Annotated in this window: 815 protein-coding genes, 17 tRNA genes, 6 rRNA genes, 1 other RNA gene, 10 pseudogenes and 1 riboswitch (1 of these 850 cut by a window edge); of the genes and pseudogenes, 471 read left to right on the top strand and 378 right to left on the bottom strand. The window is 58.9% G+C overall.

Translation table 11 applies throughout. The features are described from left to right. The 3 genes from ACZZ0G_RS09055 to ACZZ0G_RS09045 form a co-directional block, all read right to left on the bottom strand. On the bottom strand, positions 1-1463 hold the 5' portion of the coding sequence (locus ACZZ0G_RS09055; RefSeq protein WP_463555930.1) for a PhoX family protein. Its footprint begins 439 nt before the window's first position; only the first 1463 of its 1902 coding nucleotides appear in the window; the start codon lies at positions 1461-1463; the stop codon falls past the left edge of the window. A gap of 70 nt (positions 1464-1533) precedes the next feature. Continuing rightward, the gene (locus ACZZ0G_RS09050; RefSeq protein ID WP_463398549.1) at positions 1534-2298 is read right to left on the bottom strand and encodes a TOBE domain-containing protein; all 765 of its coding nucleotides are present in this window, start codon (positions 2296-2298) and stop codon (positions 1534-1536) included. 183 nt (positions 2299-2481) lie between these two features. Continuing rightward, positions 2482-3216: a ComF family protein gene (locus ACZZ0G_RS09045; protein ID WP_463555929.1), complete on the bottom strand. Its 735-nt coding sequence runs from the start codon at positions 3214-3216 to the stop codon at positions 2482-2484. 91 nt (positions 3217-3307) lie between these two features. On the opposite strand from ACZZ0G_RS09045, the gene bioB reads away from it, so the two are divergent. The 11 genes from bioB to ACZZ0G_RS08990 all read left to right on the top strand — a co-directional run bounded on the left by bioB (position 3308) and on the right by ACZZ0G_RS08990 (position 18089). Then, complete coding sequence (bioB, locus tag ACZZ0G_RS09040) at positions 3308-4363, top strand: biotin synthase BioB (RefSeq protein ID WP_064119238.1); 1056 nt, start codon at positions 3308-3310, stop codon at positions 4361-4363. Positions 4364-4511: 148 nt separating this feature from the next. Beyond that, positions 4512-5690: an 8-amino-7-oxononanoate synthase gene (gene bioF / locus ACZZ0G_RS09035; RefSeq protein WP_463555928.1), complete on the top strand. Its 1179-nt coding sequence runs from the start codon at positions 4512-4514 to the stop codon at positions 5688-5690. Next, a complete protein-coding gene (locus ACZZ0G_RS09030) occupies positions 5683-6414 on the top strand; it encodes an alpha/beta fold hydrolase (RefSeq protein ID WP_463555927.1) in 732 nt (243 codons plus the stop codon). The genes bioF and ACZZ0G_RS09030 overlap by 8 nt, the downstream gene beginning before the upstream one ends. Next, complete coding sequence (bioC, locus tag ACZZ0G_RS09025) at positions 6407-7216, top strand: malonyl-ACP O-methyltransferase BioC (protein WP_463555926.1); 810 nt, start codon at positions 6407-6409, stop codon at positions 7214-7216. The genes ACZZ0G_RS09030 and bioC overlap by 8 nt, the downstream gene beginning before the upstream one ends. Continuing rightward, positions 7213-7893, top strand: a complete 681-nt coding sequence (bioD, locus tag ACZZ0G_RS09020; protein ID WP_463555925.1) for a dethiobiotin synthase — start codon at positions 7213-7215, stop codon at positions 7891-7893. Before bioC ends, bioD begins: the two co-directional genes overlap by 4 nt. A 108-nt stretch (positions 7894-8001) precedes the next feature. Beyond that, positions 8002-8298, top strand: a complete 297-nt coding sequence (locus ACZZ0G_RS09015) for a pyrroloquinoline quinone biosynthesis protein PqqE (RefSeq protein ID WP_463555924.1) — start codon at positions 8002-8004, stop codon at positions 8296-8298. Between the two features lie 275 nt (positions 8299-8573). Continuing rightward, a complete protein-coding gene (locus ACZZ0G_RS09010; RefSeq protein ID WP_463555923.1) occupies positions 8574-10379 on the top strand; it encodes a phenylacyl-CoA dehydrogenase in 1806 nt (601 codons plus the stop codon). Between the two features lie 270 nt (positions 10380-10649). Then, complete coding sequence (locus tag ACZZ0G_RS09005; protein WP_463555922.1) at positions 10650-12752, top strand: cytochrome-c peroxidase; 2103 nt, start codon at positions 10650-10652, stop codon at positions 12750-12752. A 198-nt stretch (positions 12753-12950) separates the two neighbouring features. Next, positions 12951-14240 carry a GGDEF domain-containing protein gene (locus ACZZ0G_RS09000; protein WP_463555921.1) on the top strand — a complete coding sequence of 430 codons (1290 nt, stop codon included), beginning with the start codon at positions 12951-12953 and terminating at the stop codon, positions 14238-14240. A gap of 90 nt (positions 14241-14330) precedes the next feature. Beyond that, a complete protein-coding gene (locus ACZZ0G_RS08995; RefSeq protein ID WP_463555920.1) occupies positions 14331-16127 on the top strand; it encodes an acyl-CoA dehydrogenase C-terminal domain-containing protein in 1797 nt (598 codons plus the stop codon). A 183-nt stretch (positions 16128-16310) separates the two neighbouring features. Continuing rightward, positions 16311-18089, top strand: a complete 1779-nt coding sequence (locus ACZZ0G_RS08990) for an acyl-CoA dehydrogenase C-terminal domain-containing protein (RefSeq protein ID WP_463555919.1) — start codon at positions 16311-16313, stop codon at positions 18087-18089. Positions 18090-18316: 227 nt separating this feature from the next. Here ACZZ0G_RS08990 and ACZZ0G_RS08985 read toward each other — a convergent pair whose 3' ends face one another. Next, positions 18317-19231, bottom strand: a complete 915-nt coding sequence (locus tag ACZZ0G_RS08985; protein WP_463555918.1) for a LysR family transcriptional regulator — start codon at positions 19229-19231, stop codon at positions 18317-18319. A gap of 169 nt (positions 19232-19400) precedes the next feature. On the opposite strand from ACZZ0G_RS08985, the gene ACZZ0G_RS08980 reads away from it, so the two are divergent. The 4 genes from ACZZ0G_RS08980 to ACZZ0G_RS08965 all read left to right on the top strand — a co-directional run bounded on the left by ACZZ0G_RS08980 (position 19401) and on the right by ACZZ0G_RS08965 (position 21862). Then, entirely contained in the window at positions 19401-20684 is a 1284-nt protein-coding gene (locus ACZZ0G_RS08980; RefSeq protein ID WP_463555917.1) for an aspartate aminotransferase family protein, read from the top strand. A gap of 253 nt (positions 20685-20937) precedes the next feature. Next, positions 20938-21294 carry a type II toxin-antitoxin system RelE/ParE family toxin gene (locus ACZZ0G_RS08975; RefSeq protein WP_463398725.1) on the top strand — a complete coding sequence of 119 codons (357 nt, stop codon included), beginning with the start codon at positions 20938-20940 and terminating at the stop codon, positions 21292-21294. Beyond that, entirely contained in the window at positions 21287-21607 is a 321-nt protein-coding gene (locus tag ACZZ0G_RS08970) for a helix-turn-helix domain-containing protein (protein ID WP_053124440.1), read from the top strand. Before ACZZ0G_RS08975 ends, ACZZ0G_RS08970 begins: the two co-directional genes overlap by 8 nt. 96 nt (positions 21608-21703) lie before the next feature. Further along, entirely contained in the window at positions 21704-21862 is a 159-nt protein-coding gene (locus ACZZ0G_RS08965; RefSeq protein ID WP_003228885.1) for a YqaE/Pmp3 family membrane protein, read from the top strand. 133 nt (positions 21863-21995) lie between these two features. On the opposite strand, the gene ACZZ0G_RS08960 is transcribed toward ACZZ0G_RS08965, so the two are convergent. The 16 genes from ACZZ0G_RS08960 to rpsU all read right to left on the bottom strand — a co-directional run bounded on the left by ACZZ0G_RS08960 (position 21996) and on the right by rpsU (position 42808). Further along, entirely contained in the window at positions 21996-23807 is a 1812-nt protein-coding gene (locus tag ACZZ0G_RS08960; RefSeq protein ID WP_463555916.1) for a S9 family peptidase, read from the bottom strand. After that, positions 23773-24912 carry a pyrroloquinoline quinone biosynthesis protein PqqE gene (gene pqqE / locus ACZZ0G_RS08955; protein ID WP_463558837.1) on the bottom strand — a complete coding sequence of 380 codons (1140 nt, stop codon included), beginning with the start codon at positions 24910-24912 and terminating at the stop codon, positions 23773-23775. The genes ACZZ0G_RS08960 and pqqE overlap by 35 nt, the downstream gene beginning before the upstream one ends. Continuing rightward, positions 24905-25180, bottom strand: coding sequence for a pyrroloquinoline quinone biosynthesis peptide chaperone PqqD (gene pqqD, locus ACZZ0G_RS08950; RefSeq protein ID WP_095050301.1), 276 nt, complete (start codon positions 25178-25180; stop codon positions 24905-24907). The genes pqqE and pqqD overlap by 8 nt, the downstream gene beginning before the upstream one ends. Continuing rightward, positions 25177-25929, bottom strand: a complete 753-nt coding sequence (pqqC, locus tag ACZZ0G_RS08945; RefSeq protein WP_463555915.1) for a pyrroloquinoline-quinone synthase PqqC — start codon at positions 25927-25929, stop codon at positions 25177-25179. The genes pqqD and pqqC overlap by 4 nt, the downstream gene beginning before the upstream one ends. A 136-nt stretch (positions 25930-26065) precedes the next feature. Beyond that, on the bottom strand, positions 26066-26977 hold the full coding sequence (gene pqqB, locus ACZZ0G_RS08940; protein ID WP_463398562.1) for a pyrroloquinoline quinone biosynthesis protein PqqB: 912 nt from the start codon (positions 26975-26977) through the stop codon (positions 26066-26068). An 81-nt stretch (positions 26978-27058) separates the two neighbouring features. Continuing rightward, the gene (gene pqqA / locus ACZZ0G_RS08935; RefSeq protein WP_003422658.1) at positions 27059-27133 is read right to left on the bottom strand and encodes a pyrroloquinoline quinone precursor peptide PqqA; all 75 of its coding nucleotides are present in this window, start codon (positions 27131-27133) and stop codon (positions 27059-27061) included. 156 nt (positions 27134-27289) lie between these two features. After that, entirely contained in the window at positions 27290-29704 is a 2415-nt protein-coding gene (gene pqqF / locus ACZZ0G_RS08930) for a pyrroloquinoline quinone biosynthesis protein PqqF (protein WP_463555914.1), read from the bottom strand. 38 nt (positions 29705-29742) lie between these two features. Continuing rightward, complete coding sequence (locus ACZZ0G_RS08925; protein WP_463555913.1) at positions 29743-30537, bottom strand: carbon-nitrogen hydrolase family protein; 795 nt, start codon at positions 30535-30537, stop codon at positions 29743-29745. A gap of 12 nt (positions 30538-30549) precedes the next feature. Next, a complete protein-coding gene (locus ACZZ0G_RS08920; RefSeq protein WP_122604323.1) occupies positions 30550-32232 on the bottom strand; it encodes a flavin monoamine oxidase family protein in 1683 nt (560 codons plus the stop codon). A gap of 223 nt (positions 32233-32455) precedes the next feature. Continuing rightward, entirely contained in the window at positions 32456-32917 is a 462-nt protein-coding gene (locus ACZZ0G_RS08915) for an Lrp/AsnC family transcriptional regulator (RefSeq protein WP_463555912.1), read from the bottom strand. A 120-nt stretch (positions 32918-33037) separates the two neighbouring features. Beyond that, on the bottom strand, positions 33038-34117 hold the full coding sequence (locus ACZZ0G_RS08910) for an acyltransferase family protein (RefSeq protein WP_463555911.1): 1080 nt from the start codon (positions 34115-34117) through the stop codon (positions 33038-33040). Positions 34118-34264: 147 nt separating this feature from the next. Then, a tRNA-Ile gene (locus ACZZ0G_RS08905) sits at positions 34265-34341 on the bottom strand. A gap of 15 nt (positions 34342-34356) precedes the next feature. Then, on the bottom strand, positions 34357-38103 hold the full coding sequence (locus ACZZ0G_RS08900; protein ID WP_463555910.1) for a bifunctional diguanylate cyclase/phosphodiesterase: 3747 nt from the start codon (positions 38101-38103) through the stop codon (positions 34357-34359). Between the two features lie 126 nt (positions 38104-38229). After that, on the bottom strand, positions 38230-40074 hold the full coding sequence (gene rpoD / locus ACZZ0G_RS08895; RefSeq protein ID WP_038363308.1) for an RNA polymerase sigma factor RpoD: 1845 nt from the start codon (positions 40072-40074) through the stop codon (positions 38230-38232). 67 nt (positions 40075-40141) lie between these two features. After that, positions 40142-42106: a DNA primase gene (gene dnaG, locus ACZZ0G_RS08890; protein ID WP_463555909.1), complete on the bottom strand. Its 1965-nt coding sequence runs from the start codon at positions 42104-42106 to the stop codon at positions 40142-40144. 486 nt (positions 42107-42592) lie between these two features. Beyond that, a complete protein-coding gene (rpsU, locus tag ACZZ0G_RS08885) occupies positions 42593-42808 on the bottom strand; it encodes a 30S ribosomal protein S21 (protein ID WP_002551877.1) in 216 nt (71 codons plus the stop codon). Positions 42809-43007: 199 nt separating this feature from the next. Between rpsU and tsaD the strand changes: the two genes are divergently transcribed. Beyond that, positions 43008-44033 carry a tRNA (adenosine(37)-N6)-threonylcarbamoyltransferase complex transferase subunit TsaD gene (gene tsaD, locus ACZZ0G_RS08880; RefSeq protein WP_123594035.1) on the top strand — a complete coding sequence of 342 codons (1026 nt, stop codon included), beginning with the start codon at positions 43008-43010 and terminating at the stop codon, positions 44031-44033. 23 nt (positions 44034-44056) lie between these two features. Here the strand turns inward: tsaD and plsY are convergent, their stop codons facing one another. Then, the gene (gene plsY, locus ACZZ0G_RS08875) at positions 44057-44626 is read right to left on the bottom strand and encodes a glycerol-3-phosphate 1-O-acyltransferase PlsY (RefSeq protein ID WP_038363312.1); all 570 of its coding nucleotides are present in this window, start codon (positions 44624-44626) and stop codon (positions 44057-44059) included. A gap of 74 nt (positions 44627-44700) precedes the next feature. On the opposite strand from plsY, the gene folB reads away from it, so the two are divergent. Both folB and folK (ACZZ0G_RS08865) read left to right on the top strand, forming a co-directional pair. After that, entirely contained in the window at positions 44701-45057 is a 357-nt protein-coding gene (folB, locus tag ACZZ0G_RS08870) for a dihydroneopterin aldolase (RefSeq protein ID WP_064390789.1), read from the top strand. Then, positions 45048-45566: a 2-amino-4-hydroxy-6-hydroxymethyldihydropteridine diphosphokinase gene (gene folK / locus ACZZ0G_RS08865; protein ID WP_463555908.1), complete on the top strand. Its 519-nt coding sequence runs from the start codon at positions 45048-45050 to the stop codon at positions 45564-45566. The genes folB and folK (ACZZ0G_RS08865) overlap by 10 nt, the downstream gene beginning before the upstream one ends. Positions 45567-45650: 84 nt before the next feature. On the opposite strand, the gene ACZZ0G_RS08860 is transcribed toward folK (ACZZ0G_RS08865), so the two are convergent. The 11 genes from ACZZ0G_RS08860 to ACZZ0G_RS08810 form a co-directional block, all read right to left on the bottom strand. Further along, positions 45651-46880 carry a multifunctional CCA addition/repair protein gene (locus ACZZ0G_RS08860; protein WP_463555907.1) on the bottom strand — a complete coding sequence of 410 codons (1230 nt, stop codon included), beginning with the start codon at positions 46878-46880 and terminating at the stop codon, positions 45651-45653. Between the two features lie 63 nt (positions 46881-46943). Continuing rightward, the gene (locus ACZZ0G_RS08855; RefSeq protein WP_463555906.1) at positions 46944-48506 is read right to left on the bottom strand and encodes a SpoVR family protein; all 1563 of its coding nucleotides are present in this window, start codon (positions 48504-48506) and stop codon (positions 46944-46946) included. Next, the gene (locus tag ACZZ0G_RS08850; RefSeq protein ID WP_137217359.1) at positions 48503-49774 is read right to left on the bottom strand and encodes a YeaH/YhbH family protein; all 1272 of its coding nucleotides are present in this window, start codon (positions 49772-49774) and stop codon (positions 48503-48505) included. The genes ACZZ0G_RS08855 and ACZZ0G_RS08850 overlap by 4 nt, the downstream gene beginning before the upstream one ends. Positions 49775-49895: 121 nt before the next feature. Then, entirely contained in the window at positions 49896-51818 is a 1923-nt protein-coding gene (locus ACZZ0G_RS08845; RefSeq protein ID WP_007910115.1) for a PrkA family serine protein kinase, read from the bottom strand. 297 nt (positions 51819-52115) lie between these two features. Beyond that, a complete protein-coding gene (glpE, locus tag ACZZ0G_RS08840; protein ID WP_463555905.1) occupies positions 52116-52445 on the bottom strand; it encodes a thiosulfate sulfurtransferase GlpE in 330 nt (109 codons plus the stop codon). 33 nt (positions 52446-52478) lie between these two features. Continuing rightward, entirely contained in the window at positions 52479-53360 is an 882-nt protein-coding gene (locus ACZZ0G_RS08835; RefSeq protein ID WP_463555904.1) for a symmetrical bis(5'-nucleosyl)-tetraphosphatase, read from the bottom strand. Next, positions 53360-53740 carry a Co2+/Mg2+ efflux protein ApaG gene (gene apaG, locus ACZZ0G_RS08830; RefSeq protein ID WP_095122614.1) on the bottom strand — a complete coding sequence of 127 codons (381 nt, stop codon included), beginning with the start codon at positions 53738-53740 and terminating at the stop codon, positions 53360-53362. Before apaG ends, ACZZ0G_RS08835 begins: the two co-directional genes overlap by 1 nt. Positions 53741-53853: 113 nt before the next feature. Continuing rightward, a complete protein-coding gene (rsmA, locus tag ACZZ0G_RS08825; RefSeq protein ID WP_095122616.1) occupies positions 53854-54672 on the bottom strand; it encodes a 16S rRNA (adenine(1518)-N(6)/adenine(1519)-N(6))-dimethyltransferase RsmA in 819 nt (272 codons plus the stop codon). Next, positions 54669-55658 carry a 4-hydroxythreonine-4-phosphate dehydrogenase PdxA gene (pdxA, locus tag ACZZ0G_RS08820; RefSeq protein ID WP_463555903.1) on the bottom strand — a complete coding sequence of 330 codons (990 nt, stop codon included), beginning with the start codon at positions 55656-55658 and terminating at the stop codon, positions 54669-54671. The genes rsmA and pdxA overlap by 4 nt, the downstream gene beginning before the upstream one ends. Beyond that, complete coding sequence (gene surA, locus ACZZ0G_RS08815) at positions 55655-56971, bottom strand: peptidylprolyl isomerase SurA (RefSeq protein ID WP_463555902.1); 1317 nt, start codon at positions 56969-56971, stop codon at positions 55655-55657. The genes pdxA and surA overlap by 4 nt, the downstream gene beginning before the upstream one ends. Next, the gene (locus ACZZ0G_RS08810; RefSeq protein WP_463555901.1) at positions 56952-59771 is read right to left on the bottom strand and encodes an LPS-assembly protein LptD; all 2820 of its coding nucleotides are present in this window, start codon (positions 59769-59771) and stop codon (positions 56952-56954) included. The genes surA and ACZZ0G_RS08810 overlap by 20 nt, the downstream gene beginning before the upstream one ends. A gap of 130 nt (positions 59772-59901) precedes the next feature. Here ACZZ0G_RS08810 and ACZZ0G_RS08805 point away from each other — a divergent pair, with 130 nt between their 5' ends. From ACZZ0G_RS08805 to ACZZ0G_RS08795, 3 genes are read left to right on the top strand one after another with little or no spacing between them, the layout of a single operon-like run. Further along, positions 59902-60921: an aminoglycoside phosphotransferase family protein gene (locus ACZZ0G_RS08805; RefSeq protein ID WP_463555900.1), complete on the top strand. Its 1020-nt coding sequence runs from the start codon at positions 59902-59904 to the stop codon at positions 60919-60921. Further along, positions 60918-61589, top strand: a complete 672-nt coding sequence (gene murU / locus ACZZ0G_RS08800; protein WP_463555899.1) for an N-acetylmuramate alpha-1-phosphate uridylyltransferase MurU — start codon at positions 60918-60920, stop codon at positions 61587-61589. The genes ACZZ0G_RS08805 and murU overlap by 4 nt, the downstream gene beginning before the upstream one ends. Position 61590: 1 nt before the next feature. Further along, positions 61591-62358 carry a TerB family tellurite resistance protein gene (locus tag ACZZ0G_RS08795; RefSeq protein ID WP_463555898.1) on the top strand — a complete coding sequence of 256 codons (768 nt, stop codon included), beginning with the start codon at positions 61591-61593 and terminating at the stop codon, positions 62356-62358. Between the two features lie 138 nt (positions 62359-62496). On the opposite strand, the gene ACZZ0G_RS08790 is transcribed toward ACZZ0G_RS08795, so the two are convergent. After that, positions 62497-63480 (bottom strand): alpha/beta hydrolase family protein, encoded by a 984-nt coding sequence (locus ACZZ0G_RS08790; RefSeq protein ID WP_463555897.1) that lies wholly within the window; start codon positions 63478-63480, stop codon positions 62497-62499. Between the two features lie 73 nt (positions 63481-63553). Here ACZZ0G_RS08790 and ACZZ0G_RS08785 point away from each other — a divergent pair, with 73 nt between their 5' ends. The 10 genes from ACZZ0G_RS08785 (at position 63554) to trpE (ending at position 76105) form a co-directional block, all read left to right on the top strand. Next, positions 63554-65950 (top strand): PAS domain-containing sensor histidine kinase, encoded by a 2397-nt coding sequence (locus ACZZ0G_RS08785; RefSeq protein WP_463555896.1) that lies wholly within the window; start codon positions 63554-63556, stop codon positions 65948-65950. Between the two features lie 84 nt (positions 65951-66034). Beyond that, positions 66035-66664: a response regulator gene (locus ACZZ0G_RS08780; RefSeq protein ID WP_093441901.1), complete on the top strand. Its 630-nt coding sequence runs from the start codon at positions 66035-66037 to the stop codon at positions 66662-66664. Positions 66665-67014: 350 nt separating this feature from the next. Next, positions 67015-68139, top strand: coding sequence for an ABC transporter ATP-binding protein (locus ACZZ0G_RS08775; RefSeq protein ID WP_038363353.1), 1125 nt, complete (start codon positions 67015-67017; stop codon positions 68137-68139). Between the two features lie 48 nt (positions 68140-68187). Beyond that, the gene (locus ACZZ0G_RS08770; RefSeq protein ID WP_463555895.1) at positions 68188-69231 is read left to right on the top strand and encodes an ABC transporter substrate-binding protein; all 1044 of its coding nucleotides are present in this window, start codon (positions 68188-68190) and stop codon (positions 69229-69231) included. A gap of 198 nt (positions 69232-69429) precedes the next feature. Then, positions 69430-70677, top strand: coding sequence for an ABC transporter permease (locus tag ACZZ0G_RS08765; RefSeq protein ID WP_159814843.1), 1248 nt, complete (start codon positions 69430-69432; stop codon positions 70675-70677). 12 nt (positions 70678-70689) lie between these two features. After that, complete coding sequence (locus ACZZ0G_RS08760; protein WP_008084123.1) at positions 70690-71514, top strand: ABC transporter permease; 825 nt, start codon at positions 70690-70692, stop codon at positions 71512-71514. 288 nt (positions 71515-71802) lie between these two features. Then, positions 71803-72951, top strand: coding sequence for an iron-containing alcohol dehydrogenase (locus ACZZ0G_RS08755; RefSeq protein WP_463555894.1), 1149 nt, complete (start codon positions 71803-71805; stop codon positions 72949-72951). 114 nt (positions 72952-73065) lie between these two features. After that, positions 73066-73740, top strand: coding sequence for a ribulose-phosphate 3-epimerase (rpe, locus tag ACZZ0G_RS08750; protein WP_007918813.1), 675 nt, complete (start codon positions 73066-73068; stop codon positions 73738-73740). After that, positions 73737-74555: a phosphoglycolate phosphatase gene (locus ACZZ0G_RS08745; RefSeq protein ID WP_463555893.1), complete on the top strand. Its 819-nt coding sequence runs from the start codon at positions 73737-73739 to the stop codon at positions 74553-74555. The genes rpe and ACZZ0G_RS08745 overlap by 4 nt, the downstream gene beginning before the upstream one ends. A gap of 71 nt (positions 74556-74626) precedes the next feature. Further along, entirely contained in the window at positions 74627-76105 is a 1479-nt protein-coding gene (gene trpE, locus ACZZ0G_RS08740) for an anthranilate synthase component I (RefSeq protein WP_463555892.1), read from the top strand. Positions 76106-76276: 171 nt separating this feature from the next. On the opposite strand, the gene estP is transcribed toward trpE, so the two are convergent. Beyond that, positions 76277-78184: an esterase EstP gene (estP, locus tag ACZZ0G_RS08735; protein WP_463555891.1), complete on the bottom strand. Its 1908-nt coding sequence runs from the start codon at positions 78182-78184 to the stop codon at positions 76277-76279. Between the two features lie 408 nt (positions 78185-78592). On the opposite strand from estP, the gene ACZZ0G_RS08730 reads away from it, so the two are divergent. The 4 genes from ACZZ0G_RS08730 to ACZZ0G_RS08715 all read left to right on the top strand — a co-directional run bounded on the left by ACZZ0G_RS08730 (position 78593) and on the right by ACZZ0G_RS08715 (position 81913). Then, positions 78593-79186, top strand: coding sequence for an aminodeoxychorismate/anthranilate synthase component II (locus ACZZ0G_RS08730; protein ID WP_186619856.1), 594 nt, complete (start codon positions 78593-78595; stop codon positions 79184-79186). A 9-nt stretch (positions 79187-79195) separates the two neighbouring features. Beyond that, complete coding sequence (gene trpD / locus ACZZ0G_RS08725) at positions 79196-80245, top strand: anthranilate phosphoribosyltransferase (protein WP_463555890.1); 1050 nt, start codon at positions 79196-79198, stop codon at positions 80243-80245. Beyond that, complete coding sequence (gene trpC / locus ACZZ0G_RS08720; protein ID WP_463555889.1) at positions 80242-81078, top strand: indole-3-glycerol phosphate synthase TrpC; 837 nt, start codon at positions 80242-80244, stop codon at positions 81076-81078. Before trpD ends, trpC begins: the two co-directional genes overlap by 4 nt. Positions 81079-81214: 136 nt before the next feature. Next, positions 81215-81913 carry a lipoate--protein ligase family protein gene (locus ACZZ0G_RS08715; RefSeq protein ID WP_463555888.1) on the top strand — a complete coding sequence of 233 codons (699 nt, stop codon included), beginning with the start codon at positions 81215-81217 and terminating at the stop codon, positions 81911-81913. Here the strand turns inward: ACZZ0G_RS08715 and crp are convergent. Next, the gene (gene crp / locus ACZZ0G_RS08710; protein WP_095122650.1) at positions 81910-82554 is read right to left on the bottom strand and encodes a cAMP-activated global transcriptional regulator CRP; all 645 of its coding nucleotides are present in this window, start codon (positions 82552-82554) and stop codon (positions 81910-81912) included. The two genes, ACZZ0G_RS08715 and crp, sit on opposite strands and share 4 nt — an antisense overlap. 237 nt (positions 82555-82791) lie before the next feature. Here crp and ACZZ0G_RS08705 point away from each other — a divergent pair, with 237 nt between their 5' ends. Further along, entirely contained in the window at positions 82792-83214 is a 423-nt protein-coding gene (locus ACZZ0G_RS08705; RefSeq protein ID WP_003228794.1) for an OsmC family protein, read from the top strand. Positions 83215-83451: 237 nt separating this feature from the next. Further along, positions 83452-84246, top strand: coding sequence for an adenosylmethionine decarboxylase (speD, locus tag ACZZ0G_RS08700; RefSeq protein ID WP_034155105.1), 795 nt, complete (start codon positions 83452-83454; stop codon positions 84244-84246). Between the two features lie 111 nt (positions 84247-84357). Here the strand turns inward: speD and coq7 are convergent, their stop codons facing one another. The 6 genes from coq7 to hemJ all read right to left on the bottom strand — a co-directional run bounded on the left by coq7 (position 84358) and on the right by hemJ (position 88926). After that, on the bottom strand, positions 84358-85005 hold the full coding sequence (gene coq7, locus ACZZ0G_RS08695) for a 2-polyprenyl-3-methyl-6-methoxy-1,4-benzoquinone monooxygenase (protein ID WP_008077993.1): 648 nt from the start codon (positions 85003-85005) through the stop codon (positions 84358-84360). A 191-nt stretch (positions 85006-85196) separates the two neighbouring features. Continuing rightward, positions 85197-85535, bottom strand: a complete 339-nt coding sequence (locus ACZZ0G_RS08690; RefSeq protein WP_003228789.1) for a histidine triad nucleotide-binding protein — start codon at positions 85533-85535, stop codon at positions 85197-85199. 81 nt (positions 85536-85616) lie between these two features. After that, on the bottom strand, positions 85617-86405 hold the full coding sequence (locus ACZZ0G_RS08685; protein WP_463555887.1) for an SDR family NAD(P)-dependent oxidoreductase: 789 nt from the start codon (positions 86403-86405) through the stop codon (positions 85617-85619). Positions 86406-86466: 61 nt separating this feature from the next. Further along, positions 86467-87417, bottom strand: coding sequence for a DUF805 domain-containing protein (locus tag ACZZ0G_RS08680; protein WP_463555886.1), 951 nt, complete (start codon positions 87415-87417; stop codon positions 86467-86469). Positions 87418-87495: 78 nt separating this feature from the next. Beyond that, positions 87496-88464 (bottom strand): NAD(P)H-dependent flavin oxidoreductase, encoded by a 969-nt coding sequence (locus tag ACZZ0G_RS08675; protein ID WP_463555885.1) that lies wholly within the window; start codon positions 88462-88464, stop codon positions 87496-87498. Positions 88465-88497: 33 nt separating this feature from the next. Next, on the bottom strand, positions 88498-88926 hold the full coding sequence (hemJ, locus tag ACZZ0G_RS08670) for a protoporphyrinogen oxidase HemJ (RefSeq protein ID WP_463555884.1): 429 nt from the start codon (positions 88924-88926) through the stop codon (positions 88498-88500). Between the two features lie 134 nt (positions 88927-89060). Here hemJ and argC point away from each other — a divergent pair, with 134 nt between their 5' ends. Both argC and erpA read left to right on the top strand, forming a co-directional pair. Continuing rightward, positions 89061-90095 (top strand): N-acetyl-gamma-glutamyl-phosphate reductase, encoded by a 1035-nt coding sequence (gene argC / locus ACZZ0G_RS08665; RefSeq protein WP_034155112.1) that lies wholly within the window; start codon positions 89061-89063, stop codon positions 90093-90095. A gap of 154 nt (positions 90096-90249) precedes the next feature. Beyond that, on the top strand, positions 90250-90600 hold the full coding sequence (gene erpA / locus ACZZ0G_RS08660) for an iron-sulfur cluster insertion protein ErpA (protein WP_008077999.1): 351 nt from the start codon (positions 90250-90252) through the stop codon (positions 90598-90600). A gap of 71 nt (positions 90601-90671) precedes the next feature. Here the strand turns inward: erpA and ACZZ0G_RS08655 are convergent, their stop codons facing one another. Together ACZZ0G_RS08655 and ACZZ0G_RS08650 are read right to left on the bottom strand one after the other, a co-directional pair. Further along, the gene (locus tag ACZZ0G_RS08655; RefSeq protein ID WP_463555883.1) at positions 90672-91763 is read right to left on the bottom strand and encodes an anhydro-N-acetylmuramic acid kinase; all 1092 of its coding nucleotides are present in this window, start codon (positions 91761-91763) and stop codon (positions 90672-90674) included. 3 nt (positions 91764-91766) lie between these two features. Next, positions 91767-93185, bottom strand: coding sequence for a peptidoglycan DD-metalloendopeptidase family protein (locus tag ACZZ0G_RS08650; protein ID WP_463555882.1), 1419 nt, complete (start codon positions 93183-93185; stop codon positions 91767-91769). Between the two features lie 212 nt (positions 93186-93397). On the opposite strand from ACZZ0G_RS08650, the gene tyrS reads away from it, so the two are divergent. The 56 genes from tyrS (at position 93398) to bfr (ACZZ0G_RS08370) (ending at position 137005) form a co-directional block, all read left to right on the top strand. After that, positions 93398-94597 carry a tyrosine--tRNA ligase gene (gene tyrS / locus ACZZ0G_RS08645; RefSeq protein ID WP_463555881.1) on the top strand — a complete coding sequence of 400 codons (1200 nt, stop codon included), beginning with the start codon at positions 93398-93400 and terminating at the stop codon, positions 94595-94597. Positions 94598-95094: 497 nt separating this feature from the next. Next, positions 95095-96631, top strand: a 16S ribosomal RNA gene (locus tag ACZZ0G_RS08640). A gap of 81 nt (positions 96632-96712) precedes the next feature. Beyond that, positions 96713-96789: transfer RNA gene (locus ACZZ0G_RS08635), tRNA-Ile, on the top strand. A 30-nt stretch (positions 96790-96819) separates the two neighbouring features. Beyond that, positions 96820-96895 (top strand) — tRNA-Ala (locus tag ACZZ0G_RS08630). A 246-nt stretch (positions 96896-97141) separates the two neighbouring features. Then, positions 97142-100035 (top strand): 23S ribosomal RNA (locus ACZZ0G_RS08625). Positions 100036-100187: 152 nt separating this feature from the next. Beyond that, positions 100188-100303 (top strand): 5S ribosomal RNA (gene rrf, locus ACZZ0G_RS08620). The 16S, 23S and 5S rRNA genes sit together here with 2 tRNA genes alongside, the layout of an rRNA operon. A gap of 132 nt (positions 100304-100435) precedes the next feature. After that, complete coding sequence (gene birA / locus ACZZ0G_RS08615; protein ID WP_463555880.1) at positions 100436-101389, top strand: bifunctional biotin--[acetyl-CoA-carboxylase] ligase/biotin operon repressor BirA; 954 nt, start codon at positions 100436-100438, stop codon at positions 101387-101389. Further along, positions 101379-102131 (top strand): pantothenate kinase, encoded by a 753-nt coding sequence (locus tag ACZZ0G_RS08610; RefSeq protein ID WP_463555879.1) that lies wholly within the window; start codon positions 101379-101381, stop codon positions 102129-102131. Before birA ends, ACZZ0G_RS08610 begins: the two co-directional genes overlap by 11 nt. A gap of 7 nt (positions 102132-102138) precedes the next feature. Then, positions 102139-102570, top strand: a complete 432-nt coding sequence (locus ACZZ0G_RS08605; RefSeq protein WP_463555878.1) for a hypothetical protein — start codon at positions 102139-102141, stop codon at positions 102568-102570. 143 nt (positions 102571-102713) lie between these two features. Further along, a tRNA-Tyr gene (locus tag ACZZ0G_RS08600) sits at positions 102714-102798 on the top strand. 25 nt (positions 102799-102823) lie between these two features. Then, positions 102824-102897: transfer RNA gene (locus ACZZ0G_RS08595), tRNA-Gly, on the top strand. A gap of 26 nt (positions 102898-102923) precedes the next feature. Then, positions 102924-102999, top strand: a tRNA-Thr gene (locus tag ACZZ0G_RS08590). 85 nt (positions 103000-103084) lie between these two features. Continuing rightward, positions 103085-104278, top strand: a complete 1194-nt coding sequence (tuf, locus tag ACZZ0G_RS08585; protein WP_095188538.1) for an elongation factor Tu — start codon at positions 103085-103087, stop codon at positions 104276-104278. A 53-nt stretch (positions 104279-104331) separates the two neighbouring features. Continuing rightward, a tRNA-Trp gene (locus ACZZ0G_RS08580) sits at positions 104332-104407 on the top strand. 45 nt (positions 104408-104452) lie between these two features. Next, entirely contained in the window at positions 104453-104821 is a 369-nt protein-coding gene (gene secE, locus ACZZ0G_RS08575) for a preprotein translocase subunit SecE (RefSeq protein WP_007916493.1), read from the top strand. Positions 104822-104830: 9 nt separating this feature from the next. Beyond that, positions 104831-105364, top strand: coding sequence for a transcription termination/antitermination protein NusG (nusG, locus tag ACZZ0G_RS08570; protein WP_007916492.1), 534 nt, complete (start codon positions 104831-104833; stop codon positions 105362-105364). A 117-nt stretch (positions 105365-105481) separates the two neighbouring features. Then, the gene (gene rplK / locus ACZZ0G_RS08565; protein WP_003228756.1) at positions 105482-105913 is read left to right on the top strand and encodes a 50S ribosomal protein L11; all 432 of its coding nucleotides are present in this window, start codon (positions 105482-105484) and stop codon (positions 105911-105913) included. Beyond that, positions 105913-106608 (top strand): 50S ribosomal protein L1, encoded by a 696-nt coding sequence (gene rplA, locus ACZZ0G_RS08560; RefSeq protein WP_007916481.1) that lies wholly within the window; start codon positions 105913-105915, stop codon positions 106606-106608. Before rplK ends, rplA begins: the two co-directional genes overlap by 1 nt. Before the next feature lie 198 nt (positions 106609-106806). Next, positions 106807-107307, top strand: a complete 501-nt coding sequence (gene rplJ, locus ACZZ0G_RS08555; RefSeq protein WP_332769291.1) for a 50S ribosomal protein L10 — start codon at positions 106807-106809, stop codon at positions 107305-107307. Positions 107308-107381: 74 nt separating this feature from the next. After that, positions 107382-107747: a 50S ribosomal protein L7/L12 gene (rplL, locus tag ACZZ0G_RS08550; protein WP_003228750.1), complete on the top strand. Its 366-nt coding sequence runs from the start codon at positions 107382-107384 to the stop codon at positions 107745-107747. A gap of 221 nt (positions 107748-107968) precedes the next feature. Beyond that, the gene (gene rpoB, locus ACZZ0G_RS08545) at positions 107969-112042 is read left to right on the top strand and encodes a DNA-directed RNA polymerase subunit beta (RefSeq protein ID WP_093442653.1); all 4074 of its coding nucleotides are present in this window, start codon (positions 107969-107971) and stop codon (positions 112040-112042) included. A 64-nt stretch (positions 112043-112106) separates the two neighbouring features. Next, complete coding sequence (gene rpoC, locus ACZZ0G_RS08540; protein WP_034156498.1) at positions 112107-116306, top strand: DNA-directed RNA polymerase subunit beta'; 4200 nt, start codon at positions 112107-112109, stop codon at positions 116304-116306. Between the two features lie 215 nt (positions 116307-116521). Beyond that, positions 116522-116893 (top strand): 30S ribosomal protein S12, encoded by a 372-nt coding sequence (rpsL, locus tag ACZZ0G_RS08535; RefSeq protein ID WP_003186084.1) that lies wholly within the window; start codon positions 116522-116524, stop codon positions 116891-116893. Positions 116894-117000: 107 nt separating this feature from the next. Continuing rightward, a complete protein-coding gene (gene rpsG, locus ACZZ0G_RS08530) occupies positions 117001-117474 on the top strand; it encodes a 30S ribosomal protein S7 (RefSeq protein WP_007916467.1) in 474 nt (157 codons plus the stop codon). A gap of 30 nt (positions 117475-117504) precedes the next feature. Next, entirely contained in the window at positions 117505-119610 is a 2106-nt protein-coding gene (gene fusA / locus ACZZ0G_RS08525; RefSeq protein WP_016984188.1) for an elongation factor G, read from the top strand. A 31-nt stretch (positions 119611-119641) separates the two neighbouring features. Then, positions 119642-120835: an elongation factor Tu gene (gene tuf / locus ACZZ0G_RS08520; RefSeq protein WP_095188538.1), complete on the top strand. Its 1194-nt coding sequence runs from the start codon at positions 119642-119644 to the stop codon at positions 120833-120835. Between the two features lie 157 nt (positions 120836-120992). Beyond that, positions 120993-121304, top strand: a complete 312-nt coding sequence (gene rpsJ / locus ACZZ0G_RS08515; RefSeq protein WP_003186070.1) for a 30S ribosomal protein S10 — start codon at positions 120993-120995, stop codon at positions 121302-121304. A gap of 80 nt (positions 121305-121384) precedes the next feature. Continuing rightward, complete coding sequence (gene rplC / locus ACZZ0G_RS08510) at positions 121385-122020, top strand: 50S ribosomal protein L3 (RefSeq protein WP_003228738.1); 636 nt, start codon at positions 121385-121387, stop codon at positions 122018-122020. Positions 122021-122032: 12 nt separating this feature from the next. After that, the gene (gene rplD, locus ACZZ0G_RS08505; RefSeq protein ID WP_007918468.1) at positions 122033-122635 is read left to right on the top strand and encodes a 50S ribosomal protein L4; all 603 of its coding nucleotides are present in this window, start codon (positions 122033-122035) and stop codon (positions 122633-122635) included. After that, positions 122632-122931, top strand: coding sequence for a 50S ribosomal protein L23 (rplW, locus tag ACZZ0G_RS08500; RefSeq protein ID WP_002555488.1), 300 nt, complete (start codon positions 122632-122634; stop codon positions 122929-122931). The genes rplD and rplW overlap by 4 nt, the downstream gene beginning before the upstream one ends. 14 nt (positions 122932-122945) lie before the next feature. After that, positions 122946-123770: a 50S ribosomal protein L2 gene (rplB, locus tag ACZZ0G_RS08495; RefSeq protein ID WP_003228734.1), complete on the top strand. Its 825-nt coding sequence runs from the start codon at positions 122946-122948 to the stop codon at positions 123768-123770. A 16-nt stretch (positions 123771-123786) separates the two neighbouring features. Beyond that, positions 123787-124062 carry a 30S ribosomal protein S19 gene (gene rpsS, locus ACZZ0G_RS08490; protein ID WP_011336172.1) on the top strand — a complete coding sequence of 92 codons (276 nt, stop codon included), beginning with the start codon at positions 123787-123789 and terminating at the stop codon, positions 124060-124062. 11 nt (positions 124063-124073) lie between these two features. Continuing rightward, on the top strand, positions 124074-124406 hold the full coding sequence (gene rplV / locus ACZZ0G_RS08485) for a 50S ribosomal protein L22 (RefSeq protein WP_003103908.1): 333 nt from the start codon (positions 124074-124076) through the stop codon (positions 124404-124406). 13 nt (positions 124407-124419) lie between these two features. Further along, complete coding sequence (gene rpsC / locus ACZZ0G_RS08480) at positions 124420-125106, top strand: 30S ribosomal protein S3 (RefSeq protein WP_003176422.1); 687 nt, start codon at positions 124420-124422, stop codon at positions 125104-125106. A gap of 12 nt (positions 125107-125118) precedes the next feature. Continuing rightward, positions 125119-125532, top strand: a complete 414-nt coding sequence (rplP, locus tag ACZZ0G_RS08475) for a 50S ribosomal protein L16 (protein WP_007896757.1) — start codon at positions 125119-125121, stop codon at positions 125530-125532. Beyond that, a complete protein-coding gene (rpmC, locus tag ACZZ0G_RS08470; protein WP_002555481.1) occupies positions 125532-125723 on the top strand; it encodes a 50S ribosomal protein L29 in 192 nt (63 codons plus the stop codon). The genes rplP and rpmC overlap by 1 nt, the downstream gene beginning before the upstream one ends. 2 nt (positions 125724-125725) lie before the next feature. Beyond that, on the top strand, positions 125726-125992 hold the full coding sequence (gene rpsQ / locus ACZZ0G_RS08465) for a 30S ribosomal protein S17 (RefSeq protein WP_003194644.1): 267 nt from the start codon (positions 125726-125728) through the stop codon (positions 125990-125992). 23 nt (positions 125993-126015) lie between these two features. After that, entirely contained in the window at positions 126016-126384 is a 369-nt protein-coding gene (gene rplN / locus ACZZ0G_RS08460) for a 50S ribosomal protein L14 (RefSeq protein WP_002555479.1), read from the top strand. A gap of 11 nt (positions 126385-126395) precedes the next feature. Beyond that, positions 126396-126710 carry a 50S ribosomal protein L24 gene (gene rplX / locus ACZZ0G_RS08455; RefSeq protein ID WP_008081905.1) on the top strand — a complete coding sequence of 105 codons (315 nt, stop codon included), beginning with the start codon at positions 126396-126398 and terminating at the stop codon, positions 126708-126710. 20 nt (positions 126711-126730) lie between these two features. Then, a complete protein-coding gene (gene rplE, locus ACZZ0G_RS08450) occupies positions 126731-127270 on the top strand; it encodes a 50S ribosomal protein L5 (protein ID WP_003176415.1) in 540 nt (179 codons plus the stop codon). A 13-nt stretch (positions 127271-127283) separates the two neighbouring features. Next, positions 127284-127589, top strand: coding sequence for a 30S ribosomal protein S14 (gene rpsN / locus ACZZ0G_RS08445; RefSeq protein WP_003228726.1), 306 nt, complete (start codon positions 127284-127286; stop codon positions 127587-127589). 209 nt (positions 127590-127798) lie between these two features. Further along, complete coding sequence (rpsH, locus tag ACZZ0G_RS08440) at positions 127799-128191, top strand: 30S ribosomal protein S8 (RefSeq protein WP_016772944.1); 393 nt, start codon at positions 127799-127801, stop codon at positions 128189-128191. Between the two features lie 12 nt (positions 128192-128203). Beyond that, positions 128204-128737, top strand: coding sequence for a 50S ribosomal protein L6 (gene rplF, locus ACZZ0G_RS08435; protein ID WP_003176412.1), 534 nt, complete (start codon positions 128204-128206; stop codon positions 128735-128737). Positions 128738-128747: 10 nt separating this feature from the next. Then, the gene (rplR, locus tag ACZZ0G_RS08430; RefSeq protein ID WP_003186037.1) at positions 128748-129098 is read left to right on the top strand and encodes a 50S ribosomal protein L18; all 351 of its coding nucleotides are present in this window, start codon (positions 128748-128750) and stop codon (positions 129096-129098) included. Positions 129099-129101: 3 nt separating this feature from the next. Then, the gene (gene rpsE, locus ACZZ0G_RS08425) at positions 129102-129602 is read left to right on the top strand and encodes a 30S ribosomal protein S5 (RefSeq protein WP_003186035.1); all 501 of its coding nucleotides are present in this window, start codon (positions 129102-129104) and stop codon (positions 129600-129602) included. A 2-nt stretch (positions 129603-129604) separates the two neighbouring features. Then, complete coding sequence (rpmD, locus tag ACZZ0G_RS08420; protein ID WP_003176408.1) at positions 129605-129781, top strand: 50S ribosomal protein L30; 177 nt, start codon at positions 129605-129607, stop codon at positions 129779-129781. Between the two features lie 3 nt (positions 129782-129784). Beyond that, positions 129785-130222 carry a 50S ribosomal protein L15 gene (rplO, locus tag ACZZ0G_RS08415; protein ID WP_003228720.1) on the top strand — a complete coding sequence of 146 codons (438 nt, stop codon included), beginning with the start codon at positions 129785-129787 and terminating at the stop codon, positions 130220-130222. Next, positions 130223-131551: a preprotein translocase subunit SecY gene (secY, locus tag ACZZ0G_RS08410; RefSeq protein ID WP_077574735.1), complete on the top strand. Its 1329-nt coding sequence runs from the start codon at positions 130223-130225 to the stop codon at positions 131549-131551. Positions 131552-131578: 27 nt separating this feature from the next. Next, positions 131579-131695 (top strand): 50S ribosomal protein L36, encoded by a 117-nt coding sequence (rpmJ, locus tag ACZZ0G_RS08405; protein ID WP_002555468.1) that lies wholly within the window; start codon positions 131579-131581, stop codon positions 131693-131695. Positions 131696-131824: 129 nt separating this feature from the next. Further along, positions 131825-132181: a 30S ribosomal protein S13 gene (gene rpsM / locus ACZZ0G_RS08400; RefSeq protein WP_009045849.1), complete on the top strand. Its 357-nt coding sequence runs from the start codon at positions 131825-131827 to the stop codon at positions 132179-132181. Positions 132182-132211: 30 nt separating this feature from the next. Continuing rightward, positions 132212-132601, top strand: a complete 390-nt coding sequence (gene rpsK, locus ACZZ0G_RS08395; protein ID WP_002555466.1) for a 30S ribosomal protein S11 — start codon at positions 132212-132214, stop codon at positions 132599-132601. An 18-nt stretch (positions 132602-132619) separates the two neighbouring features. Then, positions 132620-133240, top strand: a complete 621-nt coding sequence (rpsD, locus tag ACZZ0G_RS08390; RefSeq protein WP_003176404.1) for a 30S ribosomal protein S4 — start codon at positions 132620-132622, stop codon at positions 133238-133240. A gap of 22 nt (positions 133241-133262) precedes the next feature. After that, a complete protein-coding gene (locus ACZZ0G_RS08385) occupies positions 133263-134264 on the top strand; it encodes a DNA-directed RNA polymerase subunit alpha (protein ID WP_003186012.1) in 1002 nt (333 codons plus the stop codon). A 42-nt stretch (positions 134265-134306) separates the two neighbouring features. Further along, positions 134307-134693: a 50S ribosomal protein L17 gene (rplQ, locus tag ACZZ0G_RS08380; protein ID WP_003176402.1), complete on the top strand. Its 387-nt coding sequence runs from the start codon at positions 134307-134309 to the stop codon at positions 134691-134693. A 240-nt stretch (positions 134694-134933) separates the two neighbouring features. Beyond that, a complete protein-coding gene (locus ACZZ0G_RS08375) occupies positions 134934-136388 on the top strand; it encodes a catalase (protein ID WP_463555877.1) in 1455 nt (484 codons plus the stop codon). A gap of 149 nt (positions 136389-136537) precedes the next feature. Beyond that, positions 136538-137005 (top strand): bacterioferritin, encoded by a 468-nt coding sequence (gene bfr, locus ACZZ0G_RS08370; protein ID WP_016983567.1) that lies wholly within the window; start codon positions 136538-136540, stop codon positions 137003-137005. Positions 137006-137070: 65 nt separating this feature from the next. On the opposite strand, the gene uvrA is transcribed toward bfr (ACZZ0G_RS08370), so the two are convergent. Then, complete coding sequence (gene uvrA, locus ACZZ0G_RS08365; protein WP_108226292.1) at positions 137071-139905, bottom strand: excinuclease ABC subunit UvrA; 2835 nt, start codon at positions 139903-139905, stop codon at positions 137071-137073. Between the two features lie 191 nt (positions 139906-140096). On the opposite strand from uvrA, the gene ACZZ0G_RS08360 reads away from it, so the two are divergent. From ACZZ0G_RS08360 to ACZZ0G_RS08325, 8 genes are all read left to right on the top strand, one after another. Beyond that, positions 140097-141494 carry an MFS transporter gene (locus ACZZ0G_RS08360; protein ID WP_102901732.1) on the top strand — a complete coding sequence of 466 codons (1398 nt, stop codon included), beginning with the start codon at positions 140097-140099 and terminating at the stop codon, positions 141492-141494. Between the two features lie 9 nt (positions 141495-141503). After that, on the top strand, positions 141504-142028 hold the full coding sequence (locus ACZZ0G_RS08355; protein WP_008081898.1) for a single-stranded DNA-binding protein: 525 nt from the start codon (positions 141504-141506) through the stop codon (positions 142026-142028). A gap of 142 nt (positions 142029-142170) precedes the next feature. Continuing rightward, a complete protein-coding gene (locus tag ACZZ0G_RS08350) occupies positions 142171-143394 on the top strand; it encodes a tyrosine-type recombinase/integrase (protein WP_463555876.1) in 1224 nt (407 codons plus the stop codon). Beyond that, a complete protein-coding gene (locus tag ACZZ0G_RS08345) occupies positions 143378-144889 on the top strand; it encodes a site-specific integrase (RefSeq protein WP_463555875.1) in 1512 nt (503 codons plus the stop codon). Before ACZZ0G_RS08350 ends, ACZZ0G_RS08345 begins: the two co-directional genes overlap by 17 nt. Continuing rightward, positions 144882-146888: an integrase gene (locus ACZZ0G_RS08340; RefSeq protein ID WP_463555874.1), complete on the top strand. Its 2007-nt coding sequence runs from the start codon at positions 144882-144884 to the stop codon at positions 146886-146888. Before ACZZ0G_RS08345 ends, ACZZ0G_RS08340 begins: the two co-directional genes overlap by 8 nt. Positions 146889-146891: 3 nt before the next feature. After that, positions 146892-147305, top strand: coding sequence for a hypothetical protein (locus ACZZ0G_RS08335; protein ID WP_463555873.1), 414 nt, complete (start codon positions 146892-146894; stop codon positions 147303-147305). Continuing rightward, a complete protein-coding gene (locus ACZZ0G_RS08330; protein ID WP_463555872.1) occupies positions 147305-147745 on the top strand; it encodes a VPA1267 family protein in 441 nt (146 codons plus the stop codon). The genes ACZZ0G_RS08335 and ACZZ0G_RS08330 overlap by 1 nt, the downstream gene beginning before the upstream one ends. Further along, complete coding sequence (locus ACZZ0G_RS08325) at positions 147742-150024, top strand: ATP-dependent DNA helicase (RefSeq protein WP_463555871.1); 2283 nt, start codon at positions 147742-147744, stop codon at positions 150022-150024. The genes ACZZ0G_RS08330 and ACZZ0G_RS08325 overlap by 4 nt, the downstream gene beginning before the upstream one ends. A gap of 453 nt (positions 150025-150477) precedes the next feature. On the opposite strand, the gene ACZZ0G_RS08320 is transcribed toward ACZZ0G_RS08325, so the two are convergent. The 7 genes from ACZZ0G_RS08320 to ACZZ0G_RS08290 all read right to left on the bottom strand — a co-directional run bounded on the left by ACZZ0G_RS08320 (position 150478) and on the right by ACZZ0G_RS08290 (position 155717). Continuing rightward, the gene (locus ACZZ0G_RS08320; RefSeq protein ID WP_463555870.1) at positions 150478-151635 is read right to left on the bottom strand and encodes a glutathionylspermidine synthase family protein; all 1158 of its coding nucleotides are present in this window, start codon (positions 151633-151635) and stop codon (positions 150478-150480) included. 2 nt (positions 151636-151637) lie between these two features. Then, complete coding sequence (locus tag ACZZ0G_RS08315; RefSeq protein WP_463555869.1) at positions 151638-152324, bottom strand: DUF1190 domain-containing protein; 687 nt, start codon at positions 152322-152324, stop codon at positions 151638-151640. A 17-nt stretch (positions 152325-152341) separates the two neighbouring features. After that, positions 152342-152767 (bottom strand): DUF350 domain-containing protein, encoded by a 426-nt coding sequence (locus ACZZ0G_RS08310; RefSeq protein ID WP_463555868.1) that lies wholly within the window; start codon positions 152765-152767, stop codon positions 152342-152344. A 15-nt stretch (positions 152768-152782) separates the two neighbouring features. Beyond that, the gene (locus tag ACZZ0G_RS08305; RefSeq protein WP_463555867.1) at positions 152783-153433 is read right to left on the bottom strand and encodes a DUF2491 family protein; all 651 of its coding nucleotides are present in this window, start codon (positions 153431-153433) and stop codon (positions 152783-152785) included. Positions 153434-153632: 199 nt separating this feature from the next. Next, on the bottom strand, positions 153633-154331 hold the full coding sequence (locus ACZZ0G_RS08300) for a PspA/IM30 family protein (protein ID WP_038362095.1): 699 nt from the start codon (positions 154329-154331) through the stop codon (positions 153633-153635). Positions 154332-154348: 17 nt separating this feature from the next. Continuing rightward, a complete protein-coding gene (locus ACZZ0G_RS08295) occupies positions 154349-154930 on the bottom strand; it encodes a YjfI family protein (protein ID WP_245398062.1) in 582 nt (193 codons plus the stop codon). Between the two features lie 232 nt (positions 154931-155162). After that, the gene (locus tag ACZZ0G_RS08290; RefSeq protein ID WP_463555866.1) at positions 155163-155717 is read right to left on the bottom strand and encodes a cysteine hydrolase family protein; all 555 of its coding nucleotides are present in this window, start codon (positions 155715-155717) and stop codon (positions 155163-155165) included. A 101-nt stretch (positions 155718-155818) separates the two neighbouring features. Here ACZZ0G_RS08290 and ACZZ0G_RS08285 point away from each other — a divergent pair, with 101 nt between their 5' ends. The 3 genes from ACZZ0G_RS08285 to ACZZ0G_RS08275 all read left to right on the top strand — a co-directional run bounded on the left by ACZZ0G_RS08285 (position 155819) and on the right by ACZZ0G_RS08275 (position 158958). Next, positions 155819-156820 (top strand): GlxA family transcriptional regulator, encoded by a 1002-nt coding sequence (locus tag ACZZ0G_RS08285; protein WP_463555865.1) that lies wholly within the window; start codon positions 155819-155821, stop codon positions 156818-156820. 280 nt (positions 156821-157100) lie between these two features. After that, on the top strand, positions 157101-158210 hold the full coding sequence (locus tag ACZZ0G_RS08280; protein ID WP_463555864.1) for a DUF3182 family protein: 1110 nt from the start codon (positions 157101-157103) through the stop codon (positions 158208-158210). Beyond that, positions 158200-158958 carry an alpha/beta hydrolase family protein gene (locus ACZZ0G_RS08275; RefSeq protein WP_463555863.1) on the top strand — a complete coding sequence of 253 codons (759 nt, stop codon included), beginning with the start codon at positions 158200-158202 and terminating at the stop codon, positions 158956-158958. Before ACZZ0G_RS08280 ends, ACZZ0G_RS08275 begins: the two co-directional genes overlap by 11 nt. Positions 158959-159069: 111 nt before the next feature. On the opposite strand, the gene ACZZ0G_RS08270 is transcribed toward ACZZ0G_RS08275, so the two are convergent. From ACZZ0G_RS08270 to ACZZ0G_RS08255, 4 genes are read right to left on the bottom strand one after another with little or no spacing between them, the layout of a single operon-like run. Beyond that, positions 159070-160056, bottom strand: coding sequence for a lysylphosphatidylglycerol synthase domain-containing protein (locus ACZZ0G_RS08270; RefSeq protein WP_463555862.1), 987 nt, complete (start codon positions 160054-160056; stop codon positions 159070-159072). Beyond that, a complete protein-coding gene (clsB, locus tag ACZZ0G_RS08265; RefSeq protein ID WP_463555861.1) occupies positions 160053-161327 on the bottom strand; it encodes a cardiolipin synthase ClsB in 1275 nt (424 codons plus the stop codon). Before clsB ends, ACZZ0G_RS08270 begins: the two co-directional genes overlap by 4 nt. Further along, complete coding sequence (locus ACZZ0G_RS08260; protein WP_463555860.1) at positions 161324-162121, bottom strand: endonuclease/exonuclease/phosphatase family protein; 798 nt, start codon at positions 162119-162121, stop codon at positions 161324-161326. Before ACZZ0G_RS08260 ends, clsB begins: the two co-directional genes overlap by 4 nt. Beyond that, positions 162118-163044 carry a DUF72 domain-containing protein gene (locus ACZZ0G_RS08255; protein WP_463555859.1) on the bottom strand — a complete coding sequence of 309 codons (927 nt, stop codon included), beginning with the start codon at positions 163042-163044 and terminating at the stop codon, positions 162118-162120. Before ACZZ0G_RS08255 ends, ACZZ0G_RS08260 begins: the two co-directional genes overlap by 4 nt. A 336-nt stretch (positions 163045-163380) precedes the next feature. On the opposite strand from ACZZ0G_RS08255, the gene ACZZ0G_RS08250 reads away from it, so the two are divergent. Continuing rightward, the gene (locus ACZZ0G_RS08250) at positions 163381-165474 is read left to right on the top strand and encodes a mechanosensitive ion channel family protein (RefSeq protein WP_463555858.1); all 2094 of its coding nucleotides are present in this window, start codon (positions 163381-163383) and stop codon (positions 165472-165474) included. Between the two features lie 123 nt (positions 165475-165597). On the opposite strand, the gene ACZZ0G_RS08245 is transcribed toward ACZZ0G_RS08250, so the two are convergent. Then, entirely contained in the window at positions 165598-169884 is a 4287-nt protein-coding gene (locus ACZZ0G_RS08245; protein ID WP_463555857.1) for a DEAD/DEAH box helicase, read from the bottom strand. A 252-nt stretch (positions 169885-170136) separates the two neighbouring features. Between ACZZ0G_RS08245 and ACZZ0G_RS08240 the strand changes: the two genes are divergently transcribed. Together ACZZ0G_RS08240 and ACZZ0G_RS08235 are read left to right on the top strand one after the other, a co-directional pair. After that, positions 170137-171021: a sugar nucleotide-binding protein gene (locus tag ACZZ0G_RS08240; RefSeq protein ID WP_463555856.1), complete on the top strand. Its 885-nt coding sequence runs from the start codon at positions 170137-170139 to the stop codon at positions 171019-171021. Next, positions 171014-171946, top strand: a complete 933-nt coding sequence (locus ACZZ0G_RS08235) for an NAD-dependent epimerase/dehydratase family protein (RefSeq protein WP_463555855.1) — start codon at positions 171014-171016, stop codon at positions 171944-171946. The genes ACZZ0G_RS08240 and ACZZ0G_RS08235 overlap by 8 nt, the downstream gene beginning before the upstream one ends. 367 nt (positions 171947-172313) lie before the next feature. Here the strand turns inward: ACZZ0G_RS08235 and ACZZ0G_RS08230 are convergent, their stop codons facing one another. The 5 genes from ACZZ0G_RS08230 to ACZZ0G_RS08210 form a co-directional block, all read right to left on the bottom strand. Then, positions 172314-173012, bottom strand: a complete 699-nt coding sequence (locus tag ACZZ0G_RS08230; protein WP_007910962.1) for an OmpW/AlkL family protein — start codon at positions 173010-173012, stop codon at positions 172314-172316. Positions 173013-173260: 248 nt separating this feature from the next. Then, the gene (locus ACZZ0G_RS08225) at positions 173261-173779 is read right to left on the bottom strand and encodes a DUF3299 domain-containing protein (protein ID WP_095114090.1); all 519 of its coding nucleotides are present in this window, start codon (positions 173777-173779) and stop codon (positions 173261-173263) included. An 11-nt stretch (positions 173780-173790) separates the two neighbouring features. Next, positions 173791-175056 carry an ABC transporter permease gene (locus ACZZ0G_RS08220; protein ID WP_463555854.1) on the bottom strand — a complete coding sequence of 422 codons (1266 nt, stop codon included), beginning with the start codon at positions 175054-175056 and terminating at the stop codon, positions 173791-173793. 1 nt (position 175057) lies between these two features. Next, positions 175058-175768, bottom strand: coding sequence for an ABC transporter ATP-binding protein (locus ACZZ0G_RS08215; RefSeq protein ID WP_016984101.1), 711 nt, complete (start codon positions 175766-175768; stop codon positions 175058-175060). Between the two features lie 140 nt (positions 175769-175908). Continuing rightward, the gene (locus tag ACZZ0G_RS08210) at positions 175909-176508 is read right to left on the bottom strand and encodes a DUF2796 domain-containing protein (protein ID WP_007910957.1); all 600 of its coding nucleotides are present in this window, start codon (positions 176506-176508) and stop codon (positions 175909-175911) included. 135 nt (positions 176509-176643) lie between these two features. Between ACZZ0G_RS08210 and ACZZ0G_RS08205 the strand changes: the two genes are divergently transcribed. Beyond that, a complete protein-coding gene (locus ACZZ0G_RS08205; protein WP_463555853.1) occupies positions 176644-177003 on the top strand; it encodes a hypothetical protein in 360 nt (119 codons plus the stop codon). A 4-nt stretch (positions 177004-177007) separates the two neighbouring features. Here the strand turns inward: ACZZ0G_RS08205 and trxA are convergent, their stop codons facing one another. The 3 genes from trxA to ACZZ0G_RS08190 all read right to left on the bottom strand — a co-directional run bounded on the left by trxA (position 177008) and on the right by ACZZ0G_RS08190 (position 179178). Next, positions 177008-177880, bottom strand: coding sequence for a thioredoxin (gene trxA / locus ACZZ0G_RS08200; RefSeq protein WP_463555852.1), 873 nt, complete (start codon positions 177878-177880; stop codon positions 177008-177010). 183 nt (positions 177881-178063) lie between these two features. Beyond that, on the bottom strand, positions 178064-178717 hold the full coding sequence (locus ACZZ0G_RS08195; RefSeq protein WP_463555851.1) for a class I SAM-dependent methyltransferase: 654 nt from the start codon (positions 178715-178717) through the stop codon (positions 178064-178066). Further along, on the bottom strand, positions 178714-179178 hold the full coding sequence (locus ACZZ0G_RS08190) for a YbaY family lipoprotein (protein ID WP_463555850.1): 465 nt from the start codon (positions 179176-179178) through the stop codon (positions 178714-178716). Before ACZZ0G_RS08190 ends, ACZZ0G_RS08195 begins: the two co-directional genes overlap by 4 nt. A gap of 128 nt (positions 179179-179306) precedes the next feature. On the opposite strand from ACZZ0G_RS08190, the gene nrdR reads away from it, so the two are divergent. The 12 genes from nrdR to ACZZ0G_RS08130 all read left to right on the top strand — a co-directional run bounded on the left by nrdR (position 179307) and on the right by ACZZ0G_RS08130 (position 188114). Next, on the top strand, positions 179307-179771 hold the full coding sequence (gene nrdR / locus ACZZ0G_RS08185) for a transcriptional regulator NrdR (protein ID WP_007910946.1): 465 nt from the start codon (positions 179307-179309) through the stop codon (positions 179769-179771). Further along, complete coding sequence (gene ribD / locus ACZZ0G_RS08180; protein WP_463555849.1) at positions 179768-180901, top strand: bifunctional diaminohydroxyphosphoribosylaminopyrimidine deaminase/5-amino-6-(5-phosphoribosylamino)uracil reductase RibD; 1134 nt, start codon at positions 179768-179770, stop codon at positions 180899-180901. The genes nrdR and ribD overlap by 4 nt, the downstream gene beginning before the upstream one ends. A 47-nt stretch (positions 180902-180948) precedes the next feature. After that, complete coding sequence (locus ACZZ0G_RS08175) at positions 180949-181611, top strand: riboflavin synthase (protein ID WP_150694725.1); 663 nt, start codon at positions 180949-180951, stop codon at positions 181609-181611. A gap of 16 nt (positions 181612-181627) precedes the next feature. Beyond that, positions 181628-182719, top strand: coding sequence for a bifunctional 3,4-dihydroxy-2-butanone-4-phosphate synthase/GTP cyclohydrolase II (gene ribBA / locus ACZZ0G_RS08170; RefSeq protein WP_034153727.1), 1092 nt, complete (start codon positions 181628-181630; stop codon positions 182717-182719). A 91-nt stretch (positions 182720-182810) separates the two neighbouring features. After that, positions 182811-183287: a 6,7-dimethyl-8-ribityllumazine synthase gene (ribH, locus tag ACZZ0G_RS08165; RefSeq protein WP_003228649.1), complete on the top strand. Its 477-nt coding sequence runs from the start codon at positions 182811-182813 to the stop codon at positions 183285-183287. Beyond that, positions 183284-183784, top strand: a complete 501-nt coding sequence (gene nusB / locus ACZZ0G_RS08160) for a transcription antitermination factor NusB (protein WP_158834241.1) — start codon at positions 183284-183286, stop codon at positions 183782-183784. The genes ribH and nusB overlap by 4 nt, the downstream gene beginning before the upstream one ends. A gap of 18 nt (positions 183785-183802) precedes the next feature. Beyond that, positions 183803-184768 carry a thiamine-phosphate kinase gene (thiL, locus tag ACZZ0G_RS08155; RefSeq protein ID WP_463555848.1) on the top strand — a complete coding sequence of 322 codons (966 nt, stop codon included), beginning with the start codon at positions 183803-183805 and terminating at the stop codon, positions 184766-184768. After that, a complete protein-coding gene (locus ACZZ0G_RS08150) occupies positions 184765-185268 on the top strand; it encodes a phosphatidylglycerophosphatase A family protein (RefSeq protein ID WP_007910933.1) in 504 nt (167 codons plus the stop codon). The genes thiL and ACZZ0G_RS08150 overlap by 4 nt, the downstream gene beginning before the upstream one ends. Positions 185269-185305: 37 nt before the next feature. Then, positions 185306-186043 carry a substrate-binding periplasmic protein gene (locus ACZZ0G_RS08145; RefSeq protein WP_463555847.1) on the top strand — a complete coding sequence of 246 codons (738 nt, stop codon included), beginning with the start codon at positions 185306-185308 and terminating at the stop codon, positions 186041-186043. Between the two features lie 237 nt (positions 186044-186280). Further along, a complete protein-coding gene (gene ribA, locus ACZZ0G_RS08140; protein WP_016984117.1) occupies positions 186281-186898 on the top strand; it encodes a GTP cyclohydrolase II in 618 nt (205 codons plus the stop codon). Then, complete coding sequence (locus ACZZ0G_RS08135; protein ID WP_463555846.1) at positions 186895-187314, top strand: MFS transporter; 420 nt, start codon at positions 186895-186897, stop codon at positions 187312-187314. Before ribA ends, ACZZ0G_RS08135 begins: the two co-directional genes overlap by 4 nt. Next, the gene (locus tag ACZZ0G_RS08130; RefSeq protein ID WP_463555845.1) at positions 187314-188114 is read left to right on the top strand and encodes a cobalamin-binding protein; all 801 of its coding nucleotides are present in this window, start codon (positions 187314-187316) and stop codon (positions 188112-188114) included. Before ACZZ0G_RS08135 ends, ACZZ0G_RS08130 begins: the two co-directional genes overlap by 1 nt. A 138-nt stretch (positions 188115-188252) precedes the next feature. Here ACZZ0G_RS08130 and ACZZ0G_RS08125 read toward each other — a convergent pair whose 3' ends face one another. The 6 genes from ACZZ0G_RS08125 to ACZZ0G_RS08100 form a co-directional block, all read right to left on the bottom strand. Continuing rightward, positions 188253-190136 carry a TonB-dependent receptor domain-containing protein gene (locus ACZZ0G_RS08125; protein WP_463555844.1) on the bottom strand — a complete coding sequence of 628 codons (1884 nt, stop codon included), beginning with the start codon at positions 190134-190136 and terminating at the stop codon, positions 188253-188255. A 165-nt stretch (positions 190137-190301) separates the two neighbouring features. Continuing rightward, positions 190302-192200, bottom strand: a complete 1899-nt coding sequence (gene dxs / locus ACZZ0G_RS08120; RefSeq protein ID WP_463555843.1) for a 1-deoxy-D-xylulose-5-phosphate synthase — start codon at positions 192198-192200, stop codon at positions 190302-190304. Positions 192201-192291: 91 nt separating this feature from the next. After that, positions 192292-193179, bottom strand: a complete 888-nt coding sequence (ispA, locus tag ACZZ0G_RS08115) for a (2E,6E)-farnesyl diphosphate synthase (RefSeq protein WP_460097053.1) — start codon at positions 193177-193179, stop codon at positions 192292-192294. Next, on the bottom strand, positions 193176-193418 hold the full coding sequence (locus tag ACZZ0G_RS08110; RefSeq protein WP_003228627.1) for an exodeoxyribonuclease VII small subunit: 243 nt from the start codon (positions 193416-193418) through the stop codon (positions 193176-193178). Before ACZZ0G_RS08110 ends, ispA begins: the two co-directional genes overlap by 4 nt. 103 nt (positions 193419-193521) lie before the next feature. Further along, positions 193522-194112 (bottom strand): retron system putative HNH endonuclease, encoded by a 591-nt coding sequence (locus ACZZ0G_RS08105; RefSeq protein ID WP_463555842.1) that lies wholly within the window; start codon positions 194110-194112, stop codon positions 193522-193524. Continuing rightward, a complete protein-coding gene (locus ACZZ0G_RS08100; protein WP_463555841.1) occupies positions 194105-195412 on the bottom strand; it encodes an AAA family ATPase in 1308 nt (435 codons plus the stop codon). The genes ACZZ0G_RS08105 and ACZZ0G_RS08100 overlap by 8 nt, the downstream gene beginning before the upstream one ends. A gap of 427 nt (positions 195413-195839) precedes the next feature. Here ACZZ0G_RS08100 and ACZZ0G_RS08095 point away from each other — a divergent pair, with 427 nt between their 5' ends. From ACZZ0G_RS08095 to ACZZ0G_RS08070, 6 genes are read left to right on the top strand one after another with little or no spacing between them, the layout of a single operon-like run. Next, the gene (locus ACZZ0G_RS08095) at positions 195840-196631 is read left to right on the top strand and encodes a YfaP family protein (RefSeq protein WP_463555840.1); all 792 of its coding nucleotides are present in this window, start codon (positions 195840-195842) and stop codon (positions 196629-196631) included. A gap of 48 nt (positions 196632-196679) precedes the next feature. Then, positions 196680-198392: a DUF2138 domain-containing protein gene (locus tag ACZZ0G_RS08090; RefSeq protein ID WP_463555839.1), complete on the top strand. Its 1713-nt coding sequence runs from the start codon at positions 196680-196682 to the stop codon at positions 198390-198392. Further along, complete coding sequence (locus ACZZ0G_RS08085) at positions 198377-199027, top strand: DUF1175 domain-containing protein (protein ID WP_150793951.1); 651 nt, start codon at positions 198377-198379, stop codon at positions 199025-199027. The genes ACZZ0G_RS08090 and ACZZ0G_RS08085 overlap by 16 nt, the downstream gene beginning before the upstream one ends. Continuing rightward, entirely contained in the window at positions 199024-203598 is a 4575-nt protein-coding gene (locus ACZZ0G_RS08080) for an alpha-2-macroglobulin family protein (protein ID WP_463555838.1), read from the top strand. The genes ACZZ0G_RS08085 and ACZZ0G_RS08080 overlap by 4 nt, the downstream gene beginning before the upstream one ends. 1 nt (position 203599) lies before the next feature. Continuing rightward, positions 203600-205219: a DUF2300 domain-containing protein gene (locus tag ACZZ0G_RS08075; RefSeq protein ID WP_463555837.1), complete on the top strand. Its 1620-nt coding sequence runs from the start codon at positions 203600-203602 to the stop codon at positions 205217-205219. 3 nt (positions 205220-205222) lie between these two features. Then, positions 205223-206035, top strand: coding sequence for a YfaP family protein (locus ACZZ0G_RS08070; RefSeq protein ID WP_463555836.1), 813 nt, complete (start codon positions 205223-205225; stop codon positions 206033-206035). Positions 206036-206114: 79 nt separating this feature from the next. Here the strand turns inward: ACZZ0G_RS08070 and ACZZ0G_RS08065 are convergent, their stop codons facing one another. The 11 genes from ACZZ0G_RS08065 to exaC form a co-directional block, all read right to left on the bottom strand. Then, the gene (locus tag ACZZ0G_RS08065; protein ID WP_463555835.1) at positions 206115-206411 is read right to left on the bottom strand and encodes a type II toxin-antitoxin system RelE family toxin; all 297 of its coding nucleotides are present in this window, start codon (positions 206409-206411) and stop codon (positions 206115-206117) included. Further along, positions 206401-206640 carry a type II toxin-antitoxin system RelB/DinJ family antitoxin gene (locus ACZZ0G_RS08060; protein ID WP_122608099.1) on the bottom strand — a complete coding sequence of 80 codons (240 nt, stop codon included), beginning with the start codon at positions 206638-206640 and terminating at the stop codon, positions 206401-206403. Before ACZZ0G_RS08060 ends, ACZZ0G_RS08065 begins: the two co-directional genes overlap by 11 nt. A gap of 442 nt (positions 206641-207082) precedes the next feature. Beyond that, positions 207083-207829: a S24 family peptidase gene (locus ACZZ0G_RS08055; protein ID WP_463555834.1), complete on the bottom strand. Its 747-nt coding sequence runs from the start codon at positions 207827-207829 to the stop codon at positions 207083-207085. A 223-nt stretch (positions 207830-208052) separates the two neighbouring features. Further along, on the bottom strand, positions 208053-208580 hold the full coding sequence (ppa, locus tag ACZZ0G_RS08050; protein WP_003205933.1) for an inorganic diphosphatase: 528 nt from the start codon (positions 208578-208580) through the stop codon (positions 208053-208055). A 112-nt stretch (positions 208581-208692) separates the two neighbouring features. After that, a complete protein-coding gene (locus ACZZ0G_RS08045; protein ID WP_463555833.1) occupies positions 208693-209505 on the bottom strand; it encodes a M90 family metallopeptidase in 813 nt (270 codons plus the stop codon). A 4-nt stretch (positions 209506-209509) separates the two neighbouring features. Beyond that, the gene (locus ACZZ0G_RS08040; protein ID WP_007910892.1) at positions 209510-210160 is read right to left on the bottom strand and encodes a DedA family protein; all 651 of its coding nucleotides are present in this window, start codon (positions 210158-210160) and stop codon (positions 209510-209512) included. Positions 210161-210387: 227 nt separating this feature from the next. Further along, on the bottom strand, positions 210388-210849 hold the full coding sequence (locus ACZZ0G_RS08035; protein ID WP_074691599.1) for a GNAT family N-acetyltransferase: 462 nt from the start codon (positions 210847-210849) through the stop codon (positions 210388-210390). Positions 210850-210964: 115 nt separating this feature from the next. Next, entirely contained in the window at positions 210965-211798 is an 834-nt protein-coding gene (gene eutC, locus ACZZ0G_RS08030; RefSeq protein ID WP_463555832.1) for an ethanolamine ammonia-lyase subunit EutC, read from the bottom strand. After that, on the bottom strand, positions 211795-213189 hold the full coding sequence (locus tag ACZZ0G_RS08025; protein ID WP_463555831.1) for an ethanolamine ammonia-lyase subunit EutB: 1395 nt from the start codon (positions 213187-213189) through the stop codon (positions 211795-211797). Before ACZZ0G_RS08025 ends, eutC begins: the two co-directional genes overlap by 4 nt. Before the next feature lie 52 nt (positions 213190-213241). After that, positions 213242-214693, bottom strand: a complete 1452-nt coding sequence (gene eat / locus ACZZ0G_RS08020) for an ethanolamine permease (protein ID WP_463555830.1) — start codon at positions 214691-214693, stop codon at positions 213242-213244. 213 nt (positions 214694-214906) lie between these two features. After that, positions 214907-216427: an acetaldehyde dehydrogenase ExaC gene (exaC, locus tag ACZZ0G_RS08015; RefSeq protein WP_463555829.1), complete on the bottom strand. Its 1521-nt coding sequence runs from the start codon at positions 216425-216427 to the stop codon at positions 214907-214909. Between the two features lie 301 nt (positions 216428-216728). Here exaC and ACZZ0G_RS08010 point away from each other — a divergent pair, with 301 nt between their 5' ends. From ACZZ0G_RS08010 to ACZZ0G_RS07995, 4 genes are all read left to right on the top strand, one after another. After that, on the top strand, positions 216729-218639 hold the full coding sequence (locus tag ACZZ0G_RS08010) for a sigma-54-dependent Fis family transcriptional regulator (RefSeq protein ID WP_463555828.1): 1911 nt from the start codon (positions 216729-216731) through the stop codon (positions 218637-218639). 266 nt (positions 218640-218905) lie between these two features. Continuing rightward, on the top strand, positions 218906-220255 hold the full coding sequence (gene mpl, locus ACZZ0G_RS08005; RefSeq protein ID WP_463555827.1) for a UDP-N-acetylmuramate:L-alanyl-gamma-D-glutamyl-meso-diaminopimelate ligase: 1350 nt from the start codon (positions 218906-218908) through the stop codon (positions 220253-220255). Beyond that, positions 220252-220884 carry a flavin prenyltransferase UbiX gene (gene ubiX / locus ACZZ0G_RS08000; protein WP_095122104.1) on the top strand — a complete coding sequence of 211 codons (633 nt, stop codon included), beginning with the start codon at positions 220252-220254 and terminating at the stop codon, positions 220882-220884. The genes mpl and ubiX overlap by 4 nt, the downstream gene beginning before the upstream one ends. Continuing rightward, positions 220877-221161, top strand: coding sequence for a YceK/YidQ family lipoprotein (locus ACZZ0G_RS07995; RefSeq protein WP_463555826.1), 285 nt, complete (start codon positions 220877-220879; stop codon positions 221159-221161). Before ubiX ends, ACZZ0G_RS07995 begins: the two co-directional genes overlap by 8 nt. Before the next feature lie 130 nt (positions 221162-221291). Here ACZZ0G_RS07995 and ACZZ0G_RS07990 read toward each other — a convergent pair whose 3' ends face one another. The 3 genes from ACZZ0G_RS07990 to ACZZ0G_RS07980 all read right to left on the bottom strand — a co-directional run bounded on the left by ACZZ0G_RS07990 (position 221292) and on the right by ACZZ0G_RS07980 (position 224246). Next, a complete protein-coding gene (locus ACZZ0G_RS07990; protein ID WP_463555825.1) occupies positions 221292-221933 on the bottom strand; it encodes an oxidoreductase in 642 nt (213 codons plus the stop codon). 27 nt (positions 221934-221960) lie between these two features. Further along, positions 221961-223688 (bottom strand): C13 family peptidase, encoded by a 1728-nt coding sequence (locus tag ACZZ0G_RS07985; protein ID WP_463555824.1) that lies wholly within the window; start codon positions 223686-223688, stop codon positions 221961-221963. A 102-nt stretch (positions 223689-223790) separates the two neighbouring features. Next, positions 223791-224246, bottom strand: a complete 456-nt coding sequence (locus ACZZ0G_RS07980; RefSeq protein ID WP_034153755.1) for a MaoC family dehydratase — start codon at positions 224244-224246, stop codon at positions 223791-223793. A gap of 193 nt (positions 224247-224439) precedes the next feature. On the opposite strand from ACZZ0G_RS07980, the gene ACZZ0G_RS07975 reads away from it, so the two are divergent. From ACZZ0G_RS07975 to ACZZ0G_RS07955, 5 genes are read left to right on the top strand one after another with little or no spacing between them, the layout of a single operon-like run. Beyond that, positions 224440-224805, top strand: a complete 366-nt coding sequence (locus ACZZ0G_RS07975) for a CidA/LrgA family protein (protein ID WP_463555823.1) — start codon at positions 224440-224442, stop codon at positions 224803-224805. After that, on the top strand, positions 224805-225521 hold the full coding sequence (locus tag ACZZ0G_RS07970; protein ID WP_077574679.1) for an LrgB family protein: 717 nt from the start codon (positions 224805-224807) through the stop codon (positions 225519-225521). Before ACZZ0G_RS07975 ends, ACZZ0G_RS07970 begins: the two co-directional genes overlap by 1 nt. Before the next feature lie 10 nt (positions 225522-225531). After that, complete coding sequence (locus ACZZ0G_RS07965; protein ID WP_463555822.1) at positions 225532-226122, top strand: LON peptidase substrate-binding domain-containing protein; 591 nt, start codon at positions 225532-225534, stop codon at positions 226120-226122. Further along, positions 226123-226473: a hypothetical protein gene (locus ACZZ0G_RS07960; protein ID WP_463555821.1), complete on the top strand. Its 351-nt coding sequence runs from the start codon at positions 226123-226125 to the stop codon at positions 226471-226473. Then, positions 226470-227105, top strand: coding sequence for a hypothetical protein (locus tag ACZZ0G_RS07955; RefSeq protein ID WP_463555820.1), 636 nt, complete (start codon positions 226470-226472; stop codon positions 227103-227105). Before ACZZ0G_RS07960 ends, ACZZ0G_RS07955 begins: the two co-directional genes overlap by 4 nt. A 170-nt stretch (positions 227106-227275) precedes the next feature. Here the strand turns inward: ACZZ0G_RS07955 and ACZZ0G_RS07950 are convergent, their stop codons facing one another. The 5 genes from ACZZ0G_RS07950 to ACZZ0G_RS07930 all read right to left on the bottom strand — a co-directional run bounded on the left by ACZZ0G_RS07950 (position 227276) and on the right by ACZZ0G_RS07930 (position 237431). After that, positions 227276-229249 carry a hypothetical protein gene (locus ACZZ0G_RS07950; protein WP_463555819.1) on the bottom strand — a complete coding sequence of 658 codons (1974 nt, stop codon included), beginning with the start codon at positions 229247-229249 and terminating at the stop codon, positions 227276-227278. Positions 229250-229358: 109 nt separating this feature from the next. Continuing rightward, positions 229359-232832, bottom strand: a complete 3474-nt coding sequence (locus tag ACZZ0G_RS07945) for a calcium-binding protein (protein ID WP_463555818.1) — start codon at positions 232830-232832, stop codon at positions 229359-229361. Positions 232833-232881: 49 nt separating this feature from the next. Next, entirely contained in the window at positions 232882-234699 is a 1818-nt protein-coding gene (locus ACZZ0G_RS07940) for a hypothetical protein (RefSeq protein ID WP_463555817.1), read from the bottom strand. Between the two features lie 564 nt (positions 234700-235263). Further along, positions 235264-236580 carry a bifunctional DedA family/phosphatase PAP2 family protein gene (locus tag ACZZ0G_RS07935; RefSeq protein ID WP_463555816.1) on the bottom strand — a complete coding sequence of 439 codons (1317 nt, stop codon included), beginning with the start codon at positions 236578-236580 and terminating at the stop codon, positions 235264-235266. 152 nt (positions 236581-236732) lie between these two features. Beyond that, entirely contained in the window at positions 236733-237431 is a 699-nt protein-coding gene (locus tag ACZZ0G_RS07930; RefSeq protein WP_463555815.1) for a DNA-3-methyladenine glycosylase, read from the bottom strand. Positions 237432-237608: 177 nt separating this feature from the next. Here ACZZ0G_RS07930 and ACZZ0G_RS07925 point away from each other — a divergent pair, with 177 nt between their 5' ends. The 13 genes from ACZZ0G_RS07925 to ACZZ0G_RS07865 all read left to right on the top strand — a co-directional run bounded on the left by ACZZ0G_RS07925 (position 237609) and on the right by ACZZ0G_RS07865 (position 250196). Continuing rightward, positions 237609-238880, top strand: a complete 1272-nt coding sequence (locus ACZZ0G_RS07925) for a glutamate-5-semialdehyde dehydrogenase (protein ID WP_463555814.1) — start codon at positions 237609-237611, stop codon at positions 238878-238880. Beyond that, positions 238849-239571, top strand: a complete 723-nt coding sequence (nadD, locus tag ACZZ0G_RS07920) for a nicotinate-nucleotide adenylyltransferase (protein WP_435038141.1) — start codon at positions 238849-238851, stop codon at positions 239569-239571. Before ACZZ0G_RS07925 ends, nadD begins: the two co-directional genes overlap by 32 nt. Before the next feature lie 72 nt (positions 239572-239643). Continuing rightward, positions 239644-240138: a ribosome silencing factor gene (rsfS, locus tag ACZZ0G_RS07915; protein ID WP_016986117.1), complete on the top strand. Its 495-nt coding sequence runs from the start codon at positions 239644-239646 to the stop codon at positions 240136-240138. 9 nt (positions 240139-240147) lie between these two features. Beyond that, positions 240148-240615 carry a 23S rRNA (pseudouridine(1915)-N(3))-methyltransferase RlmH gene (gene rlmH, locus ACZZ0G_RS07910; RefSeq protein WP_003185785.1) on the top strand — a complete coding sequence of 156 codons (468 nt, stop codon included), beginning with the start codon at positions 240148-240150 and terminating at the stop codon, positions 240613-240615. A 10-nt stretch (positions 240616-240625) separates the two neighbouring features. Then, the gene (mrdA, locus tag ACZZ0G_RS07905) at positions 240626-242521 is read left to right on the top strand and encodes a penicillin-binding protein 2 (RefSeq protein ID WP_463555813.1); all 1896 of its coding nucleotides are present in this window, start codon (positions 240626-240628) and stop codon (positions 242519-242521) included. 31 nt (positions 242522-242552) lie between these two features. After that, the gene (rodA, locus tag ACZZ0G_RS07900; RefSeq protein WP_049802149.1) at positions 242553-243656 is read left to right on the top strand and encodes a rod shape-determining protein RodA; all 1104 of its coding nucleotides are present in this window, start codon (positions 242553-242555) and stop codon (positions 243654-243656) included. A gap of 17 nt (positions 243657-243673) precedes the next feature. Continuing rightward, positions 243674-244684: a lytic murein transglycosylase B gene (gene mltB / locus ACZZ0G_RS07895; protein ID WP_008087906.1), complete on the top strand. Its 1011-nt coding sequence runs from the start codon at positions 243674-243676 to the stop codon at positions 244682-244684. Then, positions 244684-245694: a septal ring lytic transglycosylase RlpA family protein gene (locus ACZZ0G_RS07890; protein WP_463555812.1), complete on the top strand. Its 1011-nt coding sequence runs from the start codon at positions 244684-244686 to the stop codon at positions 245692-245694. Before mltB ends, ACZZ0G_RS07890 begins: the two co-directional genes overlap by 1 nt. A gap of 187 nt (positions 245695-245881) precedes the next feature. Beyond that, the gene (locus tag ACZZ0G_RS07885) at positions 245882-247039 is read left to right on the top strand and encodes a D-alanyl-D-alanine carboxypeptidase family protein (RefSeq protein ID WP_038361911.1); all 1158 of its coding nucleotides are present in this window, start codon (positions 245882-245884) and stop codon (positions 247037-247039) included. 85 nt (positions 247040-247124) lie between these two features. Further along, the gene (locus ACZZ0G_RS07880; protein ID WP_242206935.1) at positions 247125-247400 is read left to right on the top strand and encodes a DUF493 domain-containing protein; all 276 of its coding nucleotides are present in this window, start codon (positions 247125-247127) and stop codon (positions 247398-247400) included. After that, entirely contained in the window at positions 247400-248047 is a 648-nt protein-coding gene (gene lipB, locus ACZZ0G_RS07875; protein ID WP_008087909.1) for a lipoyl(octanoyl) transferase LipB, read from the top strand. The genes ACZZ0G_RS07880 and lipB overlap by 1 nt, the downstream gene beginning before the upstream one ends. Before the next feature lie 25 nt (positions 248048-248072). Then, complete coding sequence (gene lipA / locus ACZZ0G_RS07870) at positions 248073-249071, top strand: lipoyl synthase (RefSeq protein WP_162130178.1); 999 nt, start codon at positions 248073-248075, stop codon at positions 249069-249071. Positions 249072-249245: 174 nt separating this feature from the next. Next, positions 249246-250196, top strand: coding sequence for a S66 peptidase family protein (locus ACZZ0G_RS07865; protein ID WP_463555811.1), 951 nt, complete (start codon positions 249246-249248; stop codon positions 250194-250196). A 116-nt stretch (positions 250197-250312) separates the two neighbouring features. Here the strand turns inward: ACZZ0G_RS07865 and ACZZ0G_RS07860 are convergent, their stop codons facing one another. The 5 genes from ACZZ0G_RS07860 to leuS all read right to left on the bottom strand — a co-directional run bounded on the left by ACZZ0G_RS07860 (position 250313) and on the right by leuS (position 256364). Then, positions 250313-251635, bottom strand: coding sequence for a lytic murein transglycosylase (locus tag ACZZ0G_RS07860; protein ID WP_463555810.1), 1323 nt, complete (start codon positions 251633-251635; stop codon positions 250313-250315). 60 nt (positions 251636-251695) lie between these two features. Further along, a complete protein-coding gene (gene arfA, locus ACZZ0G_RS07855) occupies positions 251696-251860 on the bottom strand; it encodes an alternative ribosome rescue factor ArfA (RefSeq protein ID WP_016986126.1) in 165 nt (54 codons plus the stop codon). A 127-nt stretch (positions 251861-251987) separates the two neighbouring features. Continuing rightward, on the bottom strand, positions 251988-253025 hold the full coding sequence (holA, locus tag ACZZ0G_RS07850; RefSeq protein WP_123375872.1) for a DNA polymerase III subunit delta: 1038 nt from the start codon (positions 253023-253025) through the stop codon (positions 251988-251990). 39 nt (positions 253026-253064) lie between these two features. Next, a complete protein-coding gene (locus ACZZ0G_RS07845; RefSeq protein WP_463555809.1) occupies positions 253065-253670 on the bottom strand; it encodes an LPS-assembly lipoprotein LptE in 606 nt (201 codons plus the stop codon). 87 nt (positions 253671-253757) lie between these two features. Next, positions 253758-256364 (bottom strand): leucine--tRNA ligase, encoded by a 2607-nt coding sequence (leuS, locus tag ACZZ0G_RS07840; RefSeq protein WP_463555808.1) that lies wholly within the window; start codon positions 256362-256364, stop codon positions 253758-253760. Between the two features lie 255 nt (positions 256365-256619). Here leuS and ACZZ0G_RS07835 point away from each other — a divergent pair, with 255 nt between their 5' ends. Beyond that, positions 256620-256943: a hypothetical protein gene (locus tag ACZZ0G_RS07835; protein WP_077574659.1), complete on the top strand. Its 324-nt coding sequence runs from the start codon at positions 256620-256622 to the stop codon at positions 256941-256943. A gap of 104 nt (positions 256944-257047) precedes the next feature. After that, complete coding sequence (locus ACZZ0G_RS07830) at positions 257048-257815, top strand: YdcF family protein (RefSeq protein ID WP_463555807.1); 768 nt, start codon at positions 257048-257050, stop codon at positions 257813-257815. A gap of 123 nt (positions 257816-257938) precedes the next feature. Here ACZZ0G_RS07830 and lnt read toward each other — a convergent pair whose 3' ends face one another. The 5 genes from lnt to miaB form a co-directional block, all read right to left on the bottom strand. Next, the gene (lnt, locus tag ACZZ0G_RS07825; protein WP_463555806.1) at positions 257939-259462 is read right to left on the bottom strand and encodes an apolipoprotein N-acyltransferase; all 1524 of its coding nucleotides are present in this window, start codon (positions 259460-259462) and stop codon (positions 257939-257941) included. A 17-nt stretch (positions 259463-259479) separates the two neighbouring features. Further along, positions 259480-260319 carry an HlyC/CorC family transporter gene (locus tag ACZZ0G_RS07820; protein ID WP_007909641.1) on the bottom strand — a complete coding sequence of 280 codons (840 nt, stop codon included), beginning with the start codon at positions 260317-260319 and terminating at the stop codon, positions 259480-259482. 5 nt (positions 260320-260324) lie between these two features. Beyond that, complete coding sequence (ybeY, locus tag ACZZ0G_RS07815; protein WP_463555805.1) at positions 260325-260819, bottom strand: rRNA maturation RNase YbeY; 495 nt, start codon at positions 260817-260819, stop codon at positions 260325-260327. Beyond that, the gene (locus ACZZ0G_RS07810) at positions 260812-261810 is read right to left on the bottom strand and encodes a PhoH family protein (protein ID WP_141126539.1); all 999 of its coding nucleotides are present in this window, start codon (positions 261808-261810) and stop codon (positions 260812-260814) included. Before ACZZ0G_RS07810 ends, ybeY begins: the two co-directional genes overlap by 8 nt. 229 nt (positions 261811-262039) lie before the next feature. After that, positions 262040-263368 (bottom strand): tRNA (N6-isopentenyl adenosine(37)-C2)-methylthiotransferase MiaB, encoded by a 1329-nt coding sequence (miaB, locus tag ACZZ0G_RS07805; RefSeq protein WP_137216658.1) that lies wholly within the window; start codon positions 263366-263368, stop codon positions 262040-262042. 133 nt (positions 263369-263501) lie between these two features. On the opposite strand from miaB, the gene ACZZ0G_RS07800 reads away from it, so the two are divergent. After that, positions 263502-263831: a DUF1820 family protein gene (locus tag ACZZ0G_RS07800; RefSeq protein ID WP_003185742.1), complete on the top strand. Its 330-nt coding sequence runs from the start codon at positions 263502-263504 to the stop codon at positions 263829-263831. A gap of 124 nt (positions 263832-263955) precedes the next feature. On the opposite strand, the gene ACZZ0G_RS07795 is transcribed toward ACZZ0G_RS07800, so the two are convergent. The 4 genes from ACZZ0G_RS07795 to ACZZ0G_RS07780 form a co-directional block, all read right to left on the bottom strand. Then, on the bottom strand, positions 263956-264510 hold the full coding sequence (locus tag ACZZ0G_RS07795) for a tetratricopeptide repeat protein (RefSeq protein WP_003228518.1): 555 nt from the start codon (positions 264508-264510) through the stop codon (positions 263956-263958). Between the two features lie 224 nt (positions 264511-264734). Beyond that, on the bottom strand, positions 264735-266018 hold the full coding sequence (gene hemL / locus ACZZ0G_RS07790; RefSeq protein ID WP_463555803.1) for a glutamate-1-semialdehyde 2,1-aminomutase: 1284 nt from the start codon (positions 266016-266018) through the stop codon (positions 264735-264737). A 15-nt stretch (positions 266019-266033) separates the two neighbouring features. Next, positions 266034-266657: a thiamine phosphate synthase gene (gene thiE / locus ACZZ0G_RS07785; protein ID WP_463555802.1), complete on the bottom strand. Its 624-nt coding sequence runs from the start codon at positions 266655-266657 to the stop codon at positions 266034-266036. 18 nt (positions 266658-266675) lie between these two features. Beyond that, on the bottom strand, positions 266676-267473 hold the full coding sequence (locus tag ACZZ0G_RS07780; protein WP_007909650.1) for a hydroxymethylpyrimidine/phosphomethylpyrimidine kinase: 798 nt from the start codon (positions 267471-267473) through the stop codon (positions 266676-266678). Between the two features lie 303 nt (positions 267474-267776). Between ACZZ0G_RS07780 and ACZZ0G_RS07775 the strand changes: the two genes are divergently transcribed. The 4 genes from ACZZ0G_RS07775 (at position 267777) to ACZZ0G_RS07760 (ending at position 274267) form a co-directional block, all read left to right on the top strand. Continuing rightward, positions 267777-270131: a hybrid sensor histidine kinase/response regulator gene (locus ACZZ0G_RS07775; protein ID WP_463555801.1), complete on the top strand. Its 2355-nt coding sequence runs from the start codon at positions 267777-267779 to the stop codon at positions 270129-270131. 97 nt (positions 270132-270228) lie between these two features. Next, entirely contained in the window at positions 270229-271878 is a 1650-nt protein-coding gene (locus ACZZ0G_RS07770; RefSeq protein WP_463555800.1) for an acyl-CoA dehydrogenase family protein, read from the top strand. Between the two features lie 183 nt (positions 271879-272061). Further along, on the top strand, positions 272062-273561 hold the full coding sequence (gene amn, locus ACZZ0G_RS07765; RefSeq protein WP_463555799.1) for an AMP nucleosidase: 1500 nt from the start codon (positions 272062-272064) through the stop codon (positions 273559-273561). 70 nt (positions 273562-273631) lie between these two features. Beyond that, positions 273632-274267, top strand: coding sequence for a pseudouridine synthase (locus tag ACZZ0G_RS07760; protein WP_463555798.1), 636 nt, complete (start codon positions 273632-273634; stop codon positions 274265-274267). Here the strand turns inward: ACZZ0G_RS07760 and ACZZ0G_RS07755 are convergent. Both ACZZ0G_RS07755 and ACZZ0G_RS07750 read right to left on the bottom strand, forming a co-directional pair. Next, a complete protein-coding gene (locus tag ACZZ0G_RS07755) occupies positions 274262-274471 on the bottom strand; it encodes a DUF2788 domain-containing protein (RefSeq protein ID WP_007909655.1) in 210 nt (69 codons plus the stop codon). The two genes, ACZZ0G_RS07760 and ACZZ0G_RS07755, sit on opposite strands and share 6 nt — an antisense overlap. Before the next feature lie 951 nt (positions 274472-275422). After that, on the bottom strand, positions 275423-275902 hold the full coding sequence (locus tag ACZZ0G_RS07750) for an Lrp/AsnC family transcriptional regulator (RefSeq protein WP_008081091.1): 480 nt from the start codon (positions 275900-275902) through the stop codon (positions 275423-275425). 451 nt (positions 275903-276353) lie between these two features. Here ACZZ0G_RS07750 and ACZZ0G_RS07745 point away from each other — a divergent pair, with 451 nt between their 5' ends. Further along, entirely contained in the window at positions 276354-277400 is a 1047-nt protein-coding gene (locus tag ACZZ0G_RS07745) for a DUF6515 family protein (protein WP_463555797.1), read from the top strand. A 27-nt stretch (positions 277401-277427) separates the two neighbouring features. On the opposite strand, the gene ACZZ0G_RS07740 is transcribed toward ACZZ0G_RS07745, so the two are convergent. Beyond that, the gene (locus ACZZ0G_RS07740) at positions 277428-278336 is read right to left on the bottom strand and encodes a cation diffusion facilitator family transporter (RefSeq protein ID WP_463555796.1); all 909 of its coding nucleotides are present in this window, start codon (positions 278334-278336) and stop codon (positions 277428-277430) included. A 12-nt stretch (positions 278337-278348) separates the two neighbouring features. Beyond that, positions 278349-278768 carry a hypothetical protein gene (locus ACZZ0G_RS07735; protein ID WP_016986146.1) on the bottom strand — a complete coding sequence of 140 codons (420 nt, stop codon included), beginning with the start codon at positions 278766-278768 and terminating at the stop codon, positions 278349-278351. Between the two features lie 110 nt (positions 278769-278878). Here ACZZ0G_RS07735 and hrpB point away from each other — a divergent pair, with 110 nt between their 5' ends. Next, positions 278879-281398 (top strand): ATP-dependent helicase HrpB, encoded by a 2520-nt coding sequence (gene hrpB / locus ACZZ0G_RS07730; RefSeq protein ID WP_463555795.1) that lies wholly within the window; start codon positions 278879-278881, stop codon positions 281396-281398. Between the two features lie 201 nt (positions 281399-281599). Here the strand turns inward: hrpB and ACZZ0G_RS07725 are convergent, their stop codons facing one another. From ACZZ0G_RS07725 to ACZZ0G_RS07715, 3 genes are all read right to left on the bottom strand, one after another. Beyond that, positions 281600-282520: a CgeB family protein gene (locus ACZZ0G_RS07725; RefSeq protein WP_463555794.1), complete on the bottom strand. Its 921-nt coding sequence runs from the start codon at positions 282518-282520 to the stop codon at positions 281600-281602. A gap of 51 nt (positions 282521-282571) precedes the next feature. Next, complete coding sequence (locus ACZZ0G_RS07720; protein ID WP_463555793.1) at positions 282572-283651, bottom strand: endonuclease/exonuclease/phosphatase family protein; 1080 nt, start codon at positions 283649-283651, stop codon at positions 282572-282574. Positions 283652-283726: 75 nt separating this feature from the next. Then, positions 283727-284401, bottom strand: coding sequence for a YciC family protein (locus tag ACZZ0G_RS07715; RefSeq protein WP_108227105.1), 675 nt, complete (start codon positions 284399-284401; stop codon positions 283727-283729). 178 nt (positions 284402-284579) lie between these two features. Here ACZZ0G_RS07715 and ACZZ0G_RS07710 point away from each other — a divergent pair, with 178 nt between their 5' ends. From ACZZ0G_RS07710 to ACZZ0G_RS07700, 3 genes are all read left to right on the top strand, one after another. Next, entirely contained in the window at positions 284580-285338 is a 759-nt protein-coding gene (locus ACZZ0G_RS07710; protein ID WP_463555792.1) for a DUF2076 domain-containing protein, read from the top strand. A 138-nt stretch (positions 285339-285476) separates the two neighbouring features. Then, on the top strand, positions 285477-285956 hold the full coding sequence (locus tag ACZZ0G_RS07705) for a LabA-like NYN domain-containing protein (protein ID WP_007949802.1): 480 nt from the start codon (positions 285477-285479) through the stop codon (positions 285954-285956). Positions 285957-285977: 21 nt separating this feature from the next. Further along, positions 285978-286583 carry a 3'-5' exonuclease gene (locus ACZZ0G_RS07700; protein WP_053124223.1) on the top strand — a complete coding sequence of 202 codons (606 nt, stop codon included), beginning with the start codon at positions 285978-285980 and terminating at the stop codon, positions 286581-286583. Between the two features lie 126 nt (positions 286584-286709). On the opposite strand, the gene ACZZ0G_RS07695 is transcribed toward ACZZ0G_RS07700, so the two are convergent. Beyond that, on the bottom strand, positions 286710-287165 hold the full coding sequence (locus ACZZ0G_RS07695; protein ID WP_463555791.1) for an Lrp/AsnC family transcriptional regulator: 456 nt from the start codon (positions 287163-287165) through the stop codon (positions 286710-286712). A gap of 163 nt (positions 287166-287328) precedes the next feature. On the opposite strand from ACZZ0G_RS07695, the gene yedA reads away from it, so the two are divergent. Together yedA and ACZZ0G_RS07685 are read left to right on the top strand one after the other, a co-directional pair. Next, entirely contained in the window at positions 287329-288264 is a 936-nt protein-coding gene (gene yedA / locus ACZZ0G_RS07690; RefSeq protein ID WP_463555790.1) for a drug/metabolite exporter YedA, read from the top strand. A gap of 52 nt (positions 288265-288316) precedes the next feature. Next, positions 288317-289654 (top strand): DEAD/DEAH box helicase, encoded by a 1338-nt coding sequence (locus ACZZ0G_RS07685; RefSeq protein ID WP_127929876.1) that lies wholly within the window; start codon positions 288317-288319, stop codon positions 289652-289654. Positions 289655-289948: 294 nt separating this feature from the next. Here ACZZ0G_RS07685 and ACZZ0G_RS07680 read toward each other — a convergent pair whose 3' ends face one another. Then, the gene (locus ACZZ0G_RS07680) at positions 289949-291196 is read right to left on the bottom strand and encodes a TIGR03862 family flavoprotein (protein WP_463555789.1); all 1248 of its coding nucleotides are present in this window, start codon (positions 291194-291196) and stop codon (positions 289949-289951) included. A gap of 294 nt (positions 291197-291490) precedes the next feature. Then, positions 291491-292411: a histone deacetylase family protein gene (locus tag ACZZ0G_RS07675; RefSeq protein WP_463555788.1), complete on the bottom strand. Its 921-nt coding sequence runs from the start codon at positions 292409-292411 to the stop codon at positions 291491-291493. An 82-nt stretch (positions 292412-292493) separates the two neighbouring features. Here ACZZ0G_RS07675 and ACZZ0G_RS07670 point away from each other — a divergent pair, with 82 nt between their 5' ends. From ACZZ0G_RS07670 to ACZZ0G_RS07660, 3 genes are all read left to right on the top strand, one after another. Further along, the gene (locus tag ACZZ0G_RS07670) at positions 292494-293063 is read left to right on the top strand and encodes a GNAT family N-acetyltransferase (protein ID WP_463555787.1); all 570 of its coding nucleotides are present in this window, start codon (positions 292494-292496) and stop codon (positions 293061-293063) included. A 109-nt stretch (positions 293064-293172) separates the two neighbouring features. Next, on the top strand, positions 293173-294042 hold the full coding sequence (gene tesB, locus ACZZ0G_RS07665) for an acyl-CoA thioesterase II (RefSeq protein WP_003228466.1): 870 nt from the start codon (positions 293173-293175) through the stop codon (positions 294040-294042). Continuing rightward, positions 294039-294632, top strand: coding sequence for an HAD family hydrolase (locus ACZZ0G_RS07660; RefSeq protein ID WP_463555786.1), 594 nt, complete (start codon positions 294039-294041; stop codon positions 294630-294632). Before tesB ends, ACZZ0G_RS07660 begins: the two co-directional genes overlap by 4 nt. Positions 294633-294686: 54 nt before the next feature. On the opposite strand, the gene ACZZ0G_RS07655 is transcribed toward ACZZ0G_RS07660, so the two are convergent. The 4 genes from ACZZ0G_RS07655 to ACZZ0G_RS07640 form a co-directional block, all read right to left on the bottom strand. Beyond that, positions 294687-295640, bottom strand: a complete 954-nt coding sequence (locus ACZZ0G_RS07655; RefSeq protein ID WP_463555785.1) for an alpha/beta hydrolase family protein — start codon at positions 295638-295640, stop codon at positions 294687-294689. After that, positions 295641-296528 carry a KPN_02809 family neutral zinc metallopeptidase gene (gene ypfJ, locus ACZZ0G_RS07650; RefSeq protein WP_095125476.1) on the bottom strand — a complete coding sequence of 296 codons (888 nt, stop codon included), beginning with the start codon at positions 296526-296528 and terminating at the stop codon, positions 295641-295643. It abuts the gene before it with no gap. A 191-nt stretch (positions 296529-296719) separates the two neighbouring features. After that, positions 296720-297553: an aldo/keto reductase gene (locus tag ACZZ0G_RS07645; protein ID WP_463555784.1), complete on the bottom strand. Its 834-nt coding sequence runs from the start codon at positions 297551-297553 to the stop codon at positions 296720-296722. Next, on the bottom strand, positions 297537-299273 hold the full coding sequence (locus ACZZ0G_RS07640; RefSeq protein ID WP_463555783.1) for an FAD-dependent oxidoreductase: 1737 nt from the start codon (positions 299271-299273) through the stop codon (positions 297537-297539). Before ACZZ0G_RS07640 ends, ACZZ0G_RS07645 begins: the two co-directional genes overlap by 17 nt. A gap of 177 nt (positions 299274-299450) precedes the next feature. Between ACZZ0G_RS07640 and ACZZ0G_RS07635 the strand changes: the two genes are divergently transcribed. From ACZZ0G_RS07635 to ACZZ0G_RS07620, 4 genes are all read left to right on the top strand, one after another. After that, on the top strand, positions 299451-300227 hold the full coding sequence (locus ACZZ0G_RS07635) for an IclR family transcriptional regulator (RefSeq protein ID WP_463555782.1): 777 nt from the start codon (positions 299451-299453) through the stop codon (positions 300225-300227). 244 nt (positions 300228-300471) lie between these two features. Beyond that, positions 300472-301533, top strand: a complete 1062-nt coding sequence (locus tag ACZZ0G_RS07630; RefSeq protein ID WP_463555781.1) for a Gfo/Idh/MocA family protein — start codon at positions 300472-300474, stop codon at positions 301531-301533. Positions 301534-301535: 2 nt separating this feature from the next. Then, complete coding sequence (locus tag ACZZ0G_RS07625) at positions 301536-302351, top strand: sugar phosphate isomerase/epimerase family protein (RefSeq protein WP_463555780.1); 816 nt, start codon at positions 301536-301538, stop codon at positions 302349-302351. Between the two features lie 114 nt (positions 302352-302465). Further along, complete coding sequence (locus ACZZ0G_RS07620) at positions 302466-303344, top strand: DMT family transporter (protein ID WP_463555779.1); 879 nt, start codon at positions 302466-302468, stop codon at positions 303342-303344. 116 nt (positions 303345-303460) lie between these two features. Here the strand turns inward: ACZZ0G_RS07620 and ACZZ0G_RS07615 are convergent, their stop codons facing one another. Then, positions 303461-304798 carry an MFS transporter gene (locus ACZZ0G_RS07615; protein WP_463555778.1) on the bottom strand — a complete coding sequence of 446 codons (1338 nt, stop codon included), beginning with the start codon at positions 304796-304798 and terminating at the stop codon, positions 303461-303463. A gap of 269 nt (positions 304799-305067) precedes the next feature. On the opposite strand from ACZZ0G_RS07615, the gene quiC reads away from it, so the two are divergent. After that, on the top strand, positions 305068-306969 hold the full coding sequence (quiC, locus tag ACZZ0G_RS07610; protein ID WP_463555777.1) for a 3-dehydroshikimate dehydratase QuiC: 1902 nt from the start codon (positions 305068-305070) through the stop codon (positions 306967-306969). Positions 306970-307070: 101 nt separating this feature from the next. Then, the gene (locus ACZZ0G_RS07605) at positions 307071-307748 is read left to right on the top strand and encodes a TetR family transcriptional regulator (RefSeq protein WP_463555776.1); all 678 of its coding nucleotides are present in this window, start codon (positions 307071-307073) and stop codon (positions 307746-307748) included. Between the two features lie 113 nt (positions 307749-307861). Here ACZZ0G_RS07605 and ACZZ0G_RS07600 read toward each other — a convergent pair whose 3' ends face one another. Both ACZZ0G_RS07600 and aroQ read right to left on the bottom strand, forming a co-directional pair. Next, positions 307862-308716, bottom strand: a complete 855-nt coding sequence (locus ACZZ0G_RS07600) for a shikimate dehydrogenase (RefSeq protein WP_463555775.1) — start codon at positions 308714-308716, stop codon at positions 307862-307864. Positions 308717-308721: 5 nt separating this feature from the next. Then, positions 308722-309162 carry a type II 3-dehydroquinate dehydratase gene (gene aroQ / locus ACZZ0G_RS07595; RefSeq protein ID WP_008084592.1) on the bottom strand — a complete coding sequence of 147 codons (441 nt, stop codon included), beginning with the start codon at positions 309160-309162 and terminating at the stop codon, positions 308722-308724. A 316-nt stretch (positions 309163-309478) separates the two neighbouring features. Here aroQ and ACZZ0G_RS07590 point away from each other — a divergent pair, with 316 nt between their 5' ends. Both ACZZ0G_RS07590 and ACZZ0G_RS07585 read left to right on the top strand, forming a co-directional pair. After that, positions 309479-309907, top strand: coding sequence for a DUF4160 domain-containing protein (locus ACZZ0G_RS07590; protein WP_463555774.1), 429 nt, complete (start codon positions 309479-309481; stop codon positions 309905-309907). Then, positions 309904-310347 (top strand): DUF2442 domain-containing protein, encoded by a 444-nt coding sequence (locus ACZZ0G_RS07585; RefSeq protein WP_064392336.1) that lies wholly within the window; start codon positions 309904-309906, stop codon positions 310345-310347. Before ACZZ0G_RS07590 ends, ACZZ0G_RS07585 begins: the two co-directional genes overlap by 4 nt. Before the next feature lie 58 nt (positions 310348-310405). Here ACZZ0G_RS07585 and trmA read toward each other — a convergent pair whose 3' ends face one another. Together trmA and ACZZ0G_RS07575 are read right to left on the bottom strand one after the other, a co-directional pair. Next, the gene (gene trmA, locus ACZZ0G_RS07580) at positions 310406-311485 is read right to left on the bottom strand and encodes a tRNA (uridine(54)-C5)-methyltransferase TrmA (RefSeq protein ID WP_141126443.1); all 1080 of its coding nucleotides are present in this window, start codon (positions 311483-311485) and stop codon (positions 310406-310408) included. Then, positions 311482-312777: an NCS2 family permease gene (locus ACZZ0G_RS07575; protein ID WP_016986174.1), complete on the bottom strand. Its 1296-nt coding sequence runs from the start codon at positions 312775-312777 to the stop codon at positions 311482-311484. Before ACZZ0G_RS07575 ends, trmA begins: the two co-directional genes overlap by 4 nt. Positions 312778-313002: 225 nt before the next feature. Here ACZZ0G_RS07575 and ACZZ0G_RS07570 point away from each other — a divergent pair, with 225 nt between their 5' ends. Together ACZZ0G_RS07570 and ACZZ0G_RS07565 are read left to right on the top strand one after the other, a co-directional pair. Beyond that, on the top strand, positions 313003-313452 hold the full coding sequence (locus ACZZ0G_RS07570; protein ID WP_463555773.1) for a DUF4879 domain-containing protein: 450 nt from the start codon (positions 313003-313005) through the stop codon (positions 313450-313452). A gap of 66 nt (positions 313453-313518) precedes the next feature. Beyond that, positions 313519-314064, top strand: a complete 546-nt coding sequence (locus ACZZ0G_RS07565) for a DJ-1 family glyoxalase III (RefSeq protein ID WP_463555772.1) — start codon at positions 313519-313521, stop codon at positions 314062-314064. A 12-nt stretch (positions 314065-314076) separates the two neighbouring features. Here ACZZ0G_RS07565 and ACZZ0G_RS07560 read toward each other — a convergent pair whose 3' ends face one another. The 3 genes from ACZZ0G_RS07560 to ACZZ0G_RS07550 form a co-directional block, all read right to left on the bottom strand. After that, on the bottom strand, positions 314077-314364 hold the full coding sequence (locus tag ACZZ0G_RS07560) for a HigA family addiction module antitoxin (protein WP_095048728.1): 288 nt from the start codon (positions 314362-314364) through the stop codon (positions 314077-314079). A gap of 14 nt (positions 314365-314378) precedes the next feature. Continuing rightward, positions 314379-314657 (bottom strand): type II toxin-antitoxin system RelE/ParE family toxin, encoded by a 279-nt coding sequence (locus tag ACZZ0G_RS07555; RefSeq protein WP_127929858.1) that lies wholly within the window; start codon positions 314655-314657, stop codon positions 314379-314381. A gap of 84 nt (positions 314658-314741) precedes the next feature. Further along, positions 314742-315980: an MFS transporter gene (locus ACZZ0G_RS07550; protein WP_463555771.1), complete on the bottom strand. Its 1239-nt coding sequence runs from the start codon at positions 315978-315980 to the stop codon at positions 314742-314744. Between the two features lie 459 nt (positions 315981-316439). Between ACZZ0G_RS07550 and ACZZ0G_RS07545 the strand changes: the two genes are divergently transcribed. The 3 genes from ACZZ0G_RS07545 (at position 316440) to ACZZ0G_RS07535 (ending at position 319144) form a co-directional block, all read left to right on the top strand. Further along, positions 316440-317888 (top strand): cytochrome ubiquinol oxidase subunit I, encoded by a 1449-nt coding sequence (locus tag ACZZ0G_RS07545; RefSeq protein ID WP_463555770.1) that lies wholly within the window; start codon positions 316440-316442, stop codon positions 317886-317888. A 3-nt stretch (positions 317889-317891) separates the two neighbouring features. Beyond that, the gene (gene cydB / locus ACZZ0G_RS07540; protein WP_463555769.1) at positions 317892-318899 is read left to right on the top strand and encodes a cytochrome d ubiquinol oxidase subunit II; all 1008 of its coding nucleotides are present in this window, start codon (positions 317892-317894) and stop codon (positions 318897-318899) included. 77 nt (positions 318900-318976) lie between these two features. Next, a complete protein-coding gene (locus tag ACZZ0G_RS07535) occupies positions 318977-319144 on the top strand; it encodes a DUF2474 domain-containing protein (RefSeq protein ID WP_016773090.1) in 168 nt (55 codons plus the stop codon). A 72-nt stretch (positions 319145-319216) separates the two neighbouring features. Here ACZZ0G_RS07535 and ACZZ0G_RS07530 read toward each other — a convergent pair whose 3' ends face one another. Both ACZZ0G_RS07530 and ACZZ0G_RS07525 read right to left on the bottom strand, forming a co-directional pair. Beyond that, positions 319217-320341, bottom strand: coding sequence for a methyltransferase (locus ACZZ0G_RS07530; protein ID WP_463555768.1), 1125 nt, complete (start codon positions 320339-320341; stop codon positions 319217-319219). Between the two features lie 178 nt (positions 320342-320519). Continuing rightward, positions 320520-321233: pseudogene (locus ACZZ0G_RS07525) on the bottom strand (autoinducer binding domain-containing protein). 308 nt (positions 321234-321541) lie between these two features. Between ACZZ0G_RS07525 and ACZZ0G_RS07520 the strand changes: the two are divergent. After that, complete coding sequence (locus tag ACZZ0G_RS07520; protein ID WP_463555767.1) at positions 321542-322318, top strand: ferredoxin--NADP reductase; 777 nt, start codon at positions 321542-321544, stop codon at positions 322316-322318. A 46-nt stretch (positions 322319-322364) separates the two neighbouring features. Here ACZZ0G_RS07520 and mscL read toward each other — a convergent pair whose 3' ends face one another. After that, on the bottom strand, positions 322365-322778 hold the full coding sequence (gene mscL / locus ACZZ0G_RS07515; RefSeq protein WP_122607880.1) for a large-conductance mechanosensitive channel protein MscL: 414 nt from the start codon (positions 322776-322778) through the stop codon (positions 322365-322367). Between the two features lie 286 nt (positions 322779-323064). Here mscL and katB point away from each other — a divergent pair, with 286 nt between their 5' ends. Genes katB through radA form a run of 3 tightly spaced genes read left to right on the top strand, consistent with a single transcriptional unit; the run spans position 323065 to position 326623 of the window. Then, positions 323065-324606 carry a catalase KatB gene (gene katB, locus ACZZ0G_RS07510; protein WP_463555766.1) on the top strand — a complete coding sequence of 514 codons (1542 nt, stop codon included), beginning with the start codon at positions 323065-323067 and terminating at the stop codon, positions 324604-324606. A 57-nt stretch (positions 324607-324663) separates the two neighbouring features. Then, on the top strand, positions 324664-325209 hold the full coding sequence (locus ACZZ0G_RS07505) for an ankyrin repeat domain-containing protein (protein ID WP_463555765.1): 546 nt from the start codon (positions 324664-324666) through the stop codon (positions 325207-325209). A gap of 46 nt (positions 325210-325255) precedes the next feature. Beyond that, on the top strand, positions 325256-326623 hold the full coding sequence (radA, locus tag ACZZ0G_RS07500) for a DNA repair protein RadA (RefSeq protein ID WP_463555764.1): 1368 nt from the start codon (positions 325256-325258) through the stop codon (positions 326621-326623). Positions 326624-326741: 118 nt separating this feature from the next. On the opposite strand, the gene ACZZ0G_RS07495 is transcribed toward radA, so the two are convergent. Then, positions 326742-327110 (bottom strand): PilZ domain-containing protein, encoded by a 369-nt coding sequence (locus ACZZ0G_RS07495; RefSeq protein ID WP_463555763.1) that lies wholly within the window; start codon positions 327108-327110, stop codon positions 326742-326744. A 160-nt stretch (positions 327111-327270) separates the two neighbouring features. On the opposite strand from ACZZ0G_RS07495, the gene ACZZ0G_RS07490 reads away from it, so the two are divergent. The 3 genes from ACZZ0G_RS07490 to yjiA all read left to right on the top strand — a co-directional run bounded on the left by ACZZ0G_RS07490 (position 327271) and on the right by yjiA (position 330684). After that, positions 327271-329337 (top strand): carbon starvation CstA family protein, encoded by a 2067-nt coding sequence (locus ACZZ0G_RS07490; RefSeq protein ID WP_137216693.1) that lies wholly within the window; start codon positions 327271-327273, stop codon positions 329335-329337. Between the two features lie 15 nt (positions 329338-329352). After that, positions 329353-329550: a YbdD/YjiX family protein gene (locus ACZZ0G_RS07485; RefSeq protein WP_003228401.1), complete on the top strand. Its 198-nt coding sequence runs from the start codon at positions 329353-329355 to the stop codon at positions 329548-329550. A 162-nt stretch (positions 329551-329712) separates the two neighbouring features. Next, the gene (gene yjiA / locus ACZZ0G_RS07480; RefSeq protein ID WP_463555762.1) at positions 329713-330684 is read left to right on the top strand and encodes a GTPase; all 972 of its coding nucleotides are present in this window, start codon (positions 329713-329715) and stop codon (positions 330682-330684) included. A 116-nt stretch (positions 330685-330800) separates the two neighbouring features. On the opposite strand, the gene ACZZ0G_RS07475 is transcribed toward yjiA, so the two are convergent. The 5 genes from ACZZ0G_RS07475 to morA form a co-directional block, all read right to left on the bottom strand. Beyond that, on the bottom strand, positions 330801-331511 hold the full coding sequence (locus ACZZ0G_RS07475) for a GntR family transcriptional regulator (RefSeq protein WP_463555761.1): 711 nt from the start codon (positions 331509-331511) through the stop codon (positions 330801-330803). A gap of 19 nt (positions 331512-331530) precedes the next feature. Next, on the bottom strand, positions 331531-332235 hold the full coding sequence (locus ACZZ0G_RS07470; protein WP_463555760.1) for a FadR/GntR family transcriptional regulator: 705 nt from the start codon (positions 332233-332235) through the stop codon (positions 331531-331533). Between the two features lie 83 nt (positions 332236-332318). Next, entirely contained in the window at positions 332319-333632 is a 1314-nt protein-coding gene (locus ACZZ0G_RS07465; protein WP_463555759.1) for a C4-dicarboxylate transporter DctA, read from the bottom strand. 275 nt (positions 333633-333907) lie between these two features. Beyond that, the gene (gene glyA / locus ACZZ0G_RS07460; RefSeq protein WP_007909785.1) at positions 333908-335161 is read right to left on the bottom strand and encodes a serine hydroxymethyltransferase; all 1254 of its coding nucleotides are present in this window, start codon (positions 335159-335161) and stop codon (positions 333908-333910) included. 210 nt (positions 335162-335371) lie between these two features. Continuing rightward, positions 335372-339220: a cyclic di-GMP receptor MorA gene (morA, locus tag ACZZ0G_RS07455; RefSeq protein ID WP_463555758.1), complete on the bottom strand. Its 3849-nt coding sequence runs from the start codon at positions 339218-339220 to the stop codon at positions 335372-335374. A 422-nt stretch (positions 339221-339642) separates the two neighbouring features. Between morA and ettA the strand changes: the two genes are divergently transcribed. Both ettA and gdhA read left to right on the top strand, forming a co-directional pair. Beyond that, positions 339643-341307, top strand: coding sequence for an energy-dependent translational throttle protein EttA (gene ettA / locus ACZZ0G_RS07450; RefSeq protein WP_463555757.1), 1665 nt, complete (start codon positions 339643-339645; stop codon positions 341305-341307). Between the two features lie 350 nt (positions 341308-341657). Next, positions 341658-342995, top strand: a complete 1338-nt coding sequence (gene gdhA, locus ACZZ0G_RS07445; protein WP_463555756.1) for an NADP-specific glutamate dehydrogenase — start codon at positions 341658-341660, stop codon at positions 342993-342995. Here the strand turns inward: gdhA and ACZZ0G_RS07440 are convergent. The 4 genes from ACZZ0G_RS07440 to ACZZ0G_RS07425 all read right to left on the bottom strand — a co-directional run bounded on the left by ACZZ0G_RS07440 (position 342992) and on the right by ACZZ0G_RS07425 (position 346505). Beyond that, the gene (locus tag ACZZ0G_RS07440) at positions 342992-343486 is read right to left on the bottom strand and encodes a GreA/GreB family elongation factor (RefSeq protein ID WP_463555755.1); all 495 of its coding nucleotides are present in this window, start codon (positions 343484-343486) and stop codon (positions 342992-342994) included. The two genes, gdhA and ACZZ0G_RS07440, sit on opposite strands and share 4 nt — an antisense overlap. A gap of 70 nt (positions 343487-343556) precedes the next feature. Continuing rightward, entirely contained in the window at positions 343557-343913 is a 357-nt protein-coding gene (locus ACZZ0G_RS07435) for a hypothetical protein (protein WP_463555754.1), read from the bottom strand. Positions 343914-344068: 155 nt separating this feature from the next. Further along, positions 344069-345922, bottom strand: coding sequence for an Lnb N-terminal periplasmic domain-containing protein (locus tag ACZZ0G_RS07430; RefSeq protein WP_463555753.1), 1854 nt, complete (start codon positions 345920-345922; stop codon positions 344069-344071). 94 nt (positions 345923-346016) lie between these two features. Beyond that, the gene (locus ACZZ0G_RS07425) at positions 346017-346505 is read right to left on the bottom strand and encodes a DUF3015 domain-containing protein (protein ID WP_007909797.1); all 489 of its coding nucleotides are present in this window, start codon (positions 346503-346505) and stop codon (positions 346017-346019) included. A 277-nt stretch (positions 346506-346782) separates the two neighbouring features. On the opposite strand from ACZZ0G_RS07425, the gene ACZZ0G_RS07420 reads away from it, so the two are divergent. Both ACZZ0G_RS07420 and ACZZ0G_RS07415 read left to right on the top strand, forming a co-directional pair. Further along, positions 346783-349221 carry a Lon protease family protein gene (locus ACZZ0G_RS07420; protein WP_463555752.1) on the top strand — a complete coding sequence of 813 codons (2439 nt, stop codon included), beginning with the start codon at positions 346783-346785 and terminating at the stop codon, positions 349219-349221. 325 nt (positions 349222-349546) lie between these two features. Next, positions 349547-349867 carry a PA4575 family protein gene (locus tag ACZZ0G_RS07415; RefSeq protein ID WP_064118737.1) on the top strand — a complete coding sequence of 107 codons (321 nt, stop codon included), beginning with the start codon at positions 349547-349549 and terminating at the stop codon, positions 349865-349867. Here the strand turns inward: ACZZ0G_RS07415 and ACZZ0G_RS07410 are convergent. Next, positions 349864-351693: a hypothetical protein gene (locus ACZZ0G_RS07410; protein ID WP_463555751.1), complete on the bottom strand. Its 1830-nt coding sequence runs from the start codon at positions 351691-351693 to the stop codon at positions 349864-349866. The two genes, ACZZ0G_RS07415 and ACZZ0G_RS07410, sit on opposite strands and share 4 nt — an antisense overlap. Positions 351694-351855: 162 nt before the next feature. Here ACZZ0G_RS07410 and ACZZ0G_RS07405 point away from each other — a divergent pair, with 162 nt between their 5' ends. The 3 genes from ACZZ0G_RS07405 (at position 351856) to ACZZ0G_RS07395 (ending at position 353523) form a co-directional block, all read left to right on the top strand. Further along, a complete protein-coding gene (locus tag ACZZ0G_RS07405) occupies positions 351856-352344 on the top strand; it encodes a TIGR00645 family protein (protein WP_007909801.1) in 489 nt (162 codons plus the stop codon). Between the two features lie 133 nt (positions 352345-352477). After that, positions 352478-352783, top strand: coding sequence for a DUF6482 family protein (locus ACZZ0G_RS07400; protein ID WP_095121727.1), 306 nt, complete (start codon positions 352478-352480; stop codon positions 352781-352783). A gap of 122 nt (positions 352784-352905) precedes the next feature. Further along, entirely contained in the window at positions 352906-353523 is a 618-nt protein-coding gene (locus tag ACZZ0G_RS07395) for an FKBP-type peptidyl-prolyl cis-trans isomerase (protein ID WP_008078561.1), read from the top strand. Positions 353524-353632: 109 nt separating this feature from the next. Here ACZZ0G_RS07395 and ACZZ0G_RS07390 read toward each other — a convergent pair whose 3' ends face one another. The 3 genes from ACZZ0G_RS07390 to ACZZ0G_RS07380 form a co-directional block, all read right to left on the bottom strand. Next, positions 353633-353890, bottom strand: a complete 258-nt coding sequence (locus tag ACZZ0G_RS07390) for a PA4570 family protein (protein ID WP_463555750.1) — start codon at positions 353888-353890, stop codon at positions 353633-353635. A gap of 206 nt (positions 353891-354096) precedes the next feature. After that, entirely contained in the window at positions 354097-354438 is a 342-nt protein-coding gene (locus ACZZ0G_RS07385) for a zinc ribbon domain-containing protein YjdM (RefSeq protein WP_158960870.1), read from the bottom strand. A 146-nt stretch (positions 354439-354584) separates the two neighbouring features. Continuing rightward, the gene (locus tag ACZZ0G_RS07380; protein ID WP_007909817.1) at positions 354585-355553 is read right to left on the bottom strand and encodes a polyprenyl synthetase family protein; all 969 of its coding nucleotides are present in this window, start codon (positions 355551-355553) and stop codon (positions 354585-354587) included. A gap of 239 nt (positions 355554-355792) precedes the next feature. Between ACZZ0G_RS07380 and rplU the strand changes: the two genes are divergently transcribed. From rplU to ACZZ0G_RS07355, 5 genes are all read left to right on the top strand, one after another. After that, positions 355793-356107, top strand: coding sequence for a 50S ribosomal protein L21 (gene rplU, locus ACZZ0G_RS07375; RefSeq protein WP_003176051.1), 315 nt, complete (start codon positions 355793-355795; stop codon positions 356105-356107). Between the two features lie 34 nt (positions 356108-356141). Further along, complete coding sequence (gene rpmA / locus ACZZ0G_RS07370) at positions 356142-356399, top strand: 50S ribosomal protein L27 (protein WP_003176049.1); 258 nt, start codon at positions 356142-356144, stop codon at positions 356397-356399. A 193-nt stretch (positions 356400-356592) separates the two neighbouring features. Then, entirely contained in the window at positions 356593-357816 is a 1224-nt protein-coding gene (gene cgtA, locus ACZZ0G_RS07365; RefSeq protein ID WP_064392401.1) for an Obg family GTPase CgtA, read from the top strand. A gap of 123 nt (positions 357817-357939) precedes the next feature. Next, on the top strand, positions 357940-359058 hold the full coding sequence (gene proB, locus ACZZ0G_RS07360) for a glutamate 5-kinase (RefSeq protein ID WP_160060141.1): 1119 nt from the start codon (positions 357940-357942) through the stop codon (positions 359056-359058). Between the two features lie 10 nt (positions 359059-359068). Beyond that, positions 359069-359536 carry a CreA family protein gene (locus tag ACZZ0G_RS07355; protein ID WP_007909822.1) on the top strand — a complete coding sequence of 156 codons (468 nt, stop codon included), beginning with the start codon at positions 359069-359071 and terminating at the stop codon, positions 359534-359536. A gap of 183 nt (positions 359537-359719) precedes the next feature. Here the strand turns inward: ACZZ0G_RS07355 and rpsT are convergent, their stop codons facing one another. Next, positions 359720-359992 (bottom strand): 30S ribosomal protein S20, encoded by a 273-nt coding sequence (gene rpsT / locus ACZZ0G_RS07350; protein WP_003228351.1) that lies wholly within the window; start codon positions 359990-359992, stop codon positions 359720-359722. Between the two features lie 252 nt (positions 359993-360244). Here rpsT and murJ point away from each other — a divergent pair, with 252 nt between their 5' ends. The 6 genes from murJ (at position 360245) to ispH (ending at position 367742) form a co-directional block, all read left to right on the top strand. Next, positions 360245-361783, top strand: a complete 1539-nt coding sequence (murJ, locus tag ACZZ0G_RS07345) for a murein biosynthesis integral membrane protein MurJ (RefSeq protein ID WP_463555749.1) — start codon at positions 360245-360247, stop codon at positions 361781-361783. Between the two features lie 129 nt (positions 361784-361912). Further along, positions 361913-362851 carry a bifunctional riboflavin kinase/FAD synthetase gene (gene ribF / locus ACZZ0G_RS07340; protein WP_463555748.1) on the top strand — a complete coding sequence of 313 codons (939 nt, stop codon included), beginning with the start codon at positions 361913-361915 and terminating at the stop codon, positions 362849-362851. A gap of 13 nt (positions 362852-362864) precedes the next feature. Then, positions 362865-365696, top strand: a complete 2832-nt coding sequence (gene ileS / locus ACZZ0G_RS07335) for an isoleucine--tRNA ligase (protein WP_463555747.1) — start codon at positions 362865-362867, stop codon at positions 365694-365696. Next, positions 365689-366201 carry a signal peptidase II gene (gene lspA / locus ACZZ0G_RS07330; protein WP_007909836.1) on the top strand — a complete coding sequence of 171 codons (513 nt, stop codon included), beginning with the start codon at positions 365689-365691 and terminating at the stop codon, positions 366199-366201. The genes ileS and lspA overlap by 8 nt, the downstream gene beginning before the upstream one ends. A gap of 7 nt (positions 366202-366208) precedes the next feature. After that, the gene (gene fkpB, locus ACZZ0G_RS07325; protein WP_174244532.1) at positions 366209-366646 is read left to right on the top strand and encodes an FKBP-type peptidyl-prolyl cis-trans isomerase; all 438 of its coding nucleotides are present in this window, start codon (positions 366209-366211) and stop codon (positions 366644-366646) included. Positions 366647-366797: 151 nt separating this feature from the next. After that, a complete protein-coding gene (gene ispH / locus ACZZ0G_RS07320; RefSeq protein ID WP_463394854.1) occupies positions 366798-367742 on the top strand; it encodes a 4-hydroxy-3-methylbut-2-enyl diphosphate reductase in 945 nt (314 codons plus the stop codon). Here ispH and ACZZ0G_RS07315 read toward each other — a convergent pair. Then, the gene (locus ACZZ0G_RS07315) at positions 367714-368268 is read right to left on the bottom strand and encodes a GspH/FimT family pseudopilin (protein WP_463555746.1); all 555 of its coding nucleotides are present in this window, start codon (positions 368266-368268) and stop codon (positions 367714-367716) included. The two genes, ispH and ACZZ0G_RS07315, sit on opposite strands and share 29 nt — an antisense overlap. A gap of 130 nt (positions 368269-368398) precedes the next feature. On the opposite strand from ACZZ0G_RS07315, the gene ACZZ0G_RS07310 reads away from it, so the two are divergent. The 7 genes from ACZZ0G_RS07310 to thiO are packed head-to-tail and all read left to right on the top strand — an operon-like array spanning position 368399 to position 375163. Then, the gene (locus ACZZ0G_RS07310; RefSeq protein WP_463555745.1) at positions 368399-368872 is read left to right on the top strand and encodes a GspH/FimT family pseudopilin; all 474 of its coding nucleotides are present in this window, start codon (positions 368399-368401) and stop codon (positions 368870-368872) included. Continuing rightward, positions 368869-369318 carry a type IV pilus modification protein PilV gene (gene pilV, locus ACZZ0G_RS07305; RefSeq protein ID WP_463555744.1) on the top strand — a complete coding sequence of 150 codons (450 nt, stop codon included), beginning with the start codon at positions 368869-368871 and terminating at the stop codon, positions 369316-369318. Before ACZZ0G_RS07310 ends, pilV begins: the two co-directional genes overlap by 4 nt. Further along, positions 369315-370028: a PilW family protein gene (locus ACZZ0G_RS07300; protein ID WP_463555743.1), complete on the top strand. Its 714-nt coding sequence runs from the start codon at positions 369315-369317 to the stop codon at positions 370026-370028. Before pilV ends, ACZZ0G_RS07300 begins: the two co-directional genes overlap by 4 nt. Before the next feature lie 10 nt (positions 370029-370038). Then, positions 370039-370518: a pilus assembly PilX family protein gene (locus ACZZ0G_RS07295; protein ID WP_463555742.1), complete on the top strand. Its 480-nt coding sequence runs from the start codon at positions 370039-370041 to the stop codon at positions 370516-370518. After that, entirely contained in the window at positions 370505-373588 is a 3084-nt protein-coding gene (locus tag ACZZ0G_RS07290) for a pilus assembly protein (protein WP_463555741.1), read from the top strand. The genes ACZZ0G_RS07295 and ACZZ0G_RS07290 overlap by 14 nt, the downstream gene beginning before the upstream one ends. A 15-nt stretch (positions 373589-373603) precedes the next feature. Beyond that, complete coding sequence (locus ACZZ0G_RS07285) at positions 373604-374005, top strand: type IV pilin protein (RefSeq protein WP_463555740.1); 402 nt, start codon at positions 373604-373606, stop codon at positions 374003-374005. A 57-nt stretch (positions 374006-374062) separates the two neighbouring features. Then, positions 374063-375163 (top strand): glycine oxidase ThiO, encoded by a 1101-nt coding sequence (thiO, locus tag ACZZ0G_RS07280; protein ID WP_463555739.1) that lies wholly within the window; start codon positions 374063-374065, stop codon positions 375161-375163. 115 nt (positions 375164-375278) lie between these two features. On the opposite strand, the gene ACZZ0G_RS07275 is transcribed toward thiO, so the two are convergent. The 4 genes from ACZZ0G_RS07275 to ACZZ0G_RS07260 form a co-directional block, all read right to left on the bottom strand. Beyond that, positions 375279-376625, bottom strand: a complete 1347-nt coding sequence (locus ACZZ0G_RS07275) for a sigma-54-dependent transcriptional regulator (protein WP_463555738.1) — start codon at positions 376623-376625, stop codon at positions 375279-375281. After that, entirely contained in the window at positions 376622-378211 is a 1590-nt protein-coding gene (locus tag ACZZ0G_RS07270; protein WP_463558836.1) for an ATP-binding protein, read from the bottom strand. The genes ACZZ0G_RS07275 and ACZZ0G_RS07270 overlap by 4 nt, the downstream gene beginning before the upstream one ends. Further along, positions 378201-378443: a PP0621 family protein gene (locus ACZZ0G_RS07265; RefSeq protein WP_463555737.1), complete on the bottom strand. Its 243-nt coding sequence runs from the start codon at positions 378441-378443 to the stop codon at positions 378201-378203. Before ACZZ0G_RS07265 ends, ACZZ0G_RS07270 begins: the two co-directional genes overlap by 11 nt. Positions 378444-378569: 126 nt before the next feature. Beyond that, complete coding sequence (locus ACZZ0G_RS07260; RefSeq protein ID WP_127929826.1) at positions 378570-379586, bottom strand: outer membrane protein assembly factor BamD; 1017 nt, start codon at positions 379584-379586, stop codon at positions 378570-378572. Between the two features lie 151 nt (positions 379587-379737). On the opposite strand from ACZZ0G_RS07260, the gene rluD reads away from it, so the two are divergent. From rluD to ACZZ0G_RS07215, 9 genes and pseudogenes are all read left to right on the top strand, one after another. Further along, a complete protein-coding gene (gene rluD / locus ACZZ0G_RS07255; protein WP_016986220.1) occupies positions 379738-380700 on the top strand; it encodes a 23S rRNA pseudouridine(1911/1915/1917) synthase RluD in 963 nt (320 codons plus the stop codon). After that, positions 380697-381419, top strand: coding sequence for a peptidoglycan editing factor PgeF (gene pgeF, locus ACZZ0G_RS07250; protein ID WP_463555736.1), 723 nt, complete (start codon positions 380697-380699; stop codon positions 381417-381419). Before rluD ends, pgeF begins: the two co-directional genes overlap by 4 nt. A gap of 130 nt (positions 381420-381549) precedes the next feature. Then, positions 381550-384114, top strand: coding sequence for an ATP-dependent chaperone ClpB (gene clpB / locus ACZZ0G_RS07245; RefSeq protein WP_194934823.1), 2565 nt, complete (start codon positions 381550-381552; stop codon positions 384112-384114). 297 nt (positions 384115-384411) lie between these two features. Then, positions 384412-384487: transfer RNA gene (locus ACZZ0G_RS07240), tRNA-Asn, on the top strand. 9 nt (positions 384488-384496) lie between these two features. Continuing rightward, positions 384497-384573, top strand: a tRNA-Pro gene (locus tag ACZZ0G_RS07235). 5 nt (positions 384574-384578) lie between these two features. Further along, positions 384579-384654, top strand: a tRNA-Lys gene (locus ACZZ0G_RS07230). 97 nt (positions 384655-384751) lie between these two features. Then, a tRNA-Pro gene (locus ACZZ0G_RS07225) sits at positions 384752-384828 on the top strand. Between the two features lie 164 nt (positions 384829-384992). Then, a pseudogene (locus ACZZ0G_RS07220) lies at positions 384993-385763 on the top strand (MCP four helix bundle domain-containing protein); the annotation flags it as partial. Next, on the top strand, positions 385755-386618 hold the full coding sequence (locus ACZZ0G_RS07215; RefSeq protein WP_371044025.1) for a methyl-accepting chemotaxis protein: 864 nt from the start codon (positions 385755-385757) through the stop codon (positions 386616-386618). The pseudogene ACZZ0G_RS07220 and the gene ACZZ0G_RS07215, both read left to right, overlap by 9 nt. 62 nt (positions 386619-386680) lie before the next feature. Here the strand turns inward: ACZZ0G_RS07215 and ACZZ0G_RS07210 are convergent, their stop codons facing one another. The 5 genes from ACZZ0G_RS07210 to ACZZ0G_RS07190 all read right to left on the bottom strand — a co-directional run bounded on the left by ACZZ0G_RS07210 (position 386681) and on the right by ACZZ0G_RS07190 (position 390117). After that, a complete protein-coding gene (locus tag ACZZ0G_RS07210) occupies positions 386681-387088 on the bottom strand; it encodes an HvfA family oxazolone/thioamide-modified RiPP metallophore (protein ID WP_463394868.1) in 408 nt (135 codons plus the stop codon). Between the two features lie 288 nt (positions 387089-387376). Next, a complete protein-coding gene (locus ACZZ0G_RS07205) occupies positions 387377-388675 on the bottom strand; it encodes an NAD(P)/FAD-dependent oxidoreductase (RefSeq protein WP_016986237.1) in 1299 nt (432 codons plus the stop codon). A 66-nt stretch (positions 388676-388741) separates the two neighbouring features. Continuing rightward, positions 388742-388915 (bottom strand): DUF3094 domain-containing protein, encoded by a 174-nt coding sequence (locus ACZZ0G_RS07200; protein WP_007909875.1) that lies wholly within the window; start codon positions 388913-388915, stop codon positions 388742-388744. Between the two features lie 51 nt (positions 388916-388966). After that, complete coding sequence (locus ACZZ0G_RS07195; RefSeq protein WP_463555735.1) at positions 388967-389494, bottom strand: MOSC domain-containing protein; 528 nt, start codon at positions 389492-389494, stop codon at positions 388967-388969. Then, positions 389491-390117, bottom strand: a complete 627-nt coding sequence (locus ACZZ0G_RS07190) for a DUF1780 domain-containing protein (RefSeq protein WP_007909887.1) — start codon at positions 390115-390117, stop codon at positions 389491-389493. The genes ACZZ0G_RS07195 and ACZZ0G_RS07190 overlap by 4 nt, the downstream gene beginning before the upstream one ends. A 117-nt stretch (positions 390118-390234) precedes the next feature. Between ACZZ0G_RS07190 and ACZZ0G_RS07185 the strand changes: the two genes are divergently transcribed. Both ACZZ0G_RS07185 and ACZZ0G_RS07180 read left to right on the top strand, forming a co-directional pair. Continuing rightward, entirely contained in the window at positions 390235-390924 is a 690-nt protein-coding gene (locus ACZZ0G_RS07185) for an energy-coupling factor ABC transporter permease (RefSeq protein WP_463394870.1), read from the top strand. A 65-nt stretch (positions 390925-390989) separates the two neighbouring features. Then, positions 390990-391205, top strand: a complete 216-nt coding sequence (locus ACZZ0G_RS07180) for a hypothetical protein (RefSeq protein ID WP_007909901.1) — start codon at positions 390990-390992, stop codon at positions 391203-391205. Positions 391206-391211: 6 nt separating this feature from the next. On the opposite strand, the gene yacG is transcribed toward ACZZ0G_RS07180, so the two are convergent. From yacG to pilB, 5 genes are read right to left on the bottom strand one after another with little or no spacing between them, the layout of a single operon-like run. Then, positions 391212-391412, bottom strand: a complete 201-nt coding sequence (yacG, locus tag ACZZ0G_RS07175) for a DNA gyrase inhibitor YacG (RefSeq protein ID WP_454565951.1) — start codon at positions 391410-391412, stop codon at positions 391212-391214. Next, positions 391409-392032: a dephospho-CoA kinase gene (gene coaE, locus ACZZ0G_RS07170; protein WP_463555734.1), complete on the bottom strand. Its 624-nt coding sequence runs from the start codon at positions 392030-392032 to the stop codon at positions 391409-391411. The genes yacG and coaE overlap by 4 nt, the downstream gene beginning before the upstream one ends. Beyond that, the gene (locus ACZZ0G_RS07165; protein ID WP_463555733.1) at positions 392029-392901 is read right to left on the bottom strand and encodes a prepilin peptidase; all 873 of its coding nucleotides are present in this window, start codon (positions 392899-392901) and stop codon (positions 392029-392031) included. Before ACZZ0G_RS07165 ends, coaE begins: the two co-directional genes overlap by 4 nt. Position 392902: 1 nt before the next feature. Beyond that, positions 392903-394120: a type II secretion system F family protein gene (locus tag ACZZ0G_RS07160; RefSeq protein WP_463555732.1), complete on the bottom strand. Its 1218-nt coding sequence runs from the start codon at positions 394118-394120 to the stop codon at positions 392903-392905. A gap of 2 nt (positions 394121-394122) precedes the next feature. Further along, entirely contained in the window at positions 394123-395823 is a 1701-nt protein-coding gene (gene pilB / locus ACZZ0G_RS07155; protein ID WP_463555731.1) for a type IV-A pilus assembly ATPase PilB, read from the bottom strand. A gap of 226 nt (positions 395824-396049) precedes the next feature. On the opposite strand from pilB, the gene ACZZ0G_RS07150 reads away from it, so the two are divergent. Both ACZZ0G_RS07150 and ACZZ0G_RS07145 read left to right on the top strand, forming a co-directional pair. After that, positions 396050-396481, top strand: a complete 432-nt coding sequence (locus ACZZ0G_RS07150; RefSeq protein WP_007909907.1) for a pilin — start codon at positions 396050-396052, stop codon at positions 396479-396481. Between the two features lie 297 nt (positions 396482-396778). After that, positions 396779-397135 (top strand): BON domain-containing protein, encoded by a 357-nt coding sequence (locus ACZZ0G_RS07145; RefSeq protein ID WP_038369042.1) that lies wholly within the window; start codon positions 396779-396781, stop codon positions 397133-397135. A gap of 270 nt (positions 397136-397405) precedes the next feature. On the opposite strand, the gene ACZZ0G_RS07140 is transcribed toward ACZZ0G_RS07145, so the two are convergent. From ACZZ0G_RS07140 to dksA, 16 genes are all read right to left on the bottom strand, one after another. Continuing rightward, complete coding sequence (locus ACZZ0G_RS07140; protein WP_463555730.1) at positions 397406-397702, bottom strand: DUF2845 domain-containing protein; 297 nt, start codon at positions 397700-397702, stop codon at positions 397406-397408. Then, on the bottom strand, positions 397702-400653 hold the full coding sequence (locus tag ACZZ0G_RS07135) for a DUF748 domain-containing protein (RefSeq protein ID WP_463555729.1): 2952 nt from the start codon (positions 400651-400653) through the stop codon (positions 397702-397704). The genes ACZZ0G_RS07140 and ACZZ0G_RS07135 overlap by 1 nt, the downstream gene beginning before the upstream one ends. Before the next feature lie 220 nt (positions 400654-400873). Further along, the gene (locus tag ACZZ0G_RS07130; RefSeq protein ID WP_463555728.1) at positions 400874-401890 is read right to left on the bottom strand and encodes a class I SAM-dependent rRNA methyltransferase; all 1017 of its coding nucleotides are present in this window, start codon (positions 401888-401890) and stop codon (positions 400874-400876) included. 131 nt (positions 401891-402021) lie between these two features. After that, on the bottom strand, positions 402022-402894 hold the full coding sequence (locus ACZZ0G_RS07125) for an oxygenase MpaB family protein (RefSeq protein WP_463555727.1): 873 nt from the start codon (positions 402892-402894) through the stop codon (positions 402022-402024). Positions 402895-402945: 51 nt separating this feature from the next. Continuing rightward, positions 402946-404883, bottom strand: a complete 1938-nt coding sequence (gene acs, locus ACZZ0G_RS07120; protein ID WP_463555726.1) for an acetate--CoA ligase — start codon at positions 404881-404883, stop codon at positions 402946-402948. 314 nt (positions 404884-405197) lie between these two features. Continuing rightward, the gene (pgi, locus tag ACZZ0G_RS07115; RefSeq protein ID WP_463555725.1) at positions 405198-406862 is read right to left on the bottom strand and encodes a glucose-6-phosphate isomerase; all 1665 of its coding nucleotides are present in this window, start codon (positions 406860-406862) and stop codon (positions 405198-405200) included. 229 nt (positions 406863-407091) lie between these two features. Next, on the bottom strand, positions 407092-407472 hold the full coding sequence (panD, locus tag ACZZ0G_RS07110; protein WP_003205654.1) for an aspartate 1-decarboxylase: 381 nt from the start codon (positions 407470-407472) through the stop codon (positions 407092-407094). Positions 407473-407677: 205 nt separating this feature from the next. After that, the gene (gene panC / locus ACZZ0G_RS07105) at positions 407678-408538 is read right to left on the bottom strand and encodes a pantoate--beta-alanine ligase (RefSeq protein ID WP_463555724.1); all 861 of its coding nucleotides are present in this window, start codon (positions 408536-408538) and stop codon (positions 407678-407680) included. Then, positions 408535-409335, bottom strand: coding sequence for a 3-methyl-2-oxobutanoate hydroxymethyltransferase (panB, locus tag ACZZ0G_RS07100; RefSeq protein ID WP_093434905.1), 801 nt, complete (start codon positions 409333-409335; stop codon positions 408535-408537). Before panB ends, panC begins: the two co-directional genes overlap by 4 nt. Positions 409336-409732: 397 nt before the next feature. Beyond that, positions 409733-410218: a 2-amino-4-hydroxy-6-hydroxymethyldihydropteridine diphosphokinase gene (folK, locus tag ACZZ0G_RS07095; protein ID WP_463555723.1), complete on the bottom strand. Its 486-nt coding sequence runs from the start codon at positions 410216-410218 to the stop codon at positions 409733-409735. Between the two features lie 4 nt (positions 410219-410222). Then, positions 410223-411626, bottom strand: coding sequence for a polynucleotide adenylyltransferase PcnB (locus tag ACZZ0G_RS07090; RefSeq protein ID WP_463555722.1), 1404 nt, complete (start codon positions 411624-411626; stop codon positions 410223-410225). Between the two features lie 735 nt (positions 411627-412361). Beyond that, positions 412362-413798, bottom strand: coding sequence for a sigma-54-dependent transcriptional regulator (locus ACZZ0G_RS07085; RefSeq protein WP_463555721.1), 1437 nt, complete (start codon positions 413796-413798; stop codon positions 412362-412364). A 22-nt stretch (positions 413799-413820) separates the two neighbouring features. After that, the gene (locus ACZZ0G_RS07080) at positions 413821-416775 is read right to left on the bottom strand and encodes a sensor histidine kinase (protein ID WP_463555720.1); all 2955 of its coding nucleotides are present in this window, start codon (positions 416773-416775) and stop codon (positions 413821-413823) included. Further along, a complete protein-coding gene (locus ACZZ0G_RS07075; protein WP_003176118.1) occupies positions 416759-416935 on the bottom strand; it encodes a hypothetical protein in 177 nt (58 codons plus the stop codon). The genes ACZZ0G_RS07080 and ACZZ0G_RS07075 overlap by 17 nt, the downstream gene beginning before the upstream one ends. A gap of 77 nt (positions 416936-417012) precedes the next feature. Continuing rightward, positions 417013-417909: a tRNA glutamyl-Q(34) synthetase GluQRS gene (gluQRS, locus tag ACZZ0G_RS07070; RefSeq protein ID WP_463555719.1), complete on the bottom strand. Its 897-nt coding sequence runs from the start codon at positions 417907-417909 to the stop codon at positions 417013-417015. Between the two features lie 197 nt (positions 417910-418106). Then, positions 418107-418550, bottom strand: coding sequence for an RNA polymerase-binding protein DksA (gene dksA, locus ACZZ0G_RS07065; protein ID WP_007909922.1), 444 nt, complete (start codon positions 418548-418550; stop codon positions 418107-418109). A gap of 334 nt (positions 418551-418884) precedes the next feature. Between dksA and ACZZ0G_RS07060 the strand changes: the two genes are divergently transcribed. Both ACZZ0G_RS07060 and sfsA read left to right on the top strand, forming a co-directional pair. Beyond that, positions 418885-420057: a pyridoxal phosphate-dependent aminotransferase gene (locus ACZZ0G_RS07060; protein WP_053123886.1), complete on the top strand. Its 1173-nt coding sequence runs from the start codon at positions 418885-418887 to the stop codon at positions 420055-420057. After that, positions 420057-420770: a DNA/RNA nuclease SfsA gene (sfsA, locus tag ACZZ0G_RS07055; protein ID WP_463555718.1), complete on the top strand. Its 714-nt coding sequence runs from the start codon at positions 420057-420059 to the stop codon at positions 420768-420770. The genes ACZZ0G_RS07060 and sfsA overlap by 1 nt, the downstream gene beginning before the upstream one ends. Here sfsA and ACZZ0G_RS07050 read toward each other — a convergent pair. After that, positions 420767-421084: a Rieske (2Fe-2S) protein gene (locus tag ACZZ0G_RS07050; protein WP_463555717.1), complete on the bottom strand. Its 318-nt coding sequence runs from the start codon at positions 421082-421084 to the stop codon at positions 420767-420769. The two genes, sfsA and ACZZ0G_RS07050, sit on opposite strands and share 4 nt — an antisense overlap. Before the next feature lie 165 nt (positions 421085-421249). Between ACZZ0G_RS07050 and ACZZ0G_RS07045 the strand changes: the two genes are divergently transcribed. Genes ACZZ0G_RS07045 through ACZZ0G_RS07030 form a run of 4 tightly spaced genes read left to right on the top strand, consistent with a single transcriptional unit; the run spans position 421250 to position 424796 of the window. Continuing rightward, positions 421250-422122: a heme/hemin ABC transporter substrate-binding protein gene (locus ACZZ0G_RS07045; RefSeq protein ID WP_463555716.1), complete on the top strand. Its 873-nt coding sequence runs from the start codon at positions 421250-421252 to the stop codon at positions 422120-422122. A gap of 50 nt (positions 422123-422172) precedes the next feature. Continuing rightward, on the top strand, positions 422173-423156 hold the full coding sequence (locus ACZZ0G_RS07040; RefSeq protein WP_463558835.1) for a FecCD family ABC transporter permease: 984 nt from the start codon (positions 422173-422175) through the stop codon (positions 423154-423156). Next, positions 423156-423923: a heme ABC transporter ATP-binding protein gene (locus ACZZ0G_RS07035; protein ID WP_463555715.1), complete on the top strand. Its 768-nt coding sequence runs from the start codon at positions 423156-423158 to the stop codon at positions 423921-423923. Before ACZZ0G_RS07040 ends, ACZZ0G_RS07035 begins: the two co-directional genes overlap by 1 nt. A gap of 21 nt (positions 423924-423944) precedes the next feature. Beyond that, positions 423945-424796, top strand: a complete 852-nt coding sequence (locus tag ACZZ0G_RS07030; protein ID WP_463555714.1) for a ChaN family lipoprotein — start codon at positions 423945-423947, stop codon at positions 424794-424796. Positions 424797-425024: 228 nt separating this feature from the next. Here the strand turns inward: ACZZ0G_RS07030 and ACZZ0G_RS07025 are convergent, their stop codons facing one another. The 4 genes from ACZZ0G_RS07025 to ACZZ0G_RS07010 all read right to left on the bottom strand — a co-directional run bounded on the left by ACZZ0G_RS07025 (position 425025) and on the right by ACZZ0G_RS07010 (position 428380). Then, positions 425025-425825 carry a Crp/Fnr family transcriptional regulator gene (locus ACZZ0G_RS07025; protein WP_463555713.1) on the bottom strand — a complete coding sequence of 267 codons (801 nt, stop codon included), beginning with the start codon at positions 425823-425825 and terminating at the stop codon, positions 425025-425027. A 16-nt stretch (positions 425826-425841) separates the two neighbouring features. Continuing rightward, complete coding sequence (locus tag ACZZ0G_RS07020) at positions 425842-426114, bottom strand: TfoX/Sxy family protein (protein ID WP_003228231.1); 273 nt, start codon at positions 426112-426114, stop codon at positions 425842-425844. A 274-nt stretch (positions 426115-426388) separates the two neighbouring features. After that, positions 426389-426733: a pentapeptide repeat-containing protein gene (locus tag ACZZ0G_RS07015; RefSeq protein ID WP_463394890.1), complete on the bottom strand. Its 345-nt coding sequence runs from the start codon at positions 426731-426733 to the stop codon at positions 426389-426391. Between the two features lie 90 nt (positions 426734-426823). Further along, entirely contained in the window at positions 426824-428380 is a 1557-nt protein-coding gene (locus tag ACZZ0G_RS07010; protein WP_463555711.1) for a bifunctional aminoglycoside phosphotransferase/ATP-binding protein, read from the bottom strand. A 118-nt stretch (positions 428381-428498) separates the two neighbouring features. Between ACZZ0G_RS07010 and mrcB the strand changes: the two genes are divergently transcribed. From mrcB to ACZZ0G_RS06995, 3 genes are read left to right on the top strand one after another with little or no spacing between them, the layout of a single operon-like run. After that, a complete protein-coding gene (gene mrcB / locus ACZZ0G_RS07005; RefSeq protein ID WP_463555710.1) occupies positions 428499-430823 on the top strand; it encodes a penicillin-binding protein 1B in 2325 nt (774 codons plus the stop codon). Between the two features lie 16 nt (positions 430824-430839). Beyond that, entirely contained in the window at positions 430840-431589 is a 750-nt protein-coding gene (locus ACZZ0G_RS07000) for a tetratricopeptide repeat protein (protein WP_463555709.1), read from the top strand. Next, a complete protein-coding gene (locus ACZZ0G_RS06995) occupies positions 431589-431924 on the top strand; it encodes a YqcC family protein (protein ID WP_463555708.1) in 336 nt (111 codons plus the stop codon). Before ACZZ0G_RS07000 ends, ACZZ0G_RS06995 begins: the two co-directional genes overlap by 1 nt. 19 nt (positions 431925-431943) lie before the next feature. Here the strand turns inward: ACZZ0G_RS06995 and ACZZ0G_RS06990 are convergent, their stop codons facing one another. After that, positions 431944-432360: a DUF4124 domain-containing protein gene (locus tag ACZZ0G_RS06990; protein ID WP_463555707.1), complete on the bottom strand. Its 417-nt coding sequence runs from the start codon at positions 432358-432360 to the stop codon at positions 431944-431946. Positions 432361-432759: 399 nt separating this feature from the next. Here ACZZ0G_RS06990 and ACZZ0G_RS06985 point away from each other — a divergent pair, with 399 nt between their 5' ends. The 14 genes from ACZZ0G_RS06985 to ACZZ0G_RS06920 all read left to right on the top strand — a co-directional run bounded on the left by ACZZ0G_RS06985 (position 432760) and on the right by ACZZ0G_RS06920 (position 448165). Further along, on the top strand, positions 432760-434484 hold the full coding sequence (locus ACZZ0G_RS06985) for an acetolactate synthase 3 large subunit (protein ID WP_463555706.1): 1725 nt from the start codon (positions 432760-432762) through the stop codon (positions 434482-434484). 2 nt (positions 434485-434486) lie between these two features. Next, a complete protein-coding gene (gene ilvN / locus ACZZ0G_RS06980; protein ID WP_003176102.1) occupies positions 434487-434978 on the top strand; it encodes an acetolactate synthase small subunit in 492 nt (163 codons plus the stop codon). Positions 434979-435026: 48 nt separating this feature from the next. Further along, positions 435027-436043 (top strand): ketol-acid reductoisomerase, encoded by a 1017-nt coding sequence (gene ilvC / locus ACZZ0G_RS06975; protein WP_007909969.1) that lies wholly within the window; start codon positions 435027-435029, stop codon positions 436041-436043. Between the two features lie 148 nt (positions 436044-436191). Continuing rightward, on the top strand, positions 436192-437049 hold the full coding sequence (pssA, locus tag ACZZ0G_RS06970) for a CDP-diacylglycerol--serine O-phosphatidyltransferase (protein WP_016983477.1): 858 nt from the start codon (positions 436192-436194) through the stop codon (positions 437047-437049). Positions 437050-437112: 63 nt separating this feature from the next. Continuing rightward, the gene (msrP, locus tag ACZZ0G_RS06965; RefSeq protein ID WP_463555705.1) at positions 437113-438126 is read left to right on the top strand and encodes a protein-methionine-sulfoxide reductase catalytic subunit MsrP; all 1014 of its coding nucleotides are present in this window, start codon (positions 437113-437115) and stop codon (positions 438124-438126) included. Further along, complete coding sequence (gene msrQ, locus ACZZ0G_RS06960; protein ID WP_463555704.1) at positions 438126-438749, top strand: protein-methionine-sulfoxide reductase heme-binding subunit MsrQ; 624 nt, start codon at positions 438126-438128, stop codon at positions 438747-438749. Before msrP ends, msrQ begins: the two co-directional genes overlap by 1 nt. Before the next feature lie 483 nt (positions 438750-439232). After that, positions 439233-440769 (top strand): 16S ribosomal RNA (locus tag ACZZ0G_RS06955). 123 nt (positions 440770-440892) lie between these two features. Then, positions 440893-440969 (top strand) — tRNA-Ile (locus ACZZ0G_RS06950). Positions 440970-440979: 10 nt separating this feature from the next. After that, a tRNA-Ala gene (locus tag ACZZ0G_RS06945) sits at positions 440980-441055 on the top strand. Positions 441056-441289: 234 nt separating this feature from the next. Continuing rightward, positions 441290-444183 (top strand): 23S ribosomal RNA (locus tag ACZZ0G_RS06940). Positions 444184-444334: 151 nt separating this feature from the next. Beyond that, a 5S ribosomal RNA gene (gene rrf, locus ACZZ0G_RS06935) occupies positions 444335-444450 on the top strand. A 149-nt stretch (positions 444451-444599) separates the two neighbouring features. After that, positions 444600-445259 (top strand): paraquat-inducible protein A, encoded by a 660-nt coding sequence (locus ACZZ0G_RS06930; RefSeq protein ID WP_463555702.1) that lies wholly within the window; start codon positions 444600-444602, stop codon positions 445257-445259. Continuing rightward, positions 445246-445869 carry a paraquat-inducible protein A gene (locus tag ACZZ0G_RS06925; protein ID WP_463555701.1) on the top strand — a complete coding sequence of 208 codons (624 nt, stop codon included), beginning with the start codon at positions 445246-445248 and terminating at the stop codon, positions 445867-445869. The genes ACZZ0G_RS06930 and ACZZ0G_RS06925 overlap by 14 nt, the downstream gene beginning before the upstream one ends. Next, positions 445862-448165, top strand: coding sequence for a PqiB family protein (locus ACZZ0G_RS06920; RefSeq protein WP_463555700.1), 2304 nt, complete (start codon positions 445862-445864; stop codon positions 448163-448165). Before ACZZ0G_RS06925 ends, ACZZ0G_RS06920 begins: the two co-directional genes overlap by 8 nt. Positions 448166-448355: 190 nt before the next feature. Here ACZZ0G_RS06920 and mksF read toward each other — a convergent pair whose 3' ends face one another. From mksF to mksB, 3 genes are read right to left on the bottom strand one after another with little or no spacing between them, the layout of a single operon-like run. Next, on the bottom strand, positions 448356-451196 hold the full coding sequence (gene mksF / locus ACZZ0G_RS06915; RefSeq protein ID WP_463555699.1) for an Mks condensin complex protein MksF: 2841 nt from the start codon (positions 451194-451196) through the stop codon (positions 448356-448358). Next, on the bottom strand, positions 451193-451894 hold the full coding sequence (gene mksE, locus ACZZ0G_RS06910) for an Mks condensin complex protein MksE (RefSeq protein WP_016983587.1): 702 nt from the start codon (positions 451892-451894) through the stop codon (positions 451193-451195). Before mksE ends, mksF begins: the two co-directional genes overlap by 4 nt. Beyond that, positions 451884-453161, bottom strand: a complete 1278-nt coding sequence (gene mksB, locus ACZZ0G_RS06905; RefSeq protein ID WP_463555698.1) for an Mks condensin complex protein MksB — start codon at positions 453159-453161, stop codon at positions 451884-451886. Before mksB ends, mksE begins: the two co-directional genes overlap by 11 nt. A 233-nt stretch (positions 453162-453394) precedes the next feature. Between mksB and ACZZ0G_RS06900 the strand changes: the two genes are divergently transcribed. Continuing rightward, complete coding sequence (locus tag ACZZ0G_RS06900; protein WP_463558834.1) at positions 453395-454141, top strand: energy transducer TonB; 747 nt, start codon at positions 453395-453397, stop codon at positions 454139-454141. Continuing rightward, a complete protein-coding gene (rimI, locus tag ACZZ0G_RS06895; protein ID WP_414868550.1) occupies positions 454134-454586 on the top strand; it encodes a ribosomal protein S18-alanine N-acetyltransferase in 453 nt (150 codons plus the stop codon). Before ACZZ0G_RS06900 ends, rimI begins: the two co-directional genes overlap by 8 nt. Before the next feature lie 129 nt (positions 454587-454715). On the opposite strand, the gene ACZZ0G_RS06890 is transcribed toward rimI, so the two are convergent. Beyond that, the gene (locus ACZZ0G_RS06890; RefSeq protein ID WP_463394902.1) at positions 454716-455120 is read right to left on the bottom strand and encodes a serine kinase/phosphatase; all 405 of its coding nucleotides are present in this window, start codon (positions 455118-455120) and stop codon (positions 454716-454718) included. 141 nt (positions 455121-455261) lie between these two features. Between ACZZ0G_RS06890 and can the strand changes: the two genes are divergently transcribed. Beyond that, positions 455262-455906: a carbonate dehydratase gene (gene can / locus ACZZ0G_RS06885; RefSeq protein ID WP_007912954.1), complete on the top strand. Its 645-nt coding sequence runs from the start codon at positions 455262-455264 to the stop codon at positions 455904-455906. Positions 455907-455915: 9 nt separating this feature from the next. On the opposite strand, the gene ACZZ0G_RS06880 is transcribed toward can, so the two are convergent. The 3 genes from ACZZ0G_RS06880 to acpA all read right to left on the bottom strand — a co-directional run bounded on the left by ACZZ0G_RS06880 (position 455916) and on the right by acpA (position 459608). Beyond that, positions 455916-456437: an SET domain-containing protein-lysine N-methyltransferase gene (locus ACZZ0G_RS06880; RefSeq protein WP_463555697.1), complete on the bottom strand. Its 522-nt coding sequence runs from the start codon at positions 456435-456437 to the stop codon at positions 455916-455918. 178 nt (positions 456438-456615) lie between these two features. Next, positions 456616-457788 (bottom strand): hypothetical protein, encoded by a 1173-nt coding sequence (locus ACZZ0G_RS06875; RefSeq protein ID WP_463555696.1) that lies wholly within the window; start codon positions 457786-457788, stop codon positions 456616-456618. 119 nt (positions 457789-457907) lie between these two features. After that, positions 457908-459608 carry an acid phosphatase gene (gene acpA, locus ACZZ0G_RS06870; RefSeq protein ID WP_463555695.1) on the bottom strand — a complete coding sequence of 567 codons (1701 nt, stop codon included), beginning with the start codon at positions 459606-459608 and terminating at the stop codon, positions 457908-457910. Between the two features lie 147 nt (positions 459609-459755). Between acpA and ACZZ0G_RS06865 the strand changes: the two genes are divergently transcribed. Continuing rightward, positions 459756-460046, top strand: a complete 291-nt coding sequence (locus ACZZ0G_RS06865) for a nucleotidyltransferase family protein (RefSeq protein WP_463555694.1) — start codon at positions 459756-459758, stop codon at positions 460044-460046. Beyond that, positions 460043-460387 (top strand): HepT-like ribonuclease domain-containing protein, encoded by a 345-nt coding sequence (locus tag ACZZ0G_RS06860; protein ID WP_463555693.1) that lies wholly within the window; start codon positions 460043-460045, stop codon positions 460385-460387. The genes ACZZ0G_RS06865 and ACZZ0G_RS06860 overlap by 4 nt, the downstream gene beginning before the upstream one ends. A gap of 37 nt (positions 460388-460424) precedes the next feature. Here ACZZ0G_RS06860 and ACZZ0G_RS06855 read toward each other — a convergent pair whose 3' ends face one another. Next, on the bottom strand, positions 460425-461843 hold the full coding sequence (locus ACZZ0G_RS06855; protein WP_007912940.1) for a short-chain fatty acid transporter: 1419 nt from the start codon (positions 461841-461843) through the stop codon (positions 460425-460427). 349 nt (positions 461844-462192) lie between these two features. Between ACZZ0G_RS06855 and ACZZ0G_RS06850 the strand changes: the two genes are divergently transcribed. The 5 genes and pseudogenes from ACZZ0G_RS06850 (at position 462193) to ACZZ0G_RS06830 (ending at position 466418) form a co-directional block, all read left to right on the top strand. Then, on the top strand, positions 462193-463506 hold the full coding sequence (locus ACZZ0G_RS06850) for an MFS transporter (RefSeq protein ID WP_463555692.1): 1314 nt from the start codon (positions 462193-462195) through the stop codon (positions 463504-463506). Positions 463507-463574: 68 nt separating this feature from the next. After that, positions 463575-464399: pseudogene (locus ACZZ0G_RS06845) on the top strand (PAS domain-containing protein); the annotation flags it as partial. Further along, positions 464379-464939 (top strand): methyl-accepting chemotaxis protein, encoded by a 561-nt coding sequence (locus ACZZ0G_RS06840; protein ID WP_371748318.1) that lies wholly within the window; start codon positions 464379-464381, stop codon positions 464937-464939. The pseudogene ACZZ0G_RS06845 and the gene ACZZ0G_RS06840, both read left to right, overlap by 21 nt. A gap of 172 nt (positions 464940-465111) precedes the next feature. Next, entirely contained in the window at positions 465112-465711 is a 600-nt protein-coding gene (locus ACZZ0G_RS06835) for a flavin reductase family protein (protein ID WP_463555691.1), read from the top strand. 74 nt (positions 465712-465785) lie between these two features. Beyond that, positions 465786-466418 carry a LysE family translocator gene (locus ACZZ0G_RS06830; protein ID WP_463555690.1) on the top strand — a complete coding sequence of 211 codons (633 nt, stop codon included), beginning with the start codon at positions 465786-465788 and terminating at the stop codon, positions 466416-466418. A 13-nt stretch (positions 466419-466431) separates the two neighbouring features. On the opposite strand, the pseudogene ACZZ0G_RS06825 reads toward ACZZ0G_RS06830, so the two are convergent. The 3 genes and pseudogenes from ACZZ0G_RS06825 to ggt form a co-directional block, all read right to left on the bottom strand. Beyond that, a pseudogene (locus ACZZ0G_RS06825) lies at positions 466432-466593 on the bottom strand (transcriptional regulator); the annotation flags it as partial. Between the two features lie 125 nt (positions 466594-466718). After that, positions 466719-467087: a DUF6124 family protein gene (locus ACZZ0G_RS06820; RefSeq protein WP_463555689.1), complete on the bottom strand. Its 369-nt coding sequence runs from the start codon at positions 467085-467087 to the stop codon at positions 466719-466721. A gap of 397 nt (positions 467088-467484) precedes the next feature. Beyond that, entirely contained in the window at positions 467485-469317 is a 1833-nt protein-coding gene (ggt, locus tag ACZZ0G_RS06815; protein WP_463555688.1) for a gamma-glutamyltransferase, read from the bottom strand. A gap of 261 nt (positions 469318-469578) precedes the next feature. On the opposite strand from ggt, the gene ACZZ0G_RS06810 reads away from it, so the two are divergent. Next, positions 469579-470691: a DUF2817 domain-containing protein gene (locus ACZZ0G_RS06810; protein WP_463555687.1), complete on the top strand. Its 1113-nt coding sequence runs from the start codon at positions 469579-469581 to the stop codon at positions 470689-470691. Between the two features lie 77 nt (positions 470692-470768). Here the strand turns inward: ACZZ0G_RS06810 and ACZZ0G_RS06805 are convergent, their stop codons facing one another. From ACZZ0G_RS06805 to ACZZ0G_RS06795, 3 genes and pseudogenes are all read right to left on the bottom strand, one after another. Continuing rightward, positions 470769-471041, bottom strand: coding sequence for a bacteriocin immunity protein (locus ACZZ0G_RS06805; RefSeq protein WP_463555686.1), 273 nt, complete (start codon positions 471039-471041; stop codon positions 470769-470771). A 7-nt stretch (positions 471042-471048) separates the two neighbouring features. Then, positions 471049-471387 (bottom strand): HNH endonuclease, encoded by a 339-nt coding sequence (locus tag ACZZ0G_RS06800; RefSeq protein WP_463558833.1) that lies wholly within the window; start codon positions 471385-471387, stop codon positions 471049-471051. A gap of 125 nt (positions 471388-471512) precedes the next feature. After that, positions 471513-471833: pseudogene (locus ACZZ0G_RS06795) on the bottom strand (S-type pyocin domain-containing protein); the annotation flags it as partial. Positions 471834-472657: 824 nt separating this feature from the next. Here ACZZ0G_RS06795 and ACZZ0G_RS06790 point away from each other — a divergent pair. Then, on the top strand, positions 472658-473056 hold the full coding sequence (locus ACZZ0G_RS06790; RefSeq protein WP_463555685.1) for a helix-turn-helix domain-containing protein: 399 nt from the start codon (positions 472658-472660) through the stop codon (positions 473054-473056). Positions 473057-473124: 68 nt separating this feature from the next. Here the strand turns inward: ACZZ0G_RS06790 and ACZZ0G_RS06785 are convergent. Continuing rightward, a tRNA-Met gene (locus tag ACZZ0G_RS06785) sits at positions 473125-473201 on the bottom strand. A gap of 115 nt (positions 473202-473316) precedes the next feature. Continuing rightward, the gene (locus ACZZ0G_RS06780) at positions 473317-475374 is read right to left on the bottom strand and encodes a methyl-accepting chemotaxis protein (RefSeq protein WP_463555684.1); all 2058 of its coding nucleotides are present in this window, start codon (positions 475372-475374) and stop codon (positions 473317-473319) included. 333 nt (positions 475375-475707) lie between these two features. Between ACZZ0G_RS06780 and ACZZ0G_RS06775 the strand changes: the two genes are divergently transcribed. Then, complete coding sequence (locus ACZZ0G_RS06775) at positions 475708-476925, top strand: MFS transporter (protein WP_463555683.1); 1218 nt, start codon at positions 475708-475710, stop codon at positions 476923-476925. Between the two features lie 141 nt (positions 476926-477066). Here the strand turns inward: ACZZ0G_RS06775 and ychF are convergent, their stop codons facing one another. The 8 genes from ychF to ACZZ0G_RS06735 all read right to left on the bottom strand — a co-directional run bounded on the left by ychF (position 477067) and on the right by ACZZ0G_RS06735 (position 483989). Beyond that, positions 477067-478167, bottom strand: a complete 1101-nt coding sequence (ychF, locus tag ACZZ0G_RS06770) for a redox-regulated ATPase YchF (RefSeq protein ID WP_007912904.1) — start codon at positions 478165-478167, stop codon at positions 477067-477069. A 22-nt stretch (positions 478168-478189) separates the two neighbouring features. Then, complete coding sequence (pth, locus tag ACZZ0G_RS06765; protein WP_008079560.1) at positions 478190-478774, bottom strand: aminoacyl-tRNA hydrolase; 585 nt, start codon at positions 478772-478774, stop codon at positions 478190-478192. A gap of 171 nt (positions 478775-478945) precedes the next feature. Beyond that, positions 478946-479548, bottom strand: coding sequence for a 50S ribosomal protein L25/general stress protein Ctc (locus ACZZ0G_RS06760; protein ID WP_093441442.1), 603 nt, complete (start codon positions 479546-479548; stop codon positions 478946-478948). A gap of 142 nt (positions 479549-479690) precedes the next feature. Then, positions 479691-480632 carry a ribose-phosphate pyrophosphokinase gene (locus ACZZ0G_RS06755; RefSeq protein ID WP_003171603.1) on the bottom strand — a complete coding sequence of 314 codons (942 nt, stop codon included), beginning with the start codon at positions 480630-480632 and terminating at the stop codon, positions 479691-479693. 45 nt (positions 480633-480677) lie between these two features. Then, positions 480678-480752, bottom strand: a tRNA-Gln gene (locus ACZZ0G_RS06750). A gap of 36 nt (positions 480753-480788) precedes the next feature. Further along, the gene (gene ispE / locus ACZZ0G_RS06745; protein WP_463555682.1) at positions 480789-481640 is read right to left on the bottom strand and encodes a 4-(cytidine 5'-diphospho)-2-C-methyl-D-erythritol kinase; all 852 of its coding nucleotides are present in this window, start codon (positions 481638-481640) and stop codon (positions 480789-480791) included. 3 nt (positions 481641-481643) lie between these two features. Then, positions 481644-482261 carry a lipoprotein insertase outer membrane protein LolB gene (lolB, locus tag ACZZ0G_RS06740; RefSeq protein ID WP_038360912.1) on the bottom strand — a complete coding sequence of 206 codons (618 nt, stop codon included), beginning with the start codon at positions 482259-482261 and terminating at the stop codon, positions 481644-481646. A gap of 3 nt (positions 482262-482264) precedes the next feature. Continuing rightward, the gene (locus ACZZ0G_RS06735; protein WP_463555681.1) at positions 482265-483989 is read right to left on the bottom strand and encodes a tetratricopeptide repeat protein; all 1725 of its coding nucleotides are present in this window, start codon (positions 483987-483989) and stop codon (positions 482265-482267) included. Between the two features lie 182 nt (positions 483990-484171). On the opposite strand from ACZZ0G_RS06735, the gene hemA reads away from it, so the two are divergent. The 6 genes from hemA to ACZZ0G_RS06705 all read left to right on the top strand — a co-directional run bounded on the left by hemA (position 484172) and on the right by ACZZ0G_RS06705 (position 489532). After that, entirely contained in the window at positions 484172-485458 is a 1287-nt protein-coding gene (gene hemA / locus ACZZ0G_RS06730; protein ID WP_007951716.1) for a glutamyl-tRNA reductase, read from the top strand. After that, a complete protein-coding gene (gene prfA / locus ACZZ0G_RS06725) occupies positions 485455-486537 on the top strand; it encodes a peptide chain release factor 1 (RefSeq protein WP_463555680.1) in 1083 nt (360 codons plus the stop codon). The genes hemA and prfA overlap by 4 nt, the downstream gene beginning before the upstream one ends. Further along, a complete protein-coding gene (prmC, locus tag ACZZ0G_RS06720) occupies positions 486538-487368 on the top strand; it encodes a peptide chain release factor N(5)-glutamine methyltransferase (protein WP_463555679.1) in 831 nt (276 codons plus the stop codon). It abuts the gene before it with no gap. Beyond that, positions 487362-488117 carry a molybdopterin-synthase adenylyltransferase MoeB gene (locus ACZZ0G_RS06715; protein ID WP_463555678.1) on the top strand — a complete coding sequence of 252 codons (756 nt, stop codon included), beginning with the start codon at positions 487362-487364 and terminating at the stop codon, positions 488115-488117. Before prmC ends, ACZZ0G_RS06715 begins: the two co-directional genes overlap by 7 nt. Further along, on the top strand, positions 488110-488901 hold the full coding sequence (murI, locus tag ACZZ0G_RS06710) for a glutamate racemase (protein ID WP_463555677.1): 792 nt from the start codon (positions 488110-488112) through the stop codon (positions 488899-488901). The genes ACZZ0G_RS06715 and murI overlap by 8 nt, the downstream gene beginning before the upstream one ends. Before the next feature lie 112 nt (positions 488902-489013). Then, a complete protein-coding gene (locus ACZZ0G_RS06705) occupies positions 489014-489532 on the top strand; it encodes an acyloxyacyl hydrolase (RefSeq protein WP_463555676.1) in 519 nt (172 codons plus the stop codon). Between the two features lie 132 nt (positions 489533-489664). Here the strand turns inward: ACZZ0G_RS06705 and ACZZ0G_RS06700 are convergent, their stop codons facing one another. The 12 genes from ACZZ0G_RS06700 to ACZZ0G_RS06645 form a co-directional block, all read right to left on the bottom strand. Then, positions 489665-489970, bottom strand: coding sequence for a YkgJ family cysteine cluster protein (locus tag ACZZ0G_RS06700; RefSeq protein ID WP_463394924.1), 306 nt, complete (start codon positions 489968-489970; stop codon positions 489665-489667). Positions 489971-490023: 53 nt separating this feature from the next. Beyond that, a complete protein-coding gene (locus ACZZ0G_RS06695; RefSeq protein WP_463555675.1) occupies positions 490024-490515 on the bottom strand; it encodes a DUF2878 domain-containing protein in 492 nt (163 codons plus the stop codon). Further along, on the bottom strand, positions 490508-491773 hold the full coding sequence (locus tag ACZZ0G_RS06690; protein ID WP_463555674.1) for a class I SAM-dependent methyltransferase: 1266 nt from the start codon (positions 491771-491773) through the stop codon (positions 490508-490510). The genes ACZZ0G_RS06695 and ACZZ0G_RS06690 overlap by 8 nt, the downstream gene beginning before the upstream one ends. Next, on the bottom strand, positions 491760-492575 hold the full coding sequence (locus ACZZ0G_RS06685; RefSeq protein ID WP_463555673.1) for a DUF1365 domain-containing protein: 816 nt from the start codon (positions 492573-492575) through the stop codon (positions 491760-491762). The genes ACZZ0G_RS06690 and ACZZ0G_RS06685 overlap by 14 nt, the downstream gene beginning before the upstream one ends. Then, entirely contained in the window at positions 492572-493819 is a 1248-nt protein-coding gene (locus ACZZ0G_RS06680) for an NAD(P)/FAD-dependent oxidoreductase (RefSeq protein WP_463555672.1), read from the bottom strand. Before ACZZ0G_RS06680 ends, ACZZ0G_RS06685 begins: the two co-directional genes overlap by 4 nt. Continuing rightward, positions 493816-494598: an SDR family NAD(P)-dependent oxidoreductase gene (locus ACZZ0G_RS06675; RefSeq protein ID WP_463394929.1), complete on the bottom strand. Its 783-nt coding sequence runs from the start codon at positions 494596-494598 to the stop codon at positions 493816-493818. The genes ACZZ0G_RS06680 and ACZZ0G_RS06675 overlap by 4 nt, the downstream gene beginning before the upstream one ends. Further along, on the bottom strand, positions 494595-495017 hold the full coding sequence (locus tag ACZZ0G_RS06670; protein WP_016987206.1) for a nuclear transport factor 2 family protein: 423 nt from the start codon (positions 495015-495017) through the stop codon (positions 494595-494597). Before ACZZ0G_RS06670 ends, ACZZ0G_RS06675 begins: the two co-directional genes overlap by 4 nt. Next, positions 495010-496455, bottom strand: coding sequence for a deoxyribodipyrimidine photo-lyase (phrB, locus tag ACZZ0G_RS06665; RefSeq protein ID WP_463555671.1), 1446 nt, complete (start codon positions 496453-496455; stop codon positions 495010-495012). The genes ACZZ0G_RS06670 and phrB overlap by 8 nt, the downstream gene beginning before the upstream one ends. Positions 496456-496475: 20 nt before the next feature. Continuing rightward, on the bottom strand, positions 496476-497417 hold the full coding sequence (locus ACZZ0G_RS06660; protein ID WP_463555670.1) for a MerR family transcriptional regulator: 942 nt from the start codon (positions 497415-497417) through the stop codon (positions 496476-496478). Next, a complete protein-coding gene (locus ACZZ0G_RS06655) occupies positions 497417-498379 on the bottom strand; it encodes a YbgA family protein (protein ID WP_463394933.1) in 963 nt (320 codons plus the stop codon). The genes ACZZ0G_RS06660 and ACZZ0G_RS06655 overlap by 1 nt, the downstream gene beginning before the upstream one ends. 220 nt (positions 498380-498599) lie before the next feature. After that, positions 498600-498815 carry a TIGR02450 family Trp-rich protein gene (locus ACZZ0G_RS06650; RefSeq protein ID WP_463555669.1) on the bottom strand — a complete coding sequence of 72 codons (216 nt, stop codon included), beginning with the start codon at positions 498813-498815 and terminating at the stop codon, positions 498600-498602. Then, entirely contained in the window at positions 498812-499798 is a 987-nt protein-coding gene (locus tag ACZZ0G_RS06645; protein ID WP_463555668.1) for an NAD(P)/FAD-dependent oxidoreductase, read from the bottom strand. Before ACZZ0G_RS06645 ends, ACZZ0G_RS06650 begins: the two co-directional genes overlap by 4 nt. A gap of 197 nt (positions 499799-499995) precedes the next feature. On the opposite strand from ACZZ0G_RS06645, the gene ACZZ0G_RS06640 reads away from it, so the two are divergent. Further along, a complete protein-coding gene (locus ACZZ0G_RS06640) occupies positions 499996-500898 on the top strand; it encodes a TIGR01777 family oxidoreductase (RefSeq protein ID WP_463555667.1) in 903 nt (300 codons plus the stop codon). A 13-nt stretch (positions 500899-500911) separates the two neighbouring features. Continuing rightward, the gene (hemH, locus tag ACZZ0G_RS06635; RefSeq protein WP_463555666.1) at positions 500912-501937 is read left to right on the top strand and encodes a ferrochelatase; all 1026 of its coding nucleotides are present in this window, start codon (positions 500912-500914) and stop codon (positions 501935-501937) included. A gap of 150 nt (positions 501938-502087) precedes the next feature. Here the strand turns inward: hemH and ACZZ0G_RS06630 are convergent, their stop codons facing one another. Further along, positions 502088-503362 carry a uracil-xanthine permease family protein gene (locus tag ACZZ0G_RS06630; RefSeq protein WP_077574503.1) on the bottom strand — a complete coding sequence of 425 codons (1275 nt, stop codon included), beginning with the start codon at positions 503360-503362 and terminating at the stop codon, positions 502088-502090. A 2-nt stretch (positions 503363-503364) separates the two neighbouring features. Beyond that, the gene (gene upp, locus ACZZ0G_RS06625) at positions 503365-504003 is read right to left on the bottom strand and encodes a uracil phosphoribosyltransferase (RefSeq protein WP_007912842.1); all 639 of its coding nucleotides are present in this window, start codon (positions 504001-504003) and stop codon (positions 503365-503367) included. A gap of 162 nt (positions 504004-504165) precedes the next feature. On the opposite strand from upp, the gene ACZZ0G_RS06620 reads away from it, so the two are divergent. The 3 genes from ACZZ0G_RS06620 to ACZZ0G_RS06610 all read left to right on the top strand — a co-directional run bounded on the left by ACZZ0G_RS06620 (position 504166) and on the right by ACZZ0G_RS06610 (position 505688). After that, on the top strand, positions 504166-504723 hold the full coding sequence (locus ACZZ0G_RS06620) for a hypoxanthine-guanine phosphoribosyltransferase (RefSeq protein ID WP_008086142.1): 558 nt from the start codon (positions 504166-504168) through the stop codon (positions 504721-504723). Between the two features lie 134 nt (positions 504724-504857). After that, the gene (locus ACZZ0G_RS06615) at positions 504858-505337 is read left to right on the top strand and encodes a hypothetical protein (protein ID WP_463555665.1); all 480 of its coding nucleotides are present in this window, start codon (positions 504858-504860) and stop codon (positions 505335-505337) included. 63 nt (positions 505338-505400) lie between these two features. Next, a complete protein-coding gene (locus ACZZ0G_RS06610; RefSeq protein ID WP_457462930.1) occupies positions 505401-505688 on the top strand; it encodes a PA4642 family protein in 288 nt (95 codons plus the stop codon). A gap of 67 nt (positions 505689-505755) precedes the next feature. Here the strand turns inward: ACZZ0G_RS06610 and mqo are convergent, their stop codons facing one another. Further along, positions 505756-507264, bottom strand: coding sequence for a malate dehydrogenase (quinone) (gene mqo, locus ACZZ0G_RS06605; protein WP_463555664.1), 1509 nt, complete (start codon positions 507262-507264; stop codon positions 505756-505758). Positions 507265-507973: 709 nt separating this feature from the next. Beyond that, positions 507974-508207 carry a hypothetical protein gene (locus ACZZ0G_RS06600; RefSeq protein WP_007912834.1) on the bottom strand — a complete coding sequence of 78 codons (234 nt, stop codon included), beginning with the start codon at positions 508205-508207 and terminating at the stop codon, positions 507974-507976. A 204-nt stretch (positions 508208-508411) separates the two neighbouring features. Between ACZZ0G_RS06600 and ACZZ0G_RS06595 the strand changes: the two genes are divergently transcribed. Further along, positions 508412-508996, top strand: coding sequence for a YajG family lipoprotein (locus ACZZ0G_RS06595; protein ID WP_008086137.1), 585 nt, complete (start codon positions 508412-508414; stop codon positions 508994-508996). Positions 508997-509290: 294 nt separating this feature from the next. On the opposite strand, the gene ACZZ0G_RS06590 is transcribed toward ACZZ0G_RS06595, so the two are convergent. Further along, positions 509291-509497 carry a hypothetical protein gene (locus ACZZ0G_RS06590; RefSeq protein WP_008083982.1) on the bottom strand — a complete coding sequence of 69 codons (207 nt, stop codon included), beginning with the start codon at positions 509495-509497 and terminating at the stop codon, positions 509291-509293. Positions 509498-509690: 193 nt separating this feature from the next. Here ACZZ0G_RS06590 and ACZZ0G_RS06585 point away from each other — a divergent pair, with 193 nt between their 5' ends. Further along, positions 509691-509969 carry a hypothetical protein gene (locus tag ACZZ0G_RS06585; RefSeq protein WP_463555663.1) on the top strand — a complete coding sequence of 93 codons (279 nt, stop codon included), beginning with the start codon at positions 509691-509693 and terminating at the stop codon, positions 509967-509969. A 61-nt stretch (positions 509970-510030) separates the two neighbouring features. Here the strand turns inward: ACZZ0G_RS06585 and ACZZ0G_RS06580 are convergent, their stop codons facing one another. Continuing rightward, on the bottom strand, positions 510031-511194 hold the full coding sequence (locus ACZZ0G_RS06580) for a 1-acyl-sn-glycerol-3-phosphate acyltransferase (protein WP_463555662.1): 1164 nt from the start codon (positions 511192-511194) through the stop codon (positions 510031-510033). A 142-nt stretch (positions 511195-511336) separates the two neighbouring features. On the opposite strand from ACZZ0G_RS06580, the gene ACZZ0G_RS06575 reads away from it, so the two are divergent. Genes ACZZ0G_RS06575 through ACZZ0G_RS06565 form a run of 3 tightly spaced genes read left to right on the top strand, consistent with a single transcriptional unit; the run spans position 511337 to position 512449 of the window. Next, positions 511337-511519 (top strand): CPXCG motif-containing cysteine-rich protein, encoded by a 183-nt coding sequence (locus ACZZ0G_RS06575; protein WP_093441321.1) that lies wholly within the window; start codon positions 511337-511339, stop codon positions 511517-511519. 9 nt (positions 511520-511528) lie between these two features. Next, positions 511529-511789, top strand: a complete 261-nt coding sequence (locus tag ACZZ0G_RS06570) for a putative signal transducing protein (RefSeq protein WP_007912819.1) — start codon at positions 511529-511531, stop codon at positions 511787-511789. A 36-nt stretch (positions 511790-511825) separates the two neighbouring features. Further along, a complete protein-coding gene (locus ACZZ0G_RS06565) occupies positions 511826-512449 on the top strand; it encodes an SOS response-associated peptidase (protein WP_463555661.1) in 624 nt (207 codons plus the stop codon). A gap of 206 nt (positions 512450-512655) precedes the next feature. On the opposite strand, the gene ACZZ0G_RS06560 is transcribed toward ACZZ0G_RS06565, so the two are convergent. Both ACZZ0G_RS06560 and ACZZ0G_RS06555 read right to left on the bottom strand, forming a co-directional pair. Continuing rightward, entirely contained in the window at positions 512656-513399 is a 744-nt protein-coding gene (locus ACZZ0G_RS06560; RefSeq protein WP_463558832.1) for a methyl-accepting chemotaxis protein, read from the bottom strand. 111 nt (positions 513400-513510) lie between these two features. Beyond that, positions 513511-513708, bottom strand: a pseudogene (locus tag ACZZ0G_RS06555) (HAMP domain-containing protein); the annotation flags it as partial. Between the two features lie 1352 nt (positions 513709-515060). On the opposite strand from ACZZ0G_RS06555, the gene ACZZ0G_RS06550 reads away from it, so the two are divergent. Further along, positions 515061-515879, top strand: a complete 819-nt coding sequence (locus tag ACZZ0G_RS06550) for a M48 family metallopeptidase (protein WP_463555660.1) — start codon at positions 515061-515063, stop codon at positions 515877-515879. Between the two features lie 124 nt (positions 515880-516003). Here the strand turns inward: ACZZ0G_RS06550 and ACZZ0G_RS06545 are convergent, their stop codons facing one another. The 3 genes from ACZZ0G_RS06545 to ACZZ0G_RS06535 form a co-directional block, all read right to left on the bottom strand. Then, the gene (locus tag ACZZ0G_RS06545) at positions 516004-516588 is read right to left on the bottom strand and encodes a TMEM165/GDT1 family protein (protein WP_007912813.1); all 585 of its coding nucleotides are present in this window, start codon (positions 516586-516588) and stop codon (positions 516004-516006) included. Positions 516589-516676: 88 nt separating this feature from the next. Continuing rightward, a riboswitch (yybP-ykoY riboswitch) is annotated at positions 516677-516801 on the bottom strand. A 39-nt stretch (positions 516802-516840) separates the two neighbouring features. Continuing rightward, positions 516841-517839 (bottom strand): methyltransferase, encoded by a 999-nt coding sequence (locus ACZZ0G_RS06540; RefSeq protein WP_454564688.1) that lies wholly within the window; start codon positions 517837-517839, stop codon positions 516841-516843. Between the two features lie 32 nt (positions 517840-517871). Then, the gene (locus ACZZ0G_RS06535; protein ID WP_463555659.1) at positions 517872-518837 is read right to left on the bottom strand and encodes a 2-hydroxyacid dehydrogenase; all 966 of its coding nucleotides are present in this window, start codon (positions 518835-518837) and stop codon (positions 517872-517874) included. A gap of 91 nt (positions 518838-518928) precedes the next feature. On the opposite strand from ACZZ0G_RS06535, the gene ACZZ0G_RS06530 reads away from it, so the two are divergent. Continuing rightward, complete coding sequence (locus ACZZ0G_RS06530) at positions 518929-519558, top strand: LysE family translocator (RefSeq protein WP_129395456.1); 630 nt, start codon at positions 518929-518931, stop codon at positions 519556-519558. Positions 519559-519644: 86 nt separating this feature from the next. Here the strand turns inward: ACZZ0G_RS06530 and ACZZ0G_RS06525 are convergent, their stop codons facing one another. Beyond that, on the bottom strand, positions 519645-520409 hold the full coding sequence (locus tag ACZZ0G_RS06525; RefSeq protein WP_463558831.1) for an AraC family transcriptional regulator: 765 nt from the start codon (positions 520407-520409) through the stop codon (positions 519645-519647). Between the two features lie 85 nt (positions 520410-520494). Here ACZZ0G_RS06525 and ACZZ0G_RS06520 point away from each other — a divergent pair, with 85 nt between their 5' ends. The 5 genes from ACZZ0G_RS06520 to ACZZ0G_RS06500 all read left to right on the top strand — a co-directional run bounded on the left by ACZZ0G_RS06520 (position 520495) and on the right by ACZZ0G_RS06500 (position 530149). After that, a complete protein-coding gene (locus ACZZ0G_RS06520; RefSeq protein ID WP_463555658.1) occupies positions 520495-521679 on the top strand; it encodes an MFS transporter in 1185 nt (394 codons plus the stop codon). 146 nt (positions 521680-521825) lie between these two features. Continuing rightward, the gene (locus ACZZ0G_RS06515; RefSeq protein ID WP_108226029.1) at positions 521826-523508 is read left to right on the top strand and encodes a fatty acid--CoA ligase; all 1683 of its coding nucleotides are present in this window, start codon (positions 521826-521828) and stop codon (positions 523506-523508) included. A 337-nt stretch (positions 523509-523845) separates the two neighbouring features. Next, entirely contained in the window at positions 523846-525735 is a 1890-nt protein-coding gene (locus tag ACZZ0G_RS06510; protein ID WP_463555657.1) for a DUF1302 domain-containing protein, read from the top strand. 27 nt (positions 525736-525762) lie between these two features. After that, entirely contained in the window at positions 525763-527127 is a 1365-nt protein-coding gene (locus ACZZ0G_RS06505) for a DUF1329 domain-containing protein (protein WP_463394951.1), read from the top strand. A gap of 289 nt (positions 527128-527416) precedes the next feature. Further along, positions 527417-530149 (top strand): LuxR C-terminal-related transcriptional regulator, encoded by a 2733-nt coding sequence (locus ACZZ0G_RS06500; RefSeq protein ID WP_463555656.1) that lies wholly within the window; start codon positions 527417-527419, stop codon positions 530147-530149. Between the two features lie 87 nt (positions 530150-530236). On the opposite strand, the gene ACZZ0G_RS06495 is transcribed toward ACZZ0G_RS06500, so the two are convergent. After that, positions 530237-537886: a M10 family metallopeptidase C-terminal domain-containing protein gene (locus ACZZ0G_RS06495; RefSeq protein WP_463555655.1), complete on the bottom strand. Its 7650-nt coding sequence runs from the start codon at positions 537884-537886 to the stop codon at positions 530237-530239. A 222-nt stretch (positions 537887-538108) separates the two neighbouring features. On the opposite strand from ACZZ0G_RS06495, the gene ACZZ0G_RS06490 reads away from it, so the two are divergent. Together ACZZ0G_RS06490 and ACZZ0G_RS06485 are read left to right on the top strand one after the other, a co-directional pair. Beyond that, the gene (locus ACZZ0G_RS06490) at positions 538109-538753 is read left to right on the top strand and encodes an MBL fold metallo-hydrolase (protein ID WP_463555654.1); all 645 of its coding nucleotides are present in this window, start codon (positions 538109-538111) and stop codon (positions 538751-538753) included. A 115-nt stretch (positions 538754-538868) separates the two neighbouring features. Beyond that, positions 538869-539606: an OmpA family protein gene (locus tag ACZZ0G_RS06485; protein WP_463555653.1), complete on the top strand. Its 738-nt coding sequence runs from the start codon at positions 538869-538871 to the stop codon at positions 539604-539606. A 255-nt stretch (positions 539607-539861) separates the two neighbouring features. On the opposite strand, the gene ACZZ0G_RS06480 is transcribed toward ACZZ0G_RS06485, so the two are convergent. Further along, positions 539862-540296 (bottom strand): Z-ring associated ZapG family protein, encoded by a 435-nt coding sequence (locus tag ACZZ0G_RS06480; RefSeq protein WP_095050642.1) that lies wholly within the window; start codon positions 540294-540296, stop codon positions 539862-539864. Between the two features lie 144 nt (positions 540297-540440). Here ACZZ0G_RS06480 and ACZZ0G_RS06475 point away from each other — a divergent pair, with 144 nt between their 5' ends. The 3 genes from ACZZ0G_RS06475 (at position 540441) to zapE (ending at position 543635) form a co-directional block, all read left to right on the top strand. Beyond that, entirely contained in the window at positions 540441-541070 is a 630-nt protein-coding gene (locus ACZZ0G_RS06475; protein ID WP_463555652.1) for an alpha/beta hydrolase, read from the top strand. A gap of 24 nt (positions 541071-541094) precedes the next feature. Then, positions 541095-542450, top strand: coding sequence for a tryptophan--tRNA ligase (locus tag ACZZ0G_RS06470; RefSeq protein ID WP_463555651.1), 1356 nt, complete (start codon positions 541095-541097; stop codon positions 542448-542450). Between the two features lie 90 nt (positions 542451-542540). Continuing rightward, entirely contained in the window at positions 542541-543635 is a 1095-nt protein-coding gene (gene zapE, locus ACZZ0G_RS06465) for a cell division protein ZapE (protein WP_034156483.1), read from the top strand. Positions 543636-543818: 183 nt separating this feature from the next. Here zapE and ACZZ0G_RS06460 read toward each other — a convergent pair whose 3' ends face one another. Next, the gene (locus tag ACZZ0G_RS06460; protein WP_463558830.1) at positions 543819-544715 is read right to left on the bottom strand and encodes a GlxA family transcriptional regulator; all 897 of its coding nucleotides are present in this window, start codon (positions 544713-544715) and stop codon (positions 543819-543821) included. A gap of 250 nt (positions 544716-544965) precedes the next feature. On the opposite strand from ACZZ0G_RS06460, the gene ACZZ0G_RS06455 reads away from it, so the two are divergent. Next, the gene (locus ACZZ0G_RS06455) at positions 544966-546102 is read left to right on the top strand and encodes an acyl-CoA dehydrogenase family protein (protein ID WP_083367955.1); all 1137 of its coding nucleotides are present in this window, start codon (positions 544966-544968) and stop codon (positions 546100-546102) included. Between the two features lie 158 nt (positions 546103-546260). On the opposite strand, the gene ACZZ0G_RS06450 is transcribed toward ACZZ0G_RS06455, so the two are convergent. Beyond that, positions 546261-547301, bottom strand: a complete 1041-nt coding sequence (locus ACZZ0G_RS06450) for an NADP(H)-dependent aldo-keto reductase (protein ID WP_007917033.1) — start codon at positions 547299-547301, stop codon at positions 546261-546263. 245 nt (positions 547302-547546) lie between these two features. Here ACZZ0G_RS06450 and rplM point away from each other — a divergent pair, with 245 nt between their 5' ends. The 7 genes from rplM (at position 547547) to ACZZ0G_RS06415 (ending at position 552433) form a co-directional block, all read left to right on the top strand. Next, complete coding sequence (gene rplM / locus ACZZ0G_RS06445; protein ID WP_007917032.1) at positions 547547-547975, top strand: 50S ribosomal protein L13; 429 nt, start codon at positions 547547-547549, stop codon at positions 547973-547975. Positions 547976-547989: 14 nt separating this feature from the next. Then, positions 547990-548382, top strand: a complete 393-nt coding sequence (gene rpsI, locus ACZZ0G_RS06440; protein WP_008080273.1) for a 30S ribosomal protein S9 — start codon at positions 547990-547992, stop codon at positions 548380-548382. Between the two features lie 270 nt (positions 548383-548652). Next, entirely contained in the window at positions 548653-549246 is a 594-nt protein-coding gene (gene petA / locus ACZZ0G_RS06435) for a ubiquinol-cytochrome c reductase iron-sulfur subunit (protein ID WP_007917031.1), read from the top strand. Then, the gene (locus tag ACZZ0G_RS06430) at positions 549246-550457 is read left to right on the top strand and encodes a cytochrome b (RefSeq protein ID WP_038361054.1); all 1212 of its coding nucleotides are present in this window, start codon (positions 549246-549248) and stop codon (positions 550455-550457) included. Before petA ends, ACZZ0G_RS06430 begins: the two co-directional genes overlap by 1 nt. Beyond that, positions 550457-551239 (top strand): cytochrome c1, encoded by a 783-nt coding sequence (locus tag ACZZ0G_RS06425; RefSeq protein WP_038361065.1) that lies wholly within the window; start codon positions 550457-550459, stop codon positions 551237-551239. The genes ACZZ0G_RS06430 and ACZZ0G_RS06425 overlap by 1 nt, the downstream gene beginning before the upstream one ends. A gap of 146 nt (positions 551240-551385) precedes the next feature. Next, positions 551386-552003 (top strand): glutathione S-transferase N-terminal domain-containing protein, encoded by a 618-nt coding sequence (locus tag ACZZ0G_RS06420; protein ID WP_007917025.1) that lies wholly within the window; start codon positions 551386-551388, stop codon positions 552001-552003. Between the two features lie 16 nt (positions 552004-552019). Further along, complete coding sequence (locus ACZZ0G_RS06415) at positions 552020-552433, top strand: ClpXP protease specificity-enhancing factor (RefSeq protein WP_007917024.1); 414 nt, start codon at positions 552020-552022, stop codon at positions 552431-552433. A gap of 51 nt (positions 552434-552484) precedes the next feature. Here the strand turns inward: ACZZ0G_RS06415 and ACZZ0G_RS06410 are convergent, their stop codons facing one another. From ACZZ0G_RS06410 to ACZZ0G_RS06395, 4 genes are all read right to left on the bottom strand, one after another. Continuing rightward, a complete protein-coding gene (locus tag ACZZ0G_RS06410) occupies positions 552485-553063 on the bottom strand; it encodes a BON domain-containing protein (protein WP_007917023.1) in 579 nt (192 codons plus the stop codon). Further along, a complete protein-coding gene (locus ACZZ0G_RS06405; RefSeq protein WP_007917022.1) occupies positions 553060-553653 on the bottom strand; it encodes a phosphoheptose isomerase in 594 nt (197 codons plus the stop codon). Before ACZZ0G_RS06405 ends, ACZZ0G_RS06410 begins: the two co-directional genes overlap by 4 nt. Before the next feature lie 104 nt (positions 553654-553757). Beyond that, entirely contained in the window at positions 553758-554120 is a 363-nt protein-coding gene (locus ACZZ0G_RS06400; RefSeq protein WP_463555650.1) for a YraN family protein, read from the bottom strand. Beyond that, entirely contained in the window at positions 554120-555931 is a 1812-nt protein-coding gene (locus ACZZ0G_RS06395; protein ID WP_463555649.1) for a penicillin-binding protein activator, read from the bottom strand. The genes ACZZ0G_RS06400 and ACZZ0G_RS06395 overlap by 1 nt, the downstream gene beginning before the upstream one ends. A gap of 177 nt (positions 555932-556108) precedes the next feature. Here ACZZ0G_RS06395 and rsmI point away from each other — a divergent pair, with 177 nt between their 5' ends. The 18 genes from rsmI (at position 556109) to lpxC (ending at position 575684) form a co-directional block, all read left to right on the top strand. Next, on the top strand, positions 556109-557014 hold the full coding sequence (gene rsmI, locus ACZZ0G_RS06390) for a 16S rRNA (cytidine(1402)-2'-O)-methyltransferase (RefSeq protein ID WP_093430688.1): 906 nt from the start codon (positions 556109-556111) through the stop codon (positions 557012-557014). Positions 557015-557087: 73 nt separating this feature from the next. Further along, an RNA gene (gene rnpB / locus ACZZ0G_RS06385) (RNase P RNA component class A) lies at positions 557088-557441 on the top strand. A 402-nt stretch (positions 557442-557843) separates the two neighbouring features. Beyond that, positions 557844-558299, top strand: coding sequence for a division/cell wall cluster transcriptional repressor MraZ (mraZ, locus tag ACZZ0G_RS06380; protein WP_007917012.1), 456 nt, complete (start codon positions 557844-557846; stop codon positions 558297-558299). Further along, a complete protein-coding gene (gene rsmH / locus ACZZ0G_RS06375) occupies positions 558296-559243 on the top strand; it encodes a 16S rRNA (cytosine(1402)-N(4))-methyltransferase RsmH (RefSeq protein WP_008082779.1) in 948 nt (315 codons plus the stop codon). Before mraZ ends, rsmH begins: the two co-directional genes overlap by 4 nt. Further along, positions 559240-559533 (top strand): cell division protein FtsL, encoded by a 294-nt coding sequence (gene ftsL / locus ACZZ0G_RS06370; protein ID WP_007917008.1) that lies wholly within the window; start codon positions 559240-559242, stop codon positions 559531-559533. The genes rsmH and ftsL overlap by 4 nt, the downstream gene beginning before the upstream one ends. Continuing rightward, positions 559533-561272 carry a peptidoglycan D,D-transpeptidase FtsI family protein gene (locus ACZZ0G_RS06365; protein ID WP_463558829.1) on the top strand — a complete coding sequence of 580 codons (1740 nt, stop codon included), beginning with the start codon at positions 559533-559535 and terminating at the stop codon, positions 561270-561272. Before ftsL ends, ACZZ0G_RS06365 begins: the two co-directional genes overlap by 1 nt. Then, complete coding sequence (locus ACZZ0G_RS06360) at positions 561272-562735, top strand: UDP-N-acetylmuramoyl-L-alanyl-D-glutamate--2,6-diaminopimelate ligase (RefSeq protein ID WP_242206796.1); 1464 nt, start codon at positions 561272-561274, stop codon at positions 562733-562735. The genes ACZZ0G_RS06365 and ACZZ0G_RS06360 overlap by 1 nt, the downstream gene beginning before the upstream one ends. After that, positions 562728-564095: a UDP-N-acetylmuramoyl-tripeptide--D-alanyl-D-alanine ligase gene (locus ACZZ0G_RS06355; protein WP_463555648.1), complete on the top strand. Its 1368-nt coding sequence runs from the start codon at positions 562728-562730 to the stop codon at positions 564093-564095. The genes ACZZ0G_RS06360 and ACZZ0G_RS06355 overlap by 8 nt, the downstream gene beginning before the upstream one ends. Next, on the top strand, positions 564095-565177 hold the full coding sequence (mraY, locus tag ACZZ0G_RS06350; protein ID WP_007917000.1) for a phospho-N-acetylmuramoyl-pentapeptide-transferase: 1083 nt from the start codon (positions 564095-564097) through the stop codon (positions 565175-565177). Before ACZZ0G_RS06355 ends, mraY begins: the two co-directional genes overlap by 1 nt. Before the next feature lie 5 nt (positions 565178-565182). Then, positions 565183-566529, top strand: coding sequence for a UDP-N-acetylmuramoyl-L-alanine--D-glutamate ligase (gene murD, locus ACZZ0G_RS06345; protein WP_463555647.1), 1347 nt, complete (start codon positions 565183-565185; stop codon positions 566527-566529). Next, the gene (gene ftsW / locus ACZZ0G_RS06340; protein WP_007916996.1) at positions 566526-567743 is read left to right on the top strand and encodes a putative lipid II flippase FtsW; all 1218 of its coding nucleotides are present in this window, start codon (positions 566526-566528) and stop codon (positions 567741-567743) included. The genes murD and ftsW overlap by 4 nt, the downstream gene beginning before the upstream one ends. Beyond that, positions 567733-568803, top strand: a complete 1071-nt coding sequence (murG, locus tag ACZZ0G_RS06335; RefSeq protein WP_064392864.1) for an undecaprenyldiphospho-muramoylpentapeptide beta-N-acetylglucosaminyltransferase — start codon at positions 567733-567735, stop codon at positions 568801-568803. The genes ftsW and murG overlap by 11 nt, the downstream gene beginning before the upstream one ends. After that, positions 568796-570256 carry a UDP-N-acetylmuramate--L-alanine ligase gene (gene murC, locus ACZZ0G_RS06330; protein WP_463555646.1) on the top strand — a complete coding sequence of 487 codons (1461 nt, stop codon included), beginning with the start codon at positions 568796-568798 and terminating at the stop codon, positions 570254-570256. The genes murG and murC overlap by 8 nt, the downstream gene beginning before the upstream one ends. Continuing rightward, positions 570253-571212, top strand: a complete 960-nt coding sequence (locus ACZZ0G_RS06325) for a D-alanine--D-alanine ligase (protein WP_435037974.1) — start codon at positions 570253-570255, stop codon at positions 571210-571212. Before murC ends, ACZZ0G_RS06325 begins: the two co-directional genes overlap by 4 nt. Positions 571213-571216: 4 nt before the next feature. After that, complete coding sequence (locus ACZZ0G_RS06320; RefSeq protein WP_064392861.1) at positions 571217-572083, top strand: cell division protein FtsQ/DivIB; 867 nt, start codon at positions 571217-571219, stop codon at positions 572081-572083. A gap of 15 nt (positions 572084-572098) precedes the next feature. Next, positions 572099-573358, top strand: coding sequence for a cell division protein FtsA (ftsA, locus tag ACZZ0G_RS06315; RefSeq protein WP_007916987.1), 1260 nt, complete (start codon positions 572099-572101; stop codon positions 573356-573358). Positions 573359-573463: 105 nt separating this feature from the next. Next, complete coding sequence (ftsZ, locus tag ACZZ0G_RS06310) at positions 573464-574660, top strand: cell division protein FtsZ (protein ID WP_007916986.1); 1197 nt, start codon at positions 573464-573466, stop codon at positions 574658-574660. A gap of 112 nt (positions 574661-574772) precedes the next feature. Continuing rightward, positions 574773-575684 carry a UDP-3-O-acyl-N-acetylglucosamine deacetylase gene (gene lpxC, locus ACZZ0G_RS06305; RefSeq protein WP_007916984.1) on the top strand — a complete coding sequence of 304 codons (912 nt, stop codon included), beginning with the start codon at positions 574773-574775 and terminating at the stop codon, positions 575682-575684. 178 nt (positions 575685-575862) lie between these two features. Here the strand turns inward: lpxC and ACZZ0G_RS06300 are convergent, their stop codons facing one another. From ACZZ0G_RS06300 to ACZZ0G_RS06270, 7 genes are all read right to left on the bottom strand, one after another. After that, positions 575863-577371 carry a sensor domain-containing diguanylate cyclase gene (locus ACZZ0G_RS06300; RefSeq protein WP_463555645.1) on the bottom strand — a complete coding sequence of 503 codons (1509 nt, stop codon included), beginning with the start codon at positions 577369-577371 and terminating at the stop codon, positions 575863-575865. Positions 577372-577577: 206 nt separating this feature from the next. Then, positions 577578-578894 (bottom strand): OprD family porin, encoded by a 1317-nt coding sequence (locus ACZZ0G_RS06295; protein WP_463555644.1) that lies wholly within the window; start codon positions 578892-578894, stop codon positions 577578-577580. 197 nt (positions 578895-579091) lie between these two features. Then, complete coding sequence (locus tag ACZZ0G_RS06290) at positions 579092-579313, bottom strand: hypothetical protein (RefSeq protein ID WP_463555643.1); 222 nt, start codon at positions 579311-579313, stop codon at positions 579092-579094. A 280-nt stretch (positions 579314-579593) separates the two neighbouring features. Beyond that, on the bottom strand, positions 579594-580958 hold the full coding sequence (locus tag ACZZ0G_RS06285; protein WP_463555642.1) for a heavy metal sensor histidine kinase: 1365 nt from the start codon (positions 580956-580958) through the stop codon (positions 579594-579596). Further along, a complete protein-coding gene (locus tag ACZZ0G_RS06280) occupies positions 580948-581625 on the bottom strand; it encodes a heavy metal response regulator transcription factor (RefSeq protein ID WP_007916978.1) in 678 nt (225 codons plus the stop codon). Before ACZZ0G_RS06280 ends, ACZZ0G_RS06285 begins: the two co-directional genes overlap by 11 nt. 9 nt (positions 581626-581634) lie before the next feature. Further along, the gene (locus tag ACZZ0G_RS06275) at positions 581635-584736 is read right to left on the bottom strand and encodes a multidrug efflux RND transporter permease subunit (RefSeq protein ID WP_463555641.1); all 3102 of its coding nucleotides are present in this window, start codon (positions 584734-584736) and stop codon (positions 581635-581637) included. After that, a complete protein-coding gene (locus tag ACZZ0G_RS06270) occupies positions 584733-585893 on the bottom strand; it encodes an efflux RND transporter periplasmic adaptor subunit (protein WP_463555640.1) in 1161 nt (386 codons plus the stop codon). The genes ACZZ0G_RS06275 and ACZZ0G_RS06270 overlap by 4 nt, the downstream gene beginning before the upstream one ends. Before the next feature lie 1339 nt (positions 585894-587232). Here ACZZ0G_RS06270 and ACZZ0G_RS06265 point away from each other — a divergent pair. The 7 genes and pseudogenes from ACZZ0G_RS06265 (at position 587233) to ACZZ0G_RS06235 (ending at position 591064) form a co-directional block, all read left to right on the top strand. Beyond that, positions 587233-587595 carry a DUF6124 family protein gene (locus tag ACZZ0G_RS06265; RefSeq protein WP_007916971.1) on the top strand — a complete coding sequence of 121 codons (363 nt, stop codon included), beginning with the start codon at positions 587233-587235 and terminating at the stop codon, positions 587593-587595. 193 nt (positions 587596-587788) lie between these two features. After that, positions 587789-588418, top strand: coding sequence for a nucleotidyltransferase domain-containing protein (locus ACZZ0G_RS06260; RefSeq protein ID WP_122599178.1), 630 nt, complete (start codon positions 587789-587791; stop codon positions 588416-588418). After that, complete coding sequence (locus ACZZ0G_RS06255; RefSeq protein WP_463555639.1) at positions 588381-588800, top strand: hypothetical protein; 420 nt, start codon at positions 588381-588383, stop codon at positions 588798-588800. Before ACZZ0G_RS06260 ends, ACZZ0G_RS06255 begins: the two co-directional genes overlap by 38 nt. A 49-nt stretch (positions 588801-588849) precedes the next feature. Further along, positions 588850-588972 (top strand): hypothetical protein, encoded by a 123-nt coding sequence (locus ACZZ0G_RS06250; RefSeq protein WP_463555638.1) that lies wholly within the window; start codon positions 588850-588852, stop codon positions 588970-588972. A gap of 111 nt (positions 588973-589083) precedes the next feature. Further along, positions 589084-589323 (top strand): hypothetical protein, encoded by a 240-nt coding sequence (locus ACZZ0G_RS06245; RefSeq protein WP_038362870.1) that lies wholly within the window; start codon positions 589084-589086, stop codon positions 589321-589323. Positions 589324-589474: 151 nt separating this feature from the next. Beyond that, positions 589475-589756 (top strand): annotated as a pseudogene (locus tag ACZZ0G_RS06240) (PAS domain-containing protein); the annotation flags it as partial. Between the two features lie 204 nt (positions 589757-589960). Continuing rightward, complete coding sequence (locus tag ACZZ0G_RS06235) at positions 589961-591064, top strand: methyl-accepting chemotaxis protein (protein WP_463558828.1); 1104 nt, start codon at positions 589961-589963, stop codon at positions 591062-591064. A 114-nt stretch (positions 591065-591178) separates the two neighbouring features. Here ACZZ0G_RS06235 and ACZZ0G_RS06230 read toward each other — a convergent pair whose 3' ends face one another. The 5 genes from ACZZ0G_RS06230 to norR form a co-directional block, all read right to left on the bottom strand. Continuing rightward, positions 591179-591928 carry a YkgJ family cysteine cluster protein gene (locus ACZZ0G_RS06230; protein ID WP_463555637.1) on the bottom strand — a complete coding sequence of 250 codons (750 nt, stop codon included), beginning with the start codon at positions 591926-591928 and terminating at the stop codon, positions 591179-591181. A gap of 83 nt (positions 591929-592011) precedes the next feature. Then, positions 592012-592338, bottom strand: a complete 327-nt coding sequence (locus tag ACZZ0G_RS06225) for a hypothetical protein (protein WP_463555636.1) — start codon at positions 592336-592338, stop codon at positions 592012-592014. 147 nt (positions 592339-592485) lie between these two features. Next, positions 592486-592944, bottom strand: a complete 459-nt coding sequence (locus ACZZ0G_RS06220; protein WP_463555635.1) for a GNAT family N-acetyltransferase — start codon at positions 592942-592944, stop codon at positions 592486-592488. A 27-nt stretch (positions 592945-592971) separates the two neighbouring features. After that, positions 592972-593874, bottom strand: a complete 903-nt coding sequence (locus ACZZ0G_RS06215; RefSeq protein ID WP_007916955.1) for a chemotaxis protein CheV — start codon at positions 593872-593874, stop codon at positions 592972-592974. A 312-nt stretch (positions 593875-594186) separates the two neighbouring features. Continuing rightward, the gene (gene norR / locus ACZZ0G_RS06210; RefSeq protein WP_463555634.1) at positions 594187-595746 is read right to left on the bottom strand and encodes a nitric oxide reductase transcriptional regulator NorR; all 1560 of its coding nucleotides are present in this window, start codon (positions 595744-595746) and stop codon (positions 594187-594189) included. 164 nt (positions 595747-595910) lie between these two features. On the opposite strand from norR, the gene hmpA reads away from it, so the two are divergent. The 10 genes from hmpA to ACZZ0G_RS06160 all read left to right on the top strand — a co-directional run bounded on the left by hmpA (position 595911) and on the right by ACZZ0G_RS06160 (position 604966). Then, a complete protein-coding gene (gene hmpA / locus ACZZ0G_RS06205; protein WP_463555633.1) occupies positions 595911-597092 on the top strand; it encodes an NO-inducible flavohemoprotein in 1182 nt (393 codons plus the stop codon). A 239-nt stretch (positions 597093-597331) separates the two neighbouring features. Next, a complete protein-coding gene (locus ACZZ0G_RS06200) occupies positions 597332-597841 on the top strand; it encodes a disulfide bond formation protein B (RefSeq protein ID WP_463555632.1) in 510 nt (169 codons plus the stop codon). 825 nt (positions 597842-598666) lie between these two features. Continuing rightward, positions 598667-599608, top strand: coding sequence for a ubiquinol oxidase subunit II (gene cyoA, locus ACZZ0G_RS06195; protein ID WP_007916947.1), 942 nt, complete (start codon positions 598667-598669; stop codon positions 599606-599608). A gap of 3 nt (positions 599609-599611) precedes the next feature. Further along, the gene (cyoB, locus tag ACZZ0G_RS06190; RefSeq protein ID WP_463555631.1) at positions 599612-601642 is read left to right on the top strand and encodes a cytochrome o ubiquinol oxidase subunit I; all 2031 of its coding nucleotides are present in this window, start codon (positions 599612-599614) and stop codon (positions 601640-601642) included. A 3-nt stretch (positions 601643-601645) separates the two neighbouring features. After that, a complete protein-coding gene (cyoC, locus tag ACZZ0G_RS06185; protein ID WP_064120526.1) occupies positions 601646-602269 on the top strand; it encodes a cytochrome o ubiquinol oxidase subunit III in 624 nt (207 codons plus the stop codon). After that, positions 602269-602604, top strand: a complete 336-nt coding sequence (gene cyoD / locus ACZZ0G_RS06180) for a cytochrome o ubiquinol oxidase subunit IV (protein WP_463555630.1) — start codon at positions 602269-602271, stop codon at positions 602602-602604. The genes cyoC and cyoD overlap by 1 nt, the downstream gene beginning before the upstream one ends. A gap of 11 nt (positions 602605-602615) precedes the next feature. Further along, complete coding sequence (gene cyoE, locus ACZZ0G_RS06175) at positions 602616-603503, top strand: heme o synthase (protein ID WP_007916939.1); 888 nt, start codon at positions 602616-602618, stop codon at positions 603501-603503. A gap of 115 nt (positions 603504-603618) precedes the next feature. Continuing rightward, complete coding sequence (locus tag ACZZ0G_RS06170) at positions 603619-603963, top strand: toxin (protein WP_127929688.1); 345 nt, start codon at positions 603619-603621, stop codon at positions 603961-603963. After that, on the top strand, positions 603960-604274 hold the full coding sequence (locus tag ACZZ0G_RS06165) for a helix-turn-helix domain-containing protein (protein WP_127929687.1): 315 nt from the start codon (positions 603960-603962) through the stop codon (positions 604272-604274). Before ACZZ0G_RS06170 ends, ACZZ0G_RS06165 begins: the two co-directional genes overlap by 4 nt. A 200-nt stretch (positions 604275-604474) precedes the next feature. Next, complete coding sequence (locus tag ACZZ0G_RS06160) at positions 604475-604966, top strand: RidA family protein (protein WP_034156086.1); 492 nt, start codon at positions 604475-604477, stop codon at positions 604964-604966. A gap of 274 nt (positions 604967-605240) precedes the next feature. Here the strand turns inward: ACZZ0G_RS06160 and ACZZ0G_RS06155 are convergent, their stop codons facing one another. From ACZZ0G_RS06155 to ACZZ0G_RS06145, 3 genes are all read right to left on the bottom strand, one after another. Further along, positions 605241-605942, bottom strand: a complete 702-nt coding sequence (locus ACZZ0G_RS06155) for a hypothetical protein (RefSeq protein WP_007949995.1) — start codon at positions 605940-605942, stop codon at positions 605241-605243. Positions 605943-606076: 134 nt separating this feature from the next. After that, a complete protein-coding gene (locus ACZZ0G_RS06150; RefSeq protein WP_463555629.1) occupies positions 606077-606481 on the bottom strand; it encodes a GNAT family N-acetyltransferase in 405 nt (134 codons plus the stop codon). Between the two features lie 54 nt (positions 606482-606535). After that, positions 606536-607441: a LysR family transcriptional regulator gene (locus ACZZ0G_RS06145; RefSeq protein WP_463555628.1), complete on the bottom strand. Its 906-nt coding sequence runs from the start codon at positions 607439-607441 to the stop codon at positions 606536-606538. A 102-nt stretch (positions 607442-607543) separates the two neighbouring features. Here ACZZ0G_RS06145 and ACZZ0G_RS06140 point away from each other — a divergent pair, with 102 nt between their 5' ends. Next, positions 607544-608713 (top strand): acetylornithine/succinylornithine family transaminase, encoded by a 1170-nt coding sequence (locus tag ACZZ0G_RS06140; protein ID WP_463555627.1) that lies wholly within the window; start codon positions 607544-607546, stop codon positions 608711-608713. A gap of 6 nt (positions 608714-608719) precedes the next feature. Here the strand turns inward: ACZZ0G_RS06140 and ACZZ0G_RS06135 are convergent, their stop codons facing one another. The 4 genes from ACZZ0G_RS06135 to ACZZ0G_RS06120 all read right to left on the bottom strand — a co-directional run bounded on the left by ACZZ0G_RS06135 (position 608720) and on the right by ACZZ0G_RS06120 (position 612337). Beyond that, positions 608720-608923, bottom strand: a complete 204-nt coding sequence (locus ACZZ0G_RS06135) for a type II toxin-antitoxin system Phd/YefM family antitoxin (protein ID WP_463558827.1) — start codon at positions 608921-608923, stop codon at positions 608720-608722. A gap of 204 nt (positions 608924-609127) precedes the next feature. Continuing rightward, entirely contained in the window at positions 609128-611047 is a 1920-nt protein-coding gene (locus tag ACZZ0G_RS06130; RefSeq protein ID WP_463555626.1) for an alkaline phosphatase D family protein, read from the bottom strand. A gap of 71 nt (positions 611048-611118) precedes the next feature. Beyond that, positions 611119-611862, bottom strand: coding sequence for a hypothetical protein (locus ACZZ0G_RS06125; RefSeq protein ID WP_463555625.1), 744 nt, complete (start codon positions 611860-611862; stop codon positions 611119-611121). Positions 611863-611977: 115 nt separating this feature from the next. After that, a complete protein-coding gene (locus ACZZ0G_RS06120; RefSeq protein ID WP_463555624.1) occupies positions 611978-612337 on the bottom strand; it encodes a hypothetical protein in 360 nt (119 codons plus the stop codon). Positions 612338-612461: 124 nt separating this feature from the next. On the opposite strand from ACZZ0G_RS06120, the gene ACZZ0G_RS06115 reads away from it, so the two are divergent. Next, complete coding sequence (locus ACZZ0G_RS06115; RefSeq protein WP_463555623.1) at positions 612462-613208, top strand: hypothetical protein; 747 nt, start codon at positions 612462-612464, stop codon at positions 613206-613208. Between the two features lie 45 nt (positions 613209-613253). Further along, on the top strand, positions 613254-613622 hold the full coding sequence (locus ACZZ0G_RS06110; RefSeq protein ID WP_463555622.1) for a PH domain-containing protein: 369 nt from the start codon (positions 613254-613256) through the stop codon (positions 613620-613622). Positions 613623-613634: 12 nt separating this feature from the next. Here the strand turns inward: ACZZ0G_RS06110 and ACZZ0G_RS06105 are convergent, their stop codons facing one another. Both ACZZ0G_RS06105 and ACZZ0G_RS06100 read right to left on the bottom strand, forming a co-directional pair. Then, the gene (locus ACZZ0G_RS06105; RefSeq protein ID WP_463555621.1) at positions 613635-613964 is read right to left on the bottom strand and encodes a hypothetical protein; all 330 of its coding nucleotides are present in this window, start codon (positions 613962-613964) and stop codon (positions 613635-613637) included. A gap of 92 nt (positions 613965-614056) precedes the next feature. Then, positions 614057-614141 (bottom strand) — tRNA-Leu (locus tag ACZZ0G_RS06100). Positions 614142-614248: 107 nt separating this feature from the next. On the opposite strand from ACZZ0G_RS06100, the gene queA reads away from it, so the two are divergent. The 6 genes from queA (at position 614249) to ACZZ0G_RS06070 (ending at position 620352) form a co-directional block, all read left to right on the top strand. Then, a complete protein-coding gene (queA, locus tag ACZZ0G_RS06095; protein ID WP_463555620.1) occupies positions 614249-615313 on the top strand; it encodes a tRNA preQ1(34) S-adenosylmethionine ribosyltransferase-isomerase QueA in 1065 nt (354 codons plus the stop codon). A 14-nt stretch (positions 615314-615327) separates the two neighbouring features. After that, positions 615328-616443 (top strand): tRNA guanosine(34) transglycosylase Tgt, encoded by a 1116-nt coding sequence (gene tgt, locus ACZZ0G_RS06090; protein WP_163004910.1) that lies wholly within the window; start codon positions 615328-615330, stop codon positions 616441-616443. Positions 616444-616486: 43 nt separating this feature from the next. Beyond that, positions 616487-616825: a preprotein translocase subunit YajC gene (yajC, locus tag ACZZ0G_RS06085; RefSeq protein WP_003227923.1), complete on the top strand. Its 339-nt coding sequence runs from the start codon at positions 616487-616489 to the stop codon at positions 616823-616825. Between the two features lie 64 nt (positions 616826-616889). Further along, positions 616890-618758 (top strand): protein translocase subunit SecD, encoded by a 1869-nt coding sequence (secD, locus tag ACZZ0G_RS06080; protein WP_322844707.1) that lies wholly within the window; start codon positions 616890-616892, stop codon positions 618756-618758. A gap of 9 nt (positions 618759-618767) precedes the next feature. After that, positions 618768-619682, top strand: a complete 915-nt coding sequence (secF, locus tag ACZZ0G_RS06075; protein ID WP_463394993.1) for a protein translocase subunit SecF — start codon at positions 618768-618770, stop codon at positions 619680-619682. 121 nt (positions 619683-619803) lie between these two features. Further along, positions 619804-620352: a glycine zipper 2TM domain-containing protein gene (locus ACZZ0G_RS06070; protein ID WP_007956693.1), complete on the top strand. Its 549-nt coding sequence runs from the start codon at positions 619804-619806 to the stop codon at positions 620350-620352. 249 nt (positions 620353-620601) lie between these two features. On the opposite strand, the gene suhB is transcribed toward ACZZ0G_RS06070, so the two are convergent. Then, complete coding sequence (gene suhB / locus ACZZ0G_RS06065; protein WP_016773320.1) at positions 620602-621420, bottom strand: type III secretion system regulator SuhB; 819 nt, start codon at positions 621418-621420, stop codon at positions 620602-620604. A gap of 145 nt (positions 621421-621565) precedes the next feature. Here suhB and trmJ point away from each other — a divergent pair, with 145 nt between their 5' ends. The 21 genes from trmJ (at position 621566) to ACZZ0G_RS05960 (ending at position 640413) form a co-directional block, all read left to right on the top strand. Continuing rightward, on the top strand, positions 621566-622336 hold the full coding sequence (gene trmJ / locus ACZZ0G_RS06060) for a tRNA (cytosine(32)/uridine(32)-2'-O)-methyltransferase TrmJ (protein ID WP_108226533.1): 771 nt from the start codon (positions 621566-621568) through the stop codon (positions 622334-622336). A gap of 3 nt (positions 622337-622339) precedes the next feature. Beyond that, the gene (gene cysE, locus ACZZ0G_RS06055) at positions 622340-623116 is read left to right on the top strand and encodes a serine O-acetyltransferase (RefSeq protein ID WP_026000547.1); all 777 of its coding nucleotides are present in this window, start codon (positions 622340-622342) and stop codon (positions 623114-623116) included. A gap of 238 nt (positions 623117-623354) precedes the next feature. Continuing rightward, positions 623355-623846 (top strand): Fe-S cluster assembly transcriptional regulator IscR, encoded by a 492-nt coding sequence (gene iscR, locus ACZZ0G_RS06050; RefSeq protein ID WP_463555619.1) that lies wholly within the window; start codon positions 623355-623357, stop codon positions 623844-623846. A gap of 47 nt (positions 623847-623893) precedes the next feature. After that, positions 623894-625108, top strand: a complete 1215-nt coding sequence (locus tag ACZZ0G_RS06045; RefSeq protein WP_007916899.1) for an IscS subfamily cysteine desulfurase — start codon at positions 623894-623896, stop codon at positions 625106-625108. A 100-nt stretch (positions 625109-625208) separates the two neighbouring features. Then, the gene (gene iscU, locus ACZZ0G_RS06040) at positions 625209-625595 is read left to right on the top strand and encodes a Fe-S cluster assembly scaffold IscU (RefSeq protein WP_007916892.1); all 387 of its coding nucleotides are present in this window, start codon (positions 625209-625211) and stop codon (positions 625593-625595) included. Between the two features lie 34 nt (positions 625596-625629). Then, positions 625630-625953 carry an iron-sulfur cluster assembly protein IscA gene (iscA, locus tag ACZZ0G_RS06035; RefSeq protein ID WP_003227904.1) on the top strand — a complete coding sequence of 108 codons (324 nt, stop codon included), beginning with the start codon at positions 625630-625632 and terminating at the stop codon, positions 625951-625953. Between the two features lie 8 nt (positions 625954-625961). Beyond that, entirely contained in the window at positions 625962-626483 is a 522-nt protein-coding gene (hscB, locus tag ACZZ0G_RS06030; RefSeq protein WP_008084660.1) for a co-chaperone HscB, read from the top strand. 51 nt (positions 626484-626534) lie between these two features. Continuing rightward, positions 626535-628400: a Fe-S protein assembly chaperone HscA gene (gene hscA / locus ACZZ0G_RS06025; protein WP_141128382.1), complete on the top strand. Its 1866-nt coding sequence runs from the start codon at positions 626535-626537 to the stop codon at positions 628398-628400. Beyond that, the gene (gene fdx / locus ACZZ0G_RS06020) at positions 628400-628741 is read left to right on the top strand and encodes an ISC system 2Fe-2S type ferredoxin (RefSeq protein ID WP_007916885.1); all 342 of its coding nucleotides are present in this window, start codon (positions 628400-628402) and stop codon (positions 628739-628741) included. Before hscA ends, fdx begins: the two co-directional genes overlap by 1 nt. A gap of 14 nt (positions 628742-628755) precedes the next feature. After that, on the top strand, positions 628756-628956 hold the full coding sequence (iscX, locus tag ACZZ0G_RS06015; RefSeq protein WP_008084655.1) for a Fe-S cluster assembly protein IscX: 201 nt from the start codon (positions 628756-628758) through the stop codon (positions 628954-628956). 88 nt (positions 628957-629044) lie between these two features. Beyond that, positions 629045-629470 (top strand): nucleoside-diphosphate kinase, encoded by a 426-nt coding sequence (gene ndk / locus ACZZ0G_RS06010; RefSeq protein WP_007916882.1) that lies wholly within the window; start codon positions 629045-629047, stop codon positions 629468-629470. 28 nt (positions 629471-629498) lie between these two features. After that, on the top strand, positions 629499-630647 hold the full coding sequence (gene rlmN / locus ACZZ0G_RS06005) for a dual-specificity RNA methyltransferase RlmN (RefSeq protein WP_025109218.1): 1149 nt from the start codon (positions 629499-629501) through the stop codon (positions 630645-630647). Between the two features lie 12 nt (positions 630648-630659). Then, a complete protein-coding gene (gene pilW, locus ACZZ0G_RS06000; RefSeq protein WP_007916880.1) occupies positions 630660-631418 on the top strand; it encodes a type IV pilus biogenesis/stability protein PilW in 759 nt (252 codons plus the stop codon). Beyond that, positions 631418-632461 carry a RodZ domain-containing protein gene (locus tag ACZZ0G_RS05995; protein WP_463555618.1) on the top strand — a complete coding sequence of 348 codons (1044 nt, stop codon included), beginning with the start codon at positions 631418-631420 and terminating at the stop codon, positions 632459-632461. The genes pilW and ACZZ0G_RS05995 overlap by 1 nt, the downstream gene beginning before the upstream one ends. Before the next feature lie 3 nt (positions 632462-632464). Continuing rightward, on the top strand, positions 632465-633574 hold the full coding sequence (gene ispG / locus ACZZ0G_RS05990) for a flavodoxin-dependent (E)-4-hydroxy-3-methylbut-2-enyl-diphosphate synthase (RefSeq protein WP_003227888.1): 1110 nt from the start codon (positions 632465-632467) through the stop codon (positions 633572-633574). A gap of 37 nt (positions 633575-633611) precedes the next feature. Then, positions 633612-634901: a histidine--tRNA ligase gene (gene hisS / locus ACZZ0G_RS05985; RefSeq protein ID WP_463555617.1), complete on the top strand. Its 1290-nt coding sequence runs from the start codon at positions 633612-633614 to the stop codon at positions 634899-634901. Positions 634902-634942: 41 nt separating this feature from the next. Beyond that, positions 634943-635584 (top strand): YfgM family protein, encoded by a 642-nt coding sequence (locus ACZZ0G_RS05980; protein WP_122599078.1) that lies wholly within the window; start codon positions 634943-634945, stop codon positions 635582-635584. Then, on the top strand, positions 635577-636728 hold the full coding sequence (gene bamB / locus ACZZ0G_RS05975) for an outer membrane protein assembly factor BamB (protein ID WP_034156262.1): 1152 nt from the start codon (positions 635577-635579) through the stop codon (positions 636726-636728). Before ACZZ0G_RS05980 ends, bamB begins: the two co-directional genes overlap by 8 nt. A gap of 136 nt (positions 636729-636864) precedes the next feature. Continuing rightward, on the top strand, positions 636865-638334 hold the full coding sequence (gene der / locus ACZZ0G_RS05970; protein ID WP_095122497.1) for a ribosome biogenesis GTPase Der: 1470 nt from the start codon (positions 636865-636867) through the stop codon (positions 638332-638334). A gap of 151 nt (positions 638335-638485) precedes the next feature. Beyond that, a complete protein-coding gene (locus ACZZ0G_RS05965) occupies positions 638486-639634 on the top strand; it encodes a pyridoxal phosphate-dependent aminotransferase (protein ID WP_463555616.1) in 1149 nt (382 codons plus the stop codon). After that, complete coding sequence (locus tag ACZZ0G_RS05960; RefSeq protein ID WP_463555615.1) at positions 639622-640413, top strand: amidohydrolase; 792 nt, start codon at positions 639622-639624, stop codon at positions 640411-640413. Before ACZZ0G_RS05965 ends, ACZZ0G_RS05960 begins: the two co-directional genes overlap by 13 nt. Positions 640414-640580: 167 nt before the next feature. Here the strand turns inward: ACZZ0G_RS05960 and leuA are convergent, their stop codons facing one another. From leuA to ACZZ0G_RS05940, 4 genes are all read right to left on the bottom strand, one after another. Next, a complete protein-coding gene (leuA, locus tag ACZZ0G_RS05955; RefSeq protein ID WP_008082522.1) occupies positions 640581-642260 on the bottom strand; it encodes a 2-isopropylmalate synthase in 1680 nt (559 codons plus the stop codon). Positions 642261-642723: 463 nt separating this feature from the next. After that, on the bottom strand, positions 642724-643545 hold the full coding sequence (locus tag ACZZ0G_RS05950) for a M23 family metallopeptidase (RefSeq protein ID WP_127929658.1): 822 nt from the start codon (positions 643543-643545) through the stop codon (positions 642724-642726). Between the two features lie 3 nt (positions 643546-643548). Beyond that, positions 643549-644928 (bottom strand): exodeoxyribonuclease VII large subunit, encoded by a 1380-nt coding sequence (xseA, locus tag ACZZ0G_RS05945; RefSeq protein WP_016984362.1) that lies wholly within the window; start codon positions 644926-644928, stop codon positions 643549-643551. Positions 644929-645014: 86 nt separating this feature from the next. Continuing rightward, on the bottom strand, positions 645015-645956 hold the full coding sequence (locus ACZZ0G_RS05940) for a LysR family transcriptional regulator (protein WP_463555614.1): 942 nt from the start codon (positions 645954-645956) through the stop codon (positions 645015-645017). Between the two features lie 100 nt (positions 645957-646056). Between ACZZ0G_RS05940 and ACZZ0G_RS05935 the strand changes: the two genes are divergently transcribed. The 4 genes from ACZZ0G_RS05935 to guaA all read left to right on the top strand — a co-directional run bounded on the left by ACZZ0G_RS05935 (position 646057) and on the right by guaA (position 650787). Beyond that, complete coding sequence (locus tag ACZZ0G_RS05935; protein WP_463555613.1) at positions 646057-646824, top strand: sulfite exporter TauE/SafE family protein; 768 nt, start codon at positions 646057-646059, stop codon at positions 646822-646824. A gap of 151 nt (positions 646825-646975) precedes the next feature. Then, positions 646976-647524 carry a sugar ABC transporter ATPase gene (locus tag ACZZ0G_RS05930; RefSeq protein ID WP_038363001.1) on the top strand — a complete coding sequence of 183 codons (549 nt, stop codon included), beginning with the start codon at positions 646976-646978 and terminating at the stop codon, positions 647522-647524. Positions 647525-647640: 116 nt separating this feature from the next. Beyond that, positions 647641-649110 (top strand): IMP dehydrogenase, encoded by a 1470-nt coding sequence (gene guaB, locus ACZZ0G_RS05925; RefSeq protein ID WP_034156270.1) that lies wholly within the window; start codon positions 647641-647643, stop codon positions 649108-649110. A 99-nt stretch (positions 649111-649209) separates the two neighbouring features. Then, positions 649210-650787 carry a glutamine-hydrolyzing GMP synthase gene (guaA, locus tag ACZZ0G_RS05920; RefSeq protein WP_463555612.1) on the top strand — a complete coding sequence of 526 codons (1578 nt, stop codon included), beginning with the start codon at positions 649210-649212 and terminating at the stop codon, positions 650785-650787. Positions 650788-650863: 76 nt separating this feature from the next. Here the strand turns inward: guaA and ACZZ0G_RS05915 are convergent, their stop codons facing one another. From ACZZ0G_RS05915 to treR, 4 genes are all read right to left on the bottom strand, one after another. Then, complete coding sequence (locus ACZZ0G_RS05915; RefSeq protein WP_463555611.1) at positions 650864-653995, bottom strand: membrane-targeted effector domain-containing toxin; 3132 nt, start codon at positions 653993-653995, stop codon at positions 650864-650866. 266 nt (positions 653996-654261) lie between these two features. Further along, positions 654262-656334, bottom strand: a complete 2073-nt coding sequence (locus ACZZ0G_RS05910) for a TerD family protein (protein ID WP_463555610.1) — start codon at positions 656332-656334, stop codon at positions 654262-654264. Positions 656335-656583: 249 nt separating this feature from the next. Further along, on the bottom strand, positions 656584-659670 hold the full coding sequence (locus tag ACZZ0G_RS05905; protein WP_463555609.1) for a membrane-targeted effector domain-containing toxin: 3087 nt from the start codon (positions 659668-659670) through the stop codon (positions 656584-656586). 101 nt (positions 659671-659771) lie between these two features. After that, complete coding sequence (gene treR / locus ACZZ0G_RS05900) at positions 659772-660476, bottom strand: trehalose operon repressor (RefSeq protein WP_034156275.1); 705 nt, start codon at positions 660474-660476, stop codon at positions 659772-659774. A 235-nt stretch (positions 660477-660711) separates the two neighbouring features. On the opposite strand from treR, the gene treP reads away from it, so the two are divergent. The 7 genes from treP to tadA all read left to right on the top strand — a co-directional run bounded on the left by treP (position 660712) and on the right by tadA (position 670103). Next, on the top strand, positions 660712-662154 hold the full coding sequence (gene treP, locus ACZZ0G_RS05895) for a PTS system trehalose-specific EIIBC component (RefSeq protein ID WP_463555608.1): 1443 nt from the start codon (positions 660712-660714) through the stop codon (positions 662152-662154). Positions 662155-662244: 90 nt separating this feature from the next. Continuing rightward, complete coding sequence (gene treC, locus ACZZ0G_RS05890; protein ID WP_463555607.1) at positions 662245-663894, top strand: alpha,alpha-phosphotrehalase; 1650 nt, start codon at positions 662245-662247, stop codon at positions 663892-663894. Positions 663895-664000: 106 nt separating this feature from the next. Beyond that, positions 664001-665224, top strand: a complete 1224-nt coding sequence (locus tag ACZZ0G_RS05885; protein ID WP_463555606.1) for a carbohydrate porin — start codon at positions 664001-664003, stop codon at positions 665222-665224. Positions 665225-665287: 63 nt separating this feature from the next. After that, entirely contained in the window at positions 665288-667816 is a 2529-nt protein-coding gene (gene ptsP / locus ACZZ0G_RS05880) for a phosphoenolpyruvate--protein phosphotransferase (RefSeq protein WP_463555605.1), read from the top strand. A gap of 2 nt (positions 667817-667818) precedes the next feature. Continuing rightward, the gene (locus ACZZ0G_RS05875) at positions 667819-668109 is read left to right on the top strand and encodes a PTS transporter subunit EIIB (RefSeq protein ID WP_463555604.1); all 291 of its coding nucleotides are present in this window, start codon (positions 667819-667821) and stop codon (positions 668107-668109) included. Positions 668110-668226: 117 nt separating this feature from the next. After that, positions 668227-669603: a multicopper oxidase family protein gene (locus tag ACZZ0G_RS05870; RefSeq protein WP_463555603.1), complete on the top strand. Its 1377-nt coding sequence runs from the start codon at positions 668227-668229 to the stop codon at positions 669601-669603. Next, positions 669603-670103 (top strand): tRNA adenosine(34) deaminase TadA, encoded by a 501-nt coding sequence (gene tadA, locus ACZZ0G_RS05865; protein ID WP_463555602.1) that lies wholly within the window; start codon positions 669603-669605, stop codon positions 670101-670103. Before ACZZ0G_RS05870 ends, tadA begins: the two co-directional genes overlap by 1 nt. Before the next feature lie 162 nt (positions 670104-670265). Here tadA and cmoB read toward each other — a convergent pair whose 3' ends face one another. From cmoB to ACZZ0G_RS05830, 7 genes are all read right to left on the bottom strand, one after another. Next, complete coding sequence (gene cmoB, locus ACZZ0G_RS05860; RefSeq protein ID WP_463555601.1) at positions 670266-671222, bottom strand: tRNA 5-methoxyuridine(34)/uridine 5-oxyacetic acid(34) synthase CmoB; 957 nt, start codon at positions 671220-671222, stop codon at positions 670266-670268. After that, on the bottom strand, positions 671219-671998 hold the full coding sequence (cmoA, locus tag ACZZ0G_RS05855; RefSeq protein ID WP_463558826.1) for a carboxy-S-adenosyl-L-methionine synthase CmoA: 780 nt from the start codon (positions 671996-671998) through the stop codon (positions 671219-671221). The genes cmoB and cmoA overlap by 4 nt, the downstream gene beginning before the upstream one ends. Positions 671999-672163: 165 nt before the next feature. Next, positions 672164-672802 (bottom strand): lysoplasmalogenase, encoded by a 639-nt coding sequence (locus ACZZ0G_RS05850; RefSeq protein WP_463555600.1) that lies wholly within the window; start codon positions 672800-672802, stop codon positions 672164-672166. Between the two features lie 2 nt (positions 672803-672804). Beyond that, a complete protein-coding gene (locus tag ACZZ0G_RS05845) occupies positions 672805-673197 on the bottom strand; it encodes a protease inhibitor I42 family protein (RefSeq protein WP_463395011.1) in 393 nt (130 codons plus the stop codon). 120 nt (positions 673198-673317) lie between these two features. After that, positions 673318-673695: a hypothetical protein gene (locus ACZZ0G_RS05840; protein WP_463555599.1), complete on the bottom strand. Its 378-nt coding sequence runs from the start codon at positions 673693-673695 to the stop codon at positions 673318-673320. Positions 673696-673865: 170 nt separating this feature from the next. Then, positions 673866-676283 carry an endopeptidase La gene (lon, locus tag ACZZ0G_RS05835; protein WP_463555598.1) on the bottom strand — a complete coding sequence of 806 codons (2418 nt, stop codon included), beginning with the start codon at positions 676281-676283 and terminating at the stop codon, positions 673866-673868. 878 nt (positions 676284-677161) lie between these two features. Next, positions 677162-677614 (bottom strand): hypothetical protein, encoded by a 453-nt coding sequence (locus ACZZ0G_RS05830; protein WP_463555597.1) that lies wholly within the window; start codon positions 677612-677614, stop codon positions 677162-677164. Between the two features lie 281 nt (positions 677615-677895). On the opposite strand from ACZZ0G_RS05830, the gene ACZZ0G_RS05825 reads away from it, so the two are divergent. Next, the gene (locus ACZZ0G_RS05825) at positions 677896-678084 is read left to right on the top strand and encodes a hypothetical protein (RefSeq protein ID WP_463555596.1); all 189 of its coding nucleotides are present in this window, start codon (positions 677896-677898) and stop codon (positions 678082-678084) included. A 64-nt stretch (positions 678085-678148) separates the two neighbouring features. Here the strand turns inward: ACZZ0G_RS05825 and ACZZ0G_RS05820 are convergent, their stop codons facing one another. The 3 genes from ACZZ0G_RS05820 to ACZZ0G_RS05810 form a co-directional block, all read right to left on the bottom strand. Beyond that, positions 678149-678514, bottom strand: a complete 366-nt coding sequence (locus tag ACZZ0G_RS05820; protein WP_463555595.1) for a DUF6124 family protein — start codon at positions 678512-678514, stop codon at positions 678149-678151. 425 nt (positions 678515-678939) lie between these two features. Next, entirely contained in the window at positions 678940-681348 is a 2409-nt protein-coding gene (locus ACZZ0G_RS05815; protein ID WP_463555594.1) for a glucose/quinate/shikimate family membrane-bound PQQ-dependent dehydrogenase, read from the bottom strand. Positions 681349-681563: 215 nt separating this feature from the next. Beyond that, a complete protein-coding gene (locus tag ACZZ0G_RS05810; RefSeq protein ID WP_463555593.1) occupies positions 681564-682925 on the bottom strand; it encodes a carbohydrate porin in 1362 nt (453 codons plus the stop codon). Between ACZZ0G_RS05810 and ACZZ0G_RS05805 the strand changes: the two genes are divergently transcribed. The 3 genes from ACZZ0G_RS05805 (at position 682924) to ACZZ0G_RS05795 (ending at position 684097) form a co-directional block, all read left to right on the top strand. Next, complete coding sequence (locus ACZZ0G_RS05805; protein WP_463555592.1) at positions 682924-683079, top strand: hypothetical protein; 156 nt, start codon at positions 682924-682926, stop codon at positions 683077-683079. The genes ACZZ0G_RS05810 and ACZZ0G_RS05805 overlap by 2 nt on opposite strands. A 147-nt stretch (positions 683080-683226) precedes the next feature. Then, positions 683227-683457, top strand: coding sequence for a VF530 family protein (locus ACZZ0G_RS05800; RefSeq protein WP_007916799.1), 231 nt, complete (start codon positions 683227-683229; stop codon positions 683455-683457). A gap of 1 nt (position 683458) precedes the next feature. After that, entirely contained in the window at positions 683459-684097 is a 639-nt protein-coding gene (locus tag ACZZ0G_RS05795; protein ID WP_463555591.1) for a Pr6Pr family membrane protein, read from the top strand. A gap of 103 nt (positions 684098-684200) precedes the next feature. On the opposite strand, the gene ACZZ0G_RS05790 is transcribed toward ACZZ0G_RS05795, so the two are convergent. Next, entirely contained in the window at positions 684201-684986 is a 786-nt protein-coding gene (locus tag ACZZ0G_RS05790; RefSeq protein WP_463555590.1) for a siderophore-interacting protein, read from the bottom strand. Then, positions 684983-685558, bottom strand: a complete 576-nt coding sequence (locus ACZZ0G_RS05785) for a PadR family transcriptional regulator (RefSeq protein WP_242206714.1) — start codon at positions 685556-685558, stop codon at positions 684983-684985. Before ACZZ0G_RS05785 ends, ACZZ0G_RS05790 begins: the two co-directional genes overlap by 4 nt. Before the next feature lie 510 nt (positions 685559-686068). On the opposite strand from ACZZ0G_RS05785, the gene ACZZ0G_RS05780 reads away from it, so the two are divergent. The 6 genes from ACZZ0G_RS05780 to ACZZ0G_RS05755 all read left to right on the top strand — a co-directional run bounded on the left by ACZZ0G_RS05780 (position 686069) and on the right by ACZZ0G_RS05755 (position 693003). Further along, positions 686069-686560, top strand: coding sequence for a CS1 type fimbrial major subunit (locus ACZZ0G_RS05780; RefSeq protein ID WP_397481860.1), 492 nt, complete (start codon positions 686069-686071; stop codon positions 686558-686560). A 111-nt stretch (positions 686561-686671) separates the two neighbouring features. After that, on the top strand, positions 686672-689194 hold the full coding sequence (locus tag ACZZ0G_RS05775; RefSeq protein WP_463555589.1) for a TcfC E-set like domain-containing protein: 2523 nt from the start codon (positions 686672-686674) through the stop codon (positions 689192-689194). Positions 689195-689198: 4 nt separating this feature from the next. Beyond that, the gene (locus tag ACZZ0G_RS05770) at positions 689199-690419 is read left to right on the top strand and encodes a hypothetical protein (RefSeq protein ID WP_463555588.1); all 1221 of its coding nucleotides are present in this window, start codon (positions 689199-689201) and stop codon (positions 690417-690419) included. A 44-nt stretch (positions 690420-690463) separates the two neighbouring features. Next, positions 690464-691207, top strand: coding sequence for a molecular chaperone (locus ACZZ0G_RS05765; protein WP_463395022.1), 744 nt, complete (start codon positions 690464-690466; stop codon positions 691205-691207). Positions 691208-691240: 33 nt separating this feature from the next. Then, positions 691241-691744 carry a CS1 type fimbrial major subunit gene (locus ACZZ0G_RS05760; protein ID WP_397481856.1) on the top strand — a complete coding sequence of 168 codons (504 nt, stop codon included), beginning with the start codon at positions 691241-691243 and terminating at the stop codon, positions 691742-691744. 38 nt (positions 691745-691782) lie between these two features. Beyond that, a complete protein-coding gene (locus tag ACZZ0G_RS05755) occupies positions 691783-693003 on the top strand; it encodes a hypothetical protein (RefSeq protein WP_463555587.1) in 1221 nt (406 codons plus the stop codon). A gap of 52 nt (positions 693004-693055) precedes the next feature. On the opposite strand, the gene ACZZ0G_RS05750 is transcribed toward ACZZ0G_RS05755, so the two are convergent. Next, entirely contained in the window at positions 693056-698182 is a 5127-nt protein-coding gene (locus tag ACZZ0G_RS05750) for a dermonecrotic toxin domain-containing protein (protein WP_463555586.1), read from the bottom strand. Between the two features lie 192 nt (positions 698183-698374). After that, positions 698375-701518, bottom strand: a complete 3144-nt coding sequence (locus tag ACZZ0G_RS05745; protein WP_463555585.1) for a transglycosylase domain-containing protein — start codon at positions 701516-701518, stop codon at positions 698375-698377. Positions 701519-702043: 525 nt separating this feature from the next. On the opposite strand from ACZZ0G_RS05745, the gene ACZZ0G_RS05740 reads away from it, so the two are divergent. Together ACZZ0G_RS05740 and ACZZ0G_RS05735 are read left to right on the top strand one after the other, a co-directional pair. After that, on the top strand, positions 702044-703465 hold the full coding sequence (locus ACZZ0G_RS05740; protein ID WP_463555584.1) for an amino acid permease: 1422 nt from the start codon (positions 702044-702046) through the stop codon (positions 703463-703465). A gap of 209 nt (positions 703466-703674) precedes the next feature. Continuing rightward, on the top strand, positions 703675-704037 hold the full coding sequence (locus ACZZ0G_RS05735; protein WP_463555583.1) for a GtrA family protein: 363 nt from the start codon (positions 703675-703677) through the stop codon (positions 704035-704037). A gap of 36 nt (positions 704038-704073) precedes the next feature. On the opposite strand, the gene ACZZ0G_RS05730 is transcribed toward ACZZ0G_RS05735, so the two are convergent. Together ACZZ0G_RS05730 and ACZZ0G_RS05725 are read right to left on the bottom strand one after the other, a co-directional pair. Further along, positions 704074-705693: an FMN-binding glutamate synthase family protein gene (locus ACZZ0G_RS05730; RefSeq protein ID WP_463555582.1), complete on the bottom strand. Its 1620-nt coding sequence runs from the start codon at positions 705691-705693 to the stop codon at positions 704074-704076. Between the two features lie 172 nt (positions 705694-705865). Beyond that, the gene (locus ACZZ0G_RS05725) at positions 705866-706666 is read right to left on the bottom strand and encodes a helix-turn-helix transcriptional regulator (protein ID WP_463395028.1); all 801 of its coding nucleotides are present in this window, start codon (positions 706664-706666) and stop codon (positions 705866-705868) included. Between the two features lie 126 nt (positions 706667-706792). On the opposite strand from ACZZ0G_RS05725, the gene ACZZ0G_RS05720 reads away from it, so the two are divergent. The 5 genes from ACZZ0G_RS05720 to ACZZ0G_RS05700 all read left to right on the top strand — a co-directional run bounded on the left by ACZZ0G_RS05720 (position 706793) and on the right by ACZZ0G_RS05700 (position 710930). Beyond that, positions 706793-707614 (top strand): carbon-nitrogen hydrolase family protein, encoded by an 822-nt coding sequence (locus tag ACZZ0G_RS05720; protein WP_463555581.1) that lies wholly within the window; start codon positions 706793-706795, stop codon positions 707612-707614. 341 nt (positions 707615-707955) lie between these two features. After that, the gene (locus ACZZ0G_RS05715; RefSeq protein WP_463555580.1) at positions 707956-709281 is read left to right on the top strand and encodes an APC family permease; all 1326 of its coding nucleotides are present in this window, start codon (positions 707956-707958) and stop codon (positions 709279-709281) included. A gap of 67 nt (positions 709282-709348) precedes the next feature. Continuing rightward, positions 709349-709768, top strand: a complete 420-nt coding sequence (locus tag ACZZ0G_RS05710) for an NUDIX hydrolase (RefSeq protein WP_463555579.1) — start codon at positions 709349-709351, stop codon at positions 709766-709768. A 23-nt stretch (positions 709769-709791) separates the two neighbouring features. After that, on the top strand, positions 709792-710430 hold the full coding sequence (locus ACZZ0G_RS05705; protein WP_463555578.1) for a LysE family translocator: 639 nt from the start codon (positions 709792-709794) through the stop codon (positions 710428-710430). 2 nt (positions 710431-710432) lie between these two features. After that, positions 710433-710930 (top strand): GNAT family N-acetyltransferase, encoded by a 498-nt coding sequence (locus ACZZ0G_RS05700; protein ID WP_463558825.1) that lies wholly within the window; start codon positions 710433-710435, stop codon positions 710928-710930. Positions 710931-711038: 108 nt separating this feature from the next. Here the strand turns inward: ACZZ0G_RS05700 and metR are convergent, their stop codons facing one another. Further along, entirely contained in the window at positions 711039-711956 is a 918-nt protein-coding gene (gene metR / locus ACZZ0G_RS05695; protein ID WP_007916739.1) for a transcriptional regulator MetR, read from the bottom strand. A 148-nt stretch (positions 711957-712104) separates the two neighbouring features. Beyond that, a complete protein-coding gene (locus tag ACZZ0G_RS05690; RefSeq protein ID WP_463555577.1) occupies positions 712105-717660 on the bottom strand; it encodes a dermonecrotic toxin domain-containing protein in 5556 nt (1851 codons plus the stop codon). A gap of 217 nt (positions 717661-717877) precedes the next feature. Here ACZZ0G_RS05690 and ACZZ0G_RS05685 point away from each other — a divergent pair, with 217 nt between their 5' ends. Beyond that, positions 717878-718912, top strand: a complete 1035-nt coding sequence (locus ACZZ0G_RS05685) for an alpha/beta fold hydrolase (RefSeq protein WP_463555576.1) — start codon at positions 717878-717880, stop codon at positions 718910-718912. Positions 718913-719088: 176 nt separating this feature from the next. Further along, entirely contained in the window at positions 719089-719754 is a 666-nt protein-coding gene (locus ACZZ0G_RS05680; protein WP_463555575.1) for a DsbA family oxidoreductase, read from the top strand. Between the two features lie 222 nt (positions 719755-719976). Here the strand turns inward: ACZZ0G_RS05680 and ACZZ0G_RS05675 are convergent, their stop codons facing one another. From ACZZ0G_RS05675 to ACZZ0G_RS05625, 11 genes are all read right to left on the bottom strand, one after another. After that, on the bottom strand, positions 719977-720306 hold the full coding sequence (locus tag ACZZ0G_RS05675; protein WP_463558824.1) for a GlpM family protein: 330 nt from the start codon (positions 720304-720306) through the stop codon (positions 719977-719979). 8 nt (positions 720307-720314) lie between these two features. After that, on the bottom strand, positions 720315-721643 hold the full coding sequence (gene aauR, locus ACZZ0G_RS05670) for a two-component response regulator AauR (RefSeq protein WP_463555574.1): 1329 nt from the start codon (positions 721641-721643) through the stop codon (positions 720315-720317). Then, on the bottom strand, positions 721640-723541 hold the full coding sequence (gene aauS, locus ACZZ0G_RS05665; RefSeq protein WP_463555573.1) for a two-component sensor histidine kinase AauS: 1902 nt from the start codon (positions 723539-723541) through the stop codon (positions 721640-721642). Before aauS ends, aauR begins: the two co-directional genes overlap by 4 nt. A gap of 144 nt (positions 723542-723685) precedes the next feature. Beyond that, complete coding sequence (locus tag ACZZ0G_RS05660; RefSeq protein ID WP_007963947.1) at positions 723686-724420, bottom strand: amino acid ABC transporter ATP-binding protein; 735 nt, start codon at positions 724418-724420, stop codon at positions 723686-723688. Continuing rightward, the gene (locus ACZZ0G_RS05655; protein WP_003227756.1) at positions 724417-725088 is read right to left on the bottom strand and encodes an amino acid ABC transporter permease; all 672 of its coding nucleotides are present in this window, start codon (positions 725086-725088) and stop codon (positions 724417-724419) included. The genes ACZZ0G_RS05660 and ACZZ0G_RS05655 overlap by 4 nt, the downstream gene beginning before the upstream one ends. Further along, positions 725088-725834, bottom strand: coding sequence for an amino acid ABC transporter permease (locus ACZZ0G_RS05650; RefSeq protein ID WP_016986630.1), 747 nt, complete (start codon positions 725832-725834; stop codon positions 725088-725090). Before ACZZ0G_RS05650 ends, ACZZ0G_RS05655 begins: the two co-directional genes overlap by 1 nt. A gap of 193 nt (positions 725835-726027) precedes the next feature. Beyond that, positions 726028-726954 (bottom strand): glutamate/aspartate ABC transporter substrate-binding protein, encoded by a 927-nt coding sequence (locus tag ACZZ0G_RS05645; RefSeq protein ID WP_463555572.1) that lies wholly within the window; start codon positions 726952-726954, stop codon positions 726028-726030. Between the two features lie 521 nt (positions 726955-727475). Beyond that, positions 727476-729014 carry a glycerol-3-phosphate dehydrogenase gene (gene glpD / locus ACZZ0G_RS05640; protein ID WP_463555571.1) on the bottom strand — a complete coding sequence of 513 codons (1539 nt, stop codon included), beginning with the start codon at positions 729012-729014 and terminating at the stop codon, positions 727476-727478. 244 nt (positions 729015-729258) lie between these two features. Then, on the bottom strand, positions 729259-730014 hold the full coding sequence (locus tag ACZZ0G_RS05635) for a DeoR/GlpR family transcriptional regulator (protein WP_007916700.1): 756 nt from the start codon (positions 730012-730014) through the stop codon (positions 729259-729261). Between the two features lie 95 nt (positions 730015-730109). Beyond that, positions 730110-731612, bottom strand: a complete 1503-nt coding sequence (glpK, locus tag ACZZ0G_RS05630) for a glycerol kinase GlpK (protein WP_077574371.1) — start codon at positions 731610-731612, stop codon at positions 730110-730112. A gap of 77 nt (positions 731613-731689) precedes the next feature. After that, entirely contained in the window at positions 731690-732541 is an 852-nt protein-coding gene (locus ACZZ0G_RS05625) for an MIP/aquaporin family protein (protein WP_158955184.1), read from the bottom strand. A gap of 362 nt (positions 732542-732903) precedes the next feature. On the opposite strand from ACZZ0G_RS05625, the gene ybaK reads away from it, so the two are divergent. Together ybaK and ACZZ0G_RS05615 are read left to right on the top strand one after the other, a co-directional pair. Beyond that, entirely contained in the window at positions 732904-733374 is a 471-nt protein-coding gene (gene ybaK / locus ACZZ0G_RS05620; RefSeq protein WP_463555570.1) for a Cys-tRNA(Pro) deacylase, read from the top strand. Between the two features lie 95 nt (positions 733375-733469). Beyond that, positions 733470-734252, top strand: a complete 783-nt coding sequence (locus ACZZ0G_RS05615) for a PhzF family phenazine biosynthesis protein (protein ID WP_463555569.1) — start codon at positions 733470-733472, stop codon at positions 734250-734252. Positions 734253-734371: 119 nt separating this feature from the next. On the opposite strand, the gene ACZZ0G_RS05610 is transcribed toward ACZZ0G_RS05615, so the two are convergent. Beyond that, positions 734372-735481, bottom strand: a complete 1110-nt coding sequence (locus ACZZ0G_RS05610) for an ABC transporter ATP-binding protein (protein WP_463555568.1) — start codon at positions 735479-735481, stop codon at positions 734372-734374. Beyond that, positions 735478-736398: an ornithine carbamoyltransferase gene (argF, locus tag ACZZ0G_RS05605; protein ID WP_100845205.1), complete on the bottom strand. Its 921-nt coding sequence runs from the start codon at positions 736396-736398 to the stop codon at positions 735478-735480. Before argF ends, ACZZ0G_RS05610 begins: the two co-directional genes overlap by 4 nt. Before the next feature lie 404 nt (positions 736399-736802). Between argF and ACZZ0G_RS05600 the strand changes: the two genes are divergently transcribed. The 3 genes from ACZZ0G_RS05600 to grxD all read left to right on the top strand — a co-directional run bounded on the left by ACZZ0G_RS05600 (position 736803) and on the right by grxD (position 739772). Beyond that, on the top strand, positions 736803-737093 hold the full coding sequence (locus tag ACZZ0G_RS05600; protein WP_038369077.1) for a hypothetical protein: 291 nt from the start codon (positions 736803-736805) through the stop codon (positions 737091-737093). 134 nt (positions 737094-737227) lie between these two features. Beyond that, positions 737228-739333 carry a molybdopterin oxidoreductase family protein gene (locus tag ACZZ0G_RS05595; protein ID WP_463555567.1) on the top strand — a complete coding sequence of 702 codons (2106 nt, stop codon included), beginning with the start codon at positions 737228-737230 and terminating at the stop codon, positions 739331-739333. A 97-nt stretch (positions 739334-739430) separates the two neighbouring features. Further along, complete coding sequence (gene grxD / locus ACZZ0G_RS05590) at positions 739431-739772, top strand: Grx4 family monothiol glutaredoxin (RefSeq protein ID WP_007916674.1); 342 nt, start codon at positions 739431-739433, stop codon at positions 739770-739772. A gap of 194 nt (positions 739773-739966) precedes the next feature. Here the strand turns inward: grxD and bfr (ACZZ0G_RS05585) are convergent, their stop codons facing one another. Beyond that, positions 739967-740440: a bacterioferritin gene (gene bfr / locus ACZZ0G_RS05585; RefSeq protein WP_038369075.1), complete on the bottom strand. Its 474-nt coding sequence runs from the start codon at positions 740438-740440 to the stop codon at positions 739967-739969. A 201-nt stretch (positions 740441-740641) separates the two neighbouring features. Beyond that, positions 740642-740860, bottom strand: coding sequence for a bacterioferritin-associated ferredoxin (locus ACZZ0G_RS05580; RefSeq protein WP_003227725.1), 219 nt, complete (start codon positions 740858-740860; stop codon positions 740642-740644). A gap of 314 nt (positions 740861-741174) precedes the next feature. On the opposite strand from ACZZ0G_RS05580, the gene ACZZ0G_RS05575 reads away from it, so the two are divergent. The 3 genes from ACZZ0G_RS05575 to ACZZ0G_RS05565 all read left to right on the top strand — a co-directional run bounded on the left by ACZZ0G_RS05575 (position 741175) and on the right by ACZZ0G_RS05565 (position 742879). Continuing rightward, the gene (locus ACZZ0G_RS05575) at positions 741175-741777 is read left to right on the top strand and encodes a peroxiredoxin (protein WP_003227723.1); all 603 of its coding nucleotides are present in this window, start codon (positions 741175-741177) and stop codon (positions 741775-741777) included. A gap of 227 nt (positions 741778-742004) precedes the next feature. Next, complete coding sequence (locus ACZZ0G_RS05570; protein WP_463555566.1) at positions 742005-742463, top strand: Panacea domain-containing protein; 459 nt, start codon at positions 742005-742007, stop codon at positions 742461-742463. 2 nt (positions 742464-742465) lie between these two features. Further along, positions 742466-742879, top strand: a complete 414-nt coding sequence (locus tag ACZZ0G_RS05565) for a hypothetical protein (protein ID WP_463555565.1) — start codon at positions 742466-742468, stop codon at positions 742877-742879. A gap of 55 nt (positions 742880-742934) precedes the next feature. Here ACZZ0G_RS05565 and rnt read toward each other — a convergent pair whose 3' ends face one another. Together rnt and pyrC are read right to left on the bottom strand one after the other, a co-directional pair. Next, complete coding sequence (gene rnt, locus ACZZ0G_RS05560; RefSeq protein WP_007916667.1) at positions 742935-743612, bottom strand: ribonuclease T; 678 nt, start codon at positions 743610-743612, stop codon at positions 742935-742937. Continuing rightward, a complete protein-coding gene (gene pyrC, locus ACZZ0G_RS05555) occupies positions 743609-744655 on the bottom strand; it encodes a dihydroorotase (RefSeq protein WP_007916661.1) in 1047 nt (348 codons plus the stop codon). Before pyrC ends, rnt begins: the two co-directional genes overlap by 4 nt. Before the next feature lie 160 nt (positions 744656-744815). Here pyrC and ACZZ0G_RS05550 point away from each other — a divergent pair, with 160 nt between their 5' ends. Together ACZZ0G_RS05550 and ACZZ0G_RS05545 are read left to right on the top strand one after the other, a co-directional pair. Next, positions 744816-745724, top strand: a complete 909-nt coding sequence (locus ACZZ0G_RS05550) for a flagellar protein MotY (protein ID WP_463555564.1) — start codon at positions 744816-744818, stop codon at positions 745722-745724. Between the two features lie 129 nt (positions 745725-745853). Continuing rightward, complete coding sequence (locus ACZZ0G_RS05545) at positions 745854-747071, top strand: argininosuccinate synthase (RefSeq protein ID WP_007916658.1); 1218 nt, start codon at positions 745854-745856, stop codon at positions 747069-747071. Between the two features lie 134 nt (positions 747072-747205). Here the strand turns inward: ACZZ0G_RS05545 and ACZZ0G_RS05540 are convergent, their stop codons facing one another. After that, positions 747206-747922 carry a hypothetical protein gene (locus ACZZ0G_RS05540; protein WP_463555563.1) on the bottom strand — a complete coding sequence of 239 codons (717 nt, stop codon included), beginning with the start codon at positions 747920-747922 and terminating at the stop codon, positions 747206-747208. A gap of 501 nt (positions 747923-748423) precedes the next feature. Here ACZZ0G_RS05540 and ACZZ0G_RS05535 point away from each other — a divergent pair. Then, entirely contained in the window at positions 748424-749050 is a 627-nt protein-coding gene (locus tag ACZZ0G_RS05535; RefSeq protein ID WP_122598861.1) for a response regulator transcription factor, read from the top strand. Between the two features lie 90 nt (positions 749051-749140). Here the strand turns inward: ACZZ0G_RS05535 and ACZZ0G_RS05530 are convergent, their stop codons facing one another. The 8 genes from ACZZ0G_RS05530 to metG all read right to left on the bottom strand — a co-directional run bounded on the left by ACZZ0G_RS05530 (position 749141) and on the right by metG (position 756152). After that, positions 749141-749320: a PA3496 family putative envelope integrity protein gene (locus ACZZ0G_RS05530; protein WP_463555562.1), complete on the bottom strand. Its 180-nt coding sequence runs from the start codon at positions 749318-749320 to the stop codon at positions 749141-749143. Positions 749321-749426: 106 nt separating this feature from the next. Then, positions 749427-750065, bottom strand: a complete 639-nt coding sequence (gene nth, locus ACZZ0G_RS05525; protein ID WP_134178324.1) for an endonuclease III — start codon at positions 750063-750065, stop codon at positions 749427-749429. After that, positions 750062-750643, bottom strand: coding sequence for an Rnf-Nqr domain containing protein (locus ACZZ0G_RS05520; RefSeq protein WP_463555561.1), 582 nt, complete (start codon positions 750641-750643; stop codon positions 750062-750064). The genes nth and ACZZ0G_RS05520 overlap by 4 nt, the downstream gene beginning before the upstream one ends. Then, positions 750640-751245, bottom strand: a complete 606-nt coding sequence (locus ACZZ0G_RS05515) for an RnfABCDGE type electron transport complex subunit G (RefSeq protein ID WP_463555560.1) — start codon at positions 751243-751245, stop codon at positions 750640-750642. Before ACZZ0G_RS05515 ends, ACZZ0G_RS05520 begins: the two co-directional genes overlap by 4 nt. Then, positions 751242-752225, bottom strand: a complete 984-nt coding sequence (locus ACZZ0G_RS05510; RefSeq protein WP_463555559.1) for an RnfABCDGE type electron transport complex subunit D — start codon at positions 752223-752225, stop codon at positions 751242-751244. Before ACZZ0G_RS05510 ends, ACZZ0G_RS05515 begins: the two co-directional genes overlap by 4 nt. Continuing rightward, complete coding sequence (rsxB, locus tag ACZZ0G_RS05505; protein ID WP_463555558.1) at positions 752212-753420, bottom strand: electron transport complex subunit RsxB; 1209 nt, start codon at positions 753418-753420, stop codon at positions 752212-752214. Before rsxB ends, ACZZ0G_RS05510 begins: the two co-directional genes overlap by 14 nt. Further along, positions 753417-753986: an electron transport complex protein RnfA gene (locus ACZZ0G_RS05500; protein WP_463555557.1), complete on the bottom strand. Its 570-nt coding sequence runs from the start codon at positions 753984-753986 to the stop codon at positions 753417-753419. The genes rsxB and ACZZ0G_RS05500 overlap by 4 nt, the downstream gene beginning before the upstream one ends. 114 nt (positions 753987-754100) lie before the next feature. Next, positions 754101-756152, bottom strand: a complete 2052-nt coding sequence (gene metG, locus ACZZ0G_RS05495) for a methionine--tRNA ligase (RefSeq protein WP_463555556.1) — start codon at positions 756150-756152, stop codon at positions 754101-754103. Between the two features lie 155 nt (positions 756153-756307). Between metG and apbC the strand changes: the two genes are divergently transcribed. Continuing rightward, entirely contained in the window at positions 756308-757402 is a 1095-nt protein-coding gene (apbC, locus tag ACZZ0G_RS05490; RefSeq protein ID WP_463555555.1) for an iron-sulfur cluster carrier protein ApbC, read from the top strand. Between the two features lie 127 nt (positions 757403-757529). Here the strand turns inward: apbC and ACZZ0G_RS05485 are convergent, their stop codons facing one another. Further along, entirely contained in the window at positions 757530-758288 is a 759-nt protein-coding gene (locus tag ACZZ0G_RS05485; protein WP_053123391.1) for an SDR family oxidoreductase, read from the bottom strand. Positions 758289-758452: 164 nt separating this feature from the next. Here ACZZ0G_RS05485 and ACZZ0G_RS05480 point away from each other — a divergent pair, with 164 nt between their 5' ends. The 4 genes from ACZZ0G_RS05480 (at position 758453) to groL (ending at position 761974) form a co-directional block, all read left to right on the top strand. Further along, positions 758453-759184, top strand: a complete 732-nt coding sequence (locus ACZZ0G_RS05480; protein WP_463555554.1) for a HugZ family pyridoxamine 5'-phosphate oxidase — start codon at positions 758453-758455, stop codon at positions 759182-759184. Positions 759185-759249: 65 nt separating this feature from the next. Further along, positions 759250-759726, top strand: coding sequence for an FxsA family protein (locus tag ACZZ0G_RS05475; RefSeq protein ID WP_463555553.1), 477 nt, complete (start codon positions 759250-759252; stop codon positions 759724-759726). A 260-nt stretch (positions 759727-759986) separates the two neighbouring features. Next, on the top strand, positions 759987-760277 hold the full coding sequence (locus ACZZ0G_RS05470; protein WP_039758325.1) for a co-chaperone GroES: 291 nt from the start codon (positions 759987-759989) through the stop codon (positions 760275-760277). A 50-nt stretch (positions 760278-760327) separates the two neighbouring features. Then, the gene (groL, locus tag ACZZ0G_RS05465; RefSeq protein WP_463555552.1) at positions 760328-761974 is read left to right on the top strand and encodes a chaperonin GroEL; all 1647 of its coding nucleotides are present in this window, start codon (positions 760328-760330) and stop codon (positions 761972-761974) included. Between the two features lie 192 nt (positions 761975-762166). On the opposite strand, the gene ACZZ0G_RS05460 is transcribed toward groL, so the two are convergent. Beyond that, entirely contained in the window at positions 762167-762910 is a 744-nt protein-coding gene (locus tag ACZZ0G_RS05460; protein WP_463555551.1) for a phosphatase PAP2 family protein, read from the bottom strand. 221 nt (positions 762911-763131) lie between these two features. Between ACZZ0G_RS05460 and colR the strand changes: the two genes are divergently transcribed. The 5 genes from colR to ACZZ0G_RS05435 all read left to right on the top strand — a co-directional run bounded on the left by colR (position 763132) and on the right by ACZZ0G_RS05435 (position 766858). Further along, a complete protein-coding gene (gene colR / locus ACZZ0G_RS05455) occupies positions 763132-763803 on the top strand; it encodes a two-component system response regulator ColR (protein WP_095123294.1) in 672 nt (223 codons plus the stop codon). Continuing rightward, positions 763803-765077: a sensor histidine kinase gene (locus tag ACZZ0G_RS05450; RefSeq protein ID WP_463555550.1), complete on the top strand. Its 1275-nt coding sequence runs from the start codon at positions 763803-763805 to the stop codon at positions 765075-765077. The genes colR and ACZZ0G_RS05450 overlap by 1 nt, the downstream gene beginning before the upstream one ends. 161 nt (positions 765078-765238) lie before the next feature. Further along, the gene (locus tag ACZZ0G_RS05445; RefSeq protein ID WP_095123299.1) at positions 765239-765907 is read left to right on the top strand and encodes a class I SAM-dependent methyltransferase; all 669 of its coding nucleotides are present in this window, start codon (positions 765239-765241) and stop codon (positions 765905-765907) included. 4 nt (positions 765908-765911) lie between these two features. Beyond that, complete coding sequence (locus tag ACZZ0G_RS05440) at positions 765912-766628, top strand: lipopolysaccharide kinase InaA family protein (RefSeq protein WP_463395062.1); 717 nt, start codon at positions 765912-765914, stop codon at positions 766626-766628. A 2-nt stretch (positions 766629-766630) separates the two neighbouring features. Beyond that, positions 766631-766858 (top strand): hypothetical protein, encoded by a 228-nt coding sequence (locus tag ACZZ0G_RS05435; protein ID WP_038369054.1) that lies wholly within the window; start codon positions 766631-766633, stop codon positions 766856-766858. 109 nt (positions 766859-766967) lie between these two features. Here ACZZ0G_RS05435 and ACZZ0G_RS05430 read toward each other — a convergent pair whose 3' ends face one another. The 10 genes from ACZZ0G_RS05430 to ACZZ0G_RS05385 form a co-directional block, all read right to left on the bottom strand. Then, the gene (locus ACZZ0G_RS05430) at positions 766968-770003 is read right to left on the bottom strand and encodes a multidrug efflux RND transporter permease subunit (protein ID WP_463555549.1); all 3036 of its coding nucleotides are present in this window, start codon (positions 770001-770003) and stop codon (positions 766968-766970) included. 13 nt (positions 770004-770016) lie between these two features. Further along, positions 770017-771165: an efflux RND transporter periplasmic adaptor subunit gene (locus ACZZ0G_RS05425; RefSeq protein WP_463555548.1), complete on the bottom strand. Its 1149-nt coding sequence runs from the start codon at positions 771163-771165 to the stop codon at positions 770017-770019. 157 nt (positions 771166-771322) lie between these two features. Then, positions 771323-772423, bottom strand: a complete 1101-nt coding sequence (locus ACZZ0G_RS05420; RefSeq protein WP_463555547.1) for a DUF1513 domain-containing protein — start codon at positions 772421-772423, stop codon at positions 771323-771325. Positions 772424-772437: 14 nt separating this feature from the next. Further along, complete coding sequence (locus ACZZ0G_RS05415) at positions 772438-773502, bottom strand: imelysin family protein (RefSeq protein ID WP_007916589.1); 1065 nt, start codon at positions 773500-773502, stop codon at positions 772438-772440. Positions 773503-773529: 27 nt separating this feature from the next. After that, the gene (locus ACZZ0G_RS05410) at positions 773530-774957 is read right to left on the bottom strand and encodes a di-heme oxidoreductase family protein (RefSeq protein WP_463555546.1); all 1428 of its coding nucleotides are present in this window, start codon (positions 774955-774957) and stop codon (positions 773530-773532) included. Positions 774958-775276: 319 nt separating this feature from the next. Continuing rightward, a complete protein-coding gene (locus ACZZ0G_RS05405; protein WP_463555545.1) occupies positions 775277-776623 on the bottom strand; it encodes an imelysin family protein in 1347 nt (448 codons plus the stop codon). Positions 776624-776762: 139 nt separating this feature from the next. Beyond that, a complete protein-coding gene (locus ACZZ0G_RS05400) occupies positions 776763-778814 on the bottom strand; it encodes a putative bifunctional diguanylate cyclase/phosphodiesterase (RefSeq protein ID WP_463395067.1) in 2052 nt (683 codons plus the stop codon). Between the two features lie 447 nt (positions 778815-779261). Beyond that, the gene (locus ACZZ0G_RS05395) at positions 779262-779858 is read right to left on the bottom strand and encodes a superoxide dismutase (RefSeq protein ID WP_007918933.1); all 597 of its coding nucleotides are present in this window, start codon (positions 779856-779858) and stop codon (positions 779262-779264) included. Positions 779859-780034: 176 nt separating this feature from the next. Then, complete coding sequence (locus tag ACZZ0G_RS05390; protein WP_463395068.1) at positions 780035-780637, bottom strand: LysE/ArgO family amino acid transporter; 603 nt, start codon at positions 780635-780637, stop codon at positions 780035-780037. Positions 780638-780642: 5 nt separating this feature from the next. Next, positions 780643-781044: an ACT domain-containing protein gene (locus ACZZ0G_RS05385; protein ID WP_463555544.1), complete on the bottom strand. Its 402-nt coding sequence runs from the start codon at positions 781042-781044 to the stop codon at positions 780643-780645. Between the two features lie 96 nt (positions 781045-781140). On the opposite strand from ACZZ0G_RS05385, the gene ACZZ0G_RS05380 reads away from it, so the two are divergent. The 4 genes from ACZZ0G_RS05380 to ACZZ0G_RS05365 all read left to right on the top strand — a co-directional run bounded on the left by ACZZ0G_RS05380 (position 781141) and on the right by ACZZ0G_RS05365 (position 785058). Further along, positions 781141-782040 carry a LysR family transcriptional regulator ArgP gene (locus ACZZ0G_RS05380; RefSeq protein WP_463555543.1) on the top strand — a complete coding sequence of 300 codons (900 nt, stop codon included), beginning with the start codon at positions 781141-781143 and terminating at the stop codon, positions 782038-782040. 95 nt (positions 782041-782135) lie between these two features. Next, positions 782136-783128, top strand: a complete 993-nt coding sequence (locus ACZZ0G_RS05375; RefSeq protein WP_463555542.1) for an NAD-dependent epimerase/dehydratase family protein — start codon at positions 782136-782138, stop codon at positions 783126-783128. Positions 783129-783244: 116 nt separating this feature from the next. Continuing rightward, positions 783245-784099 (top strand): ATPase, encoded by an 855-nt coding sequence (locus ACZZ0G_RS05370; RefSeq protein WP_463555541.1) that lies wholly within the window; start codon positions 783245-783247, stop codon positions 784097-784099. Positions 784100-784212: 113 nt separating this feature from the next. After that, positions 784213-785058 carry a cache domain-containing protein gene (locus tag ACZZ0G_RS05365; protein ID WP_463395073.1) on the top strand — a complete coding sequence of 282 codons (846 nt, stop codon included), beginning with the start codon at positions 784213-784215 and terminating at the stop codon, positions 785056-785058. Between the two features lie 123 nt (positions 785059-785181). On the opposite strand, the gene ACZZ0G_RS05360 is transcribed toward ACZZ0G_RS05365, so the two are convergent. Together ACZZ0G_RS05360 and pobA are read right to left on the bottom strand one after the other, a co-directional pair. Then, on the bottom strand, positions 785182-786699 hold the full coding sequence (locus tag ACZZ0G_RS05360) for an MDR family MFS transporter (RefSeq protein WP_463555540.1): 1518 nt from the start codon (positions 786697-786699) through the stop codon (positions 785182-785184). Between the two features lie 79 nt (positions 786700-786778). Then, positions 786779-787963, bottom strand: coding sequence for a 4-hydroxybenzoate 3-monooxygenase (pobA, locus tag ACZZ0G_RS05355; protein ID WP_463558823.1), 1185 nt, complete (start codon positions 787961-787963; stop codon positions 786779-786781). A 186-nt stretch (positions 787964-788149) separates the two neighbouring features. Here pobA and ACZZ0G_RS05350 point away from each other — a divergent pair, with 186 nt between their 5' ends. Beyond that, positions 788150-789034: a helix-turn-helix domain-containing protein gene (locus tag ACZZ0G_RS05350; RefSeq protein ID WP_463395075.1), complete on the top strand. Its 885-nt coding sequence runs from the start codon at positions 788150-788152 to the stop codon at positions 789032-789034. 136 nt (positions 789035-789170) lie between these two features. Here the strand turns inward: ACZZ0G_RS05350 and ACZZ0G_RS05345 are convergent, their stop codons facing one another. Both ACZZ0G_RS05345 and ACZZ0G_RS05340 read right to left on the bottom strand, forming a co-directional pair. Further along, positions 789171-789347 carry a hypothetical protein gene (locus tag ACZZ0G_RS05345; protein WP_008085463.1) on the bottom strand — a complete coding sequence of 59 codons (177 nt, stop codon included), beginning with the start codon at positions 789345-789347 and terminating at the stop codon, positions 789171-789173. A 119-nt stretch (positions 789348-789466) separates the two neighbouring features. Continuing rightward, positions 789467-790387, bottom strand: a complete 921-nt coding sequence (locus tag ACZZ0G_RS05340) for a LysR family transcriptional regulator (protein WP_463555539.1) — start codon at positions 790385-790387, stop codon at positions 789467-789469. Between the two features lie 114 nt (positions 790388-790501). Here ACZZ0G_RS05340 and ACZZ0G_RS05335 point away from each other — a divergent pair, with 114 nt between their 5' ends. Next, positions 790502-791380 carry an MBL fold metallo-hydrolase gene (locus ACZZ0G_RS05335; RefSeq protein WP_463555538.1) on the top strand — a complete coding sequence of 293 codons (879 nt, stop codon included), beginning with the start codon at positions 790502-790504 and terminating at the stop codon, positions 791378-791380. Positions 791381-791425: 45 nt separating this feature from the next. Further along, on the top strand, positions 791426-792040 hold the full coding sequence (locus tag ACZZ0G_RS05330; protein ID WP_463555537.1) for an NAD(P)-dependent oxidoreductase: 615 nt from the start codon (positions 791426-791428) through the stop codon (positions 792038-792040). Between the two features lie 195 nt (positions 792041-792235). Here the strand turns inward: ACZZ0G_RS05330 and ACZZ0G_RS05325 are convergent, their stop codons facing one another. Further along, positions 792236-793117, bottom strand: a complete 882-nt coding sequence (locus ACZZ0G_RS05325) for a LysR substrate-binding domain-containing protein (protein WP_463555536.1) — start codon at positions 793115-793117, stop codon at positions 792236-792238. 227 nt (positions 793118-793344) lie between these two features. On the opposite strand from ACZZ0G_RS05325, the gene ACZZ0G_RS05320 reads away from it, so the two are divergent. Together ACZZ0G_RS05320 and ACZZ0G_RS05315 are read left to right on the top strand one after the other, a co-directional pair. Beyond that, positions 793345-794982, top strand: a complete 1638-nt coding sequence (locus ACZZ0G_RS05320) for a 5-guanidino-2-oxopentanoate decarboxylase (protein ID WP_463555535.1) — start codon at positions 793345-793347, stop codon at positions 794980-794982. Then, on the top strand, positions 794982-796430 hold the full coding sequence (locus ACZZ0G_RS05315; protein WP_463558822.1) for an aldehyde dehydrogenase family protein: 1449 nt from the start codon (positions 794982-794984) through the stop codon (positions 796428-796430). The genes ACZZ0G_RS05320 and ACZZ0G_RS05315 overlap by 1 nt, the downstream gene beginning before the upstream one ends. Before the next feature lie 324 nt (positions 796431-796754). On the opposite strand, the gene ACZZ0G_RS05310 is transcribed toward ACZZ0G_RS05315, so the two are convergent. Then, positions 796755-797684 (bottom strand): AraC family transcriptional regulator, encoded by a 930-nt coding sequence (locus ACZZ0G_RS05310; RefSeq protein ID WP_038366799.1) that lies wholly within the window; start codon positions 797682-797684, stop codon positions 796755-796757. Positions 797685-798022: 338 nt separating this feature from the next. Here ACZZ0G_RS05310 and ACZZ0G_RS05305 point away from each other — a divergent pair, with 338 nt between their 5' ends. Further along, positions 798023-798376 carry a putative quinol monooxygenase gene (locus ACZZ0G_RS05305; protein WP_093430529.1) on the top strand — a complete coding sequence of 118 codons (354 nt, stop codon included), beginning with the start codon at positions 798023-798025 and terminating at the stop codon, positions 798374-798376. A 43-nt stretch (positions 798377-798419) separates the two neighbouring features. Further along, complete coding sequence (locus ACZZ0G_RS05300) at positions 798420-798662, top strand: hypothetical protein (RefSeq protein WP_095048247.1); 243 nt, start codon at positions 798420-798422, stop codon at positions 798660-798662. 4 nt (positions 798663-798666) lie between these two features. Here the strand turns inward: ACZZ0G_RS05300 and ACZZ0G_RS05295 are convergent, their stop codons facing one another. From ACZZ0G_RS05295 to ACZZ0G_RS05255, 9 genes are all read right to left on the bottom strand, one after another. Beyond that, entirely contained in the window at positions 798667-799296 is a 630-nt protein-coding gene (locus ACZZ0G_RS05295; protein WP_116030009.1) for a flavin reductase family protein, read from the bottom strand. Between the two features lie 265 nt (positions 799297-799561). Continuing rightward, positions 799562-799837 carry a hypothetical protein gene (locus ACZZ0G_RS05290; RefSeq protein WP_463555534.1) on the bottom strand — a complete coding sequence of 92 codons (276 nt, stop codon included), beginning with the start codon at positions 799835-799837 and terminating at the stop codon, positions 799562-799564. Positions 799838-800217: 380 nt separating this feature from the next. Continuing rightward, positions 800218-801537 carry an MFS transporter gene (locus tag ACZZ0G_RS05285; protein ID WP_093430526.1) on the bottom strand — a complete coding sequence of 440 codons (1320 nt, stop codon included), beginning with the start codon at positions 801535-801537 and terminating at the stop codon, positions 800218-800220. A gap of 385 nt (positions 801538-801922) precedes the next feature. Further along, positions 801923-803251 (bottom strand): sigma-54-dependent transcriptional regulator, encoded by a 1329-nt coding sequence (locus ACZZ0G_RS05280; RefSeq protein WP_463555533.1) that lies wholly within the window; start codon positions 803249-803251, stop codon positions 801923-801925. Then, complete coding sequence (locus ACZZ0G_RS05275; protein ID WP_463555532.1) at positions 803251-805011, bottom strand: ATP-binding protein; 1761 nt, start codon at positions 805009-805011, stop codon at positions 803251-803253. Before ACZZ0G_RS05275 ends, ACZZ0G_RS05280 begins: the two co-directional genes overlap by 1 nt. Positions 805012-805095: 84 nt before the next feature. Then, on the bottom strand, positions 805096-807732 hold the full coding sequence (locus tag ACZZ0G_RS05270) for an RHS repeat-associated core domain-containing protein (RefSeq protein ID WP_463555531.1): 2637 nt from the start codon (positions 807730-807732) through the stop codon (positions 805096-805098). Positions 807733-807748: 16 nt separating this feature from the next. Continuing rightward, positions 807749-810472, bottom strand: a complete 2724-nt coding sequence (locus ACZZ0G_RS05265) for an RHS repeat-associated core domain-containing protein (RefSeq protein WP_463555530.1) — start codon at positions 810470-810472, stop codon at positions 807749-807751. Further along, entirely contained in the window at positions 810469-814986 is a 4518-nt protein-coding gene (locus ACZZ0G_RS05260) for a SpvB/TcaC N-terminal domain-containing protein (protein WP_463555529.1), read from the bottom strand. The genes ACZZ0G_RS05265 and ACZZ0G_RS05260 overlap by 4 nt, the downstream gene beginning before the upstream one ends. Positions 814987-815188: 202 nt before the next feature. Beyond that, positions 815189-816712 carry a fumarate hydratase gene (locus ACZZ0G_RS05255; RefSeq protein WP_007916251.1) on the bottom strand — a complete coding sequence of 508 codons (1524 nt, stop codon included), beginning with the start codon at positions 816710-816712 and terminating at the stop codon, positions 815189-815191. Positions 816713-817437: 725 nt separating this feature from the next. On the opposite strand from ACZZ0G_RS05255, the gene ACZZ0G_RS05250 reads away from it, so the two are divergent. The 3 genes from ACZZ0G_RS05250 to ACZZ0G_RS05240 are packed head-to-tail and all read left to right on the top strand — an operon-like array spanning position 817438 to position 820251. Next, positions 817438-818544 (top strand): GGDEF domain-containing protein, encoded by a 1107-nt coding sequence (locus ACZZ0G_RS05250; protein ID WP_463555528.1) that lies wholly within the window; start codon positions 817438-817440, stop codon positions 818542-818544. Beyond that, positions 818537-819472, top strand: a complete 936-nt coding sequence (locus tag ACZZ0G_RS05245; protein WP_463555527.1) for an iron-sulfur-binding ferredoxin reductase — start codon at positions 818537-818539, stop codon at positions 819470-819472. The genes ACZZ0G_RS05250 and ACZZ0G_RS05245 overlap by 8 nt, the downstream gene beginning before the upstream one ends. A 29-nt stretch (positions 819473-819501) precedes the next feature. Then, positions 819502-820251, top strand: a complete 750-nt coding sequence (locus ACZZ0G_RS05240; RefSeq protein WP_463555526.1) for an enoyl-CoA hydratase-related protein — start codon at positions 819502-819504, stop codon at positions 820249-820251. Positions 820252-820504: 253 nt separating this feature from the next. Here ACZZ0G_RS05240 and pyk read toward each other — a convergent pair whose 3' ends face one another. Further along, positions 820505-821956, bottom strand: a complete 1452-nt coding sequence (pyk, locus tag ACZZ0G_RS05235) for a pyruvate kinase (protein ID WP_463555525.1) — start codon at positions 821954-821956, stop codon at positions 820505-820507. A 170-nt stretch (positions 821957-822126) separates the two neighbouring features. Here pyk and ACZZ0G_RS05230 point away from each other — a divergent pair, with 170 nt between their 5' ends. The 7 genes from ACZZ0G_RS05230 to ACZZ0G_RS05200 all read left to right on the top strand — a co-directional run bounded on the left by ACZZ0G_RS05230 (position 822127) and on the right by ACZZ0G_RS05200 (position 838760). Beyond that, entirely contained in the window at positions 822127-822513 is a 387-nt protein-coding gene (locus ACZZ0G_RS05230) for a tetratricopeptide repeat protein (RefSeq protein WP_242208145.1), read from the top strand. Positions 822514-822744: 231 nt separating this feature from the next. Next, complete coding sequence (locus ACZZ0G_RS05225; RefSeq protein ID WP_463555524.1) at positions 822745-823101, top strand: PilZ domain-containing protein; 357 nt, start codon at positions 822745-822747, stop codon at positions 823099-823101. Between the two features lie 359 nt (positions 823102-823460). Beyond that, complete coding sequence (locus ACZZ0G_RS05220; protein WP_463555523.1) at positions 823461-823931, top strand: hypothetical protein; 471 nt, start codon at positions 823461-823463, stop codon at positions 823929-823931. A gap of 50 nt (positions 823932-823981) precedes the next feature. Next, positions 823982-826714: a hypothetical protein gene (locus ACZZ0G_RS05215; protein WP_463555522.1), complete on the top strand. Its 2733-nt coding sequence runs from the start codon at positions 823982-823984 to the stop codon at positions 826712-826714. Positions 826715-826858: 144 nt separating this feature from the next. Then, positions 826859-830602, top strand: a complete 3744-nt coding sequence (locus tag ACZZ0G_RS05210; protein ID WP_463555521.1) for a Tc toxin subunit A — start codon at positions 826859-826861, stop codon at positions 830600-830602. Beyond that, positions 830599-834717: a Tc toxin subunit A-related protein gene (locus ACZZ0G_RS05205; RefSeq protein WP_463555520.1), complete on the top strand. Its 4119-nt coding sequence runs from the start codon at positions 830599-830601 to the stop codon at positions 834715-834717. The genes ACZZ0G_RS05210 and ACZZ0G_RS05205 overlap by 4 nt, the downstream gene beginning before the upstream one ends. Beyond that, on the top strand, positions 834714-838760 hold the full coding sequence (locus tag ACZZ0G_RS05200; RefSeq protein ID WP_463555519.1) for an Ig-like domain-containing protein: 4047 nt from the start codon (positions 834714-834716) through the stop codon (positions 838758-838760). The genes ACZZ0G_RS05205 and ACZZ0G_RS05200 overlap by 4 nt, the downstream gene beginning before the upstream one ends. On the opposite strand, the gene ACZZ0G_RS05195 is transcribed toward ACZZ0G_RS05200, so the two are convergent. The 6 genes from ACZZ0G_RS05195 to ACZZ0G_RS05170 are packed head-to-tail and all read right to left on the bottom strand — an operon-like array spanning position 838761 to position 845480. Next, positions 838761-840092: a DUF58 domain-containing protein gene (locus tag ACZZ0G_RS05195; protein WP_463555518.1), complete on the bottom strand. Its 1332-nt coding sequence runs from the start codon at positions 840090-840092 to the stop codon at positions 838761-838763. Then, positions 840089-841090, bottom strand: a complete 1002-nt coding sequence (locus tag ACZZ0G_RS05190) for an AAA family ATPase (RefSeq protein ID WP_463555517.1) — start codon at positions 841088-841090, stop codon at positions 840089-840091. The genes ACZZ0G_RS05195 and ACZZ0G_RS05190 overlap by 4 nt, the downstream gene beginning before the upstream one ends. Next, positions 841087-842250 carry a DUF4350 domain-containing protein gene (locus tag ACZZ0G_RS05185; RefSeq protein WP_463555516.1) on the bottom strand — a complete coding sequence of 388 codons (1164 nt, stop codon included), beginning with the start codon at positions 842248-842250 and terminating at the stop codon, positions 841087-841089. The genes ACZZ0G_RS05190 and ACZZ0G_RS05185 overlap by 4 nt, the downstream gene beginning before the upstream one ends. Next, positions 842247-843794 carry a DUF4129 domain-containing protein gene (locus tag ACZZ0G_RS05180; RefSeq protein WP_463555515.1) on the bottom strand — a complete coding sequence of 516 codons (1548 nt, stop codon included), beginning with the start codon at positions 843792-843794 and terminating at the stop codon, positions 842247-842249. The genes ACZZ0G_RS05185 and ACZZ0G_RS05180 overlap by 4 nt, the downstream gene beginning before the upstream one ends. Then, positions 843781-844758, bottom strand: a complete 978-nt coding sequence (locus ACZZ0G_RS05175; protein ID WP_463555514.1) for a stage II sporulation protein M — start codon at positions 844756-844758, stop codon at positions 843781-843783. The genes ACZZ0G_RS05180 and ACZZ0G_RS05175 overlap by 14 nt, the downstream gene beginning before the upstream one ends. After that, positions 844755-845480, bottom strand: coding sequence for an RDD family protein (locus ACZZ0G_RS05170; protein WP_463555513.1), 726 nt, complete (start codon positions 845478-845480; stop codon positions 844755-844757). The genes ACZZ0G_RS05175 and ACZZ0G_RS05170 overlap by 4 nt, the downstream gene beginning before the upstream one ends. A gap of 181 nt (positions 845481-845661) precedes the next feature. Here ACZZ0G_RS05170 and sbcB point away from each other — a divergent pair, with 181 nt between their 5' ends. Continuing rightward, positions 845662-847092, top strand: coding sequence for an exodeoxyribonuclease I (gene sbcB, locus ACZZ0G_RS05165; protein ID WP_463555512.1), 1431 nt, complete (start codon positions 845662-845664; stop codon positions 847090-847092). 96 nt (positions 847093-847188) lie between these two features. On the opposite strand, the gene mvaT is transcribed toward sbcB, so the two are convergent. Then, a complete protein-coding gene (gene mvaT, locus ACZZ0G_RS05160; RefSeq protein WP_038366705.1) occupies positions 847189-847566 on the bottom strand; it encodes a histone-like nucleoid-structuring protein MvaT in 378 nt (125 codons plus the stop codon). A gap of 336 nt (positions 847567-847902) precedes the next feature. Between mvaT and purU the strand changes: the two genes are divergently transcribed. Together purU and ACZZ0G_RS05150 are read left to right on the top strand one after the other, a co-directional pair. Continuing rightward, a complete protein-coding gene (purU, locus tag ACZZ0G_RS05155; protein WP_007912774.1) occupies positions 847903-848751 on the top strand; it encodes a formyltetrahydrofolate deformylase in 849 nt (282 codons plus the stop codon). Between the two features lie 86 nt (positions 848752-848837). Beyond that, positions 848838-849014 carry a hypothetical protein gene (locus ACZZ0G_RS05150; protein ID WP_463555511.1) on the top strand — a complete coding sequence of 59 codons (177 nt, stop codon included), beginning with the start codon at positions 848838-848840 and terminating at the stop codon, positions 849012-849014. Here the strand turns inward: ACZZ0G_RS05150 and ACZZ0G_RS05145 are convergent. The 5 genes and pseudogenes from ACZZ0G_RS05145 to ACZZ0G_RS05125 form a co-directional block, all read right to left on the bottom strand. After that, a complete protein-coding gene (locus tag ACZZ0G_RS05145) occupies positions 848998-849996 on the bottom strand; it encodes a lysylphosphatidylglycerol synthase transmembrane domain-containing protein (protein ID WP_463555510.1) in 999 nt (332 codons plus the stop codon). The genes ACZZ0G_RS05150 and ACZZ0G_RS05145 overlap by 17 nt on opposite strands. Then, entirely contained in the window at positions 849993-850769 is a 777-nt protein-coding gene (locus tag ACZZ0G_RS05140) for a DUF2334 domain-containing protein (RefSeq protein WP_463555509.1), read from the bottom strand. The genes ACZZ0G_RS05145 and ACZZ0G_RS05140 overlap by 4 nt, the downstream gene beginning before the upstream one ends. Next, positions 850762-851883 (bottom strand): glycosyltransferase family 4 protein, encoded by a 1122-nt coding sequence (locus ACZZ0G_RS05135; RefSeq protein WP_463555508.1) that lies wholly within the window; start codon positions 851881-851883, stop codon positions 850762-850764. Before ACZZ0G_RS05135 ends, ACZZ0G_RS05140 begins: the two co-directional genes overlap by 8 nt. Positions 851884-852261: 378 nt before the next feature. Continuing rightward, positions 852262-853026 (bottom strand): methyl-accepting chemotaxis protein, encoded by a 765-nt coding sequence (locus ACZZ0G_RS05130; RefSeq protein ID WP_371043227.1) that lies wholly within the window; start codon positions 853024-853026, stop codon positions 852262-852264. A 93-nt stretch (positions 853027-853119) separates the two neighbouring features. Beyond that, positions 853120-854151, bottom strand: a pseudogene (locus tag ACZZ0G_RS05125) (HAMP domain-containing protein); the annotation flags it as partial. 189 nt (positions 854152-854340) lie between these two features. Here ACZZ0G_RS05125 and ACZZ0G_RS05120 point away from each other — a divergent pair. Further along, entirely contained in the window at positions 854341-855828 is a 1488-nt protein-coding gene (locus ACZZ0G_RS05120; protein WP_463555507.1) for a helicase HerA-like domain-containing protein, read from the top strand. Between the two features lie 141 nt (positions 855829-855969). On the opposite strand, the gene ACZZ0G_RS05115 is transcribed toward ACZZ0G_RS05120, so the two are convergent. Then, positions 855970-856425, bottom strand: a complete 456-nt coding sequence (locus ACZZ0G_RS05115) for a DUF721 domain-containing protein (protein WP_463555506.1) — start codon at positions 856423-856425, stop codon at positions 855970-855972. 308 nt (positions 856426-856733) lie between these two features. On the opposite strand from ACZZ0G_RS05115, the gene secA reads away from it, so the two are divergent. The 4 genes from secA to ACZZ0G_RS05095 all read left to right on the top strand — a co-directional run bounded on the left by secA (position 856734) and on the right by ACZZ0G_RS05095 (position 862563). Then, positions 856734-859469 carry a preprotein translocase subunit SecA gene (gene secA, locus ACZZ0G_RS05110; protein WP_463555505.1) on the top strand — a complete coding sequence of 912 codons (2736 nt, stop codon included), beginning with the start codon at positions 856734-856736 and terminating at the stop codon, positions 859467-859469. A gap of 122 nt (positions 859470-859591) precedes the next feature. Beyond that, on the top strand, positions 859592-860809 hold the full coding sequence (gene argJ / locus ACZZ0G_RS05105) for a bifunctional glutamate N-acetyltransferase/amino-acid acetyltransferase ArgJ (RefSeq protein WP_038366685.1): 1218 nt from the start codon (positions 859592-859594) through the stop codon (positions 860807-860809). A gap of 180 nt (positions 860810-860989) precedes the next feature. After that, entirely contained in the window at positions 860990-861622 is a 633-nt protein-coding gene (locus ACZZ0G_RS05100) for a glutathione S-transferase family protein (RefSeq protein WP_463555504.1), read from the top strand. Beyond that, positions 861619-862563, top strand: coding sequence for a Nudix family hydrolase (locus ACZZ0G_RS05095; RefSeq protein WP_463555503.1), 945 nt, complete (start codon positions 861619-861621; stop codon positions 862561-862563). Before ACZZ0G_RS05100 ends, ACZZ0G_RS05095 begins: the two co-directional genes overlap by 4 nt. A gap of 122 nt (positions 862564-862685) precedes the next feature. Here the strand turns inward: ACZZ0G_RS05095 and ACZZ0G_RS05090 are convergent, their stop codons facing one another. The 3 genes from ACZZ0G_RS05090 to ACZZ0G_RS05080 are packed head-to-tail and all read right to left on the bottom strand — an operon-like array spanning position 862686 to position 866273. Further along, entirely contained in the window at positions 862686-863270 is a 585-nt protein-coding gene (locus ACZZ0G_RS05090) for a cob(I)yrinic acid a,c-diamide adenosyltransferase (RefSeq protein ID WP_463555502.1), read from the bottom strand. A 3-nt stretch (positions 863271-863273) separates the two neighbouring features. Beyond that, a complete protein-coding gene (locus ACZZ0G_RS05085; protein ID WP_463555501.1) occupies positions 863274-865310 on the bottom strand; it encodes a sensor histidine kinase in 2037 nt (678 codons plus the stop codon). Between the two features lie 45 nt (positions 865311-865355). After that, the gene (locus ACZZ0G_RS05080) at positions 865356-866273 is read right to left on the bottom strand and encodes a putative 2-dehydropantoate 2-reductase (RefSeq protein WP_463555500.1); all 918 of its coding nucleotides are present in this window, start codon (positions 866271-866273) and stop codon (positions 865356-865358) included. Between the two features lie 140 nt (positions 866274-866413). On the opposite strand from ACZZ0G_RS05080, the gene ACZZ0G_RS05075 reads away from it, so the two are divergent. Together ACZZ0G_RS05075 and ACZZ0G_RS05070 are read left to right on the top strand one after the other, a co-directional pair. Further along, positions 866414-866899 (top strand): YajQ family cyclic di-GMP-binding protein, encoded by a 486-nt coding sequence (locus ACZZ0G_RS05075; protein WP_008080210.1) that lies wholly within the window; start codon positions 866414-866416, stop codon positions 866897-866899. A gap of 182 nt (positions 866900-867081) precedes the next feature. Then, the gene (locus ACZZ0G_RS05070) at positions 867082-867924 is read left to right on the top strand and encodes a mechanosensitive ion channel family protein (protein ID WP_034153426.1); all 843 of its coding nucleotides are present in this window, start codon (positions 867082-867084) and stop codon (positions 867922-867924) included. Positions 867925-868042: 118 nt separating this feature from the next. Here ACZZ0G_RS05070 and ACZZ0G_RS05065 read toward each other — a convergent pair whose 3' ends face one another. Continuing rightward, the gene (locus ACZZ0G_RS05065; protein ID WP_095112281.1) at positions 868043-869392 is read right to left on the bottom strand and encodes an OprD family porin; all 1350 of its coding nucleotides are present in this window, start codon (positions 869390-869392) and stop codon (positions 868043-868045) included. An 896-nt stretch (positions 869393-870288) separates the two neighbouring features. Here ACZZ0G_RS05065 and ACZZ0G_RS05060 point away from each other — a divergent pair. After that, a complete protein-coding gene (locus ACZZ0G_RS05060) occupies positions 870289-870714 on the top strand; it encodes an HIT domain-containing protein (protein WP_463555499.1) in 426 nt (141 codons plus the stop codon). A 3-nt stretch (positions 870715-870717) separates the two neighbouring features. Continuing rightward, positions 870718-870924 carry a SlyX family protein gene (locus tag ACZZ0G_RS05055; protein ID WP_007912748.1) on the top strand — a complete coding sequence of 69 codons (207 nt, stop codon included), beginning with the start codon at positions 870718-870720 and terminating at the stop codon, positions 870922-870924. A 71-nt stretch (positions 870925-870995) separates the two neighbouring features. Here ACZZ0G_RS05055 and ACZZ0G_RS05050 read toward each other — a convergent pair whose 3' ends face one another. Next, entirely contained in the window at positions 870996-871598 is a 603-nt protein-coding gene (locus tag ACZZ0G_RS05050) for a cold-shock protein (protein WP_008080216.1), read from the bottom strand. Between the two features lie 312 nt (positions 871599-871910). Between ACZZ0G_RS05050 and ACZZ0G_RS05045 the strand changes: the two genes are divergently transcribed. From ACZZ0G_RS05045 to nadA, 19 genes are all read left to right on the top strand, one after another. Then, positions 871911-872381: a Dps family protein gene (locus ACZZ0G_RS05045; RefSeq protein WP_034153422.1), complete on the top strand. Its 471-nt coding sequence runs from the start codon at positions 871911-871913 to the stop codon at positions 872379-872381. A gap of 185 nt (positions 872382-872566) precedes the next feature. After that, positions 872567-872893: a ribbon-helix-helix domain-containing protein gene (locus ACZZ0G_RS05040; RefSeq protein ID WP_463555498.1), complete on the top strand. Its 327-nt coding sequence runs from the start codon at positions 872567-872569 to the stop codon at positions 872891-872893. A gap of 132 nt (positions 872894-873025) precedes the next feature. Further along, the gene (locus ACZZ0G_RS05035) at positions 873026-873247 is read left to right on the top strand and encodes an FmdB family zinc ribbon protein (protein WP_007912741.1); all 222 of its coding nucleotides are present in this window, start codon (positions 873026-873028) and stop codon (positions 873245-873247) included. Positions 873248-873346: 99 nt separating this feature from the next. Next, positions 873347-875122: an aspartate--tRNA ligase gene (gene aspS, locus ACZZ0G_RS05030; RefSeq protein WP_095121315.1), complete on the top strand. Its 1776-nt coding sequence runs from the start codon at positions 873347-873349 to the stop codon at positions 875120-875122. Positions 875123-875250: 128 nt separating this feature from the next. Next, complete coding sequence (locus ACZZ0G_RS05025; protein ID WP_034153419.1) at positions 875251-875997, top strand: YebC/PmpR family DNA-binding transcriptional regulator; 747 nt, start codon at positions 875251-875253, stop codon at positions 875995-875997. Between the two features lie 158 nt (positions 875998-876155). Beyond that, positions 876156-876683, top strand: a complete 528-nt coding sequence (gene ruvC, locus ACZZ0G_RS05020) for a crossover junction endodeoxyribonuclease RuvC (protein ID WP_007962095.1) — start codon at positions 876156-876158, stop codon at positions 876681-876683. Positions 876684-876798: 115 nt separating this feature from the next. After that, positions 876799-877407, top strand: a complete 609-nt coding sequence (ruvA, locus tag ACZZ0G_RS05015; RefSeq protein WP_003227522.1) for a Holliday junction branch migration protein RuvA — start codon at positions 876799-876801, stop codon at positions 877405-877407. Then, positions 877408-878469 carry a Holliday junction branch migration DNA helicase RuvB gene (ruvB, locus tag ACZZ0G_RS05010; protein WP_007912736.1) on the top strand — a complete coding sequence of 354 codons (1062 nt, stop codon included), beginning with the start codon at positions 877408-877410 and terminating at the stop codon, positions 878467-878469. It begins immediately after the preceding gene. 127 nt (positions 878470-878596) lie between these two features. Next, on the top strand, positions 878597-879064 hold the full coding sequence (gene ybgC, locus ACZZ0G_RS05005; protein WP_007912735.1) for a tol-pal system-associated acyl-CoA thioesterase: 468 nt from the start codon (positions 878597-878599) through the stop codon (positions 879062-879064). After that, on the top strand, positions 879054-879749 hold the full coding sequence (tolQ, locus tag ACZZ0G_RS05000; RefSeq protein ID WP_008080223.1) for a protein TolQ: 696 nt from the start codon (positions 879054-879056) through the stop codon (positions 879747-879749). The genes ybgC and tolQ overlap by 11 nt, the downstream gene beginning before the upstream one ends. Before the next feature lie 23 nt (positions 879750-879772). Further along, positions 879773-880225, top strand: coding sequence for a protein TolR (tolR, locus tag ACZZ0G_RS04995; protein ID WP_161806672.1), 453 nt, complete (start codon positions 879773-879775; stop codon positions 880223-880225). Beyond that, positions 880225-881307 (top strand): cell envelope integrity protein TolA, encoded by a 1083-nt coding sequence (tolA, locus tag ACZZ0G_RS04990; RefSeq protein ID WP_463555497.1) that lies wholly within the window; start codon positions 880225-880227, stop codon positions 881305-881307. The genes tolR and tolA overlap by 1 nt, the downstream gene beginning before the upstream one ends. A 17-nt stretch (positions 881308-881324) precedes the next feature. Next, the gene (gene tolB / locus ACZZ0G_RS04985) at positions 881325-882605 is read left to right on the top strand and encodes a Tol-Pal system beta propeller repeat protein TolB (RefSeq protein ID WP_016983828.1); all 1281 of its coding nucleotides are present in this window, start codon (positions 881325-881327) and stop codon (positions 882603-882605) included. A 52-nt stretch (positions 882606-882657) separates the two neighbouring features. After that, positions 882658-883155: a peptidoglycan-associated lipoprotein Pal gene (gene pal / locus ACZZ0G_RS04980; RefSeq protein ID WP_003178634.1), complete on the top strand. Its 498-nt coding sequence runs from the start codon at positions 882658-882660 to the stop codon at positions 883153-883155. A 6-nt stretch (positions 883156-883161) separates the two neighbouring features. Next, complete coding sequence (ybgF, locus tag ACZZ0G_RS04975) at positions 883162-883995, top strand: tol-pal system protein YbgF (protein WP_463555496.1); 834 nt, start codon at positions 883162-883164, stop codon at positions 883993-883995. Positions 883996-884162: 167 nt separating this feature from the next. Continuing rightward, a complete protein-coding gene (gene queE / locus ACZZ0G_RS04970; RefSeq protein ID WP_007912722.1) occupies positions 884163-884810 on the top strand; it encodes a 7-carboxy-7-deazaguanine synthase QueE in 648 nt (215 codons plus the stop codon). Position 884811: 1 nt separating this feature from the next. Continuing rightward, positions 884812-885504 (top strand): 7-cyano-7-deazaguanine synthase QueC, encoded by a 693-nt coding sequence (gene queC / locus ACZZ0G_RS04965; protein WP_463555495.1) that lies wholly within the window; start codon positions 884812-884814, stop codon positions 885502-885504. Positions 885505-885566: 62 nt separating this feature from the next. Further along, a tRNA-Lys gene (locus tag ACZZ0G_RS04960) sits at positions 885567-885642 on the top strand. Positions 885643-885913: 271 nt separating this feature from the next. Continuing rightward, positions 885914-886972 (top strand): quinolinate synthase NadA, encoded by a 1059-nt coding sequence (gene nadA, locus ACZZ0G_RS04955; protein ID WP_016773509.1) that lies wholly within the window; start codon positions 885914-885916, stop codon positions 886970-886972. A gap of 73 nt (positions 886973-887045) precedes the next feature. Here the strand turns inward: nadA and ACZZ0G_RS04950 are convergent, their stop codons facing one another. From ACZZ0G_RS04950 to arcD (ACZZ0G_RS04890), 13 genes are all read right to left on the bottom strand, one after another. Next, the gene (locus ACZZ0G_RS04950) at positions 887046-887534 is read right to left on the bottom strand and encodes an RDD family protein (protein WP_463555494.1); all 489 of its coding nucleotides are present in this window, start codon (positions 887532-887534) and stop codon (positions 887046-887048) included. Positions 887535-887630: 96 nt separating this feature from the next. Then, complete coding sequence (locus ACZZ0G_RS04945) at positions 887631-887843, bottom strand: cold-shock protein (RefSeq protein WP_003227496.1); 213 nt, start codon at positions 887841-887843, stop codon at positions 887631-887633. 403 nt (positions 887844-888246) lie between these two features. After that, positions 888247-889371, bottom strand: coding sequence for a glycine cleavage system aminomethyltransferase GcvT (gene gcvT, locus ACZZ0G_RS04940; RefSeq protein WP_463555493.1), 1125 nt, complete (start codon positions 889369-889371; stop codon positions 888247-888249). Positions 889372-889567: 196 nt separating this feature from the next. Further along, the gene (locus ACZZ0G_RS04935; protein WP_463555492.1) at positions 889568-890944 is read right to left on the bottom strand and encodes an L-serine ammonia-lyase; all 1377 of its coding nucleotides are present in this window, start codon (positions 890942-890944) and stop codon (positions 889568-889570) included. A 180-nt stretch (positions 890945-891124) separates the two neighbouring features. Next, the gene (gene gcvP / locus ACZZ0G_RS04930; RefSeq protein ID WP_463555491.1) at positions 891125-893977 is read right to left on the bottom strand and encodes an aminomethyl-transferring glycine dehydrogenase; all 2853 of its coding nucleotides are present in this window, start codon (positions 893975-893977) and stop codon (positions 891125-891127) included. A gap of 11 nt (positions 893978-893988) precedes the next feature. Next, a complete protein-coding gene (gcvH, locus tag ACZZ0G_RS04925; RefSeq protein ID WP_016983835.1) occupies positions 893989-894372 on the bottom strand; it encodes a glycine cleavage system protein GcvH in 384 nt (127 codons plus the stop codon). Positions 894373-894777: 405 nt separating this feature from the next. Then, positions 894778-895752 (bottom strand): hypothetical protein, encoded by a 975-nt coding sequence (locus ACZZ0G_RS04920; protein ID WP_463555490.1) that lies wholly within the window; start codon positions 895750-895752, stop codon positions 894778-894780. A 180-nt stretch (positions 895753-895932) separates the two neighbouring features. Further along, on the bottom strand, positions 895933-897441 hold the full coding sequence (locus ACZZ0G_RS04915) for a sigma-54-dependent transcriptional regulator (RefSeq protein ID WP_463555489.1): 1509 nt from the start codon (positions 897439-897441) through the stop codon (positions 895933-895935). 547 nt (positions 897442-897988) lie between these two features. Continuing rightward, on the bottom strand, positions 897989-898351 hold the full coding sequence (locus tag ACZZ0G_RS04910) for a DUF5064 family protein (RefSeq protein WP_463555487.1): 363 nt from the start codon (positions 898349-898351) through the stop codon (positions 897989-897991). Positions 898352-898413: 62 nt separating this feature from the next. Beyond that, on the bottom strand, positions 898414-899343 hold the full coding sequence (gene arcC, locus ACZZ0G_RS04905) for a carbamate kinase (RefSeq protein ID WP_463555485.1): 930 nt from the start codon (positions 899341-899343) through the stop codon (positions 898414-898416). Between the two features lie 141 nt (positions 899344-899484). Beyond that, a complete protein-coding gene (locus tag ACZZ0G_RS04900; RefSeq protein ID WP_463555484.1) occupies positions 899485-900495 on the bottom strand; it encodes an ornithine carbamoyltransferase in 1011 nt (336 codons plus the stop codon). Positions 900496-900564: 69 nt separating this feature from the next. Continuing rightward, the gene (gene arcA, locus ACZZ0G_RS04895; RefSeq protein WP_463555483.1) at positions 900565-901821 is read right to left on the bottom strand and encodes an arginine deiminase; all 1257 of its coding nucleotides are present in this window, start codon (positions 901819-901821) and stop codon (positions 900565-900567) included. Positions 901822-901854: 33 nt separating this feature from the next. Next, on the bottom strand, positions 901855-903282 hold the full coding sequence (gene arcD / locus ACZZ0G_RS04890) for an arginine-ornithine antiporter (RefSeq protein WP_463555482.1): 1428 nt from the start codon (positions 903280-903282) through the stop codon (positions 901855-901857). Between the two features lie 437 nt (positions 903283-903719). Here arcD (ACZZ0G_RS04890) and arcD (ACZZ0G_RS04885) point away from each other — a divergent pair, with 437 nt between their 5' ends. Continuing rightward, positions 903720-905147, top strand: a complete 1428-nt coding sequence (gene arcD, locus ACZZ0G_RS04885) for an arginine-ornithine antiporter (RefSeq protein WP_463555481.1) — start codon at positions 903720-903722, stop codon at positions 905145-905147. Beyond that, a complete protein-coding gene (locus tag ACZZ0G_RS04880; RefSeq protein WP_463555480.1) occupies positions 905144-906007 on the top strand; it encodes a DNA-3-methyladenine glycosylase family protein in 864 nt (287 codons plus the stop codon). Before arcD (ACZZ0G_RS04885) ends, ACZZ0G_RS04880 begins: the two co-directional genes overlap by 4 nt. 466 nt (positions 906008-906473) lie before the next feature. Here ACZZ0G_RS04880 and ACZZ0G_RS04875 read toward each other — a convergent pair whose 3' ends face one another. The 9 genes and pseudogenes from ACZZ0G_RS04875 to gap all read right to left on the bottom strand — a co-directional run bounded on the left by ACZZ0G_RS04875 (position 906474) and on the right by gap (position 917114). Continuing rightward, positions 906474-907823 carry a CoA transferase gene (locus ACZZ0G_RS04875; RefSeq protein WP_463555479.1) on the bottom strand — a complete coding sequence of 450 codons (1350 nt, stop codon included), beginning with the start codon at positions 907821-907823 and terminating at the stop codon, positions 906474-906476. A 191-nt stretch (positions 907824-908014) separates the two neighbouring features. Beyond that, positions 908015-908542 (bottom strand): annotated as a pseudogene (locus tag ACZZ0G_RS04870) (methyl-accepting chemotaxis protein); the annotation flags it as partial. Positions 908543-908872: 330 nt separating this feature from the next. Next, positions 908873-909880: pseudogene (locus ACZZ0G_RS04865) on the bottom strand (methyl-accepting chemotaxis protein); the annotation flags it as partial. Between the two features lie 484 nt (positions 909881-910364). Continuing rightward, a complete protein-coding gene (locus ACZZ0G_RS04860) occupies positions 910365-910754 on the bottom strand; it encodes a YbaN family protein (protein WP_463555478.1) in 390 nt (129 codons plus the stop codon). A 153-nt stretch (positions 910755-910907) separates the two neighbouring features. After that, positions 910908-911504: a biliverdin-producing heme oxygenase gene (locus ACZZ0G_RS04855; protein WP_463555477.1), complete on the bottom strand. Its 597-nt coding sequence runs from the start codon at positions 911502-911504 to the stop codon at positions 910908-910910. Between the two features lie 110 nt (positions 911505-911614). After that, on the bottom strand, positions 911615-914200 hold the full coding sequence (locus ACZZ0G_RS04850) for a TonB-dependent receptor (RefSeq protein ID WP_463555476.1): 2586 nt from the start codon (positions 914198-914200) through the stop codon (positions 911615-911617). A gap of 122 nt (positions 914201-914322) precedes the next feature. Beyond that, entirely contained in the window at positions 914323-915288 is a 966-nt protein-coding gene (locus ACZZ0G_RS04845) for a FecR family protein (protein ID WP_463555475.1), read from the bottom strand. A gap of 109 nt (positions 915289-915397) precedes the next feature. Further along, positions 915398-915925, bottom strand: a complete 528-nt coding sequence (locus ACZZ0G_RS04840) for an RNA polymerase sigma factor (RefSeq protein ID WP_463555474.1) — start codon at positions 915923-915925, stop codon at positions 915398-915400. A gap of 187 nt (positions 915926-916112) precedes the next feature. Beyond that, positions 916113-917114 carry a type I glyceraldehyde-3-phosphate dehydrogenase gene (gene gap, locus ACZZ0G_RS04835; protein WP_016983705.1) on the bottom strand — a complete coding sequence of 334 codons (1002 nt, stop codon included), beginning with the start codon at positions 917112-917114 and terminating at the stop codon, positions 916113-916115. Positions 917115-917334: 220 nt separating this feature from the next. Here gap and edd point away from each other — a divergent pair, with 220 nt between their 5' ends. The 4 genes from edd (at position 917335) to ACZZ0G_RS04815 (ending at position 922477) form a co-directional block, all read left to right on the top strand. Next, on the top strand, positions 917335-919161 hold the full coding sequence (gene edd / locus ACZZ0G_RS04830; RefSeq protein ID WP_463555473.1) for a phosphogluconate dehydratase: 1827 nt from the start codon (positions 917335-917337) through the stop codon (positions 919159-919161). After that, positions 919158-920111, top strand: coding sequence for a glucokinase (locus ACZZ0G_RS04825; RefSeq protein ID WP_463555472.1), 954 nt, complete (start codon positions 919158-919160; stop codon positions 920109-920111). The genes edd and ACZZ0G_RS04825 overlap by 4 nt, the downstream gene beginning before the upstream one ends. 175 nt (positions 920112-920286) lie before the next feature. After that, complete coding sequence (locus tag ACZZ0G_RS04820) at positions 920287-921018, top strand: response regulator (RefSeq protein ID WP_463555471.1); 732 nt, start codon at positions 920287-920289, stop codon at positions 921016-921018. Then, a complete protein-coding gene (locus ACZZ0G_RS04815) occupies positions 921008-922477 on the top strand; it encodes an ATP-binding protein (RefSeq protein ID WP_122606629.1) in 1470 nt (489 codons plus the stop codon). The genes ACZZ0G_RS04820 and ACZZ0G_RS04815 overlap by 11 nt, the downstream gene beginning before the upstream one ends. The last annotated feature ends 269 nt before the right edge of the window (positions 922478-922746 follow it).

Below are 922746 nucleotides of genomic sequence, written 5' to 3'. Positions count from 1 at the left end.
GACGCGTGATCGTCACGGTCGGTGCGCCAGCGCAGGATCTGCCCGTAAACGTTCTTCTCACGCGGGTTCGGCCCGCCCACCGGCTGGCCGTCTTCGCCGCGCTTGGCGTTGTTGGTCAGGGTGCAATAGACCTGGCCATCCTTCGGACTGACGACGATCCATTCCGGACGGTCCATGCGTGTTGCGCCAACCACACTGGCAGCGAGGCGCGCGTGGATCAACACTTCAGCCTGATCGGCAAAGCCGCTGCTGGCATCGATGCCGTTCTTGCCGTGGGTCAGTTCGATCCACTGGCCCTGGCCTTTCGGGTGATCGGGGTTGCTGTCGCCGTTGTCGAATTTGGCCACGTACAAGGTGCCGTGATCGAGGATGTCGCGGTTGGCCTTGGCGTTGCGATGGTTGATGCGGTCACGGCTGACGAATTTGTAGATGAACTCGCCACGCTCGTCGTCGCCCATGTACACCACGGCGCGACCGTCGTCGGTCTCGGCCAGTGCGGCGTTTTCATGCTTGAAACGGCCCAGCGCGGTGCGTTTGACCGGGGTCGATTGCGGATCGAACGGATCGATCTCGACCACCCAGCCGTGACGGTTGAGTTCGTTGGGGTTCTTCGCCATGTCGAAGCGCGGGTCATACGGGTGCCAGTTGATCTCACGGCTGGCGGCCGAGACACCGTAGCGCTTTTGCGCCGGGTCAAACTGCTGCTGGGCGTTGCTGCTGCCGAAGCAGTCGGTGAAGTTTTCTTCACAGGTCAGGTAAGTGCCCCACGGGGTTTTGCCATTGGCGCAGTTCTGGAAGGTGCCGAGGACTTTCTTGCCGTGTTTATCGGCAGCGGTTTTCATCAGGTCGTGACCGGCAGCCGGGCCGCTGATGCGCAGTGGCGAGTTGCCGTGAATGCGGCGGTTGTAACGCGAGCCTTGAACGAACTGCCACTGGCCGTTCTTGCGCTGTACCTCGATCACCGACACGCCTTCGCAGGCCAGTGCCTTGCGCACGTCTTCGGCCGATTGCGGCATGCCGCCGTGCGGGTAGAGGTAGCGGTAGTTGGTGTATTCGTTGTTGATCGCCATCAACGCGCGGTTGCGGTCGTCGGGGAAGGCGAACAGACTCATGCCGTCGTTGTTGTCGCCGAACTGCACTTCCTGTGCAGCCGCAGTGCCGTTACCGCTCGGGTCGAACGCCGGGCCGTTTTTTTGCAGGGGCTGGCCCCAACTGATCAGCACCGAAGACTTGTAGCCCTTGGGCAGCGTGATGACGTCGGTGGTCGCGGCGGGAATGCTCTCGAAACCGAGCAGGCGACTGTTGCCGGCGCTGACGCCAGTGGCCAGCGCGCTGCGGCTCAACAGGCTGCCGCCGAGGAACATCGCCGCACCGCACAGCGCACCGGCGCCGATGAAACCGCGACGGCTGAGGCCGACCATTTTTTCCAGATCAGTGGATTGGTTTTCTTCTAATAGGCTCACATCAGGCTCCCTGCTTGGTTTTGGCAGCCACCTTAATGAGCGTCGATGACGCTTTCGTTGCAGCGCCTGATTACAGCGGCGTGCCGATCAGCACATTGGACGGCGAAAACTGCACTTGCACTGGTTGTTCCACGCTCAATCCGCGCGTGCGCAAATCGAGCGGCTCAGCCAGGGCGCAGAGGGTATGGCCGTTGGGCAGGGTGATGCGCACTTCGCTCGGGCCGTCCTCGGCGTCGAGAATCGCTTCGATGGTGCCCTTCAGAAGATTGTGACCAGACGTTGCCGATTGCTCGTGTCCGAGCAATTCCAGCCAGCCAGCCTTGATCAGCGCCACTACTTCGGTACCGGTTTGCAGTTCCAGATGCACGGTGCTGTCGTGGGTGATCTGCGCGTTGAGATGAAGCCCTTCGGCCAGTTCGAGGCAGATCAGGTCATTGCGGCCCTGCGCTTCGATCGCCACGACCTTGCCGTGCAACTGATTGCGCGCGCTGGTTCTGAGCATCAGGCGACCGAGCAAATCGAGATCGCTGGCGTCTTCCGCCGCTTCCAGTACCTGCGCCTGCAAGGCTTGCAGCTTTTGATACAAGCGCAACACGCGTTCGCCTTCGCTGGACAGTTTCGCGCCGCCACCGCCCTTGCCACCGACGGCGCGTTCGACCAGCGGTTTCTGCGCCAGGTTGTTCAGCTCATCGATGGCATCCCACGCCGCTTTGTAGCTCAGGCCCGCGCTTTTCGCGGCGCGAGTGATCGAGCCTTGTTCGGCGATGTGTTGCAGCAAAGCGATGCGCTGCGGACGGCGGACGATGTGCTGGGACAGCAGGGAGGGCATGGACATGGGTGGATGCTTTTTTGTGGCGGTGGACGTGGAAGTTGGCCGCTAGCGACGCGAGAGTCAAGCCCTACACAGAACCCTGTGGGAGCGAGCTTGCTCGCGAAAGCGGCGTCTCAGTCAACATTGATTTTGAATGTTACGGCCTCTTCGCGAGCAAGCTCGCTCCCACAGAGATTTGTGTTGGCTTCAGGTTCCGGGTTTTGGCGTGCGGGCGAGGCAATAGACGTCAACTCTTGCTGCGCCAGCATTCATTAATAATCGCGCCAACCCCTGGGCCGTGGCGCCAGTGGTCAGCACATCATCAATCAACGCCAAATGCCGGCCTTGTACCTGCGCATCCGGCATGAGGTCGAACGCATTGCGCAAATTGCGTTTACGCGCTTTGGCGTCGAGAGCCTGCTGGGCATCGGTGTCCTTGATGCGGCGCAGAACCGTTTCCTCACACGGCAGATCCAGCGAGGTGCTCAGCCAGCGCGCCAGCATCGCCGCCTGGTTGAAGCCCCTTTGACGCAGGCGTTTACGCGCCAGCGGCACCGGCAACAACACATCGGGCCTGGCTAAACCCTCATCGAAGCGATGTTGCAGGTATTGCCCGAGAACGTCGGCGAGCAGGTGGCCAAACGGCCATTTTGCGTTGTGTTTAAAGCGTGTAATCAAACTGTCGACCGGGAAGCCATATAGCCAGGGCGTCACCACCTCTTCGAAAGCCGGCGGCTCTAGCTGGCACTCGCCGCAGGTCAGGCCCGCTGCGGCTAAAGGCAAAGCGCAGGTGACGCATTGCTCGCCAAGCCATGGCAGTTCGGTTTCGCAAGCCACGCAGATTGGCATTTTCGCTTCCGCCGGCTCATCGCAAAGCAAGCAGGATTGTATGTTATTTAAACAGATGTAAACCGGGCCTTCGTATCGTGGTTGACAGCGCATGACTCTTCCTTAAATATGCCGAACATCCGTGTAGCACCTGTGGGTATTCCATTCCCGCAGCCGCAAGCCAAGCATAACCAAGGAATTACCCATGAGCGCGAGCACCACCGCCACCCTGCGTCACGACTGGTCTCTGGCCGAAGTCAAAGCACTCTTCGTACAGCCATTCAACGACTTGCTGTTCCAGGCGCAAACGGTGCACCGCGCGCATTTCAACGCCAACCGCGTTCAGGTTTCGACTCTGCTGTCGATCAAGACCGGCGCCTGCCCGGAAGACTGCAAGTACTGCCCGCAGTCCGGTCACTACAACACCGGTCTGGAAAAAGAAAAGCTGATGGAAGTGCAGAAGGTCCTCGAAGAGGCGGCACGCGCCAAGGCGATCGGTTCGACGCGTTTCTGCATGGGCGCGGCGTGGAAGCATCCGTCGGCCAAAGACATGCCCTACGTGCTGAAAATGGTTGAAGGCGTGAAAGCCCTGGGGCTGGAAACCTGCATGACGCTGGGGCGTCTCGATCAGGATCAGACCGAGGCACTGGCCAAGGCCGGTCTCGATTACTACAACCACAACCTCGACACGTCGCCCGAGTTCTACGGCAGCATCATCACCACCCGTACGTACAGCGAGCGCCTGCAAACGCTGGCCTACGTGCGTGAGTCGGGAATGAAGATTTGCTCCGGCGGCATTCTCGGCATGGGCGAGTCGCTGGATGATCGCGCCAATCTGCTGATCCAGTTGGCCAACCTGCCGGAGCATCCGGAATCGGTGCCGATCAACATGCTGGTGAAGGTCGCCGGCACGCCGTTGGAAAACGCAGAAGACATCGACCCGTTCGACTTCATCCGCATGCTCGCCGTGGCTCGCATTCTCATGCCGCAATCCCACGTGCGCCTGTCCGCCGGCCGCGAAGCGATGAACGAGCAAATGCAGGCCCTCGCATTCTTTGCCGGCGCCAACTCGATTTTCTACGGCGACAAGTTGCTGACCACCGCCAACCCGCAGGCCGACAAGGACATGCAATTGTTCGCGCGCCTCGGTATCGCACCGGAGGCTCGTGAAGAGCATTCCGATGAAGTGCATCAGGCTGCGATCGAGCAGGCGCTGGTGGAGCAGAAAAGCAGCGAGCAGTTCTACAACGCCGCAGTGTAAAAAGCTGCGCGGATTCCTCTGAAGGAATGCAAAACCCCTTGTGGGAGCGAGCCTGCTCGCGAAAGCGGTGTTTCAGTCGACATTGATGTCGGATGTGAAGGCCTCTTCGCGAGCAAGGGATCTGTGTCACTTGAAAGTCGAGGCCTGCATGTCTTTCGATCTCGCCGCACGCCTTGCTGCCCGTCGTGCCGAAAACCTCTATCGTCAGCGCCCGCTGCTCGAATCCCCGCAGGGGCCGGAAGTGGTGGTCGACGGCCAACCGTTGCTCGCGTTCTGCAATAACGATTACCTCGGTCTGGCCAATCACCCGCAAGTGATCGAAGCCTGGCGCTCAGGTGCTGAACGTTGGGGCGTCGGTGGTGGCGCCTCGCATCTGGTGATCGGCCACAGCGGCCCGCATCACGCACTGGAAGAAGCGCTGGCCGATCTCACCGGACGTCCGCGTGCGCTGCTGTTCACCACCGGCTACATGGCCAATCTCGGCGCTGTTACGGCTCTGGTCGGGCAGGGCGACACGGTGCTGGAAGATCGCCTCAATCACGCTTCGTTACTGGATGCGGGTCTGTTGTCGGGGGCGCGTTTCAATCGCTATCTGCACAACGACGCGGTGAGTCTGGCCAAACGTCTGGAGAAAGCCACCGGCAATACGCTGGTGGTTACCGACGGCGTGTTCAGCATGGACGGCGACCTCGCTGATCTGCCGGCGCTGGCCCGAGAAACCAAGGCCAAAGGCGCGTGGCTGATGGTTGATGACGCTCACGGTTTCGGGCCGCTGGGTGCGAATGGCGGCGGGATTGTCGAGCATTTCGGTTTGAGCCAGGAGGACGTGCCGGTGTTGGTCGGCACCCTCGGCAAAGCGTTCGGCACGGCGGGGGCGTTTGTCGCCGGCAGCGAAGAGCTGATCGAAAGCCTGATCCAGTTCGCCCGCCCGTACATCTACACCACCAGCCAGCCGCCGGCGCTGGCCTGCGCAACATTGAAAAGTCTGGAACTGCTGCGCAGCGAACATTGGCGTCGTGAGCATTTGCAGACGCTGATTCGCCAGTTCCGGCATGGCGCCGAGCAGATTGGCCTGGAGTTGATGGACAGCTTCACACCGATCCAGCCGATCATGATTGGCGATGCCGGCCGCGCTGTACGTCTTTCGCAGATGCTGCGTGAGCGCGGGCTGATGGTCACCGCGATCCGCCCACCGACTGTGCCCGCCGGCAGCGCCCGTTTGCGCGTGACTCTGACCGCCGCCCACAGCGAGGCGCAGGTGCAGCTATTGTTAGAGGGGCTGGCCGATTGTTTTGCCCAACTGACGCCGGAGCCAAGCCATGCGTAATCGCCTGATCCTGCTGCCCGGCTGGGGCCTCGGTATTTCGCCGATGGAGCCTCTGGCCGCGGCGTTGCAGGGGCTCGACGAACATCTCAACGTTGAAGTCGAGCCGTTGCCGGCGTCGGATTCCAGTGACCTGCAAGACTGGCTCGACGAACTCGACGAGCGCATTCCTCAGGATGTGTGGCTGGGCGGCTGGTCGCTGGGCGGCATGCTCGCGTCCGAATTGGCGGCGCGCCGTGGCGAGCATTGCTGCGGGTTGCTGACGCTGGCGAGCAATCCTTCCTTCGTTGCTCATGAACAGTGGCCGAACGCGATGTCAGGCGAGACGTTCGACGCGTTTCTCGCGGGTTGCCAAGCCGATCCGCGTACAACGCTCAAACGGTTCTCGCTGCTCTGTGCCCAAGGCGCGCAAGACCCGCGCGGCTTGTCACGATTGATGTTGGGCGGCGCACCGAACACCGCGCCGGCGGCGCTGATGGCGGGACTGGAACTGCTCGCGCAACTGGATACCCGTGAAGCATTGCAGGCGTTTCGTGGCCCGCAGTTTCATTTGTTCGCCGGTCAGGACGGCCTGGTCCCGGCGGAAGCGGCAGGGGCGTTGTTCGTCCTGTTGCCGGATATCGAAATAGGTCTGATCGAACAGGCCTGTCATGCGTTTCTTCTGGAAGACCCCCACGGACTGGCGGGCGCTATCCAGGCTTTTTTACATGAGTGCGGTGATGACTGATTTGTCTCTTGTGCTGCCTGGCGGCTTGCCTGACAAACGTCAGGTCGCGGCCTCTTTCTCCCGCGCGGCGGCCAGTTACGACAGCGTCGCCGAGTTGCAACGTGATGTCGGTACACAGTTGCTGCAGCGCTTGCCGGTGGATTTCGTACCATCGCGCTGGCTGGATCTGGGCTGCGGCACTGGCTACTTCACTCGGGCGCTGGCCTCGCGTTTTATTGAGGGTGACGGTCTGGCGCTGGATATCGCTGAAGGCATGCTTGAGCATGCGCGGCCGTTGGGCGGTGCCGAGCATTTCATTGCTGGCGATGCGGAGCGGCTGCCGCTGCAGGATTCGACCTGCGACCTGATCTTCTCCAGCCTCGCGGTGCAGTGGTGTGTGGATTTCGATGCGGTGCTCAGCGAAGCCTTTCGTGTGCTCAAACCGGGTGGAATTTTTGCGTTTGCTAGTCTTTGTACAGGGACGTTGTTTGAGTTGCGTGACAGCTGGCGGCAGGTCGACGGGATGGTGCACGTCAACCGCTTCCGCGAGTTCGCCCGTTATGAACAGTTGTGTGCGGGCAGTGGTTTGCGAACGCTGAGTCTGGAGAAACAGCCTCACGTGTTGCACTACCCGGATGTGCGCGGTCTGACCCATGAGTTGAAAGCCCTCGGTGCGCACAATCTGAATCCCGGGCGGCCGGGCGGTTTGACCGGCCGCGCGCGGATTCTCGGGCTGGTCGAAGCTTACGAGCAGTTCCGTGAGGCGTCGGGATTGCCGGCGACTTATCAGGTGGTCTACGCCGTGTTGGAGAAACCCGTATGAGCGCAGCCTATTTCATCACCGGAACGGACACCGATGTCGGCAAGACCACCGTTGCCGCCGGGTTGCTGCATGCGGCGCGCTCCGCCGGGTTGAGTACGGCGGCGGGCAAACCGGTGGCATCCGGGTGTGAAGTGACGCCCAAGGGGTTGCGCAATTCCGATGCGTTGGCGCTGCTCGCCGAATGTTCGTTGCCACTGAGTTATCAACAGGTCAATCCGGTGGCGTTCGAACCGGCGATCGCTCCGCATCTGGCGGCGCGAGAGGCGGGCGTGGCTTTGACCGTGCAATCGCTGCTGGCGCCGATGCGCGAGATTCTGTCGATGAACGCCGATTTCACTCTGATCGAGGGCGCGGGTGGCTGGCGGGTGCCTTTGGCCGATCAGGATAATTTGTCGGATCTGGCGATTGCGCTGAAGCTGCCGGTGATTCTGGTGGTGGGTGTGCGATTGGGGTGCATCAGTCATGCCTTGCTGACGGCGGAGGCGATTGCTCGCGATGGGCTGCAACTGGCAGGGTGGGTGGCGAATATCATCGATCCGAAGACTTCGCGGCTGGAGGAGAATCTCGCCACGCTGGCTGAGCGGATTCCGGCGCCGTGCCTCGGACGCGTGCCGAAACTCAAGGCCTTGAGTGCAGAGGCGGTGGCGGATCATTTGCAATTGGATCTGCTCGACTAAGCTTTTCTCTATGGGCAGGCACTGTGCCGTTAGTGTTTTTGACGGGTGTTTTTCTGGCGCCTCTGCTTCAATGGCAGCCATTGATCCTTCCCAAGGATGAGAACCGTTATGGAAATCTCCGGTAACACTGCTTTTTATGCCGGTCTGAGCTCGATTCAGAGCGGGCAGAACCGCATCGATCAGGCTGCCAGCCAAATCGCCAACAATACTATCGAACGTTCGGTGACCAGCCAGTCGTCTGAAGTGCAGATTGATCGTCTGCGTGGTGTTGATCGTGCCCAGCAATCGGATCTGGCCAGTAATGTGGTCGAGATGTCTCAGGGCAAGATCCAGGCTGAGCTGGGTGTGAAGGTCGCCAAGGCTTCCGATGAAGTGCTCGGTACGATCATCGATACGTTCGCCTGACTTTTCTGTCTTCTGCACGCTGAATGCCGCGACCTGTCGCGGCGTTTTTCGTTGTAAGTCCTTCTCTCTCAACTAATCTTTTTTCAGCGCCCGTGGCTCGTTCGAGCGCATGGCGGTTTGCTGTGTCCGGCATTTGAAAAATCTGATGACGAACGGCAAAAGATCGATGCTTGACAAGATTTCGGCGTAAACGTATGTTTCAAACAACTGTTTGACCGTCACAACAAATCAACGCGGTCGTTCATTCCCGGTTACATCAGCAGAGGTTTATCGCTATGCCTGACTACAAGGCCCCCTTGCGTGATATTCGCTTCGTTCGTGACGAGCTGCTCGGCTACGAAGCGCACTATCAGAGCCTTCCGGCTTGCGCAGACGCAACTCCGGACATGGTTGACGCCATTCTCGAAGAAGGCGCCAAGTTTTGTGAGCAGGTACTGGCACCGCTGAACCGCGTGGGCGACCTCGAAGGTTGCACCTGGAGCGAGTCCGGCGTGAAAACCCCGACTGGCTTCAAAGAGGCTTACAAGCAATTCGTTGAAGGTGGCTGGCCAAGCCTCGCTCACGACGTTGAGCACGGCGGCCAAGGCCTGCCGGAGTCGCTGGGTCTGGCCGTGAGCGAAATGGTTGGCGAAGCCAACTGGTCGTGGGGCATGTACCCAGGCCTGTCGCACGGCGCGATGAACACCATCTCCGAGCACGGCACGCCAGAGCAGCAAGAAGCCTATCTGACCAAACTGGTTTCCGGCGAATGGACCGGCACCATGTGCCTGACCGAACCGCACTGCGGCACCGACCTGGGCATGCTGCGCACCAAGGCCGAACCTCAGGCCGACGGTTCCTACAAAGTGTCCGGCACCAAGATCTTCATCTCGGCCGGTGAACACGACATGGCCGACAACATCGTCCACATCGTGCTGGCTCGCCTGCCGGACGCACCGGCTGGGACCAAAGGCATCTCGCTGTTCATCGTTCCAAAGTTCATGCCGAACGCGGATGGCACCGTCGGTGAGCGCAACGCAGTGAGCTGCGGTTCGCTGGAACACAAGATGGGCATCCACGGCAACGCCACTTGCGTGATGAACTTCGACGGCGCTACCGGTTACCTGATCGGCCCGGCGAACAAAGGCCTGAACTGCATGTTCACCTTTATGAACACCGCACGTCTGGGTACCGCGCTGCAAGGTCTGGCCCACGCCGAAATCGGTTTCCAGGGCGGCCTGAAATACGCTCGCGATCGTCTGCAAATGCGCTCCCTGACTGGCCCGAAAGCGCCGGAAAAAGCCGCTGACCCGATCATCGTGCACCCTGACGTACGCCGCATGCTGCTGACCATGAAGGCATTCGCCGAAGGCAACCGTGCGATGGTGTACTTCACCGCCAAACAGGTCGACATCGTCAAATACGGTGTGGACGAAGAAGAGAAGAAGAAAGCCGACGCACTGCTGGCCTTCATGACCCCGATCGCCAAAGCGTTCATGACCGAAGTCGGTTTCGAATCTGCTAACCACGGCGTACAGATCTACGGCGGCCACGGCTTCATCGCCGAGTGGGGCATGGAGCAGAACGTTCGCGACAGCCGCATTTCGATGCTGTACGAAGGCACCACCGGTATCCAGGCACTCGATCTGCTGGGCCGTAAAGTGTTGATGACTCAAGGCGAAGCTCTGAAAGGCTTCACCAAGATCGTCCACAAGTTCTGCCAGAACAACGAAGGCAACGAAGCCGTTGCAGAATTCGTCGCACCGCTGGCAGCCATCAACAAGGAATGGGGCGAACTGACCATGAAGGTCGGTATGGCCGCCATGAAAGATCGCGAAGAAGTCGGCGCGGCTTCCGTGGACTACCTGATGTACTCCGGTTATGCCTGCCTGGCTTACTTCTGGGCCGACATGGCGCGTCTGGCTGCCGAGAAGCTGGCAGAAGGCACCGGCGACGCAGCGTTCTACACCGCCAAGCTGCAAACCGCGCGCTTCTACTTCCAGCGCATCCTGCCGCGTACCCGTACGCACGTGGCCACCATGCTGTCGGGCGCCAACAACCTGATGGACATGAAAGAAGAAGACTTCGCACTGGGCTACTAAGCCTTAACGCAGTCGCTAAAAAACCGCTGCTCTTTCGGGAGTAGCGGTTTTTTTTGCGCTGGATTCCGTCCCCAACTCTGGGGGCGATTCCCCAGCAGAAACGGTGTCTGACAGCGCGTAGCTCCCGCATTTATTGATTCAAAATGTTTCTCGGAAGGATGGCCAATTAATTGCACTGCGCAAATTAACCGGCGCTCACGAGAAATCCTGTGCTGTTCCACGACGCCTCTCGCCCGGCGAATCCATAACAACAACGTCAGGGTGAAGCACATGAACATCTGCCGACTTGTCTGGTTAACCCTCACACTCTCTGCCTCCAGTGCCATGGCGGCAGATCCCGCCGAAGTGGATCCGCCCGTGCCGGAAGTGCCAAGCCTGCAATCCTTGCGCGGCATGGTTCCGCCCGATCCCTCCGGGACAGAAGGCGGGCGCAAGGTCGACCTGATGACCGACTATGTGCTCAACCGTTCCGCCGCAATCCTGCTGGGCAAGGCGCTGTTCTGGGACATGGAAGTCGGCAGCGATGGCGCTACGGCTTGCGCGTCCTGCCACTACCACGCCGGTGTCGATCACCGCATCACCAACCAGCTCAATCCCGGCCAGGCACACACCAACGCCAACGTCGCCTCGATCTTCAACAAACCCTTTGTCGCTTCGGACATTCCCGGCGATGTGGCGTCCTACACGACGCTTTCCGGCGGCAAGGGCGGCCCGAACTACACGCTGAAGAAAACCGATTTCCCGACCCATGTGCTGAGCAATCCACTGGAGCGCAATTCGCCGATCCTGTATTCGAGCGATGACGTGGTCGGCTCTCAAGGCGTATTCGATGCCAACTTCGTCAAACCCAACCAGCCACGTTTCGACAAATGCACCCAGCAACCGGACGGTATCTTTCAGGTCGGCGGCATCAACGTACGCCGCAGCACCGGGCGTAATGCGCCGTCGGTAATCAACGCCGCGTTCAATGTGCGCAACTTCTGGGATGGTCGGGCGAATAACGTGTTCAATGGTTTCTCGCCGTTCGGCAATCGTGATCCCGATGCGGGCATTTACGTGACCAGCGAGCGCAGCACCGTGGCAACCAGAGTCCGGCTGGCGCTCAACGACGCATCTGCTGCTTCACAAGCGGTGGGGCCGCCGGGCAGTGCGGTGGAAATGTCCTGCGGTGGTCGCACCTTCGCTGACATCGGCCGGCGCATGCTCGATCAGTTGATGCTCAAGCAGCAGCGGATTTCCTCCAACGATTCCGTGCTCGCCTCGGTATCCGGCGCGCGTCGCCCTACCTATCGCGAGCTGATCAAGAACGCCTTCCAGCCACGCCTATGGAACGCCACGCAAAATGTGCTGGTGGGTGGCGCGCCGTACACACAGATGGAAGCCAATTTTCCGCTGTTCTTCGGGCTGGCGATTCAAATGTACGAGTCCACGCTGATCTCTGACCAAGCGCCGATCGATGCTTATCTGCAAGGCGATTCAACTGCCATGAACGCGCAGCAAGTGCAGGGCATGAACCTGTTTCTCGGCAAAGGCAAATGCGTCAATTGCCACGGCGGCGCGGAACTGACAAACGCCGCCAGCCGTTTGCTGATGCACCCGCGTGAACGCATCGAACGCATGGTCATGGCTGACAACCTCACCACGCTCTATGACAACGGTTTCTACAACACCGGCGTGCGCCCGACCTCCGAAGATCTGGCCCTCGGCGGCGTTGATGCCTGGGGCAATCCGTGGTCGTTCAGCCGTCAGTACAACAAGGTGTTGCAGGGCGGCAGCATTGCCGATCCGCTGGATGTCGATGTCTGCACCTTCGAAGCACCGCTGAGCGCAGCGATCCCGTGCGACGCCACGCTAAAACCCAATGTCAACTTCCGCGACTCGGTCGATGGCGCCTTCAAGACGCCGACCCTGCGCAACATCGCCCTGACCGGGCCGTACTTCCACAACGGCAGCCGCGCCACGCTCAAGCAAGTGATGGAGTTCTACAACCGTGGCGGCGATCGCCGTGGCGAGGACGCCAACAACACCAGCGGTTTCGAGCATCCGGCGGTCAATCAGCACAACACTTCGAACCTCGATCCGGACATGACCAACCTCAACCTGATGCCCGATGAGATCGACGCGCTGGTGAAATTCATGGAAGTCGGCCTGACCGATCCGCGTGTGGCGTGGGAGCGTGCTCCGTTCGATCATCCATCGCTGGTCATCCCGCAAGGCCATGTCGGTGATGAGAATGCCGTGACCCAACGTCCGGCCAGCCCGAAAGTCACCACTCGGCAAGCGGCGGACGCTTTGCTCAATCTCAAGCCTTACGGCGCTGAGGGGCGGAGTCCTGCGGAGGGGCCACTGTTGCCGTTCTACAACGATCTTTGAGGGGGATTTTCAAGCCCGGCCACCAGTCATGATGGCCAGCGCGGCGGATCGGGCAAAAAACTTGGCAAATCGCTCAGATACTCAGGTTTTCTGCCGTTAAAGAGACTGCGTGTGATCTGGATCACATTGTGTGTGCTTAACTGGCCACATTGCAGGCACAATGCCATCTCTTTGATATGACGGGTCGGAGCTTTACCCTTGCCGCGTTCTTCCGCTGTACGTTTCAGCCATTTCCTACCTTCACTGCTGTTGTTACTCGCGGGGTTGGCGGCTGCGTACGTCAAAGACCTCAACGTGTTTTTCACGTCGCTGTTCAACGTGTTGCCGACTCTGGTTTTGCTGCTGGGCGGCGCTTATTGCGCGGTTTACCGACGTCAGCGCGAACTGTTTCTGATGCTCACGGTGTACATCGCCTATTTTCTGCTCGACACCCAGACCGACTATTACCGTGATAACGGGAAGGTCCGCGAAGACGCTGCGGTGGTCTTTCATCTCGTTTGTCTGCTGTTGCCGTTATTGTTCGGCCTGTTCGCTGCCTGGCAGGAACGTACCCACCTGTTCCAGGACATGGTCGCGCGTTTTGCCGTGTTGCTGGCCTTTGGCAGTGTGGCGCTGGGCCTTGAACAAAGTTATCCCCAGGCATTGCTGATCTGGCTCTCGGAAATCCGCTGGCCGGCACTGCACGGTGCGTGGATGAGCCTGATCCAGCTGTCCTATCCGGTGTTTATCTCGGCGTTCCTGCTACTGGCCTGGCAGTACTGGCGCAATCCGCGCCCGCTGCATGCGGCGCAATTGGTTGGCCTGCTCGGTGTGTTCTGGATGCTGCCGAAAACCTTCATCCTGCCGTTTACTCTGAACATCATGTGCAGCCAAGTGATGTTGATGATTGCGGCTGCGGTTGCGCACGAGGCTTATCAAATGGCCTTCCGCGACGAACTCACCGGTCTGCCGGGCCGTCGCGCGCTCAACGAACGCATGCAGCGCCTCGGTCGCAACTACGTATTGGCGATGAGCGACGTCGATCACTTCAAGAAATTCAACGACACCCATGGCCACGATGTCGGCGATCAGGTGCTGCGATTGGTCGCGAGCAAACTGTCGAAAATCAGCGGTGGCGGTAGGGCGTATCGCTATGGCGGTGAGGAATTTGCCCTGGTGTTTGCAGGCAAAACCCTTGAGGAGTGCATGCCGCACCTTGAGGTGATCCGCGAGTCGATTGCGTCCTACAACATTCAACTGCGCAATCAGGAAAACCGTCCGCAGGATGATCAGCAAGGTCGACAACGCCGCGCCGGTTCCGGTGCCTCCAGCGTTTCAGTCACGGTGAGTATCGGCGTCGCCGAGCGAGTGGAGCAGCGCAACCCGGAGCAAGTCCTGAAGTCCGCCGACGAGGCGCTCTACAGCGCCAAAGGCGCAGGGCGAAACTGTGTGGTCGCGTTCGGGCAGAACCGCCGAGGCGCGGTGCGTATGGACTCGGCCGCAGGTTGAGTGATGACGGCGCATTCAGCGTCTGCACGATGATTGTGGGGCGTGGTGGCCAGCAGTAGGTTGGAGAAATCTGCTGACGGAGAAGCCACCATGCCTGAGTACAAAGCCCCCCTGCGCGACATGCGTTTTCTGATCGACCACGTCTTCGACTTCCACAGCAATTACGCAGCCCTCGGCGCGCAAGACGCCAGCCCGGACATGATCAACGCGATCCTCGAAGAGGGCGCGAAGTTCTGCGAGAACGTTCTCGCGCCGCTCAATCGCAGCGGTGACGAAGAGGGCTGCCATTTCGACAACGGTGTGGTGACAACGCCTACAGGCTTCAAGCAGGCTTTCGCACAATACGTCGAGGGCGGCTGGCACGGTCTGGCCGCAGACCCGACCTACGGCGGTCAGGGCCTGCCGAGTTCGTTGGGGCTGGTGATCAGCGAAATGGTCGGCTCGAGCAACACGTCCTGGGGCATGTACCCGGGCCTGACCCATGGCGCGATGTCGGCGATCCACGCCCATGGCAGCGCCGAGCAAAAAGACACCTACCTGAGCAAACTCACCGCCGGCCAGTGGACCGGCACCATGTGCCTGACCGAAGCCCATTGCGGCACCGACCTGGGCATCATCAAGACCCGCGCCGTGCCCCAGGCCGACGGAAGTTACGCGGTCACCGGCAGCAAGATTTTCATCTCCGCCGGCGAACACGACATGAGCGACAACATCATCCATCTGGTGTTGGCTAAGCTGCCGGACGCGCCGGCCGGGACCAAAGGGATTTCACTGTTTATCGTGCCGAAGTTCTTGCCGGATGCGGCGGGTGAAGCGGGGGCGCGCAACGGCGTGTCCTGCGGTTCGATCGAGCACAAGATGGGCATCAAGGCCTCGGCCACTTGCGTGTTGAACTTCGACGGCGCCAAGGGTTATCTGATCGGCGAGCCGAACAAGGGCCTCAACTGCATGTTCACCATGATGAACCACGCGCGGCTCGGCACTGGCATGCAGGGTTTGTGTCTGGGCGAAGCAAGCTTCCAGGGCGCGATAAAATACGCCAACGACCGCTTGCAGATGCGCTCGCTGACCGGCGCCAAAGCCCCGGAAAAAGCCGCCGATCCGATCATCGTCCACCCCGATGTGCGGCGCATGCTGCTGACCATGAAGGCGTTCAACGAAGGCAACCGCGCGCTGACCTACTTCACTGCGCAACTGCTCGATGTCGCTCACCTGAGCAGCGATGCCGAGGCGCGTCAGGAAGCCGAAGACCTGCTGGCGTTCCTCACGCCGATCTGCAAAGCGTTCATGACCGACACCGGCCTGGAAGTGACCAACCACGGCATGCAAGTGTTCGGTGGCCACGGTTTTATCCGCGAATGGGGCATGGAGCAGTTGGTGCGCGATTGCCGGATCGCTCCGATCTACGAAGGCACCAACGGCATTCAGGCGCTGGATTTGCTCGGGCGCAAGGTGCTGGGCAGTCAGGGCAAGTTGCTGCGTGGGTTTACCAGAATCGTCCACAAGTTCTGCGCGGCCAACGCCGAACATCCGCAGTTGGGCAGTTTCGTTGCGCAGCTCAATGAGCTCAATCAGCAGTGGGGCGATCTGACCATGAAGGTCGGCATGGCGGCGATGAAGAACCCGGATGAAGTGGGCGCGGCGTCGGTGGATTACCTGATGTACAGCGGCTACATCATTCTCGGTTATCTGTGGTTGCGCATGGCGTTGGTGGCGCAGGCGCAGTTGGAGGCGGGCGAGGGCGAGGCGGACTATCTGCAGGGCAAATTGGCGACGTGTGAGTTTTACTTCAAACGCCTGTTGCCGCGTACGGCGGCGCATCGGGCGGCGATCGAGGCGGGGAGTGATTGTTTGATGAAGTTGCCTGCGGAGTTGTTCGCTCTGTAATGCTTGTCCTGCTCAATGAAGGAGCCCGCTGATTGCGGGCTTCTTTATGGGTGAGTTGCGGTGACTAAAAATAACAAATCGGTCACCGGTTGACCCTATGTGTCGCAAAAGTTGTTGAGGTACACTCCAGCTCAACGAAAATACCATTCCACGAATCACCGTTTAGATCTTGCGAGGTTTGCCATGGCTGACTACAAAGCGCCGCTGCGCGATATGCGCTTCGTCCTCAATGAAGTGTTCGAGGTCGCCAAACTCTGGGCCGAACTGCCAGCGCTGGCCGAGACTGTCGACGCCGAAACCGTTGAAGCCATTCTCGAAGAGGCCGGCAAGGTCACCAGCAAAAGCATCGCGCCGCTGAGCCGTGCCGCTGACGAAGAAGGCTGTCACTGGGCTGAAGGTGCCGTCACCACGCCGGCCGGTTTCCCACAGGCCTATCAGACTTATGCCGAAGGCGGCTGGGTCGGCGTCGGTGGCGATCCCCAATACGGCGGCATGGGCATGCCTAAAGCCGTGTCGGCGCAGGTTGAAGAGATGGTCAACTCCGCCAGCCTGTCCTTCGGTTTGTACCCGATGCTGACCGCTGGCGCTTGCCTGTCGATCAACGCCCACGCCAGCGAAGAGCTGAAAGCCGCTTACCTGCCGAACATGTACGCCGGCGTCTGGGCCGGTTCGATGTGTCTGACCGAGCCGCACGCCGGCACCGACCTGGGGATCATCCGCACCAAGGCCGAGCCTCAGGCCGACGGTTCCTACAAGGTCAGCGGCACCAAGATCTTCATCACCGGCGGCGAACACGACCTCACCGAAAACATCATTCACCTGGTGCTGGCCAAACTGCCGGATGCCCCAGCGGGCCCGAAAGGCATTTCGCTGTTCCTGGTGCCGAAGTTCATGGTCAACGCCGACGGCAGCCTGGGCGCGCGTAACCCGGCGAACTGCGGTTCGATCGAACACAAGATGGGCATCCAGGCATCCGCGACCTGTGTGATGAACTTTGACGAAGCCGTGGGTTATCTGGTCGGCGAGCCGAACAAAGGTCTGGCCGCGATGTTCACCATGATGAACTACGAGCGCCTCGGTGTTGGTATTCAGGGCCTGGCGACCGGAGAGCGCTCCTACCAGAACGCCGTCGAATACGCCCGCGACCGTCTGCAAAGCCGTTCGCCGACCGGCGCGCAGAACAAAGACAAAGTCGCTGACCCGATCATCGTTCACCCGGACGTGCGCCGCATGCTGTTGACCATGAAAGCCTCGAACGAAGGCGGCCGGGCGTTCTCTACCTACGTGGCGATGCAACTCGACACTGCCAAGTTCAGCGAAGACGCCACCACGCGCAAGCGTGCGGAAGATCTGGTCGCGTTGCTGACGCCGGTGGCCAAGGCGTTCCTCACCGATCTGGGACTGGAAACCACCGTGCACGGCCAGCAGATTTTCGGCGGCCACGGCTACATCCGCGAGTGGGGCCAGGAACAACTGGTGCGTGACGTGCGCATCACGCAAATCTACGAAGGCACCAACGGCATTCAGGCGCTGGACCTGGTCGGGCGCAAGATCGTCGGCAGCGGTGGCGCGTTCTACAAGTTGTTCGCTGACGAGATCCGTCATTTCACCGCAACCGCCAGCGCCGATCTGGGTGAGTTCACCAAGCCGTTGAATGATGCTGTGAACACCCTCGACGAGCTGACGTCCTGGCTGCTGGATCAGGCGAAAACCAACCCGAACGAAATCGGCGCGGCTTCGGTCGAATATCTGCAAGCGTTTGGATACGTTTCCTACGCCTACATGTGGGCGTTGATGGCCAAAGCCTCATTGGGCAAAGAAGCGCAGGACGATTTCTATGCCAGCAAACTGGGCACCGCGCGCTTCTACTTCGCCCGTCTGCTGCCGCGTATTCACTCGTTGAGTGCGTCGGTGAAGGCCGGTAGCGAGTCGCTGTTCCTGCTGGATGCGGCGCAATTCTGATGCGATGTCGTCGTGTAAGCATTCTCTTACATGACGTGCTGCTGTTCTCCCATATGCGTAGATTGGATCCACGGCTAATCTACATTTCATGGACGTCGCGCAGGAAGCGCAAAGCAACAACACGGACACGTAGGATTCTGCCAGGGTGGCGGAGTGAAAAGGATGTCAGGGAAACAGTCTGCAAAGCCCCGCTTCGGCGGGGTTTTCTTTTGCCTGAAGAAAAGTGTTCAGGCCAATGGATCCAGCGCTGGCTTCATTTCACGTTCCATCACCTCTTCCAGCAATGTTCGCAATAGCGCCAAAGAGGCCTGCTGGCGTTGCACATCGCGACAGACCAGCCCAACCTTCAGCGGCACCCGTGGTTCGCTCAGCGGTTTCCACAGCAGATCCTGATCGTCGTACTCCTTTTGCGAACGCCCGGGCAGCACCGTCGCCAGTTTGGTGTGCGGCAAACTGTCGAGAATCCCCACCATATTGTTCAACTCGGCTTGCACCTGCGGACGTCGTCCGAGTGCGGTCAGTTGCGCCTGCCAGATCTGGCGGATCTGAAACTCTTCGCCCAGCAGTAGCATCGGCAACTCGGCAGCCTGGCGCATCGAGACTTTCTTGAATTCACGCAAGGGGTGATCGGCCGGGATAACCAGCGTCAGTTCATCTTCATAGAGCATCACGCCATGCAGGCCCGGTTGGCGCGGCGGTAGATAACTGATGCCGATGTCCAGCGAGCCGTTGAGCAGGCGGCGTTCGATCTCAAGCCCGGTCAATTCATAAATCTGCACCACCAGATGCGGCTGCGCCTTGCGCACGCGCTCAAGCATTTGCGGTACCAGACTGGTATGAACCGTTTGCAGCACGCCGATGGCCAGCGTGCGCAGGGCCTGACCCTTGAAGTTGCCCAATGCCTCACGCGCCCGTTGCAGGCCATCAAGCAGCGGCACGGCGTGGTTGTACAACGTGTGCGCGGCGAGGGTGGGCAGCAGGCGTTTGCTGCTGCGTTCGAACAAGGTGACGTCGAGGTTCTGTTCGAGCTGACGGATCTGCTGCGACAGTGCCGGTTGCGAGATCGAAAGGCGCTCCGCCGCCCGGCCAACATGGCCTTCTTCGTAGACCGCGACGAAATAACGCAGTTGTTTGAAATCCATAAGTAATGCTTATCGAAATTGCTGGGAAATCGAAATGGCCCGCAGGCCTCGGTGAGCCTAGTCTAACCGCATTCACAAGGCTTACAGGGCCAGAAAGCGCGATGAATAGCGTTCGCTTCGACAGTGTTTACATAGGCAGTTCAAAACACTTCAAACGAGGTGTTTTTCAATGAATCTGTTCAGTTTGCGGCGCCAGACGCCGAGTCTTGATGACCTCGCCTTCGAGGCCAACCCTTCAGACATCAGCGAAAATCTCAGCACCGGGCGCCTGATGCCCAGCGTCGAACGGCCGCAACAGGTGTTCGTCCGTGGTCAGGGATCGTGGCTGTGGGACAGCAACGACCGCGCATACCTCGACTTTTCCCAGGCCGGTGGCGCCAACAGTCTTGGTCACAGCCCATCAGCGCTGGTCAAAGCGATTGCCAGCCAAGCGCAGGCGCTGATCAATCCCGGTTTCAATCTGCACAATCGTGGGATGCTCAGCCTCGCCGAGCGCCTTTGCGCTGCTACTTCCAGCGATCAGGCGTATTTGCTCAACAGCGGCAGCGAAGCCTGTGAAGCGGCGATCAAACTGGCGCGCAAATGGGGCCAACTGCATCGCGGCGGCGCCTCGCGGATTATCGTTGCGAAGCAGGGTTGTCATGGTCGCAGCCTGGCGACGATTTCCGCCTCGGACAGCTGCAACCTGCACAACCGTTTCGCGCCGCTGTTGCCGGGTTTCGATCTGGTGCCGTTCAACGACTTGCCGGCGCTGCATGCGGCGGTCGATGCGCAGACCGTGGCGATCATGCTGGAGCCGATCCAGAGCGACGCCGGCGTCGTTCCGGCCACCGAGCATTACCTCAAGGGTGTCGAACGTCTCTGCCGTGAGCTGGGAATTCTGCTGATCCTCGACGAAGTGCAGACCGGTATCGGCCGCTGCGGCACTTTGCTCGCTGAACAGACCTACGGCGTGCGTGCCGATATCGTCGTGCTCGGCAAAGGGCTTGGCGGCGGTGTGCCCTTGGCGGCACTGTTGGCCCGTGGCAAGGCCTGCTGTTTCGAGGCGGGCGAACTCGGCGGCACCCATCACGGCAACGCGCTGATGACCGCGGCCGGTCTGGTCGTGCTCGACAGCGTGTACGACCGCAGCTTCCTCCAGCAGGTCAACGACAACGGCCAGCACTTGCGGGAAGGCTTGGCGCGATTGGCGCACCGCTATGAACACGGCGAACTGCGTGGCCAAGGGCTGTTCTTCGGACTGACCCTGTCAGACGATTCCGCCGAAGCCGTGGTCCACGCCGCCCTGCACGAAGGCCTGCTGCTCAACGCCCCGCAAGCCAACTGCCTGCGCTTCACCCCGGCCCTCACCGTGAGCAAAACCAACATCGACGAAATGCTCCTGCGCCTGGGCCGTGCCTTCTCGCGAGTGCGCACCGCCCAACTGCAGTGCCGCAAAGGGATTGCCGTCTGAACTGAAGTTTCCTACCCGAATTAAAGAACCGTCTCGCGGTATAACGCACGCCCCACGCCTGATTCTTTTGGCGTGGGGCATTTTTTTGTGGCCGGGTTTTACAGGTGGCGTTTAGTGCTTGAGTGTTCGTGGTACGAATGGTTTTTTAGAAAGCGCCGGCAGGGGATGCGGGTTAAGGCCGATCGATATTTTCGAGACGGATGGCTTTGTAATCTATACCACTAGGTGGTATGTTTTTTGGGAAGGGATACCGATGTCATTCAGGCTGTTCAAAACCAAAGGTTTTGCGATACGAGCCGGCAAGGCATGGATCAGCGACGAGGAGCTCCGGGAAGCGTTTTGCCAAATGCTGGAAGGGCAGGCTGATGATCTTGGTGGTGGCGTCTGGAAGAAGCGTTTGGACGCTAATCGTCATCGCTCGATTGTTTTGGCGAAGGGAGGGCGCTACTGGATCTATCAAGTGCTGTTCGCCAAGAAGGATCAGAGCAACATCAGTCCCACTGAACTGAAGAATTTACGAACGTTAGCCAAAGCGTACGCGCAACTGACCGATGAGCAGATTCGGGATTTGTTGGCGATGAAGGAGTTTGTGGAGATATTTCATGAGTAAGAAATTCAAAAGTGAAGTTTTTGAATCGATACACGAGTCAGCCAGTGCTCTTCTGGCTGTCGGAGCAATCAGCAAGGCAACCATGCGGGAGTTTGATGAGTCTTGCCTGGCAACGGTTCCAGAAGCGATCCCGGCCGATCAGATCAAGGCGCTACGCGAGCGCAATAATGTCAGTCAGCCGGTTTTCGCACGGTATTTGAATACCAGTGCATCGACGATCAAACAGTGGGAATCGGGAGACAAGCATCCAAGTGGGATGGCCCTCAAGCTGCTGAGTATCGTGCAGAAGCATGGGCTGAAAATTCTGGCTTGAGCCGGTGGGAAGCTATTGCACTGAACCCTGACGAACGGCGCGGGTCGATTAGCTTGTATGGCTCAAGTGAGCCAACCCCCATTCAGGAGCTGCCCCATGGATTTTATTCGGATCATCATCGCTATTCTGTTGCCGCCACTGGGTGTGTTTCTGCAGGTCGGGTTTGGCGGGGCGTTCTGGTTGAACATTCTGCTGACGTTGTGCGGGTATATTCCGGGGATCGTGCATGCGGTGTATATCATCGCCAAGCGTTGAGTGACGTAGCGCCTAATAGATAGCTTTCGCGAGCAGGCTCGCTCCCACATTGGATCTGTGTTGTCCACAAATCCCCTGTGGGAGCGAGCCTGCTCGCGAATGGGGCAACGCGGTTTTGAATGGGACGCGGTGATCAGTCCGCCAAGCCCATCACCCGCCGATAAAACTTCCACTCCTGCTCCAGCGCATGTGCCTGATTGGCGGCGCGACGGAAACCGTGGCGTTCGTCGGGGTAGTAATGGGCTTCGACCGGGATGCTGTTCTGCTCCAACGCTGTGACCATATCGCGGGTTTGTTGCGGAACAACCACGGCGTCCAGTTCACCCTGAAAAAAGATCACCGGCACGCGGATATTGCTCGCATGCAGCAACGGTGTACGCGCTGCATACCGCGCGACGTCTCGATCGGGATCGCCGATCAGCCAGTCCAGATAATCACCTTCGAACTTATGCGTCGCCCGAGCCAACGCCACCGGGTCGCTAACCCCGTAAAGGCTGGCGCCGGCGCGGAAGACTTGCTTGAACGCCAGCGCACACAACGTGGTGTAACCGCCTGCGCTGCCACCACGGATGCATGCCCGCTCCCCGTCGATCAAGCCTTGTTCGGCAAGATACGCAACGACGGCGCAAGCATCCTCGACATCCACCTGGCCCCAGCTCAGATGCAACGCCTGACGATATTCCCGGCCATATCCGCTGCTGCCGCGATAGTTGAGATCAGCGACGGCGAAGCCACGTTGCGTCCAGTACTGAATGCGCGGGTCGAGCATCGGGTAGCAGGCTGACGTCGGGCCGCCGTGGATGAACACCACCAGCGGCGGTTTCGTCTCTCCGCTCATGGATGGATAAAAGAACCCATGCGCTTCGCCCGAACCGCTTGGATAACGCAACGTTTGCGGACGGCTGATGCGTTCGGCGGGCAGAGGCGCCATGCCACCGGCCAGCACTTTCACTTCGCGTGTAGCTCGATCAAGGGTGATAACCGCCGAAGGACTGATCGGCGAGGCGGCAATGCAGTAGATGAATTGCGCATCCAAAGCCAGATGACGGAAGCGGCTGTAGTCGCCGGTGAAATCTTCATCGCCGAAAGTCAGGCGACCAAAACCACCTTCACTCCAACTGGCTAAAAACGATTCCTCAACAGGCAACCAGGTGCAGCCGCCCAGTTGCCACGGCGCCGGTGCATGATCGGCCGGCGCGGCAGGCAGTGGCTCCAAACCATCAGAAGTCTCAGCCCACGGTTGCCAGAATCCACCGCGATCGGTCAGGCAATACAGCCGACCTTCAGCATCAAATCGTGGCTGTTGAATGGACTCTTCAACCTCATCGCCAGCAACGCAGCGCGGCGAACCGAATGTGCCGTCAGCCAAGCGTTCAGCCACCATCAACCGGGTCGACGTCCACGGCTGATGCGGCCGGCTCCACTCGATCCACGCTAAACGCTGGCCATTCGGGCTGATAGTTGGCGAAGCATAAAAATCCGCGCCCTCAACCAACAAATGCCGTGCCCCGTCGGCGAGATCAATCGCCACCAGCCGATGCTGATCTTGCTGTTCTTCAACCGCCAGCACTTGGCCGAAGGCAAAACGCAGATCGCCATAACGGCACTCGCCCGACGTCAGCGCCTCAGGCGCTCCATCCAGCGTCTGCCGATACAACTGCTGATTCGCCTCAGCGACGAAAACTACCCCATCCGGCGTCAGACAAAACGCACCACCGCCATATTCGTACACCCGACTGCGCACACTGAAACCATCCGGCGTCAGACATTTCGCCACACCATCGCGCCAATGCCAGATCCGGCACGCGGCATCTTCAGGGCGGTATTCATTCCAGAACAGCCCACTGGCACCGAGTTGCAGCTCGGCGAAATCCATGCCGGCAGCAACGGCTTGCGAAGCGCTGAAAGGCTCAGCCTTTAGCGATGAGGCGCGAGTTTCGTTCATTGCGAAAGGCCAGTTGTTCGATGGTTTGAGTGGCGGTCTCGGCTTCTTCGCGGGCCGTGAGGATCACGCCGTGGTGTTCGGATTTGCTGCACACAGGGTCGGCATTGCTCGCATCACCAGTAAGCATGAATGCCTGGCAGCGGCAGCCACCGAAGTCTTTTTCTTTCTCGTCGCAGGAGCGGCACGGCTCCGGCATCCAGTCGTAACCGCGAAAGCGGTTGAAGCCGAACGAGTCGTACCAGATGTGCTGCATGCTGTGATCGCGCACATTGGGAAATTGTACCGGCATCTGTCGGGCGCCATGGCAGGGCAGGGCCGTGCCGTCCGGGGTGACCGTCAGAAAGATGCTACCCCAGCCGTTCATGCAGGCTTTCGGGCGTTCTTCGTAGTAATCCGGGGTGACGAAAATCAGCTTGCACGGATGCCCTTCGGCTTCCAGCTTCGCCCGATATTCGTTGGTGATGCGTTCGGCGCGCACCAATTGCTCTTTGGTCGGCAACAGGCCGACACGATTGAGCTGTGCCCAACCGTAGAACTGGCAGGTGGCGAGCTCGACGAAGTCGGCTTCAAGCGCAATGCACAGTTCGATGATGCGGTCGATCTTGTCGATGTTATGTCGATGGGTGACGAAGTTCAGCACCATCGGATAACCGTGGGCCTTCACCGCGCGGGCCATTTCCAGCTTCTGCGCGAAGGCTTTTTTCGAGCCGGCGAGCAGGTTGTTCACTTGCTCGTCGCTGGCCTGGAAACTGATCTGGATGTGATCGAGGCCGGCCTTCTTGAAGTCGCTGATTTTCTGTTCGGTCAGACCAATGCCGGAGGTGATCAGGTTGGTGTAGAAACCCAACTGCCGTGCTTCATGAATCAGCTCGGCGAGATCCTGACGCACCAGCGGCTCGCCGCCGGAAAAGCCCAGTTGCGCCGCGCCCATCTCCCGCGCTTCGCGAAACACCTTGATCCACTGCTCGGTGCTCAGCTCTTTGCCCTGCTCGGCGAAATCCAGCGGATTGGAGCAGTACGGGCATTGCAGCGGGCAGCGGTAGGTCAGCTCGGCGAGCAGCCACAGCGGCAGGCCGACTTCAGGCTTGGGCGGCAGATCAGGCAAGTTCGATCCAGTGCTGTGCACGGGCAACCTCCATGAATTGCTCGATGTCGTCACCGAGCTCAGGCACGCCGGGGAACTGCTCATCGAGCTTGGCAATGATCGCCGCCACATCGCGTTCGCCGTCGATCAAACCACCAATCAGCGCAGCCGTTTCGTTGAGTTTGATCATGCCTTCCGGGTAGAGCAGCACATGGCCTTTCTGTGCCGGCTCGTACTGGAAGCGGTAGCCGGGACGCCAGGTCGGGACTTTGCTGCGGTCGAAACTCATAAGGTGATTCCTTTATGCCAGACGCGTTGTTCGGTCACGCTGTGATACGGCGGGCGGTTCAGTTCGTAGGCCATGCTCATGGCATCGAGCATGCTCCAAAGAATGTCCAGTTTGAACTGGAGAATTTCCAGCATGCGCTCCTGGCCATCGCGGGTTTTGTAGTGCTCGAGCGTGATCGCCAGACCGTGCTCGACATCGCGGCGCGCCTGACCGAGACGGGTGCGGAAGTATTCGTAACCGGCCGGGTCGATCCACGGGTAATGCTGCGGCCAGCTGTCGAGGCGCGACTGGTGGATCTGTGGCGCGAACAGCTCGGTCAGCGAGCTGCTGGCGGCTTCCTGCCAACTGGCGCGGCGGGCGAAGTTGACGTAGGCGTCGACGGCGAAACGCACGCCGGGCAGCACCAGTTCCTGCGAGCGCAGTTGATCCGGGTCGAGACCGACCGCTTGACCGAGACGCAGCCAGGCTTCGATGCCGCCGTCTTCGCCGGGGGCACCGTCGTGGTCAAGCAGGCGCTGAATCCACTCGCGGCGGATTTCGCGGTCCGGGCAATTGGCGAGGATCGCCGCGTCTTTCAGGGGGATGTTCACCTGATAGTAGAAGCGGTTGGCGACCCAGCCCTGGATCTGCTTGCGGGTGGCGCGGCCTTCATACATCGCCACGTGATATGGGTGGTAAATGTGGTAGTAGGCGCCTTTGGCGCGCAGGGCCGCTTCGAATTCGGTGGGGGACAGCGGGGTGTCGGTCATTGCGGTTCTCCGGGGAACAACCGTTGGAATCCTGGGTATCTATTCGGACGCCTTCGCGAGCAAGCTCGCTCCCACAGGGTTTGTGAACGCCACAGATCCAATGTGGGAGCGAGCTTGCTCGCGAAGAGGCCGGTCGCTACAACACAATACTCATGCCGTCATACGCCACTTCAACATTACGCCGCGCCAACTCCGCACGCTCCGGCGAATCCTCATCGAGAATCGGATTGGTGTTGTTGATGTGGATTAGCACCTTGCGCTGCTCTGGCAGTTGTTCCAGCACTTCGAGCATGCCGCCAGGCCCGTTTTGCGCCAGGTGGCCCATCTCACGACCGGTGCGAGTGCCAACGCCACGGCGCTGCATTTCATCGTCATCCCACATCGTGCCGTCCACCAACAGGCAATCGCTGCCGGCCATGATCTCCAGCAACGGCGCATCGACCTTGCCCAGACCCGGCGCATAGAACAGCTTGCCGCCAGTCTTCAGGTCTTCAACGATCAAACCGATGTTGTCGCCCGGGTGCGGATCGAAGCGATGCGGCGAGTACGGCGGCGCGGCGCTACGCAATGGCAGCGGGGTGAACCGCAGGTTCGGGCACGCCGCCACAGTGAAGCTCTGGTCGAGTTCGATGCGGTTCCAGTCCAGCCCACCATTCCAGTGGGTGAGCATCTTGAACAGCGGAAAACCAGTGCTGAGGTCTTCGTGAACCATGTCCGTGCACCAGACCTGATGCGGGCAGCCTTCGCGCAGGCTGAGCAGGCCGGTGGTGTGGTCGATCTGGCTGTCCATAAGGATGATCGCGCTGATGCCGGTGTCACGCAGGGCGCGGCCCGGTTGCATCGGGGCGAAGCTTTGCAGCTGCGCGCGGATGTCTGGCGAGGCGTTGCACAGCACCCAGTTCACGCCGTCATCGGAAATCGCGATGGACGATTGGGTACGGGCCTTGGCATTCAGGCTGCCGTCGCGAAAACCTGCGCAGTTGACGCAGTTGCAGTTCCACTGCGGAAAACCGCCGCCAGCGGCCGAACCCAGAATCTGGACGAACATGAACACTCCATCATTTCAACGCGGAAAATAAAACGCCCCGGCGAGCCGAGGCGTTGCACTGCAATTCTACGTAAGCAGAACTCAGCGGCTGGCGAAGTACATGGTGACTTCGAAGCCGATACGCAGGTCGGTGTAAGCAGGTTTTGTCCAGGACATAGGGTGTCTCCTCGGGTTGGGTGGGATAGCGCTGTCCATAGGTATAGTCCACGGCAGCGCAAAGATGTTCCAAATAGTTAGGCTGCTATGTTACTCAAAATTTCACAGGGTTTGCCCGTGAATCTTTGAGAAAGCTCCTTGCAGCGTCGGTAATGATCAATTTGCTGCTTGCCATGGTGTTCCAGGCGCGGTGTCGCTGGCAAGGCAGAGCCAGCCGCCTTCGGCGTTGATTAAACGCTGAGCAGCCGCGAGCAATGTCGGTCGATCCAGTGGGCGGATCGCACTGATCATTTGCTCAAGATAATCCGACGAGTGGCCAGCGAGTCTCGCCTGCCAGAGCAGTTCGGCAGCGTCTTTGCTGGACAGATTGGCCTCATCGAATTGATCCGCAAGATTCTGCCGTTGCTGGGTGAAGCTTGCCTCATCGAGCTGTTCGATCAGGGCTGGAATACCCTTGAGAAACTGTTGAATGTGCTTGAGCAACTCTGCAGGTTTGGCACTTGGCGATTGCACGCCGAACAGGAGGGCGGTCTGGCCCTGGATCTGGCGCAGGGCACTGAATACCGCGTAACCCAATTGCAGCTCGACTCGCAAACGCTGATAGAACGGTGTCTGACACAGCTGTGCGAGCATTCGCCAGGCGGCTTCGTCGGTGGTGTCGCTGCTGGCGGTCGGGCAGCACAACAGTAAGGCGTGTTCGCTGGAGGCGGTATCGATGTGGCTCCAGTGTTGTTGCTCTTTGATCGTCGTCGGCGTTGGCAGCTGATTGTCCGGTATCCCGGGAATACGGCTCAGGGCCAGGCCCATGGCGGATTGCGTCTGTTGGTTGAGCCCTAGAGCGAGGCCGTTCCAGTGCGCAGTTGTCCACAGGTGTTTGACGTCGTCGCCGGTTTTGGTTGATTGCAGAACATGTTCCGGCAGTGCTTTAAGCAGTTGGCGGATGGGGATTAGTGGGGTTTCCAGCTCCATGCGCGGCGAATCAGCGTCAACTTGTGTCAGATTTTTCAACGCATGCTCGAGGACGCTGGGCATTGATTCTTGCAGGCCGGTGAGCTTCAGCAGCCATTGATTGCCAGAGACGCTGAAAGACAGGTCGACGCCCGCCTCTCGGGCGTCCTGCTGCGTTTGCCGAAGACTGCGTTGCAATCTCGATTGCAGATCAGCGCTGGCCGCATCCTCCACCTGCCAACGCAGATAAATCGCGCCTTGATCAGTGCTGTCCGGCAACGCCTGACTGAACTGCATCGGTGAGCGTTCACGACGGCCGCGCGAACGATCCTGAGCAAATGTACGCAGGCCCCGGTGGGCACTGGTCTGGCCGCGAATCAGCCCGGCGTTCGCCAAAGGCTCATTGGGCCGCAGGAATGGATTGGCGGCAGGCAGGTGCCAGTGGTCGCTGAAGTTATCCACAGTGCCGATTTCACCGAGGATGTGAGCAAGGGCTCCAACGCCCGCGTCGGACAGGCCATTTTCCAACTGCTCAGTGTCGAGCCGCGCCAGTTGCAGCGCGCCGCTGACTTGCTGCTGACGTTCAAGCAAAGCTGCGTATTCTTTGCGCAGCGGCGCCCAATCCTGTTGAGCAAAGAAACTCAGCCAATCCAGCACCTGCTCGCCGATGGCGTTTAACGCTTCGGAGTTTGCGGTGAACTCAAGATGGAGCAACGCTTGCCCGGCAAAGTGATAGACCGGCGCAGCGTGTAATCCATCAGCCAGGTTCTGCTCCTGCAAATGTGCCAGTAACCCGGCGGGTTTCGCGCTGTTCAGCCAATGGCATAGAAATGCCAAAGCCTCGACAGACGATTCAGGCAAGGCATCAAACGCAAACAACAGACTGGCGCGTCGCGCACCGACCTGTTGATAACTTTTTACCGCCAACAGCAGAGGCTTGGCCTGCGCAACTTTATCCCCAACCGGTAAAGTTGCCGCGAACTCCTCCGCCAGCGCTTTCAGTTCTTCAAGGGTCTGTGGCCCAACCAGACTCAAGGTCATTTGCCCAGTCCGATAAAACTGCTGGTGGAAGTTTTTCAACGCCTGTTGAAACTCAAACTGTTCTACCTGAAGGCTGTCCCGATTCCCTGCATGAAACCCGCGCAATGGATGCTTTGCTGGCAAACCTTCGTACAAGGCAAACTGCTGCTGCGCCGCAGAATCCTGCGACCAAGCGACAAATTCCGCCTGCAACACTTCCCGTTCCCGCAACTGATCGTCCAGATTCATACGCGGTTTGGCGAGCATGTCTGACAGACGCTCCAGACCGTCGCTGAATGAGCGCGTCGGCAATTCAAAGAAAAAGTCAGTAGTACGTTCGCGCGTGCTGGCATTTACCTGCCCACCGTGACGCTGCACGTAGGCCATCAGCCCTTCGTTTGCAGGAAAACGCTCAGTGCCGAGAAACAGCAAATGCTCGAGGAAATGCGCCAGCCCTGGCCACGCCAATGGCACGTCATGGCTACCGGCAGCCACGCGCAATACGGCGGCGCTGCGCTTGAGATCTGGCACGTGGCGCAAGGTCACGCACAAGCCATTGGCCAGGTTTTCGGTATAAGGGCGGGGGTGAGTCGGCGCAGGCATGGGCACTTCCAGAACAGTGAAGTGCCAATGCTAGCGGATTAGCGCTGGTTGAGCGCGCCGTAAAGCTCCGGACGGCGGTCGCTGAGGTAGCGATTGGCCGCGCGGGAGTCGAGCATCAGTTGCCGATCCAATTCACCGACGATCAACGCTTCGTCGAGACCGGCCTGAGCGATGCGCCTGCCATCCGGTGCGGCGAGGCTGCTTTGCCCGCAATAATGGATCTCGCCTTCGTTGCCGCAATAGTTGGCGTAGGCCACGTAGCACTGGTTTTCGAAAGCACGTGAACGCACGGTGACATCAGCGACGAAATCGAACGGAATCATGTTCGCCGTCGGCACCAGAATCAGCTCGGCGCCGGCGAGTGCCAGACGCCGGGTATTCTCCGGAAACTCCAGGTCGTAGCAGATCAGGAAGCCGAGCTTCCAGCCGTTGAGTTCGACGATTGGGAAAACATCATCGCCCGGGCTGAACATCGCGCGGTCGAGATCACCGAACAGGTGGGTCTTGCGGTAATTGCACAGGCGCTCGCCGTGCGAATCGATCAACTGCACCGCGTTGTAAATCTGCCCGTCGGCAGTGCGCTCTGGATAGCCATAAACAATCGCCAAACCGGCAGCTTTGGCGATTCGCCCGATTTGCTGCGCCCATTCACCGTTGTAGACCTCGGCCAGTGTGCTGACTGCTTCGGCGCCGATGTTGTAGCCGGTCATGAACATTTCGGGCAGCACCAGCAGGTCGGCGCCCTTGGCCTCCATCGCCACTTGATGCAGGCGTTGCAGGTTGGCGGCGGGGTCCAGAGGTAGCGGCGGACATTGGTAAAGGGCTACACGCATCAGGGATTCCTCTTACTCGGGCAGGGCGATAGGGCCGATGTCTTTGAACACATCACCCGGGCCCGGGTTCGCTTTATGTGTCGAACCGCCGAAATGCTTCATGATCCCCCACACCGCGTTGAGCGAGGTCTGCACTGCGCCTTCGACCCACGCCGGTGTCCACGAAACGTCGTCACCGGCGATGAAAATCCCGCGTTGTTCAGCTGGCATTTCATCCTGCATGAAGTGCGCGTACATGCGCTGGTTGTAGCGATAGTGGCCGGGCAGGGCGCCTTTGAATGCACCGAGGAAGTAAGGGTCGGCTTCCCAGGAAACAGTGATCGGATCGCCGATGATCCGCGCGGCGATGTCGACTTTCGGGTAAATCTTTTTCAACGCGTTCAACGCCAGCTCAACGCGCTTTTCCACTGGGTGCGGAAGCATTTTCAACGCGTCGCTCATCCACGAGTACGACAGGCAGATCACGCCCGGTTTGTCGTCGCCGTTGTCGAACAGATACGTGCCGCGAGTCAGGCGATCGGTGAGGGTCATGCTCATCAGGTCGCGGCCGGTTTCCGGGTCCTTGTCCTTCCAGAATGGGCGGTCGACCATCACGAAAGTTTTCGATGACTGCATGTAGCGGGTGCGGTCCAGTGCCATCCACATCTTCTGCGAGAACAGGCTTTCGTCGCATTCGATCTGGGTGGTCAGCAGCCAGCTCTGGCAGGTGGTCAGCACGGCGGCGTATTCGCGGGTGTCGCCGTTGTTGTCGGTGACCGCGAAGCGGCCGTCCGGCGCATGAGCGATTTTTTTCACCCCGGAACGCGGCGCACCACGGTGCAGGGATTTCAGGCTGGTGCCTTCTGGCCAGTGCACGCAGCGCTCCGGCACATGGCGCCAAATGCCTTGCGGCACTTGCTCGACACCACCGACCACAAGGTGCTGGTGATCGTCGCAGTTGGTCATCACCACGCGGAAGATTTCCAGCATCGAGTTGGGGAAGTCCGAGTCCCAGCCGCCGGTGCCGAAACCAACCTGCCCGAACACTTCACGGTGATGGAACGACAGTTTGGCGAAGGCCTCGGAGGTGGCGACGAAGTCGTAGAACGTGCGGTCGTCCCACAGCGGCACCAGGGTATTCCAGAGTTCTTTCAGGCGCGGCACATCGCGATCGCGAATGGCTTGCTGGATATCGGCGAACTGCGAACCGGCTTCCAGGGCATCCGCCCAGGCGTCAGCCACTTCCTGGAACAGTGCAGGAAGATCCGCCAGTTTCTGTGCGTAATGGGTTTTGCCTTCCAGATCGATCACCGTGCTGCCGGAGGCCGGCGTCAGCGGGTTCGGGAACGGTTTGGTCTCAAGGCCGAGCTTGTCGACGTAGTGATAGAACGCGGTGGACGATACCGGGAAACGCATGCCGCCGAGTTCAGCGACGATACCGTCCGTGCCGTTGAAGGCTTGCGAACGCAGACGACCACCCAGTTTCGACGCCTCGTAAACCACTGGCTTCAGGCCGAGTTTCATCAACTCGTAAGCGGCGACCAGACCGGCAATACCTGCGCCAACGATTGCCACTTCGGCGCCGTGATTGTGTTCAGGAATGGTGCCGAGGCCGGCCGGGTGTTCGATCCAGTCGTCAAAGGCGAACGGAAAGTCCGGACCGAAAATGGTGACTGGTTTCTTACCGTCTGCAGGATGGCGATTGTTCTTGTTCATGGCTGACCTTGCTGGCGACTCGACGCAGGATAGGCGTCTGAGTATAGGAAAAGATGCCAGCCATTCTAGGGAGCGTAGAACACGTTAATAAGACGCAAAGTGTCGTCGTTTTGCCAGATTAGCGATCAATATGACGAGCAGAGACTACACACCGACCAAAATGTGCGAGCGAGCTTGCTCGCGAAGAGGCTCTGAAATTCACCCGAGAAGCTCGATCAAAAGCTCAAACCGGCTGACCCCGATCAATCTTGCTGCTCAAAATGATCGACGTCGTGGTCTTCTCCACCCCGTCTACGCTGCCAATCTGATCGAGCAACTGATCCAGTTGCTCCGGCGAATCCGTGCGCAACCACGCCACATAATCAAACTCGCCACTTACCGCACACAGCTGCTGCACCTGCGCCATCGCACTCAACCGGCGCAATACCTCTTTGCCGGAACGCGGCTGCACCTTGATCCCGACATACGCCTGCAACCCGCCATCGACCACGCGCTGACCCAGGCGCACGCCGTAACCGGTGATCACTCTGGCCTTTTCCAGACGTGCCAATCGTGAGGTTACCGTGGTGCGCGCGATGCCCAATTGCCGGGCAAGCATGGCGACGCTCTCGCGGGCATTGATCTGCAGAGCGGCGATTAGCTGACGGTCGATTTCATCGAGTGCTGGCGGGCGGGTGTCTGGCAAGGGGCGGCTCCATTGGCGCGGATCTTTGGCCTGTGCATGTTACAGGCTCAGTCAGTAGACCGCTTGCAGGCGATGATGCTGAACGCAGACATAGAAAAAACCGCGCCGTCACGCGGTTTTTTACGTGCGTATGGGTAGTCGAATGCTGCGCGAGAAATTTGACAATTTTCGCTCTATCAACTGGTAACTGAAGTAAGCCACCACAAGCACTGCGGCGTAGCAAACTGCCCAAAACAGTAATGCATGCCAGACGCTGTTACCGCTAAGCCCCGTCATGACCCATAGGCGCCCGCAAACACTGAGTGTCAGAACATGCGATAGGTACAGCGAATAGGACATGTCCCCGACGGATCTGAGAAAAGCAGATGCCTTCATTCGACCTTTTGCTTCTTGCAGTGCAAATGCCAACAATAAAAGTGCGTAACCGCCACCGACCGCAACTGCGCGCTCCAGGGAAATGGATTGAATAACATCGGCGTCGCCGACGACATCCCAGGCAAGTGCGTACACGAGTCCAGTCAACCCGATCAATACCATTAGGGGGATGTTAAAAGGGGACGGCGAGGTAGCCGACGAAAGCTTCAGATACGCGATTCCAGCCAAGGCGCCGAAAATGAATTCGATAGAGAACTCATGGAACATGACTCGAAGATAGGGATTGCCCGGCGTATCTGTGAATAACGAAACACCGATAATCGTGATTAACCACAGCATAAATGCATGCGTCGTTTGATTGGCCGGCAGCATCAGGATCAAGGCAAATACGAGATAGAACCAGACTTCGTGGATGAGTGACCAGGCGACCATCAATAAGGGTAACGCCGAACTCGGGAGCAGGAAAAATGATGACGTCATGTCAACAGATCCAGCTTGAGATCCGTTCACCAGCTCGGGCTTGATCTGAGCGACAACGAAGAGGGCGAGAAAATAAACCCAGTAGGTCGGATAAATTCGAAAGAATCGCCCTTTGAGAAAGTCAGCCACTTTGCCTTTAAGACCGAACTTGTTACGGAAAGCGATAATCATCACGAAACCACTGATGACAAAAAACAGATCTACGCCGGTCTGCCCAAAAACAAACAGCTTCGGTAGAAGGCTTTCACCTTGCACATATTTGGCATTGATGAAGAGCGAGTGAAACGCTACGACAAAAAGCGCCGCCAGACCCCTGGCAGCTTGTAACGAGGAAAGTTTGTACACGGTTATTTATCCCTAAAGCCGTCAGACATCCTGTGCTGGCATTTTGGAAGTTGAGCTTAACGGGCGCAAGTACGACAGCGTGCAGCGCGCGAGCTACTTTCAAACGCCAGAAACGCGAAAGCCGCGCATTTAGCGCGGCTTTCAATTTGGTGGGCCCACACGGACTTGAACCGTGGACCAAAGGATTATGAGTCCTCTGCTCTAACCAACTGAGCTATAGGCCCTCAGTAGGTCGCGGATTATAGCGACGGTTTCTCGGCTGTGCTATCCGAAAAATCCGATACGGTTACACGAAGAAACGTTGCTGCGAACTCTTCCGGCGGTAGCGGCAGGCTAACGATGTAGCCCTGGATCTGTTCGCAGCCTTCGGCGGCGAGAAATTGTTGTTGTGCCTGGGTTTCCACGCCCTCGGCGATGACCGTGAATTGCATGCTCCGGCCAAGCGCGATGATAGCCCGGACAATGGCCGCGTCGTGGGGGTCGTCGGGCAGTCCGCGGACAAACGACTGGTCGATCTTGAGGATGTCCAGCGGTAGGCGTTTGAGGTAACTGAGCGAAGAATATCCGGTGCCGAAGTCATCGATCGCCAATTGAACGCCGAGGTGTTTGAGTTGGTGTAACACCGCCAGCGCCTCTTCGGCCTGACTCATGATGAAATTCTCGGTAATTTCCAGTTGCAGTAAATCCGGCTGCAGACCGTTGTCGTTGAGAAGTTGTTCGATGCGTCCGAGCAGATTCGGCTGACGCAGTTGCGCGCCGGCGAGGTTCACCGACAATGGGCCGAGGCTGTCGTAGACCTGATTCCATTCGAACATTTGCCGGCACGCCGTCTCCAGTACCCAGTCACCAATCTGCAGGATCATGCCGTTCTCTTCGGCCAGCGGAATGAAGTGCTCTGGCGGCACGTCGCCGAAGGTAGGGTGACGCCAGCGGATCAGGGCTTCAGCGCCGACCAGACGATGGTCGTCGAGGCTGATTTTCGGTTGGTAGTAGAGGAGCAGTTCGTCACGCTCGATGGCCCGGCGCAATTCGTGTTCCAGCGCGATGCGCTCACTGGCCTGGGCGGTGAGGTCGCGGGTGTAGCTTTCCACGCGGTTGCGGCCCTTGGCTTTGGAGCGGTACATCGCCGCATCGGCGTTTTTCACCAGCGTGGCGACGTCGCAACCGTCACGAGGATAGAGGCTGGTGCCGATGCTGGCGCTGATGAAGAACTCATGCTCTCCGGCCTGGAATGGCGCACCGAAGCAGTTGAGCAGTTTGGTGGCGATGTTGTCGGCGTCGCTGGCCTGTTGCAGGCCGGGTAGCAGAATGATGAATTCGTCACCGCCCAGACGCGCCACGGTATCGATGTCTCGCAGTTGCTCTTTCAGGCGCACGGCGATGCCCTTGAGCAGCAGGTCGCCGACCGGGTGACCGAGGCTGTCATTGATGTGTTTGAAGCGGTCGAGATCGAGAAACAGCACGGCGCCCTGGCCGCCGTTTTCCTGCTGACTGTTCAGTGCCATCAGCAGGCGGTTTTCGAACAGCGTGCGGTTGGGCAGACCAGTGAGTGGGTCGTGGTGCGCCTGATAGTCGAGTTTGGCTTGTGCGTGCTTGAGGCTGGAAATGTCGGCAAACACCGCGACAAAGTGGGTAATGAACTTGTCGCGATTGCGTACGGCACTGATGGTCAGCCAGCTCGGGTACAACTCGCCGTTCTTGCGCCGGTTGGAGATCTCGCCCTGCCAGTGACCTTCGTCGGTCAACTGGTGCCACATTGCTGCGTAAAAAGCGCTGTCGTGCAGGCCTGAGGCGAGCAGACGCGGTGTATGCCCGAGGGCTTCGCTTTCGCTGTAGCCGGTGATCTCGGTGAAGGCGCGGTTGACTGCGCTGATGTGCTGTTGGGTGTCGGTAATCAGCACGCCTTCGGCGGTGCTTTCGAACACAGTGGCGGCCTGTTGCAGTTTTTCCTGCATCAGATGGCGCTCGGTAATGTCGCGAGCGATGGTCAGCATGCAGTCGTCTTCGCCAATCGGCAGCGGACGGCTGGACACTTCACAGAGGCGAATCTGCCCGTCACTGCGACGGATATGGCAGGTGAAGTCACGGACGAAGCCGTCGCGATGCAGCAGGTCGAGCATCTGTTTGCGTTCGTTGAGATTGACCCAGATCCCCAGATCCAGCGCCGAGCGATCCACCGACATGGCGCTATTGAAACCGGTGATGCGGCTGAAACCTTCGTTGACCTCCAGCAGCAGGCCATCGCTCTGGCGTGACAACAACAAGCCGTCCGGCGAGGCGTGGAAGGCTTTGGCGAACTTCTCTTCGGAGGTTTGCAGTTGCTGTTGGGTTTCCTTGAGTTGGGTGATGTCACGCACCACCACGACAAGCGCGGGAGTCGTGTCGAGATCGAATGGCTCGGCGGAAATCAGGCCGGTGAACAATTGGCCGTTGTTGCGGCGAAAGGGCATTTCCAGGTTACGAATGCTGCCTGCCTGCAAGCGTTGCAGCAGCCCCGGACCGACGCCGGGAATTCCCCAGATATTCAGATTGGTCGCCGTTTGGCCCAGTACTTCTTCGGCTTTCAGTCCGATCTGCTCTTCAAATGCTTCGTTGACCTCCAGCAGGCAGCCATCGGACAGCCGTGCAATTACCAGAATATCCGGGCACTGCTGGAACACCGACGCGAACTTTTGCTCCGAGAGTCGTAACGCCTCTTCAGTACGCTTGATTTCGCTGATGTCGATCATCAACCCGCGCATCACGGGTTCATGGCCATGTTCGATCAGGCTGACGATGTCGCGCACCCACAAGCAGCGGCCATCAGCGGTGATCACCCGATAGTCGACGATGTGATCACGCCCCTCGCGCAGGGCCTCCTTGCAGTAGCTCTGCGTACGGGTCAGGTCCGCCGGGTGAATGATGTTGTGCCAGAAGCCGGGTATCAACCAATGGGATTGCGGGTAGCCGAGCAGATCTTCGGCGTGGGGCGAGACATAGCTGTAGGTGAAGTCGCTCATCCGCGCTTCCCAGGCGATAGCCGACAGGCTCTCGACCAGGCCGCGATAGTGGTATTCGCTGCTGCGCAGTTCCTGTTCGAGGTCGATGCGGCGGGCGATTTCCGAACTCAGGCGGCGGTTGATGCGGATCACCACGGCAAGAATCGTCACCAACAGCAGCAAACCCGGTAAACCGTAGATCAACAGATCCGACCAGAATGTCCGATGATCAAGGACGTTGCCGACCCAGTGCTCCTGAATGCTGCTGATTTCATCAGGGCTCATGTCCGCGAGCACTTTGTCGAGAATCCCCACCAAGACCTTGTTGTCGCGGGGCACGGCCATTGCCAGTTGGTAGCGATACGGGGTTTCGCCGCTGACGTACAGGCCGTCGAGCTTGAGCTGACGCAGGCTCCAGACGCTGGATGCGAGGTCACCGACCACGGCGTCCACTTCGTCGGTCGCCAGCGCCTGCAGCGCCGAACTGACATTGGGCATGGCCACCAGATTCAGGTCGGGGTGATGAGTGCGCAGCAGTTCGTGGGGCGCGTAATTTTCCACCACCGCGATCTTCAAACCGTACAGGTCGTCGAGCTTGCGCGGTTGCGCGCCACCGATGTGCGCGAGGATGACGATCGGGAAATCAAGATAAGGGCGGGTAAACGACAGGTAAGTCTGGCGCTCCGGGGTGGACATGATGCCGGGCAGGAGGTCGATCTTGCCCGACTTCACTTGTTCCAGCACCACCGTCCAGCTCACTGGCTCAATGGGGGTCAATTTGATTGCCAGACGTTGGCGAATCACGTCGATATAGTCCGCCGCCAGGCCCTGATAACGGTTCTGGTCGTCGCGAAACTCAAAGGGTGGCCACGACGCATCGACACCCAGGCGCAAGTCCGGGTGAGCCGCCAGCCAGCTACGTTCTTCATCGGTCAGAGTCAGCGCGTCAGCCGTTGCGGTCCAGATCATCAGTGACAGCAAAAAAAGCACGGACGCCAATCTGGGCATAACGCTCTCGTTATGGCTCGGGGATGATTGTTTCGAGTGTAGACGGGGTATGCGGGGGAGGGGCGTTGCGAAGGATTTAATCTGCCATATAAACAAAACCCCCGGCCTGGGCCGGGGGTTCTGGTATCACTCGTCGAGGAAGGAGCGCAGATGCTCGCTTCGCGTCGGGTGGCGCAGCTTGCGCAGCGCCTTGGCTTCGATCTGACGGATACGCTCACGCGTTACGTCAAACTGTTTGCCCACTTCTTCGAGTGTGTGGTCGGTGTTCATGTCGATACCGAAACGCATGCGCAGTACTTTGGCTTCACGGGCAGTGAGGCCGGACAGTACTTCGCGAGTCGCTTCTTTCAGGCTCTCAACAGTGGCGACATCGATTGGCGACTGCATGGTCGAGTCTTCGATGAAGTCACCCAGATGGGAGTCTTCGTCATCACCGATCGGGGTTTCCATGGAGATCGGCTCTTTAGCGATCTTCAATACCTTGCGGATCTTGTCCTCAGGCATTTCCATGCGTTCGCCGAGCTCTTCCGGGGTCGGTTCGCGACCCATTTCCTGCAACATCTGCCGGGAAATACGGTTGAGCTTGTTGATCGTCTCGATCATGTGCACCGGAATACGAATGGTGCGGGCCTGGTCGGCGATCGAGCGAGTGATCGCCTGACGGATCCACCAGGTGGCATAAGTCGAGAACTTGTAACCACGACGGTATTCGAACTTGTCCACCGCTTTCATCAGACCGATGTTGCCTTCCTGGATCAGATCGAGGAATTGCAGGCCGCGGTTGGTGTACTTCTTGGCGATCGAGATCACCAGACGCAGGTTGGCTTCAACCATCTCTTTCTTCGCGCGGCGGGCCTTGGCCTCACCGATCGACATGCGACGGTTGATGTCCTTGATTTCTGCGATGGTCAGACCGGTTTCGGTTTCCAGCGCGATCAGTTTCTGCTGGCAACGAATGATGTCCGGTTGTACGCGACCGATGGCTTCGGCGTACTTGCTCTTGCCTTTGGCCAGGGCGTCAGACCAGCTTTCGTCGACTTCGTTGCTCGGGAACTGACGCAGGAAATCGGCGCGTGGCATACGTGCATCACGTACGCACAGCTGCATGATCGCACGCTCTTGCTGACGCAGACGATCCAGGGCACCGCGAACACGCTCGACCAGGCCTTCGAATTGCTTCGGCACCAGTTTGATCGGCATGAACAGCTCGGCCAGTGCGAGCAACTCGGCAATCGCTGCCTTGTTGTTGCGACCGTGCTTTTTCAGGGCCTTGCGGGTGATTTCCATCTGGTCAGCCACGGCGCCGAAACGCTGGGCAGCGATGACCGGATCCGGACCACTTTCGGCTTCTTCTTCGTCATCGGAAGATTCGGCTTCATCGTCGTCGGTGTCGTCGTCGGCTTTCGCCACTTTCGCTTCGACAGGCGGCGGCACTTCGGCAGGCGGCGCAATGCCGTCGTCCGGGTCGATATAACCGCTCAGAACGTCGGACAGGCGACCACCTTCGGTGGTGACGCGGGTGTACTCGGAGAGAATGTGGTCAACCGTGCCAGGGAAGTGCGCGATTGCGCTCATCACTTCACGGATGCCCTCTTCGATACGTTTGGCGATTTCGATTTCGCCTTCACGAGTCAGAAGCTCGACCGTACCCATTTCACGCATGTACATGCGCACTGGGTCAGTGGTGCGACCGATATCGGTCTCCACCGCTGCCAACGCAGCGGCTGCTTCTTCCGCAGCGGCCTCGTCGGTATCGGCGTCGGCCAACATAAGGGCGTCCGCATCCGGAGCACTCTCGTGTACGGGGATCCCCATGTCGTTAATCATGCGGATGATGTCTTCCACCTGCTCAGGATCTGAAATATCCTCGGGCAGGTGGTCGTTGACCTCGGCGTAAGTCAGATACTTCTGCTCACGACCCAGTTTGATCAACTCAATAATACGAGACTGCTGTTGCGCTTTTCCGGACATAACACCCTATCCACTGAAGGTCTTGGCGGGCAAAAAACAAGCCGAGGATTATACCTGAGCTATGACCTCACGCGCCAGTTGAGGTCGGGTTTGATGCGGAAACATTGCGACTTAATAGGTCGCGCAGTTGATTTTTCTCTTCGATACTCAGTTCGCTTTGACGCGCTTTCCTGAGCAACTGTTCCAGATTTCGCTCGCGTTGGCGGGCTGACAAGCTAGTAATGGTGTCGAAAAACTGTTGTTCAAGGTTATCGCCGTCAATCAGCCACTCCTTTTCTGCCAGTGCCTTGAGCAAGCGACCCTGTTCAGTGCCGTGCCATCGCGCGATCAACTGAAATGAGTTTAGCTTGGGATTCTTCTGTACGGCTTCGAGCAGCGCCACAAGTAACTGGGCGTTGGTCTGATTCTCGTCCGCAATGTGCCCGGCATCTTCGACGCGTTTGGCCAATTGCGGGTGATGGAGCAATGTGCGCAGGGCGGTCAGGGTCGGCGACTCGACGCCAATCGGTGTGCGCGGGCGCTGCTGATCGCGATCACCACCGCGTTTGCCGTTCTTGTCCCAAGGCTTCTTGTCCCACTTTTTGCCGCCAGCGCCGGGCTTCTTCGGCGTCCACTCCTGCTGCGGCACATACATGTCCTGTGCCTGCGGCTGATGGTAGTCGCTGTAGTCCGGCATTGCGTCGTAATCGATGCCTGGATCGTAGGCCGGCGGCGCTTCCTGTGGTGCGCTTTGCGCCAGCTGACTGACGGTTTCATTGCTCAGGCCGGTGATTTCGGTCAGGCGCTGACGCATCAGAATGCGCAAGTTGGCGCCCGGTACCTTGTCGATCAACGGTGCGGCGAGGGTGGCCATGTGGGCCTTGCCTTCGAGCGAGCGCGGATCGGCTTCTTCGGTCAGTTGCTGGAAGAAATAATCCGCCAGTGGCTGAGCGTGCTGATTGATCCGCGCCTTGAAGGCATCAGTGCCTTCGGCGCGCACCAAGGTGTCCGGGTCTTCGCCTTCGGGTAGAAACAGAAAACGTGCGCGGCGGCCGTCCTGCAGGCTCGAAAGCGTGGCTTCCAGCGCGCGCCATGCGGCGTTGCGGCCGGCCTGGTCGCCATCGAAACAGAACAATACGTTCGGTACGACGCGGAACAGGCGCTTCAAGTGTTCTTCGCTGGTCGCGGTGCCAAGCGTCGCGACGGCGTTTTTCAGCCCCTGTTGGGCGAGGGCGATAACGTCCATATAACCTTCGACGACGATGATTTCGTCGAGGTTGCGGTTGTTCTTTCTTGCTTCATAGAGGCCATAGAGTTCCTGGCCTTTATGGAATACCGGAGTTTCCGGTGAGTTCAGGTATTTCGGCTTGTCGTCGCCGAGTACACGGCCGCCGAAAGCAATGATCCGCCCGCGAGTGTCGCGAATCGGGAACATCACGCGATCCCGGAAGCGGTCATAGCGTTTGCCGGTTTCAGCGTTCTCGATCAGCAGGCCGGCGTCGATCATGGCTTTTTGCTGAAGCGTGTCGCTGCTCAAATGTTTGAACAGGTTGTCCCAGCCCGGCGGCGCGAAGCCGAGGCCGAAGTCCCGAGCGATCTCGCCGGTCAGGCCGCGGCCCTTGAGGTAATCCACGGCAGCCTTGCGGGCGGGATGGCTCTTGAGCGCCTGCTTGTAAAAATCGGCAGCGGCATTGAGCAACGGGTATAGCGGCGAATCGGTCGGTTGCCGTGGCTTGCGCTCGCGGCCGCTTTCTTCGCGTGGAATTTCCATGCCGGCGGCTTTGGCCAGGTCTTCGACGGCCTGGGGGAAGTCCAGGTTGTCGTGATCCATGAGAAAGCCGAGGGCATTGCCGCCGGCGCCGCAGCCGAAGCAATAGTAGAACTGCTTGTCGGGGCTGACGCTGAAAGACGGGGTTTTCTCTTTGTGGAACGGGCAACAGGCGGTGTAGTTCTTGCCAGCCTTCTTCAATTGCACGCGCGAACTGACCACGTCGACGATGTCGGTGCGGTTCAGCAGGTCGTCAATGAAGCTCTGGGGAATCAGCCCGGCCATGGCGTACTCGTCGTCTGCGCTGTAAATAGTCCGATACGAAAGGCTGTCGGACGCGGGTCGTTACTGTAGGCACGCAAAATATGCGGCTCGACCGGTGTCGTCTGCGTAATCGCTGTCGGGAAGTGTATCTGCCGAAAATCCACTGACGTTAGTACTCATCAGTCGTCGACTATTTGAAAGTGTTGCGCTGAATCCGCTGACGGCCGGTTAAGGGCCTCGGATAGCTCAATAAAGCGGGCACGCATGCAGGTGCCTTGGGCTGATCGTCGTAAGAGGAATCAGTGGGTGTGCTCGTCAGTAGCCTTGAAAGGCTCGTCAGAAAAGACGTGCACCGCTGGCAAAAGAGCCAGGTCTGACGTGTGAAGCAGATTCGTCTTGGTCGCATGTGCGGCTTCGACGGTGAAGCATCAAGCGTTTTACGCAAATGCCATTAGCCCGGCTGAGAGCCGGGCTTAGGCAAAGAAGCTTGCAACGAACGTCTGTGTATTAGTACAGACGAACGGCGCGGCGCTGTTCGCGCTGAACTTTCTTGGCGTGACGCTTAACAGCGGCTGCTGCTTTGCGCTTACGCTCAGAAGTTGGCTTCTCGTAAAATTCGCGGCTACGAACTTCAGCCAGTACACCGGCTTTTTCGCAGGAGCGCTTGAAACGACGCAGAGCTACGTCGAAGGGTTCGTTCTCTTTAACTTTGACGGCTGGCATCCAGAGCTACCTTCATTCATTACCGGGGTCAACATCCTCGCGGCAAAAGAGCACTTGAAGACGTCGGTTTTTAAGGGTTGCGGATGTTAACCCCTCATCGCTCGGAATGCAAAGCCTCTGATCGAAAACCGCTGGTCGGGGCATCACGCGGCGACTATTATGCGCGCCTTCGAATTCAGCCTAAACAAGGCGCAAACCCATGCTAGTACTGGGATTAGAAACCTCTTGCGACGAAACCGGCGTCGCATTATATGACAGTGAACGCGGCTTGCTGGCCGATGCATTGTTCAGCCAGATCGACCTGCACCGCGCTTATGGCGGTGTGGTGCCGGAGCTGGCCTCGCGTGACCACGTCAAACGCATGCTGCCCTTGATCCGTCAGGTGTTGGCCGAGGCTGACTGCGTGCCGACCGAGATCGATGCGATCGCCTACACCGCGGGTCCTGGCCTGGTTGGCGCGCTGCTGGTCGGCGCTTCTTGCGCTCAGGCTTTGGCGTTTGCCTGGGGTATTCCGGCGCTTGGTGTGCACCACATGGAAGGGCATTTGCTCGCCCCGATGCTGGAGCCAAAACCGCCGCAATTCCCGTTCGTCGCTTTGTTGGTCTCCGGCGGTCATACGCAGCTGGTTCAGGTCGATGGCATCGGCCAATACAGCCTGCTCGGCGAGACCCTCGACGATGCCGCCGGCGAAGCGTTCGACAAAACCGCGAAGATGATGGGCCTCAATTATCCGGGCGGGCCGGAAATCGCCAAGCTGGCCGAGAAGGGCGTCGCAGGACGTTTCACCTTTCCGCGTCCGATGTGTGATCGTCCGGGTCTGCAATTCAGCTTCAGTGGTCTGAAAACCTCTGCGCTCAACGCCTGGCAGCAGTGCGTCAGCGCCGGGGACGACAACGAGCAAGCCCGTTGCGACATCGCGCTGGCGTTCCAGCAGGCCGTGGTGGAGACTTTGACCATCAAATGCAAGCGTGCCCTGAAGCAGGCTGGCATGAAGCGTCTGGTGATCGCTGGCGGCGTCAGCGCGAACAAGGCCTTGCGTGTTTCGCTGGAGAAGATGCTCGGCGACATGAAGGGCGATGTTTTTTATGCACGTCCGGAATTCTGCACCGACAATGGCGCAATGATCGCCTTTGCCGGTTGCCAGCGCTTGCAGGCCGGTCAGCAGGAAAGTCTGGCGATCAGCGTGCAGGCGCGCTGGCCGATGGAGCAATTGTCGGCGTTGTAATGAGCGACGCTCATGGCCGGTATTTAAAAATGCCGTTCGCGCCCGGCAAACAGGTCGCGTAGATTGCCGCGGTGGCGCCAGACGATCAGCAGTGTCAGTGCGCTCATCGGCAGCAGCGCTTCCGGTTCCTGCCAGGCCAGCAACGGCAGAGTCAGCGGCGTGGCAATCAGCGCCGCCAACGAGCTGGTGCGGGTCAGGTAGAACGTCAGCAGCCAGGCGCATACCGCCAGCAGCGCGGCGGGCGGATACAGACCCAGCAACATGCCGGCAGCGGTGGCGACGCCCTTGCCGCCACGAAAGCGAAAGTACAGCGGGAACAGGTGACCGATCACGGCGCACACGCCGATCCACGCCTGATCCTGCAGCGAAAGGCCCACAGCCGAGGCGATCAGCACCGGCACCAGGCCTTTGCATAGATCACCGAGCAGGGTCAGGATCGCCAGTTTGCGACCGGCCAGGCGCAGCATGTTGGTGGCACCGGCATTGCCCGAGCCACTCATTCGCGGATCCGGATTTCCGGTCAGGCGGCTGAGCAAAATGGCGAAGGACAGCGAGCCGAGCAGGTAGGCGAAAGTCGCCAGTAACCAAAACATGCTAACTATTCCGGGCGAGGACGCCCTGATTCTAACGGCGCATTGCGCCCTTGTCGTGCAGCGGAGAGAAGTGCTTGGACAGAGTGTTTATCGAGGGCCTGGAAGTCGACACCGTGATCGGTGCCTACGACTGGGAGCGCGGCATCCGACAGTGCTTGCGACTTGATCTGAGCTTCGCTTGGGACAATCGTCCGGCCGCCGCCGGTGACGACCTGACCCTGGCGCTCGACTACGCCAGCGTTTCCACGCGGATTCAGGCGTTTGCCGAGCAGGCGCAGTTCCAGTTGGTCGAGACGTTCGCTGAGCGTCTGGTCGAAGTGCTGATGAGCGAATTCAAGATCACCTGGGTACGACTGAAGCTGACCAAGCCAGGCGCCGTTCCAGCCGCCAAGGGTGGCGTGGGTGTGGAGATCGAGCGCGGATGTCGCTGACTCAGGTCTACCTCGGGCTCGGTAGTAATATCGAGCGCGAAACCCATTTGCGCGCCGGTCTTGATGCTTTGGCGACGTTTCTGGTGGATATCCGCTGTTCGGCGGTGTTCGAGAGCGCGCCCGTAGGGATCAAGAGCGGGCCGTTCTTCAACTTCGTGGTGTCGGCGTATACCGACCTGCCGTTGATGGAACTGGACCGACGCCTGAAATTCATTGAGGCGGATAACGGTCGCTATGCACCGGATCGCAAGGGCTTGCCGCTGGATATCGATGTGCTGCTGTATGGCGATCAGGCAGGGAATTTTGACGGATTGGTGTTACCGCGCGCGGAAATTCTGAAAAATGCTTTTGTGCTGTGGCCGCTGTCGCTGATTGCGCCGGATCGTGTGCATCCGGGTGTGGGAAAGAGTTTCGCGACGTTGTGGGCTGAGGCGCAGATTGATCAGGTTTTAGCGCCGGTTGCGTTTGAATGGCGCGGGCAACAACTCACGTCTTCAGATTTGCGTTAAATCGACTGACGTCTTCGCGAGCAGGCTCGCTCCCACAGGGAAATGCATTCCAAAATGTGGGAGCGAGCCTGCTCGCGAAGCTTTTCAAGCGGACGCCGCGTCTTTGTAGGCTTTCAGCGCCTTCAGTCGCTCACGCTTCAGCGCTTCGCCCAGCTCCGGGCCTTTGAATCCCTTCTCCAGCAACGGCTGCACCGCGACTTCCCGCGCAGCCTTGGCCGCGCCACGCAAGTAATCCGCCTGTGGATAACTTCTCTGCTCCAGCCCCTTGCGTCCGCGAGCATCCATTTCGCACGCAGCGATGAACTCTTCAAACCGCTGCGGTCGGCGATAAACGTCAAAACTCTGCAGCAGCTCCAGTAACGTCGGAGCCTTCAGTTCCAGCGCCCGATGGCTATGGGTATGGTACTTGCCAACCAGCAGCGCCAACTCCTGGCAATCCTTCGGCGCCTTGAAGCGTTCATTGACCGCTTTGATCAGCTTCAGCCCGGTGTGCTCATGGGCGATATGCCGTGGCCACTCTTCTTCGGGGGTCAAGCCTTTGCCGAGGTCATGCAGCAGACAAGCCCAGCGCACTGTCAGCGGTTGCTTGTGCAGTGCCGACTGCTCCAGCACGCTGAGGGTGTGCAGGCCGGTATCGATTTCCGGGTGATGCGCTTCCGGTTGAGGCACGCCAAAAAGCGCATCGACTTCCGGCATCAGCACCTTCAGCGCGCCGCAATCGCGCAGCACCTGAATGAATACCTGCGGCTGATCTTCCATCAGCGCCCGGGAGATTTCTTTCCAGCTGCGTTCGGCGGTCAGCGCCTCCAGTTCGCCAGACTCGCTGAGCTGGCGCATCAGTTCCAGGGTTTCTGGCGCAACCGTGAAACCGAGCCCGGCATAACGCGCGGCGAAGCGGGCAACTCGCAGAACGCGGAGGGGATCTTCGGCGAACGCCGGAGAAACGTGGCGCAGGATTCGATCTTCAAGATCGCGCTGGCCATGGTACGGATCAGTCAGATTCTGCTGATCGTCTTCGGCCATGGCATTGATGGTCAGGTCGCGACGAATCAGATCTTCTTCAAGCGTTACTTCCGGGCTGGCGTGAAAGGTGAAGCCGCCATAACCGCGACCGCTTTTGCGTTCGGTGCGGGCGAGGGCGTACTCCTCGCCGCTTTTGGGATGAAGAAACACTGGGAAATCCGCGCCGACCGGGCGATAACCTTTGGCGAGCATTTCTTCCGTGGTGGCGCCGACCACCACCCAATCGATATCAGTGACCGGTTTGCCCAGCAAGCGATCACGAACCGCGCCGCCAACCTTGAAAATCTGCATAAAAAACCTCCGTTAGCCCGACAGGATAACTCTTGCGTCAGACTTTCGGAGGCCGGAACCGGATCAAAGATGAATGACGGCGAGGTCAAGTCGACCGTAATCCCCTTCGCTGTGGTCACTGCGTGGCGGAACGTGATGGGTTTTCATGATCTGGTCGCCTTGCAGGGTTTCCAGATGGATGTCGAAGCCCCACAGGCGATGCAGATGTTTGAGCACCTCTTCGGTGGATTCGCCCAGTGGTTTGCGGTCGTGTTGTTGATGGCGCAGTGTCAGCGAACGATCGCCGCGCCGATCGATGCTGTAGATCTGCACGTTCGGTTCGCGGTTGCCGAGGTTGTACTGCGCGGCCAGGGTTTCGCGGATGATCCGGTAACCGGGTTCATCGTGGATGGCCGGCACCAGCAAGTCGTCCTTCTGATCGTCATCCAAAATGCTGAACAGCTTCAGATCACGGATGACCTTGGGTGACAGGTACTGCAGGATGAAGCTCTCATCCTTGAAGCTGCTCATGGCGAACTTGATGGTCGACAGCCAGTCGGTTCCGGCGATTTCCGGGAACCAGTGACGATCTTCCTCGGTAGGTTCTTCGCACATGCGCCGAATGTCGCGGTACATGGCAAAACCCAACGCATACGGGTTGATGCCGCTGTAGTACGGACTGTCGAAGCCGGGCTGGAACACCACGCTGGTGTGTGACGTCAGAAACTCCATCATGAAGCCGTCGGTGACCAACCCTTCGTCGTACAGGTCGTTCATCAGCGTGTAGTGCCAGAACGTCGCCCAGCCTTCGTTCATGACCTGGGTCTGGCGCTGTGGATAAAAATACTGGGCGATCTTGCGCACGATCCGCACGATCTCGCGCTGCCACGGTTCCAGCAGCGGCGCGTGTTTCTCGATGAAATACAGGATGTTTTCCTGCGGTTCGGCGGGGAAGCGTGCGTTGTCCCTGTCGCTGTACTTGTCCGCGCCTTTGGGAATGGTGCGCCACAGATCATTGATCTGTTTTTGCATGTGCTCTTCGCGATCCTTCTGCCGCCGGCGTTCCTCTTCGGCGGAAATCGGATACGGCCGTTTGTAGCGATCAACGCCGTAGTTCATCAAGGCATGGCAGGAGTCGAGCAAGTCTTCCACCGCATCAATGCCGTGGCGTTCTTCGCACTGCATGATGTACTGCTTGGCGAACACCAGATAATCGATGATCGAGCTGGCATCGGTCCAGGTACGAAACAGGTAGTTGCCCTTGAAGAAGCTGTTATGGCCGTAGCACGCGTGCGCCACCACCAGCGCCTGCATGCAGATGGTGTTCTCTTCCATCAGGTAAGCAATGCACGGATCAGAGTTGATCACAATTTCGTAGGCCAGGCCCATCTGCCCACGGCTGTAGGATTTTTCGGTGCTGAGGAAGTGTTTGCCGTAAGACCAGTGGTGATAACCCAGGGGCATGCCCACCGAGGCGTACGCGTCCATCATCTGCTCGGCGGTGATCACTTCGATCTGGTTGGGATAGGTATCCAGCGCATAGCGGGCCGCGATCCGGGCGATCTCGCGGTCATAGGTCTGGATCAGCTCGAACGTCCATTCAGAGCCGGTGGAAATGGGTTGGCGCTTCTGCTCTTTGGCGGTCATGTCACTAACCTGCGCTGGAAGAGTTCACGGAAGACCGGATAGATATCTCCGGCCGAGACCAGTTGCTGCTGGGCAAAAGTGTCAGAAAAGGCTTCGGCGATGCGTTCGTACTCGTACCACAAGGCCTGATGTTCGCGGGGGGTGATCTCCACGTAAGTGTAGTACTGCACAAACGGCATGATCTGGTTGATCAGAATGTCGCGGCAGATTGGTGAGTCATCGTTCCAGTTATCACCGTCGGAAGCCTGGGCCGCGTAAATGTTCCATTCATTGCTCGGATAGCGCTCGGCCATGATCTCCTGCATGAGTTTCAACGCGCTGGAGACGATGGTGCCGCCGGTTTCCCGCGAGTAGAAAAACTCCTCTTCATCGACTTCCCGGGCACTGGTGTGGTGGCGGATGAACACCACGTCGATCTTGTCGTAGTTCCGTTTCAGGAACAGGTACAACAGGATGAAAAAGCGTTTGGCGATGTCCTTGGTTGCCTGGGTCATGGAGCCGGAGACGTCCATCAGGCAGAACATCACCGCTTTTGAACTGGGGTTGGGCTGCTTGATCAGCAGGTTGTACTTCAAGTCGAACGTGTCGAGGAACGGCACACGATGGATGCGCGCGCTGAGTTTTTCTATTTCCGCCTCGAGTTCCTGAATATCGCCGAAGTTGTCCGGCTCTTCGCGTCTCAGTCGTTCAAGTTCTTCTTTGGCTTCACGCAGTTTCGCCCGGCTGCTGCCGGACAGGGCAATGCGCCGTGCATGGGCCGAACGCAGGGTGCGGATGATGTTGATGCGCGACGGGTTGCCTTCGTTGCTGATCCCGGCGCGTACGGTTTTGAAGGTGTCGGTGCCGCTCAGGTTGCGTTTGACCAGGTTCGGCAGTTCGAGGTCTTCGAACATGAATTCGAGGAACTCTTCCTGAGTGATCTGGAAGACGAATTCGTCCATGCCCTCGCCGGAGTTACCGGCCTTGCCCGGACCGCGTCCGCCGCCACCTCCCGGTGGACGTGCGATGTGTTCGCCAGCGGTGAATTCCTTGTTGCCGGGATGAACCACGGTCTGCTTGCCGCCGCGGCCGTGGTGAAGCACCGGTTCGTCGATGTCGCGACCGGGAATACTGATCTGTTCGCCGTGCTCCATATCGGTAATGGAACGGCGGCTGACCGCCTCTTCGACAGCCTTCTTGATGTGGTCACGGTAGCGCCGCAGGAAACGTTGGCGGTTCACCGTGCTCTTGTTCTTGCCATTCAGACGTCGGTCGATCACATAACTCATAGGAGGCCCTCCGGGCAGCTTCAAGTTGTGAGCTGCGAGCTGCAAGTAAAAGCAGGTTCCCGGGCATCAGTGGGTTACGCGCTTTGTTCTTGCAGCTTGTAGCTAGAAGCTTGCAGCTGCTTCACTGCGACTTCCGTACCCGCAGGTACCATTCGGAAAGAAGCCGTACCTGTTTGTCGGTGTAGCCGCGTTCGACCATTCGAGTGACGAAGTCGTTGTGCTTTTGCTGATCCTCTTTGCTGGCCTTGGCGTTGAAGCTGATGACTGGCAACAGATCTTCGGTGTTCGAGAACATTTTCTTCTCGATGACCACCCGCAGTTTTTCGTAGCTGAGCCAGGTCGGGTTCTTGCCGTTGTTGTTGGCCCGTGCGCGCAGGACGAAGTTGACGATCTCGTTGCGGAAATCCTTCGGATTGCTGATGCCGGCGGGTTTCTCGATTTTCTCCAGTTCTTCGTTCAGCGCCACGCGGTTGAGGATTTCGCCGGTTTCCGGATCGCGATATTCCTGATCCTGAATCCAGAAGTCCGCGTACAGCACGTAGCGATCGAAGATGTTCTGGCCGTACTCGCTGTAAGACTCGAGGTACGCAGTCTGGATCTCCTTGCCGATGAATTCGATATAACGCGGCGCCAAATATTCCTTCAGGTAGCGCAGATAGCGCTCGCGGGTTTCGGCCTGGAATTGTTCCTGTTCGATCTGTTGCTCAAGTACATAGAGCAGGTGCACCGGGTTGGCGGCGATTTCATGCGGATCGAAGTTGAACACCTTGGAGAGGATCTTGAACGCAAACCGCGTCGACAGACCGTTCATGCCCTCGTCGACACCTGCCGAGTCGCGGTATTCCTGAATCGACTTGGCTTTCGGATCGGTGTCCTTGAGGTTTTCGCCGTCGTAGACGCGCATCTTCGAATAGATGTTGGAGTTTTCCGGCTCCTTGAGGCGCGACAGCACGGTGAACTGCGCCAGCATCTTCAAGGTGTCTGGCGCGCAATGGGCCTTGGCCAGGGAGCTGTTGAACAGCAGTTTGTCGTAGATCTTCACTTCGTCGCTCACGCGCAGGCAGTACGGCACTTTGACGATGTAGATCCGGTCGATGAAGGCTTCGTTGTTCTTGTTGTTGCGGAAGGTGTGCCACTCCGATTCGTTGGAGTGAGCAAGCAGGATCCCGGTGAACGGAATCGCGCCGAGGCCTTCGGTACTGTTGTAGTTGCCTTCCTGAGTGGCGGTCAGCAACGGGTGCAGCACCTTGATCGGTGCCTTGAACATTTCGACGAATTCCATCAGGCCCTGGTTGGCCCGGCACAGCGCACCGGAATAGCTATAAGCATCGGCGTCGTTCTGTGGGTATTCCTCGAGTTTGCGGATGTCGACTTTACCGACCAGCGCTGAGATGTCCTGGTTGTTTTCGTCGCCCGGTTCGGTCTTGGCCACAGCGATCTGGTTGAGGATCGACGGGTACAGTTTGACCACGCGGAACTGGCTGATGTCGCCGCCGAATTCGGCCAGGCGTTTGGTCGCCCAAGGCGACATGATGGTGTTCAGGTAGCGCCGTGGGATTCCGAAGTCTTCTTCGAGGATCGCGCCATCTTCGGTTGCGTTGAACAGACCCAGTGGCGATTCGAATACCGGCGAGCCCTTGATCGCGTAGAAGGGCACTTTTTCAATCAGCTGTTTCAGCTTCTCGGCCAGCGACGATTTACCGCCACCGACGGGGCCGAGCAGGTAAAGGATCTGTTTCTTCTCTTCCAGGCCTTGGGCGGCATGGCGGAAATACGAAACGATCTGGTCGATGCATTCTTCCATCCCGTGGAAGTCTTCAAAGGCCGGATAGCGACGGATCACCTTGTTGGAGAAGATGCGCGACAGCCTCGAATTGGTCGAGGTGTCGAGCAGTTCCGGTTCGCCGATGGCCAGCAATAGACGCTCGGCGGCGGAAACGTAGGCGCTACGGTCTTTCTTGCACAGCTCCAGGTACTCTTGCAGCGAGAGTTCTTCCTGGCGTGTGGACTCGAAGCGTTGTTGGAAGTGGCTAAAGATACTCATGACGTCACCTCGCTCGATACGTGGAGCCGACGCCGGATCACTCAGTCGATGCTGGCAAACAACCGTTTTGGCAGCTGTTTGTTTACCCCCCAGAACACTTCCACGATCGACAATCGCGAAAGTCACTCCCGATGACCCGTGCGCCGGTGTACCGGCTCTCCCCTGTTTTGGATGGCCTGGGCTTAAGGATAGTTGGGAATTCGGGAGGTAAAGGCGAGATACGTAATTAGTTGTCGCAAGACCGTTCGTCTGCCAGCGCGGGCCCACGGCAGCCGGGGCCTGCACGTGACAAAAAAATTATTCGGTGGTGCCTTGCGCGGTTTCTGCAGGATAAATCGTACGCCACAGTTCGAAGCCGCCATCCATGCTGTAGACGTCGGAAAAGCCTTGGCTGATCAGGTAGGCCGCAGCGCCCTGACTGGAATTGCCGTGGTAGCAGACGACTACGGTCGGTGCATCGAGGTCGGCGCCTTGAATGAAAGCGTGCAGCGAATGATTGTCCAGATGCTTCGAGCCGCTGATATGCAGAGCGGCAAAAGTGGCCGGGTCGCGCACGTCGACGACAACGGCGCCTTGTTCACGCAGGGTCTGGGCCTGTTCCGGGGGGATTCGTTTGAATTCGCTCATGGCGGGTTCCTGTTGCTCGGCTGAAAGCGCAGTCTAACGCGGTGTGCTGACTGGCGAAGTTTCGGGGATAAGTGGTGCGACGGCCGGGGCGAGGCCGCCGTGTTCGTCACATTTGCACGACAGGCGTTCGCCGCTGTCGACGTTCATCAGGGTCAGGCTGCCACCCCAGACACAACCGGTGTCCAGCGCGGAAATGCCCGGCTCATGGATATTGCCTTCGAGCGCGGCCCAGTGACCGAAAATGATGCGCAGGCCTTTGGTCTTGCGATCCTTATGCTGGAACCAAGGTTTGTAGCCGGGCGGGGCGGTGTCGAGGCCTTCCTTGCTCTTGAGGTCGAGCTTGCCTTCGGCGGTGCAGAAGCGCATGCGCGTGAAATAGTTGGTGATGACGCGCAGGCGGGTCACGCCTTTGAGGTCGTTGTCCCATTTCGCCGGATCGTTGCCGTACATGCCGTCGAGGTAAGCGGGGAACAGGTTGTCGTCGCGCAGGGCAGTTTCGACTTCGTCAGCGCATTTCAAGGCGCGACGCAGTGACCACTGCGGTGGAATGCCGGCGTGAACCATGGCGACATCACGCGTTTCGTCGTAGTGCATCAGCTTTTGTTGCCGAACCCACTCCAGCAGCTCGGCGCTGTCCGGCGCTTCGAGGATTTCGCGCAGGGTGTCGGACTTTTTCAAGCGCTCGATGTTTTTAGCCGCAGCCAGCAGGTGCAGATCGTGGTTGCCGAGCACGCAGATCAGCGACTCACGCATGCCATACAGAAAACGCAGGGTTTCCAGCGACTGAGGGCCTCGGTTGACCAAATCGCCCACCAGCCACAGCCGATCGATTTTCGGATCGAACGCGACTTGCCTGAGCAGGCACTTGAGCGGTTCGAGGCAGCCTTGCAGGTCGCCAACGGCATACGTCGCCATCAGTGCAGGGCTCCGGGGACGGCGAGGCGGAAGGGCTTGATGATCGCGTCGAAATGTTTGCCGTCAGTGGCGACCATTTCGTAGGTACCTTGCATGGTGCCGACCTTGGTGGTCATCACTGTGCCGCTGCTATAGGTATGGCTCTGGCCGGCATCGATCAAGGGTTGTTGGCCGACGACGCCCGCGCCGCGCACCTCTTCGACATGGCCGTCGCCATCGGTGATCACCCAGTGCCGCGACATCAGGCGTGCGGGTTGCTCGCCATTATTCTGCACGGTGATGGTGTAGGCGAAGGCGAAGCGGTCGTGCTCGGGTTGCGATTGGTCTGCCAGATAGCGGGTAACGACACTGACATCGACCTGGTAACGGGAATCGGACATGCAAGAGGCCTTAAACGAAGCGGAACGCGGGGCGTAGCTGATGGGGAGTCAGTCTAGGCAAGTATCGGGCAGTAAACCAGAGTGGCGTCCTGCCCGATAGCGTTCATCGTTTATCAGTCGGCGGCGGGGGAGGCCGGGACTTGTACTGCGAGCTGGTCGGCCAGACGTACGAAAGCAGCCAGATCCAGTTGCTCCGGACGCAGGCTGCCATCGACGCCGGCGGCTTCGATTTCAGCGTTGCTGAGCAATTGCTTGAGGGTGTTGCGCAGTGTTTTGCGGCGTTGGTTGAACGCTTCGCGCACAACGCGTTCCAGCAGCTTGTGATCCTTCGCCGGGTGTGGAAGCACGGCGTGCGGCACCAGACGAACGATCGCCGAATCAACTTTAGGCGGCGGGTTGAACGCACCCGGGCCAACGTTGAACAGGTGCTCTACGCGGCAATGGTACTGAACCATGATCGACAGACGACCCCAGTCACCACCACCGGGACCCGCGGCCAGACGCTCGACCACTTCTTTCTGCAGCATGAAGTGCATGTCGCGAATGATGCCGGCGTTGTTCAGCAGGTGAAAAATCAGCGGCGTGGAAATGTTGTACGGCAGGTTGCCGACCACTCGCAGGCTGTTCGGCGCCGCATTGAGCGTGTTGAAGTCGAACTTCAGCGCATCGCCTTGATGCAGGTTGAAATTGCTCTTGCCGGCAAACTGCTGGTTGAGGATCGGGATCAGATCCTTGTCCAGTTCCACCACGTCCAGTTGCGCGCCGGAGTTAAGCAGGCCGGCAGTCAATGCGCCCTGGCCCGGGCCGATTTCAAGCAGGCGGTCTTCGGACTTGGCGCTGATGGAGCGCAGGATGCGGTCGATAACGCCGGCATCGTGCAGGAAGTTCTGGCCAAAGCGTTTGCGCGCCTTGTGTTGGTATTGCTCGGTCATAAACGGGTCTCGGCCATCTGGTAGGCGGTTTCCAGGGCGACTTGCAGGCTGCCGGTGTCGATCTTGCCGCTGCCGGCCAGGTCCAGGGCGGTGCCGTGGTCGACCGACGTGCGGATGATCGGCAGACCCAGGGTCACGTTGACGGCAGCGCCGAAGCCTTTGTACTTGAGCACAGGCAGGCCCTGGTCGTGGTACATCGCCAGCACTGCGTCGCAGTGCTCCAGATATTTGGGGGTAAACAGAGTGTCGGCAGGCAGCGGGCCACGAAGGTCCATGCCCTCGCCGCGCAGGCGCTCTAATGTTGGTTCAATGATGTCGATTTCTTCATGGCCCAGATGTCCGCCTTCACCGGCGTGCGGGTTGAGCCCGCAGACCAGAATGCGTGGCTGGGCGATGCCGAATTTGTGTTGCAGGTCGCTGTGCAGAATCCGCGTCACGCGCTCCAGCCGTTCTGGTGTGATCGCATCGGCAATCTCGCGCAGGGGCAGGTGAGTGGTCACCAGTGCCACGCGCAAACCGCGGGTGGCCAGCATCATCACTACTTGGGCGGTGTGGGTCAGGTCAGCGAGGAATTCCGTGTGCCCTGAGAACGCGATGCCCGATTCGTTGATCACGCCTTTATGTACCGGGGCGGTGATCATCCCGGCGAAGTCGCCGTTGAGGCAACCGTTGCCGGCGCGGGTCAGGGTTTCGAGGACGAACGCGGCGTTGGCCTTGTCCAGTTGCCCGGCAACCACGGGGGTGCTCAGCGGCGTATCCCAGACGTACAGGCTGTTGGCGGGCGCCGGGGCGTCCGGCCAGTGATCAGGCGCAACATCCAGCAAAGTGACAGCCAGCCCCAGCTGCGCGGCCCGCTCAAGGAGCAGGTCACGGCTGGTGATGGCAATCAGGGGATGTGGCTGGGCTTGCGAGGCGAGCAGCAGGCACAGGTCGGGACCGATGCCGGCTGGTTCGCCGGGTGTCAGCGCGAAACGCTGGGGTTTCACTGCGCTGCCTGGTCTGCACCAGGGAGTTTGATCTCTACGTACGCTTCGTCACGGATCTGACGCAGCCAGGTTTGCAGCTCTTCGTCGTATTTGCGGTTACGCAGTACGGTCATGGCTTGCTGTTCGCGGGCCTGTTCGGTGCTGTCGGTGGCGCGACGGCCAAGGACTTCGAGAACGTGCCAGCCATATTGCGTCTGGAACGGCTTGGACAGCTGACCTTGTGGGGTTTTGGCCATCACTTCGCGGAATTCCGGCACCAGTGCGTTCGGGTCGATCCAGTTCAGGTCACCGCCGTTGAGAGCAGAACCCGGGTCTTCGGAGTAGCTTTTCGCCAGTTCAGCGAAGTCTTCGCCAGCCACGATGCGGTCATACAGCGATTGCACCAGCGCTTTGGTTTTGGCTTCGTCGCGAATCGGGCTTGGCTTCACCAGAATGTGGCGGACATGCACTTCGTCACGCATCTGGGTCTCGCCGCCACGCTTGGCCAGCAGCTTGAGGATGATGAAGCCACCCGGTGTGCGTGCAGGTTGCGTGATGTCGCCGACGGCCATGCTGCTCAGCTCGCGGTCGAACGGCGGCGGCAGTTGCGCGGCTTTACGCCAGCCCATGTCGCCGCCTTCCAGCGCGTTGTCGCTGCCGGACTTGGCAACGGCCATCTGGCCGAAGTCAGCGCCTTGCTTGAGTTGCTGGTAAACCTCCATGGCCTGACGGGCAGCACTCTGAATCGCGTCAGAGTTGGCGCTTTCCGGCGTCGGGATCAGGATGTTGGCCAGGTGCAGTTCTTCGGACAGTTGCATTTTTCCCAGGTCGGAGGCGAGGAAGTTTTTCACTTCCTGTTCGGAGACCTGAATGCGTTCTGCCACGCGACGCTGACGCACACGGCTGATGACCATCTCGCGCTTGATCTGCTCACGGGCGTCGTCATAGTTCAGACCGTCGCGAGCCAGGGCGGAGCGGAACTGCTCAACCGTCATGTTGTTGCGCTGAGCAATGGTGCCGACCGCCTGGTTCAGCTCTTCGTCAGTGATGCGAATGCCAGAGCGTTCGCCGATCTGCAGTTGCAGGTTTTCGACGATCAGGCGCTCAAGCACCTGTTGATCCAGTACGCCAGGAGGTGGCAGGCCACCGCCACGCTTGGCGATGGTCTGCTGAACTTCGTGGACACGCTGGTCCAGTTGGCTCTGCATGACCACGTCGTTGTCGACGATCGCTACCACTTTGTCGATGGACTGTACTGCGGCGTTGGCCGCAGTACCCAGGAACAGCGCGCCCAGCATCAGCGGGCGCAGACAATCAGAAAGCTTGGTCTTCACGTTCACGATAACCTTGAATGCCTTTGTCGAGGAAGCTCTCTACCTTGGCGCCAGTGAGGCCACCGAGTCCCTTCAGAACAATTTGGAGGAAGACGCCATGGTCGCCTTTTTCGTTTTGCGGAGCATCCTGGCTGAACTCGTCATAGGAAACCCAGTAACGGTTGATCAGGCGCAACTTCCAGCAGCAGTTGTCGTACTCGAAACCACCGAAGGCTTCCAGGGTACGGTTGCGGTTGTAGTCGTACTGCCAGCGGCTGATCGCGTTCCACTGCGGAACGATTGGCCAGATGACCGAGAAGTCATGCTGCTGGATCTTGTAGTAGTCCTTCACATAGCCAGCTGTGCCAGGTGTGCCATAGTCGCCACCCATCTGCCACTTGCCCGTTGTCTGGTCGTAGCGGATCTGGTCGTTGCGATAGCGATAGCCGGCGTTGATAACCTTGTTCGGGTTGTCTTCAGGCTGATAGTGGAACATCGCACTGCCGGAACGCGGGCTGCGGCTGTCCGGATCCCAGTTGTAGTCGGCCGTGGTGCGCCAGTCGCGGTTCCAGCGGTATTCGTATTCAAGCGCATACGGAGACACATTGGAGTGCGCGTCGTCGCGGGTTTTTGCGTCGATACCTGGCAGTTGAACTTCACGATCCTTGAAGTACAGCGCCTGGCCGACACTGATGCGTTGACGCTCGAACCCGTCGTCTTCGATCCAGCGGCTGGTCACGCCCAGCGACAGTTTGTTCTCGTCGCCGACACGGTCGGAGCCTGCGAAGCGGTTATCACGGAACAGCGACGCATAGTTGAAGGTGTATTCGCTGGTGTCGAACACCGGGATATCGTTCTGGTCTTTCTCGGGTACATAGAGATAGAACAGGCGCGGTTCCAGGGTCTGGCGATAGTTCTTGCCGAAGAACGACGTGTTGCGGTCGAAGTACAGGCCGCTGTCGATGCTGGCAATCGGGACGCCACGGTTTTGCGAGCTGCTGTACTTCTCACCCAGCGCCGAAGCGCCGTTGCGGTTAGTCACCAGGTCGTCTTTGCCTTGTCCGTCGAGATCCAGATCGTACTGGGTGTACTGATACTTGAGCGATGGCTTCAGGAAGCCATAGGTCCAGTTCATCGGCAGGCTGACACCCGGTTTCAGGTTCAAGCGGTTGCCGTTGGCGCGAGCCAGACCTGCTACGTTGGTATCAAGACGCGGGGTACCGATGGTGCCATCATCGTTGATCGGACCACCGTTTTCGTCGAGGAACCTGCCGGTTTTCAGATCACGATCAAACCGCACCAGCTCGGTCTCGTAATCGAAGTCCAGACCTTGCGGATGATATGGCAGCTGACCATTGAAGGTGATCTGCGGCAGACGGCCATACGGTGTGATGCTCGCGACGGTCGCCAATTGGTACTGCTGGGCATTCAAGCGAGCGGTGTAGCTGTCACCCCGATAGCTGATCGAACCTTGCTGGTTCACGAAGTCGCTGGACTTCACGCCAATCTGATCGGTCTGCAGATCCTGGAAGTAATACGGATCGCTGATCTTGGTGTAGTCGACTTCAGTGAACACACGGGAGTCGAGACCGCCCTTGTGCTGCCAGTTGTACATGTAGCGGGTTTTTTCGTAGTCGGTCTGCTTGCTGCGCTCGGTATCGTCATCGTTCAGATACGCTGCACCGAACTGACCTTCACTCGACTTGGTCAGGTAACGGAATTCGCCTTCCACCAGCATGCCGCGCTTGCTCATGTAGCGCGGGTACAACGTGGCGTCGTAGTTCGGCGCCAGGTTGAAGTAGTACGGCGTGACCAGCATGAAGCCGGTATCGGTGCCGCTGCCAATGGTCGGCGGCAGGAAGCCCGACTGGCGACGGTCGTCGATCGGGAAATAGATGTACGGCGTGTACAGAATCGGAATGTCTTTGACGCGCAACGTCACGTTGGTCGCGGTACCGAAGCCGGTGGCCGGGTTCAAGGTGATGTTGTTGCCCTTGAGCTGCCAGGCGTTGCTGTTCGGTTCGCACGTGGTGTACGTGCCGTCCTTCAAGCGAATGATCGCGTTCTCGGCACGTTTGGCGTACAGCGCGTTACCGCGGATACGCGATTTGTGCATCACGTATTCGGCGTTATCGACCTTGGCTTCACCGGTGTCGAGCTGCACATCGGCGTGGTCGCCGACGATCAGCGCGCCGTTGTCACGGATGCGTACATCGCCATTGAGTTCGGCGCGGCTCTCGGCCTGATACAGGCTGGCCTCGTCGGATTCGACCTGCATGCTGCCCTGACGCAGAACGACATCACCGGCCAGCGTACCGACTTGATCATCGGTGTTATAGCGCGAAGCTTTTGCGCCGATAAAGGTCGGAGCATCGCTTTTATTCGTCTTGTCATTCATGCCAGGACGAATCGGTTCGATATAGGCACCAGAGCAGTAAGGCCCGGTCTCGGCCAATTGAGCGGCGGTGAGCTTCTCGCGCGGAACCCAGTCGAGGTGACTGAAGTCTTCGCTACGGGATTTCAAACCGCGGCCCTTGGCTTCGGTGACCAGTACGGTTTTAGGGCCGGTGTCGCTGGTCGAACCGTTCTCGGTTGGCGCTTCGCCAGCGGCGCTGACGGCACTGCCGTCATGCACCGGACGCGGCGGCAACGCCGCTGCCGGTGATTTGGGCGCACAGTCCCAACCACCCGAAGCCGAGACGGAGCAGTCATACTGCTCGGCGGCAACAACGAATTGACTGGCCAGAGGTTGCATAGCCAGCAGACTGCCGGTTACCAACAACGGAAATTTTTTACGAAACGCGGGGGATTTCAATGCCATCTTATTAGTCCGGGCTTCCTGCGTGCCATCTGCCCGCGGTGTGGGCCGCACGCCTCTCGATGGTCTGAAAAAGATGCTGGATAATAAAGCATGACCCGCTTGACGGCTAGCGCCGTCGGAGACCCTTGCAATGCCTGACCAAGATGTACGCTTGCAACACCTGAAAGTTTGGCTCGATGAGCAGTTGGCAAACCTGTTTGCAGATCAGGGCTGGGGCACCGTGCCCCCGGCCACGTTGACCGCGGCCAGCAGCGACGCGAGTTTCCGCCGTTACTTCCGCTGGGAAGGCGAGGGCAAAAGCTTCGTCGTGATGGACGCTCCGCCACCCCAGGAAAACTGCAAACCGTTCGTGGATATCGCTTTTTTGCTGGCGAAATCCGGAATAAATGTGCCGAAAATTTATGCCGAGGACCTCGAGCGTGGATTTCTTTTGCTCAATGACCTGGGCAACAAGACCTATCTCGACGTGATCGATGGCGAAAATGCCGACGCATTGTTCAGCGATGCCCTGCAAGCCCTGCTGGCTTTTCAGCAGTTGCCGATGGTCGCTCCACTGCCGAGTTACGACGTTGCACTGCTGCGTCGCGAACTGGAGTTGTTCCCCGAGTGGTACGTGAAGCGCGAACTCGGTGTCGAACTTGATTCGACTCAGCAACAACAGTGGCAGCAGGTCAGCGACCTGTTGATCGACAGCGCCCTCGCTCAACCCAAAGTGCTGGTGCACCGCGACTATATGCCACGCAACCTGATGCTCAGCGAACCGAATCCCGGCGTGCTGGATTTCCAGGATGCGGTTTACGGCCCGGTGACCTACGACGTGACTTGCCTGTTCAAGGACGCCTTCCTCAGCTGGCCTGAAGAACGCGTGCGTGGTTGGCTGGAGAGTTACTGGCAGCAAGCCTCGGCGCTGAACATTCCGGTGCAGCCGGACTTCGAAGACTTTTTGCGTGCCAGTGACCTGATGGGCGTGCAGCGTCATTTGAAAGTCATCGGCATCTTCGCGCGGATCTGCCACCGCGACGGCAAGCCGCGTTACCTGGCCGACGTGCCGCGTTTCTTCTCTTATATAGAAGCAGTGATCGCGCGTCGTCCTGAACTGGCGGAACTGCAAGCGCTGTTCACCAGCCTGCGGGGTGGAGCAACAGCATGAAGGCAATGATTCTGGCGGCAGGCAAGGGCGAGCGCATGCGCCCGCTGACCCTGACCACGCCGAAACCGCTGGTACGTGCCGGTGGCGTGCCATTGATCGAGTATCACCTGCGCGCTTTGGCGGCCGCAGGATTCAACGAGATCGTGATCAACCACGCTTGGCTCGGTCAGCAGATCGAGGACTATCTGGGCGACGGTTCGCAGTTTGGCGTGAGCATTCAGTACTCGCCGGAAGGCGAGCCTCTGGAAACCGGCGGTGGGATTTTCCGCGCCTTGCCGTTGCTCGGCGACGATGCGTTCCTGGTGGTCAACGGTGATATCTGGACCGATTACGACTTCAGCGTCCTGCACCAGCCGATTACCGGGCTGGCGCATCTGGTGCTGGCGGACAATCCGGCGCATCACCCGAGCGGTGATTTCACGTTGCTCGACGGTCAGGTGATCGACGGCCAAAAAGACGCCACGACCCTCACCTACAGCGGCATCGCCGTGTTGCATCCGCAGCTGTTCGACGGCTGCACAGGCGGTGCTTTCAAACTGGCACCGCTGCTGCGCAATGCCATGGCTGCCGGCGAAGTCACGGGTGAGCGTCTGAAAGGTCACTGGGTGGATGTCGGCACGCACGAGCGCCTGGCCGAAGCTGAAGCATTGATAGAAGCGAGTCGCTGACATGTTGTGGCCAGGGACTCTGATTGGAGCCGGAGCGGGTTTTGCGATCGCCAGCATTCCGGGGGCCATGCTTGGGGCATTGTTGGGGCAGGCGCTGGATCGGCGTCTGCACCTGCAGAGCTGGGGACACTTGCGGGAAAAACTCGGCGGTCGGCCGATGTTGCGCAACGACGAACTGTTGTTTGTGTTGCTCGGACGTCTGGCCAAGAGTGACGGTCGGGTGACCGACGGGCATATTCAGCAGGCACGGAACGAAATGCGAGCGCTGGAGATGAGTGAGCCGGCGACACGTCGCGCTATCACTGCGTTCAATCGTGGCAAGTCAGGTAATGACAATCTGCGCGGTTATCTGCGGCGCCTGAGTGCGCAGCCCCATGCGTCCGAGGGTGTGTTGCGGGCGTGTTGGCGGATGGTTTGGGCCGATGGTCGCGCAGGCGTCAGCGAGCGGGAATTGTTGGCGCAGTGGGGCAAATGGCTGGGCTGGACGACGCATCAGGTGCAGGCGCTGGCCAGTGATTACGAGCCGGGCAAGCGACCGATCGTCAGTGCCGCGGTGAGTTATCAAGAGGCGATGCGTTTATTGGGTGTGTCGGCGTCCAGCGAGCCGGCGCAGATCAAACGGGCTTATCGGCGCCTGCTCAGTCGTCATCATCCGGACAAGATTGCCGGGACGGGGGCGACGCCTGCACAGGTGCGTGAGGCGACTGATAAAACCCGAGAGCTGCACAATGCCTACACGCTGATTCGTGAGCGGCGGGATTTTCGTTAGTCGTTAGAGCTGTGTTGGCGGTGATGGCCCCTTCGCGAGCAAGCTCGCTCCCACATTCGAACGCATTCCAACTCAGCGAACGCGATCAAGTGTGGGAGCGAGCTTGCTAGCGAATGAGGGCGCCTCGGTCTTATTCGGTCAGTCCGTGTTCTGCGGATTCAGCCAGCCCCGCACACGACGGAACAACTGCTCCTGTTCAGCCTTGTTATCCGGCAGCGCCTTGAGCGCGACCTGGCTGAACGCCGAGGTCTTCAAGCGCTTGTTCGCCTGCATGCGCTCCAGCGCGGCGTTGCGATCCAGCGGCTTGTCCATGTAGAAAATATCCGCAGTCGGCAGCTTCAGTGTCGGCGTCAGTTCGACCAGTGCCGGTTTGGCCTTGGTCGGCGTCTGCACATCAACCATGACAAATTTTTCGACCTGCGATGTTTGTTTTTCGCTCAGGTAGCGTGCGGCCCAATAGGCGCCGGTGCCGTGTCCAAGCACGACAATGCTGCGCGCGCTCTGTTGCTCGGCGTAGGCAATCGCCGCGTCGATGCGCGCGAAGATTCGCTCGGCGTCAGCCTTGGACTGCTCTTCAGTGGTTTCGGCGACCACTTGATCGGCCACTTCGGCTTCACCGCCAGCGGCTTGCTCGATCGGCTGCGCGGTGGTTGCATCCTTGCTCCCGGTTTCCGGCGCTTTCGGCGCGGCGGCAGGCTCGATCACTCGCGGTGCGATGGCATCGCTTTGCAGATCAGGCAGCGTGATGCTCAGGCTGCTCCAGTCGGCGTTAGGCAATTTACGCCGCAGCGGGCCGATTGCCTGCGGCCAGTCAGCGGTTTCGCCGGCGCCGGGGATGATGATCACCGCGCCCTTGGGTTCGGCGGTGTTGGCCGGTTTCCACAGGGCGAGGAAGGTGTCGCTGCCGGCCTGCAACTGTTGCTGTTCTTGCGCAGGGACCTTACGTTCCAGTGCGGCGGCCTCTTCCTGACTACGCTCAAGCAATGGCTGGCGTTCGGCCGGTTTTTCTTCTGCCGGTTTTTCCGCTGCAGGAGCGGGATCGGCGGCGTTGACGGAAAACGCACAAGGCAGGATCAGCGACAGGCACAATGCTGGCATTGCCAGGCGGTAAACAGAGGGCATCGGTTATTCCAGGCCAGAAAGTATCCCGGCAGCCTAATGGGTTGGTCAGAATTTGTCAGTGTATGAGACTTCAATGAAGCGATTTTGCTGCCTGTGGGTTATCGGCTGTTTGTGCTTTCCCTTGATGGGCTGGGCGGCGCCTGCGCCCCCGGCACACGCGGCGCAGTTATCGGCGAGCCAGCAGCAATGGCTGGCGCAGCACAATGAATTGCGCGTCGGTCTGGTGTTGCAGGCGCCGTATGCAACCTACGATCGGCGCCTGCAGCGGTTGTCCGGGGCCAACGTCGAGCTGATGAAATTATTGGCCAAGACGCTCAATGTCGAACTGAGCTGGCGTAACTTTCAGGACCTCGCACAACTGGAAACCGCCGTGCGCGAGGGCGAGATCGATATTGCTCCAGGCCTGAGTCAAACCCCGAGCGCGTTGCGTCTGTGGCAGTTTTCCGATCCCTACATGCGCGTGCCGCAACTGGTGGTCAGTGATCAGAAGGCCAGTGGTGTGGTCGATCTGGAGAGACTCGACAGCCAGGTCCGCGTCGCCGTGCGCATGCCCAGCAGCACCGCCGATTACCTGCGCGGCAACTATCCGCATCTGAACCTGCAAGGCGTGCCACTTGAGCGCCAGGCCTTGCAGTTGCTGTTGAGTCAGCAGGCCGCCTACGCCGTGGTCGATGAGGCCCAGCTCGGACGCTTATCGGTAGAACCTGAGTTCTCGGAACTGGTGGTGGTCGGCGATATCGGCCTGCCGCAACTGCTGCGAGTCGGCTCGCGCCGCGATTGGCCAGAACTGGCCGGCATCGTCCAAAGTGCCCTGCGTGCGATCCCGGCCAAGGATCTGGAGCAACTGCACAACCAATGGCTGCAACCAAAATACCCGCGACTGTCGGAGTCGCCCGGCTTTTGGCAGAACCTGAGCCTGTTGTTTGCAGTGATGCTGCTCAGTTGTGTCGCCATCGTGTTTTGGCAGCGCCGCCAACAGCACAGCCTTGAACAGCGACTACTGGCGGCCCGGGAAGACATCGCCTTGCGCGCAGCCAGTGAAGAAGCGCTGCGGTTGACGCAGTTCTCCATCGATCAAAGCACTGTCGGCATCCTTTGGGTCAACTGGGACAGCCATGTGCGCTACGCCAATCGCGCGGCGGAAAACATGCTCGGTTATCCCTCAGGCGGGCTGATCGAGCGCCCGTTGATCGATTTCGAGCCGGGGCTGCACATGGATCGCTGGCTCAATCTGTGGAAGCGCGCGCGGGCCAGTGAAGAAGGACCGCTGAGTTTCGAAACCAGTTGCGTGCGCGCCGATGGCAGTGTCTTGCCGGCGGACGTGTCGCTGAGTTTTCTGCGTTTTCGCGACAGTGAATATCTGGTGGTTTACCTCACCGATGTGACCGAGCGCCGTCGCGCCTTGGCGGCGTTGCAGGAAAGTGAGGCACGTCTGCAAGGCATCGCCGCCAACGTGCCGGGGCTGGTGTTTCGTCTGGAACGGGCGCCAGTGACCGGGCAGATCGACTTTGCCTACATCAGTGAGGGCAGCGAAAGTCTGGTCGGCTACGCGCCGGCCGTCATCGCCCATCGCGACATGGGCTTGCGCAGTCTGGTGCACCCGGACGACAAGGCCGGTTATCACCAGACCCAGGATCATGCGCTGGACACTGACAGCGACTGGACGTGGCAGGGGCGAATCCTCACGCGGCAGGGTGAGCAGCGCTGGGCAGAGATCAAGGCGATCACCCGGCAACTGGAGGATGGTGCTTACGTCTGGGATGGCATCGTTTGGGACATCACCGAGAGCAAGCGTATCGAGCTGGAACTGGCAGCCTCGCGCGAGCAATTGCGCGAACTGTCGGCGCACCTTGAGAGCGTGCGTGAAGAAGAGAAGGCGCGTATTGCCCGTGAGGTTCACGATGAGCTGGGGCAGATGTTGACGGTGCTGAAGCTGGAAACATCGATGTGCGAGTTGGCCTACGCACAACTCGATCCTGGGCTGAACGAACGGCTGAACAGCATGAAACGCCTGATCGCGCAGTTGTTCCAGTTGGTGCGCGATGTGGCGACCGCGCTGCGTCCGCCGATTCTCGATGCCGGGATTGCCTCGGCGATCGAGTGGCAGGCGCGGCGGTTTGAAGCGCGTACGCAGATTCCGTGTCTGGTGCAGGTGCCGGACAATCTACCGGCGCTCAGTGATGCCAAAGCGATCGGCCTGTTTCGAATCCTGCAGGAGGCGCTGACCAATGTGATGCGTCATGCTCAGGCGCATACTGTGGAACTGACGCTGGCGCTGGAAGGCGATGAATTGTGTCTGACGGTCAGTGATGATGGCGTAGGATTCGTCGCCGCTGCCGGTCGGCCGACTTCGTTTGGACTGGTGGGCATGCGTGAGCGGGTGCTGATCATGGGCGGGCGGTTGGAGCTGGAGAGTGAGCCGGGGGAGGGCACCAGTCTGAATGTTTGGGTGCCGGTGAGTGAGGTTTGACATGTTGTGGTGTCTGGACTGACGCCTTCGCGAGCAAACTCGCTCCCACAGGGATCTGTGTATGCCTGAATTCTGGAGAAAACCGTGATCCGTGTACTGGTAGCCGAAGACCACACCATCGTCCGTGAAGGCATCAAGCAATTGATCGGCCTGGCCAAGGACCTGCAAGTGGTGGGCGAGGCGAGCAATGGCGAGCAATTGCTCGAGACCCTGCGCAACGTGCCATGCGAAGTGGTGCTGCTTGACATCTCCATGCCCGGGGTCAATGGCCTGGAGGCGATCCCGCGAATCCGTGCGCTGAACAATCCCCCAGCGATTCTGGTGCTGTCGATGCACGATGAAGCGCAGATGGCTGCGCGCGCGTTGAAGGTCGGCGCCGCCGGGTATGCGACCAAGGACAGCGATCCGGCGCTGTTGCTCACCGCCATTCGCAAAGTCGCGGCGGGTGGTCGATACATTGATCCGGATCTGGCCGATCGCATGGTTTTCGAAGTCGGCCTGACCGATGCGCGGCCTTTGCACTCTCTACTTTCCGAACGCGAGTTCTCGGTGTTCGAACGCCTCGCCCAAGGCGCCAACGTCAACGACATCGCCCAGCAACTGGCCCTTAGCAGTAAAACCATCAGCACCCACAAGGCGCGGCTGATGCAAAAGCTCAACATCACCTCGCTGGCCGAACTGGTCAAATACGCGATGGAACACAAACTCCTCTAAAGATCACCGCGATCAACCTGTGGGAGCGAGCTTGCTCGCGAATGCGGTGTATCAGTCACAGAATGAGTTGAATGACCCACCGCTTTCGCGAGCAAGCTCGCTCCCACAGGGTTCTTTGTTCAGCTCTCGATGTGCGCATATCCATTAACGACACGCGTTTTTGCCATTGCTTGCGGCTCGCAGCTTGTCGCTTGTCACTGCCTTATCCGATAGCGCCATCCTTGTAGGGCAATCCCTACCCCCAACCTTCCATCCGGCTGAGGCGATTCTCTCCTGCGCCCCGATTTGCGCGCCTGTCAGCAACCACTAGGCTTAATCCACAAGCAGTCATCAACAACAAAGGTGTGGGTATGAGCCAGGTCGATACAAACGCAGGGGCCAGCGATGTGCTGGTCAGCTTTCGTGGAGTGCAGAAGAGCTACGACGGCGAGAACCTGATCGTCAAAGACCTCAACCTCGACATTCGCAAAGGCGAATTTCTCACCCTGCTCGGGCCATCCGGTTCCGGCAAGACCACCAGCCTGATGATGCTCGCCGGTTTCGAAACACCGACCGCTGGCGAGATTCTGCTGGCCGGGCGCTCGATCAACAACGTGCCGCCGCACAAGCGCGACATCGGCATGGTGTTCCAGAACTACGCACTGTTCCCGCACATGACCGTGGCGGAAAACCTCGCGTTCCCGCTGACTGTGCGTGGACTGAACAAAAGCGACGTCAGCGACCGCGTGAAGAAAGTCCTCAGCATGGTTCAGCTCGATGCGTTCGCTTCGCGCTACCCGGCGCAGTTGTCCGGTGGTCAGCAACAACGTGTGGCGCTGGCCCGCGCGCTGGTGTTCGAACCGCAACTGGTGCTGATGGACGAACCCCTCGGCGCCCTCGACAAACAACTGCGTGAACACATGCAGATGGAAATCAAACACCTGCACCAGCGCCTCGGCGTGACCGTGGTCTACGTGACTCACGATCAGGGTGAAGCGCTGACCATGTCCGACCGCGTCGCGGTGTTCCATCAGGGTGAAATCCAGCAGATCGCCCCGCCGCGCACCCTTTACGAAGAACCGAAAAATACCTTCGTCGCCAATTTCATCGGCGAGAACAACCGCCTCAACGGCCGTCTGCTCAGCCAGAGCGGCGAGCGTTGCGTGGTCGAGTTGGGCCGTGGCGAAAAAGTCGAGGCGCTGGCGGTCAATGTCGGCCAGACCGGCGAACCGGTGACTTTGTCGATCCGTCCGGAGCGCGTCAGCCTCAACGGTTCGAGCGATCAATGCGTCAACCGCTTCTCAGGGAGGGTGGCGGAATTCATCTATCTGGGCGACCACGTCCGGGTGCGCCTGGAAGTCTGCGGCAAGACCGACTTCTTCGTGAAACAACCGATTGCCGAGCTCGATCCCGCGCTCGCCGTCGGCGACGTGGTACCGCTTGGCTGGCAGGTCGAGCACGTTCGCGCGCTTGATCCGCTTTTAGAGGCGAACTGATCGCCCCGGCAATACCAACACCAACCCTGCACGTGGAGAGAACAATAAATGTTGAGATCCCTGAAGTTCACCGCCCTGACCCTGGGCCTGATGGGTGCGGCCAGCGCAATGGCCGCTGGCCCGGATTTGACCGTGGTGTCGTTTGGCGGGGCGAACAAGGCGGCGCAAGTCAAAGCCTTCTATGCACCGTGGGAAGCGGCGGGCAACGGCAAGATCGTCGCCGGCGAATACAACGGCGAAATGGCCAAGGTCAAAGCCATGGTCGACACCAAGAGTGTGTCGTGGGATCTGGTCGAAGTTGAATCGCCAGAGCTGTCCCGTGGTTGCGACGAAGACATGTTCGAACAACTCGATCCGGCGCTGTTCGGCAAATCCGAAGACTACGTCAAAGGCGCGATTCAGCCTTGCGGCGTGGGCTTCTTCGTTTGGTCGACCGTACTGGCTTACAACGCTGACAAGCTGAAGACCGCGCCGACCAGTTGGGCGGATTTCTGGGACACCAAGAAATTCCCGGGCAAGCGTGGTCTGCGTAAGGGTGCCAAGTACACCCTCGAATTCGCTCTGATGGCCGATGGTGTGGCGCCGAAAGACGTCTACAAAGAGCTGGCGAGCAAGGGTGGCCAGGATCGTGCGTTCAAGAAACTCGATGAGCTGAAGCCGAGCATCCAATGGTGGGAAGCCGGCGCGCAACCGCCGCAATACCTCGCCTCCGGTGACGTGGTGATGAGTTCGGCCTACAACGGTCGCATCGCGGCGGTGCAGAAAGAATCCAACCTGAAGGTGGTGTGGAACGGCGGCATCTACGACTTCGACGCCTGGGCTATCCCGAAAGGTCTCGACGCCAAGCGTGCGGAAGCGGCGAAGAAATTCATCGCTTACTCGGTACAGCCGCAACAGCAGAAGATTTACTCGGAAAACATCGCCTACGGCCCAGCCAACACCCAGGCTGTTCCTCTGCTGGCCAAGGATGTCCTGAAAGACATGCCGACCACCCCGGAAAACATCGCCAACCAGGTGCAGATCGACGTCAGCTTCTGGGCTGACAACGGCGAGCAACTTGAGCAGCGCTTCAATTCCTGGGCGGCGAAGTAAGCACGTCACACGGGCCGACGGTGTACCAGATGATCGTTCCCACGCTCTGCGTGGGAATGCCGCCCGGGACGCTCCGCGTCCTCGTGTGACGCAGAGCGTCACTGGATGCGTGCCCACGCAGAGCGTGGGAACGATCAGTAGCTAAAGTTCGAGGTGGTTCGCCACCTCTGTAACGATCAAAGATTTGCGGAGTACGTCATGGCCATCGCCGTTCCCCTGAACGAGGGCAACAGCCCCACCTTGAAGCAGAAGCTCAAGCGCGCCGAGCGGGTCAACCGCTGGAAGGCGCAAGCGCTGATCGCGCCGCTGGTGCTGTTTCTGTTGCTGGTGTTTCTGGTGCCGATCGTGGCGCTGCTCTATAAGAGCGTCGGCAACCCCGAAGTGGTCGGCGGCATGCCGCGCACCGTGGCGGCCATCGCCAGTTGGGACGGCCGCGGTCTGCCCGCTGAACCGGTCTATAAAGCCGCCAGTGAAGACCTCGCCGAAGCACGCAAAAACCAGACGCTGGGCGATCTGTCCAAGCGCTTGAACATGGAGTTGGCCGGCTATCGCAGCCTGCTGACCAAAACCGCCCGGGCGCTGCCCTTCGCCAGCGAACCGGCCTCTTATAAAGAAGCGCTGGAAGCACTCGACGAACGTTGGGGCGACCCGGCCTACTGGCAAGCGGTCAAACGCAACACCAGCAGCATCACGCCGTATTACTTGCTGGCATCCGTCGACCACCGCATCGACGACCTCGGCGAAATCGCCCCGGCCACCCCGGATCAGGCGATCTATCTCGACATCTTTGCCCGCACCTTCTGGATGGGTCTGGTCATCACCGTGATCTGTCTGCTTCTGGCCTATCCACTGGCTTATCTGCTGGCGAACCTGCCATCGCGGCAAAGCAACCTGCTGATGATTCTGGTGCTGCTGCCGTTCTGGACCTCGATTCTGGTGCGCGTCGCCGCATGGATCGTGCTGTTGCAATCGGGCGGTCTGATCAACAGTGGCCTGATGGCCATGGGCATTATCGATAAGCCGCTGGAACTGGTGTTCAACCGCACCGGCGTGTACATCTCGATGGTGCACATTCTGCTGCCGTTCATGATCCTGCCGATCTACAGCGTGATGAAAGGCATCTCGCCAACCTACATGCGTGCGGCAATTTCCCTCGGCTGCCACCCGTTCGCCAGTTTCTGGCGGGTGTACTTCCCGCAGACCTATGCCGGCGTCGGTGCCGGTTGCCTGTTGGTGTTCATCCTCGCCATCGGCTACTACATCACCCCGGCGCTGCTCGGCAGCCCGAACGATCAAATGGTCAGCTACTTCGTCGCCTTCTACACCAACACCAGCATCAACTGGGGCATGGCCACCGCGCTCGGCGGGTTGTTGCTGCTGGCGACCGTGGTGCTTTATCTGATTTACAGCTGGCTGGTCGGCGCCAGTCGCCTGCGCCTGAGCTAAGGGGAATTCGAGATGCTGAGTCCTTATATGTCGCCCATCGAACGGGTGTGGTTCTACAGCCTGCGGATTCTCTGCGGCCTGATTCTGTTGTTCCTGATTCTGCCGGTGCTGGTGATCATCCCGCTGTCGTTCAACTCGGGGAGTTTTCTGGTCTATCCGCTGCAAGGCTTCTCGCTGCAGTGGTACCACGACTTCTTCGCCTCGGCGGAATGGATGCGTGCGCTGAAGAACAGCATCATCGTCGCCCCGGCGGCGACGGTGCTGGCGATGATCTTCGGCACGCTGGCGGCGATTGGCCTGACCCGTGGCGACTTCCCCGGCAAGGCGCTGGTGATGGCGTTGGTGATTTCGCCGATGGTGGTGCCGGTGGTGATCATCGGTGTGGCGAGTTACCTGTTCTTCGCGCCGTTGGGCCTGGGCAACAGTTTTTTCTCGTTGATCGTGGTGCACGCGGTGTTGGGTGTGCCGTTTGTGATCATCACCGTGTCGGCGACGTTGCAGGGGTTTAATCACAATCTGGTGCGCGCTGCGGCGAGTCTCGGTGCATCGCCGCTGACGGCGTTTCGTCGGGTGACCTTGCCGTTGATTGCGCCGGGGGTGATTTCCGGGGCGCTGTTTGCGTTTGCGACTTCGTTTGATGAGGTTGTGGTGACGCTGTTTCTGGCAGGGCCTGAGCAGGCGACGTTGCCTCGGCAGATGTTTAGCGGGATTCGTGAGAACCTCAGTCCGACCATCGCCGCTGCTGCGACGCTGCTGATTGCGTTCTCGGTCATCCTGCTGCTGACCCTGGAATGGTTGCGCGGACGCAGCGAAAAACTGCGGACTGCTCAGGTTTAAGGGTCAGATCAAAAGCTTACCCCCTCACCCCAGCCCTCTCCCCCAAAGGGGGCGAGGGGGAAGGGAGCAGATCGTTGCGCTTTTCAGAACCTGAGTTCGACTCGGTATCGCAAGTCGGTGTACTTCTCCCAAACAACTCGGTCAGTCCCCTCTCCCTCCGGGAGAGGGCTAGGGTGAGGGGCTCTTGATTTTCTAACCGATCAACCATTCACCACCTGAATAGCAGACAACCCCAAAACCCCAGCTAATCTTGTGCCCAGCTCCCACATCTATAAGAGGCTGCGCACGATGAGTCTGTCCCAGTTCAAAATCGCTCACAAACTGATCACCGGCGCCGCCGCCATCGAGCAACTGGCCGCCGAACTCTCGCGCCTGGACATCGACAACCCCCTGATCGTCACCGACGCCGCGCTGGTCAAGTCCGGCACTGTCGAGCTGGCGCTGTGCCAATTGGGCGGGCGTGACTACGAGATTTTCGACCGTGTACTGCCCGACCCGGAAATCGCCATCGTCGAAGACTGCATGCGTGTGTACCGCGATGGCGGGCATGACGGCTTGATCGGCCTCGGTGGTGGCAGTGCCATCGACATCGCCAAAAGTGTTGCGGCCTATGCCGGTTATCACGGTGCGCTGGAAGACTTGTTCGGCGTCGATCAGGTGCCACGCAAAGGCCCGCCGCTGATCGCCATCCCGACCACCGCCGGCACCGGTTCCGAAGTGACTAATGTGGCGATCCTCTCCGACAAAGTCGCGCAGTTAAAGAAAGGCATCGTCAGCGACTTTCTATTACCGGACGTCGCGCTGGTCAGCCCACAGATGACCCTGACCTGCCCACGCAGCGTCACCGCCGCCAGTGGCGTCGACGCGCTGGTGCACGCCATCGAATCCTATCTGTCGGTCAACGCCTCGCCGATCACCGACTCGCTGGCCATCGGCGCGATCAAACTGATCGCCAAAGCCCTGCCCAAGGCCTACGCCAATGGCGCCAACCTGCAAGCCCGCGAAGACATGGCCACCGCCAGCCTGATGGCCGGCATGGCGTTCGGTAATGCCGGGGTCGGCGCGGTGCATGCGCTGGCGTATCCGCTGGGCGGTCGCTTCAACATTGCCCATGGCGTCAGCAATGCCTTGTTGCTGCCGTATGTCATGACCTGGAACAAGATGGCCTGCGTCGAACGCATGCAGGATATTGCCGAAGCCATGGGCGTGCAGACCGCTCATCTGAGTGCCGCCGAAGCGGCGGACAAAGCCGTACAGGCCATGACCGATCTGTGCGCAGCGGTGGAAATTCCTGCCGGACTGCGCAGTTTCGGTGTGCCGGAAGAGGCAATCCCGGCGATGGCCGTGGAAGCGGCGGGCATCGAGCGGCTGATGCGTAATAACCCGCGCAAACTCAGTGCCGTCGATATCGAGAAGATCTACCGCGCGGCGTACTGAGCCAGCGCCGGTCATCGGTCATGGCACAACCCAATCATCGCGGTCACGGTGCGCGCTTGGAAACTTGAGGTATACAATGCGCGCCATCGTGATTTAGCTCAGAAAAGGTGCGTCATGCAGCCCTTCGTAATTGCTCCGTCGATTCTCTCCGCCGACTTCGCCCGCCTCGGCGAAGAAGTGGACAATGTTCTGGCCGCTGGCGCCGACTTCGTCCACTTCGACGTCATGGACAACCACTACGTACCCAACCTGACCATCGGCCCGATGGTTTGCGCGGCGTTGCGCAAGTACGGCGTCACCGCGCCGATCGACGCGCACTTGATGGTCAGCCCGGTGGATCGCATCGTCGGCGACTTCATCGAAGCCGGCGCGACTTACATCACTTTCCACCCGGAAGCAACGCTGCACGTTGATCGCTCGCTGCAACTGATCCGTGAAGGCGGCTGCAAATCCGGTCTGGTGTTCAACCCGGCGACCCCGCTGGACGTGCTCAAGTACGTGATCGACAAGGTCGACATGGTCTTGCTGATGAGCGTCAACCCGGGCTTCGGCGGGCAGAAATTCATTCCCGGTACCCTCGACAAACTGCGCGAAGCGCGGGCGATCATCGATGCTTCGGGCCGTGATATCCGGCTGGAAATCGACGGCGGCGTCAACGTCAACAACATCCGCGAAATCGCCGCCGCTGGCGCTGACACCTTTGTCGCCGGCTCGGCGATTTTCAATGCGCCGAACTATCAGGAAGTCATCGACAAGATGCGTTCCGAACTGGCGCTGGCTCGCCCATGAGCGGGTTTGAGCAGCTGTTCCCGGGAAAACTGCCTCGGCTGGTGATGTTCGATCTGGATGGCACGCTGATCGACTCGGTTCCAGACCTGGCAGCGGCGGTGGACACCATGCTGCTCTCCCTCGGCCGCCAGCCTGCCGGCATCGAAGCGGTGCGCGAGTGGGTTGGCAACGGCGCGCCGGTACTGGTGCGCCGTGCGTTGGCCGGTGGTATCGATCATTCGGCTGTGGATGACGTCGAAGCCGAGCATGCGCTGGAAGTGTTCATGCAAGCCTACGGCGCCAGCCATGAGCTGACCGTGGTCTATCCCGGCGTGCGCGACACCCTCAAGTGGCTGCACAAGCAAGGCGTGGCCATGGCGCTGATCACCAACAAACCGGAGCGTTTCGTCGCGCCGCTGCTGGATCAGATGAAAATCGGCAACTACTTCAAATGGATTATCGGCGGCGATACCTTGCCGCAGAAGAAACCTGATCCGGCGGCGCTGTTCTTCGTAATGAAAATGGCCAACATCCCGGCCTCGCAATCGTTGTTCGTCGGCGACTCGCGCAGCGATGTGCTGGCGGCGAAAGCGGCGGGGGTCAAATGCGTGGCGTTGAGTTACGGCTACAACCACGGCAGGCCGATTGCCGAAGAATCGCCGGCGCTGGTGATCGACGATCTGCGCAAGCTAATTCCCGGTTGCCTCGGTACGGCCGCTGAGATAACGTTGCCCGACGCTGCTCAATCCCATTCTGGAAACGCCATCGTGGTGGTCACTCGCAAACTCTGGATGAAAGTCATCAAGGCCCTGGCCCGCTGGCGTTGGCGCGCCTGACTTGTTCCTGGCCGGCCTGCCGGCGCGTTTGCATACCTGACTGATTTGCCCCTCACACCACGAGGCACCTTATGATCCGCGAAGAATTCCTGCGCTTGGCCGCTGACGGCTACAACCGCATCCCGTTGGCCTGCGAAACCCTGGCCGACTTCGACACGCCGCTGTCGATCTACCTGAAACTGGCCGACCAGCCCAACTCCTACCTGCTCGAATCGGTGCAGGGCGGCGAGAAATGGGGGCGTTACTCGATCATCGGTCTGCCGTGCCGCACAGTCATGCGGGTTCACGACCATCATGTGAGCATCACCGTTGATGGCGTCGAGACTGAAAGCCACGACGTTGAAGATCCACTGGCCTTCGTTGAAACCTTCAAGGCCCGTTACAACGTGCCGACCATCGCTGGTCTGCCGCGTTTCAACGGTGGTCTGGTCGGTTACTTCGGTTACGACTGCGTGCGTTATGTCGAGAAGCGCCTGGGCAAGTGCCCGAACCCGGATCCACTGGGGGTGCCGGACATTCTGCTGATGGTCTCCGACGCGGTCGTGGTGTTCGACAACCTCGCCGGCAAGATGCACGCGATTGTCCTCGCTGACCCCGCGCAGGAAGATGCTTTCGAACAAGGTCAGGCACGTTTGCAGGAACTGCTCGAGCAACTGCGTCAGCCGATCACCCCGCGTCGTGGCCTGGACTTCAGCAAGCAGCAATCGGCTGATCCGGTGTTCCGTTCGAGTTTCACTCAGGACGATTACGAAAAAGCCGTCGACACCATCAAGGAATACATCCTTGCCGGTGACTGCATGCAGGTCGTGCCGTCGCAGCGTATGTCGATCGATTTCAAGGCTGCACCGATCGATCTGTATCGCGCGCTGCGTTGCTTCAACCCGACGCCGTACATGTACTTCTTCAACTTCGGTGACTTCCACGTCGTCGGCAGTTCGCCGGAAGTGCTGGTGCGCGTTGAAGACAACCTGATCACCGTGCGCCCGATTGCCGGCACTCGCCCACGTGGCGCGACCGAAGAAGCGGACGTGGCGCTGGAAGAAGACCTGCTGTCGGACGACAAGGAGATCGCTGAGCACTTGATGCTGATCGACCTCGGTCGTAACGATACCGGTCGTGTTTCGGAAATCGGTTCGGTGAAACTCACCGAGAAAATGGTCATCGAGCGTTATTCCAACGTGATGCACATCGTTTCCAACGTTACCGGCCAGTTGAAAGCAGGACTGACGGCGATGGATGCGTTGCGGGCGATTCTGCCGGCGGGCACCTTGTCGGGCGCGCCGAAGATTCGCGCGATGGAAATCATCGACGAACTGGAACCGGTCAAGCGTGGCGTCTACGGCGGGGCGGTCGGTTACTTCGCCTGGAACGGCAACATGGACACCGCAATTGCCATTCGCACGGCGGTGATCAAGAACGGCGAACTGCACGTGCAGGCCGGTGGCGGCATCGTTGCTGACTCGGTGCCGGCGCTGGAATGGGAAGAAACCCTGAACAAGCGTCGCGCGATGTTCCGCGCCGTCGCCCTGGCCGAGCAAACCCCGGAGTGATCGCAGATCTTCCCTGTGGGAGCGAGCTTGCTCGCGAAAGCGGTGAGTCAGTCAACATTGATGGCGATTGACACACCCTCTTCGCGAGCAAGCTCGCTCCCACATTCGGTTTGTGTGTAGCTATAAAAAAGCGGCGCCCGTGAGGGCGCCGCTTTTTTTGTGCCTGCGGTTTTAGAAGTCCAGCACCACTCCGACGTTAACGCCTTGCTGAGTAAAGTCATCATCCTTGCGCAACGAATACCCGCCACGCAACGCCAGATCCGCCGTGAGCTTGTGGCTGACGCCGAGGCTCAAACGGTTCAAATGGCTTTGCGGCGTATAACCCTCGAGCTTGAAGTCGTTGGCCGGCAGAGTATTGAGTGCAATACGCACCTTCTGCACGTCATCTTCGTACTCACGCTCGTGGGCGTATTCACCAAACACTTGGGTTTGCGGGGTGATGTTGTACTTGCCTTGCAAGCCCAGCCCGAGACGTTTCGAGTCGCGAGTCTGATCATCGAAGGTCAGCGCCGTGGCGCGGTTGCTCTTCTCTGAGTAGCCATCGACATCAACGCTGGCGTAGTCGGCGCTGACGAATGGCGACAGGTGCCACTCGCTGCCCGGTTGGGCGATGTCATAACCGACGCGAGCGCTGAAGGCCCAGAGGCTGCCGTCGGTGTCGCCTTTTTCTGCACCTTCGCTGGCGCCCAGATCGAACTTGCGCTTGAGGTTGTCGTAGTCGAGTTTGCCGCCGGTCAACGCGGCGTCAGCCCACCAGCGATTTTGCTGGTACTGGGCAAATGCCGTAGCCATGTAGCTGTTGAGTTTGTAGTCGGAATCGTTATGTCCGGCCTCCAGATTTTGCCGGTAGAAGCCGCCTGCGACTCCGACGCGCCAGGCTTCATTCAATCGATAGCTGCCGCCGACGTTGAGGTTGTAACCGCTGCCATCGGCGCTGACGCCGCTGCTTTGGCTGTCGACATCCAGATGCTGGCCGCCGGCAGAAACAATCGCGCGCCATTGGCCGACCGCTTGCCAGTTCTCCCAGTCTGCCTGCCATTGGTTGCGCAGTTCATCCTGATGCGCACGTACGGTGGCGTGGGCCATTTCCGGCAACAGCGTCAGTTCCCACGGTGCAGCGAGCAGGGAGTAAGCGTAATCGGAGATCAGCTTTTGCCCGGCCTCGGTCGGGTGCACGCCGTCGTTGTAGATAAGCTTGCTCGGATCCGGCGTTGCACTGTTGATCCCGTATCGGGCGTTTTCGGTGCAACCGCTGCCACTGAAGCAGGTCGCGGTCAGGTTTTGATCGGTGGCGAGGCCAAATCGCCCCGGATCGGCGAACACTTCCGACAGCAGTACCGGAATGTTCAGCGGAATGATTTCGGCGTTGATGCCTTGCAGGCGCGTTACCAACTGACTGTTGAACTGGTTGGCGAGTTGACTGCTGAAGGCTTGCAACGGTGTGCCGTTGATGGCGGGTGTCAGGCCGACATCAGGCAACAGCCAGACCATCACGTATTTGGCGCCGGCGGTCTGCAGTGTTTGCACGCTGTCAGCCAGTCGATCCGCCGCTGCGTTGGCTTGCGGCAGGCTGAGAATACGACCTTGCAAGAAGTCGTTACCGCCGCCGGAAATGTAATACAGCGCATTCGGGTCGGCGCGCAAACCGTTCGACGGCAGGTAACCGGCGCGGGTGCGTTCGCCGGTCGCCGATTGCGTCGTAATCGAATCGAGGATCTGGTCGGTACGATAGCCGCCCACTGCCCAGTTGTTGCCGTCAGGCTGGCCGTTTTCGGCACGCACTGCCGAGCTGGAAGAGGCTGTCTGATCCGCGGTGAAGCCGAGGCGTCCACCGAGCAACTGCGTGGAGTTCAGCGAACGCAGTTCACCGCTGCCATCCAGATAGACCGGGCCCGTCCGGTTGGTGTAACGCTGAGTGGCGCCGGCCGGGCCGCCGGTATCGCTGAAGGTCCCGGCGTCGTTCAGGCTATCGCCAAAAACAATGAAATTCGAATAGGGATTGGGTGCGGCATTGGCCTGGGCACAAGCCAGTGCGAGCAGGCAGCCAGCCAGCGGTACAAACAACGTCTGTTTGATCATGAGCAAGTCCGTTTATTTATTGTTGTAGGTGAACGAAACGACAGTACCAAAAACTCCCGGCGTTTTGCCATCGGTCGCGAATCCTCCCCAGGTTTTATCTCCCGCAGCCCCGGCCATATTGCACGCTCCGCCCAGCTAAGTTACTGTGCCGGAACGTATGAACGAGACCTTCCCCGTGTTGATCACCAGCAAACTTCTGGATCAAGTCATCAAGGCACACGCCCGCTGGCGTTGGCGCGCCTGAATCTTTTCTGCCGGCCCCGCCGGATCTGTATCGCTTTGCCTTCCTTGCCTGTTTGAAATGCCGCTGTGCCGACGCGTCTTTCTGCGTCCGACATCGTGCAGCGCCCTGCGGGCAAGTGATCTGAAGGCTGTTTTCAAATCAGAATTCAAGAGGTTCGACACGCCATGTTGCTGATGATCGACAACTACGACTCCTTTACCTACAACGTTGTGCAATACCTCGGCGAGCTGGGTGCCGAGGTCAAGGTTGTGCGCAACGACGAGCTGACCATCGCCGAAATCGAAGCACTCAAGCCTGAGCGCATCGTCGTATCTCCCGGTCCTTGCACGCCGACTGAAGCCGGCATCTCCATCGAAGCCATCAAGCACTTTGCCGGCAAGCTGCCGATCCTCGGTGTCTGCCTCGGCCACCAATCCATCGGCCAGGCTTTCGGCGGCGATGTAGTGCGCGCGCGTCAGGTAATGCACGGTAAGACTAGTCCGGTATTCCACGAGGACAAGGGCGTTTTCGCTGGCCTCAATCATCCGCTGACCGTCACCCGCTACCACTCGCTGATCGTCAAGCACGCGACGCTGCCTGATTGCCTGGAGCTGACCGCGTGGACGCAACACGATGACGGCTCGGTTGACGAAATCATGGGCCTGCGTCACAAGACCCTGAACATTGAGGGCGTACAGTTTCACCCCGAGTCGATCCTGACCGAGCAGGGCCATGAGCTGTTTGCCAACTTCCTCAAACAAACCGGCGGCACGCGCTAAGGACTTCCCATGAATATCAAGACAGCCCTGAGCCGTATCGTCGAGCACCTCGACCTCAGCACCGAAGAAATGCGCGATGTGATGCGCGAAATCATGACCGGTCAATGCAGCGACGCGCAGATCGGCGCGTTCATGATGGCCATGCGCATGAAGAGCGAGAGCATCGATGAAATCGTCGGCGCCGTGTCGGTGATGCGTGAACTGGCCGATCAGGTTGAACTGAAAACCCTCGACGGCGTGGTCGATGTGGTCGGTACCGGCGGTGATGGTGCGAATATCTTCAACGTCTCGACCGCGTCTTCGTTCGTCGTCGCGGCAGCCGGTTGCACCGTGGCCAAGCACGGTAACCGCGCCGTTTCGGGCAAGAGCGGCAGCGCCGATCTGCTGGAAGCGGCCGGCATTTATCTGAACCTGACGCCGGTGCAGGTTGCGCGTTGCATCGACAACGTCGGCATCGGTTTCATGTTCGCCCAGACTCACCACAAAGCCATGAAGTACGCCGCCGGCCCGCGCCGCGATCTCGGCCTGCGTACGCTGTTCAACATGCTCGGCCCGCTTACGAATCCGGCCGGTGTGAAGCATCAGGTAGTGGGCGTCTTCAACAAGGCGCTGTGCCGACCATTGGCCGAAGTGTTGCAGCGTCTGGGTAGCAAGCATGTGCTGGTGGTGCATTCGAAAGACGGGCTGGACGAGTTCAGCCTCGCTGCACCGACCTTTGTCGCCGAGCTGAAGAACAATGAGATCAGCGAATATTGGGTCGAGCCGGAAGACCTCGGCATGAAAAGCCAGAGCCTGCACGGCCTGTCGGTCGACGGCCCGGAAGCCTCGCTGGCGCTGATCCGCGATGCATTGGGCAAGCGCAAAACCGAAAACGGCCAGAAAGCCGCCGAAATGATCGTGCTCAACGCCGGCGCCGCGCTGTATGCCGCTGACGTGGCCAGCAGTTTGAAACAGGGTGTCGAGCTTGCGCACGACGCGCTGCACACCGGCCTCGCTCGGGAGAAGCTCGAGGAGCTGGGTGCCTTTACCGCGGTATTCAGAGTGGAGAATGAGGGATGAGTGTACCGACGGTTCTGGAAAACATTCTGGCCCGCAAGGTTCAGGAAGTCGCCGAGCGTAGCGCTCGCGTCAGCCTGAGCGAGCTGGAAAGTCTGGCCAAGGCGGCCGATGCACCCCGTGGTTTTGCTCAGGCATTGCTGGCGCAAGCGAAGAAGAAACAGCCAGCGGTGATTGCTGAAATCAAAAAGGCTTCACCGAGCAAAGGCGTGATCCGCGAGAACTTCGTTCCCGCCGACATCGCCAAAAGCTACGAGAAGGGCGGGGCGACCTGTCTGTCCGTGCTGACCGATATCGATTACTTCCAGGGCGCCGACGCTTACCTGCAACAGGCGCGTGCCGCGTGCAGCCTGCCGGTGATCCGCAAGGACTTCATGATCGATCCGTACCAGATCGTCGAAGCCCGAGCGCTGGGCGCCGACTGTGTGTTGTTGATCGTCTCCGCACTGGATGACGTGAAAATGGCCGAGCTGGCGTCGGTGGCGAAAAGCGTCGGTCTCGACGTGCTGGTCGAAGTGCACGATGGCGATGAGCTGGAGCGCGCGTTGAAAACCCTCGACACGCCGTTGGTCGGGGTCAACAACCGCAACCTGCACACGTTTGACGTCAGCCTGGAAACCACCCTCGACCTCCTGCCGCGCATCCCGCGCGATCGTCTGGTGATTACCGAGAGCGGCATCCTCAATCGCGCCGATGTCGAACTGATGGAAATCAGCGACGTGTACTCGTTCCTGGTCGGCGAAGCATTCATGCGTGCGGAGAATCCGGGCACTGAACTGCAGCGCCTGTTCTTCCCGGAGCGTGGCGTGCCGATCAGCGGTTCGACCCTCGACTGATATTCTTTCAGACCGAGTCGACCCTTTCGCGAGCAAGCTCGCTCCCACATTGGGAATGCATTTCCCTGTGGGAGCGAGCTTGCTCGCGAAGAGGCCAGTCAATCCCCTACAGATTCCAGATCTGCCGGAGCTTTCCATGTCGCTGCCAACCCCCCTGACCATCGAAGCCGGCCTGCAAGCCGAACAGGATTTGCTGGCCTCGGTCTGCGCCGGCGACTCAGAATTTGGCCTGCTGTTCTGGCAACCCAGCGATCGCGCGCTGGTCATGCCGCGCCGTCTCAACCGCTTACCGGCTTTTGAACACGCCTGCGAAGTTTCCGCCGCTGCCGGCTGGCCAGTCCTGCTACGTGAAACCGGCGGCGAACCCGTCCCGCAATCAGCCGCCACAATCAATATCGCTCTGGTTTACGCACCACCACGCAGCGAAGGCGATCTGAACCGCATCGAAACCGGCTACCACCGTCTCTGCGATCCGATCTGTCAGTTGCTGGATGAATTGGGTGGTACGTCATCGTTGGGCGAAATTGACGGCGCGTTCTGCGACGGCCGCTTCAACGTCAATCTCGACGGCCGCAAAATGGTCGGCACCGCCCAGCGCTGGCGCCAGAGTCAGGGCGGGCAACGTCCGGTCGGTCTGGTGCACGGTGCGATGCTGATGGATAACGAGCGCGATTCGATGGTTGCAGCGGTCAATCGCTTCAACCAAGCGTGTGGCCTGGAGCAGCGGGTGCGGGCGCAAAGCCACATTGCCCTGCATGAGAAGTTCAACGCGCCACAGGCCTTGGCGCGTCTCGATGAGCTGTTTCGTCTGATGTTGGCGCAGATGTACGCTTAGCGAGTACCAAAGACCACCATGGTCTTGCCTTTCACATCGACCAGGTTGCGTTCTTCAAGATCCTTGAGCACGCGACCGACCATCTCCCGCGAACAACCGACAATCCGCCCGATCTCCTGACGCGTCACTTTAATCTGCATGCCGTCCGGGTGAGTCATCGCATCTGGCTGTTTGCACAGTTCCAGCAGGCAACGGGCCACGCGACCGGTCACGTCAAAGAACGCCAGATCGCCGACTTTGCGCGTGGTGTTGCGCAGGCGTTGTGCGATTTGTCCGCTGAGGACGTAAAGAATATCCGGATCCTGCTGCGACAATTCGCGGAACTTGGCGTAGCTGATTTCGGCGGTTTCGCATTCAACCTTGGCCCGCACCCAGGCGCTGCGCTGCTGTTCCTGACCGGCTTGCTCGAACAGGCCCAGTTCACCAAAGAAATCCCCGGCGTTGAGGTAAGCGATGATCATCTCGCGGCCGTCGTCATCCTCGATCAGGATCGTTACTGAGCCCTTGATGATGAAGTACAGCGTGTCGGAGCGATCACCCGCACAGATGATGTTGCTCTTGGCCGCATGGCGACGGCGCTGGCAATGCATCAACAGCTTGTCGAGGTTTTTGATTTTGGGTGTGGGGGTAATAGCAACCATGGTTGTATCCCGAAAAGACTGCACGGTAATGTTTGATTTTTTTATGAGGCGCTGAAGGCGGTCGCTACACGGGCTGACATGGGCGCCAGCGAATTGGCGCCAGCTTAACAGACACTTCGTCGAAAATTCGAGAAATTACCTACAGCGCAGAAGCATCTGTCCTAGGAACGGCGCTCGCTGTCCGGGCAAAACCCTGTGCTAAGCTGGCGACCCTTTTTTTACAGTGGAGTCTGGGCGATGAAGGCACGCATCCAATGGGCTGGCGAAGCCATGTTCCTCGGCGAATCCGGCAGCGGTCATGTCGTGGTGATGGACGGTCCGCCGGACGCCGGTGGTCGTAATCTGGGTGTTCGCCCGATGGAAATGCTTCTGCTGGGTGTCGGCGGTTGCAGCAACTTCGACGTGGTCAGCATTCTGAAGAAGTCCCGCCAGGCCGTTGAAAGCTGCGAAGCCTTCCTCGAAGCCGAGCGCGCGACCGAAGATCCGAAGGTGTTCACCAAGATCCACATGCATTTCGTGGTCAAGGGTCGTGGTCTGAAAGAAGCCCAGGTCAAGCGCGCCATCGAACTGTCCGCCGAGAAGTATTGCTCGGCCTCGATCATGCTCGGCGCGGCCGGCGTGGCGATCACCCACGATTACGAAATCGTCGAACTCGGTTGAACCGACATTCAACTATCATAAAAGCAGTGCAGACTCTGGCGATCCCCCGCTGACGTCTGCATAATGCGCCACTTTTTTCAGGGCAGTGATCGGTCAGCCGACGGATCAGCCGCCTGAACAGATAACCAAAATCGCCATCGCGAAGAGGTGTTAACCGTCCTACGCAGGTGCGTTGTTCGCACTTGACGGGCATGCTTGATCACGCGGCCGCGCCGCATACATAGAGAGTTTTTAACGGTGAAAAGCAAACTCAAGCTCCACGGGTTCAATAACCTGACAAAGACCTTGAGCTTCAACATCTATGACATCTGCTACGCGGAAACCCCGCAAGACCAGCAGGCTTACGTCGAGTACATCAATCAAGAGTACAACGCGAAACGCCTGACGCAGATTCTCACAGAAGTTGTCGAGATCATTGGTGCCAACATCCTGAACATTGCCAGTCAGGACTACGAACCTCAGGGCGCCAGCGTCACGATTCTGATATCTGAAGAGCCGGTAACCCCGACTGAAAGCCAGATCGAAGAGTCGCCGGGCCCGTTGCCCGAAATTATCCTGGCCCACCTCGACAAGAGTCACATCACGGTGCACACCTACCCGGAAATCCATCCGGACGACGGTATTGCGACCTTCCGTGTGGACATCGACGTGTCGACTTGTGGTGTCATTTCACCGCTGAAAGCGCTCAATTTCCTCATTCACCAGTTCGATTCGGACATCGTGACTGTGGATTACCGTGTGCGCGGCTTCACCCGTGACGTTGAAGGCAACAAGCACTTCATCGACCACGAGATCAATTCGATCCAGAACTACCTGTCCGAAGACACCCGCGACGCGTACCAGATGACCGACGTGAACGTGTATCAGGAAAACCTGTTCCACACCAAAATGCTGCTGAAGAACTTCGAACTGGATAACTACCTGTTTGGCGACGCCACCAGCAACCTGTCCTCCGAGCAACGCGCTCAGGTGACCGACCGGGTGAAACACGAAATGCTCGAAATCTTTTACGCGCGCAACATGCCGACCTAAGATTCCCGGGCACAAAAAAAGGCGACCTTTCGGTCGCCTTTTTCATTTCTGCCACGAACCTCTGTGGGAGCGAGCCTGCTCGCGAAGGGGCCCTCCGCAGCAGAACCGTTCTCAAATCCGATAAGTACTCTTGGTCATCACCTTGGCCAGAATACTCATCCCGAACTTAACCGGCGCCGGAAAACGAAACCCTCCGGCTTCCAACGCACTTTCCGCATGATGTTCTTCATCTATGCGCATCTGCTCCAGAATCGCCCGGGACTTCTCGTCCTCAGCCGGCAACTGTTCCAGATGTTCATTCAAGTGTTTGCACACCTGATGCTCGGTCGCCGCCACAAAGCCAAGGCTGACCTTGTCGCTGATCAACCCGGCCACCGCACCAATCCCGAACGACATCCCATAAAACAGCGGATTGAGCACACTGGTATGGCTGCCCAACTGGTGAATGCGCTGTTCGCACCAGACCAGATGATCAATCTCTTCTTCAGCCGCGTGCTCCATGGCTTCGCGAACCTGAGGTAGCTTTGCGGTCAGCGCCTGCCCCTGATACAACGCCTGGGCGCAGACTTCACCGGTATGGTTGATGCGCATCAGGCCGGCAACGTGGCGGGTGTCTTCGTCGCTCATCTGCGTGTCCGGCTGCAGAATCGCCGGCGACGGACGGTACGGCTGGCCACTGAAGGGCAGCAGAGTACGCATCGCAGCATCGGCTTGCAGCAGAAGACGGTCAATCGGCGAGTAGTGACGTTGGGTAGTCATGCTGACCTCCGGGAAGAATCTCGGCGGCCAGTTTAACCGAATCGGCCGGGGAAGGTTTGCGCTGGGTCATTTGCCGCGCGGTCATGCTTTTTTATGGAGCGAGCCTGCTCGTGAAGGCGGAGTGTCAGGCACTGATACATTGAATGTGCCGAAGTCTTCGCGAGCAGGCTCACTCCCACAGGGTGCTTGTCTTAACCCGGTGGCCAGTTCATCTGGCGCTGACCGAGTACGTGCATATGAATGTGATAGACGGTCTGCCCACCCTTTTCATTGCAGTTCATCACCACACGGAAGCCTTCTTCGCAGCCTAGTTCCAGCGCCAGACGCTGCGCAGTGAACAGGATGTGCCCGGCCAGTGCCTTGTCGTCTTCGGTCAGGTCATTGAGCGTGCGCACCGGTTTTTTCGGGATGACCAGAAAATGCACCGGTGCCTGAGGGGCGATGTCGTGGAACGCCAGAACCTGGTCGTCCTCGTAAATGATCTTGGCCGGGATCTCCCGGTTGATGATCTTGGTGAACAGAGTATCCACTGCTGTTTTCTCCGTTGTTTGGGCTGGTCTGAGTGTACTCAGGGCGGCTTATCCCGCCCAGTGTTTTACCTGTAGGGCAATTCAGCGCGGGCAGTAAGCCTTGTTGACCATGCCGACAATGGTGCGATTGAGCCAGCGCGAACCCAGTCGCGGCAAAAACGCGAACCAGCGATTGCGCCGCCCCGGAATGATGATTGCGCGGTTCTTGTCGAGTGCACGCACGGTATACAGCGCGACTTCCTCGGGGCTCATCAGCAATTTGCTGTCTTTGAGTTTGTCGCTGTTCAGTTGCGCCGTACGGAAAAATGCCGTGCGTGTCGGGCCGGGGCAGAGCACCGAAACCTTCACAGCACTCTGTTTTAGCTCAACTCGCAAGGCTTCGGAGAAGTGCAGCACATACGCCTTGCTGGCGTAGTAAGTGCTCATCCATGGGCCGGGATTGAACGCAGCCACCGAGGCGACATTGAGAATCTGCCCGCCACCCTGTAGCGCCATGCTGTTGCCGATGGCGTGGCAGAGGCGGGTGAGGGCGAGGATATTCACCTCGATCAGATCCTGCTCGATCATCCAGTCCTGGGCGAGAAACGGACCACAAGTGCCGATACCGGCGCAGTTCACCAACAGATCGATCTGGCGATCGCCTTCTTCCAGCTCCAGCAAAAAGCCGGACAGGCGTAAAGGTTCACCCAGATCGCAGGCGCGGAACAGTACCTCGACGCCAAAGCGCTGGGTCAGTTCGATCGCAATGCTTTCCAGCTGATCACGCTGTCGGGCCACCAGAATCAGACTGCGGCCACGCCGGGCCAGCGCTTCGGCCATGGCCAGGCCGATGCCGCTGGAGGCGCCGGTGATCAGTGCGTAACGGGTCATGCAATTCTCCATCGCAACAGCTCCGCGCCGGCGACGCGGGTGTCACGGCGGGGAGTGCTGTTCATTCTTTCGCAGAGTCTACAGGGGCCTGCGCCGCTTCGGCGGCCTCGTCGGCGGAATCCGCTGGCGCTTCGACCTCTACTTCGACTTCATCAGTGGTCATCGAGCCACTTTCGTAGCTGCTTTCCAGATTGCTTTCATATTCCTGCTGGATCGCCGAGATCCCGCCGAGCATTCCACCGGCAAAGATCAGCGCGAAGAACACGATCCACAGGGAGCACAGCACTTTCACTGCAGTGCTGTTCGGTGGCGGGGGAGGGCCGTAACGGTTTGCACCGGTATTGCCCGGTACGACCATGATCACCAGCGGGAAGAAGCTGCCCACGAACGGTACAAGGTTCAATAGCCAGAGCCAGCCTGTCCAGCCGATATCGTGCAGACGCTGAACGCTGAACAGGATGCTGACAATCAGGAAGGCGATAAACAGGAAGAAAGCGAAGATACCGCCGATGATCAGGCCGGTGGTGGAGTCGCCGCTGACCAGCCCCAGAGCCAGCAGAGCGAACACGCCGACGATAGGTAGAGTCACCAGGCTCAGGACCATTGTCCAGGCGAGAAAACGCAAGCGGCCGATTCGTCCTTCGACGCTGAACGGCTTGAGCGTGGCGAACGCCGGCAAACTCTCGCCCACACTGGCGCGCGGTGGTGCGTATGGGGAGTCGGGTTCCGCCATGGCCGGAGCATGCTGATGAACATCGGCCAGGTTCAGCTCGATGGTTGTTTCTGCTTCGATGCGCGCATCGATCCCGGTCTTGCTCAGCGCTTGCAGATAGGTCTGTGCATCGCTGTGGGACAAGTCACGTTTGAGTGCGACGACGCTGCCATCAAAAAGCCGCTCGATCGCTGCTACGTCACTCTTGAACAGATCCGCCAGATTGAGTTTGGCAGTGGTGATATCGACACCGGGCTGTAGAGCACCGTCGAACACGATCTTGTAGCGAGGTTCGCTCATGGTCGAGGCATCCTTGTCGCGAATGGATTGAAAGGTCAGTAGTGTAAGGCCAGTCCATTGGGGCTGGCCTGATATTTCTTAGCGAGGCCAGCGTTGCGGTAACTGTGCTGCGCGCTCCTGTGCCTGGCGATACTCGGCGTCCAGCCGTGCGATCAATTGATCAACGCTCGGCAGGTCATCGATCTGCCCAACGCCTTGACCGGCCGACCACACAGTCTTCCAGGCTTTGGCTTCATCACTGATCGGCTTGAGCTTGTCACCGAAATTCACCTCACCTTTGCCTTGCAGAGCGGCCATGTCGAAACCGGCCGCCTCCAGGCTCTGCCGCATAAAACTCGCCGGCACTCCCGAGACCGCTGGAGTATGGATGATGTCCGCAGCCTTGGCTGTCAGCAGCATCTCCTTGTAGGCGTCAGGCGCATGACTTTCCGTGGTGCCGATAAATCGCGTACCGAAGTAGGCCAAATCCGCGCCAAGCAGCTGTGCGGCGAGAATCTCATGGCCGTGGTTCAGACATCCCGCAAGCAGCAGGGTTTTATCGAAAAACTCTCGGATCTCGGCGATCAGCGCAAACGGGCTCCAGGTCCCGGCATGGCCGCCGGCGCCGGCCGCCACGGCGATCAAACCGTCGACACCGGCCTCGGCGGCTTTCTCGGCATGCCGGCGAGTGGTCACGTCATGGAACACCAGCCCTCCATAACTGTGTACCGCGTCGACCAACTCCTTCACCGCACCGAGGCTGGTGATGACGATCGGCACTTTGTGTTCGACGCAGATGTTCAGATCCGCCTGCAGGCGTGGATTGCTGTTGTGTACGATCAGATTCACTGCATAGGGCGCGGGGTTCTCCAGTGTCGCAAGGCCCGCTTCTATCTGTTCCAGCCAGGCTTTGAAGCCGCTGCTTTCGCGCTGGTTCAAGGCCGGAAAGCTGCCGACCACGCCATTGCGGCAGCAGGCGAGCACCAGCTCAGGATTGGAAATCAGAAACATCGGCGCGGCCACCACAGGCAGACGCAGACGTTGTTCGAGCAAAGCGGGCAGCGACATTATGAGTACCCCAAAGATCTGTTCTTGTTGAAGTTAGAACGGCTTGACCACGACCAGAATTACGATAGCCAGCAATATCAGAACCGGGACTTCATTGAACCAGCGATAAAAGACATGGCTGCGGGTGTTCTCGCCACGGGCAAAACGTTTTACCTGAGCGCCACACATGTGGTGGTAGCCGATCAGCAAGACGACCAGGGTCAGTTTGGCGTGAATCCAGCCACCCATGCTGAAGATGCCCGGGTTGAGATAGATCAGCCAGCCGCCGAAGATCAGTGTGGCGATCATTGCCGGGCCCATGATGCCGCGGTACAGCTTGCACTCCATGAGGCTGAAGCGTTCTTTACTGATCGAGTCCTCGCTTTGCGCGTGATAAACGAACAGGCGTGGCAGGTAGAACAGCCCGGCAAACCAGCAAACGATGCTGACAATGTGAAAAGCCTTGATCCATAGATAGAGCATTTTTAGTTATTTCCTTAATCACGGTAAGCCAGATAGTAGAGGCTTGAGCGTCCGCACGTCACCTTGACGGTTGTCGCAGGCGCGCGCGGCCCCTATTATCGACGGCTTTCCAGTGGGTTCTTTGAGGGCAGGTTATGGTCAAGGTCGGTATCGTCGGCGGCACGGGTTACACCGGTGTCGAACTGCTGCGTCTGTTGGCGCAGCATCCGCAGGCAGAAGTGGTAGTGATCACTTCCCGATCCGAGGCCGGTCTGGCCGTGGCTGACATGTACCCGAACCTGCGCGGTCACTACGACGGCCTGGCCTTCAGCGTGCCGGACATCAAGACCCTGGGCGCTTGCGACGTGGTGTTCTTCGCCACGCCGCATGGTGTGGCTCACGCATTGGCGGGCGAACTGCTGGCGGCAGGCACCAAGGTGATCGACCTGTCGGCCGACTTCCGTCTGCAAGACGCTGAAGAGTGGGCCAAATGGTACGGCCAGCCACATGGTGCGCCTGAACTGTTGGACGAGGCGGTTTACGGTCTGCCGGAAGTCAATCGCGAGCAGATCAAGAAAGCTCGCCTGATCGCTGTACCGGGTTGCTATCCAACCGCTACACAGCTGGGTTTCCTGCCTTTGCTGGAAGCAGGTCTGGCCGACACTTCGCGTCTGATCGCCGACTGTAAATCCGGTGTCAGCGGTGCCGGTCGTGGTGCAGCAGTAGGTTCGCTGTACTCCGAGACATCGGAAAGCATGAAGGCCTATGCGGTGAAAGGTCACCGTCACCTGCCGGAAATTCGCCAAGGCCTGCGTCGCGCAGCGGGCAAGGATGTCGGCCTGACCTTCGTTCCGCACCTGACCCCGATGATCCGTGGCATTCACTCCACGCTCTACGCCACTGTGGTCGATCGCTCGGTAGATCTGCAGGCGCTGTTCGAGAAGCGTTACGCCAACGAACCGTTCGTCGATGTAATGCCGGCCGGTAGCCATCCGGAAACCCGTAGCGTGCGCGGCGCCAACGTTTGCCGCATTGCCGTTCACCGTCCGCAGGATGGTGATCTGGTGGTGGTGTTGTCGGTGATCGACAACCTGGTCAAAGGCGCGTCGGGTCAGGCGGTGCAGAACATGAACATCCTGTTCGGCCTGGACGAACGCTTCGGCCTGTCCCACGCCGGTATGCTGCCATAAGGGCAGCTACAAGCTTCAAGTTATGAGCCGCAAGCTTGAGGCTCGCAGCTTGAATCTTGCCGCTGCTCCTCTAATAGTTGACCGATTTTCTAGGAGAAGCGGATAATGCGCGTCATCACGCATTATGGCGGCGTAACGCCGGGAGATAGTCAGCATGAGCGTCGAATCCTTCACCCCCACGGCTTTGCAATTCACCCACGGTGCCGCGCACAAGGTGAAGAGCCTGGTCGATGAAGAGGGGAATGATCGCTTGAAGCTGCGCGTATTCGTTACGGGCGGCGGTTGTTCAGGGTTTCAGTACGGTTTCACCTTCGATGAAGATGTGGCCGAGGACGACACCATCGTCGAGCGCGAAGGCGTGAGTCTGGTGGTTGATCCAATGAGCTTCCAGTACCTGGCCGGTGCCGAAGTGGACTACCAGGAAGGTCTGGAAGGTTCGCGTTTCGTGATCAAGAACCCGAACGCCACCACGACTTGTGGTTGCGGGTCTTCGTTCTCGATCTGATCGCTCCTCGCTTCAGATAACAAAACGCCGCAGAGCCTTACGGTTCTGCGGCGTTTTGCTGTGCGTGATGTTTAAGCGGGGTAGATCGCGCCCAGTACCCGCAAGCCGCGGGCGCCAGTGACGCTTGGGCGGTTGGCGGCGATGCCTTCGAGGCAGCAATGGGCCAGCCAGGCGAAGGCCATGGCTTCGACCCAGTCCGGATCAACACCGTGAGTGGCGGTGCTGGCGACTTTGGTGTTCGGCAGTAGCTCGGCCAGACGCGTCATCAGCGTGGCGTTGTGCGCGCCACCGCCGCAGACCAACAGTTCCTGAGTATCGGTTTGAGCGTTTTGCAGAGATTCAATGATCGTCAATGCGGTCAGCTCAAGCAGCGTAGCTTGCACGTTCTCGGCAGCAAAGGCTGGCAAGTGCGAGAGATGTTGTTCCAGCCAAGGCAGGTTGAACACTTCGCGGCCAGTACTTTTCGGTCCTTTGGTGACGAAGAACGGATCGCTGAGGAGTGCGTTTAGCAGCGTCGGCTCAACCGCACCTGTTTTGGCCCAGTCGCCATTGCGGTCATAGTTTTCGCCGCGCTGCTGGTGAATCCAGGCGTCCATCAGAACGTTCCCCGGACCACAGTCGAAACCGGCTACAGGCTTTGTCGGTTCTATCAGACTCAGATTGCTGAAACCGCCGACATTCAAAACGGCCTGGTTACCGGTACGCTCTTCAAATAACGCTTCGTGGAACGCAGGCACCAGCGGGGCGCCTTGGCCACCTGCCGCCACATCGCGGCTACGGAAATCGCTGACTACGGTGATACCGGTCAGTTCGGTCAGCAGAGCGGGGTTGCCGATCTGCACGGTGAAACCGCGTGCCGGCTCATGGCGGATGGTCTGGCCGTGGCTGCCGATCGCGCGAATGTCTTGGGGCTTGAGTTGCTGCTGATCGAGGAGGTTATGAACGCCCTGCGCAGCGAGTGTCACCCAGTTCTGCTGGGCAATCGCCGAGCGGGCGATCTCGTCAGGGCCACTGGCGCACAAGCCAAGCAGCTCGGCGCGCAGTGATTCAGGCATGGGGATGTAGTGCGTGGCGATCAGTTTGATCGCCGAGGTCTGTTCGATCAGGGCAATGTCCAGACCGTCGAGGCTGGTTCCGGACATTACACCGATATAAAGAGCCATGGCTTAACGCTTGCTCGATGCCAGCATGGTGGCCTTCTCTTGATCCATGCGCGCCATCAGCGGTTGGCTCTGTGCGAGGAAGCGAGCACGTTCGGCTTTGGCGATCGGATCGGCCATTGGCAGCTTCTGCCCCAGTGGATCGACGTGGACGCCATTGACCTGGAACTCATAGTGCAAGTGAGGGCCGGTCGACAGGCCGGTAGTGCCGATGTAACCGATGACCTGGCCTTGTTTGACGGTACCGCCGGTTTTCACGCCTTTGGCGAAGCCTTGCATATGGCCGTACAGAGTGCGGTAGGTGTTGCCGTGCTGGATGATCACGGTGTTGCCGTAGCCGCCACGACGTCCGGCGAGCAGCACTTTTCCATCACCGGCAGCCTTGATCGGCGTACCGCGTGGCGCCGCGTAATCAACGCCTTTGTGGGCACGGATCTTGTTGAGGATCGGGTGTTTGCGGCCCATGGAGAACTTCGAGCTGATGCGGGCGAAATCCACCGGCGTACGGATGAACGCCTTGCGCATGCTGTTGCCGTCAGCGGTGTAGTAACTGCTGTTACCTTGCTTGTTGGTGTAACGCACGGCGGTGTAGGTCTTACCGCGGTTGGTGAAGCGGGCAGACAGGATCGGGCCATTGCCGACAGCTTTACCATTAACCACTTTCTGCTCGTAGATCACATCGAATTCGTCACCTTGGCGAATGTCCTGAGCGAAGTCGACGTCGTAGCCAAAGACGCTGGCCATATCCATGGTCAGGCTGTGGGAGAGGCCGGCACGGGCAGCAGATTGTGAAAGCGAGCTATTGATGACGCCGTGGACGTAAGCGGTACGAACGGTCGGTTTTGCGGTAATCCGGTTGAAGGCATACCCCTTGTCATTCTTGGTCAGGGTAATGGTTTCTACGTCGCTGACCTTGCTATGCAAACTGGTCAGTTGGCCTTCGGGATTCAATTCGAATTCGAGTTTCTGACCGTGTTTGAGCTGGCTGAACTGCTTGGCCTGTTTATCGCTGGCCAGGACTTCATGAACGGATGCAGCCGGCAGCCCGACCTTTTCGAACAAGGTCGACAATGTATCGCCCTTGGCGACGATGACTTCGCGATGCCCGGGAGCTTTCGGCTTTTCGGTGGCTGGCGCAGGGACGGCTTCTGCGGTTTCTGCGGTGTTTTCGTCAGTGTTTTCGATTTGAGCAAACGGCGAAGCTACTGGCTCATTTGTGGCTTGAGCCGCATCAGCAGCGTCTTGATCTTGTGTCAGTTGTTCAGCAGGACTTTCCAGTTCAAGACTCAGGGTCGTCTTTTTGGCTTCAACATCACTGGAAGGGAATACCAGGAGAGCCAGGCTAAGAAGGGCGGCGATTCCACTTGCGGCGAGCAGGTGGGTCTTCGGGTAAAGCGGCGGCGCTTTAGACGGTTCTGTGGTCATAGGTAATTTTGACTTTGAAAAATGATGAATTGGAAAAGATGAATGACATGATGAAGATGAAATAACTGTATAAAATATAACCAAATCATCTCTGAAGCAAGTCTACAGACATCGTGTCTGTGGATTGGTGTCCGTGCGCCGGGCAAAACTTGTAATTGGTGCGCGATCTTGTATGGTTGGTTCCCTTTGAATCTGAGCCTTGCGGGTCTGTTATGAAGTCGGTTGAAGAGCAGCTAGCGCTGATTAAACGTGGTGCGGAAGAACTATTGGTCGAGTCCGAGCTGATCGAGAAGCTCAAGCGCGGCCAGCCGCTGCGTATCAAGGCTGGTTTTGATCCAACCGCTCCGGATCTGCACTTGGGTCATACCGTGCTTATTAATAAGCTGCGTCAGTTCCAGGAACTTGGGCATCAGGTGATCTTCCTTATAGGTGACTTCACCGGGATGATTGGTGATCCGAGCGGTAAGAGCGCCACGCGTCCGCCGCTGACCCGCGAGCAGGTTCTGGAAAACGCCGAGACGTACAAGACTCAGGTGTTCAAGATTCTCGATCCGGCGAAAACCGAAGTCGCGTTCAACTCCACCTGGATGGATAAGATGGGGCCGGCGGATTTCATTCGCCTGACTTCGCAGTACACCGTCGCGCGCATGCTTGAGCGTGATGACTTCGATAAGCGCTACACCACCAATCAGCCAATCGCTATTCACGAGTTTCTCTATCCGCTGGTTCAGGGCTATGACTCGGTGGCGCTGCGTGCGGATGTGGAATTGGGTGGTACCGATCAGAAGTTCAACTTGCTGATGGGGCGTGAGTTGCAGCGTGGTTATGGTCAGGAGGCTCAATGCATTCTGACCATGCCGCTGCTTGAAGGTCTGGACGGCGTGAAGAAGATGTCCAAGTCCTTGGGCAACTACGTCGGTATCCAGGAAGCGCCGGGCGTCATGTACAGCAAGCTGGTATCGATTCCTGATGTATTGATGTGGCGTTACTTCGAGCTGCTCAGCTTTCGCTCGATGGATGAGATCAATGCGTTGCGCGCCGACGTTGAGGCGGGTGCCAATCCGCGCGATGTCAAAATCAAACTGGCAGAAGAGATCGTTGCGCGCTTCCATGGCGAAGAAGCAGCGGCCAATGCTCACCGTGCGGCAGGTAACCGCATGAAGGATGGTGAGTTGCCGGATGATCTGCCAGAGATCGAATTGGCTTCTGCTGAGGACATGCCGATCGCTGCTGTGCTTAATAAAGCAGGGCTGGTGAAGAACTCGGCGGCAGCGCGTGATCTATTGGCGTCTGGCGGTGTGCGTGTCGACGGCGAAGTGGTTGATCGCTCCTTTATATATGTACTGGGTGCGACCCACGTTTGTCAGGCGGGCAAAAAGGCGTTTGCGCGCATCACACTGAAAGCTGAGTGATTTCTGAAAATAAGTGTTGACGGCGAATTTAAGATGTCTATAATTCGCCCCACTTCCGGCGCAGTCGAAACGGAAAACTCCTTGAGATTCAATGAGTTATGTAGGTTTCGGCAGCAGGTTGCTTCAGTTTATCGAAGCCAGAAGGAAGTTGAAAAAGAGGTGTTGACAGCAGCGTGTAACGCTGTAGAATTCGCCTCCCGCTGACGAGAGATCGGAAGCGCAAGTGGTTGAAGTTGTTGAAGAATTCTTCGAAAACTTCTGAAAATAATCACTTGACAGCAAATGAGGCTGCTGTAGAATGCGCGCCTCGGTTGAGACGAAAGATCTTAACCAACCGCTCTTTAACAACTGAATCAAGCAATTCGTGTGGGTGCTTGTGGAGTCAGACTGATAGTCAACAAGATTATCAGCATCACAAGTTACTCCGCGAGAAATCAAAGATGTAACCAACGATTGCTGAGCCAAGTTTAGGGTTTCTTAAAAACCCAAAGATGTTTGAACTGAAGAGTTTGATCATGGCTCAGATTGAACGCTGGCGGCAGGCCTAACACATGCAAGTCGAGCGGATGACAGGAGCTTGCTCCTTAATTCAGCGGCGGACGGGTGAGTAATGCCTAGGAATCTGCCTGGTAGTGGGGGACAACGTTTCGAAAGGAACGCTAATACCGCATACGTCCTACGGGAGAAAGCAGGGGACCTTCGGGCCTTGCGCTATCAGATGAGCCTAGGTCGGATTAGCTAGTTGGTGAGGTAATGGCTCACCAAGGCGACGATCCGTAACTGGTCTGAGAGGATGATCAGTCACACTGGAACTGAGACACGGTCCAGACTCCTACGGGAGGCAGCAGTGGGGAATATTGGACAATGGGCGAAAGCCTGATCCAGCCATGCCGCGTGTGTGAAGAAGGTCTTCGGATTGTAAAGCACTTTAAGTTGGGAGGAAGGGTTGTAGATTAATACTCTGCAATTTTGACGTTACCGACAGAATAAGCACCGGCTAACTCTGTGCCAGCAGCCGCGGTAATACAGAGGGTGCAAGCGTTAATCGGAATTACTGGGCGTAAAGCGCGCGTAGGTGGTTCGTTAAGTTGGATGTGAAATCCCCGGGCTCAACCTGGGAACTGCATTCAAAACTGTCGAGCTAGAGTATGGTAGAGGGTGGTGGAATTTCCTGTGTAGCGGTGAAATGCGTAGATATAGGAAGGAACACCAGTGGCGAAGGCGACCACCTGGACTGATACTGACACTGAGGTGCGAAAGCGTGGGGAGCAAACAGGATTAGATACCCTGGTAGTCCACGCCGTAAACGATGTCAACTAGCCGTTGGGAGCCTTGAGCTCTTAGTGGCGCAGCTAACGCATTAAGTTGACCGCCTGGGGAGTACGGCCGCAAGGTTAAAACTCAAATGAATTGACGGGGGCCCGCACAAGCGGTGGAGCATGTGGTTTAATTCGAAGCAACGCGAAGAACCTTACCAGGCCTTGACATCCAATGAACTTTCCAGAGATGGATTGGTGCCTTCGGGAACATTGAGACAGGTGCTGCATGGCTGTCGTCAGCTCGTGTCGTGAGATGTTGGGTTAAGTCCCGTAACGAGCGCAACCCTTGTCCTTAGTTACCAGCACGTCATGGTGGGCACTCTAAGGAGACTGCCGGTGACAAACCGGAGGAAGGTGGGGATGACGTCAAGTCATCATGGCCCTTACGGCCTGGGCTACACACGTGCTACAATGGTCGGTACAAAGGGTTGCCAAGCCGCGAGGTGGAGCTAATCCCATAAAACCGATCGTAGTCCGGATCGCAGTCTGCAACTCGACTGCGTGAAGTCGGAATCGCTAGTAATCGTGAATCAGAATGTCACGGTGAATACGTTCCCGGGCCTTGTACACACCGCCCGTCACACCATGGGAGTGGGTTGCACCAGAAGTAGCTAGTCTAACCTTCGGGAGGACGGTTACCACGGTGTGATTCATGACTGGGGTGAAGTCGTAACAAGGTAGCCGTAGGGGAACCTGCGGCTGGATCACCTCCTTAATCGACGGCATCAGCTGCTCCATAAGTTCCCACACGAATTGCTTGATTCATTGAAGAAGACGAAAGAAGCAGCCCGAAATTGGGTCTGTAGCTCAGTTGGTTAGAGCGCACCCCTGATAAGGGTGAGGTCGGCAGTTCGAATCTGCCCAGACCCACCAATTTTGTGTGGGAAACGCCTGTAGAAATACGGGGCCATAGCTCAGCTGGGAGAGCGCCTGCCTTGCACGCAGGAGGTCAGCGGTTCGATCCCGCTTGGCTCCACCACTACTGCTTCTCTTGTATAAAGCTTAGAAATGAGCATTCCATCGTTGTGATGGTGAATGTTGATTTCTAGTCTTTGACTAGTTCGTTCTTTAAAAATTTGGGTATGTGATAGAAAGATAGACTGGACGTTACTTTCACTGGTAGCGGATCAGGCTAAGGTAAAATTTGTGAGTTCTCTTAGTTGAGAAATTCGAATTTTCGGCGAATGTCGTCTTCACAGTATAACCAGATTGCTTGGGGTTATATGGTCAAGTGAAGAAGCGCATACGGTGGATGCCTTGGCAGTCAGAGGCGATGAAAGACGTGGTAGCCTGCGAAAAGCTTCGGGGAGTCGGCAAACAGACTTTGATCCGGAGATGTCTGAATGGGGGAACCCAGCCATCATAAGATGGTTATCTTGTACTGAATACATAGGTGCAAGAGGCGAACCAGGGGAACTGAAACATCTAAGTACCCTGAGGAAAAGAAATCAACCGAGATTCCCTTAGTAGTGGCGAGCGAACGGGGACTAGCCCTTAAGTGGCTTTGAGATTAGCGGAACGCTCTGGAAAGTGCGGCCATAGTGGGTGATAGCCCTGTACGCGAAAATCTCTTAGTCATGAAATCGAGTAGGACGGAGCACGAGAAACTTTGTCTGAATATGGGGGGACCATCCTCCAAGGCTAAATACTACTGACTGACCGATAGTGAACTAGTACCGTGAGGGAAAGGCGAAAAGAACCCCGGAGAGGGGAGTGAAATAGATCCTGAAACCGTATGCGTACAAGCAGTGGGAGCAGACTTTGTTCTGTGACTGCGTACCTTTTGTATAATGGGTCAGCGACTTATTTTCAGTGGCGAGCTTAACCGAATAGGGGAGGCGTAGCGAAAGCGAGTCTTAATAGGGCGTCTAGTCGCTGGGAATAGACCCGAAACCGGGCGATCTATCCATGGGCAGGTTGAAGGTTGGGTAACACTAACTGGAGGACCGAACCGACTACCGTTGAAAAGTTAGCGGATGACCTGTGGATCGGAGTGAAAGGCTAATCAAGCTCGGAGATAGCTGGTTCTCCTCGAAAGCTATTTAGGTAGCGCCTCATGTATCACTGTAGGGGGTAGAGCACTGTTTCGGCTAGGGGGTCATCCCGACTTACCAAACCGATGCAAACTCCGAATACCTACAAGTGCCGAGCATGGGAGACACACGGCGGGTGCTAACGTCCGTCGTGAAAAGGGAAACAACCCAGACCGTCAGCTAAGGTCCCAAAGTTATGGTTAAGTGGGAAACGATGTGGGAAGGCTTAGACAGCTAGGAGGTTGGCTTAGAAGCAGCCACCCTTTAAAGAAAGCGTAATAGCTCACTAGTCGAGTCGGCCTGCGCGGAAGATGTAACGGGGCTCAAACCATACACCGAAGCTACGGGTATCACCTTCGGGTGATGCGGTAGAGGAGCGTTCTGTAAGCCTGTGAAGGTGAGTTGAGAAGCTTGCTGGAGGTATCAGAAGTGCGAATGCTGACATGAGTAACGACAATGGGTGTGAAAAACACCCACGCCGAAAGACCAAGGTTTCCTGCGCAACGTTAATCGACGCAGGGTTAGTCGGTCCCTAAGGCGAGGCTGAAAAGCGTAGTCGATGGAAAACAGGTTAATATTCCTGTACTTCTGGTTATTGCGATGGAGGGACGGAGAAGGCTAGGCCAGCTTGGCGTTGGTTGTCCAAGTTTAAGGTGGTAGGCTGAGATCTTAGGTAAATCCGGGATCTTAAGGCCGAGAGCTGATGACGAGTTACCCTTTGGGTGACGAAGTGGTTGATGCCATGCTTCCAAGAAAAGCTTCTAAGCTTCAGGTAACCAGGAACCGTACCCCAAACCGACACAGGTGGTTGGGTAGAGAATACCAAGGCGCTTGAGAGAACTCGGGTGAAGGAACTAGGCAAAATGGCACCGTAACTTCGGGAGAAGGTGCGCCGGTGAGGGTGAAGGACTTGCTCCGTAAGCTCATGCCGGTCGAAGATACCAGGCCGCTGCGACTGTTTATTAAAAACACAGCACTCTGCAAACACGAAAGTGGACGTATAGGGTGTGACGCCTGCCCGGTGCCGGAAGGTTAATTGATGGGGTTAGCTAACGCGAAGCTCTTGATCGAAGCCCCGGTAAACGGCGGCCGTAACTATAACGGTCCTAAGGTAGCGAAATTCCTTGTCGGGTAAGTTCCGACCTGCACGAATGGCGTAACGATGGCGGCGCTGTCTCCACCCGAGACTCAGTGAAATTGAAATCGCTGTGAAGATGCAGTGTATCCGCGGCTAGACGGAAAGACCCCGTGAACCTTTACTATAGCTTTGCACTGGACTTTGAATTTGCTTGTGTAGGATAGGTGGGAGGCTTTGAAGCGTGGACGCCAGTTCGCGTGGAGCCATCCTTGAAATACCACCCTGGCAACTTTGAGGTTCTAACTCAGGTCCGTTATCCGGATCGAGGACAGTGTATGGTGGGTAGTTTGACTGGGGCGGTCTCCTCCTAAAGAGTAACGGAGGAGTACGAAGGTGCGCTCAGACCGGTCGGAAATCGGTCGTAGAGTATAAAGGCAAAAGCGCGCTTGACTGCGAGACAGACACGTCGAGCAGGTACGAAAGTAGGTCTTAGTGATCCGGTGGTTCTGTATGGAAGGGCCATCGCTCAACGGATAAAAGGTACTCCGGGGATAACAGGCTGATACCGCCCAAGAGTTCATATCGACGGCGGTGTTTGGCACCTCGATGTCGGCTCATCACATCCTGGGGCTGAAGCCGGTCCCAAGGGTATGGCTGTTCGCCATTTAAAGTGGTACGCGAGCTGGGTTTAGAACGTCGTGAGACAGTTCGGTCCCTATCTGCCGTGGACGTTTGAGATTTGAGAGGGGCTGCTCCTAGTACGAGAGGACCGGAGTGGACGAACCTCTGGTGTTCCGGTTGTCACGCCAGTGGCATTGCCGGGTAGCTATGTTCGGGAAAGATAACCGCTGAAAGCATCTAAGCGGGAAACTTGCCTCAAGATGAGATCTCACTGGAACCTTGAGTTCCCTGAAGGGCCGTCGAAGACTACGACGTTGATAGGTTGGGTGTGTAAGCGCTGTGAGGCGTTGAGCTAACCAATACTAATTGCCCGTGAGGCTTGACCATATAACACCCAAGCAATTTGCGTCGAAGAGACCAGATTGCGGTGTGTGAAGACGAAATGAACCGAAAGTTCGAAAGACTCACAAAACACCTAGCTGTCACATACCCAATTTGCTGAAGCGAGGCCACAAGGCCACGACTCAGTACCCGAATTTCTTGACGACCATAGAGCGTTGGAACCACCTGATCCCATCCCGAACTCAGCAGTGAAACGATGCATCGCCGATGGTAGTGTGGGGTTTCCCCATGTGAGAGTAGGTCATCGTCAAGATTAAATTCCGAAACCCCAATTGCGAAAGCAGTTGGGGTTTTGTTTTGCCCGCAGGAAATGTATCTGCTTGATTTCTATGCAACGGCCCGGGGCATGGCTATTATTCGGGCCTCATTGTGAGGCGAGACCTGCATGCTGACGTTGTTGAACCTTCTGAAGGATGGTCGATTCCATTCTGGTCAGGATCTGGGCGCTGCCCTGGGAATAAGTCGAAGTGCGGTATGGAAGCAGCTTCAGCATCTGGAGGCTGATCTTGGCTTGTCCATTCATAAAGTTCGTGGTCGTGGCTATCAACTGGCTGCGCCATTAATGCTGCTTGACTCTCTGGCTATATCTGCAATGGCGCCAGGGTGGCCGGTGACTATCCTGGACTCTGTCGACTCGACAAACGCTGAGGCCCTGCGCGCGATCAGCAAAGGTAACTTGGCGCCCTTTTTAGTGCTCGCGGAGCGGCAAGTCTCCGGGCGTGGGCGAAGAGGCCGCAAATGGGTGAGCCCGTTTGCTGAAAATCTTTATTACAGCCTAGTCCTGCGTATCGATGGTGGAATGCGCCAGCTCGAGGGATTGAGTCTTGTCGTGGGGTTGGCCGTCTTGCAGGCTCTGCGAAATTTTGGAGTGTCCAGCGCCGGACTGAAGTGGCCTAACGATGTCTTGGTGGGTAACAAGAAAATCGCCGGCATTCTGCTTGAACTCGTCGGAGATCCGGCAGACGTTTGCCATGTGGTGCTGGGTATTGGCGTCAACGTGAATATGCAGGTGGCTGACGAGGTTGGCCAGCAATGGACTTCGATTCGGCTTGAGTCAGGCAGAAGCACTGATCGTAATGCTTTGGTGACGGAGCTTAGTAAGCAACTGAATACTTACATCCGGCGCCATCAATTGGATGGTTTTTTGGCTCTTCAGGCGGAATGGGAGGCCAATCATTTGTGGCAGGATCGCTCTGTGTCATTGATTGCGGGTTCCAGTCATATAGATGGTGTGGTGCTCGGAATCGACAGTCAGGGTGCGCTGCGCCTGAAGGTGGATGGGGTGGAAAAAGTCTTTAGTGGTGGTGAGCTCAGCCTGAGGTTGCGTGATGATTCTTGAGCTCGATTGTGGGAACAGTTTTATTAAGTGGCGAGTGCTGAAGGCTGCGCCCGGGGCTCTCTTTTCTGAAGGGGTAGTCGACTCTGATCTGGCGTTGCTTGAAAGTTTGAGATCCCTTGACGGGCTTGTGCTGCGAAAGTGCCGCGTGGTCAGTGTCAGGACTGCGGAGGAAACCGATGCCTTAATCGGTACTATCGAGCGGGAGTTTGGTATTCCGGTGGTGTGTGCGAAGCCTGCTCGTGAAATGTCCGGTGTCAAAAATGGTTATGAAGACTATGAGCGACTAGGACTGGATCGATGGCTGGCCATGCTTGGCGGATTTCATCTCGCATCGGGCGGTGCTTGCCTTGTGCTTGATTTCGGTACGGCGGTAACTGCTGATTTTATTGCTGCGGATGGCGAGCATCTGGGCGGATTTATTTGTCCTGGAATGCCGTTGATGCGAAATCAGTTGCGTACACATACCCGTAAGATTCGCTATGGGGATCTGGCGGCGGAGCGTGCGCTTTCCAGTAGTGCGCCAGGGCGGACCACCGTTGAGGCGGTGGAGCGCGGGTGTTCATTGATGTTGCGAGGTTTTGTATTGGCGCAGCTGGGGCTGGCGCGCTCCTACTGGGGAGAAGGCTTCGCGGTCTTTATAACTGGCGGTGATGCTGGGTTGGTTGCGGATATCGCGCCTGAGGCCCGAGTCGTTCCCGATCTCGTGTTTGTGGGGTTGGCTATGGCGTGTCCTTTTTCCTGAGGTTTGTATGCGTTGGTTGTTCCTTCTGCTTCTTGTTCTTAATGTTTTCTATTATGTCTGGCATCAACAGGAAGCGCCCTTGCGGGCGAAGGATGTAACGCCTCTCAGCTTGTATCGAGGTTCCCAGCAAGACATTCGCTTGCTCAGCGAAACGACGGGTGATGTTCGCGAGGGGCAGGGTGGTCGGCGGCAGGAGTGCCTGTTCCTTGGTGGCTTTTCCCGACAGGAGCCGATTTTGGCGCTTCAGCAGCGTTTGACTGATATCGGAGTCGACGTGAAGTCTTCGTCGAAGGATGCCGCTGGGCCCGGTTATTGGTTGTCTGTCTCGCCTCAGAGCCGGCGTTTGCTGGGCGATACCCAGTTGCAAAACCTTTCCAAGGAATTCAATGAGTTAAAAGATAAAATAATGCTGTGTGAGGGGGTTGCACCTGCTGAATAGTTTGCATAGAATGGCGCCCGCTCCACAGCGAAGACCTGAAACGGAATTCAATGCGGGGTGATGTCAGCGCAGCTAACCTCAGGTTTTTAAATGAGAAAATGCTTGACAGGGGTTTGGCATAGTATAGAATGCCGGCCTGATTAGGAGGGGTTCCCGAGCGGCCAAAGGGATCAGACTGTAAATCTGACGTCTACGACTTCGAAGGTTCGAATCCTTCTCCCTCCACCAGATTTAAGCGTGAGCTGCAGGCTCCGCGGGTATAGTTTAGTGGTAGAACCTCAGCCTTCCAAGCTGATGATGCGGGTTCGATTCCCGCTACCCGCTCCAAGTTTGCAGGTTGTGCAAAGTGTTTTGCTCTTGTAGCTCAGTTGGTAGAGCACACCCTTGGTAAGGGTGAGGTCAGCGGTTCAAATCCGCTCAAGAGCTCCATATAACAAGGCAGATATGAAAATATCTGCCTTTGTTTTAATGGTTGATATTGTTTGTCTAATTTCTTCTGTTGAGGGTGATATCGATGGCTAAGGAAAAATTTGATCGTTCCCTGCCCCACGTCAACGTTGGCACCATTGGTCACGTTGACCACGGTAAAACCACTCTGACTGCTGCTCTGACTCGCGTTTGCTCCGAAGTTTTCGGTTCTGCAATCGTTGACTTCGACAAGATCGACAGCGCTCCAGAAGAAAAAGCTCGCGGTATCACCATCAACACCGCTCACGTTGAGTACAACTCGACAATTCGTCACTACGCTCACGTTGACTGCCCAGGTCACGCTGACTACGTGAAGAACATGATTACTGGTGCTGCCCAGATGGACGGCGCGATCCTGGTTTGCTCGGCCGCTGATGGTCCGATGCCACAAACCCGTGAGCACATCCTGCTGTCCCGTCAGGTAGGCGTTCCGTACATCGTGGTTTTCCTGAACAAGGCTGACCTGGTAGACGACGCTGAGCTGCTGGAACTGGTTGAGATGGAAGTTCGCGACCTGCTGTCCACCTATGACTTCCCAGGCGACGACACTCCGATCATCATCGGTTCGGCTCGTATGGCTCTGGAAGGCAAAGACGACAACGAAATGGGCACCACTGCCGTTCGTAAACTGGTTGAAACTCTGGATACTTACATCCCTGAGCCAGTTCGTATGATCGACAAGCCATTCCTGATGCCGATCGAAGACGTGTTCTCGATCTCCGGTCGCGGTACTGTTGTGACTGGTCGTATCGAGCGCGGTATCGTTCGCGTTCAGGATCCACTGGAAATCGTTGGTCTGCGTGACACTACCGTCACCACCTGCACCGGTGTTGAAATGTTCCGCAAGCTGCTCGACGAAGGTCGTGCTGGCGAGAACTGCGGCGTTCTGCTGCGTGGTACCAAGCGTGACGACGTTGAGCGTGGTCAGGTTCTGGTTAAGCCGGGTTCGGTTAAGCCGCACACCAAGTTCACCGCAGAAGTTTACGTTCTGAGCAAGGAAGAAGGCGGTCGTCACACTCCGTTCTTCAAAGGCTACCGTCCACAGTTCTACTTCCGTACAACTGACGTGACTGGTAACTGCGAGCTGCCAGAAGGCGTTGAAATGGTAATGCCAGGTGACAACATTCAGATGACTGTTACCCTGATCAAAACCATCGCGATGGAAGACGGTCTGCGTTTCGCTATCCGTGAAGGCGGTCGTACCGTCGGCGCTGGCGTCGTAGCCAAAATCATCGAGTAAGTAGTTGTAATGTATTTTTCGGGCCGGCATAATGGTCGGCCTGATTTTGTTTTAGGTCAGTAGCTCAATTGGCAGAGCGACGGTCTCCAAAACCGTAGGTTGGGGGTTCGATTCCCTCCTGACCTGCCAGATTCACTCGGTGTGTCTGGCTTTCTTTTCACAGGATCTTCATAGATGACTCCTAAAGCTGAAGCTCAAGGCTCTCGCTTCGATCTGCTCAAGTGGCTTGTGGTTGTCGCTTTGGTAGTTGTTGGCGTTGTTGGCAATCAGTATTACTCTGCTTCGCCGATCCTGTACCGTGTACTCGCTTTGCTTGTCATTGCTGCTGTAGCTGCCTTTGTAGGCCTGCAGACCGCCAAGGGCAAGTCTTTCTTTGTACTGGTTAAGGAAGCTCGCACCGAGATTCGTAAAGTCGTGTGGCCAACTCGCCAAGAAACCACGCAGACCACCCTGATTGTGGTGGCTGTTGTTCTGGTTATGGCGTTGCTGTTGTGGGGGCTTGATTCCCTGCTCGGTTGGCTTGTTTCCTTGATTGTCGGCTAAGGGTGTCCCGTGGCTAAGCGTTGGTATGTTGTGCATGCTTACTCGGGTTACGAGAAGCATGTGATGCGCTCGCTGGTCGAGCGCGTAAAGCTGGCTGGCATGGAAGATGGCTTCGGCGAGATTCTGGTTCCCACTGAAGAAGTGGTTGAGATGCGTAATGGCCAGAAGCGCAAAAGCGAACGCAAGTTCTTTCCAGGCTATGTGCTGGTTCAGATGGATATGAATGAGGGTACTTGGCACTTGGTCAAGGATACTCCTCGGGTGATGGGTTTTATCGGCGGTACTGCTGACAAGCCTGCCCCAATCACCGATAAAGAGGCAGAAGCAATTCTGCGTCGTGTTGCTGATGGTAGCGACAAGCCTAAGCCGAAGACTCTCTTCGAGCCAGGTGAGACGGTGCGAGTCAATGACGGTCCATTCGCTGATTTCAATGGCGTTGTTGAAGAAGTTAACTACGAAAAGAGCCGGATCCAAGTGGCAGTGCTCATTTTCGGTCGCTCTACTCCGGTAGAGTTGGAGTTCAGTCAGGTCGAAAAGGTCTAACTGAACAAGCATCCCAACCCCGCAGCCATAGGCTGTGGGGTTTTGTCGTCACTGGGATAAACGCGCAAGTAACCGGGGAGCCTTTCGAGGCGTTTGAACCCGTAATTGGAGTGCCTCATGGCCAAGAAAATTACCGCTTACATCAAGCTGCAAGTGAAGGCCGCTCAGGCTAACCCAAGCCCACCTGTTGGTCCTGCTCTGGGTCAGCACGGCGTGAACATCATGGAATTCTGCAAGGCCTTCAACGCCCGTACTCAGGGTCTTGAAGCAGGTCTGCCGACTCCAGTGATCATCACTGTCTACAGCGACCGTAGCTTCACTTTCGAAACAAAATCCACCCCTGCTTCGGTTCTGCTGAAGAAAGCGGCCGGTCTGACCAGCGGTTCCGCTCGTCCGAACACCGTTAAGGTTGGCACCGTTACCCGTGCTCAGCTGGAAGAAATCGCGAAAACCAAAAACGCGGATCTGACTGCAGCTGATATGGATGCAGCCGTGCGTACTATCGCCGGTTCTGCTCGTAGCATGGGCCTTAACGTGGAGGGTGTGTAATGGCTAAGCTGACCAAGCGTCAAAAGGCTATCGCCGGCAAAATCGAAGCAGGCAAGGCCTACAACATTGTAGACGCCGCTGCTTTGCTGGCTGAGCTGTCGACTGTCAAGTTCAGCGAGTCGTTCGACGTTGCTGTAAACCTGGGTGTTGACCCGCGTAAATCCGACCAGGTTGTTCGTAGCGCTACTGTGCTGCCACACGGCACTGGCAAGACTGTTCGCGTTGCTGTGTTCACCCAGGGTCCTGCTGCTGAGGCTGCTCTGGCTGCCGGCGCTGACCGTGTAGGTATGGACGACCTGGCTGCCGAAATGAAAGGCGGCGACCTGAACTATGACGTAGTGATCGCATCCCCGGATGCCATGCGCGTTGTAGGTCAACTGGGTCAGATCCTCGGTCCACGTGGTCTGATGCCTAACCCTAAAGTTGGTACCGTAACTCCAGACGTAGCTACCGCGGTTAAAAACGCTAAAGCTGGTCAGGTTCGTTATCGCACCGACAAAAACGGCATCATTCACACTTCCGTTGGCAAGATGGGCTTCGACGCCGTCAAGCTGAAGGAAAACGTTGAAGCCCTGATCGCTGATCTGAAGCGTATCAAGCCAGCTTCCTCGAAAGGTATCTACGTCAAGCGCGTTACCCTGAGCACCACTATGGGCCCAGGTCTGGTTATCGACCAGAGCTCGCTGGACGCGTAAGACAAAAATTGGCGCGATTATTCACGCTAGTTGAAATATTGGGGTCCCTGCCTGGCGGGGGCTATCCAAGACCGTAGGCGACGCAAGTCTTAAACCATAAGCCTACGCAGATGGTGCTCCCGGTTCCTTACCGAATCAGACACCAAAACGACATTCGGTTTCGATCGAATGAAACGGTAACAAGCAGGAGTTAAACCCGTGGCAATTAATCTCGAAGACAAGAAGGCCATCGTCGCTGAAGTCAACGAGGCTGCCAAAGTCGCTCTGTCCGCTGTCGTGGTTGATGCACGTGGCGTAACAGTAGGCGCAATGACCGGACTCCGTAAAGAGGCTCGTGAAGCTGGCGTTTACGTACGTGTTGTACGTAACACCCTGCTCAAGCGCGCTGTTGCTGACACTCAATACAGTGTCCTCAACGACGTGTTCACCGGCCCGACCCTGATTGCATTCTCCAACGAACATCCGGGCGCTGCTGCTCGTATCTTCAAAGAGTTTGCCAAGGGTCAGGACAAGTTCGAGATCAAGGCAGCTGCGTTCGAGGGCAAGTTCCTCGCAGCTAATCAGATCGACGTACTGGCAACCTTGCCGACCCGTGACGAAGCAATTTCTCAGCTGATGAGCGTGATTCAAGGCGCTACCAGCAAATTGGCTCGTACTCTGGCGGCAATTCGCGACCAGAAAGAAGCTGTCGCAGCCTAAGGCTCGTCAACTTCTCGCGTTTTTTGTTTATTTCGATGGTCGCGTAGGCCGTCCCCCAATTCAGGAATTGAGTCATGTCTCTGACTAACGAACAAATCATCGAAGCAATCGGCCAGAAATCCGTAGTGGAAATCGTTGAGCTGATCAAAGCGATGGAAGAAACCTTCGGCGTTACCGCTGCTGCTGCTTCGGCTGGTCCAGCTGCTGCTGCCGCTGTTGTTGAAGAGCAAACCGAGTTCAACGTTGTTCTGCTGGAAGCTGGCGAGAAGAAGGTTAACGTGATCAAGGCAGTTCGTGAACTGACCGGTCTGGGCCTGAAAGAAGCCAAAGAGAAAGTAGACGGCGCTCCACAGGTTGTAGCTGAAGGCGTTTCGAAAGAAGCTGCTGAAGACGCCAAGAAGAAGCTGGAAGAAGCAGGCGCTAAAGTCGAGCTGAAATAAGTATCGACTTTGCTCCTCCAGCCCGAGCGTCAAGCGACAGGCTGATGGCTGGTGGCTCTTGCCACCGGCCTTTTTCCGTTATTGGCAGCCGACTGGGTCGGTGCTGATAAAGGCGCTGTAACCACCCGATGCGGTGGAGCAAACCATGGGGTTTGCACGATTTTCTGGCTGCTCCCGTCGGGAGGGGCCAAACAAGCAGGTGACCAAGCTGGGGAACGCTGATGGCTTACTCATATACTGAGAAAAAACGTATCCGCAAGGACTTTAGCAAGTTGCCGGACGTCATGGATGTGCCTTACCTCCTGGCCATCCAGCTGGATTCGTATCGTGAATTCTTGCAAGCGGGAGCGACTAAAGATCAGTTCCGCGACGTGGGCCTGCATGCGGCCTTCAAATCCGTTTTCCCGATCATCAGCTACTCCGGCAATGCTGCGCTGGAGTACGTCGGTTATCGCCTGGGCGAACCGGCATTTGATGTCAAAGAATGCGTATTGCGCGGTGTAACTTTCGCCGTACCTTTGCGGGTAAAAGTGCGCCTGATCATTTTCGACAAAGAATCGTCGAACAAAGCGATCAAGGACATCAAAGAGCAAGAAGTCTACATGGGTGAAATCCCCCTGATGACTGAGAACGGTACCTTCGTAATCAACGGTACCGAGCGTGTAATCGTTTCCCAGCTGCACCGTTCCCCGGGCGTGTTCTTCGACCACGACCGCGGCAAGACGCATAGCTCCGGCAAACTGCTGTACTCCGCGCGCATCATTCCTTACCGCGGTTCGTGGCTGGACTTCGAGTTCGACCCGAAAGACTGCGTGTTCGTGCGTATCGACCGTCGTCGCAAGCTGCCGGCATCGGTACTGCTGCGCGCGCTCGGCTATACCACTGAAGAAGTGCTCGACGCGTTCTATACCACGAACGTTTTCCACCTGAGCGGCGAAACCCTCAGCCTGGAACTGATTGCTTCGCGTTTGCGTGGTGAAATTGCGGTTCTGGACATTCAGGACGAGAAGGGCAAGGTCATCGTTGAAGCGGGCCGTCGTATTACCGCGCGCCACATCAACCAGATCGAAAAAGCCGGCATCAAGACTCTGGAAGTGCCTCTGGACTACGTCCTGGGTCGTACTACCGCCAAGGTCATCGTTCACCCGGCTACCGGCGAAATCCTGGCAGAGTGCAACACCGAGCTGAACACCGAAGTCCTGGCAAAAATTGCCAAGGCTGGCGTTGTTCGCATCGAGACTCTGTACACCAACGACATCGACTGCGGTCCGTTCGTTTCTGACACACTGAAGATCGACTCCACCAGCAACCAATTGGAAGCGCTGGTCGAGATCTATCGCATGATGCGTCCAGGCGAGCCGCCAACCAAAGACGCTGCCGAAACCCTGTTCAACAACCTGTTCTTCAGCCCTGAGCGCTATGACCTGTCTGCGGTCGGCCGGATGAAGTTCAACCGTCGTATCGGGCGTACCGAGATCGAAGGTTCGGGCGTGCTGTGCAAGGAAGACATCGTCGCGGTACTGAAGACTCTGGTCGACATCCGTAACGGTAAAGGCATCGTCGATGACATCGACCACCTGGGTAACCGTCGTGTTCGCTGCGTAGGCGAAATGGCCGAGAACCAGTTCCGCGTTGGCCTGGTACGTGTTGAGCGTGCGGTCAAAGAGCGTCTGTCGATGGCTGAAAGCGAAGGCCTGATGCCGCAAGACCTGATCAACGCCAAGCCAGTGGCTGCGGCGGTGAAAGAGTTCTTCGGTTCCAGCCAGCTCTCGCAGTTCATGGACCAGAACAACCCGCTGTCCGAGATCACCCACAAGCGTCGTGTCTCTGCACTCGGCCCTGGCGGTCTGACTCGTGAGCGCGCAGGCTTTGAAGTTCGTGACGTACACCCGACTCACTACGGTCGTGTATGCCCGATTGAAACGCCGGAAGGTCCGAACATCGGCCTGATCAACTCCCTGGCTGCGTACGCTCGCACCAACCAGTACGGCTTCCTGGAAAGCCCGTACCGCGTGGTGAAAGAGGGTGTGGTTACCGACGAGATCGTGTTCCTGTCCGCTATTGAAGAAGCCGATCACGTGATCGCGCAGGCTTCGGCGACCATGAACGACCAGAAAGTCCTGATCGACGAGCTGGTAGCCGTACGTCACCTGAACGAATTCACCGTTAAGGCGCCTGAAGAAGTCACCTTGATGGACGTTTCGCCGAAGCAGGTAGTTTCGGTTGCAGCGTCGCTGATTCCGTTCCTCGAGCACGACGACGCCAACCGTGCGTTGATGGGTTCGAACATGCAGCGTCAAGCTGTACCAACCCTGCGCGCTGACAAGCCGCTGGTAGGTACTGGCATGGAGCGTAACGTAGCCCGTGACTCCGGCGTTTGCGTCGTGGCTCGTCGTGGCGGCGTGATCGATTCCGTCGACGCCAGCCGTATCGTGGTTCGTGTTGCTGATGACGAAGTTGAAACCGGCGAAGCTGGTGTCGACATCTATAACCTGACCAAATACACCCGCTCGAACCAGAACACCTGCATCAACCAGCGTCCGCTGGTGAGCAAGGGTGATCGCGTTCAGCGTAGCGACATCATGGCCGACGGCCCGTCCACCGACATGGGTGAACTGGCGCTGGGTCAGAACATGCGCATCGCGTTCATGGCATGGAACGGCTTCAACTTCGAAGACTCCATCTGCCTGTCCGAGCGTGTTGTTCAGGAAGACCGTTTCACCACGATCCACATTCAGGAACTGACCTGTGTGGCGCGTGACACCAAGCTTGGGCCTGAGGAAATCACTGCAGACATCCCGAACGTGGGTGAAGCTGCACTGAACAAACTGGACGAAGCCGGTATCGTTTACGTAGGTGCTGAAGTTGGCGCAGGCGACATCCTGGTGGGTAAGGTCACTCCGAAAGGCGAGACCCAACTGACTCCGGAAGAAAAACTGCTGCGCGCAATCTTCGGTGAAAAAGCCAGCGACGTTAAAGACACTTCCTTGCGCGTACCTACCGGTACCAAAGGTACTGTCATCGACGTACAGGTCTTCACCCGCGACGGCGTGGAGCGTGATGCTCGTGCACTGTCGATCGAGAAGTCCCAGCTGGACGAGATCCGCAAGGATCTGAACGAAGAGTTCCGTATCGTTGAGGGCGCCACTTTCGAACGTCTGCGTTCCGCTCTGGTAGGCCACAAGGCTGAAGGCGGCGCAGGTCTGAAGAAAGGTCAGGACATCACCGACGAAGTTCTCGACGGTCTTGAGCATGGTCAGTGGTTCAAACTGCGCATGGCTGAAGATGCTCTGAACGAGCAGCTCGAGAAGGCTCAGGCCTACATCGTTGATCGCCGCCGTCTGCTGGACGACAAGTTCGAAGACAAGAAGCGCAAACTGCAGCAGGGCGATGACCTGGCTCCGGGCGTGCTGAAAATCGTCAAGGTTTACCTGGCAATTCGTCGTCGCATCCAGCCGGGCGACAAGATGGCCGGTCGTCACGGTAACAAGGGTGTGGTCTCCGTGATCATGCCGGTTGAAGACATGCCGCACGATGCCAATGGCACCCCGGTCGATGTGGTCCTCAACCCACTGGGCGTACCTTCGCGTATGAACGTTGGTCAGATCCTTGAAACCCACCTGGGCCTCGCGGCCAAAGGTCTGGGCGAGAAGATCAACCGGATGGTCGAAGAGCAGCGTAAAGTCGCTGAACTGCGTACCTTCCTGGACGAGATCTACAACCAGATCGGCGGTCGTAACGAAGATCTGGACAGCTTCTCCGATCAGGAAATCCTGGATCTGGCGAAGAACCTGCGTGGCGGTGTTCCAATGGCCACTCCAGTGTTCGACGGCGCCAAGGAAAGCGAAATCAAGGCCATGCTGAAACTGGCAGACCTGCCGGAAAGCGGCCAGATGCAGCTGACTGACGGCCGTACCGGCAACAAGTTCGAGCGTCCAGTTACCGTTGGCTACATGTACATGCTGAAGCTGAACCACTTGGTAGACGACAAGATGCACGCGCGTTCTACCGGTTCGTACAGCCTGGTTACCCAGCAGCCGCTGGGTGGTAAGGCGCAGTTCGGTGGTCAGCGTTTCGGGGAGATGGAGGTCTGGGCACTGGAAGCATACGGTGCTGCTTACACTCTGCAAGAAATGCTCACAGTGAAGTCGGACGATGTGAACGGCCGTACCAAGATGTACAAGAACATCGTGGATGGCGATCACCGTATGGAGCCGGGCATGCCCGAGTCCTTCAACGTGTTGATCAAGGAAATTCGTTCCCTCGGCATCGATATCGATCTGGAAACCGAATAACACGTGACGCGAATCGAGAGCGGGGCAGGATTGCCCGCTCTCTGCTCCGCCAGGAGGAAAGGCCTTGAAAGACCTACTGAATTTGCTGAAAAACCAGGGTCAAGTCGAAGAGTTCGACGCCATCCGTATCGGATTGGCCTCGCCTGAGATGATCCGCTCATGGTCGTTCGGTGAAGTTAAAAAGCCGGAAACCATCAACTACCGTACGTTCAAACCTGAGCGTGACGGCCTGTTCTGCGCCAAGATCTTTGGCCCGGTAAAGGATTACGAGTGCCTGTGCGGTAAGTACAAGCGCTTGAAGCACCGTGGTGTGATCTGCGAGAAGTGCGGCGTTGAAGTTGCACTGGCCAAGGTTCGTCGTGAGCGCATGGCGCACATCGAACTGGCTTCGCCGGTTGCCCACATCTGGTTCCTGAAATCGCTGCCGTCCCGTATCGGCTTGCTGATGGACATGACCCTGCGTGATATCGAACGCGTTCTCTACTTCGAGAGCTATGTCGTTATCGATCCAGGCATGACCACCCTTGAAAAAGGTCAGCTGCTGAACGACGAGCAGTATTTCGAAGCGCTGGAAGAGTTCGGTGACGACTTCGATGCCCGTATGGGTGCTGAAGCAGTCCGTGAACTGCTGCACGCTATCGACCTGGAACACGAGATTGGCCGTCTGCGTGAAGAAATTCCGCAAACCAACTCGGAAACCAAGATCAAGAAGCTGTCCAAGCGTCTGAAGTTGATGGAAGCCTTCCAGGGTTCCGGCAACCTGCCAGAGTGGATGGTGCTGACCGTTCTGCCGGTTCTGCCGCCAGATCTGCGTCCACTGGTCCCGCTGGATGGCGGTCGTTTCGCGACTTCCGACCTCAACGATCTGTATCGTCGAGTGATCAACCGTAACAACCGTTTGAAGCGCCTGCTGGATCTGTCCGCTCCGGACATCATCGTGCGCAACGAAAAGCGTATGTTGCAGGAAGCTGTCGATGCTCTGCTCGACAACGGTCGTCGTGGCCGCGCTATCACCGGTTCGAACAAGCGTCCTCTGAAATCCCTGGCTGACATGATCAAGGGTAAGCAAGGTCGTTTCCGTCAGAACTTGCTCGGTAAGCGTGTTGACTACTCCGGTCGTTCGGTAATTACCGTAGGCCCGACCCTGCGTCTGCATCAGTGCGGTCTGCCGAAGAAAATGGCTCTCGAGCTGTTCAAGCCGTTCATTTTCGGCAAGCTGGAAATGCGTGGTCTCGCGACCACCATCAAAGCGGCCAAGAAAATGGTCGAGCGCGAACTGCCAGAGGTTTGGGACGTTCTCGCCGAAGTGATTCGCGAACACCCGGTTCTTCTCAACCGTGCACCGACCCTTCACCGTCTGGGTATCCAGGCGTTTGAACCGGTACTGATCGAAGGTAAGGCTATTCAGCTGCACCCTCTGGTCTGCGCCGCGTACAACGCCGACTTCGACGGCGACCAAATGGCCGTGCACGTACCGCTGACACTGGAAGCCCAGTTGGAAGCGCGTGCGTTGATGATGTCGACCAACAACATTCTGTCGCCAGCCAACGGTGAGCCAATCATCGTTCCGTCGCAGGACGTTGTATTGGGTCTGTACTACATGACTCGTGAAGCGATCAACGCCAAAGGCGAAGGTCGTGTGTTCGCGGATCTGCAGGAAGTTGACCGTGTGTTCCGTGCCGGCGAAGCCGCACTGCACGCCAAGGTCAAGGTTCGTATCAACGAAACCGTCAACGACCGTGACGGCAACAGCGTGAGCGGTACCCGTATCGTCGACACCACTGTCGGCCGTGCGCTGCTGTTCCAGGTTGTGCCAAAAGGTCTGTCGTACGACGTCGTCAACCTGCCGATGAAGAAAAAGGCGATCTCCAAGCTGATCAACCAGTGCTACCGCGTGGTTGGTTTGAAAGAGACCGTGATCTTCGCTGACCAGTTGATGTACACCGGTTTCGCTTACTCGACCATCTCTGGCGTTTCCATCGGTGTTAACGACTTCGTTATCCCGGACGAGAAAGCCCGCATCATCGGTGCTGCCACCGACGAAGTGAAAGAGATCGAGAGCCAGTACGCCTCCGGCCTGGTAACCCAGGGCGAGAAGTACAACAAAGTGATCGACCTTTGGTCGAAAGCGAACGACGAAGTTTCCAAGGCGATGATGGCCAACCTCTCGAAAGAGAAGGTTATCGACCGTCATGGCGTTGAAGTCGATCAAGAGTCTTTCAACTCGATGTACATGATGGCCGACTCGGGTGCGCGGGGTTCCGCAGCACAGATTCGTCAGCTGGCCGGTATGCGTGGTCTGATGGCCAAGCCGGACGGTTCCATCATCGAAACGCCGATTACTGCGAACTTCCGTGAAGGTTTGAGCGTACTTCAGTACTTCATCTCGACTCACGGTGCTCGTAAAGGTCTGGCGGATACCGCGTTGAAAACTGCGAACTCCGGTTACCTGACTCGTCGTCTGGTAGACGTGGCGCAGGATCTGGTTGTAACCGAGATCGATTGCGGCACCGAACACGGTCTGCTGATGACTCCGCACATTGAAGGCGGTGACGTTGTAGAGCCGTTGGGTGAGCGCGTATTGGGTCGTGTTATTGCCCGTGACGTATTCAAGCCAGGCACCGAGGACGTTATCGTTCCGGCCGGTACTCTGGTAGACGAGAAGTGGGTTGAATTCATCGAGCTGAACAGCATCGACGAAGTGATCGTGCGTTCGCCGATCAGCTGCGAAACCCGCTATGGCATTTGCGCCAAGTGCTACGGCCGTGACCTGGCTCGTGGTCACCAGGTGAACATCGGTGAAGCGGTCGGCGTTATCGCTGCCCAGTCCATCGGTGAGCCGGGTACCCAGCTGACGATGCGTACGTTCCACATCGGTGGTGCGGCAAGCCGTACTTCCGCAGCCGACAGCGTTCAGGTGAAGAATGGCGGTACCGTCCGTCTGCACAACCTGAAGCACGTTGAGCGAGTGGATGGTCATCTGGTTGCTGTGTCCCGTTCCGGTGAGCTGGCCATCGCTGATGACTTCGGTCGTGAGCGCGAGCGTTACAAGCTGCCGTACGGTGCTGTGATTTCGGTTAAAGAGGGTGACAAGGTCGACGCTGGCGCAATCGTCGCCAAGTGGGATCCGCACACTCACCCGATCGTTACCGAAATGAAAGGTACCGTGACCTACGTGGGCATGGAAGAAGGCATCACGATCAAGCGTCAGACTGACGAATTGACCGGTATGACCAACATTGAAGTACTCGACGCGAAAGATCGTCCAGCTGCGGGCAAAGAAATCCGTCCGGCAGTGAAGATGGTCGACGACAACGGCAAGGATCTGTTGCTGCCAGGCACTGACGTTATCGCTCAGTACTTCCTGCCAGCCAACGCCCTGGTCGGTGTGGCTGACGGTGCGAAGATCGCGATCGGTGATGTTATCGCGCGTATCCCGCAAGAAACTTCGAAGACCCGTGACATCACCGGTGGTCTGCCGCGTGTTGCCGACTTGTTCGAAGCGCGTCGTCCGAAAGAAGCGTCGATTCTGGCTGAGGTCAGCGGCACCATCGCGTTCGGTAAAGAGACCAAAGGCAAGCGCCGTCTGGTTATTACCCCGAACGACGGTAGCGATCCGTACGAAGAGCTGATTCCGAAGTGGCGTCACCTGAACGTGTTCGAAGGCGAACAGGTAAACCGCGGCGAAGTTATCTCCGACGGCCCGAGCGATCCGCACGACATCCTGCGTCTGCTGGGTGTAAGCGCGCTGGCCAAGTACATCGTCAACGAGATCCAAGACGTTTACCGTCTGCAAGGCGTGAAGATCAACGACAAGCACATCGAGACCATCCTGCGTCAGATGCTGCGTAAAGTTGAAATCGCTGAATCCGGCGATTCCAGTTTCATCAAGGGCGACCAGATGGAACTGACTCACGTACTGGTAGAGAACGAGCGTTTGGGCGGCGAAGACAAGTTCGTTTCCAAGTACACTCGCGTTCTGCTGGGTATCACCAAGGCGTCGTTGTCCACCGAATCGTTCATCTCGGCGGCTTCCTTCCAGGAAACCACTCGCGTACTGACCGAAGCGGCAGTCACCGGCAAGCGCGATTACTTGCGTGGCCTGAAAGAAAACGTGGTCGTGGGTCGTCTGATCCCGGCCGGTACCGGTCTGGCGTATCACAGCGAGCGCAAGCGTCGTCGTGATGCTGACAAACCGTTGCGCGTAAGCGCCAGTGAAGTGGAAGCTGCACTGACCGAAGCACTGAACTCAAGCGGTAACTGAGTTCTGCGGTAAATGAGCTGAGGCCCTGATCGCTCCGTTCGTCGAATCGAGACATATTGTCAAGGTTCGACGGGCGGGGAGGTCGGGGCCTTGCCTTGACTGGGGACAAGATCCTCTTTAGACTCTTGATCCCCTAAATTTGGCGGGAATTCGTTCCTGCCATTTTGCTTTTCTTGCAAGACAATAGCGTCGCAAGACAACAGTGGAGCTAGTAGATGGCAACTATCAACCAGCTGGTACGTCAGCCGCGTAAGCGTATCGTCGAGAAATCCGACGTGCCTGCGCTGCAGAACTGCCCGCAACGTCGTGGCGTGTGCACCCGTGTGTACACCACTACGCCGAAAAAACCTAACTCGGCACTGCGTAAAGTATGCCGTGTGCGCCTGACCAACGGTTTCGAGGTTTCCTCGTACATCGGTGGTGAAGGTCACAACCTGCAAGAGCACAGCGTGGTACTGATCCGCGGCGGTCGTGTAAAAGACTTGCCAGGTGTTCGTTACCACACCGTTCGCGGCTCCTTGGATACTTCCGGCGTTAAAGGCCGTAACCAGGGTCGTTCGAAGTACGGTACCAAGCGTCCGAAGTAATCGGCCGTTTTGCAGATTTTCATTTTATTGAGTCGATAAGAGTAAGGTCGGGCACGCATCCTTTGGATCTGTCCCGAGCTAACCTGAAGACCGCTTGAGGGCTTATCATGCCAAGACGTCGCGTAGCAGCAAAGCGTGAGATTCTGGACGATCCGAAATACGGAAGCCAGATCCTCGCCAAATTCATGAACCACGTTATGGAAAGCGGCAAGAAAGCCGTTGCCGAGCGTATCGTTTATGGTGCCCTGGAAACCGTTGCGACCCGTAAGGCTGGCACCGATCCCCTGGAACTCTTCGAAAAAGCACTCGACGCCATCGCTCCGCTGGTCGAAGTGAAGTCGCGCCGCGTTGGTGGTGCTACTTACCAGGTTCCGGTCGAGGTTCGTCCTTCCCGTCGTAACGCTCTGGCAATGCGCTGGTTGGTAGACTTCGCCCGTAAGCGTGGCGAGAAGTCTATGGCTCTGCGTTTGGCTGGCGAACTGCTGGATGCTGCTGAAGGTAAAGGTGCTGCTGTTAAGAAGCGTGAAGACGTGCACCGTATGGCTGAAGCTAACAAAGCTTTCTCGCACTACCGCTTCTAATTTTAGCTTCACTAATTTTGCGAGGGCTTTATGGCTCGTACTACTCCGATTAGCCGCTACCGTAACATCGGTATCGTCGCTCACGTGGATGCTGGTAAAACCACCACCACCGAGCGCGTCCTTTTTTACACCGGCAAAAGTCACAAAATGGGCGAGGTGCATGATGGCGCCGCGACCACAGACTGGATGGTGCAGGAGCAGGAGCGTGGTATTACCATTACTTCTGCTGCAATCACCGCCTTCTGGAAAGGTTCCGAGAAGCAGTACAAAGACGAGCATCGCTTCAACGTAATCGATACCCCGGGCCACGTTGACTTCACTATTGAAGTTGAACGCTCCCTGCGCGTACTCGACGGCGCTGTCGTCGTGTTCTGCGGTACTTCGGGTGTTGAGCCTCAGTCGGAAACCGTATGGCGTCAAGCCAACAAGTACGGCGTTCCACGTCTTGTTTACGTAAACAAGATGGACCGTGCTGGCGCCAACTTCCTGCGCGTGATCGGTCAGATCAAGCAGCGTCTGGGTCACACTCCGGTGCCAATCCAGTTGGCTATCGGTTCCGAAGACAACTTCCAGGGTCAGATCGATCTGATCAACATGCAAGCTGTCTACTGGAATGACTCTGACAAAGGTATGGTCCCTGTTCGCAAGGACATTCCTGCTGAGCTCCAAGAGCTGGCTGAAGAGTGGCGCAACAACATGGTCGAAGCTGCTGCTGAAGCCAACGAAGAGCTGATGAACAAGTACCTTGAAGGCGAAGAGCTGTCGATCGAAGAGATCAAGGCTGCTTTGCGTCAGCGTACTATCGCCGGCGAAATCGTTCTGGCTGTTTGCGGTTCTTCCTTCAAGAACAAGGGTGTTCCCCTGGTTCTCGACGCCGTTATCGACTTCCTGCCTGCACCGACCGACATTCCTGCGATCAAGGGTACTGACCCTGATAACGAGGAAATCGAGCTGGAGCGTCATGCAGACGATGCGGAGCCGTTCTCGGCTCTGGCGTTCAAGATCGCTACCGACCCATTCGTGGGTACCTTGACCTTCGTCCGTGTTTACTCGGGCGTGTTGAACTCCGGCGACGGCGTGATCAACTCGGTTAAAGGTAAAAAAGAGCGCGTGGGTCGTATGGTGCAAATGCACGCAAACGCCCGTGAAGAGATCAAGGAAGTACGCGCTGGTGACATCGCGGCCCTGATCGGCATGAAGGACGTCACCACTGGTGAAACCCTCTGCAACGCTGACAAGCCAATCATCCTGGTTCGCATGGACTTCCCGGAGCCGGTTATTTCGGTTGCCGTAGAGCCTAAGACCAAGGATGACCAGGAAAAAATGGGTATCGCTCTGGGCAAACTTGCTCAGGAAGACCCGTCTTTCCGCGTTAAAACTGATGAAGAGACTGGTCAAACGATCATCTCCGGCATGGGCGAGCTGCACCTGGACATCCTGGTTGACCGGATGCGCCGTGAGTTCAACGTCGAAGCCAACATCGGCAAGCCTCAGGTTTCGTATCGTGAGCGCATCACGAAGAACTGTGAAATCGAAGGCAAGTTCGTTCGTCAGTCCGGCGGTCGTGGTCAGTTCGGCCACTGCTGGATCCGTTTTGCTCCTGCTGACGAAGGTCAGGAAGGTCTGCAATTCGTGAACGAAGTTGTAGGTGGTGTGGTTCCTAAGGAATACATCCCGGCTATCCAGAAGGGTATCGAAGAGCAGATGAAGAACGGCGTTGTTGCCGGCTATCCGCTGATCGGCCTGAAGGCTACCGTGTTCGATGGTTCTTACCACGACGTCGACTCCAACGAGATGGCGTTTAAAGTGGCTGCCTCCATGGCGACCAAGCAGCTGGCCCAGAAGGGCGGTGGTGAGTTGCTTGAGCCGATCATGGCTGTAGAGGTTGTTACGCCTGAAGACTATATGGGTGATGTAATGGGCGACCTTAACCGTCGTCGCGGCATGATCCAGGGTATGGAAGACACAGTGTCCGGCAAGGTTATCCGCGCCGAAGTTCCACTGGGTGAGATGTTCGGTTATGCGACCGACGTTCGTTCCATGTCTCAGGGTCGCGCAAGCTACTCTATGGAATTCAAAAAATACGATACGGCTCCGTCGCACATCGTCGAATCCGTAACCAAAAAACAAGGCTGATTCAGCCCCTTTAGGCTAGGAGTTAATTGTCGTGGCTAAAGAAAAATTTGATCGTTCCCTACCGCACGTCAACGTTGGCACCATTGGTCACGTTGACCACGGTAAAACCACTCTGACTGCTGCTCTGACTCGCGTTTGCTCCGAAGTTTTCGGTTCTGCAATCGTTGACTTCGACAAGATCGACAGCGCTCCAGAAGAAAAAGCTCGCGGTATCACCATCAACACCGCTCACGTTGAGTACAACTCGACAATTCGTCACTACGCTCACGTTGACTGCCCAGGTCACGCTGACTACGTGAAGAACATGATTACTGGTGCTGCCCAGATGGACGGCGCGATCCTGGTTTGCTCGGCCGCTGATGGTCCGATGCCACAAACCCGTGAGCACATCCTGCTGTCCCGTCAGGTAGGCGTTCCGTACATCGTGGTTTTCCTGAACAAGGCTGACCTGGTAGACGACGCTGAGCTGCTGGAACTGGTTGAGATGGAAGTTCGCGACCTGCTGTCCACCTATGACTTCCCAGGCGACGACACTCCGATCATCATCGGTTCGGCTCGTATGGCTCTGGAAGGCAAAGACGACAACGAAATGGGCACCACTGCCGTTCGTAAACTGGTTGAAACTCTGGATACCTACATCCCTGAGCCAGTTCGTATGATCGACAAGCCATTCCTGATGCCGATCGAAGACGTGTTCTCGATCTCCGGTCGCGGTACTGTTGTGACTGGTCGTATCGAGCGCGGTATCGTTCGCGTTCAGGATCCACTGGAAATCGTTGGTCTGCGTGACACTACCGTCACCACCTGCACCGGTGTTGAAATGTTCCGCAAGCTGCTCGACGAAGGTCGTGCTGGCGAGAACTGCGGCGTTCTGCTGCGTGGTACCAAGCGTGACGACGTTGAGCGTGGTCAGGTTCTGGTTAAGCCGGGTTCGGTTAAGCCGCACACCAAGTTCACCGCAGAAGTTTACGTTCTGAGCAAGGAAGAAGGCGGTCGTCACACTCCGTTCTTCAAAGGCTACCGTCCACAGTTCTACTTCCGTACAACTGACGTGACTGGTAACTGCGAGCTGCCAGAAGGCGTTGAAATGGTAATGCCAGGTGACAACATTCAGATGACTGTTACCCTGATCAAAACCATCGCGATGGAAGACGGTCTGCGTTTCGCTATCCGTGAAGGCGGTCGTACCGTCGGCGCTGGCGTCGTAGCCAAAATCATCGAGTAATCTCTTTTATAGAGTTTGCTTGTTGAATTGAAAAGGCCCCCGCTCAGCGGGGGCTTTTTTATTGGGTTGACACCTATCTGGGGCGTCTATAGAATTGCGCCTCCTTTTAACGGGCGTATTGCGCTCGGTGGGAATAGCAGCCGGAGTCTGAAATCCAATGCAAAATCAGCAAATCCGTATCAGGTTGAAGGCTTTTGACCATCGCCTGATCGACCAATCAACCCAGGAAATCGTGGAAACCGCGAAACGTACTGGTGCTCAAGTGCGTGGTCCAATTCCACTGCCTACCCGTAAAGAGCGGTTCACCGTTCTGGTTTCTCCGCACGTCAACAAAGACGCGCGTGACCAGTACGAGATCCGCACTCATAAGCGCGTTCTGGACATCGTCCAGCCAACGGATAAAACCGTTGATGCACTTATGAAGCTTGATCTTGCGGCCGGTGTGGAAGTGCAGATCAGCCTCGGCTAAGACTCGGTCTTAGTCGTGTAACGCTCTGAAATGGGCGGCCATAGCGGGTGAAAGCCCCGTACACTCATGAGGTTTACAACATGACTATTGGTGTAGTCGGTCGTAAATGCGGTATGACCCGTATTTTCACCGAAGAAGGTGTCTCCATTCCGGTCACGGTCATTGAGATCGAACCGAATCGCGTCACCCAGTTCAAAACTGAAGAGACCGATGGCTATCGTGCAGTGCAAGTCACTGTCGGCGAGCGTCGTGCTTCGCGTGTAACAGCAGCTCAGGCTGGCCACTTCGCTAAAGCGAACGTTGCCGCTGGTCGCACTACCATGGAATTCCGTCTTGAAGAAGGCGAGTACCAGGCTGGCGATCTGATCAACGCTGAAATCTTTGCCGCTGGTCAACTGGTTGATGTAACCGGTCAGTCCAAAGGTAAAGGCTTCCAGGGTACGATCAAGCGTTGGAATTTCCGCGGGCAAGATAACACCCACGGTAACTCCGTATCCCACCGCGTCCCAGGCTCTATCGGCCAGTGCCAGACTCCTGGTCGTGTATTCAAGGGCAAAAAAATGTCCGGTCATATGGGCGCTGAGCGCGTGACCGTGCAGTCCCTGGAAGTAGTGCGCGTGGACGCTGAACGCAATCTGTTGTTGGTCAAGGGTGCTGTTCCTGGCGCTACTGGCGGCAACCTGGTTGTACGTCCAGCAGCCAAGGCTCGCGGTTAAGGGGAAGCTGACATGCAATTAAATGTAAATGACGCTCAAGCGATCGAAGTTTCCGAACTGACATTTGGCGGCGAATTCAACGAGACGCTGGTTCACCAAGCAGTCGTGGCCTACATGGCCGGCGGCCGTCAAGGTACCAAGCAGCAAAAGACCCGTTCCGACGTTCGTGGTGGCGGTAAGCGCCCATGGCGTCAGAAAGGTACTGGCCGTGCTCGTGCCGGTACTATCCGTAGCCCAATCTGGCGTGGCGGCGGTACCACTTTTGCAGCACGTCCACAGGATCACTCCCAGAAGCTGAACAAGAAGATGTATCGCGCAGCAATGCGTTCCATCCTTGCTGAGCTGGTGCGTACTGATCGTCTGGTCGTGGTTCAGGATTTCGCTGTTGAAACTCCGAAAACCAAAGATCTGCTGGGCAAGCTGAACAACATGAGCCTGACCGACGTTTTGATCGTGTCGGACGCTGTTGATCAGAACCTGTACCTGGCTGCTCGTAACCTGCCGCACGTAGATGTACGTGACGTTCAAGGTTCCGATCCAGTTAGTCTGATCGCATACGACAAGGTGTTGATCACCGTGTCGGCCGTGAAGAAATTCGAGGAGCTGCTGGGATGAACCAGGAACGCGTATTTAAAGTTCTGCTTGGCCCGCACGTTTCCGAGAAGGCTACGGTTCTGGCTGACAAGAAAGGCCAGTTCGTTTTCAAGGTTGCAACTGACGCAACCAAGCTGGAAATCAAGAAGGCCGTCGAAAGCCTGTTCAGCGTGAAAGTTGAGCGTGTTACTACCCTGAACGTTCTGGGTAAGAGCAAGCGCACAGCTCGCGGTCTGGGCAAGCGTAATGACTGGAAGAAGGCAGTTATCTCCCTTCAGCCAGGCCAAGATCTCGATTTCAGCAGCAGTGCTGAGTAAGGAAGGGGTGCATCATGGCAATCGTTAAATGCAAACCGACTTCCCCTGGCCGCCGTTTTGTGGTCAAGGTGGTCAACCAGGAGCTGCATAAAGGCGCTCCTCACGCACCGCTGCTCGAGAAAAAATCGAAGACTGGTGGTCGTAACAACAATGGCCGTATTACCACGCGTCACATCGGTGGTGGTCATAAGCAGCATTATCGTATGGTCGATTTCCGTCGCAACGACAAAGATGGCATCGTCGCCACTGTCGAGCGTATCGAATACGATCCAAACCGTACTGCTCACATCGCACTGCTCTGCTACGCAGACGGCGAGCGCCGCTACATCATCGCCCCTAAAGGCGTGAGTGCTGGCGACCAGCTGATCGCAGGCGCTCTGGCTCCAATCAAGCCAGGCAACGCTCTGCAACTGCGCAACATTCCAGTTGGTTCTACCGTACACGGCATCGAACTGAAGCCAGGTAAAGGCGCACAGATCGCTCGTTCCGCTGGTGCTTCGGCTCAGCTGATCGCTCGTGAAGGCGTTTACGTTACCCTGCGTCTGCGTTCCGGTGAAATGCGTAAAGTACTGGCTGAATGCCGTGCGACCCTGGGCGAAGTCTCGAACTCCGAGCACAGCCTGCGTTCGCTGGGTAAAGCTGGTGCCAAGCGCTGGCGTGGCGTTCGCCCAACCGTTCGTGGTGTTGCCATGAACCCGGTTGACCACCCACATGGTGGTGGTGAAGGTCGTACCTCTGGTGGTCGTCATCCGGTATCGCCATGGGGCTTCCCGACTAAGGGCGCGAAGACTCGTGGTAATAAGCGTACCGACAAAATGATCGTCCGTCGTCGCAAGTAAATAGAGGGATACGACAGTGCCACGTTCTCTGAAAAAAGGTCCTTTTATTGATCTTCACCTACTGAAGAAGATCGAAGTGGCGGCGGAAAAGAACGATCGCAAACCAATTAAGACTTGGTCGCGTCGTTCGATGATCCTGCCACAAATGGTCGGTCTGACCATCGCAGTACACAACGGTCGTCAGCACGTCCCAGTTCTCGTTAACGAAGACATGGTCGGCCACAAACTGGGCGAGTTCGCCGGTACCCGCAACTATCGCGGGCACGTGGCTGACAAGAAAGCCAAGCGTTAAGGGGTTAGGAAATGGAAGTAGCCGCTAAGTTGTCGGGCGCTCGAATCTCCGCCCAGAAAGCCCGCTTGGTCGCCGACCAGATCCGCGGGAAGAAGGTGGGCGAAGCGCTCAACTTGTTGGCTTTCAGCAGTAAGAAAGCCGCCGAGATCATGAAGAAAGTGCTGGAGTCGGCCGTAGCCAACGCCGAGCATAACGAAGGCGCAGACGTTGATGACCTGAAGGTCAGCACCGTTTTCGTCAACGAAGGGCGTTCGCTGAAGCGCATCATGCCACGTGCCAAAGGCCGTGCTGATCGCATCGTCAAGCGGTCTTGCCATATCACTGTCAAGGTTGCTGACAAGTAACGGAGTCGAAGAGATGGGTCAGAAAGTACATCCCATTGGCATTCGCCTGGGAATCGTCAAGGAGCACACCTCCGTCTGGTACGCAGACGGTCGGACTTATGCGGACTACTTGTTCGCAGATCTGAAAGTGCGTGAGTATCTCCAAGACAAACTAAAAAGCGCGTCCGTAAGCCGTATCGATATCCATCGTCCGGCCCAAACTGCACGTATCACCATCCACACCGCTCGTCCAGGTATCGTTATCGGGAAGAAAGGTGAAGATGTTGAGAAACTGCGTCAGGACCTGACCAAGCAAATGGGTGTGCCTGTGCACATCAATATCGAAGAGATCCGCAAGCCGGAGCTCGACGGTATGCTGGTTGCGCAGAGCGTAGCTCAGCAGCTGGAGCGTCGTGTAATGTTCCGTCGCGCTATGAAGCGCGCAGTTCAGAACGCCATGCGCATTGGTGCCAAGGGCATCAAAATCCAAGTGAGCGGTCGTCTCGGCGGTGCTGAAATCGCACGTACTGAATGGTATCGCGAAGGTCGTGTGCCATTGCACACCCTGCGTGCCGACATCGACTATGCCAACTACGAAGCTCACACCACTTACGGTGTGATCGGTGTAAAGGTTTGGATCTTCAAAGGCGAAGTAATTGGTGGTCGCCAAGAAGAGCTGAAACCACAAGCACCAGCGCCTCGTAAAAAAGCTGCTAAGTAAGGGGTACGCCAAATGTTGCAACCTAAGCGTACGAAGTTCCGCAAGCAGATGACAGGCCACAACCGTGGTCTGGCTCAGCGCGGTAGCAAAGTCAGCTTCGGCGAGTTCGCGTTGAAGTCTGTAGCTCGTGGTCGTCTCACCGCTCGTCAGATCGAGTCAGCGCGTCGTGCTCTGACCCGTCACGTTAAACGTGGCGGCAAGATCTGGATCCGTGTATTCCCGGACAAGCCTATTTCCAAAAAGCCCCTCGAAGTTCGTATGGGTAAAGGTAAGGGTAGTGTGGAGTACTGGGTTGCCCAGATTCAGCCAGGCAAAGTCCTGTATGAAATCGAGGGTGTTTCTGAAGAGCTGGCGCGTGAGGCTTTTGCCCTGGCTGCTGCAAAGCTGCCGCTCGCCACCGCCTTTGTTAAACGGACGGTGATGTGATGAAAGCGAATGAACTTCGTGAAAAATCCGCACAGCAGCTGAACGAGCAACTGCTCGGCTTGCTGCGCGACCAGTTCAATCTGCGTATGCAGAAAGCAACTGGCCAGTTGGGGCAGTCTCATCTGCTCTCGCAAGTTAAGCGTGACATCGCTCGCGTGAAGACTGTGCTCAACCAGCAGGCAGGTAAGTGATCATGGCTGAAGCCGAAAAAACTGTCCGTACGCTGACTGGCCGTGTTGTCAGCGACAAGATGGACAAAACCATCACCGTATTGATCGAGCGTCGCGTAAAGCACCCGATCTACGGTAAATACGTTAAGCGTTCGACTAAGCTGCACGCGCACGACGAAACCAACCAGTGCCACATCGGCGACAAAGTCACTATTCGTGAAACTCGTCCTATGGCCAAGACCAAGTCTTGGGCGCTGGTTGATGTTCTCGAACGCGCTGTGGAAGTCTAAGGACTAGGGGTCGGAGAAATTATATGATTCAGACTCAATCCATGCTCGATGTGGCCGATAACAGCGGCGCTCGCCGTGTTATGTGCATCAAGGTGCTGGGTGGCTCCCATCGTCGTTACGCTGGTATCGGTGACATCATCAAAGTTACCGTGAAGGAAGCAATTCCTCGCGGTAAAGTGAAAAAAGGCCAAGTGATGACTGCTGTTGTAGTCCGCACTCGTCACGGCGTACGTCGTGCTGATGGCTCCATTATCCGCTTTGATGGCAACGCTGCTGTTCTTCTGAACAACAAGCAAGAGCCGATCGGCACCCGTATCTTTGGGCCAGTGACCCGTGAACTTCGTACTGAGAAGTTCATGAAGATCGTCTCGCTCGCCCCAGAAGTGCTGTAAGGAGATCCGACATGCAAAAGATTCGTCGTGACGACGAGATCATCGTGATCGCCGGCAAAGACAAAGGTAAGCGCGGTAAGGTGCTTAAGGTTCTTGCTAATAACCGTCTGGTTATCAGCGGTCTGAACCTGGTCAAGCGTCATACCAAGCCTAACCCGATGTCGGGCGTGCAAGGCGGTATCGTCGAAAAAGAAGCTCCACTGGACGCTTCTAACGTCGCCATTTTCAACGGCGAAACCAACAAGGCTGACCGCGTTGGTTTCAAAGTAGAAGACGGCAAGAAAATTCGTGTCTTCAAGTCGACCCAAAAAGCGGTTGATGCTTGAACACTGCTAGGTAGAAGACCATGGCACGACTAAAAGAGATTTACTGGAAGGAAATCGCACCGAAGCTTAAGGAAGAACTTAAGCTTTCGAACGTGATGGAAGTTCCACGCGTTACAAAAATCACCCTGAACATGGGTCTGGGCGAAGCTGTTGGTGACAAAAAAGTCATCGAGCATGCTGTTGCTGACCTGGAAAAGATCACCGGCCAAAAAGTCGTTGTGACCTACGCTCGTAAATCTATCGCTGGCTTTAAAGTCCGTGAAGGATGGCCGATCGGCGTCAAGGTGACTCTGCGCCGTGAGCGTATGTATGAGTTCCTGGATCGTCTGCTGTCGATCTCCCTGCCTCGGGTTCGCGACTTCCGCGGCCTGAATGCCAAGTCCTTCGACGGTCGTGGTAACTACAGCATGGGCGTGAAAGAGCAGATCATTTTCCCGGAAATCGACTACGACAAGATCGATGCTCTCCGCGGTCTGGACATTACCCTGACCACCACTGCCAAGAACGATGATGAAGGCCGCGCTTTGCTGCGTGCTTTCAAATTCCCGTTCCGCAACTGATTGGAGTAGGAAAATGGCCAAGAAGAGCATGAAAAACCGTGAGCTGAAGCGTCAGCTCACCGTTGCCAAGTACGCCACCAAGCGTGCAGCGCTGAAAGCTATCATCGTTGATCTGAACGCAAGTCCAGAAGCGCGTTGGGAAGCTACCGTAGCTCTGCAGAAGCAACCACGTGACGCAAGCGCTTCGCGCATGCGTAACCGTTGCCGTCTGACTGGTCGTCCGCACGGCGTTTACCGCAAGTTCGGCCTTGGCCGTAACAAGCTGCGTGAAGCTGCAATGCGTGGTGACGTACCAGGTCTGGTTAAAGCCAGCTGGTAATTGCTGTCAAAGTCTCGATGTTCGGGTTCGCAAGAACCTGACCATCGGTGGCCTTGAATCTGAATCAAGCCCCTTTTGGGGCTTGATTCATTTCTGGGGTGTGTCTAGAATGACCGGCTCGCCTGAGCCCGTGTTTTTCATACCCGGAAGTTCTCGGCGACAAGTAGTAGCCGCAAGGCTAATTTTTCTGTATTAGGAGCGTCTAGCCCATGAGTATGCAGGACCCGTTAGCGGACATGCTAACTCGAATCCGTAATGCCCAGATGGCTGAAAAGTCTGTCGTAAGCATGCCGTCTTCCACGTTGAAGGCTGCTGTAGCAAAAGTCCTGAAGGACGAAGGTTACATCGCGGATTTTCAGATCACCACCGACGCTAAGCCGTCGCTGTCCATCTCGCTGAAGTACTTCGAAGGCCGTCCGGTTATCGAAGAAGTGAAGCGCGTTAGTCGTCCAGGCCTGCGTCAGTACAAGTCCGTTGAAGATCTGCCGAAAGTTCGTGGCGGTCTTGGCGTGTCTATCGTCTCCACCAACAAAGGTGTGATGACGGATCGTGCTGCGCGCGCTGCCGGTGTCGGCGGCGAAGTTCTTTGCACTGTGTTCTAAGGGGGGATAAGCATGTCTCGCGTCGCTAAGAACCCCGTTAAGCTGCCAGCCGGTGTCGAAGTAAAATTCGCAGGCCAACAGCTTTCGGTGAAGGGTGCCAAGGGTACTCTTGAACTGAACATCCATTCGTCCGTTGAGATTGTTGAAGAAGCTGGTGAGCTGCGTTTCGCTGCTCGCAATGGCGATCAACAAACTCGCGCAATGGCCGGTACCACGCGTGCGTTGGTAAACAACATGGTCCAAGGCGTAAGCCAAGGCTTCGAGCGCAAGCTCCAGCTGGTCGGTGTTGGTTACAAAGCGCAAGCAAAAGGCACGGTTCTGAACCTTGCCCTTGGCTTCTCGCACCCAGTGGATTACGAACTGCCGGAAGGCATCACCGCTGAGACCCCTAGCCAGACCGATATCCTGATCAAGGGCATCGACAAGCAGCTGGTAGGTCAAGTGGCCGCTGAGATCCGCGACTTCCGTCCACCAGAGCCGTACAAAGGCAAAGGTGTGCGCTACGCGGACGAAGTCGTCCGTCGTAAAGAAGCCAAGAAGAAGTAGGGCATAGCAAATGACCGACAAAAAAGTTACTCGACTGCGTCGCGCTCGCAAAGCACGCCTGAAAATGCACGAACTCGAAGTCGTGCGTCTCTGCGTGTTCCGCTCGTCGCAGCACATCTACGCCCAGGTCATCTCGGCCGACGGCAACAAAGTCCTGGCAAGTGCCTCGACTTTGGATAAAGAACTGCGTGATGGCGCCACTGGCAACATCGACGCGGCCACAAAGGTTGGCCAGCTGGTCGCTACGCGTGCTAAGGCCGCTGGCGTCTCGCAAGTGGCTTTCGACCGCTCTGGCTTCAAGTACCACGGCCGCGTTAAAGCGCTGGCTGATGCTGCTCGTGAAGCTGGGCTGGAGTTCTAAGTTATGTCAAATAACGACCAAAAGCGCGACGAAGGCTACATTGAGAAGCTGGTTCAAGTTAACCGCGTAGCCAAAACCGTTAAAGGCGGCCGTATCTTCACTTTCACCGCGTTGACCGTGGTTGGTGATGGTAAAGGGCGTGTTGGCTTCGGCCGTGGCAAGTCGCGTGAAGTGCCTGCTGCGATCCAGAAGGCAATGGAAGCTGCTCGCCGCAACATGATCCAAGTTGATCTGAACGGCACCACTCTGCAGTACGCAATGAAGTCCGCTCACGGCGCTTCGAAGGTGTACATGCAGCCTGCTTCTGAAGGTACCGGTATCATCGCTGGCGGCGCTATGCGTGCTGTCCTCGAAGTTGCTGGCGTTCAGAACGTTCTGGCCAAGTGCTACGGCTCGACTAACCCGGTAAACGTGGTTCACGCCACTTTCAAAGGTTTGAAAGCTATGCAGTCTCCTGAATCCATTGCCGCCAAGCGTGGCAAAAGCGTCAAGGAGATCTTCTGATCATGGCTACCGTTAAAGTAACGCTGATCAAAAGCATGACCGGCCGCATCCCTAACCACAAACTGTGCGTTAAGGGTCTGGGTCTGCGTCGCATCGGTCACACTGTAGAAGTCCAGGATACTCCCGAGAATCGCGGGATGATCAACAAGGCTTACTACATGCTGCGTGTCGAGGGTTAATCGATGAAACTCAATGATCTGAGTCCAGCGCCGGGTTCCCGTCGCGAAAAGCATCGTCCGGGCCGTGGTATCGGTAGCGGTTTGGGTAAGACTGGTGGCCGTGGTCACAAAGGTCAGACCTCCCGCTCCGGTGGCACCATTGCTCCAGGCTTTGAAGGCGGTCAACAGCCGCTGCATCGTCGCCTGCCGAAGTTCGGTTTCGTTTCCCTGAAAGCCATGGACCGCGCAGAAGTGCGTCTGTCCGAGCTGGCTAAAGTGGAAGGCGACATCGTCACCGTGCAGTCCCTGAAAGATGCCAACGTGATCAACGTCAACGTACAGCGTGTGAAAATCATGCTGTCCGGTGAAGTGACTCGCGCTGTCACTATCGGCAAGGGAATCGGCGCCACCAAAGGTGCGCGTGCGGCTATCGAAGCAGCTGGCGGCAAGTTCGAGGAATAAATGGCTAAGCAAGGTGCTCTCTCTGCGCTCGGCAAAGGCGGTATGTCTGAACTCTGGGCTCGTCTGCGTTTTCTGTTCCTGGCGATTATCGTCTACCGAATAGGCGCACACATCCCGGTTCCAGGTATCAACCCGGACCGACTCGCAGACCTGTTTCGACAGAATGAGGGGACCATTCTTAGCTTGTTCAACATGTTCTCTGGCGGCGCGCTAGAACGGATGAGCATCTTTGCACTGGGGATCATGCCGTACATTTCGGCATCGATCATCATGCAACTGATGACCGCCGTCAGCCCGCAGCTGGAGCAGTTGAAGAAGGAAGGTGAAGCTGGCCGTCGCAAGATCAGCCAGTACACCCGCTACGGCACCGTCATCCTCGCTCTCGTTCAGGCTATTGGCATGTCCATTGGTCTGGCGGGGCAGGGTGTTGCGTTCACTGGTGACTTTGGCTTCCATTTCGTCGCGGTATCCACTTTTGTGGCTGGTGCGATGTTCATGATGTGGCTGGGTGAGCAGATTACTGAGCGTGGTGTAGGCAACGGTATCTCGATGTTGATTTTTTCGGGTATCGTCGCCGGTCTTCCGAGAGCAATCGGGCAGTCTTTCGAGTCTGCACGTCAGGGTGATATCAACATCTTCGCCTTGGTTGCCATCGGTTTGCTGGCAGTAGCGATTATCGGTTTCGTGGTGTTCATTGAGCGTGGTCAGCGTCGTATTGCTGTTCACTACGCCAAGCGTCAGCAGGGCCGCAAGGTTTTTGCTGCGCAGACTAGCCACCTACCGTTGAAGGTGAACATGGCCGGTGTTATTCCGGCTATTTTCGCGAGCAGCATTTTGCTGTTCCCGGCTTCGTTGGGTGCCTGGTTCGGTCAGTCTGAAGGTATGGGCTGGTTGCAGGACATCTCGCAGTCGATCGCTCCTGGTCAGCCGTTGAATATTCTGCTGTTTAGTGCAGGGATTATTTTCTTCTGCTTCTTCTATACGGCGTTGATGTTCAATCCGAAAGACGTAGCGGAAAACCTGAAGAAGTCCGGTGCCTTTATTCCGGGCATCCGTCCAGGTGAGCAGTCTGCGCGCTATATTGATGGCGTTCTGACTCGCTTGACCATGTTCGGTGCTCTTTACATGACGGCCGTGTGCCTGTTGCCCCAGTTCCTGGTGGTTGCAGCAAACGTTCCGTTCTACCTTGGCGGGACCTCGTTGCTGATCGTGGTCGTGGTTGTGATGGACTTCATGTCCCAAGTACAATCGCACCTCGTTTCGCACCAGTACGAATCCCTGATGAAGAAAGCCAACCTGAAGGGTTACGGCAGCGGCATGTTGCGCTGAGTACCCATAAGGTTCGAGGAGTTGGTGATGAAAGTTCGTGCATCGGTGAAAAAGCTGTGCCGTAACTGCAAGATTATTCGCCGCGAAGGTGTTGTTCGAGTAATTTGCAGCGCGGAACCGCGTCACAAACAGCGCCAAGGCTGAGTGTGATCTGCTTGAAGCCCGGCAGCTAGTGCGCTGCCGGGTTGATTATTTGTTATTACAGCGATATTATCTCGCGCCCTATTTCTTGGCTTCCGGGGCGTAGGTAGCTGTCAATTGGAGTCCCACTGAATGGCCCGTATTGCAGGCGTTAACATTCCAGATAACAAGCACACTGTTATCTCGCTGACCTACATCTATGGTGTTGGTCGCACTACTGCGCAGAAAATTTGCGCAGAGACTGGGGTAAACCCAGCCGCAAAGATTAAAGATCTGAGCGACGAGCAGATTGAGCAGTTGCGTGGCGAAGTGGCGAAGTTCACCACTGAAGGTGACCTGCGTCGCGAAATCAACATGAAAATCAAGCGTTTGATGGACCTCGGTTGCTACCGTGGTCTGCGTCATCGTCGTGGTCTTCCAGTACGCGGTCAGCGTACCAAGACTAACGCGCGTACCCGTAAAGGTCCGCGTAAGCCGATCCGCAAGTAATCGCCCACGCGAATCGACAGGAAATTAATCATGGCAAAACCTGCTGCTCGTCCTCGTAAAAAAGTTAAAAAGACAGTGGTTGATGGCATCGCCCACATCCATGCTTCTTTTAACAACACCATCGTGACCATCACCGACCGTCAAGGTAACGCGCTTTCTTGGGCTACCTCCGGTGGTTCGGGTTTCCGCGGTTCCCGCAAGTCCACCCCGTTTGCTGCTCAAGTAGCTGCTGAACGTGCTGGTCAAGCTGCGCTGGAATATGGCCTGAAAAACCTCGACGTTAACGTCAAAGGTCCAGGTCCAGGTCGTGAGTCCGCTGTCCGTGCATTGAACGGCTGTGGCTATAAGATCGCCAGCATCACCGACGTGACGCCAATCCCGCACAACGGGTGCCGTCCGCCGAAGAAGCGCCGCGTGTAATCCAGGAGATTGTAAAGAATGGCTCGTTACATTGGTCCAAAATGCAAACTCGCTCGTCGCGAAGGCACCGATCTCTTCCTGAAGAGCGGCGTGCGCGCGATCGAATCGAAGTGCAACATTGAAGCAGCACCTGGTATCCACGGCCAACGCCGCGGTCGCCAGTCCGATTACGGCACCCAACTGCGTGAAAAGCAGAAGGTCCGTCGTATCTACGGCGTTCTCGAGCGTCAATTCAGCGGCTACTACAAAGAAGCTGCTGGCAAGAAAGGTGCAACCGGTGAAAACCTGCTGCAACTGCTCGAATGCCGTCTGGACAACGTTGTATACCGTATGGGCTTTGGTTCGACTCGTGCCGAATCCCGTCAGCTGGTATCGCACAAGTCGATCAGCGTTAACGGTCAGACCGTAAACGTTCCGTCGTATCAGGTTCGTGCTGGTGACGTGGTTGCAGTTCGCGAGAAAGCAAAAAACCAACTTCGCATTGTCCAAGCTCTCGATCTGTGTGCCCAACGTGGCCGCGTAGAATGGGTAGAAGTAGACACTGAGAAGAAGTCGGGCGTTTTCAAGAACGTTCCTGCTCGCAGTGATCTGTCCGCCGACATCAACGAAAGCCTGATTGTCGAGCTCTACTCCAAGTAAGGGCTAGAAAATAGGTGCATCCATGCAGATTTCGGTAAATGAGTTCCTGACACCCCGCCACATTGATGTGCAGGTTGTCAGTCCAACCCGCGCCAAGATCACTCTCGAGCCTCTCGAGCGTGGTTTTGGCCACACCCTGGGCAACGCGCTGCGACGCATCCTGTTGTCCTCAATGCCCGGCTGCGCAGTAGTCGAGGCCGAGATTGACGGTGTGCTCCACGAGTACAGCGCCATCGAAGGTGTACAGGAAGACGTAATTGAAATCCTGTTGAACCTTAAAGGTCTGGCCATCAAGCTGCACGGTCGTGACGAAGTTACGCTGACCTTGTCGAAGAAGGGTTCGGGGGTGGTTACCGCTGCCGATATTCAGCTGGATCATGATGTCGAGATCGTTAATCCCGATCACGTAATCGCTAACCTGGCGTCTAACGGCGCCCTGAACATGAAGCTCACCGTAGCTCGTGGTCGTGGTTATGAACCAGCCGACTCGCGTCAGAGCGATGAAGACGAAAGCCGCAGCATCGGTCGCTTGCAGCTTGACTCTTCGTTCAGCCCGGTTCGCCGTATTGCATACGTGGTGGAAAACGCCCGTGTCGAGCAGCGTACCAACCTGGACAAGCTGGTTATTGATCTGGAAACCAACGGTACTCTGGATCCTGAAGAGGCTATCCGCCGCGCTGCAACCATCCTGCAACAGCAGTTGGCTGCGTTCGTCGACCTCAAGGGTGACAGTGAGCCAGTGGTTGTCGAGCAGGAAGACGAGATCGATCCGATCCTGCTTCGCCCGGTTGACGATCTGGAACTGACTGTACGTTCGGCTAACTGCCTTAAGGCGGAAAACATCTACTACATCGGCGACCTGATTCAGCGTACCGAAGTAGAGCTGTTGAAGACTCCGAACCTGGGCAAGAAATCCTTGACTGAAATCAAGGACGTTCTGGCCTCCCGCGGTCTGTCCCTCGGCATGCGCCTCGACAACTGGCCGCCTGCAAGTCTTAAGAAGGACGACAAGGCGACTGCCTGATCGTCGTAATCACCGAACGTAGTGTTTGGTAAGGAATGAACCATGCGTCATCGTAAAAGTGGTCGTCACCTGAGCCGCACCAGCTCGCACCGCAAGGCCATGTTCCAAAACATGGCGGTGTCGCTGTTCGAGCACGAGCTGATCAAAACTACTCTGCCAAAAGCCAAAGAACTGCGTCGCGTTGCTGAGCCGCTGATCACTCTGGCCAAGACAGACAGCCTGGCTAACCGCCGTCTGGCTTTCGACCGTACTCGTTCGAAAGCTATCGTTGGTAAGCTCTTCAACGACCTGGGCAAGCGTTACGCTACCCGTGAGGGTGGCTACCTGCGCATCCTCAAGTGCGGTTTCCGCGCTGGCGACAACGCGCCTATGGCGTACGTCGAGTTGGTTGATCGTGCTACTGCTGGCGAAGCTGTATCCGCCGAGTAAGACGTCAGTCTGAAACGAAGAACCGGGCCTAGTGCCCGGTTTTTTGTGTCTGCAAGAAAATGCGCTGTTCGTACAAGCTTCTGACACCATTCAGTTGTCATTATGGGCTGGGAAATATAATTAGTAATTATCTATCGATGTCTACGAGTTAATGAATTTGTAGGTGTAACGTTGATGATCAATACTTCCCACCAAGCCGATTAGCCGGCAGTTCCAAGACTGACAGAGGAAGAAGACCGTATGAGCCAGATCAAAACGCTTACGACCGCCAGTGGCGCTCCTGTCGCTGATAATCAGAATTCTCGCTCCGCCGGCCCTCGTGGCCCGCTGCTGCTCGACGATTTTCACTTGCTCGAGAAGCTTGCCCATTTCAACCGTGAAAACATTCCTGAGCGCCGAGTACACGCTAAAGGCTCGGGTGCATACGGTACCTTCACCGTGACTCGCGACATTACTGAGTACACCAGCGCCAAACTGTTCGAAACTGTCGGCAAGCAAACTCCGACGTTCCTGCGTTTCTCGACGGTAGGTGGTGAGCGCGGTTCAGCCGATACCGAACGCGATCCGCGCGGTTTTGCGCTGAAGTTCTACACTGAGGAAGGCAACTGGGACATCGTTGGCAACAACACGCCGGTGTTCTTCATTCGCGATCCACTGAAATTCCCTGACTTTATCCACACGCAAAAACGTCTGCCGCAAAGCAACCTGAAAAGCGCGCAGATGATGTGGGACTTCTGGTCGCATTCGCCTGAAGCACTGCACCAGGTGACCATTCTGTTCTCCGACCGTGGCATTCCTGACGGTTACCGGCACATGCACGGCTTCGGCAGCCACACTTACAGCCTGATCAGCGCCCAAGGCGAGCGTCACTGGGTGAAATGGCACTACAAAACCAAACAGGGCATCAAGAATCTCGCCCCCGCAGATGCAGCACGTCTGGCCGGCACTGATCCGGATTACGCCCAGCGCGATCTGTTCGAAGCGATTGAGCGCGGCGATTTCCCGAAATGGCGCGTATGCATCCAGATCATGACTGAGGCCCAGGCCGCAGCGCATTACGAGAACCCGTTTGACGTGACCAAGACCTGGTCGCAGAAGGAGTTTCCGCTGATCGAAGTCGGTGAGCTGGAGCTGAACCGCAACCCGCTGAACTACTTCGCTGAAGTTGAGCAGGCGGCGTTCGGCCCGAGCAACATGGTGCCAGGCGTTGGTCTCTCGCCGGACCGCATGCTGCAAGGTCGCGTATTCGCTTACGCCGATGCACACCGCTACCGTGTCGGCACCAATCACCAGCAGTTGCCGGTGAACGCGCCACGTAGTCCGGTGAACACTTACCAACGTGATGGCTCAATGGCGTTTGGCAGCAATGGTGGTGCTGCGCCTAACTACGAACCGAACAGCTACATCGAATCGCCGAAACAAGCTCCGCATTACGCCGAGCCTGCGCTGGCCCTGAGCGGTGCAGCTGATCGCTACGATCACCGCGAAGACACCGATTACTACAGCCATGCCGGTGCGCTGTTCCGCCTGATGAGTGACGAGCAGAAAGCGTTGCTGGTCAGCAACATCGCTGGTGCGATGGGCGGAGTTTCGACTGATGTAGTCGATCGCCAGTTGCAGCATTTCTACAAGGCCGACCCGGCGTATGGAGAAGCAATCGCAAAGCTGCTCAACGTACAGCTTAACGAAGTCTAAACGAGAAGCAGAACCGCCCTCATTTGGGCGGTTTTTGCGTTATTTAGGCTGGTTTTCTAAGAATATCTTCGCTTTTATTGCGCGAATCGGGTGACCTTCCGGTCAGGTTGGTTCAAACTACAGACTTTCAAGTAGGGAGATGTAGGGCGATGCAAGGCCACCCAGACGTAATCGATTACCTCAACACGTTGCTGACCGGCGAACTGGCCGCGCGTGATCAATATTTCGTTCATTCGCGGATGTATGAGGACTGGGGGTTCACCAAGCTCTACGAGCGAATCAACCACGAGATGGAAGAAGAAGCGGGCCATGCTGATGCGTTGATGCGCCGGATTCTGATGCTCGAAGGTACGCCGCGCATGCGTCCGGATGACTTGGATGTTGGCACCACTGTTCCGGAGATGCTTGAAGCGGATCTGCGCCTTGAGTACAAAGTCCGCGCTGCGCTGTGCAAAGGCATCGAACTCTGCGAACAGCACAAAGATTATGTCAGCCGCGAGATCCTGCGGGTTCAGCTCAACGATACCGAAGAAGATCACACTTACTGGCTGGAAAAGCAGTTGGGCCTGATCAAGCTTATCGGTCTCGAGAACTACCTGCAGTCCCACGCGTCCTGATTGCAGGAGATATAAAAAAGCCCCTGTCACTGATGAAGTGACAGGGGCTTTTTCATGCTTGGCGTTTAAGCCCGATCACGGATCAGCAACGGCTTGAGGTAATGGCCTGTGTGAGATTGCTTCATCTCGGCCACATCCTCAGGCGTGCCGGTGGCAATGATCTGCCCACCTTTGGAGCCACCCTCTGGCCCGAGATCGACCAGCCAGTCGGCCGTCTTGATCACGTCGAGGTTGTGTTCGATCACCACCACGGTGTTGCCGTGGTCGCGCAGGCGGTGCAGGACGTCGAGCAATTGCTGGATATCCGCAAAGTGCAACCCGGTGGTTGGCTCGTCGAGGATGTACAGGGTCTTGCCGGTGTCACGCTTGGACAGCTCTCGCGACAACTTGACCCGCTGCGCTTCACCACCGGACAACGTCGTCGCCGACTGGCCGAGCTTGATGTACGACAGGCCGACGTCCATCAACGTTTGTAGTTTGCGCGCCAGCGCCGGCACCGCGTCGAAGAACACCCGGGCCTCTTCGATGGTCATCTCGAGGGTTTCGTGGATGCTCTTGCCCTTGTATTTGATTTCAAGGGTTTCGCGGTTGTAGCGCTTGCTCTTGCACACGTCGCACGGCACGTAGATGTCCGGCAGGAAGTGCATTTCCACCTTGATCAGACCATCGCCCTGACACGCTTCGCAACGACCTCCCTTGACGTTGAACGAAAAACGCCCTGGGCCGTAGCCGCGAGAGCGAGACTCGGGCACGCCGGCAAATAGTTCGCGGATCGGCGTGAACAACCCGGTGTACGTCGCCGGATTGGAGCGCGGTGTACGACCGATCGGGCTCTGGTCGATGTCGACGACTTTGTCGAGATGCTCCAGGCCTTTGATGCTGTCGTGCGCCGCTGCTTCCAGGGTGGTCGCGCCGTTGAGAGCCGTGGCGCTCAGCGGGAACAGCGTGTTGTTGATCAGCGTTGATTTGCCCGAGCCGGACACGCCGGTGACGCAAGTCAGCAAGCCAATCGGGATGTCCAGGTCGACATTGCGCAGGTTGTTGCCACGCGCGCCTTTGAGCGACAGATTGAGTTTCTTGTTGCGCGGCGTACGTTTGGCCGGCACCTCGATCTTCACCCGGCCCGACAGGTATTTACCGGTGAGGGAATCAGGGTGTGCCATGACTTCGGCCGGGGTACCTTCGGCAACGATCTGCCCGCCATGCACACCGGCACCCGGGCCGATATCCACGACATAGTCCGCCAGGCGAATCGCGTCTTCGTCGTGCTCGACCACAATCACCGTGTTGCCGATATCGCGCAAATGTTTGAGCGTGCCAAGGAGTCGATCATTGTCACGCTGGTGCAAGCCAATGGACGGTTCGTCGAGGATGTACAAAACCCCCACCAGGCCTGCGCCGATCTGGCTGGCCAGACGAATCCGTTGCGCCTCGCCACCGGACAGGGTGTCTGCACTGCGATCGAGCGACAGATAATCGAGACCGACGTTGACGAGGAACTGCAGGCGCTCACGGATTTCCTTGAGGATCTTGTCAGCGATCTCGCCACGGCGGCCGGTCATCTTCAGCTCGCCGAAGTATTCGCAGGCATCGCCGATCGGCAGATTGGTCACCGCTGGCAGCGTTTTCTCGCCAACCCACACGTGCCGCGCTTCACGACGCAGGCGCGTGCCGCGGCAGTCTGGGCAGGACTGAGTGCTGAGGAACTTGGCCAGCTCTTCGCGCACGCTCGCCGACTCGGTTTCGCGGTAGCGGCGCTCCAGGTTCGGCACGATGCCCTCGAACGGGTGCGAGCGTTTGACGATATCGCCACGGTCGTTGAGGTATTTGAAGTCGACGTTCTGCGAGCCGCTGCCATGCAGGATGAATTTCTGCTGATCGGCCGGCAGTTCGTTGAACGGTACTTCGAGGCTGAAGCCGTAGTGCGAGGCCAGTGAACCGAGCATCTGGAAGTAATAGACGTTGCGCCGGTCCCAACCGCGAATCGCTCCCTCGGCCAAGGTTAGATCGCCGTTGACCAGCCGCTTGATGTCGAAGAACTGCTTCACGCCTAGGCCATCGCAAGTCGGGCAGGCACCGGCCGGGTTGTTGAAGGAGAACAGCTTCGGCTCCAGCTCGCTGATCGCATGGCCGCAAATCGGGCAGGCGAAGCGCGCGGAGAAGATCATCTCTTCGCCCGGCTCGTCGTCCATCGGCGCGACCAGGGCGATGCCGTCTGCCAGTTTCAGCGCGGTCTCAAAAGACTCGGCCAGGCGCTGCTGCAAATCGGCGCGAACCTTGAAGCGGTCGACGATCACATCGATCGAGTGCTTCTTCTGTTTATCCAGTTTCGGCAGTTCGTCGAGCTCGCAGATACGGCCATTGACGCGGGCGCGAACGAAACCCTGGGCGCGCAGCTCTTCGAAGACCGAAAGGTGTTCGCCTTTGCGCTCGCGGATCACCGGCGCCAGCAACATCAGTTTGCTGCCTTCCGGCTGCGCAAGGACCAGATCGACCATCTGGCTGACGGTCTGCGCTTCCAGCGGAATGTCGTGATCCGGGCAGCGCGGCGTACCCACGCGAGCATAGAGCAGACGCAGGTAGTCGTAGATTTCGGTGATGGTGCCGACCGTGGAGCGCGGGTTGTGCGAGGTCGACTTCTGTTCGATGGAGATCGCTGGCGACAGGCCTTCGATGGTGTCGACGTCAGGTTTTTCCATCATCGACAGGAACTGGCGGGCATAGGCCGACAGCGATTCGACATAGCGGCGCTGACCTTCGGCGTACAGCGTATCGAAGGCCAGGGACGACTTGCCGGATCCGGACAGGCCGGTGATGACGATCAGCTTGTCCCGTGGCAGGGTCAGGTCGATGTTCTTCAGGTTGTGGGTACGGGCCCCACGTATCAGGATCTTGTCCAAAGTGGCCTCGCTCGGCGGGCGTCGAAAACGTAGGAGTATACGGGCAAATACTGGATGGATGCACACTATCAAACGAAGGGTTTTTAGCCCTGGATGAAGAGAGTTTCATCTATACGCGTCAAAGCGTCGCGATCTACCCCGTCTTTCGATGGGACTGGTAGAATCGCCGCCGGTTCACACGAGGTTTTTCCATGCACGATCCCCACAGCGAACGCATGAGTGGCAGCGAGACCCGCGCGGCGAGCGGTCTGGCCCTGGTGTTCGCCTTCCGTATGCTTGGCATGTTCATGGTGTTGCCGGTACTGGCGACCTACGGCATGGATCTGGCAGGAGCGACCCCGGCCCTGATCGGGTTGGCCATCGGCGCTTACGGCCTGACCCAGGCGATTTTCCAGATTCCCTTCGGCGTGATTTCCGACCGCATTGGTCGCCGTCCGGTGATTTACCTCGGGCTGATCGTCTTCGCCCTCGGCAGTGTGCTGGCGTCTCAGGCCGACTCGATCTGGGGCGTCATCGCCGGGCGGATCCTGCAGGGTGCTGGCGCGATTTCCGCGGCAGTGATGGCGCTGCTCTCCGACCTGACCCGCGAACAGCATCGCACCAAAGCCATGGCCATGATCGGCATGACAATCGGTTTGTCGTTCGCCGTCGCCATGGTGGTCGGGCCGCTGTTGACCCGTGCTTTCGGGCTCTCTGGATTGTTTCTCGCCACGGGTGGCATGGCGCTGGTGGGCATCGTCATCGTGATGTTCATGGTACCGAAATCCACCGGGCCGCTGACTCACCGTGAGTCCGGCGTAGCGCGTCAGGCCTTGATGCCGACGCTCAAGCATCCAGACTTGCTGCGCCTTGATCTGGGCATCTTTGTGTTACATGCCATGTTGATGTCCAGCTTCGTTGCGTTGCCGTTGGCGCTGGTGGAAAAAGCCGGTTTGCCCAAGGAACAGCACTGGTGGGTCTATCTCACCGCGCTGCTGATTTCGTTCTTCGCCATGATCCCGTTCATCATCTATGGCGAGAAGAAACGCAAAATGAAACGAGTTTTGCTCGGCGCCGTCATGACGCTGATGCTGACTGAGCTATTCTTCTGGCAGTTCGGCGACAGCCTGCGGGCTCTGGTGATTGGTACGGTGGTGTTCTTTACCGCGTTCAATCTGCTGGAGGCTTCATTGCCGTCGCTGATCAGCAAGGTTTCACCGGCGGGCGGGAAGGGCACGGCCATGGGCGTGTATTCCACCAGCCAGTTCCTCGGTTCGGCACTCGGCGGGATACTCGGCGGCTGGCTGTTTCAGCATGGCGGTCTGTCGGTTGTGTTCCTTGGATGTGCCGGGCTGGCTGCACTTTGGTTGGCCTTTGCTGTTACCATGCGCGAACCTCCCTACGTGACGAGCCTGCGCTTGCCGTTGTCGCCCGAGGCGATCCGCGAAGCGGGTCTGGTCGAGCGCCTCAAGGCCCTCGTAGGGGTAACCGATGCAGTGATAGTCGCTGACGAAGCGGCTGTTTACATCAAACTGGACAAAGAATTAGTGGATCGCGACACCCTCGAACGCCTGGTGAACAACCCGGCCGGGGCTGCTTGCGAAGCCTAGGAGAACGTTATGGCCCGTGGGGTTAACAAAGTCATATTGGTCGGCACTTGCGGCCAGGATCCCGAAGTTCGCTACCTGCCTAACGGTAACGCCGTGACCAACCTGAGTCTGGCCACCAGCGAACAATGGACCGACAAGCAAACCGGGCAGAAGGTCGAGAAGACCGAGTGGCACCGCGTTTCGATGTTCGGCAAGGTTGCCGAAATCGCCGGCGAATATCTGCGCAAGGGTTCGCAGGTGTACATCGAAGGCAAGCTGCAGACCCGTGAGTGGGAAAAAGACGGTATCAAGCGTTACACCACCGAAATCGTGGTCGACATGCAAGGCACCATGCAACTGCTCGGCGGCCGTCCACAACAGGGCGACCAACAAGGCGGTGGCAACAACTACCAGCAGTCCGCTCCGGCCCCACGCCAGCAGGCGCCGCGTCCGCAGCAGTCGGCTCCACAGCAGCGTTCGGCCCCGGCTCCACAGCAGGCCGCACCGCAACCGGCTCCGGATTTCGACAGCTTTGATGACGATATTCCGTTCTGAAGTCCCGCAGAGACTTTTTTGTTAAGTTTCTCTTGAGAACCCCCGCTCTGCGGGGGTTTTCTCGTTTTAGGGCTGTAAAAAATTCTTGACCGATTTTAACTAGGCTCATACCTTGAATTTATGTCAAGAATTTGAGGTTGGTATGGCACTATCGATTCGGAGGTTTCAGTCGGGAACGGGGGAGCGTTTCGCGACATTGGTCGACGATGAAGGCATGCCACTCTTCTACCCGACTCTCTACACCACGGCGGTACTTCGGGGGGCCTCGCTTTCAATCAACACGATTATCAATGCGCTTGGTGCCATCAAGATGCTGCGCGCATGGGAGAGCTATTACGGCATCAGCGTAGAGTCGCGCTTTAAGCGAAGCGAACTGCTGCTTGCTCATGAGATTCACTCGCTCCGGGACTTCATGCAAAAGCCAATGGCAGATACCAGGCAGAGTGAGGGCAAAGTAGTACCAATCAAGGGAAAGCCCAAGCGGGTTAGCAAGGCCAACCAATACAACCGACTTACCGTCGCAGCCGGTTATATGGATTTCATTGCCGGCAGGTTGCATCCTGTGACCGCCTCCAGTGCGAACGATATCGCCGCGATGGTCGCTCAGATCAAGGCAAGTCGGCCAAAAATGGCCAGCAAAATTGAAAATGACCGCTCCACAGTCCATCTGGAAGATGCTCTTCTCAACCTGGTTGAGGACGTTATCAAGCCTGGTAGTGCCGCTAACCCCTTACGGCAATATGGGCTTCAGATGCGCAATGCACTCATGTTCACGCTACTTCGACATACAGGTATGCGGAGAGGGGAGCTGCTGAATCTCAAAATTGAGGATTTCGATTTTGCGATGGGAACGGTAAAAATAGTGAGGCGCGCTGATTCGGCTGATGACCCAAGAAACTACCAGCCGTTAGCCAAAACTAGGGAGCGCACCTTCCCGTTAATACCTGAACTGATGGACAAAATTCGTATTTACATCAGCGAGTGGCGGAGTAAAGTCCCCGGAGCTCGAAAGCATGGCTATCTATTCGTAACGCATAAGCCTGGAAAATCATTGGGCTGGCCTCTTTCAGGTTCGGGCTTCGGTAAGTTTATGGAAACGCTCGCAAGCATCGCAGATGGCGCATCCAAGTTGCATGCACATGCTTTGCGTCATCACTGGAATTATGTTTTCTCTAAGCGTTGTGAGGAACTGGGGATGACTCCAGAGGCTGAAGAAAACACGCGCTCTTATCTGATGGGGTGGAGTGAAACTTCTGGTACTGCTGCCACATACAACAAGCGGCATGTTAAAGAGGCTGCAGCTCAAGCGGTAATCGCTTTGCAGAATAAGCACTTTGGAAGGTCGGCAAATGAATCTCATCAGTAATTTTCTGTCAGCACCATATCGGCGTCAGTCATTTCTTTCGAAGTCTGGATATGAAGTTGATATTCACTCTAATTACTGGAAGCTGAGTAAAGATCATGCCTTCTATTTTGAAGGTCTACCTGAGTGGCTTAGCCCAGAAGTAAGTTCCAGCTTTAGGGAGGTGCTTGCTATCTATGGTGAGACCTGTTCTGGCTCTTACGTCAATGCCCTTTTCCGAAGGCTGAGAAGTTATTTTCAGTCCACCACAGAAGAGTTTCTCTTCACTCCAGCGTCTCTGATTTCGTTTCGCTCAGAAATGGCAGGTGTAGATTGGGAAATGAGTTCCGTTCGTGCGTTTCTCAGGACATGGTATAGTCAGGGATATTCCTTTGTTCCATACGACACTGTAGTCATGCTGGAAAAATGGAAGATTAAAGGTAATGAAAAGGGATACGCTGTACAGTCAATGTGTCCTGAAAGCGGCCCACTGACTGATATTGAGATGCAAGGTATTGTGTCCCGCGTGACGGAATGTTATGCAGACGGGAGTCTTGAACTGAGGGATGCATGCTACGCCATGATCGTAGCAATGACTGGACGGAGACCAGTTCAAATCACCGATTTGAAAATCAAGGATCTGATTTCTGAGGGTGGTAAGTATTTTATTAATTTCCCTCGTGGAAAACAGAAGAACTCCGGCTGGAGAAGTTCTTTTAATCGCTTCCAGATTGTCGAGGATCTGTGGTTTATTCTTCAGGCTCAAGCTGAAGCTGTTAAGGACGCATTTAATGCAGTAATGGGTATGCCAGTTCCGTTGGAACTGACTTTTGAGCTGCCGCTCTTTCCTGTCGTTCGAAAATTCAATACGTCAGAAGACCTGCAGGGCCAGCTCGCTACTGAGCTTCTTCATGCACGCGTACTCGAAGTGGCAGAAACGCTGAGGAAGGTGAAGAAAGTTGTCAACGTTATTAGCGAGCGCACTGGCGCCACTACGCATCTGAATTCGTACAGGTTTCGGTATACCCTTGGAACTAACTTGGCGAGAGAAGGGCGGGGCCAGTACGTAATTGCTGAAGCTCTTGATCACTCTGATACTCAACAAACCGGCGTCTATGTGAAAAACATTCCAGACATCGTCAAGCACATCGACAAGGCGGTTGCTCTCTCACTTGCTCCTCTTGCGCAAGCGTTTACAGGGGTGCTGGTAACTGATGAGAGCAAGGTTCGCCAGGGCTCAAAACGGGTCTGTAGTAGCGCAGGGAACGTCGGAAGCTGCGGTACCTTTGGATTCTGTGGCGCCCTGGCTCCGATCGCGTGCTATACATGCGCATATTTTCAGCCGTGGCTTGATGGGCCTCATGAATTCGTCTTGGATCAGTTGCTAGGTGAACGCGAAAATATCATCGCAAGCACTGGTGATCTGAAAATCGCTTCGGTCAATGACAGATTGATTCTTGCGGTCAGTGATGTGGTGACCCGCTGCAAATCGATGAAGAGTGAGATGACAAATGTCTAATATCTTCAAGTTTGCCCCTAAGGCGCAAGTCGCTGCTCGCCAGAATCTAGAAGATTTTGTACGCCTGTGCCGTATTCAACTTACGGTCTTCGGTGCGGATCTGGATTGGTATAGTAGTTCTTGGCCTGGGGTCGGGAATTTCACTAAAAAGGACGCTCATTCTCGTGGGTATAAAAATGAACAGTTGTTGGATGCTGCCATCGTACCTTTCGCAAAAGCTTATGTGAGATATCAGCAGGGGCACAATCCAACAAAGCTTAAGAATGAATTTAAGGCTATCCGCTGTATCGAGTCGGCCCTTCTCACTATTCATGGCGTTGCAGATATCACCTTAACGGATTTATCAGTGATGGATGAGGCCGGGAGGGTCGCAGCCACTTACCAAGCCACCGATTACCAAGCCGGGATCAGCTTAGTAAAGCTGGTTGAGTTCTTAAATGAAAGCAAGATCATCTCATCTCCATTGGTTTGGGTAAGTCCATTCAAGAAACCTAAGGAAATTCATCGTACAGATGCTGCCTCGAAGCTTAAACGAGAGCAGAAGCTTCCCGCCGTCAGCCGGCTTGAAGCCATGGGTGAGATGTTTGCGAACGACTTACTGGACTCACGAGACCGGTTCACAACTTCGATCTTTGCGCTTTGCATGTGTGCCCCTTCCCGAATCTCAGAGGTACAAGATCTACCTCTAAATTGCATCCACAGGGAAATTGATAGCGAAGGTGTAGAGCGTGTTGGTCTCAGATTCTATGCGGGCAAAGGATATGAGTCTGATATCAAATGGGTGTCGTCAAGCTTTGTTCAAATTGCTGAAGAGGCGGTGCGGCGATTAACAGAAATGTCTGCTCCGGGCAGAGCCCTCGCCTCCTGGTTGGAGGCCAACCCCGACAAGTTCTATCGCCATGAAGACTGCCCGGAGGTGGGTGAGGATCAACCTCTTTCCTATGAACAGGCCTGCTTGGCGTTGGGGCTGACGCCTGGTGAGCGCCCACGCAATGTTATTCTCAAGGTTCTGGAGCGACATGAGCCATCGAAGGCTTATTGCGCAGAAAATGACTTTGTGACGTTGCGAGTCCTCAATGACTATGTCCGTAGTAAATTGCCAGTAGGCTGGCCGTGGCTGAACAAAGAGCGACATATCAAATACTCGCAGGCGCTCTGCTGCTTCCGACAGAACGAGTTGCGAATGGATTTCCCTCCCCGGCCAGTTATCGTGTGGGCGCCCGGCAAATCTACTTTCCAAACCGATATCAACTATATCGATGGACAAGAGCGGAGTATCTGGGAGCGGTATGGCTACAAAGATCCAGATGGATCTCCAATTTCGATGAAATCCCATCAGATTCGCCATTATCTGAACACCAAGGCTCAGCAAGGCGACCTAGGGCAGCTTTATATCGCAAAGTGGAGTGGAAGGAAGAACATCCATCAGAACTCGACCTATAACCATATGACGGATGCCGAGCATGTTGAGCGAGCTCGTAATCTTGGCTTCGGCGTCGCGCTGGAAAAATCGCGGCAGAATCTTCCTGTGACGCTCAAAGACCTTGAGGCCGAGGACGAGCGTATTGCTCATGTCACTATTTTTGGCTACTGCCTTCATGACTATTCAATGTTGCCATGCCAGCGACACCTTGATTGCTTGAACTGCACTGAACACGCGTGTGTTAAGGGTGAAGCCGATAAGTACGTGCGGCTGAAGGGTTATCGGGACAGCATGCGCTTGCAGATCTCGAAATCCCAGGCTGCTAATCAAGATGGGGTTTACGGTGCTGATCGCTGGACAGAGCACCAAATCAGAACGCTCGAAAAGGCCGACCAGCTTGTTGAGATCCTTGGCTCAGATGAGGTTCCAGATGGCACCATCATCCGCCTAACCAATGATCAGGAATTTAGTCCTCTCAAGCGAGCGATCGCTGCTCGCTCCAGGGCCCCAAGCCTCCCAGCGCCTCAGCCCAAGGTACCTGACATGAACAATCTCCGCGCGCTTTTGGGAGCTTAGAAAATGGCGAAACATTTGAGCACCAGAGACATTGATCTCATTGTTACCGCCATTGATAGCTGGGAGGGCAAGCTGGGCTGGGAAGCGCTATGCAATGCCATGAGGCCAATCATCGGCACACGTCCTACACGTCAGACTCTCTATGCACATCAGCGCATCAAGGACGCGTACGCGCATCAAAAGGCGAGGCTGAAATCCGGATTCGTCTCCACTAAGCGCCCTGCGAGCCTCAGTATCGCAGAGCGGCGAATTCGTCACCTGGAAGCGGAGAACAGCCGCTTGCTACATGAAAACAATGTGCTGCAAGAGCGCTTCATTCGCTGGCAGTACAACGCTCACAAATTCAAAATGACGGAGGAAAAGCTAGATGCACCCCTGCCGTTTGTTGATCGTGATTCCTCAGAGGCGAAGCAATAATGGCGAACGGTCAGCAAGTCGCAAAAGAGAGTCTCGCTGCGTTCATGACCTGGGCCGCTTCAAAGACCGATGTGGACTTCCGGGAGTATGTTCATCGTGGGCAGCTGAAGCGTTCAGAAATCGCGAGAGAGTGCGGATTCGGGCAGCGGGCGCTTACGCAGAATCCAGCGATTCGCTCAGCCCTGTCAAACCTCGAAGCTGAACTCCGGGCAGCGGGCGTGCTACCGCCTCTGGTCGCATCTTTGCCTGCTGGCCAGAAAGCAGAACCAGCCCTAAGGGATGCAGGTGCCAAGCAGCGTCAGCGTGACGGACAGCGGTTGAACTCTCTTGAGCAAGAGAATGCGGCTCTAAGAGCTGAACTTCAGGCTGCGAAGCAGATGCTTGATCGCCACGCCCTGATCAACGAATTTCTGGAAGACACGGGAAGGATGCCACGATGAATGCCGTGGCTCCCGCATTGATCAACCTGAGCGTCCGGGTCACGAGCATCCGCTCGGCAAATCGGAAAGGATGCATTGCCTTCGGCCATCGCATGGATGTGGTGCGCGGTATCAATGACAGGTCGAGCCCTGTAGTTCTTCGAGTGGCGGAGTCCATCGCAAGGCTTTCAGACATCGCTGTGGGTGCGATCTTCGAAGTCTACGGAGAGGTCACCACAGTCTTGCGCGCTCATGGTTCGTTCGCAATCAACGAGATGACTGTGGACGTCCAGGACATTCGCCTTGTCCGACCTAGCGGTGCGCAGGTTATTCAATGGCTAGGCGATAACGTGAAGGGTGTGGGAGAAGTCAAAGCCACTCGCCTGTGGGACGCTCTGGGTGAGCGGCTTTACGATGCTCTCGACAACACTGATCATTCGGCCATCGAGTCAATCATTCCAACCACAGAGGTTCGGGAGCGCCTGTTCAGCCGGTGGCAGGTAGATGGCGATGCCAGAACCCTAAAGTTCGTTCAGGACAAGCGCATTCCGCTGGACATCGCTCGCAAAGCCATCCGGTTTCACCAAAAAAATCTCATAGCCGCTCTTACGAATGACCCTTACAGATTGCTGAGCTTTGCAGGTGCCTGGGCGGACGTTGACAAGGTCGCTCGGGAAAGCTTCGGTATCAGCCTGGATGATTCGCGGCGGCTCACAGCGGCCTTGGAAGAGTCTCTCTACAGGGCATCGGAAAAGGGCCATACCTGTAGCTCGCTCGCTGATCTGCATGCCACGGTGTCATCGCTTATCAAGCCTCACTCAGCACCGACAGCTGCGATGTCCAAAGCCCTGCTAGCCGGAGCGGTAGTCGGTCAGTTTGTCTGCAAGGAACTGGGTGAGCTTGGCCTCATGTTGTTTGCCCCCGGCTCGTGGCTGATGGAGCGCCGCTGTGCTCAGTTTGTTCGAGATCTGATCCTGACGCCTGCGTACCAGCCCCAGTTGTTTCCGGTCGATGTTGGCGATGTCATCAGTCGCTTCGAAAGGGCCGAGCGAGCTCATCTCGGCCTGCCTGCATTTGGCTTGAACCACGCTCAGCGCAACGCGGTTGCCACATCATTCTCTAACCGGTTCAGTGTCATCACAGGCGGGGCCGGCGTCGGCAAAACCACTGTACTGAAAGCTCTATATAAGGCGCTTGATACGACAGGGCGCCCTCGCTTTCAGATGGCGCTCTCAGGCAGGGCCACAGCCCGAATGATCGAGGCCACTGGTGAAGAAGCTCGAACTATCGCGGGTTTCCTGCGAAAGGTAAGCGACAAGGACATGGGCCCAGCACCGGTCATTGTGATTGATGAGGCGTCGATGCTTGATCTAGTGACGTTCTATCGCCTAGTTCAGAAGCTTCCCCCTGAGTCCCAGGTGATTTTGGTCGGTGATCCGTTCCAACTCCCGCCAATTGGTGCAGGCCTGATTCTGCATGTGCTATGCGAGATAGCTGGTGTACCCACCACAGAACTGGTCGAGGTTAAGCGCCAGGCGAAGGAGTCTGCGATTCCCCAAGCGGCGCAGCTCATTCGAGACGGCCAGGTTCCTGCATTTAGCTCAGCCGAGAGTGATGACGTCGTGTTTCTGCGGTGTGCTGATGACGAAATCATCCCGACGGTGCTCAGGCTCTATGAACTGGATCGAGAGAGCACGCAGATCCTGTCGGCTACCAAATCGTGCGATTTTGCGGGGGTGTCGGCGCTTAACCGCACCTGTCATCAAAGGTACGCTGATCATGCCCAGCAGCTGCTGGTCGAGAATCCTGATACAGGCGAGGTCGAGGGAACCGGCCTGTGTGTAGGCGACTTGGTGATGTACACAGCTAACGACTGGGAGCGGAACCTGCAGAATGGCTCTCTGGGGAAGATCGATGTGATCTTTGACAGGCCGCGCTCCGTAGATCTTGGCGATGACGAGAAGTCGCGTGTCTGTATTGCGCTGGGGAGAGCAACATTCGACGGTGTGAGCCATTACATCTTGGACACAGATGTCGACGTACTGGAGCTTGCCTTCTCGATCACAGTTCATAAAGCCCAGGGCTCTCAGTTCAGGCGTGTGATCATTCCCGTGAGAAAGTCACGTGTCTTGGACAGAACCTTTGTCTACACAGCCGCTACTAGGGCACAGGTGCAGGTGATCTTTGTGGGCGATTTCAGGGCTGTTGAAGAGGCTATCGTGCTGCAACCTAAGGCATTCTCTCGCCAAGTTGGACTGCGTGCGCTTCTGGCAGCGGAGCTCGGCGCACAGGCGAGGTAGGCTGGATGCGGATGGCGCCCATACCGTTCGTCGGCTTTTCGGGTGAACCAACATTAGCCGACAGATCCTGGAGAGCGCCGAGATTTTGTAAAGTTTGAGAGTCTTATCTGGCGTTCCTAGGTGAAAATCTTACGAAATTCTGTACGTTCTGAATGAGCGTTTGAGGCTTTATACCCTAGGATGCTCAATGCCTACGGGGCAGTCACTCACTCACTCGCTCACTCGGCCAGCTTTCTGGTGTTAATAACCGTTCTGATTTGTTGCTGTAACCGCTGCAAATAAAAAGGCCCGTCGCTTAAACGACGGGCCTTTTTTTGTGAAGCAAATAACCTGCAATCCCCCCGAGCAACTGTGGGAGCGAGCCTGCTCGCAAAGGCGTCGGTCAGTTTAAAAATGGTTGAATGACACACCGCTTTCGCGAGCAGGCTCGCTCCCGCAGAAGGGATTTGGGTTTCAATCAAGGATCAGATGCGGCAGAAACCGGCTCGAGTCTTTAGTGATCAGGCTATTGTCCTCCCGCACACCAATTCCCGCTGCCTGATCACCAATCACCCAGGAACCGATCAGCGTGTAGCTGTCGCCGAACTTTGGCAGCGGAGCAAATTCCTGCAAGATGAATGGCGCGTCAGTGTAAGGCCCGTCCTCTTTGACAATCAGACCGTCAGCCGTTTGCAGCTCAATGTTGGCGCCTTCGCGGGAAAAGTACGGCTTGCGCACCCAGCCTTTCGGCACTGCGCTGACCGGATTCGGATCGAGATGCGCCGCCAGCAGATTCGGATGGCCCTTGTGCTGCTCCCACAACAACGGCAACGCGCCCTTGTTCGACAGAATCGCCTTCCACGCCGGTTCGAAAAACTGCGTATCGCATTCGGCAATTGCCGCGCCGAACGGCTCGTGGAAGATGAACTCCCAGGCATGCAGCTTGAACAGGTGCGGGATCCAGCGATCTTCCAGATCGACGAAACGCCCTTCAGCCGTCAAGCCGATATCTTCGATGTCGATGTGCCGCGATTCGATGCCGACTTTCTCGGCGATCAAGCGCAGGTAATCCGTGGTGCCCTTGTCTTCGACCGAGTCTTTCATCGAAGCGAAGTAGAACGGTCGCTGCAGCTGTAATTCGGCGAAGGCTCGATGCAACTGGGTATCGATGCTGTTGAACTGGTCAGCATGACGCGGCAGCGTGCCGCGCTCGATGCATTGTTCCAGCCAGCCCCATTGGAACGCCGCCGCTTCGTAAAGACTGGTCGGTGTGTCGTAGTTGAGTTCCAGCAGCTTCGCCGGGCCGTTGCCGCTGTAGGAAAAGTCCATGCGTCCGTACAGATGCGGATGACCTTCCAGCCAGGAAGTACGGATCATGTCGTAGTAAGGCGCCGGGATGCTCAGGCGATCCAGCAATTCTTCGCTGTGCACCACGCGGTCGACCAGGTCCATGCACATCTCATGCAGTTCGGTGGTCGGATCTTCGAGATCGTTTTCGATTTGCGCGAGCGTGAACTGGTAGTACGCACTTTCGTCCCAGTAAGGCTCGTCATCGATGGTGTGGAACATGAAGCCGAGGCTTTCGGCAGTCTGCTTCCAGTCGGGCCGCTCGGCGCAGAAAATCTTCTTCATTGTCAGCTGCTCGAACGACCGGAACTGCTACCCCAGCCACCCCAACCGCTACGGGCGCTGGACTGGCTACCGAAGCCGCCGCGTGAAGTCGAAGAGGCCACGTTGACCGGTTTGCTTTTGCTGCTTTCGTAGTCCGGTTGGCTGCGTGTCGTGGTTTCGGCTCTGCGGTACTGCGTCGAAGTGTTGTACGGCTGGCGCGTTTCGCGATCGCGGTAAACCGTGCGCTCGGCGTTGTTGCTCATGGCGTTGCCGATCAGCCAACCGCTTAGCCAGCCGTTTCCGCCACCGCTGGAGACGTGCGAAGTGCTTCGCACATTCTGCGCCGTTGCATCACCGGCAGGCATCTGCGCATCGGCGATGGCGTCGAGGTTCTGCGCCGGCTCACCGCTCGCAGGCACTTTGAAGCCGCCGAGTTTCGGCACGAAGCGGCCGTCAGAATTCTTTTGGCACCAGTCAGCGGCAAAGTCCGCGTCGCATTTGGCCTTGTCGTCGTACGCCGGGGCAATGCGCCGGTGTTCGCTCAGGGCGGCGACGTAGGCGTTAGAACAGACATCGGCGGCCACTTCGGCGTCGACGCACTGTTCCACACTCTGGAAATTGCGGGGTTGATCCGCGGCTGTCGCCTGGCCGGAAATGGCCATGGCCACCGAGGCAGCGAGGGACAACTGAACGTATTTGCTGCGTTTCATCTAAGGCTTCCTGCCGATCAGTTGGACGGTGTCATGCACGCGGCGTTGAGCATGCCGACGCTGATCGCGACCGCAGCAACATAGATACCCGAAGCCACTTCGCCGTTGGCGATGCGCTGGGACGTGCCTTTGAGCACCAGACCTGTGGCGAGGAATGCCAGCAGTTGCACCACGGCGGCAATCACTGCCCAGAGCACGAAGTCGAGGACGTTGACCGAAAACGCAATCACGTTACTGGCTGGAATCGCGAAGCCGATGATCGCGCCGGACAGAGCGATGGCAGCGGCGCTGTTGCCAGCGCGGATCAGCTCGAATTCCTTGTGCGGGGTGATCCGCGTGTAGACGAATTGAAACAGCATGAACAGCAGCACGGCGCCGATGAGGTAGACGACGAAACCGACCAGTGCGGTTTTGTTCAGGGAAACGGCCAGCACTTCCAGCATGAAAAACTTCCTTTTTTAAATGGTGCTCAGATCTGTCGTGTACAGCGAGATGCCGAGCGAAGTGCTCAGGCTGACGGTGCCTTCTTCATCCTGTTCGACGGAGAACAGCAGCAATTCGCGGCGATCGGTCAGGCCGGTCTCGCGCGCATAAAGCATGGAGTGATGTTCGATGGTGTAGCTCTCGTCCGGATTGACCACTTGTTCGGTCATCGGCACGAGTTCGGTTTGCCCCTGTTCGGTGCCCCACTCGCGAGTGTATTCGACACCCTCGTGGCTATAAGCGGGCAGGCCGATCTGGCTGTTGGGGCCGGCCAGGCGCTGCAATTCTGCGTCACTGTTGACCGTCACGTAACTGAGGTAATTGAACAGGGTGACCGATTCGATCTGATCTTCACCGGTGACGTGGATCTGTAGCCAGAAATCCTCGTCGTTCATGTAATAGCGGTGCAGTTTGTTGGACTGGCCGAGGTCGACCCAGCCATGGCTCCAGATCGCCTGATCGAAGGGCACCCGCACGGTGGTGGAACCGTCGAGCAGCAGCGCCAGCGTCGTATCGAACCTGACAGCCTTGCCTTGGGCCATGCCGAGTGGGCCACTGGCAACGGTCGGTGTTGGCGCAGCGGTCTGCCAGTTGCTGGTGCCCAGCAAGTCTTTAAACCATCCCATGGGTACGTTCCTTGAAGCGGGTGGAAGTGTTCGTCGGCGAAAAAGCGTCGCTAGTGTACCGGGCTGAGCGACGAACGACACGCCGCAAACCATGTGGGAGCAAGCTTGCTCGCGAAGAGGGCGTATCAGTCAACAATGATGTCGACTGATACAACGCTTTCGCGAGCAAGCTCGCTCCCACAGGTTTTTTGCGCAGTGCTTACTGAGCGGACTTTTGCTTCAGGCGCTCAAGGATCGCATTGGCGCTGCCTTCGTTCGGCGTGATGCCGGCGTCGCGCAGTTTGCGTTCCAGATCGTTGCCGGTCGAAGCGTCGGCCAGTTCGTCGGCAGCGCTCAGTTCAGCCGCGCGTTGCTGCTGCTTGGCTTGCAGACGGTTCAGCGTACCGACTGCGGTTTCCAGTTTGCCATTGGCACCGCCGCTGGCGATAGAAGCGCTGACCTGGGCTTTCTGCACGCTTTCACGGGCCTTGGCCATGTCCACTTGCTGGCGCAGGCTCTTGATCCGCGACTCGGCCTTGCTGATGTCTTTGCGCATGTTTTCGGCGTAAGTGCCGAACTCGTCGCTCTGCTTTTTCTCAACATCCAGTTCGTTGGTCAGGGTCGAAATCGCTTCGGCCACTTCCAGCGCCAGGTCTTCACGGCCGGCATTCAGTGCCGAGACAGCCTTGGCTTCCAGATCCTTGATCTTGGCGTCGTACTCGCTCACGCGGTCGGCGGCCAGTTTGTGTTTGGCCATGATGGTGACCAGTTCGCGACGTGCGTTCGACAAGGCGCTGTCGGCGTCGCGGATTTCCTGATCGAGGATGCGCAGGGCCTGCTGGTCCGCGATCGCTTCGCCGACTTCATTGGCGCCGCCGCGCAGTGCGGTGAACAACTTGCTCCAGATGGACTGAGTCATTGGATATTCCCTGTTGATTACTTGAAGAAGTGTTCGAAGGCTTCGCTCGCGCGCTGCACGTTGTCGACCAGGGTTTTCACCTCGGTGACGACGTTGGTCAGGCTCGAGTCGGCGCTGAGGGCGCCAAACATGTTGTAAACGGTCTGCCCGTTCGGCATCGACTCGATACCGATCGACGACAGCGGGAACATTTCCCGGCTGCGCAACACGGCGTCGTTGAAGGCCGCTACGTTCGAAATCGAATCGATGTCCACCAGCACGGTGTCGACGATGATCTGCTGGCCGGCCAGGGCGATGTGAATCGGCAGACCGCCGAATTCGTTCATTTCCAGCTTGATGCTGGGTTCGGAGCTCTGGATCAGCGACAGCGTGATTTCTTGCGAAGCCACCTCGTCCAGGGCCTTGAGGGCGTTGAAGAGGCTATCGATGGTCCAGTTGTTGCCTGCGCTCATGTAATTCTCCGACATGAAAGAGCCAGCCAGAATCGGTTGGCGTAGCTGTTGCTCCATTTGCTTGAGCAAGCTTCGGTTTTCGGGAAGCACCCAAGTTTCGTGTTTCACATAACCGGCAGCGGCCAGGCCCGCACGCATCTGCTTCATGTAGAAGCTCGACGGTTTTTTCGTGGACGCTTTCGCACGCTCTCCCTTCGGGCTGTCTGATTTCGCGATGGGTGAACGGCTTTTCATGGCTATGACTCGGTTATGGACATCTCACGCGTGAGCCACACTACAACCAATTCAAAATGCCATCAATGACTCACGCGTGAGATTTTTATGACAAACAAAAAAAGGCCCGCTGCAAGGCGGGCCCGGTGTTTTTGCAGAATATTGCTCAGCGCTGGGCGGCGAGGAATTCGTCAGTGGATACTACGCTGGCGTAGGCGAACCCCAGCGCCGACATGAACGCAGCATGGACGTGGGCGGCCGGCACCGTCACGCCATTGAACTCCAAATCGCGGCTGGCGCAGGCGTCGTGAATCACCGTCACGCCATAACCCAGATCCGCCGCAGCCCGGGTAATGCCGTCAACGCACATGTGGCTCATGCTGCCGACCACCACCAATTCCTTGATGCCTTGTTCGTCGAGGACCGCTTGCAGTTCGGTTTCGCGGAACGAGTTGACGAAGTGCTTGAGCACCACCGGCTCATCGGCGCGGTTAAGCACTTTCGGATGCAGCTTGGCGCCGTCCGATCCCGGGGTGAAAAAAGGGGCATCCGCTGAGGTGAATTCATGACGAATGTGTATCACCGAATCGCCTGCTTCGCGGAACGCGGCGATCAGCCGGGCGGCGTTGTCGGCTGCTGCGTCGGCACCGGCCAGCGGCCACTTGCCTTGGGGGAAGTAGTCGTTCTGGATATCGACTACGATGAGCGCTTGCTTGGCCATGGGTGTGTCCTCGATGTGTTGGCTGGAAGTGGCTTCAGTATTGGCGCTGGCCAGCGATTCGAGGATTGGCCGCACCGACAATAGACAGGGGAAAACTGACAATGGGCGCAGAAAGGGCCGCCATCGCTGAACTGGGCGTGCTGATCTATCCGGGTGCGCAAATGGCGGCGGTGCACGGTTTGACCGATCTGTTTGCGGTGGCCAACCGGATTGCCGTCGAGCATCAGGCTGCGCAACTGCCATTGTTGCGGGTGAGTCATTGGCAGGTCGAAGACAATCGACCACCAACGCGGATTTACAACAGTCATCCGGGTGACGATAGGGCTTTGCTGGCGGTGCTTATTCCGCCATCCATCGGCGGGTTCTCGGCGGCGCAAGCGCCGGCCAGCCTGATGCAATGGTTACGCGATCAGCATGCCAACGGGGCGACGCTGGGCGGGGTTTGCGTAGGCTCGTTGATGCTGGCTGAAAGCGGTCTGCTCGATGGCCGTAGCGCCACCACCCACTGGACTTCGGCCAAAACTTTTGCCGAGCGTTACCCGAAGATCCGGCTCAAGGCGGATACCCCGATTGTCGATGACGGCGACCTGATCACCACCGCAGGCTTGATGGCGTGGTCGGAACTGGGTTTGCGTCTGGTCGACCGCCTGCTCGGGCCGAGCATCGCCACCGCTACTGCGCGATTCCTGGTGATCGAGCACAGCGACAGCGCGAGCGAGTGCGGGAGTAATTTCGCGCCGATTCTGAGCCATGGCGACGCGCCGATTCTCAAGGTTCAGCACTGGCTGCAAAGCACTGGCGCAACCGATGTTTCGCTGACGGCGATGGCCGAGCGGGCAGGCCTGGAGGAACGCACGTTTCTGCGCCGGTTTCGCGCGGCGACCGGGTTGAAACCCACCGAGTATTGCCAGCACTTGCGGGTGGGCAAGGCGCGGGAAATGCTCGAGTTCACCAATGGCACCATCGATCACATTGCCTGGACGGTCGGGTATCAGGATCCGGGGGCGTTTCGCGGGATCTTCAAGAAGATCACCGGGCTGGCGCCGAGTGATTATCGGGCGCGGTTTGGGGTGAGCCCAAACCCGAAGTCGACGAATATCTAATGTGGGAGCGAGCCTGCTCGCGAAAGCGGTGGATCTGCGAAATTGCTGTCCGCTGACACTACGCCTTCGCGAGCAGGCTCGCTCCCACATTGAACTCCACAGGGCCATGGATCGTGCAAATTGCCGGGTTTTTATGGGGCGTCGTGCAGATTGAAACAGGCGTGGTGCCAGTACGTTTCCGGCAAGTTTCTGATTGGACTGAAATTTTACTAGAGCCGCCGTTGGCCTGATCTCTGCACCCTTCACCGCTACAGTCATCGAACCGATGGAAGGGGGACGCATGACCCCGACACCCCGCAGGAAAATCGTCGTCGCTCACTCGGTGCGCGCCGACGCGCCGCAACATGAAGTACAGACCAACAAGGCGCTGGCGCGATGGCTGGCGCAGATTCTCGGGTTCAAATTCGGTGGCAGTTACGACCCGGAAAAACATCGCGGCCGTGATCTGTATCTGTTGCCGACGCAAACCATCGTCGGCGCTGCCCAAGCCCAAGCGCTGGGCATCAATGGCGCGGAAGATCTGTGGGGCGGCTTTGTCGAGCACGATTTCATCTGCACCAAAGCCATCAGCCACGGTTTACGCAGCCATCTGGCCACGGCGCCACAAGGTTGGTCGCCACTGTTCAGCGAACGCACGCGCAGTGTGGTGCTCGACGGTCTCAGTGTGTTTGCGCTGGAAGATGCGCGGCTTGCTGCCGAGCATTTGCTGTACAGCGGCCCGATCCGCTTGAAGCCGGTTCACGCCTGCGCCGGTCGCGGCCAGGAAGTGATCAAAAGTCTCGATGCCTTCGATGAAATCCTTGCCCGTCCCGACATTGCAAAGCAGTTCAGTGAAGGCGTGGTACTGGAGCAGGACTTGAGTGATGTCGTCACTCACAGCGTCGGCCAGTCATTCATCGGCGATAAAGTGTTGAGCTACTGCGGTGATCAATACTTGACCAAGGACGCCCACGGCGAAGAGGTCTACGGCGGCTCGAATTTGCTGGTGGTGCAGGGTGATTATGACGAACTACTGAAGTTGGACCTGCCCGACGATGTGCGTCTGGCCATTGAGCAGGCACAGGTTTTCGACGCTGCCGCCAATGAGGCTTATCCGCGCTTCTATGCTTCGCGGCGCAACTATGACATCGCCCAGGGCCTGGACAGTAACGGTAAATCCCGCAGCGGCGTGCTCGAACAATCCTGGCGCATGGGCGGCGCGAGCAGTGCTGAAGTAGCGGCGCTGCAAAGTTTCGTCAACGATCCGGCGATGCGTGCGATCCGCGTGTCTTCGGTGGAAACCTACATCGATCAGCCGCTGCCGGCGGACGCCATCGAGGTGTATCGCGGGCCGGCCGAGAACAGTGAATTTCTCCTTAAATACGTAACGGTCAAATCCTATGACGGCTAGAAGCGAAAGCATTCAAATCGACATTGATGATGAACAGATGAGCGGGACCTTTCTCAGTCCCAAATCGAAAGTGCCGGGTGTGTTGTTTGTGCATGGTTGGGGCGGTAGCCAGGAGCGCGACCTTGAGCGCGCCAAAGGCATCGCCGGTCTCGGTTGTGTCTGCCTGACGTTCGACTTGCGCGGGCATACCGGCGGCACCGGGATCCCGCTGACCCGTGTGACGCGCGAAGATAATCTGCGCGATCTGCTCGCGGCGTATGACCGCTTGCTCGCACATCCGGCGCTCGATACCTCGGCGATCGCGGTGGTCGGCACCAGTTACGGCGGTTATCTGGCTTCGATCCTCACCTCGTTGCGTCCGGTGCGCTGGCTGGCGTTGCGCGTGCCGGCGTTGTATCGCGACGAGCAATGGCACACGCCCAAGCGTGAGCTGGATAAAGCGGATTTGCGTGATTATCGAAGCACCCTGGTGCGCGCCGACAGCAACCGTGCGCTGCAAGCGTGCTCGCAATTCACCGGGGATGTGTTGCTGGTGGAATCGGAAACCGATGACTACGTGCCGCACGCGGCGATCATGAGTTACCGCGCGGCGTGTCAGCAGACGCATTCGCTGACGCACCGGATTATTGATGGCGCCGATCACGCGTTGAGCGAACCGGTTTCGCAGCAGGCGTACACCTCGATATTGGTGGATTGGATTACCGAGATGGTCGTCGGCGAGCGGTTGAGCATTATTCAATCCACATGATTTTTGGTGTTCTCCGGGACGCCTTCGCGAGCAGGCTCGCTCCCACATGGAAATGCATTCCAAATGTGGGAGCGAGCCTGCTCGCGAAGGGGGCATTAGCTTCAACAAATTTCAAGAAGGTTTCTTCTCTATCCGCAACGCCTTGGCCTTGGCCTCAACCACCAGATACATCACCACCGTAATCAACAACGGCAACAGAAAATAAATCGCCCGATACGCCAGCAATCCCGCCACCAGACTGCCCCGCGAAGCCTCGTGTTGCAGCAACGCGACAAACACCGCTTCCAGTACGCCAAGCCCCGCCGGAATATGCGTGATGACCCCGGCGATAGCACTGATCAACAACACCCCCAGCACCAACGGATAATCGAGTTTGCTCGGTAGCAAAGTGAAAATCACCGCCGCCATCAGTGACCAGTTCAACGCGCCCAGCAGCAGTTGCAGCACCGCCATGCGCAGCGACGGCAGGTTGATTTCCACCCCGCGAATCGACCACTCGCGGCGCATGGAAAACTGGCACGCGGCGAGATAGCCGGCGCTGGTCAGCAGCAACAGAACACCGATGCCTTGCAGCGCAGCACTGCTGACTTTCCAGCCCGGCGGCATGCTCACCAAACCGCTGCTGAACACAGCGCCGGCGATGGTCATGTAGCCAAACCAGTTGGTCGCCAGGCTCAGCCCGAGAATCTTGGCAATGTTGCCTTTACTCACGCCGAGCCGCGAATACAGCCGATAACGCATGGCAATCCCGCCGACCCACGCGCTCAGGTTCAAGTTGAATGCGTAGCTGATGATCCCCACCGGCAGGATCTGTTTCCAGGTCAGATCCTGACGAATGTAGGTGCGGCCGATCAGGTCGAAACTGGCGTACACCAGAAAGCTCAGCAGCGTCAGGCTGGCGGCGATGATCAGCGTGCGCACTTTGAAGTCGGAGAGGGTTTCCAGCACTTCTTTCCATTCGATGCGTGTGGCGAACAGCGTCAGCAACACGATCAATGCGAGGAAAAACAGCAGCGTCAACGGACGTTTCCAGCGGGTCCATTTCGAGTGAGTCGCTGTTGCCGAGTGGCCGCTCGAGTGCGCTTCGGAATGGCTCATGGCGTGTTACCTCGAAATGGCTTGAGCCGGGGTTTGTGCGCCGGCAGCCAACCGGCCATCGACGGAAAATGTCGCAAAAAGTGGAACACCATAAAACCCACGGTCATGTGCCAGATGCGGCCACGCGGGGACTTGCTGGGGTCCATGGCTTTGCAGTGATTTTTGCTGAGGTCTTCGAGGCGCTCGAACAGATGCTGATTGAACGCGCGATCGCGGATCAGCACGTTGGCTTCCAGGTTCAGCGACAGGCTCAGCGGGTCGAGATTGCTTGAGCCGACGGTGCTCCATTCTTCATCGACCAATGCGACTTTGCCGTGCAGCGGGCGCTGGCAATATTCGTGAATCTGCACGCCGGCCTTGAGCAGGTAATCGTAGGTCATGCGCGCCGCGAGTTTCGCCACCAGCATGTCTGGCTGCCCTTGCAGGATCAGCCGCACATCGACGCCACGGCGCGCGGCATTGCGCATTTCCCGCAGCAATCGGTAACCGGGGAAGAAATAGGCGTTGGCGATCACCACCCGGCGTTTCGCGCGGCGCAGCACTTGCAGATAAACGTCCTCGATATCGGTGCTGTGCTGGTCGTTGTCGCGAAACACCAAGCGCACTTGTCCGTCGTGATCGTCGAAAGCCATTTCGGCGCGACGCTGGCGGCGGCGCTGCCACCAGAACCGCGCGCGACCGGGGCGACCACTTTGCAGCAGGGCGAAATGATGGATGTCGGCCACTGCCGGGCCCTGAACTTCCACCGAATAATCCTGCTTGGCCTCAGGGCCGAAATCGGCCAGGTGATCGCCGGAAAAGTTGATTCCACCGATGAACGCGACCATGCCATCGACCACGACGATTTTGCGATGCAAGCGGCGAAACCAATTGGTGCGGATGCCGAGACGCTTGGGTGCCGGATCGAAGATCTGCAAATGCACCCCGGCCGCACTCAGCGCGCTGAGATAACCGGTGGTCAACTCGCCGCAACCGAAGCCATCGAGGCTGACGGTGGTGCGCACGCCGCGCCGGGCGGCATCGATCAGAATCTCCTGTAACTCGGCGCCGACCTTGTCTTCGAAAACGATAAAGGTCTCGAGGATAATTTCACTCTTCGCCGCACGCATTGCTTCAAACACACGGGGGAAATACTCCTCGCCGTTTTCCAGCAATTGCACATGGTTGTTGCCCTGCCAGTGGTACTCGACATCGACCTGGCCGGGCTCGCGGATCGGCGGGGTGATGGCGACCGGTTCCACGGCGGATTTCTCCAGCGGCGCGCTGCTCATAGTTCAATCTCTACCGATAAAGGAACGTGGTCGGAAAGGTGCGACCAGGGCCGGCTCGCCAGGACTTTCGGCTGGCTGGCCTTGAGGTTGCGCACGTAAATACGATCAAGCCGAAGGGTTGGCAGGCGCGCGGGAAAACTGCGCGCCGGTTTGCCTTGGTGCTCGGCGAACACTTCGCGCAGACCGCAAGGCTTGAGCTGCGCGTCGGCACGCTGGCGCCAGTCGTTGAAGTCACCGGCGACGATCACCGGGGCGTCGTCGGGCAACTCCGCCAAGCGTTGCATGAGCAAGTCCAGCTGGGCGTTGCGATGACTTTCGCGCAGGCCCAGATGCACGCAGATCGCATGCACTTCGGTGCCGTCACCGGGCAGACGCAGCACGCAATGCAGCAGGCCGCGGTTCTCGTGGCCGCTGATCGACACGTCGAGGTTGTCGTGACGGATGATCTGGAATTTCGACAGCAACGCGTTGCCGTGATCGCCCTCCGGGTACACCGCGTTGCGCCCGTAGGCGAACTGCGGCCAGAGGCTGTCGGCGAGGAATTCGTATTGCGGCATCGTCGGCCAGTTGCTGTAGCGCTTGGGATGATGTTCGTGGGTGCCGTGGACTTCCTGCAGAAACACCACGTCGGCGGCGACGCTGCGCACCGCTTCGCGCAGTTCTGGCAGGATGAAGCGCCGGTTGAGGGCGGTGAAACCCTTGTGGGTATTGACCGTCAGTACGGTGAACGTCCGCACGGACGGCGCAACGACCGAGCCTTCATCGGTGAAGCCGACCGGTTCTGGAATACTCATGCCAGCACTCCTTCGCCAGCGGGTTCGCCGGGGGTGGTGGCGAGGTCTTTATCCAGTTCGAAACGATGCAGCAGATCACGGGCGTCGTACGGCGCACGGACTTTGATGTCGTTGTCGAAATAGCAGAACACTTCGCGGGACTTGCGTGCGCGTGGCTTCAAGCGTGGTGCGATCAGATGAGCATCCTTTGGTTGCTCGCCGTGGTGCCAGGCGTCGATGCGCTCGGCCCAGCGCTTCAGGGCTGGCGCGGTGTAGCCGCTGGCGTAGAGTTCTTCGGCGCCGTGCAGGCGCAGATAGACAAAGTCGCTGGTGAGGTCTTCGCGGTACGGCCATTTATCGGCGGTGTCGGCGATCACCAATGCGGTGTTGTAGCGCTTCAATAGCCGCACAAACTCGGGATCAAGGAAGCTGTCGTTGCGGATTTCCACGGCATGGCGCAGCGGTTTTTTGCGCCAGGCTTTCAGGCTCGCGTGACCGTGCAGATGAGCGTCGTGTTGCTGGGCGAGGGCGGCGGCGGCTTCGGTGTCGTGGGGCAATAGGGCGAGGAAATGTTCAAAACGCTCAGGCTCGAATTTGAAGTTCGGCGGAAACTGCCAAAGGATCGGCCCGAGCTTTTCCTTGAGTTCCAGAATTCCCGACGCGAAGAAATTCGCCAGCGGTTTTTCGATCTCGCGCAAGCGGCGGATGTGGGTGATGAAACGCGGGGCTTTAACGCTGAAAACGAAATCATCGGGGGTTTCGGCGTACCACTGGGCATAGCGTTCGGGCCGTTGCAGGGCGTAGAACGATCCATTGATTTCGATGCTGTTGACCGCTCTCGACGCGAACTGCAATTCGCGCTTTTGCGCCAGTCCCTTGGGGTAGAAATCCCCGCGCCACGGTTCGTAGCGCCAGCCGGAAATACCGATGTGAATCGTTGCCATGCCGCCCTCCCGTCGAAAATCCTCGTGTTGCCGTTATCTTTTGATGACTGCGCACGGTTCGGGAAAGTTTCGATGGCATTACGGACGGTCACGTCTTTAAGGCGAAGATCAAAAGCGCTCCCCCTCACCCCAACCCTCTCCCCCCGAGGGGGAAAGGGGGAAAGGGAGCAGAGATTCAAAATTTCAGGATTCGAGTTCGACTCAGGACTTTCAGATCGGTGCAGCCAGATCAGGCGACTCGGTCAGTTCCCTCTCCCTCTGGGTGAGGGGGCCCTTGAACTTGCCGCACAAATATCGATCAGTTCCTTACAGGTTCAGCCACGGGAGATGGGAGTTTTGGTCAAGTTCAGGATCGCCATTGTGCTGGGAGCATTGCTGTTTCTCGGTGCCAGTGAAATCGACGCCGCCGCGCTTCCGGGCCTTCCGGCCGCCACCGAAGAGGCGGCCAAACCTGAACCGATTGTGCAGGGCGGCCTGCTCGGCGCAATCAGTTCGAGCATCGACGACGTCCAGGACAAGCTCGACCTCAACGAACATCTGGTTGACGCCTGGCGCCTGCGCGCCGACCGCGCAGCCGACGAAGTCGACAAACTGGTCAACCAACCGTCGAACCGCTCGGGCTGGAGCGTCGCCGGGGATTTCCTCTCGTTGTCCGGCACCTGGCTCGGCAGTTTCGCGTTGTTGACCGTGCTCGGCGGTCTGTTGGCCAAACGTCTGCGCGAAGGTCGCTGGCTGCGCACCCGCCAGCGCAGTCAGGATCTGATCGGCTATTTGTTGCCTTACACCATTCCAGCGCTGATCTGCCTGCTGCTGACGCTGTATGTCAGCCATTTTCTGCAAGCTTCAGTCGGACGCGCGCTGGCCCTGTGTCTGGCCTACGCCACCAGCAGCGGCATCTTTTCGACTTCGATGTTGCTGTGCGTGGTGGTGATGTTCAACGTCGGCCACAAACGTCCGGCGGCGCGGATCATCCGCAACTACTGCCCACGACCGCTGTTCCTGATCGGCTTTCTCGCCGCCCTCAGCGATGCACTGACCAGCCCGCAGATCGCTCGACAATTGGGCGGCAATATCACCAGCAGTGTTGCCGTGTTCACCGGACTGATCGCCTCGGTGATTTTTGGCTTGCTGGTGATACGTCTGCGCCGCCCGGTTGCGCATCTGATCCGCAATCGCTCGCTGAGTCAGCGGCTGAAACAACCTTCTTTGCAGGAGTCGCTGCGGATTTTCTCGGGGCTGTGGTACTGGCCAATCGTGTTGATGGTGCTGGTCTCGGCGGTGAGTCTGATCGGCATCGGCGAAGACAATCAAAAAGCCCTGCGCTGCGCATTGTTCACCACGGTCTTGCTGATCGGCACGGTGTTTCTGAGCACGATCCTGCAGCACCTGTTCAAGTCACGAAAGGCCAACGCGATCCAGCGCAGCAGCGCTTACAAAGAACGTTTTCTGAGCCTGCTGCATGCGTTGCTGCGCATCGTCATCGCCATTGCCTTCATCGATATCCTCGGGCGGATCTGGGGCGTATCGCTGCTCGATTTCGCCCAGAGCAGTACGATCGGACGAGCAATCAGTAACGCGCTGAGCAGCATTGGCCTGATCTTCCTGGTGACGTGGCTGCTGTGGGTGGTGCTCGACACAGCGATTCAGGAGGCGCTGAAGCCGCCGCTCAGCAAACGCGCGGCACGCCAGCCGAGTACGCGGGTGAAAACCATCCTGCCGCTGCTGCGCAACGCGATCAAAATCATCCTTGTGGTGATCTGCGCGATCACCACCATGGCCAATCTGGGGATCAACGTTGCGCCGCTGTTGGCCGGTGCCGGGGTGGTCGGTCTGGCCATCGGTTTCGGTTCGCAGCAACTGGTGCAGGACGTGATCACCGGGTTGTTCATCATCATTGAAGACACCCTGTCGATTGGCGATTGGGTGGTGCTCGACTCGGGCCATGCCGGCACGGTCGAAGGGCTGACCATTCGTACGTTGCGCCTGCGTGACGGCAAGGGTTTTGTGCACTCGGTGCCGTTCGGCCAGATCAAGGCGGTGACCAACCAATCGCGGCAGTTTGCCTTTGCGTTTTTCTCAGTGCAGTTCACTTATGACACGGATGTGGACAAGGCGATTGAGCTGATCCGCGAGACCGGCGATTCGATCCGTGAAGACCCGTTCCTCAAGTACAACCTGCAAGGGCCGCTGGATGTGTTTGGCGTCGACAGGATGGACTTGAACGGCGTGGTGCTGACGGCGCAGTTCCGCACAGTGTCGGGTGGGCAGTATGCCGTGAGCCGGGCGTTCAACCAGCGCTTGAAGAAGCTTGTGGATAACAGTCCGGTGGTGCATTTCGCGCAGACTTATCCACAGCAGGTTTTGTTACCCAAGCGGCAGCCGGGGAGTGAGGTGGTGGCGAGCGAGGTGCCGCAGGAATCGCGGACTTGACGCAAGATTATGTGGGGCAGTGCCGGCCTCTTCGCGAGCAAGCTCGCTCCCACATTGGATTTGTGTACGCCGCAAAACCCTGTGGGAGCGAGCTTGCTCGCGAAGGGGCCAGTGAGGACAACGTCAATGCCGGATCAATTTGCCGCGCACCTGTTCCATCGCAATCTGATCCAGCTCCAGCCAAAACTGCTGCTTGCCGGCAATCTCCGCCGCCGCCGGCAACCCATCGCGATACACCAGCCGATTGCTCGCCAGTGCCGGCACTTTCACCCCCGGCAACAACGTCCCGGCCAGATTCAGCGGATCAACTCCGCACACCGCAACCAGACTGCCGTCATGCGGCCGCCGACGCACTTCGCGCAACAGTGGAATCGCCTCAGGCAAGGCAAACTGTTCCCCCGCCAAGCCACTGACAAACCGCCCGCCACGAATTTCGCCGCGCGCTTCCAGCCGATGAAACGTGCGCAGCAATTCCCGCCAGCTCGGCAACCAATCCGCCTCGCGCTCCAGCAAACGCCAGAACACCACGCCATAGCGGCGCAACAAGGTCATGGCGACGTGTTCCAGCGTCTCGCTGTTATCCACGGCTACCCCGCGCCGCAGTAACGCCCAGCGCCCGGCGTCATCCATGCCGCCAACAAATGCGCCGCGTCCACGCCGACTGCTGCGCTGCTGACGCTTGCTCGCCGGGGTGATCAGCGCGCGCAGGCCGGCGAAGCTGTCGGCGTTCACCAGGCCGGCGCCGACCAGTTCCTGCAAGGCGATTTCCAGCTCGGTGCGCAGCAGATGCGCCTCATGAATCAGCTCATCGAAAAACAGTGCGCCGTGTTGGCTCAACGCTTCAAACACCTTCTGGGTTTTCGGCGATAGCTCGCTGACCGGCGTCTGCTCAGCCAACGCACTCCACAAACCCACCTGACTGCGCGGCAGCAGCACGATCGGCGTGCTGCGCAACGCCGTGCCGCTGACTTTCTGCCGGGCACTGAGGCGCGTCCACACCAGTTTGCCGTTGCGGCACAACTCATCCAGCCAACTCGGTGAATAGTCCTTGAGCCGCGCCGGGAGAATGTCGCTGTCCCACGCTGAAGCCGCCGCCGCGTAGCCTTCGAACTGGCCGACAATCGCTGGTAACACGGCGCTGCCCTGACCGCGTGTCGAGGGCGACAGATGCTGCCAGTCGAACAAAAACCGCATGAAATCCTGTAGCGCTACCGGCTCGATCTCTCGCCGCAGGCGCTTGACCGTGTAGCGATGAATGCGCGCGAGCAAATGCCGTTCGCACCACTCCTCGACATTGACCTTGGGCGTGAACTGGCCGCGCAGCACATAACCTTCGCGCTCCAGTTGGGCAAGGGCTTGATTGACTTGCGTCGTCGGCAGCGCCAGCGGTTCGGCAATCGCGGATAACGGCAGCGGTCCGAAGGCACCGAGGCGTGCGCGGATCACTTCGACCAGCGCTTCATCGAACGTCCAGGCTTCATCGAATCCCGGCAACGCCTCCAGTTCGGCTTGCAATTTGGCCTGTGGATAAAGCGCTTGCAGGCAGGTCAGGCGTTCGCGGGCCAGCCATAGCCAATGCTCGGGATCGATTTGCAAACGGCAGGCGCGACCGCTGCTGGACAGGGTTTCCAGCCACTGTCGCCAACCTTCGTTCGCTTGCACTTCTGCCTCGCTGATACACGCCAGGCTCATCAGCGCCTCATGCATTTCATCCACAGCGTTCGGCGTCGGCCAGGCTTCTTCGCGGACAGCGTTAATGGCGTCTGCATCCAGAGCGCCGAGATCATCGGTCGATTGCGGATCGCTCCAGCGTCGGTTGATCACCGCTTGGGTGCGACGTTCTTCCAGCGGTGCATCGTCAAGAAAGGTGTACGGCCGCGCACTGAGAATTTCTGCGGCGAGCGGCGAGGGCGCCGGCAGATCGCGACTGATCAAGCGCACCTCGCCACGCTCCATGCGCCGCAGCAGAGTGAGCCAGCCTTCGCTGTCCATCGCTTCGTGCAGGCAGTCGTCCAGTGTCTGCTCGATCAGCGGATGCTCGGGAATTTCCCGTTCGCCGGCGAGGTTTTCCAGGCAGGCAATCTGATCGGGAAACACGCTGGCAATCAGGTCTTCACTTTTCATTCGTTGCAACTGCGGAGCGACTTTGCGTCCGCCGGTGAAACGCGGCAACGCCAGTGCCACCCCGGCATTCCAGCGCCAGCGCACGCCGAACAGCGGCGCATCGAGTACCGCTTGGATCAAAATGTGCTCGGCGCTGTTGCTGTGCAGGTAACGCCAGATGTCATCGAGTTCAAAACTGTGGCTGGTGGACAGCGACAACACGATCGCGTCTTCGCTGGCGGCAGCCTGCAATTCGAAATTGAAGGTGCGGCAGAAACGCTTGCGCAGGGCCAAACCCCAGGCGCGGTTGATGCGGCTGCCGAACGGCGAATGGATGATCAATTGCGTGCCGCCGGATTCGTCGAAAAAACGCTCCATCAGCAGCGTGTCCTGCGAGGGCAGGGCGCCGAGGGTTTGTCGGGCGCGGGCGAGGTATTCGACCAATTGCTCGGCACTGGCGAGGTTGAGACCGAGGGTTTGCGTCAGCCAGTCGAGCGCCGGTTGCAGATCGCCGGGGCTGGCGCCGAGTAGCTTGTCGAGCTGCGCTTGCAGGCGAGCGACGGCAAAAGACAGTTCATCGCTGCGCCCCGGCGCTTCGCCGAGCCAGAACGGAATGGTCGGCGGCTGGCCGTGGGCATCCTCGACGCGCACCTTGCCGGTTTCCACGCGCAGGATGCGGTAAGACGTATTGCCGAGTTGGAACACATCGCCGGCAATGCTTTCTACGGCGAAGTCTTCGTTGACGCTGCCGATGTTCAAGCCTTGCGGTTCGAGCATCACGCTGTAGTCAGCGTTGTCGGGGATGGTGCCGCCGCTGGTCACGGCCGTCAGTTGTGAACCGCGACGGCCACGCAACGTGCGGCTGACGGCATCGCGGTGCAGATAGGCGCTGCGGATGCCCTGACGACCGTTGTAGCCTTCGGCGAGCATGCTCAGCAGCGCTTGATAGTGTTTTTCGTCGAGGTCGCGATAAGGCGAGGCCTGGCGGAACATCGCGAACAAAGCGTCTTCCGGCCATTCCTGACAACTGACTTCGGCAATGATCTGCTGCGCCAACACATCCAGCGGCGCGACCGGGATGTGCAGGGTGTCGAGTTCGCCGCGGCGCACGCAGTCGAGCAGGGCGGCGCATTCGATCAGATCATCGCGGGTGGTGGCGAACAATCGGCCTTTGGGCGTACCGCCGACCTGGTGACCGGAACGGCCAACCCTTTGCAGAAAACCGGCGATGGAGCGCGGTGAGGCGATCTGGCAGACCAAATCGACTTCGCCGATGTCGATGCCCAGTTCCAGCGAGGCGGTGGCGATCAAGACTTGCAGTTCGCCGCGCTTGAGCCGTTGTTCGGCATCGAGGCGAAACTCTTTGGCCAGACTGCCGTGATGCGCCGCCACTGCGTGCTTGCCGAGGCGTTCGCTGAGGTGTCGGCTAAGACGCTCGGCGAGGCGCCGGGTGTTGACGAAAATCAGCGTGGTGCGGTGCTCGCGAGCGAGTTCCGCGAGGCGTTCGTAAACCAGTTCCCAGACGTCGTTGGCCATCACTGCGGACAACGGCACCGGCGGCACTTCGATGCCGAGATCCCGTGGTCGAGCGTGACCGATGTCGATGATTTCGCAGGGGCGCTCATGCCCGACGAGAAATTGCGCCACGGCTTCCACCGGCTTCTGCGTAGCGGACAAGCCGATGCGGGTCAGCGGCTCGGTGCACAACGCTTGCAGGCGTTCAAGGCTCAGGGCCAGGTGGCTGCCGCGCTTGCCGGCAGCCATGGCATGGATTTCGTCGATGATCACCGTGCGCGTGGTGCCGAGCATTTTTCGCCCGGATTCCGAGCCGAGCAGGACGTAGAGCGATTCCGGGGTGGTCACCAGAATGTGCGGCGCGGTCTTGCGCATGGCGGCGCGGTCTTTTTGCGGGGTGTCGCCAGTGCGCACGGCGGTGGTGATGTGTACTTCCGGCAGGTTCATCTGACGAAGTTGTTCGGTGATCCCGGCCAGGGGATTTTGCAGGTTGATGCGGATGTCGTTGGACAGCGCCTTTAGCGGCGAGACATAAACGACGAGCGTTTCGTCGGGTAAACCGTCGGGGTTTTCCAGGCCTCGGTGGACGAGGTCATCAAGCACGGCGAGGAACGCGGTCAGGGTTTTGCCGGAACCGGTGGGCGCGGCGATCAGTGTTGAGCGGCGCTGGCGGATCAACGGCCAAGCGCGGGCCTGGGCGACGGTGACCGTCGGGAAGGTCTTGCTGAACCAGGCGCTGACGGCGGGGTGAAAGCCTGCCAGGGCCGCGTCCGTGGGGATGGGCAGATTCATGGCTTAAGTTATGCGGTCGCAGGGGGGAAGATGCAAGTACCACTGGGATCTTCAGCGTCTAGGCGGGCCTCTTCGCGAGCCTGCTCGCGAAGGGGCCAGTGGCCACGACACAAATCCCGGCGATCTGCACTTTACGGATGACGGTTGCGCACTAAACCCGCAAAATGCAACGATTCCGGCAATTATCGACGACGGTTTCACAAGAGCCGTCGCTAAAGCCATCGTTCCAATCAGACTGGGCCTGCTGACTCTATGCGAATGCGCCTTATGTTACTGGGCGGCGGAAATGCCCTTGGGCAGGCGCTGATTCGCCTCGGTGCAGAGGAAGACATCGGTTTCCTCGCCCCCCGCCCGCCCGAAAACGGCTGGGATGCCGCGAGCCTGACCCAACTGCTCGACGACACCCGTCCCGATGCATTGATCAACCTCGCCTACTATTTCGACTGGTTCCAGGCCGAAACCGTCAGCGAAAGCCGCATGGCCGGGCAGGAACGCGCCATCGAACGTCTGGCCGAACTGTGCCAGCACCACAATATCGTCCTCGTGCAGCCCTCCAGTTATCGGGTGTTCGATGGTTCGCGTGCCACGGCGTACAGCGAAAAAGACGAGCCGGTGCCACTGGGGCTGCGCGGTCAGGCTTTGTGGCGCATCGAGCAAAGTGTGCGCGCCACGTGCCCGCAACACGTTTTGCTACGATTTGGCTGGTTGCTCGATGACAGCCCCGATGGCACCCTCGGACGGTTTCTCGCTCGCGCCGAACAACCGGAAGAATTGCTCCTGGCCGATGACCGTCGTGGCAACCCGACGCCAGTCGATGATGCCGCGCGAGTGATCATTTCGGTACTCAAGCAACTCGATTGCGCCGCGCCGCTGTGGGGCACTTACCACTACGCCGGCCACGAAGCGACCACACCGCTGGCGCTGGGCCAGGCGATTCTAACCGAAGCGCGCAGCCTGCATGCGCTGGCGATCGAAGCTCCGACCCCACAGGCCCACGCCGCACGACCGGACGCTGCCGAGGAGCCGCAACACGCGGTGCTGGCCTGCAAGAAAATTCTGCACACTTTCGGGATCAAACCCCGCGCCTGGCGCGCGGCACTCCCGGGCTTACTGGATAGGTTCTACCGTCATGGCTGAAGGGACTGTTTTAATCACTGGCGGAGCCGGCTTCATTGGCTCGCACCTGACCGATGCCTTGCTCGCTGCCGGGCATTCGGTGCGCATCCTCGACGATTTGTCGACCGGCAAGCGCAGCAACCTGCCGCTGGATAATCCGAAAGTTGAACTGATTGTTGGCGATGTCGCCGATGCGGCACTGGTGGCCAAGGCCATGCAAGGCTGCAGCGCTGTCGCTCACCTGGCGGCCGTGGCGTCGGTGCAGGCTTCGGTGGATGATCCGGTGAAGACTCACCAGAGCAACTTCATCGGCACGCTGAACGTCTGCGAAGCCATGCGTCTGGCCGGAGTCAAACGTGTGGTGTACGCCTCCAGCGCGGCGGTGTACGGGAACAATGGTGAGGGCGAGTCGATTGATGAAGACACGCCCAAAGCGCCGCTGACGCCTTATGCTTCGGACAAACTGGCTGGCGAGCATTATTTCGATTTCTATCGCCGCCAGCATGGCCTGGAACCGGTGATTTTCCGCTTCTTCAATATCTTCGGCCCGCGTCAGGATCCGTCCTCGCCGTACTCCGGAGTGATCAGCATCTTCAGCGAGCGCGCGCAGAAAGGCCTGCCGATTACCGTGTTCGGCGATGGCGAACAGACCCGCGATTTCCTCTATGTCGAAGACCTGGTCGATTTGTTGGTACAGGCGATCGAAAAACCTGAGGTGGACGTCGGTGCGGTGAATGTCGGCTGGAATCAGTCGATGAGTCTCAAGCAGATGCTCGAGGCTCTTGAAACCGTGGTCGGTGAGCTGCCACCAATCAGCTATGGCCCGGCGCGCTCTGGTGATATCCGCCATTCGCGGGCGAACAACGCTCGTCTTCTGGAACGCTTCAAGCTGCCACAGCAGACGCCGATGAGCGTGGGTCTGGCGCGGTTGTTGGGGCGCTCCTGAGAAGAGCCCCTCACCCTAGCCCTCTTCCAAGGGGAGAGGGAACTGACCGAGGTGTTCTTTCGAGTTACGCCGACGTGAAATACCGAGTCGAACTCAGGTTTGGAAAGGCACCCAAATCGGCTCCCTTTCCCCCTCTCCCTGAGGGAGAGGGCTGGGGTGAGGGGGTTGGATTTCAGCCACCCAACAATTCGAGCAGACATGAAAAAGGCGCCCTTTGACAGGCGCCTTTTTCACGGCCGGAATATATGTCGCTACTCCTGTGGCGAGGGAATGTTATCCCCGATCAACTGCGTACGGTCGCCGTCAGTTCTATGCCTGCTCGCCACCAAGCCTCATTCACCACCACGTGAACGTTCGGTAACTCGACTTAGAACTTATAGCCCAAACCGACCATGTAGATGAACGGATCCACATCGACGTTGACCCGAGCGCGAGTGCCCGGCGCAACGGCGTTGTTCTCGACGGTGGCGCGGGTGTCGATGTCGATGTAACGCACTTGGGCGTTGAGCATGATGTTGTCGGTCAGCATGTAGTCAGCACCGACCTGCCAGGCCAGGCCCCAAGAGTTTTTCGCCTTGAAGTTGCTGAAGCCGTTGGCGCTGGCTTCGCTGCCGACGTGCTCGTCATAGATCCAGGTGTAGTTGATACCGCCGCCGACATACGGCTGGAACGGTGACTTCGAATCCAGCGGGTAGTACACAACGCTGAGAGTCGGCGGCAAGTGTTTCAGGGTGCCGAGCTTGCCGTTGGCCGCTGGCAGGGCGGTGCCCTTGAGTTTGACGTCATGCTCGAACGGCGTGGCCGCGAGCAGCTCGAGGCCGACGTGATCGGTGAGCATGTAAGCGAAGTTCAGACCCAATTGGGTGTCGCTGCTCATGGTCGCCTTGCCGCCCAGATTGGTGCCGCTCAACGGACCCTGATCGACCTTGACGCTGGAGCTGTCGGCCTTCGGGTTGACGGTGATCGCACCGGCACGGATGAGGATGTCACCGGCTTCGTGGGCGTGGGCGAGCGGGGCTGCGAGCGCGAGGGCAAACAGCGAGGCGCTGAGCAAGGACTTGTTCATGGGGGCTCCGAAAGGACGTTAAAAGTTTCTGATGTCCTATGGTACGAAGCCAACTGATACGGTCTTTTGACTCAGCTCAATGAAACAGTGAAGTGGGAAGGTTTTGTGGAACCTTTGCCGGCCCCTTCGCGAGCAAGCTCGCTCCCACAGTGATCGAGTCGACCACAGAATTTATGGTCGCCGCCGAAACCTGTGGGAGCGAGCTTGCTCGCGAAGGGGTCATTGCAAACGATAAACAACTGCCGGGGTTACTCCGGCAGCTCATACACATAAATCTTGTCCGCATCCATCTGATACCCGGCATCCGCCAGTTCGCTGCTCGACGCCTTGACCTGCAACGGCCCCTCGACCCAATACGGCTGATACAGCTCATCGAGCTTCACGCCCAACTCGCTTTTCACATGCACAATCTGGTTCGACGGCGGTGGCGGCACGTGGATGCAGGCGCCGAAATACGGCACCAGCAAAAAGTCCGTGGTGCGTCCTTCTTCATTGACTTCCAGAGGCACGATGTAGCCCGGCAAACGAATGTTCTGCCCGTCGAGTGATTGCACCACCGGCGCGTCCGGCAGGTCCTGCTTCGCCGCTGGCGCGGACTCGGCAGACAACGCATCGCCCATCTTCGATAGGTCGTGCAGCGGCGTCATGTTCGGCACTTCCGGCGCGGCGTCCGGTGGAATCATTTCCGACCACGTCAGGTCTTTCGGCGCTGCTGCCCACACGGGCAGGGCGATCAGCAACAGCAGCGCGAGTGCGGCGCGGGGCATGGTGAACATCCTCATAAACGGATCGACAGGCCATCGGCCAATGATTGGCGATAAGCGCGCCAGGCCGGCACGCTGCCCATCAGCAGCGCGGCCGCCAGAATGCCACCGAGCAGCGTCCATTCATACTCGCTCGGCCACGCCAGCGGCAGATACAAACCGTAATTGGCCTGCACGTAACCCTGCGCGGCGGCGATGCCGATGTACAGCAACGCCAGACCTGCGATGACGCCGGTCAGTGCCAGCGCGAAGGCCTCCAGCACCAGCAGACTCGCGATGTGCCACGGCCTTGCGCCGACCGAACGCAGAATCGCCATCTCGCGGCGACGCTCGTTGAGGCTGGTGAGAATCGCCGTGAGCATGCCGATCAAACCGGTCAGTACAACGAACAGAGAAACCACGAACAGGGCTTTTTCGGCGGTGCTCATCAGGCTCCACAACTCCTGCAACGCCACGCCCGGCAGGATCGCCAGCATCGGTTCGCCACGGAATTCATTGATCTCGCGTTGCAAGGCGAACGTGGAAATCTTGCTGTTGAGGCCGAGCATGAACGCGGTGATCGCTTGCGGCGTCAGGTCCATGTTGCGCGCTTGATCGGCGGTAATCCTCCCATTGCCCCGCGCCGGCACGCCGTTGTGCCAGTCGATGTGGATCGCCTCCATGCCGCCGAGGCTGATGTGCAGCGTGCGATCGACCGGGGTGCCGGTGCGCTTGAGAATGCCGACCACGGTGAACGGCTTGTCATCGTGTTTGACCAGACTGATTGCCGCCACACCGTGGGCCAGCACCAGTTGGTCGCCGAGTTTGTAATGCAGCGCATCGGCGACTTCTGCGCCGAGCACCACTTCAAACGGATCAGTCGCGAAAGCGCGACCGTCGGCCAATTCCAGATGCTGCTGGCGACCGTACTGGTAATGCTCGAAATAGGCTTCGGTGGTACCCATCACCCGGTAGCCGCGATGGGAGTCGCCGAGGGACATCGGGATTGCCCACTTCACTTTCGGGTTGCTGGCGAAGTGTTCGAAGCTGTCCCAGCGGATGTTGTTGGTGGCGTTGCCGATGCGAAACACTGAGTACAGCAGCAGGTTCACCGAGCCGGAGCGGGCGCCGACGATCAGGTCGGTGCCACTGATGGTACTGGCGAAACTGGCTTTGGCTTCGGTGCGCACTCGTTCAACGGCGAGCAGCAGGCATACCGACAGGGCGATGGCAAATGCGGTCAGTAGCGCGGTAAAGCGGCGGTTGGCCAGGCTGGCCATGGCCAGACGAAACAGATACATCTCAGACCTCGGCAGACGTGGCGGCGCGATTGAGTTCGGCCAGGGACAAGTGACGGTCGAACAGCGGCGCCAGGCTTTGGTCGTGGCTGACGAACAGCAGACTGGAACCGGCCTCGCGGCATTCGGCGAACAGCAGGCGAATGAAGTTTTCCCGGGCGTCGTAATCCAGCGCCGAGGTCGGTTCGTCGGCGATCACCAATTCTGGCTGGCCGATCAATGCGCGTGCGGCGGCGACCCGCTGTTGCTGGCCGATCGACAGTGAGTCAGCACGGCGGCTGAGGATGCTTTCATCTTTCAAACCCAAATGGGCGAGCAAGGTAGCGGCGGCCTGATCGACGCTGCCGTGGCGTTGTTTCGCCCGCTGAGCCCGCAGTTTCGAGAAGTGGCACGGCAGCTCAACGTTCTCGCGGACCGAGAGAAACGGCAGCAAGTTGAACTGCTGGAAAATGTAGCCGGTGTGATCGACACGGAAGGTATCGCGGGCGCCGGCGGAGAGTTCGGTGAGTTCCTGGCCGAGCAGGCGAATGCTGCCGCGACCGGGCTTCTGCACGCCACCGAGCAGGCCGAGCAGGGTGGTCTTGCCGCTGCCGCTGGGGCCCTTGAGGAACAGGGTTTCGCCAGCTTCCAGGCGAAACGCCGGGATGTCCAGCAATGGCGGATGACCGGGCCAGTTGAAGCCCAGGTCGGACAGTTCGATGAGTGCTTGGGTCATGGCACCAGTTTCGTGAGGTGAACACATAACCCCTGTGGGAGCGAGCTTGCTCGCGAAAGCGGTAGATCAGTCAATCCAGAGGCGCCTGACGAATCGCATTCGCGAGCAAGCTCGCTCCCACAAGGGTGTTTCGGTGAGGCTTAGAATTTCAGCGCGGCAGCCTTGGCCGTCACTTCAGTACCTTGCTGGCCGCTGGCGCTGATCAGTTGTACCTGAATTTTCTGCGTCGCCGGGAAGGTCTTGAAGACGTTCGCCAGATCCAGAGTCTTCAGCGCGCCCGGTGTGGCGCAGTTGAACTGATAATGCGCGTGGATTTCGCTGTGGTCATGGTGATGCTCATGACCGTCCTTATCCGCTTCATCGTCGTCATGGTCGTCGGCATCCGGCTTGTCGCCGAAGAGCGGGCTTTCCAGTTCCTGACTGACCACTTTGCACCCGGCGGCGGCAGGGAGGCTGAACAGGGCCAAGGGTTTTTCCAGTTGCGCACGGGCAGCGGCGACCTTGGCCTTGTCGGCATCCGAAGTGGCGACGTGCTCGAAACCCACGAGGTTCATCGCCGGGCTTTCCAGCTCAAGCTCCAGGGTCTGGCCATCCAGCGCCGCGTTCAAGCGACCGACGCCGTGTTCATGCGCGCCAAGGCTGCCGTGTTCATGATCGTGATCGTGGTCATGCTCATCAGCCGCGTGGGCGATGGCCAGCGGCAACAGGGCAAACGGCAAAGCGAGCAGCAGACGACGCATGGCGGTTTCCGGGAAGTAAAGTGAAGAGTTTGTTATGTAATCTTATAACGAAAGTGCGCAGAGTTTGCCCGTGCGCTTGGCGTTGCACAAGTCCCGTGGGAGCATGCAGGTCAGAAAAGTGCAGGAGCGAACTCAATGTTGCGGATACGCGGAACCGTCGGCGACGTGCCGGTGGACTTGACGGTAGAGCTGGATGACAACGACTGGGCGAAGCTCGGTTCGGCGCTGAATGGGCAGGCACCGGTTGCGCAATCTGAGGCGGTCGCATCAGCGCCAGCGGCGAAACCGCTGAGTCAGGACGATGCGTTGTGGCAGGTGGCCAGGGACCTTTTGCGCAAGGCCGGGCAGCTCAGTGGGCCGGATCTGCTCGATCAACTGGAAGGGCTGACCGGCAGCGCGGCGGCGGGCAAGCGCTTGCTGGTACGCCTGCGCCATAGTTCGGACGTGAAGGTGGTGAGCGGCGGGGATACGCCGCTCTACAGCTGGATCGAATGAGCGCTTAGTACAGCGCCGCGAACATCTTGCGGCGGTACACCGTCACCAGCGGGTGATCGTTGCCCAGCAGCTCGAACACCTGCAGCAGGGTCTTGTGCGGCAGACCTTCGCCATAGCTACGGTTGCGGATAAACAGCTTGAGCATCGCCTCAAGCGCCGCTTCGTATTGCTGACGCGCCAGTTGCTGGATCGCCAGTTGATACACCGCCTCATCGTCCTGCGGATCTTTCGCCAGGCGCGCTTTCAAATCGGCGGCATCCGGCAGGTCTCGCGCCAGACCGAGGAACTTGATCTGCGCCTTGGCCCCGGCCAGCGCGGCTTTGTGTTCATCGCTTTTGACCGCATCCAGCACGGTTTGCGCTTCGTCCAGTTCGCCGCGCTCGGTCAGGCAACGCGCGTATAGAATCAGTGCCTTGGCGTTGGTGTTGTCTTCTGTGAGCATCACCACCAGCGCCGCTTCGGCATCGGCGTAACGGCCGTCATCGAACAACGCCTGAGCCTGCTCGAACGGATCGGCGGCGGCCGGCGGTGGCATTTTTACGTGCGGCTCAAGCAAGGCACGCACGGCGGATTCCGGTTGCGCGCCGGCAAAACCGTCGACCGGTTGGCCGTCCTTGAACAGCACCACGGTCGGCAGGCTGCGAATACCGAAACGGGCGACGATGTCCTGCTCGATGTCGCAGTTGACCTTGGCCAGCAGCAGTTCGCCCTGATAGCTCTCGGCAATGCCTTGCAGCATCGGCATCAGCGCCTTGCACGGCGCACACCAGTCGGCCCAGAAATCCACCAGCACCGGTTTATTGAAAGAGGCCTCGATCACCGACTGGTCGAAATCGGCCGTCGTGGCGTCGAAGATGTACGGCGTTTGCTCACTCATGGGGGATCTCGTCAAAGCGTGGATGGGGCAACTATACGGCTTGGCGGGGTGTGGCCGGAAGCGGTCAGCCTTTGAGAGGTGTGTTGCATGGGCGGACGCCTTCGCGAGCAAGCTCGCTCCCACATTGGATCTGTGTCGTTCACAAAACCCCTGTGGGAGCGAGCCTGCTCGCGAAGCTTTTAGCTAGCGCTGCGCATGGTAGAGGCTGACATGTCTGAATTCTTCCGGCTCAGCCAGATCCGGCAACGTCATCGCCTCCAGCATTTCAATCCGCTCATACAACGGATGCCTAAAATCCCGAACCCGCGAATCCGCCACCAACGCCTCACGGCCCCGGCTTAAAAACGCATCGAGCAACGGCAGATTCGCCCGGTCATATAACACGTCCGCCACCAGAATCAGATCAAACCGATCCGCCTCGGCAAAGAAATCCGTCGAGTAGCTCATCTGCACATCATTAAGCTCGGCATTCGCCCGGCACGCGGCAATCGCCAGCGGATCGAGATCGCACGCCACGACTTCCAGCGCGCCGGCCTTCACTGCCGCGATCCCGGCAATTCCGGAACCGGCGCCGAAATCCAGCACGCGCTTGCCGCGCACCCACTCCGGGAATTCCGCCAGATACCGTGCCACCGCCAGACCGCTGGCCCAGCAGAAACCCCAGTACGGTGGCTCGTGCAGAATTCGCTGAGTTTCTTCCTGGCTGAATTGGCGATCCATGTTGTCGCCATCGATCAGCCATAGCTGTAAATCAGTGTCCGGCAACGCACAGATCTTGAGTCTGGCGTCGCCGAGCAATTCACCCAACGCCCGTTGCAGGTCGAGCGGTGCGGTCATGGTGCTTTGACAAATTGCAGCTGGCCCAACGCCTGAGTGGTCGGCTGGCTGATGGTTTGCGACGGCAGATGCAGGATCAACTGGCCGGACTGACTGGCGCGACCGCGCAGCTCAACCCGCGCCCCGGCCGGGAATGCATCCGGGTTGAAGCGCAGGCGGAAAGGCAGGATCTGGTTATTGCCGATCAGGCTGGAGCTGGCGAGCAATTGTTGCGGGCGATCCTTTGCATCGATCACCAGCAGCGCCAGTTCGACTTCGGCACCGGCCGGCACACCTTGCAGGGTGCCGCTCAGTTCCCGTTGATAGGCCGGCAGCGGGCCAAGGTCGGCGGCCTCTTTGGCTTTTTTCTGCGCCTGTTGCGGGGCAGGGCCCGGTGTTGGCGGCTGGGGCTTGGGTGCATCGCTGCCGCAGGCCACCAGCAGGCTGAAAAGACTGAGCAAAACGAGCGGACGTAACGGCATTGGATGCTCCAGCAAAATGAAATCCATGGATCAAACGATCATGCCGTTCTGTATACCGCAAACCCTATGGCTTGTCTTGCCACCGGGATGCGCTACCATGGCCCTCCCTTTTTTTGTTGCCAGCCACCATGCACTGTCCCTTCTGCGGTGCCAACGACACCAAGGTCATCGACTCGCGTCTGGTCGCCGAGGGCGAACAGGTGCGCCGTCGGCGTGAATGCCTGGCCTGCGGCGAACGTTTCACGACGTTCGAGACGGCCGAACTGGTGTTGCCGCGCCTGATCAAAACTGACGGCAGCCGCCAACCGTTCGACGAAGAAAAACTCCGTGCCGGCATGCAGCGCGCGCTGGAGAAACGTCCGGTGAGCGTCGAGCGCCTCGAATCCTCTCTGGTTCACATCAAGCACAAGCTGCGCGCCACCGGCGAACGCGAGGTCAAATCCCTCGTGGTCGGCGAACTGGTCATGGCTGAATTGCAGAAGCTTGATGAAGTCGCCTACATCCGTTTCGCTTCGGTGTACAAGCGCTTCCAGGACCTCAACGAATTCCGCGAAGAGATCGACCGCCTCGCCCGCGAACCGGTGAAAGAATGACCAGCGTCGCCGAGCAGGCCATCCTCGACGCCCACTTTATGGCGCGTGCGCTGGAACTGGCGCGCAAAGGTCACTACACCACCCATCCCAATCCTCGGGTTGGCTGCGTGGTGGTGCGCGACGGGCAGATTGTCGGCGAAGGCTGGCATGAACGCGCCGGCGAACCGCACGCCGAAGTCCATGCCCTGCGCGCCGCCGGTGAGCTGGCCCGGGGCGCTACCGCTTACGTGACCCTCGAACCGTGCAGCCACCATGGCCGCACGCCTCCGTGCGCCGATGCACTGGTGAATGCCGGTGTCGGCCGAGTCGTGACGGCAATGCGTGATCCGAATCCGCAAGTCGCCGGACGTGGTTTGCAGCGTCTGGCCGATGCCGGCATCGCCACTGAAAGCGGTGTGCTGGAAGCTGAGGCGCGCAAGCTTAATCAAGGCTTTCTGAAGCGCATGGAACACGGCTTGCCGTTCGTGCGGGTCAAGTTGGCGATGAGCCTCGACGGTCGCACAGCGATGGAAAGCGGCGAGAGCCAATGGATCACCGGCCCGGCCGCGCGTTCGGCCGTCCAGCGTTTGCGCGCCCAGGCCGCCGTGGTCCTGACCGGCGCCGACACCGTGCTGGCCGATGGGGCGCGCTTGACTGTTCGCGCTGACGAACTCGGTCTGGACAGTGAGCAAACCGCGCTGGCCATGAGCCGACCGCCGCTGCGGGTGTTGATCGACGGACGCCTGCGTGTGCCGCTGGATGCGCCGTTCTTCAAGGCTGGCCCGGCGTTGGTCGCCACCTGTGTCGCGATCGAAGAGCAATATGCCCACGGCCCTGAATGCCTGATCGTGCCGGGTGACGACGGTCAGGTCGATCTGCATCAATTGCTGATTGAGCTGGCCAATCGTGGCGTCAATGAGGTGCTGGTCGAGGCCGGCCCGCGTCTGGCCGGCGCTTTCGCTCAGCTCGGTCTGGTCGACGAATTCGTGATCTTCATCGCTGGCAAGTTTCTCGGCTCTTCGGCGCGTCCATTGCTGGACTGGCCGCTGGCTTATATGAAGGACGCGCCGGAGCTGAAAATTACTGAAATTCGCGCGGTGGGCGATGACTGGCGAGTCACTGCCATCCCTGTCCTTTCGGCGAGCGTATAATTCCCGGCCATCGCGTTAGCGCTGGCTTAGTTCTCAAGGAGAACCCCATGTTTACCGGCATCATCGAATCCATCGGCAGTATCCGCGCACTGACCCCAAAGGGCGGTGATGTGCGGGTCCACGTCGCCACCGGCAAGCTCGACCTGAGCGACGTCAAACTCGGCGACAGCATCGCGGTCAACGGCGTCTGCCTGACGGCGGTTGAGCTGCCGGGCGACGGCTTCGCTGCCGACGTCAGCCGCGAAACCCTCGACTGCACCGCCATGAATGATCTGAAAAGCGGCAGCCCGGTCAATCTGGAAAAAGCCCTGACCCCGACCACCCGTCTCGGCGGGCACCTGGTCAGCGGCCACGTCGACGGTGTCGGCGAAATCGTCTCGCGCAGCGACAATGCCCGCGCCGTGGAATTTCGCATCCGCGCGCCAAAAGAGCTGGCCAAATACATCGCCCACAAAGGCTCGATCACCGTCGACGGCACCAGCCTGACCGTGAACGAAGTCGATGGCGCCGAGTTCATGCTGACGATCATTCCGCACACCCTGAGCGAAACCATCATGGCGTCGTACAAGCCTGGGCGCCGGGTGAATCTGGAAGTCGATTTGCTGGCGCGCTATCTGGAGCGTCTGCTGCTCGGCGACAAGGCTGCCGAGCCAAGCGCTGGCGGCATTACTGAAAGCTTTCTGGCCGCCAACGGCTACCTCAAATCCTGACTGAAGGGGGTGCCTTGTGGCGCTCAATAGCATCGAAGAACTGGTTGAAGACATCCGCCAAGGCAAGATGGTCATCCTCATGGATGACGAAGACCGCGAGAACGAAGGCGACCTGATCATGGCCGCCGAATGCTGCCAGGCCGAACACATCAACTTCATGGCCAAGCACGCCCGTGGTCTGATCTGCATGCCGATGAGCCGCGAGCGCTGTGAACTGTTGAAGCTGCCGCTGATGGCGCCGCGCAACGGTTCCGGTTTCGGCACCAAGTTCACCGTGTCCATCGAAGCCGCCGAAGGCGTCACCACCGGCATCTCCGCTGCCGACCGTGCGCGCACCGTGCAAGCGGCTGCCGCCAAGGACGCCAAGGCTGAGGACATCGTCAGCCCGGGCCACATCTTCCCGCTGATGGCGCAGGCCGGCGGCACCCTCGCTCGCGCTGGCCACACTGAAGCCGCTTGCGACCTCGCGCGGATGGCCGGTTTCGAGCCAAGCGGGGTGATCTGCGAAGTGATGAACGACGACGGCACCATGTCTCGTCGCGCTGAGCTGGAAGCTTTCGCTGCCGAGCACAACATCAAGATCGGCACCATCGCCGACCTGATTCACTACCGGATGATCCACGAACGTACCGTTCAGCGGATTGCCGAGCAGCCACTGGACAGCGAACTGGGCCAATTCAACCTGGTGACCTATCGTGATTCGGTGGAAGGCGACGTGCACATGGCCCTCACGTTGGGCACTGTTTGCGCCGAAGAGCCAACGCTGGTTCGCGTGCACAACATGGATCCGCTGCGCGACCTGCTGATGGTCAAACAACCGGGCCGCTGGAGCCTGCGCGCCGCCATGGCGGCGGTTGCCGAGGCGGGCAGCGGTGTCGTGCTGTTGCTCGGTCACCCGCTCGACGGCGACGTGTTGCTGGCGCACATCCGCGAAACCGGTGATCAGGCCGCGCCGAAAAAGCCGACGACTTACAGCATCGTCGGTGCCGGTTCGCAGATCCTGCGTGACCTCGGCGTGCGCAAAATGCGCCTGATGTCTGCGCCAATGAAATTTAATGCGATATCCGGTTTCGATCTGGAAGTTGTAGAATACGTGCCCTCCGAATAATGACCGGTTGTTTCCGGACTCCGATTCGCGGCAAATAAATCACTGAGGGACGCGTAGCAGACGCGTCCCGGCTCTTTAAGAGAACTGACGAATGACCCTGAAGACCATCGAAGGTACCTTCATCGCCCCTAAAGGCCGCTACGCTTTGGTAGTGGGCCGTTTCAACAGCTTCGTGGTTGAAAGCTTGGTCAGCGGTGCAGTTGATGCCCTGGTTCGCCACGGCGTGAGCGAAAGCGACATCACCATCATCCGCGCACCTGGCGCCTTCGAAATCCCGCTGGTTGCGCAGAAAGTCGCCCAGAAAGGCGAGTTCGCAGCCATCATCGCCCTCGGCGCGGTCATTCGTGGCGGTACTCCGCACTTCGAATACGTGGCAGGCGAGTGCACCAAGGGTCTGGCCCAGGTGTCCATGGAGTTCGGCGTGCCGGTCGCGTTCGGCGTCCTGACAGTTGATTCCATCGAGCAAGCCATCGAACGTTCCGGCACCAAGGCCGGTAACAAAGGTGCCGAAGCTGCCCTGTCCGCTCTGGAAATGGTCAGCCTGCTGGCGCAGTTGGAGGCCAAGTGATTAGCGACGAAAGCGATCGTTTCAACCCGCGCGAACCGCGTCCAACGGACGCCGGCAAGCCTTCGAAAAGTGAAAAGCGCCGCGCTGCCCGTCAGTTGGCGACGCAAGCGTTGTACCAGCGCCACATGGCCAGTACTTCGCTGAACGAAATCGAAGCGCAGTTTCGCGTCGACAACGATTTCACCTTCGCCGATGCCAGCTACTTCCACGACATCCTGCACGGTGTTCCGGCCAATCTGACCGAGATCGACACTGCGCTGGCGCCGTGCCTGGACCTGACCATCGAAGAGCTGGACCCGGTTGAACTGTGCGTACTGCGCCTGTCGACCTGGGAACTGCTCAAGCGCGTCGACGTGCCGTACCGCGTGGTGATCAACGAAGGGATCGAACTGGCGAAAGTCTACGGTTCCACCGACGGTCACAAGTTCGTCAACGGCGTGCTCGACAAGCTGGCCCCGCGCCTGCGTGAAGCTGAAGTGAAGGCGTTCAAGCGCTGAAACGCGCTTGATACTTCAATGGGCGAGTTTGAGCTGATCCGTAACTTCTTCGCCGCCGCGCCTTGTGCGCAGGGCGGCGAAGGCGTTGCCCTCGGGATTGGCGACGACTGCGCCTTGCTCGCTGTTCCTTCCGGGGAACAGTTGGCTATTTCCACCGATACGCTGGTGGCCGGTGTGCATTTCGCCGACCCCTGCGATCCGTTTCTGCTCGGTCAGCGTTCGCTGGCCGTTGCGGTCAGCGACCTGGCCGCCATGGGCGCCACGCCCGTTGCCTTTACCCTTGCGCTGACTGTGCCGACGGTGACCGCCGATTGGCTGCAAGCCTATGCCGGCGGTTTGAACCGTATGGCGCAGAGCTGCGGTGTTGCGCTGGTGGGCGGCGATACCACGCGTGGGCCATTGAGTCTGACGGTCACCGTGTTTGGTCGTGTGCCTGAGGGTCAGGCATTGACCCGCAGCGGTGCTCAACCTGGGGACTTGCTGTGTGTCGGCGGTGAGCTGGGCAATGCTGCCGGCGCCTTGCCACTGGTGCTCGGTCAGCGTGAGGCCGAAGCACACATCGCCCAACCGTTGCTCGATCATTACTGGTCGCCACAACCGCAACTAGCCCTCGGCCAAGCGCTGCGTGGCAAAGCCACGTCGGCGCTGGATATCTCCGATGGCCTGCTCGCCGATTGTGGCCACATCGCGCTGGCGTCGAAGGTGCGGCTTGAAATTGAACGCGAGCGCGTACCGCTGTCGGATGCTTTAGTGGCCTTTCTCGGCCAGCGTGGTGCTGAACGTGCCGCGTTAAGCGGTGGCGATGATTACGTGCTGGCCTTCACACTACCGTCCGTCGAGTTGCCGGCGCTGCTGGCCGATGGCTGGCCGATCCATGTGGTCGGTCGTGTGTCAGAAGGTCAGGGCGTGGTCCTGCTGGACCGTGAAGGGAAGGACATCACCCCGCAAATCCGGGGCTATCAACATTTTCAGGAGACACCGTGACAGATCACCCGAAACAGGTTCCGGCCGAATTCGTTCCGCCGTCTGTCTGGCGCAATCCCTGGCATTTCCTCGCGTTCGGTTTCGGTTCCGGCACCTTGCCCAAGGCGCCGGGCACGTGGGGCTCGCTGGTTGCGCTACCCTTTATCCCGTTGTGGCAGATGTTGCCCGACTGGGGGTACTGGCTGATGCTCGGGATCACCATGCTGTTCGGCTTCTGGCTGTGCGGCAAGGTGGCCGACGATCTGCGGGTACACGACCACGAAGGTATCGTCTGGGACGAAATGGTCGGGATGTGGATCACTCTGTGGCTGGTGCCGGAAGGCTGGTACTGGTTGCTCGCGGGTTTCCTGGTGTTCCGGTTCTTCGACATTCTCAAGCCGTGGCCGATCCGCTGGATCGATCGGCATGTGCATGGCGGCGTAGGGATCATGCTCGACGACGTGCTGGCCGGCGTGTTTGCCTGGCTGGCGATGCAGGGACTGGTGTGGATTTTCGCCTGATTCCAAGGGATATCAGGGTCAAGTGAGGGGACTAGGGATGGCTCGACGCTGGTTGGCGTTAGTGATTTTGGCTCTGCTGAGCACCGTGGCCGGTGCGCAGGAGGCTGCGCCGACGCCGGCGGTCATCCATCTGGCCAGCGAAGACTGGGAAGACTACACCGCCGCCGACGGCCATGGTCTGGGCTGGGATGTGTTGCGCAAGGTGTTCGAGCCGGTCGGTGTGAAGCTGGATATCCGCACTGTGCCCTACACCCGTTCGGTCGGGCTGGTGCAGTTGAAGGAAGTTGACGCGCTGGTCGGCTCCTACCGCGACGAAGCCGAGCAGGTGTTGTATCCGCACTGGAATTTTGATTCCGACCACATCTATGCATTGGGCCTGGCGAGCAATCCGGTACCGACCCAGGCGACGCTGGGCAAATATCGACTGGCCTGGGTGCGCGGTTATCGTTACGAAAGCTACCTGCCGAATATCAAGCGTTACAACCAGATCGAGCGGCGTACCGGAATTCTGTCGATGCTCAAGCAGGGCCGCGCGGATTACTACATCGATGCCCTGACCGAGATTGAAGCGGTGGTGAAAACGGCGGCGGATGCGACGCAGTATCGCTATTCGCATCTGATCGAGTTGCCGCTGTACCTCGGCTTCGCCGACACCCCGCAAGCCCGGGCGCTAATGACGCTGTATGACCAGCGAATGGAGCAGTTGGTGAAGAGTGGCGAGTTGAAACCGGTCTTCGAGAAGTGGAAGCAGCCGTATCCGTTCACCTCGAACTGAAGGCCTGCAAAAATCCCCTGTAGGCCTTCGCCTGCTCGCGATGGCGGTCTAACTCAAACATTGATGTATCTGACACACCGCTATTGCGAGCAGGCTCACTGGAGCTGCGGCGTCCATGAGGTAGTTATCAAACTTTTTGATCGTTATGCCCGATAATTCAGCCTAAGCGTCTGCAGGAACCTGCTGTTACAATGCCGGCCTGCGAATTTTCAGACTCTTTAGATCAGGAGCACACCGGTGCCTGTCGTCTTTGTCGCCGCTTCCAAGCTGCCAACACCTTTTGCGCAATTCACCATGCACGGTTTTCTCGATGAAGCCACCGGCCGCGAGCACGTCGTGCTGAGCCTGGGTGAAATTGCCGACGGTGCCCCGGTACTCGGCCGGTTGCACTCCGAATGCCTGACCGGCGATGCCTTGTTCAGCCAGCGCTGCGACTGCGGCTCACAACTCGAAGGCGCACTCAAGGCCATCGCCCGTGAAGGCCGTGGCGTGTTGCTCTACCTGCGTCAGGAAGGTCGCGGTATCGGTCTGTTGAACAAGATCCGTGCCTACGAGTTGCAGGACGGCGGCGCTGATACCGTTGAAGCCAACGAGCGTCTGGGCTTTGCCGCCGACCAGCGCGATTACGCCATGTGCCTGCCGATGCTCGAGCATCTGGGCGTGAAATCCCTGCGCTTGATGACCAACAATCCACGCAAGGTCAAAGCCTTGACCGACATGGGCATCACCGTCGCCGAGCGCGTGCCGTTGCATACCGGCCACAACCCGCATAACAAACTCTATCTGGCGACCAAGGCCAGCAAGCTCGACCACATGATGGGCAACGAGCATCAGGGCGAGGTCGATCGCGCGTGACGCGGGGCCAGGTGCGGCGCCGGTTGTCCGTCGACTGGTGGAAATATCTGACGCTGGCGCTGGCGCCGCTATTTGTATTCAACGCATTGTTCGGTCAGGGCGAAGGCATTCTGCCGGTGCTGGCGATGCCGTTCTTTATTGCCGGCGTAGCATCGATGTTTGTCAGCCTGAAGTTTTTCGGCCGCTACAAACACGCGCTGATCGCCACGCAAAAAGCCCTCGATACTCCGGATGAACCTGCCGCGTGGATCGCCCTCGCGGCGCGCCGTCGCACTGCGTTTCTGGCGGCAGCCTTGCCGGCGTGGATCGGTGCGTTGGCGGTGTTTGTCGGTCTCGAAGCCGTACCGTTGATGTTGTTGGCGCTGTCCACGGCGGTGCTGTTCTACCTCTACCGTATTCCGCGTCAACTCGGCTGATGCGCCGTCTCTGGCTGGCGGTTCTGCTGCTGGCCGTCTCGGCTCAGGTGCTGGCGGGCTTACGGGTTGTCAGCCTCGCGCCGTCCCTTTCTGAAATCGTTGTTGAGCTGGATTCGGCTGACCTGTTGGTCGGCGTGCTGGATGCCGGTGAGCGGCCGGCTGAAATTGCCAGCATTCCGTCCGTTGGCCGCTATGGCCAACTCGACATGGAACAGCTGCTCAGCCTCAGGCCTGATTTGTTGTTGCTGTGGCCCGGCAGTGTCGGCCCGGCGCAGCGCGATCAGCTGAAGCGTCTGGGCATCCCGACCTTTGTCGCCGAACCGCATTCCCTCGAACAACTCGCCGCGCAGATCGAAGCCATTGCCGCGCAATTGGGGCGACCTGAGCGTGGGCGCGCGCGGGCGACGGCATTGCGCAAACAACTCGCAGAGCTACGCCAGCGCTATCGCCGGGACGTGCCGTTGCGGGTGTTTTATCAGGTCTGGGACAAGCCGCTGTATACCGTGGGTGGCGGGCAGATCATCAGTGATGCGCTGGAAGTGTGCGGCGCGCGCAATGTGTTCGGCGATCTGAGTTTGCCAGCGCCGCAGGTGAGTATTGAGGCGGTGTTGCAGCGCGACCCCGAAGTGATTCTGGCTGGGGATCAGGCGCAGCTCGAAGCGTGGAAAACCTGGCCGCAGGTAGCAGCAGTGAAGCAGGGGAAACTACTGTTGGTTACCGATAAAGGCCTTGAGCGCCCCAGCGGCCAAATGATCGGTGCCACCGCCAAGCTCTGCCAGTTGATCGCGCCTGACCGCTGAAACCGGGGTGACTTCTTCGCGAGCAAGCTCGCTCCCGCATTGGTTCTATGGCCAGCTCACAATGTGTGGTTGGGCTCGATCTACTGTGGGAGCGAGCTTGCTCGCGAAGAGGTCAGCCAAAATACTGCAAATCTCAGATCAAAGCTCAGGGGTCCAAGTGACCCCAAACATCCACACCCGACCTTCCTCGCGATAGTCATACTGGCTGCCGTCATAGCTGTAATTCGCCCGGCTGTAGCCTTTGTCGAAAACGTTATCGACCTTCAGATCCAGCTGGATCTCGCGGTTCAGCGCCCAACTGCTGCGCAAGCCGAACAGCGCATAGCCGCCCAGCGCCTGCGTATTGTCCTTATCGTCATAACTGCTGCTGACCGCCTGCCAACTGGCGCCGAGGCTGATTTGGTCAAACTGACGATCCAGATCCCAGCTCAATGTGCGCCGCGCACGCCGCGCCAAGGTGTGGCCGCTGTCGCGATCGCGCGGGTCGATGATCGCCACGCCCAGATTGCTCTGCCAGTCGAACAGTTCCTGTTTCAGCGCCGCTTCAAAACCATTGATTCGCGCCGAAGCGACGTTCTCCGGGCGTGAGTTGCTGCCAAAAATGATCGCGTCTTCCAGATCCGTTCGGTAAATCGAGGCTTCGAGGCGGCTGCTGTCGGTCAACTGGCTGCGCCATTGCAGCTCATAGCTTTTCGAGGTTTCCGGCTTCAGATCAGGGTTACTGAAATCCGGGTAGTACAGGTCGTTGAACGTCGGCGCGCGGAAACCTTCGCTGTAGCTGAGCAGCAGATCGTTGTCCGGGTTCAGCGGCAATGTGAAGGTGCCGCTCCAGGTGTTCTGGCTGCCGAACTGTTGGTTGTCGTCGTGACGCAGACCGAGTTCAGTGGAGAAGCTGTCGGCCTGATAACGATGCTGGATAAACGCCGCCCGGTTCCAGCGGCTGTCCTCGTCGAACGCGGTGCTGCTGTTGACCCGGTCTTCGTACCAGTCACCACCGAGAATCAGGCTGTTGCGTGCATCCAGCGTCAGGTCGTTCTGCCAGTTCACCGAGTCGCGGTAGGTGTTGAACACCGTGCGTTCGTCGCTGAGTTTGTCGAGGGTCTTCTCGCGGTTTTCGGTGTGGCCGAACTCGACACGGGTTTTCCAGGTTTCGTTGACCCGCGCATCGACGTAACTGCTGACGCTACTGACGTTGAAAGCGCTGTAGGGCTGCTGTTGCACCGACTCGAACGTGGTCGTGTCGAAGCGACCGAACGGGTTGTCGAACTCGCTCTTGCCACGGTTATCCAGCAGATTGGCGCCGATTTCGATGTCATCGGTCAGCGCATGGCTGAGGCTCAGGCTGACGGATTTATTACGGTAGGCATCGTGATCGCCATCGCTTGGGTACGACTCGTGAGTGCGGTCAATCCCGGCGGTTTCATCAAGGCTGGCGCCGAGGTTGAAGCGGGTTTGCTCATCGCCACCGGACAAGCCGAGGCTGCGCTCCCACGTCTGGTTGCTGCCGAAACCAACGTGCATCCGTGGCTGCAAACCCTGCCCAGTGCCGCGTCGGGTGAAAATCTGAATCACCCCGCCAATCGCATCGCTGCCGTAAATCACCGAACGTGAACCGCGCAGCACTTCCACGCGTTCGATCTGCTCGATGTTCAGATGCTGCAGATTGCTGTCACCAGACGTCGAACTGCCGATGCGCTGGCCGTCGACCAACACCAGACTCTGCGCCGACTGCGTACCGCGAATGTAGATCCCCGGCAAACTGCCGCGCCCGCCGGCCTGCGCCACTTGCACACCGGGGACACGACGCAGCAGATCCGGCACGTCGCTCGGTTGCAGGCGGTCGATGTCTTCGCGGGTGAACACCGTGTTGGCGGCGCTGCTGTCGTTGCGGGCTTCGACCTGGCGGTTGGCGGAGATCAGCATGTCTGGCAGTTTCAGTGCTTGATCACGCTCGAAGGTATCGGCGAGGGCGTTGGCGGATGGCAGCAGGAAGAAAGGTAGGGCGAGGCGCGAGAGTTTCATCGGGCAGTCCGTTGATGCGTAGGGCGAATTCAATTTTGAAAGTTCATAAACCACTGTGGGAGCGAGCTTGCTCGCGAATGCGGTGTGTCAGTCATGAATAAGTCGACTGACAATCCGCTTTCGCGAGCAAGCTCGCTCCCACAGGGTGTTGCACTGCTATTGCGATTACTTGTTGAGCAACTCCAGACGCTGACGAATCGACGCTTCGATCCCGGCCTCATCCAGCCCGCACTCGGCCAGCATCTGCGCAGGCTTGGCGTGCTCGACGTAGATATCCGGCAAGCCCAGATGCAGCATCGACTTGAGGATGTTCTCACGCGCCAGGAACTCGCCGACCGCGCCACCGGCGCCGCCCATGATCGCGTTCTCTTCGAGGGTCACCAGCAACTCATGGCTGTCGGCAATCTCGCGCACCAGCGCTTCATCAAGCGGTTTGACGAAACGCATGTCGACCACAGTGGCATCCAGCTTCTCGGCAACTTTCAGCGCTTCGGTCAGTTGTACACCAAACACCAGTACGGCGACTTTGCTGCCCTGACGACGGACGATGCCCTTGCCGATTTCGATCGGTTCGAGATCTTTTTCAATGGTCGCATTCGGACCATTGCCGCGCGGGTAACGCACTGCCGCCGGGCCGTTGTACAGGTGGCCGGTGGTGAGCATTTTGCGCAGCTCGTTTTCATCGCTCGGGGTCATGATGACCATGCCCGGGATGCAGCGCAGGTACGACAGATCGAAGCTGCCAGCGTGCGTCGGGCCGTCTTCGCCGACCAGACCGGCGCGGTCGATGGCGAACAGCACGTCGAGGTTCTGCACTGCAACGTCATGCACTAACTGGTCGTAACCGCGCTGGAGGAACGTCGAGTAGATCGCCACCACCGGTTTTGCGCCTTCGCAGGCCATGCCGGCAGCGAACGTCACCGCGTGTTGCTCGGCAATCGCCACGTCGAAATAGCGCAGCGGGAAACGTTCACTGAACGCAACCAGATCCGAGCCTTCCTTCATCGCCGGGGTGATCCCGACCAGACGTGGATCGGACGCGGCCATGTCGCACAGCCACTCGCCAAACACCGCCGAGTACTTCGGCCCGCTGGCCTGCTTCGGCGCGGCGGCCGGAGCGTCCAGTGGTTCCAGTTTGGTGATGGCGTGGTAACCGATCGGGTCGACTTCCGCCGGGGCGAAGCCTTTGCCTTTCTTGGTGACGATGTGCAGGAACTGCGGGCCTTTCAGATCGCGCATGTTGCGCAGCGTGGCGATCAGCGTGGGCAGGTCGTGGCCGTCGATCGGGCCGATGTAGTTCCAGCCCAGCTCTTCGAACAGGGTGCCGGGGACCAGCATGCCTTTGGCGTATTCTTCGGTGCGACGGGCAATTTCCCAAGCGCCCGGCAGGCGCGACAGGACTTTCTTGCTGCCTTCTCGCATGCTCGCGTAAGTGCGGCTGGAAAGGATCTTCGCCAGATAATTCGACAGACCACCGACATTGCGCGAGATCGACATGTCGTTGTCGTTGAGGATCACTAGCATGTTGGCGTTCACTTCCGGCGCATGGTTCAGCGCCTCGAAAGCCATGCCGGCGGTCAACGCGCCATCACCGATCACTGCGATTGCCTTGCGATCGCTGTTCTGCAGGCGGGCGGCAATGGCCATGCCCAGCGCAGCGCTGATCGAGGTGCTGGAGTGGCCGACGCCAAAGGTGTCGTATTCGCTCTCGGAACGACGCGGGAAGGCTGCAATGCCGTCCTTCTGGCGCAGGGTGCCCATACGCTCGCGGCGACCGGTGAGGATCTTGTGCGGATACGCCTGATGACCAACGTCCCACAGCAGACGGTCGTCTGGCGTGTCAAAGACGTAATGCAACGCGATGGTCAGCTCGATCACGCCCAGGCCGGCACCGAAATGCCCACCGGTCTGACCGACCGTGTAGAGCAATTCCAGGCGCAACTCATCGGCCAGGGTTTCCAGCTCGGCTTCGCCTAACCGGCGCAGGCCGTCCGGCGTGTTCGCGCGGTCGAGCAGGGGCGTGGTCGGGCGCTTGCGGGGAATCTCATGAAACGTCGTGGGCATCAGGCGAATCGTTATAGGTATAGAAGATGCGGCAGTTTACCTGATGCATCGCCCCCTGCCCACGCGTTGGTTTTTTTTGGCGGATACGCCGTCAGTTGCGCCGCTCGACGATATACCGGGCCAGCTCGCGCAACGGCTCGGCGGCCGCGTCAAACGGTCGCAGGGCGTGCAGGGCCTGATCGCGCAGTTCCAGCGCGTAGGCTTTGGCCGCGTCGAGACCGAGCAGCGCCGGGTAGGTTGGCTTGTCACGAGCAATGTCGGCGCCTTGGCGTTTACCGAGGGTTTCGGTATCGCTTTCGACGTCGAGGATGTCGTCCTGCACCTGAAAGGCCAGGCCGATGGCCTGTGCATAAGTCTGCAAAGCCTTGAGCTCGTCCTTCTCGGCACGACCGCTGGCCAGTGCGCCGAGTTTGACGCTGACTTCGATCAGCGCGCCGGTCTTGTGCCGGTGCATCTGTTCGAGGGCTTTCTGATCGAGTTTCAGGCCGACCGAACCAAGGTCGATGGCCTGACCGCCAACCATGCCTGCCGGGCCTGCGGCCTGAGCCAGTGCAGTGACCATTTGCAGGCGGATATCGCTGCTGCAATCGCTCAGGCGCGGGTCGAGCAGGGCGCTGAAGGCCAGGCTCTGCAAGCCGTCGCCGGCAAGAATCGCGCAGGCTTCATCGAATTTCTTGTGAGTGGTCGGCTGACCACGACGCAGATCGTCGTCGTCCATCGCCGGCAAATCATCGTGAACCAGCGAATAAGCGTGGATCAGCTCAACCGCGCAGGCCGCGCCGTTGGCTTGCTCAGCTTTGCCGCCGAGCGCTTCGCACGCAGCGTAGGCCAGCAGCGGACGCACGCGTTTACCGCCGTTCATCACGCTGTAGCGCATGGCTTCGTAAAGCCGCGCCAACTCCGGCAACGGCGCGTTGAACAGGGTTTCCAGCGCTGCGTTAACCCGGGTCTGACTGGTCGCCGTGTACGCCGCAATCATTCTGGCTGTTCCGCGTCGAAGGGTTCCTCGGCGAGTTCGCCATCGCGCTCCAGCAGCACTTGCACCTTCTGCTCGGCTTGCGCCAGCGCTGCCTGGCAGTCACGGGTCAGACCGATGCCCTGCTCGAAAGCGGTCAGCGAGTCTTCCAGCGACAATTCACCGTTCTCCAGACGCTCGACCAGTGTTTGCAGGTCGGCGAGGGACTGTTCGAAATCCAGTGCAGCTTTTTTGCGGGCCATGGCGGCGATTTCCGGTTGACGTTAAACCGGCGCGACACTAGCAGATAGGGGGGTTATGGGCAAATGAGCGGGGCTGCGTTAACGATCGGGTATGACGAAATATCTAGCTGATCAAACGAAGCAATATGTAGCGAAAAGGTGCCTCTTTCAAAAAGTCTTTCGCGAGCGAAGGCTGTTCTTGCAGCAGGCTAACGAAGGATTTTATCCATTTCTCCCGTTCGAGAACGAGAGCCGCGTTTTGAAGACCAAGCATGTCTCGCGTTTGACGAACCACATGCTTCTCCCTTCTGGTGAGAGTAGGCATAGCCTCCAGTGAGCCATCCGACGACAGTGAGAACCTTTCATTACAACCGGGTGCAGGTTCGATTGGGAGGAGCCGGTCACCTTTTCGTTGGCCACATCCATCTGCCCGGATGCATCCGTGTGCATAGTTGGTATAGGAGAACGTCAGGTGAGGATGCCCATCATTGCCGCGCTTGGGCTTGATGTGGTCAATTTGTCCGGTATCGGCCTCCAATGGCGTTTCACAGTAGGCACAAAGCCCACCCTGATCGTGATGGAGGCTTGCCTTCACGATTTTTTTCACCAAGTGAAAAGCCGCACCATCGAACTCATTCGGTCCTGCTTGTGGATAGGCAGCACTGAAATCCAGAAGAGCTTGCGGAGTTACAGGGTTGTGAGCCAACTCAATCATTGCGGGTCTTCCTGACTTGCGCCGCAAGGAATGTCCAGAGCGTCATATCTGCTTCGGAGATTTCATAACCCGCTTCGTCGAGTTCCTGTTTCAACTGTTGTGCTTGCGGAGTCATGCCCGCGCCATCTCGAAATAGCTGTTCATAGGCATGCGCTGTTTCGACTATCTGCATCGGTGGTCGGGTGCTCACATTCATGACTCCGGCCAGTGCATCTCCCGACTTCTGTGCCAAAGGACTCATTGCCGGTTGTTCCGAGATCCAGCCTTGTTCATCTCTATGAATTACACGTATCTGTTCACGGTTCACGGTGGTCAGTACTTGAGGACTATGCGTGCTCACGATGAACTGGATCTTGGGAAATGCTCTGCGTAAGGCCGCCAGAACTTGTTGTTGCCAGGCGGGGTGCAGATGCAGGTCGACTTCATCGATGAGAACAATGCCTTCTGTCAGCAAGGGTGCTTGATCTTGAAACTGACCATTCAAGCGCGCACAACGAAAGGCCATGTCGGCGGTCAGCGAAATCATGGCTCGAACACCATCGCTGAGCAGGCTGATAGGTAACAGTCCATGATCTGGGTGGGACATTGCGAGATCTTCGAAGCTGAGGCTGTAATGAAAGTTACTCCACCCTTCATCCTCCAGTACCAGGTTCACGGCATTTTGAATCCCAGCGATTCTGGGTTGTAGATCTGACTCTTCATACCCCGGTAATTCCCTCTGCTGGAGAAGTGCCATTGTCGCCTTGCGCATCCATTGCTGCATTTGCACAAAATTGGAGGCTGAGGACAGGCAGTCTTCATAACCCATGGTTCGGCTGGCGCTTACCACGGCTTTGCGCGAGCTGTTGTTGTGGGTTATCCACAGCCGCCCGGCAGGGTAATAGCTGACCAGCGGCAAGGCTGTTGCTACTTTGGAACGCAGTGAGTCCTGGAGTTTTTTCCCCCAGTTCGCCAGGGCGGATGCTTCTTTTGTCGTAGTACGGCTTTTGGGGCCATGCAACGCTCGTTGCCACTCGATATCTGGCTCATCAAGCGCGGCATCGATAACGACGGGGAAGTTTTGTTCATTCTCGAAACTGTTGCCCAACCGCACATAACGAGCGTCTGTGCGCTCGATATGTTTGGATTTGCCCATATCAAAAGCACCGACGAATGGTCCAAAAGCGGTTGCGATGGCCTCGAGAATGGTGGTTTTACCTTGTCCGTTACGTGCGGCAATAACCGTGAGTTCAGGATGGAAATCGATTTCGATCTCTTCGAATCGACGGAAATCCTTTAATTTCAGTTTGCGCAGCTTCACAGGTCGACCTCTGGATTTTACCGTCCTTGCCGACGGTTTTTCTGGCCGTAGTTGACCATGAGATGACATAGAGCTCCAGTCGAAATAGTGGTTTGAGTTCGCCTGGGTCATTCCTCTGGCCAAGGCAATGCGCAAGGTCTTGCCAGACAGAATTTTCCCTTTCGAGTGGGTTGATCGGGTCAGATCGCGTATTCGGCTCATTTTGTGAGCCGAATAATTTCCCTATTCGGCTCACGCCTGTCGACGGTGCAAGTTTCCTACAGCAAAAGCACATGTATCCGATTGTTAAAAAACCACCGAATCGCTAATCTTCGCGCCTTCTACGACCCCATATTCACGGGTCTTTCAGACGAAACGCAGTTTTCACCGCTGTGAAGTACCGAGGATCGGGTGCAAGGTTTCGTTCAGGCATGGCAGGAGGCATTACATGCGTTCATTTTTTTGGCTGCTGATCGGCTTGGCCTGTGCGCCTGCGCTGATGGCCGCGCCGAGTGCCGAGTTGTCGGAACCGGTGGGCGGCTGGCGTTATCACGGCTTGCTCGATCGTACGGAAAACCCGCAAGTCGCCTATCCCACGCCGCCGATCGATCGCGGCGTCCAGCGTAATCGCACGATGATCCAGGGCCAGCTCAAGGCCATCGGACACATGCGTCCGCCGCACAGTCTCGCCGTAAATGGCAATCCCCTGAATCTGTACACCGACGACCAAGGCCGTTTTGCCCGGCCGTACGCGTTCGGCGCGGGCTCCAACAGCGTCGAGGTGATCAGCGCCGAAGGCCAGTCGCTCAAGCGCGTGCAATTTTATGAAGCAAACAATTTGCGCACGCCGGCGCGTATTCGTCTTGTCTTGGGCTGGGACGACCCGAAAGCGGAGCTTGATCTGCACATTGTCACGCCCGACGGTCAGCATGCGTTCTGGGCGCAGCCGGCGCTGAGCAATGGCGGCGGCCTCGACCCGGATGGCGTCGATGGCCCGGGCCCGGAAATGTTCACCATGACCGCGCCGTTGCATGGCACTTATCTGGTTTACGTCAACTATTGGGGCAACTTTGGCAACGGCGGCTATAACTTCGAGGAGACCAGCAACCAGAACGAGGTGATCACCTCGCAAATCACGCTGGTGCTCAACGAAAACACCGTCGACGAAAAACGCGAAACGTTCATCGTGCCCCTGCGGGCGATCGGTGATCTGCTGCTGGTCAAGACTTTCAACTATTAAGCATTCCGCCACGGATGAAATCCTGAGCTTTGGGAAATGAGCGAGAAGATGAGCGATAACACTGTGACTTCGGCTGCCGACACGCCAGCGGCCAAACCTTCGCGACGCTGGCCTTTGCTGCTGGCCGGATTGTGCTTGGTGGCCGGCGTGGCGGGTGGTTTTGGCTGGCTGCTGCTGAAGCCCAAGGCGCCGCCAGCGGAGTTGGCCGGTGACAAGCTTGGCCTGAGCCGTCCGGATGCGCTGTTGGAAACCCGCTCGCTGAGCCAGTTGCCAAAAGACCTGCTGACCGTGCCGTTCCTGAAAGCCACGCTCACCGAAGATTTCGTCTTCTATTACGAAACTCATGCTGATCGCCTGGGCTTGATCGGCAGTCTGCGCCGGATCATCTACGAGCATGATCTGAAGTTGCAGGACAGCCTGATCGAGCAACTTTTCGATCAGCCAGCCGACGTCGCATTGTGGCGCGGGGCGGATGGTCGCTTGAAGGATTTTCTGCTGGTGATGGATCGCGGCGGACTGGCGAAACTGCTGGAGCCGCTGGCGAAAGTCGCGATGGATGACACGCAGCTCAGTCAGATGGGCGAACTCAAAGTCGGCGGCGATTCTGTGCCGCTGTATCAGTTGACCTACAACGCCAGCAAAGCCCTCTTGTTCGCCTCCCATGGCGACAAACTGGTGGTGCTGTCCAATCCGGCCAAGTACTACGACCCGGAAAGTGGCGTGTCTGAAGAATCGGGGCACGTCTCGCCACAGGCGCTGGCGGCGCTGCTCAATGGCGAAAAACTGTTCCCTGAAGCGTTCGGCCTGCCGGCGAAAACTCCAGAAACCAAACAGCGCTTGTCGGTCAATTCCAGCGTTCTGGCCATGGGTTATCAGCGCTTCATTCCGAATTTCGCCGGGCTGCGTTTCGACATGGACGACAAGGGCTGGCACAGCTACCTGGCCATGGACGAGCTGGAGAATCAGCCAGACTTCGATTTCAAGCCGGTCTGGCAAGCGATGCCATTGGGTGCCAGTGCCTGCGTAACCCTGCCGGTCGCGGCCGAACCGCAGAAACCACTGTTGGTAAAACTCGGCGCCGAAGAGACCGTGGCGCAGACCCTTACCGAACACGTGGCCGGCGCGGCAGGCCTGTGCTGGTATGCCGATTCGCGTTTGTACACGCCGCTGTTGGTCGCCAGTCTGAAAGACGAGGACAGCAGCAAGCTCGACGGCGACCTCGGCAAACTGTTCGGTTCGATGGTCGGTGCGTTCGAGGCCAACGTCGACGAAAACGTCTTCCCGGTGGTCGAGAAGCAGGAAGGCCAGAACCATGTCTGGCAGCGTCAGGTCAGCTCCAACTTTGGCCCGTACGCAGCGAAGACTGCCGAGAACCCGGACGCAATCAGCGGCAAGGCATTCATGAAAGTCAGCCTCGCCCGTCACGGCTCGACGCTGCTTTTCTCCCTCGACGACAAACTCGTCGACAAGGCCCTCGGCACCCTCGACAAACGCTTCCCGCCGATGGCCGACGTGCTGCCAAAAGATGTGCTGATGCCGATCTACTTCGGCCCGGACTCGATGGCGCAACTGATGCAGCAGGAAACCCTCGACAGCCTGCCGCAGGACATGGAGCCGGTGTTCTACAACGCCGCGCAAACCTACCTGATCCCGAAACTGCGCACCCTTGGTGGCTACGGCAAGTATGCCCTGACCTTGCCCGAAGGCAGCGAGCCTGACGGTCACTGGCAGTGGTTGCCGCTGGAATGGAAAGCGCTGTGACGGCACTGATCCGCAGCCTCGGCTTGCTCGCGCTGCTATTGAGTGCGGGGGCCCGAGCCGTTGAAACGCCAGCTCTGGACCCGGCACAGTCCCAGGTGTTTCGCGCCTGGTTCGTGCGCATTGCCCAGGAGCAACTGAGCCAGGGCCCGAGCCCGCGCTGGTATCAGCAGGACTGTGCCGGGCTGGTGCGTTTCGCCGCCAACGAAGCGCTGAAAGTCCACGACGACAAATGGCTGCGCAGCAATGGCCTGTCCAATCGTTATCTGCCGCCGGAACTGTCGCTCAGCGATGAGCAACGCAAGTTTGCCCAGCAATGGCAACAGGGCGGTGGCAAGGTCGGGCCGTACGTCAACGCGATCAAACTGATTCAGTTCAACAGCCATCTGGTCAGCCGCGACGTCTCGCAGGCACGGCCCGGTGACTTGATGTTTTTCGATCAGGGCGACGACCAGCACCTGATGATCTGGATGGGCCGTTACATCGCCTATCACACCGGCACCACTACCCCCACTGACAACGGCATGCGTTCGGCAAGCCTGCAGCAACTCATGACATGGAAGGACACCCGATGGATACCCGACGCAGCCAACCCCAACTTCATCGGCGTCTATCGACTGAACTTTCTCTCCCAATGACCGGTGCCCGCATGTTGCGACTCTGCTCCCGAATTCCTTTGCTGCTGGCGCTGTTGCTGCCAATGGCCACCGTCAGCGCCGAAGATTCGGTCGAGCCGAGCGGCTATACGCCGGTGTCCGGTGAGAGCTTTTTCCTCCTCGCCGATAGCAGCTTTGCGGCGGACGAGCAGGCGATGGTGCGCCTCGAAGCGCCGGGTCGTGACTACCGTCGCTTCCGCATGGAACCCTACGGCGGCGCGGACATTCGCGTGTATCGCATCGACAAACCGCTGGATTTCCTCAAGCGTCAGAAGAATCTGCATCGCGTCGTCAGTGACGGCCAGTTCAAGGGCGAAGGGTTGTCCAACACCCTCGCGTACCTGTGGGACAACTGGTATCGCAAATCCCGTCGGGTGATGCAGCGTGCGTTCTCCTATGAATCGCGCAAACAGGTCACCGAGGAAGTGCCGGAACTGAAGATGGGCAACGCCATGGTCGCTCCGACTCCGTACGACGCACAGCCGCAATTTGCGCTGATTCCGGGTCTGCCGGTGGTCAGTCAGTTCCGTTATCCGCTGTGGCAGGCCAAGCCGATTCAGCCACCGGCCGGGGTCAATCTGGCCGGGTCTTCCAGTGATTTTGTCAGTGTCGCGCCGGGTAACGTTTACATCCCGCTGGGTAACCTGAAGCCGGGTCTGTATCTGGTCGAAGCGCTGATCGGCAAGTACCGCGCGACCACCATGGTCTTCGTTTCCAACACCGTCGCGGTAAGCAAGATTGCCGGCGATGAATTGCTGGTCTGGGCGGCGCGTAAACACGAAGGCAGTTCGGTGCCGAAGGTCAATGTGCTGTGGACGGACGGCCTCGGCGTGATGAGCAGCGGGGCGACTGATGCCGATGGTTTACTGCGTCTGAAACACGTCAGTCCTGAGCGTTCGTTTGTCATCGGCGAAGACGAAGAGGGCGGCGTGTTCGTCTCGGAGAACTTCTATTACGACAGCGAAATCTACGACACCAAGCTCTATGCCTTCACCGACCGGCCGCTGTATCGCCCGGGCGATTGGGTGTCGCTGAAGATCGTCGGTCGCGAGTTCAAGAATGCGCGGGATTCGGTGTTGCCGGGGGCGGCGGACGTCACGGTCAGCGTGCTCGATGCCACTGGCACCGAGTTGCAGCACCTCGATTTGAAACTCGATTCGAAGGCCGGTACTCAAGGCCGCTTCCAGTTGCCGGACAACGCGGTGGCGGGCGGTTACGAGATTCGTTTCAACTACAAGGATCAGGCCTACAGCAGCGCCTTCCGTGTGGCGGAATACATCAAGCCGCACTTCGAGATTTCGCTGAATCTGGCCAAACAGGATTACCGCACCGGCGAGCCGGTCAAAGGCAGCCTGGTGTTGCTGTATCCGGACGGCAAGCCGGTGGCCAACGCCAAACTGACCCTGAGCCTGCGTGCCCAGCAACTGTCGATGGTCGACAACGAACTGCAATACCTCGGGCAATTCCCGGTAGAGCTGACCAGCACCGAACTGACCACCGACAGCAAAGGCAACGCGAGCCTCGACCTGCCGGCCGCCGAAAAGCCGAGCCGCTACATGCTCACCGTGTTCGCCAGCGATGGCGCGGCGTATCGGGTCAAGACCACCAAGGAAATCCTCATCGACCGTGGCGCCGCAAGCTTCCGTCTGAGTGCGCCGCAACGCTTCAGCGCGGTCGGCGACAAGGTCGCGTTCAGCTACGCCAACGAGGGCGGCAGCGAGCAAAGCAAAGCGGTGACGCCGAGCACGTATGGCTGGGTGCGTCTGGAAGACCAGAGCACGGGCGAAGGCAAACTGGCGGCGACGGATAAAGGCTTCAGCATTGCCTTCGAACGTCCGGGCACTTACAACCTGACCTTGAAAGATCAACACGGACGCGTGCTCGGTGCCACTGGGCATTCGGTCACTGGCGATGGCGTCAAGGCAGTGCCGGGCACCGTGGAAATCGTCCTCGATAAATCCGAGTACAAGGCTGGCGATGAAGCGCTGGCGCTGATCACGTTCCCGGAACCGGTCAGCGATGCATTGCTCTCGCTGGAGCGCGACAAGGTCGAAGCCACCGCTCTGCTGGCCAAGGGCGGCGACTGGCTGAAACTGGAAAAACTCAGCGACACCCAATACCGCGCACGCATTCCGGTGAAGGATAACTTCGCGCCGAACCTGACCTTTTCCGTGCTCTACACCAAGGGCGGTCAGTACAGCTTCCAGAACGCCGGGATCAAAGTGGTCGCGCCGCAAATCGACGTGGCGATCAGCACCGACAAAGTGGTGTATCTGCCGGGCGATACCGTCACGGTTGACCTGACCACGCAGTTCGCCGGCAAAGCGGTTCCGGCGCATCTGACCGTCAGCGTCGTTGACGAAATGGTCTACGCGCTGCAACCGGAAGTCGCGCCGACCATCGACCAGTTCTTCTACCACCCGCGCCGCAACAACGTGCGCACCAGTGCCAGCCTGTCGTTCATCAGTTACGACGTCGCATTGCCGGGCAGCCCCGGCGCACCGGGCAAAGCCAACCGCAGTGAGCGTGGGGTGAAAGTGCTGGAACGGCCGCGTCGTGAAGACGTCGACACCGCCGCATGGCAACCGGAGTTGTTGACCGGTGCCGATGGCAAAACCCGCTTTACCTTCAAGATGCCGGACTCGCTGACCCGCTGGCGCATCACTGCTCGCGCGATCTCCGATGACGGTCAGGTCGGGCAGAAGAAGCAGTTCGTCCGTTCGGAAAAACCGCTGTACCTGAAGTGGAGCGGGCCGAGCAAATTCCGCAAAGGCGATCAGCCGCAACTCGGTGTGTTCGCGTTCAGTCAGGCCGAGAAACCGGTCAAGGCTGAACTGGTCACTCACTACGCAGACGCAGAACAGCGTGTACCCGTAACCCTGAACAACGGCATCAATTACCTGCCGCTGCCGGCGTTCGCCTTGGCCTCCGGCGAGTGGACGGCAGAGTTGGTGCAGGACGGTAAAACCGCCGACTCCCTCGCCGTGCGCCTGAGTGCGACCGGTGACGGTTGGCAAGTGACGCAGACGCAAAGCCTTGATGTCGCCACTGGTGACACGCCGTTGAGTCTGCCGGCCGACGCCACGGATATTCGCCTGCGTCTGGATGACAGCCCGCAAGCGCTGTTCCGTTCGGCTCTCGATGATTTGCTCAGCTATCCGTACGGCGGTGTCGAACAGACGGCCAGTCGTTTGTTGCCGTTGAGCATTGCTTATCCATCGCTGGCATCGAACCCGCAGATCCGCGATCGCTTGCGTCTGATCATGCAGAACAGCCGTCTGCGTCTGGTGCAAATGGCCGGGCCATCGGCGAGCTTTACTTGGTGGGGTTACGACGGTGAGCCAGATGCTTTCCTCACTGCCTACGCCTATTACGCCGACTGGAACGCCAGCCAGGTGCTGGAACTGACCTTGCCGCCGGAGCATTGGCAGCGAGTGCTGGAGGTGTACGCCAAGCAGGCGCCGAACACGCCAATGCTGCAGCGGGCGCTGATTCTGTCGTTCGCCAAGCAGATGCATCTGCCGGTGAACACGCTGCTCAGCGGTTTGATGGAAGATCTGGCGAAGGCCGGTGAAGGCAATGCCGAAACCATGCTCGACGATGGTGAAGACAGTCTGGTGATGAGTGATCCGGATTCGGCACTCGGTCTGGCGGCGGCACGGGTGTTGACTGCCTCTTTGGCCATCCAGTCGAAAGTTGCCTTGCCAGAAACCTTTAATCGTCAGGTCGGTGCTGCCCAACAGCGTCTGTCGGTCAGCTCGCAGCCGTTTGCCGAAGCGCTGAACCTGTCGCTGCAACCGTTCGATCAGGCGCGTGCGCAAGCGTTGCTGCAACGCCTGTTGCCACAGCAATCGACCCTCGAACGTGCGCTGGCGTTGACTTGGCTACAACGCAGCATCGCTCAGGCTTCGCCGACCATCGCATTGACGCCGGGTGAAGGCTGGAAGAAAAACTACGGTGCAACCGGTGAGATGTACTGGACCTGGCAAGGCGCCACTCCGGTGCCGAGCGTGCTGACAGTATCCGGCACACAAGAGCGTCCATTGCGCGCTGCGCTGAGCTTCCAGACCCAGCAACCGGCGGTCGATCCGATGGCCGTGACCATCACCCGGCGCCTGTCGCGACTGGTACCGGGCGATGAAGCGTTCACCTTCAAGCTTGAGCCAGTCGGGACCAAGCCATTGTCCAGCGACAGCCTGTATCTGGACGAAGTGATCCTCACCAGCAAAGCGCCGAAACCGCTGCGCTACGGCATGCTCGAAGTGCCGCTGCCACCGGGCGCCGATGTTGAGCGCACAACGTGGGGGATCAAGTTGCAGGGCAAGAACGGCACCGAACCGACGGCGCTGGAGAAGGCGCGCTTCGAACCGGGACAACTGGCTTACGCGGTGCCGGTCGATGCGTTGAGCGGCGAACTGCGCCTGCGTCATCTGGTGCGCTTCTCGCAGAAGGGCCAGTTCAACCTGCCGCCGGTGCGTTTCAAGCAGGTCTACGCGCCGCAGCATCAGGCCCAGGAAGCGAAAGCCGCCCTCGGTCAGGTCACGGTCAACTGACATGAACCGGCCGCTGCTGTGGCTGCTGATGTGTGTGATGCCTGCGCTGGCAACGGCGCAGGACGAGCCGTTGCGCGTGGCCTATGAGGGCGAGTTGTTGTCGTTGAGTCAGACGCAACTGATCAAGCGTGAACCGCTGCCGTCATCGCTGGATACGCCGCTGGGCAGTCTGTGGAAGTTGTTTGTCTACGCGTGGCTGGTCGATACCGGCGCACAGGAACCGGCGTATGAATGTCGCGGGCAGTCGAAGGACGAGGTTTATTGCTGCGCGGCGGGCGGCAGGATCGAGCGTGATCAGGCGCTGGTGAAATCCTGTGGGTTGTATTTTGACCCGGCGCGGTTGGGCATTTCTTCTACCGATTGGCGAACGTATTGGCAGGCGCGACAGGCACCGTCGTGGTTGCTGGATCTGCCGTCGTTGCAACCGGCTCAAAGGGTTTCCGTGGCTGATTTGCTGAAAGTCCTGGCCTCGCTACCGGCGCAGGATCAGGCGCGCCGAGTGCTGCTTGATGTAGTGTTGAACGCGGCAGACGGTAATGTCGTCGGTGAACTGGGCGGGCGTTTGCGAGTGAAAACCTGGAGTTGGCTCGGCGATCAGGACCCGCAATCGCGACAGGGTGGATTTGCCGGTTGGACGGCGGATGGTTCGCCGATCTGGGCGGGCGGACGAGGCACCAGCCAGATGGTCTTGCGCCACTACGGGCAGGCGTTGGCGACCGTTTTGCCAGCGGCATGGCCGGCAGACGCGGGGCGTTGTGTTGAAGTCGGATTGTTCTCGCGCTATCCGGTCAAGCGGGTTTTGACTGGCGAGCGGGTGGTGACGTCCGGCCCGTTGCAGGGCGACTACCGCGTCGAATTCGCCAATGGCAACGCGCTGGATATCCACAGCGACGGCGAACTGTTTCTGCTCAACGACAAACTCGTCGCAAGGCTTGATCGCGAAGAATACGTCGCTCGCGTGCTGGAGCGTGAAGCCAAGCCGGAGCCGGCCGAAGCTGCCAAAGCCCTCGCCGTCGCCATCCGCACTTATCTACTGCAAAACGCCACACGTAACGGTGAATGCCTGAGCATCGACGACAGCAGCAATCGCCAGCGAGTCGCACCACGCCCGGCCTCTGCTGAATCGCGCAACATCGCTGCATGGACGGCAGACCTGGTGTTGGCCGGCAGCACCGTCACCTATCACTCCGATCAACCCGGTCCGGACAAACTCGCCTGGCAACAAGCCGTCGAGCAAGCCAATGCCGGTCAGCGCTACGACGCCATTCTGCTGCACGCCTATCCGCGCGCCAGCCTCAGCCGTTGGGACAACCCGGTCGCATCCTGCGAAGCGCTGCCCGCCGCGCAAGACTGGCTGCAAAAACAGCGACGCGGCTGGCGTCCGAAGCTGGAAAGCGAAACCGGCTACAACGAAGTCAGCACATTCGCCGTGTGCAAACTCGCCTTCGGCCGGCCCTTCGTCGATCGCGAGCGCCAACGCATCTACGTGCGCGGCGTACTGACCCTGCAGGATCGCCTCGACCTGACCCACGAATATTTGCACCTGGCTTTTGAAGCACACCCCAACGGCCAGGATGAAACCTACATCGAAGGGCTCGCCCGTCACCTTTTGCTGGAATAGACCATGACACTCCGTTATCCACAGGTCTTGCTGCTGCTCTGCACGTTGACCGCGCTATCGCCGGCCATCGCTGCCGACAGCGTCAAACTCGACACTCCGGTCGGCGGCTGGCGCAGCGGCGCACCGGAAGGCGAGGGCGAAAGCTTCCGTCAGACCGTCAACTACCCGGCCTCGTCGGTCAACACCCCGGTCGGCCAGGCCAACACCGCGCGCATCAGCGGCGAAATCAAAGCTACGCAGAAGGGCAACGAACCCGGACGGCTGATCGTCAACGGCGTCAGCATGCCGCTGAAAATCGACGACAGCGGCCGCTTCGACCGCCCGTTCTCCTTCCCCAACGGCAGCAACAGCGTCGAAGTGCGCAGCCCCGACGGCCAGCAACGCCACCGCACGCAGTTTCTCAACACCAGCGGCGGCGCGACCCCGGCGAAACTGCGCGTACTGCTGGCCTGGGACAGCGACGGCACCGACCTCGACCTGCACCTCGTCACCCCTGACGGCGCGCACATCTGGTACGGCAACCGTACCGCTGCCAACGGCGCCGCCCTCGACGTCGACGTTACCACCGGTTACGGCCCGGAAATCTTCGCCATGCCGGCGCCGATCAAGGGCCAGTACCTGGTGTATGTGAATTACTACGGCGGTGGCTATCGCGGGGATGACGAGGGTGGAGATGAAGCGGTGCAGGCGCTGACCACGGCGCAGGTGACGGTGATTACCGAAGAAGGTACGCCGAGCGAGAAGATGGAGACTTTTCTGATCCCGATGCGCGCGGTGGGTGAGCTGACGTTGGTGAAGTCGTTCAGTTATCCGTGAGGGGGCAACGTGTTCTGAACAAATGAACAGGTCAGCGGGCTGCTGACCTGTTTCAGAGAATCTCAATCATTGAGTTGATTCAACTTTGGGGTGACAGTCGGTCTTGCGCAACCTCGTAAGCAGCCTCTCGCTCTCTCTTCCCGATAGCGACTACGAACACTACGATCTCCTGATCAAGCACCTGATAGATCAATCGAAAGCCAGCGCTTTTCAACTTCACTTTGTAGCAGTCCGGCAGCTCGCGAAGTCGATTGGCTTCTATTCGAGGGTTCTTCATTATCTCAACTAGCTTCTTCTTGAACTGTTGGCGAACCGTATCGCCCAGTTTGTTCCACTCCTTTAACGCCCGACGATCAAATTCAAGGTTATAGGTCATCCAGACTTACCTTGACTCGCTGAGGAGCGGCGAGACGTTCGGTGACTACGGCGATGAGGGCTTCATCTTCCTCGCTGATTAATGCCGCTTTGAACGGCAGCTTGCCCCGCTCGGCGACATATTGAAGTGTCTGGCGCAGAAGCTCTGACGGAGTTACGCCGAGCTTTTCGAGCTCGGCGAAGGAGCGTTGTTTCAGCTCATCGTCGATGCGAATATTGATGGAGGCCATGATGGGGTACCTGTAATGACGTTTGTCGTTACGGTAGCAAGAGGCTTTCATATTCGACAAGCGCGAATTTACGTTTCTGACGGTAGGTCAGGTTTCTTTCAGGCATTAAAAAGCCGGCTTGTGGCCGGCTTCTCGGGGACTGGCTTGGCCTATTTTTGGTAAGCCTTGCCAGCCTTCAAAACGTACATCCGGATCTGCGTCCGGCTGTGGGACTTGGTCAGACGTTGGTCTGCCGCGTCGGGCGCTTTCTGAGCCGCAGGGCGGGTCGATGCGCAAATGTGGGGCGCAGGATACTGAGTTTTGCTGTGGATTCCCAGCCTGAAGTGCGGTTTAGAGCGACTTCTGCGCCAGAAATCCGGGATTTGTACCGATTGTCCGGGCCTCTTCGCGAGCAGGCTCGCTCCCACAGGGATCGATGTTTGCCGAGAGAACGCACTGTTTTCTAGAGAAACGGCACCACAGGCCGCCGCTTGCTCACCGTCGACCACCAGAACACCCAGCCCAATATATGAATCCGTTGCTCGTCAATCTGTGCCGGGTGGAACACTTCGTCCGGGTATTCGGCGCTGTTGTGGCTGCGCAGGCGCAGGCCGTTGCCGGGCATGCGGTGCAGGTATTTGATGCGCAGCATGCCGTCGTGTTCGATGGCGTAGATTTCGCCGTCCACCACTTGGGTCAGGCCGCGATCGATGGCGACGACGGAGCCGTCTTCGATGCGTTCGGCCATGCTGTTGCCGATCATGTGTGCGCAGATGGCGTCGGCAGGGCGGATTTCCAGTTGATCAAGCTGTGCACGCAGCAGGCGGATGGACAGGTCCGGGTCCTGGATAACGTGGTTTTTGTCGGAGCCGTTGGTCTGTGGTGTTTCTTTGAAGAAGGCCAGTTCGATGTCGTTGGGATGGATGAATCGGTAGGCGCCCTGAGGATCGTGGGCGTCGAAGCTGTCGCCGTTACTGGCAGGCGGAGTCAGGCTCGGCAGCTCTTTTGTGCCTTGGCCGGTTTTCAGCCATTCGCTGTTGACGGACAGCAGGCGTGAGACTTCTTCCATGCGATACGCCGGGACGCCCCGGGTGTACCAGTTGTGGACATTTTGGGCTTCCGTGCCCCAGAACTTTGCGAAACCCGTCGTCGAGATGTTCGCAGCTTCCAGGAGTGCCTTGAATCTTGGACCGCTAGTGTTCTTTCTCATAAACACGGAGTCTACGGCCGTGCCAGAGCGGTTTGAATAAACCGGACGTTCAAAAACGGGCTGAATTTTGCGACGGGATGTAAGACGTTCTTGTGGGAAATTACACAGGCCAAAACTTTTCTGTAGTCCGCAATAAACGTTCTGTTTAAAACAGCTTTTGACGAGCATAAAAAACCCCGGATCAACCGGGGTTTTCTTCAAGCCTCACGCGTAGCGCAGGTGCTTAGCCTTTGTAGGCGGCAACCGACTTGGTGATCGCTTCGCGGGCGGCGTCTGCACCGGCCCAGCCTTCGATCTTGACCCATTTGCCTTTTTCGAGATCTTTGTAGTTCGCGAAGAAGTGCTCGATCTGCTGGATCAGCAGTGGCGGCAGGTCGGTGTATTCCTTCACATCGACGTACAGCTGGGACAGCTTGTCGTGTGGTACCGCGATGACTTTGGCATCGCCACCGCCGTCGTCGGTCATGTTCAGAATGCCGACTGGACGCGCGCGGATTACCGAGCCTGGAGCAACCGGGTAAGGGGTTACGACCAGTACGTCGAGGGGATCACCGTCGTCAGCCAGGGTGTTCGGGATGTAACCGTAGTTGGCCGGGTAGAACATTGGGGTGGCCATGAAACGGTCAACGAACAGGCAATCGCTGTCTTTGTCGATTTCGTATTTGATCGGCGCGTGGTTGGCCGGGATCTCGATCGCGACGTAGATGTCGTTCGGCAGGTCTTTGCCAGCCGGAATCTTGCTGTAGCTCATTGGGCGTTGCCCCCGTAGTTGACCAAAAACACTTGGCCGGATTGACCAAAAAGTGGCGGCGATTATAGGCATATTCTGCCGTCTACGCCATGTACCGAAAGTCGTGCAGCGCTTAGTCGTGCGCCTGATAGACCGGGTCTGAGGCTTGAAGTTGCCGCAACCTGCCCAACGGGTCCTGACGGTAGAAAAGCTGCAGCTGCGCATACACCTGTGGATAAGCCTCGTGCAGCAGATCCGGGGCGCTGAAGAAGTACTCGCTGGTGACGGCGAAGAACTCGGCCGGGTTCTCGGCGGCGTAGGGATCGATGGCAGTTTCGGCGTCCGGGTCATGGTCGAGCTGGCGGTTGAGGTCGTCATAGGCGTGTTGCATCACCTCGGCCCAGTCGCTGACGCGCATGTCGGCATGCAGCGGCGGCAGGCCATTGGCGTCGCCGTTGAGCATATCGAGTTTGTGCGCCAGTTCGTGGATGACCAGGTTGTAGCCTTCCCAGCCACCACTGGCCATCACGCCGGGCCAGGCGAGAATGATCGGCCCCTGTTGCCAGGCTTCACCGCTGTGTTCGCCGTCCCACTCATGCTCGACACCGCTGGCGTCACGATGACGTTGCGGGCTGAGAAAGTCGTCAGGGTAGAGCACGATCTCGTGGAAACCCTGATACCAGTTCAGATCATCCAGATTGAGCAGCGGCAATTGCGCTTGGGCGGCGAGCAGCAGTCGTTGTTCCTGATGCAGTTCGACGCCGGGCAGGGCGCTCAGGTGTTTGTCTTCGAGGAACAGTACGCAGGCTTCGCGCAGCCACTGGTCTTCGGCTGCACTGATACCGTCAAGAAAACTCAGGTGACGGCGCACCCGTTGCCACATGTCGTCGGCAATCGGGTGCTTCGCCAGAATGCGCCGGCGACGCCAGGCGCTCAGCGACCACATCGGCTTAGTGCGATTGGGCTTTGGTGCCGCCGAAACGGCTGCGAACCACACCGAGGATCATCGGCACCAGCGACAGCAGAATGATTGCTACCACCAGCAACGACAGGTTTTTCTTGATGAACGGTACGTTGCCGAAGAAGTAGCCCAGCGTCACCAGACCGCCGACCCAGAGGATGGTGCCCAACACGCTGAAACCGAAGAAGCGCGGGTAGGGCATCTTCGCCACACCGGCGACGAACGGTGCGAAGGTGCGGATGATCGGCAGGAAACGCGCCAGCGTCACGGTCTTGCCGCCATGCTTGTCATAGAAATCGTGGGTTTTTTGCAGGTAATCGCGACGGAAGATTTTCGAGTTCGGGTTGCTGAACAGCTTCTCGCCGGCCGTTCGTCCGATCACGTAGTTGGTGCTGTCGCCAAGGATGGCCGCGAGCATCAGCAAGCCGCCCAACAGCACCGGGTCCATGCCACCACCGGCCGCAACGGCACCGGCAATGAACAGCAACGAATCACCCGGCAGGAAGGGCATTACCACAAGGCCGGTTTCACAGAAGATCACCAGAAACAGGATGGCGTAGATCCATGGCCCATAGTTGTTCACCAGCAAATCGAGGTAAACATCGAGATGCAGGATAAGGTCGAGCGGGTTGAAATCCATGGGGGCACCTGTTTGGCGGCCCGACTCGGCAGGCCTGTGCGGATGACTTCGTGTAAGCCTACAGCGGGGTGTAGTTTTTCTTACAAGCCGGAAAGATCGGGATTATACGGTCTGAAAGACGAAAAGCGCGTTGGTTTTGTAGCGGGGGATGTCGGGGTGTGAACAATTGTCAGGATGCGGCCAGCGTGCCTGAGGGAGCGTGCTCCCTCAGCACATTGCCCGTGCAGTCAGAGCTCTTCGCTGATTGGCAACACGTAGTTCTTGAACTCGGTGTCTTCCTTGAATCCGATGGATTCGTAGGTTTTCTGCGCCACTTCGTTGTCGGCGCTGGTGGAAACACGCATACGCACGGCCTGGGTTTCCTTGGCCATTTTCTTCGCGGTACGGATCAGGTTATCGGCGACCAATTGGCGGCGCGCATCTTCGGCGACATAGATGTCATTGAGGATCCACACGCGTTTGAGCGACAACGAGGAGAAGCTCGGATAAAGCTGACAAAAGCCCATCAGCTTCTTGTCGTCATCGTCGGCCAGTGCAAGGTAGATCACCGATTCCTTGCGGCGCAGGCGCTTTTCAAGGAACGCACGGGAGGAATCCGGGTAAGGCAGGGAACCGTAGAACTCGCGATATTTGACGAACAACGGGGTCAACAAATCCAGATGTTCGAGGGTCGCTTGAATAATCCGCATGATAGGTCTCGTCTTCAAGTGGCTGTCTTCAACTGCTCTGACGGCGATGGGAAACCCGTGCGGCCGTGCATCGATCCTGCCTGAAACCGGCGCAGAAACGCAATGCGGAAACGGTTCAGGTTGAGGGCGGATCGAGTAGGAAATTACCTTTCATATCTACACCTGCGTCCGATTCCAGCGTCTGAACCTGTGCTTCGTCCTTCAGGTTGACCCCCGACAACTGCCGCCGACAGGCCTCGCGCATCAGATAAAGCAAGCGGTGCGCCGCCATGCCGTAGCTCAAGCCTTCCAGCCGCACATTGGAAATGCAGTTGCGGTAGGCATCGGTCAGGCCGATCTTTGGATTGTAGGTGAAATATAAACCGAGGCTGTCCGGCGAACTGAGTCCCGGGCGCTCGCCGATCAGCATCACCAGCATTTTTGCGCCGAGCAGTTGGCCGATTTCATCACCGACGGCAACGCGGCCCTGTTCCACCAGAATGATCGGTGCAACAGACCAGCCGTCAGCGCTCATCTGTTCTTCCAGTCGCGTGATAAATGGCAACGTATGCCGATGCACCGCCAACGCCGAAAGGCCATCCGCCACGACAATCGCCAGATCGACACCGCCGGGATGCGCCGCAGCGTATTCGCGCAAGGCCTGCGCCGATTCATCGTTGAGCTTGCGCCCCAGATCCGGGCGTTGCAGATAACTGTTTCGATCCGCAGCGGCGCTGTGCAACAGCAGGCTTTCGCGCCCGCGCTCAGTCAGTTGTGCGCTGAGGCCGGCGTGGTCAAACGGCAAGTGCACGGCATCGCGTGCCTGTGCGTGGGCAAACTGAAAGTCCAGTTGTGCGCTGGTCGGCAGGCTGGTGCCGGTGCGGCCAAGGGCGATCCGCGCAGGCGTCAGACGGCGCAGTTCCAGCCATGGGTTTTGTGGGTCGATGGGCGGTTTATCCATGTGACTCATCCCAGTTGCGCCAATGCCTGGCGGAAGGCCGGCGGCAAGTTGTTGCCAAAGCGAACCTTGCCGTCCGCTTGGGTGAAGATGCCCATGTTGGCCAGCCATTGCTCGAACTCCGGCGCCGGTTTCAGGCCCAGGGTCTGGCGGGCGTATAGCGCGTCATGAAACGACGTAGTCTGGTAGTTGAGCATGATGTCGTCGGAGCCGGGGATGCCCATGATGAAGTTGATCCCGGCGACCCCGAGCAAAGTCAGCAGGGTGTCCATGTCATCCTGATCGGCTTCGGCGTGGTTGGTGTAGCAGATGTCGCAACCCATCGGCACGCCGAGCAGCTTGCCGCAGAAATGGTCTTCGAGGCCGGCGCGGATGATCTGTTTGCCGTTGTACAGGTATTCCGGGCCGATAAATCCTACGACCGTGTTCACCAGAAACGGCTTGAAGTGTCGTGCCACGGCGTAGGCTCGGGTTTCGCAGGTCTGTTGGTCGACGCCATGGTGGGCGTTGGCCGACAGGGCGCTGCCTTGACCGGTTTCGAAATACATCAGGTTTTGCCCGAGTGTGCCGCGATTCAGGCTCAGGCCGGCGTCGTAGCCTTCCTGCAAGACATTCAGGTTGATACCGAAACTGGCATTGGCCGCTTCGGTGCCGGCAATCGACTGGAACACCAGATCCAGCGGCACGCCACGATTGATCGCCTCGATGGAGGTGGTGACGTGGGTCAGTACGCAGGCCTGGGTCGGGATGTCGTAGCGCTGGATGATCGCGTCGAGCATTTCCAGCATCGCGCAGATCGAGGCGATGCTGTCGGTCGCCGGGTTGATGCCGATCATCGCGTCGCCATTACCATAGAGCAGGCCATCGAGAATGCTCGCGGCGATGCCTGACGGTTCGTCGGTCGGGTGATTGGGTTGCAGGCGCGTCGACAGCCGTCCGCGCAGGCCGAGGGTGCCGCGGAATTTGGTGACGACGCGGATCTTTTGCGCCACCAGCACCAGATCCTGCACGCGCATGATCTTCGACACGGCGGCGACCATTTCCGGGGTCAGGCCGGGGGCGAGGTTGCGCAGGCTGGTTTCATCGGCGGCGTCGCTGAGCAGCCAGTCGCGGAAACCGCCCACGGTGAGGTGGCTGACCACGGCAAAGGCTTGTTTGTCGTGGGTGTCGATGATCAGCCGAGTGACTTCGTCGGCCTCATAAGGAATCAGCGCTTCCTGCAGGAAATGCGTGAGCGGAATGTCGGCCAGCGCCATTTGCGCGGCCACGCGCTCGCCATCATTGAGCGCGGCGACGCCGGCGAGGAAGTCACCGGAGCGCGCCGGGCTGGCCTTGGCCATGACGTCCTTGAGGCTGTCGAAGCGATAGGTCTGGGCGCCGACCGTGTGAGCGAAACTGGCCATACACAATTCTCCGTGACGGCGCAGACCGAGTCTGCGCCGGGATTGTCGGCACTCAGTGCAAGGCTTGCTCAGCCTTCTGGATCGCCGCGAATTCTTCTTCCGGCGTGCCTGCTACCAAGTGATGTCGACTGTAGAACGCAAAGTAAGCAATTAACACTCCATAGATGACGGCGGCACCGATTACCACCCGTGGATCGACCAGGAAGCCTGCGACCACGGCGATGCACGCCAGCACCAAGGCCACGCCGGAGGTGAAGATGCCGCCCGGTGTGCGGTACGGCCGGTCCATTTTGGGGCGGCGAATACGCAAGGTGATGTGCGCGGCCATCATCAGCACGTAGGAAATGGTCGCGCCGAACACCGCTACCAGAATCAGCAGGTCGCCTTGGCCGGTGAGCGACAGGCCAAAACCGATGATCCCCGGAATGATCAGCGCCAGGACCGGAGCCTTGCTTTTATTGGTTTCGGACAGTTTTCGTGGCAGGTAGCCGGCCCGAGACAGCGCGAAAATCTGCCGCGAGTACGCATAAATGATCGAGAAGAAACTCGCGATCAGTCCGGCCAGCCCTACGAGGTTGACGAAACTGCCCATCCAGGTCGAGCCGCCATAGGCTTTGCTCAAGGCTTCGACCAACGGGTTACCGGAGGTCAGCAGCGAGTTGGCGCCCGCGCCGCCGGGGCCGACGATCAGAATCAGCAGGGCAAACATGAGCAGCACCAACATGGCGCCGATCAAGCCGCGCGGCAGGTCACGTTTGGGGTTCTTGGTTTCCTCGGCGGCCAGCGGCACGCCCTCTACGGCAAGGAAGAACCAGATCGCATAGGGAATCGCTGCCCAGACGCCGACATAGCCAAATGGCAAAAACGGACTGGCGCCCGCTGCGGTCGTGACCGGAATGTCGAGCAGGTTGGCGACGTCGAAGTGCGGCACCATCGCCACCAGAAACACCCCCAGCGCCAGTGCGGCGACGGCGGTGATGACGAACATCAGCTTGAGCGCTTCGCCGACCCCGAAAATGTGGATGGCAATGAAAATGATGTAGAAGGCCAGATAGATCATCCAGCCGCCGATGCCGAACAGCGATTCGCAGTAGGCACCGATGAACACCGCGATAGCCGCAGGGGCAATAGCGTACTCGATGAGAATCGCGGTACCGGTGAGAAACCCGCCCCACGGCCCGAATGCACTGCGGGCAAAGCCGTAGCCACCGCCGGCGGTGGGGATCATCGAAGACAACTCGGCCAGAGAAAAGCACATGCACAGGTACATGGTGGCCATCAGCAGTGTCGCCAGGAACATGCCGCCCCAGCCACCCTGCGCGAGGCCGAAGTTCCAGCCGGCATAGTCACCGGAGATCACATAGGCAACGCCCAGACCCACCAGCAGCACCCAGCCGGCGGCACCTTTTTTCAGTTCGCGTTGTTGAAAGTAATCCGATCCGACTTTTTCAAAGTCGACGGAGGCGCCGGTCGCCGGAGCGCCAGCCGGGGATTCGCTAGGCATAAGTTTCACCGTTCTTATTATTTTATTGGCCCGATTGTTCCGTCAGGAACCATGGGGTTGAAAGGCACACCGCTTTCGCGAGCAGGCTCGCTCCCACATTGAAGTTGTGTCGAGTCGAACATTGCAGGTGTACGCAACTCCCCTGTGGGAGCGAGCTTGCTCGCGAAAGCGGTTGAACGGGCGACACAGAAATATCTGAGTCGCCCTCAGGTTTTAGAAGAAGCCCAACGGATTGATGTCGTAGCTCACCAGCAGGTTTTTCGTCTGCTGATAGTGATCGAGCATCATCTTGTGCGTCTCACGCCCAACGCCGGATTTCTTGTACCCGCCGAACGCGGCATGTGCCGGGTACAGGTGGTAGCAGTTGGTCCACACACGACCGGCCTTGATCGCCCGGCCCATGCGGTAGGCGCGGTTGATGTCGCGAGTCCACAGACCGGCGCCGAGGCCGAACTCGGTGTCGTTGGCGATCGCCAGGGCTTCGGCTTCGTCCTTGAACGTGGTGATGCTCACCACCGGGCCAAAGATTTCTTCCTGGAATACGCGCATCTTGTTGGTGCCCTTGAGCAGGGTCGGCTGGATGTAATAACCGGTCGACAGATTGCCCTCGAGTTTTTCCACCTTGCCACCGGTCAACAGCTCAGCGCCTTCGCCCTTGGCGATTTCCAGATACGAAAGAATCTTGTCGAACTGCTGCTCGGACGCCTGCGCGCCAACCATGGTGTCGGTGTCCAGCGGATCGCCACGTTTGATTTGCAGGACTTTCTTCATGACGACGGCCATGAACTCGTCGTAGATCGATTCCTGTACCAGCGCGCGCGATGGGCAGGTGCAGACTTCGCCCTGGTTGAAGAACGCCAGCACCAGGCCTTCAGCGGCTTTCTCGATGAACGTCGGCTCGGCCTGCATGATGTCCTCGAAGAAAATGTTCGGCGACTTGCCGCCCAGTTCCACGGTGGACGGAATGATGTTTTCGGCGGCGCATTTCATGATGTGCGAACCGACCGGGGTCGAGCCGGTGAAAGCGATCTTGGCGATGCGCTTGCTGGTCGCCAGCGCTTCGCCAGCTTCTTTGCCATAACCCTGGACAATGTTCAGCACGCCGGGTGGCAGCAGGTCGCCGATCAGTTCCAGCAATACGGTAATGCCCAGCGGGGTTTGCTCGGCCGGTTTGAGCACCACGCAGTTGCCGGCGGCCAGCGCTGGCGCAAGTTTCCACGCGGCCATCAGGATCGGGAAGTTCCACGGGATGATCTGGCCGACCACGCCCAGCGGTTCATGAATGTGATACGCCACGGTGTTGCCGTCGATTTCGGCAGCGCTGCCTTCCTGGGCGCGCAGGCAGCCAGCGAAATAGCGGAAATGGTCAGCGGCCAGCGGGATGTCGGCGTTGAGGGTTTCGCGGATGGCTTTGCCGTTGTCCCAGGTTTCGGTGATTGCCAGCAGTTCGAGGTTGGCTTCGATGCGGTCGGCGATTTTCAGCAGGATCAGCGAGCGCGCCTGCACCGAGGTCGCGCCCCACGCGTCGGCTGCGGCGTGGGCGGCGTCCAGTGCCTTGTCGATGTCTTCGGCAGTGGAACGGGGGAATTCGGCAATCGGCTGGCCATTCACTGGCGAGGTGTTGGTGAAGTACTGACCTTTGACAGGCGCGACGAACTCGCCGCCGATGTAGTTACCGTACTTGGCTTTGAACGAGATTTTGGCGCCTTCAGTACCGGGGTGAGCGTAACGCATGATGATGTTCTCCTTGGCTTTGTACTTATTAGAGAAACGCGCAAGTGCGCTTGCTATAAGCGTAGAGCAAAGGTCGGGCCACTGCCGTGCAGGGCCTGTAAATCAAGGGGTTGGGCGGTTTGTGTCGGACGAGTGGATTGTGCCTGTGACGGTTTCGGTACAGGTCCCGTGACAGTTTGTACCGCTTCCGGCACAGACGGTGACCGGACAGTCTGGCCAGCATTGCAATGCGAGGGTGGCTGGAGGATGCTGGGCGTCACCTCAGCATTGGGCCGTCGAGCCTCGGGGAGAACAATAAGAAATGCACGACAACCATTTGAGTCGCCATGCCCAACAGGTTCTCACCGTTACCCAGGGCAAACCGCACCTGCACGGGCCCGGCGCCGATCCGTCGATTGCCCGTTCGTGGCTGCGCTGTCTGGAGGACTACCACCTCGACCCGGCGCTGAGCATGGCGCCGACTGTGCTCGAACACGGCCGTGTGCTGGAAAGCCGTGAACGTCTGCAGCAGGTTTTGCAGATCGCCGGCAGTGAAATGAGCAGCCTGCATCAACAGCTCTCCGGCGCCGGCCATGCAGTGCTGCTGACTGACGCGCGTGGGGTGATCCTCAACTGCGTCACCGCGCCTGCCGAACGCAAGATCTTCGAGCGTGCCGGCCTTTGGCTGGGAGCCGACTGGAGCGAGGCCTGCGAGGGCACCAACGGCATCGGCACTTGTCTGGTCGAGCGCCAGGCGCTGACCATTCATCAAGACGAACACTTTCGCGGTCGCCACACCGGCCTGACCTGCTCGGCGAGTCCGGTGTTCGACCCGCATGGCGAACTGCTGGCGGTGCTCGACGTGTCGTCGGCGCGCCACGATGTTTCACGGCAGAGCCAGTTCCACACCATGGCGCTGGTCAATCTGTCGGCGAAAATGATTGAAAGCTGCTATTTCCTGCGCTGTTTCGATAATCAATGGTTGTTGCGTTTTCATCTGCAGGCCGAATCGGTCGGGCTGTTCAGCGAAGGTCTGCTGGCGTTTGACGGCGAAGGGCGGATCAGTGCGGTCAACCAGAGTGCGCTGAATCTGCTCGGGCACATTCGCGGCGGATTGCTCGGTAAACCGGTCGAGGCGTTCTTCGATTGTTCGCTGGATGAACTGCTTGGCCGCGCCAGCGCCAATGCCAGCGCCAGTTGGCCGCTGCGCACCCGCGACGGTCGGCACCTGTTCGCGGTGTTGCGCGGTGAGTCGCGCAAACCTTTACCGATTGTATCGGCGCCAGTGGTTGAAGCGCCGCGTCTGTTGGGCATCTGCCTCGGCGACGAGGCGTTGCAGGCCGATTTCCGTAAAGCCCTGCGCGTCTTCGAACGTGATGTACCGCTGCTGATCAACGGCGAAACCGGCTCTGGCAAGGAAGCCTTCGCCAAGGCTGTGCATCAGGCCAGTCAACGATCGAACAAGGCCTTCGTCGCGCTCAACTGCGCGGCCATTCCTGAAAGCCTGATTGAGAGCGAACTGTTCGGCTATCGCGGCGGCAGCTTCACTGGCGCGCGCAAGGATGGCATGCGCGGCAAGTTGCAGCAGGCCGATGGCGGCACATTGTTCCTCGATGAAATCGGCGACATGCCGCTGGCTTTGCAGACTCGTCTGTTGCGAGTGCTGGAGGATCGCCAAGTGGTGCCGATTGGCGGCGAGCCGGAGTCGGTCAACGTGCGGATCATCAGCGCCACCCACCGCAATCTGCTGGAGCGGGTCGCGGATGGCAGTTTTCGCGAGGATTTGTATTACCGCTTGAATGGATTGGAAGTGGCACTGCCGGCACTCCGTGCGCGCAGTGATAAATCCCAGCTGCTGGATTTCCTCTTGGCCGAGGAGGCGGGCGGTGAAACGATAGTGATCGACGAGGCGGCGCGTCAGGCGTTACTGGCGTTCAACTGGCCGGGGAATGTGCGGCAGTTGCGCAATGTGCTGCGCACACTGGCAGCGTTGTGTGATGAGGGGCGGGTCGGGATTGAGGATTTGCCGGTGATGATTCGGCAGGGGAGTGCGGCGGTATTGGCGGTTAAGGAATCCGATCATCCGCTGGAAGACGCCGAACGCTCGGCTCTGCTCAATGCACTGGAACAAACCCGCTGGCACATGACCCACACGGCGCAACAACTGGGCGTCAGCCGCAACACTCTTTACAGAAAGCTGCGTAAGCATGGCATTGAGCGTCGTGTCAGTTAGAAGGCCCTCACCCTAGCCCTCTCCCAGAGGGAGAGGGGACTGATCGAAGTGCTTTGGCGATTTACGCCGACCTGAGTTACCGAGTCGAACTTAGGATCTGAAAGCAACGCAGATCGGCTCCCTCTCCCTCGGGAGAGGGCTGGGGTGAGGGGCCGCAATCTACAGTCGAGCCAAATGCCAGGCCCAACCAGCCCCACCCGATCACCTAAAGAGTGCGATTTCCCCCTCCCTACGCTAACCTGCGGCCATGTTTTACGAGGTCGACTATGCACATTCATATTCTGGGTATCTGCGGGACTTTCATGGGCTCGATGGCGGTGTTGGCCAAAGAGCTGGGCCATCACGTGACCGGCTCCGACGCCAACGTCTATCCACCGATGAGCACACAGCTTGAGGCCCAGGGCATTCAGCTGACGCAGGGCTATGACCCGGCGCAACTCGATCCGGCGCCGGATCTGGTGGTGATCGGCAACGCCATGTCTCGCGGCAATCCGGCAGTGGAATATGTGCTGAACAAAGGCCTGCCGTACGTCTCCGGCCCGCAGTGGCTGGCTGACCATGTGCTGCAAGGTCGCTGGGTCTTGGCGGTGGCTGGCACGCACGGCAAAACCACCACCAGCAGCATGCTCGCCTGGGTGCTGGAGCACGCCGGCATGAGCCCGGGCTTCTTGATCGGTGGCGTGCCGCAGAATTTCTCGGTGTCCGCACGGCTGGGCGGCACGCCGTTCTTCGTGATCGAGGCCGACGAGTACGACAGCGCCTTCTTCGACAAACGCTCGAAATTCGTTCACTACCGCCCACGCACCGCGATCCTCAATAATCTTGAGTTCGATCATGCTGACATTTTCCCGGATCTGCCGGCGATCGAGCGGCAATTCCATCACTTGGTGCGCACTATCCCGAGTGAAGGCTTGGTTATCCACCCGACCACAGAGCCTGCTCTGCAGCGTGTGATCGAAATGGGTTGCTGGACCCCGGTGCAAACCACCGGTGCTGGCGGCCAGTGGCAGGTCAAACTGCTGAGCGACGATGGCTCGGCGTTCGAAGTGATATTCGAAGGCGTGTCGCAAGGCACCGTCGAATGGGAGCTGACCGGTCAGCACAACGTTGCTAACGCTCTGGCTGCACTGGCTGCAGCACGTCACGTTGGCGTCGTGCCATCGATGGGCATTGCCGGGTTGAGCGCGTTCAAGAACGTCAAACGCCGCATGGAGAAAGTCGCCGAAGTGCGCGGCATCACCATTTACGACGACTTTGCTCATCATCCGACTGCCATTGCTACTACCCTCGACGGCTTGCGCAAACGCATCGGCGACGCACCGCTGATCGCCATCATCGAACCGCGCTCCAACTCGATGAAGCTCGGTGCGCACCGTGACGGTTTGCCGGACAGCGTGGTCGATGCCGACCAAGTGATCTGGTACGCCCCGGCCAACCTCGGCTGGGACCTGGCCGGCACTGCCGCGTTGTGCAAAGTGCCGTCGATTGTCAGCGATTCGCTGGAAGGCATCATCGAGCGCGTGAAAAGCCAGGCACAACCCGGCACTCACGTGGTGATCATGAGCAACGGCGGCTTCGGCGGCCTGCACGGCAAACTTGCCGAGGCGCTGATATGAACAATGGCCCGGAACGCATCACACTGGCGATGACCGGCGCGTCCGGCGCGCAGTATGGTTTGCGCCTGCTCGATTGTCTGGTGCGGGAAGATCGCGAAGTGCACTTCCTGATCTCCAAGGCTGCGCAACTGGTGATGGCCACCGAGACCGATGTGACGTTGCCGCCGAAGCCGCAGATGATGCAGGCATTCCTGACCGAATACACCGGGGCCGCCGCCGGGCAGATCCGCGTGTATGGCAAGGAAGACTGGATGTCGCCGGTGGCCTCGGGATCTGGCGCTCCGGCGGCGATGGTCGTGGTGCCGTGTTCTACGGGCACGCTTTCGGCCATTGCCACGGGCGCCTGTAATAACCTGATTGAACGTGCCGCTGATGTCACTTTGAAGGAGCGCCGCCAGTTGATTCTGGTGCCGCGCGAAGCGCCATATTCGAGCATTCATCTGGAACACATGCTCAAGCTGTCGAACATGGGCGTGACCATTCTGCCGGCCTCGCCTGGGTTCTATCACCAGCCGCAGACCATCGATGACCTGATCGATTTCGTCGTGGCGCGGATCCTCAATCTGCTCGGCATTCCTCAGGATATGCTGCCGCGTTGGGGCGAGCATCATCTGAGTAGCGATGAATAAGCTTCTGGCGATTGGGCTGGTGTTGTTGCTGAGCGGGTGCGCCACGGCGCGCACGCTGGATGCAGCGAAACCGGGCGCGCCGGTGGTGTACTCCGGGACGCGGCTGGATCTGTATGCATTGAATGGCGGGTGTTGCGCGATGGATCGGTTCGGGGCTGAGGCGCCGAGCTATCCGGGGGTGGATCTGCCGGCGAGTGCCTTGCTTGATACGCTGTTGTTGCCGTTGTCATTGTTGACGGTTATCGGCGTGGGGTTTCAGGCAACGGGCGGATTGTAGCGACTGATCGTTCCCACGCTCTGCGTGGTAACGCATCCTGTGACGCTCCGCGTCACGCTTTTTGGGACGCAGAGCGTCCATTGCTGCATTCCCACGCAGAGCGTGGGAACGATCATCATGGGCGGATGGATTATTTGCCTAGCTTGCGCAGTTCATCCGACTCGATCACCCGCACCCCATCCTGCTCTTCCAGCGCCAACCGCCACATCGCCCGCGCCAGTTGGCAGGCTTCGATGCCACGGTATTTTCCGGGAATCAGCTTCGACAACGGCCCGGCGAGTTGCTCGGCCAGACGCGGTTCAGTCCGTTCACCCAACAACAGTGAAGGCCGGCAAATGGTCAATTGCGGCCAGTCCTGCGCCCGCAGTGCCTGCTCCATTTCGCCTTTGACCCGATTGTAGAAAACCGACGATTTCGGATCGGCGCCAATTGCACTGATCACAATCAGGTGCCGCGCGCCCATCTCCCGCGCGCGTTTGGCGAACGCCACGACCATGTCCAGATCCACCGCGCGAAACGCCGCATCCGAGCCGGCCTGCTTGATGGTGGTGCCGAGGCAGCAGTAGGCGATATCGACGCGGCCACTGAGCTGTGGCAGAAACGCCTGCGGATCGCCGACCGGGTTTTCCAGGTGCGGATGTTCGGCCAAGGGTCGACGGGAAGGGGCGAGCACGCGAGAAATCGTCGGCTCGTTGAGCAAACGGTCGAGTAGATGTTCACCGGTCAAACCGGTGGCTCCGGCAAGCAATACGTGCTGAGGCGTCAAGTACATAGTGTCTCTCCCTTGATACTGTTCAGCTTAGTTGCTCTTTACCGCTCCGTCGTTCAACGCAGCACTTTGCAAAGCTTTTCTGGCTTGCTGTTTACGCAGCAGTTGCCAGTGCGATAGCACGGTTTTCGGCGCCCAGATCTGCGGCTCCGAGGCTTCGAAATTGTCCGCCAGTTCACGTTCGGCAACGGTGGCCTTGGCCAGTTTGAAGGCTTGCTCCAGGTCATCGGTCTGGTTCAGCGCTTGAGCGAACAGCGCATCACCGAAGTAGGTGAAGTTAGCCTCTTCCGAGCAGCCGAAAGACACCCGATCCGCACGCGAGGCGGTCATGATCAGCGTGCGTTCGTCTTTCAGCGCCGGGATGAAACCACCGGAGTAGCACGACGAAATCACGATGATCTTGTCGCGGTTTTTCAGCGGCGCGAGCACGGCGGCGAGTTCGTCGGCGGGCAGGTCGGCCAGCTCCATGCGCGGCTGGTCGAGGACCAGCTCATGCTCAGCGGTGCCGTGGCTGGTCAGGTAGATAAACAGCAGGTCTTCCGGGCCGCTGCGTTCGGCGAGGGTTTGCGCGGCACGGCGCAGGTTCTCGCGGGTGGCCATCGGCCGGTCGCCGAGGTGGTCGCGGTGGTTGACCAGACGAATCTGACCATAGGCGCCGAAGCGCGTGTTGAGCATGTTGGCAACGTAGTCGGATTCGCGAAGGAACACGCTTTGCTTGCCGTCGCCACCGAGGGTCAGGGTGTACAACTCGACCGCTGGAGTCGAAGCGGGGATGGCAGCCAATGCGTCTTCAAGCAGGCGACCCTGAGCGAGCAGACCGAGTTCGAGGGTGTCGGGCAGCAACTTGCCGTCGGCGTCGCGCACGCGCTGGCCGTTGATCCAGGTGCCGCTCATCACGCTGCCGTCGGTCAGCACCAACGTGCCTCGCCCGGCGTAGCTGTCGTTGTCGAAGCCGCCGATGTAGAAGCTGCCATCAGGCAGGTTCAAGCGGCCCTGACCGCTGAAGCGCCAGTCGCTGAATGTGCCGATGTAATGGCTGCCGTCGGCACCGATCAACTCGCCCTTGCCGGTCAGCGCGCCTTCCTTGAACTGGCCAAGCCAGACATCGCCGTCGGCGTTTTCGTAGCGGCCCTTGCCGTGCAATTGATTGTTCTTGAAGCCGCCGACGTAGATATCGCCGTCAGCGCTGTTGAACGTGCCGTTGCCTTCCAGCTGACCGTTGACGAAATGCCCGCTAAACGTGTTGCCGCTGGAATCACCACGCTGGCCTTCACCGTTGGGTTTGCCGTGGGCGAACTGGCCTTGGTAGGAACTGCCGTCGTCCATTTCCAGACGACCGAGCCCGGAATATTGGTCGGCCTTGAATTCGCCACGATAGGTCATGGCGTTTTCTTTCAGCGTACCTTCGCCTTCGCGCCGGCCTTGTTTGAAGCCGCCGGTGTAACTGCTGGCGTTGGTGGTCAGGCTGCCCTGACCGTCGAACAGCCCTTGCTGGAACTGCCCGCGATAGACCTCGCCATTACTGCCATGCCATTCACCCTGACCATGCCACTGGCCCTTGTCGAACTGCCCGGCGTACCAACTGCCGTTGGGGTAGTCGACGCGGCCCTGACCTTGCAGCAAGCCATCGACCAGTTCACCGCGATAGCGTCCGCCGTCCGGCAGGCGCGCATCCGGCGGCAACAGCGATTCGCCGTCGCCGCACGCGGTGAGCATCAGGGTCAAGGCAAGGGGTGCAAGACGTGCAAGTGAGCGCATAGCGGGATCCGGGCAATTAGGCGACCGAGTATGCCGCAGCTATGCGTCGCATATATAGAGACGTGACGCGAAACAGCGTGCGCTGCTTCGCATCCGGAACGTTTACACGAAGCAGAGCGACAGTGGCTCAGCGATATAGGCCGGTTTGTCCGAGCCTTCTATCTCCAGTGTTGCGGTGGCTTTGAGCAGCCACTGGCCCGGTTTTTTCTCGGTGACTTCGCCCAGATCGACCTTGAGCCGGACCTTGGAGTTGACCTTCACTGGCTGGATGAAACGCACGCTGTCCAGACCATAGTTGACCACCATCTTCACGCCTTGCGGCAGGACGAGGATGTCTTCCATCAATTTCGGGATCAGCGACAACGACAGGAAACCGTGGGCAATGGTGCTGCCAAATGGCGTTTGCGCGGCTTTGACCGGGTCGACGTGAATGAACTGATAATCACCGGTGGCTTCGGCGAACAGGTTGATGCGTTCCTGATCGATGGTGAGCCATTCGGAACGTCCGAGTTCCTTGCCGACATAATCTTTGAGCTCTGCAACTGGAACATAGGGCATTGAGACTCTCCTTGGGTTCATCGGTTTTATAGTTTTTCAGGTGGGGGATTTGACCGCCCTGCGAACCACTGTAGATCATCATGGCGAATTGCTCCGGTCAACCGACCATGCTTTTGGCGAATGCCGATCCATAGCGCAGGCGTGCTTATAATGCGGGCGACTTGCACAGTGGAAAGTAAGACGGAGATGTCGGATGTTGCTACGTGGCCTGACCCTGCTGGTGCTGTTTCAACTGCTTGGCACGGCGCTTAATCATTTGCTGTTGCCGGTGCTGCCGGGGCCGATCATCGGCCTGCTGCTGTTGCTGGTCTTTCTGATCATTCGCGGTGAAGTCGGCGAGCCGCTGAACCTCGCTGCCGGCAGTCTGCTGCGTTATCTGCCATTGCTGCTGGTGCCGCCGGCGGTGGGTGTGATGGTTTATGCGAGTGACATTGCCGCGGATTTCTGGGCGATTGTCGGCGCGTTGGTGCTGTCGTTGATCCTGTCGATGGCCTTCGCCGGCGTGCTGATGCAGCGTCTGGTCAAGCGCCACGCGCCGTCGTCATCGGAGGAGTCCTGATGCTGTTTGATTGGCAAGGTGCCTGGGCTTCGGTGATTCATCATCCGCTGTTCGGCATCGGCATTACCCTCGGCGCCTATCAACTGGTGCTGGCCGCATTCGAGAAAACCCGCTGGATCTTTCTGCAACCGGTGCTGGTCTCCATGCTGTTGGTGATCGGCGTGCTGGTCGGCTGCGGCCTGACTTACGCCGAGTACCGCAAGAGCACTGAGATCCTCAGCATTCTGCTCGGCCCTGCCACTGTGGCGCTGGCGGTGCCGCTGTACCTCAACCTGCGGCGCATTCGCCAATTGTTCTGGCCGATTTTTACTACGCTGGTGATAGGCGGGGTGGTTGCCACAGGCATGGGCGTGTTGCTGGGCTGGTGGTTTGGCGCTGAGCACATGATTCTGATGACCATGGCGCCGAAGTCGGTGACCTCGCCAATCGCCATGCTGGTCGCCGAGCAGATCGGCGGCGTCGCGGCGCTGGCGGCGGTGTTCGTGCTGATCACCGGGGTGATCGGCGCGATCTTCGGCCCGGCGCTGCTGACTCGCCTCGGCGTGCACAGTCCCGAAGCGCGAGGCATGGCGCTGGGCATGACCGCCCACGCGGTCGGCACGGCGGTGGCCATGCAGGAAAACGATGAGTGCGGTGCCTTCGCGGCGCTGGCGATGAGTCTGATGGGCGTGGCCACGGCGGTGTTCCTGCCGTTGGCGGTGTCGATGGTGGTGTAAGGAAATGTCTATGAGTCTGCCGCTTTTCCCGCTGAATACAGTGCTGTTTCCCGGCTGCAACCTCGACTTGCAGATCTTCGAGGCGCGTTACCTCGACATGATCGGCCGCTGCATGAAACAGGGCGTCGGCTTCGGTGTGGTGTGCATCCTTGACGGCCACGAAGTCGGCGTCGCGCCTGAGGGTTTCGCGCTGGTCGGCTGCGAAGCACGGATTACTGATTTCCAGCAGCAGGACAATGGCTTGTTGGGGATTCGCGTGCAGGGCGGGCGCCGATTCAACGTATTGCGTACCGAGGTGCAGCGCGATCAGTTGATGCTCGCCGATGTCGAGTGGCTGGATGAAGATCCCGAGCAACCGCTACAGGACGAAGACGCTGATCTGGTGGCATTGCTCAAGGCATTGGCCGAACACCCGATGGTGGAAGCGCTGAACATGGGCACCGAGGCGCTGGGTCAGCAATCGCTGGCCAATCAACTGGCCTATCTGCTGCCGTTCGCCGAAGAGGACAAGATCGACCTGCTGCAACTCGACGATCCCCAACAGCGCCTGGATGCGATCCAGGCGCTGCTCGACGAGCTGCAGGGTGAACTGTTTGCGTAGTTGCACTTTGAATTAACTGATAGCGCCTGCCAGCATTGTTTTGCTTTTGTCTTTGTCTTAATTTCAAGTTGCCCGCAGGAAGCGGGTAACTTGAATAAAAATAAGGATGAAATCATGACTGTATATGAGGATGAGTGGGAGTTTTGGGATGATATTGCCGGCAAGTATATTTTGAAACATGCCGAGACGGATCATAACATTAGCCGTGTTATTGAGGCAGCCTCAACTTATGCGGATCGGATGGTAGTCGCCCGGCGTAAACGAAAATCTGAAAAAGTCCCTGTCGGCGAAGTGCCGCGGATGTCGGCAACAGCCACAGCCGCAGCCGGTGTGACCGCGACTGCGGTTTGATTATTTCCCTTTTTCAGCATTGCCTGCCGTTGCAGTTTATTGCCGGCGGGATGTTTACAGGCGGCAACTCCATGACTTTAGCAAAAATAAACGATCCAACATTCACTGCGCATCTCTATCTTGATGGACGGCCAGTGATACTCAATCAACAACGCCTGCAACAGGCTTTGCGCGACTTGCGAATAACCAAGGGTGAGAAACTGGATGCCGAAGTGGGGCTGGCAGATTCGCGTGTGTCCAGTCTCATAACGCTGGCTGACCATGAAGACGAGACACCACTGCTGTTGAAGTTCGTCCCAAAGGCTAATGAATATGCAATCTACCTTGAACTTGCGGGAGCGGTCGAAGGTGCGCGGTTGTTCATAGAGGACAAGACACATAATCTTTTGGCCAGTACCAGTGCTCCCGAGCAGTACTTTTCAATCAGCACATATGGTGCGAAGAAGGCCTCTTTCAGCAATATCGAATCCGGCCCTGCTTATCTCGAACTGAGCAGCGAACCTAATAACAGGCCGCTGTATCGTAATATCAGCAGTGGCATCAGCACATTTCTGAATGTGGACCCTAATGTAACGGGGCATAACGCTTTCAATAACAGACCTGCAAAGTTCGTGATCGAAGTTGTTAAATAGCGTCCCCCCCCCTGTTTAATCAAAGCGCCATCCATTAATGAATGGCGCCTTGTGTCAGGCTGTTTACTGCGTCTCAGGCATCTGCGTAATCGCTATGGCTCTTGCGGTGCTGCCGTGAGGGCCGTCGGCGTTAGTGCCCGTTGATTCAGCCATCCGTGGGCTGAATGGGTTCAAGGCCGGTCATGCTCGGGAACCGGCCAGACGATGTCGTCGGCGAACGTCTTGTCGCCTTTGGGCAGGTCCAGTATCACGCCGCCTGAACGGGCGATGTCGTCGATCAGGCTGTCATAAGCGTTGCTGCCAAAGTAACCCGCCGCTCGATTGTCGGTTCCGGCCCAGGTGGCCTGTTCTATTGCAGCGACACGGTCACCCGCCTGCTCCAGCACATCCTTGACCCGGGCGGCGCTCGTCAGGTCGGAGCGCACCAGCCAGATCCGCTCGGCACTGATGCCGCGTGTGGGCGTGGAGATATGCCCCTCCAGGTCGTCGAAGAAAAATTTGCCGTTAGCGGGGTTGAATGCCTTGTTCTCTGCCCCTGGAACCACTTCCACGCCACGGGTGTCGATGGCGTAGACAAATGACGTGGTTTGCTCGCGGCGCATGGATTCGTAACCTGTCGAGTCGTCGAAAACGAAGGAATTATCAGAGTCGGCCTCGTCGCCGGTTCGTTTTCCCTCCGACACCGAGCTGCCCGAATCGGAGGACTCGCCGGTTTGTCCTTTCGCGCTTTTCGGGTTCACGCCGGGAAAGCGATTGGCCTGCGAGTTGTAATGCAACTCATGATAGAAGCCGCCCTTGGTCGCCGCGTAGGCGGTGGCGTCATGCAGGCCGAACGTTGCACTCAGCGCGCGCTTGTTGGTGGTGCCGGTGGGATTGCCTTTGCGGTACATCATCCGGCCATCCCTGGCCAGCTCGAACGGCAATCGGGTTTCGCCACGGAACATCGCCGGGATGTCGGTGCGGTAGAGCATGTTGTGTATTGTTCGCTGGTAGCCGAGGTGGGCTGCGTAGTCGGCTAAAAAAGCATCGCTGTAGCGGGTGGCGGGCCAGTGATGATCGAGAGCCAACCCTTTGCTCCTCAAGTCTTGAATGTAATTGTCCAGCTCATCGGTGATCAGTTTGAAGCGCTGGTCATTGGTCGGGTCGAGCGTCAGGCGTTTATGCTGTTCAGCCCATGGCGGGATCTGGCCGTCACCCGACTCGGTACGTAGCCGACACAGTTGGTCTTGGGTCAGGTTATAGCTGCGCTGCAATTCCAGGCGCTGGGCCAAAGGCATTTGTGGATGGAGCCACTTCAACGAATCGGCCACAAATAAATGATCTTCGGTGTTCTGTGCCCGAGGAGCCCAGTCCGGCGCCTTGCCGGACGCTTGCGCTTGTGTACGGAAGTCCGAAATCCTTGCGTCATCCACAATGTACATACGCTGGATGTCCTGATCCGACCATTGCGCAACCGCGGACCTTCTGTCCTTCGCTCGCGCGGGATCGATGGCTAGCCAGTGATGCTCCGGGTGCTTGATGGCATAACCGAGGATGGCCGCATCATCGCCCGAGCCGAGGGCGCGAAACGCGTAATAGCCATCAGTATCAGGCGTCGCGGAAAACCTGTAGTCATCGCCCTTCAGGACGGTGAGGTGTCGATCCAGACTCCATAGATTGTCCTGCGTGGTCCGGTAGATCGGTGGGCCAGGTGCCAGGCGCCTGAAGGACATCACCCGATATGCCCTCAGGTCGTCATCGTATTGAACGCAAACGTGGTGCCGGCCTTGCGTGTCTGGAAGTCGCACATCCACCCAGTCCTTGGCGAGATAATGGCGGATACCGGATTTGTTCGGCGCCGGTAGGTCGCCAAAAAACGGATGCGCGAAGTCTTCCAGTGACGTCAGTGAAAAAGTGGGCGCGCCTGCGGGAGAACTCGGCGCAACGCTCGCATCGATGGGGGAGTTATTTTGTCGGGAGGTTGCGGGGGCTTCCATCCGAGGTCGTTTGGATGAAGAGGGCGAATCGCCCGGTAAATGACCCGGAACGCTTTCGGGGGTGGGGAATGTCGGGTTGTTAGCCGAATGATCCACCGGTAGCGCTGTTGAGGTCGCCGGTGTGTCGATTTTCGGTGATTTGGGGCGTGGGCCCGGTTTTTGGCGCATGCATGAACTCCGTTTTTGCGAGTCAGCCTGTCCGTCGGCTGAAGTGTGCAGGTGCCAGGGTGGACGTCATATCCACACTGGCATGTCGATGAAAGCCGGTACAGCGCGATCAGGGTTCGTTGCTTGAAAGGAGCAGATCGTCGGGGTTGATTCGCGCCTGTGGATCGGAGTCCAGGCCCCAATACGCCCTCACTGAGTTGTACACCACCGTGCCGATGGTTCCGGCTCTGACGCCGATGTGGGTGACGTAAACTCTGGCCGCCAGTTCGTTGCGCTGTTGATGCGCATTGATCTCGGCCAACAGCGCTTCGACGCTGACGTAGCCACGAGCATCGATGACGTATAGCTGGAGCACTTCGAACAGCAGGGAAACTTCATAAATATTGCCGGCCGAAGTCGCCACGTTGATGGACTCCACCGGAACGTCGTCCTCGATATCGGGCAACTCGATCGTGACACTGGCGACGCGCAAGCGATTGCCGTCCAGTTGTATGTCATCGCGTGTGACGGTTTCGTTCAGTGTGTGGGTGTACAGCGTCCAGGTCGAAGCATCGGCGGTTTTGGCCGCGGCGCCTGGCGTCAAAAGGCGAATGATGGTGTTGCTGGCAAGGTGAACGTCGTAAGTCGAACTCTGGCCTTCGAGCACATAGATGCCTGTGTGCGATCCGGTGTCGATGGTAATACGGCTGGGTTTTGCTGTTATCAGCGGCTTCACGCTGGCCAGCGGTCTGACAAAGCGATAGTTGCCCTTGCGTTTCTTAAGGCAGCTGCGGGTGCTGCTTATGCGAAGGCCGGGGTGTTTCGCATCGTCTTCATAATCCAGCTCTGGAACCTGCAGCCGGTATGAAACCTGGTCCTGCATGATCAGCACAACGTTTTGCTGCAGGCGTGGCGTGGTGACTTTCAGGCTGTTTCTGCCGCTGTAACCGGTGGCCGCTGCGATGGGCTGGACCACGCCTTTGAACATCACGACCTTCGAGGGCAGCCTGAGCGAAAGAGTGAGGTCTTTGTAGTACAAGTGGGTATTGCCAGAGACGCCTTTGCGCACCTGCACTTCATAGCTGACTTGCACGTCGATGATTTCAGTGCTGTCGAACTCCAGATAAACGCTGCGTGCCGTTTCGGCAGTGTTGTGCTGGGCAACGAATTCCACCTGGCGGTCCGTGCGCGACACAAAGTGCTGCTTCAAACCTTGTTCGGCGATCTCGACCGTGCCGCCATTGACGATTTGCGGCGCCGCTGCCGGTTGGCCAATCACGACCACGGCGGGCTCGATATTCTGACGCGGTGCCTCATCCGGCTGCTGGGGTAGCTGAGCCAGTAGTTCATAACCATCCTCGGTCTTGAACCGCAATCGATCATTTTTCAGCTGACGTTTGCCATCGACCCACTGATAGACATTTTCCAGCGTGAGGACATGCTCGGGATCGTTGCCATCTTCGCCGCGCAGTGAACTGACCACCAGCGAAGTACCGACCACCTGCCAGCGCTGTATGACATCTGCCGGCCAGCCGAACTCGATCAGGCTCGGCTGTTCGCCGTCCTCGATAATGGTCGTTCGCGCGTTGCTGCTGGCGATGTAGTAACGATCCGCGCCGCTGCCGCCATCCACCCGACAGTCCCATCCGTAGAGCGCAATGGTGTCGTCGCCGCCGCCGGCGTTGATGCGGTCGTAGCCATTGGCGGAAATCTGGTTGGCCTCATCGTTTCCGCTGACACGGCTGGTGCCTTTGCGCAGTGTCGAGACGTTTTCGATCGAGGTGAGTTGCGCGACCTCAACGGCATCGACATCAGGATCAAGGCCTCGCAGTGCCACCCTGCCGCTGTGCAGATTGATGTCGTGGCCGATGTGGCGAGTGTCGCTGAGCGGGCGGCTGCCCTCGAAGGCCAGGGTGTCGGAACCTGCGCCGCCATCCAGCACATTGAGGTGCGCCGGTTTGCTGATCCGGTTCAACTCCTGCTCGGTGATGTCCTGATAAAACGCATCGTTCCTGTCGCCCCCGGTCAGTGCTTTGTGATCGGCGCGATAGGTAAACAGATTGGGCTTGTCCCGGACACCGACGACCCGGTCATTGCCGTCACCCAGACGCCAGAAAATGCCTTTGTCGGCACCGCCGCTGCCCGATACTTTGCCTTTGAGGTTGGCGGGCAGGCCGGCGCCGGCATCGATCACGTCGTCGCCGCCTGCAACGACTGCCTGGCTGTCGAGCTTGAACGGCTGTTGGCCGGCGCTTTCGTCCCATTGGTAGCGCCAGATTTCAACAGGCTTCAATTCAACCTGGAAGGCGCCATTGATCACATGTTCGATGGAGTGTTTGTAGGCGCCCTCCAGCATGTCCCTGGCTGACAGTTCGAGCTGCTGCTGGTGGTCTCGATAGCCCTTGGAAAGCTTGAAACGATCCAGTACGTCCTGGTCCAGCTCCTGATTGGTGAAGGCGAACCAGCCCGAGCGCAGGCTTTCTTCAAAGGTCAGTTCGATGTAATCATCGATGTCGTCCACCACTCGGGCGGCCTGATAGATCATCGAGGCGGCGATGAGCAGCCCGGCGGCGACGAGACCGACAGGGCCTGCGGTACTGCCGAATCCGGCCAGCGCGGCGACGCCCAGCACCAGGCTGATTCCCGCACCCGCTACGCTCAGGCCACCGCTGACGTAGTGATCCTGAGCTTCTTTGCCCTGCGCTGCGGCGGCGGCATTGAACGATTTGATGGCGTCCGCGATATCGAAGGGCAGGGTGATTGCGCTGGCAAACATCCCAGCGCCGCGGCTCATGTATTTGCCTACCGACGTCAGCGGAAAGTACTTCAGCGCAGTGCCGCCATTCCTGAGCATGGCCTCGCCGGTCTTGGTCAGTCCCCGCTCAATGATCAACGAGCCAAATTCAGCGGCGATCGAGCCGCCCTGGAAAACCGCTTCCAGCGTGTCGCCATGCTTGATCGCATCGATCATCGCCTTGTAGCCGCTATAGATGCCAAATGCCTGCATGCCGACGCCGGCGCCACTCATCAAATAGCTTTTGTTTTTGCTGACCCAGCCCGGCGCATTTTCCAGTGCGTCGGCGCGATGGATATCCAGCTTTTGCGCAGCCTTGCCCAACTGATTCAGACGATCCATCGCGCTGCCAGGAGCGAGGGTTGTATCGGCGACGAACAACGCCCCGGCGTCGACCGAGCGCTTGCAGGCGATTTCATAGAACAGCATCGCCGCCACATTGCTGTCCGGGGTCTCCACGGACAGCAAGCGCGCCTGCACCCGCTCTGCGTCGAAATTGAGCCCGTCGAGAAAACTTTGCTCCACGCGTTGCATGTCGGCATTCGCCGGGCTGATGGGCTGGCCATGCACCGTCGCACCCAAGGCCTGGAGTTCGACGCGACTGGTGAGCATTTCACCGATGCGCAGGGGGCCGAAATGTTTGTCGAGGGATTTTAGTGTGCGTCGATAAGAGGCGTCAGCGTCGGTTGCCGGCGTAGCGCTGTTGAGCCTGCCCGCCTGCGGTGCATGGGGATTGGCCGAGGCGCTGAGGGGATTGACTTGAACGGCGCTGATATTGGGTATTTGTGGTGGAGCGATAATTTTTGACATGTCATTAATCCTTTAATGAAAACCCATGACCGGTGTCCGTACCGGTGTGTCACTGATGTTGAGTCGTTGGTGTGGCCGACTCGGGCCAACTGATGTCGTAGGCAAATTCTTCGCCGTTACCCGATAGCCTGAGCACGGGTTTGCCCGAGGCCTCGACCTTGTCGATCAACTGGTCGTACTCGAATTTGTTTTGGTGTCCGGCATGGGTGGCGGCTTCGATGTGCTCAGCGCTTGCGCCAGCCTGGTCGTTGAGGTCGTCGATCTTTACTGCTTTGGTCAGGGCAGAATCGAGCAGCCAGATACGATCGGCATCCAGTCCGCTGCGGCTGACCGATATCAAACCTTCGAAGTCATCGGAGGGAAACCAGGTGGGGGGTGTGTTGCGGGCAGCAGCATTGAAACTCATGTTTTCTTCGTGGGGCACCACTTCCAGGTGGCGGGTGTCGAGCACATACAGGAACATTTCCTTCTGGCGTGTGCGCGTCGCTTCATAGTGACGATCGTGATCCCACGGAATCGGGCTTGCGGCATCGGACCATTCGGACGATGTGCTGCTTTCTGTGTCACTGGCCTCACTGCCCGAGGCGTTATCGTCAGTTGCCCGTCCCGGGTATTTGTTCGTCTGACTGTTAAAGCTCAAGTACTCGGGATCAGGCGCGCTTGCGTACATTTTTCCTTCTTTGAGGCTGAAGGTCGCGCTCATGGGCTTATGCGTGGTAGCCCCCGGTTTGTGCTGGTATCGCGGCAGCATGAAGCCGTCATTGGCGAGCTCGAACGGTGTGCGCTCATCGCCACGGAACAGCGCCGGAATGTCCGTGCGGTACAGGCAATTGTTCTTGTTGCGCAGATAGCCGAGTTTATTCAGTAACGCTTCACGCACTGACGCGGTCATGCTGGTTTCGGGGTTGTACCAGTCATGCCGGGCATCGCGCTTGAGGTTGAGTTCCGTGACGGCATCCCGGCTCATTTGCTCGAGGCGCTGCGGATTGTCGATGTCGTCAATCAGGCTTTTGTGCGCTTGCGCCCATTGCGGCATTTTCAGTTCAGCCTTCAGGTCCTGTTGCAAGCGGGTCAATTGGCCAGGCAGCAGGTTGTAGGACTGCAGAAATGCCTCGCGCTGGGCAAGGCTCATGGCCGGGTGCAGCCAGCGCAACGTGTCGCGCAGCAAGTCGCGGCGCGGGTCTGTGACTGTCGGTTCTGCCCACTGCGGGCGCTTGCCGCTCGCCTGGGCTTCGGTGCGAAAACGCACGAGATCCTGGCCATGGATGTCATACACCTGCCAGATCTCGTGATCGGTCCAGTGCTTTAAGTGTGTGGGTTGAGCAGCGAATCCGCCCGCCGGTGGATCGACCGGAATCCACATGCCGAAGCGATCCATGAAGGCAAACTGCGTCACCGTATTGTTCACTCCGAACGCGGATGCCAATTCGTAATAGCCTTGGGCATCCGGCGAACGCAGGGATGCCTTGTACAGATTCGCATCGAGGTGGGCTGGTCGAGGCTGTTTCGCCACGGAAGCCATTCCGGGTTGTTCGCTCATGGGCGGCGCTGGGCGTTTCGTCGAGGCCATGACAGACGCTGGATGTTCGCTCAGGCGCCAGGTCAACCGGCCTTCATTCCTGTAAAGCGCCGGCCCGGACGCTATTCGTTCGGTGATCAACTTGCAGTGATAAAACCCTGCGGCATCCTGGCCGACATGGGTGGTGCGCAAGCCTCCTTCATATTCGACGTCGACAAACCGGCGTCCGACGATCCAGCGAAAACCGTCCGCCTGCGCCGGTTTCATGCCGCGCAGAAAGTCGTCGCGCAGCCAGTAAGTGTCTGGTGAGCGATCGCTTGAAAGGTGGGCAGGACGTGTAGTCGGCATGGGCTGGATGACGACGGCAGGCGGGGTGTTATCCAGGTTCGGACGGCCGCCGGCGGTGTGGGCGGGGTCTTGGGCACCCGGCAACCCCGGTAAGCGGAAAATGGAAGGCCCGCCTGTAGCGAATGGTGCATCGGTTCGCAAGGGCGGGAATGTGCTTGAGTCAGGCTGCTGCGTTGAGGGCTGGGGTGGTTTGCGCGGTATCTTTGGACTCATGGAGTACTCGAAATCAGTTGATGTATGGAAACCCTCGATTGGTAAGTTGAGTTGTTTATCTGGCAGGCGAGTGCAAGCAGTCTCACTTTAATGGCGAGAATCTGCCGCAGGGTTTCAAGGGTTGTGGATTTAATCTAACGGGTTTTTCAAGTTATGGAAGGCGTTGTTGGCGCGGTTTGCAGGTGATGTGTAACTTCCATTGTTTTTGGTTTTAAGTGTAGGAAGTTGCAGTTCGGTAAATAAGAAGTTTTACCTTGGGCGAGTACGCTTTGATAAGGGAACAGCGCTGCTCATGTCGGATATTTCCTAAAAGAGCAGCGCGGAAGAAATAAGACTTGTATATCGCCTCACTCAATAGGCGTAACGCAGCAACGTATGAGGCAGATGCCGCAGGACGAAAAAGCCAAACAGCGCCAACATGGCCGGCAGGATCAACCACCAGATCTTGAACGGCATGGGATTGAGCGGAGTTTTGCGCTGGCTCAGCCACAGGGCTGCGGCGCAGACACAGGCGGCAAGCATGGCACCGGCCAATACGTCGGTTGGCCAATGAGCGCCCAGATAGACCCGCGACAGCGCAATGGAAAGGGCCGGAATACAGGCGATCAGCAACCAGGTCAGGCGCATGCGCGGTGGTTGACCGCGACCCGCGAGCACCGCCAGGGTCAGAAACAGCGCGAAAGAACCGGATGCGTGGCCGCTGGGCATGCTGTAAGTGGTCAGTGGATCGGTCAGCACTTCCGGGCGCACCCGGGCGAAGAAGTATTTGGTTCCGGTGTTGGCCAGTGCGGTCACCAGTAGCGTGCCGCCGACGAAGATCGCCTGACGCCATTGCCGGCACAGCAGCAACAGCCCGGTCAGCAGGACGCTGAACAGCAGCATGTTGCGGAACTCGCCGATCAGGGTCAGCGTGACCGCGATTTCATCCAGCACCGGCTGGCGATGCTCCTGCACCAGGGTCATCACGCCTTGATCGAGTGCCGTCAGATATGGATAGCCGATGAACAGGCCAATCAGAATCAACAGGCTCATGCTGCTGATCCAGATCGTCGCGCGGCGGTGGCGACGCAAACTGCTGTTCACACTCAGGCCGATCATTACCGCGATACTGCCGGCGACAATCCCGGCCTCCAGCCAGAATCCTTCAGGCAATGGCAGGCGGAACGCCGCGCCGGTGGCCCAGCCGGGCAGCAGATAAGCCAGGCTCCAGCCGGCGGCGGCCAGCAGACTGACTGCGGCAAAACGCGGGAAGGGCATGTCGCACATGCCGGCGACCATGGGCAGCATCGGCCGCAACGGCCCGATAAAACGACCGACCAGCAGGCTGGCGATGCCGTAGCGCTGGAAGTAGGACTCGGCGCCGGCCATCCATTCCGGATGATGACGCAGCCCCGGCAGGCGCCGAATGTTCTGGTGGAAATGGCGGCCGAGGAAATACGAAACGGCATCGCCGAGAATCCCCCCGAGAAAACCCAGCAACAACGTTTCGCTCAATGACAGCGCCCCACTGCCGGCCAGGACGGCGACGGCAAACAGCAGCACGGTGCCGGGCACGATCAAACCGGCAATCGCCAGGCATTCCACAAAGGCCACAATGAACACTGCAACAGCCAGCCATTGTGGATTGGCCGCCAGCCAACCGGTCACGCTATCGAGCCATGGGCCCATAAAACCACTCCATCAAATCTTCAGTTGACCCTGTGGGGGCGAGCCTGCTCGCGAAAGCATTCGATCAGACAACAGTAATGTCGGCTGTATCGACCTCATTGCGAGCAGACTCGCCCCCACCGGGATTTCATCTATTCCAGTATCGGTGTCATTCAGGGCAACAAGAAATAATCCCGGCCTTCGACCTGACCGCGTCGCAGCGGGTTCCGCGTGCACCATTGCGCATAAGCTGAGTCGACAAAGCGGTACATCAAGTGCTCGTCACGGCCATGGGGAATGCCCAGGCGTGTGGTTTGAATGACGTGCGAAGGCACCGGCCCGGTGTCTTCTACCAGCAGGACTTCATGATCGAAACGCTTGGCATCCCACATCGGCACTTTCAGCCCCAGCGCTTTGCACAGCAGGGTTTGCCCGGCGCAGAGCTTTTGCGAAGGCCGCGCACGTCCCTGTGCGTCGGGATTGTTCAGCAGCATCTGCGCCAGACTCGCCGGCCCGCTGATTTCATCGACCCACGGATAGGCGGACTTGATCAGTACCGCGTTGCCCGGGCCCTGCGCGCTGAAGTTCAGCGAATCACCGCCACGGGCGTAATACATATAGATGTGGCCGCCATCCAGAAACAAAGCCTTACGCTTTTCTGTGTAGCCCAACGAGGCGTGGCTGCCTTTTTCTACGCAGTAATAGGCTTCGGTTTCGATGATTCGCGCGCTCAGCCACAGATCGCCGACCCGGTGGCGAATGACTTTGCCGAGCAGATCCTGCGCCAGCACTTGCGCATCTCGGTCGAAAAAGGCGTCCGGCAGCCCCAGCGGCAGGCGTTCGGCACGGTTGCGAACGGTCAGGTTGGACATGGCAGGCAATGTTTATCCAGGCTCAGGAGGTCGTGATGATAACAACGCACGGCTTAATTGGGCCTGAACGCCGGCGAATCAGCGTTCATTTTGACCATCCGCCCGTCACCGCTGTTAGTCCCGGGACGCGACAGCTATAATCTGCCGCTTTCCTCTTTGCCAAGACCCCAGCAGACCATGACTGAGTCCGTTCTTGACTACATGACCCGATTGGGTCGCGCCGCCCGCGAAGCCTCCCGGGTCATCGGCCGTGCCAGCACCGCGCAGAAAAACCGCGCCTTGCAGGCTGCTGCCAATGCCCTGGACGCTGCGCGTGCCGAGCTTGCCGCAGCCAATGAGCAGGATCTGGCCGCCGGTCGCGCCAATGGTCTGGAACCGGCCTTGCTGGAACGTCTGGAACTGACCCCGGCACGTATCGACGGCATGATCGTCGGCCTGCGTCAGGTGGCTGCGCTGCCGGACCCGGTCGGCGCGATCCGTGACATGAGCTTCCGTCCGTCGGGCATTCAGGTCGGCAAGATGCGCGTGCCGCTGGGCGTGATCGGGATCATCTACGAGTCCCGGCCGAACGTGACCATCGATGCCGCCAGCCTGTGCCTGAAGTCCGGCAACGCGACCATCCTGCGCGGTGGCTCCGAGGCGATTCACTCCAACCGCGCGATCGCTGCATGCATTCAGCGTGGTCTGGCCGAAGCCGAGCTGCCTGCCGCCGTGGTGCAAGTGGTCGAGACCACCGACCGTGCCGCCGTCGGCGCGATGATCACCATGCCCGAGTACGTCGATGTGATCGTGCCACGCGGTGGCCGTGGTCTGATCGAGCGCATCAGCCGCGATGCCCGCGTGCCGGTGATCAAGCACCTGGACGGCATCTGCCACGTTTACGTCAGCGCGCACGCCGATCTGCCGAAAGCCCAGCGCATCGCCTTCAATGCCAAGACCTATCGCTATGGCATCTGCGGTGCGATGGAGACGCTGCTGGTCGACCAGACTGTTGCCAAGGATTTCCTGCCATCGATGGCGGCGCAGTTCCGCGAAAAAGGCGTTGAGCTGCGTGGCTGCGAGCGCACCCGGGCGATCATCGAGGCGGTTGCCGCCAGCGAAGAAGACTGGAACACCGAATATCTGGCGCCGATCCTGTCGATCCGGGTGGTCGACGGTCTGGATCAGGCCATTGAACACATCAACCATTACGGCTCCCATCACACCGACTCGATCGTCAGCGAAAACCTCGCCGACACCCGGCGCTTCGTGGCCGAAGTCGATTCGGCATCGGTGATGATCAACACCCCGACCTGCTTTGCCGATGGATTTGAATACGGATTGGGTGCCGAGATCGGCATTTCTACTGATAAGCTGCACGCCCGCGGCCCGGTGGGCCTCGAAGGACTGACCTGCGAGAAGTACGTCGTGGTCGGTGATGGCCAGTTGCGCGGCCAGGCGACGGTCTGACTTGACCGACCTCGACCTGACAGCGCCGCAGCCCGGCAGCGAAACCCGTCCGCGACGCATTGGTGTCTTGGGCGGGACGTTCGACCCGGTGCATATCGGCCATTTGCGTGGTGGGCTGGAAGTCGCCGAAGCATTGGCGCTCGACGAGTTGCGCCTGATGCCGAATGCGCGGCCGCCACATCGCGGTACGCCGCAGGTGTCGGCGCAGGATCGCTTGGCAATGGTCGAATGTGCGGTGGCCGGAATGCCGCCGCTGGTGGTGGACGCCCGCGAATTGCAGCGGGACAAACCGTCCTGGACCATTGATACCCTGGAGTCGATGCGTGCTGAAATGCCCGCCGAGACCCAGGTTTTTCTGCTTTTGGGCTGGGACGCATTTTGCGGCCTGCCCACTTGGCATCGCTGGGAAGAGTTGCTCCAGCATTGCCACATCCTGGTGCTACAGCGCCCGGACGCCGACAGCGAACCGCCGGATGCCTTGCGCAACCTGCTGGCAGCGCGTTCGGTGAGCGACCCGCTGGCCCTGAAAGGGCCGAGCGGACAGATTGCATTCGTCTGGCAGACACCGCTCGCGGTTTCCGCCACCCAGATCCGTCAACTGCTGGCCAGCGGTAAGTCGGTACGTTTCCTGGTGCCCGACGCGGTCCTGGCCTACATCGATGCGCACGGTCTGTACCGTGCGTCGAACTGAGCAAGGCGTGCTTCACTGATACGAATCCACGTATCGCCAAGCCGCCGAACATATGAGCAAAACGAGTTTTATATGACTGACAAAGACCAAACCAAAGTAAAGCGCAAAGGCACATTCAAAAGCGCGCCGCTGCCTGAGCCGGTCAACACCAACGAGCCGCTGAAGGGCGACGAACTGGTCAAACTGGCCGTAGCTGCCCTGGAAGACGTCAAGGCGCAAGACATCCAGATCATCGATGTTCGCGACAAGCAGAGCATCACTGACTACATGATCATCGCCACCGGTACTTCCAACCGCCAGATCAACGCGATGCTCGACAAGGTTCGCGAAGAAGTCAAAAAGCAGGGCGCCAAGCCGCTGGGCGAAGAAGGCAAGGGCGACAGCGACTGGGTTCTGTTGGACCTGGACCTGGTGATCGTGCACATGATGACCGCCTCGGCGCGTCAGTTCTACGACCTGGAGCGCCTGTGGGCCGGTGCCGAGCAAAGCCGTGCGGCCGATGCCAAGCACCACAGCCCGGAAAACACCCACGAGCATTTCACCAAGCTCAACAAAGACCAGCTGTAAGGGATTGCTGTGCGACTGCGCCTGATCGCCGTCGGTTCACGCATGCCCAAGTGGGTGGAAGAAGGCTGGCATGAATATGCCAAGCGTCTTCCGTCCGAGCTGGCGCTGGAACTGGTGGAAATACCGCTCAATACCCGTGGCAAGAATGCCGACGTGGCCCGATTCATCCGCCAGGAAGGCGAAGCCATGCTGGCCAAGGTCGGGCCGAACGAGCGGATCGTCACGCTGGAAGTCCACGGCAAACCCTGGAGCACCGAGCAACTGGCGGTCGAACTCGACCGCTGGCGGCTGGATTCGCGCACGGTCAATTTCATGGTCGGTGGCCCGGAAGGGCTGGCGCCGGAAGTCTGCGCCCGTGCCGATCAGCGCTGGTCGTTGTCGCCGCTGACGTTGCCGCACCCGTTGGTGCGGATCCTGATCGGCGAACAGTTGTATCGTGCCTGGACCGTGCTGTCCGGTCACCCTTACCACAAGTAATCCAGCCCTCATGTCTCAGCCGATCCGCATCAAGGACCACGAAAAGGACGCACGCCTGGTGCGTAGCCGCGTCGTGTTCGGGGCCATTGCGGTCATGCTGTTGATCGGCGTGCTGATTGCGCGGCTGTATTACTTGCAGGTGATTCAGTACGAATACCACTCGACGCTCTCGGAAAACAACCGTGTCCACGTGCAGCCGATTCCGCCGACCCGTGGGCTGATTTTCGACCGCAATGGCGTGGTGGTAGCGGATAACCGGCCGAGCTTCAGCCTCAGCATGACCCGCGAGCGCTCCGGCGACTGGCAGCAGGTGCTCGACGTCATCGTCGAAGTGCTCGAGCTGACGCCCGAAGACCGGGTGATCTTCGAGAAGCGCATGCGTCAGGGGCGCCGGCCATTCGAGCCGGTGCCGATCCTGTTCGAGCTGAGCGAAGAGCAGATCGCCCGGATCGCGGTGAACCAGTTCCGCCTGCCAGGCGTGGAAGTGGTCGCGCAATTGGTCCGTCACTACCCGCAGGGCGCGCATTTTGCGCACTCGGTGGGCTACATGGGACGGATCAACGAGAAAGAGCTGAAGAGCCTCGATCCTGTAAATTACAGCGGCACCCATCACATCGGCAAAACCGGCATCGAGCGTTTCTACGAGCCGGAATTGCACGGTCAGGTTGGTTACGAAGAAGTCGAGACCAACGCCCGTGGCCGCGTGCTACGAGTGCTCAAGCGCACCGATCCGATTCCAGGCAAGGACATTGTTCTGAGTTTGGACATCAAGTTGCAGGAAGCAGCGGAGGCTGCGTTGGGCGGTCGTCGCGGTGCGGTCGTCGCGCTCGATCCGAAGACCGGCGAAGTGCTGGCGATGGTCAGTCAGCCGAGCTTCGACCCGAACCTGTTCGTCACCGGCATCAGCTTCAAGGCCTACGCCGAGTTGCGCGATTCCATCGACCGGCCGCTCTTCAACCGCGTGCTGCGCGGTCTGTATCCGCCAGGCTCGACGATCAAACCAGCGGTGGCGATTGCCGGTCTCGATTCCGGGGTAGTGACCGCGTCCAGTCGAGTGTTCGACCCGGGCTACTACATGCTGCCCAACTACGATCACAAATACCGCAACTGGAACCGCACCGGTGACGGCTTTGTCGACCTCGACACGGCGATCATGCGGTCCAACGACACCTACTTCTATGACCTGGCGCACAAGCTCGGCATTGATCGGTTGTCGACCTACATGAACAAGTTCGGCATCGGCCAGAAGGTCTCGCTGGACATGTTCGAAGAATCCCCCGGCCTGATGCCGTCCCGCGAATGGAAACGTGCGACGCGCAAACAGGCGTGGTTCCCTGGCGAAACCCTGATCCTCGGGATCGGCCAGGGCTATATGCAATCGACCCCGCTGCAACTGGCCCAGGCCACGGCGCTGGTCGCCAACAAAGGCATCTGGAATCGTCCGCACCTGGCCAAATCCCTCGAAGGGGTGAAACCGGTGGACGAAAACCCGATGCCGGACATTGTCCTGCGCGATCCCTCGGACTGGACCAAGGTCAACCACGGCATGCAGCAGGTGATGCACGGTGCTCGCGGCACAGCGCGCAAAGCGGCCATCGGCGCGCAATACCGCATCGCCGGCAAATCGGGTACGGCGCAGGTCGTCGCGATCAAGCAAGGCGAGAAGTACGACCGCTCCAAGGTTCAGGAGCGCCACCGTGACCACGCCTTGTTCGTCGGTTTCGCCCCGGCCGATGACCCGAAAATCGTTGTTTCGGTGATGGTCGAGAACGGTGAGTCCGGCTCCGGCGTTGCCGCACCCGTGGTGCGTCAGGTCATGGACGCCTGGCTGCTCGATCAGGACGGACGTTTGAAGGCCGAATACGCCAGCCCAATCAGTGCGGAGGCTACGGCCCGTGATGAATAATTTTGATCGCATGCTCTCCAGTGAGGATGTGATGCGTCGCCGCGCGACGCTGCTGCAAAGACTGCATATCGATGGCCCGTTGCTGATCCTGCTGCTGATCCTCGCCGCCGGCAGCCTGTTCGTGCTGTACTCGGCCAGTGGCAAAAGCTGGGATCTGCTGGCCAAACAGGCCACTTCGTTCGGAATCGGACTGGTCTCGATGATCATCATCGCCCAGTTCGAGCCGCGCTTCATGGCGCGCTGGGTGCCGCTCGGTTATGTCATCGGCGTGGTGCTGCTGTTGGTGGTGGACATCATGGGCCACAACGCCATGGGTGCGACGCGCTGGATCAACATCCCCGGGGTGATCCGCTTCCAGCCCTCGGAGTTCATGAAAATCCTGATGCCGGCGACCATTGCCTGGTATCTGTCCAAGCGCACGTTGCCGCCGCAACTCAAGCATGTCGGCATCAGCCTGATGCTGATCGGCGTGCCATTTGCGCTGATCGTGCGTCAGCCCGACCTCGGCACTTCGCTGCTGATTCTGGCGGGCGGTGCGTTCGTACTGTTCATGGGCGGGCTGCGCTGGCGCTGGATTCTCAGCGTGCTGGCGGCGGCGATTCCGGTGTCGGTGGCCATGTGGTTTTTCATCATGCACGACTACCAGAAGCAGCGAATCCTGACCTTCCTCGACCCGGAAAGCGATCCGTTGGGCACCGGCTGGAACATCATTCAGTCGAAAGCCGCGATCGGTTCCGGCGGCGTATTCGGCAAAGGCTGGCTGCTCGGCACCCAGTCACACCTGGATTTCCTGCCGGAAAGCCACACCGACTTCATCATTGCCGTACTCGGCGAAGAGTTCGGTCTGGTGGGCATTTGCGCGCTGTTGTTGATCTATCTGTTGCTGATTGGCCGAGGGCTGGTGATTACCGCTCAGGCGCAAACGCTGTTCGGCAAATTGCTCGCCGGTGCGTTGACCATGACGTTTTTTGTTTACGTTTTCGTCAACATCGGTATGGTCAGTGGCCTGTTGCCGGTCGTAGGGGTGCCGTTGCCGTTCATTAGCTACGGAGGAACTTCGCTGGTGACGCTGCTGTCAGCGTTTGGGGTTTTGATGTCGATCCATACCCATCGCAAGTGGATCGCACAGGTTTGAATAAGGTGAAGAGTGCAATGCAAGTAATGCGTGGCTGGGCGACTCGATGCGCGCCAGTGGTAGGCCTGATGGGCCTCCTGGGCAGCATGCAGGAAGCGCTGGCCGGCGAATACGAAGGCTCGCCTCAGGTGGCCGAATTCGTCGGTGAAATGACCCGCGACTACGGTTTCGCCGGTGAGCAACTGATGGCGGTGTTCCGCGAGGCTCAACGCAAGCAGGCGATTCTCGATGCGATCTCCAGGCCCGCCGAGCGGGTCAAGCAGTGGAAAGAATACCGCCCGATGTTCATCACCGACGCGCGCATTGCCCGCGGTGTCGATTTCTGGCGTCAGCACGAGGCGACTTTGGCCCGTGCCGAGCAGGAATACGGCGTGCCGGCACAAGTGATCGTGTCGATCATCGGCGTTGAAACCTTTTTCGGACGTAATACCGGTAATTACCGGGTGATCGATGCCTTGTCCACGCTCGGTTTCGACTATCCTCCCCGTGCCGAATTTTTCCGCAAGGAACTGCGTGAATTTCTGCTGCTGGCCCGCGAAGAACAGGTCGATCCTTTGACCCTTAAAGGCTCTTACGCCGGGGCCATGGGGCTGCCGCAGTTCATGCCGAGCAGCTTTCGCGCGTATGCGGTGGATTTCGACGGTGACGGCCACATCAACATCTGGAACAACCCGGATGATGCGATCGGCAGCGTTGCCAGCTACTTCAAGCGTCACGGCTGGGTCGCGGGTGAGCCGGTGGTCAGCCGTGCCGACGTCCGTGGCGAACAGGTCGATGAAGGCCTGACCACTGGCATCGAGCCGACGAAGACGGTCGGAGAGTTGCGAGCGCTGGGCTGGTCAAGTCATGATGCGCTGCGCGATGATATGCCGGTTACTGCATTTCGCCTCGAAGGCGACAACGGTCCTGAATACTGGATGGGCCTGAAGAATTTCTACGCGATCACGCGTTATAACCGCAGCGTGATGTACGCCATGGCCGTACATCAACTGTCTGAACAGCTGGTACAAGCACGGGGCGTCAAGTAATGCAGGCATTGCCTAACAGTAAACCCCTGAAGCTGCTGGCCTTCGCTGCGTTGGCAGTGTTGGTCGCCAGCTGTTCGACCAGCCGTTCGCCGACTCAGAAAACCACCTCGACCGCTGTGCGTGCCCAGCCGGGCCTGGACATCAACCGCGCGCACAAAGATGGCGCGCCATGGTGGGACGTCGACGTATCGCGCATCCCCGATGCCACGCCGACCCTGCACACCGGTCCGTACAAGGCCAACCCGTACACCGTACTGGGCAAAACCTACTTCCCGCTGCAGGAATCCAAGACCTACGTCGCCTCCGGCACGGCGTCGTGGTACGGCACCAAGTTTCACGGTCAGAACACCGCCAACGGCGAGGTCTACGACCTCTACGGCATGAGTGCCGCCCACAAGACCTTGCCACTGCCAAGTTACGTTCGAGTGACCAACCTGGACAACAACCGCACGGTGATCCTGCGGGTCAACGACCGTGGGCCGTTCTATTCCGATCGCATTATCGACTTGTCCTACGCCGCCGCGAAAAAGCTCGGTTACGCCGAAACCGGCACGGCGCGGGTCAAGGTTGAAGGTATCGATCCGCAGCAATATTGGGCCGCCAAGGGCCGTCCCGCACCGTTGATGCTCAACGAGCCACAGGTCGCGCAGAACAGCGCTCCGGTGATCACGGCCTCGGCCGGCACCGTCGAGCAATGGACGCCGCCACCGCAACAGCATGCCTCTGACACCGTCCCCGTGCCGATGAGTGCAAAAAAAAACGCTTCTGCAACAGCAACTGGCCAGTATCTGCAGGTGGGCGCGTTCGCCAACCCGGACGCTGCAGAACTCCTGAGGTCGAAGCTCAGCGGGATGGTGAGCGCTCCGGTGTTCATCAGTTCGATCGTGCGCAATCAGCAGACCCTGCACCGGGTTCGCCTGGGGCCGATCGGCTCGCCGGGTGAAATTGCCCAGGTGCAGAACAGCGTGCGCCTGGCCAACCTTGGTTCGCCAAGTGTGGTCACCGAGTAATACGTAGAACTTGATTGACGGTTCACTTGCGGTATTGGGGGGTGAACCAGGTTGTTGGCTCGTCGAAGAACAAAAGCCCGGCAAGGGTGACTGGAGTGAGCAACTGAACACGCGATGGCTCGTTAGAAAGTCATCTGATTAAATTTTGTCCGCAAGGACAGTTTCCATTAGCGATTTCGAGAGACGGATGAACATCACCACCTTTGCCAAACGCCTGTGTCTGCTAGTCCCGCTGCTCCTCTCGCCAGCCGCCTTCGCGGCCGAGATGATGCCGTCGCCACCGCAACTGGCCGCCAAAGCCTACGTTCTGATGGATGCCAGCAGCGGCAACGTGCTGGTCGAGAACAATGGCGATCAGCGTCTGCCACCGGCCAGCCTGACCAAGCTGATGACCGCGTACATCGCGACCCTGGAAATCCGTCGTGGCCAGATCGGTGAAAACGATCCGGTGACCGTCAGCGAAAACGCCTGGCGTACCGGCGGTTCGCGGATGTTCATCAAAGTCGGCTCGCAGGTGACGGTCAGCGACTTGCTGCACGGCATCATCATTCAGTCCGGCAACGACGCCAGCGTGGCGCTGTCCGAGCACATCGCCGGCAGCGAAGATGCGTTCGCCGACCTGATGAACAAAACCGTGACTGATCTGGGCATGACCAATTCCCACTTCATGAACCCGACCGGTCTGCCAAACCCTGAGCACTACTCGTCGGCTCACGACATGGCGATCCTGGCCCGTGCGATCATCCACGAAGACCCGGCTCACTACGCGATCTACTCGCAGAAAGAGTTCTTCTGGAACGGCATCAAGCAGCCTAACCGCAACCTGCTGCTGTGGCGCGACAAGACCGTCGACGGTCTGAAAACCGGTCACACCGACGAAGCCGGCTACTGCATGGTGTCCTCGGCTGTACGTGATGGCCAGCGCCTGATCGCCGTGGTGTTCGGCACCAACAGCGAAGTGGCCCGTGCTGCTGAAACCCAGAAGCTTTTGACTTACGGCTTCCGCTTCTTCGAAACCCAGACCTTCTATCAGAAGGGCACCGAACTGGCTCAGGCCCCGGTGTGGAAAGGCACCACCAATCAAGTCAAGGCCGGCCTGGCTGAAGACCTGACCATGACCCTGCCAAAAGGCCAGCTGAAGAAGCTTGCTGCGAGCATGACCATGAACCCGCAACTGACCGCGCCAATCGCCAAGGGCGACGTGATCGGTAAAGTCGAAGTCAAACTGGAAGACAAGGTGGTGCACAGCGCTGACCTGATCGCTCTGGATGGCGTCGAGGAGGGTGGTATCTTCCGCCGCATGTGGGATAGCATCCGTCTATTCTTCTACGGCTTGTTCAACTGATTTGTGTTGACCTGCATGGCCCCGCCCCGATCCGGTGCGGGGCCATGCGCGTTATCACGGCTTGCGCTCAAGAGGCCGTTACGCCATGACCGATACCGAAGTAAAGGCGCCAAAGATCGAATTCCCGCAGACTGATTATCCGATTAAGGTGATCAGCGATACGGGCGTTGGCAACAAGGACAAGATCATCGAGATCGTCCTGAAGCACGCGACCATCAATGATGAGCGCATCGACGAGCGTCAAAGCAGCAACGGCAAATACACCACCATCCAGTTGCACATCGTCGCGACCGATCAGGATCAGCTGTACAACATCAACAGCGATCTGCGGGCGACCGGTTTCGTGCACATGGTGTTGTGATGCCGGGCACGCTGGGCTTTCGTGAGCTCGGCCAGATGGCGTACGAGCCGGTCTGGCATGCCATGCAACGCTTTACCAACGAACGCGGCAGCGATGCCGCCGACGAAATCTGGCTCGTCGAACACCCGCCGGTGTTCACTCAGGGCCAGGCCGGCAAGGCCGAACACTTGCTGCTGCCGGGGGATATTCCGGTGGTGCAGGTCGATCGCGGCGGGCAGGTGACTTATCATGGTCCCGGCCAGTTGGTGGCTTACCTGTTGCTGGATGTACGCAAGCTGGGTTTCGGCGTGCGTGATCTGGTCAGTCGCATGGAGCTTTGCCTGATCGAACTGCTGGCCAGTTACGGCGTAACCGCCGCGGCCAAGCCAGACGCTCCCGGCGTGTACGTCGACGGAGCGAAAATCGCTTCTCTGGGTTTGCGGATTCGCCACGGTTGTTCCTTTCATGGCCTGGCCCTGAACGTGGATATGAACCTGGAACCGTTTCGACGGATTAATCCCTGCGGCTATGCCGGGTTGGCAATGACCCAGTTGAGCGATCACGCAGGATCGATTGAATTTGCCGAGGTAAGTGCCCGGCTGCGCGCGCAGCTCGTCAAACACCTCGACTATGCTGAGCAGACGACCCTGACGGGCGGAATCGACTGATATGACTACTGATGCAGTGCAAACCATGATCCCGACGCTCGACGTGACCGAGCGCCCGGCCCCGCGTCCCAAGGTAGAAGCCGGCGTCAAGCTGCGCGGCGCCGAGAAGGTTGCACGCATTCCGGTAAAGATCATTCCGACCACCGAACTGCCGAAGAAACCTGACTGGATCCGCGTGCGCATCCCGGTTTCGCCGGAAGTCGACCGTATCAAAAGTCTGCTGCGCAAGCACAAGCTGCACAGCGTCTGCGAAGAAGCTTCCTGCCCGAACCTCGGCGAGTGCTTCTCCGGTGGTACCGCGACCTTCATGATCATGGGCGACATCTGCACCCGTCGCTGCCCGTTCTGCGACGTCGGCCACGGTCGTCCGAAGCCACTGGACGTCAACGAGCCGGAAAGCCTGGCCATCGCCATCGCTGACCTTAAGCTCAAGTACGTGGTGATCACCTCGGTTGACCGCGATGATCTGCGTGACGGCGGTGCCCAGCACTTTGCCGATTGCATCCGCGAAATCCGCAAATTGTCGCCGAACGTGCAGCTCGAGACTCTGGTCCCGGACTACCGTGGCCGTATGGACGTCGCCCTGGAAATCACTGCGGCCGAGCCGCCGGATGTGTTCAACCACAACCTGGAAACCGTGCCGCGCCTGTACAAGGCTGCACGTCCGGGTTCGGATTACCAGTGGTCGCTGACCCTGCTGCAACGCTTCAAGCAGATGATGCCGCACATTCCGACCAAGTCCGGCCTGATGCTGGGTCTGGGCGAGACCGACGACGAAGTCATCGAAGTGATGAAGCGCATGCGCGAACACGACATCGACATGCTGACCCTCGGTCAGTACCTGCAACCGTCGCGCAGCCACTTGCCGGTGCAGCGTTTCGTGCACCCGGACACCTTCGCCTGGTTCGCCGAAGAAGGTTACAAGATGGGCTTCAAGAACGTCGCTTCGGGCCCGCTGGTGCGTTCTTCGTACCATGCCGACGAGCAGGCGAAGCTGGTCAAGGCTGAGCTGCTGGGTTCCTGATCCGGCGCTGAATGAAAAGTGCCCGCCGAGGTTTTAACGCCCGGCGGGCATTTTTTTGCCTGTCTTACACTCAATGCTGATTTTTCCTGCAACCTGCGGCGTGGCCGAGCCTCTTCTGTTTAGCGCCGTTCCTGACTACTGTGTGAGCATGATTTTACGCATGGAGATTCATGGATGACTGTTCGCCCGACCCACACACTTTGCCCGCACCGAGCCGTGCCCGCCCTGCGCTCGGAAGGGCTGATCGGCGTTATTGCGCCTGCCGGCCCCGGCGCCCTGGACACCGATAAAGCGGTGCAATGGACGCGCGCCCGTGGTTACGGGCTGAAGGTGTTTCCCGGTGTTTACGAGAAGGACGGCTATCTGGCCGGCAGTGACGACGTCCGTTTGCGCGATCTGCATGCGGCATTCGCTGATCCCGAGGTCGATGCCATCATTTGCCTGCGCGGCGGCTACGGTACGCCGCGCTTGCTCGACCGGATCGACTACGACCTGCTGAGCCGCCATGCCAAGCCATTCGTTGGCTACAGCGATATCACCGCGCTGCACCTGGCCATCAGTCGATATGCAGGATTCGTGACCTTTCACGGGCCACTGCTCAACGCCGACCTGTTGGGCGACAAGGAGCCGCCGACGGTCACCTCGTTCTTCGCCATGCTGCGCGGGCAATTGAAGACGGGGAGTGTGTTGAGCCATCCGGTGGCTTATCCGCTGACCACCGTAGAACCAGGCATCGCTCACGGGCGGCTGCTGGGCGGCAATCTGGCGATGATCGCCGCAACGTTGGGTACGCCTTACGAGATTGATGTCGAGGGGGTGATTCTGCTCATCGAAGACATCAACGAGCCGCTGTATCGCATTGATCGATTGCTGACCCAGATGCGTCTGGCCGGCAAACTGGCCAAATTGCGTGGCGTATTAGTGGGGGACATAGCAGGCGTGGATGTCGCGGCATTGAACCGCTTGCTCAAACAGACTTTCGAGCCGTTGCGGATTCCGGTGTTGTCGGGATGGCGGAGCGGCCATTGTGATCCGAACCTGACGCTGCCGATGGGCGCGCTGGTGCGGCTGGATGCCGGTAAGAAGGAATTGATGCTGGAGCAGGATGTGGTGATCAAGGCTTAGAAATAAGTCGCCTGACAGTCAGTCTTCGCGAGCAAGCTCGCTCCCACATTTGCAATGCATTCCGATGTGGGAGCGAGCCTGCTCGCGAAAGCGATATCAGCCATACGGCTTTCGTTCTATTGGGTACGCAGGCTTTCCAGCAACTTGTGCGTCGGATAGCCATCCGCCGGCCAGCCAAACGACTGCTGGGCACTGCGAATCGCCTTACGCGTATTGGCGCCGATAATCCCGTCAGCCGTGCCGGCATCGTAATTGCGCGCGCTCAGCAACGTCTGCAATTCGATACGTTCGGTGCGGCTCAGCGGCAGGTCATCTTTCGGCCAGCTCCCGTTGATCAAGCCACCACCGCTGAAACGCTCGGACAGCAGGCTCACCGCCAACGCATAGGACGACGAGTTGTTGTACTTGAGGATCGCCCGGAAGTTGTCGAGAATCAGGAACGCTGGCCCGCGATAGCCGGCGGGCAGCAGCAGGGCGGCGGACAGTTGTTCTGAACCTGCCGGGACCTCAGCGCCGTTCGGTAGCATCACGCCCAGTTGACGCCATTCGGCGACACTTTTGCGGATTGCGCCATCAGCCAGCGTGTAGTTGAAGCTGCTCGGCAACTGCACTTCAAACCCCCACGGCTGACCACGTTGCCAGCCGGAGCTTTGCAGGTAGTGCGCGGTCGAGGCCAGCGCGTCAGCAGGGCTGCCCCAGATATCGCGGCGGCCATCGCCGTCAAAATCGACAGCATGGGTGTTGTAGGTGGTCGGAATGAACTGGGTCTGGCCCATCGCACCGGCCCACGAGCCGAGCATCTTCTCCGGCGTGATGTCACCCTGTTGCAGGATCTGCAGAGCAGCGATCAATTGCGCGTGAGCAAAGCCCGGGCGACGACCTTCGTAAGCGAGGGTGGCCAGCGAGTTGATCACCGACTTGCTGCCCTGAAACTGACCGAAATTGCTTTCCATGCCCCACACCGATACGAGTGCCTGACGGTCAACGCCATAACGCTGCTCGATGCTTTGCAGAATATCGGCGTACTGGCTGATCAGCGCCTGACCTTTGCGTACGCGCAGCGGCGAAAGGGCGCCGTCGAGGTATTCCCACACCGGTCGGGAGAATTCCGGCTGACTGCGGTCAGCACGAATCACACTGGCGTCGAAGCTGACATTGGCAAACGCGCGATCGAACAGCTCAGGACGGATCCCGGCAGCCAGGGCGTCCTTGCGGAAATCGGCCTGCCATTCGGCAAAGGTCTGAGTTGGCTGTAGATCAAGTGGGTCGGCGGACGGCACTACCGGCGGGATGATCGCTGGGGCCGTGGCGACAGGCGCGGCTTGAAGAGGTTGCGCGTCGGCGGCGGTCGGTTTTTCCGCGCAGGCGACAAGCAGAATGAAGCTGGAGGCAGCGATCATCTGGCGAACAGGCCAGCGACGGGAAAGACTTAGGGGCATGCACAGTTCCAGAAAAACGAATCAGGTGCAGACCTTAACATGAGCGGGGGGTACTGCGCTTTAAGCGGCCAGAAAGTAAGAAGCCTCCCAGCTGTCAGACTGGAAGGCTTCGCGGCGGTAGCTGCCTTTACCCTTGGTTGGTCGTTCCTGGCGACTGCGGAACAGGGGCTGGGCGACGATGGATTTGGCCTTGTTGGGGCCATGTTTCGATGGCTTTTTGCTCATGAGGGTTCTCTCGAGTGAGTGGGTTTTGCGGGGGAAATAATCTGCCGATGTCGGGCGTCTGTCCAGTGCCTGTTGTGTAGGAATGTTCTGGCGCTTTCGCGAGCAGGCCGTTATGCGGTAGAGCAGGTTATTCGGCAGGCAGAGAAAGACGCTGGCCAGCCATCAACAATGCCAACCGACTCAGGCTCATCCACGGCGACCCGGCAGCCTGGCCTTTGATCTGCGCGTCGATCCGCTGCGCTTCCAGCAGCAACTGCGCCCAGCGTTGCGCCGAGTAGCGTTGCAGAGCCTTGCTCATCAGCGGTTTGCGCTTGTCCCAGACCGGCGGTTTTGCCTGGCTGAAACACTTGTCGAGCGGCGTGCCCTGACTGTACTGCAATGAAATATTGGCCAGCAGCCGCAGCTCTCGCGCCAGCGCCCAGAGAATCACCGGCGGTTCGACACCTTCACCGCGCAAGCCTTCAAGCATGCGCAGCGCGTGGGCCGGTTCGCCATTAAGCACGGCATCGGTCAGGCCAAACACGTCGAATCGCGCACTGTCCGCCACAGCGGCCTGCACGGTTTCGACGGTGATCTGGCCACCCTCGGCCATCAACTTGAGCTTTTCGATTTCCTGCGCGGCGGCGAGCAGGTTGCCCTCGACACGCGCAGCAATCAATTCGACGGCGTCCTGACTCGCCGATAGCCCGGCCTGAGAGAGACGCTGACGAATCCAGCTCGGCAGCTGATTGGCATCCACCGGCCAGATCTGGATGAACTGGGTCTGTTGGCCTTCAACCAGCGCCTTGCCCCACTTGGTCTTCTGCGCACTGCCATCGAGTTTGGGCAGGCTGATCAGCAGCACGGTGTCTTCAGCCGGACGCGAACAGTACTCGATGAGTGCAGCAGCGCCCTTGTCACCGGGCTTGCCCGAGGGCAGGCGCAGTTCCAGCAGGCGTTTTTCAGCAAACAGCGACATGCTGGCGCCGGCCTGCAACAACGTGCCCCAATCGAAATTGGCGTCGGCAGCAAAGACCTGGCGTTCGTCGAAACCTTGTTGGCGCGCAGCACTGCGGATGGCGTCGGCGGCTTCCTGACACAACAGCGGGTCATCGCCGCTGATGATGTAGACAGGGCCGAGGGCACCTTGCAGGTGTTTGCCGAGTTGGGCGGGAGCGAGCTTCATAAGAAAGGTCGATCGGGGCGCCTGAGCGCCCCGAACTTCTTACTGCTGCGGTACTTCGAGCGGCGACTGACGCGGGGTTTCCGCTTCAGCCTTTTGCGCCGCTTGCAGTGCATCGGCTTCTGCCTTGGCGCGATCATTGGCCGCTTGCTGCAGTTGTTGCAGTTGGCCTGGCGTCAATTGCTGCAGACGCAGCATCATGCGTTGAACCAGCTCGCGGCGGGTTTCGCGACGGGCGTCGTTGGCTTCCTGGTCCGAACCTATGAGGTTGTTGCCGTCGTGGATAAACACTTTCTGCACTTCCAGCTTGTCGCTCAGCAGTTGCAGGTTCTTGTCGCCACGGATCTCGTAGTTCAGGACAGTGTTGACCTGGTACTCGCCTGTACGGCCGGCACCGGCGTAGCTGAGGATGCGCTGGCTTTCCTGCTCGTCAGCCAGGAACAGCTTGTACGGAGCACCGCTGTAAACCTTGACGCCGCTCGACTCCAGCACCTGACGCAGCTGCGTGACCGTCTCGCCGTAGGCGTTACGGGCGCTCAGATCGAGTTCTTTGATCGACAGTTCGTTGGTGCCGGTGCCGCGCAGCTGGAAACCACAGGCGCTCAACAGAACGGCGAGGCCCATCACCAGCAGATTGCGTTTGATCATTGTGTTGCTCCCCTTGAAACCACGTGGGCCGGCTATACGGCCCGAAAGGTTTTACTTGGCGTCAGGCGAACCTGACGCCCGATCCAATTAGCTGGCGACGATATTGACCAGTTTCCCGGGCACTACGATCACTTTACGAATAGTCAGGCCGTCGACGAAACGCAGTACGTTTTCGTTGGCGCGCGCTGCCGCTTCCACTTCTTCACGGGTTGCGCTGGCCGGCATTTCAATCTGACCGCGCAGCTTGCCGTTGACCTGGATCACCAGAGTCAGGCTGTCCTGCACCAGAGCACTTTCGTCCACAGCCGGCCAGCCAGCGTCGATGACTGCGTCGACGTGACCCAGCTTGTTCCACAATTCGTGGCTGATGTGCGGCGTGATTGGCGCCAGCAACAGGGTCACGGCTTCCAGCCCTTCGTGAACCAGTGCGCGGTCCTGTTCGGTACCTTGCGCGGCTTTTTCCAGCACGTTCATCAGCGTCATCACCTGGGCGATGGCGGTGTTGAATTTGTGGTTCTGGCCGACGTCGTGGCTGGCCTGCTTGATGGCCACGTGAATGGCGCGGCGCACGGCTTTCTGCTCGTCGTTCAGGCTGGCGATGTCCAGTTTCCCCGGCAAGCCCTGTGTCACGTGGGCTTGCGCCAGACGCCAGACGCGCTTGAGGAAGCGGTGCGAGCCTTCGACGCCGGAGTCGGACCACTCGGCGCTCATGTCAGGCGGCGAGGCGAACATCATGAACAGGCGGCAAGTATCGGCGCCGAACTGATCGATCATCGACTGTGGGTCGACGCCGTTGTTCTTCGACTTGGCCATCTTCTCGGTGCCGCCGATTTCCACCGGCAGACCGTCGGATTTCAGCTTGGCGCTGATGACCTTGGCTTTGCTGTCGCGCTCAAGTTCTACGTCCGCCGGGTTGAACCAGGTGTAGGCACCATTGGCTTCGCGGCGGTAGTAAGTTTCGGCGATCACCATGCCTTGGGTCAGCAGGTTCTTGAACGGCTCGTTGGAGCTGACCAGACCTTCGTCACGCATCAGTTTGTGGAAGAAGCGCGCATAGAGCAGGTGCAAAATCGCGTGTTCGATACCGCCGATGTACTGATCGACCGGCAGCCAGTGGTCGGCTGCGGATTTTTCCACCAGACCACCTTCAAAGTGCGGCGAGGCGTAACGGGCGTAGTACCACGACGACTCGACGAAGGTGTCCATGGTGTCGGTTTCACGCTTGGCAGGCTGGCCGCATTTCGGGCAGCTGCATTCGTAAAACTCAGGCATGCGCGCCAGCGGCGAGCCGGCGCCGTCTGGCACCACGTCTTCCGGCAGGACGACAGGCAGTTGATCTTCCGGCACCGGCACGTCACCGCACGCATCGCAGTGGATGATCGGGATCGGGCAGCCCCAGTAGCGCTGGCGGCTGATGCCCCAGTCGCGCAGGCGGAACTGGGTACGCGAGGCGCCCAGTTCTTTCTTGATCAGCGCGACTTCCATGGCGTCGAATGCGCCAGCGAAGTCCAGACCGTCGAACTCGCCGGAGTTGATCAGCGTGCCGTGCTCGCCGTAGGCGTCTTGCCACGGGGCCGGGTTGCTGTCGCCAGAGCTGGTACGCACTACGGATTTAACCGGCAGGTTGTACTTGTGTGCGAATTCGAAATCGCGCTCGTCGTGCGCCGGTACAGCCATGACCGCGCCGTCGCCGTAGTGCATCAGCACGTAGTTGGCGACCCATACCGGGAGTTTTTCACCGGTCAGTGGGTGCTCGACGAACAGGCCGGTCGGCAAGCCTTTCTTCTCTTGAGTGGCAACGTCGGCTTCAGCCACGCTGCCGCCTTTGCATTCAGCGATGAACGCTTGCAGCTCGGTGTTGTTTTTTGCGGCCAGAGTGGCCAGTGGGTGCTCGGCAGCCACGGCGACATAGGTCGCGCCCATCAGGGTGTCCGGACGGGTAGTGAAGACTTTGAGCGTGCCGGCTTCGCCGATCGAGTCGACGTTGTACGGGAACTGTACTTCCATGCCGCGGGATTTGCCGATCCAGTTGCGCTGCATGGTCTTGACCTGTTCAGGCCAGCCAGTCAGTTCGTCGAGGCTCTCCAGCAGCTCATCCGCGTAGGCGGTGATCTTGAAGTAGTACATCGGGATTTCGCGCTTTTCGATCAGCGCGCCGGAACGCCAGCCGCGACCGTCGATCACCTGTTCGTTGGCCAGGACGGTCTGGTCAATCGGGTCCCAGTTCACGGTGCCGTTTTTACGGTAGATCACGCCTTTTTCGAACAGGCGAGTGAACAGCCATTGTTCCCAGCGGTAGTAATCCGGCTTGCAGGTGGTGACTTCGCGCGACCAGTCGACCGCCAGACCCAGGCTGCGCAGCTGGGTTTTCATGTAGGCGATGTTTTCGTAGGTCCATTTGGCCGGCGCGACGTTGTTCTTCATCGCGGCGTTTTCCGCCGGCATGCCGAAAGCATCCCAACCCATCGGTTGCAGAACGTTCTTGCCGAGCATGCGCTGGTAGCGGGAGATCACGTCGCCGATGGTGTAGTTGCGCACGTGCCCCATGTGTAGCTTGCCGCTGGGGTAAGGGAACATCGACAGGCAGTAGTAGGTTTCCTTGCCTGGCTGTTCACTGACTTCAAAGGACTTTTGCTCGTCCCAGAACGACTGGGCGGCGGCTTCGATTTCACGGGGCTGATATTGTTCGTGCATGGCTACTTTTGTACTGGATAGGGGTGGCCTAATCCTCTTCAACGCAGGTTCCGGGGTTGGCCCGGACGAGCTGGAAGTGGAATTACAGGAAGCGCCGTAGCATACATGACCGCGCTTGGCCTAGGGAAACCCTGATTACAGCTACATACGCCGCAATACATGCATCAGGGGCCGTTGGTCGCGGCGTACAGCCGGTTTGTGCAGCGAAGCTAAGCTCTAACTGGGGAGTGAGTCTTATCTTCAATGAGGTGAGGGATGGTGGAGCAACGGCAAAAAAACGTGACGAAACCCGAGTTGTACGAGAGGTTGATCGACCGTCTGGGTATGGCCCTGGACGCAGTAAAAACCGCTGACCGGCTGCGCGACGAGCGCCCCCTGGAACTGGAATTGCGTGGCTTGAGTCCCGCCGAGTTCAAACTGGTCAAGGCCTATCTGGATCGCAGTGAACGTGAAACGCATGGCTGCCTGTCACAAGCAGTGAAACAGCTCGATGCAGCACATTCGGCCAAGGTCATCTGGCTCAAGGACAAGGCGCCCGGCAGAGACACCGTCAAGGTTCGCTCTGTACAGGCCAAGTAAGCGCATGGCAGGTCAAGAACCGGATCTTTTTCAACAGGATCCCACCTATTGGTTGTAACGCTTTATTAACACTCTTAGGCTTCGGGCATCTGTGGAGATGCCCGATGCCTTTTCGTTATTTCATCAAACAACTTCTATTGCCGCCCGGCATTCTTTTGCTGCTGTTGCTGGCCGCTTGGTGGTTGCGGCGCTCACGGCCGCGACTCGCGAGCCTGTGTTTCGCCATAGGCTTTGGCGGAATGTGGCTGATGAGCCTGCCGGTGGTCGTGCAGTGGGGCGCCAAAGCGCTGGAGCGCGAGCCACCGCTGGCCCGTGAAGAATGGGCAACGCTGGCGCAACGGGCCGATGCGATCGTGGTACTGGGATCCGGGCGCGAGCGTGGTGATCTGGCGTGGGGTGAGGATCAGCCGACCGGCGTGGGCCTTGAGCGTCAGCGTTATGCGGCGCGACTGGCCAAAGCCTCGGGCTTGCCGATCTTGACCACGGGGGGCTTGCATTACGGTACGCCGCCAACCGAGGCGAAGTTGATGGCGGATTCGTTGCGTGACGATTTTGGCGTGACGGTGCGCTGGCAGGAAGGCGAAAGCCGTACCACGTGGGAAAACGCCAAGTTCACCGCCGATATCCTCTTGCCACAAGGGATCAAACGCGTGGTTGTCGTCACTCAGGCGTGGCACATGCCGCGCTCGGTGTGGAGTTTTCAACAGGCAGGATTTGAAGTGGTGCCGGCGCCGGTAGGGTTTCTCGGCACTGATAACGCCCGCCCATTTGGTGGCTGGCTGCCGGAGTTCAAGTCGATCTGGCAGAGCGGGCAGTTGCTGAATGAAGCGGTGGGGCAGGTGGGGTATTCGTTGTTTTACCGCGGTGATTGATCGTTCCCACGCTCTGCGTGGGAACGCATCCCGTGGCGCTCTGCGCCACATCCGAAGCGGAACGCGGAGCGTCCCCGGCGGCGTTCCCGCGCGGAGCGTGGGAACGATCAGTCTCGGGAGCTTTTAAAGGGTTTTCGACATCCGGCTGGCCATCAGTGCCCAGCCAAACAGCAGCAAGCAGACGATGATCAATGGCCACGAGCGCCATTGCAGATACGGCGTCAGGTTGTGCATCGGCACCACTTCGCCGTACAAGATGCCTTGTTCAAACTGCGGAATCTGCTCGGTGATCTGCCCGAACGGGTTGATCAGCCCGGTCACGCCGTTGTTGGTTGCGCGGATCATCCAGCGACCCGCCTCCAGCGCGCGCATCTGTGCCATCTGCAAATGTTGCAGCGGGCCAATCGAGGTGCCGAACCAGGTGTCATTGCTGATCGTCAGCAGCAGATCACTGCGTGCCGAAAGGCCAGCGGCGAATTCCGGATACACCACTTCGTAGCAGATGAAGGGTGCGATCTGATAACCCTTGGCCTGCAACAACGCCTGATCCGCCGGGCCACGGGCGAAGTCGGACATCGGCAGGTCGAAGAAGGCGATCAGCCCGCGCAATACATCCTGCAGCGGCACGTATTCACCGAACGGCACCAGTTTTTGCTTCAGGTAAGTGCCATCGCCTTCGCCCACCACGGTGATGCCGTTGAAGAAGCGTCTTTCGCCGTGCACCGTCTGGCGAATCGGCACACCGGTGATCAGCGCCGATTTACGCTCGGCAGCGAAGGTGCCCATCATGCTCAGGTAGCCCTCGGCGGACTCCTTCAATACCGGAACGGCGGTTTCCGGCCAGATCAGCAGGTCCACCGGTTTCGAGCGAAAACTCAGATCGCGGTACAGCGCCAACTGCGCGTTGAGTTCGGCCGGATCCCATTTCATGCTTTGCGCGACGTTGCCCTGAATCGCGGCAACCGTCAGAGGCGCGCCGGAGGGGCTGGTCCAGGCGTGGCCTTTAAGCGCGATACCGGCAATCCAAGGGCCGACCAGCAAAACCAGACCCGCAGCCACAAAGCCTTTGCGCCCGCTTTGCAGCAAGCGCCGCGCGTTGTAGATCAGCGCTGCGGTCAACGCTAGAACGAACGACACCAGCCACATGCCACCGACCGGCGCAAGCCCGGCCAATGGCCCATCAAGCTGACTGTAGCCGGAGTACAACCAAGGGAAGCCAGTGAGGAACCAGCCGCGAAACGCTTCCTGCCCGACCCACAATGCAGCAAACGCCAATGCATCCGCCACCGGAGCTTCGTTACGCCGCAACCAGCGCGCCCATAACCAGGCCGGCAGGGCAAAGAACCAGGCGATCGCGGCGGTAAACAGCAACATCAGGAACCCGGCCAGCAGCACCGAAGCGCCGCCGAAATGGTGAATGCTGTAATAGATCCAGCTAGTCCCGGCACCAAACAGGCCGAAACCGAAGCACCAGCCACGGCCCAGCGCCTGACGCGGGCTCAGCTCGCGCAAACCGGCGTAGAACAATCCGACCGCCAGCAAAGCCAGCGGCCAGATGTTGAACGGTGCCAGAGCGAAGGTGGTGATTGCACCGGCCGCCACGGCCAGCAGGTTACCGGGCCAGCCGGGGCGGGTTGTCCAGCGCATTTCAATCCTTAGATTTTTTACCGAGCGATTGGAGTCAGTCGCAGCAAGTGAATCCGACGGCTGTCGGCGTTCAGGATGCGGAAACGATAGGCGCCGATTTCAGTGATTTCGTTGCGTTTCGGCAAGTGCCCGAACGCGCTCATCACCAGACCGCCGACAGTGTCGAACTCGTCGTCGGAGAACTCGCTGTCGAAGAACTCGTTGAAGTTCTCGATCGGCGTCAGGGCCTTGATCAGGAAATCGCCACTTGGCAGCGGCTTGATGTAGCTGTCTTCTTCAACGTCGTGCTCGTCTTCGATGTCGCCGACGATCTGTTCGAGCACGTCTTCAATGGTCACCAGACCGGCCACGCCGCCGTATTCGTCAATGACGATGGCCATGTGGTTGTGGTTGGCGCGAAATTCACGCAGCAACACGTTCAGACGCTTGGACTCCGGCACGAACGTGGCCGGGCGCAGCAGATCCTTGATGTTGAAGCTGTCGCCGTTTTCCTTGAGGATCAGCGGCAGCAGATCCTTGGCCAGCAGCACGCCCATCACGTCGTCATGGCTTTCACCGATGACCGGATAGCGCGAGTGGGCCGAGTCGACCACGGCCGGGAGGAATTCACGGGGTGTCTGGGTCGCCTTTATGCTGATCATCTGCGAACGCGGCACCATGATGTCGCGTACTTGCAGGTCCGCCACCTGAATGGCGCCTTCGACGATGGCCAGCGCTTCGCTGTCCAGCAGTTTGTTCTGATGTGCATCACGCAGCAGCTCGAGGAGCTCCTGACGGTTCTTCGGCTCGTGGGCAAAAGCCTGGGTCAGTTTACCCAGCCATGACTTCTGCCCGTTGCTCGATCGATCTTCGCTCATAGCGATTACTCTGAATCCTTTGTTGTAACGATAGGGGAGGTTTCGGGTTCGTCGTCCGCGTACGGATCGGGATAGCCCAATTCGGCAAGCAACTCGCGTTCCAGTGCTTCCATTTCTTCGGCTTCTTCGTCATCTATATGGTCGTAACCGAGCAGATGCAAGCAGCCGTGAATGACCAGATGTGCCCAGTGGGCGTTTAGTTCCTTGCCTTGTTCGGCGGCTTCCCGCTCAACCACGGCCACGCAGATCACCAGATCGCCGAGCAATGGGATGTCGAGAAACTCGTCGGGCACTTCAGCCGGGAACGACAGGACGTTGGTCGCGTAATCCTTGTGGCGCCAGGTGTGATTGAGCTCGCGACCTTCTTCCTCGTCGACCAGACGAATGGTCATTTCCGAGTCGGCGGTGCGTTGGCGCAGTGCCAGTTCGCACCACAGGCGGAAGTCGGCCTCGCTCGGCGCGCTCGCTTCAGTCGCGATTTGCAGGTCTAGCTCAAGCATTTCGCGGGGTGTCCTTGGGTGCTTCGTCACGGTTTTCGAAGCGCTCGTAGGCTTCGACGATCCGCTGGACCAAAGGATGGCGTACGACGTCTTTCGGCTGGAAGTGGGTGAAGCTGATGCCCGGCACGTCTTTGAGCACTTCGATCACATGGTGCAGACCCGATTTGGTGCCTTTCGGCAGGTCGACCTGGGTGATGTCACCGGTGATGACCGCTGTAGAGCCGAAGCCGATCCGGGTGAGGAACATTTTCATCTGTTCGACGGTGGTGTTCTGGCTCTCATCGAGAATGATGAAGCTGTTATTCAGCGTGCGGCCGCGCATGTAGGCCAGCGGCGCAACTTCGATCACCTGGCGTTCGATCAGCTTGGCCACGTATTCAAAGCCGAGCATCTCGTAGAGCGCGTCGTAGAGCGGGCGCAAATACGGGTCGATCTTCTGCGACAGGTCGCCGGGCAGGAAGCCGAGTTTTTCACCCGCTTCGACCGCCGGACGCACCAGCAGGATGCGCCGGATTTGTTCACGCTCCAGAGCATCGACAGCGCAAGCCACGGCCAGATAGGTCTTGCCGGTACCGGCCGGGCCAATGCCGAAGTTGATGTCGTTGCCGAGAATTTCCTTCACGTAGCGCAACTGATTCAAGCCGCGCGGGCGAATCATGCCTTTCTTGGTGCGCAGGGCGACGGAGGCTTCGGCGGGGGCGTGATTGTCGAGTTCGACCACGGCCGATTCCTGCAGGAACAGGTGCACCGTATCTGGCGACAGCTCTGAACCTTTGGTTTCCCGGTACAGGCGACGAATCAGATTTTCCGCAGACGTGGTGTGTTTGGGGTCGCCGATCAGCTCGAACTGGTTTCCGCGGTTGCGGATTTCGATCGTCAGGCGTTGTTCGATCAAGCGCAAATGCTCGTCGAATTGCCCGCACAGATTAGCGAAGCGGCGAGCCTCAAAGGGCTCGAGGATAAAACGATGTGGTTCTATGGGTGCGTTCAAGGTCGTATTTAGCCGCCCTAGGGCAATTAAGATGAAATCAAGGATAACGCCAGAGGCCTGGGTGCGAAAGCTCTTATATGAGGTCGCCCGATTCATGCTTCTGACGCTGTACCTGTGGGAGCGAGCCTGCTCGCGAAGGCGGCGACACATTCAACATTGATGTGTCTGACAGACCGCTTTCGTCGGATCGCCGGCCGGAGCAGGCTCGCTCCCACAGGGAAATGTGGTGTTACTGGATCAGCGAGCCGCGCAGCGAGTGCGGTTGTGCAGCGTCGATGTGTACATCAGCAAACTGACCGATCAAGGTTGGATTGTCGCAGCGGAAGTTGACGATACGATTATTCTCGGTGCGGCCTTGCAGCTCGCCCGGGTCTTTCTTCGAATAATCTGTCACCAGAATCCGCTGTGTCGAACCAACCATTTGTCGGCTGATCTCGAAACCTTGCTGATTCAGGCGATGTTGCAGCGCGTTCAGACGTTCTTTCTTCAGCTCTTCCGGGGTGTCGTCGGCCAGATCGGCAGCCGGGGTGCCCGGGCGCTGGCTGTAGACGAACGAGTAGGAAAAGTCGAAACCGACGTCGGCAATCAGCTTCATGGTCTGTTCGAAATCTTTCTCGGTCTCGCCGGGGAAGCCGACGATGAAGTCTGAACTGATGCAAATCCCTGGCACCGCGGCGCGCAGTTTGCGCAGCTTGGATTTGTACTCCAGCGCGGTGTGGTTGCGCTTCATCGCCGCGAGAATCCGGTCGGAACCCGATTGCACCGGCAAGTGCAGGTGCTTGACCAGTTCCGGCACGTCGGCGTGGGCCTGGATCAGGCTGTCGGAGAATTCCAGCGGGTGCGAAGTGGTGTAGCGGATGCGGTCGATACCGTCGATGGCGGCAACAACGCGGATCAGTTCGGCCAGATCGGCGAGACGACCGTCATGGGTCGTACCGCGATAGCCGTTGACGTTCTGCCCCAGCAGGGTCACTTCGCGCACGCCGTTTTCGGCGAGGTGAATGACTTCGGCGATCACGTCATCGAACGGTCGGCTGACTTCTTCACCACGGGTGTAAGGCACCACGCAGAACGTGCAGTACTTGCTGCAGCCTTCCATCACCGACACGTACGCACTCGGCCCGTCGATGCGCGGTTCGGGCAGGTGGTCGAATTTTTCGATTTCCGGGAACGACACGTCGACCTGCGGCAGCTTGGTGATGCGCGCGGCGTCGATCATTTCCGGCAGGCGGTGCAGGGTCTGCGGGCCAAAGACCACGTCGACGTACGGCGCGCGATCGCGGATCGCCGCGCCTTCCTGGCTGGCCACGCAACCGCCGACGGCGATCACCATGTCAGGGTTGGCCAGTTTCAGTTCGCGCCAGCGGCCCAGCTGCGAATACACGCGATCTTGCGCGCGCTCGCGGATCGAGCAGGTGTTGAGCAGAATCACGTCGGCGTCTTCGGCACGCGCGGTGACTTCCAGGGCCTGATGTTCGCCCAGCAGATCGACCATGCGCGAGCTGTCGTACTCGTTCATCTGGCAACCGTGGGTTTCGATGTAAAGCTTCTTGGCCATGGATTAGTGTCGTCACGTGATTCAAAGAACCCGGCATTATAGGGAACAAGCCCTCAGGTTCCTACCGCTGTGCGTCCGGAGGCTATGCTATAGTTTGCGCCCTCATTTTTATCCCCGATGTTATCCCCCCGCCATGACCAAACGCGAAGCTCCAATCTATAAGGTGATTTTCCTCAACCAGGGCCAGGTGTTCGAAATGTACGCCAAGCAGATCTATCAAAGTGATCTGTGGGGTTTTCTGGAAGTGGAAGAGTTCGTCTTTGGCGAGCGCACGCAGGTGGTCGTCGACCCGAGCGAAGAAAAGCTCAAGGCGCAGTTCGAAGGCGTGGTGCGCAGTTTTGTGCCGATGCATTCGATTGTGCGCATCGACGAGGTTGAACGTCTGGGTACCCCGAAAATCAGCGAAGCCCGTGGCGCGGTCGGCAATGTGATGCCGTTCCCGATGCCGATGCCTGAAAAGTAAAACCGGATCTGGATTTTTGATCGTTCCCACGCTCTGCGTGGGAATGCCGCCTTCGACGCTCTGCGTCGGTGACGCGGAGCGTCACGGGATGAATTCCCACGCAGAGCGTGGGAACTATCGGCGGTCAGGGAAGGGGCGAAAACGGCGTACGCCCATCGGCGCTCTGCAGTTCCATCAGGTATTTACGGAAAATTTGCCCGAGCACCTGGGTGGCGGTTTCGAGATCTTCGCGGGACATTTTTTCCGAAACTTCGTCAGCCGTGTCCAGCGCATCTTCAGCGCCGTTGACCGCAGCCATCTTCAGCACGATGTACGCCTGAATATTGTTGGCCTGCACGCCTTCACCGTGGAAGAACATCGTGCCAAGTTTGAACTGCGCCTGAGCGTGGCCTTGCAATGAGGCTTTTTCGAAGTAGCTCAGGGCTTGATTGAGGTCGCGCGGCGCATTCTTGCCGTCGTAGTAGAACTCACCCAACTCGTATTGCGCTTGCGCATCCCCTTCGTCCGCCGCTTTCTGGCACGCGGCCAAGGCCTGCGTGACGTCTTGCGGCTGAGTATTGAGGGTGCAACGACCCATCGCCGGGATCAACAACGAGTTGCCGCCTGCTTGTGCATGCGCGAGCAGGGGCTGAAGGAGCAACAGGCAGCCCAAGGCAAGGGTGCGGCCGGTGCGGTTCATGGGAATCGACTTACCTCTGAAGGGCACGCGGACCCATCGAGGGATCCAATAAGCGCGCATTATGAAATAAGCAGGGCCAACCTTACAAAGTCTTTACTCGTTTTTCTGCTGCGCGGGGAATATATCGCCCACTTTATGGGTGATTTTTAGCAGAGCGTCGGAAAAACAGCGCGGATGTAGGTGATTGCTGACGCTGGCGATAGCCAACGTCAGCGGTACAGCAATTATTTCAGTGCGGCGAAGGCGCGCTCGGCAGCGTCCAGTGTCAGTTTCAACTCGGCTTCACCGTGGGCGATCGAGGTGAAACCGGCTTCGAAGGCGCTCGGAGCCAGGTACACGCCACCTTCCAGCATCAGGTGGAAGAAGCGGCCGAACAGTGCAGCGTCGCTGGCCATCACGTCTTCAAAGGTGACGATGTCATCGGCGCCGCTGAAGTACAGGCCGAACATACCGCCAGCCTGAGTGGTCACGAACGGAATGCCAGCGGCATCGGCGCGCTGTTGCAAGCCGTCGAGCAGGCGCGTGGTGTAGTCGGTCAGCTCAGCGTGGAAGCCCGGACGGCTGATCAGGCGCAGGGTGGTCAAACCAGCGGCCATGGCCAGAGGGTTACCCGACAGCGTGCCGGCCTGATAGACCGGACCCAGTGGCGCGATGCGCTGCATGATTTCGCGCTTGCCACCGAAGCAGCCCACCGGCATGCCGCCGCCGATGATCTTGCCGAAGGTGGTCAGGTCAGGATTGACCCCGTAGTAGGCCTGAGCACCGCCGAGGGCGACGCGGAAACCGGTCATCACTTCGTCGAAAATCAGCACCACGCCATGCTTGTCGCACAGCGAACGCAGGCCTTCGAGGAAGCCCGGCGCCGGTGGTACGCAGTTCATGTTGCCGGCGACCGGTTCAACGATGATGCATGCCACTTCCTCACCCACTTCAGCGAGCATCTTTTCCACAGCGTCGATGTCGTTGAACGGCAGGGTCAGGGTGTGTTTGGCGAACGCCGCCGGCACACCGGCCGAGCTCGGCACGCCCTGGGTCAACGCGCCGGAACCGGCCTTGACCAGCAGGCTGTCGGAGTGACCGTGGTAGCACCCTTCGAACTTGATGATGCTGTCGCGGCCGGTGTAACCACGGGCCAGACGGATTGCGCTCATGGTCGCTTCAGTGCCGGAGCTGACCATGCGCACCATGTCCATCGATGGCACCAGCGAGCAGACCAGATCGGCCATCTCGGTTTCCATCGCGGTCGGCGCGCCGTACGACAAGCCGTGTTGCAACTGATTGCGCACCGCGTCGAGCACGTCCGGATGGCTGTGGCCGAGGATCATCGGACCCCACGAACCGACGTAATCGACATAACGCTTGTCGTCTTCGTCGCTCACGTAAGCGCCTTCAGCGTGCTTGAAGAACAGCGGGGTGCCGCCAACGCTTTTGAATGCGCGAACTGGCGAGTTGACGCCACCGGGAATGTGTTTCTGAGCATTGGCAAACAAAGTTTCGGAACGAGACATGATCGGGCTCTCAAATCAGACTTTCAGTAATTCATTGAACGCGCGGGCGCGGCGGGTCACTTCGGCGGTGCTCTCGGCACCAAACAAGCCGTGGACTACCGCGAGCAGGTCGACCCCGTGGGCCACCAACGGTGCGGCGTTGTCGAGGGTGATGCCGCCAATCGCGCAGATTGGCAGGTGCAGCGTGCGCTTGGCTTCTTCCAGCAGATCGAGGCTGCAGGTCGGCGCGCCGGGTTTGGTGTTGGAGTTGAAGAAGCGGCCGAAGGCGACGTAACTCGCGCCTTCTTTGGCGGCTTGTTCGGCCAGCGCGATTTGCGCGTGACAGGTCGAGCCGATGATCGCTTTGGAGCCGAGCAGGGCGCGGGTCGGCGACAGCGGGCCGTCGGTCTGACCGAGGTGCACGCCGACGTTGAGGCGCGCCGCCAGTTCGGCGTCATCGTTGATGATCAGCTGCGTTTTGTAGCGCTCGCACAGATCGCGCAACGCTTCGGCCTCACGCAGACGGCGGGCCTCATCGTTGCTCTTGTCGCGGTATTGCAGCAGGGTGACGCCGCCTTCCAGCGCCGCCTCCACGTAAGACAGAAACTTGCCGGCCAGCAGCTCGCTGTCGGTAATGGCATACAGGCCACGTAGTTTCATCGGGCAGACCTCACGACGTTACGAGCAGAAATCCAGCGGCAGGCGACGTGGAACGAACTGGCCTTTGCCCAGCTGTTCGGCATCGCGCAGGGTGCGCCAGGTGTAATCCAGTGCGCTGCGCACGGCGCTGGCGAGGTGTTCGCCTTGCGCCAGGCGACCGGCCAAAGCGCTGGCCAGTGTGCAACCGGAACCGTGATAGCTGCCCGGCAGGCGCTGACAGATAAAGGTTTCACGCAGGCCGTCGCGGCTGTACACGCGGTTGTGGATTTCAGTTTCGTCGCCATGGCCGCCGGTGATCAGCAGGTTTTTGACGAACGGCAGGAGTTTTTCAGCGCATTCGTCCGCGGTGCCTTCAGGCAGTTCGGCGAGGATGCGGGCTTCGGGAAGGTTGGGGGTGGCAATGATCGACAGCGGCAGCAGACGCTCGCGCATCGCATAGCCGACCTCGTCCTTGCCCAGGCGTCCGCCGCCACCGGCGCGCAGCACCGGGTCGCAGACCACTGGCAGGTGCGGGTGCGCCGAAAGCAGTTCGACAACGGTGTCGACCATTTCCAGGGAACCGAGCATGCCCAGTTTGACTGCAGCGACTTCGGAGTCGTTGAGCACGGCATTGGCTTGAGCCAGTACCCACTCACGGTCGAGGACGCGGAAGTCAGTGACGTTGACGGTGTCTTGCACGGTCAGGGCGGTGACGGCCGGAGCCGCATGGCAACCCTGCGCGAGCAGGGCTTCGATATCTGCCTGCAAGCCGGCGCCACCACTTGGGTCGTGGCCGGAGAGACAGAGGACAACGGGGCGGGAGCTGTAGATATTCATGGTGCGCGAGCTTACCACCAAAGCTGATTCTGGGGTTCAGTCCCGTGGTGCTGGGTCGATAACCCGGTCAATGATTTTTCACGCAGCAACGCAACCTGACCAAACCAACAGCTCTAGCCCGCTGCTTTGCTCTGGAACGCCCGTTCTAGAGCCTTTGTAGGAAAAATTTCAATGGTGCTCAATGGCCATCAACGGCTATGCTAGTCTGGATCCAAACCAATAACAGGTAATACCGGTTTTACGTCTACTCAAAGGGAATGGGGGGCTTCCTGACACAACCGGACGAGCCACGCTGGGGCTTCAATGCGCTATTTGCTGATGTTGCTGTTCTGCTTGCCCCTCATGGCGAGCGCCGTCGAATTCGACGAATTTACCCAGAGCCTGCCTCTGGGCCGGTCGCTGCAAGTGTTCGAAGACCCGAGCGGTCAGGCGAGCATTGCCGATGTTCGTGCGCAGGCTGCCGCCGGCAATTTCAAACCTCATGATAAAGCCACGCTCAATGCCGGTTACTCGCGCTCAGCGTTCTGGCTGAAAATCGACCTGCATTACCGCCCGAGCAATCCCGCCGCCCAACGCACCTGGCTGCTGGAACTGGCGTATCCACCGCTCGATCATCTCGACCTGTATATGCCCGATGCCGCTGGCAACTACCGCCTCGTCCGCCAGACCGGCGACGCCTTGCCTTTCGCCAGCCGCGAGATCCGCCAGAACAACTATTTGTTCGATCTGTCATTCGAGCCGGGACAGCAGCGAACCCTATACTTGCGCCTGGCCAGCGAAGGCTCGATCCAGGCGCCGGTGACATTATGGTCAAGCACGGCGTACCTCGAAGACCAGCCGGTACGCTTGTATGTGCTGGGCATTATTTATGGCGTGCTGCTGGGGATGGTGGTTTACAACCTGTTCATCTACCTCAGCGTGCGCGACACCAGCTATCTCTATTACATCTTCTATATCGCCTCGTTCGGCCTTTATCAGTTGTCGGTAAATGGCGCCGCCGTCGAGTATTTCTGGCCGGACAATCCATGGTGGGCCAACGCCGCCACGCCATTCTTCATCGGTTGCGCGGGGCTGTTCGGCAGTCAGTTCGCCCGTAGCTTCCTGCAGACCAAAACCCATAGCCGCTGGCTAGACCGTTTGCTGATTGCGCTGATCGCGTTCGGCGCGCTGGTGGTTGGTTTGTCGCTGATGACCAGCTACGCGTTGTCGCTGCGTCTGGCGACGATATTGGCGCTGACCTTCACGGTGGTCATTTTTGCCGCCGGGATTCTGGCCTGGTGGCGCGGCTTGCGGGTGGCGCGCTATTTCATCATCGCGTGGTCGGCGTTTCTGCTCGGCGGCATCATCAACACGCTGATGGTGCTGGGCTTGCTGCCCAATGTGTTCCTGACCATGTACGCCAGCCAGATCGGTTCGGCCATTGAAGTGGCGCTGCTGTCGCTGGCGCTGGCCGACCGCATCAACGCGATGCGCGAGCAGCAGGCGCAGACGTTGTACGACGCCGGGCAGAAACTCGAAGTGCTCAACCAGCAACTGGCCCACAGCAACAAGCTCAAGGATGAGTTTTTGGCGACCCTCACCCACGAATTGCGCACGCCGATGAACGGTGTGATCGGTTCGCTGGAACTGATGCAGACCGTCGAGATGGATCCGGAGCTTGAGCAATACCAGCAGACTGCCGCTGGTTCCGCGCGGGACATGATGCGCATGGTCAATGGCATTCTCACCCTCACCGAATTGCAGGCCGGCAAGCTCAAGGCCGCGCCGGGCAGTTTCAGCCTGCGTGGTGTGGTCGAAGCGTTGCGCGTGCAATTCGACGGTAACGCGGCGAGCAAGTCGCTGGACTTCAAGGTTGAAGTACTGCCGACCCTGCCGGATCGCTTGCACGGTGACAGCGCGAAACTCGCGCAATGCCTGGAATGTCTGCTCGACAATGCGATCAAGTTCACCCGTGTCGGTGGTCTGGCATTGCGGGTTACCGGCAAACCGTCGACGGGCAATCGTCTGGCCCTGTCGTTCGCGGTGATCGACACCGGCATCGGTTTCACCGATCTGGGCGAGGCGACGATGTATCAGCGCTTCTTCCAGCTCGACGGTTCGATGACCCGCGAATATGGCGGCCTGGGCGTTGGCCTGGCGATCTGCCGACAGTTGGTCGAGTTGCTGGGCGGCAAGCTTACCCATCGTTCGGAACCTGGGAGCGGCAGTCGCTTCCAGCTGGACGTCGAGTTCGAACTTCCGGTGCTTGAGCCAGCACCAAACTCGCTCCCTTCGCGCGACTGCCTGCGTGCACCGCAGGACTGCACGGTGTTGCTGGTGGACGATAACAGCGTCAATCAACTGGTGATGCGCGGGATGTTGCTCAAGCTCGGTTTCCGCGTGCGCACTGCCGATAGTGGCGCGACGGCACTGGATTGTTTGCAGCGTGAGGCCTTCGATGCGGTGTTGATCGATTGCCAGCTGCCTGCTCACGATGGTGCCGCGTTGTGCTGCCAGATTCATGCGTTGCCGGGCTGCGCCAATCTGCCGGTGTTCATGCTCGCATTGACCGCTGACCGAGAGCTTTGCGCCCCGGGTGCGGCGGTTGATTACCTGAACAAACCAGTGAAATTCGAGGAATTACAGTCCGCACTGGAGCGTCGGGTTCTGTGTTGCTGATAGGGTAAAAACGCCGCAAATTCGGCGGATATGACACTTTGACCGGTTGCGGTGCGGTGCTTAACTGAGTTCCTTGGTTGCCCAAAGGAGCCCCGTCATGAACCTGCATCAGTTCGCCGAAACCCACGAAGTCACCAACCAGCCACCGTCGCTGGACGGCACCAATCTGTATCGCATCGACCTGCCATTGCAGGAGTGGTCGCGCAGGTTCGGCGCCGGTTGGGCCGAGTCGCGGATCGATGCTTACGGCGCGCTGGCCGGCGGGCCGCTGATGGAAGCCGGGTTCCTCGCCAATCAGAACAAACCCACGTTCGCCAGCCATGACCGCTACGGTCATCGCATCGATCTGGTGGAATTTCACCCGGCCTATCATGAGCTGATGCGCACGGCGATCGAGCATGGACTGACGTCATTGCCGTGGGCGCATCCACAGGACGGTGCCCATGTCGCCCGCGCCTCGATGACGTATCTGCACAGCCAGGCCGAGGCGGGCAGCGGTTGTCCGTTGACCATGACCTTCGCCAGCGTACCGGCCCTGCGTTTGCAGCCGAATCTGGCCGAGCAGTGGCTGCCAAAAGTCCTCTTTACTGAATACGACCCGCGTAACGTCGGAATGCCGCACAAGGCCGGTGTGACCATCGGCATGGCCATGACCGAGAAACAGGGCGGCACTGACGTGCGCGCCAACACCACCAAGGCTTATCCGGTCGGCGCCAGCGGCCCGGGGCAGGCCTATGAACTGGTCGGCCATAAGTGGTTCTGCTCGGCGCCGATGTGCGATGCCTTCCTGACCTTGGCGCAAACCGACAAGGGTTTGAGTTGCTTCCTGCTGCCGCGTCATCGGCCAGACGACACGCGCAATCAGTTCTACATCCAGCGTCTGAAAAACAAACTCGGCAACCAGTCCAACGCCTCCAGTGAAGTGGAGTTCCGTGGCGCGCTGGCGTGGATGATCGGTGAGGAAGGGCGCGGCGTGCCAACCATCATCGAAATGGTCGCCATGACCCGTTTCGATTGCATGGTCGGTTCCAGTTCGCTGATGCGTCAGGCGCTGACCCAGGCCAGCCACCACTGCGCACACCGCAAGGTCGGCGGCAAACTGCTCAGCGAGCAGCCATTGATGCAAAACGTACTGGCCGATCTGGCCCTGGAAAGCGAAGCCGCGCTGGCGCTCAGTTTGCGCATGGGCAAGGCGCTGGATCATCTGGATGATCGCCACGAAGCGCAATTTGCGCGGCTGGTGACGGCGGTGGGCAAGTATTGGATCTGCAAGCGTGCGCCGGGGATGATCAATGAAGCGGCCGAGTGCATGGGTGGCGCCGGGTATGTCGAGGACAGCATCCTGCCGCGTCTGTACCGCGAGGCACCGGTGAATTCGACGTGGGAAGGTTCGGGGAATGTGCAGTGCCTCGACGTGCTGCGCGCCTTGTCGAAAGAGCCGGGTGTGCTGGATGTGTTGTTCAGCGAATTGGGTGACGGGCATGGCGACAAGCGTCTGGCTGCGCATATTCAGCAGTTGCAGGCGCAGTTCAAGGACACCAGTGATATTCAGTACCGGGCACGGCAACTGACCGAAGACATCGCGCTCGGTTTGCAGGCCAAGCTTCTGTTGGAGGCGGGGAATTCAGCCGTCAGCGATGCTTTCATTGCCAGCCGCCTGAGCGGTGGTGGCCGCGTGTACGGCGCGTTGCCGCGCGGGCTGGACGTCGAAGCGCTCGTCGCTCGCTCAACCCCGCAAGGTTTCTAATCCAGCAAAAATCCCCCCTGTGGGAGCGAGCCTGCTCGCGAAAGCGGTGTATCAGTCGACATCTTTATTGAATGACCCACCGCATTCGCGAGCAGGCTCGCTCCCACAGGGGATCTTCATTGATTTAAAGATTTGGGTACACCCACAACGCCACTGTTCCCGTGACGCCACGATGCAGGCAAGATGAAGCTCTGCAAGTCAGAACACAGGAAGCTGATCGTGACCGAAGCGTTTATTGTCGTTCAAACCGCCGAACAAGCCGTGGATCGTCTGGCCGAGCTGCATGAGCGGGCCACCACTGCGCTGAACTCAGCACTCAAGCGTTACCTCAAGGATCGCGTCGAACCCGACGCTGCGCAGCGTGCTCTGTTTCGTTATCCCGAACTGCGTCTGACCTACCATTGCCAAGGTGAAGTCCCGCAAACCACCCGTGCCTACGCCAAGGTACAACTGCCGGGCACCTACAGCGTCACCGTCACCCACCCGGCGGCGTTCCGCAAATACCTGCTCGAACAACTGACGCCATTGATGCACGACTTCACCGTGACCGTGGAAGTCGGCGTCAGCCAGCAGAACATTCCGTATCCCTACGTGGTCGAGCAGGGCGATGAACTGGCCGGCTCCGGCGTCACTGCTGCCGTGCTGGCGCGGGTGTTCCCGAGTACCGACCTGTCCGCCGCCACCGATGGCATCGCTGACGGTCTCTACGATTGGGAAAACACCGATCCACTGCCGCTGGCGCTGTTCGACGCCGCGCGCGTGGACTTCTCGCTGCGTCGTCTGGTGCACTACACCGGCAGCGACTGGCGCCATGTGCAGCCGTGGATTCTGCTGACCAACTATCACCGCTACGTCGACCAGTTCATCGTTCATGGTCTGGAGCAGTTGCGCCGCGATCCGCGTTTTGTGCGCATGGTGTTGCCGGGCAATGTGATCATCGAGAAGGGCATGGATCACGGCGAAGCCTCGGCGATTGCCGCCGGTGTGGTCTGGCACCGTTATCAGATGCCGGCCTATCACCTGATCGCCAACGATGGCCACGGCGTGACCCTGGTCAACATCGGTGTTGGTCCGTCCAACGCCAAGAACATCACCGACCACTTGGCGGTGTTGCGTCCGCATTGCTGGCTGATGATCGGTCACTGCGGCGGCCTGCGTCAGTCGCAGACCATTGGCGACTACGTACTGGCCCACGCTTACATGCGTCGCGACGGTATTCTCGACCGCGTGGTGCCGCCGAACATTCCGATCCCGGCGCTGGCCGAAGTGCAACTGGCGCTGCAACAGGCGGCAGCCAATGTCACTGGCGAGAAGGGCGATGATCTGAAAAAACGCCTGCGCACTGGCACTGTGCTGACCTACGACGACCGTAACTGGGAGTTGCGTTGGGCGCAGGAGCGGCCGTTGATCAACCTGTCTCGCGCTGTGGCGGTGGACATGGAAAGCGGCACGATTGCCGCGCAGGGTTATCGCTTGCGGGTGCCGTACGGCACGTTGCTGTGTGTCTCGGACAAGCCGCTGCACAGCGAAATCAAGCTGCCGGGCTCGGCCAACGCCTTCTATGAACGCGCGGTCAGTCAGCACTTGAAAATCGGCATCGAAGCGGTGGATCTGCTGCGCACCGAACTCAACTCGCTGCACTCGCGCAAACTGCGCAGCTTCGACGAACCGCCGTTCCGCTGATTTGTTGATGGTCATTTAACGGTCAGGCTACTAGCATTGGCAGCCCTGACCGTTAGATGTTCTTTTCGCCATGTCCCGTCCTCCACGTCCACCTTCCCGCCGCCCTGGCGCGAAGCCTCAGTCTTCTTCCCCGCGCCGTGTTGCCAAGGCACCACCGGCCGAGCCGAAACTGATCCTGTTCAACAAACCGTTCGATGTGCTGACGCAATTCAGCGACGGCGAAGGGCGGGCGACGCTCAAGGACTTCATCGATGTGCCCGGCATCTATCCGGCCGGACGCCTTGATCGCGACAGTGAAGGTTTGTTGCTGCTGACCAACGACGGGCAGTTGCAGGCGCGCATCGCCGATCCGAAGCACAAATTGGCGAAGACCTATTGGGTGCAGGTCGAAGGCGTGCCGACGGCCGAGCAGTTGCAGCGTCTGCGTGATGGTGTCGAACTGAACGACGGCATGACTTTGCCTGCCGAAGCGCGGCAACTGGATGAACCCGAGTTGTGGCCGCGCAATCCACCGGTGCGTTTTCGCATGACCGTACCGACCTCGTGGCTGGAACTGGTGATTCGCGAAGGGCGCAATCGTCAGGTGCGGCGCATGACCGCGGCGGTTGGCCTGCCGACCTTGCGGCTGGTGCGGGTGAGGATTGGTGACTGGTCGATCGAAGGGCTCGATCAAGGCCAGTGGAAAGAAGTGCCGGCGCGCTTATAAAGCGCCGGATTCGATCAGGCCGATCACCACGCTCTTGATGATGAACGCAGCCACGCCCAGGCCCAGCACGAAAAACAGAATGAACGAGCCAAAGCGCCCGGCCTTGGACTTTTTCGCCAGATCCCAGACGATGAAACCCATGAAAATGATCAGGATGCTGACCAGGCCGGTCATCATCCACTCTTCTAATAGTGCTGGATCCATTGGGTTTCTCCGACGCGCGCGGGGCTAAAAGGGCGCGGCGAGTATACGCCAAGGTGTGCGGGGTGGCATTGATCTGGGTCTGATCCGGAACTGTTGCCCTCACCCTAGCCCTCTCCCGGGGGGAGAGGGGACTAACCGAGGTGTCTGGCGTGATACATCGACCTGAAAGATCGAGTCGATTATGGATTCACAGCAGAACACTCAGGTCGGCGTACTTCTTCAGCATCTCACGGTCGGCCCCTTTTCTCTCCGTGAGGAGAGGGGACTGACCGAGGTGTCTGGCGTCATACATTGACCTGAAAGATCGAGTCGATTATGGATTCACAGCAGCACGCTCAGGTCGGCGTACTTCTTCAGCATCTCACGGTCGGCCCCTTTTCTCTCCGTGAGGAGAGGGGACTAACCGAGGTGTCTGGCGTGATACATCGACCTGAAAGATCGAGTCGATTATGGATTCACAGCAGAACACTCAGGTCGGCGTACTTCTTCAGCATCTCACGGTCGGCCCCTTTTCTCTCCGTGAGGAGAGGGGACTGACCGAGGTGTCTGGCGTCATACATTGACCTGAAAGATCGAGTCGATTATGGATTCACAGCAGCACGCTCAGGTCGGCGTACTTCTTCAGCATCTCACGGTCGGCCCCTTTTCTCTCCGTGAGGAGAGGGGACTGACCGAGGTGTCTGGCGTCATACATCGACCTGAAAGATCGAGTCGATTATGGATTCACAGCAGAACGCTCAGGTCGGCGTACTTCTTCAGCATCTCACGGTCGGCCCCTTTTCTCTCCGTGAGGAGAGGGGACTGACCGAGGTGTCTGGCGTCATACATCGACCTGAAAGATCGAGTCGATTATGGATTCACAGCAGCACGCTCAGGTCGGCGTACTTCTTCAGCATCTCACGGTCGGCCCCCTCTCCCTCCGGGAGAGGGCTGGGGTGAGGGTGCCCTTGATCAGTTGCGCAAGTGGGTCAAGGGCAGTTCTGTGCTGTTGAGCACCTGATTCAGTACGAAGCTTGAACGAACGCTGGTCACCCCTTCAATCCGGGTCAGGTGTCCCAGCAACAGCTTCTGATAGTGATCCATATCCGGCACCACCACTTTCAACTGGTAATCGGCATCTACCCCCGTCACCAGACTGCACTCCAATACCTGCGGCAACGTACGAATCGCCGCTTCGAAATTCTCGAAACGCTCCGGTGTGTGCCGATCCATGCCGATCAGCACATACGCCGTCAGGCTCAGCCCGAGCATCTTGCGATCGAGCAACGCGACCTGGCGCGAGATATAACCATCGTCTTCCAACTGCTTGACCCGACGCGAACACGGGGAGGGCGACAGACCGATGCGCTCGGCCAGCTCCTGGTTGGAGATGCGGGCGTCGCGCTGCAATTCCGCCAAAATGCTCAGGTCGTAACGGTCGAGTTTGCTCATCAATCTGTCCTTGGTTGTAACTATTGCGGCGGATTATCTATCCAGGGTTAAAAATTGCGCAAGTGGTGTTTATTTCAGCAATCTTCGCAATCCTCTGTCGCGGCCTCAGGCCTATTCTTATCACCAGAATCACTGCTCGGTAACACAGTCCACGCGGCCCGCCCTATCCGGCCTGCCGCGGCCGCCACCCCCACCGGGGTTGTGCCGGCCCCCGAGCTGCACACTGTCCAGAAGACGGCGTGAGGTGAGCCGACGTCAAAAGCGTCGAGCCAGGACGAAGTTCTCTAGAAGGGAGGCCGACGGGTCTCCCTTTTTTCTTGCCTGCGATTTCATGCCGGGCGCTCAATAAATAAGTTGCGCGACTGATAACCTGTTGCAGAACCCGGTGTGTGTATTCCCGGTCTTAGTGACAAGTCCTCTTACATTTACAGGCCCCGCAGTGAGAAAAAGCATGAAGTCGCGCATTTGGCGTCTGGCCGGTGTTGGTTTGCTGTGTGTGAGTGTCAGTGCGCAAGCGCTTGCCGATGAACCACAGAATCGAGGCCCGGATGGCGGAGGCCACGGCCAGGATCATCAGGGCAACAATCAGGGCCGTGGCGGCAATAATCAGCCGCGCCCGCAGAATCAGCAGCAACAGAATCAGCCGCGGCCATCGAACAACGACATCATCCGTGGCGACAACAGCCGCCAGTTCGAGCACAACGGCAACAACAATGGCCAATGGCAAAACCACGATCAGAGCCGCCCGGCCTACAACCCTAACCCGGTGCGTCAACCGCCACCGCCGCCGCAACTGCCGGCGAACAGCCTGCCGATCCAGCCACGGCCCGACGCTGTGCGCCAGACCCAAGAGCCGCGTCAGGGCTACTACCGCGACGAGCGCCCGCAGAACGGTTACCACAACCAGCAATGGCAGACCGGTAACCGGCCCAATGACAACCGCTGGCCGGGCCGCCCCGACGGGCATGGCAACGGTTGGGGGCCTGGCCCGCAATACCGGCCGGGGCACGTGATCGACCGCTTCCCGGACCGCGATTACCGCGTGCCGTATCGTGGTCAGGATTACTTCTATTCCGGCGGTTACTGGTATCGCCCGCAAGGCCCACGCTACATCGTTGTGCAGCCGCCGCGCGGGATTCGCACCCAGTATCTGCCGGATTACGCCCGTGAAGTGTGGATCGGTGGTTCGCTGCTGTTCCTCGCCGCCGGTTCCTATTACGCCTATCAGGAAGCGACCCAGGATTACGTGGTGGTCGAGCCGCCCGTGCAGCAACAGCCGCAGCCGCAATCACAAGGTTATGACGTCGAAGCGTATCCGGCCAACGGCCAGTCGCCGGAGCAGGTGCAGCAGGACGGTTATCAGTGCTATCAGTACGCCGTGCAGCAAAGCGGTTTTGACCCGCGCACCGCGACCTATCAACCCGCGCCCGAAGTGGTTCAGGCTTATCGACAGGCTCAGGGCAATTGCCTGAGCAGTCGCGGTTATCAGGTTCAGTAGGAGCAGCTGCGAGCTGCAAGTTTCGAGCTACAAGCTTGAAGCTTGCGGCTCGCGACTTGTAGCTGCTTTTATCGGATCGGCGTGCACCAGCACTTCGGCTCGCGGGTAGGCTTGGTGGATGGCATCGGCGGCTTGATCGCTGATGCCGTGGGCCACTGACAGCGTCAACTCCCCCGGCAATTCCAGGTGCAACTGCACGAACCAGTGGTTGCCGGAGATCCGCGTGCGCAAGTCATGTGCGCCCAACACACCCGGCACACTGCAGGCCAGTTCGAGCATGTGCTGGCTGACATCTGTCGGCAGCTCTTCATCCATCAACACCGAAAAGCTTTCCCGGGCAATCTGGATCGCGCTCCACAGAATGTACCCGGCAATCCCCAGACCGAACCACGCATCCAGTTGCTCGAAACCAAACCCGGCGAGGATCAGCGCAAGCAGAATGCTGCCGTTGAGCAGCATGTCCGAGCGATAGTGCAGTGAATCCGCGCGCACGGCGTTGGAACCGGTCTGCTTGATCACCCGATGCTGCAACACCAGCAACGCCGCCGTCAGCAACAACGAAAACACAATCACACCGATGCTCAGCCACGGCGCCCCAAGCGGCTGCGGATCGTGCAGCCGTTCGTACGCCTGAAACGCGATCAGCACCGCACTGCCACCAATGAACAACGCCTGCGCCATGCCCGCCAGCGATTCCGCCTTGCCGTGGCCATAACGGTGATCGTCATCCGCCGGGCGCAGCGCGTAATGCACCGCCAGCAGATTGAGCATCGAAGTGACGCCATCCAGCGCCGAGTCGGTGAGGCCGGCGAGCATGCTCACCGAACCGCTCAGCCACCAGGCGATGGCTTTGGCGATGATCAGCGTGCACGCCACCGCCACCGAGGCGCGGGTCGCCAGCCGTAGCAGGCGAGCGTGTTCGGGGCTGGATGTCATTGAACTTCCTTTTTAGGCAGCGGGTTGCAGGCCGAACATCGCCAGTTGCTGGGTGCTGCCCTTGTGTTGAATCAGGCGCGGATCATCCAGAGGGAAATCTCGGCCCAACTCGCTTTCGAGAATAGCCTGCAACTTGTGATTATCGACTTGACCGTCCGGGCCGATGGCTTGCTTGAGTTTGGCCGGATCGATCTGCGCGGTGTGGCCCGGTTCGAAATAGATCGCGCCGGTGGCGAAGTCGACGGCAAACGCGATCAGTCCAGGGATGATGTAGAACAGCAGTCCCACGGCATCGAGCACGGCAATCGCCGGGTCGATCTTGCCGTCGATCTGGCCGCGACGATCCGGGTAGAAAATCGAACCGCACGCGGTGATTTGCGTGAGCAGGGTGGCGACCAGTACACCGCCGATCAGGCGAAAAGGTAAGCGCATGGGAAAATCTCCTGAGTCATCTGATAACGAAGCGTCGTTGTGTGAAGTTAAGACCCTGACGAACGCCAAGCAGTTCGCCGTTATACTCGCGCCTCTGTTTGGGAGCCAGCATGAATTCTTTGCCAATCGATGAAGTTTTACCCGCCCTGCGTGAAGCACTCGCGACGCGCCACGAAGCCGTGCTCGAAGCACCGCCCGGCGCCGGTAAAACCACCCGCGTGCCCTTGGCTTTGCTAAATGAAGCGTGGCTGGCCGGGCAGACCATTCTGATGCTTGAACCGCGCCGTCTCGCCGCGCGTGCAGCCGCAGAACGCCTGGCCAGCGAGCTGGGCGAGAAGGTCGGGGAAACCGTCGGTTATCGCATTCGTCTCGACAGCAAGGTCGGCCCCAACACGCGCATCGAAGTGGTCACCGAAGGCATTCTCACCCGCCGTTTGCAGGATGATCCGGCGCTGGAAGGCGTGGGTTTGCTGATCTTCGACGAATTCCACGAACGCAGCCTCGACGCCGATCTGGCGCTGGCGTTAAGTCTGAACGGTCGCGAGCTGTTTCGAGCTGAACAGCCGCTGAAGATTTTGCTGATGTCGGCCACGCTGGAAGGCGAGCGTCTGGCCGGGTTGCTCGACGACGCGCCGATCCTGCGCAGCGAAGGGCGGATGTATCCGGTGACGATGCGCTGGGGCCGGCCGTTTCAACCCGGCGAGTACATTGATCAACGCGTCACCCAGACCGTGCTCGAAGCGCTGCACGATGAAAGCGGCAGCCTGTTGGTGTTCCTGCCGGGGCAAGCGGAAATCCGTCGTGTGCATCAACAATTGGCCGACGCGATCGGCGAGCGCAGCGATGTGCTGCTGTGCCCGTTGCACGGTGAACTCGACCTCAATGCACAACGCGCGGCGATTGATCCGGCGCCGGCCGGCCAGCGCAAAGTGGTGCTGGCGACCAACATCGCCGAAACCAGTCTGACCATCAACGGCGTGCGCGTGGTGATCGATGCCGGGCTGGCGCGGGTGCCGCGTTTCGATCCGGGCAGCGGCATGACCCGTCTCGATACACAGCGAATTTCCAAGGCCAGCGCTACTCAGCGCGCGGGCCGGGCAGGGCGACTGGAACCGGGTGTTTGTTATCGCTTGTGGTCGCAGGATCAGCACGAACAGCTCGCCGCTTATGGCAGCGCGGAAATTCTTTCGGCGGATCTCGCCAGCCTCGCGCTGCAACTGGGGCGCTGGGGCGTGACGCCGGGCGAACTGGTCTGGCTCGATGTTCCGCCAGCCGCCGCTTATGCCCAGGCGCAGGATTTGTTGCAGCGACTCGGTGCGCTGGAAGGTGAAGCGCTGACGACTCATGGTCAGGCCATGGCTGAGTTGCCGGCGCATCCGCGCATCGGTCATTTATTGCTGCGTGGTCAAGCGCTGGGTCTGGCGAACATGGCGTGCGACGTCGCTGCGTTGCTCGGCGAGCGCGACATCTTGCGTGGCGCCGGGGCGGATTTGCACAGTCGGCTGGTGCTGCTTTCCGGCGAAGAGCGCGCCGCCCGTGGTGCGCAGGGCGGCGTACAACGGGCCAAGCAACTGGCGCGGCAATATCGCGGTTACCTGCGCGGCAAGGCCAGCGAGCCGGTCAGCGATCCTGTTCATCCGCGCTGGCTCGGTGCATTGCTGGCGCTGGCCTATCCGGATCGTGTCGCGCAACAGCGGCGTGCCGGTGGTGCCGAATATCGTCTGGCCAACGGTCGCGCGGCGCTGTTCGCCGAAGCCGACAGCTTGATGAAAGAGCCGTGGATCGTCATCGCCGACCTCGGCAGCCGTCAGGGCCAGCGCGAAGAACGGATTTATCTGGCAGCGGATTTCGATCCGACGTTGTTCGATTCCGTGCTCGCCGAACAGGTGCGCAACGTCGATCAACTGGACTGGGACGAGCGCGAAGGCGTGCTGCGCGCCGAGCGTCAGCGCAAGGTCGGCGAGCTGATTCTCAGCCGTGAGCCCTTGACCGGTCTCGACGAAAACGCGCGCAGTCAGGCGCTGGTCAATCTGGTGCGGCGCAAAGGTCTGGAGTTGCTGCCGTGGACGCCGGAGTTGCGCCAGTGGCAGGCGCGCGTGGCGCTGTTGCGTCAGTTGGAATTGAACAATCAGGACGACAGTCAGTGGCCGGATGTCAGTGATGCAACGTTGCTCGATACCCTCGAAGACTGGCTGATGCCTTACCTGGGCAAGGTCTCGAGGCTCAGTCATTTTGCCAACCTGGACCTGTCGAGCATCGTGCGTAACCTGCTGCCATGGCCATTGCCGCAAAAGCTCGATGAACTGGCGCCGCATCATCTGAGCGTACCGTCGGGTTCATCGATTCGTCTGGACTACAGCGAGTTTCCACCGATTCTTGCGGTGCGTTTGCAGGAGCTGTTTGGGTTGGCCGATACGCCACGAATTGCTGGCGGGCGGCAAGTGGTCAAGTTGCATCTGCTGTCGCCGGCACGACGGCCGGTGCAGGTGACGCAGGATCTGGCCAACTTCTGGCGCAGCACCTATGCCGAGGTGAAGAAGGATCTGAAGGGGCGTTATCCGAAGCATTACTGGCCGGACGATCCATTGGTGGCGGAGGCTACTGCGCGGGCTAAACCGCGCGGGACCTGAAAATCCAGAGATCGCAGCCTGCGGCAGCTTCTACAGGTTTGGAGTCGGCCACAGAATGACGGTACGACACTGATCTACTGTGGGAGCGAGCTTGCTCGCGAAAGCGGAGTGCCAGGCAGCAGATGCATTGACTGACACCACGCCTTCGCGAGCAAGCTCGCTCCCACAGGTTTTCGTGGTGGGGCAGCCGGCGATGTGATTTCACCGCTGGGCAAAGACCGTATTGACCCATCCCTGCAGGGTGTATTGCTGGTAGATGTGTTCAGGCACATCGACATACGGATCCGTAATGAACTGTTCCGCAATCACCGGGTTGGCCTCATCGATCACCAGAATGTTCGCCGGGTTGTAGAAGTCATAGTCGACCACGCTCTGGTTGGTGGTGATGACTTTTTTCCGTGAGGCCATGGCTTCGAAGAAACGGAAACTCAAGCCGGCCTGGCCGGGTTTGGCAATGTCCAGAATAATCCGCGAGCGCTTGACCAGCTCACCGACGGATTCCAGCGACATTCTCTGCTCGAAAAAAGTGATGCCCGGATGCGCGCCCGGGATGGGTTTGCTCTGCACCAGAAACTTGTAATCGGTCACCCCGAGGCGATCGAACGCCTGCGCGAGGCCGGTAAGTGCCGGCACCCGATCCTTGCCCGCCATCACCACAAACGCCGAGTATTCACCGGGCTCACCGTCCGCGTTGTAGTCCTCGTAAATGAAGTTGTGGAGCTTTTTCAGCCCATGGCTCTTGGCATTCTCCGGATCGAAGGAAAACACCTCGTCATACCCGGCGAGGGCTTCGCGGGTCATCGGCCATCGACTGAAACTGTCGTAGAGGTAGGCGATCTTGCGCTCGCTGGCATTGAGGCCGGCGGCCAGTTGCTTGGGCTCGATTTGCGCCGGGTTGATGATCAGGGCAGCGTCAAAGTGCCCTGACGCACTGAGCGTCTTCTTGAACTGACGCAACTGTGCCCAGCGTTTCAGCGGACGGCGCAGAATTTTCGGCGCCCGATCAAAACTGTTCTGCATCGATGACGTATCGATAAAACACACGTCGTTGTCGATCATCAGGTAGTCCGCCAGTTTGCGCGCGTAACCACCAATGTCCTTGCACACCAATAAGATTTTCATGGGATTCCATATCGTGAATTCGGGCGACGGCTCGATGTTCCTCGGCCCTGCCTAAGGCGCCGCCGGCAGCAGGAAGCGCGCAATCACCGGCAAGTGATCGGAGATGCGCAACGTATCGTCCTGGCGCACCCTCGCTTCCAGCCGTTTGATTTTCGGGCTGTAGAACAGATAGTCGACCGTGCGATCCGGGCCATTCAGGCCGGGGTCGTTGGGATAGTGGGTCAGCCATTGTGCGCGGTCGATACCGCTGGCTTCGTTGTTGGTCGGGATCATCGGGTACTTGTCCCACAGCAGATGCAGTTCGCTGTCGGCGAAGTAGGGCGCGCGTTGTTCGGCAGGCAAGCGACGGTACTGGCCGAGCGGCAACAGATTGAAATCGCCGCCAATCAGCCATGGCAGGCCTTGACTCTCGTATTTGTCGAGCACCTTGGCCACAGCGCTCACTTGCGCCTGCAAGGTGTCGTCCGGTTGGCTGGCACGCTCCAGGTGCGTGTTGAATACGGTCAGTTGCCCGCCATCGCTCAGGGGCAGTTTGGTCGCGAGCAGGGCATCTTTCGGCTGGAACTGACGGCTGATGAAGTTGGCGGCAGCGACCGGTAATTGCAGACGCTCGGCGTGTTCGATGCGATAGCGGCTCAACGTCGCCAGTTGCCGGCCGACGCTGCCGAAGATGTGCCGATCAGGGACGAAATCGGCCTTCCAATCGAACGCGCTGGCACTGCACGGGTACAGATCGGCGACCCGTTCCTGCAACAACTTGAGCTGGTTCTGATAGTCGCTGGCCTTGGCACCGTCATCGAGTTCCTGCAACAGCACCACATCGGGTTGCTCGTCGCGGATTACCCGCGCCACTTCGTCGAGGCTGAACGCCATGTCTTCCTGTGTCGGTGCTTCATCGTTGCCTTGGGCCAGATCATTCCAGAACACGTAGCGCTTGCCCGCCAGATATTGCACGTTCCAGGTCATGACTTTCAGCGCCTGGCCCGGCACCAGTGTCGGTGCCGTCCCCGTACAACTGACCGGCAAGGTTTCGCGGGCGTCGGGGCGCCAGGTCAGGCTGAACAGCAGCCCGCCGATCAGGGCGATGGCGAGCACGACAAACAACAGGGTGTAGCGCAGTAGACGGGTCATGGCTCGGCTTATAGCGTTACAGAAAGTGGCCCCGAGCATACCTGACGGCCGTCTCGAAGCCCAAACGCAGTGCTGTCAGATTGCTCTGTCACGTTTGTCAGGCAATTCGCTGATCAGCATGAACAGGCGAAACAACACCACACTGGTGAACAGTTGCAGGAAGCTGTGAGCGCTGTCGATCAGTATCGCGATAACCGGGTTTTGCGGCTCGGGATAGACCGCCAGCGTCGCGCCTTTGAGCAACCACAGCGGCGTCATCACACAGAGAATGCACAGCAGGATCCGCCAGAAATGTCCGCGGGTCAGGCGCAGGCTTTCCTTCATGGCTTGCAAAGGTCCCATACCACGCAGCACCAGCAAGTATTCGCCGAACGCGAGCATGACCATCAACATCAGGCCCGGCAGGAAGTACAGCGACAGCCCCAACAGAATCAGCAGGGTGTTCAGCGCCGTAAGCAAGGCGAAACGCGGCCACAGGGTCGCGGCCATCGCCAGCAGATCACGGTTGCGCGGTGCTTCGCCACGGCTGCGCGCATCAAGGAACAGGATCAGGGCGGCGGTGTACAGCGGATACACCAGCAGACCGACGACGATACTGATCGCCGAGATGTTTTCCGGCCCGCTGGCGTGATCGACCACTTGTTGCAGGAACGCTTCGAAAATCACCAGCGGCAGGCACAACTGCACGATGCTGCCCAAATGGCGTTTGAAAAAATACAAAGAGTCGCGCAGTACTTCGAGGGCATTCATCAGTCGGTATCGCAGGTCGAAAACAGTGGCTCACTTTAACCGATGATGGCTGGCGCGACACAAACGTAAACATTCGGTAAAGGTCATTGAAACGTTTTGTCACCGTCTCCATTACAGGAGAGCACCTCGGCCAATGTGGACGAGGGCACTGTTATCCCCGGCAATCTACGAGGTCGCCATGAACAGCGAAGAGCAAACCCTGATCGATGGACTGTTTTCCCGGCTGCAACAGGCCGAAACGGAGGCAGCCCCGCGCGACGCCCAGGCTGAAACGCGGATCAAGGAACACCTGACGCGCCAACCGGCGGCAGGTTATTTCATGACCCAGGCGATTCTGGTGCAAGAGGCGGCGCTCAAGAGCCTAGACGAGCAGAACAAGCAACTCACCCGGCAAGTCCAGCAGTTGCAGGCTGAGCTGCAATCGGCCAAGGCGCAGAGTGCCGCGCCGGCATCCAGCGGCGGCGGTGGTTTCCTGTCGAGCATTTTTGGTGGCAGCCCGCGTCCGGCGCCGACCCAAAGTGCCGCCCCGGCGTCGACCGGTGGCTGGCGTGAACCGGCCCCGCAGCAGAGCTTCGGCGCTCCAGCACCACAACAGAATTTCGGTGCAGCACCGCCTAATTACGCTCAGCAAGCGGCTCCGGCAGCGGGCAGCAGCTTTCTCGGCGGCGCCTTGAAAACCGCAGCCGGTGTGGCCGGTGGCGTGATGCTTGCGCAGGGCATCAGCAGCCTGTTCCATCACAATCAGCAGCCGGAAGAAATCGTTGAAGTGATCAAAGAAGAGCCGGCGCAAGTCGCCGACCAGAGCAACAACGGCTGGGGCGATGATCAGCGTGTGGCCGATAACGGCTTCTCTGGCAATGACCAGGGCGGCTTCACGGACACCGATTACAGCGACGACAATTCCTCGTTCTTTGATGACGACGATTCCTTCGTCTGACTCACCATTCGTCCGGAGCCCCTTGGGGCTTCGGGCCGATTATTCGCGGAACCTTCCTTCGGACTGGCATACTGAGCGCCTTTTTCGGGCCTGGCGCCTGATCCCGCTTCGTGCGCTTGCGCGCCCACAGGAACTCCGGTGAAAAAAATCGCAGTGTTCGCCGACGTGCAGAACCTCTACTACACCGTGCGTCAGGCTTATGGTTGTCACTTCAACTACGCCGCACTGTGGGCCGACATCAGCAAGGACGGGCAGATCGTCGAGGCCTACGCCTATGCGATCGACCGTGGCGACAGCAAGCAGCAGCAGTTCCAGCAGATCCTGCGCAACCTCGGTTTCACCGTGAAGCTCAAACCCTACATCCAGCGCAGCGACGGCTCGGCCAAGGGTGACTGGGACGTCGGCATCACCCTCGATATCATGGACGCCGCCGACCACGTCGACGAAATCGTCCTGGCCTCCGGTGACGGTGATTTCGACATGCTGCTCGAACGCATCATCAGCAAACACGGCGTGCAGGCAGTCGCCTATGGCGTGCCGGGCCTGACCGCCAACTCGCTGATCCGCGCCGCCAGCCGTTACGTGCCGATCGAAGGCGCACTGCTTCTAAAGAATTGATTTGACGGAGTACCACCCGGTTTGGAACGCATTGCAGTCATCGACTTTGAAACCACCGGCCTCTCGCCGAACAGCAGCTGCCGCGCCACGGAAATCGCCGTGGTCATGCTGGAAAACGGCCGCATCGTCGAGCGTTACCAGAGCCTGATGAACGCCGGCGTCCGCGTCCCCGCGTTCATCGAACAACTGACCGGCATCAGCAACGCCATGCTGCGCACCGCGCCGCCGGCCGAGCAGGTGATGAACGAGGTCAACGAGTTTGTCGGCTGCACACCGCTGGTGGCGCACAACGCTTCGTTTGACCAGAAGTTCTGGGACTTCGAGCTGGGGCGGATCAAACGCACGCGGTTGCAGAATTTTGCCTGTTCGCTGCTGCTTGCCCGGCGCTTGATGCCGGCCGCACCGAATCACAAACTGGGCACGCTGACCACGTTTGCGCGACTGCCGCACACAGGGCAGGCTCACCGGGCGATGGCGGATGCCGAGATGGCGGCCAACCTGATGGCGCATTTGGCTGAAGAGCTGCGCGGCAAGCATGGTGTGCGTGAACTGTCCCACGACCTGCTGTGCAAACTGCAGAAAGTACCTGCCGCGAAAGTCAGCGAACATCTGCAGCGCTATCGCTGATCCCAATCCAACACAGAACCCCTGTGGGAGCGAGCCTGCTCGCGAATACGGTTTTCATTCAACATTGATGTTGTCTGATACACCGCTTTCGCGAGCAGGCTCGCTCCCACAGGGGAATCATCGTCTTCAGAATTTGCCGTTGCATTCGATATGACCGAGCGGCACGCGCTTTTCGATGGCGCTCGACAGTACGATGGATGTCTTGCTGAAGCCAAACTTCGCCACGCGATTGATCAACTCCTCAAGCTCCGTCATCGATCCCACCGCGGCTTTCATCATCACGCACGGATCGCCCGTCACTCGAAAGCACTCGGTCAGTTGCGGGATTTTCACCAGTTCGTCGTAGACCTTCTGACTGCCGTTCTGGTGCAGGCGCAATTCGATCATGCACTGGATCGGCAGGCCGATTTTCGACAGGTCGATTTTCGCCTCATAGCCGGTGATCACCCCCGATGCCTCAAGCTTGGCCACGCGCTCGGCGACGGCGGGGGCGGAGAGGTTCACTTTGCGCGCCAGATCGGCGTAGGACGCGCGACCGTTTTCGAGAAGAGCGCTGAGCAGCATGCGGTCGTATTTGTCCAAGACCGGACTCCTGAAAATGCCAGACTTTCGAAATCTCGGTTTAAGCCGTCGATCTCCGTTCTTTCCAAAGTGTACCGGCGCTATAAACAGGTTTTGTAACTTATTTTTGCTCGCAGGCCTTTCTAGAATAACCCATCCCCTGAACCAGACTTTCGAGCTGCCCATGCCTGCCTTGCGCCGTTTTTCCTTACCGCTGATCGCCGCGTTTTTCGCGCTGTACGTGATTTGGGGATCGACCTATCTGGTGATCCGTATCGGTGTCGAGTACTGGCCGCCGCTGATGCTCGGCGGTGTGCGCTTCGTGATCGCCGGTACGTTGATGTACGCGTTCCTGCGCTGGCGCGGGGCACCGGCGCCGACCTGGGCGCAGTGGAAAGCGGCGGGGATCATCGGGATTTTGCTGCTCAGTTTCGGTAATGGCGCGGTGAGCGTGGCCGAGCACACCGGCGTCGCTTCGGGAGTGGCGGCGTTGGCAGTGGCGACGGTGCCGCTGTTCACGTTGCTCTGTGGCTATTTCTGGGGCGCGCGTAATACCCGCCTGGAATGGGCCGGAGTGGCGTTGGGGATTATCGGCATTGCCATGCTCAACATGGGTTCCAACCTGCAATCGAGTCCGCTGGGCGCGGCGTTGCTGATTTTCGCGGCGGCAACTTGGGCGTTCGGTTCGGTGTGGAGCAGACATTTGCCGTTGCCGCAGGGCGCGATGGCCAGTGCGGTGGAAATGCTGGTCGGCGGCGTGGTGTTGCTGATCGGCAGCGCTGTCAGCGGCGAGCACCTGCAAGCAGTGCCGCCGGTTGAAGGCTGGCTGGCGCTGGCCTATCTGATCTTCTTCGGCTCGATCATCGCGTTCAATTCGTACATGTACCTGCTCAAGCACGTGCGTCCGGCGGCGGCGACCAGTTATGCCTACGTCAACCCGGCGGTGGCGGTGTTGCTGGGGATTGTCTTTGTCGGCGAGACCATCGGCATCGAAGAGGCGCTGGCGATGCTGGTGATCATCAGCGCGGTGGTGTTGATCGGCTTGCCGCAGTGGCGCCGGCCAGCACAGCCGCCAGTCGTAGCGCCGACCGCCGTTCCCACAGAAACGCGTACGAATTAGGGTAAACTGCGCGGCATTGCATGCCTGCGTTATTTTTTCCTACGGTACTTCCATGACTTTCGCCACCCTTGGCCTGATCGAACCCTTGCTGCGCTCCCTTGAGAAGCTCGGCTACCAGACCCCGACGCCGGTTCAGGCGCAAGCCATTCCGGCCGTGCTGGCCGGTCGTGACCTGATGGCAGCGGCCCAGACCGGCACCGGCAAGACCGCCGGTTTCGCCTTGCCACTGCTGCAGTTGCTGGCCATGGAAGGGCCGAAAGTCGCTGCCAACTCGGCACGTGCGCTGATTCTGGTGCCGACCCGCGAGCTGGCCGAGCAGGTCCATGAGTCTGTGCGCCAGTACGCCGAAAACCTGCCGCTGCGCACTTATGCGGTCTACGGCGGCGTCAGCATCAACCCGCAAATGATGAAGCTGCGCGGCGGCGTTGATGTGCTGGTCGCCACGCCAGGTCGCCTGATCGACCTGTTCCGCCAGAACGCGCTGAAACTCGATCAGCTGCAAACCCTGGTGCTGGATGAAGCCGATCGTATGCTCGACCTGGGCTTCTCCGAAGAACTGGCGAACATTTACCGCATGCTGCCGAAAAAGCGCCAGACCCTGCTGTTCTCCGCGACCTTTTCCGATGACATCCGCCTGCTGGCCGGGCAGATGCTCAACGATCCGCTGACCGTCGAAGTCAGCCCGCGCAACGTCGCCGCCAACACCGTCAAGCAGTGGATCGTGACGGTGGACAAGAAGCGCAAGGCTGAGCTGTTCGTGCATTTGATGCGCAAGAACAAGTGGAAGCAGGTGCTGGTGTTCGCCAAGACCCGCAACGGTGTTGATGCGCTGGTGGAAAAACTCCAGGGCCTCGGTGTGAATGCCGACGGTATCCACGGCGACAAACCGCAGGCAACCCGTCAGCGCGCGCTGGATCGTTTCAAACTCAGTGAAGTGCAGATTCTGGTCGCGACTGACGTTGCGGCGCGGGGTCTGGATATTGAAGATTTGCCGTTGGTGATCAACTTCGACCTGCCGATTGTGGCTGAGGATTACATTCACCGCATCGGCCGTACGGGTCGTGCAGGTGCGACGGGTGAGGCGATCTCGCTGGTGTGTGCGGATGAAGTGAACATGTTGTCGGCGATTGAAATGCTGACGCGCCAGACCTTGAAGCGTCAGAACGAGCCGGACTTTGAGCCTGAGCATCGTGTGCCGGACACCGATGCCAGCGGTCAGGTGATCAAGAAGCCGAAGAAACCGAAGAAGCCGAAAGCTTCGGGTGGTGGCGGCAAGCGCAATCTGGGCAAGTGGGTCGACAGTGGCGAGACGCAGGCGCCGGAGCCTTCGGTCAAGCCTGTGCGTAAAGTGCCGGTGTTTAACACTGGGCCGCGTAAGCGTAAGCCTTAAAGTCAAAAGCCCCTCACCCTAACCCTCTCCCAAAGGGAGAGGGGACTGATTGGGGGATGCTCGCGAATTACGCCGACCTGATCCTATGGCTGTGAATCCATAATCGACAAAGCTTTCGCCTGACACCTAGGTTGTCTGACCCAATCCATAATCGACTCGGTGTTTCAGGTCGATGTATGGCTCCAGGTACTCGGTTGACCAAATCCATAATCGACTCGGTGTTTCAGGTCGATGTATGGCGCCGGACACCTCGGTCGGCTCCCTCTCCCTCTGGGAGAGGGCTGGGGTGAGGGTTCAGGCAGACGCCTCGGACTTGAGCCACTGCACAATCCCCAACCCCGCCGCCCGCCCACTGGCAAAACACCCCGTCAGCAAATAGCCGCCCGTCGGCGCTTCCCAATCGAGCATCTCCCCCGCACAGAACACCCCCGGCAACGCCTTGAGCATCAAGCGTTCATCCATCGCCTCAAACGTCACGCCACCGGCACTGCTGATCGCTTCGTCCAATGGCCGCGTTTTCACCAACGTCAGCGGCAACGCCTTGATCGCCCGCGCCAACAACGTCGGATCAGCAAAAGTCGCCGCATCAGTCAACTCCCGCAACAACGCCGCTTTCACCCCATCAATCCCGACCTGACTGTGCAAATGCTTGGCCATCGAGCGCGAGCCGCGTGGCTTGCTCAAGGCTGCCTGCAATTTATCCACAGGTCGGCCGGGCAGCAGATCGATGTGAACAACCGCCGCGCCATATTGGTTGATCGCCTCACGAATCGGCGCCGACAGCGCGTAAATCAAACTGCCTTCAATCCCGGTCGCGGTGATCACGCATTCGCCCAAACGCGGTACATCGTCGTTCAAACCAATGGCGATATTTTTCAGCGGCGCGCCAGCGAATTTGCTGACCATCAATTCGCTCCAGGTCTGCACCTCGAAGCCACAATTACTCGGCTGCAACGGCGCAAGTCCTACGCCGCGTTGCTCCAGCGGCAGCATCCACGCGCCGTCGGAACCGAGGCGCGACCAACTGCCACCGCCGAGGGCGAGCAGGGTGGCATCGGGTTTGACGGTGATTTCACCTTCCGGGCTGTCGATACGCAGCGCACCGTTTTCGTCCCAACCGAGCCAGCGATGGCGGGTGTGGATAACTACGCCGCTGTCGCGCAGGCGTTTGAGCCAAGCGCGCAGGAGCGGCGCGGCTTTCATATCAGTAGGAAAAACCCGGCCAGAGCTGCCGACAAAGGTTTCGATGCCCAGATCATGAATCCACTGGCACAAGGCATCGGCATCAAAGCCGCGCAGTAGTGGCGCGATCTGCGGTGCGCGTTCGGCGTATCGCGAGAGGAACGCCGGGTAGGCTTCGGAGTGGGTGATGTTCATGCCGCCGACGCCGGCGAGCAGGAACTTGCGGCCGACCGAGGGCATGCCGTCGTAGAGATCTACGCGGATTCCGGCCTGGCTCAGCACTTCGGCGGCCATCAGGCCGGCGGGGCCACCGCCGATGATGGCGACGTGAGCAGGGGAGGAGGCGGAGTTCTGGGTCATGGCGTGCGCTGCGGTATGGCGGGATAAGCCGCGCATTCTAACAGCGCAGATCAATGTGGGAGATCCCTGTGGGAGCGAGCTTGCTCGCGAAAGCGGTGTGTCAGTCAACGAGATGTCGAATGTGCCGACACTTTCGCGAGCAAGCTCGCTCCCACAGGGGGATTTTTGGTGGATTCGATATCTGGTTAAAAATTAGCCAGTGTTCTGCGGGCCATGAACAGCATGGGCTGCAGTCCCTTTCACTCAGGTTATCCACAGGCAGTTCCACAGCGATTGTGGGTAACGCAGCACAACTCAGCGACAACCGTGTGACTGCCAAACCCGCTGCGCACTCTGATGGAGGATGCCGTGGCGGCGGGCGAGGGCGTGGCGATCCTTGCTGTAGCCGCCACCGATCACGCCCATCACCGGAATGTCGCGGCCCAGACAATGGCGCATCACGCTTTCATCGCGGGCGGCGACACCTTCGTCGGTCAACTGGAGATAACCAAGAGCATCGTCCTTGTGCACGTCGACGCCGGCGTCATACAGCACCAGATCCGGTTGATACAGCGGCAGCAGATAGTTGAGCGTGTCATCGACAACTTTCAAATAATCGCCATCGCCCATGCCTTTGGGCAGCGGAATGTCCCAGTCGCTTTCCGCTTTACGTGCAGGAAAATTCTTCTCGCAGTGCAGGGAAACGGTAATTGCCTCCGGCGTGTCGTGGAGAATCCGCGCCGTGCCGTCGCCCTGATGCACATCGCAATCGAAGATCAGCACGCGATTCACCCGCCCGCTTTGCAGCAGGTAATGGCTGATGATCGCCAGGTCATTGAAGATGCAGAAGCCCGCCGGATAGTCGTAATGCGCGTGGTGAGTGCCGCCGGCCAAGTGGCAGGCCAGGCCATGTTCCAGGGCTTTTTCCGCGGCCAGAATCGAACCGCCGACCGCCCGTACCGTGCGCCTTGCCAGCGCTTCGTTCCACGGCAGGCCAAGGCGCCGCTGGTCTTCGCGGGACAACTCGCCGCTCATGTAGCGTTCGATATACGCACGGTCATGGGCGAGGGCGAGGATGTCGTTGGGGCAGATCTCGGGGCGCAACAGGTCGGCATCGCGGGTCAAACCGCTGTCCACCAGGTGGTCGCGCAGCAAACGAAACTTGTCCATCGGGAAGCGGTGATCCGCCGGAAACTCGGGGCTGTAGTCTTCGTGGTAGATCAGCGGCAGTGGCATGGCGGTTTCATGTAGGAATGTAGGAAAGAGTGAAGGATCCTACCAGCGATGTAGACTTGCGGCATGGAAACGGAGGGGCACGATGGAGCCGATAATGGAACTTGAAAGCGCGCGCTTGCTGATGCGTCAGTGGCAGGACGAGGATTTGCCGGCATTTGCCGCGATGTGCGCCGATCCTCAGGTGATGCGCTATTTTCCGGCACCGTTGAGCCGACTCGAAAGCGCTTCGCTGATCGGGCGGATTCGCGGGCATTTTGCCGAGCACGGTTTCGGCTTGTGGGCGCTGGAGCGCAAGGACAGCGGTGAGTTCATCGGTTTCACCGGGCTCGGCGTGGTCGGCTTTGATGCGCCGTTCACTCCGGCAGTGGAAATCGGCTGGCGTCTGGCCAAGGAGCATTGGGGGCTGGGCTATGCCAGTGAGGCGGCGTGGACCGCTCTGCGCTGTGGCTTTGATCGGTTGGCGCTGAAGGAAATTGTCTCCTTCACCGCGCAATCCAATCTGCCCTCAGAGAAAGTCATGCAGGCGATCGGCATGCATCACGATCCGGAAGATGATTTTGATCACCCGAAGCTTGCTGTCGATCATCCGCTAAGACGGCATGTGCTGTACCGCATCAGCCGCGAACAATGGCTGCAAACCTTGCATGGATAAGCCGACACGGACGTTTACAATGGCCGCCATATCATTGGCCCGCGCCAGAATCTGAATCGGCCGCCGCAGCCAAGACTGCGCGGCATAGCTTTGTGTGAGGAGAGTCTGAATGAGCCAAGTGTTGGAAGATCTGGTCGATTTGCTGACCCTGGAACCGATCGAAGAAAACCTGTTCCGTGGTCGTAGCCAGGACCTGGGTTTCCGTCAGTTGTTCGGTGGTCAGGTGCTCGGTCAGTCACTGTCGGCGGCCAGTCAGACCGTTGAAGAGGCGCGTCATGTGCATTCGATGCACGGTTACTTCCTGCGCCCGGGCGATGCCAAGTTGCCGGTGGTTTATTCGGTTGATCGCGTGCGCGATGGCGGCAGTTTCAGCACCCGCCGCGTCACGGCGATTCAGAAGGGCCATCCGATCTTTACTTGCAGCGCGTCGTTCCAGTACGACGAAGCGGGCTTCGAGCATCAGAGCCAGATGCCGGTGGTGGTCGGCCCGGAAAACCTGCCGTCGGAGCTGGAATTGACCCAGCAACGCGCGCACCTGATCCCCGAGCACATGCGCGAAAAACTGCTGTGCCCGAAACCGATCGAAGTGCGCCCGGTCACCGAAAAGGACCCGTACAACCCGCAACCGGCGGATCCGGTTAAGTACGTGTGGTTCCGTGCCGACGGCGCATTGGCCGACATCCCGGCGCTGCACAAATATTTGCTGGCCTACGCTTCGGACTTCGGTTTGCTGACCACCTCGATGCTGCCCCACGGCAAGTCGGTCTGGCAGAAAGACATGCAGGTCGCCAGCCTCGATCATGCGCTGTGGTTCCACAACGATCTGCGCGCCGATGACTGGTTGCTCTACGCGATGGACAGCCCGTGGGCCGGTAACTCGCGCGGCTTCTCCCGTGGCAGCGTGTACAACCGCGCCGGGCAACTGGTCGCTTCGGTGACGCAGGAAGGCTTGATCCGCCATCGCAAGGATTGGGCATGAGCCTTAAAGAGGTGACTCACTGGGTGTTCGACATGGACGGCACCCTGACCGTCGCCGTGCATGACTTTGCGGCGATTCGCGTGGCGCTGGCGATTCCGCCGCAGGACGACATCCTCACTCATCTTGCCGCATTACCGGCGGACGAGGCGGCAGCGAAACACGCCTGGTTGCTGGAACACGAAAGGGATCTGGCGCTGGGTTCGACCCCGGCCACCGGCGCGGTGGAACTGGTGCGTGATCTGCACGCGCGCGGTTATCGCCTTGGCATTCTGACCCGCAATGCGCGGGAACTGGCGCATGTGACGCTGGAAGCCATTTGTCTGGCTGACTGCTTCGCGGTGGAAGATGTGTTGGGCCGTGATGAAGCACCGCCGAAGCCGCATCCGGGCGGTTTGCTGAAGCTGGCAGACGCCTGGAAAGTGTCGGCCAGCGAGATGGTCATGGTCGGTGATTACCGCTTCGATCTGGATTGCGGGCGTGCGGCGGGGGCGCGGACGGTGTTGGTGAATTTGCCGGATAACCCGTGGCCGGAGTTGACCGATTGGCATGCGAAGGATTGTGTCGAGTTGCGGCGGATGCTTCTGGCCTGAAATCTTGGGTGCCTGAGCTGGCCTCTTCGCGAGCAAGCTCAGGCACCGCACAACTTACTGCTCAAACAACGCCTTCTGCCCCTCCGGCGAGGTCAACATCCCATCGCCGTTATGCCCAACTCCGGGCACTTCGATCAGTCGCTGATTCACCCCTTCCGGATGTCGGCGCAGCAAATACCCGAAGTACAACTTTCCACGCTCCAGACGATACGCGCCTTGCGCCTCGGCCTCACAGCGCTTGTCCAGCGCCGGGTGATTGGGATCGATGTCCTGCTGCCCAAGCAGATAGATCACCTCGCGTTTGATGTAACTGCTCTCAAGCTGCAACGGCGTTTGCCCACCGGCATACACCGGCATGTCTGACAGACCGTACTTCCAGCGATTGAAACCCGCGCATTTGGCGTGATCGAACGCCACTGGCCGCTGCTCATTGAAGTAGGCGTAAGAAGAGGGATTGGCTACCACATAGCGCAGACGAATGCCGTTGGCCTTCAGCGCCGGCTGATCCTTGGCGAGCAGGGCATAACGCTGCACAACCTGGCCGCCTCCGGAGTGCCCGAAGATCACGATCTGCTTGACGTCGGGAAACTGCTTGCGATCGCTGATCCGTCCGACGATCTCATCGAGCGCGGCATAGGAGCTCAATGGATTCGGCCCCGTGGATAGCCCGCCGCCCATCCACTCGTTGCCCTGCCAGCGCAACACGGTGGCGGGCAACGAGTACAGCGCGACATCGCTTTCATTGAGAAACTGCGGGGCGATCACCAGGGTATGTGCGCTTTGCCCCGCTAGCTCCGCCGCGCTTTCGGCGCTTTTGCGATAGGTCTCGGCGTTGCGTAACCGGCCATGAATGACGATCAGCACACGTTCGATCTTCTCCGGCGCAGGACCAATGCCTACCGCCATTTCCCCGGCCTTGAGTTGCAAACGACCGGGGCTGATCGCATCGACACCGGCGGCGTGCGCGGTGCTGCCAACGATCAGTAACGCTAAAAGCCATTTATGCATTTACAGGTTTTTCGCCGCGAAGGTGTCGCACTGGCCGACCTGGCCCTGCGCGAATCCGGTTTTGAACCAGCGCACCCTTTGCGCCGACGTACCGTGGGTAAACGAGTCCGGCACCACACGGCCCTGACCCTGTTGTTGCAGGCGATCATCACCGATGGCGTTGGCCGCGTTCAAGGCTTCTTCGATGTCGCCCGGTTCCAGCCAGTTCAAGCGCTTCTGCGCGCTGTAGGCCCAGACGCCGGCGAGGCAATCGGCCTGCAGTTCCTGGCGCACCAGCAAACCGCCGTCGCCTTCCATCTGCCGACCTTGCTGGCGGGCTGTCTGAATTTTCGCCGAGACGCCAAGAAGCGTCTGCACATGGTGTCCGACTTCGTGAGCGATCACGTAGGCCTGAGCAAAGTCGCCAGCGGCTTTGAAACGTTGCGACATCTCCTGGAAGAACGCCATGTCCAGATAGACTTTCTGATCGGCCGGGCAGTAGAACGGTCCGGTGGCGGAGGTTGCCAGACCGCAGGCGGAATTGACCCGATTGCTGAACAGCACCAGCGTCGGGTCTTTATATTGCCGCCCGGCCTGTTGGAAAATCGCGCCCCAGGTGTCTTCGGTATCGCCGAGGATCGAGCGGACAAATTCGGCCTGTTCATCGTTGGCCGGCGGCGCCTGGCGGGTTTGCGAAGTGGGCGCCGATTGTTGGGTGGATTGCCCGGCGAGCTGGCCGAGAATCTGCAACGGATCCTGCCCGGTGATCCAGCCAATGCCGACAATCAGCAGGATGGCTCCCAAGCTCAGGCCTTTGCCGCCGCCGAAACGCATGCCGCCGCCACCGCCGGCATCATCACCACGGGCATCGACGACATTGTCACTGCGTCGGCCTTTTTTCCATAGCATGTGGGAATCCTCTGTGTGTATCGGTGGTGATGAGTGTTGCTGCTGTGTGAGTGTGGCGCCAGTCCGGTCGTCCGTCTATTGGCCACATGCAAACAGGCCCGGCCTCGTGTTGACGAGGTCGGGCCTGTTATTGACGGTCTGGCGCGCGGCAAATTCAATCCCGCGCAGGATTTCTATCGCCGGATCATCAATCAGCGATCAAACGCATCCCACTCTGGGGCGAAATCGGGACTGACCTGACGTTCGCGCTTTGGCAGCGCGGCGATCAGTGCGCGGTCTTCATCGTCGAGTTCGACTTGCAGCGAGGCGAGGTTGGCCAGTTGATTGGCTCGGCTGCTGGCCTTGGGAATCGCCGCGACGTTGGCTTGATCGAGTAACCATTTCAACGCCACTTGAGTCGGCAGCACGCCGTGCTTGTGGGCGATCTGTTGAATCTGCGGGATGTCCGAGACCTTGTTGCGCGCCAGCGGGGTGTAAGCCGTCAGCGCCAGGTTGTGTTGACGGGCGTAGTCGAGCAGGGCGTTTTGGCCGAGGAGGACGTGGTACTCGACCTGAATCGCTGACAGACCAATCCCATATTCCTCGATGACTTTGCGTAGCAACGGCAGCGGAAAATTCGCCACGCCGATGTTGCGCGCCAGACCTTGCTCCTTGAACGAAGCCAGAGTGTCGAGGGTGCGTGGCAAATCCCAGTCGGTGGCTGGCCAGTGGATCATGAACAGGTCGACGTAGTCGCTGCGCAAGGCTGTGAGGCTGCGGTCCATGGAATGGCGCATCGCGTCGGGTTGCAGCTGATCCCACCAGACCTTGGTGGTGACGTGAATCTGCTCGCGCGGTGTCGGCGTATTCGCCAGTGCTTGTCCGACCGCGTCTTCGTTGTTGTAGGCCGCTGCCGTATCGATGTGGCGATAACCTAATTCCAGCGCTTGCTCCACGGCGCGGGTGCATTCGTCGCCGAGCATCGGCCAGGTACCGAGACCGAGTTTCGGCATGTTCAAACCTTGGGTATTAACGATGTGCTGCATGGTCGATCTCCTGTTCGAAAGCAGTCATGCCGGCAATGTGCCGGGCGGCGATGTAACCGAAAGTCAGCGCCGGGCCGAGGTTGATACCGCCCGCCGGGTAGTGGCCGCCCATGATGCTGGCCATGTCGCCACCCGCTGCGTAAAGGCCGGCGATGGGCTGTTCGTGGGCGTCCAGCACTTGCGCGTGGGGGTTGACCTTGAGTCCGGCGAACGTGCCGAAGCAGCCTGGCTGGACTTTCACGGCGTAGAACGGGCCGGTCTCTATTGGGGCAACGCAGGGGTTGGGAAGGTTCGCCGGGTCACCCTGTTTGCGGTTGTAAGGTGTTGAGCCGCGCCCGAATTGCGGGTCTTCGCCGTTGCGTGCATGGCGGTTGTAATCGTCGAGAGTCTGGCGCAAACCGCCCGGGTCGATGCCGCAAGCACTGGCCAATTCTTCAACGCTGTTACCGGTTTTCAGATAGCCGCTGCGGATAAATTCTGACACCGGCAGCGGAAACGGCCTCGATATGCCAAGGCCATAACGCCTTTGAAAGGCGCGCGTGCAAATCAGCCAGGAGGCGACTTCTTCACCTTCCGGCGCAGCAGCGACCATGGCGCTGACGTAGTCGTAATAACCGTTGGCTTCGTTGACGAAACGCTGGCCGTTGCGCAGCACGCCGATGATCCCGGGTTTGCCACGCTCGATGATGTGTGGGAAATGGCCGGTGCTGCCGTCGGAATGTGGCACTTGCGATACCGGCGCCCACGCCACGGGCGAAGCCACATCGGTATTGACCCGTGCACCGACGCTTTCGCCCAGGCGCAAACCATCGCCATTGACGGCCAGCGGCGGTAGCGCCCAATGTTCATGACCCGTTGGCGTACGCGGGAACAAGGTTTTGCGCCGCTCGATGTCATTGGCAAAACCACCGGCGGCAAGCACCACGGCTTTGCGCGCATGAATGCGGAGCGGACCTTTACGGCTGTTGATCAAGGCACCCGAAACACGATTTTCGTCGCGCAGTAATTCCGTTACCGGCGCCGATTCCCACAGCAACACGCCGAGGTCTTCGGCGGATTTCGCCAGCCGTGCCACCAGCGCCACGCCGTTGACCAGTTGCATCGCCCGGCCATTCGCTGCGAGGTCGAACAGGTGCCGAGTGAAACGTTGGGTCACATGCCATGCGGCTTTCATTGAGCGCGTCAGATTGAGGAATGCCGACAGATCCGCCCCGGCCATGATTGGCATGCCCATGAAGGATGTTTCGCGCATCGTTGTACGAAGGCGCTTGAGCAGGCGTCCGACTTTGCGTCCATCGTACGGTGCTGCGATGACCGAGCGACCGCCAGTGCCAGCGCCGGGCGTGTCGCCATGAATGTCGGCAATAGCGTTGCCATCGGCAAAATGCAGTGCGGTGTGCTGTTCGAAAAACGCGACCATGCGCGGCCCCGCTTCAAGGAAAGCATCGATCATCGCCGGGTCGAAATGTTCGCCCAGTTCATGGCGCAAATAGGTGCGCGGTTGTTCGATGTCTTCGACGATCCCGGCCCGACGCGCCAGTGGATTGCATGGCACCCACGCCCAGCCTCCGGACCAGGCCGTGGCGCCACCGAACACCGGGTCTTTCTCGACAACGATGACTTTCAAGCCATGCCATGCGGCGGTCACGGCGGCCGACAAACCGGCGGCACCGGAACCGACGACCAACACGTCGCAGTCGATATCAGGGTGTTCAGACATCAAACAACGCTCCAGCAGTAAATTATTTTTGGAATTTGATTCCAGAAAATAACCAGTGCCGCCGCCATTCGACAAGCCTTGTACCGATAAAGCGGGCGGTTATCGCACGGGTGGTTCCAGATTTCGCTTTACGGTCGATGTCTTCTAGAATCGGCAAAATTTCCTTTGGGTGTTCCCATGGCCGGCAGTCAAATCGAACGGGTTTTCAGCGTGCTGGAAAGCCTCACCAGTGATCCGCGCGGGCTGCCGATGCAGACCCTGGCCGAGCAACTGGATATTCCGAAAAGCGCGACACATCGCCTGCTCGCCGAGCTTATCCGTCTCGGCTACGTGCGACAGAATCCGGAAACCTTGCGCTATCACCTGTCGACCAAACTGGTCGCGATGGGCTTTCAATACCTGTCGAGCAGCGGTGCCGACATCGTCCAGCCGGTACTTGACCGACTGGCGCAGGAGACCGGCGAACTGGTGCGTCTCGGGGTGATCGATGGAGAGCGTCAGACCTGGATCGCCAAGGCGCAGGGCGCGCGTACTGGTCTGCGTTATGACCCGGACATGGGCCGCGATGCGCCGCTGTTCTACACCGCGTCCGGGCATGCGTGGCTGGCGTGCATGAGCGATGCGGAGGCGTTGTCACTGGTCGAGCGGCAGGCTGCGGAGGTGCCGGTGGGGATCGGGCCGAATGCGCCGCGCTCCAATATCGAGTTGCTGGAACGGCTGCGTCTGGCCCGTGAACAGGGCTATGCCTGCGTTGAAGAAAGTTCGGCGGTCGGAACTTCAGCGATTGCGGCGGTGGTGAGACATCCCATGGATGGACGGGTGATCGGCGTGCTGAGTATCGCCGGGCCCAGTGCGCGAATGCCGGGGGCGCGGTTGCATGAGCTGGCGCCGTTGCTTCTGCAGTTTGCTGAGGAGATGTCGGCGGCCAGCCAGGCCTCCGAACTGTTCGTCTAATTCGAATTCACAGAGATCCCGTGTGGGAGCGAGCCTGCTCGCGAAAGCGTTCTGTCAGTCAGCATTGATGTTGCTTGACACGGCGCCTTCGCGAGCAGGCTCGCTCTCACATTTGGTTTGGGTTGTTCATGGAAATTGTGCGGTGTTCGCACGGTTTTAGCATGAATGGGTATTTGATTCTGGAACTCGGTTCTAAATTGTTTGCGGAGTGTTTTTCCGACAACAATCACAAGAGGACCGCCCCTTGAATTCGCCCCTTCGAATTGCCCTGATCGGCGCCGGCAACATGGGCCAACAACATTATCGGCACCTGCAAACCCTCACCGAAGCGACGCTCTGCGCAGTGGCTGACCCTGGGCCGCAGGCGCAAAGTCTTGCGGCTGAATGGGGTGTAAGGCATTTCGCCGATCACCGTCAGATGCTAGAACTCATCAGGCCAGACGCGGTAATCGTTGCCAACCCGAATAATCAGCACGTCGCTACGGCGCTCGATTGTCTGGCGGCGGGTGTGCCGGTGTTGTTGGAGAAACCGGTCGGCGTGCATCTGGACGAAGCGCGTGCACTGGTCGCAGCAGTTGAAAGCAGCGGCGTGCCAGTGCTGGTCGGCCATCATCGGCGCCACAATCCGCTGATCGTACGTGCCCGTGAGCTGGTGCAGAGCGGGGCGCTCGGGCGTTTGACCACGGTCACTGCGTTGTTCCAGTTGCGCAAACCTGACAGTTATTTCGAGATCCCGTGGCGCCGCGAACCGGGCGCCGGGATGTTGCTCACGAACCTGATTCACGACCTCGACCTGCTACGGCATCTGTGCGGGGAAGTGCGTTCGGTGCAAGCGATCACCGACAACGCCGTGCGCGGTTTCGCCAACGAAGACAGTGCGGCGGTGTTGCTGCAATTCGAGGGCGGTACATTGGGCACATTGAGCGGTTCCGACGCGGTCGCCGCGCCGTGGAGTTGGGAGCTGGATTCCGGTGAGAACCCGGTGTATCCGCGCCAAGCCGATCAGCCTTGCTATCTGCTGGCGGGGACTGCTGGCGCTCTGAGCATTCCGCAGCTCAAGCACTGGCACTACGCTGCTGATCAGGTCGACGCCGGTTGGCATGAACCGTTGCTAATGGTCGAAGAGTCCTACGGCGGTGACGATGCTTTGCGCTTGCAGTTACAGCATTTCGTACGCGTGGCACGGCGTGAAGTCGAGCCGCTGGTGAGTGCGGCGGATGCCGCCCGCACCCTTGCGTTGATCGAAGCCATTCGCGAGGCTGCCGCTACTGGCCGTGCCTGCGCCCCTGCACTGATCGAGGCTTGAACATGAGTGAACGAATCCTCTCATTGGCCAGCCTCACCGTGCTGGAGTTGTCGCCGCCGCAAATGGTCGAAGTCGCCGCGCGCGCCGGTTACAGCCACGTCGGCCTGCGTCTGGAACCGGCGACGCCCGAGGAGCATCACTTCCCGTTGGTCGCCGATGCTAATTTGCGGCGACAGACGTTGCAGCGGTTGCGCGATACCGGTGTTCGCGTGCTCGACGTGGAAATCCTGCGTTTGAAGCCGCACACCGTCGTCGCCGATTTCGAGAAACTTCTGACGGTCGGTGCGGAATTTGGCGCGACTGAATTACTGGTCGCCGGTAACGATCCTGACGAGCAACGGCTCGCGGATAACTTCGGGGCATTGTGTGATCTGGCGCGGCCTTACGGTTTGCATCCGCATCTGGAATTCATGCCCTGGACCGATGCACGCAACCTCAAGCAGGCGTTGCGCATCGTCGACAACACCGACCGGGAAAATGCAGCGGTGCTGGTGGACGCGTTTCACTTTGATCGATCGGGTTCACGATTGGAGGATTTGGCGGGCGTAGCGTCCTCGCGTCTACGCTATGCGCAATTGTGTGATGTGGCGGGGCCGAGACCGTCGGACATGGCCGAGATCTTGCGTCAGGCGCGCAACGAGCGACGGTTTCCCGGCGAAGGCGATTGCGACTTGCTCGGGTTGTTGAAAGCGTTGCCAGCTAATATCCCACTGAGTCTGGAAATTCCCACGGTGAAACTGTTGGAGCAAGGCGTGAGTGGACTGCAGCGGGCGCAGATGGCGATTGATAGAACCCGGGAGTTGTTGGCGCGGCTGTAAGCGGTACTGCGCATCTATCGCGGGCAAGCCACGCTGCCACAGGCGTGGCATCGTCAATGAAACGGGACTTGCCCGCGAAGCTTTTGATCTTTTATGGCAACACAAGGAAACCCAATGACCGTCAGCACCCCGCTCTCCGGTGTCAACCAACCCTTCAAGGGGATCTTGCTGATTGTCGTGGCGACCTTCCTGTTCTCCAGTCACGACGCATTGTCGAAGTATCTCTCGGGTTTCTATCCGATCGTGATGGTGGTGTGGGCACGCTATCTGGTGCACACCTTACTGATGGCGGGGATTTTTCTGCCGCAATCCGGGTTGCGCGTCCTACGCACCAAGAAGCCTTTATGGCAGTTGACCCGAGCACTTTGCCTACTCGGTACGAGCCTGTTTTTCACCACGGCCCTGCTGTATATCCCGCTGGCGGAGGCTACGGCGGTCAACTTTCTTGCGCCGGTTTTGGTGACGGCGTTGTCGGTTCCGTTGCTCAAGGAACGAGTGACACGCGGCCAATGGATCGCAGTGATCTGCGGCTTTATCGGCGTGCTGATCATCGTTCACCCGGGCGGCGAATTGTTCACACCGGCGGTGCTGCTGCCGTTCTGCTCGGCGCTGTTCTTCTGCTTCTATCAACTGCTGACGCGCAAGCTCGCCGAAATCGACAGCCCGACTACCAGCAACTTCTTCGCCGGGCTGTGCAACACGCTGGTGATGAGTGCGCTGGTGCCGTTCTTCTGGCAGGTGCCAACGCTGACACACGCCGGGCTGATGCTGGCGTTGGGCAGTTGCGGGATGACCGCGCATTTGTTTCTGACCCAGGCGTTCCGCCATGCCGCACCGGCGTTGCTGGCGCCGTTCGGTTATTGCCAGATTGTGTTTGCGGGGCTGTTGGGCTGGTTGCTGTTCAATCACACGCCGAGCCTGTTGACGGTGATCGGCATTGCGGTGATCTGTTGCAGCGGACTGGCGGCAGCGTGGCAGCAGAGCCGCCGCTGAAGAAACCGCAAACCCCTGTGTAGGAGCTGCGGCACGCTGCGATCTTTTGATCTTCAACATCAAGATCAAAAGATCGCAGCGTGCCGCAGCTCCTACAAGGGGATGGTGTAGGCAGATTACTCGGTGAGGGTAGGGATTTTGCGCGGTGCCATGAAGTACATCCACGTCAGCGCAATGAAGTACATCGCCGGAATCAGGGTGAACAACACGGTGTAGTTGTTGTTGGTGACGGTGAGGATGTGGCCGACGATCTGGGTCATGAACATCCCGCCGATCGCTGCGCACATACCACCGAAGCCAAACACCGTGCTCATCATGTGCTTGGGCGTGTAGTCCATCACCAGGCTCCAGATGTTCGCCGTCCAGGCCTGGTGCGCGCCGATCGCCAGAGAGATGGCGGCCACTGCAACCCACAGATTGGCTGAGCCGGCTGCCATGACCACGCCGATGATGCAGCAGGCAAACAGGAACATCGACAGCAGCCGCGCCTTGATCGAGTTCATCCCGCGACCGATCAGGAACGACGACAGAATGCCGCCACCGACGCTGCCGAAGTCAGCCGTGACGTAGATGATGATCAGCGGAATACCCATCTGGGTGACGTTGATGCCCAGGTTGTATTGCTGATTGAGGAACGGCGGCAGCCAGTACAGGTAGAACCAGAACACCGGCGCAGTCAGCGAGTAGGCGAGGGCGAAGGCCCAGGTGCCGCGCATACGGAGGATTTTCGAGAACGGTACGCGGGCCTGTTCCGGTTCGACTTCTTGCTGGATGTAGTCCAGTTCGGACTGTTTAACGCTTGGGTGATCTTCCGGGTTGAAGTACTTCAAGCCCCAGAACAGCAGCCAGATCCCGCCGAGTGCCGACATGCACAGGAACGCCGCTTGCCAGCCCCATACGTGCAGGACCAGAGGCAGCAGCATCGGTGTAAACATCGCACCGACGTTGGTGCCGGCGTTGAAGATGCCGGTAGCGACCGCACGTTCGCCGGCCGGGAACCACAGGCGCGTGGTTTTCACGCAGGCCGGGTAGTTCGCCGCTTCGGTCAGGCCGAGGACAAATCGGCAGACCATGAAGCCAACCGCCGAAGTCGCGAGACCGTGAGCACCGGTGGCCAGGCTCCACAGCAGCACGGCGCAGAAGAACACGCGTTTGACGCCGACCCGGTCGATCAAACGACCTTGCAGGACAAAACCGATCGCGTAGCCGACCTGAAACCAGAAGTTGATGTTGGCGTAATCCATCGCCGTCCAGCTCATTTCCTTGGCGAGGATCGGCTGCATGACGCCGAGGGCGGCGCGGTCGATGTAGTTCAGGGTGGTGGCGAAAAACACCAGCGCCAGCATGCCCCAACGGGTCTTGCCGACGGCCATGGCGCCGCGGATCTTGTCGCCGATGCCACCCGTGGCAGTGCTCATGGCCGGAGCCATGCGGGAAGTCTGTGAAGGAATCATGTGTTCCACCCGTTTTTGGATTTGTTATTTGGTGTGCTTTTTTCTTTGCACGCTGCGACCGGTGGTTCAGATCCGGACTCAATGTGCAGCCGATGTTGGGCAGTGGACGAAAAATCGTCAATTCGCCAAACCGCCATTGTGTTCGATAATCGCACGCAAAACTAACCGGGTAGTACACTTTAAATTGCTGCCGCGATCGATGCAGCCAATAATTTCCCTCACTACAAAAACCATCCCAGCCAAAAGCGGCGCAGTCCGGGAGTTGAATCATGCAGCGTTCCATTGCCACCGTTTCCTTGAGCGGCACCCTGCCGGAAAAACTCGAAGCCATCGCCGCCGCCGGGTTCGACGGGGTGGAGATTTTCGAAAACGACCTCCTGTACTACGACGGCAGTCCACGGGAAATTAAACAGATGTGCGCCGACCTCGGCATCGCCATCACCCTGTTTCAGCCGTTTCGCGATTTCGAAGGCTGCCGCCGCGATCGCCTGGCGCGCAATCTTGAGCGCGCCGAACGCAAGTTCGACCTGATGCAGGAACTGGGCACCGACCTGGTGCTGGTCTGCAGCAACGCCTCGGCCGACAGCGTCGGCGATCAACAAATCCTGGTCGATGATCTGCGCTTGCTGGCCGAGCATGCCGGTGCGCGCGGCTTGCGCATTGGTTACGAAGCGCTGGCGTGGGGCCGTCACGTCAACACTTATCAACAGGTCTGGGACATCGTGCGTCAGGCCGATCACCCGAGCCTCGGCGTCTTACTCGACAGCTTTCACACCTTGTCGTTGAAGGGCGATCCTAGCGCCATTGCCGAGATTCCCGGCGACAAAATCTTCTTCGTGCAAATGGCCGATGCGCCGATCCTGGCCATGGATGTACTGGAGTGGAGCCGGCATTTCCGCTGCTTCCCGGGGCAGGGCGAATTTGATCTGCCGGGTTTCCTCGCGCCGATCATCCAGAGTGGCTACACCGGGCCGCTGTCGCTGGAAATCTTCAACGACGGCTTCCGCGCGGCACCGCCACGGGCCAATGCTGCCGACGGTTTGCGTTCGCTGCTGTACCTCGAAGAGAAAACTCGCCAGCGTCTGGAGCAGGAAGCGACGCCTGTGGCCAACCGTGAAATCCTTTTTGAAACGCCTAAGGCCAGCGAGTACAACGGCATTGAGTTTCTCGAGTTCGCCGTTGATGAAAGCCTCGGCGCCAAGCTGTCGAACTGGCTGGAACGTCTCGGCTTCGTCAAGGCCGGGCAGCATCGCTCCAAAAGCGTGAGCCTGCTGCGTCAGGGCGATATCAACCTGATCCTCAACTCCGAACCGTATTCATTTGCTCACAGCTTTTTCGAGGCCCACGGCCCGTCGTTGTGTGCCACGGCTGTGCGGGTCAAGGACAGCGCCAGTGCTCTGGCGCGCGCGGTCGCTTACAAAGGTCAGCCTTATCGCGGACTGGTCGGCCCCAATGAACTGGAACTGGCCGCAGTGCGGGCCCCGGACGGTAGCCTGATCTATCTGGTCGATGAACAGGCTGATGTTTACGGCACCGATTTCAATCTGCTGGCAGATGCGCCCGCCCGTGGCGGGCTCAAGCGTATCGACCACATGGCCATGGCGCTGCCGGCCGACAGCCTCGACAGTTGGGTGTTGTTCTATAAGAGCCTGCTGGATTTCGAGGCAGACGATGAAGTGGTACTGCCCGACCCGTACGGTCTGGTGAAGAGCCGCGCACTGCGTAGTCGCGACAGTTCTATCCGCTTGCCGCTGAACATCTCCGAGAACCGCAACACCGCCATCTCCCACGCGCTGTCGAGTTATCGCGGCTCCGGCGTGCATCATATTGCCTTCGATTGTGACGACATCTTCGCCGAAGTCAGTCGCGCCAAAGAAGCGGGTGTGCCGTTGCTGGATATCCCGCTCAACTATTACGACGACCTCGCCGCGCGATTCGATTTCGACGATGAGTTCCTCAGCGAACTGGCGTATTACAACGTGCTCTACGACCGTGATGCCCAGGGAGGAGAGCTGTTCCACGTCTACACCGAACCGTTCGAAGGGCGTTTCTTCTTCGAGATCATTCAGCGCAAGAACGGCTACGCCGGTTACGGTGCGGCGAACGTCGCGGTGCGTCTGGCGGCGATGGCCAAGTCACGCAGTGGCGCCGTGCGCCAGGCGAAGTTGTAGGGAATTCGTAAACGCGGGATTAAACACAGGCCGCGCGGCTTCCTTCACTGTGCTGCGCGGCCCATAATCGCCGCCTGTGCAGTGATGGCCGTGAGCCCGCAATGACGATGAATTCAGAACTTTCCGCAGCTACCGAAGTATCCGCCGTGGAGCCGCGCAAGAGTCGCAAGAACAACCCGGAAAAGACCCGCGAGAACATCTTGCAAGAGGCGATCGTCGAGTTCGTCCAGCAAGGCTTGTCCGGTGCCCGCGTCGACGCGATCGCCGAACGCATCCACACCTCCAAACGCATGATCTACTACTACTTCGGCAGTAAGGAGCAGTTGTATGTCGAGGTGCTGGAGAAGCTTTACGGCGATATCCGCAACACCGAAAACCGTCTGCACCTGGCCGAGTTGGCACCGGTGGAGGCGATTCGGCGTCTGGTGGAATTCACCTTCGATCACCACGACCGCAACGTCGATTTCGTGCGCATCGTCAGCATCGAAAACATCCACAACGCTGAATACGTGAAGCGTTCCGATGCGATCAAGGCGATGAACAACACCATTCTCGATTCACTCGGCGAGATTCTGCGTCGTGGCGCTGAAGAGGGTGTGTTCCGTGCCGGGCTTGATGCCCTGGATGTACATTTGCTGATCAGTTCGTTCTGCTTCTATCGCGTTTCGAACCGGCACACGTTTGGCGAAATTTTCCAGATCGATCTGCCGGATGAAAGCATCAAGCAGCGGCATCGCGAGATGATTTGCGAGTCGGTGTTGCGCTACCTGCAGGCCTGACGCATATCCCCTTGTGGAAGCGAGCCTGCTCGCGAAAGCGGTGTGTCAGGCAACTCATGTGTTGGCTGGCAGGACGCCTTCGCGAGCAGGCTCGCTCCCACAGGGGAAAGCGTTCAGCCATTCATGCTTTGAAAATGCGCCAGCATGCGCTGCGCATCCGGCACCACGCCGCTGAACAACTCAAACGCCTTCATTGCTTGAAACACTGCCATGTTGCCGCCGTCCAGCGTCCGGCAACCCAGCGCGCGAGCATTGCGCAGCAGTTCGGTCTCCAGCGGGAAATACACAATCTCCGCCACCCACAATGCCTTGCGCAGCAACTCGACCGGCACCGGCATGCCCGGCAGTTTGGCCATGCCCATCGGCGTGGTATTGACCAGACCGTCGGCCAGATTCAGTGCGCTCGGCAGATCCCGGCCGGCCGTCGCACGACCAAAACCAAAGTGCTGATTGAGATTATTCGCCAGACTTTCCGCACGCTCACTGTCGACGTCGAAAATGCTCAACTGCCGGACGCCTTCGCTTAACAACGCGTGGGCCACCGCCGCGCCTGCACCACCGGCGCCCATCTGGACTACACGTTCACGCGCAGCATCCTTCAGGCCACGGCGAAAACCTTCGGCAAAACCGAGGCAGTCAGTGTTGTGGCCGACACGTTTACCATCCTTCAACACCACCGTGTTCACCGCGCCGATGCCCTTGGCTTCCGGTGACAATTCATCCAGCAGCGGGATGATCGCCTGCTTGCACGGGAAGGTGATGTTCAGGCCGGTGTAGTTCATCCGCTCGGCCGCCAGCAGCAAGTCGGGCAGGGCGGTGCTGTCCATTTTCAACTGATCGAGATCGATCAATCGATACAGATAACGCATGCCCTGCGCATCGCCTTCATGTTCATGCAGCGCCGGCGTGCGCGAGGCCTGAATGCCTGCGCCGATCAGCCCGGCGAGTATCACGTTAGAGCGGGACATGTGATTCACCCCTTCAACCGCTGACTGAAATGTTCCAGCGCCAAGCGATAGCCATGGCTGCCAAAACCGGCCATCACCGCCGTGGCGATTGCCGAGACAAACGAGTGATGACGAAACGGTTCGCGGGCATGGACGTTGGACAGGTGCACTTCGATTACCGGCAACTCACTGGCCACCAACGCATCGCGAATCGCCACCGAAGTGTGCGTCCACGCTGCCGGGTTGATCACGATCCCGGCGCAACGGCCACGGGCGGCGTGAATCCAGTCGAGCAGTTCGCCTTCGTGATTGGTCTGGCGAAACTCCACGGCCAGGCCGAATTCTTCAGCCGCGCGACCGCACAAGGCCGAGATGTCCGCCAGGGTTTCGTGACCGTAAGTCGCCGGCTCGCGAGTGCCGAGCAGGTTCAGGTTCGGGCCGTTGAGCACCAGAACGATAGGGGGCATGAGGGGTAACTCCACTTATTGTTTTTGGCTTTGGCCGAAGGTTTCAGCCTGTGGAGATAAAATGTACTAGATAGTTACCATGGTCAATTGAACAAAAATGGCCTTGGCGATTTATGTTCGGTGATCGCACAGAAGCAATATTGATCGAGATATGAAGACAGCTTTGCTTACGTTTTTTTACCGGAGATTGACCGACTCATGAACCGTTCCGACGCTAGCCTCAAAAGCGGTGAAACGTCATGTGCTTGATCACCAGTCGTCGGATTTGAAAGGAATCTCGAATCCTGAAAATTGTTAACCTAACGGATGGGTTAGCATGAAGGTGTGCAGCTACAAAGGATTGTCGATTGTCATCATGCTGCGAGATGAACATTGCCCACCACACGTTCACGTGAATGCGGGCAGTTGGAATGCCCGATTACAGTTCAGTTTCTGGCACAACGATATTGAGCTTTGGGACGTCGTGCCGCTTTCTCGTCGACCACCCTTGGCCGTGCTGGAAGGCTTGTGTCGATCCCTTGAGCAGCCTGCTCATCTGCGACGAGCACGCGGGATCTGGTGGTCGAAATTGCAAACTGTCTGTCTCGACAATCAATTGTGGGACAGCCATTCAAACGAAGTGTTGGGGATGAAACTCGTCACTGACACGACATACAGAGTGGGATCGGCGCGTTATCTGCCAGACGAGGGCAAAACTCTTCTGACATTGATAGACGCATTGGAAGGAGTGGAAATCGATTTATGAAAGTCATCAAAGCTAAGCCATCCGCACGTCGTCCCCTCACGGAGGAGATGATCGACGTCGCCATCCAGCAAGGGCAAGCACGCCGAACGAATAGCTTGCAGGCTGTCTCCGTAACCTTTGAGAAACCATCCCTGATCATCCGTTTTGAAGACGGCAGCGGTGTGTTGCTACCGGTGGATCGTTATCCAGAGTTCGACGGATTCAATGCAGAGGATTATGAAAACCTGACAGTCGGCTTCGCGGGTACTGCGCTTTGTCACGAGGGTAAAGACCTCGACGTTTCCATTTCCGGGATGATTTCGGCGAGCCCATCACTATTAGCCATGGCCGCTTCTGCCGTTGCTTCGCGCAACGGCCGTCAGAGCAGCGCGGCAAAGTCTGCAGCCGCGCGGGCGAATGGCAAAAAGGGCGGGCGTCCGCGTAAGGTCGATCCCGCTTAGTGAACGCGCACAAAAAAGCCGTCAATCACGACGGCTTTTTCGCATCAGCTCCCCGCAATCAACGCCGGGTCAGCAACACACCCGATTCCATGTGATGCGTCCACGGGAACTGGTCGAACAACGCGCACTGGGTAATACGGTGCGTGTCGTGCAACTGGGCGATGTTGGCCGCCAGGGTTTCCGGGTTGCAAGAGATGTACAGGATGTTGTCGAAGCGCCGGGTCAGTTCGCAGGTGTCCGGGTCCATGCCGGCGCGTGGCGGGTCGACGAAAACGCTGCCGAATTCGTAGCTCTTCAGGTCGATGCCTTGCAGGCGACGGAACGGGCGCACTTCGTTGAGCGCTTCGGTCAGCTCTTCGGCGGACAAACGCACCAGGGTGACGTTATCCACAGCGTTTTCGCTGAGGTTGCTCAATGCGGCGTTGACCGAAGTTTTGCTGATTTCGGTGGCCAGCACTTTGCGCACGCGGGTGGCAAGCGGCAGGGTGAAGTTGCCGTTGCCGCAGTACAACTCCAACAGGTCGTCAGTGCGATCGCCGAGTGCTTCGTACGCCCAGTTGAGCATCTTCTGGTTCACGGTGCCGTTCGGCTGGGTGAACGCGCCTTCCGGCTGGCGATAGCTGAAGGTGCGACCGCCGACTTCGAGCTTCTCGACCACGTAATCGAGGCCAAGCACTTCGCGTTTGCCCTTCGAGCGACCGATGATGCTGACGCCGAGATCCGCCGCCAGTTTTGTCGCCGCTGCATGCCAGTGTTCGTCCAGCGGACGGTGATAGCACAGGGTGATCATCGCATCGCCAGACAGCGTGGTCAGAAACTCAACCTGAAACAACTTGTGGCTCAATGCCGAACTGGCCTGCCACGCCGCCTTCAGCTGCGGCATCAACTGATTGATGCGCAGGCTGGCGATCGGGAACTCTTCAATGAGGATCGGCGTGCGTTTGTCGTCTTGAGCGAACATCGCGTAATGCCGATCGCCGCCCTCGCGCCACAGGCGGAATTCGGCGCGCAGACGGAAGTTCTGCAGCGGCGAGTCGAACACGGTCGGCTCGGGGGCATCGAACGGCGCCAGCAGGTCCCGCAAGCGCGTGACCTTGGCTTCGAGTTGTTCGGCGTAAGCCTGGGAATCAAATGTCATGCGTTGAACCAACCCAACTTGATCACAAACAGAATCGACAGAATCACCAGCGCCGGGTTCAGCTCACGGGCGCGGCCGGACAGCAACTTGATCACGGTCCAGGAGATGAAGCCGAAGGCGATACCGTTGGCGATCGAGTAAGTGAACGGCATGGCCAGCGCGGTCACCACAACCGGCGCGGCGACGGTGATGTCGTCCCAGTCTATTTCCGCCAGACCCGAAGTCATCAACACAGCGACGAACAGCAGCGCCGGAGCAGTGGCGAACGCCGGAACGCTGGCCGCCAGAGGCGAGAAGAACAGCGCCAGCAGGAACAGGATCGCCACAACGATGGCCGTCAGACCAGTACGGCCGCCCGCACTCACACCAGCAGCGGATTCGATGTAACTGGTGGTAGTCGACGTACCCAGCAACGAACCGGCCATGGCCGCGGTACTGTCGGCGATCAGGGCGCGACCCATTTTAGGCATGTGGCCGTCCTTGCCCATCAGACCGGCACGTTTGGCGACGCCGATCAGGGTGCCGGAGTTGTCGAACAGGTCGACGAACAGGAAGGCGAAGATCACGCTGACCAGACCGATGTCCAGTGCGCCTTTGATGTCCAGTTGCAGGAAGGTTGGCGCCAGCGAAGGTGGCATCGACGTCACGCCGCCGAACGGAGTGAAGCCCATGGCGATGGACACGATGGTCACCGCCAGTATGCCGATCAGCACAGCACCACGCACTTTCAACGCTTCGAGGGCGACGATCAGGGCGAAACCAAGGGTGGCGAGAATCGGTGCAGGTTGTTTCAGGTCACCGAGGCCGACCATGGTTGCCGGGTTGCTGACCACGATACCGGCGTTGTGCAGGGCGATCAGCGCCAGGAACAGGCCGATACCGGCAGCAATCGCCGAGCGCAGTGGCAGCGGGATGCTGTTGATGATCCATTCACGGATGCGGAAGATCGACAGCAGGAAGAACAACACCGCCGAAATGAACACCGCACCCAGCGCCACTTGCCAGGTGTGGCCCATGTGCAGAACTACGGTGTAAGTGAAGAAGGCGTTCAGGCCCATGCCCGGGGCGAGGGCGATCGGGTAGTTGGCGATCAGGCCCATCACCGTCGAGCCAATAGCGGCTGCCAGACAGGTGGCGACAAACACCGCACCTTTGTCCATGCCGGTCTCGCCGAGAATGCTCGGGTTGACGAACAGAATGTAGGCCATGGCCAAGAAAGTCGTGATGCCCGCCAGAATCTCGGTGCGCACGTTGGTGTTGTGTGCCTTGAGTTGAAACAGCCTTTCCAGCATGTCTGCTCCCCGTGGCGCGCGTGGCGCCGTGAATGTATCGACCTCAACAGCAAAGCACAGACCGTCGCTAGCGCCTGAAAAATTGTGGTGGGCCGGAAAAAGCCGCGCATCATACCAGCAGCGTGAGGAATATGGCGGTTGTTGGTGTCGATCGTCGGCGAAGTTTTGCCTTGAAGCCAACTGCGCCATACTGCGCGCTGATTTTTTCGGGGCGGGGGGGAACGCATGAGCAGGTGCTGGATAAAGGTTATGGGTTTGATTGCCGCACTGATGGCCGGGGTATCGACAGCCTCTGCGGCGTCGGCGCCACCGTTGACGCAAGTTAAAGTGATCAAGGTGCAATCGCCGGCCTGCGGTCTTGAAGACATCGGCGATGGGCAGACGCAGACCCAATGCAATCACAGCGGACCGAACATCAAGGTCTACGTGCTCGAAGTCGGCTACGGCAAGAGCCAGCCTCAAGTCGCACTGGACGGCTTTGAAGTGAACGGCAGCCGTGCCCCGGTGTGTGCCTTTGATAACGGCAACCTGACCGAATGCACCCCCGGCAGTAAAACTGTCGGTTCTCTCTATACCTTCGATCTGGCGGGCAAACAGGAAGGCACCTTCACTTTCAGCAACACCTCGATCAACGCGCCACGCAACACGATGTCGACCCAGCTTTACATCAAGTAACGGCTGTTGCAGCGCGATCCGGGTGAAGCTGACTACGCTTGAAGTATCACCCAGCGGATAGCGCCCATGACCTTTAGAGCCCTGATTACCCTCGCCGAGGGCATCGATGATCTGCAAAGCGTGACCCTGATCGACGTGCTGCGCCGCGCCGGCATCGAAGTGGTCGCCGCCAGTATTGAAGGACGACGCATGCTGACTTGCGCGCGTGGCACGCGCCTGACTGCCGACGGCATGCTGGTCGACGTGCTGGCGCAAACCTTCGATCTTATCGTCCTGCCCGGCGGTGCCGTTGGCTCTCAACACCTGGCGGCGCATCAGCCGCTGCAACAACTGGTCAAGGATCAGGCCAGCGCCGGACGCCTGTTCGCCGCCATCGCCGAAGCCCCGGCCATCGCCCTGCAAACCTTTGGCGTGCTGCGCCAGCGGCGCATGACCTGCCTGCCCGGCGCCAGCCATCAACTCTCGGGCTGTACGTTTGTTGATCAACCGGTGGTGGTCGACGGCAATTGCGTCACCGCGCAAGGTTCCAGCGCTGCGCTGGAGTTTGCCTTGACGCTGGTCGAGCAACTCGGCGGCAAGGCCTTGCGGGCGAAAGTGGCGGGGGAGTTGTAGTGGCTGGAGGTGTCAGGCGTGGACAGCGATCAGCTCGATAACCGGTTGCTCCCGATGCTCCGCTTGCCACAGATCATAGTCGGTTTGTACGCCTAGCCACACGCGCGCCTTGCCAATGCCAGCACGCTCAAGACGTACAGCCAGATCCGGGCTGATTGGCGCATGTCCGTGTAATACACGTGAAAGATGCGGGCGTGCGAAGCCCAAGTGTCGGGCCAATTCGGTCACGCTGATGCCAAGCTCGGGCAAGACATCCATCAGCAGTGTTTCACCGGGGTGTGGCGGGTTGTGCATGGGCATGAGCCTGCCTCCTGTCAGTGGTAGTCCAGATAATCGACCAATTCGATGTCCGAACCGACAAAACGAAAGATCACTCGCCAGTTGCCTGAAACGCTCAGCGACCAGTACTCCGTCAGCTCACCTTTCAATGGATGCAGGCGCCAGCCCGGAAGATCCAAGTCTGCGGGAATCGTAGCGCGATCCATGAACTGCAGCATGCGCGACAGCCGTTTTGCGTGGTCGGCACGAATCCCGCGAGTCGAACCTGTTTCATAGAAGCCGCGAAGGCCTTTGTGCTGAAAGGATTTGATCATGGGCTCGAGTGTAAGGCGATACATTACACTCAGTGCGGTAACTATGTACCGCACATTTTCAGTTGTCTTGTGCTTTGGAGATTGTCAGACCTTCACCTCTTCCACCGGGATATGCATCCGGTCCCGGTTAGCCAGCGTCGGAAACAACTTGATCCACGTCCCGGTCACCACCAGCGTGCCGATCCCTCCCATGACCACCGCCGGTACGGTGCCGAACCAGTGGGCGGTGACGCCGGATTCGAATTCGCCCAACTGGTTCGAGGCACCGATGAACAGCCCGTTCACCGCGCTGACCCGGCCGCGCATTTCGTCCGGGGTTTCCAGTTGTACGAAAGACGCGCGGATGACCATGCTGATCATGTCCGCCGCGCCGAGCACCACCAGCACAGCCAGCGAGAACCAGAACGAGGTCGACAGGCCGAAAGCGATGGTCGCGACGCCAAAAATGCCCACTGCAGTGAACATCACCCGGCCAACATTGCGTTCCACGGCAAACCGCGCGAGGAACAGCGACATCCCCAGTGCGCCGACTGCCGGTGCCGAACGCAGCAACCCGAGGCCCCACGGCCCGGTCAGTAGAATGTCCTTGGCGAACACCGGCAGCAACGCTGTGGCGCCGCCGAGCAGTACCGCAAACAGATCCAGCGAAATCGCCCCGAGAATGTCCGGGCGGCTGCGAATGAAGCGAATCCCGGCCAATAACGAGTCCAGCGTGGCTTTGCCTTTGTTCAACGGCGTTTGCCGCGCAGGCAGGTTGAGCATCAAGGAGCAGGCAATGACATAGAGCAGCACGGTCGGGCCATAGACCCAGACGCTGCCGAATGCATAGAGCAAACCGCCCAGCGCTGGCGCAACGATGGTCGCCGACTGTTGCGCCGACTGCGCCGCCGCTACTGCCCGAGGGAACAGCGCACTGGGCACGATGCTCGGCAGCAATGCCTGAGTGGTCGGCATCTCGAACGAGCGCGCCGCGCCAAGCAGGAAGGCGAGGATGAAGATCATCTCGCGTGTCACGTGATCGGTGGCGCTGCCGATGGCCAGCGCCAAGGCGATCAACGCCTGTAACGACTGGCAGATCGCCGCGACTTTGCGCCGGTCATAGCGATCAGCGACATGCCCGGTGTGCAGCATGAACAGCACGCGCGGGGCGAACTCGACCAGCCCGACCAGACCCAGATCGAGGACGTTGCCGGTCAGTTGGTAGAGGTTCCAGCCGATTGCCACGGTGAGCATCTGAAATCCGCTGGCGGTAAAGATCCGCGCGAACCAGAAAGCGAGAAATGGACGGTGATGACGTAACAGCAGGGGCTCTTGGCTGGGCATCTGAAGGCAGGTCTGGCTCGAGGGGAATGTCGAGGTTATCACCAGTCTGTAACAGGAAGTTGCCATGACGAAAAATTTAGTTAGCCAGACATCGATTTTTTTGCGGTGCAGATGGATTCTGCTGTTCGGGGATTTGTGTTGCCTTCGAGATCTGTACTGTTTTTCTCGCTGCCAGCGCTTCGGGGATTTGTTGCAGGGCTTTGCCAAGGTTATGAGGCAACTTGTCACGCGGCAAACGACCACGCCGTTCAACGGTAAAAATGGGACTACTCTTTCAACGTTGCTTGATCCAGATCAAGACCCAAAAGGAATTGATCCGGTGGCCAGTTGGCCAGACTCCCTGCGTTGCGATGGTTGTTTAAAAAGAACGAATCAGAATTCGCCGCACTCCATATCCGTGGGGGCAGTGGGTGCAGGCCTCCGGGTCCGCAGCCGGTACTACCTGACAGAGGAAGCCATATGTTCGGTTTAGAGGCACTAGATCTCGCCCGAATTCAGTTCGCGTTCACCATCTCGTTCCACATCCTGTTCCCGGCCATCACCATCGGCCTGGCGAGTTACCTTGCGGTGCTCGAAGGCCTGTGGCTGAAAACCCGTAACGACACCTACCGTGACCTCTACCATTTCTGGTCGAAGATCTTCGCCGTCAACTTCGGTATGGGCGTGGTCTCCGGTTTGGTCATGGCCTACCAGTTCGGCACCAACTGGAGCCGCTTCTCGGACTTCGCCGGTGCCGTCACGGGGCCATTGCTGACCTATGAAGTGCTCACGGCATTCTTCCTCGAGGCCGGTTTCCTCGGGGTGATGCTGTTTGGCTGGAACAAGGTCGGGCGCGGATTGCACTTCTTTTCCACGGTCATGGTGGCGATCGGTACGCTGATTTCGACCTTCTGGATTCTCGCCTCCAACAGCTGGATGCAGACCCCGCAAGGCTTTGAAATCATCAACGGTCAGGTGATTCCGACCGACTGGCTGGCGATCATCTTCAACCCTTCGTTCCCGTATCGCCTGATGCACATGGCGACGGCAGCGTTTGTCGCTACGGCATTCTTCGTCGGCTCCTCGGCGGCCTGGCACTTGCTGCGCGGCAAGGACAACCCGGCGATCCGCACGATGCTGTCGATGGCGATGTGGATGGCGCTGATTGTTGCGCCGATCCAGGCGGTTATCGGTGACTTCCATGGTCTGAATACGCTCAAGCACCAACCGGCAAAAATCGCCGCGATCGAAGGTCACTGGGAAAACCACGGTGACGAAGCGACACCGCTGATCCTGTTCGGCTGGCCGGACATGAAAGAAGAGAAAACCAAGTTCGCCGTGGAGATCCCGTACCTCGGCAGCCTCATCCTGACCCACTCGCTGGACAAACAGGTGCCGGCACTCAAGGAATTTCCGCCAGAAGACCGGCCGAATTCGACCATCGTGTTCTGGTCGTTCCGGATCATGGTCGGCCTCGGTTTCCTGATGATCTTCACCGGTTTGTGGAGCCTGTGGCTGCGTAAGCGCGACACGCTCTACACCTCGCGTCCGTTCCTGTATCTGGCGCTGTGGATGGGGCCGTCCGGTCTGATCGCGATTCTCGCTGGCTGGTTCACTACGGAAATCGGCCGCCAGCCTTGGGTCGTTTATGGCCTGATGCGCACGGCGGATGCGTCCTCCAACCACAGCTTCATGCAGATGAGCATCACCCTGATCATGTTTGTGGTGGTGTACTTCGCGCTGTTCGGTGCAGGTCTCGGTTACATGATGCGTCTGGTGCGCAAAGGGCCGAAGATCAGCGAGGGCGCGGAAACGCCGGACGGTGGACCCGGCAAGAAACGCACACCGGCCCGTCCGTTGTCCGCTGCCGACGACTCGGCCGATGCCGATCACGGCGACGACGACCTTCGCGTGACCAAGGAGATTTGACTCATGGGTATTGATCTTCCGCTGATCTGGGCCGTGATCATCATCTTCGGCATCATGATGTACGTGGTCATGGACGGCTTCGACCTGGGCATCGGGATTCTCTTCCCGTTCATCCCCGGCAAAGTCGACCGTGACGTGATGATGAACACCGTCGCCCCGGTCTGGGACGGCAATGAAACCTGGCTGGTACTGGGCGGTGCGGCGTTGTTCGGCGCATTCCCGTTGGCCTATTCGGTAGTGTTGTCGGCCTTGTACCTGCCGCTGATCTTCATGCTCATCGGTTTGATCTTCCGTGGCGTAGCGTTCGAGTTCCGCTTCAAGGCCAAGGACGACAAGCGTCATCTGTGGGACAAGGCGTTCATCGGTGGTTCGGTGGCGGCGACGTTCTTTCAGGGCGTGGCGCTGGGCGCGTTCATCGATGGCTTGCCGGTGGTCAATCGGCAGTTCGCCGGCGGTTCACTGGACTGGCTGACACCGTTCACGCTGTTCTGCGGCGCCGCACTGGTGGTGGCGTATGCCTTGCTCGGCTGCACCTGGCTGATCATGAAAACCGAAGGCAAGTTGCAAGAGCAGATGCACAATCTGGCGCGGCCACTGGCGTTCGTGCTGCTGGCGGTGATCGGTATCGTCAGCCTGTGGACGCCGCTGGCCCACCCGGAAATCGCTTCGCGCTGGTTCAGCATGCCGAACCTGTTCTGGCTCATGCCGGTGCCGATTCTGGTGCTGGTGACGATGTACGGGCTGATCCGCGCCGTGGCACGCAACGCCAACTACATGCCGTTCCTGCTGACCCTGGTGCTGATCTTCCTCGGTTACAGCGGCCTGGGTATCAGCCTGTGGCCGAACATCGTGCCGCCGTCGATCTCGATCTGGGATGCCGCTGCACCGCCGCAAAGTCAAGGCTTCATGCTGGTGGGCACGCTGTTCATCATCCCGTTCATTCTGGGTTACACCTTCTGGAGCTACTACGTGTTCCGCGGCAAGGTTACCCATGAAGACGGCTATCACTAAGTAAAACCCTGTGGGAGCGAGCCTGCTCGCGATGGCGTCGGCAATGGCGCCATCAATCTTGAAGAGGTTTGAAGAAAATGACTGGAAAACATTCCCTGCACGACATTGAAGAAGCCGAAAAAAAACCGCTGTGGCAGCGGCTCGGCTGGTTGGCCCTGATCTGGGTCGGTAGCGTCGGCGTGCTGTTTATCGCCGCCAGCCTGATGCGCATGTTCATGAACGCGGCAGGCCTGACCACCCACTGAATCATCCCCGTCCCGGCGCCTTCGGGTACGGCGTTGAAACCCTCCTTGCGGAGGGTTTTTTTTGCCTGAAGGTTATTTGCGGGCCTTGAGGATCACGAACTTCGGCGTGGCGGCCACTTGCTCGACGCCGCGAAACAGCCGCGCCAGTTTGCTGTGATAACCCAGATGACGGTTGCCGACGATATACAGCGCGCCACCCACCACCAGTGCTTCGCGCGCCTGCTGGAACATGCGCCAGGCGAGGAAGTCGCCGACCACCTGCTGCTGATGGAACGGCGGATTGCACAGCACCACGTCCAGTGATTGTGGTTCCTGTCCGGCCAGACCGTCGCCGGCCCGCACGATCACCTCGCGCTCGCCCAGCGCTGCGCGCCAGTTCTCGGCAGCCGATTGCACCGCCATGAACGATTCGTCGACCAGCGTGTACTGCGCATCGGGGTTTTGCAGGGCACTCGCGATGGCCAGAACCCCGTTGCCACAGCCCAGATCGGCGACTCGGGCGCTGCCAAGGTTTTTCGGCAGGTGCGGGAGGAAGGCGCGTGTGCCGATGTCCAGGCCTTCGCGGCAAAACACATTGGCGTGGTTGAGCAACTCGATCGACGGCTCGTCGAGGCGATACCGCGAAGGGTAGGGCGAGACGGCCGGGGCTTTTGCTTCCGGCGTGGCGATCAACAGCCGCGCCTTTTTCACCGCCAGAGAGGCTTGTACCGGACCAATGTAGCGCTCCAGCAGATCACCGGCGGCGCGGGGCAAATGCTTGACCATGGCTGCGGCGACCACTTCGGCACCGGGCGCGAGCTGCCCCTGCAAGCGGATCAATTGTTCTTCCAGCAGCGCGAGGGTTTTTGGTACGCGGATCAGCACCCGGTCGAACGGTCCGACCAATGGCTCGCTGGCGGGTATCCCGCGAACAGCGTCGAAGGCCTGGCCATTGCGTAGCAGGTTTTTCTCCAAGCCCTGAAACCCCAGAAACGAGTCGCCGCTGCTGCTGATCTCGACCTTGCCGAGCAGGCTGGCCGCCAGCGCACCAAAGCTGTCGTTGAGCACCAGTACACGCGTGTCGGCCGTCGGTTGCTGCATGGCCAAATGGTTGAGCAGGTATTCGTCGGCGGCATCGAAGGCTTGCAGCGGTTCGTTCTGCTGTTCGGGCTGGCGGATCAGATCGAGTTGGGCGAAGGGCGTATCAAGCAAAGGCATCGGGCGGGGACTCAGGGTAATCAACGGGGTGTTCCGCAGCCCTGACATTGTGCAGCGGAACCGACCGAGTGTAATGCAACGCTTAACGTTCGCGTCATCACTCAGGAGGGTCACAAATGGTACGTTTTTTTCTTTGTCATTACCCGCAAGTTTTGAAAAGGGTGCAAGGCTGGATCGACTAGATGATCCCGGCTCTGGCGGCCGCGATGACGGCGGAAATCTTGTTGCAGACGTTGAGCTTCTCGATGACGTTCTGCACGTGATAGTTCACGGTGCGCTCGCTCAGGCTGAGGATTTTCGAAATCTCGTAGGCGGTCTTGCCCCCCGCCGACAGTTGCAGGACCTCCAGTTCTCGAGGTGAAAGGTGCGGTTGACGAGGTTTGAGAGACTCTGGCGGCAGGGTTCGGGCGAACAGCTCACTCAAGTGACTGGTGGCGTAGAACATATAACCAAAATGTTCATACAGCTCCAAAGGACTGATCGGACAGTGTTTGCGCGCCAGGCTGATAATGCTGCACAAGCCACTTGGTTCGTGATGGAACGACTGTGACCAGCCATGTTGCAGTCCGTGTCGTTGTAATCCTTGCCACAACGGTTGGGTCTCTGCGAATACAGACTCACACCAGACTATAGGCGTCATTGAGTGATTGCAATGTGCTATTAGCGGATCAATTTTGCTGTAATTGTTTTTTTCATACTGTGTGTTCCATTCATTCGGCTAGTTATTGATTTGCAAGGTTTTAACAGTCATGTCGCGGTGAAGTGGAACAACTGAAATCGCACAAAAGTTGAAGCCGAGATTTTCGGCAAACTGCAATAGTATCGGATAGGCAGTCTCTAATCCCTTGGCAAAAGTCAGTCTTTTTAACTGTGACTCCTTCCACGTTTCCATCTCTTACACTCCATTGACGTTGCGGGGGGGCGCCGAATGGATCCAAAAGATCCAGCACGCAACGAAGTGTAGGATGTTTCCTACGACAAGCCTTAAATTTTTTCGAGATTGAATATAGTGATCTGACGATAAACAGTTCTTAGCGCTACTGTGTTTTATATTAAAGGTGCAATCTAAAGTAATTGCTCATATTTGAAATATTGGTGACGACTTCGGGTTCTCGTACGCTCAAATACCATTACCAATCATCGGTGTTTAACAGAGGCCATTTGCGGGACACTGGTAACCACCGCCCAATGGAGTGCGCCATGACTGCCAGCGCAGAGAAATACACCACTCAGACCTTGCTTGATGTGCAACCTCTCACACCAAACCTGTTTACCTTGCGCACTAGCCGGGATGCCGGTTTTCGTTTCCGTGCCGGGCAGTTCGCCAGACTCGGCGTGAGCAAAGCCGATGGCAGCATCGTGTGGCGCGCTTATTCGATGGTGTCGTCACCTTTTGACGAATTTCTCGAGTTCTTTTCCATCGTCGTGCCGGGCGGGGAATTCACCAGTGAGCTGAGTCGGCTGCAGGTCGGCGACACCTTGCTGGTGGATCGCCAGGCTTTTGGGTATCTGACGCTGGACCGTTTCGTCGATGGGCGCGATCTATGGCTGTTATCCACAGGCACCGGGGTGGCGCCTTTTCTGTCGATTCTGCAGGACTTCGAAGTCTGGGAAAAATTCGAGCGCATCATTCTGGTGTACAGCGTGCGCGAAGCCCGGGAGTTGGCCTACCAGGAGCTGATTGCCGGACTCACGCAGCGTGAATACCTCAGCGAACATGCGCACAAATTGCAGTTCATCGCGACGGTGACGCGTGAGGCGCATCCGGGCGCATTGCACGGGCGCATCACCACACTGATCGAAAATGGTGAGCTGGAACGCGCAGCGGGTGTGGAGCTGTCGGCGGAGCACTCGCGGGTCATGCTGTGCGGCAATCCGCAGATGATCGATGATACGCGTGCGTTGCTGAAAAAACGCCACATGAGCCTCAGCCTGACCCGTCGGCCCGGTCAGGTGGCGGTGGAAAACTACTGGTAAACAAACGGCGCCTCTAAGGCGCCGTTGTTTTTACCGTGCACAGCATTCAGGGCCGGGTGTTCTGGGCCTTGAGCAAGTCGCGAATCTCGCCCAGCAACTCTTCTTCCTTGGTCGGAACCGGTGGCAGGGTAGGCGCCACGGCTTCTTCGCGTTTCAGGCGGTTGATCGCTTTGACACCCATGAAGATGGCGAACGCGACAATGATGAAGTCGAGTACGGTCTGCAGGAACTTGCCATAGGCCAGCACCACGGCGGGCGCATTGCCCTCGGCGGCTTTGAGCGTGACGGCCAGATCACTGAAGTCCACCCCACCGATCAACAGGCCGATTGGTGGCATGATCACGTCTCCGACAAACGACGAAACAATCTTGCCGAAGGCCGCACCGATGATGATACCGACGGCCATGTCGACCACATTGCCTTTGACCGCGAAGGCCTTGAACTCACTTAGCACGCCCATAGTTATTTCCTTGTTACAGATGAGTTTGGTGTACGCAGTGTAAATCAGCAAAACGCGTCCTGCGCGAAACACCTTCTTACAATGCCCGTTTTTATCGACACATCAATCGACGATTAGTTTGCAAAGTGCCATCAATCGCGCGCGAAATATCCCGTAACCCGCTGATCAGGAAGCCAATTTTCTCAATCATGGCGTTACGTTCTTTCTATTTATGTTCCACGTCGCAGGCCTCTAGCCTTGGGTTGGCGCATCTGGATGCGCCGCAAAATAACCAGAGGATCCTGATATGAACTCCACACTTGGACTGGGGGCTTTTCCCCGTCGACGCACCCTCGGTGTACTCACCGCCAGCCTGTTGACCTTCTCTGTCAACGCCGCGCCCCTGACCCGCGATAATGGCGCCGCCGTTGGCGATAATCAGAACTCGCAGACCGCCGGGGCCAAAGGCCCGGTGCTGCTGCAGGACGTGCAACTGATTCAGAAGCTGCAGCGCTTCGACCGTGAACGCATTCCCGAGCGTGTCGTTCACGCCCGCGGTACCGGCGCCCATGGCACCTTCACGGTGACCAACGATCTCAGCGACCTGAGTAAGGCCAAGGTCTTTGCCGCCGGCCAGAGCACACCGGTTTTCGTGCGCTTCTCTGCTGTGGTGCACGGTAATCACTCGCCGGAAACCCTGCGTGATCCACGCGGTTTCGCCACCAAGTTCTACACGGCCGACGGCAACTGGGACCTGGTGGGCAACAACTTCCCGACCTTTTTCATCCGCGATGCGATCAAGTTTCCCGATATGGTGCACGCGTTCAAACCGGATCCTCGGACGAACCTTGATGACGACTCACGTCGATTCGACTTCTTCTCCCATGTACCGGAAGCCACCCGTACGCTGACGGAGTTGTATTCGAACTCGGGAACTCCCGCCAGTTATCGAGAGATGGATGGCAATGGCGTACATGCTTACAAGTTGATCAACGCCAAGGGCGAAGTTCACTACGTCAAGTTTCACTGGAAAAGCTTGCAGGGACTTAACAATCTCACGCCCAAACAAGTCACAAAAGTTCAGGGTCAAGATTACAGTCATATGACCAATGATCTGGTGAGTAACATCAATAAAGGTAACTTCCCGAAATGGGACTTGTACATTCAAGTCCTGAAACCACAAGATTTGTCCAAGTTTGATTTTGATCCATTAGACGCTACCAAGATCTGGCCAGGTATTCCTGAGCGAAAAGTTGGACAAATGGTGTTGAACCGCAATCCGGCAAATGTTTTCCAGGAAACCGAACAAGTGGCCATGGCGCCAGCGAATGTTGTTCCGGGTATCGAGCCTTCCGAAGACCGTTTGTTGCAAGGTCGAGTGTTCTCCTATGCCGATACGCAAATGTATCGCCTGGGTGCCAATGCCCTGCAATTGCCAATCAACGCACCGAAAGTTGCCGTGAACAATGGCAATCAGGACGGTGCGATGAACTTCGGCGCGAGCCACTCGGGTGTGAACTATCAGCCGAGCCGTCTGCAACAGCGCGAAGAGACGACCAGCGCGCGTTACAGCCAGTTGGCGCTGTCGGGCAGTACTCAGCAGGCGAAGATCCAGCGTGAGCAGAACTTCAAGCAGGCGGGCGATTTGTATCGCTCGTTCAGCAAGAAAGAACGCCGCGACTTGATCGACAGCTTCGGCGGCTCGCTGGCGAGCACCGATGACGAGAGCAAGCACATCATCCTGTCCTTCCTTTATAAGGCCGATCCCGAATACGGCACCGGCGTTACGGAAGTGGCCAAGGGCGACCTGAGCCGGGTCAAGGCGCTGGCGGCCAAACTGGTCGACTGATGCCGATGTAGCACACGGGGCCTGAGTCAGGCCCCGTTCCGTTAAAGGAGAATGCTGATGCGAACCTGTCTTTTGCTGTTGGCCGCGTGCCTGTCGTCCGGGGCGTGGGCGGCACCGGTCACGCAGAGTCCCGAGGCGATCAAGGCCCAACTGCGAGACTATTACTTTGACGCGGCCCGACGCGGTGATGTGCCGATGCTCGATACCTTCATCGAGTCCGGCTATTCCCTCGACATCCGCGACGACAAGGGCTACACCGCGCTGATTCTGGCGGCCTATCACGGTCAGGCACCGGCGGTGGAACACTTGCTCGCTGCCGGAGCCGATGCCTGCGCGCAGGATCAACGCGGCAACACCGCGCTGATGGGGGCAATTTTCAAAGGTGAATTACAGATCGCCCGACGCTTGATGGCCACCGATTGCAGCCCCGATCAACGCAACGGTGCCGGACAGACGGCAGCCATGTACGCCGGATTGTTCAAGCGTCTGGAACTGCTCGATGCACTGAAGGCCAAGGGCGCTGACCTGAATGCCGAAGATCCGTTGGGCAATAGCGCCGCGCGTCTGGCCAGCGGCGAGATCCGCACCGCCGCGCCGCGCTGAGCCGCGACGTCTGCGTTATCATCACGGTTTTGCCCCGGGGGTTCAGATGGCCAAGGCCAAGCGCATGTACGGCTGCACCGAATGCGGCGCAACATTTCCCAAGTGGGCCGGGCAGTGCGGTGAGTGCGGTGCCTGGAACACCCTGACCGAAACCATGATCGAAAGTGGCGGCGCTGCGGCACCGGCCGGTCGAACCGGTTGGGCCGGCCAGCAGGCGCAGATCAAGACACTCGCCGAAGTCAGCATCGAAGAGATTCCGCGTTTCTCGACGGCATCCGGTGAACTGGATCGGGTCCTTGGCGGCGGTCTGGTCGACGGCTCGGTGGTGCTGATCGGCGGTGATCCGGGCATCGGCAAATCGACCATCCTGTTGCAGACCCTGTGCAATCTCGCCAAGAGCATGCCGGCTCTCTATGTCACCGGCGAAGAATCCCAGCAGCAAGTGGCCATGCGCGCCCGTCGTCTCGGTTTGCCCCAGGATCAACTGCGGGTGATGACCGAAACCTGCATCGAAGCCATCATCGCCACGGCCCGTCAGGAAAAGCCCAAGGTGATGGTGATCGACTCGATCCAGACAATCTTCACCGAACAGCTGCAATCGGCGCCCGGCGGCGTTTCTCAGGTACGCGAGAGTGCGGCGCTGCTGGTTCGGTATGCCAAGCAGAGCGGCACGGCGATTTTCCTCGTTGGCCACGTCACCAAGGAAGGCGCGCTCGCCGGTCCGCGCGTTCTCGAGCACATGGTCGACACCGTGCTGTATTTCGAAGGCGAGTCCGATGGACGTTTGCGTCTACTGCGCGCAGTGAAAAACCGTTTCGGTGCGGTCAATGAGTTGGGCGTGTTCGGCATGACCGACAAGGGTTTGAAAGAAGTCTCCAACCCTTCGGCGATTTTTCTCACTCGTGCGCAGGAAGAAGTCCCTGGCAGTGTGGTCATGGCGACATGGGAAGGCACCCGGCCGATGCTGGTGGAAGTGCAGGCGCTGGTCGATGACAGCCATTTGGCCAACCCGCGAAGGGTGACGCTGGGGCTGGATCAGAACCGTTTGGCGATGTTGTTGGCGGTCTTGCATCGCCATGGCGGGATTCCAACTCACGACCAGGACGTGTTCCTCAACGTGGTGGGTGGGGTGAAGGTGCTGGAGACGGCATCGGATCTGGCGTTGATGGCGGCGGTGATGTCGAGTTTGCGCAATCGTCCGTTGCCGCATGATCTGTTGGTGTTCGGCGAAGTGGGCTTGTCTGGCGAAGTGCGTCCTGTGCCGAGTGGACAGGAACGGTTGAAGGAAGCGGCCAAGCATGGTTTCAAGCGAGCGATCGTGCCAAAGGGCAATGCGCCGAAGGAATCGCCTCCGGGCTTGCAGATCATTGCCGTGACCCGCCTCGAACAGGCGCTCGACGCATTGTTTGAGTGAACACCTGACCTGTGGGAGCGAGCCTGCTCGCGAAGGGGCCGTGTCAGTCGGCATCATTGCTCAATGACACACCGTCTTCGCGAGCAGGCTCGCTCCCACAGGGGATTTGTAATGATGGCTAGATTTCGATCAGGGCGCCCAGTTCGCGTTCCAGCTCGGCTTCGTCAGCCAGGTTGAGCTCGATCAAGCGCCGCAAGCGCTGGATCGATTCAAGGCTGATATGCCGGCAGACAAACCCAAGCTGGCCGTTTTCCTCATGGGCCAAGTGCACATCCATCTCGATATCGACGTCATCGCTCAGTTGGATGTCGACGAAAAAATCCTTCTGCGCATCCCCCAGCCACGGCTCTGGCCGCTCTATCAGCAATCCTTTCAGCGACAGGTCGATCAGCTTGACCGGCCAGATGTACTCGCCCTGACTCAGCTCGGTTCTGGCATCGAACGCAATACGTTTGAAGCGACGACGGTTGGCTGGGTGCTCGCTCATGGCGCAATCCTCCGAAGGTTCGCTGACTATAGACCCGCATTGTTCGTGCGTGCCAGCGCAGACGGGCCAGATAGACCAATGTCGGGGTATGGCCTTTACCGCCAGTAGCGCTAAACTCGGGGTGGCTGTCTTTCTTGTCCACCCTGGCTGGAATAATAAAATGAAAAATAATAATAGCCTGCTACGCCACTTACCCTGGCTAGTGCTGGCAATCGTAGGAGCGTGCGCCCTGGGCGTAGTGGCATTGCGCCGCGGCGAGGCGATCAACGCCTTGTGGATCGTGGTCGCAGCAGTGGCCATTTATCTGGTTGCGTACCGTTACTACAGTCTGTTCATCGCCAACAATGTGATGCAACTGGACCCGCGTCGGGCCACCCCCGCCGTGCTCAACAATGATGGTCTGGACTATGTGCCGACCAACAAACACATTCTTTTCGGTCACCACTTCGCAGCAATTGCTGGCGCCGGACCTCTGGTCGGCCCGGTATTGGCGGCGCAGATGGGTTATTTGCCCGGCACGCTGTGGCTGATTGCCGGGGTGGTGCTGGCGGGCGCGGTGCAGGACTTCATGGTCCTGTTCATGTCGACCCGGCGCAACGGCCGTTCCCTGGGCGACATGGTGCGTGAAGAAATGGGCCGCATTCCCGGGACCATCGCCCTGTTCGGCTGCTTCCTGATCATGATCATCATCCTCGCGGTGCTGGCGCTGATCGTGGTTAAAGCGCTGGCCGAGAGCCCGTGGGGCATCTTCACCGTGATGGCGACCATCCCGATCGCGATGTTCATGGGCATTTACATGCGCTACATCCGCCCGGGCCGCATCGGCGAAATCTCCGTGGTCGGCGTGTTGCTGCTGCTCGGTTCGATCTGGCTGGGTGGGCAGATTGCCGCTGATCCGGTGTGGGCCAAGGCGTTCACCTTCACTGGCGTGCAGATTACCTGGATGCTGGTCGGTTACGGTTTCGTTGCAGCATCGCTGCCGGTGTGGCTGATTCTGGCACCGCGTGACTACCTCTCCACGTTCCTCAAGATCGGCACCATCATTGCCCTGGCGATCGGTATTCTGGTGACCATGCCCGAGCTGAAAATGCCCGCGCTGACCCAGTTCGTCGATGGCACTGGCCCGGTGTGGAAGGGCGGTCTGTTCCCGTTCCTGTTCATCACCATCGCTTGCGGTGCGGTATCCGGTTTCCACGCACTGATTTCTTCGGGCACCACGCCGAAGCTGCTGGATAACGAAACCAACGCCCGTTACATCGGTTATGGCGGCATGCTGATGGAGTCGTTCGTAGCGATCATGGCCATGGTTGCTGCTTCGGTGATCGAGCCTGGCGTGTACTTCGCCATGAACAGCCCGGCCGCCGTGGTCGGCAGTGACGTCGCTTCGGTTGCGCAAGTGGTCTCCAGCTGGGGCTTTGCGATCACGCCGGAAGCGCTGCAAGCCGTGGCGCATGACATCGGCGAAACCACCATCCTGGCCCGTGCCGGTGGTGCGCCGACCCTGGCGGTCGGTATCGCGCAAATCCTGCACAGTGTCCTGCCGGGTGAAAACACCATGGCGTTCTGGTACCACTTCGCGATCCTGTTCGAAGCGCTGTTCATTCTGACCGCAGTCGACGCCGGCACCCGCGCCGGGCGTTTCATGCTGCAGGATTTGCTCGGCTCCTTTGTTCCGGCGCTGAAACGTACCGAATCGTGGACTGCCAACCTGATCGCCACCGCCGGTTGTGTGGCGATGTGGGGCTGGTTGCTCTATCAAGGCGTGATCGATCCACTGGGCGGCATCAATACCCTGTGGCCACTGTTCGGTATCTCCAACCAGATGCTGGCCGGTATCGCGCTGATGCTCGGCACCGTGGTTCTGATCAAAATGAAGCGTCAGCGCTACATCTGGGTCACGCTGCTGCCGGCTACCTGGCTGCTGATCTGCACCACGACAGCAGGCTTTATCAAACTGTTCGATGCCAACCCGGCGATCGGCTTCCTGTCGCTGGCGAAGAAGTACAGCGATGCATTGGCCAATGGTCAGGTGCTGGCACCGGCAAAAAGCGTCGAGCAGATGCAGCACGTGATCTTCAACGCTTACACCAACGCAACGCTTACCGCGCTGTTCCTGTTTGTGGTCTTTAGCATCCTGTTCTATGCGCTTAAAGTCGGCATCGCCGCTTGGGGCAAAAAAGAGCGTACGGACAAAGAATCGCCGTTCCAGGCTCTGCCGGATGCGTAACCAGAGGATTGCACCATGTTCAATGACCTGAGTCGCCTCGGTAAATACCTCGGTCAGGCCGCGCGCCTGATGGTCGGCATGCCCGACTACGACACCTACGTCGAGCATATGCAAACCAAGCACCCGGACAAACCGGTGATGAGCTACGAGATGTTCTTCCGCGAACGTCAGGAAGCCCGTTACGGTGGCAAGGGTGGGCCGAAGTGCTGTTGAGCTGACAGCCTGCGGTTGAGGTAATCCCCTGTGGGAGCGAGCCTGCTCGCGAATAAGGAGTGTCAGTTGATGAATGATTTGACTGGCACACCGCTTTCGCGAGCAGGCTCGCTCCCACATTTGTTTTTGTGTTGTTCATTCATTTTGTGAAGGAGAAAGCGTTTGTCCTCTCCCATCCCGGTCACGGTACTCAGCGGTTTCCTCGGTGCCGGCAAGACCTCTTTGCTGCGCCACATTCTGAAAGCCGAGCACGGCCTGAAAATCGCCGTGATCGAAAACGAATTCAGCGACGCCGGTATCGACACTCAGTTGTTGGGTGATAAGCCGGTGCAAGTCATGACTCTGGCCAATGGTTGCGTCTGCTGCACCATTCACACTGATCTGACCAAGGCTTTGTATCTGCTGCTCGAACGGCTGGACAGCGGCGAAATCGCCTTCGATCGTTTGGTGATTGAGTGCACCGGTCTGGCCGATCCAGCGCCAGTCGCGCAGACCTTTTTCATCGACGAGGAATTGCGCGAGCGTTACCTGCTCGACGGCATCATTACACTGGTCGATGCCGCCCATGCCGACGTGCACCTGACCCAGACTATCGCCCAGGCACAGATCGGTTTTGCCGACCGCTTGCTGGTGAGCAAGACCGATCTGGTCGACGAGGCCACGTTCAACGCGCTGGGCGAACGCCTGACGCGGATCAACCGTCGCGCGCCGATCCGTGTGGTTGATCACGGCAACATCGATCTGGCAGAACTGCTGGATGTGCGCGGCTTCAACCTGAATGCCGATCTCGGCGGTGGCTTGAGCCTGCGTCCGGTGAGCAAGGCGCCGTCTATCGACCGCATTTCCAGCCTGGTGCTGCGTACCGATCAGCCGCTGGATATCGATCAGCTCAGTGAATTCATGAATGAGTTGCTGGAAGAACACGGCAAGCAATTGCTGCGTTACAAAGGCGTGTTGAACATCGCGGGTGAGGATCGGCGGTTGGTGTTTCAGGGGGTGTTGAAGCTTTACGGTTTCGACTGGGACACCGAATGGGCCGTGGGCGAGGCGCGCGAGAGTGTGATTGTGTTTATTGCTGATGATTTGCCGGAAGAGAAGATCCGGGCGGGGTTTGCCAAAGTCGCTTCTGCCTGATGGATCCTGGTTGTCAGTGATGGCCTCTTCGCGAGCAAGCTCGCTCCCACAGTGAATTGCATTCTTCCTGACAGAACGCGGTCCACTGTGGGAGCGAGCCTGCTCGCGAAGGCGATCTAACCGACAGCACAATGCTCAATGTCTGCACCCAGCAATGTCTGCTCAAGATGATCCAAATGCTGATTCATCAGCATGCCAGCTTTGGAAGCATCGCCACGCTCCACCGCCTCAACCAGCGCTTTATGTTCCTGCCACGCGCAACAACTGTGCGTAGAACCCTCGCATCGCGCAATCGCCAATGAAGTCAGCGGCACCAGGCTGCCAAGAAAATGCGCTAACGGTGCATTCCCCGCCATCTGCGCCAACGTCAGATGAAACTCCCCGGACAGACGAATCGCCGCACCACGCCGATCCTGCTCAACCGCCTGACGCTCGCGCTCGATCAGTCCGCGCAAGCGCTTGAAACCGTCAGCTTGCGGACGCTGGCACGCAAGACGCACCAAGGTGTTTTCGGTCAGTCGCCGCGCATGCAGAGCCTGCCGCGTTTGCTCCAGATTCGGTGCTGCCACGCGCGGGCGATGGTTGGCGCGTAGCACCACGATGTGCTCATGGGATAACTGCGTCAGCACCCGCCGCACATCCGCACGACTGGCGCCGAACATCTCTTTCAAACTGTCTTCGGTAAAACGGCTGTCCGCATCAATACGCTGTTCGAGAATCGCATCCAGCAAGCGCGGATAGAGATCTTCCACCGGCGCCCGCAACTGGGAAAAGGGCAGGGGTGCGGCGCTCGGCTGGGCATGGGAGGGTGAAGCGAAACTGTTCATGGCCTGTCTCCTGTAGGAATCAGCGACTCAGGTTGTCATCCGGAATGTTCAGTTCGATGCCCATGCGCTGACCTTCTTGCAGAATGTGCCGACGCATTTCCGCGCTGGCCTGCGCGCTGTTCTTGCTACGGATCGCGCGTACCACGGCCTCGTTTTCTTCAAGGCGTTCGGCCAGATGTTCCGGGGAGTTGCGCAACACTTCGGCGCTTTGCTTGAGGGCATTGCTGGTCTGCTGCACCACGCTCTGGAAAATCGGATTCGAGGTCAGGGTGAACAACTCTTCGTGGAAGGCGATGTAGGCGTTGACGCCCGCTTCGCTATCGCCGGCTTCGAGGGCTTCGCGCATGTCCATCAGCGTCAGGCGCAACTGGCCGACTTCCTTGCTGCTGATCGATTGCGCGACCAGGCCAACGATGAACGGCTCGAGGGTGTAGCGCAGTTGCAGCACGTCTTCGAGGCTCGCGCCGGCCACCGCGCTGTCGTGGCTTTGGCTATCGCTGAGCTGCGCCTCGAGGACGACCACGCCTTTGCCCGGCATCGAACGCACCAGACCCAGGGTTTCCAGGACGATCACCGCTTCGCGCAGGCTCGGTCGGCTGATACCCAGTTGTTCGGCCAGTTCGCGCTGGCCGGGCAGCATGTCGCCGGAGCGCCACTGCCCACGGGCGAGGGCGGCGCGGAGTTTTTCTACGACTGAGTTGACGACGGTTGATGTGGTAATCACTTGTCTTGCTCCATGTGCCTGTAGGGGCGCCGCAAACCGGGATCAAAAGATCGTCGCTTGCGGCAGCGCCTGCAGGGTTGAAATCAGAACTCCTGCTGGTGCGCCGGAGTTGCTGCTTTACGCGGTTGAAAGGTGTAGCCCTGCTGACCGCTGAGTACTTTGTTGGCGCGTTGCACGTCGATGTCTTTTTCCCAACGGGCGATGGCGACGGTGGCGACGCAGTTGCCGATGAGATTGGTGAGTGCCCGGCCGATGCCCATGAACCAGTCCACCGCGAGCACGAGTACCAGACCGACCACCGGGATCGCCGGAATTGCCGTCAGCGTGGCCGCCAGAATCACCAGTGCCGAGCCGGGAATACCGTGGGCGCCTTTGGAGGTAATCAGCGACACCAGCAGAATCGTCAGCAGGTCAGTCATGGCCAGCGGCGTGCCGGTGGCGTTGGCAATGAAGACAATGGCCAGGGTCAGGTAGATCGAGAAACCGTCGAGGTTGAACGAGTAGCCGGTTGGAATCACCAGGCCCACGGTCGAGCTGCCGATGCCCAGGTGCTCAAGTTTACGCATGATCTGCGGCAGCACCGCGTCGGAGGACGCCGTGCCCATGACGATCAACAGCTCTTCACGCAGGTACTTCAACAGCGGCCACATGCGCAGGCCGGAGGCACGCATCACCAGACCGAGAATCACACTGACGAACGCGATGCAGGTCAGGTAGAACAAGCCGACCAGACTACCCAGATGCTGCAGGGAATCGAGGCCATATTTGCTGGTGGTGAAGGCGATGGCGCCGAACACGCCGATCGGTGCCAGACGCACGATCATGCCCATGATGCGGAAGATCACGTGGCTCAGTTCGTTGATCAGGCGCGAGATCCCGGAAGCCGCTTCACCGACCAGATTCAACGCGCTGCCGAACAGTACCGAGAACAGCAGCACCTGCAGGATGTTGTTGTCGGCAAAGGCGCCGATCACCGAAGTCGGGATCAGGTCCATCAGGAACTGCGTGGTGGTGTGCATGTGCTGGCTGCGTTCGGCGAGATCGCCCATGTCGGCTGCAGACAGTTGCTCGAGATGGATATTCGCGCCGCTGCCGATCCCGGTGCTGAAGGCGAAGATTAGACCGATCACCAGCGCGATGGTGGTCAGCACTTCGAAGTAGATCACCGACTTGAGGCCGATGCGCCCGACCTTCTTCAGATCGCCCGCGCCGCTGATGCCGCTGACCACCACGCAGAACACGATGAGGCCGATGAGCATCTTGATCAGTTTGATGAAGCCGTCGCCGAGCGGTTTGAGCTGGGCCGAGTATTCAGGAAGGGTCAGCCCGCAGACGATGCCGAGCATCAGTCCGAGAACCACTTGGAGGAAGATTGAACGCGAGCACCATCTGAGCATGGGAGGAATCCTGGTCGGTGTCCTGGCTGCTGGCGCTTGCACGCTCAGATTCAGGACTTAATTATTGTGGTCTTACCGGTATGTCCAGTGCGGGTGCAGTCTAGGCGCTGTTTTTTAGACATCGCAAGTGAAAATTGACGAATTGGCATGACCGGTCTGACCAGTTGTGCGGCAAGTCCCATTCTTGAGCGGTTCAGGCGTTTGAAAAAAATCGGGGCGAAAAAAAACCGGCCAATCACTTGGCCGGTTTTTGATGCTGCGGATTTAACGTCGCATCAAGCGCCGTACACCGGCAGTTTTTTGCAGATGGCTTTGACTTTCTCACGAACGGCGTCGATCACCGCTTCGTTGTTCAGGTCAGCCAGGATGTCGCAGATCCAGCCGGCCAGCTCTTTGCACTCGGCTTGCTTGAAGCCGCGAGTGGTCACAGCCGGAGTACCAAAGCGCAGGCCGGAAGTGACGAACGGCGAGCGTGGATCGTTTGGCACGGAGTTCTTGTTCACGGTGATGAACGCTTTGCCCAGAGCGGCGTCGGCGTCTTTACCGGAGATGTCCTGCTTGATCAGCGACAGCAGGAACAGGTGGTTTTTAGTACCGCCGGAAACCACGTCGAAACCGCGCTCGATGAACACTTCGGCCATGGCCTGGGCGTTCAGCACCACTTGTTCCTGGTAGGCCTTGAACTCTGGCTGCAGCGCTTCCTTGAAGCAGATCGCTTTAGCGGCGATCACGTGCTCCAGCGGGCCACCCTGGGCGCCCGGGAATACTGCGGAGTTCAGCTTCTTCTCGATGTCGGCGTTGGCGCGAGCCAGGATCAGGCCGCCACGTGGACCGCGCAGGGTCTTGTGCGTGGTGGTGGTCACGACGTCAGCGAAAGGCACCGGGTTCGGGTAAACACCAGCGGCAACCAGACCGGCTACGTGAGCCATGTCGACGAACAGGTAAGCGCCAACCTTGTCAGCGATGGCGCGGAAGCGTGGGAAGTCGAGAATCTGCGAGTAGGCAGAGAAACCGGCCACGATCATTTTCGGCTTGTGCTCAACCGCCAGACGCTCGACTTCGTCGTAGTCGATCAGGCCGTTGGCGTCGATGCCGTACTGCACAGCGTTGTACAGCTTGCCGGAGGAGGAAACGCTGGCGCCGTGGGTCAGGTGACCGCCGTGGGCCAGGCTCATGCCCAGAATGGTGTCGCCACCTTGCAGCAGGGCCAGGTAAACAGCAGCGTTGGCTTGCGAACCGGCGTGCGGCTGAACGTTGGCGTAATCGGCGCCGAACAGCTCTTTGGCGCGGTCGATGGCCAGTTGTTCAACGATGTCGACGTACTCGCAACCACCGTAGTAACGCTTGCCTGGATAGCCTTCAGCGTACTTGTTGGTCAGGACCGAGCCTTGAGCTTCCATCACCGCTGGGCTGGTGTAGTTTTCCGAAGCGATCAGCTCAATGTGTTCTTCCTGGCGCTGAGCTTCTTGCTCCATGGCGGCAAAAAGGTCGGCGTCGTACTTGGCAATAGTCAAATCACGGCTGAACATGGCGGTCCTCAAGGATCGGGGGCAGAAAAGGGGGGCATTCTAACCCAACCGCTTTTAGAAGGGCTATGAAACACAATCAGGTTGTGGATAAGCGGGCTTCAAGCAGCAAGCCACAAGCGGCAAGTAAAAGCCGATTCGCTCTTGCTTGTCGCTCGCTACTTGAAGCTTGCAGCTTTCTTCATGTTTGATTGATCGGAGCTGTTAGCTCCATCAATCAAACATGAAGAGCGCATCATTGCTGAACTGCGCCTCAAACCGCCCCGCCGGCATCGGCCGCCCGAACAGATAGCCCTGAACCTCATCGCAGCCATGCTCACGCAGGAAGTCCAGTTGCTCATGGGTTTCCACACCCTCGGCGATCACCGCCAGATTGAGGCTGTGCGCCATGGCGATGATCGCCCGGGCGATCTGCGCGTCCTGCTCACCGGACGGCAAGCCATCGACGAACGTGCGGTCGATCTTCAGCACGTCGATCGGGAATTGCTTGAGGTAATTCAGCGATGAGTAACCGGTGCCGAAGTCATCGACTGCGATGCTCAGGCCAAGGTTTTTCAGGCCGGCAAGAATCTGCATCGCTTCGCTGACTTCGCGCATCAAAATACTTTCGGTCAGCTCCAGTTCCAGACACGCCGGCGGCAGGCCGGTTTCACGCAGGATGGTGGCGATCCGCGTGCCGAGCTGGCCATCGGAGAATTGCCGCGCCGAGATGTTTACCGACACTTTCGGTACACGCACGCGGTTCTGGTGCCAGGTCTTCAGTTGACGGCACGCCTCGCTGATCACCCAGTCGCCAACGTCCACCACCAACCCGAGCTCTTCCAGCACCGGAATGAAATCCCCCGGCGGCACCAGGCCACGACGTGGATGACGCCAGCGCAACAGCGCTTCGGCGCCGGTCAGGCGTTTGCCGTCGCCGCTGAATTGCGGCTGGTAATACAGGACGAATTCGTTTTGTTCCAGGGCGTGGCGCAAGTCGCTTTCCAGCTCCAGACGCTCGAGCGCACTGGCGTTCATGTCGGCCTGATAGAACTGGAAGTTGTTCTTGCCGCGTTCCTTGGCGTGGTACATCGCGGTGTCGGCGTTCTTCATCAACTGGCTGAGTTCGTTGCCGTCCTGTGGACTCAGGGCAATGCCGATACTGGCGGTGACGAAGAACTCGCGGCCTTCGAGCACGAACGGCCGCACCAGGCTGCCGAGAATCTGTTCGGCGACATGAATCGCCCGGTTCAGCGCCATTTCGCGGCTGGAGCGATGTTGCAGCAGTAAAGTGAATTCGTCGCCGCCCATGCGCGCCACGGTGTCGTCATCGTCGACGCAGGCCAGCAGGCGCGTGGCCATGTCTTTGAGCATGCGGTCGCCGGCGGCGTGGCCGAGGGAGTCGTTGATCGGTTTGAAGCGGTCGAGATCGAGGAACATCAGCACCACCCACGACTTCTGCCGTTCGGCCGATTGCAGCGCGGTGTGCAGGCGATCCTGGAACAGCGTGCGGTTCGGCAAATGGGTCAGGGCGTCGTAGTAGGCGAGGCGGTGAATGCGCTGCTCGCTGGCCTTGCGCTCGCTGATGTCGCTGAAGAAACACACGTAACTGGCCAGATCACCCTCGTCGTCGAGCACGGCGGTGATGCCGACCCACGCGGGGTAATGCTCGCCGTTACGGCGTTTCATCCAGACTTCGCCTTCCCACGTGTTGTGCTCGTGCAATTGCTTGATCACGTAACGCAGGTGCGCGTCCTGCTGTTCATCAACGGTGAGCATGTTCGGCAATTGGTCGAGTACTTCGCTCACGGCGTAACCACTGACCCGGCTGAACGCTTCGTTGGCCTGGACGATGTAACCGGCCGGGTCGGTGATCAGGATCGCCGAGGTCGAGTGCTCGAAAACCGTGGCGGCCATGCGCAGATCTTTTTCGGCGCGGCGCTGCTGGCTGATGTCGCGGCCGACACCGAGTACGCCCTCGAAACCGCCGTGCTCGTCCCAGACCAATACCAGACGCAGTTCGATCGGGATCTTGCGGCCGTCGGCGCGCAGGCAATCGAACAGGAACATTTGCGTCTGCACCTGACTGCGCAACATCGCCAGTTGTTCGGGTTTGTCCAACGCCTTGCTGACCCGATCCATCAGCGTGTAGATGCCGCTCAGTTGCTGCGGGTTGGCGATGGTCGATTGCCAGCCGTTCTGAAAAATCCACTCGGCGTCGTACCCCAGCACAGCCTGCACCGACGGGCTGACGTAGTTCAGCGAGAGCTTGCTGTCGGTGGAGAAAATCACGTCGCTGATGCTTTCGGCGAGCATGCGGTAGCGCTGCTCGCTGTCGCGCAGGGATTCGCTGGCTTCGATCTGCTCGGTGATGTCCTTGGCCACGCCGATGATCCGCGTGACTTGATCGTGCTTGTCCCGGGCCAGGGCCTGTTCACGAATGTCGAAACGCCGCCATTTGCCATCGCGATGACGGAAGCGCAGCTGACATTGCAGCAACTGGCTGTAACCGGCGTGGCGCTGCAACTGGCGCGAGCGATGGTAGTAATCGGCATCTTCCGGGTGCAGGAGAATTTCCCAGAAGTACTCGCCCATCTGGTGCAATTCGGTGCGGTTGTAGCCGAGGGTCTGCCCGAGGTGGTGGTTGCTGAAAATCATCCGCTGGCTGATCACGTCCTGCACATACAGATGATCCGGCACGGTGCGCACCACGTCCGACCAGAAACCTTCGCGCTCCAGCAGCGACAGTTCGATCAGCTTGCGGCTGGTGATGTCGTTGATACTGAGGATCACCGCTTTGTAGTCGTGCTGCTCGGTCGGCAGGCGCAATACCATCCACAGGTGCTGGTCGCGGCCATTGATGTCCGGCAGTTTGATTTCCAGTTCCAGCTGCTTTTGTTGCTGCAGCACGGCGTCGAGCACTTGATTGCCGATGGCGCACTGACGGTGCGGATGGCCATCGATCAACAGTTGCCAGGCGTGCTCGCAAGAGTTGACGTTGAGCAGTTGCAACGCGACCTGGTTGACCTCGGTGACGCGCAGTTCCTGCAGCAGTTGCTGGCGCTGCTGCGGCTGGTCGAGCCAGGCCTTGAGTTGATCGCTGGTCTGGATCTGCGCCCTGTCGAACACCTGCTTCAAACCGGACAGGTCCAGCACGCACAACGCCACACCGGTGCCTTCGAAAATGTCCTGGTAGCGCCGGCGACCCTCGTGCAATTGCCGCTGGCGGCGGCGCATGTTCAACAGCGCAATCACCGGCAGCATTGAGAACGCCAGGCCCAACAGGCATTTGCCGATAAACGCCGGGAGCAATTCTTCGAGCACGCGCTGGCGGTCGAACAGGCCGCGCAACTGCCAGTCGCTGCTGCTTAGCGGTACGGTCAGCACGGTGTTGGCCAGATCGTCCGGGCTCAGCACACCGGGCTTGGCCGAGGGCAGCGCTTCGTCGCGGCTGATGATCTGATGGTTGATGCGATTTTCCACCAGCCACAAAGGACGCAGGCCAGTGTCACCCTGTTTGGTCAGCGAGTCGAAGAAGGTCGGGGTCAGGCGCAAGGCCCAATAGCCGCGCGTACTACCGCTGGCCTGATGCAGCAACAGATGCACCATCGAGCCGTCATCGGCGTTACTGAAATAGTGCGCCTGGGCGCGGCTGCGGCGCACCAGTTCCGTCAGGTAGTCGGCATCGTGACTGTCGACGGCGCTGTCGTTGATGATTCGCCCGGAAGGGCTGAGCAACGCAATGCTGCGCAGGTCGGGCAACGACTGCTGGAGCTTGCGCAGCAGCGCCTGCTGTTCGTCGGCTGATTGCGGTTGTTCGACGATCGGTAGCAGGTTGAGGGCGATTTGCGCGTTGAGCGCCATGTTCAGGCTGACCTGCGAGGCGAGGTCGGCGGTGTAATCGATGGTGTACTGACGCTGGTTTTTCTGGGTTTCGCGCAATTGATCGAGCAGTTGCCAGAACAGCAACGCCAGCAACAAAAGCACGAGCGTCGCCAGCGCACCCTTTAATGTACCGCGCAGGGACGAGCCGGGCGCCGGTTGGGTGCTGCTCACAGAAGCTGGCGGAGTGACATTGGACAAGCTGTAATCCTGCGGTCTGGCTGGACTGGCGCGACGTGCACTATAAGCCGGACGCCCAAAGGGCGGCTAGCATGCCTTGAGTTGTGGCGAAGTGCCAGCCCCGCTCGGCTGGACTGCCACCGGTCATTCAGGTAGCTTTGCCGGTTACGCGGGAGCCCAGACACTGTTAAAACTACTGCGCTTGGAAATACTGCGTTGAAAACAGGCTCGGACTGCTCATTTACAACCCGTAAACTCCGCGTCCTCTGTTTTCGCCTTGTCTTTCCTTTGCTCGTTACGTTTTAACAGTGTCTGGTCCAGCTCCTAGACTCAGACTTTTTCAGCGCGCACGCATTGATAACCATCAAGTGAACGACGCGCATGGTCTGGCCGGGCATCGCCCGCGCTGCAATCATTCATCTGTCACTGACCCAAGGTTCTCCATGGCTCAATACGTCTTCACCATGCATCGGCTGGGCAAAGTTGTTCCGCCGAAGCGGGAAATCCTCAAAAACATTTCGCTGTCGTTCTTCCCCGGCGCCAAGATCGGCGTGCTCGGCCTCAACGGTTCGGGTAAGTCCACGCTGCTGAAAATCATGGCTGGCGTCGATACCGAGTTCGAGGGCGAAGCCCGTCCGATGCCGGACCTGAACATCGGTTATCTGCCGCAAGAGCCGCAACTTGACCCAACCAAGACCGTGCGTGAAGTGGTCGAGGAAGCGGTCAGCGTGATCAAGGATGCGCAAGCGCGTCTGGACGAGGTCTACGCCGCTTACGCTGACCCGGATGCGGACTTCGACAAACTGGCCGCCGAACAAGCCAAACTCGAAGCGATCCTGCAGGCCAGCGACGGTCATAACCTTGAGCGCCAACTGGAAGTCGCCGCCGATGCGCTGCGTCTGCCGGCCTGGGACGCCAAAGTAGAACACCTGTCCGGTGGTGAAAAGCGTCGTGTGGCCCTGTGCCGTCTGCTGCTGTCCGCCCCGGACATGCTGCTGCTCGACGAACCGACCAACCACTTGGACGCCGATTCCGTGGCGTGGCTGGAGCACTTCCTGCACGACTTCCCGGGCACCGTGGTTGCGATCACGCACGACCGGTACTTCCTCGACAACGTCGCCGGCTGGATTCTCGAACTCGACCGTGGCGCGGGTATTCCGTACGAAGGCAACTACTCGGGTTGGCTCGAAGCCAAATCCGATCGTCTGGCCGCTGAATCCAAGCAGCAGTCGGCTCACGAAAAAGCCATGAAGGAAGAACTGGAGTGGGTGCGCAAAGGCGCGAAAGCCCGCCAGTCGAAATCCAAGGCACGTCTGCAACGCTTCGAAGAAATGCAATCGCAGGAATTCCAGAAGCGCAGCGAAACCAACGAGATCTACATCCCGGCCGGTCCGCGCCTGGGCGACAAGGTCATCGAGTTCAAGAACGTCAGCAAGGGCTACGGCGATCGCGTGCTGATCGACAACCTGTCGTTCTCGATGCCGAAGGGTGCCATTGTTGGCGTGATCGGCGGTAACGGTGCCGGTAAGTCGACCCTGTTCCGCATGCTGATGGGCAAGGAAACACCGGATTCGGGCAGCATCGAAGTCGGCGAAACCGTGCAACTGGCCTGCGTCGATCAGAGCCGCGATGACCTGGATGGCAGCAAGACTGTGTTCCAGCAGATTTCCGACGGTTCCGACCAGATCCGCATCGGCAGCTACGAGATTCCGTCGCGTACTTATGTCGGTCGCTTCAACTTCAAGGGCGGCGACCAGCAGAAGTTCGTCAAGGACTTGTCCGGTGGTGAGCGCGGTCGTCTGCACCTGGCGCTGACCCTGAAGGAGGGCGGTAACGTCTTGCTGCTCGACGAACCGTCCAACGACCTCGACGTTGAAACCCTGCGTTCCCTGGAAGAAGCCCTGCTGGACTTCCCGGGCGCTGCGATTGTGATCTCTCACGATCGGTGGTTCCTTGACCGCGTGGCGACGCACATCCTGGCGTACGAAGACGATTCGCAAGCGATCTTCTTCGAAGGTAACTACACCGAGTACGAAGCCGATCGCAAAAAGCGTCTTGGCGAAGCGGCTGCCCAGCCACACCGGGTACGTCACAAGAAACTGGCCTGATATCGGGTTGGTTGCATGAAAAAGCGGAGCCTTCGGGCTCCGTTTTTTTTGCCTGTTTTTTTTCAGGTCGACCGAGTCGGGCCCTTCGCGAGCAAGCTCGCTCCCACAGGGGAACGCATTTCAAATGTGGGAGCGAGCTTGCTCGCGAAGGCGGTGTAACTATTGGTGCATAAATCAAATCTTTAATTACCATTCAGGTGCAAAACATCTCTGGAAATCCATCGAATTTATATCCTGTGCACCATTTAATTTCATAACTGCGACATTTTGCTCTGTTCCAGTGCGCGATCCGTTTGTTACAGTCCGGCCCAATCTCCTCCAGCGACAATAAATTTGCCGAGACTTTTGCCATGATCGAATCCGTCGAATCCTTCCTTGCCCGCCTGAAAAAACGCGACCCGGATCAACCCGAATTTCACCAGGCCGTCGAAGAAGTGTTGCGCAGCCTGTGGCCATTCCTCGAAGCCAATCCGCATTACCTGACCTCGGGGATTCTGGAGCGCATCTGCGAGCCGGAGCGTGCCGTCGTGTTTCGCGTGTCGTGGGTCGACGATCAGGGCAAGGTGCAGGTCAATCGCGGTTTCCGCATCCAGATGAACAGCGCCATCGGACCGTACAAGGGCGGTTTGCGCTTTCATCCTTCGGTGAACATGGGCGTGCTGAAATTCCTCGCCTTCGAGCAGACCTTCAAAAACTCCCTGACCTCGCTGCCCATGGGCGGCGGCAAGGGTGGCTCGGACTTCGATCCGAAGGGCAAGAGTGACGCTGAAGTCATGCGTTTCTGCCAGGCATTCATGAGCGAGTTGTATCGTCACATCGGTGCCGATGTTGACGTACCGGCCGGTGATATCGGCGTTGGCGCGCGCGAGATCGGTTTCCTCTTCGGCCAGTACAAACGCCTGAGCAATCAGTTCACCAGCGTCCTCACCGGCAAAGGCATGACCTACGGCGGCAGCCTGATTCGTCCGGAAGCCACCGGTTTCGGCTGCGTGTATTTCGCCGAAGAAATGCTCAAGCGTCGCGGGCAGACCGTGGAAGGCAAGCGCGTGGCAATCTCCGGTTCCGGCAACGTCGCGCAATATGCCGCGCGCAAAGTCATGGATCTGGGCGGCAAAGTGATTTCGCTGTCCGACTCCGAGGGCACGCTGTATTGCGAGGCCGGGTTGAGCGAAGAGCAATGGCTGGCGCTGCTGGAGTTGAAAAACGTCAAACGCGGGCGCATCAGCGAGTTGGCCGCAGCCTTCGGTCTGGAGTTCCGCGCCGGTCAACTGCCGTGGTCGTTGCCGTGCGACATCGCGCTGCCGTGCGCCACGCAGAACGAACTCGACGCCGAAGCCGCACACGCGCTGTTGCGCAATGGCTGCGTATGCGTGGCCGAAGGCGCGAACATGCCGACCACGCTGGAGGCTGTGGATATCTTTATCGAGGCCGGCATTCTGTTTGCCCCGGGCAAGGCGTCCAACGCCGGCGGGGTCGCGGTCAGCGGTCTGGAGATGTCGCAGAACGCCATGCGCCTGCTGTGGACGGCGGGCGAAGTGGATAGCAAGTTGCACGCGATCATGCAGTCGATCCACCACGCTTGCGTGCATTACGGCGAAGAGAACGGCCGGATCAACTACGTCAAAGGGGCGAACATCGCCGGCTTCGTCAAGGTCGCCGACGCGATGTTGGCGCAGGGTGTGGTTTAAGCCGGTTCGATGCGGATCACTTCAATCATTTGATCACCGGCGGGGCGCTGCCACAGCACCTCGTCGTTGAGTCGGGCACCCAGTAGGGCGCGGCCCAGCGGTGAACCCCAATTGATCAGGCCTTTGCTGGCATCGGCCTGATCTTCGCCGACCAGTTGCACCCGGCGTTCGGTGTCGTGCTCATCGGCGTAGGTCACCCAACTGCCGATCTGCACTTTGTCTCTGGACGTTGCCGCGACGGCGACTTGCGCGCTGCTCAGGCGTTGATTGAAATAACGCAGATCCCGTTGCAGATCCGCCAGACGTTGCTTGTCAGCCTGCTCGCCTTTGGCCGTTTGTTCGGCATGCAGACTTTGCAGTTCGGCGACTTTTGCCTGCAACTGCGCCAGGCCTTGCGGCGTGACGTAATTGGGTTGATCGCTGACCTGCCGTTCGACCGGTTGATCGGCTAGTGCGGCGGCGTTGTCTTCGTTGACGAAAGCACGGCTCATGGAATCCTCCTCGTATGAGGTTTGGGCCATGCTCGCAGGCATTTGGTTTCACTGGATGTCTGGGAGCGACCTAGGGCGAGCGATAGGCCCGCCCGGCGTCCTGATCTTTCTGTTGCTGCCAGGCGCGCTCGCGTTCGTCCCAGTGCTCGTTGCGGTACTGCTCGCGACCCTTGTTTTCCAGCATTGCCTGACACTGGCGGAAGCCGTCGGTCCAGCCTTCGGCGTATTGCTTGTCCTTGAGATAGCGCGGCACGTTCTTGCGAAACTCGCCGCTGATCGAGCCGGCCGCCTGGCGACCGCTGACACAACCATCATCGAAACCGTCGGCGAAGGCCGGTGGGTAACCTTTGGCGATCAGATCTTCGTGGGTCGACTGGCAACCGCCCAACAACAGCAAAACACCCAACAATCCCGCACACCGCCACATTGCACTCTCCTGAGCCGGTACTCCGGCTTATATGGAGAGTCTAGAAGGGGATTCATTAGTGGGGTGTGAAAGAAAGATCAAAAGATCGCAGCCTGCGGCAGCTCCTACAGGTGAAGTACATTCCAAATGTAGGAGCTGCCGAAGGCTGCGATCTTTTAATAGTGATACCACTTCACTTCAAGCATGACCTCGGTTTCCGGCGTGGCCAGGTGGCTGAATTCACGCTGCGCACTCAGCCGCAAACCGAGGTTGCGCGACAACTCCCACTGCTGATTCAAACTCAGGCTGCGGCGCACTTCGCCATTGAAGAAGTAATCGCCCTTGGCTTCCAGACTGAGATTACCCAGCGGGTTTTTCCACAACACGCCGGTATTGAAACCACCGGCCGGGGACACGAACTCGGCGAAATCATTGTTGTGTTCAACGCGCACGGTGCCGAGGGCAAAACCCAGCACATCGTCGCCCAGCGCCCACGTGCCGCCACCGCCACCGTTGACGTGGCTGACCAGCGTTTCGTCATCATGCTTGCCCGGTACACGTTCAAGGCCACCGGTAACTTGCCACGACAGCGGTTGCAATAACTCATTGCGCGGCGTCAGCGAGCGAATCGTCGCCAGATCCAGTTGCTGGAACTGCCAGTGATTGCCTTCGTACTGGCGCAACTTCATCTGCAGAATCTCGATCTGCGCGCCAAGCGGGAAGCTTTCGGTGTTGTCGTTGAGGTCGTGATAGGCCATGCGCAAACCGTACTCACCGAACGCACGATCACCGCGCGTGCCGAGACCGGCCTGCCAGGTGCGCGATTCGTGGCCGTCTTCAGGCAGTCCCGGTTGCGGAATGTCCAGTTCGGGCGCGGGGTTCTTGTTGATCGCCCGCAGCAGTTCGAAACTGCGCTGCGCTCGTTGCGGATCCCGCTCCTGACCGTTGGCGCGGTAGCGCTCCAGACGATACGCCGCATCAATGATTAGCGCCTGACGGTCACGGGGCAGGGCTTTGAAGGTCGGCTCTTGCAACACCTGTTGATCGGCGCTGACCTTCAGCACCCAATCCTGTTCATCACTGGTCAAAGGCTCGGCACGGCTGAGCAATTCACGTTCACGGGAAGGGCGGTATTCAATGCTTTCCACCAGCCCGGCTTCTTTCACCGCTTTGACGGTGTCCGTAGGAATCGCGGTCAGCGGGAATTGTTCGGTCAGACGCAGGCTCGGGCGTGCGACTTGCAGCAGTTCCAGTAAACGATACGAGCAGTTTTCATCGAAGAAGAAATAGTCGAACTGAATCTGCTTCAACTCCCACACATGTTCGACCATGCGCGCGGTTTCTTCCTGGCTCAGATTGAGTCGGTATTCCCACAGGTCGCGGTTTTCCAGGCTGCGGTATTCCGAGAGTTTTTCCTGATACGGCACCAGTGCGAACAGCCCCGGATAGCCGCCCATCAAGCCTTTCCAGGCGTAAAGAATGCTGTTGTCCGAGCCTTCGATGTAGGCGCCGAAGTTGATCGCGTAACTGAGCAGCGAGGTCTTGTCGGCCTGCACATCGGCCTGATCGATGCGCAGCAGAGTGTGGCCGAACATTGATGACGGACTGTTCAAATACGCCGCCGGGAAGATCATCACTGCGCTGTGCGGCGAGACATCCTTGAACCACTTCTTGTACTCGGCGCACTCGGGCGTCGGTAGGTCGGTCAGGTTCAGTTGCGCCTTCAGCCAGCGAGTACGCGCCGGGTAAACGCATTGCGCATGTTGCTCGCCGAGACTGGCCGGGGCGTACAGCGCTTGCACGGTCGCCGCCAGTTCGTGATCGGGATGTTCGTTGCCATCAGGCGCGAGAAAGAATTTCTTGTCGCTGACATAGCTGCGCCAGCCGCCGAGCTTGGCGGTTTCGTAATGACCGAGGGAAATCCAGAAGCGGTCGTTGGCCAGTTGCTGCAAACGTTGAGGGTCGATGTGGGGCGCGGCGGACAGCGGGGCGCAGACACAGAGCGCCAGCCAGGCAAGGCGTTTGAGCATAGTCGGCAACTTGAACAGGAAAGAAATAAAGACCCAAGGAGGGCGGGCCGAAAAAACAAAACCCGCTTCCCGAAGGAAGCGGGTGGGGTCGAGCTTAAGCCTGAGTTGCGTACTTGGCCAGACGAGGATCCGATTTCAGTACGGCCAGGGTGTTGGTATGCACGTCTTCAGCGGTCACGTCAGCCTTGCTGAAGATCTGCTGGAAGTGCTCGTGAGTCACAGCAGCGAAGTGCGCACGGTCTTCCGGCGCCACGCCCAGTACCACGGCATAAGTCGTCAGCGCTTCGCCGTTGCCTTTGGCCATGTCTTCGGACAGCTCGTTCATCATGCCATTCATGGCAAACCAGGATTTGCCGCCGTAGGTCAGCGACGCGTTGGTCGAGCAACCGTTGGTGCCGGAAGTCATACCAAATGTGGCGTTACCGGAAGTGCCGTTGGTGGTGGAAGCGAGGAAGTGAGCAGGGGTGCCACGCTGACCTTCGAACAGCATGTTGCCCCAACCGCAATCCGGGCCGCCTGGAGCTTGCGCCATTGCGTTGATGGATACAGCGGTGAAGAGAGTACCGAGAAGAATCCGTTTCATAGCTTTTTTCTCTTTGTGTGCATACCAATGGACAGGGTTCTGACACCTGACGGTGCCAGTGGGCCAGTATTAGTTCCAGCCGCGCAGTTTGGAGTTTAGGCACGTTCCCGGGGTTCCGTGAGTTTTTACAAAAGATTTGGCGATAACCCCGATTTCACGGGTGCTGGGGCAGGGGCGGCCGGTTGTCTATGCTTTGTCATGTGGCGCGCCTTGCCAGTGGGGCACGGGCAGCGCCAGAATGCCGCTATCTGCCCCGCCTGATTGTTAAGGAAGCCCGATGCCTGATCCTGTTGCTGCCAGCTTGCGTCTCGCGCCCGAAGCGCTGACCCGTCCGTTTTCCGCTGAACAGTTCAGCTTCACTACCACCAATGATCTGGAGCCCTTTCGCGGTGTGCTCGGCCAGGAACGCGCGGTCGAAGCCTTGCAGTTCGGTGTGGCCATGCCACGCCCCGGTTACAACGTATTCGTCATGGGCGAGCCCGGCACCGGCCGTTTCTCGTTCGTCAAACGCTACCTGAAGGCCGAAGGCAAACGCCTGCAGACCCCGGCGGACTGGGTCTACGTCAACAATTTCGATGAACCGCGCGAGCCGCGTGCTCTGGAATTGCCTTCGGGCACTGCCGGCGCGTTTATCGGCGACATCAACGGCTTGATCGACAACCTGCTGGCGACGTTTCCGGCGGTGTTCGAGCACCCGTCCTACCAGCAAAAGAAAAGCGCCATCGACCGCGCCTTCAACCAGCGCTACGACAAGGCCCTCGACATCATCGAGCGCCTGGCCCTGGAAAAAGACGTCGCCCTGTACCGCGACAGCAGCAACATCGCCTTCACGCCGATGCTCGACGGCAAAGCACTGGACGAAGCCGAATTCGCCCAGTTGCCAGAGGTTGATCGTGAGCGTTTTCACGATGACATTTCCGGCCTCGAAGAGCGCCTGAACGAAGAACTTGCCAGCCTTCCGCAGTGGAAGCGTGAGTCGAACAATCAACTGCGCTCGCTCAACGAAGAAACCATTACCCTGGCCTTGCAGCCGCTGCTCTCGCCGCTGTCCGAGAAGTACGCGGAGAACGCAGCGGTCTGCGGTTATCTGCAAGCCATGCAGGTCTACTTGCTGAAAACCGTGGTCGAGCAACTGGTCGACGACAGCAAGACGGACGCCGTTGCGCGCAAGCTGCTGGAAGAGCAATACGCTCCGAGTCTGGTGGTCGGCCATCCGCTGAGCGGCGGTGCACCGGTGGTGTTCGAGCCGCACCCGACTTACGAAAACCTGTTCGGTCGTATCGAATACACCACCGATCAGGGCGCGCTTTACACCACTTATCGCCAGTTGCGTCCGGGTGCCTTGCACCGCGCCAACGGCGGTTTCCTGATTCTTGAAGCGGAAAAAATGCTCAGCGAGCCGTTTGTGTGGGATGCGCTGAAACGCGCCCTGCAATCGCGCAAACTGAAAATGGAATCGCCGCTGGGCGAGATGGGTCGTTTCGCCACGGTGACGCTCAACCCGCAGCACATTCCGTTGCAGGTCAAAGTCATCATCATCGGTGCGCGGTCGCTCTATTACACGCTGCAAGACCTCGATCCGGACTTCCAGGAGATGTTCCGCGTTCTGGTCGACTTCGATGAAGACATCCCGATGGTCGACGAGAGCCTGGAGCAGTTCGCCCAGTTGCTGAAAACCCGCACATCGGAAGAAGGCATGGCGCCGCTGACCGCCGATGCGGTGGCGCGTCTGGCGACTTACAGCGCGCGGCTGGCCGAGCATCAGGGGCGATTGTCGGCGCGTATCGGTGATCTGTTTCAACTGGTCAGCGAAGCGGATTTCATCCGTCACCTGGCCGGCGATGAGATGACCGATGCCGGGCATATCGAACGCGCTCTGAAAGCCAAAGCCACGCGTACTGGTCGCGTGTCGGCGCGGATTCTCGACGACATGCTCGCCGGGATCATCCTCATCGACACCGATGGCGCAGCAGTCGGCAAGTGCAACGGGCTGACCGTGCTCGAAGTCGGCGACTCGGCGTTCGGTGTGCCGGCGCGGATTTCCGCCACGGTCTATCCGGGTGGCAGCGGCATCGTCGACATCGAGCGTGAGGTCAATCTTGGTCAGCCGATCCACTCCAAAGGCGTGATGATCCTCACCGGGTATCTGGGCAGCCGTTACGCCCAGGAATTCCCGCTGGCGATTTCCGCGAGCATCGCACTGGAGCAATCCTACGGTTACGTCGATGGCGACAGTGCGTCGCTGGGCGAGGCGTGCACGCTGATTTCGGCGCTGTCGAAGACGCCGCTCAAGCAGTGCTTTGCGATCACCGGCTCGATCAACCAGTTCGGCGAAGTGCAAGCGGTCGGCGGGGTCAACGAGAAGATCGAAGGCTTCTTCCGTCTCTGCGAAGCACGCGGGCTGACGGGCGAGCAGGGCGCGATCATTCCGCAGGCCAACGTCGCCACGCTGATGCTCGATGAGAAAGTGCTGGCGGCGGTGCGTGCCGGGCAGTTCCACGTTTACGCGGTGCGTCAGGCCGACGAGGCGTTGAGCTTGCTGGTTGGTGAGCCTGCCGGTGAGCCGAATGCCGATGGCGAATTCCCGGAAGGCAGCATCAATGCGCGGGTGGTGGAGCGCTTGCGCGACATCGCCGAGATGATCAGCGAAGAAGACCTCAAGGAAGCCGAGAAAGAGTTGGCCCAGGAAGCTTTGGCCGAAGCCAAACCGGCTTAACAGGCTTGCAATAAACCCTGTGGGAGCGAGCTTGCTCGCGAAAGCGGTGTATCAGTCGACGAATCAGTTGCCTGACACTCCGCATTCGCGAGCAAGCTCGCTCCCACAGTTGTTTTTGCATATTGGTTTTTGCACTGATCTTCCGGAAATTCGCCGCAACTCTGGCGTCAATATTCACACAATGACCATTCGGCGCCTTCTGGTTCCATTCGGCTTGCGCGGCAGACTTTTCTTCTATTCTCAGCTCAAGGATATCGACAGTATCACTGGATCGAGCCAGTCCTCCCGTGAGGGCTGAATACCGGCTTCACCGAGGGTCGCCGCCATGTCGCGCAACCTCTGCCTCACCCGTCAATGCCTGGGTCTTGTGACCCGTATCGAATGCGCCATCAAGCCGTTGGCCGGCGATAACGGCATGTGGACGCTGCTCTTCGCCGCCGGCATGGCCGGCGAACAACCTTCCGCCATCAAAGCCCAGGGCCCGTTTCATGGGCCGGTCGCCGCCGAATCGATACTCGACACCATCGTCGAAAGTCTGACCCTGCATGGCTACGAACTGGCCGACGATCCGCAGATCTGGAGCCTTCACCTGCAAGCCCAGCTGCGGCAGATCAACGGTGGACGTGGCCGCAGTCTTAACAGTTAGGGCGCCGCATCAGGCACTTGCGCCTTATCAAGCTTGACCTCAAAGCCGTATTGCACAGTGGCGAGGTCGGTGCGCTGATAGGCTTCCACGTGGGTCGGACGGCCATAGAAGTAATGCACGCCAAACAGCGCCGGGCCTTCTGCGCTCGCATCGTGGCTGACCGAGAGAATCTGCTTGAGGTAGTTGCCACTGTCGTCTTTGACGAAGAAACGCCACTCGCTGGGCGGGAACAGTTTCAGATCCACCACCAATTGGTTGTTCTTGATCTCCAGGCCTTTGGGTAACGATTTGGCGTCGTATGCCTGTTTGGCCACCGTGGCGAGAAACAGCGGCATTGAGCCGACAGCAATCGCCGGAGTTTCCGGGAACAGGTTCAGGTCGTAGGTGATCGTCGCGCGCAGCGGATCGACTTGATAGGCCTCGGGCGGCAGTTCGATCGGTTCATCGAGCTTGCCACCGCGCTTCTCGGTGAAGAACGTCACAGGACTGACGCCCGGATTGAAGTCATCGCCCAGCAATTCGTCATTGAACGTACGACGATGGGAAAACTCGATGCGGGCCGCGCTTGGCTCCTCTACGGATTGATGAATGCGGATGCCAGCCTTCAATTGTTCTTCGGTGAGGCTCGCACCCTTGAGCCAGTTGACTGCCAGATCGTCGTAAACCGTCACCGACGGATCCAGTGGCTGGATGGTTTTCTCCGTGGTGTGCTGATTGAACGTGCGAATCGGCAGGTCCAGCGGTTTGCGGGTCACGGTCGCCGAGGAGAAGTCGAGCACACTGATTTCCAGGGTTTCGATCGGGCCATTGAAATAGACTTTGTTGTAGCGACGCGGGTGTTTCTGCTCGAAATCCTGCTGTTCCTGGGTGAGCTGTTTTTCCAGCGTATCGCTCCAGCCTTTCTGCTTTTGCAGGTACGCCAGTTGTTTCTCGTAGAAGGACACTTGCTCCGGACTCTCGTTGATCGAACCGGCGCGTACCAGATACTGCCCGGTTTTATCGCGAGCCTGGACGATCAGCGGGTTGAGCTGGGCCTCTGCGACTTCCGCCGCCAGCGGCAGGTTGTTGCTGAACTCGACTTCGGCGTAGTTCTGTTCAAGCTTCAGCAATTTGACGCTGAGATTGTCATTACTGCGGGTCTGGCTGACGTCTTTTTGCGTCAGGTCGAAGCTGTACAAACGGCGCGGCGCGATGACTTCGATCTGGCCTTGCAGGCTGACCGGTTGCGGCAGGGACTTCTTGTCCACGTCCAGTCCGTCAATGAACGGGTAGGTCACGGTCAGGTCATCGGGATTGGTGACATTGGAGCTGGACGGACTGAGCTGAATGCCCGGATCGGTTTCCGACCATTCCGGCTGATAAGCGATCACGCGTTTGTTGCTCAACGTCACCGACTGCCATTCCACGCCATGGGGAAACAGGAAACCGCCGGGAGTGTTCAGGTTGAAGGGGAACACCGGTTGCAGATCGGTGAGGTAATCGGAGCTGGCGTCCTTGTGCAGTACGAACAGGCCGTTGATGAAGGTGTCGACCAGCGTCTGTGGGGCAGGGTAGTGCTTGAGCGCAGCGAGGGCGTCTTCGCTGTATTCGGTGTGCGGAGGATTGTCGGCGAGTTTGAGCTGCGCCCGTTCGAGCAGCAGCAGTGAGCCGCCGAGTTCGGTGATGGCGTCCTTGAGTTTCGAATCGGTGATGGCGTCCAGCGACTGTTCGAACTTTGCGGTCTTTTCTTCAAGGCTGGCGGCGTGCTTCTCGTCGCCGGGCGAGCAGCCGCTGAGCAACACGGCAAGGCATATTCCGGCAGTCGTTATTGGTAATCGCACATCCATTTCCACGCGTCCTGTCTACAGTCACTGGGCTGTCAATGGTTTGGACACTAGCAGAAAAAAAATCACTCACACACGCAGGTGGCGGATTTTCCGGCGGTTTCTGGCTGTCATAGCGGGCTGTTATACTCGCCGCCATTTCCAGCCCCCCATGTGTGAGATTCAATGGAACGCTTTATCGAAAATGCAATGTACGCCTCGCGCTGGCTGCTGGCGCCGATCTATATCGGGCTGTCCCTCGGGCTGCTGGCGCTGGCACTGAAATTTTTCCAGGAGGTTTTCCACATCCTGCCCAATGTGTTCTCGATGGCCGAGTCGGAACTGATTCTGGTGCTGCTGTCGCTGATCGACATGGCGCTGGTCGGAGGCCTGCTAGTGATGGTGATGATTTCCGGTTACGAGAACTTCGTCTCTGAACTGAACATCGATGAAGGCAAGGAAAAACTCAGCTGGCTCGGCACCATGGACTCTTCGTCGCTGAAGATGAAAGTGGCGGCTTCGATCGTGGCGATCTCCTCGATCCACTTGCTGCGCATCTTCATGGACGCCAAGAACGTCGATCCCGAGCACTTGATGTGGTACGTGATCATCCATATGACCTTCGTGGTCTCGGCGTTCGCCATGGGTTACCTGGATAAGGTCACCAAACACTGATCAACTTTGATCAATGCAAAACACCGCCCGTCTGTTGCGAAACAGACGGGCGGTGTCGTTTGTGGCTTGTGCTTTGGTGCGCGCGGGCATATCCCTGTAGAGGTCCTGATTCGCCACTGCGTGAGGTGCGTTCATGAACCTGCAAGAGCTGAATGCGTTTGCCATCGCCAGGAAGGTCGATGAGTTGAATCTGATCTCAATGGAAGGCGGGATTTACCTGCTCGAAGCACGCATGCATGGCGCGGCGTATCCCTTGAGTGATCTCAAAGGCAACATGCTGACGCTGCGTTCAGTGGAGCATGCGCGGGATTTGCTGCATGCCTTTCCGGTGCTGCCCTTTAACCTCGTACACACCTCGGTACACGATGAAATGTGTGGCCTGGGCCCCAGCGGCGAGGAAAGCCTGAAGGTGCCGCTTGCCTGGCGTTCAGCCCTGTAGGCGCTGCGTCCCATCGCCGGAACATCTGTGCTAGTCTGCTCGCCCTTTTGGTTCCGGGCGCGCCGGGACGCGCTGTGCACGCACGGCGAGTCTTGTGGCCGTCCGCACAGCGGAGCAGTGTCATGTCCGAAGTAAATCTGTCCACCGACGAAACCCGCGTCAGCTACGGCATCGGCCGTCAGCTGGGTGACCAGCTGCGCGACAACCCGCCACCGGGCGTTAGCCTGGACGCGATCCTGGCTGGTCTGACCGACGCGTTCGCCGGTAAGGAAAGCCGTGTTGGCCAGGAAGAAATGTCCGCCAGCTTCAAGGTTATCCGCGAGATCATGCAAGCCGAAGCGGCTGCCAAAGCTGAAGCTGCTGCTGGCGAAGGCCTGGCCTTCCTGGCTGAAAACGCCAAGCGTGACGGCATCACCACTCTGGCTTCCGGCCTGCAATTCGAAGTGCTGACTCAGGGCGAAGGCGCCAAGCCGACCCGTGAAGACCAGGTGCGTACTCACTACCACGGCACCCTGATCGACGGCACTGTGTTCGACAGCTCCTACGAGCGCGGCCAGCCTGCAGAATTCCCGGTTGGCGGCGTGATCGCTGGTTGGACCGAAGCCCTGCAACTGATGAATGCCGGTAGCAAATGGCGCCTGTACGTGCCGAGCGAACTGGCTTACGGCGCTCAAGGCGTTGGTAGCATCCCACCGCACAGCGTTCTGGTATTCGACGTCGAGCTGCTGGACGTTCTGTAAGACCTTTGTGGGAGCGAGCTTGCTCGCGAATGCAGGCGACTGAATCTAACTGAGATTCGAGTTGAAGCCTTCGCGAGCAGGCTCGCTCCCACAGGTTTTGTATTGCTGCTCATAGTTCGATCTTGTGATGCAGGTCTTGGGTCGGGCGCAATGCCCGGGCATAGCAGAACAGGAACAGATTGCGCACCAGTTCCTTGAGCACCAGCGGCTCGCTGGAATTGAGGCTGCTGACGTCCAGATCCCCTTGGTCTTGCAGCTCATGCAGGGCTTCTTCTTCAAGCACCGCACAGACTTCGCCGGTTTCCCGATGGAGGATTCTGAGGTAAGGGTGTGGGCGGTCCAGCCAGGCGTCGATCAGATAAGTCATGGTTCTCATCTCCTTGAAAAGGTTTCAATGAGAATAATTCTTATTCGTCAAATAGCAAGCGTCTATTGGCGGATTCTGAATTTTCCCGGGTAAAGATTGCGTAAGGTCAAAACGGCTGGCGTTTGGCTATTGCGCGGTTTTGCTGGATCGGAGCAGGGAGGGCGAAGCTCCATCCCACGGCAGGCGCGGGATGGATGACAGCGGAATCAGACCTTTCTGACGAACTCGGATTTGAGCTTCATCGGGCCGATGCCGTCGATCTTGCAGTCGATGTCGTGGTCGCCATCGCACAGGCGGATGTTCTTGACCTTGGTGCCGACCTTGACCACCAGCGAGGTGCCCTTGACCTTGAGGTCCTTGATCACGGTGATGGTGTCGCCGTCCTGCAGGACGTTGCCGACCGAATCTTTCTTCACGGTATCATCGGACGCCACTTCGGCTTCGCCGCTGGCGGACCACTCGTGGGCGCACTCCGGGCACACCAGTTGGGTGCCGTCTTCGTAGGTGTATTCGGAATTGCATTTCGGGCAGGGTGGCAACGTGCTCACTAAGGCTCCTTGGGGTGTGGATCGCTAAAAGTCGCACATTGTATAGGGTTTTAGCTATTCAGGCAGTCAAAAGCAAAAATCGCAGCCCCGACAACCCCTGTAGGAGCTGCCGAAGGCTGCGATCTTTTGATCTTGCTACAGCGATATCAGTGCGTGCGCGCGACCGCAAACTCACTCAGTTCAACCAGCGCATCGCGGTATTCGCTGGCTGGCAGCGCCTCAAGGCACTTGATCGCACGGGCCACGTAATCACGGGCCAATTGCGCGGTGTACTCCAGCGAGCCGGACGCTTCCACAGCAATGCGGATGCTTTCCAGGTCTTCGATCCCGCCTTTCTGAATCGCCTGACGCACCAGTGCGGCCTGTTCCGGCGTGCCTTCGCGCATGGTGTAGATCAGCGGCAGGGTCGGCTTGCCTTCAGCCAGATCGTCACCGACGTTCTTGCCCAGAGTCTCAGCGTCGCCCTTGTAGTCGAGCAGGTCGTCGACCAACTGGAACGCTACACCCAGGTGATCACCGAAGGTACGCAGGGCTTCGCTCTGTTCGGCGGTAGCACCGGCCAGTGCGGCGGCACTGTGGGTCGAGGCTTCAAAGAGCATCGCGGTCTTGCCGCGGATGACTTCCATGTAGGTTTCTTCAGTGGTGCTGGCGTCGCGCACTTTGGACAACTGCAGCACTTCGCCTTCGGCGATGATGCGCGTCGCCTGGGACAGAATCTTCATTACCGGCATCGAGCCCAGTTCGACCATCATTTCGAACGAGCGCGAATACAGGAAGTCGCCGACCAGCACGCTTGGGGCGTTGCCCCACATGGCGTTGGCGGTCGAGCGGCCACGGCGCATGCCGGACATGTCGACCACGTCGTCATGCAGCAGAGTGGCGGTGTGCAGGAATTCGATGGTGGCGGCCAACAGGCGCATGTCGTCGCCTTCGCGACCCAGGGCCTTGCCACACAGCAACACTAATAAAGGACGCAGACGTTTGCCGCCGGCCGAGGTAATGTAATCGCCGATTTTCGATACCAGCGGTACTCGGGAAGTCAGCTGCTTCTTGATGATGCCGTCGACGGCGCTAAAATCGTCCGCCACCGCGCGGTAGAAAGCTTGGGGTTGCATCAGCGAGAGTCGCTCCAGAAGGGTTGCGCGGCATGCTAGGACCCCCGTCCAGACCTGTCAAGGCGCGATGGACGGCTACTTGCAAGCCTGCCGCGCCTTGCGTACAATCGCGCACCCTGAACTTCCTGGGCAGCACCTGCCTTACGCAATTGCAACGGGCCTTCCAGCCTAATGCAGCCATGCCAGCCAATACCTCTTCTTATAAAGAGCTGGGTGAGCAGGATTATCGGAGAAATACCATGTCTTATGCAGTAATCGTTACTGGCGGCAAGCAGTACAAAGTCGCCCCAGGTGAATACCTGAAGATCGAAAAACTGGAAATCGCTACCGGCGAATCCGTTACCTTTGATCGCGTTCTGTTGGTTGCCAATGGCGACGACGTGAATATCGGCGCTCCAGTTGTTGCTGGCGCTACCGTTGTGGCTGAAGTGATCTCCCAAGGTCGTCACGATAAAGTCCGCATCATCAAGTTCCGTCGCCGTAAGCACCACATGAAGCGTATGGGCCACCGCCAGTGGTACACCGAGATCAAAATCACCGGTATTCAGGCTTAATTTCAGCCTAATTCCTCACTAGGAGAATTGACTCATGGCACACAAAAAAGCTGGTGGTAGTACCCGTAACGGTCGCGACTCAGAAGCCAAACGCCTTGGCGTTAAGATGTATGGCGGCCAGAAAATCATTCCGGGCAACATCATCGTGCGTCAGCGCGGCACCCAATTCCACGCTGGCTACGGCGTTGGCATGGGTAAGGATCACACCCTCTTCGCGAAAATCGAAGGCGTGATCAAGTTTGAAGTAAAAGGCGCGTTCAACCGCCGTTACGTGAGCGTTGTCGCCGCTTAATTGCGCGATCGCTGGAAGAGCCCTGTCTTGCGACGGGGCTTTTTCGTTTGTGGGGTGAGTCTCTTGCAAAACTGTTTGTATGGGCTGTCGGCGTGCGATGCAGGTCGTGTTTTGGGGTCGCTGCGCTCATTTTTGCAAGAGTCTTATGTCTTGATTGTTTTTCGGCTCGTCCGTATGGCGAGAGGCGTTGGTTATGAAGTTTGTTGATGAAGTATCGATTCGCGTAAAGGCTGGTGACGGCGGCAATGGCGCCATGAGTTTCCGTCGGGAAAAATTCATCGAAAACGGTGGCCCGAACGGCGGTGATGGCGGTGACGGCGGTTCCATCTACATGATGGCTGACGAAAACCTCAACACCTTGGTCGACTACCGTTACACCCGGCACTTCGATGCCGAGCGTGGCTCCAATGGTGGCAGCACCGATTGCACCGGTAAAAAAGGTGAAGACCTGATCCTGCGCGTGCCGGTCGGCACCACGGTGATCGACTCTGCTACCCAGGAAGTGATTGGCGACCTGACCAAGGCTGGCCAGAAACTGATGGTAGTGCAGGGCGGCTGGCACGGTCTGGGCAACACCCGTTTCAAATCCAGTACCAACCGTGCGCCGCGCCAGACCACTCCGGGCAAGCCGGGCGAGCAGCGCGACCTGAAACTGGAAATGAAAGTACTGGCTGACGTCGGTCTGCTGGGCTTGCCGAACGCCGGTAAAAGTACCTTTATCCGTTCGGTGTCGGCCGCCAAGCCGAAAGTTGCTGACTACCCGTTCACCACGCTGGTGCCGAACCTCGGCGTGGTCAGCGTTGACCGCTGGAAGAGCTTCGTCGTTGCGGATATCCCGGGTCTGATCGAAGGTGCTTCCGACGGTGCTGGTCTGGGCATTCGCTTCCTCAAGCACTTGGCGCGTACGCGTCTGCTGCTGCACCTCGTCGACATGGCGCCGCTGGATGATTCCAGCGCACCGGATGCCGCTGAAGTGATCGTTAACGAGCTGATCAAGTTCAGCCCGTCCCTGGCGGAGCGTGATCGCTGGCTGGTACTGAACAAGTGCGATCAGATCCTCGAAGAGGATCACGAAGAGCGCGTCAAGGAAATCGTTGATCGTCTCGAGTGGACCGGTCCGGTCTACGTGATCTCGGCCATCGCCAAGATTGGTACCGAGCGTCTGTGCCACGACATCATGCGTTACATGGAAGATCGTGCTGATCGCCTTGCTGCCGATCCGGCTTACAAGGAAGAGCTGGCCGATCTCGATCAGCGCATCGAAGACGAAGCCCGTGCGCAACTGCAGGCGCTGGATGACAAGCGTGCCCTGCGTCGCAGCGGCGTGAAGTCGGTTCATGACATCGGCGACGATGATTGGGACGAAGAAGATGTGGATGACGAAGACGGTCCGGAAATCATTTACGTGCGTGACTGATTCGTTGCAGTAAACTTAAGCGCCGCTCAATCGAGCGGCGTTTTAGTATCTGGAAATCGCAAGTCACAAATAACGTCATGGGCGGCGCTGGGTCGCGCTGCCCTCAAGCTAAGGTTGAAGATGATGCGGAGCAAGGTGACAGGTGCGCAGCGTTGGGTCGTGAAGATCGGCAGCGCTTTGCTGACAGCTGATGGCAAAGGGCTGGATCGCGCGGCAATGAGTGTCTGGGTCGAGCAGATGGTGGCCTTGCATGAGGCTGGCGTCGAGTTGGTGCTGGTGTCCTCCGGGGCGGTGGCGGCCGGCATGAGTCGTTTGGGCTGGACCGCACGACCCAGTGCGATGCATGAGCTCCAGGCGGCGGCAGCGATTGGCCAAATGGGTCTGGTGCAGGCGTGGGAATCGAGCTTCGCCGAGCATGGCCGGCACACTGCACAGATTCTCCTGACTCACGACGACCTGTCCGATCGCAAGCGCTACCTCAATGCCCGCAGCACCCTGCGCGCACTGGTCGAGCTGAAAGTCATTCCGGTGATCAACGAAAACGACACCGTGGTCACCGACGAAATCCGTTTCGGCGACAACGACACGCTCGCGGCGCTGGTGGCCAACCTGGTCGAAGCTGATCTGTTGGTGATTCTCACTGATCGCGACGGCATGTTCGATGCCGATCCGCGTAATAACCCCGATGCGCAGATGATTTACGAAGCGCGTGCCGATGATCCGAGTCTTGATGCGGTAGCTGGCGGCACGGGCGGTGCGCTGGGTCGTGGCGGTATGCAAACCAAATTGCGAGCGGCGCGTTTGGCGGCGCGTTCCGGTGCGCACACCATTATTGTCGGTGGGCGTCTTGAGCGCGTGCTCGATCGTCTGAAGGCGGGCGAGCGCATCGGCACGTTGCTGTCGCCTGAGCGCGGCATGCTCGCGGCGCGCAAGCAGTGGCTGGCTGGGCATCTGCAAACTCGCGGTACGCTGGTGCTGGATGATGGTGCGGTGTCGGCGCTGTCAAAGGGCAACAAAAGTCTGCTGCCGGTCGGTGTCAAATTGGTGCAGGGCAGTTTCCGTCGCGGCGAAATGGTGGTCTGCGTGGCGCCGGACGGTCGTGAGATCGCCCGAGGCCTGGCCAACTACAGTGCGCTGGAAGCGCAAAAAATCATCGGTCAGTCGTCGGATGCGATTGTCGGTTTGCTCGGTTACATGGCTGAGCCTGAGCTGGTTCACCGTGACAACCTGATTCTGGTTTAAGGAAAATTCGATGCGTTTAGCGAAAGGATTGTTGGGCTTGCTGATGGCGATGCCATTGCTGGCCTCGGCCGAGGAAATCGGCCAGGTGTCGACAGTGTTCAAATTCGTCGGCCCGAACGACCGCATTGTGGTCGAGGCTTTCGATGATCCCAAAGTCGAAGGGGTTACCTGCTACCTGTCGCGCGCCAAGACTGGCGGTGTGAAGGGTGGTTTGGGTCTGGCTGAAGATCGCGCAGAAGCATCGATCGCCTGCCGTCAGGTCGGCCCGATCAAGTTCAAGGGTGATCTGAAGGATGGCGATGAGGTCTTCAAGGAGCGCACTTCGCTGGTATTCAAAACCATGCAGGTGGTGCGTTTCCTCGACAAGAAGCGCAATACGCTGGTGTATCTGGTCTACAGCGATCGCTTGATCGAAGGCAGTCCGCAGAATGCGGTGACCGCGATCCCGATCCTGCCGTGGGTGCCCGTCCAGCAATAACACCGCAGATACAAATGTGGGAGCGAGCCTGCTCGCGAAGAGGTCGTGTCAGTCGATAGAGCTATCAACTGGCAGATCGCATTCGCGAGCAGGCTCACTCCCACATTTTTTTTGCGCTGGATTTACCAAATCACAGGCAATAAAAAACCGACCCTGAGGTCGGTTTTTTAATGACTACGTCGATTAAGCAGCTTCTTTCAGCGCTTTGACGTGGCCATTCAGACGGCTCTTATGACGAGCAGCCTTGTTCTTGTGGATGATGCCTTTATCGGCCATACGGTCGATAACTGGCACAGCCAGAACGTATGCAGCTTGAGCTTTTTCAGCGTCTTTTGCGTCGATGGCTTTAACTACATTCTTGATGTAGGTGCGAACCATGGAACGCAGGCTGGCGTTGTGGCTGCGACGCTTCTCAGCCTGTTTTGCACGTTTTTTGGCGGAAGGTGAGTTGGCCACCGTCGAGCTCCTCGAAAGACTTTTTAGGAAATAGCAAACAAAATAGGCCGCGAATCATGCCGATGAAGAGAAGTCTTGTCAAGGGCACTTGAAACGTTCCGCTAAGTGGTAGGTATAAAGAGGCGGGATATTTATTTCCGGCGCTTGACCTGTAAACTCGCGAGCTTTGGCTCTGTGCTGCTGCGGCGCGGAGTATCGCATAAGTAGGCGCTTAATTCGCCTGCTGTTTATCGACAGGCACAAATTCCCTCAATGAATCTGCTCAAATCGTTGGCCGCCGTCAGCTCTATCACGATGCTTTCCCGGATTTTGGGGTTTGTCCGTGACACACTGATTGCTCGCACATTCGGCGCCGGGATGGCGACGGACGCCTTCTTTATTGCCTTCAAACTGCCCAATCTGCTGCGGCGGATCTTCGCCGAGGGCGCTTTCTCGCAGGCATTCGTGCCGATTCTGGCCGAATACAAAAGCCAGCAGGGCGAAGAGGCGACGCGCACGTTCATTGCCTACGTATCGGGCTTGCTGACGTTGGTGCTGGCGGTTGTCACTGCGCTGGGCATGATCGCCGCCCCCTGGGTGATCTGGGCCACGGCCCCGGGTTTTACCGATACGCCGGAAAAATTCCAGCTTACCTCCGATCTGCTGCGGGTGACGTTCCCCTATATATTGCTGATCTCCCTGTCATCGCTGGCCGGGGCAATCCTCAATACCTGGAACCGCTTCTCGGTGCCGGCCTTTGTGCCGACCCTGCTTAACGTCAGCATGATCGTGTTTTCACTTTTCCTCACGCCGTACTTCGATCCACCGGTCATGGCCCTCGGCTGGGCGGTACTGGTCGGCGGCCTGGCGCAGTTGCTCTATCAACTGCCGCACCTGAAAAAGATAGGCATGCTGGTGCTGCCGCGCCTCAACCTGCGCGATACCGGCGTCTGGCGCGTGATGAAGCAGATGCTGCCGGCGATTCTCGGCGTCTCGGTCAGCCAGATTTCGCTGATCATCAACACCATCTTCGCCTCGTTTCTGGTCGCGGGTTCGGTGTCGTGGATGTACTACGCCGACCGTTTGATGGAGTTGCCATCCGGTGTGCTCGGCGTGGCGCTGGGCACGATTTTGCTGCCGACATTGGCGAAAACCTATGCAAGCAAGGATCGCCACGAATACTCGCGGATTCTCGATTGGGGCCTGCGTCTGTGCTTTGTGCTGGTGCTGCCCTGTGCGCTGGCGCTGGGGATTCTCGCCGAGCCGCTAACCGTTTCGCTATTCCAGTACGGCCAGTTCAGCGGTTTCGACGCCGAAATGACCCAGCGCGCACTGATTGCCTATTCTGTCGGTCTGCTCGGGATTATCGTGATCAAAGTGCTCGCACCGGGCTTTTATGCGCAACAGAACATTCGTACGCCGGTAAAGATCGCAATCTTCACCCTGGTCTGCACTCAGTTGTTCAACCTGGTATTGATCGGTCCGTTGGCCCACGCCGGGCTGGCGCTGGCGATCAGTGCCGGCGCGTGCCTCAATGCCGGTTTACTGTTCTATCAGTTGCGTAAGCAGCAGATGTATCAGCCGCAGCCGGGCTGGGCCAAGTTCGGGTTCAAACTGGTGATCGCGGTGGCGGTGATGTCGGCAGTGCTGCTGCTCGGCATGCATTTCATGCCCGCATGGGATCAGGGGCACATGCTTGAGCGCTTCCTGCGTCTGGGCGCCTTGGTCGCGGCGGGCGTGGTGTCCTATTTCGGCATGTTGCTGCTGCTGGGTTTCCGCCTGCGCGATTTCAATCGCAAGGCCTTGAGCTGAGGTTTTACCCTTTATAAACAGGCGCGGGCCGGCAGTTTTGTCGGCTCGTTCACTTTGCGTTACGGTGTTGCCTGTCGTCGGCCGTCGGGTGTGGTTATAATCGACCACTTTATGAGCAAGAAGCGCGTTATGCAGCTGGTTCGAGGCCTCCACAACTTGCGCCCCCAGCATCGGGGCTGCGTCGCCACTATTGGCAACTTTGACGGTGTTCACCGTGGTCACCAGGCTATCCTGGCCCGACTGCGTGAGCGTGCGCTCGAGTTGGGCGTACCCAGCTGCGTGGTGATTTTCGAGCCGCAGCCACGGGAATTCTTTGCCCCCGAGACTGCGCCGGCGCGTCTGGCGCGGTTGCGCGACAAGCTGCAACTGCTGGCCGCTGAAGGCGTTGACCGGGTGTTGTGCCTGGCATTCAACCAGCGCTTGAGCAAACTCAGCGCCAGTGAATTCGTCGATACCATCCTGGTTGATGGCCTCGGTGTGCAGCACCTGGAGGTCGGTGACGATTTCCGCTTCGGTTGCGATCGCCTCGGCGATTTCGACTTCCTGCTGCAGGCCGGGCAGATGCACGGTTTTTCCGTTGAAGCAGCGCAGACCGTCGAGCTGGACGGCATTCGTGTCAGCAGCACGCAAGTGCGCAACGCGTTGGCCGCCGCCGATTTTGCCTTGGCCGAACGTTTGCTCGGTCGCCCGTACCGCATTGCCGGTCGCGTGCTGCATGGCCAGAAACTGGCCCGGCAACTGGGTACGCCCACTGCCAACATTCAACTCAAGCGTCGTCGCGTGCCGTTCACCGGGGTGTATCTGGTGGATGTCGACATCGACGGCAAGACCTGGCCCGGCGTCGCCAATATTGGCGTGCGGCCCACGGTACAAGGTGATGGCAAGGCCCACCTTGAAGTGCATCTTTTAGATTTTGCCGGCGATCTGTATGACCGGCGTTTGACGGTGGTTTTCCACCAAAAGCTGCGTGAAGAGCAGCGCTTCGCCTCCCTGGAGGCATTGAAAACGGCGATCAATGCGGATGTCGCCACCGCCCGTGCACTAGCCGCACCTAGCGCCCATCGCTAATGAAGAGCCTTAAATGACCGACTATAAAGCCACGCTTAACCTTCCGGACACCGCCTTCCCAATGAAGGCCGGCCTGCCACAGCGCGAACCGCAGATTCTGCAGCGCTGGGACAGTATTGGCCTGTACGGAAAGTTGCGCGAGATTGGCAAGGATCGTCCGAAGTTCGTTCTGCACGACGGTCCTCCGTATGCCAACGGCACGATCCACATCGGTCACGCACTGAACAAGATTCTCAAGGACATGATCATCCGCTCGAAGACCCTGTCAGGTTTCGACGCGCCTTATGTTCCGGGTTGGGACTGCCACGGCCTGCCGATCGAGCACAAGGTTGAAGTGACCCACGGCAAGAACCTGGGCGCGGACAAGACCCGCGAACTGTGCCGTGCCTACGCCACCGAGCAGATCGAAGGGCAGAAGTCCGAATTCATCCGTCTCGGCGTGCTGGGCGACTGGGCCAACCCGTACAAGACCATGGATTTCAAGAATGAGGCCGGTGAAATCCGTGCTTTGGCTGAAATCGTCAAGGGCGGTTTCGTGTTCAAGGGCCTCAAGCCTGTGAACTGGTGCTTCGACTGCGGTTCGGCCCTGGCTGAAGCGGAAGTCGAGTATGAGACCAAAAAGTCCTCGACCATCGACGTGGCCTTCCCGATCGCTGACGAAGCCAAACTGGCTGCCGCGTTCGGTCTGCCGTCGCTGGGCAAGCCTGCGTCGATCGTGATCTGGACCACCACCCCGTGGACCATCCCGGCCAACCAGGCTCTGAACGTTCACCCGGAATTCAACTACGCACTGGTGGATGTCGGCGACAAGCTGCTGGTGCTGGCTGAAGAGCTGGTCGAAGCCTGCCTGGCTCGCTACAGCCTGGAAGGTTCGGTCATCGCGACCACCACGGGTAAAGAACTCGAGCTGATCAACTTCCGCCACCCGTTCTATGACCGTCTGTCGCCGGTGTATCTGGCTGACTACGTCGAACTGGGCGCTGGCACTGGCGTGGTTCACTCCGCTCCGGCCTACGGCGTGGACGACTTCGTGACCTGCAAGAAATACGGCATGGTCAACGACGACATCCTCAACCCGGTGCAGAGCAACGGCGTGTACGCGCCGTCGCTGGAATTCTTCGGCGGCCAGTTCATCTGGAAGGCCAACCCGGCCATCGTCGACAAGCTGACCGAAGTCGGTGCGCTGATGCACACCACCGTCATCGAACACAGCTACATGCACTGCTGGCGCCACAAGACCCCGCTGATCTACCGCGCCACCGCGCAGTGGTTTATCGGCATGGACAAAGAGCCAACCAGCGGCGACACCCTGCGTGTACGTTCGCTCAAAGCCATCGAAGACACCAAGTTCGTTCCGGCCTGGGGCCAGGCGCGTCTGCATTCGATGATTGCCAACCGTCCGGACTGGTGCATCTCGCGTCAGCGCAACTGGGGCGTGCCGATCCCGTTTTTCCTGAACAAGGAAAGCGGCGAGCTGCACCCACGCACCGTTGAGCTGATGGAGGAAGTCGCCAAACGCGTTGAAGTCGAAGGCATCGAAGCCTGGTTCAAGATGGACGCTGCCGAACTGCTCGGCGACGAAGCGCCGCTGTACGACAAGATCAGCGACACCCTCGACGTCTGGTTCGACTCGGGCACCACGCACTGGCACGTCCTGCGCGGTTCGCACCCGATGGGTCACGAGAGTGGCCCGCGTGCCGACCTCTATCTGGAAGGCTCCGACCAACACCGTGGCTGGTTCCACTCGTCGCTGCTGACCGGTTGCGCCATCGACAACCACGCGCCGTACCGCGAACTGCTGACCCACGGTTTTACCGTCGACGAGTCAGGTCGCAAGATGTCCAAGTCGCTGAAAAACGTGATCGAACCGAAAAAGATCAACGACACGCTGGGCGCCGACATCATGCGTCTGTGGGTCGCTTCGACCGATTACTCGGGCGAAATCGCTGTATCGGATCAGATCCTGACGCGCAGTGCGGACGCCTATCGTCGTATCCGTAACACCGCGCGCTTCCTGCTCTCGAACCTCAGCGGTTTCAACCCGGCTACCGATATCCTGCCAGCTGAAGAAATGCTCGCGCTGGATCGTTGGGCGGTCGACCGCACCTTGCTGCTGCAACGCGAGCTGCAAGAACACTACGGCGAATACCGTTTCTGGAACGTCTACTCGAAGATCCACAACTTCTGCGTGCAGGAGCTGGGTGGTTTCTACCTCGACATCATCAAGGACCGTCAGTACACCACTGGCGCCAACAGCAAGGCCCGCCGTTCGGCGCAAACCGCGCTGTTCCACATCTCCGAAGCGCTGGTGCGCTGGATCGCGCCGATCCTCGCCTTCACCGCCGACGAACTGTGGGAATACCTGCCGGGCGAGCGTAACGAATCGGTGATGCTCAACACTTGGTACGAAGGTCTGACCGAACTGCCGGCCGACGTTGAACTGGGCCGCGACTACTGGGAACGCGTCATGGCGGTCAAAGTAGCGGTCAACAAAGAAATGGAAATCCAGCGCGCGGCGAAAGCTGTCGGTGGCAACCTGCAAGCCGAAGTGACGCTGTATGCCGAAGACGCGCTGAGCGCCGATCTGGCCAAGCTGAGCAACGAGCTGCGCTTTGTCCTGATCACCTCGACCGCCAGTGTTGCGCCGTTTGTACAGGCTCCGGCTGATGCGGTAGTGACTGAAGTCAGCGGCCTGAAGCTGAAGATCGTCAAGTCGGCCTTCCCGAAATGCGCCCGTTGCTGGCACTGCCGTGAAGACGTTGGCGTGAACCCGGAGCATCCGGAAATCTGCGGTCGTTGCGTCGACAACATCAGCGGCGCTGGCGAGGTTCGTCACTATGCCTAATGCCGTTGGCCGTTTCGGACGGTTGAGCTGGCTGTGGTTGAGTTTGCTGGTTCTGGTCATCGACCAGGCCAGCAAGTTCTACTTTGAAGGCAAGCTCGAAATGTTCCAGCAGATCGTGATCATTCCCGATTACTTCAGCTGGACCCTGGCCTACAACACCGGCGCTGCTTTCAGCTTCCTGGCTGACAGTTCAGGCTGGCAGCGTTGGCTGTTCGCCCTGATCGCGATTGTGGTCAGTGCGGTACTGGTGGTCTGGCTCAAGCGTCTGGGCCGCAACGAAACCTGGCTGGCCGTCGCGCTGGCGTTGGTATTGGGCGGCGCACTGGGCAATCTGTATGACCGCATTGCCTTGGGCCATGTGATCGATTTCATTCTGGTGCACTGGCAGAACCGCTGGTACTTCCCGGCGTTCAACTTTGCCGACAGCGCCATCACTGTTGGTGCGGTGATGCTGGCACTGGATATGTTCAAAAGTAAAAAGACCGGAGAAGCCGTTCATGACTGAACAGGTATTGGCTGAGCAACGCATCGGCCAGAACACGGAAGTCACTTTGCACTTTGCATTGCGCCTGGAGAACGGCGACACCGTCGACAGCACGTTCGACAAAGCCCCGGCGACCTTCAAGGTCGGCGACGGCAACCTGCTGCCGGGTTTCGAAGCGGCGCTGTTCGGCTTCAAGGCCGGCGACAAGCGCACGCTGACCGTCGAGCCGGAAAACGCTTTCGGCCAGCCGAACCCGCAGAACGTGCAGATCATTCCACGTTCGCAGTTCGTCGATATGGAGCTGTCGCCGGGTTTGCTGGTGATCTTCAACGATGCGGCCAATACTGAGCTGCCGGGTGTGGTGAAAGAGTTCGATGACACGCAAGTGACCATCGACTTCAACCACCCTCTGTCGGGCAAGACGCTGACCTTTGACGTGGAAATCATTTCCGTCAAAGCGCTGTAACTGGCTGTATAAGGTCAAATGTGGGAGCGAGCTTGCTCGCGAAACCGGTGTGTCAGCTAACAGAGATGTTGAAGGTGACGCCCCCTTCGCGAGCAAGCTCGCTCCCACAGTAGTTATTCATTGTTTTCGCGCGCAAGACACGAGGCACAGCATGCAAATCAAACTCGCCAACCCCCGTGGCTTCTGCGCCGGCGTGGACCGGGCGATCGAAATCGTCAACCGCGCCCTGGAAGTCTTTGGGCCGCCGATCTACGTGCGTCATGAAGTGGTGCACAACAAATTCGTCGTTGAGGACCTGCGCAGTCGTGGGGCGATCTTCGTCGAAGAGCTGGATCAGGTGCCGGACGACGTCATCGTGATCTTCAGTGCCCACGGCGTATCTCAAGCTGTGCGCACCGAAGCCGCCGGCCGTGGCCTGAAAGTATTCGACGCCACCTGCCCGCTGGTCACCAAGGTGCACATCGAAGTGGCGAAATACAGCCGCGACGGTCGTGAGTGCATCCTGATCGGCCACGCCGGTCACCCGGAAGTCGAAGGCACCATGGGCCAGTACGATGCCAGCAATGGCGGCGCGATCTACCTCGTCGAAGACGAGAAAGACGTTGCCGAGTTGCAGGTGCATAACCCCGACAAACTGGCATTCGTCACCCAGACCACGCTGTCGATGGACGACACCAGTCGCGTCATCGATGCCCTGCGCACGCGCTTCCCGGCCATCGGCGGCCCACGCAAGGATGACATCTGCTACGCCACGCAAAACCGGCAGGACGCGGTGAAGCAACTGGCCGACGAATGCGATGTGGTGTTGGTGGTCGGCAGCCCGAACAGCTCCAACTCCAACCGTCTGCGTGAACTGGCCGAACGCATGTCCACGCCGGCTTACTTGATCGACGGTGCCGAAGACATGCAAAAGAGCTGGTTCGATGGCGTTGAGCGTATCGGCATCACCGCCGGCGCCTCCGCCCCGGAAGTATTGGTGCGCGGCGTGATCCAGCAACTGCAGGCCTGGGGCGCCACCGGTGCCGATGAGCTGGCAGGGCGCGAAGAGAACATCACGTTCTCGATGCCTAAAGAGCTGCGCGTCCGTTCGATTTGATGCTTTTTGCTTTCTGACACAACGTCTGTTCAGCGCTTTTGCTGCTCAGGCGCACGCGACCGGTCGCCGCCAGCACCACCTGGAGTTGGCTGACCGGTTCGTGAGTCGCACAGATATGTAATGTCCCTGCCTGAAACGCCCGTCCGGGCATCAGTGGTTGCCCCAGACTGCTGAAACGTACATAACGACTCACTGACCAATTGCCGACAATCGGCACCTGTGTGTCGCTCACACTTTCTTGCAGCAGCGGATTGCTGCTGTCTTTCGGCCCCTTGCCGTTGATATCCAGAATGATCCGCCAGCCCTGACTCCAGTCGCCGTTGATGCCATGAATCACCACGCTCTGATTACGCGTGATGGCCATGCCGCGAGCGTTACGCAGGCCATCGAGCAAAGACTGCGCCGCCTGATCACGCTGATTCGATTCTCTGAGCTTGGCAAACGCCGGGCTGACCAGCAGCAGAACAATTGCGCCAATCGCCAGTCCCATAAGCAGTTCGATCAGGCTGAAACCTTGTTGCGGCATGAAAACTCCCTCCGTGGAGTGTGATGAACGACGCGCTCTGTGCGCCGGGCAGGGCAAATCAACCGACGCGGGCCGGTTGAATGTTCTAGCGTGTAGAAGCAGGTATAGCCGACGGCAACGGAGGGCATCGATGGATCTTCGTACAAAAGGTTTCACGCTGATCGAGTTGTTGGTCGCACTCGCGATCTTCGTGATCCTGATCACTCTGGCGGTGCCGGCGTTCACTCGATCGATACAGGGCAGCAAGGCTGATACCGAGATGGGGGACCTGCAACGGGCGATCAATTTCGCCAGGCTCGAAGCCATCGACCGTGGCACGACGCTGCGCTTGCGTCCAACCGCTGGTGGCAGCGTCTGGACCGGTGAACTGGCGGTCTATGACAGTACTGGCACTTCGGCCAATGTGTTGCGGGTTGTTCCGGCAATGAGCAGCGGTGCCACTCTGACGCTAACCTCTGGAGTGACCGCGCTGGATTTCAATAACCTCGGCGGTCTCGCGGCACCGTCGACAGCGGTGGTGATCAGTTACACGCTGGGAACGCAAAGCAGGACGCTGAACGTGTGTTTGAACGGACGAATTCAATTGGGTGGAACGTGCGGATGAGGGCAGGGAGTCAACATATACAGCAGGGTATGACGCTGATCGAAGTGCTGGTCGCGTTGCTGATTCTGACGGTCGGGCTGCTGGGTGCGGCGGCGGTTCAGCTGAATGCACTGAAGTACACCGACAGCTCGCGGATGACCAGTCAGGCCAGTTTCATCGCCTACGACATGATGGACCGCATCCGCGCCAACTCCGGCGCCGACTACACCGGCACACCGCCGACGTCGGGCAATCTGAGCGTCGCCCGCGATCAGGACCTCTACGATTTCACCACCAACATCGTCAACTTCGGTGGTCCGACCGCGACTGGCAGTATCACCCTCAATCAGCGGGTCTACACCATCACCATCAATTGGAGCGATGCGCGAGCCGCCAACACCGCCAGCGCCCAGCGCAGTTTTGTCCTGACCAGCCGCGCTGCGGTTGATCCGGTGGCCACGCCATGAAGCAGAAAAATCGTGGGTTCGGTCTGATCGAATTACTCATCGCTTTGGCACTGGGGCTGATCGTGGTGCTGGGGGTGGTGCAGATTTTCATCGCGGCGAAAAATACTTATGTCAGCCAGAACACTGCTGCGGCGATGCAGGAAGACGCACGGTTTGTGTTGAGCAAAATGATTCAGGAAATTCGCATGGTCGGGATGTTCGGCTGTCTTGGCACCATTACCGATTCGAGCAGTGCGGGCGACTTCAATGCTGCGCAGGTCACGCCGATCAACTGGGACAATGCCAACCTCAAACTGACGCTGGTCACCGCCGATATCGGCAGCGGCGGGGGCACGCCAACCTGGACCGTGGTCTCCGATTGCCGCAACAGTGCAACGGCCTATACCGGCTTGCGCTCCCCGGCGAGCGGGCAGATCGCGTTCCCGATCCGGCGCCTGATCTACAGCTTCAGCAACAATCAGATTCTCATGGGGACCGGCAGTGGTACGCCGACCCAGCAGGTGCTGGTCAACAATGTCAATGCGTTCACCGTGACGTTTGGTCTGGCCAGTTCCGCAACGGATGTGGCGGCCTCGACCTACAGCGCCAACCCCGCCGATCCGGCGCGCATTCGCAGTGTGCGGCTGAGCCTGACCCTCAACGATCCGAACAATCGGGTGCGCAGTCAAACCTTCAACGTGGTTGCCGCTTTGCGCAACCGCTTGCAGTGAGGGGGGAACGATGAAGATCTCTCTCCACACCCGTCAGACGCAGCGCGGCATGGTCTTGCTGGTGAGTCTGGTGTTCCTGTTGCTGCTGACGTTGATTGGTCTGTCGTCGATGCAGAGCGCCAACCTGCAGGAAAAAATGGCCGGCAGCGTGAGTCTGCGCAATCAATCGTTCCAGACCGCTGAAGCGGCTTTGCGTGTGGGGGAAAGCGCTGTGCAACTGGACAGCTATGCGCTGGCCGTTTGCAGCGGCACCAATCAATGCGCACCGCCGGCGGAGTCATCAGTGGTCAGTTCGGCGGGGCTCAACTCGACTTCCGGGGTGACCTGGATCGCCGCCGGCAATGGTTTCTATGGAGTACAGAACATCGGCACCACGCTCACTGCCGTGAACGTGCCGAGCAACACCTCGGCGACGTTGTATCGGGTTACAGCGGTCGGCATCGCCGGCACTTCGCGTAGCGTGGTGGAGAGTGTTTATGCGAAGTATTGAGCGCTGCATATCACTATTGATCGGCATGCTGATGAGCTTTTATCTGGCGGCACCGGCCTATGCGTTCACGCCTTCCGATTCACCGCTGCTGAGTGCGGCGGCGGTATCACCCAACGTCATGCTGCTGATCGACGATTCGGGGAGTATGAACAGCATCATTTATGCGGCCGGATTCGATCCGACGGTTGATCGCACGCCGGCCCGACAATGTAATGCCTTGCTCGGTTTGTGCCTGAGTTCGACGACGATCACCGGCGACACGATCTTTCTGTCGAGCCTGCCGACATCAGGCTGTTCCGGCGGTGCCTATGCGTTCTATAACAACAGTCTGGCGCCGTTGTGCCTGAAACTGCCGGATCCGGTGGGCAGCGGCAACACGCGGTATTCGGGGGATTACATTTCCTATGTGGTCAGCCTGGCCATCAACAACGGTACACGTGATTTCACCACCGGGGCGATTCCCAACGACTACCGCATCAACGTCGCGCGCAACGTTTCAACCGCTTTGGTCAGCAGCAACCGCACCTTGCGAATTGGCCTGTCGACGTTCAATCCGGCCACCAGTAACAACTCCGGCAATGGTGGTTTCATTGCCCGCGCGATCAGCGATCTGTCGCCGGTGTCAGGTAGCGTGACTCAGGCCCAGGCCGACAGCAATTACAACGCGCTGATCTCCTCGATCAACGGCTTGAGCGCAGTGGCCAACACGCCGTTGGCGGAAACCTATTACGAAATCACTCGCTACATGCGCGGCATGGCGCCGTACTACAACAGCACGCCGAGCACCTACACCAGCCCGATTCAGTACCGCTGCCAGAAAAACTATGGAGTGGTGATCACCGACGGTCTACCTACTTTCGACCGAACCTTCCCGACTAACGACCCGTTGGGCGGTAGCCGTTTGCCAAACTGGGATGGCGTCAACAATGACGGCAACAACCTCAACGGTGACGGTGAAGGGGACACGCTGTATCTGGATGACATCGCCAAATTCGCCTTCGACATCGACATGCGTTCGACCGGTACGGACGCCGCAGGCAAGAGCTGGAACGCGGTGGATTTTCCCAAGCAGAACATGAACACCTACACCGTGGGGTTCACCGCCGATAACGACATGCTCTCCGATGCCGCCGCTTATGGGCAGGGGAAGTACTACCAGGCGACGGACAGTACCGGGCTCAATGCGGCGCTGTCGTCGGCGTTGAGTGACATTACTTCCAAGGCTGGATCCGGCGGCGCAGCTGTTGCCAGCGTTGGAACACTTACCAGTGGCAGCAGTTTTTACCAAACCACTTATGATCCCAAGGATTGGCGAGGCACCATCAAGTCTTTCGGTTTTACGTCGGCCGGGGTGGTGAATACTTCTACCGCACTCTGGACGACTGACACAACCATCGTGCCGGGGGCGACCGCGCCGACGTATCAATCATGGAACACCACAAGCAGCGCCGCCGTGACGCTGGCTTACGGCAACTTTTCCCCTGCGCAACAGACGACGCTCAGCCAGAGTCTGCCCACGGGTATTACGGGCAATGACCTGGTGGAGTGGAGCAAAGGCACCAACAAAACCGGGCTTAAGGTACGCAATGTGTTGCTCGGGGACATCATCAACTCGCCGTTGGTGCTGGCGGCCCCCACGGACAAGACCGCTGCGGACTTGTCCGGCGATACCACTTACACCTCATACCTGACCACCAAAGCTGCCAACATGAACTCCAGCCTGGTGGTGAATGCCAATGACGGTTTCGTCAACGTCATCAACTCGGTCAACGGCACCCGACGCTATGCCTACATGCCGTCCAGTGTGTTGCCGTCGCTACGGCTGATTGCTGATCCGACCTATATCAACGGTGTCAGCCACAAATTTCTCGTCGACGGTCAGGTCGGGGTGTTCGACGCGCAGTCCGGCACGGCCTGGAAAACCCTGGCCATTGGTGGCGCCGGTGCCGGGGGTAAAACGTTCTACGGGTTGCAGCTGTTTGATGCTTCTGCGGGCAATGTGATCAAAGCGTTATGGGAGGTCAGTGCGCCGTCCGCGGCCAACACCGCCAACGCATTTAATGATCTGGGTTACGCCTACGCCCGCCCGGAAGTGGCACGCTTGGCCGATGGTCGTTGGGCGGCGTTCATCTCGAATGGTTACGGTAGCAACTCCGGTGTGGCCGCCCTGTATGTGCTGGATGTGCGCGATGGTTCGCTGATCAAGAAAATCGTCATCGACAGCACGGAAACCACTAACGGTTTGTCCTCGGTAAAACTCAAGGTCAACTCTTCAAATGTCGTCCAGGCCGCTTATGGGGGGGATTTGAAAGGGCGCCTGTGGAAATTTGATCTGAGCGCGACATCGACGGACAGCTGGGGCGTGGCGTTTTCCGGTAAACCGCTGTTCACCACGGCGGGCGGGGCGACACAGCCGATTACCGCGCAGCCGCTGCTGGCGGATAACGCATTGGGCGGCAAACAGATCTTTGTCGGCACTGGCAAATTCAATGAAACGGCCGACAAGACCAACAAGGATTTGCAGGCGTTCTATTCGGTATGGGATGCCGATGGCGGTTCAGGGAACATCACTGTCAGCAGTTTGCAGGCGCAGGCGATTACCGGATCATTTTCTGGCAGCTCCGGGCAGTTTCTGACCACGACGCAAAATGACACGACATATCCTGGGGAGAAGGGCTGGTATTTGCCATTGGTGTACAACAACGTGTTGACCGGCGAACGGGTGATCAATCAAGCGAATATCGTGCTTGGCCGTATCGTCTTCACCACGGCCATTGTCGATACCACCGATCCTTGTGCGAGTTTTGGTACGGGCAAGTTGGTCGAACTCGAGGCGTTCAGCGGTAAGATGCTCAACTATGCGGTGATTGATACTGGTGGCGATAGTTTGGTCGACAACAATGACTCAATCTCCAGCGGCGTGAGTTTCGCTGACGGCATTCCGAACGTGGCGTTTATAAACCCGAATGCTACGAAAAAGGGTGTGTATGACACCAGTGGAAAGCTCACGATAATCAATGAAAAGGGCGGCGGTGGCAGCCGTCGTATCATGTGGCGACAAATACAGTAAGCGAGAGTTTGAGGCATGCGCAGATTCAACCGAGGCTTCACCCTGATCGAAATCATGATCGTGATTGCGATCATCGGGATCGTCATCACCATCGCCGCACCGAGCTACACCGAATATGTGAAAAAGGGCCGTCGCGCCGAAGTGGTGTCGCTGCTCTCGGAGCAGGCGCAGACCCTCGAACGTTTCTACACCAAGAGCAATGTCTACACTGGCGTTACCGGGCTCAGCACGGGCAATGATTTCTATACCATCACCCCGACCATCTCTGACCAGACCTTCCTGTTGACCGCCACCCGCAAGACGGGCACGGCCATGGCCACCGACAAGTGCGGGGATTTCACCCTGACCAACACCGGCGTCCGCAGCATGAACAACGCGACTACCGGGCTGACCACCAAGGATTGCTGGGGCCGCTGAGACGCTTTCTTTCGGGCGCCTTTTGCGCCCACTGTCTTTTTTACGGTTGGAACAAACATGACCAGGCAACAGCAAGTGGTGATTGTCGGTGGCGGGGTGATTGGCCTGCTGACCGCCTACAATCTCGCCTCCGAAGTGCGCAGCGTGGTGCTGCTGGATCGTTCGAACCTCGGTCAGGAATCGTCCTGGGCGGGTGGCGGTATCGTTTCGCCGTTGTACCCGTGGCGCTATAGCCCGGCGGTCACCGCGCTGGCGCACTGGTCGCAGGATTTTTATCCACAGCTCGGCGAGCGTTTGTTTGCCGACACCGGGGTCGATCCTGAAGTACACACCACTGGCCTGTACTGGCTGGATCTGGATGACGAAGCCGAAGCACTGGCCTGGGCCGAGCGGGAAAACCGCCCGTTGCGGGCTGTGGATATCTCGGCGGCTCATGATGCAGTGCCGGTGCTCGGTGGCGGGTTTTCACGGGCGATCTACATGGCTGATGTGGCCAACGTGCGCAATCCGCGTCTGGTGAAGTCGCTGAAAGCGGCACTTCTGGCACTGCCGAACGTGACGATTCACGAGCAATGTGAAGTCAGCGGGTTTGTTCGCGAAGACGGTCGGGTTGTTGGCGTCGAGACTTCCAGTGGCGTCATCGCTGGCGATCAGGTTGTGTTGACTGCCGGTGCGTGGAGCGGTGATTTGCTCAAGACGCTGGGCCTGACACTGCCGGTCGAGCCGGTCAAAGGTCAGATGATTCTTTACAAGTGCGCGGCGGACTTCCTGCCGAGCATGGTGCTGGCGAAAGGGCGTTATGCGATCCCGCGTCGCGACGGGCATATTCTGATCGGCAGCACGCTGGAGCACGAAGGCTACGACAAGACGCCGACCGAGGTGGCGCTGGAAAGTCTCAAGGCCTCGGCGGTGGAGTTATTGCCGGCGCTGGCGGACGCCGAAGTGGTCGGGCACTGGGCGGGGCTGCGTCCGGGGTCGCCGGAGGGAATTCCGTACATTGGCCGGGTGCCGGGGTTTGACGGGTTGTGGTTGAACTGCGGGCATTATCGCAATGGGTTGGTGCTGGCGCCGGCGTCATGTCAGTTGTTTGCCGATGTGATGCTGGGAAGGGCGCCGATTATTGATCCGGCGCCGTATTCACCGGAAGGCCGGATTTAGTCAGGCATTTCTCTGGAGTCTGGCAGATCGCTTTCGCGAGCAGGCTCGCTCCCACATTGAATTTTTTGAACGACAAAGATCAGCTGTGGGAGCGAGCCTGCTCGCGAAGGGGCCCTCAATCGAGGCCCAGTTTCTTCAGCCGATAGCGCATCGACCTGAACGAAAGACTCAACCGCTGCGCCGCCGCCGTACGATTCCAGCGCGTTTCCTCCAGCGCTTGCAGAATCAGCTTCCGCTCAACGTTCTCCAGATAATCCTCAAGATTATCGATCTGGGTCAGATCGGCAATGCCGCCATCCGCCGCGCAGTTGCCTTCACTCAGGCGCAAATCCTCAGCCTCGATCGTACGGTTTTCACACAAGGTGTGCGCCCGCTCGAGAACGTTCTCCAACTCCCGCACGTTCCCCGGAAAGCGATAATTCTTCAGCGCTTCCAACGCCTGCGCATGCAAACGCGCCGCCGGTTGCCCGCTGTCTGTGGCCAGACGCTTGAGCATGTGCGCGGCCAACACTTCGATGTCATCACGGCGCTCACGCAGGGATGGAACGCGCAGTTCGATCACGTTCAAGCGGTAATAGAGGTCCTGACGAAAGCGCTCGGCCGCAACCTCGGCATCGAGATCCTTGTGTGTGGCGCAGAGAATTCGCACATCGACCACGCTTTCCTGCTGCCCGCCGACACTGCGCACGGCTTTTTCCTGAATCGCCCGCAGCAGTTTTACCTGCATCGACAATGGTAAATCCGCCACTTCATCAAGAAACAACGTGCCGCCATGGGCCGCCTGGAACAGCCCCGGTTTGTCTTCGACCGCACCGGTAAAACTGCCTTTGCGATGGCCGAAAAACTCGCTTTCCATCAGCTCCGAGGGAATCGCCCCGCAGTTCACCGGTACGAACGGCTGGCTGGCGCGCGGCCCTTGTTCATGGATCAGGCGCGCGACCAGTTCCTTGCCACTGCCGGATTCGCCACTGATGTACACCGGCGCCTGGCTGCGAGCGAGCTTGTCGATTTGCTTGCGCAAATTACGCATGGGCGGCGAATCGCCGAGCAAGCGTCGATCGATGGAGGTAAAGCTGCCTCCCGCCGCCGGCATGCGCAGGGCGGTGCCGACCAGTTCACGCAAACGGGTAAGGTCCACCGGTTTGGTGAGGAAGTCGAAAGCACCTGCTTTCAAAGCGTTGATGGCCGTTTCCAGACTGCCATAGGCGGTGATCATCGCCACTGGCAGTTGCGGATAACGTTGCTGAATATGCTGCACCAGTTCCAGCCCCGTGCCGTCGGGCAGGCGCATGTCGGTCAGGCACAAGTCGAAACTCTCGCGGTTCAGTAGCGCTTGAGCTTCAGCCAGATTGCGGGCGCTGTAGGTATCGAGTTTCATCCGTCCCAAGGTGATTTCCAGGAGTTCGCGGATATCCGGTTCGTCGTCGACGATGAGGATTTTTTGCCGTGGGCTCGTATTCAACTTTGTTTCCGTCCGTGAGCAAAGGTGATGCGAAAGCAGCCGCCGCCTTGGCGTGATTGAAAGTCTAGGCGCGCTTGGTTGCTTTCGCACAGCTCACGGGACAGATAAAGCCCAAGGCCGGTGCCCTGGCTGCTGGTGGTGAAGAACGGTTCGAACAGATGCGTCTGTTCATCGGCTGGCACGCCAGGGCCGTTGTCCTGCACTTCGAGGACCGCCAACTGGCTGTCAGGATCGATGAACAGGGCCAGCCAGACTTGCGCCTGATCGTGCAGCAGGGCGCTGTGGCGCCAACCATTGCGTAACAGGTTGTCGAGAATTTGCGTGAGCTGGTTGGGGTCCATCAGCGTGATGAACTCCCCCGAGTTGACCCGCAGATGAATCTGCTGGCGCTCGCTGGCCTGTTCGCGGCTCTCGGCAACGAAGTTTTCCAGCCATGGCTTGAGATCCAGCCGTTGCGGGGCGCTCTGTTGGCGGCGGGACAGTTGCAGGACGTTTTCGATGACTCGGTTCATGCGCTGGGAGTGGTCTTGAATGATCTGCGTCAGACGCCGATCGGCGCGGTCGAGTTCCTCGGATTCAGCCAATAGCTGCGCGGCGTGACTGATGGCACCCAGCGGGTTGCGGATCTCGTGGGCGATGCCGGCGGTCAAGCGCCCAAGTGCGGCGAGCTTCAGTTGCTGGGCTTGTTGGGCGATTTGCGCAAGGTCTTCGAGAAATACCAGGGTTTGCTGGTGCGGGCTTTGTTCGAGGGCGATGAAGCTCGGTTGCAGTTCGAGGCCGTTGCCGGGGATTTTCAGGCTTTGCGGGCGCAAGGTCGGGTTGTTCATCCACAGTTGCAGGCGATCGACAAGCGCACTGGAATAGTCGTCGATCAAATGTCCCTCAAGGTGAGATTGCGCGAGCAAGATTTGTGCGCTGTGGTTCGCCAGTTGCACCCGGCGCTCCTCATCGAGGACCAGAATCCCGGTGCGCATGCGTTGCAGGATCAGCGCATTGAGCGCTTCGAGCCCGACCACTTCGCTGGCACGTTGCTCGGCCAGGGTTTCGCTGACTTCGAGGCGGCGGATCAGCCCCTGCACCAGCAACGACGCGGCAAAGCACAGCGCACCGAGGGTGCCGGCCTGCAAGTATTCATTGGCGCTCAGGGGGTGGTTGAAGCCGAGCAGGAAACTCGAACCGACGATGCCCAGCGCACCGATGGCAGCAATCAACAGGCCGATGCGCCGCCGTAGCAGGGTGTTGCTGATGGCTACGGAGACAATCAGCAAATTACCCAGCGCACTGCCGACGCCGCCCGCCGCAAAGAACAAACCGCATAAAAGCAGGACATCGACGAGGGCCAGGCTGAACAGTTGCGCCGGCCTTCGCGTGTTCTCAAGGAACACCGCCAACAGAATGTTGAGGATCAGATACAGCCAACTGCCACCGCGCAGCAATTCGTCGTTGGCCGACGTCAGCAGGCGGTTGTCCATGTTGCTGGAGATCAGCAGCACCAGCGTGATGCCGACGCTTAAACGGTAAAGATGATAAAGGCGCAGCAGGCGCTGCGCCTGTTTGCTGTCGGCGCTGGTGGCCTCAGCGATCACTGGCACCCGGGCCTTGCTCAAGGTGAGCCTGGCTGCAATACCACTGTTGTTGCACGGCCAGCGCGCGGTCGCGCGGCAGATGCACGCCGCAATGGGCGCAACGCACCATCGGTGGAGCATCCTGCTCGCGAGGGGCGCGATTGGATTGATTGGACGCGGCAGGCGCCTTGAATTTACGCCACAACCATATCGCGGCGAAAATCACGACGATCCAGAACAATAAACGAAGCATGATGAGCGGCTTTTTGACTGATGATCCGGCAGTTTAGCCAAGGTCCTGACAAGCGCACAGCGGATTAAATCGCGGAAACGAAAAAGGGAGATCCGCAGATCTCCCTTTTCTGTGCAACCGGTGTGATCAGTCGAACACGCCGAAAGTCATGTAGCTGAACCACGAACGGTCGGTGCTGCTCGACTCGGGCTCTGGTTCTTCGATCACGTCGCCGTTCTCGTCTTTAGGCTTGAGCTCGTTCGGGATCGCGTCTTTCGCGTCCTGGAACTGCTTCTGCACGTCCTGGTTGGCGCGGGTTTCACCCGGCGGCAGCGGTGGACGCGACTCGATCAGGCCCAATGTCGCCTTGCTCAGGAACGAACGGTTGTCCGCTTCGGCAACCCGTGGCACGAACTGGCCGTCCTGCAGGCTCGGGTGATTCGGGTAGTTGAGCTTCAGGGTTTCGAGGCTGGTGGCCGCCAGTTCGTCCAGGTGCAGACGCTGATAGGCTTCAGTCATCACCGCCAGGCCGTCGCCGACCGATGGGGTTTCCTGGAAGTTTTCCACCACGTAACGGCCACGGTTGGCAGCGGCTACATAGGCCTGACGGGTCAGGTAGTAGTCGGCTACGTGAATCTCGTAGGCCGCCAGCAGGTTGCGCAGGTAAATCATGCGCTGCTTGGCGTCCGGCGCGTAGCGGCTGTTCGGGTAGCGGCTGGTCAGCTGGGCGAACTCGTTGTACGAGTCGCGCGCGGCGCCCGGGTCACGCTTGGTCATGTCCAGCGGCAGGAAGCGCGCCAGCAGGCCGACGTCCTGGTCGAAAGAGGTCAGACCTTTCAAGTAGTACGCGTAATCCACGTTCGGGTGCTGCGGATGCAAACGAATGAAACGCTCGGCGGCGGATTTTGCAGCTTCCGGCTCGGCGTTCTTGTAGTTGGCGTAGATCAGTTCCAGCTGTGCCTGATCGGCGTAGCGACCGAACGGATAACGCGACTCCAGAGCCTTCAGCTTGGCTGTGGCGCTGGTGTAGCTGTTGTTGTCCAGGTCAGTCTGAGCCTGCTGATACAGCTCGGCTTCGCTGAGGTTTTCGTCTACGACTTCCTTCGATGAGCAAGCAGCGGTCAATGCGAGGATGGCGATCAGCAGCAGGTGTTTCACTTGCATGGCGGCTTGCGTCCCTATGACGGCCGCTGTCTTGGGCGGGGCCGTCCTGTTATGATGAGCGCCCCGTTGAAAAGCCTCGGGGCAAAAGACGCCGTATTTAACCACAAGCGCGCAGCCGAAACCAAAAGCTGTGCCGACGCACAGTCAGAGCATGTCCGATAAAATTGAACTTCGCGCAGAGGTGCCGTCCGAATTGGGCGGCCAACGCCTCGATCAAGTCGCTGCCCAACTCTTCGCTGAGCACTCTCGCTCGCGCCTTTCCGCCTGGATCAAAGAAGGTCGCCTGACTGTGGACGGGGCGGTCATCCGCCCTCGCGACATCGTGCATGGCGGTGCCATCCTTGAGCTGACTGCCGAGCAGGAAGCCCAGGGCGAGTGGATCGCCCAGGACATCGAACTCGACATCGTCTACGAAGATGACGACATCCTGGTGATCAACAAGCCTGCGGGCCTGGTGGTACACCCGGCTGCCGGTCACGCCGATGGCACCTTGCTCAACGCCTTGCTGCACCACGTGCCGGACATCATCAATGTCCCGCGCGCCGGTATCGTGCATCGTCTGGACAAGGACACCACCGGTCTGATGGTGGTGGCCAAGACCATTCAGGCGCAGACCAAGCTTGTTACTCAACTGCAGAGTCGCAGCGTCAGCCGCATCTATGAGTGCATCGTGATCGGTGTCGTGACCGCCGGCGGCAAGATCAACGCCCCGATCGGTCGTCACGGCCAGCAGCGCCAGCGCATGGCGGTGATGGAAGGCGGCAAGCCTGCCGTCAGCCACTATCGCGTGCTGGAGCGCTTCCGTTCCCACACCCACGTACGGGTGAAACTGGAAACCGGTCGTACTCACCAGATTCGCGTACACATGTCGCACATCAACTTCCCGTTGGTCGGCGATCCGGCATACGGCGGTCGTTTCCGCATTCCGCCAGCGGCGAATCCGACGATGGTTGAATCGCTCAAGCATTTCCCGCGTCAGGCCCTGCACGCGCGTTTCCTTGAGCTGGATCATCCGACGACCGGTGAACGCATGAGCTGGGAATCGCCGCTGCCGGAAGATTTCGTCTGGCTGCTGACCCTGCTCAAGCAGGATCGCGAGGCATTCGTCGGATGAACTGGCTGACGCCGGACTGGCCTGCGCCGGCCAGCGTCAAAGCCTGCGTCACCACCCGCGAGGGCGGTGTCAGCGAGGCGCCGTTCGACAGCCTCAATCTGGGCGATCATGTCGATGATCGTCCTGAGGCCGTTGCCGAAAACCGTCGCCGTCTCACCGAACACTTCTCTATACAGCCTGCCTGGTTGCAGCAAGTCCACGGGATTACCGTGGCGCATGCTGATCCGGGCATTGTTGCGACCGCTGATGCCAGTTGGACAGCAACGCCGGGTATCGCCTGCGCGGCGATGACGGCGGATTGCTTGCCGGCGTTGTTCTGCGATCGCGCTGGCACTCGCGTGGCGGCGGCCCATGCCGGTTGGCGTGGTCTGGCGGCGGGTGTACTTGAAGCCACGCTCGATAGCCTCGATATTCCGGCTAACGACGTTCTGGTCTGGCTCGGCCCGGCGATTGGCCCGAAAGCCTTTGAAGTCGGCCCGGAAGTGCGCGAAGTCTTCATCAATCAATTGCCCCAAGCGGCAGAAGCCTTCGTGCCGAGCCACAATGCCGGCAAGTTCATGGCGGACATCTATATGCTGGCGCGCCTGCGTCTGGCTGAACGCGGTGTCACTGCTGTTTATGGTGGCGGTTTCTGCACCGTGACCGATCCGCGCTTCTTTTCCTATCGCCGTGCATCACGCACTGGTCGCTTTGCCTCCCTCGTTTGGCTCACCCGCTAGACTTGCCTGACCTGAATCAACTCTTTGACGCTTGAATCTCCCAGAATCGACCGCATCTACAGTGGTATCTGGCAGGTTTCTTTATTCAGGATGGTTTTTAGGTCCGGCCTGCTCAAAAGGAAGGTGACTTATGCGAATAGACCGTTTAACCAGTAAATTACAGTTGGCCCTGTCCGACGCCCAGTCGTTGGCAGTCGGCCACGATCATCCGGCGATTGAACCGGCGCACTTGATGCAAGCCATGCTTGAACAGCAGGGTGGTTCGATCAAACCTCTGCTGATGCAGGTGGGCTTCGACGTCAACAGCTTGCGCAAAGAGCTGACCAAAGAGCTCGACCAACTACCGAAAATCCAGAACCCGACCGGCGACGTCAACATGTCGCAGGATCTGGCGCGCCTGCTCAATCAGGCTGACCGTCTGGCCCAGCAGAAGGGCGACCAGTTCATTTCCAGCGAACTGGTGCTGCTCGCGGCAATGGACGAGAACAGCAAGCTCGGCAAGTTGCTGCTCGGCCAGGGCGTGAGCAAGAAAGCCCTGGAAAACGCGATCAACAACCTGCGTGGCGGCGAAGCGGTGAATGACGCTAACCACGAAGAGTCGCGCCAGGCGCTGGATAAATACACTGTCGACCTGACCAAGCGCGCCGAAGACGGCAAGCTCGATCCGGTGATCGGCCGTGACGACGAAATCCGTCGCACCATTCAGGTTCTGCAGCGCCGCACCAAGAACAACCCGGTGCTGATCGGCGAACCCGGCGTGGGTAAAACCGCGATCGCCGAAGGTCTGGCGCAGCGCATCATCAACGGCGAAGTGCCGGACGGCCTCAAAGGCAAGCGTCTGCTCTCGCTGGACATGGGCGCACTGATTGCCGGTGCCAAGTATCGTGGTGAATTCGAAGAACGCCTGAAATCGCTGCTCAACGAGCTGTCGAAGCAGGAAGGGCAGATCATTCTGTTTATCGACGAGCTGCACACCATGGTGGGTGCCGGTAAGGGCGAAGGCTCGATGGATGCCGGCAACATGCTCAAGCCTGCACTGGCTCGCGGTGAGTTGCACTGCGTCGGCGCGACCACGCTTAACGAGTATCGCCAATATATAGAGAAGGACGCGGCGCTCGAGCGACGCTTCCAGAAAGTCCTGGTGGATGAGCCGAGCGAAGAAGACACCATCGCCATCCTGCGTGGCCTTAAAGAACGTTACGAGGTTCACCATAAGGTGGCGATCACCGACGGCGCGATCATCGCTGCGGCCAAGCTCAGCCATCGCTACATCACTGACCGGCAGTTGCCGGACAAGGCCATCGACCTGATCGATGAGGCCGCCAGCCGCATCCGCATGGAAATCGATTCCAAGCCGGAAGTGCTTGATCGTCTGGAGCGTCGCCTGATTCAGTTGAAGGTGGAGTCTCAGGCGCTGAAGAAAGAAAGCGACGAAGCGGCGATGAAACGTCTGGAGAAACTTCAGGAAGAAATCGTCCGTCACGAGCGTGAGTATTCGGATCTGGAAGAAATCTGGAATTCGGAAAAAGCCGAGGTGCAGGGTTCTGCGCAGATTCAGCAGAAGATCGAGCAGTCGCGTCAGGAGCTGGAAGCCGCGCGCCGTAAAGGCGACCTGAACCGCATGGCCGAGTTGCAGTACGGGGTGATCCCGGATCTGGAACGCAGCCTGCAAATGGTCGACCAGCACGGCAAGAGCGAAAACCAGTTGCTGCGCAGCAAAGTGACTGAAGAAGAGATCGCTGAAGTTGTATCGAAGTGGACCGGCATTCCGGTGTCGAAAATGCTCGAAGGCGAGCGCGACAAGCTGATGAAGATGGAAAGCCTGTTGCACAAACGTGTGATTGGTCAGGAAGAAGCCGTGGTCGCTGTGGCCAACGCGGTACGGCGTTCGCGTGCCGGGTTGTCTGATCCGAATCGTCCGAGCGGCTCGTTCATGTTCCTCGGCCCGACCGGTGTCGGTAAAACCGAGCTGTGCAAGGCGCTGGCCGAATTCCTCTTTGATACGGAAGAGGCGATGGTGCGGATCGACATGTCCGAGTTCATGGAGAAACATTCCGTGGCTCGCCTGATCGGTGCGCCACCGGGATACGTCGGTTACGAAGAGGGCGGATACCTGACCGAGGCTGTGCGTCGCAAGCCTTATTCGGTGATCCTGCTGGACGAAGTCGAGAAGGCGCACCCGGATGTGTTCAACATCTTGCTGCAAGTGCTCGAGGATGGTCGCCTGACCGACAGCCATGGCCGCACGGTGGACTTCCGCAATACAGTGATCGTCATGACTTCGAACCTCGGCTCTGTGCAGATTCAGGAACTGGTCGGTGATCGTGAGGCGCAGCGTGCAGCGGTGATGGATGCGCTGACGTCGCACTTCCGTCCGGAGTTCATCAACCGGGTCGACGAAGTGGTGATCTTCGAGCCTTTGGCACGGGATCAGATTGCGGGCATTACCGAGATTCAGTTGGGCCGTCTGCGCAGCCGTCTGGCCGAGCGCGAGCTGAAGCTGGAGCTCAGCCCGGAGGCGATGGACAAGCTGATCGCCGTTGGTTACGACCCGGTGTATGGCGCACGTCCTTTGAAACGGGCGATTCAGCGCTGGATCGAAAACCCGCTGGCGCAGTTGATCCTTTCGGGTCATTTCATGCCAGGCGACACGGCGACCGGCACTGTCGAGAACGACGAAATCGTTTTCAACTGAGCCAAAGCGTCAATGAAAATTGGAAGGCCCTACATCGTAGGGCCTTTTTTTTCGTTAGGCTGTTGAACTCAAAGGAAAAGGCTTGTAAAGTGCGCCCCGCAGTCAGTCGCCAAGACGGTCTCAGCTCACTGAGTTGAAATCTGAAATAAGTTGCAAATCATTAACTTGAAAGCAATTTAGGGGGTTGACAGAGGTGTTCTAGGTTGTAGAATAGCGCGCCTCAGACACACGAACGCAGCGATGCGAACGAGTGACTGGAAGCAGTAAGTTTCACCGTTGTAAATTGAAATATGTAGTTCCGTGATAGCTCAGTCGGTAGAGCAAATGACTGTTAATCATTGGGTCCCAGGTTCGAGTCCTGGTCACGGAGCCAATTTCAAGCCGGGGTATAGCGCAGTCCGGTAGCGCGCCTGCTTTGGGAGCAGGATGTCAGGAGTTCGAATCCCCTTACCCCGACCATTTTTGGGTCGTTAGCTCAGTTGGTAGAGCAGTTGGCTTTTAACCAATTGGTCGTAGGTTCGAATCCCACACGACCCACCATTTTTGAAACCAGTTAGCGCTGGGATCGAATCTTAAGATCAGAGGCCAAAAGCGCTGATCGAAGAAGGCGATCTTTGAAAGGTCGCCTTTTTTTTACCGGGGTATAGCGCAGTCCGGTAGCGCGCCTGCTTTGGGAGCAGGATGTCAGGAGTTCGAATCCCCTTACCCCGACCATATTAAAAATCCTCGTATCGAAAGATACGGGGATTTTTTTTGTCCGACAAAAACCCATTTCCCCTTCAAGTCATCATACAACCTGCCGATAGCCCGCTAACACGAGGGGACTGCCATGGCTTCGCCCCTTGAATCTGGCCAATACAAGAATAAGGGCGTTCGTCATGTTGCTTCGTCAGTTGAATATTGCCCCCCGGGCTGCCTTGGGATTTGCCCTGATTGCGGTGTTGGTCGCCTTGCTCGGCGTGTTTGCGCTGGGGCAGATGTCGAGTATTCGCGACAGTGAAGTTGCGGTAGAAAATCAGTGGCTGCCGAGCATTCGTGGCGGCGACGAGATTCGCGAGATCATGCTGCGCATCCGCACCATCTCATTGCGCATGGCGCTGGACCAGGACGCGAACAATATCGCCACCTACCGCAGCCAGATGGACACCCGCGATAAGGAGCTGAGCGAGAAAATCGCCGCCTACGACAAACTGGTCGACACCCCGGAAGGGCAGCAGCTATACGACCAGTTCAAAAAGACCTTCGCCGCGTATCGCAGTGGCATCGCTCAGTCCTTCGCCCTCGCCGAGCAAGGCAAGCGTGATGAGCTGACCAAATTGTTGCTGGTCGACATGAAAACCGTGGTCGATGGCTCCGGCAAGCAACTCAATGATCTGGCGGACCTGTTCGCCAAACAGGTCGCCGCCGAAAGCCAGAAGTCTGCAGCGCACTACGAAAACTCGCGCACGATCGTCAGCTTGTTCATTGCCTTGGCCGCACTGGCCACGGTGGCACTGGCGATGCTGCTCACCCGCAGTATCGTTCGGCCGCTGAGCAGCGCCGTGAGCGCCGCAGAAAGTGTCGCGCAGGGTGATCTGACCCGCCCGATCGAGACTCATGGCAACGATGAAGTCAGCCGTTTGCTCAAAGCCTTGGCGAGCATGCAGCAAAACCTGCGTGAGACGCTGCAAGGCATCAGCGGTTCGGCCACGCAGTTGGCGACCGCTGCCGATGAACTCAATGCGGTGACACTCGACAGCACACAGGGGCTGCAACAACAGAACAACGAAATCGAACAAGCCGCGACGGCCGTTAATCAGATGACGGCAGCGGTGGAAGAGGTCGCACGCAATGCGGTGTCGACCTCTGACGCGACCCGTCAATCCAGCGAGTCGGCGCATCTGGGGCAGGTGCGCGTCAGTGAGACCGCCACGGCCATCAATGCGCTGGCCAGCGATGTACAACAGACCGGTGAGTTGGTGCAATCACTGGCCAATCAATCGCAGGACATCGGCAAAGTGCTGGACGTGATTCGGGCGATTGCCGAGCAGACCAACCTGCTGGCGCTCAACGCGGCGATTGAAGCGGCGCGCGCCGGTGAGAGCGGGCGAGGCTTTGCCGTAGTCGCCGATGAAGTACGGGCGCTGGCTTATCGCACACAGCAATCGACGCAGGAGATCGAGCAGATGGTCCAGGGCATGCGCAGCGGTTCGAGCCTGGCGCTGGATTCGATGCAGGCCAGTACCGCGCGTGCCACGACTACCCTGGCGTTGGCTGAGCGCGCCGGTGAGGCGCTGCAAACCATTACCGCGTCGGTGCATGAGATCCATGAGCGCAATCTGGTGATCGCCAGTGCCGCCGAAGAGCAGGCGCAAGTAGCCCGCGAAGTGGATCGCAACCTGGTGAACATTCGTGATTTGTCGGTACGTTCGGCCGCCGGTGCCGACCAGACCAGTGCTTCCAGCCATGAGTTGTCGCAACTGGCCAACGCCCTGCAGGGCATGGTGCGGCGCTTTCAGTTGTAAGCGTGCAGACGTGAAAAAACCGCGTTTCTCCCGAGAGAAACGCGGCTTGTTTTTTCTGCCGATCAGGCGCCGTCTTGATCTTTCAGGTGCTCGAACAGGCCTTTGGGCATCTTCTTGCCATTGGCTTCAAAGTTGGCCTTTACGTTGTTATAGGCCTCTTGCTCGTCGATAAAACCGTCATGGTTGGTGTCGATCTTGTCGAAGTCGGACTTCGGTGCGACTTTCAGAAATTCGGCGCGGGAGACCTTGCCGTCACCATCGCTGTCGGTCTTCGCCATCGAGGCATCGCCACATTTGCCTTCACCGCATTTGCCTTCCGGCGTTTTCACCGAAGTTTCTGCCGAGGCAACCATGTAGCCCTGCGCCAGTGGTTGTGCGGCAAATACCGAACCGGACAACATCAGACCGCCAGCCAGTGCTGCGCCGATCATGCCAATGGATTTTTTACCGAGGGTCGAAGTACGGGACATTTGGATTCTCCTGGGCTGCACAACGCAACCACACGTTAAAGACGCAAGCCTGAGCGGTGTTGCTCGGGTGTGGCCATTAAGCGGTGGCGGTGTATCGCGACTGTGTCGCGCAGCGGGGGAGTTTGTATGCGAAGTTGGGAAAAGCGGGGCGGGGATACAGTACGAAACAGATCTTTCGATTAACACAAAACATTGTGGGAGCGAGCCTGCTCGCGAAAGCGTTCTGTCAGTCAATGTTGCTGCGACTGATCCAAAGCTTTCGCGAGCAAGCTCGCTCCCACAGGTTTTTTAGTGCAGTTTCAAGCGCGGTTCAGTGCCACGGCCAATCTTGCTGCCCAGCATCAGCATCGCCGTGCGGAATGGGCCGTACAGCGCCATCTGGTGCATGCGATACAGCGACACGTAAAACATCCGCGCCAGCCAGCCTTCGAGCATCACACTGCCGGTGAGGTTACCCATCAGGTTACCCACAGCCGAGAAACGCGACAGCGAGATCAGCGAGCCGTAGTCGGTGTACTTGTACTCCGGCAGGGTCTTGCCTTCGATGCGCAACTTCAGCGATTTGGCCAGCAGCGACGCCTGTTGGTGCGCGGCTTGCGCCCGTGGCGGCACGTTGCGATCGGTGCCTGGTTGCGGACAGGCCGCGCAATCGCCGAAGGCAAAGATGTTTTCATCGCGGGTCGTTTGCAGGGTCGGCAGCACTTGCAGCTGATTGATGCGGTTGGTTTCCAGGCCGTCGATGTCCTTGAGGAAGCCCGGTGCGCGAATGCCCGCAGCCCAAACCTTCAGGCTGGCCTTGATCTCGTTGCCATCGGCGGTGATAAGGCTGTCAGCCGTTACTTCGCTCACCGAAGCGTTGGTCATCACATTGACCCCGAGTTTCTCCAGAGTCTTGTGCACCGGCCCGCTGATGCGCTCGGGCAGGGCAGGCAACACCCGTGGCCCGGCTTCGATCAGGGTAATGTGCATGTTTTCCGGTTTGATCCGGTCCAGACCATAAGCCGCCAGTTCATGGGCGGCGTTGTGCAGTTCTGCTGCCAGTTCGACGCCTGTGGCGCCAGCGCCGACGATCGCGACGCTGATCTGCTCGACCACATCGGTTTGCCCGGCGTGTGCACGAAGATAGTGGTTGAGCAGTTGCTGGTGGAAACGCTCGGCCTGTTTGCGGGTATCGAGGAACAGGCAGTGCTGCGCTGCGCCCTGAGTACCGAAATCGTTGGTGGTGCTGCCGACGCTGATCACCAGCGAGTCGTACTGCACTTCACGCGCCGGCACCAGTTCTACGCCGTTTTCGTCGTAGGTGGCGGCCAGCTGGATTTTCTTCTGCGCGCGATCGAGCCCGCTCATGCGCCCCAGCTGGAACTCGAAGTGGTTCCATTTCGCCTGGGCAACATAGTTGAGTTCGTCTTCGGAGGAGTTCAGCGATCCGGCGGCCACTTCGTGCAGCAGTGGTTTCCAGATGTGCGTCAGATTGGCGTCGACCAGCATCACACTGGCCGTGCCGCGCTTGCCCAGAGTCTTACCCAGACGGGTAGCCAACTCCAGACCGCCGGCGCCGCCGCCGACAATAACAATACGATGAGACATGGGGATAACTCGCAAGGTTTTTAAAGGAAATCTTTGTCGTCGTTACCCAAGCGAGCGCGATGCAGCTCATAGCGTCAGGTAACTGATAAATCGGCTCAACAGGCCCAGACCAATGGTCACTGCCAGCACCAGCACCAAGAGCATCCACGGCCGGAAAGGCCGGCGCTCGACTCGGTGTTGGGACAGTTGCAGGTACTCTTCGACATGTTTCTGGTCTTCGGGGTTCAGGCGGCTGGTCATATTTGCCTCGTCAGGTAGACGTTGCTGAATGGGCAGAAGCTACAGCGGTTTTTATCCGGGGTTGAACGCAGCATAGCCGCTGTCCGGAACCGGTTCGACGCTCACGCTATCTTCGAGGCGAATGATCCCGCTTTGTAACACCCGTGCGGTAATTCCGCCATGCCCGCGCACGGCTTGAAAAGTGCCCGGCCCGAGGTTGTTCTGCAGACGTGCGCAGGGCTGACACCAGCCTGTGGTTTCGAATATTGCCTGACCGATGCGAAAACGCCGACCCTTGAGACTAAACAAATTGATACCGCTGATAACGAGATTGCGCCGCAGATCTTCAGGTTTCACCGGTTGATCATCGGGGCGGCCCATCAATGCGTTGATCACCGCCAGATGTTCCCATTGAATCAGCGTTACCTGGCGCGCATTGCGCACACCGGGGCGCGCATGATCGCCGGTCAGCCCGGCCTCAAGTCGCGCCTCCACGGCATCCAGTTCGAGCATCGGCCCACGGGATTCAGGGCGCACGCCAATCCAGCGCACACGTCCGGTCTGCGGTACATCGGCGATCAATTGCTGAAGCGGCGTCACAGGCTGATCCCGACATCGAAGACGATGCTGCGGCCGAGGTTGCTGCGCAGAAAATCCGGCGCATCCGGGTGGGCGAACAGCACGCGGGCGAAGGTCGGGCCGACGAGGGACAGCGAGCGCCAGCCTTGGCGCAGATATTCAGTAGGCGGGGGGAAATGACTGTTCAGGTCCAGCACCTCACGTTTAAGACTGGCGAAGGCGATGATATCCAGTTCGCCGAGATCCATGCCGCGTTCCTTGTAGTTGTGCGCCTTTTTGCGCAACGTCGGTGCCAGTCGCAGCAGAAATTCATTGGCCGGAATCCGCTTGGGCTTGGCTTCACGGCGCACCAGTTGGCTGAGAGAAAAGGCGCTGCGTCGTCGCTGCAGTTCATCGCGCCATTCGTCGTTGAGCCGGCGGCCCTCGTCGAGCACGAAGAACACCTCGAAATTGGCATCACGAAACAGCACGTCCGGTGGCTCGCCGGCCGGCGCGAATTCGTCAGCACGATAGGGAATGTTCAGGCCTTGCAGCAGGCGTTGGCAAACCCAACGCTCACGCTCCCATTTGCGGGCATTGGACAGAAAGGCGTTGGCCTGCTCGGCCGCGATGGTCAGCAGGCGTAAATAATCTGAGTCATCCATAGGCCCAAGCTTAGCGTTCAAATGCTACAAGCAGAAAGCTTTGCTTGGGCTGATGCTCACGGGGGCGCGGTGTAGACTGCGACAAGACGGTAAGCCCATGGAAAAAATGAGGGAATCATGATCGGTGTCGAACTGCTGTCCTCGGCGAGCCTGACGCTCGGCTGGCTGATCTATCTGCCGGTGCTGCTGTGGGCGATCGTGCGCGCGCCGTGGGTCGAGTTGTTCAGTGACAGTCGGCGTCAGCATCTGTTGTTTGGCACCGTGTTCGCGTTGTTTCTGTTGTGGCTGGTGCGCAGGGATTTCGACACGGGCGTGTCTTATCACTTTATCGGCATGACCGCGGTCACACTGTTGCTGGATTGGCCGCTGGCGATTGTCGGTGGCCTGGTCGCGCAGATCGGTCTGGTGTTGTTGGGCCGTCAGGACCTGTTGGCTGTCGGGGTCAATGGTTCGCTGCTGATTCTGTTACCGGTGTTGATCACCGAATGCGTAGCGATCCTCGTTGAGCGCGCGCAGCCGCGTAACCCGTTCGTCTATATCTTCTGCTCCGGATTCTTCGCCGCTGCGCTTTCAGCCCTGTTGTGCCTGATTCTGAGCCTGACGCTGCTGTGGTACGACGGGCTCTTTGCCATGCCGGAGTGGCTGGAGGATTTCGTCGGTTATCTGTGGCTGCTGCTGTTTCCCGAGGCGTTCATCAACGGCATGGTCGTCAGTGCGCTGGTGGTGTTCTGCCCGGAATGGCTCGAGACGTTCAATCGCACACGCTACCTTTCGGCGCCGTGGAAGGACGACGACCCCAAGTCTTGATCCATATCAAACCCGTCAGACGCGGGAAATTTCATGCTCGCGCAAATCCCTTCAGGAGCAGCGGCATGAGTGTTTACGAGTGGGCAAGGCAGGAAACCCGGCAGAGTCTGGACATGGCGCAGGAGGTGGGCTTTGACCCGGGCTTGAGTTTGCGCGCCTTGCTCAGTGCGGTGGTGCAGCAGAGCAAGGCGGTGCGCAACGCCGAAGACCTGGCTGACGAGTTGCGCTTTCTCGCGGAAAACCTCGACGACGATCAGGACTACGGCTTTATGCGGCCCTGATCCGGGTCAGTGACGCGGATCGAAATCGCCGGAAAACAGCTCGTCCTCGGCATCCGGTGCGACCGGAATCTTGTGTTCTTCCGACGCCCAGGCGCCGAGGTCGATCAGTTTGCAGCGATCGGAGCAGAACGGGCGAAACTTGTTTTCAGGGGTGAACTCAACGGGCGCGCCGCAGGTTGGGCATTCAACGGTAGAAATCTGGCTCATGCTTGGCCTCCGGTTAAAGTCAGGTAAAAGTGATGCAGACGCTCGACCTCGCTGTGCAGCCAGGCGAGGTCGCGGTCGTTGACCACCACGTCGTCGGCACGGCTCACACGGTCTTCGCGGCTCGACTGCGCCTTGAGGATCGCCTGAACCTGCTGCTCGCTGGTCTGGTCACGCTGCAAAGTGCGTTCGATCTGCAATTGTTGCGGGGCGTCGATCACTAGGATGCGCTGGGTCATCGCGTATTGCCCGGATTCGATCAGCAGCGGCGACACCAGAATCGCGTAAGGCGATTTTGCCAGCGCCAGATGATGAGCGATTTCCTCGGCGATCAACGGATGCAGCAGTGCTTCGAGCCAGCGACGCTGCTCCGGTACTTCGAAGATCAGTTTGCGCAGCGCGGCGCGGTCCAGCGTGCCATCGGCCTGCAACACGCCGGGGCCAAAGTGTTCGGCGATCTTCGCCAGCGCCGGACGCCCCGGCTCAACCACCCAGCGCGCCGCATGATCAGCATCCACCACATGGATACCCAGATCAATGAAGTGCTGGGCGGCTGCGCTTTTGCCGCTGCCGATGCCGCCGGTGAGGCCGAGAATCCAGGGTTTTTCCACAGGGGTATTCATTTCAAACCGACAAACTGCCAATAGAAGTCGGTTATTTGACCACCCCAGAGCAAGGCAATCCAGCCGGCAATGGCCAGATAAGGGCCGAAGGGGATCGGCGTCGAGGTTTTCTGCTCGCGCAGGCGCAGCAAAATCACGCCGATAATGGCGCCGACCAGCGATGACAACAGGATGGTCAGCGGCAGAATCTGCCAGCCGCCCCACGCGCCGAGCAACGCCAACAACTTGAAATCACCGTGGCCGATGCCGTCCTTGCCGGTCAGCAGTTTGAACAGCCAGAACACTGACCACAGCGCCAGGTAGCCGGCCACCGCGCCCCACAGCGCATCGTGCAAGGGTACGAACAGACCGAAACTGTTGACGATCAGTCCGAGCCACAGCAACGGCAGCACCAGCACATCGGGTAGCAGTTGATGCTCTGTGTCGATCAGACTCATCGCCAGCAGACCCCAGGTGAGGAAGATCAGCAGGCATGCCGCCCAACCGAAACCCAAGTGCCAGGCGATGAAAGCCGAAAGCAGCCCGCAGGCCAGTTCGGTCAGCGGATAACGCTTGCTGATGGGCGCAGCGCACGCTGAACAGCGCCCGCGCAACCACAGATAACTGAGCAGGGGAATGTTTTCCCACGGACGAATCCGGTGGGTGCAATGTGGGCACTCCGAGTGCGGCAGCATCAGGTTGTAGGTGGGCTGCGGCGTTTCGCCGGGCAAACCGAGCACGTCGTGGGCCTGCTGACGCCAATCGCGTTCGAGCATTTTCGGCAGGCGCCAGATCAGCACGTTGAGGAAGCTGCCAACCACCAGACCCAGCAGCAGGGCGGTGAAAACAAAGGCCAGCGGATACAGGACAAACAGTTCGTCGATAGGCATGTCAGATCGCTGAGCCGAGCTGGAAAATCGGCAGGTACATGGCCACCACCAGACCACCGACGATCACCCCCAGTACAACCATGATGAACGGCTCCATGAGACTGGTGAGATTGTCGACCATGTTATCCACTTCGTCCTCGTAAAACCCCGCGACTTTGTCGAGCATCTCGTCCAGCGCGCCGGACTCTTCGCCAATCGCGGTCATCTGCACCGCCATGTTGGGAAAAACCCCGGTGCTGCGCATCGAGAAATTCAGCTGCATGCCAGTGGAAACGTCTTGGCGAATGCGCAACACGGCTCGCTTGAACACCACGTTGCCAGTGGCGCCGGCCACCGAATCGAGGGCTTCCACCAGCGGCACACCGGCGGCAAACGTGGTCGACAAGGTTCGGGCAAATCGCGCCACGGCGGACTTGTACATCAGCGTGCCCACCAGTGGCAGCTTCAGCAGCCAAGTGTCTTTGCGATCGCGCAAGGCCTGAGATGTTTTCAGTGCGTGGCGGGACCCGAAAATTGCCGCGACCAGCGCACCGAGAATCGCCCACCACCATTGCTGCATGAACTCCGAAAGGCTGATCACCATGAGAGTGAAGGCCGGCAGTTCGGCACCAAAACCCGAAAACACCGACTGAAACTGCGGCACCACTTTTACCAGCAGGATCCCGGTCACTACCGCCGCCACCAACACCACTGCGGTGGGATAGGTCATGGCTTTCTTGATCTTGGCCTTGAGGGCTTCGCTTTTTTCCTTATAGGTCGCGACGCGTTCAAGCAGGGTGTCGAGGGCGCCGGACTGCTCGCCGGCATCGACCAGATTGCAGTACAACTCGTCGAAATACTGCGGCTTCTTGCGCAGGGCCGTGGCGAAGCTGTTACCCGCCGCGACCTCTTGTTTCACCTCGTCTACCAATTTGCGCATGGCCGGGTTTTCAAAGCCTTCACCGATGATATCGAACGACTGCAATAGCGGTACGCCGGCCTTCATCATGGTCGCCATCTGCCGGGTGAACAGGGCGATATCCTGCGCCTTGATGCGTTTGCCAAAGCTCAACAGCGATGCAGACTTTTTGCGCACCTTGCCGGGATTGATCCCCTGTTTGCGCAGTTGTGCCTTGATCAACGCTGGGTTCTGTCCGCTCAACTCACCGGTGACTTTGCTGCCTTTCCTGTCTGTACCTTCCCAGGCATAAACACTGATTTTCGCTGCTTTGACCGCCATGTTCAGTCCTTGGTGACCCGGTTGATTTCTTCAAGGCTGGTGATGCCTTGCATGGCCTTGTGCAGCCCGGAGGTGCGCAGGTCGTCGAAGCCGTCGCGGCGCATCTGCAGGTCGATTTCCAGCGAATTGCCCTCGGCCATGATCAAGCGTTGCAGTTCCGCTGTGTTTTTCACCACTTCATATATCCCCACGCGTCCTTTGTAGCCGCCGTTGCAGTGATCGCAACCGACCGGCTCGTAGATCGTGAAATGGCCGATGCGTTCCTCGGGGAAGCCTTCCTTGATCAAGGTTTCGCGCGGGATCTCGATGGCTTTCTTGCAGTGGCTGCAGAGCTTGCGTGCCAGGCGCTGGGCGATGATCAGGCTGACCGAGGTGGCGATGTTGAAGCCGGGAATGCCCATGTTGTGCAGGCGGGTCAGGGTTTCCGCGGCGCTGTTGGTGTGCAGGGTCGAGAGCACCAGGTGACCGGTTTGCGCGGCTTTGATCGCGATTTCGGCGGTTTCCAGATCGCGGATCTCGCCGACCATGATCACATCCGGGTCTTGGCGCAGAAACGAGCGCAGTGCCTGGGCAAAGTCGAGTCCCTGTTTGGGATTGACGTTGACCTGATTAATGCCTTCCATGTTGATCTCCACCGGGTCTTCGGCGGTGGAGATATTGATGTCCACGGTGTTGAGGATATTCAGGCCGGTGTACAGCGATACGGTTTTCCCCGAGCCGGTGGGGCCGGTGACCAGAATCATCCCCTGTGGCTGCTTGAGCGCGGCCATGTACAAGTCTTTCTGCACGGGCTCGTAGCCGAGCGCGTCGATGCCAATCTGTGCGCTGGATGGGTCGAGAATCCGGATCACCACTTTTTCGCCCCACAGGGTCGGCAGGGTGTTGACCCGGAAATCGATTGACTTGCTTTTCGACAAGCGCATCTTGATCCGCCCGTCCTGGGGTTTGCGGCGTTCCGAAATATCGAGGCTGGCCATGACTTTCAGGCGTGCGGCAATACGCCCGGCCAGTTGAATCGGCGGTTTCGCCACTTCGCGCAAAATGCCGTCGGTGCGCACCCGAACCCGGTAGTTCTTCTCGTAAGGTTCGAAGTGCAGGTCGGAAGAGCCGCTCTTGATCGCGTCGAGCAGCATCTTGTGAACGAAGCGCACCACCGGCGCATCGTCGGCGTCGAGGCCAGCGATGGCGTCCTGTTTGCTGTCGTCGATGGATTCGACATCGAGGCCATCAAGATCGACATCGGCCATGTCTTCCAGACCACTGGCGTGGGTGTCGAAGAATTTCTCGATGGCATCGCTGAGCTTGTCGTCCTCGACCAGAATGGCTTCGGTGCTCAGCCCTGTGCTGAACTGGATGTCGTTGATCGCTTGATGGTTGCTCGGGTCGGAAATGCCCACGAACAGTTTATTGCCACGCCGCCACAGGGGCAGGGCATGGTGTTGACGCACCAGTTTTTCGCTGACCAGGCCTTTGGGCTGGGTTTCCTTGTCGAGGCAGTTGAGATCGAGGAACGCCATACCGAAATGTTCGGAGGCGATCTCGGCGACCTGTGAGCTTTTCACCAGTTTGTTTTGCACCAGATAGCTGACCAGCGACAGGCGATTGCGCTGGGCCTGTTGCCAGGCTTGCTGGGCACCTTTTTCCGTGAGCAGTTCGGCCTGCACCAATTGCTTGGCCAGACCGCTCAGAGCGATGTCATTCATGGGGATTCCGCACGCTTGCAGTTCATGACTTATAGCCTAGTCAAGGGACAGCGCCAAACACGGCCAGTGCAGGTGACAAAAAGTGTCAGATAGTGCGGTTGCAGGTTGTAGGAAATGGCGTTGCCCAGGCTTCGCGCCCAATGGGCGGGGCCTGGAGGGCATTGGCATGGCCTATGCTGCACCCCTTTCAGATCATGAGATTTCGACTCATGCATGGAGCGTGTCTATGAAAAAACAACAAGGTTTTACTCTGATCGAGCTGCTGATCGTGGTGGCGATCATCGGGATTCTGGCGACCATCGCCTTGCCGCAGTATTCCAAGTATCAGGCGCGGTCGAAGGTGACCGCGGGGCTGGCGGAAATCAGTGCGATGAAGGTGCCGTTCGAAGACACCATCAACCAGGGTACCGACCCGACGCTGACGCTGGTGGCCGGTAGTGCCACCGTCACAACGTCCAATTGCGCCGTGACGGCATCGGGCACCGCCTCAACCGGGGCCGGCACCATTGTCTGCACAATCAAGAACGCTCCTGGCCCGGTTCTGGACAAAACCATCACCCTGACCCGTTCATCGGGCACCGGTGCTGGCGTCTGGACTTGCGGCACCACCGTGGCACCGGACTACTCACCGAAAGGCTGCACCGCCAGCGGTACATAAGCGGTCAGTGATGTGCTCGAAAATGCCCCGCAATGCGGGGCATTTTTCATTGCGCGGCACTTCACAAAAGCTTCAATAATTTCAGCGCCTTAGGAACTTTCCGAAAAACCGTAACTTGCATGTCGATAATTCGAAGGTCATGCAAATTGCATGATTTCGAAAATTTCGCCAATTCATAACTTGTTGATTATAAAGAAATTATAGCTTTTAAAAAGTTGGCACAGCGTTCGCAACTACCTTGGTAACCCTGCTGACAAGACAACCAGCAGACTTTCCAGAAAAACAGGAGTTACTCGTATGAAGAAGTTCGCTATCACTGCCGCTGCTGCTACCGCGCTGACCCTGACCATGGCTTCCGGTGCATTCGCACAATCCACTCAGGCTACCCAGGCTCCAATGACTCTGGCTGCCGGTGAAGTCACCCAGGCTAAAGAAGCTACTTCCGACACCTGGATCACCACTAAAGTCAAAAGCGATCTGGTCACCGAAAAAGGCATCCCAGGCACTGACATCAAAGTAGAAACCAATAAAGGTGTTGTGTCGCTGTCGTCGACTGTAGCTATCACCGAAGCTCAGAAAACCACAGCCGTTAACATCACCAAGAAAATCAAAGGCGTCAAAGCGGTTTCCGCTGACGGCCTGAAAGCCGAGTAAGGCATGACTTCTCGCCTGGACCGGGAGAAGACGCGACAGACGGGCCGAGCAATACGTCTGCCGCAACTTTAGAGTTCATGCGAACGGTCACACGGATGTGACCATTACAGGCCCCGCCACTTGTGTCGGGGCCTGTTCTATTTCAGGGGCAACACAAAACTATTGTGGGAGCGAGCTTGCTCGCGAAAGCGGTATATCAGTCACAACGGAGTTGGCTGACCTGACGCCTTCGCGAGCAAGCTCGCTCCCACATGGGATAAGTGAGTTGCTCTAGTTGCCGCGTTTGCTGGTGATCTGGCGCAGGCGATTGCCTTCGAAACGCAGGTATTGGTACATGCCGTTGCTCGGGCCGTAGGTCCATTCCTCGACCTGAAACTCTTCGCGGCGGTTGGCACTGCGCTTGTAGCCCAACACATCGCGGCTGACCGGCTCACCGCACTTTTGCAGGACTTCGCTGGAGCGGTCGCCGAGGCTGATCAACTGACTGCCACAGCGCAGCGTGTCGGACGCCGAGACGTGACTGGCGGCGAGCGTCATTGCGATCAAAGCCAGCCACTGTAGTTTCATCACTCGGCATCCAGATGCATTTGCGTCACCACGCGGCCATCGCTCTCGGCCTCACCAAGATTGGCATCGATGAAGTACACACGGTCGTCTGCCAGTTGACCTTTATCGACTAGATAATCCTTGATGCTGCTGGCACGGTCCTGACCCAACTGACGCAACAACACATCGCTGCCACTCCAGAACTGGATTACGCCTTCGCGCATCTTCGCCGTACGTTCTTCCTTGCCCAGATCCTTCCATTCGGCAGGCGGCTGGGTTTTCAAACGGGTACGGTAGATGCCTTCGAGCAGTGGACCTTTTTCGCTGTCCGGCACTTGAATCAGGGACGCCTGAGCCGGCACCTTGTCGCCGCGTCGCTGCAGCATCTTGTAGTAGTTGTACTGGTATTCACGTTCCAGACGTTGCTCGGCGAGCAACGGGCCGTCACTGCTTTTGGCTGCCGTGCCTTCGATTTCCAGACGCAGTGCCGGACGTTCCTTCAGTGCCTGGGACAGTTTGACCAGCGCGGCTTCGGCGTCCTTGTTCAGCTCGCTGGAACCCGGTGCGAACGACACGGTGCCGAGATCTTGCGAACCGCCACCACTGACCAGCCCGCCAATCATCTTGAACGGTGCGGCAGCGGCTTTGACGATCAGGTTACGCAGGGTCTGCCAGACAATCGGCATGACACTGAACTGCGGGTTGTTCAAATCACCGGTCACCGGCAACTCGATGGAAATCTTGCCGTCGACGTCCTTGAGTAGGGCAATTGCCAGTTTCAGTGGCAGGCTCACGGCATCCGGACTGTCGACCTTTTCCCCGAGCTGCAACTGCTCGACCACCACTTTGTTTTCGGCTTTGAGCTGGCCCTTGGTGATCAGATAGTGCAGGTCGAGATTGAGCCGGCCCTTGCGGATGCGGTAGCCGGCGAATTTGCCGGAGTAGGGCGTCAGGGTGGTCAGTTCGACGCGTTTGAAACTGGTGGCGATGTCGAGGCTGGCCATCGGGTCGAACGGATTGACCGCGCCCTTGATGGTCACCGGTGCATAGCGGTCGACCTTGCCTTTGATGTCGACGCTGGCCGGTTTCGCCTGACGGCTGTCGATGGTGCCGATCTGGCCATTGAGCTGCTGGACCGCCGTGGCGAAGTTCGGCGTCAGGCTGAAGTCTGCGAAGTTGGCCGAGCCGTCGTTGATGGCGATGCCACCGATGTGAATGCCTAGCGGTTTGTCGTTGCTGGCCGGTTTCGCTGCTGCGCTTTTTGCGCCACTGTCGGCGGGCTGCGGGATCAGCAGGTCATCAATGTTGGTGGTGCGATCGTCGTTGATCATGAATCGCGCATACGGCTGGAACAGGTTGACCTTGTCGATCGACAGGCTGTCGCCGTGCTGATAATTCAGGCCTTCGACCACTACTTGCTGCCACTTGAGGAAGTCGCGGGTTTTCAGGGTGTCGAGGGTGTGCAGTTGATCGATCTGCGCCCGTCCGGTAACGCTGAGCGCCAGCGGTTCGGTGCTCTTGAGGTTGACCTTCAGGTCGCTGCCGAGCATGCCGCTGCGCAGTTCCAGGCGAATGAACGGATTGATGTAGGACTGTGCGACACGCAGGTCGATATCCTGGGTCTTCACGTTGAGCTGGGCGTTGACCGGGGCGAGATTGACCGTGCCGTCTGCGGTGATCTTGCCTTGCTTGCCCACGCCGCCATCGAGCTTGAGCTTGAAGGGCGAACCATTGAGGCTGTCGAAATCCTGCAGATCGACATTCAGCGGGGTGATGTCCAGTGCCACTGCCGGTTTGGCCGAGCGGTCGGCCAGATGCACGGTGTAGTCGCGCAATTGCACGTCTTTGAGCAGCACTTGCCATGGTTTGCCTGGCGCAGTGGATTCTGGCTTCGGCGAGTCCGCAGCGGCCGGCGTGCTTGCAGGTTCAGCGGCGGCTTTGGCCGCAGGTTTCGACGGCTGGCTGGCGAACAGCTTCTGCCAATCGAGTTGGCCGTCGGCCTCAAGCCCTGCCCAAGTCTCCAGTTTCTGGCTGCGGATCTTGCCGACCACCACCTGCTGCCTGGCCAGATCAACGCTGGTTTCGCTGACGTCCAGACGTTCGAGTTTCGCCAGTGGGCGTCCATCCGGTGCCTTGATCGCGAACGGCGCGATGCTCACCGCCACGTTGTTCAACTGCAGTTCGGTTTCTTTCGACAGATTGAGTTTGTAGTCGGTGCTGAGGCTGATCACGCCGTCTTCGAGCACCAATGGCACCGAGTCACGAACGTAGGGCCAGAAGGCTTTCATCTTGCCGTCGGTGACTTTCAGGGTGCCTTCGGAGGTGAACGGGATCAGGCTGAAATTACCGGCCCAGTCGATACGCCCACCTTGCGGGCCGATGGCGACCAAAGTCATGTCGGCGCTGTCTTCGGGCAGGGTGCTGAGGTTTTTCAGTTCGAAGCTGAGGTCGTCGTAGAGGAACTCGATCGGCTCGCTCGGGCGCACGTCTTGAAAGTGCACGACGCCGCCGGCCAGTTTGATGTTGTCGATGCGCAGCGGGAAGGGCTTGGCGTTCGGATCGGCCGGTGTTGGCTCGCTGGCCGGGACATTGAACAGGCTGAGCAGGTTGAGCTTGCCGTCTTTGGCGAAGAGGATTTCGCTCTTCGGTTTGTCCAGTTCGATGTTCGCCAGATGCAGGGCTTTGGTCCACAGACTGTCGATTTGCAGGTCGGCATACAGACGATCGAAGCCGATCTGCTCCTTGCCGGGTTCGCCGATCACCAGTCCCCACAGGGTGACTTCCAGGCTGAACGGGTTGAGCTCGATACGCTGAATGTGCGCCGGCACCGTCGCGTAGTTGGCCAGTTGTTGATTGGCTACCCGCAAAGCGATGCCGGGCAAAATCAGAAACCCCAGCAGGCTGTAGAGGGCCAGAGCAGTCAACAGGGCGCCAATCGCGCGAATCAATCCTTTGGGCATGTGCGGCTTCATCTGTCTGAATCGGAGTGCCTTGGAGTATGGCACGCGATTCTGGTTCCGAAGTAACAGCCGTGCTACAGGATTGTTCAGATTTCTCTGTAATCACAAAACACTGTGGGAGCGAGCTTGCTCGCGAAAGCGGTCGTCCAGTTGATAAACATGCCGACTGACACGACGCCTTCGCGAGCAAGCTCGCTCCCACAGAGGAACAGTTGTTAGCCGCGCGGGCGGTTCAGAGCTGCAGGATCAGGGTTTTCAGCGGCGGTTGCTGATCCATCGACGGGAAGTCGGCGCCCGGGGTCATCACTTGCCAGTCTCGCACCGGCCGGCCGGCCTTTTCGGCGCAGCGCAGCACCTGCTCGCGCCAGTCGTCCATGCTGACTTTCGCCAGATTGTTGCAGCAAATGAGTACGCCGTTGTCTGCGGTGGTCAGCAGCGCCGGCTTGAGCAGGCTCTGATAGTCGCGCAGCAAATCGACGGTGCCGAATGCGCTCTTGGCCCAGGCGGGCGGATCGAGCAGGACCAGATCGTACTGGCGCTGATCGAGGCGCTGGTAACTCGGCAGCTTCTGCCCGCGGCGCTGGCTGATCGGCAGGCCGGCGAGTTGGCGGATCGCCGGGAAGTAGTCCGACTGGATGAATTGCATCTCGGGCAACTGCGGGTTGAGCAGACCGTTTTCACGACCGACCGCCAGATTACCTTCGGCGAAATCCAGGTTGCACACCTCACTCGCCCCGCCGGCAGCGGCACTGAGGCCGACGCCGCAGGTGTAGGCGAACAGGTTGAGTACGGACTTGCCTTTGGCGTGATCCTTGACCCAGCCGCGGGTGTTGCGCAGATCGAGGAACAGCAGCGGATCCTGCCCGGCATGACGCCCGCGCACCCGGTAATTCAGGCCCCATTCATGACCGACCAGATCGGACAGCGCAGCGTCGTCGGCCTTGTAGACGCTGTCTTCGCGATCAATGCGCGAGTTGCCACGGGAACGGTCGTTGTAGACCAGCAGGGTTTCCAGGCCCAGTGCCTGATTGACCATGGCGTGCAGTTGCAGCAAGTCGTCACGTTCCAGCGTCTGGTGAAAGCTTTGCACCAGCAGTTGCGGGCCGTAGCGGTCGATGGTCAGACCGCCGGCGCCTTCCTGGCTGCCGTGGAACAGCCGATAGCAATCGGTGCCTTGGCTATGCAGCTCAGCGAGCAAGTCCTGGCGTTGATCGAGGGCGGCGCGCAGCGCCTGATTCAAGGAAGACATGCGGGCGCCTTGCTGGAGAGAATTGGGGCGCGGGAGTTTAGCAGTTACTGAGCTGCAAGCTCCAAGCTTCAAGCTTCAAGCTTCAAGCTCAAAACTTGCAGCTTGCAGCTTGCAGCTTGCAGCTCTGAGCGTCAGCGAAGCAGCCCCATCCGCCGTTTGGCCCGTTGTACCGAGCCATTGCGCATCGCCCAGCGCAGCATCGGTGCGCTACGTTTGACGCTGGCGCGAATCAGTTGACGTTGCAGCGAACTCTGCCGCACATCGAGCATGTCGCTCGCCCAGTCCGGCAGCAGATCAATGCCAGCCTTCATCATCAAATCGCCAAACGGCCGCGCCAGAACACTCGGCGCCGGCGCGTCGAGCAGCAGACGCAAGACTTCACGGCTGCGCTCGTCGCACAGCAACTGCGGGCGCATGCGTTGCAGATACTCGGCCACGGCTTGCCGCGATTTCGGTACATCGCGTGCACCTAGTCGCTCGGCAATCACAGCGATCTCGGCGTAATAACGATCCTGATCCGCCCCCGACAACTGCGGGTTGCGATAACGCAAATGCGCGGCGAGAAAGTTACTGACTTCGGCCACATGTACCCACGTCAGCAAATCCGGGTCGCTCGCCGCGTAGGGCCGACCATCCGGTGCAGTGCCGACCACCTGCAAGTGGATGGTGCGCACCTTCTCGATCAACCAGTCGGCGTCGCGTCGCGAGCCGAACGTCGTGCCGGAGACAAACTGGCTGGTGCGCCGCAAGCGCCCGAGCATGTCCTGACGAAAGTTCGAATGATCCCAAACCCCGGCCAGCGCCAGTGGGTGCAAGGCTTGCAGCAACAATGCACTGATGCCACCGATCAACATGCTGCTGAAGTCTCCATGCACCTGCCAACTGACTGAGTCGGGGCCGAACAGGCCGGGATCGCCCTTGGGGTTTTCCAGATCGAGTTGGCCGAGGGACAGCCCGGTCAGGCTCATGAGTTGGTTTTCGATACGACTGCGGATGAATTCCATGACCACTCAGTGAGAAGGGCGGACGCGGCCGGTTGACCGCGCCCGGGGAAGTTACTGATTGAGGCGCTTGTCGATCAAGCCCTGCACCACGCTCGGGTCGGCCAGGGTCGAAGTGTCGCCGAGGCTGTCGAGTTCGTTGCAGGCGATCTTGCGCAGGATGCGCCGCATGATCTTGCCTGAGCGGGTTTTCGGCAAGGCCGGCGCCCACTGGATCAGGTCCGGTTTGGCGAAACTGCCGATTTCCTTGCTGACGTGGGCCAGCAGTTCTTTCTTCAGTTCGTCATTCGCTTCGGTGCCGTTCATGGGGGTGACGAAGGCGTAGATGCCCTGACCTTTGACGTCGTGCGGGTAACCGACCACGGCGGCCTCGGCGATGCTGTCGTGCAGCACCAGTGCGCTTTCCACTTCAGCGGTGCCGATACGGTGGCCGGAAACGTTGATCACGTCGTCGATGCGCCCGGTGATCCAGTAATCGCCATCCTCATCGCGGCGTGCGCCGTCGCCGGTGAAGTAGTAACCGGGGTAGGGTTTGAAATAGGTGTCGACCATCCGCTGCGGGTCGCCATAGACGCTGCGGATCTGCGCCGGCCAACTGGATTTGATCGCCAGCACGCCGCTGCCGGCACCTTTGATTTCCTTGCCGTGCTCATCAAGCAACACCGGTTGCACGCCGAACATCGGCTGCGTGGCGCAGCCGGGTTTGATTCGCTGGGCGCTGACCAGCGGGCTGAGCATGATGCCGCCGGTTTCGGTTTGCCACCAGGTATCGACAATCGGGCAGCGTTGTTCGCCGACCACGTTGAAATACCATTCCCACGCTTCCGGGTTGATTGGCTCGCCGACGCTGCCGAGTAATCTGAGGCTGGCGCGCGAGGTTTCTTTCAACGGTTCGGCGCCTTCGCGCATCAACGCGCGCAGAGCGGTCGGTGCGGTATAGAAGATGTTGACCTTGTGTTTATCGATCACCTGCCAGAAGCGTGAACTGCTCGGATAACTCGGCACGCCTTCGAACATCAGCGTGGTCGCGCCGTTGGCCAGCGGACCGTAGACGATGTAGCTGTGGCCGGTGACCCAGCCGACGTCGGCGGTACACCAGAACACTTCGCCGTCGCGGTAATCGAGCACGTATTTGAAGGTCATCGCCGCTTGCAGCAGATAGCCGCCGGTGGTGTGCAGCACACCTTTGGGTTTGCCGGTGCTGCCGGAGGTGTAGAGGATGAACAACGGATCTTCGGCGTCCATCGGTTCCGGCGGGCAATCGTCGCTGACGTCGCGCACGGCCTGGTGATACCAGAGATCGCGGCCCTCGACCCAGTCGACTTGGCCTTGGCTGCGTTCGACTACCACCACAGTGCTGACGTCCGGGCAACTCTGCAGGGCTTTGTCGACGTTCTGCTTCAGCGGCACGAACTTGCCACCGCGCACGCCTTCGTCGGCGGTGATCACCGTGCGGCAATCGGCATCGAGAATGCGATCACGCAGGGAGTCGGGGGAAAAACCGCCAAACACCACCGAGTGAATCGCGCCGATCCGCGAACACGCGAGCATGGCGTAAGCGGCTTCGGGGATCATCGGCATGTAGATGCACACCCGATCGCCTTTCTTCACGCCACGGCTTTTCAGCACGTTGGCCAAGCGGCAGACATGGTGGTGGAGTTTTTTGTAAGTGATGTGTGCCGATTCGGCCGGGTCGTCGCCTTCCCAGAGCAGGGCGGTCTGATCGCCGCGCTGGTCGAGGTGACGGTCGATGCAGTTGTAGCTGACGTTCAGTTTGCCCCCGGCAAACCAGGCGGCTTCACCGGTTTTCAGGTCATAGCGCTGAACGGTCTGCCACGGCGTGCTCCAGTCGAGGAAACGCGTGGCCTGTTCGGCCCAGAAGGCCGTGGGGTGTTCAATGGATTCGCGGTACAGGCGCTGATAGTCGTCCTGACTCAACTGAGCAGCCCGGCGGACGGCATCGGCTTTGGGGAACGTGCTGATATCGAACATGACGGTTCCTTATTCTTGTGGTGCGACAAGGATAAAGATGCGCCGATAGGCGCAAGGGTTCAAGGCCGCACCTCACCCTAACCCTCTCCCAAAGGGAGAGGGTTAGGGTGAGGTGGCTTGATACATCGACTTGAAATTCCTGAGTCGAACTCAAGTATTGAAAAGCGTGAAAATCGGCTCCCTTTCCCCCTCTACCCCTTGGGGGAGAGGGCTGGGGTGAGGGGGAAGCGATTTGGCTGTCACCGCGAAATCAACGCCAAACGCCAGACGAAAAAAAGCCCCTGAACTTCAGGGGCTCTCTATCAAGCAACTGATCAACCGCGGTGACGACCGCGGAAGTAGTTGATCAGGCCCTGGGTGGAAGGATCATCGGCAGTGGTCTCATCGCTGCCCACCAGGCGGTTGTAAACGCCTTTGCCCAGTTCCTTGCCCAGTTCCACGCCCCACTGGTCGAAGGCGTTGATGCCCCAGACCACGCTTTGCACGAACACCTTGTGCTCATACATCGCCACCAGAGCACCGAGACGACGCGGGCTGATGCGTTCGACCACGATGGTGTTGCTCGGACGGTTGCCCGGGATCACCTTGTGCGGCGCGAGTTTGTGCACCTGCTCTTCGCTCATGCCCTTGTCGCGCAGTTCCTGCTCGGCTTCCGGCAGGGTCTTGCCGAGCATCAGCGCCTGGCTTTGCGACAGGCAGTTGGCGTACAGCCACTGATGATGGTCGGAAACCGGGTTGAAGCTGACGATCGGCACGATGAAATCGGCCGGGATCAACTGCGAACCTTGATGCAGCAACTGGTGATAGGCGTGCTGACCGTTGCAGCCGACGCCGCCCCAGATCACTGGACCGGTATCGGTCGACACCGGGGTGCCGTCCTGACGCACGCTCTTGCCGTTGGATTCCATGTCCAGCTGTTGCAAGTGCTTGGTGATATTACGCAGGTAATGGTCGTACGGCAGGATCGCGTGGCTTTGCGCGCCCCAGAAGTTGCCGTACCACACACCGAGCAGGGCCAGCAACACCGGCATGTTCTGTTCAAACGGCGCGGTCTGGAAGTGCTGGTCCATGGTGTAGGCACCGGACAGCAGTTCCTTGAAGTTGGACATGCCGATGGCCAGGGCGATCGGCAAACCAATGGCCGACCACAGCGAATAACGACCGCCGACCCAGTCCCACATCGGGAAGATGTTTTCTTCGCGAATACCGAACGCCACGGCCGCGGCGTTGTTGCTCGAGACGGCGATGAAGTGACGATACAGCTCGGCTTCCGAACCGCCCTGCGCCAGGTACCAGGCACGCGCAGCCTGGGCGTTCTTCAGGGTTTCGAGGGTGTTGAAGGATTTCGACGAAACGATGAACAGCGTGGTCTCGGCGCGCAGTTTCTGCGTCAGCTCGTGGAACTCGCTGCCATCGATGTTTGCCAGGTAGTGGCAACGCACGCCTTTCTGCGCGTACGACAGCAACGCTTCGGAAACCAGCTCGGGGCCGAGGAAAGAGCCACCGATGCCGATGTTGACCACGTCAGTGATCGGCTTCTCGGTGTAACCACGCCACAGACCGTCGTGGATGCGGCCAACCAGATCGGTGATCTGGTTCAAAACCTTGTGGACTTCCGGCATCACGTTGACGCCGTTGACCGACAGCTTGTCGCCCACCGGGCGACGCAGGGCGGTGTGCAGCGCCGGGCGGCCTTCGGAAGTGTTGACGATTTCGCCTTCAAACAGCGCTTTGATCGCGCCTTTGAGGTCGACTTCATTGGCCAGACCGACCAACAGGTCGCGGGTCTGGGCGTTGATCAAATTCTTCGAATAATCGAGAAACAGTCCGCAACTGCTGAGGGTGAACTGGTTGAAGCGCTGCGGATCGGCGTTGAAGGCTTCGCGCATGCTGAAATCCTGCATGGCTTGGCGGTGATCTTTCAACGCTTGCCAGGCGGGCAGAGCGGTAACGTCTTGAGGAGTGAGGTAATACGCCATCGCTGCGGTTTTCCTTTTTACTTGAACGGCCTTTTGAACACTGAACAGACCCGGCACGCCCTGTTTGGGCATCGGATCAACTGTGTCGACACGATTTCCGGACACAGGGCGAATACAGTAAACCTCGCGCTGCGTTCTGTCTTGACTTTGTCTGACCAGATCCCTGTACTTTTTTAACATCGAGACCGGGAACTGGCCGACAAACGGAGGGGGTGGGGCAATATCGGGTTCAGGCGAGCTGGACCGGGATGGCGTTGCTGGTGTGGCTCAGCTCATTGCCGGGCGCCATGTAAAGCATGCGCGGCTTGAAATTGACCAGCTCGGCTTCGCTGTAATGGGCATAGGCACAAATGATCACGCGGTCACCGACCTTGGCCTTGTGCGCAGCGGCGCCGTTGACCGAGATCATCCGCGAGCCTTCTTCGCCACGGATCGCATAGGTGGTGAAACGCTCGCCGTTGTCGACGTTATAAATCTGGATCTGCTCGTATTCACGGATGCCGGACAAGTCCAGCCACTCGCCATCGATGGCGCACGAACCTTCGTAATCAAGCACCGCATGAGTGACTTCGGCGCGGTGCAGTTTGGCCTTGAGCATGATCGCGTGCATGTGGGTTTTCCCGGGTTGGAATCGAACGGCGGGCAGTGTGCCCGAAGGCTTTTAAGGCGGCAATACAGCTGAAACCAGATCTTTAAAACACAAAAAAACCTGTGGGAGCGAGCTTGCTCGCGAAGGCGTCATGTCAGTCGATATTTACGTCAGCTGACAGATTGCATTCGTGAGCAAGCTCACTCCCACAGGTTATCGGTGAGGCTTAAACCGGCGTATCGAGATTCAGGTGCAGGTTATCGATCAACCGCGTGGTGCCGAGGAACGCGGCCACCAGAATCACCAGATCACGGTCTTCAGCCGTTGCCGGACGCAGGGTCAGCGCATGGCGGATTTCCAGGTAATCCGGACGCAGGCCCGCCGCTTCCAGCTGCTGCACTTGGGCAGCGATCAGCGCCGGGAAGTCGCGTTCGCCTGTTTTGATCGATTCGGCAATGTTGCTCAGCGAGCGATAGACCACCGGCGCCACCGCGCGTTGTTCTTCACTGAGGAAACCATTGCGCGACGACAGCGCCAAGCCATCGGCAGCGCGTACGGTCGGCTCGCCGATGATCTGGATCGGCATGTTCAGGTCATGCACCAGTGCGCGGATCACCGCCAGTTGCTGGTAATCCTTCTGACCGAAGATCGCCAGGTCCGGCTGGACCATGTTGAACAGCTTGCTGACCACGGTCGCCACGCCTTCGAAATGCCCCGGACGGCTGGCGCCGCACAGGCCTTCGGAGAGTTGCGGCACGCTGACCCGGGTCTGCCCGGCCATACCGTCGGGATACATTTCCTCGACAGTCGGCGCGAACAGCAGGGAACAACCCGCTTCGAGGAGTTTTTCCTGGTCCGCCGCCAAGGTGCGTGGGTATTTATCGAGGTCTTCGCCGGCGCCGAACTGCAGCGGGTTGACGAAAATACTCGCAACCACAAAATCCACCCGTTGGGTGGCTTTGGTGATCAGCGCGACGTGGCCGCTGTGCAGGTTGCCCATGGTCGGCACAAAGCCGATGCGCTTGCCTTCACTGCGGGCGCGGGCCACAGCGGCGCGCAGTTCGCGTACGGTTTTGACGGTGTTCATGCAGAGAATCCGTGTTCGATGCCAGGGAACGTGGTGGCTTTGACTTCATTGACGTAAGCCTTCAACGCGGACTGGATGCTGTCCTGACCGTGCATGAAGTTCTTCACGAATTTCGGTACGCGGCCAGTGATCGACAGGCCGAGCATATCGTGCAGCACCAGGACCTGGCCGTCGGTAGCGTTACCAGCACCGATACCGATCACGGGAATCTTCACTGCCTGACTGATTTCAGCGGCCAGTTCACTCGGTACGCATTCCAGCAGCAGCATCGCCGCACCGGCCTGTTCCAGCGAGATCGCATCAGCACGCATCTGCCGCGCTTGGTTTTCGTTGCGGCCCTGCACTTTATAGCCGCCAAGAATGTTCACTGCTTGCGGAGTCAGGCCCATGTGCGCGCAAACCGGCACACCGCGCTCGGCGAGCAGACGGATCGACTCGGCGAGCCACAGCTGACCTTCGACCTTGACCATGTGCGCACCGGCCTGCATCAGCATGGCGCTGTTAGTCATGGTTTGTTCGAGAGTGGCGTTGGCCATGAACGGCAGGTCGGCGAGGATCAGGGCGTCGGTGTTGCCGCGTTTGACGCAAGCGGTGTGGTAGGCCATTTCTGCGGTGGTCACCGGCAACGTGCTGTCGTGACCTTGCAGGACCATGCCGAGGGAGTCGCCCACCAGCAGCACTTCGACACCGGCCTCATTGCAGGCGTGGGCGAAGGTCGCGTCATAGCAGGTCAGCATGGTGATCTTTTCACCTTTCTGCTTGAGGCTCTGGAGCGTGGTCAGGGTGATGGCTGGCATGTAAGAAATCCTCGTTCAGGCGCTCTGGAAACTACTGCGAGTAACGCGCGTGATTCTTCATCTACTCAGGCGCACGCTCTTTTGTCGTGCTTATAAGGCCTGGATTGCGCCCGTGTGTGCCGGGTTGGCGGCAGCGGGACGCCTATAGTCGTGATGAGCCAACAGGAAGTCAATTGCGTGTGTTACCGCAATGTTACGAGGGGAGTGTTACCGGCGTTACTGATGCGATTCAGCGGCGCGGCGGGGCTGATTCGGCGAGTTTTTGTCCGACAAAATCCAGCGTATGCAATAAACCAATGTGGGAGCGAGCCTGCTCGCGAAGGCGGTGGATCAGTCAACATTGCGCTGAATGAAACACCGCCTTCGCGAGCAGGCTCGCTCCCACAGGGGATTGCAATCAATCTGTCGGGAGGCGTTCCAGGCCGACGAACGGGCAGGCTGCCAGCAGATCGGGAAGGCTGCGGCCATCGGCCAGACGCAGTTCTTGCGGCGCCAGTTCGGCGAGGGGATAGAGCACGAACGCGCGTTCCTGAATCTGGTAATGCGGGACTTTCAGACGCGGCTCGTCGATCAGTCGATCACCGAACAGCAGAATGTCCAGATCCAGCGTACGCGGACCCCAGCGCTCAAGACGCTCGCGACCTTGATCGTTCTCGATCGCTTGCAAGGCATCGAGCAATTCAAGCGGCGCGAGCGAGCTGTCGAGCGCTGCCACCGCGTTGGTGTAACGCGGTTGGCCCGGCAGCAACGAGTCGCTTTGATAGAAGGCGGAAACGCCGGCGAGTGTGGTGTGCGGCAATTGCCCCAGCGCCTCGACGGCGCTGCGCAACTGTTCGGCCGGGTCAGCGAGGTTGCTGCCCATGCCGATGTAGATGCGTTCCATGCGTTTATTCGCCTGTCGAAGCGCTCGGGGCGCCAGCGCGTTTGCGCTTGGAACCGCTGCTGCGGCGACGTTTGCGCGGCGCGCCACTGGCGTCATCACCCTTGCCGCTGAGGTCGCGGATCATGTCGCGGCGTTCGCTGTCGTTGGCGTCCTGGTAGTCCGTCCACCATTCACCCAGACCATCCGTTTCTTCGCCCGCGCTTTCGCGCAGCAGCAGGAAGTCGTAACCGGCGCGGAAACGCTGATTGTCCAGCAACAGATCGGCACGTTTGCCGCTGCGCCGTGGCAGGCGCTCCTGCATGTCCCAGATCTCGCGGATCGGCATGGTGAAACGCTTTGGAATCGCAATGCGCTGACACTGTTCGGCGATCAGCTCGTGAGCGCCTTCCTGCATCGCCGGTATCGGCGGCATGCCACGTTCCTGCAGACGCAACACGCGCGCCGGCAGGGCTGGCCACAGCAGCGCGGCAAACAGGAACGCCGGGGTCACCGGTTTGTTCTGCTTGATGCGCAGGTCGGTGTTGGTCAACGCTTCGCTGATCAGCGTGTGGGTGTATTCCGGGTTGTGTTCCAGCGCGTCGGCACTGGCCGGGAACAACGGGGCGAACAGTTGCAGATCAACCAGCATTTCGAAGGTGATCGCGCCGTGCCCCGAGAGGAACAGCTTGAGCACTTCTTCGAACAGACGCGCCGAAGGGATTTCGCGCAGCATCGGTGCCAGTTCGCGGATCGGTTGCACGGTGTGCTTTTCGATGCCGAAATTGAGCTTGGCGGCGAAACGTACGGCCCGCAGCATGCGCACCGGGTCTTCCTGATAGCGCTGCTTCGGATCGCCGATCAGACGGATCAGGTGGTTGCGGATGTCGTGTACGCCGTTGGCGTAGTCGAGGATGCGCTCGCTGACCGGATCGTAATACAGGGCGTTGATGGTGAAGTCGCGGCGTTGCGCGTCTTCTTCCAGGGTGCCGTAAACGTTGTCGCGCAGAATCCGCCCGCTCTCGTTGCGCGAGGACTGATTGCTGTCTTCGTCGTCTTCGTTGACCGGGTGATTGGCGCGGAATGTCGCGACTTCAATGATTTCGCGACCGAAATGGATGTGCACCAGTTTGAAGCGACGGCCGATGATTCGCGCATTGCGGAATTCGGCACGGACTTGCTCAGGGGTGGCGCTGGTGGCGACGTCGAAATCCTTGGGCGTGATGCCCAGCAGCATGTCACGCACGCAACCGCCGACCAGATAAGCCTGGTAACCGGCACCTTGCAGGCGTTCGACGATATTCACCGCATAGCGGCTGAATTGCGTTTTCTGCAGCGAATGTTGGCCGCTGTTGAGCACTTCAGGGGTGCTGCGGATGTGTTGCGTACGACGCACGGGAGCTCGGAATGACTGGAACAACTTCTTCAGCATGGGATGCACTGTTTGAAGGAATGTTCGGCCATACCAAAGAATGACCGCATGATGGGCGCAGATTCTAGCATTTAGTCGGGGGATGGTGTAGGAGACAGCAGTTTCGAGCTGAAAGCCGCAAGCTACAAGGGTGAAACGGGGGTAAAACAGGGAGTTTTTTACATAAGGGAGAAACTACAAGGGGAGCCGAAGCTCCCCAAGAAGTAGTTGCGTGCTCTTTTTATTATTGATTCGGGCTTCTTGTTTTTGTTGAGTGCCCTCGCCACGAAGCTTTTCCTTCGTGACCCTCCCAATCGGGAGCCAAGAGCAAACGGATTGCTTTGGTCGCTGAATTGCAGTGATCTCTCGATCCAACCAGTACAGGCTCTGTCTTAGGACAGTTTTTGTTGTTCTCGGCCTGGTCGTGGGGCAAGCCCCAAATACAACGCCTCTCCAAAAGAATCAGTTAGCTGCGCCTCTCGCCGTCTTGTTTTTATTGTGCGTGAGTCGATTCGTCTTATTTTTATTGTCTTGTGCATTGCTTGTTATTGTTCTTGTACTAAACATATAGCAGGGGGCGTGCCAACTTTTGTGAAACCCAATAAAACAAGGGGTTAGGTCGATATAACCGTTTTGTCGGGGCGAAAAAAAGCCGGGGTTTCGTTACCGATAACCCCGGCTTCTGTTACGTGAAAGGACTGAGGTAACAGTTTTTTCACATTCTCAAGCGTTACCCGCACGCTCGACAGGTAACGTTCAGCTCTCGCTGGCGACCCCGGTCTTGCGCCGCGGGATGCCCAGACGCTGACGGCGTTCCCACAGACATTTGCGGCTGACGCCCAGTTTGCGCGCCAGTTCGGTCTCGGTCATGTGGTCCTGATGCTCGAGGACGAAGTGCTGGAAGTAGTCTTCCAGCGACAGGTCTTCGGTCGGCTCGTGGCTGCTGTTGCTGGCGTTACCCGCCGTTTGTGGCGGCAGACCGATGAACTCGTCGTCTTCCAGATCGCTCAGCTCGATGTCGATACCCAGCAAGTCGGCGGAAATTTCCGGGCTTTCGCTCAGAATCACTGCGCGCTCGACTGCGTTTTCCAGCTCACGCACGTTACCCGGCCAGGAATAGTGACGGATCGCCTGTTCGGCATCCGCAGCAAATTTCAGGTCGGTACGATTGATGCGTGCGCTCTGGCGAGCGAGGAACGCCGTGGCGATTTCGTTGACGTCGGCACCGCGCTCGCGCAGCGCCGGCAGTTTCAACGCGATCACATGCAGGCGGTAATAAAGGTCTTCACGGAACTGGCCGATTTTCGCCAGGCTCTTCAGGTCCCGGTGAGTGGCCGCAATCAGGCGCACATCGACTTTCTGCGACTGCACCGAGCCAACCCGGCGAATCTCGCCTTCCTGCAACACGCGCAGCAGGCGGGCCTGAGCTTCGAGTGGCAGCTCACCGATTTCGTCGAGGAACAGCGTGCCGCCGTCCGCCGCTTCAACCAGACCGGCTCGACCGGCGCTGGCGCCAGTGAACGCGCCTTTCTCGTGGCCGAACAGTTCGGACTCGATCAGGCTTTCCGGAATGGCCGCGCAGTTCACCGAAATCATCGGCGCCTTGGCGCGTTTCGAAAGGTTGTGCAGAGCGCGGGCCACCAGTTCTTTACCGGTGCCGGACTCGCCCTGGATCAACACGTTCGAATCGGTCGGCGCGACTTTGCGGATCTTGCTGTACAGGTCCTGCATCGGTGGGCAGGAGCCGATGATGCCGATCTCGCCATTACTGTTGTCGACGGCAGATTTGCCACTGCCATTGGCCGGTTTGCTGGCAACCGTTTCACTGGCGGCCGGCGCTGACTGGCGATCACGCAGGATCCGCGCGACAGCCTGAAGCATTTCATCGTGGTCGAAAGGCTTGGCGATGTAGTCCACCGCGCCCATCTTCATCGAGTCGACCGCCGAGCGCAGGCTGGCGTAACTGGTCATGATCAGCACTGGCGTGCCCTGGCCGAGCTTGATCAGCTCGGTACCCGGAGCCCCCGGCAAACGCAGATCGCTGACGATCAGATCGAACGTAGGAATGGTGAAGCGTTCTTGTGCTTCCTGCACTGAACCGGCTTCGCTGACCTGGTACTGGTTGCGTTCCAGCAGGCGGCGCAAGGCGGAGCGGATAATTGTTTCGTCTTCGACGATCAAAATGTGCGGCATTGATTCGATACTCTCGACGGTCTCAGTTCACAGCGGACGTCGCTTCGACATGACGCGGCAATGTCACCCGGATACGGGTGCCGCGTTGGCTTTGTACATCAGCCGGGCTGTCGATGGTGATTTGTCCATAATGCTCTTCAACGATGGAATAGACCAGTGCAAGGCCCAGACCGGTGCCTTCGCCAGGATCCTTGGTGGTGAAGAAGGGTTCGAACAATCGGTCCATGATGTTCTTCGGAATGCCGCTGCCTTCGTCTTCGACGATCAGGTCGACCGTGTGTTCGCCGGCTTCGCTCTTGACCCGTACCGCACTGTGCGGCGGCGAGGCGTCGCGGGCGTTGGAGAGCAGATTGATCAAGACCTGAGCGAGCCGTTGCGGATCGCCTTCGACCCAGTGATCCGGATCGCACAGGTTGTAGAACTGCACTTCGAAATTGCGTCGGTTCAGCGCCAGCAGGCCGATGGCATCCTGCGCGACTTCGGCCAGACAAACGGGCTCGTCGCTGTGCTGATGGCTGCCGGCGTGGGCGAAACTCATCAACGACTGGACGATGCGTGACACGCGTTTGGTCTGTTCAAGAATCTGCCCGCTGATTTCCGTCAGCTCGCCGTCGTCTTCACGTTCTTCGCGCAGGTTCTGCGCCAGACAGGCGATGCCAGTGATCGGGTTACCGATTTCGTGGGCTACACCGGCCGCCAGGCGACCAATGCTGGCCAGACGCTCGGAGTGCACCAGTTTGTCTTCGAGCATCTGCGTTTCGGTCAGATCTTCGACCAGCAGCACAAGGCCGCTGTTACCCGGGGCCAACGGCTCATCAATCGCCGCTTTGTGCAGGTTCAACCAGCGCGTCTGACCGTCGAGGGCCAGATGCTGTTTGTGCAAATGTTCGTCGGGAAGGTTGATGAAGCCTTGCAGCAATTCTTTCCACGGCTCGCCAATCGTGCTCAAACGCGAACCGACCACGCGTTGCGCGGCGATCCCGGTGAGTTCTTCCATGGCCTTGTTCCACATCAGGATCTCTTGATCTTTGGCCAGCGAGCAGACGCCCATCGGCAGTTCCTGCAAGGTTTGGCGGTGGTAGCGACGCAGGGCATCGAGCTCGGCGGCCAAACCGGTGAGGCGCGAGTGGTAATCCTCGAGGCGGCTTTCGATGAAGTGGATGTCTTCGGTCACATAGTTTTCGCCGCCGGCCTTGTACGGCAGGAAGGTCTCGACCATGTCCTGCGCCACGCTCGGGCCCATCAGGCCGGACAGGTTGGCTTCAATGCGGTCACGCAAACGGCGCAACGCGTAAGGACGGCGCTCGTCAAACGGCAGATAGAGGTCACGTAGTGCCTGCTCGACTTCTTTCTGCGCAGCCTTGGCACCCAACGGTTTCGCCAGTTGTGTGGCGAACTCCTGTGGCGAGGCGGCGTGCAGCTCACGCCGCTGCGGGCGACGAACGTTATCCACAGCGCAGGCTTCAGCGGCGCTGGCTTCTTCGGGACTGGCGTTGGTGAACAGCGAGATCAGGGTGAACATCAAGACGTTGGCGGCGAGTGAAGCGATAGCCGCCATGTGCCAACTGGTGTCGTCGAGCACGTAAATCATGTTCAGCAGCGGGATGTAGAAACCCTGCAGATTGCCGACCAGCGGCAACAGCATGGTCACTACCCAGACCAGAATCCCCGCCAGCAGACCGGCGATAAAGCCGCGACGGTTGGCGGTCGGCCAGTACAGTACCGACAACACGCCGGGCAGGAATTGCAGGGTCGCCACAAACGCGACGATGCCGAGGTTGGCCAGATCCTGCTCGGCGCCGAGCATCAGGTAGAAACCGAAACCGGCCATGATGATCGCGACGATCAGCGCCCGGCGGGTCCACTTCAGCCAGCGGTAAATATTGCCTTCGGCCGGCGGTTGATAAAGCGGCAGCACCAGGTGGTTCAGCGCCATGCCCGACAGCGCCAGCGTGGTCACAATGATCAATCCGCTGGCCGCCGACAGACCGCCGACATAGGCGAGCAGTGCCAGCGGTTTGCTGTTGGCGGCAATGCCGATGCCGAGGGTGAAATATTCCGGATTGGTTGTCGCGCCGAGTTTGAGGCCGGCCCAAAGGATCAGCGGCACCGCCAGGCTCATCAGCAGCAGAAACAGCGGCAAGCCCCAACTCGCACTGACCAGCGAGCGCGGATTGAGGTTTTCGGTAAAGGTCATGTGATACATGTGCGGCATCACGATCGCTGAAGCGAAGAACACCAGCAGCAGCGTGCGCCATGGGCCTTCCTGCAACGGCGTGTGCAGAGCGGCAAGGGCTGTCTGGTTTTGTAGCAACCACAACTCGAGTTGCTGCGGGCCGTCGAACACGCCGTATAGCGCATACAAACCGACGCCGCCGAGGGCGATCAGTTTGATCACCGATTCGAACGCAATCGCGAACACCAGGCCTTCGTGCTTCTCGCGGGTGGCGATGTGGCGGGAACCGAAGAAAATCGTGAACAGGATGATCAGCGCACAGAATGCCAGCGCCACGCGGCTCTGGATCGGCTCGCCGGTCAGAATGCCGATGGAGTCAGCCACCGCCTGAATCTGCAACGCCAGCAAGGGCAGCACACCGATCAGCATGAAAATTGTGGTCAGCGCGCCAGCCCAAGTGCTGCGAAAGCGAAAGGCAAACAGGTCTGCCAGCGACGACAGTTGATAGGTGCGGGTGATTTTCAGGATCGGATAGAGCAACACCGGCGCCAGCAGAAACGCGCCGGACACGCCGAGATAGCTGGATAGAAAGCCGTAGCCGTACTGATAGGCGAGGCCGACCGTGCCGTAGAACGCCCAGGCACTGGCGTAAACCCCCAGCGACAGGGTGTAGGTCAGCGGGTGGCGAATGATCGCGCGCGGGATCATGCCCCGTTCACTGACCCAGGCAACGCCGAACAACGCCGCCAGGTACGCGGCGCTGATCAGGATCATCTGGGTCAGGCTAAAGCTCATCGGCATCTTTTTGGCTCTGCAGGATGAAGGTCACGACAATCAGGATCAGCCAGAGCAGATAGGGGCGATACCAGGCGCCCGTAGCGTCGATCCACCAATCCATGATGGCGGGGGAAAACAGGTAGATCCCCACGACTAAAAGCAGGACCAAGCGATAGATGTACATCCCGGCCTCTCTTTTTTATGCGCGTGCCCGAAAACGTGCGGCGATGGTAACGGATGGGCGCGCGACTGCAAGTGTCGTCATAGCAGTTGCGCTTCGGGCAGGGTCAGTGTGCTCGGGATCCTGGTGGCATCCCAGTGCGCGCTGCCCCATGCCAGCAACTCTTGCGGCGAGGCGTGAGCCAGTTCGGCGCCGGGGTTTTGCCCCAAGGCGCTCAGGGCTCGCAGTAACAATGGTGTGGCTTGATCGGCCTGCAGCGGCGGCGAGCGGTAGGACTTGCCGAGCTTGTTGCCGTCCGGCTGGATGATCAGCGGCAGGTGCAGGTAGCGCGGCTGACGCAAGCCCAGCAGTTCTTGCAGATACAGTTGGCGCGGCGTCGAGTCGAGCAGGTCGGCACCGCGCACAATGTCGGTAATGCCTTGCCACGCATCGTCGAGCACCACGGCCAGTTGATAAGCGTAGAGACCGTCGCGGCGGCGGATCACGAAGTCGCCGACGTCACGGCCAAGATGCTGGCGGTATTCGCCTTGCACACGATCGATGAAGTGGTATTCCAGTTCCGGCACGCGCAGGCGGATGGCGGCGTCTTGTTGGTCATGACCGGCATTGCGGCACAGGCCCGGATAAATGCCGTTGTACGCTTCAAGCTGTTTGCGCGAGCAGGTGCAGGCGTAAGCGAGGCCGTGATTGAACAGGCTGTTGAGCACTTCGGCGTAAGCATCGTGGCGATCGCTCTGGCGCACCATGTCACCGTCCCATTCAAAACCGTAGCTTTCCAACGCTTTAAGGATCGCCGCTTGCGCACCGGGTTCTTCGCGGGGCGGATCGAGATCTTCCATGCGCACCAGCCAGCGACCACCGACCGAACGGGCGTCGAGGTAAGAGGCGAGGGCGGCGACCAGCGAACCGAAGTGCAAATGGCCACTGGGCGTTGGGGCGAAGCGGCCGATGTAGGCGGGGGATTTCTTGGCAGTCATGAAGACGAAACTACTTTTCAGGCTATACGCAGGTCAACCTGTGGGAGCGAGCCTGCTCGCGAAAGCGTAGTGTCAGACGATCAAATGCTGAATGACACAGCGCTTTCGCGAGCAGGCTCGCTCCCACAAGAGCCAAAGGCAAAAGGCAGAAACAAAAACGGAGCGTTCGCACGCTCCGTTTTTCGTTCAGGTCGAGATTACTTGCCGACCTGCTTTTCCTTGATCTCTGCCAGGTTCTTGCAGTCGACGCACATGTCGGCGGTAGGACGGGCTTCAAGGCGCTTGACGCCGATCTCGATGCCGCACGAATCGCACCAGCCGTATTCGCCGTCTTCGATCAGTTGCAGTGTCTTGTCGATCTTTTTGATCAGCTTGCGCTCGCGATCACGGGCACGCAGTTCAAGGGCGAACTCTTCTTCCTGACTGGCACGATCGGCCGGGTCGGGAAAGTTGGCCGCTTCGTCCTTCATGTGATCAACAGTTCGGTCGACTTCCTGCATCAAGTCCAGTTTCCACTTGGTCAGGATCTTGGTGAAGTGCGCGCGCATGGGTTTGCCCATGTACTCTTCGTCTTTGGCCTGAACGTAAGGTTCGAAGCCACTGATCGCCGTTTGCTGCTGTTGCTTTGCTTGGGTGGGCATGAAATGGACCGCCTCTACTCTTGTAATCCATTGCGCAGGATTGCTCCATCACCGACACCTGCCGGCCCTGCGGCTGCAAGCGGGCGAACTTACCAGATCAAATCGGCCTGCGCTACTCCCGGATGTCGAGGCCCCGGCGGGTGGCGCTTGCAAATGTTTGGCAAGCCGTGTCTGGTGGTGTTGAAGACCTGTTCAATCACTGATTTTAGTCAATCCTGGAGCGTACGCTCATATCGTTACAGTCCAGCGTTCTTGAGGCTGTGACCGCTGCGGGTTCTCGCTCGTTCCGGCAGATGGGTAGAATCGTCTCTTTTTCCCTGCCGAAGGAAAACCAATGGCTCAGCCCTACAGTGCGCGCAGTCGTGCGATCGAACCGTTCCATGTGATGGCGCTGCTGGCGCGGGCCAATGAGTTGCAGGCTGAAGGCCACGACGTGATCCATCTGGAGATCGGTGAGCCGGACTTCACCACCGCCGAGCCGATCATTCGTGCAGGGCAAGCGGCGCTGACCGCAGGCAAGACCCGTTACACCGCTGCGCGCGGTATTCCTGAGCTGCGCGAAGCGATTGCCGGTTTTTATCAATCGCGTTACGGCCTGAACATCGATCCACGGCGGATTCTGATCACCCCGGGCGGTTCGGGTGCGCTGTTGCTGGCCAGCGCGTTACTGGTCGACCCCGGTAAACACTGGCTGCTGGCGGACCCGGGTTATCCGTGTAACCGCCACTTCTTGCGCCTGGTGGAAGGTGCGGCGCAGTTGGTGCCGGTAGGTCCGGACGTGCGCTATCAACTGACCCCGGATCTGGTCGAGCGTCATTGGGATCACGACAGCGTCGGCGCTTTGGTCGCTTCGCCCGCCAACCCGACCGGCACGATCCTGACTCGCGATGAACTGGCCGGGTTATCCACAGCCATCAAGGCCAGACACGGGCATCTGGTGGTGGACGAGATCTACCACGGCCTGACTTACGGCACCGATGCGGCGAGCGTGCTGGAAGTCGATGACAGCGCTTTTGTGTTGAACAGTTTCTCCAAATATTTCGGTATGACCGGCTGGCGACTTGGCTGGCTGGTGGCACCGGATGCGGCTGTCAGCGAGCTGGAGAAACTGGCGCAGAACCTCTACATCAGCGCGCCGAGCATGGCGCAATACGCGGCGTTGGCCTGTTTCGAACCGGACACTATCGCGATCCTTGAAGAGCGCCGCGCCGAATTCGGCCGACGTCGTGATTTCCTGCTGCCGGCGTTGCGTGAACTCGGTTTCAACATCGCCGTCGAGCCTGAAGGCGCGTTCTATTTGTACGCCGATATCAGCCAGTTCGGCGGCGATGCCTTCGCGTTCTGCCGACATTTCCTCGAAACCGAACATGTCGCGTTCACCCCGGGTCTGGATTTCGGCCGCTATCAGGCCAGCCACCATGTGCGTTTTGCCTACACGCAAAACCTCCCTCGCTTACAGGAAGCGGTGGAACGCATCGCTCGCGGTTTGAAGAGTTGGCAGGGCTGATGCGCTTTTATCCAGAACTTGAAGAAGCGCGTCTGATCCGCCGCTACAAGCGTTTTCTCGCCGATATCGAAACCGTTAACGGCGAGTTGCTGACCATTCACTGCCCGAACACCGGCTCGATGCTCAATTGTCAGGTCGAGGGCGGGCAGGTCTGGTTCAGTCGCTCCAACGATCCGAAACGCAAATTGCCCGGCACTTGGGAAATCGGCGAAACCCCGCAAGGCCGCTTGTTTTGTGTGAATACCGGGCGCGCCAACGGCTTGGTCGAAGAGGCGTTGCAGGCAGGTGTCATCACCGAGTTAAACGGGTTTACCGCGCTGAAGCGCGAAGTGGCGTACGGGCAGGAAAAGAGCCGTATCGATTTTCGCCTCGAATACCCGAGCGGCCCGGCTTACGTGGAAGTGAAAAGCGTCACCCTGGGCTTCGACGGTACAGCGGTGGCGGCGTTTCCCGATGCGGTGACCCAGCGCGGTGCCAAGCATTTGCGTGAACTGGCACATCTGGCGCGGGACGGGATTCGGGCGGTGCAGTTGTATTGCGTCAATCTCACCGGGATTGAAGCGGTGCGGCCGGCGAAGGAAATCGATTCGGCCTACGCCGATGCGCTTCTTGAAGCGGTCGCATGTGGCGTTGAGGTTCTGGCGTATGGCGTGCGGCTGAACCATCAAGAGATGGTCATCGACCGACGTCTCGACGTGCTGCTTAACGGTTAAACATCGATCCACAGCCCTTGCGCATCTTCCCGGCAAGGGATGGCGCTGAGTGATTGCCCGGCGCAAGGCCCGGCGACGCATTCACCATCCTCGATCAGAAACAGTGCGCCGTGGGTGGCGCACTGGATCAGGCTGTTGCTCGGGTCGAGAAACTGGTCGGGTTGCCATTCCAGCCCTACGCCCCGGTGCGGGCAGCGATTGAGGTAGACGTAGGCCTGGCCGCTGCGGCGTACGGCGAATAGCTTGTTGCCGTCGATCTCGAACCCACGGCTTTTCGCTTCGCCCAGATCGGCGCCAGCGCAGAGAAACTTCATGGCTATCCTCTAGTGTCTGCTCGTGTCCGGATATGTCCGAGCTTGACGTTTAAATGCAAACAATTATCAAATGGCGGCCTTCGCCCGCAGGGCGGCTGGTAGATGTCGAGGATACTTGGCCTGTCCTGCCGATGCCCGGGAAAACTTCTTTCAAGGAAGCTGTGTATGCGCCTGAGTACCCGCGTTGCTGTGCTGTGTGCCGGACTGTTCGTCAGCCATCAGGCTGCAGCGACCGATTTGCCGCAACGTTGGGTCAGCGCCGGTGGTGCACTGTCGGAGTGGGTCAGCGCCTTGGGCGGCGAATCGAAACTGGTTGGCGTGGATACCACCAGTCAGCATCCGGACTCGTTGAAGGCGCTGCCGAGCATTGGTTACCAACGCAGTCTTTCCGCTGAGGGCATTCTCAGTCTGCGCCCGGATATCTTGATTGGCACTGAAGAAATGGGCCCACCTCCGGTTTTGGCGCAAGTCAAAGCGGCCAAGGTTCAGGTGGTGTTGTTCTCGGCTCAACCGGATCTGCCGACGCTGGAGAAAAATGTCACTCATCTGGGCCAGTTGCTGGGTACCGAGCCACAGGCTGCGCAGTTGCTGAAAAGTTATCAACAGCAGCTCGATGCGCAGAAGGTGCGAGTCATCGACGCACAAGCCAAACAGAAAGCGCCGGGCGTGTTGCTGTTGCTCGGGCATGCCGGCGGCAAACCGTTGATTGCCGGCAAGGACACCGCTGCCGACTGGCTGCTGCAACAGGCCGGCGGGCACAATTTGGCAACTCATACCGGATACAAACCGTTCTCCGTGGAATCCCTCGCCAGCCTCGACCCTGAAGTGCTGGTGTTCGCTGACCGTGCGTTGACCGGTGACGCGGCGAAAGCGGCGCTGTTCAAGGAAAACCCGATTCTCAATTCAAGCCGCGCGGCCAAGGCTGGCCAGGTGCTGGAACTGGACCCGACCCTTCTGGTCGGCGGCCTCGGACCACGACTGCCGGCGGCGCTGAAAACCCTGACTGACGGTTTCTACCCGGCCAAGAGCGGCCAATGACCACATTGGTAAAACCCCGTGCCTTGTTTATTGGCCTGACGCTCCTGTGTTTGCTGGCAATCTGGCTGTCATTGGCGCTGGGGCCGGTGAGTCTGCCGCTGTTCGACACGTTGCGCGCGGCATTGCGCATGCTCGGCGTGCCTCTGGCACCAGATGGTCTGGAGCAGGCTGAACTGATTCTCGGGCAGATTCGTCTACCGCGAACCTTGCTCGGGCTGGCGGTTGGCGGTGTGCTTGCCTTGTCTGGCGTGGCGATGCAGGGCTTGTTCCGTAATCCGCTGGCGGATCCGGGACTGGTCGGTGTTTCCAGCGGCGCGGCACTGGGCGCAGCGATCGCGATTGTCGGCGGCTCGTTCTTTGGCGGCCTGCCGGAGTGGTTCGGGCCGTATCTGTTGTCAGTCTGCGCGTTTCTCGGCGGGCTCGGTGTGACGGCGCTGGTCTATCGACTCGGCCGCCGTAATGGCCAGACCAATGTCGCGACCATGCTCCTCGCGGGCATCGCGCTGACAGCGCTGGCCAGTTCGGCGGTTGGCCTGTTCACTTACCTGGCGGATGACGCCACGCTGCGTACACTGACCTTCTGGAACCTCGGCAGCCTCAATGGCGCCAGTTACGCGCGGCTCTGGCCGTTGCTGATCATCAGCGCCGGTGTCGCATTGTGGTTGCCGCGTCGAGCCAAGGCGTTGAATGCGTTGTTGCTGGGCGAATCGGAAGCCGGGCATTTGGGCATCGATGTCGAAAAGCTCAAACGTGAACTGGTGTTCTGCACGGCGCTGGGTGTCGGCGCCGCAGTAGCGGCCGCCGGGATGATCGGTTTTGTCGGGCTGGTGGTGCCGCATCTGGTGCGTTTGCTGGCGGGGCCGGATCACAAAGTGTTGCTGCCAGCATCGGTGTTGGCGGGGGCGAGCCTGTTGCTGTTGGCTGATCTGGTCGCGCGGTTGGCGCTGGCACCGGCAGAGTTGCCGATCGGTATCGTCACTGCGTTTATCGGGGCACCGTTCTTCCTTTACCTGCTGCTGCGAGGACGTGCCTGATGTTGCGCGCGCACAATCTGCATATCCAGCGGGGTCGCAAGGCAGTGCTCAGCGATGTCACGCTGCAACTCGAACCGGGTGAGGTGCTCGGTGTGCTCGGGCCAAACGGTGCTGGCAAAAGTACCTTGCTGGGCGCCTTGTGTGGTGAATTGGCGGCGAGTGCGGGCGGGGTTTCGCTCGACGGGCAAGCGTTGAGTCACTGGACCGGCCCGCAGCGCGCGCAGCGATTGGCGGTGTTGCCCCAAGTGTCGACCCTGGATTTTGCTTTCCGCGTCGAAGAGGTGGTCGGCATGGGCCGCTTACCTTGGCAAAGTGGCCGGCTGCGGGATGACGAAATCATCATGGCGGCTTTGGCTGCAGCGGATGCCGGGCACTTGAGCGGTCGCAGTTATCTGGCGTTGTCCGGTGGCGAACGGCAGCGCGTGCATCTGGCGCGGGTGTTGGCGCAACTCTGGCCGGGGCAGGCCGGGCAGACGCTGCTGTTGGATGAGCCGACGTCGATGCTCGATCCACTGCATCAGCACACCACCTTGCAAGCGGTGCGCGAATTCGCTGATCGCGGCGCTGCGGTATTGGTGATCCTGCATGATCTGAATCTGGCGGCGCGTTATTGTGATCGGGTTCTGCTGCTTGAAGGTGGGCGTCCGGTGGCGCTGGATACACCGCAGCACGTTTTGCGTCCGGACACGCTCCAAGCCGTATTCGGTCTCGAGGTGTTGGTGCAGCGGCACCCGGAGCGTGGGCATCCGCTGATTATCGCCCGCTGACTGGATCATTGAGGTGATTGCATGCGTGGGTTGTGGCTGTTGACGGTGGTGTTGCTTGCGGGGTGTCAGCACGTTGTTGCGCCAGCGCCGATCAATGGCGAGATTCGCGATCTGCGCAGTGGTGAGGTGCTGACAGCGCAGCAACTATTGACGCGTCTTGCTGAGCCTGAGCGGTTGATCATCGGCGAGCAGCATGACAACGCCGATCATCATGCCGCGCAGTTATGGCTGTTGCGCTCGCTCGGTGAGCGGCGGCCGCAGGGCAGTCTGCTACTGGAAATGCTCACGCCGGATCAGCAGCCTCGCGTTGATCAAGTGCGCCAGACGACTACGCCGCCCGCTGACCTCCCAGGCGCATTGGTCTGGCAGGATGGCTGGGACTGGAATCTCTACGGGCCGATTGTCCGCTTCGCACTCGCTCAACCGTATCCGTTGCTGGCAGCGAACCTGAATAACGCCGAAATCCACGCTTTCTATAGCAATCCGCCCGAGCTGAAGGGCAAGTGCAGCAATACGGAATCGGTAAAAACCGTTTTGCTGGAGCAGATCAGCGATTCCCACTGTGGCCTGCTGCCCGAATCACAGATGCCGGCGATGCTGGCCGTTCAGCAACAACGTGATCGGCGTATGGCTGAGCGTCTGCTGGCAGCTCCGACACCTTCAATCTTGTTGGCCGGTGCTTGGCATGCGCGCAAGGATGTTGGAGTGCCGCTGCATGCTGTGGATTTGGGCGCCACTGCGGCACCCACCGTGTTGATGCTGGCGGAGCAGGGCACCGAGGTGACTGCAACGATGGCCGATTACGTTTGGTTCACACCGACCACGCCAAAGCAGGATTACTGCGAGCAGATGCGCAAACAGTTCGGCAAATGACTTTTCTGCAGGCAAAAAAAGACCCGGTAAAAAACCGGGTCAAATAACCGTGATTAGCCTGATGAGGAGATAATCTGAGAGTCCGAACCAAGGGCTTTTCAGAATATCGACTGATCTCGCGACCAGTTGTGATAATCATAGCGATTCTCATTACCGAGTCAACAACTGTTTTTCCGTTTCTGTGAATTCGTTCGGAAAATGGCCGGTACGCCCCGTAAACAAAGGCCTTCAGCGTTGCCCTTCAGTCGACTTCATTTGCGTGATCTGCCGATTCAGCTGGCCGATCCGCCGTGCCATGCTCTCAATCAGGCTGTGGGCGATCTTTGGATTGGTTCGTGTCATGCTCAAAAATTGATCACCGGGAATCAGCATCACGGTGCTCGGCTCTCGGGCGATGACCGTGGCATTGCGCGGCTCGCCGGTAAACACGGCCATGGCACCGAAAATCTCGTCCTTGGCCACATCTCCCACTTTATGCCCGTCGACAAACGCTTCGGCATGCCCGTCGATGATCACAAACACGTGATCAGCCGCGTCCCCCTGGTTGATCAGGGTTTCCCCCGCCTCGACCCGTTTGAAACCATTGGTGCTGCGAAACTCGCGCGGTTTCAGTTCCGCGACGGCATGGGCGAGGATTGCCATCTGCCCCAGCAGATATTCGAGGAACAGGTCTGCCCGACGCGCGTCGGCATACAAATGCTGGAAAACCTCATGGCGCCAATAGGGCGTCAAGCGCAACGCCCCGTCACTGCACAAACGGCAATCGGCCCAGTCTGCACCTTGCTGAAGGCCGATCAAATCGCCGTCCTGCCAATATAAAAGTGGTCGGGCGCCGATACAGCCGGTGATCACCCCTTCATTGAGCAGAAACAACTGGTCGGCGGGTAACTGCGTCAGCAAATCATCCGATGCCTGCAGCTCCAGCGCCGGCCCGCAAGGCGCCAAATCACGCAGCCACAGCAGGGGCAAGCTCTGCAAACGGTTGATCAAGGCATCGGCCCAAGCCGATTGTTCCCCCAGTAAATACATGACGGTCTATGCCCGTTCAGTTCTTGTGGCGCGAGGAAATGGCTTCGAGTTGCTTATTGAGGGCGTCCTTGCGTTCGGCGGGGATGTCGTTCCAGTGCACATCCATCAGTGCGCCCTCGATCGCATACAACAACACCTTCGATGCGCGAAACCCGCGGGTACGCACGGCCCGGTAGGCGTCCACCGCGCCCAGGCGACGCAAGTCCGAGGCGCTGTGGATGCCCACGGCATGCAGCCATTGCGCCGACGTCTTGCCAAGATTCTTCAGGTGTTGCAGTTCATCATTCATCAAGCCTCCTTGCGACGGCCGAATGGTGCGTGGGCGAGCTTCTCAGGAGTGTAGCCATCAGTAGGAAAAGCGTGGTTGTTTGGTCGGATTCGACGCAAATGCTTCTAAGAAAGGGCGCTTGAACGGCCTGCGAACGCAGAAAGAAGGGAGAAACGCGGAATTGTGGGAGCGAGCCTGCTCGCGAAAGCGGTCATGCTTCCACGATCAGGTGACTGACACTCCCATTTCGCGAGCAGGCTCGCTCCCACAGGGTGTGGGCGTAGTAACGGAGATTTCAGCGAGTGCGATAACGCAGGCGCGTACCGAAATTCATCGACATCAGAATCTCGTCAGCACTCAGCTCCGGCGGAAAGTACGCCCCGGAAATTTGCGCGTGAGCCAGACTCGCGCCTTCCAGCGAGGCGTTACGGAAATCGATGCCACGCAAATCGGCGGAACGGAAGTACGCGTCCCGGAAATCCACGCCATCGGCATTCAGTTCACGCAGATCGAGCCCACGGAAATCGCCGCCGACCATGTCGATCGAGCCATCCTGCGGGCGCTCTTTGTTGAAACCTGTGATGTCGTCTTTGTGTAGCAAGGCATAAAGCGGGGTGTCGAGAAGTTTCGGCTGGCTCATGTCATATCACCATTGGTTTTATGACGCCAGTATAGTGCCACTATTTGACGGCCGTGAAGCAAGCGAGGGCTCCACGGCCGAAATAGTTTCTTACAAGCCTGGCAAGCGCTGACGGATCTGCGCGACCACGGTATCCAGCGTGCCGGATTCATTGGTCTGCACGCGTTTGCTGCGCAGGATTTCTTCCGGCGTCAGCGCTTCACGATTGGCCTGTTGGGCTTCGATCACGGCCAGGGTGGCGTCAGACGGATCCTGTTTGTCAGCCTGACGAATCGCCAGCCAGCTCTCGATCACCGCTTGCGGCGCGTTGCAGTCGAGGATCAGGAATGGCGTGCCGGTGGCTTCGGCGATCTTCGCCGCATTGTCGCGCTGCTCGCGCTTGAGGTAAGTGGCATCGATCACCACCGGGAAACCAGCGTGCAGGATGACTTCAGCAATTTCATGCAGGCGTGCGTAAGTCGTTGCGCTGGCATCGGCGCTATAAATGCCGGCCTGCACATCATTGGCAACGGTTTGCTCACCGAACAGGCGCTTGCGTTCTACGTCCGAACGCAGACGAATCGCGCCCAGCGCTTCGACCAGACGCATGGCCACGTGGCTCTTGCCGACAGCAGAAACACCATGGGTAATCGCCATGAAGCGCGAAGGAATGGTGCTGTAGCTTTCCGCCAGGTTGGCGTAGTTGCGGTACTGGCGCAGGGTGGTGGCGCGCTGCACCGGGGTCGCGTCCGCCGGCATGCTGAACAGCGCAACCTTGGCGCGAACCAGAGCGCGGTAGGCTTTATAGAAGTTCAGCACTTCCAGACCTTGATAGTCGCCGGTCAGCTCCAGATATTGGCTGATGAAACGGCGCGCCAAGGATTTCAGGCCGCGGTCTTCCAGGTCCATTGCGAGGAACCCGGTGTCGGCCCAGACGTCAGTGAAGCGGAACGGTTCGTTGAACTCGATGCAGTCGAAGATCACTACTTTGCCGTCGATGACGGTGGCGTTGCCCAAGTGGATATCGCCGTGGCATTCACGGGTGAAACCCTCGGTCTTGCGTTGCGCGAACAGTGGCTTGAGACGCTCGAAGCTGCTTTCTGCCCAGGCTTTTAGCGCCTCGAGTTGCAGCAGATCGTTTTTGTCGCTTAGGAACGGCAGGATCTGTTCGAAGTTTTGCGAGACCGGCGCCATTACGCTGTCCGGGGTGCCGGCGTCGTGTTCGGCCGGGACTTTTGGCGCCGTGAGGTGGAAGCGAGCGATCTGCTCGGCCATCTCGTCGATATGCTGGGTGGTCAGCTCGCCGTTGGCTTGCAAGGTGCTGAGCATGCCGCTCTGCGGGAACTGGCGCATTTTCAGCACATATTCGATGGCCGGGCCGTCGCCGCCCAGTTGCGGTGCTTCAACGCTACCGGTCACCGGCAACACTTCCAGATACAAATCATCAGTCAGACGCTGGTTCAGACGCAGCTCTTCAGCGCAGAAATGTGCGCGCGACTCGAGGCCGGTGAAGTCGAGGAAGCCGAAATTCACCGGTTTCTTCACTTTATAAGCAAAGGGACCGGTGAGGATCACCCAGGAGATATGGGTTTCGATGACCTGGAACCCTTCGACGGGGTGCGGGTAGAGGGCCGGGTTTTGCAGGGCAGCGATCAGTGACTGGCTCACGGGCGATCCTTCAGAGACTGGGGGAAATTCGAGGCGGCCATTATGGCTGCTCGCCAGCCTGACGCAAACCTCGGAGCGCTCCTGTTGAGGATGAATAAAGTGCGTATAATCCGCCGCCATGACTCGAACTCGATCTCCCCGTACCAAGAAAAAACCACCCTCCAAGGGCCTGAGCCCATGGTTGAGCTGGGCCATTAAACTCAGTCTGGTCGGCCTTGTTGTGCTGGCCGGCTTCGCCGTTTACCTCGATGCCGTGGTGCAGGAGAAGTTCTCCGGCAAACGCTGGACCATCCCGGCCAAGGTCTACGCGCGACCGCTCGAGCTGTTCGTCGGACAAAAGCTCAGCAAGGACGATTTCCTCACCGAACTCGATGCCCTCGGCTATCGCCGCGAAGCCGTGAGCAACGGCCCTGGTGCCGCTGCGGTCAATGGCAATACAGTCGATCTGAATACTCGTGGCTTTCAGTTCTATGAAGGTCTGGAAAAACCGCAGCCAGTGCGCGTGCGTTTCTCCGGCGATTATGTAGCCGAGCTTTCTGCGACCAACGGATCGAAATTGTCCGTGGTACGCCTTGAGCCGTTGATGATCGGCGGCATTTATCCAAAAAATCTCGAAGACCGCATTCTGATCAAGCTCGATCAGGTGCCGCCGTATCTGCTCGAAACCCTTGTCGCAGTCGAAGACCGCGATTTCTACAGCCATTGGGGCGTGTCGCCGAAGTCGATCGCCCGCGCTGTCTGGGTCAATACCTCGGGCGGCAAGATGACGCAGGGCGGCAGTACGCTGACCCAGCAGTTGGTGAAAAACTTCTATCTGACCAACGAACGCAGCCTGACCCGCAAGCTCACCGAAGCGATGATGGCGATGTTGCTTGAGCTGCATTACGACAAAAAGGAAATCCTTGAGGCCTACCTCAACGAAGTCTTCGTCGGTCAGGACGGTCAGCGTGCGGTGCACGGTTTTGGTCTGGCCAGTCAGTTCTTCTTCGGTCAGCCATTGTCCGAGCTGAAGCTGCATCAGGTTGCATTGCTGGTCGGCATGGTCAAAGGCCCGTCCTACTACAACCCGCGTCGCAATCCGGAGCGTGCGCTGGAACGACGCAACCTAGTGCTCGACGTGCTTGAGCAGCAGGGCGTGGCGACGGCTGAACAGGTCGAAGCAGCGAAGAAAATGCCACTGGGTGTGACCACGCGCGGCAAGCTCGCTGACAGCTCGTTCCCGGGCTTTATCGATCTGGTCAAACGCCAGTTACGTGAAGACTACCGCGACGAAGACTTGACCGAAGAAGGCCTGCGCATTTTCACCAGTTTCGACCCGATCCTGCAGATGAAAGCCGAGGCGTCGGTCAACGACACCTTCAAGCGTCTGGCCGGGCGCAAAGGTTCTGATGACGTGGAAGCGGCGATGGTCGTGACCAATCCGGAAACCGGCGAAGTCCAGGCGATGATCGGCAGCCGTCAGGCCAGTTATGCCGGTTTTAACCGCGCACTGGATGCGGTGCGACCGATCGGTTCGTTGATCAAACCGGCGGTTTATCTGACCGCGCTGGAGAAACCGAGCCAGTACACGCTGACCAGTTGGCTGTCGGACGACCCGTTGTCGGTCAAAGGCGCGAACGGGCAAGTGTGGAAGCCGCAGAACTACGATCGCCGCTCCCATGGCACCGTGTTCCTTTATCAAGGGCTGGCGCATTCCTACAACCTGTCGACCTCGCGTCTGGGGCTGGAGGTCGGCGTGCCGAATGTGCTCAAGACCTTGGGGCGTCTGGGCGTGACGCGTGAGTTTCCGGCCTTCCCGTCGATGTTGCTTGGCGCTGGCGGCATGACCCCGATCGAAGTCGCGACCATGTACCAGACTCTCGCCAACGGTGGTTTCAACACGCCGATGCGCGGTATTCGCAGCGTACTGACCGCCGAGGGCGAGCCGCTCAAACGTTATCCTTTCCAGATTGAACAGCGCTTCGATCCGGCGTCCATCTATCTGATCCAGAACGCCATGCAGCGTGTGATGCGTGAAGGTACCGGCAGCTCGGTTTATAACGTGTTGCCCAAGACTCTGACGCTGGCCGGCAAAACCGGCACCAGTAACGATTCCCGTGACAGCTGGTTCGCCGGTTTCAGTCAGGATCTGCTGGCGGTGGTGTGGCTGGGCCGCGACGATAACGGCAAGACGCCGTTCACCGGCGCTACCGGTGCGCTGCAGGTCTGGACCAGTTTCATGCGCAAGGCCGATCCGCTGCCGCTGGACATGCCGCAACCGGACAACGTCGTCCAGGCGTGGGTCGATTCGCGCACCGGGCAAGGCTCTGATGCCAACTGCCCAGGGGCGGTGCAGATGCCGTATATTCGCGGCAGCGAACCGCCACCCGGCGCCGCCTGTGCAAGCGAAACGCCTGCTTCCGGCGAGTCGGTGATGGATTGGGTCAAGGGCTGGATGAATTAAGCAAAGAGGGTTTCAAGTGAACAAGTGGTTGATTCCAGCGGTGACCGCCGTGGCTTTGCTCAGCGGCTGCTCTACCGTACAGCGTGGTTCGATTCCGGTGGTTGATTCCGGGACTGCGGTGTCCAACAGCGAACGTATTTCGGCCAATGGCGGTTTCCGTCAAACCACCGTAAAGCGTCCTGCGCAAGCGCAGACCCAAGCGATCCCGCAAGGCGATACCGGCGTGGTGGTCATGGTGCCGGGTGGTGGCGCAACAACGTCCGCGCCTATCAGCTCCTCGCCGATCGTGCCGGGTCCTGCGTCCGGTGGTATCACGGCAGGCCCGTATAACCCTTCAGCGGTTGAGTCGGCGCCGGTCAGCACGGGCAGCTACAGCATGCCGTCGACGCCGAGCGGCATTCCTTCGGCGAGCAGTGGCGGCGCTCTGTCGGCCGACGAGCAACTGGACGGTCCGGTACTCGCGTTGCTGACCACCGCGCAACAACAACAGGCCGGCGGTGACCTCAATGGTGCGTCGTCCAGCCTGGAGCGCGCCCAGCGAGTCGCACCGCGTGAGCCGCAAGTGCTTTATCGTCTGGCGCAAGTACGCATGGCTCAGGGCGATGCACCGCAGGCCGAGCAGTTCGCCCGTCGTGCGCTGACCATGGCCAACGGTCGCCCGGACCTGCAAGCCAGCCTATGGGAAATTATTGCTCAGTCCCGTGAGAAACAAGGCGATTCCGCCGGTGCCGCTCAGGCCCGTCAGAAGGCCAAGGTTTCGCTGTGATGGATGCCCGTTTCCCGAAAATCGCCGATCAGTTGTTGCTGATCGAGCGGGAACTGCGCGCTCAAGGCTGGTGGGATGAAGTTCAGCCGTCAGTGGAAGCGCTGAGCAGTGTCGAGCCATTTTCGGTCGACACGCTGGACTTCGAACAGTGGCTGCAATGGATCTTCCTGCCGCGCATGAAGATGATCCTTGAACAGGATCTGCCGTTGCCGAATGCCTCAGGTATTCAGGAAATGGCTGAAATGGTCTTCGCCCAGCGTAACGTGCAGGGCCGGGATCGTCAGCTTCAGGCGCTGCTCAAAGAGTTTGACCTGCTGATCACCGCTTCACGCTGAAATTGAAAACTGCCAGTCGCTACTGGCAGTTTTCACTTATCTGTTTCTGCGCCTCGACAATGCGCTCCTGCCGCTGCGCATCATCCAACCTGCGCAATTGCCCCTCAACTTCCTCCCTCAGGCGCGGATTGTTCTGCAATTGCGCAAGATTCGTGCGTGTTTGCTCGCAAAACTGCTTGAGCTGCGCCTGTTGGTCGGCGACCTGGTTCTTCACCTTGTCATCGATCGCCTTCTGATCGCCCAATACACCGCTGCCCGGCATCGCCGCAGGTTTCGGCGGAGGCGACGAGGGTGTCTGCAAGGTCGTCGACGGCTGGCCCGGGGGCGGCTGCGCATCGAAGTGTGTGACGCCTTGGGCATCGACCCATTTGTAGATTTGAGCGGCCATGCACCATGGGCTGAGGCCGATCAGCAGAGTAAGGAGGAGCGTTCGCATGCTGATTCCTTGGCAAAATTGCGCAATTGACACTAACAGAGTAGCGGTTTTCAGGTTTTTTCTTGCGTTCTCATGTGCTTACCCACAATTAACCGCACAGACGACTTGACTTGGAGAGGGCGAAACAGAAGAATCCAAAGTCCGCTGTAGAGGGACTGCCAGAAGCAGACCCACTCGGTAGATCATGAGGCGCACATCCGCGCCGACCTGTTACACCCGCAACGCGTTACCTCGCGCTGGGTGGGAAAGGCCCGCAACACTTGGGACGATCCCAATACTTGCTCAGTCAGTGCTGACGTAGTCGGCGACCACCGTCGCTCATGCTCTGCCGAGAAGTAAACCTATTAAGACCCGCCCCTTTTTTGTGGACGGTATTCTGGCGTTTTAGAGGTGAACAACGTGGAGCTTTTATCTGGCGGTGAGATGCTCGTCCGCTTTTTGCGTGACGAAGGCGTCAAATATATCTACGGGTACCCGGGTGGTGCTCTCCTGCATGTTTACGATGCCCTGTTCAAAGAACCGGAAGTGAATCACATCCTGGTTCGTCACGAACAAGCGGCAACCCATATGGCTGACGGTTATGCCCGTGCCACCGGTAAAGCCGGCGTGGTATTGGTGACGTCCGGTCCTGGCGCCACAAACGCCATCACCGGTATCGCGACCGCCTATATGGACTCGATTCCAATGGTGATCATTTCCGGTCAGGTGCCAAGCACCATGGTCGGCACCGACGCGTTCCAGGAAACCGACATGATCGGTATCTCCCGGCCGATCGTGAAGCACAGCTTCATGATCAAGCACGCCTCGGAAATCCCGGAAGTCATGAAGAAGGCCTTCTACCTGGCGCAATCCGGTCGTCCGGGCCCGGTCGTGGTCGATATCCCGAAAGACATGACCAACCCGGCCGAGAAGTTCGAATACATCTTCCCGAAGAAAGCCAAGCTGCGCTCCTACAGCCCGGCCGTTCGTGGTCACTCCGGGCAAATCCGCAAGGCGGCAGAAATGCTCCTCGCGGCCAAGCGCCCAGTGCTCTATTCCGGTGGCGGCGTGATCCTCGGCAACGGTTCCGCACCGCTGACCGAACTGGCGAAAATGCTCAACCTGCCAGTGACCAATACGTTGATGGGTCTGGGTGGTTTCCCTGGCACTGATCGTCAGTTCATCGGCATGCTCGGCATGCACGGCAGCTACACCGCCAACCTGGCGATGCACCATGCTGACGTGATCCTGGCTGTCGGCGCGCGTTTCGACGATCGCGTGATCAACGGCGCGGCGAAGTTCTGCCCCAACGCCAAGATCATCCACATCGACATCGACCCGGCTTCGATTTCCAAGACCATCAAGGCCGACGTGCCTATCGTTGGGCCGGTTGAGAGCGTCCTGACCGAAATGGTCGCGATCCTCAAGGAAATCGGCGAGACCCCGAACAAGGAGTCCGTGGCCAGTTGGTGGAAGCAGGTTGATGAATGGCGCGGTGATCGCGGCCTGTTCCCTTACGAAAAGGGCGACGGCAGCAAGATCAAGCCGCAGACCGTGATCGAAACCCTCTGCGAAGTGACCAAGGGCGACGCCTTTATCACTTCCGACGTGGGCCAGCACCAGATGTTCGCGGCGCAGTACTACACGTTCAACAAGCCGAACCGCTGGATCAACTCCGGTGGTCTGGGCACCATGGGCTTCGGTTTCCCGGCGGCCATGGGCATCAAGTTGAGCTTCCCGGATGATGACGTTGCCTGCGTGACCGGTGAAGGCAGCATCCAGATGAACATCCAGGAACTGTCGACCTGCCTGCAATATGGCTTGCCTGTGAAAATCGTCATCCTGAACAACGGTGTTCTGGGGATGGTTCGCCAGTGGCAGGACATGAGCTACGGCAGCCGTCACTCGCACTCCTACATGGAATCGCTGCCTGACTTCGTCAAGTTGGCTGAAGCCTACGGCCACGTCGGCGTTCGCATCACCGAATCGAAAGATCTGAAGTCGAAGATGGCAGAAGCGTTCGCCATGAAGGATCGTCTGGTGATCATCGACGTATCAGTCGACACCAGCGAGCACGTCTATCCGATGCAGATCAAAGACGGCTCCATGCGCGATATGTGGCTGAGCAAGACGGAGCGTACTTAATCATGCGGCACATTATTTCCTTGCTTCTGGAAAACGAACCCGGCGCTTTGTCTCGCGTAGTCGGCCTGTTCTCGCAGCGCAACTACAACATCGAAAGCCTGACTGTGGCCCCGACCGAAGACCCGACCCTGTCGCGTCTGACGCTGACAACTGTTGGCCACGATGAAGTCATCGAGCAGATCACCAAAAACCTGAACAAGCTGATCGAAGTGGTCAAGCTGGTGGACCTGTCGGAAAGTGCTCACATCGAGCGCGAACTGATGCTGGTCAAGGTCAAGGCCACTGGCGCGCAGCGCGCCGAGATCAAACGCACCACCGATATTTACCGTGGACAGATCGTCGATGTCAGTGCCAGCGTGTATACCGTTCAACTGACCGGTACCAGCGACAAGCTCGACAGCTTCATTCAGTCCATCGGCACCGCATCGATTCTGGAAACCGTCCGTAGCGGCGTGACCGGCATTGCCCGCGGCGACAAAGTACTCAGCATCTAAACCAAATTAGCGAATGGCCTGAACGGCCTGGATATATAGGGGAAATTCATGAAAGTTTTCTACGATAAAGACTGCGACCTGTCGATCATCCAGGGCAAGAAAGTTGCCATCATCGGTTACGGTTCCCAGGGCCACGCCCAAGCGTGCAACCTGAAAGATTCCGGTGTCGACGTTACCGTTGGTCTGCGTAAAGGTTCGGCCACTGTTGCCAAAGCTGAAGCTCACGGCCTGAAAGTGACCGACGTTGCTTCCGCTGTTGCGGCTGCCGACCTGGTCATGATCCTGACCCCGGACGAATTCCAGTCGTCGCTGTACAAGAACGAAATCGAGCCGAACATCAAGAAAGGCGCCACCCTGGCTTTCTCCCACGGCTTCGCGATCCACTACAACCAGGTAGTTCCGCGTGCCGACCTCGACGTGATCATGATCGCGCCGAAAGCACCAGGCCACACCGTACGTTCCGAGTTCGTGAAGGGCGGCGGTATCCCTGACCTGATCGCGATCTACCAGGACGCCTCGGGCAACGCCAAAAACGTTGCACTGTCCTACGCTGCTGGCGTTGGTGGCGGTCGTACCGGCATCATCGAAACCACCTTCAAGGACGAAACCGAAACCGACCTGTTCGGCGAACAAGCCGTACTGTGCGGCGGTACCGTTGAACTGGTCAAAGCCGGTTTCGAAACCCTGGTTGAAGCTGGCTACGCGCCGGAAATGGCCTACTTCGAATGCCTGCACGAACTGAAACTGATCGTTGACCTCATGTACGAAGGCGGTATCGCCAACATGAACTACTCGATCTCCAACAACGCTGAATACGGCGAGTACGTGACCGGTCCGGAAGTGATCAACGCCGAATCCCGTCAGGCTATGCGCAACGCCCTGAAACGTATTCAGGACGGCGAATACGCCAAAATGTTCATCAGCGAAGGCGCAACCGGCTACCCTTCGATGACCGCCAAGCGTCGTAACAACGCCGCTCACGGCATCGAAGTCATCGGCGAGCAACTGCGCTCCATGATGCCGTGGATCGGTGCCAACAAGATCGTCGACAAAGCCAAAAACTAAGTCGTCGTCCCTTGTACGAAAAACGCGGCCTCGGCCGCGTTTTTTCGTTTGAGCCGGTGGTTCTGGTATAAAGCTGCAGCGTTTGTGGCCGAACTGTCGTCCTCAAGCACCTGTCGAAATTTCTCCAAACCGTTGCAAGGTAATGTCCATGAGCGAACGTCCCGAAGAGCCGAACAAGGCTTCTGACGCCGAAAGCCTGCTGCCCATCGATGAACACATCGAAGAAGGGCACGACGCAGAAGGTCGTAAAGTCCGGCATCGTGGTATCTATCTGCTGCCGAATCTGTTCACCACTGCGAACCTGTTCGCAGGGTTTTACTCCATCATCAACTCGATGAGCGCCCAAGCGGCCTTGAGTGCCGGTGATTCTGCCAACGCGAGCAAGTATTTTGCTTTTGCCGCGATCGCGATCTTCGTCGCCATGGTGCTCGACGGCCTCGACGGTCGTGTCGCGCGCATGACCAATACGCAAAGTGCCTTTGGCGCCGAGTACGACTCGCTGTCGGACATGGTTGCGTTCGGTGTCGCACCGGCGCTGCTGGCCTTTGGCTGGGCGTTGGGTGACATGGGCAAGGTCGGCTGGATGGTCGCCTTCATCTATGTAGCGGGCGCGGCGTTGCGTCTGGCGCGCTTCAACACTCAGGTGGGTACGGCGGACAAGCGCTATTTCATCGGTCTGGCCAGTCCGGCAGCGGCGGGTGTGGTGGCGGGTATTGTCTGGGCGTTCAGCGATTACGGCATTCAGGGTTCGAAGATGTCCTTCCTGGTCGCGTTGATGGTGGCCGCCGCCGGCATGCTGATGGTCAGCAACATCAAGTACAACAGCTTTAAAGAGCTGGATCTGAAAGGACGCGTACCGTTCGTGGCGATCCTTGCGGTGGTGCTGGTGTTCGCCGTGGTCTTCAGCGATCCGCCGCGCATTTTGCTGTTGGTGTTCCTCGCCTACGCCGCTTCTGGCCCTGTGCAGTACCTGTTGCATCTTCGTCGGCACAAAAAAGCCGAGTGATGTAATTTCCCGCATACTCCGCAGTCTATGGGTGCATCAGTCCTCCAAAGCTGCGGAGTTGCCATGTTGATCAAAGTCCCCAAAGCATCCGACTGCCACGAGTCGGATGTCACGCCTGAATCCATTTATCTCTCTCGCCGCCAATTGCTTGGGGTCACTGCTGCCGGTATCGCCGTCAGTAGCCTGCCGCGCTGGGCCAGTGCCGAGGATGCCGCTCGGTACGCAGATGTCGAGCCCGGTAAAGCGCCTGCCTGGTTTAACGAGAAGCTGCCTTCTACTAAGTGGGGCGCCGTCAGCGTCAAGGATGAGGCGATCACGCCTTATAAAGATGCGACTCACTACAACAACTTCTATGAGTTCGGTACCGACAAGGGTGACCCGGCGGCGAATGCCGGCTCGCTGAAAACCGAACCATGGAGCGTAGTGGTTGACGGGGAGGTGGGTAAGCCGGGGCGTTACGCGCTGGAAGACTTCATGAAACCGTATCAGTTGGAGGAGCGTATTTATCGCCTGCGCTGCGTCGAAGCGTGGTCGATGGTCATTCCCTGGATCGGCTTTCCAATCTCGGCGCTGCTCAAGCAAGTCGAGCCGACTTCCAATGCCAAGTACATTCGCTTCGAAACCTTGCAGGATCCCAAAAGCATGCCCGGCCAGCGCTCCGGTTTTGCCTTGATCGATTGGCCTTATGTAGAAGGTCTGCGGCTGGATGAAGCGATGAGCCCTTTGGCCATTTTGGCGGTGGGCATGTATGGCCGTGAGTTGCCGAACCAGAATGGTGCGCCGCTGCGTCTGGTGGTGCCGTGGAAGTATGGCTTCAAGAGCGTCAAATCAATCGTGCGTATCAGTCTGGTCAGCGAGCAGCCGAAGACGACCTGGCAGAGCATTGCGGCAGATGAATACGGGTTTTATGCGAACGTGAATCCGACAGTTGATCACCCACGCTGGACCCAGGCACGCGAGCGGCGTCTGCCGAACAGTCTGTTCAAGCCAAATGTGCGGGACACGCAAATGTTCAACGGCTACTCGGATGAAGTCGCTTCTTTATATACAGGACTCGATCTGCGGAAGAACTACTGATGCGATTTCCACTCTGGCGTATAGGCGTTTTCATTGCGGCGGCGGTCTGGCCGATGCTGTGGTTGTATCAGGCTCTCGGTGATTTGCTCGGGCCTGATCCTGGCAAAGTGCTGGTGGATCGGCTGGGGCTGGGGACGTTGGTGTTGCTGTTGATTACCCTGAGCATGACACCGCTGCAGAAACTTACCGGGTGGGCAGGATGGATTGCTGTTCGCCGGCAGTTGGGGCTTTGGTGTTTTGCCTATGTGGTTTTGCACCTGGGCAGCTATATGGCTTTCATTCTTGGGTTCGATTGGTCGCAGCTGGCGGTCGAGTTGCGCAAACGGCCTTACATAATAGTAGGGGCGTTGGGCTTTCTAGGATTGTTGGCGCTGGCGGTTACGTCCAATCGCTACAGTCAGCGTCGTTTAGGTGTGCGCTGGAAGAAGTTACATCGTCTGGTCTACGTGATTCTTTGCCTGGGTTTGCTGCATATGCTGTGGATTGTGCGTGCTGATCTCGAAGAATGGGCGATCTATGCCTCTATAGGTGCTGTGCTTTTGCTGCTACGTATTCCGCCAGTGATGCGTCGGATCCCGCGTTTGTTGGCTAAAAAGCAGGTTTTTCAAGAAAAGCGAAATTAACGGTTGACGGCAGATTTCAGATGTCTATAATTCGCCCCACTTCCGGCGCAGTCGAAACGGAAAACTCCTTGAGATTCAATGAGTTATCTAGGTTTCGGCAGCAGGTTGCTTCAGTTTATCGAAGCCAGAAGGAAGTGAAAAAGAGGTGTTGACAGCAGCGTGTAACGCTGTAGAATTCGCCTCCCGCTGACGAGAGATCGTAAGCGCAAGTGGTTGAAGTTGTTGAAGAATTCTTCGAAAACTTCTGAAAATAATCGCTTGACAGCAAATGAGGCTGCTGTAGAATGCGCGCCTCGGTTGAGACGAAAGATCTTAACCAGCCGCTCTTTAACAACTGAATCAAGCAATTCGTGTGGGTGCTTGTGGAGTCAGACTGATAGTCAACAAGATTATCAGCATCACAAGTTACTCCGCGAGAAATCAAAGATGTAACCAACGATTGCTGAGCCAAGTTTAGGGTTTCTTAAAAATCCAAAGATGTTTGAACTGAAGAGTTTGATCATGGCTCAGATTGAACGCTGGCGGCAGGCCTAACACATGCAAGTCGAGCGGATGACAGGAGCTTGCTCCTGAATTCAGCGGCGGACGGGTGAGTAATGCCTAGGAATCTGCCTGGTAGTGGGGGACAACGTTTCGAAAGGAACGCTAATACCGCATACGTCCTACGGGAGAAAGCAGGGGACCTTCGGGCCTTGCGCTATCAGATGAGCCTAGGTCGGATTAGCTAGTTGGTGAGGTAATGGCTCACCAAGGCGACGATCCGTAACTGGTCTGAGAGGATGATCAGTCACACTGGAACTGAGACACGGTCCAGACTCCTACGGGAGGCAGCAGTGGGGAATATTGGACAATGGGCGAAAGCCTGATCCAGCCATGCCGCGTGTGTGAAGAAGGTCTTCGGATTGTAAAGCACTTTAAGTTGGGAGGAAGGGTTGTAGATTAATACTCTGCAATTTTGACGTTACCGACAGAATAAGCACCGGCTAACTCTGTGCCAGCAGCCGCGGTAATACAGAGGGTGCAAGCGTTAATCGGAATTACTGGGCGTAAAGCGCGCGTAGGTGGTTCGTTAAGTTGGATGTGAAATCCCCGGGCTCAACCTGGGAACTGCATTCAAAACTGTCGAGCTAGAGTATGGTAGAGGGTGGTGGAATTTCCTGTGTAGCGGTGAAATGCGTAGATATAGGAAGGAACACCAGTGGCGAAGGCGACCACCTGGACTGATACTGACACTGAGGTGCGAAAGCGTGGGGAGCAAACAGGATTAGATACCCTGGTAGTCCACGCCGTAAACGATGTCAACTAGCCGTTGGGAGCCTTGAGCTCTTAGTGGCGCAGCTAACGCATTAAGTTGACCGCCTGGGGAGTACGGCCGCAAGGTTAAAACTCAAATGAATTGACGGGGGCCCGCACAAGCGGTGGAGCATGTGGTTTAATTCGAAGCAACGCGAAGAACCTTACCAGGCCTTGACATCCAATGAACTTTCCAGAGATGGATTGGTGCCTTCGGGAACATTGAGACAGGTGCTGCATGGCTGTCGTCAGCTCGTGTCGTGAGATGTTGGGTTAAGTCCCGTAACGAGCGCAACCCTTGTCCTTAGTTACCAGCACGTAATGGTGGGCACTCTAAGGAGACTGCCGGTGACAAACCGGAGGAAGGTGGGGATGACGTCAAGTCATCATGGCCCTTACGGCCTGGGCTACACACGTGCTACAATGGTCGGTACAAAGGGTTGCCAAGCCGCGAGGTGGAGCTAATCCCATAAAACCGATCGTAGTCCGGATCGCAGTCTGCAACTCGACTGCGTGAAGTCGGAATCGCTAGTAATCGTGAATCAGAATGTCACGGTGAATACGTTCCCGGGCCTTGTACACACCGCCCGTCACACCATGGGAGTGGGTTGCACCAGAAGTAGCTAGTCTAACCTTCGGGAGGACGGTTACCACGGTGTGATTCATGACTGGGGTGAAGTCGTAACAAGGTAGCCGTAGGGGAACCTGCGGCTGGATCACCTCCTTAATCGACGACATCAGCTGCTCCATAAGTTCCCACACGAATTGCTTGATTCATTGAAGAAGACGATAGAAGCAGCTTTAAGCTCCAAGCTGATAGCTCCAAGCTAACAGTTACGCGCTCGAAATTGGGTCTGTAGCTCAGTTGGTTAGAGCGCACCCCTGATAAGGGTGAGGTCGGCAGTTCGAATCTGCCCAGACCCACCAATTTTGTTATGGGGCCATAGCTCAGCTGGGAGAGCGCCTGCCTTGCACGCAGGAGGTCAGCGGTTCGATCCCGCTTGGCTCCACCATATAACTGCTTCTGAAAGCTTAGAAATGAGTATTCCATTGAGAATATTGATTTCTAGTCTTTTGATTAGATCGTTCTTTAAAAATTTGGGTATGTGATAGAAAGATAGACTGAACGTTACTTTCACTGGTAACGGATCAGGCTAAGGTAAAATTTGTGAGTTCTCTTAGTTGAGAAATTCGAATTTTCGGCGAATGTCGTCTTCACAGTATAACCAGATTGCTTGGGGTTATATGGTCAAGTGAAGAAGCGCATACGGTGGATGCCTTGGCAGTCAGAGGCGATGAAAGACGTGGTAGCCTGCGAAAAGCTTCGGGGAGTCGGCAAACAGACTTTGATCCGGAGATGTCTGAATGGGGGAACCCAGCCATCATAAGATGGTTATCTTGTACTGAATACATAGGTGCAAGAGGCGAACCAGGGGAACTGAAACATCTAAGTACCCTGAGGAAAAGAAATCAACCGAGATTCCCTTAGTAGTGGCGAGCGAACGGGGACTAGCCCTTAAGTGGCTTTGAGATTAGCGGAACGCTCTGGAAAGTGCGGCCATAGTGGGTGATAGCCCTGTACGCGAAAATCTCTTAGTCATGAAATCGAGTAGGACGGAGCACGAGAAACTTTGTCTGAATATGGGGGGACCATCCTCCAAGGCTAAATACTACTGACTGACCGATAGTGAACTAGTACCGTGAGGGAAAGGCGAAAAGAACCCCGGAGAGGGGAGTGAAATAGATCCTGAAACCGTATGCGTACAAGCAGTGGGAGCAGACTTTGTTCTGTGACTGCGTACCTTTTGTATAATGGGTCAGCGACTTATTTTCAGTGGCGAGCTTAACCGAATAGGGGAGGCGTAGCGAAAGCGAGTCTTAATAGGGCGTCTAGTCGCTGGGAATAGACCCGAAACCGGGCGATCTATCCATGGGCAGGTTGAAGGTTGGGTAACACTAACTGGAGGACCGAACCGACTACCGTTGAAAAGTTAGCGGATGACCTGTGGATCGGAGTGAAAGGCTAATCAAGCTCGGAGATAGCTGGTTCTCCTCGAAAGCTATTTAGGTAGCGCCTCATGTATCACTGTAGGGGGTAGAGCACTGTTTCGGCTAGGGGGTCATCCCGACTTACCAAACCGATGCAAACTCCGAATACCTACAAGTGCCGAGCATGGGAGACACACGGCGGGTGCTAACGTCCGTCGTGAAAAGGGAAACAACCCAGACCGTCAGCTAAGGTCCCAAAGTTATGGTTAAGTGGGAAACGATGTGGGAAGGCTTAGACAGCTAGGAGGTTGGCTTAGAAGCAGCCACCCTTTAAAGAAAGCGTAATAGCTCACTAGTCGAGTCGGCCTGCGCGGAAGATGTAACGGGGCTCAAACCATACACCGAAGCTACGGGTATCACCTTCGGGTGATGCGGTAGAGGAGCGTTCTGTAAGCCTGTGAAGGTGAGTTGAGAAGCTTGCTGGAGGTATCAGAAGTGCGAATGCTGACATGAGTAACGACAATGGGTGTGAAAAACACCCACGCCGAAAGACCAAGGTTTCCTGCGCAACGTTAATCGACGCAGGGTTAGTCGGTCCCTAAGGCGAGGCTGAAAAGCGTAGTCGATGGAAAACAGGTTAATATTCCTGTACTTCTGGTTATTGCGATGGAGGGACGGAGAAGGCTAGGCCAGCTTGGCGTTGGTTGTCCAAGTTTAAGGTGGTAGGCTGAGATCTTAGGTAAATCCGGGATCTTAAGGCCGAGAGCTGATGACGAGTTACCCTTTGGGTGACGAAGTGGTTGATGCCATGCTTCCAAGAAAAGCTTCTAAGCTTCAGGTAACCAGGAACCGTACCCCAAACCGACACAGGTGGTTGGGTAGAGAATACCAAGGCGCTTGAGAGAACTCGGGTGAAGGAACTAGGCAAAATGGCACCGTAACTTCGGGAGAAGGTGCGCCGGTGAGGGTGAAGGACTTGCTCCGTAAGCTCATGCCGGTCGAAGATACCAGGCCGCTGCGACTGTTTATTAAAAACACAGCACTCTGCAAACACGAAAGTGGACGTATAGGGTGTGACGCCTGCCCGGTGCCGGAAGGTTAATTGATGGGGTTAGCTAACGCGAAGCTCTTGATCGAAGCCCCGGTAAACGGCGGCCGTAACTATAACGGTCCTAAGGTAGCGAAATTCCTTGTCGGGTAAGTTCCGACCTGCACGAATGGCGTAACGATGGCGGCGCTGTCTCCACCCGAGACTCAGTGAAATTGAAATCGCTGTGAAGATGCAGTGTATCCGCGGCTAGACGGAAAGACCCCGTGAACCTTTACTATAGCTTTGCACTGGACTTTGAATTTGCTTGTGTAGGATAGGTGGGAGGCTTTGAAGCGTGGACGCCAGTTCGCGTGGAGCCATCCTTGAAATACCACCCTGGCAACTTTGAGGTTCTAACTCAGGTCCGTTATCCGGATCGAGGACAGTGTATGGTGGGTAGTTTGACTGGGGCGGTCTCCTCCTAAAGAGTAACGGAGGAGTACGAAGGTGCGCTCAGACCGGTCGGAAATCGGTCGTAGAGTATAAAGGCAAAAGCGCGCTTGACTGCGAGACAGACACGTCGAGCAGGTACGAAAGTAGGTCTTAGTGATCCGGTGGTTCTGTATGGAAGGGCCATCGCTCAACGGATAAAAGGTACTCCGGGGATAACAGGCTGATACCGCCCAAGAGTTCATATCGACGGCGGTGTTTGGCACCTCGATGTCGGCTCATCACATCCTGGGGCTGAAGCCGGTCCCAAGGGTATGGCTGTTCGCCATTTAAAGTGGTACGCGAGCTGGGTTTAGAACGTCGTGAGACAGTTCGGTCCCTATCTGCCGTGGACGTTTGAGATTTGAGAGGGGCTGCTCCTAGTACGAGAGGACCGGAGTGGACGAACCTCTGGTGTTCCGGTTGTCACGCCAGTGGCATTGCCGGGTAGCTATGTTCGGGAAAGATAACCGCTGAAAGCATCTAAGCGGGAAACTTGCCTCAAGATGAGATCTCACTGGAACCTTGAGTTCCCTGAAGGGCCGTCGAAGACTACGACGTTGATAGGTTGGGTGTGTAAGCGCTGTGAGGCGTTGAGCTAACCAATACTAATTGCCCGTGAGGCTTGACCATATAACACCCAAGCAATTTGCGTCGAAAGGCCAGATTGCGGTGTGTGAAGACGAAACGAACCGAAAGTTCGAAAGACTCACAAAACACCTAGCTGTCACATACCCAATTTGCTGAAGCGAGGCCACAAGGCCACGACTCAGTACCCGAATTTCTTGACGACCATAGAGCGTTGGAACCACCTGATCCCATCCCGAACTCAGCAGTGAAACGATGCATCGCCGATGGTAGTGTGGGGTTTCCCCATGTGAGAGTAGGTCATCGTCAAGATTAAATTCCGAAACCCCAATTGCGAAAGCAATTGGGGTTTTGTTTTGCCCGCAGGAAAGTATTTTGCTCGTGACAGCGAACAAATTTGCACAGTTATTTTCGAATCAGAACACTAGAATAGCCCCACCTTATTCGGAGTCAGAGCCTTTATGTCAGAGTCGGTTGACGCCCCAGGGCTGTCAGATTTACCGCTGGAAGACTTGGTGGCCTGTCACGAGTGCGACCTGCTGATGCGCAAGCCAACGCTTGCTCACGGAGAGAAAGCGCTCTGCCCTCGCTGCGGTTACGAACTGTACGCTCACCGTCATAACGTGGTGCAGCGCAGCCTCGCCCTGGTGATCGCAGCATTATTGCTGTACATCCCGGCAAACTTTTTACCCATCATGCAACTCAATATCCTCGGACAATCGTCGCAGGATACGGTCTGGAGTGGCGTACTCGGCCTGTTCAACACCGGCATGCAGGGTGTGTCGATCGTAGTATTCCTGTGCAGCATGGCCATTCCGCTGCTCAAGTTGCTGTGCCAGTTGTTCGTGTTACTGACGATTCGCTTCAATGCCGGACGCAGCTACGGCTTGCTGCTCTATCGCATTTATCACCACCTCAAAGACTGGGGAATGCTCGAGGTCTATCTCATGGGCGTGCTGGTGGCGATCGTCAAACTGGCGGACATGGCAGCCATCACCGTAGGCCTGGGTTTGGCGTGTTTCATCGGCTTGTTATTGGTACAGGTCTGGCTGGAAGTGGTGATGTCACCGCATCAGATCTGGCAGGCGTTATCAGGAGAGGACGCTCATGCGGGCGATTGATGCGGGCATTCTGGTCTGTACCGAATGCCACGAATTGAACAAACAGGAGACGGACGCCGGTGAGCAATCCTGCACCCGCTGTGGTGCATTGGTTCACGCTCGCCGTCCGAACAGCCTGGTGCGCACCTGGGCCCTGCTGATCACGGCAGCGATCATCTATATACCGGCCAATGTCTTGCCGATCATGACTGTCAGTTCTCTGGGCCAAGGTGATCCGAGCACCATCATGTCCGGCGTGATTCAGCTAGTGCAACACGGCATGATCCCGATTGCCGCCGTGGTGTTCATCGCCAGTATTCTGGTGCCCACCTTCAAACTGGTCGGCATCGCGCTGCTGCTTTTCTCAGTGCAAAGACGCCAGCCGTTGTCAGCTCGTCAGCGTATCTGGATGTACCGCTTCATCGAGTTCATCGGTCGCTGGTCGATGCTCGATATTTTTGTGATCGCCATTCTCGTGGCGGTCGTCAACTTCGGCCGGCTTGCCAGTGTCGAAGCCAATCTTGGCGCTATCGCCTTCGCCAGTGTGGTGATTCTGACGATGCTCGCCGCAGTAACTTTCGATCCCCGACTGATTTGGGATAACACGGAGTCGGACGACGACCATGACTGATTTGCCCGTAGCGAAAACCCGACCGGCTTCGAACTGGTCTGCCATTTGGGTCCTGCCGCTGATCGCCCTCATCATCGGCGGCTGGCTCGGCTGGCGTGCCTATTCCGAAACCGGTATCGAGATCCAGGTTCGCTTCGAGAGCGGCGAGGGCATCCAGGCCAACAAGACTGAGGTCATGTACAAAGGCATGTCGGTCGGCAAGGTCAAGACGCTTAAACTGGATGACGAGGGCAACTCCAAAGGCGTCATCGCCACCGTCGAGATGAACAAGGACGTCGAGCAATACCTCAAGACCAGCACACGGTTCTGGCTGGTCAAGCCAAGCGTGACCCTGGCCGGTATCACTGGATTGGAGACTTTGGTTTCGGGTAACTATGTCGCCATCAGTCCCGGCGAGGGCGAGCCGACACGCAAGTTCAAGGCGCTGGCCGAAGAACCGCCGCTGTCCGATGCAAAACCCGGTCTGCACCTGACCATCAAGGCTGATCGTCTCGGTTCGCTGAACCGTGGCAGTCCGGTGTTCTACAAACAGATCAAAGTCGGCCAGATCAAAAGCTACCTGCTTTCGGAAGACCAAAGCACCGTTGAGCTCAAAGTCTTCATCGAGCCGACCTACGCCAAACTGGTGCGCAAACACACGCGCTTCTGGAACGCCAGCGGCATCAGCATCGACGCCAACCTGTCCGGCGTAAAAGTGCGCAGCGAATCGCTGGCCAGCATTGTCGCCGGGGGTATCGCCTTCGCTACGCCGGAGAACCGCAAGGACAGCCCGCCGACCGATCCAAGCCTGCCATTCCGTCTCTACGAAGACTTCGATGCGGCCGCTGCAGGGATTCGCGTGAAGGTCAAACTCAGCGACTTCGAAGGGTTGCAGGCTGGCCGCACGCCGGTGATGTACAAAGGCATTCAGGTCGGCAACCTGAAAGCGTTGAAGGTCGATCCGGATCTGAACAGCGCTACTGCCGAGCTGACTCTTGATCCGTTGGCCGAAGACTATCTGGTCGACGGCACGCAATTCTGGGTGGTCAAACCGTCGATTTCTCTGGCCGGGATCACCGGGCTGGAAGCGCTGGTAAAAGGTAACTACATTGCTGTGCGTCCGGGTGACAAAGGCGCTGCGCCGAAACGCGAGTTCGAGGCGCGGCCGAAAGCGCCGCCGCTGGATCTGCGTTCGCCGGGTCTGCACCTGGTGTTGTTCACCGACACCCTTGGTTCGATCGATGTCGGCAGTCCGATTCTGTTCAAACAGGTCAAGGTCGGCTCGGTACAGAGCTATCAATTCTCCAAGACCCGCAAGCAGATAATCATCGGTGTGCACATCGAGAAGGAATACGAAAACCTGGTCAACGCCTCGACGCGCTTCTGGAACGTCAGCGGTGTCACGCTCACCGGCGGTTTGACCGGCGGGATTCAAGTGAAGAGCGAGTCTCTGCAAACGCTGATGGCCGGTGGTATCGCTTTCGAAACGCCACAAGCCAAGGCCCCGCTGCAGAAACGCATTCCGCGTTTCCGTCTGTTCGCCAACCATGACGATGCTAATCAAAAAGGCGCGGTAGTCACGATCAAGGTTGATCGCGCCGACGGTCTGAGCAGCGGCACGCCGGTACGCTTCAAGGGCCTGGATGTCGGCAAGATTGAAAGCGTCGATCTGACCGATGACTTGCAGTCGGTGATCCTCACCGCGCGTATTACCGAAGTGCCGGAGAAAATCGCCCGGGTCGGCAGCCAATTCTGGGTGGTCAAACCGGAGCTCGGCCTGATCAAGACAGAGAATCTGGAAACCCTGGTGACCGGGAAGTACATCGAAGTACAACCGGCGGCGAAGAACCTCGGCCCGCAGAAGAACTTCACTGCGCTAGCCGCTGCGCCGGAAGTGAGCAAGCAAGAGGCGGGGCTGAGTCTGGTGTTGAGTGCGGCCCGTCGTGGTTCGCTGAAGCCGGGTGTGCCGGTGACCTACCGTGAAATTACCGTGGGTAAAGTCACCGGTTACGAATTGGGCCAGACCGCTGATCGGGTCTTGGTGCACATTCTGATCGAGCCGAAATACGCATCGCTGGTGCGCAGCGGCAGCCGCTTCTGGAACACCAGCGGTGTCGGGTTTGATATCGGTTTGTTCAACGGGCTGACGGTGCGCACCGAGTCGCTGGAGACGGCGATTCAGGGCGGGATTGCTTTTGCTACACCAGACGGTGAGCGTATGGGCGGCCAGGCGCGGGCAGAGCAGACGTTCCCGCTGTTCGACAAGTTTGAGGATGAGTGGCTGACGTGGGCACCGAAGATTTCGCTCGGTAAGTAACCTGAAGTTGATGTGGCGTCTATTAAGACGCCTTCGCGAGCAAGCTCGCTCCCACATTTGAAATGCGTTCCAATGTGGGAGCGAGCTTGCTCGCGAAGAGGCCTCAAAGCTGAGCACAAACCCCAAGCCATAAAAAAGGGCCGCGATCCCATCAGATCGCGGCCCTTTTTTTGTCTTCAGCTAAAACCGATCAAACCGCATCCAGCTCCGGTTCATCCGCTTCAACATTCAGCGTCGCCTTCACCACATCATGGCGACGGATGTATTTCCAGTCCGCCTCATCAATGTAGATCCCCGCCGGCCCGCTGCCACCTTCCAGGTCGATCGCGACACTGGCGCAGACCTGCGGCTTCACACTCGCCAGAATTGGCACGAAGCCCAGTTGCAGGCTGGTTTCCAGCAGCGCGGCCTGGTTCTTCTCGTCGATGTCCGCCGCCTCGTCGAGGTAGTACGGCAGACGCACGCGGCCGGCCTGATCGCGATCCATCAAGTGCAGCAACAAGTACATGTTGGTCAGTGCCTTGATGGTCATGGTCGTACCGTTGGACGCCGCGCCATCGATGTCGGTGTGGATAACCGGCTGGCCGTTGACCTTGGTGATCTCGAACGCCAGTTCAAACAAGTCCTTGAGACCGAGCTGGTTGTGGTTCGCCGCCACCAGACGCGCCAGATATTCCTTGGCCTCTTCGTTCTTGTTGTCCTGCTCGGCGCTTTGGCTCAGGTCGAATACCGAGAGGGTTTCGCCTTCTTCGTACTGACCGGCGCTGTGAATGATCTGGTCGATGTGCTTGAGCGCTTCCTTGTTCGGCGCGAGGACGATGCGGAAGCTCTGCAGGTTGGACACCTGACGCTTGTTGATCTCGCGGTTGAACAGCGCCAGTTGATGCTCGAGGCTGTCGTAGTCGCTGCGGATGTTGCGCAGGGTCCGGGCGATGTCGGTGACTGCCGCGCGACGAGCCTTGCCCAGCGTCAGCGCTTCATCGGTACGGTGCGCGTATGCGTTGATCAGCAACGACAGACGGCGCTCCATGTCGTCTTCGCTGTCGAACTTGGCCACGCCCTTCAGACGCACTTGCGCATACAGCGCTTCGATTTGACCGTCAGCGCGCAGCAGGCCTTGCCAGCTGTCCTGATAGTCGTTGAGCAGCGGCAGCAAGTTGTCCATCGAATCGTCGACCGGATCCATGAACGGCGTACCGAACGGCAGATCCGCCGGCAACAACTGACGACGGCGCAGCGCATCGTCGAGGGTACGTTGCTTGGCTTCCATGTCGGCGATCTGGCGGCCGACCAGTTGCAGCTTGGCCGACAGTTGCTGGACGCGCTCGGTGAAGGCATCGCTGGAGCGCTTGAGTTCATCCTGTGCGCCTTCCATCTGCGCCAGTTGCTCGAGCTTGTCGCTTTCTTCAGCGCTCAAAGTCTGCGTACGGCGGAAGTCTTCCAAGGCCTTCTGCGCATCCAGCACTTGCTGGTACAGCGCTTCGGTCTGGGTCTTGCTCGCGGCACGGTCGGCGGCCACGGCTTGCTGGGTTTTCAGTTGCTTGAGTTCTTTTTCCAGACGCTCTTTCTGATCGCGCAACGCGGCGCGGTCAGCCAAGGCCTGCAGGGCCGGCGGCTCGATATTCGAAATATCGATCGACAGGCCCGGCACTTCGAAACGCTCGCCTTTGAAGCCATCAAGAATCAGCTCAACCGATTTGACCCACTCGCCATCGGCGTCGAGGGTGATGCCGTGTTCACCCAGCGGCAGGCTGAACAGTGCGCTGTTGAACAGACGCATCAAACGCTCGACGTCCTGTTGCGAGAATTCCTCGCGCAGTCGGGCGTAGCTGTTGTTGTCGGCGTGATCGAGTTGCTGCTTCACCGACTTCAGTCGTTTTTCCAGATCGCGCACGCGCTCTTCCAGATCTTCCGCGCTGAACTGACGGGACTGCGCCAAGGCACCGGCCAGTTCGTCGTGCGCGTCTTTGGCGGCGAGCAATTGTTGCTCCAGCACTTTGACGTCATCGACCAGCGCGAAGCGATTTTTCAACACCGACAGCTCGCCGAGCCAGCGCTGAATGCCGGAGATTTCCCGCTCAAGACGCATCAGTTCCTGGGTGCCGCCGCGCTGATCGTTTTGCAGACTGTCCTGCTCGCCACGGTAGTGGTCGGCCTGAATCGTCAGCTCTTCTTTGCGCGCACTGGCATAGTCCGACCAGGTGCCGAGCAACGAATCGAGCAGTGGCGACAGGCGATGCAGTTTGCCGCGCAGCACGTCGCGTTGTTTCACGCCGTTGGCCAAGGCTTCAACCAACGGGCCGGCAGCGACCAGCGAGTTGTAGTCCTGTTCCATGCGACGCACGTCGCGGAAAGCTTCTTCGCACGCGGCGATGTAATCGACGCTGCCGGAACGCAGGCTGTGTTCGAAGGCATCGAGGAACAACTGCTTGAGCTTGGCCGCGGTAATTTCACGCATGTGCAGCAGGTTGATGAACAGTGCGCGGAAGGTCTTCAGGCTCTGCTCGCTGGTGGAGCGCAGCGGGATCAGCGTCAGGTCGAGCGGGATCGATGTGTGACCGCCCACCAGCAAACGACGCAGCTCATCCGGCTTGAGCTCGTAGGCTTTCAGGCCTTCTTTCTCAAGATTGCTGAACAGCTCTTTCTGGCGCAGGCAAGTATCGTTCTTCTGGTAATGCGCCAGATCGAGCTTGCCGGCGTAGGCGAAGAACTGGTGACCGAAACCACCGCCCGGGCCGCGACCGACCACGCCGATCACGTGCGGGCCGTGGGGCAGATTCACTTCGACGAGGATGTAGCTGGTGTCGGAGGCGAAGTAGAAACGCCGCGATTGTTCCAAGCTGTACTTGCCGAAACTCATGTCCGACATGCGCGCCAGAATCGGGAACTGCAAGGCGTTGATCGACGCCGATTTACCGAGGTTGTTCGCGCCGTAAACCGACAACGGTTCTTCTAGCGGGAACAGGCCGAGGCTGTAACCGGCGGTGTTCAAAAGGGCAAAGCGGCGGATGCCGTAGCGTTCCTGGCTCATGCGTCGGACTCCTGTTCTTCGGCAATGGCGCGGGCCAGTGCGTCTTCTTCGCTCTCTTCATCAAATTCGGTGAGGTCGAGCGGATCGTCGGTTTCGAGGAATTTGGCTTCCGCCGCTTCGTCGATCAGCACCGGTGCCGGCAGCGGCAATACGCTGTGCACGCTGGCCGCCAGATCGCGATCCTGCTGCACCGACAGGCACACATCGAGGAAACGGTGCATCGGCGGCAGGAAACGGTACACGCCGTTTTCTTCGCTGGCGAAACCGAGTTGAGTCATGCGGCGCATGATCTTTTCTTCGAGCTCTTCAACGGTCTGCACTTCGGCCTGAATGAACAGGTCGCGGTATTTCTCCAGCAGCGACGGCAATTCTTCGCGGCCGAGGCTGCCGCCATCGAGCACGGCGATCGGGTCGCGGCCCTGATCGGCCAGGTGCTCGACGAGGATGAAGGTGAACAGCGCCAGACGCTGCGCAGTCTTGTTCACCGCTGCGGCGGCCATGTCCGGCACAAAGTAGTAGAAACCACGGGTGTCGCAGACCAGCTCAAAACCCAGCGCCTTGAACAGCGTGCGGTATTGATCCTGGAAGTTCGACAGTTGCGCGTACAGCTCCGGGTCGCGGCGGCTGACGTGGTAACCCTTGAACAGCTCGCGGAAGATCGGCGCGAGTTGCGACAGTTCGGAAAGATCAAGATGCATTGGGGATGCTCGCAGAATTCTCGGAGGCAGAGTCGCTGGCCGAGAGCAGGGCGAAGGAGCGCAGGCTGACCTGGTGCTCGTGAGTGTGGTATTCGCGGCGTTCCAGACGCTCGCGCTTGAAGCGTTTTTCCCGCGACAGACGCGAGAACCAATAAAGCAATTCGTCGGTGGCGCCGTCCGGTTCCTGCTCCAGCAACCAGGTCATCAGATCCGGCATCGGCAGGGCTTCTTCGCAACGGTCGACCATCTCGCGCACAGTGCGTGGCGCGCGTGGGGCTTCGCCTTTCTGGGTCTTGTGCGCCTTGGGGAAACGCGCCGGTTTCGGCTCGAATCGCGCCAAAGCGTACACGTAGGCTTCGACCTGGCTGGCGCTGCCGAGGAAGGTGCTTTGCGGGCGGGTGAACAGCGGCATCGCCGCTTGCGGCACGGCATCAATGCCTTTACGGCGAATCGCAGCCAGTGCCAGTGCGGCGCCACGGGTCACGGCGTTGTGCCGGCGCGCTTCTTCACGCAGCGGCAGCAGCAGTTCGCGAGCGTGACGCAGGGTCAGTTGCGCGCTGGTCTGCATTTCGAGAATGCGCGCGTGGGTGCGCAGCAGCATGTCGTCATCGACCAAATGGCCGAGGCGCTGTTGCTCACTGAGCATCTTCAACAGCACGGTTTCGACCTTGCGCACGCCTTGTTCGAAGGCGCCGTCGGCGTTCACCAGATCGATCATCGGCTCGACGTATTCGTCCCACGTCGCCAGCACTTCAGCGTAACGCTGACGCAGCGGAATCTGCCGGTCGCTGGTCTTCGCCCGTTCGGCGACGGCCACCAGGGCCTGTTCGTCGTTGTCGAGTTTCTTCAGCACGTCGCGCACGCGCATGTCGAGCAAGCGCAACTGGCGAGCGAGATCGTGGCCGTCGCGGACTTCGAACGCGTCCTGGATGTAACCGGCCAGGCGTTCGAGGTGACGCAGATAGGCTTCGATTTCCAGGCACAGGCCCAAGCGGTGCTCGCGACGCAGGTAAGCGAGGAAGTCGTGAATCTGTGCGTTCAGTTCGAAACGGTTCGGGCTTTTCGCCACCGGAATCAGAATATCGAGGCGAATCCACACATCGAGCAGGCTGGTGATGTCCTGCGGCGTGCTGTCCAGTTGTTGGGCGGCCAGTTGCGCGCGCAGTTCGTTGAGGCTCAATGTGCCTTGGTCGAAGTGCTCACACAGTGGCTCAAGCAGTGCCCAGTGTTCAGCGAGGGCGCGCAAGACGCGCTTGGGTTCGATCATCGGAATGCCCGGCTGGTTGGCAATGAAAAGCGGCGATTGTACTGCATCACGAAGGATGCGATTCACTCTCGGGACGGGCTGTCGAGTTTTCTAAGGGAGAGAGCTTAGATAAAGGCTATCGATCAACAGCAAGCGATCTTGAGCGAACGGCGGTAGAATCAGCGCACTTCAGTTATCCACAAGTGGCCGACCCTTTGCTTATCGAGTCCCGCCGCCGCGCCTATTTGAACGCCATGCAGGTGGTCAACTGGCTGCCGCGCACCGAATTGCCTTTTGCCGCGCCGTCACGGCCCGAGCTGCTGGACATGCCCGAGCCCGAGGTAGTGGCGCCCGTTGTGCCCACGCCACAGGCCGAAGCCCCGGCGGCAGTTGCCGCGCGTCCAAGCGAACGGCCGAAGATCGAAGTGCCGCGCCCTTCGCTGGCCAGCACACGCACCAACGCCAAACCAGTGGAGGAGGCCGACGACACGCCAGTTGTCGCCAAACCGGCACCGGTACCACCACCGCGTTTCGCCCTGCAATTACTTCGCGCCGGACGTTGCCTGCTGCTGGTCGAGTTACCCACAGGCGAACCGTTCCAGAGCCGCGATCCTGCTTATTTGTTGCTCAAAGACATGCTGCGCGCCGCCGGTCTGCCGGATGCGCCGCAGATTGTCGGCGAGCCGGTGCGCTGGCCGTGGCTCAATCGCGGCACCATGGATCAGGGCCCGGAAGCGGCGCGCGATTTCGTTCAGGGTTTCCTTTCGGTGCAAATGGAGGCCGCTCCGAGCGCCTGCCTGTGGCTGATCGGCCTGCCGGCGGTGCGTTTTGCCGGTGAAGCGGACGCCGAAGCGTTCAATCGTGAATTGCAGATCGAAGGTCTGGGCTCGGCCTGGGCCATTCCCGGTCTGGAATTGTTAATGGAAGAGCCACAGCGCAAGGCCGCTGTGTGGCAAGCCATGCGTCGGCTGATGGCGCGCTGGAAAGAATCGAATGAGTGACGCTGTATCGTTCCGCCCGATGACCGAGGCGGATCTGGAAACCGTGCTGAAAATCGAATACGCCGCATACAGCCACCCGTGGACTCGGGGGATTTTTCTTGATGGGCTGGGCAAGTACCAAATCTGGCTGATGTTCGAAGGTGAGCAGCAGGTTGGCCACGGGGTGGTGCAGATCATTCTGGATGAGGCGCATCTGCTCAATATCACCGTCAAACCGGAAAATCAGGGACGTGGGCTGGGCCTGACGTTGCTGGAGCATCTGATGTCGCGGGCGTATGCGGCTTCGGCGCGGGAATGTTTTCTGGAAGTGCGTGACAGCAATACAGCCGCGTTCAAGTTGTATGAACGTTATGGCTTCAACGAGATTGGCCGGCGTCGGGATTATTATCCGGCGGTGGGTGGGCGTGAAGATGCCGTGGTCATGGCCTGCACCCTGGTTGACTGACCGTCCTTAAAAGCTTCGCGAGCAGGCTCGCTCCCACAGTGGATTTGATTCGCACACAACTTTTGTGATCAAACCAAAAACCTGTGGGAGCGAGCCTGCTCGCGAAAGCGTCCTTTCAGGCAACGAAGATCAGCGGTTGCCATCCATCGGATCCCGCCGCGCCAGCTCCGCTTCATCCAGGCCATTGCCACCGCCGATATCATCCTCATCGACAATGCTCAAATCCCAATCCGCCTGATTGCCTTCCCCAGCCTCTTCGGCATCCCGCGCACCATCTTCACGAATCAGGGTTTCCGGGCTCATATCGTCATCTGTCGGTTCATGATCGCTGACCGATGCCCCGGTCATCCCGGCCTCACGCACCCGCTCACGCGGCATCAACTGCTCACGTTCACGCTCGGGGATCTCATCACCAATCTTCGCGCTCGGCTCGTCTTCATCGAAATCCAGCTCATGCACCGAACCCATGCGGTCTTCGTTATCATCGATGGGTTCCGGTTGCACGGCATCGTAAGGGCGTCGTGAATCAGTCATGGCAATTCCTCATACTGTGGGCCTTACTTAGGTGGACTCACCGGGCACACGAGAATTCCAATGAAATCACTTGCAGTGGCGGCGTGACCCCGACGGGCGGTCGTCTGTCATACCAGCGCATCTTTCTTGAGGCCTTACAGCATGCATGACTTACAAGACCTGATTGATAACAACGAGCGTTGGGCTGACGCGATCACCAAGGAAGACCCGGATTTCTTCGCCAAACTGGCGCGCCAGCAAACGCCGGAATATCTGTGGATCGGTTGCTCGGATGCGCGCGTACCGGCCAACGAAATCGTTGGCATGCTGCCGGGCGACCTGTTCGTCCACCGCAACGTTGCCAACGTGGTACTGCACACCGACCTCAACTGCCTGTCGGTGATCCAGTACGCGGTCGACGTGCTCAAGGTCAAACACATCCTCGTCACCGGCCACTACGGCTGCGGCGGTGTGCGCGCGTCGATGCAGGATCGCCAGTTTGGCCTGATCGACGGCTGGCTGCGTTCGATCCGCGATCTGTACTACGAAAAACGTGAAGAGCTGGCCAAGTTGCCGACCGAAGAAGAGCAGGTTGATCGCATGTGCGAACTCAACGTTATCCAGCAAGTGGCCAACGTCGCCCACACCAGCATCATCCAGAACGCTTGGCATCGCGGGCAGAGCCTGTCGATCCACGGTTGCATCTACGGCATCAAGGATGGCCGCTGGAAAAGTCTCAACACCACCATCAGTGGTTTCGAGCAACTGCCGCCGCAATACCGCTTGCGTCCGGTTGGCGCGCTGTAACGAACGCTGTCAGCGCAAAACCGAGTGCCGCCAGCGCTGTAGAAAGTGCTGGCCCTCGATACTGGGTGGTTCGTTGTAACCGGTGATCCACCCTCGACAGCATTTGGCCCTGCAACTGCAGGCAAACTGGTGCAGCAGTTTGTCTTCGGTGGCGGCGTAGTCCATGGTCAGCCGTTCCCCTCTGTGGATATCTTTCAATGCCCACAGCCACAACTCGCTCATGTCGAGAAACACGTTGGGGTCGCACGCGTGTTCGATCAAACCGCAAAAGCGCGGATCGTAAATGTGGATGCCCGTGAGCATTTGTCGGGTCTGTCGGCAGCGATAGGGCAATAGTTGCCCGGACACCCGGCACATCCGATGACTTTGCAGAAACTCACGCCGCGCCGCGACCGCCATCGGGGTGCCATACTCGCGGATGATTTCGAAATCGGCACTGGCGGGAAACCCCAGACGCACGGGCAGGCCGGCGAAGGGATAGATGCCTTCAGTATCGCGTGATGCAGATTGCGCCCTGGCATGGATATTCATAACGGTCCTTGTCGCGAGGCTTTTGCGACTTTCCTTGGGTTGACGTCCTGTCAGCACAACAAAGCTGTTTGGATCCAATCGTGTCCTATTAGGTATAGCCGGTCTACTGTCAGATCTGACAGGCGATTTAGACGCTTTCCCGCGTCAGCATTGGCTGACACGGGAGCGCTTCAAGCGATTACAGGTGTGGGGCGGGAACGGCGGTGGCGGGCAGCGGTGCTTGCAATTGCTTTAGTTGTGCCTTGATCGGGGTGGTCGCGCACTTGGCGACGGCCTGTTCCGGGGTCAGGTTGCGGATCGAGGTGTAGAACAGTTCGCAGGTTTTGACCTTCTGCGTCACCTGCCAGGTCTGCGTGCAACTGTTGAGCGTTGTTTGCGCATCGCTGCCCGGTTTGCTGCCCATTCCGGCTTGCCAGCAGGCCGCGCTCAAATCCTGGCCCATGACTTTCAGGCCCGCTGCGTCGGCTTTGGCCTGTGCGTCGTCGCCGGTGTAGCTTTTCGGGTCAGCGGCGTACCAGATGTAACTCGGATGGTTGGAACCCAGCACCGGCACTTTCACGCCTTCGCTCGGGCTGATCGTCGCCAGTCCCAGGACATTCACGGTTGGCCCGTATTGCTGCTTGATCCAGTTACGCACCGGCGCGCCGAACGCGACCATCGGCAGCGTCGTGCCGCTGGCGGTCTGGCTGAACTGTTTGACCAGCGTGGTCTGGTAGTCCTTGAAATAGTCATACACGCCTTCCAGATCACTGCCAGCGTTGGACGGCGCAGCGATCGGGGCGATATCGATGATGGTCTGGAACGCTGGTGTCTGGGCGGCGGGGATGCCGTTGTCGGTCAACAGCGTCGCCCAGCGATCGGTGGTGTTCGAACGCAGATAATCCTGCGCCTGAGTCAGCGAGTAATCCGGCGGGAAGTGCAGCAGCTCCACACTTTTACGGTTTTCCAGGGCCATGCCCAGTGGCAGGAACAGATACCAGCTGTAGGCCCATTTACCATCGGCGTTGAGCTTGCTGGCGCCGGTGTAGGCCAGATCTCCTGCGTCCAGCAGCGCCGACAACGGTTTGTCGTAATCCTTCGGCACGCCGGTGATCTCGGCGTAGAGCTGGCCGTTGTCGGTCTTGACCAAAACCTTGGCATCGGCATAACCATCGCGTTGCACGCTCTGGCTCAGGTAATGGGTGACGGTCTGTTCCAGCGTCCAGTTGCGGAAGCAGATGACGTTGCAGTTGTTGGGGTAGGCGAAGAGGCGGGTGACGCGTTCGGTGCTGCCCAGTTTCAGGTCGACATCGGCGTGGGCGGCCGCGCTCAGTGTGAGCGCGGCGAGCGTGAGTCCTGCGAGTTTGAACATGCTCAGATCCTTTTCAGCGTGGGTTCCCCGCGAATCGGGGGCGGCTCATATTGGATCAGCTGTGTTGCACAGAAAAGCCGTCACTGGCAGATATTTGCTGCAAACTCCAGGACTCGCGTTCAAACCTGAAAATGCAGGGCGTTGGTCAAATCGCCCATGGGTTTCTGACCCCGGGCGATCATCGCCTCGTCACGTTGTTTGAGGCCGTTGAGGGTCTCCAGTTGGAACACGCGGGTGATCAACCGCAGAATCGACGCAGTGTCGTAAACCGTGTGATCTACCGTGCCCTTGCGTGCAAACGGCGACACCACCAGCGCTGGCACTCGTGAACCTGGCCCCCAGCGGTCGCCCTTGGGCGGCGCGACGTGGTCCCACCAGCCGCCGTTCTCGTCGACCGTGACGATCACCACCATGTTTATCCATTGTGGACTTTCACGCAGCACCTTCAGCGCGCGGACGATGTGTCGGTCACCGGAGGCCACGTCGGCGTAACCAGCGTGCATGTTCAGGTTGCCTTGCGGTTTGTAGAAACTCACCGCCGGCAGCTTGCCCGCTTCGGCATCGGCGAAGAATTTGTTGCTGCTCGACTCATCCCCCAGGCCAGCATCGCGCAGGCGTTTATTGCGCTCGGCGGGGTTCTCCGGGCCTTGCTGTTTGAAGTAGTTGAACGGCTGATGGTGATACTGGAAATTGGGGATTTTCGGAATGCCGCCGGAATCCTTGTACTGATCCAGCGTCGCCTGCCACGCGCCGGCATACCAGGCCCAATCAATGTTTTTCTTCGAGAGCTTGTCGCCAATGTGTTCGTGGGTCTGCGGCACCATGACGTTGGGCAGATCGGCTTTGGCATACGCCGGGCGCTCAGGATCGCGAATCCACGTCGGCCAGTAGGGCGGGGCGAGGGTATTGACGCCGAAGCCATCCGGGGTCAGCGCACTCGGGCCGAACTGCGGCGGGCCGGTCATCGCGCTGGCCGGGGATTGCTCCAGCGGTTTGAGGCGCGGGTCGCTGGGATCATCGCTTAGCAGCGCGGCGATCTGCGACTTGGCCACCGAATTGGCCGCGTCCGGATAGAAAGGAGCGGTAGCGCTGATCAGGTACTGGTGGTTGAGAAACGAGCCACCGAAGGCACCCTGGAAGAAGTTGTCGCACAGCACGAATTCCTGAGCGACGTCCCATAGACGCAGGGAATAACGGCTCTGGGCGTAGTGACCCATGGTCAAACCACCGGAGTCGGCCCAAGCGACGAAGGCGTCGTTCTTGCCGCCGTTGATCTGCATCTGGTTCTGATAGAACACATGCCACAAATCGCGGGTTACCAGACCGAACGGCAAATCTTCAGCGTTCGGGCCTTTAAGGGCGAAGGGCGCGTTGGGCAGGTTTTCCTGAAACTGCGTGGCGCTGGGATAAGTCACGCCATCGAGAGTTTGCGGGCCGATCTGCAGCACGCCGCCCCAGACCGGCGGCAGGGTTTGCAGCATCGAGCCGTCGCGGTCACGTTGTTGATAGTCGGCAGGCTTGAGCGCGGACAGCGGCTTTTCGACACCGGGGAAATCACCGAACAGGTTATTGAAACTGCGGTTCTCGGCGTAGATCACCACCACGGTTTTCACCTGATCGCGCAGGGCCTTGTCCAGCTCGGATGGGGTTAGCGGGCGCTCGATCGGTTTGCCTGGTTGCTCGCTCGTGTTGCCGCAGCCGGCCAATGTCGCGCCGACTCCGAGCACTGCGACCCCGCCGAGGAAGCGGCGGCGACTGGTATAGATGGGGTTATCGGATTCAGGTGAGGGTGTATCGATGCCGTCTGTGTCGTCGCTCATGTCTCAGCCCGTTTTGCTTAAATGTTTCAGTATGTTTCGGGCGGACGCTAGCAAGGGGATGTGACGGTTGGGTTACAAAGGGAGCGGTGTCTAGCGTCCTTTGGCACTGCTAGACTGCTGTATTAATGAATCTGGTTACGGTGATCCATGAAGCCTTCCACTGCTCTTGATTTGCAACGTGTTGCCATCCGTGAGGTTGTCGGAAGATTTCGTGCGGCAAATCCCCGTGTATTTGGTTCCGCCGCACTTGGGACTGATCTGGAAGGCAGTGATCTGGATTTGTTGGTCGATCCACTTCCCGGTACCACTTTGTTCGATCTCGGTGGGCTGCAAGTGGAACTCGAGGACCTGTTAGGCGTGACTGTCGATCTGCTGACACCAGGCGATCTACCGCTGAAGTTTCGGCAGCAGGTTCTGGATCAGGCTCGTCCCGTATGATCGAAAACCGGCTTGGCGATTACCTTGAACATATGCGGCAGGCAGCCAGCGATGCGTTGATATTTGTCGAAGGCCTGAATAAGGAAGAGTTCGCCGAAGACAAGCGAACGCAGCAAGCAGTCATTATGAGTCTGGTCAGCATTGGCGAGGCGGCTACCAAGGTGATGGATCGTTATCCCGAGTTCACTGCTCAGAAACCGCAAATTCCATGGCGGAGCATGCGCGGAATGCGTAATCGGATTGCTCACGGCTATTTCGATATCAATCTGGATGTAGTGTGGGAAACGGTACAGGTCGCTTTGCCTGAACTATTGACGGTACTTCCCGCCGAACAGAACTGATCGCACCTGCCCTGAGCAGGTGCGACCCCCCTTCAAATTACGGCATCACTGGCGGCGTATACGCCAATGTAGTCCCCAGCGCCCACAGCAACAGCAGCACCAGCGGCGTGTGCACCAGCAGTTGCACGAACGAGAAACCGATCAGATCCCGCGCCTTCAATCCCAGCACGCCCAGCAGCGGCAGCATGTAGAACGGGTTGATCAGGTTAGGCAGCGCTTCCGCCGCGTTATAAATCTGCACCGCCCAGCCGAGGTGGTACTGCAGATCATTGGCAACTTGCATCACATACGGCGCCTCGATGATCCACTTGCCGCCACCCGATGGAATGAAGAAGCCGAGAATCGCCGAGTACACGCCCATCAACAGCGCGTAGGTGTCGTGGGAGGCGATGCTGACGAAGAATGTCGAGATGTGGTGCGCCAGGGTTTGCGCATCGGTGCCTTTGACCGTGGTCATCAGCGCGGCGATCGAGCCGTACAACGGGAACTGGATCAACACGCCGGTGGTGGTCGGCACCGCACGGGCCACGGCATCGAGAAAGCTGCGCGGGCGCCAGTGCAGCAACGCGCCGAGCATGATGAACAGGAAGTTGTAGGTATTCAGTCCGGAAATTGCGGTGATCGCCGGCTTGGTCGAAAACTCATGAAACAGCCATCCCGCCGCCAACAGCACCAGCACGATGATCAGCAGCGGACTGTGTTCCAGCCATTCACCCGGCCGCGTGCGCGGTTGCAGCGGTGGCAAATTGAAGGCCGGGTCGATGCCACAAGCCTTGGCGTCCCGCGCCGAGTTCGGCCCGGGGGCGGTGGCGTAGGCGATGATGATCGAGATCACGATCAGCGCCAGCAGCATGACGCCGGACTGCCAGAGGAAAATCGTTTCGGTGAATGGAATCACCCCGGTGATCGACAGGATCGACGGCGGCAGGCTGGCGGGGTTGGCCTGCAACTGGGCGGCCGACGACGACAAACCCAGCGCCCATACCGCGCCAAGGCCCAGATAGGCCGCGGCACCGGCAGCGCGATAATCCATTTTCAAGTCAGTGCGGCGGGCGAGGGCGCGTACCAGCAACCCGCCGAATACCAGCGACAGGCCCCAGTTGAGCAACGAGGCTACCATCGAGATCAGCGCCACCCAGGCCACGGCGGAGCGGCCGTTTTTCGGGATCCGTGCTAACCGGTCAATCAGTTTCACGGCGGGTGGCGAGCTAGCGACTACGTAGCCGCCGATTACCACGAAGGCCATTTGCATGGTGAACGGGATCAGACTCCAGAAGCCGTCACCGAAAGCCATCGCGGCATCGGTGGGTTTGGCGCCCATGGCCAGCGTGGCCAGGGCGACGATGATCACAGCCAACGCGGCGAATACCCAGGAGTCGGGAAACCAGCGTTCGGCAAAGCTTGAACAGCGCAGGGCAAAGCGCGCAGAGCGGCTATCTTCGATATCAACGGCCACGGGAGTACCTCGGATTTTTATGGTTATTGTGGTCCGCGGGAACGCTCACCGATCTCGACAACACAGAGATCCCTGTGGGAGCGAGCCTGCTCGCGAAGAGGTCGGCACATTCAACATTGAAGTTGGCTGGGCTGGCGCTTTCGCGAGCAGGCTCGCTCCCACATGGGGTTCACGGCGGTTTGCCGGCGTTGGCGTGGTCCCGCTGGACAGGCATTAACAGTAATTCAACTGCCGATGCTTTGTGAGCAGCTTTTGCAAAACCGGGACTATGGTCTAACGGGTTGTCCATCCGCGTATTTGCGTAGACCATGGGCGCCTTGGTTTTTTGCCTGATTCAGAGTTCTTTGCCATGACTGCCCAATCCACGGCCAAACCTGCGCCGTTCAGCCGTTCCGACTACAAGACCCTCGGCCTTGCGGCCCTTGGCGGCGCGCTGGAAATCTACGATTTCATTATCTTCGTGTTCTTCGCCCTGACCCTCAGCCAGCTGTTCTTCCCGCCGGAAATGCCCGAGTGGCTGCGTCTGCTGCAAAGCTTCGGCATCTTCGTCACCGGTTATCTGGCGCGGCCGCTGGGCGGGATTCTGATGGCGCATTTCGCCGATAAACTCGGGCGCAAGAAAGTCTTCAGCCTGAGCATTCTGATGATGGCGCTGCCGTGCCTGCTGATCGGGATCATGCCGACCTATGCGCAGATTGGTTATTTCGCGCCGCTGCTGTTGCTGGCGCTGCGCATCCTGCAAGGCGCGGCGGTCGGTGGCGAGGTGCCGAGCGCCTGGGTGTTTGTCGCCGAGCATGCGCCTAGCGGCCATCGCGGATATGCCTTGGGCTTTTTGCAGGCCGGCCTGACTTTCGGTTATCTGATCGGCGCGCTGACCGCGACGTTCCTCGCGCAAGTCTTCACTCCGGCGGAAATTCTCGATTACGCCTGGCGTTATCCGTTCCTGCTCGGTGGTGTGTTCGGCGTGATTGGCGTCTACCTGCGCCGCTGGTTGAGCGAAACTCCGGTATTCATGGCGATGGAAGCGCAGCGCGAGGCGCGGGTCGAACTGCCACTGGGCACGGTGCTGCGGGAGCATCGGTTGGCGATGCTGCCGGCGATGCTGCTGACCTGCGTGCTGACCTCGGCGGTGGTGGTGTTCGTCGTCATCACCCCGACCATGATGCAGAAAACCTTCGGCATGAGCGCCAGCCACACCTTCGCCCTCAGTGCCTTGGGTATCGTGTTTCTCAATATCGGCTGCGTGATCGCCGGGTTGCTGGTCGATCGTCTTGGCGCCTGGCGCACCGTCATGCTCTATAGCCTGCTGCTGCCGCTGGGCATCGGCGTGTTGTATGGCTGCCTGATCATGGGCGGCGATTGGGTCGGTCTGGCTTATGCCGTGGCCGGTCTGGCGTGCGGCGTGGTCGGCGCGGTGCCGTCGGTGATGGTCGGGTTGTTCCCGGCACGTATTCGCGTGTCAGGCATTTCCTTTACCTACAACATTGCCTACGCCATTTGGGCCAGTATCACACCGCTGTTGCTGATCGGTCTGATGCCGTGGAGTCCATGGATCTGTGTGATGTTCTGCGCAGTAATGGGCGTGGTGGGTCTGCTGACGGCGGCGTATTTCGGTGCGCGAATGCCGCGTCCTGGACAGTGTCAGGTAGCCGGAACTGCGTGACTTTACCGCTCAGAACTATTTTTGACTGACGAGTCGCCAGCGCTCTTCAGAAAAGGTTTTCAAGGCCGATGGCTAGATTGCATCCCGCTTTCTATCCTGCCCATCGGTATTTTCCCATGTTCAACAAACGCCTGAAGCAAGAGCTGGCCGCTCTTCGTGAAGAACTCTCCAGCCTTGTGCAGGTAAAGGAAAGCCTGGAAAGCGAGATGCTGGTGCTGAACCTTGAGCCCGACGGGCGTATTCAATCGGTCAACCAGAACTTCCTCACCGAGATGCTCTACAAGAGTCAGGACCTGATCGGTCGGGCGATTGAAGACATCGTCCCGGCACATGTGAAGACTGATGAATTCCACCAGCGCTTCAAAAACGCCATGACCCGCGGCGAGCATTTCGCCGGCGCCGTGCGCCTGTTGCGCGGCAATGGTGAGGAAGCGTGGCTGCGTTCGATCGTGCAACCGGTGCGTTCCTCGGACGGGCGGATCAAGCACATTTCGCTGTTCGCCAGCGACCTGACCCGCACCATTGAAGCCTCCCGTGAACATGAAAATCTGATCGGTGCGCTGGTGCGTTCGACCGCCGTGATCGAGTTCGACCTCAACGGCAACGTGCTGAACGCCAACGACCGCTTCCTCAGTGGCATGGGTTACAGCCTGGCGCAGATCAAGGGCAAACATCACCGGACGTTCTGCGCGCCGGAGGAATACAACAGCGCCGAGTACCAGAATTTCTGGCGCCGTTTGAACAACGGTGAGTTCGTGGCTGATCGCTTCAAGCGTGTCGACAGCCATGGTCGTACGGTCTGGCTGGAGGCGTCCTACAACCCGGTGGTCGATGCCAACGACAAACTGTACAAAGTGGTGAAGTTCGCCACGGTGATCACCGATCAGGTCAACCGCGAACAAGCCGTTGCCGACGCGGCCAGCATTGCCTACAGCACTTCGCAGCAAACCGACAGCACCGCGCAACGTGGCACCACCGTGGTCACCGAGGCGGTGAATGTGATGCGTGATCTGTCGCGGCACATGCAGGCGGCGGGTGAGGGCATCGAGGCACTGAACGAGCAGTCGCAGGTGATCGGCACCATCGTCAAAACCATCAGCGGCATTGCCGAACAGACCAACCTGCTGGCGCTCAACGCTGCCATTGAGGCGGCGCGCGCCGGTGAGCAGGGCCGTGGTTTTGCCGTGGTGGCCGACGAAGTGCGGCAACTGGCCTCGCGCACCAGTCAGGCGACCGAAGAGATCGTCACCGTGGTGCGGCAGAACCAGGAAATGGCGCGCAATGCGGTGGCCCTGATGACCGACGGCAAACTCCAGGCTGAACAAGGGCTGGCGCTGGCGGCGGAGGCGGGTACGGTGATTGTCGAGATTCAGGATGGTGCGCAGAAGGTCGTGAATGCGGTAGGCCAGTTCGCCAACCAACTCTCCCACTGACCCGCACTGATCCCATGTGGGAGCGAGCTTGCTCGCGAATACGATATGTCATTCGACACTGATGTGACTGACCTATCGCCTTCGCGAGCAGGCTCGCTCCCACAGGTTTTTCACCAGCCACCTTTCTGTGGTCTGGCGCTACAATCGGCTCCTTTTCCCCGGAGCAGACCCCATGAGCGATTCCCACCGCCGCCCGGTGCCCCTGAACAAAGCCTACCGTTTGCTCAACCACGGGCCGACCGTGCTGGTCAGCGCCGCCCACGATGGCCAGCGCAACATCATGGCCGCCGCTTGGGCCATGCCGCTGGATTTCGAACCGCCGAAAGTCGCCGTCGTCCTCGATAAATCCACCTGGACCCGCCAGTTGCTCGAAGCCTCCGGCACCTTCGCGCTCAACGTCCCTTGCGTCAATCAGGCCGACATCGTGCAAACCGTCGGCAATACGTCGGGCCTGGACATCACCCAAACCCAAGGACAAGACAAGTTTCAGGCGTACGGCTTACAGACCTTCAATGGCGAAAAAGTCGAAGCGCCGCTGCTCGACGGCTGCGTCGCCTGGCTCGAATGCCGCTTGCTGCCAGAGCCGCGCAATCACGAGCAATACGACCTGTTCCTCGCCGAAGTCATCGCCGCCCACGCCGACGAACGTGTGTTCAGCGACGGGCGCTGGCATTTCGAAGGGCATGACGGCTTGCGCACGTTGCACCACGTGGCGGGTGGGCATTTCCTCAAGATTGGTGATGCGGTGGATGGCAAGACGTTAGCGGTGTGAATAGCGGCTGATGACAAAACATTGCAGGATGTTGCAAGGTAGAGGGCATCGTCGAACCAATCAGGCGCATGCGCATGGATCTTTCCCTTTCAAGTTATCTGGCGCCGCTGTTGTCGTTGGCCCTGTTGTGGACCGTGGCCGTGGTCACGCCCGGCCCGAACTTCTTCAACATCGCGCAACTGGCGGTCAGCCGTTCTCGCCGCCACGGTGTCGTCGCGGCACTCGGCGTGGCCAGCGGGACCGTGTTGTGGGGGCTGGCGGGTGGCCTGGGCATCCAGTCACTGTTCAGTGCCGCGCCGACGCTGTACCTGAGCTTCAAGATTGTTGGCGGTTGCTACCTGATCTATCTCGGGCTCAAGCAGTTCAAGCGCAAGGCGCCGATTGTCGCGGGTACGCTCGATACCTCGGAGCAGACATTGCTCGGCGCTTACGGGCGAGGCTTTCTGGGCAACATGACCAATCCCAAGTCAGCATTGTTTGTCGCCACCATCTTCGCCACCGCCATGCCGGCTCACATCCCGCCACTGTTACTGGCGCTGGCGGTGCTGACCATGGCGACGCTGTCGTTCAGTTGGTATTGCTGCGTGGCGCTGTTCTTTGCCAGTCGGCGGATTGCCGGTGTGTATGAGCGTTCGCGACAATGGCTGGATCGCTTGGCCGGTGGTTGCTACCTGTTGTTCGGCGCTCATCTGGTGGCTAATCGCTGAGCCGCAGACCCTGAATGGGAAACTGTTTGGCCTCATAGGCTTCGATCAGGCTGATCATGATGCCGAAGTGATCACCTCCGGGGGTACCCGGTACTGGCTCGTTATCGAAAAGTGCAGTCACGTTTTTGAGCGCCGCACGATAGTCGTCTTCGTTATGAATTGGGCGTACGTTCATGGATTACTCCACTTCAAAGGAGTCTGCCTCTAGGGCAATAAGGGGCGCCAGGTTTATTCCGGGCAGCGCCAGGAAATAAGAATCCGATGCCTGCACGGAATCGGATTTTTTATGCATTGCGAAAACTACGTAACCGGCTGAACGTTATCCAGCGCCTGATTCACCGCCAGCTCACTCAGCATGACGATTTGCGCGATACCCAGCGCGGTCTTGCGGTGCGCGGTATCCAGCACGGCGGCGAAATTGTTGAGCATCTCGGTGACCGAACCCAAGGATTCACTGGCATTGGCCAGCAGCGATTCGGTGTCGTAAACCGGGTTGGCGAGGTACATGGGTTCAGCTACGCGGGCGGACGCCATGATCTGAATGGTCGGTTTGAGGTAGTGGTCGAGGGCGCGGTCGGCCGCTTCGTTGAGTTTTTTGCTGTCGATGGTTGCGTACGGGGATGTTGGGTCGGTGTTTGTTTCGGGGGGATTGGGTGTCGGTTTTTTCATGGTGTTCTCCGATCAGGATAGGAGCTGGCCGATTCGGTTTCCGAACGAATAGGTGGCAGCTGTACGCAGGTTGGAAACCCGGGGAACGGAGAACCCGGTTGACCCGAAGGTCTCCCGCGCACAGCCGCCATAACGGAGTGCACACCATGAAGGTGCGCAAGGATACGTTATGAAAGGCGCTTGTGCGCTCGGTTCTACTCGGGGTTTCCAATCCCGGTCACTGAATTGGCAGCGACGAGTACAGGCTAGAGAGCTGACGTCCGACGGACAACCTGAAAACCTTGTGGGACGGTTCTCTGTTTGCCTCGCAGCTTTTAAACATCCCGATTTGAAATACGCAGTGTGCTGAACAAAAGGCCTACCTCGCGGTAAGCCTTTTTTGTTTTGCGTCCTAGCCTCAATCTCCCAGCGCTTCCCCCTCACGCCGTGGATCCGCGCCACCCTCCAGCGAGGCTTTGCCCTGTGCATCCTTGACCCGCACGATGGCCTGGGTGCCGCTGGTCATGTCGATTTCATTCACTGTGTGCCCTTTGTCTTTCAGTGCCTGAATCAGCGCCGGGCTGAATTGGCCTTGTTCCAGTTCGGTCGGGCCGTTGCGGCTGCCGAAGTTGGGCAGGCTGATGGCGCTTTGCGGGTCGAGGTTCCAGTCGAGCAGACCGACGGTGGTTTTCGCCACGTATTCGATGATTTGCGAACCGCCCGGCGAGCCGACCGTGGCGACGAATTCGCCGCTGTGGCGATCGAAGATCAGCGTTGGTGCCATCGACGAGCGTGGGCGTTTGCCGGGTTCGACGCGGTTGGCGACTTTCTGGCCGTTCTCTTCGGGGATGAACGAGAAGTCGGTCATCTGGTTGTTGAGCAAGAAGCCCTGAACCATCAGGTGCGAGCCGAACGCGGCTTCGATGGTAGTGGTCATCGACACCGCGCCACCGAGGTCATCCACCGCGACCACTTGCGAGGTGGAGATGCGCAGCGGCGAACGGTCCGGGGCGTAGGCCACTTGTACGCCCGGCGGTGTGCCCGGTTTGGCGCTGCCCATGCTGCGCTCGCCGATCAGGCTGGCTCGGCTGGCCAGGTAACCCGGATCGACCAGGCCTTTGACCGGCACCGGCACGAAGTCGGTATCGGCAACGTACTGCGCGCGGTCGGCGTAGGCCAGGCGTTCGGCTTCGGCGATCAGATGCACGGCCTCTGGCGCCGGTTCGATGCCCGCCGGTTTGTCGGTTTTCACTGGTTTGAGCGGTGTCAGGGAAAGACGCGGGTCGCGTGTCTCCAGCGCCTGCAATGTGCCGAGAATCTGCGCCACGGCGATCCCGCCCGACGACGGTGGCGGCATGCCGCAAACCTGCCAGCGCTTGTAATCGGTACACAGCGGCGCGCGTTCCTTGGCCTGATAGCGCTGCAGATCGTTCAGCGTCAGGCTGCCGGGGTTGGCGTGGCCCTGCACCTTGGCGACGATTTCTTCGGCGATCGGGCCTTTGTACAACGCGTCCGCACCTTCGTTGGCGATGCGTTTGAACACTGCCGCCAGCGCCGGGTTTCGCAGGCGCGTGCCGACGGCTTTGACGCTGCCATCAGCGTTGAGGAAATACTTGGCCATGTCGGGCGACTGGCGGATCACCGGGTCTGCTTCCAGCAAAGAATGCAAACGCGGCGAAATCGCGAAGCCTTGCTCCGACAGTTTGATCGCCGGTTCAAACAGCTTCGCCCAAGGCAGGCGACCGTGTTGTTGATGCGCCAGCTCCAGTGCGCGCAACACGCCCGGCGTACCGACCGAGCGACCGCCGATCTGCGCCTGCGGGAAAGCCATCGGTTGGCCGTCGGCGCGCAAGAACAGCTTCTCGGTGGCGCCAGCCGGTGCGGTTTCGCGGCCGTCATACGTGCGCACCTGTTTGCCGTCCCACAACACGATCATCGCGCCGCCGCCGATCCCGGACGATTGCGGTTCAACCAGGGTCAGCACGGCTTGCATCGCAATCGCCGCATCAATCGCCGAACCGCCCTGACGCAGCATCTCCCGACCGGCTTCAGCAGCCAAGGGATTGGCAGCGGCGGCCATGTGTTTGCTGGCGTGACGGGTTTGCAGATCGGTGCGAAAACCGGATGCGGCTTCCGGTGCCAGCGGCAAGGTCGAGGAGGGCGGGGCGTTGCATGCGGTGAGGGTCAGGGCGCTGATGATCAGCGTCAGGGCTGGCAGGCGAAAACGGCTCAAGGGCAAGGCTGAAAACACGCGGGCTCTCCGTCCGTGGGATAAAAGTCTCAGGGACTTTATCGACCGCTCGGTCGCGACGCAAACCGGTGGGCATTTTTGTCTTTCTTTTCGGGGCGGATGTTCGCTAGGGTCAACCGCAAATCCGTTGAGCTGCACTGAGCACCTGTGGGAGCGAGCTTGCTCGCGAATGCGCAGTGTCAGTCGGCAGAAATGTTGAATGTCCAACCGCTTTCGCGAGCAAGCTCGCTCCCACAATTACAAGATCAACAAGAGACCGATATGCACAGCGAGTTCCCCACCGAAGCCAGCTACCGCGATCAACGCGATCAGTTCATCAACGCCGCCAACGCAGCCGGCGCCACGCTCACCTCCTACGCACATCCACGTTGCGGCCCCTTTGGTGAACCCCTGAGCACCGACGTCGCCGTGCTCGGTGATCCACAGGCCAAACGCCGACTGGTAGCGCTCAGCGGCACGCACGGAGTCGAGGGCTATTACGGCTCGGACTGTCAGATCGATTGGCTGAAAACCTTCGAACCCGGCTCGCTGCCCAACGATGTCGCAGTGGTCATGGTTCACCTGATCAACCCATGGGGCACGGCGTGGTTACGTCGGGTCAACGAAGACAACATCGACCTCAACCGCAATTACCTGGATTTCACCGGGCCTCTCCCAGATAACCGCGCTTACGCCGCACTGCATGAAATCTACGCCTGCGCCGATTTGCACGGCCCCGAGCGCCAACGCGCCGATGCCTTGCTCGACGCGCAGATCAACCAACACGGTTGGCCAGCGGTGATGTCGATTGTCGAGGGCGGTCAGCACAGTCATCCCGATGGACTGTTTTACGGTGGCCGCGCGCCGAGTTGGTCGAACCGCACGCTGCATCAAATCATCGAAACGCATCTGGCTGGCGCTGAAACCGTGATGTGTTTCGACCTGCACACCGGCGCTGGCGAGTACGGTCATCCGATGTTGCTGACCATCACCCAGGCGCCGTACCCGGCACTCGCGCAGGCCCAGGCAATTTATGGCCCATGGCTTTACACGCTGCACACTGGCGCCGACACCTTGAGCGAAACCGGTGTGGCAGCGACGGCTACCGGGTACACCTCGCAGGCGTTGCTCAATGCTCTACCGGACGTGCAGTTGATGCCGTTCGTGATCGAGTGCGGGACGTATCCGGGGCCGGATGTGCACCGGCATTTGCGCGATGACCATTGGCTGCATTTGCATGGCGATCCGCTGGATGCGACGGGGCGGGGGATCAAGTTGAATCTGCTGGAGCAGTTTTATCCGGCCGATCCGGATTGGCGGGCGATGGTGGGGCTGCGGACTCGGCAGATTTGGGCGAAGGGGTTGGCAGCCCTATCGTCAAAGCAGCCTGAGTAGATCAGGCGTAGCCTTGTGGTGAGGAGGTTTATCCCCTCGCCACAAGTTCGGGGTTGTCTCGAGATATTTAAAAGCACTTACTGCTTGAAGCCCGGCAAACCCTGCGCTGCTCGCCATTCTTTTACAATTTTCGTTACGCCCTGAGGGGAGCTATCCGCACCAGACCCCGGGTAATAGATCAGATCCGAGCCAGCTGGGTGTTCGCTGATTTTCTCGAAGTGCAACAGCAGTAAGTCAGCGCGATCATCGCTTTCTGCTTCTTCATCTTCTTTAGCGAGCTCTTCCAGCAGCGCGATGAACTCGGCCTCGGTGTACTCCGAAATGCTGTTTTTCAATAATTTGTCTGTCATGGCTAACCTATTCGTTCCGGTGGATATCGATGTGGTTTCGCGGCGTGTTCACTCGCAGATTATCTACGTCGTAAACGCCGCCGCCCTCTGATATTTTTTCGAGGTGATGAAGTTCGTAAGATCTTCTACCTCCGACGCTATCGGCTTTGCGCACACGTGGTGCCTTGCCTTTACGCATACGGCCAGCGTTCTGTTTGATGAACTGATCCACCACGGCTGACTCCGAAACGGCTTTCCAAAGGGCTGCTCTGAACGAGTCGAAGCTTTTGAAGTCGCGTCCACGCAGTGAGTCTGCCACGTCCGTCGGAATTGGACTCCTACCCCAGAGCTTGCTCCGATGAGCCATATCCCCGACACATCCTCACCACCCCCCGTCACCGTACCTGGCGTCAGTCTGGCCGGCCTCGAAAACACCACATAAAGCGACTTAAGCCCAGTGTCCGCCGGAAACACCAGAATACAATCCTCGGCAGTCATGTCCTCGCCGGGCAGGCCTTCTATCTGGCTGTCGGTGTTCTCCGCGATTGGATGAACAAGGATCGTGTTCAGTTGCTCGCCGTGTTCGGGATACACCAGCGGCGGCATTGAACCGAGTGGCCCGCGTTGCGGCGTCCACAAAATCGTGATGCCGTTGAGCTTGGCCTCCATCGCAGTGTTGTCGCTGTTCCACTCGACTTTGACAGTACGTACCGAGTCATCGCCCGAGGCGCCGGAGTGGATGCCGTAAACCTGCATGACTCCTTCGGCATCACGCCGAAACTGGAAGCGCACACGAGTGGGGGCGCGGCTCATGCGGCGCAGTTGTTCATCGGTGTGCAGCGTGCCGTCGCCCATGCGGGTCGGCAGCATCCCGAGGACGAACACGCTGGCCGGCCCAGCAGCGCCGCGAATTGCCCAGTTGAGGCGTTGTTGCAGAATGCCGCCGCCCGCCAAACGCCCCAGGCCCAGATCGGCACCAATCGCCGTCGCGACAGCGGTGCTGGCGGAGGGCAGGAGCATGGCGCCGGCGAGCATGATCTTGCCGAAGTTGCTGGCAGGTTCGGGTGCCGTACCGGCGTCCGTTCGGCACCAGTTACCCACAGTGCAGGACTTGGCGAACACCTGATCTTCGCGGGGCTTGGGCGTTGGCCATTCATCCTTTTCGACGTACACCGGCTCCGGCGGGGGAGGCGGATTCCAAGCGGCCCACGAGCCGTTCCATCTCGGACGTTCCCAAGGCCAATCTTCATCGAAGAGAGATTTGAATAGAGCCATGCCAACTCCCTGTATGGCTTTGAATCGAGCCAGGGAAGCTTGTCGGTCAATGGGGAATTCGGGCAAACCGATGGGGTGAGTTTCAGGCGCGTGGTTTACGAAAAATCCAATTCGTACCTGAATCGAACCTGTTTCCTACGGCTGCTTCTGGACCGATTGATTCAGATGAACCAGCGGTGTTTTGCGCTTGTAGTCTTTCGGTTTGGATGGAGGGGGTTTCTGAGTTTTTCCTACAGACTTTTCAGGTCGACAACTTACGCGCCTTTACCTGAGGATGGTTTCTATCGTTTTTTCCAGGATGGATTTCAGATGAAAAGGATGAGTCCGTTGCCATTCAACTCTATTTTCAGTCGGCCATTGTCATGAGTGTTTCCAATGAGGATCGCGATTTTCTGGTGGCGATGGGCAGTCGTATTGCTCACTTACGCACAGTGCACGAGATCACACAGACTCGGTTTGCACGGGCTTTAGGTCTTTCCCGGCAAACCTTTCAGGGCTACGAGGAGGGCACCCGCAGCATGCCGGTCACGACACTGGTGAAGATGGCATTTGCGCTGCGCGTGCCTGTTGAAGACCTGCTCGGGGTTCCCTCGTACACGGAGAGGCCCAGACGCAGCTTGACCTCGGCGTGGTATCGACGGCTGCAGTCCATCAATGAGCTCTCGAAGGTCCAACAGAAGGTCATTGCGCAGATGCTTGACGCCTTGATCGCACAGGCAGCGACCAAAGCGAGCAACGAAGAGAAGGATATTTTGAAGTAACAGGTTACCGAGACTTTTCTCGAGGCATAAAAAAACGGCCTACCTTTCGGTAAGCCGTTTTTAGTACTTGGTGGCTACACAGGGACTTGAACCCCGGACCCCAGCATTATGAATGCTATGCTCTAACCAACTGAGCTATGTAGCCAAGTGGCGCGCATTATTCCCCTGAAATGGAAAAGCGTCAAGCGTAAATTTAAAATATTTCTTCTTATTTTCAACCGCTTATCCTCCAGCCCGGAAAATCCGGGCCGGGCAGGGCTTCAACGCAGCTGAAATCTTGCAGTATTGGCGCTCAAGGCATGGCTGCCCTGACTCAGGGTATCCGCCGCAAGGTTCACCGCCCGTGCACCCTCAAGCAAACGCACGGCCGCCTGATCGACCTGCTGGATATTGCCGCTGACCTCGTCGGCGGTGCTCGCTTGCTCTTCAACCGCCGTGGCGATCTGCGCCAACGTGTCGGTGACGCTCTGCACGGCGCTGGCGATTTCGCCCAGGCGTTCACCGAGACCGGTGACCGATTCGGCATCGGTTTGCGCCTGGCCGCACGCGGCCTCCATCAAACTCACGGCTTCGTTAACTGTCGCACGTAAGCTGTCGACCGTACCGGCGATCTGTGCGGTGGACGACTGCGTGCGTTGCGACAGGCTGCGCACTTCGTCCGCCACCACAGCGAAACCGCGACCTTGTTCACCTGCGCGCGCCGCTTCGATAGCGGCGTTGAGCGCGAGCAGATTGGTTTGTTCGGCAACACCGCGAATGGTGTCGACGACCAATTGGATCTGCTGACCTTGTTCGCTGACCCGGCCGAGTGCTGCGGCGGTGTCGTTCAAACGCTGATTGAGCTGCTGAATACTCGCCGTGGTGCGTTGGCTGTCGCGGCTGCTGTCGGCGGCGATGCGTCGCGTGTGCTGAGCGCTGCCGGAGGCCTGTTCGCAACTCTGCGCGACGCCTTGCGAGGTCGCGGCCAATTGCGTGGCGGCTGCGGCGATCTGGCTGATCTGCAACTGTTGCGCCTCGACTTCGCCGAGAGCGCCGCTGGAATGTTCGTTAAGGCTGCGCACGGCGTTGCTCAGTTGCGAGGTCTCGTGATCGACGCCGAGCATGCTGCTGCGCAGTTGCACCACGGCAACGTTGAGTGCGGTGCTGATCGCCGCCAACTCATCACGACCCACCACCGGCACTTGCAGGCTCAGGTTGCCGTCGCGCAGGGCCTCAGCGAGCAGGGTGATGCCGCTGGCACTACGCCGAATCGACGCTTGCAGGCAGACAAACAAGTACAGCGCCGCGAGCAGCAGGCAGCCGAAGATCGCTGCAACGATGATGAACTGACGAATCGCCGAGCTGTGGTAAGCGTCGAGGCGCTGATCAAGCGACACCAGCGATTGCTGACGCAGGGCGGCGAGGTCGGTCAGCAGGGCGTCGAGGCTGCGCTCGAAGTCCTCCGGTTTAAGGTTGATGCCGCCGCCGAATACACCGTCATCCAGCACCTTCAAACCGCTATCGAGGTGTTTCAGGCTGTCGTGGTATTGGCTGGCCCAGCTCTGCTGATCTTTCGGCAGGCGTGCTTCAAGCAGTGTGGCGGTTTTGACCAGTTGCTCGCGGGCGTCGCCGATACGACTGCGCAGGTCGCGTAATTGCAAACGGCTTTGCAGGGTGAATTGTCCGGAGACCACCGAGGCCTGGCCGACCGCTGCGAGACGTCCGACGCGTTCGATCAGGTCGGGCGCGTGCTGTGTCGAGATCTGTGTCAGCAGATAGGTTTCCAGCCACGGCGCGAGGGTCAGGCGGTTGTCCATGACGATCTGTTCGCGCAACGCTTGCAGGGCGCTGAGGGCGTTGGTGAAACGGTCGTAACCGTCCGGCCACCAGCCGACGCTGCTGAGGCTTTTCGAGTCTAATCCGTTCAGAGCCGTTTGCAGCGCCTGGTAGCGGGTCAGGGTTTCGCCTTCCGCGCCTTCGTTTTTCAGGGCGTTGCCCAAGTCTGTGGTGGCTTGCAGAACCGCTGGTTGTACCGCGTCGAACGCAGCCATGGCGGCGAGCGTGGCCGGCGTCGGTTGGCGATTGGTTTCGGTGGCGCGCCAACGGGCGGCGCGGTCGCGTTGGGCGGCGAGCAGGTTGTCCAGCGCATCGAGTGCGAGCAACTGCCGTACGCCGGCGCGTTCGCCGGAAATCAGGTTGAGCTTGTCGCGATAGTCCTGGCCGATCATCAACAGGCTGCCGGCCAACGGCAGAATGAACAGTAGAAACAACAACTGGAATTTACCGGCGAAGCCAAACCGCCCCAGCAATTTGATCCCCGGTGAAAGGAAAGCCTGCATGCCCCATGACTCCTCTGGACACCACGCACCATCAGCGTGCATCGCGCTCGTTTCGATCGCGACCTGTGCCCTGCTAAAAGGCCTCGAAAGTTCACTCTCGCCCGCTCTGTAGGCCGGCTCTGTAGCGAAACTTCCCATTGTCGGTGCCCTTTGTAAGGGCACCGCGTTCAAGGCTTGAAACAAGGCAAGATTCAGACCATGGCGTTGCGCTATCACCTTGCTGTCGACGACCAGTCAGTTAGTTAGCTGGCTAAGGGGATGGCGCTGGCGCACCGAAAAATGGCACATTGACGCACCTGCCTGTGTGCACTCATCTGCTGTCCGGAAACTTCCATGGCTATCAGCAACGTTCAGACCGCCGCTGCCTCGGCGCCTGCTGCTCCGCAAAGCAGTCCTTTGGTGATGCGTATCATCGGCGCGGTGGCGCTGGCGCATTTGATCAACGACCTGATTCAGTCGGTCTTGCCGTCGATCTACCCGATGCTCAAGGCTAACTACGGCCTTACGTTTACTCAAGTCGGCCTGATCACTTTGACCTTCCAACTGACCGCGTCACTGTTGCAGCCGTGGGTCGGTTATCACACTGACCGGCATCCGAAACCTTGGCTGTTGCCGGCCGGTTCTATCTGCACATTGATTGGCATTGTGATGATGTCGATGGTCGGCAGTTTTCCGTTGATTCTGCTGGCGGCGGCGCTGATTGGAATCGGTTCCTCGACGTTCCACCCGGAAGCCTCGCGGATTGCGCGACTGGCCTCGGGCGGACGTTTTGGTCTGGCGCAATCGACTTTTCAGGTTGGCGGTAACGCCGGTTCCGCGTTCGGTCCGTTACTCGCGGCGGCGATCATCATTCCGTTCGGTCAGGGCAACGTGGCGTGGTTTGGTTTGTTCGCGGTGTTTGCGCTGTTTGTGCTGTACCGCATCAGCCGCTGGTATGCCCATCACTTGAATCTGTTCAAGCTCAAGGCCGGTCAAGCGGCGACTCACGGGCTGTCGAAGGGCAGGGTGACCAGTGCGTTGGTGGTGCTGGGGTTGTTGGTGTTCTCCAAGTATTTCTACATGGCCAGCCTGACCAGTTACTTCACGTTCTACCTGATCGAGAAGTTCGACCTGTCGGTGGCCAGTTCGCAGCTGCACTTGTTCCTGTTTCTTGGAGCGGTCGCGGCGGGGACGTTCTTCGGTGGACCGATTGGCGACAAGATCGGGCGTAAGGCAGTGATCTGGTTCTCGATCCTTGGTGTGGCACCGTTTACGTTGCTGATGCCTCATGTCGATCTGTTCTGGACCAGTGTCCTCAGCGTGGTGATCGGCTTCATTTTGGCCTCGGCGTTCTCGGCGATTGTGGTGTACGCGCAGGAACTGGTGCCGGGCAATGTCGGGATGATCGCCGGAATCTTCTTTGGTTTGATGTTTGGTTTTGGCGGGATTGGCGCGGCGCTGCTGGGGCATCTGGCGGATGTGCACGGGATTGAGTACGTGTATTTCCTGTGCTCGTTCCTGCCGTTGTTTGGCGTGTTGGCGATCTTCTTGCCGCGCACCAAAAAGGCCTAAGATCAAAAGATCGCAGCCTTCGGCAGCTCCTACAGGTGTACATCAATCCCATGTAGGAGCTGCCGCAGGCTGCGATCTTTTAACAATCTGTCAGGCACAAAAAAGCCGCGTATCAAACGCGGCTTTTCTTGGGCGCAACGCTTACACGTTGAAGCGGAAGTGCATCACGTCGCCGTCCTTGACGATGTAATCCTTGCCTTCCAGACGCCATTTACCGGCTTCTTTGGTACCGGCTTCGCCCTTGTACTGGATGAAGTCGTTGTAGGCGATCACTTCGGCGCGGATGAAGCCTTTCTCGAAGTCGGTGTGGATCACGCCGGCAGCCTGAGGTGCGGTGGCACCGACTTTGACGGTCCAGGCGCGGACTTCTTCGACACCGGCGGTGAAGTAGGTCTGCAGGTGCAGCATTTCGTAGCCGGCGCGGATCACGCGGTTCAGGCCAGGCTCTTCCAGGCCCAGGGCCTCGAGGAACATGTCCTTTTCTTCGCCGTCATCGAGCTCGGCGATTTCTGCTTCGATCTTGTTGCAGACCGGAACGACCATGGCGCCTTCTTCTTCGGCAATGGCGCGAACAACGTCCAGGTGCGGGTTGTTCTCGAAACCGTCTTCAGCGACGTTGGCGATGTACATGACCGGTTTGGTGGTCAGCAGGTGGAAGCCCTTGATCACTGCTTTTTCGTCAGCGCTCATGTTCTTCATCAGGCTGCGTGCCGGTTTGGCTTCGGTGAAGTGCGCGATCAGTTGCTCCAGCAGAGCTTTCTGAACCACGGCGTCCTTGTCACCGCCCTTGGCGTTGCGCGCGACTTTCTGCAGTTGCTTCTCGCAGCTGTCAAGGTCGGCGAAGATCAGTTCCAGGTCGATGATTTCGATGTCGCGTTTCGGGTCGACGCTGTTGGAAACGTGGATCACGTTTTCGTCTTCGAAGCAGCGCACCACGTGAGCGATCGCGTCGGTTTCGCGGATGTTGGCGAGGAACTTGTTGCCCAGGCCTTCACCTTTCGAGGCGCCGGCCACCAGGCCTGCGATGTCGACGAATTCCATGGTGGTCGGCAGGATGCGCTTCGGATTGACGATAGCCGCCAGGGCTTCCAGACGCGGATCCGGCATCGGCACGATGCCGCTGTTCGGCTCGATGGTGCAGAAGGGGAAGTTCTCGGCCGCGATACCGGATTTGGTCAGGGCGTTGAACAGGGTGGACTTGCCGACGTTAGGCAGGCCGACGATGCCGCAATTGAATCCCATGGTGTTTCCCCTCGGAGTAGAGTCAGGCCTTCTGGCTGTGCAGGTTTTTCATCGCACGGTTCCATTCACCGGCGAGGATATCCGGCAGCACGCCGAGGGCAAAGTCGATGCTGGCATCGAGTTTTTCCTGTTCGGCGCGTGGCGCACGACCCAGGACGAAATTTGAAACCATACTGGCGACGCCCGGGTGGCCAATGCCAAGCCGCAGGCGGTAGAACGTATTCTGATTGCCCAGTTGCGCAATGATGTCGCGCAACCCGTTGTGACCGCCATGGCCGCCGCCCTGCTTGAGCTTGGCAACGCCCGGAGGCAAGTCGAGTTCGTCATGCGCCACGAGGATTTCTTCAGGCTTGATGCGAAAGAAACCGGCGAGTGCCGCCACGGCCTGGCCGCTGCGGTTCATGTAAGTGGTGGGAATCAGCAGACGAACATCCTGACCCTGATGCGAATAGCGCCCGGTCAGGCCGAAATATTTGCGATCGGCCACAAGATTCACATTCTGTGCGTGGGCGATGCGCTCAACAAAAAGGGCCCCTGCGTTATGCCGGGTCTGGTCGTATTCGGCGCCTGGATTTCCCAGGCCAACGATCAGTTTGATGGCAGTCACGATAGGGGCCCTTCCTTAGAGTGGTGGGTAACATCGCCGCGATCAGGGAAAGCGGCGAAAGTGGACGAAAAATGCTCATTTACCATGGATGTAAACTCCGCGTTCTCGCCCGCTTTCTCGCTACGTTCCAGTCCGCGATGTTACTTGCTCACTCAGGCTAAACAGAGTGAATTACTCTGCTGCGCCTTCTTCGGTAGCTTCTGGAGCAACGCGTGGAGCGTGTACGTTTGCAACAGCTTTGTCGTCACCGTGAGCCAGTGCAACGAACTCAACGCCTTTAGGGGCTTTGATGTCGGACAGGTGGACGATTGCGCCGATTTCCAGAGCCGACAGGTCGACTTCGATGAACTCAGGCAGATCTTTCGGCAGGCAAGTTACTTCGATTTCGTTCAGGACGTGCGAGATCTCGCCGCCTTTCTTGATCGGAGCTTCTTCACCAACAAAGTGCACAGGCACGATAGCGGTCAGTTTCTGACCGGCTACGACGCGTACGAAGTCAGCGTGCAGAACGTGACCCTTGGACGGGTGACGTTGCAGAGCTTTGATGATGACGTTCTGCTTTTTGCCGCCAACGTTCAGTTCGATAACGTGGCTGTAGGCAGCTTCGTTTTCGAGCAGTTTGGCAACTTCTTTGGCCAGCATGCTGATGGATTCAGGGGCTTTTTCGCCACCGTAAACAACAGCTGGAACCAGCGCGGCGAGACGACGCAGGCGGCGGCTCGCACCTTTCCCCAGGTCGGAACGCACTTCAGCATTCAGAGTAAAATCGTTCATTTTGTATCTCCAAAATAGCCATGACCGGAGTGGCGTTTGCGACCAGCGCCAAACACGGTATGGGCAAAAAAGCCCCGCCCCGGCAGGAATGCCGGGGCGGGGCGCTTTTCGTCAACGAGACATTTCGCGAAGGGCTGGGCCCTTAGCGGAACATCGCGCTGATCGATTCTTCATTGCTGATGCGGCGAACCGCTTCGGCAACAACCGGTGCGATATCCAGTTGACGGATACGTGCACAGGCTTGTGCTGCAGCGGACAGCGGGATGGTGTTGGTCACCACCAGCTCGTCCAGCACGGAATTTTCGATATTCTCGATGGCCCGACCCGACAGCACAGGGTGTGTGCAGTAGGCAAAGACCTTGGCTGCGCCATGCTCTTTCAGGGCCTTGGCCGCGTGGCACAGAGTGCCGGCGGTATCGACCATGTCATCGACCAGAATGCAGGTACGCCCTTCGACATCACCGATGATATGCATCACTTCAGAGTGATTGGCTTTCTCACGGCGTTTGTCGATGATCCCGAGGTCCACGCCCAGGGATTTGGCAACGGCACGTGCACGCACGACGCCACCAATGTCCGGAGACACGATCATCAGGTTTTCGAAGCGCTGATCTTCAATGTCATCCACCAGAACCGGGGAGCCGTAGATGTTATCTACCGGAATATCGAAGAAACCCTGAATCTGGTCAGCATGCAGATCAACCGTGAGAACACGGTCGATGCCGACTACGGTAAGCATGTCAGCAACGACTTTCGCGCTGATAGCCACACGTGCGGAACGCGGACGGCGATCCTGACGGGCATAACCAAAATAAGGAATAACAGCAGTGATACGAGTAGCCGAGGAGCGGCGGAAGGCATCAGCCATCACTACCAGTTCCATCAGGTTATCGTTGGTCGGAGCGCAAGTCGGCTGAATAATGAAAACGTCTTTACCGCGAACGTTTTCATTGATCTCGGCAGTAATTTCGCCGTCGGAGAACTTACCGACAGAGATGTCACCGAGAGGGATATGCAGCTGACGTACAACACGCCGAGCCAGATCGGGGTTAGCGTTCCCCGTAAAGACCATCATCTTGGACACGCGCAGTACCTAGAGGCTGAGGGTAACCTGGATGAGTATAGAAAATGGCAGGGGCGGCTGGATTCGAACCAACGCATGGCAGGATCAAAACCTGCTGCCTTACCGCTTGGCGACGCCCCTGTATCTGTTGCATCAAGTGCCGAGCACCTGGTTCCTTTAGAGCAGACTTTGCAACTTGCGGTGCAACATCGAAATGTTGCTGCCTTTGGCTACAAACCCTGTAAGGGTCTCTGTCAGAAGGGCCGAGACTTTATCAGCTTCAGCTTTGCTTGGGAAGCCCCCAAACACACAACTTCCAGTTCCGGTGAGCTTTGCCTCGGTAAATTTACCTAACAAATCCAATGCGTTACGTACTTCTGGATAACGCCTTGCAACCACCGGCAAGCAGTCATTTCGACTGTTTCCCTCGGGAACGGGGCGCACTTTAATGGGCGGCGTGTTACGTGTCAACAAAGGATCGGAAAAAATTTCTGCCGTACTTACAGAGACTTGCGGCACGAGCACCAGATACCACGGTTCTTCGGGATCGACCGGGGTCAGTTTTTCGCCCACACCCTCGGCGAAAGCCGCATGACCACGGACAAAAACCGGCACGTCGGCACCTAGCGAAAGGCCAAGAGCGGCGAGGCGATCTTCATCCCAACCCAACTGCCACAGATGATTCAGGCCGAGCAAAGTTGTTGCCGCGTTCGAACTGCCACCACCGATACCGCCGCCCATGGGCAGCACTTTATCGATCCAGATATCGATGCCGAGCGAACAGCCGGACTGTTGCTGAAGCATTTTTGCCGCACGCACGATCAGGTTGCTGTCGTGAGGCACGCCTTCGAATTCGGTGTGCAACTGAATCACGCCGTCATCGCGCACGGCAAAGGTGATGTCATCGCCGTAATCGACAAACTGAAACAAAGTCTGCAACTCGTGATAACCGTCTTCACGACGACCGAGAATGTGCAGCATCAGGTTGAGTTTGGCTGGCGAAGGCAGGGTCAGGCGTGCAGCGGTCATGGGTTATTGCCCCAACTTGCGCGGTTGCCAGGTCTTGATCACCAGCGTTACATCAAGGTCGGTGCCGTGCAGCTTGATGCGCTCGGGCAGCCAGTAACCGTTTTGTTCGGTGTACGCGGTGTATTCGACTTTCCAGCCATCCTGTTCCAGGTTGGCCAGACGGCTGTTGGCGTCCAGGTTCAGGCGGCTCTTGCTGTCCGGGGCTGGCAGGCCACGGACCCACCAGGCCAGGTTCGACACTGGCAACTTCCAGCCCAGCTGTTCTTCGAGCAGGGCTTCCGGGGACTGCGATTCGTAGCGACCCTGGTTGGCAACTTCCAGCGAGACCTTGCCCGGACGCCCGGTCAGGCGTGCCGCGCCGCGACCCAGCGGGCCGGACAGGCGAATGTCGTAATAGTCTTGACGCTGCAACCAGAACAACGTGCCGCTACCGGAATCTTTCGGTGCGCGGATGCCGATCTTGCCGTCGATCTGCCAGCCGTCGAGGCCGGTCAGCTGTTGTTTGTTCGCGGCCCATTGAGCCGGACTGCCGTGGCCCTCGACCGATTCGCGAGTACCGAAACCCGAGCAACCAGCGAGCAGGGCGATGAAGCTGAAAACAATAACGTGGCGCAAAAACATGGGTTAAAGAGTCTCGGATCCGGTCAGGCGCTTGATGGTGCTGCGCAGAATGGTGCTGTCGGGCTGATCCTTGAGGAACTTGCCCCAGACTTGTTTGGCTTCACGCTGATTGCCCTTGACCCACAGTACTTCGCCCAAGTGAGCGGCGACTTCGTGGTCAGGGAAACGCTCCAGCGCCTGACGCAGATATTTCTCGGCGTCGTCCAGATTGCCCATGCGGTAATTCACCCAGCCAAGGCTGTCGAGTACCGCCGGGTCTTCCGGATTGATCTGATGTGCCTGCTCGATCAGCGCTTTCGCTTCAGCGTAGCGGGTCGTTCGGTCGGATAGGGTGTAGCCCAAAGCGTTCAGGGCCATGGCGTTGTCCGGATCGCGCTTGATGATCAGGCGCAGATCTTTTTCCATCTGCGCCAGGTCATTGCGTTTTTCCGCGAGCATGGCCCGGGTGTACAGCAGATTCAGATCGTCCGGGTATTGCTGCAAGGCTTGCTGCAGAACTTTCCAGGCTTTGTCGTCCTGTTTGTTGGCCGACAGGGTTTCCGATTCGATCAGGTACAACTGAATCGCGTAGTCCGGTTGCTCGTCGCGCTGGGCGGCGAGTTTGCTTTGCGCTTCAGCGGTCTTGCCGTTGTTCATCAGGATATCGGCCTGACGCAATTGCGCCGGCAGATAGTCGTTGCCCGGGCCTACCTGGGCGTACTCGATGAGCGCGCCTTGCGGGTCGTTGCGTTCTTCAGCGATGCGACCGAGGTTCAGATGCGCCGAATCGACATGACTTTCGCGAGCGATCAGGTCTTCCAGATAACCCTTGGCCTCATCCCAGGCCTTGGCTTCCAGGCAGACGAGTGCCAGCGAGTAACGCAGTTCGTCGTCTTCCGGGTATTGCTGAACGAGGCTGGAGAACTCGGCTTTGGCGTCGTCCATGCGGTCCTGTTCGACCAACATGCGCGCGTAGGTCAGGCGCAGGCGTTTGTCGTCCGGGTATTTCTTGATGCTTTTTTGCAGCAGTGGCAGGGCTTCGTCGCCACGGTTCAGCAGCTGAAGCAGGCGTGCGCGCAGCAGAATCGGGGCAATCTCACCGTCTTCCGGTGGATTGTCTTCGAGCAGGGCCAGTGCCGCTTTGTTGTCGCCATCCTGCTGCAAAAGCAGGGCCTTGCCAAAAATCAGCTGACTGTTGTTCGGATGACGTTGCAGCAAACGGTCGAAACTTTTCATCAGACCGTTGCGGGTTTCCTGATCGGTATCTGCCGCCGACAGTGCGAGGAAGTCGAAGTGAGTATCGCCCTTGCCCTGCAGGACTTTCTCCATATAGACCATCGAGTCGTCATAACGCCCGGCGCGCGCCAGTTGCACGGCAGCGGCGCGTTGCGCCTCGAGGTCGTCCGGGGCGTTTTTCGCCCAGATCAGCGCGGTATCGAGGGCCGGTTGATCGGCGCCCAGATATTCGGCAATGCGGAATGCGCGTTCGGAGACGCCCGGATCCTGGGTGTTGATGGCCTGGGTCACGTAGTTGTCCAGGGCAATGTCGAAACGATTGCGCTGGCCGGCGAGTTCGGCGCTCAACAGACTGAAAACGGTTTCCTCGCTGAACGAGCTGTAAACCTTGGGCTTTTCAGGCGCGGGCGTGGTGTCTTCAACCGGCGACGTACCGTCCGGCGACACCGGGGCCAAGGCCTGGCAGCCGCTGAGGAAGACAAAAGCGAGGAGCAACGCGGAAGATCTATTCATATAGGAAGAGGACGACTAACCTGCGGTCGGATCATCATGACACAAGCCTTCGGCCAAACATAACCGAGACTCAATTGTGCCCATTATAGGGGCTGACGATTGGGACAATAGTCAGCGGTAGTTGTTCTGAATCTTTCGAAGGTGGACAATTGCTGGCTTCACGTCACCATCAGCGACCTTGAATGGCCTTCCTTGCACTCGGTATCAACCACAAGACTGCTTCAGTAGACGTCCGCGAGCGCGTGGCTTTTACTCCTGAACAGCTGGTGGAGGCCTTGCAGCAGCTCTGCCGACTCACCGACAGCCGCGAAGCTGCGATCCTCTCCACCTGCAATCGCAGTGAGCTTTATATAGAACAGGATCAGCTTTCTGCCGATATCGTGCTGCGCTGGCTGGCCGATTATCACCATTTAAGCCTCGATGAGCTGCGCGCGAGTGCTTATGTGCATGAAGATGATGCGGCAGTTCGTCACATGATGCGCGTCGCCTCCGGGCTCGACTCGCTGGTGCTCGGTGAACCGCAGATCCTCGGTCAGATGAAATCGGCCTACGCCGTGGCCCGCGAGGCCGGCACCATCGGCCCGCTGCTGGGACGACTGTTTCAAGCAACGTTCAACGCCGCCAAGCAGGTGCGCACCGACACCGCGATCGGTGAAAACCCGGTGTCCGTGGCATTTGCCGCCGTCAGCCTGGCGAAACAGATTTTCAGTGATTTGCAGCGTAGTCAGGCTTTGCTGATCGGCGCCGGCGAGACCATTACTTTGGTCGCCCGCCATTTGCACGAACTGGGCGTCAAGCGCATCGTCGTCGCCAACCGCACGCTGGAACGCGCCAGTCTGCTGGCCGAGCAGTTCGGCGCCCACGCGGTGTTGCTGTCGGACATCCCGGCAGAACTGGTACGCAGCGATATCGTGATCAGTTCGACCGCCAGTCAGTTGCCGATTCTCGGCAAGGGCGCGGTGGAAAGCGCTTTGAAGCTGCGCAAGCACAAACCGATCTTCATGGTCGATATCGCCGTTCCCCGCGACATCGAACCGGAAGTCGGCGAGTTGGACGACGTTTACCTCTACAGCGTCGACGATCTCCACGAAGTGGTCGCCGAAAACCTCAAGAGCCGTCAGGGCGCAGCACAAGCCGCCGAAGAGATGGTGTCGGTCGGCGCCGACGATTTCATGGTGCGCCTGCGCGAACTGGCGGCAGTCGACGTACTCAAGGCCTATCGTCAACAGAGCGAACGCCTGCGCGACGAGGAGCTGCAAAAAGCCCTGCGTCTGCTGGCCAACGGCGGCAATGCCGAAGATGTGCTCGGGCAACTCGCCCGGGGTCTGACCAATAAACTGTTGCATGCGCCCAGCGTGCAACTGAAAAAGCTTTCTGCCGAAGGCCGCCTCGATGCGCTGGCCATGGCTCAGGAACTCTTTGCCCTCGAGGGCTCACCGGATAGCTTTTCGGATAAAAAACCGCAATGAAAGCGTCACTGCTCAATAAGCTGGATGTCCTCCAGGACCGTTTCGAGGAACTGACCGCGTTGCTCGGCGACGGCGAAGTCATTTCCGATCAGACCAAATTCCGCGCTTATTCCAAGGAATACGCGGAACTCGAGCCGGTGGTACAAGGCTATAAAAAGCTGCTCGGCGTACAAAGCGATCTTGAAGGCGCCCAAGCGCTGCTCAAGGACAGCGACCCGGACATGCGCGAAATGGCCGTGGAAGAAGTCCGTGAAGCCAAGGAATTGCTGCTCACTCTGGAATCCGATCTGCAGCGCATGTTGCTGCCCAAGGACCCTAACGACGGGCGTAACGTCTTTCTCGAAATCCGCGCCGGCACCGGTGGCGACGAGGCGGCGATCTTCTCCGGCGACCTGTTCCGCATGTACTCGCGTTACGCCGAACGCCGTGGCTGGCGTGTGGAGATCCTGTCGGAAAACGAAGGCGAACACGGTGGCTATAAAGAAGTCATCGCCCGCATCGAAGGCGACAACGTTTACGGCAAACTGAAATTCGAATCCGGCGCGCACCGCGTACAGCGTGTGCCGGCCACCGAATCCCAGGGCCGTATCCACACCTCGGCCTGCACCGTGGCGGTGTTGCCCGAGCCGGACGAGCGCGAAGCCATCGAGATCAACCCGGCGGATTTGCGCGTCGACACGTTCCGCTCCTCCGGGGCCGGTGGTCAGCACGTCAACACCACCGACTCGGCGATCCGCATCACGCACATCCCGACCGGCACTGTCGTCGAGTGTCAGGAAGAACGTTCCCAGCACAAGAACCGTGCCCGCGCGATGGCGTGGTTGTCGGCGAAACTCAACGATCAGCAAACCGCAGCGGCGGCCAATGCCATTGCCAGCGAGCGTAAATTGCTGGTCGGTTCCGGCGACCGTTCCGAGCGGATTCGCACCTACAACTTTGCTCAGGGCCGGGTCACCGACCATCGCGTCAACCTGACCCTGTATTCCCTCGATGACATTCTTGCCGGTGGCGTTGAAGCGGTGATCGAGCCGTTGCTGGCCGAATACCAGGCTGATCAGCTCGCAGCGATAGGTGAATAAATGACCATCATCGCCAGCCTGTTGCGCGCCGCTGAATTGCCGGACTCGCCCACGGCGCGTCTTGACGCCGAGTTGCTCCTCGCCGCCGCGCTGGGAAAGTCGCGCAGCTTTCTGCACACCTGGCCCGAGCGCATCGTGCCGAGTGAAGCGGCGCTGACCTTTGCCGAATACCTGCAACGTCGTCGTGGCGGTGAGCCAGTGGCCTACATTCTCGGTCAGCAGGGTTTCTGGAAACTCGATCTGGAAGTGGCGCCGCACACATTGATCCCGCGCCCGGACACCGAGTTGCTGGTGGAAGCGGCGCTGGAATTGCTTCCCGCAACTGCGGCCAAAGTGCTCGATCTCGGCACCGGCAGCGGCGCGATTGCCTTGGCGTTGGCCAGCGAGCGCCCAGCGTGGAAAGTCACCGCCGTGGACCGTGTGCTCGAAGCGGTGGCACTTGCTGAGCGCAATCGTCAGCGCCTGCATTTGAACAACGCTACGGTGCTGAGCAGCCATTGGTTCAGCGCGCTGGACGGTCAACGCTTCCAGTTGATCATCAGCAACCCGCCGTACATTGCCGCTACCGATCCGCATCTGGTCGAAGGCGATGTGCGCTTCGAGCCGGCCAGTGCACTGGTTGCCGGTGAGGATGGACTCGATGACCTGCGTTTGATCGTTGCGCAGGCCCCGGAACATCTGGAGGCCGCTGGCTGGCTGATGCTTGAACACGGCTATGATCAAGCCGAAGCCGTGCGCGATCTGCTGCTGACGCGCGGTTTTGAAGAAGTCCACAGCCGCACCGATCTGGGCGGCCATCAACGCATCAGTCTGGGGCGCCTGCCGTGCTGAATGATCAGGAATTGTTGCGCTACAGCCGACAGATTCTGCTGCAACACATCGACATCGACGGACAATTGAAGCTCAAGGACAGTCGCGTGCTGATCGTTGGCCTCGGCGGTCTCGGTGCACCGGTTGCGCTGTATCTGGCTGCGGCGGGTGTCGGTGAATTGCATCTGGCGGATTTCGATACCGTCGACCTGACCAATCTGCAACGCCAGATCATCCACGACACCGACAGCGTCGGTATGAGCAAGGTCGACTCGGCACTCAAGCGTCTGAGTGCGATCAATCCCGAGATTCAACTGGTCGCCCATCGTCAGGCGCTGGACGAAGATTCTCTTGCCGTTGCCGTGGCAGCGGTGGATCTGGTGCTCGACTGTTCGGATAATTTTTCCACCCGCGAAGCGGTCAACGCGGCGTGTGTGGCGGCGCAAAAGCCACTGGTCAGCGGCGCGGCGATTCGCCTGGAAGGGCAGTTGTCGGTGTTCGATCCGCGTCGCGCCGAGAGCCCGTGTTACCACTGCTTGTACGGCCATGGCAGCGAAGCTGAACTGACGTGCAGCGAGGCCGGTGTAGTCGGGCCGCTGGTGGGGCTGGTTGGCAGCCTGCAAGCGCTTGAGGCCTTGAAGGTCCTGGTCGGTTTCGGCGAACCGCTGGTGGGCCGCTTGCTGCTGATCGATGCCCTCGGTTCGCGGTTCCGCGAGTTGCGCGTCAAGCGTGATCCGGGTTGCAGCGTCTGTGGCTCGCGCCATGCGTGAAGCGCCGATCGGCGTGTTCGACTCCGGCGTCGGCGGTTTGTCAGTGCTGGCGGAAATTCAGCGATTGCTGCCGAATGAATCGCTGCTCTATGTCGCCGATTGCGGGCATATTCCCTACGGTGAGAAAACTCCGGAATTCATTCGCCAGCGTTGCAGCGTGATGGCGGGTTTTTTCCGCGAGCAGGGCGCCAAGGCGTTGGTGCTGGCCTGCAATACCGCCACGGTTGCCGGCGTTGCGGATTTGCGTCGTGATTTTCCCGACTGGCCGATTGTCGGCATGGAGCCTGCTGTGAAACCTGCCGCTGCCGCTACCCGCAGCGGTGTGGTCGGCGTGCTCGCCACCACCGGTACGTTGCAGAGCGCCAAATTCGCCGCGCTGCTTGATCGCTTTGCCACTGACGTGCGCGTGATCACCCAGCCGTGTCCCGGTCTGGTCGAGCTGATTGAAAGTGGCGATCTGCACAGCGCCGAGTTGCGCCAGTTGCTGCAAGGTTATGTCGAGCCACTGCTGGCCAGCGGTTGCGACACCATCATTTTGGGCTGCACCCACTATCCCTTTCTCAAGCCGATGCTCAAGTCGATGATCCCGGTGGACATCAGCCTGATCGATACCGGTGCCGCCGTGGCGCGGCAACTTCAGCGTCTTTTGGCTGAGCGTGATTTGCTCGCTGCCGGTCCGAACCAGCCGGTCAGATTCTGGACCAGCGCCGATCCTGCGTACTTCAAAAACATCTTGCCGCTATTGGGACAAAACGCTGGCGAAGTGCAAAACTTCGACTTGTAAAAAAATTGTGAAATAACTAAAAATTCAGCTGAACTTCTGAGCAGGCGCTAGCTTCTATAGCGAAGAGTTATCTAGAAAACCAAACGATCGTTCCGGAAAAGGAAGTTTCAACGTGAAGCGACTATTCTGCTTGGCCGCGATTGCGGCCGCACTGATGGGGCAAAGTGTTACTGCACAAGCGGCAGGTGTTGAGTTCGCGGTGGGGGCCACCAGCGATTCGACCATGACGTACCGCTTGGGCATGAATTTCGACTGGGACAAGAGCTGGCTGCAAAGTGACGTCGGTCGCCTGACCGGTTACTGGAGCGGGGCTTACACCTACTGGGAAGGTGACAAGACCTCCAGTAACAACAGCCTGTCGTTCTCGCCGGTATTCGTTTACGAGTTCGCCGGTGAGTCGGTGAAACCGTATGTCGAAGCGGGGATCGGCGTGGCCGCGTTCTCCAATACCAAGTACGAATCCAACAATCTCGGCGGCTCTTTCCAGTTCGAAGATCGCCTCGGTTTTGGTCTGCGTTTCAATGGCGGGCATGAAGTCGGGATTCGTGCGACGCACTATTCCAACGCCGGTCTGGCCAGTGACAACGACGGTGTAGAAAGTTACTCGCTGCATTACACGATGCCGCTCTGACTGATACACGCCTGACCCCTGTGGGAGCGAGCTTGCTCGCGAAAGCTATTTCATATTCAACGATGATGTTGAAAGAAAGACCGCCTTCGCGAGCAAGCTCGCTCCCACAGTTGTTTTCAGTGAACTCAAAAATCAGCGGTAGGCGGTCGTGATGCCTTTGCGCTCTTCAATGCATTCCGGTGCACCCATCTCGAACTCGCGGCAAATCAGCGGACGCTTTGCGTAAATCGTGCACATCATCGTGTCGCGATCCAGCGCCGCGCACCAGCCGTCGTCCAGACGCAGCATGACTTCGCCGCCCCACTCATCGGTATCGATAAAACGATCAGGCACGCCCGTGTCGGTGATCAGCATCACTTCGAGCTGGCAACAGCACGCCGCGCAGGTCGAGCAAGTGACCGCCGGTTCAGTGATTTGTTGGTGAGGAATGGTCTTCATGGCCGGCAGTGTAAGGCAGTGGCCGGCGTGCGTGTGAAAGGTCTGACAGACGCTCAGTGGCTTAATCGCCTGGCCATCACATGCAGCAGCGGAAACAGCAGCGCCCAGAGCAGGCCGATGCCGATCAGCGTCGGTAACTCGCCATAGGGAAATTGCACCCCGGCCAAGCGTCCGCCCGCGTAGTACGACAATGCGCCGCCCACGGCACCCAGCGCACTCGCCAGCCACCAGGGCCGGGCGCTCCATGCCAGGCAGTGGCGCAACGTGGTCGCGAGCAGCGCCCACAACAGCATCAGCCACAGTGGAATCAGCGGCGACAGATCCTGGAATTCGAATACGCCCAGAGCGCGCAAAACGCTGTCCACCGCCGTGCCGACAATCACCACGCTCAACATCAAACGACCTTCAGCCGCCCAACTGCTGATCCAGCGCAGATGAATCACCAACACCGCCAACGCGATCAACAACCACAAACTGTTGCCGCCGAGCACGCAGGTCAGCCAGCCGATCTGGAACAGCACGGCATTGGCGACACGCTCAAGCATCGAAGCGTCCGAGCAGCGGCGCGGTCATCGCGGCGGGTTTGGCCAGCAGCAACTGCGCGGTGCCGATCGTGCGTTCGAGGAAACCGCCCTCGCAGTAACACAGGTAAAACTCCCACAGCCGCAGGAAATAATCGTCATAACCCAGCTCGCTCAAACGGCCATGGGCGCGGCGAAAGTTCTCGTGCCACAGGCGCAGGGTTTTCGCGTAATGCAGGCCGAAATCTTCCATGTGCAGCAGGTTCATGTCGGTGTCGCGGCTGACCACTTCGAGCATTTTCTGCACGCAGGGCAGGGCGCCACCGGGGAAGATATAACGCTGGATAAAGTCGACGCCGCGCTTGGCCTGTTCGTAGCGCTGCTCGCGAATGGTGATCGCCTGGATCAGCATCAGGCCGTTGCTCTTGAGCAAATGCGCGCACTGTTTGAAGTAGGTCGGCAGGAAGCGATGACCGACCGCTTCGATCATCTCGATCGAGACCAGTTTGTCGTATTCGCCGGTGAGGTCGCGGTAGTCCTTGAGCAGCAGCGTGACCTTGTCCTGCAAGCCCAGTTGTTCGATGCGTTGCGCGGTAAACGCGTACTGCTCTTTCGACAGGGTCGTGGTGGTGACGCGGCAACCGTAATTCTGCGCCGCATAGAGCGCCATGCTGCCCCAACCGGTGCCGATTTCCAGCAAATGGTCGCTGGGTTGTAGCGCGAGCTTCTGGCAGATCCGCTCCAGTTTGTTCAGTTGCGCCTGTTCGAGGCTGTCTTCTGGCGTAAGGAACTGCGCCGCCGAATACATCATGGTCGGGTCGAGAAACTGTTCGAACAGGTCGTTGCCGAGATCGTAGTGCGCAGCGATGTTTTTCTGCGAGCCCTTGCGCGTATTGCGGTTGAGCCAGTGCAAGCCTTGCACCAACGGCCGGCCGAGGCGCGCCAGTCCACCCTCCATGGCATCGAGCACATCGAGGTTGCTGACGAACACGCGCACCACCGCCGTCAGATCCGGCGAACTCCAATAACCGTGGATAAAGGCCTCGCCGGCACCAATCGAACCATTGCCGGCGACCATGCCCCAGACCGCCGGGTCGAGCACATGGATTTCCCCGAGCAAGGCACTGCCCGGCGTGCCGAACATCAGCCGTTCGCCATCCTCGACCACCAGCAGTTGCCCGTGTTTGAGCTGCGCCAATTGGCGCAACACGCCGCGGCGCAGCAGCGATCCGGTCAAACCGTTGGTGCTGAACCGACTGACCGACAGACTAGAGGATTTCATGGCGGTGCTCCTTGGGAGGCACAGTGGCGGTTTGAAAGCTGCCGTCGGCAGTCTGATGAGCAAAGATCGGCGCGCGTTTTAGCAGCAGTCGCAGCGCTTGCCAGTAAATCGCCAGCGCGGTTTTCGCGGTCATCCACGGAAAGCGCCGCAAGTGACGGTGCAAGCTGTGGCGATCAAGGGTTTCGCGTTGCAGATTGAGTGTCGCGTCGAACAGTTTTTGCTCGCCCTGCCAGTCGGCCATGTGCACGCCGAGGGTTTGCGCGGCGGGGCTGAAGCTCATGCGGTATTCGAGATCGCGCGGCAAAAATGGCGAAACGTGAAAGGCTTTGGCCACGGCGAAGTGCTGATGAAAATCCTGCAGATTGACCGGCGTGCGCGCCGGCAGCACGTAGTGATAGCGTTCGCGCCACGGCGTGTTGGTGACCTCGCAAACAATCGCCGCCAGTTGCCCGTCCGCCTCATGGCAGTAAAAGAAACTCACCGGGTTGAACGACAGCCCCCAACTGCGTGCCTGGGTCAGCAGGCAGATCGAGCCTTGCGGTTCGTGGCCGATGGCGATGCCGACCTGCTGACGCACCGCATCGATCAGGCGCATGCCACGGCCGGTGAAGGCCTTGAGGTAGTCAGTCTCGCGAAATGAAAACGGCGCAAAGCGACTGCGTCCGGCCAGCGGCGACAGTGCAAGCACCGCATCCTGTTCGCTGAGGTCGAGGTAGAGCAGACCGATCCGGTAGCGAAATTCATGGCGGCGCGGCGAGAAGCGCCGATGGCCGATCCAGCCGCTGTAGAGGGCGCTGTTCATAAGGTTTCCCCGAACGCCGCGGCCACGCGCAAGGCGCTGACGACACCGTCCTCATGGAAACCGTTGGCCCAGTAAGCGCCGCAATAATGCGTGTGTTGCGCGCCATCCAGTTCGCCCCAGCGATTCTGTGCCGCCACTGCCGCGAGGCTGAATTGCGGATGGGCGTAGGTGTAGCGAGCGAGCACTTTGTCGGGGCTGATGCCGGCACTCTGATTGAGGCTGACGCAGAACGTGGTGTCGCTCTGAATGCCTTGGAGAATGTTCATGTCATAGGTGACGGCGGCGTGCGTGTGGCCGGCGCCGCTGAGTCGATAGTTCCAGCTCGCCCAGGCCAGTTTTCGTGTCGGCAGCAGACGAGTATCGGTGTGCAACACCACTTCGTTATCGGCATAGGGCAGGGCGCCGAGGATCGCGCGTTCGGCATCGCTCGGCACCGCCAGCAGTTTCAGCGCTTGATCACTGTGGCAAGCGAACACCACCTGGTCGAAGTGTTCGATCCCCGCCGGGCTGTGGATAACTACGCCATGCACGTCACGATCAACCCGGGTGACCGGGCAATTGAGACGAATCCGTTCCTTGAATGCGGCCGTCAGCGGTGCGATATAGGCGCTGGAACCGCCTTCGATGACTTGCCACTTCGGCCGATCGCTGACCGACAACAGGCCATGGTTTTTGAAGAACCGCACAAAAAACTGCAGCGGGAAATTGAGCATTTCCGCCATCGGCATCGACCAGATCGCCGAGCCCATCGGCACGATGTAATGCAGGATGAAACGTTCGCCGTAACCGCCGGCCTTGAGGTACTCGTCAAGGGTTGTGTCAGCGGCGATGCGCAGTTCGACGAGGTCGCGCTGGGCTTCTTTGTTGAAGCGCAGAATGTCGCGCAGCATGCCCCAGAACCCCGGCGATAACAAATTGCTCCGCTGGGCGAAGAGACTGTTGAGGTTGTTACCGTTGTATTCCAGACCGGTGTCCGGGTCGGTCACCGAGAAACTCATTTCCGTCGGCTTGAACGCCACGCCGAGCTGGCCGAGCAGGCGGATGAAGTTCGGGTAGGTCCAGTCGTTGAAGACGATGAAGCCGGTGTCCACGGCGTACTGTCGTCCTGCAACCGTGACGTCGACGGTGTGCGTATGGCCACCGACCCAGTCGCTGGCTTCGAACACCGTAATCTCGTGCCGGCGATTGAGCAGATAGGCGCAGGTAAGGCCGGCGATGCCGCTGCCGACTATGGCAATTTTCATGTCGGATCCGTCAGCGGAGGCGACTTGCGCACCATGCGCTTGCCAATCGCCAGTTGCACACGTGCCGGCAATTTCGACAGCGGCCACAGTGCGGCCATGAACAGCGCCGGGAAGGCGATTTCCAGCGGCCGATCCTTGAGTTTGGCGAAGATGTGCCGAGCGGCTTTATCCACAGGCCAGCTCAAGGGCATGGGGAAATCGTTTTTGGCGGTCAGCGGTGTTTCGACGAAGCCGGGGCTGACCACGGTGACTTCAATGCCTTCGTCGGCCAGATCGATGCGCAACGATTCGAACAGGTAACGCAAACCGGCCTTCGAGGCGCCGTAGGCTTCGGCCCGTGGCAGCGGCAGATAGGTCACCGAACTGGCCACGCCGATCAGGTGCGGCGCGGTGCCTTTACGCAACAGCGGCAGGGCGGCCTCAATGCAATAACTGCTGGCGAGCAAATTGGTACGCACCACATGCTCGATGATCGAGGAATCGAACTGCTTGGCATCGACGTATTCGCAGGTGCCGGCGTTGAGAATCACCGAGTCGAGCGAACCCCAGTCCTCGGCGATCTGTTCACCGATCTCGCGCACTGTCTGGCTGTTGGTCAGATCCCCGGGCACCACCAAAACCTGCCCCGGATAGCGTTGCGACAAGACCTTGAGCGGCGCGACCTGACGGGAACTGACCGCCAGGTGCGCTCCGGTTTTCAGAATTTCCTCAGCCAGGGCCGCGCCGATGCCACTGCTGGCCCCGGTCAACCAATAACGCCGTGGAGGTGTACGACTCATCCCATTCTCCTTTTCAGCCAGGCAATGACCCGGCCCAATACTGGCAAGTGTTCATACAGCAGCGCCCCGGCATCGAAATAATCCCGATGGCGATAAACCTTGTCGTGCCACAGCAGATGCGAGCAGCCGCTGACGCGAATCACACGGCCACCCGCCAGGCGCGGATGGCGATAACTCATGACCCAGCGCAGGTAGCCTTCGCAGTCGCCGATCTGATCGAAACCGTGAAAGTCGAAACGCAGCTCGCTAACGTTGGCATATAGCTCGCCGAAGTAGTCGCGCAGCTGCGCCAGCCCCTGCACCTCGTGCAGCGGGTCGGTGAAATGAATGTCATCGCTGTACAGCTCGCCGAGGCTTTGCAGGTTGTCTTTGTTCAACGCTGAAAATTGCCGGGCGAAGCGGCGCAGGAATTCACTCATCATCGCCTCCGGTAGACGTACGTGAAGGCAGGTTCTTGAAAGCGGCCAATGCGCGCTGGCGCGAGGTGCTGAGGTTGACGATCGGCGACGGGTAGTCCGCAGCGCCGAACAAGCCGCCGAGGTTGGCCGGGTTATGCACTTCTTTCTTGTTGAGGGCCGCCAGTTCCGGTAGCCAGTGCTTGATGAACAGGCCTTCGCTGTCGAATTTTTCCGACTGGCTCAACGGGTTGAAGATGCGGAAGTACGGCGCCGAATCGGTGCCCGTCGACGAACTCCACTGCCAGCCACCGTTGTTCGCCGCCAGATCCCCATCGATGAGGTGACGCATGAAAAAGCGTTCGCCCTCGCGCCAGTCGATCAGCAGGTTTTTGGTCAGGAACATCGCCACGATCATGCGCAGGCGATTGTGCATCCAACCGGTTTCGAGCAATTGACGCATGGCCGCGTCGATGATCGGCAGACCGGTGCGCGCCTCTTGCCACGCGGCGAGATCGTCCGGCGCATCACGCCAGGCCAGCGCTTCGGTTTCCGGGCGGAAGGTGCGGTGCCGCGAGACCCGTGGATAGCCGACGAGAATATGTTTGTAGAACTCGCGCCACAGCAGTTCGTTGATCCAGGTGACCGCACCGACCTTGCCGCTTTCGAATTCGCCCTGATTGCTTTGCAGGGCGGCGTGCAGGCACTGACGCGGCGAAATCACCCCGGCGGCGAGATACGCCGAGAGCTGGCTGGTGCCGGGCTTGGCCGGGAAGTCGCGTTCGCTTTGGTAGTAGTCGATTTGCGCGTCGGTGAACGTGTCGAGGCGGCGTCGGGCTTCCTGTTCGCCGGCGGGCCACAGCGCTCGCAGCGAGTCGCTCGGGGTCGCGAAGCCTTTGACGGCATCAGGAACCGGGTCGCTGTCGATGTTCAAAGCGCTTTGCTTGCCGGGCGCCTTTATCAGGGCGGGCATCGAGCGATGCAGACGTTCGTAACAGACTTTGCGGAACTGGCTGAACACCTTGAAATAGCTGTCGGTCTTGGTCAAAACCGTGCCGGGTTTGAACAGCAGTTGATCAAGGTAGCTGTGGAAATCGATGCCCTCGGCCTTCAGCGCCTCGGCCACCGCTGCATCGCGACGGCTTTCATGGACGCCGTATTCTTCATTGACGTGAACCGCCGCTATCTTCAACTGCCGGCAGAGTTTTAGCAGTTGCGCCGGGGCTTGATCCCAATGGGTTGCAGTGCGAATCAGCAACGGGATGTTGAGTTTGCCAAGGCTTGCGCTCAGCTCATGCAGGTTGCGCAACCAGAAGTCGACCTTGCACGGCGCATCGTCATGTTCCAGCCACTGCTGCGGGCTCAACAGGTACACGGCCACCGTCGGGCCGCGCGCTGCAGCGGCCGCGAGGGCGGTGTTGTCATGTTGGCGCAAGTCGCTGCGCAGCCAGATCAATTGCATGTCGGCACTCACGGTGTCCATTAAATCAGCCCACGCTGAACGAGTTCCTGATGCGCCAGAAGCGCATCTTCAGCCAGGAACACATCAGCCATCTCAGAGGTTTTTACGGACAACTCGGCGTGGTGGATGCATACCGTTGGTCCGACCAGCATTTTCGGGCAACTGACTCCGTTCAATAGTTTCGGCAACTGCGCAAGGTTCATGGCTTTGCTGGAATACAGCAGTACGCCACGGGCTTGCAGGTGTTCGACCGCCAGCGCCAGTTCGGTGGCCGGCAGCGGCCAGTCAAACACCTGCACCGGACAATCAGCGCTACTGATCAGCCACGCGCACAGCCACAGATGAGGTTCCAGTGGCAGGTCGGAATGATTGATCAACAACAGCGGGGCGCCATGTAACTGACGATTGTTATGGTAGATGCGTGTGCCGAATTTGCTGCGTAACCACGAATAAAAGAACACCCGTTCCATCTGCGCGCCGAATTGGCCCTGCCAACGCTGCTCCAGTTCCGCCAGCAGCGGCATGAGCAATTGCTCGCACAACGTGCGTGGCGGATAGAGCGCCATGGCCTGATTGACGCTGTCGTCGAGGCTGCGTTCATTGAGCTGCGTGACGGCCGTCAGCAGTGTCTGGCGCAAACGCTGCCAATCGTTTTCCACTGATTCGCTGAACGCCTGCGGTGTGTCGAGCAGCGGTTTGACCTGGCTGACGGCAACACCACGGTTGAGCCAGGTGAGAATGGTGAGAATTTGCTGCACATGTTCGGCCGAATACAACCGGTGGCCCTTGGGCGTGCGTTGCGGCACGACCAGCCCGTAGCGGCGTTCCCACGCACGCAGGGTGATCGCGTTGACGCCGGTCTGCCGCGCGACTTCGCGAATCGGCAGCCAGCCCTCGTCGATGGCTTTCTTAAAGTCAGCGCCAAGATCTTCCTGGGCGCTGGTGTCGAGTTTGTCATTCATTAGATTGCGTTTCGCAGGCTGAGGTTTTCCGGGTGCGGTTGCAGGTAAACCTGTTGCGCGATGTACGAATCCGGATGGAGGCGAAAGTGGTGCTTGAGCAGCGTCAACGGCACCACCAGCGGCACGATGCCTTGGCGGTACTGGCCGATGACGTGGACCATTTCCTGTTTGTCTTCGGCGCTGATGACCTGTTTCAGATAACCGCTGATGTGCAGCAGCACATTGCAGTGGGTGCCACGGGTGGCGCATTTTTTCAGTGCCGCCATCAATTCGCTGAAGTAGCGTGGGCCGAGTTCGACGGGATCGGTGTCGGCCATGTTGCCGAGCAGTTTGCCCAGCGCTTTGTATTGCGGCGGGTTGTGCGCCATCAGCAAATATTTGTAGCGCGAATGAAATTCGGTGAGGGCGCGACGGCTCAGGCCATTGGCGAGGACTTGTTGCCATTCGCTGTAGGCGAACACGCGGGTGATGAAGTTCTCGCGCAGTACCGGATCGTTGAGGCGCCCGGCTTCTTCCACCGGCAGATCCGGGTGCTGTGCGCAGAACGCCTGAGCGTAAATCCCGCGCCCGCCGCCGTTCACCGGGGCGCCATTGGCGTGGTAGACCTTGACCCGTTCCAGGCCGCAGGACGGCGACTGCTGCATGAAGATGTAGCCGCAGATGTCATCGAGTTCGGCGGCCATTTTCTCGCCGTATTCGGCCAGTGGCTGGGTGACGTTGATCGCCCGGTTTACCGTGCCGACCGCTTGTGGATGCTCGGCGTCGCCAACGAGGCGGATCGGCTCGCGCGGGATGCCCAGGCCGATTGCGACCTCCGGACACACCGGGACGAAATCGAAATGCTCGGTGAGGGTGCGGCTGCACAGGCGTGATTCCTTGTGCCCACCGTTGTAGCGCACCTCGGCACCCAGCAGGCAGGCGCTGATGGCGATTTTAGGTTTGGCTACGCAAGGATCAGACATGGGCACCTCGAATCTATACCTGTACAGAGGTGGATCTCTGTACAACTTTGTTCAGCATAGATTCGTGGGTGTACAAGTCAAATTATTTGTATAACTTTTTTGGCCGAGCACAGTTCACTGTGGGAGCGAGCTTGCTCGCGAACACGGATTAACATCCAGAAAACGCATTGATTGACACACCGCCTTCGCGAGCAAGCTCGCTCCCACAGGGTGACGGTATTTACTTCCAGCCCTGAAGCCATTCAGCGTTGTTTTGTAGTGTCTGCCAATCGAGGTGTTCGGCACGCTTGGTCAACACCGCCTGCAATTCGACTTCCAGTACCGTACCTTCCTCATCACGGAACAGCTCGGTCACCAGAAAGTGTTTTTCACGGTTCTGCGGGTGGGCTGCTGTCCATTTCGACAGCAGCAATTTGCGCGGATTGATGCGGTTCATTGCAGGTGTTCGTGCAAGCGGCGCGCAGCTTCCTGGCCACTGAGCCAGGCGCCTTCGACACGCCCGGACAGGCACCAGTCGCCGCAGGCATACAGGCCCAGATCGGCATCGGCCAGTGTGCCCCATTCGTGTCCCGTCGCAGGGCGCGCATAGAGCCAGCGGTGGGCGAGGCTGAAGCTCGGCGCGGGCATGGCGCTGTGCAACAACTCAGCGAACGCGCCGTGCAACTGTTCGATCACCGCTTCCTTGGACAAATCGATGTGTTGCCGACTCCATGCACTGGTGGCATGCAGCACCCAGGTGTCGAGGTTGGTGTCGCGCCCCGGTTTGCTGCGGTTGCGCGCCAGCCAGTCGAGCGGGCTGTCCTGCACGAAGCAACCTTCGATGGGCGTATCCAGCGGTGTTTCGAAGGCGAGGGCGACGGCCCAGGTCGGCTCCATTTTCACCCCGGCAGCGGCCCCGGCAAGCTTCGGCGCAGCGGCCAGCAATGCCGTCGCTTGCGGAGCCGGCGTGGCGATCACCACGTGGCTGAACGGCCCGTGGGTGAAGCCTTCGGCGTCCTGCAAATGCCAGTGTTCCTCACCGCGATAGACCTCGGTAATCCGGCAGGCGAAGTGCACTTCCAGGCCATCGAGCAAGCCACGGGTGATGGCGCTCATGCGCGGCGTGCCGACCCAGCGGGTCTGCTCGTCCGGCGACAAATTCAATTGCCCGCCCTGATAGGTGTAGAGCTGCGGCGCCCATTCGGCGACCCAGCCCAGGCTTTGCCAGCGCTGCACTTCGGTGACGAAGCGGCGGTCGCGCGCGGTGAAGTATTGCGCGCCCATGTCCAGTGAGCCGGCGTCACTGCGTTTGCTCGACATGCGCCCGCCGCTGCCGCGACTTTTATCGAACAGTTGCACGGTGTGCCCGCTCTCTGTCAGAGCCTGGGCGGCGGAGAGTCCGGCGATGCCGGTGCCGATGATTGCGATAGGTACAGTCATAGGGGCCTCGTTTACCTTTCTGTACAGACTACGCCGTGGATGAAACCTGTACAATTTTGTTTTTTGGTATAACTTCTAGCGTTCTCGTTCTGACAGCTTGGCCTATGGTTAAACAATAGAGCCTGCCCGATAGAAAAGATCCCTGCTTATAAAAATAGACTAGTGATCCGGGTTAAACGCCACGCGAGGAAGATGTCATGCACATATTGCTGACCGGCGGTACTGGTTTGATAGGACGTCAGCTCTGCCGACACTGGTCGCAGCAGGGCCATCGCCTGACGGTGTGGAGTCGCAAACCGGAGAAGGTCGCGAAGATCTGCGGCGCGCAGGTGCGTGGCATCGCGCGCCTGGAAGACCTCGGTGATGAGCCGGTGGATGCGATCATCAATCTGGCCGGCGCGCCGATTGCCGATCGGCCATGGACCCATCGGCGCAAAGCGTTGCTGTGGAGCAGCCGTATCACGCTGACGGAAACGCTGTTGGCGTGGCTCGAAACCCGCGCGCAGAAACCGGCATTGCTGATTTCCGGATCCGCCATTGGCTGGTACGGCGACGGCGGTGAGCGCGAACTGACTGAAGATTCGCCACCAGTGATCGACGATTTCGCCAGTCAGTTGTGTATTCCCTGGGAGGAAACCGCGCAACGTGCCGAAGCGCAGGGAATCCGTGTGGTGCTGGTGCGAACGGGTCTGGTGCTGTCGGCCGAGGGCGGCTTTTTGTCGCGCTTGCTGTTGCCGTTCAAACTCGCGCTCGGCGGCCCTTTGGGCAATGGTCGGCAGTGGATGCCGTGGATTCACATCAACGATCAAATCGCCCTGATTGATTTTCTTCTGCACCGCGATCAGGCCAGCGGTCCTTATAATGCGTGCGCGCCGAAACCGGTGCGCAATCGCGAATTTGCCAAGACGCTGGGCAGCGTTTTACACCGCCCAGCGTTCATGCCGATGCCGACACTGGCGCTGAAGGTCGGCCTCGGCGAGATGTCTTTGTTGTTGCTCGGCGGCCAGAAGGCTATGCCGGCACGCTTGCTGGAAGCGGGTTTCACTTTCCAGTTCACGGATTTACGCGCGGCCCTGGACGATCTCTCTGGCCGCCTCTGAAATAGGACGTTGCATGACCGATCACGCCTTGCTTCTGGTCAACCTGGGTTCCCCGGCCTCCACCTCGGTGGCCGATGTGCGCAGCTACCTCAATCAATTCCTGATGGACCCCTACGTGATCGACCTGCCATGGCCGGTGCGGCGTCTGCTGGTGTCGCTGATCCTGGTCAAGCGCCCGGAGCAATCGGCCCATGCCTATGCGTCGATCTGGTGGGACGAGGGTTCACCGCTGGTGGTGCTCAGCCGTCGACTGCAACAGCAGATGAAAGCACAGTGGACCCAGGGCCCGGTAGAACTGGCGATGCGTTACGGCGAGCCGTCGATTGAAACCTGTTTGCTCAAGCTGGTGGCGGCGGGACACAAGCGCATCACGCTGGCCCCGCTGTATCCACAGTTCGCCGACAGCACCACGACCACGGTGATCGAAGAAGCAAAACGGGTAATTCGTCAGAAGAAACTCGACGTGCAATTGTCGGTGCTGCAGCCGTTTTACGATCAGCCGGAATATCTTGATGCGCTGGTTGAAAGCGCGAAGCCGCATCTGCAGCAGGATTACGATCACTTGCTGCTGAGCTTCCACGGTTTGCCCGAGCGGCACCTGACCAAACTCGATCCGACCGGCAGTCATTGTTTCAAGAATGACGACTGCTGCAAGAACGCCTCGCCTGCGGTATTGGCGACCTGTTATCGCGCGCAATGCCTGCGGACAGCGGCGTTGTTTGCCGAGCGCATGGGCCTGCCGGAGGGCAAGTGGTCGGTGTCGTTTCAGTCGCGTCTGGGGCGGGCGAAATGGATCGAGCCGTACACCGAAGCGCGGCTGGATGAGCTGGCGAAAAGCGGTGTGAAGAAAATTCTGGTGATGTGCCCGGCGTTTGTTGCCGACTGCATCGAGACGCTGGAAGAGATTGGTGATCGCGGTAAAGAGCAATTCCGCGAAGCGGGGGGCGAGGAGTTGGTGCTGGTGCCGTGCCTGAACGACGACCGGCAATGGGCGAAGGCGTTGGCAACTCTCTGCGAACGAGCGCCGCTTGCCCTTTAAAAGCGAAAAGCTTCGCGAGCAAGCCCGCTCCCACATGATCGTTCCCACGCTCCGCGTGGGAATGCAGCCCGTGACGCTCCGCGTCACTGGACGCGGAGCGTCCCTAGAGGCATTCCCACGCAGAGCGTGGGAACGATCAGAGCTAAAAGTTTAGATCAGCGGCTCATCCGCCTTCTTGTTCTTCCAGCCATCATTGCCCGGCAGAATCAGGTTCAGCGCAATCGCCACCACCGCGCACAGCGCGATGCCTTTGAGGCCGAAGTCGTCCGGACCGGTGCCAGTGCCGACCAGCACACCGCCAATCCCGAACACCAACGTCACCGAAACAATCACCAGATTGCGCGCCTCGCCCAGATCGATCTTGTGACGGATCAGGGTGTTCATGCCCACCGCCGCAATCGAACCGAACAGCAAGCACAGAATCCCGCCCATCACTGGCACCGGAATGCTCTGCAGCAGCGCGCCGAACTTGCCGATGAACGCCAGGCTGATGGCGAAGATCGCCGCCCAAGTCATGATTTTCGGGTTGTAGTTCTTGGTCAGCATCACTGCGCCTGTCACTTCGGCGTAGGTTGTGTTTGGCGGACCGCCGAACAGACCGGCGGCGGTGGTGGCAATGCCGTCACCGAGCAGGGTGCGATGCAGGCCCGGCTTCTTCAGATAGTCGCGACCGGTCACGCTACCCACGGCAATCACGCCGCCGATGTGTTCAATGGCCGGGGCAAGTGCCACCGGAACGATGAACAAAATCGCCTGCCAGTTGAACTCGGGTGCGGTGAAGTGCGGAATCGCAAACCATGGCGCAGCGGCAATCTTCGCGGTATCAACGACACCGAAATAGAACGCCATGGCAAAGCCGACCAGTACGCCGGAAATGATCGGCACCAGGCGGAAGATGCCTTTACCGAACACCGCCACGATCAACGTCGTCAGCAGCGCCGGCATCGAGATCAGCATCGCAGTCTGATAGTGGATCAGCTCAGAACCATCGCCAGCCTTGCCCATCGCCATGTTCGCGGCAATCGGCGCCATGGCCAGGCCGATGGAAATGATCACCGGACCAATCACCACCGGCGGCAGCAGACGGTCGATGAAACCGGTGCCTTTGATCTTCACCGCAAGACCGAGAAAGGTGTAGACGAAACCGGCCGCCATCACACCGCCCATGGTCGCGGCGAGGCCGAACTGGCCCTTGGCGAGAATGATCGGGGTGATGAAAGCGAAGCTCGACGCGAGAAACACCGGCACCTGACGCCCGGTGACGATCTGGAACAGGATCGTCCCCAGACCTGCGGTAAACAGTGCCACGTTCGGGTCCAGGCCCGTGATCAGCGGCATCAGCACCAGAGCGCCGAAAGCCACGAACAGCATCTGGGCGCCGGACAGCACCGTGCGCCAGAGCGGATCGTTGAACTCTTGCTGCATGGTTACGCGTCCTTCTGCTTGGTGCCGAAGATCTTGTCACCGGCGTCGCCAAGTCCAGGGATGATGTAACCGTGCTCGTTCAAGCGCTCATCGATGGACGCGGTGTAGATGGTCACGTCCGGGTGAGCTTTTTCGACGGCAGCAATGCCTTCCGGCGCGGCAACCAGCACCATCGCGCGGATATCTTTGCAACCAGCCTTTTTCAGCAGGTCGATGGTCGCAACCATCGAGCTGCCGGTGGCGAGCATCGGGTCGATGATCATCGCCAACCGTTCGTCGATTTCCGGAACCAGTTTTTCCAGGTAGGTGTGCGCTTGCAGGGTTTCTTCGTTGCGGGCGACACCCACAGCGGAAACCTTGGCACCCGGGATCAGGCTCAGCACGCCTTCTAGCATGCCGATACCGGCGCGCAGGATCGGCACGACGGTGATCTTCTTGCCGGCGATCTTCTCGACCGACACGGTGCCGCACCAGCCTGCAATATCGTAGGACTCCAGCGGCAAATCTTTTGTAGCTTCATAGGTCAACAGGGCGCCGACTTCCTGAGCGAGCTCACGGAAGTTCTTGGTGCTGATATCGGCGCGGCGCATCAGGCCGAGTTTATGACGGATCAGCGGATGGCGGATCTCGAGGATGGGCATGGAAAAACTCCGGCGGCGGGCAAAAAAACCGGCCTAGATTAATCTATCCGAGGGTGATGTCCTATAGGACATTCTGTACGTTAGTCCATAAAGGCTTGATTCGGCCTCAATGGATGCGTACCTTTGCCCGCTTTTCCAATTCCGCCACCCCTGGAGAGCGCCATGTCCGCTGATCTCGAGCATATCCGTCAAATCATGCGAGAGGCTGACTGCCTGTACACCGAAGCTGAAGTCGAGGCCGCCATTGCCCGCGTCGGTGCACAAATCAACGAACAACTGGCCGACAGCAACCCGGTAGTGTTCTGCGTGATGAACGGCGGACTGATTTTCTCCGGCAAGCTGCTGACGCATCTGCAATTCCCGCTGGAAGCGTCCTACCTGCACGCGACCCGTTATCGCAACGAAACCAGCGGCGGCGACCTGTTCTGGAAAGCCAAGCCGGAAGTCTCGTTCATTGATCGCGACGTGCTGATCATCGACGACATCCTCGATGAAGGTCACACCCTCGGCGCGATCATCGACTTCTGCAAACACGCTGGCGCGCGCAAAGTGCACACCGCCGTGCTGATCGACAAGGACCACGACCGCAAGGCGCGTCCTGACCTGAAAGCCGATTTCGTCGGCCTGCCATGCATCGACCGTTACATCTTCGGTTACGGCATGGATTACAAAGGCTACTGGCGCAACGCCAACGGGATCTTTGCCGTTAAAGGCATGTAAACAAGATCAAAAGATCGCAGCCTTCGGCAGCTCCTACATGGGATTGATGTACACCCTGTAGGAGCTGCGGAACGCTGCGATCTTTTGCTTTTAATCCCATGCTAGAGTGCTCGGCCCCGCCCCCGGAGCCTGTCATGCGCCTATTGATCCGCAGCTTTGCCGCCCTGTTGCTGACCCTCAGCCTGCCGCTGTCCGCCGCGCCGATGCACAGTCAATTCCTGCCGCCGGACGATCTCACCGTGCGCGACGCCGAGGCCGAGCAGCAGCAACTCATGCAGGTCACCGACTATTCCGTTGTGGTGGGCGCGCAACGCCAGTCCAATCAACAACCGATTCCGGTCACCTCGCCGCTGCTGATCCGTCTCAAGGGCAAATCCCTGAACAAGGGCGCGACCATCACACAGGTACTGGTCAATTTCGACGGCGAAAGCAAAAGCCTGAAAAAGCCGATCTACGACGACAAGAGCAAAACCCTGACGTTGTTTTACCCACAGGCCCAATACCGCGTGATCATTGATCTGCTGCGCAATGACACCGTGTATGTGCAGTTCCTCAGTTACGCCAACGGCCATATCTGGGCCGATTTGCACACCGGGACGGTGCGATCGCGTTGAGCCGGGCGGCCGGGCAGGGGTAAACTGCCCGCCCCGTGTCATGTCTGCGAGCTGGAGTCGGCAATGCGTAAAGATAAGAAACAAGTGATTGGTGACGAGATCGGCGATGAGCAGATCAAGCTGTTCCTCGATTTTGAGCCGGTCGACGCCACCTCGCCGTCGCTGCACAAACTGATCAAGGCTTACCGTGGCCTGCGCATCGATGACTTCGAGCGCTTTCTGGGTTTCTTCGTCGCTGCCGGTTATGACGTCGATGGCAAGGACGAGCAGGGCAAGACCTTCGTTGAGCTGATCGCCGATCAGCGCAACGCCCCGGACTACATCGAGCTGATCGAAAAGTCCCGCACCTGAGACTTTTCCCAAGCATAAAAAAACGCCCCGCACTCAGTGAGTACGGGGCGTTTTTTATGCGGCGTGATCAAGCGTAGCTTGGGGTCTCGCTGCTTTCTTCAACCAGTTCCAGCGCGATGTTGTTCTGCGTGTTGATCTTGCGATACAGCGCAGCATCGGTTTCCAGAACCTTTTCACGGGCCGGGAAGATCTCGGCCAGTTTGCCAGCCCACTCACCCTTGGCCTTGGCCGGGAAGCACTTCTCGATCAGCTCGAGCATGATCGAAACGGTCACCGATGCACCTGGCGAAGCACCGAGCAGGGCGGCGAGGGAACCGTCCTTGGCCGCAACCAGTTCGGTACCGAACTGCAGGATGCCGCCCTTTTTCGGGTCTTTCTTGATGATCTGCACCCGTTGGCCGGCCACTTCCAGGCGCCAGTCTTCGGCTTTCGCCTCAGGGTAGAAGCGTCGCAGGGAGTCCAGACGCTGTTCCATCGATTGCATCACTTCGCTGACCAGGTACTTGGTCAGGTCCATGTTGTTTTTCGCCACGGCCAGCATCGGCCCGATGTTGCCGGCGCGAACCGACAGCGGCAGGTCCATGAAGGAGCCGTGCTTGAGGAACTTGGTGGTGAAACCGGCGTATGGCCCGAACAGCAGGGATTTCTTGCCGTCGACTACGCGGGTATCGAGGTGCGGCACCGACATCGGTGGCGAACCTACAGCAGCCTGGCTGTAAACCTTGGCCTGGTGATGCTTGACCACTTCCGGGTTGTCGCAACGCAGCCACTGGCCGCTGATCGGGAAGCCGCCGAAGCCTTTGCTTTCTTCGATGCCCGACGCTTGCAGCAACGGCAGCGCCGCGCCACCTGCACCGAGGAAGACGAACTTGGCGTCGACTTCGCGAGTGTTGCCGTTGTTGACGTCCTTGATGCTGACGGTCCAGCCGCTGCCGTTACGCTTGAGGCCGGTCACGCGCTTGCAGTATTTGACCTGGGCATCCGGAGCGCTGGTCAGGTGCTTGAGCAACTGATTGGTCAGGGCGCCGAAGTTGACGTCGGTGCCGTTCATCACGCGGGTCGCGGCAAGGACTTCGTCCGGCGAGCGGCCCGGCATCATCAGCGGCATCCACTCGGCCATTTTGGTCTTGTCTTCGGTGTACTCCATATCGGAGAACGCGTGATGCTTGTGCAGCACGTCGAAGCGGGACTTGAGGAAGGACACACCATTGTCGCCCTGGACGAAACTCAGGTGCGGCACCGGGCTGATGAAGGATTTGCACGAGCCGAAGGTGCCTTTTTTGGTCAGGTACGACCAGAACTGCTTCGACACCTCGAACTGGGTGTTGATGTGCACGGCTTTCTTGATGTCGACGGTGCCATCAGCGGCCTGCGGCGTGTAGTTCAGCTCGCACAGACCCGCGTGGCCGGTACCGGCGTTGTTCCAAGGGTTGGAACTCTCGGCAGCACCGGAATCCATCAGCTCGACGACTTCCAGCTTGATCGCGGGGTCGAGCTCTTTGAGCAGCACGGCCAGAGTGGCACTCATGATGCCCGCCCCAACCAGAACTACGTCGACTGCTTCGTTATGCGCCATTTAACGCGTCTCCAAAATCTGCAGCACCAAATTGTCGGCATGGCTGCCAGGCGTTCCGGGACAGGTCATTGATGTCCGGGCTATCCGTGGTCAGGTTCGCCATGTCCGAATCTTCGCAATTTTTCGCAACTTCGACGGATGTATGCGGCCTGGCTTCAAGAGCTCCATGAACTCATTTCAGCACGCGGCTGGCAATTCGACTTATGGTCGAGACATCCGTTTTTGTGCAACCAAATCCGTAGCGGACAGGCTTCAGGCTCCGATATTCGAGGTATACCCGGTCCTGTGTCGTTGGGCTGTTTCAGACGCTAATGGTGCATGTTCAGACGCAAAACTTTTCATTTGCTCGCCACACTCTTGTGAAGTTGTGAAAACCCGTTTTTTTCACGCTCTTTTGAAGACGTGAACCTCAAAAAAGGGCTGTCCAGGCCTGGCACCTTGCCCGCAAAGGCAAAACAACGCGGTGGCCGAGCGTCATGACAGCTCTGCAGATTCGCGAAAAGCGGGGTTTTTGCCGGAAGAACAGGCAAGCGCGCCAACTTCACTCGATCTGTGTGGGCGGCTCTCTGTGGGCGATTTTGATGTCAAATGCATGCGCATTGACGCTGTTGCGGGGCCCGATCAGGAGACGTCCTTATAATCGGGGGGAGATTGTATCGAAGAAATGCGCGCTGTTGCTCGTGTTTAATGACTTTTATTAGGCATCCGGTCAGATGCTCAACATCGCTTGCACCCGTGCACGGGGCTGCGACGCTATGACGCGGGCGCTGGCGGGCAGTGGCTGGTGCAACCAGTTGAGGCGGATTTCTTCGATTTCCACCCAGCCGTCGCCCATCGGTTGCAGGCTGCACTGCTTGAATGCCTGGCAATGGCCGTTGCGATCGAGCAGAGCGAAGCTGCGGTGCAGCGGGCGAGGGGCGAACAACGAGATCAGATAACGCATGGTTGAGTACCTTGTGGGGGACTGATTGCAAGGTTGCCAAAGCGCCGTGACGTGAACGTGTATGGCGGGTGAATAATCTGTGACAGGAACCGCTATGCCACGGGTTTGTCAGACATTTCAGTATTCGCTGCCGGGCGCTGGTTACCCGCAGTGGCCCACCGCTATACTGCCGGCCTGTTTGTGCCTGATTCTGGAGAGAAGAGCATGTTGCAACGCCTGTTGTTCGGTTTGATCACTGTGGCCGGTTTGACCCTGGCCGGCTGCGCCCACAGCCCGCAACAACTGAACCCGGAGCCGAAGCTGACCACCCAGCTGCCTGCGGTCGGTCGTGGCCAGCCTGTTGTTGTGCGTGTAGTCGACGGTCGTCCGTCGCCAACCCTCGGTACCCGTGGCGGTCTGTACCCGGAAACCAGCGCCATCACCGTGCAGCGCGAGCAGATCCTGCCGAAGCTGCAGGCTCAGGCTGAAGCCGCCGTGCGTCTGCTCGGGTTCACCCCGACCAACAATGCGCCAAACGCTCCGCAGCTGACCGTGACCCTGGCCGAACTGAAATATCAGTCGCCAAAAGAAGGCATGTACGTGACCGAAGCGACCATCGGTGCGACCTTCCGCTCCGACGTGCAGAACGCCAACCGCCGTTACAGCGGCCGTTACGGCGCGTCGCTGGACCAGCGTTTCGGCATGGCGCCGAACCAGGAAACCAATACCAAACTGGTCAGCGATGTATTGAGCGATGCGCTGACGCGTCTGTTCAAGGATCCGACGGTGGGTCAGGTTTTGGCTGAGTAAGTTTTTCGGCAGATGTGAAAAAGCCCGGGGCCAGTGATGGTTTCGGGCTTTTTTGTGGGGCATGAAATCGTACCCCCTCACCCCAGCCCTCTCCCCCAAGGGGGCGAGGGGGAAAGGGAGCCGATCTGTGTTGTTCTTGAGACCTGCATTCATCTCGGAGTTTCAGGTCGATTTGCGTTGTTCTTGAGATCTACATTCACCTCGGACGTTCAGGTCGATGTATTTCGACCAAACAACTCGGTCAGTCCCCTCTCCCTCCGGGAGAGGGCTAGGGTGAGGGTGCTTTTGCTATTTTCAGGCCGCCTGAGAATAGAAGTCGAGCACGCTAACGCCCGTCAGCAAGTCAGTCTCGGGCAAATCCGCATGCTGATGCCCGCCCAGTGCGCAATACACCAGCCAATGGCGATCCTGAACATTGAAGGCGAGGCTGCCGACGAGGCTCTGTTGCTCGTCGTAAGGGGTAATGAGGTACAGACGATCCTGGTTTTCAGCGTGAAGCATGTCGCGTTCCATGTGCGTTTCGAGGCGCGCATCTTGGTGTATCCACATGACGATGCCGTGACATGGGGCAGCCATCGGTCGATTGTCATGTAATTTGTCGCAAAGGCTGGGGCAGGGCTCTCGGGTTTCGGTAGAATCCGCGCCGCGGTCGTCGATCTGGCGTCTGCCATACCGGTTTAGATAGAGGTCTGTGATGTCGCTGCACTTGATGACGCTGTTTACCGCCCATCCCGCCAAATTGATCAACCTGCTGGCGCTGCTCCTGGCGTTTCCCGGCAGTTGGCTGCTGCACGCGACCCGCCGTCGTGAACAGCGCGCGCTGGCCAGCATTGCCGCCCAGCGTCAGGCGCAGCCGAATGCCGAGCCGCTGCTGGATTGGGCGACCTTGCGCATGAACCGGTTTTTCTATCGATTTGGTTTTGCCTGTCTGGGCCTGGCCCTGATCGTCTCCTGGATCAGCACCCGCTTCTGAAAGCATCAGGCATGAAAAACGGCGCCCGAGGGCGCCGTTTTTTGTGTCTGGGGTAAACCGCTTACAACGGCAACCCAGCCTTCACGCGGTACTGATTGCGCACCGGCGTCGCATATTGCAGCACCAGATACGGACGATGCTCTTGCGGGCACGCATCCAGTCGGCTCTGCCACTCTTCCTGCGCCTTGGCCAGTTCATCCGCCGGGAACACCTCGGCAGCTTTCGGCACGTTCAGTTGCGGATCGGCGTCAGCCCACTGCGCATACGCCAGGTAATGCACCGGGAACAACCGGTAACCGCCGAGAATCTGTTTGTCCATCTCGACCGCCAATTGCTTGGTGTCTTCGAACAGCTCGGTGATCGGCGCGGCAAAGTTCACGTGCACCCGGCCCTTGTAGCCGGTGATGCCCTTGGCAATGCTCACGTCATCCTCGCCCGGCGCTTTCGCGTAGGTGCCGGTGGTGGCGCGGATGTACAGTTCGCGGGCCTTGGCCTGGTCGCACGGGTCGTATTCGTAGCTGATCGACACCGGAGTGACGTTCAGCGAGCGGATGACTTCGCCAAACGGCTCGTCCTTGCGGCTCATGTGGAACATCTTGAGGATCGCCGACTCGGTACGGTCGTCGCCGTCCTTCGCCCGACCTTCAGCCTGAGCGATCCAGATCGACGCGCAATCATTGCGGATCGAGTGGTTGATGTACGCCGACAACAGTTGATACGCAGCCATTTTCTCGCGACGACCGGTAATCGAACGGTGCACGATGAAGCTCTTGTTCAGGCGCATCAGGTCGCTGACAAACGGCTTCTGCAGCAGGTTGTCGCCAATCGCAATGCGCGGCGTCGGCAGGCCAGCGTGGTACACGGCGTAGTTGACGAACGCCGGGTCCATCACGATATCGCGGTGATTGGCGATGAACAGATAGGCGCTGCCGGACTTGAATTGCTCGACACCGGTGTAGGTCACGCCATCGGTGGCGCGCTCGATAGTGTGGTCGACGTAGGACTCGACCTTGTCCTGCAACGTCGCCACCGATGTCACGTCGGCGAACTCACGACGTAGCCGATGGGCTATAAGTGGTTTGAGCATCCAGCCGAAGGCACCGGCAAAACGCGGGAAGCGGAAGTGGGTGAGGATATCTAGAAACGCCTTGTCGCCGAGCAGTCTTGCCAGTACCACAGGTACTTCGCTGTCGTCGTAAGGTCGGATGGCATCGAATTCGCCCATCATGCTCTCTTGTTGGAAACGGCTAGGGTAAGTAAAGGTTTTGATCGAAAACCCGCGGGGCACGGTCAGAAAAAATAGCCAGACAAAAATAGCCCTGCAAATAGACCGGCGATTATACGCACAAGTCACTTGGGAGACCGCGATGCTGGAAACCGCTGAGTACGAATGTCCTTATTGTGGGGAAACGGTCGAGACGACAGTGGACCTGTCCGGTGGCGATCAGACCTACATCGAGGACTGTCAGGTCTGTTGTCGGCCCATAACGTTCGTATTGCAGGTCCATGGCGAGGACTGGTTTCTGGAAGTCTTCAGCGAAAACGAGTGAGGGCCGCGTATGCAGCGAATCTACGAGCCGGAAAACCTGATGGAAGGTGAAATGCTCAAGGGCATGCTCGCCAGCGAAGGCATAGAAGCGCACTTGATCGGCCGGGATTTGCTCGGTGGAACGGGCGAATTGCCGATTTTCGGTCTGCTGGGACTGTCCGTCGATAACGACCAGGCCGAATACGCCCGCGAGCTGATCACCGCGTACAATGCCGCGCTACCGCTGCCCGGCGATGAACCGGAGAGCTTTCCCGGGACGCTGGTCTGTTAGGCTGAGCTTCGTTTTACTTCAGAGTCGTGTTGCCCCATGTGTGGACGTTATGCCCTGTTTCGCTGGAACCGCGATTTCGCGGCCCTGCCAGGTTTTCCCGCCGATCAGCAGGCGCAGTGGAACATTTCCCCCAATGATTCGGTGTTGATGCTGCGTGTCGGTGAAGCCGGTGGGCGCACGTTGGCCCGCGCCCGTTGGGGGCTGACGCCGCCGTGGCTGACTGATTTGTCGAAGACCCCGGCGCATGCACGGGCGGAAACCGTGGCCGAGCAGCCGATGTTTCGTGAGGCGCTGCGCCAGCGTCGTTGCCTGCTACCGGCGAATGGTTTTTACGAATGGCGCGGGACCCAGCGCAAGCGCCCGTTCTGGCTGACGCCGGGGGAGGGCTCGTCGCTGTTTTTCGCGGCGATCTGGGAGGCGTATCCGGTGCAGGAGCAGGTCTGGTTGAGTACGGCGGTGATCACGCAACCGGCGTCGAGTCAGCGCCGGCCGTTGATTCTTGATGAAGCAGGGCAGGCGGCGTGGCTGGATCCGGAGACGCCGTTGCATGTGTTGCAAGGGTTGCTGGCCAGTGAACCTGCTGCGTTGCGTGAGCGGGTGTTGGCGAATCTGATCAATGATCCGAAGCTCAACGGGCCGGAGTGTTTGACCCCGGGTTAAAGCCTGTAGATCAAAAGCCCCTCACCCTAACCCTCTCCCAGAGGGAGAGGGGACTAATCGAGTTGTCTACCGTCATGCATTGACCTGAAAAATCGTGGCGATTATGGATTCGGTGAAAAGCGTTCAAGTCGGTGTACTTCGTCAATATCCCCCAATCAGTCCCCTCTCCCTTTGGGAGAGGGTTAGGGTGAGGGGCTTTTCGCTTTTCAGACCTTGAACTGATTGATCAACCGCCGCTGTTGCTCCGCCAGTTTGGTCAAATCCGCACTCGCCGAACTCGACTCATCTGCGCCGCCCGCCACTTCATTCGCTACTTGGCCGATATTGATCACGTTGCGGTTGATGTCATCGGCTACCGCGCTCTGCTCTTCCGCCGCGCTGGCGATCTGTGTGTTCATGTCGTTGATCACCGACACCGCGTGAGTAATGGTCTCCAGAGCCTCAGCTGCTTTCGCCGCGTGCTGCACGCTTTCGTCGGTGCGGCTCTGGCTGTCTTCCATGACTCGCACCACATCACGGGTGCCTTGTTGCAGTTGCTGGATCATCGTCTGGATTTCTTCAGTGGCTTTCTGGGTTTTCTGCGCCAGATTACGCACCTCGTCTGCCACCACGGCAAAGCCACGACCCTGTTCGCCAGCGCGCGCGGCTTCAATCGCCGCGTTCAAGGCGAGCAAATTGGTCTGCTCGGCAATCCCGCGAATCGCCGTGAGGATCGCGTTGATGTTCTCGCTGTCCTTGGCCAGCGTTTGCACCACCTCTACAGCCTTGCCTATTTCCACTGCCAGCACGCCAATCGAATCCGACGTGTCGCGGACAATCTGCATGCCCTGGCTGGCGGCCTGATCGGCATGACTGGCCGCTTGTGCCGCCTGCGTCGCGTTACGCGCGACATCCTGGGCGGTGGCGGTCATCTCCTGCACCGCTGTGGCGACCTGATCGATCTCGGCCATTTGTTTCTGAATGCCGATGTTGGTGCGAATCGCAATGTCAGCGGTATGTTCAGAGGAGTCGCTGACGCTCTGCACCGAGGTCACCACCTGAGTGATCATCGCCTGCAACTTGGCCAGAAACGTGTTGAAGCCCTTGGCGATCGAACCGAGTTCATCGCTGCGATCACTGCTCAAACGACGGGTCAGATCACCTTCACCCTGAGCGATGTCATTGAGCATGGCGACCATCTGCTTCAGTGGTCGGGCGATACCGTGGCCGACCAGCCAGATCACCAGCAGGCCGAGGCCGGCGATGATCAGACCGACCATGGCCATGCCGAAAGTGTCGGATTTGCGCTGGGCCTCTAGATCGCCCTGCAGTTTTTGCAGGTCGGCCATCACCGCGTTGAGCGGCAATTGCAACATCAATGTCCAGCGAGCATCGGTCTGGCCGATGCCGAACGGCAGGTACAACTCGATGCGGTTTTTGTCCTTGTTGACCGAGTAAGTCACTTCGCCGCGTTTGAGATTGGCCAGGTTGGCAGTCTGCTCGGCGTCGAGGATGTCGCTGACTTTTTCGCCGAATTTGCTCGGATCTTGTGTGTACGCGACGATCCGGCCGTTGCCGCCGATCAGCGCCATTTGCCCGGCACCGCTGTACAGCTTCTGGTTGGCGCCGAGGAGCATTTCCTGAATGAAGTTCACCGACAGGTCGGCGCCGACGATGCCCTGGAAGGCGCCGTTGAGCATGATCGGTTCAATGAACGAAGCGAGCATGACGATTTTGTCGCCGACTTTATAAGGCGCCGGATCGATCACGCAGGCTTTCTTCGTTTCTTTCGAGCACAAGTAGTACTCGCTGGCGCGCACGCCGGTGGACAGGGTTTTCTGGTCGTCGACGTCGACCAGTTTGTCGAGGCCGAGGGTGCCGTCGTCATTGCGGAACCACCACGGCAGGAAGCGCCCGTTGGTCGCGTCGATGCCCACGACGCTAGTGCCGATGTAGGCCGCGTCATTGTGGTCGAGGGCATTCTTTTCCCAGCCGATGTAGGTGCCGAGAATCTTCGGGTTCTTTTCGACGTTCTCTTTGATCAGGCTGATCAGTTGTTCGCGGCTGACGCTCAGGCGCGGTTGGCCATCGGCGCCCGGCGTGCCGAGCAGGGTGTTGACTCGGACAAGTCCGCCGGCAATCAGCAGCGGCGCTTCGAGTTCGCGCTGGATCTGGCTGACCTGGGTTTGCGCCAGCGAAGTCAGGCGCTGTTCGATGACTTGCTCGAACTGCGCCTGAGTGCGCTGTTGCACCATTTCTTGCGTGCGCGCACCGGAGAACAGCGCATACAACACCAGCGCGGCCACCACGCTGAGCACGATGGCGCCGGCCAGGGCGGCAACGGAAAACTGGATCGACTTGAACTTCATGGGAGCTCCGCACGCAAGAGGACGTCTGCGGTGATGTATCGGCAGGCGGCATGGGGCCATGAGTGAGGCGGGGCGGAATTGAATGCGCATGTCGCAAATGGATCAGTGTGCGACGCAGTTGCGCAGGGCTTGGCGGTCGCTGTGAATTTTTTACGACAGGTCAGGTGGGAAACGTCTGAAAGTCGCTGCAGCACGTCCGTTGTATCTGGCGTCGATACAATTACCCGCCTAGGATACGCGACAGGTTTTCAGGGAGCTTTTGAATGAACAAGACATTGGTTGTAAGTGCACTGAGCGCAGCGCTGTTGCTGGCCGGTTGTCAGTCGGTCAACACCACCAGCGGCGGCGCCGTGGGTGTGGAGCGCAAGCAATACATGTTCAGCATGCTGTCCTCGCAAGAGGTCGACCAGATGTATGCCCAGTCGTATCAGAAGACCGTCGGCGAGGCCTCGAGCAAAGGTGTGCTGGACAAGACCAGTCCCGAGGCCAAGCGGGTTCAGGCGATTGCCAACCGCTTGATCGCCCAGGCGCCGAACTTCCGTCCGGATTCGGCGCAATGGCAGTGGGAAGTCAATCTGATCAAGAGTGATGAACTCAACGCCAACTGCGGGCCGGGGGGCAAGATCATTTTCTACACCGGGCTGATCGACAGCCTGAAGCTTACCGACGATGAAATCGCTGCGGTCATGGGCCATGAAATCGCCCACGCCCTGCGCGAGCACGGTCGTGAAGCGATGTCCAAGGCGTACGGGATTGAAATGGCCAAGCAGGGCGCGGGTGCGTTGCTCGGTCTGGGGCAGGACAGCCTGGCGCTGGCCGACACCGTGGCCAACTACGGCATGACCTTGCCGAACAGCCGCGCCAACGAAAACGAAGCGGATCTGATCGGTCTGGAACTGGCCGCACGCGCCGGCTACAACCCGAATGCCGCGATCACCTTGTGGAACAAGATGAGCAAGGCCTCGGAAGGTTCGCCGCCAGAGTTCATGAGCACTCACCCGGCCTCGGCCAGTCGGATTGCCTCGTTGCAGGCGGCGATTCCGAAGGTCATGCCGCTGTACGAACAGGCCCCGAAGTCCTGAGTCGGTGATCGTTCCCACGCTCTGCGTGGGAATGCCTCAAGGGACGCTCCGCGTTCCAAAAGGGACGCAGAGCGTCCCCCGGCTGCAATCCCACGCAGAGCGTGGGAACGTCCTTCTCTCAGGTTTAAACCCAGCCACTGCTCTGCATCGCTTTGTACACCGCAACGATCGCCAGAATCATGAATGCCGAAGCCGCGAGGCGACGGATCAGGGTCAGCGGCAATTTGTCCGCCGCAAAGTTACCCGCCAGAACCACCGGCACGTTGGCAATCAACATGCCCGCCGTTGTACCGATAATCACCAGCCACAAATCAGGGTATTGCGCGGCGAGCATCACCGTCGCGACCTGAGTCTTGTCACCCATTTCAGCCAGAAAGAACGCAATCAGCGTGGTCAGGAACGGCCCGAACTTGCGTGCGGTGCTGGTTTCATCGTCGTCCATTTTGTCCGGAACCAGCGTCCATAGCGCCGTGGCCGTAAAGCTCGCGGCGAGGATCCAGTGCAGTGTCGCATTCGAGAAGAAACTGCCGAACCAGGCGCCTACCGCACCCGCTGCTGCGTGGTTGGCCAGGGTCGCAGCGACAATACCGGCAATGATCGGCCAGGGTTTGCGGAAGCGAGCGGCGAGAATCAGCGCGAGCAGTTGCGTCTTGTCGCCGATTTCGGCCAAGGCAACGATTGCGGTGGGAACGAGTAACGAGTCCAGCATCAGGATTTTCCTAAGGGGCGGGTCGACACGGCTATGACACGTACAGCCTTCCCGCCCCGGGTAAGGTGTGCGTGTCATAGGTCTTGTCAAACCCTGCGATCCGTCTGCTGCGGACGCTTGGGTCGCATACGCCATGATCTGAGGATCAAGTATGTTGACGTATGCCGGACGAGCATGGCGCTCGTGGGAGACTACTCCCCTAGGACGGAGCGGATTCTGCCTAGGCAAATCCGTTTGGGCAAGAACAAATTTTCAGCCGCGTTTGGCCCGGTAAATCCGGAAACCATTGCCTTCAGCCTTGATTGCGCACACACCCAAATGTTCTTCGATCAGCGGCTGATACTTCAGGAAACTGTTCGCCACCAAGCGTAGTTCGCCGCCGTTTTTCAGATGTTTGGCCGCTTTTCGCAGCAAGTTCTCGGTGGCGAAATAATCGGTGTGTACGCCGACATGGAAGGGAGGATTGCTCAAAATTGCATTCAAACCCATCGGCGCTGCATCGATACCGTCACCGGTCAGCACGTCGGCTTCCAGGCCGTTGGCAGCCAGGGTGAGGCGGCTGCTGGCGGCGGCGAAGGCATCGACATCGAGCAATGTGACCTGGTTATGCGGATAGCGACGTTTCACCGCAGCACCCAACACACCAGCGCCGCAACCGAAGTCGAGCAGATGGCCGCTTGGCAGTTTGTCCAGATGCTCCAGCAGCAGGGCGCTGCCGCGATCGAGGCGACCGTGGCTGAACACGCCCGGCAGGCTGATGACTTTCAGCGGGCCTTCAGCCAATGGCAGTTCATAAGTCTGCGCCAGGCTTTCCAGCGACTTGGCTTCCGGGGCATTGGCCACCGTGACTTGCCAGAGCTGGCAATGGCGTGCGCTGTCGAGCTTGCGTGGCTTGCCGAACGGGTTGAGCTGCTTGGACGCGCCTTCGATGCCGCTGCGTTTTTCCCCGACTAGAAATACTTCACGTCCAGCCAGACGCGAAGCCACTGCGTTGAGAATGTAATCGGTCAGGTCCTTGGACTTGGGCAGGAACACCACAGCGCTGTCGAATTCACGCTCTGGCACGTTCACGCCGAAATGGCTGCGGCCTTCGAAACGGGCATCCAGTGCGGCTTGATCGCCAGCATGCCAGCACCAGCCGAACGCGTTGGGCAGGCGCCCAAGCAAATCGTCGGCAGGCAAACCGGCCAGCAACAACGAACCTTGAAACAACTCGGGCTGACGAAGCAGTACTTCACTGCGCGGATCCATAACTGCTCCTCAAAAAAAAGTGCCGCAGTTTATCAACTGACGACCCGCAGCGCCTTACCGCTGAAGAACGCCTGAGCGTTTTCGCGCAATTGGCCGACGATGCGCTGCCGTGCCTCGCGGCTGCCCCAGGCGTTGTGCGGGGTGACGATCAGGCGGGGAATGTCCGCCGCGAGCAACGGATTGCCCTGAGTCGGCGGTTCGACGCTCAGCACATCGGTAGCTGCGCCGCCGAGGTGGCCGTTGCGCAAGGCATCAGCCAGCGCCTGCTCATCGATCAGCCCGCCACGAGCCGTGTTGACCACGAATGCACCGGGTTTCATCGCCGCCAGTTCGCGGGCACCGATGAAGTGGCGAGTGTGCTCATTGAGCGGGCAGTGCAGGGTGAGGGCGTCGATCTGTGGCAGCAGTTCATCCAGCGGCAGGCGATCCGGGCGGGCAGGGCGCCCGGGAATCTGCCCGAGCAGCACACGCATGCCGAACGCCTCGGCCAGTCGCGCAACAGCGCCACCGAGTTCACCGTGGCCGAGCAGGCCGAGGGTTTTGCCTTCCAGCTCAACGATCGGATAGTCGAGCAGGCAGAACTGTTTGGCCTGCTGCCAGCGACCTTGGCCCACGGCTTTCTGATAATCGGCCAGGCGGGTGGCGAGGTTGAGCAGCAGCATGATCGTGTGCTGCGCCACCGACGGCGTGCCGTAACCCTGGCAGTTGCACACGGTGATGCCCTGAGCGCGAGCGGCGGCGAGGTCGACGTTGTTGGTGCCGGTGGCGGTAATCAGGATCAGTTTCAGATCGGGGTTGGCAGCCATGGCAGCCGCGTCGATCAGGATCTTGTTGGTGATCGCCACCGTCGCCCCTTGCAGGCGCTCGGCAACTTGCTCGGGCAAGGTCTGGGCGAACAGTTGCAGATCGCTGAAACACTCGTGTAGCGGACTGAGGTCAAGGTCGCCGAGATCCAGCGAAGGGTGATCAAGGAATACCGCGCGGCGCGTGTTCGTCATCAACTGTACCTTTTGTGCTGTGAGCGTTGGGCGTAATCTGCCGAGCCTACCAGATGAAACAAATTGATACGCTTGGCCGAAAGGAGCCCCCATGTACTGGACCGAGTTCTTGACCGTTGCACTGATCCATCTGTTGGCCGTGGCTAGCCCCGGGCCGGACTTTGCCGTGGTGGTGCGCGAGAGCGTGACCCACGGTCGCCGCGCCGGCACCTGGACCGCACTGGGCGTCGGCACGGCGATTTTCCTGCATGTCGGTTATTCGTTGCTGGGGATCGGCCTGATCGTGTCGCAGTCGATCGTGTTGTTCAACGCGTTGAAGTGGGCAGCTGCCGCTTACTTGCTGTACATCGGCTTCAAGGCACTGCGCGCGCAACCGGCGAAAACCGTGACCGATGATCTGCACAAAGAGGCCGGCGTACGCACCGCTCGCGGCGCGTTTACCTCGGGCTTTGTGACCAATGGCCTGAATCCGAAAGCCACGCTGTTCTTCCTGTCGCTGTTCACCGTGGTGATCAACCCGCATACGCCGCTGGCGGTGCAGGCCGGTTACGGGGTTTACCTCGCCGTTGCGACCGCCATCTGGTTCTGCCTGGTGGCGATGCTGTTCAGTCAGCAACGTGTACGCGCCGGTTTCGCCCGTATGGGGCATTGGTTTGATCGCACCATGGGCGCGGTGTTGATTGCTCTCGGCGTGAAAATCGCGTTTACCGAGATGCATTGATCCTGCTAGGTAGGAGCTGCCGAAGGCTGCGATCTTTTGATCTTTTTTCAGGATCAAGATCAAAAGATCGCAGCCTTCGGCAGCTCCTACAGGAGTTCGCTGAGCTTGCTCAGTGTGTTGAGGTAGTCCCGGGGATTCTCTCCGAGCAAACGGCGAAACATCGCGCTGAACGCCCGCGCACTGCCGTAACCCAAATCCTGCGCCACGCGCTGCACGCTGTCCCCGGCGAGCAGCCGGGGCAGGGCCTCCATCAGGCGCAATTGCTGGCGCCAGGCGTTGAAACTCATCTGCAATTGTTGCTGGAACAGCCGCGCCAAGGTGCGTGAGCTGGCGCCAACCTGCTGCGCCCAGTCTTCCAGCGTGTTCGGGTGATCCGGGGTGTGCAGCAGCGCCAGGCAAATGTTTTGCAGACGTCGATCGGTGGGCATCGGAATGTGCAGCGGCAGGTTTTCGAGACTCGCCAGCTCTTCGAGCATCAGTTGCTGGATCAATGGATTGTCGGCGTGCGGCGGCCCTTGCACGGCCCGCAGGATCAGCTCGCGCAGCAGGGGTGTCACGGCCAAAACGCAGCACTGCTGCAGGCCGGCGGGTGACAGTTCCGGCGCGATGAACAACGAGCGCATCTGCACATCGCCGCTCATGAAAATCTCGTGCGCTACCTCGGGCGGAATCCACACCGCGCGGCTCGGCGGAATCACCCATGCACCCGATTGCGTGACCACACGCATGATCCCGCTGACGGCATACAGCAACTGCGCCTCACGATGCAGATGCAACGGCTGGTGCGCGCCATCCAGATAATCCCGTGGATAGGCACTCACCGGGCCGTGTTCAAAGTGGCTGATCAACATGTCTGATTCGATGACTTGCTTGGCAGGAATGCGCTTTACGGTCAACCTAGCATAAACGGCACACAACAACGTAAAGCGTGCCGCCATGAACCAATCCAGAAACGTTATTCGCTACATTAACGCCGCGCATGTGATCGATCACATGTTCATGCTGATTTTCCCCGCCGCCGTGCTCGGCATGACTCAGGCCTTCGGTCTTGATTACGCCGCGCTGATCGGCCTGTCGCTGGGTGGCTTTATTGCTTTCGGCGCTTGTTCGCTACCCGCCGGTTGGCTGGGTGATCACTGGAGTCGGCGGCAGATGATGCTGGTGTTTTTCTTCGGCATCGGCGCCTCGGCGATGTTCACCGGACTGAGCAACAGTCCGACGATGCTGGTGATCGGCCTGACCCTGATCGGCATTTTTGCGGCGATTTACCACCCGGTCGGCACGGCGATGCTGGTGGCTTATGCGCAAAACCGTGGCCGTGAAATCGGTATCAACGGCATGTGGGGCAATCTGGGCGTGGCGTTTTCGGCGCTGATCACCGGGTTGCTGGTGGCGCAGTTCGGCTGGCGTTCGGCGTTTCTGATGCCCGGCGCGGTGGCGATTATGCTGGGCATCGGTTTCGCCTTGCAGGTGCGTGAGGAACCGATTCCGAAGCGCCCGCACACGCCGCTCAAAGGTGCCGCCGGCCAGCGCATTTCGATGCTCATGGTGTTCGGCGTGCTGGCGCTGGCCACCGCCACTGGCGGCGTGGTGTTCAACGCTACCACCATGACTTATCCGAAATTGTTCCAGGAGCGTTTGCATGAGCTGTTCGCCTCGCCGCAAACCCTTGGCGTAGTGGTCAGTCTGGCCTATGCCTTTGGGGCGGTGGCGCAGTTGAGCATTGGCCGAGTGCTGCATCGACTCAGTCTGAAGTGGCCGTTCATTGTTCTGACCCTGTGCCAGGCACCGCTGCTGTTTGCGCTGGCCTATGCCGACGGTTGGGCGGTGATCGCCCTCGGTGCAGCGTTCATGTTTGTAGTGTTCGGGCAGGTAACCGTGAACGATGCGATGGTCGCGAACTTCGTCGCACCGCAATGGCAATCACGGGTATTCGCCCTGCGTTACTGTCTTTCGTTCGGTGCCAGTGCGACGGCGATTCCGCTGATTTCCTATGTCGAACCGCGCCATGGTTTTGTAGGGCTGTACTTGATTCTCGCGGGTTTCGGCGCCTTGACCTTCCTTGCAGCGGTCGTATTCCCACGGACGCCTTCCGAGGAGGCTGTAGGACAAATGGCCTGATCTGAGACGAAAACCGGCAAATGCTGGCGCAAAGCTAGCATTTGTACGGCTTTGCAAATCATTCCTTTGGCTGATTTGGCTGGCGTATAAGGGTTTTAGAGTACCGCTCTCTACGCCAATACCGTGCAGTCAGAAAAGGGATTCTTATGTTGCAGACTCGCGTCATTCCCCCGGCCGATGGGGCCTACCAGTATCCATTGCTGATCAAACGGCTGCTGATGTCCGGCGCCCGTTACGAGAAAACCCGCGAGATCATCTACCGTGACCAGCTGCGCTACAGCTATCCGACGCTGATCGAGCGCGTGGCGCGGTTGGCCAACGTGCTGACGGCGGCCGGTGTGAAGGCCGGTGACACCGTGGCGGTGATGGACTGGGACAGTCACCGTTATCTGGAGTGCATGTTCGCGATACCGATGATTGGCGCGGTGATCCACACCATCAACGTGCGCCTGTCGCCGGAGCAGATCCTCTACACCATGAACCACGCCGAGGACCGCTTTGTGCTGGTCAACAGCGAGTTCGTCGGGCTGTATCAAGCGATCGCACCGCACCTGACCACGGTCGAGAAAACCCTGCTGCTGACTGATCTGCCGGAGAAAACCGCCGATTTGCCGAATCTGGTCGGCGAATACGAGCAACTGCTGGCCGCCGCGAGTCCGCAGTACGACTTCCAGGACTTCGACGAAAACTCTGTCGCCACCACGTTCTACACCACCGGCACCACCGGCAATCCGAAAGGCGTGTATTTCACCCATCGGCAACTGGTGCTGCACACCATGGGCGTGTCGACGATCATGGGTTCGATCGACAGCGTGCGCCTGCTCGGCACCAACGATGTGTACATGCCGATCACGCCGATGTTCCACGTGCATGCCTGGGGCCTGCCATATGTGGCGACCATGCTCGGGCTCAAACAGGTTTACCCGGGCCGCTACGATCCGGAGTTTCTGGTGGAGTTGTGGCGCAAAGAGAAGGTCACGTTCTCCCACTGCGTGCCGACCATTTTGCAAATGCTGCTTAACGCCAAAGGTGCGCAGGGCACCGATTTTGGCGGCTGGAAAATTGTCATTGGCGGCAGCGCACTCAACCGCACCTTGTACGAAACCGCGAAGGCCCGTGGCATTCAGCTCACCGCCGCCTACGGCATGTCGGAAACCGGCCCGCTGGTGTCCTGTGCTCACCTCAATGACGAGCTGATGGCCGGCACCGAAGATGAACGCACCACTTATCGAATCAAGGCCGGTGTGCCGGGGCCGCTGGTGGAAGCGGCGATTGTCGACGCCGAGGGTAATTTCCTCCCGGCCGACGGCGAGACTCAGGGCGAGCTGGTACTGCGCGCGCCATGGCTCACCGAAGGCTATTTCAACGAACCGCAGAAGGGCGCCGAGCTCTGGGCTGGCGGCTGGCTGCACACCGGCGACGTCGCCACGCTCGACAGCATGGGCGTGATCGACATCCGTGACCGCATCAAGGACGTGATCAAGACCGGCGGCGAGTGGATCTCTTCGCTGGACCTCGAAGACCTGATCAGCCGTCACGTCGCGGTACGCGAAGTAGCAGTGGTGGGCATCGCCGATCCGCAGTGGGGCGAGCGTCCGTTTGCCTTGCTGGTGATCCGCGAAGGGCACGTGATCGGGGCGCGCGAGCTCAAGGAACACCTCAAGCCGTTCGTGGAATTGGGCCACCTGAGCAAGTGGGCGATTCCGAGTCAGATCGCCCTTGTTACCGAAATTCCCAAGACCAGCGTCGGCAAGCTCGACAAGAAGCGCATCCGCCTTGACATCACCGAATGGCAGGCCAACAACAGCACCTTCCTCTCGACACTTTAAGTGTCTGCTGGCGCGCCGAAAACGGCGCGCCAGACCCACCAAGCAAGCGCTTGGCTTGTGAAATCGAAAAATTAGGCCATCCTTGCCGTGCCGACATCTGTCGGACTGGCGAAAGGACTGTTCCAGAGTGGTCGGCAGCTGCAAATCACACTTTAGAGGGATCAAGCGGTACCACCTGCTGGCTATAGTCCGCTCAAGGATTTTTAAGAACGGGGCACACGCACAAAACGGGGCGATGCATCTTTGGAGTGATTTCGGGTTGTCTCTGGCACCCGGTCCTTCGGACGTTTTTAAAAGTACTCACTGCCATAACAATAATGCACATGGAGTAGCGTCGATGACCTCAGTAAACCAGTTCTGGCGCCGGGCGAAACTGCCTCTGGCAGTCAGTCTTGCCTCTTCGCTCGCCGGGCCCGCATTCGGCGTCAGTTTCAACGTCGGTGAAATCGAAGGCCAGTTCGACTCGTCCTTGTCGATCGGTGCCAGTTGGTCTACTCAGAGCCCGAACAAGAACCTCATCGGCGTCAACAACGGCGGCCACGGTCTGTCGCAGACGTCCGACGATGGTCACGCCAACTTCAAGAGCGGTGAAACCTTTTCGAAGATCTTCAAGGGTATCCATGACCTTGAACTGAAATACGGCGACACCGGTGTGTTCGTCCGTGGCAAATACTGGTACGACTTCGAACTGAAGGACGAGAGCCGCCAGTTCAAAGACATCAGCGACAGCAACCGCAAAGAGGGCGCCAAGTCCTCCGGCGGGCAGATCCTCGACGCCTTCGTCTATCACAACTACGCGATCGCCGATCAGCCTGGCTCCGTGCGCTTGGGCAAGCAGGTGGTGAGCTGGGGTGAAAGTACCTTCATCGGCGGCGGCATCAACTCGATCAACCCGATCGACGTCTCCGCGTTCCGCCGTCCGGGTGCCGAAATCAAGGAAGGCCTGATTCCGGTCAACATGTTCTATGTGTCGCAGAGCCTGACCGAAAACCTTTCGGCTGAAGCGTTCTACCAGCTGGAATGGGACCAGACCGTCGTCGACAATTGCGGCACGTTCTTCTCTCAGCCGGACATCGTTGCGGATGGCTGCGACAGCAATCTGCGCGTGCTGAACAAGCGTTCGCAGATTCCGGCGATTGCCTTGGGGCCTCTGGCGGGCGCAGGCGTCGATGTCAACCAGGAAGGCGTGCTGGTACGCCGTGGCCCGGATCGCGATGCCCGCGACAGCGGTCAGTGGGGCGCGTCCCTCAAATACATGTTCGAGCCACTCGATACCGAGTTCGGCGCCTACTTCATGAATTACCACAGCCGTGCGCCGATCTTCAGTGCGACAGGTGCGCCGCAGTCTACCTACAACACTGCCGCCTCGCTGCCGGGGCCGTTTGCCGCGCTCGCGCCACTGCTGGTAGCGGGCAACTCGAACTACTTCATTGAATACCCTGAAGACATTCGCCTTTACGGTCTGAGCTTCTCCACCACCCTGCCTACCGGTACGGCGTGGAGCGGTGAGATCAGCTACCGTCCGAACGCGCCGGTGCAACTGAACTCCACCGACATTCTGTTCGCTGGCGTACGTCCTCTGGGCGGTGCGCTGACCAACGCTTCGCTGCTCACAGGCGTGCCGGGCCAGGATCTGCATGGCTACGAGCGCAAGGAAATTACCCAGATCCAGACAACGTTCACGCACTTCTTCGACCAGGTCATGGGCGCCAGCCGTCTGACCCTCGTCGGTGAAGTCGGCGCGACCTACGTCGGTGGCCTGGAAAGCCGTTCCGAGAAGCGTTATGGCCGCGATCCGGTGTATGGCCCGGGCGAGTTGCCAGCCACCGGCACAACCAACACCTGCGCCAACATCCTCAACGCCAGCACCATCAACGGTGCAGGGCCAGGGTCGCCGCAGAACAACCGCAGCCGCAATTGCGACAACGACGGCTTCACCACTTCGATGTCGTGGGGCTACCGTGGTCGCGCCATCTGGGAATACAACGACGTCTTCGCCGGTGTGAACCTCAAGCCGAACGTGGCCTGGTCCCACGACGTCAGCGGCTACTCGCCAGGCCCTGGCGGCAACTTCGAGGAAGGTCGCAAAGCGGTCAGCCTCGGCGTCGATGCCGAATACCAGAACACCTACACCGCGAGCCTGGCTTACACCAACTTCTTCGACGGCAAGTACACCACCGTGGATGATCGCGACTTCGTTGCGCTCAGCTTCGGCGTGAACTTCTAAGCACTGCATTTCAGGACGAACGAATTTATGAAAATAACAAAGAGTCTGTTCCACGCCGGTGTTCTGGGCCTGTCGCTGCTGGCGACCGGCGTCATGGCCGCCGTGCCTGCTGCCGAAGCCGACAAACTGGGCAAGAGCCTGACGCCGATGGGCGCCGAAATGGCCGGTAACGCCGACGGTTCGATCCCGGCGTGGAAGCCGCTGCCGAAGAACGCCGGCTCGGTCGACAGCAAGGGGTTCCTGTCCAACCCCTACGCCAGTGAGCAACCGCTGTTCACCATCACCGCGAAAGACGTCGACAAGTACAAGGACAAGCTGGCGCCAGGTCAGTACGCGATGTTCAAGCGCTACCCTGAAACCTTCAAGATGCCGGTCTATCCGTCCCATCGCGGTGCGACCGTGCCGGATGACGTATTCGCCGCCATCAAGAAAAACGCCACCACCACCAACCTGGTGTCCGGCGGCAACGGTCTGGAAAACTTCGATACCGCGGTGCCTTTCCCGATTCCGAAAACCGGTGTGGAAGTCATCTGGAACCACATCACCCGCTATCGCGGCGGCAGCGTGACCCGTCTGGTGACCCAGGCCACGCCGCAACCCAACGGCTCGTACAGCCTGGTGTACTTCCAGGATCAGTTCGTGTTCCGCGACAAAATGAAGGACTACGATCCGGCGAATCCGGGCAACATCCTGTTCTACTTCAAGCAGAAAGTGACCGCGCCGGCGCGTCTGGCCGGTGGTGTGCTGCTGGTGCACGAAACCCTCGACCAGGTGAAAGAGCCACGTTCAGCGTGGGTCTACAACGCCGGCCAGCGTCGTGTACGTCGTGCGCCACAAGTGTCCTATGACGGTCCGGGTACCGCGGCGGATGGTCTGCGTACCTCCGACAACCTCGACATGTTCAACGGTGCACCCGATCGCTACGACTGGAAGCTCGAAGGCAAGAAAGAGATGTACATCGCCTCCGACAGCTACAAACTCGACGATCCGAAACTGAAGTACGCCGACATCATCAAGGCCGGCCACATCAACCAGGATCTGGCGCGTTACGAGCTGCGCCGCGTCTGGCATGTGGTTGCCACCCTGAAGGAAGGTCAGCGTCACATCTACGCCAAACGTGACTTCTACATCGACGAAGACACTTGGCAAGCAGCCGTGATCGACCACTACGACGGTCGTGGTCAACTGTGGCGCGTCGCTGAAGCGCATGCCGAGAACTACTACGACAAGCAAGTGCCGTGGTACGCGCTGGAAACCCTCTACGACCTGCAGTCCGGCCGTTATCTGGCACTGGGCATGAAGAACGAAGAGAAACAGGCGTATGACTTCGGTTTCACCGCTACCACCAGCGATTTCACCCCGGCCGCACTGCGTCAGGATGGCGTCCGCTAACCCGCTGTAACCCGAGGCCGCATCCTCGTGAAAACGCCCCGACTGGTTCGGGGCGTTTTTTTGCTTTTGTAGGAGCTGCCGAAGGCTGCGATCTTTTGACTTTGACTTTTCAACGGCAAAAGCCAGATCAAAAGATCGCAGCCTTCGGCAGCTCCTACAGGGGGGGAGCCACAGGAGGGTGTAGTCTTTTTGTAGCCATTTGTAGCAGCAACCTTCATAACCGGTTCGTTTAAGGCTAGTCTGCGGACATCTGCAACGCCGCCAACAGCAATTCGAACAAGAGCCGGCCATGACTGATCTGTCCCCACTTCCGGGTCCCGCAAGCGTTGCCGTCGCGGCACTGGACGGGCGTTTTTTTCGCCCGCCATTGCCCGACGGCTATGTCTTGCGACCACGCCTTTGCGAGCGCCTGCAGGCCGGGCTCGGTGGGCGGCTGTTGCTGGTCAGCGCTCCCGCCGGGTTCGGCAAGAGCTCGCTGGCGGTGGAGTTCTGTCAGAGTCTGCCGGCGCACTGGCAAAGCCTCTGGCTGGGCCTGAGTCCGCGCGACAGTGACCCCGGGCGCTTTCTCGAACGTTTGCTCGAAGGCTTGCAGGACTATTTTCCGCAACTGGGCAGTCGCGCACTCGGCCTGCTGAAAATGCGCCAACGCCATCAGCCCTTTGCCTTCGAAGAATGGCTCGACGGCTTGCTCGATGAACTCACTCTGCACCTCGACCCCGCCGCGCCGCTGCTGCTGGTGCTCGATGATTACCATCTCGCCCAAGGCCCGGTGCTTGACCGTTGCCTGCAGTTTTTCCTCAATCATCTGCCCGATGGCTTGCTGGTGATGGTCACCAGTCGCCAGCGCCCGGACTGGCATCTGGCGCGTTTGCGTCTGTCCCGGCAGTTGCTGGAGTTGCATGAACAGGATCTGCGCCTGACCCACGACGAAGCCTTGACCTTGCTCGATCGCCACAGCAGCTCACTACGCGGTGAAGCCCTGGAAAACCTCATCCAGCGCAGCGAAGGCTGGGTCGCCGGTTTGCGTTTCTGGCTGCTGGCGGTATCCGAAGCCGGCAGCGATTCGGCATTGCCGCAAGCGTTGAACGGCGGGGAAGGGCTGATCCGTGATTATCTGCTTGAAGAGGTCATCGATTGCCTGCCTGCCGAAGTGCAGGCTTTTCTCTACGACACGGCACCGCAAGAGCGTTTTTGCAGCGAACTCTGCGACGCCGTGCGCGAAGCCCATGACAGTGCCGAGATCCTGCGTTTCCTGTTAGCCCATCAGGTCTTTCTGGTGCCACTGGACGAGCACGGTCACTGGTATCGCTATCATCATTTGTTCTCGGATCTGTTGCGCAGCCGGCCGATTGCGCAGGCGATGGTGCCGACGGCCACGCTGCACCTGCGCGCCTGTCGCTGGTTCAACGCGCAGGGTCTGCTGGATGAGGCGGTAGAACAGGCGCTGCGCGCCGGTCACCACGATGTCGCAGCGAATCTGGTGCAGAACCTCTCCGAGGAGCAACTGCTGGCCGAACAGAACGTCGGTATGCTGCTGCGCTGGAAAATGGACTTGCCCGATAGCCTGTTGATCAGTACCCCGCGCTTGATCGTGTTGTACAGCTGGGCGCTGGGGCTGGCCTGTCAGCTCGATGCCGCGGAAGAGTTGTCCAGCCATCTGAGCCGCTTCCTGCCGGCACCTTCAGCCACCGCGCAGAAGTCGATGCTCGCGCAATGGCTGGCACTGAGTGGAATCATTGCCCGTGGCCGTGGCCATCGGGAGTTGACACTCAGGTATTGCAGCGAAGCTTTGGAAAGTCTGCCGGCTAAACGCTATGGCCAACGGCTGATGTGTTTATCGACCTTGTCCAATCTGGCCATTGCCGATGGCGATCTGTGGCGCGCCCGGGGCCTTAACCGCGAATCGCTGGAGCTGGCACAACGTGTCGGCAATCCGTTGTTCGAAGCGTTGGCGCACTACGATCGTGCGCGGGTGTTGCAGTCTCGGGGCGAAATTCTGCGCGCACTCGATGAGGTCCATCAGGGGCTGGAGCGCTTGCGCGGTTTGTCGCCACAACGCCTGTACGCGGTGCGCGCACGGCTGACGTTGTACGAGGGTTTTCTGCTGGCGATGCGCTTGCAGCCTCAGGCGGCACGGGCGCGGTTGCTGGCCGGGATCGGCGAGGCACGGGCCTGTCGCGATATCAGCGTATTGATCGGTCACTGTGTGATCGCCCGCCTGGACGGCAGCAGTGGCGAGTTTGCCAAGGCCTTTGCCGAACTCGCCGAAGCCGAACGTCTGATGCACATCTGGGATGTGCCGCCGATCTACTATCTGGCAATGATCACGCTGGTCAAATGTGAGTTGTGGCTGGCGCAGGGCCGCACTGATCTGGCCGAGGCGTGGCTTGCGCGGCTGGGGCAGACTTATACGGGCGAACGTGCTGCCGCACCGCCAGAGTTTCATCCGCAGTTGCCTTTGCATGTTGAACTGCAACAGGCGTTGCTGGACATGATTCAAGGGCAACCCATGCTCGCCGAAGGGCGGTTGAACGTGTTGCATGAAAACGGTCAGCGAACCGGCCGCCAGTTGCTCAGTGTGATGGCGCTGACACAGAAAGTGGCATTGCTGCTGGCGGGCGGGCGCGAACCGGAAGCCCGCAAGGCATTGAGCCAGGCTTTGGAGGTGGCGGTCGGCGGTGTACTGCAGCCATTCGATGCCTTGCTCAAGGAGCACCCGGACTGGTTGCGCGGGCAATTGCTGACTTCTCACGGCTTGGCTGGCCAGCAATTGCTCGAGCATTTGCCGGCAGTTGCACCGCGGCAGATGCTCGAGTCGGCTGTCACCGAACAGCTCAGCAGTCGCGAACTGGCCGTACTGCGGTTGATTGCCCAGGGTTGTTCGAACCAGGAAATCAGCGAGCAATTGTTCATTTCGCTGCACACCGTGAAAACCCACGCCAGTCATATCAACAGCAAGCTGGGGGTTGAGCGGCGGACGCAGGCAGTGGCGCGGGCCAAAGAGCTGGGCCTGTTGGCCTAGGAAATAAAAAACGTGGACAAAAAAAACACCCCGCGATGGCGGGGTGTTTTCATTTTTCAGCTTCGAATGTTTCAGGCAGCTAAGGGATCAGACGATGACGTCGTTCGCACTGAGCGAGTTGACGCCCACCACTTGCACTTCGAAGTGCCCCCCAGCGTCTGCGCTCAGGTTGCCCGACAGGACGTTATCTGCAAAACGCAGTTGCCCCAGCCCGGTGAATTCATTGGAGCCAATGAACGTCAAGTGTTGGTAGCCGAGGGTCATCGGGTCAATGTCGAATTTGGAGAAATCGATTTTGTCCCCTTCCAGAGCGTTGAAATCGGCAATGACGTTCTGCGAGGAGCTTGTTCCGAATTCCTTTCCGAGATTGATCATGTTAGTGATGGCAAAGGTGTCAGCCCCGGTACCGCCCGTCAACGTGCTATGTCCCCACCCACCGTACAGTGTGTCGTTTCCTTCCCCACCGAACAGTTTGTCGGTTCCGCCATTGCCGCCGAGTACGTTGTTGCCGGCGTTCCCCGTCAGAATGTTATCGAGGTTGTTGCCCCACATTGTCAGGTCTGCGCTGCCGAGCAGGGTGCCGTCCTCGACGTAATCCGAAAGGTTGTAGTCGACCGAAGTGCGGATCAGGTCGTGACCGCCATTCTGGAACTCGAAGATGAGGTCATTGACGTTATCCACAATAAAGATATCGTCGCCGCCCTCGCCAATCATGCGATCAGCGCCGAGACCGCCCGACAGGATGTTGTTGCCATCGTTGCCGTGCAAGACGTTTTCCAGGGCATTACCTGTCAGATTCAGGTTGGCACTGCCAATCATCTGACCATCTTCGACGTTGTCCGCCAGTGTGTAGTCGATGCTGGTGTTGACGGTATCAATCCCCTCATCCGCGAGTTCAACGATAACGTCGTTGATGTTATCCACGTTGTAGACGTCATGCCCGGCTCCACCAATCATGGTGTCTGCGCCTAGCCCGCCATCGATGTAGTTGGTGGCGGAGTTGCCTGTGATGGTGTTGTCCAGCGCATTGCCGGTGAGTGCACCCCATGTGTCGCCAAACATCGTCAAGTCTTCGACATTGGCGCCGAGGGTGTAGCTGATACTGGTTCTGACCAGATCATGCCCTTCGCCGATCTGCTCGATCGCGACATCGTTGATGTTATCCACAATGTATATGTCATTACCGGCACCACCGATCAAGGTATCGGCACCGGCACCGCCATCGAGCGTGTTGTTGCCGGCGTTGCCAGTCAGCACGTTGTTTTTTTCGCTGCCCGTACCATTGAGGTTTTCGCTACCGGCAAGGGTGAGATTTTCAATGGAGCTGTCCAGGGTGTAGTCGATGGACGCAATCACCTGATCGACGTCGTTGGGCATGGCACCCATATCAATAATGAAGTCAAAGGCATCATCGACATAATAAGTGTCGGAACCAGATCCCCCCATCATCAGGTCATGGCCCTGTCCCCCGTCGAGGATGTCATCACCGGCACCGCCTTCGAGGGTGTTATTGCCGCTGTTGCCCGTGAGTATGTTGTTCAGGCTGTTGCCGGTGCCGTTAATGCTGGCGGTCCCGGTCAGGACCAGGTTTTCCAGATTGGCACCCAGTGTCCAGTTGATCGACGAACGCACGGTATCGATCTCGTTGGCCAGGGTGCTGGTTTCGCTGATGGTGTCGCCGACGTTGTCGACGACGTAAGTGTCGTTGCCCAAGCCACCTATCAGGGTGTCGGCACCGAGGCCGCCGTCGAGGTAGTTGTCGCCAGCGTTACCGGTCATGCGGTTGGCCACATTACTGCCGATGCCGCGCAGGTTGGCCGTGCCGACGAACAGCAGATTCTCGACGTTGGCACCGAGGGTGTAGTCGATGGAGGAGAAGACCCGGTCATAAGCGGTAGGCGAGGCGTCGGTTTCGATGATCACATCGCCGATGTTGTCGACGTAGTAGGTATCGACACCATCGCCACCGATCATGGTGTCGGCGCCAATACCGCCATCGAGGGTGTCGTCACCGGCGCCACCGTCGAGGATGTTGTTGCCGCTGTTGCCCGTGATCAGGTTGTTCAGGCTGTTACCGGTGCCGTTGAGATTGTCGTTGCCGGTCAGGACCAGGTTTTCCAGATTGGCACCCAGTGTCCAGTTGATCGACGAACGCACGGTATCGATCTCGTTGGCCAGGGTGCTGGTTTCGCTGATGGTGTCGCCGACGTTGTCGACGACGTAAGTGTCGTTGCCCAAGCCACCTATCAGGGTGTCGGCACCGAGGCCGCCGTCCAGGTAGTTGTCGCCGGCGTTGCCGGTCATGCGGTTGGCGACGTCGCTGCCGATGCCGCGCAGGTTGGCCGTGCCGACAAACAGCAGGTTCTCGACGTTGCCGCCGAGGGTGTAGTCGATGGAGGAGAAGACCCGGTCGTAGGCGGTAGGCGAAGCATCGGTTTCGATGATCACGTCACCGACGTTATCGACGTAGTAGGTATCGACGCCGGCACCACCGATCATGATGTCGGCGCCGAGGCCGCCATTGAGGGTGTTGTCGCCATCGTTGCCGGTGAGGCTGTTGTTGAGTTCGTTGCCGGTGCCATTGATGGCGTTGCCGGTGAGGATAAGGTTTTCCAGGTTGGCGCTCAGTGTCCAGTCCACCGAGGCGCGCACAGTGTCGATCTCGCTGGCCAGGGTGCTGGTTTCGCTGATGCTGTCGCCCAGATTGTCGACGATGTAGGTGTCGTTGCCTGCTCCGCCGACCAGGCTGTCTGCACCGGCGCCACCGTCAAGGATGTTGTTGCCGCTGTTGCCCGTGATCAGGTTGTTCAGGCTGTTGCCGGTGCCGTTGAGATTGTCGTTGCCGGCCAGGAACAGGTATTCCAGGTTCGTGCCCAGGGTCCAGTTGATCGACGACCAGACAGTGTCGATCTCATAGGCCAGAGCGCCGTTTTCGCTGATGGTGTCACCGGCGTTGTCGACGATGTAAGTGTCGTAGCCGGCACCGCCGATCAGCGTATCGGCACCCAGCCCGCCGTTCAGGGTGTCATTGCCGGCGCCGCCGTCGAGGATGTTGTTGCCGCTGTTGCCGGTCAGGCTGTTGTTCAGCTCGTTACCGGTGCCGTTGAGGTTGGCGGTGCCGGCCAGGAACAGGTTTTCCAGGTTGGCGCTCAGGGTCCAGTTGAGCGAGGCCCAGACGGTGTCGATCTCGCTGCTCAAAGTGCTGGTTTCACTGATGATGTCGCCAGCGTTATCGACCACATAAGTGTCGTTGCCCAGCCCGCCTATCAGGGTGTCGGCACCGAGACCACCGTCCAGGTAGTTGTCGCCGGCGTTGCCGGTCATGCGGTTGGCGACGTCGCTGCCGATGCCGCGCAGGTTGGCCGTGCCGACAAACAGCAGGTTCTCGACGTTGCCGCCGAGGGTGTAGTCGATGGAGGAGAAGACCCGGTCGTAGGCGGTAGGCGAAGCATCGGTTTCGATGATCACGTCACCGACGTTATCGACGTAGTAGGTATCGACGCCGGCACCACCGATCATGATGTCGGCGCCGAGGCCGCCATTGAGGGTGTTGTCGCCATCGTTGCCGGTGAGGCTGTTGTTGAGTTCGTTGCCGGTGCCGTTGATGGCGTTGCCGGTGAGGATAAGGTTTTCCAGGTTGGCGCTCAGTGTCCAGTCCACCGAGGCGCGCACAGTGTCGATCTCGCTGGCCAGGGTGCTGGTTTCGCTGATGGTGTCGCCGACGTTGTCGACGACGTAAGTGTCGTTGCCCAAGCCACCTATCAGGCTGTCGGCACCGGCGCCACCGTCAAGGATGTTGTTGCCGCTGTTGCCCGTGATCAGGTTGTTCAGGCTGTTACCGGTGCCGTTGAGATTGTCGTTGCCGGTCAGGACCAGGTTTTCCAGATTGGCACCCAGTGTCCAGTTGATCGACGAACGCACGGTATCGATCTCGTTGGCCAAGGTGCTGGTTTCGCTGATGGTGTCGCCGACGTTGTCGACGACGTAAGTGTCGTTGCCCAAGCCACCTATCAGGGTGTCGGCACCGAGACCGCCGTCCAGGTAGTTGTCGCCGGCGTTGCCGGTCATGCGGTTGGCGACGTCGCTGCCGATGCCGCGCAGGTTGGCCGTGCCGACAAACAGCAGGTTCTCGACGTTGCCGCCGAGGGTGTAGTCGATGGAGGAGAAGACCCGGTCGTAGGCGGTAGGCGAAGCATCGGTTTCGATGATCACGTCACCGACGTTATCGACGTAGTAGGTATCGACGCCGGCACCACCGATCATGATGTCGGCGCCGAGGCCGCCATTGAGGGTGTTGTCGCCATCGTTGCCGGTGAGGCTGTTGTTGAGTTCGTTGCCGGTGCCATTGATGGCGTTGCCGGTGAGGATAAGGTTTTCCAGGTTGGCGCTCAGTGTCCAGTCCACCGAGGCGCGCACAGTGTCGATCTCGCTGGCCAGGGTGCTGGTTTCGCTGATGCTGTCGCCCAGATTGTCGACGATGTAGGTGTCGTTGCCTGCTCCGCCGACCAGGCTGTCTGCACCGGCGCCACCGTCAAGGATGTTGTTGCCGCTGTTGCCCGTGATCAGGTTGTTCAGGCTGTTGCCGGTGCCGTTGAGATTGTCGTTGCCGGCCAGGAACAGGTATTCCAGGTTCGTGCCCAGGGTCCAGTTGATCGACGACCAGACAGTGTCGATCTCATAGGCCAGAGCGCCGTTTTCGCTGATGGTGTCACCGGCGTTGTCGACGATGTAAGTGTCGTAGCCGGCACCGCCGATCAGCGTATCGGCACCCAGCCCGCCGTTCAGGGTGTCATTGCCGGCGCCGCCGTCGAGGATGTTGTTGCCGCTGTTGCCGGTCAGGCTGTTGTTCAGCTCGTTACCGGTGCCGTTGAGGTTGGCGGTGCCGGCCAGGAACAGGTTTTCCAGGTTGGCGCTCAGGGTCCAGTTGAGCGAGGCCCAGACGGTGTCGATCTCGCTGCTCAAAGTGCTGGTTTCACTGATGGTGTCGCCAGCGTTATCGACCACATAAGTGTCGTTGCCCAGCCCGCCTATCAGGGTGTCGGCACCGAGACCACCGTCCAGGTAGTTGTCGCCGGCGTTGCCGGTCATGCGGTTGGCGACGTCGCTGCCGATGCCGCGCAGGTTGGCCGTGCCGACGAACAGCAGGTTCTCGACGTTGCCGCCGAGGGTGTAGTCGATGGAGGAGAAGACCCGGTCGTAGGCGGTAGGCGAAGCATCGGTTTCGATGATCACGTCACCGACGTTATCGACGTAGTAGGTATCGACGCCGGCACCACCGATCATGGTGTCGGCGCCGAGGCCACCATTGAGGGTGTTGTCGCCGCCGTTGCCTGTCAGGACGTTGTTGAGGTCGTTGCCTTCGAGGTTGATTGCGGCATTGCCGAGCAGCGAAGCATCCTCAATGTTCGCGCTCAGTGCGTAACTCACCGAAGACCGGACGACATCGTAGCCCTCGTTGGCCAGCTCCACGACCAGATCGCTGGCATCGTCGACGATATAGGTGTCGTTGCCCAGGCCACCGATCAACGTGTCCGCGCCGTAACCACCATCAAGTATGTTGTTGCCGATGTTGCCGGTAATGCGGTTATCGCTGTAGTTGCCTGTGCCTCTGAGGTCACTCGAACCCATGAGGAAAAGGGCTTCGAGGTTAACGTCGAGCGTGAAGTTGGCCGATGAGTAGACCTGGTCATAATCGTTGGTCCAGCCTTCGACGACGACGTCGGCGGAATTGTCGACCATGTAGATGTCGTTGCCATCGCCACCGATCAGGGTGTCGGCACCCACGCCCCCGTCGAGGATGTTGTCGCCGGTGTTGCCTGTCAGCACGTTATTGAGTTCGTTGCCGCTGAGATTGATGGCGGCATCGCCCAGCAGTTGTCCGTCTTCCAGATTGGCACCCAGCGTATAGGTGACATAACTGCGTACCTGGTCGCGGCCCTCGTTGGCCAGTTCAACCAGCGTATCTTCCAGGCCGTTGATCACGTAGGTGTCATTGCCCGCGCCGCCCGTCAGGGTGTTGGCGAATGCATTGCCGGTCAGCACGTTGTCCCGGGCGTTGCCCTGGATGTCGAACGCCCCGTTACCGTTCACGGTGACGTTTTCAAAGTTGCCCAGCGCGCTGCTGTTCAAATTGATGAGGGTGTTGGTCTGCACGCTGTAATTGAGGATCAGCGTGTCATTGCCTTCGTTCGCATTCTCTTTGGCCAGGTCCAGTTCGCCGGCCTGGTCGATGACATAGGCATCGTTACCGGCACCGCCGATCAGGGTGTCCAGGCCCGCCAGGCCATCGAGTACGTTATCACTGGCGTTGCCGGTCAGAACGTTGTCAAGGCTGTTACCCGTGGCGTTGACGTTGCCACTGCCGAGGAGTTCGAGGTTTTCCAGATTGTTGCCCAGGCCCCAGCTTACCGAGGCGCGCACAGTGTCGATCTCGCTGGCCAGGGTGCTGGTCTCGAGAATGATGTCGCCGGCGTTGTCGACCACATAGATGTCGTTACCGGTCCCGCCAATCAGCGTGTCGGCGCCACCATAACCGTCGAGCAGGTTATTGCCGGCATTACCAGTGATGACGTTGTTTCCGTCGTTGCCATAGCCATTGATGCTGGCATTGGTCAGCAGTGTGAGGTTTTCGACGTTGGTGTTGATGTAGAGGCTGTAGCTGGTCGTGGAAAAAACCGAATCGACCTCACTGGCCGAGGTACCTGTTTCGTAGATCCGGTCATCCCGGTTGTCGACGTAGTAGGTGTCGTTGCCGGCGCCGCCGTACATCGTGTCGACACCTGTGCCACCGTCGAGAACGTTGTCCAGGTCGTTGCCGCGCAGGATGTCGTTGAAATTCGAACCAATGGCATTTTCGATCTTGGCGCCATAGGCGATGCCCAGGCCGCTGTTGAAGACAGAGCCACCGGTGAGATTGGGCAACCCGATGGTGCTGTAGGTGCCTTCATTGAGGTTGATATCGACCTTCGCGGCCTGAGAGCTGGCATCGATCGTGTCGTTGCCGCCAGCGTCCCAGATGGTTTCGAAGACCGGTTCGTAAGCTTTCCACTTGTAGACGTTGTCGCCAGTCTGCCAACTCATGTTGGCGCCGTACAACGCCTGTATGGCGAGGATGTCCAGCACCATCGGCGTCATGGGTTGATAGGAGTAGCTGTTGTTGTAGCTCATGACCGTGAACTGGACGTCGTCCAGTGCTGGGTTGAGGATCGTCGGGTTCCCCAAGGTGCCGGAAAATGGATGCTTGAGGCCTAGTGCATGACCTATTTCGTGGATGAAGGTCATGTAGTCATAAGTACCCTTGGTGGCGTACTCGGTAGTCGGATCACCGATCCACACGTCACCGCCGCGCGGGACATTGGAGGGTGTGTACGCCCAGGCAGCTGCCTCGTTGCCCATCAAGCCATAACCACCGAACCGCAGGTCGCCAACGTTGGAGATATCGTCGGTAGTCTGGGTGAAGGTGATGTTGGCGACGGCGCTCCAGGTGGCCAGCGCATTGATGATGCCGCTTTTCTGACTGTCGGACAGCTTGTAGATGGCGTTGTATTCGTTATCGGCACTGTAGTTGGTGGCGAAGTACGAAGTGCCTGGTTCGATAAAGCTGTAGGTCAGTTGAGTCGGGCCATCGAATGGCCAATTGACGCCGGCCCAATAGGTTCCTGAAAGCAAGCTGTCGAGCGCATTGACGCCTGTCAATTTGGACGAAAGGCTGAAAGTAATTCCGGTTGGACTCGGCATGCGATTTTCCTGAGTGCTATGCGGCCCTTCCCGAATGCGACCGCTACAAGTGCGCGATTTTGCATCAGAAACGTTACGAGTGACATCACTTGGCCAGTATTTTCCGATTGGTGGCGTCATCCCCGTGACCCACGAACCCATGTGTCGGCGGGTGACGTAGAATCCTGAGTCAAACTATCTGCGCTTGCCACGCTTGTCCGTTTACCGATTCAGGATTTCGACATGACTGTTTCAGCTTCCGCCTTGATCCGCGAAACCTTCCCCGTCGGCCCTTTGCAGTGCAACTGCACCATCATTGGCGACCCACTGACCAAGAAAGCCATCGTCGTCGACCCCGGCGGCAACCCTGATCTGATCATGGCGCGCCTTGATGCGCTGGGCCTGAAAGTCGTCAGCATCATTCACACCCACGCGCATCTGGATCACTTTCTCGCTTCCGGGCAAATGAAGGAAAAAACCGGCGCGACCCTGCATCTGCACAAGGAAGATCAATTCCTGTGGGACAACCTTGAGATGCAATGCCAGATGTTCGGTGTGCCCTATGTGCCGGTGCCGTCCCCGGATCGCTGGCTGAGCGATGATGAAGAGCTGGCCTGCGGCTGCGGCGTCGCTCTGCATACGCCCGGACATACCCCCGGATCAATGAGCTTTTGGTTTTCCGAGGCTAAGCTGTTGATTGCTGGCGACACGTTGTTTCGTCGCGGCGTAGGGCGCACGGATTTGTGGGGCGGCGATCAGGCGACCATCGTGCGTTCGATCAAGCAGCGGCTATATACGCTGGACGAGGATGCGACCGTGGTGACCGGTCACGGGCCGGATACGCGTCTGGGTGATGAAATGCGCGAGAACCCGTTTGTGCGCGCCTGAATATTTTGTCACGAGTGCTCCGCGGAATTTTTGTGCATTGTCATGATCCAACGCCCGCACAGGTCCATTACTCAGTGGCTGCTGCACCACAGAATGCAAAACGTAGGAGCTCTCCATGTTCACCACGCGTCGTTTGATTATTGTCGCTACTGCCGTGGCCTTGCTGTCCGGCTGCGCCTCGCCCAACCCGTATGACAATCAGGGCCAGGCCGACGGTGGCTCGCAAGGCATGAGCAAAACCGCCAAGTACGGCGGCCTCGGTGCGCTGGCCGGTGCGCTGGCCGGTGCTGCGATCGACCACAACAACCGCGGTAAAGGTGCCTTGATCGGCGCCGCTGTGGTGGGTGCTTCGGCGGCCGGTTACGGTTACTACGCTGACAAGCAGGAAGCCAAACTGCGCGCCAGCATGGCCAACACCGGGGTTGAAGTGCAGCGTCAGGGCGACCAGATCAAACTGATCATGCCAGGCAATATCACCTTCGCGACCGACTCGGCGAACATCGCGTCCAGCTTCTACCAACCGCTGAACAACCTGGCCAACTCGTTGAAAGAGTTCAACCAGAACCAGATCGAAATCGTCGGTTACACCGATAGCACCGGTAGCCGCCAGCACAACATGGACCTGTCCCAGCGTCGTGCGCAGAGCGTGGCGACCTACCTGACCTCGCAAGGTGTCAGCGGTGCCAACCTGTCGTCCCGTGGCGCCGGTCCGGATAACCCGATTGCCAGCAACGGTGACGTCAATGGCCGGGCGCAGAACCGTCGGGTCGAAGTGAACCTGAAGGCGATTCCGGGCCAGCAGTATGGTGGTCAGCAGCAACAGCAGCCGGGCACGGTTCAGCAGTATCCGTAAGCGAATGCTTGAATGAAGAAATGCCCGGTCCTGTGATCGGGCATTTTTTTGTCTGGCCTGTGCCGGCCTCTTCGCGAGCAAGCTCGCTCCCACAGGTATTGTGAGGGTGTACACAAAATTTGTGTTCCACACATAACCGTGTGGGAGCGAGCTTGCTCGCGAAGGGGCCATAAGAATCACCCACAAATCATCGGACACAAAAAAGCCCCCGGACACATCACTGTCCGGGGGCTTTTTGTTTGCAGCGAAGACAGATTACTTCTTCAGACCGTAATGCTCATCGAGCATGCCCGGTGAGTTCGGCGTCTTCGGTGCGTAGTCGCGTGGCGGCTCCTGATCGCGCGGTGGCGTCAGGCGTTCGCGTGGCGTCACTGCCGCGTCGGCGTGCAGGGCAGCAATCAGGCGCTGGCGGGTCTGCTCGTCCAGGGCCAGACGATTGGCGCCCTCGGCGAGATGATCCTGCACTTCCTGATAGCTCTGGGTCAGTTTCTTGACCAGCATCGCGGTGCTGTTGAAGTGGGTGACCACCTCGTTTTGATAACTGTCGAAACGCTCCTGGATATCATCCAGTTGACGCTGCGTACGGCTCGGCGCGGCGTTCGGCGCAACGCGCGCGATCAGGAATCCAATGGCGACACCCACAACCAGGGCAAGAGTCGGTAACAACCAAACTAAGAGCGAGTGTTCCACGAGTCCTTCCTCTATAAACGGCTTTGCTTTACGTTAACGGCTCGAACCTGCGCTGTATACCGCGATTCACTCGCAATAGATTGGCACAGACAATTTGCTAGACGAGTCGACCCGATTCGAGGTCACGGAGTTCCTTCCTTGCTGATGCGTGAAACCCCTGTAGTGATTGACGGCCCGGTGGGTCAACTTGAGTCTCTGTACCTGGATAACGAGCAGCCACGCGGCATCGCGCTGATCTGTCATCCGAACCCGGTGCAGGGCGGCACCATGCTCAACAAGGTCGTCTCGACCCTGCAGCGCACCGCGCGCGACGCCGGCCTGATTACCCTGCGCTTCAATTATCGCGGCGTCGGCGCCAGCGAAGGTTCCCACGACATGGGAACCGGCGAAGTCGACGACGCTCAGGCAGCCGCCAAATGGCTGCGCGAGAAACACCCGGATCTGCCGCTGACCCTGTTCGGGTTCTCCTTCGGCGGATTTGTTGCAGCAAGTCTCGGCGGCCGTCTCGAAGCGCAAGGCGTGCAGCTCAAGCACCTGTTCATGGTCGCGCCAGCGGTGATGCGTCTTGGCGAGCAGGATCAACTGCCGCAGCAGGGTGAACTCACGGTGATTCAGCCGGAAACCGACGAAGTCATCGATCCGCAACTGGTTTACGACTGGTCGGAAAAACTCCAGCGCCCCCATGAGCTGCTGAAAGTGGCAGAATGCGGACACTTTTTTCATGGCAAGCTGACCGATCTCAAGGATCTGATCCTGCCGCGTCTCTCGAATTGATTGCAGTCTGACAAGCGATTACCCATGACGAACCGTACCCGTATCCTCACCGGCATCACCACCACCGGCACGCCGCATCTGGGCAACTACGCCGGCGCCATCCGCCCGGCGATCCTTGCCAGCCGCGACAGCAATGCCGATTCGTTCTACTTCCTGGCCGACTACCACGCCCTGATCAAATGCGATGACCCGCTTCGCATCCAGCGCTCGCGTCTGGAAATCGCCGCGACCTGGCTGGCCGGTGGCCTCGATGTCGACCGCGTGACCTTCTACCGCCAGTCCGACATCCCGGAAATCCCTGAGCTGACCTGGCTGCTGACCTGCGTGGCCGCCAAGGGCCTGCTCAACCGTGCGCACGCTTACAAGGCGTCGGTGGACAAGAACATCGAAACCGGTGAAGACCCGGACGCCGGCATCACCATGGGGCTCTACAGCTACCCGGTGCTGATGGCGGCGGACATCCTGATGTTCAACGCGCACAAGGTGCCGGTCGGTCGCGACCAGATCCAGCACGTGGAAATGGCCCGCGACATCGGCCAGCGCTTCAACCACCTGTTCGGTCAGGGCAAAGAATTCTTCACCATGCCTGAAGCGCTGATCGAAGAAAGCGTAGCGACGTTGCCGGGCCTCGACGGTCGCAAGATGTCGAAGAGCTACGACAACACCATTCCGTTGTTCTCCAGCGCCAAAGAGATGAAGGACGCGATCTCGCGGATCGTCACTGACTCCAAAGCGCCAGGCGAAGCCAAGGATCCTGACAACTCGCACCTGTTCACCCTGTTCCAGGCCTTCGCCACGCCAGCGCAGGCTGACGAATTCCGCAGCGAATTGCTCGGCGGTCTGGGTTGGGGCGAGGCGAAGAACCGTCTGTTCCAGTTGCTCGACAACGATCTCGGCGACGCGCGCGACAAGTATCACCAGTTGATCGAGCGCCCGGCGGATCTGGAAGACATCCTGCAGATCGGCGCCAAGAAAGCCCGTGCCGTGGCAACGCCGTTCCTCAACGAATTGCGCGAAGCCGTCGGCCTGCGTTCTTTCGTCAATCAGGTTCAGGTTGCCGCGACGACCAAGAAGAAAGCCGCAAAAGCCGCACGTTTCGTCAGTTTCCGCGAAGACGACGGCAGCTTCCGTTTCCGTTTGCTGGCGGCCGATGGCGAGCAACTGCTGCTGTCGCGCAACTTCGCCGACGGCAAAACCGCAGGCCAGGTGACCAAGCAACTGCAATCCGGCCAGCCGCTGGACGTGCGCAGCGAAGACCTGAGCTTCAGCGTGTGGCTGGAAGGCGAGTGCGTTGGCGACAGCCCGGCATTCGCCGACGCTGCTGCGCGTGACGCGGCCATCGAGGCTCTGCGCATCGCGCTGACCCCGGTTCAGGACTAATCGGCGGCACGGTCCGACCAAGGGCCGATTGCCATTCCCACGGGCCGTCGCTACAGTGACGGCCCGTTTTTGTTGCCTTGCTAACGAATTATGACGCCCCTAGAACGATACCAAGCTGATCTGAAACGCCCGGACTTCTTCCATGACGCCGCGCAGGAAACTGCTGTGCGTCACTTGCAGCGTCTGTACGAGGATCTGATCGCTGCCGATCAGAACAAGCCGGGTCTGCTGAGCAAACTGTTCGGCAAAAAGGATCAGACGCCGGTCAAAGGCCTGTATTTCTGGGGCGGCGTGGGTCGCGGCAAAACTTACCTGGTCGACACCTTCTTCGAAGCGCTGCCGTTCAAGGAAAAGACCCGCACCCACTTCCACCGCTTCATGAAGCGTGTGCACGAAGAAATGAAAACCCTCGGCGGCGAGAAAAACCCGCTGACCATCATCGCCAAGCGCTTCGCGACCGAGTCGCGGGTGATCTGCTTCGATGAATTCTTCGTCTCCGACATCACCGACGCGATGATCCTCGGCACGCTGATGGAAGAGTTGTTCAAAAATGGCGTGACCCTGGTCGCGACCTCGAACATCGTTCCGGATGGCTTGTACAAGGACGGCCTGCAACGCGCGCGTTTCTTGCCAGCCATCGCCCTGATCAAGCAGAACACCGAGATCGTCAACGTCGACAGCGGTGTCGACTACCGTCTGCGTCACCTCGAACAAGCGGAGCTGTTCCACTATCCGCTCGACGAAGCCGCTCACGAAAGCCTGCGCAAGAGCTTCAAGGCTCTGACGCCAGAGTGCACCGCAGCGGTCGAGAACGACGTGTTGATGATCGAAAACCGCGAGATCCGTGCGCTGCGCACCTGTGACGACGTGGCCTGGTTCGACTTCCGCGAACTGTGCGACGGCCCACGTAGCCAGAACGACTACATCGAACTGGGCAAGATTTTCCACGCCGTGCTGCTCAGCGGTGTCGAGCAGATGAGCGTCACCACCGACGACATCGCCCGTCGTTTCATCAACATGGTCGACGAGTTTTACGACCGTAACGTGAAGCTGATCATTTCTGCTGAAGTCGAGCTGAAGGATCTCTACACCGGCGGCCGTCTGAACTTCGAGTTCCAGCGCACGCTGAGCCGACTGCTGGAGATGCAGTCGCACGAATTCCTGTCGCGGGCGCACAAGCCTTAAACAGCTTTCGGCAAAGAAAAAGGGCCTGCAATTGCAGGCCCTTTTTTGTATCTGAAATTCACCCCGAACTCTGTGGGAGCGAGCTTGCTCGCGAAAGCGGTGTGTCAGCAATACAAGCACTGCCTGACACTACGCCTTCGCGAGCAAGCTCGCTCCCACAGGAGTCTTTGAGTCGTTCAAAAGCTAAGCAGCCTGCTGAAACTGCTGCCGATACTGGTTCGGCGACAGCTCCGTGTGCTGACGGAACAGCCGCGCAAAGAAGCTCGCGTCGTCGTACCCGACCTCATAACTGATGGTCTTGATGCTCTTGCGGCTGCCGGATAGCAAACCCTTTGCCGTCTCGATACGCAGGCGTTGCAGGTAATGCAGCGGCTTGTCCCCGGTGGCGGTCTGGAAGCGCCGCATGAAATTGCGAATGCTCATGCCATGCTCGCGGGCCACATCTTCGAAGCGAAACTTGTCGGCGAAATGCTCTTCGAGCCAATGCTGAATCTGCAGGATGATTACGTCCTGATGCAGTTTCTGCCCGCCAAAACCGATACGTCCCGGCGCATAGCTGCGCTGCACTTCATAGAGAATGTCGCGGGCCACGGCTTGTGCGACGTTGGCTCCGCAGAAACGCTCGATCAAGTAGATGTAAAGATCGCAGGCTGACGTGGTGCCGCCGGCACAATACAGGTTGTCGGCATCGGTCAGGTGCTTGTCCTGATTGAGATAGACCTTTGGAAAGCGCTCGGCAAACGCATTGAAAAAACGCCAGTAAGTGGTCGCTTCCTTGCCGTTGAGCAGGCCGGCCTCGGCCAGCCAGAACACCCCGGTGGCTTCGCCGCACAACACCGCTCCACGCGCGTGTTGTTCGCGCAGCCAGGGCAGGACTTGCGGATAACGGGCGCACAGCGTGTCGAAATCGTCCCAGAACGCCGGGAGGATGATGACATCGGCGTTTTCCAGACCGCCGTCGACCGGCATCACCACGTCACTGAAACTGTTCACCGGTTTGCCGTCGGGGCTGACCAGACGCGTTTCGAACGCAGGAGTCAGGCCGTGGCCCAGTTGTTTGCCATAACGCAGGCTGGCCAGATGGAAGAAATCCTTGGCTTGCATGAGAGTGGAGGCGAAAACCCGGTCGATTGCCAGGATGCTGACGCGCCGCAAGGGCGTGGAGACTTGCTTGGACATAATTCAACTTTTGTTTTGTTTTTATAAGGGAAAGTGGTCACCAGACGGCTGGATCGTCTTATTTTTTGTCGGATGTGTCCAGTGTCCTGTGTCGGAGGGGAGGCTTAGTCTCTGAAGGTCATCTCCCTCCAACAACAAAGAAAGGTGCCGCATGATCCCCAGAACCTTGTTCAGCTCCGAGCACGAATTGTTTCGCGACAGCGTACGAACCTTCCTCGAAAAAGAGGCGGTGCCGTTCCATGCGCAATGGGAGAAACAAGGCCATATCGACCGTAAACTGTGGAACAAGGCCGGGGAGGCGGGGATGCTTTGCTCGCATTTGCCGGAAGAGTACGGCGGGCTGGGGGCGGATTTTCTCTACAGCGCCGTGGTGATCGAGGAGGTGGGACGACTGGGGCTGACCGGGATCGGCTTCTCGTTGCATTCGGACATTGTCGCGCCGTACATCCTGCATTACGGCAGTGAAGCGCTGAAGCACAAATACCTGCCAAAACTGGTCTCCGGCGAGATGGTCACGGCTATCGCCATGACTGAGCCGGGGGCGGGTTCCGACCTGCAAGGCGTGAAAACCACCGCCGTGCTGGACGGCGACGAATACGTCATCAATGGCTCGAAAACTTTCATTACCAACGGTTTTCTCGCGGATCTGGTGATCGTCGTCGCCAAGACCGATCCGAAGGCCGGCGCCAAGGGCACCAGTCTGTTTCTGGTCGAAGCCAATACGCCGGGTTTCGAGAAAGGCAAGCGCCTGGAGAAGGTCGGGATGAAGGCGCAGGACACCTCGGAATTGTTCTTCCAGGATGTGCGCGTGCCGAAGGAAAACCTGCTGGGGCAGGCCGGGGCCGGGTTCGCTTATCTGATGCAGGAATTGCCCCAGGAGCGCCTGACCGTGGCCATCGGTGGCCTGGCATCAGCCGAAGCGGCGCTGAAATGGACGCTCGATTACACCCGTGATCGCAAGGCCTTCGGCAAAGCGATTGCCGACTTCCAGAACACGCGCTTCAAGCTGGCAGAGATGGCCACTGAAATTCAGATCGGCCGAGTGTTCGTCGACAAATGTCTGGAGTTGCACCTGCAGGGCAAGCTGGATGTGCCGACGGCGGCGATGGCCAAATACTGGGGCACCGACCTGCAATGCAAGGTGCTCGACGAGTGCGTGCAATTGCATGGCGGCTACGGTTTCATGTGGGAATACCCGGTAGCCCGGGCCTGGGCGGATGCGCGGGTGCAGAGGATTTATGCCGGCACCAATGAAATCATGAAGGAGATCATTGCGCGCTCGCTTTGATGATCGTTCCCACGCTCTGCGTGGGAATGCCGCCGGGGACGCTCCGCGTTCCGCTTTGGTGGTGATCGGATCGGCCCCTTCGCGAGCAAGCTCGTTCCCACAGGTACGGTGATCCTCTGTGGGAGCGAGCTTGCTCGCGCAGGCGGCTTATCTATCGCTCAAGGCGCAGGATTCGGATGATCCTTGTGAATCGCTTCGATCCCCGCCAGCACCTCATCCGACAGCTTCAGATCAAAACTGGCAATGTTGCTGTCCAGTTGCTCAAGCGTGGTCGCACCAATGATGTTGCTGGTGACAAACGGTTGCTGTGTCACGAACGCCAACGCCATTTGCGCAGGATCCAGACCGTGTTCACGGGCCAGCGCCACATAGCGGCTGCACGCTGCTTCCGACTGCGCATTGAAATAGCGGCTGAAGCGGCTGTAGAGGCTCAGACGGCCTTTCGGCGGACGCGCGCCACCTTCGTACTTGCCTGACAGGAAACCAAACGCCAGCGGCGAATAGGCCAGCAGACCGCATTGCTCACGAATGGCGATTTCTGCCAGACCGACTTCAAAGCTGCGGTTGAGCAGGTTGTACGGGTTCTGGATCGACACTGCACGCGGCCAGCCACGGGCTTCGGCCAGTGCCAGAAAACGCATGGTGCCCCACGGCGTTTCGTTGGACAGGCCGATGTGGCGGATCTTGCCAGCCTTCACTTGCTCATCAAGCGCTTCGAGGGTGTCTTCGAGCGGGGTCAGGTTGGCTTCGATCTTGTGCTTGTAGCCCAGCTGTCCGAAAAAGTTGGTGCTGCGCTCTGGCCAGTGCAATTGATACAGATCGATGTAATCGGTCTGCAGGCGCTCGAGGCTGGCGTCCACCGCTGCGGTGATGTGCTGGCGGTTGTGGCGCAGGTTTTTGTCGCGGATGTAGTCGATGGTGTTGCCCGGGCCGGCGATCTTGCTGGCGAGGATCCAGTCGGCGCGATCGCCGCGACTTTTGAAGTAATTGCCGATATAGCGCTCGGTGGTGGCATAGGTTTCGGCTTTCGGCGGCACCGGGTACATCTCGGCGGTGTCGATGAAATTGATCCCGGCCTCTTTGGCCCGTTCGATCTGCGCGAAGGCTTCAGCTTCAGTGTTTTGCTCGCCCCAGGTCATGGTGCCGAGGCAGATTGCACTCACGTTCAGGTCGGTACGGCCTAGCTGGCGATAGTCCATCAGGTGCTCCTTGGGCAAAACAATCATAAAAGCAGGTTGAAATATTTTTCGCAATCTGCATAATTGCCGACCTCTTTCTGCAGTGGAAGTGATGCGCCGCCGCCGAAGAATCTTGCCGTTGAACGGACGCGCCGACCCGAGCCCCCGAAAGCGTCTGTATCCGGCTGCCTTTGACTTGTCAAAGTACGCACTATTCAGTAAGATCCGCCGTCTAATTTACAGGGCGGCCCCTGAGGCTATAAAGAATGAAAACTTTTACTGCTAAACCGGAAACAGTAAAGCGCGACTGGTTTGTCGTCGACGCTGCTGGTCAGACCCTGGGTCGTCTGGCCACCGAAATCGCGAGCCGTCTGCGTGGCAAGCACAAGCCTGAGTACACTCCTCACGTTGATACCGGCGACTACATCGTCGTAATCAACGCTGAGCAGATTCGTGTTACCGGTGCTAAAACCACTGACAAAATGTACTACTCCCACTCCGGTTTCCCGGGCGGCATCAAGTCGATCAACTTTGAAAAGCTGATCGCCAAAGCCCCTGAGCGCGTGATCGAGACCGCGGTTAAAGGCATGCTGCCTAAAAACCCACTGGGTCGCGACATGTACCGTAAGCTGAAAGTCTATGCGGGCGCTGCACACCCACATACTGCTCAGCAGCCCCAAGAACTGAAGTTTTAACGGAATAGTACATTATGTCGGCGACTCAAAATTACGGCACTGGCCGTCGCAAGACCGCAACCGCACGCGTTTTCCTGCGTCCGGGTACTGGTAACATCTCCATCAACAACCGTTCGCTGGAAAACTTCTTCGGCCGTGAAACTGCCCGCATGGTAGTTCGCCAGCCGCTGGAGCTGACTGAGACTGTCGAGAAGTTCGACATCTACGTCACCGTGATCGGTGGTGGTGTAAGTGGTCAGGCTGGCGCAATCCGCCACGGCATCACTCGCGCTCTGATGGACTACGACGAAACCCTGCGTGGCGCTCTGCGCAAAGCTGGCTTCGTTACTCGCGACGCCCGTGAAGTTGAACGTAAGAAAGTTGGTCTGCGTAAAGCGCGTAAGCGTCCGCAGTACTCGAAGCGTTAATTCCGCTTCCGCGTTCAAAAAGAACGCCCGCCTCCTCACGGAAGCGGGCGTTTTTTTATGCCTGTGATTTATCAAAGAATTGCGCTGCGACAACTTGCCACTTCCGTAGACCCCCTATACTGCAAGGCTTGAGGGTAGGAGCTCCGGGTAATTCCCTTGTCAGAATTGGGGCTTTTCATTACCATCTCGGCAAAATTTTTATAAGTAACATTGATTTATTTAGTAGATGCCTGATTTAACAGGCCACAAAAGCTGATGGGAGAGGACTGAATGAGCAATGACGGCGTGAATGCAGGCCGGCGTCGCTTCTTGGTAGCAGCCACATCCGTGGTGGGTGCTGCAGGAGCGGTGGGGGCTGCGGTCCCGTTCGTGGGGTCATGGTTTCCCAGTGCCAAGGCGAAAGCCGCCGGTGCACCGGTGAAAGTGAATGTCAGCAAGATCGAGCCAGGGCAGCAGATGATTGCTGAGTGGCGCGGCCAGCCGGTGTTCATTGTCCGCCGTACCGAGGAAATCCTGGGGAATCTCAAGAAGATCGAGGGCCAGCTCTCCGATCCGACCTCCAAAAACTCCACGCAACCCACCTATGTCGACCCGGAAGTGCGCTCGATCAAGCCGGAAATTCTGCTGCTGATCGGGATCTGCACGCACTTGGGTTGCTCACCAACTTTCCGTCCCGAAGTGGCACCTGCGGATCTGGGCAAAGACTGGGTCGGTGGCTATTTCTGCCCTTGCCACGGTTCCCACTACGATCTGGCTGGCCGCGTCTACAAGTCGCAACCTGCGCCTTTGAACCTGCCAGTTCCCCCGCATTCCTATGAGACCGATGACCTGATTGTCATTGGCGTCGATACGGAGAAAGCGTGATGAGCAAGTTCATGGATTGGGTTGATGCGCGCTTTCCTGCGACCAAAATGTGGGAAGACCATCTCAGCAAATATTACGCTCCAAAAAACTTCAACTTCTTCTACTTCTTCGGCTCCCTGGCGCTGCTGGTTCTGGTGAATCAGATCGTCACCGGTGTCTGGCTGACGATGAGTTATACGCCGTCGGCAGAAGAAGCCTTCGCTTCCGTTGAATACATCATGCGCGACGTCGAGTACGGCTCGATCCTGCGTTTGCTGCACTCGACCGGCGCCTCGGCGTTTTTCATCGTGGTGTATCTGCACATGTTCCGTGGCCTGCTCTACGGTTCGTATCAGAAACCGCGTGAGCTGGTCTGGGTGTTCGGCATGCTGATTTACCTGGCGCTGATGGCCGAAGCTTTCATGGGTTACCTGCTGCCATGGGGCCAGATGTCGTACTGGGGCGCCCAGGTGATCATCTCGCTGTTCGGTGCTATTCCGGTCATCGGTAACGACCTGACCCAGTGGATTCGTGGTGACTACCTGATCTCTGGAATCACCCTGAATCGCTTCTTCGCTCTGCACGTTGTCGCGTTGCCAATCGTGATTCTCGGTCTGGTGGTGCTGCACATTCTGGCGTTGCACGAAGTAGGTTCGAACAACCCTGACGGCGTCGACATCAAGAAGCACAAAGACGAAAACGGCATCCCGCTGGACGGCATTGCTTTCCACCCGTACTACACCGTGAAAGACATTGTCGGTGTTGTGGTGTTCCTGTTTATCTTCTGCTTCATTGTGTTCTTCTTCCCGGAAATGGGCGGCTACTTCCTCGAAAAACCAAACTTCGAGCAGGCTAACCCGTTCAAGACCCCAGAGCATATTGCGCCGGTCTGGTACTTCACACCGTTCTACGCAATCTTGCGTGCGATCCCGGACAAGCTCATGGGCGTTATCGCCATGGGGGCGGCGATTGCGGTGCTGTTCGTGCTGCCATGGCTGGACCGCAGTCCGGTCAAGTCGATGCGCTATAAAGGCTGGATGAGCAAAATCTGGCTGGTGGTGTTCTGCATTTCGTTCGTGATTCTGGGCATTCTCGGTGTGCTTGCGCCGACCCCGGGGCGAACCCTGTTGTCGCAGGTCTGCACCTTCCTGTACTTCGCCTACTTCATTCTGATGCCGTTCTACACCAGGCTCGAGAAGACCAAACCGGTTCCGGAAAGGGTGACTGGCTGATGAAAAAGTTATTTTTTGCTCTGATTTTTGCTGCTTTGCCTGTGCTGTCTTTCGCCGCTGAACACGGTGGTCCGGAGCTGGAAAAAGTCGACATCGACGTTTCCGACAAAGCAGCCCTGCAGGATGGCGCACGTACGTTTGCCAACTATTGCATGGGTTGCCACAGCGCCAAGTTCCAGCGTTACGAGCGGGTTGCCGATGATCTTGGTGTTCCGCACGAACTGATGCTGGAGAAACTGGTGTTCACTGGCGCCAAGATCGGCGATCACATGAACATCGGCATGCAGCCGGCTGACGCCAAGACCTGGTTCGGCGCGGCACCACCGGACCTGACCCTGGTGGCTCGCGTGCGTGGCACTGACTGGCTCTACGGTTACCTGAAGTCGTTCTACGAAGATCCGGCACGTCCGTGGGGCGTGAACAACAAGGTCTTCCCAAACGTCGGCATGCCTAACGTGCTGGTCGGCCTGCAAGGTCGTCAGGTCGTTGGCTGCAAGCAAGTACAGATCGTCGAAGACGGCAAGAAGCAATATGATCCGCTGACCGGTACGCCTCTGACACATGAAGCGTGCGATCAGCTGACCATCGTGCCGAAATCCGGTGCTCTGAACGAAGAGCAGTTCGATGAGAAGGTCAAGAATCTGGTAACCTTCCTGGCTTACTCGGCTAACCCGGTTAAGCTGCAACATCAGCGCATCGGTACTTACGTCTTGCTGTACCTGGCGTTCTTCTTTGTGTTCGCCTACCTGCTCAAGCGTGAATACTGGAAAGACGTGCACTGATACGCTTCAAGCATTGCTGTTAATCGCGCGCGCCCAAGGGCGCCTCCGATAACGTAACTTCCGGTCAGCCGGCGGTTGCGGGAGGCGCCCTCTGGGCGCGCGCGTTTTTCCGGTTCCGATAATTTCAACAAGCGAGGAGGATCGCCATGGGCGTGACCAATCGGTTGGCCTGTTACTCCGACCCCGCCGACCACTATTCCCACCGAGTGCGCATTGTGCTTGCAGAGAAGGGTGTCAGCGCCGAGATCATTTATGTGGAAGCTGGTCGCCAGCCGCCTAAACTGATTGAGGTGAACCCTTACGGCAGTCTCCCTACGCTGGTCGATCGTGACCTGGCGTTGTGGGAGTCGACCGTGGTGATGGAATATCTGGATGAGCGTTACCCGCATCCGCCGTTGATGCCGGTTTACCCGGTGGCGCGTGCCAACAGCCGTTTGCTGATTCATCGTATTCAGCGCGACTGGTGTGGTCTGGTGGATCTGATTCTGGATCCCAAGTCCAAGGAGGCCGCGCGAGTCGTGGCGCGCAAGGAATTGCGTGAAAGCCTGACGGGCGTGTCGCCATTGTTTGCCGACAAGCCGTTTTTCCTCAGTGAGGAACAAAGTCTGGTGGATTGCTGCCTATTGCCAATACTCTGGCGTTTGCCGATTCTGGGTATTGAACTGCCGCGGCCAGCCAAGCCGCTGCTTGATTATATGGAGCGCTCGTTTGCGCGTGAGGCTTTCCAGGCGAGTCTGTCTGGTGTCGAACGCGATATGCGCTAAGGCTTAAGGAGCCGCTATGAACTCCAGTCGACCTTATCTGGTCCGCGCGCTCTACGAGTGGATTGTTGATAACGATTGCACCCCGCACATGCTGGTCAACTCCGAGTACCCCGCGGTGCAGGTGCCGCAGGGTTTCGCCAGTGACGGGCAGATTGTCCTGAACATTTCGCCGAGTGCTGTGCGTCATCTGCACATGGACAATGATGTGGTGACCTTCGAAGGTCGCTTCGGGGGTGTCCCGCACAGCTTGTACGTGCCGATCAGCGCGATCCTGGGGATCTACGCCCGGGAGAACGGTCAGGGCATGGTGTTCGATCTCGAGTCGCCGATGGATGACGAGGAAGAGATCGAGTCGGATGACGACTTGCCGCCACCGGACAGCGAGCCGCCGCGCCCTAGCGGCCGGCCAAGCCTGAAAGTGGTGAAGTAATAAAAAAGGCGATCCGGATGGATCGCCTTTTTTATGTGCGTTGTTCGGCTGTCAGTCGATGTATTCGAACAGCTTCACGATCTTCTGTACGCCGGAAACACCCTGAACCAGATTGGTTGCCTGAGTGGCCTCCTGCTTGGTCAGCAGGCCCAGCAGGTAGACGATACCGTTCTCGGTTACGACCTTGATGCGCGAGCCAGGGATGCTGGCGTCGGTGAGCATCTGGGTCTTGATCTTGGAAGTCAGCCAGGTGTCGTTCTGGCGCGCCAGGAAACCGGACGGTGGGATGACTTGCAGTTCGTTATGAACGGTTTTTACCCGTTGAACCGCCGCTGCTGCCTGTTCGGCTTTGGCTTTCAGGTCTGCACGAGGTGTCTGGCCGGCCAGCAGTACCACGCCGTTGAAGCTGGTGACGACGATGTGCGAATCGTTGTCCAGGGCCGGGTCGGCCTTGGCCACGTTCACACCGACTTTGGTTTCGATCAACGAGTCGTCGATCTTGCTGCCGAAGGTGCGCGTGCCACGGTCGTCGTCGATCGGTGCTTCACGGCTGGCGTTTACCACCGAGGTGCAGCCGCTGATGCCGAGGCACAGGGTCAAGGCCAGAAGGCCAAGGCGATTAGGGGTCATTCTTCACTCCCGAACAGTTGGCTGTCGATCAGATCGCAAAGGCAATGGATCGCCAGCAAGTGGACTTCTTGAATACGTGCAGTGACATTGGCCGGTACGCGAATCTCGACGTCCTCGGGCAACAGCAGCGACGCCATGCCGCCGCCATCGCGTCCGGTCATAGCTACGACAATCATTTCGCGATCATGTGCGGCCTGGATCGCTTGAATAATGTTCGCCGAGTTGCCGCTGGTCGAAATCGCCAGCAGGACATCGCCTGGCTGACCGAGCGCGCGAATCTGTTTGGAGAACACTTCGTTGTAGCTGTAATCGTTGGCGATCGAGGTGATCGTCGATGTATCGGTGGTCAGGGCGATGGCTGGCAGGCTCGGGCGCTCGCGCTCGAAGCGGTTGAGCAGTTCGGAAGAAAAGTGCTGGGCGTCGCCGGCCGAACCTCCGTTGCCGCACGAAAGCATTTTGCCTTCGTTGAGCAGGGCGTTGACCATGATCTGGCTGGCTTGCTCGATGTGCGGTGCAAGTACGTCCATCGCCTGTTGCTTGGTGTCGATACTGGCCTGGAAAAGCTGGCGAATTCGGGATTGCATGTCCATCTGTGTGACCTTAAGTAGCGCGGCTGTCCGGCACATGAATGTGCAGCCCGCAAAGCAAAGAGCAAAATTTGTCGGTGGGATTGTCCGGGTCGCAACGCCGCCGATCAACTGTCGAAAGCATTCTGCAACCAGTTCAGCTGATCCGGATGGCTGTCGATGGCCACCACGTCGAAGCGGCAAGGGGAATTGGCCCAACGCGACTCGCGCTGAAGAAAATACTGCGCAGCGAAAATCAGTTTCTGCTGCTTGCGCCCATCGATGCTAGCGAGCGCGCCACCCCATTGAGTGTTTTTTCTGTAACGAACTTCAACGAATACTACTGTATCGCCATCAAGCATGACCAGATCAAGCTCGCCGCGTTTACAAAACCAGTTCTGCGCCAGCAGGCGCAGACCTTGTTGTTGCAGATGCTCGAGCGCTTGGCTCTCGGCATCCTTGCCGCTTTGCGAGCGTGACCTGTCAGGCATCAGCGCGGGGTGTCCGGCAGGCGTTGAACCTGGCCGCTGACGAACTGCGCCCAAGGCAATTGACGCACAACGCGTTGGGTCTGGGTCATGCCGAGGCTGCCCGACTCACCGTCGATGCGGCTGTCCGGCAGCGCCTTGAGTTGACCCAGGCGCGGTGCCAGACGATAGGCATCCACACCCATCGCGTACAGGCGGCCGAGGCTGCCGGCGGCTTGTGGCCACTGCGCAACTACTTGCTGACGCAGTGGGTCGCTGGAGTCCAGCAGCCATGGGGTTTCGCAGAAGCGAATGCCGTTCATGTCGTTGTACTGATTCACGTCGCCACTGGCGCTGTAAACGTGCGAAGTCGCGTAAACCGGAACGTCACCGGCGTACTGGAAGTTCAGGGTCGGTTTGATCTGCTGCGCCTGTTGCGGTGTGGCGGCGAGGAAGATGAACTCGATGTCCTGACGACGCGACGGCTGCGCGGCTACGTTGGTGCCGACGGCATTTTGCAGGCTCTTGGCGCGGGCCTCGCTCTGACGCAGCTGGAACATGTCGGCGATCTGCTGGGCCAGTTGCACCGGCTGATCAACACGTTCGGTCGCTACGATGCTGCCACCGTTAGCCTGCCAGTCCTGGCTGAACGCACGCAGTACGCGGTCGCCCCATTCGCCTTTCGGTACCATGATGGCAGCGCGGTGCAGGCCATCGGCACGGGCGCGGCGCGAGACTTCGCGAGCTTCGTCTTCAGCGGCCAGACCGAACTGGAACAGTTGCGCCGGGCCTTGATCGCCTTCGCTGTAGTTCAGCGCGAGGGTGGTGATCGGCAGTTGCGGGCGAGTGCTCAGCTGTTTGACCAGTGGTTTTTCCAGTGGGCCGACAACCAGTTGCACGCCGTCAGCCTGAGCCTTGCGGTAGAACTCGTCCATTGAGGTTAGCTTGGAACTGTCGTAGAACTCGATGGCTGGCGGCTTCTGCCCGGCTTGTTGGGCCTGGTAGTGCGCAGCCATGAAGCCTTCACGCAGTGCCTTGCCGACGGCGGCCAATTGACCGTCCTGCGGCAGCAGCAGGGCAATTTTGCTCAGCGGCTGGCTAGCCAGTTCCTTGAGCTTGGTCAGCGGCAGCGGCAGGTTGATGGCGGCCGGGTGTTTTGGATTCTGCGCGCGCCAGGTGTCGATCGCGGCTTGCTGTTGTTCCAGGGTGCCGGCGGATTTTACCGCCATGGCCAGACCCATCCAGCCACCGAGATCGTCGGTGCTGTTCGGTTGCAGTTGGTCGGTCGGCAGCGAGCCGATCAGGGTCCAGATCGCTTCGTGGTTCTTGGTCGCGGCTTCGCCTTGCAGCATCGGCGCGATGAACACGCGCTCGCGGGCGGCAGCGAGCGTCTGGCCATCGGCTTCAAGGGCGCGGGCATGCACGGTGCCGGTGCGCACTTGCTGCTCTTCAGGCATCTCGCCCAAATGTTGCAGGCTTGGATGGCTCAGGGCTGTCAGCGCGGCTTTTGGCTGATTGCGGGTCATCGCCAGTTCAGCATTCAAGGTGCTGGCGAAAATCTGCTGGCCTGGCTTCAGTTGCTCCATCGGCACTTGTTGCAGGATTTGCGCGGACTGGCCGGCATTGCCCTGGCGATAAGCCAAATCAGCAGCGCTCAGGCGCAACAGGGCAGCTTTTTCCGGGGTTTTCGCCTGGGTAGCCTGTTCGAGCAGTTGCTCGATGCTGGCATCCGGAGTCCGTGGAAGTTCGCCAAGGCTGGAGGAAGGGGAGCTGGCGCAAGCCGCCAACAGGGCAGCGAGGCAGAGGGCAGTGAACAGCCGCAGGCAAGCGATCATGTAAGTGTTCCTGATACTCGATCAAATTAGCGTCGAATTGTACCCAAGCACTGGCCGGGGCGCGATGTTACTGGCGTGAATCGGACGATTTAGCTGGAGTAAATGTTGCGGCGGCGCACAACTGTGCGCAAAACCGGGTTCGGCCTGAGCGCATCGCAAGCCTCGTGACGCGCTACAATGGCCGCTTTTACCGATCACGAGGTGTGCGCTTTGACTGCTCCAGGTTCCCTGAATTCCGCTGCTGGCTCGCTTTATGTGGTGGCGACGCCCATCGGCAACCTGGACGACATCAGCGCCCGGGCACTGAAGATTCTTCGTGAAGTGGCATTGATCGCTGCCGAAGACACCCGCCACTCGGCGCGGCTGATGCAGCACTTCGGGATTGGCACGCCGCTGGCTGCCTGTCATGAACATAACGAAAGAGATGAAGGTAGCCGCTTTATTACCCGCTTGCTTGCAGGCGATAACGTGGCGCTGATTTCCGATGCCGGTACGCCGCTGATTTCCGATCCGGGTTATCACCTGGTGCGTCAGGCCCGTGCGGCCGGGATCAATGTTGTTCCGGTGCCTGGCGCCTGTGCGCTTATCGCGGCGCTGTCGGCGGCCGGACTGCCGTCCGACCGCTTCATCTTCGAAGGTTTTCTGCCGGCCAAATCGGTCGGGCGCAAGGCGCGACTGGAGGCTGTTAAAGAAGAGCCGCGTACGTTGATTTTCTATGAAGCGCCGCACCGTATCCTTGAATGTCTGCAGGATATGGAAGCAGTGTTTGGCGGCGAGCGGCAGGCATTGCTCGCTCGTGAAATCACCAAGACGTTCGAAACACTCAAGGGCTTGCCGCTGGCCGAGTTGCGCGCGTTCGTCGAATCCGACAGCAATCAGCAGCGCGGCGAATGCGTGGTGTTGGTGGCTGGCTGGACCGCGCCGGAGTCTGAAGATGCAGTCAGTAGCGAGGCGATGCGCATCCTCGATCTGCTGCTCGAAGAAATGCCGCTCAAGCGTGCCGCCGCGTTGGCAGCGCAGATCACCGGTGAACGCAAAAACGTGCTGTATCAGGTCGCACTGGAGAAACAGAAAGGCGTGTAAGCCGTCGCCCATAGCGGTCTTGAGGCTTTTAGCGCTTGTTCTTCGGCCGCTCTGCCGTTAACCTTCGCGGCGGAGAGTCGATCGGACAGTCGCTGCCCTCTATGAAAATTAGGGGGGGGAGGAAAGTCCGGGCTCCATAGGGCGAAGTGCCAGGTAATGCCTGGGAGGCGTGAGCCTACGGAAAGTGCCACAGAAAATAACCGCCTAAGCGCTTCGGCGCCGGTAAGGGTGAAAAGGTGCGGTAAGAGCGCACCGCACGTCTGGCAACAGTTCGTGGCTAGGTAAACCCCACTTGGAGCAAGACCAAATAGGGTCCCAAGGCGTGGCCCGCGCTGGGACCGGGTAGGTTGCTAAAGATGTCCAGTGATGGCCATCGTAGACGAATGACTGTTCAAGACAGAACCCGGCTTACAGATCGACTCTCCACCTTTTTCTTTCCCTGCTTGAATCAATGGCGACAGGGCTGTGTAATATCAGCAGGCCTGCTCTGAAAGTTCGGCAGCGGCAAACGCAGTAATAGCCATTTCCCACCTCGCTTCAATCAACAGCAGAAGCGCTTTTGTAATACCGAAAAAATCTTACTCTTAACAAATTACTTTAACTTTCGAGCGCAGCTTTCAGTGCTGCATCAAGTTATGGGTCAAAAGTCTCCGCCAGATTGTCGTTACTCCTCCTTTTATGCTCCTAAATCTCCGTTCTGTAAGGGTTTTCCTTTAATCCGCGCCTTGACGGTGTGGTGGGCGCATTCCTATAGTGTGCGCAAGTGGCGGAAAGTGGCATGAAGTGGGTTTTTTGAGCTCAAAACGATAAAAATTGGAGAAACGCAGACGTGTTTCGCGGAGCTAACGCTATCAGTCTCGACGCAAAGGGCCGTCTCGCTATGCCGAGCCGGTACCGTGACGAGCTCGATTCGCGCAGTTCCGGCCAATTAATCGTCACCATTGATGCCGTTGATCCGTGTCTGTGTGTTTATCCGCTCGACGAGTGGGAAATTATTGAAACCAAGTTGCGCGCGCTTCCTTCGCTTCGCGAAGAGAACCGTCGCTTGCAGCGTTTATTAATCGGCAACGCCGTCGACCTCGAGCTCGATGGCAGTGGCCGTTTTCTGGTTCCACCGCGTCTGCGCGAGTACGCCAAGCTGGATAAGCGCGCGATGCTGGTAGGCCAACTGAACAAGTTCCAATTGTGGGACGAGGATGCATGGAACGCGGTATCTGCCGCTGACCTTGCTGCCATTCAACAACCGGGCGCGATGCCTGATGAACTGCGTGATTTGATCCTGTGACTATTGATAGCGGCTTTAACCACATCACCGTACTGCTTGACGAAGCCGTCGAGGCTCTCGCCGTACGTCCTGATGGCTGCTATCTGGACGGTACGTTCGGGCGCGGCGGACACAGTCGGTTGATCCTCAGCCAGCTCGGCACCGACGGTCGGCTCATCGGATTCGACAAAGATCCTCAAGCGATTGCCACCGGGCAAACGCTAGCGGCCGAAGACGGCCGCTTTGTCGTTGTGCAGCGCAGCTTTGCCGAGCTGGGTTCGGTGGTCGCCGAGCAAGGTCTGAGCGGCAAGGTCAGCGGTATTCTGCTCGACCTCGGCGTGTCTTCGCCGCAGCTCGACGACGCTGAACGCGGCTTCAGTTTCCTCAACGACGGTCCGCTGGACATGCGCATGGACCCGTCCCGGGGCATCAGCGCTGCCGAATTCGTCAACACCGCGCCGGCTGAGGAAATCGCCCGGGTGTTCAAGGAATACGGCGAAGAGCGTTTCTCCGGCCGTATGGCCCGCGCCGTCGCCGAGCGTCGCGACATCAAGCCGTTCGAGCGCACTGCCGACCTGGCTGAAGTGTTGAAAGTCGCCAACCCGGCGTGGGAAAAGGGCAAGAACCCGGCCACCCGTGCATTTCAGGGTTTGCGTATTCACGTCAACAACGAGCTGGGTGATCTGGAAGCCGGTCTCGAAGCCGCACTGGACGCTCTGGAAATTGGCGGCCGCCTGGTCGTGATCAGCTTCCACTCGCTGGAAGACCGCATCGTCAAACTGTTCATGCGCAAGCTGGTGAAAGGCGAAGCCGACAACCTGCCGCGCAACCTGCCGGTTCGCCACGTGGCGTTCGAACCGAAAATCAAAGTCCATGGCAAAGCGCAGACGGCCTCCGACGCCGAACTCAAAGCCAACCCACGTTCCCGTAGCGCCGTCATGCGCGTCGCGGAGAAGCTGCGGTGAGCAAGCTTTTCGCCAAGCCACTGCCCGGCGGCAGCTTTCTGATGCTGCTGCTGTTTATCGGCGTGCTCGTCTCGGCCATCGCCGTGTCGTACAGCGCGCACTGGAACCGGCAGTTGCTCAACACCCTTTATAACGAACTCAGCGTGCGCGACAAGGCGCAGGCCGAGTGGGGGCGTTTGATTCTCGAACAAAGCACCTGGACCGCGCACAGCCGCATCGAAGTGCTGGCCACCGAACAATTGAAAATGCATATCCCTGGCGCGGCTGACGTGAAGATGGTGGCGCCATGATGAAACTCGAAGGCGCACTGTTCCCATGGCGCTTCCGCCTGATGGTAGCGCTGCTCGGCGTGATGGTCGCGGCGATCTGCTGGCGCATCATCGACCTGCAAGTGGTTGACCGTGACTTCCTCAAAGGTCAGGGCGACGCGCGCAGCCTGCGGCACATTCCGATTCCGGCTCACCGTGGTCTGATCACTGACCGTAACGGCGAGCCTTTGGCCGTGAGTACCCCGGTGACCACGCTGTGGGCCAACGCCAAGGAAATGCAAACGGCGAAAGAGAAGTGGCCGGCACTCGCTGCCGCGTTGGGTCAGGATCCGAAAGCCCTGACCGAACGCCTCGAAGCCCAGGCCAACAAAGAATTCATTTATCTGGTGCGCGGGCTGACCCCCGAGCAGGGCCAGGCTGTGCTCGACCTGAAAGTGCCGGGCGTTTATGGCATCGAAGAATTCCGCCGGTTCTATCCGGCCGGTGAAGTCACCGCACATATGGTCGGGTTTACCGACATCGATGACCACGGTCGCGAAGGTGTCGAACTGGCCTATGACGAATGGCTCGCCGGGGTGCCGGGCAAACGACAGGTCATCAAGGATCGGCGCGGTCGGCTGATCAAGGATGTCCAGGTCACCAAAAACGCCAAGGCCGGCAAGCCCTTGGCGTTGTCCATTGACCTGCGTCTGCAATATCTGGCCAACCGCGAGTTGCGCAACGCGATCATCGAGAACGGCGCCAAGGCCGGCAGCCTGGTGATCATGGACGTCAAGACCGGCGAGATTCTGGCCATGGTCAACCAGCCAACCTACAACCCGAACAACCGTCGCAACCTGCAGCCGGCAATGATGCGTAACCGCGCGATGATCGACGTATTCGAACCGGGTTCGACGATGAAAGCGATCTCCATGGCCGCTGCAATCGAAACCGGCCGCTGGAAACCGAGCGACACCGTCGAGGTGTATCCGGGCTCCCTGCAGATCGGCAAGTACACGATCAAGGACGTTTCCAGGACTGAAGGTCCGGTGCTCGATCTGACCGGCATCCTGATCAATTCCAGTAACGTCGGCATGAGTAAGGTCGCGTTCGATATCGGCGGCGAAACGATTTTCCGCCTCGCGCAAAAAGTCGGTCTCGGCCAGGACACCGGCCTCGGCTTCCCGGGCGAGCGTGTCGGCAACCTGCCGAACTACCGCGATTGGCGCAAGGCTGAAACCGCAACGCTTTCTTACGGCTACGGTATTTCCGTGACCGCGATTCAGCTGGTTCACGCGTTCTCGGCACTGGCCAACAACGGTCGTCTCGCGCCGCTGACGCTGATCAAAACCGACAAGATGCCGCAGACCACCCAAGTGCTGCCGGAAGCCGTGGCGAAAACCATGCAAGGCATGCTCACCCAAGTGATCGAAGCGCCACGCGGCGTGTTCCGTGCGCAAGTGCCGGCGTATCACGTGGCCGGCAAGTCGGGTACTGCGCGCAAGACTTCGGTGGGCACCAAGGGCTATGCGGAAAACTCTTACCGCTCGCTGTTCGCCGGTTTCGGCCCGATGAGCGATCCGCGTTACGCGATTGTGGTGGTGATCGATGAGCCGTCCAAGGCCGGCTACTTCGGTGGTCTGGTTTCCGCGCCGGTGTTCAGCCGCGTGATGTCCGGAACCCTGCGTCTGATGAACGTTACGCCGGACAATCTGCCGACGACGCAACAAGCCAACGCCACCCCGGTCATTCCGCTGAAAGCCAATGGAGGGCGCGGCTGATGTCATTAAGTCTGAACAAGATATTCCCCCACGCCGGCCACGATCTGTTGATCCGTGAATTGGCGCTGGACAGCCGCAACGTACGCGCGGGCGATCTGTTCCTCGCCGTGCCCGGCGGCAAATTCGATGGCCGTGCACACATTGCCGATGCACTGCAACGCGGTGCGGCTGCGGTCGCTTATGAAGTTGAAGGCGCCACCGTGCTGCCGATTACCGACGTGCCGCTGATTCCGGTCAAAGGCTTGGCGGCGCAGCTGTCGGACATCGCCGGACGTTTTTACGGTGAGCCAAGTCATCACTTGAACCTGATTGGCGTCACCGGCACCAACGGCAAGACCAGCGTGACCCAATTGGTTGCGCAGGCACTGGATCTGCTCGGCCAGCATTGCGGCATCGTCGGCACCTTGGGTTCCGGCTTCTATGGCGCACTGGAAAGCGGTTTGCACACCACGCCGAATCCGATTGCCGTGCAAGCAACCCTGGGCGACCTGAAAAAGGCCGGTGCCAAAGCCGTGGCCATGGAAGTCTCGTCCCACGGTCTGGATCAGGGCCGGGTCACGGCGCTGGCGTTCGACGTCGCGGTGATGACCAACCTGTCCCGCGATCATCTGGATTATCACGGCACCATGCAGGCGTACGCCGAGGCCAAGGCCAAGCTGTTCGCCTGGAATGATCTGAAGTGCCGTGTGGTCAACCTCGACGACGATTTCGGCCGGCAACTGGCTGCGGAAAAACGTGAATCGCGCCTGATCACTTATAGCCTGCTCGACAGCAGCGCCTATCTGTATTGCCGCGAAGCGCAGTTCGACGACCACGGCGTGCGCGCCACGCTGGTGACGCCGCAGGGTGAACATCATCTGCGCAGCACGCTGCTTGGCCGTTTCAACCTGAGCAACGTGTTGGCGGCGGTTGGCGCCTTGCTCGGTCTGGATTACGCGCTCGACGAAATTCTCAAAGTGCTGCCGAAACTCGAAGGCCCGGCCGGACGCATGCAGCGTTTGGGTGGTGGCACGCAGCCGTTGGTGGTGGTCGATTACGCCCACACCCCGGATGCGCTGGAAAAAGTCCTCACTGCCTTGCGCCCGCACGTCAAAGGCCAACTGCTGTGCCTGTTCGGCTGCGGCGGTGACCGTGATCGCGGCAAACGTCCGTTGATGGCCGAAGTGGTCGAGCGTCTGGCCGATCAGGTGCTGGTCACCGATGACAATCCGCGCACCGAAGATCCAGCAGTGATTTTCGATGACATCCGCGCCGGTTTCACGGCTGTGGATAAAGTCACCTTCGTCGCCGGCCGTGGTCAGGCGATTGCGCAACTGATTGCCGGCGCCTCCGCCGACGACGTGATTGTTCTGGCCGGTAAAGGTCACGAGGACTATCAGGAAATCAACGGCGAGCGCCACGCTTTCTCCGATCTGGTCGAGGCTGATCACGCCCTGACCGCTTGGGAGGTGGCCCATGCTTAAGGCCTTGAAGCTCAGCGAACTGACCAACGCGCTCGATGCCCGCTTGATCGCTGGTGATGCCAGCTTCGACGGCGTCAGCATCGACAGTCGTGCGATCCAGCCTGGGCAACTGTTTATTGCGTTGACCGGCCCGCGTTTCGACGGTCATGACTATTTGAATGACGTCGCTGCCAAAGGCGCCGTGGCTGCGTTGGTCGAGCGCGAAGTCGCCGACAGCACGCTGCCGCAACTGCTGGTCAAAGACACCCGTCAGGCCCTTGGCCAGTTGGGTGCCTTGAACCGTGCCGCGTTCACTCAGCCAGTCGCCGCGATTACCGGTTCCAGCGGCAAGACCACGGTCAAGGAAATGCTTGCGAGCATCCTGCGCACGCGCGGCCCGGTGCTGGCAACCCGTGGCAATCTGAACAACGACCTCGGCGCACCACTGACCCTGCTCGAACTGGCCCCGGAGCACACTTCGGCGGTGATCGAACTGGGCGCCTCGCGTCTGGGCGAAATCGCTTACACCGTTGGCCTGACCAAGCCGCACGTGGCGATCCTCAACAATGCCGGCACCGCGCACGTCGGTGAGTTTGGCGGGCCGGAAAAAATCGTTGAAGCCAAAGGTGAAATCATCGACGGGCTCGCGGCCGACGGCGTCGCCGTGCTCAACCTCGATGACAAGGCCTTCGGTATCTGGAAGACCCGTGCCGGCGCTCGCAAGGTGCTGACTTTTGCCCTGAGCAACACGCACGCGGACTTCTACGCCAGCGATCTGAGCACCGATGCCCGTGGGTGCCCGGCCTTCAATCTGCACACACCTGAAGGGGTCGAGCGCGTTCAGTTGAACCTGCTCGGCACCCATAACGTCGCCAATTCCATGGCCGCTGCCGCTGCCGCTCACGCCCTGGGCGTGTCGCTGTTCGGCATTGCCACCGGGCTTGGCGCCGTGCAACCGGTCAAGGGTCGCACCGTCGCGCAACTGGCGAAGAACGGCATGCGCGTGATCGATGACACTTACAACGCAAACCCCACCTCGATGTGCGCGGCCGTTGATATACTCGCCGGCTTTTCCGGCCGCACCGTCCTGGTGCTCGGAGATATCGGCGAGTTGGGCGATTGGGCGGAGCAGGGGCACCGCGACGTGGGCGAGTACGCCCGGGGCAAGGTTTCCGCGCTTTACGCAGTCGGGCCAAACATGGTTCACGCCGTAAACGCATTCGGTGAACAGGCGCATCACTTCGGCACGCAAGCCGAACTGATTCAGGCCCTCGACGCCGAGCAGGACACAAACACCACCATTTTGATCAAGGGTTCGCGCAGTGCAGCGATGGAAAACATCGTTGCGGCTCTGTGCGGGTCCAGTCTGGAGAAACATTAATGCTGCTGCTGCTAGCGGAGTATCTGCAACAGTTCTACAAAGGCTTCGCGGTCTTTCAGTACCTGACCCTGCGCGGGATCCTTGGTGTGCTGACCGCGCTGGTTTTGTCGCTGTGCTATGGCCCGTGGATGATCCGCACCCTGCAGAACCGTCAGATCGGTCAATCCGTTCGTAATGATGGTCCGCAATCGCACCTGTCCAAGTCGGGAACACCGACCATGGGCGGCGCACTGATTCTGTCGTCGATTGGCGTCAGCACCTTGCTTTGGGCTGACCTGAGCAACCGCTACGTCTGGACTGTTTTGCTGGTGACCCTGCTGTTCGGCGCCATCGGCTGGGTCGACGATTACCGCAAAGTCATCGAGAAGAACTCGCGTGGCCTGCCGAGCCGCTGGAAGTATTTCTGGCAGTCGGTGTTCGGCCTCGGCGCGGCGATCTTCCTTTATATGACCGCTTCCACCCCGGTGGAAACCACGCTGATCCTGCCGATGCTCAAGGACTACAGTATTCCGCTGGGCCTCGGATTCATCGTGCTGACCTACTTTGTGATCGTCGGTTCGAGCAACGCGGTCAACCTGACTGACGGCCTCGATGGCCTGGCGATCATGCCGACCGTGATGGTCGGTGGTGGCCTCGGCATTTTCTGCTACCTGTCGGGTAACGTGAAATTCGCTGAATACCTGTTGATCCCTTATGTGCCGGGCGCGGGCGAACTGATTGTGTTCTGCGGCGCGCTCATCGGTGCGGGTCTGGGCTTCCTGTGGTTCAACACCTATCCGGCGCAAGTGTTCATGGGCGACGTCGGTGCACTGGCACTCGGCGCGGCACTGGGCACCATCGCGGTGATCGTCCGTCAGGAAATCGTCCTGTTCATCATGGGCGGCGTGTTCGTGATGGAAACCCTGTCAGTCGTCATTCAGGTTGCGTCCTTTAAGCTGACCGGTCGCCGTGTGTTCCGCATGGCACCGATACACCACCACTTTGAACTCAAGGGCTGGCCCGAGCCGCGCGTGATCGTCCGTTTCTGGATCATCACCGTGATTCTCGTGCTGATCGGCCTTGCCACCCTGAAGCTGAGGTAGAACGAGTGTCTCTGATCGCTTCTGACCACTTCCGCATCGTTGTCGGCCTCGGCAAGAGCGGCATGTCCCTGGTTCGCTTCCTGGCGAACCGGGGCACGTCGTTTGCCGTGGCGGACACGCGGGAAAATCCACCGGAACTGGCCACGCTCAAGCGTGACTATCCGCACGTGGAAGTGCGTTGTGGCGAGCTGGACGTCGAATTCCTCTGCCGTGCCGACGAGCTCTACGTGAGCCCCGGCCTGGCGCTGGCGACCCCGGCCCTGCAAGCCGCTGCGGCCCGTGGCGTGAAACTGTCCGGCGATATCGAGCTGTTCGCGCGTAATGCGCGAGCGCCGATCGTGGCCATCAGCGGTTCCAACGCGAAGAGCACCGTCACCACCCTGGTTGGCGAGATGGCGGCTGCGGCCGGCAAACGTGTCGCCGTCGGCGGCAACCTCGGCACTCCGGCGCTGGATCTGCTCAGCGACGACGTCGAGCTGTACGTGATGGAACTGTCGAGTTTTCAACTGGAAACCACCGACCAGCTCAACGCCGAAGTGGCCACCGTGCTGAACATCAGCGAAGACCACATGGATCGCTACAGCGGTCTGCCGGCGTACCACCTGGCCAAGCACCGGATCTTCCGTGGCGCCAAGCAGTTCGTGGTCAACCGTCAGGATGCGCTGAGCCGTCCGTTGATGGGCGAGGGCCAGCCATGCTGGACCTTCGGCCTGAGCAAACCTGATTTCAAGGCATTCGGTCTGCGTGAAGAAGATGGCGAGAAATATCTGGCCTTCGAATTCCAGAACCTGATGCCTGTACGCGAATTGAAAATTCGTGGCGCCCACAATCAGTCCAACGCCCTCGCGGCGCTAGCGCTCGGTCATGCCGTGGGCCTGCCGTTCGACGCCATGCTCTCGGCACTGCGCACGTTCGCCGGCCTCGAACATCGCTGCCAGTGGGTCCGTGATCTCGATGGCGTGGCGTATTACAACGATTCCAAAGCGACCAACGTTGGCGCCGCATTGGCTGCCATCGAAGGCCTCGGTGCGGACATCGACGGCAAGGTCATCCTGATCGCCGGTGGCGATGGCAAGGGTGCCGAATTCAACGATCTGCATGATCCGGTGGCGGCCAACTGCCGCGCCGTGATCCTCATGGGCCGCGACTCCGACAAGATCGGCGCCGCCATCGGTGATGCCGTGCCACTGATTCGTGCGACCTCGCTGGTTGACGCGGTCGCGCAATGCCGCGCCGCCGCCCAACCGGGTGACGTCGTGCTGCTGTCGCCGGCCTGCGCCAGTTTCGACATGTTCAAGAATTACGAAGACCGTGGTCACCAGTTCGTCCGCGCTGTGGAGGAACTGGCATGAGCCTGCGCAATATCATCAAACCGTATCCGTCGCCGATCATCACCGGGCGCGGTATCGACCTCGATTTCCCGATGCTCGCCGGTTGCCTGGCGCTGCTCGGTCTCGGTTTGATCATGATCGCCTCGGCGTCCACTGAAGTGGCGGCGGCGCAGTCGGGCAGTCCGCTGTATTACATGATTCGCCACCTTATTTATGTGGTGCTGGGCCTGGGCGCGTGCATCGTCACGATGATGATTCCGATCGCCACCTGGCAACGCCTCGGCTGGCTGATGCTGATCGGCGCGTTCGGCTTGCTGGTGATGGTGATCATTCCCGGCATCGGGCGCGAAGTGAACGGTTCGATGCGCTGGATTGGGTTTAGCTTCTTCAACGTGCAGCCGTCCGAGATCGCCAAAGTGTTCGTGGTGATCTACCTCGCCGGTTATCTGGTGCGGCGTCAGAAAGAAGTACGCGAGAGCTGGATGGGCTTCTTCAAGCCATTCATCGTGCTGCTGCCGATGGCCGGCCTGTTGCTGATGGAACCGGACTTCGGTGCCACCGTGGTGATGATGGGCGCTGCGGCGGCGATGCTATTCCTCGGCGGGGTCGGGTTGTTTCGCTTCTCGCTGATGGTGGTGCTGGCGGTCGGTGCGGTGGTGCTGTTGATTCAGATGCAGCCGTATCGAATGGCGCGTCTGACCAACTTCGCCGACCCGTGGGCTGACCAGTTCGGCGCCGGTTATCAATTGTCGCAAGCGTTGATCGCGTTCGGTCGCGGTGAATGGCTCGGCGTGGGTCTGGGCAACAGCGTGCAGAAGCAGTTCTACCTGCCGGAAGCGCACACCGACTTCGTGTTCTCGGTATTGGCTGAAGAACTCGGCGCGGTGGGTTCGCTGTGCACCGTCGCGCTGTTCGTGTTCGTGTGTATTCGCGGCATGTACATCGGCTTGTGGGCAGAAAAAGCCAAACAGTTCTTCGCCGCTTATGTGGCTTACGGCCTGTCGTTCCTGTGGATTGGTCAGTTCCTGATCAACATCGGTGTGAACGTCGGTCTGCTGCCAACCAAAGGTCTGACCTTGCCGTTCCTCAGTTACGGCGGCAGTTCGTTGGTGATCTGCTGCGCCTGCCTCGGCTTGTTGCTGAGGATCGAGTGGGAGAGTCGAACCCATCTGGGCAGTGAAGAGATGGAATTCCATGAGAGCGACTTCGCCGAGGAGCCGAATCATGGGCGCTAACGTATTGATCATGGCCGGCGGCACCGGCGGCCACGTGTTCCCGGCGCTGGCCTGTGCCCGCGAGTTTCAGGCGCGCGGTTACACCGTGCACTGGCTCGGCACGCCACGCGGAATCGAAAACGAATTGGTCCCGGCCGCAGGTCTTGAACTGCACCGCATCAACGCTACCGGCCTGCGTGGCAAGGGCAAATTGTCGCTGCTCAAGGCGCCGTTCATGCTGTTGAAATCGGTGTGGCAGGCGCGGGCGATCATTCGTCGCTTGAAGCCAGTGTGTGTGGTTGGCTTCGGTGGTTATGTGACTGGCCCCGGTGGTCTTGCCGCGAAACTGGCCGGTGTGCCGGTGATTGTTCACGAGCAGAACGCCGTGGCCGGCACCGCCAATCGGTTGCTGGTGCCGTTCGCCGCCCGGGTGTGTGAAGCGTTCCCCGACACCTTTACTCTGTCGGACACCCGCCGTACCACCGGAAACCCGGTGCGCAGCGAGCTGTTCCTCGACACATCGCGACCTGCTCTGGCCGGTCGCAAAGCGCGTTTGCTGATCCTCGGCGGAAGCCTTGGCGCAGAACCGTTGAATAAATTGCTGCCTGAAGCCCTAGCCCAAGTCGCTGCCGATTTGCGCCCGGAAGTGTTTCATCAGGCCGGCAAAAACCACGATGAGGTGACTGCAGAGCGCTACCGCGCCGCCGGCGTCGATGCGCAGGTGCAGCCGTTCATCAAAGACATGGCCCAAGCCTATGGCTGGGCTGACCTGGTGGTGTGCCGCGCAGGCGCGTTGACCATCAGTGAGCTGGCTGCCGCCGGTCTGCCCTCGATGCTGGTGCCTTTGCCCCACGCGATCGACGATCACCAGACCCGCAACGCCGATTATTTGGCCCGTGAAGGCGCTGCCTTCCTGATGCCGCAAAGAACGACTGGTGCCGCGGACCTTGCCGCGCGCCTGACAGAGGTCTTGATGCAACCGCAACGACTCGAAGATATGGCCCAAGCGGCCCGCCGTCTGGCAAAACCCGATGCCACCCGTAGCGTGGTCGATACCTGTCTGGAGGTGGCCCATGGTTGAGAATCAGAAAGCCATGCCACAACCGGAAATGCGCCGCATCCGTCGCATCCACTTCGTTGGCATCGGCGGCGTGGGCATGTGCGGCATTGCCGAAGTGTTGTTGAACCTGGGCTACCAAGTGTCCGGTTCCGACCTCAAAGCCTCGCCGGTGACCGAGCGTCTGGAGTCGTTCGGCGCGCAGATTTTCATCGGCCACCGTGCCGAGAACGCCGCTGCCGCTGACGTGCTGGTGGTGTCGAGCGCGGTAAATACTTCGAACCCGGAAGTGGCGAACGCGCTTGAGCGTCGTATTCCGGTGGTGCCGCGCGCAGAAATGCTTGCTGAGCTGATGCGCTATCGCCACGGCATCGCCGTCGCCGGCACCCACGGTAAAACCACCACCACCAGCCTGATCGCTTCGGTGTTCGCCGCCGGTGGTCTGGACCCGACGTTCGTCATCGGTGGCCGTCTGAATGCCGCGGGCACCAATGCCCAGCTCGGCACCAGCCGTTACCTGATCGCCGAAGCCGATGAAAGCGATGCGAGCTTCCTGCACCTGCAACCGCTGGTGGCCGTGGTCACCAATATCGACGCCGACCACATGGCGACCTACGACGGCGACTTCAACAAACTGAAGAAAACCTTCGTCGAGTTCCTGCACAACCTGCCGTTCTACGGTTTGGCGGTGATGTGCCTGGACGATCCTGTGGTGCGTGAAATCCTCCCGCTGGTGAAGCGTCCGACCGTGACCTACGGCTTCAGCGAAGACGCTGACGTCCGCGCGATCAACATTCGCCAGCAAGGCATGCAGACCTTCTTCACCGTGCTGCGCCCGGATCGTGAACCGCTGGACGTGTCGGTGAACATGCCCGGCAACCACAACGTGCTCAACTCGCTGGCGACCATTTGCATCGCCACCGACGAGGGCGTCAGCGATGAAGCCATCGTTCAAGGCCTGTCGGGTTTCCAGGGTGTCGGTCGACGCTTCCAGGTCTACGGCGAACTGCCGGTGGACGGCGGCAATGTGATGCTGGTCGACGACTACGGTCACCACCCGACCGAAGTGGCGGCCGTGATCAAAGCCGTACGCGGTGGCTGGCCGGAACGCCGTCTGGTGATGGTCTACCAGCCGCACCGTTACAGCCGCACCCGCGACCTCTACGACGATTTCGTCAATGTCCTGGCCGACGCCAACGTGCTGCTGTTGATGGAAGTCTATCCGGCCGGCGAAGAGCCGATCCCGGGCGCCGACAGCCGCAAGCTGTGCAACAGCATCCGCCAGCGCGGTGCGCTGGACCCGATCTACATCGAGCGTGGCGTCGATCTGGCACCGCTGGTCAAGCCGCTGCTGCGCGCGGGCGACATCCTGCTGTGCCAGGGCGCCGGTGATATCGGCGGTCTCGCGCCGAAGCTGTTGAAAAGTGAATTGTTCGCTGGCGCCGTGGCGGCGTCGGTCGAGGGGAAGTTGAAATGACTGCTGCCTACGCCAAGCTGTTCTCCACCATCGCGCCGAAAGATTTCGGCCGCGTTGCCGTGCTCTTCGGCGGGCTGAGTGCCGAGCGTGAGGTGTCGCTGAAATCCGGTAACGCCGTACTTGAAGCGCTGCAAAGTGCTGGCGTGGACGCGTTCGGCATCGACGTTGGCGACGACATTCTGCAACGTCTGCTCAGCGAAAAGATCGACCGCGCCTTCATCATTCTTCACGGCCGTGGCGGTGAAGACGGCTCCATGCAGGGCCTGCTCGAAGTGGCGGGCATTCCGTACACCGGCAGCGGCATTCTGGCTTCGGCACTGGCCATGGACAAATTGCGCACCAAGCAGGTCTGGCACAGCCTCGGGATTCCGACGCCGCGTCACGCCGTGCTGTGCAGCGAAGCCGATTGTATTTCGGCAGCGACGGAACTGGGCTTCCCTTTGATCGTCAAACCGGCGCATGAAGGTTCAAGTATCGGGATGGCCAAAGTGAGTTCTGCGTCCGAGTTGATCGACGCATGGAAAGCGGCCAGTACCTACGATTCGCAAGTCTTGGTTGAGCAATGGATTCAAGGTCCGGAGTTCACCATCGCCACCCTGCGTGACCAGGTGTTGCCTCCAATCGCCCTGGGTACACCGCACACGTTCTACGACTACGACGCCAAGTACATCGCCAACGATACCCAGTACCGCATTCCCTGCGGGCTGGATGCCGCCAAGGAACAGGAACTCATGGATCTCACGGCCAAGGCCAGTGAGGCGCTGGGTATTGCCGGTTGGGGCAGGGCGGACGTGATGCAGGACGCCGACGGGCAGTTCTGGTTCCTGGAAGTGAACACCGCACCGGGCATGACCGATCACAGTCTGGTACCGATGGCCGCGCGTGCTGCCGGTCTGGATTTCCAGCAACTGGTTCTGGCCATTCTGGCCGCCAGTGTTGAAGACGCTAGAGGTTAAGACGATGCAAGGCGCTCAGCTCAGACATCAGCCTCCCGCACCCGGCCGCAAGCCGGTGCCGCGGGGTGCCAGCCGCATGGTGGCGAAAGAGCCGATGTCTGCGCGCCTGCCAAAAGCCAATTTCGGCTTTGTGAAAAGTCTGTTCTGGCCGGTGCTGTTGGTGGTGCTGGGCTTTGGCACTTACGAAGGCGCGACGCGTTTGCTGCCGTACGCCGACCGGCCGATCACCAAGATCGCCGTGCAGGGCGACCTGAGCTACATCAGCCAACAAGCGGTGCAGCAGCGAATCGCCCCGTATGTGGCGTCGAGCTTCTTCACCATCGATCTGGCCGGTATGCGCACCGAGCTTGAGCAGATGCCGTGGATCGCCCACGCCGAAGTCCGTCGCGTCTGGCCGGACCAGGTGGTGATCCGCCTCGAAGAGCAACTGCCAGTGGCGCGTTGGGGCGACGAGTCGTTGCTGAACAACCAGGGCCAGGCGTTTACGCCAAAGGAGCTGGCGAACTACGAACACCTGCCACAGCTGTTCGGCCCACAACGGGCCCAGCAGCAAGTGATGCAGCAGTATCAGGTGCTGAGCCAGATGCTGCGGCCGTTGGGCTTCTCGATTGCACGCCTGGAACTGCGTGAACGCGGGAGCTGGTTCCTGACCACCGGTGCCGGCAGTTCCGGCCCCGGCATCGAGTTGCTGCTGGGACGCGGCAACCTGGTGGAAAAGATGCGCCGCTTCATCGCCATCTATGACAAGACGCTTAAAGACCAGATTACGAACATTGCGCGCATCGATCTGCGCTACGCCAACGGCCTCGCTGTTGGCTGGCGGGAACCAGTAGCGCCGACGACAGCCCAACCCGCTGTCGCAAAGAATTAAGAAGAGGCAGGACCCATGGCAAACGTGCAAAGCGGCAAAATGATCGTCGGTCTCGATATCGGCACCTCCAAAGTGGTGGCGCTGGTCGGCGAGGTTTCCGACGACGGCTCGCTGGAAATCGTCGGGATCGGTACCCATCCGTCCCGTGGCCTGAAGAAGGGCGTGGTGGTCAACATCGAGTCCACCGTGCAATCGATCCAGCGCGCGATCGAAGAAGCCCAACTGATGGCGGGCTGCCGCATTCACTCGGCGTTCGTCGGCGTGGCGGGCAATCACATCCGTAGCCTGAACTCCCACGGCATCGTCGCGATCCGCGATCGTGAAGTCAGCTCGGCTGACCTTGAACGCGTGCTCGACGCTGCTCAGGCTGTGGCGATTCCGGCTGACCAGCGCGTGCTGCACACCCTGCCGCAGGATTACGTGATCGATAACCAGGAAGGCGTGCGCGAGCCTCTGGGCATGTCCGGCGTACGCCTGGAAGCCAAGGTTCACGTGGTCACCTGCGCCGTCAACGCCGCCCAGAACATTGAAAAATGCGTGCGTCGCTGCGGTCTGGAAATCGACGACATCATTCTCGAGCAACTGGCCTCGGCCTACTCGGTCCTGACCGACGACGAGAAAGAGCTGGGCGTGTGCCTGGTCGACATCGGTGGCGGTACCACCGACATCGCGATCTTCACCGAAGGCGCGATCCGTCACACTGCGGTGATCCCGATTGCCGGTGATCAGGTGACCAACGACATCGCCATGGCGTTGCGCACCCCGACCCAGTATGCCGAAGAGATCAAGATCCGCTACGCCTGCGCCCTGGCGAAACTGGCCGGTGCCGGTGAAACCATCAAAGTGCCAAGCGTTGGCGACCGTCCACCGCGCGAACTGTCGCGTCAGGCCCTGGCCGAAGTGGTCGAGCCGCGTTACGACGAACTGTTCACGCTGATCCAGGCCGAGCTGCGTCGCAGCGGCTACGAAGACCTGATCCCGGCCGGCATCGTCCTGACCGGTGGTACGTCGAAAATGGAAGGCGCCACTGAGCTGGCCGAAGAAATCTTCCACATGCCGGTCCGCCTCGGCGTGCCGCATGGCGTCAAGGGCCTGGATGACGTGGTGCGCAACCCGATTTATTCCACTGGCGTTGGCTTGTTGATGTACGGACTGCAAAAGCAGTCCGACGGGGTTTCGTTCTCCGGCATCGGCAGCCGCGACAGCTACAGCAACGAAGAGCCACAGGCGCCGTTGCTGGACCGATTGAAGAAGTGGGTTCAGGGCAACTTTTAAGAGCAGTTCGAAGCGTCAAGCTTCGAGCGGCAAGCAGTAGCAGTAGATGCACCGCAACAAAAAAAGCAGTAGGCGAAAAAACTAGAGAATGTAAGGAGAGGGAAAATGTTCGAACTCGTAGACAACATCCCCGCAAGCCCGGTAATCAAAGTTATCGGTGTCGGCGGTGGCGGCGGCAACGCTGTCAATCACATGGTCAAGAGCAACATCGAAGGCGTTGAGTTCATCTGCGCCAACACTGATGCTCAAGCGCTGAAAAACATCGGCGCGCGCACCATTCTGCAACTGGGTACCGGCGTGACCAAAGGTCTGGGCGCTGGCGCCAACCCTGAAGTAGGTCGTCAGGCCGCTCTCGAAGACCGTGAGCGCATTGCCGAAGTCCTGCAGGGCACCAACATGGTGTTCATCACCACTGGCATGGGCGGCGGTACCGGTACCGGTGCTGCGCCGATCATCGCCGAAGTGGCCAAGGAAATGGGCATTCTGACCGTTGCGGTAGTAACGCGTCCGTTCCCGTTCGAAGGCCGCAAGCGTATGCAGATCGCCGATGAAGGCATCCGCATGCTCTCGGAAAGCGTCGACTCGTTGATCACCATTCCTAACGAGAAGCTGCTGACCATCCTCGGTAAAGACGCAAGCCTGCTGTCGGCTTTCGCCAAGGCAGACGATGTACTGGCCGGTGCCGTTCGCGGTATCTCCGACATCATCAAGCGTCCGGGCATGATCAACGTCGACTTCGCCGACGTACGCACCGTGATGAGCGAAATGGGCATGGCGATGATGGGCACTGGCTGCGCCAGCGGTCCGAACCGTGCACGTGAAGCCACCGAAGCGGCGATCCGCAACCCGTTGCTGGAAGACGTGAACCTGCAAGGCGCACGCGGCATCCTGGTGAACATCACCGCCGGTCCTGACCTGTCTCTGGGTGAGTACTCCGACGTGGGTAGCATCATCGAAGCCTTCGCTTCCGAGCACGCCATGGTCAAGGTCGGTACCGTTATCGATCCGGACATGCGCGACGAACTGCACGTAACCGTGGTTGCCACTGGTCTGGGCGCGAAAATCGAGAAGCCTGTAAAGGTCATCGACAACACCGTTCACACCTCCATGGCTTCTGCCCAGGTGCAACAACCGGCTGCGGCCCGTCAGGAAGCGCCAGCGGTCAACTACCGTGACCTGGACCGTCCGACCGTCATGCGCAACCAGGCTCAGGCCGGTGCTGCGGCTGCCGCGAAGATGAATCCGCAAGATGATCTGGACTACCTGGACATCCCGGCATTCCTGCGTCGTCAGGCCGATTGATGGAATGTATCAGGGCTATGAAGGTGATTGGTGTTCAGCAAAGGCATGGTCTGCTATCATCGCCAGCCTTTGTTGATACCAGTTCGCAATTTGCGCTGAAGCGGCCCAAGCCATGATTAAACAACGCACACTGAAAAATATTATCCGTGCCACAGGTGTAGGCCTGCACTCCGGTGAGAAGGTCTATCTGACCCTCAAGCCTGCGCCTGTCGACACTGGCATTGTGTTTTGTCGCGCTGACCTCGACCCTGTGGTGCAGATTCCTGCCCGCGCGGAAAACGTCGGTGAAACCACTATGTCGACGACGCTGATCAACGGCGACGTCAAAGTGGACACGGTAGAGCACTTGCTCTCGGCCATGGCTGGCCTGGGCATCGATAACGCCTACGTCGAGCTCTCCGCGTCCGAAGTCCCGATCATGGATGGCAGCGCTGGACCCTTCGTATTCCTGATTCAATCGGCAGGCCTGGAAGAACAGGACGCCGCCAAGAAATTCATCCGCATCCTGCGTGAAGTGACAGTGGAAGACGGCGACAAGCGCGCCACTTTCGTCCCTTTCGAAGGATTCAAGGTGAGCTTCGAGATCGATTTCGATCACCCGGTATTCCGGGACCGCACCCAAAGTGCAAGCGTGGATTTTTCCAGCACTTCGTTCGTAAAAGAAGTCAGCCGTGCCCGTACCTTTGGTTTCATGAGTGATATCGAGTACCTGCGCAAGCACAACCTCGCACTCGGCGGCAGCGTTGAAAACGCAATCGTGGTCGATGCCGATGGCGTGTTGAACGAAGACGGCCTTCGCTATGAAGACGAATTCGTCAAGCACAAGATCCTCGATGCCATTGGCGACCTGTACCTGCTGGGTAACAGCCTGATTGGTGAGTTCAAAGGCTTCAAGTCCGGCCACGCACTGAACAACCAGCTGCTGCGCAAGTTGATTGAGCAGACAGATGCTTGGGAAGTGGTGACGTTCGAAGACGCCAGCACCGCACCAATCTCTTACATGCGCCCTGTTGCGGCAGTGTAAGTAAAAAACCTCTCTAGTTTTTTGAAGGCCATCCTCGGATGGCCTTTTTTTATGCCTGCAATTTCTCTAGTGCCTGATCCGGCCTCTTCGCGAGCAGGCTCGCTCCCACAGGAGAATGCATTTCAAATGTGGGAGCGAGCCTGCTCGCGAAGGCGCCGGTGCGATCGCCCTAGAACATTCAGGCAGCCATCACCACCCGATTTCGCCCACCTTCCTTGGCCTGATACAACGCCTTGTCCGCCGCAAACAACAGCTGTTCCAGCGTCATCTCTCTCGCCGCCGTCCATGTCGCAATGCCAATGCTCACCGTCATCGGCCGTTCGGCCCCGTCGACCAACGGCAACTGCTGCACTGCCTGACGAATATGCTCGGCAATCTGCTGCGCGCCATGACTGTCGGTCTCGGCGAGAATCACCGAAAACTCCTCGCCGCCATAACGCGCAACCAGATCCGCCGGTCGCCGTACATTCTCGGAAATGACTCGCGCCAGCGTCTTCAGTGCTTGATCCCCAGCCTGATGGCCATGCCGGTCATTGAAAGCCTTGAAGTGGTCGGCATCGATCATCATCACCGACATCGGTTTGCCTGAGCGCTGGGCGCGGAACCACTCGTGACGCAATGCTTGATCGAGCATCCGCCGATTGGCGACGCCCGTCAGCGCATCGGTGGCGGCCAGTTGCGCCAGTTCGTGCTCAGCGCGCTGACGTCGGCGCAACTCGCGGGCCAGCAGCCAGGTCAGCCACAGCAAACCCACACACAACACGCCCGTAGCGCCGCTGATCAACATCGCGGTGCGCCGCCAGGTGCCGAACACTTCATCGCTGGACAGTGCAACCATCACGGTCAGCGGCAAATTGCCGACTCGCGAATAGGTATACAGACGCTGTTGATGATCCATGCTCGAAGTACTGGTGAAACTGCCATTGCCACTCTTGTCGCGCAGAATCCGTATGACGTTGGGCCGGTTGCCGAAGCTCCTTCCGATCGAATCGCTTTGCAGATAGGGCTTCTGCGCGAGCAGGACGCCGTCGTCGTCGATGATGTTCAACGTGCTGTCCTTGCCGATGTCGAGGCTGTTGAACAACTGATCGAAGTAATCGAGCTTCATCGACGCCACGGCCACACCAGCGAACTCACCGGTTTCCGAGGAAATCCGTCGACTGAAGCTGATTCGCCACTGATTGGCATCATCGCAGTCGCAACGGGTCTTGAACGGGCGGCTGATAAACATGCCAATGTCGCGGTTAAACGCGTGGGCGAGGAAGTAATCACGGTCGGCAAAGTTGCCCGGTTTCGGCTCGACTCGCGAAGAGTCGGCAATGACATCGCCATGTTTGTCGAGGAGCAGAATGTCGCCCTTGAAGCGTGCCGTGGTGGAGCGGTCGAATAGCGCCAGATGACGAATCTGCGGTGAGACATCCTGCAGGTCATCGCGTTGCGCGGCGGCAATCAGTCCCTGCAGCGTCAGATCGTACAATTCGACCGTGCGCAGCACATCGGCGTCGATCAACTGGGCGATGGTGGTGGCGCTGCGGGTCGCCGATTCCTGAGCGTTGGCGTGCTCGCGGATCAGCAGGAACGTGACGATGCCGACGATCGCGATTACGCTCAGCAAACTGCCGCAGATCAGCAACAGTTCGGGGCGTCCGGTTTTGCCCGAAACGGGTGGGGTACGGCTCGCGATCATGATGGGCTGTCGGTTTGGGGGGAGGTCTTATAAGCGTAGTTGCACAAACACTGCTGCCGAAGCCAGAAACCATTCGCAATGTGGGAGCGAGCCTGCTCCGGGCGGCGTTCCGACGAAAAGATGTCGATTGATAGACCGCCTTCGCGAGCAGGCTCGCTCCCACAAGGGTACATCCTGGAATTCAATACGGTGTTATGGCGCCGATCTTAGAAGACGTTGATCGGGTAGTCGATGATGACGCGGTATTCATCTGTATCCGAATCAATCACGCCGTAACCGTTGCCGCCACGGTTGGTCGCCCATTGCAGGTGCACCGCCAGATCCTTGGCCTGACCGCTTTGCACAACGTACTGCAAATCCAGATCTCGCTCCCAATGCTTGGCGTTGCGACCATCGGCGCTGTACCAGTTGGAATAGCCTTTGCTGTCGGAGTCGACCTTGGTCAGGTCCACCGTGCCGCGCGAGTAGGACACAGACGAGGTTAGCCCCGGCACGCCGACGCCGGCGAAGTCATAAGCGTACTTGAGCTTCCACGAGCGCTCGTTCGGGCCGTTGAAATCCGAGTATTGCTGCGAGTTATCCAGATAAACGCTGTCGCCCTGGCTGATGTAGTCGAACGGCGTGTTGCCGTTGACCCGCTGATACGCGGCCGTAACGCTGTGATTTCCGACGCCAACGGTGAAATGCACGCTGTAGGTGTTGTTGTCGATGTTGCCCAGCAGTGCATCACCGGTGTCTTGCGTGTGATAGAAATGCAGGCCCGGGTTGAGGCTGACCAGATCGTTCAACTGCCAGGTGTAATCCAGGTCGTAGTAGTACTGGTTCCAGATGTCTTTCAACTCGGATGCATAAAGACTGCTGGTCAGACCTTCGACGCCGCTCCAGGCCACGCCGGCCCAGTTCAGGTGTTGGCTTTCGTCACCCTCGGCGAGCGTACCGTAGGAAGTGCCAATGCGTGTGTGACCGCTCTGGTTGTAAGGCTTGGTGAAACTGGCCTGGCCGCCTTCGATCAGCCAGCCGTCGAAGCTGTGATTGGTCAGACTCACTCCACGAAAGGTCTGCGGCAGCATGCGCGTTTCACCGCCAGCGATGACCGGGTTGGTGAGGAACAGGTCACCGGCCTTCAACTCGGTATCGAACGCGCGCATCTTCAAAGTGCCGCCCGCCGTGGAAAACGACCCCGGCGCTTTGCCGTTGCCATCGCTGATCGGCAGGATGCTCGAACCGTCCGTACCGCCACCACCGTCGAGCTTCAACCCGAGCATGGCATGGGCGTCAATGCCGAAACCGACCGCGCCTTCGGTGTAACCCGACTTGAACACCCCGAGAAAGGCTTGGCCCCACTCGATGTTGTCGTCCGCTTTCTGCAGGCGGCTGCGATTCATGTAGTAGTTGCGGGCGTTGAGGTTGAGGCTCGAACCTTCTACAAAGCCTTGTTCGGCAGGCTCGTCGGCGTGAGCGGCGGGAGCAATCGTTGCGGCAATTGCAATGAACAGCGGGGTGAAGCGGACTGGGTAACGCACTTGCGATGGAGCTCCTTGGGTCAACTCGCCCTTCAATGGCTTGAGGGGCTTGATGTTTCTTGTTGTTACAGACGAACCAAACGGCTTTCAGACCACAACGAAAAAAGGCCGCTGAACGGCAGCGGCCTGGAATGACGACGGTTGAACGGGAAGAGCCAAACAACCGCGTCGAGGGAAACGTTGGCGCGGGGCGCGACTCAGCTGTCTTTCTCGGACGCTTGAGCCTGGGAAGTGGCAGCCTGCGGGGCTTGCGAGGCGTCTTGCGCCTTGGCCATCACGTCGGCCTGATGCTGGTCGAATGCCTGAGCGCGAGCGACATTGTGCGCCACGAACGACTGCGATTCTTCAGCCATCGCCATCGGCGACAGGATCAATGAGGACAAAACGAACGCGCTGGCAATACCCATACTGTTGGACATCTTGAAAACCTTCTCGCTTGGCGAGTGCTGTTTGGTGCGGGCAAAGATAATGTCGCCGGGCGTTGGGAAACAGCGTGATTTTCATAAATGACTGTTACAGCAGGAGCAAAAGTCACCCCCTCACCCCAGCCCTCTCCCCCAGGGGGGCGAGGGGGAAAGGGAGCAGATTGGGGGCTTTTCAAAGCCTGAGTTCGACTGGATATTTCAGGTCGGCGTACCTTGAAAGAACAACGCGGTCAGTCCCCTCTACCTTTGGGAGAGGGCTAGGGTGAGGGGCTTTTCAGACCGGCAAATAAATCCCGAAGGTATTCATCCCCCGATCACTGCGCACAAATACATCCCCGCCATGCATCAGCGCAATCGCCTTGACGATCGCCAGCCCCAAGCCATGGTTATTGCCACTGTTGCTACGCGACGCATCCACCCGATAAAAGCGCTCGAACAATCGCGGCAAATGCTCACTGGCAATCGGCGATCCGGGGTTGGCCACACCGATACTCACCTGATGCTCATCGACCTCGATGCACACCTCGATTACCTGACCCGGACCGGTGTGCTGCACCGCGTTGCTGAGCAAATTGATCAACGCCCGGCGCAAATGCGCGACCTCGATCTGCACCAGCGCATCACCGCTGACCTGCACTTCAACCTGCGCGTCTTCAAGAATGAAATCCAGATATTCCAGCGTCGTTGCCACCTCATCCGCCAGCGAAGTGGAGGTGAGTTTGGTCGCCTTGTTGCCCTGATCCGCACTGGCGAGAAACAGCATGTCATTGATGATCGAACGCAGCCGTTCCAGCTCTTCCAGATTGGATTGCAACACCTCGAAATAGTGTTCGGCGGAGCGCCCACGGGTCAGCGCCACTTGGGTCTGGCCGATCAGATTGGTCAGTGGCGAACGCAGCTCATGAGCAACATCGGCGTTGAACGATTCCAGTCGCGAGTAGGCTTGTTCAACCCGTTCCAGCGTCGAGTTGAAGGAGTCGACAAACTGCTCCAGTTCCGGTGGCAGCGGCGACAGACGCAAGCGGCCAGCCCTTAGCGGTGGGGCCAGTCGTTGAGCTTCATGGGACAGTTTGATCAACGGCTTGAGGCCGATCCGCGCCACCCAATAACCCAGTGCCGAAGCCATCAGCACACCGACAATCGCCAGCCCGATCAAAGCGATCAACAAGTTATGTTGGGTCTCATGAAAGGTCTCGGTATCGATGCCGATCATGAAACGCAGCGTTGGACGCTGATCCTTGGCCGGCAACTCGGTGAGCAGCACTTTCAGTGGATAAGGATGGTCGGGCAACTGCAGGTCATGCATGCCCAACGGGCCTTGGGCAAACGCGCGAATCGCCGCATCCGGCTGACCATATTCGTAGCCCGGATCCCCACTTACTACCCAGAAACGAATGCGTTTGTCCTCTTCGCCGAGCAGTTTCAACTTGGCGTTGATCTTCAGCCAGTGCTCCGGCGTGCCGAAGCGATTGAGCGCCGATTCGAGCACGCTGTAACGCGCATCCAGTTCGGCTTCTGGCAGCAGCCCCAAGCCTTTGTCGACCTGCTGATACAACGCGCCGCCGATCAACAGAAACACCAGCAGCGCCACCAGCGTGAACATCCCGCTCAGGCGCAGGGCAATCGAGTTACTGGACACCACGGCTCTCCAGCACATAACCCATGCCGCGAATGGTGTGCAGCAGTTTCTCGTCGAACGGCCCGTCGAGTTTCGCGCGCAAGCGTTTGATCGCGACTTCGACGACGTTGGCATCGCTGTCGAAATTGATGTCCCAGACCATCTCGGCAATCGCGGTTTTCGAAAGGATTTCACCTTGGCGGCGGGCGAGGACGCTCAACAGCGAAAACTCCTTGGCCGTCAGATCCAGACGCGTGCCGGCGCGGGTTGCTTTACGGCTGATCAAATCTATCCACAGGTCGGCAATGCTTACCTGCACCGGTTCATGACCGCCGCTGCGCCGGGTCAGCGCTTGCAGGCGTGCGACCAGTTCGAGGAAGGAAAACGGTTTGCCGAGGTAATCGTCGGCACCGTCGCGCAGGCCTTTGATGCGATCTTCGACCCGTTCGCGGGCGGTGAGCATGATCACCGGGGTCTGCTTGCGCGCACGCAATGCGCGCAGCACGCCGAAGCCATCGAGGCCCGGCAACATGACGTCGAGGACGATCACCGCGTAGTCGCTTTCCAGCGCCAGATGCAGACCCTCGACGCCGTCGCGGGCCAGATCCACGGTGTAACCCTGTTCCGTCAGACCGCGGTGCAGATAGTCCGCGGTTTTTTCCTCGTCTTCGATAATCAGAACGCGCATGACCCTGCCTCAGTCTGTGGTCGCCAACGCCGCTACAGGCGCAGGTTTGGGCCGGTGGAACAGCCGCTCAAGCCACAAGTATATGACCGGAGTGGTAAACAACGTCAGCATCTGGCTGACCAGCAAACCGCCGACCACCGCGATGCCCAACGGCTGGCGCAATTCGGCGCCGGTGCCATAACCGAGCATCAGCGGCAGTGCGCCGAGCAAAGCGGCGAGGGTGGTCATGATGATCGGCCGGAATCGCGTGATGCACGCCTCGAAAATCGCATCCTGCGGCGACAGGCCTCGGTGACGCTGCGCCTCGAGCGCGAAGTCGATCATCAGGATGCCGTTCTTCTTGACGATCCCGATCAGCAACACCAGACCGATCAATGCCATGATCGAAAAGTCCTGGCCACAGATCCACAGCATGATCACCGCGCCCAAGCCTGCTGCCGGCAACGTCGAAATGATCGTCAGCGGGTGCACGAAGCTTTCATAAAGCACGCCGAGAATGATGTACACCGCCACCAGCGCCGCGAGAATCAACCATGGCTGACTGGCCAGCGAACTCTGGAACGCCTGTGCCGCGCCCTGGAAATTGCCGCTGATCGCAGTGGGCATGCCGATCTCGGCCTTGGCCTGATTGAGCAAAATCACTGCGTCACCCAACGCCACGCCGGGCGCGAGGTTGAATGACAGGTTGGCCGCCGGGAACATCCCATCGTGGGCAATCGACAACGGGCCAATGGTCGGCGCATCGAATTTGGCCAGCGCTGACAGCGGCACCATCTCGCCACTCAGCGGTGAGCGCAGGTAGAAATAGTTGAGGCTTTCGGCCTTGCCGCGCTGCTTGGTGTCCAGCTCCAGAATCACGTTGTACTGGTTGACCTGGGTCTGGAATTCATTGATCTGCCGTTGCCCGAAGGCATCGTACAGCGCCTCATCGACATCGCTGGCGGTCAGGCCGAAACGCGCCGCCGCACTGCGATCGATACTGATGTGGGTGATGCTGCCGCCCAGTTGCAAGTCGTTGGAAATGTCACGGAATGCCGGGTTGCTGCGCAGTTTTTCCGTAAGGCGTTGCGTCCACGTGGCGAGGGTCGCGCCGTCGTTACTCTTGAGCACGTATTGATATTGCGCACGGCTCGGGCCAGAGCTGAGGTTGATGTCCTGGCCGGCGCGCAGGTAGAGGACGATGCCGGGGACTTTCATCAGTTGCGGGCGGATGCGGTCGATGAACTGGCTGGCTGAAACATCACGGTCGCCGCGTTTTTTCAGGGCGATCCAGAAGCGGCCGTTGGCGATGGTCTGGTTGCTACCGGACACGCCAACTGAGTGGGAAAATGCCTGCACGGCGGGGTCGGCGGCGACGATTTCGGCCATCGCCAGGTGTTTTTTCACCATGTCGCCGTAGGAAATATCCGCAGCGGCTTCGGTGGTGCCGAGGACGAAACCGGTGTCCTGCACCGGGAAGAAACCCTTGGGGATAAAAATGTAACCACCAATGGCCAGCGCCAGCGATAAACCGAACACGCCAATCATCAATTTCTGATGGGCGAGGGCGCGGCGCAAACCTTTTTCGTACCAGCCGAGCAAGCGTTCGCTGAAGCCCGGTTTGTCGTGGGCGTGATGCACCGGTTTGCGCATGAACAGCGCGGCCAGCGTCGGCGCCAGGGTCAGCGAGACCACCACGGAAATCATGATGGTCGAGGTCGCGGTCAGGGCGAATTCCTTGAACAGCCGCCCGACCACGCCGCCCATGAACAGCAGCGGAATAAACGCCGCCACCAGCGAGAAACTGATCGAGACCACGGTGAAGCCGATCTCGCCGGCGCCCTTGATCGCCGCTTCGCGCATGTCGTCGCCGGCCTCCAGATGCCGGTGGATGTTCTCCACCACCACGATCGCATCGTCGACCACAAATCCCACGGCCACCACGATCGCCACCAGCGTCAGGTTGTTCAGGCTGAAACCGAGAATGTACATCAGGGCGAAACTGGCGATCAACGACACGCCGAGTACCGCCGAAACAATCAGGGTCGCTGACAATTGGCGCAAGAACAGCGCCATCACCGCGACCACCAGCAGGATAGCGATCAACAAAGTGATCTCGACTTCATGCAACGAGGCCCGAATGGTCTGCGTACGGTCGATCAGGGTTTTCACTTGCACCGAGGCGGGCAGCATCGCTTCGAGGCCGGGCAGGGCGGCTTGAATACGATCGACGGTCTCGACGATGTTGGCGCCGGGCTGGCGCGAGATCACCAGGTTCACCCCCGGCCGATCACCGGCCCAGGCTTGCACGTAGGCATCTTCCGAACCGTTGACGACTTTGGCGACATCACGCAGGTGAACCGGGGCGCCATCCTTGTAGGAAACGATGAGTTGGCTGTAGTCCTCAGGATGGAACAACTGGTCGTTGGTCGACAGCGTCGAGATGCTCGACTCGCCGTACAGCGCACCTTTGGCGAGGTTGAGGCTGGTCTGCTGGATCGCCAGACGAATGTCGGCGAGGGTCAGGCCGATGGCGGCGAGTTTGTCCGCCGAGGCTTGTACGCGGATCGCCGGACGTTGCTGACCGGTGATGTTGATTTGTCCTACGCCGTCGATCTGGCTGATCTGACGCGAGAGCAGGGTTTCCACCAGATCGCTGAGTTCGGTGCCGGGCATCTGCGTCGAGCTGACGCTGAGGATCAACACCGGGCTGTCGGCCGGGTTGACCTTCTTCCAGGTTGGCAGCGTCGGCATGTCCTTGGGCAGTTTGCCGGCGGCGGTGTTGATTGCGGCTTGTACCTCCTGCGCGGCAGTGTCGATGCTTTTATCGAGGGTGAACTGCAGGGTCAGCAGGCTGGAGCCGAGCGCACTGCTGGAGGTCATCTGGGTCATGCCGGGGATGGCGCTGAATTGCACCTCCAGCGGCGTGGCCACGGACGAGGCCATGGTGTCGGGGCTGGCGCCGGGCAACTGTGCCGAGACCTGAATCGTCGGAAATTCCGCTTCCGGCAGTGGGGCGATCGGCAAACGCGGGAAGGCAATCAAACCGACCAGCACTAGCGCGATGGTCAACAAAATTGTGGCGACCGGGTGATCGATGCACCACGTGGAGACGCCTTTGTGCGCCTTCATGGTTTCGGCTCCGCTTGCACCACCTGCGGCGGCTCGGTCATGACTTGCACGGTCGAACCGGGTTTGAGCCGCGACTGGCCGTCGGTGACCAGCACGTCACCGGCCTTCACGCCTTTGATGATGTCCTGGCCGCTGCCTTGGTAAACCATCTGCACTTGCACCGCTTCGACCTTATCGCCGTTCACGCGGTAAACGAAGTGCTGATCGAGGCCGCGTTGTACGACGGTGGGCGGGACGACCAGCGCATCTTTGTCGAGGGCTGTCTGAATTTTTACCGTGACCAGCAGGCCGGGCCAGAGCTTCTGGCTGGCGTTGTCGAATTCTGCCTTGGCGCGGATGGTGCCGGTGTTGGCGTTGATCTGGTTGTCGATCAGGGTCAGGTGACCTTCGCCGAGCAAGTTGCCGGTTTCGCCGTCGGTGTCGGCGCCGATGTAGGCCTTGACCTGTGCGCGTTGCGGATCGTTGATCAGGCCTTGCAGGGTCGGCAGCATTTGCTGCGGCAGGGAGAATTCGACGGCGATCGGGTCGATCTGGGTGACGCTGAACAGGCCGGCGGTGTCGGTCATGCGCAGGAAGTTGCCTTCATCGACTGTGCGAATACCGACGCGGCCGGTGACCGGGGAGCGGATCTGCGTGTAGGAAAGTTGTACTTGGGCTGAATCGATGGAGGCCTGGTTGCCTTGGGCCGTGGCTTTCAGTTGGTTGACCAGGGCTTGTTGCTGGTCGTAGGTCTGTTTCGAGATGCCGTCGTCGACGGTGAGCAGTTTGTAGCGTTTGAGGTTGACCAGAGCGACTTGCAGTTGTGCCTGGCTTTCGCCCAGTTGCGCGCGGGCCTGGTCGAGGCTGGCGCGGATGGAGCGGTCGTCGATGGTGGCCAGCAGGTCTCCGGCTTTGACGAGTTGGCCTTCTTTGACGAGGATTTTGGTGAGGATGCCGTCGATCTGGGGGCGTACCACGACGCTGTGCAGAGAAAGTACGGAGCCGATGCCGCTGGTGTAGCGGGGGACATCTTTTTCGCTGACCGCGATCACTCGCACGGGGATGGCGGTGGGGGTGGCGAGTTTGGTTGGGGCGGGTTTCAGGGCGTACCACAGACCTGCGCCTGCGAGGACGATCAATAGCGTGGCGAGCAGGGCTTTGTTCTTTTGGATTCGCATGCGGGGTGGGCGCCGGACGGAGTTTGGGCAGGGTTGTTGTCTTTATAAACCTGTCTGCGGGTCAGTAGGGTGACGGCTAGCTGTCAGCGCTGTCAGTTTCGCTGGGTACATATCCGTTGCTGCGGTAACGGCGGCTTAGGGTTTCGCCCTGACGGCGACTCACTTTTTTTCAAACGCCAAAAAAAGTAAGCAAAAAACGCTTGCTCCTACGTGCGGCCCGCTCGCTGGGGCTCGGGGTTCCTTCGCTCCGGGATCGATCCGGGCGCAGCGCCTACGGTTTGCTTCGCTGCACCTCCTCTCGCTGTGTTTGGCTTCGCCAAACGGTCGCTGCGCTCCCACGCCCGGATCAATCCCTCCACTCAGCCTTCCGACGTCGCCCGTGGATCAAGATCAAGAGCAGGCGAGCTGATACTCGGCCTATTGAGTGGTGAAGAGCACGGCGCGCTTGGCTTTGGTTATTGTGGTGTTCTCGCCCCTCACCCCAGCCCTCTCCCGAGGGAGAGGGGGCCGATTTGTGAGCTTTTCAGAATCTGAGTTCAACGCGCTATCGCACGTCGGCGTAGCTCTCCCAAACACCTTGATCAGTCCCCTCTCCCTTCGGGCGATCCGACGTTTCGGGAGGGCTAGGGTGAGGGGCTTTTGATCTGTTTCAGAATCTGAGTTCGGCTCGGTATTTCACGTCGGCGTATCTCTCCCAAACACCACGGTCAGTCCCCTCTCCCTCCGGGCGGTCCGACGTTTCGGGAGGGCTAGGGTGAGGGGCTTTTGATCTGTTTCAGAATCTGAGTTCGGCTCGGTATTTCACGTCGGCGTATCTCTCCCAAACACCACGGTCAGTCCCCTCTCCCTCCGGGCGGTCCGACGTTTCGGGAGGGCTAGGGTGAGGGGCTTTTGATCTGTTTCAGAATCTGCGTTCAACTCGGTATTTCACGTCGGCGTATCTCTCCCAAACACCTCGGTCAGTTCCCTCTCCCTCTGGGAGAGGGCTAGGGTGAGGGTTGGCTTTTGGCTGTTTAAATTTGTGTCAAACAACCAGAACCTTCCCACAAGGTTTTCAGGTTGTCCGTCGGACGCGCGCTCTCTAGTCTTTGGCTGTCGCCGAAAACTCGGTGATCGGGTGTGAGAACCCGGGCTAAGTATTATTCCAATACCAGTACCGTCATAATCGGCGCCAGCTGATTGCTGCCTGCATTTTTATGGCGGCTATGTACGGGCGGACTTCGGTCCGGCCGGAGGTTGTACTGGTCCTTGCCCGGTTTCTCACCCCGTACGTAGCTGCCACCCAATTCGCCGCGTGAGAAACGGTAATTGTTGGCTCCAATCAGTGAGGACTGAGTAAATGACTAAGCCCGTACCCGATCCACCCATCGATCCCACAACCCCACTCGAAGACGCCATCCGCGCCGACGACCAGATCAAAACCCGCGAAGCCATCAAGCGCGCTCTCGACTTCTACCTCTGCCCCGAACCGGTCAAACCGCGTCAGCCCAGTACGATGTTCCTCATCCACCCGGATATCGACACCGAAAGCCTGCTCGCCCACGCCTGCGAATCGCTGGCTTCTGCCAATGTCATGGCCGGTGATCTGGCTGATCAGCTCAGTCGTCCGCAGCGCAGTACGGCGCTGGCGATCCAGCAGATCGTCATGCTCGCCGAACTTGCGGTAAACCGGGCGCTGGATCGGGTTGATCCACAAACGTAATCCGTCTGAGCACCGCGTTATCGTTCTTCGCGAGCTGGCTCGCTCCTACGAGGGAATCGCATTCCAAATGTAGGTGCGAGCCTGTTCGCGATGGCGATTGTTCTGTGGCCGCTGTCTCTAGAAATATTCGAAAGGTTGATAAGTCCCAAAAAGGGACCTATCGTTCCCTTTTTGGGACTCTTTGGCCTTCACAGTGGAAACTATCTCTCTAAGCGAAGCGCTGTTTACCACCACTCAACAAAAAGTGTTGGGTCTGCTGTTCGGTAAGCCTGACCAGACTTTCTATGCCAATGAGATCGCGCGCTGGGCGTGTGTTGGCAAAGGCAGTCTCATGCGTGAACTCGACCGTCTGCAGCGAGCCGGTGTGTTGCGCATGACGAGGGTGGGCAATCAGAACCATTACCAGGCCAATCCCACCTGTCCTATCTATGCCGAACTGCTGGGCATCGCTCGCAAGACGTTTGCCATCGCCGAGCCTCTGCGTCAGGCATTGCAGCCGTTTACCGAGCAGATCACCTGGGCGTTTGTCTATGGCTCCATCGCCAAAGACACAGCAAACACACTCAGTGACATTGATCTCATGCTGATCGGCGAAGGCCTGCACTACAGTGAAGTCATGGAACGGCTCATGCCCATGGAGGAGCAATTGGGTCGTCCCATCAATCCGACGCTTTACACCCCGCAAGACTGGGCGGCGAAACTGGCTGCGCAAAACAGCTTTGTTGTGCGGGTGGTGCAGCAGGAAAAAATCGATCTGTTAGGGGCAAACCCTTTGGAGTCCAAGGATGGGCAGCAACGAGAGTCTGGAGAATCTTCTACGTAGCGGTGGGCTGAAAGCGGAGCCGCCGGATCGCAAGGAGTGTGAGGGCTTGATGCGCTCGGCCGTGGATCGGCTCAAGGATGCGCAAACTTCGACGTTGTCTTTTTCCAGCCGTTTCGACTTGGCCTATAACGCAGCGCACGCATTGGCGCTGACGGCGCTTCGATTGAGTGGTTATCGATCGGATAAACGCTATCTGGTCTTTCAGTGTCTGGTGCATACGGCGCATATCAGCAAGGTTCAGGTGCGATTGTTCGTGTTGTGTCATGAGCGGCGCAATCTCGCGGAATACGAAGGGTATATGGATGAGGATGACGCGCTTCTGGCGCAGTTGTTGGAAAGCACCTCGCAATTGTTGAGTAACGTCCAGCAACGAATGAACTGACATCCGGCACGGCTTGCGATCCTGACTAATCTCCGAAATCAAGCCCGGTGTGAAAGTCGATGTCGACACCGATCGCAACGCTTGCAGTCATCAGTCGCTACCGATTTCCATGCGCTACGAAGCGCTGAAGACCTCGACCGATAAAGGCATCGTCATCATCGGTTACCTGTAAACCGTTCGGCGTGCGCTGCAAATCTTCAGGTGCCCAACCTTGGCGCACAGGTATACTGCGCGCCTTCGCGGCTCAATGATCGGGCCCGACTTTTTGCTTTCCGGAGCTTTTATGACTTCCCCGACCCTGCCGCCGGTTGACGACGCTGTTAGCGATGTCTCGGCTGAACTGGCCGATACCAGCGAAACCAAAGCCGATATCCCGGCGTTCAAATTTCCGTTCAAGCCGGGCGAACTGGCTTCTGCCAAAGGCTCGAATCAGCCGTGGTACAAGAACGGCGCCAAGAATGGCCACACCAAGACCCCGGGCATGGCGCCGCCGGGCACCCGTCGTTCGATGGGCAAGCGCTGAGTTTCAATCCCGCCTGCGGCCATCGCTGTGATTTTCCATCACAGTGATGGCTAAGTGCTCAGACCCTGAGCCAGATCAACGTTTCACCATTTGGTGCGCTTAGAGTCAGCAGCCCTGCCGACTCTTTCCAATAAAACGAGCGCGCTATCCCATGAAGATCAATCTCCCGGTGACCGGTCGCAATGTCGATGTGGCGCTGGACGCGAACATTCTCTCGACCACCGATCTGACCAGCGCGATCACCTACGCCAACGACGATTTCATCAGGATCAGTGGTTATAGCCGCGACGAGTTGCTCGGTACGCCGCACAACCTGCTGCGTCATCCGGATATGCCGGCGCAGGCGTTTGCGCATATGTGGCAGACGCTCAAGCGTGGGCGGTCGTGGATGGGGCTGGTGAAGAATCGTTGCAAAAACGGTGATCACTATTGGGTCAGTGCCTATGTCACACCGGTGACGCAGAACGGTGTGGCGGTGGAGTATCAGTCGGTGCGGACCCGGCCGGATGCGCGGTTGGTCGCAGCGGCAGAGCGGGCCTACGCGCAATTGCGTGGTGAGCGAAGGCCACGATGGACAGGGCCAAGCATCAGTGTGCAAGCGAAGGTCACGGCGTTGGCCAGTGCGTTGCTGGGTGTTGTGTTGGGCGCCGAGGCCTGGGTTCGGCCGGAGTCGGCGTGGCTGGACGGCGTGGCATTTGTCGTCGGCAGTGGGTTCTGTGCATTGGGCGTTCGCTGGATTCTTCGGCCACTGGAGCAACTGACCGAGCGTGCGCGCCATCTGGCGGACAACCCTTTGAGCCAAGCCATCTACACCGGACGGCGCGACGAGTTCGGGCAGATCGAGTTTGCCTTGCAGATGCTTGAGGCGCAGGTCGGCGCGGTCGTCGGGCGCATCGGTGATGCCTCGCAACAATTGGCCGGGCACGCCGCGCAACTGGTCGATCACCTGCACAGCAGTCACACCAGTTCACTCGCGCAACAGGCAGAAACCGATCAGGTCGCGGCAGCGATTCACCAGATGGCGGCCAGTGTTGCGCAGGTGGCCAGCCATGCGCAGCAGGCCTCGGTGGCGGCGGACATGGCCGGCACGGAAACCCGCGAAGGGCACTTGCTGGTCGGCGAAAGTCGTAGCGCGGTGTTACGTCTGGCTGAGGAACTGGGGCGGGCGACTGAGGTGATTCATCAGCTTGAGGGCCATAGCAGCCAGATTTCCGGTGTGCTCGAGGTGATTCGCAGCATCGCCGAACAGACCAATCTGCTGGCGCTCAACGCCGCGATTGAGGCGGCGCGGGCCGGTGACGCGGGGCGCGGTTTTGCGGTGGTGGCGGATGAGGTACGTGGGTTGGCGCAACGTACGCAGCAATCGACCAACGAGATTCAGCGGATGATCAGTACCCTGCAAAACGGTGCGCGCGATGCGGTGTTGGTCATGCAGCAGAGCAGCGAGCATGTGGATAACAGTGTCGAGCAGGCGCAACGCGCGACGCGGGCGCTGAGCGGGATCAGTGAGCGAGTCGAGCAGATTACTGAAATGAGCCTGCAGATTGCGGCAGCGGTGGAGCAACAGAGTGCGGTGAGCGAGGACATCAATCGCAACATCGTTAGCATCCGCACGGCGTGTGAGGTGACGGTGGATGAAGGGCGGCAGAGTCAGCGCAACTCCGAGGATGTCGCGGGGTTGGCGGGGGATTTAAGGTTGTTGGCGCGGGAATTCTGGGGGCGGCGCCAGGTTCGGGATTGAGGTTGCCTGGGCCGGCCTCTTCGCGAGCAAGCTCGCTCCCACAGTTGAAATGCGATCCCCTGTGGGAGCGAGCTTGCTCGCGAAAGGGCCATCAGCCGTCATGCAGCATTTGGATCAGGCCGCGCGCAGCGAGATAAACGCATACGTCTGCGCCGGTTCAGTCACCACCTGCGCCCCGGCCGCCAACACTTGCCCGGCCACATCATCCCCGGACAAGTGAAACACCCACTCACTCGGCGCAGTCGTCAACGGTTGCGCGGTGACCTGATCAATCACCGCCGCAAACGCATCCATGTTCGGCAAGTACGCAGTAAACCCGTCACCCTTGAGCGCCGTGGTACGAATCCCGAGCATCGCGCAAATCGCGTCCTTGATGCCGATGTCATCACGATCCGCCTGGCGCGAGCGTTGAATCAAATCGATCAGTTCCTGATCAACCAGTTCGCCACCGGCAATCAGCACCGGCCCCTGTTCCCAAGACTCAGGCGGGCAGTCCTTGGCGGCACGGTTGAGGGGGATATGCGGGTTGATTTCCGCCGGATAGATGCGACACACCAACGGCCGTCGCTCGTAGATCCGGCACAGTTTGTCTTCGTCAAGATTCCGGCAGGGGCCGACGTTGTACGCGGCAAAGGTGATTGCCACGTGCGCATCCGTTACGCCGCTGCGTACCACCGCTGAGCGGCGTTCGGCATGTTCACGCTGCTGCGCCGGCAGGCCCAGACCGTTACCGAGAAAAGCCTCCACCAGAACGATCACCTGACCGCCATCCGCCGCCCACATGCGGGCTTCGGCCAAGGTCAGGGGAACATGGTGATCGTTGCAGCATTTGCCGCAACCTACGCAGGAAAACGTCGTATTCATTGAGCGATTTTTCTTCAATCAGGGTGTGAAACGGTGGCGGAAAACCACCGCACAGGACTGGATCGAAGCAAGTTATGCGCCATTCACTTGGTTTTAACGGGCGGGCGGATCGAGTCCCACTCGGTGACGAAGGCGGTTTTCGATTGTTTGTTGTACAGACACAGCTCGGTGCCTTGCTGGCCTTTCATGTGTTTTTGCGGGTATTGACCTTGCAGCAACACGGCGGTGTAGCCGACACGGTCATCGAATTGTGCGGGCGTGCCGACCGGTCTGGCGTTTTTCAGGCCGCTGGCTTTGGTGCAACTGGCGAGCACGGTTTTGTCGTAGACGGCCCAGGCGTCGGGGCTGGAGGCGTGGGCTTGAGAGGCGAGGGCGGTGAGGCAGAGCAGGCTTAAGGTGATGGCTTTCATGGTGGGCATCCTTGGGCGTGGGTGGCCAAGGTTGGAGTCTGCCTGAGAAGGGAAGTTGCCTGTGTTGGCCTCTTCGCGAGCAGGCTCGCTCCCACCGTTTGAAATGCATTCCAGGGTGGGAGCGAGCCTGCTCGCGAAGACGGTCGATCAGTCCGGCACCAACTCCCGGCGGACCACATACATCCCGGCACTTTCATACAAGCGCTGCGCGCGATGGTTGTCTTCCAGCACTTTCAGATCGACAAACCCTTCGCGCCTCTGCTGAAACACCTTGAATGCATTGAGCAACAACGCCCGGCCCAATCCGCGGCCCTGCATGCGCGGATGCACCACCAGATTCTTGATGTATGAACTGGTCCAGCACTGCGCCACACCGATAACACCCGTGGCGTCGCAGGCAATAAAGCACAAGGTCGGATCGTATTCCGGATCGCGCTCAAAACGCTGTTGCCATTCATCCAGCGGCGGCACGCGACCGCCGCCTTCGCGGTAACCGAGTTGCATCAACTGATGTACAGCGGGCGCCAGTTCTGCGCGGTAAACAGATATTTCGATACTTGATGGCCATTGCACATCCGGCACGACTTCAGCCAAGTCGCGCCGCATCAAAAAACAATACGTCTCGGCCAAGATTCAGTGCCCGTGTGCCGCGACGTGTTTGGCCGCTTCGATCAGGCAGTGGGTCAGTTCCGGCGAGGAGAACTTGGTCAGCACGCCATTCGCCCCGGCCAGGCGCGCTTTTTCACTGTTCATCGCGCTGTCGAGCGAGGTGTGCAACAGCACGTACAAATGGGCGAAGTCCGGCGTTTCGCGCAGGGTGCGGGTGAAGGCGTAGCCGTCCATCTCGGACATTTCGATGTCGGAAACGATCAGGTTGATCTGCTGCGCGGTGCCTTGCAGGTCGAGCAGGCAGTCGATGGCTTCCTTGGCACTGCGTGCGGTGTGGCATTGCAGGCCGAGATTACGCAGGGTATGCACCGATTGTTGCAGCGCCACCTGGCTGTCGTCGACCACCAGAATCCGTGCGTTGCCGAGCACATCAGCGTCTTCCATGCTCAGATCGGTCGGGGCCATTTCGATCTGCGCCGGGGCGATGCTGTGGATAACCTTTTCGATGTCCAGGACTTGCACCAGCGTGCCGTCCACCGAGGTCACGCCGGTGATGTAAGCGCGCGAGCCACCGGAGCCGAATGGCGGCGGTTTGATGTCGGTGGTCAGGCAGTGGACGATTTTGCTCACAGCCTGGACGTGTAGGCCCTGCTTGGAGCGGCTGACGTCGGTGACGATCAGGCAGCCGCCGTTCGGGTCTTCCAGCGGACGTTCACCGATGGCGCGGCTCAGGTCGATGACCGACAGCGAGGCACCGCGCAAAGTGGCGATGCCTTTGACGTGCGGGTGCGACTCCGGCAGTTTGGTCAGCGGCGGGCAGGGGATGATTTCACTGACTTTCAGCAGGTTGATCGCCATCAACTTGCCGCTGCGCAAGGTAAACAGCAGAAGCGAAAGTGAGTCTGCGCGGGCTTTGGTGGAGGACATATGAACCTTCTGTGGAAAGGTGGTGGGCGAGGGTGGAAATCGCCAGAAACTATTGATGCCGGGTTATCGGCGTTAAAGGGGTGGGCTTTAGGTTAGTTGTCGGGTTGTGTTTCGATCAAAAGCCAAAGCCCCTCACCCCAACCCTCTCCCAGAGGGAGAGGGGGCCGATTGGGGGATATTGTAGTAATTCACCGACCTGAGCCTGCTTTGCCGAATCCATAATCGACTCGATGTTTCAGGTCGGCGTATGGCGCAAGACACCTCGGTCGGCCCCCTCTCCCTCCGGGAGAGGGCTGGGGTGAGGGTGTGCTTTTAGCCTTTCATGCCCAGACGTTTGGCCATGCGGCCCAAGTTCGCCCGATCCAGCCCCAACTCCCGCGCCGCACTCGCCCAATTATCCTGATTGCGCTCCAGCGCCGCACTGATCAAGCGCCGTTGATACTGCTCGGTCGCACTGCGCAAATCCCCGCTGACCAGCGGCATCTCAGCCACCACACCAGCAACCGCCTCAACCGAGTTATCCACAACCTCGCGCGGCAGATCCAGATCCGCCGCGCTCAAACTCAGAATCTTCGGCCGCACCTTGCAGTTGCCCAGCGCCTTCAACGCACTGCGCCCGATCAAATGTTCCAGCTCACGCACGTTGCCCGGCCAAGTGTAGGCGAGCAGCGCTTCCTGAGCGTCGCTGTTCAGGCGCAGGCTGTTGAGGCCCATGCGCGAGCGATTCTGTTCGAGGAAAAAACCGCTGAGCAACAACACATCGCGGCCGCGATCACGCAGCGCCGGCACGCGCAGCGGGTACACGCTGAGGCGATGGTAGAAGTCGGCGCGATAGCGGCCGCTGCGCACTTCTTCCGCCAGGTCGCGGTTGGTCGCGGCAATCAGGCGCACATCGACCTGATGCTCCTTATCCGACCCCAAACGCTGCAATTGACCACTCTGCAACACGCGCAACAACTTGGCCTGCACGGTCAGCGACAACTCACCAACCTCATCGAGAAACAGCGTGCCGCCATTGGCCAGTTCGAACTTGCCGCGCCGGTCGCTGGTGGCGCCGGTGAAGGCGCCGCGCACGTGGCCGAACAGTTCGCTTTCTACCAGCGTATCCGGCAGGGCGGCGCAGTTGAGGCTGATGATCGGTTTGTCCGCGCGTGGTGACGCGGCGTGAATCGCTTGGGCGACCAGCTCTTTGCCGACGCCGGTTTCGCCGGTGATCAACACGGTCAGGTCGCTGCCGCCGACCAGATTGATTTCCTCCACCAGTTTCTTCAGCGCCTTGCTCTGGCCGATCATCTCGCGGTTCTGTTGGCCGCTGGCCTGACGATAGACCTCGGCGCGCTGATGTTCATCTTCTGCGCGATTGGCCAAGCGCTGGATGCGTTCGGCGGCGTTGACCGTGGCCGAGGCGAGGCTGGCGAAGGCTTGCAGGGCGTCGAGCTCGATCGGCTCGAAACGCTCGGGGTCGAGGGCGTCGAGGGTGATCAGGCCCCAAAGTTTTTCATCGACGAATAAAGGACAGCCGAGGCAATCGTGAACTTCAAGGTGTTCGTCGAGGCCGTCGACCAAACCGTCATAAGGGTCGGGCAAATCGCTGTCGGCGGCGAATCGCGTCGGCCCGGCTCCGCTCAGGAGAATCTCGAAGCGTGGATGCTCGCTGACCTTGAAGCGTCGGCCAAGGGTGTCGGTGCTCAAACCGTCCACCGCCAGGGGCACCAGTGCTTCGCCGTCGAGACGCAATAACGCCGCTGCATCGCAGGGCAGCAGGGCGCGCATGGCTTCAAGTAAACGTCGGTAACGCTCGCCCTCGGGCAGTTCGCGGGACAGGTCGGATACGAGAGGCAGCAGGGCGGTGAGCAGGGATTTGGCGGTCATGGTCTTGTAGTCAAAGAGACAAGAAGTAGTCGGGATGACTATAAAGGTCTTTGAGTCTTTATGACTACGATATTCTTAACTAATTGATTTGTAAGGATAAACAAGTTGGCATGGATTCTGATAAGCCTAAGGTAACTTTTCAAAGAAGCTCAGGAGTCAACCTTATGCTTAGTGTCCAGGATCGTGCCATCGTCAAATCCACCGTGCCTCTGCTGGAGAGCGGCGGTGAAGCGCTGATCACTCACTTCTACCGCATGATGCTCTCTGAATACCCTGAAGTCCGCCCGCTGTTCAACCAGGCGCACCAGGCCAGCGGCGATCAGCCGCGCGCCCTGGCCAACGGCGTGTTGATGTATGCGCGGCACATCGATCAGCTCGACCAGTTGGGCGATCTGGTGGCGAAGATCATCAACAAGCACGTCGCCCTGCAGATCCTTCCGGAGCATTACCCGATTGTCGGTGCCTGCCTGCTGCGGGCGATTTCCGAAGTCCTCGGCGAAGAGATCGCCACACCGGAAGTGATGAGTGCCTGGGGCGCGGCGTATGGCCAATTGGCGGACATCCTGATTGGCGCCGAAACCGCCATCTACGACCAGAAAGAACACGCCGTCGGCGGCTGGCGTGGGGCGCGGGAGTTCATCGTCGCGGCCAAGGTCGAGGAAAGTGCGGAAATCATTTCGTTCTACTTCGAACCTGCCGACAAAGGCCCGATTCTCGCGGCCGAACCGGGTCAGTACATCGGCATGAAGCTGATCCTCGACGGTGAGGAAATTCGTCGCAACTACTCGCTGTCGGCACTGGCCAATAACGGTCAGTACCGCATCAGCGTCAAGCGCGAACCGGGTGGCCGTGCGTCCAACCACTTGCATGATCAACTGCATGTCGGCGCGAGCATTCAACTGTTCCCGCCATCGGGTGAGTTCACCTTGACCGCGAGCGACAAACCGTTGGTGCTGATCAGTGGCGGCGTCGGTATCACGCCGACTCTGGCGATGCTGGAAGCGGCGCTGGAAACCGAGCGTCCGGTGCACTTTATCCACTGCGCGCGCAATGGCAGCGTGCATGCGTTCCGCGACTGGATTGATCAGTTGGCTGAGCGTCATCCGCAACTCAAGCGTTTTTACTGCTACGCCGAAGATGACGGTGTCAGCCCGGCGGCGGACAAGGTTGGGTTGCTGGATCAGGCGCTGCTTGGCGAGTGGTTGCCGCAGCAGCGTGATGTCGATGCTTACTTCCTTGGGCCGAAGGGTTTCATGGGGGCGATCAAGCGGCATTTGAAAGCGTTGGGTGTACCGGAGAAACAAAGCCGTTATGAGTTCTTCGGGCCGGCTTCAGCTCTGGAATGATCTGAAACCGAGTTGTCTTCATTCGCGAGCAAGCTCGCTCCCACAGGGGATTTGTGTTCGACGCAGATCCAATGTGGGAGCGAGCTTGCTCGCGAAGGCCGTTATGGGGCCTGAATTTGTGAACTGAGTTTGAGAGGTTAATCGTTTCTTAACCGCTTTATCGTTTATTTCCCCGGTGTAGACTTGCGACAACCTTCAGCCGCGAGCCGGTTGAACCATGGACATATAAAGGAAACGCGATGAGCGAGGAAACGATTCGGTTGGGCCGTGAACGGCGCTTTCTGGTGCTGTTGGGGATCATCTGCCTGGCGCTGATCGGTGGCGCTTTATATATGCAGATCGTGCTCGGCGAAGCACCGTGCCCACTGTGCATTTTGCAGCGCTATGCATTGCTGTTGATTGCATTGTTCGCGTTCATCGGCGCGGCGATGCGCAGCCGTCGCAGCATCACCGTGTTCGAAGTACTGGTGGTGCTTTGCGCGATTGCCGGTGCCGCTGTGGCCGGGCATCACGTGTACACCCAGTTCTATCCGGCGGTGAGCTGCGGTATCGATGTGCTGCAGCCAATTGTCGATGATTTGCCACTGGCGAAGATCTTCCCGCTGGGCTTCCAGGTCGACGGCTTCTGCTCGACGCCGTACCCGCCGATCCTCGGCCTGTCGCTGGCGCAATGGGCGCTGGTGGCGTTCGTGCTGGTGGTGATCCTGGTGCCGCTGCTGACCTCGCGTAACCGAAAAGCACTGCGCTGAGTCAACTATTCGGCTGTCTGGCCGATACAGAAAACGCCTCGGTTTGCGGATCAGCCAATCGGGGCGTTTTGCATTTCAGAGTGTTTGTGAAAACACCGTGACGGACGGCAAGGGAGGGTGCGGCAGGTGTGCGACATGTTGTCACACACGCCGTGTCGCAGGCCGCTTCAGTGACATGGAATCGGCCGTTGTTACAAAAAAGGATTGGTCTGTTTCGGGGTTTTTCGGCTTTAGCACGCGAGTGCCAGAGCAGGCAGTTTTAACAAGCGCGGGCATATGGCCAAAAGCCTTGGGTTATCGGGGCTTGCGCTGTTCAAGCGCTAGGAAAAAGCCGTCAGAGCTGTCTGAACTGACGCGGGTACACCTACAATTTTTGGTGTTTTTGTTGAGAATTGATTTCGATAAGATGCGGAACTTTTGCAAAAATGGCGAAGGATTGTTGCTCGAACGGATAAAAATTATTTCGGGATAAGACATGGTGTATAGGGCGCTACCTATCTACAATCGCCCGCACTGAATTCCCGGCACTGTTCAGCCTTTATTAAGGAGGCGAGCAGGAAGTCGGGTGTCGAGTGAGTCGAAAGGCTTCCAAGACACCCAGGTGTCGGTGCCTTCCAACTTTCCGCACCAAATGGAATTGGTCTGTAACAAGGCCTTTGACCACGAATTCGAATAAGAACTGACCGCTGTCCCAGGTTTTGTCGAGCGTCTGACGCGCGACGGGCGGCCCTTATTCAATCCAAAGAAAATGCCAACCCTTGGCAGGGTGAAGTGTTGGCGATCAAAACCCAACTGCATTGCGCAAGCTGCTTTAGAGGTCGTGAGATGAGTAAAAACAGGTACCCCAGATTACTAGGCCTAGTGCCGCTGCTCGGCACGTTGTTGCTGGGAGGCTGCAACATGACCTTGCTCAATCCAACGGGCCAGGTCGGCCTGGAACAGCGCAACCTGATCATCACCGCCACGCTGCTGATGCTGTTGGTCGTCGTGCCGGTTATCGTCATGACCTTCCTGTTCGCCTGGAAGTACCGCGCGTCGAACAAGAACGCCGTCTACACCCCGAAATGGTCGCACTCGACCAAAATCGAAGTGGCAGTCTGGACCATCCCGGTCCTGATCATCATTGCCCTGGGTTACATCACCTACATTTCGACCCACGAACTGGACCCGTATCGTCCGATCCAGTCCGACGTCAAGCCTGTGACCATCGAAGTGGTCGCGCTGGACTGGAAGTGGCTGTTCATCTACCCGGAACAAGGCATTGCCACGGTCAACAAGATCGTGTTCCCGGCGCACACGCCAATCAACTTCAAGATCACCTCTGACGCTGTGATGAACTCGTTCTTCATCCCGGGTCTGGGCGGCCAGATCTACGCGATGGCGGGCATGCAGACCAAGCTGCACCTGATCGCTGACCGTAACGCTGAAATGGACGGTATCTCCGCCAACTACAGCGGCGCGGGTTTCACCGGCATGAAGTTCAAAGCTATCTCCACCACTCAGGAAGATTTCGACGCCTGGGTAAGTGAAGTCAAGAAGTCACCTAAACAGCTTGATCAAGCTGAATACGCGGCCCTTGCCAAACCGAGCCAGAACAACCCAGTCGAGCTCTACTCCTCGGTCACGCCGAACCAGTTCCAGATCATCGTCGACAAGTACGAAGGTATGAAGCCGGGCAAGCCGCTGAAGCACGAGAAGAAAGAGAAAGAAGTGGCGGCCACGGAAATTGACTCGAGTTCGCATTCAGCTGCCGGGGCAGAGGAGTAAACGATGTTTGGTAAATTAAGTTGGGAAGCAGTCCCATTCCACGAGCCGATCGTGATGGTGACCATCGCCATGATCGCCCTCGGTGGTCTGGCGCTGTTCGCTGCAATCACCTACTTCAAGAAGTGGACCTACTTGTGGACCGAGTGGCTGACTTCGGTCGACCACAAGAAAATCGGCGTGATGTACATCATCGTTGCCATGGTCATGCTGCTGCGTGGTTTTGCCGACGCCATCATGATGCGTACCCAGTTGGCCATGGCCACCGAGGGTTCGCCTGGCTACCTGCCACCTGAACACTATGACCAGATCTTCACCGCTCACGGTGTGATCATGATCATCTTCATGGCGATGCCATTCTTCACCGGCCTGATGAACCTTGCAGTGCCGCTGCAGATCGGCGCGCGTGACGTTGCGTTCCCGTTCCTGAACTCCCTGAGCTTCTGGCTGCTGGTGTCCGGCGTAGTACTGATCAACCTGTCCCTGGGCGTCGGCGAATTCGCCAAGACCGGTTGGGTTGCCTATCCACCATTGTCGGGTCTGCAGTACAGCCCTGGCGTGGGCATGGACTACTACATCTGGGCGCTACAGCTATCCGGGTTAGGTACGACGCTAACGGGGGTCAACTTCCTCGCGACCGTACTGAAAATGCGTACCCCTGGCATGAAACTGATGGACATGCCGATCTTCACCTGGACCTGCACCTGGGCAAACGTTCTGATCGTGGCTTCGTTCCCGATCCTGACCGCTACCCTGGCACTGCTGACCCTTGACCGTTACATGGATTTCCACATTTTCACCAATGAACTTGGTGGCAATCCAATGATGTACGTCAACCTGTTCTGGGCGTGGGGCCACCCTGAGGTTTACATCCTGATCCTGCCGGCATTCGGCATCTTCTCGGAAGTGATCTCGGCGTTCACCGGCAAGAAACTGTTCGGCCACCACTCGATGATTTACGCCTCTGGCGCGATCTCGGTACTGGGCTTCATGGTTTGGCTGCACCACTTCTTCACCATGGGTTCGGGTGCAAGCGTCAACGCCTTCTTCGGTCTGGCGACGATGCTGATTTCCATCCCGACGGGTGTGAAGCTATTCAACTGGCTGTTCACCATTTACCAGGGCCGTCTGCGCTTCACCAGCCAGGTTCTGTGGACCCTGGGCTTCATGGTGACCTTCGCCATCGGCGGCATGACCGGCGTACTGCTGGCCATCCCGGGTGCTGACTTCGTTCTGCACAACAGCCTGTTCGTGATCGCGCACTTCCATAACGTGATCATCGGCGGTGCGGTATTCGGTTACATCGCAGGTTTCGGCTTCTACTTCCCGAAAGCGTTCGGCTTCAAGCTGCACGAAGGCTGGGGTAAAGCAGCGTTCTGGTTCTGGATCTCGGGCTTCTTCGTCGCGTTCATGCCGCTCTATGCACTGGGCTTCATGGGCATGACCCGTCGTCTGAACGCCACCACCAACCCTGAGTGGGTACCGTACCTGTACGTTGCCATGTTCGGTGCGGTGATGATCGCTGTCGGTATCGCCTGCCAGCTGATTCAGCTCTATGTGAGCGTGCGTGACCGTAACAAGCCAGAGAACGTTTGCGATCACGGTGACCCGTGGAATGCACACACTCTGGAATGGTCGACCTCGTCGCCACCGCCGTTCTACAACTTTGCCGTGCTGCCTAAGGCTGACTGCATCGACCCGTTCACCGAAGCCAAGGAAAACGGTACTGCGTACCAGCAACCGGCCAAGTACGAGCCGATCCACATGCCGAACAACACCGCCACTGGCGTGGTGATGGGCGCACTGTTGACCGTCTTCGGTTTCGCGATGATCTGGCACATCTGGTGGTTGGCGATCGCCAGCCTGGCCGGCACCGTCATCTACTTCGTGATCCACGCTGCACGTGACGACCAGGGCTATATGGTTCCGGTTGAAACGATCGAGCGTATCGAAGCCGAGCAGCACAAGCGTCTGGTTGCGGCAGGGAAAATCCCGGCCGGTGCCACCCGTGTTGAAACCTCGTTGGAACAGGCTTAAACCATGTCGAACTTAGTGACCAATGTTGGACACGCCCATGGTGACCATGGGCACGATGACCATCACCACGACTCGGGCGAGATGACCGTATACGGTTTCTGGCTCTACCTGATGACCGACTGCATTCTGTTTGCGTCGATCTTCGCGGTGTACGCAGTACTGGTAAACAACGTTGCCGGTGGCCCAGCGGGCCACGACATCTTCGAACTGCCATACGTGCTGGGCGAAACCGCTCTGCTGTTGTTCAGCTCGATCACCTACGGCTTCGCCATGCTGGCGTTGTACAAAGGCAAGAAGCAGCAGGTTCTGGGTTGGTTGTTCATGACCTTCCTGCTGGGCGCAGGCTTTATCGCCATGGAGATCAACGAGTTCCACCTGCTGATCTCCGAGGGCTTCGGTCCTAGCCGTTCGGGCTTCCTGTCCGCGTTCTTCACCCTGGTCGGTACCCACGGTCTGCACGTTTCGGCGGGTCTGATCTGGATGGGCATCATGATGTATCAGGTCAACAAGCACGGCCTGACGGCGACCAACAAGACCCGTCTGAGCTGCCTGAGCCTGTTCTGGCACTTCCTGGACGTGGTGTGGATCTGCGTATTCACCGTTGTTTACCTGATGGGGACTCTGTAATGGCTAATGCACACTCCCATGACAGCCATGATGCTGGCCACGGCAGCGTAAAGTCGTACGCCATTGGCTTCATCCTGTCGGTGATCCTGACCGTCATCCCGTTCGGTCTGGTGATGTACCCGAGCCTGCCGAAAGCCACCACGCTGGCAATCGTTCTGTTGTTCGCAGTGATCCAGGTGATCGTTCACCTGTATTACTTCCTGCACCTGGACCGCTCCGTGGCTCAGCGTAACAACGTGATTGCGTTCGTCTTTACGGCGATCGTGATCGTGCTGCTGGTTGGCCTGTCGTTGTGGATCATGTTCAGCATCCACACCTACATGATGGCGAAGTGAGGTAAGACCCGATGTCGCTCAAGCACTTTATCCAAATCACCAAACCGGGGATCATTTTCGGTAACGTGCTTTCTGTGGCAGGCGGGTTCTTCCTGGCCTCGAAAGGGCATGTGGATCTGGCGGTGTTTCTGGCTGCCATGATCGGTACATCCCTGGTTGTTGCCTCCGGTTGCGTGTTCAACAACTGCATCGACCGCGACATCGACCTGAAGATGGAACGCACCAAGAACCGGGTGCTGGTGCAGGGCTTGATCTCCCTGAAACTGGCCCTGGTCTACGCGACCATCCTTGGTGTTCTCGGCGTTGCATTGTTGTACAAGGTGGCCAATCCGTTGGCCGCTTTGTTCGCGGTGATCGGCTTCATCATCTACGTCGGCTTCTACAGCCTGTACCTCAAGCGCAAGTCGGTTCACGGCACGCTGGTGGGCAGTCTGTCGGGCGCCATGCCGCCAGTGATCGGTTACGTCGCCGTAACCAACAGCTTCGACATGGCCGCGCTGACGTTGCTGGTGATGTTCAGCCTGTGGCAGATGCCGCATTCCTACGCCATCGCGATCTTCCGCTTCAACGATTACCTGGCCGCATCGATTCCGGTGCTGCCAGTGAAGCGCGGGATTCAAGTGGCCAAGAAGCACATCCTGCTCTACATCCTGGCGTTCCTCGTAGCGACCTTGATGCTGACCTTCAGCGGTTACGCCGGCATGAGCTACCTCGCCGTCGCCGCGGCCATGGGCATGTACTGGTTGTACATGGCCTGGACCGGCTACAAAGCGGTGGATGACACGGTCTGGGCACGCAAGCTGTTCGTGTTCTCGATCTTCACCATCACTGCGTTGAGCGTCATGATGTCCCTGGACTTCAAGGTGCCCGCAGAGCTGCTGCTGACGTACGCGCCGTAAGGCTCAAAGGCTTGAAGAAAAACCCCGCACATTGAGAGATGTGCGGGGTTTTTTGTTTATCTGGAGCCGGATTTGTTGATAGTCTGTCTGTAGGCGATTTGCCTATAGTTTGCACATGCGAACCGTATTCTTTGAAACAACGATATTTACCACAAGCGTTGGTCAGTACCTGACAGACGATGAGTACCGAGAACTGCAGGCTTATATGCAGGGCAATCCGTTGGCAGGCGATGTGATGCCCCGAACGGGTGGATTCAGAAAACTACGCTGGGCTGATGCTCGACGTGGCAAGGGCCGACGAGGCGGCTTGCGGGTCATCTATTATTGGCTTATGAATGATGGTCAGTTCTGGATGTTTGCAATTTACGACAAAGATGAGCTTGAGAATCTGACTGCCGAGCAAGAAAAGGCGCTCAAAAAAGCCATAGATAAAGAGTTGAAAACACGAGGTACCCCATGAAAAAACGCGACCTGTTTGCAGAGTTGATGCAGGGCGTTGATGAGATGGCGGCTCAACGCGAAGGAAAAATTACCCTGCGCAATACAGTGCTTGAGGACAAACCAGTCCCGGAAGTCGGAGCACAAGAAATCGTGGCTTTGAGAGAAAAGTTACATATGTCTCAAGCCGTCTTTGCCAAGCGAATCAGGGCGAGTCCCAGCACTCTGAGAAACTGGGAGCAGGAAAAGTCAAAGCCAAATGCTCAAGCTGCTTTGTTGATCCGTTTGGTTGAAAAATTCCCTGACATGGTTGACCGCCTGAGCGCCGTTTAACGACAAAGTCATTTGAATTTAAAGCCCCATTACTTCGAAAGAGGTGTGGGGCTTTCGTTTTCCGTGACTGCGGGTTGCGGCGCAGTAACAAACCCCCTAGATTTGGATCCAACCATGACAGTGATAGCTCCTTGCCATTTGCGGTTGCCCATCTGTCTTAACCTGCGGTTCTTCATGCACTGATCAAAAGGCTGGGCGAAATGACTGAGAGGATGACCTGCGACGAGCGTTTTATTGCCCTGGCCCAAGAGCTGAACTACGACATTTATGGTGAGAACACCGCCGGCGGCAATTACGCGCCGCTGATCCGTCATCATGATGAGCTGTATATCAGCGGCATGGTGCCGCGCACCCACGGCAAGATTCAGTATCCCGGTCGGGTTGGGCTGGAGTTGACCCTCAAGGATGCGCAAGCCGCTGCCAGCATCAGTGCGATGCGTTGCCTGGCGCTGATCGTCGATGCGGTGGGTTCGCTGGACAAGATCAAGGCGTTGTTGCGGGTCACTGTTTACGTGAAGTCGACGCCGGACTTCGTTGACCTGAGCGAAGTGGCCAACGGTGCGTCGGACGTGTTCAGTCATGTGCTCGGCGATGCCGGCCGGCACACGCGCACCACGGTGGGGGTGTATCAGTTGCCGAAGAATGCGGCGATTGAGGTGGACATGATTGTAGCGTTGCATCCTTCGGCTTGAGGGTGGCTTCACGGCTTGCCCTCACCCTAACCCTCCCGAAACGTCGGACCGCCCGTAGGGAGAGGGGACTGACCGAAGTGCTCTCAAGGTGTACGCCGACCTGAAGTATCGAGCCGAACTCAGGTTTGAAGATCACACAAATCGGCTCGCTCTCCCTCGGGAGAGGGCTGGGGTGAGGGGCTGGGATTTACGCCATTCCACTAGTCCCCAACCGAAAACCAAAAAGCCCCGCCTGAATCTCAGTGCGGGGCTTTTTCGTACAGCGGCTGCGCTATTACTGCGCGGCGATGCTGTACCCATCAAACGCAGTCTGCTGTTGCAGCGCAGTGATGATGTTCTTGCGGTTCACTGCCTGCTCGGTACCCGCATTGTCGACGAAGACTTCGCTTTCCAGTTCCGCTTCCTCACCTTCACCGACGAAGGTGAAACCGAGGAACTCCAGCGCTGCACGGTCAACGTTCAGGCGCGAGCGTGGCGTGCGCAGAGGCAGGGTCACGCTGATGCCGTCTTTGCTGATGGTGAAGATTTCGACTTCTTTCTTCTTCGCAGCCTTGCTCTTGCCGCCGCTCGGATTGCTGATCGCCTGATGGGTCTGGTTCAGCACTTTCAGCGCGAGGCCGTAAACGATTTCCTGGAACGCCGGATCGTCCTTGAAGCTGGACAGGATGCGGCCGATCGAGAACTTGCTGCTGAGGTCTTCAAGGGCGGCGAGGTCGGCGGCTTCGGCATCTTTCAGCGCCTTGAGTTCGCCCATCAGCTCGTAGGCCTTGTCGTCATCGAAACTGTCGTGAGCCTGACGGATCGCCGCGCGCAGTTCGCGGATCTGGTCGCTTTCGCGGGTCGACTGGAACGCGTCCAGGACCATCTCGCTGATGATTTTGGCTTGTGGCAGGTGTTGTGAAAGATTGATGGAGTTTTCGTATTCCGCTTTGGACGATTCGGTGACTACGGATTCAGCGGTGTTGAAATCGGACATTGAAATTTCACTACTTTTTTAACTGGAGTGGAGATGAGAAAACCGAGGGCTTTTTCAGGCCGACTAATTTAGGGGAGCGCGGCGGCGTTGTCACGGAGCAACGGTCTGCCGGTCGAGTTTTTTCCCGGCGTGCACTATTTCCGGCGCGGGCGTTCCATGGCAATCACCGAGGTTTCAAAACCCAGGCTGGCAAAAAAAGCCTCTGCGCCTTCGCGTCCGGCCCGCAGCACCCACGTAATATCGGGGTTGTCGCCCATGATGTGCTCGACCAGTGCGCGGCCAATCCCTGCACGCCGATGCTGGTCGTCGACCACTACCATCGACAGATAACCATTGGCCAAACCATCGCTGATCCCACGAGCGAAGCCGATGATCTGCTCACCCTGGACGGCGACGGCGGTGCGCTGAGAGTTCTCGATCAACTGGGCGAAGTGTTCAACTGAACCGGTGCGATGGCCCCAGCCATGCTGCCCGAGAAACTGCCTTGCCGATTGCGTTTCGGCGGGCAGCAAATCACGTACGTTGGGTGTGTTGTTCATCTGCTGTTCGAGTCCTTGTCAGCAATTTTTCATGGAAGAGCAGCGTAGGCAGAGTCAGGATTTCCCCCACGTCTGCATCGCAAACTCCACGAACCGGCGCAATTTCGGCAAACGATAACGATCTGGTGCGTAGAGCAGATGCATCGGTCTGCTGGGGGGCTGGAAGTCGGCGATCACCTTCACCAGTCGGCCTTCGCGCAGGTCTTGTTCCACCAGCGCATCCGGCAGCATGACGATGCCCATGCCGGTGCGGGCAGCCTGATGCAGCCCGGCGGAGCTGTTGATCAGCATAGGCCCGCTGACGTCGACCATGATCTCCCCGTCGGGGCCGCTGAGGCGCCAGCGCTTTTCCACCGATTGCCAGTCATCGCCGGCGGGATAGGCAAACGACAGGCAGTCGTGTTGTTGCAGATCTTCCGGGGTTTTCGGCATGCCGCGCCGGGCGACATAGCGCGGCGAGGCACACACGGTCAGGGTGTAGTCGATCAAGGGCCGGGCGATCAGGTTGGACTGGTCGAAATTGCCCAGCCGAAACGCCACATCGAGGCCACTCTCCAGTAGATCGGGACGGCTGTTGGTCAGCACCACGTCGAGTTTTACCTGCGGGTACAGCAGCGAAAATTCACTGAGCGCCGGCGCCAGCCGTTCAACGCCGAACGTCAGCGGCGCGGTGAGGCGCAGCATGCCCCGGGGTTGATCGAGGGTCTGCTCGGCGAGGCGTTCGGAATCGGCGACCAACCCCAACACTTCCAGACAGCGCTGGTAGTAAACGCTGCCGAATTCAGTGAGGCGCTGACGGCGAGTGGTGCGTTGCAGCAGTTGCACGCCCAGCCGTTGCTCCAGCGCGCGCAGATGATTGCCGACCATGGTCGTCGACAGGTCACACTGCAACGCGGCCGCCGTCATGCTCCCGGCTTCGACGACTTTGACGTACACGCTCATCGACTGGAACAGGTCCATTATCAAGCTCTGCTTTTAAATGAATGAAGTTTTGCCGAGTTTATCCAGTTTCGCTGGCTAACCATACTGCCAGCACACCGACCTGCACTGGAGTTTCAAGTCATGACCGCCGCCCTGATGAACACCTACCAACCACTGGCCCTGAGCTTCACCAAAGGCCTGGGCACTCGCCTGTGGGATCAGGCCGGCCGCGAGTACCTGGATGCAGTTGCCGGTGTGGCGGTGACCAATGTCGGCCACTCACACCCGCGAATTGTTTCGGCGATCAGCGAGCAGGCGGGATTGCTGCTGCACACCTCCAATCTGTACAGCATCGATTGGCAGCAGCAACTGGCCAAACGGCTGACTGAGCTGTCGGGGATGGAGCGGGCGTTCTTCAATAACTCCGGTGCCGAGGCCAATGAAACAGCGCTGAAACTCGCGCGTTTGTACGGCTGGCGCAAAGGCATCGAACAGCCGCTGGTGGTGGTCATGGCCAACGCGTTCCATGGCCGCACGCTCGGCACCTTGTCGGCCAGCGACGGTCCGGCGGTGCGTCTGGGATTCAACGAATTGCCGGGGGATTTCCTCAAAGTGCCGTTCGGTGATCTCGCAGCGCTGGAGCAGCTGCAGCAAAAACACGGCGAGCGCATTGTGGCGATTCTGGTCGAGCCGATTCAGGGCGAAAGCGGTGTGCAGCTCGCGCCGCCCGGTTACCTGAAAGCCCTGCGTGAACTGTGCAATCGTCATGCGTGGTTATTGATGCTCGATGAAATCCAGACCGGCATCGGCCGTACTGGGCGCTGGTTTGCGTTTCAACATGAAGGCATTGTCCCGGATGTCATGACCCTGGCGAAAGGACTGGGCAACGGCGTGCCGATCGGCGCTTGTCTGGCGCGGGGCAGGGCGGCAGATCTGTTCACGCCTGGCAGCCATGGCAGCACCTTCGGCGGCAATCCGCTGGCGTGTCGGGTCGGTTGCACGGTGCTGGATATCATCGAAGAACAGGGCCTGCTGGAAAACGCCCGGGTTCAGGGGGAACGGCTATTAACTCGTCTGCATGCAGAGTTGGCGGACAATCCCAATGTGCTGGCGATCCGTGGTCTGGGCTTGATGATCGGTATCGAGCTAAAACAACCGGTACGTGATCTGACCCTGATCGCCGCGCGGGATCATGGGCTGTTGATCAACGTCACGCGTGGCAAGACGATACGGCTGCTGCCACCGTTGACGATTGATGAGCGTGAGGTGGAGATGATTGTCAGAGGTGTGGGATGTGTCGTTCAGTCGTGACGATTTTCACTCTTCGATCAAATGTCTGACTTTGGCTTTTCCTGCGCGCATTTCGCCGATCGATCTGATCAACCGGTCGGCGTTTGCGGGTGAGCGCATCAAGTAGGCTGTTTCTTCGAGTGTGCTGTTCTCGCCAGGAGGCATCATCACGACAAGCTCAGACTCTTGCCGGGATTGCGAAATTAGCTCTTGATCCTCGCTGGATGCCAAGAACGTATGGAGGTGAGTACAGGATGACAAGGCGACACCTACTAGTGGTTGTTTCGCAGAGGGCTTGCTGCGAGCACGCTCAGTATCACTTAAGAACTCTGGAGACGTTTCTGAGAAGGCTGTAATCCTCGTCCACTGCCTCGGGCAGCGAGAAACCGCCGCATTGTCGGCATTCGGCATTCCCGGTGTAGGAAAAAACTATGGCTAGTCCGGATAATCCGCCAGATCCGGCGCCAGCATCCGTGTCTTCGCCTTGCCATTCGAATTGTGCTGAATGATCTCGCGCGGCTGCCCCTGTTCATTGAAAAACACCTGACCGATCCCCGCCGAATTCCATAAGCGTTCACCTGCTTCAGCATGTTCCGGCGTGTAGGGCACGATGCGCATGCGTCGGCGTTTGGTGAACCAGTTCAGCGGTGACCGTGGCGAGTAGAGCCAGCGGTTGAGGCGGTCGAACCATTCCAACAGGCTTTTCGGAAACTCGTTTTTTATGCCGCTGCTGGTGATCTGCCAGATCCGCGGCCCGGCCTTTCTGTGGCGAATAAGTACTTCGTAGACGAAGGAATAATGCACATCACCGGACAGCACCACGTAGTTACCCGGTGTGCGTGAGTGGCGGAAAATATTCAGGATCACCTGCGCCGCACCGCGATGGGCCATCCAGTTTTCCGCGTCGACCAGCAGCGGGTAACCGCACCAACTGAAGACCTTCTGCACGGTTTCAATCAGCTTTACGCCGAAGATCGGCGCCGGAGAAACGATGATCGCTGACGGATGATCAAGCAGCTCCTGTTGCAACTCGCTCAGCGCCTCCCAATCGAGCAGTCCCGACGGTTGCTTGAGCGCCATCTCACTGCGCCAGCGTCGGGTGCGTGTGTCGATAACCACCAGCGCCGGGCTGGTTGGCAGGACGAAATGCCAATGCTGAAAGCGCAGCAGGTCATCGATCAGATCATCCTGCACCGGGCTGTCGAGATACTGATCATCACCGCTGGCGCTCAGCCCCAGGGTTTTCTCCAAGACATCCTTGAAGGCATCGGGATTGTTGCCCCAGCCCTGACACAACATGTAGGCGATCAACGCATTGCCGATGATGCGTTTGGAGAACGGATGGCCGTAGGCCGTTTCCTCCCATTGCGCGTACAGGTTCCAGTCATCGGTGATGTCGTGATCGTCGAAAATCATCAGGCTCGGCAGATGCGCCAGCGCTCGGGCGACCTTGACCAATCCAGCCTTGAACGCGTCGATGCGAGTCTGTTCGAGGGTGTAGCGCTTGAGGCGCTCGGGCGTCAGTTCGGGCGCTTGCGGATCGATCAGCGACCAGGCCGTCGGCGACCACACCAGCAGATACATCGCCATGACTTCGGCGAACGTCACCAGGTGATTGTCAGCACTGCTGCTGGTGAAAATCGGCTTACGCGCACCGCCGAAAAATCGCTCGCGCAATGTCTCGTTGCTCTCCAGCGCTGGTAACAAGTCCGCACGGTGGTAGTAACTGGCCGGGTGCTCATAGAGCTTCGCGCTGTCGCTGACCACCGCGCCTTCGAGATGTTCGTCGAACAGGCTGAGCCGTTCGATCAGGGCATGAATCGCCCGCAACATCGGGCCGGCCACGTCGTCGGCGTAGACCTGATCGCCGCTCATCATCAACAGGGCTGGGCGTTGCTGCGGATCGGTTTCCGTCGCCAGCAATTGGTCGACGCACAGCAAGCCATCCGCCGCCGGGTGATGCGGCTTGCGGCAAGAGCCGTGCAGCAGTTGATCGATCCGCGAGCGCAGGACGAAGTTCGGACTGGTTGCATCGCCGTACAGCAGATGCGGTGCCCAGTCGGCGATGCCCTCTGCATTGTCGATCAGCAGGTCATAGTCGATACGCGTGTCGCAAGGCAGGGCGCTGTCGAGAGAAACATCGATGAGATGAACAAACGCCTGACGACCTACGGGAATGACCGTGCATTTCCCGGCGTCGAGAGGAATGTCTCCTACACCTTGCAGGCGCAACGTCAGCGCCAGTGGCCGCGTGCCGACCAGCCACATGACCACGCGCGTTGGCTCCAGCCGTCGCAGCAGCGGGCCGGCCAGGACAGGAGGCAGCGGGATCAGGTCAGCGGGTGTCGAAGACATCGAGGGCAAAGCTCAAGGCGCACAGGCCGGCGATGATAGCGCAGGCGGCGCCTTGATCCCTTAAATGAGGCTTAAGAATCGATCTTCTTTAGCTTCAGATCAAGCAGTCGCCACGCGGCTTTGTCAGTATCTTTGCCGTCTACTTGCTGAACGGAACAGTCAGAACTGTAGCTGACATGGTCGCCCAACATGTTCAGAGCGGTGACGGTGCTGCTGATGGTATAGGTCTGATCCTTGAACCGTTGGCTGCTCGCGCTCTTGGCGCTGGCGATCGCTGTCGACGCTGAAAAACGCATGGCACTTTTGATAATAGGGTCGCAAATCATGAACGCCATCAGGGATCTGTCCGCGTCCGGATGGTTGCCGGCCAGTCGGCGCGAAACTTCAAAATCGTTGCGCACGTTGTCCTTGAAGTTCTTCTCCTGGATTAATGCGGTCAGGCGCTGGCTGTAGTTCGGTAGAAGTGCGGACTCGGGCGGCGAAGGCTCGTTCTGTGGTTCGCTGGCGACATAGGTCGTAAGGTTGTCGGAGTTCTCAGGTGAGGACGCGATCGCCGCCATGGGCTCCATTGCCTTTTCTAATTCAGGCATGAGTGCCGCCGCGGCGCTCTGCGTCTCGCTGCTCTGCGTTGTCCTCGGCGCGGCCGACGGAAACAGCGACAACGTAATCGACAGCACCACCATCGCGACAATGAAGCCGCCCGCTGCGCCAACGATGTTGCCGTAGAAAATATTCCAGCTGCCACGGTTCTTGACCACCCAGCGCCACATGAACCCCCACACCGCGACAAACGCCAGAAAACGCAGAAACTCCATTTGATCCTTTCCTTAAACCTTCAAAACCTGAAATCAACGCACGCCCAAGGTGAACGCTGACGATGGGCGGCAAGATAACAAAACAGACGTGCAATGCCAGTGACGATAGCGGCGCTCAGTGAAAATTAAGCGCGAAAAACGCCAGCGTCGTCACACCCGCTGCCAGCCCACAGATACCGGCGAAAAGTTGCCGGGCCAACGGATGCTCTGGCTGCGGACGCCTGACCAGCCACATCCACACACCCGCCAGTACGCCGAACGTGGTGATTATTTGCCACACACTACTGGCCAGCTTCTCCGGCGAAGGAGGCACGTGCGCCGGGAAGAGCCCTGAACAGACCACCGAAAAAATCATCGCTACGATAAAGCCGCTGGCGGCACCCGCCAGGTTGGCGAGTATCAGGTTCCAGGCACCACGGGTCTGCACGACCCAAGCCCAAACGGCTGCCCAGACGAAAAAGTACAACACGGCCATCAAGGTGATTCTCCCTCTGAAAATTGACTCCATCGAGGCGCTGGCGACCTCGTTACTGGCAGTGGACGGCAAGATAGCAAAATAGTAGCGTCGCGCCACTGCCCATCTCCGTAACGGACTACCCATGCCAGTCAGTACCCATTGTTTGCGCCTGCTCTGCGCAATCACACTCGCCGCTGCAATGGCCCCGGCATTCGCCGCCGTGCAAGAACACCCGGAAAACAGCTGGAAGTATTACGCCGGCAACTGCCAGCGCGTGCTGGAAAAAATGGCCGACGTGCAAAGCGGACGATCCACGGCCTACGACATGATGTTTGCGCTGGAAAGCAACCTGCGGACCATGAACGAACATCGCTCGAACCTGACACCCAATCACCTGGACTCGCGAGAATTCGCTGAATGCGAAAACATCGCTGGCCAAGCCGACGCGATGATCGCCCAAGGCAAAGCCGAGTTCGCCGCAAAAATGCAAGGTGCTGCAGAGGAAGGCCGCATCGCCCACCAGAACACCCCCGCCTACCAACGCGCCCGTTCCCTCGGCTACAGCGACGTCGGCGACATCTCCTTCCTCAAACTGCACGAAGACACCGACGGCGAAGCACGCCTGAAAACCATGTTGATCACCGTCGACGAAATCTGCGGCCAATACTTCCGCGCCACGCAATATGTGAAGCCGTATGTGATCTACACGGTCAGGCCTTCGGATGGCGGATGTGGTGAAGTCAAACGCGTGGCGGTGGTTGGCGGCCGATCGGTGGAGAAGGGCGATTACATTGATGAGAGGGGCGAGTTTCAGTATCTGGGCTGGAAAAAGCTTGTTGGCGCAGATGGTTTCCCAACCGATATCCGCGTGCTTAAAGCCCGTCGTTGAAACTAAGAAATACCGGGATGTTTTCTTGAAGATGAGGATGGACAGATGATCGACTTCAACAACAAAGGCTTCTTCAAACTCAAGCAGAACGATGAGTACGCCGAACGCGTAAGCGCGCTGTTGCTCGACGGCGAGGAAGTGATCGACTCTTACAAGGCCATGCGTGATGGCGTGGTGTTTACCAACAGACGCATTATCGCAGTCAACGTTCAGGGCATTACCGGCAGCAAGAAGGATTTCACTTCCTTGCCGTACAAGAACATCGTCGCGTACTCCGTGGAAACCTCGGGTACGTTCGATCTGGACTCGGAGCTGGAGATTTACTTCTCGTCACTGGGGAAAGTGAAGTTTGAGTTCACCGGGAAGACGTCGATGGTGGAGATTTCCAAGTACATCTCGAAGCATCTGCTGTAACGGCTCAGCCGATCACAAGATGTCTTTCAAATAGCCCTTGAGCGCGAGGAGCGGCTGATCCAGCTGCTCCAGCGAGCGCGCCTCGCTGAACTCAGCGGACAACTTTTGCAACTCACGCCCCAGCGGTTTCTCGACACCGCCCAAGGCATTCATCGCCAGGCCAAGGCATTCGTTCATCTTGAACTGAATGGTCTCGACATCCCCGCGCCGCACCAATAGTTCGAAAATGTCTTTCTGGTAATCACCCATGACCATGTCGTCCCGCAGGATCGGGCTAAGGCCTTCTTCCTCATAAGCGAGTTTGAGGGAGAAAAGGGCGACTGTTTCCAGTGACGTTTCCATGGGGTGACCTTTGTGGGATCTCGCCGGGCGGCCAATGGCACTTTCCGGCAGACGAAAAAAAAGGCCTTGCTAAGCAAGACCTTTCTTAATTTTGGTGCCCCGAGGGAGACTCGAACTCCCACTCCTTTCGAAAACGGATTTTGAATCCGCCGCGTCTACCAATTCCGCCATCAGGGCTCAATGGCGGCGAAGTATAGAGATGAGATTACCGTCGGTCAATCAGGTACATAGAGAATTTTCACTATTTCGGCTAGACTTCCGGCCCCTGCTAGACGAACCCCATCATGCGCGTTGCTGACTTTACTTTCGAACTCCCTGATTCGCTGATCGCCCGCCACCCTTTGGCCGAGCGTCGCGGTAGTCGCCTGCTGACCCTTGACGGGCCGAGCGGCGCCCTCGCACACCGTCAATTCACTGATTTGCTCGAGCATTTGCGCCCGGGCGATTTGATGGTGTTCAACAATACCCGGGTGATTCCGGCGCGGCTGTTCGGGCAGAAAGCCTCGGGCGGCAAGCTGGAAATCCTCGTTGAGCGGGTGATCGATACGCACCGCGTGCTGGCCCACGTGCGCTCCAGCAAGTCGCCGAAGCCGGGTTCGAAGATCCTTATCGACGGCGGTGGCGAGGCCGAAATGCTTGCGCGTCACGATGCGTTGTTCGAGCTGGGCTTCGCTGAAGAAGTGTTGCCGCTGCTTGATCGCGTCGGGCACATGCCGTTGCCTCCTTATATAGACCGCCCGGACGAAGGCTCGGATCGCGAGCGTTATCAGACCGTGTACGCCGAGCGTCTGGGCGCGGTAGCGGCGCCGACGGCGGGGCTGCATTTCGATCAGTCGCTGATGGAGGCGATTGCCGCCAAGGGCGTCGAGACCACGTTCGTCACGCTGCACGTGGGCGCGGGGACGTTCCAGCCGGTGCGCGTGGAGAAGCTTGAAGATCACCACATGCACACCGAGTGGCTGGAAGTCGGCCAGGATGTGGTCGATGCGGTCGCGGCGTGCCGTGCGCGCGGTGGTCGGGTGATTGCGGTAGGCACCACCAGCGTGCGTTCGCTGGAAAGTGCCGCGCGCGATGGCGTGCTCAAGCCGTTCAGTGGCGACACCGATATCTTTATCTTCCCGGGCCGACCGTTCCATGTGGTTGATGCCATGGTGACCAATTTCCATTTGCCGGAATCGACGCTGTTGATGCTGGTTTCGGCATTTGCCGGTTATCCCGAGACCATGGCCGCCTACAAGGCCGCCGTCGACAACGGCTACCGCTTTTTCAGCTACGGTGATGCGATGTTCATCACCCGTAATCCCGCACCTACTGCCCCTAAAGAAACCGGCCCAGAGGAAACAGAATGAGTCGCGAATGTCGCATGTCCTTTGAACTTCTGGCCACCGATGGTAAGGCCCGGCGTGGTCGCCTGACCTTCCCGCGTGGCACCGTCGAGACCCCGGCGTTCATGCCGGTGGGCACTTACGGCACGGTCAAGGGCATGTTGCCGCGTGACATCGTTGCCACCGGCGCAGAAATCATTCTCGGCAACACCTTTCACTTGTGGCTGCGTCCTGGCACTCAAGTGATCAAGGAACACGGCGACCTGCACGATTTCATGCAGTGGAAAGGCCCGATCCTCACCGACTCCGGTGGTTTTCAGGTGTTCAGCCTCGGCGCGATGCGCAAGATCAAGGAGGAGGGTGTGACCTTCGCCTCCCCGGTCGACGGCGCCAAAGTGTTCATGGGCCCGGAAGAATCGATGCAGGTGCAGCGCGACCTCGGCTCCGACATCGTGATGATTTTCGACGAATGCACGCCGTACCCGGCTGATGAGGACGTCGCGCGCGTATCGATGGAACTGTCGCTGCGTTGGGCGCAGCGCTCGAAAAATGCCCACGGTGAAAACACCGCGGCGCTGTTCGGCATCGTTCAGGGCGGCATGCACCAGAATCTGCGCATGCGCTCGCTCGAAGGCCTCGACAAGATCGGCTTCGATGGCCTGGCCATTGGCGGTCTGTCGGTGGGCGAGCCGAAGCACGAAATGATCAAAGTGCTGGATTATCTGCCAGGCATGATGCCGGCTGACAAACCTCGTTACCTTATGGGCGTTGGCAAACCGGAAGATCTGGTTGAGGGTGTGCGCCGCGGTGTGGACATGTTCGATTGCGTGATGCCAACCCGTAATGCCCGCAATGGGCATCTGTTCATTGATACCGGCGTGCTGAAGATCCGTAACGCGTTCCATCGCCATGATGAATCGCCGCTGGATCCGACCTGCGATTGCTATACCTGCCAGAACTTCTCCCGCGCTTATCTGCATCACCTGGACAAGTGCGGCGAAATGCTGGGAAGCATGCTCAATACCATCCATAACTTGCGCCATTATCAGGTGCTGATGGCTGGTTTGCGCGAGGCTATTCAACAGGGTACATTGGCCGCCTTTGTCGATGCCTTCTACGCCAAACGCGGGCTCCCCGTTCCGCCTTTGGACTGAGTTTTCTGACCCCAAGATTCAACATTTGCAACTGGAGTGCTAAATGAGCTTTTTTATCTCTAACGCCATGGCTGACGCGGCTGCACCGGCTGCTGCCGGCCCAATGGGCGGCGGTTTCGAGTGGATTTTCCTGGTCGGCTTCCTGGTCATCTTCTACCTGATGATCTGGCGTCCACAGGCCAAGCGCGCCAAAGAGCAGAAGAACCTGCTGAGCAGCCTTGCGAAAGGTGACGAAGTTGTGACCACTGGCGGTATCGCCGGCAAGATCACCAAAGTGGCCGATGACTTCGTGGTTCTGGAAGTTTCCGACACTGTCGAAATGAAGTTCCAGAAAGGCGCCATCGCCGCCACGCTGCCAAAAGGCACGCTGAAAGCGATCTGAAGCAACAACTTCTACTCAATCGACGGGGCGCGCAAGGCGCCCCGCGTTCATAACGGGCGGCGTGATGCTGAACAAATATCCTCTGTGGAAATACATTCTGATCCTGGCGGTGCTGGCGGTCGGTCTGATTTATTCCGCTCCGAATCTTTATCCTGATGACCCGGCCATTCAGGTCAGCGGTGCAAGCACTGCGCTGCAAGTCAATCAGGCTGATCTGGATCGTGTGAGCACTGCGCTCAAGGAGTCCGGGATCAACGTCAAGGCAGCCACGCTGGCCGCCAACGGCAAGGGCGGTCTGATCCGTCTGAGCAAGGCTGAAGATCAGCTGCCGGCCAAAGACGTTGTGCGCAAGGCGTTGGGTGATGACTACGTCGTCGCGCTGAACCTGGCACAGACCACCCCGCAATGGCTGCGCAACCTGGGCGCGCACCCGATGAAGCTGGGTCTGGACTTGTCCGGTGGTGTGCACTTCCTGCTGGAAGTGGACATGGATAAAGCCCTCGATGCACGCCTGAAAGTCTACGAAGGCGACGTCAAGAGCCTGCTGCGTAAAGAGAAGCTGCGCTATCGCAGTCTGCCGCAACTGGGCGGTGCCATTCAGTTGGGCTTCAGTGATGAAGACTCCCGCGAACAGGCCCGTGCACTGATCCGCAAGAATTTCAACGATTTCGACATTGTTCCGGCCGACCTCAACGGTCAACCGGTGCTGCGTCTGGCGATGACCCCGGCCAAGCTGGCGGAAATCCGTGAATACTCCATCAAGCAGAACTTGACCACGGTACGTAACCGCGTCAACGAGCTGGGTGTTGCCGAACCGATCGTTCAGCGTCAGGGCGCCAACCGCATCGTGGTTGAGCTGCCGGGCGTGCAGGACACTGCCGAAGCCAAGCGTATTCTCGGCAAGACGGCCAACCTTGAGTTCCGTCTGGCTGCTGAGCCAGGTGCTTCGAAAGCCACCTCCGAAACCTTCGAGTTCCGTGAAGGCAATCGTCCGCCAGCGCAGATCGAACGTGGTTTGATCATCACCGGTGACCAGGTGACCGACGCCAAGGCCGGTTTCGGCGAGCACGGCACACCTGAAGTGAACATCCGGCTGGATGGTCACGGTGGCGAGCTGATGAGCCGCGCTACTCGTTCGAACGTCGGTCGCAGCATGGCGGTGATCTTCATCGAGCAGCGTCCGGTCACCACTTACACCAAGCAAGTGGTTGATGGCGTCGAGAAAGACGTTGCGGTGCAAACCTTCAAAGAAGAGAAGAAGATCATCAGCCTGGCGACCATTCAGTCGCCGCTGGGTGCTCAGTTCCGCATCACTGGCCTGAACGGTCAGGGCGAGTCGTCCGAACTGGCGCTGCTGCTGCGTGCCGGTGGTCTGGCCGCACCAATGTACTTCGCTGAAGAGCGCACCATCGGCCCGAGCCTGGGTGCTGACAACATCACCAAAGGTATCGACGCTTCGCTGTGGGGCATGCTGTTCGTGTCGCTGTTCATCATCGCCATCTACCGCTTCTTCGGCATCATCGCCACTGTCGCACTGGCAGTGAACATGGTGTTGCTGCTGGCCCTGATGTCGCTGCTGGGTGCAACGCTGACCCTGCCGGGTATCGCCGGTATCGTGCTGACCATGGGTATGGCGGTCGACGCCAACGTGCTGATCTTCTCGCGGATCCGTGAAGAGATCGCCGCCGGTATGACCGTGCAGCGTGCAATCAACGAAGGCTTCGGCCGGGCATTCACCGCGATTCTCGACGCCAACCTGACTACGTTGTTGGTCGGCGGGATTCTCTTTGCCATGGGCACCGGCCCGGTCAAAGGTTTCGCAGTGACCATGTCCCTCGGGATCTTTACCTCGATGTTCACGGCCATCATGGTGACCCGCGCAATGGTCAACCTGATCTTCGGCGGACGTGACTTCAAGAAGTTGTGGATTTAAGGGGCTGCCATGTTACGTACAATCAACTTCATGGGCGTTCGCAACTTCGCGTTCGGCGTCACAGTGTTTCTCACGTTGCTGGCTATTTTCAGCGTCGCCACCAAGGGCATGAATTGGGGTCTGGACTTCACCGGCGGTACGCTCATCGAGCTGACCTACGAGCGTCCGGCCGACGTCACCAAGGTGCGTGAGCAACTGGCGACGTCGGGTTACCACGAAGCCATCGTGCAAAGCTTCGGTGCAACCACCGATCTGCTGGTGCGCATGCCGGGTGAAGACCCGCAACTGGGCCATCAGGTGGCGGAAGCGCTGCTGAAGGTCGGTGGCGACAACCCGGCAACGGTCAAGCGTGTCGAGTTCGTCGGCCCGCAGGTCGGTGAAGAACTGCGCGACCAGGGCGGCCTCGGCATGCTGCTGGCGCTCGGCGGCATCCTGATCTACCTGGCTTTCCGCTTTCAGTGGAAGTTCGCGGTCGGTGCCATTGTTTCGCTGATTCACGACGTGATCGTGACCATCGGCATCCTGTCGTACTTCCAGATCACTTTCGATCTGACCGTACTGGCGGCGGTGCTGGCGATCATCGGTTACTCGCTGAACGACACCATCGTGGTATTCGACCGGGTTCGTGAGAACTTCCGTGTGCTGCGCAAAGCAACGTTGATCGAGAACATCAACATCTCGACCACGCAGACCCTGCTGCGCACCATGGCGACGTCGATCTCGACTTTGCTGGCGATCGCCGCGCTGCTGTTCTTCGGCGGTGACAACCTGTTCGGCTTCTCGATCGCGCTGTTTATCGGTGTTCTGGCGGGTACCTACTCGTCGATCTACATCGCTAACGTGGTGCTGATCTGGCTGAACCTGACCACCGAGGATCTGATTCCTCCGGCCAACACCGAGAAGGAAGTCGACGACCGTCCATAACGGCCATCGTTTTCCCGGCTGTCAGCCCAAGAAAGGCGCGAGTTGAACTCGCGCCTTTTTTTATGCTCCAAGGCTGGGAGAAGCGCGGGCGCGTCCCGCATGTGATGGTCAGGAGGTTCATGTGAACAAGTCGTTGCTGGTTGGTGCGGTATTGGGTGCTGTCGGTGTGACTGCCGGGGGTGCTGTTGCCACCTACAGCCTGGTTAAAAGCGGCCCTGAGTATGCGCAAGTATTGGCCGTTGAACCGGTTAAAACACAGATCAAGACTCCACGTGAAGTGTGCAAGGACGTGACAGTGACTCGTCAGGCACCGGTTAAAGATCAACACCAGATTGCCGGTACCGTCGTCGGTGCGCTGGCAGGTGGTTTGCTGGGTAATCAGATTGGCGGCGGTACCGGCAAGAAGATTGCCACGGTGGCCGGTGCGGTCGGTGGCGGTTATGCGGGTAACAAGGTGCAGGAAGGCATGCAAGAGCGTGACACCTACACCACCACGCAAACCCGCTGCAACACGGTCAATGACATCAGCGACAAAGTCGTCGGTTACGACGTGCGTTACTCGCTCGATGGCAAGGAAGGCAAGGTGCGGATGGATCGCGATCCGGGCAACCAGATTCCGGTCGACAAGGAAGGCAAGCTGATTCTGTCGCAGAATGAGCCGGGTCAGTAAATACCGACTGTTTTAACAAGAAGCACCCTGCGGGGTGCTTTTTTGTGCCCGCCATTTAGGCTGCACAACAAATCCCCTGTAGGAGTGAGCCTGCTCGCGATAGCTATTCATCATTCAATGCAGGTGGTGGCTGATACACCGCTATCGCGAGCAGGCTCACTCCTACATTGGTCCCGTGGTGTGGCAGGTGACGAATTCCAGGCATAAAAAAAGCACCCCGAAGGGTGCTTTTTTCGTTTCGCGTGAAGCTTAGCGCTTCAGCGAAGCCGGCAGGTGCGGTTGGATCGCCGTCAGGACTGCCTTGAAGCATTTGGTGTTGCCGGCAACGATATGGCCTTTTTCAAGGAAGTCGTGACCGCCGGTGAAGTCGCTCACCAGGCCGCCGGCTTCTTGAATCAGCAGGGCGCCTGCAGCCATGTCCCACTCGGACAGACCCGATTCCCAGAACGCGTCGAAACGACCGGCAGCCACATAAGCCAGGTCCAGGCTCGCCGAACCGGCACGGCGGATACCGGCAGTCTGGCCAACCAGGGCGCGGAACATGCCCAGGTAGTTGTCGAGGTTGTCCATCTGATCATCGCGGAACGGGAAGCCGGTACCCAGCAGGGCGCCGTCGAGGCTGGTGCGACCGCTGACGCGCAGACGACGACCGTTCAGTTGAGCGCCGCGACCACGGCTGGCGGTGAATTCTTCCTGACGAACCGGATCCAGAACAACAGCGTGTTCCAGGCGACCGCGGTATTTGCAGGCGATGCTGACAGCGAAGTGAGGAATGCCACGCAGGAAGTTGGTGGTGCCGTCCAGTGGATCGATGATCCACAGGTACTCTTCGCCTTCGATGCCGGTGCCGGCGTGCAGGCCAGTCTCTTCACCCTGGATCGAGTGATTCGGGTAAGCCTTGCGCAGGGCGTCGATGATTTTCTGTTCGGCGGCGCGATCGACCTCGGATACATAATCCTTGGCGTCTTTTTCGTCGACCTTGATGGTATCCAGGCGCTCGATGGAGCGGAAGATCAGTTCACTGGCGCTGCGGGCGGCGCGCAGCGCGATATTCAGCATGGGCTGCATGGATGTGTCACCTAAGGTTGTTAAAGAAAGCCGCGCATTCTATCAGAACTTTTCTTCAGGTGAAGGACGCTGTTCGCTTTCATAGCTTAACGGTAGGCTGTTCTGTAAGATTTGCACCCCTTTCCTGTGTCCGAGAGCGCCTCCCTTGCTGCAGAACATTCGTGTCGTCCTGGTCAATACCAGCCACCCCGGCAACATCGGCGGGGCCGCGCGCGCCATGAAAAACATGGGTCTGTCGCGATTGGTGCTGGTCGAACCGCGCCTGTTTCCGCATCACGAGGCCGATGCTCGCGCCTCCGGTGCCGGTGACATCCTTGAAAACGCACAAGTCGTCGCCACCCTGGAAGACGCCTTGGTCGGCTGCAATCTGGTGCTCGGCACCAGCGCCCGTGACCGTCGAATCCCTTGGCCGCTGCTGGATCCGCGCGAGTGCGGTACGAAAGTGGTCGAGGAGGCCGGGCAGGGCGCCGAAATCGCCCTGGTGTTCGGCCGTGAAGATTCAGGCCTGACCAACGAAGAGCTGCAGCGATGTCACTTTCACGTGCACATCCCCTCCGACCCTGAGTTCAGCTCGCTGAACCTTGGCGCGGCGGTGCAGGTGTTGAGCTATGAAGTGCGCATGGCCTGGCTGGCCGCACAAGGTCAGCCGAGCAAGATCGAGAAAGAAGAAGTGGCCTCGGTGAAAAGCGCCGAGCTGGCGACCATGGATGAGCTGGAGCGCTTTTATGAGCACCTGGAGCAGACACTGGTTGCCATCGAATTCCTCGATCCGGAAAAACCGCGACACTTGATGGCGCGCCTGCGCCGGTTGTACGGACGCAGCTCGGTCAGTCGAGCGGAAATGAATATTTTGCGTGGCATCCTCACGGAAACCCAAAAAGCGGCCCGTGGCGAGCTTCTTAAGCGGAAGGACTAAATGATGTTTGAGCGTTTGCGTGAAGATATCCAGAGCGTATTCCATCGAGACCCGGCGGCGCGTAACGCTTTTGAAGTCCTGACCTGCTACCCCGGCATGCATGCGATCTGGATTCATCGATTGGCCGGCATGCTCTGGCGCAACGAGCTGAAATGGCTGGCGCGGCTGGTGTCGAACTTCGGTCGCTGGCTGACCGGGATCGAGATTCATCCGGGGGCCAAGGTCGGTCGTCGCTTCTTTATCGATCATGGCATGGGCATCGTTATTGGTGAAACGGCTGAGATTGGCGATGACGTGACCATTTATCAGGGCGTGACCCTGGGTGGCACCAGTTGGAACAAAGGCAAGCGCCACCCGACCTTGGGTGACGGAGTTGTCGTGGGGGCGGGCGCCAAAGTGCTCGGCCCGTTCACGGTCGGCGCCGGTGCCAAAGTCGGTTCGAACGCTGTGGTCACCAAGGAAGTGCCGCCGGGCGCCACTGTTGTGGGGATCCCGGGGCGCATCATCGTCAAGTCCGACGAAGAGCAAGATGCCAAGCGCAAGGCCATGGCTGAGAAGATCGGCTTCGATGCCTATGGCGTCAGCGAAGACATGCCCGACCCGGTGGCGCGCGCCATTGGTCAGTTGCTCGACCACCTGCAAGCGGTGGACGGACGGCTGGAAGGGATGTGCGGCGCGCTGAAGGATCTGGGCAGCAATTACTGTGCGAAAGATCTGCCTGAGCTGCGTGAAGAAGATTTCGCCTGTGTGAAGGATAAGGATCAGAGTCAGGCTAGCTAAACCGCGCCGCTCCCTTCGCGAGCAAGCTCGCTCCCACATTGGAATGTATTGCCCTTGTGGGAGCGAGTTTACTCGCGAAGAACGATAACGCGGTACCGCTGGCTGCATGCCGCCAGCCTTTGCTATGATGCGCGCGCTCTTTTGCGGGTAAACCTGACTAAAGTACTAGGTCTTAAAGTTGACTTAAATACTCGGGAATTGCATACTCGCCCCATTCTGAACTCCGTGGTAACTGTCCATGCGACTGACTACAAAAGGCCGATACGCCGTGACCGCCATGCTTGACCTGGCGTTGCACGCGCAGGACGGGCCGGTGTCCCTGGCCGATATCTCCGAGCGCCAAGGCATCTCCCTGTCCTACCTCGAACAGCTGTTCGCCAAGCTGCGCCGCAGCAACCTGGTTTCCAGCGTTCGCGGTCCCGGTGGTGGCTACCAGTTGTCCCGCGACATGCAGGGCATCCAGGTCGCGCAGGTGATCGATGCGGTAAACGAATCGGTTGATGCCACCAAATGCCAGGGCCAGGGCGATTGCCATTCCGGCGACACCTGCCTGACCCATCATCTGTGGTGCGATTTGAGCCTGCAGATTCACGAATTTCTAAGTGGTATCAGCTTGGCTGATCTTGTGACTCGCCGTGAGGTGCAAGAAGTAGCCCAGCGTCAGGACCAGCGCCGTTGCAACAGCAAGGCGCCACGCCTGGACAAGATTGAAGCGTCCGCCGTCGAATGACAGCCAGAGAGCTAGCGGCACGCCAGCCCTGATTTAGGAGATAGTCCATGAAATTGCCGATTTACCTTGATTACTCTGCGACCACCCCGGTTGATCCGCGTGTTGCGCAAAAAATGAGTGAATGCCTGCTGGTCGACGGAAACTTCGGTAACCCGGCGTCCCGTTCCCACGTGTTCGGCTGGAAGGCTGAAGAGTCCGTCGAAAACGCCCGTCGTCAGGTGGCCGATCTGGTCAACGCCGACCCGCGCGAAATCGTCTGGACCTCCGGTGCCACTGAGTCCGACAACCTGGCAATCAAAGGTGCGGCACATTTCTACGGCTCCAAGGGCAAGCACCTGATCACCTCGAAAATTGAGCACAAGGCTGTCCTCGACACCATGCGCCAACTGGAGCGTGAAGGTTTCGAAGTGACCTACCTCGAGCCAACTGAAGACGGCCTGATCACTCCGGCCATGATTGAAGCTGCACTGCGCGAAGACACCATTCTGGTCTCCGTGATGCACGTGAACAACGAAATCGGCACCGTCAACGACATCGCCGCGATCGGCGAGATGCTCCGCGCCAAGGGCGTTCTGTTCCACGTCGACGCTGCTCAGTCCACTGGCAAGGTCGAGATCGACCTGCAGAAACTGAAAGTCGACATGATGTCGTTCTCCGCCCACAAAACCTACGGCCCTAAAGGCATCGGCGCGCTGTACGTCAGCCGCAAGCCGCGTGTGCGCATCGAAGCGACCATGCACGGCGGCGGTCACGAGCGTGGCATGCGTTCCGGCACCCTGGCGACCCACCAGATCGTCGGCATGGGTGAAGCGTTCCGTGTGGCCAAAGAAGACATGGCTGCCGAAAACGTCCGTATCAAAGCGTTGAGCGACCGTTTTTACAAGCAGGTCGAGCATCTGGAAGAGCTGTACGTCAACGGCAGCCTGACCGCCCGCGTTCCGCACAACCTGAACCTGAGCTTCAACTACGTTGAAGGCGAGTCGCTGATCATGGCACTCAAGGATCTGGCGGTATCGTCCGGTTCGGCGTGCACCTCGGCGTCGCTGGAGCCTTCGTACGTGCTGCGCGCCCTGGGCCGCAACGACGAACTGGCACACAGCTCGATCCGCTTCACCTTCGGCCGTTTCACCACCGAAGAAGAAATCGACTACGCCGCGCAGAAAGTCTGCGAGGCCGTTACCAAGCTGCGCGCTTTGTCGCCGCTGTGGGACATGTACAAAGACGGCGTCGATATCTCGAAAATCGAGTGGGCGGCACACTAAATATAGAAGCCGCCAGATACAGATCCTGTAGCGACGCGGCGGTTTACGCAGCGCAGTTGCAGGGTCTCAAGAGCGGCCCTGATGAGTGAGGATTAGAATCATGGCTTACAGCGAAAAGGTCATCGACCACTACGAAAACCCGCGCAACGTCGGCAAGATGAACGCGGAAGATCCTGATGTCGGCACCGGCATGGTCGGCGCTCCGGCATGCGGCGACGTTATGCGTCTGCAAATCAAGGTCAACGACGCCGGCATCATTGAAGATGCCAAGTTCAAGACCTACGGCTGCGGTTCGGCTATCGCTTCCAGCTCCCTCGCCACCGAGTGGATGAAGGGCAAGACCCTGGACGAAGCCGAAACCATCAAGAACACTCAGCTGGCCGAAGAACTGGCCCTGCCGCCAGTGAAGATTCACTGCTCGGTACTGGCTGAAGACGCTATCAAAGCGGCTGTTCGCGATTACAAGCAGAAGAAAGGCTTGATCTGACTTTCTGGATTTGGCGACGAGTAAGGAGTCACCGATGGCTATCAGCATGACAGAAGCGGCTGCTCGACACGTGCGGCGCTCCCTCGACGGGCGCGGCAAAGGTGAAGGGATTCGTCTGGGTGTTCGCACCACAGGCTGTTCCGGCCTTGCCTACGTGCTGGAGTTTGTCGACGAGGTGGTTGCAGAGGATCAGGTGTTCGAGAGTCACGGCGAAAAAGTGATCATCGACCCGAAAAGCCTCGCTTACCTGGACGGCACCGAGCTCGATTTCGTCAAGGAAGGGTTGAACGAAGGCTTCAAGTTCAACAACCCCAACGTACGCGGTGAGTGTGGCTGCGGCGAAAGCTTCAACATCTGAGGCTTGTCGTGGGTATTCCTTGTCATTTCGCTTTATTCGAGCTGCAACCGAGTTTCCGTCTGGATCTCGAGCAGTTGGCCACGCGCTATCGTGAGTTGGCGCGCGGCGTTCATCCTGACCGCTTTGCCGACGCTTCCGAGCGTGAACAGCGGTCGGCGCTCGAACAGTCTGCACGGCTCAACGACGCCTATCAGACGCTCAAGAGTCCGGCCCAGCGCGCGCGCTACCTGCTGACCATCAGCGGGCATGAAGTGCCGATGGAAGTCACCGTCCATGATCCCGAGTTTCTTCTGCAGCAGATGCAATGGCGCGAAGAACTTGAAGACCTCCAGGACAGTGCCGACCTCGACGGCGTCGCGGTGTTCAAGCGGCGCTTGAAAGTGGCTCAGGAAGAACTCAATGAAAGCTTCGCAGCCTGTTGGGATGATGCAGCGCAACGCGAACAGGCCGAACGCCTGATGCGGCGCATGCAGTTCCTCGACAAGCTCACCTACGAAGTGCGCCAGTTAGAAGAGCGCCTCGACGATTAACCCAGTGCCGCTCCGGTCGCACGCCTGATATACAGATAAGTCCTGATCACGATGGCCCTACTGCAGATCGCCGAACCCGGCCAAAGTCCTCAACCGCACCAGCGTCGTCTGGCTGTGGGTATCGACTTGGGCACTACCAATTCGCTGGTCGCTGCGTTGCGCAGTGGTCTTTCCGAACCGTTGGCCGACGCAAACGGGCAGGTCATCCTGCCGTCCGCTGTGCGTTACCACGCCGATCGCGTCGAAGTCGGCGAGTCGGCCAAGCTGGCCGCCGCGTCCGATCCTTTGAACACTGTGCTGTCGGTCAAGCGCTTGATGGGTCGTGGTCTGTCCGACGTCAAGCAATTGGGCGAGCAACTGCCATACCGCTTTGTCGGTGGCGAGTCGCACATGCCGTTCATCGACACCGTGCAGGGCCCGAAGAGTCCGGTCGAAGTCTCCGCCGATATCCTCAAGGTCCTGCGTCAGCGCGCTGAAGCGACCCTGGGTGGCGAACTGGTTGGCGCGGTGATCACCGTTCCTGCTTACTTCGATGATGCTCAGCGCCAGGCCACTAAAGATGCGGCGAAACTCGCCGGTCTCAACGTGCTGCGCCTGCTCAACGAGCCAACCGCAGCCGCTGTGGCCTACGGTCTGGATCAACACGCTGAAGGCCTGGTCGCGATTTATGACCTCGGTGGCGGCACCTTCGATATATCCATTCTGCGTCTGACCGGCGGTGTTTTCGAGGTTCTGGCCACTGGCGGCGACAGCGCGCTGGGCGGTGATGACTTCGATCATGCGATTGCCGGCTGGATCATCGAGAGCGCGGGCTTGTCCGCTGATCTCGATCCGGGCGCACAACGTAATCTGCTGCAAACCGCTTGCGCGGCCAAAGAAGCCCTGACCGATGCGGCCAGCGTTGAAGTGGCCTATGGCGACTGGAAAGCGCCGCTGACTCGCGAAGCCTTCGATGCGCTGATCGAGCCAATGGTCGCGCGCAGCCTGAAAGCCTGCCGCCGCGCCGTTCGCGATTCCGGCATCGAGCTGGAAGACGTGCACGCCGTGGTGATGGTTGGCGGTTCGACGCGCGTTCCGCGCGTTCGCGAAGCCGTTGCCGAAGCCTTCGGTCGTCAGCCGCTGACTGAAATCGATCCGGATCAAGTGGTGGCCATCGGTGCCGCGATCCAGGCCGACACCCTGGCTGGCAACAAGCGCGATGGCGGCGAGCTGCTGCTGCTCGACGTGATTCCGCTGTCCCTGGGGCTGGAAACCATGGGTGGCCTGATGGAGAAGGTGATTCCGCGTAACACCACCATCCCCGTCGCTCGCGCACAAGATTTCACTACGTATAAAGACGGCCAGTCGGCCATGGCGATCCACGTGTTGCAGGGTGAGCGCGAGCTGATCAGCGACTGCCGGTCGCTGGCGCGCTTCGAATTGCGCGGCATTCCGGCTATGGTCGCCGGTGCGGCGAAGATTCGCGTGACCTTCCAGGTCGATGCCGACGGTCTGCTCAGCGTTTCTGCCCGTGAACTGGGTTCAGGCGTTGAGGCGAGCATTCAGGTCAAACCGTCCTACGGTCTGACCGACGGCGAAATCGCCAAAATGCTCAAAGATTCGTTCCAGCACGCCAATGACGATAAAGTCGCCCGCGTTTTGCGCGAGCAGCAAGTCGATGCCCAGCGCCTGATCGAGGCGGTGCAGGGCGCTCTGGAGGTTGATGGCGAGCGATTGCTCGACGCCGAAGAGCGCATGGTCATCGACCTGCAGCTGCAGGAACTGGCTGAACTGATGAAAGGTACCGATGGTTACGCCATCGAGCAGCAGACCAAGCGTCTGTCGCAAGTGACCGATGCTTTTGCTGCCCGCCGCATGGATTTGACGGTGAAAGCCGCTCTATCGGGGCGCAACCTGAATGAAATCGAGGATATCTGATGCCGCAGGTCATTTTTCTGCCCCACGAGAAGTTCTGCCCTGAAGGCATGGTGGTCGAGGCTGCGCCCGGCACATCGATTCTCGAACTGGCCCACGAACACCACATCGAGATGGAAAGCGCCTGCGGCGGCGTGTGTGCTTGCACCACTTGCCACTGCATCATCCGCGAGGGTTTCGACTCGATGGAAGAGGCTGACGAGCTGGAAGAAGACTTCCTCGATCGCGCCTGGGGTCTGGAAGCGCAGTCGCGTCTGGCTTGCCAGGCTATCGTTGGTGAAGAAGACATCACCGTCGAAATTCCGAAATATTCGCTTAACCATGCGGCTGAAGCGCCGCACTGACTGGTAAGACTGTCATGAGCTACGGTTGGAATGATGTTCAACGTATTGCAGAAGAATTGGCCGAGGCCAAGCCGGGTGTAGATCCGTTTTCTGTCAATTTCGTCGACTTGCAGCAATGGATCAAAGAACTGCCGGATTTTGACAATACCTCTGGCCGTGTCGGCGAGAAGGTGTTGGAAGCGGTTCAGACGCTCTGGGCTGAAGAATTGGACTGATCGTCCTCGCAGGTTAGGCAATACCCAAGAACCCGCGTATAATTCGCGGGTTTAATTTTTCGCAAATTACCGTTTCTGGAGTTACACCATGGCTGTTCAACGCACTTTCTCCATCATCAAGCCTGACGCTGTTGCAAAAAACGTCATCGGCGAAATCACCACCCGTTTCGAAAAAGCAGGCCTGCGCGTTGTAGCTTCGAAACTGAAGCAACTGTCCAAAGCCGAAGCTGAAGGCTTCTACGCTGAGCACAGCGCTCGTGGTTTCTTCGGCGACCTGGTTGCTTTCATGATCTCCGGTCCTGTTGTAGTTCAGGTTCTGGAAGGCGAAAACGCTATCGCTCTGAACCGTGAGCTGATGGGCGCTACCAACCCTAAAGAAGCTGCTGCCGGCACCATCCGCGCTGACTTCGCTGATTCCATCGACGCCAACGCTGTTCACGGTTCGGACTCCGAAGCCGCAGCTGCTCGTGAAATCTCGTACTTCTTCGCAGCTACTGAAGTAACCACTCGCTAAGCATTGGCTTAAGAGTGAAGGTGAATCCATGACTACATCGACTGTAAAAACCAACCTGCTGGGTCTGACTCAACAGGAAATGGAAAAATTCTTCGACTCAATCGGGGAGAAGCGTTTCCGTGCCGGTCAGGTAATGAAATGGATTCACCACTTTGGTGTCGATGATTTCGACGCCATGACGAACGTCAGCAAGGCCTTGCGCGACAAGCTCAAGGCTATTGCTGAGGTCCGTGGTCCGGAAGTGGTCAGCGAGGACATCTCCAGCGACGGCACCCGTAAGTGGGTGGTGCGCGTGGCGTCCGGCAGCTGCGTCGAGACCGTGTACATTCCCCAGGGCAAACGCGGCACTCTGTGCGTTTCGTCCCAGGCAGGCTGTGCCCTGGATTGCAGTTTCTGCTCCACCGGCAAGCAAGGCTTCAATAGCAACCTCACCGCCGCCGAAGTCATCGGTCAGGTGTGGATTGCCAACAAATCTTTCGGCAGTGTCCCGGCAACCGTCGACCGTGCCATCACCAACGTGGTGATGATGGGCATGGGTGAGCCGCTGCTGAACTTCGACAACGTCGTCGCCGCCATGCATCTGATGATGGATGACCTCGGCTACGGGATCTCCAAGCGCCGCGTAACCCTGTCCACCTCGGGTGTGGTGCCGATGATCGATGAGCTGGCCAAGCACATCGACGTGTCCTTGGCGTTGTCCCTGCACGCACCGAATGACGCATTGCGTAACCAATTGGTGCCGATCAACAAGAAATATCCGCTTAAGATGCTGCTCGAGTCGTGCCAGCGCTACATGTCCGCCCTTGGCGAGAAGCGTGTGCTGACCATCGAGTACACCTTGCTCAAGGACATCAACGACAAGGTCGAGCACGCCGTCGAAATGATCGCGCTGCTGAAAGATATCCCGTGCAAGATCAACCTGATTCCGTTCAACCCGTTCCCGCATTCCGGGTACGAGCGTCCGAGCAACAACGCGATCCGTCGTTTCCAGGATCAGTTGCATCAGGCCGGTTTCAACGTCACTGTCCGCACCACCCGTGGTGAAGACATCGACGCTGCATGTGGTCAATTGGTAGGGCAGGTGCTGGATCGCACCCGTCGCAGCGAACGTTACATCGCCGTGCGCGAGTTGAGCGCCGACAGCGATCTGGCACAGAACGCCGCGAACACTAACTAAGAGAGGATCTCTATGTCCCTGCGCTTTGCGCTGCTGTTGCTGTTGGCCAGCCTGTGTGCTGGTTGTGTCCTGTCGGGTGACTACAACCCGATGAAGACCAGCAAGGGCCGCGATGAAGCGCGGGCTGCCTATGTGCAGTTGGGGCTGGGGTACTTGCAGCAAGGCATGACCGAGCGGGCCAAGGTGCCGCTGAAGAAGGCGCTGGAGATCGACGGTTCCGATCCGGATGCCAATGCGGCCCTCGGCTTGGTGTTCCAGTCAGAAATGGAGCCCGAGCTGGCCGACGAACACTTCCGCAAGGCTTTGTCCTCCCGTCCTGCCGATGCGCGCATCCTCAACAACTACGGCAGTTTTCTCTACGAACAACAGCGTTATAAAGAAGCCTACGAGCGTTTTGAACAGGCCGCCGCCGATACCCTGTATCCTGAGCGCTCGCGTGTGTTCGAAAACCTCGGCATGACGGCAGCGAAGCTCGGTCAGCGTGATCTGGCGCAGCAGCAGCTGGAAAAGGCGTTGCGCCTGAACCGCCAACAACCTCGCGCTTTGCTGGAAATGGCTGAGTTGTCCTTCGAAGACAGGCATTATGTGCCCGCGCGTGACTATTACGACCGTTTCAGCCTGCTGACCGAACAAAATGCACGTAGTCTATTGCTCGGCGTTCGGCTGGCAAAAGTGTTTGAAGATCGCGACAAGGCCGCCAGTTATGGCCTGCAATTAAAACGACTCTATCCCGGTACGCCGGAATATCAGCAATACCTGTCGGAGCAATGATGAAAGCGGCGCATCCCGAAGTTGTAGCAGCGAATCGCGTTAACCCCGGTGAGACCTTGCGCCAGGCCCGCGAAAGCAATGGCTGGTCGCTGGCCGAAGTGGCCCTCAAGCTCAACCTCACCGTGACTTCCCTGAGCAATCTTGAAGCCGGCGCTTTCGACAAGCTGCCGGGGCACACCTTCGCTCGCGGATACATTCGCGCCTATGCCAAATTGCTCGGCATGGACCAGACCGTTCTGGTTCAACAGTTCGACCAGTCCACCGGCACCGACTCCCAGGGCAGTAACGTTCACGCTTTGGGTCGTATCGAAGAGCCGGTGCGGGTTTCCCACACCATTTTGCGGATTGTCAGCCTGCTGTTGCTGATCGCGGTCATCGGCGGCGGTTTCGTCTGGTGGCAGGATCAGACTTCGCAGCGCACCAAGGACCTGACGTCTCTGGCGCCTGAACACGTTGAAGTCGAAGGGGCTGACGGTACCACCCAGATTCACCCGATCGACGAGCCGGAAGACCAGGCTGTCGAAGAGAATCAGGCCGATACTTCTACAGCGTTGGCACTGCCTCAGTCTGAAACAACCGCTGAATCGACCGGTGCCGAAGGCGCCGCGCCAGCGACTGCTCCAGCAGCACCGGTGGCTCCGGCCGCTACGTCAACCGCCCCGGCTCATACGCCAGCGCCGGTTGTCGCTAGTCCGGCTACTCCGGCACCAAACGTTCCGGCGACTCCAGCACCGACCACCACTGCACCGGTAGCACCCGCGACCGCCGCGCCAACCGCAGAAGCGGCTGCTCCGGCGGCTGGCGACGGTCAGGTCCAACTGCAGTTCAGCGCCGATTGCTGGGCACAAGTGACCGACGGTCGTGGCAAAGTGATCTTCAGTGGTCTCAAGCATAAAGGCGACAGCGTCACCGTTTCCGGCAAGCCGCCGCTTAACGTACGTCTGGGCGTAGCTCGTGCCGCACAGGTCAGCTACAACGGCCAGCCGGTCGATATCGCTCCGTTCACCAGTGGCGAGACTGCTCGCCTGAAGTTGGGTCAATAAGTCATGCACGGCGAATCTCCAATCAAACGTCGCGTTTCGCGCAAGATCTGGGTCGGCAACGTACCGGTGGGCGGCGATGCGCCGATCGCGGTGCAGAGCATGACCAACAGCGACACCAATGACGTGGCCGCCACTGTTGCGCAGATCAACCGTCTGGAAGCCGCTGGCGTCGACATCGTTCGCGTGTCGGTGCCGGACATGGACGCTGCCGAGGCGTTCGGCAAGATCAAGCAACTGGTCAAGGTGCCGCTGGTTGCCGACATCCACTTCGACTACAAGATCGCTCTGCGCGTGGCCGAACTGGGTGTGGACTGCCTGCGTATCAACCCGGGCAACATCGGTCGCGAAGACCGTGTTCGTGCGGTGGTCGATGCCGCGCGTGATCGCGGGATCCCGATCCGCATCGGCGTTAACGCCGGTTCGCTGGAAAAAGACCTGCAAAAGAAATACGGCGAGCCGACGCCGGCCGCGCTGGTCGAGTCCGCCCTGCGTCACGTCGAACACCTGGAGCGCCTGAATTTCCAGGACTTCAAGGTCAGCGTGAAGGCCTCCGACGTGTTCATGGCCGTTGAAGCCTACCGCCTGCTGGCGAAAGAAATCGTTCAGCCGCTGCACCTGGGCATCACCGAAGCCGGTGGATTGCGTTCGGGCACAGTGAAATCCGCCGTGGGCCTAGGTATGCTGCTCGCCGAGGGGATTGGCGATACTATCCGCATCTCGCTGGCGGCCGACCCGGTCGAGGAAGTGAAGGTCGGTTACGACATTCTCAAGTCTTTGCATCTGCGTTCCCGTGGCATCAACTTCATCGCCTGCCCGAGCTGCTCGCGGCAGAACTTTGATGTGGTGAAGACCATGAATGAGCTGGAAGGGCGCCTTGAAGACCTGCTGGTGCCGCTGGATGTCGCGGTGATCGGTTGTGTGGTCAACGGCCCCGGCGAAGCCAAGGAAGCCCATATCGGCTTGACCGGTGGCACGCCAAACCTGATTTACATCGACGGCAAACCGTCGCAGAAATTGACGAATGACAATCTGGTGGACGAGCTGGAAAAGCTGATCCGCCAGAAAGCGGCCGAAAAGGTCGAAGCTGACGCTGCGGTTATTGCGCGCGGCTGAGCCTGACTGAAGCGCCGAACGAATTTAAGGATTTAAAGTGAGCAAGTCTCTGCAAGCCATTCGTGGCATGAACGACATCCTGCCCGAACAGACTCCCCTGTGGCGTTATTTCGAGGGTACTGTTGCGCGTCTGCTGGATAACTACGGTTACAAGCAGATCCGCATGCCGATCGTCGAGTTCACCGAGCTGTTCAAACGCTCGATCGGTGAAGTCACCGACATCGTCGAAAAAGAGATGTACACCTTCGAAGACCGCAACGGCGACTCCCTGACCCTGCGTCCGGAAGGTACTGCGGCGTGCGTGCGTGCGGTGCTCGAGCACGGCATCACCGGCGGTGGCCAGGTGCAGAAGCTCTGGTACATCGGCCCGATGTTCCGCCACGAGCGCCCGCAGAAAGGTCGTTATCGCCAGTTCCACCAGATCGGTCTGGAAGTGTTCAATCTCGACGGTCCGGACATCGACGCCGAGCTGATCATCATGACCTGGCGCCTGTGGGGCGAGCTGGGCATCCGTGATGCGGTCAAACTCGAACTCAACAGCCTCGGCACCAGCGAGTCCCGTGGTCGCTATCGTGATGCGCTGGTCGAGTACCTCTCGGCGCACCACGACAAGCTCGACGAAGACAGCCAGCGTCGCCTGAAAACCAACCCGCTGCGCGTGCTCGACACAAAAAATGCCGACACTCAAGCGGTGCTGGTTGATGCGCCGAAGATGGCTGACTACCTCGATGACGAATCCCGTGCGCACTTCGAAGGTTTGAAATCGCGTCTGGATGCCGTGGGCATTCCTTACGTGCTCAACCCGAAGCTGGTACGCGGCCTCGATTACTACAGCAAAACCGTTTTCGAATGGGTCACCGACAAGCTCGGCGCCCAGGGCACTGTTTGCGCGGGTGGCCGTTACGACGGTCTGGTCGAGCAGATGGGCGGCAAGCCAACCACCGGCGTCGGTTTCGCCATGGGCATCGAGCGTCTGGTGCTGATGCTCGAAACCCTTGAGCAGATCCCGGAAGAAATCTCCCGTCAGGTTGATGTCTACCTGTGCGCCTTCGGCGAAGAAGCCGAGCTGGCCGGTCTGGCCCTGGCAGAACGTGTTCGTGATCAACTTCCAAACCTGCGCCTGCAAGTCAATGCCGGCGCTGGCAGCTTCAAAAGCCAGTTCAAGAAGGCCGACAAGAGCGGTGCGCTGTACGCACTGATCCTCGGTGACGACGAAATGGCCCAGCAAGTGGTAGGTTTCAAACCCCTGCGTGGCCAGGGCGAACAACAAAGCATTGCCTGGGATGCGCTCGCCGCTCACCTGGCCACCTGCGTCGTGCAGGGTTGAAGCTGTCCAAACAGCCGATTTAGCGATTAAGGAGTATTGGGGTGTCGAGTACCGAAGACGAACAGTTGGCGGATTTGAAGGACTGGTGGACACGCAACGGCAAACCTCTGGTCACCGGCGGCCTGTTGGCGCTGGTCATCGTGTTCGGCTGGCAGGCTTATCACAAGTATCAGAGCAACCAGTCGCAAGGCGCCTCGGTGCTCTATCAGCAACTGCTGGAAACCACGCTGACGCCTGATGGCAAGCCTGATGCTGCCCGCGTTGCGGACCTGGCCGGCAAGCTCAACAGCGAATTTGGCGGTTCTGCTTACGCGCAGTACGGCAGCCTGTTCGTGGCCAAAGTGGCAGTCGACAGCGGCAAGCTTGATGACGCTGCGACCGAGCTCAAAGCCATCGTCGACAAACCGGCCAACCCGGCGCTGGGCGAAATCGCCCGTCAGCGTCTGGCGCAGGTGCTCGGCGCGCAGAACAAGGCCGACGACGCCCTGAAACTGCTCGACGGCGATGCCGACAAAGCGTTCCTGGCCACTCGCGAAGAACTCAAGGGCGACCTGCTGGTACAGCTGGGCCGTACTGATGACGCGAACAAGGCGTATCAAAAAGCCAAGGCGGCACTGTCGGATGAAGCGGCGGTCGGTGGCCTTCAAATCAAGCTCGACGACCTGGCCAAAGGGGATGCGTGACGTGATCCGTTGGAAGCATGCAGCATTGCTGGCTCTGGCCCTTCTGGCCGCGGGTTGCAGCAGCAACAGCAAGAAAGAATTGCCACCGGCTGAACTGACCGACTTCAAAGAAGAAGTGGTTCTGCACAAGCAGTGGAGTCGTTCGATCGGTGACGGTCAGGGCGAAACCTACAACATGCTGGTGCCGGCGATCGACGGTGACACCATCTACGCCGCCGATGTGACCGGCGTGGTGATGGCCATGGATCGCGGCAATGGCGACGTGAAATGGAAGCAGGATCTTGATCTGCCTGTCTCCGGCGCCGTAGGCGTGGGTTACGGTCTGGTTCTGATCGGCACCCTGCGCGGTGAAGTCGTCGCACTGGACACCAGCAATGGTGAAGAGAAGTGGCGTGCTCGCGTCAACAGCGAAGTCCTCGCGCCGCCGGCCAACAACGGCGACGTGGTGGTTGTGCAGACTCAGGACGATCGTCTGATCGGTCTGGATGCATCGACCGGTACCCAGCGCTGGGTGTATGACAGCACGCCTGCGGTACTGACCCTGCGTGGCACCAGTGCACCGCTGGTCACCAACCGCCTCGCGGTGGCTGGCCTGTCCACCGGTAAAGTGGTCGCTCTGGATATTTCCAACGGCGTGCCGGTCTGGGAACAACGGATTGCGATTCCACAAGGTCGTTCGGAACTGGAGCGCGTGGTCGACATCGACGGCGGTCTGCTGTTGTCCGGCGGTACCCTGTACGTTGCCAGCTATCAGGGTCGCGTCGCGGCACTGGATCTGGAAAGCGGTCGTCAACTCTGGCAGCGCGATGCGTCGAGCTACGCGGGTATTGCTCAGGGTTTCGGCAGCGTTTACGTGAGCCTGTCTTCGGGCACTGTTGAAGGCGTCGACGAGCGTTCCACCACAGCATTGTGGAGCAACGATTCGCTGGCTCGCCGTCAACTGTCGGCTCCGGAAGTGTTCTCCAGCTATGTAGCAGTGGGTGACCTGGAAGGTTATCTGCACCTGTTGAGTCAGGTTGACGGTCGTTTCGTCGGCCGTGAGCGCATCGACAGCGACGGCCTGCGTGCCCGTCCGCTGGTGGTGGGTGACACGATTTATGTATATGGCAACAGCGGCAAACTGGAAGCCCTGACCATCAAGTAACAACTATGCTTGGGGTTAACCCCCCAGGCGGCCCCGGATTCATGGGGCTTGCAGCGCTAACAGGCGTTGCCCCGAGCACCAGCCGCTGCCTCGCAGCGGCTTTTGTATTTTCTGAAATAACGAAGTGGAGAGCCGCATGGTTCCCGTAATCGCCCTGGTGGGCCGACCGAACGTCGGCAAGTCCACCTTGTTCAACCGCCTGACCAGGACTCGCGACGCCATCGTCGGCGACTTGTCCGGTCTGACCCGTGATCGCCAGTACGGTGAGGCCAAGTGGCAAGGGCGTTCCTACATTCTGGTCGACACCGGTGGTATCTCCGGTGACGAGCACGGTATGGACGAAAAAATGGCCGAGCAGTCGCTGCTGGCCATTGAAGAAGCAGACGTTGTGCTGTTCCTGGTAGATGCCAAGGCCGGTTTTACCGCCGCCGACCAGATGATCGCCGAACACCTGCGCAAACGTAACAAGCGTTCCTACGTGGTCGCCAACAAGGTCGACAACATCGACCCGGAAATGGCCCGCGCTGAATTCGCTCCGCTGGGCATGGGGCACGCGATCCCGATCGCCGGTGCTCACGGCCGTGGCATCACCCAGATGCTGGAAATCGCCCTGGGTGATTTCCCCAAAGACGCAGAAGAGCCTGAAGACGGCGAAGAAGAGATCGTTGCCGAAGGCGAGGAAGCCAAGCGCATTCCTGGCCCGAGCGAAAAAGACGGGATCAAGATCGCCATCATCGGTCGTCCGAACGTCGGCAAATCGACCTTGGTCAACCGTATGCTCGGTGAAGACCGCGTAATCGTTTATGACCAGCCAGGCACCACGCGCGACAGTATCTACATTCCGTTCGAACGGAATGAAGAGAAGTACACGCTGATCGACACCGCTGGTGTGCGCAAGCGCGGCAAGATCCACGAAGAAGTCGAAAAATTCTCCGTGGTCAAAACCCTGCAGGCGATCAAAGACGCCAACGTGGTGATCTTCGTGATGGACGCCCGCGAAGGCGTGGTCGATCACGACCTCAACCTGCTGGGCTTCGCCATTGAGTCGGGTCGTGCGCTGGTCATCGCGATCAACAAGTGGGACGGCATGACGCCGAGCGAGCGCGACTACGTCAAGGTCGAACTGCAGCGTCGCCTGTTCTTCGTTGATTACGCCGACATCCACTTCATCTCGGCACTGCACGGCACAGGCGTGGGCAACCTCTACGCTTCCGTACAGAACTCGTTCAAGTCGGCGGTCACCCGCTGGCCGACCAACCGTCTGACCCAGATTCTGGAAGACGCGGTTGGCGAGCATGCGCCACCGATGGTCAACAACCGCCGGATCAAGCTGCGTTACGCTCACTTGGGTGGTGCGAACCCGCCAATCATCGTGATCCACGGTAACCAGATCGAGAAAGTGCCGAAGTCGTACGTGCGTTATCTGGAGAACACTTACCGCCGTGTGCTGAAGCTGGTCGGTACGCCGATCCGCATCGAGTTCAAGGGCGGCGAGAACCCGTACGAAGGCAACAAAACCACGTTGACCGACCGCCAGGTCAACAAGAAGCGTCGTTTGATGTCGCACCACAAGAAAGCCGACAAGAAGCGCCGCGACAAGAAATAACGGCAGCTTCAAGTTTCAAGCTGCAAGCTTCAAGTCAAAGCGGTGAAAGCAAAGAGGGCTCTGTAGGAGCCCTTTTTTGTGGGCGAGGGTTTTTGCTTGCAGCTTGCAGCTTGACGCTTGAAACTTGCATTTCACCTGCAAGGGGCTACCGATGATCACCAGCAAGCTGCCGAATGTCGGCATCACTATTTTCACGCAGATGTCTCAGCTCGCCGCGCAAACCGGCGCGATCAACCTGTCACAGGGTTTTCCTGATTTCGACGGCCCGCAGTCGCTGCGCGATGCAGTCGGTCGGCACATTGCCAGTGGCCATAACCAATATTCGCCAATGACCGGGTTGCCGGCGCTGCGGGAGCAGATCGCCGCGAAGATCGCCCGCAGTTATGGCGTCAACGTTGATGCTGATAACGAAGTGACCGTGACGCCGGGCGCGACCCAGGCGATCTTCTGTGCGATTCAGGCGGTTATCCACAGCGGCGACGAAGTCATCGTGTTCGACCCGTGCTACGACAGCTACGCACCGGCGACGGAGTTGGCGGGTGGTCGTTGCGTGCATGTGCAACTGAATCCAGACGACTTCTCCATCGATTTCGATCAGCTCGCTGCGGCCCTGAGTCCGCGCACGAAAATGATCGTCATCAACACCCCGCATAACCCCAGCGGTGCCCTGATCAGTCGTGCCGAGCTCGATCAACTGGCGGCGCTGATCCGCGATCGCGACATCTACCTGATCAGCGATGAAGTCTACGAACACCTGGTGTTTGACGGCGTGTCTCACGTCAGCGTGCTTGCTCATGAAGAGCTGTATCAGCGCGCCTTTGTGGTCAGCTCCTTCGGTAAGACCTATCACGTTACTGGCTGGAAGACCGGCTACGTCGTCGCGCCGCCTGCGCTGACGGCGGAGTTGCGCAAGGTTCACCAGTACGTCAGTTTCTGCGGCGTCACACCGCTGCAATACGCGCTGGCCGATTACATGGCCGAACACCCGGAGCACGTCGAAGAACTGCCGGGTTTCTATCAAGCCAAACGCGACCTGTTCTGCGACCTGCTGGCGCCGTCGCGCTTCACCTTCAAACGTGTCACCGGCACCTATTTCCAACTGGTCGATTACTCACAGATCCGTCCTGACCTGAATGACGTCGAGATGGCCATGTGGATGACCCGCGAGCACGGCGTGGCGAGTATTCCGGTGTCGGTGTTCTACCAGAATCCACCGCAAGGCCAACGCCTCGTGCGTCTGTGCTTTGCCAAGCGTGAGGAGACGCTGCGTGAAGCGGCGGCAAAGCTATGCGTGATCTGAGTGCGTTGCCCGATCTCAACCTGGCGCTGATCCAGACCAGTCTGGCCTGGCATGACCGCCAGGCGAATCTCGAGCATTTCGAGGTGTTGCTGGAGCAGGCGCGGGGGGCTGATCTGATCATCCTGCCGGAAATGTTCACCACCGGATTTTCCATGGAGTCCGAGACCCTCGCCGAAGCCGAGAACGGCCCCACCAGTAAATGGCTGCGGATTCAGGCGGCGAAGCGCAATGCCGTTATAACCGGCAGCGTGATCATTCAGGCCGCCGATGGCAGTCATCGCAACCGCCTGCTGTGGGCGCGGCCGGACGGTGAAGTGCTGCATTACGACAAACGTCATCTGTTCCGCATGGCCGGCGAGCACAACCACTACACCCCCGGCGAACGTCAGGTGCAGTTCGAGCTCAAGGGCTGGCGGATCCGTCCGATGATTTGTTACGACCTGCGTTTTCCGGTGTGGAGTCGCGATTCGCAGGATACGGATTTGCTGCTGTACACCGCGAACTGGCCGGGTGCGCGGCGCTTGCACTGGAACCGTTTGCTGCCGGCGCGGGCTATCGAAAACCTTTGCTATGTGGCGGCGGTGAATCGCGTCGGCACCGATGGCAAGGGCTTCGCTTACACCGGCGACAGTCAGGTGCTGGATTTTCAGGGCGAGACGTTGCTGGCGGCGGGGGAGGCGGACGGGGTGTTCAAGGTGGTGCTGGAAGCCGCGCCACTGGCGGCCTATCGCGAGCGCTTCCCGGCGAATCTCGATGCCGACACCTTCGAGTTCACCTGAGGTAACTGATCGTTCCCACGCTCTGCGTGGGAATGCAGCCCGTGACGCTCCGCGTCACTGGACGCGGAGCGTCCCCTGATTCATTCCCACGCGGAGCGTGGGAACGATCGCAGACAAAAAAGGCCCCGGAGTTCAAACGCCGGGGCCTTTTGTATTTCAGCGAAGGCTTACGCCGCTTTCGCCTCAGGCTGGCTCAGCGAGCGGTTCAGCGCGCTGAACAGGGCCTTGAAGCTGGCCGTGGTGATGTTCTCATCGATACCCACGCCATGCACCGCACGTTCACCGTTCACCCGCAGCTCGATGTAAGCCGCTGCCTTGGCATTGGTGCCTGCGCCGATTGCGTGTTCGTTGTAGTCCATGATCTCCACCGGAACCGGCAGGCCGGCGACCAGTGCTTCCAGCGCACCGTTGCCCTTGCCGCGCCAGTGCAGGTTGGTTTCGCCCTGACCTTTGCTCGCTACTTCCACTTCAACATTGCTGTTGCCATTTTCTTCCTGCAGGCGATGGCTGACCAGCGCGTACGGAGTGTTGGCTTGCAGGTATTCGCTGATCAACAGCGAGTGGATCTGCTTGGCGGTCATCTCCAGGCCCAGGCGATCGGTTTCACGCTGCACAACCTGGCTGAATTCGATCTGCATGCGACGTGGCAGGCTAATGCCGTATTCCTGCTCCAGCAAGTAAGCGATGCCGCCCTTGCCCGACTGGCTGTTGACGCGAATCACCGCCTCGTAGCTACGGCCGATATCGGCCGGGTCGATCGGCAAGTACGGCACTTCCCACAGTGCATCGGGTTTCTGCTGGGAGAAACCTTTGCGGATCGCATCCTGGTGCGAGCCGGAGAACGCGGTGTGCACCAGGTCGCCAACGTACGGGTGACGCGGGTGAACCTGAATCTGGTTGCACTCTTCGACGACTTTGCGCACGCCGTCGATGTCGGAGAAGTCCAGCTGCGGGTCGAGACCCTGGGTGTACATGTTCAGCGCGACCGTGACGAGGTCGACGTTACCGGTACGTTCGCCGTTGCCGAACAGGCAGCCTTCGACGCGATCCGCGCCAGCCATCAGGCCCAGCTCGGTGGCGGCAACGCCAGTGCCACGGTCGTTGTGGGTGTGCAGGCTGATGATCACGCTGTCACGACGGTTGATGTTGCGGCCGAACCACTCGATCTGGTCGGCGTAGATGTTCGGCGTTGCGCATTCAACCGTGGCTGGCAAGTTGAGGATCATCTTGTGCTCAGGCGTCGGGTTCCAGACCTCGATCACTGCGTCACAGACTTCCTTGGCAAATTCCAGCTCGGTGGCGCTGAAGGTTTCTGGCGAGTATTCGAAGGTCCACTCGGTGTCCGGCTGCATCGCCGCGTACTTGACGAACAGCTTGGCCGCGTTGACCGCGATGGCCTTGATGCCGTCCTTGTCCTGGTTGAAGACGATGCGACGGAAAGATGGCGAAGTGGCGTTGTACAAGTGAACGATGGCTTTCTTCGCGCCACGAAGGGATTCGAAGGTGCGCTCGATCAGGTCTTCACGGCCCTGGGTCAGCACCTGAATGGTGGTGTCGTCCGGGATGTGGCCTTCTTCGATCAGGGTACGCACGAAGTCGAAGTCGGTTTGCGAAGCGGCCGGGAACGAGGCTTCGATTTCCTTCACGCCGACTTGCACGAGGGTTTTCCAGAAGCGCAACTTCTTCACCGCATCCATCGGCTCGATCAGCGACTGGTTGCCGTCACGCAGGTCGGAGCTGCACCAGATTGGCGCGGTGTCGATGGTTTTCGACGGCCAGGTACGATCCGGCAGGTTGATGACAGGAAACGCGCGGTATTTCGAAGACGGATCTTTGAGCATGCTCATCGGGAAATTCCTTATTGTCTGGGCCGAAAAAAGGCGGCCTGCCGGTGTTACGAATGTTCTTGGAAAAGCGTGGGACGAGGTGCCGCGATTCAGCCTGGCAGTCGTGCGCTGACGAGGCACAGGCTGCGGTGCTGGCGAAGCTGAATGAGGGTGTGAGAGGTTTTCATGCCTTCAACCCTAACCGCGAGGGGGGAGGATGGCAAGCAGTCGAAAAAAATTGAGAGGAATACTCGAAAAGCGGGTTTCTGCGGGATTTTATTGCGCTGGAGATGGCTGATCGTTGTGATATTTGCGCGAGGTTTGATTGGGGCGCAATTGGGGTTTATAGCAATTCAGTAAGTATTGATGTGCTTTATAGGCCGCCTTCGCGAGCAAGCTCGCTCCCACATTGGATTGTGTTCACAACACAAATCCCTGTGGGAGCGAGCTTGCTCGCGAAGGGGCCATCAGCCCATCGATTGTCTTAAGGCTGAAAGGCACCAATGAAAATCGCCGGATCCACCCGCGCATCATTCAGGCTGACATTCCAGTGCATGTGCGGCCCGGTCGCGCGGCCGGTCATGCCAACCTTGCCCACCACCGCGCCACGCGCCAGTTGATCGCCGACTTTTACATCAATCTTCGACATATGGCAGAACATGCTGATAAAGCCTTGCCCATGGTCGACAAACACCGTGTTGCCATTAAAGAAGTAGTTGCCGGTGAGGATCACCTTGCCCGCCGCCGGGGTCTTGATCGGCGTGCCGGCCGGCACCGCGAAGTCGAGGCCGGCGTGGGGATTGCGCTCTTCACCATTAAAGAAACGGCGCACACCGAACTTGCTCGACAGCGGTCCGTTGACCGGTTTATCCAACAGCAGATTGCTCGGCGTGTTCGGGCTGAAGCTGCGGTAAGCCTTGATCTGCTCGGCCAGCTCACCCTCGATGCGCTTGAGGTTCGACTGATCCGGGTTTACTTGCTGTTTGTTTTTGAGGGTGATGCGCTGTTCGGGGTACTTCTTGTTGCCCACGGTGAACGGCAGATTGCGCCCGCCGCTGCTGATCTGCTGCGCGCCAGGCTTCACGGTCAGGGGCACGCCGACAATCGCCAGCCAGTTGTTCTGTTCTTTCACCACCAGCACCGGTTTGCCCTGATACGTGGCTTTCGGTGCCTGCGCGGCCGCGCCCAGATCAACCACCGCGACGCCACCCGGCACCGGTTTGTTCAGCAGACGGGTGATGTAGCTGTCGGCGTGGGCATTGAAGGTCAGACACAGGAGAAACAATGGAGCGAGAAAACGCGGCATGGATCAGTCCAGTAAAGAGAGGGTGACAGGCGTCAGGTGATTGTCCTCGACGCGCACTTGCAGTTCGCCTTCGCCCAGTTTGGCTTTCAGGCGCTGGCCGGTGTGGGTCTGCGCGGCGTTGCGGATCGCATGGCCGCGCTCATCGAGCAGAATGCTGTAACCCCGGCCGAGCGTTGCCAGCGGGCTGACCACGTGCAGCGTCTGCATCTGACTGTGCAATTGCAGGCGACGGTTCTTCAGACCTTCGCGCATGGCGCGGGGCAGGCGTTCGGCGAGGCTGTCGAGGCGCTGACGCAACATCGCCAGTTGTCGTCCCGGATGTTGCCCGGCGAGGCGGGTTTCCAAGCGAATCAGGCGTTCGCGGCGAGTATTGAGATGGCGCTCGAACGCCCGACGCATGCGCATGTCCAGATCGTCCAGGCGCTGAGCCTGCTGGCGCAGACGCTCGCCGGGATGACGCAAGCGACGGGCCATGCCTTCCAGACGCAGACGATCACGCATCAAGCGGTCACGCATGCGCATCACCAAGCGGCGATGCAGGCTTTCGACCTGACGGATCAGATGACTCGAATCCGGGGCAAGCAGTTCGGCAGCTGCCGACGGCGTCGGTGCGCGCACGTCGGCGACAAAGTCGCTGATCGACACATCGGTTTCATGGCCGACAGCGCTGACAATCGGCGTCACGCAGGCATCGACGGCGCGGGCAACGGCTTCTTCGTTGAAGCACCAGAGGTCTTCGAGCGAGCCGCCGCCACGGGCGAGGATCAACGCGTCGAACCCACGGGCATCGGCCATTTTCAGTGCGCGAACGATTTGCGCGGTGGCTTCGCGGCCCTGTACGGCGGTTGGAATCAGCGTCAGTTGCACCTGCGGCGCACGGCGGCGGAACACGCTGATGATGTCGCGAATCACCGCGCCGGTTGGCGAACTGATGATGCCGATGCGCTGTGGATGCGCCGGCAGCGGCACTTTGCGTTCGGCGCTGAACAGGCCTTCAGCGCTGAGCTTTTCCTTCAGTGCATCGAAGGCCAGACGCAGCGCGCCGTCACCTGCAGGTTCGACGGTGTCGAGGATCAGTTGATAGTCGCCACGGCCCTCGAACAACGAAACCTTGCCGCGCACCTTGACCGCCAAGCCGTCCTTCAGCGCCTGACGCACGCGCGCCGCGTTCTGCCGGAACAATGCGCAACGCACCTGCGCGCCGCTGTCCTTGAGGGTGAAATAGATGTGTCCGGACGCCGGGCGGGCGAGGTTGGAGATTTCGCCTTCGACCCAGATGTTGCTGAACACGTCTTCGAGCAACACCCGCGCGCGGCCGTTGAGCTGGCTGACGGTCAGGACTTCACGGTCCAGGCCAAGTCTTGCAAAGGGATCTTTAATCATGGGGCGCAGTTTAAAGGCATTTGCTGATCAATCTCCATGAATCACCACAAATCCCCTGTGGGAGCGAGCCTGCTCGCGATAGCGTCTTATCCTTCGACATCTTCAGTGGCTGACAGTCCGCTTTCGCGAGCAGGCTCGCTCCCACAAGGTTTTGTGAAAGTCTGGATGAAGTGTTGGATCAACGGTGTTGGATTCTGGCGATAGGCGAGGGCGACGGTGCTGTGGCAGTCGGGATCGGCCAGCGGCAGGAAACGTACGCCGCTCGGAGCGATGTCCTGCATGGACTCCGGCAGCAGGGCGATGCCGAAACCGGCCTGAATCAGCTGCAATTGCGTGGTCTTGCGCGACATCACCCGCGCCGCTTTCGGGAAGAAACCCTGACGCATGCACAGGTCGGCGCACAGGTAACTCAGACCGCCGCGTTGCGGATGCGGAATCGAGATGAACGGTTCATCCTTCAGTTGTGCCAGATCGACACGTTCAGCCTTGGCCAATCGATGATCCATCGGCACCGCCAGCAGCAACCGTTCAGTAAACAGCGGCACAATCTGAATCCCTTCACGCTGGCGCAACACCGGCAGACGCAGCAGGCCAATATCGAGGCGTCCTTCGGCGAGCTCTTCGAGCTGCGCTTCCGAAGACAGTTTGCCGATATCCAGCGACACGCCGGGTTGATGCTGCAGATAAGCGCCGATATCACTGAGCAAACGTCCGCTGATAGACACGGTGCTGGAATGGCTGAGGCGCAAAGTGCCGATTTGGCCGTTGCCGACTTCGGTGGCCATGACACTGGCTTTGCTCAGCTCAATCAGCAGGTTCCTGGCGCGGGGCAAAAACGCTTCGCCCGCCGCTGTCAGTCGGGGCTGGCGCGCGGTGCGTTCGAACAATGGGGTTTGCAGGCGCGATTCCATGTCCTTGATCTGCCGGCTCAGCGCCGATTGCGCAACGAACAAACGTTCAGCCGCCGCACTGAAACTGCCGCAGTCGGCGATTTCGACGAAGTAACGCAATTGACGGGTGGAAAGCACGAGTCATGCCTTTTCGAGATGAGTAATCGACTTGGAAGATATTAGTCGCAACCCTCGGCGCTGGCTAAAGTCTTCTCAGGCAAATTAAGGAAGCGCATCGATGAGCGTGGCAGGGTTGTTGAGTGAGTGGTCGTGGGGCGCCGGTGGTTGGGCGGTAATTGCCTTGGGCATCGCGCTGGCTTACATCGTGTTCGGCATTGCCGGATTCGGCACTGCGCTGGTGGCGGGGCCGATCCTGATTCTGTTCATGCCGTTGTCGAAGATAGTGCCGCTGCTGGTGCTATTGGACTTCGTCGCAGCGTTCGGCAACCTTCTGCCGTCGCGGCGCGATGTGGCTAAACCGGAGCTGTTGCGGTTGCTGCCGTGCATGGCGGTCGGTTGCACGTTGGGGGTGATTTTCCTGCTTAACCTCAAGTCCGATCTGTTGCTGTTGTTGATGGGGCTGTTTATCAGCGCTTATGCGATTTACAGCTTGTGGGTGAAAGCGCGGCCGACGCAATTGTCAGCGGGATGGGCGGTGCCGATGGGCACGGTGGGCGGGCTGTTCGGTGCGCTGTTTGGTAGTGGCGGCTTTTTGTATGCGATTTATTTGAACAGTCGATTGCCGAAGGAGGCGGCGCGGGCCACGCAAAGTGCGCTGATCAGTTGCAGCACGGTGGTGCGTTTGAGCCTGTTCGCCATCGCCGGCGTGTATGCCGAGCTACCCTTGTTAATGCTGGCGCTGTGTCTGTTGCCGGCCATGGCGCTGGGGTTGTGGATCGGGCGGCGGCTGACCATGAAGTTGTCGCGCGAGGCGTTTGTGCGACTGGTGACGTGGCTGGTGCTGGCGAGCGGGATTGCGTTGATAGGGCGTTACCTCAGCACTTGACCGGATTTTGTCAGGGATTAAGCTGCCGGCCTTTAGGGCCTCTTCGCGAGCAAGTCGAATCGTCGCACCGTCGCTCCCACAGGGAACTGCATTCCATTGTGGGAGCGAGCCTGCTCGCGAAGGCGTCAGAAGCCATACCGCAGGATTTTCCATGAATTCGCAAAGCATCATCGTCCCGAAAATCTCCACCCTGCCGGTCCACGAACCCCGGGCCCGGGCGATCGTGCGCTGGCTGGTGCGCAAGAACATCATCAAGGAAGAGCTGACGACCTGTGGCCGCACCGGCAACCGCATGGCTTACGCGATTGCCGATGGCGCCCGCGCCGTAGTGCTGCACCCGCAGGCGTTGCCATTTGGTGAGCCGATCAATGGCCTGGAGATCGTCACCAAGCGCTGCATCTACACCCCGGCCAAGGGTTTCCTGGAAGAGGCCGGTTGCGCCGAGTGCCGTCGTGAAGTCGGCGAAGCGCTGTTCGAAAGCCTTGAAGACTGGTTCCCGGGCCGCACCGACAACTTCACCTGCCCGGAATGCGGGCATGAAGACGACATCAACGGGTTTCTGTTTCTGCAGGAATGTGCGTTTTCCAACCTCGGTTTCATCTTCAACAACTGGCTGGAAGCAGGCTTCAAGCAAAGCTTTATCGATGAGTTCGCCGATTGGCTCGATCAACCTGTCTCTTGGGTCAAGGTGGAGCTGTAGATCCGGGGATTCCCGTACATCAGCAACATTGATATTAAGCTGAGTTTTACGTTGCTCCGGAGGGGGTGTCTGACTATAATGGCGCGCTTCCATTTTCCCGCTCGGGAGCCCCCGCGATGCTGCGTATCAGCCAAGAAGCTCTGACATTCGACGACATTCTCCTAGTGCCCGGTTATTCCGAGGTGCTTCCTAACGAAGTCAGTCTCAAGACCCGCCTTACCCGTGGCATCGAGCTGAACATTCCTCTGGTTTCTGCTGCAATGGACACCGTTACTGAAGCCCGTCTGGCAATCGCCATGGCTCAGGAAGGTGGCATCGGCATTATCCACAAGAACATGACCATCGAGCAGCAAGCTGCCGAAGTGCGTAAGGTCAAGAAGTTCGAAGCCGGCGTCGTCAAGGATCCGATCACCATCGAGGCAGATGCCACGGTGCGTGACCTGTTCGAATTGACCCGCATGCACAACATTTCCGGCGTTCCGGTACTGCACGATGGCGACCTGGTCGGCATCGTCACTTCCCGTGACGTGCGTTTCGAAACCCGTCTGGAAGCCACCGTACGTGAAGTGATGACGCCTAAAGAGCGTCTGGTCACCGTGCGTGAAGGCGCCGACAAGAACGAAGTCCGCGAGCTGCTGCACAAGCACCGTCTGGAAAAAGTTCTGATCGTCGACGACAAGTTTGCCCTCAAAGGCATGATGACCGTCAAAGACATCGAAAAAGCCAAAGCCTACCCGCTGGCCAGCAAGGACGATCAAGGTCGTCTGCGCGTGGGTGCTGCGGTCGGTACCGGTAAAGACACCGGTGACCGCGTAGCCGCTCTGGTCAACGCTGGCGTGGACGTCGTGGTAGTCGATACTGCGCACGGTCACTCCAAAGGCGTGATCGACCGCGTTCGCTGGGTCAAAGAGAATTTCCCTGAAGTGCAGGTGATCGGCGGCAACATCGCCACCGGCGCCGCTGCCAAGGCGCTGGCCGAAGCTGGTGCCGACGCAGTCAAGGTCGGTATCGGCCCGGGCTCGATCTGCACCACCCGTATCGTCGCCGGTGTCGGCGTCCCGCAAATCAGTGCCATCGCCAACGTTGCTGCTGCCCTTGAAGGCACTGGCGTTCCGTTGATTGCCGACGGCGGCATCCGTTTCTCCGGTGACCTGTCCAAGGCCATCGTAGCCGGTGCTTCCTGCGTGATGATGGGCTCGATGTTCGCCGGTACTGAAGAAGCGCCGGGCGAGATCGAACTGTTCCAGGGCCGTTCGTACAAGGCGTATCGCGGCATGGGTTCGCTGGGCGCCATGTCCCAGGCTCAAGGTTCTTCCGACCGTTACTTCCAGGACTCCTCGGCAGGCGCCGAGAAACTCGTTCCGGAAGGCATCGAAGGCCGTGTGCCGTACAAAGGCACCCTGAGCGCGATCATTCACCAGTTGATGGGCGGTCTGCGTTCCTCGATGGGCTACACCGGTAGCGCCAACATCGAAGAAATGCGCACCAAGCCTGAGTTCGTGCGGATCACCGGTGCCGGTATGGCCGAATCCCACGTTCACGACGTGCAGATCACCAAAGAAGCGCCAAACTACCGCGTAGGTTGAGCCTTCAAGCAATAAAGTAAGCAACCGGGGCTGTTTGATTCAGCCCCGAGTTGTTTCTGAATCACGACTGTTTCTGAACGACTTAGACGAGACTGAATCATGGCCCTCGATATTCACGCTCACCGCATCCTGATCCTCGACTTCGGCTCGCAATACACCCAACTGATTGCCCGCCGCGTGCGCGAGATCGGTGTGTACTGCGAACTGCACCCGTTCGACATGGACGAAGATGCGATCCGCGAATTCGCACCTAAAGGCGTCATCCTCGCCGGCGGCCCCGAGTCCGTGCACGTCGCCGACAGCCCGCGCTGCCCACAGGCAGTGTTCGATCTGGGCGTACCGGTCTTCGGTATCTGCTACGGCATGCAAACCATGGCCGAGCAATTGGGCGGCAAGGTTGAAGGTTCCGAACTGCGTGAGTTCGGTTACGCCCGCGTTGACGTGGTCGGCAAAAGCCGCCTGCTCGACGGCATCGAAGACCACATCGACGCTGACGGCCTGTTCGGCCTCGACGTCTGGATGAGCCACGGTGACAAAGTCACCAAGATGCCGGAAGACTTCCACGTCCTCGCCAGCACCCCAAGCTGCCCGATCGCCGGTATGTTCAACGACGACCGTGGCTACTACGGCGTGCAGTTCCACCCGGAAGTGACCCACACCAAACAGGGCGGCCGTATCCTGTCGCGCTTCGTTCTCGACATCTGCGGCTGTGAAGCCCTGTGGACGCCGTCGAAGATCGCTGAAGACGCCATCGCCAACATCCGCGCACAAGTCGGCACCGACAACGTGCTGCTGGGTCTGTCCGGCGGCGTTGACTCCTCGGTGGTTGCCGCGCTGCTGCACAAAGCCATCGGCGACCAACTGACCTGCGTCTTCGTCGACAACGGCCTGCTGCGTCTGCACGAAGGCGAGCAAGTGATGGCCATGTTCGCCGAGAACATGGGCGTCAAGGTGATCCGCGCCAACGCTGAAGACCAGTTCCTGGACAACCTGGCCGGCGAAGCCGATCCAGAGAAGAAGCGCAAAATCATCGGTCGTACCTTCATCGACGTATTCGATGCCCAGTCGAACAAACTGGACAACATCAAGTACCTCGCTCAGGGCACCATCTACCCGGACGTGATCGAGTCGGCTGGCGCGAAAAGCGGCAAGGCCCACGTGATCAAGTCGCACCACAACGTGGGCGGCCTGCCGGAAGAGATGAACCTGAAACTGGTCGAGCCACTGCGCGAACTGTTCAAGGACGAAGTCCGTCGTCTGGGTCTGGAACTCGGCCTGCCGTACGACATGGTCTACCGTCACCCGTTCCCGGGCCCGGGTCTGGGCGTGCGCATCCTCGGTGAAGTGAAAAAGGAATACGCCGACCTGCTGCGTCGTGCCGACCACATCTTCATCGAAGAACTGCGCAAAGCCGACTGGTACCACAAAGTCAGCCAGGCCTTCGTGGTGTTCCAACCGGTGAAATCGGTTGGCGTGGTAGGCGATGGCCGTCGTTACGCTTGGGTGGTTGCCCTGCGTGCCGTAGAAACCATCGACTTCATGACTGCGCGTTGGGCTCACCTGCCTTACGAACTGCTGGAAACCGTCTCCGGCCGCATCATCAATGAAATCGAAGGCATCTCCCGCGTCACTTACGACGTATCGAGCAAGCCGCCAGCGACCATTGAGTGGGAGTGATCCCGCTGCAAGTCGCTTAACGGAAAACCCTTGGCCTGAAGCCAAGGGTTTTTTCGTTCAATGCCCTGAAAAAAGGTTAACTGGGCAAGCGACTTTGCAGGGTCAAACCGATCTCTATCAGGCGCTGGGATAACGCGCCGATGTCACGGAACATAATGCCGCTGATCCGCGGCATCGACTGTGCCCAGATGTAAACCTGACCATCCCTTCTGCAATTGACCATTGTTCGAACAATATTGCTGGAGCTGTCGCGACGTACGAGCGTGTAGGCATTCTGGGTTTTTTCGAACATGAACATGCCGTTGCGATTCAGCAGTGCATTCACCGTTGCCTCGGTCCATTGCGGCACAGGTGTTTCGATCTGCACGCGCAGATCCGCGAATAGAAAGTCCGATGAGTTGCGCGTCGATGCCCCGTTATCAAAAGGGCCCCGAGCGACTTCCAGACCCGGGTCAATTCCGATGCCGGCTACTTCAGTGGGCACCGCTTCTTCGATCCGCAGACCGATGGCGCCCCTGAGTTCGCTTATGCCTGGCAGATTTCTGAAGGTATTGGTGTTCGTTGCCTCGACCAGGGCAACCCATTTGCCTGGTCTGTTGAGGAGCTCGTCACCCCACATGATTTGCGAGGCGAGCCGGGCGCGGATCATCTGCTCTTCGATCGAAGTCAGCGGTACCTTCAGTTTGCAACTCTGCGCGAGTTCAAGACCTTGGGTGCGGATGCCATTGGCCTGGGCCGTTTTGATCAGTTCAAGGATGTTGAATCGGTTATCAGGGTCGGTACCCAGGCTGGACAAATAGCCTCGAAGATCCTCTGACATCTCTCCCGACAGGTAAAAATCGTTGAGATCTGCCTGGGCAAAATCACTCAGCAAACCCCGTACGTACAGTGTGTTGATATGCCGTGCGAACGCCGGCATGTTGTCGATCATGAAACGCGTGCTGGCGATGCGATCAAGGGTCTCGCCGACGACCAGTCCATCGGTATTGGCGAAGATGCGATCAATCAACTCAGCCGTCTGCATCTCGGGATCGATTGGCGGGATGACTGGCCGTGGGGGCAGGTTGGTCCAGTTCAGCTCTGAGTAGTACTCTTTGGCCTCGTTTAGCAGGGACGTGCGTCTGTCGCGGAAATAGGCCGCATACCTATCGGCAGTTGATGGTTTACTGCGGTTTGCACTGGAGAGCTTGGCGAACGTCTCGGGCAGGTTCATTGCCCACCTTTTCATTTTCGCCATGTCCATTCCGGCGATGTCGTTGAGTTGTGTAATCAGCCGCAGCGGTCGCGCAACCGGTGAAACCGGTTCGACGAGGGGAAGCTCCGCTGACGGGGTTGATGACGCCGGGGCCGAGGACGGGTCGGGGTCGAGGAAGCAGGCCTTGCCCACGCATTGGCCGCCTCCCCTGAGACGCAGCGCGGGTATGCGTTCCCACTTGCCGCTGCTACCGAAGCGTACTGGCAACGAGTACGCAAACTGATTGGGTCGCTCGGGATCGACGATGGCCCAGTTGCCAGCGTCTTCGGAGTCGGCAAAGTAGCGCACGTAGTACGCAGCACCCTCCATTTCGATGGCGTAGCCTGGCTCCTTGTCCAAGCGATAGATGCCCTCATATTTGCCTGGCGCTGCCTCTACAGAACGGTGGGCAAGTAACTCGTTGCATCGATATTTGCCAGGAATACTTGGAAAGGACGAACCTTGGCCTGCGGCAGCCGTGGACAACTGCCGGGCGGATGCGATGGATGTCTCGGTGGGGATTTCGTTTGCAAGCTCAACCGTCGCTTCAGGATCAACCGCCGTGACTGGCGGTTGATCCTGAAGCGGCAGGATCTGCGCGTCAGGCGAAGTGAACTCGATCAACCCGCGCATTTCTTCAGCTTCGGCAAACTCCACCTGCGGGCCCACTTCCAGTTGCGTGCCAGTGCTGATCAGAAACGGAATGTTGAAGACAATGTCGATCGCGTTGAGCACCGCGCCGGTAACCCCGGCTTTGCGTTCGGTTGGCGTAGTGCCGTTGATGGCCTGATCGATGTTCAATCCCATGTTCGCGATGCTGGCGCCAATCAAAGGCAACGCCAAAGGCCAGCCCACAGCGGCCATCGGTCCGAATACTTTCAGACCGGCACTCAAATAACCGATCCAGAGTTTTTTGCGCAGGTCACTGTTGGACGTGAGCACCATGTGCGCTTCGGCAACCATCCGCCTGCGTGTCGACTCGCTCAACCAAGTGAAGGCGTCACCGCTGATTGCGACGTTGCTGCGATTGATCATTCGATGATCGCTGTGGCCCCAGGTGCTCACCAGGCGGTTCATCAGATCGGTGAGGTTTTCGGTCAGGTGATGGCGCTCAGCCAACGGAAAATGCTTGAGAAACGCCGTACGCTTGTCGTCTGAATTCATCTGCTCAAGCAGCCACCAATGCAGATCCGCTTCATTCTCCATTAAGAGGAATGCCTGGGCTTCGCCTGGCAAGTACAGGGTCTGGCGGCCACTGCCTTCCACCAGACGCAGCACATTGGAAGCTACGTGGCCATCGAGATCCAGCGCCCGCACTTCAGCGCCGACCGGGTGCAACGCTTGCAGCATTTGCAGGGTAATGGGCCAAGTGACGGCCCCGATTACCGAGCCGACAATGCGCTGAAAATCAGTGCCATCAAGGTCACCCTGTTGCAGCGCCTGCACCGCCAGACTGAGAAAGTTGCACTTTGCCAAGACGCAGAAGTTATCCGACGAAGTTTGCCAGAATGTCGTCAGCTGACCTGTGTAACGCGTACTGAAGTCGACGTCCCAGAATGTGTTCAGCACATCGCTGCCAAGCAACCGCACTTCATTGCGCTGATTGAAGTTTTCCGCCTCCGGGCCATCCGAGTAGAAGCCGCAGTAAAGGCCAAGCAGATCTGCGTTGTCCTGATCGGTCGCGCGAAAGCGATGGATCACCAACTGCGTGAAGGTCAGCGTTTCGTAAGGCTTTTCCAGCACATGTTCCCAACCCGTGAAGGTCAGCGCACTGCTCTGCGCCGTTTTGAAACGGTGGAAGTAAACCCGGTCGGGATCGAGGCTGGACAGTCCTTTGTCCGCGAGGATTTCGTTGGCGACTTGATGGGCTGCGTCGTTCAGACTCGGGCAGGTCTGCACGATAGTCGTGGCAATGGCTTTGAGGGCGGTTTTGTCCGCCGCGTTTGGCAGGAGACGTCGTTCGGGGGAGGTCATGGGTTCTTCATCCTTGAGAAACAAAGACCGAGCATGACCGATTCGCTCAAGGGCAGTGCACTAGCCGGCTACCGCATATTGCCGGGCTATTGATAATAGAGTGAGAGTGATGCAGGGCAGTTTGTCCGAATGCTAGCTTCACCAGCGCAGAGGAAGGTTGATGAAAAATGCCAGTCAGTTTTGCTGACTGGCATTTTTTTGTGCCGGGCCTGGAAACTTCGAGACAAAGCTGTCTTTTCAATGACCAGCTAACGCTGTCGCCGTTATCAAAGATATTGGGATCGAATCAGATCCGTATCGAACGGTGTCAGCCCTTGATCTGGCGCGAACACAGTCTGTGACTGCTGCACAGAGGCCACTCGTTCTCCCCGGGCTCGTGCATGTAATTCAAAGAGCGTTTCCAGATCCGGCCGTGGTGTATGCACCAAGGTCCGCAGCATCAACGATACCCCGCTGAGGTTTTTGTCGAGGTTGTTCCACCGGGGAGATGAAGTAAGCCCCAGATCGGCCCAGATCATGCGTCGTTCCTGCAAGTCCATCACGAATGGAAGACAAATAACTGTGTCGGAGGCGATGTCGATGCGGTCGACGACGGAGCGAGGCTCGAACACTTCACCCGACGCCGTGTCTGTGCGGGCCATCCATCCAGCGAAGCATTCCGGGAGATCGCAATAAGGCTGCTGAGTAAACGAGTTGATGGACGTGACGACATAGCGGATACCCTTCTCGACCAGAACATCAAGGTCGAGGTCGATGAACTCCGAAGCCCCGTCAGGCGCATCGACGATGTCGCCGCTGTGGTAGCCGCCGTAACTCTTCAGGTTGTAGTACGAGACCGCATCTTTGAACACGAAGTCGGCGTCGAAAAATGCGGCGGACAAGTCGATGTCCGTACGAGCACGACCGTTCTTCCACCACAGAAACAGGCGAATGAAACGTGTGTCGGGCATAGTCAGCCGACTGCCCCGAACCAGCGTACGCAGCGACTTCGACGAGGCACGCTGAGCTAGCGGCACCTTGTATTCGCGTAACGCTGGATCGATGTAACAGCGGCCTAATGGCGGTAGCAGCGCAAAACGATTTACCAGAGCGTCTTCGCAGATACGAGCCGTGCGCGCCAATACTTCAGGTTTGAGAGGTTCGCGTCGATCCTTGATGGCATAGACTTTGGCAAATGAACCTTTCGGTGTGAACGCCCGCAGGGGCAAGGGGCGCGGGGCGCGAACCTGGGCCAGCACCTGCAGCAGTACAGGTGAGGACACGTGTGCCGTAACAGCCTGGAACGCGTCGAGTACCGAATCTGCCTCCATCGCGCGGCGCAGTGTCGCGTCAAGCCGTCGTGCGAATTCACCGGGACGGCTTTGTAACAGGGGCGTAAGCGTGGTGATGTCACGCTGGGCCAGCAATGTTTCGACACGTGAATTAAATGTGATGGGCGGCTCGTTACGGCGCGCTGCCGTGATAGCAGCTAGAGCTCGAGTGTACTTATCGCCGTAGTCGCCGGGATGCAGTACTTCAGCCAGACGTTTCCAGCGCTCAGCATGGCGCATCACGTCTTCTGTAGCGTTGGGTATGTGATCGAGCAGGCGCAAGAACAGACGGCGCATCGAGCGCTTCATTGCTTTGAAGCGTGTCGTGGCTGTCGTCAGCGACACGTCTCCGCCACTTAACGCGACCGCCAGTCGTAGCACGTCAGTTGCTGTCTCGACGTTTCGCTGCAGGAATGCGTCTACGCGTGCATCGCTAGCGACATACCGGATCAGCGCGCCGCCAACCTGTGCACGGATTTCCCGGACCGGAATGATCTCAGGCAGCAGACGGAACACATCGCTTTTGTACTCTCGGATAAACCAGACGACATCGGCCATTTCCTCCTCAGAGAGCGAGGTGCGCGATGAAACCAGCGGCTCAAGTAGTGACTCGAATTCAGATACGCCTCCTGGTTCGATAACGCGGGTTATGAAGTTGCCTTCCAGCATCGGAGGTCGAGCGTGTTCAGTCGCAGGTAATCGCCAAAGCGTCAGGTAGTGGATGACGGCGTTGAGGTACAACTCCGCCTCGGAGGCCGATAGAACATGCTCTGGAAAGTCTGGATAAAACGGCCGGTGGTGCACGTGAGCACCAGTCTGTCGTCGAAGGGCTCTGATAATTTCGCGCAGCCAGTACTTGAGTTCTGTGGCTGACAACATGCCGATCTGCTCGATCAGAGACTCTGACAGTACGCATCGGAACGCCGCGACTTCCTGGACAGCCGATGCGACCTGAGCGGGCGTAGCACCGCCAGATCCCATCGGGACGTAAACTTTGCTGCGGCGACGCAGGAACAGCTCCTGATTCATGCTTGAGTTTCTCCCTTTGATCGCCGTCATGGACGAGCTGCAGCATCGTGTCTACAGCAGATGTTAAAACGCCTGCAAGGAGCAGGCGCAGTGTGGAGAGCGAAACCCCTAGGTCATAGGAGGTTTAGAAGGAAGGTGTTCCATAGCCACGGCGGCATTCTACGTAAGGTTTTCTCCGTTTGTCAGGTGGTTGCATATCTCAACGGTAACAAGCTGCTTCGGCAGAAAATTGAGTACCACCGACCAATCTCAATCAGGGATCCGGCTACGCAATATCAGCCCGGTATCGGACAACCGTTGAGACATGTCCTTCAGACTGGCGAACTCAATGTCATTCACCCGCTGCCAGGCAGGTCGGTGGAGAGAGACCTTGCCGTCACTCAATCGAGTTATCGGAGTGCGCTGGAGCATGCCCTGTTTGCTGCGGTGGATCAGGGTGTAGCTGTCGCCCGTTTTTTCGAACAGGTACATGCCGCGTCTGTACAAAAGATTCTCCAGCGTGTCCTCGGTCCAGGTCACTTCGGGTGCCTGAACTTTCAAGCGCAAGTCGGCGCGAAGAAGGTCCGGATTTCCTTGCCTGACAGTGCCACCGGGGGAGCTGCCGCGTGGGACTTCAATACCCGGATCGACATCCACACCGAGTTCTGCACCGGCGCCGACTTCATCGATTCGCAGGCCGATTCCTCCCTTCAACTCACTGAGCCCCAACAGTCCTCTGAAGGTGTTGGTGTTATGAGCATCCGTCACTACAATCCATTTCTGCGGACTGTTGAGGTAGACGTCGCCGGTCATGATGTCGTTGGTCAGGTAGGTGCTCATCATTTGTTCGTCGACGGAGGGCAGCGGCGTTCGCATTTTATAGCTCGCGGCGCAGTCGATCGCCTGGACCCGAACCCCGTTCGCTCGCGCAACCTGGACCAGTTCCAGTGGGTTGAATCGACCGCCAGGATCGGTGCCGAGACTGGTCAAGTAAGCGCGTAAATCCACGGTCATATTGCCGCTGGTGAAGTAACGGTTCAGTTCAACCTGAGCGAAGTCACTGAGCAGCCCGCGCATGTAGAGGGTTTTCGCGTGGCGGGCCAGCGCCGGCATGCATTCAATCAGGAAACGCAGGCTGGCGATGCGATCAAGGGTTTCTCCCACCACCAGTCCTGAGGCACTTTCAAAAATCCCGTCGACGAGATCGGTCAGTGGCATCAGGCGGCTGATTTCGGGCATTGCCGGACGCGCAGGCTGGATGACCCACGGCAGGTTCTTGAAAAAGCTTCGGGCTGAACTCTGCAAGAGTTGGCGCTTATCGGCGGCGTACAACTCGAACGGGTCGTTCATGCCAAAACCGCCGGCTCCGTCGGGCTCTAACTGGGCATGGGTTTCGTTGAGGTTCAACGCCCAGCTTTTAATCGGACGGCGCACGGACGGATCGATGTCGTAGGCGCTGGTCACCGGACGCGGGGGCCGCGATGTCGACGGTTGCGCTTCGTCCTCCGTTTGAGCAGGCGTCTCGGGTGATGCGGGTTCGAAGGTGTCGAGTTCGATATCCGGGGCGCATTGCTTGCCCATGCACTGGCCGCCTCCCTTGAGGCCCAGTGCGGGCATGCGTTCCCATTCACCTTCGCCATTGAGGCGGATCGGCAAGGCGTGGACGAGCTGGTTGGGACGCTCGGGGTCAACGATTGCCCAGTCGCCACTGCCGCGAGTGTTAGCGAAGTAGCGCACGTAGTACGGCGCGTCATTCATCAGCACGGCGTAGGGCGGATCAGCGTCGAGACGGTAGATACCGTGGAACTTACCGGACTCCTCGCCGGGTGCCGTGCCATCGAGCAGCTCGTTGCATTGATAACGTTCGGGCACTGGTGGCGGAAGGGCGTTCTGCGCCGGAACCAGCACCGTTTCATCAAGATTCGGTACGGTGGTGTCGACATCGTCCGGCACCATGATCTGCAGTGGGTCGTCGGCCTCAGCGTCAGAATTCAAGGCTTCGCTGTACTCGGCCATTTCTGCGGCCTCGGCCGCCTCGACCTCGGCGCCAATCTCCAGCATCGGCCCGGTGCCGATCAGCAATGGAAGGTTGAATAGCAGGTTGATGCCGCTCAAGACCGCACCCAGCACGCCGGCCTTGCGTTCGGCGTTAGTCTTGCCGTTTTGTGCCTGATCGATATTCAGCCCCATGCTGGCAACGGTGGCGCCGATCACCGGCAACGCCAGCGGCCAACCGACCGTGGCCATCGGGCCAAACACCTTGAGGCCCGCACTCAGATAGCCGATCCAGAGTTTTTTACGCAGATCGCCATTGGATGTCAGGGACAGGTGGGCTTCCGCGAACATCGCCTGGCGGGTCGAGTCGCGCAGCCAGCTGAATGCATCATCGCTCAGCACCTGGTTCGTACGGTTGATCAGGTGATGGTCGGACCGGCCCCAGGTGCCCACCAGCCGATTCATCAGATCGGTGACGTTTTCAGTCATGTGCTGACGATCGGCGAGGGCAAAGTGATCCATGAAGGCTTGGCGGCGTTTCGCATCATTCATTTGATCCAGCAGCCACCAATGCAGGTCGGCCGCTGTGTCCTTGATCACGAACGCCTCGGCTTCACTGGGCAGATAGATAATCTGCCGGCCGCCGGGGTCGACGATGCGCAGCAGTTGGGTGGCGACATGCCCGTCAATGTCGAAGGCGCAAACATTTCCCGTTGGCGTGTGACTCGCTTGCAGCATGCTCAGGCTCACCGGCCAGCTGACGGGCCCCACCACCGATTCCACCAGCCATTGGAAGTCACTGCCGGTGAGGTGCCCAAGGTCCAGCGCCTGCACCGCACGGCTGAGGAAATTGCACTTGGCCAAGGTGCGGAAATCGTCGGCGTGGCTGTTCCAGAAATCCGTCAGGATTGCGGTGTAGTGTCCGCTGAAATCGAGGCTCCAGAACGCCTTCAAGACTTCATTGCCATGCAGGCAAACCTGGTTCCTTTCGTCGAAATTCTCGCCCTGCGGACCTTCGCTGTAGAAGCCGCCGTACAGATCGAGAAGATCGGCGTTGTCCTGGTCGGTGGCGCGAAAACGATGAATCACCAACTGTGTCAGGGTCATCGATTCGTAGGGTTTTTCGCGGGTGTGCTCCCAGCCAGTAAACGAGCGGGTGCTGCTCTGGGCCGTCTTGAAACGATGGAAATAAACCTGGTTCGGGTCGAGGCTCGACAGGCCTTTGGCTTCCAGCAGATCACGGGCCGCTTGATAGGCGGCGTCCTGCAGGCCGGGGCAGTTCTGCACGACGGTGTAGGCGATTCGCTTCAGCGCTGCTTTATCTGTCGCGTTCGGTAGAGGGCTTGGTTGGGTGGCGTACATGCTTTCTCCATCCTTGAGAAATGAAGGCCGAGCATGGCCGATTCGCTCAAGGGGAGTGCACTACATATGTACCGCACATGATCGTTCGAAATGTGCCGGGGTCAGCGCCGGGCCACGTCGGAAAAGTAGAACTTGTCGAGGGTGTGCCGCGATTCGGTGTACTCGAATTGACGGCCGTCCTGAAGGAATGTCTGGTTACTGACCACGATCACATGGCTCTGGCCATCGAGGTCCAGGTGCAGTTGATCGTCCTTGCTGCGCGGCACCGCTTCGATGGTGCGCTGGGCGTAGGCAATCTGTAGCTGCAGGGTCTGTTCGATATGCGCATAGATCGATTGCTCGGCGATATCGAGGGACAGCCCGGGGATCACTTCGCTGACAAAGTGGTTGATGTCGAGGATGACCCGTTTGCCGTCGATCCGCCGCACACGCTTGATCCGCGTGATGAGGCTGCCGGGTTCGGCATGGATATGCTCGAGCAGGGCGCCTTCGAGCGGGATCTGGCTCAGCTCGACCACTTCGGTGCTGACGTCGTTGCCCAGGCGTGGGTAGGTCTCCTGAAAACTGACGATGCCGCCGAGCTGAAATTCGATCGGGTTGGTCGAAAGCACGAAGGTGCCCTTGCCGTGGATCTTCTGCGCAAAGCCGCGTTCCTGCAGCAGTTCGATGGCCTTGCGCACCGTGCCCCGGCTGGCCTGATAGCTGTCCATCAATTCGGTTTCGGAAGGCAGGCGGGCGCCGCGCTCCAGGCGTTCAGTCGTGATGCTGGCCAGCAGATCGCTATAGATCTGGTTGTATTTGCTCATGGGGAGGCTCGGTGCCGATGGTGCTCAAAGCTTCGAACCTTACGGCCAGGGTAGGGCTTTGTCCATGTGGACGATGGAAATCACCTTAGGGTCGAGTAGGAAAATTCGTCTTTGGTCTGGCGGGAATAACCATAAACAAACTCGTCTGTACGAGTTGTTGCATTAACTCGTACAGACGAGTATTTTTCGCTTCGGCGTGCTGCCAATAACAACAATCCACAGCGGAAGAACTAGCATGAGCCACGACTACCCGAACATTGCCAGGCAATTGCTGCAGAGCCTCGGTGGCAGCGACAACCTCGAACAGGCCGCCCACTGCGTCACGCGGTTGCGACTGGCCCTCAAGGACCCGAGCCTGGTCGACAGCGCCACGCTCAACCAGATCGATCTGGTCAAAGGCTCGTTCTTCACCGGCGGTCTGTATCAGGTGGTGATCGGTCCGGGCGAAGTGGAAAAGGTCTATGCCGAACTGCGTCGGCAGACCGGTCTCGCCGCGTCGACCATCGCTGACGTCAAACAGAAAAGCGCCGAAAAGATCAACGCCATGCAACGTCTGGTGCGGGTATTTTCCGACGTGTTCATGCCGATCCTGCCAGCGCTGATCATTGCCGGCCTGTTGATGGGCATCAACAATCTGCTCGGCGCCAAGGGCATGTTCATCGATGGGCAAACCCTGCTCGATGCCTACCCGAAACTCGACGGGCTGTGGAGCCTGATCAATCTGATGGCCAATACCTCGTTCGTGTTTCTGCCGGCGCTGGTGGGCTGGTCGGCGGCCAAACGCTTTGGTGGCAGCGAGATTCTCGGCATCGTGCTCGGCCTGATGCTGGTGCACCCGGATCTGCTCAACGCCTGGAACTACGGCAAGGCCGTGGCCGGGCTGGACGGGCAGCAATTGCCGTACTTCGACATTCTCGGTCTGTTTCAAGTGGAAAAGGTCGGTTATCAGGGGCAGATTCTGCCGATTCTGCTGGCGGCCTACGTGATGAGCGTCATCGAAAAATGGCTGCGCGCACGGGTGCCGAACGCTATTCAATTGCTCGTGGTGCCGATCACTACCATCGTCGTCACCGGTGTGCTGGCGCTGGCGGTAATCGGCCCGGTGACCCGCCACATCGGCATCTTCATCACCGAAGGGCTGGTCATGCTGTTTGACCTGGCGCCGATGGTGGGCGGCGCGATTTTCGGTCTGCTGTATGCGCCACTGGTGATCACCGGCATGCACCACATGTTTCTCGCAGTCGACCTGCAATTGATCTCGATCCAGGGCGGCACCTTCATCTGGCCGATGATTGTCATGTCCAACCTCGCCCAAGGCAGTGCAGCGTTGGCGGTGTTCTGGATGACCCGCAATGCGCGGGACAAGAGCATGGCGTCGACCTCGGCGATTTCCGCTTATTTCGGTATCACCGAGCCGGCGATGTTCGGCGTCAACCTGCGCTACAAGTTTCCGTTTTACGCCGCGCTGACTGGCTCGGCGCTGGCCTGCGTGTTCCTGTCGCTGAACAAGGTTCAGGCCTCGGCCATCGGCGTCGGTGGGCTGCCGGGGTTTATCTCGATCATTCCGCAGTTCATCCCGATGTTCGTCATCGGCATGCTGATTGCCATGCTCGTGCCGTTTGTTCTGACCTGCGCATTGAGCATGAAGATTGTTCGGCCCGGTTATCGGGTTGCCTGATCAATCGCTTTCGCGAGCAGGCTCGCTCCCACAGTTGATCGCATTTCAATGTGGGCGCGAGCTGCACGGACTTATTGAAGGAGTTGTGCCATGCAAGACTGGCAGCGTTCGGTGATCTACCAGGTCTATCCGAAGAGTTTTCATAGCCACGCCGGCAACCCGACAGGGGATCTGCTCGGTATCGTCGCCAAGCTCGATTACCTGCACTGGTTGGGTGTCGATTGCTTGTGGATCACGCCATTTCTGCGGTCGCCGCAGCGCGATAATGGCTATGACATCAGCGATTACTACGCCATCGATCCGAGCTACGGCAGCATGGCCGACTGCGAGTTGCTGATCGCCGAAGCGGGCAAGCGCGGGATCAAGCTGATGCTCGACATCGTGGTCAACCACACCTCGATCGAGCACGTGTGGTTTCAACAGGCGCGCAGCAGCCTCGACAACCCTTACCGTGATTTCTACATCTGGCGCGATCAGCCGAACAACTGGGAGTCCAAATTCGGCGGTTCCGCCTGGGAGTACGAGGCCCAGACCGGTCAGTATTATCTGCACCTGTTCGACCACACCCAGGCCGACCTCAATTGGGACAATCCCAAGGTGCGCGCTGAAGTGTTCCGGATGATGCAGTTCTGGCGGGACAAGGGCGTGGGTGGTTTCCGTCTGGACGTGATCAATCTGATCTCCAAGCCCGAGGATTTTCCCGAAGACAACAGCGACGGCCGACGTTTTTATACCGACGGGCCGAATGTCCACGCGTACCTGCAGCAGATGCACCGCGAAGTCTTCGAAGGGCACGATCTGATCAATGTTGGCGAGATGTCATCGACCAGTCTCGAACACTGCATTCGTTATTCGAATCCGCAGTCGAAAGAGCTGTCGATGACCTTCAACTTTCATCACCTGAAAGTCGATTATCCGAACCTGCAGAAGTGGGTGCGCGCCGATTTCGATTTCCTGCAGCTGAAGAAAATTCTGTCCGACTGGCAGACCGGCATGCAGGCCGGCGGCGGCTGGAACGCGCTGTTCTGGTGTAACCACGATCAACCGCGAGTGGTCTCGCGGTTTGGCAATGACGGTGAGTACCGCGAGCTTTCAGCGAAGATGCTCGGCACCGCACTGCACTTTCTCCAGGGCACGCCGTTCGTGTATCAGGGCGAAGAATTGGGCATGACCAATCCGGGGTTCGAGTCGATCGAGCATTATCGCGATGTAGAGACGCTGAACATCTTTCGCCTCAAGCGCGAAGCCGGCAGCAGCGATGCCGACAACATGGCGGCGATCAGGCAGAAGTCCCGCGATAACGGTCGTACGCCGATGCACTGGGACACAAGCCCGAACGCCGGTTTCAGCAGCGTCGAGCCGTGGATCGGGGTGCCGGCCAATGCCGCGCAGATCAACGTCGCTAACCAGTTCGATGATCCAGATTCGGTGCTGCATCACTACCGCCGTCTGATCGCACTACGTCGCAGCGAATCGTTGATCACCGAAGGACTTTACCGACAATTACTGCCCGAACATCCGCAGGTCTGGGCGTATGTGCGCGAAGGTGACGCCGAGCGTTTGTTGGTGGTGAACAACTTCTACGCGACAACCTGTGAAGTGGAATTGCCATCGACAGTCATCAGCGACTCGATGAGCCAACGCCCGTTGATCAGCAATTATCCGGACGGCCCGTTGCGCAAACGAGAGGTGACGTTGCGGCCTTACGAGTCATTCGTTCTGCACCTGATCGATCCCTGACCTTTAACTAGAAAAACCAGCTTTTAAAAAACACGCAGAGCACTGCGCGGGGGATTTTTGCGCGCCGAATTCATGCAACCAGACAATAAAAACAATGGGGTGGCTTATGAAAACAACAATAAATCGCAGCCTTGCAGTGGCAGGTTTTTGCCTGGCCTTACCGCCGGCGTCACAAGCGCTGGAGTTCGGCGGCTACTTGCGCAGCGGTGTCGGCACGTCGGTCAACAGCAGCGGTCAGTCGTGCTTCCAGTTACCCGGTGCGCAGACCAAGTATCGCCTGGGTAACGAATGCGAGCAGTATGGCGAACTGGAGTTACGTCAGGATCTGTACACCTTCGACGACGGTTCGGTACTGAGTGTCGACGGCATGGCCTCGCTGTATAACCGCTACGACCGCAGCCCCACCTTCAAAGACGAGAATGGTTCGATCCGCTTGCCGCAGGCTTACGCACAGTGGTCGGCGGTGCCCGCGCTCAATGGCGGTTCTCTGTGGGCCGGGCGGCGTTACTACAAACGCAATGACATCCACATCTCCGACTTCTACTACTGGAACCAGAGCGCCACGGGTGGCGGGGTCGAAGACGTGTTGATCGGCGATCTGAAATACAGCTACGCCTTCTCGCGCAAGGACAACCTGTACCAGAAGGACTACATCAATCGACATGACTTCAATGTCGCCGGTTTCAAGACCAATCCGGGCGGTGAACTGGAGTTCGGGTTGAGCTATATCGACAAACCCGACAGTCGCGATGCTCACCGTGGCTGGGCGATCACCACGCAACATGTGCAGACAGGTTTTCTTGGCGGCAAGAACAAACTGGCGCTGCAATACGGTGAAGGCCCGGGCACCGGGCTGGGCTATACCGGCAATGTCAAACTGGATGACAGCAATAAAAGTTACCGGATCGTCGAGTTTTTCGACTGGCAGGTAACACCGCGTTTCGGCGGTCAGGTCGCAGCGGTGTATCAGAAAGACATTCGCCCGGACGGTGCTGATCAGAACTGGATCTCTCTAGGGGTTCGACCTGCCTACGCGCTCAGCGAGCACTTCAAACTGGTCACCGAACTGGGCCACGATCAAGTCGAAGCGCCGGGCGGCACGCGCAAGCTGAGCAAGTTCACGTTTGCTCCGACCTGGTCACCCAAGGGGCCTGAGTTCTGGGCGCGTCCGGAGGTGCGTCTGTATTACACGTATGCCAGCTGGAACGAGGCGGCCAAACGTGCGGCCAACCTATTGGCGAAAGGCTCGGCCCTCTCCGATACCGGTGCATTCGGCACCGCTCGCCACGGTGCGAATGTCGGATTGCAGGTCGAATACTGGTGGAAATAAGCGATGCTGATGGAGCATCGCGCTCCATGGGCACTTCAAAGAACAAAAACTGCAGGTGACGTCATGGCCACACCCCAACAATTGCAACTGCTGGCGCCCTTGTCCGGTGTCCTGATGGCGCTGGACGAGGTGCCCGATCCGGTGTTTTCCGGGCGCGTGATCGGCGACGGTCTGTGCATCGATCCGACCTCGTCGACGCTGTGTGCCCCTCTGGCCGGAACTGTCAGCAACGTGCAGGCCAGCGGGCATGCCGTGAGCATCACCGGTGACAACGGCGTGCAGGTATTGATGCATATCGGCCTGGACACGGTGAACCTCGGCGGCCAAGGCTTTACTCGCCTGGTCGAAGAGGGGCAACGGGTTGCGGCCGGGCAGGCGCTGATCGAGTTCGATGCCGATTACATTGCCCTGCACGCCCGCAGTCTGTTGACGTTGATGTTGGTGGTCAGCGGTGAGCCGTTTATCTGGCTGGCCGCGTCGAGCGGACTGGTCGAAACCGGTCAGGCGTTGCTAGAAATAGCCAGCACGCAGGCACTCAGCGAGGAAGCAGTGGCGTCAGAGGGGCAGGCTGTTTTTTCGCAACCATTGAAACTGCCCAACCCCAATGGTCTGCATGCGCGCCCGGCGGCAGTGTTCGCGCAAGCGGCGAAGGGCTTCTCGGCAAAGATTTACCTGCATAAGCAGCAGGCTCAGGCCAACGCCAAATCGCTGGTGGCGATCATGGCGTTGCAAACCGCTTTCGGCGACAGCGTGCAGGTCAGTGCGGTGGGCGAAGATGCCGACGCGGCAATCAATACGCTGACTCGTTTACTGGTCGAGGGCTGTGGTGAACCGGTGACGGCGGTGGCGTCTGTCGAGCTCGCCACTACCGAGACGCTGACGCTGTTGCGGGGCGTTTGCGCGTCACCCGGTTCGGCATTGGGCCAAGTGGTGCAGATCAGCGAACCGGTCTTCGACGTCAGCGAATTCGGCGGCGAAGCAGACGTTGAGCGCGCGGCCCTCGCCAATGCCCTGATCGAAGCGGATCTGGCCTTGCAGCATTTGCGTGATACCGCCGCTGGCGGGGCCGAAGCCGAGATCTTCAAGGCCCATCAGGAACTGCTCGAAGATCCGGGTCTACTCGATCAGGCGCAGGCGTTGATCGACGAGGGCAAAAGCGCGGCGTTCGCCTGGCGTGCGGCGACTGAAGAAACCGCGATCATGTTTCGCCAGCTCGGCAGTGCACTGCTGGCCGAACGGGCGGCGGATCTGACCGATGTCGGGCGCCGTGTGCTCAAGCTGCTGCTGGGGATTGGCGAGCAGGCGCTGGAGCTGCCGCAAGGGTGCATTCTGATTGCCGATCAACTGACGCCGTCGCAGACCGCCGGCATCGATACCCGCAAAGTACTCGGCTTCGCCACGGTTGGCGGCGGCGCGACCAGCCACGTGGCGATTCTTGCCCGCGCCTGTGGTCTGCCATCGATCTGCGGGGTGCCGGTGCAGATGTTGGCGTTGAGCAACGGCACTCAGGTGCTGCTTGATGCCGACAAGGGCGAATTGCATGTGCATCCGGACCCGTCGGCAATCAAACAATGGCAGGCGCGCCACGCGCAACAGCGCCAACGCCACGAGCATGAGTTGGCCAATGCAACACTGGCGGCACAGACCCGTGACGGCCATCACGTCGAGGTGTCGGCCAACGTCGCCTCTTTGTCTGAAACGGAGCAGGCCATGGCTTCGGGGGGCGCGGGCGTCGGCTTGCTGCGTTCAGAATTTCTCTACCTGGGCCGCAACCACGCACCGAGCCATGACGAACAGGTCGCCACTTACAGCGCCATCGCTCGCTGTGTCGGACCTGCGCACAATCTGGTGGTGCGCACCCTCGATGTCGGCGGCGACAAACCGCTGGCCTACGTGCCGATGGACAGCGAAACCAACCCGTTCCTTGGCGTGCGCGGCATTCGTTTGTGCCTGGAGCGTCCGCAGCTGTTGCGTGAGCAGTTCCGGGCCATGCTCGGCTGCTGTGATCTGACGCGTTTGCACATCATGTTGCCGATGGTCACGCAGCTGTCGGAGCTGCGTCTGGCGCGGCAGATGCTCGACGAGGAAATCCTCGCGCAGGGGCTAACGCAACGGCCGAAACTGGGGATCATGATCGAAGTGCCGGCGGCGGCGTTGATGGCGGATCTGTTTGCGCCGCTGGTGGATTTCTTCTCGATTGGCACCAATGACCTGACGCAGTACACCCTGGCGATGGATCGCGATCACCCGCGCCTGGCCAGTCAGGCGGACAGTTTTCATCCCTCGGTATTGCGCCTGATCGCCATGACCGTGAAGGCCGCGCATGTCCATGGCAAATGGGTCGGCGTTTGCGGGGCGATGGCCTCTGAGCGTTTGGCGGTACCGCTGTTGCTGGGGTTGGGCGTGGACGAACTGTCGGTGAGCGTACCGATGATTGCGCCGGTCAAGGCAACGGTGCGCGAGCTGGCGCTGGCGGATTGTCAGATCATCGCTCAACAGGTGCTCGGTCTGGAAAGCGCCGGGCAGGTGCGCGAGGCGTTGCAGCTGTTTCACGAAGCAACCGTCGATACTTTACGGGTTCTGGAGAACTGAAGATGTTCGATCAATTGCAGAAGGCATTCTGGAAAGCCCTGACCCCGGATCTGGTCGCGGACACACCGACAGCAGCAGCCGAGCCGACCGAGGGATTGAGCAGCGATATTGTCGCGGCGCTGGGTGGTGTAGATAACCTGCAATCCCAGCAACCGCTGGCGTTGACGCGGGTGCGGGTGGTGTTGCGTGATGCGTCGGGCGTTGATCAACGGGCATTGAGCGCCGCCGGTGTCGCGGGTGTGATGCCCTTGGCAGGCGGTGTGGTGCACTTGATTACCGGGTTGCGACCTTAAGCCGGCAAGTGATGTGCGGCCTCAGGTCGCCCTTACTGTTTCTCAACCGCAGGTGTATCGTATTCGCCTTTTGCAGGCTTTCAGGGCCTGTCGCTGATACGTGAGGTAGTTGAGTTCATGTCCTTTACCCGTCGCCAAATCCTCGGTGGCCTGGCCGGTCTTGTTGTCGTTGGTGTCGGAGCGGGGGGCGCGTCGCGTTATTGGCTTGGCAAAATGGCCGACGCCGAGGCGGGTCACGACTATGAACTGATCGCCGCACCGCTGGACGTCGAACTGGTGCCGGGGCACAAGACCGAAGCCTGGGCATTCGGGCCGTCGGCGCCGGGCACCGAGTTGCGTGTGCGTCAGGGTGAATGGCTGCGGGTGCGCTTCATCAACCACCTGCCGGTGGCGACCACCATTCATTGGCACGGCATTCGTTTGCCGCTGGAAATGGACGGTGTGCCGTACGTCTCGCAACTGCCGGTGTTGCCGGGTGAATACTTCGACTACAAATTCCGCGTGCCGGATGCCGGCAGCTATTGGTATCACCCGCATGTCAGCAGCAGCGAAGAACTCGGGCGCGGGCTGGTCGGGCCGCTGATCATCGAAGAGCGCGAGCCCACCGGTTTCAAGTACGAAAAAACCCTGAGCCTGAAGAACTGGCACATCGATGATGAAGGCAATTTCGTCGAATTCAGCATTCCCCGTGAAGCGGCACGTGGCGGTACGGCGGGGCGTTTGTCGACCATCAACGGTGTGCCGACCCCGGTAATTGAGTTGCCGGCCGGGCAGATCACTCGGGTGCGTCTGCTCAACCTCGATAACACCCTGACGTACCGCATCAATATTCCCGGCGTCGAAGCGCAGATCTACGCGCTGGACGGCAATCCGGTCGAGCCGCGCCCGCTGGGCAAGGAATACTGGTTGGGCCCGGGCATGCGTATTTGTCTGGCGATCAAGGCGCCGGCAGCGGGTGAAGAGTTGTCGCTGCGCAACGGGCCGGTACGTCTGGGCACGCTGCGTTCGGTGGCCAGCAACGATGCACCGACCGACTGGCCGAAAGCGCTGCCCGCCAACCCGGTGGCCGAGCCGGACCTGGCCAATGCCGAGAAACTCAACTTCAATTTCGAATGGGTCGGCTCGGTGTCGGTCAACGTCGACAACGGCAGGCCGCCAAGTCTGTGGCAGATCAACGGCAAGGCCTGGGACATCACCGACAAGACCTGCGCCGACCGACCGATCGCCAGCCTGAAACTGGGGCAAAGCTACATCTTCGAATTGAAGAACATGACCCAGTATCAGCACCCGATCCACCTGCACGGCATGAGCTTCAAGGTGATCGCGTCGAACCGGCACAAGATCATTCCGTACTTCACCGACACCTATCTGCTGGGCAAGAACGAACGCGCGCAAGTGGCGCTGGTGGCCGATAATCCGGGTGTGTGGATGTTCCACTGCCACGTGATCGACCACATGGAAACCGGCCTGATGGCCGCCATCGAGGTGAAGTGATGCGCCAGATTCGCCCTGCCGCGATCATCGACCGCAGCCGTGATCGCGACTTCATGCGCGAAGCGCTGGACCTCGCCGCGCAAGGTGCGGCGCTTGGTGAAGTGCCGGTAGGCGCAGTGCTGGTGCAGGACGGCGAGATCATCGGGCGCGGCTTCAATTGCCCGATCAGCACCAGCGACCCGAGTGCTCACGCGGAAATGGTCGCCATTCGTGCGGCGGCGCAAGCGGTGGATAACTATCGGCTGCCGGGCAGCACGCTGTATGTGACGCTGGAGCCGTGCAGCATGTGTGCGGGCTTGATCGTGCATTCGCGAGTGGCGCGGGTGGTGTATGGCGCGTTGGAGCCGAAGGCGGGGATTGTGCAGAGTCAGGGGCAGTTTTTTACCCAGGGCTTTTTGAATCACCGGGTGTTGTATGAAGGTGGGGTATTGGCCGAAGAGTGTGGTGCAGTGTTGACCGAGTTCTTCCGCGCCCGCAGAGCAAAAAGCCCCTCACCCTAACCCTCTCCCAGAGGGAGAGGGGACTGACCGGGTTGTTCTGCACAAATACACCGACTTGCGATACCGAGTCGAACTCAAGTTTTGAAAAGCTCAACGATCAGCTCCCTCTCCTTGGGGAGAGGGCTGGGGTGAGGGGTGGGCTCACCGCGGTGGGTGGTTGGATTACTTCTTGGCGACAATTACCGCCCGCATCGGCGCCGGCAAACCTTCAATGGTTTTGCTGTGATCCTCGGGATCAAGAAAGTCGCTCAGCGACTGATACTTCATCCACTCCGTACCACGCTGCTCTTCAACCGTGGTTGTGCTCACATCCACGCAACGAATATCGCTGAACCCCGCACGCCGCAACCACAATTCCAGCGCCGGCACCGACGGCAGGAACCACACGTTGCGCATCTGCGCATAACGATCTTCCGGCACCAGCACCTGATGCTTGTCGCCTTCCACCACCAGCGTTTCCAGCACCAGTTCGCCGCCCTTGACCAGACAATCCTTCAGCGCCAATAGATGCTCGATCGGCGAGCGACGGTGGTAGAACACGCCCATGGAAAACACGGTGTCAAAGCCTTCCAGATTCGCCGGCAGGTCTTCGAACGGGAACGGCAGGTGCCAGGCATTTGGCTCTGACAAATAACGCTGCACGGCCTGGAACTGGCAGAAGAACAACCAGTTCGGGTCGACACCGATCACGCTGTCAGCGTCGGCACCGAGCATGCGCCACATGTAGTAGCCGTTACCGCAACCGACATCGAGGATGCGCTTGCCCTTCAAGTCCAGATGCGGCGCAACACGGGACCATTTCCAGTCCGAACGCCATTCGGTGTCGACGTGCACGCCAAACAGATCGAACGGCCCCTTGCGCCACGGCGACAGTCCCATCAACGCCGTGCGCATCTGCGCGCGGGTTTCATCGTCGCAATCGGTGTCGAGTTTCAAACCGTTGAGCAGGTCGACTTCGCTCGGCTGAATCTTCGGTAAAGCGTCCAGCGCACTTTGCCAGCGCTCCAGATCGCCGTGACCTTTCTCCATTTTCTTGTCGAGTTGACGCTGCAGGGTGTTGGCCCATTCGGCCAGCGGCGTGCCGGCCAGACGGCGGGCGAGGGGGGACAGATCAATCATGGCAAGGCAATCAACGAGGCAAAGTTAAGACACTGGAACCACGGCACGACTTTCGAGAACCCGGCGGCCAGCAGGCGTTCGCGGTGTTCTTCGAGGCTGTCGGGCTTCATGACGTTTTCGATGGCGCTGCGTTTCTGGGCAATTTCCAGTTCGCTGTAGCCGTTGGCGCGTTTGAAGGCGACGTGCAGATCGGTGAGTAGCGCGTGTTCTTCGGCGTCGTTGAAGCGCAGCTTCTCCGAGAGAATCAGTGCACCGCCCTGCAGCAGCGATTGGCGAATGCGCGAGAGCAACGCGGTGCGCTGATCCGGCGCGATGAATTGCAGGGTGAAGTTCAACGCCACCACCGAGGCGGGCTGGAAGTCGAGGGCGAGAATGTCGCCTTCGATCACTTCCACCGGCAGCAACTCCTGGAACATCGAGTCCTGACCGTTGAGGTATTCGCGGCAGCGCTCGACCATCGCCGCCGAGTTATCCACAGCGATCACTCGGCAACCGTCGGTACGCACGTGGCGGCGCAGGGCTTGGGTGACCGCACCCAGCGATGAACCGAGGTCGTAGAGCACGCTGTTCGGTTGAGCGAACTGCGCAGCGAGCACGCCGAGGTTTTCGACGATGGTCGGGTAACCCGGCACCGAGCGCTTGATCATGTCCGGGAACACCCGCACGACGTCTTCGTTGAAGGCGAAGTCAGGCACCTGGGCCAAAGGCTTGGCGAAAATACGATCGGGTTCTTTGCTCACGGCGGTTCCGGCGGTGTCGGTGGAAAAGGCCGGCATTTTAGCCAAAAGGGCGTCGGGATGCTTGGGTTGTCTGATAAAGCGTTTTTTCGCCGATGATCGTTCCCAAGCTCTGCGTGGGAATGCCGCCCCGGACGCTCCGCGTCCCTGCGCAAATGACGCAGAGCGTCACAGGATGCATGCCCACGCGGAGCGTGGGAACGATCAGACCCGTTTGGTCTGGGAGAAGGCGGAGGCGGCGATGCCCCACTGGCCCAGCCAGTAGCTGAGGATGATGACGTAAGGTGCGGCGTGGAAAGGGGCGACGAAACGGTCGATACCGATCACGCTGTCCGAACATACAAACGCCAGCGCACCGCCCGCCGCGAGTAGCGCCGAACGTTTCGGCACATCGGTTCCGAGGCGAGCGAGGGCACGCCAGAGCATTGCGCTGATCGCAGTGCCATAAACAATCACTGGTATCAGCAACGGCCCAAGTCCGCTGGAAATCAGCATCCCCAGCAACACCGCGCCAACACCGAGTGCAAGCATCAGCGGCAAAATCGCCAGACGCTTGCAGTCACTCAAATAAGCCTTCAGATAAGCCAGATGTGCGACCAGAAACGCGCCGAGACCGAATACAAACAGATCCCCCGGCCACGCCAGCAACACATCACCCAGCAGCGAGAAAATCAGCCCGAGACTGATCCAGCGCCGATAGTCACTGGGTGGCGCATCATGCAACCAGCCAAGCAGCGCCAGCACCGGTAATGGTTTGACCAACATACACAGTAACGCCGCATGGGTGCTGACACCGTAGAGAAACGTCACCGCGCCCATCAGTGCCAGAATCAGCCAGCCCACGATCAGTTCACCGAAATGGCGCAGTCAAAGGTTTCCACCGGCAACACTTCCGGCGCCCACGGCTGTTGCGAAGTCAGGCGCAGGCGCCCGGTGCCGGGGGCGAAGGCCTGGAAACGCCAGGTCGACAAACCCGCTGCGCCGACGACGCCGGCATCCTCGGGATTGCTATAGACCTCGGGGCTGAGTGCACGCAATACGCCGCCAGCGGAATCCTGAATGGCCCAGCGATAGCCGGTGGTCGGGTTGCTTGGCAGCGTCACGATCAGGTTTTGCCCGTTGGTCAGCCGGACGGGGCATTCGCTTTGTTTTTCCACGGTCACGTTGTGTTTCGGTTGTGTGGCGCAAGCGGCCAGCAACGAGAGGGCGAGGGGGAGAAACAGGCGAGTGGGGGACATAAGGTCAGCGGCTCCGGCGTTGGCGACGAACGGCGAGCATAACTGAAGATGAGACAAAGTGTGACCAAAGCCGCGCAGGCTAAAGCTACGCGGCGACGTTAGTGTGAGTCTGGGGAGCCGTTATTCGCTAACGTCGAGTTCGACCTTGATAGGATCGGTATGGCCGTGAAAATAAAGATCAAAGTTAATTCGATATTTCCGGTTGGTGTTGTCTAGATGGGAATTGAAGGTTCCCTTGTCGGCGTATTGCGTTCCTTTTATGTTGAGGTAGAAAACCTCTTGTAGTTTTTCACCCCTCTTGAATTCGTGCTCGCCGTTAGGCGTTGATGAGTCAATTGTAAGGTTGATTGCTTCTCCATTTGGAAAACCCAGTTCTTTAGAGCCTTCAATTGTTATGTATTTTTCACTGCGCTCTATCGTGATGCGTTCGGTTTCGAATAGCTTTTTGCCGTTCTGTGTTGCGATGAAATAACCGGAAGCCTTCAATAGCTCTGACATGATGGATCCCCTGAATGAGAAAGTTCGAGAGGGAAGTTTGAGGGGCGATGGAGTGACGGGCTACTGTAAGAGTTGACAGGTTTTTATCGTTTCTTGCGATAACGTTCATTTTTTTTGTTATATAGAAAACAGGGCATTGTCGGTTGAGACAATGCCCTTGTTGCACCGGGTTAGAACAATACTTTCGCCACGTCGGCAAACCGCTTGGCGAAATGCACGGTTATCCCTTCCTTCAGATAATCCGGCAATTCCTCAAAATTACCCCGATTCGGCTCCGGCAAAATCAATTCGAAAATCTTCTGCCGACGCGCCGCGATCACCTTCTCGCGCACCCCGCCAATTGGCAGCACATGCCCGGTCAGGGTCAATTCGCCGGTCATCGCCACGCCTTTTTTCGGTGGCTGATTACGCGCGAGCGAGAGCAGGGCGCTGGCCATGGTCACGCCGGCGCTCGGGCCATCCTTCGGTGTCGCGCCTTCTGGCACATGCAAGTGGACAAAGGCTTCGTCGAAGAACTTCGCATCGCCGCCGAACTGTTTCAAGTGCGAGCTGACGTAGCTGTAGGCGATCTCCGCCGACTCCTTCATTACATCGCCCAGTTGCCCGGTGAGCTTGAAGCCACGGTTAAGCGTGTGAATCCGTGTCGCTTCGATCGGCAAGGTCGCGCCGCCCATGCTGGTCCAGGCCAGACCGGTAATCACGCCGGTGCCGGACAGTACTTGTTCGTTGCGGAATACCGGATGGCCCAGTGACGCCTCCAGATCTTTCGGCCCGAGCTTGATCACCGCTTTCGGCTCGTCGATCAGCTTCATCACCGCCTTGCGCACCAGTTTGCCCATTTGCTTTTCCAGCTGACGCACGCCGGCTTCACGGGCGTAACCGTCGATCAAGGCTTTGAGCGCGCTGTCGCTGATGCTCAGGCTGCCCTTGGACACGCCGGCCTTTTCCAGCAGTTTCGGCCACAGGTGACGCTTGGCGATGGCGACTTTTTCTTCGGTGATGTAGCCCGACAGGCGAATCACTTCCATGCGGTCCAGCAACGGGCCGGGGATTGAATCGAGGGTGTTGGCGGTGCAGACGAACAGGACTTTCGACAGGTCCATGCGCAGGTCGAGGTAGTGGTCGAGGAATTCGACGTTCTGCTCCGGATCGAGGGTTTCCAGCAGCGCCGAGGCCGGGTCGCCCTGGTAGCTCTGGCCCATCTTGTCGATCTCGTCGAGCATGATCACCGGGTTCATCACTTCGACGTCTTTCAACGCCTGCACCAGTTTGCCCGGCTGCGCGCCGATGTAGGTGCGGCGGTGGCCTTTGATCTCGGCTTCGTCGCGCATGCCGCCGAGGCTGAAGCGGTAGAACGGTCGCCCGAGGGATTCGGCGATGGATTTGCCGACGCTGGTTTTACCCACGCCCGGCGGGCCGACCAGCAGCACGATCGAGCCGCTGATTTCGCCTTTATAGGCACCGACGGCGAGGAATTCGAGGATGCGATCCTTGATGTCGTCGAGGCCGGCGTGGTGTTTGTCGAGGATTTTGCGCGCGTGCTTGAGGTCGAGTTTGTCCTCACCGTAGACGCCCCACGGCACCGAGGTCGCCCAGTCGAGGTAGTTGCGGGTGACCGCGTACTCCGGCGAGCCGGTCTCGAGGATCGACAGCTTGTTCATTTCCTCTTCGAGGCGTTTCTGCACCTGCGCCGGCAGGACTTTGCCTTCCAGACGCTGCTCGAACTGTTCGAGGTCGGCGCTGCGGTCGTCCTTGGTCAGGCCGAGTTCCTGCTGAATGACCTTGAGCTGCTCTTTAAGGAAGAACTCGCGCTGATGCTCGCCGATCTTGCGGTTAACTTCGGCGGAAATTTCTTTCTGCAGGCGCGCGACTTCGACTTCCTTGCGCAGCATCGGCAGGACTTTTTCCATGCGCTTGAGCATCGGCACGCAGTCGAGCACAGCTTGCAGTTCTGGCCCGGTGGCGGAGGTCAGGGCGGCGGCGAAGTCGGTCAGTGGCGACGGGTCGTTGGGGCTGAAGCGGTTGAGGTAGTTCTTCAGTTCTTCGCTGTATAGCGGGTTGAGCGGCAGCAGTTCTTTGATCGCGTTGATCAGCGCCATGCCGTAGGCCTTGACCTCATCGGTCGGCTCGGTGGGCTGGTGCGGGTATTCGACTTCGACCAGGTACGGTGGGCGGTGGTGTTTCAGCCAGGTCTTGATGCGTACGCGGCTCAGGCCTTGGGCGACAAATTGCAGTTTGCCGTTTTCGCGGCTGGCGTGGTGGACTTTGACCAGGGTGCCATATTCGGGCAGGGCGCCGGTGTCGAAGTGGCGCGGGTCTTCCTGGGGCGTGTCCATGAAGAACAGGGCCAGGGAGTGGTGTTCGGATTTGCTGACCAGTTCGAGGGTTTCGGCCCAGGGTTCTTCGTTGACGATGACCGGCAGGACTTGGGCCGGGAAGAACGGGCGGTTGTGGATCGGGATGATGTAGACCTTGTCCGGCAGGTTCTGGCCGGGCAGGGCGAGGCCTTTGCCGGAGGAGGTGTGTTCGATGTGTTCGGCTTCGGTGTAGTCGTCGGGGTTTTCCGGGAATTCTTGCTGGTCGCTCATGGGGCACCTGCGCAATGGGGTATGGGTCTTAGATGGGGCAGGGGCTGGGTGGTTTCAATGGGGGGCGGTGTTTCTGCTTGTGTGTTCAGGGTTTTGACAGGGTTCACGCTTTGGACTTGGCGGCCTTTGGGCCGACCATGTTGGGGGTGGTTGGTGTGTATATCCGTTTTTTCGGTGATGGCGGCTTAGGGTTTCGCCCTGACGGCGACTCACTTTTTTTCAAACGCCAAAAAAAGTAAGCAAAAAACGCTTGCTCCTACGTGCGGCCCGCTCGCTGGGGCTCGGGGTTCCTTCGCTGCGGGATCGATCCGGGCGCAGCGTCTCCGGTTTGCTTCGCTGCACCTACTCCCGCTGTGTTTGGCTGCGCCAAACGGTCGCTGCGCTCCCACGCCCGGATCAATCCCTCCACTCAGCCTTCCGACGTCGCCCGTGGATCAAGATCAAGATCAAGATCAAGATCAAGATCAAGATCAAGAGCAAGAGCAGGCGAGCTGAGACTCGGCCTATTGAGTGGTGAAGAGCGGGGTGTGGTCGACTCTGGATTTGTGGTGGTGCTTTCCCTCACCCCAGCCCTCCCGAAACGTCGGACCGCCCAGAGGGAGAGGGGGCCGATTTTTGGGCTTTTCAAAATGTGTGTTCGATTCGGTATTTCACGCAGGCATACATCCCCCAAACACCTCAATCAGTCCCCTCTCCCCTCTGGGAGAGGGCTAGGGTGAGGGGCTTTTCGAAGTGTGTGTTCGATTCGGTATTGCACGTCGGCGTACTTCTACCAAACAACTCGATCAGTCCCCTCTCCCTCCGGGAGAGGGTTAGGGTGAGGGGCTTTTGATTTTTTACGTTCTGCATTTGGATACGGGTTTACCTGACCAAGGTCGTTACAAAGGCCAAGTCAGTTCCTGGAGCAGGAAGAACCCATTGCAGGTGAGTTCACGCCTGTCATCCGTGTGGCGTGCGTTGCCTGAAAGTTTGAAGTCTTTGAAGTCATATCGGTAGAGGTCGGGATTAGGCTTGCTGACCGCGATAGTTGAAGAGGATTCCGTTTCATATTCATAAAACTGGATACCCAAATCTGTAACGACTCTTTCAGAGTAGCGAGGTGCAGATGGCGTCATCAGTTCGCGAAGTGAAACGGAAAAAGTTCGCTCGCTCGATAAGCCTTCGTTGTGACCGAAATCAAAGTAATACCCCCCTAACGGGTTGAAAGACACGGAAGTGGCTGTGGTCCTGTAGCTGGTCAGATCTAAATAAGTACCGCCGATAGTGCCTTTCACCTCAATATCAAGGACACCGACGGCGAAGACTGCTGGGGATGCTTTTGAAGTTGTCATGGGGACTTCCTGGACTGATTGAGTTGGATAAGGAAGTCTGAGAGAAGCGGCATGAATTGTTAACTGTCATATCTGACAGGTTTTTATGCATATTCGTGATAATGCCCCATGAGACGGGTTATATAAGACGCACACGGTAATCCGGTGCCGGGTGGCGTGCTTGCCCTGTGCCCCTGTAATTTCTGACAGTAGACACATAGCCCTGTTGAGCCGAGATTAACCAGGCGCCCTTGGGCGTCAGGATACTGCATGCCAATCTAACTAATTCAAGGAGTCAAACCGTGAGTCATAAAGATTCGGATTATAAGAGTTACACCATTCGCGAATATTCCTCCGACACACCGGGACTGCATTTTCAGGTGATCTTCAGCGCAACAGAACAGAGTTTGTTGCTTGAGACCCGCAAACAGGCCGAGCAATTGATCATTGATCGATTGGAGCGGATGAAAAGTGGAGGCAAAGCTTTTTGAGTCCGTCGGGCAACGCTCATCTGTGCAGGAGCAGCCTGCGGCAGCTCCTGCACAGGGTGGGTTGTCAGGTTTGTGCGGGAATTTCGTGGTTATCCAGCACGCGGTTCACGGCCAGTTCGGCGAGCATGATGATTTGCTGGATCGCCAGAATCGTCCGCCGCTGTGGCAGGTCGATGTAGGCGGCGATGTCGCTGCTCATCACGCTGGCCTGGGCAAGTGATTCACAGGCGTGGACCAGCAGGCTTTCACTGTCCTGGTCTGGGGCGACCTGGAACATGGTGCTGGGTTTGTGGAAACGCAGGGTCAAGGCGTTGGGTTTGAGGTAGTGGTCGAGGGCGCGTTCGGCGGCTTCGTGGAATCTTTTTGAGCCGGGGAATTCGTAGGGAGTGGTGTCGTCCGCTTCGGGCGGATTGGGGGTTGGTTTTTTCATTTTTGACTCCTTGGGAAATATTGGAGCCATCCCCCTAGTTGCCGCGACGCAATTCGAGGGTGGCAGCTATACACGGGTTCGCGGACCGACTCCCAAGGCACTTCGGCATACCCGAAGGTATCCCGCGCATAGCCGCCATATAACGAGCTGACAGACACGTATGTGCCGCCGTCAGCGGGGCGAATTATGCCTTAAGAGGTCGGGCCGCGACGCCCGTTCGCTGAATTTGCAGCGACCCCCCGAGCCTATCCAGCCGATTTTCCGAGGCACAACCGACGCGACCTGTCGGAAAACTCCGCGCAATTACCAGCATTTGTAAGAAGTGCACATTTCCCACAGGTTTCTCTATCAGATTCGAAAATCGGCATGCACAAAAAAGGCGATGTCCCTCTCGAGACATCGCCTTCTGCAACTACCGGTAAAACTTATTCCGACAGTTTGTACGCAATCACATAGTCACCCTGCTTGGTGCCGAGCGAGCCGTGACCGCCTGCAACAACGAGCACGTATTGCTTGCCGTCCTTGCCGGTGTAGGTCATCGGTGTGGTCTGCGCGCCGGCTGGCAGGCGGCCTTCCCACAGTTGCTTGCCGTTTTTCACGTCGTAGGCGCGCAGGTACTGGTCGAGGGTGCCGCTCAGGAAGGCTACGCCACCGGCGGTGGTGAAGGTGCCGCCCAGGCTAGGCACGCCCATGCTCAGCGGGATCGGAACCGGCGAGCTGTCGCGCACGGTGCCGTTCTTGTGCATCCAGATGGTTTTGCTGGTGGTCAGGTCGACCGCTGCAACATAACCCCACGCTGGCGCCTGGCACGGCAGGCCCATTGGCGACAGCAGTGCTTCGAGGACTACGCCGTATGGCGCGCCTTTGTTGGGCTGGACGCCTTCGGTTTCGCTGACGCGTGGACCTTGCTTGGCGATTTCGGCGGCCGGGATCAGTTTCGAACGGAATGCCATGTAGCTTGGGTTGACGAAGGCGATCTGGCGCACCGGATCGACCGAGATGCCGCCCCAGTCAAACACGCCGAAGTTGCCTGGATAAACGATCGAGCCTTGCAGCGATGGCGGGGTGAACGGGCCGTCATAGCGCAGGGACTTGAAGTCGATCCGGCAGAGCATCTGGTCGAATGGCGTCACGCCCCACATGTCGCGTTCTTTGAGCGGCGGCGGCATGAAGTTGAGATCGGATTTCGGTTGGGTCGGCGAAGTGTGGTCGCCTTCCACTGCGCCTTGCGGCACCGGAATCTCGTTGATCGGCACGATGGCCTTGCCGGTGCTGCGATCCAGTACGTAGATGCTGCCCTGCTTGGTCGACGCCAGTACCGCAGGCTTCACGCCGTCGGCGGTTTTGATGTCCATCACGGTTGGCTGACCGCCGACGTCCATGTCCCACAGGTCATGGTGGGTGAACTGGAAGTTCCAGCGCACTTTGCCGGTGGCGATGTCCAGCGCGGTCAGGCCGGCTGCGTGCAGTTCCGATTCAGGGGTACGCGCGCCACCGAACTGGTCCGGGGTCTGGTTGCCCATCGGCAGGTAGAGCATGCCGAGTTTTTCATCGACCGCGAACATCGACCACATGTTGGGCGAGTTGCGGGTGTAGGTCTTGCCCTCGGCAATCGGCGCAGTGTCGTCCGGGTTGCCGCTGTCCCAGTTCCACACCAGTTTGCCGGTGTGCACGTCGAACGCGCGGATCACGCCGCTTGGCTCGTCGGTGGAAACGTTGTCAGTGACGTGGCCGCCAATGACCACCAGGTCTTTGGTGACCGCTGGCGGCGAAGTGGAGTAGTAACCACCGGCGTTGAAGCCGCCAATGTTGGCCGACAGGTCAACCTGGCCTTTGTCGCCGAAGTCTTCGCACATTTTGCCGGTGTCGGCGTTCAGGGCGATCAGACGGGTGTCGGCGGTCGGCAGGAAGATGCGGCGCGGGCAAGCGCTGGCCGGGGCCGGGCTGGCCGAACCGGTCGGGCTCTGCTCGGAGGCATAGACCGCGTCGTCGTGATAAGTCACGCCACGGCAGGTCATGTGCGCCCAGCCTTTGAAGTTGGCCGCGTTCTGCGTGCTCAGCTTCGGATCGAAACGCCAGATTTCCTTGCCCGAATCCGGATCAAGGGCAATCACCTGGCTGTGCGGCGTGCACACGTAGAGCATGCCGTTGACTTTCAGCGGGGTGTTTTCGGCGGTGGTTTCGCCCGGATCGTTTGGACCCGGGATGTCGCCAGTGCGATAGGTCCACGCCGGCACCAGTTTGCTCACGTTGGCCGGAGTGATCTGCGCCAGTGGCGAGTAACGGTCGCCGTGGGCGCTGCGGCCGTAGGAGTTCCAGTCACCGTCGGGCGTGGCCGGTGCGGTGTTGGTCATGCCTTCGACGCTGTCGCGATCCAGTTGGCCTTTGATTTCACCCGGGTTGGTGAATTGGCTGGCCAGTGCAGTCAGACCTGCCAGCACGACGGCCACGCTCAAGGCACCGGTGCCCATCGGGGCCGGACCGTTGAGCAGCAGCGGACGACGGAACCATGGCAGCAACATCACCAGGCCGAGGGCGAACAGCATCGCCAGACGCGGCACCAGTTGCCACCAGTCCAGACCGACTTCCCACAGCGCCCAGACGGTGCTGGCGAACAGCACGATGGCGTACAGGCCCAGCGCTGCGCGGCGGCGCATCAGCAGCAGAATGCCGGTCAGCGCAATGCCGATACCGGCCAGCAGGTAGTACAGCGAGCCGCCGAGCATGCTCAGCTTGACCCCACCGGCCAACATGGCCAGGCCCATCAGTAGAAGCAGAATGCCGAGCAGGCTCGGTAGCAGACGGCCCCGACTCGAAGCACTTTCGGTGCTCATAGTGTGATTCTCCGTGACGTTTTATGTAGTCCCGCGCTGTAGTCACTTTAGATGACGATTTGGCACAGGCATGGTTCAGATAAAAACTTGTCTAGCTAACGAATTTCATGTGGGAGCGAGCTTGCTCGCGAAAGCGGTGTGTCAGCAGGCAAATGTGTTGACTGACACGACGCCTTCGCGAGCAAGCTCGCTCCCACAGGTTTCTTCAGTGTTTTTTAGAACGAGGACTGGATCTTGATCCCGCCGATCAGGGCGTCGTCGACGTCGTTCACGCCACCGGGGTGGCGGATGTATTGCAGGTTCGGGCGTACGGTCAGCCAGTTGGTCACGTGCACGCCGTAATACAACTCGGCGCTGTATTCGGTGTCTTGCGGCGGCAGGAACGTCGGGTCGTCGTAGTCGTACACGGCATTGGCGCGGTTACTGGCCTCGGCGTTTTTGCGGAAGGCCGGGTTGACGTGCACGCGGGCGAGGGCGAAACCGATGTCGTCCTTGGCGCGCGCGTCGAACGGGCCTTTGTAGGTGATGCCGGCCTGCACGTAATTGTCGATCGCGTTGGTTTTCTTGTCGTGCATCGTGCCGTTGGCGAACACGCTCAGGCCGCGCGAGTTATCGCTGGCCATGCTGGTGATTTGCTGTTGCACACCGAGCCACACGCCGTGTTTGCTCGACGCGCTGCGGTAGGCTTCGCCGCTGAGGGCGGCCGGTTGACCGTGGCTGTCTTTATAGACGTCGCTGGCCTTGGCGTTGCTGTAGTAGTAACCGGCGCGATATTCGCCTGGCAGGCCGTTGAGTTTCGGCGTCCACACCAGTTCGATCGGCAGGATTGCGCCTTGTGTGCCGCTGCCGCTGAGTTTGAAGCCGTTGCCGCGATCCAGGTTCGACGGGTTCTGCTCATAGGCGCCGACCTGTGCGTACAACTCAGGGGTCAGGTGATATTTGACGCGCAGCGCCCATTGGCTGACCGGCCAGTTGTACCAGATGCCGCCGACCCAGTTGCCAACTTGCGAGCCGCAGAATGCGAGGTTCTGGAAGTCGCACGGGAAGCTGTTGAAGTCTTCGCCTTCACCGAAACGGCCGACCTTGATGTCGAGTTTCTGATCGAAGAATTTCTGCTGGTACCACATCTGCGTCAGGCGCGTGGTCTGGCCACGGCCCCAGACCTCCTGGGCCGAGGTGAAACCACCGACGCGTGGATCGTTGATGCGGTCGTTGCTGATGTTGTTGCCGCTGCGCTTGGTGATGGTCAGTTGAAACTCGGCATCGTCCCAGCCGAGGATCTTTTGCAGATCCAGGTGCGTGCCCAGACCGAACTGGTCGCTGTAACGCGCGGTGCGGTCGTGGTCGTAGCCACCGTGCAGATTGCTGCCCATTTCGCCGGTGTAATCGAGTTTGAAGTCGTAGCCTTTTTCCGAGAGTTCGGTGCGCGTGCCGTTCCAGTCACCGAGCATGTACGGTGATTCGCTGTCGAAGGCGGGTGCCGCTTGTGCGCAGGTGGCGAGGCCCAGCACAGTGCAGCCGCCGAGGGTGCGCAGGGCTGAGATAGCGCTATCTCGGGAGAAGGAAAAATCAGGCATGGATAAGTCTTTTTTTGGTGTTTTCGGGAGTGCAATTCGCGCGCTTCAATATGTCGCAGGCAGTGAAGCGGTTCAGCAGAAGGGCGGCAGGATAATGATCTGTTACAAAAAGACAAAGGCCTTTTGTGAACATGCAGCGTTTCGGATTCGGTAACAGTGCGGCAAACGGGCGCATTGTCGGCCGCTTCGCAGCCTGCGATCTTTTCAGGTTGGCCTACATTTGAAGTCAGGCCTTCCACCCGAACACCCCCTCGGCTAAGGTGCGCGGCTTCTGCATTTTCACTTCGCCCAAAGGCCTGGCATGAACGAACAAACCCCCGATCCGCTGCACGGCGTCACCCTTGAACAGATCCTCAATGCACTGGTGAGCCATTACGAGTGGTCGGGGCTGGCCGAGCGCATCGATATTCGCTGCTTCAAGAGCGATCCGAGCATCAAGTCGAGCCTGACGTTTCTGCGCAAGACCCCGTGGGCGCGGGAAAAGGTTGAGCGTCTGTACGTGAAGCTGATGCGCACCAAGCGACCACTCTGAGATGGACGCCGTCTGGCGGCGACGCCTGATCACCTGCGCAGCCGTGCTGGGTTGGGCGGGGTTGGGCATTCAGCTGTACCTGATTTTCTTCGCACGCTTGAGCGTCGGCGCCAGCCTGTTGGGCGGGTTGGTGAGCTTTTTCAGCTACTTCACGATTCTGACCAACACGCTGGTGGCGACGGTGCTGACCTGCGCCGTGACCGCTCGCGAATCCGCCGCGCGCCGCTGGTTTTTGCAGCCGTGGGTGAGTGGCGGGATTGCCGTGAGCATTGCTGTGGTTGGCCTCGCCTACAGCCTTTTGCTGCGGCATTTGTGGCATCCGCAGGGTTGGCAATTTATCGCTGACGAGTTGCTGCACGACGTGATGCCATTGCTGTTTCTTGGCTATTGGTGGGTATGCGTTCCGAACGGCACTTTGCGCCTGTGGCACCTGCCGGTGTGGCTGATCTATCCGCTGGTGTATTTCATCTACGCCTTGCTGCGCGGGCATTGGCTCGGCGCGTATGCGTATCCGTTCATTGATGTGGCGGTGTTGGGTTATCCACAGGTGCTGGTCAATGCCGGGGGGATACTGGTGGGTTTTGTGCTGATTGGGTTGGCACTGATCGGCCTCGACCGCTGGCAAGCCGTACGAAGTTAAGGTCAAGGGTGGGAGCGAGCCTGCTCGCGAAAGCGGTGTATCAGTCGACATCGTCGGTGAATGTCAGACCGCATTCGCGAGCAGGCTCGCTCCCACAGGGATATCACTCTTCTTCAGATCCCTCGGCGCGCCAGTAGCCGACGGCTTTGATGAGCTGCTCGTCCAGCCCGTGCTCATCGATCAGCACCCGGCGGATCTGCCGTGAAACCTTGGTTTCCGTCGCCACCCACGCATACAGATTGCCCGTGGGCACCTGCAACTGCTTCACCGTGGTCAGCAGGTTGTCCTTGCCACCCTCACGCAACACCCAGATCACATTGACCTGCGCCGCGCTTTCCAGCACTTGTTGCTCGGCGCCGTTTTCCACTTCGATTACCACCAGCGCCTTGCGATTGGCCGCCAGACCTTCGAGGCGGCGGGCGATGGCGGGCAGGGCGGTTTCATCGCCGATCAGCAAGTAGCTGTCGAAAATATCCGGCACGATCATTGAGCCGCGCGGGCCGCCGATGTGCAGGAATTGCCCGGGTTTGGCTTGTTCAGCCCAGGTCGATGCAGGGCCGTCACCGTGCAGAACAAAATCGATGTCCAGTTCCAGCGCATCGAGGTCGTAGCGGCGCGGGGTGTAGTCGCGCATTTCCGGTTTCGGTCCGTCGTCCTTGCCGGCGCCGAGCACCATGGTTTCCAGCGCGGCGGTTTGTTCGGCGTTCTGCGGGAACAACAGTTTGACGTGATCGTCCGTGCCGAGGCTGATGAACCCGGCCAGCTCCGGCCCGCCGAGGGTGATGCGGCGCATGCGCGGGGTCAGGTCGACCACGCGCAGCACTTCGAGCTTGCGGCGTTTGATTTCGTGCATCACGCGGTGAATGGTTTGGCTATCGACTGCAGTCATTCGCTTTTCTCCGAAACAGGTTGAACGGCGGGGCCGTCGACGATGGCTTTGGCGGTGTCGTTGAGCAGGTCACGCACGCGCAGGATTTCTGCCGGGCTCCAGCGGCCGTGGTGCATTTGCAGGGCGTGACGCAGGTTGTGTACGGCTTCGTGGATTTCCGGCGGCCGATCATGGCCGCGCAATGAGCGTTTGCTCACATCAATGCGCATGCGCACGCCATCCAGCGCTACCGCTTGCTCACTGAGAGATAAACGACCGGCCTCGGTAACGCTGTAGCGTTTTTTGCCACCCTCAGCGTCGCCGGTGATCAGTTCGCTCTCTTCAAGAAAGGTCAGGGTCGGGTAGATCACGCCGGGGCTGGGGCTGTACGCGCCGTCGAACATGCCTTCGATCTGGCGGATCAGGTCATAGCCGTGGCACGGCTGTTCGGCGACCAGCGCCAACAACAGCAATTTCAAATCACCGGGGGCAAACACCCGTGGGCCACGGCCGCCACGTTCACGGCCGGGGCGTTTCTCGAAGCCGTCACGACCGTCGCCGTGCTCGCGGTGGGGGGAATGATGGTCTCTCATTTCAGTCTTCTCTCGTCGTGTTTAGATACAACTTAAGATATATCTTATGGCGGGTGCAAGACGTTTTTCCCTGAGCCGTGACCTCGGCTGACGAGCGGCAGCTGCCCCGCGAATGCAAGCGGTGCCTTTTCAGGCGGATTTCGGCGGCGATAACTTTAAAGTTAAAGTCATCACTCTAATCGCTGTAGAGTATATGTTCTAAATAACTCCGGGCTGCCGTATTTACAGGGTTGATTTGCTGTATGGTTTTTTAACTTAAACTGTCTGTAGGGGATAACTTACAGTTACTGTTTCGAATATCGTTTTTTTGTTCTTTTTTCTTGCGGGTCATAGGGTTGTTTAACTACGCGGTTATCGGAAGTTACTTGCTTACTTTCCAGAGGCAACAGCCGATGATGCCCCGGCATTGAAAGTTCAAGTTGACCTGGCTCAACTCGGGCAGCGACTCGGGCAGTGATTGTCTTGAACTTTCAATGTTCATCCCCCTATCAAGAAAACAGGTACATAACGATGTTCAAGAAATTCGCAATCGCCGCTCCACTGGCTCTTCTGGCACTGGGCTCCACTGGCGCATTCGCCGCTGGTGAAGCGTCGCACTCGATCAGCCTTGTCGCTCATGTGCCGACCAACGGTTTCTATGTTGTGCCAACCGACCCGGATCTGGTCAACAAGGACCAGGACATGAGCTACCAGCCAACCACCGGCAAGATGCGCGACGTCAATGGTTTCTTCGATGTGCGCAACAACAACGGCTCGGTACACGCCAGTCTGGAAAGCCAGCCGAAACTGGTGGCCGGCAACACCACCATCGACTTGCAGGTGTTGCTTAACAACAAGGAACTGACCCTGACTCCGCAAATGGTCGTCGGCGAATCGGAGTCTGACGTCAACTACCGCGCTCCGCTGAAAATCACCGCGCGTGGCAGCAACTTCGAGCCGGGGGATTACACCGGTTCGGTGGCCATGATCTTCGATGCCGTGCCACCGGTTGCTGGCAACTGATCATTGATCAGGCACTAAGCGTGCACTTTTACCCGTGGCGCTGACCGACGGGGCAGGCAGCAATGTTTGCCCCGCCGGACTTTCCTTGTTTGTAAATCAGAGTACGAGTTCATGTTCCCGATGACACCCATCGCGGCTGCGCTTGCGCTGTTGTTTTGTGCCAGCGCAGCCGTGGCTTCCAACTCCACCGGTACCACACCGCGCAGTCTGCTGGCGCAGGCCAAGGGTTTGCCGGCGGATTTTGAAGAGCATTTCTTTGATGTGCCTCTGGCGGTACGGGTCGAAGTCGACCAGCAACCGCTGGGTGAGGCCATGGTGGTGTTGTCCCGCGACGATCGCATCACCCTGCTCGAATTCACTGATACCAGCGAAAACCGTTTAGGCCCTGCCGAGCGCGAAAAGTGGGCGAGCTTTCTCAAACCCGGCGTGCCACTGGGCGCGTGCAGCGGTTCCTGCCCGGAACAGTTTCTGGCGGTGCACTACAACCTGGAAAACTCGCTGGTCTCGATCCTCACCGAAAATGCCGAGCGTGATGTTGAAGCCAAGCGTTACTACGATCAGCCTGTGGGTGGCAGTCATGGCTTGATGGTGCGTAACCAGCTCAACCTCAATGGCGGTCAGGATCAGGATCTTGGTGGACGTTTCGGTCTCGAAGCCAGTTCGAGTCTGGGCAGCTGGAGCCAGACGCTGAATCTGCAACTGGCCCGTCTCGGCGGTCCGGACGACAAGCTGTATCACGCCATTCAAGAGCTGCACACCCAGCGCGAACTGCAAGGCAGTTTTTTCCGTCTGGGTTATTTCACCCCCAATTCCGAAGGGCTGACGCGCCAACCGCGCACGTTCGGCACCAGCCCCGACACCGCCGTTGGTGTGATGTACGGCAGCTCCGACAGCCTGGCCATCAACAGCCCGATGCCCAGCGTTTATCCGATCTACGTCACCGCCAACCGCCAGGGTTCCGTGGAGATCTGGCGCGATGGCCTGCTGATCAATACCCAGTCGGTGCCGGCCGGTTTGCAGACCCTCGATACCCGACCACTGCCCGGCGGCATTTATGAAGTGGAAGTGCGCCTGATCGAAGACGGCCAGATCACTTCCACCACCCAGGAGCTGGTGTACAAGCCCAACAACTGGCGCAACCTCGACGAGCGCTGGCGCTACAACGTGTTTGCCGGCGAAGAACAGAAACTGCTGAGCAACTGGGACACCCAGGCCAGCGGCAGTCCGACGGCAGGCGCCTCGGTGAATTACCTGCTGCATCCACGGGTGATTCTCGGCCTGTCGGCGCGGCAGATTCGCGAAAAACTGCAATACGGCACGTCCATCGACTGGACGCTGGCCAATCACCTCAGCCTGTATGCCAACGTCTACAAGACCGAGGATTACGGCACCGGTCTCGATCTGCAAAGCCTCTACAACTATGGCGCCGGCAGCATAGTTGTCAGCCACAACCGCAGTTGGCTCGACACCACCAACACCTACGACACCCTGCCCGATGGCACCCGGGTGCGACCGCGCAATGTGTTCATCGGCCAGACCAGCAATTCGTCGCTGGCGCTTAACCATCGCATCAGTAGCAAGAGCTCGGTCAACGCGCGGGTCTCGCACAGCGAGGGCAATGTCGAAGGCATGGGCGTGGATCTCGGCTGGACTCAGCGCACGATGGTGCTGGGCAGCGATGCCAGTTGGCGTTTGTCGATTTTTGATCGGCCGGGCAGTTTCAGCAGCGGTGATGCGCGCAATCGCGGGGTCGACCTGAGTATCAACATGGCGCTCGGCGCACCCGGCCAGCAGATCACCGGCAGCATCGGTTCACGCACGGCCCGCGATGGTACGCGTGACAACAACGCCTCACTCGGCTGGCGCAAGGATTTTCAGGATCACGTCCTGCAGAACGTCTCGCTCACGGCACTCACCGACACTTACGGGGTGGGCGTATCCAGTCTGGCCAACTTCCGCACCGATTCGGTCAGTGGCGACGGCTTTATCCAGCGTTCCTCTTACAACGGCAACTTCACCGGTGGCCTCAACGTCGACAGCACGCTGGTGGTCGGCGGACAGCAGATGCTCATGACCAGCCAGAGCGAGGTGCGCGGCGCCGGGATGATTGTCGACGTCGAGTCGGACATCGAGAACATCACCCTGCGGGCTGACGATTACAGCGGGGGCGGTGCGGCGTTGAAGCCGGGGCGCAACTTCATCCCGATTACTGCGTACCAGAACAGCTCGGTAAGTTTCGACTTCGAAGGCAACCACGTGCCGGCTGCCACCATCGAACCGGCGCGCGCCCGATATCACCTGAACAAGGGCGGCGTGGAGTACCGCAAGGTCCGCGTGATGCGAACCCTGACCGTGCTCGGCCGCCTGGTGGATGGCCAGGGGCGGCCGCTCAAAGGGCACCACGTGATCAACCACGCCAGTCGCGGGGTCACCGAAGTCGACGGCTTCTTCTCGATGGAAATGAACGCCGGCTCGCCGACCCTTGAGGTGCGTCAGGGCAACCAGTTGCTCTGCCAGTTCCGTCTCGATGCCGGCAGCCATCGCAGTGAAAACAATGTGTTGATGATCGGCGACCTGCGGTGCACGCCGGACACTCTGGCCGACGTCAATTCCACCGAACAGAAGGCAGGTTGATTCCATGAAGATAATCACAGGTGGCTGTGCATTGGCGCTGGCGCTGGCCATGCCGGCGGCACAAGCGATCAATCAGGAAGTCCGCGCGCTGTTTCAACCGGATCCTTCGCAGCCGGGCAAGAACCTGTTCGTCAACCAGACACCCAATAGCGGCTATTGCGCAAATTATCCTGCGCAATGCGCTGGAAGAAACATGTTCAGCATCGAGTTGCCTGTTCGTTATACCTCTCACCGCGCGCTTGTACCCGGTGACGGTGTATCGCTGAAAGTCCCCACGGACTGGCGCCGCTTGACGATCACTAACCAGGATACCCAGGAGTCGGAGGTCGTCGAGGTACGCATTACCGGCATAGGCTCCAACTATATCCTGAGCGATCCAGTGCAAAAAATCACTGGAGCGACAAGTGATCCTGAAGGCCATGACAAACTCTGGACTTCCAGCGGTTGGCTTTATGCTCCTGCTCCTTGCCTTGGTAGCGGTCTGGCTGGGTACGGACCGCTCAACTACCGTTTTTTCTGGCTCACGCCTGTGGAAGCGAGCTGCGTCAAGACCACCCCTTACCGCATCCGGATGATGTCGTTCGAGAAGGTCGATTTTTCCTATGAGCTGAAGACCCCCAATCCGTTGAGCATGTCCAGCGGCCTGTATACCGGGTCGATTACTTACACCATGGGTCCAGGGCGCGATTTCCACATGGGCTACATGATGTACCCGGACGACGACAGCCTGACCCTCGATTTTGTGCTGGACGTACAGCACACCCTCAAAGTCGATCTGCCGCCGGGCGGCAATAAAGTCTCGCTGGAGCCGGAAGGCGGATGGGCGCCGTGGATCGACAGCGGGCGCAAGCCGAAGCGGATCTTCCGCGATCAACCGTTCTACATCTCGGCGTCGTCGCGCTTCAAGGTGATGATGCTGTGCAATTCCCAGGGCGGCCCCTACTGCAATCTCGGCAGCCCCTTGGGCAACTCCGTCCAGGTCAAGGTCTCGATGAGTTTACCGGCGGGAATCGAAGGCACTGGTGGTCCCGGTGTTCCCGTCAACAGGATTCCATTGACCGTCAATAACTGGTCCACCTCGTTCCAGCCCAGCTTCTATGTCGAGCGCAAGCCCGGCGCGCTGCATTTCGAGCTGGAACCGGGGGCGATCGATTTCCTCCTGCGCCCCGGCCTGAACGACCGGCTGCGCGGCAACATCACCATTATCTGGGACTCGGATGCGTGAGCGCGGCCGTCAGACCCCTTTCGATTTTCATGGAGCTGAACGCGATGAAACGTGGTTTTTTGCTGGGTGTGCTCAGTGTGTTTTGCCTGACGGCGCAAGCCGGTCCGCAAATCAATGTCGGCACCGTTTACGACTATCTCGACGCCGATAAAAGTACCTACCTCAAACGGGTGTTCAACAGCGGCGATGCGACTGCATTCGTCAAGATCAACGTGCTGGAAATCATCTATGGCGCCGATGGTGTACCGCAGGAAGTGCCCGTGACGAATGCCGCCGACGGTGCCTCACGCAACGGCGTGATGGCCAGCCCGGCACGGTTGATCGTGCCGGCGCAGGGCATGCAAGGCACGCGTTTGCTCTACATGGGGCAGCGTGATCGCGAGCGTTATTTTCGCGTGCGTTTCGTTCCGGTGGTGCCGGAAAAGGAAGACGAGTTCGTGGTCAGCAACGAAGAGCGCGAAGACTACAAAAACTCGCTGTCGGCCGGGGTCAACGTGATGACCGGGTTCGGCACGATCTTCTTCGTGCGGCCCAAGGACGCGCGGTTTGCCACCGTCGTCAATGACACCGACAGCCGCTATGAGCTGCGCAACAACGGCAACACCGTGCTGATCGTCGATGAGTTCAAGAGCTGTTCTCTGAGCAAGGAAAGCGACTGCGGCGCGACCACCAAACACCATGTGCTGGCGGGCAAGAGCTTTGCCTTCGACAAGGAAAAGGGCCGCCAGTACAGCTTCTTCCTGATTGAAGGCAGTGAGAAGAAAGCCATGAAGATCGCCAGTCGCTAGGTTTGTTTTCAATTGACGCATCGGGTAACCAACATGATCAAGCAATGCACTGCCGCCGCGCTGCTGGCCGCCACTGCGCTGGCCAGTACCGGGGCGTGGGGCGCGCGCGAAGAGCATACCTTCGAAGTCTCCCTGACCATTCCCAGCCGGCCGTTTTACATCATTCCATCGGAGCCGGACTGGATTCACCGGCCGCAGCGGCTTGAGTGGGATTACCAGCGTTCGAACCTCAGCGGGTTGCAGAGGAATTTCGATGTGCACCATGACAGCAGCGCGATTGAAGCGCGTCTGGCCTCTGATCCCTTTCTGGAGAATGGCCGCCCCGGCGAAGTGATCGAACTGCGTGTCGCATTCAATGATGTCGAGTTGAGTTCGCACATCACCCCGCGTCAGGTGTTGTCCGAGGAGGAAGCCGCCAGAGGCAAACGCGTGGCATTGAAAATCGACCCGATCGAACCGGCGGGTGGTTATCGCCCCGGGGATTACCACGGCAATGTGGTGCTGATGTTCACGGCCCGGGCGCCGGGTGCGGAGTGAGGCAAAACAGATCAGGCTCATCAGAGGCAGGACTAATAATGAAAAGACTCATTTGGCTGGGGTTGCTGGCGGCGCTGAGCATCCCTCAGGCGCAGGCGCTCAATCAGGAGATTCGGGCGCTGTTTCAGCCGGATCCTTCCAAACCGGACAAGAGAACCTTCATCAACCAGACGCCGAACACCGGTTACTGCGCCAGCTTTCCGAATCAGTGCGCCAGCCACAATATGTTCAGCATTGAATTGCCTGTTCGCTTCACTTCTTCGCGCTACCTCGACCTCTTTGACTGGGCCGCAGTGAAAGCGCCGGCCAACTGGCGGCGGTTGAGCGTGATCAACCAACAGACCCAGGAAACGCAACAGCTGGAAGTGCGCGTCATCGGTATGGGCTCGAAATATGTGCTCAACCGTCCGGCGGTCGAGATTGCAGGCGGGGCTAATGCTCTCGAAGGCCACCGCAGACTGTGGACCTCGGACAGTTGGGCGCATGGCGTGCCCGCACCTTGCCAGTACAGCGGCGCCGGGGATCACGGCCCGGACTGGTTCCGGTTCTTCTGGAAAACACCCTCGGAGGCCCACTGTTTCAAGGTGCCGGGCCACCACATCAAGTGGATGTATTTCGACAAACTGGACTTCGCCTACGAGCTGCGCACTCCCGACCCGTTCAAGATGTCCACCGGCCGTTACACCGGTTCATTAACTTACAGCCTGGGGCCGGGCGCTGATTTCGACATGGGCAAACTGTTCGAGCCGGACGTAAGCACCCTGACCCTGGATTTTGTGCTCGACGTTCAGCACACCTTGAAAGTGGACATTCCGCCCGGCGGCGACAAAGTCGTGCTGGAACCGCAGGGCGGCTGGCAGCGCTGGCTGGACAGCGGACGCAAGCCTTCGCGTCTTTTCCGCGATCAGATCTTCCATATCTCGGCATCATCGAAATTCACCATGAAACTTGAATGCGAGCACCGCCTGGCGTCGGCGTCGGGCTGCGCCATTGTTGACGGCCTGCAGGGCGCCGGTGGGGTTGACGTCAGTGTCAGCCTGCCCAACGGCTTGACCGACAGCGCCGGGCAGGCGGTCAAACGAATGCGCTTGGGCGTCGAAGCGACCGCGCCGTTTCAACCCGGTTTTTATATCGATCGCAAGCCGGGCACCTTGCATTTCGAAGTGGATGAACAGCAGACCCACTGGATGATCGACAAAGCCCAAGGGCGACCTTACCGGGGCAATATCACGGTGATCTGGGATTCGGAAGTCGGCTGAGCGCGGCAGTCCGGCCGTCCTTTTCGGGGCTGGCCGGGTTGCAAGCCTGCTGTCAGAGCCCCGCGTTTCTCATGGCCTCGCGAGTCAGTTGTCGGGACAGATCATTGCGATGCTGACCGATATCGGTCAGCAGGTCTGCGTAACGTCGCTCTTCCAATGGCGCATCCACGAGTACATCTTCTGCGGAAATGCCGAATAGATTTCCCAGGCGTATCAGTTTCTCCGACAGGGGTTTGAGCAGACTCTTGTCCTTGAGGCCTGCCCATTGCGCCTTCGCCTCCTTCAATTCTTCAAGCCACTCGAGTTTGTTCTCGAAGAGGCGGTCATTGCGCTCGTATTGCATCGGATGAGTCTTGCGCAAATGGCGCTCCCAGAAGTTGTCCGACGTGAGGTTGATCATTCGGTCTATCAGCCCGTCGTTCTGTTCCCGCCGCATGATCATTCGGTGAGCCAATTCGATCGCCTCTTTTGTGACGCCGGAACGAGGCTGGTAGCGCATGCCGTCAGACTGCCAGGGCAGTTCCAGCCGTTCAGCCAGCCCGGTCTCGAATGCCAGATGGATTTCGACCTCATCCGGTGCCGGCTTGTCCGGGTAGATCAGGTTCTGTTGTTCCTGACGGCTGTATTCCACGCGGGCCTCGTCGCTCACCAGGTCCAGCCGTGCCGCGCTGCGCGCCAGGCGCACGAGTCTGTCATCCAGCACCCGGGCGGAAGTCGGCTCGGCGTAGGCTTTGGACACCAGTACTTTCATTCCCAGTGAATTGAACAGTTGCGCGCCCAAATCGCCACAGTCCTCCGGGGACACGATCTGTTTGAACAGTTTTTCGCGCAGCTCCGAGTCGAGTGTTGCGGCTTCGACCATTTCCCAGACACGCTGGGTCAGTTTTCGGCGAGCGGGTTCCGTCCGGTAATCCGCGCTTTCTCTCTGCTTGGCAATCACGCTGAAAAAACCGGCGGAGTCGGGTTCGGCCATCAGGTCGTGCCAGGACTCTTCACGATACTTTCGGTACGCCGTGGACGGGCTGAAACCGGCCCCTTCATCGTAAGGTGCTTGCCAATGGCTGAGCTCGGTTTTGTCCGCCTCCGCATAATCCAGCACAGATCCCAAGCCTGAAGACTTGCGATATTCGTCAAAGCGTACCCGTTGCTCATTGGTCAGTTTTTCTGTTTTGAAGCGTGCGCGACTGAGGACGAACGCCTGATCGGAGCCCGGCGTGACTTCGGGCAGGGTGTTGATCGGGGTATCCCTCATGTCGAGCATGAAACAGCGTGGTCGGTGCCGATCGATGTTGCCGACCTTGAACAGCCCTTCGGGCCAGCTCTGGATACCGGTATTGGCCAGGCTCAGCTCCTCCAGCCGGTACATTCGCCCGACATCCGGTGGTATGCGCAAGGGATTGCCGTTCAGGTTCAGGGTGCGCAGACGCACCAGTCCATCGAGTTGTTTGCTGGATCTGTAGGTCATGCGGATGCGGTTATCGGTCAGGTCCAGATCTTCGAGTTGACGCATCTGGCCAATGCTGGAAGGTATTTCCTTCAGGCCGCACTGGCGGGCGCTCAATTGCCGCAGATGGGGGAAACTGCCGAGCAGTCCGTCGGGATCTGCCGAGAGCGATGTTTTGTTGAGCCTCAGCGTAGTGATCTGATCAATGTGCTGCTTCATGCCGGGTTGCGCGCGCAAGTCTTTCCACCAGCGCTCGAGATCCTTGCCGCCGAATTCGGTGGTCAGATCCAGCGTGTAGCCTTGCCCGGAATGGACACTTTGTTCATTGAAGCGCTCGCTTTTGCGCTCGAAACACTCAATCAGCTTTTCCTCGATGAGCTTTCCGCCAGTGTGCATGTAATCCCGCGACGCTCCGAACGGCAGATCTCCCGCGTCGTCTGTCAGGTCGGGGTGATCTTCACGCCATTTCACTAAAGCCCCGTGTAATTCCTGGCGTTCGCTCTCCAGCTTCCCGATGGCGTCTACCGCATTCCCGTCACCTTTGCGCTGCAATATTTCAATGAAAGTGTTCACCTCTCCGGTACTCATTTTCGGGTAGAGCTTACTGACGCGTTGTTCCAGAGTCGGCTCAGCCCAAAACCATGGCCAGCCGCGCACCAGGGTTTCGGTCTCAATCGTCGCCACCGGTCGAATCGGCGGTTCTGCCAGCGCGGTGCGGCGCTGCGCAGGGGCGGCGGCCTCATCCATGATCCAGCGTTTCAGCGGGCGCCCCTGACCGCGTTGGTAACCCACGGCAGGCAATGTTTCGGCGGGCACTGCATGCAGAATCGACTCGTAGAAATCATCCGCGTCATGCAGTTGGGTATTGTTGACGTCGAGCACTTCATAGCGACCTTGTTCGTCGCGGATCAGGCGCCGGACGGTCGTTGCTTCATCTGGCCCTACGCTACAGCGCAGCGGCCCGTCATAAGTGCCATGGCGTACTTCAAGGCGCAGATCGGCGAAGGTGTCGGTATTGAGCCTGAGGGTGTTGAGCGCCAGGCGTTCACTCTCTGCGGTCATCAGTTCGTCGTGATAAAAACCCTCGTAAGCGCGGCTGGCAGAGGCTTCGAAATCCAGTTCTCGGGCCTGGGTCTTGAGGCGCAACGGCAGGCGATTTTCGTCGGCGATTCTTTGCAACTCGGCGGCCCTGGCCTGGGCCAGGAGGTTTTCGGCGAGCGGCAGCGGTAGCTCCGGAAAGGTCTTTTTGACGATGGTGATGTCGGCTTTGTCTGATCTTTCCAGGGCTTGATAGGCATGACGGGATATGGCGCCACGGCGCTCATCGACGGCATCGGCGAGCTGATTGCGCAAGGCTGCGACGCGTTCGTCATGGGCAACGTTGCGCCCCAGGAGGTTGTTCATTTCTTCGTCGGTGAGAAAGTCCGCCACCCGATCTGGCAAGCGGCCCATGTTCAGATCGGCGAGGCTGATGCTCAAAGTGTCGGCCGGCGAAGCCTGCGGGTTGCCATATTTGCGCGAATAACCGCTCAGACTGGCATCGGCAAACACCTCCAGCGCTTTGCCGCCGGGCCAGCCCGGCAACGCCGTCAACATCGGTTCCAGCCAGACCGCCTGTGGATCTATCGGGCGACCGCCGCGAATGTTGGCACTCGCCGTGAGCACATCGTCGTAAGCGTTGAAGCGTTTGACCGTATCGGCCAGCAGCGGCGGCGGCGGGCTGTTGTCGAGATGCATCTGGCGTAGCGCCTGGTGATCGGTGCCGCTGCTGATGCGGATCTGCTCCAGTTCCGTGGGGGAAAAACGTTCGACGCTGTGCCCCAGTCGCCGCATCAGCGCTTCATTCGACCAGTCGTGCGGGGTTTCCACTTCATGCACCCAGGCGCCGTGGCCGTTGTGTTCGATTTGCGGTCGATAGGCGTTGGCGCGGCTCGGGTGTTTGATGCGGTGGGTGTTGGACGTCGGGTCATTCGAGGCTTTTTCGACGACGTACAGCTTGCCTTCCAGTGGCAGGAGGTTTTCGTTGCCGTACTGGTGCAGGCCATGTCGATCGGGTTTGGCGTCCGGCGAGAGCATCAGGTCGTTGCGTTCGTAAGGGCTCAGGTCCGGGAGCCACAAGCTGTTTTTGCCATCAGGCAACTTGACCGGTTTCATGCCATCGACCAGCGGTGAAAGTTTGACGCGAAAGGCTTCGCCGATCTGCGCGCCGGCGGTGAAGGCGGCCAACTGAATGATGTCGGTGACTATGCTGATGACATGCCCGGCGGCTTCCTGCCAAAGCCCTTCGGCCAGATCGACAATGCCCTCGATGACTTCGCTGGTCAGTTGGTAGGCGGTGTAGGCCATCATCAGTTCGCCCAGACCCGGTACGAACGGGGTGGCGATCAACAGCGCCACATTGAAAATGTCCGAGACGATTTTCTTGAAGTTGTCCCACCACGCCCAGCGCGCCTTGCTATCGGTGTCAGCGGTGGACACGGCGATTTCCCGGGCGTCGTTGAGAATCTTGTTGAGCTTTTGCCGGTAGGCGTGAAGCCAGTAATCGCCCTGTAGTTTCACCCGGCTGAATTGCAGGTTGGGGTTCTCCACCGCAGCCTTGCGCCATGGCGGTCGCTGGTCGGTCGGATCCTGACGCGGGTGGTACTTGACGATGAACAGGCGTTGTTCGAGCTCGGCGAAGAAGTGCCCCCGCTGCTGTTGATCGACAAACTGACTGAAGAACTGACGATAGGTCTGTCCGCTCGACTCACTCAATCGGTCGTCGCGAAACTGGCGCGCCAATTCATCGCGAAAGGCTTTCAGAGAGTCGTACTCCTTGAGTGGATGATCCGGGTCGTGGGGGATGTAGACGATCAGGCGGCGAACCCCACGACTGTCAGAAACCGTATGGGTCAGCAGGAGAGCGCCGGTCAGGCGGGTGCCGAGCAGCGACAGGTCAGAGCACTGCATTGAGCGGCCATTGAGCAGCAGTTGCGGTTTTCCTTCAGTCAGGGTCAGTAGCATTTTGTAGGCGTCGTACTGGATATCTTCCTTGATCAATGCCAGATGCGCGGCGACGGCGAGGGCGTCTTTCTGGCTTTCGTTGACCTTGTGCTGCAGCACGCTTTCGGCCAGCGGTTCGCCGGGCAGCAGGTAGCTTTCCAGGTGCTTTTTATACTGCGCGCCGATATCCAGATCGCGGCACAGCGTCTGGAACTGGCTTATGGGCATGGCGCTTTTGATCGGCACGACATCGAACAGACCGCGCTCATCGGGCTGGCTGATGTAATCCGACCCAGGCCCGACCGTTTCACTGCTGGCGAAATTGTGCAGGGCGGCATCCAGAAGCGAGACCGTGCGGGTAACGACGCCCTTGGAAACATCGATGACGTACCACGGTTTGTCTTTCGGCAGGTACAGGCGCAGAAAGGTGCTTTTGACGTCCGGCTCGATGCCGTGGCGCTCTTTGATTTTTGCCTTTAGCAGCGGCTCGGCGAATGCATAGAGATCGGTTTTGGCCATTAGATGGTCGACGCGGTTCTGCGAGTCCCAGGCCTTGAGGTTGGCGGCGACGAGTTTGTTCAGGTACGCGGAGGGTGCGGTGGTGTACCAGGATTCGATGTTCAGCGGCGAGGCTGCCAAGGCGAGGCCCCGGCTGACGGTGGCGGTTTTGAAGTTGTCGTTGACGGCGGACTTGATGAATTCGTAGTGCCGTCCTTTATCCGCGTTTTCCGCAGGCTGGGGAGAGAGAGACATGGCCAATCATCCTTGATTGTTGAGGAGTGATCAGCCTACTCAGGGCAGGGCAAAACAAAAGTTCAAAGATCGGGAGGCAAACAGCGCAACGGGTCAGCAACCCGACGAAAATTCGAATCTGAAAAATACATAAGTACCACCCGCTGCACAGAAAAAACGTCACCCTGATGCAGAAAAGCCCGACACGATTTGTTACCTCGCTGTAGGGCGCGGCGCCTCGAGCATGGCCACGCTGGCGGTTGGCGTTGGTGTGCATTGGGAGTCGCTGCCCGGTTGCAGATACGGCGTCAGAATCGGTGCCATACCCTTGAGCACCTGCACTGGCAGGGCCGAGGTGAACTTGAAGTTCTCTGCCGAACGCCCCGGAACGAACGCGGTGAGGGTGCCGAAATGGTGGTCGCCGATGTAGAACACGAAGGTCGCCGTACGGTTGATCGACTTCGAACTGAGAATCCGTCCGCCTGAACCGATGGCTTCGATGCGGTTGTCACCGGTCCCGGTTTTGCCACCCATGGCCAGTGGGCTGCCATCAGGCAGTTTGAAACTGCCGGAAACACGTTTTGCCGTACCGGCGTCGACCACTTGCGACAGCGCTTCACGCATGGCCGTGGCGACTTCGGATGGCATCACCCGTTTGCCGACATGCGGGTCGTTGACCAGTTGCGTTTCGTACGGCGTACCGGCAGCAAAATGCAGGCTGTCGATGCGTAGCGTCGGCATGCGCACGCCATCATTGAGGATGGTGCCGATCAACTCGGCCAGGGCGGCGGGGCGGTCACCGGAGCTGCCAATGGCGGTGGCCAGCGATGGCACCAGATGATCGAACGGATAACCGACTTTCTGCCAGCGCTGATGAATCTCGAGGAATGCCTCGATCTCGAGCATGGTGCGAATACGACTGTCACGGGCACCCTTGTGCTTGCTTTTGAACAGCCAGCTATAGACTTCCTGACGCTCGAAATGGCTGGCCTTGACGATCTCGCTGAAGGTCGCGTCCGGGTGGTTCAGCAGGTAGCCCATCATCCACAAGTCCAGCGGATGCACCTTGGCGATGAAGCCTTGATCGGGCAAATCGTAACTGCCAGGGCCGTAGGAATCGTAGAGGCGGATCAGGCGATCGTCAGTGAGTTTTTCGCTGAGCTTGGCGCCTTTGAGGTGGGAGCGCACGAAGGTGTTGAAGTCTTCCTGACTGGCATCCGGCAGCAGGTAGCGATGTACAGCGGCCATGCGGATCGGCGTCGGACGCATGCTGTCGAGGAAGGTATCGAGACGTGCCTGAGTGTCTTTGTTTTTGTACTTTTTCCAGAATTTGAGCTGGAACGCTGTGCCTTCGCGATCGGCGAAATTTGCCAGGTATTCCTGCCGGCGCGGGTCACGATCATCCTTGAGCAGTTCGGCACTGCTATTGGGCCCGGAATACGTGACATAACGCACCACATCGCGCATCAGGCGAATGAACGGCAGGTTGATCGACTCGCGCAGGGCATCGCGCAAGGTCGGCAAGCGGCCGTTGTCTTCCTTGCGAAAGTTGTGGAACGTGTGCAAGCCGCCGCCGGTGAAAAACGCTTCGCCGGGGCTGGCCAAGTATTTGCGGTCGAGGGCTGCGCCAAGCATCTTCGACAGGTCGTGATCCTTGTTCTGGATCAGGTAATCGATGACCCATTGGCTCAGGCGATCCTGATCGGGGACGTCGACTTTCTTCAGTTCCGGCACGCTCATGGCGCCGTACTTGTCGTGCAGTTCGGCGATGATTTGCAGGTACGTGGTGAGCACGCGCATTTTTGCGGTGGAGCCGAGTTCGAGTTTGCTGCCTTCGTTGATATCGAACGGCTGGTCGGTGCTGTCGGTCTGCACCCGCACGCGAGAGCCGTCCGGGGTCAATTCGAAGAGGGTGAAGCTGTAACGCACTTGCGTGGTGCTGGTCGGCGTCAGCAAGCGTTCACCGAGCAGACCGATTTCGGCGGCGTAGGCCGGGTCGGCGAGTTTTTTCAGATAAGCGGTGGCCTGGGTTTGCAGGTCGCCCTGCAGGGTGCTGGTGGCCGAGAGATCAAGGCGATCGAGGTCGTAAAGCGGCCGGTTGAGCATGCTCGCCAGACGACTGCGGGCGACGCTGATGCCCTTGTTGGTTTCGATCGGCTGAATGGTCGGCTGGGTCTGCCAGTCGCGATAGATGACCTTGCTGATCAGTGCGGCATCGGCTAACGCGTTGTCGATCACACCGTTCTGTTTGAGCAGGCGCAAGTGGCTGTCGGTGAGGTCGGCAAGTTCTTCGCGGCCCTTGGTCAGGTAATGCGAAGGGCGGCGCTGGGCGATCATCAGCGACAACATTTCTCGCAGGGCCAGGCCTTTGGCGGCCATGGTTTTTGGATCAGTGGCCGGACTGTTCAGCTGTTCATTGGCCTGGTTGAAATCACTGCCGTACCAGACGCGCAGGCCTTCGGCCATGCCATGCACTTCGCCATGCCCCGGGACGGCTGACAGCGGCACGCTGTTGAGGTAATCGCGCACGATGTTCTGGCGTGCCCCCAGGGTTTGCGGGCCGGGCTGGTAGGCCCGCACGCTGGCGGACATCATCTGGCGCAGCTTCTCGGCGCCGGACACCGTCAGGCCATCCGGTGAATGCCGGTACTTTTCCAGTTGGGTCGCCAACGTACTGCCGCCCGCCGATTGTCCCGGCAGGTGCAGCAATTTAGCGACTTGCGACCACGCCGCCATGCCGAAGCGCGGCCAGTCCACCGCCGGGTTGGCCAATGGTTGTTTCGGGTCGAGCAGAAAACGGTTTTCGATGAACAACAGGCTGCTGACCACCACCGGCGGGATCGCCGCGAAGTTTGCGTACAGTTGTTGCGGATAGTTGTATTTGTACAACGGCGCGGCCCGGCAATCGGTGATCGACAGTCCGGCCTGAATCTTCTCGGAATACGGCACAAACAGGCCTTTGTCGGTGTAGCTGAGCAGCGCCGGGGAAAACCGTGTCTGTTGGGTGATGACGTAATTGCGTTTGAGCAGGCGTGGCAGGAATTCATCCAGCGAGCTGTAACCCAGACGCAGATCGAACGGCCCATTGCCCGGATAACGAATCGCTTCGCTGGGGCCGGGTTCGAGATGGTAAGTCAGCGAAGCAGCGTACTGGCTCAGTTCGCGCGACTGAAAGCGCGAGGTGCGCATTTCCTTGGATGCAGCCAGTCCCACGACGATCGCGATAATCACCAGCAACAACCAGAAAGCCTTCCACCCGTGCCGATTGCGGCGGGTTTTTTCAGGGACAGGCGCTTCATCCACACTTTCAGTCGGAACCACGGCTTTACTCGAATCGGTTTGCCACAAAGCGCCCATAGTCGATTGATCCATTCACGCAGATTGATCGGACTTGTCTGAAGCTTAGACGGTGGTTGGGGCTGGTGAAAAAAATGTGCGGGATGGGCGAGGGGAGTTACTGAATAAATCTGGAAGGCGGTTGCCGGAGCGAAAATGAGCCTGGAGCGAACTTTGTCGCGAGGGAGATCTGAGCCGCCGCAGTAGAGCCGTTCAGCAATAAAGTTGACCAAGCGGACACATGACGATGCACCAATGCTGTGCAATACTCGGCGGCTTTTTCAGTGGCGAATAATCCTGCGCCAAGCAGGGAATGCCTCTCGGCATACCGGGCTTTTACCGAGAGTTGTCGCTGAATGTTGTGGCTTATAGAGTGAAAACTCCTGCCCAAGGCTTTTTATACTGCACGCCCCGCTGATCTTTCAGGTTGCCCTGCAAGACGCGTCTGCCCACAAAGCAGGCGCGGTTTCATTCAAGCCAAGGCTTATCGGCCAACGCTTCGACACTCGGTGGTCATATCCAATAACAAGACGAGGTTGCACCCCTATGCCAGTCGGCAATCAACTGCCTCACGGCGACACCGCTCAGGGCGGTCCGCTCAAACGCGAACTCGGCGAACGGCATATTCGCCTGATGGCGCTCGGTGCCTGTATCGGCGTCGGTCTGTTTTTAGGTTCGGCCAAGGCCATCGAAATGGCCGGCCCGGCGATCATGCTGTCCTACATTCTCGGTGGTCTGGCAATCCTGGTGATCATGCGTGCCCTCGGCGAGATGGCCGTGCACAACCCGGTCGCCGGCTCTTTCAGCCGCTACGCGCAAGACTACCTCGGTCCATTGGCAGGTTTTCTCACCGGCTGGAATTACTGGTTTCTGTGGCTGGTGACCTGCGTCGCGGAAATCACGGCGGTGGCCGTGTACATGGGCATCTGGTTTCCCGATGTGCCGCGCTGGATCTGGGCACTCGCGGCGCTGATCAGCATGGGCTCGATCAACCTGATCGCGGTGAAGGCCTTTGGTGAATTCGAGTTCTGGTTCGCCTTGATCAAGATTGTCACGATCATCGCCATGGTCATCGGCGGCGTCGGCATCATCGCTTTCGGTTTCGGCAATGATGGCGTGGCACTGGGGATTTCCAACTTGTGGGCCCACGGCGGCTTCATGCCCAACGGCGTCACCGGCGTGCTGATGTCCCTGCAAATGGTGATGTTCGCCTACCTCGGCGTCGAGATGATCGGTCTGACCGCCGGTGAAGCGAAGAACCCGCAAAAGACCATTCCTGACGCGATCGGCTCGGTGTTCTGGCGGATTCTGCTGTTCTATGTCGGCGCACTGTTCGTGATTCTGTCGATCTACCCGTGGAATGAAATCGGCACGCAGGGCAGCCCGTTCGTGATGACCTTCGAACGTCTGGGCATCAAGACTGCCGCCGGTATCATTAACTTCGTGGTGATCACGGCGGCGCTGTCGTCGTGCAACGGCGGTATCTTCAGCACCGGGCGCATGCTCTACAGCCTGGCGCAGAATGGCCAGGCCCCGGCCGGTTTTGCCAAGACCTCGAACAACGGCGTGCCGCGTCGTGCGCTTTTGCTGTCGATTGCGGTGTTGCTGTTGGGCGTAATGCTCAACTATCTGGTGCCGGAGAAAGTCTTCGTCTGGGTGACCTCGATTGCCACTTTCGGCGCAATCTGGACCTGGGTGATGATCCTGCTGGCCCAGCTGAAATTCCGCAAAGGCCTGAGCGCCAGCGAGCGTGCCGGCCTCAAATACAAGATGTGGCTGTATCCGATCAGCTCGTACTTTGCCCTGGCGTTCCTGGTGCTGGTGGTCGGCCTGATGGCGTACTTCCCGGACACCCGCGTGGCGCTGTATGTGGGCCCGGCGTTCCTGGTACTGCTGACGGTGTTGTTCTACGTGTTCAAGTTGCAACCGAGCAACGTAGCGCAAGGTGCGGCGCGTTCGGCGTCGTAAGTTACAAGCACGGAAACAGTAAAGCCCCGGTCGCGAGATCGGGGCTTTTTTGTTGGTGCTGCTGGCGCCCGACCGCTGGCTGGCCAGTGCCGAGGGATCGTGCAGACCTCGCAATCAACCCTGTACCTGTAATTTCTGACAGTAGACGCGCTAGTGCGTGATGACCTAGGTTGGTTGTTCGACAAAAACGGCTTTGGCAAGGAACCGAGATGAAAGGATTCTCTGCTTTGACTGTGATCGGCCTCGCCGATGGACTGATTCACTGGCAAATATTTTTTGTTCTGTGCACCGCCGCCGGACTGACTCAAGCCGCGAGTAATTTCGCAGCGTTTTGCGTGGCCGCAGCGTTCTCGTTTTACGTGAATGTGCTGTATACCTTCGAACCCGGTACGTCGGTGCTCAGCTATCTGTTGTTTATCGGCGGGATGGGCGGAGTGAGTTTTGCCATCGGTTCGGTTGCCGATGCGCAGCACTGGCACGGATTGGCCACCGTGGCGTCTTTCACGCTGCTCAATCTGTTGGCAGGCTACCTGTTTTTCCGGTTTGTCTTGTTGCGCGAGCATCGCAAGTAACGCGCCAGTCCGTTATGCAGACCGGCGCATTCGCCATTACGCGGCGGCGACTGCCTGCGGCTCGAAACTGTCCGCCCGCGCCATCTGCCACATCCGCGAATAGAACTCGCCGTTGACTTCCCCAGTGAGCAATTCCCCTGGTTTCAAGAACACGTGCAACTGCGAAAACAGTTTGATCTCGGTCGCCGACATTCGCCGCACCAGATGCTTGGCCGACAGTTGTGATGGATGTTCAAGCCCGGCCGCCGCGAGCATTTCCGCCAGCGCTTTCAAGGTATTGCGATGGAAGTTGAAGACGCGCTGCGCCTTGTCCGGCACCACCAGCGCACGTTGGCGCAAGGCGTCCTGAGTGGCGACGCCGGTCGGGCATTTGTTGGTGTGGCAGCTTTGCGACTGGATGCAGCCGATGGCGAACATGAAGCCGCGCGCGGAGTTGGCCCAGTCGGCGCCGATGGCCAGTACGCTGGCGATGTCGAAAGCGCTGACGATCTTGCCGCTGGCGCCGAGTTTGATCTTGTCGCGCAGGTTCAGGCCAACCAACGTGTTGTGCACAAACAACAGGCCTTCGCGCATTGGCACGCCAATGTGGTCGGTGAACTCGACCGGTGCAGCGCCGGTGCCACCTTCCTTGCCGTCGACGACGATGAAGTCCGGCAGGATGCCGGTTTCCAGCATGGCTTTGGCAATGCCCATGAACTCCCACGGGTGACCGAGGCAAAACTTGAAACCCACCGGTTTGCCGCCGGACAGTTCGCGCAGTTGCTGGATGAATTGCATCATTTCCAGCGGCGTGGAAAACGCGCTGTGGCGTGACGGCGACACGCAGTCTTCGCCCATCATGATGCCGCGGGTTTCGGCGATTTCCTTGGTGACTTTGTGTTTGGGCAGAATGCCGCCGTGGCCGGGTTTGGCGCCCTGGCTCATCTTGATTTCGATCATCCGCACTTGCGGATTCTGCGCCTGGGCAGCGAAGCGCTCCGGGTCGAAACGGCCATCGCTGGTGCGGCAACCGAAATAGCCGCTGCCCAGTTCCCAGGTCAGGTCGCCGCCATGTTCACGGTGATAGGGGCTGATGCTGCCTTCACCAGTGTCGTGGGCGAAGTTGCCGAGCTTGGCGCCCTGATTCAGCGCGCGAATCGCGTTGGCGCTGAGCGAGCCGAAGCTCATCGCCGAGATGTTGAACACCGAGGCCGAGTACGGCTGACTGCACTGCGGGCCACCGACGGTGACGCGGAAACTGCTCGGGTCGCTCAGTGGTGCCGGGCGCATCGAGTGGCCGATGAATTCGAACCCGGATTGATAGACATCGATCAGCGTGCCGAAGGGTTTGTCGGCGGTCTCGTTTTTCGCTCGCGAGTAAACCAGCGAACGTTGTGCCCGGGAGAAGGGCAGGGCGTCGCTGTCGGACTCCAGCAGGTATTGACGGATTTCCGGGCGGATACCTTCGACCAGATAACGGATGTTGCCGAGGATCGGGTAATTGCGCCGCACCGCGTGCGGGCTCTGCAGCAGGTCGAACAGACCGATCAGGCTCAGCACGCCGGTGACCGCAGTGATTGGCCACAGCCAGTCATGTTCGAGGAAAGGCAGGCTGGCGAGGGTGAAAATCACGCAGGCGGCAAAGAAGGCGTAGCGGCTCAGGAGTGACAGGCTCATACGGTTTCCTTGGGTTCGGACTCAGAAATTTCGGCGAAAGGCTCAGGGATGTAGAAAATCCCTGTGGGAGCGAGCCTGCTCGCGAAAGCGACCTGTCAGTAGAAAAATTATTGTCTGACCCAGCGCATTCGCGAGCAGGCTCGCTCCCACAAAAAACAATTCCACCAAACCATCAGGCGTTTTGCGCCTGAAGAAAAATCGAAAACAGCTCGGACTGGGATTTGATCCCCAGCTTGCTGTACATGTGTTTCTTATGGACTTTCACGGTTTCTACGGAGATTTCCAGCTTACGGGCGATTTCTTTACTGGAGCAACCGCTGAGCATCAAACGCCCGACATCCAGTTCCCGGGCGGTCAACTGCGCGCCCTTGAGTTGCTGCACCGACGCCTCCAGTTGCACCCGCCAGTCTGCCCGGACAGGGGCGGCGGCGAGCGCCACGGTTTCGTTGATCTCGTACGGCAGGCGCTGGCGCAACAGGCCCAGCACCCAAGGCTGAATCAAAGACAGCAGCGCAATCTGTTCGCCAGTGAAACGTTTTTCACTTCCCAGTGACAGACACAAGGTGCGCTCGCCTTCGAGCTGACAATTGAACTGGATTTCGTCCGCTACGACATTCAGACGAAAGTATCGCTGGTAATACTCGGTCAGTTCGAAATGCTCCGGCGCCACTTCCGACAGGCGATACAGCCCGGTGCGCGTTTGCTCGCGGCAGGCGATGTAGAACGGGTCGAGCAGGTACAGACCGCGCAGGTAATCCTGAAACAACGGGTCCGGATTGCCGTCTGCGCCCGGGCATTCGGCGAAGACTTGCGGGTGTTGATCGGCGCTGAACAGCAGCACCACCCAGCTATCGAACGGCACGTATTGGTCGAGCAGGCGCACCAGTTGCGCCCAGAAATTCGGCTTGTCGAGCGCATCGATCAGTTGCCCGACGGCGCGGTGCCAGGTGATGTCGTCAAACGAAAGTGTCATCGATCTACCCCTATCGGGTTACCCCGGCCGCGTAATTCCCTGGCCGGCTGCTTGCTGCGCATACTGGCCCACAGACAGCCACCGGGCAATCTTTCAGCGCCCGGCGTTCATCACAAGGGAATCCCCATGAAAGTCGAACTCGCCCAATTGGCGGGCCGTGACAATGCCACGGCATATAACCTCGAACGCGCACTTGCAGCGATCGCCGCGTGTGCTGCCGACACGCAACTGATCGTGTTTCCGGAAACCCACCTGATGGGCTTCCCGACGGCCGAAACCGTGGCGCAAACCGCCGAACCCCTTGACGGCCCGACCGTCAGCGCGGTGCTGGCCGCCGCGCGCGAACGCAACATCGCCGTGGTGATCGGCATGGCCGAGAACGACAACGGGCGCTTCTACAACACCACGTTGCTGATCACCCCTGAAGGCATCGCTTTGAAATACCGCAAGACGCATTTGTGGGCGTCGGATCGCGGCGTGTTCGAGGCCGGCGACCGCTATGCCACGTGCGAGTGGAACGGTGTGCGCGTTGGCTTGCTGATTTGCTACGACATCGAGTTTCCGGAGTCGGCACGTGCCTTGGCGCAACTGGGTGCCGAGCTGCTGATCGTGACCAACGGCAACATGGACCCGTACGCGCCGACTCACCGCACCGCGATCATGGCCCGCGCGCAGGAGAATCAAGCGTTTGCGCTGATGGTCAATCGTGTGGAAGCGGGGGATGACGGTTTGATGTTTGCCGGTGGCAGCGCGCTGGTCGATCCGCTGGGGACGTTGCTGTTCGAAGCGGGGCGTGAAGCAGGGACGTTCAGCGTTGAGCTGGATTTCGCTCAGTTGGAGACTGCGCGCAGGGATTACCGCTATCTGGATGATCAGCGCTTGAAGTTGCCGGGGGAGGTGGTGGAGCGCGGCGATGGTGTTCGTGAGTTGTTGATTCCACACCGTTAACCGCTGCCCTCACCCTAACCCTCTCCCGGAGGGAGAGGGGACTGACCGAGTTGATTGTTCGAGGTACGCCGACCTGAAATACCGAGTCGCACTCCGGATTTGAAACTGCGAATCGCACTCCGGATTTGAATCTGCGAATTCAAGTCGAAATCAGCATTTGAAACCCACGGAGATCGGCTCCCTTTCCCCCTCTCCCCCTTGGGGGAGAGGGCTGGGGTGAGGGGGAAAAGATTTCAAGCCGAACATAAAACTCAAACAACACCAGAACAACAAAACCAACCCGAAAAATTCGCCGAACCCGGCTCTGCCATAAATCCAATAACATTCGGAGTAAGTCGCCCATGGCTCGTTTGCAACGCACCCTTTCATTAGGGTCGGTGGTGCTGTTCGGCATCGCCTACATGACGCCGATCATTGTCCTCGGTACCTTCGGCATCCTCGCTCAATCCACCGCTGGCATGGTGCCCGCCGCGTATCTGGCGGCGCTGGTGGCGATGTTCTTCACGGCGATGAGTTACGGGCGCATGGCCGCCGCATTCCCGGTCGCCGGTTCCGCTTACAGCTACGTGCGCAAGGCGATCAGCCCGAAACTCGGCTTTATCGCCGGTTGGGCAGTCTTGCTCGATTACCTGTTTCTGCCCATGGCGATCTGGCTGATCGGTGCGGCGTATCTGGCCTCGGCGTTCCCGTCGATCCCGCAATGGATCTGGGTGCTGGCCTTCATCGGCATCACCAGCGCGATCAACATCATTGGCCTGAAACTGGCCAACGGCATCAATGCCTTGCTGATGCTGGTGCAGTTTCTGGTGCTGATCGCTTTCGTCGCGCTGTGCGTGCACTACATCGGTGGCGATGCGACTACACCGTTGTGGTCGATCAAACCGTTCTTCAACGGCGACATGCACATGCCGCTGATCATGAGCGGCGCGGCGATTGCCTGCTATTCGTTCCTCGGTTTCGATGCGGTCAGCACCTTGACCGAAGAAACCCACGACCCACGCCGCACCATCCCACGCGCGATCATGCTGATCACCTTGATCGGCGGGCTGATCTTCGTCGGCGTTTCATACTTCGTGCAGATTGCGCATCCGTCGTTCCAGTTCGACAGCGTCGATTCGGCGGCCTATGAAATCGCGCGCAACATCGGTGGCGATCTGTTCGTCTCGATCTTTCTGATTGGCTTGATTGTCGGCCAATTCGCCTCGGGGCTGTCGGCGCAGGCCAGCGGCTCGCGGTTGCTGTTTGCAATGGGCCGCGACGGCGTCCTGCCGAAGTCGTTCTTCGGTACGCTGCACGTGCGCTTCGGTACGCCGGTCAACAGCATCCTGCTCTGCGCCGTGGTGGCGTTGCTGGCGCTGAAACTCGACGTGACCACTTCGACCTCATTCATCAACTTCGGCGCGTTCCTGGCGTTCAGCCTGGTCAACCTCTCGGTGATCTTCCATTACTGGATTGGCGGCGAGAAAAAAGGCCTGCGTGAGCTGGTGCTGTTTTTGCTCTTCCCGTTCATTGGTCTGGTCGCAGATTTGTGGCTGATGGTCAGCCTCGATCACCTGGCGGTTTATCTGGGTCTGAGCTGGCTGGCGATCGGTGTGGTTTATCTCGCCGTGCTCACCGGTGGTTTCCGTCGTCAGCCGCCGGAAATGGATTTCCAGGAAGCGACCTGAGCCTGCGGCTTGGCACATCGTTGACAGGCATGTGATCCTTGGCGCTTTTGCGCCAAGGGTTTTTCGTATGTCGACTTCTTCCACTATTCGCATTGCCGCTGCGCTGTTGCTCAACACTCAAGGACAAACCTTGCTGGTACGCAAGCGCGGCACCACGGCGTTCATGCAGCCGGGCGGCAAGATCGAAGCGCACGAGTTGCCAGTGCATGCACTGGCGCGGGAGCTGGAAGAAGAGCTGGGCTTGCAGATCGACCTGACGCAGGCGGCTTTTCTGGGGCAGTTTTCCGCCCCCGCGGCCAACGAGCCAGGATTTGTGGTTCAGGCCGAAATCTTTCAACTGACGATTGATGGTGAAGTCACGCCGGCGGCGGAAATCGAAGAGGTGATCTGGGTCGATCCGACCACTGATCCAGCAGTCGATCTGGCGCCATTGACACGCGACCTGATCCTGCCGTTTTATCGCAACTCGCTGAGCGCAATCGCCTGATCATCCACGCAAAGGACTTTGCCATGATCCCGTTGCAAGACCTGCTGATTTTCGCCGCTGCTGCCTTGCTGATGGTGCTTACGCCGGGGCCGAACATGATCTACCTGATCTCGCGTTCGATCTGTCAGGGGCGCAAGGCCGGGGTCACGTCGTTGCTTGGCGTGGTAGCGGGGTTTTTTGTGCATCTGTTCGCGGCGGCGGCCGGTTTGACCGCTGTGTTTCTTGCAGTGCCGATGGCTTACGAAGTGCTGAAATGGGCCGGTGCGCTGTACCTGCTGTGGCTGGCCTGGCAAGCCGTGAAACCCGGTGCGCGCTCGCCGTTCGAAGCGCAGCAATTGCCGGCGAATTCGTCGCGCAAGCTGATCACCATGGGTTTTCTCACCAGCGCGCTGAACCCGAAAATCGCCGTGTTCTATCTCTCGGTATTCCCACAGTTCATCACGCCAGAACACGGCTCTGTGTTCACCCAGAGCATGATTCTCGGCCTGACTCAAATCAGCGTCAGTTTCTGCATCAATCTGCTGATCGCGCTGTTCGCGGCCGGCATCGCGTCGTGGTTTGTGCGTAACTCGACCTGGCTGGCACTGCAGCGTTATGTCATGGGCTTCGTCTTGGGCGGCCTGGCGGTGCGGCTGATGCTTGAGCAACGCAGGACGGCATGAGCATGTGGATCGAACGGCTGGACGCCAGTCATGCCCTGGCTTACCGCGAACTGATGCTCGAAGCCTACGACCGTCATCCGCAGGCGTTCACCTCCAGTGTGCGCGAACGGGCGGTGATGCCGCTGAGCTGGTGGGAAGGGCGCCTGACCAGCAAACTCGATGTGGTGCTTGGCGCCTTCGATGGCGGAACGCTCGCCGGCATCGTCGGCCTGGCCTTCGAACCTCGGGAAAAGGCTCGGCATAAGGCCACGCTGTTCGGCATGTACGTATCAGCCGATTTTCGTCAGCACGGCGTGGGGTTCGAACTGGTGCAGGCGGCCATCGCCGAAGCGCAAAACCACCCGGCGTTAAAACTCATTCAATTGACCGTCACGGCTGGCAATGAAGCCGCGTTCAACCTCTACCAGCGCTGTGGCTTCATCCAGTTCGGCCTGGAACCGCTGGCGGTGCGAGTGGGCGAAGACTATTTCGACAAGATCCACATGTGGCGCGAGATCTGAGTTCACCCCGCCCTTGTGGGAGCGAGCTTGCTCGCGAATGCGGTGGAACATTCAACAACCAGATTGACTGACCTGACGCCTTCGCGAGCAAGCTCGCTCCCACAGGGTTCAGCGCACGGCGCTGACACCGTCCAGGGTCGAGAACGACGTGTCTTTCGCCGTCAGCAGAAAATCGCGCATGTACGGTGCATCGAGCATGTCGGTGCGAATCGCCGCATACAGCGTCGCGAACAAACCTTTTTCTCCCAGCCGTTTGCCCTTCACATAACCGCGCGAGCTGTACTCGTGCAGCGCCCAGTGCGGCATGCCACAGACGCCACGACCACTGGCGACCAGTTGCATCATCATCACCGTCAGCTCGGAAGTGCGCACCTGTGCCGGTTCGATATCGGCCGGTTCCAGGAAGCGCGTGAAGATGTCGAGGCGGTCGCGTTCCACCGGGTAGGTGATCAGCGTTTCTGTCAGCAGGTCTTCGGGGACGATGTACGGTTTGCTCGCCAGTGCATGCTGATTGGCCACGGCGAGCATGGCTTCGTAAGTAAACAGCGGGACATAGGTGATGCCGGCGATTTCCAGAGGATCGGAGGTCACCACCAGATCCAGATCACCCCGCGCCAGCGCTGGCAATGGTGCGAAGGCGAAACCCGAAGCGAGGTCGAGTTCGACTTCCGGCCAGGCATCGCGGAACTGGTCAATGGTCGGCATCAGCCACTGGAAGCAGCTGTGGCATTCGATGGCCATGTGCAAACGCCCGGCGGTGCCACCGGCCAGACGACCGATATCCCGCTCGGCGGCGCGCAGCAGCGGCAGGGTTGCGTCGGCCAGTTGCAACAGGCGCAAGCCGGCGCTGGTGAATCGCACTGGTTTGGTCTTGCGCACGAACAATGCCATGCCCAACCGTTCTTCCAGCTCCTTGAACTGGTGGGACAGTGCCGACTGTGTCAGGTGCAAACGGTCGGCCGCATCGACGAGGCTATCGGCTTCGCGCAGGGCATGCAGGGTTTTCAGGTGGCGGATTTCAAGCACCGATGGCTCCATGAGGAAAACTTGTGATCAATACGAAAACGTTGAGTTTGTCTCATGTTTGCCGGGCTGTCGATAACGCTGCCTGGTTTTCCTGGAGAACTGCCGGAAGTGGCTCAACAGTTCTCCAAGCGACTGGCACGCCTTATCTTCAGAGTTCTTCAAAATGCCTCAAGACAATCGACTGTTCAGTGATTCTGGAATCGAGCAGGGTCGGGTCGTCGGCGTGAGTCAACAAGCGATTCTCTGGCAGTTTCAAATGGGCCCTTTCGAATTTGCGCACGGGGCGGTCAGCCGAGCGGTAATGGAAATGCACGTACCAGAGCAGTTGTGCAGGCTCCAGAGTGATATCCCAGACCTCATATTCCTGCAGGTAGTTGGGTTTGCCTTCATAGTCAGCGAGGCGCTGGACAGGCAGGGGTTTACGGATCTCTACCGCATGCTGACCGATGAGGTCATCGAGCATGCCGTCGGTAGGCTTTCGGCTGGTCAATGAGCGTTGGGTACGGATGGCACGACCTTCGATGATCAGTTCGCTCGCCTGCTCGCGCAATCGCTGCGTGATCGAGTGTTGGGCAGACTTGGCAGCGATATCGTCGGCGCGAGCGGTGAGTTCCCCTGCCCGACTTTTCATCATGTGCTCCAGGTCGATGGGGAGCATGCCCTTGTTGGCGTTTCTCTGAACTTTCGCACGGTAAGTTGCCACGTCATCCAGACGTTGCTGTGCCTCGTTGACCAGGGTGGTCAGATTCAACCCCGCAGGCGGGCGGGCAGTTGCGGGTTGCGGGTTGGTCAGTCGTAATTTGCCATCAGCGCCTTGTTCATAGATTTCCTCGTAGCCTCCCGCTCCGGTGCTTTTATATCGACGGGTATTGGTGACGTTGTCCCATTGCTCCACACCATGGTGCAACTGGTTGTCATCAGTGATGAACACGCGCTGCAGAGGTTGCCCGGCGACCCTGGGTTCGGGGGGCTTGTTGAACGCTGCACGCGCTCGGTCAGCCAAGCGATCAATGCCTTCCAGCATCGGCTCGACGACGTCCAGATGAAAGAATTGCGGATAGCTGGCGGTCCAGACGGCCATCTCGCGACGAAACTCGACGCAAGCGTCGATGCTTTCCTGAAGAATGCGATTACGTTCGGCGGTCGTGCTCTGAATGTTCGGCAGGTCGTACTGGCGGTACAGGCGCTCATCGATTTTATTGCGAAGAGGGTCTGCCACCGTCACGAAATAACGCCACGACGCATCGTCGGGGCTGCCGATTCTTTTGACGATTTCCATGCGTTGAGAGGTTTTCAGGTAGAGCAACACGGCATCACTGTGGCGAGTGTTGGTGTTATTGACCAGCGCCGAAATTTTCGGCCGGTCTTTGACATGCATGCGTTCATACCAGTGATTGACCTGGTCTTTGAGTTCCGCCAACTGTTCGAGCTTGTTGACGATCTCGACACGAAAGGTGCGTATGTCTTCAACGTGTTTCAAGCGCTCGACCACAGCATCACCTGGCAGCGCATTGTGCAGCCGCTTCAATCGTTTGATGGCGCGTGTCATGCCGTGAATGTTATGCGACAGGTGGATGGCGCGGCGCCGATATCGGTCAGTCAACAGCCATGCGGTCTTGCTTTGCATCTGGGCAACAGCCTTGCGTTTTCTGCCCTGAGTCAGCGCAGTCAAATCGGTCAACACCTCATACCGCTGTTTGGCCACCTGGATATCGCCAACACAAGCGGCTTCGACAGTTGGCCACATGGCCATGCGCTCCACTTCCGGGGCTTCGCGGTAGGCATTGAGCACCTCGTCGCTTTTTCTCCCCCTGCGCTGCAATCGATCGGCCAGGTCGTCAGCGGCGGCGGTCAGTTGATGGTGACGGCGGAAGTTTCGATCCACCAGCCAGCGCGGCAAGCGTTGCCGAATCACCGGCGGCCAGTAAGGGTCGAATGTTTCGACCATGCGCCCGCCGACATTGCCGCCACCCACCACGCCACCTTCAAGGGCGGTCCCGTAAACGCCGAACCAGGTGTCCCAGTGTCCGCTTTCATCCAGTGCGATCGGCTGCTTGTAGGTTTTTCGCGAGTTGCCGGACAGTCGCCAGCTGCGCGAATCCCGGCTCAGTTCCACTTGGTAGAGGCGGCCCTGACGCTCAATGAAGTCGCCGTCGGCGTGCCGGTAGATCCCGCGGTAGAGGCCGTGGCTGGCCGGCTCTGTGCCAGCCAGAGAAATCGGCTTTTCATATTCGTAATCCTTGAAGCGCGTCAGCACATGCCTGGCTTGACGCTGCGACTTGCCGTGCAGCGCCGCCACATTGCCGAGCACCGCGTGGAGCTGGCGAGCCTGTGTCAATGCGCGTGTCGTCCGCGAGAGCGTCGAGGCCACCGCTTCGCCTGGAAGCAGATCCATGAGGGCGTCGATCAACGACAGCAGCATGGACTCGATTTCCGCCAGACCGTCAGCCACGTCGCCACGCAAGAACGCGACGACCGCCTGATTCGCAGCGGTCCAGTCCTGATAAAGCGCCAGCACACTGCCGACGAAGGGCACCATGCCCAAGGCCATTTTTATGTAGTTGAAGGCGCGCGGGCCTTTCAGGGTGTAGCGCTCGAAGAACAGCTCATCGTTGGAACGCGAGGTACCGCGATGGGCTTCGATCAAGCGTCCCATGTGTGCGTCGAGCAGGTGCGCGGCGAACGAAGTAGTCGCGGGCCAGCTCACCCCGACTTCGATGATGGCATCGAAGTTTTTTTCCACGGCCTGACCGATACGGTTGATATGGGCCCGGACATTGCCCTGCAAAGCCCTGTTCGCCAGGTACTCGATCCACTTGTCACTCCCGCACAACGTGAACAGCCCTTTGCGCGCCGCTTCGAGCGTGTCGTAACGCCGGAAAAACTGCCCGTCGTGACTGTCTGGCAGGTACAACAGGGTGACGCCGCTGATCTGCTCTTCGATCAGGCTGACGCCGGACAGCGTTACCGGGCCTTCGCCGGGGGTGTCCTTGCCGCCGACTTTCAGCGCCACCGGCAACAGGACCAGGCGCTTGCCGTTGGCTTGCCACGCCTCGGTGGTGTCGGCATCGATGGCGATGTTCAGCAGCGCGGCTTCATCAGGACTGAGGTGTTTTTGCAGGCGCGCATTTTCGCTTTGGATTTTCAGCATCAGGCGCCAAGGCTCGATCAGGCTTTCCCGGCGGTGTTGTTTGACAAATTCCGCCTCGCTGGCGGCGCCCCTGAAGGCATCGTGGATTTTCTGTTCATAGGCTTTGGGCAGGTCGAGTTCCGGCAGGACTTTGCGCAGGTAGGTCAGGTTGATGCCGTTGAGCAGGCGCGTGCGATCCTTTTTCAGCGTCGCGGTGACCTCCAGCCGCAGGAAAATCAGACGCTGCGAAAGTGAGTCATTGAGCACTGAATGGACGTTGTCGATATTGAGCTGGGCCAGGTCTTCCAGCGACATTTTGCTGCGGGCTTTGCTGGGCACAATGGTCGTGGTCTTCCTGACGCCACCAGGTCCCGACTCGGGAACCTGTTCGGTCTTGGTCGAGTCGGGCAGTTCGACCTGGATGGAGAAGTGGCCTTCAAGGGAAAAGTCCTTGCGCAGTCGGGCGTGCAGGTGGCGGCGGGTGAAGTCGTCACGGGGTTCCAGCGCGAGGGTCATGAGGGCGTGGCTTTCGCGCATTGCCGCGATGTACGCCTCGATGTTCTGTTTCAGCCCGCTACGCTCGTTTTCCTTCAGTTTGATCAGCCAGCCCGGCAGATGGCCGGCGAGGGTGCCGCTGCGTTCCTGCTCCAGCAGATGCGCGAAGGCCAGGCTTCTGGCGGCGTGCACCGGAACCTGCAGATTGGCGAGGTATCCCTGGCGCAGAATTTCCTGAGCGTCAGCCTGTTCGGATTTGCCGCGCAGACCTGCGACTTTCGCTTCGAACTCGGTAATCAGCTCGTTGAGGCAGTGCTGCAGCGGATCTGTGGCAAGGGGACTCAATTGCAGGGTCAGATCGCTGTCCTGGTGCAGGATCCTGAACACCTCGCGCTCCATGGTCCGCTGATCGGCAAAGCGTTGCAGGCCACCGCCGACGCCCGGCCAATAGAGCATCAGGCTGGAAGTCGATGTCCTGTCCGTGAGGGTCGCTTGCCGTCCGATGACCAGCGCGCCCTTGAGTGATTCGCTCTGTGTCGTACTGATTCCGTTTTTGGTCTCGGTCAGTGTCAACGTCAGGCTGGCCGCCGTGATGTCGGTGTCGCGGTCCGCCGCGATGGGAGTGGCCAATACGGCTTTGAGCAGATCGTGTTCGGCACTGTCGAGTTGGCCCAAGGCTGCTTGCAGCTTGCCTTCGGCAGACAAACCGTCGTGGTGCGCCTTACGAAGGGCCGCGAACGCTGAGTTGAAGGTGCTTACATCGAGCGCACTGTCGCGGTAAAGCAGCGATGTGGCGGCGCTCTCGCCGGCTTGTTCGGCGGCCTCAAGCACTTTGAGCGCTTCCTTGCACGCTCGATATCCGGAGCCGTCACCGTCGTTGTCCTGCAAGCGTTCGAGCGCATCGCGTTGACGTTTGAAAGCCGCTTGTCTTACCGCCAGTGGAATGCCGGCCGACAGGCTGCCAAACAGCGGTTTCTCGTCCGTCTCGCTATCGCTGGCGGGTGCGAGCGGTTTTGGCGGAGCTGCCACGATGATCGCGCTGCTGCGCTGATGGTCGATCAGGTCGACATGTACCAGTGATCGCGCGCCGTGCGCCCTGATCCCGGTTTTGCCTTTGTTGGTATTGCTCAAGGCGTCGAGTTGCGCGTGGTGGCGGTCGGCGAACAGATCGCTGGCCCCGGTGACCATCGGGTCGAGCGCTGCGCTGTAGTCAACGCGCAGAATCTCCTTGGGCAGTCCGGTGGGGATCTGTATCTGCCGGGCCAGCCAGGTTTGCATTTCTGCGCGAGTGTTGAAGGTCAGGATCGAGGTGGCGTTGCACGGCAGATAGAGCAGTGGCGCCGCCGAGGCCAGATCGCCGACGCTGACGACCCAAGCACCGGGGAGTTTGACTTTGCTGTCGTTGCTCAGCACCAGTGCCAGTTTTTCCGTGTGGATGGCTTGGCCCTCGACTGTCAGCGCGTCCGGCCCTGAGTCGATGATTTGTTGCAGCGTTTTGAGTTGCGCGGCGGTGATGACCCGGTTGGCGAGGGCCGTGTGTGCGGTGGCTTCGAAGTGCGCGCGGTAAAGTTGCGTGGCGCGGGTACGTCGCGACACAGGCGTGCGCGGCGCCCGCGCATCCCAGAACTGTGCCCAGCGAATCTCGTGGCTTTTGCGCGGATCGAGCGATTTGAGCTTTTCAAGGAGTTGCACAGGTTTTAAAGCGTACAGCGCATGATCTGAGCTGATTCCGCTGAGATCACAGTGTTGATCCAGATCGCTTTCCAGCGTCGGCTGTTGAGCGACAAAGGCACAGGCATCGGTAAGGCTGACGGTGTGCGCCGGTTCGTCATCGGTGGCAGCAAAACGCAATCCGCTTGTTTCACCGTCCAGTTGCAGTTGTTGTCGCAGCAACTCATTAATGCTGTCGCGCAGGGCCGGGCTGGCGGCAAACAATTCGCGTAAACCCTCGTGGCTGCCGCGCCAGCGGTGGCTGGCCTGCTGCAACAGGCTGTCATCAATCGTTTCCGGCAGGTGCTCGACGGTCTCGGGCAACGGTGAGGGTGCGGGGAGTTCATCCAGAACAAGGCGATCGGGCATGGGGGCATGACTCGCATAGCGGGGCGGGGAGTCCGTCCCTGAGCGCGTCATTGAAGACAAATTACCCCAGGCGATGGCGGTACATAGATATTGTTTGCAGCCAACGAACCTGACCGCTCGGCACTCTTCATCAAACTGTCATGGAACTGTGGCAGCGCGCTTGTAAAAACTTCATCAGACTCGCGCTCTACTGGGGTTCTGCGTTTCGGTGTTTTTCATGGCTAAGGGTTTTCTATCTGTCGCGGCTTTGTTGGCCGCGATTTTTTTCGGATCGTCGGCATGGGCGGCGGCGCGCTGCAATGTGAATGTGCCGACCGAACACGTCGACCTGCAACAGGTGAGCCTGGCTTACCAGAGCATTGGTCGTGCGTCGGATCCGGCGTTATTGCTGGTCATGGGCCTGGGTGGACAGTTGATCCACTGGCCGGACGAAGTGGTGGTCGCGCTGTGTCAGCAGGGCTTTCGGGTGATTCGCTATGACAACCGCGATGTCGGCTTGTCGACCTGGCGTCAGGCGCCGGCTGAAGCCAACCTGACCTTCGAAGTGTTGCGCTACAAGCTCGGCCTGCCAGTGGCAGCGCCGTACAGCCTGACCGACATGGCTGATGACGCGTTGGGGTTGATGGACGCGTTGCACGTCGAGCAATTCCATGTGCTGGGCGCGAGTATGGGCGGGATGATCGCCCAGCACATGGCTGCGATGGCGCCACAGCGGGTCGAGAGTCTGACGTTGATCATGACCACCTCGGGTGCCGAAGGATTGCCGGCACCGAGTGCGGCGCTGGTGCAACTTCTATCGCGACGCGGCGCACCGAATCGTCAGGTAGCGCTGGAACAACAGGCTGATTTACTGGCAGCGCTGGGTAGCCCGGCGGTGACGGATGATCGCCAGGCCTTGTTGCATCAGGCGGCGCTGTCGTACGACCGTGCGTTCAACCCCGAAGGCGTGAAGCGGCAGATCATGGCGATTCTTGCCGAGCCGAGCCGGGTGGCATTGCTCAACCAATTGCGCGTGCCGACGCTGGTGGTGCATGGCACGGCGGACCCGTTGTTGCCAGTGATGCACGGCGTGCATCTGGCGGCGCATATTCGCGGGAGTCAGTTGAAGCTGATTCCGGGGCTGGCGCATCGCTTTCAAGAGGCATTCAAGGAACCGTTGCTGGCGGCAGTGCTGCCGTATCTGCAGGCGCATCGTGAAGACACCTCGCACTGGGCGCAGATTGAGCCGGTGGTGGGCGCGAATCTGCTGTAACCGAGGTATTTGTATTGTCTGAGCGGGCCTCTTCGCGAGCAGGCTCGCTCCCACAGGGGAACGCATTCCAAAGGTGGGAGCGAGCCTGCCCGCGAAGGGGCCGCTATGGTCACAAAAAATCCGGAGCAGGTGTATCGTGCAAACTTTCCCGCACGATTTCCCCTGCGAGGTGTTTGATGAATTCCGCTTTGAAAATCGACTTTGTCAGCGACGTCTCCTGCCCTTGGTGCGTCGTCGGTTTGTATGGCTTGCTTGAAGCACTGGAAATCCTGCGCAACGAAGTGCAGGCCGAGATCCGTTTCCAGCCATTCGAGCTGAATCCGAAAATGGCCGCCGAAGGGCAGAACATCGCCGAGCACATCCACGAAAAATACGGCTCTACTCCCGAGCAATCGCAGAAAAATCGTGAAGCCATCCGCGCCCGCGGTGCAGAACTCGGGTTTGCCTTTCGCACTGATGGCAACAGCCGTATCTACAACACCTTCGATGCACATCGCTTGCTGCACTGGGCCGGGCTTGAGGGTTTGCAGTTGCCGTTGAAAGAGGCGCTGTTCAAGGCGTACTTCAGCGATGGCGGCAATCCGTCGGATCATCGACAACTGGTGCAGATTGCGGAAAGTGTCGGGCTGGATCGTCAGCGTGCAGAAGCGATTCTGGCGTCCGGTGAATTTGCCGATGAGGTGCGCGAAGAACAGCAGTTATGGCTGCAACGCGGGGTGAGTTCGGTGCCGACGGTGGTGTTCAACGGGCAGTACGCGGTGACGGGCGGGCAGCCGGTAAAGACGTTTGTTGGGGCGATTCGGCAGATTATGGCCGAGACCAAGGGTGGTACGGTTAGTTGATATCGGTAGGAGCCAAAAGCCCCTCACCCTAACCCTCTCCCAGAGGGAGAGGGGACTGATCGAGTTGTATTTGGCTATCCACCGACCTGATGCATTGAGTCGATTATGGATTCGGTACAGCACTTTCACGTCGGCGGAGATCTTCAATATTCAGCGGTCGGCCCCCTCTCCCTCGGGGAGAGGGCTGGGCGGGCGGCGTTCCGATGAGGGTGGCTTTTGACCTTAGCTGTGCACCCGAACCCAAACCGTCACCAACACCGTAGCAGCCATCAACCACGCCACCGCCGCCACCGCCAGCGAAGCCTCCAGCCGCATACGATCCACCATCACATACAACGTCGCCAGATAAATGAAGTACGGAATGATCGACCACATGCCGAACACGATCGTGGTCTTCAGATCATCAACCGAACGCCCCTTGCCAACGATGTAATGCGCTATCAGCGCAAACGTCGGAAACAGCGGCACCAATCCGGCGATGTAATAGTTTTTGGTTTTCGACAGCGCCGCGAGGATCAGCACCACCGCAGCGCCGATAGCAGCCTTCAAAATCAGATCCATCAGTGGCTCAACCCGTACTTCTTCACTTTGTCGAACAGCGTGGTCTTGGCCATGCCCAGTTCAAGACTCGCCTGCGTCAGGTTGCCGCCGCTACGTTGCAGGGCGTCGCTGAGCAGGTTGCGTTCGAATGCTTCCACCGCTTCGGCGAACGCCAGGCCTTGTCCGCCACTGCTGGCGCCAGTCTTTTTGAACGCCGGCAAACCGAGAGCAAAGCGTTCGGCGACGTTGCGCAGTTCGCGCACGTTGCCCGGCCAGTCGTGGCTCATCAGGTTCGACAGGGTCTGGTTATCCAGTTCCGGCAACGCGCGGTCGAAACGCAGGGCCGATTGCTGGGTGAAGTGTTCGAACAATTGCAGGATGTCTTCACGGCGTTCGCGCAAGGGCGGCAACTCCAGCGTTACCACGTTGAGGCGGTAGTACAAGTCGCTGCGAAATTCGCCGGCCTTGCTCGATTCGTCGAGGTCGGATTTGGTCGCCGCGATCACTCGGCAATCCACGGCCACACTCTGGTTCGAGCCGAGGCGTTCGAGGGTGCGTTCCTGCAACACCCGCAGCAGTTTGATCTGCAACGGCAGCGGCATGCTTTCCACTTCGTCGAGGAACAGCGTGCCGCCGTCAGCGTGTTCGATCTTGCCGATGCGCCGTTTTCCGGCGCCGGTAAACGCGTTGGCCTCGTGGCCGAAGATTTCACTTTCGAACAGATTTTCCGGGAGTCCGCCGCAGTTCAGCGCGACGAATTGCTTGCTGTGACGACGACTGAAATCGTGCAGGCAACGGGCGACCAGTTCTTTACCAGTGCCGGTTTCGCCTTCGATCAACACGTTGGCCGAGGTGTCGGCGACGTTGGCGATCAATTCGCGCAGGTTCTGCATGGCCGGCGAGCGACCGATGATCCGCCCTTCAAGGGAATCGCGCTCGGCCAGTTGGCGGCGCAGCGACGACACTTCGCGGGCGAGACTGCGTTGCTCCAGCGCCCGCCGCGCGACGTCGACCAGACGTTCCGGCGAGAACGGTTTTTCCATGAAGTCATAGGCGCCTTTCTGCATTGCGCCGACGGCCATGGAAATATCACCGTGGCCGGTGATCAACACCACCGGCAGGCTGCGATCACGTTGCTTGAGGCGGGTCAGCAATTCCAGGCCATCGATGCCCGGCAGGCGAATGTCGCTGATGACGATGCCGGCAAAATTGTCACCGATGCGCTCCAGCGCTTCCTCGGCGCTGCCGACGCCGACGCAAGGAATGTCTTCCAGGGTCAGTGCCTGTTGGCAGCCGAGCAGCACATGGGGGTCGTCTTCGACGATCAGCACACTGAGTTCGTGGTTCATATTGGCTCGGCAGGAGTAGGGCTTACCAACGGTAAACTGAGGACGAAAGTGGTGCCACCGCTGGCCGGGTGTTCGACACCCAGATGCCCGCCGGTGGCGGCGGCGAGGCTGGCGGAAAGCGTCAGGCCCAAGCCCAGGCCTTGTTCGCCGGGCTTGGTGGTGAAGAACGGTTCGAACAGGTGCTTGCGCGCTTCGGCGTCAATGCCGTGGCCGTTGTCGCGTACGCGCAGGCGATATTTGCCATTGAATTCTTCGCCCTCCAGCCACAGCTCGGGCAACGGTTGCGCCTGCATGGCGTCGAGGGCATTGCCGATCAGGTTGACCAGAATCTGTTCGAGACGGGTCTGGTCGATCTGCAGCTGCACATCGATGAACTGGCGGTGAATGGTGACCGCCGAACTCTCCAGGCGTGCCCCGAGCAGTTGCAGTGCTGCCTCTATGGCTTTGCCAAGGCTGGCCTGGCCCTGGTTGTCGCCGCGCCTGGCGAAGGAACGCAGGCTGGCGGTGATCCGGCCCATGCGGTCGATCAGCTCGTTGATGGTTTTCAGATTGGTACTGGCAACATCCAGCTGACCGCGTTCGAGAAAGCGCACAGTATTGCCCGACAGCGTACGCATCGCCGCCAGTGGCTGGTTCAATTCGTGGGCAATGCTGGTCGACATCTGGCCAATCGCAGCGAGCTTGCCGGCCTGCACCAGTTCATCCTGCGCACGGCGCAACGTCTCTTCGGCCTGACGCCGTTCGCGGATCTGGCTCTTCAGACGCTCGTTGCTGGCGCGCAGATCGGTGGTGCGTTCGGTAATCCGACGCTCCAGTTGATTGTTGGCTTCCTGCAAAGCTTCGCGGGCCGCCAGCCGAGTGGCGATGACCTTGCGCCGCTCGTTCCAGGCGATCAGCAGGAAGGCGACCAAGGCAAACGCTACGGCGACCAGAATGCCTTGGTTGATGGCTTCACGGCGCAGGTCCTGAAGGGGCGTGAGCAGGGTGAAATTCCACGGTGTGTCGCTCAGTGGCCGGGTTTGTGCGAGATAGCTGATGTCGTCATCGTCGGAGCGCACTTCGCTGTTGGCCGGGAAGGTGAGCTTCTCCACGCCTTCGGACAGGGTTTCCCGGGCCAGTGGTTGCAGTTCGTTGAGCGGGAACCAGTAGTACTGCAGGCTGCGGGCGAGTTTTTCTTTGATTTCGTCACTCAGTGGAATCACTGACTTGAGGCGCCGGGCTGGATCGCTGGAGAGAATGATGATGCCGTTCTCATCACTGACAAAGGCTTCGAGGCGTGCGCGTTGCCAGCGTTCTTCCATGGCTTCGAGGCGTACTTTGACCACGGCGACGCCGATGATCTTGCCGTGCTCTTCGAGGCCATGAGCGAGGTAGTAACCGGGCTCGCCGTTGGTGCTGCCGATGCCGTAGAAACGCCCGGGTTCGCCGCGTACGGCTTTCTGGAAATAGGCGCGGAAGGACAGGTCTTCACCGAGGTAACTGTCGACATCGCGCCAGTTGCTGGTGGCCATGACGCGGCCGGTGGTGTCCATGACGTAGATGGCCCGACTGCGACTGCGCCGGTTCAGGCCTTCGAGGTAAGCGTTGACCGTTTGCCGGTGTTCCGGAGTCGGGTCGGCCAGCAGCTGCGACACACTGGTTTCGAGTTCCAGCAGGCTGGGCAGGTAAGTGTATTTGCTGATCTCGCTTTCGACCGCGCGGGCGTGCAGTTCCAGCTGACGCTGACCGTTCTCGCCGAGGCTGCGAATGCCGAAATGTTCACTGGTCCAGAAGCCGATGAAACCCAGGCCGACCATCAGGGCGATGATCAGTGGCGGCAGGAACAGATGACGAATCAGACGGGGCTTCACGGCAAGTGATGGCGGCGCGGCGCGATAGAGATTGGGGTCGCATTTCATCACAGATGCCTTGGGTCAACCACCACAACAGACTTCGCCAATCCCCTGTAGGAGCTGCCGCAGGCTGCGATCTTTTGATCTTTAAAAACAAAGTCAAGAGATCGCAGCCTGCGGCAGCTCCTACAGGGGGAGGCGGTGTTGCTTTTAGTGCTGCAGGATTTTCTCGAGGAAGTGCTGTGCACGTTCGGAGCGGGCGCTGATGTCGCCGAAGAATTCCTCTTTCGGGCAGTCTTCGATGATCTTGCCGGCGTCCATGAAAATCACGCGATCCGCGACTTTACGGGCGAAGCCCATTTCGTGGGTCACGCACATCATGGTCATGCCTTCGTGGGCCAGTTGCACCATCACGTCGAGCACTTCGTTGACCATTTCCGGGTCGAGCGCCGAGGTCGGTTCGTCGAACAGCATGACGATCGGGTCCATCGCCAGCGCACGGGCAATCGCCACACGCTGTTGCTGACCACCGGACAGTTGCCCCGGATGCTTGTGGGCGTGCGCCGACAGGCCAACACGCTCGAGCAATTGCAGACCTTTCTTCGTCGCCTCTTCCTTGCTACGGCCCAACACCTTGATCTGCGCGATGGTCAGGTTTTCGGTGATGGTCAGGTGCGGGAACAGTTCGAAATGCTGGAACACCATGCCCACGCGCGAACGCAATTTCGGCAGGTTGGTCTTCGAGTCGGCAATCGAGGTGCCGTCGACGACGATGTCGCCTTTCTGGAACGGTTCCAGCGCGTTGACGCATTTGATCAGGGTCGATTTGCCGGAGCCCGATGGGCCGCAGACCACGATCACTTCGCCTTTTTTGACCTCGGTGCTGCAATCAGTCAGCACCTGGAAGTCCCCATACCACTTGTTGATGTTCTTGATAGAGATCATACGGCGAACCTTTTTTGCAGACGCTTGACCAGCAGCGAGGCGGAAAAGCTGATGATGAAGTAGACGACACCGGCGAAGATCAGGAACTCGTTGGACCGGCCAATGATGTCGCCGCTGGAGCGGGCGGAGTTGAGGAAGTCCACCAGGCCCACGGTGTAAACCAGCGAGGTGTCCTGGAACAGGATGATCGACTGTTGCAGCAGCAACGGCGTCATCTTGCGGAACGCCTGGGGCAGGATGATCAGGCGCATGGTCTGGCCATAGGTCATGCCCATTGCCTGCGCGGCGGCCATCTGGCCTTTGGGAATTGACTGCACACCGGCGCGGACGATTTCGCAGAAGTACGCGGCTTCGAACATCATGAACGCCACGACGCAGGAAGTGAACGCGCCAATCGGCGTGTCTTCGCCGGTGATCCAGCGCAGCACGAACGGTACCGCCAGGTAGAACCAGGTGATCACCAGCAGCAGCGGGATCGAACGGAAGTAGTTCACATAGGCGCCGGCAACGCGCGACAGCAGTTTGCTCGACGACAGGCGCATCAGCGCCAGGATCGTCCCGAGCACGATGCCGCCGACCACGCCCATGACCATCAACTGCAAGGTCATGACCATGCCGTTCCACAGGCCCGGGATAGCGGGGATGATGCCGCTGAAATCGAAGTCCATTATTTACCCCCCACAGAAATCAGGCCGGGCACCGCGACTTTCTTCTCGACCATGCGCATCAGCAACATCAGGCTCATGTTCAGGGTGAAGTAGATCAGCGTGGCCAGGGTGAACGCTTCAAACAGGTTGGCCGAGAACTCGGCGGTCTGTTTGGTTTGCGCCAGCAGTTCCATCAGGCCGATCAGGGACGCCACGGAGGAGTTCTTGAAGACGTTGAGGAATTCCGAGGTGAGCGGCGGAATGATGATGCGGTAAGCCTGGGGCAGCAGCACATTCCAGTAGATCTGCGGCAGCTTGAAGCCCATGGCGCGGGCGGCGGATTCCTGGCCGCGTGGCAGCGCCTGGATGCCGGTGCGCACTTGTTCGCAAACGCGGGCAGCGGTGAACAGGCCCAGGCACACGACAACGCTCAGGTAAGCCGAGGTGGTCGGGTTAAGGTCCTGTTTGTACCAGTCCTGCAGGTTCTGCGGCAGCAGGTCGGGCACCAGGAAGTACCAGATGAACAGCTGAACCAGCAGCGGCACGTTGCGAAACAGTTCCACGTAGCAGGTCGCGATGCCCGATACGATGCGGTTTGGCACCGTGCGCATGACCCCCAGAATGGAGCCGAGCAGCAAGGCGATGATCCACGCCACGATGGCGATGGCGATGGTCCAGCCCAAACCGGTGACGTACCAGTCGAGATAAGTCTCGCTGCCGACGCCGGTGGACTTGAAGAACACGCCCCAGTCCCAGTTGTAATTCATTAGGGTCTCCCCTCGAGATCGATCGATGTACAAGCACCCGCTTGGGGAAGATCCTTTCCCACCTGACGTTGAACGTCAGGCACACGCGATCGGCTCGAAAACCGCCAGGTCGAGTGTTCCACTGTATAGCCAGCAGGTAGTAACAGACGCCTGAGAGAGGATTGCTCTCTCAGGCGATAAGGTTAGTCAGTAATCAGATTTTTACGTCAGGCGCCGGCTTGTCGCTCGGGTTGGCGATCAGATCTTTTACCTTGTCGCTCATCGGGAACTTCAGGTTCAGTTTTTTTGGCGGGATCGGGCTTTCGAACCACTTGCTGTAGATCTTGTTGATCTCGCCCGACTTGTACAGGCCAACGATGGCGTCATCGACCGCCTTCTTGAAGGCCGGGTCGTCTTTGCGAACCATGCACGCATAGGCTTCGAAGGATTGTGGCGTACCGGTGATGACCCAGTCTTCCGGCTTCTTGGCCTTGGCTTCTTCGCCGGCCAGCAGGGCGTCGTCCATCATGAAGGCAACGGCGCGGCCGCTTTCAAGCATGTTGAAGGATTCGCCGTGGTCTTTGGCGGAGATGATGTTCATGCCCATCTGCTTGTCGGCGTTCATCGCCTTGATGATGCGCTCGGACGTGGTGCCCGCGGTGGTCACGACGTTTTTGCCTTTCAGGTCGGCAAAGTCAGCGTAGGACGGCTTGCCATCCTTGTCTTTCTTGACCAGCAGACGGGTGCCGATTTCGAAGATGTTGACGGTGAAGTCGACTTGTTGGGCGCGTTCGGCGTTATTGGTGGTGGAGCCGCACTCGATGTCCGCGGTGCCGTTCTGGATCAGCGGGATCCGGGTTTGCGAGGTCACCAGGTTGTATTTGACCTGCAGGTCTGGCTTGTTCAGATCTTTTTTCAGGGCTTCAACGATGGCCACTTGAATGTCGTGGGAGTAGCCCACTGGTTTGCCGGTAGCATCGGCAATGTAGGAAAACGGAATGGAGCTGTCGCGGTGCGCGAGCGTGATGGTGCCCGAATCGTTGATTTTCTTCAGGGTGCCGGTGAGTTCGGCGGCGAAAACTGGCGTGCTGATCAGAGCGGCCGCAATGGCTGCGCCCAGGATATGGGGAACGATGCGCATCAAATTTTCCTCGAATTGTTTTTTTTATGGAGCCAGTTCGTCGGCCCTTTTGTGCTTCGAATGCCTGACGGCTCCTGAAGTGTTGGCGCAACAGGCATTCGTCGAGAGAGTGTAGAGCATGAGTCGTGCCAGACCAGTCTGATGTAGCTAATCTTATGATTTATAACGTTATTAAAGTTTTGTGATGGTTTGTTTTGACGTAACTGATCCGGTTTACCGAATCGACCGGGAGGTCGCGTTCGGAAATCCGAACGGCGAAAAGCCCCTCACCCTAACCCTCTCCCAGAGGGAGAGGGGACCGATCGCGTTGTTTGGGCAAGTTACGCCGACTTGGAATACCGAGTCGAACTCAGGATTTACAGAGCACCTCGATCGGCTCTTTCCCCTCTCCCCCTTTTGGGGGGGAGGGCTGGGGTGAGGGGGAAAAGATCTAACTGACCCAATCAGGTTCAACAAAGTCCACATAACAAAAAGCCCCTGAATTTCTCAATTCAGGGGCTTTCGTTTAAGCGATGTTCACATCACGCCGCTTCGATCTTGCTACGGTTCTGTTCAACCTTACCCAAGTACGCCGCAAGCTTCTCCTGCTCCGCCGGGGTGGTGAACAACCCCAGTTTGCTGCGACGCCACAGAATGTCATGCGCCGTGGTCGCCCATTCTTCGCTGCACAGGTAATCGACTTCACGGGTATAGAGCCCGCCGCCAATGTGTTCGCCCATGTCAGCGAGGGTTTCCACACCTTCAAGCATGCGCCAGGTACGGCTGCCGTAAGTGGTCGACCAGCGACGAGCGATCTCGGTCGGCACGAAGTCGAACTTGTCGCGGATCAGCGCGCTCAAGGCCTGTGGCGTGGTCATGTCTTCACCGCCGGGCAGGGTCGCGGAGGCGGTCCAGCTCGGGCGCATCTGGGTGAAGAACGGCATCAATTGCGCCATCGCCGACTCGGCGAGTTTGCGGTAGGTGGTCAGCTTGCCGCCAAACACCGACAGCAGTGGCGCTTCTTCCGTGCTGCCCGACAGTGCCAGGGTGTAATCGCGGGTGACCGCCGACGGGTTGTCGGATTCATCGTTGCACAATGGGCGCACGCCCGAGTAGCTGTGCTGGATGTCGTCGCGGCTAACCTGTTTCTTGAAGTGCGCATTGACCACTTTCAACAGGTAATCGGTTTCACCTTCAGTGATGGCGACTTTCGCCGGATCACCGGTGTATTCGCGGTCGGTAGTGCCGATCAGGGTGAAGTGGTTCAGATACGGAATAGTGAAAACGATGCGCTGATCTTCGTTTTGCAGAATGTGCGCGTGATCACCTTCGTACAGTTTCGGCACGATGATGTGGCTGCCCTGAATCAGACGGATGCCGTACGGCGACTCCATCTTCAAGTCGTCACGAATGAATTTGGCAACCCACGGGCCAGCGGCGTTCACCAGCGCTTTGGCGGTGATCGAAAACAGGCTGCCGTCGGCGCGTTCCAGGTTCAGATGCCACAGGCCCTTGGCGCGACGGGCGCTGACGCAACGGGTCTGGGTGTGCACGTGAGCGCCTTTTTCACGGGCGGCCATGGCGTTGAGTACCACCAGACGGGCGTCATCGACCCAGCAATCGGAGTATTCGAAGCCTTTCTTGATTTCGCTTTTCAACGCGCTGTCGGCGCCGAACTTCAGGCTTTTCGAACCCGGCAATTTTTCGCGCTTGCCGAGGTTGTCGTACAGGAACAGGCCGGCGCGAATCATCCATGCCGGGCGCAGGTGTGGACGGTGCGGCAAGACGAAACGCATTGGCTTGACGATGTGCGGCGCCTTGGCCAGCAATACTTCGCGTTCGGCCAGTGCTTCACGCACCAAACGGAATTCGTAATGTTCGAGGTAGCGCAGGCCACCGTGGATCAGCTTACTGCTGGCCGACGAGGTGTGGCTGGCCAGATCATCCTTTTCGCAAAGGAACACCGAAAGCCCGCGACCGGCGGCATCCGCTGCGATCCCCACGCCATTGATCCCGCCGCCGATAACGGCGATGTCGTAGATCTCGGAGATTGGGGGCGTACGCAAGGTAGAGGTGGACATCGGCTGGCCTCGGGTTCTTTTGATTTTCTATATTGGAAATCGAACATGAATGTTCATTTGCGAAAATGGTAGCCCATAAACACGCGCGCAGCCAGTCACGTTCGATTGAAAAAACTCATCGAAGGGTGGGGAAAGGAAAATTTTCGAACATTAAAAGCAAAAGATCGCAGCCTTCGGCAGCTCCTACATTGGGTCACCTGACCTGTAGGAGCTGCCGAAGGCTGCGATCTTTTGATCTTGGGGGTTAAACGACTTCTAGCCGAATCTTGTGCTGGCTCAACAACTGCGCCAACGCCGGCACAGGCTGCTGATCGGTCACCAAACAATCAATCAGACTGATCGGCCCCAACCGGATCATTGCGTTGCGCCCGAACTTGCTCGAGTCGGCTGCCAGAATCACCTGCCGCGCATTGGCGATGATCGCCTGCGAAACCCGTACTTCCTGATAATCAAAGTCGAGCAAACTACCGTCTTCATCAATCCCGCTAATCCCGACCAGCGCGAAGTCCACCTTGAACTGATTGATGAAATCCACGCTCGCCTGACCGACCACACCGCCGTCACGGCGCACGTTGCCACCCGTCAGCAGCACATCGAAATCATCCTTGGCGCTGAGCATCGACGCCACGTGCAGGTTGTTGGTGATGATCTTCAGATGATTGTGATTGAGCAGGGCGCGGGCAATCGATTCGGTCGTGGTGCCGATATTGATGAACAGCGAGGCGTGATCGGGAATCTGTGCGGCGATGGCTTCACCGATGCGTTGTTTTTCATCGCGCATCTGATCGGCGCGCATCGCATAGGCAGTGTTTTCGACGCTGGAATCGTAGGCGGCGCCGCCATGGTAGCGACGCAGCAGATTGGCTTCCGCGAGCTGATTGATGTCGCGGCGGATGGTTTGCGGGGTAACAACGAACAGCGTGGCCATTTCCTCGATGCTCACATAGCCGCGTTCGCGGACCAGCTCGAGGATTTGCTGCTGACGGGGAGGCAGATTCATGGGGCTTCCTTTGGGCTGCCGTGCAAAATTTGCCCATGATGCCGCAGGAATCCGCTCCCTACCAGTTAGTTGCCTATCAGTCTCTGAAGGTTGGCTTATTCAGCGTCTTCACGCGCCCAATCACGGGTACGACTGACGGCTTTTTTCCAGCCCTTGTACAGCTTCTCCTTTTCGGTTTCGTCGAGGCTCGGCTCGAACTCGCGCTCGATCACCGCTTTGCCGCGCAGTTCTTCCAGGCTGCCCCAGAAACCGCACGCCAGACCGGCCAGATACGCCGCGCCGAGTGCCGTGGTTTCGCGCATTTGCGGACGCTCGACCTGCGTGCCGAGGATGTCGGCCTGGAACTGCATGAGGAAGTTATTCGCCACCGCACCGCCGTCAACGCGCAGGGCTTTGAGGCGTTCGCCGGAATCCTGTTGCATGGCGTCGAGCACGTCGCGGGTCTGGTAGGCGATCGATTCCAGCGCGGCGCGGATGATGTGATCCACGCGCACGCCGCGCGTCAGGCCGAACAATGCGCCACGGGCATACGGGTCCCAGTACGGAGCACCGAGACCGGTGAATGCCGGTACCAGGTACACGCCGTTGCTGTCCTTCACTTTATTGGCGAAGTATTCGGTGTCGTGGGCGTCGTTGATGATTTTCAGTTCATCACGCAGCCACTGCACGGTGGAACCACCGTTGAACACTGCGCCTTCCAGTGCGTAAGCAACTTCGCCACGCGGGCCGCAAGCGATGGTGGTGAGCATGCCGTGTTGGGATTTCACCGCTTTGTCGCCGGTGTTCATCAGCAGGAAGCAGCCGGTGCCGTAGGTGTTTTTCGCTTGGCCCGGCTCGACGCACATCTGGCCGAACAGTGCGGCTTGCTGGTCGCCGGCGATACCGCCGATGGCGATGCCGCTCTTGGTACGGCCGTAGATTTCCGAAGAAGCCTTCACTTCCGGGAGCATTTCGCGCGGGATGTCGAGGATCTCGAGCATCTTCGAATCCCACTCCAGCGAGTGGATGTTGAAGAGCATGGTGCGCGAGGCGTTGGTGTAGTCGGTGACGTGTACTTTGCCGCCAGTGAATTTCCAGATCAGCCAGCTATCGACGGTGCCGAACAGCAGCTCGCCGTTGCGTGCACGCTCGCGGCTGCCTTCGACGTTGTCGAGGATCCACTTCAGTTTGGTGCCGGAGAAGTACGGGTCGGTGACCAGGCCGGTGTTGTCGCGGATGTACTCTTCGTGGCCATCGCGCTTGAGCTGCTGGCAGATCTCGGTGCTGCGGCGGCACTGCCAGACGATCGCGTTGTACACCGGGCGGCCGGTGGTCTTGTCCCAGACCACGGTGGTTTCACGCTGGTTGGTGATACCGATGGCTGCAACCTGGTCGTGATGCAGGCCGGCCTGGGCCAGCGCTTCAACCATCACCGCGCTCTGGGTGGCGAAGATTTCCATCGGGTCATGTTCGACCCAACCGGCCTGCGGGTAATGCTGAGCGAACTCGCGCTGCGCGGTGCAGACCACGTTCGCATCGCGGTCGAAAATGATCGCGCGGGAGCTGGTCGTACCCTGATCGAGGGCAATGATGTAGTTCTTATTCTGAATGTCGGTCATGTCGATTGCCTTGGACGAAATAAGGGAGAGTGGGCCGTGGCGCAGGCTCTATAGGGCAGGAGCCTGCGCCGACTGTTTCAAGAAGTTCTTGGTTTGCCGTCAATGGCCGGTTCTGCATCCTTTGTAGCAGGTGTGGCGCCGGTCAGGTGACGGGCGATGAGCCCGCGATACCCGGCAGCGCCGAGGCAGGCACCGACAATCGGTGCAAAAATCGGAATCAGGAAATACGGAATATCACGGCCGCCAGTGAAGGAAATTTCACCCCAACCTGTGAAGAAAGTCATCAGTTTCGGACCGAAGTCACGCGCCGGGTTCATCGCGAAACCGGTCAGCGGGCCCATCGAACTGCCGATCACCGCGATCAGCAGGCCGATCAGCAGCGGCGCCAGTGGGCCTCTCGGCAGGCCATTGTTGTCGTCGGTCAGCGACATGATCACGCCCATCAGGATCGCGGTGATGATCATCTCCACCAGGAACGCCTGAGCGGTCGAAAGCACCGGGTTCGGGAAGGTCGAGAATACCGAGGCCAATTCAAGGCTGGCGGCCGAGCCGCGAACCATTTGGTGAGTTTGTTCGAAATCGAAGAACAGATTGCTGTACAGCGTGTAAACCAGCAGCGCGCCGCAGAAGGCGCCCGCGATCTGGGAAAGGATATAGAACGGCAGTTTGCGCTTTTCGAAGTCAGCGAAGATCGCCAGCGCGATGCTCACGGCCGGGTTCAGGTGCGCGCCGGAAACGCCGGCGGTGAGGTAGATCGCCATGCTCACGCCGACGCCCCAGATGATGCTGATTTCCCACAGTCCGAAGCTGGCGCCCGCGACCTTGAGCGCGGCGACACAACCAGTGCCGAAAAAGATCAGTAGAGCCGTACCCAGAAACTCGGCCATGCATTGGCTTGAGAGCGTTGGTTGCTGTAAAGCAGTTGTCATTGAAAACCTCGGTTTTTGTTGTTGTCTGGCGCAATGCCGTCAGGGCAAGGCGCGATTTTCTCCAAGTAGGAATCCCCATTCCGTCCTCGGTTTACTGCTGAGTGCTGCGATGATGATAATTCTTACATTATTCAGATTCGAAAAAATATAGACAAGAAACAAACCTGTCAAAGGTCGAAAGTGAACCATCGGTCACAATAAAACTATTCGTTGCGTGAATGATCCTTCGCGCTCGTCGCAGGCTGGATCGCTTGAAACAGCTGCAAGCCACGGGAAACGCGGCTTGGAATAGAGCCTTTTGAGATGTGATCGCCTAGAATCCGACGCAGTATTTTTCTGTCACTGCCGAGCCTGGAGCTGCCATGACCCCTGCGTTGGACTTGTTGAAAAAAGTTCGTGCCGAACATCGCGTGCACAGTTACGAACATGACCCAAAAGCCACATCGTATGGGCTGGAGGCCGCAGAGAAACTGGCACTTGAACCGGCACAGGTGTTTAAAACCCTGCTGGCGGCCAGTGAAAAAGGTGAATTGCTGGTGGCGGTGGTGCCGGTCGTCGGAAGCCTCGACCTCAAAGGTCTGGCGCATGCGGCAGGGGTGAAAAAGGTCGAGATGGCTGACCCGGCAGCGGCGCAGCGCTCCACCGGTTATTTGTTGGGCGGGATCAGCCCATTGGGGCAGAAGAAACGCCTGCGCACCTTCATCGATAACTCGGCTCAGGGTTTTGCGACTATTTATGTCAGTGCCGGCCGGCGCGGGCTGGAAGTTGAATTGGCACCTGCCGTGCTCGCCGAATACACCCAGGCGAAATTCGCCGACATTGGCCGCGCATAACCGTTATCGCTGTATGCAGAAAATCGGCAGGTTTTGTCACTGGCGCTGAGCGCCTTACGGTTGCATGCTCTGCCGCCTGACTTAGGGAGAAGGTTATGCAGCTCGAGTTTCATCAGGTCGACGCGTTCAGTGATCGGCCATTCAGTGGCAATCCGGCGATGATTTATCGACTGGATGCGTGGCTTGCGGATGAGCTGATGCAGCAGATCGCCGCTGAGCACAATCTGGCGGAAACCGCGTTTCTGGTCCGAGAAGGGGCGGCGTGGCATATCCGCTGGTTCACCCCGACCACTGAAGTACCCTTGTGCGGGCACGCTACGCTGGCCAGCGCACATGTGTTGTTCGAGATCTACAAAGAAACCGCCGAACGTATCGACTTCACCAGCAAATCCGGGCCGTTGAGCGTCAGCCGTGAAGGGGGGCGCTTGTGGCTGGATTTCCCTTCGATCGTGCCGTCCGAGATTGGCGTGACCCTGGATGTCGAACGGGCGCTGGGTGTTGCAGCCGTTGATGTGCTTGGCTCCAACGAGCTGTTTGTGGTGCTGGAATCGGAGCAGGCAGTGCTCGATTGCCAACCGGACATGGTCGCGTTGGCCAAACTGCCGTGGCTGGGCGCGATCGTCACGGCGCGGGGCAATCAGCACGACTTCGTCTCGCGCTATTTCGCACCGGCGATCGGCATCAATGAAGATCCGGTGACCGGCTCGACGCATTGCAGCCTGATTCCGTATTGGTCGAAGCGTCTGGGCAAAACGAGCCTCACCGCATGCCAGCGTTCGGCGCGGGGCGGGGAGCTGTTCTGTCGGTTGGAAGGTGAGCGGGTGAAGATTGGCGGGCATGCGACGTTGGTTGCGAGCGGTACATTGTTGTTGGGCTAGCCCAAAAACACCTGTGGGAGCGAGCCTGCTCGCGAATATGGTCGGTCAGTCAAATCATCTGTGACTGATAGATTGTATTCGCGAGCAGGCTCGCTCCCACAGTTTTGATCCAGGGCGGATCAGAGGGCGGTGCTATAGCGGCGGACGCCGTTTTCCACTGCCGGGATTTGGGCGGCGGTGCTGCCGGAAGCCTGGAACAAGACCAGATGCTCAGCAGCAACCCGAATCCCCACCTCCGCCCCCACCTGATGATCGGCGTGGCTCGGGAAAATCGATTCCAGCTGCGCACCCGTCGGCAATTGCAGGCGATACAGGGTCGACGCGCCAAGGAACGTCTTGCCGACGATTCGCGCATTCAACGCACTGTCCGGCGCATAAACGATGTCATCCGGACGCAGCAACACATCCACCGCGCCGCCAATCGGCCAGGTGTAAGCCCGATTGCCGCGCAGCTCGCCCAGTTCAGTCTGCACCGATTCCGGGCTGCCGAGCTGGCCGCGAATGAAGTAACCCTGTCCGATAAAACTGGCCACATAGGGCGTTGCCGGTTCGTGATACAGGTTGTACGGCGTGTCCCATTGTTCCAGTCGACCTTCCTTGAACACCCCGACGTGATCGCTGACGGCGAAGGCTTCTTCCTGGTCGTGGGTCACCAGAATCGCGCTGGTGCCACGGGCCTTGAGGATGTCGCGCACTTCATGACTGAGCTTGCGCCGCAATTCGCCATCGAGGTTGGAGAACGGCTCGTCGAGCAGCAGCAATTGCGGCTCCGGCGCCAACGCACGGGCGAGGGCGACGCGCTGTTGCTGGCCGCCGGACAACTCGTGCGGGAAGCGTTTGCCAAGGTTTTTCAGGTTGACCAGTTCGAGCAGCTCTTCGGTCACTCGCGCCTTGTTCGGGTGCTTGCGAATACCGAAGGCAATGTTGTCGGCGACGCTCAGGTGCGGAAACAGCGCGTAGTCCTGAAACACCATACCGATCCGGCGTTTCTCCGGCGCCAGAGTGAAACCGGCGCTGGAAATGGTTTCGCCGCCGAGGGTGATTTCACCTTCGTGTACCGGTTCGAAACCGGCAATTGCGCGAAGGGTGGTGGTCTTGCCGCAGCCGGACGAGCCGAGCAGGCAGCCGATGTCACCGGCGTTGAGGTGCAGATTGAGGTTCTGCACCACACGTTGATCTTGATAGCCGCAAGCGAGGTTGCGCAGGTTCAGCAGTAATTCATGACTCATGCGTGGTGATATGCCGGTTCGACGAGGAACTCGAGCAGGGCCTTTTGTGCGTGGAGACGGTTTTCTGCCTGATCCCAGGCGACGGAGCGCGGGTCATCAAGCAGGTCGAGGCTGATTTCTTCGCCACGGTGTGCCGGCAGGCAATGCATGAACAGCACGTCCTCGGCAGCGAGGTCGAGCAACGCACGGTTGACCTGAAACGGCGCGAACAGCTTGAGGCGCTTGGCAGTTTCCTCTTCCTGACCCATGGAAGTCCAGACATCGGTGCTTACCAGATGCGCGCCGCGCACGGCATCCTGCGGATCACGGACGATGGTCACACGATCGCCAGCCTTGGCGACGAACTCAGGGTTTGGCTCGTAGCCTTCCGGGCAGGCGATGCGCAACTGGAAGTCGAACTGGATCGCCGCTTCTATATAGCTGTTGCACATGTTGTTGCCGTCGCCGATCCAGGCCACGGTCTTGCCCTGAATCGAGCCACGGTGCTCAAGGAACGTCTGCATGTCGGCCAGCAACTGGCACGGGTGCAGGTCATCGGACAGGCCGTTGATCACCGGCACGCGCGAGTTGGCGGCGAATTCGGTCAGGGTGCTGTGGGCAAAGGTACGGATCATCACCGCGTCGAGCATGCTCGACATGACGATGGCGCAGTCGCCGATCGGCTCACCACGGCCCAGTTGGGTGTCGCGCGGCGACAGGAAGATCGCCTGACCGCCGAGCTGGATCATGCCGGCCTCGAAGGAGATCCGGGTGCGGGTCGAGGATTTCTCGAAGATCATGCCCAGCACGCGGTTTTTCAGAGGCTCGAACAGTACGCCGCGGTTACGCAGGTCCTTGAGCTCAACGCCTCGACGGATCACGCTGACCAGCTCTTCGGGCGTGCAATCCATCAGGGAGAGAAAGTGCCTTGCGCTCATGATTGACTACCTTTTTGCTACAAACCGCAGATGCTCAAAGCCTTGTTTAACGGAACAACGGGCGAGACCTGCGGCGTAAGCCGCACGGGGCGACGAAATAGGGGAAGGCGCGATATTGACACTAAATGTCGCGTTTTTCCAATGGGCTACGGTTTTTGCGGAAATCGAAGGGCGCACTGGATGTTGCAGTCGCGCATTTGAAGTCGGGTTCGGGACAGCAGCGAGTCCCTTTGTACACTGGCCTCGCGGGGCTTGGCAATGCGCCGTGGCGGGGATCGAGTCGCTTGGGTCGGTTTACGACCGTGGCGGCATGCCATCACTTGGTCGGATGCTCAGGTTGAAACATTTGCTAAAGCAAAGTGCTGGGTTATAAATAAGTTTCGAGCGACGCAGGAAGCCTCCGCATGGAATCGAAAGAAAAACTGTTAATGGAATTGCTGGGCCACACGGCTCGTTCTCTGACTCACCTGACCGCATCTGTCACCTCAATGTCCTTCGAGTTGCTGCGCAGCGAAGACGAGGTGGTGAAAACCGCCGGCCGGCACATGATCGACCGTATGGCGACCATCAGCGCCGGTCTCGACGAACACTGGCGATTGATCGGCGAACTCACCGGCGTGCACGTCGCCCACGAGCAGATCGAAACCATCCAGGAAATTCAACTGGCAGCACCGCCACAGCTGCCGTCGAGTTGAGCGCGGCGTTCTATCGGCACACCTGATAACCGTCGATTCACAAGACGAACGTCGCTGGCGCATGACCTGCGCCGGGGCCATAGTTTTGTTCCCGCGGGCCTGATTGCCTGCCCAGAACAAGACAGAGACTGGCCATGACCAAGACTCTCCATCACCGTGCCTGCCACCTGTGTGAAGCCATTTGCGGTCTGACCATCGAAACCACTGAAACGGATGGCAATGTCGCGATCACCTCAATCAAGGGTGATGCGCTCGACACGTTCAGTCGTGGCCACATTTGCCCCAAAGCTGTGGCCCTGCAAGATATCCAGAACGATCCCGATCGCCTGCGCCAGCCAATGCGCCGTGTGGGCAGTGAATGGCTGCCGATTGAGTGGGACGAAGCGTTTGCGCTGGTTGCCGAGAAACTGGCGGCGATTCAGGAGCGTCATGGCCAGAACGCCGTGGCGGTTTATCAGGGCAACCCGAGTGTGCATAACTACGGGCTGATGACCCACAGCAATTATTTCCTGGGGTTGTTGAAGACGCGCAATCGCTACTCGGCGACCTCGGTCGATCAGTTGCCGCATCACCTGAGCAGTTACTTGATGTACGGCCACGGCTTGCTGCTGCCGATTCCGGACATCGATCACACCGATTTCATGTTGATCCTCGGTGGTAATCCGCTGGCGTCCAACGGCAGCATCATGACCGTGCCGGACGTCGAGAAACGTCTGAAAGCGATTCAGTCACGCGGCGGCAAAGTAGTGGTGGTCGATCCACGGCGCAGCGAGACGGCGGCCATGGCTGATCAGCATCTGTTTGTGCGCCCGGGTGGCGACGCGGCGTTGTTGTTTGGTGTGCTCAACACACTGTTTAGTGAAGGCCTGACCCGCGACAGTCATTTACCGGTCGATGGTCTGGACGAAGTGCGCGCCGCAGTCGCCGCGTTTACCGCTGAAACCATGAGTCCGTTGTGCGCCGTTCCCGCTGAACAGATCCGCCAGTTGGCACGCGACTTCGCGGCCGCGCCGAGTGCTGTCTGCTACGGGCGCATGGGCGTTTCGACGCAGGCCTTCGGCACGTTGTGCCACTGGGTGGTGCAGTTGATCAATCTGGTCACCGGCAACCTCGACCGGGTTGGCGGCGCGCTGTGTACCGAACCAGCCGTGGATCTGGTGGCGTCCACCTCAGGCGGGCATTTCAACAAATGGCAGAGCCGTGTCTCGGGACGTCCTGAATACGGCGGTGAATTGCCGGTCTCGGCGCTGGCTGAAGAAATGCTCACCGAAGGCGAGGGCCAGATTCGTGCGTTGATCACCGTTGCCGGCAACCCGGTGCTGTCGACGCCTAACGGACGGCAACTGGAACAGGCGCTGGACGGTCTGGAGTTCATGGTCAGCATTGACCTGTACATCAACGAAACCACGCGTTATGCCGACCTGATCCTGCCGTCGACCTCGGCGCTGGAAAACGATCATTACGACACCACGTTCAACCTGTTCGCGGTGCGCAACGTCACCCGCTTCAACCGCGCGATCCTCGCCAAGCCGGAGGGCGCGTTGCATGACTGGGAGATCTTCGTTGGCCTGGCCAAGGCGTTTGCCGAGAAGACCGGCAAGGAGCTGAAACCGACCATGCCACCGGCGAAGATGATCGACATGGGGCTGCGCATGGGCCTTTATGGTGATAACGCTGAGCAAAAACTCTCGCTGGCAACGCTGTTCGATCATCCGCACGGGATTGATCTGGGGGCGTTGAAAGCGAATCTGGCGCAGCGCCTGAAAACGCCTGATCAACACGTGCAGGCCGCGCCGCCCGAGATACTCGCTGACCTCGCGCGCTTCGCTGCGTTGCAGGCACCCGCCGCTGATGAACTGTTGATGATTGGCCGCCGCCATGTGCGCAGCAACAATTCGTGGATGCACAACTACCACCGTCTGGTGAAGGGCAAACCCCGTCACCAGTTGTTGATGCATCCGGACGATCTCGCCAGCCGTGGCCTCAACGATGGTCAATTGGTGCGCGTCAGTTCGCGGGTCGGGCAGATTGAAGTCGAGGTAATCGGCAGTCTGGACATGATGAAAGGTGTGGTCAGCCTGCCGCACGGCTGGGGTCATGCGCGGCCGGGTGTGCAAATGGCAATTGCCAGTAGCCAGCCCGGTTCTAGCGCAAACGATCTGACCGATGACTGCCAGCTCGACGAGTTGTCTGGCAACGCGGCGTTGAATGGTGTGCCAGTGACGGTGGCGGCGGCTTGATCTAGTCTGACGGGGAGACCGAGCATGGCGCTCGGGATTCCGTTACAATGCGCCACCGTGCCGACCCATGAGTCGGAAAGTTCAGCCGAGGTGCTCCATGGATATCATCGAAACGATTAAAGAGCAGATTGCCAACAACACCATTCTGCTTTACATGAAAGGCTCGCCGAATGCCCCGCAGTGCGGCTTCTCCGCGAAAGCTGCGCAGGCTGTCATGGCCTGTGGCGAAAAGTTTGCGTACGTGGACATCCTGCAGAACCCGGAAATCCGCGCCAACCTGCCGAAGTACGCCAACTGGCCGACTTTCCCGCAACTGTGGGTCGGCGGTGAGCTGGTCGGCGGTAGCGACATCATGACCGAGATGGCTGCAGACGGTTCGCTGCAAACCACCATCAAGTCGGCTGTTGAAGCGGCTGCGGCGAACAAGTCCGAAGCCTGATCCGGCTTTTGTGGGAGCGAGCCTGCTCGCGAATGCTTTCTGCCGCTGACGACGTTGTCGGCTGACATGACGCTATCGCCAGCAGGCTGGCTCCCACAGGGATTACGGTATTGACCGCAATCCGGGCAATAAAAAGCCCCGCGCCTCGAAAGAGGGCGGGGCTTTTTAGTGTCTCGAATTTAGCGGGCGCTAACTTACTCTTCGCCCATCTGCGATTGCAGATAGTTCTCAAGACCGATCTTGTCGATCAGGCCCAGTTGGGTTTCCAGCCAGTCGATGTGTTCTTCTTCGGATTCGAGAATGTCTTCGAGCAGTTCGCGGCTGCCGAAGTCGCCCACGGTTTCGCAATGCGCGATAGCGGTCTTCAGGTCAGCGTGACCGGTCTTCTCGATACGCAGATCGCACTCCAGCATTTCCTGGGTGTGCTCGCCGATGTGCAGCTTGCCCAGGTCCTGCACGTTCGGTAGGCCTTCGAGGAACAGGATGCGCTTGATCAGCTTGTCCGCGTGCTTCATCTCGTCGATGGATTCTTTGTATTCGTGCTTGCCGAGCTTGTTCAGACCCCAATCTTCATACATGCGCGCATGCAGGAAGTACTGATTGATCGCGACCAGCTCATTGGCAAGGATCTTGTTGAGATGCTGGATGACTGTAATGTCGCCTTTCATGATCGGAGTCCTGCCCTGTATTAGCTGTATATAAGGCGGAGTTTGAGCTTCGTACTTATAAGTGTCAAACCTAAGTTATTGAATAATATATGAAAATTAATCGGAATAAGAATGTTTGTGTTCCGCGTCTGGAGCCTAAGCAATTGATTTACAGGCATAAAAAAACCGGACATAAGTCCGGTTCTTTGAAATGGGGTGTTATTACGCAGCAGTAAATTCTACCGGATAGGGGATCGCGGCCTGGGCGGTTTGCAGCTTGGTCAGGGTTTCGCGAACGACTTCCTTGGCAAGGCAGGCACATTTGCCGCATTGGCTGGCGACGCCAGTAGCCTGGCGAACTTCTTTATAGCTGCAGCAACCTTCATAGATCGCTTCGCGGATCTGTCCGTCGGTGACGCCAGTGCAGAGACAAACATACATAAGTGAGAACCGTCGCTGGTTGTGACTCAATTGCGATGGATCTTAATGTTAACGAGAATGATTGTCAAAGTGCTTTCGGAACGCTTCAGCTGATTAACAGCCATGACTGACGAACGGTATTTGCTGGCGATTTGCCTGGCCCCGTAAATGCAGCGCCGTTCTGCGCCTGCTTTGAAAAACCGTTAAGGACAGGCCAAATTGGCAGTGTATGATGGTCGGCCCTTGCGAAGGGGGTTCGTGTCACAGGGCTGTCGCCTGAGGGTGGCAGGCTGGCGCGGACCCTGAACTTCAAGTTTTTACACCAGGAGATATCAATGAGCGTACTCGTAGGCAAACAAGCCCCTGACTTCACCGTCCCGGCCGTACTCGGCAATGGCGAGATCGTTGACAGCTTCACCCTGTCCTCGGCCATCAAAGGCAAATACGGCCTGGTGTTCTTCTACCCACTGGACTTCACCTTCGTCTGCCCGTCCGAGCTGATCGCTCTGGACAACCGCATGGCCGACTTCAAGGCACGCAACGTTGAAGTGATCGCTGTGTCGATCGACTCGCACTTCACTCACAACGCATGGCGCAACACTCCAGTGAACAATGGCGGCATCGGTCAGGTGAAATACACCATGGCTGCCGACATGAAGCACGACATCGCCAAGGCTTACGACGTTGAGTCGGAAGGCGGCGTAGCGTTCCGTGGCGCGTTCCTGATCGACGACAAAGGTGTTGTCCGCTCGCAGATCATCAACGACCTGCCACTGGGTCGTAACATGGAAGAGCTGATCCGTCTGGTCGACGCTCTGCAATTCCACGAAGAGCACGGTGAAGTGTGCCCTGCCAACTGGAAAAAAGGCGACAAAGGCATGAACGCTTCGCCAGAAGGCGTTGCGGCTTACCTGACCGAGAACGCTGCTGCCCTGTAAGGCGCAACGTCGAGGCACAAAAAAACCGGCCCAAGGGCCGGTTTTTTTGTGCGCGGGATTATAAGAAGCAGCCGCCGGCATTATTTGTTTCAAATGCCCGAAATAAATACTGGATGACTGAACAGTGGTTGGATAGGGTGGTGGTCGAGCGATAACCGGGTACGAGTGCGATGCCCTTGGCCTCAATCGCGCCTGACTTCAGTAAAAGCGGTGCAATGGATTGCATGATGCAGAAGGGGATTCAAATGCCGAGTAGCTTGGACGTTGCGGATTATTTCCTCAGCCTGGAAGGGTATGAGGGCGAGATTTCCAATCTCAAGATTCAAAAAATGGTTTATTACGCTCAAGGGTTCAGTCTGGCCGTCCATGGCGAGGCTCTCTTCCCTGAAAAGCTGGAAGCGTGGATGCACGGGCCAGTGGTTCCAGATCTGTATCGAAGATTCAGCCAATTTGGATCGAGTGCCATTCCTCCTCCAAATGATTTCAACCCCGATGTTTTCAGTGCCAAACAACAAAGTCTGCTCAACGAAGTGTTCGACGTTTATGGCCAATTCTCGGCGTGGAAACTGCGCCAGTTGACGCATGAAGAGACCCCTTGGCGTAGCAACTTCAAGGAGGGTGAGTTCAGCCGAGAAATTCCCGCCTGCGAGATGCAGGAGTATTTCCGGGAGCATTTGGTGAACTGAAAATGGCCAAGTTCAAGCGCAGGGAGCGCGAAGCGACGGTTACAGTAACGGCACGGACGTCCACCATCGAAATGGATTCATCGGAAGCGCGACCTCCGGTTTTCTCATTTGAGTATTTGCAGAATGGCTGGTGCATTCAAGATTGCGAGGCCGTCGAGCGGTCGAAAATGCTTGAGCGTCTCAGGATACTGGGAAAGATGCCATGGAGAGAATTGCGCAAGGAGCATAGGCATCGCTATGGGTGTGAAACAATTGAGAGAAACAGCCTGAAAGTGGGGATTCCTGCTTTTTTAACAGGTGATGTCAGATTGTTGGTGTTTCGGGCTTTCGAACGTGTAGCAATGGTGGGTTACAAGAACCATCGGGTATTTTACGTCGTATGGATTGACCGAGAATTTAAGCTCTACAAGCATTAAAAAAAACCGGCCCAAGTGGCCGGTTTTTTTATGTGCGGGATTTACTCAACGAGGATCAGTCGTCGAAATCTTCCCAGCCGCCCATCTGTTTCCAGCGGTTGACGATGCCACAGAACAGCTCAGCGGTTTTCTCAGTGTCGTAACGCGCCGAATGCGCTTCACGGCCGTCGAAGTCGATGTCCGCTGCCTGGCAGGCTTTCGCCAGTACAGTTTGACCGTAGGCCAGACCGGCCAGGGTCGCGGTGTCGAAGCTGGAGAACGGGTGGAACGGGTTGCGCTTCATGTCCAGACGCGCGACCGCAGCGTTGAGGAAGCCGAGATCGAAGCTGCTGTTGTGGCCGACCAGGATCGCGCGCTTGCAGCCGTTGGCCTTCAGCGCTTTGCGAATGCCACGGAAGATGTCGGTCAGCGCGGTTTCTTCGCTGACCGCCATGCGCAGCGGGTGATCCAGCTTGATCCCGGTGAACTCCAGCGCCGCTGCTTCGATGTTGGCGCCTTCGAACGGCTCAACGCGGAAGAAGTAGGTGTGATCGGGGTAAACGAAACCCTTTTCATCCATGGCGATGGTCGTCGCAGCAATCTCCAGCAACGCATCGGTGGCGGAGTTGAAGCCACCGGTTTCTACGTCGACGACAACCGGCAGGTAGCCGCGAAAGCGTGCTGCCATCGGGTGACGGGAACCGCCACCACCACTTTGACCGTCCAGTTCGTCGTCGAAATGGTCTTCACTCACGCGTGTTCCTCCAGCAGGCGCCAGCGCAGCTTTTCACCGGCGCGCAGCGGGATAACGGTCAGCTCGCCAAACGGCAGGCTGGTCGGGGCGGTCCATTCTTCACGAACCAGGGTGATGCGATCGGTGTTCGCCGGCAGGCCATAGAAACGCGGGCCGTTGAGGCTGGCGAAGGCTTCGAGCTTGTCCAGCGCGTTACGCTGTTCGAAGGCTTCGGCGTACATCTCGATGGCGGCGTACGCGGTGTAGCAGCCGGCGCAACCACAAGCGGCTTCCTTGGCGTGCTGAGCGTGCGGCGCCGAGTCGGTGCCAAGGAAGAACTTCGCACTGCCACTGGTGGCGGCGTCGAGCAGGGCTTCCTGGTGCGTATTGCGCTTGAGGATCGGCAGGCAGTAGAAGTGCGGCCGAATCCCGCCCACCAGCATGTGGTTGCGGTTGTAGAGCAGGTGATGCGCGGTGATGGTCGCGCCAACGTTGGCCGAAGCCTCGTTGACGAACTGCACGGCATCGCCAGTGGTGATGTGTTCGAACACCACTTTCAGCGTCGGGAAGCGCTCGACCACACGACGCATGTGCTCATCGATGAAAATCTTTTCGCGGTCGAACACATCGACGTCGCCACGGGTGACTTCACCGTGGATCAGCAGCGGCATGCCGACTTCGGCCATGGCTTCGATCGCCGGCAGAATCTTGTCGATGCTGGTCACGCCGGAATCGGAGTTGGTGGTCGCGCCGGCCGGATACAGCTTGGCGGCGTACACGAAACCGCTGGCCTTGGCCTCACGAATTTCTTCGGGCTGGGTGCGGTCGGTGAGGTACAGCACCATCAGCGGTTCAAAGCGACTGCCGGCCGGGCGGGCAGCGAGAATCCGCTGGCGATAGCCGTCGGCTTCAGCGGCGTTGCGCACCGGAGGTACCAGGTTGGGCATGATGATCGCGCGGCCAAAAGTGCGCGCAACATCGGCAACGGTATTGGTCAACACGGCACCATCGCGAAGATGAATGTGCCAGTCGTCGGGACGCAGCAGGGTCAGGCGGTCGGACATGAGGGGATTCCAGGCGGGTCAAACTGAGGCGAATGCTACCGGAAAAGACTCTTGCAGGCACTCGCTATCAAGTTTTGCGGGAAGCTTCCGATATCCCGTAGGTATGCCGTAAACATAGTGTGAATCGGTCTTTGTGTTTCAGAAGCCAATGGAGCCTCCCGTGCGCCAGCGTTATTTAGCCTTGCTCAGTGTGTTTGCCAGCCTTCCCGCGATGGCGCTCACGTACCAGACACGTCTGGAGAACATTGAGTGGACGGTCGCCGGCGACAAGTTCGAATGTCGTCTGACCCAGCCAATCACTGATTTCGGCTCGGGTGAGTTCGTGCGCAAGGCCGGCGAACAGGCGATATTCCGTCTGAATGCCTATAACGCTATGCTTGGTGGCGGCTCTGCAACGTTGCTGGCAGCGGCGGCGCCTTGGCAGCCGGGCCGTGGAGACATCAATCTGGGCTCTGTGAGGCTCGGCAGCGGCAACGTGTTGTTCAACAGCTCGCAGTCTCAGGCCGGTGGTCTGATCAGCGGTCTGCTGGACGGCCGCAGCCCCGTTGTACGCCGTGCCTCGGGCGATGGCCGCGTCTCGGAAGTCCGCTTGCTTCCGGTCAAATTCAGCAAGGCCTTCAACGATTACCAGACGTGTGTGGCGAAATTGCTGCCGCAGAATTTCGAGCAGATCAAGCAGTCGCAAATCGGTTTCCCTGGCGAGGGCGTCGATCTGGATTCCGCCGCCAAGGCCAAGCTGCAAGTGATGCTCGAATTCATGAAGGCTGATCCGACGGTCAATCACATCGAACTCGACGGCCACTCCGACAACAGCGGCAATCGCCTGACCAACCGTGAACTGTCGCGCCGCCGGGCGCTGGCAGTGGTCGACTTTTTCAAGGCCAACGGCATTCAGGAGTCGCAGATCACCGTGCGCTTCCATGGCGAGCAATATCCGATCGTGCCGAACACCAATGCGGCCAATCGCGCGAAGAACCGTCGGGTCAATGTCAAACTGGCGCGTGTGGCGCCGACAGTGGCTCCGGCGCCGCAAGCGAGCACGCCAGCCAGCACCGCAGCGACTTCCTGACCCGCCGGTCATCGTCGCGCTCTCGACAGATTCTGTCGCTTTGTCGTCTTAAGCTGTCGCGCCTCTGTAAATTATCGCGTTTGAGCGGTAGACTCCTCGGCTTTCCGTAGAACCCCGTGGAGTGATGGCATGGCGGACGTAAACAAGGTCGTTCTGGCGTATTCCGGCGGCCTGGACACTTCGGTGATCCTCAAGTGGCTGCAGGATACTTATAACTGTGAAGTGGTGACCTTCACCGCTGATCTCGGTCAAGGCGAAGAGGTCGAGCCGGCCCGCGCCAAGGCTCAGGCCATGGGCGTCAAAGAAATCTACATCGACGACCTGCGCGAAGAATTCGTGCGTGATTTCGTGTTCCCGATGTTCCGCGCCAACACCGTCTACGAAGGCGAGTACCTGCTGGGTACTTCCATCGCACGTCCATTGATCGCCAAGCGCCTGATCGAAATCGCCAACGAAACCGGCGCTGACGCTATTTCCCACGGCGCCACCGGCAAGGGCAACGACCAGGTGCGTTTCGAGCTGGGTGCCTATGCACTCAAGCCAGGCGTTAAAGTCATTGCTCCATGGCGTGAGTGGGACTTGCTCTCCCGCGAGAAGCTGATGGACTACGCCGAGAAGCACGCGATCCCGATCGAGCGTCACGGCAAGAAGAAATCCCCGTACTCGATGGACGCCAACCTGCTGCACATCTCCTATGAAGGCGGTGTGCTGGAAGATACGTGGACCGAGCACGAAGAAGACATGTGGAAATGGACCGTCTCCCCGGAGAACGCTCCTGACAAAGCGCAATACCTGGAACTGACTTACCGTAACGGCGACATCGTTGCACTGGACGGCGTCGAAATGACCCCGGCCACCGTGCTGGCGACGCTGAACAAGATCGGTGGTGCTCACGGTATCGGCCGTCTCGACATCGTCGAAAACCGTTACGTTGGCATGAAGTCCCGTGGCTGCTACGAAACCCCGGGCGGCACCATCATGCTGCGCGCTCACCGCGCCATCGAGTCGATCACTCTGGACCGCGAAGTCGCTCACCTCAAAGACGAGCTGATGCCGAAATACGCCAGCCTGATCTACACCGGTTACTGGTGGAGCCCGGAGCGTCTGATGCTGCAGCAGATGATCGACGCTTCGCAGGTCAACGTGAACGGCGTTGTGCGCCTGAAGTTGTACAAAGGCAACGTGATCGTCACCGGCCGCAAGTCCGACGATTCGCTGTTCGATTCCAACATCGCGACCTTCGAAGAAGACGGCGGTGCTTACAACCAGGCCGACGCGGCGGGCTTTATCAAGCTCAACGCGCTGCGCATGCGCATTGCTGCCAACAAGGGCCGCAAGCTGTTCTAAGCCTTTCGGTTTGACGCACAATGAAAAGGGCGGCCTTGTCATCGAGACAAGGTCGCCCTTTTTTGCATGATTCTTTATCCGCTTCTGAGCGAACCGTCTTCCTGGTATTCGCGCTGGTGGCAGCGTCCCGTCCTTCAAGCCCGCCCCAACAGCGTTACCGCTTGTGAGCACAGGTTATAAACAATGCAAAGCGTTTTACCTGAGCCTTTTTTTACCTGCTTTGTTTGCAGCAATGCATTCTGCGTCAGTAAAACGTCTGACACGTGATTGGAAAGAAATACGACCACCCGGGTGGTCTTCCTGTCGAGGTTTCGGATGTTTTCCAGAATCGTGGCTAATTCTGTCGACGCATCGACATCCCGTGCATCAATGAGATGCAGGTTGCTGATCCACGCGGGCAACTGAATGTTGTGCTGAACTATCAGGTTCGACTTCGTGTTGATATCCGAAGGTGGGTCGGGGGCGGTATGCACTTTGCACGAGTCTTTGCAGTCCAGCGTTCCTGACTCACTGGGCACGACACAACTTGATAGTCCAAATGTACCTTGTATAGTTGGCTCTTGTGTTGAGGGGGGGCGTTTGTTATCGCGGTCATTGTTATCGATTACTTTAAGAAAGTTTTTGTCTTTGCCGAAGTCCGATGGCGAATAGAGTGAGCGATAGTTAAAGTTTAGAGTGATAAAGAAAAGAAATAACAGATAAAACGGGAAGCTGATTAAAAACCACACGTAAATCTCCCTGTCCTTGTTGTCGAGGAAGGGTAGAGATACTGCGGCTGATGTTTCCGAAATGGCAGCAAATATGGCGATCACCGTCATTGGGTTAGTGATCTTGTTTTTTATTTTCAGCATGCTCGTGCTCTTGTGTCTGATCTTTCTCATGGTTGGTAAGTTCGTTGGGTTGTTTGCTAGTTGAGTGCGGAGGTTTATTTTTATAGCAAAATTATTTGCACAGGTATAAATATCTTGTTTCAAGTGTTTATGTGTTCTCGGTGTTGTAGCATCGGCAGGTCTGCTGTTTTGTTGTGTTTCTGATTTTTAATAAAGTTTCGGTCGCGCGCAGACTCAAGGGCGTCAAGGTTGCTCGGGCTTGATTCGCCTCTGTGGCGAGTGACGCTTTCCATGTCGTTAGTCGTGGTCTGTTACAAGTTAAAAAGAGAAATATCGCCATGAGCGACGTAGGGCATTACGTCGGATGTTTAGCGCGGGAGCGGTTTTTTGTAGGATTAATCCGCGATGGCTGTAGGGGATGTCTCTCGTTGCAAGTGCATGATAACCCCGGCATGCCATACGGCAATTGACTGGGCTATTGTGCGTGTTCTAAAAATTCGAACAGCGAAACTGGACTTGCCCATGAATAAAGTGCTGATCGTGGATGATCACCCTGTCATTCGTCTTGCGGTACGTATGCTGATGGAACGTCATGGCTACGAAGTCATCGCAGAAACTGATAACGGTGTAGATGCGTTACAACTTGCTCGAGAACAAATGCCGGATATTGTCATTCTGGATATTGGAATACCAAAACTTGATGGTCTGGAAGTTATCGCGCGCCTGACCTCGACGGCCATGCCTGTTAAAGTCCTGGTGCTGACTTCCCAGGCTCCCGGGCACTTTTCAATGCGCTGCATGCAGTCGGGTGCGGCCGGTTATGTCTGTAAGCAACAGGACCTGACAGAGTTGCTGAGTGCGATCAAGGCAGTTTTGTCCGGCTACAGTTATTTTCCCAATCAGGCCTTGCATACGGTGCGTACCAGTCTGGGCAATGCCAGTGAAGCCGACATGGTGGATCGTCTGTCCGGGCGGGAAATGATGGTGTTGCAGCAGTTGGCTAGGGGGAAAACCAACAAGGAAATCGCCGATGGCATGTTTTTGAGCAACAAGACCGTCAGCACCTACAAGACGCGCTTGTTGCTGAAGCTCAATGCACGTTCTCTGGTTGATCTGATCGAGTTGGCACAACGTAACGGTCTGGTCTGAAGGTATCGATAGCTGACAGGGGTCATGGGCCGATCGAACTCAGTTAGCCGCAGAAAGTGAAAAGCCTCCGTTGCGGGAGGCTTTCAAATATCAGTCATCAAAATCGTATTCGGCCAATTGCTTCTGCAGTCGGCGCTCCTCAAGCAGGTTATCGATCGTACGGCGCTTGCTGAGATTGGTCTTGGCAACTTCGACCACCGGTTCGGCTTCTTCATTTTCTGCAACGGGAAATTCGTCATCTACGTCCAGTTGCTCTTTGTCGCTACTCATAAGCTAACTCCCGGCTAAGAATGCCTTTGGCGCTCCTTATATCGATATTCCTGCGGCGGGTAAAAAAGATTTTTTCAATCGACTTATCAATTATTCCAATAGTCGGTCAATCGTCCGAAGTTTTGTCTTTGTACTCGCACAAATCCTCGATGCGGCAACTGCCGCAACGCGGCTTACGGGCCAGGCACACATAACGGCCGTGAAGAATCAGCCAGTGATGAGAGTCGAGCAGGAATTCCTTGGGTACAAACTTCATCAGCTTCTTTTCCACTTCAACCACATTTTTTCCCGGTGCAATGCCGGTGCGATTGCTGACCCGGAAGATGTGGGTGTCGACGGCCATGGTCAATTGGCGGAAAGCGGTGTTGAGCACGACATTGGCAGTCTTGCGGCCTACTCCCGGCAAGGCCTCCAGTTCCTCGCGGGTTTGCGGGACCTCGCTGCCATGGCGCTCGACCAGCAAGCGGCAGGTTTCTATGACGTTCCTGGCCTTGCTGTTGTAGAGGCCGATCGTCTTGATGTATTCAGATAGTCCTTCGACGCCCAAGGCGTGGATCGCAGCCGGAGTATTCGCGACCGGAAACAGTTTTGCCGTGGCCTTGTTGACGCCGACGTCAGTCGACTGCGCCGAAAGAATCACGGCGATCAACAGTTCGAACGGCGAGGAGTACGCCAGTTCGGTCTTTGGTTCCGGATTGTCTTCGTGCAGGCGGCGGAAAATCTCCAGACGTTTTGCAGCATTCATGGACGATGCGTTTCCTTGGATATCGAGTTCGGGCGAGTCATCGCCTGACGCGCCGCCAGCAGCAGCGCCAACAAAATAAAAGCACCGGGGATCAAGGTGATCAGGTGCAGCCCTTCGCTAAATACAACAAGTCCGGGCCAGTTTTCAGAGAACCCTCTGCCGAGACTACCGTGACCGACAAGTTCACGCAGCCCGGCGAGCAGCAATATCAAACCGCCGAACATGCCGCAGAGTTTCAGGCGCTCGGCCAGCGATTGGTGCCAGAAACCGTTGTGTTCCAGTACTACGCATTGCAGCCCGATCAGGCCTGTATAGAGGCCGAATGTTTGCTGCCAGGGCAAAAACCAGCGTTGCGCCAACAGGTCTGCGCAACTGGTGAATGTCGCGGCGAGCAGCAGGCTGGCCAGCAATGCGCTTGTGCCTGTGAGCCGATAACGTAGAGCAGCCATGCTCAGGCCATACAGTCCCACGACACTGGCGAACATCAATAATGTCCCGACGGCGCCCGCCAAGGAGTCACTGGTGCCAAGCAGCAGTGTCAGCATCAAAGCGTTCGAGAGGGCTGGCGACCGGTTCATGTGCCGCTCCCCAGCAGTGCCGTGCGGTGTTCATCGAAGTAGCGCAAGGCATCGTGTATCGCGCTGATCGCTGCCCGAGAGGTGATGGTTGCTCCCGCCATTTGATCAAACTGTCCCTGATCCTTTTTCAGTGCCCAGCCTGCATCGCTCGGCTCATTGGCCGATTTGCCGGTAAACGTTTGCAGCCAGGCATTCGGCCGGTCCCCCAGATGCCCGCCGAGTGCCGGGGTTTCGCTCTGTTTGAGGGTTTTCACAGCCAATAATTTGCCGCTGGCATCGATGGCGATCAACAGTTCAATGGCGCCGGCATAACCCTCGGTCTGACTGCGCAGCAATATCGCGACGGTCTGGCCGCCTCGGGACGCGCGATAGCCGCCCGACAAGGTGCTGTGACTCAAGGTGATGTCTGTCAAAGCCAGAGGCTGTTCAAGCGGTTGATTGTCGTAGGTTTCGAACGGGAGCAGATCCAGCAGTTTGCGGCTTTCGATCATGCGCTGTTCAGCGGCAATCCGGGGTGCGTGAATACGTTGTACAAGGTACGTCGCACCGATGCCGATGACCGCTAACAGCAGCACAATAAGCGCGCTGGCCGCGCGATTCATGACCTCACCTCAACCTGACGGGCTGCGGCAAATCGCTCCAGCGCCGGCACGCAGAGATTCATCAACAGCACCGCAAATGCCACGCCATCCGGGTATCCACCCCACGTGCGAATCAAATAAGTCAGCAGCCCGACACCTGCGCCGAACAGCAGGCGAGGCAGTGCGCTTTTAGCACCAGAAACCGGTTCAGTGATGATGAAAAACGCGCCGAGCATAGTTGCCCCGCTGAGCAGATGGAACAGCGGTGACCCATGCGAGTCCGATCCTGCGCCGTTCCAGCACAGTAGGCTGACGACGAAAAGACTGGCGAGCATGCCCACCGGTGCGTGCCAGCCGAAGACCCGGCGTTGCAGCAAAAACAGTCCGCCGGCGAGAAACGCCAGATTCACCCATTCGGCGCCATGTCCACCAAAACGACCGAAGGCCGGATTGCTGGCGAACAATTCATCCATGGTCAGGCTCTTGTTGGTGCGCAGGCTGTCCAGCACCGTGGCCTGCGCCCAAGCGTCCGGCGCCTGACCTGCGCCGAATACCTGTTGAAACGTTGCCGTCAGATCCAGGCCATGGGCCGGCCAGTGGGTCATCGGTTGCGGGAACATCACCATGATCAAGGCAAACCCGAGCATCGCCGGATTGAACGGATTTCTACCGACGCCGCCGTAAATGTGCTTGCCGAACAGCAGTCCCAAAGCAACCGCCATCACCGTCAGCCACCAGGGGCAATAAGGTGGCAGGGCGGCCGCCAGCAATGTTGCGCTGACCAACGCACTGCCGTCGCTCAACGCTGGCTGGATGGGCTGTTGACGCAGACGTGCGACGCCGGCCTCGACCATCAGTGCGGCGACGATCGCCAGCAGCAGATTGATCAGCACGCCCCAGCCGTACCACCAGAACAGCGCCAGCAACCCCGGCAAGGCGGCCAGCAGCACCAGCTTCATCGCCTGTTGCAGGCGATCGTCCGGTGCCTCAAGGGGTGACATGATCTTGTACCTGGCGCTCGGCGTATTGCAGGCGGGCGCGGGCCTTGTCGAGGATTTCCGTCGGCGTGTCGGCGCCTCGTTCAAGTTTGTTGAGGTCGGCGCGGGCGTAGGCCAATTCGGTTTTCAATTGGCGAAGCTGGTTGTCGATCGGACGTTTTTCGACGCGCACCAGGTCAGGCAACGGCTGATCGCTTGTAGCTTCGGCGGCGTGCAGGGCCTGCTCGGCGTCGCGCAATGCGTGTTCCAGCGCGGCGATCTGTCCGGGCGTCGCTTCTGCGGTTTGGGCTTTTTTCAGTTCGGCACGACGCATTGCCAACTGTATTTTCGCCCGTTTCAAATCGGCGTCTTTGGCGGGGGCCGGTGCAACGGGCGCTGGGGCAATGCTGCTTTCAACGGCCGCCAGAGCCTGTTCGGCCGCTTCGAATTGCTGCTGCAACACGATCAATTGAGCCTGTTGCTCGAATGTCGGCGGATGGCCGAAGGCTTTCAGCGATTTGTGCAATTGCGCACGGCTCATGGCTACATCGATTTTGGCCTTCTTCAGCGCCGCATCCGCAGTCGCCGCTTTCTGTGCGCGCACCCGCTCGAGCGCCGCCTGCACCGGATCGGTTGCGCTCATTTCAGGTTGCGCCGCCCGTTTCGCCCGCGCGTCACGCTCTGCCTGCTTCTGTTGTTCTTCGCGTTGCAAGCGTTCGTTTCGACGCTCAAAGCGTTGGCGCGCGTGATCGCGTTTGGCCGCCCGTGCGCGCTGTTCTTCAAGACTGAAGGCCAAGCCGCCCACCACCGGCAACGTGCTCGGCGGCAATGGATGCATTTCGATGCAATCGACCGGGCACGGCGCAACACACAGGTCGCAACCGGTGCACTCGTCAATGATCACCGTGTGCATCAGTTTTGCCGCACCGACGATCGCGTCGATCGGGCAGGCCTGAATGCACTTGGTGCAGCCTATGCATTCGGCTTCACGAATGAACGCCACTTGCGGCGGCGCCGAACCGCGACTGATGTCCAGTTCCAGCACCGGCACTTTCAACAGCTCAGCCAGCGCGGCGATGGTTTCGTCACCGCCCGGCGGGCACTTGTTGATCGGCTCACCCTCAGTGATGCCTTGTGCGTACGGCTTGCATCCGGGATGGCCGCACTTGCCGCATTGGGTCTGGGGCAGGAGGGCATCGATGCGTTGAATCAGACTCATGTTTTGATCAGTCCACTGAATCCGAGAAAAATCACTGCGATCAGTCCGGCGCCGATCAGATCGATCGGCAAGCCGCGAAAGGGCAGCGGAATATCGTTGTCGGCGGTGCGTTCACGCAAATCCTGAAACAGGCTCAGCACCAGCCAGAAACCCAGCCCGGCGCCGAGGCTTAGCGCTATCGCCTGCGGCAGGCCTTGATCGTTTTGCGCGTTGATCAGCGCCAGCCCGAGTACGCCGGCATTGCCCAGCAACAGCGGCCATAATCCGTCAAACGGCAAGCCAGGGAGCCAGCGCGCCAGCAGCTTTAACAGCGGCGTGATCAGCAATACGCTCAGCGGCAGAAACACGAACAGGCGCAGGAATTCAAGTTGCAGCGGCATCAGCAACCAATGCCAGATCAGGTAACCGACTACACCGACGACCAACATCAGACACAACGTCGCCAGCCCCAATGCATGCACCTGACGACGACTGCCCGCCAGCAGCGGATCGACGCCCAGCGGCCAGTGCAACACGAAGTTGTTGAGCAGCGCAGCACTGATAAGCATAAGCACGAGTTCGGTCATGGTTCTGCCAGCGAAACGGGCGGATGTCCTTTAAGGTTAGGCATTATCCGCCCAGATATGAAAAATCCCACAGGCATGCCGGGCACGCCTGTGGGATCAATTCACTGCCGAGTGTTACTTGATGCGCTGACCCGGCTTGGCGCCGCTGTCCGGGCTCAGCAGATAGATCTCTTCACCGCCAGGACCGGCCGCCATCACCATGCCTTCGGAAATGCCGAACTTCATTTTCCGTGGCTTGAGGTTGGCGATCATCATGGTCAGACGGCCGTCGAGCTTGGACGGATCCGGATAAGCGCTCTTGATCCCGGAGAACACGTTGCGTTGCTCGTCACCGATATCCAGCGTCAGGCGCAGCAGTTTGTCGGCACCTTCCACGTGTTCGGCTTTGACGATCAGTGCGACGCGCAGGTCGATGGCAGCAAACGCGTCGAAGTCGATTTCCGGTGACAGCGGATCCTTGGCCAGTTCGCCGTTGCCCGCAGGCGCGGCAGCGCCGGTGTCGGTCTGGCTGGCGGTCAGGTCTTCTTTCGAGGCGTCGCTCATGGCTTGCACTTTTACCGGGTCGATGCGAGTCATCAACGGTTTGAATTCGTTGAGCTGGTGGTTGGCCAGCAGCGTGGTGTGGTCGTTCCAGGTCAGCGGGGCAACGTTGAGGAACGCCTCGGCATCGGCGGCCAGTAGCGGCAGTACCGGTTTGAGGAAGATCACCAGTTGGCGGAACAGGTTGATGGCGGTGGCGCAGATCGCCTGGACTTCATCCTGCTTGCCTTCCTGCTTGTTCAACGACCATGGGGCCTTGTCGGCGATCCAGGCGTTGGCGCGGTCGGCCAGGGCCATGGTTTCACGCATGGCGCGGGCGAAGTCGCGGGCTTCATAAGCATCGGCAATGCTTGGCGCGGCAGCGAGGAAAGCCTCGGTCAGCTCTGGCGCAGCATTGGTGTCGACCAGCAGGCCGCCGTTACCTTTCTGGATGAAACCGGCGCAACGGCTGGCGATGTTGACCACTTTGCCGACCAGGTCAGAGTTGACCTTCTGCACGAAGTCTTCGAGGTTCAGGTCAAGGTCATCGACGCCACGACCGAGTTTGGCCGCGTAGTAGTAGCGCAGGTATTCCGGCGACAGGTGATCCAGATACGTGCGGGCCTTGATGAAGGTGCCACGGGATTTCGACATTTTCTGACCGTTGACGGTCAGGTAGCCGTGCACGTTGATGCCGGTCGGCTTGCGGTAGCCGGCGCCTTCAAGCATCGCTGGCCAGAACAGCGCGTGGAAGTTGACGATGTCCTTGCCGATGAAATGGTACAGCTCGGCGGTGGAGTCTTTGCCCCAGAACGCGTCGAAGTCCAGCTCCGGCGTGCGGTTGCAGAGGTTCTTGAAGCTGGCCATGTAGCCGATCGGCGCGTCCAGCCACACGTAGAAATACTTGCCCGGCTCGCCCGGGATCTCGAAACCGAAGTACGGCGCATCGCGGGAGATGTCCCACTGCTGCAGGCCGGCGTCCAGCCATTCGGCGATCTTGTTGGCGACGGCATCCTGCAGGGTGCCGCTGCGGGTCCAGGTCTGCAGCATTTGCTGGAAGTCTGGCAACTTGAAGAAGAAGTGCTGGGAATCCTTGAGCACCGGGGTGGCGCCAGAGATCGCAGATTTCGGATCCTTCAGGTCCGTCGGGGCGTAAGTCGCACCGCACTTTTCGCAGTTGTCGCCGTACTGATCTTCGGTGCCGCACTTCGGGCAAGTGCCCTTGATGAAGCGGTCGGCCAGGAACATTTTCTTTTCCGGGTCGAAATACTGGGTGATCGAGCGTTGGGCGATGTGCCCGGCGTCACGCAGCTTGATATAGATCTGGCTCGACAGCTCACGGTTTTCTTCGGCGTGAGTGGAGTGGAAGTTGTCGAAATCAACCAGGAACTCGGCAAAGTCGGCGCTGTGTTCAGCCTGCACGTTGGCGATCAATTGTTCCGGGGTGATGCCTTCCTTTTCCGCGCGCAGCATGATCGCCGAACCGTGAGCGTCGTCGGCGCAGACATAAATGCACTGGTTGCCGCGATGCTTCTGGAAGCGCACCCACATATCGGTCTGGATGTATTCCAGCATATGGCCAAGGTGAATCGAACCGTTGGCGTAGGGCAGGGCGCTGGTGACGAGGATCTTGCGTGGTTCGGACATGTGGGGCTTCGCTACTTGATGAAACGGAGGTCGGCCACTATAAAGCGCCGGGCAAGATATTTCACCCCTGCAAATCGTTGCCGGGCATGCCGTCCGGAGGATAGAAGGGGTAGGATACCCGCCATCTATTCCCAGTCTTGTTATCGGAGTTGCCCATGAGCGCCGTCACTCGCGCAGCGGTGGAAGCCGTCCTCAGCCAATACACCGACCCTTACCTGAACCAGGACCCGGTCAGCGCCGGTTGCGTGAAAAACATCGAGATCGTCGGTGATCGCGTCAACGTGCAGTTGGAAATCGGTTACGCCGCCGGTCTGTTCAAGAGCGGCTGGGCGCAAATGCTGCAACTGGCCATCGAAAACCTCGACGGTGTCGCGGCAGCGAAAGTCGAGATCAATACAGTTATCGCCGCACACAAAGCCCAGGCGCAGATTCCGGGGCTGGCCAACGTCAAGAATGTGGTTGCCGTGGCCTCGGGCAAGGGCGGTGTGGGCAAGTCGACCACCGCCGCCAACCTCGCGTTGGCACTGGCCCGCGAAGGCGCCAAGGTCGGGATTCTCGATGCTGATATCTACGGCCCGAGCCAAGGCATCATGTTCGGTATTCCCGAGCGCACCCGCCCGGAGGTCAAGGATCAGAAGTGGTTCGTGCCGCTCAAGGCCCATGGCGTGGAAGTCATGTCCATGGCCTTCCTGACCGACGACAACACGCCGATGGTCTGGCGCGGGCCGATGGTCTCCGGCGCACTGCTGCAACTGGTCACGCAAACCGCGTGGGGCGACCTGGATTATCTGGTGATCGACATGCCGCCAGGCACCGGCGATATCCAGCTGACCCTGGCGCAGAAAGTCCCGGTGGCCGGTGCGGTGATTGTCACCACACCACAGGATCTGGCCTTGCTCGACGCGCGCAAAGGCGTGGAAATGTTCCGCAAGGTCAACATTCCGGTGCTGGGCGTGGTGGAAAACATGGCCGTACACATCTGCTCGAACTGCGGGCATGCCGAGCATCTGTTCGGTGAGGGCGGTGGTGAGAAACTGGCGAGCCAGTACGGCGTGGAGCTGTTGGCTTCGCTGCCGTTGTCGATGCTGATCCGTGAGCAGGCCGATGGCGGCAAGCCAACGGTGATCGCCGAGCCGGACAGCCAGATTGCCATGGTCTACCAGGAACTGGCCCGCCACGTCGGCGCGCGGATCGTGTTGCAGGAAGCGGCTACCCCGGCGATGCCGAACATCACCATCAGCGACGATTAAATAAACGCTGGATGAAAATGTGGGAGCGAGCCTGCTCGCGAAAGCGGTGTGTCATTCAACTCATGGGTTGTCTGATTCACCGCATTCGCGAGCAGGCTCGCTCCCACATTGGTTTCTGTGTTGGCAGTTAGATACGCAACCCGCCGTCCATCTCCAGAATCCGCCCGGTGTAGTAGTCGTTCTCGAAGATATACGCCGCCGAATGGGCGATCTCTTCCGGCTTGCCCATGCGCTTGAGCGGGATCCCCGAAGTCATTTTCTCCAGCGCTTCCGGCTTCATGCCCAGGGTCATCTCGGTTTCAATGAAACCCGGGGCAATCCCCGCCACGCGAATGCCATAACGCGCCAGCTCTTTGGCCCAAGTCACCGTCGCTGCAGCAACGCCAGCCTTGGCGGCGGAATAGTTGGTCTGGCCAACGTTACCGGCACGGGAGATCGACGAGATGTTGATGATCGCGCCGCTGTTCTTCAGTTCGACCATTTTTGCTGCCACTTCACGGGTGCACAAAAACACGCCGGTCAGGTTGACGTCGATGACGGCCTGCCACTGTGCCAGGCTCATCTTGGTCATCTCGCCGTCCTTGACCTTGAGCAGCAGGCCGTCACGGAGGATCCCAGCGTTGTTGATCAGACCGTGGATCGCGCCGAAGTCGGCGGCAACCTGAGCGACCATGTGTTCGACCTGCTCTTCATTGGCCACGTTGCACAGATAGCTGCGCGCCTCGACGCCCTTGGCCTTGCAAGCCGCGACCGCGTCGTCGAGTTTTTCCTGATTGAGGTCGACCAACGCCAGCTTCGCGCCTTTGCCGGCGAAATACTCGGCCATCGAACGGCCCAAACCCTGGCAACCGCCAGTGATAATGATTACTTTGTCGTTGAGTTGCATTCGCATGCCCCGATAACAGGTCTGAGTAGTTTTTGTTTTCAGCGACTCCCGATCTGCACCGGCCGTGGCTGGTTTGCACATGAGAATTGCCCGCCGACGTCACGAGGACTTGATCCCGGGCGCCTGTCCGTTTTTTCGACGGATTCTATTTAAGGAGTCATAAATTGAGCGTTGAAGTGGCGAAGAATGCCCGAGAATTGCTTCTCAAGGAATACCGTGGAGTGCTGTCCACCCACTCCAAATCGATGCCCGGTTTTCCCTTTGGCTCCGTGGTGCCGTACTGCCTGGACGAGCAGGGTCGGCCGCTGATCCTGATCAGCCGCATCGCCCAGCACACCCACAACCTGCAAAAAGACCCGAAATGCTCGCTGCTGGTGGGGGAGCGCGAAGCCGATGATGTGCAAGCGGTGGGTCGCCTGACCTATCTGGCCGAAGCGCAAAAGCTCGAAGACGCAGCAGCCATCGAAGCCGCCGCCGAGCGTTACTACCGCTATTTCCCGGATTCGCAGAACTACCACAAGGCCCACGATTTCGATTTCTGGGTGCTGAATCCGGTGCGTCATCGCTACATCGGCGGTTTCGGCGCGATTCACTGGGTCGATCAACTGACCCTGGCCAACCCGTTTGCCGGCAAGGCTGAAATCAGCATGGTCGAGCACATGAACAGCGACCACGCCAAAGCCATTGCGCACTACGTCGACCTCGCCGGTCTGCCGAAAAGCGTGCCGGCGCAATTGGCCGGAATCGACACCGAAGGCATGCACCTGCGCATCGGTCAGGCGCTGTACTGGTTGCCGTTCCCAGCGCCTTGTAATACGCCGACACAAGTGCGCGAAGCCCTGGTTTCATTGGCTCATGCCGAGGTCTGGCCAAAAAATGCAGTGGCCGACGCTTGAATTCACGAAAGGGCGACGTCATCTAAGGCTTACTGCAAGGCATTTCTTGCGTTGAGGAAACTTTGATGCGCCCTTTTCTGTTGCTCTTTCTGCTGTTTCCAGTGCTGGAGCTGTTCGTATTCGTCAAAGTGGCAGGGGCTATCGGGTTTTTCCCGGCCCTGCTGCTGATCATTGTCGGCTCGATGTTCGGCATTTTCGTGCTGCGCGTCGCCGGTCTGGCCACGGCACTGCGTGCCCGTGAAAGCCTGAACCGCGGCGAACTGCCCGCGCAAACCATGCTGGAAGGCTTGATGCTGGCACTGGCCGGGGGTCTGTTGATCCTGCCGGGCTTCATCAGCGACGTGGTCGGTCTGGTGATGTTGCTGCCGTTCAGCCGTCGTCTGCTGGCGAACAAAATGCGCCAGCGTGCCGAAGAACAGGCCATGCGCCAGCGTGCCTTCGCCGACGACCTGCAACCCCGTGGCGGTCCTGCACCGCGTCAGCCTCTGGGCCGCGAGGGTGATGTGATCGAAGGCGAGTTCGAACACCGCGACACCAAGTAACATCTGCATCGACACGGCACCTTCGGGTGCCGTGTTCGTTTATGGGCTGCTTTTGTGCAACACATCGGTGAAAAAATTTTAGCCTCGCCCTTGTAATAAGCTTATGCGCCCTTATGTATCGGTCACCGCAAGGTTTCCGGTATTTGAACCGGACAGACTTCCGCGTCTCGCTCGACGAGGCGCAACCGGCGAAGGCCGGATTTGTTAAACCCGCCGGGACTACACCGGCCGATGAAAACCACAATTAGGAGAGATCGACAATGAAGCTTCGTCCTCTGCATGACCGCGTCGTAATCCGTCGCAGCGAAGAAGAAAAGAAAACCGCTGGCGGTATCGTCCTGCCAGGTTCGGCTGCTGAAAAAGCCAACCACGGTGAAATCCTCGCTGTAGGCCCAGGCAAACGCGAGCGCGGTGAAGTTCATGCATTGTCCGTGAAAGTGGGCGACAAGGTTGTATTCGGTCCTTACTCCGGCAGCAACACTGTGAAAGTCGACGGCGAAGACCTGCTGGTAATGAGCGAGAACGAAATCCTCGCTGTTATCGAAGGCTGATACCCCCGTTCATTTTCCCGCTACTACAAAGTATTTAAGGAATATCGATCATGGCTGCTAAAGAAGTTCTGTTTGGCGATTCCGCCCGTAAAAAAATGCTCAAGGGCGTCAACGTCCTGGCTGACGCAGTAAAAGCGACCCTGGGCCCGAAAGGCCGTAACGTGATCATCGAGAAGAGCTTCGGCGCTCCGACCATCACCAAGGACGGCGTGTCCGTCGCCAAAGAAATCGAACTCGAAGACCGTTTCGAAAACATGGGCGCGCAGCTGGTCAAAGACGTTGCCTCCCGTGCCAACGATGACGCTGGTGACGGTACTACCACCGCTACCGTTCTGGCTCAGTCGATTGTCAACGAAGGCCTGAAAGCCGTCGCTGCCGGCATGAACCCGATGGACCTGAAGCGCGGTATCGACAAAGCGACCATCGCTATCGTCAAAGAGCTGAAGAACCTGTCCAAGCCATGCGCTGACACCAAAGCCATCGCTCAGGTCGGCACCATCTCCGCCAACTCCGACAACTCCATCGGCGACATCATTGCCGAAGCCATGGAAAAAGTCGGTAAAGAAGGCGTGATCACCGTTGAAGAAGGCACTGGCCTGGAAAACGAACTGTCGGTTGTAGAAGGCATGCAGTTCGACCGTGGCTACCTGTCCCCGTACTTCGTCAACAAGCCAGAAACCATGGTTGCCGAGCTGGACAGCCCGCTGATCCTGCTGGTCGACAAAAAGATCTCGAACATCCGCGAAATGCTGCCAGTGCTGGAAGCCGTTGCCAAAGCCGGCCGTCCACTGCTGATCGTTTCCGAAGACGTTGAAGGCGAAGCCCTGGCGACGCTGGTTGTGAACAACATGCGTGGCATCGTCAAAGTCGCAGCCGTCAAGGCACCAGGCTTCGGCGACCGTCGCAAGGCCATGCTGCAGGACATCGCTGTTTTGACCGGCGGTACCGTTATCTCCGAAGAGATTGGCCTGAGCCTGGAAGCCGCTACCCTGGAAAACCTGGGCAGCGCCAAGCGTGTGACCATCTCCAAGGAAAACACCATCATCGTTGACGGTGCCGGTGCAGAATCCGACATCCAGGCGCGCATCACTCAGATCCGTGCTCAGGTTGCCGAGACTTCCTCCGACTACGACCGTGAAAAACTGCAAGAGCGTCTGGCCAAGCTGTCCGGCGGCGTTGCAGTGATCAAGGTTGGCGCTGGTTCCGAAGTTGAAATGAAAGAGAAGAAAGCCCGCGTTGAAGACGCCCTGCACGCAACCCGCGCAGCCGTTGAAGAAGGCGTGGTACCTGGCGGCGGCGTAGCGCTGATCCGTGCTCTGGAAGCCATCCTTGACCTGAAAGGCGACAACGCCGATCAGGACGTCGGTATCGCTGTGCTGCGTCGTGCTGTTGAAGCGCCGATGCGTCAGATCGCTTCCAACTCCGGCGACGAGCCAAGCGTTGTGGTCAACGAAGTCAAGAACGGCAAAGGTAACTTCGGTTACAACGCTGCTTCCGGCGAATACGGCGACATGATCGAAATGGGCATCCTGGACCCAACCAAGGTAACCCGTTCTGCTCTGCAAGCTGCAGCCTCGATCGGCGGTCTGATCCTGACCACCGAAGCGGCAGTAGCTGACGCGCCGAAGAAAGACGGCGCTGCTGGCGGCGGTATGCCAGACATGGGCGGCATGGGTGGCATGGGCGGCATGATGTAAGCCAGCCTTGTCCCTGTAACGCAAAACCCCGCTGGCGAAAGTCAGCGGGGTTTTTTATTGCCCAAATGTCAGCTTCACCCCAACCTCCTGTGGGAGCGAGCCTGCTCGCGAAGGCGTCGGATCAGCCCACATCAATGTTGAATGACACAGCGCATTCGCGAGCAGGCTCGCTCCCACAATTGGATCTATCTTTCAGGCGCTGACGGGGTGTGCCTTGACCACAGCCTCGGTTTTCACCGCCGGGCGATACAGCACCCAGTAATACGACCCCAGACAAATCAGCCAGCAGAAAATCGCCGTCCACACGTTGTGCGAAAAGAAGTGCGCGCCCTGCATCATCCGGCTGATCGAAAACACCGAACCCAGCGCAAAGGCAAAGATAAACGCCTGTCTGGCCAGACGCGGCCGCCGATCACGCAAGACAAAGAACAGCGCAAACAGAGTGAACCCCGTCGCCGCATGACCGCCCGGCCAGCAACGGCCTGGCTTGTCGGTCTGCGGGCGATGCTCCATCAGTTTGCTGTAGGTCTCATGCCCGCCGAATTGCTCCAGGCTCCAGGGACACTGCACAGCAGTCACGGCTTTGACCGGGGTGACGAACGAAGTGGCAAGGCCCAGCGACAGCACGAGGCAGCCCAGTTCGCGCTTGAACGGTTTTAGCCTGTCGACGAAAAACGCGCCGATGAAACCGAGGATGGCAAACACCGAGAAGGCAATGACCACCTGTTTGGCCCGGTCGTGCAGGATGTCTTCGAGGAAATAGCTGTGCCGCCCGATAAAATCGCCGGCAACGGGGTCGTAGAACAGGCGGGCCAGATCCATGTCCAGATCGGTCAGTTCGAGCAGTACCAGAATGATCGCCGCGACGGCGGGTATTCCCAGACACAGCCAGAAATTCAGTGGCCTGGAAACGGGACGGGCAGAAGTCGACGCCATGGGCAATTCCTTGGTCGGTAAGTATGTTCTGAGGAGCGCAACCGCGCGGAGTCTGCGCGTGCTGGCGTCGCCGATTTGTTAACCGAAAGTGAAAAAAACGTTGGCGTGCGCATTGAGCGTTTTTATCGCTAAACAACCCGACAGACGCCTAGCCCTGAGCCACACTTGGCCGTAAGCTGCGCGGGCCAAGACGGCCGTTACCCCGTACGGAGGAGGTGCCCATGCGAATTCTGCTGGTCGAAGACAACCGCGACATCCTGGCCAATCTGGCTGATTATCTGGGCCTCAAAGGCTATACCGTCGACTGTGCGCAGGACGGTCTGTCGGGTCTGCATCTGGCCGCCACCGAGCATTACGACCTGATCGTGCTCGACATCATGTTGCCGGGCATCGATGGCTACACCCTGTGCAAACGCCTGCGCGAAGATGCCCGTCGCGACACGCCGGTGATCATGCTCACCGCTCGCGATCAGCTCGATGATCGTCTGCAAGGCTTCAAGTCCGGGGCTGACGACTATCTGATCAAGCCATTTGCCTTGTCCGAGCTGGCTGCGCGGGTTGAAGCAGTGATGCGCCGTGCGCAAGGTGGTGGCCGCCGTGCGCTGCAGGTCGCCGATCTGAGCTACGACCTCGACACGCTGGAAGTAACCCGCGACGGCAAACTGCTCAAGCTCAACCCGGTCGGCCTCAAGTTGCTGGCGGTGTTGATGCAGAAGAGTCCGCACGTGCTGCGTCGGGAAATTCTCGAAGAAGCGTTGTGGGGCGATGACTGCCCGGACAGCGACAGCTTGCGCAGTCATGTTCACCAACTGCGTCAGGTAATCGATAAACCGTTCACCAAACCATTGCTGCACACCGTGCACGGCGTGGGTTACCGGCTGGCCGATGTGTAATGGAGTTTAAGCAAAGCCTTTCCCAGCGGATCATCATCGCCTTTGCCTTGATGAGCGCCCTGGTCGCCGGTGCCTTTGCCATGGGTATCGTCGCGACTGTGCACCTTGTCGAAGAAAAGCTGATTTCGGCAGGGCTGGGCGGTGATTTGCAGCGTTTGCTGCTGATGGACAACGTTTCGGACTGGAGCCACCGTCCGGAGCCGGATCAGTTGTTCTATTTCAGTGGCGGACCGGGCGATTTCGAACTGCCCAAAGATCTGCGCCACCTCGATTCCGGTTTCCACGAAGTCTTCCGTGAGCAGTTGTCGTATCACGCGATGGTCGAGATCGTCGACGGTCGGCGGTATGTATTGCTGCAAGACCAAAGCGATTTCGAAGAGCGTGAGCGCGTGCTTTTTGCTGTGGTGCTGGTGGGTTTCGTGCTCAGCCTGGCACTGGCGGTGTTCCTCGGCTGGGTGCTCGCGCGCAAGGTGATGGCACCGGTGGTGCGGCTGGCGCGGCAGGTGCGGCACCGCGACCAGTTACTGGGGCTGGCACCACCGCTGGCGCCGGATTATGCGGCCGACGAAGTCGGTGAGCTGGCAGTGGCCTTCGATGCCACATTGGGACGCTTGCGTCAGGCGCTGACGCGCGAGCGTTTGTTCACCAGCGACGTCAGCCATGAATTGCGCACACCGCTGATGGTGCTGGCCAGTTCCTGCGAACTGCTGCTGGAAAATCCGGGGATCGACCAGCGCGGTCGTTCACAGGTCGAGCGCATTGCCCGCGCCAGTGAAGAAATGCGCGAGTTGGTGCAAACCTTCCTGATGCTGGCGCGCGCCCAGCATGAAGATGCCGGCATGGCACTTCAGCAAAACCTCTCGCAAGTCGCCGAAAGCCTGTTGTGTCTATGGCGCGGGCCGATCGAGAGCAAGGGCCTGACACTGATCTTCGAACCGGGCAGTCCATCGGACATTCGCTACAACGCAACCCTGTTGAATGCCGTGATGGGCAATCTGTTGCGCAACGCGCTGCATTACACCGAAAGCGGTTTCATTCGTCTGACACTCACTGCCAAAGGCTTCGCGGTAGAAGACTCCGGCGTCGGTATTCCGGAAGAAAAGCGCGAAGCCATGTTCGAGCCATTTGTGCGTGGCAGCGAAAAGCGCGGCGAAGGTCTGGGTTTGGGCTTATCACTGGTGCAACGGATCTGCGAGAACCAGGGCTGGACTGTCAGTTTGAGCACGATGCAACCCAATGGCTGCCGCTTCGAGGTGGATCTGGGCAAAATCTGACGTAGGGGGTGGCGCAAGGCTACTCCCTGTAACCTGTCTGAATCCTGTATAACGCTGTAATAATTTGTCTGTTTACCTGACATTTTTTTCACAAATGGATGACCTGACGCTGACACGCCGCTCCCTAAGGTGGTGCCATCAGCAATTCAGGAGTCCTGGTGATGGCCGGCCCGATCAAACTCGATTTTTCCGAGAAGTACGACGATCAACACGCGCAGAAATACCTGCGCAAGCACAAAGAAAGCCTTGGACGTCGGCTCTCCCATTGGCGGGACGAACAGCTGGCCCGCAAGGCTCTGGCGCTGGTTGGTGAGCCGGGGCTGGTGCTGGATCTGCCTTGCGGTGCAGGGCGGTTCTGGCCATTGCTGGGTGAAAAAGCCAACCGGGTGATCATTGGCGCGGACAATTCCGAGTCGATGATCAAGACGGCCATGCAGGCGCAACCGGCCGATGTGGTGAAACGGGTACAACCCTTGCACACATCTGCGTTCGACATTGCCTTGCCTGATAACGCCGTCGACAGCATTTTTTGCATGCGTCTGCTCCACCACATCGGTGAAGCCGAGCATCGCCGGGCGATTCTGCGCGAATTCGAGCGCGTCACCCGGGACAGTGTGATCGTTTCGTTGTGGGTCGACGGCAATTTCAAAGCCTGGAAACGCCAGCGAGCCGAGCGCAACCGTGACAAACGCGAGTATCAGAATCGCTTTGTGTTACCGGCCGCTACGGTGGAAAAGGAATTCGAGGAGGCAGGTTTTCGAATTCAGGAACAACTGGACTTTATTCCGCTCTACGCCATGTGGCGAGTTTACGTATTACGCAAGAGGTAACAGGATGGCAGTGCAATTTGCAGCAGGAACGGAAGTCGCTCCGCAAGACCGCTTCGACTACTACTGGGATCAGCGCGGTGAATGGGTAGAAGAACCCAACGTGCGTCGCGGTGGCGAAAGCGGTGTGCAACGTATCGTCGGGCGCGACGGACAACTGCTGTACGCCAAGCGTCAGACCGGTCATATCTATCGCAGCTGGTTGCATCCGTTCGGCCGTCCGACCGTCTTGCGTGAACTCGACGCGCTGACCGGCGTGAGCAAGCTCGGTGTGCGCGTGCCGGAAATCGTTTTCTGCGGTGCCCAGCCTGATCCGCAGCACAAATGGCGTGCACTGCTGGTCACCAAGTCCCTGGACGGTTTCCAGGAACTGGAACACTGGCTGGCGGCTGCCGGCGGTCGCGATCAGTGCGGTGATGCGGTTTATGAGCGGGTGCTCAAGGATCTCGCCGAAAACCTGGCGCGCATGCACAAGGGCCGTTGGCAGCACAGCTGCATCTACATCAAGCACGTGTTTGTGCGGGTGACCGGCGAAGGCGAGTCGGCCAAGGTCGAGGTCGCTTTGATCGATCTGGAGAAGTGCCGCCAGCGTCTGACCGCCTATCGCGCCGCTTCCCACGACATGAAGCAATTGCGCCGCCATTCGTCGTTCCGCGACGCCGACTGGAAAAAACTCGTCTACTTTTATGAGACGGCGTTTGGCAGCGCTATCAAAGGTTTATAGCGATGAAACTAGAAATTGCACGAGGTTTGTTTTTGGTAGGAGCCTTGGCAGTTGCTTCATTGGCGGTGGCTGCCTGGGAGCAGCCTCGCATGCAGGTGGTTGGCGCGTCCGTAGACGACGCCCACTGCGCAGTCCCACGGGTGGCGAAAGCCTCCGTGGCGACCCAACCCGATCATGATCTGTTGTTGTTCATGTTCGGACTTTCTCAAGGGATGAGGCCGCAAAGTTGAACCGATTGAAGCCCACATAAAAGGCCTCGCAGATGCGAGGCCTTTTTTTATGCGCGGACTTTATAAATAAACGCAGGCCAAATGTGGGAGCAAGCTCGCTCCCACAGGGTTATGCGGTTGGTTTGGGATCGGGTTTAGCCAGCAGGGTGTAAACGCACGGCAGCACAAACAGCGTAAACAACGTGCCAATCGACATCCCCGTGGCAATCACCATGCCGATATCAAAACGGCTGACCGCCCCGGCTCCGGTGGCCAGAATCAACGGCACCATGCCAAACACCATCGCCGCCGTGGTCATCAACACCGGTCGTAAACGAATCGCCGCCGCTTCCTCAACGGCTTCACGCGGGGTCAGTCCTTTGTCCTTGCGCAACTGGTTGGCGAACTCGACGATGAGGATGCCGTGTTTACTGATCAGTCCAATCAGCGTCACCAGCCCGACCTGGGTGTAGATGTTCATGCTCGACCAGCCGAGGAACAACGGAATCAGCGCGCCGCAGATCGACAAGGGCACCGTCACCAGAATCACCAGTGGATCGCGGAAGCTCTCGAACTGCGCCGCCAGCACCAGAAAAATAATCGCCAGCGCCAAGGCAAACGTCACCCACAACGCGCTGCCTTCCTGGACGAACTGGCGTGAGGCGCCGCCGTAGTCGAAAGCGAACCCGGCGGGCGCTTCTTCGCGGGCAATCTGCAACACGGTATCGATGGCTTCACCCATGCTCACCAGCGGGAAACCGGAGATCTTCGCCGCGTTGAGTTGCTGGAACTGATTGAGTTGGCGCGGTCGTGCACGGTCGCTGACCTTGATCAACGTCGACAACGGCAATAACTCGCCCTGAGTGTTCTTCACGTAGTAATTGTTCAGCCAGTCCGGGTTATCGCGATAGGGGCGCTCGACCTGGGCAATGACCTTGTAGCTGCGCCCTTCAATGGTGAAACGGTTGATTTCCGCCTCGCCCAGCAACGTCGCCAGCGTGCCACCGAGGTCCTGCATTGACACGCCCATTTGCGCCGCTTTCGCGCGGTCGATGTCGACCACTACCTCGGGTTTGTCGAACGCCAGATCGAGATCGACAAAGGCGAACTTGCCCGACTCCATCGCCCGTTTCTTGATCCGGTCAGCCACTTGCAGCAGCAGTTCATAGTCATTGGCCGTGTTGACCACAAACTCGAACGGCAAGCCTTCACCGGTGCCGGGCAGGGAGGGCAGGTTGAAACCGAAAATCTGCAGGCCTGGAATGCCTTCGAGCTTGCCCTGCACTTCCGGGAGGATTTGCATCTGCGTGCGGCTGCGCTCGTTCCACGGCTTGAGCAGGAACCCGCCGATGCCGGCCTGCACGCCGTTGTAGCCGTTGATCTGGAACGAAGAGTAGTACTCCGGGAATTCCTTGAAGATCTTGATGAATTCGTCGGTATAGGTGCTCAGGTAATCAAGGTTGGTTGGCTGCGGCGCAGTGGCCATCATGAAAATGATGCCCTGATCTTCGTCCGGAGCCAGCTCGGATTTGGTGAACTTGAGGAACACCGGGATCAGGCACAACACGATCACCGCGAACACCAGCACCACCGGCCGCGTGTTCAGCGTGCCGTGCAGCATGCTCTGATAGCGGCGCTTGAGACCATCGAAAATACGGTCGAGACGATGTGCCAGGCCGCTGGGGTTTTCCTCGTGACGCAGCAAAAACGCGCACATCATCGGCGACAAGGTCAGGGCAACGACCCCGGAAATCACCACCGCGCCGGCCAGAGTCAGCGCAAATTCCTTGAACAACGCCCCGGTCAGCCCGGTGAGAAAACCGATCGGCGCATACACCGCCGCCAGGGTGATGGTCATCGACACCACCGGCATGGCGATTTCCCGGGCGCCTTCCAGCGCCGCATCAAACGGCGTCTTGCCTTCCTCGATGTGCCTGTGGATATTCTCCACCACGACGATCGCATCGTCGACCACCAGACCGATGGCCAGCACCATCGCCAGCAGCGTCAGCAGGTTCATCGAGTAGCCCATCATCTGCATGAAGAACATCACGCCGATCATCGACAGCGGAATGGTCACCACCGGGATCACCACCGAACGCAGCGCGCCAAGGAACAGGAACACCACGACGATGACGATCAGCACTGCTTCGAACAGGGTTTTCACCACTTCATCGATAGAGGCCTGAATAAACAGGGTGGCGTCGTAGGCGATCTCGCTCTTCAGGTTCGGCGGCAGTTGCGCTTCCAGCTCGGGCATCAGCTTGCGCACTTCCTTGATCACGTCCAGCGGGTTGGCGCCCGGTGTGGCCTTGATGCCGATGTACACCGACGGCGTGCCGCCGAACGAGCTGATCGAGTCGTAGTTTTCCGCGCCCATTTCCACCCGCGCGACATCACTGAGCAGCACCCGGCTGTCGCCACTGACCTTGAGCGGAATCGCCGCGAACGCCTCGGCGGATTTCAGTTCGGTGTTGGCGTTGATGCTGGTGACCACGTACTCGCCTTTCACTTCGCCGGCGGCGGAGAGGAAGTTGTACTGGCGCACGGCGTTGGTCACGTCGCTGGCGCTGAGGCCGAAACCGGCGAGTTTCACCGGGTCGAGCCACAGGCGCATGGCGAACACCTGATTGCCGAGAATCTCCGCTTCGGCCATGCCCGGCAAGGTTGCCAGTTTTGGCTGGATCACCCGGGACAGGTAATCGGTGATCTGCGGGTTGCTCAAATCCTTGCTGAAAAAGCTGATGTACATCAGCGCCGAAGCGTCGGCGGACTCCTTGCTCAACACCGGGTCTTCGGCGTCCTGTGGCAGTTTGTTTTTCACCTCGTTGGCCTTGGCCAGCAGCTCGGTGAACAAACGGTCGGTGTTGGAGCCGATGCGCGCGTAAATCGAAATCACCGAGAAGTTCTGCCGGCTGACCGAAGTCATGTAGTCGATGCCCTCGGCGCTGGCCAGGCTCTGCTGCATCGGCTGGGTGATGTAGCCCTGAATGGTTTCGGCGTTGGCCCCGGGATAAGCGGTGGTCACCGTGATCAGGGCGTTTTCCATTTGCGGGTATTGGCGCAGCGGCAACTTGCTCCAGGCCTGGAAGCCGAGCAACACAATCAACAGGCTGACCACAGTGGCGAGCACCGGGCGGCGGATGAACGGATCGGTAAAAGCCATGGGGATTCCTTGATCAGTCGGCGCGGGGCGGACTGTTCTGCTCGCCGAGGGTCTTGTCGTCGCTGATGGCAATGTGTGCGCCGTTGTCCAGTTTGATCTGGCCGGCCGTCACTACTTGTTCGCCGCTCTGCACGCCCTTGTTGATCATCACCAGGCCATCGCGGCGTTCACCGGTTTCGATGAAGCGGCGTTCGGCGATCAGCACCGGTTGGCCCTTATCGTCCTTTTCGAGGCTGCCGTCCTCGGCTTTCTTCTGCCCGACCACGTAGATCGAGTTGCCGTAGAGGGTGTAGGTGATCGCGCTTTCCGGCACGACGATGTGTTTCTGCGGATCGGGCAGCAGCACTTCAAGGTTGGCGAACATACCCGGCAGCAGTTTGCCGTCGGGGTTGGCCAGCGTGGCGCGAACCAGAATGTTGCGCGTAGTGCTTTCGACGATCGGGTTGATCGCGCTGATCTTGCCGGCGAAGTTTTGCTTGGGATAGGCGCCAACCGTGATTTGCACCGGTTGGCCGATGGCCAGTTTCGGCACCGATTGTTCGGGCAGGTAGAAGTCCGCGTAGAGGCTGCTCAAATCCTGCAACGTGGCGATTTTGGTGCCGCTGGCGAGGTAGTCGCCGACGTCGACCTGACGGATGCCGATGGTGCCGCTGAACGGCGCGAGAATGCGTTTTTTCGCCAGCGAAGCGTTGAGCTGATTGACCGTGGCTTTGTTCTTTTGCAGAACCGCCGAGAGCCGGTCGTACTCGCCTTTGGAGATGGCACGGCTGTCGACCAGTTGCGCACCACGGCCGAAGTCCAGTTGCGCCAGGCCCAGGTCAGCCTTGGCGGTTTCCAGCAGGGCGGTTTCGACGGCGCTGTCGAGTTGCAGCAACGGTTGCCCGGCCTTGACCTTCTGTCCGGACTCGAACTTGAGTTCAGTGACGGTGCCGGCGACTTCCAGGCTCAACTCGACACCTTGCAGCGCCTTGAGAGAGCCGACGGTGGGCAAACGCATCTGCCACGGCTGCTCGGTGGCGTTGGCCACGGCGACACTGATCGGCGGTTTCGGCTTGGAAAAGCCCTGGATCATCGTATAGATCGAAAAGGCTTTGTACCCGCCCAGCACCAGGACGATCAGCAAAACAACACCCAACATGATCAGCATGCGGCGACGCAGCATATTTCCAGTTCCTTGGATAAATCAGGTGAGACAGGCGGGCACATTACTCCGAGTACAGGGGGGATTCCAACTGGCAGTTATTACAGGTCATGAAAAGGGTGAGGGGGATAAAATCCCGCTCACCCTTGAGGTTGCGCCGGCAAGTGAAGCACCGCGATCAGGCCATCAGATGAAGATGGTTGTCCCAGAGCCCCGCCGGCAATTCCAGCGGCTTGGCCAGCAGCTCATCCTGACGGCAATCGTAGTAACGGCAACGCCCTTGCCCGGAGGTCACGACAAAACCGTCCTTCACCGCACCCACACCGGCGCAATCCGGCAACGGCGCATCGAGGCGCACTTCGCCACTGTCCAGATCCCAGATAAAGAAACGGTTGCCACGCGGCGCCGTCAGCGCGACCAGACGCAGATCGCTGTGCACGGCGACGCTGGCGGTGTAATGCCCCATCGACTGCAACTGATGCTCCGGCACCGGGAACGCCACGAACGGCTGCCCCGGACGCTTGATCGCCAACAACTCCGAACGCTCATGAGACGCGCCCATGAATTGCTGGCCGGCAACGATGGTGCCGTCGCTGGCGATGCCCAGATGGCGCACGCTGTTCATCTGCTGGGCGAGGGTTTCCTTGCTCAGCAGCGTACCGTCGCGCTGCATCAGCACCAGGCTCGGCTCCATGGCGTTGAGGTTCATGTCGACGCGGCTTTCCGCTTCGGTACGAATCCCGCCGTTGGCCACCACCAGCGTCTCGCCGTCGGGCATCCATGACACCTGATGCGGGCCGAGACCGTGGGTGGAAATCTCACCGCTGTGCACCAGCCGTTCGCCTTGGAACCTGTACACGCCGAGCAAGCCACGGCCGGGATCGCTGGTGTCGTTCTCGGTGGCGTACAGGTATTCACCATCCTTGTGCACCACGGCGTGACCGTAGAAGTGCCGGTTCGGCTGCGAGCTCACCGTCTGCAGCAACTGACCGTCGCGCAGGTCGATCAGGTAACTCTCGGTGCCTGGGCGACGCGCGACGAACAGCGCAATCGGCTGCGTCGGATGATTGATGATGTCGTGGCAACGCTGGCCAACTTCGGTGGCGAACACCCGCGTGCCGTCCAGCCGATAACCGACGGCGTAATGCTTGCCGTCGGCATCGTCCCGCGCCGACAGCAGCAGCGGGCTCTGATCCTTGCGTTTGAACAGCGTCCAGCCGCCCAGCGTCACTGCTCCCAGCAGTGCACTACCTAAAGTCAGAATCTGACGTCGCAGCATGGCACTTGCCCTCATCAGTCACCGTCGTTGGCGTTGAAGCCCAGTTGGATGCCCAGCGCCTTGGCCAGTTCGCCTTCGTGCAGCCGATGGACGACGTTGAGGCTGTCGTAGATATCGTTGAGTTGCTGGCGACCGGCGTCGTCTTCAAGCATTTCGCCGAGCGAGCGCTGGGTGCTGTCGAACAGTTTCAGCGAAGCGGCGTAGGCAGCATCGATCTTGTCTGCCAGTGGCTTTTGCTCAGCCGGCAACAGACCGCGCAGGCCTTTGTTGTCGACGCCTTCCCACACGGTTTTGGCGGCGGCGAGGCTGGCTTCCAGCGCGGTCAGGGACGACTGGCTGCGCCATGCATCGGCCTGGAACGGCTGTGGCACGCCCTTGCTCTGGCGGCCCATTGGCGTGCCGAGCTTTTTCTTCAGGGTGTCCAGCGCGGTGACCTGCACACGCAGCAGATCGGCGATCGCTTCGTGGGAGTCGGCGTAACGCTGGTTGGGGAACTTGGTCATCTGCGCGAGCATGCCGTCGGTGTTGTTCCAGTTCTGCAGAATCTCTTCGGCCAGTTGTTTCTGGCGCTCGCCGATGGCGATCAGCAGCGGGCAGTACTTGGCTTTCTGTTCGGCATTGGCGACGTCAGGCTTGGCATCGAAGAGGATGTACTCGTAAGCCGACAGGCCTTGCACCACGACGCTGGATTTGGCCAGTGCGGCGGCATCGATCTGCGGCTGCGCGACGACCAGTTGCTCGACCTGACGGCCGACGAGGTTCTTCTTGTCCGGCCAGAACTGAACCTGCCACGAACGGTTGCCCTCGGCCAACGGACCGATCAGCAGTGGTTGCAGCTCGGCCCAGGCTTTCTGCGCGTGCAGGAAGTCGGCACGGGCGGTCTCCAGGGTTTCTTTGCCCTGGCAGTAGGCGAGGGCGCTGACCGCCAGTTGCTTGTCGGCTTCGACCCAACGAGTGTAGGTCGGCAGGATCACCGATTTGGCGATGGCCGCCGAGGTGACCGCTTGCGGATCCTGCGGCGAGCAGGCGCCGAGGGCGAGCGCGGCAAGGCTGGTGAACAGTAGCTTGGGACGGAACATGTCGGGCTCCCGATTCTTTATCAGTGTTTAAAGTGAGTTCAAAAACGCCAGCAGCGCGGCACGCTGCTCGGCATTGAAAGACAAAACCTGTTGCTGCGCGGCTTTAGCTTCGCCGCCATGCCAGAGCACGGCCTCGAGCAGATTGCGCGCGCGACCGTCATGCAAAAATTGCGTGTGGCCACTGACCGCTTGCGTCAGGCCAATCCCCCACAACGGCGGGGTGCGCCAGTCGCGGCCAGAGGCCTGGAATTCCGTACGGGTGTCGGCCAGACCGTCGCCCATGTCGTGCAGCAGCAAATCGCTGTACGGGCGAATCACCTGATTGGCCAGTTCAGGTTCGGCCGCATTGGCGGCGGTGGTGTATTTCGGGGTGTGGCAGGAATCGCAGCCGGCCTGGAAAAACAGGTTCTTGCCGGCCAGCACTTCGGCATCGTTGATACCACGACGTGCAGGCACGGCGAGGTTGCGGCTGTAAAACAGCACCAGACGCAGGATGTTATCGCTGACTTCCGGCTCGCCGTCCGGGCCATTACCGTTCGGTGCCTGTTTGCAGGCGGTTTGCGCGTCGGTGCAGTCATCGAAGGGGCGCAGGCTGGTCGTAAGGCCCATGTCACCGGAAAACGCGTGAACGTTCTGTTGATTGAGGTTCGGTTGCCCGGCTTTCCAGCCAAATCGGCCCATGACGGTTTTCTGCAGGGCGTCATCCCAGACCTGATTGGGGCGGCCATTGATGCCGTTGTTCGCTTTGGCTTGCGCGGTGGCGTTGGCGAGGATGGCTTCCTCGGGGATCGCTTCGAGCAGGCCGAGGCCGATCATCGGCGGCGCGACCCGCGCGGAAAACCGCGTGTCCGGGTGCATCGGGCCGTAGCCCAGTTGAGTGATTTGCAGCACCGGTTTGCGTAGTTCGACTTCGGTGCCGTCCTTGAAGCGTACGGGCACTGGCGTGTAGTCGACGCGCACCTTGCCTTCCGGGGCGACGCCGGGCACGGCCATGTCCTGGAACTGGCCGCCATAGACCGGCTCCGGAACTACGCCAACCTGCTCAATGAGCTTGGCGAACTGCGGCGCATCGGGAATCGACAGCCTGACCAGCATCGACACCGCGTTGGCCGCATCCGGGGTTGGCGGGTGACCGCGACCGTCCTTGATGTGGCAGTTCTGGCAGGCGTTGGTGTTGAACAACGGGCCGAGGCCATCGCGCGCGGTGGTGGTCGACGGCGCGATCACCCACGGGCTGCGAAAGAAGCTGTTGCCGACGCTGAAATCCACCCGTCGCGATGGCGGCAGATTCGCCGAAGGCAGGGAAAACGCATTCTGATCGGTCTTGCGCACGGTCGCTGCACCGCCCGAGCGTGCTTCACCGGGCTCGGCATTGGTGAAACGCGGGGCGTCATCGCAGGCACTCAGGCCCAGGGCCAGCAACAGTGCGGACAAGCGAAGAGGCAGCGAGGGCATCAGACATCCTGCGGACGGGCGAAAACAAAGGCGCAAAGTCTAACAGGGCGAGGGGGTTTGAATAAGAGGAATTATCGTTTGCTTGATACAGCGCAAGCCTTGAAGTCCATGTAAACCCTGTGGGAGCGAGCCTGCTCGCGAAAGCGGTGTCCGCCGCGCTGAAAATGTGGCGGCCGATATAGCCTTCGCGGGCAGGCTCGCTCCCACAGGGATGGGTGGTGTACCTGATATCGAACACACCATGGAGCAGGGTTTTGTGTAGGGCAGACATGAAAAAGGCGACCCGAAGGTCGCCTTTTTTTGACTCAGACGCAGTTGATCAGAACTCGTGATCAGCGTTGTCCGGGTTCAGGTCGCTGATGCCCAGCTTGCCGGCAGCGGCTTCGATCGAACCGGTCTGCTTGACCAGCGAGGCGATCGCATCGCGAACGATCTGGTTGCCAGCGGTGTTGCCGGCGGCGATCAACTGGTCGTAGTGCTCACCCTTGTTGGCGTGATCGACCATGACCTGGATCTTGGCTTCGGTAGCGGCCAGATCGGCTTTCAGTGCGGTGTCGGCAGTCGGGTCAGCCTTGGCCACCAGCGACGACAGGCTGGCGCCGCTCATCTTGGTGCCGTCAACACGGGTGTACTCGCCCAGGTAAACGTTACGAATGCCTTTGGCATCGTAGAAGTGCGAGTTGTGGGTGTTGTCGCTGAAGCAGTCCTGCTCGTCTTCAGGAGAGTTGGCTTCCAGGGAAACCTTCATGCGCTCGCCCGCCAGTTCGCCCAGCGACAGGCTGCCCATGCCGAAGAGCATTTTGCGCAGACCGGTTTCGCCCGGCTCGGCTTCCAGGGTGGCGCGGTAGTTGTCAGCCACATTCGGCTTCCAGTTGCCGACCATTTCTTCCAGGTCGCTGACCAGCAGTTGGGTCACGGACTTCAGGTAGGCACGACGACGATCGTTGTGACCGCCAGTGGCGCCGGCGCCCTCCAGGTAGTCGGAAGCCGGACGATTGCCAGCGCCAGGGCCGGTGCCGTTCAGATCCTGGCCCCACAGCAGGAATTCGATGGCGTGGTAGCCAGTGGCGACGTTGGCTTCGGAACCGCCCAGCTCGTTGAGGCTGGCGAGTTTTTCCGGGGTGATGTCTTTGACGTCGACTTTGTCTTCGCCGACCTGAACTTCGGTGTTGGCGATGATGTTGGCGGTTGCGCCCGGGTTACCCAATGCGTGCTCGTAGGATTTGTCGACGTAGTCGATCAGACCCTCGTCCAGAGGCCAGGCGTTAACCTGACCTTCCCAATCGTCGATGATGGTGTTGCCGAAGCGGAACACTTCGCTCTGCAGGTACGGAACGCGCGCGGCGACCCAGGCAGCCTTGGCGGCTTTCAGGGTGTCGGCGTTCGGCTTGGCGAGGAAGGCGTCGACGGCGGTCTGCAGGGTTTTCGCGGTGGATTCGGCATCGCTGTAAACGGCGAAGACCATGTCGGCGTAGTGCGCGACCACAGCCTTGGCGGCGGCTTCGTCGACTTTACCGGCAGCGGCAGGGGCAGCCGCTGGAGCGGTGGTGCTGGCGGCTGGCGTCGGCGCGGCCGGAGCGGCAGCCTTGTCTTTGCCTTCGCCGCAACCGGCGAGGGAAATAGCGATGGCCAGCAGACTGGCGGTAGCCAGAGGCATACGAATCATGGCGAACATCCTGCTTCGATAGTTGAGTGGACTCGCGCTGGGGGTGCGCAAAACTGCGACATAATGCAAATCTTTCGCATTATGTGTAAAGGGTTGTGGCTGGAAATATTTCTTATTTACGACGCTGAGGTGGCACCGATCAAAGGATCGCGGCGTTACTGCGTTGTGCTTGTTTGAGATAGACGCTCAGCTCGCGCGCCGGCAGCGGTTTGCTGTAGTGATAGCCCTGACCCTCGTGGCAGCCTTCGGAGATGATGTAGCTTTCCTGTTCGGCGGTTTCCACGCCCTCGGCGATCACCTGCATGCCGAGGCTCTTGCCCAGTTGAATGATCGCGCGAACGATGGTCGCGTCGTCGTCGTCATCGAGCAGATCCTGCACAAAGCTCTTGTCGATCTTGATCTTGTCCAGCGGCAGGCTTTTCAGATAGCTCAGGGATGAATAGCCGGTGCCGAAGTCATCGATGGCGATCAGTGCGCCGGAGCGACGCAGGCTGAGCAAATGTTGGGCGGCGGTGCTGATGTCTTCCATCAGGCCGGTTTCGGTGACTTCCAGTTCCAGGCTGCGCGGTGGCAGGCGGTACATTTGCAGCAGGTTATTCACCACTCGCGGCAACTCGGCGTGGTGCAACTGCACGGTGGACAAGTTGACTGCCATGCGCAGATCGGCGAAACCCTGATCGTGCCATTCGCGCAATTGCTTGCAGGCCTGATCGAGCACCCATTCGCCAATGGCGATGATGGTGCCGTTCTGCTCGGCCAACGGGATGAACAAGTCCGGCGGCACCAGACCGTGTTCCGGATGCTGCCAGCGAATCAACGCCTCGACGCCAACCACGCGGTGATCCCGATAGCTGATCTGCGGCTGGTAGACGAGGTAGAACTGATCGCGCAAAAGGGCATCACGCAGGTCTTTTTCCAGTTCGCGACGGCGGCGCATTTCGCTGTCGACGCTGGCGATATAGAACTGATAACGGTTGCGCGAGCGGGTCTTGGCCAGGGTCATGGTCTGCTCGGCTTTCTGCAACAGCTTCTCGGTGCTGTCGCCGTCCTCCGGGAACAGGGTGATGCCGATGGTCGCGCGCAGGCGGATTTCCTGATGGTCGAGGGCAAACGCCGCTTCAAGATCATCGAGAATGCTTTGCGCCAGTTCCGCTGCTTCGTAAGGCTGTTCGATGTCGGCCTGCACCAGCGCAAACTGGTCGCCACCCAAACGGGCGAGGGCGCCGAGGCGGCCGCTGTGGGCACGCAGGCGATCGGCCAGGGCCAGCAGCAACTGGTCACCGGTCTGGTAGCTGAATTGTTCGTTGATGCCTTTGAAATCATCCAGCCCCACGCACAACACCGCGACCCGGCGTTGCAGCTTGCCGGCGTCGACCAGAATCTTGTCCAGTTGCTGTTGCAGTTGCTGGCGATTCGGCAGGCCAGTGAGGAAATCGTACTGGGCCATGCGCAGCAGGCTGTTTTCCGCTTCGTGGCGCAGATGGGTGTTGCGTTCAATCGATTCGAGCAACTGGTTGGCGGTGTTGATCCAGATCCCCAGTTCGTTTTTCTCGTGGCCCTTGAGCTGCGGAATCTTGTGCTCGCTGGGGCGATCGGGGTTGATCTCGGTGAGGTGCTCGATGATCCGTGACAGCGGTTTGGTCAGTAGCCAGTGATAAACCAGATACAGCACCAGACCCATGGCCAGTGCGCGCAACACGCCGGAAATGAAAATGATCACCGAACTGACGATAAAACCCTCGCCATAGGTGGCGGTGTCGAGGGTGATGCTCAGGTCGCCGTAATACTCGCTGTACGGGCCACGCCCCACCAGTTGGGTGGTGAAGGTACGTTCCTGGCCGAGGATCAGGTCAGTCAGCCAGCGACTGTTGGAATGCTGCAACTCGCGGGATTTCTGCGCGAGCATGGCTTCGTTGGGATGGCCGATGGAGGCCTGACGCACGGCATCGTCCTGGAACAGGCCTTCGATCACCTGCATGCCCATCTCCCGATCGAGGCTGTAAACGGCCTGAGTCGAGGGATCACGGAACATATCGAGGATGCGTTCGGCGTCGCCAGCAACGGCCTGACGGGTTTTGTAGGCATCGAAAACAATCTGCGCGCAGCTCAAGACTACGCCGACGATCAATGCCGACAGGAGCACGACCCGGAGCAACTTCACCGACAAGCTGTTCTTGAGTTCCAGCTTCAAAGGGTTATTCCTTGTTCCGTGCGGGTAGCGTCAAGTTGCCATGAGTATTGGCAATCCCGAGTTGGCAGTCAAAGGGACAATCAGACCGGGGACGATTTGCCCGTGGCCTTGGCCGAAATGCTGCTGTCTGGAGTATTAGCCCTAATTTGTACTATGTCGGTAGTTCCGCCCCTCAACTTGAGCCGTACGCCGCATTTTTTCCTCTTTTTGATGTTAGCCCGCTGTGGCACGGCAGCAAGGGGCGGCAGACAGCTTTCATCGTGAGAGAAACGCTATTGATCGTTCCCACGCTCAGCGTGGGAATGCCTCTAGGGACGCTCTGCGTCCAGTGACGCGGAGCGTCACGGGCTGCATGCCCACGCGGAGCGTGGGAACGATCATCGTACGGGGTTTATCCGGGCATAAAAAAAACCCGGCAAAAGCCGGGTTTTTTGACTGGCGCGCAGCTTAAGCGGTGAAGGTTTTGCCTTCGAACTGCTCAGCAACGAACTTCCAGTTGACCAGGTTCCAGAACGCTTCGACATACTTCGGACGAACGTTGCGGTAGTCGATGTAGTAAGCGTGTTCCCAGACGTCGCAGGTCAGCAGCGGGGTGTCGCCGCTGGTCAGCGGGTTGCCGGCGCCGATGGTGCTGGCCAGAGCCAGGGAACCGTCAGCCTTTTTCACCAGCCAGCCCCAGCCGGAACCGAAGGTGCCGATCGAGGTTTTGCTGAACTCTTCCTTGAACTTGTCGAACGAACCGAACGCAGCGTTGATGGCTTCAGCCAGCGCGCCAGTTGGTTGACCGCCGGCGTTTGGCGCCAGGCAGTTCCAGTAGAAAGTGTGGTTCCAGACCTGAGCGGCGTTGTTGAAGATACCGCCCGAGGAGGTCTTGACGATTTCTTCCAGGGTCTTGCCTTCGAACTCGGTGCCTGGCACCAGGTTGTTCAGGTTCACGACATAGGTGTTGTGGTGCTTGTCGTGGTGGTATTCCAGGGTTTCCTTGGAAATGTGCGGCTGCAGGGCATCGTGTGCGTAAGGCAGCGGCGGCAATTCGAAAGCCATGATGATTCTCCTAATCAGGTCTGTTGCGGTGAGCGCAAGGCCGATCACGGGCGGCCAGAAATGCACCGGCGAGTTTTTACTCTTTGCGGCGCAGGGTTTCGATCATAGCACCGGGGTTGCGCCATAACCACGCAACAACTGTGTGGGATAGAGGTTCCAGAGCTGTTTGGAATAAATCAGCTCGCGATTATCAACTGCCCTGCAACCGTGAACATCATCAACGCCACTACCAGGTCAAGGATCCGCCAGGTACTCGGACGTGCCAGATATGGCGCCAACCAAGCAGCGCCCAGCGCCAGCGTGAAAAACCACAACAGCGAAGCACTCGCAGCACCGACCACATAGGCCCCCGGCACCGATTGCTGCGCGCCGAGCGAACCGATCAGCAACACCGTATCCAGGTAAACGTGCGGGTTGAGCAACGTGACTGCCAATGCACTGAGCATCACTGCTCGCAGGGAACGCACGGTCTGGTTCTCACCCTGCTCCAGGCTCTGTTTCGAACAGGCCCGACGCAACGCCTGGCTGCCGTACCAGATCAAAAATGTCGCGCCGCCCCAGCGGGCGATCGCCAACAGCGTCGGGTTCTGCGCCAGAACCGTCGCCAGTCCGAAAACACCGGCGGCGACCAGCAGTGCATCGCAAACCACACACAACGCCGCCACTGGCAAATGGTGTTCGCGGCGCAAGCTCTGCGCCAATACAAACGCGTTCTGCGTGCCGATCGCCATGATCAGCCCGAACGCCACCAACAGGCCGTTCACATAACTTTGCCACATAAGATCTACTCCGCGTTGGCTGCGAGATCGCGCAGCACTTGCATGGCGCGTTCGGCGTCGGCCTGGCCGACAAACAAATGGTCGTGGTAATAACCAGCGATCACGTTGCAACTGATCCCGGACTTGCCCAGTGCCGTAGCGAATGCGGCGGTGAGGCCGACGGCTTCCAGCGCCGAATGCACATTCAAGGTGATCCACGCGGCGACGTAATCGAAGCTGAAACCGGCCTGTTCGGCGCGGGAACGTTCGACAATCACGGTCAGACCTTCCTGTTCGCGGAAGCTGCCGACCACCTCTAATCCATCGGGCAACCGCCCGTCGCGCAAGGTGCAGAACACGTACTCACCGGCATTGAGCTGCGGGCTCATGCTGCGCAACAAAGTCAAGAGTGAAGTTTCGCCAGCCATTGCAGTGTTCCTTGAGAAAGAGTGCTTGCTGGCTATTCTCCGGTCGAAACCTGTATAAGAAAAACCAATAGTGCTGATCGCTCATTAGGAAAACTGATGTTCGACTACAAATTGCTTTCCGCTCTGGCCGCCGTGGTCGAGCAGGCCGGATTTGAACGGGCTGCGCAGGTGCTGGGCTTGTCGCAATCGGCGATCTCGCAGCGAATCAAGCTGCTCGAAGCACGGGTCGGTCAGCCGGTGCTGATTCGCGGTACGCCACCGTCGCCGACCGAGATTGGCCGGCGCCTGCTCAACCATGTGCAGCAGGTGCGTTTGCTGGAGCGTGACCTGCAAACCCTGGTGCCGGCGCTGGACGAAGAGGGCCTGCCGGAACGTCTGCGCATCGCCCTCAATGCCGACAGCCTCGCCACATGGTGGGCAGAAGCGGTGGGTGATTTCTGCGCCGAACAACATCTGTTGCTCGACCTGGTTGTGGAAGACCAGACCGTCGGCCTCAAACGCATGCGCGCCGGGGAAGTGGCCGCGTGCCTTTGCGCCAGCGAGCGACCGGTTGCGGGCGCGCGCAGCGTGTTGCTCGGGGCGATGCGTTATCGCGCCCTGGCCAGCCCGGCATTCATCGAGCGGCATTTCCCCGATGGTGTGCGCGCTGAACAATTGCCGCGTACACCGGCACTGGTGTTCGGCCCGGACGACTTTCTACAGCACCGCTATCTCGCCTCGCTGGGCGTCGATGGCGGTTTCGAGCACCATTTGTGCCCGTCCTCGGAAGGTTTTATCCGCCTGACCGAGGCCGGACTCGGCTGGGGCCTGGTGCCGGAACTGCAAGTGCGCGATCAATTGCAGCGCGGGGTGTTGCGCGAACTGTTGCCAGATAAACCGATCGACGTGCCGTTGTACTGGCATCATTGGCGCAATGGCGGTCAGCTTCTAGGCTTGCTGACCGAGCAATTGGTGCGTTCATCGGCGCAATGGCTAGTGCCTTTAAAACAGCCATAAGCGTCAAGCTGCAAGCGGCAAGTCAAGCGCTGCGCACCGTTTAAATTTGCAGCTAGAGGCTTGACGCTCGCAGCTGCTTTTCTGTGGAGTTTTGCATGAAAATTCTGGTCACCGGCGCAAGCGGCTTCATTGGCGGGCGCTTTGCGCGTTTCGCCCTGGAGCAGGGCCTGGACGTGCGGGTCAACGGTCGCCGGGCCGAGAGCGTCGAACATCTGGTGCGCCGTGGTGCCGAGTTTGTCCCCGGCGATCTGACCGATGCCGATCTGGTCCGCGAGCTGTGCTGCGACGTTGAAGCGGTGGTGCATTGCGCGGGCGCCGTCGGACTGTGGGGCCGCTATCAGGACTTTCATCAGGGTAACGTGCAGGTCACCGAAAACGTTGTCGAAGCCTGTCTCAAGCAGCGCGTCCGGCGCTTGGTGCATCTGTCGTCGCCGTCGATATATTTCGATGGCCGCGATCATTTCAATCTGACCGAAGAGCAAGTGCCCAAGCGCTTCAAGCATCACTACGCCGCGACCAAGTACCTGGCCGAGCAAAAGGTCTTCGGTGCGCAGGAGTTCGGCCTCGAAACCATCGCCCTGCGTCCGCGTTTCGTCACCGGCGCCGGCGACATGAGCATCTTCCCGCGTCTGCTCAACATGCAGCGCAAGGGCCGGCTGGCGATCATCGGCAACGGCCTGAACAAAGTCGATTTCACCAGCGTGCAGAACCTCAACGAGGCGATGCTCAGCAGTTTGCTGGCCGCCGGTTCCGCACTGGGCAAGGCCTACAACATCAGCAATGGCGCGCCGGTGCCGCTGTGGGATGTGGTCAATTACGTGATGCGCAAAATGGAAGTGCCGCAAGTCACCAAATATCGTTCGTATGGACTGGCCTACAGCGTCGCGGCGCTCAACGAGGGGGCGTGCAAGCTCTGGCCCGGGCGCCCGGAGCCAACCCTGTCGCGCTTGGGCATGCAGGTGATGAAAAAAAATTTCACCCTCGACATCAGCCGCGCCCGGCATTATCTCGACTACGATCCGAAAGTCAGCCTGTGGTCGGCGCTGGATGAGTTCTGCGCGTGGTGGAAAGCTCAGGACATCCGTTGAAACGATTCGGCCGGGCGGCAATGAACCGTGTAGCCGCTTGGGGGTCAATCCCTGCGGCTGCGGCGGTTATACTTCGCAGCATTTAGCCATCACCGCGTTTTCCAAAGGTTGCCTCAATGTCCATGCGTAATGATGCCCACGACGATTTCGATGATGTCCCGAGCCTGCGTGCCGACACCTTCGACGACGATGACATTCCGACCACCGCCCGCACCTCCGTGCACTCGCGCACACCGCCTGTGGTCAAGGTCAAGGCGGCCAGCACCGGGCCGTTGTGGGCCTTGGTCGGCGCACTGTTTTTCGCCTTCATTGGCCTGGCCTGGTGGAGCTTTCAGCAGATCTCGCTGATGGAACAGCAATTGGTTGCAACACAGGAAAGCTTCGCGCGGATCAGTGAAGAAGCCGCCGGGCGCTTGCAGGACATTTCCGGCAAGGTTGTCGCCAGTCAGTCCAACGTCACCAGTGACAGCGAAGCCTTGAAACTGCAGATCAAACAGCTCGAAGGCAAGCTGCTCGATCAGAGCAAACAGCAGCAAGGCGTAGCGGGGCAGGCCAGTGATCTGGACAAGCGCCTGGCACAGATGACCGCGCAGACCACCGAACAGCAGAACGCCAACACCCAGTTGCAAGCACAGGTCAAAGCCTTGAGCGCGGAACTGGCGACCGTGAAGAGCACGCCAGCTGATACCAGCAAGGTCGACGCGCAGTTGAAAGCTTTCGATGCGCAGTTCAAAAGCCTTGGCGCCGATATCGCTGCATTGAAGAAGCAGGGCAACCCGAGTGCGGCGATCGATCGCCTCGAACAGGAAATCGTCGTCCTCAAAAGCGAACAGGACAATCGCCCGGCAGCGCCGCAGGGCGGCGGCAATACCGCCGAGTTCGACGCCTTCCGTGGGCAGATGACCCGCAACATCAACACCCTTCAGGCGCAGATCCAGAATTTGCAGCAGCAAATCAATTCCCGCCCATAAGCTTTGTTGATCGGTGCAGGGGACTCTGCAATCCCCTGCATCATTCTGAATACTCGTACATCACCCCAAGCCGTCTACGCTCTTGAAACACCAAAAAGAACGAGGGATGCGTCATGGGGTTTGTGCAGAAAATCGCCTGTCTCTGTTTGATGTTGCTGGCCGGCTTCGGCCAGGCCAGCGCTGCCACCGCCAAGGATGACAGTCAGGCCGCTATCGCCTTGCTGGAAAAGGCCCTGGCCTATTACCACGACAACGGCGATAAGGCGTTCGCCGCATTCAGCCGTCAGGGCGAGTTTGTCGACAAGGACCGCTACGTGTTCGTCGTCGACACCAAAGGGGTGATGCTCGCCAGCGGCGGGCCTTCATCGGCGTTGATCGGTCGTGATGTCAGTGAAGTGCTCGGCCCGGATCTGCAGAAAACCTTCAAGGACGCGTTGAAAGTGCCGGAAGGCAATGGCATCCAGCAGGCCGAATACCGTTGGCAGAACTGGGCCGATGGCAAGGTCGAGCGCAAACATGTGTTCTATCAACGCATCGGCCAGCGGATTCTGGCAGTGGGTTACTACTTGCCGCGAGCGTCAGCGGAGCAGGCCAAGGCTCTGCTGGATAAAGCCGCGACTGATTTGGGCAAAGACGAGAAGGGCACGCTGACGGCGATCAATTCGCTCAAGGGCGGCTACTTGCAGGATGACCTGTATGTGTTCGTGGTCGATCTGAACACCCAGCGCTACGTTGCCCACGGTACCAATCTGCGCTTGATCAATACCGACTTCGGCAAGGTCAAGGACCCGGAAGGCAAACCGGTGGGCGAGCCTATTCTGGCGCTGATCGGCAAGCAGGATGAGGGCGAATATGAATACCGCTGGAAAAACCCGGTGACCGGCAAGGTCGAGGATAAACATGCCTACCTGAAAAAGGCCGGGCATTTCCTTGTCGCGGTGGGTTACTACAGCCCCTGAGTGAAATACTTACCCCTGTGGGAGCGAGCTTGCTCGCGAATGCGGTGTGTCATTAGCAATATTTCGTCTGACACGACGCCTTCGCGAGCAAGCTCGCTCCCACAGGGATCCCTGTTAATACAGTTATTTTGCGCCGTGTTCGCGGCCACGCAGCAGGTTGTTAGGCATGGCGATTGCCGCCGCCAATCCCAGCAACGACACCGCCGCACTCACCCACAACAAATGCCGGAACGTCACCAGCAACTCCGCACGCAAGGCGTTCTGCGCATCCCCCGGCGCGGCGTTCAAACCATCCAACAAGACGTTACCCGAATGCCCTTCGCTCATCAGCGAGCTGCTCGCCAGATGGGCGAAACTGGAATCCTGCAACAACGCCAGCAACAGCGCCGACATCAACGCCACGCCCACCGCGCCGCCGAGAGAGCGAAACAGGTTGGTGGTGCTGGTGGCCACGCCGATGTCGCGTTGCTCTACCGAATTCTGTGTGCCGACCAGCGAAGTCGGGAACTGCATGCCACCGGCAATCCCACTGAGCAGCATGAACAAACCACTGAGCAGCGTCGCCTCGGGGGGACTGAAGGCCATGCCGAAAATCGAAATCGGCATCAGGATTGCGCCGGTCAGGATCTGCGGCTTGTAACGCCCGGTGATCGAGGTGCGACGGCCAGCGAAATACGCACCAATGGGCAAGCCCATCGCCAACGGCAGCAAATGCAGCGCCGCGCTGTCGGCACCGGCACCGGTGACACTCTGAAAACGCAGTGGCATCAGCACGATCAGCGAAATCGCCTGGAAACTGGTGAAGAAAATCGTGCACCAGCACAGCAGTGCGTTGCGATTGGCGAACAGGTGCATCGGCAGCAATGGTTCCCGCGCCCGGCGTTCGTGCCAGACAAACAGCGCCAACACCACCACCGCACAAGCAAACAACCCGAGTACTTCAGCGCTGCGCCACGCATGGCCCTGACCGACCTGGGTGATGCCCAACAGCAGAGCGGTCAGCCCGATGATCATCAACACGGTGCCGAGGTAATCGATGATCGGTTTACGTTGCGGAATCGGCAGCCCGCGCAAGTTGCGCCGCGCCACCCAATAAGCACCGAGGCCCAGCGGCAGGTTGATCAGAAACACCCAGCGCCACGACAGGTATTCGGTCATGTATCCGCCCAAAACGGGACCGGCGACACTGGCCACCGCGTACATGCTGCTGAAGTAACCCTGATAACGCCCGCGTTCACGCGGCGGCACGATATCGCCGATGATCGCCTGGCTTACCGAGATCATCCCGCCGGCGCCGATGCCCTGAAGGATTCGCGCCAGCACCAGTTGCTCCATGCTCTGCGCCATGCCGCAGAACAGCGAGGCGAGGGTGAACAGGCCCATGCCGAACAGCATCAGTTTGCGCCGCCCGTACAAGTCACCGAGCTTGCCGTAGATCGGCACCGCGACGGTCATCGCCACCATGTAGCCGGAAATCACCCAGGCCAGCAGGCTGACATCCTTGAACTGCGCAGAGATGGCCGGCATCGACACGGCGACGATGGTCTGGTCGAGCGCGCCGAGAAATATCGCCATCATCAGCGCGACCAGCACGCTGCGAATGGCCGGTTTGGGCGTTTCGGGGTGATTGAGATTGGTCACGGGCGAGCCTGCGGGCAGTGATGGACCCGCGCGGCTATTGCGCGCGGGTTGATGCTTGCCAGTGTAAGTCGATAGGAGGCTATTCGATAGCCTCGTACGGAAGTCCGACGTAATTTTCTGCAATGGTTTTTCGCCCTGCTTCTGAACTGACAAAGTAGTCGAGTTCCGAGGCACTGATGCGCTGGCTGAAAGCGTCGTGATCATCGAAGCGGTGCAGCATCGAGGTCATCCACCAGGAAAAGCGCTCGGCTTTCCAGACGCGGCGCAGGCAGATTTCCGAGTACTTCTCCAGCAGATCGGTGCGCCCGTCGCGGTAAACCTTCAGCAGAATATTGAACAACGTGCTGACGTCGCTGGCGGCCAGGTTCAAGCCCTTGGCGCCGGTGGGCGGGACGATATGCGCAGCGTCGCCGACCAGAAACATGCGCCCGTACTGCATTGGCTCGACGACGAAGCTGCGCAGCGGTGCGATGCTCTTTTCAATCGACGGGCCAGTGACCAGCTTCTCGGCAAGCTCAACCGGCAGACGATTTTTCAATTCATCCCAGAAGCGCTGATCGCTCCAGTCATCGACGTTTTCGTCCGCCGGCACTTGCAGGTAATAGCGGGTGCGGGTGGCCGAGCGCATGCTGCACAAGGCAAAGCCGCGTTCATGGCGGGCGTAGACCAATTCGTCATGCACCGGCGGCGTGTCGGCGAGAATGCCCAGCCAGCCAAACGGATAAACCCGCTCGAAGACTTTCAGACAATCGGCCGGAATCGACTGGCGAGCGACCCCGTGGAAACCGTCGCAACCGGCGATGTAATCGCAATCGACGCGAAAGATTTCGCCGTCCTTTTCGAAGGTGACAAAAGCTTCGTCGCTTTTCATGCCATGAGGAACGACATCCTTCGCCTGGTAAATGGTCGGCGCGCCAGCCTCCCGACGAGCGGCCATCAGGTCGCGAGTCACTTCGGTCTGGCCGTAGATCATCACAGTCTTGCCGCCGGTCAGCGCGTGCAGATCGATGTGCACCTGACGCCCGTCCAGCGCCAGATCGAAACCGCCATGCACCAGTCCTTCGGCGTCCATGCGCTGACTCACGCCAGCCTGACGCAACAGCTCTACCATGCCTTGTTCAAGCACACCGGCGCGGATGCGGCCGAGGACATAATCGGGTGTCTGACGTTCGAGGATGAGGGTGTCGATGCCGGCGTTGTGCAACAACTGGCCGAGCAGCAAACCGGACGGACCGGCGCCGATAATGGCGACTTGGGTTTTCAGCGTTTTCATTGTTTTTATGACTCGCAAGCTTCACGCGGCCAAGACCGGTGAATGATTTTTATGGATCGAGTGCTTGCATTTTTCCCTTGCGGGTCTGTCAATTGAAGGTGAAAACTGAGCCGATACCTGTACATTCTGCCAATCGGTGCGATTATCGCCCACAACCCCGAGGCCTGGATTGAAGTGATGAACAAGCCTGAGCTGCCTTCGATTCCAGTGTTCAAGCTCTACGGTGAAAGCCTGGACTGGCCGACCCCTGACTTGCTGCACTGTGAAACCATTTCCTCCCGCAGTCGCGAACATGAGTGGGAAATCAAACCCCACCGCCATGCTGATTTGTGCCAATTACTCTTCGTCTTCAAAGGTCAGGCAGAGCTTGAGATCGAAGGGCAACGCACGCAACTCCAGACCCCGGCGATTCAAGTGCTGCCACCGTTATCGGTGCACGGCTTTCGTTTTTCCGAAGACGTCGAAGGGTTCATCGTTACCCTTGCCACACCGCTGATCAATCACTTGCAGGCACAGCTGGGTGATTCGGTGCACGCGCTGGCCAGCGCAGAACACTATCCGGCCGGCCACGACGGCGATTACCTCAACAGTCTGTTCTCGGCGCTGCAGGCCGAATACAACGGTCATCAACCGGCGCGGGAAATGCTCATGCATTCGCTGGTCAGCGTAATCATGGTCTGGGTCAGCCGGCAGGCGATCGTGCGGCACAAAGCCAGCCAGCGCCCGCAACGGCAGCGCGAATACCTCAATGGCTTCATTCAGTTGGTCGAGGAGACTTATCGCCAGCATGTGAAGGTTGAGGATCTTGCTCATCGATTAGGGATTTCTGTGTCACACCTCAACGGCACCTGCCGTGAACTGGCGGGACAACCGGCGTTGCAGATCATGCATGAACGTCAGTTGCTGGAGGCCAAGCGCTTGCTGACCTACACCAGCATGACGATTTACGAGATGTCGGAGTTGTTGGGGTTTTCCGATCCGACCAACTTCACGCGCCTGTTCCGGCGCCGGGTGGGAATTTCACCAAAAGCATTCCGCGACAGCCTCAAGGCCGAGCAGTGATCTCATAACCGCCGCCAAAAACTGTGGGAGCGAGCTTGCTCGCGAATGCGGTGTATCAGCCACCATTAATGGTGATTGACACAATGCATTCGCGAGCAAGCTCGCTCCCACAGGGTCGCATTCCAGCCCGTATAAATCAGCGCAACGCGTTCAGCGTGGCATTGTGCGGAATACAGCGCTCGAAGTTGCAGCTCGCATACTCGCGCGGCAGCTGTCGCAGCTGTTCAACCCGCCAGGCAGCGGTGCCGTACAGCGCCAGCGTGGCGGCGCAGGTGATGAAAATCGCGAAGTACCTTCTTGTTTTGATGTTCATGGCATAGACCTCTGAACGACATACCCTGCGGTATTACTTTCAGCATAGGTCAGGTAGGGGCAGCTGCAAGCTTGGAGCTGCAAGCGTCAAGATGAATTGCGGTGCAGCTAGCTTGCAGCTCATGGCTTGACGCTTGACGCTGCTTCATCCCATTCGGGTTTTTCGGGAAATCTGAGCACCAGAAAATCCAGCATGCTGCGCAGTGCCGCCGGCATGTGTTTGCGCGAGGCGTACACCGCGTAGATGCTCATCTGCCGAGGTTCGGCATGGGGCAGCAGTCGGACCAGTTCACCGCTGTGAATATGCACCCCGGCCTGATAGGTCGGCAGCATCGCCACCCCGGCGCCGGCCAGCGTCGCGCGCAACAATGTGCTGGCCTCGTTGGCGCTGATATTGCCCTGTACCGGCACCGAAACCGGTTCGCCATCCTCCTCGAAATGCCACAGGCTCTTGCCGAAATACGAGTGCGTCAGGCAGTTGTGTCGACTCAACTCCTCGACCCGCAACGGTGCGGCTTGCTCCTGCAGATAAGCCGGCGCGGCACACACCACCGAGCGACAAACGGTCAGACGTCGGGCGATCAGGTTGGGGTCCAGATCGTTACTGGTACGAATCGCCAGATCGATGCGCTCATCCACCAGATTCACCGTGCGATCGAGCATTTGCAGGTCAATGCTGACTCCGGGGTAGCGTTTGACGTAAGCGGCCATCGCATCCGCCAGTTGGGCCTGGCCGAACGAAGTGCTGACGCTGATCCGCAGCAGCCCGCGCGGGGCGTCGTGGGGCTCGCTGACGGCCGCCTGCATGTCCGTCGACAGTTCGAGCATCTGCCGGCAGCGCGGCAGGATCTCATTGCCGGCGGCGGTCAGGCTCAACTTGCGCGTGGTGCGGTGCATCAGACGCGCGCCGACCCAGTCTTCCAGCTCCGCCAAGTAGCGCGAAACCACCGGCCGCGAAAGGTCCAGATGATCGGCCGCTGCCGACTGGCTGCCCAGATCCACGACGGTGACAAACACCCGCATTGCTTGGAGACGATCCATGATTTGCCCGCTTTCAGAAACAAACTATGTTCAAGCATCGCATTTTTTGTACTGAGTCAGGCAACTAAGCTCTGTCCCATCGCCAAGCACGGCATTCGGACACCGGAGCAACAGATGATCGGCTTCACCACACTCAAACGCGTTCTACTCGCCAGCGCTTCCCTGGGTTTTGCCGCGCATGCAGCGGCTGCCAACTTGACCCTCGACGTCTATAACCCAGGGACAAACGCGATTTTCCCGGTGACCTCGGTGCTGGTCAGCGGCGAGAAAGACGCGATCCTGGTCGATGCACAATTCGGCAAATCCCAGGCTGAACAAGTCGTGGAAAAAATCCGCACCAGCGGCAAGCACCTGACCGCCATTTACATCAGCCATGGTGACCCGGATTACTACTTCGGTCTCGACACCCTGACCCAGGCGTTCCCCGACGCCAAGGTGCTGGCTTCGCAGCCGACCGTCGACCACATCAACAAAACCGTCGCCGGCAAACTGGCATTCTGGGGCCCGAAAATGGGCGCCGACGTTCCGGCGAAAACCATCGTGCCGGGCGTGCTCAAGGGCGACAGCCTGATGCTCGAAGGGCAGAAATTGCAGGTAGTCGGCCTCGACGGCAAACAACCGGATCGCAGTTTTGTCTGGATTCCGTCGCTCAAAGCCGTGGTCGGTGGTGTGGTTGTCGCCGAGAACATCCATGTGTGGATGGCTGACACCCAGACGGCGCAATCCCACGTCGAATGGCTGGAAACCTTGCACTCGATCGAAACCCTCAAACCGAACACCGTGGTACCGGGTCACTACCTGGGCGACAGCAGCCGTTCACTCGCCAGCGTGAAATTCACCGCCGACTACATTAAGGCTTTCGACGCGGAAACCGCCAAGGCCAAAGACGCCACCGCACTGATCAAAGCAATGAAAAAGCGCTACCCGACACTTGGCGAAGAGAGCTCGCTGGAGCTGAGCGCGAAAGTCGCCAAGGGCGAAATGCAGTGGTAAGCCGAATCTGAAAACGCAGCACTCTCAAGCCAACTGGAGAATGTCATGAGCAAGATCGCAATCATTGGGGCCACCGGTCGTGCCGGTAGCCAACTGCTGGAAGAAGCTCTGCGTCGTGGCCATAGCGTTACCGCTATCGCCCGCGACACCTCGAAGATCGGCGCCCGTGCCGGTGTGGTCAGCAAGAATGTCGATGTGCTGGATTCAGCCGCGTTGCAAGACGCGGTGGCCGGTCACGATGTGGTGATCACCGCCGCGCATTTCGCCACCGTGCCGGCGGCGGCGATTGTCGGGCCGGTGAAGCAGGCGGGAGTGAAGCGTTTGCTGGTGGTTGGCGGTGCCGGTTCGTTGTTGCTGCCGGACGATACGCGAGTGATCGACAGTGCGGGGTTCCCGGCGGAGTACAAAACCGAGGCCAGCGCCGGTGCGGCGTTTCTTGAGGCGTTGCGTCAGGAGCAGGATCTGGACTGGACCTTCCTGTCGCCGTCGGCAGAGTTTGTCGAAGGGGAGCGCACAGGAAGTTACCGAGCCGGCCAGGATCATTTGCTGGTGAGTGCCGAGGGGCGTAGCTGGATCACTTTTGCCGATTACGCGATTGCGTTGATCGACGAAGTGGAAACGCCGAAGCATTCGCGTCAGCGGTTTACTGTTGGGTATTGAGTGAATCCTCACCCCTCACCCCAGCCCTCTCCCGAAGGAGAGGGAGCCGACCGAGGTGTCTGGCGTTGTGCATCGACCTGAGTGATCGAGTCGATTATGGATTCAACACAGTAATTTCACGTCGGCGTATTTCTATAGCATCCCCCGATCAGTCCCCTCTCCCTCTGGGAGAGGGTTAGGGTGAGGGAAACCGCCTCACCGCAAATGCGCCTGCTCAACCAACCAGATCATCAATTCCTCAAGCGGCGGCGATGCCTCAATTCCCGGCGGCATAACCACGTAATACGCCAGCCCCGTCTTCACCTTCAAATCAAACGGCATCACCAGCCGCCCCGCGCGCAAATCATCGCCGATCAACGACCAGTCCCCAATCGCCACCCCCGTCCCGTGGGACGCCATCGACATCGCTTGATCCAGCGTTTCGAAATGCTGGCCGCTGCCGATGTTGTTCAGCCGCAACTCAGCGGCGTTCAGCCACACCGACCAATCCTGAATATCGTGAGTGGGGTGCAGCAGCAGATGCTGTTGCAGATCCGCCGGTGAGTTCAGCGCTGGCGAACCTTTGAGCAACAACGGTGAACAGACCGGTGTCAGCTGCTCGTCGAACAAGTGCAGTGCGCCCGGCGAGTTGTCCGGTGGCGGGCCGTAGATCACCGCGGCATCGAACTGTTCGCGCTGAAAGTCCACGCCGTGTTGCAGCGAGGCGGTGAGTTTTACCGGCACGTCCGGGCGTTCTTTTTGCCATTGCAGCAAGCGCGGCAGCAGCCAGCGCATCACGCAGCTCGGTGCTTTGAGTTGCAGGGTTTCGTGCTGCTGGCCGATTTGTTCGGTCGCTTCGCTGATCAGACCAAAAACGTTTTCCACACGCGGTAGCCATTCACGTCCTTCGGCGGTCAGCGCCAGGCCACGGGCCAGGCGGATGAACAGCGGATAACCGAGATGCGCTTCCAGCCCGGCGATCTGCCGGCTCACTGCGCCCTGGGTGATGTGCAACTGCTCGGCGGCGCGGGTGAAGTTGCAGCACTGCGCGGTGATCAGAAACGTATGCAGGGCGGGCAGGGGAGGCAGGCGTTTCATGGGGATCCAAGGTATGACGTGAGGACATGGCTAGTATGACTTTTAATCGATTGTTGCCGCTAGCTGCCGACCGTTCAATGAGCCCATTCCCGAGTCAATGTGGGAGCGAGCTTGCTCGCGAATACGGGTTTCAATTCAGCATTGATCTGGCTGATACACCGCTTTCGCGAACAAGCTCGCTCCCACATTTGATCCGGCGTACCGATTAAATATGAAGGGCAATCGACATGGCGACGTGTGGCGAAGTACTGGTCAAGTTACTCGAAGGTTATGGGGTCGAGCAGGTGTTCGGCATTCCCGGGGTGCACACCGTGGAACTGTATCGCGGCCTGGCGCGTTCGAGCATTCGCCACGTCACCCCTCGACATGAGCAGGGTGCCGGTTTCATGGCTGACGGCTACGCGCGCACCGCTGGCAAACCGGGTGTGTGCTTCATCATCACCGGCCCTGGCATGACCAACATCACCACCGCCATGGGCCAGGCCTACGCCGATTCGATCCCGATGCTGGTGATCTCCAGCGTGCAGTCGCGCAGCCAATTGGGCGGCGGGCGCGGCAAGCTGCATGAGTTGCCGAACCAGAGCGCATTGGTCTCGGGTGTCGCGGCGTTCTCCCACACCTTGATGTCCGTCGCTGAATTGCCGGGGGTGTTGGCACGTGCTTTTGCCTTGTTCCAGGCCGGTCGTCCACGTCCGGTACACATCGAAATTCCGTTGGACGTGCTGGTCGAAAACGCTGATGACTTGCTCGCCAGTGTGCCGGTCAATATCGACCGCGCCGGTGCCGCGCCCGGTGCGGTCAAGCGCATGAGCGAATTGCTCGCCGCTGCCAAACGTCCATTGGTTCTGGCCGGTGGCGGTGCCATCGATGCAGCGTCGGAACTGACCCAACTTGCCGAGTTGCTCGACGCTCCAGTGGCGCTGACGATCAACGCCAAAGGCATGCTGCCGGGCAACCACCCGCTGCTGATCGGTTCGACCCAGACACTGGTTGCCACCCGCGCGCTGGTCGCAGATGCCGACGTGGTGCTGGCCATTGGCACCGAACTGGCCGAGACCGATTACGACGTGACCTTCGCTGGCGGTTTCGAGATTCCCGGCAAACTGTTGCGCATCGATATCGACGCCGATCAGACCGTGCGCAACTACCCGCCACACCTGGCGCTGGTGGCTGATGCGCGCAACGCCGCGCAAGCGTTGCTGAACTCTCTGTCGCAGGAAAAACTTGCCGCGCGCCGCAGCGATTGGGGTCAGGCCCGCGCTGGCAAATTGCGCGCCGAACTGGCCGCGAGCTGGGATGCTCCGACCCTCGCGCAAACCCGTTTCCTCAACACCGTGCTCGATGAATTGCCGAACGCCGTATTCGTCGGCGATTCCACGCAACCGGTGTACACCGGCAACCTGACGTTCAACCCGGATCACCCGCGCCGCTGGTTCAACGCCTCGACCGGTTACGGCACCCTTGGCTACGCCTTGCCGGCCGCGATTGGTGCGTGGCTCGGTGGCCGGATCGATCAGGGCGCGCGGCCTCCCGTGGTGTGCCTGATCGGCGACGGTGGTCTGCAATTCACCCTGCCGGAACTGGCCAGCGCCGTCGAAGCGCGGGTGCCGGTGATCGTCCTGTTGTGGAATAACCAGGGCTACGAAGAGATCAAGAAATACATGGTCAACCGCGCCATCGAGCCCGTCGGCGTGGACATCTACACCCCGGATTTTGTCGCGGTCGCCAAAGGCCTCGGCTGCGCGGCTGAAGCGATCAGCAGCATCGAACAACTGCGCACCGCGTTGCGTAGTGCAAGCGACCGTCAGGGCCCGACCCTGATTGAAATCGACCAGACCCAATGGATGAAGGCGGTGGCGCAATGATCAGTTTTCCAACCACACTCGATGGCCTCTACATCAACGGCCAATGGTCGGCCGGCCGCGAACATTTGCGGGTGATCAACCCGGCCACCGAAGCGCTGCTGACCACGGTCAATGGCGGTGACGAGCACGCCGTCGACCAAGCCGTTGCGGCCGCCAGCGAAGCGTTCAAAAACTGGTCGCAAACCACTGGTGCCGAGCGCGGGGCGATCCTGCGCAACATCGCCAATGGCGTGCGCAACGGTCGCGAGCACTTGATGAAACTGCAGTCGAGCAATAACGGCAAACCGCAATTTGAAGCGGCGATCGACGTCGACGATGTGATCGCCACGTTCGAGTATTACGCCGAACTCGCTGAAGGCCTCGACGCCCAGCAGGACAGCAACGTGCCGCTGCCCAGCGATGATTTCAGCGCCCGCCTGCGCCGCGAGCCGTGCGGTGTGGTCGGGCTGATCGTGCCGTGGAATTTCCCGATGGTCACCACGGCGTGGAAACTTGCGCCGGCGTTGGCGGCGGGTTGCTGCGTGGTGCTCAAGCCTTCGGAAGTGACACCGCTGCCGGAGCTGGAACTGGCGGCGATCATTGCTGAATCGGGCCTGCCGAACGGCGTGTTCAATCTGGTCTGCGGTACAGGTCTGGCGGTCGGTGCGCCGTTGTCGGCGGATCCGCGCATCGCCAAGATTTCCTTTACTGGCAGCAATGCGGTTGGCGTGCAGGTGATGCAGCGTGCGGCGGAAACGGTAAAGGGCGTCAGCCTGGAGTTGGGCGGCAAATCTTCGCTGCTGGTGTTGGCGGATGCCGACGTTGATCTGGCGGTCGAGCTGGCTTGCGGCGGGGCGTTTTTCAATGCCGGGCAGATGTGTTCGGCGACCAGTCGCGTGTTGGTTGCTGATGAACTGGAAGAGGCGTTTCTCCGCCGTTTGCACAAGCGTGCGCAGGCGATTCGCGTTGCCGATCCGTTTGACCCTGAGGTGGAAATGGGCGCGCTGGTCAATCAGGCGCAGTACCAGCGAGTGCTTGGGCATATCGATCGTGGTCTGAGCGCGGGTGCGCGTTTGCTTTGCGGCGGTAATCGTCCAGCGGATCTGCCGCGCGGCTACTTTTTGCAACCGACCGTGTTCACCGACGTGCCGCTGGACAGCGCGTTGTGGTGTGAAGAGATTTTCGGGCCGGTGTTGTGTGTGCGCAGTTTCAGTAGCGAAGCCGAGGCGATTGCGCTGGCCAATGACACGCCGTTTGGCTTGGTGGCCAGTGTGGTGACTAGCGATGCCGCTGCGGCAGATCGCGTGGCCAATGCCTTGCAGGCGGGGATGGTGTGGATCAATGCGCCGCAAGTGATTTTCCCGCAGGCGGCGTGGGGCGGGTACAAGCAGAGCAGCATTGGCCGCGAGTTGGGGCCTTGGGGGTTGGCGGCGTTCCAGGAGATCAAACATGTGATTCGGGCGGTGTAAAAGCCAACCCTCACCCCAGCCCTCCCGAAACGTCGGACCGCCCCGAGGGAGAGGGAGCCGACCGAGGTGTCTGGCGCTATCCATCGACCTGAAAAAACCGGTCGATTATGGATTCTTCAAAAGACTTGGAAAGCCAACCCTCACCCCAGCCCTCTCCCAGAGGGAGAGGGGGCCGATCGAGGTGTCTGGCGCTATCCATCGACCTGAAAAAACCAGTTGATTATGGATTCAAAGCCAAACGTTCAAGTCGGTGAATTTCTTCAATATCCCCCAATCAGTCCCCTCTCCCTCTGGGAGAGGGTTAGGGTGAGGGGCTTCTAACGGTCACACCGAAAGCCGCAACCGCGCCAGATCCCGCAACGGCGGCGCACCAAACAAGCGGCTGTACTCACGGCTGAACTGCGACGGACTTTCATAGCCGACACGATACCCCGCCGCCGAAGCTTCCAGCCCCTCCGCCAGCATCAAACGCCGCGCTTCCTGCAAACGCAACTGCTTCTGATACTGCAACGGACTCATCGCTGTCATCGCCTTGAAACGGTGATGCAAGGTCGACACGCTGAGGTTCACCTCCTTGGCCAGATCATCAATACGCAACGGCTGCTCGAAGTTGCCGTTGAGCCATTTGATCGCCTGACTGATGCGATGGCTCTGACTGTTGGCAATCGCGATTTCATACAGACGATGACCCTGCGGACTGCGCAGCAGGCGATAGAGAATCTCCCGGCGAATCAGCGGCGCGAGCATGGCGATGTCTTTCGGTGCATCGAGCAGACGCGCCAGACGCAACACCGCGTCGAGCATGGAGCTGTCGATCTGTTCGACATACAAGCCACGCCCGGTCGGCCGGGTCGGCACACCCATGGGGCCGGCGTCGGCGATCAGCGCGGTGATTTCGGTCGGGTCGATATCCAGGCGCACGGCGAGGATCGGTTCTTCCGGCGATACATTCACCACGCGTCCGCTCAACGGCATCGAAACCGACACCACCAGGTAATTCAGCGGGTCGTAATTGAAGTACTCATCGGCCAGCCGCACCTCTTTACGTCCCTGCGCCATGATGCACAGCGCCGGTTGCGCGAGCACCGGGGCGAAGTCGTGGGATCGGGTGTGACGCGACATGAACAGCGAGCCAATGGCGGTCTCGTAGCTGCCATCATCGGTGGTGTTGCGGCGGATGATCGCCGCCAGTTCCGCGCGCTGTTTTTCCATGTCAGCGGTGGGTTCGGCTTGAAAACGATCGAATGACGTCATGCACGGCATCCTCGGCAGGGGAGGTGGAATGGAGCAGAGCATATGTTTGTGCAAGCGCGAGCGGTAGACACATCCTGCGAAATGCTTGCCTGATTCTGCTTGGGCTTGTGTGCATGCCCAGCCATAGCAGGACGCAGAGCGGCAAACTTGCTTGATACGCCGTATGACAACCGTGTGACGCCGTTTTACAGGTTGTTACAGCTTCCGTGTGCAGTCTCGCAGGATTGTGCAACGCGGCGGCAGGAATCGACTAACGGCGTCTTGCGTGCGGCCCTTAACCTTTGATCCTGTCGCAGCCCGTCCCCCGGCTGCCACGCGACTCCCTGGGAGGGTTGAACATGTCCAAGCAGATTCCCGTCAGTCATATGGCCTTCGTCCGAGCGCGCGCCGGGCGTTCGGCGGAACTTGGTGTACGCCTGAGTGCGTTGATCGAGCCGTCCCGCGCCGCCCCCGGTTGCCTGAGCTTTGCCCTGCAGCATTCGCAGTGTGATCCCGAGTTGTGGCTGGTCTCCGGCTTCTGGAGCAGCCAGCAAATGATGACCAACTATTTCAACAGCCCGTCGATGGAAATCTTCGCCGAGCTGGTGCAGGAACTGGTGGTCAACAGCCTCGACTTCCACACGTTCAAGGACGTGTCGGCGGCGCAAGCCCTCGGTCAATGCCCGGCGCCGGTACACAAACTCGTCGGTTGAGGGTTTAATGTCCGGCTTGTTTGTCTGAGCCGGGATATGTGACATGGCACGTAAAGAGTTCGAACACTTCGAAGCAGTTTCCGCAGTCGTCCCCGTCGAGTTGGGCGGCAACAAGGGCTATCACGCGGCAATCGCGGTCAAGGCCCTGGTCGATGGCGGGGCACCACGCTTTCACAAACTGCTGAATGATCAGATCTTCCCCGGCGCCATTGCTGCCGACGAGGCCGCTATCAATGAGCTGGATAATCTCAAGGGCGTCACTGAAGACGCCGAGTTGATCTGGTAACGCTTTACTTGTTTGCGCCCGGACGCCACATCTTGAACAGGGCCTCTGGCCCCAGCTGGAAATAATCCGCCGGCCCGCCGCCGCGCAGAATCGGTTCTGCCGCGGCGGTGTCATAGATGCCGTCTTTCAACAGCCACTTGGCGATATGCACGGCGACCACTTCGCCGAGGACCAGCCAGCTCGGCACGGTTTCGCCATCGGCGCGCTGCAACTGAATGATCTGCGTGACCTTGCACTCGAACGACACCGGACTTTCGGCGACCCGTGGCACCGAAATCACTTTTGACGCCACTGTCGTCAATCCCGCCAATTCAAACTCGTTGACCTCAGGCGCGACCATCGCGCAGCTCTGGTTCATCTGCTCGGCCAGCGGACGGGTGGCGAGGTTCCAGACGAATTCGCCGGTCTGCTCGATGTTGTTCAGGCTGTCTTTGCGCCCGACGCTGGAAAAACCAATGATCGGCGGAATGTAATTGAAGGCGTTGAAGAAACTGTACGGCGCGAGGTTGAGCTGACCATTGGCATCCTGCGAAGAAATCCAGCCGATCGGGCGTGGGCCGACGATGGCGTTGAACGGATCGTGGGGCAGACCGTGGCCGTTGGCAGGTTCGTAGAAGTGGATGTCATCGGGCATGGTGATCTGTTCCTGGGCATTTGTCAGAGGGCAATAGTGCTAGCCCTAACAGGCAATTTCCAGTCGATCACCGATATTCCTTTGGATGAAATGCCACCTGTGGGAGCGAGCTTGCTCGCGAAGGGGACATCACATTCGACTTTGATGGTGGCTGACGTGCCGTCTTCGCGAGCAAGCTCGCTCCCACAGGTTTTCTTGTGAATTTCTATATCCCCAGAAATGACTAAGCCCGGCCAGGGCCGGGCTGTGGAAGGACTGCTGATACTTAGCTGATCGCAGCGGCAGTACCGGTTTTATCGAAGCCGTCAGCAGCTATGGTTTTACCCAGGTTGGTCTTGTCGAAACCATCGGCAGCAACAGCTTTGCCAATATTGGTTTTATCAAAACCGTCAGCGGCATAAGTACCGGTGTGGCTGCTTTCGATGGCAGCGCTGGCGCTGTTGATGAAGTCGGCAGATTTGGTTTTATCCGAGCCATCGGCAGCGAAGGTGTTGGCGGCCAGTACGGACAGGGTCAGGGCGAGGATCAGTTGGGTTTTCATGTTGGTTACTCCAGATTCGTTGGCGGGTGCGTCTTGCATGGGTTTAATGCTACGCCAACTAAATTGATTAAAAAGCGCAAATTAATGCTATAAGCTATCGATTAAATTGATATTAAGGGCAACGCGTTGAATTCGCTTTCGTCGTCGGAGCGAGCGTCGCGCAGGTCATCGATCAGGTGATTGCAGAATGAGGGGGCAGCATTAATTAGCGATTAATCGCATTGCGGCGGATGTGAGGGATTTTTCATGCAGGGCTGGATAACGCGGCGACCCAATCGCGAGCAGGCTCGCTCCCACAGGGAAATGCATTCCAAATGTGGGAGCGAGCCTGCTCGCGAAGAGTCCATCGCAGCCACCGTTGCAGTGGCTGTGAAACTCGATCAGTCAGTAACGATGCGCGAATGCTTCTGGGTGTCTTTCATAGTGATGTACACCAGCAACGACACCGCGATGCACGCCGTCACATACCAGTAGTAACCGGTTTCCATACCGATGCTCTTGAACCACAGCGCGATGTATTCAGCGGTGCCGCCGAAGATCGACACGGTCAGTGCGTACGGCAGACCGACGCCGAGGGCGCGGATTTCAGTCGGGAACAGTTCGGCTTTCACCACCGCGTTGATCGAGGTGTAGCCGCTGACGATGATCAGCGCCGCCATGATCAGGAAGAACGCGCCCCACCAGGTTTGAATGGTGTGCAGGGTCATCAGGATCGGCACAGTGAAGATCGTGCCCAGTACGCCGAAGGCAATCAGGATCGGACGACGGCCGATCTTGTCCGAGAGGCCGCCGATGATCGGTTGCAGGCACATGAACAGGAACAGTGTGGCGGCAGAAATGGTGGTCGAGTCGGAGATGCTCATGCCGACGGTGTTCACCAAGTATTTCTGCATGTAAGTGGTGTAGGTGTAGAACGCCAGGGTGCCGCCCATGGTCAGGCCGACCACCGTCAACAACTCTTTGGGGTGGCGCATCAAGGTGCGCATGGCGCTTTCCTTGGACTTTTCTTTCTTGGTGAACGACTCGGTTTCTTCCATGCCGCGACGCAGGTACAGCGCAACCACTGCGCACAGCGCGCCGATGGCGAACGGAATACGCCAGCCCCACGCGTACAGCTGTTCAGTGGTCAGCACGTTTTGCAGCACGATCAGCACGCCGAGCGCGATGAGCTGGCCGGAGATTAGCGTTACGTACTGGAAGCTGGAGAAGAAGCCGCGACGTTCCTTGGTCGCCATCTCCGAGAGATAGGTCGCCGAGGTGCCGTACTCGCCGCCGACCGACAGGCCTTGCAGCAGTCGCGCGAACACCAGCAGGATCGGCGCGCCGATGCCGATGGTTTCGTAGTTCGGGCTGAGGGCGATCAGCAACGAGCCGAAGCACATCAGGTAGACCGACGCCATCAGGGCTTTTTTACGTCCGACCTTGTCGGCGTACATGCCCATCAGCCAGCCACCGATCGGACGCATCAGAAAACCGACGGCGAAAATCGCTGCGGTGTTCATCAGTTGGGCGGTGGTGGAACCGGCAGGGAAGAAGGTTTTCGCGAAGTACAGGGAGAAGGCGGCATACACATACCAGTCGTACCACTCGACCATGTTGCCGACGGAACCGCTGAAGATCGATTTGATCCGGCTGGCGGTGGTTCTTTCTTTGGCGGGCGCAGCGGCCGACCCAAGAGGCAGGGCGTTGGAGTTATCCATTGAAGGATCCTTCGTTTAATTGTTTTTGTGGAGCGCGTTGGAACGCAGCCTGCGAGGGCTATAGCAGGAGGTGTGCCAACGGGGGGAGGGCCGGTTTAGAGGGGTTGACGGGATTGGGTGAGCGGTTTTGTGCCTATTGAATTGATCTTGTGAGCGGATTTCCGCTTATTGGCTGAAGATCAAAAGCCCCTCACCCTAGCCCTCTCCCAGAGGGAGAGGGGACTGACCGAGTGGATTGTCCGAGGTGCACCGACCTGAGACATCGAGTCGAACTCAGGTTCCGAAAAGCATGAAGATCGGCTCCCTTTCCCCCTCGCCCCCTTGGGGGAGAGGGCTGGGGTGAGGGGGATGGATTTCATCTACACCCAAAAATCCCGAGTCAGCCTCACTCAGCCAAAAACATCTCCCGACTCAACCCATGCCGCTGCAGCTTTTCATTGAACGTACGGCGCGGCAGTTGCAACTCTTCAAGCACCGCTTTCACATCACCCTTGTGCCGGGTCAATGCCGCGCGCAAACACTGCGCCTCAAACGCCTCCTGCTGCGCCGCCAGCGATTGCCCCGGATCAATCCCCGGTGCCGGCTCATCCAGGCCCAACACCTGGCGCTCGGCGACGTTCGCCAGTTCGCGCACATTGCCCGGCCAGTCATGGCTGAGCAGATGGCTCAATTGCGCGCCACTCAAGGGCGGAAAGGTTCGGCCCAAACGTTCAGCGGCGTTGCGGGCGAAGGTTTCGAACAACAATGGAATGTCTTCGCGGCGATCACGCAACGGCGGCAAGCGCAGTTCGGCGACGTTCAGGCGATAGGCCAGATCCTCGCGAAAACGTCCGGCCCGGGCCTCGTCGAGCAGATCCGGTTTGGTCGCTGCGACAATTCGCAGATCGACACGAATGCTCTGGTTCGAGCCCAGCCGTTCAAGCTTCTGCTCCTGCAATACGCGCAGCAGTTTCACCTGTTGCGCCAGCGGCATGCTTTCGATTTCATCGAGAAACAAAGTGCCGCCATCGGCGTATTCCAGTTTGCCGATGCGCTTGCCCGAGGCGCCGGTGAACGCGCCGCTCTCGTGACCGAACAACTCTGCCTCGAACAACTGTTCAGGAATTGCCGCGCAGTTCAGCGCCACGAACGGTTTGGCCGCGCGCGGGCCGAAATCATGCAGGCACCTTGCGACCAGTTCTTTGCCGCTGCCGGTTTCGCCACGGATCAACACATTGACCGGCAGCGCTGCCAGATCCAGTACTTGTCGACGCAGCGTCTGCAAACCACGGGACACGCCGAGCAGCGTCGCGTCGAGTTTCGCGCGGTTGTCGGCCTGCTCGTGCAGGGCACGGTTTTCCAGAATCAGACGACGTTTGTCCAGCGCCCGGCGCAAGCTGCCGAGCAGGGTTTCCGGGCTGAACGGTTTTTCCAGAAAGTCATAGGCACCGTCGCGCATCGCCTCGACGGCCATCGGTACATCGCCATGGCCGGTGAGCAGAATCACCGGCAGATCGGCATCGCGTTTCTGCACTTCGGCCAATAACGCCAGGCCGCCCATGCCGGGCATGCGCACGTCGCTGAGGATCACCCCGGCAAAGTGCGCGGGCAGGGCGGCGAGGCAGTCTTCGGCGCGGCTGAACAACTGCACCTCGAACCCCGACAGGCTCAGCCACTGTTCGACAGCACTGCGAATGCTGCTTTCATCATCGACCACCATTACCGAATTGAGCATCAGATGTGTGCCTCCAGATCGATCGGCAAAGTCAGGCTGAACACTGCGCCGCTGTCGCCATTTTCGGCGCTCAGACGGCCGCCGGATTCATGCACGATGGCGAAGGATACCGCCAGGCCGAGGCCCAGACCGTCACCCACCGGTTTAGTGGTGAAGAACGGATCGAAGACCTGACCCAAATGATCTTCGGCAATCCCGCCGCCATTGTCGCTGACGCTCAGACGCCACAGTTGCTCATCGGCTTCCAGGCGGATTTCCAGACGCTTGCACGCTTTGCCCTGCATCGCATCGAGGGCGTTGCGCAGCAGGTTGATCAGCACCTGTTCGAGACGAATCGCATCACCGCGCACCCACGCCGGACGGGTCAGGTGCAGCACCAGACTGACCTGTTCGTCACGCAGCCGCGCATCAAGCAACTGCAGTGACTGATCGACCACCGTCGCCAGATCCAGCCGCTCGCGCAAGCCGCTGGGGCTTTTGCGCGCGAAGGTCTTGAGGTGGCCGGTGAGGGCGGCCATGCGCGTGAGCATCTCGTCCACCGGTTTCAACGCTTTATAGGCATCGTCGACACGACCATGCTCGAGCAGCAGGCGCAGGGTTGCCAGTTGCATGCGCTGCGCAGTCAGCGGCTGATTGATTTCGTGAGCCAGCGCGGCGGACATCTGACCGAGCGCGGCGAGTTTGGCCGATTGCACCAGACCGTCCTGCGCGGTGCGCAAATCACGGGTGCGTTCTTCCACCAACTGTTCAAGCTCTTCGCGGTTGCGCTGGCGGATTTTCGACAGGCGCCAGCGCTGGTTGAGAAACAGCAACAGAAACACCAGCGCCAGCCATACGCCGGCGGCGGCCAGACCGGCGTTGCGCAGGTCTTCGAAGGCCACTTGCGGATGGCGCAGCAGGTGCAGGGTCCAGCCTTCGGCGCTCAGGGGCAGCGATTCCCACAGATAATCCGCTGTGCCCTCGGGGCCTTCGACGCGGCGCAGATCGCTGTTGTCATCGAAGCGGCGCAGCGATAAATGAGTCAACGGCAGCAGTGATTGCTTGTCGTACTGGCGGGTGGCTTTGATTTCATCCATGTCGCGGGCGCTCAATGGCCGCAGCGCGCGATAACGCCAGCCGGGCTGATTGGCGATGAAGATGATTCCGCGCGCATCGCTGACCAGCAGCGTGTCATTGCCCTGGCTCCACTCGCGTTCCAGTTCCGGAAACTCCAGTTTGACCACCATCGCGCCGAGGAACTCGTCGTTGTCGCCAAGTACCGCGCTGGAGAGGAAATAACCGGGAATACCGCTGGTCACGCCCACCGCATAAAAACGCCCGGTGCCCTGGGTGCGGGTCTGGCTGAAGTAGGGGCGGAAACCGTAATTGTGGCCGACGTAACTGCTGGGCAGGCGCCAGTTGCTCGCCGCCACGGCGAGGCCCGTATGGTCGAGCAGTTCAAGGGTCGAGGATTGCGCCGCGCCGTTGATCTTTTCCAGCTTGAGATTCAGCGCTGCCTGTTCGTCGGCATCGACCGGCCCGGCCAGCGCCGAACGCAATTGCGGGTCCAGCGCCAGCACCGCAGGCAGGGCGCGGTAACGGTCGATCAGGGTGTGCAGGGAATTGGCGTACAACGCCAGTTGCTGGTTGGCGCGGGCGGCGTCCTCCTCCAGCGCCTGACGTTCGGCGTGGCGGATCGCAAGCGTGGCGGCAAGCGCCGCACCGGCGATGATCAGCAGGGTATACAACGACAGACGCAGGGTACGGGAAGTCGGCAGCATGCTGGGCGTGGGGTCGGCAGGACGGGGGGGCACGATAGCATGGGCTGAGGTGGCCCGGCGTGCTGTTCGCGCGGGCCACATTGGTCATACAGATGTTTCCTGCACTTGACGTCGACGCTGAAGATTCAGCCGCGGTTTCGGGACCGGTCTGGGTCTCGGTTCTTCAGCGATTGACTGTTCCAGTTGTTGCAGACGCTCAGTGACACCGTCGGCTGCACTGAGGCTATCGAGCATGTCTTGGGTTGTTTTCAATGCGTTGCGGGTGTCGTTGATAAGCTCGGTGGTTTGAGCCGATATTTTGCGGTAGGCGTCAGCGACGGAAATTCCTTCGTCCACCATTTTTGCGAAATCAAGCTGAGCGAGCGGGGCCATCTCCTTGACCTCTTGCAGAATGGCTTCTGTGGCGGTTTGCCGGAGCTGGTTTATTCCGTCCTGAACAGATTGCGGGAGCGTGCCATTGGCCAGATCATTTGCACCCTGTGCAATGGTTAGTGCGGCGTCGCGGACTTCAGCCGTGTGCAGCGCTTCGGTTACGCGAATGCCTCGCTTGAAAAAGCGATAACGAACATAGGCCGCTGCTAATCCGCCAAGCAGGCCGCCGACAAAACCGCCAATCGTGTTACCGATTCCCGGTGCGAATGATCCGGCTGCTCCGCCAACAGCGGCGCCGACGGTGAAACCGAGTCCGAACGCCCCTAATCCGTTTTTACTGAACAGGTAGCGGCGAAAGGTCATAGCCCCCCGGGTTTCCTGACTGACATTGGCTTCGTCATCGGGACCATCAAATTCAGTTGCGGCATCATGGGCCTGGCTGGCGACGTTGGCAGTGGTGCGAAATACACCGATGAGCTGGGAAAAATCGAACCGTCCGCGCCCATCGGTATCGACATAAATCATCGGGTTGTTCGACACCATCGCATACAGATTCAACCCATCCACATCCCCCGCCGGATCGGCACTGACCCAGCGCTGCAGCCACGGCGCGTAGTAGCGTGCGCCGTAGTAGTACAAGCCGCTGACGTCCATTTCCTTGCCTGAATAACGGATGAAGCGGTACGTGGTTTCCGAATTCGGTGCCATCCACGCGGTTTCGCCGAAGGGGTAATAGCCTTCCTGGATGATCAGGACGGCGTCTTGATCCAGTTCCATCACGCTGGAGCCGAGATGATCTTCGAGGTTGTAACGCAGTTGGTCGTCGTTGATGTCTTTGGGTTTGTTCTTTGCCCAATGCAGACAACGGGCGTTACCGAGGGTGATGACGTGCAGTTCTTCGCCGTTGTCGCGGGTGCGGATTTCCAGCCCCGGCAAGTAGCGCACCTGATGGAAGTGCTCGGCGTTGGCCGCAAAGGTTTCGTGGCGTTTGAACACGCGCACGCCTTGGCTGTAGCGGTAATGCTCGGCATCACTGCGGGCGTTTTCGCGCGAAATCAAGGTCACGTTCTCCAGCTCATCGCGAGCGTTCCATTGCAGCGGCTGGCCTGGTTGCACCGACCGTTGATTGCCGTGCGGGTCGAACAGTTCGTCGAACACCGGCTCCGGCTCGCCCGGTTTCCAGCGCACCCCGCGATTACTGTGCGGGTCGATGCGCATATGCCGGGTTGAGTTGTTGCCTGCGCGTACATGGCACAGTTCGATCAGGTTGCCGCCATTGTCATATCGATAAGTCTGGGTGTAATTGAGGCGATTGTTCAGGTCGCTCGGTTGCGGCAGGCCGGGAATGTCCGAGGGCGGAGCGTCGTCGTAACCGGTGGCGCTGGTCAGGCGATAGAGTGAGTCGTAAGTGAAATCGCGGTGGCCGTCGATCAGTTGATTGGCGAAGTAGCGCGGTTGAAAGGCGTGGTCTTCGATGCAGGTGATGTTGCCGACGCGGTCGTAGAAGTATTCGAGATTTTGCAGGCTGCCGCCGCCCTCCTTGCGGCTGGACTGGGTGTGCAAACGACCGTCCGCCGGGTCATATGTCCACTGACTGAGGACTCTGTTGCCCGCCAGTTGCTCGATGACCTGGTCATTGGCGTTGTACTGCGCGTCCAGCAGCACCGCTTGCCAATCGGTCTTGCCGTGGATTTGCAGGTGTGTTTGCTTGAGCTGCCCGGCCAGACCGTAGCGCGACTGTTGGCGATGACCGCCGGCGTCGATTTGCTCCAGCACCGCGCCGAGCGGGCTGAATCGCCGCTGGCTGGTGAACGCCTGGCCATCGCTAAAGGTGCGGGTTTCTGTCAGCGGCTGGCCGGTGAGGGCGAAGCTGTCGGTGCGCAATAAACCCGAACGGTCTTGCTGTTCCAGCAGATGGCCGCGCTGATTGTGCCCCGCGTCAGCCTTGGCATCGGCGTAGGTGAAAACATCCACCTCGGCTTCGTCGTTTTCCGCGACTGCGACGACCCGCAGTTGCTCATCGAAGGTCGTGCGCCAATGTGCATCGCGCGCGTCCCAGCGTTGCAACGGCTCACCGGCCAGCCCCGGCAAATTGAGGCGCCAGCCGGCGTCGACGCTTTCGATCTTCAATGCCTCGCCGTCCAGACGATAAGCCGTGGTCAGACACGGGACAGACAGACGCGGATCCCATTGCTCGACCAACCATCCTGCTGGGTCATGATGTTGACGGGAAACCAGGGCAGTGGATGCGTCATTGGTCACAGTGCGCAAGTAACCCACTGTTCTGACCGGCAGCTTGCGCGGATCCCAGCTATGGAGGGTCGGGGTGCCTGAATGCAATGAGTCCATGTGCGTCCTCATGGCCTCAGGCTGCCCGCTTAACAGCTTTTTCCGCTGCGTAGACTCGATATCTGGCAAGTACGGCTTTGGTTTGGTCTACGCTGCGCAGTGCACTTTCTGTTGAAAGTCTGATTGCCGAGAGTTCAATCATCCTTGAATTCGAAGCGGCGACCCGTCCTTGTCCAAGGTCTTTCAGGTAATTGATAGAGTTCGTATATACCTGCTCGACCCCCAGTTCGTTGAACGCGACGTTAATGGCCTCTGATGAACGGACAATGCCCTCGCGCAGGCTGTCGAGCATTGAGTCATACACATCTAATTCGAATTTGCTCAGTAGTTGCTCGGCTTTGGTCGTGTCCTTCGATAGTTGGAAAAGCTCAGCGAGTTCAGAGACTCCGGGAATCAGGGCTCCGCCAACCGAATCACGTCCAAAACTGAACAACGCTCTAATATTTTCAGATCTTTCCTGCCAGGTCGTTGGCGCTACAGAGTATCTGTCCAAGGGGCTGGCGGTCTTTCCAGAGCTTTGATCGTGTAGTAATTGCACATCCAGATCCGAGTGTCGCGGAAGAATAGATGCGTTCAGCTGTGATGTGATGTTTGAGTAGGCCCTATTCGCGTAGTCGGCGGTCTCGTTGCCTACGGTCAAGCCTTGTAGTTCTCCTGGCATACTTGATGGAAGCATACTGGTCGTACCATAACCGCTGAAGAAACCTACAGTCGCTCGTCCTGCAAGATAGATGAAGTTTTTTATAAGTTTTATTCGAAAGGTTTTAGGAGAGGTCAAATCCGCCAACGTACTCTGTACTTCACTCATTCCGCCTGGAATATGAGCAAGAAATTTCGATTCGTCGGCGATGACATCTTTGAGCTGCGATGGTGTTCTTGTCGTACCACCAGTATCGATGTAACTCATTGGATTGTTGCCTACAAACCCATACAGATTCAGCCCATCCACATCCCCCGCCGGATCGGCGCTGACCCAGCGCTGCAACCACGGCGCGTAATACCGCGCGCCGTAGTAATACAGCCCGCTGACATCCATCTCCTTGCCCGAATACCGAATGAACCTGTAGCTCACTTCAATCGCTGACGGAGCCAGCATCCATGCTGTTGCGCCAAAGGGGTAATAGCCTTCCTCGCTGATCAGGTCTGCCTGTTGATCGCGCTCCATGACAGAGGAGCCGAGGTGATCTTCGAGGCTGTAACGCAGTTGATCGTCGTCGATCCCGTCAGGTTTGTTTGCTTCCCAATGCAGGCAGCGGGCGTTGCCCAGAGTGATGACGTGCAGTGCTTCGCCGTTGTCGCGGGTGCGGATTTCCAGCCCCGGCAGGTAGCGCACCTGATGGAAATGTGCGGCCGTGGGGGTGTGGATTTCGTGGCGTTTGAACACGCGCATGCCCTGGCTGTAGCGGTAGTGCTCGGCGTCATTGAGGCCGCTCTCGCGCTGGATCAGGGTCACGCTCGCTAGTTCATCGCGGGCGTTCCATTGCAGCGGTTGTCCCGGTTGTACGGTCAGTTGATTGCCATGGCGATCGAACAGATCGTCGAACACCGGCTCCGGCTCGCCTGAATTCCAGCGCACCCCGCGATTACTCTTCGGGTCGATGCGCATTTGCCGGGTGAAATTATTGCCGGCCCGAACGTGACACAGTTCGATCAGGTTGCCGCCGTGGTCGTACTGATAAGTCTGGCTGTAGTTGAGGCGATTGCCTGGGTCGCTCGGTTGCGGCAGGCCGGGAATGTCCGAGGGCGGAGCGTCGTCGTAACCGGTGGCGCTGGTCAGCCGATAGAGTGAGTCGTAAGTGAAATCGCGGTGGCCGTCGATCAGTTGATTGGCGAAGTAGCGCGGTTGAAAAGCGTGGTCTTCGATGCGGATGATGTTGCCGACGCGGTCGTAGAAATATTCGAGATTTTGCAGGCTGCCGCCGCCGTCCTTGCGGCTGGACTGGATGTGCAAACGACCGTCCGCCGGGTCATATGTCCACTGACTGAGGACTCTATTGCCCGCCAGTTGCTCGATGATCTGGTCATTGGCGTTGTACTGCGCGTCCAGCAATACCGGTTGCCAGTCAGACGTGCCTTTGATCAGTAGATCCGCTTGTTTGAGTTGCCCGGCCAGGCCGTAGAGCGAGCGTCGCCGATGACCGCCGGCGTCGGTCTGTTCCAGCAGGGCGTCGAGCGCGCTGAACACTTGCTCGCTGGTGAATGCTTGATCATCGTGGAACGTGCGGGTTTCCCTGAGCGGCTGAGCGGCCAGGGAAAAGCTGTCCGTCAGCAGTGAGCCGGAACGATCTTTCTGTTCCAGCAACTGGCCGCGCTGGTTGTACCCCACCTCTGCCGAGGCGTCGGCGTAGATGAAAACATCAACACCGGGTTCGCCATTTTCCTCGACCGCGATCACCCGCAACTGCTCATCGAAAGTCGTGCGCCAATGATGGTCACGCTGATCCCAACGCTGCAAAGGCTCGCCGGCCAGCCCCGGTAGCGTCAGGCGCCAGCCGGCGTCGACGCTGTCGGACTTCAATGCCGCACCGTTCAGGCTGTAAACCGTGGTCTGGCAAGGCGCTGACAGGCGCGGGTCCCATTGCTCGACCAGCCGTCCGGCGAGGTCATGCTGTTGACGGCTGACAAGCGCTTCAGGTGTGTCATTGGCGGCGCTACGCAAGTACCCGATCTGCCGCACCGGCAGACCACGCGCATCGCTCGCCGCCAGCGCGGGTGTGCGTCGATGCACGTTGGCATTCATGACCGTGATGCCTTTGTGGGTGACGACGGTTCAGCGGTGTCGTTGAAGTCTTCGCTGGCGTGGTACCAAGGGTGGTAGGTCTCTCGGGAAAAATCGCCCTTGGCATTGACCACGCGGATTGTTCGGCCTTGGGTGTCATAGAAAATACTGTCGTGATTGCCCAGTGTGCGCAGGGACTGATCGTTGACGTAGCCATGAGTATCGGCGAAAAACGCGCGGAACTGACGCACCGGCAAGCCCTTGTTGTTGTATTCGACCCGCTCGCTGATTCGCCAGCGCGGGTCGGCATCGACCTCTTTGAACTGGCCATTCTCGACGATCAGCGAGCCGTCGGCGTCCACCGCATAGGCCTTGCCCGGGTCGACCAGTTGCTGGGTTTGCAGGGGGCGGCCAAAGCCGTCGACGCAGGCTTTGCTGATCTGGATCTGCGCCTGCACCGGATCATCGGGGTAGCGGTCAGCACTGAGAATGACGCTGTGAACCGGTTCGCGATGCACCGCTGCAATGGCCTCGTGCAATGCCTGTTCATCAGGCGTCAGGGCGCCACTGCGTTGGGCCAGTTGTCGGCGGGCGCTGGCCCGGATGTGGCCGCTGGGCAGCAGATATCCCTGGGCGATCCATGCGCGGGCGGCGCGGGTGTCGTTGGCGGTCTGCCCCATCCAGCTGAACAGATCCTTGCGCAGGGTCGTCGCGGCTTCCTGTACGGCGGCGGGGGGGGTGGCAATCGCCGTTGCCGGACGCCGATCCTCCGCAGGTATGTAGTCGCTTAGCGGCTTGAAACCCACTGGCTTGTTGTTTTCGGTGCCGTAAAAACTGGTGGCCAATGGCTGAGCAGAAGGTTCGTAGATCGCTTCGTGAATGTTGTCGTTGGCATCGATGATTTTCACCGGTTGCAGCGCGTGGTAGTCGTACTCGATTCGCGTGGTGCAGCCATCCGGTAGTTCCACGTGTTTGACCGCTAGCGCATACGTGTCGTATTCGGCGCGTGTGTAGCCATGGCTGAGGGTTTCGCGATAGCGCAGTACCTTGTGGAACCCGTCGAGACTGGCATATTCGGCGTAACCGAAATTCGCCGACCAGAGATCCTGTTCTGTGCCGCCCAAGGGATGAATCCAGAACAGAAACGGCATCGGTATGTAACCAATCGCTGCCAGTTCAGCCCTCACGTCGAAATTCGACAGCACGCTGTAAGCGTCCAGCGCGGTCTTGTCCAGTTGTGCCACTTCCAGTGGACCGGCCAGGGCTTCGAAGCCGGCAATGCCGTCGTCCAGCAACTTGCCGTCGGTACTCAGGTAACGCTGTACGGACTGCGTTGTCAGCACCCGTTCGGCATTCCAGTGCGGCGAATCTTCATGCTCCATCAGGCACTCATAGGACACCTGCGCAGGCGTTAGCCCGGCAGGCAGGTTGCCTTTTGCCAGGACCAGCGCATTACCGCGTTGTTGCCAGGGCAACCCGAGGCGCCAATGCTGCACGTCCGTGTCGATATCGATGAACGTTGCCCGGCTTTCATTCAGGTAGAACGAGCGTTGGGCCGGGTCATGGGCGTCGTACCACCATTGCTTCTCATCAGGATCGTCGAAGGGTGGCTCATCGGTTTCGGTGAGGCGCCGGGCGTAGCTCACCGTGATTGAATGCGTCGGCTGGCCGTATCTGTTCCAGTGCAGGTTTACCTCATTGCGACAGAGAGGATCCTCGACGAAGCCGTCGTACTGGTAGCTGATCTGCTCGACCACCAGCGGCAGCAATACGGCCGCGGCATAAGCACCTTGCTCGCGCACTTCGCGCACCAGATAACGGAACTCTTCGATTGCGTAAGGCGTGGCGATTCCGGGGGCATCCACGTCGGCATCGGCATGGGTTTCGATGCGTGCAGGGCGGCCGACCAGTGCCCGGGCGGCTTGGTATCGGGTGTCTTCAGTGTGCGGAGGAATGATTTGATCGACGTCATCTTCGGGGAAATGGCGGCTGAACAGGGTGCTGCCCAGTGCTACCGCTTGGGCATCCTGATTGAAATATCCATAGCGCGACCGGTCCATCGCTTGCCCGGTATGAAACCAGGTGAAGACCCGCATCGGCTCGCTGAAACCTTCGCCCTCATCGTCGCTGGCGCTCTCACTGTCGGTTTGCTGCAACAGGCCGAAACCACGGAACTCGCGCTCACAGCTGTCGTAGTAACCCTCCCGCCACGTAAAAGTCTGTGTCAGACAGTTACCGGTGATTTCATCCAGTTGCTGCTGTTTTTTGACCACTGCAACCGGGAACGGCAGGTGACAAGCCGGAAAGCGTCTATGGGTGGGCAAGCGGCGTTTTTCATCCAGCCATTCTTGCGCCGAACTGCGGTAGACCACGCTGGCACTGCAACCCATGTTGTTATTGCTGCTGGTCAGCAGATACGGCTTGGCCGAAACGAAATCGTAGCGCCAGTGCTGCGGCTGCATATGCGGTACCGTCAGGATCAGGCTGGCGCAGCCCAACCCCTGAAGGTCGGCAAAACTCACCTGGCTGAAACGGTCGTAGCGCACGCCGTCGGGCCACGGCACGCTGATCGGTGTCTGCTCCAGGCCATTGCCGCCGCGATTCAGGTAGATATCGAAGGCCTCTGACTTCAGATAAATCAGCGCAGCTGCGCCGGAGCCGTCGAGGTCGGCAAGGCGTACCCGTGACGAGTCGAATTGCTCATAGCTGAACGGCAATGCGCTGATCTTGCGACCCTTGCCAAAGCGGCCATGGCCCAGGTTCGGCCAGCAACGGATTTCGTCGTGGCGTATCCGGCACAGCTCGGGCATGTCGCTGCACAGCAGGTTGCCCAACAGCACCAGTTCTGTCGGCGAATTGCTGAACAGTGGCAAGCGATCGTCGTCGGGCTCATGAAGCACCTCTTCAGGTGCGGCAAAGCCCTGTTCGCGCTCGTTGGCATAGAGCCGCACCGAGTCGGGCCCGATCAACGCCACGCTGCTCAAGCCATCGCCACTCAAGTCACCGAGTGTCGACAGGGTGTTGAAAAACTCCGGTGGGAATTTGCCGAAGGGCACGAAGTCGGCAAACGTGCGTTGTTCTGTCAGGGTGCGGAAACCACTGATACCCGGTTGCGCGGTGACCCAGTCGAGCCGACCGTCACCCGTCAGGTCGGTCAGCAGTTGCTGTACCGGACGGTTGCGATCAGCGACTGGAATCTTGGCCAGCTCGATCCAAGGCCCGTAGCCGATCTCATCGGTGCCCTCGGTCGCACGCCGTGGTTCGCGGTAGTACCAGGCCTGATCATAGCGACACAGAAAACCCGGTACACCCTCGCCATAAAGATCCACACACTGGTAAAAACCACCGTCCTCGATACCCGGCTGTACATCGAGTTCGAAGAGTCGGGTCGGGGTTTTACTGACCTCGAACGGGGCGTAGTCGAACTCGATCGGCGGCGTGTTTTCGACAATGCCTTGGGCATCGAAGGCCTGATAGTGCGCCGCGCTGATCTGGCTGTAGGTCCACTGTTGGTCTTCCTGCGCCTGGCGATATTCCAATAGCAGGCGGCGCACCAGTTTCGGTTGGTCTGTCGATTGCTCGGGGAAGTAATGAAACAGCAATGTTTGCTGGCAGAGTCGGCGGGTACCCAGCTCAAAACCTCGACCATGGGTTGAAAAACTGTCCGGTCTGACCGTCCAGGGTTTCAGTGTTTCACCGTCGTACGCCGGAATGTCGGTCAGTGACGTGCTGCGCTCGCCGTAATCAAACAACAGATGAAAGTGCCAATCGAGGTCGGCGGGATTATCCGTCGTCCAGCTGTACAGATTGCTGCTGGCGGTGAAGTTGCCGTAGCACACGCGGCGCAAATAGCGCTGGGCGCGGTAGTCGTGCAGCGGGTCGGGATCCTGATCATCGGCCTTGTATTCGAAGCAGATATGTTCGCCGCGCGCGTTCATGCTTTCGCACAGCAGCCATGCGGCGATTCGTCCAGGTGCGTCGGGGTCGGCGATGCGCGTCGCTGCGGTTTTGCCGTAAAGGTGCAGCGAGCCGTCAGCGCCGTGTATCAGCCAGAATATCGGTGGATCGGCTTCTCCAGTCTGGCGCTGCCAGCGCTCGCGCAGGGCAAAATCGCTTTCCACTCGAGGCCAGTAGCGCACGACTCTGTGCGGGCCGATGTCGACGCCGTTGTAGGTGCTTTCCTCACGGAATTTGAGTTCACCGTTTTCCTCCAGCTCCGGCATCCACACTTCGCCATCGACACCGACGATCTCGTCGTGATCGGTGTAGCGCGGCACGCCTTTGTTGGTTCTACGGTTGATCTGACCCGCGCCACCCAAGTGCCAGGACAGACCGAACGGACCGTTGCCACTCTGACTGCTATAGGTCAGCGAGAACTGCGGATCCCAGCCCCGCCCGGCAGACGTCGGAATCGGCAGTTCGAACGATGCCGCTCCGGTCGGCCCCACCGCGCCCCAGCTTTTGCCGATGGTAGCGATCGATGCGCTTTTGGCGATCGAGGGTGTGGTGATGCTCAGCTCTTGTTGATCAGGCATGCTCGAATCCATTACGCGCGGGGTGGGCGTGAATGGACTGACGCTAACAAGAACAGCGTTGAAATGAACCTGTCAGATCTGACAGGTGCGCAAGATCATTTTGTGTGCTTCGGCAGGTTTTTTATCGCGAACGGTTTGTGCATGCAAAAACGGCCGGGTCACCCCTGAGGATGAACCGGCCGTTTTCATGCAGGCGAAGCGCTTACTGCACTTCTACCGCCAGGCTTTCGCTGATCTTCTGTTGCCAGATCGCCGGACCGGTGATGTGAACCGACTCACCTTTGCTGTCCACCGCAACGGTGACCGGCATGTCCTTGACCTCGAACTCGTAGATCGCCTCCATGCCCAGTTCGGCAAACGCCAGCACTTTCGACTTCTTGATGGCCTGAGCCACCAGGTAAGCAGCACCGCCGACGGCCATCAGGTACACGGCTTTGTTGTCCTTGATCGCTTCGATTGCGGTCGGGCCGCGCTCGGATTTGCCGATCATGCCCAACAGGCCGGTCTGCTCAAGGATCTGCCGGGTGAACTTGTCCATCCGCGTCGCGGTGGTCGGGCCAGCCGGGCCAACCACTTCGTCACCGACCGGATCAACCGGGCCAACGTAGTAGATGAAACGACCTTTGAGGTCGACCGGCAGGGTTTCACCTTTGTTGAGCATCTCGACCATGCGCTTGTGCGCGGCGTCGCGACCGGTGAGCATTTTGCCGTTGAGCAGGACGGTTTCGCCCGGCTTCCAGCTCTGCACGTCTTCCGGGGTCAGGGTGTCGAGGTTGACGCGACGGGCCGACGGGCCGGCTTCCCAGACGATTTCCGGGTAGGCGTCCAGCGGTGGCGCTTCCAGCGAGGCCGGGCCGGAACCGTCGAGCACGAAGTGCGCGTGACGGGTGGCGGCGCAGTTCGGAATCATGCACACCGGCAGCGAGGCGGCGTGGGTCGGGTAATCCATGATCTTCACGTCGAGCACGGTGGTCAGGCCACCGAGACCCTGGGCGCCGATGCCCAACTGGTTGACCTTCTCGAACAGCTCCAGACGCATCTCTTCGATGCGGTTCTGTGGGCCACGGGCCTTCAACTCGTGAATGTCGATGGATTCCATCAACACTTCCTTGGCCATGACCGCGGCTTTCTCGGCGGTGCCGCCGATGCCGATGCCGAGCATGCCCGGTGGGCACCAGCCGGCGCCCATGGTCGGAACGGTCTTCAGTACCCAGTCAACGATCGAGTCGGACGGGTTGAGCATGGCCATTTTCGACTTGTTCTCGGAACCGCCGCCCTTGGCCGCCACGTCCACTTCCACGGTGTTGCCCGGGACGATGGAGTAGTGAATCACGGCCGGGGTGTTGTCCTTGGTGTTTTTCCGAGCGCCCGCCGGGTCGGCGAGGATCGAGGCACGCAGGACGTTTTCCGGCAGGTTATAGGCGCGACGCACGCCTTCGTTGATCATGTCGTCCAGGCCCATGGTGGCGCCATCCCAACGCACGTCCATGCCGACGCGCACGAACACGGTGACGATACCGGTGTCCTGGCAGATCGGGCGGTGGCCGGTGGCGCACATGCGCGAGTTGATCAGGATCTGTGCCATCGAGTCACGGGCCGCTGGCGATTCTTCGCGCAGGTAGGCTTCGTGCATCGCCTGGATGAAATCCACGGGGTGGTAATAGGAAATGAACTGCAGGGCGTCGGCAACGCTCTGAATCAGGTCGTCTTGCTTGATCACGGTCATGAGTCGCGCTCCTCTAAAAGACGGGAACATTTTAATAGGGCAGCTTTGAGCTTCTAGCTTCGAGCGGCAAGTTGGAGCAGTACGCGGACTGCTTGAGCTTGCGGCTTGGAGCTTGCAACTTGAAGCTGGCCCTTTGGGCCGGGCACGCCGGGGCTGCTGGCGCGACGCTAAAAAGGCGCGGCAGTATACCGCGCCTCGGTGAGGCGTACACGCGCCGGCAGTCATTCGTTGGTCGCATGGGTGGGCGAATATCGGACAGCGGGTTTGCACTTCAAGATCTACCCCCTCACCCCAGCCCTCTCCCCCAGGGGGGCGAGGGGGAAAGGGAGCCGATCTTCACGTTGTTCAAACCTGGGTTCGACTCAGGAACGGGGGCGATGCGCATGCTGTTCAAATCTGGGTTCGACTCAGGAAAGGGGGCGATGCGCATGTTGTTCAAACCTGTGCTCGACTCAGGAAGGGGAGCTGATCTTCATGCTGTTAAAACCTGAGTTCGTCATGATGGTTCAGGTCGGTGTACCTCGGATAAACAACCCGGTCAGTCCCCTCTCCCTCTGGGAGAGGGCTAGGGTGAGGGGCTTTTGGCGGTATACGCAGGCCACACTTTTGACGTCAAATTTCGAGCCCGAAAATCGGTGGTCATTTATCGACTACGCCTCTAAAGTGGCAGCCGGTCTGTAGAGTAGGACACTCGGTCAGCCTCCTATCGCACGGTGAGTCAACGATTGACCCATAACGCCATTCAACGTCTTTTGCTCAAACGCTTTGCCCTCGCTGCGGCCACCTATGGATTGGCTTTGCTGCTGCTGTGGCTGGCGTTTTTCACCGGTCATTACGAGCAGTCCCTGACTTCTGTGGCCGTCGGCAGTGCGCTGGTGGTGATCAGCCAGTCGGTGCTGTTCGCGCTGTTCTGGAGCGGGCGCAACCTGCGCTTTGCCGATCCCAGCCTGACCGAAGCGCAGGTATTGCTCGGTCTCGGCTGGCAAACCTGGCTGATCGCCCATCTGGATGAGGCCCGTGGCGCCTTTCTGGTGTTCTACGTGTTGATCCTGCTGTTCGGCCTGTTCCATCTCAGTCGGCGGGCGTTTGTTCGTTGTGCCCTGCTGGTGTTCTTCAGTTTCTGCGTAATCACGCTGTGGGACGGCTACCACTTCCGCTTGCGCGAACCGGCGCTTGCCGCCTTGCAGGTGTGCATTCTGGCGATGGCGCTGGCGTGGCTGGTGCTTTACGCGCGCTTCGTCCAGGTTTCGCGGCAACGCCAGCGGCAAAGACGATTTGCTTTGCAGGCGCATCAGGACACCCTGCGCGGAATGATGCGGCAGTTGGAAGATCTGGTCGCCACCGATGAGCTGACCGGGCTGTTCAATCGTCGGCATTTTCTGCGTCTGGCCACGCGAGAGCTGAATGAAATGGACGACAATATCGTGCACGGTCTGGCGCTGATCGACCTCGACCACTTCAAACGTATCAATGATCTGCACGGCCATGCGGCGGGCGATCAGGTGTTGCAGGCCTTCGCTGGCGTCGCTCAGGCGTGTCTGCGCGACGGCGATGTGCTGGCGCGTTATGGTGGTGAGGAATTCGTTGTGCTGCTGCCCGATTGTGACGCCGAACGGCTGACTGCTTGCTGCGAGCGTCTGCGCATCGCCTTTACCGACGTCGAACTGGTCGGCCTGAATGTGCGCAACCTCAGCCTGTCGGCCGGCATGACGCTGTTGGCGTTGGGCGATGATCTGGACGACGCCTTGCAGCGCGCCGATCAGGCCTTGTATCGGGCCAAACGTGACGGGCGCAATCGTTGTGCGGCCGCGTGGGAGAACGTCGATGCCTGAACTTCGCGTCGGTGAGCGAAAATGGTCGGTGGCCCCGGGCAGCAATCTGCTCGATGCCCTCAATCAGAATGGCGTCGCTGTGCCTTACAGTTGCCGCGCCGGCAGTTGCCATGCCTGTCTGGTGCAATGCGTGCAAGGCCTGCCCGCCGACAATCGGCCGGACGCCTTGAGCGCCGAACAGCGTCAGCAAGGCTGGCGTCTGGCCTGTCAGTGTCAGGTCGTCGAAGATTTGCAGGTGCATACGTTCGACCCGATCACCGATGGTCGCCCGGCAGTGGTCGAAGCGCTGGACTGGCTCAGTGACAGCGTTCTGCGCTTGCGCCTGACCCCGCAACGGCCGTTGCGTTACAGCGCCGGGCAACACCTGGTGCTATGGATCAATCACATTGCGCGGCCGTATTCGCTGGCAAGCCTGCCGGAAGAAGACCGCTTTCTCGAATTCCACCTCGACTGCCGCCAGCCCGGTGAATTCAGCGATGCCGCGCGGCGCTTGCAGATCGGCGACCCGGTCCGCCTCGGCGAACTGCGCGGCGGCGCCTTGCATTACGACCCGGACTGGCACAGTCGCCCCTTGTGGCTGCTGGCCGCCGGCACCGGTCTAGGCCCTTTGTTCGGCGTGCTGCGCGAAGCCTTGCGCCAGGATCACCAAGGCGCCATCCGTGTCATTCACGTGGCCCATGACGAGCGCGAGCACTATCTGGCCAAACCCCTTGCAGCACTGGCCGCGCAAAGGGAAAACCTCAGCGTCGAGCTGTGGACGGCGGCCGAGTCCGCCGCCGCTTTGGCGCAACTGCGCCTTGTTTCCCGGCAAACCCTGGCCTTAGTCTGCGGCTCGACGGCCAATGTCGACGCCTTCGCAAGGCGTCTGTACCTGGCCGGATTGCCGCGCAACCAACTGCTGGCCGACGTATTTTTGAGCCGTGGTTGAGCGCTGATATTTCAGACGCGAGACACGCCATGACCGATGCCATCCTGCTGGAACGCGAACGCGGTTTGCTGACCCTGCGCCTCAACCGCCCCGACAAGAAAAACGCCCTGACCCGCGCCATGTACAGCCGTCTCGCCGAGGCGCTGAAGCAGGCCGATGGCGACCCTGAAATCAACACCGTGCTGATCACCGGCAGTGCCGAGTGCTTCACTGCCGGCAACGACATCGCCGACTTCATCCAGCAACCGCCGAGCGACCTCGACAGCCCGGTGTTTCATTTCATGCTCAATCTGCTCGAATGCCGCAAACCGGTGATTGCCGCTGTAGCCGGCGCGGCAGTGGGCATCGGTACCACGTTGTTGCTGCATTGCGATCTGGTCTATGTGGCCCGCGATGCGCGGTTGCGTATGCCGTTCGTTAACCTTGGGTTATGTCCGGAGTTTGGTTCCAGCCTGATTCTGCCGCGTCTGCTCGGGCAGGCCAAAGCGGCGGAGCTGTTGTTGCTCGGCGAAGGCTTCAGTGGCGAACAGGCCGCCTCGTGGGGGATTGCCACCGAGGCGCTCGGCAGTGGTGATGCGGCGTTGAGCAAGGCGCGGGAAATGGCGCTGCGATTTGACGAGTTGCCGGCTGAGGCGGTGCGCATCAGCAAGCAATTGATGAGGGCGCCGGATCGCGAGTTGATTCGCAAGGTGATTGAGGAGGAGGGAGCTTTGTTTACTCAGCGGCTCCGGTCACCGGAAGCGTTGGCCGCATTGAGCGGGTTTATCAAACGGCATTGAAAAGCCAACCCTCATCGGAACGCCGCCCGCCCAGCCCTCTCCCGGCGGGAGAGGGAGCGGACCGAAGTGTGATGTGTTGAAAGAACCGGTCGGATTCAGCACAGAGCTATCAGGTCGGTGCAATTCTGCAATATCTCTCGATCGGTTCCCTCTCCCTCTGGGAGAGGGCTAGGGTGAGGGGCTTTTGATTCAACGCAGACAACAAAAAGCCCCGGCATTCACATGCCGGGGCTCTTGTTTTTCAGCGCATCACTCAGACCTGCGGATCGCCCACGTGCAGGATCTTCATGCCGTTGGTGCCGCCGGTGGTGTGGTAGCTGTCGCCCTTGGTCAGGATGACCCAGTCGCCTTTCTCCACTACGCCGCGTTTGGTCAGCTCATCGATGGCTTTCTGGCTGACTTCGTGCGGTTCCAGCGAAGCCGGATCGAACGGAATGGTGTACACGCCACGGAACATCGCTGCACGCGCCTGAGTTTCACGGTGCGGCGAGAACGCGTAAATCGGCACCGAGGAACGGATGCGCGACATGATCAGCGGGGTGTAGCCACTTTCGGTCAGGGCGATGATCGCTTTGACGCCCGGGAAGTGGTTGGCGGTGTACATGGTCGCCAGCGCGATGCTTTCGTCGCAGCGGGTGAATTCCTTGCCGATACGGTGGCTGGAGGTCTTGCCGGTCGGGTGCTTTTCAGCGCCGACGCAGATGCGCGCCATCGCTTGCACGGCTTCCAGCGGGTACAGGCCAGCGGCGGATTCAGCCGAGAGCATCACGGCGTCGGTGTAGTCGAGCACGGCGTTGGCCACGTCGGACACTTCGGCGCGGGTCGGCATCGGGTTCTGGATCATCGACTCCATCATCTGGGTCGCGACGATCACAGCCTTGTTGTGGCGGCGTGCGTGCAGAATGATTTTCTTCTGAATGCCCACCAGTTCGGCGTCGCCGATTTCCACACCGAGGTCACCACGGGCAACCATCACCGCGTCGGACGCCTTGATCAGGCCGTCGAGGGTTTCGTCGTCGGCCACGGCTTCAGCACGTTCGATCTTCGCCACCAGCCAGGCGGTGCCGCCGGCTTCGTCGCGCAGTTGACGGGCGTATTCCATGTCGGCAGCGTCACGCGGGAAGGACACCGCGAGGTAGTCGACTTCCATTTCCGCGGCGAGCTTGATGTCGGCCTTGTCTTTTTCAGTCAGGGCCGGTGCGGTCAGGCCGCCACCGCGACGGTTGATGCCTTTGTGGTCGGACAGCGGGCCGCCGATGGTCACGGTGCAATGCAATGCATCGTCAGTTTGGGTATCAACGCGCATCACCACACGGCCGTCGTCGAGCAGCAGCTCGTCGCCCACGCCGCAGTCCTTGACCAAATCCGGGTAGTCGATGCCGACCACTTGCTGGTTGCCTTCGGTCAGAGGATGGCTGGTGGAGAAGGTGAACTTGTCACCGATCTTCAGCTCGATCTTCTTGTTGGCGAATTTGGCGATACGGATTTTCGGGCCTTGCAGGTCACCCAGCAGGGCGACGAAGCGACCGTGCTTGGCAGCGAGGTCACGCACCAGCTTCGCGCGAGCCTTGTGCTCGTCGGGGGTGCCGTGGGAGAAGTTCAGACGGGCAACGTCCAGACCAGCCAGAATCAGCTGTTCGAGAACTTCCGGCGAGTTACTGGCCGGGCCAAGGGTAGCGACGATTTTGGTACGACGGACGGACATGCAAAGACTCCTGAGTTCAAGCGCTAGCGAAGGCTACTATGCTCTTGGGGTGTAGTCATTGTTCGAATGCACTACTTATTACTTTCTTTATTGAACACGACGATTGGCGCAAACACTTCTGAAGATTTCTCGGCAAGGGTCGATAAAGAGCACAAGACAGGAGAACCCTCATGCGATTCGTACCCATTGCCGCCCTTGCCCTCAGCGTCCTCGCCGTCACGGGCTGTACCCGTTGGTCGATGAACCATCATTTGAACAACGCCTACAGCGCCTACGATCGCGGCAACTGCGAGCAGGTCATGCTCGAGCTGTCCAAGGTCGAACGCGCCAGCCGTGCCCGCCCGTACGTGTGGCCGGAAGTGTCGATGATGCGCGGCCAGTGCCTGGAGCGGCAGAAAATGTTTGTCGACGCGGCGCAGACCTACCAGTTCATCATTGCTTCGTACCCCAACAGCGAATACGCCTTCCGCGCCCGCGCCCGTCTGGAAACCTTGCAGAGCCTGGGTCATTACCCGACACGCAGTGCCGCTGCCGTGGTGCGGCCGACGCGCTTCTGATGACAGTTGTCATACAAAATCTGGCTGTGTGTACAAGCTGAGCTATAGTCGAATAACCCGGGTTTAGCGCTGAATCTGTAAACCCGGAGCAACACCTGCGACTGGCAAGTGGTCAGGTGACGGCGACGTAGCGACCGTCACACCGGAAGCGGGGAGAGCGGGCCTGCGACACTGGCACGTTCCGAAGCAAAGGTGCGGCTCTGTGACAGAGCCTTGCATGGCGAACTGCGCATGTTTACCGAACGGATCGAACGGCATCAGTTGCCGTATTTCCTCAGAGTGTTCAACAGCGTCACTGACAAACCCATCGGCTTTCTCGGCAACCTCTCCGAAGACGGGCTGATGCTCATCAGCCAATTGCCGATGATGGTCGGCGTGGATTTCCAGTTGCGTCTGAAAATACCCGCCAGCGATAGCTGCCAACAGGTGATCGACTTCACCGCGTGCTGCGTGTGGTGCCATGAAGACGCCACGCCGCTGCACTACGACGCCGGCTTCGTCCTGCAACGCGCCCCGCCGGAGTTCGGTCAGTTGGTGCAGGCGTTGCAGCGTTATTTCAGTTTTCAGCCGTTGCCGGCCTCGGCTTGATTTAAAACCCCTAAAGGCTTCGAGAGAAGGCTCGCTCCTGCACAGGATCCGGTGCACCTGCATCCTGTGAGGGCGGGTTTGTCTGCGAAGGCGTCTTCACTGGCACGCGCTTATTAACGGTCAGGTGGTATCGATCGCGCCCGCTCGTTATTCAGCCTTCTCTCTCAGAAACAGTTTCCTGTCAGTCGGATGATCGACATCCGATCGCGGCTTGTCCGATCGAAACAAGTCGCATTATTTGCTGGGAAAAACACCGTTCGTCGGGACTGTCAGATCTTACAGGTGTGCCCTTGCACAGGCTGAGCGTTCAATGTTTTTGCAACAGGAACGAATCAGCTCAGCAAAGTGCGGAGGTTTTTATGGGTGACAAGAAAAAGAATCTGACAACTTCAAATCCAAATAATCATGAGGACGTCAGCGCTTCCCAGTCTTTTTCAGAGGAGGAGCTCAAGTCGATCGATTGTACTCAGGCAATTACCAAAACACTGCGCGTCAGTGTGGATAACTTTATAGGTGAGCTGACTTTTAGTTATTGGTGGGGAAATGGTGGAGGGCTCTTTTATTGCTACTCCTCACAATATCGAATTACCCAGTCTGGTAATCAAGGTGGCAACAAAGCTAACTTGCATTTTAGTTTCGACTCAAAGCAATGGTGGGGCGTCGACTCCCCGGATGCTATTTGGCAAGACGGCGAGTGGCACAGCTATCCTCGCGGTGGATGGATTGCTGTCCACGGACGAACTCGAGTTTATATCAAATACATCTTCGATAAAGGTGGGGTTAAGGATCCAGAGGGCACCGATGAAATCTGGGTAGATTTCAGTGTTTGAATGATGTTTGGCTTTTTAATGTTAAGCCTTAAAAAACAGGGAGGCTGCAGATGATTACTGAAGGCGAGTCAGAGGGCGTGCTGATTACTTCGATTACAACACCGGTAAATAATGCCTATGTGAGAAATGGCGATATTGTCGTTGCCGGTAATTCAGATGTTAACTTCCCTATCGTTTTGCGTATGTTCAAGCTAAATGACGAGGTCGCTGCCGAAACGACTACCCCAAAAAATGGGCTCTGGAACACTGTGATAAAGGGCGTGTTCGAACCCGGTCAATACAGGATAGAACTCCAGCCGGTCGGTGGCGTGAAGGTGACAGTGAATCTACGCGTCACACCGGTGACGATCACCTCTCCCATTTCCGGAGAGGAAGTCGACGAACAATTCTCCATACGAGGGAGCGGTGGCGAGTTTGGCGTGGGGACGGTGAGGGTGCATAACGCATCGACCGGCGGGGTCTTGGGTAATGCTGACATTCAACCCGATGGGACGTGGGAAAAGCGCTTGACGCTATCGGATAACAGCGCGTCTTACTTTGCCACGCAAGTCATCGGCGAGTTCCCTTCGCCACAATCCGCAACGGTCAATGTTGCGAGGAAAGGGACGCCCGTCATCACCAGCCCGGTTGAGCCTTTACAGAATTGCTCTTTCTTGATCGGTGGCACGCAGGGCAGACCCGGCTCAGTCATGCAGATTTTCAAGGATCTATCGACCACTCAAGTGGGGGAAGATGCAGTATCCGGTGCCAACTGGTTTGCTCCAGTCATTGTCGAGCCAGGCCCTGTCTCGCTTGTCGCGATGCAAACCTTTGGCGGTGTACCGTCCAAGCGCAGCGCCCCCCGCTCTTTCCGAATCCGCCCTCCACAACTGGAAAAACCTGAAGTCACCTTTCTCCCGGATACAAGTTTGAAGTTCTCCGGCTCCGGCCATTTCGATCAAAACCTCTCGACCGAAATCCAGTTCTCTGCCAGCGACAGCTCGCTGCCTTTGCCTCCCAACGTCTGCGTTGATGGGGAAGGCCGGTGGGAAACGGCCCAGGTTGTCTGGCCTCTGGGCAGCTACGATGTGAAGGTGATTCAAAGGATCGCCGACAACGCCAATGGCTGGATCGACTCGCAGCCTCTCGAGTTCAAAGTCCACAACGACATGCCGGATATCACCGAGGCGAGCTACACCGAGGCGTATCTACCCGTCTTCAGCGGCAAAGGTTACACAGACGCCACCGTCTCGCTCAGGTTTCCCGATACCACCGAGGCTGCACGAAGTGTGGTGGTCGTGAACGGCCAATGGTCGACGCCTGCATTGGTGAAGTGGGGGCCAACCAACAAGCGGGAAGTGCACATTAAACAGCATCTGGGAAACCATCCCTCACAACGTCCTTTCATCCTGTACGTCACGATTCCACCGCTGGCGCCAGGCCTGGAGGATCCTGCCGAGGAGGGTCTGGAGCCGATTTTCAGTGGCACTTGTTGGCCTGGAGCGGTGGTAAAGCTCCGGTTCAGTGACGACGACATGGAGTACGAAGCGGATGTGGAGGGTGAACGCTGGGCATTTCAGCGAACCAAAGCATTTGAACCAGGAGTCCTTCACCGCGTCAGCGTTACCCAGATCGTTGTCGATCTCCCTTCCGTGTCGGCATCGAAAACCTTCACTGTCCACAGAGTCATGTTGCAACCGCTGATCGTCGCGCCGGTATCCGGCTCAGAAGTGGGGTACGACGTCACCATTGAAGGTGATAACGGTATGCAGGGCGCGATCATGCAATTGCATGACCGCCAGATGGGAGGAACGCTGGGTGATCCGCTCGAATTGCTTGAGGAGGGCAAATGGTCGATCGAATTACGCGATCTGGAACTGAGGCATTATTTCCTCCACGCGCAACAGATACTCAACGGGCAAGAGTCGACCAACAGCGCTGTGCACGAACTCAAGGTGGTGGTGCCGCCGCCTCGATTCACGACGCCGATCCCTGGCGGGAAAGCGCCACGCATCTCGAAGATTGCTGGTACGGGCAGACCTACCGCGCTGGTGGAGGTCTGGCTGGAAGGCGCTACTGAGCCATTGCTGACGGATATTGAGGTGAACGCGTCAGGCAACTGGGAAGCCGAAGTGAGTTTGCCGGTGGGTAACACAACTATCCGGGCCTTTCAGACTTTCGTCCTCAATGGCATTGCGCAGCGTTCTCAGCCCAATGAGCGTTTGCGTTACAAGGTCGTGCCGGCCGCTCCGTTTATCGAAACCCCGACTGCCGATGACCATATCGGCCGACGGGTCGTGGTGTCGGGTTTCGCGACGCCCGGCGACACCGTGACCGTGACGCTGGGTAGCGACCACGCAAGCGTCGAGGTGCGGGAAAACCGAACGTGGTCGGTAACGCTGGAGCCTGGGCAAGACGAAGGCAATCATGAACTGCAAGTTGTGGCGGCTTACGAAGGGTTTGAATCCGATAGCGCGAAACGCACGGTTCAGCTGGCAACTTATCTGCCCACCATTGAGATACCAGCGCCGGGACGCTGGGTCAGCAACCCGGTGCTGTTTGCCGGCAAGGGCCGCCAAGGTGTCGGTGTTGTGGTCGACCCGTTCAACCCGGACCAGACGTGGGTAGCGTCGATTCAGGCCGACCCGGACTGGCAAGGTCTGTCTGACCAGGCGTTACCGCTGGGTGGCAACTGGTGTCGTTTCAAGCTGCAACCCAGCGATAGCGATCCGCTGGGTTCTGACTGGGTCGTCAGTGAGCGGTTTGAAATCGAATCAGTGCCGGCGGATAAAACACGGTTGTAAATTTCCGATGAACGGACACAACACCTGTCATTTCTGACAGTTGGCAGCTGCTGCGTTCAAGCGCTAAATCGTTACGGGATGCTGGGTCCGCCTGACACAACAATCAGGCGGATCGGGCCCGTTTTCGACTCAAGGAATGTGACCATGGCTGATTCACTCCGTCCCGCTGCGCAGTTGTTCATTCAACTGTTTGGTGAGCAAACGTCCACTGCGCAAAACCGGCTTTCGAAGCTCTGGAGTTACATTGAGCAGGGGGGATCGATTTTCCCTCTGGTCGAAAAGGGTCTTCCGGTGCTGGTCGGCGAATACGGACTTGAGCAGCAAGAGGCCCGGCGCTTTTTGCGCCGGGCCAACAGCCTGGCAACCTACGTGCGACGTCGGTTTATTGAGCATCACGCGCAGGGGGACAAAGTCGGGTCGACAGGACCGTCCAGCGGTTTGATGTCGCTCGTTGACGGGCCGCAACTGGAGCGACTGTTCGATCTGCAATTGAAAACCAAGTGCCCCTCGGATTCTCTGGAGTCCATGTTCGGGCCTTCGGCGTATCTCGTCTTCTTGTATCGCTTGATTCGCGACTTGATCGAATCCGTTGGTGATGACGCCAAGCTACCGTTGCATGAGCGTCGCACGGATTTGATGGCGTTGACGGTCGACAGTAAAACGGTGAACGCGCCGGAGTCATCAGTCGACGTGATCGTACGCGTGCTACAGGCGTTCATCGCTGCGAACACGACGGTTCCCATTGAACAGGCATTGATCGAAGCGCGCTATCCCAATGGTCTGCCGTATTACCAGCACTGGGTCACGGTTGATGGGGTTACGGGTTTCAACGGACGATCAGTGGGGGATTTTGCCAACATCGTTGACGTTAAATTCCCCAACTTCTTGCACTCCGGATCCCTGACCCGGCTTGCCGCTGCTGCTCTGGCTCATGCCTCTCGCCTTGGCCCGTACCAGCAGCAGTTGGTGACTGAGGAATATAAAAATTTTGAGGAGATGTATCAGTTTTATCTGGAGAACTTTGGCACCGAAGACTTTGAGTTTATGAATCTCAATCAGATATTTTATTTGGCTGAACGTACAAATCTTGTGGCCGAGGAGGTGACAAGTCTTTTGTCGGTTGGGGACTACGCGCCGCGGCGTTCGGCCAATGTCAAATACTCCAGTGAGCCCGACGTCCCGGAAGGCGGCCGATCCGGCTCGGTTTACATCAATGATAATGCTCACCCCGCTATCGGTATCACCACGCAGTCAGGGAATAATTTTCATCGGATTATCGTTAATCCCAATACCCCAAGAGGCTTGAATACATTCGATCGACTCAACCGCAAGTTACGCCTGGACAAATGGCTGAATCTGCCCCCTGAGCAGACTGACGCCCTGTTGGTCGCAGCGATCAGGGCGCAAGCGCGTGGAGCCGAAAAGCCGGAGGTGTGGGCCATTTCGGTCAACGTGATTCATGCATTGGGTCTGTTTCAGCGACTGCGTGAACGCTACAACTGCACGGCAGCGGATTTCGCCGTGTTTCTCGATGAACTGTCACTGTACGGTCGCGGTGATGCACTGTCGCAGTTCGATCAGGTCTTCAACAATCAGGACAATTATCGCGAGCCGCTGCGACTCGACGGCACACCGTTTGCGCTGATACCGACATCGGATCAAGACAACCTGACGGTGAGCCAGCTATGCAGTGGTTTGGGCATTGATCTTCAGACTTACCACTACCTGGCGTTGGCGATAGCCCAGGCTCATGATCTTTCCGACAATCTGGTGCGCAGTTCGGCGGTCATTTCCAGTTTTTACCGTTTGGTAAAACTGCCCCGGTTGTTGAATATCACACCGGTCGAAGGCGTGTTGATGCTCCGTGTGCTGGGGGGAGAAACCTGGCTCAAAGGGTTGGCGGGCAAGCCGCGCATTGTCGACGTGGCGGATGATGACAGCCGTATTGACGCCACGGCTGGCGGTCCGGGCGTGCTGAGCCTGATCGAAGCCATGCAGGCCTGTGTCCAATGGTGCGAGCAAAGCAACATATCGGTGCTGTGGATGTTGCAGCACGTGAGTGCACCACTGCGTCTGAGCGAATTCTCCCAGCAGGACCAGCAGTTCTTCGACAAGATCGGCACCCTCCTGCCCAGCGCGCGGTTATCCAATAATTCTTTTCTCGTAGCCGGCATTCCGCCGGCCGGCGAAAGCGACTGGCTGGATTTACTGTCGATTGACAGTGAGGGGCTGGCGCCGGTTGTCGATGCCAATGGCCTGATACTGGCATCTGCCCTGACGCTGGAAGATTATTCGGCCTTTGCCCGCGAGAAGCTCGAATGGGCCGTCAGGAACGGCCTGGACATTGAGGAAACCCAGGTCAGCGTCTTGGCCGAAATCATGCTCGTCGTTCTTCTGCAGGCCAGAGACGCTCAGGTGTCGCTGGTCAGGGAGTCGCTGGCAGTCTACGCCGGCATCGAGGGCGAATTGGCCGTTCTGCTGCTGAAATGGGTCGATGCTTCGGTGTACCAACTGTTGCGCCAGGTGTATGACCGCACTGACCTCGAATCGCCAGCGACGGAGCGCAGGCGCGACGAACCTTCAGATCCGTTACTCGAATTGCTGGCTGTCGTGCGCCAGCGCGCCGAAGTCGTTTCAATGTTGGGTTTGAGTGCGGCCCTGGTCCGGGACTATCTGGATTATGGATATGAGGTGTGGGTCGACCAAGGCATCATCATCGTCGATCCCTCTCAAAAATATGTGTTCTCGGTGCGCATACTTTACGCGATGACCACGCTGAGCCGCGCGTTCAGCATGAGTGAACAGCCAGAGCAGAAACTGCTGGACTATCTGCGTCAGGTCCATTCGCTACCGCCCAAGCTAAGCGTCGATGCATTACGCGTGGTGCAGCAGGCAGCGGCGATCAAACTGGCTGAATTCTTCGCCTGGAGCGCGCAGGAAGTCAGCGAGTGTGTTCGCCATATCGATCCTGAAACCCAAGTGTTGAAAACCCTGGAACAACTGGATCTGCTGATACGCGTTTACCAGTTGTCGATGCAGACCGGAATGGATGCCCGGACCATTTTGCGGATCGGTACCTTGCCGGAGACAACCGATGCCAGTGAAGTCTATGCCCAGGCAGCTGAACTGGCTTTGCTCAGTCAGACCCAGACGCGTGTGCCGGTCGTGCAAACACCGGGCGAACTGAAACAGTTGGTCAGGATGACTTGCACCGTAACGCCTACAGAAGTCTTCGCTCGTAAACCAGACGAGAAAGCGGTCATTACGATGACGCTCACTGACGCCCGGGGGGCAGCGTTGAAAGGTGTCGCTGTTGACTGGCACTCCGAGCTAGGGATCATCAGTTCGGGTGCCACCGATATCAACGGAGTCCTCACGGCTGAGTATGTTCCGGGCAAAGTCCTGGGTACGGACAGCCTTTATTTTTCCGTGAGCCTGCTCGAGCCTGAGTGGGCAGTGAGCATCAACGTCATCGCCGACGCCGACAGCATGAATTTCCCAACATCGCTCATGTCTCCGGTGCCAACGGAGGTCGTGCCACTTGGTCAGGAAATCACCCTCTACGCCACGATGGTGGACCAGTACGGAAACCTTGGGGCCAACATGCTGGTGGACTGGGCCTGGGAAGAAGGAACAGATCCCGAAGAAAGGCCAAGGATCCGTCCGGCACAGGGTTTCACCAATCAGCAAGGTGAAACCACGGTTTATATCACCAGCGATTTCATCGGTGAATTCGAAGTCGGTATACGCAGCCTGGCAAGCGGGCAGGGGGTTCTCTTCGAACCCATCAGGTTTGGGGAAACGCAAGGCCGCAGCCACTCGCTTGAACAAGCGTCACCGCCTTCCGCCAGTGACTCGGGAACCTCTTCCACGGAGCAAGGATCATGACGTCGAACAACATTGGCCTGTTGCAGGAAAAACGTCGTACCGCGTTGCTTGAGTATTGCATCGGGCAAGTAAGGGCGGAGCGTTATCCGCCTTTGCGGACCCCGGAGGACGTGTTCGAATTGCTGCGCATCGACCCGCTGGACAGTGCTCGGGTGCAGACGTCGGGGGTGGCCGAAGCGATCAGTTGTGCGCAGCAATACATCAGTGCGGTGTACAACAAAATGGAGCCCGGTTTCGAAAACCACGAGTTTCCCCCTGAGCACCTGGAAAACTGGGCGCTGTACGACAACTACCCGGACTGGGCCGCAGTGCAGATGATCGCGCTCTACCCGGAAAACTACATCAATCCGTGCGTGCGTCAACGCAAGACGGATCTGTTCAAGATTCTTGAAAACTACCTCAACCAGGCCCGTTTGAGCATCGAATCGGTTCTAGCCGCGCTGCGGGATTACTTGCAAGCCTTCGAACAGATCTGCGATCTGGATGTTATCAGTGGCTACATGGACGGCACGACCCCGGAGCGCGCCGATTATTACTTTGTCGGGCGTCAGCGGGTGCCGCCGTTCCAGTACTTCTGGCGCAAGGCGCAAATCGAGATCACGCCCACGTGTGTTGCCGTCAACCCGGCGGCGTGGAGTGAATGGAAAGCCGTGGATATTCAACCTGCCGGGCGGGTGCTGGACATGCGTCCGGTGGTCTGGAACGGCCGGCTGTGTCTGGTCTGGGCGGAGTGGCGGGACAAGGTCGGCGAGATTATCAAGGCCGATCCTCCGGGCGACGGAGAACAGCCATTGCCAGACGATAGATCCCGGTTCGTACCCCATCAACTGGATATCAATGTGGCCTTCATGAGGCAGACCGGCCAGTGGTCGGCGCCTTTGAATTTACGCCATAGCGAGTTTGAAGAGGATCTCTCGGCAGGTGCCCGATTGATCGCAACTGTGTGGGTCGACTCGCAGAGTCCCAAAGGCAAGCTCGGGGTATTGCTGGCCAATGATAGAACCGACACCGGTGCCTTGAAAGAGACCGCGATCATCGATGTGCTGATGCGCCCCGTTGTCGAAGACAGTGGTACCTGGCTGGAGCTGGCCAAGAATGAACGATTTGTTTCTGCCTTGACGGTTCAGCACCCCTTGGGTCTTGAGGCTTCGGTGGTACCAAGCGAGTCACCGTCAGGCGCCATGGCAGCTTTTCTGGGGCTGAACGTCTTCGCCATGCGAGTGGGAGACAAAGATCAGCTGACAGTTGAGGGCTTTTGCAGGCCCACAGGTTTGTCAGAGAAGAACACAAACTTTACCTTGCAGTTGGAGAACTCCGCTAATGGCGACCCAGCGCCGGTGACACTTGCGGTGTCTACAGCCGGCGGTTGGACGATGAGGTTTTCGGACACTTTCACTCGACCAAAAGGCTCTTGGAACAACGTCAAGTTCACCCTAAAGAATGATACTGAAGGCTTTGGCGGTAAACAGTTTGACCTGACGATTGTCGATCTCCCTGATTTCATCGCGCCAACGCTGCTGAAAAACACCACGGATGCCGCCCAATTCCTCGACTTTCAACTGGGCGCTGGCTGGGCACTGCGATACGTTCGGCTCAATTCGCTGTTCGGCCCCGAGTTGGTCACACGCTCCACTGTCTCTCCAGCCACGCTGATCAACTGGGACTCCCAGCATTTGTCAGAACCTCCACCCACTGGTGTTGATTTCGAGGAGCGCAACGGCGCTTTCGACGGTGCCAACGGGCTGTTTTTCTGGGAACTGTTTTTCCATCTGCCGCATTTGATCGCGACGCGCTTGCGGGATGAGGAGCGGTTTGCCGAAGCACAGACGTGGTTGCATTTCGTCTTCGATCCCCGGGCTACTGCCGACAGCAGCTCGGTACCCGCGAAACCTGATTACTGGCGCTGCCGACCGTTGCTCAACGATCTGGGCAATGCCGGCTGTGAATCCGTGGCGCCTGCCGATCCGGATGCGATTGGGTATTCGGCGCCTGTGCATTTGAGGCTGCTGATGTTCATCGAGTATGTGAAGAACCTCATGGCCTGGGGGGACTGGCATTACCGCCAACTGACCCGCGAAAGTCTGGCGGCGGCAAAGCTGTGCTATGTGCAAGCGGGATCATTGATGGGCAAACCGCCTCTGACTCAAACGGTGAACTTGTGGCAGACCGCGACGCTGGGGAACCTTCTGGCCCAAAGTTGCACGCGTACGGCACTGGAAACCTTCGAGCAGACATTGAATTACAGCCTGGCAGATGTTCCGGCCGGCTCCGATACAGCTCCCATGCTGGGTATGTTGGGGTGTCCGCCGTTCAGGGCACCCATCAATGATGAGTTGTTCACGCGGTTCAACGAGCCGCAGTACCGGATGAACAACTTGCGCAACAACCTGACGATTGATGGCAAGCCCATGCTCCTGCCGTTGTTCAACCCACCGACTGACCCGAACCAATTGCTGCGCGATCTGGCAGCAGGGGGTGTCGGTGGCGCCAGACCGATGGGCGGACGGCTGGTGGTGATTGCGTTTCGCTGGCGCGCGATCTTCGAGGTTGCCTTGCGTGCGGTGCAGGCCTTGCAGGATTACGGCAGCCAGGTACTCAATCTGCTTGAGCGGCGTGATCGTGCCGAGCAGGAAGAGCTGCAGCAAAACCATCTGGTGGAGTTGGGCAATTACGCCAGAACCGTGCAGGAGCAATCCATCGCTCAGTTGGAAGCGAGCATGACGGCGCTTGAGCAGAGCCGGACAGTGGCGCGGGAACGGGCAGATGCTTACGCAGCCCGCTATGACGAAAACGTGTCGGCCGTCGAATATCAGGTCATGGCAAACCTGGACCAGTCCAAAGAGCTGGCGCTGACGGCCAAAGTCCTCAAACCGGTAGGCGCGGCAGTGGCGGCGGCGCCTAATATTTTCGGTATGGCGAACGGCGGGTTTCGTGTCGACAAAGTCACGGATGCCATCTGCTTTGGCCTGGAAATAGCTTCGTCAATGTTGCAGATCGATGCCGACAAGCAAGCCACTACCGAAGGTTATCGCCGTCGCCGCAATGAATGGGGGCTGCAACGCGATCAGGCGCTGGCAGAAATTGCGGCCATCGATGCGCAGATCGTCGCGCAGAGCCTTGCGATTGATGCCGCCAGAACCAACCTCGCGCAAACGCTGCGAGCTAACGCCCAAGCGTTGACGATGTACAACTATCTGAAAAAGCGCGCGACCAATGCCGAATTGTTCGGCTGGATGCTGGGCCAGCTCAAGGCCTTGCACTATCAGGCTTACGACGCAGTCGTCAGTCTGTGCCTCAGCGCGCAAGCGGCAATGAATGCCGAAACTGGCGATTACGATTCCAATATTCCCTTGCCGCAGGTCTGGCAGGATCAACGCCACGGTTTGACCGCTGGCGAGCATCTGCGCGCGTTTCTGCTGCGCATGGAATATGAATACCTGCAGCGCACCGAGCGACGGCTTGAACTGGTAAAAACCATCTCCTTGCGTCGCCTGTTCAACGATGCAATAGACCCACAGCTCGGTATCGGTAGTTGGGAAGATGCATTGGCGCAATTGCAGACCACCGGCTCGCTGGATTTCAGACTGACGCAATTGCTGTTCGATCGGGATTATCCGGGACATTACTGCCGGCAGATCAGTTCGGTGGAAATCGACTTGCCAGTGCTGGCGGGACCTTTCGAGGACGTGCGCGCGACCTTGCTGCAGGTCGGCAGCATGACTGCCAGCCGGGCTTCGGTGCAGTCAGTGCAGTACTTGCACAATCCTGATCCTGGGGTAGTGGCCCCTTCCGATATGCTGTTCAACTTGCGTCCGGGCCAGCAGATTGCCCTGTCGGTGGGGATCGCCGACAACGGCATGGCGGCGGCGAAGCCAGATGAAGGCTTGCTTTATCCATTTGAAAATACCGGTGTGGTATCCGCTTGGGAGCTGAAATGGCCATGGCATAAAGAACCGTCGCAGAAGGCCATGCTGGGCTCGATGAACGATTGCATCTTGCGCATTCGCTATACGTGCAAGAGCGGAGATCAGTCGTTTACCGATTCGGTGAAGGAGTTGGTCAATGCAGCGAAAAGAAGGCCTGGCCGGCAGGGGCAAGGGAGTGCGCAGTCATGAATGATCCTATCGTTCAGGTGAATGAAAACCTGGTGTGCAACGGGGATTTCGAAGAACGGTTCGAATGTTGGGCAAAGACGGGGGGGGTCGCTATAGGCACGGCGTATTACGACAACACGCCTGTCAAGCACATAAAAGCGCCGAAGGGCGCGGGTGTCACTCAGGACGTCACACTTCCCAGAGATTCCGATGACAAGGGTATTTATTGGCTGAGTTTTCTATGGGAAAGCAGTTTCAGCCAAGCAGGCTGGGTGAGGATTTCTCAGGGAGAAACCGAGCATTACCGCATCGAACTCAAACCCCTCGGTAAACCCGAGCAGGCACAACAGCGCGAGGGTTTCGGATCCGGGCCAGAGAGGCGATTCAGTCCGACCCTGCATGAGGTGGAACTGACATCGGACATCTCAAGCTCAAAGCCACTGCGCATCGAAATATACAGCTCGACAGAGTCTTCCAGTCCATTTGGCGAGATCTGGGTTACACGCGTCAAAATCGAGTTGAAACTCGCGCCACTTGAGTTGCAGCAAATTGAGCTGGACGACCTGTCGTTCCTGCCCTTGCGCAAAATGTACCTGTGCCAGGGCGCCAGCAAGGGCGGAGCTTTTGGCATCGACGCATTGATCACGCCCCACATGCTCGGTTTTGTACCTGCGCCGGATAACCCTTGGAATGGCACCCCGGTTGCATTGAGCATCGACAATAATCCGCAGGGCGCGATTGTCGCGACGCCTGCCTGGGACACCCAGCAAGCGCTGGACGCGCCATGGACGCTCGATTGCCCGTTGATCGATGATCAGGACTACGAATTCACCCTGAGCTTGCGCAACCGTTACACCTCGCAGGCCTACGAGATCCCCGTATCGCTGGGGCATCATCGGCTGATTTTTCGTGAGGTGCTCGAGGCTGCTTACTACCCGTTGATTGAGCAAAGTGTCCGTCTGGGTGTGCAAGTGGCGTCGTATTACACCGGCCAGCCATTTGCCGGGCTTACGGTGAACTGGGCGACCGCCGAGCACGGGGTGTTGGCGGCTGCCGTTACTGATGAACAAGGTTGGGCCTACTTCGATTATGCGGCGAAGGCAGCAGGGGACTTCGTTATCGAAGCCTCTGTGGTCAGCCTTTATTACGAGCAGGGTGTGTGGACCCAGACGTTTGACGTGCTGGTACTGGGCGAGGATCCGTGGGCACAGTTGACTGTCTGTGAAAACAACGAGATCAGGGACTGGATTGATAACAGTTATCCGAACCGGGGTTCTACCCATTTCATTGATGTAATGCTGGCGGCCAACAGTCGTCTGCGAGGCAGCGACTTCTATCTGCATTGGCACGGTGACAAGCCTGGGCAACTGGGTGTCGTGGTCAGTCCGCCACTGGAAACATCGGTGCCCATGCCGATCGATGGAGGGGGCACTGCATCCTGGACGCTGAACTGCGAAGACCGGCGCGACGGGATATTCGAGTTGTCACTGGTCTGCTCGAAGCTGTTGTTGCCGTCGCCCAGGAAGCGCATGTCGCTGGCGCGCAACAGGATCAAAATCAAAGAGGTACGCCAGGCCGCGAATAGTCCGGTGGTGGAGGCGTACGAAAGTGCGTACCTGCGGTTGCAGGTGGTGCATGTTACTGATCAGGGCGACGGCGAACCGGTCATCGGTGCGCTGGTCGAGTGGCGAATGGCCGACAGCGTCGTGCAGAGCCAAACGGGAAGCGGTGGTTGGGGGAGCCTGAAGTTTTACACCAGAGAACCCGGGACTCATGGGATCACCGCAGCGGTCCGAGCGCATGAATCTGCTGCGCCGCATGAGTGCGAATTCAGCGTGACCGCGATGGCCAGGAGTTCTTGGAAAGACAAGGTCAACATCACGTTTGATCGTGGTCTGATCGACCAGGATCTGGGTCTTTTCTGCCGACGAGGTCAAATCCATTCTCTGGAGGTCACAGCGCTTGCCGACAGTCCTCTTATCGGCCAGGAAATTACGTTGGCATGGGGCGTTGACGAATCAGACATCGGGTTGGCGGTAAGTGAACTTGGCGAACCCAGGGTATTGCGCGCGGATGAACCGCTGATCTGGACGCTGAGTTCTGAGTTCGTAACGAGCCGCAGCAGTATGTTCGGACTTCGGTTGTTGACCGATTCACTGGAGGATCGGGAGTTGCTCGGTCGTTTGTCATCGCCGGATATCTACGATGAGTTCACGCTTGTTCTGGATCAAATGAGCACTGACAAAGGTCAGTCGCTGTATCCCTGCATTGGCGCTGTGCACCGATATATTTTCAGAACGAATGCATTGAGCCCATTGGTGGGTACTTACATCGAGATGTACTGGTCCGGCAGCACGGCGGAAGAGCTGGGGATCGTGCGTAATCCTCCAGAGAGCAGCATCAATAATATTGATGAAAGCGGCATGACCTGGACACTGGATTGTTCCGATAGTCGGGGGGGCGGGGCGTTCGGTCTGAAATTCTTGACCGCGGGGGCTGGCTCGACGGATGTCACCAGAATGCACTTGGGCCACAACAAACTCAGCATTGAAACCGTGCGTGAGTCTGCCGTTTTCCCGATCGTGGATCAGGACCCTGCATGGATGTGGGCGAAGGTACGTTCGGATTTCTCGGAAGATGCCATGGTTCAAGTGCCAACGCAGTGGAAGGTTGATGGTCACTCTGAAGAACACGTGACTGCTGACGATGGCTGGGCAGGCTTTGCGTATGGGGCAACCACAGGCGGATCGGCAACGGTTGAAGTGTCGGTCACCAGTCCGTATGACAATGCTACAGATACACGTTCGATGGAGGTCTGTTCGCTGGCCGACGATCCGTGGGCTCGATTGCAGTTCAGTATGGACAACGGACCTGTACAGCCTTTCGGCCAGGACACTGGTTTCGCGCGTCGCAAACTGACCCATAGAATCGATGTAACTGCCCCGCAAGACACCTTTTTGTCCGGTCGAAAGTTGACGTTGGGCATGGTCGGCACCGGGCCCGAGGCACTCGGCATTCGTTTTACTCAGCCCGTACTCGGTTTGCCAAGGGTCTTCAGCCGCGAGGCGGGATTCACCGATTCCTTCATGGTCGATGACAAGCGTAATGGCAGTTTCGGCTTGTTTCTGGCCTGCGAAAGCCTGGCACGATGGTCACCTGTCAATGCAATGTCGGTGGGTGAAGGCGCGCAAGTGGTGAAGATCGCCGAGCGTTCGCGGGTTAGCCAGACGCTGTACTGGGGCGAGGCTGTGTCCGAGCAGATCACCGTTGTTTCGGCCATCAGCGGCAGGCCGATGGTGGGGATGAATGTTGTCTGGCGCAGTCCGGATCTTGGCGAGGTGACGACGACCACCAACTTCTACGGCGAGGCGCGGATCCGCTTTGTGCCCAAGACTCCCGGAGCGGCGCAACTGACCGCGACGGTGGGGGATGTGCAGTATTCGGAATCGATTTCGTTGTCGTATTACCTGCATGAGCCTCGACAGATCAAAGAGCTGTTCAGCAATGATTTGACCGGTTATCCGGGGCAAGAAATTTCAGCTCAGGCTTGGGTGGTTTCAGCCAATACCGGCGAGCCTTTGGCTAATGTCGAAGTGATGTGGGAGTACGGCAACACATCTTTACCGGCAACACTGACGGGTACCGATGGCATGGCAACGGTGCGCTTTGTCTTGGGCTCTGCAGGTGAGGCAGCATTGTGGGCGTCGGTAAAGGGCGGCTTGGCTGGCTGGGATGTGGAAACGCTACGGTTGACTGTCACTGAACGTCCTGCGGTTGTGAAGTCCGTCGTCGCTGCGCCGAATCCGGCTTTCGTGAACGACTGGGTAACCATGACTGCGTTGATCGTAGACAAGGCTTCTGAAGAACCGATGCCGAAAAGGAAAGTTCTTGTCTCCATTAACGGCAGGCTGCCACACATTGAGGCTATTACGGATGACAACGGTGAATACAAAACCTCTTGGCGGGTGATGGGATTGTCGGAAATCGTTTCCCTTGACGTCAAAGTCGAGAATCCTGACGGGACCTCGAGCAGCGGATTTGTGCACGTGCAGATCGAGAGATGATCAAAGCGCCGCACTTCGTTTCCAGCTCAGATACTGCGTCACCAGTTCGGCCCCCAACTCTGCAGGCCGGACATCCACCACCGGAACGCCATGAGCGCTCAACCGCTCATGGAGTTCTGCCCGTTCATTCATGTAGTTCACCGTGCCGCAGTAAGCCAACGCCTCGGGCAATGTTTGCACCGTGGTCGGACGTAACGTATCCAGCATTTCTTCGCGCAGACTGGCGACCAGCACCCGATGTTGTGCGCTCAGACGTTTGACCGCGCCGAGCAGTTCCTCGTCGTCCTCATCGCGCAGGTTGGTTACCAGCACCACCAGTGCCCGGCGCTTCTGGCGACTCAGCAGTTGATTGGCGGCGGCCTGATAATCCGCAGGGCGTTGCGTGCTGTCGAGGTCATAAACCGAGTTCAGCAGCACGTTGAGTTGGCCGCTGCCTTTGACCGGCGCGAGATGGCGTGGCTGATCGCTGGCGAAGGTACTCAAACCCACTGCATCGCCCTGACGCAGGGCGACATAACTGAGCAGCAGGCAAGCATTAAGCGCGTGGTCGAAGTGCGAGAGTTCATCGTCCTGGCTGCGCATGCGTCGGCCACAGTCGAGCAGGAAGATGATTTGCTGGTCGCGCTCGTCCTGATATTCGCGGGCAATCGGTGTGCGTTGACGGGCCGTCGCTTTCCAGTCGATCTGGCGCAGGCTGTCGCCTTCACGGAATTCGCGCAGTTGATGGAATTCCAGACCCTGACCGCGACGTTGCCGCTGACGTACGCCGAGCTGGTTGAGCCAGTTGTCCACCGCCAGCAGTTCACCGCCATAGAGCCGGGCGAAGTCGGGGTAGACGCGGGTCTGGTCACGGACGCTGAGCAGGCGTTTGCCTGACCATAAGCCCAAGGGGCTGGGCAGATTGACTTCGCAGTGGGCGAAACTGAAATGACCACGCTTGAGCGGGCGCAGGCGATAGCCGAGCAGGCTGCGCTGGCCGGGTTGCAGTTCAATCGACAGCGGCAGGTTTTCGAAACTCAACCCTTCTGGCGGGTGGTCGAACAGCTCAATGTGTGTCGGCGCTCTGAAGGCATGTTCGATTTCCAGGCGCACCTCACTCCAACGGCCGAGCGCCAGACTCCCGGGCATCTGCCGGGTGATGCGCGGTGTTGGCAGACGTTGCAGGCGTAACGCATCCAACAATGCCAGGGCCAGCAGCGCCAGCAGCAAGCCCCAGTTGATCGATATCAGGCTCGCCGGAGTGTCGACCTCCAGTGCGCGCAATGCGCCCAGCACAATACCGATGACCAACAGCAATGCCAGCCAGATCAACAGCAGTCGCGTGGGTTTCACAGGCGCGGCGCCGGCACCTGGTCGAGCAGTTGCGCAAGCACCTGATCGACCTGCAGGCCTTCGATGTCCAGTTCCGGAGCGATGCGTACGCGATGGCGCAGCACGGCCAGTGCGCAGCCCTTGATGTCGTCGGGAATCACGAATTCGCCGCCACGCAACAAGGCGCGGGCACGGGCGCAACGCACCAGGGCAATCGAGGCGCGTGGCCCGGCGCCAAGGGTCAGCCCCGGCCAGGTGCGCGTGCTGCGCGCCAGGCGCACGGCGTAATCGAGGACCTGATCGTCCAGTGGCAAGTCACTGGCGATGCGTTGCAAGGCTTGCATATCCTTGGCCTGCAGCACGGTGCGCAGCGGCTGCACATCGAGCATGTCGGCGCGGGTCGAGCGGCAGACCTGACGTACCATATTCAGCTCCTGATCGGCGTCGGGGTAGTCCATGCGCACCTTGAGCATGAACCGGTCGAGTTCGGCTTCCGGCAGGGGATACGTACCTTCCTGTTCGATCGGGTTTTGCGTGGCCAGGACCATGAACGGTTGTGCGATGGGCAGGGCGCGACCTTCGAGCGTGACTTGACGCTCCTGCATGGCTTCGAGCAGCGCTGCCTGGGTTTTCGCCGGGGCGCGGTTGATCTCGTCGGCCAGCAGCAGATTGGTGAACAACGGGCCTTTGCGCAGCTTGAACTGTTCGGTTTGCAGGTCGTACACGGCGTGGCCGGTGACGTCGCTGGGCATCAGGTCCGGAGTGAACTGAATCCGCGCAAACTCGCCACCGAAGCAGCGGGCCAATGCGCGCACCAGCAGGGTTTTGCCCAGCCCCGGCACACCTTCGAGCAATACATGGCCACCGGCGATGAGCGCTGTCAGCACGTCGTCGATCACCTGGTTCTGGCCAATCAACGCTTTCTGCAATTCACTGCGCACGGCTTGCGCCAACTGGCTCGCACGCTGGCGTTGCTGGGCGGCGTGGCTGGCGCTGCCGGGCTCGATCTGTTCGGTCATAGCGTGTTCCTCAGGGTTTGCAGGTGGGCGACCTGGCGGCAGAAATCGGCGCTGGAGATCCGCCGGTTCGGCACTGGGCTCAGGGCCTGGCTGATAGCGCGGGTGGGTTGCCGGGTCAGGCGCGACAACGCCAGCCATTGTTCGGCAACGTTCAATTGATCAAAGCCGGAATGGCGGCGACGGGCGCGGCGCAGCACGTCCTGTTGCAGTGCTTGCAGCAGTGCCTGCTGGCCGTTGTGGCGCAACAGGAAATCGGCGCTGGCGCGCAGGTGTTCCTGCAGTTGCCGGCGTCCAGTTGGCGCGGGTAATTGCAGTGGGCCGTGGCGTACGCCGACGTGCCAGAGCCACAGGCCGATCAATGCGAGCAGGGCGACGATGGCTTGCGGGAAGTAACGCCAGAGCAAGGTCAGCAGGCCATCGTGCTCGGTGTTGTAGATCAATGTGACATCGGTGTCGGCGCTCAAATACCAGAGCAGCCAGGCGTTGTCGTATTGGCTGATGGTTTTGTTCTTCCACAACTCGGCGTCGGTGACCACGGTGATCGTGCCAAGGCTGTAGGGCAGCTGCATCATGTGCGTGGCCTTGGCGCTGTTGGCCCAGGCTTGCGCAAGATTCTTCGGGTCTTCGAGGTGGAAGTCGGTGTCGAAACCGGCGTAGGCCGGAGCGTCTTCGTCTTCCAGAAAGAGTTTGGTCAGTTTCGGGAAGCGCTCTGGTTCAGCGTCGGCGGGCAGGTCTTTCAGATCTTTGCTCAGGGATTGATGCAATTGCACCCGATCGAGTAACAGGTCGTTACTCTGTTTCGTCTGCTCATCCCATAACGATTCGGCGACGAACACCAGCCGCCCGCCCGCTCGCGTCCAGTTCAACACTTGGTCAACCTGACGTGGGGCCATTCGAGAGCGGTCGTTGAACAACAGCAATGTATGACTGCGCGGGTCTGTATCCGGGAGCACCGCGAGGCTTTCGGCATGGCTGACAGTAAGGCCGCGCTCACGCAAAAACAGCTCGGCCGCCAGATACGGATTGGCTTGCGCGGCAGGCGCGGGGCCGTGATCGACTTCTTCCTGGTAGGGCTCGGCCTTGAGATAGAGGAAAACGCTTAGCGCACCCACCAATAGGGCGATCAACCCAGCGACCCACCACAATGCCCGGCGACTCAACGGGTGGCTCCGGGGCCGAACAAGGCACGCCAGCCATCGCACAATTGCTGTTGCAGCGGCGCCGCCGGCAAGCGATGTCCGTAGGCCATGTTCTGCCAGTGGGTGGTCAGGTTGCGGCTGAAGGCGAGCAGTTCGGGGCGCTGCAATTTCTCGATGTGTGCCAGCACCTCAAGTTCGGTATCGGCGGGTTTCAGGCACAGATCGAAGTCGTGGAGCAGATGGCTGAGCAGCCCTCGATAGAGCAGGCCCAGCGCTGCACGAGGTTGGCTTTGCCAGAGTTGTTCGGCATGGGCAGCGATGTCGTCAGGCAGGGTGTCGCGGCTCAAATCCAGACCGAAGGCTTGCTGCGGCAACGCGCGTTTCGGTTTGGCAGGCAGTCTTGGGCGACGGCTGACAAAGGCTTGGAGAAACTCGCGATACCGCCAGATCAACCAGCCCAGCGCAGCAATGACCGCGCTCCACAACAGCACTTCAATGATCTTCGCCAGCCCATTCAAGTGTTGTCCGTCGAGCCAGCCCAGCAGGGTTTTCAGCCACTGCGGCGCTTCACCGGGTGTTTGCGCTTCGCCTGTTTTCGCCGGGTCGTCGCCAAAGCGGTATCGGGTAACGACTTCCTTGTTCTTGAACGGCGGCTGTTCAAGCAATGCCTTGATACTGTCCCGTGATGCCTGACTGCTGAGTGGTTGATTCAACAAGCGCGGTGCCTGCGGACTGTCATCCGGTTCGGCCGCCCAGGTCGACGGCATATTCGGCAGCACCAGACAGACGGCCAGCAGCAACCCCAGCACACTGTTGTTCAGACGTTGACGCAAGCGGCGGAACACCAGTTCGATATCCCACGCTTCCAGTTGTGTACGCCGGTTCAGATAAAGGCTGAAGCCACAGGCGACATAGATCGGCTCCCACACCACCAGCACCAGCGCGTAGAAGGCATTGGTCAGATGTTCGAGCCAACGCCACTCGTTACCTGTCGAGAGAATCAGCGACTGCCAGTCCCAATCCGTTTCGATCTGCTGCGGCAGCAACATGTAGAACAGCACCATCAGGCCGATCCACAACGCGGTTTCCAGATGCACGCCGATGATGGTCAGCCACTGCGCGGCGCCGGCGTTGCGTTGCAGCAGCACGTGCAGACGTTGTTGCCGGGCGCTGCCATCAAGGCCTTCGAGTTGCACCACCGGCAGCACAAAACTGCGGCTGAAACTCAGGCGGCGCCAGGTCAGGCTGGCCAGCAGTTGCGGTTTGAGCAGGCGCGGCCATTCGCGCAAGGCTTGCCTGAGTGTCGGTGTTTCGCCAAACAGCGCTTTCGACAGGATGTACAGCGGCAGCCGTTCGTACGCCGGTTTCAGCCACCAGAAGATAAACACCGCCAGTGACGGCGAATCCCATAGCAACAAACTGAGCAAGGCGAACAGCGGCAGGGTGACGATCGCCCAACTGGTCATCAGCAGACGCCGATGTTGCTGACTCATCAGCACACCGAGGTCCATGGCTTCCCAGGTCGTGCGCGGACGGATCACCACGGTGGCGTCACTCAGGCGCATGACGGGTCCTTCCGGCTAACAGCAGATAGACCGCCACCAATGCCCACAGCCCGGCGCCGACGAGATATTTGGTCAGCGGCGTGACGCTGGTTTTCGACGACCAATAAGCTTCGATAAACGCGGCAATCAACAGGAACACCATCACCCCGCAGACCAGCAGCACACTTTTGCGCGCCGCCCGTTTCAGCGCTTCGCTGCGGGTCAGCCGTGCGGGCGCGATCAAGGCCCAGCCGAGTTCCAGACCGGCCGCCCCGGCGATGGCGATGGCGGTAAGTTCAAAGGCACCATGGGCGATGACGAACGACCAGAAGGTCTGGCCGAAACCGATCTCGCTGAGGTGCCCGGCCACCGCGCCGATGACCATGCCGTTGTAGAACAGGAAGAAGGCACTGCCCACGCCCAGCAACAAGCCGCTGGCGAAGGTCTGAAAGGCAATGCCGATGTTGTGCATCACGTAGTACCCGAACATCACCCAGTCTTCGCTGGCCGCGCGTTCGGCGGGGCGCCCGAGGTGGCCGGCGACCGGGTCGTACATGCCTTGCATCTCGCGAACTTGATCGGCGGGGATCAGGTTATAGACCAGTTCGGGAAACACATACACCAACACGCCGACGCCGATCAGGCTGCCGAAGAACAGCAGGCAGGCGACCAGCACAAAAGGCCATTCGGCGCGGACCAGCCTGGGGAAGTCGGCGAGGATGAAACTCAGCAGATTGGCGCCGAGCCGACTGCGATGACGGTACAGCTGCTGATGCCCGCGCAGCACGTGTTGCTGCAATGAGTCGATGAGGAAACTGCTGTAGCCGCGTTCCTGTGCCAATGCCAGATGCTGGCAAAGCCGTCGGTAGGACTTGGGAAAACCGGAAACTTGCGAGGTGTCCTTGCCGCGCTCAAGGCGTTCGAGGGCCAACGTAAAACGCTCCCACTCAGCCTTGTGACGTGTTTCGAAAAGGCTCTGCTTCATGTCGGGCCCAACAAACCGCGAGCGATGCCATTGAGTTCAATGACAGCTTTGGGCGCGGAAATATGCAGTGGCTGTGCGAGCAGAGCCGCCAGTTCATTGACCCGCGCTGGCGATAATTCACTTTGGCGCTCGGCAAAACCCAGTACGGCGCGTTGTTCCGCGAGCGTCAGGGGGACGGGCGAACGCCGTGGTTCGGCGTCAGGCAGTTGCGGGCGAGTCAGCGGGCGTTCGCTGTAGACCACCAGTGTGCCTGCAGCGATGTCGCCGAGGCGTTTGAAGGCCGGGTGTTGCAGGCAACTGAGCGTGCCAAGGAAATAGCCGAATGGCAGCAGATCGACAAACCGCAGCAGATTGCGCAGCAACGAGGCCGACCAGCCAATCGGTGTGCCGTCGTCGTGCACCACACGCAGCCTCATCCACTGTTTGCCCGGCGAGCGGCCCTGGCGCAGCACTTCAAACAGCACCATGTACCACCAGCTGATCGCAAACAGCAGCAGCGAACCGAGGCCGATGCCGAGCTTGCCGAGAAATGCCAGGGCGATGAACAGCACGCCCATGATCACGCCGCGTATGGCCAGATCGATCGCGAAGGCCACGGCACGCACCATCAACCCGGCAGGACGCAACGGCAGGTCGATGCCTTCCGGCGTTTCGACCTGATGCCGCGTATCCAGCGGCGGGGCCAGCGGTGCTTTCCTTGGCGGTGCTGTGGACTCGAGCATGGGCTACCTGATGTTCGCCTGTTCGGGGTGCAAGTGAGGTCGATGCTAGCAGCCTCTCGGGGGAAAACGACATAACTATGTATTGCACATCGTTAAGCGCGAAATGTTTGAATGACGCGAGGCTGGCCGCGAGCGCGGTCGAGCGCCTAGACTTTGCCGATCTTCAGTTCAGGAACCGCCCGTGACTTCAATCTTCTGGTACGACTACGAAACCACTGGCATCAATCCGCGTAACGACCGCCCCTTGCAGGTGGCCGGGATCCGCACCGACCATGCGCTCAACGAGATCGACGAGCCGGTCAACCTCTACTGCCAGCCCAGCGAAGACATCCTGCCGCATCCGGCCGCTTGCGCGATCACCGGCATCACCCCGAGCCAGCTCGCCGAAAAAGGCTTGAGCGAAGCTGATTTCATGACTCGCGTGCATGCGCAACTGGCGGCTCCGGGCACCTGTGGCGCCGGTTACAACACGCTGCGTTTCGACGACGAGATGACCCGTTACAGTCTGTATCGCAATTTCTTCGACCCTTACGCCCGAGAGTGGCAGGGCGGCAACAGTCGTTGGGATCTGATTGATGTGGTGCGTGCTGCTTATGCGCTGCGTCCTGACGGCCTGGTCTGGCCCACCGATGACGAAGGCCGGGTGACGCTCAAGCTTGAACGCCTGACCGCCGCTAACCACATCGATCACGGGCATGCCCACGAAGCGTTGTCAGACGTGCGCGCGACCATCGCATTGGCGCGCTTGATCCGCGAGAAACAACCCAAACTGTATGACTGGCTGTTTCAGTTGCGCAGCAAGCAAAAAGTCATGGATCAGATCCGCCTGTTGCAGCCCATGGTGCATATCTCGGGACGTTTCTCGGCCGCGCGCAGTTATGTCGGTGTGGTGCTGCCACTGGCCTGGCACCCGAAAAACCGCAACGCCCTGATCGTCTGCGACCTGCATCTCGATCCCCAGGGGTTGCTGGATCTGGACGCGCAAACCCTGCGCCAGCGTTTGTACACGCGTCGCGATGATTTGCTCGAAGGCGAGTTGCCGGTGCCGCTCAAGCTGATTCACATCAACCGTTGCCCGGTGGTGGCGCCGCTTTCGGTTTTGCGCGCGCAGGATCAGCAGCGTCTGGGGCTGGACATGGCACTGTATCAACAGCGAGCACTGCGGCTAACTGACGCACAGCAAGTTTGGAAAGATAAAGTTGCAGAGATTTATGTCAGCGAAGATTTCATTCCGAGCGAGGATCCGGAACAACAGTTGTACGACGGATTTATCGGTGACCGCGACCGGCGTCTATGTGAGCAAGTGAGGAGCGCCGACCCGGCGCAACTAGCGCAAGAGCAATGGCCTTTCGATGACGAACGTTTGCCTGAATTACTCTTTCGATATCGCGCACGTAACTTTCCCGAGACGTTGAATTTCGAAGAGCAAGAGCGCTGGAGAATATTTTGTCAGCAGCGCTTGTCCGCGCCTGAATGTGGCGCACCGAATACCTTGAAATCTTTTACCGAGGCGGCCGAGCAATGGTCGCTTACTGCCTCGCCGATGCAGAGTGAAGTGCTCAATGAATGGAAGAATTATGTCCAGGCATTGCGCAAACGTTTGAATCTTTGAAATCGAACATGAACGGCTTAAATGCCGGGCATAAAAAAACGCCAGCATTCGCTGGCGTTTGTTTTTTCGCAGATCGCTCTGCGAAGGCGTTGCGGCTTAGCCCAGCAGGGTAGCCCAGCCTTCAACCACGTCACCGCCCCACTTGGCTTTCCACTCTTTCAGAGTTTTGTGGTTGCCACCTTTGGTTTCGATGACTTCGCCGTTGTGCGGGTTTTTGTATTGTTTAACTTTGCGAGCACGCTTGGTGCCGGTAGTTTTTACTGCGCCGCCGCGTGGAGCTTTGGTTTTTGCATCCGGATCCAGCAGCGCGATGATGTCACGCAGGGATTTGGAGTACTCGCCCATCAGGGTGCGCAGTTTGCCTTCGAATTCCAGCTCGGCTTGCAGTTTGTCGTCTTGGGACAGGTTCTTCAAACGGGCTTGCAGCTCTTTGATAGCTTCTTCGGTGGCGCGATATTCGTTGATCAAGGACATGATTACTACCTTAGTAGAGTGCTGAATGGCAGGGGACAGTGGCGCAATAATAGTCAGGCTGTTTCATCAAGTAAACATTTAACCGGGGTTTTTATTTAAATTAGTTACGAGAAACTGCCCTGTATTGAATATTCAGTTAAATAGTGTGATCCAGTCATCACAGATATTCACAGTTGTCTGATCAAACCATGTCACAGGATCATCATCAGGTTGACGGTTACTCCATCGAAAAGCCGTAGCGCCGGGCCAGGCGCAAGCGCGTGCTGATCAATACTGCAGTTTTCCGGCGCAGCCGCTAGAATGGCGGCCTTTGCGAAGTTCTGGAGTTTTCCCCTCATGCGCACTTTTCGGCTGGTGATATCTTGCCCGGACCGCGTTGGCATCGTTGCCAAAGTCAGTAATTTTCTGGCAGCCCATAACGGCTGGATCACCGAAGCGAGCCACCACTCGGACAATCAAGTGGGCTGGTTCTTCATGCGTCACGAAATTCGTGCCGACTCGCTGCCTTTCGGTATTGAAGTATTGCGCGAGAAGTTCGCGCCGATCGCCGAAGAGTTCTCGATGGACTGGCGCATCACCGACACCGAGCAGAAGAAGCGCGTAGTCCTGATGGCCAGCCGCGAATCCCACTGCCTGGCTGACCTGCTGCACCGCTGGCACAGCGACGAACTGGACTGCGAAATCTCCTGTGTGATTTCCAACCACGATGACCTGCGCAGTATGGTTGAATGGCACGGCATTCCTTATTACCACGTCCCGGTCAACCCGCAGGACAAGCAGCCGGCTTTCGACGAGGTGTCGCGCCTGGTCAAGCAGCACGATGCCGAAGTGGTGGTGCTGGCGCGCTACATGCAAATCCTGCCGCCGGACATGTGCCGCGAATACGCGCACAAGGTTATCAACATTCACCACAGCTTCCTGCCATCGTTCGTCGGCGCCAAGCCGTATCACCAAGCGTCGCTGCGTGGCGTGAAGCTGATCGGCGCGACCTGCCACTACGTGACTGAAGAGCTGGACGCCGGCCCGATCATCGAGCAGGACGTGGTGCGTGTCAGCCACAGTGACAGCATCGAAGACATGGTGCGTTTCGGCCGTGATGTCGAGAAGATGGTGTTGGCTCGTGGCCTGCGCTACCACCTCGAAGATCGCGTGCTGGTACACGGCAACAAGACTGTAGTGTTCTGATCTAAAGCACACAGGCTTGAAAAACGAAGGGTCTGGGCGTTCAATCGTTCCAGGCCCTTCGCCGTTTCTGACCCGAGGAAAAGTTCATGAGCGATCCGCTGGACAAAGCCACCTCCAAAGCCCCGGCCACCCTCGGTGAAGGTTGCCTCAGCCGCTATGACCCGGAGGACATGAGCCCGGAGGACGGCACCGAGTTTCCCGGTGCCGCCGAGTTGTGGGAACAACTCATAGAGGATCAGGACGACGCTAAGAAGCCTGTCTGACGTTCATTATCTTCTTCAACAGTGGCCGTCCCAGCATTAACAAAAATACCGGGCCACCCACCAGCAGATAGAAGTAATACGTCACCACCCGCCAAATCAGAATCGCCGCCGCTGCGGTGGATTTACCGACCATCGGCGCCAGCAGCGCTGCCGACGTCAGTTCCGCCGCACCTGCACCCCCCGGCAACAGACTGAACTGGCCAGCGCCCAGCGAGAGCATCTGCACCAGAAAACTCCAGGCCCACTGCAAGTCAGCACCCAGGCCACGCAGCGCCAGATACAGCACGCTGTAACGCAGCAACCAATGCACACAGGTCAGGGCGAATACTTTGATCAATGTTTGCCAAGGCAACTTCAACGTATCGGCAAACGCCGCGAGAAAGTGCAGCAACTTGCGCGCCCAACGACGCCGGGTGCTGGCCTTGACGTTCATCCTTGCCAACAGGAGTCCGCTCAGGCGAATCAAGGCGCGGTGATAACGCGCGACCAATACGCAACAGAGCAAACCGCCAAACAACGACACTGCGCTGACCGTCAGCAGCCATTCAAGTCGATCGCTGAGGTGCTGAAACAGCGCATAAATGAGAATCCCGCTCAGGGCGCAGAGAAAGAACAGCAAATCGCTGAGCTGATCCATGGCAAACACCGCGCTGCCCCGGGCCGGGCGCACGCCCGATCGGGCCAGCAAGGCCATGATGGTCAGCGGCCCGCCGCTGCCGCCGGGTGTCGCGCAATAGGCGAATTCGGCGGCCATGACCACGCCAAGACTCTTTATCGGCGTGACACGATCGCGTTGATCGCCGAGCAACAGGCGCAAACGCAGGGTATTGATGCCCCAGCAGAGCAGGATCATGCCGAACATGATCAGCAGCCATTGCAACGGGAAACTCTGCAGCCGCGCCCAGGTTTCGCTGCCGCCGAGCACAACCGGAATCAGCACCGCCGCGAGCAGGCCGATCAGCAAGAGAATGCCGCGACTCATGCAACATGTTCCAGTTGACCGCGCTGTTGAGCGAGCCAGTGCATTTTGGTCATTGGTACGCGTCCTTCACTCATTAATCGTTCGAGGGTATGCAGCCAGTACTCGCGGGAAAAACCGTGACGCATGTCCACAGGATGCAAGCCTAGACGAATCACCGGCGCCTGACGCCAACGCTGTTGACGCTGCTCACTGACAATCTTGGACAAGCCTCTGCGCCAGGCGCTGCGGGCGCTCCAGACCAGGCCCGGCGCGTCGATCGCGGTGAAATCCGGCAAACGATATAAATGCTGCGGATCGCTGGTATAGCTCAGCGGTAACTCGCGCAGAGCCTGGCGGGTGCCGTCGCTCATCAACCATGCCGGGGCGACGAAACCGTGCAGCGGCCAGTCATAGCGCTGAAACACATCGATGCCGGCGCGCAGGCGGGCGAGGGCGGTTTCAAAGGACAAACGATAGAACTCGCCTTCATGGGTGTAAACGCGGCGCATGAACCATTCGCGCGGCGTTATCGGGCCGGGCTCCTGGTCATCGTGGAAATAACCATGCAACGCCAACTCGTCGCCACGGGCAACGCGCGCATCAAGCAGTCGGCAAAATGCCGGGTGCTCATCGAGGGCGTTGTGTCGGTGGAAATCCGGTACCACCAGCCACGTCATCGGCACGTTGCCCAAAGCGTCGACGGCTTCGACAAGCGGTTGGTAATCCGCCCACGTCGAAGGCGCCACGTCGTGAAGCACCAGCAACAGGGCGGGGCAATTCATCGGCTCAACCATTGGCAACTTTGGGCAGGGTATGCCCGAGAACGGCGTGATAGTGGCCCAACAGGCTGTCGACCACCGTGTCCCACGCGTAATGACGTTCGACATGCTGGCGCGCCTGTTGGCCGAGTTTCACGCAACCGCGACTGAACAGTTCGCGCACGGCATTGGCCATCGCCTGCGGGTTGTTCGGTGCGCAAAGCAGGCCGCAGGACTCGTTAACGATCTCTTCGAAAGCTCCGGCCGCCACTGCCACCACGGGAATGCCGCAGGCCATGGCTTCGAGGATTACCAGACCGAAGGTTTCCTGATCGCCGGCATGCAGCAATGCATCTGCGCTGGCCATTAACTGCGCGACGCGTGGCGCGGGGCAGAATTGGTCAATCACGCTGACATTGTCCGGTACGGCCGCGGGCATCGACGAACCGACCAGCAGCAAGTGATAGCGCGGGCCGAGGCGTTGCATGCATTTGAGCAGTACCGGCAGGTTTTTCTCTTTCGACCCGCGCCCGGCAAAAATCAGCAGCCGGGTGTCTTCGGCGATGCCCAGTTCTGCACGCAGTTGCGGATCGCGGGCATCGGGATGAAAAGTCTGCAGATCGACGCCCAGCGGTTGCACGAACACATTGCGTACACCGAGGCCGGTGAGCTTGTTGGCCATGACCTGACTGGGGGCAAGCACGCGGTCGAAGTTACCGTAGAGCTTGGTGACATACGCCTCGATATTCGGGGTAACCCAATGGCCCATGCGATTGCCGACCAACAGCGGCAGGTCCGAGTGATAAAAGCCGATCACCGGTACATCCAGCTGCCGGCGCGCATCCAGTGCGGCCCAGGCCGTCAGGTAAGGGTCGCCGACTTCGATCAGATCGGGCTGCAGATCCTGCAGGACATTGCGCCATGGCGCGAGGCGAAGGGGGAATCGATAACCTTTGCCGAAGGGCAGGGCGGGGGCGGGAACCGTGTAAATGCCGTCGTGTTCACCGAAGTGCGCGCCGGGAATCAGCAGACTGTGGCGAATGCCGGGTTTGACCCCGAGCCGGCGGTGTTTGGCATCCAGATAAGTCCGCACACCGCCGCTGGCCGGGGCGTAGAACATGGTGATGTCGGCGATATGCACGGTGATCATCCCTCCGCTGCGTGGTTCTCCCTTGGTTGACCTTTATCAAGAATAGATGTTCGGTCGGGATTGCGCGGTAGAGCAGAAGAGCTGAAGAGCCCCTCACCCTAGCCCTCTCCCGGAGGGAGAGGGGACTAACCGAGGTGGATGTTGAAAATACATCGACCTGACAGGCCTGAGTCGAACTCAGGTTCTGAAAGGCATGAAGATCTGCTCCCTTTCCCCCTCGCCCTTTTTAGAGAGGGGGACTGACGGAGGTATTCGGCTTGATACATCGACCTGAAAATCTTCAGTCGAAGTCGAATTTTGAACAGCATGAAGATCTGCTCCCTTCCCCCTCGCCCCCCTGGGGGAGAGGGCTGGGGTGAGGGGGTAAAGCTTTTGATCTTAAATGCGGAAACTGCCCACCAACTGCTTCAGACGCGAAGCCTGCTGCTCCAGATCCGAACACGCCCGCAACGTCGCCTGCAGATTCTCCACGCCTTCCTGGTTCAGCGTATTGATCTCGGTAATATCGACGTTGATCGACTCGACAACAGCGGTCTGCTCCTCGGTTGCCGTGGCCACCGACTGGTTCATTCCGTCGATCTCGCCAATGCGCTGCGTCACGCTGTTCAAGCGCTCACCGGCGAGGTTGGCAATCTCCACGCTGTCCTGACTGTGGCGCTGGCTGTCGCTCATGGTGCTCACCGATTCACGGGCGCCGACTTGCAGCTCCTCGATCATGGTCTGCACCTGTTGCGCCGACTCCTGCGTGCGGTGCGCCAGATTGCGAACTTCGTCCGCCACCACGGCAAACCCGCGTCCGGCCTCACCGGCGCGCGCCGCTTCGATAGCAGCATTGAGTGCCAGCAGGTTGGTCTGCTGGGAAATGCTGGTGATCACCTCGAGAATCTGGCCGATATTCACGGTCTTGCTGTTCAGCGACTCGATGTTGCTGCTCGAAGCGCTGAGCATGCTCGACAGTTGATTCATCGCCTTGATGCTGCGATCCACCACTTGCTGGCCGTCTTCTGCCAAGCCGCGAGCATCGCTGGCCTGATTCGAAGCCTGGGCGGCGTTGCGGGCGATTTCCTGTGCCGCGGCGCCGAGCTGGTTGATTGCCGCCGCCACGCTGCTGGTGCGCGAAGCTTGCTGGTCAGAGTTGTACATCGACGAGTTCGACGCGGCGACTACGCGCAGGGCGACTTCGTTGACTTGTCCGGTCGCCGACGACACTTCGCGGATCGAGCCGTGAATCCGCTCGACGAAACGGTTGAACGCGGTACCCAGTACGCCGAATTCATCGTTATTGACGATCGTCAGGCGTTTGGTCAGGTCGCCTTCACCGTCGGCGATGTCCTCCATGGCGCGGGTCATCACGTGCAGCGGCTGGATCAGCAGACGGATCAGCATGCCAAGCAGGGCAATGATGATCGCCACGGCAATCACGGTCGCGATCACTGCCGAGGTGCGGAATTCGCTGAGCATCGCGAACGCCTGATCCTTGTCCACCGACAGACCGATGTACCAGTTCACCGACGGCAAGCCCTTGATCGGCGCGAAGGTGACGATGCGGGTCTTGCCATCGACGGTCACTTCACTGAAGTCGCTGCTGATGCGCGGGGTGTCCTGCGGATAGGCTTCTTTCAGTGATTTCATCACCAGCGCCTTGTCCGGGTGCACGAGGATCTTGCCGTCGGCACTGACCAGAAACACATAACCCATGCCGTCGAAATCCCGGGCGGCGAGGGTGTCGACCAGCGATTGCAGACTCAGGTCGCCGCCAACCACACCGACGCTCTGACCGGCCTTTTTCGAGGCGGTGGCGATGGAAATGATCAACTGGCCGGTCGCGGCGTCGATGTACGGTTCGGTCAGGGTCGAGGTGCTGCTGCCCTCGGCACCTTTATACCAAGGGCGCACGCGCGGATCGAAACCGTCCGGCATCTTCGCATCCGGGCGGATGGTGAAGTGGCCGGTGGCGTCACCGAGGTAGGAAGCCATGAAGGTCGACGTCAGGGCTTTCTGTTCCAGCAGGCTGGCGACGTTGGCGGGTTCGGGATTGATGGCAATGTTCTGGGCGGCGTTCTCGATCAACAGAATGCGACCGTTGAGCCAGGTCTGGATATTGCCGGCGGTGACCTCGCCCATCTCGTTGAGATAGTTGTTCAGGTCATCGCGGATCGCATTGCGCTGTAGCCAGTCGTTGTACAACGTAAACGAGGCGAATGCGGCGATGACGATGAGGGCGGCGGCAAGCAAAATTTTATGGCTGAAGCGCAGATTTTTGTTCATGGCTTGGGGTTCCGCTAAGGTCTTAATGTCCAGGGCGTGCTTTTATAGAGGCGCGCAAAATGGGCAAGGGTGAAAACAAGCTGATATTTCCGTCTCTCCTTAGGGAAATGTCCGGCCTGACTTGTGGTCGGGTCTCTCACTCTTCTTTATCGGCCATGCAGAATCAAAGATTAACCATTGGGTGACAAAATGCCTGACTCCTCGCAACTCGTAATCGGCGCTGATCTCGCAGGCCAACAGATAGCTCAGGCCATGCGCCTGGCGAACCGCCACGGGCTGGTCGCCGGCGCCACCGGTACCGGTAAAACCGTGACCTTGCAGCGTTTGGCCGAGGCGTTCAGCGACGCTGGCGTGGCGGTATTTGCCGCTGACATCAAGGGCGATCTGTGTGGCCTGGGTGCCGCCGGCAACCCGCAGGGCAAGGTTGCCGAGCGCATTGCCGGGATGCCTTGGCTCAACTACAAGCCGCAGGCGTATCCGGTGACCTTGTGGGATATCCACGGCGAGTCCGGTCATCCGTTGCGCACCACGTTGAGCGAAATGGGCCCGCTGTTGATCGGCAGCCTGCTGGAGCTGACCGACAGTCAGCAGTCGGCGCTTTACGCAGCCTTCAAAGTCGCCGACCGCGAAGGCCTGTTGCTGCTGGATCTGAAAGATCTGAAAGCGCTGCTCAATCACCTCAAGGATAATCCGCAGCTTTTGGGTGAAGACGCGGCGCTGATGACCACCGGCTCCAGTCAGGCGCTGTTGCGTCGTTTGGCGATCCTCGAGCAGCAGGGCGCCGAAGCCTTGTTCGGCGAGCCAGCGCTGCAACTTGAGGACATTCTGCAACCGACCGCCGATGGCCGTGGGCGCATTCATTTGCTTGATGCCAGCCGTCTGGTGCATGAAGCGCCGAAGGTCTATGCGACGTTCCTGTTGTGGCTGCTGGCCGAATTGTTCGAGCAGTTGCCGGAGCGCGGCGATGCCGACAAACCGCTGCTGGCGCTGTTCTTCGATGAGGCGCATTTGCTCTTTGGTGACACGCCCAAGGCCTTGCAGGAGCGGCTGGAACAGGTGGTGCGCTTGATCCGTTCCAAAGGCGTCGGCGTGTATTTCGTCACGCAGTCGCCGGCGGACTTGCCGGATGACGTGCTCGCGCAGCTTGGCTTACGCATCCAGCATGGCTTGCGCGCGTTCACCGCCAAAGAGCAGAAATCCCTGCGTGCGGTGGCGGACGGCTTCCGGCCGAATCCGGCGTTCGACAGTCTGTCGGTGCTGACCGAGTTGGGGATTGGTGAGGCGCTGGTAGGCACGCTGACCGAGAAAGGTACGCCGGAGATGGTCCAGCGCGTGCTGGTCGCGCCGCCGCAATCGCGGATCGGGCCGTTGACCGAGACTGAACGAACGGTATTGATCGCTGGTTCGCCGTTCAAGGGACGTTATGACAAGCCGATCGATCGTGAGTCGGCGTATGAAATTCTGATGGGGCGTAAAGGGCTGGCGCCTGAAGCCGAGGCACCCGCTGGAAAGCCTGCGCCTGAAGAGCCGAGCCTGGCCGACAGGGCAGGGGAGTTTCTCGGTACAGCAGCAGGGCAGGCGCTGAAATCGGCGATGCGCCAGGCGGCCAATAACCTTGGCAAGCAATTGGTGCGCGGTTTGATGGGCTCATTACTCGGAGGCAGCAAACGCCGCTGAACCTGAAGTATTGGAGATATGAATGTGGAAGCGAGCCTGCTCGCGAAAGCGGTGTGTCATTCAACATTGACGTCGTCTGACACGACCTCTTCGCGAGCAAGCTCGCTCCCACATTAATTATTATTCATATTCGGACAGTGCTCAGGTTTTGGCCTTGGCGTGCGCCGCCAATCGCTCCAGCGCCGCGCGCAAACCCGGATCAGTGATCCCGTCCGCCGTCGCCTGAATCGTTGCCGCTGCGTCCGTCGACAAATCCATCGTATTGCCGACTACCCCGCGTTGCACCGTCGGCGGCTGCACCTTGAACAGAATCCGCGTCAGACTGGCGAACTCATCGAACATCTGTAATTGCCGCTGCAAGCGTTTTTGCTGGTAACGCAGGCGTGTGGCCCAGTGGCCATCGGTGACAATCAGCAACAGACTGCCCTCGCGCCACGACGCCACATGGCAGTGTTCGCGGGCGGCAGGCTGCAGTTGGCTTTCGAGCAGGCGCTGCAAATGCCCCAATCGTTGGGCATGGCCGAGGATGGCTTTGAGCGGCTTGGCTTCGCGTAGCAAAACGGCGGGTGCTCTGGCCGTAAGAGGGCGAAATGCCATGATCGAACACCTGAAGTAACAGAAACGCCATGGTAGCAGAAAGGCCGAAATCACTCGCCCATTGCTTTTGCCCCCGCTTTACCCATTAAATCAACGACTAACTTCTGCCTTGTATGACTTGAAGTTGAGCAAAACGCCCCTATTTTAAGTGAGCCCCGTCAAAGCGCAGTGCCAGCATCGTGGAACATCGCCACTTTCCTCACTTCCGTTTCCGGGTAGAATGCTCGTTCGCATGCGGCCATGAGGGCTGCACGGGCGACGCTCACGGGGCCGCCCTCCATCCCTTTAGTGTGGAAGATCCTGCCGATATGTTTGCGCCTTTGTTAAAGAAACTTTTTGGAAGCAAGAACGAGCGTGAAGTCAAACGCATGCTCAAGACGGTGCAGCTCGTCAATGCCTTCGAAGAGCAAATGGTGGCCCTTTCGGACGATCAATTGCGCGCCAAGACCAATGAGTTCAAGGCCCGCATCGCCAAAGGGGAAACCCTCGACAAGCTGCTGCCAGAAGCCTTTGCGGTCGCCCGCGAAGCCGGCAAGCGCATCATGGGTATGCGCCACTTCGACGTGCAACTCGTCGGTGGCATGACCTTGCACGAAGGCAAGATCGCCGAAATGCGCACCGGTGAGGGTAAAACCCTCGTAGCGACCCTGGGCGTTTACCTCAACGCACTGTCCGGCAAGGGCGTGCACGTTGTGACGGTGAACGACTACCTGGCGCGTCGTGACGCCAACTGGATGCGCCCGCTGTATGAATTCCTCGGCCTGACCGTCGGCGTCGTGACGCCGTTCCAGCCGCCGGAAGAGAAACGTCTGGCCTACGCCGCCGACATTACTTACGGCACCAACAACGAATTCGGTTTCGACTACCTGCGCGACAACATGGCGTTCAGCATGGAAGAAAAATTCCAGCGCGAACTCAACTTTGCCGTGATCGACGAAGTCGACTCCATCCTTATCGACGAAGCGCGTACCCCGCTGATCATCTCCGGTCAGGCCGAGGACAGCTCCAAGCTGTACATGGAGATCAATAAACTGATCCCGCAGTTGGAACTGCACGTTGAAGAAGTCGAAGGCGAAGTCACCAAGGCTGGCCACTACACCGTTGACGAGAAGACCCGTCAGGTCGAACTCAACGAAGCCGGTCACCAGTTCATCGAAGACATGCTCACCCGCGTCGGCCTGCTGGCTGAAGGCGAGAGCCTGTACTCGGCGCATAACCTGGGCCTGTTGACTCATGTATATGCCGGTCTGCGCGCGCACAAACTGTTCAACCGCAACATCGAATACATCGTGCAGGACGGTCAGGTCGTACTGGTCGACGAACACACCGGTCGTACCATGCCGGGCCGTCGTCTGTCCGAAGGTCTGCATCAGGCCATCGAAGCCAAGGAAGGCCTGAACATCCAGGCCGAGAGCCAGACCCTGGCCTCGACCACGTTCCAGAACTACTTCCGTCTGTACACCAAGCTGTCCGGCATGACCGGTACCGCTGACACCGAAGCGTTCGAATTCCACCAGATCTACGGTCTGGAAGTCATGGTCATCCCGCCGAACAAACCGTTGGCGCGTAAAGACTTCAACGACCTGGTGTTCCTGACCGCCGAAGAGAAGTACGCGGCGATCGTTACGGACATCAAGGAAAGCATGGCTGCCGGCCGTCCGGTGCTGGTGGGTACTGCCACCATCGAAACCTCCGAGCACATGTCCGCACTGCTCGTGAAGGAAGGCATCGAACACAAGGTTCTCAACGCCAAGTTCCACGAAAAAGAAGCCGAGATCATCGCGCAGGCCGGTCGTCCGGGCGCCCTGACCATCGCTACCAACATGGCCGGTCGTGGTACCGACATCCTGTTGGGCGGTAACTGGGAAGTTGAAGTTGCGTCGCTGGAAAACCCGACCCCTGAGCAAATCGCCCAGATCAAGGCCGACTGGCAGAAGCGCCACCAGCAAGTGCTGGAATCCGGCGGTCTGCAGGTGATTGCTTCCGAGCGTCACGAATCCCGTCGTATCGACAACCAGCTGCGTGGCCGTGCCGGCCGTCAGGGCGATGCCGGTTCGAGCCGCTTCTACCTGTCGCTGGAAGACAGCCTGATGCGCATCTTCGCCTCTGACCGGGTGAAGAACTTCATGAAAGCCCTGGGCATGCAGCCGGGCGAAGCGATTGAGCACCGCATGGTGACCAACGCGATCGAGAAGGCGCAGCGCAAGGTTGAAGGCCGCAACTTCGACATTCGTAAGCAACTGCTCGAGTTCGACGACGTCAACAACGAACAGCGTAAAGTGATCTATCACATGCGTAACACGTTGCTGGCCGCTGACAACATCGGTGAAACCATCGCCGACTTCCGTCAGGACGTGCTCAACGCCACCGTCAGCGCACACATTCCGCCGCAATCGCTGCCAGAGCAGTGGGACGTGGCCGGTCTGGAAGCCTCGATTGCCAGCGACTTCGGCGTGACACTGCCGATCCAGCAATGGCTCGACGAAGACGATCACCTGTACGAAGAAACCCTGCGCGAGAAGCTCATGACCGAGCTGATGGCGGCGTACAACGAGAAAGAAGATCAGGCCGGTGCCGATGCACTGCGCTCCTTCGAGAAGCAAATCGTTCTGCGCGTGCTGGATGACCTGTGGAAAGACCACCTGTCGACCATGGATCACCTGCGTCACGGTATCCACTTGCGTGGCTATGCCCAGAAGAACCCAAAGCAGGAATACAAGCGCGAGTCGTTCACGCTGTTCTCCGAGCTGCTCGATTCGATCAAGCGCGACTCGATCCGTGTGCTCTCGCACGTTCAGGTTCGCCGCGAAGATCCGGAAGCCGAAGAGCAACGTCTGCGTCAGGAAGCCGAAGCACTGGCCGCCCGCATGCAGTTCGAACACGCTGAAGCGCCAGGTCTGGAGCAACCGGAAGTACTCGGTGAAGAGGTCGATGTGGCCCTCGCCACCGCCCCGGTTCGCAACGAGCAGAAGCTGGGCCGCAACGAACTGTGCTACTGCGGTTCGGGCAAGAAATTCAAGCATTGCCACGGGCAGATCCAGTAAAACCCGTTTCAACTGCTGAAATACCCGCGCCGCGACCGGCTCCTGCCGTCGCGGCGTTTTGCCATTTAAATCACCGCCGCATCGATTGGCGGTGCTGACATCATTGAGTAAGGAGCGCATTCATGGCTGTTGGTCTTGGTCCTTTGCCAACGTTGCACCCGGTTGCCGGTTTTGAACTCGGTATCGCTTCGGCCGGCATCAAGCGCCCCGGGCGCAAAGATGTCGTTGTGATGCGCTGTGCCGAAGGTTCGACCGTGGCCGGTGTGTTCACGTTGAACGCCTTTTGTGCCGCGCCGGTGATTCTGGCGAAGAAGCGCGTACAGAATGCAGTGCGCTATCTGCTGACCAACACCGGCAATGCCAACGCTGGCACCGGTGAGCCTGGTCTGGCCGCCGCTGAACGCACCACTGCGAAGCTGGCTGAGCTGACCGGCGTCGATGCCAGCCAGATTCTGCCGTACTCCACGGGCGTAATCGGCGAGCCATTGCCGGTCGAGAAGATCGAAGGCGCACTGCAAGCGGCACTGGATGATCTGTCGGAAAACAACTGGGAAGCCGCTGCCACCGGGATCATGACTACCGATACCTTGCCGAAGGGCGCCAGTCGCCAGTTCGAGCATGACGGCGTGACCATCACCGTCACCGGTATCAGCAAAGGCGCGGGCATGATCCGCCCGAATATGGCGACCATGCTCGGCTACATCGCCACCGATGCCAAAGTCTCCCGCGACGTCCTGCACAACTTGATGCTCGACGGCGCCAACAAGTCTTTCAACCGCATCACCATCGACGGCGACACCTCGACCAACGACTGCTGCATGCTGATCGCCACGGGCAAGGCTGCTCTGCCGGAAATCACCCGCGCCGAAGGCGAACTGTTCGCCAAGTTGAAGCAAGCGGTGTTCGAAGTGTGCATGGATGTGGCCCAGGCCATCGTGCGTGACGGCGAAGGCGCGACCAAGTTCGTCACCGTTGAAGTGAATGGCGGCGGCAACCACCAGGAATGCCTCGACGTCGGTTACACCGTGGCCCACTCGCCACTGATCAAAACCGCGCTGTTCGCCTCCGACCCGAATTGGGGCCGGATCCTGGCGGCGGTCGGCCGTGCCGGCGTGCCGGATCTGGACGTGAGCAAGATCGACGTGTTCCTCGGCGACGTGTGCATCGCCAGCCGTGGCGCGCGTGCGGCGACCTACACTGAAGCCCAGGGCTCGGCGGTGATGCAGCAGGAAGAGATCACCATCCGCATCGAGTTGGGTCGCGGCGATTGCAGCGAAACCATCTGGACCACCGACCTGTCGCATGAATACGTGAAGATCAACGCCGAATACCGCACTTGATCTAAAAGGTGGGGGCGGGCTGTCGGCCTCTTCGCGAGCAAGCTCGCTCCCACAGTGGTTTCGGCCGTTCACAGATGCTGTGTACACCCAAGAACCTGTGGGAGCGAGCTTGCTCGCGAAAGCGATGCTTCAGACACGACAGGTTTAGAAGCTTTCCTCTGACGAAAAGGCGCCACACCCATGTCCCTGCACCTGATCATCGGCGACAAACTGCTTTCCTCCTGGTCCCTGCGTGCCGCTCTGGCGCTTGAGCTGACCGGCGCACCCTACAGCGAGGAACTGATCAAACTCGGCAAGCCCGACACCCGCGAACTTTTGCTCAAACATTCACCGACCGCCAAGGTCCCGCTGCTACAAACTTCACGCGGTACCGTTGCCGATTCGTTGGCGATCGCCGAATACCTCGCCGAGCAGTTCCCGTCCGAGCAACTCTGGCCAACCGATATCTTCGCCCGCGCCCAGGCGCGATCCGCCTGCGCACAGATGCACAGCGGCTTCTTCGCCATGCGCAATCACATGCCGTTCAACCTTAGCCATGACGCGCCGCTGAACCCGGTGCCGCCAGAAGTGAAGGTCGACATCGAGCGCATGCTCGCGCTGTGGGCCGAGTGCCGTGCCGCCGCCACCGAAACCGGGCCGTATCTGTTTGGCCGGGTCAGTCTGGCCGATGCCTTCTTCGCGCCGATTGCCGTGCGTCTGCGTACCTATCAGGTGAACCTGCCGGCCGCCGACCAGGCCTATGTTGAAACCGTCTACCAATGGCCCGCTTTCAAAGCGTGGCAACAGGCTGGACTGGAGGAGTTGAATCCGTGAAACGTGTACACGTCGCCGCTGCCGTCATCCGTGACGGCAGTGGCAAGATCCTCATCGCCCGCCGCGCCGACACCCAGCATCAGGGCGGTTTGTGGGAGTTTCCCGGCGGTAAGGTCGAGGCTGACGAATCCGTTGAAACCGCGCTGGCCCGTGAGCTGCACGAAGAGTTGGGCATCGTCGTTGGCGCCGCTCGACCGCTGATTAAAGTGCGTCACGATTACCCGGACAAGCAAGTGTTGCTGGATGTCTGGGAAGTGTCGGCATTCACCGGCGAGCCGCACGGTGCCGAAGGTCAACCTTTGGCCTGGGTGACCGGGAAAGATTTGCCGAACTACGAGTTCCCGGCCGCCAACCAGCCCATCGTCGCAGCCGCGCGTTTGCCTGGCGAGTACCTGATTACCCCGGAAGATCTGGAAACCCCGGCTTTGCTGCGCGGGATTCAGAAGGCGATTGCTGGCGGGATCAAACTGATTCAGCTGCGCGCACCGAACGGTTACGACCCGAAGTACCGCGATCTGGCGGTGGATGCGGCGGGGCTGTGTGCCGGTAAGGCGCAGTTGATGATCAAAGGGCCGTTCGAATGGCTCGGTGATTTCCCGTCTGCCGGTTGGCACATCACCTCGGCACAGTTGCGTAAGTACGCGGCGGCGGGGCGTCCGCTCCCAGCAGAGCGCTGGCTCGCGGCGTCGTGCCACACCGCTGAAGAGTTGGCGCTGGCAGAACAGATGGGCGTGGATTTCGTCACGTTATCGCCGGTGCAACCGACCTTGACCCATCCGGATGCGCAGCCGTTGGGTTGGGAGCAGGCTTCGGCGTTGATCGAAGGCTTCAGCAAGCCTGTATTTCTGTTGGGCGGGGTTGGCCCGGCGGAGCGCGAGAAGGCTTGGGGTGTTGGGGCACAGGGTGTGGCGGGGATCCGCGCGTTCTGGCCAGAGGCTTGATCTTGCAGCGAGGCTTCTGGCCTCTTCGCGAGCAAGCTCGCTCCCACATTCAATGCAGTTCAACTGGATGAACACAATCAACTGTGGGAGCGAGCTTGCTCGCGAAGGCGGCTTGGCAGGCGCTACATTTCTGCAGGTTTTACCGCCGGCTGCCAAAGAATCTCCGCAATCCCCTGCCGCCGCGCAATCAACCGCGCCGCCACAAACAACAAATCCGACAACCGATTGATATACGCCAGCCCAACCCCGGCCAATGGCTCGATCGCATTCAAATGCTGACACCGCCGCTCGGCACTCCGCGCCAGGCTGCGACATACATGTGCCTGAGCAATCAGCATTGAGCCACCCGGCAGAATGAAATTCTCCAGCGGCCCCAACTCCTCGTTCCACACATCGATCGCCGCTTCCAGCCGTTCGATTTCCGCCGCGTTCAACGCCTGATACTCCGGCATCGCCAGTTCGCCACCCAAATCGAACAAGCGATGCTGACAAGGCGCTAACACTTCAATCAGTTCACCCAGCCCCGGACACGCCTCGCGCTCGGCAATCAACCCGGCCAGCAGCACGCCGACCTGACTGTTCAGCGTATCGACCTCACCAATCGCTTCGATGCGCGGATGATCCTTGGGCACGCGGCGACCATCGCCCAGGCCGGTTTCGCCCTTGTCACCGGTGCGGGTGTAGATTTTCGACAGGCGAAAGCCCATGGGTTACCTCGATAATTGATTGGTTTCGGCAGCGATGGGCAACGGCTGCGTCAACGGTAGGCGCAGGGTGAAACACGTGCCCTGACCCGGTGCTGACTGCACCTCCATCTGCCCTTTGTGATTGTTGGTGATGATGAAGTACGACACCGACAAGCCAAGCCCGGTGCCCTGGCCGATTTCCTTGGTGGTGAAGAACGGCTCGAAGGTGCGTTTGCGCACGTTCTCGCTCATGCCAATGCCGTTGTCCTCGACCTGGATTTCCGCCCACGGCGGATTGAGCCGGGTGCGCAGGATGATCCGCCCCGGCTCGCTGTCGTCTTCACGCTGATGGATGGCTTGCGCGGCGTTTTTCAACAGGTTGAGCAGCACTTGCTCGAGTTCGTTGGCGGTGCCCGGCACCGGACCGAGCGCCGGGTCGAACTGGCGGATGATCGCCTGGCCCTTGAAGTCGAAACCAATGGCCAGATCGAAGTCGTTGCCAGCGATTTCCACCGCTTGATCGATCAATGCCGGCAGATCGCACGGCGCCATTTGCCGGGTGCTGCGCCGGCTGAAGCTGAGCATGTGCGTGACGATTTTCGCCGCGCGGGCGCCGGCCTGTTGAATGCCGTCGAGCAGTTGCGGCACTTCGCGGCCCTGTAGGTAACGGTTCACCGTGTCCAGTTCGATGCCCAGTTGCTCGGCGGTTTCGAGGTTCTTCGGCAGATCGGCGGACAGGCGCCGGCGGATGTTTTGCACGTTGTGCAGGATCGCGCCCAGTGGGTTGTTGATCTCGTGGGCCATGCCGGCGGCGAGGCCGCCGACCGAAAGCATTTTTTCCGACTGCACCATCATTTCCTCCAGTGACAGACGCTGGGTGATGTCGTCGATACGGATCACCACACCACGCCCGGCGCCGCCCATCAGCGGATAGAAGGTCAGTGCGTAATGCTTCGGTTCATCGTCCTTGAACCAGGTTACTCGCTCGATTTTCGCCACGGTGTGCTGCTCGACCGTCTGCTTGAGTTGCGGCAGAAACGGCTTGAGCGGTTCGAAGGCAAGGAAGATCGGCTGGTTCAGTGCTTCGTCCAGCCGTGTACCGGAGAGGGCGCTGGCCTCTTGGTTCCACTGGGTGACGTAGAGCTGCTCGTCGAGGGCGATCAGTGCCGAGGGCATCGAGTCGATGATGCTGTTGAGGTAGTTCTGGAAACCGGTGAGCTTCTTTTCGATCTTGCTGCGCACCTGGACTTCCAGTTCCAGCTTGCGGTTGGTATGGCGGGTTTCTTCGGCCAGCCCCTGAGCCTGATCATAAGCGGCTTGCGAGTCATCGCGGGCGCGCTTGAGCTGCTGCTCGCGGGCTTCGATGCGCGACAGCATGGTGTTGAACGCCTCGGCCAGACTGCCAATTTCGTCGTGGTTGCCGCGCGAGGCGCGCAGGGCGTAGTTCTCTTCGCGGGTCACCTGACGGGACAACTCCTCGAGCTGATGAATCGGCCGGGTGATCAGGCGTTTGATCTGCCGGGCAATCACCAGCCACAGCAACACACTGAAAATCAGGATGCCGAGGCTCGCGGTCAGGGTGCCGGTGTAAAACGCCATCGGCAGTTCGCTGCTGGCCACCAGCAACAGATGGCCCGGCGCAGTGCCGGGCCGGGGCAGGGTGATCAACTGGTTGCTGCGAAATTCGGTGAGTTGCCAGGCTTCGATGTGCCGATAGCGTTCCGGCAGGTTGAGTTTGTCGCCGCGCTGGACTTGCGCCAGGCGTTCGCCCTTGCCGTCATACAGGGCGGCGGCGCGCAGCGGTGAATAGCTGTCGAGTTCTTTGAGCAGGCGTTCGGCGCTTTGCGGGGATTGCAGGGCTTCGCTGACCAGACTGGGGTTGGAAATCAGCCGCCCAATGGTCTGCAAGGCCTGCGGGGCCATGCTTTCCTGGGAGATGTAATAGGCGGCGCTGATAAAAGTCAGGTTGGCGACCAGCAACACAGTGGTCAACAGCACCAGCAGGGCGGCCAGCAGTTTCTGGCCGACCGGCAGGTTTTCGAGGCGCTGGCGCAATGGCATCAGGTTTATCGCAGCAAAGGAACAAGTGGCCAGCGTAGCCGCTGCTCAGTCGCTGGGCAATCCAAGGCTGTGCAGATGAGCGACCAGCCGCTGCTGCAATTGCTTGAGGTGCGGCAGGTTCAATTGGTGGCGCGTGGCGACTTTGCAGGCGTGGCCCAATAGATAGCTGATTTCGGTGCGGCGCTGGTTGGCCACGTCTTGATACATCGATGAGTAATTGGCCGCCGTGGCAAGGATCACCCGTTCGACTTCCTGCTGCAGATTGTCAGCGGCGGCGGGTTGGCCGCAACGCTCCAGCAATTCGGCCAGTTCAGCGCACAACGTGGCGACTTCGCAGTGATGCGCCTGCAATCCACCATTGCGGCAGTTATGCAGCACGGTCAACGGATTGATCGCGCAGTTGAGCGCCAGTTTGCGCCATAGCCGCGTGAGGATATCGGTACTCCACTCGTGGGGGATTTTCGCGGCGTCGAGATCGTCCAGCCAGATCGGTGCGACCGGATGCCCTGCATCGCCGAGCCAGGTGAAACCGTGGCCGGCGAACACCACGCGCCAGTCGCCATCGCGAAACGCACCTTCGGTGCTCGAGGCACTGATGCAACGCGCCTGTGGCACCTGCGTGGCCACGGCGTCCTGACTGCCGAGGCCGTTTTGCAGCAGGATCAGTTCGGCGTCCGCTGTCAGTCGTGGGGCGAGGCGGGCGACGGCGTTTTCGGCATCGTAGGCCTTGCACGCCACCAGCAAGCGGCGAATCGGCTCGGGGCTGTCGGGCGTTTCCCCCGGCACCGCGTAGGTACTGGCCTGACCTTGTTCAACCAGCGTCAGTCCGCCCACGGCTTCGTAGCTGCGCAAGCGCTCGGCATCACGCAGGATCAATCTGACCGGCAGGCCGGCCCGCGCCAGGCGCGTAGCCCACAACGTGCCGAGGCTGCCAGCGCCGAGAATGTGCCAGGGGGTGGCCATCAGTTTTTTGCTCGATTGCGTACAGGCATGTGCGGCTCGCCGTGTCGGTGGGAAAAGACCCGTTATAATGAGCCCGATTTTAACCGCAAGCCAAGCGCGCTCCATCCACATCGAGCGCGCCTTTTTATTGGAGAGATTACATGCCGTCGTTCGACGTGGTATCCGAACTGGACAAACACGAACTCACCAACGCGGTCGAGAACGCCGTGAAGGAACTCGATCGTCGTTATGACCTGAAAGGCAAAGGCAGCTTCGAGTTCAAGGAAAAGGACCTCACCGTCAGCCTGACCGCTGAAGCCGGGTTCCAGCTGGAAGCGATGATCGAAATCCTCAAGCTGGCGCTGGTCAAGCGCAAGATCGACGTGCAGTGCCTTGAAGTCAAAGACGCCTACGCATCGGGCAAGCTGATGAAGCAGGACGCCATCCTCAAGGAAGGCATCGACAAAGAGCTGGCGAAGAAGATCGTCGGCCACATCAAGGATGCCAAACTCAAAGTGCAGGCCGCCATTCAGGGCGAGCAAGTGCGTGTGACCGGCAAGAAGCGTGATGACCTGCAGGAAGCCATCGCGGCGTTGCGTGCCAAGGAATTCGGCATGCCTCTGCAGTTCAACAACTTCCGCGACTAAGCTCGGTCAGATGACCTGTGGGAGCGAGCTTGCTCGCGAAAGCTGTATGTCGTTCAGCAATGAGTTGACTGACACACCGCCTTCGCGAGCAAGCTCGCTCCCACATTGATTTTGTGTACACCCGGCGGGTTTCTGCCGCTTATTTTTCGCGTGCCGAATGGCCGGAAATCAGGAGATAGAACATGGATTTGAATGCTGAGGTGGACAACCTGGTCAAGGCATCCCAGGCGTGGATCCCGATGATCATGGAATACGGCAGCCGCGTGCTGCTGGCAGTGATTACCCTGGCCATTGGCTGGTGGCTGATCAACAAGGTCACGCAGAAACTCGGTGGCCTGCTGGCCCTGCGCAATGCCGATCTGGCGCTGCAAGGCTTTATCAGCAGCCTGGCGAACATCATTCTCAAGGTGCTATTGATCGTCAGCGTCGCGTCGATGATCGGTGTGGAAACCACTTCGTTCGTTGCAGCGATCGGTGCAGCCGGCCTGGCCATCGGTCTGGCGTTGCAGGGCAGCCTGGCTAACTTCGCCGGCGGCGTGCTGATTCTGCTGTTCCGTCCGTTCCGTATCGGTGACTGGATCGAAGCGCAAGGCGTGTCGGGTACGGTCGACAGCATCCAGATTTTCCACACGGTACTGCGTACCGGCGACAACAAGACCATCATCGTGCCGAACGGCAACCTGTCGAACGGCATCATCACCAACACCAACCGTCAGCCGACTCGCAAGGTCGTGTTTGATGTGGGTGTGGATTATGAAGCGGATCTGCAAAAGGCCCGTCAGGTGTTACTAGATCTGGCCAAGGATGAGCGCGTGTTGCAGGATCCTGCGCCGCAGGCCGTGATTTCGACCTTGGGCGACAGTTCGATCACTGTTTCGCTACGTGTGTGGGTTAAAACTGCAGATTACTGGGACGTGATGTTCATGTTTAACGAACAGTCGCGCGATCGTTTAAAGACTGCAGGCATTGATATTCCTTTTCCACAACGCGTGATTCGTGTGGTGCAGGAATCGGCAACACAATGATAGGTTGCTAATTAATTGCCTGACTTGTCGGTCAGGCAACTATTGCAAGTGACCGGCAATAAAAAAGGCCCATCGCAAGATGGGCCTTTTTTTATGCTTCCAAACTAACCACTGACAATTACAAGATGTTCAGTGGGTATTCGGTGATCAGACGGAACTCTTTGACATCGCCTTCGCCTTGGTCAGCGTTGGCAGTGTGCCAGGCTTGACGAATGCGGAAGGACAGGTCTTTAGCCGGGCCAGACTGAACAACATACTTGGCTTCAAAGTTGGTTTCGTGGTGTTTGCCATCTTCACCGTACAGGCCGGTGTAAGGGCTGCCAGCTGGAGTGCTGGTACCGTCGATGTCCCAACCTTTAACGTAACGAACCATGAAGCTCAGGCCTGGAACGCCGTACTCGGCCATTTTCAGGTCGTAGCGAGCTTGAACGGATTTCTCGCCAGGACCGTTGAAGTCAGAGTACTGGATGGAGTTAGCCAGGAAGATCGAGTCGCCACCGCGGTTGTTCTTGCCCACGCCGATGTAGTCGAACGGGGTATCGCCGTTGACCTTCTGGAAGGCCAGGGTGAAGGTGTGTGCTTTCAGGAACGACAGCGCGGTTGCCAGGGAGAAGGCAGTGTTGCTGATGTCACCTGCCAGCTTGTCACCGGTGTCGGTGGTGCGGTAGATGTTGAAGTCAGTGTTCAGCGAAGTGTCACCACTGAATGGGGTGGTGAGGTTCACGTTGGCGTAGTACTGGTTCCAGATATCTTCCAGCTTGGCGCCGTAGAGCGATGCGCTCAGGTTTTCGGTGATGCTGTATTTACCACCGAAGTAGTCGATCGAATCGGCTTCTACACCCGCGTAGTTGGCGTACAGACCGCCGTTACGGGCGTTTTTGTCCTGGCTGGAAGCCGAATAGAAGTGACCGGCTTCGAGGTCAAGGTCTTTGACTTCGCTGCTCTGCAACTGGAAGCCAGTAGCGGTTTGCGGAAGGATACGGGAGCCGCCGACAGCGAACACTGGAGCAGTGCTTGGCTGCATGTCGCCGAATTTCAGTTCGGTTTTGGAAACGCGGAATTTGACCGACGCGCCGGCTTTGCCCTGGCTGTCGTTAACGTCGCGAGCGCCGTTGTTCGGGTTAACGGTATCGCTGCGGCTCATGTTGCCCGAACCGGAAGTACCGTCGCCGCCGTCCAGTTTCAATGCCAGGTAACCGTAGGCATCGATACCAACACCGACAGTACCTTGGGTGTAACCAGAGGTGAAGTTACCAAGGAAGCCCTGGGTCCAGTCTTTCTGGTCGCGGCCGCCGTTCTTGTTGTCGCGGTTGAAGTAGTAGTTCTTCAACGTCTCGGTGAGTTTCGCGTCTTCAACAAAACCTTTGGCTTCAGACTGGTCACTTACAAACGGTGCGGCCGTAGCCATTTGAGTACTGGCTGCTGCTGCAACTGCCAGTGCGATCATGCTCCACTTCATCACGCGCATCGTGATTTGCTCCTTTGGTTTTAGAAGAGTACTGCCGTCCCACCTGTTTTATTATCTGGGCGGCTCTTTCTTTTTGTGTCGGCGCAAACTTATATCACGCCGACAATGTTGGCGATACTTGCTAATCCAACCTTTCAGCATCTTTACGACGTTGTCGCAAATGGCGTGGTGGATGTCGCAAATTCACAGTACCGACGCAGCTGGACTGACAACTTTCTCGCTGTTTATGGGCCTTTTTGCATCGGTAAAAAAGAGTCCCTGGCAAAACACTTGAATCTCCATCGGGCAACCCTGCCACTGTTCTTATGGGGCTTAAGGCATCCACTTCCAGTGGTGCGCTTATAGTCCATATGGGTACGAATGCAACAAGCGTGCACAAACCGCAATTTCGGTGCGGTTATTTTTTTGAACACCCGCCTGTGCTTGTGAAAACCTTGTGAAAGCTGGGCTTCAAGCCTGATTTTTTCAATGCTTGACGCCATTTCTCCTTTGGTGTTGCCACGCCGAAAAGCGCGCATGACAACCAAAAACGTTACCGGTTCACCCCGCCTGTGAGTATTTGGCGGATCCCCGACGCACTGAGCGTAGACGCACTGTGCGGTTTTGGTGCAAAAAAATTCACAGCTGTTCTGAATTCATACAGCTTGCATGGGTGATGGCGCTGAACGTCTCTGCTGTTTTCGGTCGTTTTGTCGAGCTGAGTGTCGACGCTGGTTTCATGCTGGTGCGTTGTGCTCGTAAATGTCACATGTCGGGGCATTGGCAGAGCGACCGGGTACACCGTTGTCGTGAAGGCTGGCGCATTCGCGGGTATGCTGCTGTCCTGTCGCTTGGTGCGCTGGTCATAAAGGATCGCCGCTAAGCTGAATAATGAGGATCAGCCGGGAGTGCGCGCAGTGTTTGCTTTAGATTCACGACTACAACAGGACACGCTGACGATCGGCGATTTCCCGCTCTGCCGACTGCTGCTGTCCAATGACTCGAATTACCCTTGGTTCATCCTGGTGCCTCGTCGCGACGATATCAGTGAGTTGTTTCAGTTGGATGTCGCCGATCAGCAACAGTTTTGGCTTGAAACCACCGCGCTGGCTGAGTTGCTCAAGGATCTGTTCGATGCCGATAAAATGAACGTCGCAACCCTGGGTAACGTTGTCAGCCAGATGCATATGCATGTGATTGTGCGCAAACGCGATGACGCAGCCTGGCCTGCGCCGGTCTGGGGCAAGCTCCCGGCCAAGCCTTACAGTGCCGAGCAAGTAGAGGCCATTCGCGCAAAGTTGCGTTTGGTGTTGATCGAAGACTTCACGTTTCTGGAGGGCTGATTCATGAGCCTGGAAGACCGCGTTACCGATCTGGAAAGCCGTCTGGCATTTCAGGATGACACTATTCAGGCATTGAACGACGTACTGGTCGCTCAGCAGCGCGTGGTCGAGCGCCTGCAATTGCAAATGGCTGCAATGCTCAAGCGTCAGGAAGAGATGGTCGGCCAGTTCGAATCCTTTGAGGATGAGGCGCCACCGCCGCATTACTGAGGCAGGCACTTTTCAGCAGGCGTAAAAAAACCGCGAGCAGCACGCTGTTCGCGGTTTTTTTTATGCCTGAATCAGCGTCGCGGCAGAGCGGCGATCACGTCCTCGGCTTGCAGGCCCTTGTCTCGGTTCATTACCGAGAACTCCACACGCTGGCCTTCGACCAGTACGCGGTGACCTTCGCCACGGATCGCGCGAAAGTGCACGAAAATATCATCGCCGGAATCCCGGGAGATAAAACCGAAGCCCTTGGAAGTGTTGAACCACTTGACGGTACCGGTATCACGATTGGTCATGTCATAGCTGGTTGGAGCGGCAGCAGGTGAAGAACGATAGAAGCTCACAGCCAGATGCAAGACCACGGCAACCAATGCGATCACCAGAGTGAACAGAACGGCTGGCTGGCCGGCGATGACAGGCATCGGGGCGATCAGGGTCAAGGTTTGCAGGACGACGGTCAGTACCAGAAGAGCGCTGACCAGGTTTTGCAGATGCTGACGAGGGCCTTTGTTCCAGTAAGGAATCACTGGAGCAATCACCAGGTTCAGCAGGCCGAAAAAGGCCAGGTAAAGTGCATCGGGTTGTTGCAGGTAGGGAACGGCTTCGGATTTCAAGCTGGGTATGAACGACAGCAGCAAAGCCGCTGCGCCCATTAGCAGGTGGACGATTTTCAACATTTTGATTGGCTCACGTTTATGACGGCTCACAAGGAAGAGCTGAAGGCGCACGGTTCGCTTCGGAACAAAATAAGAGGCGGTGGACACGTTCACGGCATCAGCCTATGCGCAACACCCCGAAAAATGGGGCATGGCGACACACTGCCTATTTAACAGCAAAGCCTGCGGCTACTCAAATCAGCCCGGCCAGCGGCATGGCGTCGGTCGATTTGTCGCAGTTGTCGCGCCCAATCCGGGCTGCGGGGGCTCGACAGGCTTGCTAGAGTGGGACTGCACCTGTTGGATGAATTCAATCGCCGTTAGGGGGTAAGCATGGCAATCGATATCGGTATCAGTGAAGAAGATCGCAAATCCATCGTCGAAGGACTGTCGCGTCTGCTGTCGGACACCTACGTGCTGTATCTGAAAACCCACAACTTCCACTGGAACGTCACAGGCCCGATGTTCCGCACGTTGCATTTGATGTTCGAAGAGCAATACAACGAATTGGCGCTGGCCGTGGATTCGATCGCCGAGCGAATTCGCGCCTTGGGCTTTCCGGCGCCGGGCGCCTACGCCACGTACGCACGTCTTTCCTCCATCAAGGAAGAAGTGGGCGTACCAAGTGCCGAAGACATGATCAAGCAATTGGTCGATGGCCAGGAAGCCGTTACGCGCACGGCGCGCGGCATTTTTCCGCTGCTCGACAAGGTCAGCGATGAGCCGACCGCCGACCTGCTGACCCAGCGTATGCAGGTGCATGAGAAAACCGCGTGGATGCTGCGCGCATTGCTGGAGGCGTAATCCTCCGGGCGCGCGGGCCCGCCAGCAGGGGCTCGTGCGCTGTCCGCAATCCTACCTGTGTCGTTGGCTTATCCTACGGTCACGGCCAATAAGTCGTCTGGATATAACTTTGTGTCTGCGCTTTTATGAAAGCCACAGGATGTGACTTTTCAAACAAGCAGAGATGGCAAAGGAGTGTCACCGATATGGTAGAGGGAGACAGGCGAGGCGACAGGATTGTCGGCTTGTCGCATGAATTGAAAGTCGATCCGTTCGTCCACGAATTCGACATGGCACTGGTTCAGCCATCGTCACGATCCGTGCGTCTGAACGGTTATGCGACCTGCTTGCGGTTGGAGCGGGTCTACTGGAACATCCTCGGCCATATGGCGGCGGATAATTGCTGTTCAATCAGCTCGTTGTTGTCCCACGTCGACCGTGAAGTGCATCTGCGTCATGGCGGGGTGAGAAATTTCAGCGCGCTGGTGCGGGTGGTCTGCGTCATGAACGGCGTCAAGCAAGCTGCACCGTGAAACGGCGGTTGCAAACGAGGTCGCGGGCTGTGCAGTCTTACGGCTGCACAGCCCGCATTTAATCGATATAATCCCGCTCTTTCGCCGCAAAGCCCTGCGCGCGGTGGCAATCTGATCGCCGAGACACCCCCCATGCCGATGTACGATTATCAATGTGCTTCCTGTGGTCATCAGTTGGAAGCCATTCAAAAGATCAGCGAGGCACCGCTGGTCGACTGCCCTGCCTGTCAGGCGCCAGAGCTCAAGAAACAACTGTCGATGCCAGGCTTTCGCCTCAGCGGCGGCGGTTGGTACGAAACCGATTTCAAGACCGGCGCGAAGAAGAATCTGGCCGGTGGCGACAAATCTGACTAGGGTTCAACCCCAGGTTGAACGACACGCGTGAGTTTCCGCATTGCCTGAAAGCAACGGGATCTCCACCGAATATCGAATGACGAGAAGCGAACCATTATCATGATGCGCAGCCACTATTGCGGCCAACTGAACGAAAGCCTGGAAGGTCAGGAAATTACCCTTTGCGGATGGGTTCACCGTCGTCGCGACCACGGCGGGGTGATTTTCCTCGACATCCGTGATCGTGATGGTCTCGCTCAGGTGGTTTTCGATCCGGATCGCGCCGAGAGCTTCGCCGCCGCCGATCGCGTGCGCAGCGAATACGTCGTGAAGATCACCGGGAAGGTGCGTCTGCGTCCGGCCGGTGCCACCAACGCCAACATGGCGTCGGGCATGATCGAAGTGCTGGGCTACGAACTGGAAGTGCTGAACGAGTCGGAAACCCCGCCGTTCCCGCTGAACGAGTTCTCCGACGTTGGTGAAGAAACCCGCCTGCGTTATCGCTTCCTCGACCTGCGTCGTCCGGAAATGGCCGAGAAGCTGCGTCTGCGTTCGCGCATGACCACCAGCATCCGTCGCTTCCTCGACGAGAACGGCTTCCTCGACGTGGAAACGCCGATTCTGACCCGTGCCACCCCTGAAGGCGCGCGTGACTATCTGGTGCCAAGCCGTACCCACGCCGGTTCGTTCTTCGCCCTGCCGCAATCGCCGCAGCTGTTCAAGCAACTGCTGATGGTCGCCGGCTTCGACCGTTACTACCAGATCGCCAAGTGCTTCCGCGACGAAGACCTGCGCGCCGACCGTCAGCCGGAATTCACCCAGATCGACATCGAGACCAGCTTCCTCGATGAAAAAGAGATCATGGGCCTGACCGAAGAAATGATCCGCAACCTGTTCAAGGAAGTGTTGGGTCTGGAATTCGGCGACTTCCCGCACATGACTTTCGAAGAAGCCATGCGCCGCTACGGTTCCGACAAGCCAGACCTGCGTAACCCGCTGGAACTGGTCGACGTTGCCGATCAACTGAAAGAAGTTGATTTCAAAGTGTTCAGCGGCCCGGCCAACGATCCGAAATGCCGCATCGCCGCACTGCGCGTTCCAGGCGGGGCGAGCATGCCGCGCAAGCAGATCGACGACTACACCAAGTTCGTCGGCATCTACGGTGCCAAGGGCCTGGCGTACATCAAGGTCAACGAACGTGCTGCCGGTGTTGACGGTCTGCAATCGCCGATCGTGAAAAACATCCCGCTGGAAAACCTCAACGCCATCCTCGATCGCGTTGGCGCCGTCGATGGCGACATCGTGTTCTTTGGCGCCGACAAGGCCAAGATCGTCAGCGAAGCCCTGGGCGCACTGCGCATCAAGCTCGGTCACGACTTGAAGCTGCTGACCTGCGAGTGGGCACCAATGTGGGTCGTCGACTTCCCGATGTTCGAAGAAAACGACGACGGCAGCTTCTCTGCGCTGCACCACCCGTTCACCGCGCCGAAGTGCTCTCCAGAAGAACTGGAAGCCAACCCGGCCGGCGCGCTGTCCCGCGCGTACGACATGGTGCTGAACGGCACCGAACTGGGTGGCGGTTCGATCCGTATCCATCGCAAGGAAATGCAGCAAGCGGTCTTCCGCCTGTTGGGCATCAATGAAGCGGAACAGGAAGAGAAGTTCGGCTTCCTGCTCGACGCGCTGAAGTACGGTGCACCGCCGCACGGTGGTCTGGCCTTCGGTCTGGATCGTCTGGTGATGCTGATGACCGGCGCCCAGTCGATCCGTGAAGTGATTGCCTTCCCGAAAACCCAGAGTGCTGCCGACGTGATGACGCAAGCGCCGGGTGTGGTGGATGCCAAGGCACTGCGCGAGCTGCACATTCGTTTGCGCGAAACGCCAAAGGCTGAGTAAGACGGGCCTGAAGGCGCATCTTCGGATGCGCCTTTTTTCTATCTATAGAGAGCAGGTCGAGATTTTTTATTTGCTGGCCGCTGCATGAGCAGGGCGGGCAACGTTTCAAAGAGAATTCGGAGCGAGTTATGGCAGGTCATTCCAAGTGGGCGAACATCAAGCACCGCAAAGAACGTCAGGATGCCAAGAGAGGCAAGATCTTCACCAAGTGGATCCGCGAACTGACCGTTGCGGCCCGTCAGGGCGGCGGTGATCCGGGTTCCAACCCGCGTCTGCGTCTGGCTCTGGACAAGGCCCTGAGCGCGAACATGAGCCGCGACATCATCGACCGTGCCGTCGCGCGCGGCGCTGGTGCCACCGAAGCGGACAACGTTGAAGAACTGACCTACGAAGGTTATGGCCCGGGCGGCGTGGCGGTGATGGTCGAGTGCATGACCGACAACCGCAACCGCACTGCAGCGGCTGTACGCCATGCATTCAGCAAGTGCGGCGGCAACCTCGGCACCGACGGTTCGGTTGCGTATCTGTTCGAGCGCAAAGGCCAGATCAGCTTCGCGCCGGGCGTCGATGAAGACGCGCTGACCGAAGCGGCGCTGGAAGCCGATGCCGATGACGTGGTCACTCACGAAGACGGTTCGATCGACGTGTTTACCTCGTTCACCAGTTTCTACGCTGTGCGTAACGCGCTGGAAGCCGCCGGTTTCAAGGGTGATGACGCAGAAATCGTCATGCAGCCGACCACCAGCGCCGAACTGGATCTGGAGGGCGCGGAAAAGGTGCTCAAGCTGATCGACATGCTCGAGGATCTGGATGACGTGCAGAACGTCTACTCCAACGCGGACATTCCGGAAGACGTGGCCGCTCAGCTCGGTTAAGAGCGACTACGATTCAATGTGGGAGCGAGCCTGCTCGCGAAGGCGGATTTTCAGGCAACATCGTTGCTGATGATGAAACCGCTTTCGCGAACAGGCTCGCTCCCACATTTGTTATGGGTTGATTTGAAAATCGTGCTTTTACCGAATCTGCAGGCGTTATGACTTTAATTCTTGGTATCGACCCCGGTTCGCGTATCACCGGTTACGGGATTGTTCGCGATACCGGGCGTGGCGGCTGCATTTATGTGGCCTCAGGCTGTATTCGCACGGGCGCCGGCGAGCTGCACGAACGTCTGCAAATCGTCTATCGCGGCGTGCGCGAGATTATCCAGACCTACGGCCCGGTAACCATGGGCATCGAAAAAGTCTTCATGGCGAAAAATGCGGACTCTGCCCTGAAACTGGGTCAGGCGCGTGGCGCAGCGATTGTCGCCGGTGCCGAAGAGTGCCTGGAGATCGCCGAGTACACGGCCACTCAGGTCAAGCAGGCCGTTGTTGGCACCGGTGCCGCCAATAAAGAGCAGGTGCAGATGATGGTCATGCATATGCTCAAATTGACCAGCAAACCACAAATCGATGCCTCGGACGCCCTCGCTATCGCCATTTGTCACGCCCACACGCGCTCCAGTCTGCTGCCGCACGGCTTGGGAACGGCACGCAGTCGTGGCGGGCGCCTGCGTCTCTGATAGCATCAGCATCAATTTTCTTGAAAGCAGATTTCCTGCGCCTGAGTCGTCGGCGCGAAATTGGCCTTTCGATAGTCGCCAGCCCACGGCTGGCCAACGCTCAAGGATCTGAAACGTGATTGGACGCTTGCGCGGCACCTTGGCTGAGAAACAGCCGCCGCACCTGATTCTCGATGTAAACGGCCTCGGGTATGAGCTGGAAGTGCCCATGACCACGCTTTATCGTCTGCCGTCGGTCGGTGAACCGCTGACCTTGCACACCCATTTGGTCGTACGCGAGGACGCGCAATTACTCTATGGGTTTGCCGGCAAGCGTGAGCGAGACTTTTTTCGCGAGTTGATCCGTCTCAATGGTGTCGGGCCGAAATTGGCCCTGGCTTTGATGTCGAGTCTGGAAGTCGACGAGCTGATCCGCTGCGTGCAGTCGCAGGACACCTCGGCGTTGACCAAGGTGCCGGGTGTCGGCAAGAAAACCGCCGAGCGTTTGCTGGTTGAACTGAAAGATCGCTTTAAAGCGTGGGAAACTTCGCCAGCCATGTTTGCGTTGGTGCCGAATCAGCCGGATGGTCCGGCGCCGGTCAATACCGCCGAGAACGATGCGGTCAGCGCGCTGATTTCCCTGGGTTACAAGCCGCAGGAAGCGAGCAAAGCGATTACCGCCATCAAGGACAAGAATTTGAGCAGTGAAGACCTGATCCGCCGCGCCCTGAAGGGAATGATTTAAGTGATTGAAGCTGATCGTCTGATCACCGCCGCGCACAGCCCGCGCGAGCGCGAAGAAGTCCAGGACCGGGCCATTCGCCCGGTCAGTCTGGCCGACTACATTGGCCAGCCGACCGTGCGCGAGCAGATGGAGCTATTCATCCAGGCTGCTCGCGGCCGTAGCGAATCCCTCGACCACACGCTGATCTTCGGCCCGCCCGGTCTGGGTAAAACCACCCTGGCCAACATCATCGCCCAGGAAATGGGCGTATCGATCAAGAGCACGTCCGGGCCGGTGCTTGAGCGTCCGGGAGATCTGGCGGCGCTGTTGACCAATCTTGAGCCGCACGATGTGCTGTTCATCGACGAAATCCATCGTCTGTCGCCGATCGTTGAAGAAGTGCTGTACCCGGCGATGGAAGATTTCCAGCTCGACATCATGATCGGTGAAGGACCGGCGGCGCGTTCGATCAAGCTTGATTTGCCGCCATTCACTCTGGTGGGCGCGACGACCCGCGCCGGCATGTTGACCAACCCGTTGCGTGACCGCTTCGGTATCGTCCAGCGTCTCGAGTTTTACAGCACCGCCGATCTGGCAACGATTGTCAGCCGTTCGGCGGCCATTCTCGGCCTGCCGCTGGATCCAGAAGGTTCGTTCGAAATCGCTCGTCGTGCCCGTGGTACGCCGCGAATTGCCAACCGCTTGCTGCGCCGTGTGCGTGACTTCGCCGAAGTTCGCGCCAAGGGCCACATCACCAAAGCAGTGGCGGATCTGGCGTTGAATCTGCTGGATGTCGACGAACACGGTTTCGATCATCAGGACCGGCGTCTGCTGTTGACCATGATCGAGAAGTTCGATGGCGGCCCGGTCGGTATCGACAGCCTCGCCGCAGCGATCAGCGAAGAGCGTCATACCATTGAAGATGTGCTAGAGCCGTACCTGATCCAGCAGGGTTACATCATGCGCACACCGCGGGGCAGGGTGGTGACGCGGCATGCGTACCTGCACTTTGGTTTAAACATCCCGTCACGAATGGGTGAAATGCCCGTGGCAGACGAGTTTCTCGATGCCGTGGACGATTGATACACATTTTTTGGCGATTTATTCAGGGTTTGTACTGTCAGACGACGGTACTTTTGCGGTATTGCCCTGAAACCATGAAAAACAGTTGCCTGGCCGGATTGGCAACCTGAGGAGTAAGCACTAGAGTATGCGCGCGCAAAACGGGCTTGAGCCGTTCGCACATCGTTGTCGCGTTTATTACGAGGACACCGATGCGGGCGGCATCGTGTATTACGTTAATTACCTCAAGTTTATGGAACGGGCTCGAACCGAGCGGCTTCGCGAGCTGGGCTTTGCCCAATCGCAGCTGGCAGGGGAGGACCTGTTGTTTGTCGTGCACTCCAGCGAAGCGCGTTACCACGCGCCGGCGCGACTGGACGACGAACTGCTGGTAAGCGCTGATGTAATCGAATTGAACCGGGTCAGTCTGCGCTTCAAACAGCAGGTCAGGCGGGCAACGGATAATGTGCTGCTCTGCGAGGGGCAGTTTTTGGTGGCCTGTGTGCGCACTAACAGTTTGAAACCCCGGGCCCTTCCCGAAGACTTGCGTGCGGCCTTCGCCGACGCGGTCGGCCCGGGTACACACTCAAAGCAGGAGATAAAGCGTGGAAGCTAACGTCGTCGACCATTCCTCCATGTGGAGCCTGGTCAGCAATGCCAGCATCGTGGTGCAGTTGGTAATGTTGACCCTGGTGGCCGCATCGGTGACCTCATGGATCATGATCTTTCAGCGCAGCAATCTGCTGCGTGCCGGTCGACGCGCCCTGGAGAGCTTCGAAGAGCGCTTCTGGTCGGGTATCGACCTGTCCAAGCTGTACCGTCAGGCGGGCAGCAACCCGGATCCGGATTCGGGCGTCGAGCAGATCTTCCGCGCCGGTTTCAAGGAGTTCTCCCGTCTGCGTCAGCAGCCAGGTGTCGACCCTGAAGCGGTCATGGAGGGCGTGGCCCGGGCCATGCGCGTGGCCATCTCCCGTGAAGAAGAGAAGCTGGAGCAGAGCCTGCCGTTCCTCGCCACCGTTGGTTCGGTCAGCCCGTACATCGGTCTGTTCGGTACGGTCTGGGGCATCATGAACTCCTTCCGCGGTCTCGCCAGCGCTCAGCAAGCGACTCTGGCCACCGTGGCCCCGGGTATTGCCGAAGCCCTGATCGCTACTGCGATCGGTCTGTTCGCTGCGATCCCTGCGGTTATCGCTTACAACCGTTTCGCCGCTCGCAGCGAAACCTTGCTGGGCCGCTACTACACCTTCGCCGATGAATTCCAGGCGATCCTGCACCGCAAAGTGCACACCAGCGAAGAATAAGCAGGTAATTTCCAATGGCTTTAATCGCTCGAGCTCGCAAAAAGCGCAAGCCGGTCGCCGAGATGAACGTGGTGCCTTACATCGACGTGATGTTGGTGCTGCTGGTCATTTTCATGGTGACCGCGCCGATGCTCAATCAGGGCGTGAAAGTTGATCTGCCCAAGGTTTCCAGCGAAGCCTTGCCGCAGGACAACAACACACAGGTCCTGACCATTTCGATCAAGGCTGACAAGACCTATTACTGGAACCTTGGCAGCGAAGTCGATACCGAGAAGCAACAGGACAGGGCCATGACCCTGCCGCAAATGACCGACGCGGTGACCAAGATCATTCGTGCCGGCACGGAAGGCGGCAAGCGTACCCAGGTCTTCATCCGCGGTGACAAGACCGTCGACTATGGTTCCGTCATGGGCGCCATGGGCGGGTTGCAGAAAGCCGGGGTCGGTAATGTTGGTTTGATTACCGAGGCCCCCTGATGCAGCAACAGCGAGAGCCGTCCGCCTCGGAAAGCTACTTCTGGCCTAGTGTTCTGGCAATTGTCCTGCACGTGCTGGTGTTCGGCATGCTGTTCGTCAGTTTCGCCTTCACACCAGAGCTGCCGCCGGCCAAACCGATCGTCCAGGCGACCCTGTACCAGCTGAAATCGAAAAGTCAGGCAACCACCCAGACCAATCAGAAGATTGCGGGTGAGGCGAAGAAATCCGCCGCGCGCCAGACCGAAGTCGAGCAGATGGAGCAGAAAAAGATCGAGCAGGAAGAGATCAAGGCCGCTGCGGAACAAAAGAAAGAAGAAGCGGCTCAAAAAGCCGAGGAAGCCAAGAAGGCCGACGAGTCGAAGAAAGCAGACGAGGCGAAAAAGGCTGATGAAGCCAAGAAAGCCGACGAAGCCAAGAAGACCGCCGAAGCCAAAAAGGCCGAAGAGAAACAATTGGCTGATATAGCCAAGAAGAAATCTGAAGAAGAAGCGAAAAAGGCTGCTGAAGAAGAGGCCAAGAAAGCCGCTGCTGAAGAAGCCAAGAAGAAGATCGTCGAAGACGCGAAGAAGAAAGCCGCCGAAGACGCCAAGAAGAAAGCTGAAGCTGAAGAGGCGAAGAAGAAAATCGCCGACGAAGCGAAGAAGAAAGCTGCTGCCGATGCTGCGAAGAAGAAAGCGCAGGATGCGGCACGCAAGTCGACCGAAGACAAAAAGGCTCAGGCCTTGGCCGATTTGCTTTCCGATACGCCGCAGCGCCAGCAGGCCTTGGCCGATGAGCAGGGTGACGAAGTCGCGGGCAGTTTCGATGACCTGATTCGTGCGCGAGCTGCAGAAGGTTGGGCACGTCCACCTTCGGCACGCAAAGGCATGACGGTCGTGCTGCAGATCGGCATGTTGCCGGACGGTACGGTGACTTCGGTCAGCGTGGCCAAGTCCAGTGGCGATGGTCCGTTCGATGCCTCGGCAGTCGCGGCAGTGAAGAATATTGGACGTTTGACAGAAATGCAGGGAATGAAGCCGAGCGATTTCGCTCCGTATCGTTCATTCAAGATGACATTCACACCTGAGGATCTAGCCTTGTGAGAAACCTTCTTCGAGGAATGCTGGTCGTGATCTGCTGCATGGCAGGGATCGCGATGGCGGATGAGAAAAACATTCTGGTTACCAGCGGCAGCGATCGGGCTACACCGATCGCCGTTGTACCGTTCGGCATGCAGGGCGGTGCCGTGCTGCCGGACGACATGGCTGAAATCATTGGTAACGATTTGCGCAACTCGGGCTACTACTCGCCGATTCCAAAGCAAAACATGATCAGCCAGCCAAGCCAGCCGAGCGAAATCATCTTCCGTGACTGGAAGGCGGTGGGTGCTCAATACATGATGGTCGGCAGCATTGCTCCAGCCGGCGGTCGCCTGCAGGTGCAGTGGGCACTGTTCAACGTGGCCACCGAACAGAAAGTGGCTGACGGCAGTGTTTCCGGTACTACCGAGCAACTGCGTGACATGGCGCACTTCATCTCCGACCAGTCGTTCCAGAAACTGACCGGGATCGAAGGTGCGTTTTCGACTCGCCTGTTGTATGTGACGGCTGAACGCTTCTCCGAGAAGAATACCCGTTACACCCTGCAACGTTCGGACTACGACGGTGCCCGCGCCGTGACCCTGCTGCAATCGCGCGAGCCGATCCTGTCGCCGCGTTTCGCACCGGATGGCAAGCGCATCGCTTACGTATCGTTCGAGCAGAAGCGTCCGCGCATCTTCATGCAGAACATCGACACCGGTCGCCGTGAGCAGATCACCAACTTCGAAGGCCTGAACGGCGCACCAGCCTGGTCGCCGAACGGTGATCGCCTGGCCTTCGTACTGTCGAAAGACGGTAACCCGGACATCTACGTAATGAACCTGGCTTCGCGCCAGATCACTCGCGTAACTGCAGGCCCGGGCATCAACACCGAACCGTACTGGGGCAAGGATGGTTCGACCATCTACTTCACCTCGGACCGCGGCGGCAAGCCTCAGATCTACAAAACCAGCGCCAGTGGCGGTGGTGCCGAGCGTGTGACGTTTGTAGGTAACTACAACGCCAACCCGAAACTTTCGGCTGATGAAAAGACTTTGGTGATGATTCATCGTCAGGATGGCTTCACCAATTTCAAGGTGGCAGCTCAGGATCTGCAGCGAGGTAGTGTAAAGATCCTCACTGATAGCACTCTGGACGAGTCACCTACTGTTGCGCCCAACGGCACCATGGTAATCTACGCCACCCGCCAACAGGGCCGGGGAGTCTTGATGCTCGTGTCCATTAATGGACGCGTTAGGCTCCCGCTTCCTACCGCTCAAGGCGAAGTCAGAGAACCGTCCTGGTCCCCTTACCTGAAGTGAGCGGGCGCTACACGTTTTACTTAACACACTGGGGTTCATTAGGAGTTTCACGATGGAAATGCTGAAGTTTGGTAAATTTGCTGCGCTGGCTCTGGCCATGGCTGTAGCTGTAGGTTGCTCGTCCAAAGGCGGCGACAACGCCGGTGAAGGCGCTGTTGATCCAAACGCTGGTTACGGCGCAAACACTGGTGCCGTTGACGGTTCCCTGAGCGAAGAAGCTGCTCTGCGCGCAATCACCACCTTCTACTTCGAATACGACAGCTCGGACCTGAAGCCAGAAGCCATGCGCGCTCTGGACGTTCACGCCAAAGACCTGAAAGCAAACGGCGCTCGCGTTGTTCTGGAAGGCAACACCGACGAACGTGGTACTCGTGAGTACAACATGGCACTGGGCGAGCGTCGTGCGAAAGCCGTTCAGCGCTACCTGGTACTGCAAGGTGTTTCCCCAGCTCAGCTGGAACTGGTTTCCTACGGCGAAGAGCGTCCAGTTGCTACCGGCAACGACGAGCAGTCTTGGGCTCAAAACCGTCGCGTCGAACTGCGTAAGTAATTCGATATGCGAACGTGCCGTCGTGCTGTAACTGTTCTGGCTCTCAGCCTCGCGCCGCTTGCGGTGTGGGCTGCGGTTCCTGTGGTCGATGACAACTCCGGTTATAACAATAGCGGGAGCAGTTATCCGCCTGCAGGTTACGGTACGAACGGCGCCTATGCCGGGGGAGCGGCTTCGGCCCCTGCCTCGGCACAAGGCATGCTGTTCAACCAACTGCAACAAATGCAGGATCAGATATCGCGCCAGCAAGGTGTGATTGAAGAACTGCAGAATCAGGTTGCGCGCATGAAGCAGGAATCCCTGGAGCGATACCAGGATCTTGATCGGCGCATAGGATCCGGTGTTGCACCTGCCGCGACTCCTGAGAATTCTTCTGCCGGTGGCGATGCAAGTGCTGCTGCCGGTGCTGCCGCTGGCGCCGGGGCTGCTGCCCAGGCACCTGCTGCAAGCAGCGAACCGGGTGATCCGGCCAAGGAAAAGCTGTATTACGATGCCGCTTTCGACCTGATCAAAGCCAAGGATTTCGACAAGGCCAGCCAGGCTTTTGCCGCTTTCCTGCGCAAATACCCGAACAGTCAGTACGCAGGCAACGCCCAGTACTGGTTGGGCGAAGTCAATCTGGCCAAGGGCGATCTGCAGGGCGCTGGTCAGGCTTTCGCCAAGGTTTCGCAGCTGTATCCCAAGCACGCCAAAGTGCCGGACTCGCTGTACAAGCTGGCTGACGTAGAACGCCGCCTCGGTCACACCGACAAGGTCAAAGGCATTCTGCAGCAGGTGGTGGCCCAATACCCAGGCACCTCCGCCGCTCAGTTGGCTCAACGCGATCTGCAACGCATGTAAGCACGCTTGACCCGTTTGGAAGAAACCCGCGCTTGTCGCGGGTTTTTTCGTTAGAATTCACGCCCTTTTTTCTGAAACACGCTTCTTGTGGTCTACGCGTTGGCGGGATTGCCTGAAGTGCCTGACGGAGGCGGACAGCCTGTTTAGCTGTTACGCCCGTGGCGACTATGCAAGACACATTAAGAATCACCGAAGTTTTCTACTCGTTGCAGGGGGAAACGCGGACTGCCGGGCTGCCCACTGTTTTTGTGCGCCTGACCGGTTGCCCATTGCGTTGCCAATACTGCGACAGCGCCTATGCGTTCAGTGGCGGCACTGTGCGCACCCTCGACGATATCCTCGAGCAAGTGGCCGGATTTCGTCCGCGCTACGTCTGCGTCACCGGCGGTGAGCCGTTGGCACAGCCGAACGCCATTCCTTTGCTCAAACAGCTGTGTGATGCCGGTTACGAGGTCTCGCTGGAAACCAGCGGCGCCCTCGATGTCTCGGCTGTCGATCCGCGCGTCAGTCGCGTTGTCGACCTGAAGACGCCGGATTCGAAAGAAGCCCATCGCAACCGTTACGAGAACATCGAACTGCTGACGCCCAACGATCAGGTGAAGTTTGTCATCTGCTCGCGGGACGACTATGACTGGGCCGTCTCCAAGCTGATTCAGTACGGTCTCGATCGGCGTGCCGGCGAAGTGTTGTTTTCCCCAAGTCACCATGACCTCAATGCCCGCGATCTGGCGGATTGGGTGGTGGCGGACAACCTGCCGGTGCGCTTGCAATTGCAGTTGCATAAATATCTTTGGAATGACGAGCCGGGGCGCTGATATGACCGAACAACTGAACACCACTGAAAAACGTGCGGTCATCCTGCTGTCCGGCGGCCTGGATTCGGCGACCGTTGTAGCCATGGCTCGCGCGCAAGGCTACAGCTGCTACACCATGAGCTTCGATTACGGTCAGCGCTCCCATGCCGAATTGCACGCTGCTGCACGAGTCGCCCGCGACCTGGGCGTGGTTGAGCACAAAGTGATTGGCCTGAACCTGAATGGCATGGGCGGCTCGGCTCTGACTGACACCAGCATCGAGATTCCCGAAGAACTGGGCGAAGGCATTCCGGTCACTTACGTGCCGGCGCGCAATACAGTGTTCTTGTCACTGGCGTTGGGCTGGGCAGAAGTGCTCGGCGCGCGTGACATCTTCATCGGTGTCAACGCGGTGGACTATTCCGGTTACCCGGATTGCCGCCCCGAATTCATCGAATCGTTCGAGCGTATGGCTAATCTGGCGACCAAGGCGGGAGTGGAAGGTAACGGCTTCCGCATTCAGGCGCCGTTACAGAACCTGAGCAAAGCACAGATCGTTCAGGCGGGCGTGAAGCTTGGCGTTGATTATGCCCTCACCGTTTCCTGCTATCAGGCCGACGATGACGGCCGCGCGTGCGGCAAATGCGACAGCTGCCGCCTGCGCGCAGAAGGCTTTGCGGCAGCTGGTGTGGACGATCCAACAGCTTATTTTTGATTATTTTCAAAAAGGTGTTGAATAGTCCTTAAAAATCAGTATTATACGCGCCACCACACAGCGGGTCGTTAGCTCAGTTGGTAGAGCAGTTGGCTTTTAACCAATTGGTCGTAGGTTCGAATCCCACACGACCCACCATATTTGGCGGTTTAGAAAATCCGGAAGGCCCACGAAAGTGAGGATTTCCGGGTTTTTTTTTGCCTGCAATTTCGCTACGCGTTATTTCAATACCCGCAGCGCTGACGCAGGTCAGAATCATCTTTTGTATCAACGGGATATTCTGTAGCCTTGCGCAGCTTCAATGCTGTCCGTGCCTGATAATACTCACTCTCCCGGCGGTACCCTCAAGCGGTCCGGAGCCGGGTGTATACTCGACTTTCGCGCGAACGCGCCTGCAGGTCTTGCGAACATGACGCAGATTTCCGAACGCCTTCTGGTTCAAGCCCACCTCGATGCCAAACAGCCCAAACCGCTGACGGCTGAGGAAGAGGCTTATTACCGTTCCGCCATCGCCGCCGAGCTCAAGGCTCAGGACGCGGTGCTGGTGGCTCACTTTTATTGCGATCCGGTGATTCAGGCCCTTGCCGAAGAAACCGGTGGCTGTGTCTCTGACTCCCTGGAAATGGCGCGCTTCGGCAACGCGCACCCGGCCAAGACCGTGGTGGTTGCCGGTGTGAAGTTCATGGGCGAGACCGCGAAGATCCTCAACCCGGAAAAACGCGTGCTGATGCCGACCCTCGAGGCGACCTGCTCGCTGGATCTCGGTTGCCCGGTCGACGAGTTCTCGGCGTTCTGTGATCAGCACCCGGAGCGTACGGTGGTGGTCTACGCCAACACGTCCGCTGCTGTGAAGGCACGGGCTGACTGGGTGGTGACATCGAGTTGCGCGCTGGAGATTGTCGAAAGCCTGATGGACAACGGCGAGACCATCATCTGGGGCCCGGACAAGCACCTCGGCACGTACATTCAGCGCAAGACCGGCGCCGATATGTTGCTCTGGGACGGTGCCTGCATCGTCCATGAGGAGTTCAAGTCCAAGCAGCTCGAAGACATGAAGGCGCTGTACCCGGACGCCGCGATTCTGGTGCACCCGGAGTCGCCGACGTCGGTAATCGAGTTGGCAGACGCCGTGGGGTCGACCAGTCAGCTGATTGCCGCTGCACAGTCGTTGCCGAACAAGACGCTGATCGTCGCGACCGACCGTGGCATCTTCTACAAGATGCAGCAGTTGTGCCCGGACAAGGTCTTCATCGAGGCACCAACCGCCGGTAACGGCGCCGCGTGCCGCAGTTGCGCACATTGCCCGTGGATGGCCATGAACACCCTTGAGCGCACGCTCAAGAGCTTGAAGGAAGGGACGAACGAGATCTTTGTTGATCCGGCGTTGATTCCGCAGGCGATTCGGCCGTTGAAGCGCATGCTGGACTTCACTCAGGCGGCGCGGATGAAGCTGGCCGGTAACGCCTAAGCTCTAAAAGCATTACACAAAACCTGTGGGAGCGAGCAAGCTCGCTCCCACAGTAGTTTTTGGTGTCTGGAAGCTATTTGGTCTTTTTCGGAATTCGCACGAGGCGAGTATCGGAGTAGATGTCATGCCACGTGCGCTTCTGCTTGTCATACAGCGACCACAAGAATCCCAGCCCCACGCACAGCCACGACGCAATCGACACCATAAAGCGCAACAGCGCCTGCCACAGACTGATTGCCGTGCCATTGGCGTTCTGCACGCGAATCCCCCACACCTGCATGCCCAGTGTCTGCCCGCCATGGGTCCAGAACTTGGCGAAGAACCCAAACAGCACCAACAGCAGCACGGTGGAGTAGAGCGGATCACCGTCAAGTTGCCCGGCATCGGTCATCACCCGCAGACGTTCTTCGCCGATGATCGCTGCCTGGATCAACTTGTAAACGAATCCGGTGACGATCAGCAGAGCGGTGCACAGCAGAAAGTCATAGAACATCGCGGCCAGACGCCGACCTAGACCAACGGGAGGGAAATCCCCTTGGGGCGTGAGCAGGTTTTTCGACATGGCAGCCTCTGGACGCAAATTGAAGCGCCATTTTACGGATTCGCGCGCACAAAAAAGCCCCTGATATCAATATCAGGGGCCTTTTCGTATCAGAAATCAGGCTTCTGCTTGTACTTCGTCAGCCTGCATGCCTTTCTGGCCCTGCACAGCAACGAAGGTCACTTTCTGGCCTTCTTTCAGGCTTTTGAAGCCGTTGCCCTGAATGGCGCGGAAATGCACAAACAGATCCGGACCGCTTTCTGGAGTGATAAAACCAAAACCTTTCTCGTCGTTAAACCACTTGACGGTACCGCTCTGACGTGTGGACATTTCTTATTTCCTTTGACGCAAAAATTGATGACAGTCTCTTTCTCATGAAAGAGTACTGGGGCTGGTTGCAGGAGAGTAAGAAGACGTCGAACGGGATGTAGCTAACTTGTAGGCTACTGCCCAGGTCACGATTCCAAGCTGACCCATGCAAACACAGTGGACAAACTCTACGCCAACTACGGGAGAAAAAACAAGCCCTGCGAAGCCCCCGGTTTTACTGAGTTTGAGCAAGTTAGTCCTTTCACTAGTGCGGGCTTAGACGATTCCCTTGTTCAATTGTTTCCGAACGTTATAAGCAAAGTTCATATTCGAATCGATTGTTAGAAAATGCACTTTTTTGTGGCGATTGCGTGACACATTAGTGCACGCATTACGCAATCGCGTTACTTATAGAAACAGTCAATCAACCACGATAGTAGCGTTGTGGAACAAATGGCATTTTGCTTACAAGCATTTGCACCTTTTTCCCACGCACGATGGCCCAAACCGGTGTGTCAATGGCGACAAAAGCGCTGTCGAGGTAACCCATTGCCAGCGGACCGCCCAGGGTCGGACCGAAGCCGCCGCTGCACACGCGGCCGATGATTTCTCCGGCCTCGTTGACGATTTCTGCGCCTTCACGCACAGGCGTTCGCTCTTGCGGCAACAGGCCGACGCGTTTGCGTGCGACGCCGTTTTGTTGCTGGGCGAAAATGTTTTCTGCCCCCGGAAAACCGCCAGCGCGTGCGCCGTCAGCGCGACGTGGCTTGGACATCGCCCAGAGCAGGCTGGCTTCGATTGGCGTGGTCTCGGTGTTCATGTCGTGGCCATACAGGCACAGGCCGGCTTCCAGACGCAGCGAATCGCGGGCGCCGAGGCCGATGGCCTGGACTTCCGGCTCGGCGAGCAGGGCGCGGGCGAGTTTCTCGGCATCGGCAGCCGGAACGGAGATTTCGAAACCGTCTTCACCGGTGTAACCCGAACGGCTGACAAAGCAATCCACGCCCAACAACGACACGCGGGCGAACTGCATGAAGGTCATCTTCGCCACTTCCGGCGCAAGACGCGCCAGTACGGTAACGGCTGCTGGACCCTGCAATGCCAAGAGTGCGCGCTCTTCGAACAGCGCCGTAATGGTGCACTGATCGCCGATGTGTTTTTGCAAGTGAGCCAGGTCCTGATCCTTGCACGCGGCGTTGACCACCAGGAACAGCTCGTCGTTGCCGAGGTTGGCGACCATCAGGTCATCGAGGATGCCGCCGGTCTCGTTGGTGAACATCGCGTAACGCTGCATACCCACCGGCAGATCGATGATGTCCACTGGCACCAGGGTTTCCAGGGCTTTGGCGGCGTTGGCGCCGGTCAGGCGGATCTGGCCCATGTGCGAGACATCGAACATCCCGGCCTGCTCACGGGTGTGCTGGTGTTCTTTCATCACGCCGAGTGGGTATTGCACCGGCATGTCGTAGCCGGCGAACGGCACCATGCGGGCGCCGAGTTCGAGGTGCAGAGCGTGCAGCGGGGTTTTCGACAGTTGTTCGGTGGACATGCGTGGCTCCTTGAAAATTTGGGTTTGGGGGTAAGCGGCAAGATCAAGATCAAGATCAAGATCAAAAGCCCCTCACCCCAGCCCTCTCCCGGAGGGAGAGGGAGTTAGTTACGTTTCTCTCCCGGAGGGAGAGGGGGCTAGTTACGTTTCTCTCCCTAGGGGAGAGGTGGTCAATTTCGTTTGGCCGGTTTCGTGGTCAGCATTCGATAATGTTGACCGCCAGACCGCCGCGGGCGGTCTCTTTGTATTTGCTTTTCATGTCGGCGCCGGTCTGGCGCATGGTGCGGATGACTTTGTCTAGGGAGACGAAATGCTGACCGTCGCCGCGCATGGCCATGCGTACCGCGTTGATCGCTTTCACCGAACCCATGGCATTGCGCTCGATGCACGGCACCTGAACCAACCCGCCAATCGGGTCGCAGGTCAGGCCGAGGTTGTGTTCCATGCCGATTTCCGCCGCGTTCTCGACTTGCTGAACGCTGCCGCCGAGCACTTCGCACAACGCGCCGGCGGCCATTGAACAGGCGACGCCGACCTCACCCTGACAACCAACTTCAGCGCCGGAGATCGAGGCGTTTTCCTTGTAGAGAATGCCTATGGCCGCTGCCGTCAGCAGAAAGCGTACGACGCCGTCGTCATTCGCACCGGGGATAAAGCGCATGTAGTAATGCAGCACTGCCGGAATGATCCCGGCTGCACCGTTGGTGGGGGCAGTGACCACACGACCGCCGTTGGCGTTTTCTTCGTTGACCGCCAAGGCGTAAAGGTTGACCCAATCAAGCACCGACAACGGATCGCGCAATGCTGATTCCGGGTTCTTGCAAAGTTGTCGATGCAACGCCGCCGCTCGGCGTTTGACCTTCAAACCGCCGGGCAAAATACCTTCGTTACGACAACCCGCAGTGACGCAGTCCTGCATCACTTGCCAGATGTTCAGCAGGCCGGCGCGGGTCTCCGCTTCCGGGCGCCAGGCGCTTTCATTGGTCAGCATCACCTGACTGATCGACAGACCATAGGTGGCGCAATGACTGAGCAAATCCTTGGCACTTTTGAACGGGAAGGTCAGCGGTGTGGCGTCTTCGACGATGCGGTCGGCGCCGGCCGCGTCTTCATCGACGACAAAACCACCACCGACCGAGTAGTACTCGCGGCTGCGAATCTGCAGGCCCGCCGCATCGAAGGCGCGAAAGATCATGCCGTTGGGGTGATAGGCCAGCGGCTTGCGGATCATCGCCAGGTGTTCTTTCTCGTTGAACGCGATGCTGTGTTCACCGAGCAGGTTCAGTCGGCCGTTGCCGCGAATTTCTTGCAGGCGTGCGGCGACGGTTTCGGTATCAACGGTGTCCGGGTGTTCGCCTTCGAGGCCGAGCAGCACGGCTTTGTCGCTGCCGTGACCTTTACCGGTGGCGCCGAGGGAACCGTACAGTTCAACGCGAACGCTGGCGGTGGCCGTCAGCAGGTTTTCCCGGCGCAAACCTTCGGCGAAACGCGCAGCAGCACGCATCGGGCCGACGGTGTGAGAACTGGAGGGGCCGATGCCAATCTTGAACAGGTCGAACACGCTTAACGACATGAGGGGGGCTCCTGCGGAGCAGTGGTGAGCTTCAAGCGGCAAGCTGCAAGTAAAGGCAGATCGACTTTTCCTTGCGGCTGGTGTTCACGCCGCAGTGCGTGCAGCAAGGTACAAACCGCAAGTAAAAAGCAGATCAGCCCTTACTTGCAGCTTGTAGCTCAAAGCTCGCAGCTGCTTTCCTTAAGCGTAGCTTTCGATCGACGGGCAGGCGCACACCAGGTTGCGATCACCGAACACGTTGTCGACACGACCGACCGGTGGCCAGTATTTGCCTTCGATCAACGACGCTACCGGATAAACGGCTTGCTCGCGGCTGTACGGGTGAGTCCACTCGCCAACCAGTTCCGCTGCGGTGTGCGGAGCGTTTTTCAGTGGGTTGTCGTCCTTGTCCAGCGTGCCGTTTTCCACCGCGCGGATTTCTTCGCGGATGCGGATCATGGCGTCGCAGAAACGGTCCAGTTCTTCCTTGGATTCGCTTTCGGTCGGCTCAATCATCAGCGTGCCGGCGACCGGGAAGGACATGGTCGGCGCGTGGAAGCCGAAGTCGATCAGGCGCTTGGCGACGTCATCGACGCTGATGCCGCTGCTGTCTTTCAACGGACGCAGATCGAGGATGCACTCGTGCGCCACCAGACCGTTGCTGCCGGTGTACAGCACTGGATAGTGCTCTTCGAGGCGACGGGAAATGTAGTTGGCGTTGAGAATCGCCAGTTGCGAAGCGCGCTTCAAGCCAGCGCCACCCATCATGCGAATGTACATCCAGGTGATCGGCAGAATGCTCGCGCTGCCGAACGGTGCCGCGCAGACCGCGCCTTCCTTGCGTTCCATCTGGCCGTGGCCGGGCAGGAACGGCGTCAGGTGCGACTTCACGCCAATCGGGCCAACGCCCGGGCCGCCACCGCCGTGGGGGATGCAGAAGGTTTTGTGCAGGTTCAGGTGCGAGACGTCGCCGCCGAACTTGCCCGGTGCGCAGAGGCCGACCATCGCGTTCATGTTGGCGCCGTCGATGTACACCTGGCCGCCGTTGTCATGAATGATCCCGCAGATTTCGCGGATGCCTTCTTCGAACACGCCGTGGGTCGACGGGTAAGTGATCATCAGCGCGGCGAGGTGTTCGCGGTGCTCGATGGCTTTGGCGCGCAGGTCTTCGATGTCGACGTTGCCACGGGCATCGCACGCAGTCACGACAACGCGCATGCCAGCCATGTTGGCGGTGGCCGGGTTGGTGCCGTGGGCGGACGACGGGATCAGGCAGATGTCGCGACGCTCATCGCCACGGCTCTGGTGATAAGCGCGAATCGCCAACAGACCAGCGTATTCACCTTGCGAACCGGCGTTCGGTTGCAGCGAGATCGCGTCGTAACCGGTGGCGGCGCAGAGCATCGCTTCCAGCTCATCGGTCAGTTGCTGGTAACCGGCGCTTTGCGCGGCCGGAGCGAACGGGTGCAGGGCACCGAATTCAGCCCAGGTCACCGGGATCATTTCGCTGGCAGCGTTGAGTTTCATGGTGCACGAACCCAGCGGAATCATGGTGCGATCCAGTGCCAGGTCCTTGTCCGCCAGTTTGCGCAGGTAGCGCATCAGCTCGGTTTCCGAGTGATAACGGTTGAACACCGGGTGGCTGAGGATCGGTGACTGACGTACCAACTCAGCAGGGATGGTGCTTTCAACCGAGGCGGCGAGGGCAGCGAAATCCGGCAGGGTCTTGCCGTCGGCGAACAGGCCCCACAGGGTTTCGATGTCAGCCTGCGTGGTGGTTTCGTCGACCGACAGGCCCAGACGCTGAGCGTCGATCACGCGCAGGTTGATCTGCGCAGCGTGTGCCTTGTCGTGCAGTGCGGTGGTTTGCGCACCGGTGGCCACGGTCAGGGTGTCGAAGAAGCTGGCTTGTTCGACGTTAGCGCCCAGCGCGGTCAGGCCCTTGGCCAGAATCGCGGTCAGGTGATGCACGCGGTTGGCGATCTGCGTCAGGCCTTTCGGGCCGTGGTAGACGGCGTACATGCTGGCGATGTTGGCCAGCAGCACTTGCGCGGTGCAGATGTTCGACGTGGCCTTCTCGCGACGGATGTGTTGCTCGCGAGTCTGCATCGCCAGACGCAGTGCCGGCTTGCCGAAACGGTCAACCGAGACACCGACCAGGCGGCCCGGCATGTCGCGCTTGAACGCATCTTTGGTGGAGAAGTAAGCGGCGTGCGGGCCACCGAAGCCCAGCGGCACGCCGAAGCGTTGTGCCGAACCGATGGCGACGTCCGCGCCGAACTCGCCCGGGGCGGTCAGCAGGGTCAGGGCCAGCAAGTCAGCGGCCACGGCCACCAACGCGTTGGCGGTGTGGAAGCGTTCGGTCAGTTCGCGATAGTCGAAGACATCACCGTTGCTCGCCGGGTATTGCAGCAGCGCGCCGAAGAATGGCGTCACGTCAGTCAGTTCACGCTCATCGCCCACTACAACGTCGATGCCCAGCGGTTCGGCACGGGTACGCAGCACGTCGAGGGTTTGCGGGTGGCTGTGGATCGAGGCGAAGAATTGGTGGCTGCCCTTGTTCTTGCTCAGGCGTTTGCAGAAAGTCATGGCTTCGGCAGCGGCGGTGGCTTCGTCGAGCAGCGAGGCGTTGGCGATCGGCAGACCGGTGAGGTCGCTGATCATTGTCTGGAAGTTCAGCAGCGCTTCGAGACGGCCCTGGGAAATTTCTGGCTGGTACGGGGTGTAAGCGGTGTACCAGGCCGGGTTTTCCAGGAGGTTACGCAGGATCGGCGACGGCGTATGGCAGTTGTAGTAGCCCTGGCCGATGTAGGTCTTGAACAGCTGATTCTTGCCGGCGATGGATTTGATCATCGCCAGGGCGTCGGCTTCGCTGAGGCCGTCGTCCAGGCCGAGCACGCTGGTGCCCTTGATGCTTTCCGGGATGACACTGGCGCTGAGCGCTTCGAGGGAATCGAAGCCGAGGCTGTTGAGCATGACTTGCTCGTCACCGGCGCGCGGGCCGATGTGACGGGCGATGAATTCGTTGGCGGTGCCAAGGTTTACTTGAGTCATGTCGGTGTTCCTCAGGCTTCGGCTTGGGCTTTGATCAGACGGTCGTACGCGTCTTGATCGAGCAGTTTGCCGACAGCGGCGGCGTCGCTTGGCTGGAAGCGGAAGAACCAGCCTTCGCCCAGCGGATCTTCGTTGACCAGTTCCGGGGCATCTTCCAGCGCCGGATTGACGGCCAGTACGTCGCCGTCGAGCGGCATGTACACGCCGCTGGCGGCTTTTACCGATTCCACGGTGGCGGCTTCGGCGCCTTTTTCGTAAGCCTGCAGCTCAGGCAGTTGCACGAACACCACGTCGCCCAAGGCGTTCTGCGCGAAAGCGGTGATGCCGACAGTAACGCTGCCGTCAGCTTCGGTGCGCAGCCATTCGTGATCTTCAGTAAAACGCAACTCGCTCATGGAAACTCCTCAGGGGGCCAGACTCGTCTGGTGGACGCGGTTGAAGGCGTGGGCAGGGACGCCCTTATTTATGAGGAAATAGTTAGCAAGAATGCTGCCAAATTTAATTTGTCGTTGTAAATCAAAGGATTGAAGGCTATTTCGGTAGGCTTGGAATGGGGCTGTGTAGCGAAATCGCTACACAGCGGAGCGGGGAAAAAAGCTGAACGGGATCAAAGCCTTGCACAGCGGTGATCAGAGATGGGTGTATCGATATCGTTCCGATGTAGCGTTTTCAGTACAGGTGGAGGTCGTTTCTGATGCTGTGCCTGTGGGCGTATAACGAGGCCTTAGACTGGCCTTGCAACAATGTTTAACACTCCGAAGTTTCTGATTTTCTATTTATACGATTTGGTATTCATGATTTTATTTTTTTTGTTGCGTACTTTCGTCCGTAAAGGTTTTTGGAAGTTGCGCGAAGGTTCTATTGCATTCAATGATCGCGAAGTTGTAAGTGGAATTCTTGTCGGGGATGGCTATGGCAGCTTGGCGGAAAGGTAGTAATGATAGACGGCTTCCGTCTGCTGGCTCAACGTTGCATATTCCTGGGGGTAAGTGGAATGATGTTTCGACTATCAGGTTTTTCACTATTTTTTCTATTTCTTTTGTTTTTATGTGCTCTACAAAACCTAATGGTGCACTTACAGTCATGGCCGCTCCCACAAGAAGTGAGGCAAAGATGAGCATCTCTTTGTTTTTAGTATTTGGTGTGATGGGGCGATTTCCGATAAGACAGCGTCTATATCGGTTCTCCTTGGCGTTAATTTTGTCGATGGTTATCATCTTGGTGAACGTTATCATGCTGATGAGGATGTAGATTGCTAGGCTGAAAACCACTGCTGTATAGGCCCAGATCCCCACTGTCACGCAAATCGCTATGATTTTCTGCGCATCCGGAAAGTTTGATGCATTAACCAAAGTGTACTCGGCTATCACATCATCCGTCATTGCGTTTGATTTATAACCAATGAATACGGCGGATACCACAAGTATTGTTTTGATCGCTTTTGAATGGTTCTCGTAGGTGTCTTTAAGTTTGTAATGTTCTATCAGTAATGCAACGGTTCCCGTAATAGTCAGGAAGATCGGTCCTGCACACAATGAAAATATACTTACATTGGTTAGGAAGAATTTCTGTACTGCTGCAAGCATGATAAACGAGAAAGTCCCAATCCAAATAGATGTGCAGTATGAATCGATGATGCTCCAGTTTGCGAAAGAGTAATTTAGTCTGAATTTTGGTGCGTATATGAATATGCGCCTCCGTTCTCCATAAAGAACTATTGCTGTTATGATTATGGGTAAGAATGACAGCGCGGCAAGCAGTTTTACTTCGAACATTTTTTGACTCTGTTCCTTGAGTAGTCGTTATTAATGGTGATTCAAGTTCGGTTTTCTGTATGAGGCTGAGGGCATTATGCCATCACGGATGCCGTCTTTTCTAGGAACGGTACTTGATTACTCTGTAGTTGAATTGACGAAAATTACGTTTGGGATATGGCCACCAAGCGTTTGTGCTGGCTAAGGTTTACCCGGGATGCCGTACTTGCGCAGGCGATGGGCGATGGCCGTGTGCGAAGTTTGCAGGCGGCTGGCCAGTTGGCGGGTCGAGGGGTAGCTGACGTAGAGTTTTTCCAGCAGCGTTTTTTCGAAGGACTCGACCGCTTGCTCGAGGCTGTCGACATCGCTGTCGGTTTGCCGTGCGACGGAGGTGCCGGCGATGTCGAGGTCGCCGATATCCACCAGGCTGCTCTCGCAGATCGCTGCCGCGCGGAAGATCACGTTCTGCAATTGCCGCACGTTACCCGGCCAGCGATTGCCGAGCAGGGCCGGGTAAGTCCCCGGGGCGAGACGGCAGACCGGGCGCTGGATCTGCGCGCAGGCCTGCTGCATGAAATACCGCGCCAACAACAGAATGTCCTGGCCGCGTTCACGCAGCGGCGGCACTTCAACGTTCAGCACGTTTAGGCGATAGAACAGGTCTTCGCGAAACAAGCCTTCGCTGACCATTTTTTCCAGATCGCGGTGGGTCGCGCTGAGGATGCGCACGTTGACCTTCACTTCACGATCACCGCCCACGCGACGGAAACTGCCGTCGTTCAAGAAACGCAGCAATTTGGCCTGCAAGTACGGCGACATCTCGCCGATCTCATCGAGAAACACCGTGCCCTGGTTGGCCAGTTCCATCAGCCCCGGTTTGCCGCCACGCGCTGCGCCGGTGAAGGCGCCGGGGGCGTAGCCGAACAGTTCGCTCTCGGCGAGGTTCTCCGGCAGCGCTGCGCAGTTCAACGCCAGAAACGGCGCACTGTGCCGCGCACTGATCGCGTGGCAGGCACGGGCGACGAGTTCTTTGCCGGTGCCGGTTTCGCCTTGAATCAGCAGCGGTGCATCGAGGGCTGCTACACGTTGCGCGCGGGCCTTGAGGGTGCGGATCGCCGGGGATTCACCGAGCAGCGCATCGAAACCTTCGGCGTGGTCGTGGTGCAGTGCCGAGAGTTGTTCGCCGATGCGATTCGGTTGATAGAGCGTCAGCAGGGCGCCGGCGTCAGTGATCGGCGTGGCGTCGAGCAGCAAGGTCTGACCGTTGACGGTGATTTCGCGCAGCGGCAAACGGAAGCCGTGTTCGAGCAAGGTGTCGAGCAGGCCGGGATCGTTGAACAGTTCAGCGACACTTTCCCCCGCCGGTTCACGACCGTACAAGGCGATCAATGCCGGGTTGGCCAGCAGCACCTTGCCGGCGCTGTCGAGGGCCAACACCGGGTCGGTCATCGCCGCCAGCAAGGCATCGAGCTGCAAGTGCCGACGCTGGCCAGGGAGGATGTCGACCACGGTCACCGCTTCCACGCCGAGCACGCGGAACAACGCATCTTTCAGCTCTTCGAGCACTTGTGGGCTCAGGGTCGGCGCGTCGATGTAGACGTTCGGCGGGATCATCTCCACCGCATCCAGATTGAGATTGCGCCCACCGAGGATAGCCAGGACTTCCTGGGTGATGCCGACGCGGTCGATGAAACTGACGTGGATACGCATGGGGCGATTCAGTGATCTGCAGAGCGGAGGGTGGCAAGTATGCCTTGGGCTTGGAGAGAGGTGAAAGCAAAAGCACCCTCACCCCAGCCCTCTCCCGGAGGGAGAGGGGGCCGACCGAGGTGTCTGGCGCTATACGGCGACCTGAAAAATCGAGTCGATTTTGGATTCAGTGATGCAGGGCCAGGTCGGCGTAATGCTAAAGCATCCTCCAATCAGCCCCCTCACCCCAGCCCTCTCCCGGAGGGAGAGGGGGCCGACCGAGGCGTCTGGCGCTATACGGTGACCTGAAAAATCGAGTCGATTATGGATTCAGTGATGTAGGGCCAGGTCGGCGTAACGCTAAAGCATCCCCCAATCAGTCCCCTCACCCCAGCCCTCTCCGGAGGGAGAGGGAGCTGACCGAGGTGTCTTGGGTTTGACATCGACCTGAGGTAGCCAGTCGATTATGGATTCGGTAGAGCTGGATCAGGTCGGCGTAACTCTGCAGCATCCCCCGGTCAGTCCCCTCTCCCTCCGGGAGAGGGCTAGGGTGAGGGGCTTTTACGGTTTACTCGAAATGCTCAGGATTGACCGGATCCCCCGATTGCATATTCAACTTCTGCCGAATGTCTTCAAACATCAAATCGTAATGTTTGTGCACCGAACCGATCTGGCTATGAGCCTTGGGAATCCCGTACTTCTCGGCAATCCGGGTCACATCGCGGGCAAAGTTGTAGGCCTCTTCCTTGGGCAGGAAAAACGTTTCCTTCATGTCCTTGCCTTGCATGCTGCCGTGCAGGGTGAACTGTATCCCTTTGCCTTTCTGCGGATCGGTGAACACTTCATAGTCGAGGTGCACGTTGTAACTGACGTCATCGTCGGTCAACGCATGCCGCTCGATGTGCAAATGACCAGGTTCGAATTGGGCCATGGTTTTCTCCTTTCAAGGCATGGGAGAAGGGCAGACCCTCGGTCTGCCCCCGGAGTTTCTAATTATCGATAGCTGATGCCCGGCTTCGCGGTGGTTACGCGAGTGCCGGCGGTGCCCTGAACGATGGCTTCGATATCCGCCAGCGAACCGATCACCGCAACCTTGCCAGTATGGCGCGCGAATTCGCAGGCTGCCTGCACCTTCGGCCCCATGGAACCAGCGGCGAAACCAAGGCGTTCGAGCTCATCCGGATGCGCTTCGGCGATGGCTTTCTGCGTCGGTTTGCCATAGTCGATGAACGCCGCGTTGACGTCCGTGGCGATCACCAATAAGTCGGCTTCCAGTTGCTCGGCGAGCAGCGACGAGCAGAGGTCTTTGTCGATCACCGCCTCGATGCCTTTGAGGTTGCGGTTCTCGTCGTACATGGTCGGAATCCCGCCGCCCCCGGCGCAAATCACGATGCTGCCCTTGTCCAGCAGCCACTTGATTGGACGGATTTCGAAGATGCGTTTTGGCCGTGGACTGGCCACCACGCGGCGGAACTTGTCGCCGTCCGGGGCAATCGCCCAGCCTTTGTCGGCGGCGAGTTTTTCCGCCTCGGCTTTGTCGTAAACCGGGCCGATCGGTTTGGTCGGGTTCTGGAAGGCCGGATCCTTGGCGTCGACTTCAACCTGGGTCAGCAGGGTGGCGAACGGCACTTCGAAGTCGAGCAGGTTGCCCAGTTCCTGTTCGATGATGTAGCCGATCATGCCTTCGGTTTCCGCACCGAGCACGTCCAGCGGGTAAGGGGTGACGGAGGTGTAGGCCGCCGCTTGCAGCGACAGCAGGCCGACTTGCGGGCCATTGCCATGGGCGATGACCAGTTGGTTGCCGGCATGGATCTTGGCGATTTGCTCGGTGGCGATGCGGATGTTGGCGCGCTGATTGTCAGCGGTCATCGGTTCACCACGGCGGAGCAGGGCGTTACCGCCCAGAGCTACGACGATACGCATGGTGCATGTCCTTTTCGTAGTGATCGTTCCCACGCTCTGCGTGGGAATGCCGCCACGGACGCTCCGCGTCCGCTGTGACGCAGAGCGTCACGGGATGCATTCCCACGCGGGAGCGTGGGAACGATCATGGATAAGCAGTTGTTACAGATCAGCCAGGGTCGAAACCAGAATCGCCTTGATCGTGTGCATGCGGTTTTCCGCTTGCTCGAAGGCGATGCAGGCTGGGGACTCGAACACGTCGTCGGTCACTTCGATACCGTTTTTCAGATGCGGATACTGCTCGGCAATCTGTTTGCCGACCTTGGTATCGCTGTTGTGGAACGCCGGCAGGCAGTGCATGAACTTGGTGCGCGGGTTGCCGCTGGCTTTCATCAGCTCGGCATTGACCTGATACGGCAGCAGTTGCTGGATCCGCTCGGCCCAGGCTTCCACCGGCTCGCCCATCGACACCCAAACGTCGGTGTGAATGAAGTCGACGCCTTTGACCGCCGCTTTCGGGTCTTCAGTCAGGGTGATGCGCGCACCGCTTTCTTCCGCGTATTTGTTGCAGCGCTCGACCAGATCATCCAGCGGCCACAGGGCTTTTGGCGCGCAGATGCGCACGTCCATACCCAGTTTGGCGCCGACCAGCAGCAGCGAGTTGCCCATGTTGTTTCGCGCGTCGCCGAGGTAGGCGTAGCTGATTTCATGGATCGGCTTGTCGGCGTGTTCACGCATGGTCAGCACGTCGGCGATCATTTGCGTCGGGTGATATTCGTCGGTCAGACCGTTGAACACCGGCACACCAGCGAACTTGGCCAGCTCTTCGACGATTTCCTGTTTGAAGCCACGGTACTCGATAGCGTCGTACATGCGCCCCAGCACGCGGGCGGTGTCTTTCATGCTTTCCTTGTGGCCGATCTGCGAGGAGTTCGGGTCGATGTAAGTGACGTTGGCGCCTTGGTCATAGGCCGCCACTTCGAAGGCGCAACGGGTGCGGGTCGAGGTTTTTTCGAAGATCAGGGCGATGTTGTTGCCCTTCAGGTGTTGTTGCTCGGTGCCGGTGTACTTGGCGCGTTTGAGGTCGCGGGACAGGTCGAGCAGGTAACGCAGCTCACGTGGGGTGTGGTGTTCCAGGCTGAGCAGGTTACGGTTGTGAATGTTAAAAGCCATGATGGATCTCCTTCGGTGTCGGTTATCCCCCTGGCCGCACGCTGTAAGTGCCGGCCAGGGCTCAGAGGTTTAGTAATCGATTGGGTCACGCACGATCGGGCAGGTCATGCAGTGGCCGCCGCCACGGCCTCGGCCCAGTTCACCGGCGCTGATGGTGATGACTTCCACGCCGGCCTTGCGCAGCAGGGTGTTGGTGTAGGTGTTGCGGTCGTAGCCGATGACCACGCCCGGTTCCACGGCCACCACGTTGTTGCCGTCGTCCCATTGCTCGCGTTCAGCGGCGAAGCTGTTGCCACCGGTTTCCACCACGCGCAGCTTCGGCAGGTTGAGGGCTTTGGCCACGGTGTCGAGGAAGGTGCCTTCTTCGCGGCGGATGTCGATGCCGCCCTGTTTGCTTTCGTCAGGACGCAGGGTGAAGGCGACAATCTGGTTGACCACTTCCGGGAAAATCGTCACCAAGTCGCGATCGCAGAAGCTGAACACGGTGTCCAGGTGCATCGCCGCGCGGGACTTCGGCAGGCCGGCAACGATGACTTTTTCCACGGCTTTGTTCTTGAACAGGTTCAGCGCCAGTTGGCCGATGGCCTGACGCGATGAGCGCTCGCCCATGCCGATCAGCACCACGCCGTTGCCGATCGGCATGACGTCGCCGCCTTCAAGGGTCGAGCTGCCGTGTTCCTTGTCCGGGTCGCCGTACCAGATTTCGAATTCGGCGTTGGTGAACTGTGGATGGAATTTGTAGATGGCGGTGGTCAGCAGGGTTTCCTGACGGCGCGCCGGCCAGTACATCGGGTTCAGCGTCACGCCACCGTAGATCCAGCAAGTGGTGTCGCGGGTGAACTGAGTGTTCGGCAGCGGCGGCAGAATGAAGCTGGAGTGGCCGAGGAAGTCGCGGAACATCTGGATGGTCTTGCCACCGAAGCTGTCCGGCAGATCATCGGCGGAGACGCCGCCAATCAGGAACTCGGCGATGTGTCGTGGCTCGAGGCTTTTCAGCCAGGACTTCACTTCGCTGATCAGGCCCAGGCCCACCGAATCGGCGGTGACCTTGCGCTCGAGAATCCAGTCCAGCGCTTCCGGGATCGCGACGATGTCGGTCAGCAGGTTGTGCATTTCCAGCACGTCGATGCCGCGCTCGCGCATCTTGGTGACGAAGTCGAAGTGGTCACGCTTGGCCTGGGCCACCCAGAGCACGTCGTCGAACAGCAGTTCATCGCAGTTGTTCGGGGTCAGCCGCTGATGGGCCAGACCTGGGGAGCACACCATGACTTTGCGCAGTTTGCCGGCTTCGGAATGGACGCCGTACTTAACTTTTTCCGTGGTCATTTCAGATCCTCCAGATAACAAATCAATCAGGGGTTACAGAGTCAGGAAGCCGTCGTAGAGACCGTAGGCAGCCACCAGGGCACCCACGACCACTGCGGCGAAAATCAGCTTCTCGACGTTAGTGAAAATCGGTTGTTTGAGTTCCAGCTTGGCTTTGGCGAACAGGATCGCGCCAGGTGCGTAGAGCAGGGCCGAGAGCAGCAGATACTTGACCCCGCCGGCATACAGCAGCCACACCGCGTAGATCAGCGCGATGCCGCCGATAATCAGATCCTTGCGCCGTTCGGCCGCAAAGCCTTCGTAACTTTCGCCGCGTACCGCCAGCAGCAGGGCGTAGGCCGCCGACCACAGGTACGGCACCAAAATCATCGAAGTGGCGAGGTAGATCAGCGACAGGTAAGTACTGGCCGAGAACAGCGTGATGATCAGGAAAATCTGCACCATCGCGTTGGTCAGCCACAGGGCATTGACCGGTACGTGGTTGGCGTTTTCCTTGCGCAGGAACTCGGGCATGGTGTGGTCTTTGGCGGCGGCGAACATGATCTCCGCGCACAGCAGCACCCACGACAGCAACGCGCCCAGCAGCGAGATGATCAGGCCGACGCTTATCAGCACTGCGCCCCAGTGACCGACCACGTGCTCAAGCACGGCGGCCATCGACGGGTTCTGCAGTTTCGCCAGTTCCGGTTGGGTCATGATGCCCAGCGACAGCACGTTCACCAGTACGAGGAACAACAGCACGGTGATGAAGCCGATCACGGTGGCTTTGCCGACGTCCGAGCGTTTTTCCGCACGGGCGGAGAAGATGCTCGCGCCCTCGATGCCGATGAACACCCATACGGTGACCAGCATCATGTTGCGCACCTGGTTCATCACACTGCCCAGATCGGGGTTTTTCACGCCCCAGATGTCGGCGGTGAAGATGTCCAGTTTGAAGGCGAACACCGCGATCAGCACGAACAGCAGCAGCGGCACGACCTTGGCGACCGTGGTCACCAGGTTGATGAACGCCGCTTCCTTGATCCCGCGCAGCACCAGAAAGTGCACGGCCCACAGCAGCACCGAGGCGCCGATCACGGCTGCGACGGTATTGCCCTCACCGAAAATCGGGAAGAAGTAACCGAGGGTACTGAACAGCAAAACGAAGTAACCGACGTTGCCCAGCCAGGCGCTGATCCAGTAACCCCAGGCGGACGAGAAACCCATGTAATCGCCGAAACCGGCCTTGGCGTAGGCGTAGACACCGCCGTCCAGGTCAGGCTTGCGATTGGCGAGGGTTTGAAAGACAAAAGCGAGGGTGAGCATGCCGACCGCGGTGATCGCCCAACCGATCAGTACCGCGCCGACGTCGGCGCTGGCCGCCATGTTTTGTGGCAAAGAAAATATCCCGCCACCGATCATCGAGCCGACTACCAATGCAACCAGTGCACCGAGTCGTAGTTTTCCGGGAGCTTCAGACATTGCATGACTCCATTGCAGGAGAGAAGAGATCACAGCGTAGTTCTGTTGTCTGTTCAAACAGCTGACTTAGATCAGTGCATGGTCACATTCCATTGTTAATGAATGACTTAGGCTTCGGTTGAAGGCATAAAGCTAATGCCTGCAAGGCCCGTCCTAGAGGCTTTCTGGCTACATTTTTGGGAATGGCTATTATTACTTTCGAATTATCACGCTAGTTCTTTTTCAGCTTTTGGCAAATTTTCAGCGTCTGTTTTCAGTACAGAATTGAATTATCGGGATCAGCGCACAAAACTTTCTTAACGTGCTAGGCGTTAGCGTCATCGGCTATATATAAAAGGGCGTTTGTCGGTATTACCTGATAAACGTGATCAAGCTTTATCCGTTTAGTTAATAGTTGTTACAAATAACAACTCACGCGGTACTTAATGGAGATTCAAATGTCGCAACCGACGCAAAAGCTGCGATTAGGCGCGTTGATCGCCTTGGTGGTGGGTTCGATGATTGGCGGGGGGATTTTCTCGCTGCCGCAGAACATGGCGGCACGCGCCGATGCCGGGGCGATCCTGATCGGTTGGGGGATTACCGCGATCGGCATGCTGACTCTAGCGTTCGTCTTTCAGACCCTGGCCAATCGCAAGCCTGAACTGGATTCCGGCGTGTATGCCTACGCCAAGGCCGGGTTTGGCGACTACATGGGGTTTTCCTCGGCGTGGGGTTACTGGATCAGCGCCTGGCTGGGCAACGTCGGTTATTTCGTCCTGTTGTTCAGCACGCTCGGTTACTTCTTTCCGGTGTTTGGCCAAGGCAACACGCCGATCGCCATCGGCTGCGCCTCGGTGCTGCTGTGGGCTGTGCATTTTCTGGTGATGCGCGGGATCAAGGAAGCGGCGCTGATCAATCAGCTGACCACGGTGGCCAAAGTCGTACCGCTGATCATGTTCATCGTCATCGCGGCGGTGGCATTCAAGGCTGATATTTTTACCCGTGACATCTGGGGCACCAGCAACCCGAATTTCGGCGGAGTGATGGATCAGGTGCGCAACATGATGCTGGTCACGGTGTTCGTGTTTATCGGCATCGAAGGCGCCAGTGTGTACTCGGCGCGGGCGGAAAAACGCAGTGATGTCGGTCGCGCCACGGTGATCGGATTTGTCGGCGTGCTGGCACTCCTGGTGCTGGTCAACGTGCTGTCGCTGGGGATCATGAGCCAGCCGGAGCTGGCGAATTTGCAGAATCCGTCGCTGGCGGCGGTGCTCGAACACATTGTCGGGCCGTGGGGCGCGCTATTGATCAGCATCGGTCTGGCGATTTCCCTGCTCGGTGCGCTGTTGTCCTGGGCGTTGCTGTGCGCGGAGATTCTCTTCGCCACGGCCAAGGACAAGACCATGCCGGCATTCCTGAAAAAGGAAAACAAGAATCACGTGCCGGTCAACGCGTTGTGGCTGACCAACGCGATGATCCAGATTTTCCTGTTGATCACGCTGTTCTCGGCGGGCACTTACACCAGCCTGATTTATCTGGCGTCGTCGATGATTCTCGTGCCGTATCTGTGGTCGGCGGCGTACGCGGTGTTGCTCAGCGGGCGCGGCGAAACCTATGAGCATGCCTCGGCCGAGCGCACCAAGGATCTGCTGATTGGCGGCATCGCTCTCGGTTATGCGGTGTGGTTGTTGTATGCCGGCGGGGTGAAGTATTTGCTGCTGTCGGCGTTGCTGTATGCACCGGGGGTGATCCTGTTTGCCAAGGCCAAGCATGAGGCGGGCGAACCGTTGTTTACCGCTGTCGAGAAGGGCATTTTCACCTGCGTGATCATTGGCGCCGGGCTGGCGGCGTATGGGTTGTACAGCGGATTGCTGTCGTTGTGAGGTTGTCGCTTGCGTATGCGCGGCCGTATGACTGGGAGGCGATGTTGGGGTTTCTCGCGGCGCGGGCGATTGTCGGGATCGAGACCGTGGTGGATGGCGTGTATTCGCGCAGCATCGGTTTGGACGGGGTCCATGGCACTGTTTCGGTCTGGCTCGGGGCAGCGGATGCGCTAGAGGTCGAGCTGGATTTTCCTGATCCGGTGTTGATGCCCGAGATTGTTCTGCGCTTACGGCGGATGTTTGATCTGGATGCGGATCTGGCGGTGATGCATGGGCATCTGGCGAATGATCGGTTGCTGGCGCGGTTGATTACCGAACGACCGGGGTTGCGGATTCCCGGGGCGTGGGACGGGTTGGAGTTGGCGTTTCGCGCGGTGCTCGGCCAGCAGATTACGGTGGCGGCGGCGATTCGTTTGGCGGGGAAACTGGTTGCGCAATATGGCGCGCCGTTGGCTTCGACAATGCCCGGATTGACCCATGTGTTTCCCGAGGCGGACGTGTTGGCAGCGGCAGATCTGGCGGCGTTGGGCATGCCGAAAAGTCGCGGGCGCACGCTGTCGGGGGTGGCGCAGGCGTTGCTCGATGAGCCTGCATTTTTTGCGCCGAATCGTGAGGGTGGCGTGGCGCGGTTGTTGGCGTTGCACGGGATTGGAGAGTGGACGGCGCAATACATTGCGCTGCGGCAGTTGCGCGATCTGGATGGTTTTCCCCATGGTGATGTCGGGTTGTTGCGGGCGCTGGAAGTGCTGGAAGGCGAGCGGCCGACAGCGCGGGAATTGTCTTTGCGCGCTGAGGCCTGGCGGCCCTATCGAGGGTATGCGGCGCAGCTGTTGTGGACTTCCTTGAGCCGCGCTGATTGATAGATCATCGCCCGGCCTGAAATTGCAGCCCTCACCCCAGCTCTCTCCCAGAGGTAGAGGGGGCCGACCGAGGTGTCTTGCGCTGTACATCGACCTGAAATACCGAGTCGATTATGGGTTCACAGCCGATCGTTCAAGTCGGTGAATCTCTTCAATATCCCGAATCAGTCCCTCTCTCTCTGAGAGTGGGTCGACTGAGGGGTTTTGCGTTGTACATCGACCTGAAAGACCGAGTCGATTATGGATTCACAGCCGATCGTTCAAGTCGGTGAATCTCTTCAGTATCCCCGAATCAGTCCCTCTCTTTCTCTGAGAGTGGGCCGACTGAGGTGTTTTGCGTTGTACATCGACCTGCAAGACCGAGTCGATTATGGATTCCGAGTCAATCGTTCAAGTCGGTGAATCTCTTCAATATTCCCCGATCGGTCCCCTCTCCCTCTGGGAGAGGGTTAGGGTGAGGGGCTTTTTAAGTCCACTGTGGTCGATGAGAACCCAATTCTGTGGCCGGCAACGACCACTGAATCGGCGTGCCGCTGATCTTCACCGGTACCTGCAAGCGATGCGCCGGGCCCCACGGGGTCTGTTCCGGAAATGAACCCTGATCCCGCTCATCTTCCGCCCGCAATGCTTCACTTGTCTCCGGCCCATGCTCGACCAACAGCTTCGCTGTGCGCGCTAGCGACAACCGTGCCGAGCCTCCCCGACCGTTGCGCAACCGCTCAGTCAGCAACCTGAGCGCACTCACCGCCATCAAATACCCAGTCGCATGATCCAGCGCCTGCACCGGCAACGGCGTCGGTTTGTCTGCCTGCATCCATTGCTGCCCGGCCTCGGCGATACCGCTGCTCATCTGCACCAGACTGTCGAAGCCGCGGCGGTTCTGCCACGGGCCGCTCCAGCCGTAGGCGTTGAGACCGACATCGATCAGGCCCGGTGCCAGTTGCCTGCGACGTTCAACCCCGAAACCGAGATGCTCCAGTGCGTCAGCGCGGTAACCGTGCAGCAGAATGTCGGCGTCTCTCAATAAACTCTCGAAAACTGCACGATCCGCCGGGTCATGCAGATCCAGTCGCGCGCAACGTTTGCCGAGGGTCATTTCCGGAACGACACCGGGCTCGTTCCAGGTCGGGGAATCGATGCGCAACACGTTGGCGCCAAGGCCAGCGAGAAAACGGCTGGCGGTGGGGCCGGCGAGCACGCGCGTCAGATCCAGTACTTTGATCCCGGCCAACGGTTGCGCCACCGAGCCTTGCCACGCTTGGCTTCTTTCATCCCGCGAATCGAGGAAATGCACCAGCGGCTCGGCATTCACCGCCAGCCCCTGCGGATGCTTCTGCCACTGCGGCCAACTGCGCATCTCGGCGGCACAACCTTGGGCCGCGACCACCGCTTGCTCCAGATCCGTACTCGCCCATTGCGCGACTTTGGCAGCCATCGCGGCACGGTCGGCGCAGGCACCGAGCACGCGTTCAGCGGCGGCGCGGTGATGTGGGGCGTTGGTGTGCAGACGGATCCAGCCGTCGCGGGTCTGGTAGTCGCCAGCGACTGGATCCCACAGCGGCGGGACTTGCCAGCCAACAGGACGGATTGAAGTGGCGAACCAGAACGAGGCCAGACGCCGATCGACTTCAACGGCGGGCAAGTGACCGGTCTGTTGTTCGATCAATTGGCTGACGGCCTGACCGGCAGCGGCGATGCTGGCGCAGGCAAGGTCGGTAACGGCGAACGCCGAGGGCAGGGCGCCACGATCGGTGAACGGAACGGGCGTGTGCGGCAAGCCGAGTGCGGCTTGAATGGACGTGAGTAGATCAGTCATCGAAGGCCCTCCGGAGCGAGAGGGCGATGATAGTGCAAAACAATCCCGAGTCAGATGAAATCCCGGCAGGTGAACACTCACCCCTGTGGGAGCGAGCCTGCTCGCGAAAGCGCTGGATCAGTCACATTAGTGTTGAATGTGCTGCCGTCTTCGCGAGCAGGCTCGCTCCCACAGGGATTTTTGCAGGTTTGCTAGACGCGGAACTGATCCATCAATTTCATCTGCTGACTGGCCAGGGCATTGAGCTGGCTGCTGATCGCGGCGGATTCAGTGGCTTGCTCGGTCAGCGTCTCGGTGACGGTACGAATCGCCGACACGTTGCGATTGACCTCTTCCGCCACCGCACTCTGCTGCTCAGCCGCACTGGCAATCTGCAGGTTCATGTCGCTGATCACCGTCACCGCGTCGCTGATCTTGCCCAGCGCATCTACCGCCTGACGAATCTGCCCGGCGTTGTTGTGTGCCTGGGTCTGGCTCGAATGCATGGTCGCAACCACGCCACGAGTGCCGGTCTGAATCCGCTCGATCACGATGCGAATTTCTTCTACCGAATCCTGAGTGCGCTTGGCGAGGTTGCGCACTTCGTCAGCGACCACGGCGAAACCACGGCCGCTCTCACCGGCACGGGCCGCTTCAATCGCGGCGTTGAGGGCGAGCAGGTTGGTCTGTTCGGCGATGCTGCGGATCACTTCCAGCACCGAACCGATCTGCTCGCTGTTGACTGCCAGCGCTTCAACCTCGGTCACCGCTTTGCTGACTTCGTCGGCCAGTTGGTTGATGTCGCGGGTGCTGCGCTCGATGATCGACATGCCATCCTTGGCCGACTGGTCGGCACCTTTCGCGGCATTGGCCGCGTTCGATGCGCTGTTGGCGACGTCATGGGCGGTGGCGCTCATTTCGTTGGAGGCGGTGGCCACCTGATCGATCTCGCGGAACTGCACCTGCATGCCTTCGCTGGTCTGGCGGGCAATCTCCGAAGACTGGTCGGCGGTGCCGCGCGCCTCGGTGATGCTCTGTTTGATCTGCGCGATGGTCGGTTGCAGCTTGTCGAGGAAGCGGTTGAACCAGTTCACCAGTTCGCCCAGTTCATCTTTCTTGGCGTAGTTCAGACGCTGGGTCAGATCGCCTTCACCGCTGGCGATGTTCTTCAGCATCTCGGCAACGCTGTTGATTGGACGAGTCACCCCGGACGCGGTCAGCCAGATCAGCAGCAGGCCGACCAGGCCAGCGACCACAGCCACCAGCAGCGCAGTAATCACGCCGGTTTCCTGGGCATCGTCGAGGACCGCTTGCAGCTTGACCGAGTCGGCCAGCAGCACTTGTTTCGGCAGATCGATGACCACGCCCCAGGCGCGCGAGTTGCCGATCGGGTCGACCGGGTAAACAGCGCGAATCAAGTCGCCCTGTTCGAGAATCTTCGGTGTGCCGGAGGTCAGCAGTTGCAGCACATCCTGGCCGTCGGCGCCGAGGGTGTCGTTGATCTTTTTGCCGACCTTGGCCGCGTCGGAGCTGTCAGCCCCGAGCACGCCGCTGCCAGAGACGATCAGCATGTGCCCGGCGTTGTTGAACAGGGTGCGCTGGGAATCCACGGCCGCTGCTTGCAGGGCATCGAGAGCGATGTCGACACCGACCACGCCGATAGCTTTGCCGTCGACGATCAACGGAACGGAAATGGTCGTCATGAGCATTTCCTTGCCGCCGACGGTGTCGGCGTACGGGTCGAGCAGGCAGGTGCGCTTGTTGTCGCGAGGGCAGGTGTACCAACTGTTATAGGGTGTGCCGCTGACGCTGAGGGTGGTTTTGGTCAGGTCCTCTTCGACCATGATCGTGTTCAGTGAGGCGCCGGCGGCGCGACTCCAGTACGTGGCAAAACGTCCGGCTTCGTTGGACTGGCGGGCGGCGTCGTTGGCGAATTCGCTGTCCTTGCCGTCGAGTGCGTCCGGTTCGAAGGCGAGCCAGATGCCCAGCACTTTATCGTTGCGCTCGAAGGCGGTTTTCAGGCTCAGGTTCAACTCTTCGCGCAAGGCGCCGGCGTCCAGTGAGCGCTTGGCGGCCATGACGCGCATGTCCTTGATCTGATCCGCTACGGCAGTGATCACCGTCAGGCTTTCGCCGAAGGTTTTCTGCACCCGCACCGCTTGTTCGGCGGCTTTGGCTTGCAACAGATTCTGCACACTGGCGGTGAGCAATTTATTGCTGGAGTTGCTGACCAGTTCGTCGTTCTGGTTGGTCTGGTAGATGTTCATGCCGACGATCAGCGCGACTACACCGAGCAGGCACAGGCCGGAGAGCAGGACGATTTTCAGGCGAATGGACAGAGAGTCGAACATGGGGCGATCTCGCGAATGAATAAACGGGTGGCAGGCGGATATGAACTATCCGGTTCGCCAAATCCATTCAGCGCCATTCAATGCTCATCGGCGTAGAAGCAGAGGGCATGAGGCGCGTGCCGACGGACGGTCAGCGCTAAACGTTTGCGCAGGGGAAAGTGCTGAAAAAGCGAATAATTACAGGGATGTTTCAGTGTGAAGACGGGTCAGTTCAGACCCGGATGGATTCCGGACGTGACCAGATCCACAAATTGCCCAGGCTCATCCCGGCAATCGCCAGATAGACCGGCCAGCCGTGGTCGAGCATCACCAGCATTAAAGTCGCGCAGAGCAACATGCTCACCGTCGCGCTGACCTTGGCCTTGCGCGCGATGATCTTGCCATTGCGCCAGTTGCTCAGGATCGGTCCGAACAGGCGATGGTTTTCCAGCCAGGCACTCAGGCGCGGCGAACTGCGAGTCGCGGCCCAGGCGGCGAGAAGGATGAACTCGGTGGTCGGCAGACCGGGCACGACAATGGCGATCAGGCCGATGCCGAGGCTGACGTAGGCCAGCAGGCCGAACAGCACACGGGCGATTTTCGAGGAGGCGGGTTGCGGCATGGGCTCAGCGGTGGCTTCTGAAGCGGAAGGGAGATCTTACAGGCTTACGCAGTTCCCCTGTAGGAGCTGCCGAAGGCTGCGATCTTTTGATCTTGAAAACAACATCAAAAGATCGCAGCCTTCGGCAGCTCCTACAGGGGGGTGTGTGTTGTGTCAGGCCATTTCGGCTTCAGTGGCGTAAGCCTGTTCCAGCAGTACGGTGAAGCGGTTGAACGCATCAATCGCGCCTTGCTCTACTTCGGCTTCTTCCTCGGCAGTGAACTGCAACGAGTCGAGGGTGCGCACGAAGCTTTTCCAGCCCTCGGCACGGCCACCTTCAGGCTCACCCAGGTGACGGGCGCCAAAGGTTTCGCTCAGCTCCAGCGCCACGGCACGTTTGATCAGGAACGCCGCGCCGAGCTTCGAACCTTCGGAGACAAAGATCCAGCCCAGCGCGCGCGCCTTGCTCGGGTTTTTCACTGCACCTGCGACCGGTGCCGGTACTTCGGTGTCGAGGTCGGCGAGGTCAGCTTTGGCCGCTTCGGCGCGGCAACGGGCCGGCAGATCAGGCACGATGGCGGTCAGTTCGGCGTCGTTGTACAGGTCGACCAGTTCTGACTGGAACAGGTATTGCGCGACGACAAAACGGGCGAAATTGGCGCGGGTCTCGAACGGCGCGTGGGCTTTGACCAGGGCGTCGAGCTTGCTGTGCGGCTCGTGGGTGATCTGGTTCAGGCGTTGTGAACGCAGGGCTTTTTCCGAAGTGGTCATGACATGTCCTTGATAAAAGAGGCGCTTGATAACGAGACGAACAAGGCGACGTGCAAGCGTAAAAAAACCTCACTGCGCGTGCCTGAACACGCGCAGTGAGGTTGGTCGGATCAGATGTCCCAGATCAGATTGATCGCGAAGTTGCGGCCCGGTTGGGTCAGGCGATCGAGGTTGGCCGGTTGCGTCACCGACGCTTCGCCGACGCTGTCGTAACCGCGCACGTCATCCCACAGCCAGTATTTCTTGTCGGTCAGGTTGTAGATGCCGCCGCTGACGGTGACGTCGTCGGTGACTTTGTAATAACCGGCCAGATCAAGAATGCCGAAGCCCGGGGTTTTGAACTGGCTGCTGACGCCATCCGGCGACTTGAAATTGCTGTCGTCGACGCGATCCTTTTTCTTCACCACAGTCCAGCTCAGCAGGCCGCCGTAGTTGTCCTGGTCGTAACCCAGACCGAACACGCCGGTCAGCGGGTTGACGCTGTTGATCGGCTCGCCGTTGTCGTTGTTGCGACCGTAGGCGTAGGCGATAGAACCTTGGGTGTACAGGCCTTGCGGCGCGCCGAACGCATCCAGATTCAGACGACCTTTGACTTCCGCACCCTTGATGGTGGCGTGCTTGATGTTGGCCGACTGGAAGGTCAGTTCGTTGCGGCCCGGGGTCACCGCATCTTCGTTGATGAAGTCGCGGTACTTGTTATAGAACACTGCCACATCGAACGAACCTTGTTCGAAATTGCCGCGCAGACCGGTTTCATAGCTTTTGCTTTTTTCCGGGTCGAGGTCGGGGTTCGGCGCCACGCTGTAACCTGTGGTGGTGTTTTCGAAGCGGCCGTAAAGCGCCTTCGCGGTCGGGGTGCGGAAACCTTCAGCGTACTGACCGTACCAGGTGTAGTTCTCGGTCAGGGCGTAGGTCAGGCCGAATTTCGGCGAGACTTTGTGCCAGGTCTTGTTCTTGTCGCTGACTGTGCCTTGGCCGTCAGCCGCCACGGTGTTGAGGAATTCCTGAGTGATGTGCGGCTTGAGCTGGGTGTAGTCGTAGCGCAGGCCCGGCAGGAAGGTCCAGTTGTTCCAGCTGATCTGATCCTGAGCGAACACGCTGTAGGTGTTGATGGTCGGGTCCGGGAAGTCGGTGGCTTTGGCCAACACGTCAGCGGTGCTGGTCGCGCCAATGGCGCTGCAGCCGCGGCCGACGGCCAGGCATTTGCCGTCGCCGCTGCGCGAGCCGGTGACTTTCTGTTGCTTGATGGTGGTGCCGTAAGTCAGCACGTGATCGGTGTCGCCGATGGCAAAAGCCTTGTCCAGTTGCGCGTCGAACACCCACTGTTTCTCTTCGTAAATCGTGTCGCGAGTGCGCAACACTTTACGGGTGATCGGGTAGTAGAACTCGGTGGTGCTCTGGTCGGTCTTGGCGATCTGGTGGTTGAGGCTCCACTTCACGTTATCGACCAGCAGGCTGTTGAGGGCGAACGAGTGTTCGATGCCGATACGTTCACGGGTGATGGTGTCGTTGCCGGTGCGCCACTGATACATGCCGCCGGGCAGTACGCTGTCGGGGATGGTCGGGGCGCCGTTGAAGTACGGGCCACCGTAGGCACTTTTCTGATCGGTATCGCGGTCATCCTTGTACTTTTCGTAGGTCAGGCCCAGACGCGAATCTTCGTTGTAGTTCCAGCCGATCTTGGCCAGCACGTTGTAGGCGCGGACGTCTTCCGGGTTGGCGGCGGTGCGCTCAAGGCCAGTGCCATTGTTGCTGCCGTAGGAATCGGTTTCGTGACCGTCGCGCTGGCTGTAATGCAGCAAACCGTCGAACTGCTCGGCGCGGCCGGCGACGGTGGCGGACTTCAGCCAGCTGTCATCGGCCGAGCTGTAACCGGTTTTCAGTCGGGCACCGACGCCCTTGCCAGGCTTGATGATGTCGTCGGCATCGAGGGTGTAGTAGCTGACGGCGCCGCCGATGGCGTTGCTGCCGTAGAGCACCGAGGCCGGGCCACGGAGGATTTCCACGCGTTTGACGATTTCCGGGTCAACGTAGTTGCGCTGGGTCTTGGCGTACGGGCCGTTGAAGAAGCCGTCCGGGACTTCGACGCCGTCAACCTGAGTCAGGATGCGGTCGCCGTCGATACCACGGATATTGTAGCCGCTAATGCCGCCACGCGTACCGGCGCCGCCGACGGAAACGCCCGGCTCATAACGCACCAGATCCTTGATGGTGTTGACGTTGTTGCGGTCCAGATCCTGGCGGGTCTGCACGGTGACAGTGGCCGGCACGCTGCTGACCGACTGCTCCTGACGGGTGGCGCTGATAGTCACCTGATCGAGATTGAGCGTGCCGCTGGCGTTGCGCTTTTCCAGCACCACGTTGTTGTTGCCGAGTTTACGGAACGTCAGGTTGGTCCCCACCAACAGACGATCGAGGGCTTTTTCCGGTGGCAGCGAGCCACGCACGCCCGGCGATGACACGCCCTGACCCAATTCTGCCGGCAAGCCGACCTGCCAACCAGTCACGGCGGTGAAGGCATTGAGCGCCGACACCAGCGGCTGCTGGCCAATGGCGAATGAGTAATCGCCCATGTTGCGCGCCGGCTGCTCGGTGGCAGCCATCAGCGGTGCAGTGCCGGCCATCAGGATGGCAGCGGTCAGCAGCGACAATACGCGGGAAGGGGAGGAAGTCTGGCGGGTAAGGCGTGAGGACATCGATAGCGCTCCGTGTCGCACGAATCTTTATAGGGGCTGATTGTCTTCGCGTGTTGCGAATCAATTGCATTGGCTATAACGAGACGTACTGACAATGGCTATCGAGTAAAAATAATTCTCATTTAGTTCAAAATCACCAGCGCGGGGAATTCTTTCAGTTGCGCCGATGTGATGTGCGCGAGGGAACGCACCACGTCGAGCGGCTGATCGAGACGGTAATTGCCGGTCACGGCGACGTCCGCCAAGTGTTCGTTGGTGTTGATGATCCAGCCCGGATAGTAACGGCGCAATTCGGCCAGGACCTGATTCAGCGGGCAGTTCTCGAACACCAGTCGGCCTTGGACCCAGGCCAGATCGGTGTTGGCATCGAGTTTGGCCGGGCGGTCGAAACCATTCGGGCCGATGCGGATGCTTTCACCGGCAGTCAGACGTACCCGAGCATCGTTGTGCGTGGCGCGCAAATCGACGTCGCCGCGCTGCACATTGACCTGCGCGACGCCATCGAGATAACGCACGGCGAACGCCGTATCGCGCACGCTGGCAGTGACTGGCCCGGCATCGATTTCCAGCGGTTGATTGCGGCCGCTGGCAATCTCGAAAAACGCCTCGCCCTGAAACAACCGGGCAACGCGCTGTTGATCGTTGATGGTGCTGGAGAATGCCGAATTGGTATTGAGCAGGACTTTCGAGCCGTCCTCCAGTTGCAGACGCTGGCGCTCGCCAACCACCGTGAGGTGATCGGCCTGAAGGCGCATGGGCAAATTGCTGAAGCTGAACAGACCGAGCACCAGCACCGCGGCGGTGGCCAGCGGTTTCCAGTGCGGACGCAGACGCTTGAGGACGGGGACTTTTGCAGGTTTGGCCGCCAGGCTTTGCGCGCACTGGGCGACTTGCGGGCCGTCCCAGATCGCCTGGGCCTTGGCAAACGCTTCGGCGTTCAGCGGATCGGCCGCCAGCCAGGCATGAAATTGCCGGGTCTGCTCCTCGTCCGGGCTGCCGAGCACGATGAGCCAGTCCAGCGCCTGGTCCATTGCGTTTGCAGCGTCCTGCACCGAATCCGGCGAAGGCGAGCGGTGGGTGTCCGTCACGGTGTTTCCTCAGGCTTCTGGCGAAGCAGTTTCTAGTTTCAAGCGACAAGCTGCAAGTCAAAGCTCGGTCCGTTGTATGGCTTTGCGTTTCTAGCTTGCTGCTTGAAGCTTATAACTTGCCGCTGCTGTTATGCCGTTCGGCGACGCCAATGCAAATGGTCATGATCAGCTTCAATTCTTTCTGCACCGTGCTGAGGGAAACATTCAGCTCATCGGCGATTTCCTGATAACTGTTCCCGTGCAAACGGCTGAGGATGAAAATCTGTTGCTGACGCGGGCTGAGTTGACTGAGGCTCACGTTCAGGCGCTCCAGCATCTGTTCGGCGTGGGCGGCATCTTCGGCGCTGCTGGCGGGGGCGGCGACGCTGTGCACGATATCTTGCGGCACATCATCGACCATGGTTCGCGAATGGATTTTGCGCGCGCGCAAATGATCCAGCGCCAGATTGCGCGCGGTCTGGAAGACAAAAGGTTCGAGGTGATCGATGGCCCGCTCGCTCAGCGCCCGCGTCACGCGCAGGTAGGTCTCCTGCAGCAGGTCTTCAGCGGTGCTGTGATTGTTGACCATCCGCTCCAGCGTACGCAGCAAGGATGTGCGCTGGGTGAGGAAAACGTGGTTGAAGCGCGATTGACTCACGGGAGGACCTGATCGATTTCAAGCGAATGATAATGCTTATCATCTAGTCGAATGGTCAAGTGTTGTTTTGTGATCGACACAGATAAATGTAGGAACTGCCGAAGGCTGCGATCTTTTGATGTTGATCTTAAAAACAAGATCAAAAGATCGCAGCCTTCGGCAGCTCCTACAGGGGATCAGGACAATCTTACTCGGCGTTACACAGCGCCAGGCAGTTATCCAGCATGCGGTTGGAGAAGCCCCACTCGTTGTCGTACCAAGCCAGCACCTTCAGCAGTTTGCCGCTGGATTTGGTGTGGTTGGCGTCGAAGATCGACGAGAGCGGGTTGTGGTTGAAGTCGCTGGATACCAGCGGCAAGGTGTTGAAACCGAGAATCTTCGAATGTTGGCTGGCCGCTTTCATCAGCGCGTTGACTTCCTCGGCGCTGGCTTCTTTTTTCAGCTGCACGGTCAAATCCACCAGCGACACATTGATCACCGGCACGCGCACGGCCATGCCGGTCAGTTTGCCGGCCAGTTCCGGCAGCACCAGGCCCACCGCTTCAGCGGCGCCGGTCTTGCTCGGGATCATGTTCTGCGTGGCCGAACGCGCGCGGTACGGGTCGGTGTGATAGACGTCGGTGAGGTTCTGATCGTTGGTGTAGGCGTGAATGGTGGTCATCAGACCGCTTTCGATCCCCAGCTCGCGGTGCAGCACTTGCGCCACCGGCGCCAGGCAGTTGGTGGTGCACGAAGCGTTGGAGATGATCTGGTGCGACTGGCGCAGAATGTCGTGGTTCACGCCATAAACCACGGTGGCGTCGGCACCTTTGGCCGGGGCCGAAATAATGACTTTGCGCGCGCCGGCAGTAAGATGCGCGGCCGCTTTGGCGCGATCAGTGAAGAGACCGGTGCATTCGAACACCACATCAATCTTTTCCGCCGCCCATGGCAGTTCGGCCGGGTTGCGAATGGCGCTGACCGCAATGCGGTCGCCGTTGACGGTCAGACTTTCATTGTCATGCTCGACCTGCGCGTCGAACGTGCCGTGAACGGTGTCGTATTTGAGCAGATGAGCATTGATCGAGCTGTCGCCCAGATCGTTGATGGCGACAATCTGCAAATCCTGTCGATAGCCTTGGGTATACAGTGCGCGCAGGACATTACGGCCGATGCGGCCAAAACCATTGATTGCGATTCGAAGAGTCATGGAACAGCGCCGCCGTCGTTTTGTTGTTGGAATTACAAGATTATTCGCATAAAAATAGAAAACAAGCCTTTTTAGTGGCAATATTTTGTTTTATCTACAACGAGTGACCTGAATCAACTGGTCCGAATGGTCAAAAAAGCCGTCTGTCATTCCAACAACAACGGCGTTTGATCAGCATAGACAATCAGGTCGCCACATCCGTTAGCCTGGAGTTCTACACATGCATCCCCGCGTCCTTGAGGTCACCGAACGGCTTATCGCCCGCAGCCGCGCCACGCGTCAGGCTTACCTTGCACTGATTCGCGGCGCCGCCACTGACGGGCCGATGCGCGGCAAGCTGCAATGCGCCAACTTTGCCCACGGCGTGGCCGGGTGCGGCAGCGAAGACAAGCACAGCTTGCGGATGATGAATTCGGCGAACATCGCGATTGTTTCTTCATATAACGACATGCTCTCGGCGCACCAGCCGTACGAAGTGTTCCCGGAACAGATCAAGAATGCCCTGCGCGAAATCGGCTCGGTCGGTCAGTTCGCTGGCGGCACTCCGGCGATGTGCGACGGTGTGACCCAAGGTGAGCCGGGCATGGAACTGAGCCTGCCGAGTCGCGAAGTGATCGCGATGTCCACGGCGGTGGCGCTTTCCCACAACATGTTCGACGGCGCGCTGATGCTCGGCATCTGCGACAAGATCGTCCCGGGCCTGATGATGGGTTCGCTGCGCTTTGGTCACCTACCGACGATTTTCGTCCCGGGCGGGCCGATGGTCTCGGGGATTTCCAACAAGGAAAAAGCCGACGTGCGCCAGAAGTACGCCGAAGGCAAAGCCACCCGCGAAGAGCTGCTGGAATCGGAGATGAAGTCCTACCACAGCCCGGGCACCTGCACCTTCTACGGCACCGCCAACACCAACCAGTTGCTGATGGAAGTCATGGGCCTGCACTTGCCGGGTGCCTCGTTCGTCAACCCGAACACGCCGCTGCGTGACGCGCTGACCCGCGAAGCCGCGCACCAGGTTACGCGCCTGACCAAGCAGAACGGCAACTTCATGCCGATCGGCGAAATCGTCGACGAGAAGGCGCTGGTCAACTCCATCGTTGCGTTGCACGCCACCGGCGGTTCGACCAACCACACCCTGCACATGCCGGCGATGGCCATGGCGGCGGGCATTCAACTGACTTGGCAGGACATGGCCGACCTCTCCGAAGTCGTGCCGACCCTGAGCCACGTCTACCCGAACGGGAAAGCCGACATCAACCACTTCCAGGCAGCGGGCGGCATGTCGTTCCTGATCCGCGAACTGCTCGGCGCCGGTCTGCTGCACGAAGACGTCAACACCGTGCTTGGCCACGGCTTGAGCCAATACACGAAAGAGCCGTTCCTGGATAACGGTGAACTGGTCTGGCGTGAAGGTCCGACCGACAGCCTCGACGAAAACATCCTCCGTCCTGTTGCGCGTGCGTTCTCGCAGGAAGGCGGTTTGCGGGTGATGGAAGGCAACCTCGGGCGCGGTGTGATGAAGGTGTCCGCTGTTGCGCTGGAAAACCAGATCGTCGAAGCGCCAGCGATGGTGTTCCAGGATCAGCAGGATCTGGCCGACGCGTTCAAGGCTGGATTGCTGGAAAAAGATTTTGTCGCGGTGATGCGCTTCCAGGGCCCGCGTTCCAACGGCATGCCGGAGCTGCACAAGATGACGCCGTTCCTCGGCGTGCTGCAGGATCGCGGTTTCAAAGTCGCGCTGGTGACTGACGGACGGATGTCCGGCGCCTCGGGGAAAATCCCGGCGGCAATTCACGTCAGCCCCGAGGCTTATGTCGGTGGCGCTTTGGCGCGGGTGCAAGAGGGCGATATCATCCGCGTCGATGGCGTCAAAGGCACCTTGGAGCTCAAGGTCGACGCCGCAGAATTTGCAGCGCGCGAACCCGCCAAAGGCCTGTTGGGCAACAACATCGGCAGCGGTCGCGAACTGTTCGGCTTCATGCGTTTGGCCTTCAGCTCGGCGGAGCAGGGCGCCAGCGCCTTCACTTCTGCCCTGGAGACGCTTAATTGAAACTGGCTTTGGTCGGTGATATCGGAGGCACCAACGCGCGGTTTGCGTTGTGGAAAAACCAGCAACTGGAATCGGTTCAGGTGCTGGCCACGGCCGACCACGCCAGCCCGGAAGAGGCGATCAGCCTCTACCTGAGCGGGCTCGGTCTGGCGCCGGGTTCGATCGGTTCGGTGTGCCTGTCGGTGGCCGGTCCGGTCAGTGGTGATGAGTTCAAGTTCACCAACAACCACTGGCGGCTGAGCCGCACCGCGTTCTGCAAAACCTTACAGGTCGAGCAGTTGTTGCTGGTCAACGACTTCTCGGCGATGGCGCTGGGCATGACCCGTTTGCAGCCGGGCGAATTCCGCGTGGTCTGCGAAGGCACGCCGGAGCCATTGCGCCCGGCGGTGGTGATCGGCCCGGGCACAGGTCTTGGCGTTGGTACATTGCTTGATCTGGGCGAAGGTCGTTACGCGGCGTTGCCGGGCGAGGGCGGTCACGTTGATCTGCCGCTGAGCAGTCCCCGTGAAACGCAGTTGTGGCAGCACATCTACAATGAGATCGGCCATGTCAGCGCAGAAACCGCATTGAGCGGTGGTGGATTGCCACGGGTTTACCGGGCGATCTGCGCGGTGGACGGGCATGAGCCGAAACTCGATACGCCGGAAGCGATCACCGCGGCCGGGCTGGCGGGTGATCCCATTGCGCTGGAAGTGCTTGAGCAGTTCTGCTGCTGGCTCGGCCGTGTCGCCGGCAACAACGTGCTGACCACGGGCGGGCGTGGCGGGGTGTATATCGTCGGTGGTGTGATTCCACGCTTTGCCGATTTCTTCCTCGAAAGCGGTTTTGCCCGCAGCTTTGCTGACAAAGGGTGCATGAGCGATTACTTCAAAGGCATACCGGTGTGGCTGGTGACAGCGCCGTATTCCGGACTTATGGGCGCGGGTGTGGCTCTGGAACAGGCAGGCTGAAGCGTGAGATCGTTCCCATGCTCCGCGTGGGAATGCAGCCCGTGACGCTCCGCGTCACTGGACGCGGAGCGTCCCCAGAGGCATTCCCACGCAGAGCGTGGGAACGATCAGCGTGGGAACGATCGGTTCATCAGGCATAATCCGCCCCAATTCCAACAACAAGGATGCCTTCGAAGTGAGCTCAGTCAACAAGTCGATATTGTTGGTCGATGACGACCAGGAAATACGCGAGTTGCTGGAAACCTACCTGACCCGCGCCGGGTTTCAGGTGCGTGCCACCGCCGATGGCGCCAGTTTCCGTCAGGCCCTCAACGAGGCGCCGAGCGATCTGGTGATCCTCGATGTCATGCTGCCCGACGAAGACGGCTTCAGCCTGTGCCGTTGGGTGCGTCAGCATCCGCGTCAGGCGCAGGTGCCGATCATCATGCTCACCGCCAGTTCCGACGAAGCCGACCGTGTGATCGGTCTGGAACTCGGCGCCGACGACTACCTCGGCAAACCCTTCAGCCCCCGCGAACTGCAAGCGCGCATCAAGGCGTTGCTGCGGCGTGCGCAATTCGGCCAGGAGCGCAGCGGCAGCGACGTGCTGGCGTTCGATGAATGGCGGCTGGACATGGTCAGTCATCGGCTGTTTCACCGCGACGGTGAAGAGGTGATTCTCTCCGGCGCTGACTTCGCTCTGCTGAAACTGTTTCTCGATCACCCGCAGGAAATCCTCGACCGCGACACCATCGGCAACGCCACCCGTGGCCGCGACCTGATGCCGCTCGATCGTATCGTCGACATGGCCGTCAGCCGTTTGCGCCAGCGTCTGCGCGACACCGAGAAACCGCCACGGTTGATCCGCACCGTACGCGGCAGCGGCTACCAATTGGCAGCCAATGTGGTTGCCGGCAATGGTCACTGATTCGCTGCGCAAACTCGCCGCCAAGGTGCCGGTACCGCGTTCGCTGCTCGGGCGGATGTTGCTGCTGACGTTGCTGGCGGTGCTGTTCGCACAAACATTGTCGAGCGTGATCTGGGTCTCGCAACTGCGCGCCACGCAACTCGAAGGCCTGGTCACCAGCGCCCGCAGCCTCGCCCATTCAATGACCGCCAGCGTCAGTTACTTCCGCTCGTTACCGGTGGCGTATCGACCTTTGGTGCTGGATCAATTGCGCAGCATGGGCGGCACCCGATTTGTCGTGACACTCAACGACAAGCCCTTGGGCATGGATGTGTTGCCTGTCACGCCGCGTAAAGCCGCGGTGATGAAAGCGGTCGACGAAGTGCTGCGCCAGACCCTCGGGCATGACACCGATATATCAGTGACCTTCGTCAGCCCCGAAGACCTGCGGATCTTCAACGCAGGGCTGAAACTCGATGAATTGCCACGCTCGTGGGCGCATTACGCCTTGACCCTGGAACCGGTGAATCCGCCCGTGTTGGTCACGCAGATCCAGATGGCGCCGGGCGAATGGCTGTACATCGCTTCACTGTTGCCCGAGCCGTACACCAGCCTCGAAGAACAAGGCCTGCCATCCCAGCAGGTGTGGTTCATCGTCCTCACCAGCGGATTTTTGCTGCTGTTCATCGGCCTGCTGGTGCACTGGCAGAGCCGGCCGCTCAAGCGTCTGGCCCGCTCAGCTCGGGATCTGTCGCTGGGTGCCGACGTCGAGCCAGTGGCCGAGGGCGGCGGCAGTGAAGTGGTCGAAGTGGGCCGCGCGTTCAACACCATGCGCGAGCGCATCAGCCGTTACCTGACCGAGCGCAGTCAGTTGTTCAGCGCGATCTCCCATGACCTGCGCACGCCGATCACCCGTTTGCGTTTGCGCGTCGAATTGCTTGAAGACGAGAAGTTGCAAGCCAAATTCGGTCGTGATCTGGATGAGTTGGAGTTGCTGGTCAAAGGCGCGCTGCAATGCGTGAAAGACACTGACATCCACGAGAACATCGAACCGGTGGATCTCAACCATGTGCTTGATTGTCTGGTCGAACCGTACCTGGCGCCGAACGGCAACGGGCGTGTGACTCAGCATGGTCGTGCGTTGGCGGCGTATCCGGGTAAACCTTTGGCGTTGAAACGCTGCATCGGTAATTTGATCGACAATGCCTTGAAGTACGGGCAGAACGCACATTTGCACATCGATGATGATGACAGCGCGTTTGTCTTGCACGTTGATGATGAAGGGCCGGGTGTGCCGGAGCAGCGGCTGGAACAAGTTTTTGAGCCGCACTTCAGATTGGCGGGGCAGCAGCAGGGCTATGGTTTGGGGTTGGGCATCGCGCGCAATATTGCTCACAGTCATGGCGGCGAAGTGACGTTGCAGAATTTGCGTGAAGGTGGGTTGCGGGTGACCCTGCAATTGCCGCGTTCAGCGGATTAGATCAAAAGAGCCCCTCACCCTAGCCCTCTCCCGGAGGGAGAGGGGACTGACCGAGGCGTATTTGGCTATCCGCCGACCTGATGCATTGAGTCGATTATGGATTCGGTAAAGCACTTTCAGCTCGGCGCAACTCTTCAGCATCCTGCGATCGGCCCCCTCTCCCTCTGGGCGGTCCGACGTTTCGGGAGGGCTGGGGTGAGGGATCGCTCTTTGTCACGGTCCGGTGACAAACCCCGCCCCCTTCGTTACAAGCCCAGCCCAACCCGTTG

Source organism: Pseudomonas sp. AC169, from assembly GCF_979258515.1.
The sequence above is the reverse complement of the archived record's forward strand: the minus strand, read 5'-3'. Positions and strand labels throughout refer to the sequence as shown.

Excerpts from the sequence above, each read along its gene's own strand:
- ACZZ0G_RS09050 (WP_463398549.1), bottom strand. The coding sequence starts at position 2,298 with ATGTCCATGCCCTCCCTGCTGTCCCAGCACATCGTCCGCCGTCCGCAG.
- ACZZ0G_RS09045 (WP_463555929.1), bottom strand. The coding sequence starts at position 3,216 with ATGCGCTGTCAACCACGATACGAAGGCCCGGTTTACATCTGTTTAAAT.
- bioB (WP_064119238.1), top strand. The coding sequence starts at position 3,308 with ATGAGCGCGAGCACCACCGCCACCCTGCGTCACGACTGGTCTCTGGCC.
- bioF (WP_463555928.1), top strand. The coding sequence starts at position 4,512 with ATGTCTTTCGATCTCGCCGCACGCCTTGCTGCCCGTCGTGCCGAAAAC.
- ACZZ0G_RS09030 (WP_463555927.1), top strand. The coding sequence starts at position 5,683 with ATGCGTAATCGCCTGATCCTGCTGCCCGGCTGGGGCCTCGGTATTTCG.
- bioC (WP_463555926.1), top strand. The coding sequence starts at position 6,407 with ATGACTGATTTGTCTCTTGTGCTGCCTGGCGGCTTGCCTGACAAACGT.
- bioD (WP_463555925.1), top strand. The coding sequence starts at position 7,213 with ATGAGCGCAGCCTATTTCATCACCGGAACGGACACCGATGTCGGCAAG.
- ACZZ0G_RS09015 (WP_463555924.1), top strand. The coding sequence starts at position 8,002 with ATGGAAATCTCCGGTAACACTGCTTTTTATGCCGGTCTGAGCTCGATT.
- ACZZ0G_RS09010 (WP_463555923.1), top strand. The coding sequence starts at position 8,574 with ATGCCTGACTACAAGGCCCCCTTGCGTGATATTCGCTTCGTTCGTGAC.
- ACZZ0G_RS09005 (WP_463555922.1), top strand. The coding sequence starts at position 10,650 with ATGAACATCTGCCGACTTGTCTGGTTAACCCTCACACTCTCTGCCTCC.
- ACZZ0G_RS08995 (WP_463555920.1), top strand. The coding sequence starts at position 14,331 with ATGCCTGAGTACAAAGCCCCCCTGCGCGACATGCGTTTTCTGATCGAC.
- ACZZ0G_RS08990 (WP_463555919.1), top strand. The coding sequence starts at position 16,311 with ATGGCTGACTACAAAGCGCCGCTGCGCGATATGCGCTTCGTCCTCAAT.
- ACZZ0G_RS08985 (WP_463555918.1), bottom strand. The coding sequence starts at position 19,231 with ATGGATTTCAAACAACTGCGTTATTTCGTCGCGGTCTACGAAGAAGGC.
- ACZZ0G_RS08980 (WP_463555917.1), top strand. The coding sequence starts at position 19,401 with ATGAATCTGTTCAGTTTGCGGCGCCAGACGCCGAGTCTTGATGACCTC.
- ACZZ0G_RS08975 (WP_463398725.1), top strand. The coding sequence starts at position 20,938 with ATGTCATTCAGGCTGTTCAAAACCAAAGGTTTTGCGATACGAGCCGGC.
- ACZZ0G_RS08970 (WP_053124440.1), top strand. The coding sequence starts at position 21,287 with ATGAGTAAGAAATTCAAAAGTGAAGTTTTTGAATCGATACACGAGTCA.
- ACZZ0G_RS08965 (WP_003228885.1), top strand. The coding sequence starts at position 21,704 with ATGGATTTTATTCGGATCATCATCGCTATTCTGTTGCCGCCACTGGGT.
- ACZZ0G_RS08960 (WP_463555916.1), bottom strand. The coding sequence starts at position 23,807 with ATGAACGAAACTCGCGCCTCATCGCTAAAGGCTGAGCCTTTCAGCGCT.
- pqqD (WP_095050301.1), bottom strand. The coding sequence starts at position 25,180 with ATGAGTTTCGACCGCAGCAAAGTCCCGACCTGGCGTCCCGGCTACCGC.
- pqqC (WP_463555915.1), bottom strand. The coding sequence starts at position 25,929 with ATGACCGACACCCCGCTGTCCCCCACCGAATTCGAAGCGGCCCTGCGC.
- pqqB (WP_463398562.1), bottom strand. The coding sequence starts at position 26,977 with ATGTTCGTCCAGATTCTGGGTTCGGCCGCTGGCGGCGGTTTTCCGCAG.
- pqqF (WP_463555914.1), bottom strand. The coding sequence starts at position 29,704 with ATGCCTGCGCCGACTCACCCCCGCCCTTATACCGAAAACCTGGCCAAT.
- ACZZ0G_RS08925 (WP_463555913.1), bottom strand. The coding sequence starts at position 30,537 with ATGCGTGTAGCCCTTTACCAATGTCCGCCGCTACCTCTGGACCCCGCC.
- ACZZ0G_RS08920 (WP_122604323.1), bottom strand. The coding sequence starts at position 32,232 with ATGAACAAGAACAATCGCCATCCTGCAGACGGTAAGAAACCAGTCACC.
- ACZZ0G_RS08900 (WP_463555910.1), bottom strand. The coding sequence starts at position 38,103 with ATGCCCAGATTGGCGTCCGTGCTTTTTTTGCTGTCACTGATGATCTGG.
- rpoD (WP_038363308.1), bottom strand. The coding sequence starts at position 40,074 with ATGTCCGGAAAAGCGCAACAGCAGTCTCGTATTATTGAGTTGATCAAA.
- dnaG (WP_463555909.1), bottom strand. The coding sequence starts at position 42,106 with ATGGCCGGGCTGATTCCCCAGAGCTTCATTGACGACCTGCTGAACCGC.
- rpsU (WP_002551877.1), bottom strand. The coding sequence starts at position 42,808 with ATGCCAGCCGTCAAAGTTAAAGAGAACGAACCCTTCGACGTAGCTCTG.
- tsaD (WP_123594035.1), top strand. The coding sequence starts at position 43,008 with ATGCTAGTACTGGGATTAGAAACCTCTTGCGACGAAACCGGCGTCGCA.
- plsY (WP_038363312.1), bottom strand. The coding sequence starts at position 44,626 with ATGTTTTGGTTACTGGCGACTTTCGCCTACCTGCTCGGCTCGCTGTCC.
- folK (WP_463555908.1), top strand. The coding sequence starts at position 45,048 with ATGTCGCTGACTCAGGTCTACCTCGGGCTCGGTAGTAATATCGAGCGC.
- ACZZ0G_RS08860 (WP_463555907.1), bottom strand. The coding sequence starts at position 46,880 with ATGCAGATTTTCAAGGTTGGCGGCGCGGTTCGTGATCGCTTGCTGGGC.
- ACZZ0G_RS08855 (WP_463555906.1), bottom strand. The coding sequence starts at position 48,506 with ATGACCGCCAAAGAGCAGAAGCGCCAACCCATTTCCACCGGCTCTGAA.
- ACZZ0G_RS08850 (WP_137217359.1), bottom strand. The coding sequence starts at position 49,774 with ATGAGTTATGTGATCGACCGACGTCTGAATGGCAAGAACAAGAGCACG.
- ACZZ0G_RS08845 (WP_007910115.1), bottom strand. The coding sequence starts at position 51,818 with ATGAGTATCTTTAGCCACTTCCAACAACGCTTCGAGTCCACACGCCAG.
- glpE (WP_463555905.1), bottom strand. The coding sequence starts at position 52,445 with ATGAGCGAATTCAAACGAATCCCCCCGGAACAGGCCCAGACCCTGCGT.
- ACZZ0G_RS08835 (WP_463555904.1), bottom strand. The coding sequence starts at position 53,360 with ATGGCGACGTATGCCGTTGGCGACCTGCAAGGCTGCCTCGAACCGCTC.
- apaG (WP_095122614.1), bottom strand. The coding sequence starts at position 53,740 with ATGTCCGATTCCCGTTACCAGGTCGATGTCAGTGTCGTTACCCGCTAT.
- rsmA (WP_095122616.1), bottom strand. The coding sequence starts at position 54,672 with ATGACCGAGCAATACCAACACAAGGCGCGCAAACGCTTTGGCCAGAAC.
- ACZZ0G_RS08810 (WP_463555901.1), bottom strand. The coding sequence starts at position 59,771 with ATGGCATTGAAATCCCCCGCGTTTCGTAAAAAATTTCCGTTGTTGGTA.
- ACZZ0G_RS08805 (WP_463555900.1), top strand. The coding sequence starts at position 59,902 with ATGCCTGACCAAGATGTACGCTTGCAACACCTGAAAGTTTGGCTCGAT.
- murU (WP_463555899.1), top strand. The coding sequence starts at position 60,918 with ATGAAGGCAATGATTCTGGCGGCAGGCAAGGGCGAGCGCATGCGCCCG.
- ACZZ0G_RS08795 (WP_463555898.1), top strand. The coding sequence starts at position 61,591 with ATGTTGTGGCCAGGGACTCTGATTGGAGCCGGAGCGGGTTTTGCGATC.
- ACZZ0G_RS08790 (WP_463555897.1), bottom strand. The coding sequence starts at position 63,480 with ATGCCCTCTGTTTACCGCCTGGCAATGCCAGCATTGTGCCTGTCGCTG.
- ACZZ0G_RS08785 (WP_463555896.1), top strand. The coding sequence starts at position 63,554 with ATGAAGCGATTTTGCTGCCTGTGGGTTATCGGCTGTTTGTGCTTTCCC.
- ACZZ0G_RS08775 (WP_038363353.1), top strand. The coding sequence starts at position 67,015 with ATGAGCCAGGTCGATACAAACGCAGGGGCCAGCGATGTGCTGGTCAGC.
- ACZZ0G_RS08770 (WP_463555895.1), top strand. The coding sequence starts at position 68,188 with ATGTTGAGATCCCTGAAGTTCACCGCCCTGACCCTGGGCCTGATGGGT.
- ACZZ0G_RS08765 (WP_159814843.1), top strand. The coding sequence starts at position 69,430 with ATGGCCATCGCCGTTCCCCTGAACGAGGGCAACAGCCCCACCTTGAAG.
- ACZZ0G_RS08760 (WP_008084123.1), top strand. The coding sequence starts at position 70,690 with ATGCTGAGTCCTTATATGTCGCCCATCGAACGGGTGTGGTTCTACAGC.
- ACZZ0G_RS08755 (WP_463555894.1), top strand. The coding sequence starts at position 71,803 with ATGAGTCTGTCCCAGTTCAAAATCGCTCACAAACTGATCACCGGCGCC.
- rpe (WP_007918813.1), top strand. The coding sequence starts at position 73,066 with ATGCAGCCCTTCGTAATTGCTCCGTCGATTCTCTCCGCCGACTTCGCC.
- ACZZ0G_RS08745 (WP_463555893.1), top strand. The coding sequence starts at position 73,737 with ATGAGCGGGTTTGAGCAGCTGTTCCCGGGAAAACTGCCTCGGCTGGTG.
- trpE (WP_463555892.1), top strand. The coding sequence starts at position 74,627 with ATGATCCGCGAAGAATTCCTGCGCTTGGCCGCTGACGGCTACAACCGC.
- estP (WP_463555891.1), bottom strand. The coding sequence starts at position 78,184 with ATGATCAAACAGACGTTGTTTGTACCGCTGGCTGGCTGCCTGCTCGCA.
- ACZZ0G_RS08730 (WP_186619856.1), top strand. The coding sequence starts at position 78,593 with ATGTTGCTGATGATCGACAACTACGACTCCTTTACCTACAACGTTGTG.
- trpD (WP_463555890.1), top strand. The coding sequence starts at position 79,196 with ATGAATATCAAGACAGCCCTGAGCCGTATCGTCGAGCACCTCGACCTC.
- trpC (WP_463555889.1), top strand. The coding sequence starts at position 80,242 with ATGAGTGTACCGACGGTTCTGGAAAACATTCTGGCCCGCAAGGTTCAG.
- ACZZ0G_RS08715 (WP_463555888.1), top strand. The coding sequence starts at position 81,215 with ATGTCGCTGCCAACCCCCCTGACCATCGAAGCCGGCCTGCAAGCCGAA.
- crp (WP_095122650.1), bottom strand. The coding sequence starts at position 82,554 with ATGGTTGCTATTACCCCCACACCCAAAATCAAAAACCTCGACAAGCTG.
- ACZZ0G_RS08705 (WP_003228794.1), top strand. The coding sequence starts at position 82,792 with ATGAAGGCACGCATCCAATGGGCTGGCGAAGCCATGTTCCTCGGCGAA.
- coq7 (WP_008077993.1), bottom strand. The coding sequence starts at position 85,005 with ATGACTACCCAACGTCACTACTCGCCGATTGACCGTCTTCTGCTGCAA.
- ACZZ0G_RS08685 (WP_463555887.1), bottom strand. The coding sequence starts at position 86,405 with ATGACCCGTTACGCACTGATCACCGGCGCCTCCAGCGGCATCGGCCTG.
- ACZZ0G_RS08680 (WP_463555886.1), bottom strand. The coding sequence starts at position 87,417 with ATGAGCGAACCTCGCTACAAGATCGTGTTCGACGGTGCTCTACAGCCC.
- ACZZ0G_RS08675 (WP_463555885.1), bottom strand. The coding sequence starts at position 88,464 with ATGTCGCTGCCCGCTTTGCTCGAACAACGTCTGCGTCTGCCTGTGGTG.
- hemJ (WP_463555884.1), bottom strand. The coding sequence starts at position 88,926 with ATGCTCTATCTATGGATCAAGGCTTTTCACATTGTCAGCATCGTTTGC.
- argC (WP_034155112.1), top strand. The coding sequence starts at position 89,061 with ATGGTCAAGGTCGGTATCGTCGGCGGCACGGGTTACACCGGTGTCGAA.
- erpA (WP_008077999.1), top strand. The coding sequence starts at position 90,250 with ATGAGCGTCGAATCCTTCACCCCCACGGCTTTGCAATTCACCCACGGT.
- ACZZ0G_RS08655 (WP_463555883.1), bottom strand. The coding sequence starts at position 91,763 with ATGGCTCTTTATATCGGTGTAATGTCCGGAACCAGCCTCGACGGTCTG.
- ACZZ0G_RS08650 (WP_463555882.1), bottom strand. The coding sequence starts at position 93,185 with ATGACCACAGAACCGTCTAAAGCGCCGCCGCTTTACCCGAAGACCCAC.
- tyrS (WP_463555881.1), top strand. The coding sequence starts at position 93,398 with ATGAAGTCGGTTGAAGAGCAGCTAGCGCTGATTAAACGTGGTGCGGAA.
- birA (WP_463555880.1), top strand. The coding sequence starts at position 100,436 with ATGCTGACGTTGTTGAACCTTCTGAAGGATGGTCGATTCCATTCTGGT.
- ACZZ0G_RS08610 (WP_463555879.1), top strand. The coding sequence starts at position 101,379 with ATGATTCTTGAGCTCGATTGTGGGAACAGTTTTATTAAGTGGCGAGTG.
- ACZZ0G_RS08605 (WP_463555878.1), top strand. The coding sequence starts at position 102,139 with ATGCGTTGGTTGTTCCTTCTGCTTCTTGTTCTTAATGTTTTCTATTAT.
- tuf (WP_095188538.1), top strand. The coding sequence starts at position 103,085 with ATGGCTAAGGAAAAATTTGATCGTTCCCTGCCCCACGTCAACGTTGGC.
- secE (WP_007916493.1), top strand. The coding sequence starts at position 104,453 with ATGACTCCTAAAGCTGAAGCTCAAGGCTCTCGCTTCGATCTGCTCAAG.
- rplK (WP_003228756.1), top strand. The coding sequence starts at position 105,482 with ATGGCCAAGAAAATTACCGCTTACATCAAGCTGCAAGTGAAGGCCGCT.
- rplA (WP_007916481.1), top strand. The coding sequence starts at position 105,913 with ATGGCTAAGCTGACCAAGCGTCAAAAGGCTATCGCCGGCAAAATCGAA.
- rplL (WP_003228750.1), top strand. The coding sequence starts at position 107,382 with ATGTCTCTGACTAACGAACAAATCATCGAAGCAATCGGCCAGAAATCC.
- rpoB (WP_093442653.1), top strand. The coding sequence starts at position 107,969 with ATGGCTTACTCATATACTGAGAAAAAACGTATCCGCAAGGACTTTAGC.
- rpsL (WP_003186084.1), top strand. The coding sequence starts at position 116,522 with ATGGCAACTATCAACCAGCTGGTACGTCAGCCGCGTAAGCGTATCGTC.
- rpsG (WP_007916467.1), top strand. The coding sequence starts at position 117,001 with ATGCCAAGACGTCGCGTAGCAGCAAAGCGTGAGATTCTGGACGATCCG.
- fusA (WP_016984188.1), top strand. The coding sequence starts at position 117,505 with ATGGCTCGTACTACTCCGATTAGCCGCTACCGTAACATCGGTATCGTC.
- rpsJ (WP_003186070.1), top strand. The coding sequence starts at position 120,993 with ATGCAAAATCAGCAAATCCGTATCAGGTTGAAGGCTTTTGACCATCGC.
- rplC (WP_003228738.1), top strand. The coding sequence starts at position 121,385 with ATGACTATTGGTGTAGTCGGTCGTAAATGCGGTATGACCCGTATTTTC.
- rplD (WP_007918468.1), top strand. The coding sequence starts at position 122,033 with ATGCAATTAAATGTAAATGACGCTCAAGCGATCGAAGTTTCCGAACTG.
- rplW (WP_002555488.1), top strand. The coding sequence starts at position 122,632 with ATGAACCAGGAACGCGTATTTAAAGTTCTGCTTGGCCCGCACGTTTCC.
- rplB (WP_003228734.1), top strand. The coding sequence starts at position 122,946 with ATGGCAATCGTTAAATGCAAACCGACTTCCCCTGGCCGCCGTTTTGTG.
- rplV (WP_003103908.1), top strand. The coding sequence starts at position 124,074 with ATGGAAGTAGCCGCTAAGTTGTCGGGCGCTCGAATCTCCGCCCAGAAA.
- rpsC (WP_003176422.1), top strand. The coding sequence starts at position 124,420 with ATGGGTCAGAAAGTACATCCCATTGGCATTCGCCTGGGAATCGTCAAG.
- rplP (WP_007896757.1), top strand. The coding sequence starts at position 125,119 with ATGTTGCAACCTAAGCGTACGAAGTTCCGCAAGCAGATGACAGGCCAC.
- rpmC (WP_002555481.1), top strand. The coding sequence starts at position 125,532 with ATGAAAGCGAATGAACTTCGTGAAAAATCCGCACAGCAGCTGAACGAG.
- rpsQ (WP_003194644.1), top strand. The coding sequence starts at position 125,726 with ATGGCTGAAGCCGAAAAAACTGTCCGTACGCTGACTGGCCGTGTTGTC.
- rplN (WP_002555479.1), top strand. The coding sequence starts at position 126,016 with ATGATTCAGACTCAATCCATGCTCGATGTGGCCGATAACAGCGGCGCT.
- rplX (WP_008081905.1), top strand. The coding sequence starts at position 126,396 with ATGCAAAAGATTCGTCGTGACGACGAGATCATCGTGATCGCCGGCAAA.
- rplE (WP_003176415.1), top strand. The coding sequence starts at position 126,731 with ATGGCACGACTAAAAGAGATTTACTGGAAGGAAATCGCACCGAAGCTT.
- rpsN (WP_003228726.1), top strand. The coding sequence starts at position 127,284 with ATGGCCAAGAAGAGCATGAAAAACCGTGAGCTGAAGCGTCAGCTCACC.
- rpsH (WP_016772944.1), top strand. The coding sequence starts at position 127,799 with ATGAGTATGCAGGACCCGTTAGCGGACATGCTAACTCGAATCCGTAAT.
- rplF (WP_003176412.1), top strand. The coding sequence starts at position 128,204 with ATGTCTCGCGTCGCTAAGAACCCCGTTAAGCTGCCAGCCGGTGTCGAA.
- rplR (WP_003186037.1), top strand. The coding sequence starts at position 128,748 with ATGACCGACAAAAAAGTTACTCGACTGCGTCGCGCTCGCAAAGCACGC.
- rpsE (WP_003186035.1), top strand. The coding sequence starts at position 129,102 with ATGTCAAATAACGACCAAAAGCGCGACGAAGGCTACATTGAGAAGCTG.
- rpmD (WP_003176408.1), top strand. The coding sequence starts at position 129,605 with ATGGCTACCGTTAAAGTAACGCTGATCAAAAGCATGACCGGCCGCATC.
- rplO (WP_003228720.1), top strand. The coding sequence starts at position 129,785 with ATGAAACTCAATGATCTGAGTCCAGCGCCGGGTTCCCGTCGCGAAAAG.
- secY (WP_077574735.1), top strand. The coding sequence starts at position 130,223 with ATGGCTAAGCAAGGTGCTCTCTCTGCGCTCGGCAAAGGCGGTATGTCT.
- rpmJ (WP_002555468.1), top strand. The coding sequence starts at position 131,579 with ATGAAAGTTCGTGCATCGGTGAAAAAGCTGTGCCGTAACTGCAAGATT.
- rpsM (WP_009045849.1), top strand. The coding sequence starts at position 131,825 with ATGGCCCGTATTGCAGGCGTTAACATTCCAGATAACAAGCACACTGTT.
- rpsK (WP_002555466.1), top strand. The coding sequence starts at position 132,212 with ATGGCAAAACCTGCTGCTCGTCCTCGTAAAAAAGTTAAAAAGACAGTG.
- rpsD (WP_003176404.1), top strand. The coding sequence starts at position 132,620 with ATGGCTCGTTACATTGGTCCAAAATGCAAACTCGCTCGTCGCGAAGGC.
- ACZZ0G_RS08385 (WP_003186012.1), top strand. The coding sequence starts at position 133,263 with ATGCAGATTTCGGTAAATGAGTTCCTGACACCCCGCCACATTGATGTG.
- rplQ (WP_003176402.1), top strand. The coding sequence starts at position 134,307 with ATGCGTCATCGTAAAAGTGGTCGTCACCTGAGCCGCACCAGCTCGCAC.
- ACZZ0G_RS08375 (WP_463555877.1), top strand. The coding sequence starts at position 134,934 with ATGAGCCAGATCAAAACGCTTACGACCGCCAGTGGCGCTCCTGTCGCT.
- bfr (WP_016983567.1), top strand. The coding sequence starts at position 136,538 with ATGCAAGGCCACCCAGACGTAATCGATTACCTCAACACGTTGCTGACC.
- ACZZ0G_RS08360 (WP_102901732.1), top strand. The coding sequence starts at position 140,097 with ATGCACGATCCCCACAGCGAACGCATGAGTGGCAGCGAGACCCGCGCG.
- ACZZ0G_RS08355 (WP_008081898.1), top strand. The coding sequence starts at position 141,504 with ATGGCCCGTGGGGTTAACAAAGTCATATTGGTCGGCACTTGCGGCCAG.
- ACZZ0G_RS08350 (WP_463555876.1), top strand. The coding sequence starts at position 142,171 with ATGGCACTATCGATTCGGAGGTTTCAGTCGGGAACGGGGGAGCGTTTC.
- ACZZ0G_RS08345 (WP_463555875.1), top strand. The coding sequence starts at position 143,378 with ATGAATCTCATCAGTAATTTTCTGTCAGCACCATATCGGCGTCAGTCA.
- ACZZ0G_RS08340 (WP_463555874.1), top strand. The coding sequence starts at position 144,882 with ATGTCTAATATCTTCAAGTTTGCCCCTAAGGCGCAAGTCGCTGCTCGC.
- ACZZ0G_RS08335 (WP_463555873.1), top strand. The coding sequence starts at position 146,892 with ATGGCGAAACATTTGAGCACCAGAGACATTGATCTCATTGTTACCGCC.
- ACZZ0G_RS08330 (WP_463555872.1), top strand. The coding sequence starts at position 147,305 with ATGGCGAACGGTCAGCAAGTCGCAAAAGAGAGTCTCGCTGCGTTCATG.
- ACZZ0G_RS08325 (WP_463555871.1), top strand. The coding sequence starts at position 147,742 with ATGAATGCCGTGGCTCCCGCATTGATCAACCTGAGCGTCCGGGTCACG.
- ACZZ0G_RS08320 (WP_463555870.1), bottom strand. The coding sequence starts at position 151,635 with ATGAAGAAGATTTTCTGCGCCGAGCGGCCCGACTGGAAGCAGACTGCC.
- ACZZ0G_RS08315 (WP_463555869.1), bottom strand. The coding sequence starts at position 152,324 with ATGAAACGCAGCAAATACGTTCAGTTGTCCCTCGCTGCCTCGGTGGCC.
- ACZZ0G_RS08310 (WP_463555868.1), bottom strand. The coding sequence starts at position 152,767 with ATGCTGGAAGTGCTGGCCGTTTCCCTGAACAAAACCGCACTGGTCGGT.
- ACZZ0G_RS08305 (WP_463555867.1), bottom strand. The coding sequence starts at position 153,433 with ATGGGATGGTTTAAAGACTTGCTGGGCACCAGCAACTGGCAGACCGCT.
- ACZZ0G_RS08300 (WP_038362095.1), bottom strand. The coding sequence starts at position 154,331 with ATGACTCAGTCCATCTGGAGCAAGTTGTTCACCGCACTGCGCGGCGGC.
- ACZZ0G_RS08295 (WP_245398062.1), bottom strand. The coding sequence starts at position 154,930 with ATGAAGCAGATGCGTGCGGGCCTGGCCGCTGCCGGTTATGTGAAACAC.
- ACZZ0G_RS08290 (WP_463555866.1), bottom strand. The coding sequence starts at position 155,717 with ATGGCCAAGCAAGCGCTCATCGTAGTCGATATCCAGAACGACTACTTC.
- ACZZ0G_RS08285 (WP_463555865.1), top strand. The coding sequence starts at position 155,819 with ATGGGCGCAGAAAGGGCCGCCATCGCTGAACTGGGCGTGCTGATCTAT.
- ACZZ0G_RS08280 (WP_463555864.1), top strand. The coding sequence starts at position 157,101 with ATGACCCCGACACCCCGCAGGAAAATCGTCGTCGCTCACTCGGTGCGC.
- ACZZ0G_RS08275 (WP_463555863.1), top strand. The coding sequence starts at position 158,200 with ATGACGGCTAGAAGCGAAAGCATTCAAATCGACATTGATGATGAACAG.
- ACZZ0G_RS08270 (WP_463555862.1), bottom strand. The coding sequence starts at position 160,056 with ATGAGCCATTCCGAAGCGCACTCGAGCGGCCACTCGGCAACAGCGACT.
- clsB (WP_463555861.1), bottom strand. The coding sequence starts at position 161,327 with ATGAGCAGCGCGCCGCTGGAGAAATCCGCCGTGGAACCGGTCGCCATC.
- ACZZ0G_RS08260 (WP_463555860.1), bottom strand. The coding sequence starts at position 162,121 with ATGAGTATTCCAGAACCGGTCGGCTTCACCGATGAAGGCTCGGTCGTT.
- ACZZ0G_RS08255 (WP_463555859.1), bottom strand. The coding sequence starts at position 163,044 with ATGGCAACGATTCACATCGGTATTTCCGGCTGGCGCTACGAACCGTGG.
- ACZZ0G_RS08245 (WP_463555857.1), bottom strand. The coding sequence starts at position 169,884 with ATGAATCTGCCCATCCCCACGGACGCGGCCCTGGCAGGCTTTCACCCC.
- ACZZ0G_RS08240 (WP_463555856.1), top strand. The coding sequence starts at position 170,137 with ATGCGAATGCGCCTTATGTTACTGGGCGGCGGAAATGCCCTTGGGCAG.
- ACZZ0G_RS08235 (WP_463555855.1), top strand. The coding sequence starts at position 171,014 with ATGGCTGAAGGGACTGTTTTAATCACTGGCGGAGCCGGCTTCATTGGC.
- ACZZ0G_RS08230 (WP_007910962.1), bottom strand. The coding sequence starts at position 173,012 with ATGAACAAGTCCTTGCTCAGCGCCTCGCTGTTTGCCCTCGCGCTCGCA.
- ACZZ0G_RS08225 (WP_095114090.1), bottom strand. The coding sequence starts at position 173,779 with ATGCCCCGCGCCGCACTCGCGCTGCTGTTGCTGATCGCCCTGCCCGTG.
- ACZZ0G_RS08220 (WP_463555854.1), bottom strand. The coding sequence starts at position 175,056 with ATGTATCTGTTTCGTCTGGCCATGGCCAGCCTGGCCAACCGCCGCTTT.
- ACZZ0G_RS08215 (WP_016984101.1), bottom strand. The coding sequence starts at position 175,768 with ATGACCCAAGCACTCATCGAACTGTCCGACCTGGGCTTCAACTGGCCC.
- ACZZ0G_RS08210 (WP_007910957.1), bottom strand. The coding sequence starts at position 176,508 with ATGCGTCGTCTGCTGCTCGCTTTGCCGTTTGCCCTGTTGCCGCTGGCC.
- ACZZ0G_RS08205 (WP_463555853.1), top strand. The coding sequence starts at position 176,644 with ATGTTGCGGATACGCGGAACCGTCGGCGACGTGCCGGTGGACTTGACG.
- trxA (WP_463555852.1), bottom strand. The coding sequence starts at position 177,880 with ATGAGTGAGCAAACGCCGTACATCTTCGACGCCACGACGGCCGATTTC.
- ACZZ0G_RS08195 (WP_463555851.1), bottom strand. The coding sequence starts at position 178,717 with ATGACCGCACCGCTCGACCTGCAACGGGCGTTGGGTGAATTGCTCGGC.
- ACZZ0G_RS08190 (WP_463555850.1), bottom strand. The coding sequence starts at position 179,178 with ATGCCGTTACGTCCGCTCGTTTTGCTCAGTCTTTTCAGCCTGCTGGTG.
- nrdR (WP_007910946.1), top strand. The coding sequence starts at position 179,307 with ATGCACTGTCCCTTCTGCGGTGCCAACGACACCAAGGTCATCGACTCG.
- ribD (WP_463555849.1), top strand. The coding sequence starts at position 179,768 with ATGACCAGCGTCGCCGAGCAGGCCATCCTCGACGCCCACTTTATGGCG.
- ACZZ0G_RS08175 (WP_150694725.1), top strand. The coding sequence starts at position 180,949 with ATGTTTACCGGCATCATCGAATCCATCGGCAGTATCCGCGCACTGACC.
- ribH (WP_003228649.1), top strand. The coding sequence starts at position 182,811 with ATGACCCTGAAGACCATCGAAGGTACCTTCATCGCCCCTAAAGGCCGC.
- thiL (WP_463555848.1), top strand. The coding sequence starts at position 183,803 with ATGGGCGAGTTTGAGCTGATCCGTAACTTCTTCGCCGCCGCGCCTTGT.
- ACZZ0G_RS08145 (WP_463555847.1), top strand. The coding sequence starts at position 185,306 with ATGGCTCGACGCTGGTTGGCGTTAGTGATTTTGGCTCTGCTGAGCACC.
- ACZZ0G_RS08130 (WP_463555845.1), top strand. The coding sequence starts at position 187,314 with ATGCGCCGTCTCTGGCTGGCGGTTCTGCTGCTGGCCGTCTCGGCTCAG.
- ACZZ0G_RS08125 (WP_463555844.1), bottom strand. The coding sequence starts at position 190,136 with ATGAAACTCTCGCGCCTCGCCCTACCTTTCTTCCTGCTGCCATCCGCC.
- dxs (WP_463555843.1), bottom strand. The coding sequence starts at position 192,200 with ATGCCCACGACGTTTCATGAGATTCCCCGCAAGCGCCCGACCACGCCC.
- ispA (WP_460097053.1), bottom strand. The coding sequence starts at position 193,179 with ATGATTGCGGCGTACACGGCGACCAGTCAGACCCGGGTTAACGCAGCG.
- ACZZ0G_RS08110 (WP_003228627.1), bottom strand. The coding sequence starts at position 193,418 with ATGGCCCGCAAAAAAGCTGCACTGGATTTCGAACAGTCCCTCGCCGAC.
- ACZZ0G_RS08105 (WP_463555842.1), bottom strand. The coding sequence starts at position 194,112 with ATGATTGAGTTGGCTCACAACCCTGTAACTCCGCAAGCTCTTCTGGAT.
- ACZZ0G_RS08095 (WP_463555840.1), top strand. The coding sequence starts at position 195,840 with ATGCGTTCATTTTTTTGGCTGCTGATCGGCTTGGCCTGTGCGCCTGCG.
- ACZZ0G_RS08090 (WP_463555839.1), top strand. The coding sequence starts at position 196,680 with ATGAGCGATAACACTGTGACTTCGGCTGCCGACACGCCAGCGGCCAAA.
- ACZZ0G_RS08085 (WP_150793951.1), top strand. The coding sequence starts at position 198,377 with ATGGAAAGCGCTGTGACGGCACTGATCCGCAGCCTCGGCTTGCTCGCG.
- ACZZ0G_RS08080 (WP_463555838.1), top strand. The coding sequence starts at position 199,024 with ATGACCGGTGCCCGCATGTTGCGACTCTGCTCCCGAATTCCTTTGCTG.
- ACZZ0G_RS08075 (WP_463555837.1), top strand. The coding sequence starts at position 203,600 with ATGAACCGGCCGCTGCTGTGGCTGCTGATGTGTGTGATGCCTGCGCTG.
- ACZZ0G_RS08070 (WP_463555836.1), top strand. The coding sequence starts at position 205,223 with ATGACACTCCGTTATCCACAGGTCTTGCTGCTGCTCTGCACGTTGACC.
- ACZZ0G_RS08065 (WP_463555835.1), bottom strand. The coding sequence starts at position 206,411 with ATGACCTATAACCTTGAATTTGATCGTCGGGCGTTAAAGGAGTGGAAC.
- ACZZ0G_RS08060 (WP_122608099.1), bottom strand. The coding sequence starts at position 206,640 with ATGGCCTCCATCAATATTCGCATCGACGATGAGCTGAAACAACGCTCC.
- ACZZ0G_RS08055 (WP_463555834.1), bottom strand. The coding sequence starts at position 207,829 with ATGAGAAAGAACACTAGCGGTCCAAGATTCAAGGCACTCCTGGAAGCT.
- ppa (WP_003205933.1), bottom strand. The coding sequence starts at position 208,580 with ATGAGCTACAGCAAGATTCCGGCTGGCAAAGACCTGCCGAACGACATC.
- ACZZ0G_RS08045 (WP_463555833.1), bottom strand. The coding sequence starts at position 209,505 with ATGTGGTCGCTGAGCGCCTGGCGTCGCCGGCGCATTCTGGCGAAGCAC.
- ACZZ0G_RS08040 (WP_007910892.1), bottom strand. The coding sequence starts at position 210,160 with ATGGATTTCAACCCGCTCGACCTTATCCTGCATCTCGATGTTTACCTC.
- ACZZ0G_RS08035 (WP_074691599.1), bottom strand. The coding sequence starts at position 210,849 with ATGCGGATTATTCAAGCGACCCTCGAACATCTGGATTTGTTGACCCCG.
- eutC (WP_463555832.1), bottom strand. The coding sequence starts at position 211,798 with ATGAGTCACATGGATAAACCGCCCATCGACCCACAAAACCCATGGCTG.
- ACZZ0G_RS08025 (WP_463555831.1), bottom strand. The coding sequence starts at position 213,189 with ATGGCCAGTTTCGCTCACACGGTCGGCGCCCAGACCTATCGCTTCGAC.
- eat (WP_463555830.1), bottom strand. The coding sequence starts at position 214,693 with ATGCCTAGCGAATCCCCGGCTGGCGCTCCGGCGACCGGCGCCTCCGTC.
- exaC (WP_463555829.1), bottom strand. The coding sequence starts at position 216,427 with ATGCGTTACGCTCACCCCGGTACTGAAGGCGCCAAAATCTCGTTCAAA.
- ACZZ0G_RS08010 (WP_463555828.1), top strand. The coding sequence starts at position 216,729 with ATGCACGACAACCATTTGAGTCGCCATGCCCAACAGGTTCTCACCGTT.
- mpl (WP_463555827.1), top strand. The coding sequence starts at position 218,906 with ATGCACATTCATATTCTGGGTATCTGCGGGACTTTCATGGGCTCGATG.
- ubiX (WP_095122104.1), top strand. The coding sequence starts at position 220,252 with ATGAACAATGGCCCGGAACGCATCACACTGGCGATGACCGGCGCGTCC.
- ACZZ0G_RS07995 (WP_463555826.1), top strand. The coding sequence starts at position 220,877 with ATGAATAAGCTTCTGGCGATTGGGCTGGTGTTGTTGCTGAGCGGGTGC.
- ACZZ0G_RS07990 (WP_463555825.1), bottom strand. The coding sequence starts at position 221,933 with ATGTACTTGACGCCTCAGCACGTATTGCTTGCCGGAGCCACCGGTTTG.
- ACZZ0G_RS07985 (WP_463555824.1), bottom strand. The coding sequence starts at position 223,688 with ATGCGCTCACTTGCACGTCTTGCACCCCTTGCCTTGACCCTGATGCTC.
- ACZZ0G_RS07980 (WP_034153755.1), bottom strand. The coding sequence starts at position 224,246 with ATGCCCTATGTTCCAGTTGCAGAGCTCAAAGATTATGTCGGCAAGGAA.
- ACZZ0G_RS07975 (WP_463555823.1), top strand. The coding sequence starts at position 224,440 with ATGTTGCTACGTGGCCTGACCCTGCTGGTGCTGTTTCAACTGCTTGGC.
- ACZZ0G_RS07970 (WP_077574679.1), top strand. The coding sequence starts at position 224,805 with ATGCTGTTTGATTGGCAAGGTGCCTGGGCTTCGGTGATTCATCATCCG.
- ACZZ0G_RS07965 (WP_463555822.1), top strand. The coding sequence starts at position 225,532 with ATGAGTCTGCCGCTTTTCCCGCTGAATACAGTGCTGTTTCCCGGCTGC.
- ACZZ0G_RS07950 (WP_463555819.1), bottom strand. The coding sequence starts at position 229,249 with ATGCGCCAAAAACCGGGCCCACGCCCCAAATCACCGAAAATCGACACA.
- ACZZ0G_RS07945 (WP_463555818.1), bottom strand. The coding sequence starts at position 232,832 with ATGTCAAAAATTATCGCTCCACCACAAATACCCAATATCAGCGCCGTT.
- ACZZ0G_RS07940 (WP_463555817.1), bottom strand. The coding sequence starts at position 234,699 with ATGCCGACTACACGTCCTGCCCACCTTTCAAGCGATCGCTCACCAGAC.
- ACZZ0G_RS07935 (WP_463555816.1), bottom strand. The coding sequence starts at position 236,580 with ATGGGCCCATGGCTCGATAGCGTGACCGGTTGGCTGGCGGCCAATCCA.
- ACZZ0G_RS07930 (WP_463555815.1), bottom strand. The coding sequence starts at position 237,431 with ATGTCCAACCTGACCGTTCGCAACCGTGCCGAACGCCTGCCGCTGGGG.
- ACZZ0G_RS07925 (WP_463555814.1), top strand. The coding sequence starts at position 237,609 with ATGACTGAGTCCGTTCTTGACTACATGACCCGATTGGGTCGCGCCGCC.
- nadD (WP_435038141.1), top strand. The coding sequence starts at position 238,849 with ATGGCCAGTTGCGCGGCCAGGCGACGGTCTGACTTGACCGACCTCGAC.
- rsfS (WP_016986117.1), top strand. The coding sequence starts at position 239,644 with ATGACTGACAAAGACCAAACCAAAGTAAAGCGCAAAGGCACATTCAAA.
- mrdA (WP_463555813.1), top strand. The coding sequence starts at position 240,626 with ATGTCTCAGCCGATCCGCATCAAGGACCACGAAAAGGACGCACGCCTG.
- rodA (WP_049802149.1), top strand. The coding sequence starts at position 242,553 with ATGCGTCGCCGCGCGACGCTGCTGCAAAGACTGCATATCGATGGCCCG.
- mltB (WP_008087906.1), top strand. The coding sequence starts at position 243,674 with ATGCAAGTAATGCGTGGCTGGGCGACTCGATGCGCGCCAGTGGTAGGC.
- ACZZ0G_RS07890 (WP_463555812.1), top strand. The coding sequence starts at position 244,684 with ATGCAGGCATTGCCTAACAGTAAACCCCTGAAGCTGCTGGCCTTCGCT.
- ACZZ0G_RS07885 (WP_038361911.1), top strand. The coding sequence starts at position 245,882 with ATGAACATCACCACCTTTGCCAAACGCCTGTGTCTGCTAGTCCCGCTG.
- ACZZ0G_RS07880 (WP_242206935.1), top strand. The coding sequence starts at position 247,125 with ATGACCGATACCGAAGTAAAGGCGCCAAAGATCGAATTCCCGCAGACT.
- lipB (WP_008087909.1), top strand. The coding sequence starts at position 247,400 with ATGCCGGGCACGCTGGGCTTTCGTGAGCTCGGCCAGATGGCGTACGAG.
- lipA (WP_162130178.1), top strand. The coding sequence starts at position 248,073 with ATGATCCCGACGCTCGACGTGACCGAGCGCCCGGCCCCGCGTCCCAAG.
- ACZZ0G_RS07865 (WP_463555811.1), top strand. The coding sequence starts at position 249,246 with ATGACTGTTCGCCCGACCCACACACTTTGCCCGCACCGAGCCGTGCCC.
- ACZZ0G_RS07860 (WP_463555810.1), bottom strand. The coding sequence starts at position 251,635 with ATGCCCCTAAGTCTTTCCCGTCGCTGGCCTGTTCGCCAGATGATCGCT.
- arfA (WP_016986126.1), bottom strand. The coding sequence starts at position 251,860 with ATGAGCAAAAAGCCATCGAAACATGGCCCCAACAAGGCCAAATCCATC.
- holA (WP_123375872.1), bottom strand. The coding sequence starts at position 253,025 with ATGAAGCTCGCTCCCGCCCAACTCGGCAAACACCTGCAAGGTGCCCTC.
- ACZZ0G_RS07845 (WP_463555809.1), bottom strand. The coding sequence starts at position 253,670 with ATGATCAAACGCAATCTGCTGGTGATGGGCCTCGCCGTTCTGTTGAGC.
- leuS (WP_463555808.1), bottom strand. The coding sequence starts at position 256,364 with ATGCACGAACAATATCAGCCCCGTGAAATCGAAGCCGCCGCCCAGTCG.
- ACZZ0G_RS07835 (WP_077574659.1), top strand. The coding sequence starts at position 256,620 with ATGGTGGAGCAACGGCAAAAAAACGTGACGAAACCCGAGTTGTACGAG.
- ACZZ0G_RS07830 (WP_463555807.1), top strand. The coding sequence starts at position 257,048 with ATGCCTTTTCGTTATTTCATCAAACAACTTCTATTGCCGCCCGGCATT.
- lnt (WP_463555806.1), bottom strand. The coding sequence starts at position 259,462 with ATGCGCTGGACAACCCGCCCCGGCTGGCCCGGTAACCTGCTGGCCGTG.
- ACZZ0G_RS07820 (WP_007909641.1), bottom strand. The coding sequence starts at position 260,319 with ATGAGCGAAGATCGATCGAGCAACGGGCAGAAGTCATGGCTGGGTAAA.
- ybeY (WP_463555805.1), bottom strand. The coding sequence starts at position 260,819 with ATGCTTGAGCTAGACCTGCAAATCGCGACTGAAGCGAGCGCGCCGAGC.
- miaB (WP_137216658.1), bottom strand. The coding sequence starts at position 263,368 with ATGGCCAAGAAGCTTTACATCGAAACCCACGGTTGCCAGATGAACGAG.
- ACZZ0G_RS07800 (WP_003185742.1), top strand. The coding sequence starts at position 263,502 with ATGACCAAACGCGAAGCTCCAATCTATAAGGTGATTTTCCTCAACCAG.
- ACZZ0G_RS07795 (WP_003228518.1), bottom strand. The coding sequence starts at position 264,510 with ATGAACCGCACCGGCCGCACCCTTGCCTTGGGCTGCCTGTTGCTCCTT.
- hemL (WP_463555803.1), bottom strand. The coding sequence starts at position 266,018 with ATGTCTCGTTCCGAAACTTTGTTTGCCAATGCTCAGAAACACATTCCC.
- thiE (WP_463555802.1), bottom strand. The coding sequence starts at position 266,657 with ATGAAACTACGTGGCCTGTATGCCATTACCGACAGCGAGCTGCTGGCC.
- ACZZ0G_RS07780 (WP_007909650.1), bottom strand. The coding sequence starts at position 267,473 with ATGAATATCTACAGCTCCCGCCCCGTTGTCCTCTGTCTCTCCGGCCAC.
- ACZZ0G_RS07775 (WP_463555801.1), top strand. The coding sequence starts at position 267,777 with ATGCGCTATTTGCTGATGTTGCTGTTCTGCTTGCCCCTCATGGCGAGC.
- ACZZ0G_RS07770 (WP_463555800.1), top strand. The coding sequence starts at position 270,229 with ATGAACCTGCATCAGTTCGCCGAAACCCACGAAGTCACCAACCAGCCA.
- amn (WP_463555799.1), top strand. The coding sequence starts at position 272,062 with ATGAAGCTCTGCAAGTCAGAACACAGGAAGCTGATCGTGACCGAAGCG.
- ACZZ0G_RS07760 (WP_463555798.1), top strand. The coding sequence starts at position 273,632 with ATGTCCCGTCCTCCACGTCCACCTTCCCGCCGCCCTGGCGCGAAGCCT.
- ACZZ0G_RS07755 (WP_007909655.1), bottom strand. The coding sequence starts at position 274,471 with ATGGATCCAGCACTATTAGAAGAGTGGATGATGACCGGCCTGGTCAGC.
- ACZZ0G_RS07750 (WP_008081091.1), bottom strand. The coding sequence starts at position 275,902 with ATGAGCAAACTCGACCGTTACGACCTGAGCATTTTGGCGGAATTGCAG.
- ACZZ0G_RS07745 (WP_463555797.1), top strand. The coding sequence starts at position 276,354 with ATGAAGTCGCGCATTTGGCGTCTGGCCGGTGTTGGTTTGCTGTGTGTG.
- ACZZ0G_RS07740 (WP_463555796.1), bottom strand. The coding sequence starts at position 278,336 with ATGACATCCAGCCCCGAACACGCTCGCCTGCTACGGCTGGCGACCCGC.
- ACZZ0G_RS07735 (WP_016986146.1), bottom strand. The coding sequence starts at position 278,768 with ATGCGCTTACCTTTTCGCCTGATCGGCGGTGTACTGGTCGCCACCCTG.
- hrpB (WP_463555795.1), top strand. The coding sequence starts at position 278,879 with ATGAATTCTTTGCCAATCGATGAAGTTTTACCCGCCCTGCGTGAAGCA.
- ACZZ0G_RS07725 (WP_463555794.1), bottom strand. The coding sequence starts at position 282,520 with ATGAAAATCTTATTGGTGTGCAAGGACATTGGTGGTTACGCGCGCAAA.
- ACZZ0G_RS07720 (WP_463555793.1), bottom strand. The coding sequence starts at position 283,651 with ATGACCCGTCTACTGCGCTACACCCTGTTGTTTGTCGTGCTCGCCATC.
- ACZZ0G_RS07715 (WP_108227105.1), bottom strand. The coding sequence starts at position 284,401 with ATGAATGCCCTCGAAGTACTGCGCGACTCTTTGTATTTTTTCAAACGC.
- ACZZ0G_RS07710 (WP_463555792.1), top strand. The coding sequence starts at position 284,580 with ATGAACAGCGAAGAGCAAACCCTGATCGATGGACTGTTTTCCCGGCTG.
- yedA (WP_463555790.1), top strand. The coding sequence starts at position 287,329 with ATGCCTGCCTTGCGCCGTTTTTCCTTACCGCTGATCGCCGCGTTTTTC.
- ACZZ0G_RS07685 (WP_127929876.1), top strand. The coding sequence starts at position 288,317 with ATGACTTTCGCCACCCTTGGCCTGATCGAACCCTTGCTGCGCTCCCTT.
- ACZZ0G_RS07680 (WP_463555789.1), bottom strand. The coding sequence starts at position 291,196 with ATGACCCAGAACTCCGCCTCCTCCCCTGCTCACGTCGCCATCATCGGC.
- ACZZ0G_RS07675 (WP_463555788.1), bottom strand. The coding sequence starts at position 292,411 with ATGCCACTGCCGCTGATCTACCACGAAGACTACAGCCCCGAGTTTCCG.
- ACZZ0G_RS07670 (WP_463555787.1), top strand. The coding sequence starts at position 292,494 with ATGGAGCCGATAATGGAACTTGAAAGCGCGCGCTTGCTGATGCGTCAG.
- tesB (WP_003228466.1), top strand. The coding sequence starts at position 293,173 with ATGAGCCAAGTGTTGGAAGATCTGGTCGATTTGCTGACCCTGGAACCG.
- ACZZ0G_RS07660 (WP_463555786.1), top strand. The coding sequence starts at position 294,039 with ATGAGCCTTAAAGAGGTGACTCACTGGGTGTTCGACATGGACGGCACC.
- ACZZ0G_RS07655 (WP_463555785.1), bottom strand. The coding sequence starts at position 295,640 with ATGCATAAATGGCTTTTAGCGTTACTGATCGTTGGCAGCACCGCGCAC.
- ypfJ (WP_095125476.1), bottom strand. The coding sequence starts at position 296,528 with ATGCTATGGAAAAAAGGCCGACGCAGTGACAATGTCGTCGATGCCCGT.
- ACZZ0G_RS07645 (WP_463555784.1), bottom strand. The coding sequence starts at position 297,553 with ATGCAGCACATCGTTAATACCCAAGGTTTGAACATGCCGAAACTCGGT.
- ACZZ0G_RS07640 (WP_463555783.1), bottom strand. The coding sequence starts at position 299,273 with ATGTCTGAACACCCTGATATCGACTGCGACGTGTTGGTCGTCGGTTCC.
- ACZZ0G_RS07635 (WP_463555782.1), top strand. The coding sequence starts at position 299,451 with ATGGCCGGCAGTCAAATCGAACGGGTTTTCAGCGTGCTGGAAAGCCTC.
- ACZZ0G_RS07625 (WP_463555780.1), top strand. The coding sequence starts at position 301,536 with ATGAGTGAACGAATCCTCTCATTGGCCAGCCTCACCGTGCTGGAGTTG.
- ACZZ0G_RS07620 (WP_463555779.1), top strand. The coding sequence starts at position 302,466 with ATGACCGTCAGCACCCCGCTCTCCGGTGTCAACCAACCCTTCAAGGGG.
- ACZZ0G_RS07615 (WP_463555778.1), bottom strand. The coding sequence starts at position 304,798 with ATGATTCCTTCACAGACTTCCCGCATGGCTCCGGCCATGAGCACTGCC.
- quiC (WP_463555777.1), top strand. The coding sequence starts at position 305,068 with ATGCAGCGTTCCATTGCCACCGTTTCCTTGAGCGGCACCCTGCCGGAA.
- ACZZ0G_RS07605 (WP_463555776.1), top strand. The coding sequence starts at position 307,071 with ATGACGATGAATTCAGAACTTTCCGCAGCTACCGAAGTATCCGCCGTG.
- ACZZ0G_RS07600 (WP_463555775.1), bottom strand. The coding sequence starts at position 308,716 with ATGTCCCGCTCTAACGTGATACTCGCCGGGCTGATCGGCGCAGGCATT.
- aroQ (WP_008084592.1), bottom strand. The coding sequence starts at position 309,162 with ATGCCCCCTATCGTTCTGGTGCTCAACGGCCCGAACCTGAACCTGCTC.
- ACZZ0G_RS07590 (WP_463555774.1), top strand. The coding sequence starts at position 309,479 with ATGAAGGTGTGCAGCTACAAAGGATTGTCGATTGTCATCATGCTGCGA.
- ACZZ0G_RS07585 (WP_064392336.1), top strand. The coding sequence starts at position 309,904 with ATGAAAGTCATCAAAGCTAAGCCATCCGCACGTCGTCCCCTCACGGAG.
- trmA (WP_141126443.1), bottom strand. The coding sequence starts at position 311,485 with ATGACATTTGATTCCCAGGCTTACGCCGAACAACTCGAAGCCAAGGTC.
- ACZZ0G_RS07575 (WP_016986174.1), bottom strand. The coding sequence starts at position 312,777 with ATGCTGGAAAGGCTGTTTCAACTCAAGGCACACAACACCAACGTGCGC.
- ACZZ0G_RS07570 (WP_463555773.1), top strand. The coding sequence starts at position 313,003 with ATGAGCAGGTGCTGGATAAAGGTTATGGGTTTGATTGCCGCACTGATG.
- ACZZ0G_RS07565 (WP_463555772.1), top strand. The coding sequence starts at position 313,519 with ATGACCTTTAGAGCCCTGATTACCCTCGCCGAGGGCATCGATGATCTG.
- ACZZ0G_RS07560 (WP_095048728.1), bottom strand. The coding sequence starts at position 314,364 with ATGCCCATGCACAACCCGCCACACCCCGGTGAAACACTGCTGATGGAT.
- ACZZ0G_RS07555 (WP_127929858.1), bottom strand. The coding sequence starts at position 314,657 with ATGATCAAATCCTTTCAGCACAAAGGCCTTCGCGGCTTCTATGAAACA.
- ACZZ0G_RS07550 (WP_463555771.1), bottom strand. The coding sequence starts at position 315,980 with ATGCCCAGCCAAGAGCCCCTGCTGTTACGTCATCACCGTCCATTTCTC.
- ACZZ0G_RS07545 (WP_463555770.1), top strand. The coding sequence starts at position 316,440 with ATGTTCGGTTTAGAGGCACTAGATCTCGCCCGAATTCAGTTCGCGTTC.
- cydB (WP_463555769.1), top strand. The coding sequence starts at position 317,892 with ATGGGTATTGATCTTCCGCTGATCTGGGCCGTGATCATCATCTTCGGC.
- ACZZ0G_RS07535 (WP_016773090.1), top strand. The coding sequence starts at position 318,977 with ATGACTGGAAAACATTCCCTGCACGACATTGAAGAAGCCGAAAAAAAA.
- ACZZ0G_RS07530 (WP_463555768.1), bottom strand. The coding sequence starts at position 320,341 with ATGCCTTTGCTTGATACGCCCTTCGCCCAACTCGATCTGATCCGCCAG.
- ACZZ0G_RS07520 (WP_463555767.1), top strand. The coding sequence starts at position 321,542 with ATGACTGCCAGCGCAGAGAAATACACCACTCAGACCTTGCTTGATGTG.
- mscL (WP_122607880.1), bottom strand. The coding sequence starts at position 322,778 with ATGGGCGTGCTAAGTGAGTTCAAGGCCTTCGCGGTCAAAGGCAATGTG.
- katB (WP_463555766.1), top strand. The coding sequence starts at position 323,065 with ATGAACTCCACACTTGGACTGGGGGCTTTTCCCCGTCGACGCACCCTC.
- ACZZ0G_RS07505 (WP_463555765.1), top strand. The coding sequence starts at position 324,664 with ATGCGAACCTGTCTTTTGCTGTTGGCCGCGTGCCTGTCGTCCGGGGCG.
- radA (WP_463555764.1), top strand. The coding sequence starts at position 325,256 with ATGGCCAAGGCCAAGCGCATGTACGGCTGCACCGAATGCGGCGCAACA.
- ACZZ0G_RS07495 (WP_463555763.1), bottom strand. The coding sequence starts at position 327,110 with ATGAGCGAGCACCCAGCCAACCGTCGTCGCTTCAAACGTATTGCGTTC.
- ACZZ0G_RS07490 (WP_137216693.1), top strand. The coding sequence starts at position 327,271 with ATGAAAAATAATAATAGCCTGCTACGCCACTTACCCTGGCTAGTGCTG.
- ACZZ0G_RS07485 (WP_003228401.1), top strand. The coding sequence starts at position 329,353 with ATGTTCAATGACCTGAGTCGCCTCGGTAAATACCTCGGTCAGGCCGCG.
- ACZZ0G_RS07475 (WP_463555761.1), bottom strand. The coding sequence starts at position 331,511 with ATGAACAGTTTCGCTTCACCCTCCCATGCCCAGCCGAGCGCCGCACCC.
- ACZZ0G_RS07465 (WP_463555759.1), bottom strand. The coding sequence starts at position 333,632 with ATGCTCAGATGGTGCTCGCGTTCAATCTTCCTCCAAGTGGTTCTCGGA.
- glyA (WP_007909785.1), bottom strand. The coding sequence starts at position 335,161 with ATGTTCAGCCGTGATTTGACTATTGCCAAGTACGACGCCGACCTTTTT.
- ettA (WP_463555757.1), top strand. The coding sequence starts at position 339,643 with ATGGCTCAATACGTCTTCACCATGCATCGGCTGGGCAAAGTTGTTCCG.
- gdhA (WP_463555756.1), top strand. The coding sequence starts at position 341,658 with ATGATCGAATCCGTCGAATCCTTCCTTGCCCGCCTGAAAAAACGCGAC.
- ACZZ0G_RS07440 (WP_463555755.1), bottom strand. The coding sequence starts at position 343,486 with ATGAGCCGTGCTTTCGTCAACGAAGACAACGCCGCCGCACTAGCCGAT.
- ACZZ0G_RS07435 (WP_463555754.1), bottom strand. The coding sequence starts at position 343,913 with ATGTGGCGGTGTGCGGGATTGTTGGGTGTTTTGCTGTTGTTGGGCGGT.
- ACZZ0G_RS07430 (WP_463555753.1), bottom strand. The coding sequence starts at position 345,922 with ATGCTCAAACGCCTTGCCTGGCTGGCGCTCTGTGTCTGCGCCCCGCTG.
- ACZZ0G_RS07425 (WP_007909797.1), bottom strand. The coding sequence starts at position 346,505 with ATGAAACGGATTCTTCTCGGTACTCTCTTCACCGCTGTATCCATCAAC.
- ACZZ0G_RS07420 (WP_463555752.1), top strand. The coding sequence starts at position 346,783 with ATGCCTGATCCTGTTGCTGCCAGCTTGCGTCTCGCGCCCGAAGCGCTG.
- ACZZ0G_RS07415 (WP_064118737.1), top strand. The coding sequence starts at position 349,547 with ATGTCGCGCAACCTCTGCCTCACCCGTCAATGCCTGGGTCTTGTGACC.
- ACZZ0G_RS07410 (WP_463555751.1), bottom strand. The coding sequence starts at position 351,693 with ATGGATGTGCGATTACCAATAACGACTGCCGGAATATGCCTTGCCGTG.
- ACZZ0G_RS07405 (WP_007909801.1), top strand. The coding sequence starts at position 351,856 with ATGGAACGCTTTATCGAAAATGCAATGTACGCCTCGCGCTGGCTGCTG.
- ACZZ0G_RS07400 (WP_095121727.1), top strand. The coding sequence starts at position 352,478 with ATGAACCTGCAAGAGCTGAATGCGTTTGCCATCGCCAGGAAGGTCGAT.
- ACZZ0G_RS07395 (WP_008078561.1), top strand. The coding sequence starts at position 352,906 with ATGTCCGAAGTAAATCTGTCCACCGACGAAACCCGCGTCAGCTACGGC.
- ACZZ0G_RS07390 (WP_463555750.1), bottom strand. The coding sequence starts at position 353,890 with ATGACTTATCTGATCGACGCCTGGCTGGACCGCCCACACCCTTACCTC.
- ACZZ0G_RS07380 (WP_007909817.1), bottom strand. The coding sequence starts at position 355,553 with ATGCAACCCCAAGCTTTCTACCGCGCGGTGGCGGACGATTTTAGCGCC.
- rplU (WP_003176051.1), top strand. The coding sequence starts at position 355,793 with ATGTCTTATGCAGTAATCGTTACTGGCGGCAAGCAGTACAAAGTCGCC.
- rpmA (WP_003176049.1), top strand. The coding sequence starts at position 356,142 with ATGGCACACAAAAAAGCTGGTGGTAGTACCCGTAACGGTCGCGACTCA.
- cgtA (WP_064392401.1), top strand. The coding sequence starts at position 356,593 with ATGAAGTTTGTTGATGAAGTATCGATTCGCGTAAAGGCTGGTGACGGC.
- proB (WP_160060141.1), top strand. The coding sequence starts at position 357,940 with ATGCGGAGCAAGGTGACAGGTGCGCAGCGTTGGGTCGTGAAGATCGGC.
- ACZZ0G_RS07355 (WP_007909822.1), top strand. The coding sequence starts at position 359,069 with ATGCGTTTAGCGAAAGGATTGTTGGGCTTGCTGATGGCGATGCCATTG.
- murJ (WP_463555749.1), top strand. The coding sequence starts at position 360,245 with ATGAATCTGCTCAAATCGTTGGCCGCCGTCAGCTCTATCACGATGCTT.
- ribF (WP_463555748.1), top strand. The coding sequence starts at position 361,913 with ATGCAGCTGGTTCGAGGCCTCCACAACTTGCGCCCCCAGCATCGGGGC.
- ileS (WP_463555747.1), top strand. The coding sequence starts at position 362,865 with ATGACCGACTATAAAGCCACGCTTAACCTTCCGGACACCGCCTTCCCA.
- lspA (WP_007909836.1), top strand. The coding sequence starts at position 365,689 with ATGCCTAATGCCGTTGGCCGTTTCGGACGGTTGAGCTGGCTGTGGTTG.
- ispH (WP_463394854.1), top strand. The coding sequence starts at position 366,798 with ATGCAAATCAAACTCGCCAACCCCCGTGGCTTCTGCGCCGGCGTGGAC.
- ACZZ0G_RS07315 (WP_463555746.1), bottom strand. The coding sequence starts at position 368,268 with ATGCCGCAACAAGGTTTCAGCCTGATCGAACTGCTTATGGGACTGGCG.
- ACZZ0G_RS07310 (WP_463555745.1), top strand. The coding sequence starts at position 368,399 with ATGGATCTTCGTACAAAAGGTTTCACGCTGATCGAGTTGTTGGTCGCA.
- pilV (WP_463555744.1), top strand. The coding sequence starts at position 368,869 with ATGAGGGCAGGGAGTCAACATATACAGCAGGGTATGACGCTGATCGAA.
- ACZZ0G_RS07300 (WP_463555743.1), top strand. The coding sequence starts at position 369,315 with ATGAAGCAGAAAAATCGTGGGTTCGGTCTGATCGAATTACTCATCGCT.
- ACZZ0G_RS07295 (WP_463555742.1), top strand. The coding sequence starts at position 370,039 with ATGAAGATCTCTCTCCACACCCGTCAGACGCAGCGCGGCATGGTCTTG.
- ACZZ0G_RS07290 (WP_463555741.1), top strand. The coding sequence starts at position 370,505 with ATGCGAAGTATTGAGCGCTGCATATCACTATTGATCGGCATGCTGATG.
- ACZZ0G_RS07285 (WP_463555740.1), top strand. The coding sequence starts at position 373,604 with ATGCGCAGATTCAACCGAGGCTTCACCCTGATCGAAATCATGATCGTG.
- thiO (WP_463555739.1), top strand. The coding sequence starts at position 374,063 with ATGACCAGGCAACAGCAAGTGGTGATTGTCGGTGGCGGGGTGATTGGC.
- ACZZ0G_RS07265 (WP_463555737.1), bottom strand. The coding sequence starts at position 378,443 with ATGCTTCGTTTATTGTTCTGGATCGTCGTGATTTTCGCCGCGATATGG.
- ACZZ0G_RS07260 (WP_127929826.1), bottom strand. The coding sequence starts at position 379,586 with ATGCAAGTGAAACACCTGCTGCTGATCGCCATCCTCGCATTGACCGCT.
- rluD (WP_016986220.1), top strand. The coding sequence starts at position 379,738 with ATGTCCGATAAAATTGAACTTCGCGCAGAGGTGCCGTCCGAATTGGGC.
- pgeF (WP_463555736.1), top strand. The coding sequence starts at position 380,697 with ATGAACTGGCTGACGCCGGACTGGCCTGCGCCGGCCAGCGTCAAAGCC.
- clpB (WP_194934823.1), top strand. The coding sequence starts at position 381,550 with ATGCGAATAGACCGTTTAACCAGTAAATTACAGTTGGCCCTGTCCGAC.
- ACZZ0G_RS07215 (WP_371044025.1), top strand. The coding sequence starts at position 385,755 with ATGCAGCAAAACCTGCGTGAGACGCTGCAAGGCATCAGCGGTTCGGCC.
- ACZZ0G_RS07210 (WP_463394868.1), bottom strand. The coding sequence starts at position 387,088 with ATGTCCCGTACTTCGACCCTCGGTAAAAAATCCATTGGCATGATCGGC.
- ACZZ0G_RS07205 (WP_016986237.1), bottom strand. The coding sequence starts at position 388,675 with ATGTCTCATCGTATTGTTATTGTCGGCGGCGGCGCCGGCGGTCTGGAG.
- ACZZ0G_RS07200 (WP_007909875.1), bottom strand. The coding sequence starts at position 388,915 with ATGACCAGCCGCCTGAACCCCGAAGACCAGAAACATGTCGAAGAGTAC.
- ACZZ0G_RS07190 (WP_007909887.1), bottom strand. The coding sequence starts at position 390,117 with ATGGATGACTCAGATTATTTACGCCTGCTGACCATCGCGGCCGAGCAG.
- ACZZ0G_RS07185 (WP_463394870.1), top strand. The coding sequence starts at position 390,235 with ATGATCGGTGTCGAACTGCTGTCCTCGGCGAGCCTGACGCTCGGCTGG.
- ACZZ0G_RS07180 (WP_007909901.1), top strand. The coding sequence starts at position 390,990 with ATGAGTGTTTACGAGTGGGCAAGGCAGGAAACCCGGCAGAGTCTGGAC.
- yacG (WP_454565951.1), bottom strand. The coding sequence starts at position 391,412 with ATGAGCCAGATTTCTACCGTTGAATGCCCAACCTGCGGCGCGCCCGTT.
- coaE (WP_463555734.1), bottom strand. The coding sequence starts at position 392,032 with ATGAATACCCCTGTGGAAAAACCCTGGATTCTCGGCCTCACCGGCGGC.
- ACZZ0G_RS07165 (WP_463555733.1), bottom strand. The coding sequence starts at position 392,901 with ATGCCTATCGACGAACTGTTTGTCCTGTATCCGCTGGCCTTTGTTTTC.
- ACZZ0G_RS07160 (WP_463555732.1), bottom strand. The coding sequence starts at position 394,120 with ATGGCGGTCAAAGCAGCGAAAATCAGTGTTTATGCCTGGGAAGGTACA.
- pilB (WP_463555731.1), bottom strand. The coding sequence starts at position 395,823 with ATGAATGACATCGCTCTGAGCGGTCTGGCCAAGCAATTGGTGCAGGCC.
- ACZZ0G_RS07150 (WP_007909907.1), top strand. The coding sequence starts at position 396,050 with ATGAAAAAACAACAAGGTTTTACTCTGATCGAGCTGCTGATCGTGGTG.
- ACZZ0G_RS07145 (WP_038369042.1), top strand. The coding sequence starts at position 396,779 with ATGAAGAAGTTCGCTATCACTGCCGCTGCTGCTACCGCGCTGACCCTG.
- ACZZ0G_RS07140 (WP_463555730.1), bottom strand. The coding sequence starts at position 397,702 with ATGAAACTACAGTGGCTGGCTTTGATCGCAATGACGCTCGCCGCCAGT.
- ACZZ0G_RS07135 (WP_463555729.1), bottom strand. The coding sequence starts at position 400,653 with ATGAAGCCGCACATGCCCAAAGGATTGATTCGCGCGATTGGCGCCCTG.
- ACZZ0G_RS07130 (WP_463555728.1), bottom strand. The coding sequence starts at position 401,890 with ATGTCTTCCTTGAATCAGGCGCTGCGCGCCGCCCTCGATCAACGCCAG.
- ACZZ0G_RS07125 (WP_463555727.1), bottom strand. The coding sequence starts at position 402,894 with ATGGAATTCATCCGCAGTCGTATCGAAAACCAACTCATGAGCCTGACC.
- acs (WP_463555726.1), bottom strand. The coding sequence starts at position 404,883 with ATGTTCGATATCAGCACGTTCCCCAAAGCCGATGCCGTCCGCCGGGCT.
- pgi (WP_463555725.1), bottom strand. The coding sequence starts at position 406,862 with ATGGCGTATTACCTCACTCCTCAAGACGTTACCGCTCTGCCCGCCTGG.
- panD (WP_003205654.1), bottom strand. The coding sequence starts at position 407,472 with ATGCACGCGATCATGCTCAAGGCCAAACTGCACCGCGCCGAAGTCACT.
- panC (WP_463555724.1), bottom strand. The coding sequence starts at position 408,538 with ATGAACACCGTCAAAACCGTACGCGAACTGCGCGCCGCTGTGGCCCGC.
- panB (WP_093434905.1), bottom strand. The coding sequence starts at position 409,335 with ATGCCAGCCATCACCCTGACCACGCTCCAGAGCCTCAAGCAGAAAGGT.
- folK (WP_463555723.1), bottom strand. The coding sequence starts at position 410,218 with ATGGAACGCATCTACATCGGCATGGGCAGCAACCTCGCTGACCCGGCC.
- ACZZ0G_RS07090 (WP_463555722.1), bottom strand. The coding sequence starts at position 411,626 with ATGCTGAAGAAGTTGTTCCAGTCATTCCGAGCTCCCGTGCGTCGTACG.
- ACZZ0G_RS07085 (WP_463555721.1), bottom strand. The coding sequence starts at position 413,798 with ATGCCGCACATTTTGATCGTCGAAGACGAAACAATTATCCGCTCCGCC.
- ACZZ0G_RS07080 (WP_463555720.1), bottom strand. The coding sequence starts at position 416,775 with ATGCCGATGAGCTTTAGCCTGACCCAGATGATCCTGATCAGCGCCGCG.
- ACZZ0G_RS07075 (WP_003176118.1), bottom strand. The coding sequence starts at position 416,935 with ATGTACATCTATCGCTTGGTCCTGCTTTTAGTCGTGGGGATCTACCTG.
- gluQRS (WP_463555719.1), bottom strand. The coding sequence starts at position 417,909 with ATGACTGCCAAGAAATCCCCCGCCTACATCGGCCGCTTCGCCCCAACG.
- dksA (WP_007909922.1), bottom strand. The coding sequence starts at position 418,550 with ATGCCCACCCAAGCAAAGCAACAGCAGCAAACGGCGATCAGTGGCTTC.
- ACZZ0G_RS07060 (WP_053123886.1), top strand. The coding sequence starts at position 418,885 with ATGGCTCAGCCCTACAGTGCGCGCAGTCGTGCGATCGAACCGTTCCAT.
- sfsA (WP_463555718.1), top strand. The coding sequence starts at position 420,057 with ATGCGCTTTTATCCAGAACTTGAAGAAGCGCGTCTGATCCGCCGCTAC.
- ACZZ0G_RS07050 (WP_463555717.1), bottom strand. The coding sequence starts at position 421,084 with ATGAAGTTTCTCTGCGCTGGCGCCGATCTGGGCGAAGCGAAAAGCCGT.
- ACZZ0G_RS07045 (WP_463555716.1), top strand. The coding sequence starts at position 421,250 with ATGCGCCTGAGTACCCGCGTTGCTGTGCTGTGTGCCGGACTGTTCGTC.
- ACZZ0G_RS07035 (WP_463555715.1), top strand. The coding sequence starts at position 423,156 with ATGTTGCGCGCGCACAATCTGCATATCCAGCGGGGTCGCAAGGCAGTG.
- ACZZ0G_RS07030 (WP_463555714.1), top strand. The coding sequence starts at position 423,945 with ATGCGTGGGTTGTGGCTGTTGACGGTGGTGTTGCTTGCGGGGTGTCAG.
- ACZZ0G_RS07025 (WP_463555713.1), bottom strand. The coding sequence starts at position 425,825 with ATGTATTTACTGGGGGAACAATCGGCTTGGGCCGATGCCTTGATCAAC.
- ACZZ0G_RS07020 (WP_003228231.1), bottom strand. The coding sequence starts at position 426,114 with ATGAATGATGAACTGCAACACCTGAAGAATCTTGGCAAGACGTCGGCG.
- ACZZ0G_RS07015 (WP_463394890.1), bottom strand. The coding sequence starts at position 426,733 with ATGAGCCAGCCGAAACTTCTCGACACCCCGCTTTATGCCTTGCTACAC.
- mrcB (WP_463555710.1), top strand. The coding sequence starts at position 428,499 with ATGACTCGAACTCGATCTCCCCGTACCAAGAAAAAACCACCCTCCAAG.
- ACZZ0G_RS06995 (WP_463555708.1), top strand. The coding sequence starts at position 431,589 with ATGGATGCCCGTTTCCCGAAAATCGCCGATCAGTTGTTGCTGATCGAG.
- ACZZ0G_RS06990 (WP_463555707.1), bottom strand. The coding sequence starts at position 432,360 with ATGCGAACGCTCCTCCTTACTCTGCTGATCGGCCTCAGCCCATGGTGC.
- ilvN (WP_003176102.1), top strand. The coding sequence starts at position 434,487 with ATGCGGCACATTATTTCCTTGCTTCTGGAAAACGAACCCGGCGCTTTG.
- ilvC (WP_007909969.1), top strand. The coding sequence starts at position 435,027 with ATGAAAGTTTTCTACGATAAAGACTGCGACCTGTCGATCATCCAGGGC.
- pssA (WP_016983477.1), top strand. The coding sequence starts at position 436,192 with ATGAGCGAACGTCCCGAAGAGCCGAACAAGGCTTCTGACGCCGAAAGC.
- msrP (WP_463555705.1), top strand. The coding sequence starts at position 437,113 with ATGTTGATCAAAGTCCCCAAAGCATCCGACTGCCACGAGTCGGATGTC.
- msrQ (WP_463555704.1), top strand. The coding sequence starts at position 438,126 with ATGCGATTTCCACTCTGGCGTATAGGCGTTTTCATTGCGGCGGCGGTC.
- ACZZ0G_RS06930 (WP_463555702.1), top strand. The coding sequence starts at position 444,600 with ATGTCAGAGTCGGTTGACGCCCCAGGGCTGTCAGATTTACCGCTGGAA.
- ACZZ0G_RS06925 (WP_463555701.1), top strand. The coding sequence starts at position 445,246 with ATGCGGGCGATTGATGCGGGCATTCTGGTCTGTACCGAATGCCACGAA.
- ACZZ0G_RS06920 (WP_463555700.1), top strand. The coding sequence starts at position 445,862 with ATGACTGATTTGCCCGTAGCGAAAACCCGACCGGCTTCGAACTGGTCT.
- mksF (WP_463555699.1), bottom strand. The coding sequence starts at position 451,196 with ATGAGCCAGGAACGCTACGGCATCCGCCGCTTTGCCCTTTTGAACACC.
- mksE (WP_016983587.1), bottom strand. The coding sequence starts at position 451,894 with ATGCATCTTGATCTTTCCGAACTGTCGCAACTCGCGCCGATCTTCCGC.
- mksB (WP_463555698.1), bottom strand. The coding sequence starts at position 453,161 with ATGATCGAACCCAAGCGCGTCTTGCGCGCCCTCGCTGAACACTGGGCA.
- ACZZ0G_RS06900 (WP_463558834.1), top strand. The coding sequence starts at position 453,395 with ATGCAGGTGGTCAACTGGCTGCCGCGCACCGAATTGCCTTTTGCCGCG.
- rimI (WP_414868550.1), top strand. The coding sequence starts at position 454,134 with ATGAGTGACGCTGTATCGTTCCGCCCGATGACCGAGGCGGATCTGGAA.
- ACZZ0G_RS06890 (WP_463394902.1), bottom strand. The coding sequence starts at position 455,120 with ATGACTGATTCACGACGCCCTTACGATGCCGTGCAACCGGAACCCATC.
- can (WP_007912954.1), top strand. The coding sequence starts at position 455,262 with ATGCATGACTTACAAGACCTGATTGATAACAACGAGCGTTGGGCTGAC.
- ACZZ0G_RS06880 (WP_463555697.1), bottom strand. The coding sequence starts at position 456,437 with ATGAATATCCATGCCAGGGCGCAATCTGCATCACGCGATACTGAAGGC.
- ACZZ0G_RS06875 (WP_463555696.1), bottom strand. The coding sequence starts at position 457,788 with ATGTTCAAACTCGCAGGACTCACGCTCGCCGCGCTCACACTGAGCGCG.
- acpA (WP_463555695.1), bottom strand. The coding sequence starts at position 459,608 with ATGAGCGACGACACAGACGGCATCGATACACCCTCACCTGAATCCGAT.
- ACZZ0G_RS06865 (WP_463555694.1), top strand. The coding sequence starts at position 459,756 with ATGAAGCCTTCCACTGCTCTTGATTTGCAACGTGTTGCCATCCGTGAG.
- ACZZ0G_RS06860 (WP_463555693.1), top strand. The coding sequence starts at position 460,043 with ATGATCGAAAACCGGCTTGGCGATTACCTTGAACATATGCGGCAGGCA.
- ACZZ0G_RS06850 (WP_463555692.1), top strand. The coding sequence starts at position 462,193 with ATGACTGCCCAATCCACGGCCAAACCTGCGCCGTTCAGCCGTTCCGAC.
- ACZZ0G_RS06835 (WP_463555691.1), top strand. The coding sequence starts at position 465,112 with ATGAGCGATTCCCACCGCCGCCCGGTGCCCCTGAACAAAGCCTACCGT.
- ACZZ0G_RS06830 (WP_463555690.1), top strand. The coding sequence starts at position 465,786 with ATGGATCTTTCCCTTTCAAGTTATCTGGCGCCGCTGTTGTCGTTGGCC.
- ACZZ0G_RS06820 (WP_463555689.1), bottom strand. The coding sequence starts at position 467,087 with ATGAAAAAACCGACACCCAATCCCCCCGAAACAAACACCGACCCAACA.
- ACZZ0G_RS06810 (WP_463555687.1), top strand. The coding sequence starts at position 469,579 with ATGCACAGCGAGTTCCCCACCGAAGCCAGCTACCGCGATCAACGCGAT.
- ACZZ0G_RS06805 (WP_463555686.1), bottom strand. The coding sequence starts at position 471,041 with ATGACAGACAAATTATTGAAAAACAGCATTTCGGAGTACACCGAGGCC.
- ACZZ0G_RS06800 (WP_463558833.1), bottom strand. The coding sequence starts at position 471,387 with ATGGCTCATCGGAGCAAGCTCTGGGGTAGGAGTCCAATTCCGACGGAC.
- ACZZ0G_RS06790 (WP_463555685.1), top strand. The coding sequence starts at position 472,658 with ATGAGTGTTTCCAATGAGGATCGCGATTTTCTGGTGGCGATGGGCAGT.
- ACZZ0G_RS06780 (WP_463555684.1), bottom strand. The coding sequence starts at position 475,374 with ATGCAGGCTTTCCTTTCACCGGGGATCAAATTGCTGGGGCGGTTTGGC.
- ACZZ0G_RS06775 (WP_463555683.1), top strand. The coding sequence starts at position 475,708 with ATGGCTATCAGCAACGTTCAGACCGCCGCTGCCTCGGCGCCTGCTGCT.
- ychF (WP_007912904.1), bottom strand. The coding sequence starts at position 478,167 with ATGGGATTCAATTGCGGCATCGTCGGCCTGCCTAACGTCGGCAAGTCC.
- ACZZ0G_RS06760 (WP_093441442.1), bottom strand. The coding sequence starts at position 479,548 with ATGAACGATTTTACTCTGAATGCTGAAGTGCGTTCCGACCTGGGGAAA.
- ispE (WP_463555682.1), bottom strand. The coding sequence starts at position 481,640 with ATGACCGCTGCACGCCTGACCCTGCCTTCGCCAGCCAAACTCAACCTG.
- lolB (WP_038360912.1), bottom strand. The coding sequence starts at position 482,261 with ATGTTTTTGCGCCACGTTATTGTTTTCAGCTTCATCGCCCTGCTCGCT.
- ACZZ0G_RS06735 (WP_463555681.1), bottom strand. The coding sequence starts at position 483,989 with ATGAATAGATCTTCCGCGTTGCTCCTCGCTTTTGTCTTCCTCAGCGGC.
- hemA (WP_007951716.1), top strand. The coding sequence starts at position 484,172 with ATGGCCTTCCTTGCACTCGGTATCAACCACAAGACTGCTTCAGTAGAC.
- prfA (WP_463555680.1), top strand. The coding sequence starts at position 485,455 with ATGAAAGCGTCACTGCTCAATAAGCTGGATGTCCTCCAGGACCGTTTC.
- prmC (WP_463555679.1), top strand. The coding sequence starts at position 486,538 with ATGACCATCATCGCCAGCCTGTTGCGCGCCGCTGAATTGCCGGACTCG.
- murI (WP_463555677.1), top strand. The coding sequence starts at position 488,110 with ATGCGTGAAGCGCCGATCGGCGTGTTCGACTCCGGCGTCGGCGGTTTG.
- ACZZ0G_RS06700 (WP_463394924.1), bottom strand. The coding sequence starts at position 489,970 with ATGAAGACCATTCCTCACCAACAAATCACTGAACCGGCGGTCACTTGC.
- ACZZ0G_RS06695 (WP_463555675.1), bottom strand. The coding sequence starts at position 490,515 with ATGCTTGAGCGTGTCGCCAATGCCGTGCTGTTCCAGATCGGCTGGCTG.
- ACZZ0G_RS06690 (WP_463555674.1), bottom strand. The coding sequence starts at position 491,773 with ATGAAATCCTCTAGTCTGTCGGTCAGTCGGTTCAGCACCAACGGTTTG.
- ACZZ0G_RS06685 (WP_463555673.1), bottom strand. The coding sequence starts at position 492,575 with ATGAACAGCGCCCTCTACAGCGGCTGGATCGGCCATCGGCGCTTCTCG.
- ACZZ0G_RS06680 (WP_463555672.1), bottom strand. The coding sequence starts at position 493,819 with ATGAAAATTGCCATAGTCGGCAGCGGCATCGCCGGCCTTACCTGCGCC.
- ACZZ0G_RS06675 (WP_463394929.1), bottom strand. The coding sequence starts at position 494,598 with ATGAGTCGTACACCTCCACGGCGTTATTGGTTGACCGGGGCCAGCAGT.
- ACZZ0G_RS06670 (WP_016987206.1), bottom strand. The coding sequence starts at position 495,017 with ATGAGTGAATTCCTGCGCCGCTTCGCCCGGCAATTTTCAGCGTTGAAC.
- phrB (WP_463555671.1), bottom strand. The coding sequence starts at position 496,455 with ATGCAATTGATCTGGCTGCGCAGCGACTTGCGCCAACATGACAACACC.
- ACZZ0G_RS06660 (WP_463555670.1), bottom strand. The coding sequence starts at position 497,417 with ATGAATGACAAACTCGACACCAGCGCCCAGGAAGATCTTGGCGCTGAC.
- ACZZ0G_RS06655 (WP_463394933.1), bottom strand. The coding sequence starts at position 498,379 with ATGTCTGATCCTTGCGTAGCCAAACCTAAAATCGCCATCAGCGCCTGC.
- ACZZ0G_RS06650 (WP_463555669.1), bottom strand. The coding sequence starts at position 498,815 with ATGAACCGCATCAATCCGCGCAAATTGCTGCTGTCGAAATGGACAGCA.
- ACZZ0G_RS06645 (WP_463555668.1), bottom strand. The coding sequence starts at position 499,798 with ATGACTGTACCTATCGCAATCATCGGCACCGGCATCGCCGGACTCTCC.
- ACZZ0G_RS06640 (WP_463555667.1), top strand. The coding sequence starts at position 499,996 with ATGCACATATTGCTGACCGGCGGTACTGGTTTGATAGGACGTCAGCTC.
- hemH (WP_463555666.1), top strand. The coding sequence starts at position 500,912 with ATGACCGATCACGCCTTGCTTCTGGTCAACCTGGGTTCCCCGGCCTCC.
- ACZZ0G_RS06630 (WP_077574503.1), bottom strand. The coding sequence starts at position 503,362 with ATGCAGCAAGAGTTCAACGATCCGCTCTGGCGCACGGTGCTGTCCGGC.
- upp (WP_007912842.1), bottom strand. The coding sequence starts at position 504,003 with ATGCCCATCCTCGAGATCCGCCATCCGCTGATCCGTCATAAACTCGGC.
- ACZZ0G_RS06620 (WP_008086142.1), top strand. The coding sequence starts at position 504,166 with ATGTCCGCTGATCTCGAGCATATCCGTCAAATCATGCGAGAGGCTGAC.
- ACZZ0G_RS06615 (WP_463555665.1), top strand. The coding sequence starts at position 504,858 with ATGCGCCTATTGATCCGCAGCTTTGCCGCCCTGTTGCTGACCCTCAGC.
- ACZZ0G_RS06610 (WP_457462930.1), top strand. The coding sequence starts at position 505,401 with ATGCGTAAAGATAAGAAACAAGTGATTGGTGACGAGATCGGCGATGAG.
- mqo (WP_463555664.1), bottom strand. The coding sequence starts at position 507,264 with ATGGCGCATAACGAAGCAGTCGACGTAGTTCTGGTTGGGGCGGGCATC.
- ACZZ0G_RS06600 (WP_007912834.1), bottom strand. The coding sequence starts at position 508,207 with ATGCGTTATCTGATCTCGTTGTTCGCCCCTCGCCCGCTGCACCGCAGC.
- ACZZ0G_RS06595 (WP_008086137.1), top strand. The coding sequence starts at position 508,412 with ATGTTGCAACGCCTGTTGTTCGGTTTGATCACTGTGGCCGGTTTGACC.
- ACZZ0G_RS06590 (WP_008083982.1), bottom strand. The coding sequence starts at position 509,497 with ATGCTTCACGCTGAAAACCAGGATCGTCTGTACCTCATTACCCCTTAC.
- ACZZ0G_RS06585 (WP_463555663.1), top strand. The coding sequence starts at position 509,691 with ATGTCGCTGCACTTGATGACGCTGTTTACCGCCCATCCCGCCAAATTG.
- ACZZ0G_RS06580 (WP_463555662.1), bottom strand. The coding sequence starts at position 511,194 with ATGGGCGAATTCGATGCCATCCGACCTTACGACGACAGCGAAGTACCT.
- ACZZ0G_RS06575 (WP_093441321.1), top strand. The coding sequence starts at position 511,337 with ATGCTGGAAACCGCTGAGTACGAATGTCCTTATTGTGGGGAAACGGTC.
- ACZZ0G_RS06570 (WP_007912819.1), top strand. The coding sequence starts at position 511,529 with ATGCAGCGAATCTACGAGCCGGAAAACCTGATGGAAGGTGAAATGCTC.
- ACZZ0G_RS06565 (WP_463555661.1), top strand. The coding sequence starts at position 511,826 with ATGTGTGGACGTTATGCCCTGTTTCGCTGGAACCGCGATTTCGCGGCC.
- ACZZ0G_RS06560 (WP_463558832.1), bottom strand. The coding sequence starts at position 513,399 with ATGGCCGAGATCGATCAGGTCGCCACAGCGGTGCAGGAGATGACCGCC.
- ACZZ0G_RS06550 (WP_463555660.1), top strand. The coding sequence starts at position 515,061 with ATGAACAAGACATTGGTTGTAAGTGCACTGAGCGCAGCGCTGTTGCTG.
- ACZZ0G_RS06545 (WP_007912813.1), bottom strand. The coding sequence starts at position 516,588 with ATGCTGGACTCGTTACTCGTTCCCACCGCAATCGTTGCCTTGGCCGAA.
- ACZZ0G_RS06540 (WP_454564688.1), bottom strand. The coding sequence starts at position 517,839 with ATGGATCCGCGCAGTGAAGTACTGCTTCGTCAGCCCGAGTTGTTTCAA.
- ACZZ0G_RS06535 (WP_463555659.1), bottom strand. The coding sequence starts at position 518,837 with ATGACGAACACGCGCCGCGCGGTATTCCTTGATCACCCTTCGCTGGAT.
- ACZZ0G_RS06530 (WP_129395456.1), top strand. The coding sequence starts at position 518,929 with ATGTACTGGACCGAGTTCTTGACCGTTGCACTGATCCATCTGTTGGCC.
- ACZZ0G_RS06525 (WP_463558831.1), bottom strand. The coding sequence starts at position 520,409 with ATGTTGATCAGCCACTTTGAACACGGCCCGGTGAGTGCCTATCCACGG.
- ACZZ0G_RS06520 (WP_463555658.1), top strand. The coding sequence starts at position 520,495 with ATGAACCAATCCAGAAACGTTATTCGCTACATTAACGCCGCGCATGTG.
- ACZZ0G_RS06515 (WP_108226029.1), top strand. The coding sequence starts at position 521,826 with ATGTTGCAGACTCGCGTCATTCCCCCGGCCGATGGGGCCTACCAGTAT.
- ACZZ0G_RS06510 (WP_463555657.1), top strand. The coding sequence starts at position 523,846 with ATGACCTCAGTAAACCAGTTCTGGCGCCGGGCGAAACTGCCTCTGGCA.
- ACZZ0G_RS06505 (WP_463394951.1), top strand. The coding sequence starts at position 525,763 with ATGAAAATAACAAAGAGTCTGTTCCACGCCGGTGTTCTGGGCCTGTCG.
- ACZZ0G_RS06500 (WP_463555656.1), top strand. The coding sequence starts at position 527,417 with ATGACTGATCTGTCCCCACTTCCGGGTCCCGCAAGCGTTGCCGTCGCG.
- ACZZ0G_RS06495 (WP_463555655.1), bottom strand. The coding sequence starts at position 537,886 with ATGCCGAGTCCAACCGGAATTACTTTCAGCCTTTCGTCCAAATTGACA.
- ACZZ0G_RS06490 (WP_463555654.1), top strand. The coding sequence starts at position 538,109 with ATGACTGTTTCAGCTTCCGCCTTGATCCGCGAAACCTTCCCCGTCGGC.
- ACZZ0G_RS06485 (WP_463555653.1), top strand. The coding sequence starts at position 538,869 with ATGTTCACCACGCGTCGTTTGATTATTGTCGCTACTGCCGTGGCCTTG.
- ACZZ0G_RS06475 (WP_463555652.1), top strand. The coding sequence starts at position 540,441 with ATGCGTGAAACCCCTGTAGTGATTGACGGCCCGGTGGGTCAACTTGAG.
- ACZZ0G_RS06470 (WP_463555651.1), top strand. The coding sequence starts at position 541,095 with ATGACGAACCGTACCCGTATCCTCACCGGCATCACCACCACCGGCACG.
- zapE (WP_034156483.1), top strand. The coding sequence starts at position 542,541 with ATGACGCCCCTAGAACGATACCAAGCTGATCTGAAACGCCCGGACTTC.
- ACZZ0G_RS06455 (WP_083367955.1), top strand. The coding sequence starts at position 544,966 with ATGATCCCCAGAACCTTGTTCAGCTCCGAGCACGAATTGTTTCGCGAC.
- ACZZ0G_RS06450 (WP_007917033.1), bottom strand. The coding sequence starts at position 547,301 with ATGGACTATCGCCAGCTAGGCCGTACCGACCTGAACGTGAGTGCAATC.
- rplM (WP_007917032.1), top strand. The coding sequence starts at position 547,547 with ATGAAAACTTTTACTGCTAAACCGGAAACAGTAAAGCGCGACTGGTTT.
- rpsI (WP_008080273.1), top strand. The coding sequence starts at position 547,990 with ATGTCGGCGACTCAAAATTACGGCACTGGCCGTCGCAAGACCGCAACC.
- petA (WP_007917031.1), top strand. The coding sequence starts at position 548,653 with ATGAGCAATGACGGCGTGAATGCAGGCCGGCGTCGCTTCTTGGTAGCA.
- ACZZ0G_RS06430 (WP_038361054.1), top strand. The coding sequence starts at position 549,246 with ATGAGCAAGTTCATGGATTGGGTTGATGCGCGCTTTCCTGCGACCAAA.
- ACZZ0G_RS06425 (WP_038361065.1), top strand. The coding sequence starts at position 550,457 with ATGAAAAAGTTATTTTTTGCTCTGATTTTTGCTGCTTTGCCTGTGCTG.
- ACZZ0G_RS06420 (WP_007917025.1), top strand. The coding sequence starts at position 551,386 with ATGGGCGTGACCAATCGGTTGGCCTGTTACTCCGACCCCGCCGACCAC.
- ACZZ0G_RS06415 (WP_007917024.1), top strand. The coding sequence starts at position 552,020 with ATGAACTCCAGTCGACCTTATCTGGTCCGCGCGCTCTACGAGTGGATT.
- ACZZ0G_RS06410 (WP_007917023.1), bottom strand. The coding sequence starts at position 553,063 with ATGACCCCTAATCGCCTTGGCCTTCTGGCCTTGACCCTGTGCCTCGGC.
- ACZZ0G_RS06405 (WP_007917022.1), bottom strand. The coding sequence starts at position 553,653 with ATGGACATGCAATCCCGAATTCGCCAGCTTTTCCAGGCCAGTATCGAC.
- ACZZ0G_RS06400 (WP_463555650.1), bottom strand. The coding sequence starts at position 554,120 with ATGCCTGACAGGTCACGCTCGCAAAGCGGCAAGGATGCCGAGAGCCAA.
- ACZZ0G_RS06395 (WP_463555649.1), bottom strand. The coding sequence starts at position 555,931 with ATGATCGCTTGCCTGCGGCTGTTCACTGCCCTCTGCCTCGCTGCCCTG.
- rsmI (WP_093430688.1), top strand. The coding sequence starts at position 556,109 with ATGGCCGCTTTTACCGATCACGAGGTGTGCGCTTTGACTGCTCCAGGT.
- ACZZ0G_RS06365 (WP_463558829.1), top strand. The coding sequence starts at position 559,533 with ATGAAACTCGAAGGCGCACTGTTCCCATGGCGCTTCCGCCTGATGGTA.
- ACZZ0G_RS06360 (WP_242206796.1), top strand. The coding sequence starts at position 561,272 with ATGTCATTAAGTCTGAACAAGATATTCCCCCACGCCGGCCACGATCTG.
- ACZZ0G_RS06355 (WP_463555648.1), top strand. The coding sequence starts at position 562,728 with ATGCTTAAGGCCTTGAAGCTCAGCGAACTGACCAACGCGCTCGATGCC.
- mraY (WP_007917000.1), top strand. The coding sequence starts at position 564,095 with ATGCTGCTGCTGCTAGCGGAGTATCTGCAACAGTTCTACAAAGGCTTC.
- ftsW (WP_007916996.1), top strand. The coding sequence starts at position 566,526 with ATGAGCCTGCGCAATATCATCAAACCGTATCCGTCGCCGATCATCACC.
- murG (WP_064392864.1), top strand. The coding sequence starts at position 567,733 with ATGGGCGCTAACGTATTGATCATGGCCGGCGGCACCGGCGGCCACGTG.
- murC (WP_463555646.1), top strand. The coding sequence starts at position 568,796 with ATGGTTGAGAATCAGAAAGCCATGCCACAACCGGAAATGCGCCGCATC.
- ACZZ0G_RS06325 (WP_435037974.1), top strand. The coding sequence starts at position 570,253 with ATGACTGCTGCCTACGCCAAGCTGTTCTCCACCATCGCGCCGAAAGAT.
- ACZZ0G_RS06320 (WP_064392861.1), top strand. The coding sequence starts at position 571,217 with ATGCAAGGCGCTCAGCTCAGACATCAGCCTCCCGCACCCGGCCGCAAG.
- ftsA (WP_007916987.1), top strand. The coding sequence starts at position 572,099 with ATGGCAAACGTGCAAAGCGGCAAAATGATCGTCGGTCTCGATATCGGC.
- ftsZ (WP_007916986.1), top strand. The coding sequence starts at position 573,464 with ATGTTCGAACTCGTAGACAACATCCCCGCAAGCCCGGTAATCAAAGTT.
- lpxC (WP_007916984.1), top strand. The coding sequence starts at position 574,773 with ATGATTAAACAACGCACACTGAAAAATATTATCCGTGCCACAGGTGTA.
- ACZZ0G_RS06300 (WP_463555645.1), bottom strand. The coding sequence starts at position 577,371 with ATGATCGCGAGCCGTACCCCACCCGTTTCGGGCAAAACCGGACGCCCC.
- ACZZ0G_RS06290 (WP_463555643.1), bottom strand. The coding sequence starts at position 579,313 with ATGTCCAACAGTATGGGTATTGCCAGCGCGTTCGTTTTGTCCTCATTG.
- ACZZ0G_RS06280 (WP_007916978.1), bottom strand. The coding sequence starts at position 581,625 with ATGCGCGTTCTGATTATCGAAGACGAGGAAAAAACCGCGGACTATCTG.
- ACZZ0G_RS06275 (WP_463555641.1), bottom strand. The coding sequence starts at position 584,736 with ATGAAGGCGCACAAAGGCGTCTCCACGTGGTGCATCGATCACCCGGTC.
- ACZZ0G_RS06270 (WP_463555640.1), bottom strand. The coding sequence starts at position 585,893 with ATGCGAATCCAAAAGAACAAAGCCCTGCTCGCCACGCTATTGATCGTC.
- ACZZ0G_RS06265 (WP_007916971.1), top strand. The coding sequence starts at position 587,233 with ATGACTAAGCCCGTACCCGATCCACCCATCGATCCCACAACCCCACTC.
- ACZZ0G_RS06255 (WP_463555639.1), top strand. The coding sequence starts at position 588,381 with ATGGGCAGCAACGAGAGTCTGGAGAATCTTCTACGTAGCGGTGGGCTG.
- ACZZ0G_RS06245 (WP_038362870.1), top strand. The coding sequence starts at position 589,084 with ATGACTTCCCCGACCCTGCCGCCGGTTGACGACGCTGTTAGCGATGTC.
- ACZZ0G_RS06230 (WP_463555637.1), bottom strand. The coding sequence starts at position 591,928 with ATGAATACGACGTTTTCCTGCGTAGGTTGCGGCAAATGCTGCAACGAT.
- ACZZ0G_RS06225 (WP_463555636.1), bottom strand. The coding sequence starts at position 592,338 with ATGAAAGCCATCACCTTAAGCCTGCTCTGCCTCACCGCCCTCGCCTCT.
- ACZZ0G_RS06220 (WP_463555635.1), bottom strand. The coding sequence starts at position 592,944 with ATGCGGCGCGACTTGGCTGAAGTCGTGCCGGATGTGCAATGGCCATCA.
- ACZZ0G_RS06215 (WP_007916955.1), bottom strand. The coding sequence starts at position 593,874 with ATGTCCTCCACCAAAGCCCGCGCAGACTCACTTTCGCTTCTGCTGTTT.
- norR (WP_463555634.1), bottom strand. The coding sequence starts at position 595,746 with ATGACCGCCAAATCCCTGCTCACCGCCCTGCTGCCTCTCGTATCCGAC.
- hmpA (WP_463555633.1), top strand. The coding sequence starts at position 595,911 with ATGCTTAGTGTCCAGGATCGTGCCATCGTCAAATCCACCGTGCCTCTG.
- ACZZ0G_RS06200 (WP_463555632.1), top strand. The coding sequence starts at position 597,332 with ATGAGCGAGGAAACGATTCGGTTGGGCCGTGAACGGCGCTTTCTGGTG.
- cyoA (WP_007916947.1), top strand. The coding sequence starts at position 598,667 with ATGAGTAAAAACAGGTACCCCAGATTACTAGGCCTAGTGCCGCTGCTC.
- cyoB (WP_463555631.1), top strand. The coding sequence starts at position 599,612 with ATGTTTGGTAAATTAAGTTGGGAAGCAGTCCCATTCCACGAGCCGATC.
- cyoC (WP_064120526.1), top strand. The coding sequence starts at position 601,646 with ATGTCGAACTTAGTGACCAATGTTGGACACGCCCATGGTGACCATGGG.
- cyoD (WP_463555630.1), top strand. The coding sequence starts at position 602,269 with ATGGCTAATGCACACTCCCATGACAGCCATGATGCTGGCCACGGCAGC.
- cyoE (WP_007916939.1), top strand. The coding sequence starts at position 602,616 with ATGTCGCTCAAGCACTTTATCCAAATCACCAAACCGGGGATCATTTTC.
- ACZZ0G_RS06170 (WP_127929688.1), top strand. The coding sequence starts at position 603,619 with ATGCGAACCGTATTCTTTGAAACAACGATATTTACCACAAGCGTTGGT.
- ACZZ0G_RS06165 (WP_127929687.1), top strand. The coding sequence starts at position 603,960 with ATGAAAAAACGCGACCTGTTTGCAGAGTTGATGCAGGGCGTTGATGAG.
- ACZZ0G_RS06160 (WP_034156086.1), top strand. The coding sequence starts at position 604,475 with ATGACTGAGAGGATGACCTGCGACGAGCGTTTTATTGCCCTGGCCCAA.
- ACZZ0G_RS06155 (WP_007949995.1), bottom strand. The coding sequence starts at position 605,942 with ATGTCCGATTTCAACACCGCTGAATCCGTAGTCACCGAATCGTCCAAA.
- ACZZ0G_RS06150 (WP_463555629.1), bottom strand. The coding sequence starts at position 606,481 with ATGAACAACACACCCAACGTACGTGATTTGCTGCCCGCCGAAACGCAA.
- ACZZ0G_RS06145 (WP_463555628.1), bottom strand. The coding sequence starts at position 607,441 with ATGGACCTGTTCCAGTCGATGAGCGTGTACGTCAAAGTCGTCGAAGCC.
- ACZZ0G_RS06140 (WP_463555627.1), top strand. The coding sequence starts at position 607,544 with ATGACCGCCGCCCTGATGAACACCTACCAACCACTGGCCCTGAGCTTC.
- ACZZ0G_RS06130 (WP_463555626.1), bottom strand. The coding sequence starts at position 611,047 with ATGTCTTCGACACCCGCTGACCTGATCCCGCTGCCTCCTGTCCTGGCC.
- ACZZ0G_RS06125 (WP_463555625.1), bottom strand. The coding sequence starts at position 611,862 with ATGGAGTTTCTGCGTTTTCTGGCGTTTGTCGCGGTGTGGGGGTTCATG.
- ACZZ0G_RS06120 (WP_463555624.1), bottom strand. The coding sequence starts at position 612,337 with ATGGCCGTGTTGTACTTTTTCGTCTGGGCAGCCGTTTGGGCTTGGGTC.
- ACZZ0G_RS06115 (WP_463555623.1), top strand. The coding sequence starts at position 612,462 with ATGCCAGTCAGTACCCATTGTTTGCGCCTGCTCTGCGCAATCACACTC.
- ACZZ0G_RS06110 (WP_463555622.1), top strand. The coding sequence starts at position 613,254 with ATGATCGACTTCAACAACAAAGGCTTCTTCAAACTCAAGCAGAACGAT.
- ACZZ0G_RS06105 (WP_463555621.1), bottom strand. The coding sequence starts at position 613,964 with ATGGAAACGTCACTGGAAACAGTCGCCCTTTTCTCCCTCAAACTCGCT.
- queA (WP_463555620.1), top strand. The coding sequence starts at position 614,249 with ATGCGCGTTGCTGACTTTACTTTCGAACTCCCTGATTCGCTGATCGCC.
- tgt (WP_163004910.1), top strand. The coding sequence starts at position 615,328 with ATGTCCTTTGAACTTCTGGCCACCGATGGTAAGGCCCGGCGTGGTCGC.
- yajC (WP_003227923.1), top strand. The coding sequence starts at position 616,487 with ATGAGCTTTTTTATCTCTAACGCCATGGCTGACGCGGCTGCACCGGCT.
- secD (WP_322844707.1), top strand. The coding sequence starts at position 616,890 with ATGCTGAACAAATATCCTCTGTGGAAATACATTCTGATCCTGGCGGTG.
- secF (WP_463394993.1), top strand. The coding sequence starts at position 618,768 with ATGTTACGTACAATCAACTTCATGGGCGTTCGCAACTTCGCGTTCGGC.
- suhB (WP_016773320.1), bottom strand. The coding sequence starts at position 621,420 with ATGCAGCCCATGCTGAATATCGCGCTGCGCGCCGCCCGCAGCGCCAGT.
- cysE (WP_026000547.1), top strand. The coding sequence starts at position 622,340 with ATGTTTGAGCGTTTGCGTGAAGATATCCAGAGCGTATTCCATCGAGAC.
- iscR (WP_463555619.1), top strand. The coding sequence starts at position 623,355 with ATGCGACTGACTACAAAAGGCCGATACGCCGTGACCGCCATGCTTGAC.
- ACZZ0G_RS06045 (WP_007916899.1), top strand. The coding sequence starts at position 623,894 with ATGAAATTGCCGATTTACCTTGATTACTCTGCGACCACCCCGGTTGAT.
- iscU (WP_007916892.1), top strand. The coding sequence starts at position 625,209 with ATGGCTTACAGCGAAAAGGTCATCGACCACTACGAAAACCCGCGCAAC.
- iscA (WP_003227904.1), top strand. The coding sequence starts at position 625,630 with ATGGCTATCAGCATGACAGAAGCGGCTGCTCGACACGTGCGGCGCTCC.
- hscA (WP_141128382.1), top strand. The coding sequence starts at position 626,535 with ATGGCCCTACTGCAGATCGCCGAACCCGGCCAAAGTCCTCAACCGCAC.
- fdx (WP_007916885.1), top strand. The coding sequence starts at position 628,400 with ATGCCGCAGGTCATTTTTCTGCCCCACGAGAAGTTCTGCCCTGAAGGC.
- iscX (WP_008084655.1), top strand. The coding sequence starts at position 628,756 with ATGAGCTACGGTTGGAATGATGTTCAACGTATTGCAGAAGAATTGGCC.
- ndk (WP_007916882.1), top strand. The coding sequence starts at position 629,045 with ATGGCTGTTCAACGCACTTTCTCCATCATCAAGCCTGACGCTGTTGCA.
- rlmN (WP_025109218.1), top strand. The coding sequence starts at position 629,499 with ATGACTACATCGACTGTAAAAACCAACCTGCTGGGTCTGACTCAACAG.
- pilW (WP_007916880.1), top strand. The coding sequence starts at position 630,660 with ATGTCCCTGCGCTTTGCGCTGCTGTTGCTGTTGGCCAGCCTGTGTGCT.
- ACZZ0G_RS05995 (WP_463555618.1), top strand. The coding sequence starts at position 631,418 with ATGAAAGCGGCGCATCCCGAAGTTGTAGCAGCGAATCGCGTTAACCCC.
- ispG (WP_003227888.1), top strand. The coding sequence starts at position 632,465 with ATGCACGGCGAATCTCCAATCAAACGTCGCGTTTCGCGCAAGATCTGG.
- bamB (WP_034156262.1), top strand. The coding sequence starts at position 635,577 with ATGCGTGACGTGATCCGTTGGAAGCATGCAGCATTGCTGGCTCTGGCC.
- der (WP_095122497.1), top strand. The coding sequence starts at position 636,865 with ATGGTTCCCGTAATCGCCCTGGTGGGCCGACCGAACGTCGGCAAGTCC.
- ACZZ0G_RS05965 (WP_463555616.1), top strand. The coding sequence starts at position 638,486 with ATGATCACCAGCAAGCTGCCGAATGTCGGCATCACTATTTTCACGCAG.
- ACZZ0G_RS05960 (WP_463555615.1), top strand. The coding sequence starts at position 639,622 with ATGCGTGATCTGAGTGCGTTGCCCGATCTCAACCTGGCGCTGATCCAG.
- leuA (WP_008082522.1), bottom strand. The coding sequence starts at position 642,260 with ATGAGCATGCTCAAAGATCCGTCTTCGAAATACCGCGCGTTTCCTGTC.
- ACZZ0G_RS05950 (WP_127929658.1), bottom strand. The coding sequence starts at position 643,545 with ATGCCGCGTTTTCTCGCTCCATTGTTTCTCCTGTGTCTGACCTTCAAT.
- xseA (WP_016984362.1), bottom strand. The coding sequence starts at position 644,928 with ATGATTAAAGATCCCTTTGCAAGACTTGGCCTGGACCGTGAAGTCCTG.
- ACZZ0G_RS05935 (WP_463555613.1), top strand. The coding sequence starts at position 646,057 with ATGAGCGTGGCAGGGTTGTTGAGTGAGTGGTCGTGGGGCGCCGGTGGT.
- ACZZ0G_RS05930 (WP_038363001.1), top strand. The coding sequence starts at position 646,976 with ATGAATTCGCAAAGCATCATCGTCCCGAAAATCTCCACCCTGCCGGTC.
- guaB (WP_034156270.1), top strand. The coding sequence starts at position 647,641 with ATGCTGCGTATCAGCCAAGAAGCTCTGACATTCGACGACATTCTCCTA.
- guaA (WP_463555612.1), top strand. The coding sequence starts at position 649,210 with ATGGCCCTCGATATTCACGCTCACCGCATCCTGATCCTCGACTTCGGC.
- ACZZ0G_RS05915 (WP_463555611.1), bottom strand. The coding sequence starts at position 653,995 with ATGACCTCCCCCGAACGACGTCTCCTGCCAAACGCGGCGGACAAAACC.
- ACZZ0G_RS05910 (WP_463555610.1), bottom strand. The coding sequence starts at position 656,334 with ATGAATCAGGAGCTGTTCCTGCGTCGCCGCAGCAAAGTTTACGTCCCG.
- ACZZ0G_RS05905 (WP_463555609.1), bottom strand. The coding sequence starts at position 659,670 with ATGTACGCCACCCAACCAAGCCCTCTACCGAACGCGACAGATAAAGCA.
- treR (WP_034156275.1), bottom strand. The coding sequence starts at position 660,476 with ATGAGCAAATACAACCAGATCTATAGCGATCTGCTGGCCAGCATCACG.
- treP (WP_463555608.1), top strand. The coding sequence starts at position 660,712 with ATGAGCCACGACTACCCGAACATTGCCAGGCAATTGCTGCAGAGCCTC.
- treC (WP_463555607.1), top strand. The coding sequence starts at position 662,245 with ATGCAAGACTGGCAGCGTTCGGTGATCTACCAGGTCTATCCGAAGAGT.
- ACZZ0G_RS05885 (WP_463555606.1), top strand. The coding sequence starts at position 664,001 with ATGAAAACAACAATAAATCGCAGCCTTGCAGTGGCAGGTTTTTGCCTG.
- ptsP (WP_463555605.1), top strand. The coding sequence starts at position 665,288 with ATGGCCACACCCCAACAATTGCAACTGCTGGCGCCCTTGTCCGGTGTC.
- ACZZ0G_RS05875 (WP_463555604.1), top strand. The coding sequence starts at position 667,819 with ATGTTCGATCAATTGCAGAAGGCATTCTGGAAAGCCCTGACCCCGGAT.
- ACZZ0G_RS05870 (WP_463555603.1), top strand. The coding sequence starts at position 668,227 with ATGTCCTTTACCCGTCGCCAAATCCTCGGTGGCCTGGCCGGTCTTGTT.
- tadA (WP_463555602.1), top strand. The coding sequence starts at position 669,603 with ATGCGCCAGATTCGCCCTGCCGCGATCATCGACCGCAGCCGTGATCGC.
- cmoB (WP_463555601.1), bottom strand. The coding sequence starts at position 671,222 with ATGATTGATCTGTCCCCCCTCGCCCGCCGTCTGGCCGGCACGCCGCTG.
- cmoA (WP_463558826.1), bottom strand. The coding sequence starts at position 671,998 with ATGCCGGCCTTTTCCACCGACACCGCCGGAACCGCCGTGAGCAAAGAA.
- ACZZ0G_RS05845 (WP_463395011.1), bottom strand. The coding sequence starts at position 673,197 with ATGTCCCCCACTCGCCTGTTTCTCCCCCTCGCCCTCTCGTTGCTGGCC.
- ACZZ0G_RS05840 (WP_463555599.1), bottom strand. The coding sequence starts at position 673,695 with ATGTCAGAGCTATTGAAGGCTTCCGGTTATTTCATCGCAACACAGAAC.
- lon (WP_463555598.1), bottom strand. The coding sequence starts at position 676,283 with ATGAGCGACCAGCAAGAATTCCCGGAAAACCCCGACGACTACACCGAA.
- ACZZ0G_RS05830 (WP_463555597.1), bottom strand. The coding sequence starts at position 677,614 with ATGACAACTTCAAAAGCATCCCCAGCAGTCTTCGCCGTCGGTGTCCTT.
- ACZZ0G_RS05820 (WP_463555595.1), bottom strand. The coding sequence starts at position 678,514 with ATGAAAAAACCAACCCCCAATCCGCCCGAAGCGGACGACACCACTCCC.
- ACZZ0G_RS05815 (WP_463555594.1), bottom strand. The coding sequence starts at position 681,348 with ATGAGCACCGAAAGTGCTTCGAGTCGGGGCCGTCTGCTACCGAGCCTG.
- ACZZ0G_RS05805 (WP_463555592.1), top strand. The coding sequence starts at position 682,924 with ATGGATAAGTCTTTTTTTGGTGTTTTCGGGAGTGCAATTCGCGCGCTT.
- ACZZ0G_RS05810 (WP_463555593.1), bottom strand. The coding sequence starts at position 682,925 with ATGCCTGATTTTTCCTTCTCCCGAGATAGCGCTATCTCAGCCCTGCGC.
- ACZZ0G_RS05800 (WP_007916799.1), top strand. The coding sequence starts at position 683,227 with ATGAACGAACAAACCCCCGATCCGCTGCACGGCGTCACCCTTGAACAG.
- ACZZ0G_RS05795 (WP_463555591.1), top strand. The coding sequence starts at position 683,459 with ATGGACGCCGTCTGGCGGCGACGCCTGATCACCTGCGCAGCCGTGCTG.
- ACZZ0G_RS05790 (WP_463555590.1), bottom strand. The coding sequence starts at position 684,986 with ATGACTGCAGTCGATAGCCAAACCATTCACCGCGTGATGCACGAAATC.
- ACZZ0G_RS05785 (WP_242206714.1), bottom strand. The coding sequence starts at position 685,558 with ATGAGAGACCATCATTCCCCCCACCGCGAGCACGGCGACGGTCGTGAC.
- ACZZ0G_RS05780 (WP_397481860.1), top strand. The coding sequence starts at position 686,069 with ATGTTCAAGAAATTCGCAATCGCCGCTCCACTGGCTCTTCTGGCACTG.
- ACZZ0G_RS05775 (WP_463555589.1), top strand. The coding sequence starts at position 686,672 with ATGTTCCCGATGACACCCATCGCGGCTGCGCTTGCGCTGTTGTTTTGT.
- ACZZ0G_RS05770 (WP_463555588.1), top strand. The coding sequence starts at position 689,199 with ATGAAGATAATCACAGGTGGCTGTGCATTGGCGCTGGCGCTGGCCATG.
- ACZZ0G_RS05765 (WP_463395022.1), top strand. The coding sequence starts at position 690,464 with ATGAAACGTGGTTTTTTGCTGGGTGTGCTCAGTGTGTTTTGCCTGACG.
- ACZZ0G_RS05760 (WP_397481856.1), top strand. The coding sequence starts at position 691,241 with ATGATCAAGCAATGCACTGCCGCCGCGCTGCTGGCCGCCACTGCGCTG.
- ACZZ0G_RS05755 (WP_463555587.1), top strand. The coding sequence starts at position 691,783 with ATGAAAAGACTCATTTGGCTGGGGTTGCTGGCGGCGCTGAGCATCCCT.
- ACZZ0G_RS05750 (WP_463555586.1), bottom strand. The coding sequence starts at position 698,182 with ATGTCTCTCTCTCCCCAGCCTGCGGAAAACGCGGATAAAGGACGGCAC.
- ACZZ0G_RS05745 (WP_463555585.1), bottom strand. The coding sequence starts at position 701,518 with ATGGGCGCTTTGTGGCAAACCGATTCGAGTAAAGCCGTGGTTCCGACT.
- ACZZ0G_RS05740 (WP_463555584.1), top strand. The coding sequence starts at position 702,044 with ATGCCAGTCGGCAATCAACTGCCTCACGGCGACACCGCTCAGGGCGGT.
- ACZZ0G_RS05735 (WP_463555583.1), top strand. The coding sequence starts at position 703,675 with ATGAAAGGATTCTCTGCTTTGACTGTGATCGGCCTCGCCGATGGACTG.
- ACZZ0G_RS05730 (WP_463555582.1), bottom strand. The coding sequence starts at position 705,693 with ATGAGCCTGTCACTCCTGAGCCGCTACGCCTTCTTTGCCGCCTGCGTG.
- ACZZ0G_RS05725 (WP_463395028.1), bottom strand. The coding sequence starts at position 706,666 with ATGACACTTTCGTTTGACGACATCACCTGGCACCGCGCCGTCGGGCAA.
- ACZZ0G_RS05720 (WP_463555581.1), top strand. The coding sequence starts at position 706,793 with ATGAAAGTCGAACTCGCCCAATTGGCGGGCCGTGACAATGCCACGGCA.
- ACZZ0G_RS05715 (WP_463555580.1), top strand. The coding sequence starts at position 707,956 with ATGGCTCGTTTGCAACGCACCCTTTCATTAGGGTCGGTGGTGCTGTTC.
- ACZZ0G_RS05710 (WP_463555579.1), top strand. The coding sequence starts at position 709,349 with ATGTCGACTTCTTCCACTATTCGCATTGCCGCTGCGCTGTTGCTCAAC.
- ACZZ0G_RS05705 (WP_463555578.1), top strand. The coding sequence starts at position 709,792 with ATGATCCCGTTGCAAGACCTGCTGATTTTCGCCGCTGCTGCCTTGCTG.
- ACZZ0G_RS05700 (WP_463558825.1), top strand. The coding sequence starts at position 710,433 with ATGTGGATCGAACGGCTGGACGCCAGTCATGCCCTGGCTTACCGCGAA.
- ACZZ0G_RS05690 (WP_463555577.1), bottom strand. The coding sequence starts at position 717,660 with ATGCCCGATCGCCTTGTTCTGGATGAACTCCCCGCACCCTCACCGTTG.
- ACZZ0G_RS05685 (WP_463555576.1), top strand. The coding sequence starts at position 717,878 with ATGGCTAAGGGTTTTCTATCTGTCGCGGCTTTGTTGGCCGCGATTTTT.
- ACZZ0G_RS05680 (WP_463555575.1), top strand. The coding sequence starts at position 719,089 with ATGAATTCCGCTTTGAAAATCGACTTTGTCAGCGACGTCTCCTGCCCT.
- aauR (WP_463555574.1), bottom strand. The coding sequence starts at position 721,643 with ATGAACCACGAACTCAGTGTGCTGATCGTCGAAGACGACCCCCATGTG.
- aauS (WP_463555573.1), bottom strand. The coding sequence starts at position 723,541 with ATGAAATGCGACCCCAATCTCTATCGCGCCGCGCCGCCATCACTTGCC.
- ACZZ0G_RS05660 (WP_007963947.1), bottom strand. The coding sequence starts at position 724,420 with ATGATCTCTATCAAGAACATCAACAAGTGGTATGGGGACTTCCAGGTG.
- ACZZ0G_RS05655 (WP_003227756.1), bottom strand. The coding sequence starts at position 725,088 with ATGGACTTCGATTTCAGCGGCATCATCCCCGCTATCCCGGGCCTGTGG.
- ACZZ0G_RS05650 (WP_016986630.1), bottom strand. The coding sequence starts at position 725,834 with ATGAATTACAACTGGGACTGGGGCGTGTTCTTCAAGTCCACCGGCGTC.
- ACZZ0G_RS05645 (WP_463555572.1), bottom strand. The coding sequence starts at position 726,954 with ATGCGCATCGTTCCCCATATCCTGGGCGCAGCCATTGCGGCCGCTCTG.
- glpD (WP_463555571.1), bottom strand. The coding sequence starts at position 729,014 with ATGTCCACCTCTACCTTGCGTACGCCCCCAATCTCCGAGATCTACGAC.
- ACZZ0G_RS05635 (WP_007916700.1), bottom strand. The coding sequence starts at position 730,014 with ATGAATCTGCCTCCCCGTCAGCAGCAAATCCTCGAGCTGGTCCGCGAA.
- glpK (WP_077574371.1), bottom strand. The coding sequence starts at position 731,612 with ATGACCGACATTCAGAATAAGAACTACATCATTGCCCTCGATCAGGGT.
- ACZZ0G_RS05625 (WP_158955184.1), bottom strand. The coding sequence starts at position 732,541 with ATGACAACTGCTTTACAGCAACCAACGCTCTCAAGCCAATGCATGGCC.
- ybaK (WP_463555570.1), top strand. The coding sequence starts at position 732,904 with ATGACCCCTGCGTTGGACTTGTTGAAAAAAGTTCGTGCCGAACATCGC.
- ACZZ0G_RS05615 (WP_463555569.1), top strand. The coding sequence starts at position 733,470 with ATGCAGCTCGAGTTTCATCAGGTCGACGCGTTCAGTGATCGGCCATTC.
- ACZZ0G_RS05610 (WP_463555568.1), bottom strand. The coding sequence starts at position 735,481 with ATGAGTCATGAATTACTGCTGAACCTGCGCAACCTCGCTTGCGGCTAT.
- argF (WP_100845205.1), bottom strand. The coding sequence starts at position 736,398 with ATGAGCGCAAGGCACTTTCTCTCCCTGATGGATTGCACGCCCGAAGAG.
- ACZZ0G_RS05600 (WP_038369077.1), top strand. The coding sequence starts at position 736,803 with ATGGAATCGAAAGAAAAACTGTTAATGGAATTGCTGGGCCACACGGCT.
- ACZZ0G_RS05595 (WP_463555567.1), top strand. The coding sequence starts at position 737,228 with ATGACCAAGACTCTCCATCACCGTGCCTGCCACCTGTGTGAAGCCATT.
- grxD (WP_007916674.1), top strand. The coding sequence starts at position 739,431 with ATGGATATCATCGAAACGATTAAAGAGCAGATTGCCAACAACACCATT.
- bfr (WP_038369075.1), bottom strand. The coding sequence starts at position 740,440 with ATGAAAGGCGACATTACAGTCATCCAGCATCTCAACAAGATCCTTGCC.
- ACZZ0G_RS05580 (WP_003227725.1), bottom strand. The coding sequence starts at position 740,860 with ATGTATGTTTGTCTCTGCACTGGCGTCACCGACGGACAGATCCGCGAA.
- ACZZ0G_RS05575 (WP_003227723.1), top strand. The coding sequence starts at position 741,175 with ATGAGCGTACTCGTAGGCAAACAAGCCCCTGACTTCACCGTCCCGGCC.
- ACZZ0G_RS05570 (WP_463555566.1), top strand. The coding sequence starts at position 742,005 with ATGCAGAAGGGGATTCAAATGCCGAGTAGCTTGGACGTTGCGGATTAT.
- ACZZ0G_RS05565 (WP_463555565.1), top strand. The coding sequence starts at position 742,466 with ATGGCCAAGTTCAAGCGCAGGGAGCGCGAAGCGACGGTTACAGTAACG.
- pyrC (WP_007916661.1), bottom strand. The coding sequence starts at position 744,655 with ATGTCCGACCGCCTGACCCTGCTGCGTCCCGACGACTGGCACATTCAT.
- ACZZ0G_RS05545 (WP_007916658.1), top strand. The coding sequence starts at position 745,854 with ATGGCGGACGTAAACAAGGTCGTTCTGGCGTATTCCGGCGGCCTGGAC.
- ACZZ0G_RS05540 (WP_463555563.1), bottom strand. The coding sequence starts at position 747,922 with ATGCTGAAAATAAAAAACAAGATCACTAACCCAATGACGGTGATCGCC.
- ACZZ0G_RS05535 (WP_122598861.1), top strand. The coding sequence starts at position 748,424 with ATGAATAAAGTGCTGATCGTGGATGATCACCCTGTCATTCGTCTTGCG.
- ACZZ0G_RS05530 (WP_463555562.1), bottom strand. The coding sequence starts at position 749,320 with ATGAGTAGCGACAAAGAGCAACTGGACGTAGATGACGAATTTCCCGTT.
- nth (WP_134178324.1), bottom strand. The coding sequence starts at position 750,065 with ATGAATGCTGCAAAACGTCTGGAGATTTTCCGCCGCCTGCACGAAGAC.
- ACZZ0G_RS05520 (WP_463555561.1), bottom strand. The coding sequence starts at position 750,643 with ATGAACCGGTCGCCAGCCCTCTCGAACGCTTTGATGCTGACACTGCTG.
- ACZZ0G_RS05515 (WP_463555560.1), bottom strand. The coding sequence starts at position 751,245 with ATGAATCGCGCGGCCAGCGCGCTTATTGTGCTGCTGTTAGCGGTCATC.
- ACZZ0G_RS05510 (WP_463555559.1), bottom strand. The coding sequence starts at position 752,225 with ATGTCACCCCTTGAGGCACCGGACGATCGCCTGCAACAGGCGATGAAG.
- rsxB (WP_463555558.1), bottom strand. The coding sequence starts at position 753,420 with ATGAGTCTGATTCAACGCATCGATGCCCTCCTGCCCCAGACCCAATGC.
- ACZZ0G_RS05500 (WP_463555557.1), bottom strand. The coding sequence starts at position 753,986 with ATGACCGAACTCGTGCTTATGCTTATCAGTGCTGCGCTGCTCAACAAC.
- metG (WP_463555556.1), bottom strand. The coding sequence starts at position 756,152 with ATGTCCGAACCACGCAAGATCCTCGTCACCAGCGCCCTGCCCTACGCC.
- apbC (WP_463555555.1), top strand. The coding sequence starts at position 756,308 with ATGAGCGCCGTCACTCGCGCAGCGGTGGAAGCCGTCCTCAGCCAATAC.
- ACZZ0G_RS05485 (WP_053123391.1), bottom strand. The coding sequence starts at position 758,288 with ATGCAACTCAACGACAAAGTAATCATTATCACTGGCGGTTGCCAGGGT.
- ACZZ0G_RS05475 (WP_463555553.1), top strand. The coding sequence starts at position 759,250 with ATGCGCCCTTTTCTGTTGCTCTTTCTGCTGTTTCCAGTGCTGGAGCTG.
- ACZZ0G_RS05470 (WP_039758325.1), top strand. The coding sequence starts at position 759,987 with ATGAAGCTTCGTCCTCTGCATGACCGCGTCGTAATCCGTCGCAGCGAA.
- groL (WP_463555552.1), top strand. The coding sequence starts at position 760,328 with ATGGCTGCTAAAGAAGTTCTGTTTGGCGATTCCGCCCGTAAAAAAATG.
- ACZZ0G_RS05460 (WP_463555551.1), bottom strand. The coding sequence starts at position 762,910 with ATGGCGTCGACTTCTGCCCGTCCCGTTTCCAGGCCACTGAATTTCTGG.
- colR (WP_095123294.1), top strand. The coding sequence starts at position 763,132 with ATGCGAATTCTGCTGGTCGAAGACAACCGCGACATCCTGGCCAATCTG.
- ACZZ0G_RS05450 (WP_463555550.1), top strand. The coding sequence starts at position 763,803 with ATGGAGTTTAAGCAAAGCCTTTCCCAGCGGATCATCATCGCCTTTGCC.
- ACZZ0G_RS05445 (WP_095123299.1), top strand. The coding sequence starts at position 765,239 with ATGGCCGGCCCGATCAAACTCGATTTTTCCGAGAAGTACGACGATCAA.
- ACZZ0G_RS05440 (WP_463395062.1), top strand. The coding sequence starts at position 765,912 with ATGGCAGTGCAATTTGCAGCAGGAACGGAAGTCGCTCCGCAAGACCGC.
- ACZZ0G_RS05435 (WP_038369054.1), top strand. The coding sequence starts at position 766,631 with ATGAAACTAGAAATTGCACGAGGTTTGTTTTTGGTAGGAGCCTTGGCA.
- ACZZ0G_RS05430 (WP_463555549.1), bottom strand. The coding sequence starts at position 770,003 with ATGGCTTTTACCGATCCGTTCATCCGCCGCCCGGTGCTCGCCACTGTG.
- ACZZ0G_RS05425 (WP_463555548.1), bottom strand. The coding sequence starts at position 771,165 with ATGCTGCGTCGCCGCATGCTGATCATGTTGGGTGTTGTTTTGCTGATC.
- ACZZ0G_RS05420 (WP_463555547.1), bottom strand. The coding sequence starts at position 772,423 with ATGCTGCGACGTCAGATTCTGACTTTAGGTAGTGCACTGCTGGGAGCA.
- ACZZ0G_RS05415 (WP_007916589.1), bottom strand. The coding sequence starts at position 773,502 with ATGTTCCGTCCCAAGCTACTGTTCACCAGCCTTGCCGCGCTCGCCCTC.
- ACZZ0G_RS05410 (WP_463555546.1), bottom strand. The coding sequence starts at position 774,957 with ATGCCCTCGCTGCCTCTTCGCTTGTCCGCACTGTTGCTGGCCCTGGGC.
- ACZZ0G_RS05405 (WP_463555545.1), bottom strand. The coding sequence starts at position 776,623 with ATGATTCGTATGCCTCTGGCTACCGCCAGTCTGCTGGCCATCGCTATT.
- ACZZ0G_RS05395 (WP_007918933.1), bottom strand. The coding sequence starts at position 779,858 with ATGGCTTTCGAATTGCCGCCGCTGCCTTACGCACACGATGCCCTGCAG.
- ACZZ0G_RS05390 (WP_463395068.1), bottom strand. The coding sequence starts at position 780,637 with ATGTGGCAAAGTTATGTGAACGGCCTGTTGGTGGCGTTCGGGCTGATC.
- ACZZ0G_RS05385 (WP_463555544.1), bottom strand. The coding sequence starts at position 781,044 with ATGGCTGGCGAAACTTCACTCTTGACTTTGTTGCGCAGCATGAGCCCG.
- ACZZ0G_RS05380 (WP_463555543.1), top strand. The coding sequence starts at position 781,141 with ATGTTCGACTACAAATTGCTTTCCGCTCTGGCCGCCGTGGTCGAGCAG.
- ACZZ0G_RS05375 (WP_463555542.1), top strand. The coding sequence starts at position 782,136 with ATGAAAATTCTGGTCACCGGCGCAAGCGGCTTCATTGGCGGGCGCTTT.
- ACZZ0G_RS05370 (WP_463555541.1), top strand. The coding sequence starts at position 783,245 with ATGTCCATGCGTAATGATGCCCACGACGATTTCGATGATGTCCCGAGC.
- ACZZ0G_RS05365 (WP_463395073.1), top strand. The coding sequence starts at position 784,213 with ATGGGGTTTGTGCAGAAAATCGCCTGTCTCTGTTTGATGTTGCTGGCC.
- ACZZ0G_RS05350 (WP_463395075.1), top strand. The coding sequence starts at position 788,150 with ATGAACAAGCCTGAGCTGCCTTCGATTCCAGTGTTCAAGCTCTACGGT.
- ACZZ0G_RS05345 (WP_008085463.1), bottom strand. The coding sequence starts at position 789,347 with ATGAACATCAAAACAAGAAGGTACTTCGCGATTTTCATCACCTGCGCC.
- ACZZ0G_RS05340 (WP_463555539.1), bottom strand. The coding sequence starts at position 790,387 with ATGGATCGTCTCCAAGCAATGCGGGTGTTTGTCACCGTCGTGGATCTG.
- ACZZ0G_RS05335 (WP_463555538.1), top strand. The coding sequence starts at position 790,502 with ATGATCGGCTTCACCACACTCAAACGCGTTCTACTCGCCAGCGCTTCC.
- ACZZ0G_RS05330 (WP_463555537.1), top strand. The coding sequence starts at position 791,426 with ATGAGCAAGATCGCAATCATTGGGGCCACCGGTCGTGCCGGTAGCCAA.
- ACZZ0G_RS05325 (WP_463555536.1), bottom strand. The coding sequence starts at position 793,117 with ATGAAACGCCTGCCTCCCCTGCCCGCCCTGCATACGTTTCTGATCACC.
- ACZZ0G_RS05320 (WP_463555535.1), top strand. The coding sequence starts at position 793,345 with ATGGCGACGTGTGGCGAAGTACTGGTCAAGTTACTCGAAGGTTATGGG.
- ACZZ0G_RS05310 (WP_038366799.1), bottom strand. The coding sequence starts at position 797,684 with ATGACGTCATTCGATCGTTTTCAAGCCGAACCCACCGCTGACATGGAA.
- ACZZ0G_RS05305 (WP_093430529.1), top strand. The coding sequence starts at position 798,023 with ATGTCCAAGCAGATTCCCGTCAGTCATATGGCCTTCGTCCGAGCGCGC.
- ACZZ0G_RS05300 (WP_095048247.1), top strand. The coding sequence starts at position 798,420 with ATGGCACGTAAAGAGTTCGAACACTTCGAAGCAGTTTCCGCAGTCGTC.
- ACZZ0G_RS05295 (WP_116030009.1), bottom strand. The coding sequence starts at position 799,296 with ATGCCCGATGACATCCACTTCTACGAACCTGCCAACGGCCACGGTCTG.
- ACZZ0G_RS05290 (WP_463555534.1), bottom strand. The coding sequence starts at position 799,837 with ATGAAAACCCAACTGATCCTCGCCCTGACCCTGTCCGTACTGGCCGCC.
- ACZZ0G_RS05285 (WP_093430526.1), bottom strand. The coding sequence starts at position 801,537 with ATGGATAACTCCAACGCCCTGCCTCTTGGGTCGGCCGCTGCGCCCGCC.
- ACZZ0G_RS05280 (WP_463555533.1), bottom strand. The coding sequence starts at position 803,251 with ATGCTCAATTCGGTAATGGTGGTCGATGATGAAAGCAGCATTCGCAGT.
- ACZZ0G_RS05275 (WP_463555532.1), bottom strand. The coding sequence starts at position 805,011 with ATGCTGCCGACTTCCCGTACCCTGCGTCTGTCGTTGTATACCCTGCTG.
- ACZZ0G_RS05270 (WP_463555531.1), bottom strand. The coding sequence starts at position 807,732 with ATGGACTCATTGCATTCAGGCACCCCGACCCTCCATAGCTGGGATCCG.
- ACZZ0G_RS05265 (WP_463555530.1), bottom strand. The coding sequence starts at position 810,472 with ATGAATGCCAACGTGCATCGACGCACACCCGCGCTGGCGGCGAGCGAT.
- ACZZ0G_RS05260 (WP_463555529.1), bottom strand. The coding sequence starts at position 814,986 with ATGCCTGATCAACAAGAGCTGAGCATCACCACACCCTCGATCGCCAAA.
- ACZZ0G_RS05255 (WP_007916251.1), bottom strand. The coding sequence starts at position 816,712 with ATGACCGTGATCAAGCAAGACGACCTGATTCAGAGCGTTGCCGACGCC.
- ACZZ0G_RS05245 (WP_463555527.1), top strand. The coding sequence starts at position 818,537 with ATGCCTGAACTTCGCGTCGGTGAGCGAAAATGGTCGGTGGCCCCGGGC.
- ACZZ0G_RS05240 (WP_463555526.1), top strand. The coding sequence starts at position 819,502 with ATGACCGATGCCATCCTGCTGGAACGCGAACGCGGTTTGCTGACCCTG.
- pyk (WP_463555525.1), bottom strand. The coding sequence starts at position 821,956 with ATGTCCGTCCGTCGTACCAAAATCGTCGCTACCCTTGGCCCGGCCAGT.
- ACZZ0G_RS05230 (WP_242208145.1), top strand. The coding sequence starts at position 822,127 with ATGCGATTCGTACCCATTGCCGCCCTTGCCCTCAGCGTCCTCGCCGTC.
- ACZZ0G_RS05225 (WP_463555524.1), top strand. The coding sequence starts at position 822,745 with ATGTTTACCGAACGGATCGAACGGCATCAGTTGCCGTATTTCCTCAGA.
- ACZZ0G_RS05220 (WP_463555523.1), top strand. The coding sequence starts at position 823,461 with ATGGGTGACAAGAAAAAGAATCTGACAACTTCAAATCCAAATAATCAT.
- ACZZ0G_RS05215 (WP_463555522.1), top strand. The coding sequence starts at position 823,982 with ATGATTACTGAAGGCGAGTCAGAGGGCGTGCTGATTACTTCGATTACA.
- ACZZ0G_RS05210 (WP_463555521.1), top strand. The coding sequence starts at position 826,859 with ATGGCTGATTCACTCCGTCCCGCTGCGCAGTTGTTCATTCAACTGTTT.
- ACZZ0G_RS05205 (WP_463555520.1), top strand. The coding sequence starts at position 830,599 with ATGACGTCGAACAACATTGGCCTGTTGCAGGAAAAACGTCGTACCGCG.
- ACZZ0G_RS05200 (WP_463555519.1), top strand. The coding sequence starts at position 834,714 with ATGAATGATCCTATCGTTCAGGTGAATGAAAACCTGGTGTGCAACGGG.
- ACZZ0G_RS05190 (WP_463555517.1), bottom strand. The coding sequence starts at position 841,090 with ATGACCGAACAGATCGAGCCCGGCAGCGCCAGCCACGCCGCCCAGCAA.
- ACZZ0G_RS05180 (WP_463555515.1), bottom strand. The coding sequence starts at position 843,794 with ATGCGCCTGAGTGACGCCACCGTGGTGATCCGTCCGCGCACGACCTGG.
- ACZZ0G_RS05175 (WP_463555514.1), bottom strand. The coding sequence starts at position 844,758 with ATGAAGCAGAGCCTTTTCGAAACACGTCACAAGGCTGAGTGGGAGCGT.
- ACZZ0G_RS05170 (WP_463555513.1), bottom strand. The coding sequence starts at position 845,480 with ATGCTCGAGTCCACAGCACCGCCAAGGAAAGCACCGCTGGCCCCGCCG.
- mvaT (WP_038366705.1), bottom strand. The coding sequence starts at position 847,566 with ATGTCCTTGATCAACGAATATCGCGCCACCGAAGAAGCTATCAAAGAG.
- purU (WP_007912774.1), top strand. The coding sequence starts at position 847,903 with ATGCGCACTTTTCGGCTGGTGATATCTTGCCCGGACCGCGTTGGCATC.
- ACZZ0G_RS05150 (WP_463555511.1), top strand. The coding sequence starts at position 848,838 with ATGAGCGATCCGCTGGACAAAGCCACCTCCAAAGCCCCGGCCACCCTC.
- ACZZ0G_RS05145 (WP_463555510.1), bottom strand. The coding sequence starts at position 849,996 with ATGAGTCGCGGCATTCTCTTGCTGATCGGCCTGCTCGCGGCGGTGCTG.
- ACZZ0G_RS05140 (WP_463555509.1), bottom strand. The coding sequence starts at position 850,769 with ATGGTTGAGCCGATGAATTGCCCCGCCCTGTTGCTGGTGCTTCACGAC.
- ACZZ0G_RS05135 (WP_463555508.1), bottom strand. The coding sequence starts at position 851,883 with ATGATCACCGTGCATATCGCCGACATCACCATGTTCTACGCCCCGGCC.
- ACZZ0G_RS05130 (WP_371043227.1), bottom strand. The coding sequence starts at position 853,026 with ATGTACAACTCTGACCAGCAAGCTTCGCGCACCAGCAGCGTGGCGGCG.
- ACZZ0G_RS05120 (WP_463555507.1), top strand. The coding sequence starts at position 854,341 with ATGCCTGACTCCTCGCAACTCGTAATCGGCGCTGATCTCGCAGGCCAA.
- ACZZ0G_RS05115 (WP_463555506.1), bottom strand. The coding sequence starts at position 856,425 with ATGGCATTTCGCCCTCTTACGGCCAGAGCACCCGCCGTTTTGCTACGC.
- secA (WP_463555505.1), top strand. The coding sequence starts at position 856,734 with ATGTTTGCGCCTTTGTTAAAGAAACTTTTTGGAAGCAAGAACGAGCGT.
- argJ (WP_038366685.1), top strand. The coding sequence starts at position 859,592 with ATGGCTGTTGGTCTTGGTCCTTTGCCAACGTTGCACCCGGTTGCCGGT.
- ACZZ0G_RS05100 (WP_463555504.1), top strand. The coding sequence starts at position 860,990 with ATGTCCCTGCACCTGATCATCGGCGACAAACTGCTTTCCTCCTGGTCC.
- ACZZ0G_RS05090 (WP_463555502.1), bottom strand. The coding sequence starts at position 863,270 with ATGGGCTTTCGCCTGTCGAAAATCTACACCCGCACCGGTGACAAGGGC.
- ACZZ0G_RS05085 (WP_463555501.1), bottom strand. The coding sequence starts at position 865,310 with ATGCCATTGCGCCAGCGCCTCGAAAACCTGCCGGTCGGCCAGAAACTG.
- ACZZ0G_RS05080 (WP_463555500.1), bottom strand. The coding sequence starts at position 866,273 with ATGGCCACCCCCTGGCACATTCTCGGCGCTGGCAGCCTCGGCACGTTG.
- ACZZ0G_RS05075 (WP_008080210.1), top strand. The coding sequence starts at position 866,414 with ATGCCGTCGTTCGACGTGGTATCCGAACTGGACAAACACGAACTCACC.
- ACZZ0G_RS05070 (WP_034153426.1), top strand. The coding sequence starts at position 867,082 with ATGGATTTGAATGCTGAGGTGGACAACCTGGTCAAGGCATCCCAGGCG.
- ACZZ0G_RS05065 (WP_095112281.1), bottom strand. The coding sequence starts at position 869,392 with ATGCGCGTGATGAAGTGGAGCATGATCGCACTGGCAGTTGCAGCAGCA.
- ACZZ0G_RS05055 (WP_007912748.1), top strand. The coding sequence starts at position 870,718 with ATGAGCCTGGAAGACCGCGTTACCGATCTGGAAAGCCGTCTGGCATTT.
- ACZZ0G_RS05050 (WP_008080216.1), bottom strand. The coding sequence starts at position 871,598 with ATGTTGAAAATCGTCCACCTGCTAATGGGCGCAGCGGCTTTGCTGCTG.
- ACZZ0G_RS05045 (WP_034153422.1), top strand. The coding sequence starts at position 871,911 with ATGGCAATCGATATCGGTATCAGTGAAGAAGATCGCAAATCCATCGTC.
- ACZZ0G_RS05040 (WP_463555498.1), top strand. The coding sequence starts at position 872,567 with ATGGTAGAGGGAGACAGGCGAGGCGACAGGATTGTCGGCTTGTCGCAT.
- ACZZ0G_RS05035 (WP_007912741.1), top strand. The coding sequence starts at position 873,026 with ATGCCGATGTACGATTATCAATGTGCTTCCTGTGGTCATCAGTTGGAA.
- aspS (WP_095121315.1), top strand. The coding sequence starts at position 873,347 with ATGATGCGCAGCCACTATTGCGGCCAACTGAACGAAAGCCTGGAAGGT.
- ACZZ0G_RS05025 (WP_034153419.1), top strand. The coding sequence starts at position 875,251 with ATGGCAGGTCATTCCAAGTGGGCGAACATCAAGCACCGCAAAGAACGT.
- ruvC (WP_007962095.1), top strand. The coding sequence starts at position 876,156 with ATGACTTTAATTCTTGGTATCGACCCCGGTTCGCGTATCACCGGTTAC.
- ybgC (WP_007912735.1), top strand. The coding sequence starts at position 878,597 with ATGCGCGCGCAAAACGGGCTTGAGCCGTTCGCACATCGTTGTCGCGTT.
- tolA (WP_463555497.1), top strand. The coding sequence starts at position 880,225 with ATGCAGCAACAGCGAGAGCCGTCCGCCTCGGAAAGCTACTTCTGGCCT.
- tolB (WP_016983828.1), top strand. The coding sequence starts at position 881,325 with ATGCTGGTCGTGATCTGCTGCATGGCAGGGATCGCGATGGCGGATGAG.
- pal (WP_003178634.1), top strand. The coding sequence starts at position 882,658 with ATGGAAATGCTGAAGTTTGGTAAATTTGCTGCGCTGGCTCTGGCCATG.
- ybgF (WP_463555496.1), top strand. The coding sequence starts at position 883,162 with ATGCGAACGTGCCGTCGTGCTGTAACTGTTCTGGCTCTCAGCCTCGCG.
- queE (WP_007912722.1), top strand. The coding sequence starts at position 884,163 with ATGCAAGACACATTAAGAATCACCGAAGTTTTCTACTCGTTGCAGGGG.
- queC (WP_463555495.1), top strand. The coding sequence starts at position 884,812 with ATGACCGAACAACTGAACACCACTGAAAAACGTGCGGTCATCCTGCTG.
- nadA (WP_016773509.1), top strand. The coding sequence starts at position 885,914 with ATGACGCAGATTTCCGAACGCCTTCTGGTTCAAGCCCACCTCGATGCC.
- ACZZ0G_RS04950 (WP_463555494.1), bottom strand. The coding sequence starts at position 887,534 with ATGTCGAAAAACCTGCTCACGCCCCAAGGGGATTTCCCTCCCGTTGGT.
- ACZZ0G_RS04945 (WP_003227496.1), bottom strand. The coding sequence starts at position 887,843 with ATGTCCACACGTCAGAGCGGTACCGTCAAGTGGTTTAACGACGAGAAA.
- gcvT (WP_463555493.1), bottom strand. The coding sequence starts at position 889,371 with ATGTCCACCGAACAACTGTCGAAAACCCCGCTGCACGCTCTGCACCTC.
- ACZZ0G_RS04935 (WP_463555492.1), bottom strand. The coding sequence starts at position 890,944 with ATGTCGTTAAGCGTGTTCGACCTGTTCAAGATTGGCATCGGCCCCTCC.
- gcvP (WP_463555491.1), bottom strand. The coding sequence starts at position 893,977 with ATGACTCAAGTAAACCTTGGCACCGCCAACGAATTCATCGCCCGTCAC.
- gcvH (WP_016983835.1), bottom strand. The coding sequence starts at position 894,372 with ATGAGCGAGTTGCGTTTTACTGAAGATCACGAATGGCTGCGCACCGAA.
- ACZZ0G_RS04920 (WP_463555490.1), bottom strand. The coding sequence starts at position 895,752 with ATGTTCGAAGTAAAACTGCTTGCCGCGCTGTCATTCTTACCCATAATC.
- ACZZ0G_RS04915 (WP_463555489.1), bottom strand. The coding sequence starts at position 897,441 with ATGCGTATCCACGTCAGTTTCATCGACCGCGTCGGCATCACCCAGGAA.
- ACZZ0G_RS04910 (WP_463555487.1), bottom strand. The coding sequence starts at position 898,351 with ATGGCCCAATTCGAACCTGGTCATTTGCACATCGAGCGGCATGCGTTG.
- arcC (WP_463555485.1), bottom strand. The coding sequence starts at position 899,343 with ATGCGTATCGTCGTAGCTCTGGGCGGTAACGCCCTGCTCCGCCGTGGT.
- ACZZ0G_RS04900 (WP_463555484.1), bottom strand. The coding sequence starts at position 900,495 with ATGGCTTTTAACATTCACAACCGTAACCTGCTCAGCCTGGAACACCAC.
- arcA (WP_463555483.1), bottom strand. The coding sequence starts at position 901,821 with ATGACCACGGAAAAAGTTAAGTACGGCGTCCATTCCGAAGCCGGCAAA.
- arcD (WP_463555482.1), bottom strand. The coding sequence starts at position 903,282 with ATGTCTGAAGCTCCCGGAAAACTACGACTCGGTGCACTGGTTGCATTG.
- arcD (WP_463555481.1), top strand. The coding sequence starts at position 903,720 with ATGTCGCAACCGACGCAAAAGCTGCGATTAGGCGCGTTGATCGCCTTG.
- ACZZ0G_RS04875 (WP_463555479.1), bottom strand. The coding sequence starts at position 907,823 with ATGACTGATCTACTCACGTCCATTCAAGCCGCACTCGGCTTGCCGCAC.
- ACZZ0G_RS04860 (WP_463555478.1), bottom strand. The coding sequence starts at position 910,754 with ATGCCGCAACCCGCCTCCTCGAAAATCGCCCGTGTGCTGTTCGGCCTG.
- ACZZ0G_RS04855 (WP_463555477.1), bottom strand. The coding sequence starts at position 911,504 with ATGACCACTTCGGAAAAAGCCCTGCGTTCACAACGCCTGAACCAGATC.
- ACZZ0G_RS04850 (WP_463555476.1), bottom strand. The coding sequence starts at position 914,200 with ATGTCCTCACGCCTTACCCGCCAGACTTCCTCCCCTTCCCGCGTATTG.
- gap (WP_016983705.1), bottom strand. The coding sequence starts at position 917,114 with ATGACTCTTCGAATCGCAATCAATGGTTTTGGCCGCATCGGCCGTAAT.
- edd (WP_463555473.1), top strand. The coding sequence starts at position 917,335 with ATGCATCCCCGCGTCCTTGAGGTCACCGAACGGCTTATCGCCCGCAGC.
- ACZZ0G_RS04815 (WP_122606629.1), top strand. The coding sequence starts at position 921,008 with ATGGTCACTGATTCGCTGCGCAAACTCGCCGCCAAGGTGCCGGTACCG.